The sequence below is a fragment of the Listeria sp. LM90SB2 genome (genome assembly GCF_028867355.1).
GTDB lineage: Bacteria > Bacillota > Bacilli > Lactobacillales > Listeriaceae > Listeria > Listeria monocytogenes_B.
In genome coordinates this window covers 1,612,620-2,405,000 of sequence record NZ_CP046449.1, presented here as the reverse complement: position 1 = coordinate 2,405,000, position 792,381 = coordinate 1,612,620, and the positions used below count along the sequence as shown (strand labels likewise).

The 792,381-nt window shown below is 38.3% G+C and carries 725 protein-coding genes, 28 tRNA genes, 6 rRNA genes, 1 other RNA gene, 8 pseudogenes, 4 riboswitches and 8 other annotated features (2 of these 780 running past the window's edge); of the genes and pseudogenes, 599 read left to right on the top strand and 169 right to left on the bottom strand.

Annotated elements, in window-relative coordinates:
- Nucleotides 1-221: the 3' portion of a helix-turn-helix domain-containing protein gene (locus GL301_RS11815; RefSeq protein WP_003734797.1), read on the top strand. 1,294 nt of this gene lie to the left of the window's left edge; only the last 221 of its 1,515 coding nucleotides appear in the window; its start codon lies beyond the left edge, outside the window; it ends in the stop codon at nucleotides 219-221.
- An 8-nt stretch (nucleotides 222-229) separates the two neighbouring features.
- On the opposite strand, the gene GL301_RS11810 is transcribed toward GL301_RS11815, so the two are convergent.
- Complete coding sequence (locus tag GL301_RS11810; protein ID WP_003727714.1) at nucleotides 230-1,624, bottom strand: glutamate decarboxylase; 1,395 nt, start codon at nucleotides 1,622-1,624, stop codon at nucleotides 230-232.
- Between the two features lie 12 nt (nucleotides 1,625-1,636).
- The gene (gene gadC, locus GL301_RS11805) at nucleotides 1,637-3,160 is read right to left on the bottom strand and encodes a glutamate/gamma-aminobutyrate antiporter (RefSeq protein ID WP_003727715.1); all 1,524 of its coding nucleotides are present in this window, start codon (nucleotides 3,158-3,160) and stop codon (nucleotides 1,637-1,639) included.
- Nucleotides 3,161-3,552: 392 nt separating this feature from the next.
- Here gadC and GL301_RS11800 point away from each other — a divergent pair, with 392 nt between their 5' ends.
- The 9 genes from GL301_RS11800 to GL301_RS11760 all read left to right on the top strand — a co-directional run bounded on the left by GL301_RS11800 (nucleotide 3,553) and on the right by GL301_RS11760 (nucleotide 15,047).
- Nucleotides 3,553-4,023, top strand: a complete 471-nt coding sequence (locus tag GL301_RS11800) for an Rrf2 family transcriptional regulator (protein ID WP_003723817.1) — start codon at nucleotides 3,553-3,555, stop codon at nucleotides 4,021-4,023.
- 33 nt (nucleotides 4,024-4,056) lie between these two features.
- Entirely contained in the window at nucleotides 4,057-6,840 is a 2,784-nt protein-coding gene (locus GL301_RS11795; protein ID WP_012681428.1) for a YhgE/Pip domain-containing protein, read from the top strand.
- A 119-nt stretch (nucleotides 6,841-6,959) separates the two neighbouring features.
- The gene (locus tag GL301_RS11790) at nucleotides 6,960-7,805 is read left to right on the top strand and encodes a Cof-type HAD-IIB family hydrolase (protein WP_003727723.1); all 846 of its coding nucleotides are present in this window, start codon (nucleotides 6,960-6,962) and stop codon (nucleotides 7,803-7,805) included.
- Nucleotides 7,806-7,848: 43 nt separating this feature from the next.
- Nucleotides 7,849-8,580 carry a glucosamine-6-phosphate deaminase gene (locus GL301_RS11785; protein ID WP_003725128.1) on the top strand — a complete coding sequence of 244 codons (732 nt, stop codon included), beginning with the start codon at nucleotides 7,849-7,851 and terminating at the stop codon, nucleotides 8,578-8,580.
- A gap of 15 nt (nucleotides 8,581-8,595) precedes the next feature.
- Nucleotides 8,596-9,126, top strand: coding sequence for an HdeD family acid-resistance protein (locus GL301_RS11780; RefSeq protein WP_003727724.1), 531 nt, complete (start codon nucleotides 8,596-8,598; stop codon nucleotides 9,124-9,126).
- Nucleotides 9,127-9,315: 189 nt separating this feature from the next.
- Nucleotides 9,316-9,927: a hypothetical protein gene (locus GL301_RS11775; RefSeq protein ID WP_003734799.1), complete on the top strand. Its 612-nt coding sequence runs from the start codon at nucleotides 9,316-9,318 to the stop codon at nucleotides 9,925-9,927.
- A gap of 200 nt (nucleotides 9,928-10,127) precedes the next feature.
- Entirely contained in the window at nucleotides 10,128-11,369 is a 1,242-nt protein-coding gene (locus GL301_RS11770; RefSeq protein ID WP_003727726.1) for an MDR family MFS transporter, read from the top strand.
- Nucleotides 11,370-11,372: 3 nt separating this feature from the next.
- Nucleotides 11,373-12,971, top strand: a complete 1,599-nt coding sequence (locus GL301_RS11765; protein ID WP_010959031.1) for an amidohydrolase — start codon at nucleotides 11,373-11,375, stop codon at nucleotides 12,969-12,971.
- A 123-nt stretch (nucleotides 12,972-13,094) separates the two neighbouring features.
- A complete protein-coding gene (locus GL301_RS11760) occupies nucleotides 13,095-15,047 on the top strand; it encodes a cation:proton antiporter (protein ID WP_003727728.1) in 1,953 nt (650 codons plus the stop codon).
- A 25-nt stretch (nucleotides 15,048-15,072) separates the two neighbouring features.
- Here GL301_RS11760 and GL301_RS11755 read toward each other — a convergent pair whose 3' ends face one another.
- Entirely contained in the window at nucleotides 15,073-15,972 is a 900-nt protein-coding gene (locus GL301_RS11755; protein ID WP_117383343.1) for a LysR family transcriptional regulator, read from the bottom strand.
- 242 nt (nucleotides 15,973-16,214) lie between these two features.
- Here GL301_RS11755 and ssuE point away from each other — a divergent pair, with 242 nt between their 5' ends.
- From ssuE to GL301_RS11690, 13 genes are all read left to right on the top strand, one after another.
- On the top strand, nucleotides 16,215-16,760 hold the full coding sequence (gene ssuE, locus GL301_RS11750) for an NADPH-dependent FMN reductase (protein ID WP_003727730.1): 546 nt from the start codon (nucleotides 16,215-16,217) through the stop codon (nucleotides 16,758-16,760).
- Between the two features lie 15 nt (nucleotides 16,761-16,775).
- Complete coding sequence (locus GL301_RS11745; RefSeq protein WP_003725120.1) at nucleotides 16,776-17,312, top strand: GNAT family N-acetyltransferase; 537 nt, start codon at nucleotides 16,776-16,778, stop codon at nucleotides 17,310-17,312.
- A 16-nt stretch (nucleotides 17,313-17,328) separates the two neighbouring features.
- Nucleotides 17,329-18,138 (top strand): amino acid ABC transporter substrate-binding protein, encoded by an 810-nt coding sequence (locus tag GL301_RS11740; protein WP_003725119.1) that lies wholly within the window; start codon nucleotides 17,329-17,331, stop codon nucleotides 18,136-18,138.
- Nucleotides 18,139-18,159: 21 nt separating this feature from the next.
- Nucleotides 18,160-18,876, top strand: a complete 717-nt coding sequence (locus tag GL301_RS11735) for an amino acid ABC transporter permease (RefSeq protein WP_012681423.1) — start codon at nucleotides 18,160-18,162, stop codon at nucleotides 18,874-18,876.
- A 13-nt stretch (nucleotides 18,877-18,889) separates the two neighbouring features.
- The gene (locus tag GL301_RS11730) at nucleotides 18,890-19,597 is read left to right on the top strand and encodes an amino acid ABC transporter permease (protein ID WP_003725117.1); all 708 of its coding nucleotides are present in this window, start codon (nucleotides 18,890-18,892) and stop codon (nucleotides 19,595-19,597) included.
- Nucleotides 19,594-20,373 carry an amino acid ABC transporter ATP-binding protein gene (locus tag GL301_RS11725; protein WP_003725116.1) on the top strand — a complete coding sequence of 260 codons (780 nt, stop codon included), beginning with the start codon at nucleotides 19,594-19,596 and terminating at the stop codon, nucleotides 20,371-20,373. Before GL301_RS11730 ends, GL301_RS11725 begins: the two co-directional genes overlap by 4 nt.
- A complete protein-coding gene (locus GL301_RS11720; protein ID WP_003725115.1) occupies nucleotides 20,370-21,365 on the top strand; it encodes an LLM class flavin-dependent oxidoreductase in 996 nt (331 codons plus the stop codon). Before GL301_RS11725 ends, GL301_RS11720 begins: the two co-directional genes overlap by 4 nt.
- The gene (locus GL301_RS11715; protein WP_003725114.1) at nucleotides 21,358-21,624 is read left to right on the top strand and encodes a glutaredoxin family protein; all 267 of its coding nucleotides are present in this window, start codon (nucleotides 21,358-21,360) and stop codon (nucleotides 21,622-21,624) included. Before GL301_RS11720 ends, GL301_RS11715 begins: the two co-directional genes overlap by 8 nt.
- The gene (locus GL301_RS11710) at nucleotides 21,621-22,943 is read left to right on the top strand and encodes an LLM class flavin-dependent oxidoreductase (RefSeq protein WP_012681421.1); all 1,323 of its coding nucleotides are present in this window, start codon (nucleotides 21,621-21,623) and stop codon (nucleotides 22,941-22,943) included. Before GL301_RS11715 ends, GL301_RS11710 begins: the two co-directional genes overlap by 4 nt.
- A gap of 73 nt (nucleotides 22,944-23,016) precedes the next feature.
- Complete coding sequence (locus tag GL301_RS11705) at nucleotides 23,017-23,718, top strand: pseudouridine synthase (RefSeq protein ID WP_003725112.1); 702 nt, start codon at nucleotides 23,017-23,019, stop codon at nucleotides 23,716-23,718.
- A 132-nt stretch (nucleotides 23,719-23,850) separates the two neighbouring features.
- Nucleotides 23,851-24,969, top strand: a complete 1,119-nt coding sequence (locus GL301_RS11700; protein WP_014929782.1) for a carbohydrate kinase — start codon at nucleotides 23,851-23,853, stop codon at nucleotides 24,967-24,969.
- Nucleotides 24,966-25,877 (top strand): pseudouridine-5'-phosphate glycosidase, encoded by a 912-nt coding sequence (locus GL301_RS11695; protein ID WP_003727733.1) that lies wholly within the window; start codon nucleotides 24,966-24,968, stop codon nucleotides 25,875-25,877. Before GL301_RS11700 ends, GL301_RS11695 begins: the two co-directional genes overlap by 4 nt.
- Nucleotides 25,878-25,957: 80 nt before the next feature.
- A complete protein-coding gene (locus GL301_RS11690; protein WP_070008128.1) occupies nucleotides 25,958-26,401 on the top strand; it encodes a 2-thiouracil desulfurase family protein in 444 nt (147 codons plus the stop codon).
- On the opposite strand, the gene pepC is transcribed toward GL301_RS11690, so the two are convergent.
- A complete protein-coding gene (gene pepC, locus GL301_RS11685; protein WP_003725108.1) occupies nucleotides 26,398-27,723 on the bottom strand; it encodes an aminopeptidase C in 1,326 nt (441 codons plus the stop codon). The two genes, GL301_RS11690 and pepC, sit on opposite strands and share 4 nt — an antisense overlap.
- A gap of 217 nt (nucleotides 27,724-27,940) precedes the next feature.
- Between pepC and GL301_RS11680 the strand changes: the two genes are divergently transcribed.
- The 4 genes from GL301_RS11680 (at nucleotide 27,941) to GL301_RS11665 (ending at nucleotide 31,966) form a co-directional block, all read left to right on the top strand.
- Nucleotides 27,941-28,693 (top strand): DeoR/GlpR family DNA-binding transcription regulator, encoded by a 753-nt coding sequence (locus tag GL301_RS11680; protein WP_003727734.1) that lies wholly within the window; start codon nucleotides 27,941-27,943, stop codon nucleotides 28,691-28,693.
- Nucleotides 28,690-29,613: a 1-phosphofructokinase gene (gene pfkB, locus GL301_RS11675; RefSeq protein WP_003725106.1), complete on the top strand. Its 924-nt coding sequence runs from the start codon at nucleotides 28,690-28,692 to the stop codon at nucleotides 29,611-29,613. The genes GL301_RS11680 and pfkB overlap by 4 nt, the downstream gene beginning before the upstream one ends.
- A gap of 1 nt (nucleotide 29,614) precedes the next feature.
- Complete coding sequence (locus GL301_RS11670) at nucleotides 29,615-31,513, top strand: PTS fructose transporter subunit IIABC (protein WP_003725105.1); 1,899 nt, start codon at nucleotides 29,615-29,617, stop codon at nucleotides 31,511-31,513.
- A 105-nt stretch (nucleotides 31,514-31,618) separates the two neighbouring features.
- Nucleotides 31,619-31,966: a helix-turn-helix domain-containing protein gene (locus GL301_RS11665; RefSeq protein WP_003739618.1), complete on the top strand. Its 348-nt coding sequence runs from the start codon at nucleotides 31,619-31,621 to the stop codon at nucleotides 31,964-31,966.
- Between the two features lie 54 nt (nucleotides 31,967-32,020).
- Here the strand turns inward: GL301_RS11665 and GL301_RS11660 are convergent, their stop codons facing one another.
- Nucleotides 32,021-32,629 carry a competence protein ComK gene (locus GL301_RS11660; protein WP_003744520.1) on the bottom strand — a complete coding sequence of 203 codons (609 nt, stop codon included), beginning with the start codon at nucleotides 32,627-32,629 and terminating at the stop codon, nucleotides 32,021-32,023.
- Between the two features lie 130 nt (nucleotides 32,630-32,759).
- On the opposite strand from GL301_RS11660, the gene GL301_RS11655 reads away from it, so the two are divergent.
- The 6 genes from GL301_RS11655 to GL301_RS11630 all read left to right on the top strand — a co-directional run bounded on the left by GL301_RS11655 (nucleotide 32,760) and on the right by GL301_RS11630 (nucleotide 42,665).
- Complete coding sequence (locus tag GL301_RS11655) at nucleotides 32,760-33,116, top strand: IDEAL domain-containing protein (RefSeq protein ID WP_003725134.1); 357 nt, start codon at nucleotides 32,760-32,762, stop codon at nucleotides 33,114-33,116.
- Between the two features lie 149 nt (nucleotides 33,117-33,265).
- Nucleotides 33,266-36,739, top strand: a complete 3,474-nt coding sequence (gene addB / locus GL301_RS11650; RefSeq protein ID WP_070008127.1) for a helicase-exonuclease AddAB subunit AddB — start codon at nucleotides 33,266-33,268, stop codon at nucleotides 36,737-36,739.
- Nucleotide 36,740: 1 nt separating this feature from the next.
- Complete coding sequence (gene addA, locus GL301_RS11645; RefSeq protein WP_012681418.1) at nucleotides 36,741-40,448, top strand: helicase-exonuclease AddAB subunit AddA; 3,708 nt, start codon at nucleotides 36,741-36,743, stop codon at nucleotides 40,446-40,448.
- Entirely contained in the window at nucleotides 40,449-41,297 is an 849-nt protein-coding gene (locus GL301_RS11640; RefSeq protein ID WP_003726824.1) for a fumarylacetoacetate hydrolase family protein, read from the top strand.
- A 19-nt stretch (nucleotides 41,298-41,316) separates the two neighbouring features.
- On the top strand, nucleotides 41,317-41,679 hold the full coding sequence (locus GL301_RS11635) for a YisL family protein (protein WP_003726823.1): 363 nt from the start codon (nucleotides 41,317-41,319) through the stop codon (nucleotides 41,677-41,679).
- Between the two features lie 83 nt (nucleotides 41,680-41,762).
- Nucleotides 41,763-42,665 (top strand): YitT family protein, encoded by a 903-nt coding sequence (locus GL301_RS11630; RefSeq protein ID WP_003726822.1) that lies wholly within the window; start codon nucleotides 41,763-41,765, stop codon nucleotides 42,663-42,665.
- A 77-nt stretch (nucleotides 42,666-42,742) separates the two neighbouring features.
- Here the strand turns inward: GL301_RS11630 and GL301_RS11625 are convergent, their stop codons facing one another.
- A complete protein-coding gene (locus tag GL301_RS11625; protein WP_003744514.1) occupies nucleotides 42,743-43,588 on the bottom strand; it encodes a Cof-type HAD-IIB family hydrolase in 846 nt (281 codons plus the stop codon).
- 117 nt (nucleotides 43,589-43,705) lie between these two features.
- On the opposite strand from GL301_RS11625, the gene yjfP reads away from it, so the two are divergent.
- The 3 genes and pseudogenes from yjfP (at nucleotide 43,706) to GL301_RS11610 (ending at nucleotide 45,785) form a co-directional block, all read left to right on the top strand.
- On the top strand, nucleotides 43,706-44,458 hold the full coding sequence (yjfP, locus tag GL301_RS11620; RefSeq protein ID WP_003727814.1) for an esterase: 753 nt from the start codon (nucleotides 43,706-43,708) through the stop codon (nucleotides 44,456-44,458).
- Between the two features lie 64 nt (nucleotides 44,459-44,522).
- Nucleotides 44,523-44,831 (top strand): metal-sulfur cluster assembly factor, encoded by a 309-nt coding sequence (locus GL301_RS11615; RefSeq protein ID WP_003720638.1) that lies wholly within the window; start codon nucleotides 44,523-44,525, stop codon nucleotides 44,829-44,831.
- Between the two features lie 79 nt (nucleotides 44,832-44,910).
- Nucleotides 44,911-45,785 (top strand): annotated as a pseudogene (locus GL301_RS11610) (GNAT family N-acetyltransferase).
- Here the strand turns inward: GL301_RS11610 and GL301_RS11605 are convergent.
- Nucleotides 45,776-46,126 (bottom strand): PTS sugar transporter subunit IIA, encoded by a 351-nt coding sequence (locus GL301_RS11605; RefSeq protein WP_003726808.1) that lies wholly within the window; start codon nucleotides 46,124-46,126, stop codon nucleotides 45,776-45,778. The pseudogene GL301_RS11610 and the gene GL301_RS11605 overlap by 10 nt on opposite strands.
- A 150-nt stretch (nucleotides 46,127-46,276) precedes the next feature.
- On the opposite strand from GL301_RS11605, the gene GL301_RS11600 reads away from it, so the two are divergent.
- The 3 genes from GL301_RS11600 (at nucleotide 46,277) to GL301_RS11590 (ending at nucleotide 47,494) form a co-directional block, all read left to right on the top strand.
- Nucleotides 46,277-46,468 carry a hypothetical protein gene (locus GL301_RS11600; protein ID WP_003726807.1) on the top strand — a complete coding sequence of 64 codons (192 nt, stop codon included), beginning with the start codon at nucleotides 46,277-46,279 and terminating at the stop codon, nucleotides 46,466-46,468.
- Nucleotides 46,465-46,809 (top strand): hypothetical protein, encoded by a 345-nt coding sequence (locus GL301_RS11595; RefSeq protein WP_003727816.1) that lies wholly within the window; start codon nucleotides 46,465-46,467, stop codon nucleotides 46,807-46,809. Before GL301_RS11600 ends, GL301_RS11595 begins: the two co-directional genes overlap by 4 nt.
- Nucleotides 46,810-46,972: 163 nt before the next feature.
- Entirely contained in the window at nucleotides 46,973-47,494 is a 522-nt protein-coding gene (locus GL301_RS11590; RefSeq protein ID WP_003723656.1) for a type 1 glutamine amidotransferase domain-containing protein, read from the top strand.
- A 42-nt stretch (nucleotides 47,495-47,536) separates the two neighbouring features.
- On the opposite strand, the gene GL301_RS11585 is transcribed toward GL301_RS11590, so the two are convergent.
- Nucleotides 47,537-47,803, bottom strand: coding sequence for a hypothetical protein (locus GL301_RS11585; RefSeq protein ID WP_003723655.1), 267 nt, complete (start codon nucleotides 47,801-47,803; stop codon nucleotides 47,537-47,539).
- 112 nt (nucleotides 47,804-47,915) lie between these two features.
- Nucleotides 47,916-49,208 carry an NCS2 family permease gene (locus tag GL301_RS11580; protein ID WP_003726806.1) on the bottom strand — a complete coding sequence of 431 codons (1,293 nt, stop codon included), beginning with the start codon at nucleotides 49,206-49,208 and terminating at the stop codon, nucleotides 47,916-47,918.
- 172 nt (nucleotides 49,209-49,380) lie between these two features.
- Here GL301_RS11580 and GL301_RS11575 point away from each other — a divergent pair, with 172 nt between their 5' ends.
- Nucleotides 49,381-50,010, top strand: coding sequence for an HAD family hydrolase (locus tag GL301_RS11575; RefSeq protein ID WP_003730859.1), 630 nt, complete (start codon nucleotides 49,381-49,383; stop codon nucleotides 50,008-50,010).
- Nucleotides 50,011-50,053: 43 nt separating this feature from the next.
- On the opposite strand, the gene GL301_RS11570 is transcribed toward GL301_RS11575, so the two are convergent.
- The 5 genes from GL301_RS11570 to GL301_RS11550 all read right to left on the bottom strand — a co-directional run bounded on the left by GL301_RS11570 (nucleotide 50,054) and on the right by GL301_RS11550 (nucleotide 55,280).
- Nucleotides 50,054-51,202 carry a pyridoxal phosphate-dependent aminotransferase gene (locus tag GL301_RS11570; RefSeq protein ID WP_003727818.1) on the bottom strand — a complete coding sequence of 383 codons (1,149 nt, stop codon included), beginning with the start codon at nucleotides 51,200-51,202 and terminating at the stop codon, nucleotides 50,054-50,056.
- Between the two features lie 75 nt (nucleotides 51,203-51,277).
- Complete coding sequence (locus GL301_RS11565; protein ID WP_003726784.1) at nucleotides 51,278-52,003, bottom strand: amino acid ABC transporter ATP-binding protein; 726 nt, start codon at nucleotides 52,001-52,003, stop codon at nucleotides 51,278-51,280.
- Nucleotides 51,996-53,456, bottom strand: coding sequence for an ABC transporter substrate-binding protein/permease (locus tag GL301_RS11560; RefSeq protein WP_070298234.1), 1,461 nt, complete (start codon nucleotides 53,454-53,456; stop codon nucleotides 51,996-51,998). The genes GL301_RS11565 and GL301_RS11560 overlap by 8 nt, the downstream gene beginning before the upstream one ends.
- Nucleotides 53,457-53,647: 191 nt before the next feature.
- Nucleotides 53,648-54,646, bottom strand: coding sequence for an inorganic phosphate transporter (locus GL301_RS11555; protein ID WP_003727820.1), 999 nt, complete (start codon nucleotides 54,644-54,646; stop codon nucleotides 53,648-53,650).
- A 13-nt stretch (nucleotides 54,647-54,659) separates the two neighbouring features.
- Nucleotides 54,660-55,280, bottom strand: coding sequence for a DUF47 domain-containing protein (locus GL301_RS11550; RefSeq protein ID WP_003723380.1), 621 nt, complete (start codon nucleotides 55,278-55,280; stop codon nucleotides 54,660-54,662).
- 386 nt (nucleotides 55,281-55,666) lie between these two features.
- Between GL301_RS11550 and GL301_RS11545 the strand changes: the two genes are divergently transcribed.
- From GL301_RS11545 to GL301_RS11535, 3 genes are read left to right on the top strand one after another with little or no spacing between them, the layout of a single operon-like run.
- The gene (locus GL301_RS11545; protein ID WP_003730861.1) at nucleotides 55,667-56,551 is read left to right on the top strand and encodes an aldo/keto reductase; all 885 of its coding nucleotides are present in this window, start codon (nucleotides 55,667-55,669) and stop codon (nucleotides 56,549-56,551) included.
- Nucleotides 56,548-57,204, top strand: a complete 657-nt coding sequence (locus tag GL301_RS11540; RefSeq protein ID WP_010959025.1) for a DNA alkylation repair protein — start codon at nucleotides 56,548-56,550, stop codon at nucleotides 57,202-57,204. Before GL301_RS11545 ends, GL301_RS11540 begins: the two co-directional genes overlap by 4 nt.
- A gap of 1 nt (nucleotide 57,205) precedes the next feature.
- A complete protein-coding gene (locus GL301_RS11535) occupies nucleotides 57,206-57,598 on the top strand; it encodes a VOC family protein (protein WP_274758797.1) in 393 nt (130 codons plus the stop codon).
- A gap of 12 nt (nucleotides 57,599-57,610) precedes the next feature.
- Here GL301_RS11535 and GL301_RS11530 read toward each other — a convergent pair whose 3' ends face one another.
- Nucleotides 57,611-58,480 carry an RluA family pseudouridine synthase gene (locus GL301_RS11530; RefSeq protein ID WP_003725923.1) on the bottom strand — a complete coding sequence of 290 codons (870 nt, stop codon included), beginning with the start codon at nucleotides 58,478-58,480 and terminating at the stop codon, nucleotides 57,611-57,613.
- Nucleotides 58,481-58,501: 21 nt separating this feature from the next.
- Nucleotides 58,502-59,062 (bottom strand): bifunctional transcriptional activator/DNA repair enzyme AdaA, encoded by a 561-nt coding sequence (locus GL301_RS11525; protein ID WP_003744500.1) that lies wholly within the window; start codon nucleotides 59,060-59,062, stop codon nucleotides 58,502-58,504.
- A gap of 145 nt (nucleotides 59,063-59,207) precedes the next feature.
- Here GL301_RS11525 and GL301_RS11520 point away from each other — a divergent pair, with 145 nt between their 5' ends.
- The 4 genes from GL301_RS11520 (at nucleotide 59,208) to GL301_RS11505 (ending at nucleotide 62,106) form a co-directional block, all read left to right on the top strand.
- On the top strand, nucleotides 59,208-59,690 hold the full coding sequence (locus GL301_RS11520) for a methylated-DNA--[protein]-cysteine S-methyltransferase (RefSeq protein WP_003725921.1): 483 nt from the start codon (nucleotides 59,208-59,210) through the stop codon (nucleotides 59,688-59,690).
- A gap of 91 nt (nucleotides 59,691-59,781) precedes the next feature.
- Nucleotides 59,782-60,177 carry a GntR family transcriptional regulator gene (locus tag GL301_RS11515; RefSeq protein ID WP_003725920.1) on the top strand — a complete coding sequence of 132 codons (396 nt, stop codon included), beginning with the start codon at nucleotides 59,782-59,784 and terminating at the stop codon, nucleotides 60,175-60,177.
- Complete coding sequence (locus GL301_RS11510; RefSeq protein ID WP_003727824.1) at nucleotides 60,167-61,045, top strand: ATP-binding cassette domain-containing protein; 879 nt, start codon at nucleotides 60,167-60,169, stop codon at nucleotides 61,043-61,045. The genes GL301_RS11515 and GL301_RS11510 overlap by 11 nt, the downstream gene beginning before the upstream one ends.
- Nucleotides 61,042-62,106 (top strand): hypothetical protein, encoded by a 1,065-nt coding sequence (locus GL301_RS11505; RefSeq protein ID WP_003725919.1) that lies wholly within the window; start codon nucleotides 61,042-61,044, stop codon nucleotides 62,104-62,106. The genes GL301_RS11510 and GL301_RS11505 overlap by 4 nt, the downstream gene beginning before the upstream one ends.
- 38 nt (nucleotides 62,107-62,144) lie before the next feature.
- Here GL301_RS11505 and GL301_RS11500 read toward each other — a convergent pair whose 3' ends face one another.
- The 5 genes from GL301_RS11500 to GL301_RS11480 all read right to left on the bottom strand — a co-directional run bounded on the left by GL301_RS11500 (nucleotide 62,145) and on the right by GL301_RS11480 (nucleotide 68,512).
- Nucleotides 62,145-63,335, bottom strand: coding sequence for an MFS transporter (locus GL301_RS11500; RefSeq protein ID WP_003725918.1), 1,191 nt, complete (start codon nucleotides 63,333-63,335; stop codon nucleotides 62,145-62,147).
- A 159-nt stretch (nucleotides 63,336-63,494) separates the two neighbouring features.
- Nucleotides 63,495-64,703 (bottom strand): MFS transporter, encoded by a 1,209-nt coding sequence (locus tag GL301_RS11495; protein WP_003725917.1) that lies wholly within the window; start codon nucleotides 64,701-64,703, stop codon nucleotides 63,495-63,497.
- A gap of 32 nt (nucleotides 64,704-64,735) precedes the next feature.
- The gene (gene aroE, locus GL301_RS11490) at nucleotides 64,736-65,605 is read right to left on the bottom strand and encodes a shikimate dehydrogenase (protein ID WP_274758787.1); all 870 of its coding nucleotides are present in this window, start codon (nucleotides 65,603-65,605) and stop codon (nucleotides 64,736-64,738) included.
- 58 nt (nucleotides 65,606-65,663) lie between these two features.
- Nucleotides 65,664-67,589 carry an oxidoreductase gene (locus GL301_RS11485; protein ID WP_003727827.1) on the bottom strand — a complete coding sequence of 642 codons (1,926 nt, stop codon included), beginning with the start codon at nucleotides 67,587-67,589 and terminating at the stop codon, nucleotides 65,664-65,666.
- Between the two features lie 68 nt (nucleotides 67,590-67,657).
- Nucleotides 67,658-68,512: a sugar phosphate isomerase/epimerase family protein gene (locus GL301_RS11480; RefSeq protein WP_003723365.1), complete on the bottom strand. Its 855-nt coding sequence runs from the start codon at nucleotides 68,510-68,512 to the stop codon at nucleotides 67,658-67,660.
- A gap of 300 nt (nucleotides 68,513-68,812) precedes the next feature.
- On the opposite strand from GL301_RS11480, the gene GL301_RS11475 reads away from it, so the two are divergent.
- Nucleotides 68,813-69,691: a LysR family transcriptional regulator gene (locus GL301_RS11475; protein ID WP_003725914.1), complete on the top strand. Its 879-nt coding sequence runs from the start codon at nucleotides 68,813-68,815 to the stop codon at nucleotides 69,689-69,691.
- 40 nt (nucleotides 69,692-69,731) lie between these two features.
- Here the strand turns inward: GL301_RS11475 and GL301_RS11470 are convergent, their stop codons facing one another.
- From GL301_RS11470 to GL301_RS11460, 3 genes are all read right to left on the bottom strand, one after another.
- Nucleotides 69,732-71,036: a hemolysin family protein gene (locus GL301_RS11470; RefSeq protein WP_003727828.1), complete on the bottom strand. Its 1,305-nt coding sequence runs from the start codon at nucleotides 71,034-71,036 to the stop codon at nucleotides 69,732-69,734.
- A gap of 255 nt (nucleotides 71,037-71,291) precedes the next feature.
- Nucleotides 71,292-72,161: a cation diffusion facilitator family transporter gene (locus GL301_RS11465; RefSeq protein ID WP_003725912.1), complete on the bottom strand. Its 870-nt coding sequence runs from the start codon at nucleotides 72,159-72,161 to the stop codon at nucleotides 71,292-71,294.
- A gap of 63 nt (nucleotides 72,162-72,224) precedes the next feature.
- Nucleotides 72,225-72,650, bottom strand: coding sequence for a low molecular weight phosphatase family protein (locus GL301_RS11460; RefSeq protein ID WP_003725911.1), 426 nt, complete (start codon nucleotides 72,648-72,650; stop codon nucleotides 72,225-72,227).
- 322 nt (nucleotides 72,651-72,972) lie between these two features.
- Here GL301_RS11460 and GL301_RS11455 point away from each other — a divergent pair, with 322 nt between their 5' ends.
- The 10 genes from GL301_RS11455 (at nucleotide 72,973) to yhaM (ending at nucleotide 85,313) form a co-directional block, all read left to right on the top strand.
- Nucleotides 72,973-75,117 carry a penicillin-binding protein 1A gene (locus GL301_RS11455; RefSeq protein WP_003725910.1) on the top strand — a complete coding sequence of 715 codons (2,145 nt, stop codon included), beginning with the start codon at nucleotides 72,973-72,975 and terminating at the stop codon, nucleotides 75,115-75,117.
- A 109-nt stretch (nucleotides 75,118-75,226) separates the two neighbouring features.
- Nucleotides 75,227-75,424: a PLDc N-terminal domain-containing protein gene (locus GL301_RS11450; protein WP_070298235.1), complete on the top strand. Its 198-nt coding sequence runs from the start codon at nucleotides 75,227-75,229 to the stop codon at nucleotides 75,422-75,424.
- Complete coding sequence (locus GL301_RS11445) at nucleotides 75,424-76,329, top strand: ABC transporter ATP-binding protein (RefSeq protein WP_003725909.1); 906 nt, start codon at nucleotides 75,424-75,426, stop codon at nucleotides 76,327-76,329. The genes GL301_RS11450 and GL301_RS11445 overlap by 1 nt, the downstream gene beginning before the upstream one ends.
- Entirely contained in the window at nucleotides 76,326-77,120 is a 795-nt protein-coding gene (locus GL301_RS11440; RefSeq protein ID WP_003725908.1) for an ABC transporter permease, read from the top strand. The genes GL301_RS11445 and GL301_RS11440 overlap by 4 nt, the downstream gene beginning before the upstream one ends.
- A 69-nt stretch (nucleotides 77,121-77,189) precedes the next feature.
- Nucleotides 77,190-78,557, top strand: a complete 1,368-nt coding sequence (fumC, locus tag GL301_RS11435; protein WP_010959021.1) for a class II fumarate hydratase — start codon at nucleotides 77,190-77,192, stop codon at nucleotides 78,555-78,557.
- 103 nt (nucleotides 78,558-78,660) lie between these two features.
- On the top strand, nucleotides 78,661-79,794 hold the full coding sequence (locus GL301_RS11430; RefSeq protein WP_003727831.1) for a DUF445 domain-containing protein: 1,134 nt from the start codon (nucleotides 78,661-78,663) through the stop codon (nucleotides 79,792-79,794).
- Between the two features lie 81 nt (nucleotides 79,795-79,875).
- Entirely contained in the window at nucleotides 79,876-80,229 is a 354-nt protein-coding gene (locus tag GL301_RS11425) for a YlbF/YmcA family competence regulator (RefSeq protein ID WP_003723354.1), read from the top strand.
- Between the two features lie 142 nt (nucleotides 80,230-80,371).
- Nucleotides 80,372-81,607 (top strand): metallophosphoesterase family protein, encoded by a 1,236-nt coding sequence (locus GL301_RS11420; RefSeq protein ID WP_003734374.1) that lies wholly within the window; start codon nucleotides 80,372-80,374, stop codon nucleotides 81,605-81,607.
- Nucleotides 81,604-84,327, top strand: a complete 2,724-nt coding sequence (locus tag GL301_RS11415) for an ATP-binding protein (protein WP_003734375.1) — start codon at nucleotides 81,604-81,606, stop codon at nucleotides 84,325-84,327. The genes GL301_RS11420 and GL301_RS11415 overlap by 4 nt, the downstream gene beginning before the upstream one ends.
- Nucleotides 84,328-84,371: 44 nt before the next feature.
- Nucleotides 84,372-85,313 (top strand): 3'-5' exoribonuclease YhaM, encoded by a 942-nt coding sequence (gene yhaM / locus GL301_RS11410; protein ID WP_003726774.1) that lies wholly within the window; start codon nucleotides 84,372-84,374, stop codon nucleotides 85,311-85,313.
- A gap of 40 nt (nucleotides 85,314-85,353) precedes the next feature.
- On the opposite strand, the gene prsA2 is transcribed toward yhaM, so the two are convergent.
- From prsA2 to GL301_RS11390, 4 genes are all read right to left on the bottom strand, one after another.
- Nucleotides 85,354-86,235: a post-translocation chaperone PrsA2 gene (gene prsA2, locus GL301_RS11405; RefSeq protein WP_003726773.1), complete on the bottom strand. Its 882-nt coding sequence runs from the start codon at nucleotides 86,233-86,235 to the stop codon at nucleotides 85,354-85,356.
- 116 nt (nucleotides 86,236-86,351) lie between these two features.
- Complete coding sequence (locus GL301_RS11400; RefSeq protein ID WP_003727836.1) at nucleotides 86,352-86,891, bottom strand: DUF3267 domain-containing protein; 540 nt, start codon at nucleotides 86,889-86,891, stop codon at nucleotides 86,352-86,354.
- 182 nt (nucleotides 86,892-87,073) lie between these two features.
- Nucleotides 87,074-87,436, bottom strand: coding sequence for a YtxH domain-containing protein (locus GL301_RS11395; RefSeq protein WP_003720598.1), 363 nt, complete (start codon nucleotides 87,434-87,436; stop codon nucleotides 87,074-87,076).
- Between the two features lie 29 nt (nucleotides 87,437-87,465).
- Complete coding sequence (locus GL301_RS11390; protein WP_003723834.1) at nucleotides 87,466-87,888, bottom strand: HIT family protein; 423 nt, start codon at nucleotides 87,886-87,888, stop codon at nucleotides 87,466-87,468.
- 160 nt (nucleotides 87,889-88,048) lie between these two features.
- Here GL301_RS11390 and GL301_RS11385 point away from each other — a divergent pair, with 160 nt between their 5' ends.
- On the top strand, nucleotides 88,049-88,801 hold the full coding sequence (locus GL301_RS11385; RefSeq protein ID WP_003726247.1) for an ABC transporter ATP-binding protein: 753 nt from the start codon (nucleotides 88,049-88,051) through the stop codon (nucleotides 88,799-88,801).
- Nucleotides 88,785-90,008, top strand: a complete 1,224-nt coding sequence (locus GL301_RS11380; RefSeq protein WP_014929104.1) for an ABC transporter permease — start codon at nucleotides 88,785-88,787, stop codon at nucleotides 90,006-90,008. The genes GL301_RS11385 and GL301_RS11380 overlap by 17 nt, the downstream gene beginning before the upstream one ends.
- Before the next feature lie 38 nt (nucleotides 90,009-90,046).
- Here the strand turns inward: GL301_RS11380 and GL301_RS11375 are convergent, their stop codons facing one another.
- Nucleotides 90,047-90,550, bottom strand: coding sequence for an antibiotic biosynthesis monooxygenase family protein (locus GL301_RS11375; RefSeq protein ID WP_003730868.1), 504 nt, complete (start codon nucleotides 90,548-90,550; stop codon nucleotides 90,047-90,049).
- Between the two features lie 196 nt (nucleotides 90,551-90,746).
- Between GL301_RS11375 and hemE the strand changes: the two genes are divergently transcribed.
- From hemE to gpmA, 8 genes are all read left to right on the top strand, one after another.
- Nucleotides 90,747-91,808 (top strand): uroporphyrinogen decarboxylase, encoded by a 1,062-nt coding sequence (gene hemE / locus GL301_RS11370; protein WP_003726244.1) that lies wholly within the window; start codon nucleotides 90,747-90,749, stop codon nucleotides 91,806-91,808.
- Complete coding sequence (gene hemH, locus GL301_RS11365; RefSeq protein ID WP_003727839.1) at nucleotides 91,805-92,734, top strand: ferrochelatase; 930 nt, start codon at nucleotides 91,805-91,807, stop codon at nucleotides 92,732-92,734. Before hemE ends, hemH begins: the two co-directional genes overlap by 4 nt.
- Nucleotides 92,735-92,890: 156 nt before the next feature.
- Entirely contained in the window at nucleotides 92,891-93,235 is a 345-nt protein-coding gene (locus tag GL301_RS11360; RefSeq protein WP_003723828.1) for a hypothetical protein, read from the top strand.
- A 120-nt stretch (nucleotides 93,236-93,355) separates the two neighbouring features.
- Nucleotides 93,356-94,141, top strand: coding sequence for a GNAT family N-acetyltransferase (locus GL301_RS11355; RefSeq protein ID WP_003726242.1), 786 nt, complete (start codon nucleotides 93,356-93,358; stop codon nucleotides 94,139-94,141).
- A 63-nt stretch (nucleotides 94,142-94,204) separates the two neighbouring features.
- Complete coding sequence (locus tag GL301_RS11350) at nucleotides 94,205-94,975, top strand: Cof-type HAD-IIB family hydrolase (RefSeq protein ID WP_003726241.1); 771 nt, start codon at nucleotides 94,205-94,207, stop codon at nucleotides 94,973-94,975.
- A gap of 111 nt (nucleotides 94,976-95,086) precedes the next feature.
- Nucleotides 95,087-95,764, top strand: a complete 678-nt coding sequence (locus tag GL301_RS11345) for a Bax inhibitor-1/YccA family protein (protein WP_003726240.1) — start codon at nucleotides 95,087-95,089, stop codon at nucleotides 95,762-95,764.
- 147 nt (nucleotides 95,765-95,911) lie between these two features.
- Nucleotides 95,912-98,512, top strand: coding sequence for an ATP-dependent chaperone ClpB (gene clpB / locus GL301_RS11340; protein WP_003726239.1), 2,601 nt, complete (start codon nucleotides 95,912-95,914; stop codon nucleotides 98,510-98,512).
- 90 nt (nucleotides 98,513-98,602) lie between these two features.
- Nucleotides 98,603-99,292 (top strand): 2,3-diphosphoglycerate-dependent phosphoglycerate mutase, encoded by a 690-nt coding sequence (gene gpmA / locus GL301_RS11335; protein WP_003726238.1) that lies wholly within the window; start codon nucleotides 98,603-98,605, stop codon nucleotides 99,290-99,292.
- A gap of 89 nt (nucleotides 99,293-99,381) precedes the next feature.
- On the opposite strand, the gene GL301_RS11330 is transcribed toward gpmA, so the two are convergent.
- A complete protein-coding gene (locus GL301_RS11330; protein WP_003740802.1) occupies nucleotides 99,382-99,570 on the bottom strand; it encodes a YjzD family protein in 189 nt (62 codons plus the stop codon).
- 322 nt (nucleotides 99,571-99,892) lie between these two features.
- Between GL301_RS11330 and GL301_RS11325 the strand changes: the two genes are divergently transcribed.
- The 5 genes from GL301_RS11325 to GL301_RS11305 all read left to right on the top strand — a co-directional run bounded on the left by GL301_RS11325 (nucleotide 99,893) and on the right by GL301_RS11305 (nucleotide 104,496).
- Nucleotides 99,893-101,020, top strand: a complete 1,128-nt coding sequence (locus GL301_RS11325; RefSeq protein WP_274758723.1) for a GW domain-containing glycosaminoglycan-binding protein — start codon at nucleotides 99,893-99,895, stop codon at nucleotides 101,018-101,020.
- 119 nt (nucleotides 101,021-101,139) lie between these two features.
- On the top strand, nucleotides 101,140-102,078 hold the full coding sequence (gene fabH, locus GL301_RS11320) for a 3-oxoacyl-ACP synthase III FabH (protein WP_003722325.1): 939 nt from the start codon (nucleotides 101,140-101,142) through the stop codon (nucleotides 102,076-102,078).
- 202 nt (nucleotides 102,079-102,280) lie between these two features.
- Entirely contained in the window at nucleotides 102,281-103,522 is a 1,242-nt protein-coding gene (gene fabF, locus GL301_RS11315) for a beta-ketoacyl-ACP synthase II (RefSeq protein ID WP_003727843.1), read from the top strand.
- Between the two features lie 121 nt (nucleotides 103,523-103,643).
- Nucleotides 103,644-104,096, top strand: a complete 453-nt coding sequence (locus tag GL301_RS11310; protein WP_003727844.1) for a MarR family winged helix-turn-helix transcriptional regulator — start codon at nucleotides 103,644-103,646, stop codon at nucleotides 104,094-104,096.
- Nucleotides 104,080-104,496 (top strand): organic hydroperoxide resistance protein, encoded by a 417-nt coding sequence (locus GL301_RS11305; RefSeq protein ID WP_003722322.1) that lies wholly within the window; start codon nucleotides 104,080-104,082, stop codon nucleotides 104,494-104,496. The genes GL301_RS11310 and GL301_RS11305 overlap by 17 nt, the downstream gene beginning before the upstream one ends.
- A 55-nt stretch (nucleotides 104,497-104,551) precedes the next feature.
- On the opposite strand, the gene trpS is transcribed toward GL301_RS11305, so the two are convergent.
- Nucleotides 104,552-105,547: a tryptophan--tRNA ligase gene (trpS, locus tag GL301_RS11300; protein WP_003724614.1), complete on the bottom strand. Its 996-nt coding sequence runs from the start codon at nucleotides 105,545-105,547 to the stop codon at nucleotides 104,552-104,554.
- Between the two features lie 64 nt (nucleotides 105,548-105,611).
- Nucleotides 105,612-105,839 (bottom strand) — a binding site (T-box leader).
- A gap of 42 nt (nucleotides 105,840-105,881) precedes the next feature.
- Nucleotides 105,882-106,226, bottom strand: a complete 345-nt coding sequence (locus GL301_RS11295) for a DUF3899 domain-containing protein (protein ID WP_003724613.1) — start codon at nucleotides 106,224-106,226, stop codon at nucleotides 105,882-105,884.
- Between the two features lie 623 nt (nucleotides 106,227-106,849).
- On the opposite strand from GL301_RS11295, the gene GL301_RS11290 reads away from it, so the two are divergent.
- The 20 genes from GL301_RS11290 to GL301_RS11195 all read left to right on the top strand — a co-directional run bounded on the left by GL301_RS11290 (nucleotide 106,850) and on the right by GL301_RS11195 (nucleotide 138,464).
- The gene (locus GL301_RS11290; RefSeq protein WP_003724612.1) at nucleotides 106,850-108,526 is read left to right on the top strand and encodes a peptide ABC transporter substrate-binding protein; all 1,677 of its coding nucleotides are present in this window, start codon (nucleotides 106,850-106,852) and stop codon (nucleotides 108,524-108,526) included.
- Nucleotides 108,527-108,804: 278 nt separating this feature from the next.
- Nucleotides 108,805-109,734: an oligopeptide ABC transporter permease gene (opp3b, locus tag GL301_RS11285; protein ID WP_003729597.1), complete on the top strand. Its 930-nt coding sequence runs from the start codon at nucleotides 108,805-108,807 to the stop codon at nucleotides 109,732-109,734.
- On the top strand, nucleotides 109,734-110,768 hold the full coding sequence (opp3C, locus tag GL301_RS11280; RefSeq protein ID WP_003731899.1) for an oligopeptide ABC transporter permease: 1,035 nt from the start codon (nucleotides 109,734-109,736) through the stop codon (nucleotides 110,766-110,768). The genes opp3b and opp3C overlap by 1 nt, the downstream gene beginning before the upstream one ends.
- A 17-nt stretch (nucleotides 110,769-110,785) precedes the next feature.
- Nucleotides 110,786-111,862, top strand: a complete 1,077-nt coding sequence (locus tag GL301_RS11275; protein ID WP_003722316.1) for an ABC transporter ATP-binding protein — start codon at nucleotides 110,786-110,788, stop codon at nucleotides 111,860-111,862.
- Nucleotides 111,859-112,827: an ABC transporter ATP-binding protein gene (locus GL301_RS11270; protein WP_117383339.1), complete on the top strand. Its 969-nt coding sequence runs from the start codon at nucleotides 111,859-111,861 to the stop codon at nucleotides 112,825-112,827. The genes GL301_RS11275 and GL301_RS11270 overlap by 4 nt, the downstream gene beginning before the upstream one ends.
- Before the next feature lie 319 nt (nucleotides 112,828-113,146).
- The gene (gene spxA, locus GL301_RS11265) at nucleotides 113,147-113,542 is read left to right on the top strand and encodes a transcriptional regulator SpxA (RefSeq protein ID WP_003720569.1); all 396 of its coding nucleotides are present in this window, start codon (nucleotides 113,147-113,149) and stop codon (nucleotides 113,540-113,542) included.
- 231 nt (nucleotides 113,543-113,773) lie between these two features.
- Nucleotides 113,774-114,427 (top strand): adaptor protein MecA, encoded by a 654-nt coding sequence (gene mecA / locus GL301_RS11260; protein ID WP_003724608.1) that lies wholly within the window; start codon nucleotides 113,774-113,776, stop codon nucleotides 114,425-114,427.
- A 125-nt stretch (nucleotides 114,428-114,552) separates the two neighbouring features.
- Nucleotides 114,553-115,668, top strand: coding sequence for a competence protein CoiA (locus GL301_RS11255; RefSeq protein ID WP_003740782.1), 1,116 nt, complete (start codon nucleotides 114,553-114,555; stop codon nucleotides 115,666-115,668).
- Between the two features lie 74 nt (nucleotides 115,669-115,742).
- Nucleotides 115,743-117,548: an oligoendopeptidase F gene (gene pepF, locus GL301_RS11250; protein WP_070232306.1), complete on the top strand. Its 1,806-nt coding sequence runs from the start codon at nucleotides 115,743-115,745 to the stop codon at nucleotides 117,546-117,548.
- A gap of 298 nt (nucleotides 117,549-117,846) precedes the next feature.
- Nucleotides 117,847-118,107 carry a DUF3116 family protein gene (locus GL301_RS11245; protein ID WP_010959019.1) on the top strand — a complete coding sequence of 87 codons (261 nt, stop codon included), beginning with the start codon at nucleotides 117,847-117,849 and terminating at the stop codon, nucleotides 118,105-118,107.
- A gap of 210 nt (nucleotides 118,108-118,317) precedes the next feature.
- Entirely contained in the window at nucleotides 118,318-118,944 is a 627-nt protein-coding gene (gene isdC / locus GL301_RS11240; protein ID WP_070008120.1) for a heme uptake protein IsdC, read from the top strand.
- 12 nt (nucleotides 118,945-118,956) lie between these two features.
- Nucleotides 118,957-120,666 (top strand): hemin/hemoglobin-binding protein Hbp2, encoded by a 1,710-nt coding sequence (hbp2, locus tag GL301_RS11235; RefSeq protein ID WP_003730872.1) that lies wholly within the window; start codon nucleotides 118,957-118,959, stop codon nucleotides 120,664-120,666.
- A gap of 86 nt (nucleotides 120,667-120,752) precedes the next feature.
- On the top strand, nucleotides 120,753-121,625 hold the full coding sequence (isdE, locus tag GL301_RS11230) for a heme ABC transporter substrate-binding protein IsdE (RefSeq protein ID WP_003727849.1): 873 nt from the start codon (nucleotides 120,753-120,755) through the stop codon (nucleotides 121,623-121,625).
- On the top strand, nucleotides 121,615-122,604 hold the full coding sequence (locus GL301_RS11225) for a FecCD family ABC transporter permease (RefSeq protein WP_070008119.1): 990 nt from the start codon (nucleotides 121,615-121,617) through the stop codon (nucleotides 122,602-122,604). The genes isdE and GL301_RS11225 overlap by 11 nt, the downstream gene beginning before the upstream one ends.
- On the top strand, nucleotides 122,585-123,364 hold the full coding sequence (locus tag GL301_RS11220) for an ABC transporter ATP-binding protein (protein WP_003727851.1): 780 nt from the start codon (nucleotides 122,585-122,587) through the stop codon (nucleotides 123,362-123,364). Before GL301_RS11225 ends, GL301_RS11220 begins: the two co-directional genes overlap by 20 nt.
- A gap of 3 nt (nucleotides 123,365-123,367) precedes the next feature.
- Nucleotides 123,368-124,108: a class B sortase gene (srtB, locus tag GL301_RS11215; protein ID WP_003724599.1), complete on the top strand. Its 741-nt coding sequence runs from the start codon at nucleotides 123,368-123,370 to the stop codon at nucleotides 124,106-124,108.
- Nucleotides 124,109-124,168: 60 nt separating this feature from the next.
- Complete coding sequence (locus GL301_RS11210; protein WP_003724598.1) at nucleotides 124,169-124,645, top strand: siphovirus Gp157 family protein; 477 nt, start codon at nucleotides 124,169-124,171, stop codon at nucleotides 124,643-124,645.
- Between the two features lie 192 nt (nucleotides 124,646-124,837).
- Entirely contained in the window at nucleotides 124,838-128,293 is a 3,456-nt protein-coding gene (locus GL301_RS11205; protein ID WP_003724597.1) for a MucBP domain-containing protein, read from the top strand.
- A 180-nt stretch (nucleotides 128,294-128,473) separates the two neighbouring features.
- Entirely contained in the window at nucleotides 128,474-133,606 is a 5,133-nt protein-coding gene (locus GL301_RS11200) for a SpaA isopeptide-forming pilin-related protein (RefSeq protein ID WP_070008118.1), read from the top strand.
- Between the two features lie 268 nt (nucleotides 133,607-133,874).
- Nucleotides 133,875-138,464, top strand: a complete 4,590-nt coding sequence (locus tag GL301_RS11195) for an MSCRAMM family protein (RefSeq protein WP_003734382.1) — start codon at nucleotides 133,875-133,877, stop codon at nucleotides 138,462-138,464.
- A gap of 39 nt (nucleotides 138,465-138,503) precedes the next feature.
- On the opposite strand, the gene GL301_RS11190 is transcribed toward GL301_RS11195, so the two are convergent.
- Both GL301_RS11190 and GL301_RS11185 read right to left on the bottom strand, forming a co-directional pair.
- The gene (locus GL301_RS11190) at nucleotides 138,504-138,851 is read right to left on the bottom strand and encodes a magnetosome magnetite crystal formation protein family (RefSeq protein WP_003727855.1); all 348 of its coding nucleotides are present in this window, start codon (nucleotides 138,849-138,851) and stop codon (nucleotides 138,504-138,506) included.
- 105 nt (nucleotides 138,852-138,956) lie between these two features.
- The gene (locus GL301_RS11185; RefSeq protein ID WP_003727856.1) at nucleotides 138,957-139,520 is read right to left on the bottom strand and encodes a TetR/AcrR family transcriptional regulator; all 564 of its coding nucleotides are present in this window, start codon (nucleotides 139,518-139,520) and stop codon (nucleotides 138,957-138,959) included.
- A 183-nt stretch (nucleotides 139,521-139,703) separates the two neighbouring features.
- Between GL301_RS11185 and GL301_RS11180 the strand changes: the two genes are divergently transcribed.
- The 6 genes from GL301_RS11180 (at nucleotide 139,704) to GL301_RS11155 (ending at nucleotide 147,174) form a co-directional block, all read left to right on the top strand.
- Nucleotides 139,704-140,465 carry an SDR family oxidoreductase gene (locus GL301_RS11180; RefSeq protein WP_003724592.1) on the top strand — a complete coding sequence of 254 codons (762 nt, stop codon included), beginning with the start codon at nucleotides 139,704-139,706 and terminating at the stop codon, nucleotides 140,463-140,465.
- Nucleotides 140,466-140,643: 178 nt separating this feature from the next.
- Entirely contained in the window at nucleotides 140,644-141,717 is a 1,074-nt protein-coding gene (locus GL301_RS11175) for a GGDEF domain-containing protein (RefSeq protein ID WP_003734383.1), read from the top strand.
- A 105-nt stretch (nucleotides 141,718-141,822) separates the two neighbouring features.
- Nucleotides 141,823-143,190 (top strand): sigma-54 interaction domain-containing protein, encoded by a 1,368-nt coding sequence (locus GL301_RS11170; protein WP_012681402.1) that lies wholly within the window; start codon nucleotides 141,823-141,825, stop codon nucleotides 143,188-143,190.
- 229 nt (nucleotides 143,191-143,419) lie between these two features.
- Nucleotides 143,420-145,003, top strand: a complete 1,584-nt coding sequence (locus tag GL301_RS11165) for an acyl CoA:acetate/3-ketoacid CoA transferase (RefSeq protein ID WP_003727859.1) — start codon at nucleotides 143,420-143,422, stop codon at nucleotides 145,001-145,003.
- Nucleotides 145,000-146,223, top strand: a complete 1,224-nt coding sequence (locus GL301_RS11160; protein ID WP_003724587.1) for an L-lactate MFS transporter — start codon at nucleotides 145,000-145,002, stop codon at nucleotides 146,221-146,223. Before GL301_RS11165 ends, GL301_RS11160 begins: the two co-directional genes overlap by 4 nt.
- A gap of 21 nt (nucleotides 146,224-146,244) precedes the next feature.
- On the top strand, nucleotides 146,245-147,174 hold the full coding sequence (locus GL301_RS11155; protein ID WP_003724586.1) for a DUF561 domain-containing protein: 930 nt from the start codon (nucleotides 146,245-146,247) through the stop codon (nucleotides 147,172-147,174).
- Nucleotides 147,175-147,219: 45 nt separating this feature from the next.
- Here GL301_RS11155 and GL301_RS11150 read toward each other — a convergent pair whose 3' ends face one another.
- Both GL301_RS11150 and gloA read right to left on the bottom strand, forming a co-directional pair.
- Nucleotides 147,220-147,378: a hypothetical protein gene (locus tag GL301_RS11150; RefSeq protein ID WP_003724585.1), complete on the bottom strand. Its 159-nt coding sequence runs from the start codon at nucleotides 147,376-147,378 to the stop codon at nucleotides 147,220-147,222.
- 22 nt (nucleotides 147,379-147,400) lie between these two features.
- Complete coding sequence (gene gloA, locus GL301_RS11145) at nucleotides 147,401-147,790, bottom strand: lactoylglutathione lyase (protein WP_003724584.1); 390 nt, start codon at nucleotides 147,788-147,790, stop codon at nucleotides 147,401-147,403.
- 130 nt (nucleotides 147,791-147,920) lie between these two features.
- Between gloA and GL301_RS11140 the strand changes: the two genes are divergently transcribed.
- From GL301_RS11140 to GL301_RS11090, 11 genes are all read left to right on the top strand, one after another.
- Entirely contained in the window at nucleotides 147,921-148,538 is a 618-nt protein-coding gene (locus GL301_RS11140) for an MBL fold metallo-hydrolase (protein ID WP_003727860.1), read from the top strand.
- A gap of 64 nt (nucleotides 148,539-148,602) precedes the next feature.
- Nucleotides 148,603-149,274, top strand: coding sequence for a cyclic nucleotide-binding domain-containing protein (locus GL301_RS11135; RefSeq protein ID WP_010959015.1), 672 nt, complete (start codon nucleotides 148,603-148,605; stop codon nucleotides 149,272-149,274).
- Between the two features lie 252 nt (nucleotides 149,275-149,526).
- Nucleotides 149,527-150,222, top strand: a complete 696-nt coding sequence (locus tag GL301_RS11130; RefSeq protein WP_003724582.1) for a Crp/Fnr family transcriptional regulator — start codon at nucleotides 149,527-149,529, stop codon at nucleotides 150,220-150,222.
- A 69-nt stretch (nucleotides 150,223-150,291) separates the two neighbouring features.
- Nucleotides 150,292-151,170, top strand: a complete 879-nt coding sequence (gene gadR / locus GL301_RS11125) for an acid resistance transcriptional regulator GadR (protein ID WP_003724581.1) — start codon at nucleotides 150,292-150,294, stop codon at nucleotides 151,168-151,170.
- Between the two features lie 74 nt (nucleotides 151,171-151,244).
- Complete coding sequence (locus GL301_RS11120; RefSeq protein WP_003724580.1) at nucleotides 151,245-152,321, top strand: Gfo/Idh/MocA family protein; 1,077 nt, start codon at nucleotides 151,245-151,247, stop codon at nucleotides 152,319-152,321.
- Between the two features lie 15 nt (nucleotides 152,322-152,336).
- Nucleotides 152,337-153,077: a sugar phosphate isomerase/epimerase family protein gene (locus GL301_RS11115; protein ID WP_003724579.1), complete on the top strand. Its 741-nt coding sequence runs from the start codon at nucleotides 152,337-152,339 to the stop codon at nucleotides 153,075-153,077.
- 1 nt (nucleotide 153,078) lies between these two features.
- Entirely contained in the window at nucleotides 153,079-153,801 is a 723-nt protein-coding gene (locus tag GL301_RS11110; protein ID WP_003724578.1) for a ThuA domain-containing protein, read from the top strand.
- A 2-nt stretch (nucleotides 153,802-153,803) separates the two neighbouring features.
- Nucleotides 153,804-154,772, top strand: a complete 969-nt coding sequence (locus tag GL301_RS11105; protein WP_003730882.1) for a sugar phosphate isomerase/epimerase family protein — start codon at nucleotides 153,804-153,806, stop codon at nucleotides 154,770-154,772.
- Between the two features lie 22 nt (nucleotides 154,773-154,794).
- Complete coding sequence (locus GL301_RS11100) at nucleotides 154,795-155,844, top strand: Gfo/Idh/MocA family protein (protein WP_003724576.1); 1,050 nt, start codon at nucleotides 154,795-154,797, stop codon at nucleotides 155,842-155,844.
- A 93-nt stretch (nucleotides 155,845-155,937) separates the two neighbouring features.
- A complete protein-coding gene (locus GL301_RS11095) occupies nucleotides 155,938-156,123 on the top strand; it encodes a CsbD family protein (RefSeq protein ID WP_003722282.1) in 186 nt (61 codons plus the stop codon).
- A 130-nt stretch (nucleotides 156,124-156,253) separates the two neighbouring features.
- Nucleotides 156,254-158,155 (top strand): alkyl/aryl-sulfatase, encoded by a 1,902-nt coding sequence (locus GL301_RS11090; RefSeq protein ID WP_003724575.1) that lies wholly within the window; start codon nucleotides 156,254-156,256, stop codon nucleotides 158,153-158,155.
- A gap of 53 nt (nucleotides 158,156-158,208) precedes the next feature.
- On the opposite strand, the gene GL301_RS11085 is transcribed toward GL301_RS11090, so the two are convergent.
- On the bottom strand, nucleotides 158,209-158,550 hold the full coding sequence (locus tag GL301_RS11085; protein WP_003724574.1) for a YxeA family protein: 342 nt from the start codon (nucleotides 158,548-158,550) through the stop codon (nucleotides 158,209-158,211).
- 535 nt (nucleotides 158,551-159,085) lie between these two features.
- On the opposite strand from GL301_RS11085, the gene GL301_RS11080 reads away from it, so the two are divergent.
- From GL301_RS11080 to GL301_RS11060, 5 genes are all read left to right on the top strand, one after another.
- Nucleotides 159,086-161,377: a ribonucleoside-diphosphate reductase subunit alpha gene (locus GL301_RS11080; protein WP_003722279.1), complete on the top strand. Its 2,292-nt coding sequence runs from the start codon at nucleotides 159,086-159,088 to the stop codon at nucleotides 161,375-161,377.
- Nucleotides 161,378-161,432: 55 nt separating this feature from the next.
- The gene (locus tag GL301_RS11075; RefSeq protein WP_003724573.1) at nucleotides 161,433-162,482 is read left to right on the top strand and encodes a ribonucleotide-diphosphate reductase subunit beta; all 1,050 of its coding nucleotides are present in this window, start codon (nucleotides 161,433-161,435) and stop codon (nucleotides 162,480-162,482) included.
- Nucleotides 162,479-162,916 carry a flavodoxin gene (locus GL301_RS11070; protein WP_003727862.1) on the top strand — a complete coding sequence of 146 codons (438 nt, stop codon included), beginning with the start codon at nucleotides 162,479-162,481 and terminating at the stop codon, nucleotides 162,914-162,916. Before GL301_RS11075 ends, GL301_RS11070 begins: the two co-directional genes overlap by 4 nt.
- Complete coding sequence (locus GL301_RS11065) at nucleotides 162,913-163,239, top strand: thioredoxin family protein (RefSeq protein WP_003722276.1); 327 nt, start codon at nucleotides 162,913-162,915, stop codon at nucleotides 163,237-163,239. Before GL301_RS11070 ends, GL301_RS11065 begins: the two co-directional genes overlap by 4 nt.
- 106 nt (nucleotides 163,240-163,345) lie before the next feature.
- Nucleotides 163,346-163,645 carry a nucleotide pyrophosphohydrolase gene (locus GL301_RS11060; protein WP_003722275.1) on the top strand — a complete coding sequence of 100 codons (300 nt, stop codon included), beginning with the start codon at nucleotides 163,346-163,348 and terminating at the stop codon, nucleotides 163,643-163,645.
- 42 nt (nucleotides 163,646-163,687) lie between these two features.
- On the opposite strand, the gene GL301_RS11055 is transcribed toward GL301_RS11060, so the two are convergent.
- A complete protein-coding gene (locus GL301_RS11055) occupies nucleotides 163,688-163,864 on the bottom strand; it encodes a hypothetical protein (protein ID WP_003724571.1) in 177 nt (58 codons plus the stop codon).
- A gap of 198 nt (nucleotides 163,865-164,062) precedes the next feature.
- Here GL301_RS11055 and GL301_RS11050 point away from each other — a divergent pair, with 198 nt between their 5' ends.
- Nucleotides 164,063-164,380, top strand: a complete 318-nt coding sequence (locus tag GL301_RS11050) for a nucleoside triphosphate pyrophosphohydrolase family protein (RefSeq protein WP_003722273.1) — start codon at nucleotides 164,063-164,065, stop codon at nucleotides 164,378-164,380.
- Between the two features lie 49 nt (nucleotides 164,381-164,429).
- On the opposite strand, the gene GL301_RS11045 is transcribed toward GL301_RS11050, so the two are convergent.
- Together GL301_RS11045 and GL301_RS11040 are read right to left on the bottom strand one after the other, a co-directional pair.
- Complete coding sequence (locus tag GL301_RS11045) at nucleotides 164,430-165,071, bottom strand: DUF1361 domain-containing protein (protein ID WP_003724570.1); 642 nt, start codon at nucleotides 165,069-165,071, stop codon at nucleotides 164,430-164,432.
- Between the two features lie 55 nt (nucleotides 165,072-165,126).
- Nucleotides 165,127-166,134, bottom strand: coding sequence for a YeiH family protein (locus GL301_RS11040; protein ID WP_003724569.1), 1,008 nt, complete (start codon nucleotides 166,132-166,134; stop codon nucleotides 165,127-165,129).
- 105 nt (nucleotides 166,135-166,239) lie between these two features.
- Between GL301_RS11040 and GL301_RS11035 the strand changes: the two genes are divergently transcribed.
- From GL301_RS11035 to GL301_RS11025, 3 genes are all read left to right on the top strand, one after another.
- On the top strand, nucleotides 166,240-167,094 hold the full coding sequence (locus GL301_RS11035) for a LysR substrate-binding domain-containing protein (RefSeq protein ID WP_003724568.1): 855 nt from the start codon (nucleotides 166,240-166,242) through the stop codon (nucleotides 167,092-167,094).
- Nucleotides 167,095-167,162: 68 nt separating this feature from the next.
- Nucleotides 167,163-168,179, top strand: coding sequence for a PTS sugar transporter subunit IIC (locus GL301_RS11030; protein WP_003724567.1), 1,017 nt, complete (start codon nucleotides 167,163-167,165; stop codon nucleotides 168,177-168,179).
- Nucleotides 168,180-168,293: 114 nt separating this feature from the next.
- On the top strand, nucleotides 168,294-169,028 hold the full coding sequence (locus tag GL301_RS11025) for a GntR family transcriptional regulator (protein ID WP_003724566.1): 735 nt from the start codon (nucleotides 168,294-168,296) through the stop codon (nucleotides 169,026-169,028).
- A 38-nt stretch (nucleotides 169,029-169,066) separates the two neighbouring features.
- On the opposite strand, the gene GL301_RS11020 is transcribed toward GL301_RS11025, so the two are convergent.
- Entirely contained in the window at nucleotides 169,067-170,809 is a 1,743-nt protein-coding gene (locus GL301_RS11020) for a class I mannose-6-phosphate isomerase (RefSeq protein WP_003744357.1), read from the bottom strand.
- A gap of 213 nt (nucleotides 170,810-171,022) precedes the next feature.
- Here GL301_RS11020 and GL301_RS11015 point away from each other — a divergent pair, with 213 nt between their 5' ends.
- Nucleotides 171,023-171,688: a GntR family transcriptional regulator gene (locus GL301_RS11015; RefSeq protein ID WP_003724564.1), complete on the top strand. Its 666-nt coding sequence runs from the start codon at nucleotides 171,023-171,025 to the stop codon at nucleotides 171,686-171,688.
- A 589-nt stretch (nucleotides 171,689-172,277) separates the two neighbouring features.
- Here the strand turns inward: GL301_RS11015 and GL301_RS11010 are convergent.
- The 3 genes from GL301_RS11010 to GL301_RS11000 are packed head-to-tail and all read right to left on the bottom strand — an operon-like array spanning nucleotide 172,278 to nucleotide 174,898.
- Entirely contained in the window at nucleotides 172,278-172,751 is a 474-nt protein-coding gene (locus GL301_RS11010) for a GNAT family N-acetyltransferase (protein WP_003727865.1), read from the bottom strand.
- A gap of 16 nt (nucleotides 172,752-172,767) precedes the next feature.
- Nucleotides 172,768-174,003 carry an ABC transporter permease gene (locus GL301_RS11005; RefSeq protein WP_003724562.1) on the bottom strand — a complete coding sequence of 412 codons (1,236 nt, stop codon included), beginning with the start codon at nucleotides 174,001-174,003 and terminating at the stop codon, nucleotides 172,768-172,770.
- Nucleotides 173,996-174,898 carry an ABC transporter ATP-binding protein gene (locus GL301_RS11000; protein WP_003724561.1) on the bottom strand — a complete coding sequence of 301 codons (903 nt, stop codon included), beginning with the start codon at nucleotides 174,896-174,898 and terminating at the stop codon, nucleotides 173,996-173,998. Before GL301_RS11000 ends, GL301_RS11005 begins: the two co-directional genes overlap by 8 nt.
- Nucleotides 174,899-175,093: 195 nt before the next feature.
- Between GL301_RS11000 and GL301_RS10995 the strand changes: the two genes are divergently transcribed.
- From GL301_RS10995 to GL301_RS10970, 6 genes are read left to right on the top strand one after another with little or no spacing between them, the layout of a single operon-like run.
- The gene (locus tag GL301_RS10995) at nucleotides 175,094-176,551 is read left to right on the top strand and encodes a BglG family transcription antiterminator (RefSeq protein ID WP_003724560.1); all 1,458 of its coding nucleotides are present in this window, start codon (nucleotides 175,094-175,096) and stop codon (nucleotides 176,549-176,551) included.
- A gap of 11 nt (nucleotides 176,552-176,562) precedes the next feature.
- Nucleotides 176,563-177,036: a PTS sugar transporter subunit IIA gene (locus tag GL301_RS10990; RefSeq protein ID WP_003724559.1), complete on the top strand. Its 474-nt coding sequence runs from the start codon at nucleotides 176,563-176,565 to the stop codon at nucleotides 177,034-177,036.
- Nucleotides 177,037-177,048: 12 nt separating this feature from the next.
- Nucleotides 177,049-177,360 carry a PTS fructose transporter subunit IIB gene (locus GL301_RS10985; protein ID WP_003724558.1) on the top strand — a complete coding sequence of 104 codons (312 nt, stop codon included), beginning with the start codon at nucleotides 177,049-177,051 and terminating at the stop codon, nucleotides 177,358-177,360.
- Between the two features lie 16 nt (nucleotides 177,361-177,376).
- Nucleotides 177,377-178,471 (top strand): PTS fructose transporter subunit IIC, encoded by a 1,095-nt coding sequence (locus GL301_RS10980; protein ID WP_003727867.1) that lies wholly within the window; start codon nucleotides 177,377-177,379, stop codon nucleotides 178,469-178,471.
- Nucleotides 178,472-178,488: 17 nt separating this feature from the next.
- Nucleotides 178,489-179,343 carry a class II fructose-bisphosphate aldolase gene (locus GL301_RS10975; RefSeq protein WP_003724557.1) on the top strand — a complete coding sequence of 285 codons (855 nt, stop codon included), beginning with the start codon at nucleotides 178,489-178,491 and terminating at the stop codon, nucleotides 179,341-179,343.
- Between the two features lie 16 nt (nucleotides 179,344-179,359).
- Nucleotides 179,360-180,259 carry a ketose-bisphosphate aldolase gene (locus GL301_RS10970; RefSeq protein ID WP_003727868.1) on the top strand — a complete coding sequence of 300 codons (900 nt, stop codon included), beginning with the start codon at nucleotides 179,360-179,362 and terminating at the stop codon, nucleotides 180,257-180,259.
- A 9-nt stretch (nucleotides 180,260-180,268) separates the two neighbouring features.
- On the opposite strand, the pseudogene GL301_RS10965 reads toward GL301_RS10970, so the two are convergent.
- A pseudogene (locus GL301_RS10965) lies at nucleotides 180,269-180,999 on the bottom strand (Crp/Fnr family transcriptional regulator).
- 478 nt (nucleotides 181,000-181,477) lie between these two features.
- Between GL301_RS10965 and GL301_RS10960 the strand changes: the two are divergent.
- Nucleotides 181,478-182,167 carry a Crp/Fnr family transcriptional regulator gene (locus GL301_RS10960; RefSeq protein ID WP_003727869.1) on the top strand — a complete coding sequence of 230 codons (690 nt, stop codon included), beginning with the start codon at nucleotides 181,478-181,480 and terminating at the stop codon, nucleotides 182,165-182,167.
- Nucleotides 182,168-182,282: 115 nt separating this feature from the next.
- Here GL301_RS10960 and GL301_RS10955 read toward each other — a convergent pair.
- From GL301_RS10955 to GL301_RS10935, 5 genes are all read right to left on the bottom strand, one after another.
- A tRNA-Lys gene (locus GL301_RS10955) sits at nucleotides 182,283-182,355 on the bottom strand.
- Between the two features lie 9 nt (nucleotides 182,356-182,364).
- Nucleotides 182,365-182,436: transfer RNA gene (locus tag GL301_RS10950), tRNA-Gln, on the bottom strand.
- An 11-nt stretch (nucleotides 182,437-182,447) separates the two neighbouring features.
- Nucleotides 182,448-182,531 (bottom strand) — tRNA-Tyr (locus GL301_RS10945).
- A gap of 9 nt (nucleotides 182,532-182,540) precedes the next feature.
- Nucleotides 182,541-182,614 (bottom strand) — tRNA-Thr (locus GL301_RS10940).
- Between the two features lie 157 nt (nucleotides 182,615-182,771).
- Nucleotides 182,772-182,843 (bottom strand) — tRNA-Glu (locus GL301_RS10935).
- A 332-nt stretch (nucleotides 182,844-183,175) separates the two neighbouring features.
- On the opposite strand from GL301_RS10935, the gene GL301_RS10930 reads away from it, so the two are divergent.
- From GL301_RS10930 to GL301_RS10920, 3 genes are all read left to right on the top strand, one after another.
- Nucleotides 183,176-184,999, top strand: a complete 1,824-nt coding sequence (locus tag GL301_RS10930) for an APC family permease (protein ID WP_003724553.1) — start codon at nucleotides 183,176-183,178, stop codon at nucleotides 184,997-184,999.
- Between the two features lie 599 nt (nucleotides 185,000-185,598).
- A complete protein-coding gene (locus GL301_RS10925) occupies nucleotides 185,599-185,835 on the top strand; it encodes a hypothetical protein (protein WP_003724552.1) in 237 nt (78 codons plus the stop codon).
- Nucleotides 185,836-185,972: 137 nt separating this feature from the next.
- Nucleotides 185,973-186,938: a LacI family DNA-binding transcriptional regulator gene (locus tag GL301_RS10920; RefSeq protein WP_003724551.1), complete on the top strand. Its 966-nt coding sequence runs from the start codon at nucleotides 185,973-185,975 to the stop codon at nucleotides 186,936-186,938.
- A 35-nt stretch (nucleotides 186,939-186,973) separates the two neighbouring features.
- On the opposite strand, the gene GL301_RS10915 is transcribed toward GL301_RS10920, so the two are convergent.
- Nucleotides 186,974-187,609: a CPBP family intramembrane glutamic endopeptidase gene (locus GL301_RS10915; RefSeq protein ID WP_003724550.1), complete on the bottom strand. Its 636-nt coding sequence runs from the start codon at nucleotides 187,607-187,609 to the stop codon at nucleotides 186,974-186,976.
- 257 nt (nucleotides 187,610-187,866) lie between these two features.
- Here GL301_RS10915 and GL301_RS10910 point away from each other — a divergent pair, with 257 nt between their 5' ends.
- The 10 genes from GL301_RS10910 to glmM all read left to right on the top strand — a co-directional run bounded on the left by GL301_RS10910 (nucleotide 187,867) and on the right by glmM (nucleotide 201,859).
- Nucleotides 187,867-189,642 (top strand): glycoside hydrolase family 13 protein, encoded by a 1,776-nt coding sequence (locus GL301_RS10910; protein WP_003734390.1) that lies wholly within the window; start codon nucleotides 187,867-187,869, stop codon nucleotides 189,640-189,642.
- A 212-nt stretch (nucleotides 189,643-189,854) separates the two neighbouring features.
- On the top strand, nucleotides 189,855-191,114 hold the full coding sequence (locus GL301_RS10905) for an extracellular solute-binding protein (RefSeq protein WP_003724548.1): 1,260 nt from the start codon (nucleotides 189,855-189,857) through the stop codon (nucleotides 191,112-191,114).
- 87 nt (nucleotides 191,115-191,201) lie between these two features.
- Entirely contained in the window at nucleotides 191,202-192,509 is a 1,308-nt protein-coding gene (locus tag GL301_RS10900; protein ID WP_003724547.1) for a sugar ABC transporter permease, read from the top strand.
- Nucleotides 192,510-193,361 (top strand): sugar ABC transporter permease, encoded by an 852-nt coding sequence (locus tag GL301_RS10895; protein ID WP_003722383.1) that lies wholly within the window; start codon nucleotides 192,510-192,512, stop codon nucleotides 193,359-193,361.
- A gap of 27 nt (nucleotides 193,362-193,388) precedes the next feature.
- Nucleotides 193,389-194,222 (top strand): DUF1189 domain-containing protein, encoded by an 834-nt coding sequence (locus tag GL301_RS10890; protein ID WP_021496377.1) that lies wholly within the window; start codon nucleotides 193,389-193,391, stop codon nucleotides 194,220-194,222.
- Between the two features lie 15 nt (nucleotides 194,223-194,237).
- Nucleotides 194,238-196,499 (top strand): glycoside hydrolase family 65 protein, encoded by a 2,262-nt coding sequence (locus tag GL301_RS10885; protein ID WP_003724545.1) that lies wholly within the window; start codon nucleotides 194,238-194,240, stop codon nucleotides 196,497-196,499.
- A gap of 128 nt (nucleotides 196,500-196,627) precedes the next feature.
- Nucleotides 196,628-197,923: a phage baseplate protein gene (locus GL301_RS10880; protein ID WP_070298253.1), complete on the top strand. Its 1,296-nt coding sequence runs from the start codon at nucleotides 196,628-196,630 to the stop codon at nucleotides 197,921-197,923.
- A 154-nt stretch (nucleotides 197,924-198,077) separates the two neighbouring features.
- The gene (gene dacA, locus GL301_RS10875) at nucleotides 198,078-198,899 is read left to right on the top strand and encodes a diadenylate cyclase (RefSeq protein ID WP_003722380.1); all 822 of its coding nucleotides are present in this window, start codon (nucleotides 198,078-198,080) and stop codon (nucleotides 198,897-198,899) included.
- A complete protein-coding gene (locus tag GL301_RS10870; protein ID WP_003728347.1) occupies nucleotides 198,899-200,257 on the top strand; it encodes a CdaR family protein in 1,359 nt (452 codons plus the stop codon). The genes dacA and GL301_RS10870 overlap by 1 nt, the downstream gene beginning before the upstream one ends.
- Before the next feature lie 249 nt (nucleotides 200,258-200,506).
- Nucleotides 200,507-201,859 carry a phosphoglucosamine mutase gene (gene glmM, locus GL301_RS10865; RefSeq protein ID WP_003728348.1) on the top strand — a complete coding sequence of 451 codons (1,353 nt, stop codon included), beginning with the start codon at nucleotides 200,507-200,509 and terminating at the stop codon, nucleotides 201,857-201,859.
- A gap of 34 nt (nucleotides 201,860-201,893) precedes the next feature.
- Here the strand turns inward: glmM and GL301_RS10860 are convergent, their stop codons facing one another.
- The gene (locus GL301_RS10860; RefSeq protein WP_003724616.1) at nucleotides 201,894-202,355 is read right to left on the bottom strand and encodes a GNAT family N-acetyltransferase; all 462 of its coding nucleotides are present in this window, start codon (nucleotides 202,353-202,355) and stop codon (nucleotides 201,894-201,896) included.
- Between the two features lie 60 nt (nucleotides 202,356-202,415).
- Between GL301_RS10860 and GL301_RS10855 the strand changes: the two genes are divergently transcribed.
- Nucleotides 202,416-203,240 carry a hypothetical protein gene (locus GL301_RS10855; RefSeq protein ID WP_025206487.1) on the top strand — a complete coding sequence of 275 codons (825 nt, stop codon included), beginning with the start codon at nucleotides 202,416-202,418 and terminating at the stop codon, nucleotides 203,238-203,240.
- Nucleotides 203,241-203,277: 37 nt separating this feature from the next.
- On the opposite strand, the gene GL301_RS10850 is transcribed toward GL301_RS10855, so the two are convergent.
- From GL301_RS10850 to GL301_RS10835, 4 genes are all read right to left on the bottom strand, one after another.
- Nucleotides 203,278-205,218 (bottom strand): ABC transporter permease, encoded by a 1,941-nt coding sequence (locus tag GL301_RS10850; protein WP_274758691.1) that lies wholly within the window; start codon nucleotides 205,216-205,218, stop codon nucleotides 203,278-203,280.
- Nucleotides 205,205-205,972 carry an ABC transporter ATP-binding protein gene (locus tag GL301_RS10845; RefSeq protein ID WP_003724539.1) on the bottom strand — a complete coding sequence of 256 codons (768 nt, stop codon included), beginning with the start codon at nucleotides 205,970-205,972 and terminating at the stop codon, nucleotides 205,205-205,207. The genes GL301_RS10850 and GL301_RS10845 overlap by 14 nt, the downstream gene beginning before the upstream one ends.
- 195 nt (nucleotides 205,973-206,167) lie before the next feature.
- A complete protein-coding gene (hemQ, locus tag GL301_RS10840) occupies nucleotides 206,168-206,923 on the bottom strand; it encodes a hydrogen peroxide-dependent heme synthase (protein WP_003724538.1) in 756 nt (251 codons plus the stop codon).
- 83 nt (nucleotides 206,924-207,006) lie between these two features.
- The gene (locus GL301_RS10835) at nucleotides 207,007-207,237 is read right to left on the bottom strand and encodes a helix-turn-helix domain-containing protein (protein ID WP_003722372.1); all 231 of its coding nucleotides are present in this window, start codon (nucleotides 207,235-207,237) and stop codon (nucleotides 207,007-207,009) included.
- A gap of 122 nt (nucleotides 207,238-207,359) precedes the next feature.
- On the opposite strand from GL301_RS10835, the gene GL301_RS10830 reads away from it, so the two are divergent.
- Both GL301_RS10830 and manA read left to right on the top strand, forming a co-directional pair.
- Nucleotides 207,360-208,091 (top strand): NADPH-dependent oxidoreductase, encoded by a 732-nt coding sequence (locus tag GL301_RS10830; protein WP_003728351.1) that lies wholly within the window; start codon nucleotides 207,360-207,362, stop codon nucleotides 208,089-208,091.
- Between the two features lie 79 nt (nucleotides 208,092-208,170).
- Nucleotides 208,171-209,127, top strand: a complete 957-nt coding sequence (gene manA / locus GL301_RS10825) for a mannose-6-phosphate isomerase, class I (RefSeq protein WP_003728352.1) — start codon at nucleotides 208,171-208,173, stop codon at nucleotides 209,125-209,127.
- 105 nt (nucleotides 209,128-209,232) lie between these two features.
- Here the strand turns inward: manA and GL301_RS10820 are convergent, their stop codons facing one another.
- Genes GL301_RS10820 through GL301_RS10810 form a run of 3 tightly spaced genes read right to left on the bottom strand, consistent with a single transcriptional unit; the run spans nucleotide 209,233 to nucleotide 211,984 of the window.
- Nucleotides 209,233-210,042: an alpha/beta fold hydrolase gene (locus GL301_RS10820; RefSeq protein WP_010959010.1), complete on the bottom strand. Its 810-nt coding sequence runs from the start codon at nucleotides 210,040-210,042 to the stop codon at nucleotides 209,233-209,235.
- 41 nt (nucleotides 210,043-210,083) lie between these two features.
- Complete coding sequence (nagA, locus tag GL301_RS10815; RefSeq protein ID WP_003728353.1) at nucleotides 210,084-211,217, bottom strand: N-acetylglucosamine-6-phosphate deacetylase; 1,134 nt, start codon at nucleotides 211,215-211,217, stop codon at nucleotides 210,084-210,086.
- Nucleotides 211,218-211,222: 5 nt separating this feature from the next.
- A complete protein-coding gene (locus GL301_RS10810; protein WP_003724533.1) occupies nucleotides 211,223-211,984 on the bottom strand; it encodes a DeoR/GlpR family DNA-binding transcription regulator in 762 nt (253 codons plus the stop codon).
- A 252-nt stretch (nucleotides 211,985-212,236) separates the two neighbouring features.
- Here GL301_RS10810 and GL301_RS10805 point away from each other — a divergent pair.
- Nucleotides 212,237-213,090 (top strand): annotated as a pseudogene (locus GL301_RS10805) (metallophosphoesterase).
- A 29-nt stretch (nucleotides 213,091-213,119) separates the two neighbouring features.
- Here GL301_RS10805 and GL301_RS10800 read toward each other — a convergent pair.
- The 3 genes from GL301_RS10800 to GL301_RS10790 are packed head-to-tail and all read right to left on the bottom strand — an operon-like array spanning nucleotide 213,120 to nucleotide 215,527.
- Nucleotides 213,120-213,302, bottom strand: coding sequence for a FeoB-associated Cys-rich membrane protein (locus GL301_RS10800; protein ID WP_003724531.1), 183 nt, complete (start codon nucleotides 213,300-213,302; stop codon nucleotides 213,120-213,122).
- Between the two features lie 6 nt (nucleotides 213,303-213,308).
- Nucleotides 213,309-215,303 (bottom strand): ferrous iron transport protein B, encoded by a 1,995-nt coding sequence (feoB, locus tag GL301_RS10795; RefSeq protein WP_010959009.1) that lies wholly within the window; start codon nucleotides 215,301-215,303, stop codon nucleotides 213,309-213,311.
- A complete protein-coding gene (locus GL301_RS10790) occupies nucleotides 215,300-215,527 on the bottom strand; it encodes a FeoA family protein (RefSeq protein WP_003722363.1) in 228 nt (75 codons plus the stop codon). Before GL301_RS10790 ends, feoB begins: the two co-directional genes overlap by 4 nt.
- Before the next feature lie 319 nt (nucleotides 215,528-215,846).
- On the opposite strand from GL301_RS10790, the gene pta reads away from it, so the two are divergent.
- Nucleotides 215,847-216,824: a phosphate acetyltransferase gene (pta, locus tag GL301_RS10785; RefSeq protein WP_010959008.1), complete on the top strand. Its 978-nt coding sequence runs from the start codon at nucleotides 215,847-215,849 to the stop codon at nucleotides 216,822-216,824.
- Nucleotides 216,825-216,862: 38 nt separating this feature from the next.
- On the opposite strand, the gene pdxT is transcribed toward pta, so the two are convergent.
- Nucleotides 216,863-217,429, bottom strand: a complete 567-nt coding sequence (gene pdxT / locus GL301_RS10780; protein ID WP_003728354.1) for a pyridoxal 5'-phosphate synthase glutaminase subunit PdxT — start codon at nucleotides 217,427-217,429, stop codon at nucleotides 216,863-216,865.
- Between the two features lies 1 nt (nucleotide 217,430).
- Nucleotides 217,431-218,318 carry a pyridoxal 5'-phosphate synthase lyase subunit PdxS gene (gene pdxS, locus GL301_RS10775; protein ID WP_003728355.1) on the bottom strand — a complete coding sequence of 296 codons (888 nt, stop codon included), beginning with the start codon at nucleotides 218,316-218,318 and terminating at the stop codon, nucleotides 217,431-217,433.
- A gap of 123 nt (nucleotides 218,319-218,441) precedes the next feature.
- Here pdxS and GL301_RS10770 point away from each other — a divergent pair, with 123 nt between their 5' ends.
- The 8 genes from GL301_RS10770 to GL301_RS10735 all read left to right on the top strand — a co-directional run bounded on the left by GL301_RS10770 (nucleotide 218,442) and on the right by GL301_RS10735 (nucleotide 226,010).
- Complete coding sequence (locus GL301_RS10770) at nucleotides 218,442-219,887, top strand: aminotransferase-like domain-containing protein (protein ID WP_003734395.1); 1,446 nt, start codon at nucleotides 218,442-218,444, stop codon at nucleotides 219,885-219,887.
- 180 nt (nucleotides 219,888-220,067) lie between these two features.
- Nucleotides 220,068-222,074, top strand: a complete 2,007-nt coding sequence (locus GL301_RS10765) for a BglG family transcription antiterminator (protein ID WP_010959007.1) — start codon at nucleotides 220,068-220,070, stop codon at nucleotides 222,072-222,074.
- A gap of 7 nt (nucleotides 222,075-222,081) precedes the next feature.
- Entirely contained in the window at nucleotides 222,082-222,549 is a 468-nt protein-coding gene (locus GL301_RS10760; protein ID WP_003724524.1) for a PTS sugar transporter subunit IIA, read from the top strand.
- Nucleotides 222,550-222,554: 5 nt separating this feature from the next.
- Nucleotides 222,555-222,830, top strand: a complete 276-nt coding sequence (locus GL301_RS10755; RefSeq protein ID WP_003722354.1) for a PTS sugar transporter subunit IIB — start codon at nucleotides 222,555-222,557, stop codon at nucleotides 222,828-222,830.
- 27 nt (nucleotides 222,831-222,857) lie between these two features.
- Complete coding sequence (locus tag GL301_RS10750; RefSeq protein WP_003724523.1) at nucleotides 222,858-224,207, top strand: PTS galactitol transporter subunit IIC; 1,350 nt, start codon at nucleotides 222,858-222,860, stop codon at nucleotides 224,205-224,207.
- A gap of 17 nt (nucleotides 224,208-224,224) precedes the next feature.
- Nucleotides 224,225-225,157 (top strand): 1-phosphofructokinase, encoded by a 933-nt coding sequence (locus GL301_RS10745; protein WP_010959006.1) that lies wholly within the window; start codon nucleotides 224,225-224,227, stop codon nucleotides 225,155-225,157.
- Nucleotide 225,158: 1 nt separating this feature from the next.
- Nucleotides 225,159-225,809 carry a class II aldolase/adducin family protein gene (locus GL301_RS10740; protein WP_003734396.1) on the top strand — a complete coding sequence of 217 codons (651 nt, stop codon included), beginning with the start codon at nucleotides 225,159-225,161 and terminating at the stop codon, nucleotides 225,807-225,809.
- 3 nt (nucleotides 225,810-225,812) lie between these two features.
- Complete coding sequence (locus GL301_RS10735; protein WP_003722350.1) at nucleotides 225,813-226,010, top strand: hypothetical protein; 198 nt, start codon at nucleotides 225,813-225,815, stop codon at nucleotides 226,008-226,010.
- A gap of 43 nt (nucleotides 226,011-226,053) precedes the next feature.
- Here GL301_RS10735 and betL read toward each other — a convergent pair whose 3' ends face one another.
- The 3 genes from betL to GL301_RS10720 form a co-directional block, all read right to left on the bottom strand.
- Nucleotides 226,054-227,577: a BCCT family glycine betaine transporter BetL gene (gene betL / locus GL301_RS10730; RefSeq protein ID WP_003728356.1), complete on the bottom strand. Its 1,524-nt coding sequence runs from the start codon at nucleotides 227,575-227,577 to the stop codon at nucleotides 226,054-226,056.
- Nucleotides 227,578-227,744: 167 nt separating this feature from the next.
- Complete coding sequence (gene argH, locus GL301_RS10725) at nucleotides 227,745-229,115, bottom strand: argininosuccinate lyase (RefSeq protein ID WP_010959005.1); 1,371 nt, start codon at nucleotides 229,113-229,115, stop codon at nucleotides 227,745-227,747.
- A gap of 3 nt (nucleotides 229,116-229,118) precedes the next feature.
- The gene (locus GL301_RS10720) at nucleotides 229,119-230,333 is read right to left on the bottom strand and encodes an argininosuccinate synthase (RefSeq protein WP_003724518.1); all 1,215 of its coding nucleotides are present in this window, start codon (nucleotides 230,331-230,333) and stop codon (nucleotides 229,119-229,121) included.
- A gap of 214 nt (nucleotides 230,334-230,547) precedes the next feature.
- On the opposite strand from GL301_RS10720, the gene GL301_RS10715 reads away from it, so the two are divergent.
- The 5 genes from GL301_RS10715 (at nucleotide 230,548) to GL301_RS10695 (ending at nucleotide 237,325) form a co-directional block, all read left to right on the top strand.
- Nucleotides 230,548-231,591 (top strand): alpha/beta hydrolase, encoded by a 1,044-nt coding sequence (locus GL301_RS10715; protein ID WP_003722346.1) that lies wholly within the window; start codon nucleotides 230,548-230,550, stop codon nucleotides 231,589-231,591.
- Between the two features lie 110 nt (nucleotides 231,592-231,701).
- Nucleotides 231,702-232,292, top strand: a complete 591-nt coding sequence (gene fepR, locus GL301_RS10710; protein WP_003724516.1) for an efflux pump transcriptional regulator FepR — start codon at nucleotides 231,702-231,704, stop codon at nucleotides 232,290-232,292.
- Nucleotides 232,293-232,301: 9 nt separating this feature from the next.
- Nucleotides 232,302-233,633, top strand: a complete 1,332-nt coding sequence (fepA, locus tag GL301_RS10705; protein ID WP_003728358.1) for a multidrug efflux MATE transporter FepA — start codon at nucleotides 232,302-232,304, stop codon at nucleotides 233,631-233,633.
- Between the two features lie 635 nt (nucleotides 233,634-234,268).
- Nucleotides 234,269-235,540, top strand: a complete 1,272-nt coding sequence (locus tag GL301_RS10700) for a helix-turn-helix domain-containing protein (protein WP_003731371.1) — start codon at nucleotides 234,269-234,271, stop codon at nucleotides 235,538-235,540.
- A gap of 96 nt (nucleotides 235,541-235,636) precedes the next feature.
- On the top strand, nucleotides 235,637-237,325 hold the full coding sequence (locus GL301_RS10695; RefSeq protein WP_003731372.1) for a SpaA isopeptide-forming pilin-related protein: 1,689 nt from the start codon (nucleotides 235,637-235,639) through the stop codon (nucleotides 237,323-237,325).
- 52 nt (nucleotides 237,326-237,377) lie between these two features.
- Here the strand turns inward: GL301_RS10695 and GL301_RS10690 are convergent.
- Nucleotides 237,378-237,461: transfer RNA gene (locus GL301_RS10690), tRNA-Leu, on the bottom strand.
- A gap of 131 nt (nucleotides 237,462-237,592) precedes the next feature.
- On the opposite strand from GL301_RS10690, the pseudogene GL301_RS10685 reads away from it, so the two are divergent.
- The 11 genes and pseudogenes from GL301_RS10685 to GL301_RS14470 all read left to right on the top strand — a co-directional run bounded on the left by GL301_RS10685 (nucleotide 237,593) and on the right by GL301_RS14470 (nucleotide 244,775).
- A pseudogene (locus tag GL301_RS10685) lies at nucleotides 237,593-238,485 on the top strand (aminoglycoside phosphotransferase family protein).
- A complete protein-coding gene (locus GL301_RS10680) occupies nucleotides 238,482-239,108 on the top strand; it encodes a GyrI-like domain-containing protein (RefSeq protein ID WP_003724511.1) in 627 nt (208 codons plus the stop codon). Before GL301_RS10685 ends, GL301_RS10680 begins: the two are co-directional and overlap by 4 nt.
- Before the next feature lie 105 nt (nucleotides 239,109-239,213).
- Nucleotides 239,214-239,603: a fluoride efflux transporter CrcB gene (crcB, locus tag GL301_RS10675; RefSeq protein WP_003724510.1), complete on the top strand. Its 390-nt coding sequence runs from the start codon at nucleotides 239,214-239,216 to the stop codon at nucleotides 239,601-239,603.
- Nucleotides 239,593-239,949: a fluoride efflux transporter CrcB gene (crcB, locus tag GL301_RS10670; protein WP_003724509.1), complete on the top strand. Its 357-nt coding sequence runs from the start codon at nucleotides 239,593-239,595 to the stop codon at nucleotides 239,947-239,949. Before crcB (GL301_RS10675) ends, crcB (GL301_RS10670) begins: the two co-directional genes overlap by 11 nt.
- A 94-nt stretch (nucleotides 239,950-240,043) precedes the next feature.
- Nucleotides 240,044-240,424 (top strand): hypothetical protein, encoded by a 381-nt coding sequence (locus tag GL301_RS10665; RefSeq protein ID WP_003740741.1) that lies wholly within the window; start codon nucleotides 240,044-240,046, stop codon nucleotides 240,422-240,424.
- A gap of 133 nt (nucleotides 240,425-240,557) precedes the next feature.
- Nucleotides 240,558-241,703 carry an Lmo2079 family surface lipoprotein gene (locus GL301_RS10660; protein ID WP_072219545.1) on the top strand — a complete coding sequence of 382 codons (1,146 nt, stop codon included), beginning with the start codon at nucleotides 240,558-240,560 and terminating at the stop codon, nucleotides 241,701-241,703.
- Nucleotides 241,704-241,807: 104 nt separating this feature from the next.
- Nucleotides 241,808-242,269, top strand: a complete 462-nt coding sequence (gene tsaE / locus GL301_RS10655; protein WP_003724506.1) for a tRNA (adenosine(37)-N6)-threonylcarbamoyltransferase complex ATPase subunit type 1 TsaE — start codon at nucleotides 241,808-241,810, stop codon at nucleotides 242,267-242,269.
- Nucleotides 242,266-242,958 carry a tRNA (adenosine(37)-N6)-threonylcarbamoyltransferase complex dimerization subunit type 1 TsaB gene (tsaB, locus tag GL301_RS10650; protein WP_003724505.1) on the top strand — a complete coding sequence of 231 codons (693 nt, stop codon included), beginning with the start codon at nucleotides 242,266-242,268 and terminating at the stop codon, nucleotides 242,956-242,958. The genes tsaE and tsaB overlap by 4 nt, the downstream gene beginning before the upstream one ends.
- Nucleotides 242,955-243,410, top strand: coding sequence for a ribosomal protein S18-alanine N-acetyltransferase (gene rimI, locus GL301_RS10645; RefSeq protein ID WP_010959004.1), 456 nt, complete (start codon nucleotides 242,955-242,957; stop codon nucleotides 243,408-243,410). Before tsaB ends, rimI begins: the two co-directional genes overlap by 4 nt.
- A complete protein-coding gene (tsaD, locus tag GL301_RS10640) occupies nucleotides 243,407-244,429 on the top strand; it encodes a tRNA (adenosine(37)-N6)-threonylcarbamoyltransferase complex transferase subunit TsaD (protein ID WP_003731356.1) in 1,023 nt (340 codons plus the stop codon). The genes rimI and tsaD overlap by 4 nt, the downstream gene beginning before the upstream one ends.
- A 286-nt stretch (nucleotides 244,430-244,715) precedes the next feature.
- On the top strand, nucleotides 244,716-244,775 hold the full coding sequence (locus GL301_RS14470) for a hypothetical protein (RefSeq protein WP_241762112.1): 60 nt from the start codon (nucleotides 244,716-244,718) through the stop codon (nucleotides 244,773-244,775).
- Nucleotides 244,776-244,973: 198 nt separating this feature from the next.
- Here the strand turns inward: GL301_RS14470 and GL301_RS10635 are convergent, their stop codons facing one another.
- Together GL301_RS10635 and GL301_RS10630 are read right to left on the bottom strand one after the other, a co-directional pair.
- Complete coding sequence (locus tag GL301_RS10635) at nucleotides 244,974-245,933, bottom strand: alpha/beta hydrolase (RefSeq protein WP_003724502.1); 960 nt, start codon at nucleotides 245,931-245,933, stop codon at nucleotides 244,974-244,976.
- A gap of 24 nt (nucleotides 245,934-245,957) precedes the next feature.
- The gene (locus GL301_RS10630) at nucleotides 245,958-247,910 is read right to left on the bottom strand and encodes an ABC-F family ATP-binding cassette domain-containing protein (protein WP_010959003.1); all 1,953 of its coding nucleotides are present in this window, start codon (nucleotides 247,908-247,910) and stop codon (nucleotides 245,958-245,960) included.
- Between the two features lie 309 nt (nucleotides 247,911-248,219).
- Here GL301_RS10630 and GL301_RS10625 point away from each other — a divergent pair, with 309 nt between their 5' ends.
- Nucleotides 248,220-248,867: a redox-sensing transcriptional repressor Rex gene (locus tag GL301_RS10625; RefSeq protein ID WP_003722329.1), complete on the top strand. Its 648-nt coding sequence runs from the start codon at nucleotides 248,220-248,222 to the stop codon at nucleotides 248,865-248,867.
- A 26-nt stretch (nucleotides 248,868-248,893) separates the two neighbouring features.
- On the opposite strand, the pseudogene GL301_RS10620 reads toward GL301_RS10625, so the two are convergent.
- Both GL301_RS10620 and GL301_RS10615 read right to left on the bottom strand, forming a co-directional pair.
- Nucleotides 248,894-249,098, bottom strand: a pseudogene (locus GL301_RS10620) (DUF4305 domain-containing protein).
- 1 nt (nucleotide 249,099) lies between these two features.
- Nucleotides 249,100-249,786 carry a CPBP family intramembrane glutamic endopeptidase gene (locus tag GL301_RS10615; protein WP_003728317.1) on the bottom strand — a complete coding sequence of 229 codons (687 nt, stop codon included), beginning with the start codon at nucleotides 249,784-249,786 and terminating at the stop codon, nucleotides 249,100-249,102.
- Nucleotides 249,787-250,020: 234 nt separating this feature from the next.
- Here GL301_RS10615 and groES point away from each other — a divergent pair, with 234 nt between their 5' ends.
- From groES to GL301_RS10590, 5 genes are all read left to right on the top strand, one after another.
- Complete coding sequence (gene groES / locus GL301_RS10610; RefSeq protein WP_003726504.1) at nucleotides 250,021-250,305, top strand: co-chaperone GroES; 285 nt, start codon at nucleotides 250,021-250,023, stop codon at nucleotides 250,303-250,305.
- A gap of 33 nt (nucleotides 250,306-250,338) precedes the next feature.
- Nucleotides 250,339-251,967 carry a chaperonin GroEL gene (groL, locus tag GL301_RS10605; RefSeq protein WP_003726503.1) on the top strand — a complete coding sequence of 543 codons (1,629 nt, stop codon included), beginning with the start codon at nucleotides 250,339-250,341 and terminating at the stop codon, nucleotides 251,965-251,967.
- A 254-nt stretch (nucleotides 251,968-252,221) separates the two neighbouring features.
- Nucleotides 252,222-253,199, top strand: a complete 978-nt coding sequence (gene bsh / locus GL301_RS10600) for a choloylglycine hydrolase (protein WP_010959001.1) — start codon at nucleotides 252,222-252,224, stop codon at nucleotides 253,197-253,199.
- Nucleotides 253,200-253,349: 150 nt separating this feature from the next.
- Complete coding sequence (locus GL301_RS10595; protein ID WP_003740733.1) at nucleotides 253,350-253,559, top strand: hypothetical protein; 210 nt, start codon at nucleotides 253,350-253,352, stop codon at nucleotides 253,557-253,559.
- Nucleotides 253,560-253,603: 44 nt separating this feature from the next.
- Entirely contained in the window at nucleotides 253,604-253,996 is a 393-nt protein-coding gene (locus tag GL301_RS10590) for a hypothetical protein (protein WP_003726500.1), read from the top strand.
- A 134-nt stretch (nucleotides 253,997-254,130) separates the two neighbouring features.
- Here GL301_RS10590 and mscL read toward each other — a convergent pair whose 3' ends face one another.
- Entirely contained in the window at nucleotides 254,131-254,517 is a 387-nt protein-coding gene (gene mscL / locus GL301_RS10585; protein ID WP_003723947.1) for a large conductance mechanosensitive channel protein MscL, read from the bottom strand.
- Nucleotides 254,518-254,578: 61 nt separating this feature from the next.
- Complete coding sequence (locus tag GL301_RS10580; RefSeq protein ID WP_003723946.1) at nucleotides 254,579-254,770, bottom strand: hypothetical protein; 192 nt, start codon at nucleotides 254,768-254,770, stop codon at nucleotides 254,579-254,581.
- A 139-nt stretch (nucleotides 254,771-254,909) separates the two neighbouring features.
- Between GL301_RS10580 and GL301_RS10575 the strand changes: the two genes are divergently transcribed.
- Genes GL301_RS10575 through GL301_RS10565 form a run of 3 tightly spaced genes read left to right on the top strand, consistent with a single transcriptional unit; the run spans nucleotide 254,910 to nucleotide 257,825 of the window.
- The gene (locus tag GL301_RS10575) at nucleotides 254,910-256,535 is read left to right on the top strand and encodes a copper resistance CopC/CopD family protein (protein ID WP_010959000.1); all 1,626 of its coding nucleotides are present in this window, start codon (nucleotides 254,910-254,912) and stop codon (nucleotides 256,533-256,535) included.
- Between the two features lie 12 nt (nucleotides 256,536-256,547).
- The gene (locus GL301_RS10570) at nucleotides 256,548-257,165 is read left to right on the top strand and encodes a YcnI family protein (RefSeq protein ID WP_003726498.1); all 618 of its coding nucleotides are present in this window, start codon (nucleotides 256,548-256,550) and stop codon (nucleotides 257,163-257,165) included.
- Between the two features lie 18 nt (nucleotides 257,166-257,183).
- Nucleotides 257,184-257,825, top strand: coding sequence for an MOSC domain-containing protein (locus GL301_RS10565; protein ID WP_003726497.1), 642 nt, complete (start codon nucleotides 257,184-257,186; stop codon nucleotides 257,823-257,825).
- Between the two features lie 5 nt (nucleotides 257,826-257,830).
- On the opposite strand, the gene GL301_RS10560 is transcribed toward GL301_RS10565, so the two are convergent.
- Both GL301_RS10560 and GL301_RS10555 read right to left on the bottom strand, forming a co-directional pair.
- Nucleotides 257,831-258,574 (bottom strand): potassium channel family protein, encoded by a 744-nt coding sequence (locus tag GL301_RS10560; RefSeq protein ID WP_003740731.1) that lies wholly within the window; start codon nucleotides 258,572-258,574, stop codon nucleotides 257,831-257,833.
- Nucleotides 258,575-258,681: 107 nt separating this feature from the next.
- Nucleotides 258,682-259,599 (bottom strand): COX15/CtaA family protein, encoded by a 918-nt coding sequence (locus GL301_RS10555; protein ID WP_003723941.1) that lies wholly within the window; start codon nucleotides 259,597-259,599, stop codon nucleotides 258,682-258,684.
- 235 nt (nucleotides 259,600-259,834) lie between these two features.
- Here GL301_RS10555 and cyoE point away from each other — a divergent pair, with 235 nt between their 5' ends.
- The 7 genes from cyoE to GL301_RS10520 all read left to right on the top strand — a co-directional run bounded on the left by cyoE (nucleotide 259,835) and on the right by GL301_RS10520 (nucleotide 264,950).
- Nucleotides 259,835-260,740, top strand: a complete 906-nt coding sequence (cyoE, locus tag GL301_RS10550; RefSeq protein ID WP_003728322.1) for a heme o synthase — start codon at nucleotides 259,835-259,837, stop codon at nucleotides 260,738-260,740.
- Between the two features lie 147 nt (nucleotides 260,741-260,887).
- Nucleotides 260,888-261,943: a CAP domain-containing protein gene (locus GL301_RS10545; protein ID WP_003740730.1), complete on the top strand. Its 1,056-nt coding sequence runs from the start codon at nucleotides 260,888-260,890 to the stop codon at nucleotides 261,941-261,943.
- 47 nt (nucleotides 261,944-261,990) lie between these two features.
- Nucleotides 261,991-262,440: a YlbF/YmcA family competence regulator gene (locus tag GL301_RS10540; protein ID WP_274758690.1), complete on the top strand. Its 450-nt coding sequence runs from the start codon at nucleotides 261,991-261,993 to the stop codon at nucleotides 262,438-262,440.
- A 30-nt stretch (nucleotides 262,441-262,470) separates the two neighbouring features.
- A complete protein-coding gene (locus tag GL301_RS10535) occupies nucleotides 262,471-262,752 on the top strand; it encodes a YlbG family protein (RefSeq protein WP_003726138.1) in 282 nt (93 codons plus the stop codon).
- A gap of 96 nt (nucleotides 262,753-262,848) precedes the next feature.
- Complete coding sequence (gene rsmD, locus GL301_RS10530; RefSeq protein ID WP_003726137.1) at nucleotides 262,849-263,406, top strand: 16S rRNA (guanine(966)-N(2))-methyltransferase RsmD; 558 nt, start codon at nucleotides 262,849-262,851, stop codon at nucleotides 263,404-263,406.
- A gap of 2 nt (nucleotides 263,407-263,408) precedes the next feature.
- Entirely contained in the window at nucleotides 263,409-263,891 is a 483-nt protein-coding gene (gene coaD / locus GL301_RS10525; protein ID WP_003726136.1) for a pantetheine-phosphate adenylyltransferase, read from the top strand.
- Nucleotides 263,892-263,909: 18 nt separating this feature from the next.
- On the top strand, nucleotides 263,910-264,950 hold the full coding sequence (locus tag GL301_RS10520; RefSeq protein WP_003726135.1) for a SepM family pheromone-processing serine protease: 1,041 nt from the start codon (nucleotides 263,910-263,912) through the stop codon (nucleotides 264,948-264,950).
- A 42-nt stretch (nucleotides 264,951-264,992) separates the two neighbouring features.
- Here the strand turns inward: GL301_RS10520 and GL301_RS10515 are convergent, their stop codons facing one another.
- Nucleotides 264,993-267,233, bottom strand: coding sequence for an ATP-binding cassette domain-containing protein (locus GL301_RS10515; protein WP_070298254.1), 2,241 nt, complete (start codon nucleotides 267,231-267,233; stop codon nucleotides 264,993-264,995).
- A gap of 81 nt (nucleotides 267,234-267,314) precedes the next feature.
- Nucleotides 267,315-268,487 (bottom strand): nucleotidyltransferase, encoded by a 1,173-nt coding sequence (locus tag GL301_RS10510; RefSeq protein WP_061108751.1) that lies wholly within the window; start codon nucleotides 268,485-268,487, stop codon nucleotides 267,315-267,317.
- A gap of 129 nt (nucleotides 268,488-268,616) precedes the next feature.
- Here GL301_RS10510 and GL301_RS10505 point away from each other — a divergent pair, with 129 nt between their 5' ends.
- From GL301_RS10505 to GL301_RS10490, 4 genes are all read left to right on the top strand, one after another.
- On the top strand, nucleotides 268,617-269,153 hold the full coding sequence (locus GL301_RS10505) for a YceD family protein (RefSeq protein ID WP_003728843.1): 537 nt from the start codon (nucleotides 268,617-268,619) through the stop codon (nucleotides 269,151-269,153).
- A gap of 90 nt (nucleotides 269,154-269,243) precedes the next feature.
- On the top strand, nucleotides 269,244-269,417 hold the full coding sequence (rpmF, locus tag GL301_RS10500; RefSeq protein ID WP_003726143.1) for a 50S ribosomal protein L32: 174 nt from the start codon (nucleotides 269,244-269,246) through the stop codon (nucleotides 269,415-269,417).
- A 149-nt stretch (nucleotides 269,418-269,566) separates the two neighbouring features.
- Nucleotides 269,567-270,460, top strand: coding sequence for a 2-dehydropantoate 2-reductase (locus GL301_RS10495; RefSeq protein WP_070298255.1), 894 nt, complete (start codon nucleotides 269,567-269,569; stop codon nucleotides 270,458-270,460).
- Nucleotides 270,453-270,839 carry a DUF3397 domain-containing protein gene (locus GL301_RS10490; protein WP_003726129.1) on the top strand — a complete coding sequence of 129 codons (387 nt, stop codon included), beginning with the start codon at nucleotides 270,453-270,455 and terminating at the stop codon, nucleotides 270,837-270,839. The genes GL301_RS10495 and GL301_RS10490 overlap by 8 nt, the downstream gene beginning before the upstream one ends.
- Here the strand turns inward: GL301_RS10490 and GL301_RS10485 are convergent.
- Nucleotides 270,769-272,583 carry an SgrR family transcriptional regulator gene (locus GL301_RS10485; protein WP_070298256.1) on the bottom strand — a complete coding sequence of 605 codons (1,815 nt, stop codon included), beginning with the start codon at nucleotides 272,581-272,583 and terminating at the stop codon, nucleotides 270,769-270,771. The genes GL301_RS10490 and GL301_RS10485 overlap by 71 nt on opposite strands.
- Before the next feature lie 116 nt (nucleotides 272,584-272,699).
- Between GL301_RS10485 and GL301_RS10480 the strand changes: the two genes are divergently transcribed.
- From GL301_RS10480 to GL301_RS10360, 25 genes are all read left to right on the top strand, one after another.
- Nucleotides 272,700-273,947, top strand: a complete 1,248-nt coding sequence (locus tag GL301_RS10480) for an MDR family MFS transporter (RefSeq protein ID WP_010958995.1) — start codon at nucleotides 272,700-272,702, stop codon at nucleotides 273,945-273,947.
- Nucleotides 273,948-274,149: 202 nt separating this feature from the next.
- Entirely contained in the window at nucleotides 274,150-274,581 is a 432-nt protein-coding gene (gene mraZ, locus GL301_RS10475) for a division/cell wall cluster transcriptional repressor MraZ (RefSeq protein WP_003723756.1), read from the top strand.
- A 12-nt stretch (nucleotides 274,582-274,593) separates the two neighbouring features.
- The gene (rsmH, locus tag GL301_RS10470) at nucleotides 274,594-275,532 is read left to right on the top strand and encodes a 16S rRNA (cytosine(1402)-N(4))-methyltransferase RsmH (protein WP_003731344.1); all 939 of its coding nucleotides are present in this window, start codon (nucleotides 274,594-274,596) and stop codon (nucleotides 275,530-275,532) included.
- A gap of 16 nt (nucleotides 275,533-275,548) precedes the next feature.
- Nucleotides 275,549-275,911, top strand: coding sequence for a cell division protein FtsL (gene ftsL, locus GL301_RS10465; protein ID WP_003723754.1), 363 nt, complete (start codon nucleotides 275,549-275,551; stop codon nucleotides 275,909-275,911).
- Nucleotides 275,908-278,163, top strand: coding sequence for a penicillin-binding protein (locus GL301_RS10460; RefSeq protein ID WP_003728331.1), 2,256 nt, complete (start codon nucleotides 275,908-275,910; stop codon nucleotides 278,161-278,163). Before ftsL ends, GL301_RS10460 begins: the two co-directional genes overlap by 4 nt.
- Nucleotides 278,164-278,337: 174 nt before the next feature.
- Nucleotides 278,338-279,813 carry a UDP-N-acetylmuramoyl-L-alanyl-D-glutamate--2,6-diaminopimelate ligase gene (locus GL301_RS10455; protein ID WP_003726123.1) on the top strand — a complete coding sequence of 492 codons (1,476 nt, stop codon included), beginning with the start codon at nucleotides 278,338-278,340 and terminating at the stop codon, nucleotides 279,811-279,813.
- A 46-nt stretch (nucleotides 279,814-279,859) separates the two neighbouring features.
- A complete protein-coding gene (gene mraY, locus GL301_RS10450; RefSeq protein WP_003728332.1) occupies nucleotides 279,860-280,834 on the top strand; it encodes a phospho-N-acetylmuramoyl-pentapeptide-transferase in 975 nt (324 codons plus the stop codon).
- 141 nt (nucleotides 280,835-280,975) lie between these two features.
- Nucleotides 280,976-282,343 carry a UDP-N-acetylmuramoyl-L-alanine--D-glutamate ligase gene (gene murD / locus GL301_RS10445; protein ID WP_003726818.1) on the top strand — a complete coding sequence of 456 codons (1,368 nt, stop codon included), beginning with the start codon at nucleotides 280,976-280,978 and terminating at the stop codon, nucleotides 282,341-282,343.
- On the top strand, nucleotides 282,340-283,431 hold the full coding sequence (gene murG / locus GL301_RS10440; RefSeq protein WP_003728333.1) for an undecaprenyldiphospho-muramoylpentapeptide beta-N-acetylglucosaminyltransferase: 1,092 nt from the start codon (nucleotides 282,340-282,342) through the stop codon (nucleotides 283,429-283,431). The genes murD and murG overlap by 4 nt, the downstream gene beginning before the upstream one ends.
- Before the next feature lie 22 nt (nucleotides 283,432-283,453).
- Nucleotides 283,454-284,266: a cell division protein FtsQ/DivIB gene (locus tag GL301_RS10435; RefSeq protein ID WP_003728334.1), complete on the top strand. Its 813-nt coding sequence runs from the start codon at nucleotides 283,454-283,456 to the stop codon at nucleotides 284,264-284,266.
- 364 nt (nucleotides 284,267-284,630) lie between these two features.
- Nucleotides 284,631-285,911, top strand: coding sequence for a cell division protein FtsA (gene ftsA, locus GL301_RS10430; RefSeq protein WP_003728335.1), 1,281 nt, complete (start codon nucleotides 284,631-284,633; stop codon nucleotides 285,909-285,911).
- Between the two features lie 66 nt (nucleotides 285,912-285,977).
- Entirely contained in the window at nucleotides 285,978-287,153 is a 1,176-nt protein-coding gene (gene ftsZ, locus GL301_RS10425; protein ID WP_003728828.1) for a cell division protein FtsZ, read from the top strand.
- A 118-nt stretch (nucleotides 287,154-287,271) separates the two neighbouring features.
- Complete coding sequence (locus tag GL301_RS10420; RefSeq protein WP_003726459.1) at nucleotides 287,272-287,961, top strand: YggS family pyridoxal phosphate-dependent enzyme; 690 nt, start codon at nucleotides 287,272-287,274, stop codon at nucleotides 287,959-287,961.
- Nucleotides 287,962-287,964: 3 nt separating this feature from the next.
- Nucleotides 287,965-288,423: a cell division protein SepF gene (locus GL301_RS10415; RefSeq protein WP_003724067.1), complete on the top strand. Its 459-nt coding sequence runs from the start codon at nucleotides 287,965-287,967 to the stop codon at nucleotides 288,421-288,423.
- A gap of 22 nt (nucleotides 288,424-288,445) precedes the next feature.
- Complete coding sequence (locus tag GL301_RS10410; protein WP_003724066.1) at nucleotides 288,446-288,736, top strand: YggT family protein; 291 nt, start codon at nucleotides 288,446-288,448, stop codon at nucleotides 288,734-288,736.
- 124 nt (nucleotides 288,737-288,860) lie between these two features.
- Complete coding sequence (locus GL301_RS10405) at nucleotides 288,861-289,637, top strand: YlmH family RNA-binding protein (protein WP_003726458.1); 777 nt, start codon at nucleotides 288,861-288,863, stop codon at nucleotides 289,635-289,637.
- A 1,173-nt stretch (nucleotides 289,638-290,810) separates the two neighbouring features.
- Entirely contained in the window at nucleotides 290,811-291,404 is a 594-nt protein-coding gene (locus GL301_RS10400) for a TetR/AcrR family transcriptional regulator (RefSeq protein ID WP_003728337.1), read from the top strand.
- A 27-nt stretch (nucleotides 291,405-291,431) separates the two neighbouring features.
- Nucleotides 291,432-292,211 (top strand): class I SAM-dependent methyltransferase, encoded by a 780-nt coding sequence (locus GL301_RS10395; RefSeq protein ID WP_003733593.1) that lies wholly within the window; start codon nucleotides 291,432-291,434, stop codon nucleotides 292,209-292,211.
- Nucleotides 292,212-292,232: 21 nt separating this feature from the next.
- Complete coding sequence (locus GL301_RS10390; protein WP_010958989.1) at nucleotides 292,233-293,771, top strand: helix-turn-helix domain-containing protein; 1,539 nt, start codon at nucleotides 292,233-292,235, stop codon at nucleotides 293,769-293,771.
- Between the two features lie 263 nt (nucleotides 293,772-294,034).
- A complete protein-coding gene (locus GL301_RS10385) occupies nucleotides 294,035-296,116 on the top strand; it encodes a BspA family leucine-rich repeat surface protein (RefSeq protein WP_010958988.1) in 2,082 nt (693 codons plus the stop codon).
- Between the two features lie 134 nt (nucleotides 296,117-296,250).
- Nucleotides 296,251-298,245: a BspA family leucine-rich repeat surface protein gene (locus GL301_RS10380; protein WP_010958987.1), complete on the top strand. Its 1,995-nt coding sequence runs from the start codon at nucleotides 296,251-296,253 to the stop codon at nucleotides 298,243-298,245.
- Between the two features lie 65 nt (nucleotides 298,246-298,310).
- Nucleotides 298,311-298,784, top strand: coding sequence for a hypothetical protein (locus GL301_RS10375; protein ID WP_003725196.1), 474 nt, complete (start codon nucleotides 298,311-298,313; stop codon nucleotides 298,782-298,784).
- A gap of 19 nt (nucleotides 298,785-298,803) precedes the next feature.
- Nucleotides 298,804-299,289: a hypothetical protein gene (locus GL301_RS10370; RefSeq protein WP_010958986.1), complete on the top strand. Its 486-nt coding sequence runs from the start codon at nucleotides 298,804-298,806 to the stop codon at nucleotides 299,287-299,289.
- Between the two features lie 27 nt (nucleotides 299,290-299,316).
- Nucleotides 299,317-299,622 carry an LPXTG cell wall anchor domain-containing protein gene (locus tag GL301_RS10365; RefSeq protein ID WP_010958985.1) on the top strand — a complete coding sequence of 102 codons (306 nt, stop codon included), beginning with the start codon at nucleotides 299,317-299,319 and terminating at the stop codon, nucleotides 299,620-299,622.
- Nucleotides 299,623-299,697: 75 nt separating this feature from the next.
- Entirely contained in the window at nucleotides 299,698-299,964 is a 267-nt protein-coding gene (locus GL301_RS10360) for a transposase (protein ID WP_021496751.1), read from the top strand.
- 324 nt (nucleotides 299,965-300,288) lie between these two features.
- Here GL301_RS10360 and nadA read toward each other — a convergent pair whose 3' ends face one another.
- From nadA to nadB, 3 genes are read right to left on the bottom strand one after another with little or no spacing between them, the layout of a single operon-like run.
- Nucleotides 300,289-301,389 carry a quinolinate synthase NadA gene (gene nadA, locus GL301_RS10355; RefSeq protein ID WP_003725774.1) on the bottom strand — a complete coding sequence of 367 codons (1,101 nt, stop codon included), beginning with the start codon at nucleotides 301,387-301,389 and terminating at the stop codon, nucleotides 300,289-300,291.
- Nucleotides 301,386-302,231 carry a carboxylating nicotinate-nucleotide diphosphorylase gene (nadC, locus tag GL301_RS10350; RefSeq protein WP_003725773.1) on the bottom strand — a complete coding sequence of 282 codons (846 nt, stop codon included), beginning with the start codon at nucleotides 302,229-302,231 and terminating at the stop codon, nucleotides 301,386-301,388. The genes nadA and nadC overlap by 4 nt, the downstream gene beginning before the upstream one ends.
- On the bottom strand, nucleotides 302,228-303,682 hold the full coding sequence (gene nadB / locus GL301_RS10345) for an L-aspartate oxidase (RefSeq protein ID WP_070298241.1): 1,455 nt from the start codon (nucleotides 303,680-303,682) through the stop codon (nucleotides 302,228-302,230). The genes nadC and nadB overlap by 4 nt, the downstream gene beginning before the upstream one ends.
- Before the next feature lie 131 nt (nucleotides 303,683-303,813).
- On the opposite strand from nadB, the gene GL301_RS10340 reads away from it, so the two are divergent.
- The 7 genes from GL301_RS10340 (at nucleotide 303,814) to cspB (ending at nucleotide 311,416) form a co-directional block, all read left to right on the top strand.
- On the top strand, nucleotides 303,814-304,920 hold the full coding sequence (locus GL301_RS10340) for an IscS subfamily cysteine desulfurase (protein ID WP_048667061.1): 1,107 nt from the start codon (nucleotides 303,814-303,816) through the stop codon (nucleotides 304,918-304,920).
- 4 nt (nucleotides 304,921-304,924) lie between these two features.
- Nucleotides 304,925-305,446 carry a transcription repressor NadR gene (locus GL301_RS10335; protein ID WP_003727955.1) on the top strand — a complete coding sequence of 174 codons (522 nt, stop codon included), beginning with the start codon at nucleotides 304,925-304,927 and terminating at the stop codon, nucleotides 305,444-305,446.
- Nucleotides 305,447-305,541: 95 nt separating this feature from the next.
- A complete protein-coding gene (gene divIVA / locus GL301_RS10330; RefSeq protein WP_003725769.1) occupies nucleotides 305,542-306,069 on the top strand; it encodes a septum site-determining protein DivIVA in 528 nt (175 codons plus the stop codon).
- Nucleotides 306,066-306,299 (top strand) — a binding site (T-box leader). It overlaps the preceding gene by 4 nt.
- 52 nt (nucleotides 306,300-306,351) lie before the next feature.
- Nucleotides 306,352-309,117: an isoleucine--tRNA ligase gene (ileS, locus tag GL301_RS10325; RefSeq protein ID WP_003727956.1), complete on the top strand. Its 2,766-nt coding sequence runs from the start codon at nucleotides 306,352-306,354 to the stop codon at nucleotides 309,115-309,117.
- 111 nt (nucleotides 309,118-309,228) lie between these two features.
- On the top strand, nucleotides 309,229-310,218 hold the full coding sequence (dapF, locus tag GL301_RS10320) for a diaminopimelate epimerase (protein ID WP_003730800.1): 990 nt from the start codon (nucleotides 309,229-309,231) through the stop codon (nucleotides 310,216-310,218).
- A gap of 13 nt (nucleotides 310,219-310,231) precedes the next feature.
- A complete protein-coding gene (locus tag GL301_RS10315; protein ID WP_003727958.1) occupies nucleotides 310,232-310,927 on the top strand; it encodes a phosphatase PAP2 family protein in 696 nt (231 codons plus the stop codon).
- 288 nt (nucleotides 310,928-311,215) lie between these two features.
- A complete protein-coding gene (cspB, locus tag GL301_RS10310; protein WP_003723180.1) occupies nucleotides 311,216-311,416 on the top strand; it encodes a cold-shock protein CspB in 201 nt (66 codons plus the stop codon).
- 68 nt (nucleotides 311,417-311,484) lie between these two features.
- Here cspB and GL301_RS10305 read toward each other — a convergent pair whose 3' ends face one another.
- Nucleotides 311,485-314,583, bottom strand: a complete 3,099-nt coding sequence (locus GL301_RS10305) for an alpha-mannosidase (RefSeq protein ID WP_010958981.1) — start codon at nucleotides 314,581-314,583, stop codon at nucleotides 311,485-311,487.
- A gap of 254 nt (nucleotides 314,584-314,837) precedes the next feature.
- On the opposite strand from GL301_RS10305, the gene GL301_RS10300 reads away from it, so the two are divergent.
- The 22 genes from GL301_RS10300 (at nucleotide 314,838) to GL301_RS10195 (ending at nucleotide 339,834) form a co-directional block, all read left to right on the top strand.
- On the top strand, nucleotides 314,838-317,495 hold the full coding sequence (locus GL301_RS10300; RefSeq protein WP_003725764.1) for an alpha-mannosidase: 2,658 nt from the start codon (nucleotides 314,838-314,840) through the stop codon (nucleotides 317,493-317,495).
- 3 nt (nucleotides 317,496-317,498) lie between these two features.
- On the top strand, nucleotides 317,499-318,803 hold the full coding sequence (locus tag GL301_RS10295; protein WP_070298243.1) for a glycoside hydrolase family 125 protein: 1,305 nt from the start codon (nucleotides 317,499-317,501) through the stop codon (nucleotides 318,801-318,803).
- Between the two features lie 60 nt (nucleotides 318,804-318,863).
- Nucleotides 318,864-319,475, top strand: a complete 612-nt coding sequence (locus GL301_RS10290) for a YesL family protein (RefSeq protein ID WP_003725762.1) — start codon at nucleotides 318,864-318,866, stop codon at nucleotides 319,473-319,475.
- Between the two features lie 56 nt (nucleotides 319,476-319,531).
- Nucleotides 319,532-321,271 (top strand): sensor histidine kinase, encoded by a 1,740-nt coding sequence (locus GL301_RS10285; RefSeq protein WP_003727962.1) that lies wholly within the window; start codon nucleotides 319,532-319,534, stop codon nucleotides 321,269-321,271.
- Nucleotides 321,271-322,755: a response regulator transcription factor gene (locus tag GL301_RS10280; protein WP_010958980.1), complete on the top strand. Its 1,485-nt coding sequence runs from the start codon at nucleotides 321,271-321,273 to the stop codon at nucleotides 322,753-322,755. The genes GL301_RS10285 and GL301_RS10280 overlap by 1 nt, the downstream gene beginning before the upstream one ends.
- Before the next feature lie 112 nt (nucleotides 322,756-322,867).
- The gene (locus tag GL301_RS10275; protein WP_003739389.1) at nucleotides 322,868-323,797 is read left to right on the top strand and encodes an ABC transporter permease; all 930 of its coding nucleotides are present in this window, start codon (nucleotides 322,868-322,870) and stop codon (nucleotides 323,795-323,797) included.
- Between the two features lie 18 nt (nucleotides 323,798-323,815).
- Entirely contained in the window at nucleotides 323,816-324,787 is a 972-nt protein-coding gene (locus tag GL301_RS10270) for a carbohydrate ABC transporter permease (RefSeq protein WP_003727964.1), read from the top strand.
- A gap of 19 nt (nucleotides 324,788-324,806) precedes the next feature.
- Nucleotides 324,807-326,264, top strand: a complete 1,458-nt coding sequence (locus tag GL301_RS10265) for an ABC transporter substrate-binding protein (protein ID WP_003725758.1) — start codon at nucleotides 324,807-324,809, stop codon at nucleotides 326,262-326,264.
- Between the two features lie 194 nt (nucleotides 326,265-326,458).
- The gene (gene alsS / locus GL301_RS10260; RefSeq protein ID WP_010958979.1) at nucleotides 326,459-328,156 is read left to right on the top strand and encodes an acetolactate synthase AlsS; all 1,698 of its coding nucleotides are present in this window, start codon (nucleotides 326,459-326,461) and stop codon (nucleotides 328,154-328,156) included.
- A 116-nt stretch (nucleotides 328,157-328,272) separates the two neighbouring features.
- A complete protein-coding gene (locus tag GL301_RS10255) occupies nucleotides 328,273-329,268 on the top strand; it encodes an aldo/keto reductase (RefSeq protein ID WP_003727966.1) in 996 nt (331 codons plus the stop codon).
- A 172-nt stretch (nucleotides 329,269-329,440) separates the two neighbouring features.
- The gene (locus tag GL301_RS10250) at nucleotides 329,441-330,172 is read left to right on the top strand and encodes a GntR family transcriptional regulator (protein ID WP_274758689.1); all 732 of its coding nucleotides are present in this window, start codon (nucleotides 329,441-329,443) and stop codon (nucleotides 330,170-330,172) included.
- Nucleotide 330,173: 1 nt separating this feature from the next.
- Nucleotides 330,174-330,875, top strand: coding sequence for a GntR family transcriptional regulator (locus tag GL301_RS10245; protein WP_003740646.1), 702 nt, complete (start codon nucleotides 330,174-330,176; stop codon nucleotides 330,873-330,875).
- Nucleotides 330,876-330,894: 19 nt separating this feature from the next.
- A complete protein-coding gene (locus GL301_RS10240) occupies nucleotides 330,895-331,362 on the top strand; it encodes a PTS sugar transporter subunit IIB (RefSeq protein ID WP_003726575.1) in 468 nt (155 codons plus the stop codon).
- Between the two features lie 22 nt (nucleotides 331,363-331,384).
- Nucleotides 331,385-332,203 carry a PTS mannose/fructose/sorbose/N-acetylgalactosamine transporter subunit IIC gene (locus tag GL301_RS10235; protein WP_003726574.1) on the top strand — a complete coding sequence of 273 codons (819 nt, stop codon included), beginning with the start codon at nucleotides 331,385-331,387 and terminating at the stop codon, nucleotides 332,201-332,203.
- Entirely contained in the window at nucleotides 332,184-333,005 is an 822-nt protein-coding gene (locus tag GL301_RS10230; RefSeq protein ID WP_003723163.1) for a PTS system mannose/fructose/sorbose family transporter subunit IID, read from the top strand. Before GL301_RS10235 ends, GL301_RS10230 begins: the two co-directional genes overlap by 20 nt.
- 12 nt (nucleotides 333,006-333,017) lie before the next feature.
- Nucleotides 333,018-334,082 (top strand): SIS domain-containing protein, encoded by a 1,065-nt coding sequence (locus tag GL301_RS10225; protein WP_014929240.1) that lies wholly within the window; start codon nucleotides 333,018-333,020, stop codon nucleotides 334,080-334,082.
- Nucleotides 334,083-334,104: 22 nt separating this feature from the next.
- Nucleotides 334,105-335,100 (top strand): SIS domain-containing protein, encoded by a 996-nt coding sequence (locus GL301_RS10220; RefSeq protein WP_003734406.1) that lies wholly within the window; start codon nucleotides 334,105-334,107, stop codon nucleotides 335,098-335,100.
- 16 nt (nucleotides 335,101-335,116) lie between these two features.
- The gene (locus GL301_RS10215; RefSeq protein WP_003730809.1) at nucleotides 335,117-335,533 is read left to right on the top strand and encodes a PTS sugar transporter subunit IIA; all 417 of its coding nucleotides are present in this window, start codon (nucleotides 335,117-335,119) and stop codon (nucleotides 335,531-335,533) included.
- A gap of 97 nt (nucleotides 335,534-335,630) precedes the next feature.
- Nucleotides 335,631-336,578, top strand: a complete 948-nt coding sequence (locus GL301_RS10210) for a DNA-binding transcriptional repressor DeoR (protein ID WP_003727973.1) — start codon at nucleotides 335,631-335,633, stop codon at nucleotides 336,576-336,578.
- A gap of 62 nt (nucleotides 336,579-336,640) precedes the next feature.
- Nucleotides 336,641-337,312, top strand: coding sequence for a deoxyribose-phosphate aldolase (gene deoC / locus GL301_RS10205; protein WP_003724140.1), 672 nt, complete (start codon nucleotides 336,641-336,643; stop codon nucleotides 337,310-337,312).
- Nucleotides 337,313-337,391: 79 nt separating this feature from the next.
- The gene (locus GL301_RS10200; protein WP_003727974.1) at nucleotides 337,392-338,402 is read left to right on the top strand and encodes a substrate-binding domain-containing protein; all 1,011 of its coding nucleotides are present in this window, start codon (nucleotides 337,392-337,394) and stop codon (nucleotides 338,400-338,402) included.
- 130 nt (nucleotides 338,403-338,532) lie between these two features.
- On the top strand, nucleotides 338,533-339,834 hold the full coding sequence (locus GL301_RS10195; RefSeq protein WP_003740642.1) for a pyrimidine-nucleoside phosphorylase: 1,302 nt from the start codon (nucleotides 338,533-338,535) through the stop codon (nucleotides 339,832-339,834).
- Between the two features lie 36 nt (nucleotides 339,835-339,870).
- Here the strand turns inward: GL301_RS10195 and budA are convergent, their stop codons facing one another.
- The 10 genes from budA to ilvD form a co-directional block, all read right to left on the bottom strand.
- A complete protein-coding gene (budA, locus tag GL301_RS10190) occupies nucleotides 339,871-340,590 on the bottom strand; it encodes an acetolactate decarboxylase (protein ID WP_003725880.1) in 720 nt (239 codons plus the stop codon).
- A gap of 192 nt (nucleotides 340,591-340,782) precedes the next feature.
- Nucleotides 340,783-342,051: a threonine ammonia-lyase gene (ilvA, locus tag GL301_RS10185; protein WP_003725879.1), complete on the bottom strand. Its 1,269-nt coding sequence runs from the start codon at nucleotides 342,049-342,051 to the stop codon at nucleotides 340,783-340,785.
- 18 nt (nucleotides 342,052-342,069) lie between these two features.
- On the bottom strand, nucleotides 342,070-342,651 hold the full coding sequence (leuD, locus tag GL301_RS10180) for a 3-isopropylmalate dehydratase small subunit (RefSeq protein WP_003727975.1): 582 nt from the start codon (nucleotides 342,649-342,651) through the stop codon (nucleotides 342,070-342,072).
- A complete protein-coding gene (gene leuC / locus GL301_RS10175; RefSeq protein WP_003725878.1) occupies nucleotides 342,638-344,026 on the bottom strand; it encodes a 3-isopropylmalate dehydratase large subunit in 1,389 nt (462 codons plus the stop codon). Before leuC ends, leuD begins: the two co-directional genes overlap by 14 nt.
- Nucleotide 344,027: 1 nt before the next feature.
- Nucleotides 344,028-345,080 carry a 3-isopropylmalate dehydrogenase gene (gene leuB / locus GL301_RS10170; RefSeq protein ID WP_003727976.1) on the bottom strand — a complete coding sequence of 351 codons (1,053 nt, stop codon included), beginning with the start codon at nucleotides 345,078-345,080 and terminating at the stop codon, nucleotides 344,028-344,030.
- Between the two features lies 1 nt (nucleotide 345,081).
- The gene (locus tag GL301_RS10165; RefSeq protein ID WP_003725876.1) at nucleotides 345,082-346,620 is read right to left on the bottom strand and encodes a 2-isopropylmalate synthase; all 1,539 of its coding nucleotides are present in this window, start codon (nucleotides 346,618-346,620) and stop codon (nucleotides 345,082-345,084) included.
- A gap of 157 nt (nucleotides 346,621-346,777) precedes the next feature.
- On the bottom strand, nucleotides 346,778-347,773 hold the full coding sequence (gene ilvC, locus GL301_RS10160) for a ketol-acid reductoisomerase (protein WP_003727977.1): 996 nt from the start codon (nucleotides 347,771-347,773) through the stop codon (nucleotides 346,778-346,780).
- Between the two features lie 98 nt (nucleotides 347,774-347,871).
- Complete coding sequence (ilvN, locus tag GL301_RS10155) at nucleotides 347,872-348,363, bottom strand: acetolactate synthase small subunit (protein WP_003723150.1); 492 nt, start codon at nucleotides 348,361-348,363, stop codon at nucleotides 347,872-347,874.
- On the bottom strand, nucleotides 348,364-350,085 hold the full coding sequence (gene ilvB, locus GL301_RS10150; RefSeq protein ID WP_003725874.1) for a biosynthetic-type acetolactate synthase large subunit: 1,722 nt from the start codon (nucleotides 350,083-350,085) through the stop codon (nucleotides 348,364-348,366).
- A 17-nt stretch (nucleotides 350,086-350,102) separates the two neighbouring features.
- On the bottom strand, nucleotides 350,103-351,797 hold the full coding sequence (gene ilvD, locus GL301_RS10145) for a dihydroxy-acid dehydratase (RefSeq protein WP_003725873.1): 1,695 nt from the start codon (nucleotides 351,795-351,797) through the stop codon (nucleotides 350,103-350,105).
- A gap of 690 nt (nucleotides 351,798-352,487) precedes the next feature.
- Between ilvD and GL301_RS10140 the strand changes: the two genes are divergently transcribed.
- Both GL301_RS10140 and GL301_RS10135 read left to right on the top strand, forming a co-directional pair.
- Nucleotides 352,488-353,015: a GNAT family N-acetyltransferase gene (locus GL301_RS10140; protein ID WP_003734410.1), complete on the top strand. Its 528-nt coding sequence runs from the start codon at nucleotides 352,488-352,490 to the stop codon at nucleotides 353,013-353,015.
- Complete coding sequence (locus tag GL301_RS10135) at nucleotides 352,988-353,473, top strand: DUF6884 domain-containing protein (protein ID WP_003727978.1); 486 nt, start codon at nucleotides 352,988-352,990, stop codon at nucleotides 353,471-353,473. Before GL301_RS10140 ends, GL301_RS10135 begins: the two co-directional genes overlap by 28 nt.
- Here GL301_RS10135 and GL301_RS10130 read toward each other — a convergent pair.
- From GL301_RS10130 to zwf, 3 genes are all read right to left on the bottom strand, one after another.
- On the bottom strand, nucleotides 353,456-353,593 hold the full coding sequence (locus tag GL301_RS10130) for a hypothetical protein (RefSeq protein ID WP_003727979.1): 138 nt from the start codon (nucleotides 353,591-353,593) through the stop codon (nucleotides 353,456-353,458). The two genes, GL301_RS10135 and GL301_RS10130, sit on opposite strands and share 18 nt — an antisense overlap.
- A gap of 31 nt (nucleotides 353,594-353,624) precedes the next feature.
- Nucleotides 353,625-354,056: a YueI family protein gene (locus GL301_RS10125; protein WP_003725871.1), complete on the bottom strand. Its 432-nt coding sequence runs from the start codon at nucleotides 354,054-354,056 to the stop codon at nucleotides 353,625-353,627.
- 118 nt (nucleotides 354,057-354,174) lie between these two features.
- Nucleotides 354,175-355,650 (bottom strand): glucose-6-phosphate dehydrogenase, encoded by a 1,476-nt coding sequence (zwf, locus tag GL301_RS10120; protein ID WP_003725870.1) that lies wholly within the window; start codon nucleotides 355,648-355,650, stop codon nucleotides 354,175-354,177.
- Nucleotides 355,651-355,950: 300 nt separating this feature from the next.
- Between zwf and rnz the strand changes: the two genes are divergently transcribed.
- The 3 genes from rnz (at nucleotide 355,951) to dinB (ending at nucleotide 358,846) form a co-directional block, all read left to right on the top strand.
- On the top strand, nucleotides 355,951-356,871 hold the full coding sequence (rnz, locus tag GL301_RS10115) for a ribonuclease Z (RefSeq protein WP_003725869.1): 921 nt from the start codon (nucleotides 355,951-355,953) through the stop codon (nucleotides 356,869-356,871).
- A 4-nt stretch (nucleotides 356,872-356,875) separates the two neighbouring features.
- The gene (locus GL301_RS10110) at nucleotides 356,876-357,667 is read left to right on the top strand and encodes an SDR family NAD(P)-dependent oxidoreductase (protein ID WP_003725868.1); all 792 of its coding nucleotides are present in this window, start codon (nucleotides 356,876-356,878) and stop codon (nucleotides 357,665-357,667) included.
- Nucleotides 357,668-357,775: 108 nt separating this feature from the next.
- Complete coding sequence (gene dinB / locus GL301_RS10105; RefSeq protein WP_010958976.1) at nucleotides 357,776-358,846, top strand: DNA polymerase IV; 1,071 nt, start codon at nucleotides 357,776-357,778, stop codon at nucleotides 358,844-358,846.
- A gap of 36 nt (nucleotides 358,847-358,882) precedes the next feature.
- Here the strand turns inward: dinB and GL301_RS10100 are convergent, their stop codons facing one another.
- Both GL301_RS10100 and GL301_RS10095 read right to left on the bottom strand, forming a co-directional pair.
- On the bottom strand, nucleotides 358,883-360,082 hold the full coding sequence (locus GL301_RS10100; protein ID WP_003725866.1) for a toxic anion resistance protein: 1,200 nt from the start codon (nucleotides 360,080-360,082) through the stop codon (nucleotides 358,883-358,885).
- Nucleotides 360,060-360,719, bottom strand: a complete 660-nt coding sequence (locus GL301_RS10095) for a 5-bromo-4-chloroindolyl phosphate hydrolysis family protein (protein WP_003725865.1) — start codon at nucleotides 360,717-360,719, stop codon at nucleotides 360,060-360,062. The genes GL301_RS10100 and GL301_RS10095 overlap by 23 nt, the downstream gene beginning before the upstream one ends.
- Before the next feature lie 273 nt (nucleotides 360,720-360,992).
- On the opposite strand from GL301_RS10095, the gene GL301_RS10090 reads away from it, so the two are divergent.
- From GL301_RS10090 to timR, 4 genes are all read left to right on the top strand, one after another.
- Entirely contained in the window at nucleotides 360,993-361,550 is a 558-nt protein-coding gene (locus tag GL301_RS10090) for an NUDIX hydrolase (protein ID WP_003725864.1), read from the top strand.
- A 473-nt stretch (nucleotides 361,551-362,023) separates the two neighbouring features.
- The gene (gene timA, locus GL301_RS10085; protein ID WP_010958975.1) at nucleotides 362,024-362,911 is read left to right on the top strand and encodes a macrodiolide ABC transporter ATP-binding protein TimA; all 888 of its coding nucleotides are present in this window, start codon (nucleotides 362,024-362,026) and stop codon (nucleotides 362,909-362,911) included.
- Nucleotides 362,908-363,723: a macrodiolide ABC transporter permease TimB gene (timB, locus tag GL301_RS10080; protein ID WP_003727982.1), complete on the top strand. Its 816-nt coding sequence runs from the start codon at nucleotides 362,908-362,910 to the stop codon at nucleotides 363,721-363,723. Before timA ends, timB begins: the two co-directional genes overlap by 4 nt.
- The gene (gene timR / locus GL301_RS10075) at nucleotides 363,723-364,343 is read left to right on the top strand and encodes a macrodiolide transporter TimAB transcriptional regulator TimA (RefSeq protein ID WP_003727983.1); all 621 of its coding nucleotides are present in this window, start codon (nucleotides 363,723-363,725) and stop codon (nucleotides 364,341-364,343) included. The genes timB and timR overlap by 1 nt, the downstream gene beginning before the upstream one ends.
- A 15-nt stretch (nucleotides 364,344-364,358) precedes the next feature.
- On the opposite strand, the gene GL301_RS10070 is transcribed toward timR, so the two are convergent.
- The gene (locus GL301_RS10070; protein WP_010958974.1) at nucleotides 364,359-365,357 is read right to left on the bottom strand and encodes an NAD(P)/FAD-dependent oxidoreductase; all 999 of its coding nucleotides are present in this window, start codon (nucleotides 365,355-365,357) and stop codon (nucleotides 364,359-364,361) included.
- Nucleotides 365,347-366,171, bottom strand: coding sequence for an ABC transporter ATP-binding protein (locus GL301_RS10065; RefSeq protein ID WP_010958973.1), 825 nt, complete (start codon nucleotides 366,169-366,171; stop codon nucleotides 365,347-365,349). Before GL301_RS10065 ends, GL301_RS10070 begins: the two co-directional genes overlap by 11 nt.
- Before the next feature lie 164 nt (nucleotides 366,172-366,335).
- Between GL301_RS10065 and GL301_RS10060 the strand changes: the two genes are divergently transcribed.
- From GL301_RS10060 to GL301_RS09985, 16 genes are all read left to right on the top strand, one after another.
- Entirely contained in the window at nucleotides 366,336-367,277 is a 942-nt protein-coding gene (locus GL301_RS10060; protein WP_003727985.1) for an iron-hydroxamate ABC transporter substrate-binding protein, read from the top strand.
- Nucleotides 367,278-367,378: 101 nt separating this feature from the next.
- On the top strand, nucleotides 367,379-368,404 hold the full coding sequence (locus GL301_RS10055) for a FecCD family ABC transporter permease (RefSeq protein WP_003727986.1): 1,026 nt from the start codon (nucleotides 367,379-367,381) through the stop codon (nucleotides 368,402-368,404).
- Entirely contained in the window at nucleotides 368,404-369,426 is a 1,023-nt protein-coding gene (locus GL301_RS10050; protein WP_003727987.1) for a FecCD family ABC transporter permease, read from the top strand. Before GL301_RS10055 ends, GL301_RS10050 begins: the two co-directional genes overlap by 1 nt.
- 241 nt (nucleotides 369,427-369,667) lie before the next feature.
- Complete coding sequence (fur, locus tag GL301_RS10045) at nucleotides 369,668-370,120, top strand: ferric iron uptake transcriptional regulator (protein WP_003727988.1); 453 nt, start codon at nucleotides 369,668-369,670, stop codon at nucleotides 370,118-370,120.
- Between the two features lie 154 nt (nucleotides 370,121-370,274).
- On the top strand, nucleotides 370,275-371,168 hold the full coding sequence (xerD, locus tag GL301_RS10040; RefSeq protein WP_003725943.1) for a site-specific tyrosine recombinase XerD: 894 nt from the start codon (nucleotides 370,275-370,277) through the stop codon (nucleotides 371,166-371,168).
- 28 nt (nucleotides 371,169-371,196) lie between these two features.
- Nucleotides 371,197-372,381: a phosphopentomutase gene (gene deoB, locus GL301_RS10035; RefSeq protein WP_003725942.1), complete on the top strand. Its 1,185-nt coding sequence runs from the start codon at nucleotides 371,197-371,199 to the stop codon at nucleotides 372,379-372,381.
- An 18-nt stretch (nucleotides 372,382-372,399) separates the two neighbouring features.
- Nucleotides 372,400-373,218: a purine-nucleoside phosphorylase gene (locus GL301_RS10030; RefSeq protein WP_003725941.1), complete on the top strand. Its 819-nt coding sequence runs from the start codon at nucleotides 372,400-372,402 to the stop codon at nucleotides 373,216-373,218.
- 180 nt (nucleotides 373,219-373,398) lie between these two features.
- Nucleotides 373,399-374,709: a diaminopimelate decarboxylase gene (gene lysA / locus GL301_RS10025; RefSeq protein WP_003727989.1), complete on the top strand. Its 1,311-nt coding sequence runs from the start codon at nucleotides 373,399-373,401 to the stop codon at nucleotides 374,707-374,709.
- 15 nt (nucleotides 374,710-374,724) lie between these two features.
- Nucleotides 374,725-375,474, top strand: a complete 750-nt coding sequence (locus GL301_RS10020; protein WP_003723598.1) for a segregation/condensation protein A — start codon at nucleotides 374,725-374,727, stop codon at nucleotides 375,472-375,474.
- Nucleotides 375,471-376,067, top strand: a complete 597-nt coding sequence (scpB, locus tag GL301_RS10015) for an SMC-Scp complex subunit ScpB (RefSeq protein WP_003725939.1) — start codon at nucleotides 375,471-375,473, stop codon at nucleotides 376,065-376,067. Before GL301_RS10020 ends, scpB begins: the two co-directional genes overlap by 4 nt.
- 2 nt (nucleotides 376,068-376,069) lie before the next feature.
- On the top strand, nucleotides 376,070-376,804 hold the full coding sequence (locus tag GL301_RS10010) for a pseudouridine synthase (RefSeq protein WP_003723596.1): 735 nt from the start codon (nucleotides 376,070-376,072) through the stop codon (nucleotides 376,802-376,804).
- 182 nt (nucleotides 376,805-376,986) lie between these two features.
- A complete protein-coding gene (locus tag GL301_RS10005; RefSeq protein WP_003725938.1) occupies nucleotides 376,987-377,703 on the top strand; it encodes a response regulator transcription factor in 717 nt (238 codons plus the stop codon).
- Between the two features lie 100 nt (nucleotides 377,704-377,803).
- Nucleotides 377,804-379,594: an ATP-binding protein gene (locus tag GL301_RS10000; protein WP_003725937.1), complete on the top strand. Its 1,791-nt coding sequence runs from the start codon at nucleotides 377,804-377,806 to the stop codon at nucleotides 379,592-379,594.
- Nucleotides 379,595-379,609: 15 nt separating this feature from the next.
- Nucleotides 379,610-380,128: an acyl-CoA thioesterase gene (locus tag GL301_RS09995; protein ID WP_003725936.1), complete on the top strand. Its 519-nt coding sequence runs from the start codon at nucleotides 379,610-379,612 to the stop codon at nucleotides 380,126-380,128.
- A gap of 129 nt (nucleotides 380,129-380,257) precedes the next feature.
- Nucleotides 380,258-380,380: riboswitch (FMN riboswitch) on the top strand.
- 189 nt (nucleotides 380,381-380,569) lie between these two features.
- A complete protein-coding gene (locus GL301_RS09990; RefSeq protein WP_003725935.1) occupies nucleotides 380,570-381,181 on the top strand; it encodes an ECF transporter S component in 612 nt (203 codons plus the stop codon).
- 265 nt (nucleotides 381,182-381,446) lie between these two features.
- On the top strand, nucleotides 381,447-387,458 hold the full coding sequence (locus GL301_RS09985; RefSeq protein WP_274758688.1) for a putative cellulose-binding protein LCP: 6,012 nt from the start codon (nucleotides 381,447-381,449) through the stop codon (nucleotides 387,456-387,458).
- Between the two features lie 63 nt (nucleotides 387,459-387,521).
- Here GL301_RS09985 and GL301_RS09980 read toward each other — a convergent pair whose 3' ends face one another.
- Complete coding sequence (locus GL301_RS09980; RefSeq protein WP_003740630.1) at nucleotides 387,522-387,746, bottom strand: ferredoxin; 225 nt, start codon at nucleotides 387,744-387,746, stop codon at nucleotides 387,522-387,524.
- A gap of 154 nt (nucleotides 387,747-387,900) precedes the next feature.
- Between GL301_RS09980 and GL301_RS09975 the strand changes: the two genes are divergently transcribed.
- The 26 genes from GL301_RS09975 to GL301_RS09850 all read left to right on the top strand — a co-directional run bounded on the left by GL301_RS09975 (nucleotide 387,901) and on the right by GL301_RS09850 (nucleotide 413,821).
- On the top strand, nucleotides 387,901-388,908 hold the full coding sequence (locus GL301_RS09975) for a YpbB family protein (protein ID WP_025206483.1): 1,008 nt from the start codon (nucleotides 387,901-387,903) through the stop codon (nucleotides 388,906-388,908).
- Complete coding sequence (locus GL301_RS09970; RefSeq protein ID WP_003727994.1) at nucleotides 388,905-390,308, top strand: RecQ family ATP-dependent DNA helicase; 1,404 nt, start codon at nucleotides 388,905-388,907, stop codon at nucleotides 390,306-390,308. The genes GL301_RS09975 and GL301_RS09970 overlap by 4 nt, the downstream gene beginning before the upstream one ends.
- A 319-nt stretch (nucleotides 390,309-390,627) precedes the next feature.
- Nucleotides 390,628-391,377, top strand: coding sequence for a LysM peptidoglycan-binding domain-containing protein (locus GL301_RS09965; RefSeq protein ID WP_180680556.1), 750 nt, complete (start codon nucleotides 390,628-390,630; stop codon nucleotides 391,375-391,377).
- Nucleotides 391,378-391,457: 80 nt separating this feature from the next.
- Nucleotides 391,458-392,420 carry an asparaginase gene (locus GL301_RS09960; protein ID WP_274758687.1) on the top strand — a complete coding sequence of 321 codons (963 nt, stop codon included), beginning with the start codon at nucleotides 391,458-391,460 and terminating at the stop codon, nucleotides 392,418-392,420.
- 15 nt (nucleotides 392,421-392,435) lie between these two features.
- Nucleotides 392,436-393,110, top strand: coding sequence for a (d)CMP kinase (gene cmk / locus GL301_RS09955; RefSeq protein WP_003725930.1), 675 nt, complete (start codon nucleotides 392,436-392,438; stop codon nucleotides 393,108-393,110).
- A 358-nt stretch (nucleotides 393,111-393,468) separates the two neighbouring features.
- Nucleotides 393,469-394,614 carry a 30S ribosomal protein S1 gene (gene rpsA / locus GL301_RS09950; RefSeq protein ID WP_003727995.1) on the top strand — a complete coding sequence of 382 codons (1,146 nt, stop codon included), beginning with the start codon at nucleotides 393,469-393,471 and terminating at the stop codon, nucleotides 394,612-394,614.
- 143 nt (nucleotides 394,615-394,757) lie between these two features.
- On the top strand, nucleotides 394,758-396,068 hold the full coding sequence (gene der / locus GL301_RS09945) for a ribosome biogenesis GTPase Der (protein WP_003727996.1): 1,311 nt from the start codon (nucleotides 394,758-394,760) through the stop codon (nucleotides 396,066-396,068).
- A gap of 22 nt (nucleotides 396,069-396,090) precedes the next feature.
- Nucleotides 396,091-397,107: an NAD(P)H-dependent glycerol-3-phosphate dehydrogenase gene (locus GL301_RS09940; protein WP_003726833.1), complete on the top strand. Its 1,017-nt coding sequence runs from the start codon at nucleotides 396,091-396,093 to the stop codon at nucleotides 397,105-397,107.
- Between the two features lie 102 nt (nucleotides 397,108-397,209).
- The gene (locus GL301_RS09935; RefSeq protein WP_010958971.1) at nucleotides 397,210-398,190 is read left to right on the top strand and encodes a tyrosine-protein phosphatase; all 981 of its coding nucleotides are present in this window, start codon (nucleotides 397,210-397,212) and stop codon (nucleotides 398,188-398,190) included.
- Nucleotides 398,191-398,600: 410 nt separating this feature from the next.
- Nucleotides 398,601-398,876 carry an HU family DNA-binding protein gene (locus tag GL301_RS09930; RefSeq protein ID WP_003720260.1) on the top strand — a complete coding sequence of 92 codons (276 nt, stop codon included), beginning with the start codon at nucleotides 398,601-398,603 and terminating at the stop codon, nucleotides 398,874-398,876.
- Nucleotides 398,877-399,111: 235 nt separating this feature from the next.
- Nucleotides 399,112-399,681: a GTP cyclohydrolase I FolE gene (folE, locus tag GL301_RS09925; RefSeq protein WP_003727998.1), complete on the top strand. Its 570-nt coding sequence runs from the start codon at nucleotides 399,112-399,114 to the stop codon at nucleotides 399,679-399,681.
- Between the two features lie 56 nt (nucleotides 399,682-399,737).
- Entirely contained in the window at nucleotides 399,738-400,505 is a 768-nt protein-coding gene (locus GL301_RS09920) for a heptaprenyl diphosphate synthase component 1 (RefSeq protein WP_003734416.1), read from the top strand.
- Nucleotides 400,506-400,527: 22 nt separating this feature from the next.
- Entirely contained in the window at nucleotides 400,528-401,241 is a 714-nt protein-coding gene (menG, locus tag GL301_RS09915; protein WP_003726790.1) for a demethylmenaquinone methyltransferase, read from the top strand.
- Between the two features lie 10 nt (nucleotides 401,242-401,251).
- A complete protein-coding gene (gene hepT, locus GL301_RS09910) occupies nucleotides 401,252-402,217 on the top strand; it encodes a heptaprenyl diphosphate synthase component II (protein ID WP_003726789.1) in 966 nt (321 codons plus the stop codon).
- Between the two features lie 18 nt (nucleotides 402,218-402,235).
- The gene (ndk, locus tag GL301_RS09905) at nucleotides 402,236-402,679 is read left to right on the top strand and encodes a nucleoside-diphosphate kinase (protein ID WP_003727999.1); all 444 of its coding nucleotides are present in this window, start codon (nucleotides 402,236-402,238) and stop codon (nucleotides 402,677-402,679) included.
- A gap of 203 nt (nucleotides 402,680-402,882) precedes the next feature.
- Nucleotides 402,883-404,049, top strand: coding sequence for a chorismate synthase (gene aroC / locus GL301_RS09900; protein WP_003728000.1), 1,167 nt, complete (start codon nucleotides 402,883-402,885; stop codon nucleotides 404,047-404,049).
- A 2-nt stretch (nucleotides 404,050-404,051) separates the two neighbouring features.
- Entirely contained in the window at nucleotides 404,052-405,149 is a 1,098-nt protein-coding gene (aroB, locus tag GL301_RS09895) for a 3-dehydroquinate synthase (RefSeq protein WP_009917806.1), read from the top strand.
- Entirely contained in the window at nucleotides 405,146-405,520 is a 375-nt protein-coding gene (aroH, locus tag GL301_RS09890) for a chorismate mutase (RefSeq protein ID WP_003726522.1), read from the top strand. The genes aroB and aroH overlap by 4 nt, the downstream gene beginning before the upstream one ends.
- Nucleotides 405,520-406,602, top strand: a complete 1,083-nt coding sequence (hisC, locus tag GL301_RS09885) for a histidinol-phosphate transaminase (RefSeq protein ID WP_003726521.1) — start codon at nucleotides 405,520-405,522, stop codon at nucleotides 406,600-406,602. The genes aroH and hisC overlap by 1 nt, the downstream gene beginning before the upstream one ends.
- Before the next feature lie 20 nt (nucleotides 406,603-406,622).
- A complete protein-coding gene (locus GL301_RS09880) occupies nucleotides 406,623-407,726 on the top strand; it encodes a prephenate dehydrogenase (RefSeq protein WP_003726520.1) in 1,104 nt (367 codons plus the stop codon).
- Between the two features lie 13 nt (nucleotides 407,727-407,739).
- Nucleotides 407,740-409,026, top strand: a complete 1,287-nt coding sequence (gene aroA, locus GL301_RS09875) for a 3-phosphoshikimate 1-carboxyvinyltransferase (RefSeq protein WP_003726519.1) — start codon at nucleotides 407,740-407,742, stop codon at nucleotides 409,024-409,026.
- A gap of 131 nt (nucleotides 409,027-409,157) precedes the next feature.
- Complete coding sequence (locus tag GL301_RS09870; RefSeq protein ID WP_003726518.1) at nucleotides 409,158-410,411, top strand: tetratricopeptide repeat protein; 1,254 nt, start codon at nucleotides 409,158-409,160, stop codon at nucleotides 410,409-410,411.
- 35 nt (nucleotides 410,412-410,446) lie between these two features.
- A complete protein-coding gene (gene reoY / locus GL301_RS09865) occupies nucleotides 410,447-410,992 on the top strand; it encodes a proteolytic degradation factor ReoY (protein WP_003726517.1) in 546 nt (181 codons plus the stop codon).
- A gap of 87 nt (nucleotides 410,993-411,079) precedes the next feature.
- Nucleotides 411,080-411,676 carry a DUF1405 domain-containing protein gene (locus GL301_RS09860; protein WP_003726516.1) on the top strand — a complete coding sequence of 199 codons (597 nt, stop codon included), beginning with the start codon at nucleotides 411,080-411,082 and terminating at the stop codon, nucleotides 411,674-411,676.
- A gap of 86 nt (nucleotides 411,677-411,762) precedes the next feature.
- Nucleotides 411,763-412,446 (top strand): zinc metallopeptidase, encoded by a 684-nt coding sequence (locus GL301_RS09855; RefSeq protein ID WP_003726515.1) that lies wholly within the window; start codon nucleotides 411,763-411,765, stop codon nucleotides 412,444-412,446.
- Between the two features lie 109 nt (nucleotides 412,447-412,555).
- Nucleotides 412,556-413,821 (top strand): BaiN/RdsA family NAD(P)/FAD-dependent oxidoreductase, encoded by a 1,266-nt coding sequence (locus GL301_RS09850; protein WP_003728005.1) that lies wholly within the window; start codon nucleotides 412,556-412,558, stop codon nucleotides 413,819-413,821.
- A gap of 47 nt (nucleotides 413,822-413,868) precedes the next feature.
- Here GL301_RS09850 and pflB read toward each other — a convergent pair whose 3' ends face one another.
- The 7 genes from pflB to GL301_RS09815 form a co-directional block, all read right to left on the bottom strand.
- On the bottom strand, nucleotides 413,869-416,148 hold the full coding sequence (gene pflB, locus GL301_RS09845) for a formate C-acetyltransferase (RefSeq protein ID WP_003723027.1): 2,280 nt from the start codon (nucleotides 416,146-416,148) through the stop codon (nucleotides 413,869-413,871).
- A gap of 231 nt (nucleotides 416,149-416,379) precedes the next feature.
- Nucleotides 416,380-417,387, bottom strand: coding sequence for a serine hydrolase domain-containing protein (locus GL301_RS09840; protein WP_003728006.1), 1,008 nt, complete (start codon nucleotides 417,385-417,387; stop codon nucleotides 416,380-416,382).
- Between the two features lie 2 nt (nucleotides 417,388-417,389).
- Entirely contained in the window at nucleotides 417,390-419,033 is a 1,644-nt protein-coding gene (locus tag GL301_RS09835; RefSeq protein ID WP_046670855.1) for an NAD-dependent malic enzyme, read from the bottom strand.
- Between the two features lie 110 nt (nucleotides 419,034-419,143).
- On the bottom strand, nucleotides 419,144-419,827 hold the full coding sequence (locus GL301_RS09830) for an EAL domain-containing protein (RefSeq protein ID WP_003726320.1): 684 nt from the start codon (nucleotides 419,825-419,827) through the stop codon (nucleotides 419,144-419,146).
- 18 nt (nucleotides 419,828-419,845) lie between these two features.
- A complete protein-coding gene (locus GL301_RS09825) occupies nucleotides 419,846-420,850 on the bottom strand; it encodes a hypothetical protein (protein WP_003730820.1) in 1,005 nt (334 codons plus the stop codon).
- Nucleotides 420,847-421,974 (bottom strand): GGDEF domain-containing protein, encoded by a 1,128-nt coding sequence (locus tag GL301_RS09820; protein WP_070298245.1) that lies wholly within the window; start codon nucleotides 421,972-421,974, stop codon nucleotides 420,847-420,849. The genes GL301_RS09825 and GL301_RS09820 overlap by 4 nt, the downstream gene beginning before the upstream one ends.
- Nucleotides 421,975-421,999: 25 nt before the next feature.
- Entirely contained in the window at nucleotides 422,000-423,136 is a 1,137-nt protein-coding gene (locus GL301_RS09815) for a GGDEF domain-containing protein (protein ID WP_021496356.1), read from the bottom strand.
- A 319-nt stretch (nucleotides 423,137-423,455) separates the two neighbouring features.
- Between GL301_RS09815 and GL301_RS09810 the strand changes: the two genes are divergently transcribed.
- The gene (locus tag GL301_RS09810) at nucleotides 423,456-424,562 is read left to right on the top strand and encodes an NAD(P)/FAD-dependent oxidoreductase (RefSeq protein ID WP_021495892.1); all 1,107 of its coding nucleotides are present in this window, start codon (nucleotides 423,456-423,458) and stop codon (nucleotides 424,560-424,562) included.
- Here the strand turns inward: GL301_RS09810 and GL301_RS09805 are convergent.
- Entirely contained in the window at nucleotides 424,552-425,418 is an 867-nt protein-coding gene (locus tag GL301_RS09805; protein ID WP_003723019.1) for a YitT family protein, read from the bottom strand. The two genes, GL301_RS09810 and GL301_RS09805, sit on opposite strands and share 11 nt — an antisense overlap.
- A gap of 140 nt (nucleotides 425,419-425,558) precedes the next feature.
- Between GL301_RS09805 and GL301_RS09800 the strand changes: the two genes are divergently transcribed.
- From GL301_RS09800 to GL301_RS09725, 16 genes are all read left to right on the top strand, one after another.
- Nucleotides 425,559-425,894 (top strand): nucleotide pyrophosphohydrolase, encoded by a 336-nt coding sequence (locus GL301_RS09800; RefSeq protein WP_003726315.1) that lies wholly within the window; start codon nucleotides 425,559-425,561, stop codon nucleotides 425,892-425,894.
- Nucleotides 425,891-426,682 carry a 4-hydroxy-tetrahydrodipicolinate reductase gene (gene dapB / locus GL301_RS09795; protein WP_003726314.1) on the top strand — a complete coding sequence of 264 codons (792 nt, stop codon included), beginning with the start codon at nucleotides 425,891-425,893 and terminating at the stop codon, nucleotides 426,680-426,682. The genes GL301_RS09800 and dapB overlap by 4 nt, the downstream gene beginning before the upstream one ends.
- 15 nt (nucleotides 426,683-426,697) lie before the next feature.
- On the top strand, nucleotides 426,698-427,102 hold the full coding sequence (gene mgsA, locus GL301_RS09790; RefSeq protein ID WP_003723016.1) for a methylglyoxal synthase: 405 nt from the start codon (nucleotides 426,698-426,700) through the stop codon (nucleotides 427,100-427,102).
- Between the two features lie 14 nt (nucleotides 427,103-427,116).
- Nucleotides 427,117-428,298, top strand: coding sequence for a CCA tRNA nucleotidyltransferase (locus GL301_RS09785; RefSeq protein WP_003726621.1), 1,182 nt, complete (start codon nucleotides 427,117-427,119; stop codon nucleotides 428,296-428,298).
- On the top strand, nucleotides 428,288-429,265 hold the full coding sequence (locus GL301_RS09780) for a biotin--[acetyl-CoA-carboxylase] ligase (RefSeq protein ID WP_003726620.1): 978 nt from the start codon (nucleotides 428,288-428,290) through the stop codon (nucleotides 429,263-429,265). The genes GL301_RS09785 and GL301_RS09780 overlap by 11 nt, the downstream gene beginning before the upstream one ends.
- Before the next feature lie 147 nt (nucleotides 429,266-429,412).
- Entirely contained in the window at nucleotides 429,413-429,886 is a 474-nt protein-coding gene (locus tag GL301_RS09775; protein ID WP_003730823.1) for a thioredoxin family protein, read from the top strand.
- Between the two features lie 165 nt (nucleotides 429,887-430,051).
- The gene (gene panB, locus GL301_RS09770) at nucleotides 430,052-430,885 is read left to right on the top strand and encodes a 3-methyl-2-oxobutanoate hydroxymethyltransferase (protein ID WP_003726618.1); all 834 of its coding nucleotides are present in this window, start codon (nucleotides 430,052-430,054) and stop codon (nucleotides 430,883-430,885) included.
- Nucleotides 430,886-430,888: 3 nt separating this feature from the next.
- Complete coding sequence (gene panC, locus GL301_RS09765; protein WP_014929705.1) at nucleotides 430,889-431,746, top strand: pantoate--beta-alanine ligase; 858 nt, start codon at nucleotides 430,889-430,891, stop codon at nucleotides 431,744-431,746.
- A gap of 3 nt (nucleotides 431,747-431,749) precedes the next feature.
- On the top strand, nucleotides 431,750-432,133 hold the full coding sequence (panD, locus tag GL301_RS09760; RefSeq protein WP_003728013.1) for an aspartate 1-decarboxylase: 384 nt from the start codon (nucleotides 431,750-431,752) through the stop codon (nucleotides 432,131-432,133).
- A gap of 96 nt (nucleotides 432,134-432,229) precedes the next feature.
- On the top strand, nucleotides 432,230-435,016 hold the full coding sequence (gene dinG, locus GL301_RS09755; RefSeq protein WP_071346662.1) for an ATP-dependent DNA helicase DinG: 2,787 nt from the start codon (nucleotides 432,230-432,232) through the stop codon (nucleotides 435,014-435,016).
- A 44-nt stretch (nucleotides 435,017-435,060) separates the two neighbouring features.
- Nucleotides 435,061-435,645: a cell wall elongation regulator TseB-like domain-containing protein gene (locus tag GL301_RS09750; RefSeq protein WP_003734425.1), complete on the top strand. Its 585-nt coding sequence runs from the start codon at nucleotides 435,061-435,063 to the stop codon at nucleotides 435,643-435,645.
- Between the two features lie 22 nt (nucleotides 435,646-435,667).
- Complete coding sequence (locus GL301_RS09745; RefSeq protein ID WP_003728016.1) at nucleotides 435,668-436,849, top strand: pyridoxal phosphate-dependent aminotransferase; 1,182 nt, start codon at nucleotides 435,668-435,670, stop codon at nucleotides 436,847-436,849.
- 13 nt (nucleotides 436,850-436,862) lie between these two features.
- The gene (gene asnS, locus GL301_RS09740) at nucleotides 436,863-438,155 is read left to right on the top strand and encodes an asparagine--tRNA ligase (RefSeq protein ID WP_003726759.1); all 1,293 of its coding nucleotides are present in this window, start codon (nucleotides 436,863-436,865) and stop codon (nucleotides 438,153-438,155) included.
- A 149-nt stretch (nucleotides 438,156-438,304) separates the two neighbouring features.
- Complete coding sequence (locus tag GL301_RS09735; RefSeq protein WP_003728017.1) at nucleotides 438,305-439,024, top strand: DnaD domain-containing protein; 720 nt, start codon at nucleotides 438,305-438,307, stop codon at nucleotides 439,022-439,024.
- Between the two features lie 10 nt (nucleotides 439,025-439,034).
- Nucleotides 439,035-439,694: an endonuclease III gene (gene nth, locus GL301_RS09730; protein ID WP_003728018.1), complete on the top strand. Its 660-nt coding sequence runs from the start codon at nucleotides 439,035-439,037 to the stop codon at nucleotides 439,692-439,694.
- The gene (locus tag GL301_RS09725; protein WP_003723003.1) at nucleotides 439,687-440,178 is read left to right on the top strand and encodes a YpoC family protein; all 492 of its coding nucleotides are present in this window, start codon (nucleotides 439,687-439,689) and stop codon (nucleotides 440,176-440,178) included. The genes nth and GL301_RS09725 overlap by 8 nt, the downstream gene beginning before the upstream one ends.
- Before the next feature lie 42 nt (nucleotides 440,179-440,220).
- On the opposite strand, the gene GL301_RS09720 is transcribed toward GL301_RS09725, so the two are convergent.
- Both GL301_RS09720 and recU read right to left on the bottom strand, forming a co-directional pair.
- Complete coding sequence (locus GL301_RS09720) at nucleotides 440,221-442,704, bottom strand: penicillin-binding protein 1A (protein WP_003728019.1); 2,484 nt, start codon at nucleotides 442,702-442,704, stop codon at nucleotides 440,221-440,223.
- Between the two features lie 31 nt (nucleotides 442,705-442,735).
- Nucleotides 442,736-443,341, bottom strand: a complete 606-nt coding sequence (recU, locus tag GL301_RS09715) for a Holliday junction resolvase RecU (RefSeq protein WP_003723001.1) — start codon at nucleotides 443,339-443,341, stop codon at nucleotides 442,736-442,738.
- 246 nt (nucleotides 443,342-443,587) lie between these two features.
- Between recU and GL301_RS09710 the strand changes: the two genes are divergently transcribed.
- The 11 genes from GL301_RS09710 (at nucleotide 443,588) to GL301_RS09660 (ending at nucleotide 452,936) form a co-directional block, all read left to right on the top strand.
- A complete protein-coding gene (locus GL301_RS09710) occupies nucleotides 443,588-443,953 on the top strand; it encodes a YppE family protein (protein WP_003723000.1) in 366 nt (121 codons plus the stop codon).
- Complete coding sequence (locus GL301_RS09705) at nucleotides 443,950-444,495, top strand: SLOG family protein (RefSeq protein WP_003726811.1); 546 nt, start codon at nucleotides 443,950-443,952, stop codon at nucleotides 444,493-444,495. The genes GL301_RS09710 and GL301_RS09705 overlap by 4 nt, the downstream gene beginning before the upstream one ends.
- 131 nt (nucleotides 444,496-444,626) lie before the next feature.
- Nucleotides 444,627-444,968: a cell division regulator GpsB gene (gene gpsB, locus GL301_RS09700; protein ID WP_003722998.1), complete on the top strand. Its 342-nt coding sequence runs from the start codon at nucleotides 444,627-444,629 to the stop codon at nucleotides 444,966-444,968.
- A gap of 36 nt (nucleotides 444,969-445,004) precedes the next feature.
- Nucleotides 445,005-445,386, top strand: an RNA gene (gene rnpB / locus GL301_RS09695) — RNase P RNA component class B.
- A 161-nt stretch (nucleotides 445,387-445,547) separates the two neighbouring features.
- Nucleotides 445,548-446,696 (top strand): THUMP domain-containing class I SAM-dependent RNA methyltransferase, encoded by a 1,149-nt coding sequence (locus GL301_RS09690; protein ID WP_003726590.1) that lies wholly within the window; start codon nucleotides 445,548-445,550, stop codon nucleotides 446,694-446,696.
- A gap of 19 nt (nucleotides 446,697-446,715) precedes the next feature.
- Entirely contained in the window at nucleotides 446,716-448,224 is a 1,509-nt protein-coding gene (locus GL301_RS09685) for a carboxypeptidase M32 (RefSeq protein ID WP_014929236.1), read from the top strand.
- Between the two features lie 45 nt (nucleotides 448,225-448,269).
- Nucleotides 448,270-448,370, top strand: a riboswitch (purine riboswitch).
- Nucleotides 448,371-448,451: 81 nt separating this feature from the next.
- Nucleotides 448,452-449,030, top strand: coding sequence for a xanthine phosphoribosyltransferase (locus tag GL301_RS09680; RefSeq protein ID WP_003728269.1), 579 nt, complete (start codon nucleotides 448,452-448,454; stop codon nucleotides 449,028-449,030).
- A gap of 6 nt (nucleotides 449,031-449,036) precedes the next feature.
- The gene (locus GL301_RS09675; RefSeq protein WP_003724078.1) at nucleotides 449,037-450,344 is read left to right on the top strand and encodes a nucleobase:cation symporter-2 family protein; all 1,308 of its coding nucleotides are present in this window, start codon (nucleotides 449,037-449,039) and stop codon (nucleotides 450,342-450,344) included.
- Between the two features lie 191 nt (nucleotides 450,345-450,535).
- Nucleotides 450,536-451,594: a chitinase ChiA gene (gene chiA, locus GL301_RS09670; protein ID WP_003728270.1), complete on the top strand. Its 1,059-nt coding sequence runs from the start codon at nucleotides 450,536-450,538 to the stop codon at nucleotides 451,592-451,594.
- 122 nt (nucleotides 451,595-451,716) lie between these two features.
- Entirely contained in the window at nucleotides 451,717-451,986 is a 270-nt protein-coding gene (rpsN, locus tag GL301_RS09665; RefSeq protein WP_003726586.1) for a 30S ribosomal protein S14, read from the top strand.
- A gap of 77 nt (nucleotides 451,987-452,063) precedes the next feature.
- The gene (locus tag GL301_RS09660; protein WP_003728271.1) at nucleotides 452,064-452,936 is read left to right on the top strand and encodes a 5'-3' exonuclease; all 873 of its coding nucleotides are present in this window, start codon (nucleotides 452,064-452,066) and stop codon (nucleotides 452,934-452,936) included.
- A gap of 18 nt (nucleotides 452,937-452,954) precedes the next feature.
- Here the strand turns inward: GL301_RS09660 and GL301_RS09655 are convergent, their stop codons facing one another.
- On the bottom strand, nucleotides 452,955-453,356 hold the full coding sequence (locus GL301_RS09655) for a ribonuclease HI family protein (RefSeq protein WP_003730828.1): 402 nt from the start codon (nucleotides 453,354-453,356) through the stop codon (nucleotides 452,955-452,957).
- A gap of 123 nt (nucleotides 453,357-453,479) precedes the next feature.
- Nucleotides 453,480-453,680 carry a cold-shock protein CspD gene (gene cspD, locus GL301_RS09650; protein ID WP_003728273.1) on the bottom strand — a complete coding sequence of 67 codons (201 nt, stop codon included), beginning with the start codon at nucleotides 453,678-453,680 and terminating at the stop codon, nucleotides 453,480-453,482.
- 364 nt (nucleotides 453,681-454,044) lie between these two features.
- On the opposite strand from cspD, the gene mntR reads away from it, so the two are divergent.
- The 11 genes from mntR (at nucleotide 454,045) to GL301_RS09595 (ending at nucleotide 466,113) form a co-directional block, all read left to right on the top strand.
- Nucleotides 454,045-454,473 (top strand): transcriptional regulator MntR, encoded by a 429-nt coding sequence (gene mntR, locus GL301_RS09645; RefSeq protein WP_012681359.1) that lies wholly within the window; start codon nucleotides 454,045-454,047, stop codon nucleotides 454,471-454,473.
- 157 nt (nucleotides 454,474-454,630) lie between these two features.
- Nucleotides 454,631-456,313 (top strand): formate--tetrahydrofolate ligase, encoded by a 1,683-nt coding sequence (locus GL301_RS09640; RefSeq protein ID WP_003728274.1) that lies wholly within the window; start codon nucleotides 454,631-454,633, stop codon nucleotides 456,311-456,313.
- A gap of 119 nt (nucleotides 456,314-456,432) precedes the next feature.
- On the top strand, nucleotides 456,433-458,325 hold the full coding sequence (locus tag GL301_RS09635) for an ABC-F family ATP-binding cassette domain-containing protein (RefSeq protein WP_003728275.1): 1,893 nt from the start codon (nucleotides 456,433-456,435) through the stop codon (nucleotides 458,323-458,325).
- 12 nt (nucleotides 458,326-458,337) lie between these two features.
- Nucleotides 458,338-459,282 carry a thymidylate synthase gene (locus tag GL301_RS09630; RefSeq protein WP_003725828.1) on the top strand — a complete coding sequence of 315 codons (945 nt, stop codon included), beginning with the start codon at nucleotides 458,338-458,340 and terminating at the stop codon, nucleotides 459,280-459,282.
- 15 nt (nucleotides 459,283-459,297) lie between these two features.
- On the top strand, nucleotides 459,298-459,780 hold the full coding sequence (locus GL301_RS09625) for a dihydrofolate reductase (protein WP_003734428.1): 483 nt from the start codon (nucleotides 459,298-459,300) through the stop codon (nucleotides 459,778-459,780).
- Between the two features lie 52 nt (nucleotides 459,781-459,832).
- Nucleotides 459,833-460,708 (top strand): putative RNA methyltransferase, encoded by an 876-nt coding sequence (locus GL301_RS09620; protein ID WP_003740618.1) that lies wholly within the window; start codon nucleotides 459,833-459,835, stop codon nucleotides 460,706-460,708.
- A gap of 68 nt (nucleotides 460,709-460,776) precedes the next feature.
- Complete coding sequence (locus GL301_RS09615) at nucleotides 460,777-462,288, top strand: phosphohexomutase domain-containing protein (protein WP_061106848.1); 1,512 nt, start codon at nucleotides 460,777-460,779, stop codon at nucleotides 462,286-462,288.
- A gap of 254 nt (nucleotides 462,289-462,542) precedes the next feature.
- Nucleotides 462,543-463,895 (top strand): trypsin-like peptidase domain-containing protein, encoded by a 1,353-nt coding sequence (locus tag GL301_RS09610; RefSeq protein ID WP_003734430.1) that lies wholly within the window; start codon nucleotides 462,543-462,545, stop codon nucleotides 463,893-463,895.
- A gap of 136 nt (nucleotides 463,896-464,031) precedes the next feature.
- Nucleotides 464,032-464,655 (top strand): DedA family protein, encoded by a 624-nt coding sequence (locus GL301_RS09605; protein ID WP_070298247.1) that lies wholly within the window; start codon nucleotides 464,032-464,034, stop codon nucleotides 464,653-464,655.
- A gap of 93 nt (nucleotides 464,656-464,748) precedes the next feature.
- On the top strand, nucleotides 464,749-465,732 hold the full coding sequence (locus GL301_RS09600; protein ID WP_003725823.1) for an aromatic acid exporter family protein: 984 nt from the start codon (nucleotides 464,749-464,751) through the stop codon (nucleotides 465,730-465,732).
- A 3-nt stretch (nucleotides 465,733-465,735) separates the two neighbouring features.
- Complete coding sequence (locus GL301_RS09595) at nucleotides 465,736-466,113, top strand: VOC family protein (protein ID WP_003725822.1); 378 nt, start codon at nucleotides 465,736-465,738, stop codon at nucleotides 466,111-466,113.
- Between the two features lie 49 nt (nucleotides 466,114-466,162).
- On the opposite strand, the gene ppdK is transcribed toward GL301_RS09595, so the two are convergent.
- The 4 genes from ppdK to trhA form a co-directional block, all read right to left on the bottom strand.
- Nucleotides 466,163-468,802: a pyruvate, phosphate dikinase gene (gene ppdK / locus GL301_RS09590; protein ID WP_070298248.1), complete on the bottom strand. Its 2,640-nt coding sequence runs from the start codon at nucleotides 468,800-468,802 to the stop codon at nucleotides 466,163-466,165.
- An 18-nt stretch (nucleotides 468,803-468,820) separates the two neighbouring features.
- Entirely contained in the window at nucleotides 468,821-469,633 is an 813-nt protein-coding gene (locus GL301_RS09585; protein ID WP_003725820.1) for a pyruvate, water dikinase regulatory protein, read from the bottom strand.
- 12 nt (nucleotides 469,634-469,645) lie between these two features.
- Nucleotides 469,646-470,263: a transcriptional regulator CcpN gene (locus GL301_RS09580; protein WP_003725819.1), complete on the bottom strand. Its 618-nt coding sequence runs from the start codon at nucleotides 470,261-470,263 to the stop codon at nucleotides 469,646-469,648.
- A 121-nt stretch (nucleotides 470,264-470,384) separates the two neighbouring features.
- Nucleotides 470,385-471,017 (bottom strand): PAQR family membrane homeostasis protein TrhA, encoded by a 633-nt coding sequence (gene trhA / locus GL301_RS09575; RefSeq protein ID WP_003723418.1) that lies wholly within the window; start codon nucleotides 471,015-471,017, stop codon nucleotides 470,385-470,387.
- Between the two features lie 178 nt (nucleotides 471,018-471,195).
- Here trhA and GL301_RS09570 point away from each other — a divergent pair, with 178 nt between their 5' ends.
- The 17 genes from GL301_RS09570 to GL301_RS09490 all read left to right on the top strand — a co-directional run bounded on the left by GL301_RS09570 (nucleotide 471,196) and on the right by GL301_RS09490 (nucleotide 484,975).
- Entirely contained in the window at nucleotides 471,196-472,035 is an 840-nt protein-coding gene (locus GL301_RS09570; protein ID WP_003730834.1) for a DegV family protein, read from the top strand.
- Nucleotides 472,036-472,049: 14 nt separating this feature from the next.
- A complete protein-coding gene (locus GL301_RS09565) occupies nucleotides 472,050-472,835 on the top strand; it encodes an SGNH/GDSL hydrolase family protein (protein ID WP_003728280.1) in 786 nt (261 codons plus the stop codon).
- Between the two features lie 15 nt (nucleotides 472,836-472,850).
- On the top strand, nucleotides 472,851-473,465 hold the full coding sequence (locus tag GL301_RS09560; protein ID WP_003728281.1) for a YpmS family protein: 615 nt from the start codon (nucleotides 472,851-472,853) through the stop codon (nucleotides 473,463-473,465).
- 35 nt (nucleotides 473,466-473,500) lie between these two features.
- Nucleotides 473,501-474,034 carry a peptide-methionine (S)-S-oxide reductase MsrA gene (gene msrA, locus GL301_RS09555; protein WP_003728282.1) on the top strand — a complete coding sequence of 178 codons (534 nt, stop codon included), beginning with the start codon at nucleotides 473,501-473,503 and terminating at the stop codon, nucleotides 474,032-474,034.
- A gap of 6 nt (nucleotides 474,035-474,040) precedes the next feature.
- Nucleotides 474,041-474,478, top strand: a complete 438-nt coding sequence (msrB, locus tag GL301_RS09550) for a peptide-methionine (R)-S-oxide reductase MsrB (protein ID WP_003725815.1) — start codon at nucleotides 474,041-474,043, stop codon at nucleotides 474,476-474,478.
- An 82-nt stretch (nucleotides 474,479-474,560) separates the two neighbouring features.
- Nucleotides 474,561-475,466, top strand: a complete 906-nt coding sequence (locus GL301_RS09545) for a Gfo/Idh/MocA family protein (protein ID WP_003725814.1) — start codon at nucleotides 474,561-474,563, stop codon at nucleotides 475,464-475,466.
- Nucleotides 475,467-475,528: 62 nt separating this feature from the next.
- Entirely contained in the window at nucleotides 475,529-475,762 is a 234-nt protein-coding gene (locus GL301_RS09540; RefSeq protein ID WP_003720177.1) for a YozE family protein, read from the top strand.
- Between the two features lie 11 nt (nucleotides 475,763-475,773).
- Nucleotides 475,774-476,475: a purine-nucleoside phosphorylase gene (deoD, locus tag GL301_RS09535; protein WP_003723411.1), complete on the top strand. Its 702-nt coding sequence runs from the start codon at nucleotides 475,774-475,776 to the stop codon at nucleotides 476,473-476,475.
- A gap of 57 nt (nucleotides 476,476-476,532) precedes the next feature.
- Nucleotides 476,533-477,357 carry a M15 family metallopeptidase gene (locus GL301_RS09530; protein ID WP_003730835.1) on the top strand — a complete coding sequence of 275 codons (825 nt, stop codon included), beginning with the start codon at nucleotides 476,533-476,535 and terminating at the stop codon, nucleotides 477,355-477,357.
- 122 nt (nucleotides 477,358-477,479) lie between these two features.
- Complete coding sequence (gene csoR / locus GL301_RS09525; protein ID WP_003723408.1) at nucleotides 477,480-477,773, top strand: copper-sensing transcriptional repressor CsoR; 294 nt, start codon at nucleotides 477,480-477,482, stop codon at nucleotides 477,771-477,773.
- 14 nt (nucleotides 477,774-477,787) lie between these two features.
- Nucleotides 477,788-480,001: a heavy metal translocating P-type ATPase gene (locus GL301_RS09520; RefSeq protein WP_003730836.1), complete on the top strand. Its 2,214-nt coding sequence runs from the start codon at nucleotides 477,788-477,790 to the stop codon at nucleotides 479,999-480,001.
- Nucleotides 480,002-480,013: 12 nt separating this feature from the next.
- A complete protein-coding gene (gene copZ / locus GL301_RS09515; protein WP_003725809.1) occupies nucleotides 480,014-480,220 on the top strand; it encodes a copper chaperone CopZ in 207 nt (68 codons plus the stop codon).
- 154 nt (nucleotides 480,221-480,374) lie between these two features.
- Nucleotides 480,375-481,865: a lmo1851 family serine protease gene (locus GL301_RS09510; RefSeq protein ID WP_003728284.1), complete on the top strand. Its 1,491-nt coding sequence runs from the start codon at nucleotides 480,375-480,377 to the stop codon at nucleotides 481,863-481,865.
- A 36-nt stretch (nucleotides 481,866-481,901) separates the two neighbouring features.
- Nucleotides 481,902-482,318 (top strand): MarR family winged helix-turn-helix transcriptional regulator, encoded by a 417-nt coding sequence (locus GL301_RS09505; protein ID WP_003725807.1) that lies wholly within the window; start codon nucleotides 481,902-481,904, stop codon nucleotides 482,316-482,318.
- 159 nt (nucleotides 482,319-482,477) lie between these two features.
- A complete protein-coding gene (locus GL301_RS09500) occupies nucleotides 482,478-483,200 on the top strand; it encodes a metal ABC transporter ATP-binding protein (protein ID WP_003725806.1) in 723 nt (240 codons plus the stop codon).
- 3 nt (nucleotides 483,201-483,203) lie between these two features.
- Nucleotides 483,204-484,046 carry a metal ABC transporter permease gene (locus tag GL301_RS09495; protein ID WP_010958959.1) on the top strand — a complete coding sequence of 281 codons (843 nt, stop codon included), beginning with the start codon at nucleotides 483,204-483,206 and terminating at the stop codon, nucleotides 484,044-484,046.
- On the top strand, nucleotides 484,043-484,975 hold the full coding sequence (locus tag GL301_RS09490) for a metal ABC transporter substrate-binding protein (protein ID WP_003726605.1): 933 nt from the start codon (nucleotides 484,043-484,045) through the stop codon (nucleotides 484,973-484,975). Before GL301_RS09495 ends, GL301_RS09490 begins: the two co-directional genes overlap by 4 nt.
- A gap of 15 nt (nucleotides 484,976-484,990) precedes the next feature.
- Here GL301_RS09490 and GL301_RS09485 read toward each other — a convergent pair whose 3' ends face one another.
- A complete protein-coding gene (locus GL301_RS09485) occupies nucleotides 484,991-486,361 on the bottom strand; it encodes an MATE family efflux transporter (RefSeq protein ID WP_009929777.1) in 1,371 nt (456 codons plus the stop codon).
- Nucleotides 486,362-486,534: 173 nt separating this feature from the next.
- Here GL301_RS09485 and GL301_RS09480 point away from each other — a divergent pair, with 173 nt between their 5' ends.
- The 3 genes from GL301_RS09480 to GL301_RS09470 all read left to right on the top strand — a co-directional run bounded on the left by GL301_RS09480 (nucleotide 486,535) and on the right by GL301_RS09470 (nucleotide 489,275).
- Nucleotides 486,535-487,818: an NCS2 family permease gene (locus GL301_RS09480; protein ID WP_003726603.1), complete on the top strand. Its 1,284-nt coding sequence runs from the start codon at nucleotides 486,535-486,537 to the stop codon at nucleotides 487,816-487,818.
- 81 nt (nucleotides 487,819-487,899) lie between these two features.
- A complete protein-coding gene (lspA, locus tag GL301_RS09475; RefSeq protein WP_003726602.1) occupies nucleotides 487,900-488,364 on the top strand; it encodes a signal peptidase II in 465 nt (154 codons plus the stop codon).
- Entirely contained in the window at nucleotides 488,364-489,275 is a 912-nt protein-coding gene (locus GL301_RS09470) for an RluA family pseudouridine synthase (RefSeq protein WP_003726601.1), read from the top strand. Before lspA ends, GL301_RS09470 begins: the two co-directional genes overlap by 1 nt.
- A gap of 17 nt (nucleotides 489,276-489,292) precedes the next feature.
- On the opposite strand, the gene GL301_RS09465 is transcribed toward GL301_RS09470, so the two are convergent.
- Both GL301_RS09465 and GL301_RS09460 read right to left on the bottom strand, forming a co-directional pair.
- Entirely contained in the window at nucleotides 489,293-490,117 is an 825-nt protein-coding gene (locus tag GL301_RS09465) for an STAS domain-containing protein (RefSeq protein WP_003726600.1), read from the bottom strand.
- Between the two features lie 87 nt (nucleotides 490,118-490,204).
- The gene (locus tag GL301_RS09460) at nucleotides 490,205-490,435 is read right to left on the bottom strand and encodes a hypothetical protein (protein ID WP_003726599.1); all 231 of its coding nucleotides are present in this window, start codon (nucleotides 490,433-490,435) and stop codon (nucleotides 490,205-490,207) included.
- A gap of 231 nt (nucleotides 490,436-490,666) precedes the next feature.
- Between GL301_RS09460 and pyrR the strand changes: the two genes are divergently transcribed.
- From pyrR to pyrE, 10 genes and pseudogenes are all read left to right on the top strand, one after another.
- Nucleotides 490,667-491,218, top strand: a complete 552-nt coding sequence (gene pyrR, locus GL301_RS09455; protein WP_003726598.1) for a bifunctional pyr operon transcriptional regulator/uracil phosphoribosyltransferase PyrR — start codon at nucleotides 490,667-490,669, stop codon at nucleotides 491,216-491,218.
- A gap of 128 nt (nucleotides 491,219-491,346) precedes the next feature.
- A complete protein-coding gene (locus GL301_RS09450; RefSeq protein WP_003725671.1) occupies nucleotides 491,347-492,633 on the top strand; it encodes a solute carrier family 23 protein in 1,287 nt (428 codons plus the stop codon).
- 80 nt (nucleotides 492,634-492,713) lie between these two features.
- Nucleotides 492,714-493,625, top strand: a complete 912-nt coding sequence (locus GL301_RS09445; protein WP_003725670.1) for an aspartate carbamoyltransferase catalytic subunit — start codon at nucleotides 492,714-492,716, stop codon at nucleotides 493,623-493,625.
- Complete coding sequence (locus GL301_RS09440; RefSeq protein WP_003725669.1) at nucleotides 493,613-494,893, top strand: dihydroorotase; 1,281 nt, start codon at nucleotides 493,613-493,615, stop codon at nucleotides 494,891-494,893. Before GL301_RS09445 ends, GL301_RS09440 begins: the two co-directional genes overlap by 13 nt.
- Nucleotides 494,890-495,981: a carbamoyl phosphate synthase small subunit gene (locus tag GL301_RS09435; protein ID WP_003728291.1), complete on the top strand. Its 1,092-nt coding sequence runs from the start codon at nucleotides 494,890-494,892 to the stop codon at nucleotides 495,979-495,981. The genes GL301_RS09440 and GL301_RS09435 overlap by 4 nt, the downstream gene beginning before the upstream one ends.
- Nucleotides 495,974-499,186 (top strand): carbamoyl-phosphate synthase large subunit, encoded by a 3,213-nt coding sequence (carB, locus tag GL301_RS09430; protein WP_003730839.1) that lies wholly within the window; start codon nucleotides 495,974-495,976, stop codon nucleotides 499,184-499,186. Before GL301_RS09435 ends, carB begins: the two co-directional genes overlap by 8 nt.
- 19 nt (nucleotides 499,187-499,205) lie before the next feature.
- Nucleotides 499,206-499,973, top strand: a pseudogene (locus GL301_RS09425) (dihydroorotate dehydrogenase electron transfer subunit); the annotation flags it as partial.
- The gene (locus GL301_RS09420) at nucleotides 499,970-500,884 is read left to right on the top strand and encodes a dihydroorotate dehydrogenase (RefSeq protein WP_003725665.1); all 915 of its coding nucleotides are present in this window, start codon (nucleotides 499,970-499,972) and stop codon (nucleotides 500,882-500,884) included. The pseudogene GL301_RS09425 and the gene GL301_RS09420, both read left to right, overlap by 4 nt.
- Entirely contained in the window at nucleotides 500,881-501,582 is a 702-nt protein-coding gene (gene pyrF, locus GL301_RS09415; protein ID WP_003725664.1) for an orotidine-5'-phosphate decarboxylase, read from the top strand. The genes GL301_RS09420 and pyrF overlap by 4 nt, the downstream gene beginning before the upstream one ends.
- Nucleotides 501,579-502,208 (top strand): orotate phosphoribosyltransferase, encoded by a 630-nt coding sequence (gene pyrE, locus GL301_RS09410; RefSeq protein WP_003725663.1) that lies wholly within the window; start codon nucleotides 501,579-501,581, stop codon nucleotides 502,206-502,208. Before pyrF ends, pyrE begins: the two co-directional genes overlap by 4 nt.
- A 39-nt stretch (nucleotides 502,209-502,247) precedes the next feature.
- Here pyrE and GL301_RS09405 read toward each other — a convergent pair whose 3' ends face one another.
- Together GL301_RS09405 and fbpA are read right to left on the bottom strand one after the other, a co-directional pair.
- Nucleotides 502,248-502,847 (bottom strand): short chain dehydrogenase, encoded by a 600-nt coding sequence (locus GL301_RS09405; protein ID WP_003725662.1) that lies wholly within the window; start codon nucleotides 502,845-502,847, stop codon nucleotides 502,248-502,250.
- Nucleotides 502,848-502,934: 87 nt separating this feature from the next.
- Nucleotides 502,935-504,647 (bottom strand): Rqc2 family fibronectin-binding protein FbpA, encoded by a 1,713-nt coding sequence (fbpA, locus tag GL301_RS09400; protein ID WP_003725661.1) that lies wholly within the window; start codon nucleotides 504,645-504,647, stop codon nucleotides 502,935-502,937.
- Between the two features lie 156 nt (nucleotides 504,648-504,803).
- Between fbpA and GL301_RS09395 the strand changes: the two genes are divergently transcribed.
- From GL301_RS09395 to GL301_RS09340, 12 genes are all read left to right on the top strand, one after another.
- Nucleotides 504,804-505,679, top strand: coding sequence for a YicC/YloC family endoribonuclease (locus tag GL301_RS09395; protein WP_003725660.1), 876 nt, complete (start codon nucleotides 504,804-504,806; stop codon nucleotides 505,677-505,679).
- Nucleotides 505,680-505,697: 18 nt separating this feature from the next.
- The gene (gmk, locus tag GL301_RS09390; RefSeq protein WP_003725659.1) at nucleotides 505,698-506,315 is read left to right on the top strand and encodes a guanylate kinase; all 618 of its coding nucleotides are present in this window, start codon (nucleotides 505,698-505,700) and stop codon (nucleotides 506,313-506,315) included.
- A complete protein-coding gene (rpoZ, locus tag GL301_RS09385; protein ID WP_003728294.1) occupies nucleotides 506,315-506,518 on the top strand; it encodes a DNA-directed RNA polymerase subunit omega in 204 nt (67 codons plus the stop codon). Before gmk ends, rpoZ begins: the two co-directional genes overlap by 1 nt.
- A 154-nt stretch (nucleotides 506,519-506,672) precedes the next feature.
- Nucleotides 506,673-507,872 carry a bifunctional phosphopantothenoylcysteine decarboxylase/phosphopantothenate--cysteine ligase CoaBC gene (gene coaBC, locus GL301_RS09380; protein ID WP_003730842.1) on the top strand — a complete coding sequence of 400 codons (1,200 nt, stop codon included), beginning with the start codon at nucleotides 506,673-506,675 and terminating at the stop codon, nucleotides 507,870-507,872.
- A 4-nt stretch (nucleotides 507,873-507,876) separates the two neighbouring features.
- Nucleotides 507,877-510,270: a primosomal protein N' gene (priA, locus tag GL301_RS09375; RefSeq protein WP_003730843.1), complete on the top strand. Its 2,394-nt coding sequence runs from the start codon at nucleotides 507,877-507,879 to the stop codon at nucleotides 510,268-510,270.
- A gap of 13 nt (nucleotides 510,271-510,283) precedes the next feature.
- Nucleotides 510,284-511,222, top strand: a complete 939-nt coding sequence (gene fmt, locus GL301_RS09370; protein ID WP_010958956.1) for a methionyl-tRNA formyltransferase — start codon at nucleotides 510,284-510,286, stop codon at nucleotides 511,220-511,222.
- Entirely contained in the window at nucleotides 511,223-512,557 is a 1,335-nt protein-coding gene (rsmB, locus tag GL301_RS09365) for a 16S rRNA (cytosine(967)-C(5))-methyltransferase RsmB (RefSeq protein WP_003725655.1), read from the top strand.
- A gap of 22 nt (nucleotides 512,558-512,579) precedes the next feature.
- Nucleotides 512,580-513,338: a Stp1/IreP family PP2C-type Ser/Thr phosphatase gene (locus tag GL301_RS09360; RefSeq protein WP_003725654.1), complete on the top strand. Its 759-nt coding sequence runs from the start codon at nucleotides 512,580-512,582 to the stop codon at nucleotides 513,336-513,338.
- On the top strand, nucleotides 513,335-515,302 hold the full coding sequence (pknB, locus tag GL301_RS09355) for a Stk1 family PASTA domain-containing Ser/Thr kinase (RefSeq protein WP_003725653.1): 1,968 nt from the start codon (nucleotides 513,335-513,337) through the stop codon (nucleotides 515,300-515,302). The genes GL301_RS09360 and pknB overlap by 4 nt, the downstream gene beginning before the upstream one ends.
- Nucleotides 515,303-515,320: 18 nt before the next feature.
- A complete protein-coding gene (rsgA, locus tag GL301_RS09350; protein ID WP_003728298.1) occupies nucleotides 515,321-516,196 on the top strand; it encodes a ribosome small subunit-dependent GTPase A in 876 nt (291 codons plus the stop codon).
- Nucleotides 516,197-516,198: 2 nt separating this feature from the next.
- Nucleotides 516,199-516,855, top strand: a complete 657-nt coding sequence (rpe, locus tag GL301_RS09345; RefSeq protein WP_010958954.1) for a ribulose-phosphate 3-epimerase — start codon at nucleotides 516,199-516,201, stop codon at nucleotides 516,853-516,855.
- Nucleotides 516,856-516,918: 63 nt separating this feature from the next.
- Nucleotides 516,919-517,563, top strand: coding sequence for a thiamine diphosphokinase (locus tag GL301_RS09340; protein ID WP_003728299.1), 645 nt, complete (start codon nucleotides 516,919-516,921; stop codon nucleotides 517,561-517,563).
- 96 nt (nucleotides 517,564-517,659) lie between these two features.
- Here GL301_RS09340 and rpmB read toward each other — a convergent pair whose 3' ends face one another.
- On the bottom strand, nucleotides 517,660-517,848 hold the full coding sequence (rpmB, locus tag GL301_RS09335) for a 50S ribosomal protein L28 (protein WP_003720131.1): 189 nt from the start codon (nucleotides 517,846-517,848) through the stop codon (nucleotides 517,660-517,662).
- A gap of 298 nt (nucleotides 517,849-518,146) precedes the next feature.
- Between rpmB and GL301_RS09330 the strand changes: the two genes are divergently transcribed.
- The 25 genes from GL301_RS09330 to GL301_RS09210 all read left to right on the top strand — a co-directional run bounded on the left by GL301_RS09330 (nucleotide 518,147) and on the right by GL301_RS09210 (nucleotide 544,135).
- Nucleotides 518,147-518,512: an Asp23/Gls24 family envelope stress response protein gene (locus GL301_RS09330; protein WP_003720130.1), complete on the top strand. Its 366-nt coding sequence runs from the start codon at nucleotides 518,147-518,149 to the stop codon at nucleotides 518,510-518,512.
- Between the two features lie 14 nt (nucleotides 518,513-518,526).
- Nucleotides 518,527-520,185, top strand: a complete 1,659-nt coding sequence (locus GL301_RS09325) for a DAK2 domain-containing protein (protein WP_274758650.1) — start codon at nucleotides 518,527-518,529, stop codon at nucleotides 520,183-520,185.
- A 39-nt stretch (nucleotides 520,186-520,224) separates the two neighbouring features.
- Nucleotides 520,225-520,887 carry an L-serine ammonia-lyase, iron-sulfur-dependent subunit beta gene (sdaAB, locus tag GL301_RS09320; RefSeq protein WP_003728301.1) on the top strand — a complete coding sequence of 221 codons (663 nt, stop codon included), beginning with the start codon at nucleotides 520,225-520,227 and terminating at the stop codon, nucleotides 520,885-520,887.
- A gap of 135 nt (nucleotides 520,888-521,022) precedes the next feature.
- A complete protein-coding gene (sdaAA, locus tag GL301_RS09315) occupies nucleotides 521,023-521,913 on the top strand; it encodes an L-serine ammonia-lyase, iron-sulfur-dependent, subunit alpha (protein WP_003728302.1) in 891 nt (296 codons plus the stop codon).
- Entirely contained in the window at nucleotides 521,906-523,954 is a 2,049-nt protein-coding gene (gene recG / locus GL301_RS09310; RefSeq protein WP_003728303.1) for an ATP-dependent DNA helicase RecG, read from the top strand. The genes sdaAA and recG overlap by 8 nt, the downstream gene beginning before the upstream one ends.
- 181 nt (nucleotides 523,955-524,135) lie before the next feature.
- Complete coding sequence (fapR, locus tag GL301_RS09305; RefSeq protein WP_003723871.1) at nucleotides 524,136-524,705, top strand: transcription factor FapR; 570 nt, start codon at nucleotides 524,136-524,138, stop codon at nucleotides 524,703-524,705.
- Nucleotides 524,706-524,725: 20 nt separating this feature from the next.
- Nucleotides 524,726-525,739, top strand: a complete 1,014-nt coding sequence (gene plsX, locus GL301_RS09300) for a phosphate acyltransferase PlsX (RefSeq protein WP_003723870.1) — start codon at nucleotides 524,726-524,728, stop codon at nucleotides 525,737-525,739.
- The gene (gene fabD / locus GL301_RS09295) at nucleotides 525,732-526,673 is read left to right on the top strand and encodes an ACP S-malonyltransferase (protein WP_070298250.1); all 942 of its coding nucleotides are present in this window, start codon (nucleotides 525,732-525,734) and stop codon (nucleotides 526,671-526,673) included. Before plsX ends, fabD begins: the two co-directional genes overlap by 8 nt.
- Nucleotides 526,674-526,676: 3 nt before the next feature.
- On the top strand, nucleotides 526,677-527,420 hold the full coding sequence (fabG, locus tag GL301_RS09290; protein WP_003723867.1) for a 3-oxoacyl-[acyl-carrier-protein] reductase: 744 nt from the start codon (nucleotides 526,677-526,679) through the stop codon (nucleotides 527,418-527,420).
- Nucleotides 527,421-527,526: 106 nt separating this feature from the next.
- Nucleotides 527,527-527,760 (top strand): acyl carrier protein, encoded by a 234-nt coding sequence (locus GL301_RS09285; protein WP_003723866.1) that lies wholly within the window; start codon nucleotides 527,527-527,529, stop codon nucleotides 527,758-527,760.
- A gap of 194 nt (nucleotides 527,761-527,954) precedes the next feature.
- Nucleotides 527,955-528,644, top strand: coding sequence for a ribonuclease III (gene rnc / locus GL301_RS09280; RefSeq protein ID WP_003726332.1), 690 nt, complete (start codon nucleotides 527,955-527,957; stop codon nucleotides 528,642-528,644).
- 22 nt (nucleotides 528,645-528,666) lie between these two features.
- On the top strand, nucleotides 528,667-532,227 hold the full coding sequence (gene smc, locus GL301_RS09275) for a chromosome segregation protein SMC (protein ID WP_003726331.1): 3,561 nt from the start codon (nucleotides 528,667-528,669) through the stop codon (nucleotides 532,225-532,227).
- 14 nt (nucleotides 532,228-532,241) lie between these two features.
- Nucleotides 532,242-533,228, top strand: coding sequence for a signal recognition particle-docking protein FtsY (gene ftsY, locus GL301_RS09270; RefSeq protein ID WP_003726330.1), 987 nt, complete (start codon nucleotides 532,242-532,244; stop codon nucleotides 533,226-533,228).
- 112 nt (nucleotides 533,229-533,340) lie between these two features.
- Nucleotides 533,341-533,673: a putative DNA-binding protein gene (locus GL301_RS09265; protein WP_003728307.1), complete on the top strand. Its 333-nt coding sequence runs from the start codon at nucleotides 533,341-533,343 to the stop codon at nucleotides 533,671-533,673.
- Between the two features lie 12 nt (nucleotides 533,674-533,685).
- The gene (gene ffh / locus GL301_RS09260; protein WP_003726328.1) at nucleotides 533,686-535,038 is read left to right on the top strand and encodes a signal recognition particle protein; all 1,353 of its coding nucleotides are present in this window, start codon (nucleotides 533,686-533,688) and stop codon (nucleotides 535,036-535,038) included.
- A 142-nt stretch (nucleotides 535,039-535,180) separates the two neighbouring features.
- Nucleotides 535,181-536,077, top strand: a complete 897-nt coding sequence (gene lipA, locus GL301_RS09255) for a tyrosine/lipid phosphatase LipA (protein ID WP_003726327.1) — start codon at nucleotides 535,181-535,183, stop codon at nucleotides 536,075-536,077.
- A 479-nt stretch (nucleotides 536,078-536,556) separates the two neighbouring features.
- Complete coding sequence (locus tag GL301_RS09250; RefSeq protein ID WP_077945414.1) at nucleotides 536,557-538,848, top strand: Lmo1799 family Asp-Ala repeat surface protein; 2,292 nt, start codon at nucleotides 536,557-536,559, stop codon at nucleotides 538,846-538,848.
- A 73-nt stretch (nucleotides 538,849-538,921) separates the two neighbouring features.
- The gene (locus GL301_RS09245; protein ID WP_003728420.1) at nucleotides 538,922-540,580 is read left to right on the top strand and encodes a glycoside hydrolase family protein; all 1,659 of its coding nucleotides are present in this window, start codon (nucleotides 538,922-538,924) and stop codon (nucleotides 540,578-540,580) included.
- 102 nt (nucleotides 540,581-540,682) lie between these two features.
- Nucleotides 540,683-540,955, top strand: coding sequence for a 30S ribosomal protein S16 (gene rpsP / locus GL301_RS09240; RefSeq protein WP_003720111.1), 273 nt, complete (start codon nucleotides 540,683-540,685; stop codon nucleotides 540,953-540,955).
- A 16-nt stretch (nucleotides 540,956-540,971) separates the two neighbouring features.
- The gene (locus GL301_RS09235) at nucleotides 540,972-541,202 is read left to right on the top strand and encodes a KH domain-containing protein (protein WP_003728421.1); all 231 of its coding nucleotides are present in this window, start codon (nucleotides 540,972-540,974) and stop codon (nucleotides 541,200-541,202) included.
- A 110-nt stretch (nucleotides 541,203-541,312) separates the two neighbouring features.
- Entirely contained in the window at nucleotides 541,313-542,047 is a 735-nt protein-coding gene (locus GL301_RS09230) for a gamma-glutamyl-gamma-aminobutyrate hydrolase family protein (RefSeq protein ID WP_003726805.1), read from the top strand.
- Between the two features lie 27 nt (nucleotides 542,048-542,074).
- Entirely contained in the window at nucleotides 542,075-542,461 is a 387-nt protein-coding gene (locus GL301_RS09225; RefSeq protein WP_003724050.1) for a YlqD family protein, read from the top strand.
- Between the two features lie 9 nt (nucleotides 542,462-542,470).
- Complete coding sequence (gene rimM / locus GL301_RS09220) at nucleotides 542,471-542,989, top strand: ribosome maturation factor RimM (RefSeq protein ID WP_003740603.1); 519 nt, start codon at nucleotides 542,471-542,473, stop codon at nucleotides 542,987-542,989.
- The gene (gene trmD / locus GL301_RS09215) at nucleotides 542,989-543,726 is read left to right on the top strand and encodes a tRNA (guanosine(37)-N1)-methyltransferase TrmD (RefSeq protein ID WP_003726803.1); all 738 of its coding nucleotides are present in this window, start codon (nucleotides 542,989-542,991) and stop codon (nucleotides 543,724-543,726) included. Before rimM ends, trmD begins: the two co-directional genes overlap by 1 nt.
- Nucleotides 543,727-543,745: 19 nt before the next feature.
- Nucleotides 543,746-544,135: a hypothetical protein gene (locus GL301_RS09210; RefSeq protein ID WP_003724047.1), complete on the top strand. Its 390-nt coding sequence runs from the start codon at nucleotides 543,746-543,748 to the stop codon at nucleotides 544,133-544,135.
- 30 nt (nucleotides 544,136-544,165) lie between these two features.
- On the opposite strand, the gene GL301_RS09205 is transcribed toward GL301_RS09210, so the two are convergent.
- Genes GL301_RS09205 through GL301_RS09195 form a run of 3 tightly spaced genes read right to left on the bottom strand, consistent with a single transcriptional unit; the run spans nucleotide 544,166 to nucleotide 545,924 of the window.
- Nucleotides 544,166-544,882 (bottom strand): MBL fold metallo-hydrolase, encoded by a 717-nt coding sequence (locus GL301_RS09205; RefSeq protein ID WP_003726802.1) that lies wholly within the window; start codon nucleotides 544,880-544,882, stop codon nucleotides 544,166-544,168.
- Nucleotides 544,879-545,490 carry an NAD(P)H-dependent oxidoreductase gene (locus GL301_RS09200; protein WP_003728423.1) on the bottom strand — a complete coding sequence of 204 codons (612 nt, stop codon included), beginning with the start codon at nucleotides 545,488-545,490 and terminating at the stop codon, nucleotides 544,879-544,881. Before GL301_RS09200 ends, GL301_RS09205 begins: the two co-directional genes overlap by 4 nt.
- On the bottom strand, nucleotides 545,490-545,924 hold the full coding sequence (locus tag GL301_RS09195; protein WP_003728424.1) for a MerR family transcriptional regulator: 435 nt from the start codon (nucleotides 545,922-545,924) through the stop codon (nucleotides 545,490-545,492). Before GL301_RS09195 ends, GL301_RS09200 begins: the two co-directional genes overlap by 1 nt.
- A 208-nt stretch (nucleotides 545,925-546,132) precedes the next feature.
- Here GL301_RS09195 and rplS point away from each other — a divergent pair, with 208 nt between their 5' ends.
- The 5 genes from rplS (at nucleotide 546,133) to rplT (ending at nucleotide 549,731) form a co-directional block, all read left to right on the top strand.
- Entirely contained in the window at nucleotides 546,133-546,477 is a 345-nt protein-coding gene (gene rplS, locus GL301_RS09190; RefSeq protein ID WP_003728425.1) for a 50S ribosomal protein L19, read from the top strand.
- A 785-nt stretch (nucleotides 546,478-547,262) separates the two neighbouring features.
- Nucleotides 547,263-548,153, top strand: coding sequence for a class 3 internalin InlC (gene inlC, locus GL301_RS09185; protein ID WP_077398137.1), 891 nt, complete (start codon nucleotides 547,263-547,265; stop codon nucleotides 548,151-548,153).
- 220 nt (nucleotides 548,154-548,373) lie between these two features.
- Nucleotides 548,374-548,512: a sequence feature (ribosomal protein L20 leader region), on the top strand.
- A gap of 82 nt (nucleotides 548,513-548,594) precedes the next feature.
- Nucleotides 548,595-549,110, top strand: coding sequence for a translation initiation factor IF-3 (infC, locus tag GL301_RS09180; RefSeq protein ID WP_010958948.1), 516 nt, complete (start codon nucleotides 548,595-548,597; stop codon nucleotides 549,108-549,110).
- 21 nt (nucleotides 549,111-549,131) lie between these two features.
- A complete protein-coding gene (gene rpmI, locus GL301_RS09175; protein ID WP_003720098.1) occupies nucleotides 549,132-549,332 on the top strand; it encodes a 50S ribosomal protein L35 in 201 nt (66 codons plus the stop codon).
- A 39-nt stretch (nucleotides 549,333-549,371) separates the two neighbouring features.
- The gene (rplT, locus tag GL301_RS09170) at nucleotides 549,372-549,731 is read left to right on the top strand and encodes a 50S ribosomal protein L20 (RefSeq protein ID WP_003720097.1); all 360 of its coding nucleotides are present in this window, start codon (nucleotides 549,372-549,374) and stop codon (nucleotides 549,729-549,731) included.
- Nucleotides 549,732-549,772: 41 nt separating this feature from the next.
- On the opposite strand, the gene GL301_RS09165 is transcribed toward rplT, so the two are convergent.
- The gene (locus GL301_RS09165; protein WP_003726561.1) at nucleotides 549,773-550,528 is read right to left on the bottom strand and encodes an exodeoxyribonuclease III; all 756 of its coding nucleotides are present in this window, start codon (nucleotides 550,526-550,528) and stop codon (nucleotides 549,773-549,775) included.
- 83 nt (nucleotides 550,529-550,611) lie between these two features.
- Between GL301_RS09165 and GL301_RS09160 the strand changes: the two genes are divergently transcribed.
- Entirely contained in the window at nucleotides 550,612-551,142 is a 531-nt protein-coding gene (locus GL301_RS09160; RefSeq protein WP_010958947.1) for a DUF1697 domain-containing protein, read from the top strand.
- Between the two features lie 57 nt (nucleotides 551,143-551,199).
- On the top strand, nucleotides 551,200-552,432 hold the full coding sequence (gene pepT, locus GL301_RS09155) for a peptidase T (RefSeq protein ID WP_010958946.1): 1,233 nt from the start codon (nucleotides 551,200-551,202) through the stop codon (nucleotides 552,430-552,432).
- Nucleotides 552,433-552,450: 18 nt separating this feature from the next.
- On the opposite strand, the gene GL301_RS09150 is transcribed toward pepT, so the two are convergent.
- The gene (locus GL301_RS09150) at nucleotides 552,451-552,813 is read right to left on the bottom strand and encodes a hypothetical protein (protein ID WP_003740600.1); all 363 of its coding nucleotides are present in this window, start codon (nucleotides 552,811-552,813) and stop codon (nucleotides 552,451-552,453) included.
- Between the two features lie 49 nt (nucleotides 552,814-552,862).
- A complete protein-coding gene (locus tag GL301_RS09145) occupies nucleotides 552,863-553,636 on the bottom strand; it encodes an ABC transporter ATP-binding protein (RefSeq protein WP_003740599.1) in 774 nt (257 codons plus the stop codon).
- 68 nt (nucleotides 553,637-553,704) lie between these two features.
- Here GL301_RS09145 and GL301_RS09140 point away from each other — a divergent pair, with 68 nt between their 5' ends.
- The 19 genes from GL301_RS09140 (at nucleotide 553,705) to GL301_RS09050 (ending at nucleotide 573,863) form a co-directional block, all read left to right on the top strand.
- On the top strand, nucleotides 553,705-554,310 hold the full coding sequence (locus GL301_RS09140; RefSeq protein WP_003728431.1) for an HD domain-containing protein: 606 nt from the start codon (nucleotides 553,705-553,707) through the stop codon (nucleotides 554,308-554,310).
- 337 nt (nucleotides 554,311-554,647) lie between these two features.
- Nucleotides 554,648-556,197: ribosomal RNA gene (locus GL301_RS09135) — 16S ribosomal RNA — on the top strand.
- 246 nt (nucleotides 556,198-556,443) lie between these two features.
- Nucleotides 556,444-559,375, top strand: a 23S ribosomal RNA gene (locus tag GL301_RS09130).
- 77 nt (nucleotides 559,376-559,452) lie between these two features.
- Nucleotides 559,453-559,568, top strand: a 5S ribosomal RNA gene (rrf, locus tag GL301_RS09125).
- Together the 16S, 23S and 5S rRNA genes form the textbook arrangement of a ribosomal RNA operon.
- A 127-nt stretch (nucleotides 559,569-559,695) precedes the next feature.
- Nucleotides 559,696-560,220 carry a DUF2179 domain-containing protein gene (locus GL301_RS09120; protein WP_003726218.1) on the top strand — a complete coding sequence of 175 codons (525 nt, stop codon included), beginning with the start codon at nucleotides 559,696-559,698 and terminating at the stop codon, nucleotides 560,218-560,220.
- 205 nt (nucleotides 560,221-560,425) lie between these two features.
- Nucleotides 560,426-560,914, top strand: coding sequence for a 5-(carboxyamino)imidazole ribonucleotide mutase (gene purE, locus GL301_RS09115; protein ID WP_010958945.1), 489 nt, complete (start codon nucleotides 560,426-560,428; stop codon nucleotides 560,912-560,914).
- The gene (gene purK, locus GL301_RS09110) at nucleotides 560,907-562,031 is read left to right on the top strand and encodes a 5-(carboxyamino)imidazole ribonucleotide synthase (protein WP_003742397.1); all 1,125 of its coding nucleotides are present in this window, start codon (nucleotides 560,907-560,909) and stop codon (nucleotides 562,029-562,031) included. The genes purE and purK overlap by 8 nt, the downstream gene beginning before the upstream one ends.
- A gap of 18 nt (nucleotides 562,032-562,049) precedes the next feature.
- Entirely contained in the window at nucleotides 562,050-563,342 is a 1,293-nt protein-coding gene (purB, locus tag GL301_RS09105; protein WP_003726215.1) for an adenylosuccinate lyase, read from the top strand.
- An 80-nt stretch (nucleotides 563,343-563,422) separates the two neighbouring features.
- Entirely contained in the window at nucleotides 563,423-564,136 is a 714-nt protein-coding gene (gene purC / locus GL301_RS09100; RefSeq protein ID WP_003726214.1) for a phosphoribosylaminoimidazolesuccinocarboxamide synthase, read from the top strand.
- An 11-nt stretch (nucleotides 564,137-564,147) separates the two neighbouring features.
- A complete protein-coding gene (gene purS, locus GL301_RS09095; RefSeq protein WP_003722248.1) occupies nucleotides 564,148-564,393 on the top strand; it encodes a phosphoribosylformylglycinamidine synthase subunit PurS in 246 nt (81 codons plus the stop codon).
- A 3-nt stretch (nucleotides 564,394-564,396) separates the two neighbouring features.
- A complete protein-coding gene (gene purQ / locus GL301_RS09090) occupies nucleotides 564,397-565,080 on the top strand; it encodes a phosphoribosylformylglycinamidine synthase subunit PurQ (RefSeq protein ID WP_003726212.1) in 684 nt (227 codons plus the stop codon).
- Nucleotides 565,073-567,292: a phosphoribosylformylglycinamidine synthase subunit PurL gene (gene purL, locus GL301_RS09085; protein ID WP_009918191.1), complete on the top strand. Its 2,220-nt coding sequence runs from the start codon at nucleotides 565,073-565,075 to the stop codon at nucleotides 567,290-567,292. Before purQ ends, purL begins: the two co-directional genes overlap by 8 nt.
- Entirely contained in the window at nucleotides 567,277-568,704 is a 1,428-nt protein-coding gene (purF, locus tag GL301_RS09080) for an amidophosphoribosyltransferase (protein ID WP_003722245.1), read from the top strand. Before purL ends, purF begins: the two co-directional genes overlap by 16 nt.
- 18 nt (nucleotides 568,705-568,722) lie before the next feature.
- On the top strand, nucleotides 568,723-569,772 hold the full coding sequence (gene purM, locus GL301_RS09075; protein WP_070298239.1) for a phosphoribosylformylglycinamidine cyclo-ligase: 1,050 nt from the start codon (nucleotides 568,723-568,725) through the stop codon (nucleotides 569,770-569,772).
- Nucleotides 569,769-570,335, top strand: a complete 567-nt coding sequence (purN, locus tag GL301_RS09070) for a phosphoribosylglycinamide formyltransferase (protein WP_003726209.1) — start codon at nucleotides 569,769-569,771, stop codon at nucleotides 570,333-570,335. Before purM ends, purN begins: the two co-directional genes overlap by 4 nt.
- Nucleotides 570,336-570,340: 5 nt before the next feature.
- On the top strand, nucleotides 570,341-571,870 hold the full coding sequence (gene purH / locus GL301_RS09065) for a bifunctional phosphoribosylaminoimidazolecarboxamide formyltransferase/IMP cyclohydrolase (protein WP_003726208.1): 1,530 nt from the start codon (nucleotides 570,341-570,343) through the stop codon (nucleotides 571,868-571,870).
- 24 nt (nucleotides 571,871-571,894) lie between these two features.
- Nucleotides 571,895-573,157: a phosphoribosylamine--glycine ligase gene (gene purD / locus GL301_RS09060; RefSeq protein WP_003728225.1), complete on the top strand. Its 1,263-nt coding sequence runs from the start codon at nucleotides 571,895-571,897 to the stop codon at nucleotides 573,155-573,157.
- 138 nt (nucleotides 573,158-573,295) lie between these two features.
- Complete coding sequence (locus GL301_RS09055) at nucleotides 573,296-573,592, top strand: YerC/YecD family TrpR-related protein (RefSeq protein ID WP_003720075.1); 297 nt, start codon at nucleotides 573,296-573,298, stop codon at nucleotides 573,590-573,592.
- A gap of 16 nt (nucleotides 573,593-573,608) precedes the next feature.
- The gene (locus GL301_RS09050) at nucleotides 573,609-573,863 is read left to right on the top strand and encodes a hypothetical protein (RefSeq protein WP_003728226.1); all 255 of its coding nucleotides are present in this window, start codon (nucleotides 573,609-573,611) and stop codon (nucleotides 573,861-573,863) included.
- Nucleotides 573,864-573,905: 42 nt separating this feature from the next.
- Here the strand turns inward: GL301_RS09050 and GL301_RS09045 are convergent, their stop codons facing one another.
- Nucleotides 573,906-575,261 (bottom strand): sodium-dependent transporter, encoded by a 1,356-nt coding sequence (locus GL301_RS09045; RefSeq protein ID WP_003728227.1) that lies wholly within the window; start codon nucleotides 575,259-575,261, stop codon nucleotides 573,906-573,908.
- A 206-nt stretch (nucleotides 575,262-575,467) separates the two neighbouring features.
- Between GL301_RS09045 and GL301_RS09040 the strand changes: the two genes are divergently transcribed.
- The 11 genes from GL301_RS09040 (at nucleotide 575,468) to GL301_RS08990 (ending at nucleotide 589,148) form a co-directional block, all read left to right on the top strand.
- Nucleotides 575,468-576,145 (top strand): heptaprenylglyceryl phosphate synthase, encoded by a 678-nt coding sequence (locus tag GL301_RS09040; protein WP_003731566.1) that lies wholly within the window; start codon nucleotides 575,468-575,470, stop codon nucleotides 576,143-576,145.
- A gap of 64 nt (nucleotides 576,146-576,209) precedes the next feature.
- Nucleotides 576,210-578,405, top strand: a complete 2,196-nt coding sequence (pcrA, locus tag GL301_RS09035; protein WP_074384939.1) for a DNA helicase PcrA — start codon at nucleotides 576,210-576,212, stop codon at nucleotides 578,403-578,405.
- Between the two features lie 25 nt (nucleotides 578,406-578,430).
- Nucleotides 578,431-580,446 carry an NAD-dependent DNA ligase LigA gene (ligA, locus tag GL301_RS09030; RefSeq protein ID WP_274758858.1) on the top strand — a complete coding sequence of 672 codons (2,016 nt, stop codon included), beginning with the start codon at nucleotides 578,431-578,433 and terminating at the stop codon, nucleotides 580,444-580,446.
- Nucleotides 580,443-581,558 carry a CamS family sex pheromone protein gene (locus GL301_RS09025; RefSeq protein ID WP_003728229.1) on the top strand — a complete coding sequence of 372 codons (1,116 nt, stop codon included), beginning with the start codon at nucleotides 580,443-580,445 and terminating at the stop codon, nucleotides 581,556-581,558. The genes ligA and GL301_RS09025 overlap by 4 nt, the downstream gene beginning before the upstream one ends.
- A gap of 124 nt (nucleotides 581,559-581,682) precedes the next feature.
- Nucleotides 581,683-581,976: an Asp-tRNA(Asn)/Glu-tRNA(Gln) amidotransferase subunit GatC gene (gatC, locus tag GL301_RS09020; protein WP_003722233.1), complete on the top strand. Its 294-nt coding sequence runs from the start codon at nucleotides 581,683-581,685 to the stop codon at nucleotides 581,974-581,976.
- Between the two features lie 23 nt (nucleotides 581,977-581,999).
- Nucleotides 582,000-583,451, top strand: coding sequence for an Asp-tRNA(Asn)/Glu-tRNA(Gln) amidotransferase subunit GatA (gene gatA / locus GL301_RS09015; RefSeq protein ID WP_003728230.1), 1,452 nt, complete (start codon nucleotides 582,000-582,002; stop codon nucleotides 583,449-583,451).
- Nucleotides 583,452-583,462: 11 nt separating this feature from the next.
- Nucleotides 583,463-584,893 (top strand): Asp-tRNA(Asn)/Glu-tRNA(Gln) amidotransferase subunit GatB, encoded by a 1,431-nt coding sequence (gene gatB / locus GL301_RS09010; RefSeq protein ID WP_003731563.1) that lies wholly within the window; start codon nucleotides 583,463-583,465, stop codon nucleotides 584,891-584,893.
- Between the two features lie 145 nt (nucleotides 584,894-585,038).
- Complete coding sequence (locus tag GL301_RS09005) at nucleotides 585,039-585,971, top strand: diacylglycerol kinase (RefSeq protein WP_003725530.1); 933 nt, start codon at nucleotides 585,039-585,041, stop codon at nucleotides 585,969-585,971.
- A 147-nt stretch (nucleotides 585,972-586,118) separates the two neighbouring features.
- The gene (locus GL301_RS09000) at nucleotides 586,119-586,874 is read left to right on the top strand and encodes a hypothetical protein (RefSeq protein ID WP_009928226.1); all 756 of its coding nucleotides are present in this window, start codon (nucleotides 586,119-586,121) and stop codon (nucleotides 586,872-586,874) included.
- Between the two features lie 23 nt (nucleotides 586,875-586,897).
- Nucleotides 586,898-588,259 carry a 23S rRNA (uracil(1939)-C(5))-methyltransferase RlmD gene (rlmD, locus tag GL301_RS08995; protein ID WP_009928225.1) on the top strand — a complete coding sequence of 454 codons (1,362 nt, stop codon included), beginning with the start codon at nucleotides 586,898-586,900 and terminating at the stop codon, nucleotides 588,257-588,259.
- Nucleotides 588,260-588,593: 334 nt separating this feature from the next.
- Nucleotides 588,594-589,148 (top strand): hypothetical protein, encoded by a 555-nt coding sequence (locus GL301_RS08990; RefSeq protein ID WP_003725527.1) that lies wholly within the window; start codon nucleotides 588,594-588,596, stop codon nucleotides 589,146-589,148.
- A gap of 30 nt (nucleotides 589,149-589,178) precedes the next feature.
- On the opposite strand, the gene GL301_RS08985 is transcribed toward GL301_RS08990, so the two are convergent.
- The gene (locus GL301_RS08985) at nucleotides 589,179-589,667 is read right to left on the bottom strand and encodes a shikimate kinase (RefSeq protein ID WP_322959441.1); all 489 of its coding nucleotides are present in this window, start codon (nucleotides 589,665-589,667) and stop codon (nucleotides 589,179-589,181) included.
- Nucleotides 589,668-589,875: 208 nt separating this feature from the next.
- Here GL301_RS08985 and GL301_RS08980 point away from each other — a divergent pair, with 208 nt between their 5' ends.
- From GL301_RS08980 to GL301_RS08920, 13 genes are all read left to right on the top strand, one after another.
- On the top strand, nucleotides 589,876-590,385 hold the full coding sequence (locus GL301_RS08980; RefSeq protein ID WP_003725525.1) for a hypothetical protein: 510 nt from the start codon (nucleotides 589,876-589,878) through the stop codon (nucleotides 590,383-590,385).
- A gap of 128 nt (nucleotides 590,386-590,513) precedes the next feature.
- Nucleotides 590,514-591,281, top strand: coding sequence for an ABC transporter ATP-binding protein VirB (gene virB, locus GL301_RS08975; RefSeq protein WP_003725524.1), 768 nt, complete (start codon nucleotides 590,514-590,516; stop codon nucleotides 591,279-591,281).
- On the top strand, nucleotides 591,271-593,250 hold the full coding sequence (virA, locus tag GL301_RS08970; protein WP_003725523.1) for an ABC transporter permease VirA: 1,980 nt from the start codon (nucleotides 591,271-591,273) through the stop codon (nucleotides 593,248-593,250). Before virB ends, virA begins: the two co-directional genes overlap by 11 nt.
- Nucleotides 593,251-593,312: 62 nt before the next feature.
- Nucleotides 593,313-593,990: a two-component system response regulator VirR gene (gene virR, locus GL301_RS08965; RefSeq protein ID WP_003722222.1), complete on the top strand. Its 678-nt coding sequence runs from the start codon at nucleotides 593,313-593,315 to the stop codon at nucleotides 593,988-593,990.
- Nucleotides 593,991-594,059: 69 nt separating this feature from the next.
- The gene (locus GL301_RS08960; RefSeq protein WP_003725522.1) at nucleotides 594,060-594,935 is read left to right on the top strand and encodes an SDR family oxidoreductase; all 876 of its coding nucleotides are present in this window, start codon (nucleotides 594,060-594,062) and stop codon (nucleotides 594,933-594,935) included.
- Between the two features lie 20 nt (nucleotides 594,936-594,955).
- Nucleotides 594,956-595,414 carry a hypothetical protein gene (locus GL301_RS08955; RefSeq protein ID WP_003725521.1) on the top strand — a complete coding sequence of 153 codons (459 nt, stop codon included), beginning with the start codon at nucleotides 594,956-594,958 and terminating at the stop codon, nucleotides 595,412-595,414.
- 16 nt (nucleotides 595,415-595,430) lie between these two features.
- Entirely contained in the window at nucleotides 595,431-597,173 is a 1,743-nt protein-coding gene (gene ade, locus GL301_RS08950) for an adenine deaminase (RefSeq protein WP_015084872.1), read from the top strand.
- A 21-nt stretch (nucleotides 597,174-597,194) separates the two neighbouring features.
- On the top strand, nucleotides 597,195-598,235 hold the full coding sequence (locus tag GL301_RS08945) for a sensor histidine kinase (RefSeq protein WP_003725519.1): 1,041 nt from the start codon (nucleotides 597,195-597,197) through the stop codon (nucleotides 598,233-598,235).
- A 99-nt stretch (nucleotides 598,236-598,334) separates the two neighbouring features.
- Nucleotides 598,335-598,575: a binding site (T-box leader), on the top strand.
- Between the two features lie 57 nt (nucleotides 598,576-598,632).
- Entirely contained in the window at nucleotides 598,633-599,274 is a 642-nt protein-coding gene (locus GL301_RS08940) for an amino acid ABC transporter permease (protein WP_003742371.1), read from the top strand.
- A 10-nt stretch (nucleotides 599,275-599,284) separates the two neighbouring features.
- Nucleotides 599,285-599,932: an amino acid ABC transporter ATP-binding protein gene (locus GL301_RS08935; protein ID WP_003725518.1), complete on the top strand. Its 648-nt coding sequence runs from the start codon at nucleotides 599,285-599,287 to the stop codon at nucleotides 599,930-599,932.
- 1 nt (nucleotide 599,933) lies between these two features.
- Nucleotides 599,934-600,749 carry an amino acid ABC transporter substrate-binding protein gene (locus GL301_RS08930; protein WP_003728238.1) on the top strand — a complete coding sequence of 272 codons (816 nt, stop codon included), beginning with the start codon at nucleotides 599,934-599,936 and terminating at the stop codon, nucleotides 600,747-600,749.
- 91 nt (nucleotides 600,750-600,840) lie between these two features.
- Nucleotides 600,841-601,947, top strand: coding sequence for an iron-containing alcohol dehydrogenase family protein (locus GL301_RS08925; RefSeq protein WP_077956338.1), 1,107 nt, complete (start codon nucleotides 600,841-600,843; stop codon nucleotides 601,945-601,947).
- 2 nt (nucleotides 601,948-601,949) lie between these two features.
- Nucleotides 601,950-602,468 carry a GNAT family N-acetyltransferase gene (locus GL301_RS08920; RefSeq protein ID WP_003725515.1) on the top strand — a complete coding sequence of 173 codons (519 nt, stop codon included), beginning with the start codon at nucleotides 601,950-601,952 and terminating at the stop codon, nucleotides 602,466-602,468.
- Here GL301_RS08920 and GL301_RS08915 read toward each other — a convergent pair.
- Complete coding sequence (locus GL301_RS08915) at nucleotides 602,465-603,352, bottom strand: glutamate biosynthesis transcriptional regulator GltC (protein WP_003722212.1); 888 nt, start codon at nucleotides 603,350-603,352, stop codon at nucleotides 602,465-602,467. The genes GL301_RS08920 and GL301_RS08915 overlap by 4 nt on opposite strands.
- A 192-nt stretch (nucleotides 603,353-603,544) precedes the next feature.
- Here GL301_RS08915 and gltB point away from each other — a divergent pair, with 192 nt between their 5' ends.
- Both gltB and GL301_RS08905 read left to right on the top strand, forming a co-directional pair.
- A complete protein-coding gene (gene gltB, locus GL301_RS08910) occupies nucleotides 603,545-608,137 on the top strand; it encodes a glutamate synthase large subunit (RefSeq protein WP_010958938.1) in 4,593 nt (1,530 codons plus the stop codon).
- 14 nt (nucleotides 608,138-608,151) lie between these two features.
- Nucleotides 608,152-609,621 carry a glutamate synthase subunit beta gene (locus GL301_RS08905; RefSeq protein WP_010958937.1) on the top strand — a complete coding sequence of 490 codons (1,470 nt, stop codon included), beginning with the start codon at nucleotides 608,152-608,154 and terminating at the stop codon, nucleotides 609,619-609,621.
- A gap of 44 nt (nucleotides 609,622-609,665) precedes the next feature.
- Here the strand turns inward: GL301_RS08905 and GL301_RS08900 are convergent, their stop codons facing one another.
- From GL301_RS08900 to GL301_RS08890, 3 genes are read right to left on the bottom strand one after another with little or no spacing between them, the layout of a single operon-like run.
- Complete coding sequence (locus tag GL301_RS08900) at nucleotides 609,666-610,496, bottom strand: carbohydrate ABC transporter permease (protein WP_003722209.1); 831 nt, start codon at nucleotides 610,494-610,496, stop codon at nucleotides 609,666-609,668.
- Between the two features lie 17 nt (nucleotides 610,497-610,513).
- Nucleotides 610,514-611,407, bottom strand: a complete 894-nt coding sequence (locus GL301_RS08895) for a carbohydrate ABC transporter permease (protein WP_003725512.1) — start codon at nucleotides 611,405-611,407, stop codon at nucleotides 610,514-610,516.
- A 60-nt stretch (nucleotides 611,408-611,467) separates the two neighbouring features.
- Entirely contained in the window at nucleotides 611,468-612,712 is a 1,245-nt protein-coding gene (locus GL301_RS08890) for a sugar ABC transporter substrate-binding protein (RefSeq protein WP_274758637.1), read from the bottom strand.
- 428 nt (nucleotides 612,713-613,140) lie between these two features.
- Between GL301_RS08890 and GL301_RS08885 the strand changes: the two genes are divergently transcribed.
- From GL301_RS08885 to GL301_RS08830, 12 genes are all read left to right on the top strand, one after another.
- On the top strand, nucleotides 613,141-615,312 hold the full coding sequence (locus GL301_RS08885; protein ID WP_003731089.1) for a glycoside hydrolase family 3 N-terminal domain-containing protein: 2,172 nt from the start codon (nucleotides 613,141-613,143) through the stop codon (nucleotides 615,310-615,312).
- Entirely contained in the window at nucleotides 615,309-618,569 is a 3,261-nt protein-coding gene (locus GL301_RS08880) for a 1,2-beta-oligoglucan phosphorylase (protein ID WP_274758636.1), read from the top strand. The genes GL301_RS08885 and GL301_RS08880 overlap by 4 nt, the downstream gene beginning before the upstream one ends.
- Nucleotides 618,570-618,616: 47 nt before the next feature.
- Complete coding sequence (locus GL301_RS08875; protein ID WP_003726708.1) at nucleotides 618,617-619,582, top strand: LacI family DNA-binding transcriptional regulator; 966 nt, start codon at nucleotides 618,617-618,619, stop codon at nucleotides 619,580-619,582.
- Between the two features lie 59 nt (nucleotides 619,583-619,641).
- Nucleotides 619,642-620,625: a Gfo/Idh/MocA family protein gene (locus GL301_RS08870; RefSeq protein ID WP_003726707.1), complete on the top strand. Its 984-nt coding sequence runs from the start codon at nucleotides 619,642-619,644 to the stop codon at nucleotides 620,623-620,625.
- 120 nt (nucleotides 620,626-620,745) lie between these two features.
- Nucleotides 620,746-621,114 (top strand): GntR family transcriptional regulator, encoded by a 369-nt coding sequence (locus GL301_RS08865; protein WP_003734650.1) that lies wholly within the window; start codon nucleotides 620,746-620,748, stop codon nucleotides 621,112-621,114.
- Nucleotides 621,107-621,787 carry an ABC transporter ATP-binding protein gene (locus GL301_RS08860; protein ID WP_003734651.1) on the top strand — a complete coding sequence of 227 codons (681 nt, stop codon included), beginning with the start codon at nucleotides 621,107-621,109 and terminating at the stop codon, nucleotides 621,785-621,787. Before GL301_RS08865 ends, GL301_RS08860 begins: the two co-directional genes overlap by 8 nt.
- Complete coding sequence (locus tag GL301_RS08855; protein WP_003734652.1) at nucleotides 621,780-622,553, top strand: hypothetical protein; 774 nt, start codon at nucleotides 621,780-621,782, stop codon at nucleotides 622,551-622,553. The genes GL301_RS08860 and GL301_RS08855 overlap by 8 nt, the downstream gene beginning before the upstream one ends.
- 42 nt (nucleotides 622,554-622,595) lie before the next feature.
- Nucleotides 622,596-623,924, top strand: coding sequence for a DEAD/DEAH box helicase (locus GL301_RS08850; protein ID WP_003728243.1), 1,329 nt, complete (start codon nucleotides 622,596-622,598; stop codon nucleotides 623,922-623,924).
- Nucleotides 623,925-624,057: 133 nt separating this feature from the next.
- Nucleotides 624,058-626,736 (top strand): sigma-54-dependent transcriptional regulator, encoded by a 2,679-nt coding sequence (locus GL301_RS08845; RefSeq protein WP_003728244.1) that lies wholly within the window; start codon nucleotides 624,058-624,060, stop codon nucleotides 626,734-626,736.
- 159 nt (nucleotides 626,737-626,895) lie between these two features.
- The gene (locus tag GL301_RS08840) at nucleotides 626,896-627,204 is read left to right on the top strand and encodes a PTS sugar transporter subunit IIB (protein ID WP_003726629.1); all 309 of its coding nucleotides are present in this window, start codon (nucleotides 626,896-626,898) and stop codon (nucleotides 627,202-627,204) included.
- A gap of 69 nt (nucleotides 627,205-627,273) precedes the next feature.
- Nucleotides 627,274-627,576, top strand: coding sequence for a PTS sugar transporter subunit IIA (locus tag GL301_RS08835; protein WP_003728245.1), 303 nt, complete (start codon nucleotides 627,274-627,276; stop codon nucleotides 627,574-627,576).
- Between the two features lie 21 nt (nucleotides 627,577-627,597).
- Nucleotides 627,598-628,686, top strand: a complete 1,089-nt coding sequence (locus GL301_RS08830; RefSeq protein WP_003731093.1) for a DUF871 domain-containing protein — start codon at nucleotides 627,598-627,600, stop codon at nucleotides 628,684-628,686.
- Between the two features lie 91 nt (nucleotides 628,687-628,777).
- Here the strand turns inward: GL301_RS08830 and GL301_RS08825 are convergent, their stop codons facing one another.
- Nucleotides 628,778-629,362 carry a TetR/AcrR family transcriptional regulator gene (locus GL301_RS08825; protein WP_010958935.1) on the bottom strand — a complete coding sequence of 195 codons (585 nt, stop codon included), beginning with the start codon at nucleotides 629,360-629,362 and terminating at the stop codon, nucleotides 628,778-628,780.
- 149 nt (nucleotides 629,363-629,511) lie between these two features.
- On the opposite strand from GL301_RS08825, the gene GL301_RS08820 reads away from it, so the two are divergent.
- Together GL301_RS08820 and GL301_RS08815 are read left to right on the top strand one after the other, a co-directional pair.
- Entirely contained in the window at nucleotides 629,512-630,180 is a 669-nt protein-coding gene (locus GL301_RS08820; protein WP_014929077.1) for a class I SAM-dependent methyltransferase, read from the top strand.
- 90 nt (nucleotides 630,181-630,270) lie between these two features.
- Nucleotides 630,271-630,842 (top strand): annotated as a pseudogene (locus tag GL301_RS08815) (hypothetical protein).
- 73 nt (nucleotides 630,843-630,915) lie between these two features.
- On the opposite strand, the gene GL301_RS08810 reads toward GL301_RS08815, so the two are convergent.
- From GL301_RS08810 to GL301_RS08790, 5 genes are all read right to left on the bottom strand, one after another.
- Nucleotides 630,916-630,987, bottom strand: a tRNA-Arg gene (locus tag GL301_RS08810).
- A gap of 128 nt (nucleotides 630,988-631,115) precedes the next feature.
- Nucleotides 631,116-632,108: a rod-share determining protein MreBH gene (gene mreBH, locus GL301_RS08805; RefSeq protein ID WP_003722190.1), complete on the bottom strand. Its 993-nt coding sequence runs from the start codon at nucleotides 632,106-632,108 to the stop codon at nucleotides 631,116-631,118.
- A gap of 217 nt (nucleotides 632,109-632,325) precedes the next feature.
- Nucleotides 632,326-633,585 (bottom strand): MDR family MFS transporter, encoded by a 1,260-nt coding sequence (locus tag GL301_RS08800; RefSeq protein WP_003728251.1) that lies wholly within the window; start codon nucleotides 633,583-633,585, stop codon nucleotides 632,326-632,328.
- A gap of 103 nt (nucleotides 633,586-633,688) precedes the next feature.
- Nucleotides 633,689-634,921 carry an aminopeptidase gene (locus GL301_RS08795; RefSeq protein WP_003728252.1) on the bottom strand — a complete coding sequence of 411 codons (1,233 nt, stop codon included), beginning with the start codon at nucleotides 634,919-634,921 and terminating at the stop codon, nucleotides 633,689-633,691.
- A 137-nt stretch (nucleotides 634,922-635,058) separates the two neighbouring features.
- Nucleotides 635,059-635,505, bottom strand: a complete 447-nt coding sequence (locus tag GL301_RS08790; RefSeq protein ID WP_003728253.1) for a flavodoxin — start codon at nucleotides 635,503-635,505, stop codon at nucleotides 635,059-635,061.
- 187 nt (nucleotides 635,506-635,692) lie between these two features.
- On the opposite strand from GL301_RS08790, the gene map reads away from it, so the two are divergent.
- Together map and GL301_RS08780 are read left to right on the top strand one after the other, a co-directional pair.
- On the top strand, nucleotides 635,693-636,451 hold the full coding sequence (map, locus tag GL301_RS08785) for a type I methionyl aminopeptidase (RefSeq protein WP_003728254.1): 759 nt from the start codon (nucleotides 635,693-635,695) through the stop codon (nucleotides 636,449-636,451).
- Nucleotides 636,452-636,576: 125 nt separating this feature from the next.
- Entirely contained in the window at nucleotides 636,577-637,383 is an 807-nt protein-coding gene (locus GL301_RS08780) for an AAC(3) family N-acetyltransferase (protein WP_003740584.1), read from the top strand.
- Nucleotides 637,384-637,402: 19 nt separating this feature from the next.
- On the opposite strand, the gene GL301_RS08775 is transcribed toward GL301_RS08780, so the two are convergent.
- Nucleotides 637,403-637,624, bottom strand: a complete 222-nt coding sequence (locus GL301_RS08775) for a DUF1128 domain-containing protein (protein WP_003726640.1) — start codon at nucleotides 637,622-637,624, stop codon at nucleotides 637,403-637,405.
- A gap of 89 nt (nucleotides 637,625-637,713) precedes the next feature.
- On the opposite strand from GL301_RS08775, the gene GL301_RS08770 reads away from it, so the two are divergent.
- Nucleotides 637,714-638,583, top strand: a complete 870-nt coding sequence (locus tag GL301_RS08770; RefSeq protein WP_003726639.1) for a YihY/virulence factor BrkB family protein — start codon at nucleotides 637,714-637,716, stop codon at nucleotides 638,581-638,583.
- Between the two features lie 29 nt (nucleotides 638,584-638,612).
- On the opposite strand, the gene GL301_RS08765 is transcribed toward GL301_RS08770, so the two are convergent.
- Entirely contained in the window at nucleotides 638,613-639,257 is a 645-nt protein-coding gene (locus GL301_RS08765; protein WP_003726638.1) for a deoxynucleoside kinase, read from the bottom strand.
- Nucleotides 639,258-639,363: 106 nt separating this feature from the next.
- On the opposite strand from GL301_RS08765, the gene GL301_RS08760 reads away from it, so the two are divergent.
- From GL301_RS08760 to GL301_RS08745, 4 genes are all read left to right on the top strand, one after another.
- Nucleotides 639,364-639,744, top strand: coding sequence for an OsmC family protein (locus GL301_RS08760; RefSeq protein ID WP_003726637.1), 381 nt, complete (start codon nucleotides 639,364-639,366; stop codon nucleotides 639,742-639,744).
- 64 nt (nucleotides 639,745-639,808) lie between these two features.
- A complete protein-coding gene (rlmD, locus tag GL301_RS08755) occupies nucleotides 639,809-641,188 on the top strand; it encodes a 23S rRNA (uracil(1939)-C(5))-methyltransferase RlmD (RefSeq protein ID WP_003726636.1) in 1,380 nt (459 codons plus the stop codon).
- A 14-nt stretch (nucleotides 641,189-641,202) separates the two neighbouring features.
- Nucleotides 641,203-641,604, top strand: coding sequence for a fosfomycin resistance hydrolase FosX (gene fosX / locus GL301_RS08750; protein WP_003726635.1), 402 nt, complete (start codon nucleotides 641,203-641,205; stop codon nucleotides 641,602-641,604).
- Nucleotides 641,605-641,632: 28 nt separating this feature from the next.
- Nucleotides 641,633-641,986, top strand: coding sequence for a hypothetical protein (locus tag GL301_RS08745; protein WP_003726634.1), 354 nt, complete (start codon nucleotides 641,633-641,635; stop codon nucleotides 641,984-641,986).
- Nucleotides 641,987-642,025: 39 nt separating this feature from the next.
- Here GL301_RS08745 and GL301_RS08740 read toward each other — a convergent pair whose 3' ends face one another.
- Both GL301_RS08740 and GL301_RS08735 read right to left on the bottom strand, forming a co-directional pair.
- Nucleotides 642,026-642,232 (bottom strand): hypothetical protein, encoded by a 207-nt coding sequence (locus GL301_RS08740; protein ID WP_003724102.1) that lies wholly within the window; start codon nucleotides 642,230-642,232, stop codon nucleotides 642,026-642,028.
- Between the two features lie 27 nt (nucleotides 642,233-642,259).
- A complete protein-coding gene (locus tag GL301_RS08735; protein ID WP_003726633.1) occupies nucleotides 642,260-643,162 on the bottom strand; it encodes a methyl-accepting chemotaxis protein in 903 nt (300 codons plus the stop codon).
- A 189-nt stretch (nucleotides 643,163-643,351) separates the two neighbouring features.
- Between GL301_RS08735 and GL301_RS08730 the strand changes: the two genes are divergently transcribed.
- The gene (locus GL301_RS08730) at nucleotides 643,352-643,894 is read left to right on the top strand and encodes a GNAT family N-acetyltransferase (RefSeq protein WP_003740583.1); all 543 of its coding nucleotides are present in this window, start codon (nucleotides 643,352-643,354) and stop codon (nucleotides 643,892-643,894) included.
- A 44-nt stretch (nucleotides 643,895-643,938) separates the two neighbouring features.
- On the opposite strand, the gene GL301_RS08725 is transcribed toward GL301_RS08730, so the two are convergent.
- On the bottom strand, nucleotides 643,939-644,904 hold the full coding sequence (locus tag GL301_RS08725; RefSeq protein WP_003728258.1) for a cation diffusion facilitator family transporter: 966 nt from the start codon (nucleotides 644,902-644,904) through the stop codon (nucleotides 643,939-643,941).
- A 207-nt stretch (nucleotides 644,905-645,111) separates the two neighbouring features.
- Between GL301_RS08725 and GL301_RS08720 the strand changes: the two genes are divergently transcribed.
- The gene (locus GL301_RS08720; protein WP_003728259.1) at nucleotides 645,112-645,786 is read left to right on the top strand and encodes a VanZ family protein; all 675 of its coding nucleotides are present in this window, start codon (nucleotides 645,112-645,114) and stop codon (nucleotides 645,784-645,786) included.
- A gap of 26 nt (nucleotides 645,787-645,812) precedes the next feature.
- The gene (gene mprF / locus GL301_RS08715) at nucleotides 645,813-648,410 is read left to right on the top strand and encodes a bifunctional lysylphosphatidylglycerol flippase/synthetase MprF (protein ID WP_003728260.1); all 2,598 of its coding nucleotides are present in this window, start codon (nucleotides 645,813-645,815) and stop codon (nucleotides 648,408-648,410) included.
- A 20-nt stretch (nucleotides 648,411-648,430) separates the two neighbouring features.
- On the opposite strand, the pseudogene GL301_RS08710 reads toward mprF, so the two are convergent.
- Nucleotides 648,431-649,332, bottom strand: a pseudogene (locus GL301_RS08710) (TIGR01777 family oxidoreductase).
- Nucleotides 649,333-649,429: 97 nt separating this feature from the next.
- Here GL301_RS08710 and recX point away from each other — a divergent pair.
- The 3 genes from recX to GL301_RS08695 are packed head-to-tail and all read left to right on the top strand — an operon-like array spanning nucleotide 649,430 to nucleotide 650,947.
- Nucleotides 649,430-650,239 carry a recombination regulator RecX gene (gene recX / locus GL301_RS08705; protein ID WP_003726282.1) on the top strand — a complete coding sequence of 270 codons (810 nt, stop codon included), beginning with the start codon at nucleotides 649,430-649,432 and terminating at the stop codon, nucleotides 650,237-650,239.
- A 1-nt stretch (nucleotide 650,240) separates the two neighbouring features.
- Entirely contained in the window at nucleotides 650,241-650,474 is a 234-nt protein-coding gene (locus tag GL301_RS08700; protein WP_003726281.1) for a YfhJ family protein, read from the top strand.
- Nucleotides 650,475-650,485: 11 nt separating this feature from the next.
- A complete protein-coding gene (locus GL301_RS08695; protein ID WP_003742351.1) occupies nucleotides 650,486-650,947 on the top strand; it encodes a dCTP deaminase/dUTPase family protein in 462 nt (153 codons plus the stop codon).
- A gap of 28 nt (nucleotides 650,948-650,975) precedes the next feature.
- Here GL301_RS08695 and GL301_RS08690 read toward each other — a convergent pair whose 3' ends face one another.
- Nucleotides 650,976-651,956, bottom strand: coding sequence for a metal-dependent hydrolase (locus GL301_RS08690; RefSeq protein WP_003728262.1), 981 nt, complete (start codon nucleotides 651,954-651,956; stop codon nucleotides 650,976-650,978).
- 199 nt (nucleotides 651,957-652,155) lie between these two features.
- Here GL301_RS08690 and mutY point away from each other — a divergent pair, with 199 nt between their 5' ends.
- The 3 genes from mutY (at nucleotide 652,156) to ntdP (ending at nucleotide 654,685) form a co-directional block, all read left to right on the top strand.
- On the top strand, nucleotides 652,156-653,253 hold the full coding sequence (gene mutY, locus GL301_RS08685) for an A/G-specific adenine glycosylase (RefSeq protein WP_074384940.1): 1,098 nt from the start codon (nucleotides 652,156-652,158) through the stop codon (nucleotides 653,251-653,253).
- Between the two features lie 3 nt (nucleotides 653,254-653,256).
- Nucleotides 653,257-654,003: an enoyl-[acyl-carrier-protein] reductase FabL gene (fabL, locus tag GL301_RS08680; protein ID WP_003728265.1), complete on the top strand. Its 747-nt coding sequence runs from the start codon at nucleotides 653,257-653,259 to the stop codon at nucleotides 654,001-654,003.
- A gap of 154 nt (nucleotides 654,004-654,157) precedes the next feature.
- Nucleotides 654,158-654,685, top strand: coding sequence for a nucleoside tri-diphosphate phosphatase (gene ntdP / locus GL301_RS08675; protein WP_003723875.1), 528 nt, complete (start codon nucleotides 654,158-654,160; stop codon nucleotides 654,683-654,685).
- Nucleotides 654,686-654,726: 41 nt separating this feature from the next.
- On the opposite strand, the gene GL301_RS08670 is transcribed toward ntdP, so the two are convergent.
- Both GL301_RS08670 and GL301_RS08665 read right to left on the bottom strand, forming a co-directional pair.
- Nucleotides 654,727-655,815: an aromatic acid exporter family protein gene (locus GL301_RS08670; RefSeq protein WP_003723874.1), complete on the bottom strand. Its 1,089-nt coding sequence runs from the start codon at nucleotides 655,813-655,815 to the stop codon at nucleotides 654,727-654,729.
- A 105-nt stretch (nucleotides 655,816-655,920) separates the two neighbouring features.
- Nucleotides 655,921-657,219, bottom strand: coding sequence for a glutamate-1-semialdehyde 2,1-aminomutase (locus tag GL301_RS08665; RefSeq protein ID WP_003728266.1), 1,299 nt, complete (start codon nucleotides 657,217-657,219; stop codon nucleotides 655,921-655,923).
- Between the two features lie 144 nt (nucleotides 657,220-657,363).
- On the opposite strand from GL301_RS08665, the gene GL301_RS08660 reads away from it, so the two are divergent.
- The 31 genes from GL301_RS08660 to GL301_RS08510 all read left to right on the top strand — a co-directional run bounded on the left by GL301_RS08660 (nucleotide 657,364) and on the right by GL301_RS08510 (nucleotide 674,179).
- Nucleotides 657,364-658,305, top strand: a complete 942-nt coding sequence (locus GL301_RS08660; RefSeq protein WP_003731154.1) for an NAD(P)-dependent oxidoreductase — start codon at nucleotides 657,364-657,366, stop codon at nucleotides 658,303-658,305.
- Between the two features lie 82 nt (nucleotides 658,306-658,387).
- Nucleotides 658,388-658,834 (top strand): peroxide-responsive transcriptional repressor PerR, encoded by a 447-nt coding sequence (gene perR / locus GL301_RS08655; protein WP_003726274.1) that lies wholly within the window; start codon nucleotides 658,388-658,390, stop codon nucleotides 658,832-658,834.
- Between the two features lie 454 nt (nucleotides 658,835-659,288).
- Nucleotides 659,289-660,838 (top strand): 16S ribosomal RNA (locus GL301_RS08650).
- A 246-nt stretch (nucleotides 660,839-661,084) separates the two neighbouring features.
- Nucleotides 661,085-664,016, top strand: a 23S ribosomal RNA gene (locus GL301_RS08645).
- 77 nt (nucleotides 664,017-664,093) lie between these two features.
- Nucleotides 664,094-664,209: ribosomal RNA gene (gene rrf, locus GL301_RS08640) — 5S ribosomal RNA — on the top strand.
- Nucleotides 664,210-664,218: 9 nt separating this feature from the next.
- A tRNA-Val gene (locus GL301_RS08635) sits at nucleotides 664,219-664,291 on the top strand.
- An 8-nt stretch (nucleotides 664,292-664,299) separates the two neighbouring features.
- Nucleotides 664,300-664,375 (top strand) — tRNA-Thr (locus GL301_RS08630).
- Between the two features lie 40 nt (nucleotides 664,376-664,415).
- Nucleotides 664,416-664,488: transfer RNA gene (locus GL301_RS08625), tRNA-Lys, on the top strand.
- Between the two features lie 5 nt (nucleotides 664,489-664,493).
- Nucleotides 664,494-664,575 (top strand) — tRNA-Leu (locus GL301_RS08620).
- 15 nt (nucleotides 664,576-664,590) lie between these two features.
- Nucleotides 664,591-664,665, top strand: a tRNA-Gly gene (locus GL301_RS08615).
- 14 nt (nucleotides 664,666-664,679) lie between these two features.
- A tRNA-Leu gene (locus GL301_RS08610) sits at nucleotides 664,680-664,765 on the top strand.
- Between the two features lie 9 nt (nucleotides 664,766-664,774).
- Nucleotides 664,775-664,848 (top strand) — tRNA-Arg (locus GL301_RS08605).
- Nucleotides 664,849-664,858: 10 nt separating this feature from the next.
- Nucleotides 664,859-664,932: transfer RNA gene (locus GL301_RS08600), tRNA-Pro, on the top strand.
- A gap of 22 nt (nucleotides 664,933-664,954) precedes the next feature.
- Nucleotides 664,955-665,027: transfer RNA gene (locus tag GL301_RS08595), tRNA-Ala, on the top strand.
- Nucleotides 665,028-665,069: 42 nt separating this feature from the next.
- A tRNA-Met gene (locus tag GL301_RS08590) sits at nucleotides 665,070-665,143 on the top strand.
- Between the two features lie 11 nt (nucleotides 665,144-665,154).
- Nucleotides 665,155-665,228 (top strand) — tRNA-Ile (locus GL301_RS08585).
- Between the two features lie 22 nt (nucleotides 665,229-665,250).
- A tRNA-Ser gene (locus GL301_RS08580) sits at nucleotides 665,251-665,340 on the top strand.
- A 42-nt stretch (nucleotides 665,341-665,382) separates the two neighbouring features.
- A tRNA-Met gene (locus GL301_RS08575) sits at nucleotides 665,383-665,456 on the top strand.
- Nucleotides 665,457-665,460: 4 nt separating this feature from the next.
- Nucleotides 665,461-665,536 (top strand) — tRNA-Asp (locus tag GL301_RS08570).
- Nucleotides 665,537-665,540: 4 nt separating this feature from the next.
- A tRNA-Phe gene (locus GL301_RS08565) sits at nucleotides 665,541-665,613 on the top strand.
- A 28-nt stretch (nucleotides 665,614-665,641) separates the two neighbouring features.
- Nucleotides 665,642-665,714 (top strand) — tRNA-His (locus tag GL301_RS08560).
- Between the two features lie 24 nt (nucleotides 665,715-665,738).
- Nucleotides 665,739-665,809, top strand: a tRNA-Gly gene (locus GL301_RS08555).
- 25 nt (nucleotides 665,810-665,834) lie between these two features.
- Nucleotides 665,835-665,908 (top strand) — tRNA-Ile (locus GL301_RS08550).
- A 6-nt stretch (nucleotides 665,909-665,914) separates the two neighbouring features.
- A tRNA-Asn gene (locus GL301_RS08545) sits at nucleotides 665,915-665,987 on the top strand.
- A gap of 34 nt (nucleotides 665,988-666,021) precedes the next feature.
- Nucleotides 666,022-666,112 (top strand) — tRNA-Ser (locus GL301_RS08540).
- 5 nt (nucleotides 666,113-666,117) lie between these two features.
- A tRNA-Glu gene (locus tag GL301_RS08535) sits at nucleotides 666,118-666,189 on the top strand.
- Between the two features lie 66 nt (nucleotides 666,190-666,255).
- Nucleotides 666,256-667,431: an MFS transporter gene (locus GL301_RS08530; RefSeq protein ID WP_003727320.1), complete on the top strand. Its 1,176-nt coding sequence runs from the start codon at nucleotides 666,256-666,258 to the stop codon at nucleotides 667,429-667,431.
- A 76-nt stretch (nucleotides 667,432-667,507) separates the two neighbouring features.
- Nucleotides 667,508-667,614, top strand: a riboswitch (SAM riboswitch).
- 106 nt (nucleotides 667,615-667,720) lie between these two features.
- Nucleotides 667,721-670,018: a 5-methyltetrahydropteroyltriglutamate--homocysteine S-methyltransferase gene (metE, locus tag GL301_RS08525; RefSeq protein WP_003726096.1), complete on the top strand. Its 2,298-nt coding sequence runs from the start codon at nucleotides 667,721-667,723 to the stop codon at nucleotides 670,016-670,018.
- 21 nt (nucleotides 670,019-670,039) lie between these two features.
- A complete protein-coding gene (locus tag GL301_RS08520) occupies nucleotides 670,040-671,164 on the top strand; it encodes an aminotransferase class I/II-fold pyridoxal phosphate-dependent enzyme (RefSeq protein ID WP_003726095.1) in 1,125 nt (374 codons plus the stop codon).
- The gene (metC, locus tag GL301_RS08515) at nucleotides 671,157-672,329 is read left to right on the top strand and encodes a cystathionine beta-lyase (RefSeq protein WP_010958931.1); all 1,173 of its coding nucleotides are present in this window, start codon (nucleotides 671,157-671,159) and stop codon (nucleotides 672,327-672,329) included. Before GL301_RS08520 ends, metC begins: the two co-directional genes overlap by 8 nt.
- A complete protein-coding gene (locus GL301_RS08510) occupies nucleotides 672,326-674,179 on the top strand; it encodes a bifunctional homocysteine S-methyltransferase/methylenetetrahydrofolate reductase (protein WP_003726093.1) in 1,854 nt (617 codons plus the stop codon). Before metC ends, GL301_RS08510 begins: the two co-directional genes overlap by 4 nt.
- 33 nt (nucleotides 674,180-674,212) lie before the next feature.
- Here the strand turns inward: GL301_RS08510 and GL301_RS08505 are convergent, their stop codons facing one another.
- Nucleotides 674,213-675,151 carry a 1,4-dihydroxy-2-naphthoate polyprenyltransferase gene (locus GL301_RS08505; RefSeq protein WP_003723268.1) on the bottom strand — a complete coding sequence of 313 codons (939 nt, stop codon included), beginning with the start codon at nucleotides 675,149-675,151 and terminating at the stop codon, nucleotides 674,213-674,215.
- A 174-nt stretch (nucleotides 675,152-675,325) separates the two neighbouring features.
- Here GL301_RS08505 and GL301_RS08500 point away from each other — a divergent pair, with 174 nt between their 5' ends.
- The 5 genes from GL301_RS08500 to GL301_RS08480 are packed head-to-tail and all read left to right on the top strand — an operon-like array spanning nucleotide 675,326 to nucleotide 681,522.
- Entirely contained in the window at nucleotides 675,326-676,714 is a 1,389-nt protein-coding gene (locus GL301_RS08500; RefSeq protein ID WP_003726092.1) for an isochorismate synthase, read from the top strand.
- Nucleotides 676,711-678,453, top strand: coding sequence for a 2-succinyl-5-enolpyruvyl-6-hydroxy-3-cyclohexene-1-carboxylic-acid synthase (menD, locus tag GL301_RS08495; RefSeq protein ID WP_274758628.1), 1,743 nt, complete (start codon nucleotides 676,711-676,713; stop codon nucleotides 678,451-678,453). The genes GL301_RS08500 and menD overlap by 4 nt, the downstream gene beginning before the upstream one ends.
- A 1-nt stretch (nucleotide 678,454) precedes the next feature.
- Nucleotides 678,455-679,282, top strand: a complete 828-nt coding sequence (menH, locus tag GL301_RS08490; RefSeq protein ID WP_003731595.1) for a 2-succinyl-6-hydroxy-2,4-cyclohexadiene-1-carboxylate synthase — start codon at nucleotides 678,455-678,457, stop codon at nucleotides 679,280-679,282.
- On the top strand, nucleotides 679,279-680,097 hold the full coding sequence (gene menB / locus GL301_RS08485) for a 1,4-dihydroxy-2-naphthoyl-CoA synthase (protein WP_003726089.1): 819 nt from the start codon (nucleotides 679,279-679,281) through the stop codon (nucleotides 680,095-680,097). The genes menH and menB overlap by 4 nt, the downstream gene beginning before the upstream one ends.
- A gap of 15 nt (nucleotides 680,098-680,112) precedes the next feature.
- Complete coding sequence (locus GL301_RS08480) at nucleotides 680,113-681,522, top strand: o-succinylbenzoate--CoA ligase (RefSeq protein WP_003741281.1); 1,410 nt, start codon at nucleotides 680,113-680,115, stop codon at nucleotides 681,520-681,522.
- A gap of 17 nt (nucleotides 681,523-681,539) precedes the next feature.
- Here the strand turns inward: GL301_RS08480 and GL301_RS08475 are convergent, their stop codons facing one another.
- Together GL301_RS08475 and yidD are read right to left on the bottom strand one after the other, a co-directional pair.
- Complete coding sequence (locus GL301_RS08475; protein ID WP_003727323.1) at nucleotides 681,540-682,493, bottom strand: metal ABC transporter substrate-binding protein; 954 nt, start codon at nucleotides 682,491-682,493, stop codon at nucleotides 681,540-681,542.
- Between the two features lie 149 nt (nucleotides 682,494-682,642).
- Nucleotides 682,643-682,909, bottom strand: coding sequence for a membrane protein insertion efficiency factor YidD (gene yidD, locus GL301_RS08470; protein ID WP_003726086.1), 267 nt, complete (start codon nucleotides 682,907-682,909; stop codon nucleotides 682,643-682,645).
- Nucleotides 682,910-682,982: 73 nt separating this feature from the next.
- Between yidD and ytkD the strand changes: the two genes are divergently transcribed.
- The 4 genes from ytkD (at nucleotide 682,983) to lapB (ending at nucleotide 689,910) form a co-directional block, all read left to right on the top strand.
- Nucleotides 682,983-683,456, top strand: a complete 474-nt coding sequence (gene ytkD / locus GL301_RS08465) for an RNA deprotection pyrophosphohydrolase (RefSeq protein WP_003726085.1) — start codon at nucleotides 682,983-682,985, stop codon at nucleotides 683,454-683,456.
- Nucleotides 683,457-683,506: 50 nt separating this feature from the next.
- The gene (locus GL301_RS08460; protein ID WP_003727325.1) at nucleotides 683,507-683,749 is read left to right on the top strand and encodes a DUF2584 domain-containing protein; all 243 of its coding nucleotides are present in this window, start codon (nucleotides 683,507-683,509) and stop codon (nucleotides 683,747-683,749) included.
- A 16-nt stretch (nucleotides 683,750-683,765) separates the two neighbouring features.
- Nucleotides 683,766-684,677 (top strand): L-lactate dehydrogenase, encoded by a 912-nt coding sequence (locus GL301_RS08455; RefSeq protein WP_012681326.1) that lies wholly within the window; start codon nucleotides 683,766-683,768, stop codon nucleotides 684,675-684,677.
- A 94-nt stretch (nucleotides 684,678-684,771) separates the two neighbouring features.
- On the top strand, nucleotides 684,772-689,910 hold the full coding sequence (gene lapB / locus GL301_RS08450; protein ID WP_070287385.1) for a surface-anchored adhesin LapB: 5,139 nt from the start codon (nucleotides 684,772-684,774) through the stop codon (nucleotides 689,908-689,910).
- 32 nt (nucleotides 689,911-689,942) lie between these two features.
- Here the strand turns inward: lapB and GL301_RS08445 are convergent, their stop codons facing one another.
- The gene (locus GL301_RS08445) at nucleotides 689,943-690,245 is read right to left on the bottom strand and encodes a hypothetical protein (RefSeq protein ID WP_003723256.1); all 303 of its coding nucleotides are present in this window, start codon (nucleotides 690,243-690,245) and stop codon (nucleotides 689,943-689,945) included.
- 206 nt (nucleotides 690,246-690,451) lie between these two features.
- Nucleotides 690,452-690,560, top strand: a riboswitch (SAM riboswitch).
- 106 nt (nucleotides 690,561-690,666) lie between these two features.
- Between GL301_RS08445 and metK the strand changes: the two genes are divergently transcribed.
- Entirely contained in the window at nucleotides 690,667-691,866 is a 1,200-nt protein-coding gene (metK, locus tag GL301_RS08440) for a methionine adenosyltransferase (RefSeq protein ID WP_003727328.1), read from the top strand.
- A 136-nt stretch (nucleotides 691,867-692,002) separates the two neighbouring features.
- The gene (gene asnB / locus GL301_RS08435; RefSeq protein ID WP_003731601.1) at nucleotides 692,003-693,868 is read left to right on the top strand and encodes an asparagine synthase (glutamine-hydrolyzing); all 1,866 of its coding nucleotides are present in this window, start codon (nucleotides 692,003-692,005) and stop codon (nucleotides 693,866-693,868) included.
- A 21-nt stretch (nucleotides 693,869-693,889) separates the two neighbouring features.
- On the opposite strand, the gene GL301_RS08430 is transcribed toward asnB, so the two are convergent.
- Together GL301_RS08430 and GL301_RS08425 are read right to left on the bottom strand one after the other, a co-directional pair.
- Nucleotides 693,890-694,468: a tRNA 5-(aminomethyl)-2-thiouridylate-methyltransferase MnmM gene (locus tag GL301_RS08430; RefSeq protein ID WP_070298264.1), complete on the bottom strand. Its 579-nt coding sequence runs from the start codon at nucleotides 694,466-694,468 to the stop codon at nucleotides 693,890-693,892.
- Complete coding sequence (locus tag GL301_RS08425; RefSeq protein ID WP_003726270.1) at nucleotides 694,465-695,430, bottom strand: tRNA modification radical SAM protein MnmL/YtqA; 966 nt, start codon at nucleotides 695,428-695,430, stop codon at nucleotides 694,465-694,467. Before GL301_RS08425 ends, GL301_RS08430 begins: the two co-directional genes overlap by 4 nt.
- Before the next feature lie 128 nt (nucleotides 695,431-695,558).
- Nucleotides 695,559-695,760 (top strand) — a binding site (T-box leader).
- Nucleotides 695,761-695,833: 73 nt separating this feature from the next.
- On the opposite strand from GL301_RS08425, the gene leuS reads away from it, so the two are divergent.
- The 15 genes from leuS to GL301_RS08350 all read left to right on the top strand — a co-directional run bounded on the left by leuS (nucleotide 695,834) and on the right by GL301_RS08350 (nucleotide 712,843).
- Nucleotides 695,834-698,245, top strand: a complete 2,412-nt coding sequence (gene leuS, locus GL301_RS08420; protein WP_003742319.1) for a leucine--tRNA ligase — start codon at nucleotides 695,834-695,836, stop codon at nucleotides 698,243-698,245.
- A gap of 87 nt (nucleotides 698,246-698,332) precedes the next feature.
- Nucleotides 698,333-699,184 (top strand): MurR/RpiR family transcriptional regulator, encoded by an 852-nt coding sequence (locus GL301_RS08415; protein ID WP_003727332.1) that lies wholly within the window; start codon nucleotides 698,333-698,335, stop codon nucleotides 699,182-699,184.
- Between the two features lie 140 nt (nucleotides 699,185-699,324).
- Complete coding sequence (gene murQ / locus GL301_RS08410; protein ID WP_003726267.1) at nucleotides 699,325-700,215, top strand: N-acetylmuramic acid 6-phosphate etherase; 891 nt, start codon at nucleotides 699,325-699,327, stop codon at nucleotides 700,213-700,215.
- 12 nt (nucleotides 700,216-700,227) lie between these two features.
- Nucleotides 700,228-701,676: a PTS transporter subunit EIIC gene (locus tag GL301_RS08405; RefSeq protein ID WP_003731803.1), complete on the top strand. Its 1,449-nt coding sequence runs from the start codon at nucleotides 700,228-700,230 to the stop codon at nucleotides 701,674-701,676.
- Between the two features lie 295 nt (nucleotides 701,677-701,971).
- Complete coding sequence (locus tag GL301_RS08400) at nucleotides 701,972-702,214, top strand: ArpU family phage packaging/lysis transcriptional regulator (RefSeq protein WP_003727334.1); 243 nt, start codon at nucleotides 701,972-701,974, stop codon at nucleotides 702,212-702,214.
- Nucleotides 702,215-702,414: 200 nt separating this feature from the next.
- Complete coding sequence (gene rpsB, locus GL301_RS08395) at nucleotides 702,415-703,164, top strand: 30S ribosomal protein S2 (RefSeq protein ID WP_003723971.1); 750 nt, start codon at nucleotides 702,415-702,417, stop codon at nucleotides 703,162-703,164.
- A 79-nt stretch (nucleotides 703,165-703,243) separates the two neighbouring features.
- On the top strand, nucleotides 703,244-704,128 hold the full coding sequence (gene tsf, locus GL301_RS08390) for a translation elongation factor Ts (RefSeq protein WP_003726264.1): 885 nt from the start codon (nucleotides 703,244-703,246) through the stop codon (nucleotides 704,126-704,128).
- A 558-nt stretch (nucleotides 704,129-704,686) separates the two neighbouring features.
- Complete coding sequence (locus tag GL301_RS08385; protein ID WP_003726263.1) at nucleotides 704,687-705,118, top strand: Lmo1656 family SNX6-recruiting virulence factor; 432 nt, start codon at nucleotides 704,687-704,689, stop codon at nucleotides 705,116-705,118.
- A gap of 17 nt (nucleotides 705,119-705,135) precedes the next feature.
- Nucleotides 705,136-705,699 carry a VanZ family protein gene (locus tag GL301_RS08380; RefSeq protein ID WP_003726262.1) on the top strand — a complete coding sequence of 188 codons (564 nt, stop codon included), beginning with the start codon at nucleotides 705,136-705,138 and terminating at the stop codon, nucleotides 705,697-705,699.
- 793 nt (nucleotides 705,700-706,492) lie between these two features.
- On the top strand, nucleotides 706,493-706,987 hold the full coding sequence (locus GL301_RS08375; protein ID WP_003726261.1) for a matrixin family metalloprotease: 495 nt from the start codon (nucleotides 706,493-706,495) through the stop codon (nucleotides 706,985-706,987).
- Nucleotides 706,988-707,002: 15 nt separating this feature from the next.
- The gene (locus GL301_RS08370) at nucleotides 707,003-707,623 is read left to right on the top strand and encodes a hypothetical protein (protein ID WP_003744136.1); all 621 of its coding nucleotides are present in this window, start codon (nucleotides 707,003-707,005) and stop codon (nucleotides 707,621-707,623) included.
- 403 nt (nucleotides 707,624-708,026) lie between these two features.
- Entirely contained in the window at nucleotides 708,027-709,796 is a 1,770-nt protein-coding gene (locus tag GL301_RS08365; RefSeq protein WP_010958925.1) for an ABC transporter ATP-binding protein, read from the top strand.
- A complete protein-coding gene (locus GL301_RS08360) occupies nucleotides 709,780-711,585 on the top strand; it encodes an ABC transporter ATP-binding protein (RefSeq protein ID WP_003726205.1) in 1,806 nt (601 codons plus the stop codon). The genes GL301_RS08365 and GL301_RS08360 overlap by 17 nt, the downstream gene beginning before the upstream one ends.
- Nucleotides 711,586-711,665: 80 nt before the next feature.
- Nucleotides 711,666-712,154 carry a CcdC family protein gene (locus GL301_RS08355; RefSeq protein WP_003723512.1) on the top strand — a complete coding sequence of 163 codons (489 nt, stop codon included), beginning with the start codon at nucleotides 711,666-711,668 and terminating at the stop codon, nucleotides 712,152-712,154.
- Between the two features lie 173 nt (nucleotides 712,155-712,327).
- Complete coding sequence (locus tag GL301_RS08350; RefSeq protein ID WP_003726203.1) at nucleotides 712,328-712,843, top strand: hypothetical protein; 516 nt, start codon at nucleotides 712,328-712,330, stop codon at nucleotides 712,841-712,843.
- Nucleotides 712,844-712,884: 41 nt separating this feature from the next.
- On the opposite strand, the gene GL301_RS08345 is transcribed toward GL301_RS08350, so the two are convergent.
- On the bottom strand, nucleotides 712,885-713,493 hold the full coding sequence (locus tag GL301_RS08345) for a lysophospholipid acyltransferase family protein (protein WP_003727338.1): 609 nt from the start codon (nucleotides 713,491-713,493) through the stop codon (nucleotides 712,885-712,887).
- 115 nt (nucleotides 713,494-713,608) lie between these two features.
- On the opposite strand from GL301_RS08345, the gene GL301_RS08340 reads away from it, so the two are divergent.
- The 9 genes from GL301_RS08340 (at nucleotide 713,609) to GL301_RS08300 (ending at nucleotide 727,107) form a co-directional block, all read left to right on the top strand.
- Entirely contained in the window at nucleotides 713,609-714,733 is a 1,125-nt protein-coding gene (locus GL301_RS08340; RefSeq protein ID WP_003726202.1) for an exonuclease SbcCD subunit D, read from the top strand.
- Nucleotides 714,730-717,801, top strand: coding sequence for an SbcC/MukB-like Walker B domain-containing protein (locus GL301_RS08335; protein WP_061661486.1), 3,072 nt, complete (start codon nucleotides 714,730-714,732; stop codon nucleotides 717,799-717,801). The genes GL301_RS08340 and GL301_RS08335 overlap by 4 nt, the downstream gene beginning before the upstream one ends.
- 83 nt (nucleotides 717,802-717,884) lie before the next feature.
- Entirely contained in the window at nucleotides 717,885-721,103 is a 3,219-nt protein-coding gene (locus tag GL301_RS08330) for a DEAD/DEAH box helicase (protein ID WP_021495988.1), read from the top strand.
- Nucleotides 721,103-721,525, top strand: a complete 423-nt coding sequence (locus GL301_RS08325) for a general stress protein (protein WP_003726199.1) — start codon at nucleotides 721,103-721,105, stop codon at nucleotides 721,523-721,525. Before GL301_RS08330 ends, GL301_RS08325 begins: the two co-directional genes overlap by 1 nt.
- Before the next feature lie 23 nt (nucleotides 721,526-721,548).
- Nucleotides 721,549-722,352: an STAS domain-containing protein gene (locus GL301_RS08320; protein WP_070014779.1), complete on the top strand. Its 804-nt coding sequence runs from the start codon at nucleotides 721,549-721,551 to the stop codon at nucleotides 722,350-722,352.
- Nucleotides 722,353-722,506: 154 nt separating this feature from the next.
- Nucleotides 722,507-725,209, top strand: a complete 2,703-nt coding sequence (acnA, locus tag GL301_RS08315; RefSeq protein WP_003726197.1) for an aconitate hydratase AcnA — start codon at nucleotides 722,507-722,509, stop codon at nucleotides 725,207-725,209.
- Nucleotides 725,210-725,308: 99 nt separating this feature from the next.
- The gene (locus GL301_RS08310) at nucleotides 725,309-725,542 is read left to right on the top strand and encodes a hypothetical protein (RefSeq protein WP_003727343.1); all 234 of its coding nucleotides are present in this window, start codon (nucleotides 725,309-725,311) and stop codon (nucleotides 725,540-725,542) included.
- A gap of 12 nt (nucleotides 725,543-725,554) precedes the next feature.
- Entirely contained in the window at nucleotides 725,555-726,136 is a 582-nt protein-coding gene (locus GL301_RS08305) for a DNA-3-methyladenine glycosylase I (protein WP_003727344.1), read from the top strand.
- Nucleotides 726,133-727,107, top strand: a complete 975-nt coding sequence (locus tag GL301_RS08300; protein ID WP_003731633.1) for a S66 family peptidase — start codon at nucleotides 726,133-726,135, stop codon at nucleotides 727,105-727,107. Before GL301_RS08305 ends, GL301_RS08300 begins: the two co-directional genes overlap by 4 nt.
- A 36-nt stretch (nucleotides 727,108-727,143) precedes the next feature.
- On the opposite strand, the gene GL301_RS08295 is transcribed toward GL301_RS08300, so the two are convergent.
- From GL301_RS08295 to lap, 4 genes are all read right to left on the bottom strand, one after another.
- Nucleotides 727,144-728,211: an ABC transporter permease gene (locus tag GL301_RS08295; RefSeq protein WP_003726653.1), complete on the bottom strand. Its 1,068-nt coding sequence runs from the start codon at nucleotides 728,209-728,211 to the stop codon at nucleotides 727,144-727,146.
- Complete coding sequence (locus tag GL301_RS08290) at nucleotides 728,208-729,128, bottom strand: ABC transporter ATP-binding protein (RefSeq protein WP_003726652.1); 921 nt, start codon at nucleotides 729,126-729,128, stop codon at nucleotides 728,208-728,210. The genes GL301_RS08295 and GL301_RS08290 overlap by 4 nt, the downstream gene beginning before the upstream one ends.
- Before the next feature lie 83 nt (nucleotides 729,129-729,211).
- Nucleotides 729,212-729,640 carry a VOC family protein gene (locus GL301_RS08285; RefSeq protein WP_003727347.1) on the bottom strand — a complete coding sequence of 143 codons (429 nt, stop codon included), beginning with the start codon at nucleotides 729,638-729,640 and terminating at the stop codon, nucleotides 729,212-729,214.
- Nucleotides 729,641-729,762: 122 nt separating this feature from the next.
- A complete protein-coding gene (gene lap / locus GL301_RS08280; RefSeq protein WP_003726650.1) occupies nucleotides 729,763-732,363 on the bottom strand; it encodes an adhesion-mediating acetaldehyde/alcohol dehydrogenase LAP in 2,601 nt (866 codons plus the stop codon).
- 501 nt (nucleotides 732,364-732,864) lie between these two features.
- Nucleotides 732,865-733,106, top strand: a binding site (T-box leader).
- Nucleotides 733,107-733,154: 48 nt separating this feature from the next.
- Nucleotides 733,155-733,380 (top strand) — a binding site (T-box leader).
- A 67-nt stretch (nucleotides 733,381-733,447) separates the two neighbouring features.
- On the opposite strand from lap, the gene trpE reads away from it, so the two are divergent.
- The 11 genes from trpE to GL301_RS08225 all read left to right on the top strand — a co-directional run bounded on the left by trpE (nucleotide 733,448) and on the right by GL301_RS08225 (nucleotide 744,329).
- Nucleotides 733,448-734,812, top strand: a complete 1,365-nt coding sequence (trpE, locus tag GL301_RS08275; RefSeq protein ID WP_274758627.1) for an anthranilate synthase component I — start codon at nucleotides 733,448-733,450, stop codon at nucleotides 734,810-734,812.
- Nucleotides 734,809-735,414: an aminodeoxychorismate/anthranilate synthase component II gene (locus tag GL301_RS08270; RefSeq protein ID WP_003733395.1), complete on the top strand. Its 606-nt coding sequence runs from the start codon at nucleotides 734,809-734,811 to the stop codon at nucleotides 735,412-735,414. Before trpE ends, GL301_RS08270 begins: the two co-directional genes overlap by 4 nt.
- Nucleotides 735,386-736,405 (top strand): anthranilate phosphoribosyltransferase, encoded by a 1,020-nt coding sequence (gene trpD, locus GL301_RS08265; RefSeq protein ID WP_003726781.1) that lies wholly within the window; start codon nucleotides 735,386-735,388, stop codon nucleotides 736,403-736,405. Before GL301_RS08270 ends, trpD begins: the two co-directional genes overlap by 29 nt.
- The gene (trpC, locus tag GL301_RS08260; protein ID WP_010958923.1) at nucleotides 736,402-737,160 is read left to right on the top strand and encodes an indole-3-glycerol phosphate synthase TrpC; all 759 of its coding nucleotides are present in this window, start codon (nucleotides 736,402-736,404) and stop codon (nucleotides 737,158-737,160) included. Before trpD ends, trpC begins: the two co-directional genes overlap by 4 nt.
- The gene (locus GL301_RS08255; RefSeq protein ID WP_003741253.1) at nucleotides 737,157-737,765 is read left to right on the top strand and encodes a phosphoribosylanthranilate isomerase; all 609 of its coding nucleotides are present in this window, start codon (nucleotides 737,157-737,159) and stop codon (nucleotides 737,763-737,765) included. The genes trpC and GL301_RS08255 overlap by 4 nt, the downstream gene beginning before the upstream one ends.
- 2 nt (nucleotides 737,766-737,767) lie before the next feature.
- Entirely contained in the window at nucleotides 737,768-738,970 is a 1,203-nt protein-coding gene (gene trpB, locus GL301_RS08250; protein WP_003726798.1) for a tryptophan synthase subunit beta, read from the top strand.
- Entirely contained in the window at nucleotides 738,963-739,736 is a 774-nt protein-coding gene (trpA, locus tag GL301_RS08245) for a tryptophan synthase subunit alpha (protein ID WP_003726797.1), read from the top strand. The genes trpB and trpA overlap by 8 nt, the downstream gene beginning before the upstream one ends.
- A gap of 70 nt (nucleotides 739,737-739,806) precedes the next feature.
- A complete protein-coding gene (locus GL301_RS08240) occupies nucleotides 739,807-740,244 on the top strand; it encodes a hypothetical protein (RefSeq protein WP_003726796.1) in 438 nt (145 codons plus the stop codon).
- A gap of 84 nt (nucleotides 740,245-740,328) precedes the next feature.
- Entirely contained in the window at nucleotides 740,329-741,942 is a 1,614-nt protein-coding gene (locus tag GL301_RS08235) for a putative polysaccharide biosynthesis protein (RefSeq protein ID WP_003734355.1), read from the top strand.
- Nucleotides 741,943-742,052: 110 nt separating this feature from the next.
- Complete coding sequence (locus GL301_RS08230) at nucleotides 742,053-743,666, top strand: putative polysaccharide biosynthesis protein (RefSeq protein WP_003726740.1); 1,614 nt, start codon at nucleotides 742,053-742,055, stop codon at nucleotides 743,664-743,666.
- 9 nt (nucleotides 743,667-743,675) lie between these two features.
- Nucleotides 743,676-744,329: a phosphatase PAP2 family protein gene (locus GL301_RS08225; RefSeq protein WP_003726739.1), complete on the top strand. Its 654-nt coding sequence runs from the start codon at nucleotides 743,676-743,678 to the stop codon at nucleotides 744,327-744,329.
- 37 nt (nucleotides 744,330-744,366) lie between these two features.
- Here the strand turns inward: GL301_RS08225 and GL301_RS08220 are convergent, their stop codons facing one another.
- Nucleotides 744,367-745,197, bottom strand: coding sequence for an NAD(P)H-hydrate dehydratase (locus GL301_RS08220; RefSeq protein ID WP_003726738.1), 831 nt, complete (start codon nucleotides 745,195-745,197; stop codon nucleotides 744,367-744,369).
- A gap of 104 nt (nucleotides 745,198-745,301) precedes the next feature.
- Here GL301_RS08220 and GL301_RS08215 point away from each other — a divergent pair, with 104 nt between their 5' ends.
- The 9 genes from GL301_RS08215 to GL301_RS08175 all read left to right on the top strand — a co-directional run bounded on the left by GL301_RS08215 (nucleotide 745,302) and on the right by GL301_RS08175 (nucleotide 753,251).
- A complete protein-coding gene (locus tag GL301_RS08215) occupies nucleotides 745,302-745,715 on the top strand; it encodes an NUDIX hydrolase (RefSeq protein ID WP_274758626.1) in 414 nt (137 codons plus the stop codon).
- Nucleotides 745,716-745,789: 74 nt separating this feature from the next.
- Complete coding sequence (pepV, locus tag GL301_RS08210; RefSeq protein ID WP_003734354.1) at nucleotides 745,790-747,202, top strand: dipeptidase PepV; 1,413 nt, start codon at nucleotides 745,790-745,792, stop codon at nucleotides 747,200-747,202.
- 112 nt (nucleotides 747,203-747,314) lie between these two features.
- Nucleotides 747,315-748,184: a D-amino-acid transaminase gene (dat, locus tag GL301_RS08205; protein WP_003727356.1), complete on the top strand. Its 870-nt coding sequence runs from the start codon at nucleotides 747,315-747,317 to the stop codon at nucleotides 748,182-748,184.
- A gap of 221 nt (nucleotides 748,185-748,405) precedes the next feature.
- Nucleotides 748,406-748,846, top strand: coding sequence for a MarR family winged helix-turn-helix transcriptional regulator (locus GL301_RS08200; RefSeq protein ID WP_003727357.1), 441 nt, complete (start codon nucleotides 748,406-748,408; stop codon nucleotides 748,844-748,846).
- The gene (mdrM, locus tag GL301_RS08195; RefSeq protein WP_003741249.1) at nucleotides 748,843-750,312 is read left to right on the top strand and encodes a multidrug efflux MFS transporter MdrM; all 1,470 of its coding nucleotides are present in this window, start codon (nucleotides 748,843-748,845) and stop codon (nucleotides 750,310-750,312) included. The genes GL301_RS08200 and mdrM overlap by 4 nt, the downstream gene beginning before the upstream one ends.
- A 211-nt stretch (nucleotides 750,313-750,523) precedes the next feature.
- Nucleotides 750,524-751,306, top strand: a complete 783-nt coding sequence (locus tag GL301_RS08190; RefSeq protein WP_003726713.1) for a phosphotransferase family protein — start codon at nucleotides 750,524-750,526, stop codon at nucleotides 751,304-751,306.
- A gap of 6 nt (nucleotides 751,307-751,312) precedes the next feature.
- Complete coding sequence (gene trmB, locus GL301_RS08185) at nucleotides 751,313-751,957, top strand: tRNA (guanosine(46)-N7)-methyltransferase TrmB (RefSeq protein ID WP_070298265.1); 645 nt, start codon at nucleotides 751,313-751,315, stop codon at nucleotides 751,955-751,957.
- Between the two features lie 60 nt (nucleotides 751,958-752,017).
- Nucleotides 752,018-752,869 carry a YtnP family quorum-quenching lactonase gene (locus tag GL301_RS08180; protein WP_003726711.1) on the top strand — a complete coding sequence of 284 codons (852 nt, stop codon included), beginning with the start codon at nucleotides 752,018-752,020 and terminating at the stop codon, nucleotides 752,867-752,869.
- A 133-nt stretch (nucleotides 752,870-753,002) separates the two neighbouring features.
- On the top strand, nucleotides 753,003-753,251 hold the full coding sequence (locus GL301_RS08175) for a metal-sensing transcriptional repressor (protein ID WP_003741245.1): 249 nt from the start codon (nucleotides 753,003-753,005) through the stop codon (nucleotides 753,249-753,251).
- Nucleotides 753,252-753,287: 36 nt separating this feature from the next.
- Here GL301_RS08175 and GL301_RS08170 read toward each other — a convergent pair whose 3' ends face one another.
- Entirely contained in the window at nucleotides 753,288-753,599 is a 312-nt protein-coding gene (locus GL301_RS08170; protein WP_003723577.1) for a PepSY domain-containing protein, read from the bottom strand.
- Nucleotides 753,600-753,796: 197 nt separating this feature from the next.
- Here GL301_RS08170 and GL301_RS08165 point away from each other — a divergent pair, with 197 nt between their 5' ends.
- From GL301_RS08165 to GL301_RS08130, 8 genes are all read left to right on the top strand, one after another.
- Entirely contained in the window at nucleotides 753,797-754,870 is a 1,074-nt protein-coding gene (locus GL301_RS08165; protein ID WP_003734351.1) for a M42 family metallopeptidase, read from the top strand.
- Nucleotides 754,863-755,081 (top strand): hypothetical protein, encoded by a 219-nt coding sequence (locus GL301_RS08160; protein WP_003727362.1) that lies wholly within the window; start codon nucleotides 754,863-754,865, stop codon nucleotides 755,079-755,081. Before GL301_RS08165 ends, GL301_RS08160 begins: the two co-directional genes overlap by 8 nt.
- Nucleotides 755,082-755,195: 114 nt before the next feature.
- Nucleotides 755,196-755,507, top strand: coding sequence for a thioredoxin family protein (locus tag GL301_RS08155; protein ID WP_003726919.1), 312 nt, complete (start codon nucleotides 755,196-755,198; stop codon nucleotides 755,505-755,507).
- Nucleotides 755,508-755,541: 34 nt separating this feature from the next.
- Entirely contained in the window at nucleotides 755,542-756,342 is an 801-nt protein-coding gene (locus tag GL301_RS08150; RefSeq protein WP_003727363.1) for a DUF1444 domain-containing protein, read from the top strand.
- Between the two features lie 5 nt (nucleotides 756,343-756,347).
- Entirely contained in the window at nucleotides 756,348-756,965 is a 618-nt protein-coding gene (ytpR, locus tag GL301_RS08145; RefSeq protein ID WP_003726511.1) for a YtpR family tRNA-binding protein, read from the top strand.
- A 309-nt stretch (nucleotides 756,966-757,274) separates the two neighbouring features.
- Nucleotides 757,275-759,626 (top strand): DNA translocase FtsK, encoded by a 2,352-nt coding sequence (locus tag GL301_RS08140; protein ID WP_003727365.1) that lies wholly within the window; start codon nucleotides 757,275-757,277, stop codon nucleotides 759,624-759,626.
- Nucleotides 759,627-759,920: 294 nt separating this feature from the next.
- Nucleotides 759,921-761,264 carry a UDP-N-acetylmuramate--L-alanine ligase gene (gene murC, locus GL301_RS08135; RefSeq protein ID WP_003727366.1) on the top strand — a complete coding sequence of 448 codons (1,344 nt, stop codon included), beginning with the start codon at nucleotides 759,921-759,923 and terminating at the stop codon, nucleotides 761,262-761,264.
- A 144-nt stretch (nucleotides 761,265-761,408) separates the two neighbouring features.
- Nucleotides 761,409-761,954, top strand: a complete 546-nt coding sequence (locus GL301_RS08130; protein WP_003726508.1) for a peroxiredoxin — start codon at nucleotides 761,409-761,411, stop codon at nucleotides 761,952-761,954.
- A gap of 40 nt (nucleotides 761,955-761,994) precedes the next feature.
- On the opposite strand, the gene GL301_RS08125 is transcribed toward GL301_RS08130, so the two are convergent.
- Nucleotides 761,995-763,107: a M29 family aminopeptidase T gene (locus tag GL301_RS08125; protein ID WP_070298266.1), complete on the bottom strand. Its 1,113-nt coding sequence runs from the start codon at nucleotides 763,105-763,107 to the stop codon at nucleotides 761,995-761,997.
- A 255-nt stretch (nucleotides 763,108-763,362) separates the two neighbouring features.
- Between GL301_RS08125 and GL301_RS08120 the strand changes: the two genes are divergently transcribed.
- The 5 genes from GL301_RS08120 to tyrS all read left to right on the top strand — a co-directional run bounded on the left by GL301_RS08120 (nucleotide 763,363) and on the right by tyrS (nucleotide 768,492).
- Entirely contained in the window at nucleotides 763,363-763,818 is a 456-nt protein-coding gene (locus GL301_RS08120; protein ID WP_003723567.1) for a DUF948 domain-containing protein, read from the top strand.
- 21 nt (nucleotides 763,819-763,839) lie between these two features.
- On the top strand, nucleotides 763,840-764,364 hold the full coding sequence (locus GL301_RS08115) for a YtxH domain-containing protein (RefSeq protein WP_003726506.1): 525 nt from the start codon (nucleotides 763,840-763,842) through the stop codon (nucleotides 764,362-764,364).
- Between the two features lie 219 nt (nucleotides 764,365-764,583).
- Nucleotides 764,584-765,669, top strand: a complete 1,086-nt coding sequence (locus GL301_RS08110) for a bifunctional 3-deoxy-7-phosphoheptulonate synthase/chorismate mutase (protein WP_003727368.1) — start codon at nucleotides 764,584-764,586, stop codon at nucleotides 765,667-765,669.
- Nucleotides 765,670-765,903: 234 nt separating this feature from the next.
- Nucleotides 765,904-766,911 carry a catabolite control protein A gene (ccpA, locus tag GL301_RS08105; protein WP_003727369.1) on the top strand — a complete coding sequence of 336 codons (1,008 nt, stop codon included), beginning with the start codon at nucleotides 765,904-765,906 and terminating at the stop codon, nucleotides 766,909-766,911.
- A 53-nt stretch (nucleotides 766,912-766,964) separates the two neighbouring features.
- Nucleotides 766,965-767,173: a binding site (T-box leader), on the top strand.
- Between the two features lie 59 nt (nucleotides 767,174-767,232).
- Nucleotides 767,233-768,492, top strand: a complete 1,260-nt coding sequence (gene tyrS / locus GL301_RS08100; RefSeq protein WP_003726008.1) for a tyrosine--tRNA ligase — start codon at nucleotides 767,233-767,235, stop codon at nucleotides 768,490-768,492.
- 99 nt (nucleotides 768,493-768,591) lie between these two features.
- On the opposite strand, the gene rpsD is transcribed toward tyrS, so the two are convergent.
- The gene (gene rpsD / locus GL301_RS08095) at nucleotides 768,592-769,194 is read right to left on the bottom strand and encodes a 30S ribosomal protein S4 (RefSeq protein WP_003762477.1); all 603 of its coding nucleotides are present in this window, start codon (nucleotides 769,192-769,194) and stop codon (nucleotides 768,592-768,594) included.
- A 211-nt stretch (nucleotides 769,195-769,405) separates the two neighbouring features.
- Nucleotides 769,406-769,894, bottom strand: coding sequence for a GAF domain-containing protein (locus GL301_RS08090; RefSeq protein WP_003726007.1), 489 nt, complete (start codon nucleotides 769,892-769,894; stop codon nucleotides 769,406-769,408).
- Between the two features lie 292 nt (nucleotides 769,895-770,186).
- Here GL301_RS08090 and ezrA point away from each other — a divergent pair, with 292 nt between their 5' ends.
- From ezrA to argF, 8 genes are all read left to right on the top strand, one after another.
- On the top strand, nucleotides 770,187-771,902 hold the full coding sequence (gene ezrA, locus GL301_RS08085; RefSeq protein WP_003726006.1) for a septation ring formation regulator EzrA: 1,716 nt from the start codon (nucleotides 770,187-770,189) through the stop codon (nucleotides 771,900-771,902).
- A gap of 127 nt (nucleotides 771,903-772,029) precedes the next feature.
- Nucleotides 772,030-773,169: a cysteine desulfurase family protein gene (locus tag GL301_RS08080; RefSeq protein ID WP_003726004.1), complete on the top strand. Its 1,140-nt coding sequence runs from the start codon at nucleotides 772,030-772,032 to the stop codon at nucleotides 773,167-773,169.
- 1 nt (nucleotide 773,170) lies between these two features.
- Complete coding sequence (gene thiI / locus GL301_RS08075; protein ID WP_003727373.1) at nucleotides 773,171-774,382, top strand: tRNA uracil 4-sulfurtransferase ThiI; 1,212 nt, start codon at nucleotides 773,171-773,173, stop codon at nucleotides 774,380-774,382.
- A 170-nt stretch (nucleotides 774,383-774,552) separates the two neighbouring features.
- Nucleotides 774,553-775,584 (top strand): N-acetyl-gamma-glutamyl-phosphate reductase, encoded by a 1,032-nt coding sequence (gene argC, locus GL301_RS08070; protein ID WP_003726002.1) that lies wholly within the window; start codon nucleotides 774,553-774,555, stop codon nucleotides 775,582-775,584.
- 15 nt (nucleotides 775,585-775,599) lie between these two features.
- Nucleotides 775,600-776,796 (top strand): bifunctional glutamate N-acetyltransferase/amino-acid acetyltransferase ArgJ, encoded by a 1,197-nt coding sequence (gene argJ, locus GL301_RS08065; RefSeq protein ID WP_010958916.1) that lies wholly within the window; start codon nucleotides 775,600-775,602, stop codon nucleotides 776,794-776,796.
- Nucleotides 776,797-776,808: 12 nt separating this feature from the next.
- Nucleotides 776,809-777,561 (top strand): acetylglutamate kinase, encoded by a 753-nt coding sequence (gene argB, locus GL301_RS08060; protein WP_003726000.1) that lies wholly within the window; start codon nucleotides 776,809-776,811, stop codon nucleotides 777,559-777,561.
- Complete coding sequence (locus tag GL301_RS08055; protein WP_012681311.1) at nucleotides 777,558-778,718, top strand: acetylornithine transaminase; 1,161 nt, start codon at nucleotides 777,558-777,560, stop codon at nucleotides 778,716-778,718. The genes argB and GL301_RS08055 overlap by 4 nt, the downstream gene beginning before the upstream one ends.
- On the top strand, nucleotides 778,715-779,665 hold the full coding sequence (gene argF / locus GL301_RS08050) for an ornithine carbamoyltransferase (protein ID WP_010958915.1): 951 nt from the start codon (nucleotides 778,715-778,717) through the stop codon (nucleotides 779,663-779,665). The genes GL301_RS08055 and argF overlap by 4 nt, the downstream gene beginning before the upstream one ends.
- 31 nt (nucleotides 779,666-779,696) lie before the next feature.
- Here argF and GL301_RS08045 read toward each other — a convergent pair whose 3' ends face one another.
- Nucleotides 779,697-780,500 (bottom strand): NAD kinase, encoded by an 804-nt coding sequence (locus GL301_RS08045; protein ID WP_003723315.1) that lies wholly within the window; start codon nucleotides 780,498-780,500, stop codon nucleotides 779,697-779,699.
- A gap of 178 nt (nucleotides 780,501-780,678) precedes the next feature.
- On the opposite strand from GL301_RS08045, the gene sppA reads away from it, so the two are divergent.
- The 5 genes from sppA to GL301_RS08020 all read left to right on the top strand — a co-directional run bounded on the left by sppA (nucleotide 780,679) and on the right by GL301_RS08020 (nucleotide 785,212).
- A complete protein-coding gene (gene sppA / locus GL301_RS08040) occupies nucleotides 780,679-781,692 on the top strand; it encodes a signal peptide peptidase SppA (protein ID WP_003734345.1) in 1,014 nt (337 codons plus the stop codon).
- Between the two features lie 19 nt (nucleotides 781,693-781,711).
- Nucleotides 781,712-782,248, top strand: coding sequence for an RDD family protein (locus GL301_RS08035; RefSeq protein WP_003725996.1), 537 nt, complete (start codon nucleotides 781,712-781,714; stop codon nucleotides 782,246-782,248).
- 60 nt (nucleotides 782,249-782,308) lie between these two features.
- Entirely contained in the window at nucleotides 782,309-782,806 is a 498-nt protein-coding gene (gene tpx / locus GL301_RS08030; RefSeq protein WP_003727378.1) for a thiol peroxidase, read from the top strand.
- Between the two features lie 190 nt (nucleotides 782,807-782,996).
- Complete coding sequence (locus GL301_RS08025; RefSeq protein ID WP_003727379.1) at nucleotides 782,997-783,995, top strand: class I SAM-dependent methyltransferase; 999 nt, start codon at nucleotides 782,997-782,999, stop codon at nucleotides 783,993-783,995.
- 23 nt (nucleotides 783,996-784,018) lie between these two features.
- Nucleotides 784,019-785,212 carry an acetate kinase gene (locus tag GL301_RS08020; RefSeq protein ID WP_003741223.1) on the top strand — a complete coding sequence of 398 codons (1,194 nt, stop codon included), beginning with the start codon at nucleotides 784,019-784,021 and terminating at the stop codon, nucleotides 785,210-785,212.
- 51 nt (nucleotides 785,213-785,263) lie between these two features.
- Here the strand turns inward: GL301_RS08020 and GL301_RS08015 are convergent, their stop codons facing one another.
- Nucleotides 785,264-785,728 carry a universal stress protein gene (locus GL301_RS08015; protein ID WP_003725993.1) on the bottom strand — a complete coding sequence of 155 codons (465 nt, stop codon included), beginning with the start codon at nucleotides 785,726-785,728 and terminating at the stop codon, nucleotides 785,264-785,266.
- 238 nt (nucleotides 785,729-785,966) lie between these two features.
- On the opposite strand from GL301_RS08015, the gene ald reads away from it, so the two are divergent.
- Nucleotides 785,967-787,079 carry an alanine dehydrogenase gene (gene ald, locus GL301_RS08010; protein ID WP_003730619.1) on the top strand — a complete coding sequence of 371 codons (1,113 nt, stop codon included), beginning with the start codon at nucleotides 785,967-785,969 and terminating at the stop codon, nucleotides 787,077-787,079.
- A gap of 42 nt (nucleotides 787,080-787,121) precedes the next feature.
- On the opposite strand, the gene GL301_RS08005 is transcribed toward ald, so the two are convergent.
- Nucleotides 787,122-788,219, bottom strand: a complete 1,098-nt coding sequence (locus tag GL301_RS08005; RefSeq protein ID WP_003727380.1) for a M24 family metallopeptidase — start codon at nucleotides 788,217-788,219, stop codon at nucleotides 787,122-787,124.
- A 164-nt stretch (nucleotides 788,220-788,383) separates the two neighbouring features.
- Between GL301_RS08005 and GL301_RS08000 the strand changes: the two genes are divergently transcribed.
- The 4 genes from GL301_RS08000 to dnaE all read left to right on the top strand — a co-directional run.
- Nucleotides 788,384-789,070 (top strand): metal-dependent hydrolase, encoded by a 687-nt coding sequence (locus GL301_RS08000; RefSeq protein WP_003725990.1) that lies wholly within the window; start codon nucleotides 788,384-788,386, stop codon nucleotides 789,068-789,070.
- Nucleotides 789,071-789,095: 25 nt separating this feature from the next.
- Nucleotides 789,096-790,409, top strand: coding sequence for a CBS-HotDog domain-containing transcription factor YtoI (gene ytoI, locus GL301_RS07995; protein ID WP_003727381.1), 1,314 nt, complete (start codon nucleotides 789,096-789,098; stop codon nucleotides 790,407-790,409).
- A gap of 20 nt (nucleotides 790,410-790,429) precedes the next feature.
- The gene (locus tag GL301_RS07990; protein WP_010958912.1) at nucleotides 790,430-791,365 is read left to right on the top strand and encodes a DHH family phosphoesterase; all 936 of its coding nucleotides are present in this window, start codon (nucleotides 790,430-790,432) and stop codon (nucleotides 791,363-791,365) included.
- Between the two features lie 121 nt (nucleotides 791,366-791,486).
- A protein-coding gene (dnaE, locus tag GL301_RS07985) for a DNA polymerase III subunit alpha (RefSeq protein ID WP_003726610.1) crosses the window boundary here: on the top strand, nucleotides 791,487-792,381 show its start. The gene runs 2,432 nt beyond the window's last position; only the first 895 of its 3,327 coding nucleotides appear in the window; its start codon is at nucleotides 791,487-791,489; its stop codon lies off the right edge, out of view.

Genomic DNA, 792,381 nt, shown 5'->3' with positions numbered 1-792,381 from the left:
ATTCAGTGGAGGAGTTGAACCAGGTTTTAACGGAGTCAAGTGAGCCAACGATTGTGCTTTGCCATCCGAACTGTGAAATGGAATTGAAGGAAGCGGTAGATGGGATGATTATTCCGATTTCTTTGGCTTTTTTTGACAGAGATCTTGTAGATGTAGAAAGGGCGATTCAGTCGCTTAGAATAAAAGAACATGATAAAAGGCTAGCCTATTTGAGAGGCTAGCCTTTTTATTAATGTGTGAAGCCGTGGACGCCGGATTGTTGGGTATCATGGAAGAGGATGTGAGCGTTGTTTAGTTCTTGAATAGAGGCTTGGAAATCTTGGATGAATTCTTCTGCCATGTTGAAACCGAGGTCAGCGCGGCAGACGTAACGTTGGATGATGATGTTTTCTAAGTTTTTTGGTAGTGGGTATGCGGGAACTTGCCAGCCGCGCATTTGGAGGCGGTCCGCTAAATCATATAATGTCCATTTTACGTTAGCGTCGTCTTTTAATTTATAGCAGACGATTGGTAAATGGGAGCCGTCGTTATAAATGTCAAAGTAGCCGGTTTGTTCGACTGCATGGGCAAGGTATTGTGCTACATCGCTTGTTTTTTGATGAATGGTGCGGTAGCCTTCGAAGCCGTAGCGTAAGAAATTGTAGTATTGACCGATGATGTGGCTCGCACTGCGGGAGAAATTGATTTGCATGGTTGGCATTTCTCCGCCAAGGTAGCTGACTTTAAAAATAAGTTCTTCTGGTAGGTAGCTTTCATCTTTCCAAAGGACCCAACCGATACCAGGATAAACGAGGCCGTATTTGTGACCAGAAGTATTAATGGAGATAACGTTTTTCAAGCGGAAGTCCCAGATAATATCGGGTTCGACAAATGGAGTGAAGAAGCCACCACTAGCTGCGTCAACGTGAATGTAGACTTTATAATCTGTTTTGCTATTGTATTCTTCTAATTTTTCGTTAAGTGCGTAGATGTCATCGTAGCGGCCTGTGTAAGTGATGCCGAGGATGCCGACAACGCCGATTGTATATTCGTCGACGTAATCAAGGACTTGGTCGGTATTCAGTTGCATGTGATCTTTATCCATTGGAACAACGCGCATATCGATATCCCAGTAGACACAGAATTTTTCCCAGCACACTTGGTAGCCAGAGGAGATAACGAGGTTTGGTTTTTGCGCATAAATATCTAAGCCAAGTTTTTCCGCACGTTTTCTCCAAGCAAATTTCATTGCCATTCCGCCCAGCATACACGCTTCACTAGAGCCGATTGTGGAAGTTCCCATGAATTTTTGGTCCTTAGGTGCATGCCATAAGTCAGCGATAATATTGACGCAACGATTTTCAAGTTCAGCTGTTCTTGGGTATTCAGATTTATCGATTGCATTTTTTTCTAGTGTTTCGGACATTAATTTGGTTGCTTCGTCTTCCATATATGTTTGGCAAAAAGTAGCTAAGTTTTGACGGGCAGAACCTTCATCTAAAAGTTCGTCTTTTACTAAACGATAGGCAATCCGAGGTTCGAGTGGTTCTTTTCCGAGGGTGTATTTAGGAATATCACGATCCTCTGCACTTGATCCGAAAACTGGTTCTAAATAACTTTCTTTATTTTCTTTACTATATAACATGATTTTTTCCTCCTATAATTTGTCTTGATTCATAATATGTTTTTCGTCGGGGTTAATAATGTGTTCGCCACGAGCTCTTGGGTGGGTGAATTTATTGATGTCGCTTGATTCTAAATGTGTAATATCTTTCGGTGAGATGTCTTTTTTATCGTGCACAGCGTAGATGATAAATGGAATTAGTACGGTGACGATAAAGCTGATTGATAAGATAACCATGTATGTCGTGTCGCTTTTTGCGGCGATGGATGCTGGTGGAACAAAAGAGATACATAAAGCGAAAACGGATGTTACTAAGCCGATTAGCGCTACAATCACTTTAACAATTTTGCCACCAGGGATTTGATAGGTGCGTTTTAAGCTTGATTTTTTGAAAATAAGTACTAAGTAGCCGATGAAAAAGAGTAAATAGCCGACTAAATAAATGACTACGGTTAAGGAAATGGCAGTTAGGAATGATAAATTATTTCCGCCGCCGCCGAATGTGAGAATAGCTGCCCAAATGGTAACGACGACGCCTTGAACCATAATAAGTGGAACAGGGACACCGTGTTTATTTACTTTTTTCATTTTTTCTGGAAGTAAGCCTTGTTCTGCTGCAGTATACATTCCGCGTGAGGGGCCGACTACCCAGGCACTGACTTCACCCATGACGCCAAGTGCAATCATGATGGCAATCAGTTTTACTGCCCATCCTAAGCCGGAACCAAAGTGCAGAATTAATGCTTGGAATGTTTGGACGACACCGGAGCTAAGGGATAAATCTTTTAAAGGTAACACAGCGGAAATGGTTAGGCCGCCGATTGTATTCAGTGCGATGGCTAAAATAACGAGCATAATCATCGCTAGTGGATAATCGCGTTTTGGATTGGTCATTTCATTTACGTGGCTCGCGGAAGCTTCAACACCCATGTAAGCGAGTATAAATGACACGAAGATGACTAATGTTGAAGCTTTTGAGAAATCCGGGATAAACGCCTCTTTGGAAAAAGTGACATGAAGGGGATTTCCGCCAGCAACATAAGCAATACCTAGGATAAATAAAATGATTGCTGGGATGAGAATACCGATAATAAAACCAAATTTCGCGATTTTAGCAGTGTTTTTCGTACCACCTAGTTGAGAAAAAGTAAGTCCCCAGAAAATGATTAAAACACCGATAAATTTAATAAAAGGGTTCGATTCGAGCGCGGGAAAATCAAATACATACGATAGCGCGCCGAGAATAAAGTAAATCATTGTCACGAATCCGACCGTTATTTGAAACCACTGAAAGAAGATTGCGGCAAAACCAAAACGTTCCCCGAGTGTATTTCCCACCCAAGAAAAAATACCGCCTTCTTGCCAGCCATCAACTGTCGCCATTTCTGCTGCACATAAAGCGACAGGTAAGAACCATAAAAATCCGCCAAGTAGCAAGAAAAATACGAGATGAAAGCCGGAAGTGGCAAATGTTGGATATTCATAAACTGTCATAACCATCGAAGCCGTAATGGCGAAAAATCCGAATAAGGTTAAAGACTTTGCTTGTTTAGACATTGTGTAGTACCTCCCAATTTTTTGTTTGCGAAAATACAACTAAACGAAGCTATAAGTAATTAGAATGATGCTTAATTAATGGTAAATGTGATTTTTTTGGAACATCATCAGTTAACACGAGAAAAGCACCTCCTAAGTTATTGTTTGTTGGAACATGTATAAGATTAGCACGTTTGTTTTCGAAAATTATTCCAGTTTTTTTCTTGGCTAAGGAAAATTTTTGAGACAGTACTTGAGGTTGTTTTATTCACGGCAAACGTATTCATTAAATTTTTTTCCATTTTTAGTAAAAAACTCTTGCACTTTAAAAAAAATGGGTGTATTGTATATAGATGTTAAATGTCCATTAAGGATATTGAAAGGTAATAATGGGAAGAGGGAGGATTTTTATTATGAAGTTGAGCAAAAGTATGGATCAGGTATTTTGTATTATGACGATGTTGTACACCCAGAAGGTAGATGTTCCCATTTCTTCCGTAACTATTCATCACCGTTTGCGTGATTCGTCGCCGTCTTATATTAGTAAAATTTTGAGGAAGCTAGTCGTTAGCGGGCTGATTAATTCAGTTTCGGGTAATAACGGTGGTTTCACGCTTGCTAAAGACCCTGAAGAAATTAATTTGCTGGATATTGTAGAAGCAGTGGAAGGGAAAATCGATACATACCCAGATTCCGACTTAATCCACACTGTTTTCTCTGACTATCATGAATTTGCAGAGTCCGGTATTCACACCATTACAAGTGCTTTTAGAAACGCTGATAAAGAATACGCTAATTATTTATACTCACAAAAATTATCTGTTTTAGTAGAGCAAGTTATTGGGAAAGAACGAACCACTATCATAGATTGGAACGAAGCGTAATAAATCTTTAAAAGAAAGAAGTGCGGTAATAAAATGGATATGGTAAAAAATGAGTGGAAGAAATTATTTAAAAACAAAATACTACTTTTATCATTTGTAGTTATTCTGTTTATTCCACTTTTATATGCAAGCTTTTTCTTAAAATCCGTCTGGGATCCGTACGGCAAAACAGGGGATTTACCAGTAGCGGTAGTTAACAATGATAAACCGGTTGATTATAACGGCCAAACAATGGATGTTGGTGATCAGTTAGTCACAAAACTGAAAAGCAACAAAGAACTTGATTGGAATTTTCTTTCCAAAGAAGATGCGGAACAAGGCTTAAAAGATGGCAAATATTATATGATTGTCACGATTCCAAAAGATTTCTCTAAAAATGCAGCATCCGTTTTAGATAAAGATCCGAAAAAAATGGAATTATCCTATAAAACAAACGGCTCGCTGAACTATTTAGGTCAAGTCGTGAGTGAACAAGGAGCCAAACAACTGAAAAGCGAGGTTTCCGCTGAAGTAACAAAATCATACGCGGAAGCAATTTTTGATAAAATTAAAGAGTCTGGTGAAGGGTTCGCCCAAGCTGCAGATGGCTCTGGAAAAATTAAAGATGGCCTTGTGAAATCACAAGAAGGTAATAAAACGATTTCTACTAATTTAAAAACGCTCGCAGATAGCTCTTTAACGTTCAAAGATGGCGCTAATACGTTAGAAGTTGGCTTGAAAACTTACACAGATGGTGTAAACACTGCGGCCGCTGGTGGGGATAAATTAAATGATGGTGTTTCGACACTTGCAGCTGGAGTAGGACCACTAAAAGACGGTGTAGCAGCGCTTGACGGCGGGGCAACGAAATTAGCTAGCGGAGTTTCTACCTATACATCTGGTGTAGATACACTAGCAGGCGGAATTAACCAAGCTTACACTGGTTCTACTGCACTTTCAGATGGATTAAATAAGATGAATGGCAGTGTACCAACTCTAGCATCGGGCATAACACAACTAAATAACGGCCAAAAAAGCTTAGCAACTGGCTTAGATTCACTAGTCGATGGAAGTAACAAACTTTCAGCAGGACTTAAAGAATTAGACGGTAATTTAACTGATAAACAAGGCAAAATTGCCCAATTGAAACAAGGCATGAACGATTTACAACAAGGAATTGATCAATTAAATAAAAGTGTCAACGGGGAAGATGCAGCACTTGCAAAACAACTCGCTGCACTACAAAAAAGTTTAAGCGACCTACAAAATGGCTTAACATTTATTAAATCTAATGCGAACTTCGATGCTGAAGCAATTAAATCAAAAATTAATGCGACAGCTGGCGTGAGTGCAGAAGATAAACAAAAAATTATTGATGCTATTCAAGCCGATTTAGATAAAGAAACACAAAAATCCGCTACACAAGTAGCAACAGTAGAACAACTACAAAGCGGCTTATCAGGTCTTGATTTAGCGGCAATTCAAACACAAGTAACAGAATTGCAAACTGGCGTAGCGAAAATTTCCGCTGGTTATCAAGCAGTTCACGGTGGAACAAACGAAGCCTTTAACAGTATTCACCAAGCAATTAATGGCTCAGGTAGTCAAACTCTACTTGGCGGCGCGAACCAACTAACTGCTGGACTCAAATCAGCACAAGCTGGAAATGCCAAATTAGTTGCTGGAACAAATCAACTTAACAGCCAAGTGCCAACCCTAACTTCTGGCGTAGGACAACTCGCTGCGGGTAGTGCAAATATGGAAAACGGATTAAGTCAGTTAAATGATGGTGGTAATCAACTTGCAAGTAATTCCGGCGCATTACGTTCAGGCGCAACAGAGTTACAAGGCGGAACAAACCAATTAGCTGCAAAAGTACCAACACTTGCAGGTGGAGTTAATCAACTACAAGCAGGTTCAAGCCAATTAGCAGGCGGTCTAAACCAACTATCAGCTAACTCACCAAAACTAGTTTCAGGCGTAGGACAACTAGCAGACGGCTCTTCCAAAATTGCCGATGGTTCTTCCAAATTAGCGAATGGTTCCTTCCAATTAGGAGATGGACTTACTAAATTAACAGACGGCAGCACAGAATTAACAGACAAACTAGCAGACGGAGCACAACAAGTCAAAGATACAAAAGCAACAGACAAAACATTTAACATGATTGCTGCTCCAACAAAACTCGCACATAATGAATATACGCACGTAAGTAACTACGGACATGCATTAGCACCATATGTGTTATCACTAGCTCTATATGTTGGTGCACTTGTATTTAACTTCATCATGCCAATCAGACGTGTTTCGATGGAAGGACAACCAGCTTATAAATGGTGGTTAAGTAAACTATCACTTGGTTTTGTCGCAGCTGTTGCGATGGCACTTCTTGAAGGTGGTATCATGATAGCACTAGGACTAAGACCAGATAGCATTGTTGAATTCTTCGGAACAGCGATTATTACAGCTCTTGCTTACATGTTCCTTATCATGCTTCTTGCTATGACATTTGATAATCCAGGTCGTTTTATCGCGATGGTATTACTCATTGTTCAATTAGCGGGATCAGGCGGAACATTCCCAATGCCACTTACTGGATGGTTCTTCAATTTAATCCATCCGTTCTTACCAATGACTTACTCGATTTATGCGTTCAGAGAGTCACTGGCAGCAGGTATGGGACCAAATGTATACAGTATGTCGATGCTCGTTCTTACAATTATCATGATCGCATGTGTTGGCTTACTATATCTATCTATGAGCCACTTGAAAAAACGTCATGATGCACATGAGTCAGCTCTTGATGATAATCAAAAATTAATGGCTTTAGAAAACTAAACAAATTAAAAGCAAGGTTTCCTGAAAATGGGAATCTTGCTTTTTTGTTACGCGATGGGGCGCCTTCTTATTAAAGAAATGCTATAATTAAACTATTAACATACGAAAAGAGGTATTGCATGACGAAAAAAATAGTATTTGTAGATGTAGATGGTACGCTTGTAACGGATGATGGGCTTGTTCCAGCATCTGCCAAAACCGCGATAATAAAAGCTAGAAACAATGGTCACCAAGTCTATCTATGCACTGGTCGTTCTAAACCAGAGCTGTATGACTCGATTTTATCCATCGGGTTTGATGGAATTATTGGTGCAGGTGGCGGCTATATCGAAGTAGACGATGAAATTATTTACCATAAAAAAGTAGCGAATGAAGATGTTGTTCATATGGTAGATTTCTTTCATGAAAAGAACTTAGATTTCTATTTGGAGTCTAACGGGGGGCTATTTGCAAGCGAAAATCTAGAAGCTCATTTAGATAGCTTAGTTTATGGCGATGTCGAGAATGATCCGATTGCGCGCGAGAAAAAAGCCAATAATCCGCATCCTTTCATGACAAGCCTAACTTACGGTGAAACAAATCTTTACCGCACAGATGTCAATAAAGCTTGTTTCCTAGAAAATAAAAATGTACCTTTTGAAGAAATAAAAAATGAATTTAGTGGCAAATTTGAAGTTTTACATTGCACAGTTCCTATTTTTGGGGACGATAGTGGAGAGCTGATGGTGCCAGATATTCATAAAGCAACAGCGATTGAATTTCTACTAGCGCATATCGGTGCAGAGAAGAACACGACGATTGGCATTGGTGATGGAATGAATGATGCAGAAATGCTTACTTATTGTGAAACTGGTATTGCAATGGGGAATGCCAAAGAAGAGCTAAAATTACTTGCAGATGAAGTAACAAAATCCGTTGAAGAAGATGGGTTATACGCAAGTTTTCTAAAGCATGGTTTGCTTTAGAAAAAATAGTTCGGGTAATGAAAGCTTATAGAGGAGGATTTTTATGAAATTAATCAGGACAAAAACATACGAAGAAATGTCACAAGAAGCGCTCGAAGTTGTCAAACAAGTCATTAACGAAAATGATAATCCGGTAATTAATACAACTACCGGAGCAAGTTTTGATGGAATGTTCGAGGGACTTGTAAAAGGAATTAATGCAGGCGAAATTCCAATCGAAAAAGTATTTTTAATGAATTTGGATGAGTATGTGGCTAAACGCGATGCTTCCTTCACTGTTTACACATATATGCACCAAAAATTCTATGATTTAATTAACAAAATGCCAAAAAGAGTCGAATTATTGGACGGAAGCCTAGCTGACTTTACTGACGAAATTGCCCGCTATAAGAAAATTTTGGCTGAAAATGAGCGCGATTTGCAAATTCTAGGCTTAGGGGTAAATGGACATCTTGGGGCTAATGAACCCGGAACACCATTTGATGCGCGATTGTTTTTGGCAGATAGCGATGAATCTACTATCAAAAGCACCATCATGTACAACAACTTAAAAGAAGACGAAGCGCCATCCCAAATGCTTACACTTGGATTAGCTGATATGATGGATGCAAAACAAATCTTAGTCACTGCTTCTGGTGAACGAAAAGCAGAAGCCGTTAAAGGTTTACTTGAGGGACCAATTGATGAAAGTTGTCCAGCGTCGATTTTACGTAACCATCCGAATGTCGTATTTATTATTGATGAAGCGGCAGGGTCATTACTTACTAATCACTAAAAAGGGGGCAAAACCATGAGAAAGTTATACACGTATTTCGTTTTAATTCTCGGTGTGGCGATGATTGGTCTTGGAATTTATTTAATGTTTAATCCAAGTACTTCACTGCAAGCACTAACTATTTTTATTGGGATTATTTTAGTTTTAAATGGGATTAATGAAGTGATTTCTTATTTTGGAGAACAAAAATATTGGAGTATTTCCAAATGGATAATGTTTGATGGGATTTTATCAATCCTTATTGGTGGATTTGCTATTTTCGAGTCAAATATGGCGGAACGTGTTTTCATTATTATATTCGCGATTTGGATACTAGCTTCAGCGATATTACGTATTTTAACGGCGTTTGCTGTAAAAGGTTTCCCAGGATGGACAGTACTACTTATCATGGGAATTATAGGATTGATTATTGCTGTTATTTCCTTGTTCACAAACATGCTAGTAGCGATTGCAGTTGGGATTATACTTGGAATATTTTTCATTTTTCAAGGTATTACATGTCTTTCTCTTTGGTGGGTTATTCGAAAAGGTGAATCTCGGAAATAAAGATAATTTTTTATATTGTTTTCCGTTAAAATGCTAAGAAAATTACATTAATAAAACTGAAAAAGTGATTTTGTCACAAAATGGACATAAGAAGCGAGAAGATGGTTCTTTGAGAACTCTTTGCTCGCTTTTTTTTTATTATGATAAAGAGAGATGAATTGATGTGAGGATTTTGAGGAGGCGGGATAAATGGAGGAAAGGTTTACAACGGAATTAATGTTTACGTTAACTAATAATCCAAGGTTTCAAGAAGTAGCGGAATTGGTGTATTGGAACGAGGAGGAAATTGTTCATTGCCCAGAAAACAATGAATATGTGTATGCAATTGACGAGGGAAATGTAACACAATGTGCTGCAAGAAATAGTTCTTGGGGAAAAGGAAGCATTCTTGGTTTTACTCGAGAAGAGACAAAAATCCACCCCCTCTCTAACACGGTAGCCTGGAAAATTCCTTTAACATATGTAAAGGATATCTTGAAAAGTATGGGTAAGATTAAGGTTGCTGATTTAACCATGATAGAAAAGAATTTTTTAGATCGAAATGAAATTGATTGCATTCAGTGGTTCATTCAAGAAATGCCTTTGAGATTACATACAACTTCCTGGAAAGTAGCGTTAGATTTTTTTAGACAAGAGATTATGCAAGTTGTTCCTAAAGAAATATGTGCTTTTCAAGTAAAAGAATTGAAGCAGCAACATATTCTATATGAATTAGGCTATTACCTTGAAATAGATGTATTACAATTTCATAATTATTTGAGAGACTTAGCCTATAAAAAAGTTTTACAAAAAATTAATTGAAATATTTCTTAATTTAGCACAGACAAAAATTCGAATTCATAGTACACTTATAAGTAACCATGATAGGGATTTATCGCCAGTCCCTTATTAGCCACCAGCAAAATTTGCTAGGTGGTTTTTTGATGAAGTTTTTCTTTTCGAATGTGGATGGTTGTGATACCCTAAAAAAGGTGAGTTTTAATGAAGGGAAAGTGTAGGAAATGACAAAATGGTTACCAAAGGATTTATGGATTGTAATTATTGGGATGGTGTTACTATATACAGGGCTATCGTTTATTTGGCCTTTCAATATGATTTACATGACGCAAGAGTTAGGGATGTCGACAACGGACGCTTCATTAGTGTTGTTGATAAATTCTGGAGTGGGGATTGTTTCTAGTATTATCGGCGGACTTATTTTTGACCGGTTTTCTGGTTTTATTTCACTTACGATTGGAACGATTATATTAGTGCTTTCAACTGCTTCGTTGTGCTTTTTTCACGGATTTCCATTCTTTATTTGGAATTTGTGGGCGGTTGGTATCGCGATGGGGATGGTCTTCTCTGGATTATACGCAGCAGCAGGGTTAACACATCCGACTGGAGGAAGAACTGGATTTAATGCGATTTATGTGGCGCAAAATATTGGCGTGGCTATTGGTCCGTTGCTTGCAGGGCTTCTAGCGAAACAAGGAATGAGTCATGTATACATTGGTTCTTTTGTATTTGCGATTGCTTTCGCTGGATATTTCTTCTTCTTTTTCCACAAGATTGATTGGAAATCGGAGCGAGTAAGCGCAGAAACAAAACATCGCAAAAAAGGCGCTAAACGCGAATTTCCGACTAAACTAGCTTTGTGTTCTTTTATTCTATTATTATTGACATACTTGCTTTGCCAATTGCCGCATGTGCAGTGGCAGTCGAATTTATCTACGTACATGACAGAAATCAAAGGTGTGACATCGAGCGAATACGGAAATTTATGGAGTTTAAATGGCGCGCTGATTGTACTTGGTCAGCTCATTTTAATCCCCGTTGTAAACAGATTTAAAAAATATTTACTCGCACAAATTTATATCGGTATCTTCTTATTTATCTTATCTTTTGTAGTCGCAATGAATGCAAGTGTTTATAGTGGCTTTGTACTCGGAATGATTTTCTTAACGCTCGGGGAAATGTTTGCTTGGCCAGCGATTCCAACGATTGCTTATCAACTTGCACCAAAAGGAGCGGCTGGCTTGTATCAAGGTCTTGTGAACGGGATGGCAACAGCAGCGCGCATGCTAGCACCATTTTTAGGAGCAATTGTCGTTCAAAATCTCGGAGGCATTAAAGCTCTATTTATTGGCGCATTTATTTTACTCGGATGCGCATTAATTAGTATTACACTACAACAAATTTTACAGAAAAAGGACCAACAAGATAAAGCAGCTTTGAAAATTTCCGTCAATCAGGGGGAATAAAAAATGAAATTATGGAAAAATGCTACCTTTTACCAAATGACAGCTGAAGGGGATCAAGTTTCTGCGGTATTAACAGAAAACGGTCATATTTATGCGGTTGGAGAAGCACGAGAACTAGAAAAACAATATGCGGCTAATATTACCGAAACGATTGATTTAGAAGAGAAAGTGGTATTTCCTGGGTTCGTTGATGCGCATATTCACTTACTTTGGTATGGACAAGCTTTAGAACGTCTTAATTTAAACCAAACCACTACTAAAAAAGAGGCACTAGCCCTGATTGCTGAAAGAACAAAGCAACTTGCTAGTGATGAATGGTTGTTTGTGGAAGGTTATGATGAAAATAAATGGTCAGATGAGCAAACGTTGATTTCTTTGGCCGATTTAGATGAAGTAAGCCAGACAAATCCGATTTTAGTTCGGCGCATTGATTATCATAGTGTTTCTATTAATTCTGCATTACAAGCGCATATTGCCGATTTTTCGGAAAATGGTTTTGATGGTGGCGGCGAAATTGTTCGTGATAAAGAGGGAAATTTTACGGGAATTTTAAGAGATAATGCAACGACTATGGCGATAGATTCTTTCCCTGCAGCAACGCCTTCTGAACTAAGCGCATGGCTTAAAATCGCGATAACTGATCTGTGGTCGAAAGGCATAACGGGTGCACACTCGGAAGATTTACATTATTTCACGGGATTCACTTCGACTTTAGCTGCTTTTCGAAATACTATTGGTGCTAATAAAATGCCGTTTCGTGCGCATTTGCTGGTTCACCACGCAGAACTAGCTGCTTTTTCGGCTTCTAATGAAAGTTTCGTAAGTGGGGATGCCTTTTTAGAATTAGGGGCGATGAAAATTTTCTATGATGGAACAGTTGGCTCGCGAACGGCGTTGATGAGTGCGGGATATGCGGACAACCTTGATGAAAAAGGATTGCAAATTCATTCTGATCAAGCGTTTGAAGATTTGGTTAATGCGGCGCGAAAAGCAGGATTACCTGTTGCTATTCATATTTTAGGGGATCAAGCCTTTGCTAATGTTATTCGAACGTTACGTGCCAATCCGCCTAGAGAAGGGCAATACGACAGACTAATCCACACACCTTGGCTTACAGAGGCGCTAATAGAAGAAGCGGCCGGGTTACCTGTGCTATTTGATATACAGCCGCAATTCATGGCGAGTGATCTTCCGTGGGCGCTAGAAGTACTTGGAGAAAATCATCCACCGCTAGCTTTTGCTTGGAAAACGCTTCTACAGGCTGGTTTCCCACTAGCTGGAGGAAGCGATGCGCCGATTGAAGTGCCGAATCCGTTTTGGGGTATCCATGCGGCTGTTACTAGAACGGCGAATGCAGATTTGGATGGAGTAGAATATTGGCCAGAGCAGGCACTCACTGTATTTGAAGCGATTCAACTATATACAAAAGGCGCGGCATTTGCGGGCTACAAAACAACTACACGCGGACAAATTGCACCAGGTTTTGTTGCTGATTTTACGATTTTGGCAGAAGATCCATTTCAAATGAAACAAGCAGACCTTCGTCAAGTGAGCGCTATGATGACAGTTGTAGACGAACAAATTGTCTATCAGAAGAAGTAAAAATAGCTAGGAAACTCCATACAGAGACGGATGTTTCTGAAAAGTTTTTTTGCTAATATGGGAACGGAAGAAATGCCACGCTTCTGACTCAGTGGCACGGATACGGGAACGAGGGATGTATTAATGGAAATATTTGAACTGATTTTATTAATGTTGAGCGCGGTGTTTTTGTCTAATGTATTAAGCCGATTTTTGCCGGGGATTGCAGTGCCTTTAATTCAAGTAATACTAGGGATTATTTTGGCGATTCCGCTTGGGGATCATACGATGGATTTAAATCCGGAATTATTTTTATTATTATTTATGGCGCCGATTCTTTTTAATGATGGGGCGAGTACGGATAAGAAATCTTTATGGAAAAATCGGAAGGCTATTTTGTCATTATCGATTGGGCTAGTGTTTGTAACAGTTGGGGTACTGGGTGCGTTTATTCACTACTTAATTCCTGCGATACCTTTTGCCGCGGCGTTTGCGTTAGCTGCGGCACTTGCGCCTACGGATGCTGTTGCGGTGGGGGCGCTGGCTGAAAAAGTAAGAGTACCCCATAAAATTATGCATATTTTGGAAGGTGAATCGCTTATTAACGATGCTTCCGGACTTGTTTCGTTCCAGTTTGCTGTGTTGGCGCTTGTAACCGGAACATTCTCATTTATGTCAGCTGGAACAAGCTTTTTGCTTCTTTCATTAGGTGGGATTGCGCTTGGAGCTGCCCTTAGTTTACTGAAAATCATGTTAATGCGTGGTTTACGTCAGCTAGGAATCGAAAATATGACTTCTTTTATGCTGATGGAAATTTTGTTACCATTTTTAATTTTTATGGTAGCCGAAAAAGTTGGAGTAAATGGGATTTTAGCAGTAGTTAGTGGCGGAATGGTGCATTCATTTAGTTACAAGGGACTAAATCCTGAAATTGCGCAATTGAACTTGCTTTCAAAAAACACATGGTCTGTTATTATTTTTAGTTTGAATGGTTTGGTATTTATCTTACTAGGGACACAATTACCGCAAATTTTGATGACGATTTGGCAAGACGCCAATATTCAAAAAGGTATGCTATTCGTGTATATACTAGGAATCACTTTCTTACTGCTCGGGCTAAGGTTTTTATGGATCTTGTTTTTCCGTAATTACGAGGAAAATCCGAAAGTGGACTTGGTTAGCAGATTGAAAAATACTTTTCTTTATACTGTGGCTGGTGTTCGCGGGACAATTACATTAGTCAGTGCGCTTTCGTTACCTTTTGTTCTTGGTAATGGGAATGCGTTTCCTGAGCGTGATTTACTTATTTTTATTGCTGCTGGAGTTATTATTACGACGCTACTTTTGGCCAATTTCACCTTGCCACTTTTTGCAGATAAGAAAGACAAAATTGCGGCGGATCATACGACAGATATTGTACTACTTCGCGATATTGTGCAGCAATTACAGGCGTATAAAACAGATGAAAATGCAGTGGAAATGAATAAAGTGTTGAATATGTATAATAATCGGATTTTCTCTTTGATGGAGCATAAGGAAGTAAATGCTACTGAAAAAGAATTGCGGCGTTTAACACAAGAATGGCAACTTGAAAATACGAGGAGATTAGTATTTGAACGAAAAATTGATACTGGTGTGGGACTGTCGCATATGATGCGGCTTGGAAAACGACTCTACGTCCAAACACGAGCAGAGAAGTACCGAGCGAGAATGCGGTATCGTCAGTTATTAAGTCATCGTTTTCGAGACTTCCGATTTGTGCCTCTTACTTTTGAAGAACGTAGAAAAGAAATTGCTAAACTGCAAAATGAAAACAATTTATTCGTCATTCAAAAGCTACAAGAACTGGATTCAAATGAGTATAACCCAGAAATCATTTCGCTTTATTTAATGAATTTTGAGCGAGCATTGGGTCGTGGGAAAAATAAAAAAGAAAGCAATGATGAAGCGCTACAAACAACAATTGACTTAGCTTCACAAATTGAGCGCGAAACAATTCAACACTACTTTGAAAAAGGTACGATTACGCGGAAAGAAATGAAAGTGTATCGTGATAATTTACTTGCGATAGAGGCGAATATGCAATTAGAATTTTAATAAAAAAGACAGTTAAGCTAATTTTTTAGCCTAGCTGTCTTTTTTTATCATCAAAATAATAAATAATCCGGTCGATAAGTTCTTTCGTCGTGCTGTCAAAATCTTTTTCTTTTTGGTTAGTTAAAAGTCCAATTGGCGGTGAGATGGGTAAATTTTCAATCGGAATGCGGACCGTGCCATCAAGTAGTTCTGAGTGCGCGGTGCTAGTAAAGATAGATACACCAACATTTTCACGAACAAAATACTTATGTGACATACTACTTGTGAGCTCCATTTTTTTGTAATCACTACCAATAGCACGTTTTAAATGCTGTTCGATTTGGATGCGGATGGGGCAATTTGCCGGTGTGAAGATAAAGCATTCATCGCGTAAATCACGTAACTCCACAGAAGTACGTGAAGCTAACGGATGGCTTTCTGAGACGATTAAATCTAACGAATCATGGAAAAATGGAAAATAGAAGTTCTCCAAAATTAGCTCTGGTTCTCCGCAAATCGCAAAATCAATTTCCCCATCAATGAGTTTTTGGCTACAAGTATTCGCATCATCCACCGATACATTCACCATTAACTTTGGAAAATCCGCTAGAAACGTTTTTAAAATTTTCGGAAAAACGAGACTAGCGCTAGGCTCGGAAATTTTAACTTTGATAAGGCCGGCGTTGCCATTTTTTAAGTCGAATATCGTGTGATCGAGTACTTCATATTGAGCGATGAGCTGGCCCGCCCTTTCGTAAAATAATCTACCTGCGTGCGTTAGTTTTAAAGTTTTGCCACGTTCGAATAACTGAACATCTAAGTCTTGTTCCAACTGTTTTATTCGCATCGAAATAGTCGGTTGCGAATAATTTAATACTTCTGCTGCGCGTTGAAAACTTCCCGTATTAACCACCGTATAAAAAGTTTTAATGGTTCGAAATTCCAATATAATTCCCCCTTCATATTGGAGTTTTTTGATATTTCTAACAGTATACACTGTAAAAATAGGAGAAGCAATTTATTAATCTGATAAAATTCATAGGAATAATGCGGATTCAGGCAGAAGTATTAGTATTACTGTGGTTAGCCATTAGTTTTTTTGATTAGCCAAACCCAATCTTTTACTTTATAGTATAGCTAATATCTAAAAACCAAGTAAGTTGATAGGGATTGAAAAGGGGCGATTTGATGGGGAAAGTGACAATTATTGCTGGGGGAATCAAAACAGAATCCAGGCTTACAGGATTAACTCAACTAGCAGCAAATGAATTAGTAACGAATGGTTTAGAAGTGAACATCATCGAAGTGCATAAAATAAACGCAGAAGCATTAGTCACCGCTGATTTCGCGCATTCAGATATTCAATTGGCAAATAGTGAAATTGAATCAAGTTCGGGCGTTATTATTGCTACCCCGATTTTCAAAGCAGCCTATTCAGGAGTGTTGAAAGCCTATTTGGATCTTTTGCCACTCAAAGCTTTGAAAGGGAAAGTCGTTTTGCCACTTGGACTTGGTGGATCAAACGGACATTTGCTCGCACTGCAATACGCACTTGATCCTGTGTTGAAGGAACTTGGAGCAGAAACGATATTAAAAGGGCAGTTTACGGTAGACAAACAAATTGAACGGCTCGGGGATGGGCTGTATGAAATTGAATCTTCAGCGAAAGAACGGCTAGATATTGCTTTAAACCAATTCATTTCATTATTAAATCAACAATCAGTGGAAGTTTAAGGAGGAGAGCGGGAAATGACAGAAGATATTTTTAGAGTAGCGACTGTGGATGATGCGCCGGAATTTTTGGAATTGTTGTCGAGTGCTTTTCAATCGGTGAAAGAATTAGGAATTGATTGGCCGTCAACGAATGCGGATTTAGCGATGGTGACAGAAAATATTGTTAATTCTTCTGCTTTTGTTTTAGAACGAAACGGCAAATTAATTTCTACGATTACCGTTCGTTTTCCGTGGGAGAGCAGCTCTCCACCTTCTAAATATCCATTTGTTTGGTGGTTTGCAACGGCACCGGAACTTGCAGGACAGGGGATTGGCGATAAATTATTAACGTATGTAGAAGAACGGGTACTTCGCGACACGCTAAAAGCACCGGCACTGACACTTGGAACTTCTGCTAGAAAACACCCGTGGTTGCTGGATATGTATCTACGCCGCGGTTATGAGGTCTACTTTGAACATGAGGAAGACGGTGATGTGGGTGTTATGATGCGGAAAATCTTAATTCCGGAAAAATTCGACGCCACACTACTCGGAATACCTAGCTGGACATAAAAAAGGGGGAAAAAGGATGAAAAAGAAATATGGGATTTTGGCACTGGCTCTTACAGCCGCATTAACATTAAGCGCATGTGGAGGAAAAGAAGAACCAGAAGCAGCGAATCAAAAAGTACAAACAATCACGGTTGGCACTGGAACACAATTTCCAAATGTCTGCTTTTTGGATGAAAATGGGAAATTAACCGGTTATGACGTCGAACTAGTAAAAGAAATCGATAAACGTTTGCCCGGCTATAAATTTAAATTTAAAACGATGGATTTTTCTAATTTACTCGTTAGCCTTGGAGCTGGAAAAGTAGACATTGTCGCGCATCAAATGGAAAAAAGTAAAGAACGCGAGAAGAAATTTTTATTTAATGATGTAGCATACAATAATTTCCCATTACAATTGACGGTATTAGACAGTAATAACAGCATAAACAGCACAAAAGATTTAGCTGGAAAACGCGTTATCACAAGCGCAACATCGAATGGTGCGCTCGTATTGAAAAAAATTAATGAAGAACAAGGCAATAATTTTGAAATTGCTTATGAAGGTCAAGGGTCAAATGATACAGCGAACCAACTGAAAACTGGCCGCGCTGATGCAACGATTTCTACACCATTCGCGGTAGATTTTCAAAATAAAACAAGCGCTATCAAAGAAAAAGTAGTTGGCGATGTTCTATCTAATGCGAAAGTATACTTCATGCTCGGAAAAGATGAAACAAAACTAAGCAAAGATGTAGATGAGGCGCTTCAATCTATTATTGATGATGGAACACTAAAAAAATTAAGCGAAAAATGGCTTGGCGCAGATTATTCAAAAGAACAATATTAAACAAGGGAGGGTGCCATTAAAATGGATAAAGCGTTCGATGTAAAAATGATTGCTGATTTTATTCCAACGTTAGCTGGTTATTTACCGATTACGTTGTATATTTTGGCACTCTCGCTTATTTTTGGATTTATATTAGGCGTTCTACTATCTTTACCAAGAATTTATAAGATACCAGTTTTAGATCAATTGGTCAGAGTGTATATTTCGTTTTTCCGTGGGACGCCGATTATGGTTCAACTATTTATTGTTTTTTACGGAATCCCGGCACTTTCAAGCATCGTTGGCATTGATTTATCACAAATGGATCCCCTTTATGCTGCGATTGCGACTTATGCGTTAAGCAGTGCAGCGACCATTGCCGAAGTGATTCGCGCAGGCGTGAACAGCGTGGATGCCGGACAAGCAGAGGCGGCTTATAGTATTGGTCTGAGTAGTCGCCAAACGTTTTTACGAATCATCTTGCCACAAGCACTCTATCAAGCTCTACCGAATTTTGGCAATTTAGTCATTGGTTATTTGAAAGATACGTCGCTCGCTTTTTCGATTGGAGTAATGGATATGTCAGGAAGAGGTCAGACGCTGATAACACTAAGTAATCACGCGCTAGAGGTCTATATTTCTTTATCAATTATTTACTATTTGACGGCCGTCTTACTGGAATATTCCTTCAAATGGATTGAAAAACGAGTTAAAAAAGAAAACACCAGATTCACGAGTATTTTCGATATCGAGTTATAAAGGAGAGATAATGATGCCGCTTGATGTGCCTTTTATTGGAACCGCCGTAATGGCAATGTTAAAAACTATCCCGTTAACACTTGCGATGACTTTCTTTCCGATATTGTTCGGTTTCATTATCGCTATAGGTATGACGTTGATTCGGATGTATCATGTCCGATTTTTAGAACCGATAGCGAAGTTTTACGTTTCTTTTTTTCGAAGCACCCCAGCGATTCTGCATATTATGCTGATTTACCTAGGCATTCCCCTATTGGTGGATTTTTTGAGCAAATCATTCGGATTAGGCATTTCTGCAAACAAAATACCGGTCGTTATTTTTGTCATTATCGCGCTGTCTTTCACGGCAGGAGCTTACTTAACCGAGATTTTGCGCTCCGGTATTATTGCGGTTGATATCGGACAAATGGAAGCGGCTTACTCTGTAGGATATACGCATGGCCAAGCGATTCGAAAAGTGCTCTTACCGCAAGCCTTCATGATTGCCCTACCGAATTTCACGAATTTGTGCATCGGATTTTTACATACCACATCCATCGCTGCCATCGTTGCAGTCCCAGAAATCACTGGAATGGCAACAATAGTAGCTTCCGACAATTACGCGTTTCTCGAAGCATTTATCGGTGCCGCACTCATTTATTGGTTTTTAACTATTTTGATTGAAGCGATTAATTATATCTTGGAAAAAAATATCGCTAAATATCGAGGAGGAACAGTATGATTACAATTAAAAATATTCAAAAAAGCTTTGGTGAAAACAAGGTTTTAAAAGGAATTGATTTAACGGTGAAAAAGGGTGAAGTAGTAACAATACTTGGCCCAAGTGGCTCAGGGAAAACAACCTTTTTACGATGCCTAAACTTACTGGAACGACCTGAAAATGGTGAAATTTCGATGCATGACCAAATAATTAACTGTAAGAAACCATCCAAAAAAGAAGTTTTGCAACTGCGGAAAAATACGGCGATGGTTTTCCAACAGTATAATCTCTTTTCGCACAAAACGGTCATTCAAAATGTGATGGAGGGTCTAACAGTCGCTAGAAAAATGCCGAAAAAAATTGCCCGTGAAATAGCAGAACGAGAGCTCACAAAAGTCGGTTTGGCGGACAAATTTAGTGCCTATCCTTCCCAACTTTCCGGCGGGCAAAAACAGCGCGTTGGAATCGCACGAGCTCTCGCTATTAATCCAGACGTCATTTTGTTTGATGAACCAACCGCCGCACTTGATCCTGAACTTGTCGGTGAAGTATTGGAAGTAATGCTAGAGATTGCACGTGCGGGTGCAACGATGATCGTCGTTACGCATGAAATGGAGTTCGCCAAACGAGTGGCAGATCAAGTCGTTTTTATGGATGGTGGACTAATTGTCGAACAAGGTACTCCCGATGAAGTGTTTAATCATACCAAAGAAGAACGGACAAAACGCTTTTTACACCGAGTTTCAGCGGATTATTTATATGAAATCAAAGAAGTGAAAAAGGAGCGTGTCATATGACGATTCGATTCAGTATTTTGGACCAAAGTATTATAAATCCAGGCGAAAAACCTAGTGAAGCTTTGCAAAATACCGTAGAACTTGCGCAACTCGCAGAACAACTCGGCTATCATCGTTTCTGGGTTGCCGAGCATCATAATTCAGACGAAATAGCTGGTGCAGCTCCGGAAGTTCTTTTAGGGTATATTGCTGCAAAAACGAGCACAATCAAGCTTGCATCTGGCGGAATAATGCTACAACATTATAGTCCATATAAAGTCGCTGAACAATTTCATGTGCTTGAAAACTTAGCGCCGGGTCGGATGTCACTTGGCGTCGGAAAAGCGCCAGGCGGATTTCAACCAGCAACCGATGCCCTTCAAAAAGACTTCGTAAAACCTACGCGAACCTTTGATGCCAAATTGAAAGAACTAGTCGATTTTGTAACCCATCATTCAGAGGTTGCTATTGCAGCAAAACCACTTCCAGAAAACAAACCAGAGATATTTTTGCTTGGAGGAAGTGCAGCTAGCGCGAAACAAGCTGCCAAACTAGGTATTTCCTTTGTGTTTGCTTATTTTATAAATGGAGAAGAAGCAGTTTTAAAAGAAGCACGCGAGCTATTTGAACAGTACCGAATAAACACAAAAGCTAGTTTCCAACTAGCACCAATTGTTGTAGTAGCTGAGACTAAAATCGCAGCAGACCGACATATTCCAGAGCGAGAGTCAATCAAAGTCGAGCTTGCGGACGGACGTAGAGTTAATGTCGGATCGCGCGAACAAGCGGAATCCTACGTAAAAGATATCAACCAAACATACCGGTTTATTACCCAAAGAATTGGTGCAATAACAGGAACCAAACAAGAAGTCGGAGCAGAGATTAAACGCCTTTCAAAAGAATATAATATCCAAGATTTTGTTGTTTTAACACCAGTTAAATCTACGGAAATCAAGCGATACTCGTACCAATTATTAAGTGAATCGATAAAGGAGGAAGTTGTCCATGGCTAACGTCGTTGTTTGGAGTAAAGTAGGATGTCATTATTGTAAAGATGTGAAAGATTATTTAACTGAGCAAAAAATTGTCTTCCAAGATATCGACGTCACCGACCATGATTATTTGCGAGAAGTACTGCAAGCGAAATACGGCATTCGTTATGTCCCAGTCGTAGAAATCGGCGATATTGAAAAAGGGACCTACCAAGCAGTTACAGAAATCGGATTGGAACATTTGGAAAAAGCATTGTTTGAAAAGGAGGAAGTAAAATGACTAGAAAAGAAACAATTCAGTTTGGTGCAATTATTCACGGTGTTGGCGGAACAACAGATGGTTGGCGACATCCGGACATCAACCCCGCAGCAAGTACGGATTTAGATTTTTATAAGACACGCGCCAAAATTGCCGAACAAGGGTTATTTAGTTTTGTATTTATTGCAGACGGCCTTTTTATTTCCGAAAAATCGATTCCGCATTTTCTTAATCGTTTTGAACCAATTACGATTTTATCGGCATTAGCTGAGTCTACGGAAAACATCGGACTTGTCGGAACTTTCTCGACTTCTTTTACAGAACCATTTACACTCGCAAGACAGCTCTCTTCGCTTGATCACATTAGCGGCGGCCGAGCGGGTTGGAATCTAGTCACTTCTCCGCAAGAAGGCGCCGCGCGAAATCATAGCAAGAAAAATCTCCCAACCCACAGCGATCGCTACACCATTGCAGCAGAACATTTAAAAGTGGTTCGCGGACTCTGGAGTTCTTGGGAAGAGGATGCGTTCACTTATAATAAAGAAACCGGTGAATTCTTTAATCCTGAAAAATTACATCGTTTAAATCATCAAGGAGAGTATTTCCAAGTCGAAGGGCCGTTAAATATCGGCCGCTCGAAGCAAGGAGAACCAGTTGTTTTCCAGGCAGGCGCGTCTAGTACGGGGCGCGATTTCGCTGCTCAAAACGCGGAAGCCATTTTCACTCATTCTGATTCCTTAGAAGAAGCCATTGAATTCTATCAAGATGTGAAAGCCCGCGCTGAAAAGGCTGGTAGAAATGCAGATGAAGTCCGAATTTTCCCAGGAATTAGCCCAATTGTAGCGGACACGTTGGAAGAAGCAGAAGCCAAATATACTGAATTTGCTAGTCTAATTCCAATAGAAAATGCGGTAACTTACCTAGCACGTTACTTCGACGACTATGATTTAAGTCAATTTGATTTGGATGCTCCATTCCCAGACCTTGGTGATATTGGCAAAAATGCCTTTCAAAGCACAACAGACCGAATCAAAAAAGAAGCGAAAGAACGGCACCTAACCCTTCGTCAAGTGGCAACAGAAGCAGCAACGCCAAAAACACCTTTTATAGGAACAAAAGAACAAGTAGCCGATTTAATCGATGTTTGGTTCCAAAATGATGCTGCAGATGGTTTTATTATTGCTTCTGATATTCCTGGAACGTTTGAAACTTTTGTGGAACAAGTTATTCCTCTTCTGCAAAGTCGAGGTTTATACCGAAATGAATATCCAGCTACGACATTAAGAGGCAACCTCGGCTTAACAATACCTCAAAATAAACAAGTTGTTGAAACTATATAATAGAAAGAAAACGGAGCACCTTTGAGGAAGCTTCGTTTTTTTGTTACAATAAAAGAAAAAAAGGAGCGAAACCATGCGCTTAGATAAATTATTGTCCCATACAGGTTTCGGGAGTCGAAAAGAAGTGAAACCTTTGCTTAAATCTGGGGCAGTTGTCGTCAATGGCACGATTCAGAAAGATAGCAAAACCCAAGTAAACCCTGATAAAGACCAAGTAACTGTCCATGGAACACCAGTCGTTTACCAAGAATTCGTCTATTTTATGCTACATAAACCACAAAATGTCGTGAGCGCAACCGAGGATAATGTGTCAGAAACCGTCATCGATTTGCTTGCGCAAGAAGACACGCTCACTGATCCATTCCCAGTCGGCCGCTTAGACAAAGATACAGAAGGCTTGCTAATTATAACGAACGATGGCACACTCGCGCACAATTTGCTCTCACCTAAAAAACATATAGATAAAACATACTACGCTAAAATTGATGGTGATGTTACTCTAGCTGATGTAGAAGCTTTTGCAGCTGGAATTGAACTCGACGATGGATACACTTGCAAACCAGCACGTTTAGAAATTATTACACCAAACGAAATAAACGTCACTATCCAAGAAGGGAAATTCCATCAAGTAAAAAGAATGTTCGCCGCACGTGGTAAGAAAGTCAGCTATTTAAAACGAATTTCGATGGGGAATTTACAATTAGACGAGTCACTTGGACTCGGCGAATACCGCCCTTTAACTGAAAGTGAACTGGCTATTCTTCAAAATAAATGAACCTAAACGAAAATTTCCTTCCTAAAAAGAAGCGGATTTTCGTTTTTTAGTTTGCAAAAGAAAGCATTTACATATATAATAAACATGTGTTTGAAAATAAAACAAAAGTTTGGAATGGAGGTGCATTATATCGTGGAGAATAATAAAGCGAAAATGAACGAAAAGGAAGAGATAATTTTCAATTCCATCCGTAAAAATCCTTACATTTCTCAACAAGAACTTGCTGACATACTTGATTTATCAAGACCGACAGTCGCAAACCTTATTTCCGGCCTTATTAAGAAAGGTCGCATTTTAGGAAAAGCTTATATTTTAAATGAAGCCAAACAAATCGTTTGTATAGGTGGAGCTAACGTCGATCGGAAGTTTTATATTAAAGACAAGGCCCAACTAGCCACATCAAACCCAGTGCGCTCAACACAAAGTGCTGGCGGGGTTGCTAGAAACGTAGGCGAAAACCTTGGACGCCTTGGAAAAGAAGTTATATTACTCACTGCTTGTGGAACAGACTCTGACTGGGAAGCTGTCAAAAATGCTAGTAATACATATATGAACTTAGATTACGTCACAGCATTCCCAAGCATCGCAACTGGTTCTTATACAGCAGTGCTCGAAAACAATGGAGATTTACTCGTTGCACTAGCGGACATGGATGCATATGATCACTTAACTCCAGATGTACTCGCAAAAAATGAAGGCTTGCTGAGTCAGGCGAGCGCAATCATTGCAGATTTAAACTGTCCGAAAGAAACACTAGAATATCTTGGCAGCTTTGCTGAAATTAATTCAATTCCATTAGTACTCGTTCCTGTGTCTTCACCCAAAATGTCTCATTTACCAGAAAGACTTGATCATGTAACTTGGCTAATTTGCAACCGAGACGAATCAGAAACGCACCTAGGAATGACTATCAAAAATGACGAAGACTGGCGCTTAGCTGCACAAAAATGGTTAGATCTAGGCGTAAAAAATGTCATCGTTACAAATGGCAGTAAAGGCGCAGTTGCAGCAAACAAAGGTGAAGGTACTATTTTTGAACCAGCAATTGTAATTGAAAATATTGTAGACGTGACAGGAGCGGGAGATGCATTTTGCTCCGCGGTTATCTACGCATGGTTAGAAGGAAAAGCATTGAAAGAAATTTTAAGAGCAGGGAGCGTAAATGCCGCGCGAACACTCGAATCTGAGTATACCGTTCGCCAAAATTTATCGACATCCCAACTACAAAAAGACGTGGAGGAATTCAAATGAAAAATTATTTATCATTATCCGAAGAAGTAAAACAAGCAAAAGCAGAAGGAAAAGCAATCGTTGCGCTAGAATCTACAATTATCTCTCACGGCATGCCTTATCCGCAAAATGTTGAAATGGCACGTGACGTAGAACAAATTATTCGCGATAACGGTGCCGTACCAGCGACAATCGCTTTAATCGACGGAAAAATTAAAATTGGTCTTTCTGATGAAGAACTAGAACTATTCGCTAAAAGTAGCAATGTGGCAAAAGTTTCTCGTCGTGATATCGGTTACCTTATTGCAACAAAACAACTTGGCGCAACAACTGTAGCAGCAACAATGATTTGTGCTGAACTCGCAGAAATCGGCATCTTCGTAACTGGTGGGATTGGCGGCGTTCACCGTGGTGCCGAAACAACAATGGACGTTTCAGCTGACTTAGAAGAATTAGCGAAAACAAATGTTGCTGTCGTTTGCGCAGGAGCTAAATCAATCCTAGACCTAAACTTAACAATGGAATACTTAGAAACAAAAGGGGTTCCAGTTATTGGTTACCAAACCGACGTATTACCAGCATTTTACACGCGTTCAAGCGATGTAGAATTAACATTGCGTGCAGATGCTCCAGAAGTTATCGCAGAATCGCTTAAAGCGAAATGGGATCTTCAAATCGAAGGTGGCGCAGTAATTACTAACCCAATCCCAGAAGAATTCGCTATGGACGAAAAAGTAATTAACGATGTAATCCAAACAGCGCTTAAAGAAGCTGAAGAAAATCACATTCACGGGAAAGACGTTACACCATTCCTACTTGGTAAAGTAAAAGAACTAACAGATGGTAAGAGCCTCGAAGCAAATATCGAGCTTGTAAAACACAATGCTTTAATCGGTACGCAAATCGCCGTAGCATACCAAAATATCTAATAATCTCAGAGCTGTCGCCTATAAGTTGGGGGCAGCTTTTTTATGTTAAAATAAATGCGAATATAAAGGAGGAAAATAAAATGATTGCAGTAAGTGCTTGCCTAGCCGGAATTGCCTGTAGATATGACGGGAAAGATAAAGAAATAACCAAAATAAAACAAATGGTAGAAAGAGGAGAAGCGATTCCTTTTTGTCCAGAAGTTACCGGCGGACTGCCTACACCAAGAAATCCAGCAGAAATAATAGGTGGTGATGGCAAAGATGTCTGGTTAGGACATGCAAAAGTCATTGATAAAAAAGGAACAGATGTGACAGAAGAATATAAGAACGGAGCGAGACTTACTCTAATTAAAATGCAAGAACTCGGTATTACGCAAATAATCATGAAGGAAAAAAGTCCATCTTGTGGTAGCTGTGCTATTTACGACGGTACCTTCTCAGGAAAAATAAAAGATGGTACCGGCATAGCAGCAGCTCTTTTTCAAATGAATGGAATAAAAATCATTTCCGAATTCGCATTTTAAAGTGCGAGCGAACCCATTGGATCCCAAGGTTTTAACACAATTGGCTTTTGGTTAAAGGATTCAATTAATTCCTTAGATAGATATTTTTTATGCACCACTACTTGGAATGTAAACTCATCCATCCAAGCATCGCTAGCAACAAAATAACCATTATTACCAATTTTTTCTCCCCAACTATTTTCCACTTTCCAGCGATTTACTTCTCCATTAGCAATGTTCACTCCAGTTAATACCATCGCATGTGTAAGCATACTGTGTTTATAATCCAGGCGTTCAGCTTTAGTCATCGCAGTTTTAAAGCCAAAAGTCTGATTAAGCAAGAAAATATCCGTATCCATAATACCGGTATTCCGTTCTGAAAGTTGTCCAACATCACATCCAAACCAAACTGTTTCCCCATCTTTAATCTGATCAGCAGCAGCTTTTTTCAAGACATCCATTTCTACATTCAAATACTTAATAGGTGTACCATTTACAATGTTGCCTAAATATTCCACTGTAAAAGCTTGATTAAAAGGTTTATCTTTGGTCGGTGCATTAATAAGTGGAATATAATCTTTCAAATCCATATCTACATAGCGTTCATAAAAATCTTTAGGTGTAATTTGTAATTCTTGTTTAAATTCATTGTCTTTATTTCGATACTCAAAATCGAATACTTTAGGTGGTTCGCCTAGAGTCATAACTAAGAGTTGATAGACCTCAGCAAGCATTTCTTCTTTCAAATCTGCAGTATCTTTCTTCTCAGCAATAGCATTTCTCAAAATAACCGCATCCGTACGAAGTCTTTCATTTAATAGATGGTTTAAATCAGCAGACTTACTACTTTGAAACGTTTCAGGCATAGCTGACTTTGGAACGACTCCATATTTTTCAATAATTGAAACTAACATATCCCACTGCCCACCATCTTGTTGGGGTGTATCAAGCAACCACGAAACTAATCGACTATCTTCATCCTCACTTGCTGTTTCAATTATATTCTCTAAAAAGTAATTTGCTTTCTCAAGTTTGTCCCAAAAATTAGTATAATTCTGTGATAACTCAAAATCCTTCAAACCAAGCGTTCCGTTTAATTTATGGCGAAACGTATTTAATGCTGCAAACATCCAGCATCTTCCACTTTGTTGTTGATTAGAAACTTTATCTGTAGCAACTTCGTGGGAAAAGACAGGTTGAATGCTAACTTTTGATGCAGGATTCTCAGTTGCTGCTTTAATCCCATTCTTGATAATACTAGCTTGAAATACCAATTTATCTGGATTTTCACGCCATTTTCGAGAAAAACTTTCTAATTGCTCAAATGTTAATTCTGTATGCATGAATAACTCCTCCTAAAATGAAAATTATCTTCTAACCAAGTATACTGCTAAAAATTAGAACTGCATAAGAAAAACGCTGAATGAATAATTGTGAAGGATTATGGCGATATACATGGTATAATATGAATGAATTTGAAAATGTGTGATTGTTTTTGAATGAAAACGGTTGATTTTGAAAGAAAAAGATGGTAAACTGACTTTGGATGGAGGAGTAATAATGTTAAATGCAGAGCGTAAACAACTTATTATGGAGAGTATTGAGAAACTTGGTGTGATTAAATTACAAGAATTAGTTGAAGGTCTTGCTACCTCAGAGTCAACCATTCGCCGTGATTTAATCGAGTTAGAAGAACAAGGATTAATTCAGCGCGTACACGGCGGGGCGAAACTTGTAAAACTTCATAATCAAGAACCAAGTATGAATGAAAAATCATTCAAAAACATTCAAAGTAAAAAAGTAATTGCTGCATATTGTGCAAGCCTAGTGGAAGAAAATGATTGTATCTATTTAGATGCAGGATCCACAACATTAGAATTAATTACTCACCTAGCAAATCGAAATATCACAGTAGTGACAAATGGATTAACCCATATTGAAGAGCTTGTTCGTCAAAATATAGATGCTTATCTTTTAGGCGGCAAAATGAAAGTGCATACAAAAGCAATTATTGGTGCAGTTGCCTTAGATAACATTCAAAACTATCATTTTGATAAAGCTTTCATTGGTACCAACGCGATGCATCCGGAGCATGGCTACACAACACCTGATATGGAAGAGGCATTTGTAAAACGTGCTGCAAAAGAACGTGCTGATCGCGTTTTTGTTGTAGCAGACCATACAAAATTCAATGAAGTGAATTTTTCAAAAATGTTTTCAATAGAAGAAGCAACTATTGTGACAGATTACATTCCTTCTGCAGTAAAAGAATCCTTTATCCAAAAAACTAAAATAATCGAGGTAGAAAAATGATTTATACAATTACTTTAAACCCATCAATTGATTATATTGTACAAATCGACCAATTAAATCTTGGCGGTCTTAATCGCATGAAGCAAGATTATAAACTACCTGGTGGCAAAGGAATTAATGTCAGCAGAGTTTTAAATCAATTAAATGTACCAAGTCTTGCTACAGGATTTTTAGGTGGATTTACAGGCAATTTTATCAAAGACTGGCTACAAAACGAAGGTGTGAAAACTGGCTTTGTAACAGTGAAAGATGACACTCGTATTAATATCAAACTAAAACACGGAGAAGAAACAGAAATTAATGGTCTAGGGCCAGCTATTTCTGAAAAAGAAATCAATGGATTTTTGAAAGTGATGGATAAAGTAACTGCTAACGATATTGTTATTTTATCTGGTAGTGTGCCTCCTTCACTTGGAAATGATTTTTACAATAAAATAATTCAAATTTGCAAAGAAAAAAAAGCTGAATTTATGATTGATACAACTGGTCAAGAACTGCTAGATGCATTACCAAACCACCCGATTCTAATTAAACCAAATCACCACGAACTAGCAGACCTATTTGGCGTGAAACTTGGTAGCGTAGAAGAACTTATCCCATACGGGAAAAAATGTTTAGAATTAGGCGCGCAACATGTAATCGTGTCCATGGCTGGTGACGGAGCGCTTCTATTTACAGGAGAAGATGTTTACTTCGCCGATGCATTAAAAGGGGAACTGAAAAATTCCGTAGGTGCTGGAGACTCAATGATTGCAGGCTTTGTTGGGACTTTTGATAAAACGAGAGATCCCGTTAAAGCTTTTGCTGCAGGAGTTGCAACAGGTGGAGCTACTGCATTTTCAACAGATTTAGCCCAAAAAGAACTAATAGATGAACTATTACCGCAAGTGAAGATAACCAAAATAACAGGGAGGAACTAAAATGAGAATCACTGATTTATTAAGCAAAGATGTTATGATTATGTCATTACAGGCAACGACAAAAGAAGCTGCCATCGATGAAATGATTGCTTCGTTAAAGAGCAACGGGAAAATTAATGATGAGGTGCTGTTTAAAGAAGCTATAATGAACCGTGAAGCACAGAGTTCTACTGGTGTAGGTGAAGGAATTGCAATGCCTCACGCGAAAACAAAAGCAGTAAATGAACCAACTGTTGTTTTTGCTAAGAGTGAAAAAGGATTGGATTATGATGCTTTAGATGGTCAGCCAGCACACTTATTCTTTATGATTGCTGCTCCAGATGGCGCTAATGCAACTCATTTAGAAACTTTAGCAGCTCTTTCTAGATTATTGGTTCATCCAGCGTTTGTGCAATCGTTAAGAGATGCTAAAACTCCAGAGGAAGTAATCAATTTATTCAACAATGAACAAGAAGACGCAGAAGAAACAGTCGTTGCTCCAACCTCAACCAATGAAACTGGTAAATCAGTCGTAGCAGTTACAGCATGTCCAACAGGAATTGCACATACTTATATGGCTGCAGAAAAATTACAAGAAACTGCTAATAAATTAGGTGTACGAATCAAAGTTGAGACAAATGGCTCTAGAGGCGTTGAAAACCGTTTAACAGATAAAGAAATTGCAGAAGCTGATGGAGTTATTATTGCAGCTGACGTACAAGTAGATATGCCTCGTTTTGACGGGAAGCATTTAATTGCTAAACCAGTTGCAGCGGGAATTCATAAACCAGAAGAACTAATTAAAGAAGCAATTTCAGGCAATGCTCCAATTTATAAAGCAGAGGAAGGTAGTCAAGCTACGGAGAGCGCAGACGGACTTTCTATCGGTCAACAAATTTATAAACATTTAATGAGCGGTGTTTCTCACATGTTGCCGTTTGTAATTGGTGGAGGTATCGCTATCGCCATCGCGTTTATGCTTGATCAAATGTTAGGTGTTCCTCAAGATCAACTCGCAAAACTTGGTTCATATAACGAAATCCCAGCACTATTAAAACAAATCGGTGATGTTGCATTCGGCTTCATGCTTCCAGTATTCGCTGGATATATTGCCTACAGTATATCGGATAGACCAGGACTTGTAGCAGGTTTTGTTGCAGGTGGAGTAGCATCTGTTGGTGGTGCAGGCTTCCTTGGAGCACTTGTTGGTGGTTTCCTTGCAGGTTATGCAGTAGAGTTAATTAAACTAGCACTTAAAAAGTTACCAAAAACATTAGACGGTATCAAAGTAGTTTTATTCTATCCAGTTTTATCGGTGTTAATTGTCGGACTTTTAATGTTGCTATTAAATGTACCAATGAGCGCATTGAACACTTGGTTGAATGACTTCTTGAATAGTTTAAGTGGAACGAACGCAGTTATTTTAGGATTACTGTTAGGTGCAATGATGGCAGCGGATTTAGGTGGACCAATTAATAAAGCTGCTTATATATTTGCAACGGGTACACTCGCAGCTAGTGTAGCAACAGGCGGTAGCGCAATCATGGCAGCAACAATGGCTGCTGGCATGGTACCACCACTAGCAACGTTTGTAGCAACTCTTATTTTTAGAAATAAATTTACAGCTCAAGAACGTGATGCAGGCTTAACTAACTCTATTTTGGGTGCTTCATTCATTACTGAAGGAGCTATTCCATTTGCAGCGGCCGATCCACTTCGAATGATTCCGAGTTTTATTGCCGGAAGTGCTATCACAGGTGCGGTAGTAATGTTCTTAAACATTAAAGTATTAGCACCTCACGGAGGAGTTTTTGTTATCTTCCTTGTATCCCAACCTTGGTTCTATATTATTGCAATTATTATTGGAACATTAATCAGCGCAGGATTAATTGGTGTTCTACGTAAGAAACCAACTGTATAAAATATGGAAATCGTCTTTTGAAACTAAAAAGGCGATTTCTTTTTAGTAATTTCTCGAATTATTTCCGAAAAATTGCTATACTGGAAGTGAAGTGAGGTGGGCGTATTGGAATTTGGAGAAAAATTAATTCATTTAAGAAAGAAAAATAGGTTAACACAAAAACAACTGGCTGCGAAAATCGGGACAACTGCATCCACAATAAGCAAGTATGAAAATGATAACCACCGACCGCCAATTTTTATTTTGGCTAAATTAGCAGAAATTCTTGGAACAACAACCGATTTTTTATTAGATGATGTAGCTGGTTTGCGAGAAAAGAATTCGGTAAACGCCTTTCCTTTAATTGGAAATCCGGAACTCGAGAAATGGTATTTAGAATTACCTTATACATACTCAGAGGATGAGTTATTAATGTTAAAACGAATTGCAGATGCGATTGAAAATAAAAAATAATTTTAAGGAGAAGCCAGCTACTATTATGTAACTGGCTTTTATTTGGTTTTAAAGTTACTGCTCAGGATCTTGAGGCTCATTAGGATCTTCGTTATTTGGAAGCATGGTGCTGTAATAACGTCTAGGTTCAGCAGCAAGAGTGGTTGGTGGGAAAAACCTATTCATTGAAGGAAAATTACTCTCCATTATACGCATTTTTTGAGAAAATTTCATATGTAACATGGAGGTTCTAGCAATCTGATTATTAAAAGATGCTAAAGACATATCAATCTCAAAGGTTTCCATATTAGAAAATGTTATTAAAGTGTGGTTAAATCCAATTGCATGATAATCTTTAATATGTTGTGGGAAAATCCAAATACATTCTGTTGAACTAGGTGCTACAGTTGGAAATACATAAGTAGAAGTGACTGGGTCAATGATAATGGGTGGCTTATGGGTAACACCAATTAAATGTTTAGTTCCCTCTTTGCGTCCCTCATAGCTTGATCCGAAAAAGTTACAGCTGGTTTTAATTAGTTCAAACGGGGTAAATTTAGAAGTATAATGGGAATCAACTTCATAAATTTCTGAATAGACTATACTTCCAGATTTTTTTGGAAAAATAATCATTGTGTGCGGGTTTACTTCATAAAACTGAGTACTGATTTGTTCTTTTTTCATTTCATTCAACTCCTCTATGTTTGTATTTATGTCTAAGAAGAAACCTAGAGTTATTGCCTAATAAGCAAAACTTCTAAGTAACGACTAAGCATCAAAGTTAGTTATGAGTTATTTTTTGTCATTATAGCACATGGTAATTTGCAAGTCATTAGATTTTGGTAAAGTTGTATTTTCAAGCTGTTTTCTGTTTTTTCTTAGTATATTACAATTTTTCAAAATTGTAATAAATATGAGTGAAGGAGTGGTAGTCGTGGAAATGCGTGATTTTTCTAATTCGTTGATGAATCAGGTGGGTGTCCTTAAGGGTGAAAAAGAATTAACAAACGTTTTTATCGAATGCTTCCTGACGATGCTCCTAGAAGAGAGAAAATTAGAACAACTTAGAGCTGAAATTGATAAAGCTCTCGATAATAGGAACAAAGCGGAATTTATGAAACTTACAGAAAAAATGAATAAAATTCAACAGGAAATGCTAGCTTTTGACTAGAATATATGAAAAACTAAGATAGTAAGAGCTATCTTAGTTTTTTTGAGCTGTTTTATAAATTTTCAAGCAAAAAATGCTTCGAAAAAAGTTCTGGACAGATTGCTCAAATATGGTAAACTAAATAAAAACATATGTTCGGTGGTGAGGGTATGACACTTCAAATAATTGCAGGTAGATCAGGCACAGGTAAAACAACTTATTTAATGGACGAAGTTAGCGTAAAAATTAAACAAAATTCTAAGACATACATCTTTATTGTTCCGGATCAAATGACGTTTCAAATGGAGACAAGCTTTTTAAACAAAGAAAATTTAGAAGGAATGCTCGGGACTCAAATATTTAGTTTTAGTCGTTTAGCATGGAAAATACTTCAAGAAACGGGTGGGTTATCTAAAACTTTTCTGAGTCAAACTGGAATCGAAATGGTTATTAGAAAAGCTGCACTCGATCAAAGAGACAAACTAAAAATCTTTTCTAGAGCTACGTCTAGAAAAGGTTTCTATGCAGAGTTAGCGAATTTATTTAAAGAAATGAAACAAGAAGAAGTTTCTATAGAAGATATGGTGAAAAGCGCTACTAACCTGTCTACAAGTGTGAACAATAAAATCCACGATATATCAATAATCTATCAAAAGTATGAAGAATTATTGGCAGATAAATTCCTCGAAAATGAAGATTACTTGAGATTACTTGCGGAAAAAATTACAGAAAGTGATTATTTAAATCAGACGGAAATAGTCATTGATGGCTTTACTTCTTTCTCGCAACAAGAGCTGACAGTCATTGGTGCATTAATGCGAAAATGTGATAAAGTAACAGTTTCTTTAGCTTTAAATGTGCCCGAAATCAAGCATGGATTAGATGAATACAGCATGTTTAAAGCAAGTACGGAGGCTTACTATGCTTTATTAGAGCTGGCAAAATTAAATGGTATTAATGTAGAAGAAGATAAGTTTTTCTTAGAGAATAAACGGGCAAAAACAGAATCATTAGCATTTTTAGCAAATGCTTGGGGTCACAATAAATTTATGGCTTTTAAAGAAGAACCTCATAACTTAAGTGTTCATCAAGCGAACAACAGACGTGCTGAAATAGAAGGGGTTGCTCGTGAAATTCGTCAACTCACATTAAATGGATACAGATATCAAGATATGGCTATTTTGACAAGAAATCTCGGAGATTATGACGTTTTATGTGAAACAGTGATGGAGTCATATAATATTCCCATCTTTATTGATAAAAAAAGAGCTATGTCGAAACACCCATTTATTGAGTTTATCCGTTCTAGCTTAGATGCTATTTTGTTTAATTGGAAGTATGAACCAATCTTTCAAGCAGTTAAGACAGAGTTTTTCTTTGGTGTTGCCGAAAAATCAAGTGTTCTTAGACGTAAAGCGGATATTCTAGAGAACTATGTATTAGAAAATGGCATTCAAAATAAATGGAAATGGGAAAAAGAAGGCGATTGGATTTATCGGAAGATTCGTGGGCTATCAACTAATGTGTTACCTCAAACAGATGAAGAAATTCAAACGCAATCAATTATTAATGAAATGAGAAGTCTTATAGTAAACCCACTTTCAACTTTAGAGTTAAATCTAAAGAAAGCAAAAACAGGGATGGAATTTGCTTTAGCTCTTTATCATTTTTTAGAACAAGTAAATGCTGTAGAACGATTGGAATCATGGAGACAAAGAGCAGAGGAGCAGGGTTATCTAGAACTTGCACGTGAGCACGAGCAAGCATGGAGCTCTATTTCGGCGCTTTTGGATGAATTTGTAGAAGTTTTAGGTAAAGAAACTTTAGACTTAAATAGTTTTGTAGAAATTATTGCCACTGGGCTAGATGCCCTTGAATTTTCACTTTTGCCACCTTCCTTAGATCAAGTAGTTTTATCTGATATGGAGAATGCGAAATTACTAGATATGAAAGTGATTTTTGCAATTGGAATGAACGATGGTGTTATGCCGCTTCGCCAAAAGGATAACGGGATTCTTTCGGATCAAGATAGGGATGCCTTGCGTGCTGAGGTTAGTAATTTGAAGCCATCTGCTAAAAATAATATTGGAGAAGAAGATTTATTGGCGTATAAAATAATAAGTTTGCCTAGTGATAAACTATTTCTTAGTTACCCTGCTGCGGATGAAGAAGGTAAAGTGCTAAGTGAATCCAATTATTTAAGGAAAATAAAAGGCCAGTTTAAAAAATTAAGCGAATCGGTTTATTTAACAGACCCAGGTTTATTAAGTGATGCGGAACAAAGTAGTTATATTCGTTCTAAGCAAGCAACATTAGGTTTGTTGACGAGTCAATTACAAATGTACAAACGAGGTTATCCACTATCTAGTGTATGGTGGGATGCCTATAATAGTTATTTTGAAAATGGAAAAGAATCTAGAATGGCTAAACAAGTGTTATCTAGTTTGTATTACGAAAATAAAACAAAACCACTACAAGAAAAAACTGCCAAAAACTTATTTGGAGAAACAATCCATGCGAGTGTCTCGAGAATGGAGAAATTTTTCAGTTGCGAATTTCAACATTTTGCTCAATATGGTTTAAAATTAGAAGAACGAGGTCATTTTCAGCTACAAGCTGTAGATATGGGTGAAATTTTCCATGGAGCAATGGAATGGATTTCAGCAGAATTAAAAAGAAATAATCTGGATTGGGGCAGTTTAACAGACCAAGAATGTAGACAAATGGCGAAATTAGCAATGACTTTCCTAGCACCTAAAATTCAGCATGAGATACTACTTAGCTCCAAAAGAATGGAATATATTCAGTATAAATTGCTTCAAATCATAACGAGGGCAACGACAGTACTAAATGAACAAGCAAAAAGTAGTGCATTTCGTCCAGTCGGCTTAGAAGTTGATTTTGGCTTAAAAGGAGACATTCCGCCATTAAAAATTTCGCTCCAAGCGAATAGTGAACTTCTTTTACAAGGTCGAATTGATAGGATTGATATGGCAGAACAAGAAGATCGGACATTCCTACGCATTATAGATTATAAATCGAGTTCACATGATTTGGCTCTTACGGAAGTTTATTATGGCTTAGCGCTTCAAATGCTGACGTATTTGGATATTGTAGTTACAAATGCACAAAAAATGATTGGCAAAACGGCAGAACCAGCTGGAGTACTATATTTCCATATGCATAATCAATATGTACAAGCGGAGAAAGAGTTAAGTGATGAGGCTATCGCAAAAGAATTACAAAAAAATTCTAAAATGAAAGGATTAATTTTATCTGATCCTGTGGCTGTATCATTGATGGATACGACACTTGAAAAAGGTAAATCATCTAATATTGTTCCAGCAGAAATAAAACAAAATGGTGAATTAAGTGCGAGGTCAAAAACTGCGACAAGAGAAGAATTTGATAAAATGCGTCACTTTGTACGTCATAAATACCAAGAAGCTGGGAACAAAATACTTGATGGAGCAGTTTCCATTAACCCATATAAACTAAAAGAAAGAACACCTTGCCAATTTTGTGGTTTTCGTTCATTTTGTGGATTTGATCCATCTCTAGCAAGCAATCAATATAGACATTTAACCAATGAAAAAACAGAAACAATTTTAGCAAAAATGAATATCGAAGGGGGGGAACAGTAGCATGGGATTAAATATACCGCCAAAACCAGAAAGTTCTTTATGGACAGATGACCAGTGGAAAGCTATCCAAGCTGAAGGGAACAATGTGCTTGTAGCTGCTGCTGCTGGTTCAGGGAAGACAGCTGTATTAGTAACCAGAATTATTGAGAAGTTAATAAATGAGTCAGCGAACTTAAATGTTGACGAGTTGCTAATCGTAACTTTTACTAATGCATCTGCTGCTGAAATGAAGTTTAGAATTGGGAAAGGCTTGGAAGAAGCTCTAGCTCAAAATCCAGATTCTACCCATTTAAAAAGGCAAGTGGCTTTACTTAACTATGCTTCTATTTCCACTCTCCACTCTTTTTGCTTAGAAATTATTAGAAAATATTATTTTGATGCAGATATTGATCCAAATTTTCGCTTAATTGAGCCAATCGAAAGTAGTATGATTCGTGATGAGGTTCTAGAAAATTTGCTTGAACAAGAATACAGTATTGAAAACAATGAGCCGTTTTTTCACTTGGTAGAGTCTTTTACTGGAGATAGGTCGGATGCAGAGCTTCACGCGTTAATATCTAAGCTATATGATTTCTCAAGAGCAAATCCAGATCCGAATATATGGTTAGAAGAAATGGTGGACTTTTATAATACAGAAGAGACTACTTCGATTACAGAATTACCTTATTTTCCAATTATTAAAGAAGATATTGAATTAAGAGTTAATCAAGCTAAAAATTATTTATTAAATGCGATAGATTATGCAAATGAAAATAATGGACCTGTACCTTATTTAGCTACGTTAGAAAATGATTTAGCTCAAATTGAAGCAATAACAGAATTGAGCTGGAATAGCTGGGGACAGCTGAAAAAGGCTATTGAAAGTATTGATTTTAAGCGTATTCCAACACTAAAAAATAAAAGTGATTACGATGAAGAATATGTAGAGGAAGCAAAGAAATTTCGAGATGCAGCAAAAAAAGAAATTAAAAATATCGCAACTGATTGGTTTTCACGAGAAGAAATAAATTATTTATCTGACTTAGAAAAAATGAAACCAGACATCAAAACCTTGAGTAGATTAGTGAAAAAATTTGCTGAAAATTTCTTTGAAGAAAAACAGCAAAGAGGAGTATTGGATTTTAATGATTTAGAACACTTAGCATTAAAGATTTTATTAAAAGACAATGAAGCATCAGAAGTTGCTAAAAACTATCAAAAACAATTTAAAGAAGTATTAATTGATGAATATCAAGATACTAATATGGTGCAAGAAACTATCCTACGACTAGTAACTAATTCAGGTGAGGAACAAGGGAATTTATTCATGGTTGGGGATGTAAAGCAGTCTATTTATCGGTTCCGTTTAGCAGAACCAACGCTATTTATGACGAAATATCAAACTTACCAACAAGATGGAAATGGAAGCGGAATACGTATTGATTTGTCGCAAAACTTTAGAAGTAGAAAAGAAGTTTTAGATGCGACTAATTTTATATTTCATCAATTGATGGATAAGCACATTGCTGAAATTGATTATGATGCAGCGGCGGAATTAACTTTAGGCGCAAGTTTTCCTGAAACGACTGATATGGCGACGGAACTACTGCTAATTGATATGAAGTCTGTGGAGAGTGAAACTGAAGATGAATTGTCACCTCAAGAATTACAAAAAAATCAAGTGGAATCACGTGCAATTGCAATGAAAATTAAAGAAATGATAGACAATAAGTTTCCTATATTTGATAAAAAAATGAAACAAAACAGACCGATTCAATATCGAGATATAGTTATTTTAGCTAGGGCGATGACAAGCGCTCCAGATATGGAAGAAGCAATGAAAGTTCAGGATATCCCTTTTTACGCGAATAACAATTCTGGTTATTTTGAAACAACAGAAGTAGCTACGATGATTGCACTGATGAAAGTGATTGACAACCCTTACCAAGATATTCCGCTCGCTGCTGTTTTACGGTCACCCATAATCGGTTTAAACGAAGAAGAGCTAGGACAAGTTCGTATGGCGAAAAAGAATGGTTATTTCTATGATGCATTGTTAACATACAAAGATACAACCGTTTCGGAAACTGCAGATAAAATGAGTGATTTTATTCAACAGTTAAATAATTGGCGTGAGTTATCTATCCGGGAAAACTTAACATCATTAATTTGGCAAATCTATCAAGAAACTAATTTTTATGAATTTGTTGGTGGATTACCGGGTGGCAAACAACGCCAGGCTAATTTACGTGCGTTATATGACCGAGCTAATCAATACGAAAAAACATCTTTTCGTGGGTTGTTTCGCTTTGTCCGTTTTGTCGAACGCTTAGAAGTTCGAGGCGATGATTTAGGAACCGCAAAAACACTTGGTGAAAAAGAAGATGTCGTTCGTATGATGACAATCCATGCAAGTAAAGGATTAGAATTTCCAGTGGTCATTGTCTCTGGGTTAAGCAGGAAATTTAATATGCGTGATATTTATAGCAAAACACTTTTAGATAAGGATTACGGTTTTGCATCTAATTATCGAGATATAGAGAAAATGATTGTTTATCCAACAATTATGCAGCAAGCAATGAAACAAAAAAAATCTCGAGAAATGATCGCGGAAGAGATGCGAGTTCTTTACGTTGCTCTTACTCGTGCAGAAGAGAAGTTAATTTTGACAGCAACGGTGCCTGATTTTGAAAAAACAAGTAAGAATTGGTTACAAGTTGCAAAAGAAAAAGAGACTATTTTACCTGCATCCACAAGAGCTAAAGCGAAATGTTATTTGGATTGGATAGGAAACGCCACAATTAGACATTCTAATTTTAAAGAATTATTGTGTGAGGAAATGATCCAAACGCTTCCGACAGATATGAAACTACAGATTGAAATAAAAACCAAGGAAATGTTTCTAACTAATGAATTGGAAAAGACAGAAACGGTTAATTGGTTGGACAATATAAAAGAACATCAACCAATACCTGTCAAAAGCCCTTATAAGGATGAAATTCAGCGATATATGAACTATGAGTACCAAAATGAAGAGGCGACAAAGATTCGTGCTAAACAGTCGGTAACAGAGCTCAAGCGGCAATTTTCTTTGCAAGATAGTTGGAGTGATACTACACTTTTAAAAGAATTTCAAAAAGTTTCATTAGACAGACCCAAATTTTTACAGCAAAATAAATTATCTGCAACAGAAATTGGCACGGCAATGCATACGCTAATGCAAGCAGTTTCTTTAGAACATCAACCGACAAAGGAAGATTTGGAACAGCTTTTACAAACAATGCGTGAAAAGGATATACTAACAGAAGCACAACTTAAAGCAATCAATATTAAACAAGTGCTAGGCTTTTTTGAATCGCAATTAGGAAAAACTATGTTGCAGAAAAAAGATTTAGTAAAACGTGAAGTGCCATTTAGTTATTTACTTCCTGTATCTGAGTTATACGAAAAAGTTGATATAGACGAACGTGTACTTATCCAAGGTGTTGTAGATAGCATGATTGAAGAAGAAGAAACAATTACTTTGATTGACTATAAAACAGATAAAATAGAGGGTAGGTATTCTAATTGGGAAGCTGCTGAAAAAATAATGAAAGAACGATATCATATTCAAATCAAACTTTATGCAAAAGCGATTCAAGCGATAAGTGGTAAAAAAGTTGATGCAGCTTATTTATATTTCTTCGATGGACAACATATATGTCAAATAAACACAAAGGAAGGTTTTTAAATGAAATGGTTGAGTTATCAGCATGAGGGCGATTTTAATTATGGCATTTTAACACCTGAAAATAAAATTATCCCTGCACAAACAATTTTTTCGAATCCACCTGCTACTCTTTTAGACTTTATCAAAGAAAAGCCGCTTGTCCCTGAACTAAAAGGAATCAAAGGGGATATTGATTTAGCTGAAGTAGAAATCCAAGTTCCTATCACCCCACCAAATAATATTATTGCAATTGGGAAAAATTATTATAATCATGTGCTAGAGATGGGGAGCAAAGAAGACGTTCCAGAACATATCCTTGTATTTACAAAAAGTGCTAATAGTTTATTGCCGCATAATGGCAAAATTGAGCTACATCAAAACCTAACTAGTCAATTAGATTATGAAGGCGAACTCGCAATAATTATAGGAGAAAAGGTAAGAGATTTATCCGAGCAAGATGCATTATCCGCCATATTTGGATTTACTATTTTAAATGATGTAACAGCTCGGGATCTTCAGAAAAAACATAAACAATTTTACCTTGGGAAAAGTCTTGATGCCAGTTGTCCAATGGGACCATATGTGCTGGAAAACAATGGAAGTAAAGAAGTTGTTTTTCATATTGAAACTAAGGTTAACGGTGAAATAAGACAGTCTGACTCTACAGATAAATGTATATTTAATTTAGCTAGGATTATTTCTGATTTATCAAAAGGGCATACATTGTTGCCTGGGGATGTGATAGCTACAGGAACTCCAAGTGGTGTGGGGAAAGGCATGACACCTCCAACTTTTCTGCAAGCTGGAGATGTTGTCGAAATTACTATTGATAAAATTGGGACACTGACTAACAAAGTAAGAAAATCTTAATAAGAAAGAGGGATGTATTATGTGGGGTTATATTCATTTGATTTCATGGGTGGCTATTGTTGTACTAACGGTTACAGCTTTACTCATTTATTCGAAATCGACAAAAAGTTTTACAATGTTGCAAATGATCAATCGAGTTTTTTATATTCTGGTTATTTTGAGTGGAATTATGATGGTCAAATACAGCATAGAGCAAAGTTGGATTCTGGCAATATTTAAAATTCTGATGGGAATCATTGTAATTGGTGTAGTGGAGATGCTACTTAGTTACAGGAAACAACAAAAACCAACAGGAATGTTTTTGATGATTTTTGTTATTGTCGTAGTGATTACCATCTCATTAGGCTTCTATTTATCAGGCGGATATCCATTATTTAATTAAAAATCAAAAAAATAATAAAAAAGACTTCTCTTTTCTCTAGAAAGTTGGTATGTTATGTTAGGGCCAAAAAAGGAGAGAAGAAAATGAGTTCAAAAATAGTATATAAAGAGTATGCTAAAAAAACCGCCATTGCAATAATAGCAGCACTTTTAAACGCAATAGGCATGAACTTCTTTTTAATACCAGCACAAGTTTATGCAGCTGGATTAAATGGGGTTGCACAACTAGGTTCAGACATGTTACGAGATTCAATGAATATTTCTATTTCAACAGGACTACTTGTTCTGTTATTAAATATTCCAGTGGCGATTTTAGGGTGGTTAAAAGTAGGAAAATCATTTACTGTTTTTAGTTTTTTAACAGTTGCTTTTATGTCCTTTTTCTTGATTGTTATCCCAGAGGTGCAAGTATCTAGTGATATTTTGCTTAATGCGATTTTTGGGGCTTTAATTGCATCTGTAGGTATTGGTCTGGCTTTGAAATTCGGTATTTCTACTGGCGGATTAGATATAGTAGCAATGTATATCACTATTAAAACAGGGCGTTCTTTTGGGAAATATTTCTTGCTTTTAAATGGAGTTATTATTATTGTTGCAGGTTTTGCATATGATTGGACATTTGCGCTGTACACGCTCATTTCTTTATATGTTCAGAGTAGAGTTATTGACATTATTCATACAAGACATCAGAAGCTGACTGTCATGATAATGACGCAACACTCTGAAACAGTAATCAAAGCAATCCATGAGAACATGGTACGAGGAATTACAGTTGTGGATGCGATGGGTGGTTATTCAAAAGAAGACGTAGCAATGCTGATTATGGTGATTACGCGTTATGAACTATATGATATTACGCACATTGTTGGCGAGTTTGACTCTAAAGCATTTATTAATGTTATGGAGACCTCAAGCGTATTCGGTGATTTTCGTTCAGAAGCAGATCAAAAATTAGCAATGGCGATGTATAAAAATAAAATGATGTAAAAAAGCTGCAAAGTAATGGCTCTTGAATCAAAAATTAGCATTCCTAACTTTTGTAAGACCTTACTTGCAGCTTTTTATTATAGGTTTAAGTTTTCTTCTAAATAGAGTGCTATACCATCATCTTGATTAGAAGCAGTTACCACGTTTGCCACATTTTTAACAGACTCGGCAGCATTTCCCATAGCAACCCCAACACCAGCGTAATCAAGCATTTGTAAATCATTCGTTTCATCGCCAAATGCAATGATATCTTTACGATCAAAGCCGAGTGTTTTAGCCGCTGCTTGCACGCCAATAGCTTTATGAATACCGAATTTAATAATTTCAACGGCTGGCCAAGCAGATGCTCCCCATGTATGGTGAGAAATAACGCCGGAAAGAGATTCATCCAAGTGTTTGCTAATTAAATCAAGTTGGTCAATTTTTCCAAAAAACAGTAAAGAAGTAGCATCTGATTTAATAGCATCACGGATGTTTCCAAAGACAATGTTTTCAGTGCCTAAGTGGAATGTTTCAGGAACGCTGTTGTTTCGTTCTTTTAAGAAGACATTATCTTGCACCTCTGCTGCGATATTATCTAATGAAAAGCCGTTTGAAAAATCGAGTAACTCATGAACAACTTGTAAATCAATGGCATGATGATAGCCCTCAGCGAAGGTAGTAAGTCTAGGATGGTGATAGACGGCACCGTTGAAATTTACAATCGGCGTTGTTAATCCGAGTTCATGGTAATAAGAGCCACTTATTCGATATGGGCGTCCCGTTGCAATCATTACTTCGTGACCGGCCATGCGGGCTTTTTCTAAAGTTTTTTTTGTATGGGAGGAGATAGTTAAATCATCTCTAAGTGTTGTTCCATCAAGATCTAGTACGATTAATTTTTTAGACATAGTTTGCTCCTTTAATTCATATGGTTGGTTCAAAGCTGCCCTTCATGCTAAAATAAGGGCACACATCAATGATAGACGTTTATCACAAATTTGTAAATGATTCCGACCTTTACAGTAGCTTAATAAACTCAATAGAAATGAGGCTTCACAATGATTCAAGTGGAAAATGAACAAATTGCGGGAATACCAGTTTTACATATTAGTAATAGTGAAAATGCTGATCAAATGTTACCAACGATTATTTTTTATCATGGATTTACTTCTCAAAAAGAATTATATTTACATTATGGTTATCTACTTGCGCAGCGTGGCTTTCGAGTAGTTTTGCCGGATGCAAAGTTGCATGGTGAGCGTCTACAAGGAGCGAATCCGGAAGATCAGGCTACATTCTTTTGGGATGTTATTGAGACAAATATTATAGAATTCCCTCTAATTACTAATGAATTAATTAAAGCTGGAAAAACGGATGCTAATCGTATTGGAGTTGGCGGAGTTTCCATGGGAGCTATTACTTCGCTTGGCCTTCTTGGGCAATATGAAAATATTAAAGTAGCGGTCAGTTTAATGGGAAGTGCTTATTACGTTGATTTTGCTAAGGAGTTATCTAAATATGCATTGGCGCAAGGGTTAACTTTCCCGTATGACGTGGATGAGCGAATTTTAACTTTACAAAAATATGATTTGACCCAAAATATCACCAAAATAAATAACCGACCATTGTTACTTTGGCATGGCAAAAAAGACGATGTGGTACCTTTTGCGTACAGCGAAAAGTTATACCAAACATTAGTAGAAGAAAGCTTGGCAGATAATGTGCAATTTATCATCGACGACAATGCGAAACACAAAGTTTCGGTCGAAGGAATGCTACAAGGTGTAAGCTTTTTCGAGAAATTCTTATAATGAAAATCATTCTCATATATGATACAATAAATGTACAAAATGGCAAAAAGGAGGCATATGCTTCATGGATGAGCAACTGAAAGAAAATTTAATGGGCGCACTAGAACAAGTTATCGATCCAGAACTTGGAATTGATATTGTGAATATTGGTCTTGTATACGATGTTGAATTAGATGATGACGGCCTTTGCACAGTATCAATGACGCTTACAACAATGGGATGTCCACTTGCTGGTATTTTGACTGAGCAAGTACAAATGGCACTTAGTGATATTCCAGAAGTGAAAGATACAAATGTAAATCTTGTTTGGAATCCACCTTGGACTAAAGATCGTATGTCACGCTATGCAAAAATAGCGCTTGGTATACGTTGAATTAAATAAAAATAAGCAGGTAGGACGTATTTTGCGTTATACCTGTTATTTTTATATGACTGAATAGAGGATTAAAACGATGAATTATGAAATGATAAGTGATTATAAAGATAATAAAATGTATCGTGATAGTTTTAATAAACTTGCGGAAAGTACATTTGACATTAATTTTGAAGAATGGTTTAGAAGCGGTTTTTGGAATGACAAGTATGTTTGTTATTCTTATATAGATAATAATGAAGTTATCTCGAACGTCTCCATTAACAAAATGAATTTAATTTATCAAGGGGAAAATTATAGTGCGTTACAAATTGGAACAGTAATGACGCATCCGAATTACCGTGGACAGGGTCTTGCTAAGAATTTATTAAATCATGTGATAGCTAAGTATGAAGACCAGTATGATTTTCTTTATTTATTTGCAAATGATACTGTATTGGATTTTTACCCGAAATTTGGGTTTGAACGTATAGAGGAAAGTAGCTTTACTGTAGATGCTTGCAATTTGAAAAAAAAGCTAGTAAATTAAAAAAGCTGAATCCCGATAATAAAACGGATTTTCAGCTAATTAGTCGTATTGTATCCAAAAGAGCATCACTTTCTAACATATTAGATGTCAAAGAAAGTGAAGATTTACTGATGTTTTATGTATTAATTGCGTTAAAAAACGAGCTTTATTATTTGGAAGAATTAGATGTAATTGTTCTGATGGAACAGGAAGGTACTGATCTATATGTACTGGATATTCTTAGTACAAAAAAACTAGATGTGGTGGAAGTTCTAAGTTATCTTTCTACCAAAAAAATCGAAACAATCCATCTTCTTTTTACGCCAGAAAAAAGCAAATACATTGATGCGGCTTATATCATTGAAACGGAAGATATGTTGTTTGTGCGTCCAAATGTGCTTACAAGTGAAAATTACTTCTTATTTCCAGCGACCTCTCACGCTTGATTTTCAAGTTTAGTAAGTCGTTCTTCGATACGTTGTTGATGTTTGTATTGTTTAATGATTCTTTTGGCAAGTTGCAATTCCGCTTGTGCCGTCATTAAGTGATCCTGCCCATGAATAAGTAAAAAGGAAGGATGAGCTACCGTTTCTGAGTCGCGAATGGATACTAATTTTGTTTGCCAAATATGACCTTCTTGGAATTGATCCTGTGCGATTTGCAGATGTTTATCGGCTTCATCAAATTGATACTTTTCCGCAAAATCAATTGCTTTGTATGCTTCTTTTCGTGTGTTTCCGCCATGCAAAATGAGTTTTACAACAGCTTCTTCTACTTGAATTTCCATTTTTCCACCCCAACAGTTGATAGTTTTCTTTCATTGTAGCAAATGCCTGAACGGTATGACAATAAATTAGCAATAAATCAGCCTATGGAACGATGTGTTTCATGGAGCTTAGCGTATAATAGGCAATAGAAAAGGTGTGGAGGGATTCAAATGGAAGAACGTTTATACGAACTTGAAGATAAAGTACAAGACCTTGAGCTTGAAGTGCATGATTTGCGTGATAGAATTCAACTGCTCGAAGACAAACCAGCTGCTCGCTCTAGCTTACTTGGTCATAATGTATGGGTCTTAATTCCATTAGTCGCTATTATTTCTTGGATGGTTGTAGAAATTTTTAGTTGAAGGGGACCTTTAATGGTTTCCTTTTTATTTGTAATATAGTAATTTTTATACAGAAAATAACAATAAAAGTAAGCCAGTTCTCATCTTTCTTATCTTTGTCACAAAAAATCTATATTTATTTACTTGCTTTTTTCAAGAACAATAGTAAAATAAGTTATAGGATAGAGTTTTACCTCGATGAAAGTTTCATTTTTATTAATGTGATTTTCATGGGGATAAGACCCTATCATGGTTATAATGACTTTTGGTGTATCCATCTTCCAATAGAATGGCAACTAGTCAGACATCTGTTTAGACACCAAAATCATTATTTGTTTTCATTCATCTCATTGGCCGTGTAGTTCATGTCTATGCCTCATCCCGTTATGCATAGACGCCCGAACATGATGGCAACGCTGGAAATGTTTATTTCGAGCGTCTTTTTTTGTCTTCTTTTATAGGCGGAATAATTTAATAACAATCTAGTTATTGTTATACTGTAGAAGAGGATAGGAGGAGATTTATATGACTTTAAAAGGTAAAAAAGTTATTGCACTTGTCAGTGAAGACTTTGAGGATTTAGAGCTTTGGTATCCAGTGCTTAGATTGCGCGAGGCAGGAGCTTCGGTGCATCTAGTGGCTGAGGAAGCAAAGAAAGTTTATCACGGTAAGTACGGAGTTCCTGTTACTTCTGACTATGATTTTGATTCTGTTCGCGCAGAAGATTATGATGGGATTTTAGTTCCAGGTGGCTGGTCCCCAGACAAATTACGCCGTTTTGATAGCGTACTAAATTTGGTTCGTGCATTTGATAAGGCGAAAAAACCAATTGGACAAATTTGCCATGCTGGATGGGTACTTGTTTCGGCTGGTATTTTAGAAGGCGTGAATGTAACAAGTACACCGGGAATTAAAGATGATATGACGAATGCGGGAGCTATTTGGCATAACGAGCCTGTTGTAACAGACGGCCATATTATTTCGAGTCGTCGCCCACCAGACCTTCCAGAATATTTACCAGCATTTATTTCCGCTTTAGAAGATTAAAAAAAGAAGCATTTCCATATTTTGGGAATGCTTCTTTTTAGTTTAAAAGTAAAAAGTTACGATAAAGCCGATAAAACTAGGAATTGCTGCAACTAAAAGCAGGATACTCCAGCGTAATTGGCTTTTTCGACTTGGGTTTCCACTACGGCCACCAAAGGATACGAATGCGGATAGAATAATGGATGCAAAGACAATGATAGTCGTTACAATGGAATATAAAGTGGATACAGTGTAGTCAGGCATCAAAAAGCTTGCTAGAAAAACAACAACAGCAAGTGCGACACCAGCGAGCAGTGATTTTAAAAACACGACAAGTTCAACTCATTTCTAATTAGTTTCTCTCTTCTTTATAGCAAACGAGCGGGTTTTTGTCCAATAAAAAAGCGCCTAGCTGAGTTCAGTAGACGCTTTTATTCATTGATTAATGTGGTAAAAATGCTACGAGAATGAAGAATAATACGGCGATAACGATTAGGAACCAGTTAAGTTCACGCCATTTACCAGTGAATACTTTTAATACTGGGTAAGAAATAAATCCGAATGCTAAGCCGATTGCGATGCTTGAAGTAAGTGGCATAGCTAGAATAACTAAGAAAGCAGGGAATGCTTCATCTAATGTATCCCAGTCGATTTCTTTAACAGCACCAATCATCATACTACCAACAACTATAAGTGCTGGTGCAGTAATAGCAGAAATTCCAGAGACAGCACCAACAAGTGGAGCGAAGAATGCTGATACCATGAACAGGATAGCAACTGTAAGTGTAGTAAGACCAGTACGTCCACCAGTTGCAACCCCAGCAGAAGATTCAATGTAAGCACTTGTTGGCGTTGTACCAAACATCGAACCAACACTTGTTGCAACCGCATCAGCCATTAAGGCTTGTTTCGCATTTGGTAATGACTCACCTTTCATTAGGCCAGCTTTTTTTGCAACACCGATCATTGTTCCGGTTGTATCAAAAATCGTTATAAGTAAGAAGGACAGGACGACAGCATAGAGCCCGTAACTCATCACATCACCAAAAGCGTGAATAGGATTAGTGAAGACGAATTCTGGCATTGGCGGAAGTTTAACGATACCTTCTGTAAATTTCAGTTCACCAGTGATAAAAGCAATGATACCAGTGGCAATCATCCCAATAAATAAAGCGCCTTTTACGTTTAAAGCAAGCAAGATTAAAGTGATTAAAAGACCAACAATAGCTAAAATAGCTTCTTTGGAATGTAAGTCACCTAAACCTACTAAGTTAGAATCGTTAGAAACAATAATGCCTGTCATACGGAAGCCAAGGAAAGCGATAAATAAACCAATACCAGCAGTAATCCCAGCTTTTAAATTATGTGGAATAGCTTCAATGATTTTTTCACGAAGCGGTGTTAAAGATAATAATAAGAAAATAATACCTGCTACAAAGACCGCAGCGAATGCGACCGAATAATCTAGTTTTTGAGTTGTAACTACTGTGACGAAGTAAGCGTTCATACCAAGTCCTGGCGCAATCGCGATTGGATAGTTAGCGAAAATCGCCATCCATAATGTACCGATTACTGCTGAAATGATTGTTGCCATGAATACAGTGTTGAATGGAACACCTGCTGCGGAAAGAATTGCGGGGTTAACTACTACGATATATACCATCGTTAGGAATGTAGTAAAACCAGAGATAACTTCCGTTTTAACATCTGTACCGTTTGCCTTTAATTGAAACATGCGTGTGTTTCACTCCTTTTTTAAAATCATGCTTAATGGTAAATAACGAACATTAAAAACCACAAATACAATATTATTCGTTTTTTACTAAAAAAGCAACCCTTTTTCGAAGATTTCTTAAATAGTTTATCTATGTTACAATGAAAATATCACTTATACTAGGAGGATGCATGTGAAGGCAGTTGTTTTTGATTTTGATGGAACTATGCTTGATACGGAAAATTTATGGTATACAGAGACAATGAACTATTTGAAAGAGACGTACGATATTGATTTACCAGATGAAATTTATCAACAAATTATCGGTACAAGTGAAGAACCAATTATTCGCTATATGATGGAAGCAACGAACGGGGCTTTTGATAAAGAAGCTTTTTTAACTACTGTGGCGGAAGCTTGTCATCTTGGTCAACAATCACTTGGCTTTCGTGATGGTTTTAAAGAATTTTTTGAACAAGTAAAAGCGAATGATTTTAAAATAGGCCTTGCAACGAGTTCGGGATTTGACTGGATTGGGCCTACGCTGGATCGTCTGGGCATTTTAGCTGATTTTGAGACGATACAAACGGCAGACCATGTGGATGAAATTAAGCCACATCCGGCACTTTACTTACAAGCAGTAGAAGCGCTTGGGGTTAAACCAGAAGAAGCAATTGCTATAGAAGATTCCAAAAATGGTGCGCTATCAGCAATGCAGGCTGGGTTAAAGGTGTATATCGTACCGAATGAAGCTACAAAAAACATCACTTTTCCAAAAGAGGCGACGGTTGTTTCTTCTTTTGCAGAAATCAATTTAAAATAGAAAAAAGAGCAAACTTGCCTATGAAGCGAGTTTGCTCTTTTTGTTAAAAGGTTAATTTGGCTAGACGGTTAAATGCTTCTTCTAGCACGCTAATGTCTTGGGTTGCAGCTAGGCGAACATAATTATCACCAGATTCACCAAAAGCTAGCCCAGGAATGACGAGGACTTGTGTTTCTTTTAAGACATATTCTGTAAATGAAACGGAATCCATATTTGTTTTAGAAATATTAATAAAGGCGTAAATCGAACCTTTAAGTGGATGTAAAGAAAGATATGGGATTTCTTCCACCCGTTTTGCGATGTATTCTAGGCGTTTTTGGAAAGTTTCTGTTACTAAAGGAATTAGTGTCTCAGAATGATTTAATGCGTAAATAGCAGCTCTTTGGGACGGTGTAGGAGCTGAATAAGTAATTCCTTCATTAATAATCTTTGCAGCTTCGTTTAAATAAGTAGGAGCAATCATATATCCTAAGCGCCAACCGGTCATTGCGAAGTTTTTAGACATACTACCAAATGTAATCGTGTGATCTGGCGCGAATTTGGCCATTGGTACGAAGTCTTCATAAAAACTAAAACCATCATATACTTCATCCGACAAAATAAAAAAGTCATATTTTTTCGCTAGATTAGCAATTTTTTCAAAGGTTTCCGGTGAAAAAACAGCACCGGTGGGATTATTAGGTGAATTTAAAATTAAAGCTTTCGTTTTATCAGTAATGGCAGCTTCTAAAATATCGACATTAATCGCAAAATCGTCTTTCTCATAGGTTGGAATAATGATAGGAGTACCACCGGAATTTAACACTTGATCTTTATACGGGGAGAAGTAGGGTTCGTGAATAATGACTTCATCGCCGTCGTCGAGAATGGTTTGCAAGGTTAGGTACATACCATGAAGCGCGCCAACTGTAGCGCGGATTTGGCTGCGTTCAAAAGACAAATCATAATTACGGCTAAAATAACCACGAATAGCATCGATGAGTTCTACATCTCCACCAGATTCTGTGTATTTTGTATGGCCTGCCCGTACGTCTTCAAAAGCGGCATTAATAATCGATTCATCCGTAATTAAATCAGGATCACCAATGGATAAATCGAGAATATCAGGCATTGTTTTGGCAAGTGTGCCAATATCAGCAAGAATGTTCACAGGCATTTGTTGATGTTTTTTAGCAATTTTTGAGTTATTCATCATGTATAATTAGCTCCTTTTTTCTATAAGTGCAGATAAACGCCTCACCTAAAATAGGCGAGACGTAATCTTTGGTTATGCTAAAACTTTTCCTAAAAAGTCTTTTGTACGATCGTTTTGCGGGTTCCCGAATACTTCTTCGGGCGTGCCTTGTTCTTGAATCACGCCAGCATCCATGAAGACAACGCGGTCGGCAACTTCTCTTGCGAAGCCCATTTCGTGCGTTACGACAACCATCGTCATACCTTCTTTAGCAAGCGACTTCATAACGCTTAATACTTCACCGACCATTTCGGGGTCAAGTGCGGAAGTTGGTTCATCGAATAGCATTACGTCAGGATTCATTGCGAGTGCTCGGGCAATGGCTACCCGTTGTTGTTGTCCACCAGAAAGTTGGGAAGGGTAGCTAGTTGCTTTATCAGCTAGACCGACTTTTTCCAGTAGAGAAAGCGCGTGTTTTTTCGCAGCTGCACTATCTTCATTCTTTACTTTCATAGGCGCTAACATTAGGTTTTCAAGAACATTTTTATGTGGGAACAAGTTGAAGTTTTGGAAAACCATGCCCATTTTTTGACGAAGTTCGTTGACGTTGGTTTGTTTTGCCATTAGGTCTTTGTTTTCAAAAAGAATCGTGCCGGTTGTTGGTTGTTCTAATAAGTTCAGGCAACGTAAGAAAGTACTTTTTCCGCTTCCGGAAGGGCCGATAACTACGACCACTTCTCCAGATGCGATTTCAAGATCAATACCTTTTAAGACTTCTAATTTGCCAAAATGTTTGTGTAAATTTTTAATATCAATCACTTGTTCTCATTCTCCTTTCAGCAACACCTAGTAGTCTTGATAAGCTAAATGTTAGTACAAAGTAAATTAATGATGTGATAATTAGTGGGATAAATGGCTTGAAGCTTGCGCCTTGGACTACGCCGGTCATAAACATTAGTTCTGTTACACCGATAACGGATACGATGGAAGATTCTTTAATAACAGTGACGAATTCATTCCCAAGAGCAGGAAGAATATTTTTCACGGCTTGCGGTAAGATGATGTAACGCATGCTAGCGCCTTGTGTCATACCAAGGGAACGAGCTGCTTCCATTTGACCTTTGTTGACAGCAGAAATACCTGCGCGGATAGTTTCAGCAACATAAGCGGCACTGTTTAGCGATAGGGCGATACAACCAGAAACAAAGGCGGATACGTCCATACCGATAATTTGAGTTCCGAAAAAGACGATGAAAATTTGAATTAGAAGTGGCGTACCACGGACAAATTCAATATAACATGCTGCTGGCCAGCGTAACCATCTTGTTTTCGCCAGTTTCATGAGCGCTAGTAATGAGCCGAGAATGGCGCCACATAATACGCCAATAGCGGCAAGGGCAATAGTGATTAATGTACCAGTGATAAAGTAATTACCATATTTCTCGTAAAAGCTACCATCTTGGAACATTAATTTATTGGCTTCTTTTTGATATTTTTTCAGTAAGCCAGTATCTTGTATATCTTTAATAGAAGCGTTGACTTTTTCTTGTAAAGCAGTGGAACCTTTTGGCATTGCGATGGCGGTTTCTTTGCTACCATTAGCAAATTTGATATCCGCCATAGCGAGTGTCTTATCTTGACTAATATAAGCTTCAGCAACTGGACCTTCTAAAACAACCGCATCGACTTTGTTGCTTTTAAGGTTAAGAATAAGGTCCGGTACTTTTTGAAGGGAAACTACTTCTGAACCAACTAGCTCATTTTGAGCTAATTCTTCTTGTGTCGTTTGCTTTTGGGCACCAACTTTCACGCCACTAAAATCATTCACACTTGTAAATTTATCTTTATCTGTCTTTCTAATCACAACACGTTGCTGAACGAACATGTATGGATCAGAGAAATCCACTTCTTTTTGACGTTCGGGTGTAGGTGACATCCCGGAAATAATCATATCAATCTTGCCAGTTTTTAGTGAGCCAAGCAAGCTGTCGAAATTCATTTCTTTAATTTCTAATTTAACATCTAAATCTTTGGCAATTTTTTCCGCAATACTTACATCAAAACCAACGACTTTATCTTTACCGTCGATTGTTTGATGAAATTCATACGGTGGATAGTCAGCGGAAAGGCCGACCGTTAAAACACCTTTTTCTTGAATTTTAGCTAAAGTTTGATCTTCTGTATCAGCGGCGAACACAGTTGTGAAGCCAGAAAATACAACTATAAAAACAAGTAAAATTGCTGCAATCTTTTGTAATAAATGCTTCTGCATAAGTACAACTCCCTTTAGTATTTGAGTAATTTATAATCAATGAATCGTTATTATCGATGTTTATTATAATACATCAAAATGAGTAAATATGCAATATGTTTTTAAAATAATCTCGTTTTATATTATATTTATTAGTTTTATTCAAAAAAATGTATAAAAAGAGCCTCGCGTTAGCAAGGCTCTAAATAATATTAAAGAATAAATCTTAGTACATAGAAGATAAGTGCTGCAATTGTTGCTGAAATAGGAAGTGTGATAACCCAAGTAATAATCATACGTTGGGCAGTATCCCATTTGACACCTTTGACACGGTGAGCTGTTCCAACACCAAGGATAGAAGAGCTGATTACGTGTGTTGTACTAACTGGTAAATGAATGAAAGTAGCACCGAAAATAATGATAACGGAACTTAAATCAGCCGCTACACCATTAACTGGTTTGATTTTCATGATTTTACCGCCAACAGTTTTGATGATTTTCCAACCACCAATACTCGTACCAATCGCCATGGCAATCGCACAGGATACTTGAACCCATAATTGCACATCATCGGTTGTTTGGAAACCACTAGCAATTAATGCCATTGTGATAATCCCCATTGATTTTTGTGCATCATTAGTTCCGTGTGTGTAAGATTGTAGCGCAGCAGTTCCGACTTGAATCATCCGGAAGCGCCGATTGGTCGTGGCTAAGTTTAAGTTCTTCAGGAAAACCTTGAAGAGTGAATATATCGTGTAACCGACTACGAAAGCAAGTACAGGAGATACTAATAAACCAACAATGATTTTAGTAAATCCGCTGTATTCAATTGCTGCAAATCCGGCTGATGCAATGGCTGCACCGGCGATGGATCCAATCAAGGCATGGGAGGAACTACTAGGAATTCCGAAATACCAAGTGATTAAGTTCCAAGCAATAGCTGAAAGTAATGCTGCTAAAATAACAAGTTCGCCGTGATCTAAGTCGAATGGGTTAACAATGTCTTTTGTAATTGTTTTAGCAACCCCTGTGAATGAAATAGCACCCACAAAGTTCATTACGGCAGCAAGAATAATCGCATGTCGTGGTTTTAAGGCTTTTGTAGAGACACTAGTCGCAATTGCGTTAGCTGTATCATGAAACCCGTTGATCAGGTCAAATGCTAGCGCGGCAAGTACGATGACGAGGGTGATGAGAAACATTCCTTCCATCTATCTAGGCCCCTTACGCATTTTTCATGACAATTGATTCAAGCGTATTCGCAACGCTTTGACAACTATCAGCAATGTCTTCTAATTTTTCATAAACTTCTCTTAGACGAATTAGTTTAATTGGATCTTTTTCGTTTTGGAAAAGTTGGATTAGTGATTCGCGGTAAACATCATCACATTGAGATTCGTAATCTTTAATTTGGATCGCAAGTTTACGAACGTCTTTTAGTTTTTTATCAAAAACAAGGTCAACTGCTTTTTCAATTTCAACAGTGCTTGCTTGAATAGCTTGGATAAATTTAGTCATGTATTCATCATAATGAGTGATTTGGCAGATTTCTAGTGAGAAAGCTGTTTCATCAAGTGCATCCATTACGTCGTCTAAGCGGTTAGTAAGTTCTAACATGTCCTCACGTTCGATTGGTGTAATGAAAGCGTCGTTTAATTCCATAATCATTTTGTGAACCATGGAGTCTCCAGCTGTTTCATATTCTTTGATTTTATTCGAGAAAGTATGTAAATCCTCCACCGAATTAATGTTGTAAGTTGCAAAGAAATTTGCACCTTCATGTAAATTTACTGCAATGTCATGCAACAACGAAGCAAAACGGTCTTTTTTATTTTTAAAAGCCATTTTCTTAATTCCCCCGATCATTTTTGGTCATTAATAATCAGCTCGCTTTTACTTTGAAAAGGGAGCTTTTTTCTTAACGATAAGTTAACGAAAACAAATAAAAAACTTGATAGATCTTTACCACAAATTAATACTAACATAGGATGGGAATAAATAGGAAACTTTTTTTTGACGGCTCTGCAAATAAACGTTCTGACAGCGTTTCCAATGGCTGTTTTTAGGTATTTCATTAAATGAATAAAAAAAGTAGAATTTTTGTGGCTTTTTATTAGGAGAGTAAGGCGCATTTCGGTATACTGGTTTTAAAATATAAATTTGCGAAAATAGTGTATAATTCATTTAAGAGAAAAAGTTCACAAAACAGTTTTCGTGAGGAGGGTTTCGTTTTGACAAAAACATTACAAGACAGAATGATACTACCGGGGAATGAGACAATTCCTTATATTGGACTTGGTGTATTTCAAGTAACAGAACAAGAATTTATCGCTGGTGCTGTGGAAAAGGCAATTGAAGTAGGTTATCGTTTGTTTGATACAGCGGCAGTTTATAATAATGAAGCGATTGTTGGGCAAGCAATTGCTAGTAGCGCAGTCTCACGAGAAGAATTATTTATTAGTTCGAAAGTGTGGAACGGAGACCTTGGCTTTGATGAAACGTTATTTGCTTTTGAGCGAACACTTCGGAATTTGAAGTTGGATTATTTGGATTTGTATTTAATTCATTGGCCTGTAGCTGGGAAATACCGTGATTCATGGCGAGCGATGGAGCGGCTTCATGACGAAAAATTGATTAAATCTATTGGAGTTGCGAATTTCAAGCAACATCATTTAAGTGACTTATTGGTTGCTGCAAATGAAAAACCAGTTTTAAATCAAGTGGAAACGCATCCACTGTTACCGCAAAATGACCTTCGTAAGTATTTGGCGGAACAGAATATCGCGCACGCTGCCTGGTCACCGCTGGCTAAAGGAATATTAATGCAAAATCCGGTGATTACAGAAATTGCGAAAAAACATCAAGCATCTGTAGATCAAGTGATTTTACAATGGCATTTGAACCGCAATACGATTATTTTTCCGAAGTCAATTACTTCTAGTCGGATTGAGGAGAATTCACGTTTGTCCTATTTCCAACTAGATGCCATTGATATGGAAAAAATTGATCGCTTAGAAACGGGGAAACGTGTTGGACCAGATCCAGATGATTTAGAATACTTTTTAAGTAGTATTGAACGGGAACGCGCTTATTTATCAGGTGAGAATGCGGAATGACAGATATTCAAATGGTATTCCGCGCGAATCGTTCTTTAATAGATGCTCCGCCAATGGAAGCTTACATGAAAAATCAATTTACTTTTTTGGGAATTAGAGCCGGTGAACGAAAAAAATTGGTAGCGGAATATTTGAAAGAAAATGGGGCGCCGCAAGATTTACTTGGATTTACGATAGCCTTATTTGCTGAAGAAGAGCGTGAATTTCAGTATGTGGCGATTGATTTATTAAGCCGTTACGGTAAAAAACAGCTTAGTGAGGCGATAAAAGTATATGAGCAATTAATTGTAACGAAATCTTGGTGGGATACTGTGGATGGCCTAGCGGGAACGGTAGTAAGTAATCATTTTAAACTATATCCTGAGTTGATTCCTACCTATAATGAAGCGTGGATAAATGGAGATAACATTTGGCTCGCTCGAACGGCAATTTTATTTCAATTGAAGTACAAAGAAGAAACCGATGTAGCTTTACTTTTTTCCAATTGCGAAAAATGGCTGGATTCCAAAGAATTCTTTATTCAAAAAGCGATTGGATGGGCGCTCAGACAATATGCAAAAGTCGATAGCGGGGCAGTTCGTCAGTTTGTAAATAGTCACTCGCTTGCGCCGTTAAGCCGAAGAGAAGCACTTAAACACATCGGGGAGGCGTGATATGTTACATCATGTGGAAATATATGTAGCTGATTTAGAAGAAAGTCGCTTGTTTTGGTCAGGGCTGTTAGAAGAACTTTCTTATGAGTTATACCAGACTTGGAATGAAGGCTTTAGTTATAAATTCGCCGATACGTATTTAGTATTTGTGCAAACAGAGGAACCGTTTGTCGCGGAAGGTTATCATCGCAAACGAGTTGGGCTCAATCATTTGGCATTTCATGGTGGCACAAAAGAACGGGTGGATGATTTTCGAGCCAAATTAAAAGCAAAAGGAACCAAACTTCTATATGAAGAAAGATATCCTTTTGCTGGCGGTGAAAATAATTATGCTGTATTTTTTGAAGATCCAAATGGAATAAAAGTAGAAATTTGTACAGAAGTCACAACGTAATGTTGTGGCTTTTTAAAATACCCAATCATCTCCAGCTGGAGCAGAAAAATTCATTTCTTTACCTTTGAAAGGATGATTTAAATGTAATTTTTCGGCATGTAGCATGATGCGATTAGCACGAGGGGAACCACCATAAAGCGTATCGCCAATAATTGGATGGCCAATTCCGCTTAAATGAACGCGAATTTGGTGCGTCCGACCAGTTTCGATTTGGCATTCTACAAGAGAGGTGTTTTTTTCGTTATCATTTTCTAATACTTTAACATGCGTTACTGCTGGTTGACCGTATGGGCTGATTTGGCGTCTGGAACCGTGGTGACGATCTTCGCCAATGGGTTTGTTGATAGTCTGCATCACGAGTCCCCAAGTACCATCAACTGCAGCGAGATAAGTCCGGTGAATCGCTCTATTTTCCATTTGCCAAGATAAGCCGGCGATAGCTAATTTGTTTTTAGCAAACAGTACTAAACCGGAAGTAGTTTGATCAAGACGGTGAACTGCTAGGGCGTTCGCATCTTGGCCTGTTTTTTCTAAGTAATATTGCACGGCATTCGCGCAAGTATCTGTTTCATAACTATCATTTGGGTGAGTTTTCATATCAACTGGTTTATTCACTACTAGTAAAAAATCATCTTCATAAATAATTTCTAAGTCGTACTCATAGACAGGGATTTTGTCATGTAAGAAAACTGGTAAAGAAAGACTCGCTCCAACGAAAAGTGGCGTATTCCAATCATCCAGTGGCTTATTGTTTAGCAAAACATTTTGAGACATGCGAATTTCATGTCGCGCTTTTTTACCGAGATGAAATTTTTCTTGCAAAATAGTAGTTAGTGAAAGGCCTTCCCAGTCTTCTAAAATAGGTAATGTTACATGTGTCATAGTCAAATCATCCGTTCTAATTTAATTTTTTATTATTGTTTTTCGAAATTGGTTTGGTGACAAACCGGTATGTCTTTTAAATGTAGTAGAAAAATGAGAGGGGTTTGGAAAGCCAGCCATTTTTCCAATAGTTTCAATGGATTGGTTGGTCGAGGTTAGCTGCATTTTTGCGTAACTAATCCGGACGTTCTCAAGGTAAGTAATGGGTGTAATCATCGTGATTCGCTTAAATGTTCGGTGTAAGTGGTACGGACTTCCGTGGCAATCATCCGCAATGATTTGTAAAGTGAGCGGTTTGGCAAAATTTTCTTTAATATACATTTCGATATTTGTTATCCACTCCGTATCAGGTAGAGCAGTACCACCAGATTTACATCGTTTACAAGCCCGGTAGCCATGCGAAAAAGCTTCCTCCGCACTATGGAAAATAACGATGTTTTCTTTTTTTGGTAATCGTGATTTACAAGAAGGATAGCAAAAAATCTTCGTAGATGTAACACCATAGAAAAATGTGCCATCAGCAGTCTTATCATTCGTTGAAATTGCTTGCCATCTTTTTTTGGTTAAGTAATAATCCGACAATGTTATCACCTCAACTTCTTATTAATCATAAACGTTATGAAGGTAAATTGCGAGGAAAACTTTTCTAATCTTGCTCTTATAGTGAAACTGGTTAGAAATGTTATTCAATTTAGCGTATAATTAACATTAGAAAGAGGTGAAGGAAATGACAGATTTATATTATGATACGCTTCATTTTTCAGACACAGAGCTTTATTTCGCAGCGACGAAAACTGGGCTATTTTACGTTGGAACAAAGGCAGAAAAGATTCAATCAGCCAAGCGAAGCCCAGAAAAAATGAACATGTATAAAGAAGAATTGGTCGCTTATTTGAACGGAGAACTTACGTATTTTACTGTACCAATGGATTTGTCCGCTACTCCTCTCCAACTTGAAGTATTTCACGCATTGGAAGCTATTCCTTATGGAGAAACTAGAACGTATACAGAAATTGCAGCACAGATAAATCGCCCCAAAGCCGTGCGCGCAGTTGGAACGGCAATCGGAAGAAACCCACTACTTTTCATTATTCCATGCCACAGAGTAATTGGTAAAAATGGCAAATTAACAGGTTATAGCGGGGGGATAGGGATGAAAGAATCACTCTTAAAACTTGAAAAAGCAAAAATAAATCAATTTTCTTTTTAAAAAGAGAATTGATTTATTTTTTTATCTACTGTACTATAGTAACTAGTACAATTAGTTCTCTATAGTAGAATTCATGAAAGCAGGGGGAGAGATGTTTACGATTAACACAAAAAGTCAACTACCGATTTATGAACAGATCGTCCAAAAAATTAAAGAACAAGTTGTCAAAGGGATACTTCAAGAAGGAGAAAAGATATTATCTATACGTGAATTTGCAAGTAGAATCGGAGTGAACCCAAACACTGTGAGTAAAGCGTACCAAGAATTAGAACGACAAGAAGTAATTGTCACGGTAAAAGGAAAAGGGACCTTCATAGCGAACCAACAAGATAAAGTAAGTTCACCAAAAAAACTAGCAGAAACAAAAATTAAATTAAAAGAAACGATTCTCGATTTAGTTTACCTTGGAATTAACGTTGAAGAAATACATAGATTATCAGACGAATATAGTCAAGACATCATTGGAGGTGACATGGTTGAAGGTTGATTCACTTAGCAAAAAAATTGACGGGGAACTCTTATTGGATAAAATAACATTTGAAGTAAAGCCAGGAGAAATTATTGGTATAGTCGGACGAAATGGCGTAGGTAAAACAACTCTTTTTCGAACTATTATGGGTTTTTATATTCCTGATGAGGGAGATGTGTACTTAGATGAGGCATTAAGCAAAAACCCTCAATTAAAGCAAAAATTATTCATGCTTCAAGATAGTTTAAATTGTTGGGATGGTTATAAGATTCCGACGATAAAAAAATTCTATCAAAAAACTTATCCATTATTCGACGGAGCTAAATTTGATAACTTACTCAATCAAGTTAACCTAGCTACAGATGTAAAATTTCAAAATTATTCAAAAGGAATGAAAGGTCTTTTTGGGCTCGTTCTTGCCCTATCTATCGGAGCTGAATTTATTTTGCTCGATGAACCAATGGAAGGTCTCGATATAATTGCTCAAAAGAAAATTATGGGCATATTATTAGAAGAAGTGGAGAAGCGGAAATTAGGCATTATTATTTCTTCCCATCGTTTAGCTGATTTAGATCCGATTGCTGACTATATTCATATTTTACAAGATAATCATATTGAAGAGTCTTACCATCTTGAATCACTTCGGGAACAAGCTGTTAAAATTCAGATCGCTTTTGAAAATAAAAAAATTCCACCTTTTTTACTGGAAAATGGCAAAGTAATTAATAAGTATGGCCGTGTTTACACCATTTTATTCCGAGATATGAACACAGAATTATACGCAGCAATAAAAAAAGAAAAACCAATTTTCATGGATGAACTCGCAGTCACATTAGAAGACTTGTTTATTTATCATCTAGAAGAACTAGGAGGCGAGAAATCATGAGTGCAGGGCTTCTTTGGAAAGAATGGCGTCAGAATGCGTGGGTATTTATATTTATTTTAATCGCTTTTATAGGTTCTGAAGCTACGACTGCAACGAACGCGGTTAGTATGTTTAATGACAACTATAACTATTATCAGTCTGAAGAATTTCAAAAAAATAATACAGCAGATCAACAAATGACGGGTAATGAAATAAAAAATGATTTAAGTTTAACTCCTTATGATTTTGAAGGGAATTTAGGGCTTTTCTTCTATGTGTTTCTGTTTTTAGGGTTAAAGTTAACTGTTTTTGAGAAAAATAAGCAAATGGATTATTTTACTTTTGGATTGCCATACTCCAAGAAGCAAATTTTTTGGCATAAGATGCTTATTCCATTACTTTTAATTTTCGTACTAGTACCAATCATCATTTTCTGTAGGTTTTGGTATATTTACCAGCAAATACCGGGGTTGTATTTACCCAGTGTGAGCGATTCTTTGATGTATATTAGTTCCTTTTTGTTATTGTATTTATTTTCTTACACGTTAGCAGTGGCAGTCGGGAATTTGGTTGGAGAGATAATTACAGCCGGAATTATAGCGATTGGATCTATTGTTAGCTTTTTATACATGTTTCCAGGCGCATTGACTAATTTAATCATTGGTTTTAAAGCTTTCTTTACTGGAAAAACAATAGTGGATATTGATGGTGGAGCAGTTATGCTGTATAACGCAATACCTACGCCAATTTTACAAGGAACTACAGCGTTAAGTGAATTTGTCATATTAATTATCTTATCAATAGGAATGTTAACCATTAGCTGGTATGCGATGAAAACAGCTTCTTTGGAAAACGATGGTAGATTTTTAATGAATAATAAATTCCGGGTCCCTATACTTATCATTGGTTCTCTTTATGTGACTATTTGTTTAAGTGGCCATTATGCAAGTTTTAATTACGATCAATTAATTCCGACGGGACAAGTTATAAGTTTAATAATTAAAATTATACTGATTTTAGTTGCATCTGTTATTGCTTTTTGGATGCTCATGTACAAATGGAAGACGTTACGGAAACATTAAAAAAGACCGAGAATTGAGGAATCAATTCTCGGTCTTTTTTAAATATGATCTCGAGCAAATTTTTTCTTTCTTGTAAATACAATCATTAAGAGAGCGAGGCCGAAAAGCGCAATACCAGCATTTAGTAAGAAGATAGCGGCAATATCAATTCGGGAAATCGCAGCAGCAATCAAGGGAATAATGAAAACAGCTATCCCTTCTGCAATAGTATAAAGGCTAGTGACAAAACCCTTTCCTCGAGCAGAAACCTCCGCAAGTAGTGTTAAACCTAATTGGATAATTCCTCCAGCAGAGAAATAGCCCAATAAGAAAGCCCCAACAATACATACGATTTCGCTTGGGAAAGCAAACAGTGTAAAGGAGATGAGCATCGTCATGGTTACATAAGTAATTAAGATATGGAGCGTTCGCACGCCGCGATTTCCTAAAATAAACGTCACACACACACAAATAATCGCTCCGACACTAGCATAACTTACAAGTAGTCTAGAAGCATCGTCTGTCATATGAATAACTTCTGAACCATACTTAGCGATCCATTGGCTCATAATATAAAGAAGCGTTTGGGCCACAAAACCAAATAAAATCAAACAAATTTCATCTATACTAAAATGAAACTTTTGCTTTTTCTCTTCGGCAAGTTCTGCTGCATCTAGTGGTTTTCCAACAGTCATCGGCGGGAAAGTTCGCGTTAATGTATAGAGTAAGTTAATTAGTAAAATAACGATCAATACAATAAAGCTCCAGCCATACCATAAGTTATTTGCTAAAATAAATGCAATCATGAATGGTAAAAGGAATTGACCAGATTGTACGAAAGCTTTAACAATGATATTAGCAGAAGCAGCTTTTTTTGGATAAGCTTCCATAAGGGCGGGGTAGGTTCCTGTATCTAAGAAGGAATTTGCTATCCCAGCAGAAATACCAAACATGTATGCGATAATCGTATTGGGACTGAGTAATATACCGCCTAAAAAGATAATATAGAAAAACACGCCGAGAATAACAGACAACTTTCTACCGAATTTATCGGATAGTCTTCCCGAAATAAATACAGCTAATAATTTACCAATCCCAAAGGAAGATACAACGCCGGCAGCACCAGCCAAATCTGTATGCCATTTTTGAGATAAAAAATCAATATTTTGTGCAATGATGATTAACGCCATACCATGAACAAAGTAGTTCATATAAAGACCAAGTGATGTAGATAAATATTTGTTTTTCATAGTCTGCTCTCCTTTATGTAATGACTTATGAGGACTTTTTATTAAAAATACCCTCTTTTTCAGTGAGTTCATATAGATAAAATACATAAGTTTGTGCTTTACTTCACAAATGATATGTAAGTTCAACTGAGCATCATAAATGCTCAGTTGAATAATAAATTATTTAGTAGCAATTTTAGATTCGTTTTTGTAACGCATATTGACAAAGATTGCTAGTAGGATACCAATAACAGTTATCGCTACATTGAATAATAACACATATTTCGGACCTTCGATACCACCAGCTTTAGTAATATAACTTGCAACGTTTAAAACAATATAGTTTGCTAGACTGGAAGAAATCATGACAATTGAAGTGATTTTCCCTTTGTTTGTTGGGAAAAACTCATTGGCAGTTGATACAGCTAGTTGTAGAACTCCCCCAGCAGCAGCGTATCCGATAACAAATCCACCAATTAAGCAAATGGTTGGTGTTTGTACGATATAAATAATTAGCAACATTAAAGTGGCAATTGCTGGATATAGGATTAGAATTCGGACTGGTAAAATAAATTTTTTCACGAGAACAGCGGTAATTAGAATTGCGCACATTGTTCCTAGTGAGTAGAATGATTGAATTTTACTTGGATCAGCCATACCGTATAATTTTCCAAGTTCTTGGTTGCAGTTTAGCCATAGTTGGAAAGTGGATGTACACGTAAAACCAATACCGATTATAGCCCAACTAGTTGCATTGAATTTCATTTTTTCTGGTTTTGCTTTTTCGCCGCCAACATTATTGTTCATTGGAGGGAATGGCATAAATGCGATGATTAAGCCATCAATAACGATTAAGACCATTGTAATAACGAATAGTGTGCGGAATGACATATTTGCCGCCGCAACCATACCGATTGCGAAAGGTAATACAAATTGTCCGATAGAGATAGAGAATTTAGTAAACATATTGGCAATGGCGCCATTTTTTGTGAAAATTTCTAGAACTGATGGTGTTACGGCTGTGTCTAAGAATGAGTTCGCCGCTCCTCCTACAAAAGCGAAAGCGTAAGCGATATACATATTCGGTGCAAAAGCAAGACCGATGAAATAAACTGCGTATAACGCAACACCGATTAATGCGGACGGTTTACGCCCAAATTTATCTGAGAAGGGTCCAGAAATTGGTAATGTCAGCAAGCGACCTAAACCAAGTGCTGCGATAACTGCGATAACCATGCTTACGTCAAATGTGCCATCAGAAAGCTTATCTGCTCCCCATACTCCGGCGAAATCTTGTTTGTATTGGCCAAGAATGGATACCCCAATACCGTGAATAAAATAAGTAAAATAAAGTGCTATTGCTGTTGGATAAAATCTTTTTGCGTTCATTTTTTTCTCCTCTCGAAATCCTGATGAATTTATTAGTTGAAATATAGATTCTTTACTTCTGAAACTGGCATATCTTTACCAGTAAACAATTTGTATGCTTCAGCGCCTTGCCACAAAAGCATTCCTAACCCGCCTACAGTCTTATAACCAGCAGCTTCAGCATCTAGTAGAAGTTGCGTTTTTTTAGGGTTATAAATAATATCTGCAACGATAAGCTCTTTTCTAAAAACGGATGTATCGCTAATAGGTGTTTCGTGTTCATTCGGATGCATGCCAACGAGTGTCGCATTAACAAGGATATCGCTAGTGGCAATTTCCGCATTTAGTTTTTCTGTATCGTTCAAATCATAAATATGTACGATGCAATTTGGCACTTCTTGTTTAATGGAAGCAGCAGTTTGTTTTGCTTTGTCATAAAAAGCGTCTTTAATATTAAAAATGGTGATTTCCTTGGCCCCATCAAGTGCACACTGGACTTGGATTGCTGTAGCTGCACCACCAGCACCAATTATAGTCATTTTTTTGCCGGTGACATCTACACTAGCATCTCGTAAATTTGCAATAAAACCAAGGCCATCTGTTATATGCCCAGTTAGCTTCCCGTCTTCATTTACGATAGTGTTAACAGCGCCAATCATCCGAGCAGCAGGGGAAAGGTCATCCATGTGTTTTAAAACTTCACTTTTACAAGGCATGGTCACGTTTGCGCCACGCAGATTAAATGTCTTGATTGCTTTTATAGTATCAGCAACTTTTTCAATAGGTGTGTCAAAAGCTAGGTAAGCATAATCCAACCCCGCTTTTTGAAAACTGTAATTATACATGATTGGAGATTTTGAATGGTCTACGGGTGTCCCAATTAAGCCAAGAAGCCTAGTCGTTCCTGAAATTCTATTTTCCATTTTGTTTTCCTCCGAATGAATCCTACTCGCTGCACATTACAGCGAGTAGAATGATAAATTATAATTGTAATACAGCGTCTAGTGCTTCTTTTGTTGCATCCAATGCCCGGCGCGCACGAATAGCATCACCGATGACATAGGTTTCGGGTACCATTTTTTTTATAGCTTCTTCCAGTGGGTTATAGGCTCTTGATCCCATTGCTAGAACAACAGAGTCAAATCCGTCGATTCGGTGTTCTTTGTTATCCGCTAGGGAATAGGTTACCCCGTCTTCAAAGAAACTCGTTACTTTTGCATTCGTAACACTTTTGATTTTATATTCATCGAAATCACGCATCAGGAATTTACGATGTTCAGAAATAACGTCTGCTCCGACTTCATCGCGAAGTTCTACAACGGTGACGTCATGACCAGCTTCACCTAAAAATGCAGCTGTTTCACTACCAACCATACCTCCGCCAACTACGAGTACTTTTTGACCACATTTCTCTTTCCCATCAAGTAAGTCAACTGCGTGGATAAGTCCAGCATCCTCAATACCTGGTATCGGCAAAACAAGTGGAGTGGCGCCAGTTGCAATAATGACGGCATCTGGGGCAACTTCTTGAATAAGTTCTGGTGTTACAGGTGTGTTTGTTTTAATTTCGACATCGAACTGTTCACACTTTTTGATGTAACTTCGAACCATGTTTGTTAAGTCGCCTTTACCAGGAGGATAGGCAGCTAAGCGCATTTGACCGCCAATCATATCTGATGCTTCATAAACTGTCACATCATGACCACGGGATCCAGCCATCCATCCAGCATAAAGCCCACCGACACCACCGCCAATGACAACTACTTTTTTACTTGGAGTTTTAGGTGAATAAGCTTCGGATTCACGTCCAAGTAACGGATTTACTAAACAAGTAATGGGTTTTCCGGCATACATATTAGCAACGCAACCTTGAAGACAAGCGATGCAAGGAAGTAATTCGTCTAGTTTTCCAGCAGCAGCTTTGTTTGGTGTTTCTGGATCTGCTAAAGACTGACGCCCGAAAGCAACCAAGTCAGCGCGGCCTTCACGAACCATTAATTCCGCGTAATGCGGCTCTGTGAAACGACCCACAGTAATTACAGGAATAGAAACAGCGCGTTTGATTTGTGTTACAAGATCAGAGCTAAATCCTGCATGCAATACGGTTGGCGCCCACATGTATTCATCACGAATATGGACGCTACGAGAAACATGCAAACCATCCAAACCACAATCTTCTAAATAAGCTGCAACTGTTGCGCTATCTTGAACACTTAGTCCGCCTTCCACACCATCCGTGCTATTAATTCGGCAAAGAATTGCGATGGAATGACCGACACGTTTACGAATACTTTCAATAATAAGCCGAGGTAATCGCATTCGGTTTTCAAAACAGCCACCAAACTCGTCCACACGTTTGTTCGTCCGTGCAGATAAGAAACTACTTACTAGATAACCATGTGCGCAGTGAACTTCAACCGCATCGGCGCCCGCTTTTTTTGCTCGTAAAGCAGCTTCTCCGTAAAGTTCAATCAACTCATAAAGTTCTTCACGCGAAATGGCTTCCGGAGTATTACGCCCTGCAGCAGAGGCGATTGCTGAGGCTGCTCTTAAAGGATAACCAGATACTTTGGAATTTCCTTCTGGTCCAGCGTGCTGTAACTGAACAGAAATTTTTGCTCCAGCATCGTGACATACATCAATCACTCGTTTAAAACTAGCAATTTGATGATCACTATATAGGCATGCTTTATTTGCGCCACCTTTTGCGCGTACATCTACAACCGTTGCTTCAAAAGTAATAAGCCCAAAACCCCCAAGCGCTCGTTCTTTGTAATAAGCAAGGGAAGTATCTGATAAAGTTCCATCTGTATTTGCATAGTTGTTACACATTGGCGATACGACAAATCTGTTAGGCACCTTCATCGGCCCGATATCAATAGGTGAAAACATCGAATTAAATTTCAAAAATAACACATTCCTTTCACAGGGAGTCTTCCTACTACGTTATTATTTTCACATAAGCGAGTAGGTGTTTAGCGTGGAGAAATTTCTGGCCATGCTTCGTCTAATACTTTTTTCGTGGCATTGTATACTTTAAGGGCGGCATACTCTAAACCAGTTGCTACCATAGAGTCTGAAATAACTTCGACTCCCATCACACGTGGATTTACACCATGTTCTTTTAAAATTTTTGCAAAACCGACCGTATCTCCGTAGCCTTCTCCAGGAGCTAGACGATCATGAAGTGATTCCTCACGAAGTTCTTTGTAAGGCGTTTCGTGGACATCGCATAGTTGGATGGAAACAATCCGATCAGCGGGAACGTTTTTGATAGATTCTGCTGTTTGGTTTGCTCTAGCCCAGTGCCACGTGTCACAAATAAGTTGCGCATTATCTCGGCCGCATGCTTCTGCTACTCGCCAAGCTGCTTGTAAGTCTGCTACACCGCTATATGGCATAAATTCTAAACCAATAATTAATTCTTCTGCGCGGTCACATAATTCACCAAGCGCGACGATGATTTGTTCCTCAGGGATTTTTTCAAGCAAACCACAATTAATATGTTTGACGCCAAATAATCGCGCCATGTGGAAAGTTGTTTGCTCTTTCTTTTGTTGTTCTGCTGTACGATCTTCGGCAGTTCCCCACTGAGTTATGTACTCCACTTCTGTTACTTTCATGTTATGCTCGTCTAAAATCCGCAACATGTCTTCATCCGTTAATCCGGCAGCTAGTGCATCTACATAGTTTTCTGCACGCAAGCCAATTCCGTCAAAACCGTTTTCCGCAGCGACTTTTACTCGTTTAGGAAAAGATACCTCTGTTCCAAGCGTATAAGAGCTAATCGTGATGGGGCATTTTTTTAGGTTGCCATTTGCATTTGTCATAAAAATTATCTCCTCTCCATAATAAAAATTACAAGAAACTTTGATAATATTTTCACAAACACCAGTAAAAAAATTAATTCCGCTTAATTAAAAACCTCTGATGTGATAACGCCTTCAATAGTTGAAAATGGAACTGGACAGTTAACCTATTCTACCGTATATTGGTTTTTAAGGAATAGTTTATTTCACTGGCGTAACTACAGTCTAATTGTATTATGACTATTCCATAAAAACAAATTGGTATTGTTCTATTAATTGATAGATAAATTGCATAGATAACTTTTTAGTTAGGAGAGAAGCATGAATTTACACCATTTACGATACTTCGTCACACTGGCGCACATGGAGCATTACACAAAAGCAGCTGAAAAATTGCTGATTACACAGCCTAGTTTAAGTCACGCAATTTCCTCCTTAGAGCAAGAATTAGGTATCCCTTTATTTGAAAAAGAAGGGCGGAATATAGGGTTAAGTAAAGCTGGCAAAGTATTTCTTGATTATGTGGAAGAGTCCTTAGATATGATTGATGCGGGTGTCGCGACGACTAAAAAAGCGGCGAATGGGGAAGGGCAGATTGACTTGGCATTCTTGCAAACACTTGGCACGTCTCTAATACCAAAGCTTGTTCAAGAATTTCTCCAAACCGAACCAGAAAAACAAATCGATTTTATTTTCCATACAGGTGTTTCGATTGATATCATTCAAGGCCTAAAAGAAAAGAAATTTGATATTGGTATTTGTTCTAAACTTGAAAATGAAAGAAATATTCACTTTACGCCAATTGCCAAACAAGAATTAGTGCTCATCGTCCCCAAAAGCCATCCTCTTGCTGAGAAAGACTGGATTGATTTAATCGAAACGGTAGATTATCCGCATATCGCATTCTCGAAAAAAAGTGGTTTGCGTCCAATTATCGATGATTTGTTCAGAAAAATTGGTGCCGATTATCAAATTGCATATGAAATTGAAGTGGATCAAGTCATTGCCGGAATGGTCGCGCAAAACTTTGGGATTGCTGTAGTTCCGAACATGCCGATTTTAAATTATGTGGATGTCAAAGTCTTACCAATTAGAAGCCCAAACTGGGAGAGATTCTTTTATCTCGCAGTCGCGAAAAACCAAACGCTAACGCCCGCAGCTGAGAAGTTCAAGCAATTTATGTTAGCGCATCGTATATAAAAAAAGTAGCTATCCTACGAGAGGGATAGCTACTTTTTGATTAGTCATTCGTTTTTTTGATGATTTCGATATATTCAATATGATGAGGTTCGCCTTGTTTTACGCGGAAAATGAATCCATCGTAATCAATTTCGTCCCCAACTTCTACTTCATAATTTTGCGTTAAGAACCAGCCGCCAATTGTGTCGACTTCTTCTTCCTCAATTTCAGTACCTAAAATATTATTTACTTCATCAATAAGAAGTTTCGCATCCACAATAAAGTGACCGTCTTTGATTTTGCGAATTTCTGGAATTTCATCGGCATCAAATTCATCGCGGATATCACCAACGATTTCCTCTACAATATCTTCAACCGTAACAAGTCCAGAAGTACCACCATATTCGTCAAGTAAAATCGCGATATGGGAACGTTCACGCTGCATACGGAAAAGTAATTCTTTAATCGGAATTGTTTCAATCACACGAATAATTGGTTTTACGTAAGGATCAATGCTAAAACTTGGATTAGATCCATGCTCAACATATGCTGACAAAATTTCTTTTAAATTAAGTACGCCGATAACGTGGTCTTTATCGCCATCAATAACCGGATAGCGCGTATAGCGTTCATTTTGCATAATGTCGGATAATTCCCCGATAGTAGAGCCCGTATCAACGGTAACAATCTCTGTTCGCGGAATCATGACTTCTTTCGCCATACGTTCATCAAAATCAAAAATCTTATTCACATAACGGAATTCTGATTGGTTGATTTCACCACTCTTATAACTTTCGCCGACGATTATTTTTAATTCATCCTCGGTATGAGCAATTTCGTGCTCGGAAGCTGGCTCTAAACCAAAAAGACGTGCGATGAAAACGGCAGAACCATTTAAAATCCAAATGAACGGGAACATCACTTTATAAAAAATATGCAGTGGACGAGCTACCGCAAGTGCAACTGCCTCTGTTTTATCAATCGCCAGTGTTTTCGGTACAAGTTCCCCAACAACTACGTGCAAGAATGTGATAAATAGAAAGGCAATCGTGAAGGATAGAATCGTAATAGCTGATTGCGGAAGTTCCATTAAGCTAAATAACGGATGTAACGCCGCTTCTACCGTAGATTCCCCCAACCAACCAAGTCCAAGGGAACTAATCGTTATCCCGAGTTGGCAGGCTGATAAGTAAGCGTTCAAATGATTGTAAATATGTCTAGCGAGGACTGCGCGTTTATCTTTCTCCGCAATTAATTGGTCCAAACGGCTTGGTCGCATTTTAACAATCGCAAATTCTGTTGCCACGAAAAATGCTGATATAGCAATAAGTAAAGCTATAATTAAAAATTTAATGGTTAATATCAATAAATCGCCTTGACAGAAATAGTTTCTGCTAAGGCAAACACCTCCTAGTTTAATATAAATAAGCTTATTATAAAACTATCTATATAGAAGAAAAACCGTCCTGGAAGAGAACTCCTCCAATGTGTTGTTGCCTATTTTTCATTCTAGTTAGATAATTTATGTGAATTAGTTTCTCTGCCCCATCGAATATTCCCTCCCAGCAAATGATACTTTAATCTAAATTATAGTTGACTTTACGATTATTGACAATGAATATTATTCAAAAAATGGTTCAATATGAACTAAAGTGAACGCACCTTCGTATTCGTTACGAATTTTTTGTTCAACGATTTCGGTGATTGCATGACTTTTAACTACATTTAGTTCAGGATCCACAGCGATAGTTGCATCGATCCAAATCTTATTTCCATTCATTCGCGCTTTAATATCAATTACTTTTTTGACATCAGGTACAGAAGCAATTAAATCATGAATAGTTTCGAGCTTAGAAACATCGAAACCATCTGTCAAGGTATGTGCAGCATCATAGAAAATTTTGATAGCAGTATAAACAATCAAAATACCGACCAAAAAGGCCGTCACGGAATCAAGCCAAGGAACACCAAGAACAGCCCCAATAATCCCGATAAACGCACCTAAACTAACAAATGCGTCGGAACGATTATCATATGCAGCAGCTCGCACAGCTTGGCTATCAAGTTTTTTCGCAAGTCGATGATTATATAAGTAAATAGCATACATAAATACACCAGAAAAAAGCGCGACAACAGCAGTTAACATCGAGGGTGTTGCAAATTCTTTTTCGATAATATGAACAATTGAACTCCAAATAACTTGCACGCCAACGAGAAACATAATGATAGATGCGATTAAAGAGCTAATAGTTTCAGTCCGTCGGTGTCCGTATGAATGATCTGCATCAGGTGGAATACGAGAAATTCTAAGGCCAATTAAAAGCGCAACAGAAGCAACAATATCAGTCGTATTATTCAAACCATCTGCAAGTAAGGCATCAGAGTTTCCTAATTGCCCAGCAACTATTTTTAAAACCGCTAGAAATAAATAGGCAAATATACTCAAAAATGCCGCTTTTTCAGCCTTTTTTAAATCGTTGTATCCATCCATTATGTATGTACTCCTTTCTTTTTAACATAAAAGTCCCGCCTACGAATGGCGGGACAACGAAATCTAAGCCTCTATCAATACATGCTCTAAATTTTTTACTGATAAGGCAATGTTATCACATACTTCTTGATAACTCGCCCATTTTTTTGGTAACGCTATTTCTTGTTCCGGATCATCAATGTCCCAATAAATAATTTTTTCTTGTATGTTAGCTGGAAATTTTGGTGCAGTTTCATGTGCAGAATCATAAATTGTTACAATGAGATCAGCATCTGCCAGTAGTTCTGAGCTAGGGGAATAAGACAAACTTTCAGGTGGCTCGATTGCAAACTCATTCAACGCTTCTGCAATAAACGGTGTTGATTTAGATTTATGCCAAGAACCGCTAATGAATTTGACATTGCTAAGTGAAAGTCTTTTCGCCCAAGCTTCAGCAATGGCACTTCGAATATGCGTTTGTGATAAAAAGTAGATCAGCTTTTGCGTCATATTCCAATTCCTTTCCGGCGTATTAATGTACCCATGTAAAACTTGCTGCCATTACTTGTTGTACACAGTATATAGGTGATAATTATTACCAAAGACACAAGTAATGGTAACAGTAATATCTACCCTTTTTAAATTACTAGAAACATTAAAATGAAGAAATTGTAAAAAAGAGGTTAATAAATATGTAGGAAATATGGATTATTACAAAATTATTACAAAAATCGGTCTAAAGTTGGTGGCGTAAAGTTGCTTTTTAACGTAAAATACGTGTATAACTGTGTGTATAGTTTATTTAATACCGTGTAGAAGATAGGAGAGTTACATGGACAAATTCAAACAGCAACTAATTAAATACTTAAAATTATTCTTTGGTTTTATAGGAAAATGGCTTAGCAAAGGATGGCAGAAATTTAGACGTTTCTGGAAAAACAAACATATCGGAAAGATTTTTTTACTAGCTGGACTTGTATTTTTATTAAGTTTTATCATTTATCTTGTAATAGTAGCAAAATCTGCCGACATAGATGCACTAAAAAAAGGCTTAGAGTCAGCCACGATTATTTATGACAAAGATGGCGACAAGGCAGGGGAGCTTTCTTCCACTGATGCAACATTTGTATCCATCGATAAAATATCTAAAAACTTACAAAATGCAGTAGTTTCCATTGAAGATAGAAAATTTTATGAACATAAAGGTTTTGACTTGAAAGGGATAGCTCGGGCGGGTGTTAATTTAGTCACTAGCGGAGGCATTTCTGGTGGCGGTAGTACGATTACACAGCAACTCGCCAAAAATGCTCTACTGACACAAGAACAAACCTTCACACGAAAAGCCAAAGAAATATTTATGGCTCGTGAAATCGAAAAAACCTACTCAAAAGACGAAATTATGGAAATGTACTTAAACCGTTCTTACTTTGGTAATGGGGAATGGGGAGTAGAAAATGCTTCCTTAAAATATTTTGGTAAATCAGCGGCAGACTTAAACATACCAGAAGCTGCGACAATTGCTGGATTGCTTCAAGCTCCAAGTGCGTATGATCCATACCAACATATCGACAAAGCGACTAATCGCCGCAACATGGTATTAAATGCAATGGTCGAAACAGGCACAATTTCAAAAGCAGAAGGCGATAAATACAAAGCTACAAAAATAGTTTTAAATGATCAATCAAAAGATCCACTTGCGAATAAATATCCATGGTACGTCGATGCAGTTATTAATGAGGCTGTAAATGAAGCAGATATAACGCAAGATGAAATCATGCAAAAAGGATATAAAATCTATACGGAATTAGATCAAAATTATCAAACTTCCTTAGAAAATGTTTACAACAATGATGGGTTATTCCCTTCTAATGCAAATGATGGCACACTAGTTCAATCAGGAGCTGTTTTAATGGATCCAGCTACTGGAGGCATTAGAGCGCTTGTTGGTGGACGCGGAGAACATGTCTTCCGTGGTTTCAACCGGGCGACACAGATGAAAGCACAACCAGGTTCCACAATGAAGCCACTTGCGGTATACACACCGGCGCTTCAATCTGGTTATGACGTGGATTCAATGCTAAAAGATGAAAAAATAACCTACAAAGGTAACTACACACCAACCAATGTTGGCGGCGTTTATAGTGGAGAAGTTCCAATGTATAAAGCTGTAGCCAACTCGATTAATGCCCCTGCCGTTTGGTTACTTGATCAAATTGGTATTGATAAAGGTGTAAAATCTGTCGAAAAATTTGGTATTACAGTTCCAGAAAAAGATAGAACGCTTGGACTTGCACTCGGTGGTATGAGTAAAGGTGCTTCGCCAGTAGAAATGGCAACAGCGTATGCAACCTTCGCTAACAATGGTGCCAAACCGGAATCTCATATTATTACTAAAATTGTCGATCCATCAGGCAATACAGTTTACGAAAATGTTCCTAAAACTAAACAAATCATTTCAGAAACAGTATCTAATGAAATGACTTCCATGCTTTTAGATGTTATCAATACAGGAACTGGTCAAAGTGCAGCTGTTTCCGGTCACGAAATGGCTGGGAAAACAGGTTCCACGCAAGTTCCATTTGATGATACAAGCGGTACTAAAGATCAATGGTTTGTTGGCTACACGCCAAACCTAGTCGGAGCCGTTTGGATGGGATATGATAAAACTGACAAAGAGCATTACCTAACTACAACCAGTTCTGCTGGTGTTTCTAGTTTGGCTCACTACGTAATGAATAGTGGTTTGCAGTATCAGAAATCCGCAGACTTTAGTACGAAGAGTGCTGCACAAGAAACTGCAGCGAAAAAAGAAGAAGAAGAAAAAGAGAAGAACAGTGGTAGCGACTTTTGGAGTGGCGTGAAAGAAAAAGCCGATGAAGCTGGAGAAACAATCAAAAAAGGCGCAGATAAAGTAAAAGAATTCGGTGGAAAAGTTTCTGATGGCATTGGAAACTTAATCGACTCGATAGGTAATTAAATTCAAAGCACATTTTACTATGTTAACTCTAGTAAAATGTGCTTTTTTGTATTGCATTAATATTATAACTGTTATACAATAAGTATAACAAAAGAATGAGGTGAGTACATTGGATAAAACGCAAATCGCATTAATTATACCCGTAATTCTTCTCTATTTAGCTTTATTATTAACAGCTATTATTGACTTAACAAAAAACTGGAATGAACGAAAAAATCCGGTTATCTGGCTAGTTGTTATTATCGTTATCAACATTTTTGGCCCAATTGCCTACTTTATTTTTGGCCAAAAAGAGGAAGGTAACTAATGAAAAAATTAGAAATTCAAGGACTAAAGAAAAAATATAATGGCAAGTGGGTCATTAAAGGAATTGATCTCACAATCAATGAAAAAGAATGCGTGGCACTTATCGGGCCTAATGGTGCAGGGAAGTCAACCATGATTAATATGATTGTCCAAATCTTAACGCAGGATGAAGGACAAATTACTTTAGACGGTCAAAATGCAAAATCAGTTCGCGAAAAAATTGGTTTTTTACCGCAATATCCTGAATTTTATGGTTGGATGAGTGCGACAGAATGCCTTCATTTTATGGGAAAGCTATCTAACATGGAAAAAACAGATTTAAAAACACGGATTAAAGAAGTATTAATACTAGTAGGCTTAGAAGAGAGTGCAAATAAAAAAATTAGCACGTATTCAGGTGGAATGCGACAACGACTCGGGATTGCTCAAGCTATTTTGCATCGACCAGAACTTCTTGTACTAGATGAACCAGTATCCGCCCTTGATCCCATCGGTCGCCGGGAAATGATGTTGCTATTAGACAAACTAAAAAAAGAGATTACTATCCTATTTTCCACACATATCTTAAAAGATGCTGAAGAAATTTGTGACCGGATTGCCATCATTAAAAATGGCGAACTGGTCTCAGATAAGACAGTAGTCCAACTTATGGAAGAAGAAAGCTCCCCTGTGTTTGATGTCGAATTTAGCGGAGATAGTGAAGCTTGGCAAACGTTACTGCTTCAAAATGAACATGTGGAGAAAATTGAAAGAGTTGGAATGGTTTATCAAGTTTACACAACTAACCAAAAAGCTGGGTCAGAAGCTATTTTGAAATCTTTATTACAAATAGAAGGTGAATTTATTCGTGTCGAAAACAGACACCAAAGCTTAGAGGAAATCTTTATGGAGAAGGTGGGCAAATGACACATTTTAATGCTTTATTAGCAAGAGAATGGCTGGAACAACGTCGAAGTTTAAAAATTATTTGGCTTCCGATTGTATTCGCACTTCTTGGCCTCACTCAACCACTAATGATGTATTTTTTACCAGAAATTCTAAAAGCAGTTGGCACGGGAGCGGAAACGGAGCAAGTAATTGCATTAATGGGGGATCAATCGGCTCAGGAAGTGATGGCACAAACACTCGGTTCCCAGTTTGATCAAATTGGCATTATCATTATCATCGTTGTTGCGATGGCTTGCATTCAAAATGACCGAACTAGAGGCATGTTAGCGTTTATCATGACAAGACCAGTGAGCGCTGCGGAATATGTTTTATCGAAATGGGTAATGCAATGTATGGTGGGGTTAAGTTCACTTTTAATTGGCTATGTGTTGGCGGCTTATTATACGTACTTTTTATTTGGAGAACTAGCGATCAATTCTTTAACGCAGGCATTTTTTGTGTACGCCATCTGGTTTATTTTCGTAATTAGCTTGGTTGTTTTTGCGAGCGCGGTTTTTGATAGTAATGCCGTTGTTGCGATGATTAGCGTGTTTATAGCAATTGTTTTAGGGGTAATCAGTGGTTTTGGCGGCTGGATTCAAATGTTTAATCCAGCATATCTAAGTAAAAATGCAACAATGCTAATTATGTCTGATAAGACGATGGATTATTTTATTCCAACACTTTGTATTACTATCTTATGGATTTTCGCATTTATAAGTCTAACTATCCTAATGATAAAAATAAAACCACTCCCAAAAACGGAATAGCGAACATTTTTCATGTGTTTTGCGAAAACATCCGCTTTATACTAAAATAGAATAAAAAGGGGTGGCGACATGGAACGAATAGAGCGAGATACGCTTGGAGAAATTTCTGTAGATGCGACGAAATATTGGGGAGCGCAAACAGAACGAAGTAAAAGGAACTTTGCTATTGGTGATAATCCTATGCCGATAGAAATTATATATGCTTTTGCTCAATTAAAGAAAGCCACTGCAAAAGTAAACGCAGCAGAAGGAAAACTATCCGAAGAAAAAGCGATAGCGATTGGCCAGGTTTGTGATCAAATCATTCAAGGAGAACTAGATGAGCATTTTCCTTTAGTCGTTTGGCAAACCGGAAGCGGAACGCAGAGCAACATGAATGTCAATGAAGTTATCGCACATGTTGCCAACTTAACTTTAGGCGAAGGACAAATTCATCCGAATGATGATGTCAACATGTCGCAAAGCTCGAACGACACATTTCCAACAGCGATGCATATCGCTGCATACGGGGCTTTAGTAACAAAACTTTTACCTGAAATAACTAAAATGGAAGCTGTTTTGGCAGAGAAGAAAAGTAAATACATGCATCTCGTTAAAATTGGCAGAACACATTTGCAAGACGCAACCCCATTAACACTTGGCCAAGAAATTAGTGGCTGGGAAGCATGTCTTACAAATAATAAAAACTATCTTGAAACAAGTATGAAAGCAATTTTGCCACTTGCGATTGGTGGGACGGCAGTTGGAACTGGCTTAAATGCCTCACGTGATTTTGGTGATAAGGTTGCCGAAGAATTGATGAAACAAACGGGATATCCTTTTACTTCTGATTCCAATAAGTATTTTGCTCTAACTAGTCATAGTCCGATTAATTTTGTTCATGGATCCATTCGTAGCCTTGCTTCGGATCTAATGAAAATTGCTAATGATATCCGTTTATTAGCAAGTGGACCACGTAGCGGCATAGGTGAGTTAACGATCCCAGTTAATGAACCAGGAAGCTCCATTATGCCAGGAAAAGTAAATCCTACTCAATGTGAAGCAATGACGATGGTAGCGGCTCAAGTCATGGGAAATGATGTGACAATTAATGTTGCTGCCAGCCAAGGAAACTTTGAACTCAATGTCTACAAGCCAGTTATCATTTTTAATTTCTTAGAATCTGTCAAACTGCTTTCAGATAGCATGCGTTCGTTCCGATTGCATTGTTTGGAAGGACTCACTGCGAATGAAAAAGTTATTGAAACAAAAGTAAATGACTCCCTAATGCTTGTGACAGCATTGAATCCGCATATCGGCTATGAAAAAGCTGCCAAAATTGCCAAGCTGGCTTTTGATGAAAATACGACATTAAAAGAAGCGGCAATCAAAACCGGTTTTGTGACAGAAAAGCAATTTGATTTATGGATTGATCCGTTAAAAATGACTAATTTGTAATCTCATACTTTAGAATGAACTTCCCTAGAAACAATTGTTGTCTAGGGATTTTTCACGTATAATGAAACCACTTTTACTAGACAAATATTAGGAGATGCAAAACATGTCAGTGTTATTTACGATACTTTTAATGGCTGTGATTGGCGGATTTATCGGCGCAATGACGAATTATATCGCCATACGAATGCTTTTTCGCCCTTACAAAGCCATTTACCTATTTAATAAACGTTTACCATTTACTCCAGGTTTAATCCCTAAACGACGTGATGAACTAGCCGAACACATCGGAAAAGTAGTAGTGAGTCATTTGCTTACAGAAGACGCCATTCGTGCTCGTCTGCTAGATGAGAATTTACAAAAAGAAATAACAGATACTATTACGAAAATGTTCCATGAAAAAATGCAATTAGAAACCACACCCAATGAACTCCTCCATCATTTCGGTTATGAAAATGCAGAAATTCGTTCTATGACATGGGTAGAAAAAACTTTAGAGAAAGAAATCAACCACTTTCTAACTACTAAAAAAACGACAAAAATGAGCGATTTAATTCCAACTATGTTAGAGTCAGAACTAACAACTAAACTACCACATGTAACAGAGAGAATCACGAGCAAAATGACATTGTTTGTATCGAGTGAAGAAGGCAAAATTCAAATTAAACAAATGCTACAAAAATTCTTTGAAGAACACGGCAAAATGGGAAGCATGGCTAGAATGTTTATTAATATTGATAGCTTTTCTGAAAAAATTCAACAAGAAGGCTTAAAACTCATCGGGCAAGAAGACACTAAAAATCTAATTAATCAACTTCTAACAACAGAATGGAAAAATTTCGAAGCAAAAGAATTACAAGAGCTTATCCCGACTGAAAAGCAAGCTCATTTAGCTGGACAACTTACTTCTGAACTTATCCAAACTTTTCCTCACGAGAAATTATTTAATCAGCCCATTCAAGTGATGCTACGTGGCTATGAAGCAGCTATTACAGAAAAAGTAATTCCTTTTGCAGTAGAGAGGATGCTTGATTTTGTAGCAACACATAGTGCAGAAATAGTAGAGAGAATGGACTTGGCGAAACTCGTTGAAACACAAATTGCCACTTTTTCTTTACCTGAAATCGAAAAACTTGTTGTAGAGATTTCTGGTAGAGAGTTAAAAATGATTACTTATTTAGGTGGGATTTTAGGTGGATTTATTGGAATTATCCAAGGTGTTCTCGCAATGTGGATTTAGTTCTTTTATACTGGAATAACCGGCGACTTTTTGTTATAGTGAAACAGAAGTGACAAATACAGATATTTGGAGGATTTATCAATGGCAGTTAATATTTATGATTTAGCACATGATTTAGACAAAGGAATTCGTGAAACACCTGAATTCATCAGCTTACAAGATGCATACCGTGAAGTAAACGAAAATGCAGATGCAAAAGCAAAATTCGAACGTTTTCGCGATGTTCAAGTAACTATCCAAGAAAAACAAATGACTGGTCAAGAAATTGACGACGAAACAGTAGATGTAGCACAACAAGTAGCGCAAGAAGTTCAAGAAAACGAACTAATCGTTAAATTAATGGAAAAAGAGCAAGCGATGAGTACAATTATCAATGATCTAAATCGCATTATCATGACGCCATTACAAGATCTTTATAATGTAGCTAATGATTAATTTTCATTAAACCAAGTGGCTCTATTATTTGTTATTTATTTAGCAGATAATAGGGTCATTTTTTTATTGGAAATGCTTGTACCTAACGTAATAGTACGATATAATAAGAACGTATATTCGGTTTTTATAGGAGGCGAAAGTCATGAAAGAAATCCAATTTTTACATATGGCTGATTTACATTTAGATAGTCCTTTCATCGGGCTTTCGACACTACCACAGCCGCTTTTTTCTGCCATACAAGAAAGCACATTTCAATCATTAGAACGAATTACAACTGTGGCGATAAAAGAAGCAGTAGATTTCGTTTTAATTGCTGGAGATATATATGATAGTGAAGATCAAAGTGTCCGTGCTCAAGCGCGTTTTTCAAAAGAAATGAAACGGTTAGAAGTGGCGAACATCCCCGTGTTTATGATTCATGGAAATCATGATTTTATAGAAAAGCATAAAGAAAAACTCACATTACCAAGCAATGTGCACGTTTTTTCAGAGCAAGTAGAAGTAATGTCGCATAAAACCGCCACTGGTGTGAGCGTTAATATTTATGGATTTAGTTATAATGAACGTCATATTCGCTCAAGCCGAGTAGATAAATACAAGATTCAAGGTAATGCTGATTTTCACATTGCGTTATTACATGGCTCAGAAGTATCTAGTAGCGAAGAACATGATGTGTACGCCCCATTTCGTGTACAAGAAATTAGCAAAAAAGGTTTTGACTACTGGGCACTAGGTCATATTCATAAGCGACAATTGCTTGCAGAGTCTCCTAGCATTTATTACCCAGGAAATATTCAAGGTCGAAATCGCAAAGAATCAGGTGAAAAGGGCGCCAGTATCATTACATTATCAGAAGCAAGTACAACCATTGATTTCATTGGAACAAGTCCGATTATTTGGGAAGAAGCTGTAATTACCTTACCAGAAAATAGTGAGATAAATGCCTTTTACCGAGAAACTACTAAGTTGTTAGAGAGCTATCAAGGAAGAAGTCACTCTTATTTTCTTCATATAATTGTTAAGATGGAAAATAAACAAAAAATCGATACGAATGATTGGTTACAAATGCTTCAAGAAGAAGTAGAAATCACAGATAACACATTTGTATGGGTACACAAATTAACAACGGAGATAACGAATCAAAGTAATTCACAAACATGGTACGAATCACATTTAGCAGGAGAAGAAATCAAGCATTCGTTTGAGACACTACAAGATGAATCTGCTTTTTATCAAGCAGTAGAGGCTCTGTATCTTGAAAGTGGAGTGAGTAGATACTTGGATGATTTGTCTGAAATTGATCGTGAGAGGCTACTACATGATGCTTTAATGGAATTAGGGAGGACGCTTGCAGAAGTGGAAGGTGATGATAAATGAGAATAACATCTATTGATATCATTGGTTACGGAAAATGGTCCGATGCTCATTTTAATAATATTGCCAATTTCCAAGTATTCTATGGTGAAAATGAAGCCGGAAAATCAACTATTATGGCTTTTATACATAGTATTTTGTTCGGTTTCCCAACGAAACAACAATCGATACCGCGCATGGAGCCAAAAAACGGTGGACCATATGGTGGAAGATTAACACTAGAAGACACACCTTTAGGAAAAGTCATCATTGAACGCTTGAAAGGAAAAGCAACGGGAGATGTTCGGATATATTACGGGGATGGCCAAACCGCTGGAGAAGAAAAATTACCAGAAATTATCGGTGAAATTGATCGAAACACTTATGAGGCTATTTTTTCATTTGATATACACGGACTACAAAATATTCATCAATGGAAAAAGAAAGAATTTGAACGCTATTTGTTAGCAACTGGAACAACAGGATCGGACGCTCTTCTAAAGGCAGCCGAAGCATTACAAAAAAAATTAGATAGTCTATATAAACCAAGTGGGCGAAATCCACTAATTAACCAACAACTAAAAAAAGTAAAAGAAGCCCAACAAGCTTTTCAAAACGCAAAAAAACAAAATGCGCAATATGAACAATTAATCAATGAGAAAGAGCAAGCGATAGTAAGACAAACAGAGCTACAAAAAGAAAAAACAACAATGCGAGTTGAGTTAGATGCATTAGCAACATTAGCGGATTTGTGGCCGTTATACCAAGAATGGAAAGCACTCAGTAACAAAGCTTCTGAAACAACAGAAGCTACTTTTCCGCCTGATGGAGTTATTCGTTTAGAACACTTGAATCTCCGAGAAAAAGAATGGCAAAATCAACTTATCCAACTAGAAGAACGCCAAAAAAATCTAATTAGCAACAATAATTATGAACATAGTGCTTTTTTTGCCGAAAATGAAGCAGAAGTTACTTATCTAATCGAAACTTATGCAGCTTTTGGAGAGCGAGAAATCCAGTTAAAGAATTTAAAGCAAGAGATTAAGTTTCAGCAAGTCGACACAAAACAACCACTTAGAATATGGTCGAGCGAATTAGAACAAACAATGATTCACTTAAAAGAAAAAGAACAGTCCCACAAAGAGCAACAACATGATATCCAGCTAAAATTAAAATTCACTAATAACTCCGAAGAAAAACTCCAAAAAAAGATTGATCAAATAGAAGCGGAGATGTGGGATAATAAAACATTCCAACAAGCAAAAGAAAAAATGCAGGATAGTCCTAAAACTTCTAAAACTAAGACGATGGTTTCCTTGGGCATATTTGCAGTAGCGTTCGTCTTGATGATAGTTTTCCAAGCTATTTGGAGTGTAGCACTTGTTTTTGTTTCTGCACTTATAGTGGGTTATGCTTTTATTACTACTGGAAAATCTTCTCCAACAAATAATGAGCAAATTCTAGCTTTTTTAGAACAAAAGAAAATAAGACAAGAATGGCAACAACTTTTGAACGAAATGGATATGGTTGCTTCACAAATTGCTGAATTAAGAGCAGCTGAGAATAAACTAAGCGAAAATATCTACCAACATACGATGGAACTTAGACACTTCTTTTCTGACTTGGGAATAAACACTGAACCTAGTTCGAACTGGCATTACGAACTTAGCATCTACAAAAAAAACAGTGAAAAAAGGCAATTAGCAATGGAACTTATCTCCAAACTAGAACCATTAGCAGAGAAGCAAGAAGCATATAGAGCAAGATTAGAAAACTTAAAATTGCCTATAGATTATACGGACACGGAAGAAAAAATTACTTTTCTTCGTCAAGGTTTGCTCTATTATCGAAACCACCTAACTGAAAATGCAAAGCTCGCTGAAAAATTAGAACAAGTAACGATGCAATTAGACTTAGTTAAACAAGATTTATTACTTGTAAAGAAAGAAAAGGCAGACTTGCTAGAACGTGCGAATGTGAGTAACGAAGAAGACTTTCGTATGGCTGCAATGCGCGTAAAAGAAGAACAGAAGTGGCGTGAACGATTAGTTTTAATAGAAGCGCAACTTGAACCAGAAAAGCGAGAAGCTCTAAATAGATATGAAAATCAAGCAACTATCAAAGAAAAAGAGCTCCAATTAGAAGAATCACTGCGGCAAATAGAATTAGAACAAGAGCAACTTCACGCCTCACTCGCAGCACAAAACCATGCAATAGACAAATTGGAAGAAGGCGGGACTTTCGCTGTATTGATGCAAGAATTTTATTCAGAAAAAAGCAAATTACAACAAATCTCAGCTGAGTGGACAGAAACAAAACTAGCGCTTCAAATGTTGCAAAACACGATGCAGCAGTTACAAGAAGGAAAACTTCCAAAAACATTAAAACTGGCAAGTGAATATTTTAATCACTTAACTAGTGGGAACTATAGGAAAGTATACTTACAAGATAATAGGCTTCAAGTAGAAAGTAAGGATAGAATTCCGTTCTTCCCGGAAGAACTTAGCCAAGCGACTAAAGAGCAGCTATATTTGGCTATTCGTTTTGCGCTAATTGATGTTATTCACAAAGACTTTCCACTACCAATCATTATTGATGATGGATTTGTGCATTTTGATTCCTCGAGAATGGGGCAAATGATGCAGCTGCTTCAAAAACGAAAAAGTGAAAACCAAGTCATTTTTTTCACATGCCATCAAGAAACTCGCAAATATTTTTCCAGTGAGGACATACGCGTGCTATAATGGGTGAAGAAACTTCTTACTACAGAAAGAAAGAAGGCGATACAATGGAAAAAAGATTATTAGATTTTGAAGTTGGAGAAACAGTAGACTTATTCTTGCTAATTAAATCAAGCGTAAAAGGAACGGCTAGCAACGGAAAGCCATTCTTGAGTCTTGTTTTACAAGATAAATCAGGTGAATTAGAAGCAAAACTATGGGATGTTAAAGAAAGTGATGAAGCGAATTACGGGGTACAACAAATAGTTCATCTTATGGGTGATATTCAAAATTATCGTGGGCGAAAACAATTGAAAATCCGCCAAATTAGACAAGCTACAGCACTGGACGGTGTTAGTGCTAGTGAATTCATGGAAACCGCGCCAATTAATAAAGAAGAAATGGCTGATGAAATCACACAATATATTTTCGAAATGAAAAATGCGAATTTGCAACGAATTACGCGCGCATTGCTTAAAAAATATCAAGATGATTTTTATGATTATCCGGCGGCAATGCGTCATCATCATGAATTTGTTTCCGGCTTGAGTTTTCATGTAGTTTCGATGTTACGACTTGCAAAATCAGTTGCCGATCTTTACCCATCTGTTAACCGAGATTTATTATACGCAGGTGTGATTTTACATGATTTAGGAAAAGTCATTGAGCTTTCAGGCCCTGTATCAACGACGTATACACTAGAAGGTAATTTAATTGGCCATATTTCTATCGTAGTAGAAGAAGTGAGTAAAATTGCGGACGAACTTTCGATTGATGGTGAAGAGGTCGTGGTTTTAAAACATGTTCTTCTTTCTCATCACGGCAAAGGTGAATGGGGTAGTCCAAAACCACCACTTGTGCGTGAAGCAGAGATTTTACACCAAATTGATTTAATGGATGCTTCCTTGAACATGATGGATAAAGTACTAAAACATACAAAACCTGGTGAATTCAGTGAACGAGTATTTGGGTTAGATAATCGTTCGTTTTACAATCCTATATTTGAATAAAAAAACACGCTTGGAAATTTCCAAGCGTGTTTTTTAGTGCTTATTTAGATGAGTCGCTATCACTGGATGAAGAGCCATCAAAATCTTTAAAAGCATCTTTCAAGTCTTTATCTTCCACTTTTACGTTAGCATCTTTGTATTCTTTTTTAAGCGTTTTTTGCATGTTCTCAGTAGTTAGTTGAGACTCAAGGTAAGAAGCTTTTACAGCTTTTTTATCTTTTTCGAAAGTTGTTTTTGTTGCAGGTTTGTCCATTTGGATGATGTGGTATCCGTATTGTGTTTTTACTGGAGCGCTGATGTCGCCTTTGTTTTTAAGGGCATAAGCTGCTTTTTCAAATGCAGGATCCATCTTACCAGGACCGAATGGAGCTAATTGTCCACCATTGTCTTTAGTAGCAGTGTCTGTAGAGTATTCTTTTGCTAAATCAGCAAATTTTGCGCCGTCTTTCAGTTTTTGTTCAACTTCTTTGGCTTTGTTTTCATCAGCTACAAGAATATGGCTTACAGTAATATCTGGTTGCCATGTTTCATAGTATTTTTTAAGTGTTTTGTCGCTAGTGTCAGTATTGGCTTCAGTAGCTTTTTGAACTAACAAGTTGTACTTAAGTTGGCTTTTGAATGATTTCTCCGTTAAGCCACTTTGAGCTAAAACTGCAGAGAATTGATCTCCGTATTGTGATTTATACTCGTTGAATTTCTTATCAACATCTTCGTCGCTTACTTTGTATTTATCTCCAAGAATTTTTTCGAAAGTAAGTTGTTGTACAAACTCAGAACCATATTTATCTTTCATTGCGTCGTAAAGCTCATCTTGCGTTACATCGCCAGAGTCTGTCTTAACGACATCTCCACCGCCACCGCACGCTGCTAGACTGAACAATGCCATCATCATGACAAGTCCAAGAATTAATTTCTTCTTCATTAAATAAAACACACTCCTTAGTTGTTGGAATAATTCCCGCTTAACACAATAACTATCATAACATAAATTAAAGGTAAAAAGAAAAGATGAAAGAAATTTAATGATATTCTTATGGTTTAGTCAGAAATTAAAACAGAAAATCCGCGTTCTGCACTTTCGATAAAGCAATTCTTCGGCATTTTCCATAATTTTTTAATATGTGTAAAATCAGAAAAGCTCATTCCAAAGTGGACAGATAGTAATATCAGGAACATACCTGAATGTCCGATGGGCGTTAAAAGCATTAACACGATTAAAATAGTAGTTATAATCACAAATGGTAGAATTAACGAAAAAATGTAATGCCATTTTGGTATTATTCGCTTAATATTTAATTTAATACAAGGAAGGAAAAAGAAGTGAATACGCCACTGAATAACAGTTCCTTCACGGTATTTAAAGCATCCAAGAATATGAAGTAATTTATGAATTGGGTAAATTAAAATAATACCTAAAAAGCTAGCAAGTTGATAATCATTTGTAAGTTGATCAGGATAGATTAAATGTTGTGTTAAAAAACAAATACATACGGCAGCTAGCCAGACAAGAATTCCTTTTAGGAAAAGTCGATTAAATTCGTCTCGTCGCTCTGTGTTGATTGATTTTAGGCAGCGCATTGTAAGCTTTCCTCCAGTTATAGCTAAAATAGTGCTCTTCCATCAGAAGGCACCATAGTATTGTATGCTCAAATGCTACAAAATTCAAGCTTTTTTTAGAGAATTTATTGTCTAATTATGACGTTTTTTTGAAAGGGACTTTAGACAAATAAAAAAACTGAGCAGTCGCCCAGTTTCTCTACTTATTTATTATCTTTTTTTAGCGTTTTTTCTAAGTCGGAAATTGTTTTTTGCATATCTTTAATCTCGTCTTTTAGGCGTTTCTTCTCAGGTTCCATTTCTTCATTCCATTTGGAAACAGATTCCATGATGTCAGAAGAAACATCTTTTAATAAAGTGGAACCTTCTGTGCCGAGAACTTGAACGGATTGGATAAGTTCATTTGCATTATATGCGAGTTCTTTCAAAATAACACTTGCTTCACCTGATTTAGCGACAATATCTTTTCGAAGCTCATTGCCGGATTTTGGAGCAAATAATACCGAGGCTGCGGCTCCAATTGCCCCACCAGCTAAAATACCGAAAATAAGTGATTTTTTATTCATTTATACTCCACTCCATCCATAAAGTCATTTTAGTCTACTTTTGCTGCAATAAGTTCAGCAATTTCTTGGTAACGTTCTTGTGTATACCAGTCTGCGTTATCTTTCCATTTTAACCCAAAGTCGTCTGATTTGCTATACCTTGGTATTAAATGGATATGACAATGAAAAACAGATTGGAAAGCAACTTCTTCATTATTATTTAAAATATTTAATCCTTGAATCGGTAAAGCTTCTTTTAATGCCCGCGCGATTTTTGGTACGCGGCGGAATAATTCAGCGGCCGTTTCATCGGGTAAATCGAATGTGTTCCTAGCATGTTTTTTGGGAATTACGAGTGTATGACCTTCTGTAACTTGGCCTAAATCGAGGAAAGCATATACTTCATCATCTTCATACACTTTGGCAGAAGGAATTTCGCCACGAACTATTTTGCAGAAAATGCAATCGTCCATTAAGTATGACCACCTTTCATTACATATAATTATGTACTATTTTAATTTAACATAAAAAGCAGTGAAAAGCATGTGTTAGATAGTAGGTGGTGGATTATTTTGACAGTTCAAGGGACGAATATGCTATTATTAACTAAAGATTACGTAAGGAGGTATGGAAATGGCTTTAGTAGAAGTTGAACACCTGACGGGCGGGTATACCAAACGTCCAGTCTTAAAAGATATTTCGTTTGCGATTGAAGAAAAACAAATTGTTGGCTTAATTGGGCTAAACGGGGCAGGGAAAAGTACGACCATTAAGCATATAACTGGTCTAATGCATCCTAAACAAGGAACGATTAAAATCAATAATCACCAATTAGTGGAAGATACAGAAACATATAGAAAGCAATTCTCTTATATCCCTGAAACACCTGTATTATATGAAGAATTAACCTTAAAAGAACATTTAGAATTAACAGGTATGGCTTATGGTATCTCAGAAGAAGAACTGCAAGCAAGAATGAAGCCTCTTTTAAAGGAGTTTCGTTTAGAGAAAAAACTTAATTGGTTTCCAGCCCATTTTTCTAAAGGGATGAAACAAAAAGTAATGATTATGTCGGCTTTCTTAATTGAACCTAAATTATATATCATTGATGAGCCTTTTGTTGGTTTAGATCCGCTTGGTATTCAGTCATTACTTAACTGGATGGACGAAATGCGTAGTAAAGGTGCAAGCATTTTAATGTCAACGCATATACTTGCAACGGCTGAGAAATATTGCGATACGTTCATTATTATTCATCAAGGCGAGATTCGCGCAGAGGGAACGCTGAAAGACTTGCAAACAAACTTCGAAATGCCGGGAGCTTCACTTGATGAAATTTACATTCAGTTGACAAAGGAAGAGGAAGCTGATGAAGATGATATTTGACAGCAAAGCGCTTTGGAAAGAACGTTTTAGTGCCTATACGACCGAAGTCATGCGCTATCTTCGTTATATGTTTAATGATCATTTGCTTTTTGTGCTTGTGATTGGACTTGGAGCGGGGATTTTTTATTACGCTGGTTGGGTGAAGACGCTTGAACCCACATTTCCCGTTATTCCGTTAATGGTTATTTTACTCACTGCTTCAATTGCCATTAGTCCTGTTGCCACGTTGCTGAAAAAACCGGATATTGTTTACTTAATTGTACAGGAAAAAGCAATGGATAGTTATTTTACCCAAGCAAAAATAGCGAGCTTCTTTATGCAATTATATGTTTTTGTAATTGTGCTTGGGGTTTGTATGCCGATGTATGTGGAAGTGACAAAGGTTCCGTACAGCCAGTTTTTCACTTTGTTTATTGTCCTCAGTATGCTAAAAGTGTGGAACATTTATTTTGGTTGGGAAAGTATGAAATTAGAAGAGGCGGATACAACGTGGATGTTTATTCGTGTTATCCTTAATGCTATTTTAATTTATATTGCGTTAGTCGCCGCACCTTACATTTCTATTCCTTTGGTTTTGGTAGTACTTGTGGCGAGTTACTACTGGCTTCGAACTAAAACGGCAAAAGTAACTTTACGCTGGGAATATTTAGTGGATAAAGAAGAAGCGCGGATGAATCGGTTCTATCGTTTAGTGAATCTATTTACGGATGTACCTCATTTGCGAGGAACGGTTCGGAGACGGAGTTATCTCGATTTTCTTTATCAGCCAATTCCTTATGCGAAAAGAAAAACATTTGCTTATTTGTTCAGTCGGACATTTATTAGAACAAATGAATATGCCGGTCTTTACATTAGACTTACCGTAATTGCCGTGATTTTACTCGTGTTTGTTCAAGGTTTTTATTTAAATATCATTTTCTCACTACTATTTTTGTATTTAACTGGTTTTCAATTCATCCCGATGTTAAAACATTATGATGCACAAATTATGCTACGACTTTATCCGATTAATGATCGTTATCGTCATCGCAGTTTTATTCACTTTCTTCGGATTTTGTTACTCGCTCAAGCACTACTCTTTAGTGTGATTGGCATTGCACAAAATGGGACCATCAGTGGGATGATCATTTTAGGAATTAATTTGGCTTTTGTAGTTATCTTTACGTTCCTTTATGCACCAGTCAGAATGAAAAAAATGTACGAATAAAAAAAGCGATTTGGATGAGTGGTCCAAATCGCTTTTTCCTATTTAGCATCATGGGAAAATTCTGGATAATGATAAATATCTTCATGTGAGAATCCAGATTGAGTATTATTTTTTTTCATGATATTGGTAATTTCTTTGGATAAAGGTGTTTTTTTCCAGTCATGAAAAAATACTTCAGAATCCCAAAAGGAAATAATTAAAAATTTATTCATATTCATCGCTTTTGTGAGTTTTGTACTTTGCAAGCCAGGCGTTTCACTAAAATGCAAACTCGCTCGTTGATACATTTGCAAGAAAATAGGGATTTCTTCATCGCGGAGGTGGATATATTCAAAGACGACTACTCCAAAACCTTTTAAGGAACCACTGCTTTGCAATACTCGATACTCAGCGCCTTCTTGGAAAAGTTTTTCACCAGTCGACTCTTGATACAAAAGTGATTGGGAAAAGTTTTGTAGAAGTGTCACATTTCCGCCAGTATAATTTGCCATTAATTGACGAAGGTAGTGCTCCGTTCCAGTCGTGATAAATACTTTTTTCATAATAAGTCCTTCTTTCAGTTTTATTCCATTAAGAAAAATGATTACACCTTTATTTTCCACGTTTTTCATAATTGAAACAGCTGATAGGCAATTTGTTTGGTTTTATACAAATTTTCTAGTATCCTTTTATCTGGAGAAGTTATTTATTGTTCTGTTGCCTATTGTGTGTAAATGAACAAAGAAGGGAAGCGACTCGATGACAAAAATAACGAATGATTTATTTTTAAAAGCAGCGCGAAAAGAACAAGTTGACCGAATTCCGGTTTGGTATATGAGACAAGCAGGGAGATCCCAACCAGAATACCGCAAATTAAAAGAAAAATACTCTCTATTTGAAATTACTCATCAGCCAGAAATATGTGCTTACGTAACCAAATTACCAGTAGATCAATATGGTGTTGATGCAGCCATTTTATACAAAGATATTATGACACCACTTCCGGGGATGGGAGTAGACGTTGAAATCAAATCTGGTATTGGTCCAGTCATACATAATCCTATTAGATCTTTCCAAGATGTAGAAAAACTGACAATGTTCAAACCAGAAATAGAAGTTCCTTATGTCCTAGATACGATAAAATTATTGGCAGATGATATGCTAGATGTACCTTTAATTGGCTTTGCAGGTGCACCATTTACTTTGGCTAGCTATATGATAGAAGGTGGTCCATCGAAAAATTATCACCAAACAAAAAGTTTTATGTATCGCGAGCCAGAAGTTTGGGCAATACTAATGGAAAAACTTGGTCGAATGACTGCGAATTATTTAATTGCGCAAATTAATGCGGGCGCTTCTGCGGTGCAATTGTTTGATTCTTGGGTAGGGGCACTTAGTCGAGCTGACTATGCTGAATACATTCGACCAGTAATCGAAATGATTGTTAGAGAAGTGAAAGCAGTTCATCCAACAACCCCAATTATTATGCAAGCAGTTGGCGCGAGTCATCTTTTAGCAGAATGGGAAACAATGCCGCTTGATGTTGTTGGCGTCGATTGGCGTGAAACCATCACAAGTGCTCGGAAAAAAGTTCCAACAAAAGCAATTCAAGGAAATCTGGATCCGTCCACACTTCTTGCACCAGAGAAATGTTTAAAAGAAGCAAATCGTATTTTGCAAGAAGGCGTACTAGAACCAGGTTATATTTTTAATTTAGGACATGGCGTTTTCCCGGAAGTACCACCAGAAATGTTGAAGAAACTAACTAATTACATCCATGAACGTAGCGAAATTCTATTAAAAAAGGATGATATAAAATGACTAAAAAAGTAGGTCTACTTGTAATGGCATACGGGACACCGTACAAAGATGAAGATATTGAACGTTACTATACAGATATTCGTCATGGTCATAAGCCAAGTGAAGAAATGATTGCGGATTTGCGCGGAAGATACCATGCAATTGGTGGATTATCTCCACTCGCAAAAATTACTGAAGCACAAGCCTATGGATTAGAAAAAGCGTTAAATGAATCGCAAGACGAAGTAGAATTCAAGGCATATATCGGTTTAAAACATATTGAACCTTTTATTGAAGACGCTGTAGAAGCTATGCATAAAGATGGAATAGAAGAAGCAATCTCGATTGTTTTAGCGCCACACTACTCTAGCTTTAGCGTCGAAGCTTACAACAAAAGAGCAAAAGATGCAGCTGATAAACTAGGTGGCCTTCGTATCAAAGCAATCAATGATTGGTACAAACAACCCAAATTTATTCAAATGTGGGCTGATAGAATTAACGAAACAGCAAAACAAATTCCAGCTGATGAATTATTGGATACTGTTTTAATTGTTTCCGCACACAGTTTACCGGAGAAAATTAAACAACATAATGACCCGTACCCAGATCAACTGCAAGAAACAGCAGATTTCATTTTCGAAAAAGTAGTAGTACCTCATTACGCGTTAGGTTGGCAAAGTGAAGGGAAAACTGGGGAGCCGTGGCTCGGACCTGATGTACAAGATTTAACAAGAGAACTTTACGGTCGAGAAAAATATAAACACTTTATCTATACACCAGTTGGATTTGTGGCTGAACATTTAGAGGTTTTATATGATAATGATTATGAATGTAAAGTAGTTACCGATGAAGTGGGCGCGACTTATCACCGACCACCAATGCCAAACTCGGACCCAGAATTCTTAGAAGTATTAAGGACGGTTGTTTGGGAAAAATATAGCAATTAAATAAAGTACTTGCCGGGATATTCGTTATTCCGGCATATTTTTTTAAAACAAAGAAAACGTTTTCAATATTTTTAGCTAAATACTATGAAGTTTTAATCAAATTCTCATCTTCACCGGGCATAATGATAACTATAGAAAGACAGGAGGTTCACCCAAATGAAAAACAAGGCAGAAAAACAAAGAATTGCCACTAATTTGTCACTTTATATGAAAATAAATGGATACACTCATAGAACATTCGCGCTTGCAGTCGGGATTTCTCAAAACACTTTAAAAGCATTGATGATTGGGAAAATGAGAAACGAAAATAAATTCCAAAAATACATATCGCAAATTACAGAAAGTTTGGCACTTGAAGAAAAGTTCTTTGAACAACCGAAAGAAGCGATTACAGCAGCACCTATCACTTTTCAAGATACAAACAAAATGCATCTTGGAGATGAAAAATTCAACGCTATCAGCTTAATGTTGAAAATTGGCGAAATTCATTACGAATCATAAAAGCTTGGGACTAATTGTCCCGAGCTTTTTTATATGGCGCAAAATAGTAAGATTCAGGGCTTGACGAACCTACCTAACTCACGTAAAATGAAGACAATTTTCAAAATAGGAGTGTGGCACATGATTAGAAAACTAACTGTATCTGATAATGAAGAAGTAATGGCACTTTTAAAACCCGAAGCAACCCTCAACTTATTTATTATTGGGGATATCGAAAATTTTGGTTACGAGAGTGATGTGCAAGATCTTTGGGGTGAATTCGATTCAGAAGACAAATTACATGCATTGTTACTTCGATTCGATACGTTTTTCTTACCGTATTCAAAAGATGCTAATTTTGATGCAAAAGCTTTCTCAGAAATTATTGCTAAGCATGATACATACGAAGTTAGCGGTATTTCTCGTGTCACAAAGGAATTGGAACCATTTTTACCAGAACTTGCCGAAAAAAGACAAGACACTTATTTTTGCGAATGCGAACATGTAAATCGTATTTCTGTAAATCAAGACGTTATTGTCAGAACGGCAGTGGCAGAAGACGTAGCTCCAATTATTAAAATGCGCAAACACATTAAAGAATTTGGTTCACGCGATGAAAATGAAGAATTAATTATTCGCCAAATTGAAAAAGGCGTGAAACGAATTTATTATATTGAACAAGACCAAGAAGTTGTTGCTGTAGCAGAAACATCTGCAGAAAATTCCTTTTCAGCAATGATTACAGGTGTAGCGACGAGCGATGGTTATAGACAACGTGGTTTTGCAAGTACACTTCTAAAAAAATTATGTTGTGATGTATTAGCAGAAGGCAAAAAACCATGTTTGTTTTATGATAACCCAGTAGCAGGAGAAATTTATCACCGCCTAGGTTTTGAGCACACCGGAGATTTTGTTATGTACAAATAGCCTTTACTTTGTATCCGTAAGATTGGTATGATGGATATATTATGTTAGTAAAGGATGAATAATGTGAAACCACGTGGAATTTGTTTTTTTGATATGGATGGAACACTGTTAAATAGTGAATCCAAAGTACTTGATACCTCGCTTCAAGCACTTGATAAACTTCGAGAAAATAATGTTATTCCTGTCATTGCTACTGGTCGGACGCTCATAGAAATCAGTCATCAAATGAAAATTACCGGCATTGAATCCGCAGTAATGATGAACGGACAAATGGCTATCTTTGAAGGAGAAAAAGTGTACGAAGATGTGATTGATGCTGATTTACTTGCTCGTTTGACGGAAGAAGCTAAATCACAAAATGTAGAGGTTTGCTATTATAATGATAAAAGAATTGGCGCAACCGCAAGTACACCAGTTGTAAAAGCACACTATGATTTTTTAGGCGAGCCAATGCCAGAAGTAAGGCCTAATATGTATAAAGAAGAAAACATCAATATGGCTCTTCTTTTACTCGAAACTGGTGATGATTATTTTCCAGAACGCTTTCCAGAATTACAATTTGTTCGCAACACACCATTTAGTAATGACGTCTTAAGAAAAGGCGGATCTAAAGCAGTTGGTATCTCGAAGCTACTTGAAGTAATGGGCTATCAAGACGTTCCAACTTATGCGTTTGGTGATGGAATGAACGATTTAGAAATGTTTGGCGCAGTGGATTATGCCATTGCAATGGAAAATGCCGTACCATTATTAAAAGAAAAAGCTACTTTTGTAACGAAAGATAACAATAGTGACGGCATTATGCTTGGCTTGAAACAATTTGATTTAATTTAAAGAAGTGCCTCGTGCGCTTCTTTTTTTGTGAAATTCCAACGCAAGACCGATAGAATTGTAATAATTCTTTTGATATAATAAAACTAATCAATTGGAAGAGGAGAAATGTTAATGAACGAAATCAATCACACATCCGAGCGAGCAAACACAGAAAAGAGAACTGAGAAACAAATTATTATGCAAAAAATACTTAATTGGTTTGTATTTTCTTTGCTACTTGCATCTATCGGTGCTGCGATTGGGAGTAAATTAAGTCCAGAACTTTATTTGCCTCTTGTCGTCTTAGAAGTCGCGTTACTTATCACAGCGATGGTAGTGCGTCGAAGTAAAACTATTAATAAAGTGGTAGGATACCCAGTAGTACTAGCATTTGCGTTTGTCACAGGCTTAACGCTTGGACCAACTTTGACATATTATTTTGGTGCAGGGCAAGGTGCCGCCGTTCTAATGGCATTTGTTACAGCAACCGTTACTTTCACAACGCTAGCTTTTATTGGCGCAAAAATGAAAAAAGACTTATCTTTCTTAAGCAGTGCTTTATTCGCTGCGATTATTATTCTCGTTATATTTAGCTTTGTAGGAGTCTTTTTACCATTAGGTTCTATGCTATCAACAATTATTTCAGCAGGCGGAACGATTATTTTCTCACTATATATTTTGTATGACTTCAACCAAATCATGAAGCGCGATGTGGAATTAGCTGATGTACCAATGCTTGCGCTGAATTTATACCTTGATTTCCTTAACTTATTCATGTTCTTACTCCGCCTATTTACAGGTCGTGATTAAGAAATTCAGAAGATCTGCCAACCTAAAAATTGGTAGATCTTTTTCTATAAAAAAGATGGTTTTTGTTAGACAAAAGCAAGATAAAAAACTATAATAAAGTTAAGGTCAAAAAAGGTCAGACTTATCTTTTATAAGGAGGACGAATGAATGGATTTACAAAAATTTACGCAACAAGTCCAGCAAACAATTGCGGACGCTCAAAATTTAGCAATTGCATCCGAACATCAAGAAATCGACGTCGCTCATGTTTTTAAAGTGTTATTAACAGAGAGTGATTTTGCCAAACGTGTATATGATGTAGCAGAAGTAGATATAGATGCACTTCAAAAAACAGTAGAAGATGCTTTAACAAAAATTCCTGTGGTCTCTGGAAGCGGTGTAAACTATGGTCAAGCAATGAGCCAAGCACTTTTTCAGTTGATGCGGGATGCCGAAAAAGAACAAAAACAATTAGACGATGATTTTGTATCAACAGAACATCTAATCTTAGCTGTCATGGATCAAAAATCAAATCCAATAACAATGAATCTAAAAAAACAACATAAATCTAAAAAACAAATTCAAGAAGCTATTTTAAAAATCAGAGGAGGGAAAAAAGTGACTTCTCAAAATGCAGAAGAAAACTATGAAGCCTTAACAAAATATGGACGTGATTTAGTCGCGGAAGTTAGAAGTGGTAAACTCGATCCAGTAATCGGACGCGATGCAGAAATTCGTAACGTTATCCGAATTTTATCTAGAAAAACAAAAAATAATCCAGTTCTGATAGGTGAACCAGGCGTTGGTAAAACAGCCATTGTCGAAGGTTTAGCACAACGAATCGTTCGAAAAGACGTTCCAGAAGGGCTGAAAGATAAAACGATTATCTCGCTTGATATCGGTTCCCTTATTGCTGGAGCTAAATATCGCGGTGAATTTGAAGAACGTTTGAAAGCAGTACTTCAAGAAGTGAAACAAAGTGACGGTCAAATTTTACTATTTATTGATGAAATTCATACGATTGTCGGCGCAGGTAAAACAGATGGCGCAATGGACGCCGGAAATATGTTAAAACCGATGCTTGCCCGCGGTGAACTACACTGTATCGGCGCAACTACGTTAGATGAATACCGCCAATATATTGAAAAAGATGCCGCGCTCGAAAGACGTTTCCAAAAAGTACTTGTCCCAGAACCAACAGTGGAAGATACAGTATCCATTTTACGTGGGTTAAAAGAACGCTTTGAAATTCATCATGGGGTAAATATTCATGATAATGCTTTAGTTGCAGCAGCGAGTCTTTCTAATCGTTATATTACGGACCGCTTCTTACCAGATAAAGCAATCGACTTAGTAGATGAAGCATGCGCAACTATTCGTGTCGAAATTGACTCGATGCCAAGTGAACTCGACGAAGTAACGAGAAAAGTAATGCAATTAGAAATTGAGGAAGCGGCTTTAAAAGAAGAAAAAGATCCAGCGAGTGAACGCCGTTTAGAAATATTGCAACGCGAACTAGCTGACTACAAAGAAGAAGCCAATCAAATGAAATCGAAATGGGAATCCGAGAAAAACGAAATTAGTAAAATTCGTGAGGTCCGAGAACAAATCGATCATTTGCGTCATGAATTAGAAGAAGCAGAAAATAATTATGATTTAAATAAAGCAGCAGAATTACGACACGGTAAAATCCCGGCTGTGGAAAAAGAATTACTAGAGTTAGAAGCAGAAAATCGCGAAAAAACTGCACAAGAAGACCGGATTTTACAAGAAGAAGTAACAGAAAATGAAATTGCAGAAATCGTCGGACGTTGGACAGGAATTCCAGTGACCAAGTTAGTAGAAGGAGAACGCGAAAAACTGCTTAAATTAGCAGATGAACTTCATCAAAAAGTAATTGGTCAAGATGACGCTGTTCAATTAGTTAGTGATGCTGTACTTCGTGCACGCGCTGGTATTAAAGATCCGAAACGCCCAATTGGCTCATTCATTTTCCTAGGGCCAACAGGTGTGGGTAAAACAGAACTTGCCAAAGCACTCGCATTTAATATGTTTGATTCAGAAGATCATATGATTCGAATTGATATGTCTGAATACATGGAGAAACATTCCGTATCAAGACTTGTCGGAGCTCCTCCAGGCTATGTTGGCTATGAAGAAGGCGGTCAACTTACTGAAGCTGTAAGACGAAATCCTTATTCAATCGTCCTACTTGATGAAATAGAAAAAGCTCATCCAGATGTATTTAACATACTATTACAAGTACTTGATGATGGACGTATCACAGATTCACAAGGTCGATTAATTGATTTTAAAAATACAGTAATTATTATGACGTCAAATATTGGCTCTAATTTATTACTTGAAAGAACCGAAGAAGGCGAAATTTCACCGGAATTAGAATCGGATGTAATGCAAATTTTACAAAGTGAATTCAAACCGGAATTCTTAAACCGCGTAGATGATATTATTCTATTTAAACCACTAACACTAGCTGATATTAAAGGCATTGTGGAGAAATTAGTAGAAGAACTTCAAATCCGTTTAGCCGACCAAGAAATTACGATTACTATTTCCGATAATGCAAAAGCATTTATTGCGGAAGAAGCATATGATCCGGTATATGGCGCACGACCACTTAAACGCTATATTGTGCGTCATGTTGAAACGCCACTTGCTAGAGAAATTGTATCAGGTAAAATCATGCCACATTCATCTGTAGAAATTGATTTAGCAGATAAAGAATTTACTTTTAAAGTCACAGAATAACATAGAAAAGGTTTGACACCTCGCTTGAAAGGGAAAACTTTGGTTGGATTAGTCGTTTAGAAAATAGACGAAAATGGAAGGATGAGGAAGATGAAATTAGTATTAATTCGTCATGGTCAAAGTGAATGGAACAAATTGAATTTATTTACAGGTTGGCATGATGTTGACTTGTCACAAGAAGGCGTTGTAGAAGCAATGACTGCAGGAAAAAGAATTAAAGAAGCGGGCTTAGAATTCGATGTTGCCTTCACTTCTGTTTTAACGCGAGCTATTAAAACACTTAATTATGTGTTAGAAGAATCTGACCAAATGTGGGTACCAGTTCATAAATCTTGGCGCTTGAACGAACGGCATTATGGCGCACTTCAAGGTCTTAACAAACAAGAAACTGCTGAAAAATATGGTGCTGACCAAGTACAAAAATGGCGCAGAAGCTATGACACTCTTCCACCGTTATTAGAAGAAAACGACGAAAGACAAGCCAAAAATGATCGCCGTTATCAACTCCTTGATACACACGCTATTCCGGCAGGTGAAAACTTGAAAGTAACATTAGAACGCGTTATTCCTTATTGGATGGACACGATTGCTCCAGAAATTAAAGAAGGACGGCGAGTAGTCATCGCGGCGCATGGTAACAGTTTACGAGCATTAGTGAAATTTCTAGAAGGTATTGGCGATGATGAAATAATGGATTTAGAAATTCCGACAGGCGTGCCACTAGTATATGAATTAAACGATGATTTAAAACCAGTAAATAAATATTACTTGGATAAATAAAAAAGAAGCTCTTTCCAATATATTGGAAAGAGCTTCTTTTTTTGAACTGCACCTGAAAAGTCAGTTCTCGCTATCAGAAAGTTGGATGTTTACTTAAAGTCATAAACTTCGCTATCTTTAGGCATCAAGAAAGTGATTAAAATAATGAAGAAGGATAACCCTACTGTTAAAATAATAGCCCGCGTCATATCAAATGATACATATAACATGGAAGAAAGAACGAATTCTGCCATTAAAGAAAGTAAGAATACCCAAACTACAGTTACCACATAACGCATCCTTACACCCCATTTCATCTATTTCATTATACATTTTAGCACATAAAATTAGATTATCCAATCATATATCATTTGAAAATACGATTATCAAAAAATGGAAGGAAATGAACTTTAAATGGAGAATAGTAGTGTAAAGGGGTAAATAAGCAATGACATAATATTGTCAAATGTAAATAGGTGCACAGGAACCCTCTATACTAGCCATTCTGCTTACTTTATTATAAATCTTTCATCAAAAAATTAGTAGGCTCTCAGAATGAAAATGCTAGAATGAAGAAGGTTAACAGAGACAGAGCCATTTAAATTGGGGGAACTAACTAATTTGGATAGGAAGTGCCAACTGATAATGAAAAAGAAATTCACGCAGATTTTACTAGCAAGCGTCATCGTAAGTTCTACACTAGTACCTTTTGTTCAAGCGGAGGCAGCAGGAACGAGCCAAACTTCAGTAAGTCACGCAGGAATGACTTTATCACAACAACAATTTATACAATCCATAGCAAATGATGCACAAGATCTACAAAAAGAAGAAAAAATATTGACGAGTGTCACTTTAGCACAAGCTATTCTAGAATCCAATTGGGGTAAAAGTGGCTTATCAACTTCAGCTAACAACCTGTTTGGAATTAAAGGAAGCTATGAAGGAAATTCCGTTTCAATGGGAACGCAAGAATTTAGCAGCGGGAAAGCCTACCGCACACAAGCTGATTTCAGAAAGTATCCAGACAAAAAAGCATCTTTAGTCGATCATGCCCAACTTTTTTTTAATGGAGTATCTGGTAATGCAAATCTTTACTCAGCGGTCATCGGAGAAACAAACTATAAGGAAGCAGCATACGCAATTCAAGATGCAGGTTATGCAACTGACCCAGCATACGCAGAAAAACTCATTTCAACTATTGAAAATTACAATTTGGATCAATATGACCAAATTTACGATACAGTGACATCAACAGAAAACCAATTAGCATATGCGGAAATTAAAGATTCTAGCAATGAAACAATTTGGACAAAACCATATAATACAGAGGGTGCAGAAAAAACAGGTAGTGTCAAAGATTACAAAAATAAAAGCCTTCGAATTTCTCAAAAAGCTGTCACAGAAAAAGGAACATGGTATCAGCTTCTAAATCAAGGCGAAACTATTGGATGGGTAAACAGTAATGCTGTAGAAGTTTTTTATACCCCGAAAAATGAAACAAATGTGAAACTAGATAAATATATCACCGATTCGGATCAAAAAATCTATGCTTACCCAGTAGAAGATAATTCAAAAGTAGTCACAAATCTTAATGATTATCTAGGGAAAGAATTAGATATTGACCGTCGTGCAGATGTGAAAAATGAATATTGGTACCGTATTAAGTCAGACGATGGGAAAGTAATTGGCTGGTCAAAAGCAGACGGTTTTGCTGAAAACAATCCTAATAAAGCGTTAGAAGTAAAATAAAAAAGTAGCAATCCAATTGCTTAATTGATAGTTCTCTGTTAAAATTAGCACCAGGTCATAAAAATAACCAGGAGAAAATTTATTTTCACCCTGATGTAGTTTGATATGGAGGAGAACACATGAACGCAGGAATTTTAGGAGTAGGTAAATACGTACCTGAAAAAATAGTAACTAACTTTGATTTAGAAAAAATTATGGATACATCTGATGAGTGGATTAGAACTCGAACTGGTATTGAGGAAAGAAGAATTGCTCGTGATGACGAATATACGCATGATTTAGCATATGAAGCAGCAAAGGTAGCCATTAAGAATGCTGGTCTTACACCAGATGATATTGACTTGTTTATCGTTGCAACTGTTACACAAGAAGCGACATTTCCTTCAGTTGCTAATATTATCCAAGACCGCTTAGGAGCAAAAAACGCTGCTGGTATGGACGTTGAGGCAGCTTGTGCTGGTTTCACTTTTGGAGTAGTGACTGCAGCACAATTCATTAAAACAGGTGCATATAAAAATATCGTGGTTGTCGGTGCGGATAAATTATCTAAAATCACTAACTGGGATGATCGCACAACAGCAGTATTATTCGGTGATGGGGCAGGTGCTGTAGTTATGGGACCAGTTTCTGATGATCATGGTTTACTTTCATTTGACTTAGGTTCAGATGGATCAGGTGGTAAATACTTGAATTTAGATGAAAATAAAAAGATTTATATGAACGGTCGTGAAGTATTCCGCTTTGCAGTTCGCCAAATGGGAGAAGCTTCACTACGAGTACTTGAACGTGCTGGTCTTGAGAAAGAAGACTTGGACTTACTAATTCCTCACCAAGCAAATATTCGTATTATGGAAGCTTCTCGTGAGCGTTTGAATTTACCAGAAGAAAAACTGATGAAAACAGTACACAAATATGGTAATACTTCGTCCTCTTCAATCGCACTTGCGCTCGTTGATGCAGTGGAAGAAGGACGTATTAAAGATAATGATAACGTTCTGCTCGTAGGTTTTGGCGGCGGACTAACATGGGGCGCCCTAATCATTCGTTGGGGTAAGTAAGCAGTAAATTTAAAAAGGAAAGTTGCCCTAACGATTATTTTAGTTAGGACAACTTTCCTTTATTTATGTTATAATGGAACAGGCTTTTGGTTTATTTGTTTGTGCACTATTATTAATTTTAAATAAAGCCTTAACTTTATACTAGCTGCTGTCATTGGACAGAAGTTGTTTTTTATGAATCGCAAAATAAGGAGATGAGTAAATGGATAAGAGAAGAGTAGTTGTTACTGGTATTGGAGCTGTTACACCTATTGGAAATGATGCGGAAACTTCTTGGGAAAACGCAAAAAAAGGTGTTAATGGTGTTGCAAAAATGACAAGACTTAATCCGGATGACTTTCCGGTTAAAATTGCAGCAGAATTAAAAGATTTTGATGTAGAAAAATATCTAGAGAAAAAAGAAGCTCGTAAAATGGACCGTTTTACGCATTATGCAATTGCAAGTGCTGAAATGGCCGTGCAAGACTCTGGTTTAGTTATTGATGATTCCAATGCAAACCGAGTTGGTGTTTGGATTGGTTCAGGAATTGGTGGAATGGAAACTTTCGAAACACAATATGAAATTTTCTTAAATCGCGGTCATCGCCGAGTTAGCCCGTTTTTCGTACCTATGATGATTCCAGATATGGGTTCAGGCCAGGTTTCTATTCGTTTTGGTGCTAAAGGCATTAATTCTACAACAGTTACAGCTTGTGCAACTGCAACAAACTCAATCGGCGACGCGTTTAAAGTTATTGAGCGTGGAGACGCTGATGCAATGATTACTGGTGGAGCAGAAGCGCCGATTACTAAAATGTCACTTGCTGGTTTTACTGCTAATAAAGCTTTGTCATTAAATCCAGATCCAGAAACTGCATGCCGTCCGTTTGATAAAGATCGTGATGGTTTTATTATTGGTGAAGGCGCAGGTATCGTTATTTTAGAAGAATACGAACATGCAAAAGCACGTGGGGCAAAAATTTACGCTGAAATCGTTGGTTACGGTGCAACAGGAGATGCTTACCACATTACTGCTCCAGCTCCAAACGGTGAAGGTGCTGCGCGCGCAATGAAAATGGCGATTGATGATGCTGGCCTTACCCCTGATAAAGTAGATTATATTAATGCCCACGGAACAAGTACACCGTACAATGATGAATACGAAACACAAGCTATTAAAACTGTCTTTGGAGATCATGCGAAAAAATTAGCGATTAGTTCTACTAAGTCAATGACTGGACATACTCTAGGTGCGTCTGGCGGAATAGAAGCTATTTTCGCCCTATTGACTATTCGTGATAATATTATTGCACCAACGATTCATTTGAAAAACCAAGATGAAGTTTGTGACTTGGATTATGTTCCAAATGAAGCACGTGAGGCAAATGTAAATGTAGTAATTTCTAACTCTTTTGGCTTTGGTGGTCACAATGCGACTTTAGTATTTAAAAGAATAGAAGACTAAAATATAATCAAAAGCCTTACCTCTAAAAATGAGGTAAGGCTTTTTTTGAGCAAAAAACTAGCTTTCATTATTATGATTGGTTACAATTAAATTGTACACAACTTAAAAGGAGGAGAACATGTTGGACACGAATACACGCATATTAGAAGAGCAACTATGTTTTTCTGTTTACAATGCATCCAAACAATTTACTAAACTTTATCGTGAAGCTTTAGAGCCGTTTCAATTAACCTATCCACAATATATTGCTTTGCTTGTTCTATGGGAAGTTGAAGAACAAACTGTATCAGAACTTGGGAAGAGGTTGGCTTTAGATAGTGGAACTTTAACACCTATGTTAAAACGAATGGAGCATTTAGGATATGTTACACGGAGTCGTCATCCGGAAGACGAGCGCCGCGTTTATATTCGCTTAACAGAAAAAGCAATAAAAATACAACCTGACGTATTAAAAAGCGTGGACAACTGCCTTCAATTACTTGATTTCAAAGAATTAGACTACACACAATTACTTACCAAAATACAATCGTTAACGAAACAATTAGGAGGAATAGAAAATGAAAAAATTATATGAAACAACAGTCATTAATACAGGTGGAAGAAGTGGTGAAGTTCATTCGCCAGACAACGTATTTTACTTTGATATTTCTGCGCCAACAGAACTTGGTGGAGACGGCGGTGGTGGAACAAACCCAGAACAACTATTTGCGGCTGGATACGGAGCTTGTTTCAATAGCGCGTTAGAATTAGTTCTAGGAAAAGCTGGGATTGAAGCAAAGAGCACAGTAACAGCAACTGTCAGCTTATATAGTGATCCAGAAGACAACGGTTTTAAAATTGGTGTCGTATTAGAAGGAACTATCGAAGGACAAGATAAAGAAAAAACAGAAGCACTACTTAAAAAAGCACATGAAGTTTGTCCATATTCTAAAGCAACTCGTGGTAACATCGATGTGGAAATTAAAGTAGGTTAATGTTTAAATAAAAAAAGCCAATGACTTAGATCAACTAGTCATTGGCTTTTTTATATTATCTTCTGCGTTTGCGGCCAAGCCCCACGCCATTTTCCATTTTCTTCAATGTTTTATTAGCCACGCGAGCAGCTTTTTCTGCTCCTGCGTCTAATATAGTGTCCAGCTCCTCAGATTTTAGATAAGCATAGTACCTTTCTTGAATTGGCTCAAGTTCAGCAACAACTAATTCAGCTAAATCTGTTTTAAAATCGCCATAACCTTTTCCAACATATTTTTCTTCTATAGTAGAAATTGTTTCGCCAGTGATAACAGAATAGATAGTTAGTAAGTTAGACACACCTGGTTTTTCTTCTTTATTATATTCAATAATACCACTAGAATCGGTTACAGCGCTTTTGATTTTTTTTCTAATGGTAGCTGGTGGGTCAAGTAAAAAGATAGCATTTTTCAAATTGGCATCAGATTTACTCATTTTTTTCGTTGGATCTTGTAAGGACATTACTCGTGCGCCTTGTTTAGGAATGAATACTTCTGGCATCGTGAAAATATCTGCGTGCTTTTTATTAAATCGTTCTGCTAAGTCGCGAGTTAATTCGATATGTTGCTTCTGATCCTCGCCAACAGGAACTAAATCGGTTTGATAAAGTAAAATATCAGCTGCCATCAATGGTGGGTAAGTTAAAAGGCCAGCACTGACACCTGCTTTCCCATCTGATTTATCTTTGAACTGCGTCATACGTTCTAATTCGCCAATATATACGTTACATTGTAAAATCCATGCTGCTTGAGCATGTGCTGCAACTTCAGATTGAATAAAAAGAGTCGCTTTTTCAGGATCCAGTCCAACTGCTAAATAAAGAGCTGCTAAACTTCTTGTTTGCTCACGAAGCTTTAATCTATCTTGTGGAACCGTAATAGCGTGTTCGTCAACGATACAATAAAAACATTCATATTCATCTTGAAACTGACCAAACTGTTTCAAAGCTCCAATATAATTTCCTAAAGTTAATTGTCCACTAGGTTGAATTCCGGAAAATATTACTTTTTTCATGTTTATTCCTCCAATTTTTTCACTGATAGCGAAAATAAAAAACCGTCCATCCCAACATATAAATGTTAGGGACGAACGGTTATCCGCGGTGCCACCCTAAGTACCTAAAAAGGCTCTTAGCAATAGAAAATTTCTATTAAAGAAGTAACGGTCTTTAGCCGCTGTTCGCTACTGGCTTTCACAAACAGTCCTTAGAAGTCCATTCGATTTTGCGCTTTATCTGTTTCCACCAACCACAGACTCTCTATTATAAAGCAACAAAATGTACTAATCTTCCTATTAACGCATCAGTTATATTACTTTTATTCTATCAGTTTACAAAACGGCTTGTCAATTACAAAAACATACATAGAATACTAGATAGCATAACAAGTAGGGAACTAAACAAAATCCCAGCGTATCGAAGACCGACTAATTCAGATAAAGGCATATCTGAAAACTCATTTTCTTCTTCTCGTTTAATTTTGCGAGAAATACTTCGAAAACCATTATGAACGCGGTCTAAAAACCCACTTCTCATAATATAAACAAACAATCCAATTAGGAGCGCGATAAGTGCTACCATAAAGGAAATATCCACATAGTTGTTTAAACTAACACTCTGATTTTTTCCGAAAAGTAAAATACCAAAAATAATAGCTTCTTGAATAAGTGTATAAATAGTAATTCGTAAAAACATTTCTTCACCTCTAATTAAAATTCATAATTCACTCTATCACAATTTGGATAGAAAGACTATATGATAGAAGGAAGCTATCATTTAATGTTAGAAATTTGTCCGTTTTTAGTAAAATAACCTTCCAACTGTCTTTACAGATTATTAACAGAAAAATCGCTTTATATCAACGTTTTTCGAATTTATTACAAAATTTAATTAAATTTTTGATATTTTTATCTAGACAACAGCTCAAAAAAAGTATATAAATATAATAATCCTTTAAATTTTAAAGGGGTTCGATATTTTCGTTTATACAAAAAAGATAACTTCTTCCAGTTTTAACTTAATTGGCAAAGTTCATCGTAAATTTATCAATTTAAATGGTTATGTTTTCTGAAAACTTAATCAAAAGGTTTAGCAAAGTATACATAATTAATTCGATTTATTGCAAAATAGAGGATTGCGTAACACTTTCTGTTCAGAGTTTTCACGCAATTTCAATTTTGCCTTAATATTTTAATAACTTGTATCTTTCATCCTTGTTTTCATTTATCTTGTAAAAATAATTTACAAAGCCAGAATTCTTAGAGTATAATAGGTATCGAAACAATTTTTCAGAAAAATAAAAAAGGGAGGTCTACTTAGTGAAAAAATCTAAATTATTTCTTACACTTGGATTAACACTATTACTAAGCTTAGTCTTGGTAGCATGCGGAGGCGGATCAGATTCCAAATCCGACAAAAAAGGCTCAGATTCAGGAAAAGCTTCAGGAGAGCAAGTACTTAACTTGACAGAAAGCGCACTAATTCCTTCTGCAGACAGCACAAAAGCGGATGACCAAGTTGGTTTGAACGTTGTAAACCAAACAAACGAAGGTCTATATGCGCTTGACAAAGATGGTATTCCTGCCATTGCCGGTGCTGCTGAAGAGCCAAAAGTTAGCGATGACAAAACAGTTTATACAATCAAACTTCGTGAAGATGCAAAATGGTCAAACGGAGACCCTGTAACTGCAAATGACTATGTTTACTCATGGCGTCGTGCAGTTGACCCTAACACTGCTGCAACATATTCTTACCTATTTGATGCAATCAAAAACGGTGGAGATATCGTAGCTGGCAAGAAAAAACCTGAAGAATTAGGAATTAAAGCAGTAGATGATTATACTTTAGAAGTTACTCTATCTAAACCAACTGCTTACATTAACTCACTATTCGCATTCCCGACTTTCTTCCCACTTAACGAAAAATTCGTTACGGAAAAAGGCGAAAAATATGCACAAAATAGTGATAACATGTTATTCAATGGACCTTTCGAGTTGAAAGACTGGACTGGAACAAACAAAAAATGGACTTACGTAAAAAATGATAAATATTGGGATAAAGATAAAGTTAAGTTGAAACAAATCAACGTACAAGTTGTTCAAGACTCCGGTACTGGACTTAACTTATACAACACTGACAAAGTTGACCGTACTGTATTGAGTGCAGACTATGCTGCTCAAAACAAAAACAATAAAGACTATGTAACAGTGAATGATTCTTCTACTTTCTACATTAAATTTAACCAAAAACGTGCTGGCAAAGATACAGTATTTGCTAACAAAAACATCCGTAAAGCTATAGCTCTTGCGATTGACAAACAATCGTATACTGATACAGTTCTTAAAAACGGATCTAAACCTGCAAACAACCTTGTACCAGAAGGTTTCACTTTTGACCCAGGTAACAAAGAAGATTATACAAAAGAATCTGGCAAACATTTAGAATATGATGTAAAAGAAGCTCAAAAAGCTTGGAAAGCTGGTTTGAAAGAATTAGGAGTTAACGAAATTACAGTTGAATTCACTAGTGATGACACTGAAAATGCGAGAAAATCTTCTGAATTCATTCAAGACCAACTACAAAAGAACTTAGACGGTCTTACAGTTAAACTTAAAAACGTACCATTTAAAGTTCGTTTACAAAATGACCAAAACCAAGATTACGATTTCTCTATGAGCGGCTGGGGTCCTGACTATCAAGATCCATCCACTTTCTTAGATCTATTCGTAACTGATGGTGCACAAAACAGAATGAGTTATTCTAACAAAGACTACGACAAGATTTTAAATGATGCTTCTGTAACTTATGCAGCTGACGATCAAAAACGTTGGGATGAAATGGTTAAAGCAGAAAAAATCCTTCTTACGGATGATGTAGCTATTCAACCACTTTATCAACGTTCTACTGCATACCTACAAAAAGACTACATTAAAAACTTGCAAAAAAATCCATTTGGTCCAGATTACACTTACAAAGAAACATACTTGACTAAATAAAATATTAGTCTTTAAGAAATGCTTGACGGAAAGAGAGAGTATATTTCGATATGCTCTCTCCTTTTGCTGATGATTTTCATGTGTTATAATTAAAAATTAAAGTATCCTTTTCTAGTCTTCTAGAAACCTAACATTCGAAAAATGAAGTTTTTTTCCTAACTAATTTGCACTAATGCAATAAAAGTTTAGAAATGTAGAAAAAGGCTCACTAAACTTGCGAATTTGGTTAGGAATAACTTTTTTTATATATTAATTAAAACTGGGAGGTGTAGAGATAGATGGTTAAATATACGTTAAAAAGAGTATTATATATGCTTATAACGTTATTCATCATTGCTTCGGTTACGTTTGTTCTTATGAAATTCTTACCTGGTACGCCTTACCGTAATCAGGAGAAACTATCTGACGAACAAATTCACATGATGAATGAAAAATATGGACTAAATGATTCGATTCCAGTCCAATACTTTAATTATATGACAGGTTTGGTAAAAGGTGACTTAGGTGTTTCCTTCCAACTTGATAATAGACCAGTGTCTGAGATTTTAGGTGCACTGATTGGTCCATCTGTCCAATTAGCACTTGAGGCAATGGTTTTTGGTATTATATTTGGTATCTTACTTGGGGTAGTAGCGGCCATGTATCAAAACAAGTGGCCGGATTATACGAGTACATTTATAGCAATATTAGGTAAGTCAGTTCCATCTTTCGTATTTGCGACTGTTTTACAATACTGGCTTGGAGCAAAACTTCAAATTTTCCCAGTAGCAGGTTGGGGTACGTTTGCAGATACTATTCTTCCAGCATTCGCGCTTGCGATGTTCCCACTTGCAACAGCAGCTCGTTTCATGAGAACAGAGTTAATTGATGTATTTGCATCTGATTATGTTCTACTTGCCAAAGCGAAAGGGAATAGTAGAACGGAAGTAGCAGTTAAACATGCGATTCGTAATGCACTTATTCCTTTAATTACAGTTTTAGGACCATTATCGGTTGCACTGATGACTGGTTCCCTGGTTATTGAAAATATTTATAGTATTCCTGGTATCGGTAGCCAATTCGTTTCTTCTATTCAAACAAATGACTATCCAGTTATTATGGGAACTACTCTCCTATTTGCTGCTATGTTAGTATTTGTTATCTTGGTAGTGGATATTCTTTACGGATTGATTGATCCTCGAATCCGTGTGTCTGGAGGTAGAAAATAATGGCAGAGCACAAAATTGCAAAAGAAAGATTTCAGCCAGCACACATTCTGGATGCGGAAGCAGAGAAAATTAATCGTCCAAGTTTAACATTTATGCAAGATTCTTGGCTTCGTATTCGTAAAAATAAAGCGGCTTTAGTTTCTCTAATTGTATTAGCACTTGTTATTATCATGGCAATTGTTGGCCCTTATTTATCACAAAATTTGGGACCAAAACATGATATTAACCGACAAATTACTGAAAATGCAAGTCTTCCTCCAAAAGTTCAAGGCTTTGAAAATATGCCTTTCTGGAATGGTCATCAATCTATTGGTGGAGAAGATGTTGATATTTATAAACAAAATAATATTAAAGAGGGTACTTACTACTGGTTAGGTAGTGATACGCTTGGACGTGACCAATTTGCTCGTATTTGGGCTGGTACACGTGTATCTCTTATTATTGCTGTTGTAGCAGCGCTTTGTGACCTTGTTATAGGAGTTGCTTACGGTTTAATTTCTGGTTATGCTGGAGGACGCGTAGATAACTTTATGCAACGTGTGTTGGAAGTTATTGGAGCAATTCCCAATTTAGTTGTTGTTATTCTTATGATGTTAGTATTAGATTCAGGTATGGTTTCTATTATTATAGCTATAGCAATGACCAGTTGGATAACGATGGCTCGGGTAGTCAGAGGACAGGTACTAAAACTTAAAAACCAAGAATTTGTTATGGCTTCCATGACACTCGGTGAATCTACACCAAAAATTTTAACTAAACATTTAATACCAAATATTTCAGGTGTTATTATCATTAACATCATGTTTAGTATTCCTAGCGCGATTTTCTTTGAAGCCTTCTTAAGCTTTATTGGGCTTGGTCTTCCAGCGCCAGCAGCGTCTCTTGGTGTCTTGGTAAATGATGGATATAAAACATTACAAGTATTACCGTATATGATTCTGTATCCATGTATTGTACTTTGTATCATTATGATTGCATTTAACTTAATTGCAGATGGCTTGCGTGATGCCTTCGATCCTAAAATGCGCGATTAAAAGAGAGGTGAGGAAAAATGGAAAAGCTATTAGAAGTTAAAGATTTAAATATTTCATTCCACACATATGCCGGTGAAGTAAAGGCGATTCGTGGAGTTAATTTTGACTTATATAAAGGGGAAACCTTAGCGATTGTTGGCGAATCTGGTTCTGGTAAATCAGTAACGACAAAATCGATTATGCGTTTACTTCCAGAAGGTAACTCAGAAATTAAAAGTGGCCAAATTTTATTTAACGGAATGGATATCGCTAAAGCTCACGAAAAACAAATGCAAAAAATTCGTGGGAAAGATATAGCTATGATTTTCCAAGATCCAATGACATCATTAAATCCTACGATGACAATTGGTAAACAAATTTCTGAACCACTTATTAAGCACCAAAAAATCAGTAAACATGAAGCACATAAAACAGCACTTCGTTTACTTCAATTAGTTGGTATTGCCAACGCAGAAGAAAGAATTAAACAATATCCTCACCAATTTTCAGGTGGGATGCGTCAACGGGTTGTTATTGCGATTTCACTTGCATGTAACCCACAAATTCTTATTGCAGATGAGCCAACAACAGCGCTAGATGTAACTATCCAAGCGCAAATTTTAGATTTAATGAAGGATTTACAGAAAAAAATTGATACGTCGATTATCTTTATTACCCATGACCTTGGTGTTGTAGCAAACGTTGCAGACCGTGTAGCTGTTATGTACGGTGGTAAAATTGTTGAAATCGGAACAGTTGATGAAATTTTCTATAATCCACAACATCCTTATACATGGGGACTAATTAGCTCTATGCCTACTTTGGATACAGATGATGAAGAATTATTTGTTATTCCTGGTACGCCACCTGATTTACTTCATCCTCCAAAAGGGGACGCATTTGCTGCGCGTAATAAATACGCAATGCAAATTGACCTTGAAGAAGAGCCACCACTATTTAAGGTGTCTGATACACATTATGCGGCTACATGGTTGCTTCATCCTGATGCACCAGAAGTAACGCCACCTGATGCTGTATTACGTCGCCAAGAGCAGTTTGCGGAACTTCATCCTGGCATGCAAGCTGTCCATGCGAAAGGGGTAGAAGTAGAATGACTGAACAAAGAGAAAAATTATTAGAGATTCATAATCTAAAACAATACTTCAACAAAGGTACTGCAAGTGAAGTACGCGCGGTTGATGATATTTCTTTTGATATTTATAAAGGTGAAACACTTGGTTTAGTAGGTGAATCTGGTTGTGGTAAATCTACAACTGGGCGTACTATCATTCGTTTATACGATGCAACTGGCGGAGAAGTTATTTATAACGGTAAAGATGTGCACGCACGTAAAAGCCGTAAAGAAATGCTTGAATTCCGTCGTAAAATGCAAATGATTTTCCAAGATCCATACGCATCTTTAAATCCGCGTATGAAAGTTAAAGATATCATTGCTGAAGGTATTCGTATTCATGGCCTTGCTAAAACACCTGAAGAAACGAATAAACAAGTATACGATTTGTTAGAAACAGTTGGATTAAGTAAAGAACATGCTGGCCGTTATCCACATGAGTTTTCCGGCGGTCAACGTCAACGTATTGGTATCGCTCGTGCGCTTGCTGTTCAACCAGAATTCATTATTGCCGATGAGCCTATTTCCGCACTAGATGTATCTATCCAAGCGCAAGTAGTAAACTTATTACGTCAATTGCAGAAAGAAAAAAATCTAACTTACCTATTCATTGCCCACGATTTATCAATGGTTAAATACATTAGTGATCGTATTGGCGTAATGTACTTCGGTAAATTAGTAGAGTTAGCGCCAGCAAATGATTTGTATCATGCGCCGCTACACCCTTATACAGAATCACTTTTATCCGCGATTCCGTTGCCAGATCCAAATTATGAACGTACTCGTGTGCGTAAAACATATGACCCAATGTCTCATAACTATAAAGATGGCGATGAAATTAAAATGCGCGAAATTGCTCCTGGACATTTTGTTTATTGTTCAGAAGAAGAAGAAGTTATGTATAAAGAAAAGCATGCTAAGCTAACTGCTGAAGCTGCTGCGAAATAATAGGAAAACATCAATCAGAGTAAAATTTGATTGATGTTTTTTTTACAAAATTAAAATTCTCATGAAATTCTCATAAAAAAGCTATTTTTTTCATGTGATTTTAGTTTAAACAAGTTATAGTAGGGGTATCATATACATAACGGCTTGCTAACAATGGTTTTACATATTTGGAAAGAAAATTTTTGAAAATAGTATATGGAATTTCACAAAATTAGTGTATAATGAAGTGTAAGTTCTTTAATGAATTTTCCAAATAGAGATATTGCTAGAATTTCGTTATATGAATGAAACAATACCCGATAAGGAGTGTGAATGTCTAATGGTAACGTTATACACTTCACCTAGTTGCACATCTTGCCGAAAAGCTCGTGCATGGTTGGAAGAACATGATATCCCTTATAAGGAAAGAAACATTTTTTCTGAGCCACTTAGTTTGGATGAAATTAAAGAAATTCTTCGTATGACTGAGGATGGTACAGATGAAATTATTTCCACTCGTTCAAAAACGTTCCAAAAACTGAACGTGGATTTAGATAGTCTTCCTTTGCAACAACTATTTGAATTAATCCAGAAAAATCCTGGCTTATTAAGACGTCCTATCATTATTGATGAAAAACGTTTGCAAGTTGGGTACAATGAAGATGAAATTCGCCGTTTCTTACCGCGCCGTGTACGTACGTATCAACTACGTGAAGCGCAAAAAATGGTTAACTAAGATTGATAAAAGTGGTTGCCAAGGATTCCATTCAATTGGATTCTTGGCGCTTTTTTTGTAGTTTAAGTAAATGTTCTTGAATTTTTTTCGCTTTTCAGCTAAGATAAGATTCCACCAAGCAAATCGAAGGAAAAATGGTGGTACTATTTCCTAATATGAGCTACAATGAATTTAACCAATTAAGTTTTACCCTTCATTGTCAATGACTAAGAAGGAAGGGAGAGTGTGACGATGGAAATTGAACGAATTAATGAGGATACAATCAAGTTTTATATCTCTTATCTGGATTTGGAAGAGCGAGGTTTTAACCAAGAAGATGTTTGGTATGATCGCGAGAAAAGTGAAGAGCTTTTCTGGGATATGATGGATGAGCTGAAATATGAAGAAGAGTTCTCTCCGGAAGGTCCGCTCTGGATACAAGTCCAAGCCTTAAAACATGGCTTAGAAGTATTCGTAACAAAAGCTACAATTGGTGGAAAAGGCGAAGATGGCTTCGATGTCACGCTTAGCTCGCCAGATGAGCTTGCAGAAGAAAAAATCGAAAAACTACTCGAAGAAAACTTTAATCCAGTGAAGAAAGAAGCACTTGGAGACGATGATACGCTAGAGTTTATTTTAGAGTTCCGTGATTTTGAAGATGCTATTTCTCTTTCACGAGCGACTGGACTAGAAAATTTAGTAACTAAGCTATACTCGTATCAAGGAAAGTATTATTTGAATGTAGAATTTCCTGAGAATAAATATGATGAATCTAACATTGACAATGCCGTTAGTATTTTGCTTGAGTACGGTTTAGAGTCGAATTTAACTGGTTATATGCTAGCTGAGTACGGAAAAGTAATCTTTGACGTTCCTGCATTAAAGCAAATTAGAAAACATTTCTAAAATAGTATTTTAAAGCCCCGTTTGTGCTGAAAAATAGCCAAACGGGGCTTTTTTGTGATTTTAAAAATAAGAAAGGAATTTGGATGCTCCTTGGCGAATAATAATATTAAAGAGCTAATAGGAGAGTGATAATTATTTTTACAGCCAGAAATAACATGGGAGAAACTTTTACTATTACTAAGATGAATGTGGAACGAATCAAGCAAGAAGAAAGACTGTTTTGTAAGTCTTGTGCAAGCCCAGTAATGATAAAAGCAGGACAGATAAAAATACCGCACTTTGCCCACGAGAAGACAATGAAGTGTGCATTTGCTTCTGAAGGGGAGAGCGAGGAACATTTAGCAGCTAAAAAACAAATCATGGCCTGGTATTGCTATCAAAGTATTCCTGTGGAAGTGGAAAGTTATTTTCCAGAAATAAAACGACAAGCAGATATTTTTGTGAATGGGAAGGCAGTAATTGAATTTCAACGTTCTTCTATTTCAATTAGTGAAATGATTCAACGAACAATGGACTACTTATCAATTGGATTAGAAGTTCACTGGATACTCGGGCAAGTGGTTAGGAAGGAGAAGGGGCGTATTTGTCTTTCTGCATTCCAACAAGCTTTTATTCAGTCTGACAAGAAATTGGGTTATCATTTTTGGCACTATTCTACTGAGCGAGAGATTTGTACACTTTATTATCATCTAACATTTGAAAAAGGAAATCGTTTTTTCGCAAGTGAAATGAAATTTTCTATGAAGGCACCTTTTAGTGAATGGAAGAAGAAGTTAGCTAGAATTATTACACGCCATGCCTATGTAAAACGAGATAGAGAACTCGAAAGACAAAAAATTTGTTTTTATTATGCTAAATTTAAAAAACATGGACAATTTATGCAAAAATTATTTAATGCCGGTTATTATTTGCATTATTTACCGAAAGAGATAGGTGTGGATTTAGAAGAACAATTTTTAGTTATCACACCTGCTGTTGAATGGCAATTTGATTTGTGGGAAAAGTTTTTTAAAGGTCTGGAGAAAGGAGATACTTTTAGCGAATGCTGCTTTTTTGAGAGTTTTCAATCAGTTGTAACCCAAATTTTAACTATCTGGCTTTCTCCAAATGAAAGTTTGAAGTTAGGAAAATCATATCTTTCTTATTTGATTGGTGAAGGGGTGTTATCTACCATACCAGATAATCGATATCGTGTGAAACGGAAAATGGTTTTTACTAATACTCGAGCAGCACATATATAATCATCTGTTTTGCTTTTTTAGTTATTTTGGCTCATAATAAAAACAAAATGACACTATGGTTGGGGGTTTTAATATTGAGTAAAACAAATGCATTACCTTTAAGAGAAGAAGTACCGGAAAATCTAACTTGGGATTTAACTACGATTTATCCAAACGATGAAGCTTGGGAACAAGCATTTACAGATTTGCAAAAAATCACAGAAGAAAGCGAGCAATTTAAAGGGCGTTTATCGGAAAGCAGCCAGACACTATATGAAGCACTTCAATTTCGAGATAATGCATATGATTTAATTAGTAACTTATATGTATATGCGCATTTGAAAATGGACCAAGATACGGCTAATGCGAAATATCAAGGTTTACATAGTCGCGCAGGAAGCCTAGTTACAAAGCTAATGTCTGCACTGTCTTATTATGATCCTGAAATTTTAGCTATGGACGAAAGCGTTTTAAAACAATTTTTAAATGAGAACAAAGATTTACAATTATATGCGCATTTACTAGAAGAGTTAAATTTAAGCCGACCGTATATTTTAAGTGAGAAAGAGGAGGCTTTACTAGCTAACGCAGGTGAAGTGCTTGGCAGTTCGTCTAATACTTTTAATACCTTGAATAATGCAGATATGAAGTTTCCAACCATTAAAGATGAGAACGGGGAAGATATCGAAATTACTCATGGTCGTTTCGGGAAATTGTTGGAAAGTAATGATCCGCGAGTTCGTCGTGAAGCGTTTCTTGGTGTGTATTCTGTTTATGAAGGCCTAAAAAACACCTTAGCCTCTACTTTGAATGGACAAGTGAAGAAGTCTAATTTTTATGCTTCCACTCGTGGCTACACGTCAGCTCGTGAAGCGGCTCTTTCTGGGAACCATATTCCTGAAACAGTATATGATTCCTTGTTAAAATCAGTAAATGCGAATGCAGATTTGCTTCATCGTTATGTGAAGTTACGTAAAGAATTACTTGGCTTAGAGGAATTGCATATGTATGATCTTTATACGCCACTTTCTGATGATGTTAATTTGGAGTTTACTTATGAAGAAGCGAAAGAACTTGTGCTTGAAGCGCTTAAACCGCTTGGTGATGAATATCAAGCAATTTTAAAAGAAGCATTTGATAGTCGTTGGATTGATGTGATGGAAAATAAAGGAAAACGTAGTGGAGCCTATTCTTCTGGTTCGTATAGTACGAGTCCTTATATTTTACTCAATTGGCAGGATAATATTAACAATGTTTACACACTTGCGCATGAATTAGGGCATAGTGTGCATAGTTATTATACAAGAAAAAACCAACCATTTGTTTATGGTGATTATTCGATTTTCTTAGCGGAGGTTGCTTCGACAACAAATGAAAATTTACTAACTGATTATCTTCTTAAGAAATATGATGATCCAAAAGTTCGTGCTTACTTGTTGAATCACTATTTGGATGGATTCAAGGGTACTGTATTCCGTCAAACCCAATTTGCTGAATTTGAACATGCTATTCATAAAGCGGATCAAGAAGGAGTGGCGCTGACTGCGGATTACTTGACCGAAACATATTTTGATATTAACAAGAAATATTACGGGGAAGCGATGGTTTATGATGCTGAAATCGGTTATGAATGGTCTCGTATTCCGCATTTTTATATGAATTATTATGTGTTCCAATATGCGACTGGTTTTTCTGCAGCATCTGCATTGAGTGCGAAGATTTTAACAGAAGGCCAAGAAGCGGTGACTGCCTATATTGATTTCTTGAAAGCGGGAAGTTCGGATTATCCTATCGATGTGTTGAAAAAAGCAGGAGTTGATATGGCAACTCCTAATCCGGTGGATGATGCACTAAAAGTATTTGAACAAAGATTAGATGAACTAGAAAAATTAGTTAAATAATATATTGTGAAATTTGCTAAAAAAAGACATCGTAGAGATAATGGCTGCGAGTCTTTTTTTTCGTATGTTTGAGTGATTCCAATATTCATAGAATAGACAAATAAAAATAGGTATGTGAACTATTGAATTATAAGCGTTTATATGGTATATTATAACCGTGAAATAAATCACAAACAAATACCCCCTTTATTTGATTGTGTGAATTTCTCCTTTTGATTGCGCTGTAAGAAGCCGTGGCATTTTGCTACGGCTTTTTACGTTATTACGATACTAACTCAGAATTAAAGGAGGATTAAAGATGGAATTTGAAGATGGAAAATTACTACGAGAAGTACTTCTTTTTGCGGGAAGTGTAGATACGAAGATTAATGATATGTCACTTGAAGTGATTGATTTTGGAAATCTGCGGGACTATACAAAAAATGAAGTACTACTAACGCTTTATTGGTTGGAAGAGAATGGCTTTTTAACAAGAAATAATAATATTGCAGAAAAAAGATACACGTTAACTTTAAAAGGGGAATTACTATATGATCGCTTTTCTCAAATAGAAGAGTAAAAGGAAATAATTATTAACCATGGATAGTTGTTGCTATTCATGGTTTTTTTGCGTTTTTAATTTGTGAAAAAGCAATCTGTTGTTGACAATGATAATCATTATCAATTAAAATGATAATTAACGTATCCTTTTACATAAACTTTTACTCCACTTTTATTAGTGGGGGTTTTTTATAAATAGTAGTTTTTATTAAAGAAGGGAGATTTAAGTATGAAGAAAGTTTTAGTTTTGGCTGCTTTTATTGCCTTATTCAGTTTTTCGTTTCTTTCTACGGGATTAACGGCACAAGCTGCTCTTAAGGATGGCACCTATTCGGTTGATTATACGGTACTACAAGGGGATAGTGATTCCGTATCTATGGCGAATGACTATTTTGATAAGCCTGCAACGGTAACTGTAAATGGAGGTAAATCTACTGTTAGTTTGCAAGTGAACTATAGTAAGTGGATTACTGGTTTATGGGTCGAAGGTAGTGCGGTTAGCGTGACTTCGAAAAATACAGCGAATGATACTCGAAAAGTGTCGTTTCCTGTGTCGACTTTAAGTAGTCCTGTTAATGCAAAAATCAAAGTAGATATTGATGATGACGATTTAAATTATCATCATGAGTATCAAATCAAGTTACGTTTTGATGAAGGTTCTGCTAAAGCATTAGCTGGCGCGGTAAAGTCTTCTGATAATAACGATACAGCAACCCCAGCAACAAAAAGTGACTCAAGTAATAAAGTAGCAAATCCGAAGTCTAGTGATTCTAGCCAAATGTTTTTATATGGAATTATTTTTGTTGCAGCAGGGACAGGGTTAGTTTTACTTAAAAGACGTGCGATTTTTAAATAAAGGGGGATTATGATGAAGAAATTATGGAAAAAAGGTTTAGTAGCTTTCTTGGCTTTGACACTTATTTTTCAATTGATACCTGGTTTTGCTAATGCGGCTGATTCTCGTCTGAAAGATGGCGGGGAATACCAAGTTCAAGTGAATTTTTATAAAGATAATACAGGGAAAACAACGAAAGAATCTTCAGAGGCAGATAAATATATTGACCATACAGCAACGATTAAAGTAGAAAATGGTCAACCTTATATGTACTTAACAATTACAAATAGTACTTGGTGGCAAACAATGGCGGTTTCAAAAAATGGGGCTCGTCCAGAAAAGCCAGCACAAGCGGATGTTTATCAAGATCGTTATGAAGATGTTCAAACAGTGAGCACAGACGCAGCGAAAGATACGCGTGTAGAGAAATTCAAGCTTAGTTCTTTAGATGATGTTATTTTCTCTTATATGCATATTAAAGTAGATGCAATTAGTTATGATCACTGGTATCAAGTGGATTTAACCATTGATCCAAGTACTTTCAAAGTTATTTCAGAACCGGCTATTACAACACCTGTGACTCTTTCGGACGGAATTTACACGATTCCTTTTGTAGCGAAAAAAGCAAATGATGATAGCAACTCAAGCATGCAAAATTATTTTAATAATCCTGCTTGGCTGAAAGTGAAAAATGGGAAGAAAACTGTTGCAATGACAGTAAATGATAATAAAACAGTAACAGCTTTAAAAACAAATCTTGCTGGAGCTTTGCAAGATGTCAAAGTAGTTTCTGAAGATAAAGATGCAAACACGCGTATTGTGGAATTTGAAGTGGAGGATTTAAATCAACCACTTGCGGCTCATGTTAATTATGAAGCGCCGTTCAATGGTTCTGTATACAAAGGACAAGCAGACTTCCGTTATGTGTTTGATACAACGAAAGCAACTGCGGCTAGTTCGTACCCTGGTAGTGATGAGACGCCTCCTGTAGTAGATCCAGGCGAAACAAAACCACCAGTAACAAAACCTGATCCAGGTACAACGAATCCACCAGTGACTACGCCGCCAACAACACCAAGTAAACCGGCAGTAGTTGATCCTAAAAATTTACTGAATAACCATACGTACTCCATTGATTTTGATGTATTTAAAGACGGAACAACGGAAACTTCTATGATGGAAAGCTATGTGATGAAACCGGCTTTAATCAAAGTAGAAAATAACCAACCTTATGTTTATTTAACTTTAACAAACAGTAGCTGGATTAAAACTTTCCAGTATAAAGCAAATGGTGTTTGGAAAGATATGGAAGTTGTTTCCGGAGATATCAACAAAAATACGAGAACCGTCAAGTATCCTGTAAAAGATGGCACGGCTAATACAGATGTAAAAACGCATGTATTAATTGAAGATATGCCAGGCTTCTCTTACGACCATGAGTATACGGTTCAAGTAAAACTTAATGCAGCAACAATTAAAGATATTACCGGGGAAGATGTAACGTTAAAAGAACCGGTGAAAAAGGATATTTTAAATACTGGCAATGTAGCGAATAACAATAATGCTGGGCCAAAATTGGCAAAACCCGATTTTGATGACACAAATTCTGTTCAAAAAACGGCAAGTAGCACAGAAAAAAATGCGAAAACGAATGATTCATCAAGTATGGCATGGTACGTTACGTTATTTGGAGCTTCCTTCCTTTATTTAGCTTATCGATTAAAACGTAAAAGATTGAGTTAATAAAACTAGTAAAAGCGAGTTAGGTTGGGGGTTTCCTTTGCTTAACTCGCTTTACCGATTTTATTTTATAAATGGGGGAATTAGTGATGAGGAAAATGGCTGTCATATCTTTGATGTTATTACTTTTTTTAGTTGGCTGTGGAAAGGAAGAGGCGGCTCAAAAGCCTGAACAAAAATCGGAGAAGGAGCCAAAAATTGTGGCGACTACGGTAGCGATTACGGAAATTATGGATAAACTTGATTTGCCACTCGTTGGAATTCCGACTAGTTCTAAAAAACTTCCGGAGCGTTATGCAGATGTAAAGGAAACTGGGTCGCCTATGGGGCCTGATTTGGAAATTATTCGGATGTTGAAGCCAGACATGGTCCTTTCAACGAAAACGCTAGAAGCGGACTTAAAGGCTGGGTTTGAAGGGGCCGATTTAAAAGCGGACTTTCTAGACTTTACGAGTATTGCCTCGATGCAAACAGAAATTAAAAAACTTGGAGCAGAATTCGATCGTAAAGAGGAAGCAGCTAAATTAAATGGTGATTTAACGAATGAGATTGATAAGGTGAAGTCGAGCGTGGCGAAAAAGAAAAAGCCAACTGTTCTTATTCTGATGGGGGTTCCGGGCAGCTACTTAGTTGTAACGGAACATGCGTATATTGGTGATTTGGTCAAACTTGCTGGTGGAGAAAATGTCATTAAGGACCAAAAAGTAGAATATTTAGCTTCTAATACAGAATACTTACAAAGTGCCAATCCTGATATTATTTTGCGGGCGGCTCATGGTATGCCTGCTGAAGTGGTTAAAATGTTTGACGAGGAATTTAAAACAAATGATATTTGGAAACATTTTGATGCGGTGAAAAATAATCGGGTGTATGATTTGGATGAAAATTTATTTGGTATGACAGCGAGTTTGAATGCACCAGAAGCACTACAGGAAATGGAAAAGATGCTTTATGACAATTAAGCAAAAAAGTTCTTTTGGGGCTGTAATTATTTTATTGATTGGGACTATTTTGTGGGCAGTTCAGGCGGGAAGTTTGTCGATGTCGATTCCAGCTTTTTTGAGTGGGGTTTTTAGTGGCGGAAATGAGATGGTGAATGTCGTGATTGATTTGCGATTTCCGCGAATTATTATTGCCCTGCTAGCTGGTGCGGCGCTATCGGTTTCAGGGTTGTTACTTCAAGCTGTGATGCGGAATCCGCTTGCTGATGCTGGGGTGATTGGGATTTCTGCGGGTGCGAAATTTTTTAGTTTTGTGATTATTTTATTTTTACCGGAATTATATTTTTGGTTGCCACTTTTTTCTTTTGTTGGGGGAGCACTGGCTTGTTTTCTAGTCTTTTTGTTTAGTTATCGTTCTGATTTTAATCCGCTTCGTTTTATTATTATTGGGATTGCGATTAATGCGGTTTTTACAGGGCTGAGTGATGCGTTATCTTCGCAAGTGGCGCTTGTTTCTAGTCAGTCGGCCAGTAGTGCTGCAAGTTTGGCAATGAAAAAATGGTCCGACGTGGAAACTTTATTGATATATGTAACGATTGGACTGATTTGCGCGCTTTTACTTGCTAAATGGTGCAATGTGTTGGGGCTTGAGAATAAGATGGCTAGAGGCTTTGGTGTGCCGGTTAATAAGACACGTATTTGGCTGGCATTGATTGCTGTTCTCCTTGCGTCAATTATCACGGCGGTAGTTGGTGTTATTGCGTTTGTTGGTTTACTTGTACCACATATTGCCAGAAAACTAGTTGGCGGAAATTATCAAATACTTGTGCCGTTTTCAATATTATTTGGGGCTTTATTGCTACTTTTCGCGGATACGCTAGGCAGAACGTTATTTCAACAAATGGAAATCCCTGCGTCTGTGATTATGCTTATTATTGGTGGTCCGTTCTTAATCTTTTTAATGCGAAAGGGTGATTTTTATGGAAGTAAGGGACGTTAATTTTAGTTATAATGGAACGGATGCGATTTTAAAAAATGTCTCCTTTACTATCCAGAAAAATAAAATCAATACGATTGTTGGGCCAAATGGTAGTGGGAAATCTACTTTATTAGAAATTTTGGCTAGACTCCTTTCACCGGATTCTGGGGATGTTTTACTGGAAGGGAAATCGATTTTTGAATGGAAAGCAAAAGAATTTGCGCAAAATGTAGCGATTGTTCATCAAAATAACGTTCTTCCGAATGAACTAACGGTGAAGGAATTGCTTTACTTTGGTCGTCTACCTTATAAAAATTGGCGAATGACTCGGACGAAGGCGGATGATCTGGCTGTTGAGCAGGCTTTGATGCAAACGGAGCTAACTGAAAAAGCAGAGAAATTTGTTGATAGTCTTTCTGGAGGAGAGCGGCAGCGTGTTTTTATAGCAACAGCATTGGTTCAAGATACACCTATTTTGCTGTTGGACGAGCCGACGACATTTCTGGACATGTATTTTCAACTAGAAATTTTAGAGTTAGTGAAACGGTTAAATCAAGAAGAAAATTTGACTATTGTAATGATTTTGCATGACTTAAACCAAGCGTTGATGTATAGTGACCATTTGATTGTGATGAAAAATGGGAAAGTGGTTGCAAAAGGAGTACCAGGAGAATTACTAACAACGGAGCTGATTGCTGAAACTTATGGTGTAGTTGCGAAGGTTTTAAACGATGCGAACACTGGGAAATACATTGTTCCTCAAAAGCGAAAGGAGTTTTAAAGAGTGAAAATAAAATCGTTTTTGGGGAAAAGTTTGACCTTGGTTGTGTTAGTGGTTTTTCTTTTTTCTGGATGGAAAATTGGAATGGAACTGTATGAAAATAAGCATAACCAGACAATCCTAGATGATGCGAAAGCTGTTTACACAAAAGATGTTGCTACTACAAATGTGAATGGTGAAGTACGTGATGAGCTTAGAGATTTGCAAAAATTAAATAAAGATATGGTTGGGTGGCTGACGATTGCAGATACGGAAATAGATTATCCAATTTTGCAAAGTACGGATAATGATTACTATTTACATCACAATTATAAAAATGAAAAAGCACGAGCGGGCAGTATTTTTAAAGATTATCGGAATACGAATGAGTTTTTGGATAAAAATACGATCATTTATGGGCATAATATGAAAGACGGATCCATGTTTGCGGATTTACGTAAATACTTGGACAAAGATTTTTTGGCGGCTCATCCAACGTTTTCCTATGAATCGGGCTTGGCGAATTATGAAGTGGAAATCTTTGCTGTGTATGAAACGACGACTGATTTTTATTACATTGAAACAGAATTTCCGGAAACAACTGATTTTGAGGATTATTTACAAAAAGTGAAACAACAATCTATGTATAAATTAAATGTAAAAGTTAGTGGAAAGGACCGAATTATAACACTTTCAACTTGCGATACAGAAAAAGATTATGAAAAAGGACGGATGGTTATTCAAGGAAAATTAGTAACAAAATGAGAAAGCACCAAAATATAATAACATTTGGCGCTTTTTCCTTTTTTGGAAAGGGTGCGAACGATGAAACTGTATGAACTAACCGATAATTATTTAAAAGTACAAGAATTTTTGGAAGAAAATAATACTGATGCTGTGAAAGATACGTTAGATGCGCTTACTGATAGTTTTCATGATAAATCAGAGAATATTGTTAAACTTATTAAGTCTTTAGCTGCTGATGCTGAAATGGCGGGAATAGAAGCGAAACGACTTTTAAAACGAAAACAAGCACTAGAAAATAATGTTCAAAATTTAAAAAACTATTTACAAACAGAGATGGAACGAATGGAAATTAGAAAAATAAACAGTACACTTTTTACAATTCAAATACAAAAGAATCCACCAAGTGTGGAAATAGTGGAAGAAGCTTTGCTAAAATCGTTCTTTTTACTACAAGAACCTAAAATTGATAAAAAGCGAATTGCAGAGATACTAAAATCTGGTGAGGAAGTAAAGGGTGCTAGATTAGTTGAAAGCGAATCGATTCGAATAAGATAAATAAAACAACCAAAATCGTTGAATTCTTCAACAATTTTGGTTGTTTTTTGTTAATAATGACATTTTTGCGGCTATAAACGTAAAATAGTTCACATTTTCGTAACAAACTGTCCTATTTTTTGTACCTTGAGAACATTTAGCTGCTTCCTCCTATGAAATAATTAATCTTGAGTAAACAAAGGAGGGGCGAATGTGAGTCATTTGAAAAAATTAGTATCTATATTAATTTGTACTTTGCTGATAGTTTCATTTCTTCCATTTTCAGTTTGGGCAAATAGTCAAGAAAGGGATGGAACGGACGTAGAAGAAATAACTACGAAAGAAAAGGTTACGCAGGAAACGACTTCAAATGAAACTACTTCAGAGCCTTTAAAAGAGACCACAGTCAATGAAGCAATAAACACAAAATCATTTCCAACTGGGAATTATTCAGGGGACTTTAGTATTAATTCTCAAAAAGATGTGATTGAATCTGGTCAGACGGTAAACTATAACATTTATTTAAAAATTACTGGACCAAACACAACATACCAAAATGCTAAATTAGTAATCAATTTACCAAAAAATGGGGAATTTAATCAATCATTAAATGAACTTAAGATTGCGGGAGAAACGCCAAGTTATAACAAAACAACTCGTCAGCTCGTTTACACATATCAAACACTGAACAGTGGTGTAGTTGATAAAGTGATTCTTAAGCTGACTACGAAAAATGGCTACACACCAAATGGAACGAAATTAGTAGTAACAGGTGAATTAAGTGCAGATAATTTACTTGGAAAAGTAACCGAACAGGCTGAAACAACTGTCAACGCAACAGCCACAACAGCTTTATCAAATGATTTTGCTAGGGTAGAAAATAGCATCAACAATAATCCGAGTCAAGGTGATATCGGGATTTGGTCTTTCAACCTAAATATTCCGAAAAAGTCTACAGGAAGCCTTTTTATGGAAGAAGGTAAGAAGATTGTTATTGAGTATATATTGGCAGATAAGCTAGATTACTTAGGTGTAGCAGGAGATACACCAGAACCAACGAAGGTCGAAGGACAAAAACTAACTTGGGAAATTGCAGCACCTACATATTTGGAACAAGAAAAAGCAAACAGTTTACTTAACAAGACTTTCCAAATTAGAACGTTCTTCCAAACTACTATACCAAATTTTGCAACGGTGGAAAATAAAGCTGTTGCAACAACGAACTTTGTTACTTTGGCTGATAGCATTGTAGATACATCCAAAGCATCTGTTTCAGTTTCAGCAAGTGACCCAGCGACAATCCCGCCAACTATTGGAAGTGTTTATGCTCCAGCACACAGAGGCCCGGTGGATGCGAATTGGGGAATCGCTACTGTGACCGGAAATCCTGATATAAAAGCATATGATACTGCTAAATTAGGCTTTAGTTTGATGTTAAATTCGGCGATGAATGATTCACCTTCGTACGACTTCCTTTATTATGATGCTTACTACAATATAGATGATAATTTAAATTTGGATTACTTCCAGAGCGGCGATTTTTACTTTAAACCAAATGTTAATTACCCTGGTTGGGCGCAACTAAAGAAATCACCTAAGTATAATTTACTCGTGAAATATGATGGTGATAGCGACTGGACGACACTAAAAGAAGATGTAGAACTGAGCAAAATGTATTCGAGAAAAGATCTTGGGATTCCAGATGATAAGCACGTGAGTAAAGTATGGCTTCATTTCACGTATGCTCCAGCTGGAATGTATGCTGCTAACCTATCTTTCTTTACAACAGTCAAAGAAGGTTATGTAGGTGAGGTTAGAAATAGTACACAAATCAACATGTACGGAGCGGATAGTCAAGGCTATATCCATTATTATGACGATACAAATCCTTGGCCGGAAGCTTGGAAAAATTATGCAGGAGACCGAACAGCGCAAATCATTCCGCAACCTACTGGTAAAAATAAATTTGTACAAGGATCAGTTGCGTTTGATGATACCGATGGGAATTTAATCAACATAGGTGATAATTCTATTTCTGTTAATTTAGAAAGCAATAAAGCTTCTATTTCACGATTAAAAGGTCCTTTTGAAGCAGTGGTTTTGTTACCTTCAGGGGTCAAAATGAAAAAAACGGAGCAAAATGACTTTAATGTAACAGTGTTGAACGAGAATTACCAAAACGCAGGGCGTCAATTACTAAAAGTCAAATGGGATAAAAAGACGCTTTTACCAGCAGAAAAATTAACGGCAAAAATTAATGTGAGTGTTGCAAAAGACACACCTAGTAATATGACTGTTGAGATGTTTGGTTTCTTGCAGGAGACAGATTTTAATGTGCCGGAAGTGACTGGAACTCCAACCATTTCTGATACAAAAATGGAAATTGACTCAGATGACATTAATCAAAATGGGAATTCGGAAGAGTCTAGAATCACATCGGGAAACCATTACATTTTAAATACGAGTAATCATTTGAAAATTAGTAAAAAAGCTAAGGGTAATCGCGATAAAGAATACAGCGGATTGGCAAATGCCACAACAAATTCCATTGTTTCATATCAATTGTCACTGGAAAATGATTCAGATGAAAAAATAGCTAATATGGTTTTAATGGATGTTTTACCAAGTGAAAATGATTTAGGAATTACAGATAACAGCGAACGTGGTAGTAAATTCAACTTGGAGCTAACGAAAGCAGTGGCAATTCCAAATGAATGGAAAGATAAGGTTGACGTAAAATATAGTACTGCCAAAAACCCTAAACGTGCGGGCGTTCTCGATAAGCACACGATTTATCCAACTGGTTCAGAGCCTCTAGTTGATAACGCAGAAGCAACGGAAGCAGATTGGTTAACCGCATCAGAAGTACAAGATTGGTCCAAAATTTACTCTTTTAAAATGGAATTAAAAGAAGGTATTGAGTGGATTCCTGGGAAATCCATGAAAATTCAATTTGATTTAAAAACACCAAAGAAAAACCAAATAGATAAGGGATTTTTAAATCAGCAAACAAAAAAAGAAGACCGAGCAGCATGGAATTCATTTGCTGTGGCTGTAAATAATTCTCAAGTAATTGAGCCGGCCCAAGTAGGAGTGGCTTTAGATGATAGTGTTGCGCCAGTTACGGTGCAATATGTTGATCAAAACCATAAACAAATTGCCAGCCCAGAAACATTAACAGGAGCTTACGGAGAAAAATTCACTGCAAAACAGAAAAAAATTACTAACTACACCCTTGTAAAAACACCCGCGAATGTAAGTGGAACATTTAACGAAAAAGCACAGACAGTTACTTTTGTTTATCAAAAAGTGACAGCCGGAAACATCATTGTCGATTATGTCGATAAGAATGGTGAAAAATTAGCTGATTCGATTGTTTTAACAGGAAAATTAAATTCAAGTTATCGAACTTCGGCCAAAAAAATCTCGGGATATAAATTGTATCAAACACCTAAAAATGCATCGGGGAAATTTTTGAATAGCTCACAAAAAGTAACTTATGTGTATGAAAAAACTAGCGCTTTATCAGTTTCTTCTAATGAAAGAGCTGGAAATGTGAAAAAATCGGAAAAACTGCCACAAACGGGAGATTCTAAGAAAACTAATTTATGGTTTATTCTTGGAATGCTCTTACTTTCAAGTGCTTTTGTACTTGCAAAGAAAAGATGATATTAAAAGTATTTTAAAAGGTGTTTAAAGTGTTTCCAATTCATTTTGCTTATTAAAAAGACACATATTACTTTGGATTTCGCAAAAAGTAATTATTGGGTGCATTTATTTGTCAAAACTCAACAAATCTTTTAGGGATTTAACAACAGTTAGAAATAGATTATAGGAGGACAAAACAAAGTGAAAAATATCAGACACTGGAAGAAGCTAGTTATTGCAATGGTTATCGGATTACTAGTATTCCAAAACGTTTCACCTGTACTAGCTACAATGACAGACGATGAAACGGCAAAAACAACATTAAAAATCACCAAAGAAGATAAAGATACAAAAGAAAAAATCAATGGTTCTACCTTTGAGATAAAGAATAAAGAAACGGGCGAAACAAACGATTTAACAATCAGCGCGAATGGTGAAGCGACTATGGATTCACTTTCACCTGGTGACTATCTTGTTAAAGAAAAAGTTGCGCCAAAAGGTTACACACTAGATGAAAAAGAATATAGTGTAACTTTAGCAGAAAAAGAAGAAGTGATTACTTCGGTTTCAGCAAAAGTGCAAGAAGAAACAACAAAAGAAGCAACAACACCAACACCGGTTAAAAAAGCAACACAAAATGCAAATCTAAAAGCTGCTATTACAGACAATATTTTTAACAAAGTAACGCTAAAAGATGGTAATGGCGATGAAATCAACACTTCAGACCGAATTCAAAATGGTAGCGGTGTTGTGCTTAACATGAACTTTGCGTTTTCTGGGAAAAATTATAAAGCGGGAGATACGTTTACAACTGTTTTACCAGATGCTTTCAACTTTGGGAACAAAAATTTAAGTGGTAACTTCTTACCATCTACAGAAGCAGAATGGACGCTTGACGTTACAACGCGTGAACTTACGATTACTTTCTTAAAAGATGGCATTCAAGAAGGCGATTATGATGTGAATATCAGTACAGCCTTCAAAGTGTTTACCTCAACAGAAGAAACGATACAGGAAGTTGTTTTCAAGACAGCTGGGAAAGATACTGTTTATCAAATCGAAGTTGTACCAGTAGTTAACTACCCAACAACTGTAGGAATTACGGCGAATCCAGGGGTAGTAAATCCGACAAAAGGTCAAGTAGATGCCAAGTTCAACTTAACAAAAGAAAAAGATGCTAAGGGTGAGCTGAAACTTAATGATTATGCTTCCGGTGGAACAACAACTATTGATAAAGATACCATCAAAGTATATTCGAGTGATGTTAGTGCTGGGGGAACCTTCATAGGTACGAAAAAATTACTTGTAGAAGGCACAGATTATACGCTAACTTATTCCGCAACTTCTCTAACTGTTACGTTAAACGGTGGGCTTGCTGGGAAAGGCTACCAAGTAACATATGACCGCACAATCAATAAACCAAGTGATTCACTTTCTTATATGTCTACACAAGCTTATACAGTAGGCGATTCAGGAACATTATCAAGCAACTCCGCTTATGTTTACCTGACAATGACAAATTATAAGCATATCGAGAAAAAAGCTACTTACAACGGCTCAACACAAAGTATTGATTGGAAAATTAACTTTAACTTTGATCAAGACGAAATATCTCCTTCAACAGTGCTTACCGATGTTTTAGCGGATAATGATGTCGAATATGTAGCAGATTCACTTAAAATTAAACGAGTAACTTTTAACGCAACGAATGGATCGCCAATCGTTGGAGGTGACGCTTCAAGTGATTGGACAACTTCAGCAATCTCGGCAAATGGGAATTTTAATTTAACGTATAAAAACACAAACACAAACGCATATGAAATCACTTATTCCACGAAAATCACGGACTTTAGTGATCGTAAAATTAAAAATGAAATTACAGATGAAAATGGTGTTTCCGCTGAGGCAACGATCGCGATTCAACCAGATTTACTGAAAAAAGAAGCTGGAACAATTGACTATTTTAATAACACGATGACATGGAAAATCACTGCCAACTCTGACAGAATTAAGATGGGGAATCTTAATATCACAGATGAATTTTCTACTGGTGTAAAAGCCCTTAAGAGCTACACTGTTCGTGCCTATACAGATAATATCAATAGCGTCTTATTAACAGAAGGCAAAGATTATACGATTGATAAAGATGTGACACCAGCTGGTTTTTATATTCAACTTATCGGCGATTATGCTACAACAGACAAAAAAATTGTAGTTGATTTCGTCACAGAAATTGACCTTTCTGATGTAACAAAAACGATTGATAATAAAGCATCCATTTCTTATTACGATGGCGGAATTATCAAGTATGTTGATGATGTAAAAGCTTCCATGACACCAGACCCAGCTATGATGACAAATGGTGGTAAATACGGATCGTACAACTCCACTACGGGGAATATCGATTGGATTGTATCTGTAAATGCTATGGCGAAAAACTATGACAACTTAATTTTTGATGATGCTATTCCAACTGGATTAACATACGTAGAAGGCTCACTACAATATCGTAATGTGGCTTCCACAAGTGAGATGATGAATTTATACATCCCGCTTAACTCTGTTGGAACAGTAGCTAAAACAGGTGATAAAAACTACCCAACAAAAGTCGATACTACTGGGAATAAATTACATTTAGAATTCGCTAACTTGGAGAATTCACGCGTATTTATTAAATACAGTACCAAACCAAACGAAAACTGGTATTTCTACTCCTACGTACAAAACACTGCGAAGGTGAGCGATAATGGAGTAGGCGAAAAATCTTACAGTTACCAAGCATACGCAAGCAAACTTTATAATGCGATGACAAAAACGGCTACTATTGATCCATCTTTTGATAATAAAGTTAACTGGGTTGTTACACTGAACAATATCTCTGCAGATCGTCCTATTAACAATCCAACAATTACAGATACAATGAAAACAGGAACAACAGGAGCGCAAGTAGTAAAAAGTAGCTTTAAAGTAATCAATGAAACGACGGGTGAAGATATTGACTCAAAATATTATGACATCACTTACACAGACAATAATTTCACTATCCAGTTCAAAGACTATAAAGCAACTGCACCAATTAAAGTAACCTATAGTACAATCAGCTTGATGTCTGGGCTTGTTAGTAACACAGCGACAACTGCTTCTCCTGACTACGGTAGTTTACCAATGACATATAAATCAAGAACAACAAGCATATCGCCAGCCTTCACTATTGGTAGTGGTAGCGGGACGGCAACAATTGGTTCACTTGAAATTACCAAAGTGGATAAAAAGGATAATACGAAAAAACTAGCAGGAGCTAAATTCCAACTTTATACGCTTGAAGGTGATAAAGCGGGACAAGAGGCTACCACTGATACAGATGGTAAAATCGTGATGGATGGCCTTCAATCTGGGAAATATAAACTAGTTGAGACAGAAGCGCCAACAGGTTACACAATTAGTGATGAATATAAAGACGGTAAAGAAATCACGGTTACCGCCGATGCAGTTACAAACGTTACAATTGAAAACACAGAGCAAACTGGTAGCGCGGTTCTTTTAAAAGAAGATAGTGTAACGAAAGACGCTATCGCAGGAGCAGAATTCGAATTACAAAATGCAGACGGTACAAAAGTCGCTGAAAACTTAGTATCTAATGCAGATGGTAAAATCGAAGTAACTGACTTAGCGCCAGGCGATTACCAATTTGTAGAAACAAAAGCGCCAACTGGCTATGTATTAGATGCAACGCCAAGCAAATTCACGATTGAATTTAACCAAGAAGCCGCTGTAATTGTTACAAAAGAAAACACAGCGAAAACTGGTAGTGTGGTTCTAACGAAAGAAGATAGTGTAACGAAAGCTACGATAGCCGGAGCGGAATTCGATTTACAAAAAGCAGACGGAACAAAAGTATCCGAAAACTTAGTAACAGACGCAGACGGTAAAATCGAAGCAAACGATTTAGCACCAGGAGACTACCAATTTGTAGAAACGAAAGCTGCGGCTGGCTATGTATTAGATGCAACGCCAAGCGAATTCACGATTGAATTTAACCAAGACAAAGCAGCTGTCGTAACAAAAGAAAACACAGCAAAATCTGGCAGCGTAGTTCTAACAAAACAAGATAGTGCAACAAAAGCTGCGTTATCTGATGCGGAATTTGAACTACAAACTGCCACTGGAACTAAAGTAAAAGATAATTTAACAACGAATGCAAGTGGTGAGATAGAAGTAGCTGATTTAGCACCAGGCGATTACAAGTTCATTGAAACCAAAGCACCAACAGGCTACGAATTAGATGCCACACCGGTTACTTTTACCATCGAATTTAACCAATCGACTGCAGTCAAAGTAACAAAAGAAAATGTTGCGAAAACTGGTAGTGTGGTCTTAACTAAGCTAGATAGTAAATCAAGAAGTAATTTAGCTGGTGCAGAGTTCGAATTACAAACAAAACTTGGTGTCAGTTTGAAAGATAAAGTAGTGACAGAAGCAAATGGTCAACTGCAAATTGATAACTTAGCACCAGGCGACTACCAATTAGTAGAAACGAAAGCTCCAACAGGTTATGAGCTTGATGCAACACCAGTTGAATTCACCATTGAATTTAACCAAAAAGATGCAGTTCAAGTGACTAAAACAAATAAAATGTCTACTGGATCTGTTGTGTTAACTAAGACTGATGGGCAAACAAAAGCCCCTCTTGCAGATGCAACGTTTAAATTAGTAGACGCAGATAATAACGTCACAGAAAATCTAACAACAGATGCTTCTGGTAAACTGGAAATAACTAATCTAGCCCCTGGTGATTATCAATTAATTGAAACGAAAGCACCAAAAGGTTATGAATTAGATACCGTTCCAGTCGATGTGAAAATCAGTTTTAATCAAAATCAAGTGCTTCAAGTAACTAAAACAAATATTAAAACAGTTGTAAGCGGCAAGGTAATAGCTGAATTTGTTGATACAAAAGGAAATGTATTAGCAGAACAAGAGATTCATGCAGGTTTAGTCGGGGAGAAATATGTAACTAAAGCGAAATCTATCGCGGGTTATAAACTAACGAAAGACCCTACGAATAAAGTCGGCATATACAAAGAAGCAGATCAAAAAGTAACCTTTGTATATGAGAAAAATAAATCACCACTCGTTGTCGACCCTACTAAACCAATTAAACCTTCTAAACCAACAAAACCATCAGCAAACCCTTCAAAACAAGCCACAGTGAAAAAAGCACAAAGTCTTCCTTCAACAGGAGATAATTCCCTAGCTAATCTAATCATTACCGGATTATTCGCTAGTACACTAGGACTTTTCTTACTAAGAAAATCCAAAAAAGTAAATGATTAATAATTGTAGTCGCTATTCTTAACAGGATAGCGACTTTTTTATCTATTATATATAGAAAAAATTCCATATAATAATGCAGGAAAAGAGGGTTTTGTATTGAAAAAGTATATTTTTAGCAAAAAACATACTTTTTTGTTCACTAAAAAGACACAATAAATCCGCTTTGTTGTTCTTTAAGAACATTTTCGACTTCTCGCCCATTGTTATAATTCAACAAGTCATAGGTCTTATACAACAGACACAACTTGCATAGGAGGAAAACAGCTTAATGAAATATATGGTGAAATGGAGAGGTTTTTTTATCGTTGCAATTATTGGTTTACTCGTTTTTCAAAACGTGTCGCCTGTATTAGCAACCATTGTTGATGAAAAAACAACAATGATAACGCTTAAAATAATCAAAGAAGATAAAGATACAAAAGAAAAAATCAATGGTTCTTCTTTTGAAATTAAAAACAAAAAAACTGGAGAAACAAAAGAAGTTTCTATAACTGAACACGGGACAATTATAGAAAATTCACTTTCAGAAGGAGAATATATTGTTAAGGAAAAGAAGGCTGCTCCAGGATATACTTTAGACGAACAAACTTATAACGTCACTTTAGCTGATAAAGAAGAGGCTATAACTTCTAGTTCAACAAAAAAAGAGGCAGAAAAAACTCCATCTGTTACAGAACAACCCTCTAAAAAAGGGAATCTGAAAGCAGTTATAACAGATAATATTTTTACTGCAGTAAAGGTGGAAAATGGAACTGGAAATGAACTTGGTGCGACTAACCGTATAAAAAATGGCGGAGCAGTAGTTCTGAAAATGAATTTTACTTTCTCAGGGAAAAACTACAAAGCTGGAGATACATTTAAAACGGTTTTACCAGATTCATTCAACTTTGGAACGACTAATTTAACAGGAGATTTCTTACCTTCAACTGAAGCGAAATGGGATTTGAATGCAAGCACACGTGAATTAACCATTACTTTTTTTAAAGATGGTGTGCAAGAAGGTAATTATGATATTGAGCTTAGTACTGCTTTAAAAAGTTTCTCTGAGACAGAAAAAACTAGTCAGGTAGCGGTGTTTAATACAGCGGGTGGTAATACAGTTTACCAGTTAGAGATTATTCCTGAAGTAGACAAAGCCACACAGGTAATGCTAGAAGCGATGCCGAGTAAAGTCAATCCGGATAAAGCTACTGTGGATGCGAGATTTAATTTAACTAAAGAAACTAGTGAGCTAGGCGAACTTAGACTATCGGATACTGCTTACGGGGGTTCGACTATTATTAATAGGAATAGTATTAAGGTCTACTCAACAGATATTAGTGCTAAAGGAACATTCATTGGCTCAAAGCAATTACTTACTGAGAATACAGATTATGAATTGATTTATGCACCTTCAGGATTAACAATTAAATTAAAAGAAGGTCTAAAAGCAAAAGGGTATCAAGTTACCTATGAGCGTTCCATTGATAAGACAAATTCGTCTTTGAGTACTATCGGGACTTCAGCAACAACAGTTGGAAGTTCTGGCATGTTATCAAATGGAAGTATGACCATTTCAGTAACAATAAAAGCATATGATCATTTAATTAAAAAAGCAGTTTATAACCCTGTAACTCAATGTATTGATTGGACAATTAATGTTAATTATGATTTAGCAAACTTGACTCCTGGTACGGTTTTAACAGATGTATTAACAGACGATAATGTTAGTTATGTTGCAGATTCTTTGAAGATTAAGCGAGTCACTTTTAATGAAGAATCAGGAGAAGCAGTAATAGGCGATGATGCGTCTAATGATTGGACTGTTTCGACTATATCAGACAACGGTAGTTTTAATATGAACTACAAGAAAACTGATGAAAAAGCATATCAAGTAACGTATTCTACAAAACTAACCGATTTTAGTCCACGAAAAATTAAAAATGAAGTAACGGATGAAAAAGGTGTTAAAGCAACAGAAAACTTTGATTTCAAGCCAGACTTACTAAATAAAGAAGCTGGAGAGATTGATTATTATAATAATACAATGGATTGGACTATTACAGTTAATTCGGAAGGTATTAATATGCAAAACATTAATATCGTTGACGAGTTTTCTACAGGTGTAAAAAGTTTAGTCAGCTACAATGTGTACGCTTATCCTTCTGATTCAGGCTACAAATTATTAACAGAAGGTAGAGACTTTACCATCCAAAAAGACGTCTCGCCAGCTGGGTTTAAAATTAAACTTATCGGTAACTATGCGACAACAGATAATAAAATTGTTGTGAAAATGAAAACAAAAATTGATTTAACTGATGGAGCAAAAACGCTAGATAATAAAGCCTCGTTTTCATATTTTGACGGTAGTTTAACCCAGTATTCAGAAACAATAAAGGCAGAAGCAACACCGGAAACTAGTATTTTAGCTAACGGTGGGAAGGTCGGTAAATGGAATCCGGCAACTGGTGAAATAAATTGGATTGTATCTGTCAATGCAATGGGGAAAAAATATGATAAATTGGTTTTAGATGATGAATTTTTAGATGGTACAACCTTTGTTGAAGGATCTTTACAGTATCGTAATGTAGTTAATTCATCCGAGCTGACCGACTTGAGTATTCCTCTAGAGATAAAAGGGACTTTAGCACAAGTTGGGGATGCTAATTATCCAACCAAAATAGACACATCAGCCAATAAAATACATTTGGAATTTGGTAATTTAGATACTAATCGTGTATTTGTTAAATATAAAACAAAACCAAAAGATAATTGGTTCTTCTCACAGTGGGTAAACAATAAAGCTATCGTCTCAGATAATGGAGCAGATGAACAAATATACGAGACGAAAGAGTTTGCTTTTTTGCAAAATGAAGTTATTAAGGTAGCTGGAAACATAGATAATGTCTATGGAAATAAAGTGAACTGGAATATGGAACTCTTGAATATTTCTCCAGAAAGAACACTGTCTAATCCGGTTATTACCAATCGATTGGAACAAGGAAATACGGGCGCTCAGTTTATTAAAAATAGTTTTCAGGTAATTAATACAAAAACGAACGAACCGATAAACGAAGAAAATTATGATATTATTTTTGAAGGAAATACCTTTACCATTCAATTTAAAAACTATACTGCAATGGCGCCAATAAAAGTAAGCTACAGCACAATAAGTTTACTTTCAGGACCAATTTCTAACGAAACGACGGTGGAAGCAGAAGATTTTAGTAATGTTCCAATGTTCTTTAAAAAAAGAAATGCAGCAGTATCACCAGTCTTTACAGTGGGATCTGGATCAGGGATTGCAACGATTGGCACGATTAAAATCACAAAAGTGGATGAAGACGATACTACGAAGAAATTAGAAGGCGCAAAATTTCAGCTTTACACACTAGATGGTGAAAAATCTGGACAAGAAATAAAAACTAATTCAGAAGGTGAAATTCTACTAGATGGTATACAATCTGGGAAGTATAAATTAGTTGAAACAGAAGCTCCAGAAGGATACAACATTAGCGATGAATACAAAGAAGGAAAAGAAATTACTGTTAATTCATCTGGTGAGGAACTTCTTTTAACCATCAAAAATGCTATGAAAAAAGGCAAGGTTATTTTAACGAAAAAGGACAGTGCATCAGATGAAGTATTAGCAGATGCCGAGTTTGAATTACAAAACGCCGCTGGGTCAAAACTAAAAGAAAAACTAACAACAGCTGCGAGCGGTAATATAGAAATAACCGATTTAGCACCAGGCGACTATAAGTTAATTGAAACCAAAGCACCAGCTGGTTACCAATTAGACGCGACCCCGGTTCATTTCACAATTGATTTTAACCAGTCAGAAGCAGCGAAAGTAAGCAAAACCAACACAGCAAAAACAGGCACGGTAGTGCTAACGAAAAAAGATAGCGCAACAAATGCCAAGCTAGCTGACGCCACATTTGAGTTACGAAACGAGGGCGGAACAGTAGTCCGTGAGAATCTCGTAACAGATGATAATGGAGAAATTAGCGTAGCTGATTTGGCACCAGGCGACTATAAATTAATTGAAACCAAAGCCCCAACTGGTTACCAATTAGACGCGGCACCAGTTCGTTTCACGATTGATTTTAACCAAACAGAAGCAGCGAAAGTAAGCAAAACCAACACAGCAAAAACAGGCACGGTAGTGCTAACGAAAAAAGATAGCGCAACAAATACCGAGCTAGCTGACGCCACATTTGAGTTGCGAAACGAGGACGGAGCATTAGTCAGCGAGAATCTCGTAACAGATGATAATGGAGAAATTAGCGTAGCTGATTTGGCACCAGGCGACTATAAATTAATTGAAACCAAAGCCCCAACTGGTTACCAATTAGACGCGGCACCAGTTCATTTCACGATTGATTTTAACCAAACAGAAGCGGCTAATGTAACCAAAACCAACAAGAAAAAAATTGGTACAATTATAGTTAAATTTATAGATGTAGAGGGCAATCAATTAAATGATGAGGAAATGCATACTGGAAATGTTGATGAAGAATACAATGTGAAAGCTAAAGAAATCGTTGGCTACACATTAGTTAAAGATTCCGCTAACAAAAAAGGTATGTATAAAGAAACTTCACAAGAAATAACCTTTGTTTATGAGAAAAAGGCAATGCCGATTATTGTGGAACCTACTGAACCATCAAAACCAACAGAACAGCTAACAGAATCAGCTACAGTAGCAGAGCCAAAACCTATAAAACAAAACTTTAAAACAACAAACAAATCAACAAATAATAAGAGAAAACTTCCTTCTACAGGAGATGAGTTCCCTTATACAATGCTATTCATTGGATTGTTTGTTAGTGTTGCTGGAGTATTCTTCTTAAAAAAACCTAAACAAATAAAATAAAAAAAAGCTATCCTAAGAAATTTAGGATAGCTTTTTCATTTAAATCCAAGCATCTTCTTCATTTTTCGTTAAAAGCATTTGAATACCTCGAACAATATTAAAGATAAACAGTCCAACAATAGCTATTAGTGTAAATATAAATAAGCTACCGGTAACGAAAAATGATACATTTGCGAGTAAGCCGCCATTTGTCAAAGCTGTAACGAAAACACTGGAGAAACATAGAGCACCAGCGATAGTCGGAATAATGTGAGTTAGTAATGCAACTTTAGCATGATGAGTAACATCCTCTGATTTAGCAAAAATCCAAATCAATACTGGCACAATAACAGGTGCAAATAGGATACTAAAATAACTTAAAGCATTTAAAATACGATGATCATTCATAATCAACACACCTTTCTAAGATGTCTTTATTATAGCAAGACTAGGATTATGAAGCCCTCGTTTCAAGTTACAAAGAAGGAAAATAATATAACAAATATGTAAGAATTATAAGATTGGATTTTTAGTCTGAATAATATGAAGAAGTTGCTCTGACATAAACGCCGGTGAATGAGCAAAACTTTCTTCTGCCCAAAAAACAATCATGCCGAAAATCGCATGTGCTTGATAAGATGCAAGTAACATGGGCTCTATACTCGAACTGTCAGCTGAATAATCAAAGTCATTTAAAATCAGTTCCCGAATAACGTCACAAACTTGATTTTGAAAACTGGGACGGATTGTCGATTTTATAACTTGTGTATAAAAAGCTTGATGACCGTATACATGATCAAAAATTTTTATCATGGAAGGTGTAAGTGTTTGAATGGAAAAAGGCGTCTTATGTGTATAAGGGTCTTGATACGCTTTTTGTAAATCAGCCAGCACTTCATCAATAATACTATCTAAAAGTTCTTCTTTGTCACGGTAATGTTTATAGAACGTGCCTCGATTAACATCTGCTACTGTAACAATATCCGTAATCGTAATCTGTTGAAAAGTTTTTTCATCAAGAAGAGTAAATAAAGCTTGGTTTAAGGCTTGTTTTGTTTTTTTAATCCTTCTATCCATCATTTGAAACTCCCATCCGAGAAAATTTCCTACTACTATACATATAACGCAAAAGTGTTGCTTAATCAACAAAACAGGCTTTCTTTACATATTGATAGCGCTTTATATCGGAGCTATAATTAAAATAAGAAGGAGAGAAATTTTATCCTTTTTAGCGTAACAAAAGTGAAGGAGGAAATAACAATGGGGAAATTAAATGGAAAAGTAGCCGTAGTAACTGGTGCAGCGTCTGGAATGGGGCAACAAATTGCGATTCTTTTTGCGAAAGAAGGGGCGAAGGTTGTTGTTGCGGATTTAAATTTAGAAGCGGCACAAAAAACAGTAGCGTTAATTGAAAAAGAACAAGGTACATCACTTGCGGTTGTTGCGAATGTCACGAAACAAGACGATATTGAAAGCATGATTAACAAAGCTACTGAGACATACGGCACGTTAGATATTTTAGTAAACAATGCGGGCATCATGGATAATTTTGTTCCAGCCGGCGAATTAACTGATGAACTTTGGGATAAAGTGTTTGCGATAAATACAACTGGTGTAATGCGAGCAACTAGAAAAGCACTTCATATCTTTGAAGAAAAAGGACAAGGGGTTATCGTTAATATCGCATCTGCTGGAGGTTTGTTTGGTTCAAGAGCAGGGGCAGCGTATACAGCTTCTAAACATGCTGTCGTTGGTTTTACAAAAAATGTTGGTTTCCAGTATGCTAATAAAAATATTCGCTGTAATGCTATAGCACCTGGAGCTGTAAATACAAATATTGGTACTACTATTTATGCTCCAGATCAATTTGGGCAAGAACGAGCTATGATTGGAATGGGAACAAATCCTCGAGCTGGTGATGCTTCTGAAATCGCCAAAGTAGCTCTATTTTTAGCTTCGGATGATGCTAGTTTTGTAAACGGGACGGTAATTACAGCAGACGCTGGTTGGACAGCTTACTAAAAATATAAAAAATCCGCATGAGAGAATTATTTTCTTTTGCGGATTTTTTATGAGAAAATAGAAAGATGGATATTTTTTAACAACTTCGCGTTTAGGGGTTGTTTCTTTGTGTAGAGAGAATGAATAGTTGTGAGCATAATGGGGTATTAAATAACAAAGTGAAAGGCGGGGATGCTTTTTGGTTCAACAGTTGGTAAGTAATGCAGCGATATTACTCGCAGGATTTTATATTATTTCTTTAGTCTATAAAGAACCAATTACGAAAGAATTATCGATAAATAGAAAAATGGTGATAGGCGTATGGGCAGGGCTACTAGGATTTGCGCTAATGATTTTTGGGATACCGATTTCAAATAATGTAATTGTTGATTTGCGTCATATCCCTATTATTATGGTGGGTTTTTATGGCGGGCCCATTCCGGCAATTGTTTCGGCGGTCATTATTACAACTTCACGATTTTTAATTTCAGTGAATTCTGCAGCGATGATGGCTGGTGTAATCATGATGCTGATTGGCATTATAACAGCTCTTTTCAGCAAACGCTTAGAAAAATATAATATTTGGGGCGTTTTTATTTTGAATATTATTGCGTGTGGTTTTGTAGTCGTTAACTTACATTTGATTTTAGCAAAAGAGCCAGACTTCTGGATAAATATGTTTATATTTGTATCGATCGCGCTTGTAATTGGCGCTGTTTCCGCAGGTTTAATGAAGAATATGATTAAATCAAAGCAATTGTTTCAAAAATACGAACAAGACTCTACGCTCGATTATCTGACGCGGTTATCAAATGTAAGGCAATTTGATGAAAAAATCAACCATGTAATGGACGATGGAAGTAGGCAAGTGACATTAATGTTAATCGATATTGATTACTTTAAAAATATTAACGATACATACGGCCATGACGCTGGTGATGCCATTTTGAAACAATTAGCTATTATTTTAAAACGAAACACATCAGATGGTTCTGAGGCATTTAGAAACGGCGGGGAAGAATTTTCCATTGTCTTATTAGATTGTCCGATTGAAAAAGGTAATTTTTTTGCTGAACAAGTGCGAAAAGAAACGGAAGATCACGATTTTATGATACCGAGTGGAAAACTAGTGAAAATTACAATTTCCGTTGGGGTTAGCAGTAGTAAAGATGGTGCTAATACAAGTGAAGGATTATTTAAATCTGCTGATGAAGCGCTGTATAAAGCAAAATTAACCGGGCGAAACCGAGTATGTATTGCAGATGAAAATTAGCTTGTCGCAAAAAAACGAGTACTTCTAGTAGATAGCTTATGTTATAATAGATTGTGTAATGATGAGCAAATAACTAGGAAACTAGTCCAAAAGGATGAGCTTTTAATGTTTGACTTAATGGATAACTTGCTGGGAGTACAGTCATTTGGTGAATTAAATAAGGACATGCCAACGACACTTTTTGTCACGGATGCAGATGGTAATATTTTAATTTCTAATAAATTCACTGCGCTCACAGTTGGAATGTCGCTCGAAGAATTGCTTCGTTGTAATGTAAGAGACCTAGTGGAAGACGGTGTATACAATGATTCTGTCACACTAGAAGCAATCCGCACAAAACAAAAGAAAACAAAAGTGATCAATACGAAGAAAGGTTTTAGCATCCGCTCGACTTCTACGCCAATACTTTATCCTGATGGCACGGTGCATTTAGTTGTTACTATGTCAGATGAAACGCAACCAGATAGTTTTAAAACATGGCGTGGTGAGGCAATTTCGGGGAATAAAGAGTCGCTTCTTCTTGAGGATTATAAAGAAAATGATGGCACTGTGATAGTAGCAGAGAGCGTCGCGATGAAGCAGATAGTTCGTGTGTGCAACCAGATCGCTCCGTTTGACAGTAAAGTCTTATTATACGGCGAGTCCGGTACTGGTAAAGAAGTCTTGTCGCGCTATATTCATGAAAAAAGTGAACAAGCTGCTGGACCTTTTATCTCGATTAACTGTGCGGCAATCCCAAAAGCATTATTTGAATCTGAGCTTTTTGGACATGAAAAAGGTTCATTTACCGGTGCGGATATTGAAAAACCCGGGATGCTTGAACTAGCTGATGGTGGCACATTATTTTTAGATGAAATTTCTGAAATGCCACTAGAGCTACAAGCGAAAATGCTCCGAGTGCTTGAAACTGGAGAGGTAAGAAGGCTTGGTTCAACAACCGAAACGAAACGCCGCTTTAGACTGATTTCAGCGACCAATCGAAACCTTGGGGAAATGGTTGAAAAAGGAACATTTAGGCGTGATTTATATTATCGTATTAATGTTGTGCCGGTTCACATTCCAGCACTCAGAGAGCGACCGCAAGATATTATTGGTCTTGCACGTCAGTTCATACAAAAATTCAATCAAAAATACCAAAAAGATTTTCAGTTAAGTGGCGATAAAACGAAAGAATTACTTTCTCATAATTGGCCAGGAAATGTTCGTGAACTTAGAAACCAGATTGAGCGATTAGTTGTTATGTCTGGAAATAAAGAAGTGACTGTTGCAGAAATAGATGATTTCGCACTAGACTTACATTTTAAAGAACAAACAAAAAAAGACTCACTTTATTTGAAAGATTATTTGCAAGACGTGGAAAAACATTTTATATTGCGAGTGCTCGAAGAAAGTAATGGAAACGTGACAAAAGCTGCTAGTACACTTGGAATTCATCGTTCTGTTTTATATCGAAAACTAAAAACACTTCATTAAATAGAAGGCCTAATCGGATTTTGCGATTAGGCCTTTTTTGTTGCGTTTTCGCGACTTCTGTTTGTAAAAACCATCATTTTGACGTCTCTTTTTTGCGACAATAAATAATATTTGAATTTATAAAGTGCTTTATAGAGCCATTTTTGATGTTGGCACGAAAGTTGCTTTATAAAGATCTGCATGTCATTACAAATATATGTGAATAATTGAACAATGAGGAGTGAGGAATTTGTCAAAAGTAATAAAAGCTAGTGAAGCAGCAAAATTATTAAAAGATGGCGATACTGTTGCTTTTAGTGGTTTCGGTTTAGCTTGTGTTAATGAAGAAATGGCTATCGCGGTTGAAAAGCGTTTTTTAGAAGAAGGGGCACCGCGTAATCTAACAGTTATGCATGCTAGTGCGCTTGGCGATCGCAGGGAAAAAGGAATGAGTCACTGGGGACATGAAGGATTAATTAAACGCTGGATTGGCGGAATTGCGATTGCTTCTCCTAAAATGGCGAAACTAATTGAAGAAGACAAATGTGAAGCATACAATTTGCCACAAGGTGTAATTACGCAACTGTATCGTGAAATTGCAGCTAAACGGCCAGGCGTGATTACAAAAATTGGCATGGGAACATTTGTAGATCCACGTATTGAAGGGGCAAAAATGTCTGCGAGTTCTAAAGACAACTTAGTAGAGCTATTGACGATTCACGACGAAGAATGGCTATTTTATCCAAGTTTCCCAATTCAAGTTGCGCTCATTCGCGGAACTGTGGCTGATGAATTTGGGAACTTAACGTTAGAAAAAGAAGGCTTACATATGGAAGTCTTACCAATTGCACAGGCAGTTCGAAATTCAGGCGGAATTGTAATCGCTCAAGTAGAATCTGTTGCGAAAAAAGGATCGCTTAATCCTAAAGATGTTAGAGTTCCAGGAATTTTGGTTGATCATATTATTATTTCAGAACCGGAAAATCATTTCCAAACTGAAAATACACAGTACAACCCAGCTTTTTCAGGGCATATTCAAGTTCCGCTTGGAGATATTGAGCCACTTCCGTTAGATGACCGTAAAGTAATTGCGCGTCGTTCAGCAGCAGAACTAGAACCACAAACTATTCTAAATTTAGGTGTAGGAATTCCGGTGAACGTATCAACTGTAGCAGCGGAAGAGGGCGTGAGTGATCAATTAATACTAACAACGGAAGCTGGTTCTGTTGGTGGTGTTCCAGCAGGTTTAGCAGATTTCGGTCATGCTTATAACAGTGAAGCTATTGTCGATCATCATTCGCAGTTCGATTTTTACGATGGTGGAGGACTCGATTTATCCGTACTTGGTTTGGCGCAAACCGACGAATCCGGTAATGTGAATGTCAGCAAGTTTGGCTCAAGAGTTGCTGGCTGCGGTGGATTTATTAATATCTCCCAATCAGCGAAAAAATTAATTTTTGCCGGAACTTTTACAGCAGGTGGATTAAAGACGCGTGTAGCTGACGGAAAATTAGAGATTTTACAAGAAGGAAAAGCTAAAAAGTTTATCAAACAAGTTCAACAAATCACATTTAGTGGCGAATACGCTTCAACGACCGACCAAATCATCCTCTATGTGACAGAGCGAGCTGTATTCCGTTTAGAAAATGGCAAAATGGTTCTAACAGAAATCGCGCCAGGAGTAGATTTAGAAAAAGATATCCTTGGACAAATGGAATTCGAACCTGTTATTGCGAGTGATTTAAAAGTAATGGATAGCGGTATGTTTAGTGAACAATGGGGCGGCTTAAAAACTATTATTGAAAAACAAACAAGAGAGGGAGTATCTATATGACAAAAGAAATAAACCGTTGGGGAGTCTTAATTGGCTCTGTTGGTGTTCTGCTTTGTACCGGTGCGGTATATGCATTTAGTGTTTTTGCTGGACCGCTAAGTGCCGCTCACGGTTGGACAATTCCGCAAGTTATGATGGCATTTACAATTAATGCGGCGATTGGACCAATTCCAACTATTTTAGGTGGGATTTTAACGGATAAAGGGAAAGCAAAATGGGCTATTTTAATTGGGGGAATCCTGTTTGGGCTTGGTTTTGCGTTAACAGGATTTGCTACTTCAACGACGATGCTTTATTTGTCTTATGGTGTCCTTGCTGGGCTTGGACAAGGTTTTGCGTATTCAGGATGTCTTAGTAACACGATTCGTCTTTTCCCAGATAAACGTGGTCTTGCTTCTGGACTTATTACTGCAGGAATGGGTGGAGCGACAATCATTGCTGCACCGATTGCGAACCACTTAATTGAAACATATAACGTAATGACAGCATTTAAAATTATGGGAGCTGTTTATATCGCAGTTGTCATTGGATGTAGTTTCCTTATTCGCGTCGCACCAGCTGGTTATGCACCAAAAGGTTGGACACCGCCTGCTAATAATGCAGCTGGTATGGTAAATGTACCTTGGACGGGAATGGTTCGAACAGTTACTTTTTATCTGATTCTTTTAATGCTAGGTATTGGCGCATTTTCCGGTCTGATGATTGCTTCTAATGCATCCTTAATTGGTCAAAATATGTTTGGCTTGACGGCTGCATCGGCTGCTGCTTACGTTAGTATTTATTCACTAAGCAACTGTTTAGGTCGAGTAGTTTGGGGCGCTGTATCTGACCGTCTAGGTAGATCTAATACATTGATGATTATCTATACAGTGATTGCTTTATCTTTACTAGCACTTGCAACGCTTCAATCTGTTGTTGGATTTGTTATCGGAATTATTGGACTTGGACTTTGCTTTGGTGGAACAATGGGCGTTTTCCCGTCTATCGTTATGGAAAATTACGGTCCGAAAAATCAAGGCGTCAACTACGGAATCGTCTTCATTGGTTATTCCACAGCGGCCTTCTTTGCACCAAAAATGGCAGCGCAAATCGCCGGTCAAAACGGTGGCGACTTCACACAAGCTTTCTATATAGCTATCGCACTTGCTGCTGTAGGACTTTGCATTAATATTGTTTATAAATTACGTGAGAAAAAACAACCAACTAAAGAATTAGCGTAAAAATAGAGAGGAGAAAAGAAAATGAGTTTAACTGAAATGCTACAAATCAAATATCCAATTTTACAAGGGGCAATGGCACAAATTGCCACATATGAATTAGCTTCCGCGGTATCAAATGCAGGTGGGCTAGGAATTATCGCATCAGGTGGAATGTCAGCAGACACATTACGAGAACAAATTCGCCTTTGTAAAGAAAAGACAACAAAACCGTTCGCTGTAAATATCATGCTGATGATGCCAAATTGTCCAGAACTTGTCGATGTTATTATTGAAGAAGATGTGCGAGTTGTTACAACTGGGGCAGGCACGCCTAAACCATTTATGGAAAAATTTAAAGCAGCTGGAATTAAAGTTATCGCCGTTATCCCGTCTGTGAAAATTGCTCAAAAAATGGAAGAAATCGGTGTGGACGCTGTTGTTGCAGAAGGGACAGAAGCCGGGGGACATGTCGGAGAAACAACAACGATGGCACTCGTTCGTCAAGTTGTTTCAGCAGTAAATATTCCTGTCATTGCAGCAGGCGGTATTGCAGATGGTCACGGAATGGCAGCTGTTTATGCGTTAGGCGCAAGCGGTGTCCAAATCGGCACACTTTTCCTTGTTGCTGAGGAATGTCCGGTTCCAGCTAGCTTTAAACAAGCGGTACTTGACGCAACGGATACAAGCACGACTGTAACAGGTCGTCGCAATGGTGCGCCAGTTAGAAGTATTAAAAACCCAATGATTCAAAAATATGTTGAACTAGAAAACGAAAATGCCTCCAGAGACAAATTAGAGGAATTAACACTTGGCTCTCTTAGAAAAGCAGTACATGAAGGTGACGTTGAGAATGGTTCAGTTATGGCTGGACAAATTTGTGGTATGTTAAAAGAAATTCGTTCCACTAGTGATATTATCGAAAGCCTCATGAAAGAATCTAAACAAGTTGCAAGCAATTTAGTGATTCAATAATAAAAAGAGTCAGTAATATCCTAGTGGATTTTGCTGACTCTTTTTTTATTTACGTCGATACATTTTTGTTAAGTCTACCATCAAATAAATAAGTAGAACAGCTGTAATGATGACAGCGATAAGGCTTGCTATATCATTATGGAATAAAATACTGATTCCATTAATTGCTAGTGCGATCAAAATTATAATAAAATATTTTCCCATTAAGCTTCTCCAGTTCTTCTAATTATAAAGCGCCATCTTGAATGATTTCTGTTTTATAACCATCTGGATCTGTTAAGAAATAATAGAATGGATCTTCGCCAGGTAGTCCTTTTAAATCTGTCACAGTAAAACCAGCTTCTTGGTGTTCTTTTAATAAAGCATGTACGTCCGGAACACCAACTGCTAAGTGACCATAACCATTTCCTAAATCGTAGGCTTCTTTTTGGTCGTAGTTGTACGTTAATTCTAGTTCAAAACCGCCTTCTTCAAACGCCATATATACTAATGTGAATTCGAAATCCGGGAAGTCCTTGCGGCGAACTTCTTTAAGTCCTAATGCTTTTTCGTAAAAAGTAATCGATTCTGTTAGGTTTTTTACGCGGATACATGTATGTAACATTTTTGCAGTCATTTTTATTCCTCCTTTTAAACTTCTTTCTTCATTGTAGTATATCTCGGAAATGAATACAAACAAGGAATATTGATGGAAGTAAGGTGGCTTTTTAGGTATAATGATGAATGTGAAGAAAGGCGGAAGTGAAATGACAAAAATCAAACGAATCATGACAGGAATAATCCAAGAAAATTGTTATATCATTTATCAAGATAAGGTAGCTTTAATTGTTGACCCAGGCGATGAAGCAAGTAAAATTGAAGCAGAAATTGCAAAACTTGAAGTAAAACCAGTGGCAGTTTTGTTAACTCATTGTCACTATGATCATATTGGTGCTTTAGAAGAGATTCGCAAAACATATAATATTCCAGTATATGTTAGCCCACTAGAGCAAGAATGGTTATCCAATCCAGAATTAAATTTATCTGCGCACATAGCTGGTAAAGCAATTATAGCGCAACCGGCAGAAAATGAATTTACGTTAGGTGAATATAGTATAGAAGGTTTTCGTTTTAAAGTAGTACCGACACCAGGGCATTCTATCGGAAGCGTTAGTTTTATTTTCGATGATTTTGTCGTAGTTGGCGACGCTTTGTTTAAAGGTAGTATCGGTCGTACGGATTTATACACAGGAGATTTCGATATGTTAATAAATAGTATTAAAACACAACTGTTTGTACTTCCAGATGACTTCCCAGCCTATTCAGGTCATGGTGATGCAACCACTATCGGTCATGAAAAGAAAACAAACCCATATTTTAACTAAAAAAGAACTTGCAGAAGCATTTATTCTGCAGTTTTTTTGTAATCAATGGAAAGGATGTTGGAAAATGCATTCAGATGAGGAAATTTTCAAAGAAACAACGCCAAAAGCATTACTACAATTACTAAAAAAAGATTACTACTTTCATGATTATTGTTATCAAGAAATTATTCCTAGAGGTAAAGAAATCAAGATGAATAATTCGAAAGGTTTCCAAATATACTTAGTCGAAAGCGGATACTTCTCTTATTGCCTCCAAAATGAATATGGAGATTCTGGGATTATTAGCTTTGTTGGTGGCGAAATAGCAATTAATTTAATTCCGATTATTAAAGAAGAACCAGAGGAGTCCGTACTGCGTAGTTTGACAGAAGTTCATTGTTGGGTACTTGATCCTGATTTTGTGGAACGTGTTTTGGATGAATCGGGTCAAAAAGCGAAATATCTATTATCTAACTTACTTTATACAAGAAAAGTTTATTTTAAAGCTAGTAAGCGTAATTTTATGAAGAAAGAACTTCGTATTAGAGCATGCTTAAAAGAGCTTGGTCTGTACATGGGCAGAGTAACAAAGGAAAAGGAATTCATTTTGCCTGATGAAATCAATAATTCTATTTTAGCCCAATATGCGAATACTACTCGAGAATATACGAATATTATTGTACTAAAACTACGAAAAGAAGGAATTCTCGATGATAGTCACAAACCGTGGGTCATTAAGAAAATAGACATACTTTAAAGAACAAAACTTAATATATATTGATTTTTACGTTAAAAAAGGTGGAAAAGTTAAAATATTACCTAAAAAAAGCATAGAAAAAATGTCACAAAAAGTACTTATTTAGACATATTATGCCCAAAAAAAGTTGATTTTAATGAACAAATAGTGAAAAAGTTCTTTTTTTATGATAGTAACGTTATTTTATTTAGCTTATTCCTTCTCTAGGGTGTTTTCATTGTGTGATATTATACTTTAGAGGAGGAATTTGCAATGAACACATTAGAAAAACGACAACATGAAATTTTGACCAATCCACTTCATTTTTGTAAGAAGTCTGGAGATTTTGCTAAGCATAGTATGAGTATTAAACTTTCTAAAAATGAACTGTTTGATGTTGATTTTGTTACAGGTATCTACTTTGTTGAAAAGGGTATTGTTATGAAAGGAACACAAATAGATGACTATATTGGGTACGATCAATTGCTAAAACCTGGAGATGTCTGTAATTTTTCATCTTTTATGTCTTCTGATTTAAAACGCAATATTGGTGCTCAATTACTCTCGCCAAGTTCTAGCGTCATCACGGCAGTAGACAGAGATTTTTTCATTTTTATGGTAGAAAAGCATGTTAGTGTAGAAGAATTTATGCTTTATCAAGCGAAAAAAGAAATTATGATACTGCAACGTCGCTGTTTGCTTAATACGCTTAAAGTGAAAGATCGCGTAAAACACTTGATTGCTGCAATTGGTTATGAATATGGTATTTCCAATGGAGATAACATTCAAATCCCGCAAGAATTATCTACTACATTTTTATCTAAATTCATGGGTATTACAAGAGAGTATCTTAGCTTAACTCTTAGTGAACTAAAAAAAGAAGATTACCTATTAAATACTAAAATACCTGTTGTTATAAATGTAGAAAAACTTTTTAATGAAATTCCCTATGAATCATTAATTTTATAAACTTAAGAAGATAGTTTAACGGCTGTCTTCTTTTTTATGCTAAAATGAAAGAAAAAAAGGAGTTTCACTATGAGCGAATACTTGGAAATTCCAGAATTAAATAAAGCTTTTCCTTTTCGTTCGTTTATTAATGAAGGGGAAGTTCTTGTTTATCCACACTGGCACAAAGAGATTGAAATTATTTATGCGCTAAAAGGTAGCCTTAATCTTGGCGTTAATGATATGCCAATTCAATTAAAAGAAGGAGAAATTCAAGTAATAAATGGCGGAGATGTGCATTATTTTTTAGCTTCGCCGAGTAGTGAGCGCATCGTTATCCAATTTGATTTAAGTTTATTTCAAGAAGAAATGCAAATGGATGGCCAAATGCAAACGTTGCGCGAAATGCTTACAGAAATGGCACATTTGAGCAGGGAATGGCCAGAAGAGACGGTTGCTAAAATGCAATCTTTAATTATGAATATCCATTCTGAGTCAAGCGGGGAAAAGCCTGGGAAGCATTATATTCTAAAAGCAGACCTACTAGCGATTATCGGCTTGATATACCGGGAAATTCCTCAAATCAAAACTCAACCCGATAGTGTGATTTCAGAAGATGCAGTCTTAAAATCTCAAGAAACATTACATAAATTAGATCAAATTTTTTCCTATGTCGAGAAACACTATCAAGAACCGGTCAGCTTACAAGAAGTAGCTGATTACACTGGATTTAGCACGTACTATTTCACAAAATTTTTCAAGCGAAATACTGGTATGACGTTTGTGACTTTTTTAAATGATTACCGCCTGAATAAAGCAAAATGGATGTTGTTAAATGAAGCTTTCCCTGTTACAGAAGTGGCCGAACTAGCAGGATTTAGTAGTGTAAAAACCTTTCATCATGCCTTTAAACGAGCAATGGGTGTAGCACCATTAAAATACAGAAAGACAATATACGGGAATAATTAAGCAATAAAATAGGAAGATTTACCTCTAGTAGTTTTGTATGATGTAACTATCAAAACTATTGGAGGTTTTTTATTATGACATTAAAAGTTGGAATTATAGGTTGTGGAGGCATTGCAAACGGGAAGCATATGCCAAGTTTATTAAAAGCTGAGAAAGCAGAAATGGTTGCTTTTTGCGATATCGTTTTAGAAAAAGCGGAAGCCGCAGCAAAAGAATTTGGTAGTGAAAATGCAAGCGTATACACAAGCTATATAGAATTACTCCAAGATAAATCCATCGATGTCATCCATGTTTGTACACCAAATATTTCTCATGCAGAAATTTCTATTGCGGCTATGGAAGCTGGAAAGCATGTTATGTGCGAGAAACCAATGGCAAAAACAACCGAAGAAGCGAAAAGCATGATTGAAGCTGCTAATCGTACAGGAAAAAAACTAACAATTGGTTACCAAAATAGATTCCGCAAAGACTCGGATTACTTGCACCAAGTTTGCGAGAACGGCGAACTAGGCGATATCTATTATGCAAAAGCAAAAGCGATTCGTCGCCGAGCTGTACCAACTTGGGGTGTGTTTTTAGATGAAGAAGCGCAGGGTGGCGGACCACTTATTGATATTGGAACACATGCGCTTGATTTAACGCTTTGGATGATGGACAATTATAAACCGAAATATGTAGTAGGAAACAGTTATCATAAACTTGCCAAAAAAGAAAATGCAGCAAATGCATGGGGCTCATGGGATCCAAATAAATTTACTGTAGAAGATTCCGCGTTTGGTTTTATCACAATGGAAAACGGCGCGACGATAGTATTAGAAGCAAGTTGGGCGCTTAACACACTCGATGTCGGTGAAGCAAGAACATCTCTATCGGGAACAGAAGGCGGCGCAGATATGGAAGACGGTTTACGAATTAACGGCGAAGCGCACAGCCAAATGTATGAAAAGAAAATTCAATTAGAAGCAGGCGGCGTTGATTTTTATGATGGAACTGGTGATGACCCAGCGTTAATCGAAGCAGAACAATGGTTAGAAGCAATTGAAAAAAATACAGATCCTGTTGTAAAACCAGAACAAGCACTTGTTGTAACACAAATCTTAGAAGCTATTTATGAATCATCGAAAACAGGACAACCAGTTTATTTTAATTAAGGAGGAAGTGCCTTTATGAAAGCAAAAATTGCGTTACAGTTGTGGAGTGTTAAGGAAGCTTGTGAAGATGATTTCTTTGGAACGTTAGAAAAAGTGGCGGAAATGGGTTATGACGGTGTGGAGTTTGCTGGTTATTACGGTAAATCCGCTAGTGAAATTAAAGCGAAATTGGCTGAACTCGGACTAGAAGTAGCAGGATCTCATATTAGTAAAGAACAGCTTGAAGCAGACTTAGAAAATGTCATTTTGTTCGAACGCGAATTGGGAAATGAATATATTATTTGCCCATATGCAGATTTTAAAACGAAGCAAGAATGGCTTGAATTCGGCGGCAGACTTCGTGAAATTACAACAACTATTCAACAAGCTGGGATGCATTTTGGTTATCATAATCATGCTCACGAATTAGATAAATTAGATGACGAAATTATTTTGGACAGTTTACTTAAAAATGTACCAGAGATGGTTGCAGAATTAGACACTTACTGGATTGAGTATGCGGGAATTGGGGTTATTCCTTTTATCGAAAAATATCGTAACCGGGTACCACTAATTCATATTAAAGATAAATCGAGAGCAAACAAGGAAAGCACTATTATCGGTGAAGGTGTTTTGGATGTGCCTGGTTTTGTTAAAACGGCGCTTCAATCTGGAACAACCTGGCTGATTATTGAACAAGAAGCATTTACGCAAGATCCGCTAACAAGTGTGGCCAAAGGTTATACGTATTTAGCGAATGTATTGGAGGAGAACTAATATGACACGTGTAACAGTATGGAATGAATTTTTACATGAAAAAGAAGATGATGCTGTGTTGGCTATTTATCCGAACGGAATTCATGGGCAAATCGCTAGCTTTCTAGAAAAAGCAGGCATTGAGGCAGGCACAGCTACTTTAGAAGAACCAGAACATGGCCTTACTGAAGAAGTATTAGCGAATACGGATGTACTGATTTGGTGGGGACACATGGGGCATGACCGCGTAGAAGATAGAATTGTCGATCGTGTGCAAAAACGCGTGTTAGAAGGCATGGGACTTGTCGTACTACATTCTGGTCATATGTCGAAAATCTTTATGCGCCTAATGGGAACAAGCTGTGATTTAAAATGGCGTGAAGCAAATGAAAGAGAGCGCCTTTGGGTAGTTGACCCGACGCATCCGATTGCAAAAGGGATTGGTGAATTTATCGAGTTGGACGAGGAAGAAATGTACGGCGAGCATTTTGATATCCCGACACCTGATGAACTAATTTTCTTAGGTTGGTTTGAAGGCGGCGAAGTTTTCCGAAGCGGGATTACCTACAAACGAGGAAATGGTCGGATTTTCTACTTCCAACCAGGCCATGAATCCTATCCAACCTATCACCATCCGGATATTCAGCAAGTAATTATTAACGGCGTACATTGGTGCGCGGAAGGTCGGAAGAATTATCCGGCATACGGAAATCACCAACCACTTGAAAAAATAGGGAGGAAATAAACATGAAATTAGGCGTATTTACACCATTATTTGCAAATTTATCATTGGATGAAATGTTAGATAAAGTAAAGGCGGCAGGACTTGATGCTGTCGAAATCGGGACGGGCGGGAACCCTGGAAATCATCACTGTCCAACCGATGAACTTTTAGCGAGTGAAGCAGCGCGGAAGGAATATTTAGATAAATTTACTAGTCGAGGATTAACAATTAGTGCTTTTAGTTGCCACGATAACCCGATTTCTCCTAATAAAGAGGAAGCGGCTGCATCTGATGAAATTTTGCGCAAATCAATCAAACTAGCCTCTTTAATGAATGTTCCGGTTGTTAATACATTTTCGGGAACAGCGGGAGATAGTGACGATGCCAAAGCGCCGAACTGGCCGGTTATTCCTTGGCCAACTGTTTATAGCGATATTAAAACTTGGCAATGGGAAACAAAATTAATCCCTTACTGGAAAGAAATTGGCGAACTTGCAGCAGCCAGTGGCGTTAAAATTGGTATCGAACTGCATGGTGGTTTCTTATGCCATACGCCATATACCATTTTAAAACTGCGGGAAGAAACAAATGATGCTATCGGGGTTAATTTAGACCCAAGTCATTTGTGGTGGCAAGGAATTGACCCAGTTGGCGCTATCAAAATCTTAGGAAAAGCTGGAGCGATTCATCATTTCCATGCTAAAGATACGTATTTAGATCAAGATAATATTAATATGTACGGTTTAACGGATATGCAACCATATGGTGATGTACAAACGAGAAGTTGGACATTCCGTTCGGTTGGTTGTGGGCACAGTTTGACAGAATGGTCGGACATTATGAGCGCGCTTAGAACATATGGTTATGATTATGTAGTCAGCATCGAGCACGAAGATCCATTAATGTCGATTGATGAAGGATTCGACCGTGCTGTTACAAACTTACAATCGATTTTAATTAAAGATAAACCACTGGATATGTGGTGGGCTTAACGATAAGAAAGGGTGTCTTAGGATGAAAAAATATCAATTAGTAATTATTGGTTACGGCGGGATGGGAAGCTATCATGTAACGCTTGCATCGGCTGCTAATAATTTGGAAGTTCACGGTGTATTCGACATTCTAGCAGAAAAACGTGAAGCCGCTGCCCAAAAAGGTTTGAAAATCTATGAAAGTTTTGAAGCGGTTTTAGCGGATGAAAAAGTAGATGCAGTTCTTATCGCGACACCGAATGATAGCCATAAAGAACTGGCGATTACTGCACTTGAAGCAGGCAAGCATGTTGTTTGCGAGAAACCAGTGACAATGACAAGCGAAGATTTACTAGCAATTATGGATGTGGCTAAAAGAGTAAATAAACATTTTATGGTGCATCAAAATAGACGTTGGGACGAAGATTTCCTGATTATTAAAGAAATGTTTGAACAAAAAACGATCGGTGAAATGTTCCACTTAGAATCACGTGTCCACGGAGCAAATGGTATTCCAGGAGATTGGCGTCATTTGAAAGCACATGGCGGCGGGATGGTACTTGATTGGGGTGTGCATCTACTTGACCAATTGTTATTCCTAGTAGACAGTAACGTGAAATCTGTATCTGCTAATCTAAGTTTTGCGCTTGGGGATGAAGTCGATGATGGCTTCGTCACGTTCATTACTTTCGAAAATGGCATTACCGCTCAAATTGAGGTAGGCACAACGAACTTCATTAAATTACCTCGCTGGTATGTCAAAGGTACAGAAGGAACTGGAATTATCCACGACTGGGATTTAAGCGGGGAAATCGTCAAACCAACCGCACTCGCTAAAACGTCTGAGCCAACGCCAATTAAAGCAGGGCAAGGGCTTACAAAAACAATGGCACCACCAAGCGAAGAAGCAACCAATACATTATCGCTTCCAGCACCTGCCAAATTAGCTCCATCTTTTTATAATAATTTTGTCGATGTTTTAAATAATACGAGTGAACCAATCGTTCAAAATGAAGAAGTTTATCAAGTTTTAAAATTGATTGAAGCCATATTTGAAGCGGCTGAGACAAATCGAACTATCCATTCTATTTAAAAAAGATGTTTTAGCTTCCTAAACTGTGGAAAACACTACTATGGAGATAAAGAATTCTTCATTAGAAAATATTCTAATTAGGAGGCAATATCAATGAGCGAAGATAAAGGCATGAAAGACAAAGCAAAAGGACTTAAAGACAAAGTAGTAGGTGACGCAAAAGACAAGTTCGGTAAAGCAACAGATGATAAAGGCAAACAAGTAGAAGGTAAAGCTCAAAAAGCTAAAGGCGAAGTAGAAGATAAAACTGGCGACGCTAAAAAGAAATTATCCGAATAAGTTAAAAAGAGCGGCTTGAATTTTTCAAGCCGCTCTTTTTTTGGTCCAATAATAGCAAAAGGTTTTGAATAATTTTACGGAGGTATAAAAAGAAAGTATGTGAAAATAAACGTGCAGGAGGAAACCGATAATGACAAAAAAAGTCTTACCAAAAGAAGCGTCTGAATTTACAAAGAAAGTGAATGAGAAAGTAAAAAAAGCTTTACCATTTGAGAACACGAAAGATTTTGAAGATGCAAAGAAAGGCTTTATTGGCACTTGGGATCATGTAAAAGTTGATACGGAAGATGGCCATGCAGTTTGGGATTTGGATGATTATAAGTTTATCGAAGGAGAAGCACCTGATTCTGTTAACCCAAGTTTGTGGCGTATCGCTCAACTTAATATGACAAATGGTTTATTCAAAGTAACGGACCGGGTTTATCAAGTACGCGGCTTTGATATGTCGAATACGACGATTATGGAAGGCGATACTGGCCTTGTCATTACAGATACATTAATGTCGGTTGAAACTGCCCGTGCGGCGCTTGAATTATACTTTGAGCATCGTCCGAAAAAACCTATTAAGGCGATTATTTATACGCATTCCCATGCCGATCATTACGGCGGTGTAGCGGGTCTAATTAGCAAAGAAGATGTAACCTCTGGAAAAGTGGCACTTATTGGACCTGAAGGCTTTATGGAAGCGGCGGTCAGCGAAAATATTTTTGCTGGAAATGCAATGATTCGTCGTGCGGAATTTATGTATGGTAGCCGTTTGTCACGCGGGGAATTAGGTCAAGTGGATGCAGGACTTGGTAAAACAGCGTCCAAAGGCCACATGTCCTTACTTGCTCCAAATGATACTATTACGTTTGATCATGAAAAACGCGTGGTTGATGGGATTGAAGTGGAATTCTTAATGGCGCCGAATACAGAAGCTCCATCAGAACATATGATGTATTTCCCGCAATTTAAACTACTTAATATTGCAGAAGATGCTGTTCATAACTTGCATAACATTTTAACATTACGTGGTGCGCAAATTCGTGACGCTTACGAGTGGTGGAAAGATATTGACAAAGCGATTCGTGCGTTTGGTGATAAATATGAAGTTTGTATCGGTCAACATCACTGGCCAACGTGGGGTAATGAAGAGATTAATGACATGCTTATTCACCAACGTGACGCTTATAAATATATGCATGACCAAACGCTTCATTTTATTAATAAAGGATTAACTGCCATTGAAGTGGCTGAAGCTGTGAAATTCCCTCCTGAACTAGAAGAAAAATGGTATTTACGAGGATACTACGGCACGCTTAACCATGATGTTAAAGCGATTTATCAATTTTATCTTGGTTGGTATAACGGAAATCCTGCTGACCTTTATCCGCTACCTCCAGAAGATGTGGCGAAAAAATACGTCGAGTTCATGGGTGGCGTTGATGAAGTAGTGAAAAAAGCGCGTGTATCCTATGAAGCGGGTGAATATCGCTGGGTTGCGGAAGTTGTCAAACATGCGGTTTTCGCAGACGGAGAAAACGGAGAAGCAAGAGCTCTTCTTGCAGATGCGTTAGAACAACTTGGCTATCAATCTGAGTCCGGACCATGGCGTAATGTATTTTTAGCCGGAGCAGACGAACTGAGAAATTCTGTCCCAGATGAAGTTATTTCTGGTGTTACACTGGATATTGTAGAAGGTATGCCGTTTAACTTGATTTTAGATTACATGGGTATTCGTTTAAATGGGGAAAGATCCATCGGTAAACGTATCTCCATGAACTGGAAATTAACAGATGTTGATGAGAATTATCATTTACTTGTAAATAATTCCGTACTTATTTATCGTGAAGGTGAAGTAGACGATAAAGCTGATTTAACTTTAACTACTACTCGTGATACATTTAATCATATTTTCGGTGGTGTGAAAAGCTTTGAAGCAGCATTTGCTGACCAAACAGCTAAATTAGAAGGAGACGCGAAGAAATTTGGGGAGTTTGCTTCCTTGTTAGATGAATTTAATCCTGTCTTCAATATTGTTACACCTTAATAAAAACAAAAAACGCTTTGTTTAGCCTTTTATCAGGCTATAACAAAGCGTTTTTATTTTTCAGCTAAATATTTAATTTTATCTGGTACGTTTTTGATTTTTTTATAATTAACAACCATTTTGTTCTCGCCAACAAGTACTTTGAATTGCTCGTTCTTAGTTAATTCTTTTTCTGAGTAGAAAGTTAGTTGTTTTTGTTTTCCTTTGTCATCATAAACATTCGATACATATTTGAACCCTTTGAATTGATTTTTTTGAACGGGTTTTCCTGCGTCTTCTACTTTTACGTAATAGGATTTCACTGCGGCGTCAGTTGGCATCGCATACTCCCAAATCGCGCAAACAGTTAGAAGAACTGCAGCTAATAATATTAAACCTCTTTTTTTAGTAAACATTTCTCCTTCATCCTTTCTTGATTTGTTTTATTACATTAAGTTTACAATGGAATGACAAAATTATCCCGTTTGTTAACTAACAAAATCCAGCGTTAATCTTACATTTTTGTCAGAAAGGTAACAAAAGTGAGTTTAAAAGATTGTGAAGTTACAAAACATCCTTTTTTTAACTACTAAATATAGAAACTAGCGAAAAAATAGGCACTAGAAGTAGTAGCATTTTTATACTTGAAATATGCTCGAAAACACACAAGTGCCGGAAAAAATTTTTTTATTTGCTGAAAACCTTGTTGTAATCATTGTTTAGACACTTTTCGTAATAAAACCAGAGTACTATATCTTGCATTCACAATGAAAAAGTTATACTATATATAGTATCGAAAGCGAAATATTGCTTCATCGCCTTTTAACTTTTATCAGGGGAATTTGCTCCTTTAAAAGTTAATTTTTTTGCTCCATGGAACGACCACAATAGTTCAGCGGACGAATAAAAAGCGCAAAGTGAATCAGATATTTTTACAACGAGGAAAAAAGGATGAAATGGGGATTGCAAATGACAACTTACATAGTAAAAGACGGGGGAAACAGAAAGCTACCTTTTGACAAAAGCCGATTGGATGGATATTTAGAGAAAATCCATGAAGAATTTCCGAAACTTGATTTGGAGGATTACAAACGTAAGGTTTTTAATTTTGTAGAGAAGAAGGAAGATTATGCGGCTGACGAATTAGTCGATTATTTAATTAGGGAAGCAGAAGCTCGTACTGATATTCATATTCCTGAATGGGAACATTTCGCAGCACGCCTTTATTTAAATAAATTATATAAAAAAGCAAGTAAAAATCGTTTCTATAATGATGATGATAAATATGGTTCGTACGTTGGACTACAAGAGAGTCTAGGCGAACGTGGTATTTATTCTGGCAATATTCTAAAAAATTATTCTAAAGAAGATTTGATTGCAGCAGGGAAATTAATTGACCCTGAAAAAGATAAATTATTCACTTATAATGGTTTGTATTTACTTGCGACTCGTTACTTAGCGACTGACTCTGAACGTAATGTGTATGAGTTGCCACAAGAACGTTGGTTAACTATCGCACTTTATTTAATGCAAAATGAACCAAAAGAAAAACGGATGAAACTAGTAGAAGAAGCTTACTGGGCTTTAAGTAATTTATATATGACTGTTGCAACACCGACACTTGCAAATGCTGGAAAAGTTGGCGGTCAATTGTCTAGTTGTTTCATTGATACTGTAGATGATAGCTTGCAAGGTATTTATGACAGTAATACAGACGTCGCTAGAGTTTCTAAGCACGGTGGTGGTGTTGGCGCATATCTTGGGTATGTTCGTTCAACAGGAGCTGCTATCCGCGGCGTCAAAGGCGCAAGTGGTGGCGTTATTCCTTGGATTAAACAATTAAACAATACTGCGGTTAGCGTAGATCAATTAGGTCAACGTAAAGGCGCGATTGCAGTTTATTTAGATGTTTTCCATAAAGATATCGAATCTTTCCTTGATTTGCGATTAAACAATGGTGACCAACGTTTACGCGCACATGATGTATTCACTGCAGTTTGTATCCCTGATATTTTCATGGAAGCTGTAGAACGTCGTGGCGAGTGGTATTTGTTTGATCCACATGAAGTAAAAGCGAAAAAAGGCTGGTACCTACAAGATTTCTACGATGAATCAAAAGGTGAAGGTACTTTCCGTGAAAAATATGAAGAACTAGTAGCAGATGAAACAATTAGCAAAAAAATTGTTAAAGCTATTGATATCATGAAACGTATTATGATGAGTCAATTAGAAACAGGGAATCCATTCATGTTTTACCGTGATGAAGTAAACAGAATGAACCCTAATAAACATGAAGGCATGGTGTATTCTAGTAACTTATGTACAGAAATCATGCAAAATATGAGCCCAACAAAAATGATTCAAGAAATTATTTCTGGAGATCAAATTGTTATCACAAAACAAGCGGGAGATTTTGTTGTATGTAACTTATCTTCTGTTAACCTAGGTCGTGCGGTTGTTGCTGAAGAAGGTACTTTAGAACGTTTAATCGAAGTAGAAGTACGGATGTTAGATAACGTTATCGACTTAAACGAACTACCAGTACCACAAGCTACTATCACGAACCAAAAGTACCGTTCTATCGGACTTGGAACATTTGGTTGGCACCATCTGCTTGCTCTTAAAAATATCGCTTGGGACTCAGAAGAAGCGGAGAAATATGCCGATGAATTATATGAACAAATTAACTATTTAGCTATTCGCGCAAGTAACAAACTAGCGCAAGAAAAAGGTGCTTATAAAGTCTTTAAAGGCAGTGATTGGAATACTGGAGAATACTTCGCGCGTCGTAACTATAATTCACCTGAATGGCAAGAATTAGCAAAAGAAGTAGCAGAAAAAGGTTTGCGTAATGCATATCTTGTAGCTGTAGCACCAAATATGAGTACAGCTCAAATTGCTGGATCCACTGCTTCAATCGACCCAATTTACAGTGCATTCTACTATGAAGAGAAAAAAGATTACCGTCGTCCAGTTATTGCACCGGACTTAAACTTAAGCACATACCCATACTACGAAAAAGGTGCTTACAAAGTTGACCAATTCGCAAGTGTACGTCAAAACGGTCGTCGTCAACGTCACGTAGACCAATCGCTAAGCTTTAACTTCTATGTACCAAGTGGTATCAAAGCAAGTAAACTACTTGAACTACACATGACGGCTTGGAATGAAGGACTTAAAACAACTTACTATGTTCGCTCTAACGATATCGATGTTGAAGAGTGCGAATGGTGCTCAAGCTGATACATCTCTAAAATACTTTACACTTAGTACAAAATGAAAGGGAGGGCTTGCCTAGATGGCTAACCAAAAAGAACAACTGACACGTATTAAAATTTTAGAACCTTTATTTCCTAATCGTTCTACTTCAATCATAAACGGAGAAACTAGTGGGATTTTAAATTGGAATGACATCCCGTATCCTTCTTTCTACCGTGCGTATAAAGAACTTTCTACTAACTACTGGATTCCAGACGAAGTAGACATGAAAAGCGATGCAAAACAATATCCCGCTCTTTCAGAACAAGAAAAATATGCTTTTGATGCAATCATTGGCTTACTTGCAACACTGGATTCTCCGCAAACACGTTTTATTTATAATATTGCGGAATATATTACCGATCCAGCTGTTCATGCAAACGCAGCGATTATCGCGCAACAAGAAGTCATTCATAATGAAAGTTACTCGTATGTACTTGCTTCTATTACAAATTTACAAGAACAAAATCGTGTTTTTGAACTTGCGAGAACACATCCGACAATCATCAAACGTAATGAGCCAATCATGGACGCATATGATGACTTCATGAATAACAAAACAGGTGAAACACTTGTAAAAGCATTAATTCAATCTTCTATTTTAGAAGGAATTAATTTCTATAGTGGTTTTGCTTACTTCTACAATCTTGTTCGTCAAAATAAAATGACTGGAACAGGGAAAATAATTAGCTTTATCAATCGTGATGAACTTGCTCACTCGAAGTTCATTTCAGAAGTAATCCGGGCAATCCTTGGTGAAAACCCAGAATTACAAACAGAAGAGCTAGTAGAATACACACATGATGCTTTCCGCCACGCTGTTGAACTTGAAACAGAATGGTCTGAAGAAGTGTTACAAGGTATTGAAGGTATTGATGTGGAAGAAATGGTTGACTACGTGAAATATCGGGCCAACAAAATGCTAGGAATGCTTGGTATTCCAGAACTTTATCCAGGACATAGTGATAACACAATGACATGGATTAAAGCTTACGCAGATAACTTTACAGAAACAAAAACCGACTTTTTCGAAATGCGCAATTCAAGCTATAAAAAAACGAATATGGATAACGGATTCGACGATTTATGAGAATTTTGTTAGCCTATGATTCTCTAAGTGGTAATACGAAAATGGTGGCTGATGAAATTGAAGAGATTTTACAAAGCGAAGGACATGAGGTTGTGTCCTTTCGCGTATCTCCTCTAGCCGAGTATCCGCTTGATGAGGATTTTGACTTGTACGTGTTGGGGGCATGGACAGTCGACTACGGAAGAACACCGCCGGATATGAAAGATTTTATCGCGGAACTAGCCGTTAAGCCCGAGAATGTAGCCATTTTTGGTACTGGGGAAACACAATGGGGTATGGAGTTTTATTGCGGAGCTGTTGACCGAATGGCAAAATACTTCGGCACAAGCTACCCGACTTTAAAAATAGAACAAATGCCACACACAGAACAAGATGTGGCTGATATAGACAATTGGGTCAAGAAAATTTTAGCGTTAAGGAGTGGAATCAAATGACAAGTATTGAAATTAAATCACCTGAAGAGTTCCAAGCTCATATAAATGGAGAAGAATTAGTATATGTAGACTATTGGAAAGATAATTGTCCTAATTGTAAAATGCTTGATCTTTCTTTTGCTGAATTCAAAAACTCTGAAATCGCAAGCAAAGTGAAAGTATTAAAAGTAAAATTAGAAGAAATGGGCGAAAATTTCTTTTTTGACCGTGATGTACAACAAACGCCAACACTTGTACTTTACAAAGGCGGCGAAGAGATCCACCGTTTAAATGGATTTATTCCACCAAACAAAATTGAAGAAGCAGTTTCATTAAACGCGTAATTTAATGAGTAGCAGGTCTCCTTGTAAATAGGTGGCTTGGTGCTCATTTTTTTACAAGTACTTGCGATATTTTTCACAAATAAATTCTTCTAAAGGAGTTAAAATAGTGAAACAACTACAAGCTGAAATTACTGCTTTTCTAAAAGAGCGTGATTGGCTAGATCAATACAATCATCCAAAAGATTTGGCAATTTCATTGTCACTTGAAGCAGCAGAATTACTTGAATGCTTTCAGTGGAAAACAGATGAAATAGCGTTAAAAGAAAATCGTGAAGAACTTTTAAAAGAAGTAGCTGATGTGCTTATCTATGCTCTTCAAATTGCAGAGAGTATGGGGGCGGACGGCGAGGAACTTGTTCGAATGAAATTAGCAGAGAATCGTAGGAGAACTTGGCCAAAGAAATAAAAAAAGCTGCTTTACCAAATGATGATAAGGCAGCTTTTTATTTTAATAAGAATAAGAACGTTTACGGCGTTTTTTGGAACGAATCATTGCAAAAATTCCTGCTATAACTAAGATAATAGAAATGATACATACACCAAAACCGATAAGTCCGGTAATGCTAAACGAAAAGCCAAAACCAATCAAACCAATCAGAAGTAACACTAAGCCAGCTAATTTCATTTGAAAACTCCTTTCAGAAATCTTATCTCTATTATATAGGAATTATCTGAAAAAAATAAGACTTTAAAGATAAAAAATTTTTAAAGATGAAATGCATTGATAGAGCATCAGTTCGCATAAGTTGGAAATAGTCAAGACTGCAAAGGAAAAAAATTATCTGTTATAGTAAGAAAGTGAGAGAAGCAAGGAGGAAAACATATGGATTTTAAAGAGTATCAAATTTTAGCGAATAGAACTGCTGCAACACACGAACAGGCACTAACAAATTACGGACTTGGTATTACTGGAGAGGCCGGTGAAGTTGCCGATTTGATTAAGAAATATGCTTTTCATGGACATGATTTAGATAAGGAATCTCTAACAAAAGAGCTAGGGGATGTACTTTGGTACGTATCACAAATTGCTAAATGGGCAGATATAAGCATGGAAACAGTAGCAGAATTAAATATCGAGAAATTAAAGCGTCGTTATCCTCAAGGTTTTTCAACAGAGCGAAGTAAGCTACATATCGATTAAAAAAACGTTTGTATTTAAGAAAATTAATTTTCCTAAAATACAAACGTTTTTAGTTTTTTAGTGAGCTAGAAAACCTGCTAAATAGCGTATAAATTACATATTGGATAATCGAAAAGTAAAACACAAAATTCCAAAATGGCCAGTGAAAAACACTAAACATAATTTGCAATGAGTCAATTGGCTGCGTAAGTAAATGGATGGAGTGTAAACGAGAGAACCGTCCAATGTATATCGCATAACTAGATAACAAAATTAATCCTATCAAAAGTAATTGATAACTTAGTAAACTAGTCCAATTAAATCGTCTTCTTATTTCTGCAAGCATTTTTGCGAAAGACCAGAATCCAATAAATAATCCAAAGAACACACCGACGATAATATAAGTGAAATGTCGCCATAACCAAGGTGCTGTTGAAAGTATTCCTTCTGCCCCGTATATTTCTAAACGTTGTAAATGAAGTAAATCAGTTAAAAGATACGGTGCATTTGGGAAAAATACTAGCCAAACAATACCTAGTGGCCAAAAAATCCACCAGACGCGAGGTTTTTTTGTGAGAAATACTGCTATTTCGAAAGGTATATAAGCAAGCCCGACATTTAAAATTAGAAAAGTGTAAGTATCTGCAGTGAAATGCAGCACAAGAAAGTATCCGAGTAAGAACGCTCGGCAAGTCCAAATTGCTTTCGTCATGAAATAGTCACCTCGTGTTTGCTATTGTATCACAAATCGAGGTGACGAGGACATCTTAACCTGCTAAATGAAACAAAAGTACTAAAGCTAGACCAAATGCGGAAAGGAAAACAGAACCGATTAACGCCGCAGCAAAAGGTTTTCCACCCATTTTTCCGAACGATGGCAAGTGGACATTTAAACCGAGTCCGCCCATTGACATAGCAATGAGGAAATATGCGCAGATGACAAGAAAATCAGTTACAGATGTTGGAATAATTCCAAAGCTGTTAATTGCACTAGTTGCTAAAAAGCCGAAAATAAACCAAGGTACAGGAAGTTCAGCCCATGAAAAACGGTTTTTAGTTCCAGCATTAACCATTTTTGCAACAACAAAGCAGACTGGAACAAGTAAGGCTACACGTGTTAATTTAACAATAACCGCCATATCAACAGCTGATGAGCCGCCTGGATCTGCAGCTGCAATAACGTGGGCAATTTCATGAAGTGTAGCCCCTGCAAAAATCCCATAACCGTCTGGTCCAAGTGGCAGAATTGGATAAATCAACGTATAGATAACAGTGAAAATAGTTCCCAGTAATGCAATAATTGTAGCAGCCACAGCCGTTTGGTTATTATCAGCTTTTACTTGTGGAGAAATTGCAACTACTGCAGCAGCACCACAAATCCCTGTACCACAAGCGACCAAAATAGCTAGTTTTTTATCCACTCCAAAAAGTTTGGCTAAGAAATAAACAATAGTAATACCAAAGCTAAGGCATAAGGCAGCAATGAGAAACACTCGCCAGCCAGCATGATAAATATCAACTAAGTTCAAGCGAAAACCAAGTAAAATAATCCCAGCACGAAGAATTACCTTGTTGGAAAACTGAATACCAGTAAACCATTTTTCAGGAACTGGGAAAAGTGCACGAATGATAATACCAATTAAAATAGCAGTTACAAGTTGTCCGAGAATCATTAAAAAAGGCAACTTCGCTAAAAAATAAGATAAGGTAGCAATACAGAAAGTAAGCGCAATACCATACCAAAAAGTCTTCGTTTTAAATAAAATTTGACTCATGTTCATCCCCCTTTCTTTTATACTTTTACTTTACCATTCTTGATTTTATTAGTAAAATTTATATTAATTATATTATTGATAAGTTATTTTTATGGAGGTGTTACTATGGATGAGGCATTAAGAACATATATCCGAGTAGTAGAATTGCAAAGTTTTACAAAAGCAGCTGAAGAATTACACATTTCGCAACCCGCTGTATCGTTGCAATTAAAGAAATTAGAAGAGATTTATGAAACAGAGCTTATTTACAGGCAGGCTAAAAAGTTTATTTTAACAGCAACAGGAGAAATTTTATATCACCGTGCCAAGCAATTAGAAGGTCTATATAAACAAGTGGAAGATGAAATAAGTTTATATCACCATCATTTAAAAGGTCGACTTCGAATTGGTGCTAGTTTTACGATAGGAGAGTATTTTTTGCCAGAAGTGATAGCGAAATTTCATGCCCTTTATCCGGATATTACAATAGAACTAATCATTGAAAATACCGCGAAAATTGCTGACAAAGTGGAACTTCTTCAAGTGGACACAGGGCTTATTGAAGGTCAGGTAAGTAAGAAAGATTTGGAGATAAGTGCTTTTTCGGATGATGAGATGTGTATCGTTGGTCGAGCAGACGGTTCACTTACCGAAATCGAACAAGGAGCAACTTGGATTGCGCGAGAAGAAGGCTCAGGAACGCGTGAATATTTGGATCATGTATTAAGTACCAATGGCTGGAATGTTGCTGAAAAAGTTGTTGCTTGGAGTAATATGGCGGTCAAACAAATGGTTCTTGAAGGAATGGGCTACACCGTTATTTCTAAGTGTGTTGTTCAAACAGAAATTACATCAGGAAAACTGCAGACGTTTAATGAGGCTGGTAGCTTAATGCGGAAGTTTTCGGTACTAAAAAACAGACAAAGACTTGAAAATCGAATTGCTGAAACCTTTTTAACATTTTTAAAGGAAAACCAGTAAATAAAACTAGCTTTTTAATTAACTAGTGATTACAATGAGAAAGAATACATTTTAGAAAGGGAGAAGCAATGAAAGAATATTTTATAGATCGTTCCTATAAGGCTTCTATGGGGATTGCGAATGCGGTTCTTGTAACGCTTGGAATTGGACTTCTTTTACAGACAATTGGGCAGATGACAGGGATTTCATTTCTTGTAACGGTTGGAGCAATTGGTAAAACGATGTTAATTCCGGGAATTGGTGTTGGTATTGCGATGTGCTTGCACGCGAATACGCTTGTGACGATAAGTGCGGCAGCCTCTGCTGTTATTGGTGGTGGGGCAGTGGCGACGTTAGCTGGTGGCGGAGTTGCTATTACTAGCGGAGAACCAGTCGGAGCTATTTTGGCTGTTATTGTGGCAGTTTGGACTGGGAAGCGAGTCACTGGAAAGACGAAATTTGATATGATTTTGATTCCCGGTGTTTCACTTTTAGCTGGCGGACTAAGCGGTATTTTATTTGCAAAGATTATGGCGCCGATTTTAGCTTCTGTAAGTCTTGGAATTAGTTCATTAATTGGTGGTTCGCCGCTGATTTCATCGATGGTTATTGCTTTTGTGTTTGGATTACTGATACTTAGCCCAGCTTCTTCTGCTGCGCTCGCGATTGCGCTTCAACTTGATCCAACAGCAAGTGCTGCGGCGTTGATTGGTTGCTCGGTTCAATTCGTGTCATTCGCGGTGTTAAGTTATCGGGATAATAACTGGGGTGCATTTTTTGCCCAACTTATCTGTACACCTAAATTACAAACACCTAATATTATTAGAAAGCCTAGCCTCATGTTAGTACCACTATTAACAACACTAATTGCTGGACCTCTTGGTGTGATGGTATTTCACATTCAAGCCGCAAGTGAAGTTGCAGGCCTTGGCTTATGCGCCTTTGTTGCACCTCTTTATTTAATAGCAAATTACGGATTCAGCACACTTGCTGCTTTTATTTTGGTAGCAGTTGTCTTGCCAGGTGTTATTGCACTTATTGTCAGACCGTTTCTTATTAAAAAGGAACGCCTCAAAACAGGTGATTTAACGATTGAGTTGCAGTAGAATAGTTTAAAAAGTAGGGCTTAATAGCTCTACTTTTTATATTGGAATTTTGGATAAGCTTATGCTATGATTCATTGTGATGACAATAATACAATTTGAGAAGGAAGGCTTACTATGGTGAGAAAGTTAAATAAAATGTACGATGCATCTCCGCTCTATGCGCAAATAGCTGATGATTTACGAGAAAAAATCCAAACAGAAGTTTGGCAAACTGGAGATAAAATTCCACCAGAGCTTGATTTATGTGAGTTATACAATGTCAGTAGAATTACCGTTCGAAAAGCAATTGATGAACTCGTTCGTGAGAATTTACTTTATAGAGAGCGCGCGAAAGGTACTTTTGTACGTGACTGGGAAGAAGCAGAGGATGAGCATTTTACGTTAGTGCGCAGTTTTACGAATGAGATGAAAGAACTTGGTAAAAAGGCGGCTACGCTACATGCGGAAGTAGAAGTGATCAATGCCGATAAAAAAATTGCGTTACAGCTAGGGCTTTCTGTCGGGGACAAGGTGCTACAAATTAAGCGGCTACGCGGTACGAAAGACTTGGCATTTGCTTTATTTATCAGTTTTATTCCTTATAATCAAGATTACTCACTTAAAGCAGAAGATTATTACGGTTCTTTTTATGAATATTTGAAAGGCTTCGGTATTGTCGTGAATCAAGAAAAGGAATATATTGAAGCGATGTTGCCTAATCGTGAAGTACAGGAAGCGCTCGCAATCGACAAACAAGAACCAATTTTGAAAAGGGTGCGGATGACGAAACAAAAAGAAAGTGATTTTAGAGAATACAGCGAATGTTTTTATATAGGAAAGCATTATCGCTATTATATTGATTTTGAATAAAAGAAAGCCTATCAAAAATATTGATAGGCATTTCTTTTTTATAAATTACGTACAAAAGCTTGAATAACAGCCACTTCTTCATTATCGCTCGTATTTCTGATTTGATAAGTTCCGACAATCGCAGGAACGATAAATGTTTCTCCATAATGCACTTCAAACGGTGCGAAAGAGTCGTCAATACTTTCAACGACAGCACTTTCTCCTTCTACCAAATTGAGCATATTGACGCTATCGTTTGTATGGACGGTAACCGTTTCTTTAAACCAGTGGCGGTGGGTTTCAATAAATTCTAATTCATGCAAACCAGTGCGCTCTACTTTTGAATCGTTATCTTCATGTAATGTTTCAAATTGGTTTATTAAGTTGTCTTTTACCCATTTGGTGTCGCGGTCAAGCTGTAAATTTTCTCTGCCGTGCTCTAAATGAACAGGGCGAGGCATGCCATCGAGTCCAGTGCGTTCCCAGTCCCATAATTTAAACGTGAAGATATAAGGAGTTGCACTAATTTCTAGGACGACGGTACTTGGACCACCACAATGAATCGTCCCAGCTGGAATTAAAATATGGTCATGTTTTTTTACAGGGAAGACATTAATATATTTTTCATCGGGAAAACGGTAATTTCCTTCAGCGGCTTTTTCTAAATCTGTCATAATCGCTTCTTTTGTTGTACCTTCTTTTGTTCCAAGATACACGGTAGAGTCGTTATCTGCTTCTAAAATATAATAACTTTCATCTTGGGTATAATGGATACCGAACTTATCTTGCGCATACTCTACTAATGGATGGACTTGCAGACTTAAATTCCCTCCACCCACTGTATCGAGATAGTCGAAACGAATCGGGAATTCCGTACCGAAACGGCTATGTACTTTTGGCCCAAGTAATTCATTCGGAAAATGGTTTACTACATTGGTAGACGGAACTTCAATCCGAATATCTCCAAATCGCATGTATAAACTATTTTCTTCTGGAACGCCGTCAAATGCCCAGCCGTAATTATCAGCTGCAGGATCAAGCCCAAAGTTATTCTTCATCCACTGACCTCCCCATACACTTGCATCAAAGTAAGGAACTACTCTAAAAGGGGCTTTGGAAACTTGATTCAAGCCATTTCGATAATCTTCTCCGCGCACCATTTTTGGCTCATTTTTTTTATTGGTATCAAGTAAGAAATCTACTTGTTGATAAAGCTTTTTCTTTTGCCGATCAGCCATGCGCCACTCGAAGAAATAACCACGCTTGAACTTACGAAGCGCATCTTCACCGGCATTGTCTGCTTTCCAGTTAGGTTTATTTTCTCCGCGGTAGCGGCACTGAATCTCCCATCGAGCTAAATCAGCATAAATAAGAATGTCTGGTGTTGGTGCTATAACAGTTGCGCCAGTCCCGTAAACCACAACTAACCCTTTAGTAGCAGCAATTTCCGCTTGAATTTCAGCAAGTTTTTCTGCTGGATAAAAGTCGCTCACTTCATAGTGGGACATAATGCCGAACACCCGGTCATCTGTTAAGTGAGATTGGATTGTAGCTGTTACTTCTTCATTGTTTAATGCCCAATCATCTGCAAAAACCACTTTTTCGACTGGTAATAATGGAAGTAGTTCGGCAGCAATTTCTTCATTTCGTGTTCCGGGGTAACATTCAATCGCAACGATAGTTTGGTCTTGCTTCTTTTTTTGAATAGCCGTTCTTAGTTCTGTAGCAATATCTTTGTAACCCGCCCAAGCACCATCAAATTGGTGGATTTTCACTTCGGGTGCTAAATCGTACGTGGTCAAAACAATCACTCCTTGATTATATTGTTATTACAATATAAATATAGCATTGTATATCTATTTTGTCATTACAATCTATTGTCTATTTTTGTTATAACAATACAATCGTTTTTGTAACGTAATGGACACATTTTTTCGCAAAAAGCCATATCTAAATGGAAAAATTTCGTGTAAAATATAACATTGAAAGCAATAAAAAATAAAGAGGTTCGAATTATGGAAAAAAGTGGATTTGTTGCAGATCCGATTTATGGAGAAATCAAGAATGAGATAATGGCCAATACGTTGGAAAATGGCGAGAAAGTGGACATAGAAGACATCATGAAACGATTTCAAGTCAGCAAACGAGTAGCTTTTAGTGCGCTCCATTGTTTACATAAGAGTGGTATTGTGTGCAAAAACATTGGGGAAAGCGGTTTTTCAGTCGCCGTGAATAGTGAAGCTGAGCATCGCGAAAAATCACGATTAAAGTTAGCTTTTTTTCATCTAAATTATGCTGTACAAAAACTACAAGAACAAGACGCAGAAGTATGCGCAACATGCCTTCGTAAGGAGTTAGTTTATATAAAACTAGCTGCTAAGGAGCAAGACACAGATGTATTTATAAATCACGTGAAAAACTTTTATGCTTGCATGATTCACTATACAGAAATGCCGGCGATGGAGAAAAATATCGATATACTGAGTCAAACGCTGCGAAATATGAAAGAAAAGAATGAAAAGCTATTTTTCGAAGCTTTTACGATAGATGTTTCGCAGGCCCTGGAAGACTTGGTAACGCATCTAGAAGCGAAAGAATTTGAAAAATGCCACTCAGTCATTCAACACTTTTATGATAAGAATATCTCTATCTTGTTTTCAGAATCAAAAAACCCCGAATGACGATTTCGTCACGCGGGGTTTTTCTTTTCGGATGAGCTTGTCTTGCCACTCATCTGATGGGCCGGACCATGTCTGGATGTTTCTGAATAAACATACAACATTCGGAAAACGGTGAGGCATTTTCAAACAAGTAGGCGAATTCTTTGTCTTGCTACTTACTTCTCAAGATATTCTAGCTTACGAATAAATGAGCGCCCGTAACTTGCTTAAATAGTGGCCATAAATGATACGATACTTTATTCGCTTATTTACCAATGTAGTGAGGATAAAAATATTGATAAACGAGCGACGTAACGAAATTCCGTCTTCCTACAACTAAGTTAGCGTAAAGTCCTTGACGCGGCGTATACTCCTCGCCTTCCTCCTGTAAGCTAACCGTAGCTGCTTGACACTAAAATCCTTCACCAGACGTTTTGCCGGCATATGACAAAGCTGAGAAAAAAATCAGCTTGTACACCAAGTTTGTTTCATTCGCATCACCTTTTATTTGTTCGTTGTACTTTATATATAACCGTTCTAAATAAATGTAAACGCTTTATTTGTAAAATGATTATAAAGTCACAGTTTGAATTTTAAGCCAGGCCTTTTGTCAGAGGAAATAAGCCATTAAAATATCATCCACAAATTCGCCTTGAATAATGAATTCTTTTTCTAGGCGTCCTTCCAGTTTAAAACCATTTTTTTCATAGAAACGAATGGCTTTTTGATTGATGGATAGAACACGCAAGGCAATTTTAATGAAACCTTTTTCGCGTGCCACTTCCTTCATTTTGTCCATTAAAAGTTGACCAATGCCCGCGCGTTGGTAGTCTGGATGTACAGCGATATCAATTTCTGCGACGTGTTTATTGGTTGCGAGTGGGATAGGAGACTTATAACCAAGAATCCCGACTACTTTATCATCCGCCACGACAACAATTTTGGAACCGGGTGGGCTTTTAAGTAAAAATTCGGCTTCACTATCAAAATGGATACTTCCAGGTGTTGTTCCTGGCGTCCAAACTAAATGTTCTAATTCAATCATTGAAGCGGCATCTTCTCGTTTAGATAGTCTAATTTGCATAATTTACCAACTTTCCTTATTTTCTTTTTGCGTAAGATAGCGAGGTTTTCCAAGTTTTCCATAAACCGTCATTGCTGTAAAGTAGCACATTTCCTTGATAAAGACGAACTGTGAGGAAGAATGCACCAACAACGCTTGCGAGTAAAATAGCGAGGGAGCTAAAGATGCCGATAGTCGAAACGGAAAGTAAGTCCATTCGGGCTAGCATCATCATTGGCGAGAATGTCGGAATATACGAACCGATGATAACTAACATATTATCTGGCGCGTTCGCTGCTGCAATGGATCCCCAGTAGCCGATAATTGCAAGAATTGTCATTGGATAAATAAACTGGGCTACAGTTTCGACATTCGGGACCATCGAACCAATCATTGCTGCGAGTAAAATGTACAACAACAAACCTAAAATAACAAATAGTAAATTTAGCACAAGGTAGTACGCTGGGAAAACAGCAATTTGATCTAAGACATTTTGAACCATTTCGGTGTTTCTGCCAGCAATCAGGACGATAGCTCCACAAACGATGTAAAACCCAATTTGTGTTAAAAGCATAAAAATTATCGCAGTCAATTTGGCAAATAAGTGAGTTGTCGCAGAAACACTGGACAAAATGACTTCCATGATGCGCGTGCCTTTTTCTGTAGCTATTTCAGAAGCAACAATGTTTGCATAACTCATCACGAAAATAAAAATAACTAGTGTTAAAATCAGGACAGCGGCGCTCATCACATCTTTTTCGTGGTTTGTTAACTGATTGTTGGATTCTAAATCATTGGTTACCGAAACAGGAGATGTGATAGATTGCAATTGTTCATTGGTGATTTTATATGCGGCCGCTTTTTCAGCGATTTTGGTAGCTGTAAGGTCTTCGGTTAAACGTGTAATAGTATCTTGACCAGCTGTTTCTTGCGTTGTATAAACGGCACTTACTGAATCATCTTCCTGTGTAATCGTGACAAATCCGTCTATCTTACCGTCTTTCAGAGCAGACTGGGCGGATTTTTTGTCTTTAATGTCCGTATTTACTTTGAAATGATTTTTATCAGCAGCCAAAGATTTGGCAAAAACAGGGTCTTCTGCAAGTACCGCAAGCTTTGTAATATCACTACTTGAGTCAAAATAGTCGACCATTTTCGGAATACCAGCGATGAGCGCGGCGATTAAAACGGGAAAAAGTAGTGAAATTAAAAATGATTTTGTTTTCACGCGTCTTTTGTAAACTTGCTTCGTAATCACCCAAAATTTACTCATTTAGCTCACCAGCCTTCCATTTGAAAATTTCTTCGAGCGTCGGAGCTTGGAGACTAAACGTTTGAATGAAACCATCTTTTGTCACATATTCAAAAATTTTCTCTGCGTCACTTTCATTTTCAATTTCAAGTTGCAGAACCCCGTCGCGGTGGGTTTGAACATTTAAAACACCTGGTAAAGTAGCGAGTTCTGCTGCACTATGGCTAGATTCAATCAAAATACGTTTACGACCAAAAACCGCTTTTACAGATTCCGTTGTTCCTTGGAGGACCACATTTCCTTTTTTTAACATTAATAGCGAGTCGCAAAGTTCCTCCACATTCTCCATCCGATGACTAGAAAAAATAATAGCAGCCCCTGAAGCGCGTAAGTCAAATACAAACTTTTTGAGAATTTCTGCATTGACTGGGTCTAACCCGCTGAATGGTTCATCTAAGATAACTAGTTTTGGTTGGTGAATAATTGTACTTAAAAGCTGAATTTTTTGTTGATTGCCTTTGGATAGTGTTTTGATCAAGTCTGTTTTTTTACCGACAATTTCAGCGCGTTCTAGCCAGCTATCAATTTCTGCCTTTATTTTTTGTTTTGGATATCCTTTTAATTCAGCAAAAAATATTAATTGTTCTTCAATTGTGACATTTGGATATAAACCACGTTCTTCGGGCAAATAACCGATAATATTTGGATCGATTTTGCTTACTTCTTTGCCGTCCCAAGTGATTTTTCCAGAAGTAGCTTCTAAAAAATGCAAAATAAGGCGAAAAGTAGTTGTTTTACCAGCGCCATTTTGACCAATTAATCCGAGTATTTTTCCTGGTTCTACTCGAAACGATAAATCATTGACAGCGACTTTTGTTCCAAATTTTTTCGTAACATTATGTAGTTCAAGCGTCACACGAGCACCCCTTTCTAATTGTTCCCTGTTTTTATTATACGGTTTTATTGGAGGATTGTCTTGCTAAAAGTAAAGAGCTACGACGACGACTTTTTTCACAAACTCAGCCAAAAAATTGTCTAGTGTAGTGGACATAACTTGTTGTAACCGTTTTCTTTTATTTGTGTATAATAGAGCGTAGAGGGAGGTGATGAAATGCTTCTAACCAAATCGGAGCATGCATTAATTAACTTGTTCTTAACGAAAAACGATTTTTTGACAGCAAAGCAATTAGCTGAAATTCTAGACGTTTCCTCTAAAACGATTTATCGCAAGATTAAAAACATCAATGAGACAACTGGAAGAAAGGATATCATCATTTCTGAAAAGGGGCGTGGTTTTAAGTTAGATTATAAAGCTTACATACAAGCTAAATTAGAAACGACAGGTGATATTTTTGGCTATACACCAACAGAAAGACGTGAAAAAATCTTGCTGCAAGTATTGTTTAAATCACCAAAGTACTTGAATGTAACAGAGCTGTATGAAGATTATTATGTTGGGTATAATTCAATCAAAAATGATTTCTCTCTTTTAAATCAAGCCATCGAGAAATATGATTTGGCTCTTGAAAAAAGGCAAAAAGAAATACGGGTTGTTGGCACTGAAGAAAACATCCGGACCGCCATTAATGAAGTGATTAACAACTTGGATTTATCGACCTATGATGATTTGAAAACAGAATACAGTGATCTCAATAAAGCTGACGTTCAGTTTATTGTGCGGCAAATGGAGTTGATTGAGAACAAGCTGATGATTAGCATTCCGTATCCGTATGATATTAATATCTTTTCACATTTGTATATTTTAATCAACCGTTTCCGTCAAGGGGAAGTAGAAGATTTTAAAGAAAGTGATGATGCTTATATCGTCACAAATGAAAAATTGCATACGATTGCTGTAGAAGCCATTGATGCAATTGAACAGTATTTGAAAATGAAGCTACCGGAGAGAGAGACTTTCCATTTTTTACAATACTTGATTTCTTCTCGTTTTAACCATGAAATCGAATTAGTTCCAGGTAAAATTTTACCGATTGTGGAAGAGATGACTGATTTTTATATTGAACAAGTGGCTGCTAAAATTAATATGCCGATTAATAAAAAGCAATTAAAGATCGAGCTATTGAGCCATATGAAGCCAATGGTAAACCGAATGAATCATCAAATTAATATAAAGAATAATTTGTTAAGCGACATCAAATTAGAGTATGGCAGACTATTTGAAATCATCAAAGAAACTGCAAATGATGTAGCAAAAACCTTTAAATTAAATACAATTTCTGATGATGAAGTTGGCTATATTACCATATATTTTGCGAAACACATGGAAGCGTCTCCTCTAGTCAAACGAATTATCATTATGTGTTCAAGCGGTATTGGGACGTCAGAACTTTTGAAAGTAAAGGTACAAAAAGCTTTTCCAGATGTTGAAATAGTAGACGTTTTATCATCTACAAGATTCAAAAATAACTTGCAAGACTATCAGAATATTGATTTTATTCTAACAACAATTAATGCAGAAAGTACGAAAGAAATCCCATCGTTACTTGTAAGTGCGATGTTTACCGAGAAAGATAAAATAATGGTAAAAAAACTGATGGAAAGTTTATAGGAGGCGAATTCATGGATATCCAAGATTTAGATATTAGTAAAGTAATAAGCCCAGCACTTGTAAATTTAGACTTACAAGCTACAAGTAAATTAGAAGTCATTGAAGAGTTAACAGATTTACTTGTTGAAACTGGGGCAGTAGCAGACAAAGATGCTTTTATAGCAGATGTATTATATCGCGAAGAAGAAGGCAAAACGGGACTAGGAGAAGGAGTCGCTATTCCACACGGGAAGTCGGCGAGCGTTACGAGTACATCCATTGCCGTTGGAAGAACTAAAAAACCTGTTGAGTGGGAGTCGCTTGATGATAAACCAGTAAATATTATTATTCTTTTCGCAGTGAAAAATTCAGATGCTACAACAACTCATATTAAATTACTTCAAAAAGTAGCAATCTTACTTGCGGACGATGAGGTGATTGGCCAATTTCAAACTGTAAAGACAAAAGAAGATTTAATTAAGTTGTTAGCCAAAAATCAGGATTAGGAGGAGTTTGGAATGAATATTATTGGAATAGCAGCTTGTACATCGGGAATCGCACATACGTATATTGCTAAAGAAAAACTAACAAAAGCAGGGACAGCGCTTGGTCACAACGTTCATATTGAAACACAAGGAACAATTGGTATCGAAGACGAGCTTTCAGCAGAACAAGTGAAAAATGCCGATGTAGTTATTATTGCTGCCGATATTAAAATTAGCGGAAAGGATCGTTTTAAAGGAAAACGAGTTGTCGAAATTCCAACAGACCTAGCGATTAAAGCACCAAAACAAATTATTAATAAAATAGACAAAGAAATAAATAACTAGGGAGTGAACCGGTATGATGAAAAAACTGCAAATCAAAAAACATGCACTTACAGCGATTTCGTATATGTTACCGTTAGTTGTTGCCTCGGGGTTACTTATTGCCATTGGAAATTTAACAAATGGACAAGTTATTGAAAACTACAAAGCACCTTATTCGATTCCAGATGCACTTGTCTCTCTCGGTGTGCTTGGTATGGGACTGCTTGCTCCAGTTATTGCTGGTGCGATTGCCTATTCGATAGCAGATAGGCCGGGAATTGCGCCAGGGTTACTTATGGGACTTATCGCCAATTCAATCGGTGCTGGATTTTTAGGCGGAATGCTTGGAGGATACTTAGTCGGTTATTTTGTACTTATTCTTGTGAAATATTTAAAAGTGCCAAAATGGGCGCAAGGTTTAATGCCAATGATGATTATTCCGCTTATTAGTAGTTTAGTCGTCGGGCTTCTGATGTACTTTGTTGTAGGGGTTCCAATCGTTTGGGCCACGGAGGCGATGACAAGCTTCTTACAAGGCATGCAAGGCAGTATGCGCTTTGTTTTCGGAGCTGTACTTGGAGCTATGGCAGCATTTGACTTTGGTGGACCTGTAAATAAAGTGGCCTCCTTATTCGCAGATGGGCTCCTTCTTGAAGGCGTCAAAGAACCAGAAGCAGTAAAAATTCTTGCTTCGATGGTTCCGCCATTCGGGGTGACCCTTTCATGGGTAGTTTCCAAATTAATTAAAAAGAAAAAATACACGAAGTCAGAAGAAGACAATATCAAAATTGCTTTCCCGATGGGGATTTGTATGATTACAGAAGGTGTTATTCCCATTGCAGCGGTTGACCCCATTCGCGTTATTATTTCTTGTACACTTGGTGCGGCAGTCGGCGGAGGTCTTAGTATGACTTGGGGAATTGGCTCACCAGTTCCATCAGGCGGAATGTTTATCGTCCCAGCAATGAATGAACCACTCTTATTCTGTTTAGCATTATTAATTGGTACTTGTGTCACAGCAGCCATGTTACTCATCTTGAAACGAGAACCTACTAAAGAAGAAGAACTCATTGCTGACCAAGGATTAGAAGAGGAAGATGAAGTTGATCTGTCTGGAATTAAAATTTCATAAGGTGAGGAGATTTTGAAATGTATGTGTCCATGAAAGGTATGTTAGAACGTGCGAACAAGGAGCATTATGCAGTAATGGCAATTAATTGTTTTAATCTGGAAACGGCTCGTGCAGTCATTGATGCTGCACAAGAACTTCGTGCGCCGATTATCATTGATTTACTTCAAGATCATTTGACAAGTCATCTAGGAAGTCGCTTTTTGACAAAACCCATTATAAAAATGGCAGAAGAAGCGAGTGTTGAAGTGGCAATTAATTTGGATCACGGGCATGATGTGGCGATAGTGAAGCAATGCTTAGCGGATGGTTTTTCTAGTGTGATGATGGATGCGTCTAGTTTTCCTTATGAAGAAAACGTTGCAATTACGAAAAAAATGGTCGAGTTTGCAGAAGTTTATCATGCTAGTGTCGAGGCGGAAGTTGGTAATATTGGTGCGGTGACTGGAGATAATTACACCAATCAAGAAATGTATACCGACCCCAAAGTGGCCATCGATTTTGCTAAACGAACAGGGATTGACGCTTTAGCAATTTCTTATGGTTCTTCCCATGGTGATTATCCAGAAGGTTTTACACCGGCTTTCCAGTTTGATATTGTCAGAGAAATCAAATCCGCGACAAACATGCCGCTCGTTTTGCACGGAGGTTCTGGTTGCGGGGCGGAAAATATTCGAGAATCCGTTCGACTGGGCATCAATAAAATCAATGTTGGCTCCGACTTCATGAAAGCACAAGTAAATCAAATAAAAACGAATTTAAAAGAAAATCCGGCCGTTAACTATGTGGACTTAATTCATGAAACGATAAAAGCCGGCACAAAAGCTGTTAAAAATTATATTCAACTATCCGGTTCAACCGGAAAATCACTTTAAAAGGAGAAATGAAAATATGTTAGTAAATATGAAACAATTATTAGAAGTAGCTAAGGAAAACAAATTCGCGGTGGGAGCATTTAATGTTGCAGACAGTAACTTTTTACGGGTGGTAGTAGAAGAAGCTGAAAAAAACAATGCTCCAGCAATTATTGCAGTGCATCCAACAGAATTAGATTTTACGAAAGATGACTTTTTCCAATATGTTCTTGCAAGAATTAAAAATAGTCCTGTTCCATTTGTTCTTCATTTGGATCATGGTGACAATATGGGAGATGTGATGCGAGCGGTACGTTGTGGTTTTAGTTCAGTGATGATTGATGGCTCTTTGCTTCCTTTTGAAGAAAATATTCGTGTTACAAAGGAAGTTGTTGATGTTTGTCATAAACTGGGGGTCTCAGTTGAAGGTGAGCTCGGGACTATCGGGAAAACCGGTAACAGTATTGAAGGCGGCGTCAGTGAGATTATCTATACAAAACCCGAAGAAGCGGAAGAATATATTAGTCGCACGGGTGTAGATACGCTAGCTGTTGCAATCGGGACAGCGCACGGAATTTATCCTAAAGATAAGGAGCCAAAATTACGTCTAGATATCTTAAAAGAAATAAAAGATTTAGTGAATATTCCACTTGTACTTCACGGTGGTTCTGCAAATCCAGATGCCGAAATTGCTGCAGCTGTCGAAATTGGAATTCAAAAAGTAAATATTTCCAGCGATTACAAATACGCCTTTTATAAGAAATGTCGTGAGATTCTAAGTACAACAGAACTTTGGGATGCCAACGCAATCTACCCAGACTGTATTGATGCGGCGAAAGAAGTGGTGAAATATAAGATGGAACTTTTTGAGTCTATTGGTCAAGTTGAAAAATACCAACAAGCAAAAACCACAGCTTGGCGAAGTGAACTAATCTAACAAAAAAAACTAAGAGCGCAAGTTGGCTCTTAGTTTTTTTGTATCTTTACAAGTGGTACATTCATCTCTATTAACTTTTGGAGCTTCTGGACATCGTTAATTCGCCAAGGCTTTCTTTGTGATTCCAAAATGCCTTCTTCACGTAAATGTCCTAGAACTTTAGACGTGTAGCTTTTAGAAGTATTAGCATGATCAGCAAGTATTTGATAAGTTAAAAATTCTGGAAGTTCTACTATTTTTTCGGAGATACGTAGGCCAAATTCAATCATTGTACTTAAAGAATAATAAATACTTTCACGTGAAGTCAATTTTTCTTGATAAGCGATAGTGTAAAATCTTCTTCTAGTTTCCGCTAATTGATGAAGCATGAGATAATTTCGCGGATCTTCCGTCTCCATCATCCCCTTAAAGAAACTGATATCAATTTTCCACCATACAATATCTGTAAGAGCAACCATCATTGTGTGTTCAGGTATATCCTCTGTATAAACTGGCAAAAAGGGAAATGCTCCTTTAGACAAAATATAAGAAAAATCACGCGGTTTGTTGTCATCAAATATTAGTTTCATAAAACCTTCTTCTATTATATAGATATGTTTTCGTTGTTTATTGGATGTGATAATTGTTTTTTGTGGGAGCCGCTCTTGAATGCAGTGCTTATTAAAACTCGGATTTTTCTTGAGCAGTTTAAGAATATTATCTATCGAAGCAAATTGATCTAACGTTTCTTTTAAATACATACCATTCCCCCCTATGTCATTAGTTTCCCGCAATATAAGCGCATAAAACTTATTCTTCTAGTAGAATATTTTTGCGTAAACATAAGCGGGGAAGAATAAAAACACGAATTAATAACTTTCACAAATAATACAAAATATCGCGATAATCATTAAAAAATAGAGGTTATTCTTCTAAAAAGGTAGTTAGAAAGATACTATTTTCACTAAAATGTTGCTTGAAATTTTTGGATAGAAAAGTAGAGGGAATGTGCTTCGTCTTATAATAGAAGTATCAAAAGAAACTTATACAATAATTTATAAAGTGAATAAAATTCAATTGTGACAAAAAAGTCAAAAATAGTTGGTTAAAGCAGGAAGTTTTGTTTTTTTGTTGGGTTCCTTTTAAAAGTGTTTGGTAGTATCATCACTTGTAAGAAGCCACTCATCGCATTATAAAACTATTTGCTAACAACATAAAATAGAAATGAGATGACAATAAATGCAATCCGTATTTGAAGATTTGTATAGTAAAAAAATTTTGGAAGAAGAATTTGGTTATACATGCTTCTTGCAAACTTTAATCGATAACAGAATCCCTTATAAAAAAACAAGGATACCGAGCAACATGATTTTACTAACAGAGGATACAATAAATACAAAGGTTTATTTTATTGAAAAAGGGATAGTTTCATTAGAGAAGAATAAAAATGTTATAAGTTTTTTGGGATCAAACCAAATTGCTGGATTGAATGATTATTTTATGGCAGAAGCAAATCTATACACTGCTAGAGTTATCGAAACAATTACAGCATACGAATTTGATAAAGAAGATATAATTTGCTCGATTATTGGGATGCAAGAGGGGTGGCTCTATTTATATCTTAATAATCGAAATCACGAAAATGTTTTAATTGAAAAATGTAATTTAATGCGTGGTAATGGAGAAAATCGTTTGAAAGAGTCTCTAGAGCAGCTGGGAAGATATTTTGGAAATGAAAAGGAAGGCGTGCTACGCATTCCAAAATGTTTCACAAAGAAAATTATTGCTAATTATTCTAACTTATCGGTGCGTTCAGTAACTCATCTTTGTAGAAAGTTGGTTGAATCAGGTTTTTTAGCAGAAAATTCTAAGTCTTTTGTTTTGTTGGATAAATACGGAAGAATAGAACCAGAAGTAACTACGATATAATTATACTTGAGTAAAAGATAAACTATTTAATTTTTAGTTTATCTTTTTTCTTAGGGAGAAAAAATTACATCATAAAAAAACAAGCAAAGTATTTTCTTTGCTTGTTTTTTTATGATGAGCCGTGCTGGGTTCGAACCAGCGACCCTCTGATTAAAAGTCAGATGCTCTACCAACTGAGCTAACGGCTCTAAATATGACTGGGCTAGCTGGATTCGAACCAGCGCATGACGGAATCAAAATCCGTTGCCTTACCGCTTGGCTATAGCCCAATAATAGAAAATGGTGGAGGGGAGTGGATTCGAACCACCGAACCCGAAGGAGCGGATTTACAGTCCGCCGCGTTTAGCCACTTCGCTACCCCTCCGCTATAAAATGCCGACTGCAGGAATTGAACCCGCAACCTACTGATTACGATTCAGTTGCTCTACCAGATTGAGCTAAGTCGGCGAAGAATCGCTCTCACTGCTGGCAAATCGAAATCTCTTGCATAATTAATTCTTCAAAACAGATACTAATACATGATATAACATTTTAATCAATTTTACCAGCTTTTTTTTAAAAAAAGTGAAAAATATTTTTGAAGTTGTTATTTTTGATTAAAAAGTGACCCGTACGGGATTCGAACCCGTGTTACCGCCGTGAAAGGGCGGTGTCTTAACCGCTTGACCAACGGGCCATATGATAAAGTTTTTTACCGCTAGAAACTATTATATAAAAAAAGGATGTCATTTGTAAATACCCAAATTAAATTCTTTTTTTTCTGAAAATATAACTTTGGAAAACGGGTTATTTATCTTATTAATGGGTATGTATATTGAAAGGCGTGTGAAATAAATTTCTACTTTTTAAAGACGTAAAAACAAGCATTATGAACAATTATTCACTTGAAAGATAATTAGTCAGCTAAAATAATACAAATTAGTATTACAATCTAAAATCAGCTGTGCTATAATGTGTCTGGTCAACTTGAAGTTAGCTAAAAATCAAATAAAAAAGGTAGGGAATACAATGGCTTCGCCGCTAAAAAGACTATTAATCGGCCGCCCTCTGAAAACATCAGAAGCTGGAGACCAAAAACTGGGGAAATTAAAAGCTTTAGCAGTTCTGTCATCAGATGCACTTTCTTCTATTGCGTATGGTACAGAACAGATCTTATTGGTACTTGTAACTGTTAGTGCTGCCGCTATGTGGTATTCATTACCAATTGCGCTTTGTGTACTTGTTCTTTTGTTTGCTCTTAATCTGTCTTACAAACAAATTATATACTCTTATCCGCATGGTGGAGGAGCTTATATCGTTTCAAGAGAGAATTTGGGGAATAATGCCGGTTTAATCGCAGGTGGATCTTTACTAGTAGATTATATGCTTACAGTTGCTGTAAGTGTTTCTTCTGGAACAGATGCAATCGTTTCTGCTGTCCCATCATTATATCCGTTTGCAGTGCCTATAGCTGTACTTCTTGTCGTTGGAGTAACGATTATCAATCTGAGAGGTATTACTGAATCAGCTAGTTTACTTGCAATACCAGTATATTTGTTTGTTTTTTCTATTATAGCTCTTATATTTACAGGTTTATTTAAAGTATTAACTGGTATGGATGCAAGTCATGAAACAGCTGCAGTAGGGACTCACGTACAGGGTGTAACCATTTTTCTTTTACTAAGAGCATTTGCATCTGGGTCAGCTTCTTTAACGGGTATTGAAGCTATCTCAAATGCTGTTCCTTTATTTAAAGAACCACGACCAAAAAATGCCGCAAAAACATTAACATTAATGGCAGGCTTACTTGGTTTCTTCTTTGTCGGAATAACAGTACTTGCTTTTGTTTATGGAACTGTTCCTGAGCTAAAGGTAACGGTGCTTTCTCAAATTGCTGAAAATGTATTTGGCAGAAACTTCATGTTTTATTTTATTCAAGCCACTACGGCACTTATTTTAGTTTTAGCAGCTAATACCGGATTTTCTGCATTTCCGATGTTAGCATTTAACTTGGCGAAAGATAAATTTATGCCAAGAATGTATTTAGCAAGAGGAGATAGACTGGGCTACTCTAATGGGATTATTACTTTAGCTGTGGGTTCTATCCTACTCATTATTTTGTTTAAAGGGAAAACGGAATTACTCATTCCATTATACTCTGTCGGAGTGTTCATACCATTTACGTTGTCTCAAACAGGGATGATAGTAAAATGGTGGAAACAGCGTCCTAAAGGTTGGAAAAAATCATTATCGGCTAATTTACTTGGAGCATCAATTTCATTTACAGTATTATTAGTGTTATTCTTAACTCGAATTGAATCTGTTTGGCCAGTATTTGTCTTTATGCCAATTATGATTTATGTTTTCCATCGTACGAGACATCATTATAGGAAAGTCGGACCGCAACTTAGAATTGACGAAACAATGGACTTGCCGGACTTTAAAGGGAATGCCGTCATTATTTGTGTGTCTGATACCACCAAAGTTGTAGAGGGTGCATTACAATATGCTAAATCTATTGGTGATACAGTCATTGCTGTTCATATCTCTATTGATAAAAAACAGGAAAAAGAATTTGTTGAGAGATGGAATAGGGTGCATCCTGAAGTGCGTATGGCTAATCTGTTTTCTCCGTATCGATCTATTTCAGATCCATTAATGAAGTTTATTGATACAGCTAAACAAAAAGCAGATCAAGACAATTACTCACTAACAGTATTAATACCACAATTTATTCCTAGAAAAGGTTGGCAAAATGTCCTTCATAATCAAACAAGCCTATTGATTCGCACAAGACTTCTAATGAAAAGGGATGTAGTGGTTTCCACATATCCTTATCATTTAAAAGAATAACAAGAGAAAAAAACGGAAGAGACCTTCGGGGGAAGAGGGGGAACTCTTCCGTTTTTGTAATGGAACAATGTAAGCATAACGGTTGTTTATTTATTTGTAAAAAGTGGAAATTTTGATTTTAAAGAAGAATATTCATCGGAAAACTAAATTTCCTTTAGATGAAAAAGGCATTTTAAATGCCGAGTTTTCCTAGATAATTAAAAAAACTGCTCGAATCAAGTTTTTTATACAATTTGAAAAATAATGTTTGGTTAGAAAAAAGAGCACACTTTTTTTGTATATGTTATAAAAAAACAGGCAATAAAACTTGAAAAAATGGAAATAAGAATTAATACTTATCTATAAAATTGAATAAATATAAGTGTTACAGTATATAAGTAAATGGACTTAAGTAATGTTACAAAGTGGTAACAAATTTTTCTTTTTGATGAATTCATAATGAGTGGATTTTGCGTATCTATATAAAGCGCTATATAGAGCCATTTAACGTTTTTAAAGAGGAGCATGGAAATCCATCCAAGCCTTGAAAAAAGCCAGTTTTCGCGTTATAATTTCAGTAGTTGATGGGAGTTATTATTTTGGGTAAAGGAGCGCTTTGTATGCAGGAACAGGACATTAGGTATTATGTACTACCTACTATTATCATTTTTATATTAGGAATTGCTGCAATGAATGCATCTAGTTTTCCATTTATTAGTTTTCTGACAACTACGCTCGTTGCTATCGCTATTGGAATTATTATTGGCGGAGCTCATCAATTAATTAGATTGATTATTAAAACTTATCAACAAACGAAGGAACGCAGAGTCTCTCAAAAAAAGTGGCAAACACTATAAAATGACTCATTACATATTCATAATAAACCAAGCATTTTCAGACTTTTAATGAGAATGCTTTTTTTGTGGGTTAATTCTTATTTTTTTTGTGTAAAAGATGGTACAATAAGGAAGATTATGAATGGAGGAGGTTGGAGATGGCGACTTTAGCAGATGTTGCGAAACGGGCAAATGTCTCCAAAATGACAGTTTCACGGGTTATTAATCATCCAGATCAAGTCTCAGATGAACTGAAAATGCTTGTTTATAGTGCAATGGAAGCCTTAGAGTATGTACCAAATTATGCTGCAAGGGCGCTTGTTCAAAATAGGACGCAAGTTATTAAATTTTTGATTTTAGAAGAAATTGATACAGTTGAACCATATTATATGAATTTATTAACAGGAATTAGTCGGGAGTTAGATAAATACTACTATTCGCTTCAACTCGTTACGCAAAGATCCAGGAATATCGGAGCTTATGACGGGCTTATTGTCACGGGAATACGCGACAAAGATTATGATTTAGGACTTTTAGATATTGATAAACCAGTTATTTTTTATGGTGAAAATAAACGTGGCTATGATTCTATTGATGTAGATAATAAAAAAGGGACTGCGCTCGCAACAGAGCATATGGTAGAGATCGGTTTTTCGCGAATCGTCTTTTTGGGAATTGATTTATTAGATGAACAGTTTATGAAATCGCGCCTAGAAGGCTATGAAGAAATAGTGAAAGAACATGGTTTGGAACCGGAAAGTTATTTTATTGCGAATAGTTCCAGTGTCGCGGAAGAAAAAGCATTTGAATTACTACGCTATAACTCAGAAAAAATTGCGATTGTTTGCGCATCAGATCGAATTGCCATTGGGGTTGTTCGTGCTGCCGCTGCTTTTGGTCGCCGTTTTGGTGAAAATATTGCTGTAACAGGGTTTGATGGTGTTTTTTTAGATAGAATTTCATCGCCAAAAATTACAACTGTTCAATCTCCCGTCGTTGAAATGGGGGAAGAACTCGCGAAGATGTTACTTGCGAAAATTAATGATCACGGAAAACCTCAAGGAAACCTATTATTTACTCCTGAATTACTGATAAGAGCCTCTACAACTGGAAAAGAAGAGTAATAAAAACGCTAGGAATCTTTATTCCTAGCGTTTTTTTATTTGAGTAAAATGGGTAAAAATGCGATGAAATCAAAAATGAAGTGAACGATGAAAGTAACCCAAATCGAGTTTGTTTTCTTAAATAAGTAGTTCAAAATGAGTCTAGCAGGTGCTAAAGTAATGATACATTGTAAGAAGTTAAAATCATAGGAAGTCAGATGCCACGTCGCAAATAGTAACGAGCAGAGCAAGGAAGCTTGCCAGAATTTCCAGTTCCATTTTTTCCAAGCGGCATAGAGTAAGCTAATGGATAGTAGTTCTTCGCCAAGAAGCATGAACGGGATACTTGTGAAAACGTAAGACCATGTAAGTACACTGTTGATACCATTTTCAGTAGTACTGCCCGCGAAGTAAGCCCAAGCAATGTTGAAAATAGAGCTGATAATAATTAATGCTGGAGCACCGATGAGAATCCATTTGAAACTAAAATGTTTAAACCAATCGAGGAATTCTGCTTTTAGTATGATAAAAGCAATAACCCCCATGCATAGGGCGTTAAAAAAAGCACCTATAAATTCTAACACTCCAATATTGGAAATGATGTGTGGCAAAAGAAGAAAAAGAACACCAATAATGATTGCGCTGGAAAATAACCAATACCCTTGTTTTTTAAAGCTTAAAGTATTTTCCATTTTATCCTCCTTTTAGACCTTTTTTCGATAGATTTCATTAGTCCATGAGTTATTATAGCTCTTTACTTTAAATCAGTAAAGTTACTAATTTGTCACTTTAAAGGAGGAGGGAGAATTGGCTTTCTTCTATAGTATGTTGAAAGAATATGAAATAGCTAGAAAATCTTGTTACCGTTAACGAGTGAGAAAAGGTTGCAAACGCTTTAATGGAAATGCTAATTTGAAATAGAACGATAGGTGATATAGGAGGAGAAAAAATGGAAAAAGCAGGGATTTATCATCAACCAGCGAGTAGCTATGCTTATAGTTATGACGCTAAAACACTACATATTCGGATTAGAACGAAACGCTTGGATATTAGCGAGGTTACTCTAATTGCTGCCGACCCTTACTTATGGAAAGATGGAAAATGGCAAAGTGAATCTTATACAATGCGCAAAATCGCAGAAACAGAAGAGCACGATTATTGGTTTTTTGCAATTACACCAGAACATAGACGTCTTCAATATGGCTTTTTACTAACAGATACAGAAGGAGAAACAACATTTTACGGCGGACGTGGTTTCTTTGAGCCAACTGAGGCTAATTTAGCTACGATGGATTATTACTTTAAATTTCCATTTATCCATGCGGTGGATACTTTTGAGGCGCCTGAATGGGTTGGGAATACTATTTGGTACCAGATTTTCCCAGAACGTTTTGCAAATGGGAATCCGGCTATTTCTCCGGAAAATGCCTTGCCGTGGGGAAGTAAAGATCCGAACACAACAGACTTTTTCGGCGGGGATATAGAAGGAATTATCGAGCATTTAGATTATTTAGCAGAGCTTGGTATTAATGGGGTTTATTTGACACCTGTGTTTGAAGCACCAACCAATCATAAATACGATACGGTTGATTATAAAAAAATTGATCCACATTTTGGAGATAAAGAAACGTTTAGAAAATTAGTTCAGGAAGCGCATAAACGTGGGATTCGCATTATGTTAGATGCGGTGTTCAATCACATTGGCGATACTTCAGCAGAGTGGCAAGATGTTGTCTTAAATGAAGAAAAATCTGCATATCGTGATTGGTTCCACATCCATAGTTTCCCTGTTCGTCAAAATGAAAATGGCAATATTGAAGGAGAACCAACACTTTCTTACGATACATTTGCTTTCACGACGCATATGCCAAAATTAAATACGGCTAACCCAGAAGTTCAGAAGTATCTACTGGATATTGCAACTTACTGGATTCGCGAATTTGACATTGATGGTTGGCGCTTAGATGTTGCTAATGAAGTAGATCATGCTTTCTGGAAAGAATTTAAAAAGGCTGTCCAAGCGGAAAAAGAAGATATTTATATTCTTGGTGAAATTTGGCATGATTCGTGGATTTGGTTACTTGGAGATGAATTCCACGCCGTAATGAACTATCCATTTACACAAACGATTATTGAGAACTTTATTGAAGAAAAAATCACACCGGAGCAAATGGTTTCTGGTATTAATGAACAATATATGCGCTACCCAAATCAAGTGAATGAAGTAATGTTTAATATGCTTGATAGCCATGATACGGCGCGTATTTTAACTCGTGCTAATAATGATGAGGATAAAGTGAAACAAGCGCTTGCCTTCATGTTCGCGCACACTGGTTCGCCGTGTATTTATTACGGAACTGAAATCGGCATGGACGGAGGAAATGACCCAGGTTGCCGTAAGTGTATGGAATGGGATGAAACGAAGCAAAACCAAGATATGCTAGCGTTTACGAAACAATTAATTGCCCTAAGAAAAGATAACCAAGCAATTATCACATCCGGCGAATTAACTTGGCTAGGTGCAAGTAGCGAAACGGGCATTACAGCATTTTCTAAAGAATTAAATGGTGAAAAACTGCATTTCCTTTTCAATCAAGCAAAAGAAGATAAAGATTTCACAATTTCATTTGAAAATACAGCGACAGATATTTGGAACAACCGAGCTGTAACAGAAAATCTTGTTGTCCCAGCAAAAGGATTTCTTGTTATTAAAGAAAACAGCTAAATCAATGGCGTAAAGGAATTTTTCACATGTTTACCGGAAAAATGTTGTTATCGGTAACATGTGAAATCTCCTTGTAAACGCTTTCGAAATCAGCATATAATAAATGCATAGGTTAACCTAATTCACAAACTTTAAAAAGAATTGAAAAAAGATGGGGACTTAGAAATCAGACAGTAAAGGGCGACTTTTTTCATAAAGAGGAGGAAAAGTAAATGAAGCGTTTCAAAAAAGTGGGAATAGTTTCGGCGGTTTTAGTAATGGCTTTAAGCTTAGCAGCATGTGGTGGTGGAAAAGACACTAGTAAATCTGGCTCATCTGATGAAAAAACATTAACGGTTTCCGTTGACGCAGGCTACAAAGACTACGTGAACAAAATAAAAGGTGATTTTGAAAAAGATAATGACGTGAAAGTAAAAGTAGTCGAAAAAGACATGTTCGAAACATTAGAAGCATTGCCACTTGATGGCCCGGCTGGAACTGCTCCAGACGTAATGATGTCCGCATTTGATAGAATTGGAAGCTTAGGCCAACAAGGACATTTAGCGGAAGTAAAACTTGGAAATAAAGACGATTACGATGAAAAAGACCAAAAACAAGTAACCATTGACGATAAAATTTATGGCGCTCCAGCAATTATTGAAACTCTAGTACTTTACTATAATAAAGATTTACTCGACAAAGCTCCAGCAACTTTCAAAGATTTAGAAACACTTTCTAAAGATTCTCGTTTTGCCTTCACTTCTGAAAAAGGAAAAAATACTGGTTTCTTAGCAAAATGGACTGATTTCTACTTCTCTTACGGACTACTTGCAGGATACGGTGGTTATGTATTCGGCGATGAAGGTACGAATCCAAAAGACATCGGTTTAAACAATAAAGGTTCGGTTGAAGGAATTACTTATGCAACAAAATGGTTCCAAGATGTATGGCCAAAAGGTATGCAAGACAATAAGAGTGCAGATGACTTTATCCAAGATCAATTTGTTAAAGGTAAAGCAGCAGCAATTCTAGGCGGTCCATGGTCAGCAGCAAACTACAAAGAAGCAAAAATTAATTACGGCGTAGCAAAAATCCCGACACTAAACAATGGCAAAGAATACTCTCCATTTGCAGGCGGTAAAGGTTGGGTTGTAAGTAACTATTCTAAAAACAAAGATGTAGCTCAAAAATGGTTGGATTATGTAACTAACCAAAAAAATCAAGAAACTTTATATGATATGACAAATGAAGTACCAGCTAACTTAAAAGCACGCGATACAGCGAAATCAAAAAATGATGAATTAACTAATGCTGTTATCGAACAATACAAAAATGCGCAACCAATGCCAAATATTCCAGAAATGTCGGAAGTTTGGACAGGTGCTGAAAACTTAATGTTTGATGCAGCTTCTGGTTCGAAAACACCGCAACAATCAGCAGATGATGCAGTAAAAGTAATTGAAGATAACGTAACGCAAAAATATACTAAATAATAATGATTTGGCGGGGCAAAGATAGCGCGCTCCGCCATTTTTTTCAACTTAGCTAGTGAATCTATATCTAGAATTGAGGGTAACAAAATGAAACTAGAACAAAAACAAATTAAAAATGTTCGTCAAGCGACTTTGTTATCAATCATTCCGGGACTTGGTCAATTTTATAATAAGCAAAATTTTAAAGGGATTGTCTTTTTCGCACTATTTGCTTTGTTTATCATAGAATTTTTTGCAGTTGGGCTGAATGCACTGATTGGCCTTGTAACACTTGGATCTGTACCGGGTGTAGACCATTCCTTATTTTTAATGATTGAAGGTACTTTACAATTAATTGTGACATTACTATTTATAGGCTTTTGGTTTATAAATATTTTCGATGCAAGACGCGTGGCTATGCAGTGGAACCTAGGTGAAACTGTTAACCGTTCTGCGATTGCTATTATAAAAAATATGCTCGACAAAGGTTTCCCGTACTTACTTACATTACCTGCATACTTAGTGATGACTTTTGTTATTATTTTCCCAGTTCTTGTTACTCTTTTCATGGCATTTACCAACTATGATTTTTACCATATTCCGCCAGCGAACTTAATTGACTGGGTTGGATTTAAGAACTTCTTTAATATTTTCTTCCTAAGTTCGTATCGTGACACGTTCCTAAGCGTATTTTCGTGGACACTCATTTGGACAATCTGTGCAACTTCTTTACAAATTGTCGTTGGTGTATTCACGGCGATTGTTGCGAACCAAAGCTTTATTAAAGGGAAACGTCTTTTTGGGGTAGTTTTCTTACTTCCTTGGGCGGTACCAGCATTTATTACAATTATGAGTTTTTCCAATATGTTTAACGACAGTATTGGCGCAATCAACTCGCAAGTCATTCCGCTTCTAAACCATTTGCCATTTGTTGATATCAATGCGATTGCTTGGAAAACAGATCCTTTCTGGACAAAAGTGGCGCTGATTAGTATTCAAGGTTGGCTTGGTTTTCCGTATATTTACGTTATGGTTACTGGGGTGCTTCAAGCAATTCCTGGTGAACTATACGAAGCAGCTAGAATTGATGGTGCAAGTGCGATTCAACGTTTCCGTAAAATTACATTACCGATGATTTTATTTGTAACCGCGCCGGTATTTATTACGCAATATACATTTAACTTCAACAACTTTTCGATAATATACTTATTCAATGAAGGTGGTCCCGGAAGTGTCGGAGCAGGCGCAGGATCAACCGATATCTTAATTTCATGGATTTATAAATTAACAACAGGTACTTCGCCACAATACGCTGTAGCCGCTGCTGTGACGCTTCTTATCTCCATTATCGTTATTACTGTTTCGATGATTGCCTTTAAGAAGACGAATGCCTTTGGGAACGAGGAGATGATGTAAATGAGAGACTTTATGAAAGATCAGCGGACAACAAAGTTCTTAACACAGTTTTTCACGTATTTGTTTTTAACCGTGCTAACGATTATTATTTTGTATCCGATTCTAATAACAGCATCTTCTGCCTTCAAACCAGGGAATATCGCGGCATTTACGCTTGAGTGGTCGGATAGTTGGACGCTGAATAACTTCACGAGATTGTTTAATGAAACATTATATCTTGATTGGTACAAAAATACACTGATTATCGCGGTTGTAACGATGATTATGCAAGTAACGATTGTGACGCTTGCGGGTTATACGTATAGCCGTTACCGTTTTAAAGGTCGTAAAAACAGCTTGATTTTCTTCCTTATTATTCAAATGGTACCAACGATGGCGGCCTTAACAGCTTTCTACGTGTTAGCGATGCTACTTGGCGCACTTGATCAATATTGGTTCTTAACATTGATTTACATCGGTGGTGGGATTCCGATGAACACATGGCTGATGAAAGGGTATTTCGATACCGTGCCGCGTGATCTAGATGAATCCGCCAAACTTGATGGCGCAGGACATTTCCGCATTTTCGCTCAAATCATCTTGCCACTTGTTAGACCGATGATTGCCGTTCAAGCTTTATGGGCGTTTATGGGACCATTCGGAGATTTCTTACTTGCTAAATTCTTACTAAGAACTCCAGAAAACTTGACGATAGCTGTTGGACTTCAAACATTTATCGCTAACCCGCAACAACAAAAAGTAGCCTTATTCGCAGCGGGCGCCATTTTAGCCGCGCTACCAATTTGTTTACTGTTCTTCTTCTTACAAAAGAATTTTGTTTCTGGCTTAACTGCCGGTGGAACAAAAGGATAATTGATTTTTAAAAAGGCTGTGATATCAATGAAAAAAGTTCCGTTTATCATTCAATATGTAAAAAGTACAATCGGTCCAACCGCTATTTTTGAGGGTCGGAAAGTATTGAAATTCTGGCAAATGGTCATCGTATTTATTTTCTTAAATGCGTTACTGTTGCTTCCTGTTTCGGCGCACTTTGCTAATCAGTCAAGCTTTGATTTACCAAGTTTAATGCCAAAAATGGCGGCGCTTGGCACGGATCAATTGGCGACAGAAGTTAGTGCACTGACGCTCGAAAATGGGGCGTTAACCGATAAAAATGCGCACATCGTCGAAAAAACAGCGAATGGTGTTGCTGGTGTGAATTTAACGAAAGCAGAACTTAGTGGAGCGAAGAATGTAATTAATTTCAAAGACCAAGAAATGACGCTTACGGATTCGAGTGGTTACACTTTTGAAGTTAGCTACCCAAAAGACGCGACCTTAAGCGAAATAACGTCAGGCGAGTCGCTCGTTGATTGGGTGTCGGCGCAGTGGTATTTGGAAAACCAAGCATTTGTTTTCCTATCGATGGTGCTGATGATTGGTTCTATCATTTTCGTTAGCTCACTCATGTTAACCGTATTTACGACGCTTTTCATTTGGATGACAAAACGGAGCAGTTTTTCAAGCATTGCTTCTTTTAAAGAATCAGTAAATTTAACGCTAAATGCACTGGGAATTCCAGTGATTGCGGCTTGTATTATCGGCTTTATCTACTTTGATATTACGATTATTATGGCTGTTCAGTCGCTCGGAATGGTGTTAATGATAGCATGGACATTTTTAAAGACAAGATTTTATAAGACTAGTGAAAAAAGTATGGCTGCTAGTCGCTAATTAGGAGGTTTTAGTATGGCACAGAAGCAATTATTTGAAATCGAACCATGGACATTACGGACAACCAAACTAGATAAAGAAAATAAACGTTTGCAAGAAAGCCTAACTTCACTCGGTAATGGTTACATGGGGATGCGCGGGAATTTTGAAGAAGGATACTCCGGCGACGGCCATATTGGAACTTATTATGCAGGCGTGTGGTTTCCAGATAAAACAAGAGTTGGTTGGTGGAAAAATGGCTACCCGGATTATTTCGGAAAAGTCATTAATGGCCTTAATTTTATCGGAATTGAAGTACGTCTTGACGGTGAAAAACTCGATTTATTTGTAGATGAAGTAAGCGATTTTGAACTTGTTTTAGATATGGAAAAAGGCGTTTTGAGACGTCAATTCACAGTAGTTAAAAATAATAAGACATTCCGGATTTCGGCGGAACGATTCCTAAGTGTTGCAACGAAAGAACTTGCGGTTATTCGTTATCAAGTGGAAGCGAAGAGCGCTGCAAAAGTGGATTTAACGTCCTTTTTAGATGGCAATGTGCAAAACGAAGATGCCAACTATGAAGAAATGTTCTGGCAAGAAGTCGAAAAAGCTTCATCAGCAAGTCGCGGTTCACTTGTCACAAAAACTATTCCAAACAACTTTGGAACACCGCGTTTCACCGTTTCAGCTGTGATGGAAAATACGACCAATACGGCAAACCAAACAAATCAAACAAAGGCACTTTACGCCGAAAATCATTTTCAATTCGACCTAAAAGAAAATGAAGTAGCGCAAATAGAAAAACGTGTAGTCATTACGACATCTCGTGATTATGAGGAAAGGGAAATTCTTCCAGCAGGAGAAAAAATCTTACAAAGCTTAGAAGCAAAAACGTATGATGAATTATTAGCCGCGCATGTTGCGGGTTGGCGTGAACGTTGGGATAAAGCGGATGTCGAGATTGCAGGCGACGATTCCGCGCAACAAGGTATCCGATTTAACATTTTCCAATTATTTGCTACTTATTACGGTGAGGACGCAAGACTAAACATTGGTCCTAAAGGCTTTACAGGCGAAAAATATGGCGGCGCGACATACTGGGATACAGAAGCTTTTGCACTACCAATGTATTTATCGTTAACGGATAAATCTGTGAGTCACAATTTACTTAAATATCGCCACGATCAATTGGATGGAGCGAAAATCAACGCGCAGAAAATCGGCCTAGCTGGCGCACTGTATCCAATGGTTACTTTTACCGGAGTTGAGTGTCATAATGAATGGGAAATTACATTTGAAGAAATTCACCGCAATGGCGCGATTGCTTATGCGATTTACAATTACACAAATTACACTGGCGATGATTCGTATTTAAAAACAGATGGAATCGAAGTATTGACTGAAATCACTCGTTTTTGGGCCGACCGCGTTCATTTATCTGATCGCTTAGATAAATACATGATTCACGGTGTAACGGGACCAAATGAATATGATAATAACGTCAGCAATAACTGGTATACAAACTATATCGCCGCTTGGACGATTCGTTATACGCTAGAAAACTTAGATGCAGAAGCGAAAAAACGTTTAGGTGTGACCGAGTACGAAATCGCCAAATGGGAAGATATTGAGCATCGCATGTATTATCCTTTTGACGAGAAATGGCAGATTTTTGTGCAACACGATACGTTCTTAGATAAAGAGTTACGTTCCACGGATACATTAAAACCAGAAGATATGCCGATTAACCAAAATTGGTCTTGGGATAAAATTTTACGTTCTTGTTTCATTAAACAAGCAGATGTCCTTCAAGGTTTATATTTATTCTATGATGACTTTGATTTTGATACAAAACAACGTAACTTTGAATTCTATGAGCCATTAACAGTACACGAATCTAGCTTATCGCCAGCTGTTCACGCAGTGTTAGCTTCAGAACTTGGTAAATATGATAAAGCAGTAGAACTATACAAACGTACAGCAAGACTAGATCTTGATAACATTAACAACGATACAGAAGATGGACTGCACATTACCTCTATGGCAGGAAGCTGGTTATCCATCGTTCAAGGCTTTGCTGGTATGCGAGTAACTGATGGCGAATTAAGCTTTGCACCATTCTTACCTGATGGCTGGGAAAATTACCGTTTCAAAATCAACTTCCGAGATCGTTTGTTAGAAGTGAAAGTAGAAAGAAATAGTGTGGAAATAACACTACTTGCAGGAAAAGCTTTTGAAATTAACTTATATGGAGAACCACAGGAGCTTCATTCAACTGTAAATGTAACTAAATGAAAAATGAAAAACTCGTATCAGATAGCCTGATGCGAGTTTTTTGATGATACTTTTTCGATACTTTTTGAAAGTTAATTTGTCTTATACTTAGTTTATCAGCTGATAATAAATCAAAAGGGGATCGGATAATGGCAAATTTGAAAGTAATAGAAAATGAAGCAACTATTCTAGCTTCTATACCTAAACATAATGTTGATTACAATGCTAGAGTAATGCAATCTGTTTCTGTTGACTACGAGCGAGATATGATTTACTGGACGCAACAGTACAGCGGAAAAAAAATGACTGATGCTGGAGCTGGGGAGTCATATAACATTACGAGGACAGATTTGAAAGGAAATTACATTGATCAAATGTGGTGTTTAAACGGTGGGCATGGAACAAATATTGCACTTGATTATAATTTAGAAAGTAAAAAAATGCATATTTGGTCGGCATATAAAATTAACAATAAATGGGAAGTGGTTTGTTACCCTTATGAAAGTAATAAAATCCTAAAGGGAACCGAGTCCAGTATTTTCATTTCAAAAGTAGAGAGTGGCAGCTATAACCGAATTTCAGGAGATTTGAAAAACGATATGTTGGTTTTTCATTCAGGTGGAGATCCTAAAACGTTTAATATTAGAATCGTGCGTGCTTCCTCTGTAAGAGAGGGAAAGCTTGAAGTACTTTATAAAGTAAAGGCAACTGAAGCAAATGATGCATATGTTTACCAAGGGTGTGCGTTAGATTTTCCATATTTATATACAGCTTCTGGTACTGGTGGCGTTGAAGAACCAAAACAATTAACTTGCGTGGATATAGTAACTGGAAAACGTGTGTATCAAACAACATTTAAGTTCAATACAAAAGCAATGCAAACCACAGAAAGCAATTTTGCAGAACCGGAAAATGTTTGTGTATATTATAAAAATAACCAAAAGCATATTGTAGTAGGATATGCTTTGGGAGGAGCAGGGAATCGTATGAATAGAGCATTTGATCTTGTAGAAAATAATAGTGAAAACATAGAAACAGAAATTGAAAGTTTAAGAAACCTTATTATAAGTAGAAAACGTACAGAAGTTATTTTTGATCAAAGTACTAAAGGGGATATGACAACAAATTTTAAATTACGTGAAACGTTAAATAATTTTGATATTATCCAAGTTGTCCTTGAATCTGGTGGGGGGTATACAACTGCATCTCGACTCGTATCGCCAAAACTATTCGAGGCATCTAAATCATTTATTTTTGCTTCGAGTAATATTGGTGATACTAGTGGAAATAATGTAGATATGTACGAATACGCTGCTAATTTTAATGATGACTTAACATCTTTTAAGAATGATCGTGCAGTCAAAATCGAAGTTTCAAATAACGGAACAGTACGGGGTAATATTACGAATATGGGTATTAAAAAAATCTATGGTATGGTTTTGTAATAAATTAAAATTAAAGAGCGCTGAATGATTTCTTTAACAAATCTTTCCAATTTTTGGCGGGACGATTGCTTTTTCCACCTGCACTCTTATGCTATAATAAAGAAAGTGAACCATGTGATCATAAATGGTTTTCAAGAGGCACGGAGGTGAAGTGATGGATTTTTCCAATATGTCGATATTGCATTATCTAGCAAATATTGTAGATATTCTTGTCGTATGGTTTGTAATTTATAAAGTGATCATGTTAATCCGAGGTACAAAAGCAGTACAATTATTAAAAGGCATTTTTATTATCATTGCAGTCAAACTATTAAGCGGATTTTTTGGTCTCCAAACAGTAGAATGGATTACGGATCAGATGCTTACTTGGGGATTCCTTGCAATTATAATTATCTTCCAACCGGAATTACGCCGTGCTTTAGAAACGCTTGGACGAGGCAATATTTTTACTCGTTATGGATCAAGAATAGAGCGTGAACAGCATCATTTAATCGAGTCTATCGAAAAGTCTACCCAGTATATGGCAAAACGTCGAATTGGGGCGCTGATTTCAGTGGCGCGCGATACAGGCATGGACGATTATATTGAAACAGGGATTCCGTTAAATGCAAAAATTTCTTCTCAATTATTAATTAATATTTTTATTCCGAATACACCGCTTCATGATGGAGCAGTTATTATTAAAGGAAACGAAATTGCATCGGCAGCAAGTTACTTGCCACTTTCAGATAGCCCGTTCTTATCCAAAGAACTTGGAACGCGTCACCGGGCTGCACTTGGGATTAGTGAAGTGACAGATAGTATTACGATTGTAGTTTCTGAAGAGACTGGCGGAATTTCCCTAACTAAAGGTGGAGAACTTTTCCGTGATGTGTCAGAAGAAGAGTTACATAAAATTCTTCTTAAAGAACTAGTCACAGTAACTGCAAAGAAACCTTCTATCTTTTCTAAATGGAAAGGAGGCAAAAGCGAATGATGGATCGAATTTTAAATAACAAATGGTCGATTCGGATTGTAGCCTTACTACTCGCAGCCATCCTTTTTACATCAGTTAATGCAAATAATAATAACGCCACGACTTTTTCAACGACTTCTTCTAGTGATTCAGAAGTCATCGAGAATGTCCCGGTCAAAGTATATTATGATAAAACGAATTTATATATTTCGGGTATTCCAGAAACCGTTACAGTCACGCTTTCAGGCCCTCGTAGCATCGTTCAGTCTGCCAAAGCTCAACAAGACTTTACCGTTTATGCAGATTTGAAAAATGCTTCCATTGGGACTCAAGAAGTAAAACTACAAGTGAAAGATGTATCTGACCGCCTAAAAGTAAAAGTGAATCCAGCAACAGTCAACGTCAATGTACAAGAAAAAGTAACGAAAAAATTCTCTGTTGACGTAGAATTGAGCAAATCTGTCGTTGCAGATGGTTATCAAGCTGGAACGCCCATCATTGATCCTAAAAAAGTCTCTATTACTGGTGCAAAAGATACTATCGAACAAATTGCTTATGTAAAAGCAACACTCGAAAGTGATGGCAAACATAAATCCGAATTTACCGATAAGGCTACCGTCTCTGTTTTTGATAGCAATTTGAACAAGCTAGATGTCGAAGTAAATCCGCAAGAAGTGGAAGTGACCGTGCCAGTTGAAAAAGTCGGCAAGTCAGTTCCAGTGAAAATTAAGCAAGAAGGCACGCCAGAAAGTGATATTGAAATTTCCAGCATGACACCAGATAAGTCAGAAGTAGTTGTAGTTGGTGACGATGCGGTCCTTGAAAAAATCAAAGAAATTGAAATTCCAATTGATGTTTCTAAAATCAAAGCAGATACCGTCAAAGAAGTGACTGTCCCGGTTCCAACTGGAGCCAAATCAGTCCAACCGACGACGATAGAGGTGAAGATTAAGACCGTAAAAAAGTCTGAAGCAAATAACAATCAAACAACTTCAGATAGTAATAACCAAGACACAGATACAACGGATAAAAACACCGATGATTCAGGAGATAACGATACAAAAATTTCTAAGTCATTTTCTAATATGCAAGTCTACATGAGTGGATTGAAAAATACTTTCGATGCACAAATGATAACTCCTGCCAATGGAAAAGTATCTGTGACGATAACTGGAGAGAAGAAAACAGTAGACGGAATAGCGGCGAAAGACTTGAGTGTGATTGCCAATTTGAGTAAAAGCAAAGCAGGAAGTTACAGTATTCCACTAGAATTGAATGGCTTACCGGATAATGTTGCCTATGTTATTAATCCTAGACAAGCTGATTTCATTATTACGGATAAAGAGGCATCTATTGAAGTACCTTCCAAAAGCACATAACATAAGGAGTGTGGGGCGCTAGTCTCATACTCCTCCTTTTTGGCAAAGAACTTTTTATACATAGAATAGTGGAAAAGCAAGCAATACCAACGTTTTATTGTAGAGGGATGAAATTTTCTCTTAAAAAAGGTATAATAACAAATGTATGGTTGAGATTAGCAAAGATAGAACCAGCATTTGACAAAGTAATGATGAAATGACAAACAAAAATCATTTAGATAATGAATGACTTAGAAGGAGAGTAATGAAATGGGTAAATATTTTGGTACGGATGGAGTTAGAGGTGTTGCAAACTCTGAATTAACACCAGAACTTGCATTCAGATTAGGTAGAATGGGTGGGTATGTTTTAACCCGTCACGTAGGGGAACATCCACGTGTTCTTGTAGCTCGTGATACACGTATATCTGGAGAAATGCTTGAATCCGCTTTAATCGCAGGACTTGTTTCTGTAGGGATTGAAGTAATGCGTCTAGGAGTTATCTCCACACCAGGTGTAGCTTATTTAACAAAAGCACAAGGCGCTTCTGCTAGTGTAATGATCTCCGCCAGCCATAATCCAGTGGATGATAACGGTATTAAATTCTTTGGTTCTGACGGCTTTAAATTGTCAGATGATCAGGAAGAAGAAATTGAACAGCTTCTTGATACAGCAGAAGATACGCTACCTCGACCAAGTGGAGAAGGTCTTGGGACAGTGAGCGATTATTTTGAAGGCAAACAAAAATATATTCAATACTTGAAACAAACAATCGAAAATGACTTTAATGGATATCACATTGCACTTGATTGTGCGAATGGTGCAACTTCAGGTCTTGCAACGCATTTATTTGCAGATTTAGATGCGGATATTAGTTCGATGGGAGCGTCTCCAAACGGTTTAAATATCAATGATGGCGTCGGATCTACACATCCAGAAGCATTAGCTGCCTTTGTTTTAGATAAAAAAGCAGATGTTGGTTTAGCTTTTGATGGCGATGGCGACCGTGTTATTGCAATAGACGAAATTGGTCAAATTGTCGATGGAGATAAAATTATGTTTATCTGCGCGAAATATTTACGTGAACAAGGCTTATTAAATAACAACACAATTGTATCAACAGTTATGAGTAATCTAGGCTTCTATAAAGGTTTGAAAGAGCTTGAGATTGAAGATGTACAAACTGCAGTGGGTGACCGTTATGTAGTAGAAGCTATGCGTGAAGGTAATTATAATCTTGGCGGAGAACAATCTGGTCATATTATTTTCTTAGATCATAATACAACTGGTGATGGACTTCTTTCAGGAATCCAATTAATCAACGTGATGAAAGCAACTGGGAAAAAATTATCTGAGCTTGCGGCTGAAATGAAAACATTCCCGCAAAAACTAGAAAACATCCGTGTAAGTGATAAAAACCATGTAACAGATAATCCGAAAGTAAGTAAAGTAATCGGTGAAGTAGAAGCTGAAATGGCTGGTAATGGTCGAGTTCTTGTTCGCCCATCAGGTACAGAACCATTAGTAAGAGTGATGGTAGAAGCTGCTACGAAAGAAGAAACAGACGAATATTGTGAACGTATTTCAGCGGTTGTTCGTTCAGAAATGGCACTTAACGATTAAAACAACAAACAAAAAATCCTGATGATAAACTTCATCAGGATTTTATTTCTTTTAATAGAATGATTTGATCTAAGCAAGCAATGCCGTTTTCGATAATTGTTTGATTAGGATAATTTTCAGTAAAATAATTTGGGATAATATGCTGCATCCGAAAACCATTTTTTTGGTAAAAGGCAAGTTGGTCAATACTAGAATTTCCAGTTTTAACGATAATTTTTGAAAAGTGTTTATGAGTTGCATAATCAAAAGCTTTTTCGAGTAATTTTTTGCCAATACCTTGGTTTCTGTATTCTGAAGAAACAACAATATTCATTATTTCGAGTTGGTTCTTATTTAGTGGAAATAAACAAACAACGCCGATGATTGTATCAGCTTGCATTAATTGCAACACATGAGATTTGTTGAAGTATGTCGCAATTTGTTTTTCACTAGGATCGGCATCTAACAAAAGAGTGAGTGGGACTGGTTGGCTTTTGTCCCAGATGGTCCAGTTCATTTTTATCACCTCACTCTTAGGGTAACATGGCAAGGCATAAATAGGAAGGAAGTGGGCGAATTGCCTAGTAAATGGAGAGGAATATGCGGTAGTTTGTTAATCGCTCTTGGTATTACGCAACTATACAGTTTTATTAGTGCGGTTATTGGTTATTTTAATGCAGAAGAAAATAGTTTTGTTTTTGTATGGAATTATTGGATGCTATTATTTTTTGGTGTAGGACTTTTTATTATTGGTTTTGTTTTTATGAGAAAAGAAAGTTTTCGCCTTGCAAGTATTATTGGCGTTATCTGTTTCGTTTTATTCCAAGGGTTTTCGGTGTATTATTATCAGCTCCGAATTCTTTCAAAATTAGAGTATGCACAGCCATTTGAATGGTCGGGAACTTTATTATGTATTTTGGGACTTTTAGTATTAATCGCATTACTTATTGGACCAAAATTTCAAGCAAAAGAAATACAAGCAGATCAAGCTTGGAAAACGAAATGGCGTTATGCAGCAGGTGTTTTCTCACTCCTTGGAGCAGTGACATCGGTTTTTGCTGCAGTAACTATTTTTAGACAATTACATTCGGATAATATTAAAGAAGGTTATTTATTTACAAAGGTATTAGATGGTTACTTTGCATGCTTTATGGCTGTTATATTTCTTCTAGTGGTAATCTTTTCCTGGCGTAAAGTTTCGTATCTTTTAGTTGGTATTTTAATGGGTGCAGCCTTTATTTTACTGACAAATTATTTATCTGTGACAAATTGGATTGATTTTGCCAAAGAAAATTTATCTATTACATTTGGTAGTAATGAACGAGAAGTGTTTGGTATGCAGTTCCTCATGGGAGCTTCTGCTTTTCTATCTAGTATCTTTGGTTATATTGCGAAAAAATAATGGAATCCCTCTAATTAAGATTAGAGGGATTCTTTTTTTATTTTTTGCCGAAAACGATATTTGTGTAGCTATTTAAGGTAACAAAATAGTAAACAATATACATTAATGTATAAACTCCAGTAGAAATAACAACTGGCAAAGTTAAATCAAGTGCTAACATATGTGAAAGTCCGAGAAGTGCAAAACTACTATGTGCAATACCAATGATTAGTGGAATTAAGAATACAACTAGTAACTGTTTAGCAAGGACTTTACGAATGTCTCTACGTGTAAGACCAATTTTTTTCAAGATATCAAAAGTACCAATATCGTTATACGCTTCTGTTAGCTGTTTGAAGTAGATGATGCTTCCTGTTGCTGCTAAGAACACAAAACCGATGAACATTCCGATAAAGAGAAGAACACCAGTGACTGTAATAATCTCTTGGTACATCTTCGTATAAGAAACGAAATTCGTATCTTTTGGAATAACAGCACGCATCTTCTTATCTAATGCTTGTGCTTGTTTTGCATCTTTAACTGAAATGGATTCGACACCGTGAGCAGCAATTGAAGAATCTGCTGCTATCTTAGCTACTTGGCTGTCTGGAAGTACGAGCAAGCCTGGAATAGTACTTATTGGTGAGTTTTGAACGACAGATTTAATCTTAATATTTGGTTTATCCGGCGAATTAAGTGTGAATTTCTCACCAATCATTTCTTTTTGAGCATCTTCGTCATAAGTAATAGTTAGTACCATTTGTGCTTCGTCTTCTTTGAGATTAGCTGTTTTTTCAGGTGTTCCTTGTTTTTTTACGAGAGAATTATAATCAGATTCGGAAATAACTGGAAAACCCTCATTTATATCATATTCTACAAAGTCTGGACGAGCTCCCTCTGCTTTAACGATATAGTAAGTGCTTTTTTGTTTAAACTCTACTGGATGATCAGGGTCACTTTCCGCAGTTTTAATTATTTTATTGTTTGTTTCACTATCTTTAGGTATTTCATATTCAAAGCTAGATGGAGCGGACGTGCTTGCGGACGTATTTGCTTGATAATACACACTGCTTATTGTCCCTATAGCAGAAAGGGTTGTTGCACTTAAAATAGAAATAATAATCAAGGTTTTCGCATTGGATGATATTCTAAAGGCTAATTGCGAGGTCGAGATAATGTTACTACCTTTATAGAAAATACGTTTGTTATTTCTAAGTTTTGTAAGTAAATACGGTAAGAAAAAGGTAATGAAAAGTGCAGTACCAATGATTACCGAAGCTAAAATAACTAATGCCCCAATAGAAAAGCCAAGTTGTGCCCAAATAGAACCTTTAGAATCAAGTGGTTGTCCAGCGATAAAATAGCCTAAACCAATTAATAAAATCGAAAGTAAGGCTAAGATGAATGAAGGTTTTGGACTTTTTTCGCGTTTTGATTCTGAGTGGAACAAATCAAGTAAAGTGGTGCGGTAAATAATACGGTAACCAGTAAATGATGTAAATAACGTGATGATAATAAAGACAATACTCGTTTGTATTACTGCTGCCCAAGAAAAGGCAAAACCACCAATACTATCAAGATTAATTAAGTTAAGTAAAATGGTTACAAAAAGCTTGGAAAGTAATGTACCGGCAATAATACCGATGATTAATGCGCCAAGTCCCATAATAAAATTTTCATAAAACAACATGCGACCAATTTCTTTTTTACGAAGGCCGAGTAAAGAGTAAAGTCCAATTTCTTTTTTTCTTTTTCGGGTAAAGAAATTATTGGAATAAAGGATAAAAATCGCTACAAAAATAAGTAGAATGACTGAGGAGCTTGAAAATGCTGTCGATAATTTAGCTGATTGGTCAATTCTAGCTACAACAGATGGATCTTTCGAAAGAACAAGGAATGTAAAATAAATCATAATGCTGAAAATCATCGATGCAAAATATAAAAAGTAATGGACAAAATTATGTCGAATATTTTTCTTAGCTAAATCAAATAACGTCATCTGAGTCGCCCCCCAGTTTTGCAAGGACGTCTAGAATTTTTTGGAAGAACTCCTTACGTGTTTTAGTTCCACGATAGATTTCTGTGTATAATTCTCCGTCTTTAATAAATAAAATTCGTTTGCAAAAACTTGCTGCAAACGCATCATGTGTTACCATCATGATTGTTGATTTATCTTGTTCATTTAAGTCACGTAAGCTTTCAAGTAAGTTGGTTGCTGATTTAGAATCAAGCGCACCGGTTGGCTCATCGGCAAAAATTAAACTTGGTGCAGTAATAATTGCTCTTGAAGCTGCAGTACGTTGCTTTTGACCACCTGAAATCTCGCTTGGATATTTATCAAGGATTTCTGTAATGCCGAATTTTTCACTGATAATTGCTAATTTTTCTTCCATTTCTTTTACTGGGCGTTTCGCTAGTGCGAGGGGAAGGATAATATTTTCACGGATAGTTAATGTGTCTAGTAAGTTGTAATCTTGGAATATAAAACCTAGTTTGTCACGTCGGAAAGTGGACATTTGTTGTTCATTCATGTTTTCGAGTTCTTGTCCGGAAATCACAATCTGACCAGAAGTCGGTTTATCAATAGTAGATAAGACATTTAGTAACGTGGATTTACCAGCCCCAGATGGTCCCATAATTCCAGTAAATTCACCTTCTTTAATATCAATACTGATATTTTCTAGTGCAGTGTAGACATTTCCTTTGCTACCGTATATTTTTCTCACATTTTTTGCTTGTAAAACTGTCTCCATTATTTTCTCTCCTTAAAAACTAGATTCGGTTAGTATATGTATCATTCTATCGTGTATATAGGACTCGTTCCATCGTATCAAATGACATTTACGGTAGATATCCTTACAAAATTGTTAGTTTAGTGAAATAAAAAAACTGGAATCCAGCTAACAAAATCAGTCATTTGTTAGATTGAATTCCAGTTTTTACTTATATTAAATAGTAAATAATTTAGAAAGTTGCTCGGATGGTAACAGGTTTCCAATAAAGAAAGAACCAAATTCAGCATATCGAGCGCTTGCTTCATCAAAGCGCATTTCCGTTACGATGCGTTTGAACTCCAGTGCATCATCGGAAAATAAAGTGACGCCCCATTCGTAATCGTCAAATCCGATGGAACCACCGATAATTTGTTGTACTTTGCCCGCATAGCTTCTACCAATCAAGCCATGGTCGCGAATAAGTTGTTGGCGTTCTTCCATTGGAAGCATATACCAATTATCAGCGCCGTCCCGTTTTTTACTCATTGGGTAGAAACAAATATGCTTTTTAGGTGGGAGTGCTGGATAGAGTCTCGCGCGAACACCTTTGTTTTGGTAAGGATCTTCGCCGCCCGCCATGTGAGACGCTAGATAGTTACTTAATTCCACCACAGATATATAGGAATAAGTCGGCAACAAGTAGTCGGCAATCGCTAATTTATTAAAACGATTTTCGACTTCATTCAGCGCTTCAAGGGAATCACGCAAAGTGAAGAATACTAAATCTGCTTTTTGACCAAGAATACTGTAAATGGTATGTTCACCTTCACCGATATTTTTAGTAATTTCCATATCGCTTAGAAAGTGGCTGAGTTCATTTAACATAAGTTCCTGATTACCTGGATTTAGTTCACGCCACGCAGCCCAGTCAATCGAACGAAAATCATGTAGACAAAACCATCCATCTAAAGTTTTTACTGCTTCATTCATTATGTATCACTCCTTGTTTAGAATATCACTAACTAAAGTGTAACATACGGGAAGTAGTTCGTCCGTTTCGCTGTTTGTGAAATTTACGTTTCAAAAGGACGGTATTTTTCACGTAAGCTTTGTTGGTTTTCAAGCCGAAGTTCAATGTCCATTCGGTGGAAAAGAACCATATTTCCTTTTTTCGTAAAGGGGAGTACATCGCGTTTGGCTAAGGAAAGGAGTGCTTGCTTAGATATGCCTAAGTAAGTCGCGGCTTCATTCGCAGTCAGGAAGTTTTCTTCAAGCCATTTAAAATCTATTTGTTGTTGGCGCACATCTTTTCACCTCTTTTTCTTTAAGTGTAGAAAATATCTGGCAGAAATACAAGAGAAAACATTAACAATTGCCTAAAAACAAGCTATACTTTAACTAAATGATAAATCTAGGAGGCATAAATATGAATGACGTATTAACTTTGCTAAGAAATCATCGCTCTTTTCGTAAATATAAAAAAGGGGTTGAGATTCCGGAAGAAAATCTAGATGCGATTATCCGAGCAGCTCAAGCAGCCCCGTCGTGGATTAATGGTCAACACTATTCGATTATTGCGATTAAAGATCAAGAACGTAAAAATAAAATGGCCGAACTTTGCGGAAATCAACCTTACATAGCAGAATGTTCCGTTTTTCTTTGTTTTGTGGCAGATTTTCACCGCGTAAAAGTAGCGAGTGACATGCACGGCAAAAGTTTCCAAATTGCCGGGGAAGAAGATTTACTAATGGTTGCGGCAACAGACATCGGACTTTGTATGCAAAATGCTTTAACAGCTGCTGAGTCGCTTGATTACGGGACGATTTGTATTGGTGGTTTGCGCAGAAATATTACGGCAACCGCTGAATTTCTAAATTTACCAGAATTCGTCATGCCCGTTGTCGGACTTTGTATTGGCGTTCCAGATGTCGAAGCACCTGTAAAACCACGTTTGCCAAAAGAAGCAGTTTATTTTGAAGAGACGTACCAAACAGATGTCATGCCTTTACTAGAAGCATATGACCAAGAGATTATTCCGTTTTCAGAGCGAGAAGGCTTTGTTTCTTATACCGAACGGTTAGCCAAATTTTATGACAGACCTTATTATCCAAATTTAACAGAACAAATAAAAGAAAGAGGCTTTTTAGGCGGGAAATAACTAGCATCTTCGCCATTATTAGTATATACTTTTAATTGACAAAACCCAGCAAAAACGCTGGAATGGAGGTAATTTTATAATGACAGAAGCATTATTTTTAAACCCTGTTTTTCAAGACCGAATTTGGGGTGGAACGAAATTACATGATTATTTTGGTTACGATATCCCGTCTGATACTACTGGAGAAGACTGGGCGATTTCCGCTCATCCGAACGGTCCTTCGGTAATCAAAAACGGCGAATATAAAGGCAAAACATTAGCTGAATTATGGCAAGAAAATCCTGCACTTTTTGGTAATCCGAAAGAAGCCGTTTTCCCACTATTAACGAAAATTTTGGATGCGAATACGGACCTTTCTGTACAAGTTCATCCAAATGACGAATATGCGAAAGTGCATGAAAACGGGGAACTTGGCAAAACAGAATGCTGGTATATTATTGACTGCGCTCCTGGTGCGGAATTAATATATGGACACAAAGCAGCTAGCAAAGAAGAATTCGCTACTTGGGCAAAAAACGGCGAATGGGATAAATTGCTTCGTAAAGTGGCAATTAAACCAGGTGAATTTTATTATGTTCCAAGTGGTACAATTCACGCGTTAGGCACGGGGACGTTAGTGCTTGAAACACAACAAAGCTCTGATACTACTTATCGTGTATATGACTATGACCGTAAAGACGCAGAAGGAAACTTGCGCGAACTTCATTTGGATAAAGCTATTGACGTTACGACTGCACCGCATGTGGATGCGAAGTTAGATATTAAAACAGAAACACGTGGTGGGTTGACTGAAACTACTTTTGTATCGAATGATTTCTTTAGCGTTTACAAATGGGAAGTGGACGGCGCGGCTGAATTTGCGGCTAAAGCTCCTTATACGTTAGTGAGTGTTTTAGACGGAGAAGCGGTACTTACGATTGATGGAACAAAACAATCGATTAAAAAAGGCGATCATTTTGTATTGCCGAATGATGTAAAATCTTGGGAAATTGATGGAAAAATGACGGCGATTGTTTCGAATCCGCCTGTGAAATAACAAATAAGCAGAAATCATTGTATAAAAGCCATTTTGAAAATGGAATATACAAGATTTCTGCTTCTTTATTGCTTTATGAAATGCCAACTAAAATATCATTTTGGATTACTTATAAGTTGTTTTTTTTGATGTATTAATGATAAATGTATTTATATAAGTCGTTATTTCCAGTTTATGTTTTTCTGCATCAATGGTTTTAGGTGTTAGTTCATAATAACTTGCATTTTCAATATTACGTTTATAAAACAAACTGTATTCGATTGGATGAATTACATCATAGTTATTTGCGAGTATAAGAGTAGGGATTGTTAAATTAGTCAACTCACTTTTGTTTTTTATTGGTCTATCTTTAGGTATGTCGCTAAACTTTTTATAGTGGGTAACAGCGGCGTCATCTTCAAAATAGCGCTTAAACGTATCAATTGCTTTAGGATAGGTCTCTTTTATCGATGGAAAAATCGGATCTTGCTCCAATAATAGGGCACCATCTTTTTTAGGCAAATACTTACTTACGGTACTAAACCATGCTATCACTTCTTTTTTCATCGGTTCATCTGTTGCAGAACTCCTAAGTATTATAAGGCCCAGCACTTTATCGGCTGCTTGGACGGCCAAATTCACGGCAACGCCAGCTCCCATAGATAATCCTCCGACAAAAAAATGCTGTATTCCTAAATAATCCATTAACGCTAATGCGTCCTTGGCCAACCTGTCGTAGCTAAGTTTTCTGGAATCGTTTCCGCTTTTTCCATGGCCTCTTTGATCCAATGAAATTAATTGGATTTTCTCGTCTTTATCAAATGTTTCATAAGCAAATTTTAAATTATCACCTAATCCATGAAGAAATAAAAATGGTATGCCTTCACCTTGGATTTCATAGTTAAAGTAAGTTCCCTCGTGTTTAAATAATGGCATATTTTATAATCCACTCCTCTGAAAGTATTTATCCAGTCGATTTAATATATTTCACCATCAATCCATGTAGTTAGAACTTCAAAATTTTTATCAAGTAAAACTAAATCAGCGACATAGCCTTTTTCGATTCGACCAAAATTGTTCATTCCTAAAATGTCTGCCGGTGTACTTGCTGCCATTTGAATAGCGTCTTGTAAGTGAATCCCAAATTCATTACTTAACTTTAAGGATTTATTCATCGTCACGGTACTTGAAGCTAATGTCCCGTCTTTTAAGCGAGCTATGCCTTCCTTAACCGTTACTTGGTGACCGCCAAAAATATACTCCCCGTCGCCAACTCCCATTGCTTGAAGGGCATCGGTTGTGAGAACCATTTTATCTGGTCCTTTAATTTTGTGAATAAGGCGCACGATTCCGGGATGGAGATGGACACCGTCTACAATGGTTTGAACGCTTACCGAATCATTTTCCAAGGCTGCTGTAACAAGTCCTGGTGCCCGGTGATGAATGGCTGGCATAGCATTGAAGCAATGTGTGATGTGGGTTGCTCCTTGTTCGAAAGCATTTTGCGCCTCTTCATAAGTTGCATTGGAATGTGCAATGGCGACCACAACTCCTCTTTTTTTCAAGAAGTCAATGAGTTCGATACCCCCAGGCAATTCTGGAGCAATTGTGACCATTTTTATCAGACCATCTGCTTCATCGAAGATCTTTTTCATTTCTTTTAAATCGGGGTGTCTTAAATAGGCTGGATTTTGCATTCCTTTTTTTTCTATATTAAGGTAGGGGCCTTCTAAATGAATTCCTGCAATTTTGGCACCTTTCTCTTTTCCAATGACTTTTTTAGTTTGCTTAATCATTTGGATCAAGTCTTCAAAAGAAGAACTAACCGAGGTGACTAAGAAACTAGTACATCCGGTTTCCGCACAAGCCATCGAAACAGCTTGGATGCTTTCTGTTGAGCCATCCATCATATCATAATTATTTGCCCCATGAATATGAACGTCGATCATTCCGGGAATTAGCAACTGTCCATTTCCATCAAAAGTTGGCTCATCTGAATACTTTTCAGGAGTAGTTGAGCAAACTTCTTTTATCAAATTTCCTTCTGTAATAACTGCTGCATCAATTAATTCATTTTCTTTGTAAATTTTCACATTTTTGATAACGGCCATTATTTTCACAATCCTTTCAAAGATATAACTTCTACTTCTTTAGAAATAAGGCACTGCATTAAATCTTTTGGTAAAGGCTGATCTGTTATTACGGCATCAATTCCAGAAAAATCAATTTTGGAAGCTGTCTTTTTATTTACTTTTGTACTATCAATTAGTAAAAATACTTTTTCGGAATTCCTGATAATCTCTTGTTTCATGTAAACATCTGTAAGTTCTGAATAAAAGATGCCATCTTCCGTTAGTCCAGCCCCTCCAATAAAAGCAACATCGAAGTTAAATTGCTGAAGTTGACCTAAAACGGGCTCACCGGATAATACACGCGAATGGAAGTTGAAAAAACCACCGAGCAAATATACTTTGTTCGCTTCTTTCTGAGATGCAGCTATGGCATTATCCATCGAATTCGTTACTACTACTAAATCATGTTGCTCAAGGTTTGAAGCCAAAAAATGAACAGTGGTCGAAACATCTAAATAGATTGTCATATGATCTTTTATCACTTTACCTGCTGCATAAGCAATTTTCTTTTTCTGTTCACTTTGTTTTACTAATCTACTTGTATAGCTTTCTATTTGAGGTTTTAAAACTGGTAGTGACACGCCACCTGGATAGCGTTCTGCGAGTCCGCTTTCGACTAATTTTAAAATATCGCGCCTTGCTGTATCTTTTGAAATGGAAAAAATCTGCATGAGTTCTTCCTGAGAGATAGTTTTCTTGTTCTCTAGCAGCTTCAGTTCCTCCACTATTCGTTCTTTTTGGTTCATCATTTTCGCCACCTTAGATAATTTATCTTAAGTTTATTTTTTTATATAAATAAGTTTTTATAAGTTAATTATATACCTTTTCAAGTTTATGTCAACCTGATATTTTTTCCCTTTTCTACTTTTGTTAGAATTGGGGTGGTTTTTTCGTGCATTTTGAGTCAACACTTAATCTAGGTTATAATGATAGGGGTAACATATAATGGATGACAAAATATTGATAATAAATGGAAATAGCAACATAGAGGTGAGAAAATGGCTTTAAAGATAAAGTGGATTATAGCAATCAGTATGATTATTGTACTTTTAGTTGTAGGATGGTTTTTGGGGACTAGGCTAACGGTGAAAAATATGAAGTGAGTTCTGCTAAAATTGAAAAAGAAATTAAACTAGTGCAATTATCGGATTTGCATTTTAGTGAATTTGGCGATAAGAATGAAAATTTGTTACATAAAGTGGCAAATTTAAATCCAGATGTGATTGCAATTACTGGAGATCTTTTTGATAGGCAAGGGGATAGTGTTCCTAAAGAGCTTATTAAAAAGCTTACGAAGATTGCGCCGGTTTATTTTTCGCCGGGGAACCATGAATATGATGTTAAAAATGCCTATGAGGACGATTACAAGCCATTTTTAGAAAAAATTGGTGTAGTTAACTTAGAAGATCAAACTGCTACTATCGACGTGGGAGGACAGAAATTTCAAATGTCTGGATTGCGGAGTAGTGCGAATTTAGATTATGACTATCCTTATTATAAAGAAGGACTAGCAGAAATAAAAAAGCAGCAAGATTCAACGTATTATCAAATTCTTTTGTCGCATATGCCGGACTATTTTGAGCTTTATGTGGAGAATGGTTTTGATTTAACTTTAAGTGGTCACACGCATGGAGGGATTGTGCGTATTCCGTATACGAATATTGGTGCGATTGCTCCAGGACCGCAGCGAACACTTTTGCCGGATTATGTATACGGAGAACATTCAAAAGATGGAAAGACAATGATAATTTCAGCTGGACTTGGTGCGGGAAGCCTTCATCAAAAAGCATTTCCGAGGTTAGGAAATCCATATGAAATTGTTGCGGTGACGATAAAGCCAGCGACGAACTGAAAAAAGAGCCTTCATCAAGGCTCTTTTTTCTATTTAAAGATATGATCCAAATTTGTATGTTCGTCTGACTCGCAATTACAGGCTTTTTCAAGTTCACAGCCGCCACATTTTCCTTGTTTACTGCGTTTGATAAATTTAATAATCGCGTAAATAGTGTAGCCGAAAATTGCGCCACCAAGTAATAAATTAACCATTATACTCACGAAAAACATCCTCTCTTAAACGAATAGACTACCAATTTGATAAACGAGAAATACTAACACGTAGGCTGTAACAAGTGGATAAGCGACAGCAAATGCGGTCCATTTCCACGAACTAGTTTCTTTACGAATGGCGGCAACTGTCGCTAAACATGGGATGTAAAGCAAGATGAACAACATAAAGCAATAAGCCGAAAGTGGTGTATAGAAAGTGCTAACGATGCTGCCAAGCGAACTTTCTCCAACTGCATAAATAATTGCCATTGTGGAAACGACTACTTCTTTTGCTAGAAAACCAGGTATAAGGGTGGCTCCCGCTTGCCATGTTCCGAAACCAAGCGGAACGAGTAGTGGGGCGAGCATGCCACCGATAATTGCTAAGAAACTTTCGCCCATTGGTACGTCGAGTCCAGATGGACCAGCGTAGTTTAGCAACCAAATGATAACCGAACCTGCGAAAATGAATGTTCCCGCTTTACGCAAGAATCCTTTTCCTTTTTCCCACGTGCTGCGCCATAAAGTTTTAAGCGATGGGAGGCGGTAGGGTGGTAGTTCGACGACGAATACGGAATTATCTTTTTTAAGTAAAGTTTTTGATAAAATTTTAGTGACGATAAGTGCCATTAAAATACCGATAACGTAAAGTGAAAGTACTACGAGCGCCTGATGTTTCTCGAAAAACACGCCTACAAAAAGAGCATAAACAGGAAGTCGCGCGGAGCAGGACATAAATGGTGAAACGAGAATAGTTAGTGTTCGTTCTTTGGATTCTTCAATCGAGCGCGCCGCCATAATTCCAGGGACATTACAACCAAAGCCGATAATCATCGGAATAAAAGCTTTCCCATTTAAGCCGAAGATTTCCATTACGCGGTCCATAACAACCGCTATTCTAGCCATGTATCCGGAATCTTCTAAGACAGAAATGAAGAAGAAAATAACCAATATTTGAGGAACAAAGACAAGCACGCCACCGACACCAGCGATGATACCATCTGCAACCAAATCAGTGATAAATCCAGATGCGCCAATGGCTGTTAAAAAGGATGTTACGGAGTCCGTCAGCGGCCCGCCAATAAAACCATCGAGCAAATCAGATAGCGGTGCGCCAACCCAAGTAAAGGTTATTTGGAAAATCAACCACATAATACCAAGAAAAATAGGAATGCCAAAAAACTTGTGGGTGAAAATTTTATCGAGTTTATCGGATAGTGGAATATCCGAATGGCGCGTATATTCGACCGAGGTTAAACAAATATCATGAATGTAATTCACACGAACTTGGTGAAAATGATTTTCTAGTTTACCGTCAAGCGCAATTTCAAGTTCTGTGCGGATATGTTTTAATTGCTCCAAAGCAGGGCATGTCGCTAAAAATTCTTCTGTGACTTCATTTTTAGAAAGAAATTGAACAGCAAGCCAGCGAGATTGTTTGGCAGGAATCATGTCTTTGATTAAAGCTTGGATTTCAGTAATCGCTTTTTCCGCGGGTTCCCCGTATGGTAAAACAAGTGGAATCGCGGGAGCTACGTGTTTTTCTGACAAAGTAGATAAAATATCGTCTGTACCTTTTCCGGAACGAGCAACTACTGGCAAAATTGGAATGCGCAATTGTTTGGCAAGGTTCTGGATGTTTAGATGAATACCGCGACCGGCAGCTACATCAATCATATTCAGTCCCATCACAACAGGTGCACCAAACTCAAGTAGCTGAATGGTTAAATTTAGATTTCGCTCAATTTGCGAGGAATCAACAATATTTAACATACAATCGAATTTCTCTTCCAGTAAAAATCTAGTGACAACTGTTTCATCACGAGAAATCGGATTTAAGTCATAAATACCGGGTAAATCAATTAATTTTCCAGTTTTTGAGCGCAACGTACCGACTTTCTTTTCGACGGTGACTCCGCTCCAGTTTCCTACATATTCATAAGAGCCTGTTAATGCATTAAATAAGGAAGTTTTCCCGGTATTTGGGTTTCCGAGTAAGCAATATGTATTTTGACTCATCTGCGTTCCACCATAATGGCGCAAGCATCACATTGTCTAATGCTGATATATTGCCCTTTTGTTTCAAAAGTACAGGGACCACCAAATAGTCCTTTTTGTTTGATACAAATATCACAACCTTCATCGCAACCAAGTGCAAGTAAGCGACGTTTAAGCATGGCGTTCTCAATTTTTAATTCTGAGATGCGAACTTTTTCACCGACAGCAGTTTCATTTAATTGCATAAGCTAGCAGGCCTCCTTTTATGTTATTTAATGAACATGATAATCATTATCAACTATGTTCATTTTATCACGAACAGACCTTAATATGAAGTGTTTTTTTGAAATTGCTGCTAGAATAGCAAAATAGTAGGGTATAACAGCAAAAAAATTTCTTAAGAGCATAGCCGTCTTTTAACTAAGAAGCATGCCTTTTTACCTCTGTATTGATACACGGAAATAAGTGCTGGAGCTGTTTTTAATCACTTTTTTTCTATCAAGTTGTTCTTTTTTATAGTAAAATGGTAACTATAATATGTATATTAATGGAGGCAATTAACACATGAGTGATTTATTTACTACAATCAAAGGACAAGTTACTGGGAAAAACGTGCGCATCGTACTACCTGAAGGAACAGATGAACGTATTGTTGGAGCAGCTGCACGTCTGCAAAAAGAAAATATCGTAAAACCAATTTTGCTTGGTAACAAAGGTGAAATTGAAGCAAAAGCAAAAGAAATTGGCGTTTCTGTTGAAGGAATCGCTATTCACGAACCTGCGACCGATCCACTTTTTGATGAATTAGTGGCTGCATTTGTAGAACGTCGTAAAGGGAAAGCAACAGAAGAAGCTGCACGTAAAATGCTCGTTGATCCAAACTATTTTGGAACAATGCTTGTATACACTGGAAAAGCAGAAGGTCTTGTAAGTGGCGCGGCTCACTCTACTGGTGACACTGTTCGCCCAGCACTACAAATTATTAAAACAAAACCAGGCGTAAGTAAAGTTGCCGGCGCAATGATTATGGTTCGCGGTGAAGAACGCTATTTATTCAGTGATGTAGCTATCAACATTGCACCAGTTGCAGCAGACTTAGCGGAAAATGCGATTGTAAGTGCGGAAACAGCAGAAATCTTCGGCATTGACCCGCGTGTTGCAATGTTAAGTTTCTCTACAAAAGGTTCTGCAAAATCCGATGAAACGGAAAAAGTCGTAGAAGCAACTGCTCTTGCAAAAGAAAAAGCACCTGAATTAACGCTTGATGGTGAATTCCAATTTGACGCAGCATTTGTTCCAACGGTTGCTGAGAAAAAAGCGCCAGGATCCGTTATTAAAGGGGACGCAAATGTATTTATCTTCCCAAGCCTAGAAGCAGGAAACATTGGTTACAAAATTGCGCAACGTTTAGGTAACTTTGAAGCAGTTGGCCCAATTTTACAAGGCTTAAATGCACCAGTTAATGATTTATCTCGTGGTTGTAATACAGATGACGTTTATAACTTAACGTTAATTACAGCAGCGCAAGCAGTGAATAAATAATATGCAAAAGCAGTAGACTAAATTGTCTACTGCTTTTTTTATACCATTTTTTCGAGGAAGTAATTCATCCAGCGATTGTCGTTAGTAAGTTCAGGATGGAATGCGGTAACTAAAATATTAGCTTGTTTAGCTGCTACGATTCGATTTTCAACTGTTGCTAACACAGCTACCTCATTACTCGGTTCAATTAAGTATGGTGCGCGGATAAATATAGCTTCAAACGCAGGTTCACCAAATGCTTCGACGTTTAATTCGGCTTCAAAACTCTCTTTCTGCCTACCAAAACCATTACGGATCGCGGTAGCTTCAATCAATCCTAGGCTCTCTTCGCCACCTTCAATTTCTTTTGACAAAAGGACAAGCCCAGCACAAGTTCCAAAAATAGCTTTCCCTTCACTTGCAAATGCGCGGATAGGTTCCATTAAATCATAACGCTTCATAATCTTGCGCATCGTTGTACTTTCACCACCAGGTAAAACAAGCCCGTCAAGTCCATCTAAATCACTTGAATGCTTTACTTTAAAAGCAAGAGCACCGGCTGATTCAATCATTTGGATATGTTCATCAACTGCACCTTGAATTGCAAGGACTCCAATTTTTTTCATATTAAATGCTCCGATCTTGCATTCTGTCTTCTGGGTTAAGGCGAGACATTTCGATTCCTTTCATCGGGGAACCTAGCTCTTTGGAAAGTTTTCCGATTAGCTCATAGTCAGTATAGTAAGTGGTAGCTTGGACAATCGCACTGGCAAATTTGGCAGGGTTATCTGATTTGAAAATACCAGAACCAACGAAAACGCCGTCTGCTCCAAGTTCCATCATTAATGCGGCATCTGCGGGAGTCGCAACACCACCAGCAGCAAAATTAACGACCGGAAGTTTGCCAAGTGTTTTAATTTCTTTGATTAATTCATATGGAGCACCGAAGTTTTTAGCGGCAACCATTAACTCATCATCCGTCATTCCCGCAATTTGGCGGATTTGACCGTTTACTTGGCGCATGTGGCGGACAGCTTCAACGATATTGCCTGTTCCGGGTTCTCCTTTTGTACGAAGCATGGCAGCCCCTTCACCAATACGGCGGAGTGCTTCACCAATATCACGACAACCACACACGAATGGGACAGTGAAATCTGATTTTAATAAATGGAATTCATCATCGGCTGGTGTTAATACTTCACTTTCGTCGATATAATCAACACCCATTGCTTCAAGGACGCGAGCTTCTGTAATATGACCAATACGTGCTTTCGCCATTACGGGGATAGAAACAGCGTTCATTACTTCTTCGACAATACGAGGATCGGCCATACGAGCGACACCACCAGCTGCACGAATATCGGAAGGAACCCGTTCAAGCGCCATAACGGCAACAGCGCCAGCTTCTTCTGCGATTTTTGCTTGTTCAGCATTAACTACGTCCATAATGACGCCACCTTTTTGCATTTGCGCCATACCACGTTTTACACGATCTGTACCAACTTTTTTCTCCATACTAATAACCTCCATCAAAGTTAATTGAAAATACCTGATTATTATGATAAGCTAAAAGCCATTTCGTAAAAACAGCCAATTGGATGTTGTTTTCTCCATCCAATTATAAAAGAGGTGTAGTAGATGTGGAAACTTGCTGGAAATTCTAATTTACCAATTTATTTACAAATTGTAGATTTAATAGAAACAAAAATTATCAACGGAGAACTTTTGCCAGAAGAGAAGTTGCCTCCGGAAAGACAGTTGGCGGAAATGTTTGGGGTGAATCGTTCGACGGTTGTGCGGGCGCTCGATGAACTTACAGCACGTGCGGTTATCATTCGCAAACAAGGTAGTGGAACGACAGTCAATGCGGAAAAATGGGGGCTTTTTGCAGGGCAGTCAACCAATTGGCGCCATTATTTAACGCAAGGGGGCTTTACACCAGCAGTCCCTTATATTCGGCAAGCGGGAGTAATGGAACGAGCTGATTCGGATCAAGTGATTGATGCAGCGAGCGGGGAATTGCCACTTGAAATGACGCCAAAAATGGAAACACCGAGTCTTTCATGGCAGTCTTTTATTGCAGAAGAACAACAGGAGGATGAAGCGGGATACAAACCACTGCGTGAAACGATTCAAAAACAGATGAAGGAAGCTTATGGCTTACAAACACGACCCGAACAAATTTTCATTACATCGGGTGCACAACAAGCGCTCTTTTTAATTACGCAATGTTTATTAAAACCGGGTGATGCTGTGGCAATTGAGTCACCTTCCTACTTTTATTCGCTATCGTTGTTTCAGTCAGCCGGTTTGCGGATTTTTGCACTACCAATGGACGAGGATGGTGTCATTATTTCTGAATTACGCGATTTATACCATAAACACCGTGTGAAAATGGTTTTTGTTAATCCAACCTTTCAAAATCCAACTGGACTTGTAATGAGTTTGGAACGGCGCAAAGAACTCGTGAAAATTTGCGCTCATTTGCAAATACCGATAGTTGAAGATGATCCATTTTCAGAACTAGCCGCACTAGACAGCCAAGTTCCGGCACCACTGAAACAACTGGACACAGATAATGTGTTATACATTGGCTCGCTCTCAAAAATTATGGGATCCACTACACGAATTGGTTGGCTTATTGGTCCGACAGCAGTAATTGAACGGCTCGCGCTCGCCAGGCAAGAGATGGATTTTGGTTTAAGTATTTTTCCACAAGTACTGGCAAATAGTGTTTTGAATACGCCCGGTTACAAGTTGCATTTACAGCAATTGCACCACGTATTAAAACAGCGCCGAGGTGATTTAATCGAAGCTTTCGAAGCCATTTTACCGAATGATGTAGTATTTATTAAGCCAAAAGGTGGTTTTCATTTATGGGTGAAATTACCAGTCGAAATTCGCTCGATTCGTGATTTTGATATATTTTTAGCGAATGATTTACTTGTTATGCCAGGATTTTTATTTGGGGTAAAAGAAGCGGTTATCCGTGTAACTTATGCGCGGCTTGAGAAGACGGAAGCGAGACGTATAGCTGAAATAATAAAGCAAATATTAATAGAAAAAAAGTGCGAGGAAGCTTGATTTAAAGCTATCTTGCACTTTTTTCATATTCCCCAAAAAATCCTTCTAATCTATAATAGAAAGTAACCCGCGATTTTAACTCATCACAATAAATCTTTCTGCCAAAAGCGAAGTTGTGATGAATCACCATTTTTATGTAAGGGTTATCATTTACTATTAATATAAGGGAGGGGAAAGTAGATGGAACAGAATTGTAAGGAATTAATTACTTATCTGCTCTTGAATCGGCAAGTGAATCTTAGAAATGTTTCCAAGAATTTTAAAGTATCCAAAGAAGCAATTGGCGCACAGATTACACAAATAAACCATCTACTAAAGTCAGAACCAATTTTAATTGACCATGACATGATTTTTGTTACAGATGTATGTAGGGAAGCTTGTTACCGGCTTTTAACTGCGGAAGAACAACAGCTGTTTTCGTTTTATGAGGTAAATATTCGTCGCAAACTTATCATGATTAAATTACTACTTCATAATCATTATATGTCACTCGGAGCGCTTGCGGACTACGTTTATGTAAGTAAAAACACCATGCTTACAGATGTTAAAAGTATCAAAGAGAGTCTGCATGAGTTTGAAATTCAGCTTGATTATTCGAGGAGAGATGGCTACGCTGTTTCTGGTTCAGAATTTCTGATTCGTAATTTACTAGCAGAACTTATTCGCGAAGTCGTTCAGACCCCATACGGGAAATTTGTCCTTGATGAAAAGAAGCTGATTACTGTGAGCGAAGTGTTTTTACTAAAAAAACGGCTCGAAAAGGTTGAAAGTAAGCTTCAAATTACCTTTACAGATGAGCAGATGGAAGAATTGCCCTATATTCTCCACGGCATCATCAAAAGATCCAAAGTAACAAACAAGAAATGGACATTTAAAATTGAAATGTATGACATCAAAAATACCCGTGAGTTCCCGATAATGAAAGAAATGTTTTGGGGGTATGATTTTTTAAGTGAAAACGATTTACTTTACTTATCGTTACAAGTCCTCGCTTCGAACTTAGTCGAGTCGGCGCTTCATTTCTCAGACAGTGAAGAAATCGCCTACGCAGTCGACGAGTTCATTCGTTTACTAGAAATGTATTTTGCGACGGAAATCATGAAGAAAAATGAATTTAAAGAAAAAGTGATTTTACATGTTAGGCCAGCAATTTACCGAACAATTTTAGGATTTCAAATCAATAATCCACTTAAAAAGCAGTTTATTAAAGAGTACACCCCGACATTTAACATTGTAGAAAAAGCCTCCAAACCTTTTGAAAAATTGGTTGGTCACAAGTGGTCAGAAGAGGAGATTGTGTATCTTTCTATGATAGTTCTTGGGTGGATGTATCAAATTGAAGAAACAGAACAGCCGATTTTCCGCGCAGTTGTCCTTTGTAAAAGTGGTACATCCATCTCTAAACTACTGTTAGAAAACTTGAAAATGATGTTTCCGAATATTGATTTTCAAGGAGCTTATGCGGTGCGGCAATTAAGTACGGTGGCACGCGATATTGATTTTATTTTTACGACTGTGCCCGTTCAAAGCGATGCCACCATTTTTGTAATCCCGTCCATTTTAAGTAAAGACAGCCGCCAAATCCTTAGGGAACAAGTGGATAAAGCAATCGAAATGGACAGTCATAAAAAAACCAAAGAACTGCTTGCTATGCTAAAAGATGAAATTCCCGAAGAAAATATTCGATTAGTGCAAGCCAAAATGGAATCCTTTTTCAACAAAAAAGAGCAACCTATGGAGAAGAAAGAACCAGAACAAATGCAAATTACGGAAGAGCAGGTTCACTTCTTAGAAACGCCACTTGAGTGGGAGCAACTAGTTTCGGTGGCATTTGCACCAATGTTAGAACGAGGCACGGTGGATGCTAGTTACATTCATACTTGTGAAGAAATATTCTATCAAAATTATGAGCAGATGATGATTGGGCCGAATATTTATTTACCACATGCCAAACCCGCAAACGGGGTAATTGAGCAAGATATTCAGTTGATGATAATGAAAGCGGACACAAAAACCCCTGAAAATGAAGCAGTCAAAATCATGATTGCCTTAGCACCATCTGAACAAAACAAACATATACCATTATTACTAAAATTGAACGAAATTTTCTTGAAGCCTGAGAAATTAGCGGGAATTCTCGCTTCTACTAACAAAAAGAAAATCGTTGAAATCCTTGAAAGGGGGTGAGCGTCGCGTGGATTACCATGATTTGTTTCAAAAAGAGTTAACCCTGATAAATTCAAGATACGAGAATCAGGCAGAACTTTTTGAATACACGAGCAAGATATTAGAGAAAGAGCAGTATGTAGAGCCGACTTTTAGAGAAGCGGTAACAAGCCGAGAAGTTGTTTTTCCTACTGGTCTCGAGATGAATGGCATCAAAATTGCAATTCCTCATACAGACACGATTTATGTAAAACGTCCTTTTGTACTCGTAAATAAACTTTCTACGCCGATTCCTTTTATTCAAATGGGAACGACAGATAAGTGGATTGATGTCGAAGTAATTTTCATGTTAGGAATCAAAAATCCCCAAGATCAAGTTCCACTGCTTTCAAGTATCATGGAGAAATTTATGGAAGCAGACTTTGTGGAACAAATAAAAACAATAAATGATAGCAATACTTTATGTGATTTCCTAAAAAAACAATTTGGAGAGTGATTACAATGAAAAAAGTTATCGTAGCATGTGGATCAGGTGTAGCAACAAGCCAAACAGTAGCATCAAAAGTAGAACGAATTTTAAAAGAAAAAGGGGTTCGTGCAACTGTAGAAGCAGTAGATATTAAGTCTTTAGAGCAACATATTAAAACAAGTGATGTATATGTAGCTATTACAAAAGCGAACAAAGAATTCGATATTCCAACATTGAATGGTATTGCCTTCTTAACAGGCATGGGCATGGACGAAGAAACAGAAAAATTACTTAACGCCTTAAAATAAACCAGATAAAACAGGGAGCGTGAAAAAATGGAGTCATTACAATCAGTTATACAGTTTATTTTGAACCTTGGAGCTGCCGTTTTTGTTCCAGCACTAATGATTATTATTGGGCTAATTGTACGAATGAAAGTAAGAGATGCAGTCAGTGCGGGGATTATTCTAGGGGTTGCTTTCCTTGGAATGAACATCGTTATCGGCTTTATGATTGAAGCTTTAACACCAGCTGCACAAGGACTAGCTGAGAGAACAGGGATTAATTTAAGCATCTTAGATGGAGGCTGGACATCGATGGCAACACTTGCTTGGGCATGGCCATTTGCCTTCTTGATGTTCCCGCTACAACTAGGTATTAACGCAATTATGCTCGTTATCAATAAAACCAAAACCTTAAACGTCGATTTATGGAATGTTTGGGGGAAAATTTTAACAGCCGTACTTATTATCGGTGTAACACAAAATGTTTACTTAGCATTTATTGTTGCCGGAATTCAAATTGTTACAGAACTAATTCTATGTGATGCCAACCAACGTCAAATTCAAGAGTTAAATGGAATTCCAGGTGTAACCGTTTCTCACGGTATGATGATTTTCTGTATTTTCTTAATGCCGCTTGACTGGTTACTGAAAAAAATTCCAGCACTTCGTAAAGACATGGATGCCAATGCGTTAAAAGATAAAATTGGTATTTTTGCAGAAAACCATGTGATGGGCTTTATTATCGGTGGACTTCTGGGGATTGCAGCTGGTTATGATGTTGCGAAAACCTTGATGTTAGCCATGCAAGCTGCAGCAGCATTAACTCTTTTCCCGATGGTTGCAAAACTATTTATGCAAGCTCTTTCGCCACTATCTGATGGTATTTCTGAGTTCATGAAACGTAAATTTAAAAACCGTGAATTGTTTATTGGGCTAGATTGGCCGATTTTAGCAGGATGTAGTGAAGTTTGGGTAGCAATCGTTCTGATGGTTCCAGTTACACTTATCTTTGCGCTTATTTTACCAGGAAATGGCGTATTACCGTTCGCTGGGATTTTAAATATTTCTTTATGCGCACCAGCACTTATCGTAACAGGTGGAAACTTAATTCGTATGATTATCCTTGGAACAATTACCACACCGATTTTCTTATATGTATCTACTTTCTTCGCTGGAACAATTACGGATTTAGCGCATTCAACAGGCGCAATTTCGCTAAAAGCTGGACAACAAATTACATGGAGTACACTTGAATATCCAGTGTTCCGTTATATCTTTGCAGAAGCAAGTCAGTTTACTATTTTAGGCTTTATTTTTGTCGCAATTTGGGTAGTATTACTAGTATTCTATGTGAAAATGATGAAAAAACGAACAATTGAACTAGAAAAAGCTAGCTCTTAAGAAATAGGAGTGATGAGATGATTTACACGATAACATTAAATCCAGCCATTGACCGGTTGCTTTTCATTCAAGGAGAGTTAGAAAAAAGGAAGACTAATCGAGTCAAAAAAACGGAATTTGATTGCGGGGGAAAGGGGCTTCATGTTTCGGGAGTGTTATCCAAATTCGGTATTAAAAATGAAGCACTTGGAATTGCGGGATCAGACAATCTCGACAAACTATATGCCATTCTAAAAGAAAAACATATCAACCATGATTTCCTTGTAGAAGCTGGAACTTCGACAAGAGAATGCTTCGTCGTCTTAAGTGATGACACGAATGGCAGCACGATGATACCTGAAGCTGGTTTTACCGTAAGTCAGACCAACAAAGACAATCTTTTAAAACAAATCGCTAAAAAAGTTAAAAAAGAGGATATGGTGGTGATTGCTGGATCTCCGCCTCCTCATTATACATTATCTGATTTTAAAGAACTACTAAGAACTGTCAAAGCAACAGGAGCGTTTCTCGGATGTGATAATTCTGGTGAATATTTAAAATTAGCGGTCGAAATGGGCGTTGATTTCATTAAACCAAATGAAGATGAAGTCATTGCCATTTTGGATGAAACGACCAATTCACTAGAAGAAAATGTCCGCAAATTAGCCGGAAAAATTCCCTATCTAGTCGTTTCGCTTGGAGCAAAAGGATCACTTTGCGCGCATAATGGCAAGTTGTATCAAGTTATTCCACCAAAAGTGCAGGAACGCAATGATACTGGGGCTGGCGATGTGTTTGTTGGGGCATTTATTGCAGGACTTGCGATGAACATGCCAATTACTGAAACATTAAAAGTCGCGACAGGTTGTTCCGCTAGTAAAGTCATGCAACAAGACAGTTCGAGCTTTGATTTAGAAGCTGCTGGAAAACTCAAGAATCAAGTAAGCATTATACAATTGGAGGAGAGATAATATGTTATACCAAAAAGAACGTGAAGATTTAGCAAAAATAGTGAAGACGATGTTTGACCGCTTTGAAACGAATGCAGCTGGAGGAAATGTAAGTGTGCGCATGAATAATGAGCACATTATTATGACACCTACACTCATGAGTCAAGCAAAACTTTGCGATCTTTCCCCATATGAAATCCTTGTAGTGGATAATAACAATGAAGTCGTAGAAGGCGATGGGAGAGTTACTAGAGAAATTAACTTACACCGCGCTTGTTACGTAGAAAATCCAAAAATTGGCTGTGTACTCCATGCTCATCCAAAAGAATCGATGCTATTTGCCACACTTGGAATGGAATTACCGAATTTAACAGAAGCAACGCAAAAAATTGGCCAAATTCCAACACTTGAATTTGCGCCAGCGACTAGTCCAGAACTTGCGGAAATCGTTCGTAAACACGTTATCGAACTAGGAGATAAAGCTGTTCCTAGTGCAAGTTTATTAAATAAACACGGTATTGTCGTATTAGATACATCACTTCATAAAGCATACGACATGCTAGAGCGTATTGAATACAATGCCTATATTGCAGAAAAAGCGTTAGTATTTGATGCGTTAGGTATAAAAAAATTAGCTCATGACCGCGAATTAAATTATAATTTGGAGGAGTAACTAATGGAAAAATTCCTTTTTAATGCAACGTTATTTGCCAGTGCTTTATTACTGATGGTCGGGATATTTAAAAGCTCTATTCCAATTACCGCCATTTCTCTCGTGTTAGCAGTTGTTTCGCAACATTTCTTTCGAAAAAAATATCCTAAACAAACTCGTAGCTATCGCGAAATAGTCGCGGCAAAGCAGAAAAAAGGATGAAAAAAGGGATGAAAATCTAGTTGTAGATTTTCATCCCTTTTTATTATAGTTGGGAACGTTGTGATTTTTTCGGTCGGACGTACAATCCGAGTTTTTCTTGTTCCCTCGTTAACGAAACGAATAACGAAACAATCATTAAGATAATGACGATAGAAAACGGAAAGGCTGCTATAATTGATGCGTTTTGAAGAGCTGTGAGTCCCCCCGCATATAGTAGCACACTTGCTATCCCTGCTTGGAGTAGTCCCCATGTTACTTTGACGGAGTTCGGTGGATTTAAAGATCCGCCTGTCGTTTGCATACCGAGAACAAATGTGGCTGAGTCTGCTGAAGTAATAAAGAAGACTGCAATTAAAATCATCGCAACAATCGATAAAACCATACCAGCTGGGAATTCATTAAATACCCCAAAGAGTACTTGTTCAGTTGCTAAACTTGAAAGCCCAGAATTTCCATGTTGTTCGACAAAAATCGCCGAGCCGCCAAATACGGCAAACCAAAATACACTGACTAAAGCGGGCAACACGATGACACCGAGCAAGAATTGGCGAATCGTTCTACCGCGCGAAATTCTGGCAATAAAAATCCCAACGAACGGAGACCAAGAAAGCCACCAAGCCCAATAAAAAATAGTCCATGAGTCAATCCATTTTCGAGCATCAGGCGCATCAGGTGCTGTCTGAAAACTCATTTGGATGATATTTTGTAAGTAGTCACCAAATGAATTGGTGAAGTTATTCATAATGAATAGGGTAGGTCCAAGAATAAGGGTTAAAACTAATAAAACTCCAGCAACATAAATATTTACATTACTTAAAAGCTGAATCCCTTTATCAAGTCCAGACATGGCTGATAACATAAATAAAATGGTGACAATGATAATAATGGTAAATTGGACAGTAAAATTGTTTGGAACGCCAAACAAGTATGTAAGACCACCATTAATTTGTTGAGCGCCAAGGCCGAGTGTCGTTGCAACACCGATGACTGTCGCAAAAACAGCGATGATATCAATCAATTGTCCAATTGGACCTTTGGCATGTTTCCCTAAAATAGGATAAAGAGTGGCACTTATTAAACCCGGCGCATTTTTCCGGAATTTGAAGTAAGCCAGTGCTAAAGCGACAATCGCATAAATCGACCAAGCAGAAATTCCCCAGTGGAAGAATGAATAGCGAAGCGCATCTTTCATCGCTGCTTGCGTGCCGACTTCACCGCCAGGAGCTTGGACCGCATAATGAGATAACGGCTCAGCTGCACCCCAGAAAACGAGGCCAATTCCCATTCCAGCACTAAACAACATCGCAAACCAAGACTTATTACTATACCCCGGTTCCTCACCAGGTTTTCCGAGGCGAATCGAGCCAATCGGACTTAAAACTAAAAACAAGCAGAAGATAATAATAATCGCTACAACAATTAAATAGTACCAACCAAAATTACTTGTTAGAAATTTTTGGATATTGGTTGTAAAAGCTTCAAATTGTTTTGGCAAAAAGGCTCCAAATAAAACGGCTAATAAAACAAGACAACCCGATCCCCAAAAAACACTTGTTAATTTTTTCAATACATCACTTCCCTTTATATTCTCTGTATCTATTTCCCCATGTTAGCAAAAAGGTAACATTCTTTTTAATAGTAACAAAAAAAGTAGTGCTCTGACAAATCATGTAAGAGGAAAAAGGGGGAGAAGTCAGCAAAAAACTGGAACGCCATTCAGCATCCCAGTTAGTTTTACAATGTTTTTTTCGCGTTTTCGAGAGCAACTTTAATTTGATCAAATCCAGTCCCGCCGTAAGAATTTCTTTTTTGCACGGCAGTTTTAGAGGAAAGCACCACGTAAATATCATCATCAATAAGTGGATTTATTTCCTGATAGTGGCTAAGCGCTACATCTTGCAAATAAATCCCATTTTGCGTACATTCAAGCACCAATTTCCCAACAATCTCATGCGCTTCTCTAAATGGAACGCCTTTTTTCGCTAAATAATCTGCTAGTTCCGTCGCATTGGAAAAATCTTTTTGTGTCGATTCTTCCATTATTTCTGTGTTGATCTTCATCGTTTCAATCATTCCTGCGAAAATATCTAAGCATGTTTGAACCGTCTCAAGCGTATCAAACATGCCTTCCTTATCTTCTTGCAAGTCTTTATTGTAAGCGAGTGGGAGACCTTTTAAAACCGTTAGCATGCCGAACAGGTTTCCGTAAACCCGGCCAGTTTTACCGCGAATTAACTCAGCCATATCTGGATTTTTCTTTTGCGGCATAATAGAACTTCCCGTTGAAAAAGCGTCCGTTAACTCGACAAATTGAAACTCATGACTCGTCCAAAGTATCAGTTCCTCACAAAAACGCGATAAATGCATCATTAAGATAGAACTGTTACTAAGAAACTCAATAATAAAATCACGATCACTCACGCCGTCCAAACTATTTTCATAAACAGCAGAAAAGCCAAGTAATTCAGCGCTATACGCCCGGTCAATCGGAAAAGTCGTCCCAGCTAGCGCAGCAGAACCGAGCGGTGAAATATCAATCCGTTTGACACTTTCTTCTAAACGCTCCAAATCCCGTGTAAACATTCCAAAGTAAGCTAATAAATGATGTGCAAAAGAGATGGGTTGGGCGTGTTGCAAGTGTGTATAGCCAGGCATAATCGTTTCGACGTTCGCCTCCGCTTTTTGGACTAGCACCACGCGTAAATGTTTTAATGACTGAATAATTTCTGCTACGGCTTGTTTTAAATACAAATGCATGTCTGTTGCAACTTGATCATTCCGACTGCGCGCCGTATGAAGTTTTCCAGCGACTGGGCCGATTTCCTCGTGCAATAGTTTTTCGATATTTAAATGAATATCTTCGTTAACTGTGCTGAATTCGAGCTCACCAAGCGCTAATTTTTCTTGGAGGATTTTTAATCCGGCCGTAATTTCAGCTGCTTCTGAAGCAGGAATAATTCCGCATTTGCTGAGCATAGCGACATGCGCTAAACTTCCCGCCAAGTCTTCTTTTGCCATTTTTTGATCAAAAGAAATCGAAGCACCAAAATCGTCAATCCATGCTTCACTTTTCCCTTGAAAACGTCCGCCCCATAGTTTTTCCATTTTTTACACCTCAGTTGTTATTGTCACTTTTGAATTAACTTCTGCGCTTACTTTCGTTGGTAATCCCCAAAGCTTGATGAAACCAACTGCTGCATCTTGGTCGAATGTATCGGAAGACGTGTAAGTCGCTAGGTTTTCATCATAAAGCGAATTTGGTGATTTTCTTCCTTCCACAATGGCATGGCCTTTAAACAGTTTTACACGAATCGTTCCGTTCACGAATTTTTGCGTGGATTTTAAGAAAGCAACTAATGCTTCTGTCAAAGGTGAGAACCATAGGCCATTGTAAATTGTTTCGCTGATTTTTTGTTCGATAATAGGTTTGAAATGTGCCACTTCACGAACAAAAGTTAAATCTTCTAATTCTTTATGTGCAGTAATCAAAGTGACTGCGGCCGGACATTCATATACTTCACGTGATTTAATGCCAACTAAACGATTTTCGATATGATCGATTCTACCGACACCATGTTTTCCAGCAATTTCATTTAAAGTAAGGATTAAATTTGCTAGGCTCATATTTTCTCCATTTAGAGAAATTGGAATACCGGCATCAAACGTAATTTCAACAATATCTGGCGTATCTGGTGCGTCTTCTAAACTCACTGTTAAGTCGTAAGCTGCTTCTGGTGGTGTTGTCCATGGGTTTTCAAGCACCCCACATTCGTTACTTCTACCCCAAAGGTTTTGGTCAATCGAGAAAGGATTATCTAAATCAATTGGAACAGGGATGTTATGTTCTTTGGCGTAATTGATTTCTTCTTCTCTAGACCATTTCCAATCACGGACAGGGGAAACAACTTTTAAATCAGGAGCAAGTGCATGAATCGCTACTTCAAACCGAACTTGGTCATTTCCTTTACCAGTACAACCATGAGCGATAGCAGAGGCACCTTCTTGACGAGCTACTTCTACTAATTTTTTCGCAATTAACGGACGACTTAAAGCGGAAATAAGCGGATATTTTCCTTCATAATATGCGTGGGCTTGAAGGGCAATTAACGCAAAATCCTCCGCGAATTCTTCTTTTGCATCAATCGTGTAGGATTCACTTGCTCCAACAGTAATGGCTTTTTCTTTAATAAAATCCAAATTTTTGCCTTCACCAACATCTAAGCAACATGCAATAACTTCATAACCTGATTCTACTAACCACTGAATTGCCACAGAAGTATCTAACCCACCTGAGTAAGCTAATACGATTTTTTCTTTCGCCATTGTAAACATCCCCTATTCATAAATATACAAACATTTGTATTTATATTAACACTGATGCTTTTATATATCAACCTTTTTATTTTGGATTATTCATAATTATGCTTAAAAATACATTTTTAAATAAAAATAATCATTTCAAATAGTAATAAATTGGTTCCTGTTCATAAAACTGCTATACTTGTTAATGAAGTTATATTGAAGGAGTTGAGCGAATGTGAAAAATACAATAAAATGGATCGCTATCGGTTTTGCTGGGATCATTCTACTTCCATTATTAATCGTTTTCTTTATTTACAAAAAAGCGGTTGGGAAAAAAGAATATAATCCCGAGGTACTGGAGAATTTAGATGAAGCTTCACAGGAATTTGTGAAAAACACTTCACCGTTATCCGACGTAGATTCGCGATATAAATATATGAGACTAGCGACAAAAGCATTACCTTCAGCAAAAGATATCGAAATTGGCGATGTTGAAAATAAAAAAATTGATGGCCCGGCTGGCAAAATTCCAATTAGAATTTATACGCCGCAAGAAGACGGACCTTTTGAAATTATCGTTTACTATCATGGTGGCGGATTTGTTCTAGGCGGACTGCAAACGCATGACGCGATTGCCAGAAAACTTGTTCAAACAACAGGCGCTCGCGTTGTTACTGTTGATTACCGACTTGCTCCAGAAAATCCATTCCCAGCAGCAGTGGAAGATGCCTATGCCGCGCTACTATGGGTTCAAAATCATCGTACTAGCTTGCGAGCTAAATCCTCAGACATTATCGTTGCAGGAGATAGCGTAGGAGGAAACTTAGCAACCGTTGTGACTCAAATTGCTAAATCAAAAGGTAAACCAAATATCACTGCTCAAATTTTACTTTATCCAGCGACAGATATTTTCAGTCGTGATGCGTCTGTTCTTTATCCTTCAATGGATGAATTTGCAGAAGGCTACGTGCTTACGAAAGAATCATTAGATAAATTCTTTAAATTATATATTGCGAATGCAAGCGATCGTAAATACGATCCACTCGTTGCACCAATACGTAGCAAAGATTTAGTCGGACTTCCAAAAACATTTATTGCGACTGCTGAATTTGATCCACTTAGAGATCAAGGGGAAGCATATGCGAAGAAATTAAAAGACGCCGGCGTAGAAGTATTTGCCAAACGCTTTGAAAAAGTTCCACATGGCTTCATGACAACTAACTCAGAAGCGACCGATGAGACATACGAATTGATTAGCGAGTTTTTAGAAGAAAAATAAATCCATGAATCCACTCTTTTATTAGAGTGGATTTTTTTGTTGACAAAGAAATTTTTTCGTGAGAGAATGACTTACGAACGGTCGTCAGTTTTTGCGAGAGGAGTGGAATGATGAGAAAAGAAGAAATCAAACAAGCTGCACTGACACTTTTTGCTAATAACGGTTTTGAAGGAACATCGCTTGCTGATATTGCAGGGGTTGTGGGGCTGAAGAAACAATCCATCTATTCTCATTTTAAAGATAAAGATGATTTGTTTTTATCCATTATGAAGGACGCGAAATCAACAGAAATAGATTACTACCGGGCAAAACTTCGGGATAGTGATTTATCCAGACCAGATCTTGTTTTGTCTAGTTTACTTTTTGGTGTGAAGGAATTATACGATACGGACGAGGCCTATCAATTTTGGTTGCGTTACGGGTTTTATCCGCCGAAGCATTTGTATGAAGTGGTCCAAGCAGATATTACCGAGAATGTGCTACAAATGGAACATGAATTTACTAATTTATTTAGCAATTGGATGGAGCAAAAGTTAATTCCAATGCAAGATGTGGAAACGATGAAAGAAGCTTATATGGGAATTCTCGACGCAGTTATCGTAGACATTGTGTACGTGAACGACCCAGAAAGAACGGAAAAGAAAATTACAGCTTTATGGCAAATTTTCTGGAGAGGAATTACGCTAAAAGCTTTGAATTAGAGGTGTAGTATGGCAAAAAATATGGAAATTTTAGAAACAGATTCAGTTAAAAAGATTTACTTTAGATATTTAATTCCTTCCTTAGTGGGAATGTTGTTAATGTCTTTAAATATTGTGATTGATGGAATTTTTGTTGGGCATAAGCTCGGCGGAGTGGCGCTGGCTGGCATAAATATAGCGGTGCCTGTATTTACGATTTTTACAGCGATTTCTATTTGGATTGGGATTGGTGCTGCGACTCAGTTTTCCTTTGCGATTGGGGAGAAAAATGTCGCGAAAGCTCAAACGATTTTCACCAATGCGATTCTAGCTGTTGTTTCAATCACTGTTATTATTGGAATTATAGCGTTTATTTTTAAAGTACCATTAGCTTATTTTTTAGGTGCGAATGATGATACGATTGGTTATGTGCTCGAGTATATGAATATCCTGCTCGTATTTGGATTTGCGCTTACACTAGAAAATATTTTAAGTATTTTTGTACGTAACGATGGCGATCCTAATTTATCGATGATTGCGCTTATTGTAACAGCAATCAGTAATGTTATTTTGAACTATTTATTCTTATTTGTATTCGAATGGGGCGTTACGGGTTCTGCGCTTGCTACGATGATTGCAATCATTATCGGTGTACTCATTTTAATTACCCATTTCTTCAAAAAATCAAGTCGTTTAAAATTTGTCAAAGTGGACTGGAACAAAGCGTTTTTCAAGAAAACTTTAGCAATTGGCTTACCGAGCTTTTTAGCGGAAGTTGGGGTGTCTGTATTTACGCTAGGTTATAATATTTCGATTGCGGCTATTGCTGGGACTGCTGGTGTGGCGGCGTTCTCGGTACTCAATTATACGCACAGTGTGATTTTGATGCTGTTCCTTGGAATGGGGTCCGCGATTCAACCACTTATTAGTTATTATCGGGGCGCGAAAGCTAGACAAAAAGAAATAGAAACGTTGAAAATTGCGATTATGGTAGCGTTCAGCACTGGAGTAGGCTTTTTGCTCGTTGGTCTCTTCGGTTCCAACTTGCTCGTTTCGATGTTCGGGAACTTTAGCCCGGAAATTAAAGATTTAGCAAGTAACGGTATCAAATTATTCTATACAGCTTATCTGTTCATGGGCTTCAACTTTGTTATGATGACCTATTTCCAAACATCGGACAAGGTAAAAATGGCTACATGGATAACGATATCGCGTGAGATTATTTTCATGGTCATCTTCCTATTAGTGTTGCCACCAATCATTGGTATCCCGGGCGTTTGGCTAGCAATTCCAATTTCAGAAATGATTGTAGCAGCATCCATCATATTCTATATGAAGAAAAAACATATTCTATTTAAATAAAAATGAGACAAAGATAGATGATATCTTCGTCTTTTTAGGAAATTAATACTAAATATGGACTTGAAAAAGGTGGAAGTAAGATGAATTTTCCTTTTTAGAGATTAATTGAATTTGAATGGTAAAATGAAAATCTACGTTTCCGTTTTTGCGTAGACAGGTTTTAAAAGGGAATGTGTAGAGAAAATTTATAGATTCGATAAGGGATAGAGTCTATAAAACTTGTTGTTTTATTAACGGAGTAGTTTGCATGTGGGAGCAAACTAAGAAGTAATAAAATGTCGGTATTAGGTGAAATTTAGGAATTCAAAAGGAAAATTTTTATTTCACCTATGCCGGACAACAAAAAATCCACAGCGATGATTATGGCAAATTAGTGAAGCTTTTTTCAAAATAGCTATACAGGAGCAAATATAACAAAACGTTTTAGGTCCAAGAGCAATCATGCTTTTTTTGATCTAAAACGTTTTCTATGTAAGGGCGAACGCTTTAGGTTAGTAGTTTAAAAAAGCTAATTTAACAAGCTTTTTTAGAAAATATAAAAATGAAAGCAAAAAAGTAGCTGGAAAAAGTAGTTGTTTTCCATTTCGAAATGTTTATAATTAAGAGGAAAATATTGAAAAAACGGCGGTGACATCATGAACTTAATCGGTTTGCGAATTAAAAATATTCGTAAAGAGAAACAGCTGACATTAAAAGACGTAGCGCAAGGAATTATCTCTGTTCCTTATTTAGCAAATATAGAAAATGGTATTAAAGTTGCTTCTTTGGAAACGTTGATACACATAGCAAGAAGGTTAGAAATACCGGAAGAAGTGTTATTGATGAGCGAAGATGAAGAGAATAGAGCACTTTTGAAAGAATTGGATGAGATTTTTAAACTATTGGTTTGTTCTAATCCTAAAGAAATAGAAAGTAGATTAAAGAAAATAGCGGAAAATGTAGAGCTGCAGCACGAATCACCAGCTGTCGAACTTAGCTTTTATTGTTTACAGGTGGCATTTTATTATAAGACTTGGAAATTTTCAAGAGCGGAAGAAGTGGAAGCTAAATATTTAAAGAACGCAGAAAAACGAGTGGAAAATGCTTTCCCGCCCCAATTGCTTTCCTACTATTATTACGGTCAGGCAGTAAAACATTCTCATGCAACGTGTAATTATCAATTAGCAGTGGAGTACTGGGAAAAGTGTGTTGCTCTCACTGATAATAAAAATTTTCTCACTGTTTTTCATGTGTGCATCTGCATTAATTATATTTGCCAAAGTATTTATGAACCCGCACTTGGACATATCCAGCAAGCGTGGGATTTAATAAAGGATGAAGAGCAGGAACGTTTTGTCTCTATTCTTTATTTCTACGGTTACATTTATTTTCAAATTGGCTTTATTGGTGAGGCAAAATACAGATTTAAACAAGCACAAAAGTACTTTTCCAAATATCCAGAAGCTAAAAAAATCTATTATTTCGTCGTTCAGTTAAAAATGGCAGAAATTGAAAATATTGAGGGAAATGAGACGCTATTTTATGAAAAAATAACCTGTTTGTATAAAGAAATAATGGCCTACAAAACGACTAATATAAGCTTTAACAACAACGATTACCTAGTTATAACAGAACTGATGGTTATTTTTGCGGAAAAAGGTTTTGTTGAAGAAGCAACTTCATTAATGGGGCTGATGAATACAGTAGTTGAGCGAGTACAAGAACTGAATTACTTTATGGAATACACCGAAATATTGCTTTTATATCAACAGGATGAGCAAGTAAGTTATGAAAAGAAAATGATACAATTACTGAAAAAAATTAACGCATCAAATGATCCAGCATTAATTGAACGAGTGAAAAAGCATGCAAGTAAACATTTCGCCAAATCAACGAAATATAAAATGGCATACGATATTTTGTCTTAATATTAGAAACAGCTAGTTGTTATACTGGCTGTTTTCTTTTGCTTTTTTGCGGGTAATTAAAGGTGTTAGGTTTAGGGCGAAAAAGGGGGAGAAAGCATGCAAAAAAAATTAATAGGTAGTTTGTTTATTCTAATTGTCTTACTTATTATTGGGAGCACTTCTGAAAAAGTGCAAGCTTCTCCAACATCTTCAAATGGTTGGCAATTAAAATGGGCCATTAAAAATAATGATTTTGAAGATGTTGATATCGAGGATTATGGTGTAGATGCTGGTACGACAAATGTTTGGCAAGTAAATCAAAAAGGTGTAGAGGCCTGGGGAACAACTAATCCAACTGGGAATATTGAAGTATGGCAAAATGGTAATGGATACAATGTGCCTGCTTTTTCTGGAAACAATTTTATTGAATTAAACTCGGATGGTATTGGTCCAGTTTATCAAGACATTCGGACAATCCCAGGTTCCAATTTAACTTGGAAGTTCTCACACCGGGGGCGCATGGGGGTAGACACGGCTGATTTACTTATTGGCTCACCAGAAAGTCAAACCGAAGTGTCGCGAGTTTCTGATGGAGAAACATGGGGGAGTTTTGAAGGGAATTATATAGTGCCTGAAGGACAGACTATCACAAGGCTAACTTTCAATCCTATTTCAACAGCAAGTGGCTCACTTACCAGCGGAAATTTTTTGGATGATATTCAGTTGTATATTAATGTAAATGGCGCAAAAATTGGCGATGTTGTTTGGTACGATTTTAATGGGGATGGTATTCAACAAGATAGCGAAGAACCTGCTCCTTTCGTAAAGGTAGATTTATTAACGAAAGATGGTGTGTTTAAAGAAAGTGCGACCACGAATAATATCGGCTCTTATTTATTCACAGATGTTTTGCCGGGGGACTATCAAGTGAAATTTACCCTACCGAATAATGATTTTATTTTTTCAAAAGCAAATCAAGGCAATGATACGACGCTTAATTCCAAGCCAGATAAAACAGGGATAGCTTCAGTAAATGTACCTAATTTAAAAAGTGAGAATTTTGATATGGATGCGGGAATAACGACGAATGGTAAAGTGGAAATTCAAAAATTTTCAGGAGATAAGGCGCTGAGTGGAGCGGTTTATGCCATTAAAGATAATTCTCAATCAGAAGTGGCGAAAATAACGACTGGTCAAAATGGTACAGGGACAGCGGAAGGGCTGCCACCAGGGAAGTATACAGCAACCGAAGTTACAGCACCTCTTGGTTATCAGAAGAACCCAACACCAAAAACATTCACTATCACGTACGGCGATACAAATCCTGTCAAACTCACTTTTCAAAACGTTGAGAAAACAGGATCAATTACTATTTTTAAACAAGATGAAGCGAATAAAAAAGGTCTAGCAAATGCCGTTTTCGACGTAAAGTCAACAGATGGAACGACATTAAAAAAAGTAACTACAAATAGTAAAGGTTATGCTCTTGCTGAAAACTTACAACCCGGAACTTATGTCATAACGGAAGCAACAGCACCACCTGGCTATGAAAAATCAACCAAAGAAATTCGCGTAACGATACCATTTAACCCTCAAAAAACTATTAATATTACTTTTAGTGATAATAAAATAATGGTACCTAAAAAACCGACTCCAACAAAGGGAAGTACAGTGGTGAAGGTAAGTGGAGAAACGACAAAAATTACTGCTCTACCACAAACGGGCGATAGTTCAAATAGCTCAACAATTTTTATAGGATTGCTTATTGTCGTAGCTAGCGGGTTATTTGTTTATAGAAGATATTAAAAATACAAAAAAATTCCAAGGTTAGCTTCTAACCTTGGAATTTTTTTATTGATGCGGCCGAGAGGACTTGAACCTCCACGGGTTTTACCCCACTAGGCCCTCAACCTAGCGCGTCTGCCGATTCCGCCACGACCGCGTATGCGTAGCAAAACTAATTATAATATTGATTCTGTTATTTTGTCAACAAATTCTACGAAGATAATTGGAAAAAAGTAAGCGTATTCTTGTATAATGAAGAATAGTGAATTTATAGGAGGAGAGCTGATTATGGATGTGACACAACTAAAAATGTTGCATAATGCGAAAGTGATTTCGGAAATAAACAAAGGCTTTTCTGTTGATAGGAAATACCAGGTGGATGAAACTTACCTTGTTCGTGTTTTTCCTATAGATTTACTTCAAGAAAGGGAGCAAGAGTTTAAAATAATCCAAGCATTAGATTCTCAAACTCCATTTGTTCCAAAAGCATATGATTTCGGCTTTATCGAAAGAGAAGGCTATATGATTATTAGTTATTTGCGAGGCGAAGACGCAGAAATTGGCATGACCCGTTTATCTCATTCAGAACAGTTAAAAGCTGGTTTTTCAGCAGGGGGAATTTTACGAGAAGTTCATAAAATCCCGCTTGCTATACCAAAAATGAACTGGTTGGATTTTCAAACGGTTAAATTTGAACGAAAAGTGAAGGAATTAAAAGAATTAGAAATAACAGCTTTTTTTTAACAGACACCGAAAAGTTTGTTAATGAGAATATAGCTAGATTAAAAAATAGACCGATTTGTTTACAACATGGAGATTTTCATCCAGCGAATATTATTTTAAACAACAAAAAGTTTGTGGGGCTAATTGATTTTAATCGGTTAGAGTTCGGCGATCCTTTATTTGATCTAGCTAAAATCGGCTTTTTTACAACAGAGGTCAGTATACCTTTTGCACGAGGAAATATTTTAGGCTATATTGATAAAGAAGAAGTTACGGATTTTTGGAATCTTTACGCGCTTTACACGGCGATGCATATTACTTCGGCTGTTAATTGGGCAGCAAAAAATGAATCTCGTAATTTTAAAAAGTTGATGGATTATGCAGCAAAGACGGTCGCTAGTCACGATAATTTTCAAAGGATAGTGCCGAATTGGATGAACGAGGAGGAATTCAAATGACTGAAAAGAAAATTGATTTTAAAAAAGAAGAGAAGAAATTCTACGCTCCTAAAAGGAAGCCAGAGCGTATTTTTGTTCCGGAAATGAATTTTTTGATGGTGGATGGGAAAGGTGATCCGGACGGTGAGGCGTATCAAAAAGCAGTGCAGTCTCTTTATGCGATTGCGTACACGATTAAAATGAGCAAGATGGGCGAGACGCGTCTGGATGGTTACACGGATTTTGTTGTACCGCCGCTGGAAGGTTTTTGGTGGTCTGAAGAGAGGTTTGATTTAAAGGATAGAGATGCGTGGCTTTGGACATCCATTCTTAGACAACCGGACTTTGTCACCGAAGAAGTGTTGGAATGGGCGAAAGAGGTTGCTAAGAAGAAAAAGCCTGATCTTGATACGAGTCACGTAAAATTGGTTCGTTTTGAAGAAGGAGAATGTGTGCAGATGATGCATATTGGTCCTTTTAGTGAAGAAGTGAAAACGGTCGCGGAAATGCACCAATTCATGGAAACAGAAGGACTTCATAATGATACAGGGGCTGTTCGTAAACACCACGAAATTTATTTGAGTGATCCGCGTAAAGTGGACCCAGAAAAAATGAAGACCATCCTTCGACTTCCAGTGAGTTGAATAATTGGAATGTTTTGCGTTATAGTATAGTAGAAATAGGACAAAGGCGACTGCCCGGAATACAAATATTTCAGGGTAGTTTTTTTGTGAAGTGGGGTCTTGGAGATGTATTTTTTATATGTAGGGGTTTTTGGCGCATTAGGTGGTATGTGCCGATATGCAATGAACTTGTGGCTTGGTGGCGGGGATTTTCCTTCTGCGACATTAGCAGTTAATTTAATAGGTTGTTTTTTGTTGGCTTTTCTTATGCAATTTTTGGCAGAAAAATCTCGTATTTCATTGGTAATTTTGAACGGGATTGGGACTGGTTTTATTGGCGCGTTTACGACTTTCTCGGCTTTTAGTGTAGACACAATTCAACTAGTGCAAAGTGGCGCATGGTTATTTGCGGTTAGCTATGTGTTAGCTAGTTTCATTGGTGGGCTTATTATGGTGAAGTTTGGGCGGATGCTTAGCAATAAGCTTTTGAATCGAGGTGAGCATCGTGTTAGTTAATTTCGTACTTGTAGGATTTGGAGCGGCTCTTGGTGCGATGCTACGATATGGAATTTCTGTATTGGTCAAAAGTAAATGGAAAACAAACTTTCCTTTTGCGACTTTTTTTATTAATATTACTGGTTCATTTTTATTAGGTTTTCTTGTTTCCTCTGCTCTTGGACCGGTTTGGCAACTTTTTTTAGGTACAGGATTTATGGGAGGATATACGACTTTTTCTACGTTTAAAGTGGAAAGTATGGAATTAAAATGGAAGACGAATTATCGTGTATTATTTTCTTATCTAGGTTGTACCTATGTGTTTGGCTTAATAGCTGCTTTTCTCGGTTTGATGCTTGGTGTATAAGAATTGTTTAAGAAACAAGAAAACAATTGCCTGTATTTCTGCTAAATGCTATGCTAGAAAGAACGATAAGCTTCAGAGAGGACGAGAGAGAGCGATGACAGGTTTTAAAAAGGTAATATTGCCGGTTTTACTAGTGGTACTATTTTTAGCGGGTTGTAATCAAGCAGAAGTGCCTGCTTTAGTCCTTGACGGAACAGTAACGGATACTAGTTTGTTAGAGAATAATAATGAGTTGACAGTCAATGGGACATTAACGTGGAGTGGTGAAAAAAACAATTACGCAAGTGAAGTCTTGATTACAGTGAGTAGCAATACTGCCGTAACAAATGCGACCACTGGAAAAGCAATGAAACTTGCTGATATCAAAGAGGAAGATACTGTTAGAGCTGTATTTCCACAAGGTTCAAATATTACTTCACCCGCCCCTGGAAAAGTATCTGAAAATGCTACATCTTTAAAAGTGACTCCAAAATAAAAGCGAGCGTGCCTTTCTAAAAGGAACGCTTTTTTTATAGGAATTTGTGTCAGACTAATGAACTATTGTAAATTCTCTTGTTTTCAGACCTTAGAGTGTGTTAATTTTAATGTATTAATCACCTAGGAGGAGAATCATGAAAAAAGGGATTTTATTATCAATTTTGTTAGCTTTAGTATTAGTAATTAGCGCTTGTGGGGAAAGCGCGGAAGAAAAAGCAGCAAAAACACCACAAGGTAAATTTGTTCAAACAATGAAAAATGGGATGAATGTACCTGATCAATCTACATATACAACTTCATTTGCTGTAAATGATATCAATGTTTCAAGCACCGACCCAAGTGCTCAAACGATGGGGATTTTAAAAGACATTAAGCTTTCTGTAACAACATCAACTGACAAGAAAGCAAACAAATCAGAAGCAAAATTCAATGTAACATCAACGAATAACTTACTACCAATTTCAATGGATTTAGATTTTTTAGTAGATAGTAAAACGGGAAATGCCTATATTCCACTTAAAACCATTGTAGAGCCAGATGCTTCTTTACTTAGTTATTTAGATCAAGCGACTGGTGGTATGTGGTCTAAAATTAACACCGACTACCCTGATCTAAAAAATAAATATCTTAGTACTGAAGAATTAACCAGTTCATTAACAGATCAACCAGAGGCAAAAACAGCTGTAGATACGAAAGAAATTGAAGCAGCGACGAAAGATTTAAACAAAAAAGCGATAAAATTAGTTGATACTTATTTCACGGGCTTAGAAAAAGATCGTTTTAAAGAAGCGGATGATGGTACTGTTAGCGTTACGATTAAAAACGCCGATATCGCGAACTTGATGAACCAAGTAGCTAAATTAATGGATGATGAAAAAGTAAAAGCAGATCTTAAAGTTATTGCAGAAAGCCAAGGTTCAGATGCAGTAACAGATTTTGATTCCACGTATACAGAAATGAAATCGAGTTTAACAGATGCTGCGAAAGAATTAAAAGAAAATAAAACGTACTTAATTAATAATAAACTTACTGTAAAATCAGGAAAAGAGAACAGCTTAGATACACTTACTCTTCAAACAAAAATAGAAGATAAATCTGATGCGAGCGCTCCTGAGTCTATTAGCTTTACGGTGAAAACAAAAGCAGAAGAATTTGTTCCAATTGAAGATTTTCCTACAAAAGATGAAGTTATTTCTAGCGAAGAGCTAAATAAAATCATCACAGATGTAACAGCAAAAATGTATGGCGGAATGGATATAAGTGGAACTAATTATTAATCAATCGAAAGACGCAGCGACTTAGGTCGTTGCGTTTTTTTGATTTTTATTTTGGCGCGGCTTTGTGGTATGATATGTAGAGAAAATGATGGACGGGTGAGGTAATGGAATTCGAATTGATAATGACAAGTGAAAGAGAGACAAGGCTTCGCGCAAAACAACTTGGTGAACAATTGACAGCTGGAGATGTGATTTTGCTTGAAGGTGATCTCGGCGCGGGTAAAACTACTTTTACCAAAGGTCTCGGTGAAGGTCTTTTGATTCCGCAAATGATTAAAAGTCCGACATTTACAATCATTCGTGAATATAAGAAAGGACGCTTGCCACTTTATCATATGGACGTGTACCGTTTGGAAGATGCTTCGGCTGATGAACTTGGTTTGGAGGAGTATTTCTACGGAGCAGGTGTAAGCGTGGTTGAGTGGGCGCAGTTTGTTCGCGAAGATTTGCCAGAAGAATACTTGGAAATTCAGCTTTTTCATATAGATGAGAATACGCGTAAATTGGTTGTGAAGCCAGTTGGAGAAAGATATGAGCAACTTGCAATGGAGGTTTTTGGGAAATGATACTTGGGATGGATACGTCTTCCGATACGATGGCGATAGCGCTTTTTAATGAAGGTGTCGTTATCGGCGAATATACAACGAATTTGAAAAAAAATCATAGTGTGCGGTTGCTTCCAGCGATTGCTGTTTTGATGGAAGAATGTGGAGTAAAACCTACTGACTTAGAAAAGATTGCTGTAGCAAAAGGTCCAGGGTCTTATACCGGGCTTCGTATTGGTGTAACAGTTGCGAAAACAATGGCTTGGGATGCAGGGATTCCGATTGTCGGGATTTCCTCTTTGGCACTTTTAGCAGAGAATGGTTTGTACTTTCCTGGAAAAGTGGTCGCGTTGATGGATGCGCGCCGTAGTAATGTATATGCGGGCGTTTATCAAGCAAGCGAAGGTGAAATGCAGAGTGTTATCGCGGACGGACATATTGCGTTAACTGAATTACTAGAACAATTCCTGTCTAGCGAGGAGCCCATTTTATTTGTCGGAACCTTAACAGAACAAATTTGTGTGACTGTGACGGAAGTCCTCGGTGAGCGGGCGGTTTTTGCGCAGGCAGATTATACTTACTCACGAGCTAGTTCTCTTGTAAAACTGGCAGAGAATTTAGACGGAGAACCGGCAGACAACTTTGTTCCTGATTATTTAAAACTGGCAGAAGCGGAGAGCAAATGGTTGGAATCGAGGGGTTCCGAGTGAGTTTGGATGAAGCCTTATTATTTCGGGAAGCAACCGTGACTGACTTGAAAAGTATTATGAATGTCGAAAATGCAGCATTCACGGTACCTTGGACGGAAGCAGCTTTTCGGAATGAATTTATTATTAACCAATACGCCTATTATTTACTTGCGATATATAAGGAACAAGTAGTAGGTTATGCGGGTGTTTGGCTCGTTTTAGATGAAGGACATATTACGAATATTGCGATTCATCCAGATTATCAAGGGAATCATTATGGTGAGGCGCTTTTGCGGGAAATGATTCGGGTTGCGAAAGAGCGCGGTATTGTTCGGATGACGTTAGAAGTTCGCGTATCCAACGATGTAGCACAAGGGCTTTATAAGAAATTAGGATTTCAAGACGGCGCCATTCGGAAAAACTATTATCCGGATACGAAAGAAGACGCGCTAGTGATGTGGGTGGACTTATGAAAAAAAATACATTAATTCTTGGAATAGAATCTAGCTGCGATGAAACAGCTGCTTCTGTTGTAAAAAATGGTAATGAAATTATATCGAGTGTGGTGGCTTCTCAAATTGAGAGCCATAAACGATTTGGCGGGGTAGTTCCTGAAATCGCATCAAGACATCATGTGGAGCAAATTACGCTTGTGATTGAAGAAGCTTTAAAACAAGCAAATGTGACGATGGATGATTTAGACGGGATAGCTGTGACAGAAGGTCCAGGTCTAGTTGGTGCGCTGCTTATCGGTGTGAATGCGGCTAAAACGCTCGCTTTTATGCACAATTTACCTTTAGTTGGCGTGCATCATATTGCTGGCCATATTTATGCAAATCGTTTTGAAACTGAATTCAAATTTCCGCTACTTTCATTAGTTGTCAGCGGCGGTCATACTGAACTAGTTTTAATGAAAGCAGATAATGAGTTTGAAATTATCGGGGAGACAAGGGACGATGCAGCTGGTGAAGCTTATGATAAAGTGGCACGTACACTTGGTCTCGCATACCCAGGCGGCGTGCAAATTGATAAACTTGCCAAAGACGGCGAAGATACTTTTCATTTCCCAAGAGCGATGATGGATGAGGGTTCGTTTGATTTTAGTTTTAGTGGATTGAAGTCTTCCTTTATTAACACGCTTCATAATTTAAGGCAGCGTGGTGAGGAGCCAAATCCAAACGATATGGCGGCGAGTTTTCAAGCAAGCGTTGTGGATGTTTTAGTAAGCAAAACGATTCGTGCTGCTAAACAATACGATGTGAAACAACTGCTTCTTGCGGGAGGCGTGGCAGCGAACCAAGGTTTACGAGAACGCCTTATTCAAGAAGTAAAACTAGAGCTTCCAGAGACAGAACTGATTATTCCACCATTAGCCTTATGCGGAGACAATGCGGCAATGATTGCTGCTGCAGGGACTGTGAGTTTCTTACAAGGAAAACGTAGTGGTTTTGATATGAATGCGAATCCGGGATTATTGCTGGAAGATATATAAAAAGCGCGCGATTTTTCGTTCCGCACGCTTCGGACTGCAGTGAAAGTGAACTATTACTTTCGCTGCAGTCTATTTTTATTAGCTCAATTTTCTGGTTATGCCTCTAAAATACAACTTTCGCGTCAACTCTTTTTCTAAAGATACTTGCATGCTATAATTGTGATGCAAATAAGTTTATGGTGGTGCACCAGCCTTTTTCATCCAGAAAGTAGGTGGTGTTTATGTTGTTTTTTAGGCGTTACCTGGAAAGGATAAACGTGTGACTGTTTTCGAGAGTCTTACGCTGATGATTGCTTTTGCAGTCTTAGTCGTAACAATCATGAACAGCAAAAATGACAAAAAATAAAAACCACTCATAAGCCTGACAGCTAGTGGTTTTTAAATAAATCATATAAAAGGCTGTCACCATCTTAAATGGTGTTTGCGAGAGAGTCATGTTGTCGCATGGCTCTCTTTTCATTTATATAGTAACACATTTACTTATTACTTGCCAATTTTTTCCTTCCTAACAGATAGTATCTAGTTCCTAGAGGATAACTGCTTTTTACATCGTTTTATTTAAAAATTGGCGTACTTTTTCTTCGTATGTCTTTGGATCTACCGTGAATGCTTGACCGTGTTCTGCTCCTTTGACAATCCATTTTTCTTTATAGCTATTGGTAGCTTTATAGAGTTCGTCTACCATATTTGTAGGGACGAAAGCATCAGCATCACCGTGGATGTAAAAAATGGGTACGTCTGTTTTAGCGACCGCATCAACCGCACTTGCTTCGCTGAAAAAGAAACCTTCTTTGAATTTATTAATCAGACTAGCTGTTGGGATTATTGGGAATTTCGGTAAGTGGAACATGGCTTTTAGTTGATACGAAAGTTCGGCGTCCATCGATGTATAGCCGCAATCAGCGATAATACTTTTTACTTGTTTTGGTAGTTTTTCGCCGCTTGTCATAAGGACAGTGGAGCTACCCATGGACACGCCATGTAGTGCGATTTGAGTGTCCGTACCATTTTTGTCGATTACTTGGTCAATCCACTGCACATAATCTTTGCGTTCAGGCCAACCAAATCCAATATTTTCACCTTCGCTTTTGCCGTGCGCTCTAGCATCAGGCATTAAAACGTTGTAACCAAATTTTTCATGATACATTCGAGCGAGACCTGCCATTTCGACTTTACCGCTTTTACCGCGATAACCGTGGGCTAAAATGATGGTTGTGTTAGATGGTTTATCTGCTGCTAAATAAGTAGCAACAAGTTTCAAATCGTCTGCTGAGGTTTCTGTCCATTGCGTGAGATTTTGCTTTTCCATCCAAGCCACATTTTCTTCCCGGTTTTTCTTTGCTAGTTTGGCTGTGGCAGTGGTTTCGTCTGTTGTTGCAGTGTCATTCATGCTGGAATTGTCACGAGCTAAAGCATAACTATACAAGTAAAAACTTGCGCAAATAGTAATAATGACAAGTAAACCAACGATAATCGAACTAGAAATAATTAAAATCTTTTTCATTGTTTGCTCCTTTTTTTATGCAGATTACATGGATTCCAGTTCTTCGCTTATTTGTTCCCATTCTTCCATTAATTTCTCTCCGTCAGCTTTTACGGCGTCTAGCTCTTGAGTGATTTCAAGGGCTTTTTCATGGTCTTGGAAAACTTCTGGGTTCGTTAATTGAAGTTCAAGCTCGGCAATCTTTTTGTCCGTTGCTTCCATGGATTTTTCTACTTCTTCTAGTTTGCGTTTTCTTTGGCGAAGAAGTTTTTGTTGTTCTTTTTCTTCTTGATAGTTTAATTTTCGAACAGAGGAGGTCGCTTCCACTTGTTCGCCTTTTTTGCGTCGATCCTCGGCATCAAGTCGTGCCAGTTCTTTTTCTTCTGCTAATTTTTCTTGATAATAATCGTAATCTCCTAGGAAAACGGTCGCTTTTTCGGGCGCTAGTTCGACGATTTTAGAAGCAATTCGGTTAATAAAATAGCGGTCATGGGAAACGAAGAGAATCGTGCCTTCAAAATCAATTAAAGCTGCTTCTAAAACTTCTTTACTTTCAATATCTAAATGGTTGGTCGGTTCATCGAGAATAAGGACATTGGCTTCAAGTAAAGTGAGCTTAGCAAGGGCAAGTCGCGCTTTTTCGCCACCACTTAAAGACTGGACATTTTTTAATACATCATCATCTGAAAAAAGGAAATTACCAAGTGTTGTACGAACGTTTACTTCATTCAACTCTGGATAATCATCCCATAGCTCCATTAAAACAGTTTTGTTGGATGTCAGTTTGGCTTGTTCTTGATCGTAGTAGCCAATTTTCACGCCAGCACCGAAGTGGAATTCGCCACTTAAAGCTGGGATATCACGAATAAGCGTTTTAAGTAGAGTTGATTTGCCGATTCCGTTTGGACCAACGAGCGCGAGACTATCTTGGCGTTTCATTTCGAACGTTAGGTTGGAAGCAATGCGCTTATCTTTTGCGTAACCAATGCTTAGCTGATCTACCATTAAAACATCTTTACCTGTTTGTTTTTCAAATTGGAAACCAAAATGCGCTGCTTTTTCATCACCTTGCGGGCGACCAAGCACATCCATTTTTTCTAATTGTTTTCTTCTACTCTGAGCTCGTTTTGTTGTCGATGCGCGGACAATATTTCTAGCAACAAAATCTTCTAGTTTGGCAATCTGTTTTTGTTGTTTATCGAACTCTTTCCACATTTGTTCTAGTTTCGCTTGTTTTTGATTAACGAATGAACTGTAATTTCCTTTGTAGTGATCAATTTTGGTTCGGCTGATTTCGTATACTTGATTCACGACTTTATCAAGGAAGTAGCGGTCATGGGATACGATGAGTAACGAACCATGATAATTTTGTAAATAGGTCTCGAGCCACGCTAGTGTTTCGATATCTAAATGGTTGGTGGGCTCATCAAGAACAAGAATATCTTGTTTAGCAAGCAGTAATTTGGCTAAAGCAAGCCGCGTTTTTTGGCCACCACTTAGAGAAGCGATTTCTACTTCATAATCTTCTGGATAAAAACGCAATCCATTTAAAACAGAACGGATTTCTGCTTCGTAAGTATAGCCGCCACTTTCTTTAAAAGTATGTTGTAACGTATCATAATCCGTCATCAGTGCTTGGTATTTTTCTGGATCATTATAGAGTTCCGGTTCACCGAGACGAAGCTCCATTTTGCGCAAATCAGCTTCCATTCTGCGCAGTGAATCGAATACACTAAGCATTTCATCCCAAATGGTTTTAGAAGATTCTAGCCCGGTATTTTGAGCCAAATAGCCAATTTCCACACTTTTTGGTTTGGAAATAGTTCCGCCATCATAACTCATTTTGCCGGCGATAATTTTAAGTAAAGTGGATTTTCCTGCACCATTTCGCCCAACTAGAGCGATTCGGTCACCTGTTTTAACTTCTAATTTAATATTATCTAAAATAACTTCTGCACCGAAGAATTTAGAAATTTGCTGAACTTGTAATAATATCATAATCTCTCTCCTCGAACGTTCTCCCTACTAGTTTATCTTAAAAGCTAAGTAATCGCAATGAGATAGCCAAGACAGCTTGAATAAAAAAGATTGTGAAAACACTCGCATTATTTGTGATTTTAGCGTAGAATATAAAAAGAGGACTGTACCGGATATTTTGCGGGACAAAACCTTACTTGAAAGATATGAGCAAAAAGTTTGTGCATTCCTTGTGAAATGTTTATAGTATATAAGCAAGCATGTGAAAGGAAGTACAGTTCACAATAGCTTCAACTTCAGAAAAAATTAAAAGAAGAAGGGACAGAAGGCATGATGGAGGAAACAACTAAAATTCCACAAGCGACAGCAAAACGCTTACCATTATATCATCGTTACTTGAAATACTTAGATGAGTCAGGTAAGGAACGAGTATCATCTGCGGAATTAAGTGAAGCGGTGAAAGTTGATTCAGCGACTATTCGACGTGATTTTTCGTACTTTGGCGCATTAGGTAAGAAAGGATACGGGTATAACGTTTCTTACATACTCGACTTTTTCAGCAAAACACTTAGCCAGGACAAACAGACAAATGTTGCACTAATCGGTGTAGGTAACCTAGGTACAGCATTATTACATTATAATTTCATGAAAAATAATAATATCAAAATCGTTGCTGCATTTGATGTAGATCCAGCGAAAGTAGGTAGTGTTCAACAAGATATTCCAATCTATCATTTGAATGATATGGAAGAAATTGTTCGTGAAAACGGTGTGGAAGTAGTTATTCTGACAGTTCCAGCTGACGAAGCACAAGTAACGGTAGATCGTTTAATTGAAGCAGATGTAAAAGGTATTCTAAACTTTACACCAGCTCGTATCAGTGTTCCGAAACAAGTTCGTGTGCACCATATCGATCTTACTACCGAATTACAAACGTTAATCTATTTCCTGGAAAATTATCCAGCGAAAACAGAATAAAAAAACCTGTAGAAGGTAAGCAACACTTACTTTCTACAGGTTTTTTTTACGTCTTTTAAGTCCAGTGATAATCAGACCGATGCCAATACCAAAATCCATTAATGTCATGATAATTAGTATACATGCAAGCACATCATAACCATAATCAGCCACACGAACAACAACAAAATATACAAATACAAGACCAAGTGCAAAATATAAAAAACTTTGCTTTATTAATGAATTTTTCATATTATCCCCCAATAATTCCAAGACTCAAAAGCAAAACAATCGTATTCATTAAAATATGGGCACCCATCGAAACAACAATCCGTTTTGTTTTCGTATAAAGGAAACAAAGAATTAGTCCGATGACAAAATAAGTAAGTAAGAAAGAAATATCTCCGTGAAGTAATCCAAAGAAAAGCGAACTAATAACTGCGGCCACATGAATATTCGTCACATTACTTAGCCCACCAAAAATCACTTTTCGAAAGACAAGTTCTTCCAAAATCGGTCCCAAAATAGAAATAAAGATCAAGAAAATAGGTGCAGCTTTAGTCAAATCAACAAGTAACTCCGTATTGGCAGAATTACTTAACTCCCCTGAAATCATCGTAATAATAACACTACAAATAATTTGTGCCACATATAAGCCAATGACTCCTCCGACAATCCACACAATACTTAGAAGCGGTTTTGTTTTTTCACCGATTTCGATTTTATTTTCTTTTGGTTTTCTGTAAAGCATCGGAATAATAATTGCAAGTGATAAAAGATTAGAGAATATCGACCAAATAACCATTCCATAAGATGCGGCGCTCTCTGCTGAAAGTGATGTTGTACTTAGTAAAATATGTTGAACAATCGGAATCCCAACAGATGCAGAAAATAGTAATAATAAATAAACTAAAACAATCGTAATATAACGCTTAGCCAAAAAATACGCATCCTTTCTATAAAAAACATTGGCTAAATTGCTTCAAATAAGCGGAAATAGCTCTTCTTATTGTACTCGTTATGAAGCTTTACCGCAAATAAGAATTCTTCTATTTTTTTAAACGTTTTTGCTTGCATTTTTTATTCAGTTTGGTATCATAATAACTGTATTAGCACTCTAATGTGTCGAGTGCTAAAATGAAAAAAGTAATTATATCAGAGGAGGTCATTTACATTGTTAAAACCATTAGGAGATCGTGTTGTAATTGAAGTACTTGAAGCAGAGGAAAAAACAGCGAGTGGGATTGTATTACCAGACTCTGCCAAAGAAAAACCGCAATCAGGGAAAATTGTTGCAGTCGGTTCAGGTCGTGTGCTAGATAACGGCACAAAAGAACCACTTGAAGTTGCAGAAGGTGACACGGTTATCTTCGCAAAATACTCTGGAACAGAAGTGACGTATGAAGGAACTGACTATCTGATTTTACGTGAAAGTGACATTTTAGCAATTACTAAATAATTAAAAAAAGAAATAATCGGAGGGAAATATAAAATGGCAAAAGATATTAAATTTAGTGAAGATGCTCGTCGTGCCATGTTACGTGGTGTCGACCAATTAGCAAACGCAGTAAAAGTAACACTTGGCCCAAAAGGTCGTAATGTTGTTTTAGAAAAAAAATTCGGTTCTCCGTTAATTACAAATGATGGGGTAACGATTGCAAAAGAAATCGAATTAGAAGACCCATTTGAAAATATGGGAGCAAAACTTGTATCTGAAGTTGCTTCTAAAACCAATGATGTTGCTGGGGACGGAACTACAACAGCTACCGTTTTAGCGCAAGCAATGATTCAAGAAGGCTTGAAAAACGTAACAGCTGGAGCAAATCCAGTAGGCGTTCGCCGCGGTATCGAAAAAGCCGTAGCAACAGCTATCGAAGAATTAAAAGCTATCTCTAAACCAATTGAAAGCAAAGAGTCTATCGCTCAAGTTGCTGCTATTTCTTCTGGTGATGAAGAAGTTGGTAAATTAATCGCAGAAGCAATGGAACGTGTTGGTAACGACGGCGTTATCACTATTGAAGAATCCAAAGGCTTTGCAACAGAATTAGATGTAGTAGAAGGTATGCAATTTGACCGTGGCTACACTAGCCCATACATGGTAACTGATTCCGACAAAATGGAAGCAGTTCTTGAAAAACCATATATTTTAATTACAGACAAAAAAATCAACAACATCCAAGAAATCTTACCAGTTTTAGAACAAGTTGTTCAACAAGGTCGTCCAATGTTAATCATTGCGGAAGATGTTGAAGGGGAAGCTCAAGCAACTCTTGTACTAAACAAACTTCGCGGAACATTCAACGTAGTAGCCGTGAAAGCTCCTGGTTTTGGTGATCGTCGTAAAGCAATGCTAGAAGATATTGCTATTTTAACAGGCGGACAAGTCATCACAGAAGACCTAGGCTTAGAACTAAAAACAGCAACAGTTGATCAACTTGGAACAGCGAACAAAGTAGTTGTAACAAAAGATGATACAACAATCGTAGAAGGAGCAGGCGATTCCACACAAATTAGCGCTCGCGTAAACCAAATCCGTGCGCAAATGGAAGAAACTACTTCTGAATTTGATAGAGAAAAATTACAAGAACGTTTGGCAAAACTTGCAGGTGGGGTAGCTGTTGTCAAAGTCGGCGCTGCAACTGAAACAGAGCTAAAAGAACGTAAATTACGTATTGAAGATGCGCTTAACTCTACTCGCGCAGCTGTAGAAGAAGGTATCGTAGCTGGTGGTGGTACTGCTCTTGTAAGTATTTACAATAAAGTAGCAGCACTAGAAGCAGAAGGTGACGTAGAAACTGGTATCAACATCGTGCTTCGTTCCCTAGAAGAACCAGTTCGCCAAATCGCGCATAACGCTGGACTTGAAGGTTCGGTTATCGTTGAACGCTTGAAACACGAAGCAGTTGGCGTTGGTTTCAACGCAGCTAATGGCGAATGGGTAAACATGATTGACGCTGGTATTGTGGATCCAACAAAAGTAACACGTTCCGCACTACAAAACGCATCATCTGTTGCTGCACTTCTATTAACTACAGAAGCAGTCGTAGCAGACAAACCAGACGAAAACGGCCCAGCAGCTGTTCCTGATATGGGAATGGGTGGCATGGGCGGCATGATGTAAGGTTAACATCAGCTGACATTTTTAAAAGATCTCTGGATTTTCCAGGGATCTTTTTTATTATGATTTTATAGCAGAATATTTTCAAGAAGTTAATAGAGGAGTATACTTTAAAAAATTTTTATCAGAGCCAAATCATCTTGTATGAGGTAATAAATTGGCCATTTTTTGTGAAAAAAACCACAAATTATGTTTTACACAAAAGTCCGAGGGTACTGGTATACATGTATGGTGAAAAATTTGAGGAGGGATTTTTAATGTGTACGTCAATAACTTATACAACGAAGGATCACTATTTTGGAAGGAATTTCGATTATGAACTTTCTTACAAAGAAGTTGTGGTTGTTACGCCGAAAAATTACCCGTTCCATTTTCGCAAGGTAGAGGATATAGAGAAGCATTATGCACTTATTGGTATTGCTGCTGTGATGGAAAACTACCCGTTGTATTACGATGCTACCAATGAAAAAGGCCTTAGTATGGCAGGACTCAATTTCTCAGGAAATGCGGATTACAAGGATTTTGCAGAAGGTAAGGACAATGTAACGCCATTTGAATTTATTCCGTGGATTCTTGGTCAATGCGCTACTGTAAAAGAAGCAAGAAGATTACTTCAGAGAATCAATCTCGTGAATATTAGCTTTAGTGAAAATTTGCCGCTATCTCCTTTACATTGGTTGATGGCTGATCAAAACGAATCTATTGTAGTGGAATGTGTGAAAGATGGACTTCACATTTATGATAATCCTGTTGGCGTGTTAACAAATAATCCAACATTTGATTACCAACTATTTAATTTAAACAATTATCGCGTTCTTTCGAGTGAAACTCCAGAAAATAATTTTTCCAACGAGATTGATTTGGATGCTTATAGTCGTGGGATGGGCGGAATCGGCTTACCTGGCGATTTATCTTCTATGTCTCGTTTTGTGAAAGCAACTTTTACCAAATTGAATTCTGTTTCAGGTGATTCTGAATCAGAGAGCATTAGCCAATTTTTCCATATTTTAGGCTCGGTGGAACAACAAAAAGGTCTGTGTGATGTTGGTGGGGGAAAATACGAGCATACCATTTATTCCTCATGTTGCAATATCGATAAAGGAATTTATTATTATAGAACATATGGAAACAGTCAAATTACTGGTGTGGATATGCACCAAGAGGATTTAGAGAGCAAAGAACTAGCTATTTATCCACTCGTTAATGAGCAACAACTAAACATTGTTAATAAATAACTGTGAGGCTATGACAAGAAATTCTCTTGTCGTAGTTTTTTTGTGTAAAAAAACCAAAACTTGTCAGATGAAAAACAATTTTGGGACCGAAAAGCTAAGTTATCATTTCTTATTCCTTGTTATAATAAAAGAAAAGGAGATGCACTTGCTATGAGAGAAAATTCCATTATTGGTCGAATTATTGCATTTTGTGCAATTTGCTTTGCATTTTTTAACCCGAAAACAGTGACTTATTGGCTAGGAGTACGCGCAGAATCCGGTCCAGCTTGGTATCTCACTACAGTTGTCGCATGCGGTATTGCGGTTTTCGTATTGATCGATTTAATCAAAAAAATAAAACGAAGAAAAACGGCAGAATGAAAGTTTTCGTGGTATACTACTAGAAAAACGACTAGGAGAACGCCATGAACTGGACACGTATAAGTAGTATTGTAATAGTTGGTTTTACAGCAATAGGAGCAATTTATGGTGGATTATCCATGGTTTTCATGCCAAGTGGTGGTTTGCTATCTCTTTCAACTGGATTACTTGATGGTTCACCGTTCGTGGATTATTTAGTACCAGGCATATTTTTATTCGTATTTGTTGGATTATTCCATTTAGCAGCACTCATTTATTTGCTGAAAAAATTACCACGAACGAAAGAAGTCATGTTCGCAGCAGCGGCCGTGCTCGCAGTTTGGATGATTGTACAGTTACTGATTATCGGCTATGTATTTATTTTACAAATTATCTTTTTAGTTGTCGCAGCAGTAGAAATGTTTTTAGCGATACAATTAAAAAAACAGCAACGGTGAAATAGAATTTAGTTAGGCTATTTTTTTCCTGAATTTAAGGGAGATAGATAGCCTAACTTTTTAGCTTTAGAAAACATAATTTATAAGCGCGAATGTAAATAAAAAATCCTTCCACAAAAGAAGGATTTTTTCAGTTATTTCTGTTGTTCTTTCAATAAATCACGAATTTCTTTTAAGTATTCCTCAGTTGGAGGTACTGGCGTTTCTTCCACCGTTTGCTCTTTTTTCTTAATAAAACTAGTAAGTACCTTGACGAAAATAAAAATGGCAAAAGCGATGATGACAAAGTCAACGATGGACTGGATGAAAGCACCGTACTGAATAACGGATTTACCAACTTTGAAACTTAAATCTGTAAAATCAAGACCACCAAGTAGTACACCGACAAGTGGCATAATGATGTTATCTACTAAAGATGAAACAATTTTACCGAAAGCAGCCCCGATAACTACCGCTACAGCAAGGTCTAGAACATTCCCTTTTAACGCGAAGTCTCTAAATTCTACTAACATTTTTTTCATGAAAATTCACCTCCCAATACCCAGTATAAACAATCTAACTGCGATGTGAAAGCAACTGAACTTATTTTAGTAACAAACTGCCTATGTATAGCGTTGGCGCCATTAATGCGTAGCCAATAATAATAAATGTGAGCGTACGAAGCCAGAAAGAACGAAGAATAGTAGGTTTCCATTTTGCTAGAAGTGCTTGAATCCACATCGTGATGAGCGTAACAAAGGCAAACATGAAAAACAATTCGATATAACGAAGCATAGGTAAAACCTCCTTTTCTATCACTATGCCATAATCGTAGCATCATTTGCAATAGGAAATGAGCCGATTATTTCCATTCAATTGTTGCACATGATAAGTTAAAAAGAGTAAAACCGTTCGTTCGAAAAAGGAGTAGCAAATGAAATTATTGAAAAGGGTCAGTTTTTTTCTCATTATACTATATCTATTAATCGTGCCAGTTCAGCATGTTTCTGCACATGCTTATTTGGAAAATTCGAATCCGGCCGATCAATCTCATATTCAAACCGCACCCGAAAAAGTAACGCTTGTTTTTAATGAAGAAATTGAAGCGGATTTCCCTTTAATAGAAGTCAAAGATTCCAGTGGGAAACAAGTGGAAACCGGGAAAACCACTGTTTCTAAAAAGAATAATCATATGGTTGAAGCATCTCTACCGGCTGATTTAAAAGCCGATGTCTATTCTGTTTCATGGCGGGTTGTGTCAGCGGATGGACATGCGGTGACGGGGATCATTTCTTTTAAGTTAGGCGATACGAAAGCGACGTTCCAAGCAGCGGAAGTTCCCTCAAGTGGAACGGACCTGCAAATTAGTTCGATTCAAAAAGCAATTTTATACATAGGGTTTTCGCTGTTTATCGGCGTACTTCTTTTTGGGTTAGGACTTTATCCACGAAAAGAACAGATAACAGAAAAAATTTCTGGACGTTTGAAAAAAGTAACTTGGATAGCGCTAGCACTTCTAGGTGTGGCTCTCTTCATGCAACTTTTCATACAAACAAGTATCACAACGGGCGTTTCTATCAGTGAAAGTTTTGGACCGAGTAAGTTAGTTGCGTTCTTGACTACGAAAACAGGTTATATTTGGATCAGTGAACTTATCGTATGGCTTCTACTTGCCATTTTTACTATCATGATGTTCTTTAAAAAGAAACAATGGAGCTGGTTCTCGCTTTTGACCGAGAGTGCATTAATCGGATATTTGATTTTTGCGAAGGCTCAGAATGGACACGCTGCAGCCAGTGCCGATAAAATAGTAAGTATCACCGCTGATATGCTTCATATGATTGCGGCAAGCGTTTGGGTTGGCGGGATTTTAGTGCTTTTATTCGTATTACCTCGGACTGGGAAAGCGCGCGAAGTTTGGAGCCGATTTGCGATTGTAGCAATCATTGCAGTCGCCTCCATCTTAGTCAGCGGCCTATTAATGGCAGTGATGAATATCGGACAAATGGCCAATTTATTTACAACCAATTACGGCAAAATACTTCTTTTCAAAATTGGCTTATTTTTACTAATGGCACTACTAGGGCTTGGTCATTACATTTATATCAAACTCAAAAACCAACGATTGCCATTTAAAACCATTTTGATGGAACTTATCATTGGGACGATTATCCTTGTTGTCGCAAGTGTGTTAACCAACGTACAAACACCGCCACCGCCTGCTCCGAAAGCATTTGATGAAACAATTGCAGCAGAAGGCGAAAAAGCAAAAATCAATTTACGAGTGGAACCAGCGACTGTTGGGCAAAACCAGTTTATCATCACATTTACTTCAGCAGATGGTTCTGCCAAAACAGATTTTGAACAAGTGACGATTACAACAAAATCTACTAAAACAGATGAAAAATCAACTTTCCAAGCCAAACTTGCAAATGATACGCAATACTTTGCGGAAGGGCTATATATTAATCAAACCGGCAAGTGGGAAATTACGGTTCATGGTTTAACAAAAGATTTCACAGATATAAATCAAACATTTACAACCAATATTACACAGTAAAGGGGAAAAATAATGAAAAAAATTATCAGCTCCATCGTCGTTTTATTAGCTGTCTTTATCATTCCGTTTCAAGCGAGCGCACATGTTTCTGTATTACCGAGCGAATCGACCGTAGACTCCTGGGAAACCTACACAATGAAAGTACCGTCAGAAAAAGATGTCGCCTCTAAAAAAATCGTTTTAAAAGTAGAAAAAGGCGTATCATTCGAATCTTATGAACCAGTGCCAGGCTGGACAACGACAGTAGATAAGAAAAATGGCACAGTAACATGGCAAACAGAAGGCAACGGAATTGAAAAAGGCCAATTCCAGCGCTTTAGTTTTATCGCTAAAAATCCAAGTGAAGAAGGCGAAATTGCTTGGAATGCCTATCAATATTATGAAGATGGCTCCATCGTTGAATGGGTTGGCGCAGAAGATTCCGAGACACCACATGCTACCACAAAAATTGTCAAAGAGTCTTCCAAATCCGCAACTGGCTCGCACGGAGAAGTAGTTGCGGGAGCGGAGAACACAGCAGGGGATACAAGCAGTACTGGAGATAATACGATTTTATTATGGACCGCAGTAGCTATCAGCGTTATTGCACTTATCACGGGGATTCTTGCTATTTTAAGCCGAAAAAAATAACTTCAAAGGAGTAAGCAGATGGAACGGAAAATCATGCATTTAGCTGTAGGTAAGCCGAAAGAACTTAACCTTTCAAATAACAAACGGATGATGACGGGAATCGAAAAAAAGCTTGTACAATCCGCCAGTCTAACCACTACCGGTTTTGAAAATGACGCACCGCATAATTTGAAATATCACGGTGGTCCGGATCGTACGGTTTGTATTTATCCATACGAACATTACGCGAAATGGGCAGCAATGTTTGGCGAAGAGCTACAAGTAACTGCTTTTGGTGAAAATCTCATCACTACGAATATGTTGGAAAGTTCTGTTCAAATTGGCGATAAATTCCAGATTGGCGAAACCGTTATCCAAATAACGGAAGCCCGAAATCCATGTAGTACAATTGAAAAGTTCAATGGAATCCCCAATCTCTATAAAGCAATTCACAAAACTGGACTTACTGGATACCTATGCCGAACGATTACTCCTGGCATTATACATGCAACGGATGAAATCAAACAAATTCACCAAGAATCACACGGCGTAACAGTAGCCTTTTGCCACGATAAAGTTTTGCATAAAAATGGGACAAAAGAAGACTTAGAACGCATTTTGGCGGTAGAAGCCTTATCTGAACGTTACCGTAACCAAGTCGAAAAACAAATAAAAAAGTGATAGCATCATTCGCTATCACTTTTTATATTTTCATCAGCCAGTTCTTTTTTTCGTAGTGCCAAAAATTGCTCTACGACCGCAATTTCTTCTTTGGTTAAATCTGGCGTATCTGCAATTAATTGGGTAATCTTGCTTGCTCTTTGTGTGCTAGAAGTAGTAGCTTTCTTAGCGCGGAAAAAGTTCGTTATCGTACTAGTTATCATCCCGATAAACGCTATCCCAAACAACATCATAATCGATGCCAAAATCCGCCCAATCGGAGTCACTGGAACGATATCACCGTACCCAACTGTTGTCGCAGTCACAATCGCCCACCAAAGCGCATCAGGATAATTGTTTATTTCAGGTTCGATAAATACCATCGGAACAGGAATTATAATCACAAGTAACACAAAAATCATTAAAAATCGATTTAAACCATTAGAACGGAAAAAGCTATAAATCGGTACAATATACCGTCTCCCCATCGCAGTAATACTTAATAGATGGACAAAACTAACAATCCGAGCCGCTCTAAATCCACCGTAAAATGGAATGATTGCAATGAGTTGAAACGGATGCGTTTTTACATAATGCCATTTATTATCAGCACGATAAAGTCGAACCAGATAATCTAGCGTAAAAATCACCCAAATAATCCAATTTAAAATAAATGTAAAGCTGTTTCTGTACGGTAATAGGGCAAGGGAAAGCACTATGAGAATAAGCATAAAAGTCTCATAAATCATTTTTCTCTTTGTTTTATCCAAGTTATCCACCTCGTTTGACTTATACTCTCACTTATTTTAGCATAAAACGACGCAAAAGCCGTAAACAAATAAAAAAGCTGACAACAAAAAGTTGCCAGCCGTGTTCGTTATTTTATTCGTAGTCGATTGCTTTTACTTCTTGATGCCAGTAAGCATAAGTAGCAAAGTAGCGCGAACAACATCGTAATAATCAAGCTATGGGCAAGCGCGATATACAAGTTCACTCCTGTATAAACAGACAGCGCCCCAGTAACGGCTTGAAGTGCAATAAACACAAGCGACAACACCATGCTAAAAGTAAGCACGCGGTACCTTCTGTAATCCCGGAACACAAGCCAAGTTACATACAGCAACCAAACAATTAAAATAAATGCGGCTAACCGGTGGAAATACTGCACATAATCTTGTACTGAAGTAGGCATAATAAAGTGCCCATTTTCAAAAGGCCAAACCGGAACGGCCATACTTGCTTTTTCGTGGCGTACAAGTGCACCAGTATAAACGGCTAAGTACGTGTAAATCGTTAGTGCATAAATATTAATACGTAATTTCGTCCCCATCACGAGGTTTCTGGCATCGAATTTCCGGTCTACCTCAAAAATCATCAAGGCAAGCAATACAATCGAAGCATAACAAATGATCGAAATTCCAAAGTGTAGCGCCATGATGTACGGATTTTGTCCCCAAACAACAGCCGCCATTCCCATTAACGCTTGAATAATTAGAAACAGAACCGCAATAATCGCAAGTGGTTTTGTTTCGCGACGATTTTTCATATAAATCCAAGCACAAATTGCTAAAACAATAACAAAAATCGAACTGATTCCCGTCGTCATTCGGTGCATGAATTCAATTAATTTTTCCGGAGTAACATCTGTTAAACGAACTAACTGCCCATTACATAGAGGCCAACTATTACCGCAGCCATCAGCTGAACCAGTTTTCGTTACGAGCGCTCCGCCAAACACAACGACCGTCATACAAATAATCGTTAGTACGGACCAAACTTTCAAGAATTTTTTCATTATCTACCAATCTCTCCTTTAGATGCGTGTGAGATTTTACTAAAATTTGTGTCTATGTATAAGTTCATGAGTACACATCAAACTAATTGTAGCGTGTTTATTTGAAGAAGTAAAGCGTACAAGACTAAAGCCGATTTATTGACAAAAGGGGCGTATTTTTCACATAATAAGGGTATAGGATATCTATCAGTTCGCAATCACTGGTTTATATCAGCAAGTGTTAGGGGGAGAAAAAGTGAATCAGATAGAAAAGACTGGGGAGTTATCGGCGAGTAGATTTACTGTCCGTGATTTTACCGAGCTTGTGAAAATTGGTATCGTGAATTCCAATACGATTACTGCTTTTACAGGAATGTGGTTAGCCTTTCAGTTAAATGGAATTTCTTTTATTCAAAATGTAGACGTGATATTTTTTACTATCGTCGGTTCAGCACTTATCGTAGCTGCTTCGGGCGCTTTTAACAATGTCATCGACCGTGATATTGACGGAATTATGGAAAGAACAAAAAACAGACCAACGATGACCGGGAAAATTTCTGGTAAACGAGCGCTAATGGTTGCGCTTGTGCTAGGTGTTGTCGGTACAATTATGTTATTTATGACAACTTGGCAAGCAGGAGTTCTTGGCGTTATCGGGGTCTTTTTGTATGTAGTCGTTTATTCGCTATATGCAAAAAGAAAACTAGTTAGTAATACTGTAATTGGTAGTTTTTCAGGCGCTGTCCCGCCGCTGATTGGTTGGTTTGCAGTCGAACCATCATTTAGCATCGTACCAATCATGCTGTTTCTCGTAATGTTTTGTTGGCAACCGCCGCATTTTTATGCGATTGCGATTAAACGGAAAGAGGAATACGCAGCTGCTGGAATTCCAATGTTACCAGTAGTAAAAGGCATTGAACGTACAAAGAAAAGCATGTTTTTCTGGGTGATTTTATTAACTATCCTACCGTTCTTTATGTTTGAACTAGGCATCGTTTATGTTGTTTTAGCAACGTTACTGAATATCGGTTGGTTAGCACTTAGTATTTACGGCTTTAAAATGGAAGATAGTATTAAATGGGCTAAATGGATGTTCGTTTACTCATTAAATTACATGACAATTTTATTCGTAGCAATGGTAGTTATTTCGATTTTCTTATAAAAATAAAAAACAATTACGAAGAAGCGTGCAATACTCGTTTCCTTGTAATTGTTTTTTTTATGATTTTTAAAGCTTTTCAAATGATAATAGTATTGGTAAAATGAAAGTTACATCAAGAAAACAAAATACTGCCGAGGAGGGCAAAATGTGAAGTTTATAATGCGAGTAGCTGTGCTATTAATCATTTGCCTGTTCATTGGATACAACACAGATCTTTTTTTTAGTAAATCAGTAGAGAAAAATACAGCCGAAGATACGGCAACAAAGTCTAATTTTCCTGATAATAAAAAAACAACGAATGAAAATCCGAAACAAGTGCAAGATAGTTCCAGCTTGGCAAGATTTATTAATAAAAACGTAAGTGAATTAAAGAAAGAGTTTGGGGACCCGGTGCGTGTAGACAAAACAGCATACGGTTACGATAATTACATTTATAGTCAACCAGGAACAAGCTATATGCAAGTAGGTGTAACAAAAAATATCGTGCAAACCATTTATGCGCTAGGACAAGATTTAAATGTCATGCCATATACGATTGGTATGTCCACTGAAAAAGTATTTACCGATGCCAATTTGCAATCGGAAATATCCTTCAACTATAAAGACAGCTATTATAAATTCGAACTTTCTGAGGAAGACTTAAATGCCCGTCCGATTGTTAACATTGGAAGTGGCGTTTATGCGCAACTTAATTTCGATAAATTTAAGTCAAAACTGATTAGTGTTCGTTACCTCAATAAATTATCCTTCGTCAAAATGCGCCCCTATGAATTATCTTACCAAGGTGAAATTTATGAAGAAAAGTTGACGCCAGCAGATTGGAATGCAATTGATGATGCTTCTAGTAAACAAGTGCTAGAAATCACTAATGTTATTCGTGATCGATACGGAATAGAAGAAGTAGCTTGGGACGAGTCTGTTGCGAAAGTTGCATATGGACATAGTGTTGATATGAAGAAAAATGATTATTTTGACCATACTTCACCGACACAAGGAGATCTAAGCAAACGACTTAGTAAAGGGGACGTCAAATATACTAAAGCTGGTGAAAATATCGCCTATAACTATGTCGATAGTGCAGCAGCAGTAGAAGGTTGGCTCAACTCTAAAGGACATAGAGAAAATCTACTAGATGGTTCATATACCTATATGGGTGCGGGAACATATCGAAAATACTATACGCAAAATTTTATTATTAAATAATAGTTCTATGGTATAATAAAAAAGTAAGTTATATGGAGGTGGCTAGATTGCTCGCTACAATGGAAAATATGGCGCTACTCGATTTATCAGATGAGCTTGCTAGCATGATTCTAAACTCCGAGGAAGCGCAAAATTATAAACTTGCTAAGGAAGCGTTGCTAAATGACGCTACTTCACAAAAAAATATTCGTCAATTCATACGAATAAAAGAACAATACGAGGAAGTGCAGCGGTTCGGCCGGTATCATCCTGACTATAAAGAAGTAACCAGAAAGACTCGTGCTTATAAACGCGAAGTCGATATGGATCAAAATGTGGCAGCTTTTCGCCGGGCAGAGATGGATTTACAATCTCTCTTGGACGAAATCAGCCTGCTTCTCGCAAGTGCAGTTTCAGAGAATATCAAAGTACCAACTGGTAATCCGTTTTTTGAAACAAAATTTGCTTGTTCTACAGGTGGATGTGGCAGCGGGGGAGGCTGCGGTTGTTCAGCGTAAAGCTTATCCTAAAAAGAAGGGGCTTAAACAATGGAAAATGATAGACAAGCTATCGTCGTTTGGATGAATCATCTTAAACAAGTTAGATCTTTGAAGCGATTTGGAAATGTGCATTATGTATCGCGCAAGTTGAAATATGCGGTATTATATTGTGATATGGCTGAAGTAGAAGATATCTCTAACAAAGTTTCTCGTTTTCATTATGTGAAACGCGTGGAAATGTCTTTCCGTCCGTTCTTAAAAACAGAATACGAATCCAAAAAAGAAATGATGTACGAACACAAAAACGAAGATGTGCAAATCAGTATCTAACCAAAACGGCAAGACTATCTCAACTAGTCTTGCTGTTTTTTTGCTTCTATTTGTGATAAAGTAAAAAAGACATTGAAGTAAAGGTTGTGCAAAAACATGAGAGTCATTGCAGGAGAACGAAAAGGACACGCTCTAAAAGCTGTTCCAGGAAACAATACGAGACCAACAACAGATAAAGTAAAAGAATCCTTATTTTCGATTATTGGTCCCTTTTTTGACGGGGATATGGTGCTTGATTTATTTGCTGGCAGTGGTGGGCTTGGAATCGAAGCGTTGAGTAGAGGTGCCGAACGAGCTGTTTTTATTGACCAAGCAGCGCTCGCAATTAAAACAATCCGCCAAAACTTAGAAGGATGCCATTTTACAGAGCGTGCGGAAGTATACCGAAATGATGCCGAACGAGCACTCAAATTACTCCATAAAAATGAGTGGAAATTCGACCTTGTTTTCTTAGATCCACCATATAAAAAGCAACAATTAGAAAAATTACTAGTAACTTTAGAAAAATTAGAATTAGTTAACGAAAATGGAAGAATTATTTGCGAGCATGACAAAGAAGCAATCATGCCAGATACAATCGGTAAATTCGAGAAAATCAAATCAGTTTCTTATGGAATTACTGTTTTATCTATATTTGAATTTCAGGAGGCGTAGAAATGGGTGACAAAATTGCCGTTATTCCCGGGACATTTGATCCGATTACGAATGGGCACTTAGACATTATTGAACGGGCAGCGAAGATTTTTGATGTGCTGTATGTTTCCGTTTTAAACAACTCATCCAAAAAACCACTTTTCACGATAGAAGAGCGGATGGAAATGATTAGACAAGTAACCGCTCATTTGCCAAATGTTCAAGTGGAAAGTGCGAGCGGATTGACTGTTGATTATGCTGCTACGCGCGGGGCTACTGCAATTGTCAGAGGGCTTCGAGCGGTGAGTGATTTTGAATACGAGATGCAAATTGCTTCGATGAACCGAACGCTCAATGCGGAAATCGAAACTTTTTTTGTCATGACTAATACGAAATATTCTTTTTTAAGTTCCAGTATGGTAAAAGAAGTGGCGCAGTATCAAGGTGATATCAGCGAACTTGTTCCTGAAATAGTGAACGAACAAGTACAAGCAAAATTTAAGTAAGTGGGAGATGGACAGAAAATGCGTAAAGAGTGGAAAAAAATAACGGCGATAGTGCTGTTAATTATTATTATAGCGGGCTTTTTTATTCCAGTTCCGTATTATATTTCAAAACCTGGTGGTACGGAAGAACTTGCTCCACTCGTTACAGTTGATGACCATCCAAATAAAAAAGACGGTTCGCTCAGTCTAGTGACGATTGCAATGGGAAAAGCGAATATTTATACATATATGACCGCTAAATTTTTGCCATATCATGAGTTAGAAAAAGATAGCGATATCAAATACGAGAATGAAAGCGACGAAGAATATAACGTTCGCCAAATGCAAATGATGAACGAATCCAAAAATAATGCCATTCAAGTGGCTTATAAAGCAGCCGGTCAAGAAGTCAAAGTCACTTATGATGGCGTATACGTATTAAGCGTAAAAGATGACGTTCCAGCAGCCGATGTCCTTCACGCTGGCGACCTAATCACAGAAATTGATGGGAATGCGTTTAAATCAAGCCAAGAATTTATTGATTATATTCACAGTAAAAAAGTGGGAGACACAGTCAAAATAAACTACAAACACGGCGACAAAAATGAGCAAGCCAACATCAAATTAACAGCAATTGATAAAAAAGGCACTCCAGGAATCGGTATCACGCTTGTGGATGATGAAAAAATCACCGCAGATCCAACTGTGAAAATCGACTCAGAAAAAATCGGTGGACCTTCTGCCGGTTTAATGTTCAGTTTAGAAATTTACAGCCGTTTCCAAAAAAATGATCTTACAGATGGCAAAAAAATCGCCGGAACTGGTACGATTGACCCTGACGGAACTGTTGGTAGAATCGGCGGAATTGATCAAAAGGTCGTTGCCGCAGATAAAAGCGGTGCGAAGGTTTTCTTTGCTCCCAATGATCCAATTACCGATGAAATGAAAAAAAGCGACCCAAGTATCGAAAGTAATTACGATACAGCAGTTAAAACAGCGAAAGACATTGACTCCAAAATGAAAATCGTTCCAGTTAAAACTTTCCAAGATGCTGTGGATTATTTAGAAAAACTACAATAAAAAAAGCCGTTTTGTCTATAGCAGACAAAACGGCTTTTTTCATTAAAGATATTTGGCAGTTAATGATTGTTTATTTTCAAGTAAATCAAGGGGAGCGCCTTCGAAGATAATTTGTCCGCCAGCACTTCCGCCTTCTGGGCCAAGGTCGATAATCCAGTCTGCGTTACGAATAATATCGACATTATGTTCAATTACAATAACGGTATTTCCTTTATTTACAAGTGAGTGGATAATCGTCAAAATATGTTCGATATCTGACATATGAAGACCAGTCGTCGGTTCATCCATAATATAAATCGACCCTTTTTTATGAAGCTCATTGGCGAGTTTTAAACGTTGGCACTCACCGCCTGATAAGGTGCTAAGTGCTTGGCCAAGCGTGACATAACCAATTCCAACCTCTTCCATTGCCTCAATTTTCTTCAAGATTTTTTTATCCGTAAAGAAATCGAGTGCTTCTGAGACAGTTAGTTCTAACACATCGCTAATGGATTTACCATTTAGCTTATATTGCAAAACAGAATCTTGGAATCGCTTGCCGTGACATACTTCGCAAGGTGTGCTAATCGAATCCATAAAAGCTAAATCCATAGTTGTGAAACCAAGTCCTTTACAGTTTTCGCAGGCGCCTTTGGAATTGTAACTAAAGAGTGATGGACTGACATCATTTTCTTTTCCAAATGCTTTTCGAATCGGGTCCATTATCCCAGTATAGGTGGCAGGATTAGAGCGAATATTGGCATGAGCGGCTGATTGGTCGATCACTATCGCATCTGGATATTCTTTTAGGAAAACAGAATGAATCAAGGTACTCTTACCCGAACCAGCCACGCCAGTTACTACAGTAAGAATTTCTTTTGGAATGTTGGCCTGAATATCTTTTAGGTTAAAGCGACTACTTTTTTCAGTTGTTAAAAAGCCTTTTGGTTGTCTCGGTTTGCTATTAATTGGTAAATGGCGATTGAGGAACTTGCCAGTTAGTGTGTCTGATTTCAGCAAATCGGTGTAACTTCCGACAAACTGAATCTCACCGCCATGTTTTCCTGCGTGCGGACCGACATCGACAATATGGTCGGCAATTTTGATCACATCTGGGTCATGTTCCACCACGAGAATCGTATTTCCTTTGTCGCGCAATTTCACGAGTAATTCATTGAGTCGATGAACATCTCGTGGATGAAGACCGATACTTGGTTCATCGAAAATATAAAGCAGATCAGTCAAGCTGCTATTCAAATGACGAATCATTTTGACACGTTGCGATTCACCACCAGAAAGAGAAGCAGTTTGGCGGTCAAGTGTCATATAACCAAGACCAATATCAATCAAATGTTGCAATCGCTCTGTGACACTTTTGACCATTGGAGCAGCGATAGGGTCATCAATACTCGCAATCGTTGCTTTTAATTCATCTAATTGCATCGCTGTGAAGTCGGCGATATTTGCACCATTTATTGTACAAGATAATGCTTGCGCGGAGAGTCTCGTGCCTTCGCAAGTTGTACAAGGCGCAATATGGGTGAATTTATCGACACGTTTTTTAGTAGAGGCGGACATTTCGCCTTCTTTTTGAATATACAAACGATTGAATTTTGGAATCAACCCTTCATATGTAGCGTTCATGCTTCCCATGGGTGTTTCTAGGAAAACTTTAATATCTTTCCCATGTAACAACATATCGTATTCTTCGTCAGTATAATCTTTTATTTTTTTATTCACATCAAAAAAGCCGGAATAAGCATAGGAATTCCAGTACCATGAATCTACCGAAAACGTTGGAAATAAGATGGCGCCTTCTTTGAGCGATTTATTTGGATCAAGTAATTTGACTAAATCAACCGAAACTTTTTGTCCAACACCATGGCAATCAGGGCACATACCAGCAGGGTCGTTAAAAGAAAATAAATTTGCTGTCCCGATACTAGGCTTGCCGACACGCGAGAAAAGTAATCGCAAAATCGAATTAATATCCGTGATGGTACCAAGGGTGGAGCGGGAATTACCGCCAAGTCGTTTTTGATCAATAATAACAGAGGTGGAGAGGTTTTCAATTGAATCTGCGTCCGGCTGCGTATACTTCGGAAGGAAATTACGAAGATAGGCGCTGTATGTTTCGTTTAACTGTCTTTGCGATTCCGTGGCAATAGTTTCAAATACAATAGAAGATTTCCCGGAACCAGATACACCAGTAAAAATAGTGATTTTTCGTTTGGGGATATCTAGGGAAATATTTTGGAGATTGTTTTCACGCGCTCCTCTTAATCGAATATATTCTTGTACCATACACATACCTCCTGTTTTTTGAGTCGGACAAACATCTTAGCAAAATAGCCCCATAAAAGTCAACCAAAAACCTTGTAAAGATTACAAGGTTAAAATTGGTGGAATATGAAAGTCGCCAGCCTGATAATTTTCCAGTCCTTTTGCCAGCGTATAAATGTTTGTCGCACGTAATTCTTCTTCTAAAAGCCCAGCTGGTGCTTTGGAAACCGTCGTGATAATAGGGAGAGAAATATTTTTCTTATGAAGCGATAGATGTTGTTGCCCCGTTTTATTCATGCCGAGTATTCGGATGTAAGGGGAGCTAGTTTGACTCCTCGCATTTAATAAAATTTGTAAAGCCGTTCGTTGTAATCGCGCATTACTGTATCGCTTTGTTTTGGTTAATTCTATAAAATCAGAGAAGTTTTGCGCTTTAGTCGCTGCTTGCTGCATCCGGTTTTGAATTCCTTCACTAACACCGCGAATTCCTTCCAGTTCTTCTGAGCCTGCTTGAATTAACCGATATTGCAGGAATGACCAATAATCTGTCCACGATAAAAATGGCCCCTCATAATTGCGTAAAATAGCTATAGAAGAAGCAGGGATATAGTGGCTAGCTTCTTCTAACTTCCCAGCAAGTATTAATTTTCGAATCGCGGTCGCGCTTGCGATTTGGTCATGGTTTGCTTCCTCGTCATGGTATCCTGCATGTTCACGAGGAATGGTTTGAAGAGAAATGGACGGGTTTTGTTTCTGGGCAGCAAGGGCGTAGTGGAAACCGAGAATGTTATTAGGTTTCGTGATATCCAGCAAGTTCTGGCCGAACAACTTTTTAAAAGCTTCTGTATAAGCTCTAGCATAAGAAGTTTTCTTATCAACTAACGCCAGCTGAATCGCTTCATCAAAACGGGCTTCGTTTTCGACTACTTTTTTCGCAGCTAATGTAAAATCTTCCGCAACTCCATGTTCACTGCCAAAAAACAGCGTATCCACATGAATGGCATCTAAAATACGAACTGCTTCTTCTGCGAAAATCGTCGCATGTTGTGTCGCGAATGAGACAGGGAGTTCAACCACCATGTCAACGCCAGCAGCGAGAGCCATCCTAGTACGTTCCCATTTTGGCAAAATCGCTGGCTCGCCTCGTTGTACAAACGAGCCACTCATTACCGCAATCACCACATCTGCTTGAGTTAACTCGCGCGCTTTATTTAAATGTAGTTTATGCCCATTATGAAAAGGGTTATATTCCACCACAATTCCAGTTGCTTTCATTTCGGTTCCCTCCTTTAGATAATCTATTTTAGCATAAAATGAAGGCAGCGGTTTTACTCCCCGAAAAAGCATTGACAAAAGCCTTTAAAAAAGCTATAATATTTTGTGTTGCGCTTGGAGTGATGTAGGATGAAATGGTCTATCAGTCAATTAAAAAAATATCGTGACAGCAACTTCACGATTAATGAAAAAGCTGACCTAAAAAAGTTCTTTCAAGAGAACAATATAGACGTTCGTGATGCAAGCCCCGTACAAGTAACTGGGGAACTAATTGTACACCCAGAAGAAGTTACCGCTAACCTGACTATGAAAGGCGAGTGGACACTTCCATGTGCTCGTACACTTGAGGATGTTATTTATCCTTATGAAGTGCATGCGACGGAAACCTTTGTGAAATCCAAAGAACAAGTTCTAGATGAATCTTGGCATGTGATGGAACAGGATATGGTCGATTTAACCCCTGTAGTAGAAGAACTTTTACTAGTCGAAATTCCGATGCAAGTTTTCAGTGAAGACGCACTCGAAATGAGTAACCTTCCACGAGGCAATGAATGGGAAATGAAAACAGAAGAAGGTAACCTACTAGAACAAATAGCAAAAGAACCAAAAGTGGATCCTCGTCTTGCGGGATTAGCCAATTTTTTCGATGAGAAAAAAGAAGACTAAACTCCCCGTGAAGCTGGAATATATTAAGGAATTTATTTTTCTTAGATTAACGATACAAGTACTTAGTTATCGTCAAGGAGGTGTAAGGAAATGGCAGTACCTTTTAGAAGAACTTCAAAAGCCAAAAAGCGTAAGCGTCGTACACACGTTAAACTTCAACTTCCGGGCATGAACGAATGCTCGAATTGCGGCGAATACAGACTTTCCCATCACGTATGCCCAGAATGTGGACAATATGATGGCAAAGATGTAGCAAACAGCTAATATTGCTAAAAACAAGTGACGTTTCACTTGTTGAAGACGAACCTCGAAAGACGCCATGGGTCTTTCGAGGTTTTTGTTTGCGCACAAAAGTGCAAAAGAATGCTACTTCTGATAAAATAAAAGCATTAATCAATATGGAGCTGAACTAAATGGCGAACCAACTAAAAGTAGGAATTATTGGAGCAGGAGCGATGGGGCTTTTATACGCAGCAAATTTTGCCGATACATCCGAGCTCACTCTTTTTACGCGGAGAAAAGAACAAAGCGATTTATTAAATCAAAAAGGTCTTTCTTTAAAAGATAATTCCGAATTAAAAAATATACATATACAAGCCACAGTAATAACAGATACTAAAAAGTTATCAGAACAACAATTATTAATTATCGCAGTTAAACAATACTCACTAAAAAGCATTTTGCCACTGCTACAGTCGATACCTGAACGAGTGCCGTTACTATTCATCCAAAATGGAGCGGCGCATTTAGATAGCATGCCGCTACTCGGTAATAAACGAACTATTTTGCTAGGTATTAGCGAACACGGGGCGGGGCGGGAAGATGATACAACAGTCATTTGGCGTGGTCATGGCCGAACAAAGTATGGTATTTATCAAGGCGAACTAAGTGAGGCGGTAACAAAAATATTAGACTCAAATCCAGATTTTCCAGTTGAAAAACATGCTAGTTACTTAGACATTATAAATGAAAAATTATTTATTAATGCAGTAATTAATCCGCTCACAGCTGTTCTTCAAGTCCAAAATGGAAAGCTCCTTGAAAATAAAGAATGGCACGAGTTATTAAAGACGATTGTAAAAGAAATACAAACGGTTTTGCCAGTAGAAAATGCTTTAGAAAAAGTGGAAGTAATCTGCCAAGTGACAGCTACTAATTTTTCTTCGATGGCTCTTGACCGAATGAATAATCGAATGACAGAAATTGATGGAATCGTGCTGCCAATTTTAGAAAAAGGGGAGTCACTTCCTACGCTTCATGCGTTATATCATCTAATTAAAGGGTTGGAAGGAGAAAGCGATGTTTGATTGGTTAACTAATTCAACAGCAATAATTATTATTTTACCAGTTGTGGTGTTTATTTTGACGATGTTTTTTTCCAGTTTCAAACTAAAGAAAAGTCAGCGGAGAATTATGTTGGCCGCTGACTTATCCACTATTTTCTTGATTATAGCTGTTCATTTTTTCATGATTGTGCTATTTAATCGCTCGTTCTTATTATATATTTTATTGTTTTTATTTATTTTAGGTATTGTAATTGTTGTCACGGCTGCAAAGAAAGAAGGCGAGATTCAGTTCCGCAAAATCCTACGTGGTTACTGGCGCCTATGCTTCTTCATTTTTGCGTTATTGTATGTGGCGCTTTACCTCTATGGGATTGTCTATAGTCTGGTTTTAATGTTTTAAGCGGGCTTATTTCAATCCACACTTTGCTTAAATCAAAATAACCATAAGGATTTTCTGCAATTCCTTTTATCATTGAATGAAGCGATTGACTTTTTTCCGGATGATGCAAGTAAATTAAATAATGATTTTCTGTTAACCAGCTATCAATGCTCGTTTGTAAGGCGTCTCTTTTGGAGGCGTCTTTTTCTGTTTTAAATGCATCGAGCTTTTCCGTAAGTTCTTTGATAATTGCTTGATTGAAAAGTTGTTGTGGCAACAGATAGGGGTTATTTAAAAAATCTAAATAAGCCATTTCGTCATCTGAGGCTGGGATTTCTCCCATCATCATGAAGTCGGTTTCTTTTGCTGGAACGTTGGAATAGGAAGCTTCCTGATGCGTAATGATTTTTCTTTCTAAGTTAATTCCGAATTCGACAGCTTGCTCTTGAATCCATTTTGACTCTTTTACAGCGGTAGGATGTTGGGTAGTTCCAAAAATAACTTTTTCGCCTTGGTAGTTTGCTTTTTTTAATAAAGTAGCGATTTTCTCAGGATGTTTTTTAGGTGGAAGGGATTTTTCAGGATAATAGTTAGATGCGACTGTCCCATAGTTTTCGAAATGTTGTTCACTTGCTTTTTGACAATCAATGAGATGGTAGATTGCCTCTCGAAATGCCGGATGTTGTGGGGCGCCATTTCGGTACGTATTGAAACAAATAAAATTAACGCCAACACCAGGTTTACGACGTTCTACATAGGCGGGATTTTCCTCGTAATCAACGGAAGTGAATTGCATTGGAATGGTTTTTAAATTGTTTCCAGTTTGGGCGGTCCAAAATTCTACTCGATCAAGAATCGGTCTCTCGAGAAAATATCCATCAAAGGCTTCTAAGACCAAGCGCTCGTCATTCCGCTCTGCAACTCGAAAGGGACCAGTAGAAATCCATGTATATTCATCAAAAATAATATCTCGCGGTAAAATAGCCATATTCGCTGTGCATAAATAACGAATGAAAAAAGGGTCCGTTTTTTTTAGCTGAATGGAGATCGTGAATTTATTAGGGCAGTGGATGGATTGAATATCCTGTAATTGCCAGAAAGAAACCGATTCTGTTTGCATAGAACGCATCAAGGTGTACTTTACATCCTCGCTATCCAGCATGCGTCCGTGATGAAATAAAACACTTTTTCGTAAATAAAATGTCCATTCCGTAAAATCATCAGATACTTTCCAGTGGTGTGCTATATGAGGTATAATTTTCTTTTTCTCTTCATCATATTTGACGAGAGAGTCACTAATTTGGGTGATGAGAAATGCTTCCATAGATACAGAAGTTTGAAGTGGATCTAAGGTAGTGAGCTTGCGACGAACGATGGAGCGCAGAACTTCTTGTTGATTTTCTGTTACTTGCAAACCGAACATTTGTTGAATTTCCGTAGAGATACTTGTAAACCAGCTTTTAGGGATAGGCAATTGTAGCAAAAATAAAATATCGCTAAATGCATCTTCATCCAAACTTTGTTCCAAAACGTCAAGAACCTCTAGTTCTAACTGTTTAGGAAAAATAATCCTTGAAACATTTCCTCGGCCTAGTCCAGGAAGATAAGTAAGCATTTTTTTCACCTGATATTGTTGCAGTTTACGCTTGGCATTTTTAGTCGTACAAAACCAAATATTTGCCACATCATTTAATTTGAAAGACACTTCTAAATCGGTAGTTATATTGTATAAATGCGCGCGCATAGTGAAATAATCTTTATCCATAACAACAGCTCCGTCCTAAAAGGGGACAATATATGAAAATGAATACCCTTTTTAAATTTATGTATCCCTTTTATACTAGCAGAGAAGTCAGAAAAATTGCAAATGGAGGGGATGTCATGTTTAGAGAGTTGCACCCAAATATTCGTGCGCGGATATTAATTCAGTTTTTGAGTAAAGTAATTGGTTCGATGATTTTTCCTTTTATGGCAATTTATTTTTCAAGGGAAATTAATAGTAGTGTCGCCGGCTTTCTCTTGATGATTAATGTATTAGTACAATTTCTTGCTGGCATGTACGGTGGACATCTAGCGGATATTATTGGACGTAAAAAATTAATGGTCACCGGAGAACTGCTTAAAGTGTTTGCCTTTCTCGGGATGGTACTATGCAATTCCCCCATGTTTCATTCTCCGTGGATAACTTTTGTCATGTTACTTATTATTGGGGTAGCTCAGGGATTGATTAATCCAGCTGGAGAAGCAATGTTAATTGATGTAAGTACCCCAGAGAACCGTTCATTTATGTATTCGGTCAGTTATTGGGCGAATAATTTATCGATCATGATTGGAATTATGGTGGGGGGGTGGTTTTTTGTAGATTATCTGTTTCCTCTATTAGTTGTTCTTTTTATCATGTCATTTGTTACGGCATGGCTTACTATAAGCTTAATTTCCGAGACGTTGCAGCAAAAAGAAATGCCGCACAAAGGGTCATATGGACTAATGGGAATGCTTAAAAATTATGGACAAGTATTACATGATTATCGTTTTCTTCTATATACTATTGGTGGAATTGCTATCATGTCGATCGAGTTTCAACGGAGCAACTACATTTCGGTTCGTTTAGCAGAAGATGTGAAAGCGCTACTTGTACATTTGGGGCCACTTGGAAATATTTCTCTCAATGGAGTACAAATAGTGAGTGTGTTAACCGCTGTGAATACTTTATTTATTGTACTTTTTACCGTACCAATTGCGAGATTTGTGACTAAAAGGGCGCAGCAACCTATTATGTATGTAGGGTTTACTTTGTTTGCGCTTGGATTTGCAGTTTGTGCTTTCGCAAATAATCTAACAGTTTTACTTTTGGCGACGATGGTGCTCTCAATTGGTGAATTACTCTATGTACCAACACGTCAAACGATCTTAGCGGCAATTGTAGATGATGAAAGACGTGGGGCCTACATGGCATTTAATGGTATTATTTTCCAAATTGGTAAAATGATTGGTTCTGTAAGTTTAGTATTTGCACCATTTATTGGTAAATATGGCATGGGAGCTTTTACGATTACGCTTGGTGTTTTAAGTATAGTGTTCTCAGCAGTGGCACTAAAATCTGGTTGGGAAAAAGTGTTGGTAAAATAAATGTTGGTTCAAAGTGGGGAATCCCTCCACCAAGCCCCACATTGTTTTTTAAGAATTGAATTAGATGGAAATGGCTTTAAATAAGGGATTGATCATTCTATGCTTTGGCTGGGATGATTTTTTTTTACACTTTTTTAGGTTTTTGGTGGTGCGAAGTGGGGAGATGTGGTAAAGTGGTATGTATGAAAGTGGGTGAAGTCTAATGTTCATGGGAGAATATCAACACAACATCGATATAAAGGGCAGATTAATTGTGCCAGCTAAATTCCGTGAGCTTTTGGGGGATAATTTTGTTATAACCCGAGGACTTGATAAGTGTTTATTTGCTTATCCACAAGAGGAATGGAAAAAGCTTGAAGAAAAGCTCCAAACCTTACCACTTACTAAGAAAGATGCTCGTTCCTTTACACGTTTCTTCTTTTCCGGTGCGTCTGAATGTGAACTAGACAAACAAGGCCGGATTAATATTCCATCCAACTTACTACAGTATGCGGATTTGGAAAAAGAAACAGTTATTATCGGGGTTTCTAGTCGTATTGAAATTTGGAGTAAATCAGAGTGGGATGATGTCTTTAACGAGGCAGAAGAATCTTTTGCTGATTTAGCCGAAAATATGATTGGCTTTGATATTTAAGGGGGTAAACGCATGTTTAAACACGAAACCGTATTACTACATGAAACAGTCGATATGCTTGAAGTAAAACCAGACGGAATCTATGTCGATGCAACACTTGGCGGCGCAGGTCACTCCGAGTATTTACTAAATAAGCTTAATGAAAAAGGGCATTTATTTGCATTTGACCAAGATCAAACAGCAATTGATAATGCAAAAATTAAACTAGCAGATTATAGCGATAAAGTGACTTTTATTAAAGCCAATTTTCGCGATATGAAAGAAGCATTAAATGAGCGTGGTATCGAAGCGGTTGATGGGATTTTGTATGATTTAGGCGTTTCATCCCCACAACTAGACGAGAGAGAACGTGGTTTTAGTTATCACCAAGACGCTGCACTGGATATGCGAATGGATCAAGAACAAGAATTGACAGCAAAAATAGTTGTTAACGAATGGTCTTATCAAGATTTAATCCGTATCTTTTTCCAATATGGCGAAGAAAAATTTTCGAAACAAATTGCTCGTGAAATCGAACGTCGTCGTGAAGTAAAGCCAATTGAAACAACAGGCGAACTAGTAGATATTATCAAAACAGCTATCCCGGCTCCAGCAAGAAGAAAAGGCGGACATCCAGGGAAACGCACTTTTCAAGCCATCCGAATTGCCGTTAACGACGAACTCGGTGCAGTAGAAGATTCGCTTGAAAAAGCCTTAACTTTATTAAAACCAGGCGGCAGAATTAGCGTAATTACGTTTCATTCTTTAGAAGACCGCATTACAAAACACTTATTCCAAGAAGCGACAAAAGGACCAGATTTACCACCAGGTCTTCCTGTCATTCCAGATGAATATAAACCAGATTTCAAACTTGCGACAAGAAAACCAATCGTACCAAGTGAAGAAGAACTGGAACAAAATAACCGAGCGCGTTCAGCAAAATTACGCGTGATCGAAAAAATTATCAAATAGCAGGAGTTGAAAAAATGTGAGCAATGTCGCCTATAAATCGAATCTCGAGCCAAATAGAGTACATAGAGAAGCGGAACAACCTAAAAAACAAATCCTAAAACGTGGTCAAATGACACTTGGAGAAAAAGTAATCATCACGATTGCGCTTGCGATTGTTTTAGTTGTTGCTTTTCGTATAATTAGCGTACAAGCGCAAATTTACACAGTGAACCAAGAAATTCAAACAAAAGAAACCAAAATTCTCGAACAACAAAAATCAAATGAAGACTTAAAAGTAGAAGTAAAAGATTTAGGGAGATATGAACGTATTTTGAAAATCGCTAAAGAAAAAGGGCTAAAACTTGATGGCGATAATGTGAAAGTGGTAGATGGTCAATGAAACGGCGTATAGGTAACATGAGAAGGGGAGCTCTTGTGCTTTTTATCTTTTTCACAATTCTCTTTCTCTTGGTTTCTGGCCGTTTTCTTTATTTGCAAATTACGGGAGAAGCAAATGGGGTACCGCTTGCAGCAAAAGCATCTAAACAACATTTGAAAAGCAGTGTTCTCGAAGCAAAGCGTGGCTCCATTTTAGATCGTAAAGGAGAAGTGCTAGCGGAGGATACGGCTTCTTACACGGTTGCAGCAGTAGTTAGCGATAAACTTTCCAAAACAACGAAAAATCCAATGCGTGTTGTTGACGAAGAAAAAACGGCTCGAATTCTTGCCAAGTATATTCCTATGGATGAATCTGATATTCTAGATAAACTCAATGAAAAAGGAAAATACCAAGTCGAATTCGGCGCTGCCGGTAAAAATATTTCTACAGAAACAAAAGCAAAAATTGACAAAGAAAATTTACCAGGTATTGAATTTACTCGTCAATCAGAACGTTTCTATCCTAATGGAACGTTTGCAACACAATTAATTGGTTTCGCCCAACAAGAAGAAGAAAAGAATACTACAGTTTTAGAAGGTAAAATGGGTATTGAATCCCGTTACAATGATATTTTGACAGGCAAGAATGGCAAAATTGATTACAGTACAGACAGAATGGGCTATATTTTGCCTAACTCTAAAAACAAAGTAACGGAAGCAAAAGACGGCAAAGATATTACGCTAACGCTAGATAAAAAAATTCAAACCTTTTTAGAAGATACGATGACAACTGTGGATGCAAAGTACAAACCTAAAAACATGATGGCAGTTGTAGCTGATCCGAAAACAGGTGAAATTTTGGCTATTAGTCAACGTCCTTCTTTCAACCCTGCTGATCGATCTACTATTACTGGAAACAGCTCCAGTATTTGGCAAGATTTACCTGTTGAGTATGCTTATGAGCCAGGTTCGGTAATGAAAATTATTTCTCTTGCATCTGCTATTGATACGAACGCATATAATGCCAATGAATATTATCAATCGGGTTCATACAAAGTAGGAGATATCGCAATTCATGACCATAATAACGGTAATGGTTGGGGGTCTATTACGTACCGTGAAGGGGTAGAACGCTCTAGTAACGTTGCATTTGCCAAACTTTTAAACAAAATGGGGACCGATACGTTTAAAACATATTTAGACAAATTTGGTTTTGGTAAGAAAACAGGTATTGCTTTACCTAATGAAACAAGCGGGAAAATTTTATATAACTATCCAATTGAGAAAGTAACAACCGTTTTCGGCCAAGGAACAACCGTTTCAATGATGCAAATGATTCAAGCTGCTTCGGCTATCGCAAGTGATGGCACGATGAAAGAACCATATGTTGTTTCAAGTGTCAAAGATCCAAACACAGGCGAAGAAACCGATACTAAAACAAAAATTGCTGGAAAACCAATTAGTGCAGAAACAGCGAAGAAAACGCGTGACGAATTAAAAAACGTTATTAGCGGCGAACATGGTACTGGTAAATTATATGCGATTCCGGGATACGATGTAGCTGGTAAAACCGGTACATCACAAATTCCAGATCCGAAAACTGGTAAGTATATGACTGGAGCAGATAATTATATATTCTCTTTCTTAGGAATGGCACCAGCGGATAATCCGGAGTTAGTAATCTATGTGACAATGCAACAACCACAATTGTCCGGCAGTCAGACTGGCGGAGAAGCAGTCTCAGAAGTTTTTAATCCTGTAATGAAAAACAGTCTACAATATATGAACATCAAACCAGGCGATGCAGAAAAACTAGCTTCCGAAAAAGTACCAGTCTTAGCAGGAAAAACAATAGATGAAGCTAAAAAAATAGTGAAAGATAAAGGATTAGAACCAATTATAGTAGGCAACGGCAAAAAAATTGTCCAACAACTTCCACAAGCGAACGCCGAAATCATGCAAGGTCAAAAAGTTATTTTAATGACAGATGGTGACATGACTGCCCCTGACATGGTAACTTGGTCGAAAGACGATGCGCTAAAAGTTTCTGAAATAACTGGTATTCCGTTTGAGTTTAGTGGAAATGGTTACGTGAAGAGCCAAAGTGTATCTGCGGGTAGCGTAATTAATAGTGAAACGAAAATGAAAATAACTCTCGCCCCACCAGAAGAAATAAGTGCATTTAATCAAAATCACGATCAAGATACAGCAGAAAAAAATAAAAAAGCAACTGACATCCAAGAGAATGCCGGTATCGGTGATTTGCTCAATTAATAATAGGAAGATAGAAGTATGTCAGCTTTACAAAGTGGCATACTTCTAACTTTAAATGCAATCTGTGTCTTTTGTCGTGGTAGATATAGTTTGTTGTTTTTGCTAAGATAGAAAAGGATTCTTTTTGGTTTTAGCAAAAATAACAGAAAGAATAAGTTTGAGGAGATGGCAAGAATGAAGTTAAATGAACTAATGCAAGCTATCCCGGTTTTTACTGGCGAGGCAAGTGAAACAATTGAAATTAGCCATATCGCCCAAGATAGTAGAAAAGTAAAACCAGGGACGTTGTTTATTTGTATAGATGGAGAATTGGTGGATGGACATCAATTTGCATCACGTGCAGTAGAACTAGGAGCGGTAGCAATTATCGCGGAAAAACAATTAGATGTATCTATTCCTGTCATTTATGTAAGAGATTCAAAACGTGCTATGGCGATGTTAGCCGATTACTTTTATGGATCTCCAACCCAAGCATTAAAGCTCGTTGGGATTACTGGGACAAATGGGAAGACGACCGTGAGCCACTTAGTGGAACAAATCGTGCGCGAAAATGGCGAGCAAACAGGCTTGATTGGCACGATGTATCGCAAAATTGGCGACCAAATTTTAGAAACAAAAAATACAACACCAGATAGCCTCACCTTACAAGAAACATTCCGCGATATGCTACTTAGTGGAGTGAGCACAGCTGTGATGGAAGTATCCTCGCATGCACTCGTTCAAGGTCGCGTATATGGTTCAGATTACGATGTTGCTGTATTTATGAATTTGTCTCAAGATCATTTGGATTATCATCATACAATGGAAGAATACGCCAATGCAAAAAGCTTATTGTTTGCGCAACTAGGCAACAGCTACCATACAAGTAACCCAAAAATTGCTGTGTTAAACGCGGATGACGAGGAAAGCGTGCGTATGCAAAAAGCAACAGCTGCTCATGTAATCACTTTTGGGATAAAACAACAAGCTGACTTCAAAGCAAGTAATATCAGAATTACTAGTCATGGTTCTACATTTGATTTACGGACACCAATTGGTAATTTTACATTGAAAATAAAAATGATTGGAAACTTTAGTGTTTATAACGTATTGGCTGCGATTGCAACTAGCTTTGCGCTACATATCCCTATGGAAAAAGCAATTAAAACAGTGGAAAGCATACCGGGTGTCAAAGGCCGTTTTGAACTTGTGCATGCAGGGCAAGAGTTCCCTGTTATAGTTGATTACGCCCATACTCCAGACGGCTTGCTAAATGTATTAGAAACAATTGCTGAGTTTGCAGAAAAACGCGTTTTTGTCGTTGTTGGTTGTGGCGGGGACCGTGATAAAGGAAAACGTCCACAAATGGCAAAAATCGCTGTAGATTATGCAACAAATCCTATTTTTACATCAGATAATCCGCGGAGTGAAAATCCGCGTGCGATTATTGAAGATATGATTCAAGGTGTTCCATATAGTGATTCTTATGTGGTTCACGAAAACCGCCGAGATGCGATTCGTTTTGCAGTAAATGAAGCAGAAGCAGGGGATGTTATTCTGATTGCTGGAAAAGGTCATGAAGATTATCAAGTGATTGGTGACGAGGTTATTGATTTTGATGACCGAGTAGAAGCCCGAATAGCTATTGAAAAAAAACTTGGACTCGCATAAAATATGAAGTGAAGTGCTTTGACAAACAGATTGGGGAGAATTTATTGTGTCTTTATACATGTTAGTATCAACATTTGCAGTTGCTTTTATCATTACGGTGATAGGTGTACCACTATTTATACCATTCTTGGTGAAATTAAAATTCGGCCAAAGTATTAGAGATGAAGGTCCGAAAATGCATGAAAAGAAATCAGGGACACCGACAATGGGGGCAGTTGTTTTCATTACTGCAATGCTTATTAGTTTCTTGATCTTTTCGTTCATCAGTGGTGAAGTTAGTGCAGCTACGTGGCTGCTATTCATCGCGCTGGCACTATTTGGCGCATTAGGTTTCCTAGATGACTATATCAAAGTAGTTCAAAAACGTAATCTAGGCCTTACTTCAAAGCAGAAGTTTTTAGGTCAAGTGGCAATTTCGATTTTATTCTATCTGGTATATCATTTAAATGGTTTTGCTGAGACGCTTAATATTCCGTTTACAAATATAGAAGTGGATCTTGGTTGGTTCTTTGTTATCTTTATTTTGTTCTGGTTAGTTGGTTTCTCTAATGCAGTTAATTTAACAGATGGTTTAGATGGTCTTGTCTCTGGCCTTTCTGTCATTGCTTTTTCTGCTTTTGGTGTCATTGCATTTTACCAAGAACAAATGGATGTCGCGATTTTCTGTTTTGCGATTGTGGGCGGTATGCTTGGATTTCTACTATTTAATAAAAATCCAGCGAAAATCTTCATGGGAGATACTGGTTCGCTTGCACTCGGTGGAAGTATCGCCGCAATTTCTATTTTAGTACATCAAGAATGGCTGTTACTCTTAATCGGAATTATTTTCGTTATTGAAACAGCATCTGTTATATTGCAAGTATTTTATTTTAAGGCAACTGGAGGAAAACGAATCTTCCGTATGACACCAATTCATCATCACTTTGAACTTGGTGGCTGGTCCGAATGGCGTGTTGTTTTAACGTTCTGGGGAATCGGGTTAATCGGAGCAATTATTTCTGTCTGTGTAGTCATTTTTTAAATAATGCGCCGTAATCTTTTTACGGCAAAAGCGTCTCTAGTTAGCTGTTTTTTTACAGAATCTGGTTGGCGCTTTCCGTCGTTTTTGTGAAAATCATAAATTCGACCGCCAATTTTGATATAAATGGGGGAACCAAAGGAAATGAAAAAAATTGAAATGTACCATCACAAAAAAGTACTTGTCTTGGGTCTTGCAAGAAGTGGTGTTAGCGCGGCAACAATTATGCACAAACTGGGAGCATTTGTAACTGTTAATGATCAAAAACCTTTTAGCGAGAATCCAGAAGCACAAGGTTTACTTGAGCAAGGTATTAAAGTTATTTGCGGTTCGCACCCAATTGAACTTTTAGATGAAGGATTTGAACTTGTCATAAAAAATCCTGGAATTCCGTACAACAACCCAATGATTGAAAAAGCGTTAAAACTCAAAATTCCAGTCATTACGGAAGTCGAATTAGCTTACCAAATATCTGAAGCACCAATTGTTGGTATTACAGGAACAAATGGTAAAACGACAACAACCACAATCATCCACCATATGTTAAATGCGCACAAAGAAAATAGTTCTTTACTCGCAGGAAACATCGGTTTTCCGGCATCCGCAGTTGCAGAAAATGCGACCAGTGATCAATACATTTCGATGGAGCTATCTTCGTTCCAATTAATGGGCGTAGAAACATTTAAACCGCATATTTCCGTCATCACGAATATTTATGAAGCGCATTTAGATTACCATACAGACCGTAGTGAATACGTTCAAGCAAAATGGCATATCCAAAAAAATCAAACAGCAGATGATTTCCTAGTAATTAATTGGGATCAAGAAGAGCTTAAAAACCTAACAAAACAAACAAAAGCACAAGTTATTCCGTTTTCAACCACACAACGCCTTGGTCAAGGAAGCTACGTGCAAAATGGCAATATTATGTTCAACGATGAAGTGATTGGCGCACGTGACAATATTTTACTTCCAGGAGAGCATAATTTAGAAAATGTGCTTGCTTCCGTAGCAGTAGCAAAAACGTTAGGTGTTACAAATGAAGAAATCATGCACGTATTAGAAACGTTTAAAGGTGTAGAGCACCGGACACAATTTGTTGTAGAATGGCAAGGTCGTAAATTCTATAACGATTCAAAAGCAACGAATATTCTAGCAACTCAAAGTGCATTAAAAGGGTTTAAAAATCCAGTCGTGTTACTGGCTGGTGGGTTGGACCGTGGTAATTCATTTGACGAATTACTACCATTTTTCAAAAATGTAAAAGCGTTAATTGTCTTTGGCGAAACAGCAGATAAAATTGGCCGCGTTGGTAAAATCGCTGGCATTGACGTACATTACGTGGATAATGTCGAGGCAGCTGTTCCAGTTGCGTACCGCGAATCAGCACCAGGAGATATTATCTTACTTTCACCAGCATGTGCGAGTTGGGATCAATACCGAACATTTGAAGTTCGCGGGAATGCCTATATGGACGCAATCGGCGAGCTAATAGAAGAGGTGGAAAAATGAAAGTAGCAATAAGTGGTGGCGGTACTGGTGGACACGTTTATCCAGCGCTTGCTCTCATCAGAGAATTAAAAAAAATTCATCCTGAAGCGGAATTTTTATATATCGGAACAGAAAAAGGCCTAGAAGCTGGAATCGTTAAACGTGAAGGGATTCCGTTTGAAGCTATTGAAATTACTGGTTTCAAACGTTCATTATCGTTAGAAAATATTAAAACAGTAATGCGTTTTCTGAGCGGCGCGAAAAAAAGTAAACAAATTTTGCGCGATTTTAAACCGGATGTCGTTATCGGAACAGGTGGTTATGTTTGTGGTCCAGTCGTTTATGCAGCCGCAAAACTTAAAATTCCTACTTTAATCCACGAACAAAATAGTGTTGCTGGATTAACGAATAAATTTTTAAGCCGCTACACAGATAAAGTAGCCATTTGTTTTGAAGAAGTAAGTGATTCTTTCGCATCGGAAAAAATCGTTTTCACTGGTAATCCACGTGCTTCTGAAGTTGTAGGTGTGGACTCGGAAGGTGCACTGGAAACTTACGGACTAGTTTCAGGGAAGCCAACTGTGCTTGTTTTTGGAGGCAGTAGAGGAGCTCGCGGCGTGAATGAAGCGGTAGAAGCTATTTTGCCAGAATGGAATAATCGGGATTTTCAGCTACTTTATGTAACGGGCGATGTACACTATGAAAAAATAAAAGATTCTTTGGCGGAGTTGAATTTGGGTAATCATATTAGTGTTCAACCATTTATTTATGATATGCCAAAAATTTTAAACGCTGTGACGCTCGTTGTTTCAAGAGCAGGAGCGACTACACTTGCAGAACTTACAGCGCTAGGGGTTCCAAGTATTTTGATACCTAGTCCATACGTGACAGCAAACCACCAAGAAAATAACGCTCGCGCTTTAGAAAAAAATAATGCAGCTATCGTAATTACAGAAGCAGAATTAAAAAATACCGATTTAATGGCGACAGTTGATTCGATTTTGAATGACGAGGCGAAATTAAATGGTATGAAGCTAAGTGCTAAACAAATGGGGCGCCCAGATGCAGCAGCGAAATTAGTAGAAGCAGTCCTTAGCATTATGAAATAAATCGCAGAAAGGAGCGAATAAAATGGCTGAAAATAAACGAGTAATTTCAATTGAAAATCGCATACCAGAACTCAAAAAATACCGCAAAAAAAAATTAGTAAGACACTTAGCCATTTTAATCGGAATTTTTGTGATTTTGATCGCCATTACCCTCTATTTCCTCTCCCCACTCAGTAAATTAGATAAAATTGCTGTAAGTGGCAATAAGCAACTTACAGAGAATGAAGTAAGAAAAGAAAGTGGACTCGAAATTGGTGAGTTTGTCATCGGGATAAGTAATGGAAAAACTGAGGATACCCTCAAAAAAAATACCCTTATTAAAGATGCTACCGTTTCTAAAGAAGGGATAAATGATGTTCAAATTAATATCACCGAATTTAAAACGATAGGCTATCAACAACAAGATGGTAAATACTATGATGTGCTAGAAAGTGGCATCATGTTAACGGATCAACCAAGACAATTCCCAATTGGAAATGATTTGCTATTTCAAAACTTTAAAAACGGTAAAACACTTGAGAAAATGGTAGCACAAATTAATAAGTTACCAAAAGATGTTGTTAGTTCTATCTCGGAAGTGATTTATAGTCCAACTAAAACTGATAAAAACCATATTAAATTATATATGAACGACGGGAATCAGGTTTCCGCAGATATTAGTACTTTCGCTGAGAAAATGCAACATTATCCAGCCATTGTCGCTCAACTTGCTAAAGGACAAAAAGGAGTTATTGATATTGAAGTAGGTTCTTATTTCCAAAGTTATTACCAACAGAATGCCGAGAAAAAGGCAGCCGAAGAAGCAGCTAAAGAGAAGAAAGAAACAAATGAATAATATTTTTTTCTTCTCGCCAATTTTTGGCAAATTTATAGATAACAGATGTTTCAAAAAGGTAACAAAACGATGACCTCAAGTCAGGAGATGCCAACACTTGTTCGCTTTTTGAATAAAATGAAAAAAATATCTTAAGAATTTGCCAAAAAATGTTCTTTGTGCTTTTATTACCTTCTTTCTTAGTGTAGACTGTAAATAAGTGATTTTGTATGTTAGGCAGAATGGGCAATCATTCTACACTGACGCCATAAAAATAAAGAAATTTCATAGCTTTTCAAGAAAGTTAAAAAACCGGCTTTTGCTCGGTATAAAAAAATGAAATAAATACATGTTAAATGACTAGAATAAAAGGAGGTGCCGATAAATGGGTGATAGCGAAATTTATGTAAGTTTAGACATTGGAACAGCTTCTGTGAAAGTAATCATCGCAGAAATGGCTGACGATAGACTCAATATTATCGGTGTTGGGAATGTCGAATCTTCCGGGATTAAAAAAGGAATTATTATCGACATAGACAAGACTGTAGAATCCATTAAAAAGGCAATTGAACAAGCAGAAAGAATGGTTGGCGTTGAAATTTCTCAAGTAATAGTTGGGGTAGTATCGAGTCAAGTGCATTTAGAAGCTTGCCGAGGAATTGTGGCAGTAGGTAGCGAAAATCGTGAAATTACAGATGAAGATGTCTGGAATGTAATGGATGCCGCTCAAGTTGTTCCTCTATCTCCTGAAAGAGAAATTATTAACACTATTCCAGATCAATTTGTTGTAGATGGATTAACTGGGATTACAGATCCACGTGGAATGATTGGTGTTCGTCTAGAAATGGAAGGCACATTAATCACTGGTTCAAAAACAATTTTACATAATACATTACGTTGTGTGGAACGTGCAGGACTTGAAATTTCTGATATTGCTTTACAACCACTTGCAGAGGCATCCATTTCCTTATCAGAAGATGATAAAGAATTTGGAACAGCACTCGTGAATGTTGGAGCAGGAACTACAACCGTTAGCGTGTTTGAACAAGGACGACTAACTTATACTGGTGTCATTCCAGTTGGTGGAGATAATATCACGAAAGACTTATCACTTGGACTAAACACTTCTACTGCAAATGCCGATCGCGTTAAATTGGATCATGGCTATGCATTTTATGATGATGCTTCTCCAGATGAAGTTTTTGCTATTGATGTTATCGGTAGTGACCAAAAACAACATTTTACACAAGTAGAAGTAGCAGATATTATCGAAGCGCGTATGGAAGAAATTTTCCAATTAGTAGTGGAAGAACTTACTCGTGTCGGTAAAACGCATCTTCCAGGAGGTTATGTACTAACTGGTGGTTCGATGGCTATTCCAGGAGCAATTGATTTGGCTGGAAAAACCTTAGCAGCGCATGTTAGACTAGCGATTCCTGATTATATTGGTGTTCGGGAACCTTCCTTTACAACCGCAGTAGGCTTAATTAAATATGCTTATCAAATGGCTGAATTAGAAGGACGCGACGTAAGCAGTTCGGCAAGCGAACCTCGTTACGACGATGAAGCACCAAAACAAAAGCAACCTAAACCAAAACAAAAGAAATCAGATGACGAAAAAGTATCAACGAAAATGAAGAATTTTTTCGGCGCATTTTTTGAATAAAAGCGAATAGCTGATAGTCCAGCAAGAAAATCGTATCGTATAAATCGGCAAATAGGAGGCAATAATATGTTAGAATTTGACACTAGTTCAGAAAGTTTGGCAACAATTAAAGTAATCGGTGTTGGCGGTGGCGGTAACAACGCTGTAAACCGTATGATTGAGCATGGTGTTCAAGGAGTAGAATTTATCTCCGTTAATACAGACGCTCAAGCACTTAACTTAGCAAAAGCAGAAACAAAATTACAAATCGGTACAAAATTAACACGTGGTTTAGGCGCGGGAGCTGTACCTGAAATTGGTAAAAAAGCTGCAGAAGAAAGCCGCGAACAAATTGAAGAAGCTTTAAAAGGCTCTGATATGGTATTCGTAACTGCTGGAATGGGCGGCGGAACTGGAACTGGTGCTGCACCTGTTATCGCTCAAATCGCAAAAGAAATGGGCGCCCTAACTGTAGGTGTTGTTACTCGACCATTTGGTTTTGAAGGACCAAAACGTACGAAACAAGCCTTAACTGGAACAGAAGCAATGAAAGAAGCGGTAGATACTTTAATTGTTATTCCTAACGACCGTCTACTTCAAATTGTGGATAAAAACACGCCAATGCTTGAAGCTTTCCGTGAAGCAGATAATGTTTTACGTCAAGGTGTACAAGGTATTTCTGATTTGATTGCCGTTCCAGGTTTAATTAACTTAGACTTTGCCGATGTGAAAACAATTATGACTAATCGTGGTTCTGCCCTTATGGGAATCGGTATTGCAACTGGTGAAAACCGTGCCGCTGAAGCTGCGAAAAAAGCAATTTCTTCTCCACTTCTTGAAACTTCTGTTGACGGAGCAAAAGGTGTCCTAATGAATATTACAGGCGGATCTAACCTAAGCCTTTATGAAGTACAAGAAGCAGCAGAAATCGTATCAAGTGCATCAGATGAAGATGTAAACATGATTTTCGGTTCTGTTATTAACGACGAATTAAAAGATGAACTGATTGTAACTGTTATTGCAACAGGTTTTGATGAAGAAAAGCAAGCGCAACAACAAGCGCAAGCAAATCGCCGTCCAAATCAATCTATCCAAGTAAATCGTCCTAATTATGCTGTACAAGACGAACAACAAAATGATTACGCGCAAAATGCGCCACAACAAGCAAATGCACCAGTTCATGAACAACAAGCTGAACCACAACAAAATAGTTCAGATGTTGATGTACCAGCATTTATCCGTAACCGTAACCGTCGCGGATAATACTTATAACATAATTTCACCCGGCCACTTTTGAAGCATTGCCAAGTGACCGGGTATCTGATTATAACAAGAAGCGTTTTAAATAAAGCACTTCGGGAATTATATAAGGTGATAAAAAATGACAAAACAAGCTAATTTACAAAAAGTAACGGCACAAATAGAGCGCGCCTGTGAAGAAAGTAATCGTCAGCCGGAAGATGTAACGTTAGTAGCTGTTACAAAAACGATTGATGTAGCTGGAATCACAGAGCTTTATGATTTAGGTATCCGTCACTTTGGTGAAAATCGTGCAGACGTTTTCCAAGAAAAAACAGTAGCACTTGCAGATAAAGAAGACATTTGTTGGCATTACATTGGTTCTTTACAAACACGTAAAGTAAAAGATGTTTTACCAAAAATCGATTATTTGCATTCGCTTGACCGATCATCGCTAGCAAAGGAAATCGAAAAGCGAGCTACTAAACCAGTGAAATGTTTCCTTCAAGTGAATATTTCTGGTGAGGAAAGCAAACATGGTTTTTCCAAAGAAGAGGCGCTATCTTTTTTACAAGAAGCGAATTTTACGTTCATTGAGATTGTTGGTTTAATGACAATGGCACCTATTACAAATAGCGACATAGAGCTGCATCACGTATTTCATGAGTTAAAGCAATTGCAGCAAGAAATTCATGCGCTTCAGTTAAACAATATTCCATGTACAGAGTTATCTATGGGGATGACGAATGATTATGGAGTTGCAATTACGGAAGGTGCAACATTTATACGAGTAGGAAGAGCTTTGGTGAGTGACGATAATATGGAGGTGTAACAAATGGGACTATCGAATAAATTTAAGTCATTCTTTTTCTTAGATGAAGAAGAGGAATATTATGAAGAGGAAGTAGCGAGGGAACCAGAACCTATGCAAAAGAAAACGAAGAAAGAAAAACCAAATAAAAATCGTTTTTATGCTGTAGAAGAAGATGATGCGAAGGTGGTTAGTATGCAGGGAGCTCAGTTTTCTAGTCGTATGGTACTTGCTGAACCGCGTGTGTATGCAGAGGCACAAGAACTTGCGGATTATTTGAAAGAATATAAATCTGTTGTTGTAAACTTGCAACGTATTAGCCATGATCAAGCGACACGTATTGTCGATTTCTTGAGTGGAACAGTATATGCATTAGGTGGAGATATTCAACGCGTTGGCAATAATATTTTCTTATGTACTCCAGACAATGTGGAAGTGGATGGCTCTATTTCCGAAATGCTCGATGAACAAAACTTTATGTGATGAAGTAGAGGTGTGAGCTAGATTGCAAAGTATTTTATATCAAGTGGTGGAAATCATTTTGTTTATTATCAGATGGTTGCCAACACTCATGTTTATTTATTTCTTGATGAGCTGGTTTCCCGGTGCAAGAGAATCAAAAATCGGCCAATTTTTAGCTCGTATTTTTGAACCGATTTTAGAGCCTTTTAGAAGGATTATTCCGCCGATTGGTATGTTTGATATTTCGTCCCTTGTGGCTTATTTCATTTTCCAATACGCGATGAGAGTTTTAACCGGTTTAATTCAAGTGTATGTCATTCCAATGCTATTTTAAAAAGCGCGCCCGTTTTCAAAATGGGTGGCTTTTTTTATTAATAAGCAAGATTAGCCTAGTAGCAGCTGTTTTCATGGTATAATAGGGCTAAAGACTCGGAACGGATTGAAAGGGAGAAATTAGGATGGATGGAATTTATCAGCATTTTCGCGCGGAAGAATACGCATTTATTGATAAGATTTTAGGGATTACGATGCAAGTTGAGAATGAATACACGCCACAACTTACGGATTTCTTGGATCCGAGGCAGCGTTTTATTACCGAAACAGTTATCGGTGGTTATGATGAGATCAATGTACAGTTTTTTGGTGGAGTGGCGCACGCAGAACGACGGCGCGCACTGATTTATCCAGATTATTATACGCCGACAGAAGCGGATTTTGAGATTGCTTTGTTCCATATACGCTACCCGGTAAAATTCACGACCCTCACACATCAAAAAATCCTTGGAACACTGATGTCGCTTGGAATGAAGCGTGATATTTTTGGAGATATTTTAAATAATGGCACTGAATGGCAGTTATTAGTAGAAAGTACAATGAAGGATTATTTAACATTACAACTTGAAAAAATCGGGAAAGTAAATGTGATGTTAGAGGAAACGGATTTAGCTAATGCTGTTTATGCCCCGGTCGTTTGGGAAGAAATGGGCTTAACTGTTTCTAGTATGCGACTTGACGTGATTATTAGTAATGCACATCATATTTCTAGACAGAAGGCGAAACAATTGGTTACTGCTGGATTAGTGAAAGTAAACTGGAAAACAGTGGAAAATCCGGATTTTGAATGTGAAGAAGAAGATGTATTGTCTGCTCGCGGATATGGTCGGGTAAAAGTACTATCAACTGGCGGCAGAACGAAAAAAGATAAAATTCGGATTGAAATTGGCTATTTAAAATAAAAACGAAAGCAGTTGCTGCTTTCGTTTCAGATATAGTAATGAGTAGTACCTAATGTCATATGTTGTCAAATGGTCTTATGTTATTATTAAATATGAAAAGAGAGTCATGCGCTAAGATGACTCTCAAGTATAAGCCCATTTAAGGTGGCAGCTAGCTTAATAGATTATAAAAATAACCACTAAACCGACCAAAGTTTATGAGTGGTTATTTTTTGTTATTTTGACTGTTCAATAGCAACACCAGGGTTGCAAAAGACAGTGCTTCATAAACAGTCATGGGTTATCCTTTCCAGGCAATCCTAACAAAAATATTCATAGCATCACCCTTTCTTGTTGTAAGAGCTAGCCACCACCATAAACTTGCTTACTCTTTTTGTATAGCATTGAAACTCTTTTGGAAAAAGGTTAAATGCTATGGTTATGTACTAAAAATATTTTTTATCGCGAGTTTCTACAAAACAACGAACAATAAAGCTAACTATAATGATCAATATATAGATGTGATCATTTAAAATAAGCCAATTTATTCCGTATTCAATAGCTAAAGACAATAACTCTTTAAGTAAAAATTCTAGGATTATTTTCATGAGTCTTCCCACCTTTCATTAAATATATAAATAGATACAGGTAAGAGGGTGATTTGTCGCATTTTCCAGAAATTTTTTGATAATCACCAATCCATATATGTAAATGGAACAAATTAACTGCACTTATATACCACTGAGATGGATATTTTGTCCCATTTTTCAGAAAATTAAATATATAAATCTATAAAAAAGTTCTAATTGGCTAAAAAACAAATAAACACCAATCTTACTCAATGGCATTGAGTCAAATTCATAGAAATAGCGTGAAACATTGGCGTTCTAAGAGAGAAGACAAATTTTTGTCTTCTCTTTTTTCTTGGTTTACTTTGAATCTTACTTGCTTCATCGATGGGAGCGGTTATGTAAGATTGGAAAAATGTAAAAGATAAGATATACCTGATAAAATATTTTTTTCAAATCTAATACTAAACTATTAGTAAACGTATTCGATATAAGAACCGTGGAAAATCCATTTCACCTCATTTGACATTGTTAAATATTTAGTTTAAGGTGTTTTTGTAGAACTGGAAATTAATAAATAGTTCCATTAAAAGCGTTATGCGAGAAATTTTTAAGGAGGAGCAAAATGCCAAAACTCGTTACGGGATATGAGCGTCAACAAACTAAAAACCTCATTATCGAACATACAAGCCATTTAATTTATATAAAAAAAGGAATTCAAGGTTTTACTGTGGAGGATATTACTCGAGCAGCTAGGATTGGAAAGAGAAAATTCTATACGTGTTTTCCCTCCAAAGAAGCATGCCTATTTGAGGTTGTGGAATATTCCTATCAAGCACAATTAGAGGCATTTAAAAAAATTATGGAGGAGAAAGGTTCGTTAAAAAGCAAGATGACTCGTTTTTTGAAAGAAGTCTATCTTTCGGAAAAGAGTATAAACAACTACTTTTCACCGGAAGATTTCCACGCAATACTCCAAAAACTCCCTCCAACATATACGGAAAGAGAAGAAAGAATGACAAGTGAAGTCCTGGAAACTGCCATGACGTATATCGATCTTACGAGAGCTCAATGGGAGGCTTTAGTGATGTTACTAGATTGTTTAACTTACACTGCGACAAGGAGTTATGTAGAAACTGCCAAAAAAGCGAAAGAAGAGACTTTGGATATATTAATACATTCTATAGCTGATTATGTAGAAAAACAGACCCAGTGCTAACGAAAAATATTTTAGGAGGGTAAATAAATGAATAAAGAAACCGAACGAAAGCTTGCTGCGTCACTCACTTCTCAATCAATAGAAATATTACCGTTTATTCCGTATTTTTTACAAGATTTTTTTGAATTGGGTAGTAGTCCGAAAGATATTACTTATTTAATTAAGCAACATATGCCGTTATCAGCTGAAAGTAATTTTTTGGATTTAGCTTGCGGAAAAGGCGCTGTTTCCATTGGTATCGCTAAGGAACTAGGAAATCCTGTCAAAGGAATAGATTTAATTCCGGCATTTATAGAAGAAGCAAAATGCAAAGCGAAAGAAGCGCAAGTAGAGTCACTGTGCCAATTTGAAGTAGGAGATGTAAATAAATCGGTTCAAAACGAAAAAAATTATGATGCCGTTATATTTGGTGCAGCAGCGGATATACTTGGAAATCCAGCAGAAACGTTGGAAAAATTGCAGGGAACTGTTAAAGAAGGCGGTTATATTATTATAGATGAAGCCTATGTGCCTGAATTAGCGCACAATAACCAGGTGAAGTATCAAAATTATGAATATCTCACTCGAAACGAATGGCTGAATTTATTTGAACAGAATCAATTACAATTGGTGGAAGAGCTAGAGGGAACAGCAGAAGTGGATTTTGAACTGGAAAAGCAACACTTATTAACAAGAGCCAATGAATTAATTCAACAATATCCAGAGAAAAAAGCCCTTTTTGAAGGATACCTTAAGAGCCAATGGAGCGAATACGATGACTTAGAGGAACATCTTATTGCTGTTACCTGGATTTTACATAAAAAGTAAACATTGAAAGGAAGTGTTTTAATGAGAGAATATTTAGATTCAAAAAGCCAAAAAAAGGTAGCACTTCTTGAGAAGATTTTTTATGCGGAAAATCATACAAGTACACAAGAGGAACTATTAAATGATTTGAACATCACGTATCCAACCCTCATTTCTACGATTAAAACAATTAATTTTGATATTGAACGCTTTGGCTATAAAGCGTTTTCGATTGTTCACTCCGCGCCTAATTTGTCCTATACCTTAAAAATATCGGATAATTGTAGTATTCAACTTATTATCAACGCCTATATTAGAGAGTCACCCAAATTTCAAATTCTCGAAACTTTATTGCTGGCCTCCTTCCCTAACTTACAAGTATTGGCAAACGAAGTACATGTTTCTTATTCTGGGATAAAGAAAGAAATAAAGGAATTGAATGAAGAGCTAAGGGAACGGAACTTGTCTATTTCTACAGGAAGTCAGGTAGAAATAACGGGGGACGAATTTTCATTAAGAATATTCTATACCTTCCTCTTTTTAGTCGCATATAGTGGGGATCGTTGGCCCTTTTCTTTTGTTCAATATGATGAAATCACCGACATATTAGAGAGTTGCCCAAAAGAAATTTATAGAGCAAACTCGATAGATAAGGCGATGATGATTCATTATTATGTCGCTATGCATTTATTAAGAGATCGAATGAATTGTCAAATTGATACAACTAGGCAGTTTAAAGTGGCCCTATATAAGGCTTGCACCGAGGAGTCTAAGAAATCAGAGAGCGCGTTCATTAAAAAGGTAGCGAAACAACTTCCTAATAGGAACTATAAAGAAATGACCTACACGACGCAAATTATACTGAGTACCATTGTTGCTTTCGGTAGTTATTCTTCGATTGAAAAAATGCCTTCTTTTTTCTACATGGATGAACAGTTAGAAGAAATGGGCTTCATGAAACTAGTTGATTTTGCCAGTGAACGAGTAAATGATAATCTCTCTATTCCATTTTCAGAGAAAGAGATGGAATTGCTCCGTTACTGCTTTGCGAGTATAAATTATAGATATTTCTTACTTGATAATCTAATCAATAAGTTCAATAATATTGTGCCAGGGTATACAGATCTTGATCGAAATATAAGAAAAATCCATAAAGTGAATCACCTAGAACCATTGATTAGTCAATTAGTAAATTTAAAAGAAATGGATCCATTAAAACCGTTTGAAGAAAGACTTACTTCAGATTATCTGATCATTTTGGATAAGCGGATTGATTTTTCTATACACACCTTGCCTATTAAAGTAACTATTTTATCGACCATATCTAATGAAACAGCCGTATTTGATTTTATGAGGTATTTTTCTAGTTACTACAATCTGGAAATAATTAATCAAGTTGATCCGGTGGTGGATTTATATATAAGTGATTTTTCCGTGTCTCCCGAAGTGTTGACCTCTTTACGTATCAATCAACCAATAATCTATGTAAATACTAGATGGCTAGAATCTGATTATGTCAAAATTAACGATAATCTAGCGAAAATAGCGAGAAAAAAATTTATTGCTAATAAAAAAGATTAGGGAAATACTTGTTGGAATGGATATGGAAAATGTTTAAATGGAAAACTAAAGTCTTGTCCGAGTAATGATCGTTACTCGGATTTTTTTATTTCTATTTTTCACTTGTGCAATACTAATGGAAAAAGTAAACACACCAACTAAGCCGTAAAATTTTAAGAAGTTAAAATTTTATGGCCAGAAATACTCCTCGACTCCTCTATAATTAAGTTGCAGCTAGAAAGTTCGGCATCTAGAAATTAACTACGAAAGAAGGAGGGGAACTGATGAAGAAGTTTTCCATGCGAGTGGTCCTTATTATTTCTGTGCTTTTTATTACTTTTGGGAGCGCTAATGTTTCTATCGCACAAGAAAGGGATACAGCAAATAAGCTTCCAGAGGTGGAACTAGGTTCTCTGGATACCTCTAATATCATTGCAGAAGAAGTCGCGCAAGACAAACCAGCCGAGGTCGAGAATCTAGAAGAAGTCCCAACTACGGATGAGTTGATGCAAAATCCAGAGGTTCGAGAGCAGCCTGTTGCCGATTCGGATGATCCGGATTTAACAGTGGTAAGCTCAGGTGATTTTTGGACGCTTTATTATAATTCTGCGAACGATGAATATAGCTTGCGTATGTTTGGTAACGTGCCAAGCAGTAAACCGAGCGCTTGGAATAGTTATTTGAAAAGCATTAAACATATAGAGATTGAAGAAGCTACGCTGACAGGGAATTTTGTATATTATTTTAGAGGAACTGTTTTCCCAGTACTTGAGAGTGTGAGGATTGAACAATGTAATTTGTCTGGAGTGACGTCTTTTGCAAGGGCATTTGAAGGTGACAGTGTATCAGACTCACCACTTGAAAAAGTGATTATCAGAGATAATGATTATCCGGAGACGCCTTCTTTAACAGATATAAGTAGAATGTTTACCTTATGTCGTAAACTTAGTGAGCTTGATGTGAGTGGACTCAATACAAGTTCCGTCACTAATATGTATGCCGCATTTAGTAACACGAATAGCCTTAAAGAACTGGATATAAGTAACTTTGATACGAGTTCAGTGACTGACATGAGCTACATGTTTTCTTATTGTACTAGTCTTGAAGAGCTTGATTTAAGTACCTTTGATACCAGTTCTGTTACAAATATGTATTGTATGTTGAATGGACTCCACTTGAAAAAGCTAGATGTAAGCAACTTTGATACGAGTTCCGTTACTAATATGCAGCTAATGTTTTATGGTAGTTACAATCTTGAAGAGTTAGATGTAAGCAACTTTGATACGAGTTCCGTTACTAATATGCAGCTAATGTTTGGTGGCTGTAAAAGTCTTGAAGAGCTAGATGTAAGCACCTTTGATACCAGTTCCGTGACTAACATGCGTGGTGTGTTTGCTGAGTGCAATAGTCTTGGAGAGCTAGATTTAAGTACCTTTGATACTAGTTCAGCAACTACTATGCAGATCATGTTTTATGATTGTACTAGCCTTGAAGAGCTAGATTTAAGTACCTTTGATACTAGTTCCGTGACTAACATGGATATGATGTTTCAAGAGTGTACAGCGTTAAAATTTTTATACCTGGATAATTTTACGGATGCACCAAGCATGACAGATATGTTTAAGGGAACCACCTCCCTAACCTACTTGTTTGCAAGTCACAATTTAAGTACTTTTAATAGGTTAGAAAATACAAGCTGGTATGATGAAAAGAATTGGGTGCAGTTTTCGAATCTCTCGCAACTACAGACATATCACCGGAAACAAAGTGAACCTACAGGCTACAGAAAAGGTGCGTTCCTTTCCCTAACAATGGATGCGATGGGTGGAGAATTTGAAGACACGGAGGAACAAAAAGTACAAAGTAAAATTTCTGGGGAGTACTGGGAAGAAGTGATTCCAGTAAAAGAAGGACATTACTTTGACGGGTGGTATCTTGATCAAAATTTCACTAATAAGTTTGATTTTTCCTTGCCAGCTGCTGTATCTACAACTATCTACGCCAAATGGGTAGAAAATTATACGGTGGTCATTCCGGCTTCTATTTCTTTAAATGAAGCTTCCGAATTGAAAGTAGAAGGGATTAATCGAGGGGGTAAAACCTTATCCGTAGGCTTGAATTATGGAAAAACAACCATTTCTGAGAGCAACAAGCTAACTTTAACCAATACGGCAGACACAACAGTCCAATGTTTGGCGCCACTGAGTTGGAACGGTTCCGAAACTAATCCCAAAAATGCCATTTTAACTCTAGCGCCAGGTTTGGAAATAACAGAAGGCGATGCAGTCATGGCTATTGAAACACCAGAAAACATCCAGGCAGGAACGTATACCGGGAATCTAGTATTTTCGATTAATTATGAATAACTTTGCTAAGCAAGCCATAGAATTTTAAGAAGTTAAAATTTTATGGCCGGAAAAGCTTTTCGACTCCTCTATAATTAAGTTGCAGCTAGAAAGTTTGCATCTAGAAATTAACTACGGAAGAAGGAGGGGAGCTGATGAAGAAGTTTTCCGTGCGAGTGGTCCTTATTATTTCTGTGCTTTTTATTGCACTGGGGAACGCTAATGTTTCTATCGCACAAGAAAGGGACACAACGAATAAGCTTCCAGAAGAGGAGCTAAGTTCTCTGGATACCTCTAATATCATTGCAGAAGAAGTCGCGCAAGAGAAACCAGCCGAGGTCGAGAATCTAGAAGAAGTCCCAACTACGGATGAGTTGATGCAAAATCCAGAGGTTCTGGAACAGCCTGTTGCTGATTCGGATGATCCGGATTTAACAGTGGTAAACTCAGGTGCTTACTGGACGATTTATCGCAATACTGTGAACAAGGAATATAGCTTGCGTATGTTTGGCAACGTGCCAAGCAGTAAACCGAGCGCTTGGAATAGTTATTTGAAATACATTAAACATATAGAGATTGAAGAAGCTACGCTGACAGGAAGTTTTGAAGCTTATTTTAGAGATAATGTTTTCACGGTACTTGAAAGTGTGAGGATTGAACAGTGTAATTTGTCTGGAGTGACGTCTTTTAGATCCGCATTTGAAGGTCAATTAGCGCTTGGAAAAGTGATAATCAGAGATAATTATTATCCGGAGACACCTTTTTTAACAAATATAAAGAGAATGTTTGCCTCATGTTCTAAAATTAGTGAGCTTGATGTGAGTGGACTCAATACAAGTTCCGTCACTGATATGGAGTACGTATTTGCTGGCCCGGTTGTCCTTGAAAAACTGGATGTAAGTAATTTTGATACGAGTTCAGTTACTAATATGAGGGGCATGTTTGCTGGTTGTAGAAGTCTTGAAGAGCTAGATGTAAGTCATTTTGATACCAGTTCGGTGACTAATATGAATTACATGTTTCAGTACTGTGAATTACTTGAGAAATTGGATGTGAGTCATTTTGATACCAGTTCAGTGACTAATATGCATTACATGTTTGGTGGCTGTAATAGTCTTGAAGCGTTAGATGTAAGTCATTTTGATACGAGTTCAGTGACTACTATGGAGACCATGTTTGCTGGCTGTAATAGTCTTGAAGCGTTAGATGTAAGTAATTTTAATACCAGTTCAGTAACTAATATGAAGACCATGTTTAATGGGTGTAATAGTCTTGAAGAGCTAGATTTAAGTAACTTTGATACTAGTTCCGTGACTACTATGGCTTCCATGTTTAAAGATTGTACAGCGTTAAAATCTTTATATCTGGATAATTTTACGGATGCAGCAATTATGACAGATATGTTTAAGGGAACCACCTCCTTAACTTACTTGTTTGTCAGTCACAATTTAAGTACTTTTACTAGCTTAGAAAATACAAACTGGTATGACGAAAAGAATTGGGTGCAGTTTTCGAATCTCTCGCAACTACAGACATATCATCGAAATCAAAGTGAACCAACAGGCTACAGAAAAGGCGCTTTCCTTTCTCTAACAATGGATGCGATGGGTGGAGAATTTGAAGACGCGAAGGAACAAAAAGTACAAAGTAAAATTTCTGGGGAGTACTGGGAAGAAGTGATTCCTGTAAAAGAAGGACATTACTTTGACGGGTGGTATCTTGATCAAAATTTCACTAATAAGTTTGATTTTTCATTGCCTGCTGCTGTATCTACAACTATCTACGCTAAATGGATAGAAAACTATACAGTGGTCATTCCAGCGTCTATTTCTTTAAATGAAGCTTCCGAATTGAAAGTAGAAGGGATTAATCGAGGAAATAAAAATTTGTACGTGGGATTAAATCGGACAGCAACGTCTATTTCTGAAAGCAACAAGCTAACCTTGGCCAATACGGCAGACACAACAGTCCAATGTTTGGCACCACTGAGTTGGGACGGGTCAGAAACTAATCCAGAAAAAGCCATTTTAACCCTTGCCCCAGGTTCGGAAATAACAGAAGGCGAGGCAGTCATGGCTATTGAAGCACCAGAGAATATCCAGGCAGGAAAATATACAGGGAACGTTGTGTTTTCGATTAAGTATGAATGATGTAAATTAGCCAGACTAGTGATTATGTCACAGTCCTGTAGTTATGAATAAATTGGAGGTTACCTATGAAGAAGAAAAGAGTAGTGATTATATCCTTACTACTATTGTTAGTAAGTGTCATTGGAATCAGTAGTTATTTTCTATTCAAGGATAAAATAAATCTGTTGGATGTAGACCATTCTGCCGTTGATTGGAACGGAAAAAAACAGAAGGATACAAGTGGAGAAGAAAATACAATTGCCATTCCAGGGTTTGAAAAAGTAACGTTGTATGCAAATGAAACAACACAAGCAGTGAATTTCCATAATCCGGAAATTAATGATTGTTACTTCAAAATATCGCTTATTCATCCGGATGGTTCGGTTCTATGGATATCCGATTTAATCGAACCGGGAAAAGGAATGTATTCCATTGAATTAGAAAAAACGTTAGCGGTAGGCGAATATGAAAATGCAGTATTAAAATATGAATGTTTTTCTTTAAACGATCAGTCACCTTTAAACGGGTCTGAAATAAATTTAAAATTAGTTGTCGTCTAGACAAAGGAGGAAATTTTTTATGAATAAATTAGTATTAAGTACGTTAAGTGTGGCAGCAATGGGTATGGTGATTTTTAGCGGAGGGACAGCCTACGCTGCAGATAAAGAAGGAAATACAGTAGTGGAATATTCTGTTGAAGGAGATTATACCTTAGTTGTACCAGAAAAAGTAAATTTATCTAATGATAACGCCACAGAAATGTCTGTGAAAACAATCAATCGTAACTTAGAACCAGGAAAAGAAGTAGAGGTGACATTATCTAGTGGATTATCAGCCGATGGAGAGATTGAATTACAACGGGTTGGCGCTATTTCGGACGTAATAACTAGTAGTTTTAAAAGTAATAATAGTGTAGTACCCATGGCTAATCCTGTTATCGGAAGCTTTTCAGGTTATGCGATGGAGGAAACCGAAGTAAGTAAAATTCAAATTGGAAACCCTCAAGGAGACAAAAAAGCTGGAGCATATCAAACAACGTTAACTTTTACAGCTGCTTTTAAATAAGAAATTACGAAAGGAGTTGTGCATTTCTTGAAAAGGAAATTAGTTCTGGCAATGGTACTAATCAGCTTTTGTGGGTTGTTCTTCTTATCGCCTGACCGTGTTCAAGCTAGTCAGACCGTAGTTGAGGTCCTAATTTCAGAGGATGATTTGGATGTCAGTGAAGAAAACATACAGGAAATCCCTAAAAAAGAACTGGCAGCCTCTTCAGATAAGGATAACAAACAACATACATTACCTAAAGCAGGTGATACAGTAACTAACTATACCTTGTTGGGTTTAGTGCTCATCCTTATTTGGTTGATAATGCAAAGAAAAAGGAAGAAGAAGGAATAACCCCCTGTGACATCATCATAATGTAGTAAGTAAAAAGGGAATAAAAATTTCTGTATTAGATAGGAAGTGATAGGTATGGCTCGAATCGAATATGAAGAAAAAATTCAAAAAAGCCTACTGGTTTTATACTTTAGGGGGTCTACCATACAGTCTATCTGCAGGGAGTATGGTATTCCTCGTTACGAATTTTACAAATGGATGAAGTTACATGATGCCGATAAACTGGAAACCAAAGAGGTGGAGACTTTTCTACAGATAAGAGAATTAAAACAGCAAAAAAACAAATTAGAAGAAGAGATTTTGTTTTTAAATGAAGCAATCAATCTGTTGGAAAGTCCTTGATAGGGATGAATTTAAGAATTGATTGATAGGTAGTAAGAGAGAGGATGATAATTTCATCTTCTCTTTTTTATTTTATATTTTGGTACAGCCGATTCATGTAAAAAAAGGGTATACCCAAAATATATACAAAACCATCATTGAAAATACACTTTTTTCAATGTATAGTTAGGGTGGATATTAAATGGTTGTGAAAAGAGTTGCTTTTTAGTCATGATAGTAGCATATGCTCGAGTAAGTTCTACAGATTAAAATTTAGATAGACAAATAGAAGCTTTTATAAATTATAGAGCTGAAACGAAAGCAATTGTTGCTTTCGTTTTTTTGTTAGCTTAATTGAAGCATTCTTTCTAAGGCTTTTAAAGCAAATTTGGTTGTCTGTTTATCGACTTTGATTTGGTTTCGTTGTTCGCCGTTTTGGATAGCTTCTAGTGTCCAGAGTAAATGTGGTAAATCAATTCGATTCATGGTCATACAAGGGCACATAAACGGATTTAGCGAGACGATTTTTTTATCTGGGTTTTCTTGGATAATGCGACCAACTAAATTGGCTTCGGTACCGACTGCCCATTCTGTGCCAGGTGCGGCATTGTTTATTTCAGTTACAATTTTTTTCGTTGAACCGGAATCATCTGCTAAAGAAACGACTTCATGGGTGCATTCGGGATGAACAATAATCCGCATTTTAGGATTGTTTTTACGAATGTTTTCGATATTTTTGACGGTGAAATGTTGGTGAACAGAGCAGTAGCCTTTCCAAAGAATGACTTTACAATCATCCAAATTGCCCTCATATTCCAGTTCATTTTTTATCGGGTTCCAAATTGCCATATGTTCGAGGGGAATGCCTAGTTCGAACGCAGTGTTCCGACCTAGATGTTGATCCGGAAGAAAGAAAATCCGCTCTTTTTGTTCGAGCGCCCATGAGACAATTTTTGTTGCGTTACTAGATGTCACCGTAGTCCCACCATGTTCACCGACGAAGGATTTAATTGCGGCAGTGGAATTAATGTAAGTGACAGGTAAAATCGTATCGCCGAAAAGGGTTTGCAGTTTTGGCCAAGCATTTGTTAGCTGATGAATGTCCGCCATATCTGCCATCGAACAACCAGCGCGCATATCCGGCAAAGTAACAATCTGCTCGCTTGTCGTAAGCATATCCGCTGTTTCTGCCATAAAATGAACACCGCAAAAAACGATATGTTTGGCTTTTTTATTTTGTGCAGCAATTTGCGCTAATTGTAAGGAATCGCCAATCGCATCGGCAAATGGAACGACCTCATCTTTTTGATAATGGTGGCAGGGGATAAAGAGATTCTCGCCAAGCTGGGCTTTAATTTCCGTGACGCGGGCAATCATTTCGGCCTGCGTCATTTGCTTATAATGAGTTGGCATTGTATCTTGTTCGACCGTTTCTAGTAAATTCATGCCTTTATTCCTCCTTTGCTATTGAAACTGATGTCAAATGCACGAACGGAATGCGTTAAGGAGCCTAAAGAAAGGTAATTTGCCCCAGAACCCTTATAACGATGAATATTTTCTAAAGTGACATTACCGGAAATTTCTGTAGTAATGTGCGGGGGAACTAGCTTAACCAGTTGCTTGATTTCTTCCGGTGTGCGATTATCAAACATTATGATATCTGCGCCGGCTTGAACGGCTTCTTTTACTTGTTCAGCAGTTTCCGTTTCCACTTCGATTTTTACCATATGGCCAAGTTTTTCCCGTACAGTAGATACAGCACTTGTAATACCTCCAGAGAAGGCGATGTGGTTGTCTTTTAGCATAACACCATCGTATAGACCATTGCGATGATTAAAGCCGCCACCAGTCTGTACCGCGTATTTATCGAAGGCACGCAGACCGGGCGCCGTTTTCCTCGTGTCGCAAATTCGAATAGCGGAATCATCCAGTTGTTTGACAGCAAAATTAGTTTGGCTAGCGATACCACTCATCCGTTGCATTAAATTTAAAATGACCCGCTCACCGGAAAGTAACGTGCGAACTGGAGCCGTAACAGCCGCGATAATATCGCCTTTTTGAATCCAGTCACCATCTTTTTTATAAGCTTCAAATTGTATATTTCCACCGAGCAGTTCGTAAACTTTCGGTGGGATGGAAATGCCACAAAGAATACCTGTTTCTTTTGCTAGGAAAACACCTTCCCCCATTGTGTCACGGGGGAAAACAGTTTCTGCACTTAAGTCATGTTGACCGATATCTTCTAGTAAAAATGCTTGAATTGCTTGATTCATAAGTATGGAATTCATTTTATTACTCCTTTTAATATTCGATGTGCGCCGAGACTTTCTGTTCGTTTGAGCGCGCTTTCGGCGATTAGTTTTGCGGTGATAAGCATGTGGCTAATTTCCGCTGTTTCTCGAGTGTGATTTGCGTAATCGAAATCAGTAAGCCAATGAAGAAATTCGGTGATTTTTTCTGGTTTTCTTGTGATGCCAAGCGTTTCCCAGATTTTCTCTTGAAGTAATTGTTTATCTGGTAAATGGGGTGTTCGGGTTTGGTTCGAAAGAGGGATTTCTGGATGGTCTATTAGGTTTGTTTTTTGCGTGAGAATGTATTCAGCCACTTTTTCACCAAAGACGAGCGTTTCAAGGAGGGAGTTACTGGCGAGACGGTTAGCGCCGTGCACACCTGCATTTGCAACCTCACCAATGGCATATAAACCAGGGATGTTCGTTTTTCCTTGAAGATCAGTACGAATACCACCCATTAAAAAATGTGCGCCAGGATGAACCGGAATCCGCTTTGTTTCACGAAACGGGACGTGATATGCATCCAAGTTAGCAGTAATTCCTGGAAAACGTTCTTCAAAATTAGGAATTGGCGTGATATCAAGGAAAACCTCATTCCCATCTTGTATTTCTGCAAATAGCGTCGCAGCAACAATATCGCGCGGCGCAAGGTCAGCTCTCGGGTGAACATCAGTCATTACCGCCGAACCATCTGCGCGAATAAGTTTGGCTCCTTCACCGCGGACCGCTTCTGAAATAAGCCCATGACAACGTCCGTTTAGAAAGAGAAGAGTGGGATGAAATTGGATAAATTCCATATCGGTTAGCTTAGCACCAGCCCGGTAAGCCAGTGCTAAACCATCACCGGAAATTGTCGCCGCATTCGTCGTAACTGGAAAAAGTTGTCCAAGTCCGCCGCTTGCTAAAATAATATGTTCTCCGTAATAAGTATGTAGTCGATTTTCTTTATCTAAACAATGCACGCCGATAGCCGAATCGTTCTGTTTTATAATTTCGATAGCCATTTTTTGCTCTTGCCAGTGAATGTTTGTTAATTTTTCTTGTAAAAAAGTAGTAAGAAATTTGCCGGTTTGATCACCGCCAGTATGTAAAATTCGTGGCAATTGGTGTGCGCCTTCTAAACCAAGCGAAAGTTCACCATTTTGTTCGTCAAAAGTCATCCCTTCTGCGATTAATTTTTGGATAACGATTGGACCGTTGGTAACGAGTTGATTTACTGCGAGAACTTTATTATGAAAACAACCGGCTTGGAAGGTATCGCTAAAATGCTTTTTCGGGGTATCGTTTTTGGACACAGCTGCTGCGACACCGCCTTGAGCGAGCATCGAATTACTTTCTTCTTTGAGACCTTTTGTGATTATTGTCACATCATAGTCGTGCATTAATCTGAAGGCAGCAGTGCAACCTGCGATACCGCTCCCAATGATAATCACTCGTTCTTTTGTCATTGTTTCCACCTCTTGCATAGTAGGTTCGATTAATTGTATACTTCTTAATGAATATACAGATGTCTTGTCATCTATAATCACATAAAATCAAACTAAATTCAAGTATAAAATTTTAAGGGAGAGATAAAGAGATGATTTACTTTGACCATGCGGCTACTACGAAAATGAGTGAAGCTTCTTTACAAGTTTTTATGGATGCATCGCGAGAATTCTTTGCTAATTCGGAGAGTTTACATGATGCTGGGACGAAATCAGCGGCCCTTTTAGAAAAATGCCGGGAAAGTTTTTCTGAGTTATTACAAGTTCCAAACCGCGGGATTTTATTTACGAGTGGTGGAACAGAGAGTAATCAAATTGCCATCCAAACGCTAATCCATACAACTGATAAGAAAGAAGTGCTCGTAAGTCCGCTAGAACACGCTTCAGTTTGGCAGCAACTAATGGCACTCGAACAAACGGGGAAGTGTCGGATTAAAGTATTACCAGTTGATTCGTTTGGGCAAGTAAATCCAGCTACTTTAGAAAAAATGATTTCTGCTGAGACGGGGCTTATTATTATTCAACATGTTAATTCGGAAATCGGAACCATCCAACCAATCGCGGAACTAGCTCATATTGCTAAAAAAGCAGGTGTCTTTTTTCATACCGATATCGTTCAATCCTTTGGGAAAATTGATTTAGATTTAAGTGATGCCACTAGTTTTAGTATTTCATCGCATAAAATTTATGGACCAAAAGGGGCGGGAATACTTTTTATGAAACCAGATTCTCCTTTGCAGGCAGTTTTGCCAGATGTACATCATGAATTTGGCTTTAGACCGGGGACAGTAAATGTTCCAGCTATTGCTGCCTTTACAACTGCCGCCTATGATATAATAGAAAATAGAGAACAAGAAGCGATTAGAGCTATGAAACTAAAAGCTGCGATTTGCGACACATTAGAAGCGCGAGTAGAAGTGGAAGGTGGACCCAATACATCGCCGTATATTTTAGGACTTACTTTGCCAAATATGCAAGGTCAGGAAGCGTTACTTGCTTTAAACGAAGCAGATATTCAAATCTCGACGACAAGTGCATGTAGTTTACGTGATTTAGCTCCGTCCAGAACATTAATCGCTACTGGAAAAACAACAGAAGAAGCAAACCGTTTTATCCGCTTATCTTTTGGAAGAGAAAATGAATTAAACGATAGTATTATTTTTAAAGAAGAAATCGATAAATTATTACGAAAAAGGTGATAAGATGAAAAAAATATTAGGAGATACGCGTAGGCAAATGATTTTAAAATGGCTAAAAGAAGCCGAGGCGCCAATTTCTGGAAATCAATTAGCACAGAAAACAAATGTTAGCCGCCAAGTGATTGTTCAAGATATTTCTTTGTTAAAAGCTGGCAATGAACCAATTATGGCTACCCCACAAGGCTATATTTATGCGAAAGAAACAAGTTATACAGGGGAAAGGCGCGTTATTGCCGTGAAACATACGAAAGAACAAGCTGCCGAGGAACTAAATATTTTGGTAGATCACGGTGTTTCCATTATTGATGTGATTGTGGATCATCCAATATACGGCGAAATCACCGCTTCACTACATTTAAAAAGCCGTTTTGATGTAGAGAAATTTGTGCGGAAATTGCAAACAACAGGAGCAACAATGCTGTCTGGTTTAACGGATGGAACACATTTACATACGATTGAAGCAGATACGAAAGAACAATTAGAACAAGCGATTAAGGCGCTAGATAAAGCTGGATTTTTAATCTAACCATTTTTCAATATAAATTCTAGGAAAAAGCTAGTAACTATGGTAGAATGTATGTTAGGTATTTATAAACAAATAGTCGTATGGAGGTGCTAGATATGCCATTATCGCCGCTGGATATACATAACAAAGAGTTTACCCGTGGTTTTAGAGGTTATGACGAAGACGAAGTAAATGACTTCCTCGATCAAATCATTAAAGATTATGAACAAGTTATTAAAGAGAAAAAGCGTATTGAGGACACTTTAAATAATAGTGAAGAACGTTTAGGTCATTTTACAAACATTGAAGAAACATTAAACAAATCATTAATCGTGGCACAAACAGCTGCCGAAGAAGTGAAAGCTTCCGCTGAAAAAGAAGCAAAACTTATTATCCGTGAAGCTGAAAAAAATGCAGACCGAATTTTAAGCGACTCACTTTCTAAAGCTCGTAAAATCGCGATTGAAATTGAAGACCTAAAACGTCAATCTAAAGTATTCCGCGAGCGTCTGCGTATGTTAGTAGAAGCGCAAATGGATTTAATTAAAAGTGAAGATTGGCAGCAAATGATGGCTTACGATGTAGATGCAACAGAATTAGCGTCTATTAAAGAAGTCGAAGCTGCTGAATCAGAAGAACGTTAAAAACGATTATAAGAGACAAGTAAATTTTTTAGACAAAGGATATGAAGCGAGTTGGTAAATGGTGCGAGACCAACTATCCTCTAAAAAATAGAAATCACTCTTTAGTTCTAACCCGAAAAAGCAATCGCTTGAGTAAGTGTTAGCGCGAGCCAGCGTTATGGCATTAATGAAGTGGGCAAGCAACAAAATTGCATGTCAACAAGGGTGGTACCGCGAATCTCGTCCCTTTTTTGGGAGAGATTTTTTTGTGTTTAAAAATAAAGATTTAAAGGAGAATAGAGTATGGAATATAAAGATACGTTATTAATGCCAAAAACAGATTTTCCGATGCGTGGAAACCTGCCAAACAAAGAACCTGAATGGCAAGCAAAATGGGAAGAAGAAAAACTATATGAGAAGATTCAAGAAAAAAATGCTGGACGCAAGGCGTACATTTTGCATGATGGGCCTCCTTATGCTAACGGTGAGCTTCACATGGGTCACGCTCTAAACAAAACAATCAAAGATATTATCGTCCGTTATAAATCAATGGCTGGCTTCAGCTCCCCGTATGTTCCAGGTTGGGACACACACGGACTACCAATTGAGACAGCTATCGCCAAAAAAGGCGTTAAACGGAAAGAAATGTCTATTGCTGAATTCCGTAAACTATGTGCCGAATATGCAATGACGCAAGTAGACGGTCAACGTACAGGATTCAAACGACTTGGAATTAACGGTGACTGGGAAAATCCTTACATTACACTTTTACCAGAATACGAAGCAGAGCAAATCAAAGTCTTCGGTGAAATGGCGAAAAAAGGTTACATTTACAAAGGTAAAAAACCGGTTTATTGGTCTCCTTCTAGTGAATCTGCGCTGGCAGAAGCAGAAATCGAATATCAGGATAAAAAATCTGCTTCCATTTTCGTTGCTTTTAAAGTAACAGACGGAAAAGGTGTACTAGATGAAGGAACGAATATCGTTATCTGGACAACAACTCCTTGGACAATTCCTGCAAACATGGGTATTACTGTTAACCCTGATTTGGACTATGTAGTAATTGAATCCGCTGGGGAAAAATATGTTGTAGCAGAAGCACTTTTACCAAGCTTACGCGAAAAACTAGGCTTTGAAGATGCGACAGTAGTGAAAACAGTTCGTGGTTCTGAACTTGACCGCGTTGTAACTAAACACCCATTCTATGACCGTGATTCCTTAGTAATGAACGGGGAACATGCTACTGCTGAAGCCGGTACTGGTGCGGTTCATACGGCTCCTGGACACGGGGAAGATGACTTTTTAATCGGGAAAAAATACGATTTAGAAGTACTTGCTCCACTAGATGATCGTGGTGTATTCACAGAGGAAGCACCGGGATTTGAAGGCGTATTTTACGATACAGCGAACAAAATGGTCACAGAAAAACTAGAAGAAGTGGGCGCATTACTAAAAATGGAATTCATCACTCACTCTTATCCACATGATTGGCGTACGAAAAAACCAGTTATTTTCCGTGCAACAGCGCAGTGGTTTGCTTCGATTGACGCATTCCGTGATGATTTACTCGCTGCTGTTAAAGGTGTTAATTGGACTCCTGCTTGGGGTGAAACACGTTTATTCAATATGGTTCGCGACCGCGGTGACTGGGTTATTTCTCGTCAACGTGCATGGGGCGTTCCACTACCGATTTTCTATGCGGAAAATGGGGAAGCGATTATCACAGACGAAACAATTAATCACATTTCTGAACTTTTCCGTGAGCATGGTTCGAATGTTTGGTTTGAACGCGATGTGAAAGATTTATTACCTGCTGGCTTTACGCATCCAGGTAGTCCAAATGGAGAATTTACAAAAGAAACCGATATTATGGACGTTTGGTTTGATTCAGGTTCTAGTCATCAAGCTGTGCTGAATGCTCGCCCAGAATTAAGTCGTCCGGCTGATTTATATATGGAAGGCTCTGACCAATATCGTGGCTGGTTCAACTCATCCTTAACAACTGCTGTAGCAATCACTGGTGAAGCGCCTTATCGTAACGTGCTAAGCCATGGTTTCGCACTGGATGGGGAAGGTCGCAAAATGAGTAAATCACTTGGAAACACACTTCTTCCAGGCAAAGTAATTAAACAACTGGGTGCGGATATTGTTCGCCTTTGGGTTGCTTCTGTAGATTATCAAGCCGACGTTCGTGTTAGTGATGAAATCTTAAAACAAGTATCCGAAGTATACCGTAAAATCCGTAACACAATGCGTTTCTTACTAGGAAATATTAATGACTTTAATCCAACTACTAACGCCGTTTCTTATGAAAACTTACGTGAAGTTGACAAATATATGCTAATTAAATTAAATGATTTAGTGAAAAATGTGAAGGATAACTATGAAGCTTTCGAATTCTCTACTATTTACCACCAAATCAATAATTTCTGTACAGTAGAATTAAGCCAATTTTATATGGACTTTGCCAAAGATGTTGTTTACATCGAAGCGGCTGATAGTCATGATCGTCGTGCTATGCAAACTGTCTTTTATGAAGCGGTTGTTACGTTAACCAAATTACTTGCTCCAATTTTACCGCATACAACAGAAGAAGTTTGGAATAGCTTGATTGGTGAAGGCGTGGAAAGTATTCACTTGCAAGACTTACCAGAGGTTAAAGTATTAGCGGATAGCGAAGAAATTACAGCGAAATGGGACGCGTTCATGCAAATCCGAGATAACGTCCAAAAAGCGTTAGAATTCGCTCGTAACGAAAAATTAATCGGTAAATCAATGCTTGCTAAAGTAACTTTATATGTAGACGGCGAAGCGAAAACACTATTTGATTCTTTAGAAGGCGATTTTGCACAACTGTTTATCGTTTCTGACTTTGAACTTGTGGAAGGTTTAGAAAATGCACCAGAATCTGCATTCAAATCAAATCAAGTAGCTGTTCAAATTACCGTAGCAGAAGGCGAAACTTGTGAACGTTGCCGTGTAGTGAAAAAAGATGTAGGCGTAAATCCAAAACATCCAACACTGTGTGGCCGCTGTGCGGATATTGTTGTAAAACACTACGAAGCTTAATGCTCGCTTGGGGAAAATCCTACTCATTTCAAAAGGAGGTTCCCCAAGCTTTTTTAATTTAAGATGTGGTATTATAGACGTAATTCCAAATAGAGGAGGTTGCTTGACGTAATGGAAACAATTCACTTTACAAAAGTACATGGTTCGCAAAACGATTTTTTCTTAGTTGATGAAGAGGAAAATCACATCACAGAATGGTCGGATGAAAAACGTGCTAATTTTGCGATAAAGCTTTGCGATAGAAAGCACTCGCTTGGCGGGGCAGACGGAATTTTATATGTCACAAAAAGCAGTGAAGTTGGACCAATTGGCCAAATGCGTGTCGTTAATTCAGATGGCTCAATTGCTTCGATGTGCGGGAATGGCTTAAGAACGGTAGCTCGCTATTTACTTGAGAAACATGCTTTGACAGATGCAAAAGTAGAAACTATGAAAGCGATACTTGATGTCAAAAAAGCAACTTCGCTTGGTTTTGATATTCCAACCTATCAAGTGGAAATTTCTCCTGTTAAATTTGCAGCAGAAACATTACCGATGCATGTAGGCGTGGAAAAATTATTTAATCAAGTTATTCCAGAACTTGATGCAGAACTCGCTTTTTCTGCTGTTTCTGTTCCTAATCCGCATTTGATTACATTTGTGGACCAAGCTGTGCTAGATTCCAATAAACAAGAAAAATTAGCAAGTTATTTAAATAGCGAAAATCCGTATTTCCCAGATGGCGTGAATGTAAGCTTTGTGAAACGTTTAAGCGATGATGCTATTTATGTGCGTACTTTTGAACGCGGCGTCGGTTTTACGAATGCATGTGGAACAGCGATGTCGGCTTGTAGTTTGATTAAAAAAATGTTAGATAATGATATATTGGAAACGCCGCTAAATGTTTATAATGATGGCGGAAGAGTGCAAGTAACTGCGAAAAAAGATGCTGCTGGTGAAATTTCGCTACAACTGATTGGCAATGCCACTTTTGTTAGCAAAGGTTCCGTTCGTTATGAAAATGATATCGTTACAGAGCTTACAAATGAAGCGACAGCTGAACAAGCTCAGTATCAGGCGCTTGTAAAAGAAGTAAAAGAATTTCTAAAAACAACCGAATGAAAAGGAGTTAACCATGAATACAAATCGTAAAAAAGCAACACCGTTATTCGTTATTGGCGGATTTTGCCTTATTTTATTTATTACTATCGCTTCCGCTATCGCAACAGAAAGTAACTGGGTAGCACGTTTTGACTTAAGCTGGATTGAAAAAATCCGCGGCGGCATTCAACCGGATAAAACAGCCATTGTTAAATTTCTAACTACTTTAGGAAGCGCAGAAACGACAATTATTTTGACTATTGTAGTCGTTCTTATTTTATTCTTTTTACGAAAATTTGTTGTCGGACTTTGGTTTGGTGGAACGATGCTTGTTTGTGGAGTAGTCTTAAATCTTGTCTTGAAAAGTTTGGTTGGTCGTACGCGTCCAGCTAGCGTGAACTGGTTAGTAAGCGAGTCAGGCTTTAGTTTCCCAAGTGGACATGCGACGGCAACGGCTGTTTTTTATGGTCTTGCAGCGATGTTCTTGATTTTCACAGTGCCAAAAATGTGGCAAAAAATCGTTATCGGTATTATCGGTTATGGTTTTATCCTGTTTGTCATGTATACACGCGTTTATCTTGGTGTGCATTTCCCGACGGATGTACTTGGTGGATTTTTCCTTGGTACAGCATCGGTATTTATCTCACTAGGCGTTTATTTCTTAGTACGAAAACCATTACATAATTTACTTGTGAAATGGCGGATTAAAGATAAAAGTATTACAGAATAATATAAAAACCCTGTTATAAGAATTAGCTTATAGCAGGGTTTTTCAGATAGTAAACTGAATACTCTATTTTGTAACCGTACGGCTTTTTCACTTGATTTATTTGCTCGTTGGCGTTAATATATAAGTGTTGATAGTAGCTAATTTGCTTATTATCAAGGATATTGATGTGGAGTGAGTATCTTTGCTAATATGTGAATTTTGTAATTGAAAAAATGATTAGCTTGTTGTTAACATCTTTTTCGTTAGTAAAAGAAACATATTAAGAAAATTTTTGGAGGTTTGTGAAATATGCAAACAGGTACAGTTAAATGGTTTAACAGTGAAAAAGGCTTCGGTTTCATCGAAGTAGAAGGCGGAGATGATGTATTCGTACACTTCAGCGCTATCGAAGGTGAAGGATTCAAAACTTTAGACGAAGGTCAAAGCGTTGAATTTGAAATCGTTGAAGGCCAACGTGGCCCACAAGCAGAAAAAGTTACTAAACTTTAATCTGTTCACGTTAAACTAATAAAAACACGCAGCGGACTTCTTAGGGAGAAGCCTTGCTGCGTGTTTTTTTATGCTAAATGAATTCGGTATGTTTTTATTTCAAATGGAGCTACTGCAAAGGTCGGATTGGAAAGCGATGTTTCGTTTTCCTCAAGTAAGTTGCATTCTGTGATTGAGGTAATCGGGTAACCACTTGTGATTGTTACTTCGCCGTGAGTTCCCGCAAATTCATGCAATCGTAAAATGATACCATCACCGTCCTCGGCTTGTTTAATGCTATCAATCATCACGTAAGGATTGGTCACTTGGAAAAGAGAAAAAGTTTCAATTTCGCCCTTGGAAGTGAAAATTGGATTATTCAATTCCCATGCTGCTTGAACTGTTTCCCCGTCTAAAAAATCACCTTGATGTGGATAGAGCGAATAAGTGAATTGGTGGATTCCTAAATCGGCATCTGGATCTGGATAACCGGCTGCTTTCAAAAGCGTAAGTCGGATAGTAGAATCTTTAATATCATAGCCGTATTTGGAATCATTTAACAAACTGACGCCGTAATTTTTCTCAGAAAGATCAGCCCATTGATGTCCAACGGTTTCAAAGCGAGCATAATCCCAACTTGTATTCCAGTGCGTTGGGCGTTTGACGTTCCCGAATTGGATGTCATAGCTAGCTTCACTGGCATGCACAGCGACAGGGAAGGCGACTTTAAGCAACTGGTTACGATCTCGCCAGTCGACCTCGGTTTCAAATCTGATTTCAGGGCTCTCGTGATAAAAATGAATCCACTGAGTGATTTGAGATTTTTCGGAATGTAGCACTTGCTTCATAGTGAATTGGAGTGGCCCGTTCTCGGTTATTTCAACTGAATCTAGCGCGCTGATTTCTTTTTGTTTTTCTTGATAGAATAGGTCGATATCCCAGGCGTCATGCCACATCGGCTTATCTTCAAATAATTGAAATACATTACCTCGCGCATTTTCCGCTATTACTTGGCGGTTATTTTTTTTGTCAAAAATGGACGTGAATTGTCCGGCTTTATTCCATTTGATTTGATAGAAGGGTGTTTCCAATTGGTTATTTTTATAGTGAAAAGATGGTTGTTCTAAAATGTTTGCTGTTTCTTTAACAGAAATAGTTGTAGCACCAAGCGCAGGTATGTTTGGATGCTGGATAAGCCAGGTATTATTTACCAATTTTTGCGCAGGCAGTGGAGCATTATTTTCATCATAAAAGGCTAAATGATTCGATTGATTGTCGGGTGAAATTTCGATGTATTGCGGTCTGGACCAAGTGGAACTATTCCAAAGTGTTATTTTTTCATCGGCATCTGTAGTTAAATTGGTCAATTGATTAGAAATTAACGTATTATTTTCCGTCATAGCTTCCGTGTACTCAATTAGAGCGTCGTCATAAACTTCTTTGATGGAAGAGCCGGGAATAATATCATGAAACTGATTTCGAAGTAAAATTTGCCAAATGCCTGCTAATTTTTCAGTTGGGTAAGACGTTCCTTGTTTTAGATTTGCTAAAACGGAAAGCCATTCGCTATTTCGTAAGCCGAGTTCGATTTTTCGATTCATTTTTTTCGTAAATGCTTGGCTCGTATAAGTTCCGCGGTGATATTCGAAGTAAAGTTCGCCGTTCCAAGTATGAACATATTGGTCTGTCGTATTTATCGTTTCGTGTAAATCGTTGAAATAAGAAGTAGCACTTTTTGGTTTTACTTCAGGAATTCCTGGCATCGTATCATAACGACGGCGCATCTCTAGCATTTCTCGGTTCACACCGCCACCACCATCTCCGTAGCCGTAAGCAAGTAGTAATTCTTGGTTTACCTCTTTATCTTGATATTTGTCCCAAAGACCAACAAGTTCTCGTGCTGTCATTTTGCCATTATAGGTTGAAATGCGGCTATTTTTTTCTGGTGCAGTGATGAAATGGGTCAAAATTTCTGTACCATCAATTCCGCGCCACTGGAACGTATCATGAGGCATACGATTATATTGATTCCAGCTTATTTTGGTTGTCATAAAAGTCTTAATGCCTGATTTACGAAGGATTTGTGGTAAAGCCCAGCTATAGCCAAATACATCCGGCAACCATAGAAAACTAGAAGGTTTACCAAATTCTTCGCGTAAAAATTTCTGACCGTAGAGCATTTGCCGTACGAGGGATTCACCGCTAGGAATATTACAATCTGCTTCAAGCCACATTCCACCGTCAGCTTCCCAGTTTCCTTCGCTAATTTTCGTTTTGATTTTCGCATAAATTTCTGGGTAATCTTCTTTGATATAGGCGTAAAGTTGCGGTTGCGATTGGAGAAATAAGTATTCAGGATAGTCTTCCATTAAATGAAGCACAGTCGAAAATGATCGTGCGGCTTTTTCGCGAGTATGCTTTAAGCGCCATAGCCATGCTACATCTATATGTGTATGCCCAACAGCCGCCACTTTGATAGGAAAATTTTTCGGCATTTTTTCCAGTGCGGCTTGTAAGATTTGGTTGGCTGTTGCCATCGAGGCAAGGTTTTGTTCGGATCCTGGTGTACTCCAATCAATTGCAAGGTAAGCGCGATTAATTGCTTGGAGGAGCGGTGCATAGGTTGGATTTTTTTCTTCGAGTTGGTCGAGTGTTTTTAAAGTTGCTTTACTCGTGAAATACAAATCATCAATGACGAGATTTAAATATCCAATAAAGGCTTCTTTTAACTGGTGTGTCTGGATAGTAGGAGTGCCGCCACCTTCCAGTCCGGACCATAAACGGAAGACCAGTTCCACCTTTTTTCCAGCAAAACTATCTGGGAAAAGAACTTCGCGGTGATTTTGATCGACGCCTTGATATGGTTCCCCATTAACAAATAATAGTGATTCAAAGCCGGAATTGTGGCCGTCGCCGGTATTCCCAAAGTCAAAGTAGCCAATCAAGCGCGTGTCAGTTTTGGTGTCTGGAAAAGTAATGGTTGTTTTGAGCCAGACATAACGGTCCCTACCTGACCAGTTTTCCCCGATAGTCAATTCGTTATCATACAAGACGTTATTTGGTCGTGCAGCGATTTCTCCATCCATATCCTCGGCTGCTTGGAAATTACGGATAGGATAAGTTTTTTCGTAACGATAAAGCGCGACTTCATCCAGCCGGCCTCGTAGTTTATCTTTAGTGAAAAACATATGTATACTCATATCCTTTCTATTTTGTCTAGAACGGTTTCAATATATCATAGCGGCAAAAGATGTCAATTTGGCTTTTTTTGGGTATGCTGGGAGATTCTCTTAGAGTGGGAAGGATTACGCTTTCTTGTAATGGACAAATCAAGGGAAAATGGATTATTCATAGTAGTTTTTCACCTAGCATTGCAATTCACTTTAGCCCTTACTATACTTAGCTTGAAAGCGAATACAAAAAGGATATTTGGAGGGGCAAAATGACTAGAAAGAAAGCGCATATTATTTCTCATTCTCATTGGGATAGAGAATGGTTTTTACCACTGGAAAGTTTGAGATTTAGGCTCGTTACACTTATGGACGAAGTAGAAGCATTACTTGATAAGGAAGATGGATTTCATCATTTTCATATGGATGGGCAAATGATTATGTTAGAAGATTATTTGGCTGTGAAACCCGCTAAAAGAGAAAAAATGAAGCAGCTGGTTGCGGACGGAAAACTGCGAATCGGACCGTGGTACATGTTGCAAGATGCTTTTTTGACAAGTGGAGAAGCGAATATTCGTAATTTGCAGTATGGTCTAGAAATGGCAGAAGAATTCGGTCAAGTAGAGAAAATTGGTTATTTTCCTGATACGTTTGGTTTATATGGCCAAGTGCCACAACTCATGCGCCAAGCTGGTTTTGATACGGTCGTTTTCGGTCGTGGAGTCAATCCAACCGGCTTTAACAACCAAGTTTTTGATAGCGCTTTTGCCTCGAAATATTCGGAGATGTTTTGGGAAAGCCCGGACGGGTCGAAAGTATTAGGGATTTTACTCGCAAATTGGTATTCCAATGGCAATGAAATTCCGGTGGATAAAGAAGCCGCAAAAGTTTTCTGGGATAAGAAATTAGCGGATGTGGAACGGTTCGCATCGACGGATGAATGGTTATTTATGAACGGCTGTGATCATCAGCCAGTGCAAACTGATTTAGCGGAAGCATTGGAAGTGGCACGGGAACTTTATCCTGAGGTGGAGTTTATCCATAGCCATTTTGAAAAATATCAAGAGGCTGTCAAAGCTGGTCTTGCTCCTGAAAAATTACAAACGGTTCACGGAGAATTAACGAGCCAACAATCAGATGGATGGTCTACACTCGCCAACACAGCATCTTCACGTATTTACTTAAAACAAGCAAATGCGAAAATAGAGCGTTTATTAGAGCGTTTGGCTGAACCGATTTCCGTGATGGCGACAGAAGCCGGTGTCCAGTATCCACATGAATACTTAGCTTATGCTTGGAAATTACTTATGGAAAATCAAATCCATGATAGTATCACGGGATGTAGTTTGGATGAGGTGCACCGTGAAATGGAAGCTCGTTTTGAAAAAGTCGAACAGGCGACTATGGCAATTATTCAAAACGCCGCGCGTCAAATCACGGAACAAATTACAACGAATGAAGCGGGCATTCCTATTACGGTATTTCATGCAGGTGGCCTTGAAGCAACGAGATCCATAGAACTCGAACTTGAAACAGATGCAATTCATTTTTCTGAGATGCATTTTGAATTAATACCAGACGAATTAGCGAAACTTCCAGAGCAAAGTTTTCGATTAGAAACAAGTACTGGCGAGGAAATTCCGGTTGTTGTTGAGTCGCTTGGCATTCGATTTAATTACGATTTACCAGAACGGAAATTCCGTGATTCTTATTTTGCGAGAAAGTACAAACTAACCTTTGCCGTGGAAAATTTGCCAGCGGTTGGTTATGAAACAATTTACGCGCATCCGGTTGATTTGGTGAATGAATCAGCGAACCAAACACAAGATTTGTTTTTAGAAAATCGCTTTTTAAAAGTGGAAGTTGCGGCGAATGGGACGTATACGATTTTAGATAAAGAAAAAGCGATAGAAATTGCAGGTGTTGGGGCATATGAGGATGCGGGCGACATCGGTAATGAATATATGTTTAAAGAAACCGGCGATAACTTGCGAATAAATACACTCCATTCCAAACCGGCAATTCGAGTACTACGAGAGGATAAACTCGGCAAAACAATCGAAATAAACCATGAAATTGAAATACCAGAAAGCGCAAGTTCCGCCTTTGCGGAAGAAAAACGTCGCCTAGTATGGCATCCTGACCGGCAGTCGGAGCGCTCGGAAAATTTTACTACATTTAAAATCACGACAGAATTAACGCTAAATAAACACGATAAACAATTAACTATCCGCGTGAAACTAAATAACAACGTAGATGACCATCGACTCCGCGTGCTTTTCCCGACTGGAAAACAAACAGAAACACATCAAGTGGGAAGTGTTTTTGAAGTAGTAACACGCGCGAATAAACAAGTCAAAGAATGGACAAATCCTGCTAAAGATAACCGAAAACAAGGCTTTGTTGCTAGTGGAAATATCGTTGTCGCAAGTGTTGGTTTACCAGAATATGAAGTAAGCGAACATGGTGACAAACTAGAATTAACGTTGCTTCGCGCAGTATCTGAAATAGGCGATTGGGGTGACTTCCCGGCATATGAAGCGGAATGCCACCGAGAGATTACAGCAGAGTTTCACGTTTTCCTAACAGATGATTCTGATGTTGCAAATAGCACCATCCCAGCACAAGTAAACGCATGCTTGACTCCTATTTTTGCATTCCAACACAAATCAGCAACGAAAGAAAACATTCTCGCAGAAAAAAGAGATTTTGCAGAATGGAAAACAGAGGCTGGATTTGTCTTCTCAGCATTTAAACTCGCTAAAGACAACCAACCGATTATCCGATTCTTCCAAACCGCAAGTGAACCAAAACAGCTACAGACGATGCAACCGTGGCAGAAATCGACTATTTTGGAAGAAACGACGGGAGATGCCAAGAAACAATTTACCGCTAGTCCAAACGAAATCATCACTTTAAAAGGAGTGTAATAGATGACAAACAAAGTACCAGCAAGTTTTAACAAATGGATAGAGAAAGTGAAAATGACTTTTCCAGAAAACGAAAAACTTCACCGCATGTTTGAAAAATGTTTTACGAATACGTATACAACTACTTTACAAGAAACAGAAGAGGGGCTTCCATTTGTTATTACAGGAGACATTCCAGCGATGTGGTTACGCGATTCTACAAGCCAAATTAGACCATATTTAATTGTGGCGGAAGAAGACGAAGAAATGGCGACTGTTATTGAAAACCTCGTAAAGTTACAAACTAACTGTATTTTGCATGACCCATACGCGAATGCTTTTAATAAATCAGCGAATGGTGCGGGATTTCAAAACGACAAAACAGCAATGACCGACCTGGTTTGGGAACGAAAATATGAAATTGATTCACTTTGCTATCCGATTCAATTAGCGTACCTATTATGGAAAAGTGCCAACCGTACTGGTCATTTTACCGAAGAATTTAGAAAAGCATTGCATCAAATCATCGAAGTTTTTAAAATCGAACAAAAACATACAGAGCAAAGTCCGTATCGTTTTGAACGAGAAAATGTGCGTCAATCAGATACCTTAAATAATAACGGAAAAGGAACGGATGTAAGCTATACTGGTATGTCTTGGAGTGGCTTTAGACCAAGTGATGACGCATGTATGTATGGCTACCTTGTACCGAGTAATATGTTTTTAGTTGTAGTGATGGATTACGTCCAAGAAATCGCAGCGGCGTTTTACCCGGATGATAAAGAATTGCTGAAAGATAGCGCAGATTTACGAAAAGAAGTTGCTACAGGGATTGAAACCTATGCGAAACAAGCGCATCCGTATTACGGTGATGTTTACGCGTATGAAGTTGATGGAACAGGGCGTAAATTATTTATGGATGATGCTAATGTGCCAAGCTTGCTCGCTGCACCATACCTTGGTTTTTGCGAAAAAACTGATCCTGCATACCAAGCGACTAGAAAACTAATTTTAAGCCGAGAAAATCCTTATTTTGTCGAAGGTAGTGTACTTACAGGAATTGGTAGTCCACATACACCTGATCATTATGTCTGGCCGATTGCACTCAGCATCGAAGGATTAACGGCAGAAACAGAAGCGGAAAAACAAGCCGTTTTAGAGATGCTGATTGCCGGAGATGGCGGAACGGATTATATGCACGAAGGTGTCAACGCCTCGAATCCGGCTGAATTCACGCGCGACTGGTTTGCTTGGTCGAATGCGATGTTTAGTGAATTTGTTTTAAGCATGTGCGGTGTGTACGTAAAAGGCAGCCCATTAAGTAAATAAAAAAAGAAAAGTCTGGGCGAAAACTCAGGCTTTCTCTTACTATCAAAGGAGAGAAAAAGAATGAAACTTATTGATAAATTTTCAGTTATTAGCGACTGGATTATCCGGCTCGTCTGGACAAATTTAGTATGGCTTTTCCTCGTATTGATCGGCGGGATTGTGCTTGGCTTTATGCCGGCAACGGTTGCTTTATTTACGATAACGAGAAAATGGGCGCGGGGCGATTTAGATGTACCAGTTTGGAAATCTGCTTGGCAAACTTATAAACAGGTGTTTGTTTCGGCTAATTTAGCGGGTGCAGTTTTTGCGCTGATAGGGATTTTCCTGTATGCGGATTTGCGGATTGTTTTTGAATTAATGCAAGGTTTTTGGTCGACGATTTTATACTTCTTCTTAATGTTCTTGCTTTTTCTCGTGGGAATTGCGTTTTTGCAGTATTTCACAGTGTTTGTCCACTTCCAAATGAAAAATGTGCGCGCTTATGTCGGGCAAGCGTTCTTGCTCGCGATTACTAGCTTTAAAAATACTTTTATGATTGTGGTTGGTCTTGTTTTTTGCGCATGGTTAATTTCGAAAATGCCTGCTTTTATTTTGTTTATTTCTGGTGTTTTACCAAGTTATTGGATAATGAAAATCAATTTACACCGCTTCAAGCAAATGGAGCCTAAGTAACCCCTTACATTATTGGTGATAGTATGCAATAATCAGAAAAGAAGAGGGGGCAGTGAATGAGTATGACACAAGAATTACCACGCAAGCGCGTTTTCAAAAGAATGTTATTAATTTTTTCTTTAACAAGTCTTTTTACGGTGAGCTTGTTACTTTTTTTCATTTATAAGTACTATACTAATATTCAGCTAGATACCAATCTCCAAAGAGCGGAAACCATTGCGAATAAACAGCTCGATGCACTTACGGAGAAGCAAAAGGCATTAATTAGTTTAACGCAAGATATTTACCGTAATAGCGATTTGATGCAGGATGTTCAAATCGCGATGACAAATGATTACGGTAGCTACACAGAGCAAAATATCGATAACTATTTTAAAAGTAAAAATTTCTATTCTGTAGATATGCAAACGTATTTACAGTCTTATTTTTCGTATGATGAAGATATTATCGCGCTGCAGCTCATTTCGGATGATGGGAGTTACTCTTATACATTTCCGAGCCGTTACCGTGAATGGAAAGAAACGGTTGATACATACGGGGAGGCAAATATCGCCACCGAAGCATCAAAGCAAGGGACTTTTTATACAATCGAAAATAAAATAGTTGTGAAACAGCCGATTAATGATCCAAGCACATTAAAACAAATGGGTTATCTGCTTCTTTACATTGATCCGACTTTTCTAAGCAAATGGATTACGAAAGATTATCAAAACTCGATTTTTCAAATACAAAACACGAAGGGAGTCGAGTTATATTCCAACCACCCAAAGAAACAAATCCAAACGCCTGAAAAACAAGGATGGCTTCATGCTGACAACAAAAAAGTATACTTTCAAAAAACGGAAGATGAAACAAGTGGCTTGAAAAACAATACGTTTTTATATCGAGTAACAGATGACAGCGCGCCGCTCATCGAACTTACTTTATTTGGTATTGGGCTGTTATTAGTTATTTTTTCTATTAGCATTAATTTTGTTATTAGTAGGCGTTATTCTAAGCGGATTTTAACGATTATTGGCGGGATGAACCGGGTGGAAATGGGGACCCTTGATGCAAAGCTTCCGGTCGATAATAACGGGGATGAGCTGACGATGATTAGTGAGCGGTTTAACCATATGACAGAAAACCTCGATGCTTATGTGAAGAAGGTCTATAGCCTAGAAATGGAAGAACAAAAAGCGCGGCTCAAGGCACTCCAAGGTCAAATGCAACCTCATTTTCTTTATAATTCACTAGAAGCAATTAGGATGAACGCACGCGTAGAAGGAGCCAAAGCGACAAGTGATATGATTTATCAACTTGCAACACTACTGCGCTACACAGCTAATCACCGTGAAATCACCACTTTAGGTGAAGAAATCAATTACGTGAAACAATATGTCCGCTTTATGGAAATGCGCCACGAACAGCCAATTAAGCTGGAAATCAATATTGAAAAACGTTTCAATCATACGCAGATTCCACGGTTTGCTCTGCAGCCGCTTATTGAAAACTTTTTCAAATATGCTTTTAAAGAAAATCAAAATCCAATAGTCGTAATTACGGTCACTGCAGAAAATGACAATTTACAATTTAGAATTGAAGACAATGGTTCGGGAATCGATGCAGAGAAATTAAAAGAAGTGCAAGCAACAATTGAAAGTAAAGATGAGACGAGCCACATCGGTCTAGCTAATTTAAACAAACGATTGCAGCTTTTATATGGAGAAAATTATCGATTAACAATCAAGAGTAAAGCAAATGAAGGTACCATCATTCTGTTTCAAGTACCTCAAAATACGGGAGGAGAAAAGTAATGCTAAAAATTGTACTAGTAGACGACGAGCCCCTTATTCTCAAAGGTTTAGAAAGTATTATTCCAGAATTTGAGCAATCAATTGAAATTGTTGGAACGGCTAAAAATGGCGCAATAGCCTTAGATTTATTTGCTAACCAAGACGTAGATGTCCTTTTGACCGATATAGAGATGCCTGTAATGAATGGTTTAGAATTAATCGACGAATGGAAAAAGCGGCAACCAACGACTAAAACTATTGTTCTCTCCGGATTTGAAGATTTTCATTATGTGAAACGCGGGCTTTCAGCGGGAATCGAAAATTATTTACTAAAACCTTTAAATGAACAAGAATTAAAAGAAACGTTTATACAAATAGAGAAAAAACAATTGACAGACAGTGTGATACCAAGGGAAGAAGCGTATTACATTTTACGGGACAATACGATTTGGCGTTGGCTAAATTTACGAATTAACAAAGAAGAATGGGAAGAGCGCCTGGCATTATACGATATGATTTTAAATTCAAAGGAAAATGCTGTTCTCATTCAAATTCAACCAACAAAAGAAATCAATCTGACTGAATGGAAAAATCTTTCTGAACAATATCGGAAGGACTTTCCATTTATGCTACTTACGCCAGAAAATGAAATAATTATAGGAATAACCGAACAAACTTCGATATCCGAACAAATTTTAGCGATTCATCAAGATGTGAAAAAACGCCTTTCGAATGAAGCTTTTTACCTGTTTATCAGTGAAAAAGTACAAGGTGAAATGATGTACCCGCAAGCCTTTCGCCAACTTACTAGGTTGCTTCCAGAACGACTTGTGCAAGAGCCTGGTAGCCTAATTGCCTATCAAAAACGTACCAAACATACTTGGCGTCCGAAAAGAAAGCAACATCAACTCGCGAAGCTCCTAGTGATGAATAACGAAAAAGAAATTAAAGCGTGGATCCAGCACTTTTTTAAAGAATGGAATGACCACAAGCTGGAAAGCGACCCGCATCAAATGCTCCATATTTTGAATGAGCTGCTTGTGATGATGGCGGAATCGGATCCGAAAGAGTTAAGCGAATCCATGGGGAGAATTGCCGAAGAAACGAGTATTGAGGGATTGGAAGAGGCGACGCTAGCCTACGCTATTCGTTACTATAACCGCAAAAAACAAACAGATGAATCAAAAAGCCCCATTATTCAAAATGTGCTTTCCTATATCACGGAACATTTTGCAGAAGGAATGTCTTTAAAAACACTCGGTAACGACTTTCATATTAATGCTGTTTATCTCGGTCAACTTTTTCAAAAAGAAATGGGCGAACACTTTACGGATTATCTAAATCGCTACCGGGTGAACTATGCAAAAGAAGAATTACTGCAAACAAAAGATAACTTAACCATTATCGCTGGGAAATCTGGTTATACCGATATGGCTTATTTTTATCGCCAGTTCAAAAAGCACACAGGCGAAACACCAAATCGCTACCGAAAAATCCATCAATAAAATTATTTCTAATATTTGTCTATAAATCTAAACATCCGCAACTATTTAACCCCACGTAAAAACGATAAACTAAAGATGTTGAAAGCACTTACAAAAAAGAGGGGTGAATGGATTGAAAAAAGTTTTATCACAAATTCGAGCTAATCGGATTTGGCTTTTAATGGTACTTCCAGGCGTCCTTTGGTTCCTGGTTTTCTCATACTTACCAATGTTTGGTACAGTGATTGCATTCAAAGATTACAAAATTGATGGGAAAGGATTTTTATCCAGTATTATGAGTAGCGACTGGGTGGGACTTGAAAATTTTAAATTCCTATTCCAAACAAACGACGCTTTTATTATTACCCGAAACACCGTTCTTTATAATTTAGTATTTATTATTGTTGGGCTGTTTCTTGGTGTAGCACTTGCTATTATTTTCAACAGCTTACTAAATAAGCGAGGAGCAAAAATTTATCAAACGGGAATGCTTTTCCCCCATTTTTTATCATGGGTAGTTGTCAGTTATTTCTTGTTCAGCTTTTTGAGCGAAGACAGTGGGCTGATGAATAATATTTTACTTGCATTCGGACAGGACCCGATTTCCTGGTATAACGATCCGAAATACTGGCCGTTTATCCTTATCATGATGAATGTTTGGAAAGGCTTGGGTTATGGAAGTATTGTCTACCTGGCAGCAATTGCCGGAATTGACCGGACCTACTACGAGGCGGCAATGATTGATGGCGCTGGCAAATGGCAACAAATTAGGCATGTAACAATTCCTGCACTAACGCCACTGATGGTTATTTTAACGATTTTGAATGTCGGGAAGATTTTTAACTCTGATTTTGGTTTGTTTTATCAACTACCGCGAAATTCAGGACCACTTTATCCTGTGACGGATGTTATTGATACATATGTATACCGAGGTTTAACGTCACTTGGAGATATGAGTATGAGTGCGGCAGCTGGCTTCTATCAGTCCATCGTTGGCTTTATTCTAGTGCTACTCACAAACTACATCGTGAAAAAAATAAATCCAGAATATGGCTTATTTTAGAAAAGGAGGCGAGGTGCTTTGGCAGAACAGCTTGAAGCAGTGAGTGAAATAGAACAAGTCCGAGGCGAAATGGAAAAACCAGCAAAAAATAAACCAGCTAAAGACATTATTGGTTTTGGGAAAAAGATGAACGTAGCGATGAATATTATGCTCGCTTTCCTAGCGCTCATTTGTATTTTTCCATTTTTGTACATTATTGTTATTTCTTTTTCTAGTGAATCATCTCTGGCAGCAAATGGCTTTCAACTAATACCCAAAGAGTGGAGCATGGAAGCGTATGAGTACTTATGGAAGATGAAAGGACAACTATTACAATCATACGGTATTACCATTTTAGTTACAGTAATTGGTACGGTATGTAGTGTTGCAATGATTGCTCTTTACTCTTACGCGATATCAAGACCACAATTTAAGTATCGTCGTCAATTTACATTTATTGCCTTTTTTACCATGCTGTTTAGTGGCGGGATGGTGCCTGCCTATATCGTGATGACGCAATTTTTGCACTTACGAAATAGCATTTGGGCGATGATTTTACCACTAGCAATGAATGCTTTTTACATTATGATTATGCGCACGTTCTTTTTACGGTCTATTCCAGAACCAATACTTGAGGCGGCTCGAATTGAAGGCGCTGGGGAACTACGGATCTTTTTACAAATGGTTGTTCCACTTTCTTTACCAGGGCTTGCGACAATCGCGCTTTTCTCTACACTAGGATACTGGAATGACTGGTTCCAAGCGTCACTTTATATTGATAATCCGAATTTAGTGCCGCTACAATCGCTACTTATGAAAATTGAAAACAACTTAGAATTCATGCGACAAAACTCTGAAATTGCTTATACTGCCGGCGCGTTTAAGTCCATACCACAAGACGGTGCAAAAATGGCGATGGTTGTTATTTCGACATTACCAATCGCAATCACCTATCCGTTTTTCCAAAAATACTTTATTAGTGGACTCACAATTGGCGGCGTAAAAGAATAAAAAAGATGGAGGGAATTTAATGAAGAAGAAATGGGGAGTAATCATCGCATCACTCTGCTTGCTACTAGGTTTAAGCGCGTGCGGAAGCGATGAGAAGGCAGACGCAAATGAAGTTCCGACACTGAAATGGTACATGATTGGAACGCCACAAAAAGACACGGAAGAAGTAATGAAAGAAGTAAATAAATATACAGAAGAAAAAATTGGCGTCAAAGTAGAAATGACACAAATTGACTGGGGCGACTACGGTAAACGGATGCAAACCGTTATTAACTCCGGAGAAAACTTTGATATTGCTTACTCTGCAGCGGGAGAATTCGTTTCTTACTCACAAAAAGGCGCATTCTTGCCATTAAATAAATATCTAGATAAAGAAGGCAAGAATATGAAAGCCGAGTTAAATGATGTACTTTGGGAAGGTGCAACCATTGACGGAAACATTTACGGTGTTCCTTCGAACAAAGAAGTCGGCGAGCAACAAGTATACGTTTTTAACAAAAATCTTGTCGATAAATATAAAATGGACGTAACGAAAGTAAAAAACTTTAGCGATTTAGAACCAATGTTAAAAACAATTAAAGAAAACGAACCAAGTATCACACCAATCGGCGGGAACAAAGACTTTAAGCCAGCTTTCCCATATGACTATTTGATTGATAATGCAGTACCTCTTCCTTTTGCAGTAAATCAATATGAAGACACTGGCAAAATCGTCAACTTCTATGAGCAACCCGAAACATTAGATATCCTAAAATCGCTTCATAGCTTCTACCAAAAAGGATATGTCACAAAAGATATCGCAACCTCCACAGATCCGTGGTCATACGATAAAGAAAACTGGTTTGTGCGAATCGAAAAATACCAACCATATGCAGAAAATATTTGGGATAAAAATACAGGCGGCAAATATAAAGTAGTCACACAGCCAATTGCTGAAACTCCTATCATCAAAAATAACTCTGTAACTGGTGCGATTCAAGCTGTTTCTGTTACGAGCCAACACCCGGAAGAAGCAGTGAAATTCCTTGATTTACTTAACACGGATGAATATTTACGTAATTTAGTTGATAAAGGAATTGAAGGAACCCATTATAAAGAGTTAGATGACGGTAAAATTCAAGATCTACCAGCACGTGTGGAACGTTACAGCATGCCAACGTATGCGCTTGGAAATCACTTCATTCTAAAATTATATGAAGATGAGCCAGCAGATAAATGGGATCAATTTAAAGAGTTCAATAGAAAATCAGTCGCATCACCGGGCTTAGGTTTCTATTTTGACTCCTCTAAAGTTCGAACTGAAATAGCGTCGATTACCAATGTGTGTAATGAATTTGCGCCGGCACTTCTTACAGGAACCGTTGATCCTGTTGAATATACGGAAAAATTCAAAGCGAAGTTAAATGATGCAGGTATGAAAAAAGTAATGAAAGAAATGCAAAAACAATACGATGAATTCCGCGCTTCACAAGAATAAATACCAGAAAGGACTTAGTTTATCTAAGTCCTTCTTTTTTTGTATAACAGTTTTTATATAATTGTATAACAGTTTTTGAGTCAGTAACCTTGCAAAAATTCTTTTGAGTAGTATAATTAGTCTTGTAAATGAGGTTTTTATAAAATCTGTACTATTAAAATTTAAATAATTTATATAACAAAAGGATGATAACGATGGCGAAACTAGAAAAAGACCAAGAAAAAGTAATAACACAAGGAAAATCAGGAGCGGATTTAGTTGTAGACAGCTTAATTAATCAAGGTGTTACGCATGTATTCGGGATTCCAGGAGCAAAAATTGATAAAGTTTTCGATGTGATGGAAGAACGTGGACCAGAATTAATTGTCAGTCGTCATGAACAAAATGCGGCGTTTATGGCTGCCGCTATCGGTCGTCTAACCGGAAAACCTGGTGTTGTACTTGTAACTAGTGGACCCGGCGCATCGAACCTTGCCACTGGACTTGTAACAGCAACTGCTGAAGGAGATCCAGTCGTTGCGATAGCTGGAAATGTAACCAGGCAAGACCGCCTTAAAAAAACCCATCAATCAATGGATAATGCAGCACTTTTCCGTCCAATTACAAAATATAGCGAAGAAGTAGTTCACGCTGAAAGTATCCCGGAAGCAATCACTAACGCTTTTCGCTCGGCGGCAGAACCAAACCAAGGCGCTGCTTTTGTCAGTTTGCCACAAGATATCGTGAATGAACCAAACGTACCAGTAAAAGCGATTCGTCCACTTGCTAAACCAGAAAATGGTCCAGCTTCCAAAGAACAAGTTGCGAAACTCGTTACTCGTTTGAAAAAAGCGAAATTACCAGTATTGCTATTAGGTATGCGAGCATCTAGCCCGGAAGTAACTGGTGCGATTCGTCGCCTACTCCAAAAAACAAGCATCCCAGTTGTAGAAACCTTCCAAGCAGCTGGTGTCATCTCACGTGATTTAGAAGATAATTTCTTTGGGCGTGTAGGTCTCTTCCGCAACCAACCAGGGGATATTTTGCTAAATAAAGCTGATTTAGTTATTACAGTAGGTTACGATCCAATTGAATATGATCCAAAAGCTTGGAATGCTTCGGGTGATAGAACGATTGTACATTTAGATGACATCCGAGCAGATATTGACCACTACTATCAACCTGTGACAGAATTAGTCGGAAACATCGCGCTTACTTTAGACCGAGTGAATGCGAAATTCAGCGGTTTAGAATTAGCGGAAAAAGAACTTGAAACCTTAAAAGAACTTCATGCTCAACTAGAAGAGCGAGATGTTCCACCAGAAAGTGATGAAACTAACCGAGTACATCCGTTGTCGGTCATTCAAACGCTGCGTTCGGCAATTGATGACAACGTAACTGTGACAGTCGACGTTGGTTCACATTATATTTGGATGGCACGTCATTTCCGGTCCTATGAACCACGCCGTCTGCTTTTCAGTAACGGTATGCAAACGCTTGGTGTCGCGCTTCCTTGGGGGATTGCTGCAACACTCGTACATCCGGGTGAAAAAGTGGTTTCGATTTCTGGTGACGGTGGCTTCCTATTTTCTGCCATGGAATTAGAAACAGCTGTCCGCTTGCGTGCGCCACTTGTGCACCTTGTATGGAATGACGGTAGCTATGACATGGTCGCCTTCCAACAAAAAATGAAATACGGCAAAGAAGCAGCAGTTCGTTTTGGTGATGTCGATATTGTTAAATTCGCCGAAAGCTTCGGTGCAAAAGGGCTTCGCGTAACTAAACCGTCAGAACTTAGTGATGTGTTAAAAGAAGCCCTTGAAACAGAAGGTCCCGTCGTTGTAGATATTCCAATTGATTACCGTGATAACATCAAACTCGGCGAAACTTTACTACCTGACCAATTTTATTAAAACGTTAAAAATCTCTCGGATTTCCCGAGAGATTTTTTTATAGTTAAAGGTTGACTTGGAGTGGACTTCAAGGTTTATGCTGTAATAGTACTAGAAATTAACTAGGAGGGTTTTGAATGGAATATGTTAAATTTGGCAACACTGGCATGGATGTTTCGAAAATCTGTTTAGGGACAATGGGGTTCGGTGATAAAGACAAATGGATTCATAAATGGGTTTTGAACGAAGCGAACAGTCGCCCTATCATAAAAAAAGCACTCGATTTAGGCATAAATTTCTTTGATACGGCGAATATTTATTCTTACGGTGAAAGTGAAAAAATCGTTGGACGTGCACTAAAAGACTATGCTAACCGCGATGATGTTGTGTTAGCAACCAAGGTGCAACAAACAATGCGCCCGGATCGCCCGAATAGTGGTGGTTTATCCAGGAAAACTATTTTGAGCGAAATCGACCATAGTTTAAAACGCTTAGAAACGGATTATGTAGATTTATATATCATTCACCGTTTTGATGAAAATACGCCAATCGAAGAAACAATGGAAGCCTTACACGATGTCGTTAAGTCCGGGAAAGCGCGTTACATTGGAGCGAGTGCGATGTATGCTTGGCAGTTTCAAAAAGCACAACGCGTCGCAGAAAGAAACGGTTGGACAAAATTCGTTTCCATGCAAAATCATTATAATATGATTTACCGGGAAGAAGAGCGAGAAATGATTCCGTTTTGTCGCGATGAAAAAATTGCGATTACGCCATACAGCCCGCTAGCATCAGGACGATTAACGCGAGATTTGAATGAAACAACCAATCGTTCCGAAACGGATCCAGTTCAAAAATCCAAATACGATGACATGATGAATGCAGATAGAGGTATTATTGAACGTGTGGCTGAACTTGCGGAAACGCATCAAGTATCTCGAGATAAGATTGCTTTAGCGTGGCTATTAAATAAAGATGAAATCACTTCGCCAATCATCGGTGCACAAAAAGAAAGTCATCTGGAAAGCGCGGTAGAGGCGCTAAATATTCAATTAACGGCAGCGGAAGTTAACTATCTAGAAGAATTATATATCCCGCACCCAGTAGTTGGAGCACTACCTACAACTAAATAATCAAATGGAGCATGAGTTGGATGGAAAAATCTGACTCATGCTTTTTTTTATGTAAAAAGACTATTGACAAACAAAATGCAACCGTTTACAATGAAGTGGTATTAAAAATGTTTGAAGCTGTATCTTTTTAAAAAGTGAAATAGATAGATGATTTGAAAAAAGAGGTGGAAATATGGAATATAAAGACTTGTCGCCAGCAGTGCAAAGTGAAGAACAACTAAGACAGCTTATCCAAAAAAAAGTAGCAGCCGGAGAAACAAGTTTCCCATCAGAACGTGCGCTTGAAAACGAACTAGGTGTCAGTAGAACTACACTCAGACGGTCACTTGATACCCTTGAAAAAGAAGCGGTCATCCAAAAAAGAAACCGAAAAGGAATCGAAATCAATCAAAAGCAAACAATCAATATATTGCAAATGAATTCCATGAGCAGCCAATTGCCGGGAGAACAAAAAGTAGAAGTAATGTCACAAGAAATAGTAGCCGGCAAAGACGAGGTGAACCACTTTTTAAACTTAAGTGAAGATAAGCCGGTGTTTAAATTGGTTCGGCGAAGAATAGTTGATAATAAGCCGTTTTCCTATGAAATATCTTTTATTGATAGCACGAGATTTGCTGGTATTGAGAAAATCGATTTAAATAATTCCTCGTTATACAATGTGTTAGAAAAGCAGTTTGCTATTAAACCTACCTACGGGCGCGAAGAATTGCGCTTTGTATCAGCGAATGAAAAGCTAGCAGAAGCATTAAAGGTACCACTAAACACGCCACTTTTTGAAGTAGTAAGTAAAGCATTTGATCAAAATGATGAACCTTTTGAGTACAGTAAACAATATCTAATTGGTAATCAAATCAAATACAAAATCAATGCGAAAAACATATTTGATTACTTGGAGGATGAGTGAAATGGGAGCTAAAAAGCCACTTTTTGAAGTAATAGCTTCAGAAATAAAAGATAGTATTAATCGCGATGAATATAAGCCGGGAATGCTAATGCCGAACGAAACAGCCTTGCAAGAAATTTTTTCTAGCAGTCGGACAACGATTCGCCGCGCGGTAGATCTATTAGTCGAAGAAGGTTTAGTTGTTCGTAAAAACGGTGTTGGGCTATACGTTCAACCAAAACTAACAGCTCAGAACATTTTAGAAATGACAGGTGTTATGAAAACCGATACCAATGAAAATCTAAAAAAAGACATTAAAGACTTTTACATCCGTAAAGCTGGGAAATTTTACGCAGAGAAGTTTGGTATAAAAGAGAATGAACTTGTGTATTCTATCAAGTTTGTCCAAAAAAGTGAGCATGGTGTCACACTAGATCGCTTAATTTTACCGTTAAGTTTATACCCTGATTTACAAGCAAAGGATTTTCAAATTATTAATATTATTGAGCTTGTTAATTCAGGTAAATATAAATTATTTGAGCTTGAGCAGGAACTTCAACTTATTTTAGCTGGGAATGAGCAAATCAAAAATATGCATATAGACGAAAATGATCCTGTTTTCAAATTGAGTAGTGTCTTTTATGCAGAAAACGAGATGCCAATTGCCATCCAATATCATTATGAAGATGCTGAGTCGACCAAATATGTAGTTGATTTTAACTAATACGAAGGAGGAAGAAAAAATGATTCAATTTCTAAGAGTGGACCATCGTTTACTACATGGACAAGTAGCTGTGTCTTGGTTTAATGCTTTAGATGTAAATACAATTTTAGTGGCAAATGATGGGGTAGCGGCGGACGATTTCCGTAAGTCGGCAATACGTCTTGCTAAACCCGAGGCGGCAAAACTAGTCATGAAAAGTATCGATGAAAGTATCGAAGCGATTAATTCCGGCGTCACTGACAAATACAACATGCTTATTGTTGTCGAATCAGTTGAAGACGCTTACAAATTAATCCATGGTACGAATGGTAAAATCCCGATGTTAAATCTAGGCGGAACAAAGCAACGAGAAGGAACAGCTAATTTTTCCAAAGCAATCAATTTAACACCTGAAGAAGTAGCGAAGTTAAAAGAACTTCAAAAAGAAAATGTAGATGTATTTATGCAACAAGTGCCTAACGAGAAAAAAGTAACCTTTGAAGCATAAAAGACGAAAGAAGGGATAAATTATGGAACAGTTTGGAACAGCGATTTTGCTTGCACTTGCAGCAATGCTTGCAAATGGAGAATATTTATTTGGTTCATCGATGCTATCAAGACCACTGGTAACATGTACACTCGCCGGACTTATCATGGGTGATGTACAAATGGGGATTATTATGGGAGCAACTTTGGAATTAGCTTTTGTAGGATCATTTTCTATCGGAGCATCTATTCCTCCAGAAATTATTTCAGGAAGTATACTAGGAACAGCCTTTGCGATTTCGACTGGCGAGAGCACAGCGGTAGCATTAGCACTTGGAATTCCGATTGCTTCCCTTGTACTTGTCGTTAAAAATCTATGCTTCATTTTCGTATTACCTTACTTTGTTCATAAAGCAGATAAATACGCACTCGAGGGTAATTCACGAGGAATCAGTCGAATGCAACTGCTCGGCGGATTTTTATCGATCAACTTACCAATTGGTATTATTGTCGCAACGTCCTATCTAGTCGGAAGCCCAGTCATCCAAAACGTACTTGATGCCATCCCGGCTTTCGTTATAACAGGACTTGGAATTGCGACAGGTTTACTGCCAGCATATGGTTTTGCTTTACTTCTCAAATTAATGGTCAATAAGAAGAATGCCGTATTTTTCGTATTTGGCTTCGCATTAGCTGTTTATTTAAAAGTTCCTGTAACAGGCGTAGCGATTTTCGCTGCATGTTTAGCGCTAATTTTAACAGGTTATGCAACGCTTAAAAATGACAATGGTCCAAAGAATTCGAATACAGAGCCAGCACTTGCGAATGATGGAGGTATAAATTATGAAGATGAAGAGTTCTGACGTATTAACAAAAAAAGACTTAATGAAAGTTTTCTGGCGCTCGTTCACGATGGAATGGTCATGGAACTACGAACGACAATCCAATCTCGGTTATGGATTTTCCATGCTACCAGCCTTAAACAAAATTTTTAAAAATGATAAAGATAAACGAATTTCTTCTTATCAAAGGCATTTAGAATTTTATAACGTAACACCGTGGCTTTCCACTTTTCCGCTAGGGATTTCGATTGCGATGGAGGAACAATCTGCGAAAGATAAAGATTTTGACACAGACTCCATCAATAATATAAAAGTAGCGTTAATGGGACCGCTGAGTGGGATTGGAGATTCGTTCTTCTGGGGAACTTTACGCGTTATCGCTACAGGTATTGGAACTTCCTTAGCACTTCAAGGAAATATGTTAGGGCCGATTTTGTTCCTTCTTATTTTCAATATTCCAGCTATTCTGACTCGTTATTATGGATTATTTATTGGCTACAATATCGGAGCTAATTTTATCGAAAAAATTCAAAAAACTGGATTAATGGATAAACTGTCTTATGGTGCTTCGGTTATCGGGCTGGCCGTAGTTGGTGCAATGGTCGCCACGATGGTGAACATTAACATGCCAATGAAATTTGGCTCTGGTGATGATGCAGTAACGATTCAAAGTGTTTTTGACGGTATCGTCCCAGGAATCCTAGCACTTGGCTTCACCTTCTTTATTTTCTGGTTAGATAAAAAAGGACTAAAAGCACATTGGATTCTTTTATTAATCGCAGGAATTGGAATTTTAGGAGCGTTCACAGGTTTATTAAAATAAGTAGGTGAAAAAATGAAAAACATGGATTATTATATCCGGTCGGAACAAAGCGTTTATGAAAATATCATCCGAAGTCGAAAAGATCTTTTACAAAAGGTCATTCAAATGGAGAAAGTGGACTATCAAGCAATTGTTATTTTTGCAACAGGTTCTAGTTCTAATGCAGCATTCGCAGCGCAGTTATATATGTCGGATAAACTCGCTATTCCCGTATATGTGGAAGAACCGTCTACTGCAGGAAATTACATGCTTCACTTAAACAAAAACACCTTATACATCGCTATATCACAAGGTGGGCACAGTTATTCCACTATTCATCTCGTAAAAGAAATTGAGCGTCAAGGTGGCATTGTTTTCACTTTAACGAGCGACTTAACAAGCCCGATTGCGAAAGAAAGTACGCGGGCAATTGATCTCGGGATGGGGATAGAAGAGATGCCATATGTCACGCTTGGCTATAGCGCAACCATTCTCATGTTGAATTTAATGGCGCTTGAGCTAGCCCTTTTACAAGAGAAAATGTTGGAAGAAGAATATCAAGCGGAAATTGCAGAATTGAAAAAAATTACCGCTAATTTACCAAAAGTGGTAGAGAAATCAGCAGCTTGGGTAGACGCGCATACACAGGAATTGATGGAAGCGGAACGAGTTTTCTTCATAGGATACGGCGCTGCTTATGGTGTAGCGCGCGAAGGAGAAACAAAAGTAACAGAAACCATCCGGATTACAGCTTTTGGTAAGGAGTTAGAAGAATATATGCACGGACCTTATATAGGTTTATCCGAGCAAGACTATATTATCTTCCTTGAACCTCAAGGCTTACTAGAAGACCGCGCAGAAAAATTAAAACAATTTTTACAAGGCCATGTAAAGAAAATCCGAACATTTTATGCGGATGCAGGCGGGGAAAAGACAGATGATTTATTACTCGGTGTGCGGGCAGCAGAACTTCTGACACCGCTGTTTATGACTATTCCGGTTCATTTATTATCCTTTGAAATTTCCAAGAAAAAAGGAATTAATTTAGAAGTATCCGCTTTTCCAGAATTTGACCAAATAACGAAATCCAAAATTTAACCAAAGAAAGTAGGAATGAATAGTGCTAAAATTTGATGAACAAAAAGTGAGAGAAAACATGGAAGGAGCGCTAAAATTACGCCCGCAAATTAATGAAGTAGTTGACCAAATACATGACCGCGGCTTTAGTAATATTTGCTGGCTAGGAATTGGCGGTACATACGCGTCCGCCATGCAAGCAGTGGTGCATATGAAAGAAAAAACGGCATTAGAAACTTTTTATGAAAATGCTGCTGTGTTTCTAACGACAGGCAATAAACGTGTTACTAAAGATACCCTTGTAGTCATTTCATCGGTAACTGGAAGTACGCAAGAAGTGGTAGATGCTGTGAAAAAATGTAATGAAATTGGCGCAACGGTATTTGGGTTTATTGATAAAGCAGAAGCGGAACTTGCGACTTTAGTAGATCACTTAATCTCCTATCCGTTAAATGAACAATTAAAATTCTTCATGGTAGCAGATCGTTTTATGTATTTAGCTGGCGAATTTGAAGATTACGATGCGTTCTATCAAGAAATGGATCAACATTTTGCTGAAGGGATTGTCGAAGTAGAAAAAGCAGCGGATAAATTTGGTCAAGAATTTGCGCTAAAACATCATCAAGACGACATTCATTATTTCGTTGGTGCTGGGAACCAGTGGGGTGCGACCTATTCTTACGCAATGTGTTATTGGGAAGAGCAACACTGGATTAAAACAAAATCAATTGAGTCTCACGAGTTTTTCCATGGCATGTTTGAAATTGTAGAACGCGATACACCAGTTACCATTTATGTGACAGAAGATAGCCAGCGTTCTTTAAGCGAGCGAGTAGTTAATTTCATTCCGCAAATCTGTGCCAATTATACAGTCATTGATGCAAAAGATTACGATATGCCGGGTATTTCCGCCAAATTCAGAGGAGCGTTATCACCATTTATTATCCACGCAGTAAATAATCGCATTGACGTACACGTGGAAAAAATTAACTGTCACCCAATGGAAATCAGAAGATATTATCGTCAGTTAGACTATTAAAAAGGCGGTTTGAAAAATGAAAGCAATTTTTGTTTGTACCCATGGAAATGCCGCAAAAGAACTCATTCAATCTGCAGAAATGATTTGCGGTAAACAAGAAAATACAAGTTTTGTTCCTTTTGAAGTGAATGAATCCGCGGAAAATTTACAGGCGAAAATTGCCAGTGAAGTAGCTAAACTCGATCTAACAGAAGGGATCTTATTTCTAACTGATTTAAAAGGTGGGACTCCGTTTAATGTACTCGTTCGGTTACTTCGGAATTTTGATGCAGTAGAACTTGTCGCAGGCGTGAATATTCCGCTTTTATTAGAAGCATTCCTCAGCCGTGAAACGCTATCCTTAAAAGAACTTGCGAATCAAGTTGCCGAAACTGGGCGGTTAGGAATTTATGAATATGCCGCGCCGCTTGAAGAAATAGAAGAAGACTTTTAATAGGAAAAAGACAGCCGCGGCTGTCTTTTTTTTATCTTCTCTCTCGAACTATCCCCGCTGTTACGTTATACTAAAAAGAAAACGATGGAGGGATGAAATGGATAAACAGAAAGAACAGCTCAGCGTAGAGGTTGCGAGACTTTATTATCAGGCGGATCTAGGTCAGCAAGAAATCGCCACACGCCTAGGTGTATCCAGACCGACCGTTTCCAGATTACTCCAAAACGCGAAAACAAAAGGGTACGTCAAAATCGAAGTCCAAGATCCATTTTCTAACCTAACAGAACTGGCCGTGGCTTTAAAAGAAAAATACCAACTTAAAAATGTCACCGTTGCGTTCAGTCAAACAAATGATTATAGCGAAATCACCAAGCAAATCAGCCAAAGTGCCGCTGAATACTTAGAAGAAATTATCCATGATGGCGATATTCTTGGCGTAAGTTGGGGAACAACGATGTACAAAATTGCCCAAAAACTAGCCCCGCTAAAAGCAGAAATAAAAGTCGTCCAACTTAAAGGTGGTGTGAGTCATTCTGATGTCAATACGTATGCGGCCGAAACATTAGCGTTATTCGGTGCAGCTTATGACACCGCGCCAGTATCACTTCCACTTCCTGTAGTCCTTGATAATCCACTCGCTAAACAAATGGTAGAAGCAGACCGCCATATAAAAAATATCATCGAACTCGGTAAAAAAGCCAATATCGCTATTTTTACAGTAGGAACCGTGCGTGATGAGGCCCTGCTTTTCCGCCTAGGCTATTTTTCCGATCAAGAAAAGGCTCGCTTAAAAGAAAAAGCAGTCGGCGATATTTGTTCGCGATTTTTCACAATTGGCGGCGAAATCGCTGACGAGAAAATGGACGAACGAACCATTGGTATCGACTTGCAAGATTTAAAGCAAAAAGAAACAGCCATTCTTGTCGCAGGTGGTGAACGAAAAATAAAAGCGATTCATGGCGCACTTCGAGGCGGTTATGCCAATCATTTTATTACCGACCAATTTACCGCAAAACAACTACTTGAACAAAATTTCATCAATTAGTTTACAAATGTTCTGTAGTGCGATATGATGAAACCAAATCCAATTTTAAAGGAGTTTTTAAAATGACAATTGCCAAAATGATCGATCACACTGCTTTAAAACCAGACACAACGAAAGAACAAATTTTAACACTAACAAAAGAAGCGAGAGAATACGGTTTTGCTTCCGTATGCGTAAATCCAACTTGGGTAAAATTATCCGCTGAACAACTTGCTGGAGCAGAATCCGTAGTATGTACTGTTATCGGTTTCCCACTAGGAGCGAATACCCCTGAAGTAAAAGCATTTGAAGTAAAAGATGCTATCCAAAACGGTGCAAAAGAAGTGGATATGGTTATTAATATCGGCGCACTAAAAGACAAAGACGACGAACTAGTAGAACGTGATATTCGTGCTGTAGTCGATGCTGCTAAAGGAAAAGCATTAGTAAAAGTAATTATCGAAACTTGCCTATTAACAGACGAAGAAAAAGTTCGCGCATGTGAAATCGCTGTAAAAGCGGGAACAGACTTCGTTAAAACATCCACTGGATTCTCCACAGGTGGCGCAACTGCCGAAGATATCGCCTTAATGCGTAAAACTGTAGGACCAAACATCGGCGTAAAAGCATCTGGTGGGGTTCGTACGAAAGAAGACGTAGAAAAAATGATCGAAGCAGGCGCAACTCGTATTGGCGCAAGTGCAGGTGTCGCAATTGTTTCCGGCGAAAAACCAGCCAAACCAGATAATTACTAATTTTGGATGAAACCCCTTTATTATTATTCTTAAATGTGGCAAAATAAGGAGAATAGATAATCTGACTGGGGGAGTTTAAATGGCTGCAACCATCCGCGAAATAGCAGAAAAGACAGGCGTTTCAATTACGACGATTTCTCAAATTTTGAATGGTAAAGGGGAACGATTTAGCGACTTAACTCGTGAAAAAGTTCTGAAAACAGCAAAAGAGATGTCTTACAAACCAAACTTTTTCGCCAAAAATATGATTGTTAGTCACACAAACACCATCGGAATGATTGTCCCGGAAGTAACGGATCCTTTTTTTTCACAAATGGTAAAAGGGGCCGAAGATTACTTGAATAAAGAAGGTTACATGATTATGCTCTGTAACTCTTCTAATGATAAAGAACGTGAAGATTTATATGTAGAAGAATTATTGCACCGGGCTGTCGATGGCTTAATTATCGCCAGCCCTAATATTCTGCTTTCAGGTGTTATCAAACGCATGGAAGAGAAGCGTTCTCCGTATATTTTACTCGATCGTCAGCGGAATCCAAGGCAAGAAGGGAATATCGCGATTGATGATTTCAAAGGCGGTTATATGGCGACCGAGCATTTAATCAAACTAGGCCATACGCGCATCGGAATCATTATTTCGGATACATCTTTTTATAACGTACATGAACGCTACGAGGGTTACTTGGCATGCATGAAAGACTATAAACTTACTGTAAAAGATACTTGGATTGTAAGCGGGGATCAGACGATGAATGGCGGTTATGTTGCGACGCAAAAGTTACTCCAAGAAAATCTGAGTGCCATTTTTGCAACCAATGATTTAATGGCGATGGGAACCTACCGAGCCGCACTTGAAAAAAACCTGCATATTCCTACTGATCTTAGCGTCATCGGATTTGATGATATTGAACTTTCCGAATATATGACACCGCCACTTACAACCATTCGGCAACCAATCTATGGTATCGGCGAAATTGCTGCCGAACTATTACTGAAAAATCTCCAAAATCCAACCGAGAAATTAGAGAATCGTTTACTCGATATTTCACTAATCAACCGTAGTAGTACAAAAAGTATTGACAATCAGTAAGGGAGTAAGTTATAGTGAGCATGTTAAGCACATGTTCTTGTTTAGTAAAACGGTTTACTTAAAAAGTGTAACCGTTCTCAATAAAGGTACATAAAATGCTAAAGTGGACAAAAAGAAAGGGTGAAGAGAAATGAGAATGGTGGATATTATTTCCAAGAAAAGGGACGGCAAAGCTTTATCAACAGAAGAAATTCAGTTTTTCATTGATGGCTATACAAATGGGGAAATTCCAGATTATCAAGCAAGTGCTCTAGCCATGGCAATCTTTTTCCAAGATATGAATGATCAAGAACGCGCAGATTTAACAATGGCAATGGTTGGCTCTGGCGATACGATTGACCTATCCGCAATTGAAGGAATCAAAGTCGATAAACATAGTACTGGCGGTGTTGGTGATACGACGACACTTGTTCTTGCTCCGCTCGTAGCAGCAGTTGGCGTACCGGTTGCAAAGATGTCTGGCCGTGGCTTAGGTCATACAGGAGGAACCATTGATAAACTAGAATCTATCGAAGGCTTCCATATCGAACTAGATAAGAAAGATTTCATTGACCTAGTAAATCGCGACAAAGTAGCAGTTATTGGTCAATCAGGTAATCTTACACCAGCAGATAAAAAAATGTACGCGCTTCGTGATGTAACAGGAACCGTAAACTCAATACCACTAATTGCAAGCTCTATTATGAGTAAAAAAATCGCAGCGGGCGCAGATGCAATCGTACTTGATGTAAAAACAGGTGCTGGTGCATTTATGAAAACCGACGAGGATGCCGAAAACCTAGCACATGCAATGGTTCGCATCGGTAATAACGTTGGTAGAAATACGATGGCAGTCATTTCTGATATGTCCCAACCACTTGGCGAAGCAATCGGAAATGCTTTAGAAGTAAAAGAAGCCATCGATACATTAAAAGGCCAAGGACCAGAAGATTTAACAGAATTAGTTCTTGTACTTGGTAGTCAAATGGTCGTACTAGCCAAACAAGCGGAAACACTCGACGAAGCCCGCGCTAAATTAATTGAAGTAATCGAAAACGGTGCAGCACTTGAGAAATTCAAAACATTCCTTTCCAATCAAGGTGGCGATGCAAGCATTGTTGATCACCCAGAAAAACTTCCGCAAGCAAAATACCAAATCGAAGTACCCGCTAAATCATCTGGCTTCGTAAGTCAAATCGTTGCCGATGAAATTGGCATTGCTGCAATGATCCTAGGCGCCGGTCGCGCAACGAAGGAAGACGAAATCAATCTAGCAGTAGGTTTAATGCTACGCAAAAAAGTGGGCGATGCTGTTAAGGAAGGCGAATCACTCGTAACGATTTTCGCTGACCAAGAAGATGTCGAAAACGTAAAAGCAAAAATCTACGAAAACATTCAAATTTCCGACCACGCAACAGCACCAACCCTTGTTCATAAAGTTATTACAGAATAAAAGAAAGCTCCCAATTTAATTTGGGAGCTTTCTTTATCAATTTTCCGCGGCTTCAATCTGTTCCAACATATCCGGCGTACTTAAATCACTTCTTAAGAATTCCGTCGTTTGAGGTAATTGTAGTTCAAATTCTGTTTGTTGCGCAACTTCTACGGTACCTTCCAGCATTTCATAATCAAATACATGACCGCCGATTTTACGCATATCGTCAATAAAATGCACATGATAGCCAGAAACGCCAATACCGCTAATATAAGCGGGCGTCCAAAAACCAACAATTGTACCCGTAATATATTCAAAATGGTACGTTGGTTGTTCTTTTACCGCTTCAATGAGTGGCGGATAAGGCCTTTGTTGTTTTGGTACAACGCGCGTATCCACATAACGGAAATTCCCGGTCATTTTCACTGCATAAAAAACATTTGGTCCTTGTACTAATTCTGCGATTTTTTCTTCCACCGCTTGTTTTGATGTCGGTTCGGAAACGGAAAAAGAAGTATCAGCATCAAAAAAAGTGGTGCTCGCATAAGGTGTCGTATCTTCTGGCTTTACTTTATAAGCTTGCCCGTCTGATCGTATTTGAAAAGCTTCTCCGTCTAAAATAATTAATTCACCATCAAATTGGTCAAGTGTTCCTATACCGAGGTCACCGTGTTGTAATAATTCTTTGAAACTCGTTGTTCCGCTAAAAAGCCCACCAACAAGTGCTGCCATTGTAGAATGCTGAAATAATCGATTTTTTCTAACTGTGTCCATTATTGCCACTCCTTGCATTGTTATATATGAAAAGTTATTTTTTAATAATACAGTTTAATTTCTATATGTTCATTATACTACTTTATATCCTTAAACAAAAGATTTTAAACCAAATTTTAAAATAAACTGTTACTATAACAGGGTAGTAAACTGTAATATAAAAAGAGTTCTCGCATCATACGAGAACTCTTTTTATACAAGTAATGTGTATAGGGTTTGATTATCATTAATCGGAATATAGCTCGGGTCAAAAGCAGCAACCCGCTCAAGCAATCCTTCATAATCATTTTTATCTTGCAACAAAACACCGATAATTACAGGCCCATTACCTCGATTCACTTTTTTCGTATATTCGAATTTGGTGATATCGTCATGTGGACCGAGCACATCGTTAACAAATTCTTTCAAAGCCCCAGGACGCTGCGAGAAATTGACGATAAAATAATGTTTTAATCCTTCGTGTAAGAGGGAACGCTCTTCAATTTCTTGCATCCGGTTGATGTCGTTGTTTCCGCCACTTACAATACAGACAACGGTCTTGTCTTTAATCTCTTCACGGTAAATTTCAAGTGCGGCAACGGATAGTGCTCCAGCAGGTTCTGCAACAATTGCTTGCTTCGTATACATATCCAAAATCGTAGAACAAACAGCTCCCTCAGAGACGGTTGTCACTTCATCAACTAATACTTTCGCATGTTGGAACGTTAAGCCACCAACTTCTTTTACCGCAGCGCCATCAACAAATTTATCGATTTTATCTAGTGTTACGACTTGATTTTGTTTTAAAGCTGCTGTCATTGAAGGCGCGCCATCAGGTTCTACCCCGATGATTTTTGTAATCGGGCTCTTTGCTTTGAGATACGTTGCAACACCGCTAATTAAGCCACCACCACCGATTCCTGCAAAAACATAATCTGCTTGCTCATGTGCTTTATTTAAATCTTTCACCATCTCCACAGCAAGAGAGCCTTGGCCAGCGATAATATCAGGATCATCAAACGGAGGGATGAAAGTTTGGCCATGCGTTGCAGCAAATTCTTTCGCGGCAGTTGCAGAAGCATCAAACGTATCGCCAACTAAAACCACTTCGACATTACTACCACCGAAAAATTTTACTTGTGATACTTTTTGTTGCGGCGTAGTCGTTGGCATAAAAATCGTAGCTGGGACGGTCATTCGTTTGCACGTATATGCAACTCCTTGCGCATGGTTTCCCGCACTTGCACATACCACACCTTTTTCCAATTGTTCCGCTGATAATCTAGAAATAGCATAAAAAGCACCACGTAATTTAAAAGAACGCACTCTTTGCAAATCTTCGCGTTTCAGATAGACATTGCAATGATATTTTTCCGAAAGATAAAAATCATATTCTAGTGGCGTATGTTTGACGACCGCCTTTAAGACTTCATAGGCCTTTTCGACATCTTCTTCTGTTACTAATAAATCAACTAATTCCATCATCCTCACTACCTTTTCTTATATTGAATCCACTTTTTGTTCATAGGCTTTAATCGCATCAATATGTTCAAATGTAATGGCGATATCATCCAGTCCATTAATAAATTTATTTTTCCAAGTAGCATCAATCTCAAACGGGTAGGTACCAACTGAACTAATAACTTGTTGATTTGGCAAGTCAATGGTCACATTTTCATCGGCTGCAATTTTCGCTAATTTTTCACGCGCCTCTCTAGGAAGAACGATAGGGAGCACGCCGTTTTTTGTACAATTCATATAAAATATATCACTATAACTGCCAGCGATAATTACACGGAAACGGTAGTCGAGTAGTGCCCACGCAGCATGTTCTCTGGAGGACCCGCAACCAAAGTTATCTCCCGTAATTAAAATAGTCGCTTCCTGACGATCTGGAGCATTGAGCGGGAAGTCTGGGTTTGGTTTACGGTTCGGCAGGTAGCGCCAACTATCAAAGAGAAATTCGCCAAAGCCTGTTCGCTCAATGCGTTTTAAGAAACTTTTTGGAATGATTTGGTCGGTATCAATATTGTCATTCATTAGCGCTACTGTTTTTCCAATGTGTACTTTAATTTCCTCCACTGATAACCGCCTCCTTTCGAATATCGATAAAGTGCCCGTTAATTGCCGCAGCAGCAGCCATTGCTGGTGAAACAAGATGAGTACGAGCGCCTTTACCTTGACGACCTTCAAAATTTCGGTTCGAAGTAGAAGCACAGTGAACGCCGTCTGGTACTTGATCAGGGTTCATTCCTAGACACATCGAACAACCAGGTTCACGCCACTCAAAGCCAGCTTCTATAAAAATTTTATCTAGTCCGATAGATTCTGCCGCATTACGCACTTGGCGAGAACCAGGGACCACGAGTGCGCGAATATTATTTTTCACTTTATTTCCTTTGACGATACGAGCAGCTTCTTCTAAGTCAGAAAGTCTGGCATTTGTACAAGAACCAATAAACACATAGCCAAGCTCGATTTCTTCTGCAGTTTGACCAGGTTTTAGCCCCATATATTCATAAGCACGCTCATAGTTCATATCTTTAATTTCCGGAAATGCTTTAGAAAATGGCACTCCCATTTCGGGATTCGTTCCCCAAGTGACATACGGTTCCAAAATGCTCGCATCCATTTTGATATGAAGGTCATATTCGGCATCTGGATCTGTTTGGAGCGTTTTCCAGTCACTAATTGCTTTATCCATATCAGCGGGAGCGTATTCACGACCGCGCACATATTCAAAAGTAGTTTCATCTGGCGCCATCATGCCCATCTTTGCGCCACCTTCAATTGCCATATTACAAATCGTCATCCGTTCTTCCATCGACATATTGCGAATAGTTTCGCCGTAATACTCAACGGCATAGCCAGTTCCAAAAGCGACGCCATACGTGGCAATCAGATGCAAAATAATATCTTTTGCATAGACACCTTTTGGAAGATTGCCGTTAATTTCTATGCCCATTGATTTTGGCTTTTGTTGCCAAATGGTTTGAGTCGCAAAAACATGCTCTACTTCACTAGAACCAATCCCAAAGCCAATTGCTCCAAATGCTCCATGAGTTGCAGTATGCGAATCTCCACATACAATGACTTTTCCAGGTTGTGTTAGCCCAGTTTCTGGTCCAACCATATGCACGATTCCTTGGCGATCACTACCCATATCAGCTAGCGTCACGCCAAATTCCTCGCAATTGGTTTGCAGTGCTTCGATTTGTTTTTTAGCAACAAGGTCTTGAATGTTGAAAATATCTTCAGTTGGAACGTTATGATCCATTGTCGCGAACGTTTTATCTGGTCTACGCAGTGGCCGATTTTCCATTCTAAGTCCTTCAAACGCTTGAGGAGAAGTAACTTCATGAATCAAATGAAGATCAACATATAATAATTGTGGTTCACCTTCTTTGCCATAAATGACATGGCGATTCCAAAGTTTATCAAAAAGTGTTTTCCCCATTTTATTCTCCTCCTTCAATTTGTTTTAGAACTTCATTTGTAAAATCAGTTGTGGAAGTATTGCCTCCAAGGTCAGCAGTTAAAAATCCAGCTTGCATCGTTCTTGCTGTAGCTGCATCAATCGCATCTGCTTCTTCAAAAAGAGAGAAAGATTGACGAAGCATCATGGATACAGAGGATATCATCGACATTGGATTCGCGATATTTTGGTTAGCGATATCTGGCGCAGATCCGTGAATTGGTTCGTATAAAGATGGTCCGTTTTCCGCGTGGCTAGCAGAAGGGAGCATTCCAAGCGAGCCAGTAATAACAGACGCTTCATCACTTAAAATATCGCCAAATAAGTTTTCTGTCACGATAACATCAAAGGTCGTTGGTCGCTGAATCATAAGCATTGCGGCAGCGTCGACGTATAGATGTTCTAGTGTGATATCTGGGTGACGACTTGCGACTTCATCAGCGATTTTTCGCCATAATTTACTAGAAGCAAGCACATTCGCTTTATCTACTGAAGTAACTTTTTTATTCCTAGTAGCGGCGATTTCGAAAGCTTTCTCGATAATTCGCTCGATTTCTGCACGGGTATATGTTAATGAATCCACTGCTGCCTCATTATCCCAATATTTCGGTTCTCCGAAATAAAGTCCACCAGTCAATTCACGAACAACGACAAAATCAGTGTTCTCAACAATTTCCTTTTTTAAAGGAGAAAGGTGCGTGATGGAGCTTGGGACTTGGATAGGTCGAATGTTGGCGAAAAGACCAAGCGCTTTTCGAAGTGCAAGTAGGCCATCTTCGGGACGTTTCGGCGCATTATCCCATTTTGGACCACCAATTGCTCCGAGTAAAATGGCGTCGGCGTCTCGGCACGCTTTTAAGGTGGAAGAAGGGATTGGGTCTTGTGCTACGTCAATTCCTGCGCCGCCAAAGGGATGAGATTCAATTTCAAACGTATGGTTGTATTTTTTTGCGACTGCCTCTAATACTTGAAGTCCAGAAGTCATAATTTCTGGACCAATTCCGTCGCCAGCTAAGGAAGTAATTTTATAGGTCACGTTATTTTACCTCCTCGAAATCAGCTTGCTTACTGGCGGTTTTGCTTTTGCCTGATGCTTGCAAATAAGCTTTAGCACTAGCAGTTAAAACGTCAAAATCAATACCGATACCATGGAACACAGCGCCTTTGTCATTTTTAATGACGACATGGACTTCTGCTTGGGCATCTTGACCGGCTGTAATTGCTTGGATACGATAATCGGTTAATTCAATATCTTGTTTCATAAGACGGTTAATCGTATTATAAATCGCTTCAATGCTACCTGAACCAGTTGCTGCGTCTTCTACTAGAGCGCCATCACGTTCTTCAATGCGAACAATCGCACCTTGGACGCCGCCAGTAACATATTGAACTTGCAAATGTTTTAGTTCGAAATCATCGGCTGATTCGGAAGATTGTCCGAGAATTAACGCGTGCAAGTCTTCTTCTGTTACTTCTTTTTTCGCATCTGCTAATTGTTTGAAACGTTTAAAGGCATCTTTTTGTTCTTGTTCGGTTAGTGTGTAGCCCATTTCTTCCATGCGCGTATTGAAGGCATGTTTGCCAGAAAGTTTGCCAAGTGGAAGAGAGTTTTTATCCACGCCGACAAGAGCAGGGGTGATGATTTCATACGTATCAGGATTTTTTAGGACACCATCTTGATGAATACCAGATTCATGCGCGTAAGCATTGCCACCAATTACAGCTTTGTTACGTGGAACAGGCATACCAGACAAGCGGCTAATCAAATCACTTGAATTTTTAAATTGATTCAATACAATGTTTGTTTCAGCTTGATAAAAATCTTTGCGAATATGAAGCGCTACCGCAACTTCTTCCAGTGCCGTATTCCCAGCACGCTCACCAATCCCATTAATCGTACCTTCGACGCGTCTTGCGCCATTTTCGATTGCAGCAAGTGCGTTTGCTGTCGCCATACCAAGGTCATCATGGCAATGAGAAGCGAAAATAATATCATCAAATTGCTTTATTTCGCGGCGCAAATCTTGGAATAATTGCCCAAATTCGGTGGGGTTTGTATATCCGACCGTATCTGGAATGTTGATGACAGTTGCTCCTGCATCAATCGCTGTTTGAACTGCTTCAATCAGAAAAGCACGATCTGACCGAGTTGCATCTTCTGGTGAAAACTGTACAACATCAAATTTTTGTCTCGCATAACTAATGTGGTGTTTAATGGAAGCAAGAACTTCCGCCCGACTCATTTTTAATTTGTATTCCATATGCACATCGCTCGTTGCAAGGAAGATATGTATTTGCGGAGAAACAGCGTCTTTTAGCGCTTCCTCGGCACGGTCAATATCTCCTTCAACACAGCGCGCTAGCCCTGTTACAGAACAATGTTTAATCGCTTTTGCAATCGCCTTAACGCATTCAAAATCTCCAGGAGAAGAAATCGGAAAGCCGGCTTCAATCACATCAATTCCAAGTTTTTCGAGTTGTAAGGCAATCTGGATTTTCTCCTTTACGTCAAAATTAACTCCAGGGGTTTGTTCGCCATCTCTAAGTGTAGTATCAAAAAACTGGATTTTCTTCATTCGATTTCACCTCTTGTTTTATATTAGATAGGGAAGCTTGGATTTTTCCTGCTTTCAGTATCAGTTTAGGAAAGAAAAAGGTTCTTCCTTAAACTCATATTGAAAAAGGATAACGGTTGCTAGGCAAGAAATCTCACCTAGCAATCCGAATTAAGTATTAATGTTGTGGTTTAACAAACGGCATCATTTCACGAAGTTCAGCACCAACTTTTTCGATTTGATGACCTTGTTGTTCTTTGCGCATTCTATGGAATTCTTTAAAACCATTTTTATTGTCGTCAATGAATGATTTAGCAAAGTTACCATTTTGAATGTCGGTAAGTACTTCTTTCATTGCTTTTTTCGTATCAGCTGTAACAACACGAGGACCGGAAACATAATCACCATATTCTGCTGTATTGGAGATCGAGTGGCGCATTTTTTCCATACCACCTTCATACATCAAATCAACAATTAGTTTCATTTCGTGTAATACTTCAAAATAAGCAAGTTCTGGTTGGTAGCCAGCCTCTACAAGTGTTTCAAAACCAGCTTGGATAAGGTGAGTTGCACCCCCACAAAGAACTGCTTGTTCGCCAAATAGATCGGTTTCGGTTTCTTCTTTGAAAGTGGTTTCGATAACGCCAGCACGAGTTGCACCAATACCTTTTGCATAGGAAAGGGCTGTGTCGCGTGCGTTTCCAGTGGCATCTTGATAGATAGCGAATAGGGAAGGAACCGCGCCACCTTCAACAAATGTGCGGCGAACTAAGTGACCAGGACCTTTTGGAGCTACTAGGAAAACATCCACATCGCTTGGAGGATTAATTACGTCAAAATGAATGTTGAAACCATGTGCGAAAACAAGCGCATTGCCAGCTTTTAGGTTAGGTTTAATTTCGTTTTCGTATGTTTCACCTTGCGTTTCATCTGGCAAAAGAATCATGATAACGTCTGCTTTTTCAGCGGCTTCGCTAACAGAATAAACATCAAAGCCATCGTTTCTAGCAGATTCGGCAGATTTTCCTTCGCGAATGCCGATAATAACGTTATTGCCATTGTCACGTAGATTTTGAGAATGTGCGTGACCTTGCGAACCGTACCCGATTACTGCTACTGTTTTACCTTCTAGTGCGTTGTTTTTTACTGCATCTTCATAATAAACTTTTGTCATTTTTCCTAACCTCCAACTAATTTCTTTTTATATTTCAGAATAGCGATGTGCTGTTCTGATGCTAGCAAAGCAAGAGACTGCTCTGTAGTAAATGATTTTTAACCCATTTTTTTAGGGCTTCTTGTAAAGCCTGTGACGCCGGTCCTCGCCATTTGCTTAATACCATACGGGCGAACTGTGTCAACGAAAGCATCGATTTTTTCACTTGTTCCAGTTACTTGAATGACGACATTTTTCGTGCCGACATCAATGACAGTGGCGCGAAATGGTTCGATGACTGCGTTTAGCTCAGATCGTAAGGCAGCAGGGGAGTTGATTTTAAGTAAAGCTAGTTCGCGTTCGATGTGCGCATCGTCAGTAATATCGCTTACTTTGAGCACATCGATTTGTTTATTGAGTTGTTTAGTTACTTGCTCGATTTCGTATAAGGAATCGACATGGACGACGATGGTAATCCGAGAAACATTTGGGATTTCGGTCCAGCCGACAGAGATGCTATCAATATTGTATTGGCGTCTGGAGATAACCCCAGTGATACGATTTAACACGCCAGAAGAGTTGTTTACTGTAGCGGTAATGATTCGGCGCATTTATTCCACTCCTTCCATTTGGTGATTTGGTTTGCCGCTTGGAACCATTGGAAGTACTAGCTCATCTTTGGCCACATGAACGTCAATGACAATCGGTCCAGGGTGAGCGAAGGCTTTTCTTAGATCTTTTTCTAGCGTTTCAGGATTCGTCAAGCGAACCCCTTTGACACCGTAAGCTTCAGCTAGTTTAACAAAATCTGGTTGGCTCGTGAAAATCGAATGAGAATATCTTTCGCCGTGGAATTTTTCTTGCCACTGACGAACCATGCCGAGCGAACCGTTATTGATAATGACCGTTTTCACATTGATTTGGTAATCATTTAAAATCGCTAGTTCTTGATTGGTCATTTGGAAACCACCGTCCCCAACAATGGCGACTACCGTTTTATCTGGGAAAGCAAGTTGCGCACCAACAGCTGCTGGAAAGCCAAAGCCCATTGTGCCAAGCCCGCCACTCGTAATAATTTGATGATCAAATTGGAATGGATAAAACTGTGCCGCCCACATTTGATGCTGGCCAACATCGGTAGAAACAAGCGCTTCACCTTGCGTAATTTCACCAATTAGCTCAATCACACGCTGTGGTTTAATTTCTGCTTTTTTCGTTCTATCAAAATTAAAAGGATGACGGTTTTTACGGGTCATATTTAATTTGTACCAATGGGATGTATCAGGATGAACCGGAAGTTCCATTTGTAGTAGTTGTGTAAGTGTTTCGTTAATATCAGCTACAATCGGAATTTGTGTTTCGATAATTTTGCCAATTTCAGCAGGATCAATATCGATATGTGCAATCGTTGCTTTTGTGGCAAATTCTTTTGGCGCACTGGCAAGCCTGTCATCGAAGCGGGAACCAAAATTAATGAGCAAATCGCAATCTGTAAGTGCCATGTTTGCCGCGTATGAACCGTGCATGCCGCCCATACCAAGGAACAAATCATGACTTTGCGGGAAACTTCCTAGACCAAGCAGCGTATTCACGATTGGAATTTGATAGCGTTCAGCGAATTCTAGTAATTCAGCTGTAGCTCTCGCATGATTGACGCCAGCTCCGGCAAGTATTAGTGGCTTGCTTGCGGCAGAAAGAGATTGCATTAGTTTTTCCAGTTGAAGTGGGTTCGGTGAATAAGTCGGTTGATAACCCGGCAGATCAATCGTATCTGGTCGTACAGACTCTGTTTGGATAATCCCCATGTCTTTTGGAATATCCACGACAACAGGACCTTTACGACCAGTGCTTGCAATATGAAAAGCTTCATTGACAATTTTTGGTAAGTCACGAACATCACGCACTTGGTAATTATATTTAGTAATTGGAATGGTTAGCCCAATCATATCGGCTTCTTGGAAGGCATCTTTTCCGATACCAGGCGTATGAACTTGTCCGGTGAAAATCACTAATGGAATCGAATCACTCATTGCATCCGCAATACCAGTTAATACATTTGTCGCCCCAGGTCCACTTGTTACAACTACCACACCGGGTTTCCCAGTAACACGTGCATAACCTTCCGCAGCATGAATCGCTCCTTGCTCGTGTCTTGTTAGAATATGCGGAATATCACAGTCGTAAAAAGCATCGTAGAGAGGGAGAACCGCACCACCCGGATAGCCAAAAATCATCTCGACTTGTTGCTTTTTCAAGGAGTCAATTAAAAGTTCCGCACCACTTTTATTTTGCTTTTTTGTCGCTTTTTCATTTGTCTTCGTCGTATCAATCACGCTTATCACCTCATTTTTTAGTCGATTAAATCTTCTGGAATTTGCAAAATGCCACCAGTGTGGGCGCTAGTTACAAGCGCAGTATATCTTGCAAGGTAACCAGTTTTTACTTTAGCTTTAAATTTCGGTAATTCTTTTCTTCGTTCTTCCAAAACCTCATCAGAAACATCCACGTTTAACGTCCGGTTTGGCAAATCAATCGTGATGATATCGCCGTCATGAACAAGGGCGATAGGACCACCAGCTGCAGCTTCTGGAGAAATGTGGCCAACTGCGATACCACGAGTAGCCCCAGAAAAGCGACCATCTGTAATCAAAGCAACATCTTTTCCTAAACCTCGACCAACAATACTAGATGTTGGCGCAAGCATTTCAGGCATTCCCGGACCGCCTTTAGGACCTTCGTAGCGAATGACCACGACATGCCCCTCGCGGACGGTATGGTTATCAATTGCTTCCACCGCCTCATCATGAGAACTAAAGCAAATCGCTTCTCCTTTGAAAACTTGTACGGAAGGATCTACGCCACCAACTTTGATAGCAGCTCCTTTTGGTGCGATGTTACCAAACAACATCGAAAGTCCGCCAACTGGGCTGTACGGATTTTCTTTTGGATGAATAACATCGGTATTATTAATTTTTGCATCAGCTACGTTTTCGCGAATCGTTTTACCAGTAACAGTGATTCTGTCTGGATGTATTGCGCCACCTAGATCAACCAGTTCTTTAACAATGGCTGAAACACCGCCAGCTTCGTGAACATCATGCATTGAGTAAGAAGAGGAAGGTGCAATTTTGGAAAGGTAGGGAACACGTTTAGCAATATCATTAATACGTTCCAAATCATAATCTTCAATACCAGCTTCGTTTGCAAGTGCAAGTGTATGTAATACGGTATTTGTCGAACCACCCATTGCCATATCTAGCGCAAAAGCATCGTCAATCGCATCTTTTGTAATAATGTCACGAGGACGAATATCTTTTTTAACTAAATCCATTAAATGAAAAGCAGATTCTCTAATAAGATCACGGCGTGCGTCAGAAACAGCAAGTGTTGTACCATTTCCCGGAACAGCCATACCTAGGATTTCCATCAAACAATTCATTGAGTTTGCTGTAAACATTCCTGCGCAAGATCCGCAAGTCGGACACGCATTAGCTTCCATATCAAGAAAATCTTCCTGCGACATGCTGCCATCTTTAAATGCGCCAACCGCTTCAAAAACAGAAGAGAGAGTGAGTGCTTTTCCGTGTGCAGATAATCCAGCTTTCATTGGGCCACCAGAACAGAAGATAGCAGGTACATTTGTACGAACAGAAGCGAGAAGCATTCCAGGCGTGATTTTGTCACAGTTTGGGATGTAGAAAACCCCATCAAACCAGTGCGCATTGATTACCGTTTCCGCTGCATCCGCGATAACTTCACGAGAGGGAAGGGAATAGCGCATACCGATATGTCCCATCGCAATGCCGTCATCTACACCAATCGTATTAAATTCAAATGGGATACCGCCAGCTTCTCTAATAGCTTCTTTAGCCACATCCGCTAATTCTCGCAAATGAACATGACCAGGAACGATATCAATGTAAGAGTTACAAATAGCGATAAATGGTTTATCCATATCACCTGGACTTTTAATTTGACCTGTAGCATGCAGCAAACTTCTTGCTGGAGCTTGTTCGACACCTTTTTTTATTTTGTCACTACGCATATGACTTTACCCCATTTCTAATTAAGAATTATTTGCCGACACTGAATTTTTAGAATTCACTAAATAGCGTGGCATTAATATATATGATTAAGTAGCTGCTTGCTTGATAATGGCTTTTCGATGCTTGAAAACTCGAAATCTAGCTAAAGAAAAAGCACCCCAATGATGAAAACAATGGGATGCTTTGCTAGAATCCCATTTAACGTAAACAGGACTCAAACTACTGTAAATTTCTACAGTGCTCAAAGTCCTTCTAGAGTAATAAAATTGTAATGACTGATTTGGTCGTTTTCATAAGTCATTATCCCCTTCGTTAAATGGTTTTATTTTTTCGATTAGTCGCACATTTTTGAAAAAAATTAATATCAAGAAATGTTATGTTAGTATTTAATATATATGGTTGCCATGCGATTGTCAATTGTTATTTTGAAAGTTTTCCGTCAGTTTGCACAATTCAAGCAACTTACACTTTTAGCTGAAATTAGTACCAGGTCTTATATTTGAAGTATAACTTAAATGGAAGCGCATTCAAAAATGAAAGGTCAAGTATATAGTCAGAATAGTTTTATTTTTATAGTTTTCTATTATTTATTTAATAATTCGGATAAAAAATCACACATTAGTTGCGTTCTTCTATCTAATTCTGCTAAATTGAAAGTAATAAATTAGTAGGAAAGCCGGGTTATTGTTGTGGATAATTTAGAGACAGATCGATTAATATTAATTAATTACACACTAGAAATGATTCAGGCAACGATTAATGGGACAGAAGCTTTGGAAAAAGCAAGTGGCTACCATGTGTCACCTGACTGGCCAGGAATTGATTTCTTTTTTTATTTACCATATGTATTAGAAAACGTGAAAAAAGACGATAGAATGATTAAATGGACACGCCTAGTCATTTTAAAAGAAGAAAATAAAATTATCGGCGAAATTGGTGGACAAGGAAATCCGGACGAAACGGGCGAAATCGAAATTGGCTACAGCATCGTACCAGATTATCAAAATAAAGGTTATATGTCAGAAGCGCTTATAGGTATGATTGCTTGGCTAGAAGAACAGCCCGCCATTCATCGCATATTTGCCAGAAGCTACGAGCAGAACATGGCATCCATACAAGTACTAAAACACAACCATTTCGTACATATCAAAGAAAAAGATACAGAAGAGAAACAAGGAAGAGTGATGATGTGGGAATATCCAATAAAACGAACCTGATTATTATTGCATCTGGAAAACCAAAAATATGGGATAAGTCGCCAGATATTGGTCCAGTAAAAGCAAGCGAAGTGTATACAGGAACATTTCATCGTTTAAGTAGAGCCTATGCGGAACAGTTTGCAAATGAATATTTAATTTTATCCCCCAAATATGGTTTTTTGCGACCGGACGATATTATTTCAAAAACATATGATGTCCGCTTCACCATGAAAGGGACTAGTGCTGATACGATTCAACTCGAGGAATTAAAGGAGCAGTGGCAGAAACTACAAATAAACCCTACCGAACCAATTCCGATGTTAGGCGGCAAAAAGTTCAGAGGGTTATTAACGAGCATCACGGATGGTAAGCAAGTATTTAATTTCCCACTTGACGGGGCATCAGGAATTGGTGTCATGCAGCGAAATTTAAAGCAAGCTATCGAAACAGGAATTCCATTAAATCGTACTGAGTAAAAGAAGTGCAGCAGTTATGAGCAAAAACATAACGCCCATATTAACATTTTTACGGATGAAGAAATAAATCGTTTGTAACGCCATCAAAATAGCGAGTGACAGAGTGATAATGTGTAGCATAAATCGACCTCCTAAATAGTAAGCGGAAAACTTAATTAAACAGTTTACGAACCTTCTCAAGTAACGAGACAGGTTCTTCTTCTTGTTCTACTTCTGCTTCTTTATATAAATGAATGTCTTCCTTGTTTACCGCTTTTTGACAGGCGAGGACGAGGTAAATATCTGTTTCACCTTCTAAACGAGTAACAATCGAAAATTCATGTTTACATTTTTCTGCTAGTTTAATATAAGGGCGTAAAGAATTATAATGGAGTAATCCGTTTAAAAGAAGCTTGGAGTCACTGTTTTCTAGTATTGCTTTTTCTAGTTCTGGAAGATACTCTTGGGTCAAAACTTCCTCTTTTGTGAGTGCAACTAAAACACGTTCGCGATAAGTTCCTAAATATTTTTTCTTCTCAGCGGGATTAATCTCTTTTGCCCCATACATGCCTTTTTCTAAGTAGTCATCAATATTTTCAGCCATTATATGAGCTCCTTTAACTAGTTAGTTTTCCTCTCTATTCTAACATGCATAGGGGTTTTTGCAAGTAAACAAAGAAAACCAGAAATAGGCTAGGGTAGCCATATTTCTGGTTTTTTGATTAATCGATTGGGAACCACTGGAATCCGTCGCGTTGAATGAGGTCGTCTGCTTCTTTAGGCCCCATCGAACCGGATTTGTAGTTCGGGAAATGATCTTTCGTATTTGTCCAAACATCTGCTATATGGTCAATAAAGTTCCATGATAGTGATACTTCATCCCAGTGAGAGAAGTAAGTCGCATCACCGCGAAGACAGTCTAGAATCAATTTTTCGTAAGCCTCAGGTGTGTTCATGCCGTCTGGAGAGGAATGAATATAATTTAAGTTGACTGGCATTGTAACCATACCTTGACCAGGTTCTTTGACGTTCAAATGAAGTGTAATACCTTCGTCCGGTTGGATATGAATAACAAGCACATTACCACCAAGCGATTGTTGTTGACCAAATAAATTCAGCGGTACATCTTTGAACTGAATCGCAATTTGGGTCGTTTTCTTCGCAAGACGTTTACCCGTGCGAATATAAAATGGAACGCCAGCCCAGCGGAAGTTATCGATTTCTAGTTTGGCTGCAACAAACGTTTCCGTATTGGAATGAGGATCCACATTATCTTCTTGACGATAGCCTTTGAGTTCTTTGCCACCTACTTCACCAGGACCGTACTGACCACGAATAAAGTTTTGGTGAACTTCTTTACCTTCAAAAACGCGTAAGGAACGAAGCGCGCGAACTTTTTCATGACGAATCTCGCGTGTCGTTAAGTTAATTGGTGGCTCCATCGCAAGTAGAGAAACGATTTGGAGAATATGGTTTTGAACCATGTCTCGAAGCGCGCCACTTTCATCGTAATAGCGCCCACGATCTTCAACCCCAAGCACCTCAGTTAAAGTAACTTGGATGTTATCGATGTAACGATTATTCCAAAGCGATTCAATGATAGAATTTGCAAAACGAATAACCGAGATATTTTGGATCATTTCTTTTCCTAAATAATGGTCAATACGATAAATTTCATCTTCTTTAAATGCTTGACGAAGCGAATTATTTAATTCTTCTGCACTAGCTAAATCGTGACCAAATGGTTTTTCGATAATTAAACGATGAAAGCCATCTGTATCTACAAATCCTTCAGATTTAATGCGACTTGCGATAGTTCCAAAGAAATTCGGCGCCATTGCAAGATAGAAGAGGCGATTGCCACCTAATTCGTATTTTGCATCTAATTCATCAGACAAATCTTTTAAAGTTACATAAGATTCTTTATTTGTCACATCATGAGATTGATAGTAGAAGTGAGAAGCAAATGCATCCGCGTCTTTTTCGGAACCGTCAATGTCTTTGATAGACTCTTTTACTTTATCACGGAAGAAATCGTTACTCCATTCACGACGAGCCGTTCCAATAACAGCAAAATTGTCGCCAAGAGATCCCTTACTGTACAAATGATATAGCGAAGGGTAAAGTTTGCGATTTGCCAAATCTCCCGTACCGCCAAAAATAGTAATCAGTGCTTTTTGTTCTAACTCATCTGTCATACGTCATTTACCCTCTTTCTTATTCTCTTAATGGCAAAAATTAACTGCTAAGAAAAAGATTTCTTAGTTTGAAAAGAACCCCACAAAAAAAGGCCTTATTAAATGAGCTATTAATTTTCCTCATTAGTCCATACTATTTTATCCATAAAGAAGCATTTGTGCAACTGTTTGGTTTGAATATTTTTTTAATTTGACAGTTATTTCTGAATTATAAGGGTTTTTTCTTAGAAATGTTTATTTCCTGTTCGTTTAAGAATATGATAAAATAAGACACGAACTGGGAAGGGAATGAAACAGATTATGGAACTTGTTTTTCTAGGAACTGGAGCAGGCGTACCGTCGCGAGGCCGTAATGTCACATCCATCGCACTTTCAATGTTAAATGAACGAAATACAATTTGGCTATTTGATTGCGGAGAGGCAACACAACACCAAATCATGCGAAGCCAAATTAAACTTAGTAAACTAGAAAAAATCTTTATTACTCACATGCACGGAGATCACATTTTTGGACTGCCAGGCTTATTAAGTAGTCGTTCTTTTCAAGGAGGGGACTCTAATTTGACTATTTACGGTCCTGCCGGAATAGCAGAATATGTCGAAACTTCCTTAAGACTCAGTGGAACAAGGCTTACATATAAAATTAATTTTGAAGAAATAGAGCCAGGTTTGATTTTTGAAGATGAAATGTTTTTAGTTACAGCTGACGATCTTGATCATGGCGTACGTAGCTTTGGTTACCGTATTGTCGAAAAAGATAAACAAGGTGCACTCAATGCTGAAAAATTAAAAGCGGACGGCGTCGAAGCGGGACCGGTTTTTCAAAAGCTGAAAAACGGCGAAATCGTAACATTAGCTGATGGACGCGTCATTGATGGTAAAAATTATATCGGAGAGCCGCAAAAAGGGAAGATTATTAGTATTTTTGGTGATACAAAAGAAACTGCTAACGAACTAGAACTAGCACTGAATGCCGATATTTTGGTTCATGAAGCAACGTTTGAAGGCGATAAAGCAAAAATGGCAGGAGAATACATGCATTCTACGACGCTTCAAGCAGCCAATCTTGCTAAAACCGCCAATGTCAAAAAATTAATTTTAACCCATATCAGCTCAAGATATGATCGAGATGCAAGTAAAGAACTATTAATAGAAGCAAAAACTATTTTTGAAAATACTGAAATAGCTTATGACTTAGCTGTTTTTCCAATTGGAGAGTGACAAAATGAACCCTTTTTTGAAGAATAAAACGGTTTTAATTACCGGAGCTTCTAACGGTCTTGGAGCTGAAATCGCAAGACAAGTTGCTATGTCCGGTGGTAATGTTATTATAACAGCCAGAAGTACGAAAAAATTAATAGAATTACAAAAAGATATACATGATAATTTTTCAGTAGAAGCGACTTATTTTACTTTAGATATGACTGATTTTGAGCAAGTGAAACAAGTCAGCGCAGAGATAAATGCATCCTATCAAATTGATGTGTTAGTCAACTGTGCAGGTTTTGGTTTATTTGAAAATGCGGTAGATATTCCATTTGAGACAATTGAAAAAATGTTTGATACGAATGTACTTGGCTTAATTCAACTCACACAACTGATTTTACCGCAAATGCAAGCGCGCAAAGCTGGACATATTATTAATATTGCTTCCCAAGCCGCTAAAATCGCTACACCTAAATCAACCGTTTATTCAGCCACGAAATATGCGGTTTTAGGCTTTTCTAATGCACTTCGTTTAGAACTAATGCCAGATAAAATCCATGTTACAACGATTAATCCTGGCCCGATTGCCACAAACTTTTTCGATGTAGCGGATAAATCAGGAAACTATTTAGAAACAGTTGGCAAATTAGTGTTAAAGCCAGAAAAGGTTGCGCGTAAAACAGTACAAATTATGGGAACTAAGCGTCGCGAAATCAATTTACCTTTTGTAATGAATATAGCAACACGACTTTATCAAGTAATGCCACAAGTTATCGAATTCTTCGGTAAAGGGGCATTTTTAAAGAAATAAAATGGAAGAAAATACCTTATGAAAATAGGGTATTTTTTTCTTGTAATTAATGAGGATAACCTTTATAATTGAATAAGAACGTTTGTTCGTTTCGGAGGAGATGCAGTTATGGATACGAGTAGAAAAATTATTCATATTGATATGGACGCTTTTTATGCATCTGTGGAACAACGCGACCATCCTGAGTTTCGAGGGAAGCCACTTATTATTGGTGGAGACCCTAATAAACGCGGAGTTGTTGCGACTTGTTCTTATGAAGCGCGCAAATTCGGTGTGCATTCAGCTATGCCCACCAGGCAAGCTGCTAAACTTTGTCCGAACGGTATTTTTATTCACGGCAATATGGCTCATTATGTAGAGGTTTCTAATCAAATCCGCGAGATCTTTTCCAGATATACGGATATTATCGAACCGCTCTCTTTAGATGAAGCTTATCTGGATGTAACTGAAAACAAAAAAGGAATGAAATCCGCCACAATGGTTGCACGCGAGATTCAGCAGACGATTTACCAAGAGCTTGGTCTAACTGCTTCTGCCGGCGTATCATTTAATAAATTTATCGCAAAAATCGCTTCTGATTTTAAGAAACCTGCTGGTATTACGGTAGTTACACCAGAAGAAGCAGAAGCCTTTTTAGAACAAATACCAGTCACTAAATTTTATGGGGTAGGGAAAGTAACCGCAGAAAAATTGCATCGTTTAGGAATTGAAACGGGAGCAGATTTGAAGAAGTGGAGCGAGTGGGACCTTATTCGCGAATTACACAAACATGGCTATCATTTATATCGACATGTTCGAGGTCGTTCTAACAACATTGTGAATCCGCATCGTGATCGCAAGTCCGTTGGTAAAGAAACTACTTTTGAATTTAATGTGTTAGATAGCCGAGTTCTCGAACAAAGCCTCATGCAATTTGCCAAAAAAGTAGAAGAACGGCTCATTAAACTACAAAAACATGGTAAGACGGTAGTACTAAAACTACGCTACAGTGACTTTACAACCATTACTAAGCGGCTTACTTTAAACGAATATACCAATGATACAAGTCAAATTTATCAAGCGGCGGCCCTTCTTTTAAGAGAAAGCTATACTGGTCAGGATAGTATTCGTTTGATTGGGCTTACTGTAACCAATTTAAAACCCGTTTATTTTGAAAATTTACGTTTAGAAGGACTATAAAAAAGGCTAGCACGATTTAGGTGCTAGCCTTTTTGATTATTTCATTTCCAGTAAACGTTCTTTAAGTTCTTGTTCCATTGTTACAAGTTCTTTCTCAGCCACGGCACGTTTAGCACGGCCTTCTTGTTGGATTTTAAGCGTTTCTTGCAAGGTTTCAATTAAGCTGGACTGCGTTTCTTTAAGTGTTTCGATGTCTACGATACCTCTTTCGTTTTCACGCGCTGTTTCGATAGCGTTTGTTTTTAGCATATCGGCGTTTCGTTTTAGAAGTTCGTTCGTTGTTTCAGAAACTTGGCGCTGAGCTGCTACGGCTTGTTGTTGACGGAGCAAGGTAAGCGCGATAGCTACTTGGTTTTTCCAAAGTGGAATCGCAGTCATAATGGAAGACTGGATTTTTTCAGCAAGTGCCTGGTTTGTATTTTGGATTAAGCGGATTTGCGGTGCTTGTTGGATAGTGATTTGACGGCTTAGACGTAAATCATATACTCGTTTATCCAGACGGTCAGCAAATTGCGTTAAGTCATTCACTTCTTGGTAATCCATTTGGTCGCCAGTTTGTTCTGCTTTTTTGCGAAGTTCTGGGAGCATTTTTGTATTAATTTCTTCTAATTTTAATTCTCCAGCAGCAATGTAGATGTTAAGTGCTTGGAAGTAATCTTTATTTTTATCATAAAGCTGTTCTAGGAAAGAGTTATCTTCCATTAAACGCTTTTTGGAATGTTCCAGTTTCAACGCGATGCGGTCAATTTGGGTACCAATTTTTTGATATTTAGAAGTAATTTCGTTGATGGATTGTTTTACTCGGTGGAACATTTTAGTGAAAACATTTTTATTACGAGCGGCAAGTTCATCGGGATCCGCTTCTTGTAAACGATACATTAAATCGCTAATAATATCGCCAATTGGTCCAACATCTTGCTTTTGTACATGTGCTAACATTGAATGAGAAAAATCGTGGAGTTTGGCTTGGGCTGGAGCTCCGTATCCAAGAATCGCTGCTTGATTTCCAGGTTCGATTTGTTTGGATAACTCTAATGCTTGTTTTTTATTTGTTTCAGTAAGCATATCGACAAGGCGAGGAGCTGCATCTGTTTCATTATTTACGATACTTGCAGCTGATTCACCATCTGATCCAAACGGGTTAGCAAGGAGATCATCTAACGTTTGGTTGAATTCTTTCTCAACTACTAAATCTTTTAATTCATTTGTTTCTTCACTTGGCTTGTTCTCGGTCATCTTTTGTACCCCTTTCAAATTTCTTTTTCTGTTTAGAAATGGAGTTTTTCGCTACTTCTAGTTCGAAGTCAAGGTTGTTCACATCTTGATTCAAAAGTGTAAATAAATCCTTTTCAATAACACGACTTAAATCATTTAAAAGTGTGCGCGTATCAGAAAGTGTTTGATAGATTTTTTTGTCTTTTACGGGTTGTTTTTCTAAGAAAGCATATTTTTCTGTTAGCTCCACTAAAGAGTCAAGATGGGAGAAAAAGAAATCTTCTGCTTCATAAAAACGTTTTGGCTCATCTTTTACAATGCCATAAATTCTTTTTGTAAGTAAAAGTGTTTTGTTACGCTCTTGGAAAGAATATAACGCTTTGTTTTGAGTCATGATTTTTTGAAGGCGGATAATTTTCACACGTGCCTCTTCTAAGTTAGTGCGAATATATTTATATTCTTTCTTGGTTAATCCAGTTGCAATCATTTGCGCACGGTCCCCAGCTTTAGATGAAAAGAAAAATAGGATAGCCGCAACAGCGATAACAATTGCTGCAATTACCAAACCACTATGGATTAGTGAAGTGAGGATACCAGCCAAAAGCATGACAAGGAAAATGGAACCTGTGAATGCTAATATCTTTTTAAAAACGGTCATTATACATCTTCTCCTTTAAGTACCTGTTTAAAAGGTCCGCTTTTCTTATAGTAAATTTTTCTAAAATAAAGATTGATGGAAATTAACCTACCATTTAAGTATATTTTGTAAGCGAAAACTAGGCAAGCTGAATGGTTTTTATATTTTAGAAATTGTCCTTTATTTGTTCTTATCATACCATATTTAGAAAATAGATGTTATCAGTCGTGCGATGTAAATTAAACTCGGACTTAGTTATGTTATAATGAAAAAAATGAGAGGTAGGTGGCAGAAATGGACTCACTAGAGGAAAAAACGCTTCATACAGAAAAGATTTTTAGCGGAAATATTATTGAATTGCAAGTAGATGATGTGGAGTTACCAAACGGGGAAAAGGGCAAGCGCGAAATCGTCAAGCATCCCGGTGGTGTGGCAATTATACCTTTTTCAGCAGATGGAAGAATGTACTTAGTAGAGCAATTCCGAAAGCCACTCGAAAAAAACATTATCGAAATTCCAGCTGGTAAAATGGAGCCAGGGGAAGATCCGCTCGTGACCGCAAAACGGGAACTAGAAGAAGAAACTGGTTTTCAGTCCGATGATTTAACGTATCTCACTTCTTTTTATACATCACCTGGGTTTGCTAGTGAACTTTTATATATTTATGTAGCGCGTGACCTCCGGAAAATGGAGCATCCATTGGCGCAAGATGCAGATGAATTTATTAATTTAGTCAAAGTAACGCTGGAAGAAGCAGAACAATTAATAGCACAACAATGCATTCATGACGCAAAAACAATGTACGCGATACAGTACTGGAAAATGCAACTATTAATAGAAGAAAATGAATAAATCGGATGAAAAACTCATTTGGGAATACTTGGCATAAAGAATGGAAATGTGGTATCATAAACATGAAAAGAGAGTCATGCAAGAACATGACCCTCAAATGTAAGCCCCATTTAAGGTGGCAGCTAGTCTAATATGGTATAAAAATAACCACTAAACTCGCCAAAGTTTATGAGTGGTTATTTTTTTGTGTTATTTTGACTGTTTAGTAACAACATTAAAGTTGTAAAAGCGACTGCAAAAGAGAGTGCTTCATAAACGGTCATGGGTTATCCTTTCCAGGAGTTCCTAACAAAAAAGTCATAGGCATCCCCCTTTCATGTTGAAAGAGCTAACATGAAAACAGTAATTTGAATACTTTTACTGGATACAGTCTTACAGATTTTTATTGTGTTATGGTTCTTAATTGACTACCTGGTCAAAAGGGATTATACTCTAGTTGACTAAGTGGTCAATTTGAGTGTGGAGGAGAGAACATGGAAGCAATTAAAGTGGAGTCGCTCACAAAAAATTACCATAAAAAGCGAGCAATTGAAAATGTGAATTTGTCTGTAAATGAAGGAGAACTTTATGGTTTTATCGGTCCGAATGGTGCGGGGAAATCAACGACAATTAAAGTCTTACTGAATTTTATTTACGCGACGAGTGGGAGTGCGACGGTTCTCGGGAAAGATGTGGTGAAAGACTCTGCTGAAATTAAGAAAATGGTCGGTTATGTGCCAAGTGAAGTTCGCTATTATCCCCAAATGACAGCAAATGATATTATCCATTACGCTGCCAAGTTCCATCATATTGAAAATGCAACGAAAAAAATGAATAAATATTATGAAATGTTTTCGATTGATCCGAAAAAACGCTTTGGAGAAATGTCGCTTGGAAATAAGAAAAAAGTGGCGATTGTTGCTGGACTTATTACTGAGCCGGAATTATTTATTCTGGATGAACCGACGAATGGCCTTGATCCGTTAATGCAACATTATTTATTTAAAGAAATGACTGAGCGAAATAAAGAAGGAATGACGATTTTTCTTTCTAGTCATAATTTACGTGAGGTTCAGGAATATTGTACAAGAGCTGCTTTTATTCGAAATGGGAATATTATCGCGGTGGAAGATATCGCTAATCAACAAATGACGGGTAAAGTAATCGCGCTGAAAGGAACGAATTTGCCACTGGAAAAATTAACGAATGCGGGCGCAAGAATTATCGAAAAGGAAGCGGGAAAAGCGCGGCTTATTTTTGATGATGATATTAAGACGATTTTGCCATTATTACAAGAAAAAGAAATTACGGATGTAACGATTACTAATCAAGAGCTGGAAGATAAATTTATGATGCTATACGAAGGGGGAGAAATCAAGTGAATATCCTACACATTGAGTGGAAAACGCGAATAAAGAGTCTGGTTGTTTGGGCTGTTGTGGTGATTGTGATTTTAGGGGTGTTTATGGCTTTCTTCCCTAGTATGCAAAGTAGTGGAATGCAGGATTTAGTGAATACGAAGATGAATGCACTTCCGCAAGATATGATGAAAATTTTGCATATGGATTCAATGGCGGATTTAACGAATATTGATGCCTATTTTGCGTATGTTTTTCAGTATATTTTTATTGCAGCTTGTGTGTATGCAGCATTAATTGGTGCGCAGGCCTTGATAAAAGAAGAAACGGATGGAACAATTGAATTTTTATATGCGCAACCAATTACGCGGTCTAGTCTTGTTTTTTGGAAAATGATTGGGAATTTATTGTCATTTGTGGCTTTTTGGGTGATTACATTTGTAGCTTCAGTGGCGCTAGTTCTTTTCTTGAAGCCGAGTGGGGTTGACGGAGGAAACTTAGTAATGGAGCTTGTACGAGTGTTTTCTAGTGAGTTGCTAGTGGCTGCTGTATTTATGAGTGCTGGTTTTATGGTTTCATCGGTGCTTCGTTCCGCTAAGCAAGCTTCTCCGGTTGCACTTGCGCTTGTGTTCTTAACGTATATTTTAGGAATTATGGCTGGGTTGAATGATAAGGTCGATTTCTTCCAATATTTTTCACCAATTAACTATGCAATTCCGTCTGAGATTATGGATAAAGGGATTACAGGAACCAATGCACTGATTTCTTGTGGGGTAATTGTTGTGATGGTTGCTATGACATTTGTTCTTTATAAGAAAAAGGATTTGAAAGTATAATGGATGAAAAACGATTAAAAATTTTAGAAGTAGCAATGGGAGAATTTACGGAAAAAGGATATCAGGCGGCTAGTACGAATAAAATTTGCGCAAAAGCTGGTGTTTCCAAAGGGCTGATTTTTCACTATTTTGGTTCTAAAGAAAAGCTTTATATTGCGGCTGTTAGTTATGCGGTTGATTTTGCGACCAAGGAGGTTCGTTTGGAAGGGGAACATTGGGGAGACTTTGTCGAAATGGCGATTTGGTCAACGAAGATGAAACTGGATTTTAATCGCAAATATCCTGCTGTGTTTGGCTTAATTATGCAAGCTTATGGAAATCCGCCAGTTGCATTGAAAGATAAACTTGAGGGCTTTTTTGATAAGGCGATTGAGCGATCAGAGGCGCAAATGAATCAAGTTTTAAGTGAAATGAAGTTGAAAAAAGATGTAAATATGGATGCAGCGCGTAAAGTGATGGCGGCTCTTTTTAAACATATTACGGAGATTAGTACAGTTTATTTGCAGAGCCATCCAAATGCGACGATGGAAGATTTTGTTCCGCTTGCGAAGGATTTTACGGAAATGATGCGAATTGTCGAATTTGGGATATGCGAAGAAAAAAAGGATTTGGGCGAGTGAGCCCAAATCCTTTTTTTAACCAATAAAGCTTTCGTGATGCGTGCTAATCATCGCTTCATCTGCGGCAGTTGGTTCTAAATATTTTTTCGCACTATTAATCGCGATGGGCCCTTCATGAAGTCCCGCTGCGATAATGCGTATTTTTCGAGGGTAAGTCGCACTATCTCCACAAGCGAAAATGCCAGGAACCGTCGTTTTCATCTCGTCATCCACGACAATGCCAAAATCTGCTTGTTCAAAGCCCCATTCCGCCATGGTTCCAAGGTCTACTTTTACCCCGTGATTAATGAAAAGTGCGTCTGTTTGAATTGTTTTCGTGGCTTGGGTTTTATTGCAGCAAACATTGATTTTGGTTAACTGATTGTTTGTTCCGATTAGTTCATTGATTTCATGGTGGATATGGATTTCGACGCGAGAATTTTGAAGTTCTCGGACACTTTCCTCGTGTGCTTTAAAATCTTCGCCACGGTAAATAAGGTGTACTTGTTTGGCAATGGGTTCGAGTGTCTGAGCCCAGTCGATAGCGGAATTTCCACCACCAGAAACCACTACTACTTTATCGCGGAATTGCTCGATATTTTTGACATCATAATGGATTGCAAATGGAAAATCTTCAGCATGCAGAGCTTCAAGTTTATTGACCTCAAACGTACCACTACCTGTAGCAATGACAATCGTTTTTGAAAAATGAATCGAACCGTTATGCGAAGTTAATTGAAAAGTGCCATCTGATAGTTTTGTCACATCGACAACTCGCTCACTGCAAACAATAGTCGGATGAAAGGTTTCTGCTTGTTGTTTTAAATTTGCGACAAGATTTTCGCCGGTAATGGCGGGAATACCACCGATATCGCGAATGATTTTTTCTGGAAAAAAGTAGCGAACTTTCCCACCAACAGCAGGTTCAGCATCGATAATTTTTGTTTTCATGGAACGAAGCCCACTATAAAATGCGGAGAATAGGCCAATGGGACCGCCGCCGATAATGGTTACATCATAAACCTTATTTGGCACTGGAATCAAGCTCCTTTACAATTTCGCATCCGTTGCAAGTTTCGTAGGGGAGGCAAAGAGGGACACCGCTGCGGGGATCAATTAAAATATCTGCTTTGATATTAAAAACATCCTCTAAAGTTTGTTCAGTCATGACATTGGTTGGTGTTCCTTCTGCGATGACTTTCCCTTCTTTAATAGTGATCATATGGTGAGCGTAACGAGATGCGTGATTTAAATCATGAACAACCATCACAATTGTGCGGTTCTCTGATTGATTTAATTGTTTCAATAAATTAAGTACATCTAGTTGGTGCGTCATATCTAAAAAGGTCGTCGGTTCATCAAGAAATAGTACATCTGTTTCTTGGGCAAGCGCCATGGCAATCCATGCACGCTGTCGTTGTCCACCTGATAAACTATCAATTGGTCGATCCGCTAACTCCATTAAATTCGTCACGCGCAATGACCAAAAAATAATTTCGCGATCTTTTGCGGTAATCGATTTAAAGCTACTTTGATGTGGGGAACGTCCATAAGAAATTAATTCAAACACCGTTAAACCATCAGGTGCAGAAGGATTTTGTGGCAAAATAGCTAGTTGTTTGGCAACGTCTCTCGTTGGCTGACTATGAATCGTCTTGCCATCTAAATACACAGCGCCTTTGCTAGGTTTCATTAAGCGGGACATCGTTTTTAAAATAGTCGATTTCCCTGAGCCATTTGCACCTACTAAAGCGGTTATTTTATTCGCTGGAATGGCTATATCTAAACCATCAACAATGATTCGTTTGTCGTATGAAATTTGTAAGTTATCGGTATGAAGGTCTTTCATTTTCATCGCTCCAATTTAAAGGTAAGGTGATAATCATTCTCAATGGTTAAGTATAGAGTTTTTATGGTGAAGATGCAAGCGTTACTTTGCCGAAATGATTTGCACTTTGTGAATAAAGTTGCTATACTAATTGAGAATTATTATCAATTACTGGAGGGGTTCAATTGAAAAAGGGTATCATTTTACTCGTGTCAATGCTTTTAATTGCAGTGGTTTTAACTGCTTGTGGAGATAACAAATCGGCTGGAAAAGAGAAGGTCGAGATGCGTACATATACAATGGCAAATGGAAAGAAAGTAGAAATACCAGCACATCCGAAACGTATTGTGGCTTCGGAATATCTAGGGAATATTGTTTTGCTTGGAATGAAGCCTGTGGGGGCTAGAGCGAAACAAATGGAAAATCCGTTTTTGAAAGGGCGTGTGGATGGGATTGCAGATATTGGTGATCCAGTTTCAGCAGAAAAAGTGGCGGAATTAAAACCTGATTTAATCATTGTTTCAAACGATGACGAATTTGAGGCAATGTCGAAAATTGCGCCAACGGTGTTAATTCCGTACGCAACTTCAAAAAATGTGGAGGAAGACGTTCGCCAAATCGCGGACTTAGTTGGAGAAAAAAAGGCTGGAGAGGCGTGGCTAGATAAGTTTCATCAAAAAGCCAAAGAAAGTAGAGCGAAGTTGGCTGGCAAGTTAGATCCGAATGAAACAGTAGGGATTTATGAAGTACAAGATAAAGATTTTTATGTGATGGGACAAAATATGGGGCGAGGTGGTCAAGCGATTTATAATGCTTTACAACTAAAAGCACCAGCAAAAATACAGAAAGATGTTTTAGATGGGCAAGATTGGCAAAAGATTTCACTGGAAGTTTTACCTGAATTTGCGGCCGATAGAATGTTCGTTACAAGCACTTCTTCTGGGAGTGCTAAAGACGGCGAGAAAACATTAAAAGATTTAACGAACTCGCCAATTTGGAAAAATCTGCCGACGTTTAAAGCAGGGAATGTTTACCAAATGGACTTTGACACGATGTTTTATTATGATCCATTAGCGGTAGAAGGACAGTTGGATATTATTGTAGAGAAGTTACTTGCGTCCAACTAATGATTGCGCTTAGTGAATGATATTGATATAATTTTCTTTGCGATTGATAATTATTATCACTTAAAATGAGCGGATAATTTAGATGGAAGGAACATGTGCAGATGGATAAGTCAAAACAGATAAAAATGAATACAAGACCGACTGTTGCTAAATTCATACTTTCGGGTGGGATTTTGTTGCTTCTCATTTTAGCGTTATTCGGGATTGCGGTTGGTGCAGCCGATATTAATTTAAGTACGGTTTGGGATGCACTTTTTCATTATAATAGTTCGGATACGCAGCACCAGATTATACGTAGTTTACGTGTTCCTCGGGTGGTTGCGGATATGGCGATAGGGGCTGCTTTTGCGGTTGCTGGAGCGATTATGCAAGGAATCACTCGGAATCCACTTGCTGATTCAGGCTTGCTTGGGTTGAATGCTGGATCGACGTTTATGGTAGCAGTTTGTTTTGCATTTATGCCTTGGCTTAGTTATAATTCGCTCATTTTATTTTCTTTTGTTGGGGCGGCAATTGGGGCATTTTTAGTATTTGGCGTTAGTTCTCTTGCAGGGAGCGCAATGTCGCCAACGAGGCTAGTGCTTGCTGGAGCGGCGGTTAGTTCATTGCTTACTGCGCTTAGTGAAGGACTCGCGATTTATTTTCAGTTAAGTCAGGATTTGGCCTTTTGGTACGCGGGCGGGGTTGCTGGTGTGAAATGGAGTCAGCTTGCGGCGATTTGGCCTTGGTTACTTGGAGCGCTTATTGCGGCGATTTTGCTAAGTAGATCGATTACCATTTTAAGCTTAGGCGATGATATTGCTGTTGGTTTAGGTGAAAAAACTACTTTTGTTAAAATTGCTTCGATGGTTGTGGTGTTGATTTTGGCGGGGCTTGCTGTGTCGGTTGTTGGTCCGGTTGGGTTTATCGGCTTGATTGTACCGCATTTGGTACGATTTTTAGTTGGAGTAGATTATCGCTGGATTATCCCTTGCTCGGCGGTTGTTGGAGCCTTTCTGACATTAGCGGCGGATATTGTGGCGAGAACAATCAATCCGCCATATGAAACGCCAATCAGTGTTATTTTTGCATTAATCGGGGTTCCTTTCTTCTTATATGTAGCACGTAAAGAAAGGAGGAACTTATAATGTATATGACAACGGCAGAAAAACGAAAAAAATCGCGGCGAGTTTGGACGTTAATTATTTTAAGCGTGTTAATTTTTTGTACATTTACATATAGTGTCAATGCTGGTTATTCGAAATTGCCATTTTTGGAAGTGATTAAGTCGTTTTTTGGAATGGCGGACGCGGGAACACAACTTATTGTGACGGAGTTTCGTTTGCCACGGATAGTTATTGCGCTATTAGTTGGTGCAGGGCTTGCGGTTTCAGGAACAATCCTACAAGGGATTTCTGGAAACGGATTAGCTGATCCGGGAATTCTTGGGATTAATAATGGCGCGGGACTTGCGGTTATGCTTTATATTTCCTTTTTTCCTTCCACGATGGACGTTCCGGTTTTATTTATGCCATTTATTGGATTTGTCGGGGCAATTTTAACTGCGTTTGTTGTTTACGGACTTTCTTATAGTAGAAGCGAAGGATTGTTGCCTAATCGATTGCTTCTTACGGGGATTGCTGTTGCGGCGGCGATTGCGGCACTTATCACACTGCTTACGGTTCGGCTTGATCCGCAAAATTATCAACGCTATGCTGAATGGATGGCAGGAAATATTTGGGCTTCAAGCTGGCAATATGTTTATGCTCTTTTGCCATGGCTTATTGTTTTAGGTGCAATTGCTTTTATGAAAGTAAAGACGTTGGATGTGCTCTCTTTTGGAGACCAAGTGGCAACCGGACTCGGCGTTCGGGTTGAGCGAGAAAAATTTGTGCTTTTAATAGTAGCAGTTGGTTTGGCAGCTGCTTGTGTATCCGTTAGTGGCGGTATTGCATTTATTGGTCTAATTGGTCCGCATATTGCTAGAAAATTAGTTGGATCCGCACATCGCTGGGTGATGGTAACGGCGGCACTTTCTGGAGGGCTACTATTATTACTTGCGGATACGATTGGACGATTGATTATTCAACCATCCGAAATATTTGCTGGTATCGTTGTGGCAATTATCGGTGCACCTTATTTCTTGTTCTTGCTTGCAAAAGCTAAATAATAATTATTATTGATAACGAGAAATTAATTAGTAATTGATAATCATTGTAGACAGCCTATTGCTTTTATGATATCTTAGTAAACATAAGCAATAGGAATTGACTACGTGCCATTTTTACTAAAAAAAGTGAATTCCTAACTTGCATTTTATTTATAATTATTATAAACTGTATTTATTGTTAAATGATAATGATGATAATTTAGAAAGACAACTTGTTGTAGCAACCAAGGGAGGAACCATAATGGAAGGTCGTATTGGACGCATTAAAGCACAACTTCATGATGCTAGTTATAAATTAACCCCACAGCGAGAAGCTACTGTTCGCGTTTTACTGGAAAATGAAAAAGATCATTTAAGTGCCGAGGAAGTTTTCTTGCGTGTGAAAGATATTGCACCTGACACTGGCCTTGCAACCGTTTATAGAACGTTGGAACTTTTAACCGAATTACGCGTGGTTGATAAAATTAATTTTGGTGACGGTGTTTCTCGGTATGACTTGAGACAAGAAGGCGCCAAACATTTCCATCATCATTTAGTATGTTTAGAGTGTGGTTCTGTAGAAGAAATTCAAGAAGATTTATTAGAAGATGTGGAGAAAATCGTCGAATCGAAGTGGAATTTTCTTGTTAAAGACCATCGTCTGACTTTCCAAGGGATTTGCACAGATTGCAGACAAAAATCTAAAAAAGAATAATACAAGAGTTTGGGATAATTTATCTCAAACTTTTTTTTATGATTAAAAAAGATGGACTGAATTGCGCGAAAAGTATTATAAGTCTTTTTCTATTAATTAAACGTTTTCAGTGGGAGTGTAACATGGTAGAATAGGATTTGTGGAGGAAACGCTTATGAATGATTTAATAGAAGATTTTTTACATTTTTTAATTGTAGAGAGAGGTTTATCCGCGAATACAATCAAAGCTTATGAACGAGATTTACGCTATTTTGTTTCTTATATGGATGTAGCGAAGGGATTAACAGATCCGAATACACTTGAACGAAGCGATATAGTTGGTTTTATGGCATTTGCAAGACAAGAAGGGAAATCAGCAAGAAGTGTGGCGCGCTATATTGCTTCACTGCGATCTTTCTTTCATTATTTAATGCACGATGGGAAAATGTCACATGACCCAATGATTCAAATTGAAACGCCGAAGCAAGCTCAGGGATTACCAAAAGTTTTGAACCTTGATGATGTCGAGAAGTTACTTAGTTCCTCTGATACGAGTACACCACTTGGATTAAGGGACCAAGCAATGATGGAAATTTTATATGCGACAGGGCTTCGTGTAACGGAACTTGTCAGCCTGAAAATGGACGATTTACATCTTCATATGGGTTTTATTCAAACGATTGGTAAAGGAGATAAAGAAAGAATTATCCCGCTTGGAAAAACGGCAACAACTGTGTTAGAGAAGTATTTAGAGGAAGCGAGACCAAAACTTCGTAGACCGAAATACCGAAATGATTTTGTGTTTTTAAATCATCACGGCCAAGGACTCACAAGACAAGGTTTCTGGAAAATTTTAAAAGGTATTGCGAAAGAATCAGGCATTGAAAAGCCGATTACACCGCACACCTTGCGTCATTCATTTGCCACTCATTTACTTGAAAATGGGGCTGATTTAAGGTCGGTTCAAGAACTCCTTGGTCACGCCGATATCTCCACTACACAAATTTATACACACGTAACAAAGCTGCGCTTGAAAGATGTCTACAAACAATTCCACCCGCGCGCTTAAAAAATATAGTTGAAAAGGATGAGTAAATATGCCAGATAAATTTAAACGAGTACATGTAGTTGTAATGGATTCAGTTGGTATTGGAGAAGCGCCAGATGCTGCTAAATTTGGTGATTTTGATGTAGATACATTTGGACATATTGCCAAACACGTCGGCGGACTAAAAATGCCTGAAATGGGCAAATTAGGTCTATCGAATATTCGAGAAATAGACGGAATTAAAAAAGCAGAAAAACCACTTGCTTACTATACAAAAATGCAAGAAGCTTCGAACGGTAAAGATACAATGACGGGTCACTGGGAAATCATGGGCCTATACATTGACACGCCTTTCCGCGTATTCCCAGATGGATTTCCGGATGATTTAATCAACCAAATTGAAGAAAAAACAGGACGTAAAGTAATTGGAAATAAACCAGCGAGCGGAACAGAAATTATGGCTGAACTTGGAGAAGAGCATGTGAAAACAGGTGCGCTTATTGTTTACACATCAGCTGACTCAGTTTTACAAATTGCAGCACATGAAGATGTCGTACCTTTGGAAGAATTATATGAAATCTGTGAATTCTGCCGTAAAATTACACTAGATGACCCGTACATGCTTGGTCGTATTATCGCTCGTCCATTTGTCGGCGAACCAGGTGCGTTTGTTAGAACGCCAAATCGCCATGACTATGCGCTAAAACCATTTAAACCAACTGTAATGGATGCTTTAAAAGATGGCGGTAAAGACGTGATTGCCATTGGTAAAATTTCTGATATTTTTGATGGTGAAGGTGTTACGGAATCTATCCGTACGAAATCAAATATGGACGGAATGGATCAATTTATCGCTGTGTTAGATAAAGATTTTAACGGTATGAGTTTCTTGAATTTAGTAGACTTTGATGCACTTTTCGGACATCGTCGTGATCCACAAGGTTATGCAGATGCGCTCGTTGATTTTGACGGTCGTTTAGTAGAAGTAATGGAAAAATTAACAGATGATGATCTATTAATTATTACAGCTGATCACGGAAATGACCCAACATACTCTGGCACAGACCACACACGTGAGTTTGTACCATTACTTGTATACTCACCACGCTTCAAAAATGGTGGTTCAGAATTAGAATTACGCAAAACATTTGCCGATCTCGGCGCAACAGTTGCGGATAATTTTGAAGTGAAAATGCCTGAATATGGAACAAGTTTCTTAAAAGACTTGAAATAGGAAAAGGGAGGAACAAAAATGAGTTTAGAAAAAGTAAATGAAGCAGTTGCGAAAATTAGAGAAAGTTACAATGGTACACCAAAAATTGGTTTGATTCTTGGTTCAGGTTTAGGTGTGCTTGCGGATGAAGTAAACAATCCGACAAAACTTTCTTATAGCGAAATCCCACATTTTCCTGTTTCGACAGTAGAAGGACATGCTGGCCAATTTGTTTTTGGTGAGTTGGAAAATAAAGAAGTTGTTGCAATGCAAGGACGTTTCCACTTTTATGAAGGCTATTCAATGCAAGATGTTACTTTCCCAGTTCGTGTGATGAAAGAGCTTGGTGTAGAAGTGCTTGTTGTGACGAATGCGGCAGGTGGCGTAAATGAATTATATTCTGCTGGAGACTTAATGTTGATTTCTGATCACATTAACTTTACTGGAACGAACCCGCTTATTGGACCAAATGATGAGCATTTTGGACCGCGTTTCCCAGATATGTCCGAGGCGTATAATTTAGCTCTACGTGTGGATGCTAGACTTATTGCTCAAGAACTTAATTTGACTATCCGTGAAGGTGTTTATGCTGGATTTAGCGGTCCAACTTACGAAACACCTGCTGAAATTCAAATGATGCGCACACTTGGTGCAGATGCAGTTGGGATGTCCACTGTACCGGAAGTAATCATTGCGAACCATGCTGGATTACGAGTGCTAGGTATTTCTTGTATTACCAATATGGCAGCCGGAATTCTGGATCAACCACTTTCTCATACGGAAGTTATTGAAACAACAGATCAAGTTCGTAGCACGTTTTTACAATATGTAAAAGCTATTGTTGCTAAAATTTCTTAAAATAATTGGTAGCTAATCTCAGTCCAAATTTGTTATTTTCTGAAGCAAGGAGATAATAGATTTGGGCTGAGTTTTTTACGTATTTGATAATATTTTCAGATAGTTATTGTCGCTCGGCTTCTTAGTGTGCTACTATATAAAAGAACTTTTAAAAATCTATAATGTAAAGGTGGGATTGGCGTGACGTTTGAACGGCTTGGAACAATGAATGTAAATGCAGAAGGACATCTCGAAATTGGAGGGGTGGACACTTTAAAGCTTACTGAAAAATATGGTACGCCACTTTACGTTTATGATGTAGCGCTAATCCGTGACCGAGCAAGAGGATTTAAGAAAACATTCGAGGAGCTAGGCGTAAAAGCACAAGTGGCTTATGCGAGCAAAGCATTTTCTGCAGTAGCGATTTATCAGCTGATGGCCGAAGAAGGTTTATCACTAGATGTTGTTTCAGGCGGAGAACTTTATACGGCAATTAAAGCAAATTTTCCTCCTGAGAGAATTCATTTTCACGGAAATAATAAAAGTGCAGAAGAAATACATATGGCGCTTGACTATGGCATCGGTTGTTTTGTTATCGATAATTATTATGAAATTAGTTTATTAGAAGATATATTAATAGAACGAAATGAAAAGGCATCGGTTTTAATTCGCGTGACACCGGGGATAGAAGCTCATACACATGACTATATTTTAACAGGCCAAGATGATTCGAAATTTGGATTTGGACTTACAAATGGACAAGCTGAAAAAGCGATTAAACAAGTGCTTCATGCAAGTGCGTCCTTTGATTTAATTGGCCTACACTGTCATATTGGGTCGCAAATTTTTGAAACAACGGGTTTTAAATTAGCGGCTCGTCGTATTATGGATAAATTAGTTGAATGGCACCAAACTCTGGGATTTGATTCCAAAGTACTTAATCTTGGTGGCGGTTTCGGTGTCCGTTATACGGCAGAAGATGAACCTCTTGAACCTAGCGAATATGTGCGCCAAATTATGGATGAAGTGCGGGATGTGGCTAATAATAACGATATTGATATTCCAGAAATTTGGATTGAGCCAGGTCGTTCCCTTGTTGGTGAAGCAGGTACAACACTTTATAAAGTTGGATCGCGTAAAGAAGTTCCGGGAATTCGGAATTATATCGCAGTTGACGGCGGCATGTCTGATAATATCCGTCCAGCGTTATATGATGCGCATTACGATGCTGTTCTTGCGGCAAACCCAGAGAAAGTCGCAGAAGAAACAGTGGCTATCGCAGGAAAATGCTGTGAGTCTGGTGATATGTTAATATGGGACTTACCACTACCGAAATCAAACGCCGGTGAAGTTTTGGCGGTATTTTGTACTGGAGCCTATGGTTATGCGATGGCAAGTAATTATAACCGTATCCCAAGACCACCAGTTGTTTTTGTGGAAAACGGAGTCGATAAATTAATCGTTGCCCGCGAAACATATGAAAATTTAGTGCAAAATGATCTTTCATTATAGTAGGGCGGGACAGATATGGTAGAAATGAATTTTAAAGTGGACGCGTTTGAAGGACCGCTTGACTTACTTCTTCATTTAATTGGACAACTAGAAGTCGATATTTATGACATCCCTATGGCTGAAATTACGGACCAATACATGGAATTTGTTCATACAATGCAAGAAATGGAATTAGATGTCGCGAGTGAATATTTAGTGATGGCAGCAACTTTACTAGCAATTAAAAGTAAGATGCTACTTCCAAAGCAAGAACTGGAAATCGATTATGATACACTAGAAGAGGAAGAGGATCCTCGTGATGCTTTAGTCGAAAAACTAATGGAATACAAACGATTCAAAGAAGCCGCAAAAGAATTAAAAGAAAAAGAGGCGGAACGGAGCTTTTATTTCAGTAAACCTCCAATGGATTTAGCAGAATATGATGATGGTACTAAGGTGGCAGAACTGGACGTATCATTAAACGATATGCTAAGTGCTTTTAACAAAATGCTACGTCGGAAAAAGTTAAATAAACCTCTCCATACAAGAATTACAACACAAGAAATCTCCATTGATCAAAGAATGGATTCTGTTTTAGAAAAATTAAATTTACAAGTCAATCATCGCTTGCGATTTGACGAGTTATTTGAAGAACAAACGAAAGAGCAACTTGTCGTTACGTTTTTGGCTTTGTTAGAATTAATGAAGCGAAAATTGGTCGAAGTAGAACAAGCGGAAAGTTTTGCGGATTTATATGTGCAAGGTAAAGGGGAAGAAATATCGTGAACAGAGAAGAACAATTAGGCGTATTAGAGAGTTTGCTTTTTGCGGCGGGAGATGCGGGGCTTTCAACGGAACAATTAACTGAAGTCATGGAAATTACGCACATTGAAGCACTCAATTTACTAGAACTTTTAAGTGATCGATACAACGGAAGTGCTGACAGAGGTTTAATTCTTTTGGAGCTTGCTGGAACATTTCAATTAGCTACGAAAAAAGCGCATGCAGAATTTTTACGTAAATTAGTCGAAGTTCCAAGCAACACCGTTTTATCGCAAGCATCATTAGAGACATTAGCAATTATTGCTTACCGCCAACCAGTTACAAGAATGGAAGTAGACGAGGTTCGCGGGGTTCAAACAGATGGACCGATTCGAACTTTAGTAGCCAAAGGACTTGTAACGGATAAAGGTCGTGTCGACGGAGCTGGACGAGCAAAACTTTACGTTACTACAAGTGAGTTTTTAGATGCTTTTGGACTTAATTCTCTAGAGGATTTACCAAAACTTGCTGATCCAGCGACAGATGAACCAGATCAGAATGAAATGGACCTGTTTTTTGACCGGTTTAACCAAAGTAAAGAACAGGAGGAGGAATAAGAATGGAACGTTTACAAAAAGTGATTGCAAATGCAGGTATTACTTCAAGAAGAAAAGCAGAAAAGCTTATTCAAGAAGGTAAAGTAACAGTGAACGGGAAAGTAGTCACAGAATTAGGTGTGAAAGTTAGTGGTACGGAGCGAATTGAAGTTGAGGGAATTCAACTAACAAAAGAAGAACATCGCTATTTCCTTTTTTATAAGCCAAGAGGAACGGTTTCGGCTGTAACAGATGATAAAGGTCGTACAACTGTAGCGGATTATTTTGCAGATATTCCTGAAAGATTATACCCAGTAGGGCGACTTGATTATGATACATCTGGTTTATTATTAATGACCAATGATGGGGATTTCGCTAACTTACTAATGCATCCGAAAAATGAAGTTTCCAAAACATATATCGCACGAATCAAAGGTATTCCTGAACGTGAAGTGATTCGTCAGTTAGAACGTGGTGTGGTGATTGATGGTCGCAAAACAGCCCCAGCAAAAGTAAAAGTACGTTCTTCTGATAAAACGAAAGATAAAGCTATTGTAGAAATCACGATTCATGAAGGTAGAAATCGTCAAGTCCGTAAAATGTTTGAGGCTGTTGGTTTTGAAGTGCAAAAGTTATCAAGGGAAGAATATTCGTTCTTGAATTTACGCGGTTTAAACGCAGGTGAGCGTAGAGAATTATCACATCATGAAGTAAAACAATTAAAAACAGAAGCAAGATTTGGTAAAAATAAAAAGTAACTTTTCATACAAAATATACTTTCTAATAGCGTGTTTTGTGAAAAACATGTATAATTTAAATCGTAGGAAATTTGGTATAGGCAATTGTATGGTTTTTTCGTATGTGGGTACGGAAGATTCCATTTATCTGATTGAATGTAAATGATCGTTTTATGTAAATGAGAGTTAGGGGATGAGTACTTATGAGTGAACAAGTTAGAGTGCTTGTTGTGGATGATGAGGACCGGATACGACGCCTTCTTAAGATGTATCTTGAAAGAGAAAACTATCGTATTGAAGAAGCTAGTGATGGTGATCAAGCATTAAGCATGGCGCTGAACAATAATTATGAAGTAATCCTACTTGATTTAATGATGCCTGGTAAAGATGGCATCGAAGTTTGTCGTGAACTGAGAGAGTTTAAATCCACACCTGTTGTCATGTTGACTGCAAAAGGAGAGGAAGCTAACCGAGTACAAGGCTTTGAAGTTGGTGCAGATGATTACATCGTAAAACCATTTAGCCCAAGAGAAGTTGTGCTTCGCGTGAAAGCTGTTCTTCGTCGCGCCAAACAATCCTCAGAAGAATCAGCAGGAGGAACACCGGGAGACATTATTACCTTCCCACATTTGAAAATTGATAACGAAGCTCACCGTGTTATTGTCGACGGAAAAGAAATCGGTTTGACACCGAAAGAATATGACTTGCTTTATTATTTAGCGAGATCTCCGGATAAAGTATTCGACCGCGAGTCTCTTTTAAAAGAAGTATGGCGTTATGAATTCTTTGGCGATTTGCGAACAATTGATACACACGTTAAAAGACTTCGCGAAAAATTGCATGATGTATCAGAAGACGCTGCTAGAATGATTGTAACAGTTTGGGGTCTTGGATATAAATTTGAAGTTCCAGAAGATTAATAAACCAGACTAAGATAACGGGCAAAGACGTTTAATCGGCAAGTGTTATGCCGCACGTGCTTTGTTCGTTATTTTTTTGCGAGGACCGAGGTGAGAATAGATGAAGATTTGGAATAGTATTGTTGGGAAAATTTGGAGTACCATTATTCTCTTACTGATAGGGATTTTAGTTATTTCTGGATTTTTAGTTGCAATGATTTATGAAAAAAATAACATTACTCAAATAACAAATGAATTAGAAGACAAAACAGCTAGTATCATCACTGTAATGCAAGAAAATAATGAAGTAATCTCTGCTGAAAATAATAATGATTCTGCACTGATACTACTTGATGATACGATGGGCGTCATTATCGAACAAAATGGAAAAAGCGTCTATCAATCACAGTCACCAGATACCATTTCTAGTGCATCTGCTAATAAATTAATTCAAGATAAGACATTAGATAAAGCTTTAGAAAAAGATAATAGTGTAACGATGAAATATAATTTTAAAACAGAAAAAAGCTCCTTACCGGTTGAAATTTCTGCACAGAAATTCAAACTAGCGAACGGTGAAACTGGTGTTGTTTACGTTTATCAGTCTTACCATGATATTCTAAAAGTGAACGAAAAAACGATGAGTACTTTGATTATTTCGGGTATTATTGCGATAGTCATCACGTCTATCTTATCTTTCGTCTTTTCTTCTCGCATGGCTTTCCCGCTTCGTGAAATGAAAAAAATTGCGATTGCTGTTTCTAAAGGGAACTTTGATAATCGCGTACCAACTTATACGCATGATGAAATTGGTGAACTCGGAGTAGCTTTTAACGATATGGCAAAGCAATTGAAGTATAATGTTAGCGCCCTTAGGCAAGAAAAGGAACAGCTATCCAATATTTTAGTTGGGATGGCTGATGGTGTTATTAAATTTAGTGTGGATAAAACGATCATTCTTAGTAATCCGCCGGCAGAAGAATTTTTACATAATTGGTTCTTCTCACCTGAAAATACCGAAAAAGTGCTCATTCCAGTGGCTTTAAATGAATTATTGAATGATACGTTAGAAAAGAAAGAATCTCAAGTCGGAGAAATTACGTTTGCTGATCATACGTATGTTGCCATTTTAACACTTTTGTATACAGGGGAACATGTGCGTAGTGTCGTTGCGGTTATTCGCGATATGACCGAAGAGAAACAACTTGAAAAAATGAAAAGCGATTTTGTTAATAATGTTTCGCATGAACTTAGAACGCCGATTTCGATGTTACAAGGTTATAGTGAAGCGATTATTGACGGGGTTGCTCAGTCGGATGAAGAAGTGCGGGAGTTTGCACAAATTATTTACGATGAATCCCTTCGTATTGGGCGTTTGGTTAATGATATGCTAGACCTTGCTAGAATGGAAGCTGGTTTTAATCAAATGGATAATCAAAAATTACCGCTCGCTCCATTGCTGCGAAAAGTTATTTCTAATTTTGACGTTCTTGCGAAAGAGAATTATGTGGAACTCGGCTTAGAGCTTGAAACTCCCGATTTAGAGTATTCCTATGACCCCGACCGGATGGAGCAAGTATTAATTAATTTAATTATGAATGCTATTCGTCATACTGGAAAAGAAGGCTATGATGGAAAAGTAATTTTAAAACAAACCATTGATGAAGCTAGAAGCAATCTTGTAATCACAGTATCTGACAACGGTAGTGGGATTGCGGAAGAAGACATCCCATATCTGTTTGAGCGTTTTTATAAAGTGGATAAAGCAAGGAAACGCGGAAAAGCAGTTGGAACAGGTATTGGTCTTGCAATCGTTAAGAATATTGTAGAAGCACATAATGGGAAAATTTCGGTTGAAAGCGAATTAGGTAAAGGATCTGATTTTATTATCACTTTGCCTCTCTATAAATAGATTGGAGCGAAAAACATGGAAAAAAGACAAACAAAATTTTGCAAAGAATCACTAGTAATTAAAACAAGCCGGGTTTTCCCGTCGGACACGAATAATCATAATACCCTTTTTGGTGGTAGATTGATGACTTATATTGATGATACGGCTTCTATCAGTGCCTCTCGTCATTGTCGTACGGAAATTGTCACTGCATCGACAGACTCAGTGGATTTCTTAAAACCGATTAAAAATGATCACTCTGTTTGCTTAGAGTCTTATGTAGCTTCAACGGGCAGAAGTTCAATGGAAATCTTCGTTAAAATTATTGCGGAGAATTTGAAAACAGGAGAACGTTACTTAGCGGCGACATCCTTTTTAACATTTGTAGCGTTGGATGCAGATGGTAAAACTGTAGAAGTGCCACTCGTTAAACCAGAAACAGAAGAACAAAAAAGAATCCACGCGGGTGCTGAGGCAAGAAGCATTGCTCGTAAAATTCGTTTAAAAGAAAACCAATCATTAGCGGAATCATTATCAACAGATATTCCATGGTGAATTAATAAAAACTAGCTAAGCAGCTAGTTTTTATTTAATTTAGATAGAAAGCGCTTACGTGAAAAAATATACAAAAGTGCTTGCCAAAAATTTTTTTCATGGTAAAATGAAAATTGTAATAAAATATTCGTTCATCTTCGGGGCAGGGTGCAATTCCCGACCGGTGGTTAAAGTCCACGATCTGCTTTTTTAGCAGTTGACTCTGGTGTAATTCCAGGACCGACAGTATAGTCTGGATGGGAGAAGATGTTGGCAGACCTTTTCGTTTGTCTTCACGAGCATGTGTTAGCAAGCTGTGATGCTTATTTGAGTATCCGGTGCTTGTTTATTCATTCACAAACTCTCCCTCAACTCTTTTCAGTTGAGGTTTTTTATTTGCTTGGGTTGCATTCGTCTAGTGATGTCACTCGCTTCTTGGTGAACATCAAGGGAGAAATGACAATGAAGAATTATTCAATGAAGGTTTTTGTAAGTGTGGCGGTTCTTGGTACTTTAGCATTTATTTTAATGATGCTACAATTTCCGCTACTACCGAGTGCACCATTTTTAAAGCTTGACTTTAGTGATATTCCAGCTTTGATTGGTGGCTTATTATTCGGACCACTCGCAGTGATTTTAGTAGAACTAATCAAAAATGTGCTACTTTATATTGTGTCAGGTAGTCCAGTTGGAGTTCCGATTGGAGAAATATCCAATTTTATTAATGGTATTGTTTATGTATTACCGATTTATTATTTATTTCACTGGTTTCGTTCAACAAAAGGAATGGTGTTTTCAACAGCAATTGGAACGTTAGTAATGACAGTCGTCATGTCGATATTTAATTATTTCATTTTATTACCATTTTACATTAAACTTGGTGGACTTCCGGCGGATACAGATGTTGCTTGGTTAGTCACATATGCGATTATACCATTCAGTTTATTAAAAGGAGTCATTGTTAGTGCTGTATTCTTGTTACTATACTCTAGACTAAAAAAATGGATTGCTAAAAACCAAACTGTAAAAGAACGGCGCAAATTTGAAAAAAAGCAACAAGAAGTTAGCCATTAATTTATCCAAAACCACTCTATAATAAAGAGTGGTTTTTTATTTTTCTTCTAAAATGGCAGCTTTTGCGAATTAATTGTGTCTTAAATGTGTCTGAAACGTGCTTTTGATGTGACAAATATTTGTATGAATTTGCGAATAGTGCTGTTTTTTTTAATAAGGTGTTTTGCGACTATGTACACTCGATAAAATCGTCTGATAATATTAAATTATCTCTTGGAGATTTGTTAATAAAAACAACCAGAATATGAGAAGGAGGAAAACTAATATGATAAAATCGTTGTACATACGTCGTTCCTTGATGATGCTAATAACAAGTTTACTAGTAGTAAGTCAACTAAATTTAACGGTTTTTCAAGCATTTGCAGAAGAAAAAGGCGAAGAACCACTTTCTTATGAAGTTCAAGAAGAGCTTTCAAAAGATAAAAAGAAAGCAAAGCTTAAAATTAAAGCAACATCTAATAATAATCAAGTTGAAATTCTAAGTATTGAAACACCAGACGGTAATAAAATTGAGGGAAAAGAAGCCGAGTACACGGCTGAAAAAAATGGTGATGTTAATTTTATTATTAGCTATAAAGAAAACATAGAAGGAAAAGAAACAGAGATTAAAACATTTAAAGCCTCCTATGAAGTAAAAAATTTAATAATTGAAAAAGAAGAGGCTAACCAATCAAAAGATTCAGTTAAACAAAATGAAACAAAAGCACCTCTAAAGAATAATCAACTAAAATCAGGTAATGATGCTACTGTCACATTAAATATTCCTGCTTATGATGGTACTGCTTGGGCAAATGGCGATATCAAAGATGTTAATGTTACAGTAGACTTTAGTAATAGTACATCTACTAGTAAAGAGGTGGAATTCACACTGCCAGACGGTATGAGATTTGTATCAATTCCCGTTCCCAGCAGTTTTCAAGTACCAACAGGTGTGGACTCTGGGGTGATAAATCGTTTAAGTGCGGGGGACCCGATTGGTACTGCAATAACATCCGTTACTATTCCAAACAAAGAAACAACCTACGATAAAGCTACTTTCGGGACAGTTAATTATAAACTTACTCCAGGAACTGAAAAAGTAAGTTTTAACTTTTCTGTTCGTGTAGATGCTAATAAATACTATGGTGCAACTGATCTAAAAGCCCCTATTAAAGTAGAAGCTTTTGTGGGAGATAATAAAATGGCGATTGCTTCAGAAGAAAAAGCAATTCGTGCAGAAGGAAATAAAGTGGTTGGTTATGCTAATCAAACACATGTAAGTACTATGTTCAGAAATTGGTATAAATCTTTTAGAACCCCTGATGTATTAGCGAGTACAGATGATGAAGATTCTTATGCATATACAAAAAGTTACTCTGTTGTAAATGGAATGAATCAAGTAGATGAAAGAGGAACTAATATCTTTTCACCTAAGAATGTCTCGACTACCCTTTATTATCCAGAAGGTATGGAATATGTCGGGGTAGTAAATGAAAAATATGCACTTTTAAATGAGAATGCTAATACTACGATTACTCATTATCCGGAAGAGAATAAAGTGGTGTTCGATTTTAAACAACAGAACTTTAAAGGAGTAACAGATACGGTATATGCGATAAAATATAAAATACCAAAAGGAACGCCAGCAGGAACATATACCGCTCCTAAAGTGCCACATGCAGTCATCACGACATATGACGATAAAGTATTTGAATCTGATGCATTAACAAACAATTCTACAGATTTAACAACTAAGGCAACGTTAGATGCTTGCCGAGTTGTAGATTCGACCGAAAATAAAATGGCACTAATCGTGGGAAACAAAAATATTAATCCAGATAATGAAACTTGGGCAGGGAATGTTCGAATTAATAATAAAGATACTGCCGGGACAAAAACTAATCAAGTCTTCCAAATTGAATTTGATTCAAACTGGGAAGCTTCAATTGTTAACATCCCATTTGATGGGAATAGAAAAGATAATGATATCACTAATATTCAATACAAAACTAATTTTGATGATACTTATCAAACATACAATGGGAATCTTCCTAAGAATAGTATGAAAAATATTGCTATCTTAGAAGCTGATGCAGTCGGACTTCAACCAGGAGAATACTTTACTGAGGTGAAAGCGAATGTAGGCGATTTTTCTACAGGATATACAAGCTACTCAGAATCTGGTGGTTTTGGTGAGGAATCAACAAACTCCTATGGTATTGTCAAACCAGGCATTTCTTCTGTTCAATTTAAAGTATCCATTTGGGATGAGGCAGATGAAGTAAATACGAAAGTCTCGGGTACTTCTGTTTATAGTGTTGCCGATAATATTACGACAGCGGCGAACGGAACAGCTAATTTTTATAATGAACAAGGACAAGTAATCAAAACTGCTGGAGCTGGAGATAAATTTACTACAAAAGCTACATTGGTATTATTTAACTATCCATACGGGACACGTACAGTCCTTAATGATCCTGAAGTGTATCTTCGTCAATTGGATGGTACTAAAATTCTTCCGTCTTCTATTAAGTTAACGGATCAAGATGGAGAAGAGATCGAGTTCTCTATTAAAATAGAAACCGCCAAGAATGGAGAGAAAGTGTATGTTTTAAAAACAAAAGATGCAACAGTTGGTAGGTATGTTGGTTATCCTTCTAAACATAAATTTTTAAATTTAAGTTATGATACTACGATTGATGTAACATTAGATAAAAGTCTTCATACTGACATCCAACAACTTCTTGCTTGGGGAGGCCCAAATGTAAAGGCTGCTACAGCTGCGAATACTTTCATGGATACAGGTCTTGATGTCAATCAAAATGGAATAGAAAATGAACGTCTGCTTTCTGCGAATAGCAGTACTTTAAGTGTTCCAAAGCAAGATGCAGTCACAGTAGAAACATTCTTAAATTTGGCTGGAGAAGGAGCAAAAGCATCTTATGTAGAAGGTGACGATAGTACAGTTTCCTATTTTACACCAGGAACGGAAGCGGATTATACAGTCCGTGTTACAAATATATCTACTGGTATAGCAAGTGCTTTTGAACTCTATATTCCAATTCCAAAGACCGGACAAAATTTTGGTTCTAAATTCCAAACGGAGACATTTAAGTGGGATATGAAACTAAATGATGCTGTGCAATTAACAGATGAACAAAAAGCACAATTTGATATTAGTTATGCAACAGAAGCAAATAAAAATAACTATGAATCAGAAAGTGTCTATAGCGCTGTTCCCTCTGATTATGGGAAAGTCAACATGGTTCGTATCAAAGTGAAGACAAAGATTGATCCCGGTGAAACACAAACAATCAAAGTTCCACTAAAAGTAGATGAAACTTTTAATTCTGCTACAGAGGGAAATAAAATAAGTGAACGCGATGTATATAACCCTTACTATCGTGTAACTACGAATGCTTATTCTGGAACATTACCAGGAACTAAAGTTGGAGCAGAATTAATTATTTTAGAAGCAAGCGGTTTTCTTTTCCAAGATAAAGATGCAAATGGTTTGTATGAAAAAGCTCAAGGAGATACAGCACTCGCAAACGAAACTGTTGAACTTTATAAATGGAATGAAAATACCTCTAACTATGAGCCGTTCTTGAAAAATGGTGAGCCAGTCAGCGTTAAAACTAATGCTGATGGAAAATACACCTTTAATTACAATTTGAATTTATCTTACGGGAAATATGCAGTGAAGTTTCCAGAAAGAGCTGGAAATCAGTTTACTTTGAAACAAGTGGGGCAAGATAATACGATAAATAGTACTGTATCCAATAAGGGTACAGACAAAGGTTGGGTAAAAGAAATTGATCCAGCTCAACCGGTATCACAAAACATTAATGCTGGTTACATGGAATACGCGCCGGATAATGATCTTAAAGTTAATCTTAGCGCCAAAATCGTACAAGCTGGTAAAAGTTTAAAAGTAACATTGCCGAAAGTAAGAGCAACTAGTGGAGAAGCGGTAGAAGATACGATTGAGCCGTCGTTCTTTCACAATATTCAAGCGATTACAGATGGTTACAAATGGACTAGCAATGATACGACTTTAGCAACTACACAAACTGCTAATGATGGTTCTGGAATAATTGTTGGTATTTCTGCCGGAAACAAAGCAATCGCAACAACTGATATTGGTATTACAATCAAAGATATTTTTGATACAGAGAAAAAATCTACTGCACCTGTATATATAACTGAGCCAAGTGCTACGATAGACCAAAAAGAGGGACTTATCCTTGGCGCAATGAATTTTAGTTTAGAATACAAAGATTCAAATAAGCTAACTGAAACGGAAGCAATTACTTTAGCAAAAACAGCTAGTTTTGAAGAAGTGAAGACAGGTGTACTTTCTACTGCACAAGATTGTACTAGTTCCGTAAAAGTGGATGCCAAGCAATTAAAAGCTATCCAAGAAGGCTCTAACCAAGGCGGAACTTACCCGTTGACCTATCAAGTTGCTAAAAATGGGAAAACAGCGGAAGTAGTTATTCAAGTGAAAGTTGAAAAAGATTTAACAACTGTCAATGTACATGATTCTATTTTGTATTTGGGTGATACATGGACGGCAACTGATAACTTTGATAGTGCGCTAAACAAAGTAGGTGAAACAGTTCCATTTGGAGACATCCAAGTAGAAGGATCTGTTGATACTAATACAGCAGGAATCTATTCAGTCACATATACGTACAAAGGAGTGTCTAAAAAAGCTAAAATTGAAGTTAAAGAAAATTTGACAGAAATTAATGCACACGACTCGACAATTTATACTGGCGACACTTGGCGAGCAGGTGATAATTTTGACAGTGGACTTGATAAAGATGGCAATGCCTTGAGTCTAAAAGATTTGACGGTTATTGGAACAGTAAACACAAACCTAGCAGGCGTATATACGATTACGTATAAGTATGAAGATACTGTAAGTTCAATTACTGTTACTGTAAAAGAAAATAAAAAAGGAATTAATGGGCATGACTCGTCAATCTATGTAGGAGAAGCATGGACAGCGGCGGATAATTTTGATAATGCAGTTGATAAAGACGGGAAGCCAGTTTCTTTTGCTGATATAAAAGTGAAAGAAGAGCCTAAAGTAGATGTCAACAAAGCAGGCAGATATCAAATCACCTATAATTATGATGGTGCCTCGACTACTGTTACTTTAACTGTGAAAGAAATCAAAACAGCTATTAATGCACATGATTCTATTCTGTATATTGATGATAATTGGTCAGCAAAAGATAATTTTGATAGCGCTAGGGATAAGGATGGAAATATAGTATCCTTTAATGACGTACAAGTCTTGGGAACTGTTGATACAAGTCAAGCAGGAACATACCCGATCACATATGTTTATGCTGGAATTACCAAAACCATTCAAGTAATTGTTAAACATCCCAAAACAGCTGTGCGAGCCCATGATTCAGTGATTTATGTTGGAGATAATTGGAAAGCTCAAGATAATTGGGACAATACGCTCGATAAAGCTGGTCAAAAAGTGAAATGGAAAGATATTACTGTCAAAGAAAATCCTGCCGTGGATGTAACAAAGCCAGGCGTCTATGAAGTTACCTACAGTTATGACGGTATTTCTGCCACGATTAATGTAACCGTGAAACCAAGAAAAACGACTGTAAAAATTCATGATAGTAGTTTTTATGCTGGAAATAGTTGGAATGCGAAAGATAATTTTGACTATGCAACGAATAAAGCAGGTGAAAAAGTAGCATTCAAAGATATTACTGTCGCAGGTAAAGTTGATAGCAAAACACCGGGAACATATGAAATTAGCTATGTATACGATGGTGTGAAAGCTGTTGCTAAGGTCACTGTTTTGAAAAACCATTCTATTTTGATGGTGAAAGATCGTGTCATAAAAGTAGGCGAGAAATGGAACGCGAAAGATAGCTTTATTCAAGCAACTAGACGTGATGGAAAAAATATTCCATTTTCACAAGTAAAAGTGCAAGGAAAAGTAAATCTGAACAAAGCAGGCAAATACCAAGTTATATATTCAGTAGATCCAAATGAAGGAACTGAAGACGCAGGGAAACAAATGTTGTCAGTAACTGCTACTATTCAGGTTGAAAATAGAGGAGATGCGGGGTTACAAGATAATGAACCACGAAGCGTAAAAGATAACAATCAACGCGCTGCTAACTCCAACGATATCAAACTCATTCCTAAAACAGGAGATCAAACAAATCAGTGGGTTTTATGGGCTGGCCTTTGTTTGACTGGTTTAGCAATGCTTCTATGGGGATTTGCTCTAAGGAGACGAAAAGTGAAATAATATTTATTAAAAATAAAAAAGGAAGGTTTCCAAACAGCGGAAACCTTCCTTTTTCGTGTATTATTAATGAAATGAACTATCGGAAACTTTGATAGAAAGCGAAGGACAGGCAAATTCTGCGTCAATAACCGTTTCAACCAAGTCTTCGGGGATTACTTTTGTTCCAGTGTTATTATCTAATATATTAAAGGCAAGACCTTCTGTATCATAATCAAAAACATCAGGTGCATGAATGGAACAAGCGCCACAAGCAATACAAGTGTCTTTTTCGACAAGACAATACTTCAATTTTCTACGCTTCCTTTCTAAAATAACTATTTGCAGCCAGATTTTTTCTTTTTCTATTGTACCATATTTTGAAAAAGTTTTTTTCGGAAAAATTAATGTAGAACAAGTGTTTCTGTGTTATGATTATGGTACAAAAAAAGGTGGTGGACATGTCTTGGATAAGCTAGATAACTATATTATGACAATTTTAGAAAAAAGTATCACACCTAGAAAATTACCATTTTTACATACTGTTTTAGCTGGAAGAAGAACTGGACAAGCTGTTCAAGATATCCATCTTTTTCAAATGCAACATTTATTTGGACTAGTGCCAAATTTAAAAGCAAGCTATTTAGAAAAACGAATTTCGGAATTAGTGCACCAAGGTAGCATTCTTTCTACTGAAAATGGTTATGTGACACAAGGGCAACTAGTAGCTATGTTTGAAAATGATTACCCAAACTTCCAAGGTTTTACATTTCAAGGGCAAGCTTTTGCTTTTTTTGCCCATTTGCGACTCGCAGTTCAAGTTGTTAGTAACATTCATCATCATGAAAGCTATTATTTACCAGTTATTCGTGATAAGAAAGTCCAACAATTTATTAAGCATTGGGTGAAGCACCGAGATAAATCTAATTTAGCGAATCAGTTATACGGTGAACTCGTTGCATGGATGAATAAATTAGCAGTTGCTCGACCAGCGTTTTTAGTGGAACGTTTTTCTGGGGGCGAATTAATGGGCTATACTACAGAACAAATTGCCTCAAAATATCAAGTGGAGAAGTGGGACGTTTATTTTGAGGTGCTCCATGAGGTTCACCGTTTGCTTATAGCGATGAAAAAAAACCCCGAAGAATGGCCGATTCTAGCTAGTCTTGTACCGGATGAGCTCAATGGGTTAACTAGTTCTGCCATGCAAACCTATGTATTATGGCAAAATGGAGCTGATTTAGAAGCAATCGAGCGAATTCGGAATTTGAAAAAGAGTACCATCCATGATCACTTTGTAGAAATCCGAGCTACTTTGAAAGAAGCGAATGTTCCTTATTTACCAGAAGAGACAATCATCCAAACGATTATTACAAAGAAATGGAATTTACTGCGTGAAATAAAAGCGGAGTTTCCTGATTTGGATTATTATCAAATTCGGTTAGCAGTTGTTAGTAGGGAGGGTAAGCAGTGAACTTAGAAAAGGAATTAAAAGAATATCTTGGTTTTGATGAGTTCCGCCCTGGCCAAAAAGAAGTAATTGAAACAGCTTTAGCAAAGCGAAATTGTTTTGCTATGTTACCTACTGGAACAGGAAAAACCATTTGTTATCAATTAGCGGGTCATTTGATGGATGGATTAGTATTGATTGTTTCTCCACTTCTCTCCCTTATGCAAGATCAAATGGAGCGAATGCGTGCTCACGGAGAAAAGCGAGTAGCAGCGCTTAATAGCTTTTTAAAACGAGAAGAAAAAGGGCAAGTCCTTGCAAACATTCATTTATATAAATTTATTTTTTTATCACCAGAAATGCTAAATAATGAAACGGTGAAAAACTTACTATTAAAACAAAGAATCAGCTTATTTGTCATAGATGAAGCGCATTGCATTTCGCAGTGGGGACATGATTTTCGCCCTGATTATTTGATGTTAGGTAAGTTCATTCAAGAAGCCGAATTTCCTGTGACTATGGTGCTGACAGCTACGGCAACCAAGAAAGTTAGAGCAGATATTTTAACGCAATTACATCTAACGGATTGTGCGCAAATTGTTTATTCTGTTAATCGACCGAATATTTCTTTACAAGTGGAGAAATTTTCTAACCAGCATGTAAAAAAAGACCGTTTATATGCGCTTGTTCGCAAACTACAAACACCCGGAATTATTTATTTTTCTAGTAAAAAATTAGCGGAAAGCACTGCGCATGAATTAAGCGAAATTGCTGATTTAAGAGTAGCTTATTATCACGGGGATATGGATACAGAAGATAGAATTATTATTCAGCAACAATTTGTTTACGGGCAGCTGGATGTTATTTGCGCCACTAGCGCATTTGGAATGGGGATAGATAAAGCTGACATTCGCTATGTTATTCATTATCATATGCCTGCAGATTTGGAAGCATATTTGCAAGAAATTGGTCGAGCAGGTCGTGATGGCGAAAACAGTGTGGCGATTCTCTTATACGCGAATGGAGATGAATTCATTCAAATGCAATTAGCCGATCAAGATATCCCAGATGCCAACTTAATGAATCTGACGAATGAACAACGCAAAACGTTACCTGAAACAGAGCAACGTTTTATTGAATACTACCAAAGAAGTGGTTTAAGTACGAAAGAATTAACCGACAAAATGGATTATCGAAAAAAATGGAAGCGGGCTAATTTACAACAATTTATTGGGTATCTGCATACAACGGATTGTCGCCGTAATTATATTCTACGATACTTTGAAGAAACGCCGTTAGAAGTCACCCCAGAAAACTGTTGTGATTTGGATGGAGCAGAAATAATCGATTTTGAAAAAAGACCAATAACACAGCAAAAAGAAATTCCAACATGGGAAGCTTATTTAGCTTATTTATTGCAATAGTTTTGCTGTTACGAAATTTGACAAAAACTATATAGTTTCATATTTTTTGTGAAAAAAAGACTTGTTTAAAAGTAAAAAAATTGTTATTATTTTGTTCAGTAATCTATATAAAATCAACATAAATTCTATGCCAGAAGTACTAAATTATAATAATTCTTGCTTTTTTTTCTAAAAAAGTGGTTTAAGTGTTGTTGTATGTTGCGTTTATGGGTATAATTATTTCAAAGGTATTTCATTTATTAACATCATATGTAACACTTCTCTGTGCCAATAATAGTGCATAGGATAAGTTTAGAAAGCACTAAAGGAGGAACTTTGAGTGGTAAAAACAAGAAAAGAAAAACGGGAATACGAAGAACCGGCTGATTATGATATGAGTTCTGAAGGTCAAGATGAATTCAACAATGAACCGCCAATGTTATCCCGTTCTGATAGCAGAAGAGGAAAAAAGAAAACCATTTTTAGATACCCATTACTTAATTTATTGATTGTTTTTTTTCTATTAATACCAATCGTTATCGTGATTGTATTTGTAACAGTACAAAATATGGGTTCATCAAATGAAGTGAAAACAGAAACAGAATCAACCGTAAATGTATCTGACAACACGCAATCTAAAGAAGAAAAAGAAAAAGCGAAAAAAGCTGCCGAAGAAAAAGCAGCGGCTGAAAAGGCAGCTGAAGAGAAAAAAGCTGCCGAAGAAAAAGCTGCGGCAGATAAGAAAAAACAAGAAGAAGATGCAGTGAAAGCTGCAAATGCAAAAAAAGAACAAGAAGCTGCCGAAGAAAAAGCTGCGGCTGACAAAGCTGCTGCCGAGAAAGCTGCTGCCGAGAAAGCTGCTGCCGAGAAAGCTGCTGCTGAAAAAGCTGAGCAGCAAAAAGCGAATGAAGCCTCACAGCAAAAAGCTGGAGGATCTCATACTGTTAAAGCTGGGGACACCCTTTATAGTATTGCACGTTCAACATATGGACAAGCGGGGGCAGCTGCTGGAGTAGAAAAAATTAAACAAGCCAATGGACTAGGAAGTGACAATGTTCCAGTTGGTACAGTTCTAACAATTCCACAGTAATAAACAACACTGAATGGGTCTGGGAAACGCTTCCGAGACTCATTTGTTTGTTTAAAAGGAAAATGTAGGGGGGAATAACCATGGCAAAAGTAGCACTAATTACAACAGGCGGTACAATTGCAAGTAAGAAAACAGCATCAGGAAAACTTGCATCAGGAGAATTATCTGGAGAAGAATTAGCTGCATTATGCCAATTACCAACAGAAATTCAAATTGATATCTATTCTACTTTCCAATTACCATCTATGCACATTACGCTACCTGATTTAATCAGTCTGAAGCAACTTATCGAATCTATCTTCATGGATGAAACATATGATGGAATAGTAGTGACGCACGGAACAGATTCATTAGAAGAAACAGCCTATTTTCTTGATCTTGCAGTAACCGATGCGCGACCAATCGTAGTAACTGGATCTCAGCGAGCACCTGAGGAGCCAGGGACAGATGCCTATGTTAATATTCGTCATGCAATTTATACAGCGTGTGAAATAAATTTACGTCAAGCTGGGACAGTCGTTGTTTTCAATGAACGAATTTTTGCAGCGAGATATGTAAAAAAAGTTCATGCATCCAACATACAAGGTTTTAGTGCTTTTGGGTTTGGCTATCTGGGTATTATTGATAATGACCAAGTTTTTCTGTATCAAAAACCACTGGAGCATGAGTGTTTTGATATTCGCCTTGATTTACCAGAAGTGGTTGTGATTAAATGTTATATTGGTGCAGATGGTTTGTTTATTGATGCAGCGATAGATAGTGGCGTATCAGGAATCGTTTTAGAAGGTGTTGGACGAGGGCAAGTGGCGCCAAAAATGATACCAGCTATTATCAGAGCATTAGATGCGGGAATTCCAGTTGTCATAACAACAAGTGCGGAAGAAGGAAATGTATATACTACATATGATTATGAAGGTAGCACGTTTGACTTGTATAATCGTGGCGTTATTTTAGGAAAAGATTACGATAGCAAAAAAGCACGGATGAAATTAATGGTACTTTTAGCATCACAAGAAGAAATTAATCAAACCAATTTCAGATAAAAGGAGTTTTATTTTATGACTAAAAAGATATGTATCGCGATTGATGGACCGGCTGCGGCTGGGAAAAGCACGGTGGCGAAAATCGTTGCAAAAAAATTGCGCTTTGTCTATATTGATACGGGTGCCATGTATCGTGCAGTAACCTATATCGCTTTAAAAAATAACATCGCATATGAAGACGAAAAAGCTATAGCTACTTTACTCCAAAAAACAGTTATTCGTTTTGAACCTGGCGAAGTACAACAAGTATTTGTAGGTGAAGAAAATGTCACAGAAGTGATTCGTTCTTTAGAAGTGACCAATCATGTATCTATCGTTGCCGCACACCCGTCTATTCGTGAAGCACTCCAAGAACGTCAACAAGTTTTTGCTACAGAAGGCGGAATTGTAATGGATGGTCGTGATATCGGTACTGCAGTTCTTCCTAACGCCGAACTAAAAATATTCTTACTAGCAAGCGTAGAAGAACGAGCGGAACGTCGCTATAAAGAGAATATGGCGAAAGGTTTTGCTGGAGACTTAGGCCAACTCAAAAAAGAAATTGAAGAACGAGATCATTTAGATTATACAAGAACACACTCCCCCTTAAAAAAAGCAGATGATGCCATTGAAGTAGATACAACATCAATGTCGATTGATGAAGTAGCCAATAAAATTCTTTCACTAGCAGAACTAAAAATCAATAATTAGCAAAAAAGTGCTACATTTTCTTAACTAAATGGAAATGTAGCACTTTTTTAATTTAACCGTGAAAGGCTAAACAAACGAAGCGATTTCACGCCCTGTAGGCTTTTCCAACCCCTTAAAAGAGCTTGACAAATGTCTGGATTTGTAGGATGTTATAAGAGAGATTTTTTACTTTGTGAAAAGTATCTTGAAAGGATTTTCTAGCTGGAAGATCAGTTTTACAGAAGGTGTATTTGATATTTTTCTTTATTTAATCGGAATTTGCCTATCTAGGAAAACTAGTCAAGCAGATGAAGCAAGCGTGAAGGTTGCTTCTGAATTAGAAATTCCTAAAATTCGACTAACGAATGGAGGGCTACACATGTCTGAAGATTTATTTGATGTGGAAGTTAGAAATTTTGAAGAAGGAGACAAAGTCACTGGCACAGTTACAAGCGTGGAAGATAAACAAGTTTATGTTGGTATTCCAGGTAGCAAACTTGATGGTGTCGTTCCAATAAGTGAACTTTCCAATATACATGTGGAGACAGCTTCTGACGTTGTGAGCGTTGGCGACACACTTGATTTGATTGTCACTAAAGTAGAAGACGATATACTTGTTTTATCTAAACGAAAAGTGGATGCAGAAAAAGCATCTGATGATATTAAAGCTAAATTCGAATCTGGTGAAGTTTTTGAAGCAGTAGTCAGTGATGTTGTTAAAGGTGGATTAGTTGTCGACCTAGGTGTTCGTGCGTTCGTTCCAGCTTCTTTAGTGGAAGACCATTTTGTGGAAGATTTCGCAGATTACAAAGGAACTACTCTTACTTTCAAAGTAGTAGAATTTGAACCAGAAAATAACCGAGTGATTTTAAGCCATCGTGCAGTTGTGGAAACAGAAAAAGCTAGTCAAAAGCAAGCGCTACTGAGCGAAATCAAAGAAGGCGACGTGATTGAAGGTACTGTTCAACGCTTAGCTAATTTTGGTGCATTCGTTGATATTGGTGGCGTGGACGGATTAGTTCACATCTCACAAATTTCTTATAAACATATTGCAACACCACAAGAAGCGTTAGAAGAAGGTCAAAAAGTAACAGTTAAAGTTATTGGGATTGATCCTGAAAATGAACGTATTTCTCTTTCTATTAAAGCGACTTTACCTGGACCTTGGGACGGCATTGCCGAAAAAGCGCCAGTTGGTTCTGTTTTAGAAGGAAAAGTAGTACGCCTAGTTACTTTTGGTGCATTTGTGGAAATATTCCCAGGAGTAGAAGGTTTGGTTCATATTTCTCAAATTTCTCATGAACATATTGGGACACCACAAGAAGTCCTTTCAGAAGGGCAAACAGTAGAAGTGAAAGTACTTGAAGTAAATGAAGCAGACAAACGTTTATCATTAAGCATTAAAGAATTAAAAGATGCTCCAGTTGAAGAAGCTGATTATGAACTTCCAGAAGAAAACACTGGATTCCAAATGAGCGATTTAATTGGTGATAAATTAAAAGGTCTTCAAAACGACGATAAATAATTGTACGCAAAAGAGCCTAGGGAGACTGTTCCCATGGGCTCTTTTTCTTTTTCAAATCGAACTTTTCATTGCCAGTAAGCTGTTTTACTGATAAACTAAAGAAAGTTTGATAAATAGGATTCGAGAAAAAAGAAGGTGAAATAATGGCAAAACCAGTTGTAGCGATTGTCGGACGTCCAAACGTTGGCAAATCGACTATTTTTAACAGAATCGTTGGTGAACGTGTTTCCATAGTGGAAGATGTTCCCGGTGTGACACGTGACCGCATATATAATTCAGCGGAATGGCTTGGAAAAGAATTTAACATTATTGATACAGGTGGTATTGATCTTTCCGATGAACCATTCTTAGAGCAAATTCGCGCACAAGCGGAAATCGCAATTGATGAAGCAGACGTAATTATTTTTATTACCAATGGTCGTGAAGGGGTTACCGATGCAGACGAACAAGTAGCAAAAATTCTTTACCGGTCTAATAAACCAATTGTTTTAGCGATTAATAAAGTAGATAACCCAGAAATGCGAGATCAAATTTATGACTTTTATTCTCTTGGGTTTGGTGAACCGTATCCAATTTCTGGTTCACATGGGCTAGGGCTTGGCGACATGCTTGATGCTGTTCGGGCTCATTTTCCAAAAGAAGAAGAGGAAGAATATCCAGACGATACAGTGAAATTTAGTTTGATTGGTCGACCAAATGTTGGTAAATCTTCTATTTTAAATGCACTGCTTGGAGAAGATCGTGTTATTGTTTCTGATATTGCGGGTACAACTCGTGATGCAATTGATACAACTTATACTTTCGATGGCCAAGATTATGTCATGATTGATACAGCCGGAATGAGAAAACGTGGGAAAGTGTATGAAAGCACAGAGAAATATAGTGTTTTACGTGCAATGAGAGCAATTGAACGCTCAGACGTTGTTCTTGTGGTTATCAACGCAGAAGAAGGTATTCGTGAGCAAGATAAACGAATTGCTGGATATGCGCATGATGCCGGACGTGCGATTATTATTGTAGTAAACAAATGGGATGCAATTAACAAAGATGAAAAAACAATTAACGTATGGACGGAAGATATTCGGGAGCAATTCCAATTCTTAAGCTATGCACCAATTGTCTTTGTATCTGCGAAAACAAAACAACGCTTAAATAACCTATTCCCACTTATTAATCAAGTAAGCGATAACCATTCATTACGTGTACAATCAAGTATGCTGAATGATGTTATTAGTGATGCCGTTGCAATGAACCCATCACCTATGGATAAAGGTAAACGACTGAAGATTTTCTATACAACACAAGTGGCTGTAAAACCACCGACGTTTGTTGTATTTGTTAATGATCCAGAACTAATGCATTTCTCGTATGAACGTTTCTTAGAAAACCGGATTAGAGAGGCATTTCCGTTTGAGGGTACGCCAATTCGAGTAATTGCTCGTAAGCGTAAGTAAAGTTTTCGGGAGGAAAAATATAATGACACAGAAAAAAGTAGCTATTCTTGGCGCTGGAAGTTGGGGAACAGGTCTTGCACTTGTCCTAGCTGATAATAATCATCAACCAGTTATTTGGGGAAACTTAGATAAAATTGTGAATGAAATTAACGAATCGCACACGAATAGTCACTATTTGCCAGATATTATTTTACCAACTGAGGTAAAAGCGACATTGTCACTTGATGAAGCTATTGATGGTGCAGAAATTGTCGTAATTGCTATTCCAACAAATGCGATGCGAATCGTTTGTAAGCAGTTAAATGAAGCGCTAAAAGAACCAACCATTTTAGTGCATGTGAGTAAAGGTATTGAACCAGAAACAAATCTTCGAATGTCCGAAGTGATTGAAGACGAAATAGATGCGTCCAAACGTAAAGCGCTTGTTGTTCTTTCTGGACCAAGTCATGCGGAAGAAGTTGCGCTTCGTCATCCGACAACACTTTGTGCGAGCTGTAAAGATTTATCAGCTGCAGAAATTGTTCAAGATCGTTTCATCAATAATAATTTGCGTATTTATACGAATGATGATGTGATTGGTGCAGAAATTGGTGGCGCGCTGAAAAATATTATCGCACTAGGTGCAGGAATTTCTGACGGCCTTGGTTATGGCGATAATGCTAAAGCGGCACTAATGACTCGCGGGATGGCAGAAATCACTCGTCTCGGTGTTGCTGTTGGCTCTAATCCGCAAACATTTTACGGATTGACAGGTATTGGTGACTTAATCGTTACTTGTACTAGTGTGCATTCACGTAATTGGCGTGCTGGTAATATGCTAGGTAAAGGCGAGAATTTAGATGAAGTATTAGAAAAAATGGGCATGGTCGTTGAAGGTGTTCGAACAGCTAAAGCAGTACATGGTTGGGCGAAAAAACTAGATATTGATATGCCAATTACCGAATCGATTTACGCGATTTTATTCGAAAATAAAGATGCTCGCGAAGCAGTTGATTTATTAATGGGTCGCGAAAAAAAGATCGAAAAAGAATCATTTTAATAGAAAGAGTCAGAATGGGCTATCCGCTTATTTTGGCTCTTTTTTTATGAAATATGCTAAAATGTAGCAGAAGAGCCAAATAATAAAAAGTAGGTGGATAATATGGAAGTTACTCGTACAGATAAAGCCGTAACACTAACTTGGAACAAAGAAGAAGTCAGCGAAGGCACAGTCGTTTTTGTAAGTAGTAGTCCTAAACTAGAGGATAATAGTGATCCTGTTTTCAAAGTAACAAATGATGTTGATCACTATTCATATGACACAAAGGATATTCCTATTTATTTCTTTTTAGAGACACCAAACGGAGATAGAACCACTGTTTCAGAACGAATTTTGCCACTTGAAAGTGTATTCAATTTTCGAGATATGGGCGGTTATGCATCCAAAAACGGCAAGCATGTAAAATGGGGTAAGTTATATCGCTCTTCTAATTTAGTGAATATTAATGAGAACGATGCAGCTTTGCTTCAAAAACTACATATTAAATGGATTTGTGATTTGCGCAGTAGTTCGGAAGTACAAGCACAACCTACGCCTGCAATTGAAGGTGTGCTAAATAAACATATTCCTATTGGTACTGCCAAAAATGAAGAAACAAAGCTACCGGTAACAAATGATACAACTATTTATGAACCGCTGATGGGTGAAAGCTACCGCGTGTTTGTGCAATCAGTGGAAGGCTTTAGAGAAATTTTTACAGAAGTATTAGAAGATGCAAAAGCTGGATTGCCGTTCGTTTTCCATTGCACTGCAGGAAAAGACCGTACAGGCGTCCTAGGGGCATTATTACTAATATTGTTAGATGTACCAGAAAAAACGATTTTCGGCGATTACGCCATCACTAATCGCTACCAGGACGACATTTTACAAGAAATGGGAGGAATCGTGGCGCTCTTTTCGAATGGAACCGAAAAAATTGATTTAGAAATGTTCAGGCCAATGGCAGAAGCTCGTCCTGAATATTTGGAAATTGCCTTTGATGAAATGAAAAAACAATATGGCTCAGTAGCTAATTATTTAGAAAAAGGAATTGGAATTACTGCGGCAGAAAAAGCAGCTTTCCAAAAAGAAATGTTAGAATAAAACTAGGCTCAGAAACCTAGAGTTTTCAGGTAATAGACGCAAATTTACCCATATTTTTATGAAAAAAGAACTATTTTAGCTAATTGTGGTGGTATCGCTTGCTATTCTAAGGCTTCCAAGTTAGTATTATGGATAACAGGTTGATACTATCACGTTTTCAAGCATTTAAAGAAAATATTTGTGATTGAAAATGTTAAGAAACGGTGTCAGTTTGGCATTATTCCTTGCAGTTGTAGGGATTATGTGATAATCTTTTATCAGAATTACTGTTAAGGCTTGTAGTTAAGCCATTTCAGTCATGATTCTCCTTAGATTTCCAAATTGATTTTTGTTTTTGGAAAAAAAGAGAAATACAGGTATATCTTGTACCTGCTTATTTTGTAGTATTCTGTGAAGGAGGTGAAAACACAATGGCAAATAAAACTGATTTAGTAAATAGCGTTGCTGAACTAGCTGATCTTTCTAAAAAAGACGCAGCGAAAGCAGTAGAAGCTGTATTCGAAACTATTCAAACTTCTTTATCTAAAGGTGAAAAAGTTCAATTAATCGGATTTGGTAACTTTGAAGTACGTGAACGTGCTGCCCGTAAAGGTCGTAACCCTCGTACTAAAGAAGAAATCGACATCCCTGCAAGTAAAGTACCAGCTTTCAAACCTGGTAAAGCGCTTAAAGAAGCTGTTAAATAAGCTACATAGACTTTTAAGCACTAACTCTAGTCTGGCCTTAATTTTATAATTAAGCTAGGCTAGTTTTTTTATGCCCATTTTTAGTGGTTTTCTGTTTTAGAAATAGGGAATATACTTACGAAAGCAAAAAAACCCCTATTATTATCACTTATTCAAGCAAATTAAATTTACCTTGAAGTTTGGCTGTGTTAAGATATACAAGGTATATAATGCTAAAAAGATAGGGGAATTAAGGATGGAGCAAATAGACAAGCAAAAGATTGCTGACGCGGTAAAAGTTATTTTAGAAGCAGTAGGAGAAAATCCAGAACGTGAAGGACTGATTGATACACCAATGCGAGTAGCTCGTATGTATGAAGAAGTTTTCGCTGGGCTGAAAAAAGATCCTTCTGTTCATTTCGATACTATTTTTGAAGAACAACATGAAGAATTAGTACTTGTGAAAGACATTCGCTTTTCGTCTATGTGTGAACATCACCTTGTCCCTTTTTTTGGAGTAGCTCATGTAGCATACTTACCACAAAATGGAAGAGTTGCTGGTCTTAGTAAACTTGCTCGCGTAGTGGATGATGTAAGTCGCCGCCCGCAGTTACAAGAACGGATTACAACGACTGTTGCAGAAATTATGATGGAAAAACTAAAACCGTTGGGTGTAATGGTCATCATGGAAGCAGAGCATATGTGCATGACTATCCGCGGTGTAAATAAACCTGGAACAAAAACAATTACAAGTGCTGTTCGTGGTGCTTTTAAAAATGACGATAAGCTTAGAAGTGAAGTTTTAGCTTTAATTAAGCATAATTAAATATCCTTTATGGTATAATTTTTTACATAATAAGGAGATTCAAAGGGGATTGTTAAATGACTTATCAGGCAAGAGAGGCTGGGCTAAAGGAAGTGGAGCAGTTGGTACATGAGCAAGCAGTCTATCAATATTTACAAGAGAATAATGAAGGCGGGCAAATGGACAAAGATCAAATGCTATTTCTTCATGAAGCGATTTCTGGCTCTGATTTGACTGATGCTTCTGCATATCGCGTCGTTAGTGCAACGCTGTACATGATTTTAGCGCATGATACACATGAAAAAATTGATGAACCAGGCGATGTTGTACAGCTAACACGTAAGGAGCAAGAGTTGACGGTTCTCGCTGGGGATTTTTATAGTGCTCTCTATTACCGCACACTTGCTGAATTAGAAATGATTCCACTGCTTCGAGCATTGCAAAGCGGGGTTCAAGAAACAAACACAGCAAAAACCAATATTTACCAGTTACATGTCGCAACAGATGAAGAGTATTTATCTCAGCTTACGTTAACAAATGCGGCTATTTTTGCCAAGTTTGCGAAGTATTTTATGAAAGATGACACATTTATCGCGCTTGGTTGTCAGTTCTTTTTGCTCAAAAGACTCCAAACAGAACTTGCTACTTACAAAGAAATTGGTGCGTCCAGATTGAAGCGGGCGTTTGATCATGGCTATTTTGCGAAGGAAGCCGTATCTAATTTTGAAAGCTGGTTAGTAGCGATTATTCGTGATGTGAAAAGTGAAGTGAAACGGTTGAAAGATAAATCAGAACCGCTTTCTAATATACTAGGAAAAAGAATCATCGAAGTTATTAACGACTGATAAATAGAAGGAGATTCGGGATATGACGGAAACTAAAGAAGAAAAAGTACATAAAGTATTTGAGAAAATTTCTCCAAGTTATGACCGAATGAATAGTGTTATTAGTTTTAAACTACATGTGAAATGGCGTAAAGAGACAATGAAGCTAATGCGTGTTCAAAAAGGGACGAATGTTCTTGATGTTTGCTGTGGAACGGCAGATTGGTCGATTATGATGGCGGAAGAAATTGGTCCTGAAGGTCATGTGACGGGGCTTGATTTTAGTGAAAATATGCTGAAGGTTGGTCGCGAAAAAGTAAAAGAAGCGGATTTGCACAATGTAGAACTTATTCATGGGAATGCAATGGAATTACCTTTTCCAGATAATAGTTTTGACTATGTGACGATTGGCTTTGGGCTTAGAAATGTACCGGATTATATGCAAGTGCTGCGAGAAATGTACCGTGTGCTAAAACCAGGTGGACAGCTGGCATGTATTGATACGTCTCAACCCAATATTCCTGGCTGGAAACAAGTGTTTAATGCTTATTTTCGCTATGTAATGCCTGTTTTCGGGAAGTTTTTTGCGAAAAGTTATAAAGAATATAGCTGGTTACAAGAATCAACGCGTGAGTTTCCAGGAATGGCTAGACTTGCGGAAATGTTTCAAGAAGCCGGATTTTCATACGTAAGATATATTTCACACAGTGGCGGCGCGAGTGCAACCCACTTTGGATTTAAAAAGAAGGAACAATAAGGTGGCAAGCATGAAACTTAACTTTTTATATGCAAATATGCAAAAAGACATTGACTCAGTTGAAAAAGAACTTAAAAAGGCCCTTTCTGGCGCAGCTGCTGAAACTACTTCTGATGCAGCACTTCATTTATTAGAGGCTGGTGGAAAACGAATTAGACCAATGTTCGTTTGCTTATCAGCAAGACTTGCTCCTAATGCAGACTTTGATGCAGTAAAAAATGCGAGTGTAGCGATTGAATTAATTCATATGGCGTCGATTGTGCATGATGATGTGGTGGATAATGCGGATTTAAGACGCGGACGCGAGACGATTAAATCGAAGTGGGGCAACCATATTGCGATGTATACCGGTGATTTTTTGTTTGCCAAATCACTGGAATATATGACAGAAATTAAAGACGTTGCTGCGCATAAAATGCTATCACATGTTACGGTGGAGCTTTCTACGGGTGAAATCGAACAATTAAAAGATAAATATAATTTTGACCAAAGTGTGCGTAATTATTTACGCCGAATTAAACGGAAAACAGCTTTACTGATAGCAGCTAGTTGCGGACTCGGTGGTGTTGTTTCTGGTCAAAGTGAAGCTGATTATCAGAAGTTATACCGTTTTGGTTATTATGTTGGCATGGCGTTTCAAATTACGGATGATGTACTTGATTTTGTTGGAACAGAAAAAGAACTCGGTAAGCCAGCTGGGGAAGATTTAAGACAAGGAAATGTGACATTGCCAGTATTCTTTGCAATGGAAGATCCTTTTCTAAAAAAACGCATCAGCCAGGTTACGGAGGAAACTCCAGCAGAAGAAATTGCTGTTTTAGTGGAAGAAGTCAAAAAAGCGGGCGCAAAACAGGCCGAAGATGTAGCAACAGCCTACTTAAAGAAAGCTGTAGAAATACTGGATTCTTTGCCGCAAGTGCCTGAATTAAAACCATTAAAACAAATCGTTCGTGTTTTAGATAAAAGAAATTATTAACGTGAGGGAGGATTCTTTATGGAACAAACTTATGTAATGGTTAAGCCGGATGGTGTAGAACGAGGACTTATTGGTGAAATTGTCACAAGAATAGAGAAAAAAGGCTTAAAAATAGTTGCTGGAAAATTAATGCAAATTGACCGTGAACTAGCAGAAAAACATTACGCGGAACATATTGGAAAATCTTTTTTCGAGGATTTAATTGGATTTATTACTTCTGGACCAGTGTTTGCGATGGTGTTAGAAGGAGATGATGCGATTGCAACAGCTCGCCGTATGATGGGCAAAACAAATCCGTTAGAAGCTGACCCCGGAACAATTCGCGCTGATTATGCGGTACATACAAATCGAAATGTGATTCATGGATCGGATAGCCCAGAAAGTGCGAAACGGGAAATTCAGTTGTTTTTTGCACCGCAGGAAATTTTAAGTTATCAAAAGGCAATCGACACTTGGATTTAACATAGTATAGAGTTTAGGGAAACCTAGGCTCTTTTTTTATAGAGAAATTACCATTTCATGCGGTTTTTTGGTAAGATGAAAGAATGAAACGAAAGTATTGTTTTCTCGCGTGGCATATGTTAAGATATTACACATATACTTTAAAGCGCTAAAATATAAACGCTAGAAAATCTAGCTGAAATAGAAAAAGGAGAGATGAGCAGATGAGATACTTAACGGCAGGAGAATCACACGGACCGGGGCTTACAACAATTATTGAAGGGTTGCCAGCAGGAATGCCTTTACTAGCAGAAGATGTAAATAAAGAACTAAAAAGAAGACAAGGTGGGCATGGTCGTGGGGCACGGATGCGTATCGAAAAAGACCAAGTACAAATCACAGCAGGGATTCGTCATGGTAAAACATTAGGCGCACCTGTAGCAATGTTTGTTGAAAATAAAGACTGGAAGCATTGGGAAACGGTTATGAGCATTGAACCAGTTCCAGAAAAAAATGAAAAATCCCGTCGCGTATCCCGTCCACGTCCTGGACATGCGGACTTAGTTGGCGGTATGAAATATGGTCATAACGATATGCGTAATGTACTAGAACGTTCTAGCGCGCGCGAAACGACTGTCCGTGTGGCAGCTGGAGCAGTAGCGAAAAAATTATTACATGAACTTGGCATTGAAGTAGCTGGTCATGTACTTGAAATTGGTGGCACTCGTGCGAACTTAACACGTGATTACGCGGTTAGAGAAATTCAAGAAACATCCGAAGCTTCTCCAGTGCGTTGTTTAGACGGCGTAGCGGCAGAAGAAATGATGCAAAAAATTGATGATGCGAAGAAAAATGGCGACACCATTGGCGGTATCGTAGAAGTTGTAGTTGGTGGTGTCCCAGCTGGACTTGGTAGCTACGTACAGTGGGACAAAAAACTAGATGCAAAAATTGCGCGTGCGATTGTAAGTATTAATGCATTTAAAGGCGCTGAATTCGGTGTCGGTTTTGAAGCTGCTAGAAAACCTGGTAGTGAAGTGATGGATGAAATTTTATGGAGTAAAGAAGATGGCTACACGAGACGTACAAATAACCTTGGTGGATTCGAAGGCGGAATGACCAATGGTATGCCAATTGTTGTTCGTGGCGTAATGAAGCCAATTCCAACATTATACAAACCACTTCAAAGTGTGGATATTGATTCAAAAGAAACGTTTAATGCAAGTGTAGAACGTTCGGATAGTTGTGCAGTACCTGCTGCAAGTGTGGTAGCTGAAGCTGTTGTCGCTTGGGAAGTTGCAGTTGCTGTGTTAGAAAAATTTGATGGTGATCGTTTTGACACACTTAAAAAACATGTGGAGGAACACCGAAACTTAACGAAGGAGTTTTAAACATGCCAGAAATTACAGTCCGTGCTAAAAGTAAAACATACCCAGTATATATTAATGAATTCGCATTAGAAGATGTCCGGGAAAAGTGGACGGAGAGCCTAGCTAAATTTTCCCACGTGTTTGTTTTGACGGACGAGCATGTGGCGGAACTTCATCAAGCAAAGCTTGACGCGGTTCTAGCTGATTTACCTGTAGTCACTTATTATGTGGCGCCAAACGGGGAAGAAGCGAAAACGTTTCGTGTATATGAAGATGTGATGACAAAATTGATTGAAACAGGTCTTGATCGTAAAGCGGTTTTAATTGCTTTTGGTGGAGGCGTTATTGGTGATTTAGGTGGTTTTGTTGCGGCTACGTATATGAGGGGCATTCCTTTTTATCAGGTGCCTACGACGGTTCTTGCGCATGATAGTGCCGTGGGTGGCAAGGTTGCGATCAATCATCCGCTTGGCAAAAACATGATTGGGAACTTTTACCAGCCAGAAGCAGTCATTTATGATACCCAGTTCTTTGCTACTTTGCCAGAACGGGAAATGCGCTCTGGTTTTGCGGAAATGATTAAACATGCGCTTATTAGCGATCAGACGTTACTACGGGCCTTAATGGATACATTTACGGAGCCGAAAGACTTTTATACGAAGGATTTGACGCCGTTTTTACAACGTGGGATTGAAATTAAAGCAAATATCGTTGCGCAAGATGAAACCGAGCAAGGCGTGCGCGCTTATTTGAATTTTGGTCACACATTTGGTCATGCACTTGAAGCCTACGGAAACTTTGGCAAGTGGCTGCACGGCGAGGCGATTACTTATGGGATGATTTATGCACTCACGATGAGTGAGACAATTTACGGACTGGATTTCGATTTAGCAGAATTTAAAACGTGGCTAAAACAGTTAGGCTATGATACGACATTTGATGCAACTGTTCCATTTAATAAAATACTGGAAAATATGCGTCATGATAAAAAAACAACTTTTAATGAAATAAGTATGGTTTTACTCGAAGAAATTGGAGAACCGGTTATTTTTAAAGCGGAAGATGATTTGATTTTTGAAACTTACAAACGTGTGATGCGAAATGGAGGGAATGGCATTTGAGAGCAATTCGAGGGGCAACGACAATAGAAACTAATTCACCGGAAGCAATTTATGCAGCGACGAAAGAATTATTTGAAGAAATTTTAACGCAAAATGAAATAACAGATAGTGAGCAACTAACATCCGTCATCATTACAGTGACAGAAGATATTTTTGCCGCTTTTCCAGCTAAGGCGGTGCGTGAAACACCTGGCTTTGAATATGTTCCTGTCATGGGGATGCAAGAAATTCCGGTGCCAAATTCGCTTCCAATGTGCATTCGTTTCATGGTATTCACAGATCTACATAAACCACTCGAAGCCATCAACCATGTCTACTTACGAGGAGCAAAAGTACTGCGCCCAGATTTAGTAAAAGAGGAGGATGCGTAATGAAATGGAAAAAATCACTTACAGGTCTATCTTCTTATAAACCTGGAAAACGCGAAGAAGAAGTGATGGCAGAACTTGGTTTAACGAAAATCACCAAACTATCATCTAACGAAAACCCACTGGGAACTTCTCCAAAAGTGGCGGAGCTTCAAGCCAATTCTAGTGTGGAAACAGAAATTTATCCAGATGGCTGGGCTTCTAGCTTGCGTACAGTGGTCGCTGATTTCTACCAACTGGAAGAAGAGGAACTGATTTTTACAGCTGGTGTGGATGAACTGATTGAACTGTTGACGCGGGTTTTACTGGATACGACAAAAAATACAGTGATGGCGACACCGACATTTGTGCAGTATCGTCAAAATGCGTTAATCGAAGGCGCCGAAGTAAGAGAAATTCCGCTACTTGTGGATGGTGCGCATGATTTAGATGGTATGTTGAATGCGATTGATGACAATACGACGATTGTTTGGGTTTGCAATCCGAATAACCCAACTGGGAATTACATTGATTTAGCAGATATTCAAGCGTTTTTAGATAAAGTACCAAGTGATGTACTTGTTGTTTTAGATGAAGCATATATTGAATATGTGACGCCGCAGCCTGAAAAACATGAAAAACTAATTCGCACTTATAAAAATTTAATTATTACCCGGACCTTTAGTAAAATTTATGGTTTGGCAAGCGCTCGTGTTGGTTATGGTATTGCGGATAAAGCAATCATTGAGCAACTAAATATCGTTCGTCCGCCGTTTAATACAACGAGCATCGGTCAAAAATTAGCAATAGAAGCAATAAAGGATCAAGCTTTTATTGAAGCATGCCGAACTTCTAATGCAAATGGAATTAAACAATACGAAGCGTTTGCGAAACGTTTTGAGCAAGTAAAACTGTATCCAGCGAATGGAAACTTTGTTTTAATAGATTTAGGAATTGAAGCAGGAACTATTTTTAGCTACTTGGAAAAAAATGGCTATATTACGCGTTCTGGCGCGGCGCTTGGTTTTCCAACTGCTGTTCGAATTACGATCGGAAAAGAAGAGGAAAATAGTGCGGTAATTGCACTTTTAGAAAAATTATTGTAAGTGTTTGGAGGCGTTTTTGAATGAAAGGGACGGTAGTTATTGTTGGGCTTGGGTTAATTGGCGGTTCTATTGCCCTTGCGATTAAAGCCAAACACCCAGAAGCACATATCATCGGAATTGACGTTTCCTATCATTCGTTAGAAGTTGGAAAGTCTCTCGGTGTGATTGACGAAATTGGCGAAAGTATTTTAATAGATGGGCCAAAAGCAGATTTACTTGTTTTTTGTTGTCCGGTAAAAGAAACAGAACAGTTATTAACGCGTTTACCTGGGCTGCGTTTAAAGGAAAATGTGATCGTTACAGATACAGGTAGTACAAAAGGAACCATCATGGAAGCATCCACGGCACTTAGAGAAAGTGGTATTACGTTTATTGGCGGTCATCCAATGGCTGGTTCGCATAAAAGTGGTGTCCGTGCTGCTAAAGAACTGTTGTTTGAAAATGCCTATTATTTGTTAACACCAACGAAAGATGTAGCAGAAGACAAAGTGGCTGAACTTAGGACGTGGCTGTCTGGTACGAATGCTAAGTTCTTAGTGTTATCACCAAATGAGCATGATGAAATTACTGGCATGTTGAGCCACTTACCGCATATTGTGGCGGCGGCTTTAGTGAACCAGACGCAAAGCTTTACAGAAGAACATCCTGCAGCATTTCGACTTGCGGCAGGCGGATTTCGTGATATTACACGGGTCGCTTCTTCTGATCCAAGAATGTGGACGGATATTTCTATTAGCAACCAAAAAACGTTAACGAAACAGCTGACGATTTGGCGAGACAGTATGAACGAAGCGCTTGAGATGCTTGAAAGTGAAGACGCGAGTTCTATATATGCCTTTTTTGATGGGGCAAAAGAATTTCGAGATTCACTTCCAGTTCATCAAGGTGGTGCGATTCCATCTTTTTACGATTTATTTGTCGATGTACCAGATTATCCAGGGGTAATTTCTGAAGTGACTAGGTATCTGGGCGAAGAAGAAATCAGTTTAACAAACATCAAGATTTTGGAAACACGGGAAGATATTTTCGGTGTGTTACAAATTACTTTCCAATCGGATGAAGACAGGGACCGGGCGAAACGTTGCATTGAAACAAGAAGTAACTATACATGCCATTACGAATAGGAGAGAAATGACGATGAAATTAATTACAAATAAACAAGGGCTGGTTGGCGCAATCACAGTCCCTGGAGATAAATCAATGTCCCATCGCAGCATTATGTTCGGGGCTATTGCAGAAGGAAAAACGGTCATTCGTCATTTCTTACGTGCAGATGATTGCCTTGGAACAATTAAGGCATTTAAAGCATTGGGTGTAAAAATTGAAGAAACCGAAGAAGAAATTATTGTTCACGGAACTGGTTTTGATGGGCTAAAGCAGGCAGATGGTCCACTTGATATTGGTAACTCGGGAACAACGATTCGTTTAATGATGGGCATTTTAGCTGGCCGAGATTTTGACACAGTCATTTTAGGGGATGAATCAATTGCGAAACGTCCGATGAACCGTGTCATGCTACCACTGCAACAAATGGGGGCAAAAATGCATGGCAAAGATGGCTCTGAATTTGCTCCAATTACGATAAATGGGAAGCAATCATTAAAACGCATGGAATATCATATGCCAGTTGCTAGTGCACAAGTAAAGAGCGCGATTATTTTTGCAGCTTTACAAGCAGAAGGTGAAACGATTATCCATGAAAAAGAAAAGACTCGTGATCATACGGAACACATGATTCGCCAATTTGGCGGTGAAATTGAAATGGACGGCTTAACCATTCGCGTCAAAGGTGGCCAAACATTTACCGGGCAAGAAATGACGGTTCCAGGCGATGTTTCCTCTGCTGCGTTCTTTATCGTAGCTGGCTTAATCACACCCGGCAGTGAAATTGAACTTACGCATGTTGGCTTGAACCCTACTAGAACAGGGATTTTTGATGTAGTTGAGCAAATGGGTGGAAGTTTAGTTGTCAAAGATTCTAGCAGAAGTACTGGTAAATTAGCGGGTACGGTTGTAGTTAAAACTAGCGATTTAAAAGGAACGGAAATCGGTGGCGACATTATTCCTCGTTTAATTGACGAAATTCCAGTTATCGCACTTTTAGCGACACAAGCAGAAGGAACGACGATTATTAAAGACGCTGCTGAACTAAAAGTAAAAGAAACAAACCGGATTGATGCGGTTGCGACAGAACTAAACAAAATGGGCGCAGATATTACTCCAACCGAAGACGGCTTAATTATTCGCGGGAAAACACCACTTCATGCGGCCAATGTAACAAGCTACGGGGATCACCGTATTGGCATGATGCTACAAATTGCAGCACTTCTTGTCGAGGAAGGCGATGTGGAATTAGAACGCCCAGAAGCAGTTTCTGTTTCTTACCCGACTTTCTTTGAAGATATTCGCTCACTTTTAAAATAATCACTTCTACCAGTGCTGTATGCTAATCACATCAGCGCTGGTATTTTTATTTAAGAGAGGCAATCACTTTTTCTTATGAGTGAAGTAATGGTATAATAGAAAAACGACTTATTATTAAAGAAGGTGCAGAAATGGAATTAGCTAATAAAATGTTACATGCGTTAGAGCATGAAGATATGGCGCTTGCGAAGAAATATTTTGATGAAGTAGTGCAAGCGGGAACAGATGAAGAACAATATTATTTAGCAGAAGAATTATTTACACTTGGATTCCTAGATGAAACGGAAGATTTATACGAACTTCTATTAGCAAAATACAAGGATGAGGGCGAGTTGCTTGTCCGTGCAGCTGAAGTAGCACTTGAAAAAGACGATATCGACTCTGCGCAAGACTATTTAGAAAAAGTAAACAAAGAAGATGAAGCATATATTGAAAGTTTGCTCGTATTAGCTGATTTATATCAGATGCAAGGTTTATTCGAAGTCAGTGAGCAGAAATTACTCGAAGCGAAACAAATGGCGCCAAATGAGCCGATTATTGATTTTGCACTTGGGGAATATTATTTATCGCAAGCAAGATTCGCATCCGCTGTACAGTCTTATCAAACTGCTGTAGAAGCAGGATTAACGATTATTTCGAATGGTGCGGTGTCTGTATATGAACGTATCGCTGAAGCTTTTGCTGCTAGTGGGGCATTTGAAGAAGCGTTATCTTACTATGAACGCGCGCTCGAAGATAAGGAATCGGTTGATACACTTTTCGGGATGGGTTTAACGGCTTATCAGGCAAAAGATTACACGAAAGCTATTCATGCGCTCGAACATTTGCGTGAACATGATCCCTCTTACACAACGCTCTACTCTTATTTAGCGAAAAGTTATGAGGAGAACGGCGAACCGGAAAAAGCCATTGCAGTGCTTCGGGACGGCTTAACGCAAGATGAATTTAATAAAGAAATGTTCTTAGAGGCTGGGAAGCTTGCTGTTACGCTACGTTTGCCAGAAGAAGCCGAAGAATTTTATCGTCAAGCAATTGTGCTAGATGAAGAATATTCGGAAGCAATTATGCAGTTGAACAAATTATTACTTGCGAAAGAAGACTACGAAGGGGTTATCGAATTAGTGGAAGGCCTTGGGGAAGAAGTTATTTCGGAACCACAAATTTTCTGGGACGTAAGTGTTGCATATCAGGAAACAGAACAATATAATAAAGCAAAAGCAAATTATGAACTGGCATACTCGCACTTTACAAACAATCCTACTTTCTTAAAGGAATATGGTTTATTTTTAAGGGAAGAAGGAGAGTACGCGAAATCACAAGAAGTTTTGCGTAACTATTTAGAACTAGAGCCAGAAGACACAGAGATTTTATCTTTATTTGATTAAATGCTAAAAAGAATACAGGAAGGGACTGAGGAAAGATGAAGGCATCCATTTCAATAGACGAGAAGAAAGATTTTATTCGCTGGTTTTTAAATAAACACCAGATGAAGACTAGAGAAGCAATGTGGGTTTTAAATTATATTGCTGGCCATGATCAAATTGTAAAATATGTTCATTTTGTTGATAATTTGGAAGGGTGTGCGCGTGGGCTTTCACTTAGTGCTCACGGCGTTGAATCCGAACCGTTCCTATTTTTTAAAGGTAACATTATGACGACTGATCCAGAAAAAGCATTTCATGATATTCGGTTAAATTGGGACGAAGAGTTGTATGTAGAACTTCATTTTGAAGAGGCAATGTCTTCGCCTGAATACGCACTTGTTCGTGAAGATAATCCTTTTACAGCAGTGAAGCTTGCGGATGAGGAAAAAGAAATGGCGGATGCGCTTATTTATCAATCTGTGCACCAATTTTCAAGAGAAAAAGTATTACAACAGATCGATGAGGCGCTGGATACACGTGATGAAGCTGCTTTTCATAAGTTAGTTCGAATTTTACAGCAAATGGATACGGAAAAAGAATAAGAAATAAATCCTAGTTAGTATGGAAATGATGTGAAAGATGCATCATTTCCTTGCTGTGCTAGGATTTTTTAAGGGAGCTGGGGGATATTGTTATATAGTTTACTCGCAAATCGGGCCTTTTTACGATTACTTTTCTTTGGTAATTTACTTGGAGCGATTTATGGATACATATGGTATTTACCGCAATTACAAATGACAGAGCCGCGCTTTTGGCTGTTTGTACCTGATAGCCCAACGGCGATTTTGTTCTTCACTTTGGCGCTAGTTGCTTTTCTTGGGAAAAAGCATTGGCCTTTAATGGAGGCACTAGGTTTTGTATGTTTAGTGAAGTATGGTTTATGGGCAGTTGGTATGAATATTTTTTATATGATTGACCAAGGGATGCTTGTTTGGGGCTCTGTGGCATTGATTTTGACGCATGGTTTTATGGCAGTAGAAGGAATTCTTTATGCGCCGTTTTATCGTTTTCGAATCGGGCACTTTATGATTGCAGCGGTATGGGTATTTCATAATGATGTAATTGATTATGTATTTGGCCAAATGCCGATTTATATGGGGTTAGAAAAATACTTACCGGAAATTGGTTATGCGACATTTTGGTTAACGGTATTTGTTCTATGGTTTGTATATGATAAAACGATAAAAAATAAGCACTTAACATTAGAATTTCCTCATGATGAGTGAAAGAGGTTGAGTCTTGGTGATAGTTAATTTATACTAAGAACATAAGGATATTCACCGAAAAAAAGTAGTAGGAGGAAGATGATTAAATGTCGTTTAGTCAGTATATTATTTATTTTATTATCGTCGCGGCAATTCCACTTTGGGCACAGTATCGGGTAAAAACTACCTATGCACATTATTCCAAAGTTGGTGTGGCAAATGGTTTAACTGGTGCCGAGGTTGCGCGTCATATTTTGGATACCAATGGTTTAACGAATGTTCCAGTTCATGAAACAAAAGGAATATTAAGTGACCACTACGATCCTCGAAAAAAAGCGGTTTTTCTTTCTGAAGCTAACTTCCGCGGTCGTTCTATCGCCGGGGCAGCTGTTGCAGCCCATGAAGTAGGACACGCGATTCAAGATCAGCAAGATTATGCATTCATGCGTTTTCGTTCGGCGCTTGTTCCTGTAACAATGTTTAGTTCCAATATTTCTTGGGTGTTCTTAATTATCGGAATGCTTGCAAACGTTGCTAGTTTCATGTTGCTGGGGATTATTTTGATGGCAGTGGGTGTACTTTTCCAATTAATTACGTTACCAGTTGAATTTGACGCTAGTAAACGGGCACTTGTTCAATTAGAAAGCGGCGGACTAGTCGCATCTTCAGAACTCCCACAAGCGAAAAAAGTATTAAGTGCTGCTGCAATGACTTATGTTGCTGCAATGGCCGTAGCTGTACTAGAACTTCTAAGATTGCTACTTATCTTTACGAATATGAATCGAAATTAGAATCAAAAAACCTGAGATTTTTCTTGGGTTTTTTGTTTGGTGAAAAAAGCTTGGCACTGAGCCGAATGCTTGCTATACTTAAACACGGATAAAGTAAAGGAGCGGGACAATGGATTATGATGTAATTGTTATTGGTGGCGGGCCATCTGGACTTATGGCGGCTATCAGTGCAGCAGAGAAAAATAAACGAGTACTATTAATTGAAAAAGGACCAAAATTGGGACGTAAATTAATTATGTCTGGTGGCGGACGTTGTAATGTAACGAACAGGCGACCAGCAGAAGAAATTATTAAACATATTCCTGGTAATGGTCGCTTTTTATATAGTGCGTTTCATGCCTTTGATAATGAAGATATTATTCGCTTTTTTGAAAGACTTGGCGTGGCGTTAAAAGAAGAAGACCACGGTAGAATGTTTCCTGTATCGAATAGCGCGCGTTCTGTCGCTGAGGCAATGATTCAGCGGATGGAAAAACTAGGCGTAAAAATTTACATGCAAACAGCCGTGAAACAAGTGGATTATGAGGATGGACATGTGAAAGGGGTGACCTTGAAAGATGGCCAAGAAATTTCAGCGAGTGCGGTCATTGTTGCAGTTGGCGGTAAATCTGTTCCACGGACTGGTTCGACCGGAGATGGCTATGCTTGGGCGAAAAAAGCAGGACATACCATCACAGAACTTTATCCGACAGAAGTGCCAATTACGTCTAGTGAGCCTTTTATTAAACAAAAAGTGTTACAAGGAACGTCGCTTCGTGATGTGTCCCTTTCTGTTTTAAATGCAAAAGGGAAGCCGATTATTACGCATCAAATGGATATGATTTTCACGCATTTTGGTGTGTCAGGACCAGCGGCACTTCGTTGTAGTATGTTCGTCCTTCGAGAATTAAAGAAAACAGGCGCTAGCACGGTGAAGATGCGTCTTGATTTATTCCCGAATGTATCCGCTGCGGAACTTTCGAAAGATGTGTATAAATTGTTAGAAGAGAATCCGAAGAAAGCCTTGAAAAATTCGTTAAGTTCGCTTTTACAAGAGAAAATGTTATTGTTTTTACTTGAAAAAGCAGACTTAGATGAAACGGCTGATTATAAACAAGTAAGCCCGAAAAAAATCGAGCAGTTTATTCAGTTATTAAAAGATTTCACTTTTGAAGTGAATGGCACGCTTGATTTTGAAAAAGCGTTTGTGACAGGTGGTGGGGTTTCTGTAAAGGAAATTAAACCAAAAGAGATGCAATCGAAGTTGATGGAAGGATTATTTTTCTGCGGGGAAATACTAGATATTAATGGTTATACGGGTGGATATAATATTACTTGTGCGCTAGTGACTGGGCACACGGCAGGAGCTTATGCGGCGGAAGTTTCGAACGCATAAAAAAAGAACCAAATCTGTTATTCGCAGATTTGGTTCTTTTTTTCTTATTAACCGATTAATTTTTCGTGGAACATTCTTTGGCAAAGTTCCATTTTTTGTTCTTCATTTAGATCTTTCGTATTTAAGCAATAACCGCTGATACGTAAGATTACTGGGATACCAGCTTTGATTTTTTCGATTACTTCATCGTGGTTAAGAACGTTTAAGTTGATGTGTTGACCACCTTTTGTAAAGTAACCATCCAGAATACCAACAAGGTTATGGTGTTGTTCTTCCGTTGTTTTACCGAACATTTTTGGAGCTCCTTGGATTGTTAAGGAGATTCCGTCATTTGCATAGTGGAATGGTAATTTAGAAAGACTAGCAAGGTTATCTAAGAAACCACCTTTTGCTTTGTTAGAAGGGTTAGCTCCTGGGCTGAAGAATTCTGGTTCTTTGACGATTTTGCCATTTTCATCAAATACAGGTCCTTTGTGCACGGGGGAGTTACCACATTGTTTTGAGTAAGCAACGTTAGAAGTGATTGTTAGAACAGAAACGGTTGCTTCACTATCTTTGTATAGTTTATGGGAGTCTAATTTGTCTTTGAACATTTTAAGAACCATTACAGCGATATCGTCGGCACGGTCATCATTTTCACCGTAACGAGGGAAGTCGCCCTCTACTTCATAGTCATATACAAAACCATCTTCGTCACGGATAGTTTTTACTTTGGCATGTTTGATGGCACTTAGGCTATCTACTACGTTAGCGAATCCACAAATACCGAAGCCCATGTTGGCTGTTACTTTAGATGGTAAGAAGGCCATTTGCATACTTTCATAGTTGTATTTATCTGTCATAAAGTGAATGATGTTCATCGCATCTACATAAGTGTCTGTTAACCAGTCCATTGATTTATCGAATTTTTCTAGTACTTCTTCGTATTCAAGGTATTCGGTTGTAATTGGTTCTACAACGTCGAATACTTGGTTTTTGTGAAGATCATCTTTACCGCCGTTGATAGCTCCAAGAAGACATTTCAGTACGTTGACACGAGCACCGAAATATTGCAGGTTATGTGTTTCGCCTTTGTCTTTGTCTGCTTCTGGGTTAAGTGGGCTAACGCAACAGCTGATACATTGCATATCGCCGTAGCCTTCTTCTTGCATTAATTTATCATTTTCGTATTGAATGGAGGAATGTTTTACACTCATTTTCATACAATATTCTTTAAAGCTTTCTGGTAAACGAGCATCCCATAGGACAGTTAAGTTTGGTTCCGCTGAGTTTCCTAGGTTATCTAAGCAGTGTAAGAAACGATAATCTGTTTTAGTCACACGATGACGACCGTCTGCGCCCATACCAGCCATTGAAGTTGTAACGAATGTTGGATTGGAAGCGTAAAGTTCGTTGTAACCATCTGTTCTTGCAAAACGAACCATTCTTAATTTAAGGGTTAATTGTTCGATTAATTCTTGTGCATCGAATTCAGTGATAATGCCTTTTTCTAAATCGCGTTGGATATAGATATCAAGGAAAATCGGAATACGACCGAATGAGCTTGCAGCACCGTTTGCTTGTTTGATAGAAGCAAGGTAGCCCATGTAAGTCCATTGTACCGCTTCTGTTGCATTTTCAGCTGGACGTCCAAGTTCTAAACCGTATTCGTTACCTAAAACGATTAAGTCTTTAAGTGCTTTGATTTGTAACCAAATTTCTTCACGTAAACGAATGTTTTCATCAGAAGAAATCGCAATTTTTTTCAAGTCTTGTTGTTTTTCTGCTATTAAACGATCCACACCGTAAAGTGCTGGTTTTTGGTACAAGCCGATGATTCTTCCGCGAGAGTATGCATCAGGAAGACCACTAACGATATGGGAGTGACGCGCACGTTTGATATCGTCTGTATATGCTCTGAAAATACCATCATTTGCTGTAGAACGATTTTTTACGTAGAAGTCATGTAATTCTTGATCAATGGAATAGCCGTTGTCTGTTAAACATTGTTCGGCTGTTCTAAGACCACCATTCGGCATAAATGCTAATTTGAATGGTTTGTCTGTTTGTAAACCAACAATAACTTCATTTTCTTGATCCACGTAACCAGCTTTGTGAGATGCAACATTGGATACGATAGCGTTATCCATATCAAGTACGCCGCCTTTTGCATCCATTTCTTCTACTAGTTTATTTATTTTTTCATTTAGTTTCGTTGTTCTTGGTGTGCTCTTTTCTAAAAAGCTTTCATCGCCATCGTAAGGAGTGTAGTTGTCTTGAACGAATTGCCCTACACTAATGTTTTCTTGCCATGCGGTTCCTTTAAAACCATCCCATGCTTTTGTCATTATAATTTCCTCCTTCAATTGTGTTCCTTTTCACTTAAAGCCAGAAACAAGTCTTTAGAATCTTTCTTCATTGAACAGCATACTCCTTTGTGAAAACGAAAACAATATAAAACCAGAAAGAAAATAAATTTCTTTTATATAACTAGAAAAGGCTTTCAACAGCTGTGTTAATACAGTTTTTTCGAAGTAGGGCGGGAGGCAAAAGGCAGAAAAAGAAGCCTAGCTAATATGCTAGACTTCCGTTGTGTTTGCAACTTCTTCTAAAAAAGTGTCGACAATGCTGTCACGTTTGTCAACGAAATTTGGGTTGGCTCGGCTTGGATGAACGCGGTTAGAAAGAACAATTAAACTGGCTTGGTGTTTCAAATCGAGCACCATAAAAGTACCAGTGAATCCGGTATGATATAAGACAGAATCACCGCGTAGATCCCAGCCTAGCCCGCGACTTCTATTGAGACCAGGGGTATGATTTATTTGCATCAGTTGCCAAGTTTTTTCAGAAAGAATTGGAGCACCGTGTTGTAGCATGAGCGTATCTCGGAATTTGGAAAGATCGCTTAGGGTGCTAAAAAGTCCGGCATGGCCTGTGCCTGATTTGGCAGTCCAAGCTTTAAAATCATGGACATCACCTTGAATTAAACCGCGCGTTTGGTCAAGTTCGGTTGGGATGACTTGTTTTTTATTTGCGGGATGAAAACTTGTATTTGTCATACTCAGGGGTTCTAAAATATTGTTTTGGATGGCTTTTTCATAATTGCCGTCCATTTTACTAATCAAATAACCGAGTAAAAGAAAATTAGCATCGGCGTATGTGACTACGGTTCCAGGAATATTAATTTGTGGCGTGGCATACACATAACGAATAACGTCCTCTCGGTTGTTCATTGAGAAGTTAGGGATATTTTGTGCAAGGCCGGAGCTATGTGTTAGTAAATGTAAAATCGTAACATTATTGTACCGGAAATCTGGTAAATACATTTGAATAGGGTCGTTTAATTGGAATCTTTGTTGTTCGATAAGTTGCAAAATACGAGTAGTCGTAGCAATTACTTTGGTCAAAGAAGCGATATCATAAATGTTTTCTGTTGTTCTTGGTAAGATTTCTGCTTCTGGAAAAACGGATTTTAATCCCATGATGTTATTTTCTTCCAGATAATTAGTTTTTATTTGATAACTAATTCCCGGAGTGGAGCCGTTTTGGACGAGTTGATCTAGTGATTGCTTCGTTTTGTAAAACATATCTAAACTCCTTTATAAATAGGTTGCCACATTTCCCGCTCGATAGCTTCGGTGACATTCGTTAATTCGACTTGATGGATGTTTTCTTTAATAGCTTGGTTAGCGACAGCGATGGCTACTGCACGCGATGTTTCGCGAAGGGTGCGCACATGTGGTAGAAGGGCTGCGCCTGCTTTGTTTGGTGCAATCTGCTCAGCGACAGCCATGGAAGCAGCAGCGAGCATACCATCTGTAATATATTTCGCACGAGTGACAAGAGCACCTAGTCCGAGCCCCGGATAGAGAAGTGCATTGTTCGCTTGACCGATTTCATAAGTAGTATGTTGATATTCTACTGGTTTGGAAGGGCTACCTGTAACAATAAGCGCTTTTCCATCTGTCCACTGAATTAAATCAGAAGCAGTTGCTTCGGCTAATTTTGTTGGATTAGAAAGTGGCAAAATCGCTGGTCGTTCTGTATACTGGGTCATTTTTTTGACGATGCTCTCTTTAAAGGCACCGGTGACACCAGAACAGCCGATTAACATTGTTGGATGAACTGCTTCCATTAAGTTTTCTAACGTATCTGTGGGCACGTTAGACCACTCAGTCGACGGATGTGCATATTTCTTTTGCCCGGTAGTTAAGTCGGTCATATTATCAAGCACTAAACCATTTCGGTCGACTAAATAAAAATGCTTTTTCGCCGTTTCAAAAGGAAGACCAGTTTCACGCATCCACTGAGCACTAAGTTGATCAGCGATACCGATTCCAGCAGTTCCAGCCCCGAAAATAATAATCTTTTGCTCGCTTAATGGTATTTTGGAAACTTGGATCGTCGCAAGAACAGCAGCAACCACCATGGCTCCAGTTCCTTGAATATCATCGTTAAATGTACAAATTTTATCGCGGTAATTATGCAGAATACGACTTGCATTCGCGCGTCCAAAGTCTTCCCAGTGAAGGATGGCTTTCGGGAAAACTTCTTTCATAACATTAACAAAAGAAGCAATAAAAGCGTCATATTCACTTTCTGAAAGGCGGGGGCGTTTATTTCCTAGATATAGTGGATCGTTAAGAAGTGTTTCGTTGTTCGTTCCGGCGTCAATAACAACTGGAAGAACACGGTCTGGTGCAAGTCCAGCTGCAACCGTATAAACCGCTAATTTTCCAACAGCGATTTTCACACCATTCACACCCCAGTCGCCAATTCCAAGTACACCCTCACCATCTGTTATAACAATCATATCAATATTCGGATTATTTTTTGCGTAGTTTTTTATTGATGCGCTTAATTTTTCGGGTGCAAAGGCATCAATAAATAAGGCTTCATCCGGCGCAGTGTATTCTTTATGGTACTGGATAACTGCGTCGCCGATAGTTGGTGTATAAATAATTGGCAAATAGTCAGTCACGTTTTTTGTTACGACATAATAGTAGAGGGTGCGATTTTCATTATATAAGTTTGTTAAAAGCTGATGTTTATGTAAAGGTGTTTCTAAATTTTCTATTTGCGTCTCGATGCGCACGGCTTGTTGTTCAATTGTTTCGATAATTGGTGGCAGTAATCCGTCCAATTGATAGCTTGCTCTTTCTTCTTTTGAAAAAGCGGTTCCTTTATTTAATAATGGATTATTCATATAGTCAAAACCTGGTTTTACAGTCATTTTTCAGCACTCCTTTTTATTCTATTCTATTTTACATGGGGGAAAGAAGAATAACAACTGATTCCAAACAAAAAGAAAACCTGACAATAAGCAGATTTTCTTTTTTATTTTTAATGAAAATAATAACCTTGCGCATAGGGAATGCCGATTTCTTGAAGGAATTCTAGCTGCTCTTTTGTTTCCACTCCCTCAACAATTAAGGATTTATGATGCTTTTTAACATAATTATGAAGTTGCTCAAAGAAGATTTTTTTGCCATCGCTCTCAAATAAATCTCGTAGTAATAAGCGATCGGTTTTGACAAAATCAGAATGGTGCGCAAAAACGCGATGCAAGTCCGCATAACCGGAGCCAAAATCATCAATAGCAAATTTAGTTTCGTGTTTTTTCTGGAATTGAAGCAGTTGTTTTTCTAAGTCGTTCATTCGTTCTTGTGGTAACTTGGATGTTTCCAAAAATTCAAAAACTATTTTCCCGTTATCAAGTAGGGTATCGTGCAACTCTTCTTGATTTTCTAAAAATGTATCATACGAAATATTGACAAATAGTGGCGTGTCTCCGCTTTTGTTAAAGCGTTTCACTGCGTTATGAAGCGTGAGCAGCTCAAATGCTTTTTGCAGACCATCCTGTTCCGCTTCTTCGATAAAATCACTAATCGCATTCCAGTGATCTGTTTTTAAGCGGGTGAGTGACTCGTATCCGAAAATTTGTGTGTTTTCTACAACAACAATCGGTTCATATATTGTATCAAAGTGATTTTGATCAATAATCTCACGTACAGTGGGCTTTTTCATTTGTCCAACTTCTTTCCGTTATTTCTTAAGAGTTATTTCTTTATTTATATAATCGAAAAAATGGGTTGTTTCTGGATTTGACGTGTCCATTTTCTCTAATAACTCTTTGGTGATTTTACCATTTTTAGCTTGATTTGTCTTGTTAAAATACTGTGTCAAAAAGGCATAAACGGCGGTGGATTCGTTTTCTGAACTTGGTTTCTTTGTTTCTCTTTGATAACGTGCATAAACTTTTCCTTTAGAAGCTAATTCTGTTTGTAAAAAATTATCGAAATTTGGCTCTACATCACCATTTTCATCAAAATAAGCCATCGCAATGAGCATTTGATCAATCATATTAACTTCACTAGGGTCAGCATATTGAAACTGTTCATTTTGAAACACTTCTGTAAAAAATGGGTCAGCATTAACAGTTTGAATTGGTAGATAGGCTTTATCTCGATAATTAATCTGTTGCATCGCTTGGATATTTAGATAGCTTAAATGGAGCGTATCTGCTTTTTTCTTATGAACAAAATCGTAAAAGTCTACTGGAACACCTTGTTCAGCGCTATATTTTTTGGTGTTGGCTAGGATTTTATCTGCCATTTTTTTGTAGGACGGGAAACTAAATTTTTCGCTCGCTTGATAAAGTGCTTCTGTAATACGGAAATCATCTACAATCGCATTAGTCGTTGTTGCGTCGGTTGCTTCCCATTTAATAAAGTTATCTTCGGTTATAAAATTCTTTTCTAAATGACTTACTTGTTCTTGGAAAGTTTTACTATCATTCACTTCGACCAAATATTCCATATAAAGTCCGATGCTCTCGGCTAAATAATGCGGTTCTTGCGCATTTTTGTAATCCACAATTAAACCGTTTTTTGCAGTATAGTTTTCTTTTACATACGTTTGAACAGAGGTGGAAGTGGGTGTGGTTTCTTTTGGTGCACTCACCGTTTTTTTAGGTTCTGGTCGAAGGAAAATGAAAAATCCGGCGCCAATAAGGATAATTAAAATGAAAATTAAGATGATTCGTTTCATTCGAGTTCCCCCTGATGAACAGCAATTTGATTGCGGCCGTTTTGTTTTGCTTGATAGAGCGCTTGGTCAGCAGCTTCGAAAAGTGATTCGGTTGTTGAAAAGTTGGAACTAGCAGAAGCAACACCTATAGATACAGTAACTTTGCCACTTGCGGGATTATAAGGAAACTTCGCTCGTTCCACTTCTTCACGGAAAAAATCAGCAATTAAAGCAGCTTGCTCTGTACCAACGTTTTGAAGTAAAACAGCAAATTCTTCGCCACCAATTCGTGCAAACATGGTTCTTGGCGGGAAGGTGCGATTTTTAAGAATGCTACTAAACTGAGCAAGAACTGTATTACCAGCTTGATGACCATGGAAATCATTTATTTCTTTAAAATGATCAATATCAATGATGAAAAGAGATAAAGATTTTTTCCTTTTTTGCGATTTCGCAAAAATCCAACCAAACTGTTGGGTGAAAAAGCGCATGTTTGGTAAATTAGTTAAACTATCCGTCATCGCAGTTTCCGTCAAATTTTGGATAACGAGATTACTTTTATCAATGTAATTGCAGGCGTAAAATACCAGTAAGGCGGTTACAAAGAATAGCAGGAAATACTCGATAATCTCAAAACCTTGCAGGATTCGTCCTTCGTCAAAATTATTCACGAAATAATAAAGAATCGCTGGGAAGTTTAAAATGATTAAAGCAACAAATCTCGAAAAGCGTTGTTTTTTCCAAAAAGTAACAAGTAAACACGCGGCAAAAATGAGCGTCATCAAAATGACATAGCGACTAGTAACAGGAGAAGCAATATCAAAACTAATCCGACCAAAAAGCATTACTAAATAGGCGAAAATGAGTGGAGCGCGGCCACCGAAAACACTTGTTACCATCAAAATCAAAATCCGCATATTCGTGTAAATAACGGGATTATTTTCGTAAGCACCTTCATAAATAAAATAAATACCTGCTAAACCATAGTAGACGCCTAGTAGGATGGAAAGAAATAGCCGTCTACCACCATTTTGAAACCAATTTGGGCGATATTGTCTTATTTTTCGAAAAGACATCCCTTGGATAAAAAGGATAGCGAGAAAGAGCGCTAAACTATCTATGTATGAATTAACTAGTTCGAACAAATGGACTCATCTCCTTTTTACTCTCTTAAACAACTGGTTCTGTTTCGCGAATATGCACTTGGTTTCGTCCATTTCGTTTCGCATTATATAGCGCTTGATCGGCTGCATTTAGTAGCTCGTTCGGATTTGGATAATTTCTGCCGTCATAATTTGCGATACCAGCAGAAATAGTAATAACGGAGCCAGAAGCAACAATCGGAACATCAATTTTTTCGACTTTACGTCGGATTTTCTCCGCCAAATGCTCCGTTTCACTGACATTAATATTTGGCAAAATAATGGCGAATTCCTCGCCGCCAATCCTTGATATCACTGTGTTTGGCGGGAAGCTGATTTTTAAAAGCATTTGACTAAAAGTAGATAAAACCCCATTTCCGACTAAATGGCCATATGTATCATTTACCCGTTTAAAATAATCAATATCAATAATAATCACACTTAAATTCGATTTTTTTAACGTAGCATGGTTAAATGCTGCTTCGAACGCCTTTTCAAAATGACGGAAATTCGTCAAACCTGTTAGCGGATCAAGGATGGTGGATTGCTGCAAATCATAAATTAGCTTATTCGATGTATCGATATAATAAGCCGCTGAAACAATAATAAACGTAATAAAAAAAGAAACCAAAAAATAGAGCATCCAAACAGGTAAGTCATTTATGGTATACAATAAATGTATTTTTTGATGTAAATAAAATAGCATAAGGGGAATCGCACTAAGTTTGACTAAAACGACTTTTTGAACGGAACTAAGTCGAAGTTTAGCGACTTCCATGCATACAAAGTGAAAACCGATAATTAAAAACGCGTAAATCAAATTGGCAAACAGCGCATCACCGAGAAAAAGTTTTCCTGCGACAATTAGTAATAGCGCGATAGTAGCAGGACCTGCCGAAGAAAATAAATGCAGGACGATTAAAATATTAAGTAGCATATCTGTATAAATCCCAGAATCTGTGCCGGGTAATCCGCGGATAATAAAATAAACACCTAGAAGGCCGTAGTAAATGCCCAGTGCATAATTAATAATTTCATTAGAAAATTTAATTTGGAACCAAGCAGGCTTTTTTTCTCTAATAGATCGCAGTGCCATTCCGTGAAAAAAAAGCGCTGATAAAAAAAGCGCCATGCTGTTCCATAATGAATCAAGAATATTTGGCATAAAAAAATCTCCCATATCTCAGCATAACTAATCAGCTGAACTGTTAATATAGGCAGAAGGAAAAATAAATGAATTTTTAGCTGAGACGCAGTACAAAGAACCAACCAATGGGCGAAAGCGTTCTCTAAGAGGATATGTGGTAATGACGACGAGATAAGCTAAAATCTGCCTTTTTGTAATTAAAGCTGGATTTCAGTACAATGGATAGAATGATGTAGAGGATTTTTAGTAGTTTGTAAACTTAACTATTTTCACATATTATTACAAAGAGTTATAAAAAAGTCAACTTGTGTCACAATTGATATAGAGGGGTGTAACGATGCAAAAAATAGTGATTATCGGCGGGGGAATTGTTGGAGCTAGTGCCGCCTATTTATTGTCAAAAGAAAACGTGCAAGTAACGCTAATTGATTCAGATGAACCGGGACAAGCAACGCGTGCTGCAGCCGGAATAATTTGCCCGTGGCTTTCTAAAAGGCGAAACAAATATTGGTATGAGCTTGCAAAAAATAGTGCCGCCTTTTATAAGGAATTGGCGGGAACGCTCGAAGGAGATACTGGGCGGAATTCGGGCTATAAACAAGTTGGTGTGCTCGCACTTCGAAAGACAGAAGAAAAAGTAACAGAACTGTTTAATCTTGCGAATGAACGACGCCTCGATGCGGAAGTTATGGGTGAAATTGTAAAGTTGTCAGAAGAGGAAACAAAGCAAAAATTTCCGTTAGTTAAACCGGGATTTGGCTCGGTCTATGTAAGCGGAGCAGCACGAGTGAACGGTGGTTTATTTTGTGAAACGCTACTTTATGCCGCAAAAGAAAATGGGGTAAAAATCAAGTCGGGGCGAGCGCATTTTTCTACTGACGGAAAAGTTCGTGTTGACGGGGAAGATGAACATTACGACAAATTAATCATTGCAGCAGGCGCATGGTTAAAAGAATTGCTAGACGAGGCGAGTTTTCATACAGAAGTTTTAGCGCAAAAAGGGCAATTGCTGGAACTTGATTTTAGCGAATTTCAAACGGATGAATGGCCAGTAATTTTACCACCGAGCGCGAAATCAATTGTTCCTTTTGATAATGGGAAAATTATCGTCGGTGCAACGCATGAAAAAGCTGCTGGCTTCGATACGAAACCAACAGCAGAAGGTAAGGCAGAAATACTAACAGAAGTCAGCCAGTTTATGGAAGGGGATTTAGCGAGTAAAGTGGCCCATGTGGCGGTCGGAACTAGACCATACACGCCTGATTTTGCGCCACTTATTGGTCAACTTCCTGGATTTGAGTCAGTCTTTTTAGCGAATGGTCTTGGTGCTTCTGGTTTAACTACCGGGCCTTATGTTGGCAAACTTTTAGCGGATTTAGCACTTGGAAACACCGTCGATTTGGCTTTAGAAAACTATGAGCCAAGTAAATACATTAGTAGATAGGATTCTTGTTTTCATCGAGTGTGAAACCTTCTCCCATCACATCATGAACGACACTGACGGAAACAAAGGCATGTGGGTCAATTGCTTGAACAATATTTTTTAATTGAATTATTTCATTTTTCGCAACGACGATATAAAGGACGTCTTGGTCTTTTTTAGAGAAGCCACCGCGACCTTCCAACACTGTCACCCCGCGATTCATCGCGAGCATCACATGGGAAGCAATCGCGTCATTATCTTTAGAAATAATGAGCGCACCGCGAGCCGCATAAGCTCCTTCTTGAACAAAATCAATTACACGAGAACCGATGAATACGGCGACGAGCGTGTACATAACTTGACGGACATCTAAATAGGAGAGTGAGGCAACGAGAACAATTGCATCAATAGCAAATAGCGTGCGCCCCATGCTAATGCCTTTCGTATGATTTAGCAGTTTGGCGATAATATCACTACCACCAGTCGTCCCACCGTAGCGAAACACGAGGCCAAGCCCAATACCACTAAAGCCACCAGCAAAAAGGGCGACTAAAAGTAAATCGCTATGTAAATCTAGCGTATAAGGTATTCGCTGGAAAATCCATAAAAATAAGGACAAACTCACCGTTCCGATACCCGTATAAATGAGGGAACGATTGCCTAGAACTCGCCAACCTAATATAAACAAAGGTATATTTAAAATTAAGTTAGAGTACGCTGGATCAATTTGGAAGAAGTGAAGAAGGAATAAGGTTACTCCAGCTAAACCGCCTTCACCGAGGTTATTGGCGATATTAAAATTAACTAAGCCAAATGCGTAAATCGCCGTACCAAGCATAATAAAGCAAATATTTTTCGTGCGTAATGTTTTTAGCATAACTTTTTTCCTCCCTGAAACCTATTTAATATGTAAGTAAAAAATCATGGACTTGGACGTATTTGTTTAGGTATAATGAAATGAAGTTAACAATTAGTCTTAAAATCTATTTTAGTTTACCACATAAAGGGGGAAAACCGATGGCGAAAACAATGGCAGAAATACAAAAAGAAGTGGATGATTTCATTGGTGGATTCGAGGAAGGTTACTTTTCCCCACTAGCAATGATGGCCCGAATTACAGAAGAAACCGGAGAACTAGCCAGAGAAATTAACCATTATTATGGCGAAAAACCGAAGAAAACAAGTGAACCTACTAAAACTGTAGCAGAGGAACTGGGTGATTGCCTTTTTGTTCTTACTTGCATGGCCAACTCACTTGATATTGATATGGAAAAAGCACACGATACGGTAATGGCAAAATTTAAAGAACGCGATAAAGATCGTTGGACAAAAAAGGAGGAAAAAGCAAAATGAGAGTAGCAGTATCTGGATTTAAAGGAAGAATGGGACACGAGGTTGTCAAAACTGTTTTAAGAGAAGCAGATTTAGAGTTAGTAGCCGTACTTGACCATGAACCAAAAGAAAAAAATATAAATGAAATAGTGGAATTTAGCTCGTTAGATGTACCTGTTTTTGGTAATTTAAGCGAGATGTTAGAAGAAATAAAACCGGATTGTGTCGTTGATTTTACGACCCCTAAAGTAGGGTATAGTAACACGAAAACGATTTTAGAACACGGCGTACGTGCGGTCGTTGGTACAACAGGTTTTACACCAGAACAAATTAGTGAACTAAGATCAATTGCAGAATCGAAAAAAATCGGTGCTTTAATTGCGCCAAACTTTGCTGTAGGCGCTGTTTTAATGATGCAATTTGCACAAAAAGCAGCTAAGTATTTCCCGAACGTCGAAATTATTGAGTTGCACCATGACAATAAATTAGACGCGCCAAGTGGTACGGCTGTTAAAACTGCGGAAATGATGGCGGAAACGCGTGAATTCGTTAAACAAGGTGCTGCAGATGAAGTAGAACTTATTGAAGGAGCTAGAGGCGCAGAATATGAAGGTATGCGAATTCATAGTGTGCGTTTACCAGGACTTGTAGCACATCAAGAAGTGATTTTTGGAGCAGAGGGACAAGGATTAACAATTCGCCATGACTCTTATGACCGAATTTCCTTTATGTCTGGCGTGGCACTTTCTGTACGTAAAACAAAAGAACTTGAAACACTTATTTATGGCTTAGAAAATATTTTAGACTAAGGATAGGTGAATGAGATGCATATCGCATTAATCGCGCACGATGAAAAGAAAGATTTGATGGTTGGATTTGCAACTGCATATAAACATTTGCTCGAACCGCATCAATTATATGCAACCGGGACGACAGGTTTACGCATTATCGAAGCAACTGGCTTAACGGTACATCGTTTTAAATCAGGCCCGCTTGGTGGCGATCAACAAATTGGTGCGCGGATTTCAGAAAATAAAATGGACTTAGTTATTTTCTTGCGGGATCCACTCACTGCGCAGCCTCACGAACCAGATGTGACGGCGCTTATTCGATTATGCGATGTATACGAAATTCCTTTAGCGACAAATATTGGCACAGCAGAAATCTTAATTCGTGGTTTAGGAGCTGGTTTCCTAGATTGGCGAGACTTAAGACGGAATGATGAATAAAGGAGCGATGACAGATGAATGACGTTTTCCTAAAAGCGCTTCCTGTATTGCAAAAATTAACTACAGCGGGTTTTGAAGCGTATTTTGTTGGCGGATCTGTCAGAGATTACTTGCTAAATAGAACGATTTCCGATGTGGATATTGCAACTAGTGCTTTCCCAGAAGAAGTAAAAGAGATTTTTCAGACAAGTTATGACACTGGGATTGCACATGGGACTGTTACAGTTAGAGAAAATAATGAATTTTATGAAGTGACCACTTTTCGAACGGAAGGGACGTATGAAGATTTCAGGCGCCCAAGCGAGGTAACCTTTATTCGCTCCTTAGAAGAGGATTTAAAACGTCGCGATTTTACGATGAACGCCATTGCGATGGATGAGCATTTTGCGCTACAAGACCCGTTTTCTGGGCAACTAGCGATTCAAAATAAAGAAATCAAAGCAGTTGGTAAAGCCTCCGAACGTTTTCATGAAGATGCGCTTAGAATGATGCGAGCAGTCCGCTTTCTAAGTCAACTTGACTTTGAGCTTGATAAAGAAACCGAAAAAGCTTTAGAAAGCCAAATAGAGTTGTTACAGCATACTTCCGTTGAACGAATTACGGTTGAATGGCTAAAAATGATGAAAGGCAAAGCAGCAAAACGTGCGATAGAACTACTTTTAAAAGTCAAAATGGAAACTTATTTACCAGGCTTAAAAGACGAGAAATCAGCACTAAGCGAGTTTGCTAGTTGGGACTGGGAAAAACGAACAACCGAAGAATCGATTTGGCTTGGACTTGTCGTTGCTGTCAAACCTAACAATGTTAACGCATTTCTTAAAGCTTGGAAATTACCCAATAAAACAATTCAACTAGTGAATAAAGCGTATCAATACGCGCTAAACATGAAAGAGACATGGCTAACAGAAGAACTTTATCATGCTGGCAAGGCAGTTTTCTCATTAGTAAATGAACTAAATGTTATTCGAGGGCAAGAAAACAACCAACATAAAGTAAGTCAAGCATACGAGGCGTTACCAATTCACTCCAAAAAAGACTTAGCTATTACTGGAGCTGATTTATTAAAATGGTCTGGAGAAAGCGCAGGTCCATGGGTAAAAGAGACGCTTGACAAAGTGGAATGTGGCGTCCTTTCCAATGAAATAAACAATGAAAAAATTCAGATTAAAAGGTGGCTAGGCTATCATGAAGAATAATCGAGAAAAATTACTTGCTTTATTTACAGAAAGTGATGGTACTTATTTATCGGGGCAAGAAATTGCGGATAGTCTAGGATGCTCGCGCACAGCCGTTTGGAAGCAAATGGAAGCCCTCCGTAAAGAAGGATTTGAAATCGAAGCAGTCAGAAACCGTGGTTACCGTTTGTCAGCAACAGCAGAACAGTACACGAAAGATGCACTACTACTCGGTTTAGAAACCAAATTTATCGGTCAGCATTTGGAAATCCATGAATCGGTTAGCTCTACACAAATCATCGCCCATCAGCAAATCGAATCTAGCCCTGAAGGAACCGTTATCGTAGCCGATGAGCAAACAGCTGGAAAAGGTCGCTTGCTTCGCCCTTGGAGTTCCAAAAAAGGGGAAGGTATTTGGATGAGTGTAATTTTAAAACCACAAATCCCTATTCAAAAAGTACCCCAGTTCACGTTTATCGCCTCACTCGCAATCACAGAAGCGATTGAAAATAGCACAAAGCTCGAACCGAAAATCAAATGGCCGAATGATATTTACATTGGTAAACGAAAAATCTGTGGTGTTTTAACGGAAATGCAAGCGGAGGCAGAAACGATTCACGCAGTAATTATCGGTATGGGAATCAATGTAAATCAACAGGAATTCCCAGAAGAAATTAAAGACAAAGCAAGTTCTCTGAAACTGGAATTAGGCGAAAGCGTCTCAAGAAAAGCTTTACTACAAGAAATTCTCACTTCTTTAGAAAAATATTATGAGCTTTTTCTAGATAAAGGATTCGCACCGATAAAATTACTTTGGGAAACCAAAGCAATCCCATTTGGCGAAAAATTAACTGCTAGCACAACAAAAGGCAAAATTCATGGACAAGTAAAAGGGATTTCTGATGAAGGTGTACTCTTACTCCAAGACGCACTCGGTGAAGTACATTCAATCTATTCCGCAGATATTTTGCTAGATAATGAAAAATAACGAAACACTATAGAAAAGAACGTTTTAACCCTAATAAAATACCCGAAAACATATCTTTTAACTCGAAAACATAGTGTGAAAATCACTTTTTCGGGTTTTTCTTTTTTGGGAAAAATCAAGTACAATAAATGCGAAGGAGCTGTTTAGATGAAAAAAATACTATTACTATTAACATCAATTACCGTAATCCTTACACTTGGAGCATGCGGCGATAATAAAAAAGAAACGGAAGAGAAAGCAAACCAAACAGAAAAAGAAAGCGCCTCTTTTCTAACAACCATTTCCACCAAAGATTTTAAGCAAAAAATGGCCGATAAAACAACTGGCTTTGTTTACGTTGGGCGTCCGACCTGTGAAGATTGCCAAGCATTTCAACCTATTTTAAAGAAAGAACTTAAAAAAAGACAACCAGACCAAAAAATGGCTTATTATAACACAGATAAAGCCTCCGAAAAGAGTCGCGATGATATGATTGCTCTTTTAGAAAAAATGGACATCGATTCTGTCCCAACGATGGTTTATTTAAAAGATGGAAAAGTAGCGTCTACCTATGCAGCAACGGATGAACCGGCGAAATTAACGAATTGGATGAATAAAGTAAGTGGAGAGGTTTCAGAGTAGGCCTCTCTTCAATTTACATACTTTAAGTAAGCATCTATTTATGTTATTATACATATGGTAGCAATGAATGGATGATACCTTTACCGGATCATACTAATGCTACTAAAAAATATGTTTTTTGCCTTGATTAAAGTAATTTAACAGGGACGAAAAGGAGCTAAGAAAATGAAAAGACCAGTAGACTTTTTTGCTATGAAGGAAAACGGTGAGAAAATCACGATGATAACCGCGTATGACTATCCTTCTGCTAAGAATGTAGAACAAGCAGAAGCTGATATGATTTTAGTCGGCGATTCACTTGGAATGGTAGTATTAGGCTACGATTCAACTGTACCAGTTACGATGGATGATATGATTCATCATACAAAAGCCGTGAAGCGCGGGGCACCAGATACATTTGTTGTTACAGACATGCCGTTTATGACGTATCATGGTTCAGTGGATGAAACTATCCAAAATGCACGGAAGATTATCCAAGAAAGTGGCGCTCATGCTGTAAAATTAGAAGGAGCAGGAGAAGTCGTTAACAAAATTGCTCGCCTAACAGAAGCAGGTGCTCCAGTTGTCGCGCATCTTGGCTTAACCCCGCAAAGTGTTGGCTTAACTGGAAGCTATAAAGTACGTGCTAAATCTGCCCAAGAAGCACAAGAGCTAATGGATAATGCGTTAGCTGTAGAAGCTGCTGGAGCGATTGCACTCGTACTTGAAGCAATTCCACGTCAACTCGCTGAAAAAGTAAGTAAAGCACTTTCTATCCCTACAATTGGTATTGGAGCAGGCGTAGAAACAGATGGACAAGTACTCGTTTATCACGATATTATCGGTTATGGAATCAGTCGTCGCGCCAAATTTGTAAAAGCGTATGCGGACATTGATGAAAGAATCGAACCAGCACTAGCAAGCTACGTAAAAGAAGTAAAAGCAGCGACGTTTCCAGAAGTGAAACATAGCTTTACCATGGCTGAAGAAGACTTAAAAGGCCTTTATGGAAGGGAATAGCAAATGTTAATTATTCGAAATAAACAAGACCTTAAAGAAGCTATTTTAGAGCAAAAAAAAGCGAATAAAACAATTGGTTACGTTCCGACGATGGGCTTTTTACATGAAGGACATATGACACTTGTCAGCCATGCGAGAAAAGAAACAGATTTTGTCGTTATGAGTGTTTTTGTTAATCCAACCCAGTTCGGTCCGAACGAAGACTTTGATGCTTATCCTCGAGATGAAGCGCACGATGCAAAGCTCGCAGAAGAAGGCGGCGTGGATATTTTATTTGTACCTACAGTCGAAGAAATCTATCCAACCGAACTAGCAACCAAACTACATGTCACCAAACGCGTTTCTGTCCTTGATGGTGCTGATCGTGAAGGTCATTTTGACGGAGTAGTAACGGTTTTAACGAAGCTATTTCATTTAGTGAACCCAGATAACGCCTATTTCGGTCAAAAAGATGCTCAACAAGTGGCCGTAGTTTCAGGTCTAGTAGAAGACTACTTTTTCCCTATAAATTTACGAATCATTGCGACTGTTAGAGAAGCAGATGGACTTGCCAAAAGTTCACGAAATGTCTATTTAACAGAAAAAGAACGAAAAGAAGCACCGGTGATTCATGAAGCTTTACAACTAGGGCGAGAACTTATTGAATCTGGGGAAACAAATGAGGCTAAAATAGTCCAAGTCATGACAGATAAAATAAATGAGCAACCATCCCATGAGAACATTGCTTACTTAGCGCTCTATTCCTATCCTGAATTTACACCAGTAACAGACTGGACCAAAGGAATAATCATTGCAGCGGCAGTAAAATATTCGAAAGCTCGTTTAATTGATAATGAATTAATAAATGTGAAGAGGCGGTAAAAAATGTTTAGAACAATGATGAATGGCAAAATTCACCGAGCGACTGTAACAGAAGCCAATCTAAATTATGTTGGAAGTATTACGATTGATTCTGCTATTTTAGAAGCAGTGGATATGCTTCCAAACGAAAAAGTTCAAATTGTAAATAACAATAACGGTGCTAGAATTGAAACCTATATTATCCCAGGTGAGCCAGGAAGTGGTGTGATTTGTCTAAACGGAGCTGCAGCTAGACACGTCCAAGTTGGCGACGTAGTAATTATTATGAGTTACGGAATGTTTACTGCCGAAGAAGCGAAAACACATGAACCCAAAATAGTTGTTTTAGATGAAAAAAATCATATTGAAATGATTCTTCCAGAAGAAAAAGCGCATACGACTTTATAATCAGTTCGGGGAGCTTGAGTGGATTTCTGCTCAAGCTACTCGTTTGTTTGCATCGTTATTTTTGAATAAAAGCAGTGAAGGAAAGAGGTGGAGCAGATGAAACAGAAACGCTATATAGTCGTCGATTTAGAAACAACAGGAAATCAAGCTTCACGAGAGGACCGAATTATCCAGTTCGCTGCTTGCTTTGTTGAATCAGGAAAACGTCTGGAAACATACACGACATTTTTAAATCCAGAAAAACCGATTCCTGCGTTTATTCAAGAATTAACGGGAATCTCCCCAAAAGACGTTAAAAATGCTCCACTGTTTGAAGATGTCGCACCGATTATCGCGAATTTACTAGAAGATACTATTTTTGTGGCACATAATGTGTCATTTGACTGGACATTTTTAGAACGAGAAATGACGCGTGCAGGAATTTCTCTTGGCAAAATGAAAAAACTCGATACTGTGGAATTAGCTAGAATTATGTATCCGGGCATCGATAGTTATAAACTACAAGACTTGTCCGATGAATTTAATCTTGGGCACGATAAACCGCACCGTGCGGATAGTGATGCGGAAGTGACAGCAGATTTACTACTCCTTCTCTTAGAAAAGCTAGAAAATTTACCACTACCTGTCATTCGTCAAATGACAACGATTTCTGGCAGTCTAAAAAGCTATTTACCAGAGCTCTTATTTGAAATTGAAATGCGAAAAGAGCGAGAAAACAAGCCACTTGATCCAGCATTCGTAGAACATCGTGGACTAGTTATTCGCAAAAAAGAAGTCGAAAAGCCCACCTATAGTAGAGCAGATTTACTTGAATTTCCTGAAACAGACGAAGCTAAAATGGCACTATTCAAAAAAGCTGGAGCGCCACTTTATGCAAGAAGTGGTCAATTTGAAATGATGAATTTGGTTTTCCAAGCGATGAAATCAGGAAAACATGCCTTGATTGAAGCGGGAACAGGGATTGGGAAATCGTTAGGTTACTTTTTACCAGCTATTTACCAAGCGAAACAAGCTGAATTACCGGTAGTTATTAGTACATACACCAACTTGCTTCAAGCTCAATTGTTTGAAAAAGATGTGCCACTCTTAACGAAATTAACAGGATTCAAAGTGAAAGCTAGCTTACTAAAAGGGCGCGATCATTATTTGAATTTGTTTAAATTTGAGCAGTTACTTCAAGAAGTCGATACGCAATATGATGTAGTTGTGACGAAGCTTAAATTGCTCGTATGGCTGACGGAAACAACGACTGGTGATATTGATGAAGTGAACCTATCTAGCGGCGGGGAGTTATTCTGGAATCGGATGAAGCACACAGGCTGGTTTTTATCTGAAAAACATGATCCTTGGCTCGCACACGATTTCTATAAATTCAACATCAAACAAGCCAAAAATGCAGATTTAGTCATTGTTAATCACGCACTACTTTTAAATGACCATTTTTCGGGAAGAGAAACATTGCCTAAGTATGCTTTTGCAGTAATTGATGAAGCCCATCATTTTGCGGATAGTGCTCGTATGCAAGGAAGTTTTGTTCTGTCTTACCGAAAAATAAAATATTTTTTGAATCAGCTAGGCTCTTTAGAAAAATATTCCCTTCTCACAAGGCTTGCAATGGCTTTCCCAGAAGCAGACAGTTTATATGATTTAGATATTGCGGCAATGAAGTTAAGTGATGCGGTGGAAGAGTTTTTCGGTCTTCTGAAAATGCAGTTAAACTTCGCGCGTAAAAATTTACAAGAAGTTGTCTTAGTAGAAAACAGCGAAAAAGATGCTTGGAATGACAAGGTTTATTACGCTGCTGAAAAAGTATTACATTTGCTAAAAGAGTCCGAAAAAAATATGGAAACATTGTTAGAACAGGGGAAACAAGAAGAAAATGAACTAGGTGAGGCAGAGAGCGCCTTTTTGGAAGAAATGTATGCTTTTTTACTTGATTGGAAGAATATGGTAAAACAACTGGAGCAAATGTTGCATAAGAAGTCGCCTATTTTGACCATTTATTTACAAGCTGACAAAAATCATTCTATTTCTAGCATTCGTCTAAAAGCTGTCTTGATGGAAGTGGAGCCGACACTTGGAAAAGAGTTTTTTGCTAAAAAAGAAAGTGTCATCATGACTTCGGCAACTTTAACCGTAAAAGGGAAGTTTGATTATTTACGGAAAAGTCTCGGTCTGGAAGAAGAACAAATTATGGAAAAACGCATTCCTTCACCGTTTGATTATAAAGAAAATGCGCGAGTGATGATTCCAGATGATATGCCCCCAATTAAAGACACACCAATTGAGCGATATACCTTGGAACTTGCGAAATATATTCGCCACATAGCAGTGAAAACGAATGGACGGATGCTTGTTCTTTTCTCCGCTTCTGATATGTTACAAAAAACGTATTATCATATGAAAAATGAAAAATCATTAGAAGAGTATGTCCTTCTAGCGCAAGGAGTTTCAGCGGGAAGCGCCGCACGACTGACAAAACAATTCCAAATGTTTGATAAGTCTATTTTGCTTGGTACGACAAGCTTTTGGGAAGGGATTGATATTCCAGGAGAAGACTTGTCATGTCTAGTTATTGTGAGATTACCATTCGCTCCGATGGATGACCCTTATACAAAAGCACAAATATCCCTTCGCAAAGAACGCGGGGAGAATGCTTTCCAAACCTATTCTCTACCTGAAGCTGTACTGCGATTTAAGCAAGGTTTTGGTCGGTTAATTAGAAGAGAATCCGACCGCGGAATCGTATTTGTTTTTGATAATCGAGTAGATACGACAAAATTTGGAAAAGCATTTTTAGAGTCAATCCCAAGCGCGCCAATCTTGAAAGGCAAACAGGCGGATTTATTAGAAGAAGTGAGTGAATTCTTTAAGGAAGGTTAAATTTTTCCTGATATGACTTCAAATCTTAGGCCGCTATTGCTATAATGTATCTATGCGAAAATGAAAATGCATATCGCCGGAGGAATTCCGGTAATTTAGAAATAGAAATGAGCGAGATTATTTTGCGAAATAGAAAACCTAAGCGTAAGATTGGCAAATGGATAGCGATTATTCTCGGCATAATTATTGTGCTTGTCGTAGCAGCTTTTCTGTACTTTAGATATGCAGAAAAACCAGTAACCAATGCAGAAACAGAAGCCTTAGACCGAATAAGTGGCCAAGTTGATTTAAAAACAACAGATCAATTTTATCTTTATAATGGGCCAAAAGAAGTGTATTACGTATTAACTGGTAAGAACAGTAAGAATAAGAATATCATTGTTTGGGTTCCAAAGAAAAAATCCGACAAAGTATATGTTAAATTCGCATCTGATGGGATTACAGAACAACAAGCACGCGATAAAGTCACAAAAGAAAAGAATCCAAAGAAAATTTTACATGTGAATTTAGGAATGGAAAAAGAAACGCCTATTTGGGAAGTTGCCTACTTAGATAAGAATGACAAGCTAAACTACTTTGACATTAACTTTGAAACAGGTGAATGGTACAGAGAGATTGAAAACTTGTAACTAAATTGGAGGAGGGAATAAAATGGACTTACCGTTATCAAAACGTGTCAAAGGAGTGGCCCCGTCGCCAACACTTGCGATTACGGCTAAAGCAAAACAAATGAAACAAGAAGGAATTGATGTTATCGGCTTAGGTGCTGGGGAACCAGATTTCAATACCCCGCAGAATATTATCGATGCAGCAATTGAGTCCATGAACAAAGGATTCACCAAATATACTCCTTCTAGTGGAATCATCGAGCTAAAACAAGCGATTGTTGATAAGCTCCAAAAAGATCAGTTCTTAAACTACGAAACGAACCAGATTTTCGTAGGTACTGGTGCTAAACATGTACTCTACTCTGCGTTTCAAACGATTTTAGATCCAGGCGATGAAGTCATTATTCCAGTTCCATATTGGGTAACTTATCCCGAACAAGTCAAATTAGCAGGTGGTATTCCTGTTTTTGTAGAAACTGGTTTTGACGCGGATTTCAAAATTTCAGCAGCAAATTTTGAAAAAGCTATCACGAAAAAAACAAAAGCAATCGTTTTAAATTCACCCAATAACCCTTCTGGTATGTGCTATACGAAAGAGGAGCTTATTGCTATTGGTGAAGTTGCTGAAAAACATCAGATTTACATTTTATCTGATGAAATATACGAAAAATTATACTATGGTAACAAAGCTGATTTAGTCTCTATCGCGAGTTTGAGTGACCGTTTGTATGATTTAACTATTGTTATTAATGGTGTATCTAAAGCATATTCAATGACGGGCTGGCGAATTGGTTACGCAGCTGCAAATAAAGAAATCATTGCTGGAATGAGTAAGTTAGCGGATCATTTAACAAGTAATCCAACTGCTAATGCCCAGTATGCTGCACTTGAAGCGTATGTTGGTAGTCAAGAAGTTCCAGAAAAAATGTACAAAGCTTTTGAAGAACGAATGGAACGCTTTTATCCAGAACTAAGTAGCATTCCAGGTTTTAAACCGAAAAAACCAGATGGCGCTTTTTATTTCTTTATTGAAGTAAAAGAAGCGGCACATAAAAAAGGTTTTCAGGATGTAGATGCTTTTGTAGCAGCTCTTTTAGAAGAAGCGAAAGTCGCAGTCATTCCAGGCTCAGGATTCGGAATGCCTGATTATATACGCCTTTCTTATGCAACAAATCCAGACTTATTCCAAGAAGCTATAAATCGAATCAAAAGTTTTATGAAATAGGGAGTGTAGACAAGTGAAAATTACAATCAATCAAGCATCCGAATTTGTCGGAAAAGAAGTAACTATTGGAGCATGGCTTGCGAATAAGCGTTCAAGTGGTAAAATTGCTTTCTTACAATTACGTGATGGAACAGGATTTATGCAAGGCGTTGTCGTAAAAGCAGAAGTTGGCGATGATATTTTCGCAACTGCTAAAGCATTAACCCAAGAAACAAGTTTATATGTCACAGGTACAATTAACGAAGATACTCGTTCACCATTTGGTTATGAAATGGCTGTATCTGGTGTAGAAGTAATTAGCGAATCACATGATTATCCAATTACACCAAAAGAGCATGGCACGGAATTTTTAATGGACCACCGTCATTTATGGCTACGTTCTAACCGTCAACATGCGATTATGAAAATTCGTAACGAAATTATACGCGCTAGCTATGAGTTTTTCAATAAAGAAGGATTCCTAAAAATCGATCCACCAATCTTGACCGGAAGTGCTCCAGAAGGAACAACCGAACTTTTCCATACGAAATATTTTGATGAAGATGCGTTTCTATCTCAAAGTGGTCAATTGTACATGGAAGCAGCAGCAATGGCTTTCGGTAAAGTATTCTCATTCGGTCCAACTTTCCGTGCTGAGAAATCAAAAACTCGCCGTCACTTAATTGAATTCTGGATGATTGAACCGGAAATGGCATTTTACAAATTAGAAGATAGCTTACAAGTACAAGAAAACTACGTGGCATTCCTAGTAAAAGCAGTTCTTGATAACTGCCGCTTAGAACTAGATCGCCTTGGTCGTGATGTTAGTCATTTAGAAAAAATGGTTGCACCGTTCCCGCGTATTACTTATACAGAAGCAATCGAACGTTTACACGAATTAGGCTTTGATGATATTGTTTGGGGAGATGACTTCGGGGCACCACATGAAACAGCGATTGCAGACAGCTTCGAAAAACCAGTTTTCATTACACATTATCCAAAAGCAATTAAACCATTTTATATGCCGGAAGATCCAGAAAACGATCAAGTTGTGTTGTGCGCTGATATGATTGCTCCAGAAGGATACGGAGAAATCATTGGTGGATCGGAACGTATTCACGATTTAGAAACGCTTCAAGCTAGAATGGAAGACTTCGATTTGGATCAAGAAGCCTACAGCTGGTACCTTGACTTAGCTCGTTATGGCTCTGTTCCACATTCCGGTTTTGGTCTTGGCTTAGAACGTACAGTTGCTTGGATTTCGGGCACAGAACATGTACGTGAAACCATTCCGTTCCCACGTTTACTAAACCGTTTATATCCGTAAGTTAAAAAGTGAAGCCAACATACTGGCTTCACTTTTTTTGTGGACTTTAAATTGAAAATAATCTTTTCCGCGGGATTTCATGATTTTAGCAGTACTTTTATATTTTTCCCTCGAAAACCATGTTATAATTTTGTAGTGAGGTGTTAAATATGAATCCAAAAATTCTTGAAAAATGGATGGCTGAAGGGCAAGTGACATTACCGCAAGTGCTAGTGAAAAACTATGCAACCATTGGCTTAAACGAAATAGAACTAGTGCTATTACTTCAAATTCAATCCTTTGCAGCAGAGGCAGAATTTTTCCCGTCGATGGAAATGTTAACCAATAGAACAACGCTTCCACTGGAAGAAACAATTAAAACGATGGACTCACTCTTGAAAAAAGGTGTGATTGCTATCGAACAAAGCCAAGATAATTCACGAATGATTTCTGAACAATATAATTTGGCACCACTCTGGGGTAAACTAGTCGCTTTATATGAAAACAAGGAAGCAGATAGTAAACATGAAAAAGAGTTGGAAAAACAAACCAGTTTATATACTCTATTCGAAGCAGAGTTTGGAAGACCGCTTTCTCCAATGGAAGCAGAAATGTTATCCGCGTGGGTAGAGCAAGATAGAACGAGCCCGGATTTAATCAAAGAAGCATTAAAAGAAGCTGTTATTTCGCAAAAATTAAATTTCCGATATATTGATAGGATTCTGCTTAACTGGTCGAAACAAGGAGTTAAGACAATAGAAGATGCCAAGCGTGTAGCGGAAGAATTTCATCAAAATGGGCGCACAAGCCAAGCAATTAACCAAACGGAAGTGAAAAAAAGCGCAGGTTCGATTCCTCTATACGACTGGCTTGAAAAAAGAAAAGGGTGAGGTACACAAATTGTTATCGAATAAACAAACCGTATTATGCATAGAAGAAATGGCAAAAATGTTTCCAGCAGCACACTGTGAGCTAGTTCATAAAAATACGTTTGAATTACTGGTGGCTGTTGTCTTATCCGCTCAATGTACAGATGTGTTAGTAAATCGCGTGACTGCCTCGCTGTTTGAAAAATATCACTCACCAGAAGATTATTTGGCTGTTCCACTGGAAGAATTGATGGAAGATATTCGCTCTATTGGCTTATATCGTAATAAAGCAAAAAATATTCAAGGATTATCCGAGAAAATTCTAATCGAATTTAATGGGGAAGTACCAAAGACGCATGCGGAACTTGAGAGCCTTCCAGGTGTAGGTAGAAAAACGGCCAATGTTGTTTTATCAGTTGGCTTTGGTATTCCAGCAATCGCAGTAGATACACATGTCGAACGAATTAGTAAACGCTTAGGGATTTGTAGATGGAAAGATTCTGTTGTAGAAGTGGAAGAAACGTTAAAAAGAAAGCTACCAAAAGAACTCTGGTCTGATGCACATCATTATATGATTTTCTTTGGAAGATATCATTGTAAAGCAAGAAACCCAGAATGCCCGACCTGTCCCTTACTCTATTTATGCAGAGAAGGAAAAAAACAAGCGAAAGTGAGGGGATTCGATGGCTGAATTTAAATATGCAGTAGAATTAACACATCCTGATTTCCCAGCACCGGATGTTATTTTAGAAGAATATGATCCAGAATCCATTTATGTTAGTGGTCTACCTTTTTGGCAAGAACAACAGTTTTTTACCAAAGGTGGTGGAGTTATTCCTTGGAAAAATGAAACAGAGCGAGCTTGTCGCAAATTGGCGAAACATATGACTAATTTGGCTGAAAGTATGGAAGCTGATTTGAAAGTGCATAAAAAACCATCTCCTGTAACGGTTAGAGATGCGCTCGGTATTTTTTTATCTATTTTATTTTGGAGTAATCACCGGCCAGTACAGCTAGATAATTTGATGGACCAAATTAAAACGTTGGAGACAAAACCACTCAATTTAGACGAGCGGTTAGAATATGTATTAAAGCGAGGTAATACGTATTTAGGTTTTCGGCAATTAAATGAATTAATGTTAGAACAGCGTAAATTAATTGCGAAAAGATCATAAAAAAGAGCGGAAGATGTTTAAACATCTTCCGCTCTTTTTGTATTAACTATCTGGAATTTTAACTGTAGTAGAGGAGGCAGGGCTTCGATTACCGTCTTTAACAGCGACGACGTTAATGGAAACAGTGTCTCCAGGATTACCTCCGCTTACTGAAACGGAAGTAGAAGATACTGTCGTAGTAGAACCATTGACTGTTACTTCATAGGTTGCACCATCTACCGCAGACCAAGAAACATTGATTTGCTTAGAGCCGGCATTATAACTTGCTCTTAAGCCGGCAGGGGCAGTAAGATTTTTGGCTTCTTCTTCAGCCTTTTTCTTAGCTTCCTCTTCTGCTTTCTTCTTAGCCTCTTCTTCTTTTTTCTTCTCTTCATCTGTTTTCTTTTTATCTTCTTCCGCTTTTTTCTTCTTCGCAGCTTCTTCTGCTTTTTTCTTCTCGTCTTCTGGAGTAGAAGCAGTTTTGGTTGGAGCGGTTCCGGATAAGAATAATTCGTAACTTACTTTATCACTTGCAGTGCCTGCAGCAGCGCGTGCAATTGGGTTGCTTCCTTTTAGAATTGGGACGGAAACAACATTGCTAGGCATTTTGAAATCTGCAGTAGTTTTACCGGCAGATGCATGAGCCATTAATTTACTAAACATCCGCTGCGCAATTTTTTGTTCACTTGCTGAAACATATTTTTTCTTGTCATCATAGCCGGTCCATACAGCAATCGAATAATTGGTTGTATATCCAGCGAACCATGAGTCACGGGCAGCACCACTAGGGTAGTAGTACTTCGAAGTGAATTCAGGTGGAATATTCGTTGTACCTGTTTTACCAGCAGCAGGTACGCCTGGTACGGCTGCTGATGTACCTGTTCCGATAGAAAGAACATCTTTTAGAACATCTGAAACCATATAAGCAGTTGATTCTTTCATAGCAACAGTACTTTGTGGTTCTGTGTCAATTTCTGTTTGTCCATCTGATAAAACGATTTTTGTAACAGTGTGTGGCTTGTTATAAATTCCTTTGTTACCGAATGCAGCATAGGCACCAGCCATTTGCATTGGGTTGGAACTGTTTGCTCCAATAGCGTTGGATTCTACGTTTTGTCCTTCATCATAGGTGATGCCAAGTTTATTAACAAATTCCTCGGATTTATCTAGCCCAACAGCTTGAAGGGTTTTTAGGGCTGGAATATTACGTGATTGGTAAAGTGCTTGTCTTACTGAAATTGGTCCTTTGTATGCGAAATCCCAGTTGTTAATAGGGGTTCCGCCAGAATACGTATATGGTTCATCTTCTAAAATATGGGCAGTCGACCAATCCAAATATTCAAAAGCAGGACCATAGTCAGCAATTGGTTTCATGGTAGACCCAACAGAACGTTTTACTTGGGTTGCATAGTTATATCCCCGAGTTACTTTTTGTTTACGTCCGCCTCCGATTGCTTGAACACGTCCAGTTTTAGTATCTTGAAGCACTATACCGGCTTGCATTTCATCATCAGTGAAGTTAACAATTTCGTTCGTATTGAGCATTTTCTCCGTATATTCTTGGGCATCACGGTCAAGCGCTGTATGAATAGTTAAACCATCACGATAAACATCGTATTCTTTTGGAATTTCACTTAACACTTGTGTGACGTAAGAATCGTATTTGTAAATTTTATCTTCACGATCTTTTTTCGAGCGAAGTCCGGTAGTGATAGATGTTTTTTGAGCTTCGGTCATTTCTTCTTTTGTAATTTTATCATGTGTATACATATTTGTTAAAACTTGATCACGACGTTTTTTTGCTGCTTCTGGGTGTTCATAAGGATTGTAGTTATTCGGACTTTGTGGCATACCTGCAAGTAGGGCTGTTTGAGCTAACGTAAGGTCTTTCAAATTTTTACCGAAGTAATGTTCGGAAGCTGTTTGCATGCCGTGGACACGGTCTGACATATAGACTTTATTAACATAAATTTCTAAGATGTCATTCTTGCTATATTTTTCTTCTAATTGAAGAGCTAACCATGCTTCTTGAGCTTTTCTTGCAAGTGTTTTATTTGTGTAATCAAGATAGGACATTTTGATGATTTGTTGCGAAAGGGTACTTGCACCTTCTGCGCCAAAACCGTCTGTCAAATTGGCAATTACTGCTCCACCAAGTCGAATTGGGTCAATGCCATCATGTTCATAAAAACGCGCATCTTCCGTTGTTAGAATTGCATTTTTTAGTGTTTCAGGTATATCTTTGTATTCAATATATTCCCGCCGTTCGGTTCCAACTTCTGCGAAAACTTTTCCATCTTTATCAAGTAACTTAGATGAAAGTGGATCTCGTAGCTTGGAGTCGGTCAGTTTTGGTGCATCTTTTGCGTAATCGTAAAAGACAGTTGCACCAGCCGCAATACCAAAGAAAGCTAAAAATAATCCCACAAAGAAAATAGTTTTGAAAATATTCGCTACTACTCGTTTTCCTCGTTTTTGGGATTTCTTTTTAGAACCACCACTTTGTTTATTGCGATACTGAGATCTTGTCTGCGGTTTATCTGCCATTAAAAATCTCTCTCCTTTAAAAAAGGTTTGACTAGAAGTATAATTTGTCTATGGATTGCAAGAAGTCAAGCCTTGGATTTAGACCATAAGGAATTTGGTCTGATACATCTTGTATTTCTGCTATAGTAACTGATTTTCTTCCACCACTTTGCATACGTTCCCAAAACGGATAAAATTTCTCAAAGGGAATGAAATGAGTTTCTCCGAGTTTTTGGAAAGCAATAATGACAAATACAATACCATCTTGTTTTAAGACGTTTGCCATGTGTGTCATTTGGTGATCGTGAAAATTACTCAACGGAAAAGAAGTTGTATTTTGCGTTTCTTTTGCTTCAAAATCAACGTATTTTCCTTTATACACACCATTATAATCTGTTGTGGATGGTGTTTTGAAGTAGGCTTCCTTAATTTTGGCACTACTTCTTTTTGGGTAGTCCACACTGACAATTTGGACAGGGGTAGGTTTTTTGTGGATGACTGCTATTTCGTGAGTTAAATAATACGCAATCGTATCATTTAGGTCATCTTCCAAAGACATACCACGCTTACCATAAGTTACAGGAGCTTTCCGTTTTTGTTGAGGAAGAACCTCATGACTCGCTGCATACTTCTTGCCGTTAGGGTAACCAATAGCCATTTTTTTCACCTCTATCAGAAAATTTCTATTCTGAATTTTAGACTATCATCTATTATAACAAATAAAAATGAAAATGATAGTATCAATTAAATGCAAAATAGCTCTTTTCGGCATGAAACTACCTCATAAATAGAACGTACCTTCGTCTATTTTACCATATTTTAGCTAATAATCTAATTTTAGGCAAGATTTTGCGTCCTATGCTATGCTTGAAGTATCTGAAAATGTGAAGAAAAGAGTGATAGAATGGAACTTTTAAACCGTACGGAAAAATTGCTTCTTCAAAACGAAAAAAATTGGGAATTATATTTAAGTAACCGTGAAGAAGCAAAGCCGTTTGATTTTTATAAAGATATGAAACCTTTCGTTGACGAAGCAAAAAATAGCGCGGATGCGTTTTTAGAATTAGCTATTCCGTGGGTAAACAAAGAGCGTCCTCCTTATTTAGGAGAACTACAATTAAGACAAGCTTGTGATAATGTTCAAATGACTGCAGTAAGTGCATTTAATGGAAAGTCTTTTTATAAACACTTCCTAGATCACTACCAATCTACCAAGTATACACTAACGAGAGTGAGAGATTTCTTAAAAAGAAAAGAGGAATTGATGTGAAATCCATCGCAGTGACGGGGTATAAAAATTTTGAACTGGGAATTTTTAAAAAGGATGCAGATGAAGCGGTTTATATAAAAGAAACAATTAAACGGCATTTGCTTCCACTCGTGGAAGATGGGCTTGAATGGGTGATTATTTCTGGTCAGTTAGGAATTGAACTTTGGGCTGGCGATGTGGTTGCAGAATTAAAAGCAGACTATCCGATTAAACTAGCAATCCTTGAACCGTTTGAAAAGCAAAGTGCTAACTGGAATGAAGCGAACCAATTATGGGCGAGCGAAGTACTAGAAAAAGCCGATTACCATGCTTTTATTACGAAGCGTCCTTATGAAAGTCCAGCGCAATTTGCGGCAAGAGATGGTTTTATTATTGATAATACGGATGGCGCATTACTTGTATATGATTTAGAAAAAGAAGGTTCGCCGAAATTCTTTTATGACCGAGCGATTCAAGCAAAAGAACAGTCTAATTATTATATAGACTGTATTGATTTTTATGCACTCCAAGAAGTTGTAGAGGATATGAACCAAACGTTTTAATATGGAAGTAAACAGTTATTTTCATAAAAAACACTCGAATAGATTGACAAATGGTGTGAGATTTGAAAAAATAAGGGTAAGTATATGATTAGAACAAAAATACGTAAGAATAGAGATAGAGGTGGAGTTATATGACTTCGGAACAATTTGAGTATCACTTAACAGGTAAAGAAATTTTGGAAAAAGAATTTAAAACTGGGCTTCGTGGTTATAGTCCTGAAGATGTTGACGAGTTTTTAGACATGGTTATTAAAGATTACAGTACATTTACGCAAGAAATCGAAGCACTTCAAGCGGAAAATATTCGACTTGTACAAGAGCTTGATAATGCTCCACTTAGAACTTCAACACAACCAGCTCCAACTTTCCAAGCAGCGGCACAACCTGCTGGAACGACCAACTTTGATATTCTAAAGCGTCTTTCTAATTTAGAAAAACATGTTTTTGGAAATAAGCTGGACGATAACGAATAGGTATGCTAGTATAAGTAAGTTAAGAATAAATGAATAACGTTCGGATAATCGCTGTTTTCTTATGGAAGCAGAGGAAAGTCCATGCTCGCACGGTGCTGTGATGCCCGTAGTGATCGTGCCTGGTCAAACAATAAGCCAGGGCATTCCGGATTTCCGGTTTGACGGCAGGTGAATGACCTAAGTCTTCGGATATGGTCTTATAACCTTGAAGGTGCCACAGTGACGAAGTTCCGGCAGAAATGCTCGGAAGTGGAACGAGGTAAACCCCACGAGCGAGAAACTCAAACTTATGGTAGGGGCACTTTTCCCGAGGAATCAAGAACAAGGGACGAGGCGCAAATGTATTTTTGCGCAGATAGATGGTTATCTCTTTACTATTACCCTGTACGTAGTAAAGAACAGAACATGGCTTACAGAGCGTTATTTACAGGATTTAATTTAACATTGAAGGCTGTTTTAGAAGGCCGGAGCGCAAGTTTTAAGGTGGGTGTTCGACCTGGTTGAATGCCTATTTAAAACAAACCTCCTCCTCTTAAAACAGCTTTTTTCATTAGAAATTTAATTAAAGGATGGGAAACAATGAAATCATTTCAGTTGGTGGCAACGGCTGCTTCGGGTTTAGAGGCAATTGTTGGGAAAGAAGTAGCGCGTTTAGGCTATGACCCAAAAGTAGAAAACGGTAAAGTATATTTTGAAGGAGATTTATCTGCAATTGCTAGAGCCAATCTATGGCTTCGTGTAGCTGACCGTGTGAAAATTGTGGTTGGTGTTTTTAAAGCAACGACATTTGATGAACTATTTGAAAAGACGAAAGCTTTACCTTGGGAAGATTATTTACCGCTTGATGCACAGTTTCCAGTGGCTGGTAAATCAGTTAAGTCAACACTTTATAGTGTGCCTGATTGCCAAGCGATTGTAAAAAAAGCCATCGTTAACCGTGTCAGTGAAAAGTATCGTCGTTCTGGCCGTTTGATGGAAACAGGCGCGTTATTTAAGTTAGAAGTTTCTATTTTAAAAGATGAAGTGACGCTAACAATTGATACTAGTGGTGCGGGATTACATAAACGTGGTTACCGTTTAGCACAAGGTAGTGCGCCAATCAAAGAAACAATGGCGGCGGCACTTGTACTACTTACGAGTTGGCATCCAGATAGACCATTTTATGATCCCGTTTGTGGTTCTGGAACAATTCCAATTGAGGCGGCACTAATTGGGCAAAATATTGCGCCTGGTTTTAACCGCGAGTTCGTGTCAGAAACATGGGATTGGATGCCGAAGCAAGTTTGGGCGGATGCGAGACAAGAAGCGGAAGATTTAGCTAACTATGATCAACCGCTAAATATTATTGGTGGCGATATTGATGCTCGTTTAATTGAAATCGCAAAGCAAAATGCGGTCGAAGCTGGCCTTGGTGACTTAATTACCTTTAGACAACTACAAGTAGCTGACTTTCAAACAGAAGATGAGTACGGGGTCGTTGTTGCGAATCCACCATACGGGGAACGTTTAGAAGACGAGGAAGCAGTGCGCCAACTTTACCGCGAAATGGGTATTGTTTATAAACGCATGCCGACATGGTCAGTATATGTCCTTACCTCTTATGAACTTTTTGAAGAAGTTTATGGTAAAAAAGCGACGAAAAAACGGAAATTATACAATGGTTACTTGCGCACAGATTTATATCAATACTGGGGTCCAAGAAAACCACGTCCTAAAAAAGAAGATTGATTGAATGGAGGAGTTAAGTTTGGTAGAAACATTAGAAGAGGAATTTTTAGCGTATATTAAAAAGATGGAAGCACTGGAAGAAGCACTGGCATTAGTTTATTGGGATCTTCGTACAGGCGCCCCGTCAAAAGGAATGGAAGGTCGCTCTGATGTTATTGGCGTTCTATCTGAAGAGATTTTCAATATGCAAACATCTGAAGAAATGGCTGCTTTTATTGCTGGACTTAACCTTGATAAAGAAAATCTATCTGAAATCACTCTTAAAACTTTAGAAGAATCTCAAAAAAAATATGATTTAAACAAAAAAATCCCAAGTAAAGAATACGCGGAATATACTAAACTAGTAGCGCAAGCAGAAACGGCTTGGACAACAGCTCGCGAACAAAATGATTTTGCAGCTTTTGAGCCATTCCTAACAAAAATCCTTGAAATGAAGCGTAAATTTGTTGAATATTGGGGTTATGAAGAAAATAAATATGACACATTACTTGATCAATATGAGCCAGGTGTAACCGTATCTGTGCTTGATTCCGTATTTGAAAAAGTACGCGACGGAATTATGGCGATTCGCGAAAAAATCGCAAATGAAGGCGTGAAGCCAGATGCGACGATTTTAAATACCAAAATATCCGAAGCAAAACAAAAAGAATTTAGCATTCGCATTCTGAATAAAATGGGCTTTGACTTTGAAGCAGGTCGTTTAGATGAAACCGTGCATCCTTTTGCGACTGGTTTAAATACTGGCGATGTTCGTATTACGACCCGTTACAATGAAAATGATTTTAAAATGGCTGTTTTTGGTACGATTCATGAAGGTGGTCATGCGATTTACGAACAAAATTTTGATGCAGCACTTGTAGGTACTCCACTTGCAAACGGCTCATCAATGGGCATTCATGAATCACAATCATTATTTTATGAAATTATTATCGGTTCTAGTTTAGCATTTTGGAAAAGTAATTATGCTGACTTCCAAGCGATTACAAAACCGGCTTTTGATCATGTGACTTTGGAAGATTTTTACCGCGCAGTGAACATCTCTGAAAGTTCGCTGATTCGAATTGAAGCTGATACATTAACTTATCCACTTCATATTATGATTCGCTATGAGCTTGAAAAAGCACTTATTAACGGTGAATTAGAAGTAAAAGATTTACCGAAAGCATGGGGCGACAAATACGAAGAATATCTCGGCATTCGTCCAGATAATGATACAAATGGCGTTCTGCAAGATATTCACTGGGCTGGTGGCGATTTTGGTTACTTCCCGTCTTATGCATTAGGTTTAATGTACGCGGCGCAGTTCTTTAACCAAATGCAAAAAGAAATTCCGAATATCGATGCGATTATCGCAAGCGATGATTATTCGGAATTAAAAACGTGGTTGACTGAACATGTGCATAAATTTGGTAAAACGAAGAAACCTCTCGAGATTCTAACAGATACAACTGGAGAAGGCTTAAATCCAACGTATTTGCTAGATTTACTAGAAAAAAGATACGCTTATGTTTACCAATTCAATAAGTAAAAAATTAGCTTGACCCTGCTCCTTTAGAAAGCTATAATAAACAACATAACTTAAAACCGAAATACTTATATAATAGTTGCGATTGGGCGACGAGTTTCTACCTGGTTACCGTAAATAACCGGACTATGAGTAGTTTGTATAAAGAAGTCACTCCGAAAATTGGTGGCTTCTATACTGCTTCTCTATTTTTAGAGAAGCAGTTTTTTTATTTTGAAAGGAGAATCGTTTTGAAATTACTGGAAGAGTTTATTCAAGAAAAAGGTACGGTTTTACCGGGGAATGTTTTAAAAGTAGATGCTTTTTTAAATCACCAAATTGATCCGGTTTTAATGCAAGCGATGGGAAATGAATTTGCTAAACGGTTCCAAGATTTAGGGATTACGAAAATTGTAACGATTGAATCATCGGGTATCGCACCCGCCGTTTTTGCAGGGCTCGCGCTTTCCGTACCAGTCGTGTTTGCCCGCAAGAAAAAATCAGTGACATTAACGGACAATTTATTCACAAGCACTGTCTATTCGTACACTAAAAAAGAATCGAATGATATTTCTGTATCAAAACAATTTTTAACAGCAGATGATACGATTTTAGTTATTGATGATTTTCTAGCAAATGGTCAGGCGGCACTCGGCTTACTTGAAATTGCAGAACATGCCGGAGCAAAAGTGGCGGGAATTGGTATTGTGATTGAAAAATCTTTCCAACAAGGTCGCGAATTATTAAATAAAACAGGGATTCCAGTTTATTCACTAGCACGAATTGCCTCACTTGAAAACGAAGAAATCTTATTTTTAGAGGAGGAATAGGAGTAAATGTTAGGTAAAGGGAAAATTGCAGCTTTAGGATTTCAACATGTTCTAGCAATGTATGCAGGAGCAGTAATCGTTCCACTATTAATTGGTGGAGCACTAGGTTTTAATGGAGAAGAAATGACTTACTTAGTTTCGATTGATATTTTTATGTGCGGGATTGCGACATTGCTACAATTAACGGTTAACCGCTTCTTTGGAATTGGTTTACCGGTTGTACTTGGATGTGCGGTTCAAGCTATTGCGCCGATTATTTTAATTGGACAAGATATGGGCATTGGCGCGATTTACGGTTCGATTATTGTTTCAGGACTTTTTGTATTATTAATAGCACCATTTTTCTCCAAAGTTGTACGATTTTTCCCTCCTGTTGTGACTGGTTCGGTTGTAACAGTGATTGGTTTAACACTTATTCCCGTTGCAATTAATAATCTTGCTGGTGGAGAAGGAGCAAAAGATTTTGGCTCAATGTATAATCTCGGCCTTGGTTTTGGAACATTACTTTTAATTATTTTAGTGTATCGTTTTGGACAAGGGTTTTCGAAGGCGATTGCTGTTTTAATAGGTCTGGTTGGTGGTTCGCTTTTTGCAGCGCTTTATAAAGGGATCTCGCTTGGTCCTGTGAGTGAGGCGAGCTGGTTCCATATGCCAAAACCATTTTATTTTGGCACACCGACCTTTGAGTGGCCGGCAATTATTACGATGATTTTAATTGCGCTTGTCAGCATGGTGGAATCAACGGGAGTATATTTCGCTTTATCTGATATTACCGAACGCAAATTAACGCAAAAAGATTTAACGCGTGGTTACCGGGCAGAAGGGCTTGCGATTATGCTTGGCGGCGTATTTAATACATTCCCCTATACGGCTTATTCGCAAAACGTTGGACTCGTTCAACTTTCTGGTATTAAAACACGTAAAGTGATTTATGCGGCAGCTGGTTTCCTTATTGTTCTTGGTCTGATTCCAAAAATTGGCGCAGTGACAACGATTATTCCGACACCAGTTCTCGGCGGCGCTATGGTCGCGATGTTCGGCATGGTTGTCGCACAAGGGATTAAGATGCTTGGAAAAGTTAATTTCACTTCTCAAGAAAACTTGTTAATCATTGCGTGTGCAGTTGGTGTTGGTTTAGGCGTTACAGTCGTACCAGATTTGTTCAATGCCTTCCCATCCTTTGTTCGCTTATTTACGAGTAATGGAATTGTTGCGGGCAGTGTGACAGCAATTACACTGAATATCATTTTCAATATGATTCCACATCGCAAAGATAAAAAAGTAGCAGATCCAGAACCACAACATGCGAAGTAAAAAATAAAACAGTTTTAATTGGGCTATTTTTTCTCAGTTACTTATAGACATTCATTTATTTGAAAGCGGAATTGGTCTATATCAATTTCGCTTTTTTGCTGTTTTTCTAGTTTTATTTTCATTATGATGGGTATTTTCTAGTAGCTCCAAAAAAGCAAGCTTGGGGTAGATAAAGTAAGGGGGAAAAGTAGATGAATGGAAAACAAGTAATGGTTGGTGGTTTGTCTTTACTTTTAGTTGGTGCAGGACTGGGGGCATTTGGTAGTCAAGCACAAGCGGCGACGGATGACGCTTCTGTAATGCCAGATATTTCTAACAAACAGGTGCTAGTTGGGTACTGGCATAGTTGGAAATCTTCCGGAAATGATGGCTATCAACAAGGGACTTCGGCTGATATCGCCCTAAAAGATACACCGAAAGCTTATAACGTGGTAGATGTTTCCTTTATGAAAGGGGACGGGGTAAATCGTATTCCGACATTTAAACCAGTGGGAATAAATGATAGCGATTTCAGAGCACAAGTCGGCGCATTAAATAAAGAAGGTCGGGCCGTTCTTTTGGCACTAGGTGGAGCAGATGGACACGTGGAACTAAAAGCTGGGGATGAAGAGGCGTTCGCGAATGAAATTATCCGCCAAGTAGAAACATATGGCTTTGATGGATTAGACATCGACTTAGAACAAAGTGCGATTACCGCGGGAGATAATAAAACGGTTATCCCAGCAGCGCTAAAAATCGTTAAAGATCATTATAAAGCGGAAGGGAAAAATTTCCTAATTACGATGGCACCAGAATTTCCTTATTTAAAACCAGGTAGTGCCTATGAAAGCTACCTAACCTCACTTGCTAATTATTATGACTATATTGCGCCACAACTATACAATCAAGGTGGCGATGGTGTTTGGGTTGATGAAACAAACCAATGGATTGCGCAAAATAATGATACATTAAAAGAATCTTTCTTATATTATATGGCGGACTCCTTTATTAATGGGACTCGTGGTTACTTGAAAATCCCAGCTAATAAATTCGTGTTCGGTTTACCAGCCAATGTGGATGCAGCCGCAACTGGTTATGTAAAAGATCCGCAAATCGTCAAAAATGTTTTCACTCGTTTACAAGCAAAAGGCACACCAGTGAAAGGGATTATGACTTGGTCGGTGAACTGGGATGCAGGTAAAAATAAAGCAGGAGTGCCTTATAATAATGGTTTCTCTAACGCGTATGGTCCGATAGTTGGAACTAAATAATAGGACAACCGATATTCAGTTTAACTGGATATCGGTTTTTTTAAAACAGAAGACTTGCTTTCCTAATTAAATCGGCGTATGATGTAAATCGTAATGATTATTATTTAAGAAAGGAGAGACACATGGCTAAAAAATCAAAAGTTGCCAAACATGAACGTCAACAAGCGCTCGTGGAAAAATATGCGGAACTTCGCCGAACGCTAAAAGCAGAAGGCCGCTACGATGAATTACGCAAATTACCACGCGATTCTTCCCCGTCCCGGCTACACAATCGTTGTGAACTAACTGGACGTCCCCACGGCTACATGCGTAAATTTGGTATGTCGCGGATTCGTTTTCGTGAACTAGCACATCAAGGACAATTACCCGGCGTGACAAAAGCAAGCTGGTAAAAAGCTCCTTTTTTTCTGCGAGCCAGTTATAATTATGCTACAATAGATGGCAGTAGAAGGAAATTGGAGGATTATATATGACCGAAAATCGAGAAAATTTGCTCGTTGTTGATGGAATGGCACTACTTTTCCGAGCATTTTATGCAACAGCCGTTTCCAAACAATTTATGTTTAACCAACATGGAATCCCGACGAATGGGGTGCAAGGTTTTATGCGCCACATGTTTGCAGCGATTCGCCAGAGTAACCCAACGCATACACTAATTTGCTGGGATATGGGGTCGCAAACATTTCGAAATGAATTATATGATGGTTATAAAGCAGGCAGAACAGCGCCACCAGAAGAAATGATTCCGCAGTTTGATTTAGCGAAAGAGGTAGCTGCTGGATTTGGCTTTGTCAATTTAGGTGTGCCGGGTTTTGAAGCAGATGATTGTATTGGGACAATTACCGTTCAAGCGAGTAATACGATTGCTACAACTGTTTTAAGTGGCGACAAAGATTTACTGCAACTAATCGCACCGACGAATGATGTCTGGATTATGCAAAAAGGTTATGGCAATTATAAACGATATGATGAAGCGACATTTTTTGAAGAGATGGGTATTTCTCCAAGACAATTTATTGATGTGAAAGCATTAATGGGCGATACTTCAGATGGTTATCCGGGTGTTCGTGGAATCGGTGAAAAAACAGCGATTAAGCTTATTCAAGAATTTGAGTCAATTGAAGGCGTCTTGAACAACCTTGATAAACTGAAACCAGCGCAACAAACCAAAATCCAAGAAGACTTAGCGATGCTAGAATTAAGTCAAAAATTAGCTCGGATTCATACAGAAGTCCCACTAGAAATAGACTTGCCTAGCTTGAAATATGACGGTTTCCGCGAGGATGCTTTTGCTGTAGTTGAAAAATACGGTTTAAAAACGTTAACGCGCGATATCGAATAAAAAATAGAAGCAATCTGGTTATTTGACTCCAGGTTGCTTCTGTTTTTTTATAGCCTGGCGCGCAAGTTGGTCGGCTTGTTTATTTTGACTTACATTACGCCATTCAGCAAAAAACAATTCAAATGTATCGGCCATTTCTAAAATTGCTTCTAAATGCGGCTTGAATAAAGGATTTTTCGCATGTCGTTTATGAATTGCTTCGATTGCAACTTTCGAATCTGAGTATAGACGAATTAATGTAGCTTGTTTTTTTATGGCTTCTTCCAGTCCGAGTTTAATCGCAATAAATTCTGCTTCATGATTCGTCATAACTGCGAGCGGAATGGCGAATTGTTCATAAATACCTTCTGCTTTTAAGACGATTCCAGCCCCACTTGGTCCAGGATTTCCCGCACTTGCACCATCCACGAAAACTTCCATATTATGTGCCTCCTATTTAGATGAATAGATGTGGCTTTATTATAGAAGGAAAGCTATTTTTTTGCAATAAAAAAACCGGTAAAAGGATACCGGTTTTAAGTCCGTGTCTATTTGGCAACTGGATTAGGCTTTTTCTACATTGGCTGCTTGAGCGCCGCGATTACCTTCTACTACTTCAAATGTTACCGCTTGGCCTTCTTCTAAAGATTTGTAGCCATCACCTTGGATCGCTGTGAAGTGAACGAAAATATCTTCGCCGCCGTCTGATTCGATAAAACCGTAACCCTTTTCATTGTTAAACCATTTTACTTTCCCATTTTGCATTGAAATAAATCCTCCTAAGTATGGCTAATAATTGCTAGAATCATTTGTTAAAACGCTTTCATTTTAACTTAAAAAAATTTCTCGCAAATACTACCTTTTCAGTTCATAGCGTTGCCGCATATGATACTAACACTATAAATCAAAATACCTATAAACGTCAAGCTGATTTTCGATATTTTTTAAATTTTTGGACTTGTAAGGGCATACTTTTGACTTAAATGTCTTAAATTGGTACTAATTACGGTTTTTTTTCGGAAGACCGCTCTAGGAGAAATTTCGTTTTTGAAAGGGTAATTGCTTTTAGAAAGGGCGATATTATAGTACAATTGGCTATGTGAAAGAATTTAAGTTGGAGGGTATAGCTATGCCAACACCTAGTATGGAAGATTATATTGAAAAAATCTATTCCCTTATTGAGACGAAAGGTTATGCCAGGGTTTCGGATATTGCTGATGAGCTATTTGTCCATCCTTCCTCTGTAACAAAAATGGTGCAGAAACTGGATAAAGACGAATATTTAATCTATGAGAAATATCGTGGATTAATTTTGACGCCTAAAGGAACACAAATGGGGAAAAGGCTCCTAGAAAGACATGCATTATTAGAGAGTTTTTTAAGTATTATTGGCGTAGATCCGTCCCATATTTATCATGATGTGGAAGGTATTGAACACCACTTGAGCTGGAACTCGATTGACCGAATTGGAGATGTTGTTCAGTTTTTTGAAAATCATCCGGATGCACTGAAGACGCTCAAGGCGATGGAGACGAACAAACCAGAAACAAAGGAATAACGGTAATCCAAGGTTGAGATGTTGATTTTTGCGCAATCAGGCTTTACTTTAGAATCAAAATGGTGTTACATCGCTTGGTGTCGCGCTTTTTTGATGCACTAAAGAAGCCAAAACATCTTAATTCTTTGTTACAATATACATATTCGGAGGGGATATCATGTCAAATAAAGTGAAATCAGATATTGAAATTGCATCAAAAGCAGAAATTCTACCAGTTACGACTATTGCGGAACATTTAGGACTAGACGCAGATGCACTCGAACTTTACGGAAAGTATAAAGCAAAGTTATCCTATGATACCATTCACTCGCTAAAAGATAAAGAACCAGGAAAACTTGTTCTTGTTACGGCGATTAACCCAACGCCTGCTGGTGAAGGGAAATCGACAGTGACAGTTGGTCTTGGCGACGCACTCTCTAAAAAAGATAAGAAAACCGTTATTGCACTTCGCGAACCATCGCTCGGACCTACCATGGGTATTAAGGGCGGGGCAACAGGTGGCGGATACGCGCAGGTTATTCCAATGGAAGATATTAATTTACATTTTACTGGTGATTTCCACGCGATTACAGCAGCAAACAATGCTTTATCGGCATTTATTGATAACCATATGCAACAAGGGAATGACCTAGATATTGACGGCCGAAGAATCGTTTGGAAACGTGTGGTTGATTTGAACGACCGTGCACTTCGAAAAGTGGTTGTTGGTCTTGGAGGTCCTATTCAAGGGGTTCCACGTGAAGACGGTTTTGATATTACGGTTGCTTCTGAAATTATGGCGATCATTTGTTTAGCAAGTGATTTAAAAGATTTAAAGAAACGTTTAAGTGAAATCGTGATCGGTTATAACTATAAAAAAGAACCAATTACAGTTGGCGAAATGGGCTACGAAGGCGCTCTAACCTTACTATTAAAAGATGCTTTAAAACCTAATTTGGTGCAAACATTAGAACATACACCTGCCATCGTACACGGTGGACCTTTTGCTAATATTGCTCACGGATGTAATAGTGTTTCTGCGACAAGCACAGCACTTCGACTAGGTGAGTATGTAGTGACAGAGGCTGGATTTGGTGCAGACCTTGGTGCCGAGAAATTTTTAGATATTAAAGTTCCTGCCCTTGGAAAAGCGCCAGATTGCGTTGTTATTGTAGCAACGATTCGCGCACTGAAAATGCACGGTGGCGCTTTGAAAACCGAGCTTAGCGAAGAAAATGTGGATGCGCTAGCTAAAGGTTTTACTAATTTACAAAAACATACGGAATCTATTCAAACATTTGGTATTCCTTATGTTGTAGCCATTAATAAATTCATTACCGATTCTGACGCAGAAGTAGCGAAATTAGAAGCACTTTGCGAAGAACACGGCATTCCTTTCTCTCTGACAGAAGTTTGGGAAAAAGGCGGCGACGGTGGCCTTGAACTCGCGGATAAAGTCATTGCGGCTGTTGAAAGTGGAGAAGCGGACTACAAACGCATTTATGATGATGCGTGGTCGATAGAAGAAAAACTAGAAGCGATTGTGACGAAGGTTTACGGTGGTATTGGTGTGGAACTTTCCAGCAAGGCGCAGAAACAAATCGTTGAATTCAAAAAATATGGTTGGGACCGCTATCCGATTTGTATGGCGAAAACCCAATATTCCTTATCGGATGACCCAACATTACTTGGACGCCCAACTGATTTTGTTATTCACATTCGCGAATTCATTCCAAAACTTGGTGCTGGTTTTGTCGTTGCTTTAACAGGCGATGTAATGACGATGCCAGGTTTACCGAAAAAACCAGCGGCACTTAATATGGATGTCGATGAAAATGGGAATGCACAAGGTTTATTTTAAAAGTAAAAGTTCCAAAAGTGGAAGAGCCGCTTTTGGAACTTTTTTCATCTTAAGCAATTGCTATGTTCTATGTTTTCAGCTAGAATAGATAAGGACGAACAGGAAATGGATGGGACTAAATGAAACAATTAAAAGTGGAAAATTTAACAAAAACATATGGTGAAAAAAGCCTGTTTGAAAATATCTCGCTAACGATAACAGAGGGCGAACGTATTGGTTTAATCGGTGTAAATGGTACCGGGAAATCGACGTTATTGCAAATTATTTCTGGTAGTGAATCTGGGGATAAAGGTACTGTTACGAAAGCAAAAGATTATACGATTGGTTATTTGGCGCAAGATCCTGAATTTAATGAAGAAGATACAGTTCTTTCGGCTGTTTTTGACGGGGATACTGCGGCGCTTCGGGCAATGCGCAAGTACGAAGAAGTGTTACTTGCGATGTCACTTGATGCGGAAAATACCAAATTACACGATGCTTATACAGCCGCCAGCCAAGAAATGGATGCTAGTGCGGCTTGGGATATGAACACAGAAGCGAAAACGATTTTGGAGCGTTTAGGAATTACAGATTTAACCGCGAAAATAAGCGAGCTTTCTGGTGGGCAACGAAAACGGGTAGGTTTGGCGCAAGTCTTAATCGAGACGCCAGATTTACTCATTTTGGACGAGCCTACCAACCACTTGGATTTTCAGTCAATTCGTTGGTTGGAAGAATATTTAAATCGCTTTAAAGGGGCTGTCTTGCTTGTTACCCATGATCGTTATTTTCTTGACCGAGTGACAAATCACATGGTGGAGCTCGACCGGGGTTCGGCTTATCGATACGTTGGGAACTACGAGAAATTCATGGAATCTAAAGCCATTCGGATGGAAAACGAAGTCCGTGAATCTGAGAAAAATAAAAACCTTTATCGTAAGGAACTAGCATGGATGCGTCGCGGTCCTCAAGGGCGCGCCACTAAACAAAATGCCAGACAAGACCGTTTCCACGATTTAGAGAAAAAAGTGAAAACAAAAACCGATGACTCAGAACTGGCGATTGATTTTGTTACTAGTCGTCTTGGAAAAGATGTTTTCGAACTGAAAAACTTGGAAAAACACTTTGATGAAAAACAAGTATTGCAGGATTTCAGCTTGATTATCCAACCTGGTGAACGCCTTGGTATTACAGGGAACAACGGAACTGGAAAATCGACTTTACTGAACATGTTGGCTGGAAAACTAGCGCCAGATGCTGGGGAAGTAGTCACAGGTCAAACCGTACAAATCGGTTACTATACGCAACAAAATGAAGAAATGGACCCGGATATGCGAATGATTGCTTATTTGCAAGAAGCGGGAGAGCAAGTCACAACTTCTGGTGGCGAAGTAATCAGTGTGAGTGCGATGTTAGAACGATTTTTATTCCCACCAAATTCCCACGGGAAGAAAATTGGTAGCTTATCAGGTGGAGAAAAACGACGGTTATTCTTACTTCGCATTTTGATGGAGCGACCAAATGTCTTATTACTGGATGAGCCGACTAATGACTTAGATACGCAAACATTAACCGTATTAGAAGACTATTTAGAATCATTCAATGGTACCGTAATTACGGTTAGCCATGATAGATATTTCCTCGATAAAGTCGTAAACAAATTGCTCGTTTTCCGAGCAATTGGTGAAGTAGAAATTTTCTACGGTGAATATAGTGATTATTTGAAAGAGCTGGAGGCTAAAGCAAAACCAGCGAAATCAATGAAAAAAATGGCGAATACTTCGGTCGAAAAGGCAGCACCTGAGAAAAAAGAGAAAGTTAAACTCACCTACCAAGAACAACTCGAGTGGGACGGAATTGAAGATGCCATTAGTGAATTAGAACAAACCATTGAATCGCTTAATGAAACATTGGAACAAACCGGAGCAGACTTTACAAAAGCAGCAGAAATTAGCGAACTCATCACGGCAAAAGAAACGGAGCTCGAACAAATGATGGAACGCTGGGAATTTTTATCACAATACGCGGAATAAGGAGTGCGAACGATGAAACAATATTTGGATTTAGAAAAGTACGTTTTAGAGAATGGAACACAAAAAGGAGATCGCACTGGAACTGGAACAATCAGCACATTTGGTTATCAAATGCGTTTTGATTTACAAGAGGGCTTTCCGATTATGACAACAAAACGGGTACCATTTAAACTTGTAGTAAGTGAACTGCTATGGTTTTTACATGGAGATACGAATATTCGCTACCTTTTACAGCATAATAATAATATTTGGAATGAATGGGCTTTTGAGCGTTTTGTGAAAAGCGATGATTATAAAGGCGAAGATATGACTGACTTTGGACTGCGTGCTGAGCGTGATTCAGCTTTCAAAGAAGTGTATCAAGCGGAGATGGAGAAGTTTAAAGCTCGGATTTTAGAAGACGAAGCGTTCGCGAATAAATACGGTGAGCTAGGTAATATTTACGGTAAACAATGGCGCGAATGGAAGACTTCACAAGGAGAAACAATTGATCAGTTAGCGGATTTGATTGAAATGATTAAAACGAATCCGAACTCGCGTCGTTTGATTGTGTCTGCTTGGAATCCAGAAGATATTCCGAATATGGCTTTACCGCCATGTCATTCGCTATTCCAATTTTATGTAGCGGACGGAAAATTATCATGTCAGCTGTATCAACGTAGTGCCGATATTTTCCTTGGTGTACCGTTTAATATTGCAAGCTATGCACTTCTAACACACCTGATTGCACGTGAAGTAGGGCTGGAAGTTGGTGAGTTTATCCATACAATGGGTGATGCGCATCTTTATAACAATCATATTGAGCAAGTGAAAGAACAGTTGTCTAGAACACCGCACAAACTTCCAAAATTAGTGCTTTCAGATAAACCAGCAACGATTTTTGATTTTGATGTAGCGGATATTTCACTGGATGGTTATAATCCAGATCCAGCAATTAAAGCACCAATTTCAGTATAAGGGAGGTTTTCTTGGATGATTATTTTTGTTTGGGCACAAGACCGCGCTGGTAATATTGGAAAAGATAACAAAATGCCGTGGCACTTACCAGGAGATTTGCAGTTTTTCAAAAAAACGACGACTGGGAAAACACTTGTCATGGGGCGAAAAACCTATGAATCGTTAGGAAAAGCTTTACCAAATAGAAAGACAATCGTATTGACACGAGATCAAGGTCTCAAGTTAGATGATGCAGAGATACTTCATTCAAAAGAAGCTGTTTTAGCTCTTGCTGAGACAGGGGAAACAATCTATATAGTTGGTGGTGCAGAAATCTATCGTTTATTTATGGATGTGGCAGATCAGCTGATTGTGACAAAAATTGATGCAGAGTTTGAGGCTGATACTGCGTTTCCTGAAGTGGATTGGGAGAATTTTTCCGAAGTGGCGAAAGAATTCCATGAAAAAGATGAAAAAAATAAGTACAATTACACTTTTTATACGTATGAAAGAAATTAGTAGAAACGTTGCCTGTTTGCGGGCAACGTTTTTCGAGTGGAGTGAGTATTAATTGTTATCAAAAATGGAGATAAATAAACGCGCTTTGAAAGAAAATATGGCGCTTCTTGCTTGTCCGATTTGTGGCGAAGCATTCGAGTTTAAAGAGCCGCAGTCATTTGTATGCCTAGAAGGTCACGGGTTTGATATCGCCAAACCAGGTTACGTACATTTACTAAAACAAGCGCATAAAACAAAATACGATCAAGCATTATTCGAATCCCGTAAAAAAGTGATTGCGAGTGGCTTTTTTGAAAAATTAATCGAACGAGTGACAGAAATTATTGCGGAGAAGAAAAAAGAACAACTTGTTTTATATGATGCGGGTTGCGGGGAAGGAAGTCATTTGGCGCGAGTCGTATCAAATTTACAAGCGACTGGTGTTAATGTCCAAGCGGTTGGCTTAGATATCGCCAAAGAGGGAGTGAAACAAGCGGCACGCGACTATCCTGGTACTTCTTGGACGGTAGCTGATTTAGCCAATTGTCCGAATCAAGCAGAGACGGCGGATGTCATTTTAAATATTTTATCGCCATCGAATTACGTGGAGTTCAAACGGCTTTTAAAGAAGGATGGGTTTTTGTTAAAAGTAGTGCCAGAAGCGAATTATTTACGCGAATTACGTGAATTTATTTATGTTGATGAGAAAAGTAGTTATTCGAATGAGTCGGTCACATCACGATTAGCAGAAAAGTTAAGCGTAGAACATGTCGAACGAGTGACCTACAAAGCGCCGATTGCCAAAGAATTATTTGCAGATTTTCTTGAAATGACGCCACTTGGTTGGCATATTGAAGCGGATAAAAAAAGCGAATTACTGGGAAACCCACCGGAAGAATTAACCGTTGACTTGCAAATTATTATCGCGAATAGAGCACATCTTTTGTAAAAGCTATGTGAAAATTTCGCAATTTAAGCTATAATGAAGGGGAAAAATACAGAAGCTGGAGGAATGACATGAATCAATCAGAAACGAAAGCGTTAGAAGCACTGCAAAACGGATCAGACATACGTGGAATAGCTATTGCTACGGAAAAATATCAGATTACGCTAACAGACGAACGTGTAGAAAAGATTGCTTATGGCTTTGCGAAATGGCTAAAAGAGGAGAAAAAAGTGGAAGGTCAAGCGAAAGTGGCAATTGGCCATGATAGCAGACTTTCAGCTGAACGTTTAAAAGCGGCACTTGTCAAAGGGTTAACTTTTGCAGGAATCAATGTGGTGGATGTAGGGCTTGCAACTACGCCGGCCATGTTTATGGCAACTCAGTACGAAGACTATAACTGCGATGCCGGCATTATGATTACAGCGAGCCACTTACCTTTTATGTATAATGGACTAAAATTATTTACGAAATCTGGTGGAGCTGAACACGAAGATATTGATTATATCGTGGCTCACGCAGATAAATCATTCATAGAAAATGGACTAAATCTTGGGAAGGTAACAAAACAAGATTTACTTTCTACATATGCAGCAGACTTAACGGATAAAATTAGAGCTGGAATCACAGATGCAGCTGACAAAATGAAGCCACTTCTAGGAAGCCATATTATTGTCGATGCAGGGAACGGCGCTGGCGGCTTTTTTGCTGAGAAAGTATTGGCAGAACTTGGCGCAGACATTTCTGGAAGCCAGTTTTTAGATCCGGATGGAAATTTTCCTAATCATATTCCGAACCCTGACAATGAGGAAGCTATGGCTAGTTTGAAAAAAGCGGTCCTTGCTAGTGGAGCGGATTTAGGCGTGATTTTTGATACGGATGTAGACCGTGCTGCGATTATGGATAAAAATGGCGAAAGTTTAAACCGCAACCCATTAATTGCTGTTATCTCTAGTATTATTTTAGAAGAAAAACCAGGAACAACTATCGTGACTGACTCCACAACATCTGGGCATTTGCAAACCTTTATCGAAGCAAAAGGCGGGAAACAACACCGATTTAAACGTGGTTATCGTAATGTTATCAATGAAGCACTGCGCCTAAATGCAGACGGAACACCATCAGAAATTGCTATCGAAGTAAGTGGTCATGCCGCATTAAAAGAAAATTATTTCTTGGATGATGGCGCTTATCTCATTGCCAAAATTTTAATGACTTATGCCACTTTACGAAAAAATGGAAAAGATTTGCCAGATTTAATAGCCGATTTAAGAGAACCGGCTGAAAGCGAAGAAATTCGTTTGAGTATTACCGCAACCGATTTTAAAGCTTATGGAAAAGAAGTTCTAGCTGATTTTCTGACTTTCGTAGAAGCTGATCCGGATATGGAATTAGAACCTGTGAACCAAGAAGGAATTCGTGTGAATACGAAAGGTGCGATTGGTGAAGGCTGGTTCTTACTACGAATGAGCTTACATGAACCGGTAATGCCGATGAATTTAGAAAGTGATGAAGCTGGCGGCATCCGAAAAGTGAAAAATCGTTTAGCAGGATTTTTCGCGAGTAAAGCAGAATTAAAGATGTAAACTACAAAGCAGCTGATATATTTTGGCTGCTTTTTAATATGCTTTGAGTTCTAAATAATGCTAGCTGCATAGTACAGTATGATTGTGAATATGTTATTATAGTTATACAGTAAATAAATATGTCAAAAATAGCTACTAAGAAAATTGACTTATATTGGGAAGTTTTAAACTAATTTAAGTTTCAACAATGCGATACAATCAAGTGATTTTTTTATATATTTATTTGCTAATAGACAAAAAAAGGAGATGCAACTATGAAAAAGCTTAGAATATTTACTTTGATGCTTGCTTTTGCTCTATTTTTATTAGGTGGAGGAATTGTTGCACAAGCAGCAGAGGAAGCCCCAATCGATGAAAAGATAGTTGGGGAAACGGTAACAAATGACGGAGAAGAGTTTATAGTCGATGAGATTAGTGATTTAGAAGATGTTAATTCAACAACGGGGACGTTAGATACATCTGATGAAGTTGAGGTTGATTTATCAGGATTAACTATTGAAAATGAGGAAGCCGTTCTAACCCCAGGTTTAAAAACGATTTTTGGCGGAGATGGTAGAAAACTTGTAACAAATACAACTCAATATCCATATTCAACGAGCGCTTACCTTGTAATGGAATTTCCAAATGGAAAAACTTATATAGGTAGTGGACAATTGATTGGTGAAGATTCTGTACTTACAGCCGCTCATTGTTTATATGGTAAAAAAGATGGTGGATGGGCAAAAAAAGTGACTGTATATCCTGGATATAATGGCACGAAAGCTCCTTTTGGAACAGCAAAAGCAAGAAAAATGTATGTTCCAAAAGAATGGACAAAAAAAGAACCTTCTACAGAAGATTATGGTGTTATTAAATTAGATAAAAATATTGGGACAAAAACTGGAACAATGGGGTTAACAACTAATACATCTGGTGCAATTACTATTAGTGGTTATCATGGTGACAAAAAAGGGAAATTGTACACTCAAACTGGAAATATCTCTCAAGTCACTGCAAATAATGTTTTTTATAGATTAGATACAACAGGTGGTAGTAGTGGTAGTGGTGTTTATAATTCTAAAAAACAGATTTTAGCAGTAAACGCATATGAATATTTAAATGGTACCGGGGACAACTTTGGTACAAGAATAACAAAAGAAAAACTAAATAATATTTATACTTGGGCGTTTGACAATAATCTTTCTGTAAGCAAACAAAAAGGGATAAATTACGAGCTCCACGTCCAAAGTAAGGGATGGATGGGAAACGTTGCTAATAGTATGACTTCGGGCACAGTTGGCCTTGGCTTACGAGCAGAAGCAATGAAAATTAGTTTATCAGGGATGCCGTATTCTGGAGATATTCAATATCGCTCACATGTACAAGGTAGTGGATGGCAAGGTTGGTTGAAAAATGGGGAAATTTCTGGAACTCGTGGACAGTCAAAACGTCTGGAAGCTTTCCAAGTGAAATTAACTGGAAATATGGCTAAAAATTATAGTGTGCAGTATAGAGCGCATGTCCAAAATAAAGGTTGGCAAAGTTGGGTTAAAGATGGAGCAACAGCAGGAACAACAGGAGAAAGTTTAAGAATAGAAGCTGTACAAATGCGACTAGTTGCAAAATAAATTTAAAAGAATTTGGTGTGTAAAATGCCAAATTCTTTTTCTTTTACCAAATTGATTGAAAAAGTAGAGCTAGTATAGTAGAATTGAAAAGCAAGCACTTACTTTAAAAGGGAAATAAAGTACAGGAGTGTGTTTTTTGGAAACTTGGATTACAAGTATTATGGCTGATTTTGGCTATATAGGTATTTTTGTTTTGATTATGGTTGAAAACTTGTTTCCACCTATTCCCTCTGAGATTATCTTAACTTTTGGTGGATTTATGACGACAGTTACATCATTGAATGTCGTGATGGTGATTATTGTAGCAACACTAGGTTCTATTGTGGGCGCAATTTTACTGTATAAAGTCGCTTCTTATTTTGGTAAAGAACGACTCACGAAAATTGTATTAAAATACGGCCGGATTTTGCGGCTGAAGGAATCTGATATTGAACGCGCAGAAAGTTTCTTTTTGAAATATGGAAGTTGGGCTGTATTTTTATGTCGGATGATTCCACTAATACGAAGCCTGATTTCGATTCCAGCTGGGATGACCAAGATGAAAATGTCGAGGTTTCTAATTTTGACGACCGCGGGAAGCTTACTTTGGAATACAGTTTTAATTGGACTTGGAGCTGTGCTTGGGGAGTCATGGAATGAAATTGTTGTTTTTATGGATAGCTTTTCAACAATAATTTATAGCGTCATTGCGATACTTGTTGTGGTCGGTTTAGGATACTTTTTCCGAGCACGTTTCAAAAAAACACTAGATGAAGAATAATGTAGGACCTTGAGGAATGATCTTCAAGGTTTTTCTTTTGCGATTTTCGCTTTCGTGCTATGATAGGTTGGACATAGAAAGGGGAGTGGACATATGCGGATTGGAATGCGAACGGTGAAAACCGCGATTGCAGCGACACTGGCGATAATTTTGGCGGAATGGCTACACTTGGAATATGCAGTTTCGGCAGGGATTATCGCAATTTTAAGTGTACAAAATACGAAAAAAGGGTCTTTACAACTAGCGATTCAGCGGGTTTATTCGACCGTTTTGGCACTATCTATTGCTGCCGTATTTTTCATGCTCATTGGTTATAACGCGGTGAGTTTTGGACTTTATTTACTGATTTTTATTCCGCTTGCTGTAAGACTGCATGTTGCTGACGGAATTGTTGTGAGCTCGGTACTCGTATCGCATATTTTACTCGAACAATCATTATCCTTTTTCTGGTTTAAAAATGAACTGTTACTTATGGCAGTTGGCGCTGGCATAGCGATTATTTTAAATTTATATATGCCAAAAATGGAAGACGAATTAAAACGCAGCCAACAAAAAATAGAAGCAATTATGCGGCAAATTTTGACGGAAATGACGCAAGGGCTTCGGAATCAGTCGGAGTATCATGATGAGTTTGGCTTATTAAATCAATTAAAGGGTACATTAGACTATGCACAGGAAAAAGCAGCAAGAAATTTAGACAATCAGTTTTTTGCTTCTTCCCACTATTATTCGCAGTACGTCGATATGCGGCTTGTGCAATATCGAATTTTAACACAGATGAAACGGCATTTAGTCGCGTTTGATCATTCTTCTGAGCAAAGTATGGCGCTGGCAGAAATTACAGAAAAAACAGCACAGACGTTAGATGAGCATAATACAGCAGAGGATTTAGTGGCGGAAATTACTAAGATGGTGCATGAGTTTCGAAGTAGTAAGCTCCCAGAGACACGAGCAGAATTTGAAAATAGAGCGATTTTATTCCAATTTATGAATGATTTGCGCTATTTATTAGAAATGAAGCGTGACTTTTATGCGGAGTTTGGACTAAAAGAAAAAGAAATGACGAGGGGACGATGAACGATGGTTGAAAAAATTGGTCAAGTGATGTTATATGTAGAAAATCAAGCTGCAGTGAGAGATTTTTGGGTAGAAAAATTAGATTTTGTCGTAGTTTCAGAAGAAGTGGTAAATGGCGAAATTCAGTGGATTGAGATAGCGCCAACAAAAGGTGTAGAAACTACTTTTGTTCTTCAAAACAAAAAGAAAGTGGCGGAAATGAACCCAGAAATGAATCTTGGGACACCATCTATTTTACTATTTGGAAATAATGTCGCAGAACTTTATGAAGAATATAAAGATAAAGGCATTACGGTTGGTGATTTGGTCGATTTACCAATGGGCCGGGTGTTCAATTTTTCGGATAACGAAGGAAATTACTTTGCGATTTGTGAAAAATAATAGGAGAAAAAGCCAGATGACAGTCTATTTGATTGTCATCTGGCTTTTTTTAGATAGTTGGAACTAATTGTTTCTCAGCTAATGCTGCTTGAGCTGCTGCAAGGCGGGCAATGGGAACGCGGTACGGGGAACAAGAAACATAGCTAAGTCCTAATTGATGGAAGAACTGGATAGATTCCGGATCGCCACCATGTTCGCCGCAAACCCCCATTTTTAAATGTTCCGAAGTCATTCGTCCACGTGTAACTGCCATTTCAACTAGTGCGCCGACACCATTTTTATCAATCGAAACAAATGGATCTTTAGGTAAAATATCTTTTTCATAATAATCGGCTAGGAACTTGGTCGCATCATCACGTGAAAAACCATAAGTGAGCTGTGTTAAATCATTGGTTCCAAAGCTAAAGAACGCTGCTTCCTCGGCGATTTCGTCTGCAGTTACACACGCTCGCGGAATTTCAATCATTGTTCCGATATCATAGGGAATCACCACTTGTTCTCTATCAAAAATAGCTTGGACTGCTTGTTGCAGTTCTTTTTTTATATAGCTAAGTTCGTTTTTCGTAGCGATGAGTGGAATCATGATTTCCGGGTGAACATCTATTCCTTCATTATGAACGATAATTGCACTTTCGATAATTGCTTCCGCCTGCATCCGGTAAATTTCTGGGAACGTAATAGCAAGCCGGCAACCACGATGTCCGAGCATGGGATTGGCTTCTCTTAGTCCGTTGATTCGGTTTGTAATTTGAGGAACGGTTCGATTCATCGCGCCAGCCAATTGTTCTATTTCTTGCTTCATTGTTGGTAAAAATTCATGTAAAGGTGGATCAAGCAAGCGAATGTTTACCGAACGACCGTCTGCAATACGGAATAATTCATTGAAATCGGCTTTTTGCATTTCTTTTAAAATTGCTAAAACAGATTCGCGCTCGTTTAATGATTCTGCTAAAATCATTTGGCGTACATAAGGAATTCGTTTTTCATCAAAAAACATATGCTCGGTACGGCAAAGACCAATACCTTCCGCACCAAATAAAAGCGCTTTTTTAAAGTCTGCTGGGGTATCTGCATTTACTCGAATCATTAATCTTTTCTCCGCATCAGCCCAGGCCATCAGCTCGTCAAAATGACCACCAATTTTCGCTTCTCTGAGGGCAATTTCTCCAAGGTAAACTTTGCCGGAACTACCATCAAGGGAGAGCGCATCACCTTCATGCAGTGTGTCGCCAGTAGGAAGAATGATCGTTTTATCTTTTTCATTAATAGTAAGTTCGGCACATCCAGCGATACAGCATTTTCCCATTCCGCGGGCAACGACGGCAGCGTGAGAAGTCATACCACCATGAGCGGTTAAAATAGCGTTACTCCGTGCCATGCCTTCGATATCCTCAGGAGAAGTCTCATTACGAACTAAAATGACAGGAATGCCACGTTCGGCTGCTTGGACAGCTTCTTTTGCTTCAAAGAAAATTTGCCCCGTTGCAGCACCAGGGCTTGCAGGTAAACCAGTTGCGATGACTTGACCATTTTTAAGAGCGCTTTCAAGAAAAGTTGGATGAAGTAATTGGTTTAGTTGTTTTGTTTCCACACGCATAATGGCTTCTTGACGAGTGATTTTTCCTTCATGGACAAAATCAATGGCCGCTTGAATAGCTGCTTTGGCTGTTCGCTTGCCACTTCTAGTTTGTAAGACATAGAGTTTGCCTTTTTCGATGGTAAATTCAATATCTTGCATGTCTAAATAATGATTTTCGAGAAGTTCACAAGTCTGGAGGAGTTCCTTGTAAACAGTGGGCATTCTTTCTTCCAGCGCACTTATCGGCTCAGGGGTGCGAATTCCTGCAACCACATCTTCACCTTGCGCATTCAGTAAAAATTCCCCGAACACCTTCTTTTCACCGGTGGAAGGATTGCGGGTAAAGGTAATGCCAGTTCCACTCGTTTCTCCAGTGTTTCCAAAAACCATCGCTTGAATATTAACGGCTGTACCAAAACTTGCATCAATATCATGTAATCTGCGGTAAATAACAGCGCGAGGATTCATCCAGGAATCAAAAACAGCGATTATCGCAAGCCGCAGTTGTTCCAGTGGATCTTGTGGAAAGTCTATACCAGTTGCTTGGCTAAAAATTAGTTTGTAAGCATCGATGAGATTGCTTAAATCAGTCGCAGTTAATTCTGTATCTAAGCGGTAGTTGTTTGCTTTTTTGATGCGACTAAGAGCCTGTTCAAATTGGTAGCTTGGAATTTCAAAAACAACGTCACCGAACATTTGAATAAAACGGCGGTATGAATCATAAGCCGAACGAGCATCACCAGTTAAGTTGGCGAGCCCTTCTGCGGCTTGGTCATTTAAACCGAGATTGAGCACGGTATCCATCATACCGGGCATCGAAAAAGGGGCACCCGAACGAACGGAAACGAGTAGAGGGTTTTCTGCAAATCCGAAAATTTTCCCGGTTTGTTTTTCCAGTTCTGCTAAATGAATTTTTACTTCTTCAAATATAGCTTCGGAAAGGTTTTTATTGTTTGCCGTGTAATCGTTACAGGCATCGGTCGAGATAATAAAACCAGGAGGCACAGGCAAACCGATATTCGTCATTTCGGCCAAATTAGCACCTTTTCCTCCTAAAATATTTTTCATTTCTTTAGAACCTTCACTGAACTGATAGACAAATTTTCTCACATTATTCACCTCTTCAAATTAGTGGTAACTCGTGATAATTTCCGTGATTAGGGCAGCGGTTTCCTCAATGGCTTTATCTTCTACATGAATGACTTGGCAGCCAAGCTTTTTGAATGTGTCATAACCATATTCTAGTTCCTCTAAAATGCGTTTTTCACTGGAATAACTGCTTGCTTCGTCTAAACCAATGGATTTTAAACGGACTTTGCGAATTTGTGCTAGTTTTTCTGGGGTGGTTGTAAGGCCGATAATACGTTCCGCTGGGATTTGGAAAAGTTCGGCTGGAATCGGAATTTCGGGAACAAGTGGTACATTAGCAACTTTCCAATTTTGATTGGCAAGAAAGCTACTCAGAGGGGTTTTGCTCGTTCTTGATACCCCAACAAGAACAATATCTGCATCTAATAGGCCACGTGGATCTTTACAATCATCATATTTTACTGCAAATTCAATGGCAGCAATACGATCAAAATAATTGCTATCAAGACGACGCATATTTCCTGGGTCTTGTTTAGATTTTAAGCCAGTTTTTGCTTCGACCGCAGCGGTTAGTGTATGTAACAAATCTACGTTTGGAATATTGTTTTGCACACAAAAATTAGTGGCATACTCAGCTAACTTAGCTTGTACGAGCGTTTGAACGACGATACCATCTGCCGCTTTGGCTTCTTCTAACGTTTCAAGTAAAGCGCTCTCATCACGAATAAAAGCATGGCGGCGAATGTCCGCAGGCTTATTAAGCGAAAACTGAGCTGTTACCGCGCGAATAATATGTTGAGCAGTTTCTCCGATAGCATCTGAAATAACGTATATAATAACCGGATTTTCCATATTTTCCTCCTACTAAACCTTTTTAATTGTATCTACAAATAGCGCAGTAATACGGGTTTTTGAAATTTTTCCGACGACTTTGGTGTTTTCTAGAACAGGAAGCGAATCGATTTGGTGGAATACGAGTTGTTCTGCGGCATGTAACACAGTGTCGTTTTTCGTAACGGTAACGAGGTTTGGCATCCGCGTCATAATTGTCGCAATCGGCGTCGCTTTTGTATCTGCATCAGCAAGGGCGCCTTTTAGCAAGTCTTTTCTAGAGACAAGCCCAACCAAAAGATCCTCATCAACGACGTATAAACTACCAATATCTTCCATAAAGAGCATAACAATCGCATCATACACACTCGTTTCTTTTTTTGCGAAAAATGGTTGTGTCATAATATCGGCTACTTTTAACTGACGAATTTCATCAAAGTGAATTGGATTCGTTTCTAAACCAGAGTAAAAGTAACCAACTTTTGGACGAGCATCTAAAATGCCAGTCATGGTTAAAATTGACAAGTCAGCTCGAATGGTGGCTCGTGTTAGTTTTAAATGCGCAGCGATAGAGTCACCTGTAGCAGGCTCATTCGCGCGAACATAGGCAACAATTTGATGTTGTCTAGGAGAAAGTTCGATGGGAATCACATCCTTTTATTGTGTTATGCTAATCATTATATAGTATGACATAATTAAAAACAAGTCTCAATTGTGACATACTATATAAAAAGACCTTCTCGCATTGGAGAAGGTCTTTGCATTGCGTTATTTAAACATAAAATAAAATACAGAAATACATAAAAGCGGTTCCCGCGATAACAAATAAATGCCAAATCGCGTGCATATACGGGACACGAGGGATACTGTAAAAAACAGCACCTACTGTAAACATAATCCCACCAGTTGCAAGTAACCAAAACCCAGTTGGAGTCAGCCCGGCATAAAGCGGTTTAATGGCAAACATAACCATCCAACCCATAAGTAAGTAAACACTTGTCGACAAAAGTTTTAATTTGCCAGTCATGAATATCTTATAAATAATCCCAGCAATTGCGAGGCCCCAAATGACACCAAATAGTGTCCAGCCGAGTGTCCCTTGAATCGTAATCAAAACAAATGGCGTATAACTGCCAGCAATTAATACATAAATCGCTGCGTGGTCCATAATGTTAAAAACCGTCCGCGCCTTGCAAGGTTTAAAACTATGAAGCAGGGTGGAACAAATATAAAGCAACATGAGGGAAATTCCATAAATTAAAAAACTTGTTAAATAAAGAGGATTATCTTTTCCGGCGGCGAATATTATAAGTAAGACGAGCGCGGGAATACTAAGGATAAACCCAATACCATGCGTTATAGCATTGGCTACTTCTTCTTTCCAATTGTAAGAAGTGACATTCATTTTATCACCATACTTTTCTACAAATTTTGTGTGTTTTATATATCTATCATACGCTAAAAAATACAGAATAGAAAGACAAATACCATTTCTTTCTCTTTTCTTAAAACTAGTTTATAGGTTGTGTATACTGCCGGGGATGTTATAATAAGATAAAATAAGCAAAACTGGATGTGGCTATATGAGAAAAATAAAAATTATCACAGATTCAACTGCTGGACTAACATTAGAAGAAGCAGCAAAATGGAATATTGATGTTTTATATTTAACCGTAGAAATTGATGGGCAAATATACAACCCTAAAACAGACATTACACCAGAAGAATTTATGGTACGAATGGCAGAAACAAAAGAATTACCAAAATCTTCTCAACCTGCGATTGGTTCTTTTGTGGAAGCATACGAAAAATATACGGCTGAAGGCTATGAAATTCTTTCTATCCACTTAACTGAAAAACTAAGTGGTACTGTCAATGCGGCTCGCCAAGCAGCTGATATGGTAGAAGGAAATATTACGGTTGTAGACTGCGATTATACAGCTCGTGGGCAAGCATTCCAAGTACTAAAAGCTGCTGAAATGGCTCAGTCGGGCGATTATTCTGTAGAGGAAATTCACGCAAAAATTAATGATATTCGTGACAAAACAAAACTTTATATCGTTGTCGTAACACTCGATAATTTAATTAAAGGTGGACGTGTTGGACGGATGCAAGGCTTCTTCGGTAGTCTTTTAAATATCAAATTAATTGCCAAATTAACTGACGGACAATTGGAAGAAGAAACGAAAGTCCGCAGCAACAAAAAAGTATTACAATATTGCCTAAACCTAATTAAAGATGAACCGAAAAATATTCAGCATCTAGACGTTGTTCATGCGGATGGGCTTAATCTGGCGGATGATTTCATCGCTGAATCAAAAGAAATAACCGGTTTAACAGAAATTCCACTATTTTTTGCAGACCCAGTTATCTCCACACATGCTGGAACTGGTGCGTTTGCATTTATGTACTATACTGACTAAGTGAGTGATTGCATATGACAAAGAAAAAATGGCTGTGGCTTACAGGGAGCGTGCTTGTTATCGCACTTCTTGTTGGCGCAGTTTTTGGTATCAAGTATTATAAAGAATCAAAAGAAATTCCGATTAATCTCGTTGCCATGGGTGATTCATTAACAGAAGGTGTTGGTGATGAAAACAAAGAGGGCGGATATGTCGGCATTATCCCTAAAGAACTAGAAGAAGAATCAAACATTCCAAGCGTAAAAACGAGTAATTACGGGGTATCTGGAAACAAAATAACCCAACTCGAAAAACGTTTAAAAACAAACAAAGACTTCCAAGAAGATGTCAAAAATGCGAATGTAATAACAATCACCATTGGCGGAAATGATGTCATGGCTATTTTGCAATCTCGTCTGTTAAATGTAAATGTAGATGATTTTACAAAAGCAAACAAAGAATTCCAACAAGAGTTAGAGACACTTCTAAAAGACATTCGGTCCTATAACAAAGATGCAGCGATATTTTTAATGGGTATTTACAATCCATATACAACTTATTTCAGCGATATCAAACAATTTGACGAGATTATCTCTGATTGGAATAAAGCTTCCAAGAAAACTATCCAGCAAGATAGCAATGCTTATTTTGTACCTATTGCAAAAGTTTTAGAAGATCGAAATGCAGATAATAAAGATAAACCTAATTCGCTACTGTCAGATGATTATTTCCATCCTAATCATAGAGGATATGAGAAGATGACATCGGAATTAGACAAAGCCATCGTAAAACAATTAAACGAAGGCAATATTCCCAAATAGAAAGGTGTTAAAATCGTGCAGAGAGAAACACGATCGGCTCCAAAAAAACCAAAACGTAATTATTGGAAATGGGTATGTATCACATTAATTAGTGTACTTCTAATTTCTGCTGGCTGGATTTATGTAGCAGTATTCAAACTCAGCCCGCAAGATGAACCCTCGCCATCCCTTATTAGCAATAAATCAATGGTTGAATTTCAAACGAGTACAACAAAAGCTGACTTAAACCAATTGATTAGTTCTTATATAGAAGATTTTAGCAAAGATCAAGATATCGGTTATAAAGTTTTCGTCGCAAATAATGTTAATTTTACTGCCGAAGCTGAAATTTTTGGTGAACCAGTCGAACTACGCTTGAAATTCTCACCGGAAGTTGTCGATAATGGCAATGTTGAGTTGACGCTTAAAGATATGTCCGTTGGCGCTTTGCCACTGCCCGTGTCTTACGTAATGAACTATGTAAGCAAAAACTATAAATTCCCTGATTGGGTGACAATTATGCCTAAAAAGGAAAAAATCTACCTTTCCCTAGATAAACTAAAACTGCAAGGCGGCACAAAAGTACGTGCTGATACGCTAAATTTGAAGAAAGATGACATTTCGTTTACACTTTTAGTACCAGTTAAGTAATTTGGCTGGCTGAATCCTAGTTAGGGGGCATTTTTATGACAAAAGAATCACTTGAAAAAGCAACATTTGCTGGAGGATGCTTTTGGTGTATGGTAAAACCTTTTGACACGCAACCAGGAATTGAAAAAGTTATTTCAGGTTATACGGGTGGTCATACGGTTAATCCAACCTATAAAGAAGTTTGCAGCGGGACAACAGGACATACAGAAGCAATCCAAATCACATTTGATCCGGCAGTTTTTCCATATGAGAAATTAGTCGAAGTATATTGGCAACAAACTGATCCGACTGATGCGGCAGGCCAATTTGTTGACCGTGGTGATTCGTATCGACCAGTTATTTTTTACCACAATGAAGAGCAAAAAGAAATTGCTGAAAAATCAAAAGCAGCCCTTGATGCGAGTGGTAGATTTAAAAAGCCGATTGTCACAGAAATTGCCAAAGCAGAAACATTTTATCCTGCTGAAGAATATCATCAAGATTTTTACAAGAAAGAAAAAGCGCACTATGAGGGATATCAAGTTGCTTCAGGTCGTGCTGCATTCATAGATGCCAACTGGAAAGGGTGAAATCAAATGGATGAAAGTAAAAAGAACGAGCGCCTTCAACAACTAACAGATATACAATATAATGTGACCCAAAAAGCGGGTACCGAACGCCCATTTCAAAATGAATTTTATGATAATGAGGCAAAAGGCATTTATGTAGATATCGTTTCAGGAAAGCCACTTTTTTCATCCAATGATCAGTACGATGCTGGCTGTGGTTGGCCGAGCTTTACTAAGCCTATTGATGAAGCAGAAGTTATTGAACATCGAGATTTGACCCATGGTATGATTCGGACGGAAGTGAAATCTGCTGATGCTGATTCCCATTTAGGGCATGTTTTTCCAGATGGACCACAAGATAAGGGTGGACTTCGCTACTGCATTAACTCCGCAGCGCTCAGATTCATACCTGTGGATAAGTTAGAAGAAGAAGGCTACCAAGCATATAAGAAAATCTTTGAATAAACACATGATGCCAGAAAATGAAATGCGTAGAATAATATCGCGAAATCATTCTCTGGCATTGTTGTGATAAGGAGCGATACACATGTTAAAAATAGCGGTAGTAGGGCTTGGCGGCATTGCACAAAAAGCATATTTGCCAGTTTTTGCTGAAATGGAAAATATCGAGGTACATCTTTACACGAGGGATGCGCAGAAATTAAAGCATTTAAGTGAGAAATATCGTTTTGATCATTATCATCAAAGTATTCATTCTATGATTGAGTCTGGCGTGAATGCAGCGTTTGTTCATTCATCTACAGCAAGCCACCCAGAAGTAATCCGGACTTTTCTAGCAAATCATATTCCAGTTTATGTGGATAAACCAATTGCCGACAATTTATCCGAAGTAGAAGAATTAACACGCCTAGCTGAAGAACAAAATACGTTACTTATGACTGGCTTTAATCGCCGTTACGCGCCAAAATATCAAGAATTAAAAGCCTTAACAGATACCAACATGATTATTATGCAAAAAAATCGCGCGGCGCAACCGGGTGAGGCTCGTACATTTATTTATGACGATTTTATTCATGTCATTGATACCGTGCGTTTTTTACTAGATGCCCAAATAGAACAGTTACATGTCGTTCCGGTATGGCAAGAGAACCTTCTAGCAAGTATAACGGTACAAATTACAGCGGGAGGTAAAGTGGCAACGGCGATTATGAACCGAGATAGCGGCGTGAACGAAGAACGATTAGCAGTGATGACCCCGAGCGCCAAATATGAAGTAGAAAATGTTACGGAAACGCATATTTATGAAGGGACAACAGAGCGGTTTGAGCGTTTTGGAGATTGGGAAACGACGCTTTACAAAAGAGGTTTTGTATCTATCATCCAAGCCTTCTTAACGGCCGTGCGAAATGGGGAAAAAGCACCAATTTCCAAAGAAGATGCCTTAGAAACACATCGACTTGCAGAAGAAATTCTACGTAAAATCGAAAATTAACTTTATTTTTTTCAGGAAATCAACTATAGTTAAAGCATAAAAAGAGCGGAGTGTGTTGTACGTTGGGAAGATCATTTTATCATTTTTTAATGACATATCGGGACCCGAAGCTAACAGATCAGAAAACGGAATTTGCCAACAATGCATACCGAGATCATAGTTTTCCAAAGCAAACAAGAAACTACCATATTCTTTGTGATTATCTGGAGTTTAATGCGCCGTATTTACCGGGAATGTCTATTTTTGATGAACTTTGGGATGCTTATTTGCTAGATGAAGAGAAAAACAAACACTAGGAGGAAAAAAGATGAGCGTACATATCGAAGCAAAACAAGGGGAAATTGCAGAAACTATTTTATTACCAGGAGATCCATTGAGAGCAAAATATATTGCGGAAACATTTTTGGAAGATGTCGTTTTATTCAACCAAGTGCGAGGCATGTTAGGATTTACTGGTACATACAAAGGCGAAAAAGTTTCTGTTATGGGAACTGGTATGGGAATTCCATCTATTTCGATTTATGTAAATGAATTAATTCAAAGCTATGATGTGAAAAACTTGATTCGCGTTGGTACTATGGGCGGCATTCAAGCAGATGTAAAAGTACGTGATGTTGTCATTGCACAAGCGGCATCAACGGATTCGCAAATTAATCGCAATACTTTTGCTGGCGTAGATTTTGCACCAGTAGCTGATTTTTCTCTTCTAAAAAAAGCGTATGATGCAGGTATCGAAAAAGGATTATCGCTTAAAGTTGGGAATGTTTTTTCTGCAGACCGTTTTTATAATGATCAACTAGACAAACAACAATTAGCAGACTATGGTGTGCTTGGAATTGAAATGGAAGCAGCGGCACTTTATACGTTAGCACAAAAATATGGTCGTCGTGCTTTAGCTATTTTAACTGTAAGTGACCATATTTTCACTGGGGAAGAAACATCCGCGGAAGAGCGCCAAACTACTTTCAATGATATGATTGTTGTAGCACTTGAAGCAGCAATAAAATAATTTTAATTACTAACTTAGAATTAGACTTAATGTATACAGGAAGGTTGATAAACAGATATGAGTTCTTTATTAACAATTGCTTTAGCTGTTAGCATCAGTTGTGTCCACACAGTGGAAGATCAATATTTTGGTGGCACAAATGCTGATTCCATCGCTAAAGTGGAGCAAAAATCGTCAGGCAATCAAACACTTTCGGAATTAGAAAAAGATCCACTTTATCCATACATTGATAAACAAAATAAATTAACAGAAAAAGATGGTATAAAGTATATTGAAAATGAGGAAAATATGTTGGTTTTAGCTAACAAAGATTATTCATTGCAACCAACATATACCCCCCCTGACTTGGTTCGTCCAAATGTTACATTCTCTTTTGGCAGCCAACAAGTCGAAAAAGCACAGCTAAGAAAAGAAGCAGCAACTGCATTAGAAGAAATGTTCGTAGCTGCGAACAAAGATGGTAAGAAACTATTCGCCGTATCTGGTTATCGATCGTACAAACGCCAGCAAGAAGTCTTCCAAGCAGAAGTAAATGCGAAAGGTGACCAAAAAGCGAGAGAAGCAGTAGCGTATCCAGGTACTAGCGAACATCAAACTGGTTTAGCGATGGATATCTCATCAGAAAACCAATCATATGAACTCACAGAAGCATTCGGAACAACTCCTGAAGGCAAATGGTTGCAAGAAAATGCCCACAATTATGGTTTTATCTTGCGTTATATGAAAGGGCGAGAAGCTATCACGAAGTATCAATATGAATCTTGGCATTATCGTTATGTTGGTAAGGATGCGGCAACGATTATTTACGAAAACAACTGGACTTTAGAAGAATTTTTTGAACATGTTAAGGCACTTCAAAAGAAAGTAGATGCCGCGAAATAACAAGATTTTGAGCCATAAACAAGCATTTGTTTATGGCTTTTTTTGTTCTCAGAAATTAAATGGTTGCATAAAATACCTATAGGGGGTATACTGTTAATTGTAGAAACAAAGGAGGAGAAAAAATGAAACACGATCAACCAATTGTTCCACGCAAAGAAGATGAAACGAAATTACTTCAAAATCGTTTGCGACGTATCGAAGGCCAAATCCGCGGTATCGCTCAAATGGTCGAGGATGATAGATATTGTACAGACATTTTAGTTCAAATTTCAGCAGCGAATAAAGCGCTCAAAAATGTTGGTTTACAAGTACTAGAACATCATACAGCACACTGTGTTGTAGATGCAGCAAAAAATGGGGAAGATGACGTAATGGAGGACTTACTTAAAGCAATACGTCAATTTTCGAAAACCTGAGGGGGGTATATACGATGAGTGATAAATATGTAAGACAAGATTTAAACATTTTTGGAATGACTTGTGCGGCCTGTTCCACGAGAATTGAAAAATCGTTAAATAAAGCAGATGGTGTAGAAAAAGCGAATGTCAACTTAGTAACGGAAAATGCAGCCGTATATTATGACCCGGAAGTTACATCGACAGAAGATTTGATTAAAGTTGTTAAACATGCGGGTTATGACGCGGCGGAAAAAATGTCTAAAGAAGAAAAAGATGCTGTGTTAGAAAAGAATTTCAAAAAAGAAGTGAGACGTTTTATTCTTTCGGCGGTTCTTTCCTTACCATTACTTCTTACCATGGTGACACATATTCCGTACATTCATGAAATGGTGTTTGCGGAAACGATTGGTAACTGGATTAATCCAACCATCCAATTAGTACTCGCAACGATTGTTCAGTTTTATATTGGTTGGCGGTTTTATGATGGGGCTTATAAAGCGCTTCGAGGTAAAAGTGCAAATATGGATGTATTAGTCGCACTTGGGACTTCTGCTGCATATTTCTATAGTGTAGTGGAATACATTCGTCACATGATTGATCCGAGCGTGATGCCGCATTACTACTTTGAAACAAGTGCTGTGTTAATCACCTTAATCTTGTTAGGTAAATTACTTGAATCATACGCAACATCGAGAACAACCGAATCTATTGCTGGTTTACTTGAATTACAAGCAAAAGAAGCGACCGTTATTCGAGAAGGAAAAGAATGGTTAGTGCCAGTAGATTCATTGAAAATTGGCGATATTATCCTTGTTCGTCCGGGTGAAAAAGTTCCGATGGATGCCGAAATTATTTCTGGTGAAACGAGTATTGATGAAGCGATGATTACTGGGGAACCTGTACCAGTAGAGAAGAAACCAGGCGATTCTGTTATTGGCGCAACGATTAACTTTGACGGGGCTTTCCAAGCAAAAATTACGAAACGAATGGAAGAAACCGTTTTAGAATCCATTATTCGTTTGGTGGAAGAAGCGCAAGGTATTAAAGCGCCAATTCAACGTTTGGCAGATAGAATTTCCGGCATATTTGTACCAATTGTACTTGGGATTGCTGCTGTAACCTTTATTATTTGGTATCTTGTTACTGGAACGGTGGATGGTTCACTTGAAGCTGCGATTGCGGTATTAGTTATCGCCTGTCCCTGTGCGCTTGGTCTTGCAACGCCAACCGCTATCATGGCTGGAACTGGTAAAGGCGCCGAAAGTGGGATATTATTTAAAGGTGGCGAACATTTAGAACGTACTTCCAAAGTGGATACTATCGTTTTTGACAAAACTGGTACTTTAACAGAAGGTAAACTAGAAGTGAGTGATAAAAAAGCAGCCAATGATCACTTTTTCCCTTATTTATTCTTAATGGAACAACAATCAGAGCATCCGATTGCGAAAGCGATTATTAAGATGTTAGAGCCAGAGAATATAGATGCTTCCGCAGTGAAACAAGGGAAAATCCGCGCGAAAGCTGGGCACGGCATGACCGGTAATCTGGATGATAGTAAAGTGGAACTAGGTGCTTACCGCTATGTTTCTTCCCTTACAACGATTCCAAAAGAAGATGATGAATTAATCGAAAGTTGGATGCATGCAGGAAAAACAGTCGTAGCAATGGCAATTGATGGTGTATACGCAGGTGCCCTCGCTTTATCTGACACACCACGACCAGAAGCAAAAGAAGCCATCCAAAAACTAAAAGCACAAGGTATTAAAACAGCAATTTGTTCTGGGGACCAATCTGTTGTCGTAGAAAATATGGCTAAAGATTTAGGTATTGATATGTTCTTTGCCGAACAACTACCAAATGATAAGAGCGCCTTAGTCGAGAAATTACAGCAAGACGGTCATATCGTTGCATTCGTTGGTGATGGCATTAATGATGCTCCAGCTCTTGCGGCAAGTGATATTGGGATTAGTATCGGTACTGGAACTGACATTGCGATTGAAACAGGAGATGTAACACTTGTAAGTCATCGTTTAACACTCATTCCAGAAACAATCGAACTTTCCAAAGCAACCATGCGAAACATCCGTCAAAACTTTTTCTGGGCGCTAGCATATAACTGTGCGGGTATTCCAATTGCGGCACTAGGCTTACTTGCCCCTTGGGTAGCAGGACTTGCGATGGCATTTAGTTCCGTTTCTGTTGTCACAAACGCACTTCGCTTAAAAAGATATAAATTTAAATCATAGGAGGAATTTAACATGGAAAAATTAACATTAAATGTAGAAGGTATGACTTGTTCTCACTGCGAGGCTCGCGTAACAAAAGCTTTATCAGAAGTTAATGGCGTGAAAAGTGCAGTAGTATCACTTGATGAAGGAACAGCTACTGTTGAGTTTGAAAAAGGACAAGTGACAGAAGATGCGTTAATTGATGCTGTGGAAGAAGCAGGTTATGAAGTAGCTTAATTTAAAAGCGAAAAGGAGGATTCTGTCCAGAATCCTCCTTTTTTGTGTAGCATGAAAAAAAGATACCAAAATGAATGGAAAACTGGTAAAATAAATGAGTTAAATAAAATGTGCTATTACTAGCCACATTTTACATAGAAAGTGGTGAAGAAAGATGGAAGAATCCCCACAAAACGAACCAAATAACGTGGAGAAAGACGAAGAACAAAAAGCAAAACCCGGCAATGGTTATATAAAAATGAAGTTATTCCCATTTATAATGCTACTATTCGCTTTTGTTTTTGTGACGGCATTAGTGACTACAATCGTAATGTCTTTAGGGGATGACAAGCAAGTAAAAGTGAGCATTCCAGAACGAAAAGAATTTACCAAGCTCTACGATGTATACGACGAAATTACAAGCAAATATTATAAAGATACAAAATCTACAACGATGATAGATGGAGCAATAAATGGTATGGTCAATTCATTAGATGATCCATATTCCACATTTATGTCGAAAAAAGAATCTTCAGAGTTTAACGATACAATTTCTGCTAGTTTTGAAGGTATTGGTGCTGAGATTCAAGAAAAAGATGGGGCTATTGTAATAGTTTCGCCAATCAAAAACTCTCCAGCCGAAAAAGCTGGTTTACGGCCACAAGATATTATTACACAAGTAGATGGGAAGTCTGTTAAAGGCGATACAGCAACAGAAGCAACACAAAAAATCCGTGGTGAAAAAGGCACCAAAGTAACCCTGACCATTCAACGTTCCAACGAAGATAAACCATTTGATGTCACGATTACTCGTGATGAAATTCCAATCGAAACGGTGTACAAAGAAATGGGCAGTGACAAAATTGCGCACGTCACCATTAGTACATTTTCAGAAACAACCTATGATGAGCTTGAAAAGGCATTGAAATCCCTTGAAAAAGATGGCATGAAGGGCCTTGTTCTTGACCTGCGAGGAAATCCTGGTGGGTTACTTGATCAAGCAGTTTCGATTTCTAGCCTCTTTGTTCCCGATGGCAAAATTGTTGTACAAGAGCAGGACAAAGACGGTGATAAATCAGCCATTAAAGCGGATAGTAGCTCACATGGAGATTATAAAGTAAAAGTACCAACAACTATGTTAATAGATGGTGGTAGTGCAAGTGCTTCAGAAATCCTTGCTGCTGCAGCAAAAGAATCTGGTGGCATTAAACTTGTCGGCACGAAATCATTTGGTAAAGGTACGGTCCAAACGGCAACAACTTTATCTGATGACTCCACGCTTAAATTAACTGTCGCAAAATGGTTAACACCTAATAGCGAATGGATTCATGAAAAAGGTATTACGCCAGATGTAGTTGTGAACATGCCAGATTATGCAACTATGACTATCCCGTCTTCCACCAAAGTCTACAAAAATGGCGATTTCGGTGATGATGTTAAAACCATTGAAACATTGCTAAAAGCACTAGATTACAATGTTGGGAAAGTAGATGGCTTATACGATACAGACACAGAATATGCTGTTCAAAGATTCCAAGCAGCAAATAAATTAGATGTGACAGGAATTATGACAGGTGTAACAACCGATAAATTAGTCGAATTAACACAAAAACATCTAAAAGAAACAGATCCACAACTACAAAAAGCAAAAGCCTTGGTGAAGTAAACGTACGACTTTTTTGAAAAACTGGAGGTAGCGAAAATGGAAACATACTTAGAAATTGAAACATTGATTAAGCGGATTTTTAATAGTTTTCGTCATGAAGTAGAGGCAGTACTCGACAAAAGGTTAAGTGGTAGCGAGTATCGGGTCTTGAGCTTGATTTCAAGTGGACTTACGAAAACATCAGAATTAGCTAAAACGCTTGATGTTTCAGCCAGTCACATCACAGCCATTACGGATACTTTAGTCGAAGAAAAGTTTATTACACGACATCGTTCAGAAGTAGACCGCCGAATTATTGAACTGAAATTAACCCCAAATGCCGAGGAATTTGTCAAAGAAATTGATAAAAAGAAAAAAGAAATGATTGTAAAACGTTTTGCTGTTTTTTCTGAGTATGAACAAGCAGAATTCCGCAAACTGCTCAAAAAATTAGCAGACGGATCAATTAAATAATAATAGTGAAAATCCTGTAGTTTAATCGACTACGGGATTTTTTTGAACATTTTACTTTACAAGAAAAAGATTCTCCGTTATACTTTGAATTAAAGTTGCTCTAAGGAAACATTTTTAGTTATGTGTAAAACTTAGTCTTGTGGGAAAAGGGTGGTTTAGATGGAAATTCAAGGTTTAACAATAGCGTATAAACAAAAGGTGGCAATTGATAATGTCACACTTCAAATAGCATCAGGAAAACTAACGGGTATTGTCGGTCCAAATGGAGCAGGTAAATCAACCTTATTAAAAGGAATGATGGGACTAATTCCGCGTGAACAAGGGCAGGTCACATTGGCTGACAAACCACTTACATATTGGAGAAAGAAAATCGCATACGTACCGCAACGGAGTGAAGTAGATTTAACTTTCCCAATTACCGTTTTTGATATGGTGTTGCTCGGAACGTATCCAGCGCTCGGATTAATTAAGCGTCCTGGAAAAAAAGAGAAACAACTCGCATTAGATGCGTTAGAACAAGTAGAAATGACAGGCTTTATGAAAAGACAAATAGGAGAGCTATCTGGCGGCCAACTGCAACGTGTTTTTATCGCACGAGCACTTGCCCAACATGCGGAAATTTTCTTTTTAGATGAGCCATTTGCAGGTATTGATATGACGAGTGAAGCGCTGATTATGCGCCTGTTAAAAAAGCTAAGAGATAATGGGAAAACGATTGTCGTGGTCCATCATGATTTTCATAAAGTGGCTGCTTACTTCGACGATATCATTTTACTTAATAAGAAGTTAGTCGCGCACGGTCCAGTGGAGCAAACATTTACAGAAGAGAAAATTCAATTTGCTTACGGTGACGCACCGGTGGCATTTGCGACGGGGGTGTAATAGATGTTGTTTTTAGAAGGATTAATGCAGTATAGTTTTTTACAAAAGGCACTTATTACTTCTGTGACAGTTGGCATTGTTTCAGGTGTTATTGGTAGTTTTATTATTTTACGAGGTATGTCGCTTATGGGAGATGCGATTTCTCATGCGGTGTTACCAGGAGTAGCGATTTCTTATATGATGGGTATGAACTTCTTTATTGGTGCAGCTACATTTGGCATTGCAGCGGCACTTGGAATCGGTTTTGTTAATCAAAAAAGTCGGATAAAAAATGATACAGCGATTGGTATTGTGTTTAGCGCTTTTTTCGCACTAGGTATTATTTTAATATTCTTTGCGAAAAGTAGTACAGATTTGTATCATATTTTATTTGGAAATGTGCTTGCGGTGCGGAGTTCGGATATGTGGATGACGATTATTATTGCCATTATCGTGATTTCATTAGTAGCCCTATTTTACAAAGAGTTTCTAGTTAGTTCATTTGATCCAGTGATGGCAGAAGCATATGGTCTCAATGTGAAATTCTTGCATTACTTCTTGATGTTACTTTTAACACTTGTAACGGTTTCCGCTTTGCAAACGGTTGGAATCATTTTAGTTGTGGCGATGTTAATTACGCCAGCTGCAACAGCTTATCTGCTTACGAATAAATTATCCAAAATGATTGTTTTAGCTTCTACATTTGGAGCAGTGAGTGCGATTATCGGACTTTACTTTAGTTACATTTTCAACTTAGCATCTGGTGCGGCGATGGTTTTAGTTGCGACGATTATTTTCTTTATTGCCTTTTTATTCGCACCGAAACAAGGTTTGCTATTTTCTAAAAAAAGGGAGGTTATCGAATGAAAAAAATAATAGTTGTAGCTCTTTTCGCATTAGTAGTTGTGCTTGCGGGGTGTTCCAGTCAAAATAGCGATTCGAAAAAAACAGACGGCAAATTAAATGTCGTAGCCACCTATTCGATATTAGCAGATATTGTAAAAAATGTAGGCGGGGATAAAATTGAACTGCATAGTATTGTGCCTGTTGGCGTTGATCCACATGAATATGATCCCTTGCCAGCCAACATTCAAAGTGCTGCGGATGCTGATTTAATCTTTTACAATGGATTGAATTTGGAAACAGGGAATGGTTGGTTTGATCGTATGTTAGAAACGGCGGATAAATCAAGAGACGACAAGGAGCAAGTGGTGGAGTTAAGTAAAGGTGTAAAACCCAAATACTTAACGGAAAAAGGCAAGACGTCTGAAACAGATCCACATGCATGGCTTGATCTTCATAACGGAATTATCTATACTGAAAATGTTCGTGATGCACTTGTAAAAGCGGATCCAGACAATGCGGATTTTTATAAAGAGAATGCGAAAAAATATATCAACAAATTAGCTACTCTGGATAAAGAAGCAAAACAAAAATTTGCAGATTTGCCAGAAAATCAAAAAACATTAGTAACTAGCGAAGGTGCCTTTAAATATTTTGCAGCTCGCTACGGATTAAAAGCAGCATATATTTGGGAGATAAATACAGAAAGTCAAGGTACTCCAGACCAAATGAAACAAATTGTCGGTATCGTGGAAAAAGAAAAAGTGCCTAATTTATTTGTCGAAACAAGCGTAGATCCACGTAGTATGGAAAGTGTATCTAAAGAAACAGGCGTACCAATTTTCGCAAAAATCTTCACGGACTCCACTGCAAAAAAAGGTGAAGTGGGCGACACGTATTTAGAAATGATGCAATACAATTTAGATAAAATTCATGATGGTTTAGCCAAATAAAAAAAGACGCAGAGATTAACTCGAAATCTCTGCGTCTTTTGTGTTGAAAGAAAGTTTTTGCTCCGTTTTACGAACCCGAATGGATAAAATAAATGCGGCGACAAACAGGCCAGTACTTAACCCTATCCAGTAACCGAATGGGCCAAGATTCGTAAACGATAAACCGTAGCCTACTGGAAGCCCAATCAACCAATAAGAAATAAAGGCAACAATCGAGGTGACCGTAACATCTTTATATCCTCTAAGTGCCCCGAGAACTGGCGACAGGACAGCATCCGCAAATTGAAACAATATCGCGTAAACTAAGAAATGCATGATTAAATTGCTCAAAGCGGGATCGTTCGTATAAAAACCAGCAATAATATCGCGGAAGAAAAATAGGATTGCACCATTTACACAACCAATGAAAATCGCAGCAGCCATACCAATATGACGATACTGTTTGGCATCTTTTAAGCGTTTTGCCCCTGTCTCGTACCCGCCAAGAATGGTCAACGTTGAAGCAACACTAAGCGGGAAAGCATAGAGCAGTGTGCAGACACTATTTGCGGATTGATGTGCCGCAATTGTCTCCGTCCCAAAGGCTCCCATTAAAATGGTTACCGCTGAGAAAATACTCGTTTCAAATAAAATTGTCAAACCATTTGGAACGCCAATGCCGATGATCTCTTTTATCTTAGAAAAACGAAGTGCCGTAAGCCCTTTGAAAATACCAAATTTTCGTAATCTAGTTTGTGTTTGAATCAAAATAACACTAACTAAAACAACGAGCCAATACGTAATCCCTGTCGCGTAACCACTACCAGCTCCACCCATTTCCGGAAAACCAAAGTTTCCAAAAATAAAGCAGTAATTTAAAAAGATATTAAATGGAACGGTACAAAGTGTAATGAGCATCGTTACCCTAGTTAAACCAAGCGAATCAATAAAAGAACGCAAAATCGCGGAAATAAAGAAAGCCGGGATTCCGATACAAATGCCATTTAAGAAATGACGAGCAATCCCCGCGACTTCTGCCGTAACGGGCATGTGTGTCAAAATCGTTGGAACGACCAAAAAATTAATAAGAATTAAAATAAAAGCTAAAAATAAAGCAATATATAGACCGTTATGCACCGTGTTTTTGACTTGTTTTTCTTTCTTCGCTCCGATTAATTGGGCGATGATTGGCGTGATGGCCATCAGTAACCCAGAAAAAGCAGCATTTACTGGAGCCCAGAACGAACTTCCAATTGCTACACCAGCCAGTGCCTGATTTGAATAATTTCCGCTCATCGTCGTATCGAAAAATGTCATAGAGAAAAGCGTGAGTTGCGTAATGACAATCGGTGTGAATATCGTTAAAAATTGTTTCCATTTTGCCCCATATGTGACTGTTTGTTGCAAGTAATCATCTCCTTTTTGCATCCATTCAGATTATAGCATAAATAAGGCGTTCTGGCGGCGTAACAAAAAACTTTTCCTTTCGTATATGTACTATCTTTGTTATAATAAAGTTCTGTGGCAGGGGCAATACTCTGCGGGTTGGGAGAGGGACAATTTCATAATGAGGAAAAAGTATGCAGAAATTTTTCAACAAAGTATTTCGGCTGAACGAGCATAAAACCAATTTCCGGACCGAGTTTTTGGCTGGTATGATTGGCTTTTTTACGGTGGCATATATTATTGTCGTCAATAGCTCGATTTTAGCGGAGGCTGGAGTTCCTTATCAAGGAGCAGTCCTTGCGACGATTTTTATTTCGGCGTTAGGTTGTTTGATTATGGGATTTTGGGCAAATGCACCGCTTATTCTAATGCCTGGGATGGGGATTAATGCGCTGTTTGCGTATACCCTTGTTCAAGGAATGGGACTAAGTTGGCAGGTTGCACTCGCTGCTGTTACGATGAGTGGCTTACTATTTATGATTCTTGCGTTTACACCACTTGCAGGAAAACTAAATGAAGCTATTCCCCTAATTTTAAAACAAGCGATTACGGTTGGGTTAGGTTTATTCTTAATCTTCCTAGGGCTTGAGAAGGGCGGAATCGTCACGCGCGGGAAACATGCTATTATTGCCGTTGGAGATTTAGGCGATCCATTCGTATTAGCAACACTTGTAACACTACTATTAACGATGATTCTAGTTATTCGAAAAATTCCAGGCGCTTTCTTATGGAGTTTAATAATCGGGACAGTCGTTGGTGTGATGTTTGGTGTTGCCGGGAAAGCTGGAGGTGCTTCGATAAGCGTTGCACCGTGGAGTGATGTACTCTTTAAAGCTGATTTTTCCGGAATGGCGAGCGTTGGTTTTTGGAGTGCCGTCTTTACGATGACGATGGTTATTGTGTTTGAAACAGTTGGACTTACCAATGGACAAGTAAGGCAACTGAAGCAAACCGAAAAATTACCACGCATTTTAAAAGCTAGCTCACTGACAGCCTTTTTATCTGGCTTATTTGGTACAAGCCCAACGATCTCTGCACTTGAAAGTGGCTCGATGTTTGCGAGTGGAGCAAAAACTGGTTTAGCAACAATAACAACTGGTCTGTTCTTTATCGCATCCCTTTTCTTAATGCCGGTATTATCTTTTATTCCGAACAGTGCGATTGCGCCGATTTTAATTATTATCGGTATGTCGATGCTGCAAGAATTTAAAGAAATGGATTTATCGAATGCGGCAGAAACTTTTTCAGCACTACTGATTATTGTGTTAATCCCGCTGACGTATAGTATTGCAGACGGAATTGCAGCTGGTTTCATTGCGTATCCAATCCTTCGTGCTTTCACGAAAAATGAGGAACGTACTTCACCAGTCATGTATGTAATTGCAGCTTTATTTTTGCTTCAATTTATCATACAATAACAAAGAAGTGATGCGCTCTTCTTATTTTTAAAGGGGAGCGCGTACTTTTTATCTAACTGATGTGAAAAGAGGGTTCGGAAAATGTACTATTATCTAATCACCCTAGCAGTGATTGCGCTAGATCAATTAACTAAATGGATTGTTGTTCAAAATATGGAAATTGGACAGAAAATAGAAGTTATTCCTGGTTTCTTATACTGGACAAGCTACCGTAATGACGGGGCGGCTTGGAGTATTTTGGAAGGACATATGTGGTTTTTCTATCTTATTACTGTTGTTGTTATTGGAATTATAATTTATATTATGCAAAAATATGCCAAAGGAAAGCGACTATTTTCTATTAGTTTAGCGTTTATTCTAGGTGGTGCGATTGGTAATTTTATCGACCGAGTCTTGCATCAAGAAGTAGTGGATTTTGTACAGACAGTATGGGGAAATTATTACTTCCCAATCTTTAATGTGGCAGATGCCGCGCTTTCAGTTGGTGTCGTACTAATGCTCGTGTATGTTTTTGTAGACGACCGAAAAACGAAAGGAATTAAATAATGCAGAATGAAACATTGATTATAGAAGAAAGTCATGCGCGTGAACGTGTGGATAAAGTGATTGCCGAAATGATGGGAAAAAGTCGTTCAGCAATACAACTCATGCTGAAAAACGGTGATATTACGGTTAACGGAGAACTTGCGAAGCCAAATTACAAAGTACAAGTTGGCGATGAAATTCATTACGAAGTGCGTGAACCAGAAGAACTAGAAGTTTTAGCAGAAGATATTCCACTCGATATTTATTTTGAAGATAAAGATATGCTTGTTGTAAATAAACCTGAAGGAATGGTCGTTCATCCATCTGCGGGACATGCAAGTGGAACGCTCGTGAATGCTTTACTATTCCATTGTGATGATTTATCGGGAATTAACGGTAAAATCCGTCCAGGAATTGTTCACCGAATTGATAAAGATACATCTGGCTTATTAATGGTTGCTAAAAATGACCATGCCCATGAATCACTAGCCAAACAATTAAAAGACAAAACTTCGGATAGAGAATATATCGCACTTGTCCACGGTGACATTGTCCACCAAAAAGGAACAATTGAAGCGCCAATCGGTCGTGCAAAAGAAGACCGCCAAAAAATGGCAGTCGTACGCGATGGGAAAGAAGCGAGAACGCATTTTGAAGTATTAGAGCGTTTACCAGGTTACACATTAATTAATTGCAAATTAGACACTGGACGTACGCACCAAATCCGAGTTCATTTGAAATATATTGGTCATCCTTTAGCAGGAGATCCAAAATACGGACCTAAAAATACAATCAAAGGCAATGGCCAATTTCTCCATGCCGCAAAATTAGGGTTTGATCATCCGACAACGAAAGAACGAATGATGTTTGAAGCGCCACTTCCTAGTTCCTTTGAAAAAGCTTTAAAATCATTACGTCAAGAAGAATATTAAAAAAGAAGCAAGAACACCTATTTACGGGCGTTTCTTGCTTCTTTTTCTTTCATAAGTGTTTTTGTTGCTTGGCGTAAGGTTGCAAATGTTTTAATACCATGTTGTTCAGTTAAATTAACTTGAACCATCACTTTGGCAGTTTGCGGTTGCATACCTGTAATAATCGGAGTTACACCTACTAATTTAAGCGAAGAGAAGAAATACTCAATGTACTTGCCGATGTTAGGAGACTCTAACTGCACGCCAGATAAGTCGATAATTAAATAGTTCACTGGTTGCTCACAAACTTCAACAAGCGCTGTTTCAGTAAGTTGTTTTGCTCGCTCATCGGTAATTCTTCCAATTAAAGGTAACAGAAAAACATTTTCGGCAATCCAAATTAGTTTGGTTGATTCTTTAATAATTTGGTTTTCTTTTTGTATAATCTTTTGTTCATTTGCACGGGTATAGCCTTCGATTAAGTTTTGCGTGAAACTACTAAATACCTGATGAAGCTTGATGCTAAATAAATATAATTCACGATAATTAGCAGATTTTGTTTTGATTTCTGATGCATAATCGAGCAAAAACTCTTCCAGTAAGCGAATATGGAATAAAATACGAGAAATTCCGAGTGAAGTAATAAACTGTGCTTTTCCAAGCTCACGCGCGAAAGCATTCATTTTTCCTAAATCTTCAGTCATTCCAATAAACAAATTTTCTAAAACAAAGCCCGTTTCATCCATTAAACGATGATCATTTTTTAATGTGAAGATATATGGATCATCCACAGATACATAATACGTTAGCCAATCTTTCACGACCATTTCTTTCTGTTGTAATAAGCTATTCATTATGCCCATTGTATTCACCTCTTAAGTCCATGTTTTTAGCTATTTCAGCATAGCACATAGAGCAGTTAAATTGGACTAATTTCTGGTAAAAGTAGACTATTTCAAGTTGTTAATATGTAGAAAATGTGAAAACTTAAAAAAATACACAAAAAAAGAATCATCTTCTTGGTGATTCTTCCGCTTCTTACTATAAAGATATCCTTTTTTCGTTTTTGTTTGTTTGGAACTTAAATCGATGAGTGCAAAGGGGCTACGCTTGATTTCAGGATTCAAATGACCTTCGCGTATGAGCTTTTGACGTTTCTTTTTTGCTTTAGATATAGCCATATGTTTGGCCTCCTTTATTTTATTATTAATAGTATAACATGTTTTTCTTTTTTTTGATTGACAAGGAGAGTTCTATCAGTTAAGATAAGTCTAATGAAATAAAGTCCTTTAACATAGTCCAGAGAGGCTAAGAAGGTGACGATAATTTGACGGGTTAATTGTATACTCGTACGCGTTCCCTTGCTTACACTGGCAGAGGGTTATTTTTTTGCACAAAAGGAGAGATTTCGGATGCAAAAACAAGTAGTTGTCATGGACGAGGCGGCAATCAAACGTGCGCTCACTCGAGTAAGTTACGAAATCATCGAGCGGAATAAAGGCACGAAGAATTTAGCGCTTGTCGGTATTAAGACGCGTGGTATCTATCTTGCAGAGCGTTTGCATAAGCGTATACTTGAAATTGAGGGTATTGATGTTCCAGTTGGAGATATTGATATTACACTTTACCGAGATGATTTATCTTTCAAAGATGATAAGACTCGCGAACCCGCTGTACATGGGACGAACATTCCATTCGATATTAATGGAAAAAAAGTCGTTCTTGTAGATGATGTGCTTTATACAGGTCGAACTGTGCGTGCCGCAATGGACGCATTAATGGATGTAGGTAGACCTGCGCAAATTCACCTTGCAGTGCTTGCTGATCGGGGCCATAGAGAGCTACCGATTAGAGCAGATTATGTAGGGAAAAACATTCCGACATCAGGAAACGAACGAGTAGAAGTTCGCCTAACCGATGTGGACAACGAAGAAGATGCGGTTATTATTAACAAAAATGAATAACAATGTAACACTTTTTTAAAAGCAGTCCTGTGAGGCTGACAAAGAGTGATTAATTTCTATAGGGGATTATTCTATACTCTTTGTCGACACAGACAAGGGGTATTTTTTATGAAGAAAGAGGGAAGAAAATGACAGAAACGACAGAAACAGTGACAAAACCAGTACTAGATATACACGAAAGACCAAGCTTCAATAAATGGATTATTCTTAGCATCCAGCACCTTTTCACCATGTTTGGCTCTACTATCTTTGTGCCAAGTGTGACAGGGTTAAGCCCGGGAGTGGCGCTTGTATCTAGCGGACTCGGGACACTTGCTTATCTAGGAATTACTCGCGGGAAAATCCCCGCATATCTAGGTTCTTCCTTTACCTTTATTGCACCAATTACCGCACTACTTGCAGCCAAATCTGGCGGAGGTCCGGGCGCAGTTATGGTCGGAACGTTCTCCGTCGGTGTAGTATATGCGATTGTTTCTCTAATTGTTTACTACGCTGGTGTTGACTGGATTCAAAAGGTTTTACCACCAATTGTTGTTGGGCCAGTAATCATGGTTATCGGTTTGTCGCTTGCTCCAAGTGCAGCAGCGATGGCGATGGGAACAAACAATGGTAAATACAGTTTAGAAACTTTGGCAGTAGCAGTAATTACGCTCCTTGCAACCATAATCGCAATGATGTTTTTCAAAGGATTTATGGGCTTGATTCCAATTTTGTTCGGCTTCACAGTCGGTTACTTAACAAGTATGGCTTTTGGGATGGTAGATTACACGTTAATCAAAAATGCCTCTTTCTTCCAAATTCCAGATTTCAGCATTCCATTTGTAAATATCGACCCAGTAATTACCGTGACGGTCATTCTAAGTATGGCGCCACTTGCGTTTGTCACAATGGCGGAACATATGGGGCATCAATTACTACTTAATCGAATTACGAATAAAAACTTCTTTAAAGACCCAGGACTTCATCGTTCCTTACTTGCAGATGGTACGGCTTCGATTATCGCATCGTTCATCGGCGGACCACCTGTAACGACTTACGGTGAAAACATTGGCGTTCTTGCAATTACAAAAGTATATAGCGTGTTTGTTATCGGAGGAGCGGCAGTTTTCGCAATCCTCTTCGGATTTATCGGTTACATCAATGCAGTTATCACCTCGGTTCCTACAGCAGTTCTAGGCGGCATTTCCCTGTTACTCTTTGGGGTTATTGCAACGAGTGGACTTCGAATGATGATTGAAAATAAAATTGATTTAAGTGTTAATCGTAATATGATTATTGCTTCGGTTGTACTAGTAGTCGGAATTGGCGGCTTATTCATTAAAGCTGGAACGTTCGAGCTATCTGGTATGGCGCTCGCGGCAGTTATTGGGATTATCTTAAACTTAGTATTACCAGCCGAGCACAGATCAGCATAACACATGACAAAAAAACCTCTGCAGACAAAAAATTTACAGAGGTTTTTCTATAAAATGAAGTAGAAAAGGTGGCGCTTTAAATGAAAAATTTGTTGTCAATGGAAGCATTAACCGTCCATGAAATCGAGCATTTATTAGAGCAGGCGGCACAGTTTAAACGCGGGAAAAAAGCGACTTTTAATGAACAGACTTTCGCGGTCAATATGTTTTTTGAACCAAGTACGAGAACACATACGAGTTTTGAAGTAGCAGAGAAAAAGTTAGGTGTGGAGGTTGTTTCTTTTGATGCAGCGAGCTCTAGCATGACAAAAGGAGAAACGCTCTACGATACACTGCTCACAATGCAAGCCGTCGGGGTCAATGTCGCAGTGATTAGACACTCAGAAGAAAATTACTATGCGGGACTCGAAAAATTAGACATTGCTATTGTGAACGGCGGTGATGGATGCGGTGAACATCCGAGTCAATCACTACTTGACTTATTTACAATAAAAGAACAATTTGGTACTTTTCAGGGTTTGAAAGTAGCGATTGCTGGTGATATTCGTCACAGTCGAGTTGCCAATTCCAATATGAAAGTGTTAAAAAGACTTGGTGCGGAACTGTTTTTCTCCGGACCGAGAGAATGGTTCGACGAAAGTTACTTAGCATATGGCACTTACTTATCGGTTGATGAAATTGTGGAAAAAGTGGATGTGTTGATGCTTTTGCGTGTACAACATGAGCGCCATAGTGGAACAGATGAGTTTACGAAAGAAAGCTACCACGAAAAATTTGGATTGACGGAAAATCGGGCAAAGCAGTTAAAAGAAGATGCAATCATTATGCACCCAAGCCCTGTGAACCGAGATGTGGAAATTGCTGATAGTTTAGTAGAAAGCGAAAAATCACGCATTGTTACGCAAATGACGAATGGCGTTTTTATAAGAATGGCCATTTTGGAAGCTATTTTAAAAGAACAGGAAATGAGGGCGAAATTATGTACGTATTAAAAAATGGGCAAGTATTAAACGCGTCAGGTGAACTGGAAAACAAAGATGTACTTATTCAAAACGGTAAAGTCAATTTGATTGCGGATTCCATTGAAGTAACAAGCGGCGAGGAATTTGATGCGACAGGGAAATTAATTGCCCCAGGTTTTATCGACGTCCATGTACATCTTCGTGAGCCGGGCGGGGAACATAAAGAAACCATTTTAACAGGAACACAAGCGGCGGCACGCGGTGGCTATACGACAATTTGTTCGATGCCGAATACAAAACCTGTTCCAGATTCCAAAGAAGTAATGGAAAGTTTACAAGCAAAAATTAAAGAAACAGCGAAAGTTCGCGTGTTACCATATGCTTCGATTACAACAAGCCTTGGAACGGACGAATTAGTTGATTTTGAAGCTTTAAAAGAAGCTGGTGCATTTGCTTTTACAGATGACGGGGTAGGCGTGCAGTTAGCTGGAACAATGTATGAAGCGATGAAACGAGCAGCAGCACTAGATATGGCGATTGTGGCTCACTGTGAAGATAACTCACTTATCTATGGTGGCGTTGTCCATGACGGGATTTTTGCTGAAAAAGAAGGTCTGAAAGGTATTCCGAATATTGCTGAATCTGTCCAAATCGCACGTGACGTTTTACTAGCAGAAGCTGCAGGTTGTCATTATCATGTCTGTCATATTTCAACAAAAGAATCTGTTCGTGTTGTGCGAGATGCAAAACGGGCGGGAATTCGTGTCACTGCTGAAGTTTCACCACATCACTTAATTTTAGATGAAGAAGCTATTCCAGGAAATGACGGTAATTGGAAAATGAACCCCCCACTTCGCAGCAAAGAAGATCGGGCGGCACTTTTAGAAGGCTTACTGGATGGTACGATAGATTTTATCGCAACTGATCATGCTCCACACGCAGCGGAAGAAAAAAATGTACCGATGGAGCAAGCTGCTTTCGGAATTGTAGGTCTAGAAACGGCATTCCCATTACTATATACCCATTTTGTTAAAACGAACGAATGGACATTAAAACAGCTAATCGACTGGATGACTGTAAAACCAGCGGAATGCTTTAAACTCCCATACGGGAAATTAGAAGAAGGCAGCGTAGCTGATATCGTCGTACTTGATTTAGAAAAAGAAGCGAATATTGACCCAGCTACTTTTTATTCAAAAGGAAAAAACACACCATTTGTAGGAGAAACGTGTATTGGATGGCCAGTAGCAACGTTTTCGGAAGGCACACTTGTATACAATGAGGGGGAAATTAAATGACAAAGCGAATTTTAATGCTAGAAGATGGCAATTATTTTATCGGTGATGCGATTGGTAGTGAAAAAGAAACCATTGGTGAAGTTGTCTTCAATACTGGAATGACTGGCTACCAAGAAACAATCACTGACCCTTCGTACTATGGTCAAATTATTACTTTTACGTATCCACTTGTTGGAAATTACGGTGTGAACCGCGACGATTTTGAATCTATCAATCCTGCTGTGAAAGGGGTTGTGGTTCGTGAAGCTGCAGAATTTCCTTCCAACTGGCGCAATCAAATTACTTTAGATGAATTTTTGAAAGAAAAAGGCATCCCGGGAATCGCGGGAATTGATACGCGTAAACTAACGAAACTAATTCGTAAAGAAGGAACGTTAAAAGGCATTTTAGCAGCAGAAACTGCAAACAAAGAGGAATTGCTACACCACTTGCGCTCTGTACGTTTGCCAGTCGATCAAGTACATGAAGTTTCCTCTGCTAAAGCATTTGCAAGCCCAGGAGATGGTAAACGAGTGGTGCTTGTTGATTATGGTGTGAAAAGTTCAATTTTACGGGAACTGAATAAACGTAACTGTTACGTGACGGTTGTTCCTTACAACACAACAGCCGAAGAAATTCTTGCAATGCATCCGGATGGCGTGATGTTATCCAATGGACCTGGGGATCCGAAAGATGTGCCAGAAGCATTAGAAATGATACGCGGCATTCAAGGCAAGCTCCCACTATTCGGAATTTGCTTAGGGCACCAACTGTTTGCACTTGCGAACGGAGCAGATACATTTAAACTGAAATTCGGGCATCGTGGCGCGAATCATCCGGTGAAAGAACTAGCCACTGGACGTGTTGATTTCACTGCACAAAACCACGGTTACGCAGTAGAAAAAGATTCACTTATTGGAACAGATTTAAAAGTAACACACATTGAATTAAATGATGAAACGGTAGAAGGGCTGGCACATAAAGAATATCCAGCCTATACAGTACAATATCACCCAGAAGCAAACCCAGGACCAAGTGACGTCAACTACTTATTTGATGAATTTATGGAAATGATGAATGGGAAAGAGGAGGGTGAACTACATGCCTAAACGTGACGATATAAAAACAATTCTAGTAATCGGTTCTGGCCCAATTGTTATTGGACAAGCAGCAGAGTTCGATTATGCTGGGACACAAGCATGCCTGAGTTTGAAAGAAGAAGGGTACCGGGTAGTTTTAGTGAACTCAAATCCAGCGACAATTATGACGGATGCAGAAATGGCGGACAAAGTTTACATTGAACCAATTACGCTTGATTTTGTATCGCGCATTATTCGTAAAGAACGTCCGGACGCCATTTTGCCAACGCTTGGGGGACAAACGGGATTGAACATGGCGATGGAACTTTCAGCTGCTGGGATTTTGGATGAATGTAACGTAGAAGTGTTAGGAACAGATTTAACGGCGATTAAAAAAGCGGAAGACCGTGAAGCTTTCCGGGACTTGATGAATGAACTAGGGGAACCAGTGCCAGAAAGTGACATTATTCATAATTTGGACGAAGCGTATACTTTTGTTGAACGTATCGGCTACCCAGTTATCGTGCGCCCGGCATATACGCTTGGTGGTTCTGGCGGCGGGATTTGCCACAATGAACAAGAATTAATTGAAACGGTGACAAGTGGTCTAAAACTGAGTCCAGTAACACAATGTTTACTAGAAAAAAGTATCGCTGGTTTTAAAGAAGTGGAATATGAAGTAATGCGTGATGCGAACAATAACGCAATGGTTGTTTGTAACATGGAAAATATTGACCCAGTCGGCATACATACAGGAGATTCGATTGTTGTCGCACCAAGCCAAACGCTTTCCGACCGCGAATACCAATTGTTGCGCGATGTGTCGTTAAAAATTATCCGCGCACTAGAAATTGAAGGCGGCTGTAACGTTCAGCTGGCACTTGATCCAGATAGTTATAATTACTATGTTATCGAAGTAAACCCACGTGTGAGCCGTTCCTCTGCGCTAGCTTCCAAAGCGACCGGCTACCCAATTGCCAAACTTGCAGCTAAAATCGCAGTTGGCTTAACACTGGATGAAGTGAGAAATCCAGTAACAGGAACAACTTTTGCCCATTTCGAACCAACACTAGATTATGTTGTTGCGAAAATCCCACGCTTTGCTTTTGACAAATTTGAGCAAGCGGATCGTCGCCTTGGAACACAAATGAAAGCAACTGGTGAAGTCATGGCAATTGGCCGTTCATGGGAAGAAGCACTTCTAAAAGCAGTGCGCTCCCTAGAAATTGGCGCTGACCATTTGTTGCTTGAAGAAGCGGAAAATGCTGACGAAGCAACATTAGAACGCAAAATTTGCTTCCCAGAAGATGATCGTTTATTCTTCCTAGCAGCAGCTTTGCGCCGAGGTCAAACAATCGAACAACTCCACGCGAAAACAAAGATAGATTTATTCTTCTTATATAAATTAAGTAAAACAATCGAACTGGAAAATCGTATCAAAGAAAATCCGCAAAACCAAGAAATTTTGGCAGAAGCGAAACGGGCCGGTTTTTCTGACGCTTTCCTTGCCACTTGTTGGAATGTCGATGAACAAGCGATTTATGACTTAAGAAAAGCACAAAATCTTTTCCCAGTATACAAGATGGTTGATACGTGTGCAGCGGAATTTGAATCGACAACCCCTTATTTTTACAGCACATATGAAGAGGAAAATGAGTCAACACGATCAGCGAAAGAAAGCGTGATTGTCCTTGGTTCTGGTCCGATTCGGATTGGGCAAGGGGTAGAATTCGACTATGCAACGGTGCACTCCGTGTGGGCCATTCAACAAGCAGGCTATGAAGCAATTATCATTAATAATAACCCAGAAACCGTTTCGACCGACTTTAGTATCTCGGACAAACTTTACTTTGAGCCTTTGACACTAGAGGATGTTATGCACGTTATTGAGATCGAACAGCCACTAGGGGTTGTCGTGCAATTCGGTGGACAAACAGCGATTAATTTAGCAGACGGTTTAGCAAAACGCGGCGTAAAAATTTTAGGTACAAGTTTAGAAGATACGGACCGCGCAGAAAACCGTGATGCCTTTGAAAAAGCATTAGAAATTCTACAAATTCCACAACCAGCTGGGAAAACGGCCACATCGGTAGAAGAAGCAATCAACGTAGCGACAGACATCGGCTATCCGGTCCTTGTACGCCCATCTTATGTACTTGGTGGTCGAGCGATGGAAATCGTAGAATCAGAAGAAGCATTAAAACATTATATGACGAATGCGGTAAAAGTAAATCCAAAACACCCAGTTTTAGTAGACCGTTACGTAAGCGGCCAAGAAGTAGAAGTAGATGCAATCAGTGACGGTGAAAACGTCTTAATCCCTGGTATCATGGAACATATCGAACGTGCGGGAGTTCATTCAGGTGACTCGATTGCCGTATATCCAGCGCAACGTTTAAGCAGTCAAGTGAAAAATACGATTGTCGATTATACGACAAGGCTGGCAACTGGCTTAAACATTATCGGAATGCTGAATATCCAATATGTCGTAGATGGCGAAGAAGTTTTCGTTATTGAAGTAAATCCGCGCTCAAGCCGGACGGCGCCATTTTTAAGTAAAATTACCGAAATTCCGATGGCGAATGTGGCGACAAGAGTTATCTTAGGGGAGAACTTAATCGACCTTGGTTACACGCCAGGACTTGCCCCAGAAAAACAAGAAATTTTTGTCAAAGTGCCGGTGTTCTCTTTCGCGAAATTGCGTAGTGTGGATACGTCGCTTGGACCTGAAATGAAATCGACCGGAGAAGTTATGGGGAAAGATGTGACGCTCGAAAAAGCACTCTACAAAGGTTTTGTGGCGAGTGGGACAACGATGCATGACTACGGGACAGTACTTTTAACTGTAGCGGACCGCGATAAAGAAGAAGCCGTAGAATTAGCGAAACGATTTAATCGCATAGGCTTTACTATTATGGCAACAAAAGGAACAGCAAGCACGTTAGAAGAAGCAAACATTCCTGTTTCTCAAGTGAAAAAAATCGGAGAAAACCAAGAAACGTTGATCGATTATATTCGAAATGGCCAAGTAACGCTCGTAGTGAACACATTAACGACTGGTAAACGACCTGAGCGTGATGGCTTCCAAATTCGCCGCGAATCTGTAGAAAATGGTATTCCGGTCTGTACCTCGCTCGATACAGCAGAAGCAATCTTGCGTGTACTGGAATCGCGCTCTTTTGAACTCGAATCGATGAATGCCAGTGAAGTAAAACAACCTAAAGCACGAGTATAAATAGAAGAAACGGGGTGGAACCGTGTTACAGACGGAAATGAAGGTCATTCAGCAAACCGAAATTGCAGATAAAGTATACGAATTAATTTTAACAGGGGAATGTGTAGCAGATATGTCGCCAGGACAGTTTTTAATGCTGAAACCGAGTCGTTCTGATTTACTTATGAGACGACCGATAAGTATTTGTTCTTACGATAAAACCGCAAAGACATGCATTCTGTTGTACCGGATAGAAGGTGACGGGACAAGAGATTTCAGTAAACTTTCAGAAGGGGATACTATCGATGTGTTAGGTCCGCTTGGAAAAGGATTCGATATCGACCAGACACCTGCACCAAAAACCGCTCTTTTAATCGGGGGTGGAATTGGTGTCCCTCCTATGTATCAACTCGGTAAAGAGTTAGCTGGAAAAGGCGTACAAGTCACGTTTGTAAATGGATTCCAATCTGCGAAAGATAGTTTTTATGAAAAAGAAATGAATGCATATGGCACAGTTCATATTGCGACGGTGGACGGCTCACTTGGAACACAAGGTTTCGTCACAGACATCACGAACAATTTTCCAGAAGAACCAGATGTCATCTATAGTTGCGGACCAAAAGCGATGCTCCAGGCCGTGAAAGCTAGTTTTCCGGAAACGAAAACATATCTTTCTTTAGAAGAACGAATGGCATGCGGTATTGGGGCTTGCTACGCTTGTGTTTGTCCAAAAGCAGATGATGCGAAAAAACAATTTAAAGTGTGCGAAGACGGCCCAGTATTTCGTGCGGATGAGGTGAGTTTATGAACCGATTAGCAGTAGAAATTCCTGGATTATCGCTCAAAAACCCGATTATGCCAGCATCAGGATGTTTTGGCTTCGGACAAGAATATAGCAAATACTATGATTTAAATGAACTTGGTGCGATTATGGCCAAAGCCGTGACGCCAGAACCTAGACTTGGGAATCCCACTCCGCGAGTAGCAGAAACCGCGAGCGGGATGCTGAATGCAATCGGCTTACAAAATCCAGGTCTAGAGCATGTTTTGGCGCACGAACTGCCATTTTTAGAACAATTTGAAACACCGATTATCGCTAATGTGGCGGGTGCGACGGAGGATGATTATGTCCAAGTCTGCGCCAGAATTGGGGAATCGAAAGCAGTGAAAGCCATCGAACTTAATATTTCCTGTCCCAATGTGAAACATGGGGGTATCGCATTTGGAACAGATCCGGATGTTGCGCATCGTTTAACGAAAGCCGTGAAAAATGTCGCAACTGTGCCAGTTTACGTGAAATTATCACCGAATGTAGCGGATATTGTTTCCATCGCGCAAGCAATTGAAGCCGCTGGTGCGGACGGACTCACAATGATAAATACCTTACTCGGCATGCGTATTGATTTAAAAACAAGAAAACCAATCATCGCAAATGGAACAGGTGGACTTTCTGGCCCAGCGATTAAACCGGTGGCTATTCGGATGATTCACCAAGTCCGCGAGGTAAGCAATATCCCTATCATTGGCATGGGCGGCGTGCAAACTGTAGATGACGTATTAGAATTCTTGATTGCCGGAGCAGATGCAGTCGCAGTAGGCACGATGAATTTTACCGACCCATTTATTTGTCCGAAATTAATTAGCGAACTACCAAAACGAATGGATGAACTCGGTATTTCTTCCCTACAAGAACTTAAAAAGGAGCGAGCAAATCAATGAATAAACCAATTATCGCGCTAGATTTCCAGACTTACGAAGAAGTAGAGACCTTTTTAGCCAAATTTTCGGGAGAAACGCTATCCGTGAAAGTCGGCATGGAACTTTTTTATAGCAACGGTCCAATCATTGTTGAAAAAATAAAGCAACAACATCATGAAATCTTCTTGGATTTAAAACTGCATGACATCCCAAACACTGTCAAAAGTGCGATGATTGGCTTGGCAAAACTAGGCGTAGATATGGTTAATGTACATGCGGCTGGTGGGAAGAAAATGATGGAAGCTGCCAGGGAAGGTCTGGAAATAGGTTCTTCAAGTGGCAAACGTCCAAAAATTATTGCCGTAACTCAACTGACAAGTACAAGTGAGACAGACATGCAAACAGAACAATTAATAAAAACAAGTCTACTTGAATCCGTCATGCATTATAGCAATTTATCGAAACAAGCTGGTTTAGACGGCGTCGTTTGCTCCGCGCTAGAAGCAGAAGATATTAAACAACAAAATGGCGCTGATTTTTTACGTGTAACACCAGGCATCCGATTAGCAAGCGACGCAGCCGACGATCAAATTCGTGTCGTAACACCAGAAAAAGCGCGTTTGATTGGTTCGTCAAACATTGTCGTTGGTCGTTCCATCACGCGCGCAAACGACCCGGTAGAAGCGTATAATCAAGTTTTAAAGGAGTGGAATGCATGAGCATCGAAAAACAAGTAGCTGAACAATTATTAGAAATTAAAGCTGTATTTTTAAAACCAAATGAGCCTTTCACTTGGGCATCTGGAATTAAATCCCCTATATATTGCGACAATCGCCTAACGCTAGGCTTTCCAAAAGTCCGTCAGTTTATCGCCAAGTCATTAGCCGAAAAAATCAAGCAAACCTTTGGTGAAGTAGATGTTGTTGCAGGCACCGCAACTGCTGGTATTCCACATGCTGCATGGGTGAGTGATTTACTAGATTTACCAATGGTCTACGTCCGATCAAAAGCTAAAGAACACGGCAAAGGGAATCAAATCGAAGGACCAATTTCTAAAGGTCAAAAAGTAGTGGTCATTGAAGATTTGATTTCAACTGGTGGAAGTTCATTAAAAGCAGTGGAAGCGCTGGAAGAAGCTGGAGCGGAAGTAGTTGGAATCGCGGCCATATTTACATATGGACTTGCTAAAGGAAAACAACTGCTAGAAGAATCTGGCACAAAACTAGTAACATTAACGAACTATGATGAGCTAATTGAAGTAGCTTTAAATGAAAATTACGTGACTGGTGAAGATATGGAAACATTAAAAGAATGGAAGAAAAATCCAGAAAACTGGGGAAAATAAAAAGAAGCTCACCTTTGTTACGGTGAGCTTCTTTTTCTATTAATATACTTTATAACTTTCACCAGTTTGTGCACCAAAGACGCTTTTTTCAAACGCACGAGCGACTTTTGCGGCTGGAACTGGAACGAAACCTTGGAAAAATGATTCTAGTTTGTCCCAAGATTCTTCTAATATATTCGGGCTCACTGTATTAATCCGGATTCCACGTGGCATTTCAATCGCAGCAGATTTTGCAAAAGCTGTAACCGCGCCATTTGCCATCGCAGCAGAAGCCCCTTGGACGATTGGATCTTCCATCATAATGCCAGTAGTAAGGGTGAAGCTTCCATTATCATTCAATGAGTTAATGCCCAGCAAAACTAGATTAATTTGACCACCTAATTTACTACTAATCGTCACTGCATTTTTCTCAGGTGTTAATTCTGTTAAAGGAGAAAAAGTGGCGCTTCCTGTGGCTGAAACAATTGCGTCTACTTTTCCAACCTGTTCGTACATTTTTTTGATGCTATCGACACTCGTAATATCCACCGTCACATCACCACTATGTCTACCAGCAGTAATCACTTCGGCCTTTTTCTCCAAACGTTCTTTCACCGCAGAGCCAAGCGTACCAGAAGCACCAATTAATAAAATTTTCATTCCTCTATCATCCTTCCAATAAAAAAGTAAAGTCAGTACACATCTACCCTAAAATTAGAAAGAAAAAACGGCTCCAGGAAGGAACCGTTAATTTTTTAACTCTAAAACAAGCTTTTCATCAGGTGTAACGAAATAAGTCGTTTGGTTATCATAAATGACATAACCAGGTTTGGCACCATTTGGTTTCTTCACGTGTTTTACGAGCGTGCCGTCAACGGGGACGGTTGCTGAAAGGCGCGCTTTCGAATAATAGGCTGCAATCATTGCGGCTTCTGTAATCGATGTCTCATCTGGATCATTCGATTGAATGACCACATGCGAACCAGGCAAATCTTTTACATGGAACCAGTATTCATTATTCCTAGCTAATTTATTCGTTAAATAATCATTTTGTTTATTATTTTTTCCGACTAAAATCGTTAAGCCGGTCGAAGAAGTATATTTTTCTGGAGCAGGTAAAGTCGCTTTTTTCCGGCTGCCTTTTTTCTGTTTGTAGCGAAGATAGCCTTGTTCAGCTAGTTCTTGGCGGATTTCTTCCACGTCTTGTGGGCCAGATGTTTCAAGTTGTGATTCCACGGACTCTAAGTAAGTAATTTCTTCTTTCGTGAGCGCGATTTGCTCTTTCACTACTTCGACCGCGTTACGTAGTTTTTGGTAGCGGCTAAAGTAGCTTTGCGCATTGGCGGATGGTGTTTTTCTAGTATCAAGTGCAATCGTCATTTTCTTCATATCATCGTAAAAGTTTTCTACAGTAATTTCTTCCATCCCGCGTTCCATTAAATGCAGATTGGCAGTTAGAAGTTCACCTTGAATACGATAAACATCTGCTTTTTCTGTTTCGAGCAAAGTGTTTTCGAGTTTTTCGATTTTCAGCCTGCTTCGAGCCAGTTCGTTGGATAATAGTTTTTCTAAATCATGCGCGAATTGATGGACACGATCACGACGCGCTTTACCAATATAAAAATGGTCTAATAGGGTGCTTAAATTCGCGAATTCGGTTGTTTCTGCATCGACATGGCGGAGCGGGAAAAAATAGTAATCCTCTTTATTTTGGATGCGCCATTCGTTTGGCACGGCTGCATGGCCTAAATGCTCGTTCACTAGCCCAATTACTTCGAAAAAGGCGGCAACTAGCGAATCTGCCGTTAAGTTCCCAGCACGAAATACTATTTCCCGAGCAAGCAAAGGGCTGAATCCTGCAAAATTTTGTACAAGTTGCTTATCCATTCGACCCGCTGAGAAATCTAGTCTATCCAGAATCTGCTCCGAAGTAACCTCAAATGGGTGGAGTTTATCCGTTGCAGGAGGTAAAACATAAGTCGCTCCCGGAAGCAGTGTTCGGTAACTATTTTGTGCAGGGGAAACGTGTTTAATACAATCAACAATCACATTTTTCGCACGGTCGACAAGAGTGATATTACTATGCCGTCCCATAATTTCTACAAATAAATCACAAAAACGATTTTCACCGATATCATCTTTACCGCGAATACTAAATTGTAAAATTCGTTCATTAGGAAGTTGCGTAATCGATTCAATAATCGCGCCTTCTAAGTATTTTCGCAGTAACATACAAAACATCGGTGGGGTTGCTGGGTTTTCGGGAATATCATCGGTCCACTGAATCCGCGCATAGCTTGGATGCGAGGAGATAAGTAAACGTTTATTTTCACGGTTTTTTCGAATATATAAAACAAGTTCATGCGAGAACGGTTGATGGATTTTCATAATACGTCCACTTTCTCCGTGTTCGGCAAGTTCTTCGGTCATCGCTTTTAAAAACATTGCATCAAACGCCATTAGTTATTCATTCCTTTGTGAGTTAGTTACTTTCTATTTTAACATACATTCCGAAAATGTATTGTATGCAAGGAGTAGCTTTGGTATAATAAGAAGTCAGAACAAATTTCAAGTAATCTTAGAGGGAACTTTAAGTTATGAAAGGTGTCTTGCCAAATGGTGAAAAGCATGACGGGATTTGGGCGTGCGACGAAAGAATTTGAAGCGTTCAAAGTAACCATTGAATTAAAAGCAGTCAACCACCGCTACTCCGAATTTCTTTTTCGGATGCCAAAACAACTTGCTTATTTAGAAGGAAAATTAAAAAAAATCATAAGTAAGCAAATCAAACGTGGTAGAATCGAAGTTTTCTTTTCCATCACGGGAGAGCAAATCACAAAACGTGAACTACATATTGACTGGGACCTCGCAGATAGCTATTACCGTTTTATTAAACAAGCAAGCGCTAGATATGAATTACAAGAATTACCAACTATGGCTGATTTACTGCAAGAACAAGCCTATCTTTCTATTGAGGAAGAAGTGGAAGCAAGTAGCGAACTAGAGCGATTAGTTTTAGAAACACTTGCCCGCGCAACTGAGCGACTGGATGAGATGAGAAGTATGGAAGGAGCAGAATTACTGCTTTATTTCAAACAACATCTTACCGCATTGGAGAAAAGTTTGGAGATCATTCAAGCTGAAATTCCAAATACAGAAAAACATTACCAAGAAAAAATTGAAACACGTTTACAAAACGTTGTAGGCGACCAATTTGATCCAAGTATCGTTCTTACCGAAGTCGCAATGCTACTTGAAAAGGCAGATATTAACGAAGAAGTCGAACGAACAAAGAGTCATTTAAAGCAATTTTATGGTATTATTTTACTCGAAGAACCAATTGGGCGGAAGCTGGATTTTCTGATTCAAGAGATGAACCGCGAAGTCAACACGATTGGCTCCAAAGCAAGTTCTCTAAAAATCACTGAACAAGTGGTAGAAATGAAAACGACGCTTGAAAAAATTCGAGAACAAGTGCAAAATGTGGAATGATATGCAGGAGGGGAAATGATGACAGAAAGAGGACTGTTAATTGTACTTTCAGGTCCATCTGGAGTAGGTAAGGGAACTGTTCGGGAAGCTGTTTTTAAAGATCCGGAAACAAGTTTTGATTATTCTATTTCCATGACAACGCGTCTTCCTCGTGAAGGCGAACAAGACGGGGTCGATTATTATTTTCGTTCACGAGAAGTGTTTGAACAAGCTATCAAAGACGGAAAGATGTTAGAATATGCAGAGTACGTCGGTAATTATTACGGCACTCCGCTTGAATATGTCGAGGAAAAATTAGCCGCAGGAGTGGATATTTTTCTCGAAATTGAAGTACAAGGAGCAATGCAAGTTCGAAAAGCGATGCCAGAAGGAATTTTCATTTTCTTAACGCCACCAGACTTGTCTGAGCTTAAAAACCGGATTATCGGTCGCGGTACAGAATCGATGGAAGTTGTCGAGGAACGCATGGAAACAGCGAAGAAAGAAATCGAAATGATGGCGTCTTATGATTATGCTGTGGTGAATGATGTAGTTGCAAACGCCGTACAAAAAATCAAAGGCATCGTCGAAACAGAACACTTAAAAACTGAGCGAGTAATTCATCGCTACAAAAAAATGTTGGAGGGATTACAATGATGTTATATCCATCAATTGATAATTTATTGTTAAAAATCGACTCAAAATATTCGCTAGTTACAGTGGCCGCTAAACGCGCACGCTACATGCAACTGGAAAATGATAAAGGCGTATTGCCGAGCTACCAGTCCGACAAATTTGTTGGGAAAGCGTTAGAAGAAATTCACGCTGGAAAATTAGTTTTACAAAACGACGATAAATAAGCTTAACTGCTCCGCTTTCCTGCGGGGCTTTTTTGTTAGCCACAAGTGCAATAAAAATAAGCTGAAATCTAGTTTCTTCATGGTTTTGTCCTGTCTTAATTTAAGGTATAATAGAATTAATGATTTTTTATATTAAAAATGAGGTGACTTTTCAATGCAAGGAAAAAATATCTTACTCGCAGTGTCCGGTGGCATTGCTGTTTATAAAGCAGTCGCACTTACAAGTAAATTAACGCAAGCAGGAGCAAACGTCAAAGTGATGATGACAGAACATGCTCAGGAATTTGTTCCACCGCTTTCGTTTCAAGTATTATCTAAAAATGATGTATACACAGATACATTTGACGAAAAAAAATCAAGTGTTGTCGCACATATCGATTTAGCTGATTGGGCCGATTTAGTAATTGTCGCACCAGCTACCGCAAATGTGATTGGCAAAATGGCAAATGGAATCGCTGATGATATGGTAACGACAACCATTCTTGCATCAGAGGCACCAGTTTGGGTAGCGCCAGCAATGAATGTCCACATGATTCAGCACCCAGCAGTTATTCGGAATATTAATCGATTATACGCAGACGGTGTTCGTTTTATCGAGCCAGAAGAAGGTTACTTAGCTTGTGGCTACGTTGGTCGCGGTCGTCTTGAAGAACCAGAAAAAATCGTTCTTCGTATTGCTGAATTTTTTCAAGAAGATAAAGATTTATTGCGCGACAAAAACGTGCTAGTTACAGCCGGCGCAACTCGCGAAAAATTAGATCCTGTACGCTATTTCACCAACCATTCCACGGGCAAAATGGGATTTAGTATTGCAGAATCCGCAGCTCGTCATGGTGCAAAAGTGACGCTCGTTACGACAAGCAAAGCACTTCCCGTACCACCTGGTGTAGAAGCAATCTATGTCGAATCGGCAGAAGAAATGTATCAAGCTGTGGATGAACATAAAGTGTCACAAGATATCTTCGTGATGACCGCAGCAGTTGCCGATTACACGCCAGCAAAAGTATCAGACCAAAAAATTAAAAAACAGCCGGGCGATTTTGCCATTGAAATGAAACGAACCAAAGATATTTTACTCGAAATTGGTCAACACAAAACTGCAGACCAAGTCGTGATTGGCTTTGCCGCTGAAACAGAAAATCTAGAAGCAAACGCACGTAAAAAATTAACATCCAAAAATGCCGATATGATTGTCGCTAACAATATTAGCGTGGCAGGAGCAGGCTTTTCTGGTGATACAAATATCGTGACATTTTACCGGAAAGATGGTTCTAGCAAAGCGTTACCGATACTAGATAAAAAAGAAGTTGCTGAACATATCATCAAAGAAACTGCTAACTTTTTAAGGAAGTGAACGAATGATTAATATTGCGAAAGTAATTGTGGACGTTCCAGCCATGCAAGTGGATCGTCCATTTGACTACTATATTCCAGAAGATTTAGAAGAACTTATTCGTCCAGGTATGCGAGTAAGTGTCCCATTTGGAAATCGTAAAATACAAGGATTTGTCATTGCTCTTGGAGAAACAGAAGAAAACCCAAAATTAAAAGGCATTGACGGGGTGATGGATTTAGCCCCCGTTTTAAATGAAGAATTGATGGAACTAGGCGATTGGTTAGCAGAAGATACGCTGAGTTTCCGGGTGTCTGCTTACCAAGCCATGTTACCAGCCGCGCTACGAGCAAAATACGAAAAATATTTTTTGCGCTTAGATGAGGAAAACGAAGAATTAGAGCAGCTATTTGAAGGCTACGAAACACTAGACTGGAAAGTGGCAGAAGCCCGCGGTTTGCTCAAACAAATTGGCAAATGGGTCAGAGAAGGTAGTGTGGAAGTAGTCTACCAAGTCAAAAATAAAATCACGAGTAAAAAAGTTCGCGTTGTTAACTGTCTCAAATCACCACACCAACTAGCTGAAATAATAGAAGATATGCCGAAAAACGCCAAAGCACAGTCACGTGTACTCGCATTTTTCCAAGCTTTTGAAGGCAACGAAATTACGGCAGCCGAGTTAAAAAAACAGGCGGAAACAACGGATGCCACAATAAAAAAATTAGTCGACTTAGGGATACTTTCTATTCAAGAAAAAATTGTTTCGCGTGATCCCTATGAAAACCACCAATTTGAAAAAAGTGAATCGCTTCAGTTATTACCAGATCAACAAACTGCGTGCGAGAAAATCACCGCAGCAACTGATCAAGAAACATTCCTAATACACGGGGTTACTGGAAGTGGGAAAACCGAAATCTATTTACAAACCATCGAAGCAAAATTAAAAGAGGGTAAAGAAGCCATCGTTTTAGTACCAGAAATTTCCCTTACCCCACAAATGGTAGAGCGATTTAAAAGCCGCTTTGGAAGCGAGGTCGCGGTACTACATAGTGCGCTATCTTCCGGAGAAAAATACGACGAATGGCGCAAAATCGAACGCAAAGAAGCGCGCGTTGTCGTTGGGGCTCGTTCCGCCGTATTTGCACCGTTTGAAAATCTCGGCATTATTATTATCGACGAAGAGCACGAAGCGAGTTACAAACAAGAAGATAATCCGCGTTATCATGCAAGAGATGTAGCCATTTGGCGCGCAACAAAATATCAATGTCCAGTAGTTCTCGGAAGCGCCACGCCGTCCCTTGAATCTTTTGCTAGAGCGAAAAAAGGTGTGTATACGTTAATCGAACTTCCTAGCCGGGTCAATGATCGGGCGATGCCAGAAGTGAGCGTTGTCGACATGCGCGAAGAATTACGCAAAGAAAACCGCACCGAATTTTCGACTGAATTACTAGAAAAAATCAAAGAGCGAATTGCCAAAAAAGAACAAACAGTTTTAATGCTAAATCGCCGAGGTTATTCTTCTTTTGTGATGTGCCGTGATTGTGGTTATGTTGTGGAATGTCCGAACTGCGATATTTCGCTCACCTATCATCAATCGAGCAATCAAATGAAATGCCATTACTGCGGACATGAAGAACGTGTTCCGCAAAAATGTCCGAGCTGTGAGGGCGAGCATATTCGTTATTTTGGCACCGGTACACAAAAAGTAGAAGAAAGTTTGACCAAATTAATTCCAGAAGCGCGCGTCATCCGGATGGACGTGGATACCACTAGAACAAAAGGTGCTCATGAAAAATTACTCAAAAGCTTCCGCAATCACGAAGCCGATATTTTACTTGGAACACAAATGATTGCCAAAGGACTAGATTTTCCAGATATTACGTTAGTTGGCGTATTAAATGCTGACACAATGCTTCATTTACCAGACTTTCGCGCTTCGGAACGAACTTTCCAACTTCTCACTCAAGTAAGTGGACGAGCAGGTCGACATGAGCGGACAGGAGAAGTCATCGTTCAAAGCTATAACCCAGAACATTACAGTATTGAATTCGCCAAAAAACATGATTTCATCGGTTTTTATAACCACGAAATGCAGCTACGAAAAATGGGTTCCTACCCGCCATTTTATTACTTAACCATGATTAATGTCAGCGATGAAAATGAAATGAAAGCGATTCGAACCATTCAAGAAATGGCTCAGTTTTTACGAGGAAAGCTCGGTCCAGATGCCGTGATTCTTGGCCCTGTTCCTAGCACCATCACGAGAATTAAAAACAAATATCGCTACCAGTGCATTATTAAATATAAAATCGAACCAAACTTAAAAAAAGAACTAAAAACACTAATTACCCATTATCAAAAAGACCAACAAAAAGGTTTAACAATAACCATTGACGTACAGCCTTACGTACTAATGTAAAAGGAGCAAACCAATGACTAAAATTATTTTTATGGGAACACCGGAATTTTCTGTTCCGGTTTTAACGCAATTAGCCAGCACATATGATGTAGTTGCAGTTGTGACACAGCCAGATCGCCCAGTTGGACGCAAACGAGTTTTGACACCACCGCCAGTAAAAAAAGCTGCTTTAGAACTAGCTATTCCAGTTTATCAACCAGAAAAATTACGGACATCTAGCGAATTAGAAGAACTAATTGCTCTAGAAGCCGACCTACTTGTAACAGCAGCTTACGGACAAATTTTACCAAATAGTTTGCTTGAATCACCAAAGCATGGTGCGATTAATGTGCATGCATCTCTTTTACCAGAGTATCGCGGAGGTGCTCCTGTACACTACGCACTGCTTGACGGGAAAACGGAGACAGGCGTTACGATTATGTATATGGTAGAGAAATTGGATGCTGGGGATATGATTAGCCAGCGTAAAATTCCCATCACAGATGAAGATAATACTGGCACCATGTTTGATAAATTGAGCAAATTAGGCGCAGAATTATTAATGGACACATTACCCGACTTTTTAGCTGGAAAAATAACGGCAATCCCACAAGACCCTGAAAAGGTAACCTTTGCACGCAATATTTCTAGAGAACAAGAAAAAATCGACTGGACAAAACCAGGACGTACTATCTTTAATCAAATTCGAGGATTGTCTCCTTGGCCAGTGGCTTATACAACACTGGAAGAAAAACCATTTAAAATCTGGGAAGCAACTTATGAAGAAACAAAAGAGGACGGCGAACCGGGTGCCATTTTAGCAGATAAAACAACGCTTAAAATCGTAGCAGGCGACGGCACGCTCATCGTACCAACAGTAATCCAACCAGCAGGAAAACCGAAGATGGATGTTCACTCATTCATGACCGGAGCTGGCAGAAATTTAAGCAAGACGACAAGGTTTGGTGAATAAATGAAAAAACAAAAAACAGTTCGTGCGATTGCATTAGAACTCATCATTAAAATCGAAAATAATCAATCATACAGCCACTTATTAATTAATGACGCATTAAAAAAACAAAAGTTAAATCCGCTTGATAAAGGGCTTTTGACTGAATTAGTATATGGTACAACACAGCGCAAAATTACACTTGATTACTATTTAGCACCGTTTCTCAATAAAGAACCCGACAATTGGGTGAAAAACTTACTAAGAATGTCCGTTTATCAATTAACCTTTTTAGATAAAGTTCCTGAGCATGCGATTTTAAATGAAGCTGGTGACATCGCGAAAGATTTAGGACACCAAGGTGTAACTAAGTTCGTCAACGGCGTATTGCGTAATGTTATTCGAAAAGGCGTACCAAGTATTGATGCCATCAAAGACCCTGTGCAAAAAATCGCTGTTGAAACAAGTCTGCCAGAATGGTTAGCAAAAAGGTGGGCAGATCAATATGGTATCGAAAAACTGCGTGAAATCGGTTTAGCATTCCTTGTCGCGCCACACCAAAGTATCCGCGTCAACCAAACAGAAATTCCTACTGAACAATTAATCAAAGAACTAAATGACCAAGGAATCACCGTGACACGTAATGAATTTATCGAGGAAGCGTTACTTGTTGAAAAAGGATCTGTAGCAGAAACAAAAGCATACAAAGACGGTAAATGTAGCATTCAAGACGAAAGCTCAATGCTCGCAGCCTATGCGCTTCAACTAGAAGACAATTTGACGGTATTAGATGCTTGTGCGGCACCAGGCGGGAAAACAACCCATATCGCGGAAAAAATGCACGGCACGGGAATGGTTCATGCACTCGATATCCACGAAAAGAAAACCAAGCTAATTGATCAAGCCGCCAAACGATTGCAACTACTTAATATTCGTACGGCGCATTTAGACGCAAGAACCGCAAGTACCATGTTTGAACCAGAAACATTTGACCGTATTTTAGTGGATGCTCCGTGCTCCGGCTTTGGCGTTCTTCGCAGAAAACCAGACATCAAATATGCGAAAACAGAAAAAGATATCCACAAATTAGCAGAAATTCAATTAGCGATTTTAGATGATGTTAGCCAATTAGTAAAAGAAAATGGTATATTAGTTTATAGTACTTGTACCATTGACAAGGAAGAAAATGAAACGGTTCTTCGCGCTTTCTTAGAAAAACATCCAGAATTCACACTAGAACCTGTAGTACTCCCTGAAAAATTGGCGCAAATCAAGAAGGACGATTTTATTCAACTTTTACCAACAGATATTGGAAGCGATGGTTTCTTCGTTTCTAGCCTTAGAAAAGTGAAGTCCTGAAAAATAGTGAGGTGCTTTTAAAATGCATGCAGAATTTAGAACAGATAGAGGCAGAATAAGACATCATAATGAAGACAACGGCGGGGTTTTTGAAAATAAAGATAACCAGCCGATTGTCATTGTTGCAGACGGCATGGGTGGTCACCGGGCAGGAGACGTGGCAAGCGAAATGGCTGTGCGTCTACTAAGCGATGCATGGAAAGAAACGACCGCACTTTTGACCGCAGAAGAAATTGAAACTTGGCTACAAAAAACAATTCAAGAAGTCAATAAAGAAATTGTTCTTTATTCGGAAAGTGAAATGGATTTAAATGGTATGGGAACAACACTTGTTGCAGCAATTATGGCGCAGTCACAAGTCGTTATTGCCAACGTAGGAGATAGCAGAGGTTATTTACTTCAAAATCATGTCTTACGTCAACTAACCGAAGATCATTCACTAGTACATGAACTCCTTCGAACAGGCGAAATCAGCAAAGAAGATGCCATGAATCATCCGCGGAAAAATATTCTTTTACGCGCACTTGGTGTAGAAGGAAAAGTAGAAGTGGACACATTTGTTGTCCCTTTTCAAACGAGCGATACGTTACTACTTTGTTCCGATGGTTTAACGAATATGGTTCCAGAAACAGAAATGGAAGAAATTTTAAAAAGTAAAAGAACTCTTTCTGAAAAAGCAGATGTATTTATTACAAAAGCTAATTCTTATGGGGGAGAAGATAATATAACTGTGCTGTTAGTCGAACGAGATCTGACGCAGAAAGGGAGGGATGCTTCATGATGATTGGTAAGCGATTAAGTGATCGATATAAAATTTTACATGCAATAGGCGGCGGCGGAATGGCCAATGTGTATTTGGCGCATGATATTATTCTTGATAGAGATGTTGCAGTAAAAATTTTACGAATCGATTTAGCTGATGAAAGCAACCTTATTCGTCGGTTTCAACGGGAAGCTCAATCAGCAACGAGCCTTGTTCACCCTAATATTGTTAGTGTTTACGATGTTGGTGAAGAAAATGATTTACATTATATTGTAATGGAACATGTGGATGGAATGGATTTAAAACAGTATATTCACGAAAATCACCCAATCAGTTACGATAAAGCTGTAGATATTATGCTTCAAATCGTTTCTGCGGTGGCAATTGCCCATCAACATCACATTATTCATCGTGATTTAAAACCACAGAATATTTTAATCGATCATGATGGCGTAGTGAAAATTACTGATTTTGGGATTGCGATGGCACTTTCAGAAACATCCATCACACAAACAAATTCTTTGTTAGGTTCGGTGCATTACTTATCACCAGAACAAGCACGTGGTGGAATGGCTACTCAAAAATCAGACATCTATTCACTAGGAATCGTGCTATATGAACTATTAACTGGAAAAGTTCCTTTCGACGGTGAGTCTGCAGTTTCTATTGCTATTAAGCATTTGCAAGCGGATATTCCATCAGCAAGAGCGCAAAATCCAGAAATTCCTCAAAGCTTAGAAAATATTATCATTAAAGCAACGGCAAAAGATCCATTTTTACGTTATCAAAACGCGGAAGAAATGGAAAAAGACTTGCAAACTTGTTTAAATCAAGACCGTTTAAATGAGCCTAAATATATTTTCCCAACAGATGATGGTGATACAAAAGCAATTCCAATCATCGCAACGAAAGACACGATGCAAAACCTTGACAAAACGATTGTCCCAGAAGGAAAAGTAGCAGCGGCTGAAGTTGCTCCCGAAGAGAACAAAGGTAAGAAAAAGAAAAAAATGAGTAAGAAAAAGAAAATTGCTCTCATTGTTTCTTCTGTCATTATCATTTTTATCATCGGTATTTTACTACTGTGGCTTTTAGGCAAGAGCCCTGATGAAGTCGCTGTGCCGGATGTTTCTGGTAAAACGGAAGACCAAGCAGTAGCGCTACTCCAAAAAGAAGGCTTTGTTATAGGTAAAACGGCAGAAAAAAATAGTGATGAAGTAGCGGAAGGGAAAGTAATTAATACCGACCCAGAAGCTGGAGAAATGAAAGAAAAAGGAACAAAAATCAATTTATTCGTAAGCATTGGTTCTAAAAAAATAACTATGGACGACTATACAGGAAGAAGCTACACAGATACAAAAGCGTTACTTGAAGAACAAGGGTTTAATAATATTTCTTCGGAGGAAGCATATAGTTCTGAAGTTGAAAAAGGCTTAATTATAAGCCAAACACCGACTCAAGGAACGGACGTAGTCGCTAAATCTACCGATGTGAAATTTGTCGTAAGTAAAGGTGCAGAACCAATTTCGCTTAAAGATTTACGCGGCTATACCAAAACAGCTGTAGAAGATTATGCCTCACCACTTGGACTCAAAGTTTCAAGTAAGGAAGAAAATTCAAATACAGTTGAAAAAGGACAAGTTATTTCGCAGTCCCCATCAGCTGGAACTGCAATGAATCCTGGTGATACAATCGAGATTGTCATTTCTGCAGGACCAAAAGAAAAACAAGTCAAAGAAGTAACTAAAACATTTAACATCCCATATACGCCAAGTGATGAAGAAAACCCACAACCACAGAAAATTCAAATCTACATTCAAGATAAAGACCATAGCATGACTAGCGCTTACCGAGAAATGAGCATTACACAAAATACCTCGGTAGAAATAACTTTCCAAATTGAAGAAGGTTCTAGCGCAGGCTACAAAATTATCAGTGATGATAAAGTAATCGATGAAGGTACAGTCCCTTATCCAAATTAAAAATAGAACGGAGGAAATGTGCTGGAAGGACAAATTATCAAAGCGTTGAGCGGATTTTACTATGTATTTTCGGAAGGAAAAGTATATCAATGTCGAGCAAGAGGGAATTTTAGAAAACGAAATATTTCTCCACTTGTAGGCGATGATGTAGAATTTCAAATAGAAAATAAAACAGATGGTTACATTTTAGATGTAATGTCCCGGGAGAATGCCCTTGTGCGGCCTCCCGTGGCAAACATTGATATTGCAATTTTGGTGTTTTCGGCAGTAGAGCCGGATTTTTCCACGAATCTTGCGGATCGTTTTTTAGTAGCTATTGAGAAGGAAGATATCAAGCCAGTTATTTGCATTAGTAAAATGGACTTGGCATCAGAATCTGAAAAAGAACAGATTGCTGTTTACAAAGACATTTACGAAGCGATTGGTTATGATGTTTTTGTTACCAATGATGAACCGGATAAAGAAGCCATTAAAGACTATATTAGTGGGAAAACTGCAGTTATCGCTGGGCAATCCGGTGTAGGAAAGTCGACTCTCCTAAATAGCTTAAATAGTGATTTAACTTTAAAAACAGCAGAAATTTCGAACGCACTCGGTCGCGGAAAACATACAACGAGACACGTCGAACTAATGCCGATTGGCGATGGATTTGTCGCTGATACGCCTGGCTTTAGTTCAATCGAATGGGATGACTTGCAACCTGAAACATTACAATTTTGTTTTCCGGAAATGGAAGATCGTCGTAGTGGCTGTAAATTCCGAGGTTGCATGCATGACAATGAGCCGAATTGCGCTGTAAAAACAGCTGTTGAAGCAAATGAAATAGCAGAATTTCGCTACAAACACTATATCCAAATTTTACAAGAATTAAAAAACAGAAAGCCGAGGTATTAAGAATGGGAAAAATAGCTCCTTCGATTTTAAGTGCAGACTTTGCAAATCTTGCAAGAGATATTAAAGAAGTAGAAAATTGCGGTGCAGACTACATTCATATTGACGTTATGGACGGACATTTTGTTCCAAATATTACATTTGGTCCTGCTGTTGTTCAAGCCATTCGCCCAGAAACAAAACTACCACTTGATGTTCATTTAATGATTGAAAACCCGGATACATACATTCCAGAATTTGCAAAAGCGGGAGCAGACTACATTACGGTGCATGTCGAAGCTTGTACGCATCTTCATCGCACATTACAATTAATCCGTTATTACGGTGTGAAAGCGGGAGCAGTACTTAATCCAGCCACACCAATCGATGTTTTACAACACGTTTTAAATGAACTGGATATGGTTCTATTTATGACAGTAAATCCTGGTTTTGGCGGACAAAAATTCATTCCAGAAGTACTAGAAAAAATTAGTGCTTTCAAGAAAATAGTGGATGAAAAAGGCTTAGATATCGAAATTGAAGTAGATGGCGGCGTGGATCATGAAACAGCGAAATTATGCCGTGATGCTGGCGCAAATGTCTTTGTAGCTGGTAGTTACATTTATGGAAATAAAAATCGTCAAACACCAATTGATAAATTACGTGCCATTGTAGGCGAGTAAACTAATAGTAGGGCTGGGACCTCTGTTCCAGTCTTATTTGTTAGGGGAGAAGGGGACTCAAGTATGAAAATAATTAATATCATGGTTGGTGGACCTGCGTCCGAAATTCCTGATTTAGCACAATATACGAGCGCAGAGATTAGTTGGGTTGGCGTGGACCGCGGAGCAAAACGTTTGTTAGACCATGGAATTGTACCGACCGTTGCGATGGGAGATTTTGATTCACTCTCTAAAGAAGAACTGGCTCATTTGAAAACCAAAGTAGCAGATGTACACGAATTTCCTGCAGAAAAAGATGAAACAGATACGGAAATTGGATTAAGTTGGGCGATGGAGCAAAATCCAGATAAGATACGCATTTTTGGTGCAACAGGAGGCCGCTTAGACCATCTACTTGCGAATCTAATGATGTTGACCAAGCCGAAATTTTTAAGCGCTGTGCCAGTTGTAGAAATGATTGACCGTCATAACTACATCAAAATGTATATGCCAGGTAGCTACACTATTGAAAAACTACCTGATAAGAAATATGTCGCATTTACAACGATGAAAGACGTGACAGGACTGACACTAAAAGGATTCGCCTACCCGCTCGAAAATGCCACTTACCCAGTAGGTTCAGCTCTATCAAGTAATGAGTTTGTGGGACAAATGGGGGAATTTTCCTTTAAAAGTGGAATGATTTTATTAACACAAAGTAATGATTAACTAGAAATACAGGTGCACTCGGCCTGTATTTTTTTATTTTAAGGCAAAGAAAAAATGCACCGACATAATTGTCGCTGCACTTGATTTCTCCTTCAATTAAACGCGTTCCACTTTACCAGATTTAAGCGCACGAGCAGATACCCAAACTTTTTTAGGTTTGCCGTTAACCAGAATCCGTACTTTTTGCAAGTTAGCTTTCCAAGTACGTTTGCTGGAGTTCATTGCGTGGGAACGTTTGTTACCGGAACGTGATTTGCGGCCTGTAATAACACATTCTTTAGCCATAGTTTACCCCTCCTTACAGAGCTCTTCGGATAATTTATTTAAAATAACCTATCCATTTGTTTTTCATACACTAGAATAATTTATCATAAACAAGTATACTTTGCAAGAGGATATGCGAAAATAGTGCAAAGAATTTTTACTTGACAGCATAAAAGTAGCTTTAATCAGGCAAATGGAGGATATGCTTTCCAAAGGACCCTGATTATAGTAAAATAGGTAGGGACGACTTTATAATTAAATAAAAATCAATACTAAAAAATAATCGAACGAGAATATAATCCGTAGGGAGGAATATAGAATGGCAATTGAAATCGACACAAAGCTAGGCAAAATTGACATTACTAGTGATGTTATTGCAACAATCGCTGGTGGAGCTGCCGAAGAAAATTTTGGCATCGTTGGAATGGCAAGTAGACACCAAATTCGTGATGGTTTGACAGATATTTTAAGAAGAGAAAATTATACTAAAGGTGTTATAGTTAGACAAGAAGAAGAAGGTATTCATATTGACATGTATATCATTGTTAGCTTTGGAACAAAAATTTCCGAAGTTGCGCATAATGTTCAAGAACGCGTCAAATACACACTAGAAAAAACACTCGGTATTACAGTGGAATCAGTGAATATTTATGTTCAAGGTGTCCGAGTAATCAAGGAATCTTAAGGAGGATTATGTAAGTGAGTATATATCAGTTAGACTCAGAGAAATTTGCAGCAATGATAGCGCTTGGAGCAGAGAATTTAGCAAAAAATGCTGATTTTGTAGATTCATTGAATGTCTTCCCGGTTCCAGATGGTGACACGGGAACGAATATGAATCTATCGATGACAAGTGGAGCAGAAGAAGTTGCGAAAAATGACAAAGAAACAATTAGTGCCGTTGGAGCAAACTTGGCTAAAGGCTTACTAATGGGTGCCCGAGGGAACTCTGGTGTTATTTTATCCCAACTTTTCCGAGGATTTTCTAAAGCGATTGAAAATAAAGAAACGTTAAACGCGGAAGAATTTGCTGGTGCTTTCGTTAAAGGCGTGGAAACTGCCTACAAAGCTGTCATGAAGCCAGTCGAAGGAACCATCCTAACCGTAGCTCGTGAAGCCGCAAAAGCCGGAGTTGCAGCAGCAAGTGAACATCAAGATATCGAATTAGTAATGGAAGCAATTTTAAAACAAGGGAAAGTCGCATTAGAAAAAACACCAGATTTACTTCCAGTTTTAAAAGAAGTTGGTGTTGTCGATAGTGGTGGACAAGGTCTTATCATTATTTATGAAGGATTTTATGGCGCACTAACTGGCAAAATGGCTGAAGCTCCTGACTATATGGCATCTATGGGTGAGCTAATTAATGCCGAACATCATCGTCATGTGCAAGACTTTATGTCAACGGAAGATATTCATTTTGGTTACTGTACCGAAATTATCGTGAAAATCAACGAAAACAAACCCGGTCAAAAACCTTTTGACGAAGAACAGTTCCGTCAAGATTTAAGTAAACTGGGGGATTCTCTACTAGTAGCTGCGGACGATGAAGTAGTAAAAGTACATGTCCATGTGGAACATCCTGGTGAAGTACTAAACTACGGTCAGCAATACGGTAGTCTACTTAAAATGAAAGTGGAAAATATGCGCGAACAGCATACTGAGATTGTTGGTGATGACAAAGTGCCAGCAAAAGAAAAAGCGGCTTATGGTATTGTTACTGTTTCAGTTGGAGAAGGATTGAAGAAACTATTTGAGAGCATGGGAGTGTCAGTTGTTCTTTCAGGTGGTCAAACAATGAATCCAAGTACAGAAGATATCGTAAAAGCAATTGAATCAGCAAATGCAGAACAAGTTTTTGTTCTTCCAAATAATAAAAATATCCAAATGGCTGCGGAACAAGCGGCACAAATTCTAGGAGATGATAAAGTTCAAATCATCCCTACAAAAACAATTCCACAAGGACTTACTGCCGTTCTTTCATTCCAAGCAGATCAAGATTTCCTAGCTAATGCAGAAGCAATGAAAGCAGCAATTGAAGACGTAACAAGTGGCCAAGTAACGACAGCTGTACGTGATACAACAGTAGAAGGTGTCGAAATCAAAAAAGACAGCTTCATCGGTATGGTTGAAGGCAAAATCAAAGTTAGTTGTGCAACATTAGAAGAAGCCGCTTACGAAACACTGGAAAAACTACTTGATGATGATAGCGAAATCATTACTATCATTGTTGGTGAAGATGCAGATACTTCAAAAGCAGAAACGCTTGCTGATAAAGTAACAGAAGCATTCCCTGATGTCGAAGTAGAAATTCACGAAGGCGACCAACCAGTTTATCCGTATATTTTTGCTGTAGAATAAAGACGCCTCTGTAAATGAATAGAAGAAAGGATGATTTTAGTGAAATTTAATAGCGTATTTGATATTATTGGTCCTGTAATGATTGGTCCGTCAAGTTCTCATACTGCCGGCGCTAGTCGTATTGGTGCCATTGCACGAGCTGTTTTTAATGAACAACCATCCCAAGTAGATATTCATTTATATGGTTCTTTTGCCAAAACCTATAAAGGTCATGGTACTGATGTAGCTTTGATTGGCGGATTGCTCGGCTTTGAGCCAGATGATCCGCGCATGAAAGAATCTCCGAAGCTAGCTGAAGAGTGGGGCATGCGCATTCAGTTTATCGAAGAAGTAGAAGAGCCACCTCATCCAAATACGGTAAAGCTAGTATTAAAACATGGTATGCAACAAATGACATTAATTGGTGCATCCATTGGTGGCGGAAAAGTAGAGATTATTCGCTTAAACGAATTTGAACTAGAATTTACTGGAACTGCTCCAGCTATCCTTATTTTACATCAAGACAAATTTGGCGCGATTGCTGCAGTATCTTCCGTGATTGCCGACCATAAAATCAATATCGGACAAATGAAAGTGTCCCGTAAAGTAAAAGGCGATGAAGCGTTAATGGTCATTGAAGTAGACCAACAAGTTGAACAAGCTTTAATTAGCAAAATTGCTGAATTACCAGGGATTTATCAAGTAGCAAGTGTCATGATTTAGTAGTTTTCTAGTAAATCGGTGGCTTTCGCTCGATTTGTGTAAAGCCAAATGTGCGTAAACAAAACGTGCATTTGGCTTTATTTTGAGTTGTAAATCAGGTATGTTGGTAAAGGGTAAAGAAAGTGAGTGTGGACAATGTTTAGAACTGTAGCAGAATTAGTAGATATCGCTGAACGCGAGAACTTAACTATTGCTGAAATTATGATCAAGCGTGAAATGAATATTTCTGGTTTACCGCGGGAAGAAATAACAGCTGCGATGGAACGGAATTTAGATATTATGGAAGAAGCTATTCGTGAAGGTGAGGCGGGAGTTACTTCTACAACTGGCTTAACAGGCGGAGATGCCGTCCTAATGCAAGACTATATCAAAAAAGGAAACTTCTTATCAGGCGAAGTGTTACTTGATTCTGTAGCAAAAGCAATTGCGACGAATGAAGTTAATGCTTCGATGGGCGTTATTTGCGCAACACCAACGGCAGGAAGCGCGGGGGTTGTGCCGGGCGTACTTTTTTCCTTAAAAGATCGTCTAGAAATGTCGCGTGAGGATATGGTGAACTTTTTATTCACAGCAGGTGCCTTTGGGTATGTTGTTGCGAATAATGCTTTTATAAGTGGAGCGGCTGGTGGCTGTCAGGCAGAAATTGGCTCAGCAAGTGCGATGGCTTCGGCGGCGATTGTAGCAGCAGCCGGTGGGACGCCAGAACAATCAGCACACGCGATGGCTATGACAATGAAAAATATGCTTGGACTTGTGTGTGATCCTGTAGCAGGGCTTGTAGAAGTTCCATGTGTTAAACGTAATGCCCTTGGTTCCTCGCAAGCAATTATTTCAGCAGATATGGCGCTCGCAGGTATTAAGAGCCGCATTCCATGTGATGAAGTAATTGAAGCAATGCACCGCGTAGGCTTACAAATGCCAAGCTCTTTAAGAGAAACGGCAGAAGGAGGATTGGCGGCTACACCGACTGGACGTGCAATTCAGCGGAAGATTTTTGGACTGTCGCCAGAAGATAAGCGTGAGTGAACTTAAACGAATCCCGACAACTGAAATCAAAGGAATTGGCGAAGAAACAGCGAAAACGTTAAAAGAGTTAGGTTTATCCACCGTGCATGATTTGCTTTGGAACTTCCCGTATCGCTATGAGGATTATCGGTTGCGGGATTTATCAGAAGTGGCGCACGAAGAACGGATTACCATTCAAGGCGAAGTCCTAACAGAGGCAACCGTTGCTTTCTACGGTCGCAAAAAATCCAAGCTCTCTTTCCGCGTCTCAACTGAAGGGCAAGTCATCAAAATCGATTTTTTCAACCAACCCTATTTAAAAAGTAAAATAAGTGTTGGCGAAACAGTGACAATCTCTGGCAAATGGGATAAGAGCCGCGCCCAAGTTACAGCCAGCAAAATAAAAATAGGCGCTGTCGAAAGTGAAGAAGAACTAGAAGGCGTTTACCGTCTAAAAGGAACGCTACGCAATAAAACAATGCAAAAATATACGAGACTTGCTTTTGATAGTTATAGTCAAGATATAGAAGAAGTTATTCCAAGCAATTTATTAGAAAAGTATCAATTAATGGATCGCCTAGAAGCAGTGCGCATTCTGCATTTTCCTAAAAATAATGAGGAATTGAAACAAGCTAGGCGCCGAATGGTCTACGAAGAATTCTTGTTATTCCAATTGAAAATGCAGTTTTTCCGTAAAATTGAACGCGAGAAATCAGGCGGAATTTCGATTAATTACGATGTAGAAGATTTGCGCCATTACATTGATTCCTTGCCATTTCCACTAACAAAAGCACAAAAACGAGTAGTCAATGAAATTTGCGGTGATATGTTATCACACTTTCATATGAATCGTTTGCTACAAGGAGACGTTGGCTCAGGTAAAACAGTTGTAGCATCTATTGCCATGTATGCAGCTGCCAAAAGTGGCTTCCAAAGCGCACTCATGGTGCCAACCGAAATTTTAGCCGAGCAACATGCGAATTCCTTAGTAGAGCTGTTGCAACCTTTTGATATTACAGTTGGCTTACTAACGAGTAGTGTGAAAGGCAAACAGCGCAGAGAATTACTAGCAATGCTTGAAAATGGCTCCATTGATGTTTTAATCGGAACGCATGCATTAATTCAAGACGAAGTAATTTATCATCGCCTAGGTTTAGTTATTACTGACGAGCAACATCGATTTGGCGTAGCGCAGCGTCGTGTTCTTCGTGAAAAAGGGGAATATCCGGATGTTTTATTTATGACCGCAACCCCAATTCCTAGAACGCTTGCCATTACAGCATTTGGCGAAATGGATGTATCGATTATCGATGAACTCCCAGCTGGTCGAAAAGAAATTGAAACTTACTGGGTAAAACATCAAATGCTTGATCGCGTTATCGGTTTTATGGAAAAAGAAATCGACAAAGGCCACCAAGTCTACATCATTTGTCCGCTAATTGAAGAATCTGAAAAACTAGATGTGCAAAATGCGATAGACGTTTTCAACATTCTACAAAATAAATGGGGCACTAAATATATTCCAGGTCTAATGCACGGTAAACTATTACCAGCAGATAAAGAGCAAATTATGCGCGACTTTAATAATAAAAAAATTGATTGCCTTGTTTCGACCACAGTAGTGGAAGTTGGTGTAAACGTGCCAAACGCTACCATGATGGTCATTTACGATGCCGACCGTTTTGGTTTAGCGCAGTTGCATCAACTTCGGGGCCGAGTTGGGCGCGGAGCAGATCAGTCTTACTGTATTTTAATTGCTGACCCAAAAACCGAAGTCGGCAAAGAACGTATGATGATTATGTCAGAAACAAACGATGGCTTCGTTGTCAGCGAACGCGACCTAGAACTTCGTGGCCCAGGAGATTTCTTCGGCAGAAAACAAAGTGGTGTTCCAGAATTCAAAGTAGCAGATATGGTTCACGATTACCGGGTACTGGAGATCGCCCGCCAAGATGCCGTTCACATGATCTTTGAAGAAGATATGTTAGAGAACAAAAACTACGAAAAATTAGTAGCACTTCTGGAGGAAGAAGGCGTCTTCACGGAGCAAAAACTAGATTAAACCTATGTAACAATCTTTAAAAAAACTTGCAACTTGGCTTGATTTTTAATAACATATTAAAGTACCAATAAATACAAAGGAAGTTCTGAATGTTATCCGACAGAGGTAACTTCCTTTTTTTACCTACTGTTTAGTAGCTGGTATTAATACCTTTCACAAAAAAAGAGATGAGGATACGTGCATGAAAAAATATTCTAAAAAGGATCGTCAAATGAAACTTCAAGTTGCGATTGAAGAAAATCCTTTCATAACAGATGAGCAGCTTGCAGAAAAATTTGGGGTCAGTGTGCAAACTATTCGTCTAGATAGAGTAGCACTTTCCATCCCCGAACTCAGAGAGCGAATCAAACATGTTGCGAGTGTCAATTATGCCGATGCAGTAAAAAGCCTTCCCATCGATGAAGTGATTGGTGAAATTATTGATATTCAACTTAGCAAGAGCGCTATTTCGATTTTTGATGTGCGTAGTGAGCATGTTTTTAAACGAAATAAAATCGCTCGTGGGCATCATTTGTTTGCCCAAGCTAATTCCTTAGCAACCGCCGTCATCCCAAATGAAATAGCTCTAACAACACAAGCAACCGTTCGCTTTGTTCGTTCTGTAAACGAAGGAGAACGCATCATCGCAAAAGCAAAAGTACGTCCGGCAACAGACAACAGAGCTATTACAATCGTAGACGTGAAAAGCTATGTTGGAGATGAAATTGTACTTAAAGGCAAATTTGAAATGTATCACGCAACGCAAAAATGAAAATAAAGGACTGACGTATAATGAAAATTGCTGTAGATGCGATGGGTGGAGATCATGCACCAAAAGAAATTGTTTTAGGTGTGATGAAAGCTGTGGCCCAATATAAAGATGTTGAAATTCTTCTTTTTGGAGACGAAACAAAAATAAATGAATATTTAACTGATAAAACCCGCGTAAAAATTATACATACCGATGAAAAAATTGAAAGTGATGACGAACCAGTTCGCGCTGTAAAACGGAAGAAAAAAGCTTCTATGGTACTTGCTGCCCAAGCGGTAAAAGACGGAGAAGCAGATGCTTGTATTTCAGCTGGAAACACAGGGGCTTTAATGTCTACTGGATTGTTTGTTATTGGTCGTATTAAAGGGATTGACCGTCCAGCACTTGCACCAACACTACCAACCGTGACAGGAAAAGGCTTTGTTATGCTTGATTTAGGAGCAAATGCGGAAGCAAAACCAGAACATTTATTACAATTTGGTTTAATGGGCTCGGTTTACGCAGAAAAAGTGCGTAAAATTGATCGTCCTCGCGTAGCGCTTTTAAACATTGGAACAGAAGAAACAAAAGGAAATGATTTAACAAAAAAATCATTCGAACTTATGAAAAATCAAGACGCTTACGAATTTATCGGCAACATCGAAGCGCGTGATTTATTAATGGATGTAGCAGATGTTGTTGTAACCGACGGATTTACTGGTAATATGGTACTTAAGTCCATCGAAGGAACAGGCGCCGCTTTCCTAAGTATGCTAAAAATGAGTTTGCTTAATGGCTTTAAAAATAAAGTCGCAGCAAGCTTCTTGAAAAAAGATTTAATGGCTTTAAAAGCAAAAATGGATTATAGCGAATATGGCGGTGCTTGTTTGTTCGGTGTTCAAGCTCCAGTTGTAAAAGCCCACGGTTCATCCAATGCGAATGGTATTTTCACCACAATCCGTCAAGTACGTGAAATGGTTGAAAAACAAGTGGTCGAAACAATTAAAGCAGAAGTAGACAAAGTAAAAGTAGGAGGAACAGAATCTAATGACTAAAATTGCATTTGTATTTCCCGGTCAAGGAGCACAAAAAATTGGCATGGGACAAGATGTAGCAGCAGAATATCCTGAAGCAAAAAAAATCTATGATGATGCTGACGAAAGACTCGGGTTTTCAATCACAGAAATTATTACAGAAGGTCCAATTGAATTATTAACGAAATCCGAAAACGCACAACCAGCTTTAGTTTCCACAAGTGTTGCTATTTTACGCGCTTTAGAAACATATGGTGTGAAAGCTGATTACGTAGCGGGACATAGCCTTGGTGAATATAGTGCGCTTGTTGCTGGCGGATTTTTAGAAGCAAGTGATGCGATTTACCTTGTACGTAAGCGCGGTGAATTAATGGAAGCAGCTGTACCAAATGGTGCTGGCGCAATGGCTGCAGTTCTTGGTGTAGACCGGGAAACATTAAAAACAATCACCGAAGAAGTAACTAAAGAAGGCGATGCAGTACAACTTGCTAACCATAACTGCCCAGGACAAATCGTTATTTCTGGAACAACAGCTGGCGTTGAAAAAGCAGGCGGAAAAGCAAAAGAAAGTGGCGCAAAACGCGTATTACCACTTGCTGTTAGCGGACCTTTCCACTCTAGCTTAATGGAACCAGCCGCACTTGCTTTCCGTGATGTTTTAGCAGAGGTTAAAATTTCTGATGGTCAGATTCCAGTGGTTAATAACGTGGACGCTAAAGAAACTACGGATAAATCCGAAATTAGCGATAAACTAATCAAGCAAATCTATTCTCCAGTATTATGGGAAGATATCGTCGAAGAATTAATTAAAAACGGCGTAGATACGTTTGTCGAAATTGGTTCTGGAAAAGTCTTAGTAGGCTTAATTAAAAAAATTAATCGTGATGTAACTGTACTGTCAGCAGGTGACGCTGAATCAGTGAAAAGCGTTGCAGCGACATTGAAAGGAGAATAATTAATGACTTTACAAGGCAAAGTAGCAGTAGTAACAGGTGGATCACGCGGAATTGGTCGTGACATCGCCATCAAATTAGCCAAAGAAGGCGCAAATATTTTCTTCAATTACAATGGTAGTCCAGAAGCTGCAGAAGAAACAGCAAAACTCGTTGCTGAACATGGTGTAGAAGTAGAAGCAATGAAAGCAAATGTAGCCATTGCTGAAGATGTAGATGCCTTTTTCAAACAAGCAATCGAACGCTTTGGTCGTGTGGACATTCTTGTGAATAATGCGGGAATTACACGTGATAACTTATTAATGCGTATGAAAGAAGACGAATGGGATGACGTAATTAATATCAACCTAAAAGGAACTTTCCTTTGTACAAAAGCAGTAAGCCGTACAATGATGAAACAACGCGCAGGTAAAATTATCAACATGGCATCTGTTGTTGGTTTGATTGGTAATGCAGGTCAAGCAAATTACGTAGCAAGTAAAGCGGGCGTTATCGGTTTAACAAAAACAACTGCTCGAGAACTTGCGCCCCGTGGTATTAACGTAAATGCTGTTGCTCCTGGTTTCATTACAACAGATATGACCGACAAATTAGATGAAAAAACAAAAGAAGCAATGTTAGCGCAAATTCCGCTTGGTGCTTATGGAACAACGGAAGATATTGCAAATGCAGTTCTTTTCCTAGCGAGCGATGCTTCGAAGTATATTACTGGTCAAACACTATCTGTTGATGGCGGAATGGTGATGTAAAATTGGTTAATGAATGCGAATTTAATTGGCTCGCATTACTTTAAATATTTTTGTTTACGTAGGAGAAATAATCCTATATAATACTTGGAGGGAGGTGAAGTGAAAAATGGCAGAAGTATTAGAAAAAGTTACAAAAATCATCGTCGACCGTTTAGGTGTCGAGGAATCCAAAGTAACTTTAGAAGCTTCCTTCAAAGAAGATCTAGGTGCAGATTCTCTAGATGTTGTTGAATTAGTAATGGAACTTGAAGACGAGTTCGGAGTTGAAATCTCTGATGGCGACGCTGAAAACATTAACACAGTTGGTGATGCAGTGAAGTACATAGAGGCGAACGCATAAAACTTTATGTGACCGGATAAATGAGGGTGCCCGTGTTACTTATCTTTGCTGTGGTAACTTCCGCACGCGAGACAAGTAGCGCAGGTGGCCTCTTTTTCAAGGTCACGAGATTTTGTTGGTTCATTTTCTAAGCAGCTTTTTGCTAGTGGCTGTTTAGAAAATGAACTTGCTTATTAAAGAGAGGAGCAAGTGAAATGAATCAATGGGAAGAGTTACAAGAAAGCGTTGGATTCGATTTTAAAGATGTTGAATTATTAAAACAAGCATTCACACATTCCTCATATGTGAACGAACACCGCCGGGAAAATGTGAAAGATAATGAACGCTTAGAATTTCTTGGTGATGCAGTCCTTGAACTCACTGTATCGAATTATCTATTTAACAAATATCCAGATATGGCAGAAGGACACATGACAAAAATGCGCGCAGCAATTGTTTGTGAGCCTTCTTTAGTCGAGTTTGCAGAAGCAGTACATTTTTCTAAATACGTACGACTTGGTAAAGGGGAAGAAAAAGCCGGTGGAAGAACTCGTCCGGCACTTCTGGCGGATGTATTCGAATCATTTATCGGCGCGCTTTATTTAGATAATGGGATTGACAAAGTTGTGACATTTTTAGAACGTGTTATTTTTCCAAAAATTGATGCAGGGGCATATCTACAAACAGTGGATTATAAAACGCAACTGCAAGAAATTGTTCAACGGGACCGTGATGTCTTGATCGAATATGATATCCTTGGCGAAACAGGACCAGCGCACAATAAAGCATTCGATGCCCAAGTAATTGTTAACGGACAAGTACTCGGAAAAGGCAGCGGCAGAACAAAAAAACAAGCAGAACAAAGTGCGGCACAATTTGCTATAAACCAACTAACACACAGATAAACAAAAATGGAGGTGTCCGGACATGTTATTAAAACGATTAGAAATGAATGGCTTTAAATCCTTTGCTGACAAAGTTGCGATAGATTTCGTGCCCGGCATGACTGCAGTTGTAGGGCCAAATGGCAGCGGGAAAAGTAATATTACAGAAGCAATCCGCTGGGTACTTGGTGAGCAGTCCGCTAAATCGCTCCGTGGTGGCCGAATGGGTGATGTTATTTTTGCTGGAAGTGATACACGGAAACCAATTAATTTTGCGGAAGTGTCACTTATCCTCGAAAATGAAGACCATTTTTTACCACTTGATTATAGCGAAGTAGCTGTTACTAGACGTATTTACCGTAATGGTGATAGCGAGTTTTTAATTAATAAAGAAAATTGTCGACTGAAAGATATTGTCGATTTATTTATGGACTCTGGACTTGGAAGAGAGTCTTTTTCGATTATTTCGCAAGGGAAAATCGATGAAATTCTGAACAGTAAACCAGAAGAACGTCGCTCGATTTTTGAAGAAGCAGCCGGCGTATTAAAATATAAACACCGTAAAAAACAAGCAGAAAATAAATTATTTGAAACCGAAGAAAATTTAAACCGAGTACAAGATATTTTATACGAATTAGAAGGACAACTGGAGCCGCTTGAAATGCAAGCTTCTATTGCGAAAGATTATTTATTCCAACAAGAAGAACTAGAAAAATACGAAGTGACTTTACTCGCGAGCGAAATCAGTTCCTTAACAGAAAAACTAGCCGAAGTTCGTAAAGAATTTGGTGAAAATCAAACGGTTTTAATTAAGCTACGCGAAGAATTACATGCCGAAGAAGCGGTTATTTCACGCGAAAAACATGCACTGAATGAAACAGATATTGCGCTTGATAATTTACAAGAACGTCTTTTAGTTGAAACGGAAAAACTGGAACAACTAGAAGGAGAGCGAAATCTCCAATTAGAACGTAAAAAGCACAGTAGCGAAAATGAACAAGTTTACGCAGAAACACTGGCGGCAATTACGGAAAAAATTACTGCCTTGGAAGAGCAAAAAGAAGTTCTAAGTAGCTCAAAACTCGAAAAAGAAACAGCACTTGAAATTGCGGTCAAAGCGAAAAAAGAGCTAGAAGTAACACTTGCCAAATACGATGATTTATCCGAAGAAGCAATCGAAAACCGCAAAAGTGATTATATTGATCTGCGCCACACGCAAACGACAATTAATAATGATTTAGGTTATATTGAGCGCCAAATCGGTCAGATCACGAGTCGAATTGACAAGTTAGATTTAGAAAATAGCCATCATATCGATGATAGAAAAGATATGCTCGCTCAAATAGAAACAACCAAAACACATTTAACAAAAATCCAAAGTGAGCTTACGGAACAAATGGAAATTTACCGTGAAGTACAGCAAACTTTAGCGAAACAAGAAGCTGTTTTTGGAACGCAAGAACGTGCGCTTTATAAACATTATGAAACAGTGCAACAAATGAAATCGCGGAAGGAAACATTAGAGGAGTTGGCGGATGATTATGCTGGCTTTTTCCAAGGTGTCCGGGAAGTCTTAAAAGCGAAAAAAGAAATTCCAGGGATTTTAGGTGCGTTAGTAGAACTCGTAGAAATACCCGCGAAGTACCAACAAGCCATGGAAACAGCGCTTGGGGCAAGTGCGCAGAACGTTGTCGTAGAAGATGACCGCGTTGCTCGTGAAGCCATCAGTTTCTTGAAGAAAACGAAAAGTGGCCGCGCAACTTTCTTACCACTTTCGACTATTCAACCTCGCGAACTTCCAGCTGCAACGAAAAACGCTTTAAGCAACCAACCTGCTTTTATCGCACTTGCAAGTGAAGTCATTTCTTTTGATGAAAAAGTTTCTCCGGTTATTTTGAATGCTCTAGGGACAACGATTTTGGCGAAAGATTTAAAAGGGGCGAATACGCTCGCTCGCTTAGTCAACTTTAGGTATCGCATTGTGACACTGGAAGGGGACGTAGTGAATGCCGGTGGTTCGATGACTGGTGGAGCAACCAAAGGCGGAAAATCGTCTATTTTAACGAGAAAACATGAGTTAGGCCAATTAGCAGAGAAAATTACCGAGTTAAACGAAGCCACTCGTGAAATGGAATCTGCGGTTCAACTAGCTAAAGATAGCATGGCGAAAAAACGTGAAGAACTCGAAGAAACACGAGGAATCGGTGAAAATTTACGTTTACAAGAAAAAGAATTACTTGGAAAACTAGACCGAGAAACCGAGAATCTAGAACGCTTCAATAAACAACTACAACTATACGATATTGAAAAAGCAGACGGTAGCGAAGAATTAAACAAACTACTGGAGCGAAAAGAAACTTTACTACATGAACAAGTCGAAATCGCAAAACAAATCGAAGCAACCGATGAAGAAATCAAAGCGATGACAAGTTCAAGCAAAGCACTAGAAAGCAAACGTGCAGCAGATTTAGAAAGTCTGTCATCCTTAAAAGCGCAAATCGCCGCTAAACGAGAGCAACTTCAATCTGCTACAGAAGCCGTCGAGCGAGTAACGACAACGCTACATGAAAATTACGAACAAAAAGAAGCGGCTGAACAAAAACTAGCTTCCTTAAAAACCAACTTAACTAGCGTTCATACAAGCGAAGAATCAGCTAGAAAATCCATTGAAGAACTGCGCAAAGATAAGGCTGAAACAAGCGAAAAACTTGCGCAAACAAGACAAACTCGTGCTGAACTACAAGAAAAATTAGAACTATTAGAAGCCGAATTAACACAAAAAAATAATCAAATCAGTTTTTACGTGGAGCAAAAAAATAATGCAGAAATAAGCATCGGTCGTTTAGAAGTAGATATTAATAACCGAATTGATCGTTTGCAAGAAGCTTACTTACTAACACCAGAGCAAGCCGAAGAAAAAATCTTGCCAGAAGTAAATACCGAACAAGCTCGTTCGAAAGTTCGTTTATTAAAACGTTCTATCGATGAATTAGGTATCGTCAATATTGGTGCCATCGAAGAATTTGAGCGTATCCAAGAACGTTTTGACTTCCTAAACAGGCAACAAGCGGACTTACTTGCCGCAAAAGAAACCCTTTTTAAAGTCATGGACGAAATGGACGAAGAAATGAAAATTCGTTTTAGTGAAAGTTTTGAAGCAATTAAAACCGAATTTGCGATTGTTTTCCCTGAGCTATTTGGTGGAGGTAGCGCGGAACTGGTGCTCCTTGATCCAGAAAATCTCCTAACAACCGGGATTGATATCGTCGTTCAACCACCTGGGAAAAAATTACAAAACCTATCGCTTCGTTCTGGCGGAGAACGTGCGCTAACGGCGATTGCATTATTATTTGCTATCATTCGCGTTCGCCCAGTACCATTCTGTATTTTGGATGAAGTAGAGGCGGCTTTAGATGAAGCCAATGTTACACGATTCAGCCGTTACTTAAAGCAATTCGAGTCCGGCACGCAGTTCATCGTTATCACACATCGTAAAGGAACAATGGAAGAAGCCGACGTATTATACGGCGTCACCATGCAAGAGTCCGGCGTCTCCAAACTAGTATCAGTTCGTTTAGAAGAAACAGCTGAACTCATTAAATAAAAGGAGTAAACAAAATGACCTTTTTTAAAAAATTAAAAGATAAAATAACTCAGCAAACTGATTCTGTTTCTGGAAAATTTAAAGATGGCTTATCCAAAACACGCGGCAACTTTTCCGGAAAAATTAACGAAATGGTTGCTCGCTATCGTAAAGTCGACGAAGATTTCTTTGAAGAACTAGAAGAAATCCTTATCGGAGCAGACGTTGGTTTTGAAACTGTCATGGAACTAGTCGATACGCTACGCCGTGAAGTTCAACTTAGAAACATCAGTGATCCAAAAGACGTACAAGAAGTGATAGTCGAAAAATTAGTCGAGATTTACCAAGGAGACGAAAAAGAAGACGAAGCACTTCATATCGAAGAAGACGGGCTAACCGTTATCTTGTTTGTTGGTGTGAATGGGGTTGGTAAAACAACCTCCATCGGAAAAATGGCTCATCGCTTTAAACAAGAAGGTAAAAAAGTGATGTTAGCTGCTGGCGATACATTCCGTGCTGGTGCCATTGATCAATTAGAAGTCTGGGGCGAGCGTACCGGCGTCGATGTTATTAAACAAGCCGAGGGAAGCGACCCTGCAGCGGTGATGTTTGATGCCGTTCAAGCAGCAAAAGCACGCAAAGCGGACGTTTTACTTTGCGATACAGCTGGCCGTTTACAAAACAAAGTCAATCTAATGAACGAATTAGAAAAAGTAAAACGTGTCATTACGCGTGAAATTCCTAATGCGCCGCACGAAGTTTTACTAGTACTTGATGCTACAACTGGCCAAAATGCTTTCGTTCAAGCAAAACAATTTAAAGAAACAACCGACGTAACAGGCATTATCCTCACAAAACTGGACGGAACTGCCAAGGGTGGTATTGTTATCGCCATTCGCAATGAACTAGATATTCCAGTGAAATTCGTCGGTCTTGGGGAACAAATGGACGACCTACAAGCCTTTGATGCAAATGAATATGTGTATGGCTTATTTGCTGATATGGTTGATAACGAAAAATAATCAGAGAAAGCCGAATGATTCTCGTCATTCTGGCTTTTTTCTCTTTTGTTTAACCTTCCTTGACATTCCCGCGATTTCCCCGTATCCTTTAAAAGGAGAGAGGTGAAATGCCTTGTTTGAGAAGACAAACCGTATGAATTTATTATTTGATTTTTACCAGGAATTACTAACAACAAAACAAAAAGCCTATGTTTCTTTTTATTATCTAGATGATTACTCGCTAGGCGAAATTGCTGAAGAATTTGAAGTGAGTAGACAAGCCATTTATGATAATATTAAAAGAACCGAAGAAAGCCTAGAAAAATACGAAGAAAAACTAGGGATGCTAAAAAAATACCAACAACGAGAAAAACTTTTTAGTCAATTAGAAGCACAATTAACCAAGAAGAATTTTCTGGACGAGCAAGTGAAAGATACGCTCGAACAGCTTAAAAATATCGATTAGGAGGCCAGAATCATGGCATTTGAAGGACTAGCTGGAAGACTCCAAGAAACAATGAACAAAATTCGCGGCAAAGGGAAAGTAAACGAAGCTGACGTAAAAGAAATGATGCGTGAAGTTCGTCTTGCTCTACTTGAAGCCGATGTTAACTTTAAAGTCGTTAAACAATTTATTAAAACAGTAAGCGAACGTGCTGTCGGCGCGGACGTTATGAAAAGCCTAACACCCGGCCAACAAGTTATCAAAATCGTTCAAGAAGAACTAACAAGCTTAATGGGCGGAGAAGAAAGCAAAATCGGAACAGCGGACCGCCCACCAACCGTGATTATGATGGTAGGTTTACAAGGGGCTGGTAAAACAACGACTTCCGGCAAACTTGCTAATTTATTACGCAAAAAATATAACCGCAAACCATTACTTGTCGCAGCAGATATTTACCGACCTGCCGCAATCAAACAATTAGAAACACTTGGCAAGCAATTAGATATGCCGGTATTTTCTCTAGGAGACCAAGTAAGCCCGGTAGAAATCGCCAAACAAGCTATTGCTAAAGCAAAAGAAGAACATTTAGATTATGTTATTATCGATACAGCGGGTCGTCTTCATATTGACGAAACGCTAATGGATGAGTTAAAACAAGTGAAAGAAATTGCAACGCCAACCGAAATCCTGCTTGTTGTCGATTCCATGACTGGGCAAGATGCTGTCAACGTGGCGCAAAGCTTCAACGAACAATTAGAAATTACAGGTGTCGTGCTAACCAAATTAGACGGTGATACACGTGGTGGTGCAGCGCTTTCGATTCGTTCCGTCACTGGCAAACCAATTAAATTTATCGCGACTGGTGAAAAAATGGAAGCTCTAGAAACTTTCCATCCAGATCGTATGGCTTCCAGAATTCTCGGCATGGGCGATGTGCTTTCCCTGATTGAAAAAGCGCAAACCGATGTAGATACAGAAAAAATGAAAGCTATGGAACAAAAAATGAAAGACAACAGCATGACGCTAGATGACTTCTTAGAACAGTTACAACAAGTAAAACAAATGGGACCACTAGATGAACTACTTAAAATGATGCCAGGGGCAAACAAAATGAAAGGCCTCGACAACATGAACGTCGATGATAAACAACTAGGTCATATTGAAGCAATTATCAAGTCAATGACCAAAAATGAAAAAGACAATCCAGATATCATCAATGCAAGTAGAAGAAAACGGATTGCACGTGGTAGCGGACGTCCGGTTCAAGAAATTAACCGTCTCCTAAAACAATTTGGTGAAATGAAAAAAATGATGAAGCAAATGACTGGTGGCGGCAAAGGCAAAAAAGGCAAAAATCCATTCGGCAATTTCAAAATGCCATTTTAATTCTAAAAGTCAAAACCCATTCCGGGTTTTGGCTTTTTTTCATACCTTAACATCCCTAAAATCATTTCTTTACAAACCCTTCATTCAACCAACAAATTGCGTTGCTATAATGTACAAGAAGCTTACAAAAGGAGGAGAAAGAATGAAACATTGGGTAAAAGTAACAGGGGCAGGGGTGCTAAGCGCGACTTTACTATTAGGAGGATGCGGAGCGCAGTCAGAAGAAAAAGCGGAGGCAAACGTTAAAACCGAGCAAACAGTCAAACCAGGAAGCCAAATTAAATTAGAAGGTGCTGTAAATGTCCGGGACTTAGGCGGATACAAAACAACGGATGGACTAACTATCAAGCCACATAAACTCATTAGAAGTGCCGAACTCGCTAACTTAAGTGATTCGGATAAAAAGAAACTCGTAAATACATACGATTTGTCTCATATAGTTGATTTCCGAACAAGTTCAGAAGTCGCAGCCAAACCAGACCCAAAACTCACAGATGTTGACTATACGCACGATTCTGTGATGAAAGATAATGGTGCATCTACAAGCACACAAGATTTAACTGCCAGCCTAGCCAAAATGGATAATCCAGAAACATTTCTCATTAATGCCAATAAGAGCTTTATTACAGATGAAACTTCGATACAAGCCTATAAAGATTTTTTTGATATACTATTAGCAAACCAAGATGGATCTGTTCTTTGGCACTGTACAGCTGGAAAAGATCGTGCTGGATTTGGAACCGCCCTCGTTCTGTCAGCATTAGGAGTGGATAAAAACACAGTCATTAACGATTATATGCTTTCCAATAAATATCGTGCCCTCGAAAATAAAAAAGCAATTGAAGCCGTTGCAGCAAAAACAGATAATAAAAAAGTGATTGATGGAATGACAGCCGTAATGGAAGTTCGTGAATCTTATATCAATGCAGCCTTTGATGAAATTGATGCAAAATATGGTTCGATGGACAACTTTTTAAAAGAAAAACTCGGACTAACCGATGCTAAAAAAGAACAACTAAAAAAAGCCTATCTTTATTAAAAAAGTAAGCCCTTGAAAAAGGGCTTTTTTTTTGCGTACAAATAGAATCTGAAGTGAAGAACCATTTTAAAAAGATTTGTATACAATTGAAAGACAATTCGTGTAATGTTAACTTCTATAGGTCTTAATACCCTATTAGGAACAGTGCTAAAGTTTAAATACAGGCTATAAATACGTATATTTGTATAACTTTTAGACTAAAAGAATCGAATTGAAGTATTTTTTGGTTCTAGTACTTTTTACTTTAATTTTTAAAAATATACTATATAGTAAAGTTATCTAACGGGTTATAACAGCTAATGTTAGGTCCGAAAACGAAGGGAGGGGCATTGGGCTGAAATGGTTGGAATCTGATATTGGATAAAGGTTCAGGGGATACTTAATAGTTAGCTTATTAGGAAAACATAATTTAATACCTTTATTCTGTTTTCAGTTATTTTTCAAAATCAAGAACGATTGATTTTTAAGGGGGAAAAATGATGAAAAAACAGCGTGTAGATTACAAACGGAGATTAGACCAAAAGCGAGCGCAAAAAGCAAAATTAATTGCGGCGCTTATTACGACAACAACGATGATGGTAGCGCCTGTCACTGTGAATTACGATTCTTTTAATCACCAATTTGCCCTAAGTGGTATTCAAGCGGATGCGGCAACAATTGATTTATTAGGAAATTCTAATTTGAATACACAGTATTCTAATGGGAAATTAGTGATTACTCTTTCTGGGAATCAGTTAGTTAGTGCTAGTGCAGTATCCACGTACTATCCATACTTTGAACTACCAAGTGAACTTTCTTCTATTTTGAGTAATCCAAATATAAGAGCAAATACGAAAATTGATTATAAAATTGCTTATTTAGGAATTGGCGGTATTGGATTATTTAATCAAGGTACAGTAAATGGAAGTAACTCAAGCAATTTCTTTATTGATTCTAGTAGAAATGCGGTTGGTGCAAAAGTAAATCACTTACTGGGAGTTGGAGTTGGTAGTATATCTACTTTCACTTTGACAATTGATTTGCTAGCGCTTGGCGTAACTGCGCTACCTAGTGCCAATGATGGAAAATTAGATTTTGCTGCTAGAACTGGTGATGGGCTTTTGGATGTTGATCTGTTGAATAGTAATGCGGCTCGTGGGTTTATTACTACGGATGTTGGGGATGCCGACGCTGACGCCGATGCTGACGCTGATGCTGATGCCGACGCTGATGCCGACGCCGATGCGGATGCGGATGCTGACGCTGATGCGGATGCCGACGCTGATGCGGATGCTGACGCCGATGCGGATGCGGATGCCGACGCTGATGCTGATGCTGATGCCGACGCTGATGCGGATGCTGACGCCGATGCTGACGCCGATGCCGATGCCGATGCTGACGCCGATGCGGATGCTGACGCTGATGCCGACGCTGATGCTGATGCGGATGCGGATGCTGATGCGGATGCTGATGCTGATGCTGATGCCGATGCCGACGCTGATGCGGACGCTGACGCCGATGCTGACGCCGATGCTGATGCGGATGCTGACGCCGACGCCGACGCTGATGCGGATGCGGATGCTGATGCGGATGCCGATGCGGATGCTGACGCTGATGCCGACGCTGATGCTGATGCTGATGCTGATGCCGACGCTGATGCGGACGCTGATGCTGATGCTGATGCTGATGCGGACGCTGACGCTGATGCTGATGCGGATGCTGACGCTGACGCCGATGCTGACGCTGACGCCGATGCTGATGCGGACGCCGATGCTGATGCTGATGCGGATGCCGACGCTGATGCGGACGCTGATGCTGATGCTGACGCCGATGCGGATGCTGACGCCGATGCGGATGCTGACGCCGACGCCGATGCGGATGCCGACGCCGATGCGGATGCTGACGCTGACGCTGATGCCGACGCTGATGCTGATGCTGATGCGGATGCTGATGCTGATGCCGACGCTGATGCGGATGCCGACGCCGATGCGGATGCTGACGCCGATGCTGATGCCGACGCCGATGCGGATGCTGACGCCGATGCCGATGCTGATGCGGATGCTGACGCCGATGCCGATGCCGACGTAGACATTGACTGGAGAGATTTCCTAGTTGAAAAACCAACTGTAAATCCAATCTACGAAGGAACTAAAACAATTTCAGGTACTTCCATTTATAAAAATATGAATATAAATACCCTTCTGAAATCATTGCAATCAGATGCACCGGCTGGAACAACTTTCTATATTAATTTGACTCTTCCGGACGGTACTGTTATCGGAAATGTCTTAATCCATGCAGATGGAACCTATTCTATTAATATTCCTAATTATAATTTGAAAGCTGGAGATGTTATTCATCTTCAAGTAACAGCTAAATATGGTAATGAAGTTAAAACGAGTGAAGATGTAGCCGTAACTGTCCTACCATTAGCAGATTCTGATGCCGACGCAGATGCCGACGCTGATGCGGATGCTGATGCGGATGCCGATGCCGATGCTGATGCCGACGCCGATGCCGATGCGGATGCCGATGCGGATGGTGGATTAAATCCTTCTACCAATGGAGGAACTACTGGAACTTCTAACGGAGGAACTGGCGTAACCGTTACGAACATGAGTTCAAATGGTTCAGGAACAATGCTTTCCTCAGGTTATAGCGCGGATGGAACAACTTCTATCTCAGCAAGTGATCTTCCTTCAACTGGAGATACAAACAGTAGTCTTCCATGGGTTGGGCTTGGTCTCTTCTCGCTAGCTGGCGCGTTTTTACTACGTCTTTTCCGTAAATAAGAGCCACAATACAACGATTCCCTGTCGCTAAGAAAATTTAGCGGCAGGGATATTATAAAAAGGAGTGGTACATATGCCTTGGAGAGGTATATTAGATGAACTTGAAAATAAAATTATTGATCAATTAACAGAAGACGAAGAACACGCCACTTACAACGGGAAATGGCATGGCTTTCTAACAATCGGCTATAAAAATAAACGAGCTATTGTCATAAACTTTAGCTATCTTTGCCTAGCCAACTTAATTAATGAAATGAAAAAAAGTGCAATAAAAAACCAAACCGAAGAGGCAATTTCTTTTAAAATTGATGTTGCTGTGGATTATCGACTTGAAAATTTAGGAGAATGGAATAAAAAAGCTTTAAAAACGAAGAAAAATTATTATAGACGAGGCATTGCCTTAAATGAAAATTTTAAAATAGCTTTAATGGAACAGGAAATTAATGCGAACGCTATCCTTCTACCAGGTGATGAAGGTTTAGCTATCAACGTTGAAAATATGAATAGATATTTAATCCAAACAAATAAAAACCAAGCTCAATTAAACTTAACCGTAGATTCCACTATTGTTACTTTTAATACAGTAGGATGGTTTTTTGACGGAAAGAAAATCCATGAGTTAGAACCAAGCGAGCTTGAGCATGGTCGTAGAAGTACTAAACAATTAACTCCAGATGCAGTTTTTGAACTAGTTGGAAACGCTGGAAATTATTTAGCGAGCCAAGTAAATCAAACGGGCGAATTCAATTACGGCTGGTTTGCTTGCTTTGATAAAAAAATTAAACACTATAATAGTTTGCGCCACGCGAGTACAACTTATTCGATGTTAGAAGCATACGAATTAACAGGCGATAAAACAATTTTGGAAGCAGCTACAAGCACTTTAACTTATTTAGAGCAAAACTTTATTTATGAAAAAGACGAATTAGCTTTTTTAATTGAACCAGGGTTGCGTGAAGTTAAATTAGGCGGTTCAGCGGCGACATTGCTTGCTTTAACGAAATATATGAAAATCACTGGAACTAAAACCTATTTGCCACTATCTAGGAAGATTGCGAATGCGATTATTTCCTTACAAGAAGAAAACGGGAAGTTCACGCATGTGTTGGAGTACCCCTCTTTAGAAGTAAAAGATATTTTCCGGATTATTTATTACGACGGGGAAGCTGTGTTTGGCTTGTTGCGCTTATATGAAATTGACCGTGATTCCAAATGGCTGGAGGCAGCGGCAAAATCTTTTGACCATTTTATTCGTGATGACTACTGGCAAAACCATGATCACTGGCTGAGCTACTGCGCCAATGAAATCACTAAATATATTCCAGACGAAGCTTACTACGAATTTGGAATGAAAAATGCTTTCGACAACCTACCATTTATTTATGGACGCGAAACCACATTTCCAACCTTTTTAGAGCTTACTGTTGCTACAAAAGAGATGTCGCTAAGGATGGAAACAGAGGACTTGCAAAAACTGCTTCATGACTATCCACTAGCTGAATTGGAAAAAACAATCACTAAACGAGCTATCTACCAGTTAAATGGCTATTTTTACCCAGAGCTAGCTATCTACTACAAAAATCCAGCGCGAATAGATGGCAGTTTCTTCATTCGCCACCAGTCTTTCCGGGTTAGAATTGATGATGTGGAGCATAATATTTCAGGATATGTGCGTTACCACCACCTTCTAAAACAAGGGAAACTAAGTGCTGAAGCCGAAACCGTCAAATAAAAAGAAAAAAATTCCCTCTGTAAAGAAAAAACACTTTACAAACAAATCCTTTACTGGTAATATATATACTTGTGTAAGACTTTATGGAGGTGTAATTAAACTATGGCAGTTAAAATTCGTTTAAAACGTATTGGTTCTAAAAAGAAACCTTTCTACCGTATTGTAGTCGCTGATTCTCGTTTCCCACGTGATGGCCGTTCAATCGAAACTATTGGTACTTATAATCCATTACTTGATCCGGTTGAAGTGAAAATCGACGAAGAAGCAACTTTGAAATGGATGCATAATGGTGCGAAACCATCTGATACAGTTCGCAATCTTCTTAGCCGCGAAGGTATCATGGAAAAATTCCATAACCAAAAATTAGGTAAATAAGGAGGTCTCGGCGCGAATGGAAGAACTCATTCTCTCAATCGTGAAACCTCTTGTTGACCACCCGGAAGACGTTGTTATCACGCCAGAAGAAACGGATACATCGTTAACCTACAAATTGTCTGTCAGTAAAGAAGACATGGGACGCGTGATTGGTAAGCAAGGTCGTATTGCGAAAGCGATTCGTACACTTGTCTACGCAGTTGGCTCCAAAAACGATAAGAAGATTCGTCTTGAAATTATCGAATAACAAAAACTCGTCAATTTGGCGAGTTTTTTTATAACTATTTTTAAATAATCATCAGAGAAGCAATTACCTCACTAAATGTTGTAAAATAGAATAGAAATGGAGGAATTGTGATGAAGCCAGTTATTGGAATTACCGGAAATAGATTAGTAAAAGGTGTGGACGTTTTTTACGGACACCGTGTGACTTATACGCAACAGCGATATGTAGATGCTATTCAAAAAGTTGGCGGATTTCCTATCGCTTTGCCAATAGATGACCCGTCTGTTGCCGTTCAAGCAATTTCTCTCGTAGATGGTTTGCTTTTAACCGGTGGACAAGACATTACGCCACAATTTTATTTAGAAGAGCCGTCCCAAGAAATCGGCGCTTATTTTCCACCTCGGGACAGCTATGAAATCGCCTTAGTTCGAGCAGCATTAGACGCTGGAAAACCGATTTTTGCTATTTGCCGCGGGATGCAACTAGTTAATGTGGCGTTAGGCGGCTCACTTTATCAAGATATCAGCCAAGTCGAAACGAAAGCCCTCCAACATTTACAGCGCGTCGATGAACAACTCGGCTCCCATACAATTGATATCGAACCAACGAGCGAACTCGCAAAACACCATCCAAATAAAAAATTAGTCAACTCGCTGCATCACCAATTTATCAAAAAATTAGCACCTAGTTTCAAAGTAACAGCACGCACTGCCGATGGAATGATTGAAGCTGTAGAAGGTGACAATTTGCCAAGTTGGTACTTAGGTGTTCAGTGGCACCCAGAATTAATGTTCCAAACAGATCCGGAAAGTGAACAATTATTCCGGGCATTAGTAGATGAATCCAAAAAAACTATGGTAAAATAAGGACATAATCGCTAGTGGAGGTGTCCTGTGGAAATCATCCAAAAAGTTGTCGTCAAACAAATTCTAACCGAAGCAAGTAAACAAGAATTAATCGAGTATTATACCGAGCAAAAACGACAAATCGAACAAGAATGCGACCAGTTGCATTTTGAACAAAAGAAAATGGAACGAAAAAGCAAATTTCAACCAGAACGAGTGGCCGATTACTTTACCCACGAACTCGACCTGCGCCGAGAAAAGAAAAAACTCATTCAGTTTCAAATGGAACAATTAGAAGTCCTCGAACTTGGCAGTGAAATTCGCGAACGAGAAATGGAAACGATTATTGATGTACAAGTAGGAGACAAGTGGGATAAATCCATTTTTGATAAAACCATTGTTGTAAAAGATGGAATCATAGTAGAAATACGCTAGAGGTGACTTATGGAGAAAATGTATAATGTAGGAAAAATTGTTAATACTCATGGCTTGATCGGTGAAATTCGTGTTATCGCAACGACCGATTTTCCAGAAGAACGGTTCCAAGTTGGGAATACCGTGTACTTATTTGAAAAAAACAGCAAAAAGCCTGAAAAACTAATCATTCGCTCACACCGCAAACATAAGAACTTTGATTTGCTGATGTTTGAAGGATTCACTGGAATTCATCAAGTGGAACGTATGAAAGAAGGCGTACTTAAAATCAAAGAAGCACAACTAACTGATTTAGAGGAAAACGAATTTTATTTTCATGAAATCATCGGTTGTATCGTTGTAACTACTGACGGCGAAGAGCTTGGCGAAATCACAGAAATTCTAACACCAGGCGCCAATGATGTATGGGTTGTAAAAGGCAGCGACAAAAAAGAAAAACTAATTCCTTATATTGCCGACGTTGTAAAAGAAATCAATATTAATGACAAAAAAATTACAATCGAAGTCATGGAAGGACTGCTAGATTAATGAAAATTGACATTCTATCCATTTTCCCAGATATGTTTTCGGGAGTGACCGGAAATTCCATTATAAAAAAAGCCATCGAAAATGAGCGTGTCGCGGTTGAAGTGACTGATTTCAGGGAATATGCAGAAGGAAAGCATCATATTGTCGATGATTACCCTTATGGTGGCGGGGCAGGTATGTTACTCAAAGCGCAACCGATATTTGATGCCGTTCAAGCTGTCAAAGAGAAACAACCAGAAACAAAGCCAAGAGTTATTTTAATGGACCCGGCAGGCAAACGCTTCGACCAAAAAATGGCAGAAGAATTTGCCGAAGAAGAGCATCTTGTTTTTATTTGCGGTCACTATGAAGGTTACGACGAACGAATTCGCGAACACCTTGTTACGGATGAAGTGTCGATTGGAGATTACATTTTAACTGGTGGCGAAATTGGTGCAATGATTGTAATGGACAGTGTTATCCGACTTTTACCGGGAGTACTTGGTAATAAAGATTCCGCTGTGACAGATTCTTTCTCGACCGGTTTGCTTGAACATCCACACTACACGCGACCAGCCGATTTTAGAGGAATGAAAGTGCCAGATATTTTACTCAGCGGAAATCATGCATGGATAGAAGAATGGCGCGACAAAGAATCGCTCAAAAGAACCTACGAACGCCGCCCAGATTTACTTAAAAACTATCCCTTAACAGACAAGCAAAAAACTTGGCTCAAAGAATGGTCTGACAGTAAATAATCAAAGGACGTGATTTTAAATGGCAATTTTTGGAACACCTGATGAAAAAGAAACCAAAAAATCCGAGCGTCAAAAAGAACGAGAAGCCTATGTGCAGGAAGAAAACGACCAAAAACGAATTGGTCAAAGATGGCAAGATATTCAAGTTTCCACTGGACCGATTAATGTGAATCATGATATCCTCACGGTTGTTTTCGCCAAAAGCGTTCGCCCAAGAATCAAAAGTGATCCAGAAGCATACTTAGAAACAGTGGGCTTTGAAAATTTACTACAGGAATTACAAAAGAAAGCATTAGATGCAGGCGGGAATGGCTTAATTCACTGTTCGTTTACCGAGCAATTCGTCGATGGCCTCGTTTATCAACTCGCATATGGAACAGCCGTAAACATCAAAATTACGAGATTCTAAAAAAAGACTAGAAAGCCAGTAATTGGTTTTCTAGTCTTTTTCATTTGTTGCTTGTTTCTTTGCTCGCTTTAGTACATTCGTTAAGTCAAAATCAGCCATCGCTTTCACCGGTCCATGCCCACAAGCAATTTCCGTCACATCGAAAAGCTGTAAATTTTCCGCCGATGCGATACTTGTTGGAAGATCCCAAGAACCCATCGCTGGAAAAGGGAACAACCATCGCTTCTCCCCACAAATAGCCGCTCCTCCACGAGTTTGAAATAAATCTCCTACAAATAAATGCCCATTACGCTCATCAAAAAAGGAAATGGAGCCAGGTGTATGTCCCGGCGTATCGATAATTAACAGGGAGCCAATCATATCACCATCTTTTAAAATGTGATCAATGCTTACTGGAAGTTGATCTGAATAACCGCCTTTTAACGGCTTCTGTGCTTCAAAAGCATAAATTTCTTTCGTTTCTACAAGCAATTTTTCTCTGCTTCCAATCATTACAAGCGCTTCTGGAAAAGCTGCTTTCACTGCGACTAAACCGCCAATATGGTCACCATGCGCATGCGTTAATAAAATCCGTTTTAAAGGTAAATTTAATTTGTGGATGAGTGCAATGATTCCTTTCGCGTTCGATAAAATCCCAGTATCAATCAATGTTAAGCCGTCTTTTTCTAAAATTAAGTAACAATTCACCGGAAAAAGATACGGCAATGTCGTAATTTGCCAATATTGATGTTTGGCAGTAATTTTCATGCAAAAACCTTCTTTCTAATTTGCTTTTTTAGCAAGAATTGAATATCGCGTTTTGCTGCACGTGTAACTTTTTTATCATAGTAGTCATCAGTCCTTCTGATAGAAAGATCCAGTCGATCAATTGAAGTCACTTTCACCGAAAACACGCCACTCATCCATAATGGGTAACGCAAGGCAGTAAGAGCAGGGCGGGCGAAAAGTCGATGTTGTATTTCCATTCCGCCAATCGTATAAATCAACCGCGCTCGTTTTTTTCGCCAAGGTCCAGTAAGAAAATATTTTTTATCTTTAAAACTATAGCTCTCCCCAGGCCAAAACAAATGATCAATAACACCTTTTAACACAGCCGGAACGTTAAACCACCAAACCGGATAAGAAAATAGAAGTAAATCAGCGGAACGAACATCATTTTTAAGCGCAATTATGTCAGGGGTTTGCTCCGTACGATAGCCTTCAGGTAAATTAGGGTCAAAAGCTAATTTGCGGATATCATAGATTTTTACCTCGATTGTTGGTTGTTCCTGAAAAACAGCTAAATACTTCTGAAACAAATCTCTTGATGTACCTTTTTCCCGTGGGTCACCAATAATCGCCACAATCTTAGCCATTAGAACCCATCCTTTCTGATGTCAGTGAAAATATGTTCGACAAAAGTGTTAACATCTTTTTGGACAGTGCTGTAATCTTGGACCTCGTCAATTTGCGGCAATTCTTCTAAAAGAGCAGCGATTTTCGTATAATGCGCAATCGTCTGTTTGATTTCCGCGGCTTTAAGCGCAAGTAACTCTTTTGATGCCGTATTACAAGCAACAGAAGGCTCGCTTCTCAACCATTCCATCATCAATTTTATTTCAGAAAGAGAAAATCGGGCATATTTCATTACTAAAATAAACTTTAATTCTAATAGATGTTCCGTGTTATACACACGATACCCGTTTTCCAGCCGATTAGGTACAATTATCTTGTTTTTTTCATAATATCGTAATGTATCCGCTGAAATACCTACATAAGCAGCCATTTCTTTTACTGTCCATTGTTCCATCTCTGACACCTCCATTTGATATACTAAAGGTAACATTAAACCATACTCCAAGGTCAAGCTTTTTTATCAAAAGAAAAAGTAAGAAAAAAACTTTACAGCGAAACTAGTTTATGGTAACCTAAATAAGGTGACTGGAGAGACCAGTCTGATAACGATATTCCGCTTCATTATTAATATGAATGAATGTTTGTTGGAAGGAGAGAAAAACATGAACAAACTGATTGATGAAATCACAAAAAGTCAACTAAACCCAGATGTTCCAAATTTCCGTCCGGGTGATACTGTACGTGTACATGCGAAAGTAGTCGAAGGTACTCGCGAACGTATCCAATTATTCGAAGGCGTTGTAATCAAACGTCGCGGAGCTGGAATCAGCGAAACTTTCACTGTTCGTAAAATTTCTAACAGTGTTGGCGTGGAACGTACTTTCCCAGTACATACTCCACGTATCGCAAAATTAGAAGTTATTCGTCGTGGTAAAGTACGTCGTGCGAAACTTTACTACCTACGTAACCTACGTGGTAAAGCGGCTCGTATTAAAGAAATTCGTTAATCATTTAACGGCTGAAACCCTTGAGAAATCAAGGGTTTTTGTTTTGCTTGGAATTAGAATACTAAAATGCGAAATTTTCACCTTTCGTTTTTACTTACAAAAGTGGGGGTGTTCCAATAAGGAAAATCGTTTTGTCAAATTATGCGTTACACTTCAAAGGTGGGGCTTGGGATACTGCGGCATAGAAAGTAGAGTCCGCCAAAACCAAAACGACAGATAAATATGCGCGGAAAGTTGGGTATGACTTACATGGTCCGGGATGGTATACTATACAAGCGTATGGTTCAAAAAGATACTTTGAATTAAGAAGTACAAGAAAGTTAACTTCATTAGACAAAAAGAAAAAACAGGCAAGAATAGTACATAGTTATAAATACTGTGGAGAGTGAGGTGTAATATGGGAGCAGCTGATTTTTGGGGTTTCATATATGTAGTTTCAAGATAGCTATTGTTGCGGCAGTGGTTTACTTCTTATACTTATTGAGAAAAATTGCAAATAAATAGAAAAAAAGCCTTGTCAAACGAGGCTTTTTTTATGCAAAAAATACGACGAATGAAGCCATGTGAGACAACTTGGACTAGCAGACAATAAAGAAGGTAGAACATGTTTTGAAAAATTTACTGATTTTCGATTATTTTTAACGCTTGTTAATTTAAACATCTCTTATTTTTGCTAACATATAAGTATACAAAGGGACATAAAAGATTCACAGCGTTTGTTAAATAGGAAGTATATGAAAATCCTCTTTTGTGTTTCTAAATTTATTTTTAAGGAGTGGAGAATGTTGAAAAAAAATAATTGGTTACAAAATGCAGTAATAGCAATGCTAGTGTTAATTGTAGGTCTGTGCATTAATACGGGTTCTGGGACAAAAGTACAAGCTGAGAGTATTCAACGACCAACGCCTATTAACCAAATTTTTCCAGATCCCGGCCTAGCGAATGCAGTGAAACAAAATTTAGGAAAGCAAAGTGTTACAGACCTTGTATCACAAAAGGAACTATCTGGGGTACAAAATTTCAATGGAGATAATAGCAACATTAAATCTCTTGCCGGAATGCAATTTTTCACTAATTTAAAAGAACTTCATCTATCCCACAATCAAATAAGTGACCTTAGTCCTTTAAATGATCTAACTAAATTAGAAGAGCTATCTATGAATAGAAATAGACTGAAAAATTTAAACGGAATTCCAAGTGCTTGTTTATCTCGTTTGTTTGTAGATAACAACGAACTCCGAGATACTGACTCGCTTATTCATTTGAAAAATCTAGAAATCTTATCTATTCGTAATAATAAGCTAAAAAGTATTGTGATGCTTGGCTTTTTATCTAAACTAGAGGTATTAGATTTGCATGGTAATGAAATAACAAATACAGGTGGACTAACTAGATTGAAGAAAGTTAACTGGATAGATTTAACTGGTCAGAAATGTGTGAATGAACCAGTAAGATACCAACCAGAATTGTATATAACAAATACTGTCAAAGACCCAGATGGAAGATGGATATCTCCATATTACATCAGTAATGGAGGGAATTATGTAGATGGTTGTGTCCTGTGGGAATTGCCTGTTTATACAAATGAAGTAAGCTATAAGTTTAGCGAATATATAAACGTTGGGGAGACTGAGGCTATATTTGATGGAACAGTTATACAACCTATTCAGAATTAGGACTTATGCATACATGTTTGATGTTTTGAATGGATATGCACACTGTATACTTTTAGCTCTCGTATAGTCACGAGAGCTTTTTCAATATGAAAGTTTTAACTGCCTTTTGACAGAAAGAACGTTTATTCGTATAAGATTGCCCAGAGGTAAAGAAACTATTTTATTTACAATTCACCTTGACACCAAAAATCCCATATGATATAGTAAGTAAGGTTATTAAACAAGAAAGAAGAAGCAACCCGCTTCTCGCCTCGTTAACACGAACGTTTTCAGGCAAAAAATTCAAACTTTCGTCGCGTAACTTACGCGATTTTGAATGTGCGGGATTGCTGAAAAGCAGCCCGTTTTTTTATGGCCTCCGAACGAATGAGTTAGCAGGCCGCAGATTTGAACAGCTATTTTCTATCTTGTTGTAACAAAATTAAGTGGAGGTGGCTCACCATTAGCAAAGACATGTTGGTAAACGATGGGATTCGTGCACGTGAAGTAAGATTGATCGACCAAGACGGTGAACAATTAGGCGTGAAGAGTAAAATCGATGCGCTTCAAATTGCTGAAAAGGCTAATCTTGATCTAGTGCTTGTTGCTCCAACAGCGAAACCGCCAGTAGCTCGTATCATGGACTACGGTAAATTCCGTTTTGAACAACAGAAGAAAGATAAAGAAGCCCGTAAGAACCAAAAAGTCATCGTGATGAAAGAAGTTCGTTTAAGTCCAACGATTGACGAACATGACTTCGATACGAAGCTACGTAATGCACGTAAATTCCTTGAAAAAGGCGATAAAGTAAAATGCTCTATCCGTTTTAAAGGTCGTGCCATTACACACAAAGAAATCGGTCAGAAGGTGCTTGACCGTTTTGCAAAAGCGTGCGAAGACCTTTGTACAATTGAGCAAAGACCAAAAATGGACGGACGTTCCATGTTCTTAGTCCTAGCACCACTTCATGAAAAGTAAAGTTTTGAGGAGGAAAAATTCATGCCAAAAATGAAAACCCACCGCGGTTCCGCTAAACGTTTCAAGAGAACAGGATCTGGAAAATTAAAACGCAGACACGGCTTCACTAGCCATATGTTCGCTAACAAATCCCAAAAACAAAAACGTAAATTGCGTAAATCTGCAATGGTATCAGCTGGCGACTTCAAACGTATTCGTCAAATGGTCGCTAAAATGAAATAAGAGAAACAACATTTTTGTAAATTCTAGGAGGTAGACAATATGCCACGCGTAAAAGGCGGAACAGTAACACGCAAACGTCGTAAAAAGATAGTTAAATTAGCCAAAGGGTATTATGGCTCTAAACATTTATTATTCAAAGTAGCTAACCAAGCGGTAATGAAATCTTACCAATATGCTTATAGAGATCGTCGTCAAAAGAAACGTGATTTCCGTAGATTATGGATCGCACGTATCAATGCGGCAGCTCGTATGCAAGATCTTTCTTACAGCAAATTAATGCACGGCTTAAAATTAGCTGGTATTGATATTAACCGTAAAATGCTTGCAGACTTAGCAGTTAATGATATCGCATCATTCAACACACTTGCTGATTCAGCAAAAAAAGCATTAGCTAAATAATTCAAAAATCCTCACTCTTTGGAGTGAGGATTTTTTTTAGGTTATAAATTAAGTTCTAGCTCGACAGGACAATGATCCGAACCAAGCACATCCGCATGAATTTTGGCATCCACTAACTTATCTTTCAAACGTTCCGATACAACAAAATAATCAATCCGCCAACCAGTATTCCTAGCACGCGCGTTCATTCGGTAAGACCACCAAGAATAAGCATCGGTCAAATCTGGGTAAAAATAACGGAAACTATCAATAAATCCAGCATCTAAAAATGCAGAAAATTTCGCGCGTTCCTCATCCGAGAAGCCAGCATTTTTACGATTTGTCTTCGGATTTTTTAAATCAATTTCTTCGTGCGCAACATTCAAATCGCCACAAAGCACAACCGGCTTCGTTTTATCCAAGTTTTTTACATATTCCAAAATCGCATCCTCAAACGTCATCCGGTAATCTAATCGTTTTAATTCAGCTTGCGAATTCGGCGTATAAACCGTCACCATAAAAAATTCCTCAAATTCAAGTGTGATAACACGACCTTCTGTATCATGTTCAGGAACCCCTAAACCATATTGAACTGATAACGGCTCCACTTTTGTAAAAATCGCGGTACCAGAATAACCTTTTTTCACCGCATAATTCCAGTAATCTTTATATGCTGGCAAATCAAGTTCAATTTGACCTTCTTGTAATTTAGTTTCCTGCAAACAAAAAATATCCGCATCTACTTCTTCAAAATACTCCAAAAAGCCTTTTTTTACAGCTGCTCGAAGCCCGTTTACATTCCAAGAAATTAATTTCACCTAAAAAACCTCCCATCGCTAATAGCCTTATTATAACGTAAGTCACATGCTATAATGTAGTTAAACGATTGGGAGGGAAATAGATGGGGAATTATGTAGTGTTATTAAGAGCAGTAAATGTTGCTGGAAAGAATAAAGTAAATATGAAAAATCTACAAGCTGCTTTGCAAGAAGTAGGTTTCCAAAATGTCATTACTTATATCCAAAGCGGCAACCTCGTTCTAAGCTCCATGTTACAAACGGAACTAGAAGTAGCGACAAAAATAACCGAGGTAATGAAAGCAACGTTCGATTTAACTATTGATGTATTCGTATTTTCGGAACAAAATTATAGCCAAATCATCGCAAACAATCCATTTCCACCAGAAACAATTGGCAAGGAGGAACGCTGGATGGCCGCTTTCTATAATGAAAATATCGCTATTGCGAGACAAAAAAACGAGCAAGCCGAAGTAATCGCGATTGGTCGCGTTCTTTATATCCACATTTTCTCCAACCAAATCCACACCTTAAAATTACCAGTTTTCCTTGGCGAATATAAAAAGACAATAACAACAACGCGCAATTGGCGAACAACCCTCCAATTACAAACACTACTCGACAGTCAGGAATAGAATTTTTCGAAAATCAAGTTTATAATGAAAAAGAATCAATTTAAGGGAGTGGTCGGAATGAAAGAAGAACTATTAAAACGATTTACGAAATATGTAAAAGTAGATACACAGTCAAATGAAGAAAGTAAAGCTTGTCCAACAACACCAGGTCAAATGGAACTGGCAAACATTCTCGTTACAGAACTAAAAGAAATCGGTATGCAAGAAGTTACTGTTGACGAATTTGGTTATGTTATGGCAACACTTCCTTCTAATACAACGAAAGAAGTTCCAGTAATTGGATTTTTAGCTCATTTAGATACAGCGACGGACTTAACAGGCAAAAACGTCCAACCACAAGTCCACGAAAATTATGATGGTAAAGATATCGTTCTAAACAAAGACTTAAACGTGGTACTTTCACCAAAACAATTTCCAGAACTAGCTGATTATAATGGGAAAACACTGATTACAACAGATGGAACAACGCTACTCGGTGCAGACGATAAAGCGGGCATTACCGAAATTATGGTGGCAATGAACTATTTAATTAACCATCCCGAAATCAAACACGGTAAAATTCGTGTTGCTTTCACACCAGATGAAGAAATTGGCCGAGGACCAGAACGTTTTGATGTAGAAGCATTTGGCGCAAAATATGCTTATACAATGGACGGGGGCCCACTTGGAGAACTAGAATATGAAAGTTTTAACGCTGCAGGTGCCAAAATCACTTTTAATGGTAATAGTGTTCACCCTGGTACAGCAAAAAACAAAATGGTTAATGCTGTCAAAATGGCAATGGAATTCAATGCACACATTCCAAAAGACGAAGCGCCTGAGTACACAGAAGGTTACGAAGGGTTTTATCATTTAATTTCCTTAAACGGTGATGTAGAGCAAGCCAAAGCCTACTATATTATCCGCGATTTCGATCATTTGAAATTTGTGGAAAGAAAAACACATATTGCTAGTATCGCCAAAGAGTTAGAAGAAAAATACGGCGAAGGATCGGTAGAATTAAAACTGAACGATCAATATTACAATATGCGCGAAAAAATCGAACCAGTAAAAGAAATTGTGGATATCGTCAGCGCGGCGATGAGAAATCTAGACATTGAACCGAAAATCAGCCCAATTCGTGGCGGAACAGACGGCGCTCAACTTTCCTACAAAGGACTACCAACACCTAATATTTTTGGTGGAGGAGAGAACTTCCACGGTAAATTTGAATATGTTGCATTAGAAAGTATGGTTAAAGCAACAGAAGTAATCATTGAAGTGGCTCGTTTATTTGAAGAAAAAGAATAATAAAAAAGTGAGTCTAGTTCATCCTAGACTCACTTTTTCTATGCGCTCATTTACTCTAGCAGTAAAGACCTTTGCTTCGCCGTTTGCAACAAGTAACGTATAGCTTTCTTTATTATTAAGATGTAAAATCAATTTTTTCGTCATGGAAAGGATACTTACTTTTTGTTCTACTTTTTCTATTCTTTCATAATCGAATTTCTTCAGTAAGTAGACATCTTCATTTTCTAAATAAAAAATCAACGCATCTGCATTTGAAATCCAAAGTCCCGTTAAATCCATCCATTCGCCTTCCATTTTATAAGCAAATGAACCATAAATCAGACTAGTATCCATCCCGAGAAGCTCACGTACACCTGCTTTTGCAATCATCGTTTCATACAAAACATTTCGCCCCTCTACATACGCATTTTTCGTATTCTAACTATACCATTTACTTCGGATAGACTGCAATGGAGCCGTCTTTTATCCGAATTAATTCTACTGGCTTTTGATAAAAATCTTGAAGAACTTCCTCTGTCAAAAGATTTTCTGTTTTTCCGTGATGAGTTATTTCCCCGTCACGCAGTAAAATGATATTATCGAAGCAGGGAAGAATTTCTTCCGTATGGTGAGTAACAAAAAGCATCGTTGGGGATTCTGGCAGTTCCGCAATCTTCTTAATTCTTTCTAATAAGCGCTCCTTTGCAAATAGATCAAGCCCATTACAAGGTTCATCTAAAATAAGTAACTTAGGACTTGCCATTAAAGCACGTGCAATTAAAACAATTTGACGCTCTCCTTGCGATAAAATTTTATACGGCTTTCCAATAAGTGTGCTACCGCCACAATCGGTAAGCAGCTTTTTCGCTTGGTCAATCTCCGCAGTAGTGACTTTCTCATAAATGCCAATACTTGCAAATTTCCCACTAAGTACAATTTGCTCGCTGAACTCATACTCTTTCAGCTGATGATCAAGCGCATTACTAACCCAACCAATCGATTTACGTAACTCTGGCAAAGAGGTCTGTCCAAAAACATGCCCAAGTACTTGAAGATTTCCACTGCTAGGCCAAAGATACCCATTTAAAAGTTGCAACAAAGTTGTTTTTCCAGAACCGTTTAGTCCGAGTATTGCCCAGTTTTCCTTATCATTAACCACCCAATTAATATCCGATAAAATCATTTTATTATCACGCTTTAAACAAACATTCTCAAAAGCAAACATCGAATACCCCATTTCCATTTTCTACTATTGTACATGAAAATAACGTAAAAAAGGAGCCAATACTAATGATGAAGCAAGAAGAAATAATAATTGCAGCGCAAAAATGGATGCAATCCCATTTCGAAAAGGAAACTACTGGACACGACTGGGAACATATTAAACGAGTCTGGCATTTAAGTAAACAAATCCAAGCAACAGAAGGCGGAGATAAATTTGCAATCGAATTAGCAGCATTGTTTCACGACTATAATGATAGCAAACTAACATCAGATCCAGCACAAGCAACAGAAGTAATCACGCATTGGATGAAAGGAAAAGAAATTCCTGAAGAGGTAATCAGTAAAATCATCCGAATCATCCAATCAGTCTCATTTAAAAATGGGAAAAATCCTACCCAAGCTTCTACAATAGAAGAAAAAATAGTTCAAGATGCAGACCGCTTAGATGCAATTGGTGCAATTGGTATAGCTAGAACATTTACATACGGAGGGGCGCACAATAGAGAAATCGCTAATCGAGATCATCCGGAAAATACCACATTACAACACTTTTACGATAAATTGCTCCTAATTCAAAAACAGCTAAAAACAAAGACTGGTCGGGAACTTGCAGGAGAAAAACAAAAAATTATGCAGGAATTTATACATGCACTAGAGAAAGAATTAAAAATATAACTTAAAAGGCTTGTATTTAATATAAAGCTGTTATATAATGATAAAGCTGAATTGATACAAATTGATTCATCAAAAACATTTTAAAAATAGTTGTTGACGTGATTTCAACTTTATGGTAAGATTTAAAAGTTGCGTTAACAAAGCAACTGACCTTTGAAAACTGAACAAAAAAGAAGACGAAAAGCAATGAGACGTAAAGTCTCACTGGTAATCGCAGGGCAGAAAACAGAAAGCTGTTTTCAACAAAACAAACTAGTAATTTAATTGCTAGCGAAGTCAATTTGACGCAAGGAATCTTATTCACGGTGTTGAATAAGTATTCAAATTCAATTTATATTTTAAAGAGAGTTTGATCCTGGCTCAGGACGAACGCTGGCGGCGTGCCTAATACATGCAAGTCGAACGAACGGAGGAAGAGCTTGCTCTTCCAAAGTTAGTGGCGGACGGGTGAGTAACACGTGGGCAACCTGCCTGTAAGTTGGGGATAACTCCGGGAAACCGGGGCTAATACCGAATGATAAAGTGTGGCGCATGCCACGCTTTTGAAAGATGGTTTCGGCTATCGCTTACAGATGGGCCCGCGGTGCATTAGCTAGTTGGTAGGGTAATGGCCTACCAAGGCAACGATGCATAGCCGACCTGAGAGGGTGATCGGCCACACTGGGACTGAGACACGGCCCAGACTCCTACGGGAGGCAGCAGTAGGGAATCTTCCGCAATGGACGAAAGTCTGACGGAGCAACGCCGCGTGTATGAAGAAGGTTTTCGGATCGTAAAGTACTGTTGTTAGAGAAGAACAAGGATAAGAGTAACTGCTTGTCCCTTGACGGTATCTAACCAGAAAGCCACGGCTAACTACGTGCCAGCAGCCGCGGTAATACGTAGGTGGCAAGCGTTGTCCGGATTTATTGGGCGTAAAGCGCGCGCAGGCGGTCTTTTAAGTCTGATGTGAAAGCCCCCGGCTTAACCGGGGAGGGTCATTGGAAACTGGAAGACTGGAGTGCAGAAGAGGAGAGTGGAATTCCACGTGTAGCGGTGAAATGCGTAGATATGTGGAGGAACACCAGTGGCGAAGGCGACTCTCTGGTCTGTAACTGACGCTGAGGCGCGAAAGCGTGGGGAGCAAACAGGATTAGATACCCTGGTAGTCCACGCCGTAAACGATGAGTGCTAAGTGTTAGGGGGTTTCCGCCCCTTAGTGCTGCAGCTAACGCATTAAGCACTCCGCCTGGGGAGTACGACCGCAAGGTTGAAACTCAAAGGAATTGACGGGGGCCCGCACAAGCGGTGGAGCATGTGGTTTAATTCGAAGCAACGCGAAGAACCTTACCAGGTCTTGACATCCTTTGACCACTCTGGAGACAGAGCTTTCCCTTCGGGGACAAAGTGACAGGTGGTGCATGGTTGTCGTCAGCTCGTGTCGTGAGATGTTGGGTTAAGTCCCGCAACGAGCGCAACCCTTGATTTTAGTTGCCAGCATTTAGTTGGGCACTCTAAAGTGACTGCCGGTGCAAGCCGGAGGAAGGTGGGGATGACGTCAAATCATCATGCCCCTTATGACCTGGGCTACACACGTGCTACAATGGATAGTACAAAGGGTCGCGAAGCCGCGAGGTGGAGCTAATCCCATAAAACTATTCTCAGTTCGGATTGTAGGCTGCAACTCGCCTACATGAAGCCGGAATCGCTAGTAATCGTGGATCAGCATGCCACGGTGAATACGTTCCCGGGCCTTGTACACACCGCCCGTCACACCACGAGAGTTTGTAACACCCGAAGTCGGTAGGGTAACCTTTATGGAGCCAGCCGCCGAAGGTGGGACAGATAATTGGGGTGAAGTCGTAACAAGGTAGCCGTATCGGAAGGTGCGGCTGGATCACCTCCTTTCTAAGGAAAAGGAAACCTGTGAGTTTTCGTTCTTCTCTATTTGTTCAGTTTTGAGAGGTTAGTACTTCTCAGTATGTTTGTTCTTTGAAAACTAGATAAGAAAGTTAGTAAAGTTAGCATAGATAATTTATTATTTATGACACAAGTAACCGAGAATCATCTGAAAGTGAATCTTTCATCTGATTGGAAGTATCATCGCTGATACGGAAAATCAGAAAAACAACCTTTACTTCGTAGAAGTAAATTGGTTAAGTTAGAAAGGGCGCACGGTGGATGCCTTGGCACTAGGAGCCGAAGAAGGACGGGACTAACACCGATATGCTTTGGGGAGCTGTACGTAAGCGTTGATCCAGAGATTTCCGAATGGGGGAACCCACTATCTTTAGTCGGATAGTATCCTTACGTGAATACATAGCGTGAGGAAGGCAGACCCAGGGAACTGAAACATCTAAGTACCTGGAGGAAGAGAAAGAAAAATCGATTTCCTGAGTAGCGGCGAGCGAAACGGAAAGAGCCCAAACCAAGAAGCTTGCTTCTTGGGGTTGTAGGACACTCTATACGGAGTTACAAAAGAAAGTTATAAATGAAGCGGTCTGGAAAGGCCCGCCAAAGACGGTAACAGCCCGGTAGTTGAAATGGCTTTCCCTCCAGAGTGGATCCTGAGTACGGCGGAACACGTGAAATTCCGTCGGAATCCGGGAGGACCATCTCCCAAGGCTAAATACTCCCTAGTGACCGATAGTGAACCAGTACCGTGAGGGAAAGGTGAAAAGCACCCCGGAAGGGGAGTGAAACAGTTCCTGAAACCGTGTGCCTACAAGTAGTTAGAGCCCGTTAATGGGTGATAGCGTGCCTTTTGTAGAATGAACCGGCGAGTTACGATTTGTTGCAAGGTTAAGCGGAAAAAGCGGAGCCGTAGCGAAAGCGAGTCTGAATAGGGCGCATAAGTAACAGGTCGTAGACCCGAAACCAGGTGATCTACCCATGTCCAGGATGAAGGTAAGGTAATACTTACTGGAGGTCCGAACCCACGCACGTTGAAAAGTGCGGGGATGAGGTGTGGGTAGCGGAGAAATTCCAATCGAACTTGGAGATAGCTGGTTCTCTCCGAAATAGCTTTAGGGCTAGCCTCGAGGTAAAGAGTCATGGAGGTAGAGCACTGTTTGGACTAGGGGCCCTTCTCGGGTTACCGAATTCAGATAAACTCCGAATGCCATGTACTTATACTCGGGAGTCAGACTGCGAGTGATAAGATCCGTAGTCGAAAGGGAAACAGCCCAGACCACCAGTTAAGGTCCCCAAATATATGTTAAGTGGAAAAGGATGTGGGGTTGCTTAGACAACCAGGATGTTGGCTTAGAAGCAGCCACCATTGAAAGAGTGCGTAATAGCTCACTGGTCGAGTGACCCCGCGCCGAAAATGTACCGGGGCTAAACATATTACCGAAACTGTGGATGAACCTCTTTAGAGGTTCGTGGTAGGAGAGCGTTCTAAGGGCGGTGAAGTCAGACCGGAAGGACTGGTGGAGCGCTTAGAAGTGAGAATGCCGGTATGAGTAGCGAAAGAAGGGTGAGAATCCCTTCCACCGAATATCTAAGGTTTCCTGAGGAAGGCTCGTCCGCTCAGGGTTAGTCGGGACCTAAGCCGAGGCCGATAGGCGTAGGCGATGGACAACAGGTAGAGATTCCTGTACCAGTGCTAATTGTTTAACCGATGGGGTGACACAGAAGGATAGGGAATCGCACGAATGGAAATGTGCGTCCAAGCAGTGAGTGTGAGAAGTAGGCAAATCCGCTTCTCGCGAAGCATGAGCTGTGATGGGGAAGGAAATTAAGTACGGAAGTTCCTGATTTCACGCTGTCAAGAAAAGCCTCTAGGAAGAGTAGTACTGCCCGTACCGCAAACCGACACAGGTAGATGAGGAGAGAATCCTAAGGTGAGCGAGAGAACTCTCGTTAAGGAACTCGGCAAAATGACCCCGTAACTTCGGGAGAAGGGGTGCTCTATTAGGGTGCAAGCCCGAGAGAGCCGCAGTGAATAGGCCCAGGCGACTGTTTAGCAAAAACACAGGTCTCTGCAAAACCGTAAGGTGACGTATAGGGGCTGACGCCTGCCCGGTGCTGGAAGGTTAAGAGGAGTGCTTAGCTTCGGCGAAGGTACGAATTGAAGCCCCAGTAAACGGCGGCCGTAACTATAACGGTCCTAAGGTAGCGAAATTCCTTGTCGGGTAAGTTCCGACCCGCACGAAAGGCGCAACGATCTGGGCACTGTCTCAACGAGAGACTCGGTGAAATTATAGTACCTGTGAAGATGCAGGTTACCCGCGACAGGACGGAAAGACCCCGTGGAGCTTTACTGCAACCTGATATGGAATGTTTGTACCGCTTGTACAGGATAGGTAGGAGCCGAAGAGACGTGTGCGCTAGCATACGAGGAGGCAATGGTGGGATACTACCCTGGCTGTATGACCATTCTAACCCGCCACGCTTAGCGCGTGGGGAGACAGTGTCAGGTGGGCAGTTTGACTGGGGCGGTCGCCTCCTAAAGAGTAACGGAGGCGCCCAAAGGTTCCCTCAGAATGGATGGAAATCATTCGCAGAGTGTAAAGGCACAAGGGAGCTTGACTGCGAGACTGACAAGTCGAGCAGGGACGAAAGTCGGGCTTAGTGATCCGGTGGTTCCGCATGGAAGGGCCATCGCTCAACGGATAAAAGCTACCCCGGGGATAACAGGCTTATCTCCCCCAAGAGTCCACATCGACGGGGAGGTTTGGCACCTCGATGTCGGCTCGTCGCATCCTGGGGCTGTAGTCGGTCCCAAGGGTTGGGCTGTTCGCCCATTAAAGCGGCACGCGAGCTGGGTTCAGAACGTCGTGAGACAGTTCGGTCCCTATCCGTCGCGGGCGCAGGAAATTTGAGAGGAGCTGTCCTTAGTACGAGAGGACCGGGATGGACACACCGCTGGTGTACCAGTTGTTCCGCCAGGAGCATCGCTGGGTAGCTATGTGTGGCAGGGATAAACGCTGAAAGCATCTAAGCGTGAAGCCCCCCTCAAGATGAGATTTCCCATTTCTTCGGAAAGTAAGATCCCTGAAAGATGATCAGGTAGATAGGTTTGGAGTGGAAGTGTAGCGATACATGGAGCGGACAAATACTAATCGATCGAGGACTTAACCAAAAAATGAAACGAAGTTACCTAACTGAACCCTTTCTTCTCTAGTTTTGAGAGAGCAATCTTTCAACAACTTCATATTGTCTGGTAGTTATGGCGAGAAGGTCACACCCGTTCCCATCCCGAACACGGTAGTTAAGCTTCTCTGCGCCAATGGTAGTTGGGGGCTTCCCCCTGCGAGAGTAGGTCGCTGCCGGGCAATTTGAAAAGTCCTAATTATTTAGGGCTTTTTTTGTTGAAGTGTTTCTTTTGTCAGCTATCTTAATGGATGTTATATTAGTAAAAGACTCAGTGGAATGTAGTTTTTAGGTGGAGGGGTTATTTTAGTGGATAACGGTATATTTATAGTGGCTACTATTTTTATTGTAAATATTTTGTATGTGACGATTTATACGGTGAGGTTACTTTTAACGATGAAAGGTTATCGTTACTTAGCTGCACTTTCAAGTGTGTTTGAAATGATTATCTATGTAGTTGCTCTTAGTTTGGTTTTGGATAACTTAAATAATATTGCCAATGTTTTAGCATATGCTATTGGATTTGGTGTAGGAATTATTGTTGGTATGAAAATTGAAGAGCGAATTGCTTTAGGCTATATTACAGTGAATGTTATTACCAAAGAATATAACTTAGACTTACCAAATCAAATTCGAGATCTAGGTTATGGGGTTACTAGTTGGCTTGCGAGTGGACGTGATGGTGAACGGATGATGCTTGAAATTTTGACTCAAAGAAAGAATGAGCGGAAATTATATAAACACATTATTGAAATTGATAATGGGGCATTTATTGTTTCCTCTGAGCCAAAACAAATTCACGGTGGTTTTTGGGTTAAACAAGTTCGGAAATGAAGAGGAGCTTACCTTTGATGGTAGCTTCTTTTTTTATTTATTTAGTGAAATTAGATACATAATGCTAGTAAAAAGAGCAAATACGACCTAAACACGAACGTTAATAAAATGTAACAATTAAATGTTCGATTTTTCGTTGACATTTATCGTGCCTATTGTTAGAATGAAGGAGTCGAAAAGAGATTATTAAGGAGTTGATCACGTAATGCCTGCTGTAATTGGTGTCATTATGGGGAGTACCTCAGATTGGGATACAATGAAAAAAGCATGTGATGTATTAGATGAATTAGAAATAGCTTATGAGAAAAAAGTGGTTTCTGCTCATCGTACACCAGATTTTATGTTTCAATATGCAGAACAAGCGCGGGAACGTGGTTTGAAAATTATTATTGCCGGTGCTGGGGGCGCGGCGCATTTGCCAGGTATGATTGCGGCAAAGACGACTTTGCCTGTTATTGGTGTGCCAATTAAATCAAAAGCGTTGAATGGAATGGATTCGTTACTTTCTATTGTACAGATGCCTGGAGGTGTCCCGGTAGCGACAGTTGCTATTGGAGAAAGTGGTGCTGTAAATGCTGGCCTTCTAGCGGCGCAAATTTTATCCATAACGGACGATGCAATTACTAACAGATTACAAAAAAGACGTGCTACACTAGAAGAAACAGTTCTAGAAAGTAGTGATTATCTTGGATAAAAAATTTTTACTGACAAATAGTACTATTGGTATTATTGGTGGCGGACAACTTGGACGTATGCTTGCTCTTGCGGCGAAAGCGATGGGGTATCGTATTATTGTTCTTGATCCTACCGCTGATTGCCCAGCTGCTCAAGTAAGTGATGAACAAATTATTGCTGACTATGATGATAAAGTAGCATTACGCGAACTTTCCGAAAAAGCAGATGTAGTTACATATGAATTTGAAAATATCGACTATGATGCTTTGAAAATGACGCAAAACTTAGTATCTGTCCCGCAAGGATCGGAATTGCTTTCGATTACACAGGATAGGATTTTGGAAAAAGCTTATCTGGAATCAGCTAATATTAACATTGCGCCGTATGCGGTTATAGTGGAACAAGATGAAATTGAAAATGAAATTAAAAGTATTGGATATCCTGCTGTTTTAAAAACGGCACAAGGTGGATACGACGGGAAAGGGCAAGTGGTTATTCATGATGCAAGGGATATTGAAACAGCAGCGAGATTGTTGCGATACGGCTCTTGTGTACTAGAAGCTTGGATTCCTTTTGAAAAAGAGATTTCTGTGGTTGTCGCTCGTAATTTAGATGGGCAAATAGAAACTTTTCCAGTTGCAGAAAATGTACATGTAAATAATATTTTGCATACAACTACGGCTCCTGCAGATGTGGCGGATGACGTGCATGAGGAAGCGGAAGAAATTGCGAGAAAGTTAGCAGATGTACTTCAATTATGTGGTGTTTTAGCAGTAGAAATGTTTGTGACAAAATCAGGGGCTATTTATGTAAATGAACTTGCTCCAAGACCTCATAATTCTGGGCATTTTACAATTGAAGCTTGTTCTATTTCTCAGTTTACGCAGCATATTCGAGCGATTGTTGGATTGCCACTTGTAAAACCAGAACTCTTAAAACCAGCCTTAATGATTAATATTTTAGGGCAACATGTCGATGCAGTGAATAAACAAATGGTGAATTATCCACATTGGTTTGTACATTATTATGGAAAAAAAGAAGCGAAAATCAATCGCAAAATGGGTCATGTTACTGTGCTTGCTGATGAACCAAAAGCGGTTATACAAGATTTAGAAGAAACGCAAATTTGGAAGTAACTGGAGGAATTTAAAAGGATGTTAGAACGTTATACTCGTAAAGAAATGGGCAACATTTGGACAGAACAAAATCGTTATCAGGCTTGGCTAGAAGTGGAGATTTTGGCTTGTGAAGCATGGGCAGAGCTTGGTGATATTCCGAAAGAAGATGTTGCGAAGATCCGTGCTAATGCAAAGTTTGATGTGGATCGGATTCATGAGATTGAACTAGAAACGAGACATGATGTTGTGGCATTTACTCGTTCAGTTTCTGAGTCGCTTGGTGCGGAACGTAAATGGGTTCATTATGGCTTAACTTCAACAGACGTAGTGGATACAGCGAATTCTTATTTACTTAAACAAGCGAATGAGATTTTGCGTAAGGATTTGGAAAATTTCATTGCGATTATTGGCGAAAAAGCAAAAGAACATAAATATACCGTAACAATGGGACGTACACATGGTGTTCATGCGGAACCTACTACTTTTGGCTTGAAGCTTGCTCTATGGTACGAGGAAATGAAACGTAACCTAGAACGTTTTAATTTTGCAGCTGATGGTGTGGAATTCGGGAAAATCTCTGGTGCGGTCGGGACGTATGCGAATATTGATCCTTTTGTGGAGGCTTACGTATGTGAAAAATTAGGAACAACTCCTGCGCCGATTTCTACACAAACGTTGCAACGCGATCGCCATGCAGAATATTTGGCAACACTTGCATTAATTGCAACTTCTGTAGAAAAATTTGCGGTAGAAGTACGTGCACTGCAAAAAAGTGAAGTGCGTGAAGTGGAAGAATTCTTTGCAAAAGGACAAAAAGGTTCATCTGCAATGCCGCATAAACGTAATCCAATTGGTTCTGAAAATGTAACTGGATTAGCGCGCGTTATTCGCGGTCATATGGTTACTGCTTATGAAAATGTGCCACTTTGGCATGAACGTGATATTTCTCATAGCTCAGCGGAACGAATTATTCTGCCAGATTCCACTATTTTACTTGATTATATTTTGAATCGTTTTGGAAATATCGTGAAAAACTTGACGGTGTTCCCAGAAAATATGAAACGCAATATGGACAGAACACTGGGACTTATTTATTCACAGCGTGTATTACTGGCACTTATTGATAAAGGTTTAGCTCGTGAGGCGGCGTATGATGTCGTACAACCAAGAGCAATGGAAGCTTGGGAAAAACAAGTACCTTTCCGTGAATTAGTAGAACAAGATGCAACCATTATTGAAAACCTATCTGCGGAAGAAATTGCAGATTGCTTTGATTACAACTATCACCTGAAGAATGTCGACTTAATTTTTGATCGTTTAGGATTATAATTACGGGCAGAATACAACCTAACCTCTTTGATATTTATTTTTTCAAAGAGGTTAAGTAATTTATAAGGAGATAAATTATCGTGACTAATGAACTGGTTTATGAAGGAAAGGCAAAACGACTTTTTAAAACAGAAGAAGCAGGTGTCTTGCGTGTTGCCTATAAGGATGATGCGACAGCGCTAAACGGGGTGCGAAAGGAATCTTTTGCTGGGAAGGGTGAGCTTAATAACCAAATTACATCGCTTATTTTTTCTCATTTAGCAGGAGCGGGAATAGAGAGTCATTTTATTCGAGCGATTTCGGAAACGGAGCAATTGGTGAAAGAAGTATCAATTATTCCACTTGAAGTGGTTGTTCGCAATGTGATGGCTGGGAGTCTTGCGAAACGGCTTGGAAAAGAAGAAGGCGAGCTAATTCCAAATGCGATAGTAGAATTTTACTATAAAGATGATGCGTTAGATGACCCGTTTATTAATGATGACCATGTGCTTTATTTAGAGCTTGCGACAACGAGTGAGATGGATATAATTCGCCAGGCTGCTCGTTCGATTAATAAGGTGTTACAAGAATTATTCAATCAAATGAATATTACGCTAATTGATTTTAAATTAGAATTTGGTCGGGATGCGACTGGGAATATTTTACTAGCAGATGAGATTTCGCCTGATACATGTAGACTTTGGGACAAGGAAACAAATCAAAAGCTCGATAAGGATGTCTTTCGTCGGAATATTGGCAATTTAACAGATGTGTATACAGAAGTATTGAATAGATTAAAGCAAGTTCAAAACTAGGAGGCCACAAAATGTATAATGTCAAAGTTTATGTCACTTTAAAGAAAAGCGTATTAGATCCACAAGGTGTTGCAGTAAAAGATGCAGCGAAAAGCATGGGTTATGAGGAAGTAGAAGATGTTCGTATTGGTAAATTTATGGAACTAAAAGTTGCAAAATCAGATCGAGATATTCATGAAGTATTGAATGAAATGTGCGACAAACTGCTAACAAATCCGGTGATGGAAGATTACCGATATGAAATAGAGGAGGCTTAAACGATGAAATTTGCTGTCATTCAGTTCCCAGGTTCTAATTGTGATCTTGATATGCTACATGCGATTCGCGATTCTCTTGGCGAGGAGGCGGAATATGTATGGCATGCGGAAACAAGTCTTGCAGGCTTTGACGCGGTTTTACTTCCAGGTGGATTTTCTTACGGAGATTACTTGCGAACTGGTGCGATTGCGAAATTTTCAAGTATTATGCCAGAAGTTTTACGCTTTGCTGAAATGGGAAAACCAGTGCTTGGTGTGTGTAACGGATTCCAAATTTTAACTGAAATTGGTTTACTGCCAGGTGCTTTAATTAGAAACAATAATTTGCATTTTATTTGTAAGACGGTGCCGCTTCGTGTGGCGAATGCAAGTACGATGTTTACCGGGCTTTATAAAGAAGGCGAAATTATCCAAGTTCCAGTTGCTCACGGGGAAGGTAATTATTACTGTGACGATGAAACACTTTTAAAATTAAAAGATAATAACCAAATTGTGTTTACATATGATAGCGTGAATCCGAATGGTAGCCGTGCGGATATTGCGGGGATCGTAAATGAGCGCGGTAATGTGCTTGGAATGATGCCACACCCAGAACGCGCGGTAGAAGAAATTATTGGCGGTACAGATGGTTTAAGACTTTTCGAGTCCGTTGTAAAAGCTTGGAAGGAGGAACAAGTAAATGCCTAACATGGAGCCAACGACAAAAGAAATTAAAGAACAAAAGATTTATCAAGAAATGGGCTTAACTGATAGTGAATATGAGCTTGTTTGTTCGATTCTTGGACGCGAGCCTAATTATACAGAAACTGGGCTTTTCTCTGTTATGTGGTCGGAACATTGTAGCTATAAAAATTCTAAACCAGTACTTCGGAAATTTCCTACAGAAGGCAAACAAGTATTACAAGGACCTGGTGAAGGCGCTGGGATTGTCGATATTGGCGATGGTTTAGGTGTTGCTTTTAAAGTGGAGAGTCATAATCATCCATCCTACGTGGAGCCGTATCAAGGGGCTGCGACTGGGGTCGGCGGGATTATCCGTGATGTGTTCTCGATGGGAGCTAGACCGATTGCAATGCTTAACTCGCTTCGTTTTGGTGAGTTAGATACACCCCATGCGAAATACTTAGTTAGTGAAGTCGTTGCGGGAATCGCAGGATACGGTAACTCCATTGGGATTCCAACGGTTGGTGGCGAAATCCAATTTGATCCTTGTTATACAAAAAATCCGCTAGTTAATGCAATGTGTGTTGGTTTAATCGAGGCGAAAGATATTCAAAAAGGGCAAGCAAAAGGAATTGGTAATCCGGTGATGTATGTTGGCGCTAAAACTGGTCGTGACGGGATTCATGGTGCTACTTTTGCTTCTGTAGAGTTTAGTGAAGAAGGTGAACAACAACGCTCTGCTGTACAGGTTGGCGATCCTTTTATGGAGAAATTGTTGCTTGAAGCTTGTTTAGATGTGATTCGTGATCATTCGGATATTTTAGTGGGAATTCAAGATATGGGAGCAGCTGGTCTCGTTAGTTCAAGTTCTGAAATGGCCTCAAAAGCGGGCGCTGGGCTAGAATTAATTATGGATGATGTGCCGCAACGAGAACTAAATATGACGCCTTATGAAATGTTGCTTTCTGAATCGCAAGAACGGATGCTTCTATGTGTGAAAAAAGGGCATGTGGAAGAAATCCAAGCGTTATTTGAACGTTATGGTTTAGAGGCTGTTGTGATTGGTCAAGTAACAGATGATAAAATGTACAAAATTATTCATCATGGTGAAGTAGTTGCGAACGTTCCTGTAGATGCGCTTGCAGAAGATGCGCCAGTTTATCATAAACCTTCCAAAGAGCCAGCTCGTTATCAAGCTTTCCAAGAAGAGGAATCGTTTGTGCCAGTTATGGAGGATGTGGTCGGTGTTTGGAAGGAACTGCTTGCTCAGCCAACGATTGCTAGTAAGCGCCATATTTATGAGCAATATGATTATCAAGTTCGGACGGATACAGCTGTTGTACCTGGTTCAGATGCGGCGATTGTTCGTGTGCGTGGGACCGAGAAGGCAATTGCCATGACAACTGATTGTAACTCACGCTATTTGTATCTTGATCCAAAAGTAGGCGGAGCGATAGCGGTTGCGGAAGCGGCGCGCAATATCGTTTGTTCTGGCGGGAAACCACTAGCGATTACAGATGGACTGAACTTTGGAAATCCTGAAAAACCAGAAATTTTTTGGGAAATTGAAAAAGCGGCTGATGGTATTAGTGCGGCTTGTTTAGAACTTGATACGCCTGTTATCTCTGGTAATGTATCGCTTTATAATGAAACAGATGGTACCGGAATTTATCCAACGCCAGTCATTGGAATGGTTGGTTTAGTAGAAGATTTGGCACATATTACGACACAAGATTTTAAAAATAGTGGCGATGTGATTTTCTTAATTGGTGAAACAAAAGCTGAATATAGTGGTTCGGAATTGCAAAAATTGCAACAAGGGAAAATTAGCGGACGTGCGCCGGAATTAGATTTAACGACAGAGAAAAAATACCAACAATTACTTCTAACGGCGATTCAGGAAGGTCTAGTTGCTTCTAGTCACGATTTGGCAGAAGGTGGATTTGGTGTTGCCCTTGCGGAAGCGACTTTTAAAGCAGGGCTTGGTGCGGATGTAGAAGTACCGTTTGAGTTGAATCAACTATTCAGTGAATCGCAATCACGTTTCTTAGTATCGGTAAAACCGGAAAACGAAGCAGCTTTTGCGCAATTAATGGAACTGGAAAAAGTATACCGCCTTGGTGTAGTAACCGAGGATGATACGATTCGTGTGAAACATAAGGAAGATCAAGTTACAGCGAAAACAACGGAATTACGATCCATTTGGGAAGGGGCTATTCCATGCTTGCTGAAGTAAAAGGACTTAACGAAGAATGTGGTATTTTTGGTATTTGGGATCATCCTAATGCAGCGGAAATCACCTATTATGGGTTGCATAGTTTACAACATCGCGGTCAAGAAGGTGCCGGAATTGTTTCGACAGACGGTGAAACACTAAAAGGTCACCGAAATCTCGGCCTTTTAGCAGACGTATTTAAACATGGTGAACTAGACGATTTAAAAGGTAAAGCAGCCATTGGCCACGTTCGATATGCGACAGCTGGTCAAAAAAACTTAGGGAACGTACAACCATTTTTATTTCACTTTCATAGTTCTTCTTTAGCACTTGCGCATAATGGAAATTTGGTTAATGCGAAAAGTTTACGCCGTGAACTAGAAGAAGAAGGCGCTATTTTTCAAACGAGTTCGGATACAGAAGTGTTAGCGCATTTAATTAAACGTAGCCATACAGGTGATTTTGTGGAAGATTTAAAAGTGGCTTTGAACAAGGTTAAGGGTGGCTTTGCGTACATGCTTCTGACGGAAGACACGATGTATGCGGCGCTTGACCCGAATGGTTTTAGACCGCTTTCGATAGGTCGCATTGGTGATTCTTACGTAGTTGCTTCGGAAACATGTGCCTTTGAAACGGTTGGCGCTGAGTTTGTCCGCGATGTGGAGCCAGGTGAACTAATTATTATTAATGATGACGGGCTTCGAATTGAAAAATTCACGGAAAATGTGACGCATTCGATTTGCAGTATGGAATACATTTATTTTGCGCGACCTGACTCTAATATTGCTGGAATTAATGTCCACTCGGCAAGAAAACGTTCTGGGAAAAGATTAGCAAAAGAGGCTTTTATTGATGCAGATGTGGTTACAGGTGTACCAGATTCCAGTATTTCTGCAGCGATTGGTTATGCGGAGGAAGCTGGTCTTCCTTACGAACTTGGTCTCATCAAAAATAGATATGTGGCAAGAACTTTTATCCAGCCATCACAAGAACTTAGGGAACAAGGCGTTAGAATGAAACTTTCTGCCGTGCGCGGGGTTGTGGAAGGAAAACGCGTTGTCATGATTGATGATTCGATTGTTCGCGGGACGACAAGTAAACGCATTGTCCAGCTTTTACGTGAAGCAGGAGCGGCGGAAGTTCATGTAAGAATCGCTTCTCCACCACTTGCTTATCCTTGTTTTTATGGAATTGATATCCAAACGCGAAATGAATTAATCGCTTCTAATTATTCTGTTGATGAAATTTGTCGGATTATTGGGGCTGATTCTTTAGAGTATTTGAGTGAAGAAGGTTTAGTAGATTCCATTGGCAGACCTTATCCGAACGAACCTTACGGGGGACTTTGTATGGCTTATTTCAACGGCGATTACCCAACCCCTTTATATGATTATGAAGCGGAATATTTAGCGAGCTTAGAAGCAGAAAAATAATGAGGAGTGACAAATCGAATGGCAGAAAATGCATATAGTAAAGCAGGCGTGGACGTAGAAGCTGGCTATCAAGTTGTAGAACGTATCAAAAAACATGTGGCTAGAACAGAGCGATTAGGCGCGATGGGGGCACTTGGTTCATTTGGTGGAATGTTTGACTTAAGTAGTTTGCATTTAAAAGAACCTGTCCTTGTTTCTGGTACGGATGGTGTTGGGACAAAATTACTTTTGGCAATTGAAGCAGATAAGCATGATACCATCGGGATTGACTGCGTGGCAATGTGTGTGAATGACATTTTAGCTCAAGGCGCCGAGCCATTATTTTTCTTAGATTATATCGCTACTGGAAAAACAGATCCAGTGAAAATGGAACAAATTGTTAAAGGCGTGGCTGACGGCTGTGAACAAGCTGGTGCGGCTTTAATTGGCGGCGAAACTGCTGAAATGCCTGATATGTACGGCGCGGAAGATTATGATTTAGCTGGTTTTACTGTTGGGGCTGTAGAGAAACAGAAGCTAATTACAGAAGGCGCAGTCAGAGAAGGAGATACACTCATTGGTATTCCATCAAGCGGAATTCATAGTAATGGTTACTCCCTTGTGCGTAAAATTTTCTTTAAAGATAACGAATTGACACTCGATGCGGAAATCAGTGAACTAGATGTACCGCTTGTGGAAGAGCTACTTAAACCGACACGGATTTATGTGAAGCCAGTTTTAGAAGTATTGAAAGAGGTAGATGTGCACGGAATTACGCATGTGACGGGTGGCGGATTTGTAGAGAATTTACCGCGGATGTTAACAAATGATTTAGCTGTCAAAGTGGAGCTTGGTTCGTGGCCGGTGTTGCCGATTTTTGACGTTATGAAGAAATACGGCCAATTGAGCGAACTTGAAATGTATGAAATTTTCAATATGGGCATTGGTATGGTGTTGGCAGTTGCGAAAGCGGATGTGGAAAGAACATTAGAAGTACTCGTTCAAAACGGGGAAGCGGCTTATGTTATTGGAGAAGTTACGACACGTGAAAATGATGCGGTTATTTTCACAGGAGGCACAAAAGGATGAATATAGCCATTTTTGCTTCGGGTAACGGTTCGAATTTTCAAGCTTTAGTGGATGATGCGTTTATTAAGCCTCATGTGAAACTACTGGTATGTGATAAACCAAATGCTTATGTTTTAGAACGCGCAAACACACATCAGATTCCGGTGTTCCTTTTTGAAGCGAAAAATTATCCGGATAAAGAAGCTTTTGAGACAGAAATTTTACTAGAACTTCGCGGGTTGGAAATTGATTTGTTAGTGCTAGCAGGATATATGCGTTTGATTGGGCCGACTTTATTAGCAGAATTTCCCGAGCAAATTGTCAACCTGCACCCATCGTTGTTACCTGAATTCAAAGGAAAAGATGCTATTGGTCAAGCAATTCAAGCGAATGTTTCAGAAACTGGTGTCACCGCGCACTTTGTGGATGCGGGAATGGATACTGGACCAATTATTGATCAAGTGAAAGTACCGATTGAACATGCGGAAACTGTAGATACTTTAGCTGGAAAAATTCATCAAGTAGAACATATTTTTTATCCAAAAGTGATTCGAGGATTAATTCAAAATGGAGGGAACGATTAATTATCATGAAAAGAGCGCTTATTAGTGTGTCAGATAAAAACGGCATCGTGCCATTTGCAGAAAAATTAGTAGAACTTGGAGTAGAAATTATTTCGACAGGTGGAACAAAAGCGGCATTTGAACAAGCTGGCGTACCGGTAACAGGAATAGAAGAAGTAACTGAATTTCCAGAAATGCTTGATGGTCGCGTGAAAACACTTCATCCAGCAATTCATGGTGGGTTACTGGCAAGACGCGATACAGCTGAACATATGGAAGCTATTGCGGCACACGATATCAAGCCAATTGATTTAGTCGTTGTAAATTTATATCCTTTCCAAGAAACGATTCAAAAATCTGGTGTTACTTTAGAAGAAGCGATTGAAAATATTGATATTGGCGGACCTTCGATGTTACGCTCAGCTGCGAAAAATTATGCAGCGGTAACTGTTGTAGTTGATACAGCGGATTACGATACGGTACTTACAGAACTAGAAGAACACGGCGCAACTACTTTTGAAACGCGCCAACGTCTAGCTGCGAAAGTTTTTCGGCACACAGCGGCCTATGATGCTTTAATTGCAGAATACTTAACGAACATCACTGGAGAAACTTTCCCAGAAAAAGTAACATTAACTTACAATCGAAAACAAGTTTTGCGTTATGGTGAAAATCCTCACCAAGATGCCGCTTTTTATACAGAACCTGGCACGGTAGAAAATTCAATTAGTTCCGCGAAACAGTTGCACGGTAAAGAGTTATCTTACAACAATATTCGGGATGCAGATGCAGCACTTAAAATTGCAAGTGAATTTACAGAGCCGGTCGCGGTTGCAGTAAAACATATGAATCCATGCGGCGTTGGTGTTGGAGAAAATATTGAAGAAGCTTATTTGAAAGCTTATGAAGCGGATGAAACGTCTATTTTTGGAGGGATTGTTGCCTTAAATAAAGAAGTGGATGCGAAAACAGCCGAACATATGAGCAAAATTTTCTTAGAAATTATTATTGCGCCAAGTTTCTCTGAAGAAGCGTTTGCCATTTTAGCGAAAAAGAAAAATATTCGCTTGTTAACTGTTCCGTTTGCCGGTTCCGTAAAAGGTTTCGAGAAAACATCTGTAAATGGTGGACTTCTTATTCAAGCGAGCGATTCTGTTATAGAAGATACAGCGAGTTATGAAGTAGTAACGGAAAAACAACCTACAGAAGCGGAAATGAAAGCATTAATTGCTCAGTGGAAAATTGTGAAACATGTAAAATCCAATGCGATAGTAGTAGGATCTGATAAACAAACACTTGGAATTGGTGCAGGACAAATGAATCGAATCGGTTCCGCGTTAATTGCACTTAAGCAAGCTGGCGAGAAAGCAAAAGGTGCTGTACTTGCCTCGGATGCCTTTTTTCCAATGGATGATACGGTCGAAGCTGCGGCAAAAGCGGGAATCACAGCGATTATTCAGCCTGGTGGATCCATTAAAGACAAGGAATCCATTGAGATGGCAAACAAATATGGTATTTCCATGGTTCTAACTCATGTACGACACTTCAAACATTAATCCTCAAAAAGGACGTGTAAATAAATGAACTTATTAGTAGTTGGTAGCGGTGGTAGAGAACATGCTATTAGTAAAAAATTATTAGAATCCAACAATGTCGAAAATGTATACTGTGCTCCGGGAAACGACGGAATGCGTTTAGACAACATCCAACTCGTAGCTATTTCTGAAACGGATAAAGCTGGTTTAATTGATTTTGCTAAAAAAGCAGAAATTGCTTTTGTTATTGTTGGGCCTGAAGTGCCTCTTTTAGAAGGCGTTGTCGATGCTCTCGAAGAAGCTGGAATTAAAGCATTCGGTCCAAAAGCAAATGCAGCATTAATTGAAGGCAGCAAAGATTTTGCGAAACAATTTATGGAGAAATATGCTATTCCAACCGCAGCATCAAAAACCTTCACCGATTATGCGGAAGCGAAAGCATACTTGGATGAGCGCGGTGTGCCAATCGTCATTAAAGCAGATGGACTCGCTGCTGGAAAAGGAGTCACTGTAGCGTTAGAAATGGAAGAAGCAGTTCTTGCATTAAAAGATATGATGCTAGAAGAAAAATTCGGTGACGCATCTCTCAAGGTCGTTATCGAGGACTTTTTAGCGGGAGAAGAGTTTTCATTGATGGCGTTTGTAAATGGGGAAGAAGTTTATCCAATGGCTATCGCGCAAGATCATAAACGCGCTTATGAAGGCGATAAAGGACCAAATACTGGCGGAATGGGAGCTTATTCTCCGGTACCACATATTTCTGAAACAGTAGTAGACGAAGCTGTCGAAAAAATTCTTCTTCCAGCTGCAAAAGGAATGGTAAAAGAAGGTCGTTATTTCCGCGGAATTCTCTATGCTGGGCTTATCTTAACCGCAGAAGGCCCAAAAGTAATTGAGTTTAACGCACGCTTTGGTGATCCGGAAACACAAGTTGTTTTGCCTCGTTTAGAGAGTGATTTTGCAGCACTGATAGACGCTTTACTCCATAACGAAAAACCAGATGTGCGCTTTAAAAAATCAGGGATTACGCTAGGAGTTGTCCTAGCAAGCGCCGGTTATCCAGAGCATTATGAAAAAGGAAACAAATTAACTGGTCTAAATGATGTTGCAGAAGATGTAGCGATTTATCATGCAGGTACAAAACAAGATGAAAATGACGATTTTATTTCTGATGGTGGACGCGTCTTGCTACTAGCAAAAGAAGCAGAAACGATGACTGATGCACGCACATTACTTTATCCAGAAATGCAAAAACTAGATAACCCGAATTTCTTTTATCGAATTGATATTGGCACAAAAGCAGAATAATTGAAAAGTACTATCTCAAGGATAAATTCCTAGATAGTACTTTTTTTGTTCATTAAGTGAAGAGAAACGTTTGTGTTTTACGCGTTGGTACGTTAAAATATGAAAGTAGGATATATGAGATTATTTGGAGGTAAAGATATGCAAATAGAGAAGTTGCGTGGACAAGGATTGGATGAATTCTTCCAAGGGATTTTAACGCTCGAGAATTTAGAAGAATGTTATGCTTTTTTTGATGATGTTTGTACAGTGAATGAAATACAGTCCATGGCTCAACGTTTCCAAGTAGCAAAAATGCTTCATGATGGAAAAACATATAATGTGATTGAATCTGAAACTGGGGCAAGTACAGCAACTATTTCACGTGTAAAACGTTCACTTCATTATGGTAATGATATGTATGATGTAGTATTTTCAAGAATGACGAAGCCAGAATAAGATTGTAGGGATTATATTGAAAAAGTTTAATAGTAAAACCTATCAGATTGTCATCATCTCTATTCTTGCGCTTGCAGTTATTTATTTTGTGATTAATATGATTGCCACTGGCACGGGGCTTGATTTTTCTTTACTGTGGCACTGGGTCTTTATTATTTGTTTTATTTTCACGACACTTGCTAATGTTAGAGAAAAACGAGCAATTGGTACGGCGATTGGCCTTAGTGGAATCTTGATTTGTGTAACAAGCATTGTCCTTATGGCAATATAAGAAAAGCAATCTCGCTAAAAACTTAGCGGATTGCTTTTTTTGTTAAAACAGAAAATCGATTAAACCAGTTGCGGAGAGGAAGACGAAAATAATCGCGATTGGTGCAATATATTTAATAAGAAAGAGCCAAAGAATAAACACTTTTTTTCCAAAATGGCTGCTTGTGGTAAATTCTTTTAAAAGTAATTCACGAGGTAATCGGTAACCAACGAAAATTGCGATAAATAAAGCACCAACTGGCAAGATAATATTCGACACAAGATAATCGGCAGCATCAAAAATACTTAGTCCGAAAATCTGAACATCGCTCCAAACGCCAAAACTAAGCGCACTTGGAATAGCCATCAAGACAATCACGAGCCCCATCCAAAGACTTGCTTTTTTACGATTAACACCCGCATTCATCAGTGGCGCAACCGTTGCTTCAAGCATCGAGAAACTAGAGGTTAATGCGGCGAATAAGAATAAAATCAAGAAAATAATAAAGAACAACATCCCAAAGGGCATTTGATTGAAGATCGAAGGTAAAATAACGAATAGCAATCCAGGTCCCGCATCTGGTGTAATATTAAACGAAAATGCTGCCGGGAAAATGGCCAATCCCGCAAGAAGCGACACAAACACATTCATAAGCGAAACCGAAATGGCAGACTGCGGTAAACTAGTCGACCGATTTAAATAAGAACTATAGGTCACCATTACTGAAATCCCCACACTGAGTGAGAAGAAGGCCTGACCAAGCGTTATAAGAACCGTTTGCGCTGTGAAATGACTAAAATCTGGACGTAAGAAAAATGCGACACCTTCCATCGCACCAGGTAGTGTTAAGGACCTGATAATTAAAACAATAAATAAAATAAATAGAGCTGGCATCATAAACTTACTCATTTTTTCAATTCCACTAACAACTCCGCGGCTAATAACAATGACATTTAGTAAAATAAAGAGAATCGTTGCGCCAACTGATATCCACGGGTTAGCTGTCGTCACTTGGAAATCATGCAGCAGACTTGCTTGATTTTCGCCAGCAATCCCGCCAGCAAGTGTTTTAATTAAGTAAGTGATAATCCAACCACCAACTACGCTATAAAACGAAAATAAAATACTTGCGCCTACAACGCCTAATTTTCCAAGTAAATTCCACTTTGTTCCGGGCGCGAGTGTTTTATAAGCTTGAACAGCATCTCCGCCAGAGCCTCGTCCAATCACAAATTCTGCAATTAAAAGTGGCATCACAACGAGTAAAGTTAAAACTAAAAACAATAAGAAAAATGCGCCACCTCCTGCAGTTGCAGCCACATAAGGCAGTTTCCAAATCGCGCCAATTCCTATTGCGGACCCAGCGGATGCTAATATAAACCCGACTTTTGAGCCCCATTCTTCTCTGTTTTCTTGCATAATATCCCCATTTCCTTTTTTCTATGTAAATACTCAGAAGTCTTAATAAAATCAAATTTTCCTCATCATACCATAAAATAAAAGCTATCCCAACAGCAACTGGTAAAAAAAGCTTAAAAAAAGTTAAAATTTTTGGTCGTAAGGGTGCGATGAAATGTAACTAATGCTATAATAAGATATCCCATTATAGAGACTTGGAGGAGCAAATGAAGCATTTATTCAAGTTAGACCCAGCAAAGAATTTACCAATGAATGATCTAACGAAGCTCGTCCATTCTGGAACCAATGGATTTATTATTGGTGGGACGGATAATGTACAAATCGAAGCAGTCCAAAAGCTCTACGAATTATTAGGTGAAACGGACTTGCCGATTTTCCTTGAAATAAGCAACGAATCCATGATTTTACCTGAAGCAGACCATTTTTTAATTCCAGTAGTGTTGAATACAGAAAATAGTAAATGGACACACGGTTTACACCAGGAGTTAATCAAAGAAATGGGAGCATTTATTCCTTGGAAACGAGTCACAGCAGAAGGCTACGTTATTTTAAATAAAGATGCAAAAGTGGCTCATTTAACAGAAGCGAAGACCGATTTAACGGACGAAGACATCGTTGCCTATGCGCGGTTAGCAGAGAATATATTTCATCTGCCCATTTTTTATGTCGAATATAGCGGCATGTACGGAGATCCAGAGGTTGTAAGAAAAGCAAGTGCCGCATTAAGTAATACAAAATTTTGGTATGGGGGCGGAATACGTTCAAAAGAACAAGCTGCTGAAATGGCAAAATATGCGGATACGATTATTGTTGGCAATATTATTTATGAAGATTTAGAAAAAGCACTAGAAACCGCAACTATTTTTAGGAAGAAAACGGTTTGATTATAAAGTGTAGTATGATAAAATAAGAACAAATGTTTGTATGGTGGTGTATAGGAGAATGCAATTGAATGCAAAAGAATTAGTGGACGGATTGAATCCGGAACAACGAAGAGCAGTAGAAAGTACAGAAGGACCTTTATTAATTATGGCTGGTGCCGGAAGTGGGAAAACACGAGTTTTGACCCATCGGATAGCTTATTTAGTGAGAGAACGTGGTGTAAATCCTTATAATATTTTAGCGATTACGTTTACGAACAAAGCGGCTCGCGAGATGAAGTCACGGATTGGCAATTTAATGGGCGGAGAAGCAGAATCTATTTGGATATCTACTTTTCACTCGATGTGCGTACGAATTTTACGTCGCGATATTGACCGGATTGGCTATGAACGTAATTTTACTATTTTAGATGGCAGTGACCAATTATCGGTTATTAAAGGCATTTTGAAAGAAAAGAATGTCGACCCTAAGAAGTTTGAGCCACGGGGGATTTTGGCTTCTATTAGCAATGCCAAAAATGAACTGATAACTGCAAGCGAATATATTAAAGAAGCAAGTGGTTTCTATGACAAAATGGTCGGCGAAGTCTATGAAAAATACGAGAAGAAACTTAAGAAAAATCAAGCACTCGATTTTGATGATTTAATTATGGTCACCATTCAATTATTTGAACGTGTGCCCGATGTTTTAGAATATTATCAACGTAAATTTCAGTATATTCACGTGGATGAGTACCAAGATACCAACCACGCGCAGTATTTACTCGTGAAACAGCTTGCTTCTCGTTTCAAAAATTTATGCGTCGTTGGGGACTCGGATCAATCAATCTATGGTTGGCGCGGGGCGGACATTAGTAACATCATGTCCTTCGAAAAAGATTACCCCAATGCGAAAACCATTTTGCTAGAAGAAAATTACCGTTCGACAAAACGTATTTTAGAAGCGGCAAACCGTGTTATCGAAAATAATGGTAATCGTAAACCGAAAAATCTTTGGACAAGTAACGCAGAAGGGAAAAAGATTTTTTATCATAAAGCATTAACGGAAAAAGAAGAAGCGGCCTATGTAGTTATGAAAATTCAAGAAGAAGTAAATAACTCGAATCGACCACTTTCTGACTTTGCGATTCTTTATAGAACCAATGCCCAGTCCCGTGTCATGGAAGAATATTTCATGAAGTCGAATATGGCGTACACGATGGTCGGCGGCACGAAGTTCTATGACAGAAAAGAAATCAAAGACATTTTGGCGTATTTACGTCTGATTAGTAATAATGAAGACGATATTAGTTTGACACGTATCGTTAACGTTCCAAAACGCGGCGTTGGACCAGGTACTTTAGATAAACTAAATAATGTGGCGACCACATATGATTTGAGCTTGTTTGAAGTCCTTAACCGCATCGAACTAGCGGGAATTTCGCCTAAAGTAAGCAAAGACTTAGTTGCGTTTCATGATTTGATTCGCGGCTTCACGCAAATGCAAGATTTCTTATCCGTAACCGAACTCGTAGAAGAAATCCTTGAAAAAACAGGCTACCGCGCAATGCTAAAAAATGAACGAACCATTGAAGCGCAAACACGTTTAGAAAATATCGACGAGTTTTTATCTGTAACACAAAACTTTGAAAAGGAAAATGACGATAAAACGTTAATTGCCTTTTTAACTGATTTAGCACTCGTTGCTGACGTCGATAAGTTAGAAGAAGACAATGAAGAACAAAACGGGGCTGTCACACTGATGACACTTCACTCTGCCAAAGGGCTAGAATTCCCAGTTGTCTTTTTGGTTGGGATGGAAGAAGGGATTTTCCCACATTCTAGAGCCATTTATGAGGAAGATGAAATGGAAGAAGAGCGTCGACTTGCTTACGTTGGTATTACTCGAGCGGAAGAAGAACTTTTCCTAACGAGCGCTTATTCGCGGATGCTTTATGGTCGTCCGTCCTCTAATCAGGAATCTCGTTTTATTGGAGAAATACCTCGAGACTTACTTGAGTTAGGTAATGAAAATAAATTAAAAGCAGACAAACCATATGCCAAACCGCGTATGCCACAAAAAACAACTACTGCGTATAAATCCTCTGGAGCAGAAACGCTTGGTTGGACAGTCGGCGATAAAGCCAGTCATAAAAAATGGGGCGTAGGAACAGTCGTCAGTGTCAAAGGGGAAGGTAGCGGAATGGAACTAGATATTGCATTCCCAAGCCCAACTGGCGTCAAACGATTGCTCGCAGAATTTGCGCCAATTGAAAAAGTATAAATTTGGAAAAAGCAGGTGAAGAATGATGGCTGATAAAAAAAGGTATGAGGAACTAATCAACATACTTGATCAGTACAGCTATGATTATTATGTAATTGATAATCCAACAGTAGAAGATGCCGAATACGATCAGAAGATGCAAGAATTACTTAAAATAGAAGAAGCGCATCCCGAGTGGGTTACACCTGAGTCTCCGTCAAAACGAGTTGGCGGGGAAGTTTTAGAAGGTTTTAAAAAAGTAGCACATGACACGCCGATGTTAAGTCTTGCCAACGCTTTTAACCAAGAAGACTTGGCAGACTTTGACCGCCGAATTCGCGACAAAGTGGGCGATGATATTGCTTATATGTGCGAACTTAAAATTGACGGACTAGCAGTATCCCTTCAATACGAAAATGGTAAATACAAACAAGGTGCTACTCGTGGTGATGGAACCATTGGGGAAGACATTACTGCTAACTTGCGTACGATTCGCTCCATCCCAATGAAACTTCAAAAGGACTATTCCATTGAAGTTCGCGGTGAAGCTTTCATGCCAAAACGCTCCTTCCAAAAACTAAATGAAATTCGCGAAGAAGAAGGCCAGATGTTATTTGCCAATCCACGAAATGCTGCGGCTGGCTCGCTTCGACAATTGGACACAAAAATCGCAGCGTCGAGAAATCTCGATATCTTCCTTTATGCAGTAGCAGATTTTGGTGAAATGGGCGTTGAAACTCATAGCGCAGGCTTAGATATGCTTGAAACACTTGGTCTTAAAGTCAATAAAGAACGCCGACTTTGCAACAGTTTAGAAGAAGTTTATGCGTACATTGAAGAATGGACAGAAAAACGCGCCGGATTAGCATACGATATTGACGGCATTGTTTTAAAATTAAACAACTTAGAGCAACAACGCCAAATGGGAAACACCGTTAAATCGCCTCGTTGGTCGATTGCTTATAAATTCCCAGCCGAAGAAGTACCAACTAAGTTACTCGATATCGAATTAAATGTTGGTAGAACTGGTGTGATAACTCCCACCGCCGTGTTAGAACCAGTGCGAGTGGCAGGGACAACCGTTAGCCGCGCTTCGCTTCATAATGAAGACCTAATTACAGAGAAAGATATCCGCATTGGCGACACCGTTTTAATCAAAAAAGCTGGCGATATCATTCCAGAAGTCATTAAAAGCATCACCGAAAAACGTAGCGGAAGTGAAGAACCTTTCCATATGCCGAAAAATTGTCCAGCGTGCGATAGTGAATTGGTTCGGTTAGAAGAAGAAGTGGCGTTAAGATGTATTAATCCTAAATGCCCAGCTCAAATAAAAGAAGGACTTATCCACTTTGTCTCCAGAAATGCGATGAACATTGATGGCCTCGGCGAAAAAGTAATTATCCAGCTATTTTCACAGCATTTAATTAAAGATGTAGCAGATTTGTTTTTCCTTTCGAAGGAGAAACTGTTAGAATTAGAAAGAATGGGTGAGAAATCAGTAACTAATTTACTGGCATCCATCCAAGCAAGTAAACAAAACTCGCTTGAAAAATTACTTTTCGGCTTAGGCATTCGCCATGTTGGTGCAAAAGCCGCCAAATCACTTGCCATTCATTTCGATACAATGGATAATTTGAAAGTAGCAGACAAAGAAACACTGACAAGTATTAACGACATTGGTGAAAAAATGGCAGACAGTATTGTCACTTATTTCGCGAATGAAGAAGTACATGATTTATTAGAAGAACTAAAAAGGGCTGGCGTCAATATGACCTATACAGGGCCAAAACTAGAAGATATGTCCGAGGAAGAACTTGTTTTCACAGGTAAAACCGTTGTCTTAACTGGGGAACTAGAAAAGTTAACGCGGAATGATGCAAAAGCATTAATCGAATCCCTCGGAGGAAATGTTTCTGGTAGCGTCAGTAAGAAAACGGATGTTGTTGTAGCTGGCAGTGATGCTGGTTCTAAATTAGCCAAAGCGGAAGAACTAGCCATTCCTATTTGGTCAGAAGAAGACTTAATAGAGTACTTACCAGACGAAGGTGGATTAAACGAATGAAAAAAATCATAATAGCAGCGCTCGGCTTAACGCTTGTGCTCTCTGGCTGTGCCCCAAAACTTGACTCAAATGATAAAGTGGTACAAAAAGATGATTCAAAAGCAGAGACGGGCATCATGACAAAAAATCAAATCTCATCCAATTATTACAAAACCGTACTACCATACAAAGCAAGCAAATCCCGTGGACTTGTCGTATCGAATATTTATTCACGATATGATATTAACGAATTAGAATCTGGTTTAATGCGTGTTTCGCAAAATAAATACTCCCCAGATAATTATCTTTTCCAAGAAGGGCAATATTTGGATAAAGAAACGTTAGAAAAATGGTTAGATAGAAAAAGCGATAAAAATCCGAATGGTTTAAACCCAGCCAGTAATGGTAACGGTGAGAATCGTAATCCAATCTATCTAGCACATATTTTAGAACAAGATTATTTAAAACAAACGGACAAAGATACGGTTGCTCTTGGTGGGATTTCTATTGCCCTTGCGATGAATTCGGTCGATTATTACCAAAAAGAAAAATACGGAGACACCTATGAACAACCAATTAGTAATAGTGAATTATTAGCACAAGGGAAAGAAATGTCTGCCACTGTGTTAAATCGAATTCGCCAAACAAAAGGTTTAGAAAATGTTCCTGTAACGATTGCCATTTACAAACAAGGAGCTCGTGATGCGGTAGCTCCAGGAAATTACATTGCCTATGCAACTGCAAATGGGGACAGTCTTTCTAATTGGAAAGATATAGATGAAAAAAATTATGTTTTACCATCAACTGAATCTGCTAAAGATCACAAAACAGATAATGACAATTTCTTGAATTTCAAAAAAGCAATTGAAGACTATTATCCAAACTTTACAGGTGTCGTTGGTCGTGGTAGATATGAAGACGGTCAACTAGCAGAATTAAACATTGATATTCCGTTACAATTTTATGGTGAAGCAGAGATTATCGGCTTTACACAGTATGTGACGGATTTAGTCGGACAACATATTCCGAAGACAGCTGATTTGCAAGTCAATATTTCTACATCTGATGGTCCAGCTGCATTGATTACAAGAAAAGCAAATGAAGATGCAGCAACTGCTCACATTTACGATTAATAAAAAACAATGCGAATTGTTCTTTCCTGTTGTATAATTATGCAGGAGGGGACAGTTCTTCCCATTTTTAACAGGCGGGAAGCACTACCGCGTAGTAAGTACCACTAAAAAGGAGGATGGCATTTTGTCAAATATATCAAAAGAAACAGTAGAAAAAGTAGCAAATCTTGCCAAACTAGAAGTATCAGAAACAGAAGCAACAGCCTTCGCTGGTCAGCTTGGTAAAATTATTGAGCTAGTAGAGCAATTAAATACGTTAGATACAACGAATGTAGAACCTACCAGCCATGCAATCGACGTATCAAACGTATTACGTGAAGATGTGGCAACAAAAGGGTTGGATCGCAAAGAAGTACTAAAAAATGCGCCTGATGAACAAGATGGCATGTTCAAAGTACCGACAATTATGGAACAATAAATAGGCTAAGGAGGGAAAATATTTTGGGTTTATTTGATTTTTCAGTAAAAGAACTACATGATAAATTAGTTAAAAAAGAGATTTCACCATTCGATTTAGTATCAGAATCTTTCAACCGAATTGAATCTGTAGAGGACAAAGTTGGTTCTTTTATTACTTTAAATAAAGAGGCAGCATTTGGTGTAGCAGAAGAACTTGGAGATGCGGGCATAGATCCAAACAACATGCTTTCTGGTCTTCCAATTGGGATTAAAGATAATATCGTGACAAAAAACTTACGTACAACAGCAGCAAGTAAAATTTTAGAAAACTTCGATCCAATTTATGATGCGACCGTCGTTTCTAAATTAAAAAATGCGCAAACAATTAATATCGGAAAACTAAACATGGATGAATTTGCGATGGGATCTTCGACAGAAACATCGTATTTCCACAAAACACATAACCCATGGGATTTATCAAGAGTTCCTGGTGGTTCTTCAGGTGGTAGTGCATCCGCAGTTGCAGCAGGCGAAGTTTTATTCTCGCTTGGTAGTGACACTGGTGGATCGATTCGCCAACCAGCAGCTTTTTGTGGGGTAGTCGGAATGAAACCTACATATGGCCGTGTATCTCGTTTTGGTTTAATTGCCTTTGCGTCTTCTTTAGACCAAATCGGCCCAATTACAAAAAATGTAGAAGACAACGCTTATTTATTAGAAGCTATTTCTGGTTTAGATGCGAATGATTCTACATCGATTAACCAACCAGTTGAACGCTTCTCAGATAGCTTAACAGGAGACATTAAAGGCTTACGCATCGGTGTTCCAAAAGAGTATCTTGGTGAAGGCGTAGATCCTGGTGTCAAACAAGCTGTATTAGATGCGCTTAAAACACTCGAAAAACTGGGCGCTACTTGGGATGAAGTTTCTTTACCTCATTCTGAATACGGTGTAGCAAGTTATTACATTTTAGCATCTAGTGAAGCTTCTTCTAATCTATCTCGTTTTGACGGCGTTCGTTACGGATACCGTTCTCCAAACGCAACTACTTTAGAAGAACTTTATACAAAAACTCGTTCTGAAGGCTTTGGCGATGAAGTAAAACGTCGTATTATGCTTGGAACATATGCGTTAAGCTCTGGTTATTACGATGCTTACTACAAAAAAGCACAACAAGCGCGTACGTTAATTAAGCAAGACTTTGTTAATGTATTTGAAAACTATGATGTTATTATCGGACCTAGTTCCCCGACAACAGCATTTAAAATTGACGGAATGATTAATGATCCAATTACAATGTATTCCAATGATATTTTGACTGTTCCAATTAACTTAGCAGGCGTACCAGCTATTTCTGTTCCTTGTGGATTCTCGGATGGTTTACCAGTTGGCTTGCAAATTATCGGTAACTACTTTGAAGAATCCTTACTTTACAAAGTAGCGCATGCTTTTGAACAAGAAACAACATTCCATAAAGAAAAACCAAACTTATAGGAGGCGTAGCAATGAATTTTGAAACAGTTATTGGACTTGAGGTTCACGTAGAGTTAAAAACCAATTCAAAAATATTTTCTTCTGCGCCAGCTCATTTTGGAGCAGAACCAAATACAAATACAACCGTGGTAGACTTAGGTATGCCAGGTGTTTTACCAGTTTTAAATAAACGTGCAGTGGAATTTGGTATGAAAGCGGCTATGGCGATTAACTGTGAAATTGCTAAACATACAAAATTCGACCGTAAAAACTATTTTTATCCAGATAATCCGAAAGCATACCAAATTTCTCAATTCGATAAACCAATTGGCGAACATGGCTGGATTGAAATCGAAGTTGGCGGTAAAAAGAAAAAAATTGGCATCACTCGTCTTCATTTAGAAGAAGATGCTGGGAAAAATACCCATACTTCTCATGGTTATTCGTTAGTGGATATTAACCGTCAAGGAACACCACTTATCGAAATCGTTTCAGAACCAGACATTCGTTCTGCAGAAGAAGCTTATGCCTACTTAGAAAAATTAAAATCTATCATTCAATACACTGGCGTATCCGATGTGAAAATGGAAGAAGGTTCAATGCGCTGTGACGCCAATATTTCTATCCGACCAATCGGCCAAGAAGAATTTGGCGTAAAAACAGAACTTAAAAACCTAAACTCCTTCAACAACGTACGTAAAGGTATCGAATATGAAGAAAAACGCCAAGCTGAAGTGCTTAAGTCTGGCGGGATTATCGAACAAGAAACTCGTCGTTTTGAAGAAGCAACTGGAAAAACCTCTTTGATGCGAATTAAAGAAGGATCCGACGATTATCGTTATTTCCCAGAACCAGATTTAGTAGATTTATTTATTGATGACGCTTGGAAAGAACGTATTCGTGCAGAAATTCCTGAACTTCCAGACAAACGTCAAATTCGTTACATTAACGATCTTGGTTTGCCAGCATATGATGCAATGGTTCTCACGCTTACAAAAGAAATGTCTGACTTTTTTGAAGCAACTCTTGCAGCTGGAGCAGATGCGAAACAAGCATCAAACTGGCTAATGGGCGAAGTTTCTGCCTACTTAAACGCAGAACAAAAAGAACTTCATGAAACAGGACTAACTCCTGAAAACCTTGCTGGCATGATTAAATTAATCGAAGCTGGTACTATTTCTTCTAAAATCGCTAAAAAAGTTTTCCGCGAATTAGCGCAAAATGGTGGCGATGCAGAGCAAGTAGTAAAAGACAAAGGACTTGTCCAAATTTCCGATGAAGGAGCTTTACGCACTATCATTAGCGAAATTCTAGATAACAATGAGCAATCCATTGTCGACTTCAAAAATGGTAAGGATCGTGCGGTTGGATTCTTAGTTGGCCAAGTAATGAAAGCAACCAAAGGGCAAGCAAACCCACCAATGGTTAATAAATTATTACTAGAAGAAATGAACAAACGTTAAACAATGTAGCAGTGAGGTATTTTGCCTCGCTGCTTTTATATTTATTAGGAATTTATAGTTAAATTTGCTATAATATTACTATCATGTGTCAAAACGCGCTTTTCTTTTGAACAACGCTGTTTGAGTGAAGGAGAGGACGAACATAATGCAAAAACACGCTCGAGTTATTTATAATCCCACATCTGGAAGAGAAATCATCAAGAAAAATCTTGCAGATGTCCTTTCGATATTAGAGCAAGCAGGCTATGTAACATCTGCGCACGCAACAACTGCAGAACCAGATGATGCCAAACATGCTGCGGAAGAAGCTGTAAGAGATCGATTCGATTTAGTTGTAGCAGCTGGCGGAGATGGAACCATTAATGAAGTTATTAACGGTATTGCTGAAAAAGAATATCGCCCCAAAGTAGGGATTATACCAACCGGGACAACCAATGATTTTGCAAGAGCCTTACATGTGCCTAGAGACGTGATTAAAGCAACGAAGATTATAGCAGCTGGTCAAAGTGTAGCAATGGATATAGGTAAAGCAAATGAAACATATTTTATTAATATAGGTGGCGGAGGTCGTTTAACAGAACTCACTTACGATGTTCCTAGCCGTCTAAAAACAATGCTCGGTCAACTTGCTTATTATTTAAAAGGTATCGAAATGTTACCATCCTTAAAAGCAACCAAAGTAAAAGTAGAATATGATCAAGGCGTATTTGAAGGGGAAGTGATGTTTTTCCTATTAGGATTAACTAATTCCATTGGTGGCTTTGAAAAAATCGCCCCAGATGCCAAGTTAGACGACGGTAAATTTTCACTCATTATCGTGAAAAAAGTAAATTTAGCGGAATTTATCCGTTTAGTCACACTGGCGCTTCGAGGAGATCATATTAAAGAACCTAATGTTATTTATGTAAAATCCGAAAAAGTGATTGTTAACTCAGAAGATAAGATGTTAATTAACCTTGACGGGGAGCTTGGTGGGGAAACGCCAATGGAATTCCGCAATTTAAGACAACATATCGAATTTTTCGCAAGTGTAGATGACATCCCCGCAACTGATTTATTCATAAAAGAAAATAGCTAAAAACTGCCCAGTTTGGTAGTTTTTTTCTTTAGCCTAAACGTCCTAATTGCAACATAGTAAAAAGGATGTAATTATTGTTAGAAATTTGTCTTATTTGAGCAAAACAAGTATAATAGGTATTCTGACAAGAAATGAGGTGAATGCGATATGACAAGTGGACATCAATTTAAAAGGTTCACGATGATAATAATCGTTCTTATTATTGCTATCGCAGCGGCTGTTTTTTTCTTATGGCAAGTGGATGCAGAAGAACAGGCTCCAAAAGTAAGTAAAACAGAGCTAATTGAAAGTAATAAAGTATGGATAAACAACCAAATGCAAATTCCAATACAAGATAATATTATTTTATCTATCCCCGCAACCAATACAAATACAACGATAGCAACAAATGGGGATTTGATTTTAGAAACAACTAACGAAGATATTTTAAAAGAATTAGCTTCTACTGATAATCGTTATAAAGGTATCAAAGCATATCGACTTCGTATTGAAGCGAAGAAAGTTTCTGAGTATATTACTAATACAAAATATCGTTACCCAACAACAACTATCCAGAAAAAATTCGCAAACTATGAAATTACAAGTGGTGAACGTTCTGTACAAACAGAAAAAACACCTGTAAAAATAGAAGACACAACAAACAATAATATTAAAGTATCTCTAAAGACAAGTTATTCAAGTGATGATGCTGAAGTCGCAGCTGGTATTTTTAATAGCCAGATTCCAGAAGAAACGACTATTACAGATAACACAAAAGCGTTGACTACGAATAAAAATGTCACTATCTATCCAAAAACATTTGTTTATGACTTTACGCTACAAAAAAACACCATGCTTGTTTTTAAAGAGCAAGAAGAAGCAGTAATTAAAGAGCCAATCGGCATCGAATATATTATTAAGTAAAGCAAAGAGAGGGGCAAGGGACTTTGGAAGCATCCCTTTTAAAAAAGAACCAATCCATTGAACTTACTATTGAAGATTTAACGCATGACGGCAGTGGGGTTGGCAAAATTGACGGATACCCACTTTTCATTCCAAATACGTTACCTGGCGAAAAAGTGACAGCCAAAATAATAAAATTAAATAAAAATTATGGCTTTGCTCGGATGGAGAATATTGAAACTGTTAGTGCTGATCGTGTAGAGCCTCCTTGTGCGGTTTATTCCAAATGTGGCGGTTGTAGCTTGCAACACTTAAGCTACGATGGCCAGCTTGAATTCAAACGAAATCAAGTGGAAGAAACGATGAAACGTATTGGCAAACTAAACGTAGAAGTTCCTGAAACACTAGGCATGGAAAACCCGTGGCGCTACCGGAATAAATCACAAGTACCAGTAGGATTTGTTAATGGTAAGTTAACAGCAGGTTTTTACCAAAAAAGAAGCCATGCCATTATCGACATGTCCACTTGTTTAATTCATAATGAGCAAGGTGATTTTGCTGTTCAAAAAACACGTGAAATCCTAGCTAAATACGGAACAGAGCCTTATGATGAACAAACAGGAAAAGGCGATATCCGCCATATTATGACAAGATTTGCGCATACAACTGGACAGTTAATGATTGTCCTTGTAACAACAAAAGAACGTATGCCATTTAAAGAAGAAATCGTACGGGAATTGGTCGAACAATTGGAATTAACCTCGATTGTTCAAAATATTAATCCACATAAAACAAATGTGATTTTTGGAGATCGTACGAAAACACTTTGGGGAAAAGATATCATTGAGGATACGATTCATGGCATTCGATTTGCAATTTCGGCTCGTTCATTTTATCAAGTAAACCCAATCCAAACAGAAGTTTTGTATCAACAAGCAATCGATGCGGCTGAGTTAACAGGAGAAGAAACAGTGATTGACGCCTATTGCGGCATTGGTTCTATTTCTCTTTGTCTCGCGAAAAAAGCCAAGCATGTCTACGGGGTAGAAATTGTGGATCAAGCGATACAAGATGCTCGTGCAAATGCAGAACTCAATGAATTAGCGAATACTACTTTTGAGACAGGGAAAGCAGAAGAGGTTATTCCGGCGTGGTACAAAGCTGGAATTGTAGCAGACGTCTTAGTTGTCGATCCACCACGAAAAGGTTGCGATGAAAAATTACTGGAAACAATTTTAGCAATGAAACCGAAGAAAGTAGTGTATGTTTCTTGTAATCCAGGGACATTAGCCCGTGATATGAAAATCTTAACGGATGGCGGCTATGTAGCGAAAAAAGTTCAGCCTGTAGATATGTTTCCAATGACAACACATATAGAAGCTGTGACTGTTCTACATTTAAATTAAGTATACAAAAACCGCCATAATGGGATAAATGGCGGTTTTTGCTTTTCGAGTGTGTGGTTGACTAATAAATTAACAGACGAGATTAATAAAAACCAAGTCCAGTTTTATTTAACCACGAAATAAATAAATGGTCAAAAGAGCAAAAATTAACTTTTATGAGAATAGAACCAATTTAATTAACTAATTTTATCTTATATAGTTAATTAAAACACAATAAAAGCGAAAATCATCCTTAAAATTGTCATGAAATTGTCACCTTTTTTTCTTCTTTCAAAAAGGTAGATAGTCTGGTAAGATGAATGTATGAGATTTCACATGAATGGAGGAAATGAGAATGGCAATTACTATGTATATCGACCAGCCTGGTGCCTCGTTAAATTATGAGACAACACATCCACATTTCAAGGAACATTTTAAAGCGAGTTTTTATTTGGATGGTCAGGATAGCTATGGTCCATTTGGGTATAAAGATGGACTTGAAGTACTTCGACGTTTAGAAGAATATTTTAGTGATAAAAGTGATCAAGGACTCAATTTATCGTCTTTTCCAAAATACATGATGGAAACAGTGAAAAAAGCAAACTATGTTCCAGCGAAAGACGATGGTGTAGAACGATTGAAACAACTTTTGGCTGAGTTTGGCAGTGACGTACGTGCATCTGATAGAATTACTGTCTCAGCAGCTTTAGCTCAAATCAAAATCACGGGATATATTTTACCTGCTCTTCGTGATGCGGCGCTGGAATCACTTCATCGCGAAATAGAATTGAACAAAATAGAAAATATTGATGCAGGTTATGCGGACAGTATGTTTTATGACTTATTAACCTTTACAAAAGACTATACATCTGTGTTACCAGATATGTGGTGCAGACATTGTACAGAATAAAAAAACAACGCTAAAATTAGCGTTGTTTTTTTACTTATCTAACATGGTTAAAATAGCTCGAGCAACTTCTTCTTGATTACGATTATCCGTATTAACGATAAAGTCTGCAGAATCTTGATAGTGAGCAATTCTAGGTTCAAAAATAGCGCGAATTTCTTCGGCTGTTTTTTGTTGTACAAGCGGTCGTGTAGTGTCGCCTTTTAAGCGATTCATAAATACTTCGGGATCCGTTTCTAAATAAATAACCGGATATGTATTTTTTAAAACTTCTCTATTTTCAGGATTGAGAACAATGCCACCGCCTGTTGCTATAACGGCTTTGGTTGTTGCTAATTCTTTTAATTTTTCATGTTCTAGACGGCGGAATTCTTTTTCACCATATTTAGCAAAAATGTCCGATACACTCATTCCTTGTTCGCTTGTAATTACTTCGTCAATATCGATGTACGGTAAGTCAGCTAAGTTTGCGAGTATATTTCCAACCGTTGTTTTTCCAGCTCCCATGAAGCCTATTAAGATAACTTGATCGATGATGTTCTCCTCCTTTATTGGATTATTACATTTTACTACTTAAAAGCATTAAAGAAATTATATCACAAATGCCAAAAAGGTCAACTGAAAGTAGGCTGATTTCTTTAAAATAAAAAGCTACATGAATGCCTTCTTCCCATTGTAGTATATTTTTAGTACAATAGAAATAATAGAGCTGTAAAACTGGAGGAAAATAATGATAGAAAATGAGCTAGAACATGCAAAGAAAATGGAGAAAATCGAATTTGGGGTCAATCGACGTTTGATTTTTTCAAGTTGTTTACTTTGGATGGCTGTTGGATTATTACTTTATGTTGTTTTTAGTCATATCAAAGGTGTAAATGGCATAGAGGAAATGATTTTACTCGTATTTATCGGCCTTTGTGTGTTACGTCCATTGTTTCGGTTAATTAATATCGCTCCCACCGTAGAATTAACAGAACGTGGAGTTGCTTATCGTGGTGATTTTAAATCATGGAATGAAATTAAAAAAACAGAACTGAAAAAACCAGCAATGATGCTTTTTTCGCAAGGTAGATTAAAAATTATGACATCGATAAATGGGCGGGAAGAAGTGGCATGGGACATAGTTGCTGCGGATGTTTCTATTAGTTTGGAGGAACTAGAAAAACTCATTCAGTCGATGCGTTCCACTTATACAAATGATGAAACTATCGGTATGGAAATCTTTGTGGAAAAGAAATAATAAGGAAAATCATTTATCTGTTTTTTTGACGGATAAATGATTTTTTAATAAATACAACTATAGCCCATAGTATCTTGTTTAAAATTAAGGTAAAATAACCAAATAAAGAACGTAACGGGAGGAATACAATGGAAACAGTGCTAAAGGCGCATAAAGTTAGAAAAGTATACGGTTCAAAAGGAAATTTGTTTTCTGCGCTTGGAAGTATTAGTTTAGAGATACAAAAAGGTTCCTTTGTAGGCATTATGGGTCCCTCTGGTGCTGGTAAATCTACTTTATTAAATGTATTGTCTTCTATAGATAAACCAACCTCTGGAGAAATTGAGATTGGTGGAAAGCAAATTTCTACTATGAACGGAAAAGAATTAGCTGTTTTTAGAAGAGATCAGCTTGGTTTTATATTTCAAGACTATAATTTATTAGATACGATGACTGTGAAGGATAATATTGTTCTACCGCTGGCTCTTGCTCGTATTAAACAAGCGGAAATTGATCAGCGGTTTGAAATTATTGCTCGTCAATTTGGGATTTTTGAGTTAAGGAACAAGTACCCAACCGAAATATCTGGTGGACAAAAGCAGCGAACAGCGGTTTGTCGAGCAATGATTACAGAACCAACGCTGATTTTTGCGGATGAACCCACTGGTGCGCTTGATTCCAAAGCAGCGACCAATTTATTAGAAGGACTTTCTCAAGCAAAAGATGTGCGTGATTCCACTATTATGATGGTGACGCACGATGCTTTTGCAGCCAGTTACTGCGAAAGAATTATGTTTATTAAAGATGGCGAAATTTTCACTGAAATCTACCGAGGGACAAGTTCTAGAAAACAATTCTTCCAGAAGGTATTAGATGTTTTGGCGCTTCTTGGAGGTGGCGAAAACGATGTTATTTAAAGTCGCGCTGACCAATATGCGAAAGAACTTTAATCAATATATTGTTTATTTTGTTTCGTTAATTGTTTGTGTATTAGTTTTTTTTACGTTTGTTTCGTTATCATATAACCCGCTGATTGACACAGTGTTTAAACGTTGGGAATTATTCGGACCGGCCATGTTTTCGTCAGCTAGTCTCATGTTAATATTGTTTATTATCTTTTTTATATTTTATTCCAATGGTTTTTTTCTTAAAAGGCGAAAACGAGAAATAGGGCTTTATTCATTACTTGGTTTGCGAAAATCACAAATTGTATTAGTATTATTTTTTGAAAATGCGATGCTATATATGCTTGCAACTATTTTTGGCGTTTTAATTGGAATTTTCTCTTCTAAATTGTTTGCAATGGTCTTATTTTGGATTGTCGGCCTTGCGATTGATGCAGAGTTTATTATTTCATTTAAAGCGATTATCGATACGATACTGGTCTTTTTTGGTATTATGCTTTTCACATCGGTTTATGCAGTTTTTCTTGTATTACGTTATAATTTGAATCAGCTATTCAAAAATGATGACAAAGAAGAAAAAGTAGCTAAAGGTTCACTAATTTTTATGTTAATTGGGTTAGCTTTAATCACTTTTGGATACTATCTGGCAACGAGGAATATTGAAGAATCGCCTATTTGGCTAGCCTATGATTTTTTTGATTTAATTTTAGTGATACTGGCTTGCGTTATTTTAGGAACCTGGCTGATGGTTAGATTTGGCACCCCTTATGTCATTCGACAACTATACAATAATAAACGTTTCTTTTATAAAGGGACGAATATGCTAGGGATTACATCGCTTCGTTTTAGGCTAAAGAAAAATGCTGGTACGATTGCGATGATTGCTGTTCTTAGTGCGACAACGTTAACGATTATCGGCTCCATGAGTAGTTTTTATGTGCGTACAATTAATGATATTTCAGCGGAGAATCCTTCCAGTTATCAAGTGCTCAATATTTCTGCTAAAAATGAAAAAGAGATTATTCAAACGATTCGCGATGATCAAGATCATAAATTGAAAAAATTGATGCAAGCAGAGATGCTTAGTGCTGAAGTGGAATATAAAGATATTCCTAAATATAAAATGCATATGGATACATTCATTCATACCATTGTATCGGAATCAGAATATAATCGTATCGGTGAAAGGCAACAGAGTGATTTTGTCGAATCTAAAAAAATTGCCTATGGTGATGCAATTTTACTTGGAAAAAATACTTATTACGCAAGATCAGACATTCAAGAAAAATGGCTTACTCGTAAAATGGTCGTCCAATCAAATAAATCAGTTGCAAAGAAAATGCCACCAATAAAAGTAGTGGATTTTCGAGAAAATTCAATTTTCAATACAGGGATTTCTTATGAAACGCTGGTTGTTTCCGATGAATATTATGATGATTTGGAGCGACTTTTCCCTCCTGAATCTGTGACAATGTTTGATATTACTAATCCGAATCATAGTGAAAGCTTGGATAAGAAAGTGCAAACAATCGTTGACGGGGAGCCTTCATTATTCTCGGAAAATGTTTCTTCTTATTATACGAATTACCACTTAATCTCCACAGTGGTAGGTTCACTATTATTTATAGGTATTTTTATTGGTATTGTTTTCTTTTTAGCAACGGGAAGTATCATTTACTTCAAATTAGTTACAGATGCAGTTTCTGAAAAAGCCAAGTTTGATATTTTATTTAAATTAGGAGTTACGGAAAAAGAAATCCGGAAAATTATTTCCAAGCAGGTTTGGCCAATTTTTGTTATTCCATTATTTTTTGGAATTGCGCATTCCATGGCTGCACTGTGGGGTATTTCTGTTAATTTAATGGATAATATAAAATATCCGGTATTAATTGGTACAGGTATTTATATTCTTTGTTATGCAGCTTATTACTTTTTGTGTATCAATTCTTTTACCAAAATTGTGATGGCCAATAAAAAGTAATTGGCTTTTGTGGTTATTTCAGCTAAAATGAGAAGAGAGTTCCACCGAGGGAGGCACTAGAAATGGTAAAGGTATATATCGTAGAAGATGATGAAGTAATTCGTGATACAATCCGAAAACATTTAAGTAAATGGGGATTTGAGATTGGTGTAGTAGAGGATTTTAACAATATTTTACAAGAGTTTTTAGCTTTCGAACCTCAATTAGTTATTTTAGATGTTAATCTTCCTTTCTTTGATGGCTTTTATTGGTGTAATCAAATTCGAGAAGTTTCGAATGTACCCATTATCTTTTTATCATCACGTAATTCGCGAATGGACCAAATAATGGGCATGAATATGGGTGCAGACTATTATATTGAAAAACCAGTTGATCTGGATGTTTTAATGGCGCGGATAAATGCTCTATTAAGGCGGACATATTCTTACGCAGATTTAGAAGAAGCCAATGTGATGGAGCATAATAATGTTTTCCTACACATTGATACGAACACACTTACACATTTAGAAGATAAAATTGAGCTAACGAAAAATGAATTTTTGATTTTATATGAATTAATGAAACAAAAAGGTAGCATTGTAAGTCGTGATGAAATTATGCGCGCACTTTGGGAAGATGAAAGTTTTGTTGATGATAATACATTGACAGTTAATGTTGTTCGTATTCGTAAAAAACTAGCAGAAATTGGTTTGAGCGAATTTATCAAAACGAAAAAAGGCCAAGGATATATGATTGAATGACGAAAAAACAGGAAGATAGCGCTAAAAAACGCGAACTTCCTGTTTTTCGTAAATGGAGGAGGAGTCTAAATGAAAATTTTAGTATTCGGTGGTACTCGTTTTTTTGGCAAGAAATTAGTGGAAAGACTTGTTTCAGAAGGACATGAGGTCACCATTGGGACAAGGGGCAAAACAGAAGATAATTTTGGTGATACTGTCAAACGGGTTATTTTAAATCGAGAATCAAGAGATGCTTTATTCCAATTAGCAAAAGAAGACTGGGATGTTATTTACGATAATATATGTTTCTCTCCGAAAGAAGCACTTTATGCCGTAGATGCATTTAAAGGCAAGGTAAAACGATACATATATACATCATCACTCTCTGTTTATAGTCAAAAAGGTCGAGCTTTAGTTGAAGCTGACTTTAATCCAGAGCATTATGAAATTGTTATTGGAGATAAAGAAGATTTTGATTACGGTGAAGGGAAACGACTTGCTGAAGCCGTATTTTTCCAAAAAGCTTCTTTTCCAGTAGTTGCAGTTCGTTTTCCAATCGTGCTTGGACTTGACGATTACACAAAACGCCTTCACTTTCATATTAATCATATTAAAAACCACCAAGAAATTGGGATTAGTAATGGACAAGCTGAGATTGGCTTTATTACTTCTGATGAAGCGGCGCATTTTTTAGAGTGGGTTGGTGTGGAATCGGATCTGACAGGACCGGTAAACGCTACCTCCAATGGCACATACGCATTAAATGGTTTCATCAAAATGCTTGAAGAAAAAATCGGGAAATTAGCACTAGTTGAAGAGGTGACGGATGACGTCGATGATTCTCCGTTTGGCATTGAAAAAACCTATTATTTAGATAATACGAAAGCTACCGAAGCTGGTTTTGTGTTTAATGATTTAAAAGTATGGTTACCAGCTTTAGTGACAGCTATTTTAAAAGAAAATTAATTTGGGGGAAAAATAATACTATGTTAAACTTTGAAGAAAAAAAAGCATTAATAGAATCTATCGACGGCTTTGAATTACACGAAATTTCTATGGGCCGTATTAATGTACACTATCCAGCAAGTAAAAGAGACAAGAAAATCATCGTCAAACATCTTCATCCAAACGGTAATGCTTTTGTTTATGCACCATTTCTAGAGGTAGAGCCACTCGACAAACAAGGCTATGTGAATGTAAAAGATTACTCTGAAAATGAAATCCGCGTATTACTATTAGAAGCAAAAGAATTCATGGATAGTGACGAGGATGGCTATAAAGAAGGTCTAACTAAAATATATCAAGACAATAGTGGCGAAAAACTTTCACTAGTGTATGAAAATAAAATGTGGGTTATTTATACGGGGGAGAACTTGGAAGCAGTTTTCCCAACCCTTGAAAGCGCAGAAGGTTATTTGCTTGATGAAGGTTTTTTTGAAGCTTAATTGACGGAGGCGAGTTTTGGTGGAGAATTTAGAACAGCTGCAAGAACGAGTTGCAGTAAGTGATGGACGAGCAAAAGCAGATTTAGTAATAAAAAATGGACGAATAATAAATGTGTTTTCAGGAGAAATAATGGACGGAGATATTGCCATCAAAAATGGTTATATTGCTGGTATTGGCAATTTTCCAGATGCAGAAAAGATAATAGATGCTGCTGGTGCCTTCATTGCACCTGGTTTTATTGATGCACATGTCCACGTGGAGAGTGCGATGGTCACACCTGCTGAGTTTGCCCGTGTCTTACTCCCAAATGGTGTTACAACGATTGTTACAGACCCGCATGAAATTGCCAATGTGGCTGGAGAAAAAGGAATTGAATTCATGCTAGAAGATGCCAAAGGAGTACCAATAGACATGTTTGTCATGCTCCCATCTTCTGTTCCTGCAACGGAAGGCGAACATAATGGCGAAACATTACATGCTGAGAAACTCCATCCGCTTTATAGACATGAAAAAGTAATCGGCCTTGCAGAAGTGATGGATTTTCCATCTGTAGCAAAAGGAAGTTCGGATATTTTAACCAAAATTATCGATGCTAAAAAAGAAGGCGGACGAATTGATGGACATGGAGCTGGCTTAACGAGCGCTGATTTGAATAATTATTTGGCTGTTGGTATTCGGACAGATCATGAAAGTACTACTGCTAAGGAAGCAACAGACCGCTTACGTGCCGGAATGTTTGTTATGCTACGCGAGGGAACTGTAGGCCGTGATTTACTTCAAACAATTCCTGCAGTATCTGAAAAAAATAGCCATCGTTTTTGCTTTTGCACAGATGATAAACTAATTAATGATTTAATTACGGAAGGATCAATTAACTATAACATTAGACTGGCTATCAAAAACGGAATAGACCCAATTACCGCTATCCAAATGGCAACTATTAATGCTGCTAATTGTCATAATTTGCCATACCTTGGTGCAGTTGCTGCAGGATACCAAGCAGATATTGTTTTTCTAACAGATATAGAAACAGTAGAAATTAGCAAAGTTTTGAAAAATGGAGAAGTAGTCGTGGATAATGGTGTTCGTCACGAAGCTGCATTTAAGCAACAAGCGGCAGTACCATTTGTATCTCCACCAATTAATCATCATGTGAGTTTACAAGATTTAGCATTACCTTTGACCAAAGAAACGTGTTATGTAATCGGGATGCAACCCAATAGTTTATTTACAGAAAAACGTATCGAACAAGTGGCTATTCAAGACGGTAAGTTTGTTCCAACCGTGGAAAACGATTTACTCAAAATGGCAGTTGTAGAGCGTCACCATGATACTGGTTGTGTTGGATTAGGCATTGTAAAAGGCTTTGGTTTAACAGAAGGCGCAATTGCTACGACTGTCGCGCACGATTCTCATAATATTGTTGCTGTTGGCATTAGTGATGAAGCAATGAAAGCGGCTATTGATCATATTACTCAAACAGGTGGCGGTATTGCTGTAGTAAATGGAGCTGGTCAGGTACTTCATGATTTAGCCCTTCCAATCGCTGGATTGCTTAGTGATAAATCATACGAAGAAGTGGAAAACGATTTAGCGGGTCTTTTAAATGCCTTTAAACAGATTAGTACGGCTGATGGTTTTGATCCATTTTTAACATTGTCATTCTTAACATTACCAGTGATTCCAGAATTAAAATTAACCGATCAAGGGTTGTTTGATTTTGCTACGTTTCAAATTATTTCAAATGAAGTAAACTAATTAGTAGCGAGGAGGTGCGCCATGAATTGGTGGAGTTATATAAAAGATAAGCGATTTTTCTTATTGTTTTTTTGTAGTATTATGTTTTTTGTAGGCGTGTTGATTTCGATCGATCCGAACAGTAAATTAACGCTTGGAAATTTCATTTACTTGTATGTTTTTGTTTTAGTCTTCTTGCTTTCCTATCTCGTGCTGGGCTATTTCTTTAAATATAATTATTGGCGTGAAATGAAGGAACTTGTTAGCGGAGAGATTGAAGAGAATATCATTGAATTACTACCAAAACCACGTACTCGCGAACAAGCCTTTTTTAATCAACTAATGGCAAAAAAACATAAAGAAGAATTACGAACTATTAGTAAGCTACAAGATAAACAGCAAGAATATCATGATTTTATTTTATATTGGGTACATGAAGTGAAAACCCCGGTTGTTGCAAGTAAAATGTTAATTAACAATCCTGATTTAAATGATACAGAAACGATTTTCAAACAAATCGATGAAGAATTAACAACAATAGATAAATTAGTTATGCAGGCACTTTATTTTTCACGTCTAGATACTTTCTCAAAAGACTATTTTATTCAGGAGCAAAATCTTGGAGTAGTAGTGCGCGAATCAGTCAAACGGCATTCTAAACTTTTCATTGGAAAGAAAATGAAGTTGGATTTGCAAAATGTGGACATGGATGTGCGTACGGATAGCAAGTGGCTTGGTTTTATTTTGGATCAAATCTTGTCCAATGCACTCAAATACACAAAAAGCAGTGGCGAAGTAAAAATTTGGTGTGATACAGAAGCATCTGAGAAGAAAGTGCTACACATAAAAGACAATGGACGTGGAATTAAGGAAGAAGATTTGCCACGTGTGTTCGAGCAAGGTTTCACGGGTAATATTGGTAGACAAGAGAAAAAAGCTACGGGTATGGGTTTATACCTAGCTAAACAAATGGCAAAGAAACTAGGTCACGAAATTTGTATTCAATCTGAAAGCGGCGTAGGAACAGAAGTGAAAATCTACTTTGAACAGAAAGATGATTACTTACTGATTGCCAAAGATTAATAAAAAGTGGTACACCAATTATGATTGGCGTATCACTTTTTTTGTAAATAAAATGGTTGACTCTATCGCTTTATCGTGGTAGAGTATTAGCAAGAAGAAGTAAAAGCGTCGAACAGAACAAGTAGAGCGTAATTCTTTAAAAGAGAGTCCTTGGTTGGTGTGAAAGGATAAAGATAGCGTTATCGAACACATCTCGGAGCTGGTTTGCTGAAGCATAAGTGAGTAGGTGAACTCGGGTTAAGCCCGTTATAGCTTGTTAGTCTCGAACTAACAGAGGTTGGTACTGCGAAGTATCAGCAAATTGAGGTGGAACCACGTGAATATTATTCTCGTCCTCTTGGCCAATTAGTGCCAAGTGCGACGGGATTTTTTTATGTTAAAAAAGGAGCGAAGAATGATGGATTATATCATGGAGATTTTACCAGCATTACTTGATGGGGCAAAAACAACACTGCTCGTTTTTGCAGTTACGTTAGTTTGTTCGATACCACTCGGGGCGGTTGTGGCAGTCGGAAATATTAGCAAAATAGCCCCACTTAAATTTATTTTAAATATTTACATTTGGATTATGCGAGGCACGCCATTACTTTTACAATTAATTTTTATTTATTATGGCTTACCGATTATCGGGGTTGTTTTTGACCGAATGGATGCCGTTTTTATTGCTTTTATTTTAAATTATGCAGCTTATTTTGCAGAGATTTTCCGCGGGGGATTTCTTTCCATCGAAAATGGGCAATATGAGAGCGCCAAGGTTTTAGGTCTTACTTACGGCCAGACACTGCGGAAAATTGTCTTACCACAAGTTGTCAAACGTGTCTTACCAGCAATTGGGAATGAAGTTATTAACTTAGTAAAAGACTCTTCTTTAGTATATATTCTTGGAATTGGCGACTTACTAAGAGCCGGGAAAATTGCTATGAGTAGGGATGTTACACTGATTCCACTCGTATTAGTAGCTGCAATCTACTTAGCTTTAACGGCTATTCTAACCATATTATTTAAACAACTCGAAAAACGTTTTAGTTATTATAAATGAGGTGAAGAAAATGTTAGAAATTAAGAATCTATCGAAAAAATTTGATCAAAAAACAATTTTAGATAATGTGAATATTTCTCTTCAAGATGGTGAAATTCTCTCAATTGTTGGTCCATCAGGTGGTGGGAAAACAACTTTACTGCGCTGTATTAGTGGACTGGAAAAAATGGATACAGGTGAAATTTTTATTGACGAGGAAAAAATTGATCCAATGTCGAGAAAAGATGTGGAAAATACGATTGGTGTTGTTTTCCAAGAATTCCACTTATTTCCGCATTTAAGTGTTTTAGATAACTTGATTTTAGCACCGACCCTTGCTCGAAAAACAAAGAAAGCAGATGCCGTTAAAGAAGCAGAACGATTACTTGGCTTACTTGATTTAGCCGATAAAGCAAATAGTATGCCGTACCAATTATCAGGCGGACAAAAACAACGGGTCGCGATTGCCAGAGCGCTTGCGATGAATCCCAAAGTGCTGCTATTTGATGAACCGACATCCGCTTTAGATCCTGACTTGCGCGATCATGTTGCAGCATTAATTTTAAGTTTGAAAAAGGTTGGTATTACGCAAATTATCGTTACACATGATCACACTTTTGCCGAAAAAGTAGCGGATCAAATGATGGAAGTAGAACCATTAAAAAAGGAGGCAATCTAACATGAAAAAAGGATTATTAATAACTGTAATGTTAATGGTAATGTTAGCGCTGGGAGCTTGTTCCAGCGGTGAATCTAAAGAGGACCAGTGGAGTAGAATTAAAAAAGATAAAGAAGTTGTAATTGGTTTAGATGATAGTTTTGTACCGATGGGATTTCGTGATAAAGACGATAACTTAGTTGGCTTTGATATTGATTTGGCGAAAGCTGTATTTGCAGAATATGGCATTAAAGCAAAATTCACACCGATTGACTGGACGATGAAAGAATCTGAACTGAAAAACGGCTCGATTGATTTAATTTGGAATGGATATACTGTGACGGATGCGAGGAAAAAACAAGTCGCTTTTAGTCAGCCTTACATGAAAAATGAACAAGTATTAGTCACTTTAAAATCAAGCAATATTAATCAATTTAGCGACATGAAGAATAAAACGCTCGGAGCACAAAATGGGGCAAGTTCGATCGATGACATGGCGAAAAAACCAGAAGTGCTAACAGACATTATAAATAATAACGAACCAGAATTATACGATACGTTTGATACAGCTTTTATTGATTTGAATAACAAACGAATCGATGGTTTAATCATTGATGAAGTGTACGCGCGTTATTACATTGATAAACAAAAAAATAAAGACGATTACAACATTATAACAGGCGGTTTTGATGCCACAGATTTTGCTGTAGGAATGCGCAAAAGTGATAAAGAACTGCAAACAAAAATCAATGAAGCTTTTGAAAAATTATACAAAGAAGGAAAAATGCAAGAAATTAGTAAAAAATGGTTCGGTGATGACGAAATCGCTAAGCAATAGTGCGATTGACAGTAGGTTTAAGTTCCTATACAATTTGAATTATAAATGTCGCAGCCGAATATCCGACCGTGCCAGACAGAAGGGATGATTTTTGTTGAATAAAGAATTGATTGTTCGCGGAGCTCCGCAAGAATATTTATGCCAAGTAGGCGCGTGGGATACATTACCTACTCACCTAGAACGCCGCGGTTTGAAAAATGTATTAGTAGTTCGTGGAAATGCTTCTTGGGAAGTCGCTAAAAAGAAATTCCCTGTTTTATCAACTGTTACATCTACTTTTGAAGTATATAATGGTGGTTCTACCTACGAGGAGCGCGATCGTCTGGTGGCAATCATGGAAACAAATAAGATGGATGCGATTATCGCAGTAGGTGGCGGAAAAATAGCTGACGTATGTAAAGCGACAGCAGCAGTTCTACGTTTACCAGTCATTATCTTACCGACACTTGCATCAACTTGTGCCGCTTATACACCACTTAGTGTGATGTACGACGAAGAGGGCGCTATGATTCGTTACGATGTGTTTGCGAGTAGTAATGCGCTGTTATTAATTGATCCGGAAATGATTTTAGACTCACCGAAAGAGTTACTAGTTGCTGGAATTGGCGATACGCTAGCCAAATGGTACGAAGCAGACGTGATTATTAATTCCTTACCAACTAAATCAGTCGAAATTGAAATCGCGCATTTTGCTGCCAAAATGTGCCGTGATAACTTGTTGCAATATAGCGAAGAAGCACTTGCTGCCATGGACAAACAAGTATTGAATGAAGGGTTTGTTAAAATTATTGAGACGAATATTTTAGTTGGTGGAATGGTCGGTGGTTTTGGCGATGATTATGGACGTTGTGCAGGAGCGCATTCGATTCATGACGCGCTAACGATGGTTCCAGAAACACATCACTTATTGCATGGTAATAAAGTAGCTTATGGTATTTTAGTTCAATTAGTAATAGAAAATAGATGGGATGAAATCGAGCGTTTGTTGCCATTTTATTCTGAGCTCGGTCTTCCGATGAGTTTATATGATATGGGACTTGCGACACTTGCGGAAGAAACGCTTGTGGCCGTATCTAAACGTGCAACGGAGCCACATGAAACAATCCATATGATGCCCGGTGAAATGACAGCTGATGTAGTATTAAATGCGATGAAACAGTTAGAAGATAGTATGGCAATGAAACGAGTGGCTAAGTAAAAATGATTATTCGGAAAGAACAACCACAAGATTACGAGGCCATTCGTCGTGTGAATGAGGAAGCTTTTAAGGGTACTGTGGAAGCAGACTTGATTGAAAGTATCCGGACTTCCGATTATTATCAACCAGGTTTATCCCTTGTCGCAGAAGCGGAGGATGGACTTATTGTTGGGTACATTATGTTTAGTGAGATTTCGCTTGAAGCAGCCGGACGAAGCAGATTTATTTTAGCACTTGCGCCACTTGCTGTTTTACCTGCGTATCAAGGGACGCGAGTTGGCTCGAGATTAATGGAAGAAGGAATCCGTTTATCACGCGAAAAAGCATATCCGGCCATTGCTGTGCTTGGACATGCTGATTATTATCCGCGATTTGGCTTTATTCCTTCTGAGCAGTTTGCTATTCCTGCGCCATTTGATGTGCCTGCTGAATACTTTATGTTATTAGAATTATATGATGGTAGTTTAGAAAATTTAGCTGGAACTATCCATTATCCAGCTGCATTTTCTGAAAATAATTAATTCGAAAAGAACGAAATAATAAACGAACGGAACAAATTCTCGGAAGGGGATAGGTTCCGTTTTTTTGTCGTAATAATCCCGACCGAACGCCGCAATTCTTTATCACGCAAAGCGATACTTTTCGTTTCCTTAAAAATCGCTCCATCTAAAATCATTTCTGGCAAAATGCTAATACCAAGACCTGCTCCGACAAGTCCTTGAATTGTATAAAAATCTCTACTTTGAAATGCTATTTGTGGCTCAAATCCTTTTTTATTGGCAGCTTTTGTTACGATTTTATATAAATCAAAGTCTTCTGGATAAAGTACGAACTTTTCGGAAGCGAGCTCTTTTAGTGAAACGGTGAAGTTTTCAGCAAGTGGATGGGTTTTAGGGACAATTAGCTTCAATTTTTCATCAAAAAAACGAATGGCTTCAATTTGTTCGCTAGATTCTGGGACGGGCGATAAAAAAGTCATATCAAGGACGCCGCTTAAGAGCATCTCGGTAAGTTCTTCATTGGTGCCTTCCATAAACTGGTAGGTAATTTGCGGATATTTTTCCCGAAAGGTCGAAATAACGGATGGCAACACTTTGGTAGACAGGGAGTTCGGTAAGCCGACGCGAACAGTTCCTTTTGCGGGATCGGTATATTCGGTCACGAGTGCTTCGGCTTTTTGTAGTTCATTTAAGGCGATTGCTGCTTGTTTTAAGAAATCTTGACCAACGCTGGTGAGTTGCATATTTCTTCCAACACGGTCAAATAAATGTACGCCGAGTTCTTCTTCGAGTTTCGTTATCTGTCTACTAACGGCAGATTGGGCTACGTGTAAATTCTCACTAGCTTTGGTCATATGCTCGACACGGGCTACTTCCATAAAATACTTTAATTGTCGTAGTTCCATTTCTTACCTCCAATTGTTCTCGAAATGAGATTGTTTTATTCTATTATATATATTGTTTCGATAAATGAAAAGGAATAAAATAGATACTACAAGAAATGTAAGGTAAGCTGAATCGCTGGTTAATTATCAGTTAATTTAAATAATTACCAGAAAGACTTAGAAGGATTCGGTTTTTGAAGAGGAGGAACTAGGATGAAACAAACTAATTTACCAAAAAAACACGGCCTATACAACCCAGAAAATGAGCACGATGCTTGTGGAATTGGCTTCGTAGCAAATATTAAAAAGATTTCTTCTCATAAAATTGTCGAACAAGGTATTCATATGCTTTGTCAATTAAAGCACCGCGGTGGAGAAGTTGGTGGGGATACGGGTGATGGCGCTGGTATTTTACTTGAGATTTCAGACTCTTTCTTCCGACGCGAGTGTAGCAAACTAGGTATTAATTTGCCTGAAAAATATCATTATGCGGTTGGGATGTTTAATTTCCCTCAAAATAAAACAGAACGCGAATGTTTAATGGCCGAAACGGAAAAACTGATTGCGAGTGAAGGTCAAACGTTCCTTGGTTGGCGCAAATTACCAACTGATGTAACAAAGGTGGGTGCCGGTGCAAGAAAAACAGAACCAGCGATTTATCAGCTATTCATTCAAAAAAATGCCAAGTTAGACGAAGCTGGGTTTGAACGAGCACTTTATTTAATTAGAAAGCAAATCGAAAAATTTGCTGCGACTTCTAAGCAAATTACAGAGACTTTCTACGTTCCAAGTTTATCCACAAGAACGGTTATTTTTAAAGGAATGTTACTACCAGAACAAATTAATCAATACTATTTAGATTTAGCAGATCCAGCATATGTATCGGCTTTTGCGCTAGTGCATTCTCGTTTTTCGACGAATACTTTTCCTAGTTGGGAGCGGGCGCATCCGTATCGATATTTAATTCATAACGGTGAAATTAATACGCAACGTGGTAATGTCAACTGGATGAAAGCTCGGGAAAAAAGAGCAGAATCTGATTTACTTGGAGAAGATTTAGCCAAATTGCTACCAATTATTGACGAAAGTGGTAGTGATTCGGCTACTTTGGATAATGCCTTAGAATTTTTAGTGCAGGCAGGCCGTTCGTTACCTCATGCGGCAATGATGCTTATTCCAGAACCATGGGATAAAAATCCGCATATGACGGATCCGAAACGTGCTTTTTACGAATATCATAGTACATTAATGGAGCCGTGGGATGGGCCGACATCCATTTCCTTTACGAATGGTCGAGTTATTGGGACGATTTTGGATAGAAATGGCTTACGTCCGGCGCGTTATTATGAAACGAAAGACCATACGATTATTTATTCTTCGGAAACGGGTGTTGTGCCAGTGGATTCGAGTGAAATTATTCGCAAAGAAACGGTTGGCGCGGGAACGATGTTGTTAATTGATTTAGAAGAAGGACGAATTGTGACGGATGCTGAATTAAAAGAAGAACTAACAACGGAAAAACCGTACCGTGAATGGTTGGAAGCAGAAATGACAGAAATTGCCGATTTAGCAACAGCCGATTTACATTATGAAGCAATGGATAAATCAGAACGTTTTAAAAAACAACGCGCATTTGGTTACACTCAAGATGAGTTAAATAAAATTTTGATTCCGATGGTAACAGAGAAAAAAGATCCAATGGGCGCAATGGGTTATGACGCACCACTTGCTGTTTTAAGCCAACGACCACAAGTGTTATTTAATTACTTTAAACAACTTTTTGCGCAAGTAACCAACCCTCCGATTGATGGGATTCGCGAAGAAACGGTAACTTCTGCGATGACACTACTTGGTGATGAAGGTAATATTCTAAATCCGACTGCTCAAAATGCTAACCGGATTCGCCTGAAAACACCAATTTTATCTCGAAAAGAATTTGCGGCACTTGAGCAACAAACAAAATTTGCCCAACCGACTGTCACTTTACCAATTTTATTTAAGGCAGAGGAAAGAGATGGTTTAGAAGCTCGCTTAGAATCATTATTTGTAGAAGCAGATGAAAAAATCGCAGCTGGGGCAGAATTGCTCATTTTATCAGATGATGGGGTAAATGCGGATTGGATTGGCATTCCTTCTCTCTTAGCTGTCAGTGGATTACATCATCATTTAGTTAAAGCTGGGACGCGTACACAAGTGAGTATTGTTGTGAAAACAGCGGAAGCGAGAGATGTCCATCAATGTGCGCTCTTAATTGGTTACGGGGCAGACGCGGTATTTCCAAGTCTTGCTATCGATACGTTTGACGGCTTGATTAAAGAAGGACGGATGAAAGGATTTACACTTGATGAGGCGGAAAGTCGTTATATTGAAGCAATTACAGATGGAATTCTAAAAATCATGTCCAAAATGGGGATATCTACAGTGCAAAGTTACCGTGGTGCCCAGATTTTTGAAGCAATCGGTATTGGTGATGATGTAATTAAACATTATTTCCCGGGAACAGCCTCGCAAATTGGCGGGATTCCACTGGAAGTTATCGCGCAAGAAGCTTGGCTCCGTCATCGCGAAGCCTATCATGATATCGGCTACCAGAGTTTCACGCTTAATACAGGCGGGGAATATCAGTGGCGCTCAAACGGAGAATATCATGTCTACAATCCACTAGCGATTCATTCTTTGCAACAAGCTACTCGAGAAAATGACCGTGAAACGTATAATCTTTATGCAGATTTAATGCAAAATCAAAATAATGCCTTTTTAAGAGGATTACTCACTTTTACAAGTGATCGCAAGCCGATTCCACTGGACGAAGTAGAGCCGGCCGAAGCCATTTTTAAACGATTTAAGTCTGGCGCGATGTCTTATGGTTCGATTAGTCAAGAAGCTCATGAAGCGCTTGCTATCGCAATGAACCGTATCGGCGGGAAAAGTAATAGTGGGGAAGGCGGCGAAAACCCGAACCGATTTACCCCGGACGAAAATGGCGATTGGCGTAGAAGTGCTATCAAACAAATTGCATCTGGTCGTTTTGGTGTAACAAGCCATTACTTGGTCAATGCAGAGGAACTGCAAATCAAGATGGCTCAAGGAGCGAAACCTGGTGAAGGTGGACACTTGCCTGGAAATAAAGTCTATCCATGGATTTCGAAAACGCGTGGTTCAACAACTGGTGTAGGATTGATTTCACCACCGCCACATCATGATATTTACTCGATTGAAGATTTGTCTCAATTGATTTTCGATTTAAAAAATGCAAATCAAAATGCACGTATCAATGTGAAACTAGTTTCGAAAACTGGTATTGGTACGATTGCTGCTGGCGTAGCGAAGGGGAATGCCGACGTTATTTTAGTAAGCGGTTATGAAGGCGGAACTGGTGCGGCGGCAAGAACAAGTATCCGTCACGCGGGAGTGCCGTGGGAAATCGGCTTAGCTGAAACACACCAAACGCTCTTGCTAAATGGACTTAGAAACAAAGTCGTTGTCGAAACAGATGGCAAACTAATGACAGGAAAAGACGTTCTGGTTGCCGCTATGCTCGGCGCGGAAGAATTTGGTTTTGCAACGGCACCACTCGTAACACTTGGTTGCGTCATGATGCGTGTTTGTCACTTGGATACATGTCCAGTAGGTGTAGCAACACAAAATCCTGAGCTGCGGAAAAAATTCAGTGGTTCGGCAGATTATGTCGTGAACTTCTTCCATTTTATCGTTGCTGAAATGCGCGAAATGATGGCGGAACTTGGCTTTAGAAGTTTAACAGAAATCATTGGACATAAAGAATTTTTAACTACTCACGAGAAAAAAGAAGCACATTGGAAAGCAAAATATATCGACTTTTCGAATATGCTTTATAGTGATGATTTTTATAAAAACCAAGTCCAATATTGCACAAAACAACAAGACCACAAAATCGACCAAACGCTTGATATGCGCGAACTTGTGCCATTAATTCAGCCGGCACTAGAAAACGGTGAAAAAGTAACTGGAACTTTCGCTGTACGAAATGTTGACCGCGCGATTGGAACGATTGCTGGCTCCTTTATTAGCAAAAAATATGGTGCAGAAGGATTACCGGAAGATACCATTTCACTTGATTTTGTTGGTTCAGCTGGACAAAGCTTCGGTGCTTATACGCCACTTGGCATGACGCTCCGAATTCACGGTGACGCCAATGATTACTTCGGAAAAGGACTTTCTGGTGGCAAATTGATTGTTAGTCCAGATGCTAAAACACCTATTAAACCGCATGATTCCGCGATTGTCGGAAATGTAACGCTTTACGGTGCAACTGGTGGTTATGCCTATATGCACGGAAAAGCAGGTGCACGTTTCGCTGTTCGGAATAGTGGTGCGACAGCTGTTGTGGAAGGCATCGGTGACAATGGTTGTGAATATATGACAGGCGGTGCAGTAGTTGTTCTCGGTGAAATTGGTGAGAACTTTGCGGCTGGAATGTCTGGTGGAGTTGCTTATCTTTATACAAACAATAAACAAGCGACGACAGCCAAAATCAATCATGAACTCGTAAACAGCCGTTCTACTTTAAATACTTCCGAATTAACTAAATTAAAACAGCTGATTGAACAACACGCAAACCTTACAGGAAGCAATTTTGCTAAAGATATTCTGCAAAATTGGGAAGCAGAGAAAGCGAATTTTATTTTCGTCATTCCAAATGAATATGAAATGATGCTGACGAGAATCACGACGCTTGAACAAACTGGAAAAACACATGATGAAGCTGAATTACAAGCTTTTTATGAACATAAAGACGGAAAATTAGTTGCCGGAGTGGCGAAATAGAGAGGAGTGAAACCATGGGAAAAGCAACTGGATTTATGGAATATGACCGAATTCCCTCTCCAGGACGTGATCCGAAAAGCCGGACACGTGACTGGAACGAATATAGTTTACCAATGCCGGTAGCAGATTTAACATTACAAGCCGCTCGTTGCATGGATTGTGGCGTACCGTTTTGTAGTGTAGGAATGGAAATTAAAAATGGTGTTTCAGGCTGTCCGCTGCATAATTTAATTCCCGAGTGGAACGATGCCGTTTATCGGGGTGATTGGTATGAAGCCTTACAACTACTCTTAAAAACAAATAATTTTCCAGAGTTTACTGGTCGTATTTGTCCGGCACCGTGTGAAGGTGGCTGTACGGTGGCAATTTCGGAACCTGCTGTAGGGATTAAATCCATCGAAAAAGCGATTATTGACCGAGGTTTTGAAGAAGGCTGGATTAAACCGGCTCCTCCTAAAAAACGTACCGGTAAACGAATTGCTGTGATTGGGTCAGGACCGGCTGGACTTGCTTGCGCCGATCAATTAAATAAAGCTGGCCATAGCGTAACGGTCATTGAAAAAAGTGATCGCATTGGTGGCTTATTAATGTACGGTATTCCAACGATGAAACTGGAGAAAGAACAAGTAACGCGCCGAGTGAACTTGATGGCGGAAGAAGGAATCGAATTCGTCACAGGTGTTGCAGCAGGGACAGATGTTACTTTTGCAGAACTACGAGAAGAGTATGATTCTATCGTTCTTGCGACAGGAGCAGGGAATGCGCGCGATATCCCACTTGCTGGACGTGATGCAGTTGGGATTCACTTCGCTGTTCCGTATTTATCGCAAAGTACGCGTGATAATCTGGATAACGGCGGGGTACAAACACTTTCTGCTAAAGGTAAAAATGTGGTGATTATCGGTGGTGGAGATACAGGTGCTGACTGTGTGGCAACTGCGCTCAGACAAGGGGCAAAAAGTATTTATCAATTCGGTATTCAAGATAAACTACCCGAATTGCGTGATGGCGAAAACCCTTGGCCGCAATATCCACGTGTTTTCAAAATGGATTATGCGCACGAAGAAGCGGAAGCAGTGTATGGAAGAGATCCACGTGAGTACCTTATTAATACAACTTCTTTTGAAAAAGATGAAGCAGGAAATCTTATTGGACTGCATACTGTAGAAGTAGAAGAAAATAAGGCAGAAAGAAAATATACACCTGTAGAAGGTAGCGAAAAATACTTTGAAGTAGATATGGTTCTAATTGCGATTGGTTTTGCAGGAACAACCGAAGATATTTTTACAAACTTTGGTGTAGGAAAAACAGATCGTCATACGATAGATGCTGCTAAAGGATTTTACCGCACAAGCGAAGAGGGCGTATTCGCTTGCGGAGATGCGCGTCACGGTCAAAGTTTAGTTGTAACCGCGATTGCAGAAGGACGAGAAGCAGCTCGTGAAGTAGACTTTTACTTGATGGGTGAAACATTTTTACCATAATAAAAAAGAGCTTATCCTAAATGGGTAAGCTCTTTTTTGACTAATTATTTCATTCCAGAAACGTTGAAGCCTTTTAAAATGTACTTTTGGAATGTCATGAAAATCAAGATAATTGGAATAACCATGAAGGTTGCTCCGGCCATTTGTAAGGCGTAGTTGCTGCCATATTGACCTTTTAATAATTGAAGGCCAACTGATAGGGTGTAGAATTTTTCGTCGTTGGCAATGATTAACGGCCATAAGAACGAGTTCCAACCAGCGATGAAAGTAAGAATACCTTGTACCGCAAGCACAGGGCGGGAAATAGGGATAACTATCCGCCAGAAAATATAAAATTCACTAGCGCCATCAAGTCTTGCTGCTTCGAGTAAATCATCGGATATGGTGGACATAAATTGACGGAATAAGAAAATTCCGAATGCCCCAACAAGTCCTGGAAGCACAATCCCTGTCATCGTATTCGTTAATCCAGCCGCATTAAGCAGCAAGTAAACCGGAATCATTGTTACTTGTCCTGGAATCATCATTGTAGCAAGAACAAGATAAAATAACTTGTTTTTCCCTTTAAATTTAAATTTAGCAAAGCCGTAACCCGCCATCGCATTTAAAAATAAACCGAAAAACGAGAAGAACACAATGATTAACGTATTTTTTAAGTAAATAGCAAAGTCCATTTCAGTAAATAGTTTGGTGAAATTATCTAGTGTGAAAGTTTCTGGCCAAATAGTAGGTGGGATTTTTAAAATTTCAGCATCCGTTTTCAAAGAGGAGAGAACCATCCAAATGAACGGTAAAATCATAAAGAATCCGCCAACCGTTAAAATTGTAATTACGGCAATTTGAGCGCCGCGCGATTTTTGTCTATATTGATTCATTTATAAACACTCCTCTCTTAAATATCCCCATCATTATTTTTGCGCTGAATCCGGAATTGAATAATCGTGATAATAATAATCGCGATAAACAAGATGAACGATCCAGCAGCGGCATAACCAAATTTACTTAATTGGAAACCGTTTTGATAGATAAAGAGGGCGACAGAGTTCGTACTATCAAGTGGTCCACCTTCTGTCATAACGAACGGCTCCTCGAAGAATTGCAACCAACCAATCATCGTTGTAACTGTTACAAAGAAAATGGCGAAACGAAGCATTGGAACCGTAATTTTAAATAATTGTTGGCGGCTATTTGCGCCGTCAAGGGAGGCTGCTTCATAATATTCACGTGGAATGCCTTGTAGTGCGGCTAAGAAAATAATCATATTTACACCGATTGCCCGCCAAACAGCTAGGATAATCAGTGATAATTTCGCAATAGTAGGATCTTGTAACCATGGAACTGGTCCTAAGTCTAAAAACGAGAGCAAATAGTTAAGTAAACCAAAGCGCGGATTATATAAGTAACTCCAAACGACAGCTACAGCAACAACGTTTGTAATTGAAGGAGTGTAGAAGATTAAGCGGAAAAATTGGAAAATCTTCGCTTGTGAGAAGTTAATCATCAGCGCAATACCAAGCGAGCAGACGATAACAAGTGGAACGCCAATAATTACATAGAAAAGCGTGTTAAAAATAGATTTTAAAAATACCGGGTCTTGCATAATATTGACGTAATTGTCCACACCAACAAAGTTAATTTTAGAGTAATCGGCAAGCCCGACTAAATCAATGTCCGTAAAACTAATGACAAAAGCAAGCAAAATCGGAAGTAGGGAAAACAGAAGAAGTAAAAACAGTGCTGGCGATATAAACAAATAGGGTGTGTTTTTATTTAAAAATTGTTTCATAACATCCAGTCCATTCTAAAAGGGCAAATGGCAGAATAAATCATTTGCCCTTTTTATTCGTTATTTTTTAAGAAGTGCTTCTACTTGATCGTTGAAAGTATCCATTTGTGTTTGTACATCTGCACCACCACGATAAATTTGTTCCCAAGATTTTCCATATAATTGAGCGATTTCCTCAAATTGTGGGATAAGTGGCATTGGTTCAGCTGTTTTCATTTGTTCGCCGAATACTTTGTAGTAAGGGTCATTTTTCAGCATATCATCTTCCCAAGCATCCATACGAGCTGGCATGGAGTTTGTATCTTTTAACCAAGATAATTGCACATCAGGTTGACTCATGTAGTCCATGAATTTTAGAGCATCATCTTTCTTATCACTATATTTGAAAATGGAAAGGTTAGCGCCACCAAGGCTTGATTCGTTATTTTCTTTTTTAGGTAATACTGCAGTAGCCCATTTTCCGTCAATGTCAGGGGCAGTGTCTTTCAGTGTATTAACCATCCAAGGACCACTCATGAACATTGGCACAATACCGTCGCCGCCGAAGCTTTGAGAAGCATCTAAACCAAGATCAGTATCTGGAGCGGAACCATTTTTAATGAAACTATCTAAATAACTAACAGTGTCTACGAAAGGTTTTTTATTGAATACTGGTTGACCATCTTTATCGAAAAGAGGGGAGCCGTTTTGACGTCCGAAAATGAAACCAGTCGTTTGTTCGTTTGGATCAATGGCAAAGCCGTACATATCTTTGCCACGTTTAGAAAGTTTAAGTGCAGCGTCGGATAGTTCATCCCATGTTTTTGGAGCTTCATTATAACCAACTTTTTTCAGTAAATCGGTACGGTAGAATAATACGCGAGTTTCTGCATACCACGGAACACCGTAAGTTTTCCCGTCAAATTGAGTAGTTTTTACTGAACCTGAGAAAAATAGATCAGAATTCATATTTTTACTTTTTTCGACATCTTTTGTAATATCAAGTAGTGCGCCAGCTTCGACAAATTCAGGCATCCAAGTAGTTCCCATTTGGACTACATCGGGGCCAGATTTAGAAGCAACGGCTGTAAGTAATTTATCATGTGCATTTGCCCAAGGAATAACTTGAACTTTAACTTCAATGCCAGTATCTTTCGTGAATTTTTGTGCGAGTTCTTTTAGTGACTTGGCTTCATCACCCATTGCCCAAACATTTAATACTTTAGAATCGCCGGAATTTGCATCATCCTTTGACCCACCACACGCCATTAATACTAAACTAAGCGACAACACTAAAGCTAAAACGACAAACATCTTTTTCTTCATGATTTTTCCTCCATTTTTTGTTTTTTTCAAAGCAACTTGATTAACTAAAAGCTGTTAAAGAATAAAAACTGTTGCACGGAACTAGTGCGCCGTACGGGATGAAGCAAATTGTGAAAATTAATTCACATACACAATATTTCATAGAAACGTTTCGACAAGGTTATTATAGTATATTATGTAATCGGTTTCAAGTGAATTGCTATTTTATTTTTACTTTATAGCGTCTGAACATTGTATATCAATGGTTTTGTGGATATAAATTTTTTCTGGATAAACTTTTACGAAAACGAGATAGTATAGAAGAAAAAGAAAAAAAGGAGCGTTTTACCATGTGAATGTCGTTTTTGGTTGACTAAAGAAAAGAAAGCGCTTATACTGTTGTTATATTTGAATAGAAACGTTTCGAAAAAAGTGTTCAGGAGGTTCCTATGAAACAAGAAAAAGTACAGGATTTAGTCAATCAAATGACATTAGATGAAAAAATCGCTCAATGTCTTCAACTTTCCCCTTTTCTTTTTAAAGGTACAAACAAAAATGCAGAACTAACAGGGCCGCTTCTTCAAGAAATGAAATTAACGGATGCGCATACGGAAAATGCGGGTTCGGTGCTTGGATCAAGCTCGGCGCTTGATATGATTGGTATTCAGGAAGCTTATTTAAAAACGAATCGATTAGGAATTCCGCTTGTTTTTATGGCGGATGTCATACACGGGTATAAAACGGTATTTCCTATTCCGCTTGCACTTGGTTGTTCTTTTGACCGGGAGACTGTTCGAGTGATGGCAGAAGTTTCGGCGCTCGAAGCAACGGCAGATGGGCATCATGTCACTTTTTCACCAATGCTTGATTTAGTACGGGACCCGCGGTGGGGACGTGTGATGGAATCAACTGGTGAGGATCCATTTTTAAATAGTGAACTTGGAAAGGCAATGGTAGATGGTTACCAAGGCGATGCGAGTAAACTACATGAAAACTTGGAGCAAATGGCGGCATGTGTCAAACATTTTGCGGCATACGGGGCTGCGGAGGCTGGGCTGGAATACAACACAGTTAATATGTCTACGCGCGAACTTTATCAAAATTATTTACCAGCTTATAATGCCGCAATACAAGCTGGAGCTAAATTAGTCATGACTGCTTTTAACGTGGTAGACGGGATTCCAGCAACAATGAACAAATGGCTTAACCGAGATGTTCTACGAGACGAAATGGGTTTTGACGGTGTACTTATTTCTGACTGGGGCGCTGTTGCCGAAGTAATTAATCACGGAACAGCCAGAAATCCTAAAGAAGCCGCACAGTTTTCGATGGACGCAGGCGTTGATTTAGAAATGATGACGACTTGTTATATCCATGAATTAAAAGGTTTAATTGAAGAAGGCAAATTATCCGAAAGCCTTTTAGATGAAGCAGTACTTCGGATGTTAACTTTAAAAAATGATTTAGGGCTATTTGAAGATCCCTATCGCGGATTAAAAAATAACGACCGCACAAAAGATATTTTAACCGATGATAGCCGCGGGAAAGCTCGGGCAGCAGGTATTGAATCTGCTGTGTTATTAGAAAATAAAAACCGATTACTTCCACTGGCTAAAGAAGCAAAAATTGCCTTGGTTGGTCCACTTGCAACGTCGCCTGATATTCTCGGTGGTTGGAATGTATACGGTGAAGAAAAAGATGGCATCAATGTTGAAACAGGTTTGCGTGAAGTATTTGAAACGGTCGAAGTCGTTTCAACGGAGTACACTGAATTGTCGGAAGAAGACAAAGTGGCAGTGAAAGCGGCAGTAGAGAACATGGATGTTGTCGTGCTTGCCCTAGGTGAAAAAAATGAATGGGGCGGGGAAGCAGGAAGTCTTGCTACTATACGCTTGCCGGAAGCACAATATGAATTAGCGAAATTCGTCCAAACATTAGGAAAACCAGTTGTTATTACATTATTTAATGGTAGACCGCTCGAAGTGAAAGAGTTAGCAGAATCTAGTGATGCTCTTCTTGAATTATGGTTCCCAGGGACAGAAGCAGGCCGTGTCACTGCAGATTTATTAAGTGGTGCAAGTAATCCTTCGGGGAAATTATCCATGTCATTCCCGCAAACAACTGGTCAAATTCCGGTTTATTATAATCATTTACGCACTGGACGACCACAAACACCGGAAAATAAAGGCGAACGCTATGTGTCGCATTATCTTGATATTCCAAATGAACCATTTTATCCATTTGGTTACGGAAAAAGCTATAGCGAATTCGAGTTAAAAACAAGCAGTCTTCCGAAAGAACTAAATCTAGGTGAATCACTACATGTGGAAGTAACCATTAAAAACATTAGTGATATTGCTGGAAAAGAAGTAATCCAAGTTTATTTACAAGATGTGACAGCGAGCATTTCACGACCAGTCAAAGAATTAAAAGCTTTTGAAAAAGTAGCGCTTCAAGCTGGCGAAGAAAAAACAGTTAGATTTGAATTAACAAGCGAGGCATTTTCATTCTATAACCAGCAGCTTGAAAAAGTGCAGGAACCGGGACTTCACCGAGTTTTTGTTGGGACTAGTAGTGAAGATGTAGACGTTTTTGAAGTGGAAGTGGGTGGATATGTGTGACAATGTTAAAAGAAATTAAAAAAGCGGATTTATCAGCCGCATTTTATCCGAGCGGAGAGCTTGCTTGGTTAAAATGGAAAGATATTATGTTAAATCAAGTGATTCAAAATCCATTAGAAAACCGCTTGTCGCAAATATATGTACGCGCGCATTTAGGAGATAAAATAGAAATTTATCCACTACTTAGCAGAGATGCGGAAGTTGGTTTTAACGAAAATGGCGTGGAGTATCGCGGTGTAGTTGGACCGTTTCGTTATAGTGTGCAAATGCATTTTCATACGCGCGGTTGGTTTTATGATGTCTCAGTGGATGGGGATCTTGAGTTTGATTTTGTTTACTTACAAGACTTGGGGCTTGCAGAACAAGCAGCAGTGAGAACAAATGAAGCTTATATGTCGCAATATATTGATTATCATGTGACAGAAGGCGCGACTGGTTTCACGGTTCAAGCCCGCCAAAATCAACCACAAAGTGAGCGTTTCCCAGCAGTTCAAATTGGAGCATTAACGAAAATTGTTGGGTATGCAACAGATGGTTTTGATATTTATGGAACAAATTATAAACTGACTAGCGAACTAGCGAACCTTAAGGAAAAATCATTGCCAAACCGAGTCTACCAATATGAATTCGCTCAAATATTCTTACAAACAGAGCTATTTACTAATCACGGTGAAACAAGCTTTTACGGGTATGCAACAGAAAATCAACCAAAAGCATCTGGAGCACCAATCGAAAATTTAGCGGAACTAAAAAGTAATATTTCAGGGCAATCTTACCAAACAAGTACTAAAGCTACACTAAACAAACACATAGGAACACCGATTATCGGTGAAACAATTCCTGACAACTGGCTTCAAGAGAACTTCCCAGACCGGATTCAAGAAGAGCAACAAAACGGCAACCTACTTTCCTTTTTCACACCAAATTATGCCCATGTTGTGATGCGTGAAAAAGAAGCAGAATTAGAACGCCCACATGGTAGTATTTTGCTTGATAAAGTGGATGTTTTAAACCCAGAAGCGACACTTTCGGCAACAACGTATATGTATGGGGCATTTTTATCACAATTAGTTGCTGGAAATACGAATATGAACAAATGGAATAGCCATGCGCGCAATCCGCTTAATATTCTTCAAACAAGTGGATTAAGAATTTATATCGAATTAGATTCCGAACTTCGACTACTCGGCGTACCATCTGTCTGGGAAACTAGTACGAATTACTCGACTTGGTATTATCAGTGGAACGACGACTTAATCACGGTACAAACGACATTAACTGCTGAAAGTAAAGAGGCATTCGTCACCGTTCATTCGGAAAAAGGGCACTCATATAAATTAGTCTTAACGAATCAAGTAACTATGGGAACAAATGAATACGATACTACCGTGAAAAAAGAAATTAAAGACGGAATCGTCACTTATTTCCCTGCAGATGACTCGCCGATTTTAGAAACCTATCCGGCGCTTCAATTCCGCGTAGATGGAACTTATAATGAACTGACTGACGAACGTTATTTTGCGAAAGAATATGTTGGAACAGCAGGTTTGGATGTGTTTGTTTTTGAACCAAGTGATAAAGCGACTTTCCACGTTCAAGCAAAACTCACTGATGAATTTTTTGAACCAACGGAGGAGTTAGAAGCAAACAACAAAGTAATTCGCGCTAGCTATGACGAATTAACTGCCCAGTTCCATTTAAATCATCAAAGTACAACAGCGGAGAAACTGAACTTAACGGTTTATTGGTACGCGCACCAAATGTTAGTTCACTATGCTTCACCACATGGGTTAGAACAGTACAGCGGGGCGGCCTGGGGTACGCGTGATGTGAGCCAAGGTCCATTTGAATTTTTCCTTGCAACAGGCAATAAAGCTGTTTTACGTAAGCTAGTGTTGACGATTTTTTCTCATCAATATCAAGATACTGGTGATTGGCCACAATGGTTTATGTTTGATAAATATACATCGATTCAGCAAGAAGAAAGCCATGGCGATGTTATTGTTTGGCCTCTGAAAATTATTGGTGATTACATGGAAATGAGCGGGGATACAGGGATTTTAGAAGAAGCTATTCCTTTTGTTGATCGCGAATCGAAAACCTTTACGAAAGAGCAAGGAACTCTTCTTGAACACATCGAACTTGCAGTAGAAACGATTGAAGCCCGCTTTATGAAAGGAACGGCTCTTTCTAATTACGGCGATGGTGACTGGGATGACACACTTCAACCAGCTAATGCCCAGCTGAAGAAAAACATGGTGTCCAGCTGGACGGTCGCGCTAACATATCAAACATTTAAACGTTTAGCTGCATTTTTGCCAGTAGGTGAGAAATACGAAACATTAGCAAACAATGTTCAAGCGGACTTTGCGAAATATATGACAAATGATACTGATGTTATTCCAGGTTTCCTATATTTAGAAGAAGGAAAAGCACCTGTATGGATGATTCACCCAGAAGACAAAGATACGAATATTAAATATCGCTTAATACCACTGACGAGAAGTGTAATTTCTGAATTAGTCGATAAAAAGCAAGCCAGTCGCAATTTTGAAATTATTGGTGAGCATCTACTTCATCCTGATGGCGTAAGATTAATGAGTGAGCCAGCGCATTATGCTGGTGGTGTAAGTACTCATTTTAAACGGGCAGAGCAAGCAGCCAATTTTGGTCGAGAAGTCGGTTTGCAATATGTGCACGCGCATATTCGTTATATTGAAGCTTTAGCAAAAATTGGCGATAAATCCGCTTGGCATATGCTGGATGTTATTAATCCAATCAACATAAAAGAAGTTGTCCCAAATGCGGCACTTCGTCAAAGTAATACTTATTTCAGTAGTTCTGATGCAGCGTTTTTAGATCGCTATCAGGCGCAAAATGAGTTTAGTCGTGTAAAAGAAGGTAGTATTCCTGTGAAAGGCGGCTGGCGGATTTATTCTAGTGGCCCAGGAATCTATTTACATCAATTAATAAGTTCTGTTCTTGGTATTCGCCAAACGGAAGATGCGCTTATTTTTGATCCAATTTTACCTGAAGAATTAGATGGATTAGAATGTCATATTGAACTAGATAATTATCCGCTTGATCTTACTTTCGAAAGTGCGGATGAGGGTTCTATTGTCGTGAATGGTGAAAAACAACCAGTTGAAAATGAAGCGAATTTGTACCGAACTGGCGCACTCGTTTTACCGAAAAAGAATTTAACGACAAAATGTTCACAAATCACGATTAAATTTTCAAAAAATAACCGTCTCTAAGGTTGTTTTGTGTATAATAAAAGAAAACAGAAAAGGATGCGATTCACGTGGTAGGAATTAAAGATATCGCGAAAAAGGCAGGGGTTTCCATTTCAACAGTATCCTACGCGCTTAATGGCAGCCCGAAAGTGACCGAAAAAACGCGAAAACGAATTATGACCATCGCAAATGAATTGAATTATATTCCCAATATGGCAGCACGAACGTTAAAAACAAGAGAAACAAAAATTATCGGCGTCTATTTAACGAATTACGGCGGGATTTTTTACGGGACTTTACTGGAAGGTTTAACGCAAACGCTATATAAACATGGATATGAACTCATCGCTTGCAGTGGCACGAAAACACACCGATTTTTACCCGAGAAAATGATTGATGGCGCTATTATTTTAGATGCGAATTTCCCGTCTAGCGAAATCATTAATTATGCTAATCGTGGTCATAAATTAGTGGTGCTTGACCGCGAACTTACCCATGAGAACGTGAGCCAAGTCCTTCTAGATAATAAAGGCGGCGCAACGCTAGCAATTGATTATTTATCTACTAATTTTAAAGGTGATTTCTATGTCATTACCGGTCCAGAAGATTCTTATGATGCAAGAGTCAGGCTCGAAACCGCGAAACAAGAACTCGCTCGGTCAGGTGACAAAAAGGTGCATATTATTGAAGGAGACTTTTCCGAAGAAAGTGGCGAAAAAGCAGCAGCCATTATCACGGAAAACTGGAAGGCGCCTGTTTCTGTATTTGCCCTAAATGATAACATGGCTATTGGGATGTATCGTTATTTTGCAGGGACAGATTTGGAAATCGGCAAAGACGTACGAATTATTGGCTTTGATAATACGGATATAAGTGAGTATTTGGTTCCACGTCTTGCTACTATCGAATACTCGAAGTACAAATGGGGCGCAGTTGCCGCAGATAAACTAGTGGAACTCCTTGAAGGTGGAAAAGCTGAAAACGAAATAATCTATACTACTAGAATCAGTGGGCCATCTGTTTCAAACAATTAGTACGCTTTTTTCCTTATTTTAAGGTATACTTAAGATAAAATGAAGGGAGCTGTTGGCTAATGAAACTTGGAATTATGGGAACGAACTGGATTACGGATTCTTTTATTGAAGGTGCTATTAATTCAGGTGAATGGAATCTTACTGCGGTATATTCGCGCACAGAAGAAAAAGCACGCGCATTTGGAGAAAAATATGGGGACTTGACTTATTTCACGGATATAGAAGAAATGGGCAAATCAGATGCACTTGATGCGGTCTACATTGCTTCTCCTAATGCGCTCCATTATCAACATGCGGTTAGCTTACTGAAAAATAAAAAACATGTTATCGTAGAAAAACCGATTTTTTCTACCGTAGCCGAATTAGAGCATGCGCATCAAATTGCTCGCGAAAACAATGTCTTTTTATTTGAAGCAGCGCGCCACATTCAAGAGCCAAACTTCAAACGCCTACAAGAAAACATCGAAAAAGTAGGTACTATTCACGGTGCAACACTAGCGTATATGAAGTATTCTTCCAGATACGATCAAGTTTTAAACGGTGAAGAACCAAACATCTTCTCCTTGAAATTTTCTGGCGGATCCATCGTTGACTTAGGTGTATATCCATTATATTCAGCGATTACACTATTCGGTGAACCCATAAAAGCAACTTATTTTGCCACTAAATTACCAACTGGTGTAGACGGACTTGGACCAATAATTCTCGAATACCCAACATTCAATATTACTATCATTCAAGGGAAAAACTCACAGTCCTTCCTGCCAAGCGAAATTTATGGTCAAAAAGGAACACTAATTGTCGATCCACTTACTGGAATTGAAAAGATTACTTTTTACGACAACGCAACAAAAGAAGAAACAGAGCTTGCTGGTCCAGTTGTAGCCAATGATATGCAATTTGAAGCAGCAGAGTTTGCTAGAATTATCGAACAAAGCGACCGAGATACATATGAATACTTAGCAGACCTAAGCTTGAAAGTATTACGTGTCTCCAACGAACTTCGTCACCAAAATGACATTTGGTTTGACGCAGAAAAATAATTTTGAAGAGCTAGGAAAAGGCTACCATGCTGATTCCTAGTTTTTTTGTGCTTGACAATAAATGAAATCCAAGTGTACTATTTACTTAATACACTAGTTTCGTTTAAAAAGGAGGTAATAATGAATCCGACCTTTCATGCAGATAAACCAATCTATAGTCAAATCTCTGACTGGATGAAAAAACAAATGATTACAGGTGAATGGAAAGGGGAGGATAAGTTGCCTTCTGTTCGGGAAATGGGCGTAAAGCTTGCAGTAAATCCTAATACCGTTAGCCGTGCTTATCAAGAATTAGAACGAGCGGGTTATATTTATGCAAAACGAGGGATGGGATCATTCGTCACTTCCGACAAAGCACTTTTCGACCAATTAAAAAAAGAGTTAGCTGATGAAATTTCAGAACGCTTTTTGGAAGAAGCGAGGAGCATCGGTTTAGATGACCAAGCAGCAATTGAATTACTAATAAAAAGGAGCCGCAACTATGAATGAAAACCTGATTACAATTACGGGATTAACGAAAAAATATCGAAAAAGAAAACCGTTAAATGATATTAACTTATCTCTTCAAAAAGGCAAGATCATCGGGCTTCTTGGTCCTAATGGCGCGGGAAAAACAACTTTGTTAAATGCAATTTCAGGTCTACTTAAACCAACATCTGGGACAATAAACCTAGCTGAGCACAGCAGAATAGCCTATTTACCGAGTGAAGATATTTTACCTAATATGGTTATCCGCGACTATTTTCAAATTTATCGTAGCTTTTTTCCGGATTTTGACCATGAAAAAGCAAAACAAATGATCCATACATTTGGAATCAACGTAAAAGAAAACACCAAATATTTATCCAAGGGCAATGCTGCAAAAGTAATGTTGGCCCTTATTTTATGCCGAGATGTAGACCTTTATTTGCTGGATGAACCATTTTCAGAAATTGATTTGATTTCACGTGATGACCTAATTAAAAGCATCGCGACTTTTCTTAAAGAAGATGCAACACTTGTTGTCACAACGCACTTAATTCAAGATATGGAAATGATGTTTGATGAAATTATCTTTTTGAAACGGGGTAAAATAATCGAACAAATAGACACAGAAACACTTCGGGAAGAATATGGGAAATCAGTGGTGGATTACTATCGGGAGGTATTTGGGCATGCTTAAAGCACACTGGAAATTAGAATGGAACGCACATCGTTACATATTTTTTGCTACTTTTGTTGGTTGGCTGATTTGTTTACTAATTGGACTTTTTTCTAAATTAGGAAATGGCTTATTAGAGCCGCTTGTGATGGAGTCAGACATAGACGGAGTTGTATTCGGGTCTGGCGATGGTGTTTTCATAGCTTTAATAGGCTTCGTTGGTGCCAGTTGGTTACTTATTTGGTTGCTTTTATTTATGGCAGCAGCTCGATCTGGAATTTACGACGAAAACCGCTATTTGTTTTTTCAAACAGAAACACCTATTTGGAAAATACTATTGAATAAATTAATCATCGTCTTAATCGAAACGGCTATTCTAACGGCGGGGGTTATTGTGATTATAATTAGCTTGGCGATAATAGGTGGCGCGGAGATTTCTTTTTCAGTAGGACTAACTATCATTTTTGACACTTTTTTAGCGATAGGACTTAATACTTTTTCTTTCGTCTGTATCCTTTTTCTAGCAACAGCTTTGAGTATGGTGCCAGTCAATGGTTTCCGTGTTGGTTTTATTGGCGCATTAATCTACTTTGTACTAATTAATGCAATTCAAGTATCCATCGGAACAAATTTTTTATCTAAAAGTAGCTCAGAAATCCATTTTTATTATTCCCTTTTTTCAAGTGTTCATTTTAATTTTATCCAGATGGGTTTTAATCTTTTGATGGCTCTTGTTTACTTTTTTCTAGCAACAAAAATTCTAAATAAAAGTGCAGACTTGCAGTAAGCATGGTATGATACAGAGAAGAACTAATAAAGGAGTCGGGTCATGACAGAATCAAATATCCCAAGCTTTTGGGCGGAAAAATGGCAAGAACATGGTTATGAAACGCCAACAGAAATTCAAAGCGCAATGTACCAACCAATCAAAGACGGTGCAGATGTACTTGCAGTATCACCAACTGGAACGGGGAAAACGGTGGCTTATGCACTGCCAACCCTTGAAAAAATAGAGGCAATTCCAAAAACACAATGGCTTGTTTTAGCGCCATCACATGAATTAGTTATGCAAATCACGGAAGTAATTCGTTCGTGGTTGCCAAGTGATGAACTCACAGTAATCTCTTTAATCGGAGGAGCCAATGTCAAACGCCAAATCGAAAAATTAAAGAAAAAACCACAAATTATCGTAGCCTCTCCAGGGCGTGCACTTGAACTAATCAAACAAAAGAAAATTAAAATGCATGAAATTAAAACGATTACGTTGGACGAATGCGACCAATTACTTCGCCAAGAAAATTTTAAAAGCACACTTGAGATTGTTGAAAGTGCTGTTCGCGATCGCCAATTGACACTTGTATCCGCGACAAAACTAGAAAATCCGGACATGTTTTTTGCACAAACAGAAAACACACCAGTAATGCTAGAGGTAACAGCAAAACCAGAAGAATTAACGAATGTGGAACACCTATACATGGATGTGGAATCACGTGATAAAGCTACTTTACTGCGCCGTATTTCGCATATTAAAGACATGCGCGGCTTAGTTTTCGTAAAAGACAAACCACGAATGGAAATTTTGCTAGAAAAACTTCATTACGATAAAGTAAAAGCAGCTGGAATTCACGGCGAAATTCGCAAAGAAAAACGCAAAAAATATCTGGACGACTTTAAAAAAGGCACGTTGACTTATTTAATCGTGACAGATGTAGCGGCTCGTGGGCTAGACATAGAAGATTTACCTTACGTGATTCACTATGACTTAGCAGCAAGTGAAAAAGAGTACACGCACCGTTCTGGACGGACTGGACGAATGGGTAAATCAGGTACGGTTATTACTTTCGCTAACCCACGTGAAATAAGAACATTAAAACAATATTTAACTATCCACAACTTAAAAGGGAAGCAGGTTCGCTTTTATCAAGGGAAGCTTCTTGACGGCGCTGTTCCAGAAAACAAAATTGCCAAAAAAGCATCTAGACCACCAAAACAAGTTCAAAAAGGTAAAAAAGATGACGTGAAGAAACCATTCCGTAAAGACAAACCAACGGAAACTGCTGGGAAACGTAAAGATAAACCAACTAACGCGTCTAAACCGACACGTAATAATAAACCAAATAAATTTAACAAAAAACCAAATAATTTCAAAAGATCTTAAGATGCGCCGAATGTTTTTCTCTCTTGATAGATAGGAAAGCATTCGCGCTTTTTTTAGTTAATTTTTATCGTTGCGAGGATGCTGTTTAAAAAGGTATAATGGAAACATAGAGTTTCAAAAAGGAGTAGAGTAGATGTCTAGTAGAAAAGAAGAAGTCCTCCAACTTCTAAACGAAAAAGAAGAAAAAGTATCTGCTGCAGATGTCGCAGAATTGCTTCAAATGGACAGAGCAAACGCTAGTCGTTATCTAAATGATCTTTTTAAAGAGAAAAGAATAGACAAACTTCCTGGGAAACCGGTATTTTATCAAGCCATTAAAAAAGCGGAAAGAGCTAGCCAACATGCGGGAAATATACAAGAGTCTGCTTTTGGAAGATTGATAGGTTCAGAAGATAGTTTAAAAGTAAGTATTCAACAAGCCAAAGCCGCCATTCTATACCCGCCAAACGGGCTGCACAGCTTAATTCTAGGACGGACGGGTACAGGGAAATCACTCTTTGCTGAATGTATGTATCAATTTGCGAAAGAATCGGAAACTATCCCGGCCGATGCGCCGTTTGTTTCGTTTAACTGTGCCGACTATGCACAAAATCCACAACTTTTATTTGGTCACATTTTTGGGGTAATTAAAGGAGCATATACAGGGGCAGAAGAAACGCGCGAAGGTTTGCTAAAAAAAGCAGATGGCGGGATTTTATTCCTTGATGAAATCCACCGCTTGCCTCCAGAAGGTCAAGAAATGCTCTTTACTTTTATTGATAAAGGGGAATTTCGTCCACTAGGTGAAAGCGCGAATGTCCACCATGCACAAGTCCAAATTATTGGAGCGACAACAGAATCACCAGATAATTTTTTATTAGAAACATTCACAAGACGTATTCCGATGACAATTACCTTACCATCCCTTGCAGAAAGAAATCTGGAAGAGCGTTATCAATTAGTGGAGTTTTTCTTGAACCAAGAAGCTACAAGACTTCACCAATCCATACGTGTACACAGAAAAGCGCTGATTGCTTTTTTACTTTATCATGCAAGTGCGAACGTCGGTCAATTGCAAAGAGACTTAAAACTAGCCTGTGCCAAAGCATTTTTACATTATAAAACCAAAACGGCTAATTATATATTAATCGAACAAGATGACTTGCCTATCCACGTTCAAAAAGGTTTACTCCACTTAAAAGACGAACCAGAAAAATTAAATCGTTTGATTGACGTGAACAAAGCCATTTTTAAATTTGTTGATACGAGTGATGAATTTGTTGAAACAGAAGATGTTCATGATGTTTACCATGCCATCCAAGAAAAAGCAGATCAATTAATGAAAGAAGGGAAGGACCAAAGCGAGTTAGAAGAAGCACTTTATGTTGATGTAGATCAATATTTCCACAACTACATGGTCCAGTTACCAACCCACCAAACTGCCAAAGAAATTATTGCGCCTGCTGTTTGGGAATTAACAGAAAAAGTATATGCCATGGCAGAAGAAAAACTAAATCGCAAATACAACGAAAAAATGAAATTTGCTTTTTCTTTACATTTACAAAGTACCATCGAACGAGTACGGGAACAAAAGCATATCATTCATCCTGATTTAAATAATATTCGCAAAAAATATCCAAAAGAGTTCCAAGTAGCTATTGATTTATCCGCACTGATTGAACAAGAATTAAGCATTGAAATTCCTTTTGACGAAATTGGGTTTTTAACGATGTTCCTGACAGAGGAAGTAGTAGATACGTCACTTTCTCAAGAAAATCAAGTCGAAGTTATTGTGATGATGCATGGCCGTTCAACTGCTACGAGTATGGTGGAGACGGTACAGGAATTACTGAGCATTGAAAGCGGGATTGCTCTTGATATGCCGCTCACTGTTGAAGTAAAAGCGATGTATGAAAAATTAAAACAAACGGTCATTAAGTTAAATCCTGTCAAAGGCGTTCTAATCCTTTCTGATATGGGTTCCCTCACTTCTTTCGGCAACATGCTGACCGAAGAACTGGGAATCCGTACAAAAACCGTTACGATGGTAAGTACACCAGTTGTACTGGAAGCGATGCGGAAAGCTTCACTTGGTCGTGGTTTAGAAGATATTTATCAAAGCTGTGAGCAATTATTTGAAAATAAATATAAAGCACATGTCTTACGCGCTAAACCTGTGAAAAATGCGGTTATCTTCACTTGTTTTACTGGAGAAGGAGTAGCCGAACAGTTGCGTAAAGTCGTAGCACCAATTATTGATGAAACAAAAATTGAAATTATTGTATTACAATTCTTGCATAAAGAAGCTTTTCGGGAGCGAATCGATCAACTCATGGAAGAATATAATATTCTAGCCATCATGGGATCAGTAGCCTTTGAATATCGCGATATCCCATTCTTTAGCGCACTGGAAGTTCTATCAGAAGGTGGGTTAGGGATTGTTTCTAGAATATTAAATGATGAAGTACCTTACGAAAAATTAATCGCTTCATTAGAAGGAAATTTACAAGCAGTAAGCTCTGCTGAACAACTGGTTTACTTTTTACGAAAAGTAATTTCAGAATTGCAATTGCAACTTAATGTTATACTTGAGTCAGGTGTGGACATTGGTATGATTCTACACTTAGCTTTCCTCATCGAACGCGTGAAATTAGGCGCTGTCGACCGGGAATTCCCAGATTTAAATGAATTTGCCAAAAATCATATGGTGGAAATGCAAATTACACAACAAATGATGGAAAACGTAGAAATTGAGTATGATATCGTAATACCGCAATCAGAAATCGCATATTTAACACAGATGATGCTCTCAAACCAGGTGGAAGAAAATTAAGAAAAAGGAATCTGCCAAGTGTGTATTGTCTTACACACTTGGCTTTTTTACTTGTGTAAGCGAAAAACTTTGTAGGCAAGCAACAAAGTAGAAGAAAAGTTGGCACATATCTTGCATATTATATATACGTGCAGCTTTTCAAACTAGGAGGTTAAGTTAATGAATAACATCATGTTAGTTTGTTCGGCCGGTATGTCCACAAGTCTGCTCGTAAAAAAAATGACAGAAGCTATCGAAAAACAACAAGTGGATGCTGCTGTTATAGCAGTTGCAGAAGCTGATTTCGACAAGTACAAAGGCAACGTAGATGTTGTTTTACTCGCACCACAAGTTCGGTTTTTAGAGAAGAATTTGAAGCGAGTACTGGATCCATTAGGTATTCCAGTTGCGATTATTAATGGGATTGACTATGGAACAATGGACGGCGAAAAAGTGCTAAATGATGCACTAGCAATGATTGAGAAATAATCTCGAGTTCGAGACTGCTTGAAGAGGAATTAAACACAAGTTCGATAAATGAAAAAGGATGTGTAAACAATGGAATTAGAACAAACAATTATGCAATTAATCGTACACGGGGGAAACGCTAAAAGTGACGCAATGCTAGCAATCGAAGCGGCAAAAAAAGGGGATTTTGACGCGGCAGATGAGCAAATCAAAAGTGCAGAAGCAGCACTACTTGAAGCGCATCATTCACAAACTTCATTAATTCAAGGGGAAGCACGCGGCGAAAAAGCAGAAGTATCTTTACTACTAGTTCACGCGCAAGATCACTTAATGAACGCTATTACTTTTAAAGATTTAGCCAAAGAAATTATTGATTTATACCGCTCTAAATAAGTTTTTGAAGGGATGATTTAAATGAGAAAATTAGGAATATCCGTATTTCCACAACATGTAGCGCTTGAAGAATCATTGGAATACATTGAAACAGCTGCAAAATATGGTTTTAGCCGTATCTTCACTTGTTTGATTTCTGCTAATGATGAAGCTGAATTTGCTAAATTAGAAACCATTTGCAAACGCGCAAAAGAATTAGGATTTGACGTTATTGCTGATGTTGATCCTACTGTATTTGAATCGTTAAATATCACTTATAAAGAATTAGATCGTTTCAAAGAGCTGGGTCTAGCTGGATTACGCCTAGATTTAGGTTTCTCTGGTTCCGAAGAGGCAGCAATGTCCTTTGATGATACGGACTTAAAAATCGAGCTAAACATTAGTAATGGTACTCGCTACGTTGAAAATATCCTATCTTACCAAGCAAACGTAGGAAATATCATTGGTTGTCACAACTTTTATCCAAGAAAATACACCGGTCTTTCCAGAGAACATTTCTTACGTACGAGTAAACAATTCAAAGACTTAAACCTACGTACAGCGGCATTCGTTTCTTCTAACAGCGGCGAATTTGGCCCTTGGTTTGTTGTAGACGGCGGACTTCCAACAATGGAAGAACATCGCGGAGTGGACATTACTGTGCAAGCAAAAGACCTTTGGAACACTGGCCTGATTGATGACGTCATCGTTGGGAACATGTTCGCTTCAGAAGACGAATTACGCGCTTTAAGCGAATTAAACCGTAATGAATTACAATTAGCAGTAGAGTTTTTAGACGGTGCAACAGACGTGGAAAAAGAAATCGTTTTAACACAAAAACATTTCAATCGTGGCGATGCTTCCGAGTATGTGTTACGTTCAACAATGACGCGTGTTAATTTCAAACAATTCGATTTCCCTGCACATGATACAAATACCATTTCAAAAGGCGATGTGACTATCGATAACGACGGCTACGAACGCTACAAAGGCGAAATGCAAGTAGCACTTCAAGAAATGGAAAACTCCGGCAACACCAATATCGTTGCTCGAATTGTCCCAGAAGAGCGTTATTTACTAGATACCATTCTACCGTGGCAACATTTTAGATTGGTTGAGAAGAAGAAATAATAAAAATTACAAGTTAAAAAACGTCTGCAATCCATTTTTCAATGTTGATTGCAGACGTTTTATTTTGTCGAAAATTAATATGTTGCTTGATTTATTCTTTACATTTCCCAATCAACCCATACAAAAACAACTGCAATATCTCCGCCTGTTTCTCCTCAAGCTCTTCCTCGGGGACTGTGAAACCTAAACCATTAATTGCTTCAATAAAAAGTTGAATAGATTGATCCGAAAGACGGCTATCAATAATTTTTTCTTGCTTGCCGATAGCGATATATTTCATATAAATCTCGTTTTTAAGTACATTAATATTATTCACTAACAGCGTGATAAATTGCGCGTCTTTACTCGCTTCTTGCGATATAAATTTACTTAAAGACAGATTTATTTCTGCATTACAGAGCTGGAGAGCCCGCTCTAATTTTTGCGTGAATGTTCCTTCTGATGCTAAAATTTCTTCCGCTAAAGTAATGGTATCTTGCATAATAATGCTAGCACATTCACCAACAAGCGATTCTTTACTTCCAAAATAATTATAAATAGACACTTGCGAAACATCTGCGAGGGCGGCAATATCTTTAATACTTACATCAGAAAAACCTTGTTCTCCAAATAATGAAAGAGCTGCCTGAATAATTGCAGTCTTCTTTTTTAGCGTTCTTTTTTCATAATTATTCATATCCTAAACACATCCCTAAGCTAATCTTATCTTTAGTAATAATATAACATAGAAACTTTTAATTTGAAATATTAACTAATAAATTTCAATTGTTTTGAAATATAATTAAAATTATTTCAAAACTAAACACCCATGAAAGGACTTTAATTATGATGAAAATAACAAAAAGAAAGAAAATAACACTAATCATTTTGGGAGGTATCATCGGTTTGAGTTTTATTTTATATAAACCATTAATTAACTATTTAAGCGAACAAGCGGCGAATCCGCGTGGGATTATTGGTGAAATCACTACGAAAATATGGTCATCCTATTTTGAAGATTTGAGTAAGTGGACAATTAGTAATACTGAACTAAGCAATGTTACACAGGTATTAGATATTGGTTATGGTGGGGGCTCCAATGTTAAAAACCTAGCGGAGCTAAATAAAAATTGGACTATTTACGGAGTGGATATTTCTGAAGAATCTTATAAAACAGCCACAAATTTGAATAAAAAAGCAATCAATAATGGCAAAGTAGAGCTATCTGTACAAGATGTTGCATCGATGAATTATCAAGCAGGTATTTTCGATGTAGTTTATGCTATACAAACCCATATGTATTGGGATAATCCTAAAAAAGGGTTTGAAGAAATCTATCGGGTAATGTCACAAAAAGGTGTTTTAATAGTGTCGTCTGAAAAAGATAAAATTGATTATCATATGGACGAATATAAAACAACTGCCACACTAACAGTACTCTTAAAAGAAATTGGCTTTAGAGAAGTAGTGGAGAAAGAAAAGGGAAATTGGGTTTTGTATACAATCAGAAAATAATTGCGAGTTATATTATCTTTTGAAATATCTGTTACAATGAATAAAACTCTCTAATACAGAGTCCAATTTTATACATCATGAGGTGAAAACATGTTAAAGCTATACAAAAAAGAACAAAACAAATCTTGTATGCTAAGTACTGGATAAATAATGATAAGGCAATTGTGCACTTCGGTAAAATTGGTAAAGTAGGACAGAAAGAAGAAACCAGCAACTATCTGGAAAAATACAAGAGCAAAGCTGCGTTCCATGAGGCGTTTATTAATCGATTTGTCCCACAAAGTTATAGCGAATATCCTCCAAACGAAAATTTCTGGATATTAATTCAATATCCGCTCAAAAGTTTAACAAGAACAAAACGTGATATTTGGCTGAAAGATCGAGTAACAGATGTTTTAAATGACGATTTGGGGTGGAAAGGTTTAGGGATTGTAGATGGTTTTGACATAGGTCAAACCGCGAATCCTAACAAGCAATTTGCTTTAAATATATTTTGTGTCGTTGTTGATGAAGAAATAGGTATTAAAGTGATTAAATCAGCTCTAAGAAATAATAATTGTGATTATACTAGAGTAAAAATTGCTTCCAGACCATTTTCGGATGATGCTGAATATACGTTGAATTTTTCAGCGAAGAAAAAGGATGTAACTTTTTATGTATGAATAAAGTTTTGAAATAAGAACGATAAAAAATCCGAAAGTCTTGATTTATCAAGTACTTTCGGATTTTTCTGAGCGCCCATACGCGGAATCGAACCACGAACTAGCCCTTAGGAGGGGCTTGTTATATCCGTTTAACTATATGGGCTTATTGTAAAATTATCTGACTCCAGAAAGCCAGACACCAGAAATAAGTTTACCAGAAATAAGGGGTTTCAGCAAGATAAAGAAGCATCTGGCTGCAAGGGTTACCATGCGACCAGATGCTTAATACAATTAATTTTTAGCTAATTTATCTGCAAAAACGAGGGATCTACCTGTGCCAATTGCAACGGATTCCAAAGGACTTGGAGCCATATGTACAGGGACATCTATTTCTTGTACAAGCCAGTCGCGGAAACCTTGAAGTAGGGAGCCGCCACCACTTAAAATAATGCCGCGATCGACAATATCACCACTTAATTCTGGGGGGCAAAGTTCAAGCGTATTCCGAATAGCTTCTAATATACGTTGTAATGTTTCAGCTAAAGCGCTTTGGATTTCCGTAGAGCTTACTTGGATTGTTTTTGGTAAGCCAGTAAGCAAATCGCGACCACGGATATCCGCAGTTTGTGTTACGTGTTCGATCGGCGCATAACCAAGCTCCATTTTAATTCGTTCTGCTGTTGTTTGACCGATTAAAAGGTTGTAATTTTTGCGGATGTATTGAATGATTTCTTCATCCATATGATCGCCACCTGTGCGAATCGAAGTGCTTGAAACCACACCGCCGTATGAAATAATCGCAATCTCACTTGTGCCGCCACCAATATCTACAATTACGTTAGCGACAGGCTCAGCGACAGGTAAATCAGCACCAATTGCAGCTGCAACAGGTTCTTCAATTAAAACGACTGAACGAGCACCAGTTGATCTTACCGCGTCTGAAATAGCGCGGCGCTCGACTGACGTTGCACCAGTTGGGGTACAAACGACCACATTGGGCTTTCTCACACCACTAACTGAAATCCGGCGCATAATCTCGCGCAAAAGTCCGCTCGTTAAATCAAAATCAGCAATAACACCGTCCTTCATTGGTCTTACAGCAGAAATCGAAGTCGGCGTTTTACCAATCATCTCTTTTGCTTCCTGGCCAATCGCAAGTACCGTTCCATCATTCGTATTTAGCGCGACCACAGAAGGTTCATTCAGTATAATGCCTTTTTCTTTACTGTAAACTAAAATATTCGCAGTACCTAAATCAATTCCAATAGTTGTTGTTCCAAACATTCTCACACCTAACTTTCTATTAAAAATAGCGAGTAAATTCTAGGTGTACAACTAACAGTATAGACTTTTTTCACCATATAAGCATTATTTAAACATGGATGAAATGAAAAGGTAATTTAAAATGGCGATATGACAGGTGTTTTCGGTGTTTCGTAAATAAATCGTAAAAAAAGTAATCAAACAAAAACGACTATCCAGAGTAGATAGCCGTTTTTTATTAGGAAACTTGCCGCTGTTTTTCAAATTCTGAATACATATAGTAATAAATGAGCCCGCTAATGAGCGCTAAAATACCAATAATAGTAAATGTCCCAGTATAGCCAATTAAAGTCGAAAGTGTAATCGCAAGTGGAGCAATGACTTTACCCAGCGTATAACGAAGTCCAGCAGCAGAGAAGTACATCGCCCGTTTATCCTCTGGAGCTAACTGTGAAACAAAGGTTTGTTGCAAGCCAACAGTCATCAGTTCCGCGAAGCTAAAGAGAATAATGGCACAAATCGCTCCCCACGGTCCTGTCGAAATACCAAATAAGAAAATCGCAATCGCATAGAGAAAAGAAGAATTCATAAAGACAAATTTTTCTCTAAAATGGCTCATCCAGCGAGTGACAACGACAGTAAGCGCTGCAACAAAGAAGCCATTAATAGAAACAATAACCCCGAACAATTGCTCACCTGTAAAATGAAACGCGAACAAGTTAGAGGCGCCGATAACTTCTTTAATATAGAGCGGGAAAAGTAAATCCAGTTGCATAAACGACTGAGAAACAATAATTCCGGCAACAATATAAAGAAAGAAAATTTTGTCTTTAAAAATAATCTTATAGTTTTTTAGCTGTTCCATTAAAACAGCACCAATACTTTTTCGAACCGCTTCTTTTTGTAAATCAGGATTAACTAAAAGAGGGGCTGTTTCGTGACCAAATTTTTGCAATAAAAATAGTAATAATAAATCCGCACAAACAATTGCAAGTAGTGTTTCTGTCGTGAAATTATAAAATAAAACCGAACCAAGAATGGGGCCAATAACGACCGCAATATTAATCATCATATAGAACACCGAATAAATATGCGTCCGATGCTCAGGAGGAACCACATCGGCAATCATCGCTTGACTTGCTGGCTGATAAAACGCCATAAAAACACTCGCAATCGCGAAACCAGCAAAACTCAAGTAAGGAGAATCCACAACATGAAGTGCACCTATTGCAAAAACAAGAAAACCAAAACCTTCTCCAATGACAGAAATACTCATCATCCGTTTACGACCAAAGTTATCCGCAAAATAACCGCCAAGCAAAGCTGTGAAAACCGCCAAAACTTGCGAAATAATCAGCAAAAGGCTCGTCAGCTCGCGCCCAATACTTTCCGAAAAGTAAATCGTTAGAAAGGGGAAGACCATCCAAAAAGAAATATCGAGTAGTGCTTCCCCAAAAAGCCTTACTTTTAAATTGATGTCCCATGTACTAAATTTCATCCAATGCACCTCGCTCTCTTTTGTAAAAAATAAACAAACGAAAACCCTTGAAAGCCAAAAGCTACAAGGGTTTTACGCAAAAGGCATAAGTTTTAAAAAAGGATTAGAACGCCCAGTCGCCTTTACGGAAAACAGGAACAACTTCACCAGATTCGGTTACACCATCAATGTCCATTTCAGAAGAACCAATCATGAAATCAACGTGTGTTAAACTATTGTTCACACCAGCTGCTTCTAACTCTTCACGAGACATTTCTTCGCCACCTTTAACATTAAATGCATACGCACTACCAATTGCTAAGTGGTTAGAAGCATTCTCATCAAATAGTGTATTGTAGAATAAAATGCCGGATTGGGAAATAGGGGAAGGGTCTGGAACTAGAGCCACTTCACCTAAATAGTGGGAGCCTTCATCAGTCGCGATTAAATCTTTCAAAATTTCTTCGCCGGATGCTGCTTCTACACCTACAATACGACCTTTTTCGAAAGTGATTTTGAAGTCATCGATAATATTTCCTGCATAACTAAGTGGTTTCGTACTAGAAACATAACCTTCCACTTTTAGTTTATCCGCACAACAGAATACTTCTTCTGTTGGCATATTGGCCATAAATTCATGTCCTTTTTTATTCTTACTGCCAGCGCCAACCCAAAGATGGTTTTTTGGAAGACCAATTGTAAGGTCTGTTCCAGGAGCCGTATAATGTAAAGAAGTAAATTGTTTTTCATTTAAACTTTCTGCTTTTGCAGCAAGTGTTTGATCGTGATTTTTCCAAGTTTCTACCGGGTTTTCTGTATTGATACGAGTTGTTTCAAAAATAGCTTCCCAAAGTGTTTCCATTTGTTCTGCTGGAGTTAAATCTGGGAATACTTTTGCTGCCCACCCTTGTGAAGCTGCTGCAACAACTGTCCAACTTACAACATTTGCTTGCATTAACTCGCGAAACTCGCTCATTGCACCACCCATTGTTTTCTGGAATGTCGCAATTTTGTTGCTATCCACGCCGTTTAGTAAATCCGGATCTTCGGAAGTGATGGAGATAAAACAAGCGCCTTCTTTGGCAAGTTCTGTTTTTTCTGCAACACGGTGAACCGGAGCACTTTCAAAAACGCGTAGTGGAGCATTTTTGTAACGTAATGCGCCTAATTCTTCATCGCGCCAATCCATAATGACATCCTCTGCACCAACTTCAAAAGCATATTTGGAAATAAGGCGAACAAGTGGAGCCGCGTCAACTGGAGCCATAATTACCACTTTCTGTTCAGGTTGGACATTTACCCCAACTTTTACAATCAATTCTGCATACTTTTCTAACTTTTCACTAAATACTGTCATAATTAATCACTCCAATCTTTTTATTCAATACGAGAATTGTATCTCAATTAATGAGGTAAAGCAACCACTACGCTACTGTTTTCGCTATTTTTAAATAAATAAAAAAGCAAGTCCGAAAAAGAGGACTTGCTTTCGAATTATCCTTTTAATACATCCACAAATGTTTTTGCGTAACTTTCCGCGCGAACAACATCTTCTTCATCTGGATCAAGGTCTACTTTAAGCCCAGCAACAGGAACGGTCGCACCTTGCTCTTTTAGACGAGTTTCAATTAAATCAACTGTTAAACAGTATTCATCATAAAAAGTATCACCGGAACCGAAAGAAGCGCAAACTTTGCCACTAAAATCAACGTCCGCCATATCTTCATAAAAATCAACGAACTCATCAGGAAGCTGACCATCATCGTATGTATAACCACCGATTAGAGCGCCATCATATTCTAGTAAATCTTCAGGATCAACTGAAATACATTCTTCAATTTCTACTTCGATATCGTATTTTTCTAATTCTTCACCTAAAATGTCGGCAATTTCTTGTGTATTACCAGTCATGCTGGCATAAACGATCATCACTTTTGTCATTTTGCATCACCATTTTCTGAATTTTTTATTGTTTAAAATGGCACAAACCAGCCCACCATTTTTTAACTGATACATTCTATTATAAATGTCTTCAGAAAAACTGCAACCTTTTTTCCAGATTACTTTATTTCTAAGGGGTTTCGAGCTATAATAGTAAATAGTGGAAATTTTAGGAGGGAATGAAAAGATGATCACACTCAAATCAAGACGCGAAATCGATGAGATGAAAGCAGCAGGGAAAATCCTTGCCGATACGCATAAAGAACTTAAAAAAATTATTAAACCAGGTATTACTAGCTGGGATTTAGAAGTATTTACAGAAGAATTTTTACGTAAAAATGGCGCGACTCCAGAGCAAAAAGGCTTTGAAGGTTATGAATATGCTATTTGTGCAAGTATTAATGACGAAATTTGTCATGGCTTCCCGCGCAAACAAAAGCTTAACCAAGGCGATATTATTACAGTAGATATGGTCGTGAATTATCGCGGTGCACTTGCTGATTCTGCTTGGACTTATGCCGTAGGTGAAGTGCCAGATGATGTGAAACATTTAATGGATGTAACGCATAAAGCACTTTATTTAGGGATTGAACAAGCACAAGTTGGCGCACGAGTTGGCGATATTGGTCATGCTATTCAAACATATGTAGAATCAGAAAATCTTGCTGTTGTACGTGAGTTTATTGGTCACGGCGTTGGACCAACTTTACATGAAAAACCAGATATCCCACATTACGGTACAGCTGGCAAAGGACCTCGCTTGAAAGAAGGCATGGTTATTACAGTGGAACCAATGGTCAATATGGGTGCTTGGAAAGCCAAAATGGACGATAATGGCTGGACTGCTAGAACTGTTGATGGCTCTTTGTCTGCGCAATATGAACATACTTTTGCAATCACAAAAGATGGTCCAGAAATTTTAACGTATCAAGGCGAAAACGATTAATTAAACTATTTAGCCAGATGCATTTAGAACAGAATGCAAGTAAAAGCACAAGTTTCACACAGCTGCTTTTAGTTTGTCGTTTTTTTCTAGGCATCTGGCTTTATTTTTAGAGGCGGTGACATACAATGGGAGAAAAAATGGCTATCTGGCGAACAAAAAAGCCAGCAACAAAACAAAAAATCGTGTCGGACCTACAAGAATCGGGTATTAAAAAAGGAGATACGATTATTTTTCATGCCTCCATGTCAAAAGCACACTGGATTTGCGGTGGTCCAGTTACCGTTATTTTGGCATTGCAAGAACTGGTTGGTGAATCAGGCAATATAGTAATGCCCGCTCAAACAGGTCAATTAAGTGATCCTGCAAAGTGGGAAAATCCGCCAGTTCCTGAAAGTTGGTGGAAAATAATTCGCAGAGAAACACCGCCATTTGATCCGCTTGTAACACCAACTCGTGGAATGGGTGTCATTGCCGAAACATTTCGTACTATGCCAGATGTTGAGCGAAGTTTTCATCCATACCATTCGTTTTGTGCTTGGGGAAAAGATAAAAAACAAATTCTTGCCAACCAGCCACTTGCGAAAAGCATGGGAGATGAATCGCCGCTAGGGAAAATGTATCAACTTGATGCGAAAATTATCTTGTTCGGGGTAGATAATAATAACAATACATCGCTTCATTTAGCGGAAGAACGCTCCAATGTATTTCCGCTCATCGAAAACCAGGCAGCTTTTCTAAAAAATGGCGAAATCATTTGGGAGAAGTATCAGGAAATTGATTATAATAGTGAAGTGTTTATCGCGTTAGGTCGCGCTTATGAGAAAGAACGTGACTTTCACCCAACGACGATTATCGGAGCGCCGACGAAAATTTATGATATGCGTGATTTAGTGGATTTTGGTACCGATTATTTCCAAACAAAAAACCACTAAAAAGTGGCTGGAATTTGTTTTATTTGCGAATCCGGCGTAATTCTTCTGCAAATAATTGCATCTCACGCGGGCTGAAATTGGATTTACGTTTAATTAGCTGATAAATATCGATAAGTGCGTTATAATCAACAGAGTCAAGCTCCAGATTTTCAAAAACACCAACATTCACCATTTTTAGTTTCGTTGTAATTTCGGTTAACATAAAATTCAAGTTTTCCTGTGAAGGGGTTTCAAGATTCATCTTTTTGCTCCTTTCAAGCTAATAGACAAAATTTTACCATAGTAGAAGAAAAACTTCCAGACGAATGACTAGAACAGGGGGCCTTATCAGTGTGGAAAAAAGTAGTTAAATATACAAAGAAAAACGGGATTGTTCAAATTGGCCAAACAGTAAGTGCGAGAGTAGGTCGAAATGATGTTTCAGGAAATGCAGCACAGTTAGCTTATTATATGCTGTTTTCGATTTTTCCAATGCTCTTAATCGCGGCAACATTACTTGCCTATCTTCATATTGATAAAGATTCCGTTTTTAATATGATTAAAGAATTCGCGCCAGACCAGATTATGGACTTTTTAGAAGAAAATTTAAATAACTTACTAACGCAGAAAAATGGCGGATTACTTTCTATCGGGATTATCGCGACTTTATGGTCGGCCTCGAATGGCATGAATGCGGTCATGAAATCGCTCAATAAAGCGTATGGCGTAACCAATAAGCGAAACTACGTCGTGCAACGATTATTATCGATGTTTTTCACACTCGCAATGCTTGCGACAGTAGGGGCAACCTTGCTATTACTTGTATTTGGACAACAAATAGGGATGTTTTTAATTAATCATTTGAATTTCTCGGAAGACTTTCTTAGCTTTTGGAATAATCTTCGTTGGACCGTTACACTCATCGTTATTTTTGTCGTATTTACCTTTTTATATTGGGTCGCACCAAACCGGCGCAGTACGTTGATTAGTGTTCTACCTGGAGCGCTTTTTTCAACAATCGGTTGGACAGTTGCTTCGCTAGGTTTTGCGTATTACGTAAATAATTTCGGCAACTATTCAGCCACATATGGCAGTATCGGTGTAATTATTATTTTAATGTTATGGTTTTATTTGACCGGCATTATTTTGATGATTGGCGGGGAGCTTAACGCTACACTGGCGATTCGGAAAAAGAAAAAAGAATTAGGCGAAATCAATTAAAAAAACGCTAAAACAGCAAAAAGCCTGTTTTAGCGTTTTAATTTTTCATGAATAAGTTGCATGACATAATCTGCGTCATTTGGTTGATTAATATCTATTTCGTCGATATTAATAACAAGGGTTTCACTCTTATCATAAGACTCAAACCAGCTGTCATAACGACTATGCAGATGCTTGTAATAGTCAAGTAAACCTGGATTATCAAAGGTTTGTTCATAAGGACGACCACGGAGAGCAATTCGGCTCAATACAGTGTCTAAACTTCCTCGCAAATAAATCAACAAATCAGGCGCTTTTTTCGGCATATAAGCAAGTTCTTCCATCATATTGTCGAGTAAATCAAGGTATGTATCCATCTCAGGCTCCGAAATGTTACCTTCTTCAAAATTAATTTGCGTAAAAAGCGCGTCCTCGTATATGCTTCGATCAAGCACATTATTTTGATCCGTTAACGCAGCTTTAATACTACGAAAGCGGGTATTTAAAAAATATATTTGTAAGGCAAAAGCCCATCTTTTTGGGTCTTCATAAAACATTTCAAGGATGCGGTTATCCTTAATGCTTTCATAAAATGCCTTAGTTCCGAGTTCATTTGCGATTAGCTCTGTATAGCTACTTTTCCCAGCACCAATCATTCCTGCTAAAACAATCACTTTATTTCCTACTCCTTCCATAACATGAGTAGCCTCCTTTTTTGGTCGACTATCTGTTCATTATACTACTAATTTGCTTAATAAGGAGATTTTTTGTACGATAAAAGAGAAGAAATGAGGGATAACCATGACAAAACCATTAAAGCTAGTTTATACCGAAAATGGGTTTGACACAGGAAGTTTTTTAATCGATGACAAACTGACCGAATATTCACCAGCGGATTTGATGTTAATGTCTATTGCCAGTTGTAGCGCCATTGTTTTTCGTAACATTTTAAAGAAAAAACGAGTAAACTTTACCGACTTATGGGTAGACGCCACAATGGAACGCATCCCAGAAGAAGAAAATCGTATAAGCGCGATACATCTTCATTTTAAAATAACCGGTGCTGCCTTGGATCCAAAAGCACTTGAAAAAGCATTAAAATTAACACCGAAATACTGTTCGATGGTTCGTTCTGTCGAAAAAAGCATCCTTGTCGATGAAAGTCTTGAAATCATGCCATAAACTACTGACAAGCTGCTGTTTTTTTGTTAGTATTAATGAAGACTTGGAATGATGGAGGAAAATAATGAATCAAAATCCAGTAGAAGAAGGACAAAAATTCCCGCTAACTATTCGGCGCATGGGAATCAACGGGGAAGGAATCGGCTACTTTAAAAAAGCAGTTGTATTTGTACCTGGCGCAATTACCGGTGAAGAAGTAGTTGTCGAAGCGGTCAAAGTTCGCGATCGTTTCACCGAAGCAAAATTAAATAAAATTCGTAAAAAATCTCCAAACCGAGTTACCGCACCTTGCCCAGTTTACGAGGCGTGTGGTGGTTGCCAGTTGCAACATGTGGCCTATAGCGCCCAACTTGAACTAAAAAGAGATATTGTTATTCAATCAATCGAAAAACATACAAAAATCGATCCAACCAAATTAAAAATCCGCCCAACAATCGGAATGGAAGACCCATGGCGTTACCGTAATAAAAGCCAATTCCAAACAAGAATGGTAGGCAGTGGTCAAGTCGAAACAGGGCTTTTCGGTGCCAATTCTCACCAACTTGTTCCAATTGAAGATTGTATCGTCCAACAACCCGTTACCATCAAAGTAACGAATTTTGTTCGCGACTTACTAGAAAAATACGGCGTGCCAATTTATGATGAAAAAGCTGGCAGTGGTATCGTCCGAACTATCGTCGTTCGTACTGGCGTGAAAACCGGCGAAACACAGCTCGTTTTCATTACAAATAGTAAAAAGTTACCTAAAAAACGCGAAATGCTTGCAGAAATCGAAGCAGCTCTTCCGGAAGTCACTTCGATTATGCAAAACGTGAATCAAGCAAAATCCTCACTTATTTTCGGTGACGAAACGTTCCTTTTAGCAGGAAAAGAAAGTATTGAAGAGAAATTAATGGAACTAGAATTCGATCTATCTGCTCGTGCCTTTTTCCAATTAAACCCGTTCCAAACAGAGCGACTTTATCAAGAAGTCGAAAAAGCACTCGTACTAACAGGCAGTGAAACACTAGTAGATGCTTATTGCGGTGTTGGAACAATCGGCCAAGCTTTTGCCGGAAAAGTAAAAGAAGTTCGTGGTATGGATATTATTCCAGAATCCATTGAAGACGCTAAACGAAACGCCGAGAAGAATGGCATCGAAAATGTTTATTATGAAGTTGGGAAAGCAGAAGACGTATTACCAAAATGGGTAAATGAAGGTTTCCGCCCAGACGCAGTCATCGTTGACCCACCAAGAAGCGGCTGTGACCAAGGCCTAATAAAATCATTACTAGATGTGGAAGCAAAACAACTTGTTTATGTATCCTGTAATCCATCCACATTAGCACGTGACTTAGCTTTACTCGCGAAGAAATATCGCATTCGCTATATGCAACCCGTCGATATGTTCCCGCAAACAGCTCACGTGGAAACTGTAGTACTCTTGCAGTTAAAAGATAAATAAAGGACTGGTGGTACATGATTTCAGGATTAAGCCATATCACTTTAATTGTGAAAGATTTGAATAAAACAACTGCTTTCTTACAGAATATTTTTAATGCAGAAGAAATCTATTCTAGTGGCGACAAAACATTTTCGCTTTCCAAAGAAAAATTTTTTCTAATAGCTGGTTTGTGGATTTGCATTATGGAAGGAGATTCTTTACAAGAGCGAACTTACAATCATATTGCTTTCCAAATTCAATCCGAGGAAGTGGATGAATATACTGAGCGGATTAAAGCTCTCGGTGTGGAAATGAAACCAGAACGTCCCAGAGTCCAAGGTGAAGGACGTTCCATTTATTTTTATGATTTTGATAATCATCTGTTTGAATTACACGCTGGTACATTAGAAGAACGCTTAAAAAGGTATCACGAATAGAAATAACACCTAATAGGAGGAAACAAACATGAAAAAACTATTTGATGAAACGAATGAATTTGAAGCAAAGTACTACCGAACTATTTGGTACGGCTACATCGACAATGAATTCGCGCCAGAATTAAGTGATGAAATAAAACAACTCATTCAAAGCGACCTTACAGAAAAAACAGCAAATCCAATCGAAGCAACTCACTGGGTTTTTTATAGCGAAACCCAAGCAGGGGACGCAATTGGTGATAAAGTCCGCTCTTCCATTATGGTTCGCCACCGGGATAATAAGTTTGTCGTCCATTACAACGTGAGCGATTTCCAATTTGTTACTGTATTTGATGTGGCAACCGCCTTTAAAGACCAATTAGAACAAGCATTGAATGCGTAAATAAAAAATCCCGTCTATTTTTATAGACGGGATTTTCGTTCATCCAAGTTCTTTCCAGTGCCAATTACCAATATGTAAACCTTGGTTCATTTCACTAGATGTAAAACTATCGGCTCTAGCTTCTGTTTTTGCTCGTGTTAATGAAGTCGCACTTCCAAAACTATTTGCGGTTTCATAATGGTATTCTTGGTTGTTCAAACGGATAATAATGGCACGACCAGAAGGATGTTTTCCAATAAGTTTCAAGGTTTCTTCGCTCCTTTTTTCAGTCGGTTAAATCATTTTTGTGAAAGCACCGGCATTTTGATCCAAGGCAGTAGAGGCAGATTCAATTTGGCTAAAGTCTTCTAAAGATAAAATAAGCACTTCTTGGCTTTCCTCGACTTTTGCTTCGACACGTTCCGTACCACTTGAGATAGTATTAATTTCTTGCGTGATACCGTTGACACTTTTTTCCACTTCTTTAATTGCTTCTTCTACACGACTCGAAAGTTTACGAACTTCTTCCGCTACAACACTAAATCCACGTCCGGCGTCACCAGCACGTGCTGCCTCAATCGCTGCATTTAAGGCAAGTAAATTAGTCTGAGAAGCAATACCGTTAATTGTATTAATAATGCCGTGAATATTTTGGGCTTCTGTTTGCAAATCGTGAAGTGTATCGGTATTTTCATTGGATTCTTTCGTGATTGATTTCACGAGTTCAAGGAGAGCTTCACTGCGCGTTTTTCCAACACTGGAATGTTCTTTTAAATTTGTAGCCATGCTTTTTAAACCAGATGCAAAGTCATGAACCGTTTCTTCTCTTCTCGTAATATCTGTAGCGATTTTGGCTACTCCAACGACCGTATCTTCACGTATAATCGGGATATAAGTCGCTTCAAACCAAACACGTTCACCGCGTGCATTTTTTCGTTCAATTTTATTTTGAAATTTTTGCCCAGCAAGCAAATTTGTCCACATTGCTTTATAGCTTGCACTTTGGACAAAATCAGGAAAGCATAAGTCCGGGTGGGATAAAGTCAACATTTCTTCTTCTGAGTATCCCATTGCCTCCGCGAAAAGGGCATTAGCATAAGTTACTTTTTTATTAGTATCAAAACGAATTATTGCCACGTTTTGAAGTAAACCATCGAGAAGGAGAGTTGCGTCTTCTGTTTCCGCATTAACATTCATTAAAAAAACCTCCATTTTTTAGAAAAATAATATAAAAACAACCAACATCAACATAATAACACACATGTATTCGTAATGGGAAGTTTATTTTTTAATAAAATGGGTATATAGAAAAATTAAGCTTAGCAGTGATACTTGCAATCACATCAGAACAATCTTATAATTTAGAAAAATGCGGGAGGGATAAGGATGCGGATTACGGGGGAACGGATTTACTTAAGACCTTTTCAAATAACAGATGCCAATCAAAAACTAGCTTTTCATTTAGCGAATAAAGCTTTTTTTGAAGGTTATTCTATGGAGCGGGATGATCGTTTTTATACGATAAAAGAACAGCAATCGCTTATTTCACGATTAGAAGATTTCGCTGCGAGTGATGTGGAGTACTATTATGGGATTTTCCTCCATGATACGGATGAACTTATTGGTACGATTAATTTATTTAGTATTTTGCGGGAATCTTTACAATCTGCGTTTATTGGTTATTTTCTGGATAAAGAGCATAATGGAAATGGTTATGCAACCGAGGCAGTGGAGTTGATAGTAGATTTTGGTTTTGACATTCTTGGCCTGCACCGAATTGAGGCAGGAGTAATGCCGAAAAATGAACGTTCCAAACAAGTCCTTTTAAAAGCTGGCTTCCATTTAGAAGGGCTCGCAGTACAAAATGTCCGCATAAATGGAAATTGGGAAGATCATCAAGTCCTAGCAATTATTAATCCTGGAGACTAAAAAAAGCCAAGTGTCGCAGTCCGCGCACTTGGCTTTTTCTATTTTTAACGTCCGTCCCCATATTCCCAGTTACGGATGGCATCATCTTCATCAAATGAAATAAGTACATCAGCAACACCGCGTAATTTTCCGATACTTTCTTCCAAACGGTCTTTAATATCATCCACTTCAGCGAGGGTGAGCATGGGATCTAATTCCACTTCCACATCGACATGGAAAACATCGCCTTCTTTAAGAACGGTTAGAACTTGAATATCGCGCACATCAGGATCACTCATTACGAGCTGACCGACAGTTAAATGCATACTTTGATCTGATTCGCCAATAACTCCAGCCGCATTGTCCAAAAAGACTTTACCAACGACGATAAACATCATTGCACCAATTAACATGGATGCAATACCTTCTGCTTGATGGAAAGGGGTAAAGTGAGAAATAATAACCGCAATCATCGCAAGAAGTCCACCACCAGTTGCAACGGAATCTTCCAAGAATACGAGTTTGGTTGCAGCTTTTGCTTTACCTAGATTTAGGATACTGTCTTTAAATAAGCGAAGTCCTTTTGATTCTAAGCCAACATCGTGCGCAATCTCATGCATTGCTTTTACTAAAACAGAAAATTCTAGCACGGTACAAAGTAGGAGCACAGTAAGGTTTATAAGGAAACCAGTGGAACTTGTTGGATGGATAATATGCGCAAAACCTTCACGAATCGTCTCAAAAGCCATTATCCCAACAACAATGACAGCACCAAGTAGCACTAAGTTAACCATTCGCCCGAAACCATGTGGAAAGCGTTTTGTTGGCCGTTTTTTACTTAAAGCAGAGCCGATGAAAACAAAAAATTGATTTGCTGCATCTCCAAGACTATGTAACGTTTCCGCGAACATGGCGATATTTCCTGTAAAAAAATAAGTAATACCTTTAATAATAGAAACAACGGTGTTAACAAGAGCCGCTGTTAAGGCGGATTTGTTACCTTCTTTTAATAACCCTAATAATTCTTTCATCCTAGTCTCCTCCACAAATATCATTAAGAAATTGTAGCACTTTTTTTACCAAAAAGAAAATAAGAACCCGAAAGCCTTACAGAAGCTTGCAAAAATGTAAGCACAAACAAGCTTTCTTTTCATTTTTATATCTGCTAAACTGATACTAGGAGCTTATTCAGAGAGTCTGAGAGCTGATTTTGAAACGGAAGGCGTTGGAATACGAGAATGCAGGTCCAAAAATGCCGTTTTTTTGTGTTGTTATTGCCAGCGTTATATCTCTTGTACGGGATTTCGCTTGCATTACAATTTGGGAATAACGCAGATTTAATCAATACCATTGCAAATAGTTGCTTACTTTTTTTAGCAACCATCATACTAACCAACATGGCGAGACTAAAGAATTGGATAGACTTTATATGGTTTTGCGTTTTTATTCTATATATAATTATCTTATTACACCTTGTGGCTTACATAGCTGTTGGGGATTTCGTAAACAGTACTTATACTGGGAATTTCCATATTCAAAAAGAAATGATTAACTTAATACCTTTTACCACCATAGAAAATACATTTCAGCAAACATTACCAACGATGCCTACTATTATTCAAATTTTAGGGAATGTTTTATTGTTATGTCCACTGTCTTTCTTCATGCTTTACTTTAAAATAACAAGCACTGCGGGAAAAACATTATTAGTCATATTCTTAACATCTTGCGGCATCGAACTACTTCAATTTGCGCAAACAACGATGATTACAGGATTTGAAAGTATATCGCTACCACCAAAGCGTTCTACAGATATAGATGATATCATTTTAAATACGTTAAGTGGATTAATAGGCATTCTACTAGCTTATGCTGTACCATCTGTTAGAAAACGAATCAATAAAAGAAGATGAATGGAAATCGTTAAGGAGACTCTGTTATGAAAGAAAAATTAATGCAAGCCTATGCCTGGTTTCAAAAAAATAGTACCGTCGTAAAAATCGTTTTTATTACTTTTGTGATGGCTTTTGTTATTTTTGAAATTATTAATATTGCGACGGGAATTGACTATCCATCGCTAAAAGAAAATTTAACTTCTCAAAGTCCAGAACAAATATTTATTATGTTTATTGTTGGCTTAATTGCTGTCACTCCAATGCTATTGTATGATTATGTCATCGTTAAGTTGTTGCCTGGAAAGTTTTCCCCAAGTCATGTGATTGCCTCTGGTTGGATTACGAATACATTTACTAATATTGGTGGTTTTGGTGGCGTATTAGGTGCCAGTTTAAGAGCAAGTTTTTACGGAAAAAATGCATCTCATAAAGAAATATTACTCGCTATTTCTAAGATTGCTTTATTTTTAGTATCTGGTTTATCGATTTACTGTTTAGTATCATTAGCCACTTTACTCATTCCAGGATTTGCAAATCATTTTGTTAATTACTGGCCATGGCTTCTTGCGGGTGGTCTTTACTTCCCAATCTTATTTACAATAACGAAATGGAAAAGTAAGTCACTTTTTGTTGATTTACCTATCAAAAGAGAATTAACGTTAATTATCGCCTCTCTTTTGGAGTGGGGCTTCGCTTTTGGATGTTTCGCGATTATTGGTACATTGATGGGAGAACCAGTCGATATCTTCAAAGTGTTCCCATTATTTGTTATCGCTTCGGTAATTGGGATTGCTTCGATGGTACCTGGTGGAGTAGGGACATTTGACGTCGTGATGATTCTGGGACTTAGCCAATTAGGCGTTTCTCAAGAATTAGCGCTCGCTTGGATGCTATTTTACCGAATTTTCTACTATATTATTCCCTTTGTAGTGGGATTACTTTTCTTCGTCCAAAAAGCTGGTAAAAAAGTAAATGACTTTCTTGAAGGGTTACCGCTATTATTTTTACAAAAAGTGGCTCATCGCTTCTTAGTTATTTTTGTTTACGGTTCCGGATTATTGTTGATTTTATCTTCCGCCGTTCCAAACGCCATTTACCATGTGCCTTTCTTATACAAAATTATGCCGTTTAATTTCTTATTCACTTCCCAAATTACCATCGTTGCATTTGGCTTTTTACTACTGGGACTTGCGAGAGGAATTGAATGTAAAACAAAGAAAGCGTATATTATTACAGTAATTGTTCTAGGTTGCGCGATTTTCAACACACTTGCTCGCGTATTTTCGATGAAGCAGGCGATCTTTTTAGGAATTGTGCTATTATGTTTATTCTTAGCTCGAAACGAATTTTACCGAGAAAAACTAGTTTATACATGGAGTAAAGTAATTATTGATAGCATTATTTTCATCGTATGTCTAGCAGGTTACATTGTTATTGGTATTTACAACTCACCAAATATCAAACATTCCAAAGAAATTCCTGACTATTTACGCATTGCCTCAGAACATTTATGGTTAGTTGGTTTTGTTGGCGTATTTATTGCTGTTGTTAGTTTAGTCATTATTTATATTTATTTATCCACAACAAAAGAAAAATTAGGTTCTCCATTTGAAGCTGTCAAAGTACGTGAACATTTAGCGAAATGGGGCGGAAATGAAGTCAGTCATACGATGTTCTTACGAGATAAACTACTTTTTTGGGCGGCTAATGGAGAAGTACTTTTCTCTTACCGAATCATTGCGGACAAAATGGTCATCATGGGCGAACCAACTGGGAATATGGACAAAATGGAAGCAGCGATTGAAGAGGTTATGATGAACGCTGACAGATTTGGCTATCGACCTGTTTTCTATGAAGTTCGAGGCACGATGATTCCATATTTACATGATCACGGATTTGACTTTATCAAGCTTGGAGAGGAAGGTTTTGTCGACGTTCAAAACTTTACAATGAGTGGTAAAAAGAAAAAAGGTGAGCGTGCTCTCATGAATAAATTAGAACGAGAAGGTTATACTTTTGAAATAATAGAACCACCATTCAATCACGAGACTTGGACAACTTTACGAGCAGTTTCTGATGAGTGGCTAGATGGAAGAGAAGAAAAAGGTTTCTCATTAGGATTCTTCGATACGTATTATCTCGAACAAGCTCCGATTGCTATCGCTAAAAACGGAGAAGGTACTGTCGTTGGATTTGCTTCGATGATGCCGTCATATACAGAAGAGATGACTTCGATTGACCTAATGCGTTACTCTAAAGAAGCACCATCAGGTATTATGGATTTCCTTTTCATTAATCTATTCGAAAAAGCTAAAGAAGACGGCTTCCAAACATTTAATGCCGGTATGGCGCCGCTTGCCAATGTTGGAGAAAGTAAATATGCTTTCCTAGGTGAACGATTAGCCGGACTGGTATACCGCTATAGTCAAGGTTTTTACGGCTTCAAAGGATTACGTAATTTTAAATCCAAATATGTTACAGAATGGGAACAAAAATTTGTTGCCTTTAGAAAAAGAAGTTCTATTGCTTTCACCATGTTACAATTAATGATTCTTGTTGGTAAAAAAAGACCACTTGCAAATAGTCAAGTAGTCCTTGATTTCCCGCTTGAAGAAGAAACAAAAAAACCAGATTCTGAGTAAAATCAGAATCTGGTTTTTTATCAATCTAACAAGTCATCTAAAGCTTCTTGTAACGTTTCAAAGCGAAATTCAAAATGGTTACTCATCAGTTTTTCCGGATAAGCACGTTGACTGTCCAAAATAGTCATGGCACGTTCACCTAGAATGAATTTAATAATTTTTTTAGGCACAGGAGTTTTATACGGTTTATGCATTTTTTTCCAAGGCGTTCAGCAAATTTCTTTTCTTGAACAGGATGAGGGGCTGTAAAATTAACAACACCGTTTATTTGTTCGTGGTCAAAAATAAATAAGATTGCCGCCACAACATCATCCACATGGATCCAAGAATACCATTGTCTGCCGTTACCAAAGCGTCCCCCTGTATAAGTTTGGAATAATTTTTCGAAAACAGGGAACGAGCCACCATCAGTCCCAAGTACAAGACCAAAGCGAGCATAAACAACACGAATACCCAAATCACTTGCCGCACTCGCTGTTTTTTCCCATTCATAGACTGTTTTTCCTAAGAAGTTATCTGCGTAATTATTTTCTTCTGTATCGAGATAAATCGTTGACTTGGAGGAAGTGTAGGCTCCAATTGCACTTGCATTAATCCACAATTTTGGTTTTGATTTCATTTTTTTCACAATCGATAAGAGTGCTGAAGTAGCTTCGATGCGGCTATTTACAATCACTTTCTTTCTATCGTAAGTCCATTTTTCATCCATCAAACCAGCACCAGCAAAATTAATACAAACATCCACTGGTAAATCTTCTAAATTCGGCAATTTATCTTCATTTAACCATTCAATATAGTGTACATTTGCGCGGTTTTTTAGCTTTTGTCTTGTTAAAATATAAAGCTCGTGATCAGATTTTTCTAATTCATGCACTAAATGATCACCAATAAAACCTGTTGCGCCTGTAAGTAAGATATGCAATTTTATCACCTCTTCATTGTCCTAACTAGTTTATTCCCTTTTTAGTAGTATTAAAACCAATTTTTGCGGTATGATAGATAGGAGAAGGAGGCGGATTATGAAAATCACGTCCATAAGTGTCCAGCAGAAAAACAAAGAACGCTACAACATTTTTATTGATGAAAAATACAACTTTAGCGTAGACGAAGAGGTTTTAGCCCGCTACCAGCTGATGAAAGGTAAAGTTCTAACCGAGGCCGAAATAGAAGAAATTAAGCAAGCTGATATGGTTCGAAAAGGGCTAAATAAAGCCATCAACTTCTTATCCCACCGTGTTCGCTCGGAAAAAGAAATTCGCGATTATTTAAGAAAGCAAGAAATGGAAGCTTTTGCAATTGACGAGATTTTAAAAAAATTAGCCGACATGGATTATATTAATGATCTCGAATTTGCGGAACTGTATACGAAAACGCAAATCAAAACAACCCTAAAAGGTCCGCGGACCATTGAACGCGAACTAGTCGAAAAAGGACTAACTAGAGAAATAATTACTCAAGTTATCGAAGAATATTCGGATGAAGCTCAGCTAGAAAATGCCACCAAACAAGCAATAAAAATTATGAAGCGAAATAACAAAAGCGCCAAAAAAATGCTTCAACAAAAAATTATCACGGATTTAATCCAAAAAGGCTATACGAGCGAACTAGCCAAAGTAGCCGCTACTGAAGCAACGAGCGAATTGGATGTGGCGGACGAAGCAGAAATTTTACAAAAGCAAATCGAAAAAACAATGCGTAAAAATAAACGCTACAAACCAAGCATTGCCAAACAAAAAACAATCACATCGCTAATGCAGAAAGGTTTTTCTTATGATACAATTCAATCATACCTAACTGAAAATGAAATCAGTTTCGAGGAGGAAGAGTGAATTGTATACGTATTTAGATGAACTAACAGCGGAATTAATGACTAAAAATCCGCATTTAGATAAAGAGCAAGCCTTGTGGTGGATTGAAATGCTTTGGTCAGATTTTGAAAGTTCATATGCTAAAGCAGGTTACCCGTATCGTGGTCCAGAGTACGCGGCAGATTATGTCCGTCAGCAAATCGAGCGCCACGGCAGTTTTTTACACCAAGTAGAACGAAAAGACCCAAACAAATAGGAGTGAACGAATTGAAAGTAAGAGGATTTGAAGTAGTAAATGAAGCAAGCAGAAAATTTCCGGAACAAACAATATCTTTACCAATACGCGGGGACAAAGGTTCGGCCGGCTATGATTTCTTCTCTAATGAAACAGTAACCATCTTACCAGGAGAAAAACACATTTTTTGGACAGATATTAAAAGTTATATGCAGGAAGAGGAGGTTTTGAATATCTATGTCCGTTCTTCCATTGGTATAAAGAAAGGTTTACTTCTGTGTAACGGTACAGGAATTATTGATTCTTCTTATTATAGTAATCCAGGTAATGATGGCAATATTGGGATTGCCATTAAAAACTTCTCCAATGAAGCAGTAGCTATTGAAGCGGGGGAACGTGTTGCTCAAGGCGTATTTCAAAAATACTTAGTTGCAGATACAGATATTATCGCAAACGAATCCCGTGTTGGTGGGGTAGGAAGTACAGGCAGATAAAAAAAGACCCGGGATTCCGGGTCTTTTTTTAAATACTAACAGGTGCTAGTTTTTTGTATAATTTTTCTGTGGAGAAAATCCAACCAGTGTAAGATGAAACAATTTTTAAATCATCATCTAATTTCACCACTGCTACAAATGGATAATGTCCATTGCTACGATAACGTAAATCGGTAAATGTTACATAAGTCCCATCTAGCTTTTCCTCAATGCGCCAGTTGTAAACTTTGGAGAATGAGATAAAAGCAGCTAGATTTTTATCTTTTTTCGCAGAACGGATGATTTCATTATCAGGAACAGGTAATCGGTCAAATTTTTCGTAGATAGAGATGTTGCGTTTGAAAGCTCGACCTACATAGTAATGATCTTTGGTTGTTACCGCCACACGCCACTGGAAGAAGTGGATGGTGGAAGCAATAATGATTTCTTCTGAATCTGGAATTAAGTTTTGAACCGCATGTTTAATCATTCGTTGTGTAACAAATCTCGCCACATAATAAAGTGCCAAAATGACGTAGAGTGTTACAAATGTAGCTAATACAGGAGAACCTAACAACCAAGCCGCAATAGCCACAACATGAGAACCGAAAATGAACCAATCAAAGGTATTGATAAATCCAAATGCGACCCATGTTTCTTTAAACGGTCTGACTGCTTGTGTCCCGTAAGCATTAAAAATATCTACAAAAATGTGTAATCCCACCGCGATAAACGTCCATAACAGTAAATGAATAAATGTTGCTGCTGGGAAAAGTAAATACAAAACAGATGAAATAAGTAATGGCCAAATTGCAAGCATCGGCAAGGAATGTGTTATTCCTCGGTGATTTCTAATATAATCAGCGTTGTTTTTTAATTTTAGTACAGTGTCAATATCTGGAATTTGTGAACCAATAATTGTTGCTGTCATAATACCAATGGCAGCTTGAGAACTTCCGGCAACTACCGGGTCTACGGTTGCTAACGCTCCGAGTGCAATTCCCATTACTACATGTGTGCCAGTATCCAATGACTTTGCCTCCTCTAAAATCGGTCTTAAAAAATACAAGTGGTGCTGCCTGTAAGAGCACAACACTATTCAATCAAGCCAGCATTCGGTATAATAGAAATCGGCTTAAGAATGGGTATACTATTTTATTCCCTGTCTACATTATACTACACATCCGGAGCAACACACATTAGAAATCTATTAGAATTACGAGGGGAAAATGAGAAAAATGAAGAGACTAACTTGGGATGAAACAAAGATAACTGCTTTTCAAGAAGCACTCGTTTCCTGGTATGAAGCGAATAAGCGCGTCTTACCGTGGCGCGAAAATACCGATCCTTACAGAATTTGGGTCTCAGAAATCATGCTTCAACAAACAAAAGTCGACACAGTAATTCCTTATTTTAATCGCTTTATGACTCAATTTCCGACGATGGAAGATTTTGTCCAAGCGGATGAAGCCGATATTTTAAAAGCGTGGGAAGGCTTAGGCTATTATTCTCGTGTCAGAAACCTCCAAACAGCCATGAAGCAAGTGATGGCCGATTTTTCTGGAGAAGTTCCTACCGACTTAACCACTATTTTATCGCTTAAAGGTGTAGGTCCATATACAGCGGGAGCTATCTTGAGTATTGCCTACAACCAAGCTGAACCAGCAGTGGATGGCAATGTTATGCGTGTCATCGCGCGCGTTTTAGAAATTAGTGAAGACATCATGAAAGCGTCCACCCGGAAAATTTTTGAAGAAGTGTTATATCAACTAATTGACAAAGAAAATCCAGCCGCTTTCAACCAAGGTTTAATGGAAATTGGTGCGCTTGTTTGTACACCAACAAAACCAATGTGTATGCTTTGTCCGCTCCAACCGTTTTGCGAAGCGCATAAAAATGGCGTTGAAACGAATTATCCAGTAAAAATAAAAAAAGTGAAAACGAAAACCAAAGAACTATTAAGCATCATTGTTATTTCAGAGGACGGAAAAATTGCCATAGAGAAACGACCAGAAAATGGTTTGCTTGCAAATATGTGGCAATTTCCTACTATTGAAATTTCGAAAAAAGAAAATGAGGAAGTAGCTAAACTACAATTTTTACATAATTATGGCTTAGACGTTTTACTAGAAGACGAACCAATTGCGCATATCAAACACGTTTTTTCTCATTTAGTATGGAAAATGGACATTCGTGTGGCAAAACTTCAGTCAGCAATTCCAAATGAAAATTGGTATTTTGCAACAGAAGAAGAAATGAAGCGACTTGCTTTTCCAGTACCATATCAAAAAATGTGGCAAGCGTGGAAAGATTTTAAGGGGGAATAACAAATGAACAGAGTGGCATTAGTAACAGGAAGTAGTAGAGGACTTGGAAGAGAAATAGCCATCGCACTTGCAAAAGAAGGCTATGATATCGCTGTTAATTTTTCCAGAAATCGCAAAAAAGCAGAAGAAGTACAACAAGAAATTGAACAATTAGGAAGAAAATGCGTTATTTTTAAAGCAAATGTTGGTGACGTGGAAAAAATTAGAGACTTATTTAAAGCTGTAGATGAGGAATTCGGCCGATTAGATATTTTTATTAACAATGCAGCAAGTGGTGTCCTTCGACCATTGATGGAGTTAGAGGAATCACATTGGGATTGGACAATGAATATTAACGCAAAAGCGCTGTTGTTTGCAGGTCAAGAAGCAGCTAAATTAATGCAACGCCATCAAAGCGGGAAAATCATCAGCTTAAGCTCGATTGGCTCGATTCGTTATTTAGAAAATTACACAACAGTTGGTGTTTCAAAAGCGGCGGTAGAATCACTTACTCGGTATTTAGCAGTTGAACTTGCACCTTTTGGCATTGCAGTTAATGCTGTTTCTGGCGGCTTAATTGAAACAGACGCACTAAATCACTTTCCCAATCGTGAAGAATTGTTAAAAGATGCTATAAGTAAAACACCAGCGGGTCGAATGATTGAGCCCAATGACTTAGTAAATGCCGTATTATTCCTTGCGAGCGAAAAAGCAGATATGATTCGCGGGCAAACTATTTTAGTAGATGGCGGCAGAACGCTTTTAGTATAGTAAAACAAAATAGGTAAAAATTAGCTATTTTATGTAAAAAAAGTTCTTTTTTGAGGAAAATATTCCGTTTCAGCACGATATTGTTTTTTTGCAGTCTTGCCTTATGTTATAATAATAATGATTTTGATAGTACATGAGGAAAGTAGGATAAAGGATGTACTTACCCAAAGAGAAAGAAATAATACAAATCAAGAGCTACAAACATAACGGAAAACTTCATCGTACTTGGAAAAAGACAGTGGTGCTTAAATCTACGGAGAATATTATTATCGGCGGAAACGACCACACATTAGTTGTGGAAGCAGACGGACGTAAATGGGTAACGCGCGAACCATCTATCTGCTATTTTCATAGTGATTACTGGTTTAATGTAATTTCCATGATTAGAGAAGACGGCATTTATCATTACTGCAATCTAGGGACACCATTTGCAGTAGATGAACAAGCGCTTAAGTACATTGACTATGACCTCGATATTAAGGTTTTCCCAGATGGAAGGTTTCATTTGCTTGATGAGGGCGAATACGAACAACACCGTCGCCAAATGAAGTACCCAGACTCAATTGACCGGATACTTCGACATAATGTGGATGTGTTAAGCCACTGGATTTTGGACAAAAAAGGTCCGTTTTCCCCTGACTACATTGACATTTGGTATGAAAAGTACAAAGAATACCGTTAAAAAAACGAGCTTTGGAGTCTATCTCCAAGCTCGTTTTTTGTTTATTCTTCATTGACATTAATATCAATTTGGTTTTCTTTCGTGTGTCTGAGTTTAAAACTATGAATTAATTTTTCTAAATAGTCGATTGTCTCTTGGTAAGCAAAAACAGAGGCAATAATACGCATTAAATGGTATTTATCCATCATATCCTCATACTCATCTTTTTCTGTTTCTCTCATCTCACGCAAGAAAAGCTGCATCAAATCTTGGGGATCCTGTGCTAAATGCGACTCTACATATTCAAGATCAATCGAAACTTTATCGATGTATGTCAGTAAAAGTTGTTCATGTTTATCCGTTAAGTAATCGATATGTTGTCTGATTAACTCTTGCTTATCTGGAGGCAGTTGCAAATAATCATTTTCATAGCGATGTTGGATTTTTAAAAGCTCAAAACCTTTTTGAGAACAAAGCAACATTTGCCTATATACAGCAATTTTCCGCCCTTTTGAAATGGCATTTTTCTTTAAAAAAGTACGCTCTTCTCTGTATAAACCATATAAGTTACGCGTTTGATTTAACTGTTTTTGCATCCACTCCATATCTTTTTTTAGAAGAGGGAAGTCCGCAGCATGACGCAAGTTTAATTTAATCCAACGAACGATTTCACTATTCGTATTATAAATTAACTGAAACAATGAAACTTCATATTTCGGTGGTAAAAAGAATAGATTGACAATAAATGCCGCAAGTAAACCTAACATAATTGTCCCAAAACGAATAAGTGCGATTTCTAAAAAGTCATTACCAGGAGAATCCATTACAATAATGAGTGTCACGACTGCAAGGCCAATCGTATTCTCCAAGCGGAATTGCATTAATAAAGCAACACAGATAATCGAAGCGACACCAATTAAAATAAAATCATTACCAATATAAAGTCCAAAAATAATTGCAATGATGGCTCCAATTACGTTCCCTTGCGCCCGTTCTAAAATAGTTCGATAGGACCTATAAATAGAAGGTTGGATAGCAAAAACGGCGGAAATGCCTGCCAGAGATGGAGAAGGTGAATTGCAAAGTTGAGCGATAAAAAGCGCCAATGTGATTGCAATACCAGTTTTCAAAATTCTAGCTCCGAATTTCATGGAAGGTTATTCCTTTCTATAGACTATTTGAGCGGGATTTTTAAGTTTTCCCGCTCATTCTTCTTCTATTATAACGTTTCTCACCAGTTTATAAAGTAATATTACCTAGTTATCTTGAACCATTTTTCCAAAAACAGTATCAACTGCTTGGATTGTTTCTAAAATATCAGCTTCCGAGTGTGCGGAAGTGATGAACCATGCTTCATATTTAGAAGGCGCCAAATTAATGCCTTCCTCTAGCATTCCTTTAAAGAAACGACCGAATAACTCGCCATTTGTAGCGCCAGCCTCAGCATAATTAGTCACAGGATCTTCCGTAAAGTAAACAGTTAGAGCACCGACAATTTGGTTAACCGTAACAGCAATGCCGTGTTTTAGCGCGGCTTTTTCAATGCCATCTTTCAGCATCGAGCCATATTTTTCAAAGCGCTCATACAGTCCTTCTTCTTGTAAAACTTCGAGACAAGCAATTCCTGAAAGAATAGATGCCGGATTCCCCGCATGCGTCCCAGCCTGATAAGCCGGTCCGAGTGGTGCTACTTTTTCCATGATATCAATCCGACCACCGTAAGCACCAATCGGAAGCCCGCCACCAATAATTTTACCCATAGCAGTCAAATCTGGAATAACACCTAAATAGTTCTGCGCGCCGCCGTACATAAAACGGAAAGCCGTAATAACTTCATCATAAATTACTAAAGAACCATTGGCATGTGCGAGTTCATTAACAGCTTCTAAAAAACCATCTTCTGGCGCAACCATTCCAAAATTCCCAACAATAGGTTCTACTAAAACAGCAGCAACTTGATCACCCCAAACAGCTAATGCTTCTTTAAAAGATGCAAAATCATTAAATGGGACAGTAATAACTTCTTCTGCGGTTGATTTCGTTACCCCAGCGGAGTCTGGAATGCCAAGCGTAGAAGGTCCAGAACCAGCTTCCACGAGTACTAAATCAAAGTGGCCGTGGTAACACCCAGCGAATTTAATGATTTTATCTCTGCCTGTATAAGCGCGAGCGACACGAATCGTTGTCATAACAGCTTCCGTCCCGGAATTTGTAAAACGGACCTTCTCAAGTGAAGGAATGGCCTCTTTTAACATTTTCGCAAAAGTGATTTCGTGTTTAGTAGGTGTTCCGTACAAAACACCATTTTGCGCAGCTTTTGTAATTGCTTCTGTAATATGAGGATGTGCATGTCCAGTAATGATTGGTCCAAACGCAGCTAAGTAGTCAATATACTTATTCCCATCCACATCATAAAAATAAGCGCCGCTAGCCCGTTCCATTGTTACAGGAATTCCGCCGCCAACCCCTTTATTTGACCTAGATGGGCTATTAACCCCGCCAACTATATGTAAAAGTGCTTCATCATGCAATTTTTTTGACATAGAATGATCCATTTCGTCATCTCCTCAAAATTTTAATACCTCTTATATTCTATGCGAAAAAATAAGATGCCGCAATCCAAAAAACAATTTAATTGCCGTTAAATGAAAAAAAGCATAAAATTAGTATATAGCTAAAGAGAGGAAGTGTGGCGCAAAATGAACATTTTATTTACATTAGATGTCCCAGAACATTTACAGACTTTGCAAGCAGAGAAATTTCCAGAGGATACTTTTTATTATGAGAGCAATGATCATTTTGCCAATTTAGCGGAGATAGATATCATCGTCACATACGGATCTAACATTACTGAAGCCAAAATTAAACAAGCAAGCAATTTAAAATTTATCATGGTTTTTTCTGCGGGAGTAGATAGTTTGCCGAGGGAAATAATTCAAGAAAGAAAAATTAAAGTTGCTAATGTACGTGGAATCCACGCTGTGCCAATGGGGGAATACGCGCTATCTTTCATGTTATCACACGTAAAAAAAGCCACTTTCTTCTATCGAATGCAAAAAGAAAGAAATTGGGCAAGCGAAGAACCAATTACAGAATTAGCTGGAAAAACTTTGGTAGTAGCTGGAACTGGAGCCATTGGAGCAAAAGTGGCCGAGTTCGCTCAAGCATTTGATATGGAAATTATAGGTGTTAATACAACTGGACATCCTGTGAAGCCCTTTAGTAAAACATATGCCATGTCCGATATCGAAAAAGTGGCTCCATTAGCAGATTTTTTTGTTAGTGTTTTACCTCATACAGACAAAACAACAGCTATTTATTCCTTATCATTTTTCCGGAAAATGAAAGATAATGCAGTTTTTATCAATATAGGAAGAGGTAGCGCAGTTGAATTAAAGGTTTTAGAACAAGCATCAAAAGAGCAATTAATAAACCATTTTTATTTAGATGTTGTACCTGAAGAGCCACTTTCCGAAGACAATTATTTATGGGAAGCAAGTAACGTTACTATCACACCTCATGTATCTGGACATTCGGATAAATATTTAGAACGTAGCTTTAAGATTTGGTTTGAAAATATCAAACATCTAAAAGAAAATACCAAATTACGGAATGAAATTGATTTGAATAAAGGTTATTAAGCTATAAATTCTGCCATTCTATTGACAGTTAAGCGTTATTTCCGGTATTATAAAGATAATAATTATTTTTGGAAGGGAGTGCATGGCGGTGTCTAATGCAACTCTAAAAGAGGCAGTAGATGTCTTAAAGAAAACAGGAGTAAGAATCACTCCTCAGCGTCATGCTATACTTGAATTCTTAATTAACTCACATACACACCCAACCGCGGATGATATTTATCGGGCTTTAGAAGGAAACTTCCCTAACATGAGCGTAGCAACTGTATATAATAATTTACGCGTTTTCCGGGATGCTGGTCTAATTAAAGAATTATCCTATGGCGATGCATCTAGTCGATTTGATTTTTCTACATCTAATCATTACCACGCAATTTGTAATGTGTGTGGAAAAATAGTTGATTTTCAATATCCAGGTTTAGATGAAGTAGAACATTTCGCAGCACATATGACCGGATATGAAATAGATAATCACAGACTGGAAGTATATGGTATATGTCCAGCCTGTAAAGAAAAACAATCAAATAATTAATCAAAACACTTAGCCTAGCTAGGTGTTTTTTTGTGTTTTTTGCAATTTTTTTCATTTTTATTTAATTTTATGCATAATTCGGTTGACATATATCTCAAAACTTGATATATTAGTTTTCGGCGCTACGATAGCAGCGATTTAAATGAATTTTATTCATAAAATAAATTCAAAAAGTTGTTGACAGATAGTTGCTGAAATGATATGATTTAAAAGTCGCAAAAAACAAACGAAAACATTCGCATAACAAGCATGAAAGCGACTAACTGACCTTTGAAAACTGAACAAAGAAGAAGACGAAAAGCAATGAGACGTAAAGTCTCACTGGTAATCGCAGGGCAGAAAACAGAAAGCTGTTTTCAACAAAACAAACTAGTAATTTAATTGCTAGCGAAGTCAATTTGACGCAAGGAATCTTATTCACGGTGTTGAATAAGTATTCAAATTCAATTTATATTTTAAAGAGAGTTTGATCCTGGCTCAGGACGAACGCTGGCGGCGTGCCTAATACATGCAAGTCGAACGAACGGAGGAAGAGCTTGCTCTTCCAAAGTTAGTGGCGGACGGGTGAGTAACACGTGGGCAACCTGCCTGTAAGTTGGGGATAACTCCGGGAAACCGGGGCTAATACCGAATGATAAAGTGTGGCGCATGCCATGCTTTTGAAAGATGGTTTCGGCTATCGCTTACAGATGGGCCCGCGGTGCATTAGCTAGTTGGTAGGGTAATGGCCTACCAAGGCAACGATGCATAGCCGACCTGAGAGGGTGATCGGCCACACTGGGACTGAGACACGGCCCAGACTCCTACGGGAGGCAGCAGTAGGGAATCTTCCGCAATGGACGAAAGTCTGACGGAGCAACGCCGCGTGTATGAAGAAGGTTTTCGGATCGTAAAGTACTGTTGTTAGAGAAGAACAAGGATAAGAGTAACTGCTTGTCCCTTGACGGTATCTAACCAGAAAGCCACGGCTAACTACGTGCCAGCAGCCGCGGTAATACGTAGGTGGCAAGCGTTGTCCGGATTTATTGGGCGTAAAGCGCGCGCAGGCGGTCTTTTAAGTCTGATGTGAAAGCCCCCGGCTTAACCGGGGAGGGTCATTGGAAACTGGAAGACTGGAGTGCAGAAGAGGAGAGTGGAATTCCACGTGTAGCGGTGAAATGCGTAGATATGTGGAGGAACACCAGTGGCGAAGGCGACTCTCTGGTCTGTAACTGACGCTGAGGCGCGAAAGCGTGGGGAGCAAACAGGATTAGATACCCTGGTAGTCCACGCCGTAAACGATGAGTGCTAAGTGTTAGGGGGTTTCCGCCCCTTAGTGCTGCAGCTAACGCATTAAGCACTCCGCCTGGGGAGTACGACCGCAAGGTTGAAACTCAAAGGAATTGACGGGGGCCCGCACAAGCGGTGGAGCATGTGGTTTAATTCGAAGCAACGCGAAGAACCTTACCAGGTCTTGACATCCTTTGACCACTCTGGAGACAGAGCTTTCCCTTCGGGGACAAAGTGACAGGTGGTGCATGGTTGTCGTCAGCTCGTGTCGTGAGATGTTGGGTTAAGTCCCGCAACGAGCGCAACCCTTGATTTTAGTTGCCAGCATTTAGTTGGGCACTCTAAAGTGACTGCCGGTGCAAGCCGGAGGAAGGTGGGGATGACGTCAAATCATCATGCCCCTTATGACCTGGGCTACACACGTGCTACAATGGATAGTACAAAGGGTCGCGAAGCCGCGAGGTGGAGCTAATCCCATAAAACTATTCTCAGTTCGGATTGTAGGCTGCAACTCGCCTACATGAAGCCGGAATCGCTAGTAATCGTGGATCAGCATGCCACGGTGAATACGTTCCCGGGCCTTGTACACACCGCCCGTCACACCACGAGAGTTTGTAACACCCGAAGTCGGTAGGGTAACCTTTATGGAGCCAGCCGCCGAAGGTGGGACAGATAATTGGGGTGAAGTCGTAACAAGGTAGCCGTATCGGAAGGTGCGGCTGGATCACCTCCTTTCTAAGGAAAAGGAAACCTGTGAGTTTTCGTTCTTCTCTATTTGTTCAGTTTTGAGAGGTTAGTACTTCTCAGTATGTTTGTTCTTTGAAAACTAGATAAGAAAGTTAGTAAAGTTAGCATAGATAATTTATTATTTATGACACAAGTAACCGAGAATCATCTGAAAGTGAATCTTTCATCTGATTGGAAGTATCATCGCTGATACGGAAAATCAGAAAAACAACCTTTACTTCGTAGAAGTAAATTGGTTAAGTTAGAAAGGGCGCACGGTGGATGCCTTGGCACTAGGAGCCGAAGAAGGACGGGACTAACACCGATATGCTTTGGGGAGCTGTACGTAAGCGTTGATCCAGAGATTTCCGAATGGGGGAACCCACTATCTTTAGTCGGATAGTATCCTTACGTGAATACATAGCGTGAGGAAGGCAGACCCAGGGAACTGAAACATCTAAGTACCTGGAGGAAGAGAAAGAAAAATCGATTTCCTGAGTAGCGGCGAGCGAAACGGAAAGAGCCCAAACCAAGAAGCTTGCTTCTTGGGGTTGTAGGACACTCTATACGGAGTTACAAAAGAAAGTTATAAATGAAGCGGTCTGGAAAGGCCCGCCAAAGACGGTAACAGCCCGGTAGTTGAAATGGCTTTCCCTCCAGAGTGGATCCTGAGTACGGCGGAACACGTGAAATTCCGTCGGAATCCGGGAGGACCATCTCCCAAGGCTAAATACTCCCTAGTGACCGATAGTGAACCAGTACCGTGAGGGAAAGGTGAAAAGCACCCCGGAAGGGGAGTGAAACAGTTCCTGAAACCGTGTGCCTACAAGTAGTTAGAGCCCGTTAATGGGTGATAGCGTGCCTTTTGTAGAATGAACCGGCGAGTTACGATTTGTTGCAAGGTTAAGCGGAAAAAGCGGAGCCGTAGCGAAAGCGAGTCTGAATAGGGCGCATAAGTAACAGGTCGTAGACCCGAAACCAGGTGATCTACCCATGTCCAGGATGAAGGTAAGGTAATACTTACTGGAGGTCCGAACCCACGCACGTTGAAAAGTGCGGGGATGAGGTGTGGGTAGCGGAGAAATTCCAATCGAACTTGGAGATAGCTGGTTCTCTCCGAAATAGCTTTAGGGCTAGCCTCGAGGTAAAGAGTCATGGAGGTAGAGCACTGTTTGGACTAGGGGCCCTTCTCGGGTTACCGAATTCAGATAAACTCCGAATGCCATGTACTTATACTCGGGAGTCAGACTGCGAGTGATAAGATCCGTAGTCGAAAGGGAAACAGCCCAGACCACCAGTTAAGGTCCCCAAATATATGTTAAGTGGAAAAGGATGTGGGGTTGCTTAGACAACCAGGATGTTGGCTTAGAAGCAGCCACCATTGAAAGAGTGCGTAATAGCTCACTGGTCGAGTGACCCCGCGCCGAAAATGTACCGGGGCTAAACATATTACCGAAACTGTGGATGAACCTCTTTAGAGGTTCGTGGTAGGAGAGCGTTCTAAGGGCGGTGAAGTCAGACCGGAAGGACTGGTGGAGCGCTTAGAAGTGAGAATGCCGGTATGAGTAGCGAAAGAAGGGTGAGAATCCCTTCCACCGAATATCTAAGGTTTCCTGAGGAAGGCTCGTCCGCTCAGGGTTAGTCGGGACCTAAGCCGAGGCCGATAGGCGTAGGCGATGGACAACAGGTAGAGATTCCTGTACCAGTGCTAATTGTTTAACCGATGGGGTGACACAGAAGGATAGGGAATCGCACGAATGGAAATGTGCGTCCAAGCAGTGAGTGTGAGAAGTAGGCAAATCCGCTTCTCGCGAAGCATGAGCTGTGATGGGGAAGGAAATTAAGTACGGAAGTTCCTGATTTCACGCTGTCAAGAAAAGCCTCTAGGAAGAGTAGTACTGCCCGTACCGCAAACCGACACAGGTAGATGAGGAGAGAATCCTAAGGTGAGCGAGAGAACTCTCGTTAAGGAACTCGGCAAAATGACCCCGTAACTTCGGGAGAAGGGGTGCTCTATTAGGGTGCAAGCCCGAGAGAGCCGCAGTGAATAGGCCCAGGCGACTGTTTAGCAAAAACACAGGTCTCTGCAAAACCGTAAGGTGACGTATAGGGGCTGACGCCTGCCCGGTGCTGGAAGGTTAAGAGGAGTGCTTAGCTTCGGCGAAGGTACGAATTGAAGCCCCAGTAAACGGCGGCCGTAACTATAACGGTCCTAAGGTAGCGAAATTCCTTGTCGGGTAAGTTCCGACCCGCACGAAAGGCGCAACGATCTGGGCACTGTCTCAACGAGAGACTCGGTGAAATTATAGTACCTGTGAAGATGCAGGTTACCCGCGACAGGACGGAAAGACCCCGTGGAGCTTTACTGCAACCTGATATGGAATGTTTGTACCGCTTGTACAGGATAGGTAGGAGCCGAAGAGACGTGTGCGCTAGCATACGAGGAGGCAATGGTGGGATACTACCCTGGCTGTATGACCATTCTAACCCGCCACGCTTAGCGCGTGGGGAGACAGTGTCAGGTGGGCAGTTTGACTGGGGCGGTCGCCTCCTAAAGAGTAACGGAGGCGCCCAAAGGTTCCCTCAGAATGGATGGAAATCATTCGCAGAGTGTAAAGGCACAAGGGAGCTTGACTGCGAGACTGACAAGTCGAGCAGGGACGAAAGTCGGGCTTAGTGATCCGGTGGTTCCGCATGGAAGGGCCATCGCTCAACGGATAAAAGCTACCCCGGGGATAACAGGCTTATCTCCCCCAAGAGTCCACATCGACGGGGAGGTTTGGCACCTCGATGTCGGCTCGTCGCATCCTGGGGCTGTAGTCGGTCCCAAGGGTTGGGCTGTTCGCCCATTAAAGCGGCACGCGAGCTGGGTTCAGAACGTCGTGAGACAGTTCGGTCCCTATCCGTCGCGGGCGCAGGAAATTTGAGAGGAGCTGTCCTTAGTACGAGAGGACCGGGATGGACACACCGCTGGTGTACCAGTTGTTCCGCCAGGAGCATCGCTGGGTAGCTATGTGTGGCAGGGATAAACGCTGAAAGCATCTAAGCGTGAAGCCCCCCTCAAGATGAGATTTCCCATTTCTTCGGAAAGTAAGATCCCTGAAAGATGATCAGGTAGATAGGTTTGGAGTGGAAGTGTAGCGATACATGGAGCGGACAAATACTAATCGATCGAGGACTTAACCAAAAAATGAAACGAAGTTACCTAACTGAACCCTTTCTTCTCTAGTTTTGAGAGAGCAATCTTTCAACAACTTTATATTGTCTGGTAGTTATGGCGAGAAGGTCACACCCGTTCCCATCCCGAACACGGTAGTTAAGCTTCTCTGCGCCAATGGTAGTTGGGGGCTTCCCCCTGCGAGAGTAGGTCGCTGCCGGGCAGTATTTCTGGAGGTTTAGCTCAGCTGGGAGAGCATCTGCCTTACAAGCAGAGGGTCAGCGGTTCGATCCCGTTAACCTCCATTTTTTATGCCGGCTTAGCTCAGTTGGTAGAGCAACTGATTTGTAATCAGTAGGTCGCGAGTTCGACTCTTGCAGCCGGCACCATTAATATTAACTTTATGATAATACATATTTTTATTGTAGAGAGCCGTTAGCTCAGTTGGTAGAGCATCTGACTTTTAATCAGAGGGTCGCTGGTTCGAACCCAGCACGGCTCACTTTTGCGGGTGTGGCGGAATTGGCAGACGCACCAGATTTAGGATCTGGCGCCGCGAGGCGTGGGGGTTCAAGTCCCTTCACCCGCACTTATTATGGAATATGCGGAAGTAGTTCAGTGGTAGAACATCACCTTGCCAAGGTGGGGGTCGCGGGTTCGAACCCCGTCTTCCGCTCCATATTTTATAGCAACGCCGGGGTGGCGGAACTGGCAGACGCACAGGACTTAAAATCCTGCGGATAGTGATATCCGTACCGGTTCGATTCCGGTCCTCGGCACTTTTATTTGCGCCCATAGCTCAACTGGATAGAGTACTTGACTACGAATCAAGCGGTTAGAGGTTCGACTCCTCTTGGGCGCACTTTATTAAACGGGAAGTAGCTCAGCTTGGTAGAGCACTTGGTTTGGGACCAAGGGGTCGCAGGTTCGAATCCTGTCTTCCCGATAGTTTAATCCCTTATTATTATGGGGCCTTAGCTCAGCTGGGAGAGCGCCTGCTTTGCACGCAGGAGGTCAGCGGTTCGATCCCGCTAGGCTCCACTTGCTTCACATTTAAGTAGAAAATAGTTGCCTTATTATTATGGCGGTGTAGCTCAGCTGGCTAGAGCATTCGGTTCATACCCGAAAGGTCGTGGGTTCGACTCCCTCCGCCGCTATTTTCAATCTTGGACCTTTAGCTCAGTTGGTTAGAGCAGACGGCTCATAACCGTCCGGTCGCAGGTTCGAGTCCTGCAAGGTCCACTTGTCACTTTATTATTATCATGGAGGAATACCCAAGTCTGGCTGAAGGGATCGGTCTTGAAAACCGACAGGCGGGTAATACCGCGCGGGGGTTCGAATCCCTCTTCCTCCGTTTTTCACTTGTGATATGTGGACTAAAATTTAATATTATTGTCGCGGGGTGGAGCAGTCTGGTAGCTCGTCGGGCTCATAACCCGAAGGTCGTAGGTTCAAATCCTGCCCCCGCAATAGTGGTTCCGTGGTGTAGGGGTTAACATGCCTGCCTGTCACGCAGGAGATCGCGGGTTCAAATCCCGTCGGGACCGCCATTATGGCTTGGTAGCTCAGTTGGTAGAGCACTTGATTGAAGCTCAAGGTGTCGGCAGTTCGATTCTGTCCCAAGCCATTCTTTTTTTAAACATTTTTGCCTTATGGCGGATATGGCGAAGTGGTTAACGCACCTGATTGTGGTTCAGGCATTCGTGGGTTCGATTCCCATTATCCGCCCTTTGTTTTTAAAAATTATATTATGCGGGTGTAGTTTAGTGGTAAAACTACAGCCTTCCAAGCTGTTGTCGTGGGTTCGATTCCCATCACCCGCTTTTTACCATGAATATAGTTTTACTGGGGCCTATAGCTCAGCTGGTTAGAGCGCACGCCTGATAAGCGTGAGGTCGATGGTTCGAGTCCATTTAGGCCCATTTTATTCCACAGTAGCTCAGTTGGTAGAGCAATCGGCTGTTAACCGATCGGTCGCAGGTTCGAGTCCTGCCTGTGGAGTTATTCTTTCAATAAGAATAAGTTTTTTATATCTGGGGAAGTACTCAAGTGGCTGAAGAGGCGCCCCTGCTAAGGGTGTAGGTCGCTCGCGCGGCGCGAGGGTTCAAATCCCTCCTTCTCCGCCAGATATGGCCCGTTGGTCAAGCGGTTAAGACACCGCCCTTTCACGGCGGTAACACGGGTTCGAATCCCGTACGGGTCATCCTAAAAACAATGTCAGTTTGTGACATTGTTTTTTTATTTAGTAAAATTTTGTTGGAGGTATCTAATGGGGGCTAAAGGAAAGTTTTGGATTTTGACGATGGTTGTTGCCATTTCAGGATTGTCACAGGGGGTTTTATTACCTCTTATTGCGATAATATTAGAAGAGAAAGGTATAAGTGCAGGAATTAATGGGTTTCATGCTACGGGAATCTATTTAGGAGTTTTACTTATTTCTCCATTTATTGAGGCCCCACTTCATAAATATGGTTATAAGCCGATTATTTTAGTTGGGGGAGGACTAGTTGCGGTTTCGATTTTGGCTTTTCCAATTTGGTTTAATTTATATTTTTGGTTTATATTAAGGTTGCTTATTGGTGTGGGGGATCATATGTTACATTTTTCTTCGCAGACTTGGATTGGGGCAATGAGTGAGCCAAGTAAACGTGGCCGGAATATGGCTATTTATGGGTTGTTTTTCTCATTAGGATTTGCGATTGGGCCACAATTGGTTAATTTGGCAAAAATAAATGCGAACTTGCCTTTCTTTTTATCTGGAATTTTAGTTTTGATAGCTTGGGGACTCGTTTGGTTTGTTCGTAATGACTTTGTTGCTGAAAAGGCTGTAATTCGAAAAATATCTTTTTGGGGTAGTTTGAAACGTTTTTCGGATGTATTTAAATTGGCTTGGGTAGCGATGATTCCACCGTTTTTATATGGAATTTTGGAGACTGGACTTAATGCGACTTTTCCAGTTGTTGGGTTGCGCGATGGGCTCGATACGATGATGATAGCGATGGTTATTTCTTCTTTTTCGGTAGGGACGATTATTTTTCAGGTGCCTATTGGGATTGTTAGTGATAAGTTTGGACGAGGAAAAGTTTTACCTCTTTTGACGGGAGCAGGAGCAGTTGTTTTTATGTTGACAGCATTTGTTAAGATACCAGTTTTATATGTGGTTTTCTTCTTTGTTTTGGGGATTTTACTTGGATCTTTATACTCGCTTGGATTATCTTATATGACGGATTTAACGCCACTTGAATTGCTTCCGGCTGGGAATATTTTGGTTGGCATGTGCTTCAGTTTGGGGAGCATTATTGGGCCGAGCGCGACTGGAATGATGATCGGGATTTTTGGAAATCAAATATTTTATTTTGTAGTAGCCGGAATCCTTGTGCTTGGCTGTTTGTTGCTAGTATTTGGAGCTCGGAAAGATGCACTTGAAAAGAAAATGGGAAATTAATGATTGACAGTTTTTAGGTGCAAGTGGTATGATGATTTCAATCCAATTTAAGTGATTAAAAAAACTAAATAAATTACTCTTATTATGAGTGGTAGAGGGACTGGCCCGTTGAAACCCAGCAACCTTTCAATTCGTTGAAAAGGTGCTAAATCCTGCGAAGTGTGATGCTTCGAGAGATAAGAGAGACTTAAAAAGTTTCACTGTATTTGTGTATCGAAACTTCCAAACCTCTCTAGTTCTCTAGGGAGGTTTTTTATTGGCAAAAAATGGAGAGGATAAGGTGATAAGTATGGTAAAGGCAATTAGTTCAAACTTGGGGTATCCGAGACTTGGAGAGAAACGTGAATGGAAACGTGCACTAGAAAAGTTTTGGAATGGCACAATTTCAGAAAAGGAATTATTGGCGGAAACAAAGATTCTAAGATTACATGCGCTAAAAAAACAACAAGATAAAGGGATTGATTTGATTCCAGTTGGTGACTTTAGTTTTTATGATCAAGTGCTTGATACGAGTGTTACATTTGGGATTATTCCAAAACGTTTTCAGCATGATGGAGGGAAAGTTTCGCTAAATACATATTTTGATATTGCACGTGGTAAAAATGACGCGGTGGCCTCTGAAATGACTAAATGGTTTAATACGAACTATCACTATATTGTTCCAGAACTCGCTGATGCGGAGCCGAAAGTGTTGGATAATCGGGCACTATACTATTACGAAGAAGCGAAGAAAGAGCTTGGTATTGAAGGAAAACCAGTGCTTGTTGGGCCAATTACTTATTTAAAACTTGGAAAAGGTAGCGATGCAAAAAGTTTTGAAGTATTGTTAGATAAATTTATTCCGGCGTATGTAGAGATTTTGAAAGAACTTGAGGCAGCTGGTGCCAAGTGGGTGCAAATTGACGAGCCATATCTTGCAACTAGTTTTGATAAAAAAGAAATTGCGTTATTTGAAAAAGTATATCAAGCGTTTCAAACGGCAGTTCCAAATTTGAAAATAGAGTTACAAACTTATTTTGAAAGTTTGGATTATTATGAAGAGGTTGTTAATTTACCAGTTGCGGCGATTGGGATTGACTTTGTTCATGATCATGGTGATTCGATAAAAGCGTTAAAAGCTCACGGATTTCCGGAAGATAAGTATTTAGCGGCCGGTGTGGTTGATGGACGGAATGTTTGGCGTAGTGACTTGGATGCTAAACTGGAACTACTTACGGAGATTGCGAATTATGTGGCGGATGGAAAATTGATTGTTCAACCTTCTAATTCATTGCTCCATGTACCAGTGACGAAGTTAAGTGAGCCAGATTTGGATGAAGTGATTCTTGGTGGCTTATCATTTGCTGATCAAAAATTAGAGGAGATTACTATTTTGACGAAGGCTTTGACGAATGGTGCGGAAAGTGTGGCAGCTGAACTAGAAGAATCTCGTGCAGCAGTGACGGCGCTCAATGAATCTAGTCATCGAAATAATTTAGAAGTTCAAGAAGCGATTGCTAATTTGAAAAATGTGCGGGTGGACCGGGAGTTGCCATTTGCGGAACGGATTAAGTTGCAACATGCTTGGTTGAAATTACCGCTTTTCCCAACGACAACAATCGGAAGTTTTCCACAATCACCGGAAGTTCGGAAGACGCGCGCTGACTGGTTAAAAGGGAACATAACCGATGCAGAATATAATGCTTTTATTGAAAAAGAAACGGCTCGCTGGATTAAAATTCAAGAGGATTTGGATATTGATGTATTAGTTCACGGGGAATTTGAACGGACAGATATGGTGGAATATTTCGGGCAAAAATTGGCTGGTTTCCAAGCAACTAAATTTGGATGGGTACAGTCTTATGGTTCGAGAGCGGTTCGTCCACCACTTATCTACGGGGATGTTGCTTTTACAGAGGAAATTACCGTGAAAGAAAGTGTCTATGCCCAGTCGTTAACGAAGCGCCCAGTGAAGGGAATGCTAACGGCGCCGGTGACAATTATTAATTGGAGTTTTGTTCGTGATGATGTGCCGGAGAGTGTAGTTGCAAATCAGGTTGGACTTGCGCTTCGTAAAGAAGTAGAAGCGTTAGAACGTAATGGCATTAAAGTTATCCAAGTGGATGAGCCAGCTTTACGTGAAGGTTTACCATTAAAACAAGCAAGATGGCAAAAATATTTAGACGATGCAGTTTATTCGTTTAAATTAACGACTGCTTCGGTCCAAAATGATACGCAAATTCATACGCATATGTGTTATTCGGACTTTGACGATATTATTGATACGATTAGTGCTCTAGATGCGGATGTTATTTCGATTGAAACGTCAAGAAGTCACGGGGAGATAATTTCGACATTTGAGGAAGTGACGTATGATAAGGAAATTGGCCTTGGGGTTTATGATATTCATAGTCCACGCGTTCCGACTGTGACTGAAATCCAAGACAATATTCGCCGAGCGTTACGTGCAATTGATGCAAAACAATTTTGGATTAACCCAGATTGTGGGTTGAAAACGCGTAAAGAGCCTGAAACGATTGCGGCACTTCAAGATATGATTAAAGCGACTAAAGAAGTTCGTGCGGAATATCAAGTATTAGAGAAATAAAGGAATGGAGGAGAGGTAATTATGGCAAAGCTGAAACAAGAGACGATAGCAGCGCAAATTGGAAATAGAAAATGTGAAAGAACGGGTGCTGTCAATATGCCAGTCTACTTCTCTACAGCTTACCAGCATGCCGATCTTGGAGTGTCAACGGGGTATGATTATACTAGAACTGGAAATCCGACGCGAGATGCTTTACAGGAAGCGCTCGCGGAACTAGAAAATGGAACGCATGCTTTTGCAACGAGTTCAGGGATGAGTGCGATTCAACTTGTTTTCCAGCTTTTTAAAACTGGCGAACATATTATTAGTTCACAGGATTTGTACGGGGGGACTTTTAGATATTTTGAACAGTTTGGTGCGCAATATAATATTGGATTTTCGTATTGGGACGGGGCGGAGATTGCTGATTTGGAGAAATTAGTTCGTCCGGAAACGAAGGCGATTTTTATTGAGACACCAACAAATCCTTTAATGCAGGAAACAGATATTGCGGCTGTGTCTGAATGGGCAGGTGCGCATGATTTACTTGTGATTGTGGATAATACATTTTATACACCAATTTTACAACAGCCGTTAACTTTGGGCGCGGATATTGTGATTCATAGTGCGACGAAGTATCTTGGTGGGCATAATGATGTGCTTGCTGGGGCGGTTATTGTAAAAGAGGAGCGACTTGGGAATTTCTTTTTTAATCAGTTAAATGCAACGGGTGCAGTGCTATCGCCATTTGATAGTTGGTTATTGATTCGTGGCCTTAAGACGCTGGTTTTGCGTGTAAGACAACATCAAGCGAATGCAGAGAAAATCGCGGCGTTTTTGGAATCACATGAATTGGTGGAGGAAGTTCGTTATCCAGGGCGCGGTGGGATGATTAGTTTCTTTATTCAAGATGCGGCGCTCGTATCGCCACTTTTGAAAGAACTTGAGTTATTTACTTTTGCGGAAAGTTTAGGCGGGGTGGAGAGTTTGATTACTTATCCAACAACACAAACGCACGCAGATATTCCTGAAGAGTTGCGGAATTCTTATGGACTTACAGACAAATTATTGCGCATTTCGGTTGGAATTGAAGCTAGTGAAGATTTGATTGCTGATTTATCTAAGGCACTCGATGCGGTTTTGGAAGGGGTGAGCGCTCGTGGCTAATGAATATGCGCAAGATACGGCTGTGATTAAAGCGAGCCTCGGGATTGATAAAGAGACAGGTGCGCTTAATACGCCAATTCATTTATCGTCTACTTTCCATCAGCATGACTTTGATAATTATCACGCTTATGATTATGCGAGAAGTGGGAACCCAACGAGAGAAAAAGTGGAACAAGCGATTGCGGAACTGGAAGGTGGTACGAATGGTTTTGCCTTTGCTAGTGGGATGGCGGCTGTTTCTGCAGCGCTCTTTACTCTTTCTAAGGGAGACCATTTTATTATTGCGAAAGATGTGTACGGCGGGACGTTTCGTTTGGTGGAGCAAGTGTTGCCACGTTTTGGGATTACGCATACTTTTGTTGATACGACAAATATTGACGAAGTTGCGAAGGCATTTCAAGCGAATACGAAACTGATTTACTTGGAAACACCTTCTAATCCGTTGCTGCATGTGACAGATATTCGGACTGTTGCAAAACTTGCGAAAGCGAATGGGTGTTATACGTTTGTTGATAATACATTTTTGACGCCGTTAATTCAAAAACCGTTAGAATTAGGTGCAGACTTGGTTATTCATAGTGCGACGAAATTTCTTGGAGGGCATAGTGATATTTTGGCGGGGCTAATTGTCACCAATAATCCTAATCTGGCTGAAGCAGTGTACTTTTTGCAAAATTCGACTGGTGGGGTTCTTGGAGTGCAGGATTCGTGGTTGTTATTGCGCGGACTAAAAACACTTTCTGTGCGGATGAAGGCTGGGACGGAAACAGCGGAGAAAATTGCGCTATTTTTAAATGCGGAGCCAGATGTGGTGGCAGTGCATTATCCGGGGTTACCTTCTCATGCGGGTTATGACATTCAAGTGGAACAGGCGACAAGTGGCGGGGCCGTTTTATCGTTTGATTTAGGCAGTGAGGAAGCTGTGCGAGAACTAGTAACACATTTGGAATTGCCGGTATTTTCTGTGAGTTTGGGCGCGGTGGAGAGTATTCTTTCTTACCCGGCTAAAATGTCTCATGCGGCTGTTCCGGAAGAGGAGCGTTTGGCGCAAGGAATTACGCCAGGATTATTACGTTTTTCAGCTGGACTAGAAGATGCCGATGACTTGATTGCTGATTTAAAACAAGCACTTTCTTTCATTAAGAAGGGAAGTGTTGCGAAATGAATTTAAGAAAAGATTTAAGTGAAAAAGTATTAATTGCTGACGGCGCGATGGGCACTTTGCTTTATTCTTATGGAGTGGATCGTTCGTTTGAAGAGCTAAATTTGTCTCATCCGGAAGATATTGTTGCGATTCATAAAGCATACATTGGTGCTGGGGCGGATATTATTCAAACGAATACGTATGGTGCAAATTATATTAAATTAGCGCGATATGGTTTAGAGGATGAAGTGAAGCGTATTAATCAAGCAGCCATTCGGTTAGCAAAGGAAGCGGCAAGAGGGACTGGAACGTATATTTTTGGGACGATTGGTGGAATAAATGGCGCAGTGGATGCAAGACTTCCAGCGGCTCCACTCGAAGAAATCAAGCGAAGTTTTAGGGAGCAGCTATACTGTTTTTTGTTAGATGGTGTGGATGCGATTTTGCTGGAAACGTATTATGATTTAGATGAGCTTAAAACAGTGTTGAAAATTCTTCGTGAGACTACTGATTTACCGGTAGTTGCGAATGTCTCTATGCATGAGCCGGGTATTCTTCAAAACGGGAAAAAATTGCCGGATGCGCTGGAAGAACTTATTGCGCTTGGAGCGGATGTAGTTGGTATTAATTGCCGACTTGGTCCTTACCATATGGCGCGTGCTCTTGAAACAGTGCCGCTGTATGATAATGCTTATTTGGCAGTTTATCCCAACGCTAGTTTGCCAGAGATGCAAGAAGGAAAAGTAATTTATCAGTCTGACACGGATTATTTTGAACATTATGGGGAGGTTTTTCGGCAAGAAGGTGCTCGGATTATTGGTGGTTGTTGTGGCACGACGCCAGATCATATTCGTGCTTTACGAAAAGGCCTTGAAACAACAAAACCCATTTTGGAAAAAGAAGTTCGGCCGATATTGGAACTTGTTCCAGAAGAAGTGGAGGATGTGGATTCTGGTGAACGTTTGCTTGATAAAGTGAAGGAACGTTTAACGATTTTGGTTGAACTAGATCCGCCGAGGACTTTTGATACGACGAAATTTTTTGAAGGAGCCCAGGCACTTGACGAGGCAGGCGTTGATGCGATTACGATTTCGGATAATTCGCTTGCCACGCCGCGGATTAGTAATATGGCGCTAGCTTCGATTTTGAAGCATGAATATGGTATTAAACCACTCATTCATTTGACGACGCGGGATCATAATTTGGTTGGGATGCATTCGCATGTGATGGGATTTCATAAATTGGGGCTGCATGATGTGCTTGCGATTACAGGTGATCCAACTAAAGTAGGTGATTTCCCTGGAGCGTCTTCGGTGTTTGATTTAAGGTCTGTGGAATTAGTTCAGCTAATTAAAAAGTTCAATGATGGGATTTCTTATACTGGGAAATCACTGAAAGAAAAGGCACGATTCCATGTTGGAGCGGCATTTAATCCGAACGTGCTGAACTTAGAGAAAGCGGTTAGGTTAATTGAGCGAAAAGTGGAATATGGTGCCGATTATATTATTACACAGCCAATTTATGATGTGAATAAAGCTATCTTATTAAAAGAAGCCTTGCAAAAAGCAAATATTGATGTGCCACTTTTTATTGGGGTTATGCCATTATTGTCTAGTCGGAATGCAGAATTTCTGCATAATGAGGTTCCCGGGATTCGTTTGACAGATGATGTGCGGGAGCGAATGAGAGAGGCGGAAGAGCACGGTCATGCAAATGAAGAAGGCATGGCAATTGCTCGTGAATTAGTGGATGCGATTTGTGAGCATTTCCAAGGGATTTATATTATTACGCCATTTTTACGATATGATTTATCGATAGAATTAGCGAAATATGCCCAAAATAAACAGCAAGTCCAAATTGGGTCTAAATAAAAAAACTGGTTGTCACGAGGACAACCAGTTTTTTTACATGAATAAATTTCTGGATAATAGACTTAAAAGGTAAGCAAGGGCCAATGTAATACCAAAGATAGTTAATGCTTTAGATGTGGATTTCATGGCTGGGACCATTGTAATCGGCGAAGTTTTGCCGATGAAACGACGCACGGCGCGAATAGCTTCTGGCAAACTAAGTAAAATCAGAAGCGTCCACCACGGAGCATCTTGTGTGAAAATAAGGGCGATTTCAAATACGTAACTGAATAGAAAAGCAGCTGCAAAAAGAACGGTTGCCCATTTGCGACCTAGCAAGATAGCTAAGGTTAAACGACCATTTTTCTTATCAGGTACTAAATCACGAATACTATTAGCAAGTAGCAAGTTACCAACGAGCACCATTACTGGAATCGATACGTATACGATAAACGAACTAATAAATTCTGCTTGAATATAGAAGGAAATGAAAGTAATAATTCCCCCCATAAAGAATCCTGCCATAATTTCACCAAATGGCGTATAAGCAATAGGATAAGGTCCTCCCGTATAAAGAAAGCCAACAAGCATACATATTGCGCCAAGTAATCCTACATACCAATTAAGTTCAATGGATAAATAAACACCACCGAGAATTGATAATATGTATAAGAAAATTGCTAGGAATAAAATAAATCCTGGGCGCATACCATTTCGGACGATAGCACCACCATTTCCTACCGAGTGCTCATCATCTTGCCCTTTTTTATAATCAAAATATTCATTGAATAGATTGGCGGATGTTTGTATAAAGAAACAAGCAATTAGCATAACGATAAAACGTGTAAAATGAAAACTGGTGTAGCTCATTGCGACTGATGTTCCAAGAAATACTGGAACGAAAGAGGCTACAAGTGTATGGGGGCGAAGTAATGTCCACCATTTTTGAAATCCAGTTTGTTTTGTAAGTGCAGATTTTGAGGCATTAGCCATGTTTTTCTCTCCTTTTTCACTTCCATATGTTTCAGATGTCTACCCTTCATTTTAGGGAAATATTGCAAGAACGTCAATAATTAATGACGAAATGAAAGAAAAAACGCAAACCAAGCAGTTTAGCTCTATTTTTGGTATAATAGAAGATGTGAATGTAAAAGGAGAGATAAGCATATGAATACTAAATTGCCTCTTGATTTATTTAATCAAGCGAAACGTAGCGCAAGCCAAGATCAACCGGCTCTATTTAGCTGGGTAACTGAGTTAGATGAATTAGTGTCTCCAGTCAAATTGTTTAAAAAAGCTGGCACGGCTTTTAAAGGTGAGCGTTTTTTCTGGCAAAATCCAGAAATGACACTGACCATGACCGGTTTTGGTGTAACGAAACAATTTTTGGCGGAGAAGAAAAAAGATGCTTTTCTTGGACTGCAAGAGAAAATTGAGAAGAGACTGCGAACTAGTGTAACCAATGCAACCGTAGATGCTACTGGACCAATTTACTTTGGTGGTTTTGCCTTTGATCCTGAGCGTGATACAGAGAAAGAATGGCAAAGTTTTAAAGATGGCTTGTTTTATTTACCACTATTTATGTTAACGAATAAAGATGGTAAAAGTTACTTAACCGTTAATTTGTCTATCTACTCTGATGATACGGAAAGCAAATTAGAAGCTGTTTTTAATCAATGGCAAAAAATCATTCATCAAGAGGTTAATGAAGCTGAAATGGCATTACTTACAGATTTTAAGGAGATTGGCAAAGACCATTTCCTAGAAACTGCGAGTGAAATTATCGATATGATTAATCATTCAGAAGACGTAAAAAAAGTGGTTCTAGCTAGACGAATGGGCTTGCGTTTCCAGCGCCAAGTAGATAGTGCCATTATTTTGGAAAATATGCTAGCAACACAAGAAAATAGTTATTTCTTCCTTATTGAAAAGGGAACAGGGGTCTTTTTCGGGGCAACTCCTGAAAGATTACTTGCGGTCAATGGGGATGAAATTCATTCGTCATGTGTAGCTGGTTCTACGGAGCGCGGCGCTACCGAAGAAGCGGACGAAGCACTTGGAAATGCGCTGTTAAAAGATGCGAAAAACTTGCGAGAGCATTCTTATGTAGTGCAAATGATGGAAGAAACATTAAAACCATTTACAACAGGATTGTCGTTATCTAGCCAACCAGTACTTCTGAAAAATCGTGATATTCAACATCTATATATGAATATTACCGCGAAGAAAAAACCAGATGTTTCCATGCTTGAAATGGTAAAAGCTCTTCATCCAACGCCAGCTCTTGGCGGTTTACCTCAAAAAATGGGATTAGCCATTATTCGGATGAAAGAAGAAATGGATCGTGGTTTCTACGGAGCACCGATTGGCTGGGTTGACTTAAAAGGTTCTGGTGAGTTTGCTGTGGCCATTCGTTCAGGCTTAATTGTCGATTCGCAGGGGTTAATCTATGCTGGTTGCGGGATTGTTGGAGATTCTGTACCAAAAGAAGAATTACAAGAAACGGCAGTAAAATTCCAGCCGATGTTACGCGTATTAGGAGGCATAAAGAAATGACAAACCACGAACAAGTGCTGACAGATTATTTAGCTGCATTTATTGAGGAGCTTGTGCAAGCCGGTGTGAAAGAAGCAATTATTAGCCCGGGTTCACGTTCCACTCCGCTTGCACTGATGATGGCAGAGCATCCGATTTTGAAGATTTATGTGGATGTTGACGAACGCTCGGCTGGCTTTTTTGCTTTAGGTCTAGCGAAAGCATCGAAACGTCCAGTTGTTCTACTTTGTACTTCAGGAACGGCAGCTGCAAACTATTTTCCAGCAGTTGCTGAAGCTAATTTATCACAAATCCCATTGATTGTTTTAACTGCTGATCGTCCACATGAGCTTCGAAATGTTGGAGCACCACAAGCGATGGATCAGTTGCATTTATATGGTTCACATGTCAAGGATTTTACGGATATGGCACTTCCTGAAAACAGTGAAGAAATGCTTCGCTATGCAAAATGGCATGGAAGTCGCGCGGTGGATATTGCAATGAAAACTCCACGTGGCCCTGTGCACCTCAATTTCCCATTACGCGAACCGCTTGTGCCAATTCTAGAACCTTCACCGTTCACAGCTACCGGAAAAAAACATCATCACGTACATATTTATTATACGCATGAAGTATTGGACGATAGCTCGATTCAAAAAATGGTGACAGAATGCACTGGTAAAAAAGGCGTATTCGTCGTTGGTCCAATCGATAAGAAAGAATTGGAGCAGCCAATGGTTGATTTAGCGAAAAAACTAGGTTGGCCGATTTTAGCTGATCCGCTTTCTGGACTCCGTTCTTACGGGGCGCTAGATGAAGTAGTGATTGACCAATATGATGCATTCTTAAAAGAAGCAGAGATTATAGATAAATTAACACCAGAAGTAGTTATTCGTTTTGGAAGTATGCCAGTTTCTAAACCACTGAAAAACTGGTTAGAACAACTTTCAGATATTCGTTTTTATGTGGTGGATCCGGGTGCTGCTTGGAAAGATCCGATTAAAGCGGTAACAGACATGATTCACTGTGATGAACGATTTTTACTAGATATCATGCAACAAAATATGCCTGATGATGCGAAAGATGCAGCGTGGTTAAATGGATGGACATCGTATAATAAAGTGGCACGAGAAATCGTTTTGGCTGAAATGGCGAACACAACCATTTTGGAAGAAGGTAAGATAGTTGCGGAATTACGCCGTTTGTTACCGGACAAAGCGGGACTCTTTATTGGTAATAGTATGCCGATTCGCGATGTTGACACGTACTTTTCACAAATTGATAAGAAAATAAAAATGCTAGCAAATCGCGGGGCTAATGGTATTGACGGAGTTGTTTCTTCGGCGTTAGGTGCTAGTGTTGTCTTCCAACCAATGTTTTTACTAATTGGTGATTTATCCTTTTATCATGATATGAACGGGTTACTTATGGCGAAAAAATATAAGATGAACCTAACGATTGTGATTGTTAATAATGATGGCGGCGGGATATTCTCGTTCTTACCTCAAGCAAACGAGCCGAAGTATTTTGAATCATTATTTGGTACATCTACTGAACTTGATTTCCGTTTTGCAGCTGCTTTTTATGATACAGATTATCACGAGGCTAAGTCGGTAGATGAACTAGAAGAAGCAATCGATAAAGCTAGCTACCATAAAGGTTTGGATATTATTGAAGTGAAAACAAATCGTCATGAAAATAAAGCAAATCATCAAGCACTTTGGGTTAAAATTGCGGACGCGTTAAAGGCATTAGATTAATATGCTAGTAAACGGTCGACATTATCATCTGACAACTGCTATAAGTGGAGAAAAGCCAGCTTTACTGATGTTACATGGTTTTACTGGAACAAGCGAAACATTTCAAGATAGTATTTCAGATTTGAAAGAACATTTTAATATTATTGCGCCAGATTTACTTGGGCACGGAAATACCGCAAGCCCAGAAGAAATATCGCCTTACACAATGGAAAATATTTGCGAGGATTTAGCTGGAATTTTACATCAATTAAATATCAGTAGATGTTTTGTACTTGGCTATTCGATGGGCGGGCGGGTCGCGACTGCGTTTGCAGCAACCTTTCCAAAAAGGGTGCGTGGACTTATTTTAGTTAGTAGCTCTCCTGGCCTTGAACAAGCAGATATCCGAGAAAGCCGTGTTGCGGCTGATAATCGTTTGGCAGACTGGATTGAAGAAGAGGGCTTGGTGCCTTTTGTGGACTACTGGGAAAATTTAGCTTTGTTTGCTTCACAAAAAGTTTTGTCTCCTGAAATGAAAAGAAGAATTAGGTCAGAACGGCTATCGCAAAACTCGCATGGTTTAGCAATGAGTCTACGTGGGATGGGGACCGGAAAACAACCATCTTACTGGAACTGTTTAGCGAACTTTACTTTTCCAGTGCTACTCATTACCGGTGCTTTAGATGAGAAGTTTGAAAAAATCGCGCAGGAAATGCATCAACTTTTACCAAATAGTACGCATGTTTCAATTCAAGAAGCGGGGCATGCAGTTTATTTAGAACAACCAAACAGCTTTTCAAGTCAGCTTAATTACTGGCTGGAAGATATTTTGAAGGAGGAAGAAAAATGAGTTTTAATTGGCAAACAGAAAAAGTATATGAGGAAATCAAATATGAAAGTTACGAAGGAATCGCGAAAATTACGATTAATCGTCCAGAAGTACATAATGCATTTACACCAAAAACAGTAACAGAGATGATTGATGCATTTAACTTAGCGCGTGATAATTCGAATCTTGGCGTGATTATTTTAACAGGGGAAGGCGAAAAAGCTTTCTGTTCTGGCGGAGACCAAAAAGTTCGCGGTCATGGTGGGTATGTTGGCGATGACCAAATCCCACGTTTGAATGTTCTTGATTTACAACGTTTAATTCGTGTTATTCCAAAGCCAGTTATTGCGATGGTTGCGGGCTGGTCCATTGGTGGAGGTAATGTTCTTCAATTGGTATGTGACTTAACAATTGCAGCAGATAATGCGAAATTCGGACAAACTGGCCCGAATGTTGGTAGCTTTGATGCTGGTTATGGTTCTGGCTATTTAGCACGTGTTATTGGACATAAGAAAGCGAAAGAAGTTTGGTTTATGTGCCGTCAATATACAGCGGATGAAGCGCTAGAAATGGGCTGGATTAACACTGTTGTTCCAGTAGCAGATTTAGAAAAAGAAACAGTAGCTTGGGCAAAAGAAATGTTACAAAAAAGTCCAACTGCGCTTCGTTTTATTAAAGCAGCTTTCAATGCAGATACAGATGGTTTAGCGGGTATTCAGCAATTAGCTGGTGACGCAACACTTCTATATTACACAACCGATGAAGCCAAAGAAGGTCGCGATGCCTTTAAAGAAAAACGTGATCCAGACTTTGACCAATTTCCAAAATTCCCTTGATTTGAAGGTGTAAAAATGGACATGACAAACTGGCTTCAAAAACGAGTGCGGCTTTCTCCTAAAGAGACCGCACTCGTTTTTGAAGGAAAAGAAGAAACATTTGAAGAAATAAGTGAAGCAGTAAAACAACTTGCGGGTAAGTTATTCGCGTTAGGGATTAGAAAAGACGAGATGGTTGCTTTGCTAGGGAAAAATGATCGGATGACTTTTTTACTCATTCATGCTCTGCAACAACTTGGTGCGGTCACTTTATTTCTGAATAATCGTTTGACGAAAAAAGAGATATCGTTTCAACTCGCGAACGCTGAGGTAAAACATGTGATTGTAGCGGATTCGTTAGTAGATAAGGTAGCCACTGGAATTAGTTATGCTACTTTGGCAGAAACGGATTATGAAGCGCCAGCGTTGTTAGAAACATGGGACTTATCTCGCGCGGCTTCTGTTATGTATACATCAGGGACAACAGGGAAACCAAAAGGTGTTGTGCAAACTTACGAAAATCACTGGTGGAGTGCTGTTGCTTCGGTGCTGAATTTAGGTTTAACCGAGAAAGATAGCTGGCTCTGTGCTGTGCCGATTTTTCATATTAGTGGTTTATCGATTATGATGCGTTCGGTTATTTACGGAATTCCCGTATATTTGGAAGAGCATTTCGATGAAGAAAAAATTACGCAATTGCTTGAAAGTGGTAAAATTTCTACGATTTCGGTCGTGACTTCTATGCTGGAACGCTTGTTGAAAATACACAGCGGAAGTTATCATCCCAATGTTCGAACCGTTTTACTGGGCGGCGGGCCTGCTAGTAAAGCTGTTTTGGAAATTTGCAAACAGCGTGATATTCCCTTAGTGCAGTCATTCGGGATGACAGAAACAGCTTCACAAATCGTTACTTTACCACCAAAAGATGCCTTAAATAAAATTGGTTCTTCAGGTAAAGCGTTATTTCCAGCAGAAGTGAAAATTGCGGATGACGGAGAAATTTTACTAAAAGGACCATCGATTACACCTGGATATTTACATAATAAAAAAGCGACAGAAGCTTCGTTTGTGGATGGTTGGTTCAAAACTGGTGATATTGGCTATTTGGATGAAGAAGGCTTTTTATTTGTGTTAGAGCGTCGTTCTGATTTGATTATTTCGGGAGGAGAGAACATTTATCCTACTGAAATAGAACATGTCATTTCCGAGTATGAGGGCGTGAAAGAAGTGGCTGTTATCGGTAAGCCTGACGATAAATGGGGTAGTGTTCCCGTCGCTTTTATCGTTGCAGAAGAAACATTTGATGAAGCTGAATTACGGCTTATCTGTGAAACAAATTTGGCTGGTTATAAAATCCCTAAACAAATAACGATTGTCGAAAAGCTACCTAAAACAGCATCTGGAAAAATTCAACGCAATAAATTAAAAGAAAGGCACTCTATGTAAACAGAGCGCCTTTCTTTTTAATAATTAAGACCTTCTTTTAATGCTTTTAAATTATCGTTCATAATGGAAAGATAATCACGTTTTTGATCTAAGTCTTTTTGCGTAAGTGTTTCTAAATTGTGGAGTGTCAGTGTTTTTGTATTTGTTTCTTGTTGAATAACATCTGCTATTTTTGAGTTAGTGTTTTGTTCTAACATAATATATGGGATTTTCTCTGCTTCGATTTTTTCAACGATAGATTTTAATTTCTTTTGAGAAGGTTCATCACTTGTTGATACACCGGCAATAGGAATTTGGTGCAGACCATATTCTGTTTCCCAGTAGCTATAGGCTGCATGTGCTGTCACGAAGTCTTTTTGTTTTGCTTCCTTTGTAACTGTGCGGAAATCTTGATCTAGCTTTTTCAATTTTTTTTCGACAGCCTGGTAATTTTTTTCGAAAGTTTCTTTTTGATCGGGCATTTCTTTGATTAATTTATCTTTTACAACTGTTGCCATTTGTTCCATGTATACAGGATTTAACCATACGTGCGGGTTAATGTCGCCATGTTCGTGTTCTTCTTCGCTTTCGTGGTCATGTTCTTCTGCGGCATCTGGATCTTTTGGCAAGTCTAATTTTTCAGCGGTAGGGACGAAAGAGACATGTTCATTCGCGAGTGTTTTTTCCGCTTTGTCCACAAATCCTTCCATACCCAGTCCGATATAGAAGAATAAATCACTATCGGCAATTTTCATCATATCTTTTTGGGTGGGTTCGAAGCTATGGGCGTCAGAACCTGGTGGGTAAATGCTATGAACATCTACATACTCACCGCCGATTTGTTCTGTTAAATACTGCAAAGGGTAAACGGTTGTATAAACTGTTAATTGATCACTCTTTGTCGCTTTTTTATCGCTCTCATCTGAGCAGCCAGTAAGTATGAGTAATGCTGAAAATAGTACAGTTAAGGCAATAAGATACTTTTTTCTCAATCTTTTCACTCCTCTAAATCGAAATAATTCTTGTTTAAATAATATACGAATCGTAGCAATTACGATTTATAGTCCGAATTTGATAATACCTTATTCTGTCTTAAAAAGCAAGAAAAAAATGAACCGGCAAAAACCGATTCATGATATGATTAATGGTGATGGTGAGCTTTACAGGAATGCTCGGAATCAGCATTCTTCTCTTTTTTGGGTGGCACAAAATCTAGTCCGCCTTTATGAAACGGGTGGCATTTAGAAATACGTCTAATCGCAAGGTAACTACCTTTTAAAGCGCCATGTGTCTGTATCGCTTCGATTCCATAGGCAGAACAAGTTGGATAAAAACGACAAGTAGCCGGAGTGAAACGCGAAATATATTTTTGATAAAGTCGGATTCCTCCGATAAGAATTTTTTTCATTGATTTTCACCCTCTAAATTTCAGCTTACATACAGCTTACCACATTTTTGAAAAAAGAAAAGGAAGTGAGTTTTTGTTTATTTATAATGATACACTTGGAAACAAAGTTACAATCTATTTTGAAGCACAGGAAAATAATCCAGACGATGTGCTCATTATACCTAAAACAGAGGACGGTTGGCTTTTTACCGAACACAAAATTCGTGGGCTTGAATTCCCTGGTGGAAAAGGTGAACCAGGAGAAACAAATTTAGACGCAGCGAAACGCGAGCTCATGGAAGAGACGGGCGCAATTAGTGATGAACTTCATTTTGTAGCCGATTATTTGGTCGAATCAGAGGAACGAACGTTTACTAAACGAGTTTATGCGGCGGATGTTATTTCCATTGAATCACTAGATGATTACCTTGAAACAAAAGGCCCTGTCATCATTCAAGGGGAGTTAAGTCGATTCATTTTACAACCGGCTTTTAGCTTTTTTATGCGAGATGCGGGAATGGTCCAAATTGTGCAACAAGCTGAGCGAATCTTAAATGATAAAAACTAGTCAAATAGGGGCAATCTCTGCTATGATTAAAGAAACTGGAGGTGGGAAAATTGGGTATGCCACTAGAGGTAAACACAATGATTGTAACAAAAGGAAAAGAAAAGCGAATTTCTGATAATTTCTTTGAACTAGAAAAATTAGGTTATCGGATTTATCCAATTGATGTGCCAATCGCAGTACGTAAAACAAAAGAAGGCGAAACACTTGGAGAAGCAATCCCTCGAAAACTCGTGTGGGAAAATAATAAAACTATCATTAAATATGAATTAATCGCATTAAATTCAAGTAATTAATTGTGGAGGGGATTTTTTGAAACGGAAGGTTGGAATAATTGGTACTGGTCATGTTGGGAGCGACGTGGCTTTTTCCCTCGTAACTCAAGGGATTTGTGATGAAATTGTGTTAATAGATAAAATCGAAACTAAAGCAGAAAGTGAAGCGTTAGAACTGCGCGATATGGCTTCGATGACGAATTCGTATACTACAATAACTTCGAATGACTGGAGCGCACTAGGTGATGCCGATGTCATTGTCATGGCTGTTGGTCCAGAAACGTTACTGCGCGAGGATCGTATGGAAGAGCTCGTTGAAACAAGTCGGTCAGTGGCTGAGATTGTACCAAAAATTATCGCATCGGGGTTTAAAGGGATTTTTGTGAATATTACGAATCCATGTGATGTGATTACGATGCTTATTCAGAAATTATCTGGGTTTGATCATTCACGAGTATTTGGGACGGGAACATCACTTGATACAGCAAGAATGAGACGAGTAGTAGGAGAAGCATTACATATTAATCCAAAGAGTGTGGAAGGATACGTTCTTGGCGAGCATGGTGAATCACAATTCGTTGCTTGGTCTACGGTGAAAATTGGCGGGGTAAGCATCACGGATTATAAAACAACAACACCACTTGATTTACCAGCATTAAAAGATGCAGTTCGTGGTGGTGGTTGGAATATTTTGATGGGTAAAGGCTGGACGAGTTTTGGAATAGCCACAGCTGCAGCGGGGATTGTCGATGCGATTTTAACAGATGCTAAACAAGTTTTTCCATTAGCTGTATTTTCCGAAAAAACAAATACGTACATCGGACAACCAGCAATCATTGGTGCAAATGGCGTGATAGATATTTTAGAACCGAAACTAACTACAGATGAAGTGGCTAATTTTAATGCATCAGCTGAAGTTATTAAAACAGCTTTTCAGTTAATTGAATAATTAGTTTGCCATGGAGAAAATAGGGGAATAAAATGGCAATAGCTTTTGAAATGGGGAAAACAAATGGGGGTTTATAAAAGGGAGATGGGGATGAATGAAAAGTAAATTTTTTACAGGTATGATGATTTTTTTGCTAGCATTAATTTGTCTTACTGGAATGAAAGCAGAAGCAAAATCGGTGGGAGATATTTCTCCAGATGATATTTCACCGGAAATTTCGGATAATCGCTTTCAATCTGCAGAAGGGAAAGTTTTGCCTAATTTTGAGGTAGACATGTCAATTAGTGATCAAAGTAACGGGAAATTATCGATTGATGAGGATTTTGAATTAACCTCAGATGGTGATATTATTTTGATTGGAACAGTGCAAGGTCAGTACATACAAGGAACCCCCATTTTAAATGAAAATGGGCAATTAAATAAAATTCCAAACCGTGATCAAGGGATTATAATGCGTGTCGATCGAACCACAAAAAAAGTGGAGTGGGCACGTGTTGTTAACTATGAGGACGGTAATTACAATTCACAATATGCAGCTGACAAATGGTTTAGTTCGTATAAATCGATTACAACCAACTCGAGTAAATCTGCCTTTTATGTTGGCGGGGAAGTAGTCAATTATTACGGTGATTCTGGTGGTGGTAGTACATTAATTGTAAAATCAATTGATGCAAATGGTAACTTTCAAATAGCCCATAAATCATACGTTAGTTACGGTGTTCCATCAAGATCAGATCTAACCTATGCCTATTTTATGGATATTCAAATGGAAGGTAACACATTAATCATGTCAGCTTCAGCTAGGTATGCTGCTCAAGGGAAACAGTTTATTCGGTATACTTTAGAACCAGCTTCATTATCGATTACTAAAAATGAATTTAACCCATTAGATAACACTTTCTGGGCCAAATATCAAAGGACCGATGTTCTTAAAATCGATAATAAAGGTCTAATGGCTTATAACGCAGATGTAAATGGTGCGAACCAACTTAAAATGTCTATTCGTGAATCAGAAAATAATTATAAAGAAATTACTTTATTTGATTCTGTTCCTGAAATTTTAGCAAATTCTTCTCCTTATATATTTATGGAAGATCGTGGCGATGGGAATGTGTTTGTGGTCATGTCAACCCCCACCACATGGTATATCGCGCTTGTTAATATCGCGTCAGAACAAGTAGTTGAGACGAAAAAAATGGCGATGAACTCCTCTACAACGCTAAACAGTGTGATTTACAGTGAAGGAAAAGGTCTGCTTTTAGGGGGTAGTACACACGCAGAAGAAAGCATTTTCGGCAGTGAGCCATTGAATAAAAATAACGGATATTATTTAGCGCTTGGAAATGATTTGAACGTAACGGATAGCCAGATTTTAAGAACGAATCAACATAATTCATTGACCACTATTATTAATGGCGTCGGCAATAAAGTAGATGGTTTCTTTAGCTATGACGGATTAAATAATGATGGATATATCCAAAATGTAGAGTACCCGAACACCTATGATGTGAACCCGAATGGAGCGATGATTTTTGCAGAATTTAATTTGCAACCAGCTCCAGTGCTTGATACAGGTAATCCAATTTTAGCATTTTATCAAGGGGAACGTCGTGCAGATTTTGATGAACTGGAAGGGGTGAAAGCATACTCTGGAATTGATTCATCAGATATAACAAAATCTATCACTAAAAATACGTTTGATTTATATACTGTAGGCGTACAACAGCAACTTTATCAAATTGAATATTTGCCAGGTAGTGGAAATAAAACCACTGGTACACGAAATATCCAATTGCTTCACCCACTTGAGACCCCAAAACTAGAGAAAAGCTACGCAGATAGCCATGGAGCTTTTAAAGTTGGTGAAGTAGTTCCTGCAAATGCTATTCATGCATTTAATGGTTTAGATAGTGCTAACAATGTGACTTATGTAGTTACCGCAGTAGATGATGAGAAAATAACTGTAGATGCTTCAATTAAGCGAACAGAAGGAACGAAAACAGCTGTAATTAGTAAGGAAATTACACTTATGACTTCGACAGCTGATGAAACTGCAGTAATCGATGTGACGAGTGTGGCTCTAGCAGCTGGGAAGTATACATCCTTAACAGATGTTCGAAGTGAAGGGCATTTTCATATTTATGCAGAAACCATGGATAACGTGTCCATCGATCCTAAATACGTTAAACTAACAGAAGACCCTGAAAACCCGGTTGATTGGAATGCGCCAGGTGTTTATTATGTGACTGCATCACTTGACCCGGCGAGTGGATATACAGCGAAAGATGTGAAAGTAAGTGTCGCTGTAGTTGATGTTGGAAGTCCGAAAGTTATTTCTGTAAACATGAAACCGTACAATCCAACAACCGCTCTTGTCGTTGCGGAAGATGATATTAATGGCGCAGGCGTGTATAAAATCAACTGGGCAATTAAAGACGCGAATGGACTTATTATCCAACAAGGTGTGGAAGAGAGTGGTGCTACCATTCGAGTTCAAACGCCAGTTCCAATTGATCTCTCTACATTGAATGATGGCAATTATACCTTGTCAGTATCAGCGGCTGACAGAATTGGTCATACATCAGAAGCCTCAGAAAAAGCGTTCACAGTAGACAGACAAGCGCCAGTTGTGACAGCTGACGACAAGATCACGTATGAAATAAACACCAAGAAAACAGAAGAGCAATTTTTAAACGATGTAAATGTAAAAACGGAAGCCGGAGCGGTGATTAAAACCAATTTTGATACGATGGTGAGAATGGATTCGCCAGGCGATTATACGGTTTTAGTGGAAGCTACCGATGCAGCGGGCAACCAATCTGATCCCATTTATGTCATTGTAACAGTAGAAGATACGGTAGCACCGATTATAAGTGCAGACGAAGCGATTAGTTATAACCAGGGAAATACACGAACAGAAGCACAATTTCTGGCTGATATTCATGCAACAACAGATGAACCAGCAACGATTACAAGTGATTTTGCGGATCAAGTGAAATTTGATACACCAGGAGTCTACGCAGTCACATTAAAGGCAAACGATATTAGCGGAAACCAAGCAATACCAAGAACAGTAAATGTCACAGTTAAAGATGTCATTGCTCCAGTAATTACAGCAGATGAAGCGATTATTTACGAAAAAGGCATAACCAAATCTGCTACTGATTTCTTAACAGATGTGCATGCTGCTACAAACGATGGCTCGGCAATCACCTCTAATTTTGCAACGGTAGTAGATTTAAATAGACCGGGGGATTACGATGTCACACTTAACTCGACAGATGCAGGTGGCAATAAATCTGACCCAATCACCGTAACAGTTACCGTACGTGATACAACACCACCAGTTATTACAGCAGATACAACTATCACTTACGAAAAAGGAACCACGAAAACTGCAGCTGCCTTTTTAACGGATGTAAATGCAACAACGAATGACGGCTCAGCAGTAACTTCTAACTTCAACCCAAATAGTTTGAAGCAAGTAGGGACTTATCAAGTGACGTTAAGCGCTATTGATGAAAATGGGAACTATGCTTTGCCAGTCAAGGTAACTGTTATTGTGCAAGATACGCAAAAACCTGTAATATCATCTAGTGCCACAAGCATTACGTATGAACGCGGCGAAAAGAAACAAGAAACAGGATTCTTCCTAGATTTAGCTATTAAAACGGATGACGGCACACCAGTTACAAGTGATTTTGATACAGCGGTAAATCTGGATACAGCGGGAAGTTATACTGTGACGCTAAACGCAGAAGACGAAAGTGGCAATAAAGCAGATCCAGTCACTATTACCGTCATTGTCGCTGATACAGAAAAACCAATTATCACAGCAGATACAACGATAACCTACGCAAAAGGAACAACCAAAACTGCTGCTCAATTTTTAACAGATATCCACGCAACGACGAATGATGGATCAACCATCACGAGCAATTTTGACCCAACTGTCCTTACGCAAGAAGGAACTTACAAAGTCGTATTAAATGCAAAAGATGATAGCAACAACGAAGCAGATCCAGTAACTGTTACTATCACCGTGGTAGATACAAAAGGACCGATTATCAATGCATTAAATACAATCACCTATGAAAGAACTATCAATAAAAACGAAGCGGATTTTTTAGCAGATATTGAAGCAACTACAGATGATGGCTCTACAATAACAACGGATTTTAATAGTAAAGATCTTGATACGGTTGGTACCTACACAGTCACATTAAATGCAGAGGATGCAAGTGGCAATAAAGCAACGCCCGTAAAAGTGACAATGAAAGTAGAAGATAACATTCCTCCCATCATCACAGCTGACCAATCAATCACTTACGAAAGAGGCATTACAAAAACAGAGCAAGCATTCTACACCGATATTAATGCCGCAACAAGTGACAACAGCGCAATCAGCTCTGATTTTTCGAAAATCGATTTAACAAAAACAGGAAATTATGAAGTCTTACTCCAAGCAACGGATCAAAGTGGAAACAAAGCATTGCCACTTAAAATTAATGTGCTAGTTCAAGATACTATCGCTCCGGTTATAAAAACAACCAGCCGAGAAATAACAAACGAGCGTGGTGTACCAATGACCGAACAACAACTACTTGCAAGAATTGGCGCCAATACAGATGACGGTTCCAAAATAACCACCGATTATAACCCTGCAATTGTTAACACATCAGGGGATTATCTAGTTCATCTGTATGCTGTTGATGCCGCAGGGAACCAAGCCACACCTGTAGAAATTACTATTCATGTAAAGGATACTACCGCGCCAATCATTACGGCAGATAAGAAAATTAGTTATCCTGTTGGAACAGATAAAACGGTAACGGAATTTTTACAAGACATTCATGCTACAACGGACGATGGTTCTAAAATCACGACAGATTTCGATCCAAATATGTTGAAAACAAAAGGAACATATACTATCCACTTAAATGCAGTAGATGCAGACGGGAATAAAGCTAAGACAATCGATGTAAGCCTCACAGTAGAAGAGAAAGTGACGCCGCCGACACCACCGACACCAGATGATGGTGGAAATAATACGAATAACGGCAGCAATGGGACAAATGATAGAAACGCCAATATAACGGTAAATCCTACCAAGCAAAATACTACCGCTACAAATGAAAGCATCCCAGCATTAGGTGATACAACATCAACTATTCCAGTTATCGTAGGTATGTTCCTTTTAGCCACTTCACTTGTTCTTATTAGACGCAAATAAAAAAAGCTAGCGACAAACATGTCGCTAGCTTTTTAGGCTGTTTTAGCTTTTTTCTTTTGTTTAGGTTTTTTTGACTTTCTGGAAATAAAACGAACGAGGCTAATAATAAGAGATACAACATATTCACCGAATGAACCGATGAATATGGCAATAGCTATTTCTGTTTGGGACATCCCGCCGCCGTAAAAACTAATGAAAAATACCACACCACTTGCAATTAGTCCCATAGTTGCTAGGAAATATTTAAACCAATATAAACGAAAAACAAAATCAAATAAACATAAAACTGCTAAAAATCCAAGAAAAATAATCAAGGATAGTGGAATTAAACTCATAGTTACAATCTCCTTTAGTTAAGTAAAACATCTTTTTTATCCATCTATCATACCACAGGTTACAAATAATGATAAGTGAAAAAATAATGAACGCTAATTTTCAGCTAATTTTAGCGGATAGATGACTGTTTTATCATAACACAAAACCGAATTATTATTGCATCTGGCACCAGTTTATGGTATTCTATCTTAGAATTAAAATTTATCTCTTATCCAGAGCGGTAGAGGGACTGACCCTTTGAAGCCCAGCAACCTACACATATAAGTGAAAGGTGCTAATCTGTTGCAGGAGTATTATCTTCTGAACGATGAGAGCAAAGGTATAATTATAGCCTTTCTCTATTCGTGCGCGTTTTGTGCAAAATAGAGAGAGGCTTTTTATATGAGACGTATTTGGAGAGAATTGAAGGAGGAAAATAAATTGGCTAAGAACCGTCATCTATTTACATCAGAATCGGTTTCTGATGGACATCCAGATAAAATTGCAGATCAAATATCTGATGCAATTTTAGATGCAATTATTTCAAAAGATCCGGACGCACGTGTCGCTTGTGAGACTACTGTGACAACGGGTTTAGTATTAGTAGCAGGTGAGATTACCACCTCTGTTTATGTGGATATTCCTAAAATCGTGCGTGATACAATTAAAGAAATCGGCTATACACGTGCAAAATATGGTTTCGATGCAGAAACGTGTGCCGTTTTAACAGCGATTGATGAACAATCCCCAGATATTGCGCAAGGAGTCGACGAAGCACTAGAATCAAGAAGTGGTAAGGAAATCGATGCGGCTATTGAAGCAATCGGAGCGGGAGACCAAGGATTAATGTTCGGTTTTGCAACAGATGAAACAGAAGAATTAATGCCACTGCCAATCTTTTTAGCACATGGCTTAGCACGTAAGTTAACAGAATTACGTAAAACAAATAAATTAGACTACTTGCGTCCCGATGCGAAAACACAAGTAACGGTGGAATACGATGAATTTAATCAACCAGTTCGGATTGATACAATTGTTGTTTCGACGCAACATCATCCGGACATTACGCAAGAGCAAATCGCAAAAGACTTGCACACGTACCTTTTCCCAGAAGTGATTGATGCCTCTTTCTTAGATGAAGATACGAAATACTTTATTAATCCAACTGGTCGCTTTGTTATTGGTGGTCCTCTTGGCGATGCGGGCTTAACTGGGCGTAAAATTATCGTGGATACATACGGTGGTTATGCGCGTCACGGCGGGGGAGCGTTCTCCGGTAAAGATCCGACCAAAGTTGACCGATCGGGCGCTTATGCTGCAAGGTATGTAGCTAAAAATATCGTTGCTGCAGGACTTGCTAAAAAAGTAGAAGTACAAGTCGCGTATGCTATCGGAGTTGCTCGTCCAGTTTCCATTTCGATTGACACATATGGAACAAGTGACTATTCAGAACAAGAATTAATTGATGGCGTTAATGAGCTATTTGATTTACGCCCAGCTGGGATAATTCATATGCTTGATTTGCGTCGCCCAATTTATCGTCAAACAGCTGCATTTGGTCATTTTGGCCGTAGCGATCTTGATTTACCTTGGGAAAGAACCGATAAAGCAGAAGCCTTAAAAAAATTAATCGTAAAATAAGCTTAACCGAACATTTCTTGTAAGGAATGTTCGGTTTTTTTCTTTCCTAAACAGTGCAAAGAAAGTCTAGTTATGATATGATAGACGTTGTGAAAAAAAGATAAAATGATTATCTATATAGAGGAGAAATGTTACCATGTGTGGATTTGTAGGATGCGTACATGACCGCATTACAGAAATTACTGGCGCTGATAAAGAAACCTTTAGACAAATGAACAGTATGATTACGCACCGTGGGCCAGATGATGAAGGATACTTCACAGATGATCACGTGCAGTTTGGTTTCCGCCGTTTAAGTATTATTGATGTAGAAAACGGTCATCAACCGTTAACGTATGAAAATGAACGTTACTGGATTATTTTTAATGGAGAAGTTTATAACTATGTGGAACTCCGTGAGCAATTAGTTGCTGAAGGAATGACATTTGAAACCGAAAGTGATACCGAAGTAATTATCGCTACATATGCGAAATACAAAGAAAAAACAGCAGAACGTCTTCGTGGGATGTTTGGTTTCGTTATTTGGGATAAACAAGAAGAACTTGTTTACGGCGCACGCGACCCATTTGGCATTAAACCATTTTTCTATGCAGAAGAAGATGGCAAATTGTTCATGGGTTCTGAAAAGAAATCCATTCTACATGCTTTAAAAGAAAAAGAATTGGATGAAGTTTCATTACAAAACTATATGACTTACCAATTCGTTCCAGAACCAGATTCCTTAACTAAAAATGTAAAACGTTTAGAACCAGGACATCAGTTCACGAAGAAAATTGGTCAACCAATGGAAATTACTACTTATTGGAAAGCATCTTTTGCACCAGTAACTAAATCAGAAGACGCATGGATTAAAGAAGTGCGTGACGTAATGTACGATTCTGTAAAAATGCATATGCGCTCTGATGTACCAGTTGGTTCATTCCTATCTGGTGGTATTGATTCATCGATTATTGCTGCGATTGCTAAAGAATATCATCCTGCAATCAAAACATTCTCTGTTGGTTTTGAACGCGATGGTTTCAGTGAAATCGATGTCGCAAAAGAAACAGCAGACAAACTTGGCGTAGAAAACATTAGTTATGTTATCTCACCTGAAGAATATATGAAAGAATTACCAAAAATTGTTTGGCATATGGATGATCCACTTGCTGATCCAGCTGCTATTCCGCTTTACTTCTTATCAAGAGAAGCGCGCAAACAAGTAACGGTTGCATTGTCCGGTGAAGGTGCAGATGAACTTTTCGGTGGTTATAACATTTATAACGAACCGAATTCCCTTGCGATGTTTAACAAAATGCCAAGCGTATTTAAATCAATGCTAAATAGCGTGGCGCGCATTATGCCAGAAGGTATGCGTGGTAAAAGTTTCTTAGAACGTGGAACCACTCCGATGGAAGAACGCTATATCGGAAACGCCAAAATGTTCACGGAAAAAGAAAAACAAATTTTACTTCCAAAATATCAAGCTGGTCATGACTATACGAACATTACAGATCCATTTTATGCAGAAACAACGAATTATCATCCTGTAGAAAGAATGCAGTACATTGATATTCATACGTGGCTTCGCGGAGATATTCTTCTCAAAGCTGACCGCATGACGATGGCTAATTCGCTGGAAGTCCGTGTACCTTTCCTTGATAAAGAAGTGTACAATGTGGCAAGAAATATTCCAGATACAATGAAAACAACCAATGGAACAACAAAATATATCTTACGTAAAGCGGCAGCAACATTTGTACCAGAACACGTACTTAACCGCCGTAAACTAGGATTCCCAGTACCAATTCGTCACTGGTTAAAAGACGAAATGAACGCTTGGGTTAAAAACATCATTAAAGAATCACCAACAGATCATTTAATTAACAAACAATACGTTCTAGGATTACTAGACGATCACTGTGCCGGTAAATTCGACTACAGTCGTAAAATCTGGACAGTTGTTATTTTCATGATTTGGTATGATGTATACGTAGCAGATAAATACGATTTTGGAAAATAAAAGAAAACCTAGACAAAGCTATTAATTAGCCTGTCTAGGTTTTCTTTTTTCGATGATAATGACGAATGGGGCATCATTTTTTTGATTAATAAATTGATAAGATAAAACGTGGAAATCTTGTTGTGGGATTGCTTCACAAAAAGTCACAACAGCATCTTTTTCGATTTTTCCAGCAGGGTGGCCGTGATATATAACGAGAATAACGACGCCACCAACTTCGAGCAGCTGCATTAAATGACCAATGCTTTCTAGCGTCGAATCAGCGGTTGTTGTAATTTCTTTGTCGCCACCTGGTAAATATCCAAGATTAAAAATAGCGGCGCGAACAGGTCTGGATGTGTACGCAGGGATACGTGCATGGCTAGCGCAAACGAGTTCCACTTGCGAAGAAACACCCGCATTTTCTAAACGAGCCTTCGTCGCATCAACAGCCATTTGTTGAATATCAAATCCAAGTACATGCCCATTAATACCAACAAGTTCCGCTAATAAAAGCGTATCGTGTCCATTACCACAAGTGGCGTCAATCACATAATCACCAGGACGAACTACTTTTCGTAGCGTATCATGAGCGAAGGGGAGAATGCCTCTTAAATTCATTCAGAAATCACTTCCACAGGTTGATAGTGTTTCCCTTGCCAGCTATCTCTTCGAACAAGTTCTGCATCAATCGCATTCAACACTTCAAACTTATTTAAACTCCAAACAGGGCCAATTAAATCATCTACGCCACCATCACCAGTAATCCGGTGAATAACCATCTCAGGCGGTAAGATCTCTAGTTGATCAGCGACTAAGTTTACATAGCCATCCCGAGTTAAAAATTCTAAGTCACCTTTTTTATAATCTTCTACCATTGGCGTTCCTTTTAATAAATGGAGCAAATGGATTTTGATACCATCCACGCCACTTTCGACTACTTTCCGCGTTGTTTCCATCATCATTTCTGGTGTTTCTTTTGGAAGACCGTTAATAATGTGGGTACAAATCCGGATATTGTGCTTTTGCAGTTTGTGCACTCCTTCTAGATAACAATCATAATCATGCGCTCGGTTGATTAAGCGGCCAGTCTCATCATGAGCAGACTGCAATCCAAGCTCCAACCATAAATAAGTACGTTCATTCAACTCAGCTAAATATTCCACCACATCATCTGGCAAACAGTCCGGTCTTGTCGCAATCGAAAGCCCAACTACACCCGGCTCATTCAAAACAGTTTCAAATTTCTCACGTAACTCGGCAACCGGTGCATGTGTATTCGTGAAAGCTTGGAAATAAGCGATACATTTCCCGTCTTTCCATTTCGTTTGCATCTTGTCGCGCACTTGCTGGAATTGTACTTTTAAATCAAGCGCTCGGTTGCCAGCAAAGTCCCCAGAACCAGCCGCGCTACAAAATGTACAACCACCATGCGCTACCGTACCGTCACGATTCGGACAATCAAAGCCGCCATCAAGCGCCACTTTGTATGTCTTTTGCCCAAATTCTTCTCTTAAGCAGTAGTTCCATGTATGATATCTTTTATTATCATTGCTATATACAAATGGATTCGTTTGTTTCACTAGTTTTAGACTCCTTCAAATGAAATTCTCCATTCATTTTAGCACATTTTACTACGAAAGTTAGATAAATCTTCAGACCGCTTGCTAAAAAAATGAAATTCAGCTACAATAAGACTAATGAATTTTGCGAAATAGCGATGAATTGGAGTAGTAATCTGCATATTTTGATGTAAAGAGAGCTGACGGTTGGTGCAAGTCAGTCACAAAATCTGGATGAACTTACCATGGAGCTTGGGTGTATCCCCGTTTTCCGCGTTAAGGAATTGATAAGTTGAGTGGTCAAACACTAATGTGGGTGGTACCGCGGGAGAAGCATCTCTCGTCCCATGGCGATAAGCCGTTGGGATGTAGGGATTTTTTTGTAGCCAAAATTCGATATTTTAAGGAAAAGAGGATGAGTAAAGTGACATTTAATCACAAAAAAATGGAACCAAAATGGCAACAATATTGGAGTGAACATAACACTTTCAAAACAACAGAAGATAAAAATAAAGATAACTTCTATGCACTAGATATGTTCCCTTACCCATCTGGAGCAGGTCTTCACGTAGGACATCCAGAAGGTTATACAGCAACAGATATTTTGTCTCGTATGAAACGAATGCAAGGGAAGAACGTCCTTCATCCAATCGGTTGGGATGCTTTTGGTCTTCCTGCAGAGCAATATGCAATTGATACTGGTAACGACCCAGAAGAATTTACCGCACTGAATATTGCCAACTTTACTCGCCAAATTAAATCACTTGGTTTTTCCTACGACTGGGACCGTGAAATCAATACAACAGATCCTGAATATTATAAATGGACACAGTGGATTTTTGAAAAACTATATGAAAAAGGTTTAGCTTATGAAGCCGAAATCGCTGTAAACTGGTGTCCGGCACTTGGTACTGTTTTAGCCAATGAAGAAGTTATCGATGGCAAAAGTGAACGCGGTGGCTTCCCAGTTTTCCGCAAACCAATGCGTCAATGGATGCTTAAAATTACCGCGTACGCAGATCGTTTGCTAGATGATCTTGATCTAGTGGATTGGCCTGAAAATATTAAAGATATGCAACGTAACTGGATTGGTCGTTCAGAAGGCGCAGAAGTTACTTTTAAAATTAAAGATAGCGATGAAACGTTTAATGTTTTCACAACACGTCCAGATACACTTTTTGGCGCAACATATACCGTTTTTGCACCAGAACACGAACTTATCGAAAAAATCACAACACCAGAACAAAAAGAAGCAGTTGAAGCTTATAAAAAACAAGTAGAACTTAAAAGCGAACTGGAAAGAACCGACCTTGCAAAAGATAAAACAGGTGTCTTCACAGGAGCATATGCGATTAATCCAATCAACGGTGAAGAAGTGCCAATTTGGATTGCGGACTACGTGTTGATTCAATATGGAACAGGTGCAATTATGGCCGTACCAGCCCACGATGAACGCGACTTTGAATTTGCGCAACAATTTGGTTTGAATATTCGTCCTGTTCTTGAAGGCGGCGACGTGACAAAAGAAGCATTCACTGGCGACGGACCACATATTAACTCTGATTTCTTGAACGGACTAGCTAAAGCCGAAGCGATTACCGCTGCGATTGATTGGCTAGAAAAAGAAGGCATTGGTAGCCGTAAAATCACGTATCGTTTGCGCGACTGGTTGTTCAGCAGACAACGTTACTGGGGTGAACCAATTCCAGTTATTCACTGGGAAGACGGGGAAACAACGCTTGTACCAGAAGACGAACTACCACTACTTCTGCCAAAAGCAACAGAAATCAAACCATCAGGAACAGGCGAATCACCACTTGCTAACTTGCATGACTGGGTAAACGTAACAGACAAAAACGGTCGAAAAGGTCGTCGCGAAACAAATACAATGCCACAATGGGCTGGCTCAAGCTGGTATTTCTTGCGTTATATCGATCCAAATAACAGCGAAGCAATTGCTGACAAAGAAAAACTAGCAGAATGGCTTCCAGTTGACGTTTATATCGGCGGGGCAGAGCATGCAGTGCTTCACCTTCTTTACGCACGTTTCTGGCATAAATTCTTGTACGATATCGGTGTAGTTCCAACAAAAGAACCTTTCCAAAAACTATTTAACCAAGGTATGATTCTTGGCGAAAATAACGAAAAAATGTCCAAATCAAGAGGTAATGTTGTTAACCCTGATGAAGTAGTAGAAAAATACGGCGCAGACACACTTCGCTTGTACGAAATGTTCATGGGACCACTAGAAGCTTCGATTGCATGGAACGAAAATGGACTGGAAGGTGCACGTAAATTCCTAGACCGCATCTGGCGCTTGCTAGTAACTGAAGAAGGCACACTCGCTGAAAAAGTGACAACTGATGCGAATGCTAACTTAGAAAAAGCATATCATCATATGGTGAAAACAGTTACCAACCATTACGAAAACCTGCGTTTCAATACCGGGATTTCGCAACTGATGATTTTCATCAATGAAGCATATAAACAAGATACGATTCCAAAACAATATGTCGAAGGTTTCGTTCAACTCTTGTCACCAATCGCACCACACCTTGCAGAAGAATTGTGGGAAATCCTAGGTCACACCGAAACAATCAGCTACGTAGCTTGGCCAACATACGACGAAACAAAACTAGTAGAAGATGAAGTAGAAATCGTACTTCAAGTAAACGGCAAAGTAAAAAGCAAAATCACCGTTGCCAAATCTCTCGAAAAAGAAGAATTAGAAAAAATTGCACAAGAAGACAACAAAATGAAAGAAAACCTAGAAGGCAAAACAATCCGTAAAGTGATTGTCGTTCCAGGGAAACTTGTAAATATTGTTGCGAACTAATAATGGAAACTGCTGGCTTCTGGCTGGCAGTTTTATTTTTGACCAATTTTTTGGTATAATTACGGAAAATGGAATGGAGAAAAGTTAATGAGTAATGGTAGTATTATCAATCGAATAGAAGGTATTTTAAATGATTTGCCGAAGTCAGAGAAAAAAATTGGCCAAGCAGTATTAGCAAATCCAGAATTTACAACTACTGCATCGATTCATAAACTAGCTCAAAAAGCAGATGCAAGCGGTGCGGCCGTTATCCGTTTCTGTAAATCAATCGGACTTCAAAGTTTTCCAGAACTAAAAAGACAATTATCATTAGATTTGGCTCAACCGCAAAAGAAAGGCTATTATGATATTGAACCAAATGAAGATTTTCATACCATCACAGAAAAACTAGTTTCCAACATGATTCAAACGATGAACGATACGGCTAGCCAACTAGATGAAGCCAAAGTTTTAGAGGCATGCGAATTACTCGGCGAAGCAGATACTATTTATACATACGGGGTCGGGGCTTCTTGGTTAGTAGCAGAAGATATTTCGCAAAAGTGGCTGCGTGCAGGGAAACATGTTTTAGCTACGCAAGATGCACATGTTCTAGCAATGGCTTTTGCAACGGGGAAGAAGAAAGCCGTTTTTATTGCTATTTCTAACAGTGGAGAAACATCAGAAGTCTTGCAACTCGTTGATCAAGCCAAACTGAACAACGTCATTGTTATTAGTCTTACACGTTTTGGTAGCAATAAGCTGAAGGAAAAAGCAGATTTATCTTTAGAAACTTCTCGTGCTCCAGAAGCTGAAATTAGAAGTACAGCAACAAGTTCAAGACAAGCGCAATTGCTAGTAATTGACATTTTATTTTACTATTATGCATCCCATCACTACGACGAAATGATTCAACAAATTAAACATTCTCGAGAGGCCACGAATCGTTTTAGAGAATAAAAGAAGATAGGTAGTAGCTTGATAATTAAAGCTACTGCCTATTTTTTTACTAGCAATTATAAATAAAAATTTTAATATTAAAATTATATATTGAAATTTTATTTCATTTATATTATACTGTGTTGGAAGGAGTGGTTAAAATGTTAGAGAATTTAGCAACAGAAGAACGAAATGAAAAAACGATTGACTTAGACACACTTTCTCCAAAAGAAATTTTAGCAGTAATGAATGAAGAAGATTTAACAGTTCCAATAGCTATAAAAAAGGTCTTACCTCAAATCGAGTTAATTGTAAGCGGTGTCATCTCGTGCTTTCAAAAAGGTGGCCGTTTGATTTATCTTGGTGCCGGAACAAGTGGAAGATTAGGAGTACTTGATGCAGCTGAATGTGTTCCAACTTTCGGGGTCTCAAAGGAGCAGGTCATTGGCTTAATCGCAGGTGGTGAAAAAGCTTTTGTAGCTGCAATAGAAGGTGCGGAAGATTCAAAAATACTTGGCGAAAACGACTTAAAGCAAATTAAGTTAACTGCAAACGATTTTGTTATTGGTATTGCTGCAAGTGGTAGAACGCCTTATGTAATTGGCGCACTTGATTACGCCAAATCTGTCGGGGCTAAAACCGGAGCAATTTCTTGTAATGCTAATGCAAAAATTTCAGCGCACGCCGATATAGCCGTAGAAGTTGTGACCGGAGCGGAAATTTTAACAGGTTCTACTAGGTTAAAAGCAGGAACAGCTCAGAAACTAGTATTAAATATGATTTCAACAGCTTCAATGGTTGGAATTGGAAAAGTGTATAAAAATTTGATGGTGGACGTTTTACCAACAAATAAAAAATTAGAAGAGCGCTCTAAACGAATTATTATGGAAGCTACAGAGGCTGATTACGAAACAGCAAATAAATTTTATGAAGCAGCTGAAAAACATGTCAAAGTTGCCATTGTCATGATCTTAACCAATTCAACCAAAGAAATAGCGTTAGAAAAATTAAGTGAAGCAAAAGGGTTTGTTCGAAACACCATTCAAAAATAAGGAGCTGGAATAATGACAAAAGAAGCAGAAATTGGAAAACAAATATTTATTCATGTCGGTGGAATGGAAAACGTTTCAAGAATTGCACATTGTATGACACGAGTTCGATTGGGGATAGTTGATAGTGACCTTGTTGATGTAGCTGGATTAAAAAAAGTTCCGGGTGTTATCGGTGTTGTAGAAGATGATACTTTACAGATTATTGTTGGACCAGGAGTTGTGAACAAAGTGGCCGGCGCAATGGCAGAAATGGCTGGTGTTAAAATTGGCGAAACGATTCAAGAAAATTTGGATAGCGGCACAAAAACTGGTAAGGAATTAGTCGAAGAAAAAGCATCCAAAACAAAAGCTGAATTAAAAGCAAAACAAAATAATTCATCTGGTTTTAAAAGATTACTAAAATCAATCTCTAATATTTTTGTTCCACTAATTCCGGGTTTTGTTGGAGCGGGATTAATTGCTGGTATTGCAGCAATTATTTCTAATAATATAACAGCTGGAAATTTAGATGCTGCTGTTTGGACTCAATATATTGATATTTTAGGAGTTATTAATAAAGGAATATTTGCCTTCTTAGCTATTTATGTAGGGATTAATACCGCGAATGAATTTGGTGGAACACCTGTACTCGGTGGTGGAATCGCTGGGATAACATTGCTTTCCGGATTAGCAGAAGGACATACAATTACAAACATTTTCACGGGGGATCCTATCGTAGCCGGACAGGGTGGCATTATCGGCGTATTATTAGCAGTTTGGTTAATGTGCGTACTTGAAAAAAACTTGCGCAAAATCATTCCGAATGCGATAGATATTATTTTTACGCCAACGCTTGTATTACTTATTATTGGTTTAGTAACTATTTTCTTAATTATGCCTTTTGCAGGACTTGTATCAGATGGTTTAGTTAACGGTATTAATTGGGTAATCGAAGTTGGAGGAGTATTCGCAGGTTTTGTGCTAGGGACGTTATTCTTACCAATGGTTATGTTTGGGTTACATCAAGTTTTAACACCCATCCATGTAGAAATGATTGCTCAAAATGGTTATACTATCTTACTTCCTATTCTAGCTATGGCAGGTGGCGGACAAGTTGGTGCAGCAATCGCGCTTTGGATTCGTTGTCGTAAAAATAAACCACTAGTAAATATGATTAAAGGGGGTCTACCGGTTGGAATTTTAGGTATCGGTGAACCATTAATTTATGGGGTAACAATACCACTTGGGAAACCTTTTCTTACAGCTTGTCTCGGAGGCGGTATCGGTGGGGCAGTAATCGGCTACTTTGGTAACGTCGGAGCAATTGCAATCGGCCCATCAGGAGTTGCACTTATCCCACTAATCGCGAATAATGAATGGCTTTCTTACGTCATCGGATTAATTGCAGCATATTTAGGTGGATTCATTTTAACTTATTTCTTTGGTACACCAAAAGACGCAATGAATAGCGTAGAATTGTAAGAAGTAATTGCAGTTCCACGGAAATTTGTACACATTGTAGTGATTTGATTAGAGAAGCTTCGAAATTAGTTTTATTACTAATTTCGAAGCTTTTTTACGCAGTTAGCATAACAAATAATGAATCTGTTTTGATAGTATTAAAGTAAAACGGGGTGTCAACGACGAAAAACAATATAGATTACATTAAAACAGTACAAAACATAAAAAGTTTTTTTGATGAATTTCAATATTTGGTTTTTCTGCTAGGTTCTAAAATAAAATAAAGCTCAATACAGACGGATTAATAGAAATAAAAGTGTTAACAGGCAATAAAATAAGTTTGACTCCTATAGGTCACTTAGTTCAATTTTACTTGGGAATATTAAATGACATGAAAGCACTACACCGCTTTATTTTAATTAAATGTTATATCGATAAACAAAAAGATATTTTAACGATGATGGAAATACCTTATGAAATTGCGCAATTTAAAAGAATAAAAAAACATGCTGTTCTTAGTTTAGCCGAAAAGCTTGAAATGATTGTTGAAAAAAATTAGTTATCGAAGAAAGAAGATATGTACCACGGGTTGCATATTTCCTGTTTTTATGGTATATTAGGAAACGGTGTTAAATCACACACGCACGGTGACAGACTGAGAAGGTGCTTAACGACTTGTTCGCTTAAGTTTTTCAGCTGGTTGATCCATGCGGAGGGCGGTTATCCGCAAAAAATAAACCAATAGGAGGGAATAACACAATGCCTGTTATTTCAATGAAACAATTACTCGAAGCAGGAGTTCACTTCGGCCACCAAACTCGCCGTTGGAACCCAAAAATGAAGAAATATATCTTCACAGAAAGAAATGGTATTTATATCATTGACCTACAAAAAACAGTGAAAAAAGTAGACGAAGCTTTCAACTTCATGCGTGAAGTAGCTAGCGACAACGGAACTATCCTGTTTGTAGGAACTAAAAAACAAGCTCAAGAATCCGTTCGCGACGAAGCTATCCGTTCTGGACAATATTTCGTGAATCATCGTTGGTTAGGTGGTACTTTAACTAACTTTGAAACTATTCAAAAACGTATTCAACACCTTAAAAAAATCGAAAGAATGGAAGCAGATGGAACTTTTGAAGTCCTTCCTAAAAAAGAAGTTGTCCTTCTTAAAAAAGAACAAGAAAAATTAGAACGCTTCTTAGGCGGAATCAAAGACATGAAAGGTCTTCCTGATGCATTATTCATCGTTGACCCACGCAAAGAACGTATTGCGGTTGCAGAAGCTCGTAAACTTCATATTCCTATCATCGGTATTGTTGATACAAACTGTGATCCGGATGAAATCGACTACGTAATCCCTGCAAATGATGACGCTATCCGCGCGGTTAAACTTTTAACTGCTAAAATGGCTGACGCTATCATTGAAGTGAACCAAGGGGAAGAGTTAACGGAAGCGGAAGTTGCTCCTGTAGAAGAAAAAGCTACAGAAGAAACTACTGAAGCATAAGATTTTATTTGAAACTTTCAAGGTGATAAGGCACTATTCTTATCACCTTTTTTAAAGAGAAAAATTGGAGGGAAAATAAATGGCTAATATTACAGCTCAAATGGTAAAAGAATTACGCGAAAAAACTGGTGCTGGTATGATGGATTGTAAAAAAGCACTTGTAGAAACAGAAGGAGATATGGAAAAAGCAATTGACTATCTTCGTGAAAAAGGAATCGCTAAAGCTGCGAAAAAATCTGATCGTGTTGCTTCTGAAGGTATGACTCATGTAATCAGCAATGAAAAACATGCCGTAGTACTTGAAGTAAATGCTGAAACAGATTTCGTTGCTAAAAACGATAACTTCCAACAATTAGTTGACGCTTTAGCTAAACAAATTCTTGCAGTTCGTCCAGATAGCTTAGAAGATGCGCTTAAAACAGAAATGCCTAATGGTCAAACTGTTCAAGACTACATCACTGAAGCAATTACAAAAATCGGTGAAAACATTTCCCTTCGTCGTTTTGAAGTAAAAGAAAAAGCAGACAACTCTGCTTTCGGTGAATACATCCACATGAACGGACGTATTGGTGTTCTTACACTTCTTGAAGGAACTACTGATACTACTGTTGCAAAAGACGTTGCAATGCACATCGCTGCAATCAACCCTAAATACATTTCTCGTGAAGACGTTTCTACTGAAGAAGTGGAACACGAAAAAGAAGTATTAACTCAACAAGCGTTAAACGAAGGCAAACCAGCTAATATCGTTGAAAAAATGGTAGAAGGCCGTTTGAAAAAATATCTAAGCGAAATTTCCTTAGAAGACCAACCTTTCGTTAAAAACCCAGACATCACTGTAGGTGACTACGTGAAACAAAGCGGTGGTAAAGTTGTATCATTCGTACGTTTCGAAGTAGGCGAAGGAATCGAGAAAAAAGAAGATAACTTTGTTGAAGAAGTAATGAGCCAAGTGAAAAAATAAATCCACTTTAAATCGATTTTATATGATATCAAAACCCCGTATTTTCTTAGGAAATACGGGGTTTTTATTTTTTTGATTTCATTTGAATATCATACAATATCAAATGATTGTGGGATTTTTTTAATTTTATTTTATCCCACAATTTTCTAGATTTCTTACAATCTGTCTTTCATCGTACTCATTAATTTTTCTCGTGTCTCGTCTGTCGTAGGTGAATAATTATACTATATTATTCACCTAGTAATAAATAAAACTGATAAATAATTAAATAAATAAGGAATATTCATAAGTGAAATAACGCATATCTTGGATTGATATGTATTTTTTGTGATAAATAGAAACAGGAATGTTTAAAATGTGAATAGTAACTGATAATGAGTATTATCTTATAACCAAAAAACTTAATGATACTCACGTTGTGTAAAAATATCTCTAATAAGCTCCATTTTCTAGTCGTTCACGACAAGAATCGGACATTTCATTACATTTTTGGTTATACATCGCTTTTTTATGATACTCTTGCATTGCAACTATTGATTACAAAAAGGAGGCAACAAGATGAACAGAAAGATGAGATTATTAAAAGGACTAATGGCTTTCATTGTAGGTGTAAGCATTATAGCAACCCCAATTATTACAGTCTATGCAGCAAGTAATAAAGTAGCCATTTCGATGAACCGTCGAGCTGTAAATGGTGCTACAAATGGAAAATATCATTCATTGAACAAAGGAACGGTTAAATTGAAAGTTTCGGCTAAAGGTTTCGGGAATAGTAACCCCAACTCGTGGGTAACTTTGCACAAAGAGAAATTTGGAATAGATGATTATTTTGGCAGAGTCAGTATTTCTTCAGGAAAGAATTATTTTTATAAAAATAAGACAAAAGAATTTCCAACAAAAGCAAATGCGAAATCAAGTAAATACTATTTAAAAGCTGAAAAAGCGATGGATTGGTACACAGTGAAAATCGAAGGAACCATTAGTAACTAAGAATTAGGAGAGTTAACATGCTTAGATTTTCTGGATTAGTAATGACAATCGCTTTAATTGTATATATTGTCTTTTTCTTATTAAGATGGTTGAAAAGACGAGAAAAATTAGAGATGATTATCTTTAAAACATGTTTATATGTATATGCTTGTGGTGTAATCAAGTATACAATTTTTCCCCTTATGTTAAATGCTTTCTTGATAGAAGATACAAAAATATTTGTAACAGGCCCTTATATGAATTTAATTCCTTTTAATTCAATAAGTGAAATGTTTATTGCAGAAAGAGAATCCGCTGCTTTTCAAATAGTTGCAAATATTATTATGTTTGTTCCCCTTGGAATGCTTTTACCATTATGTTATCCAAAATTAAGATGGAAAAGTGTTTTTGCTATAAGTTTTATAGCAACCGTCGGGATTGAACTTGCTCAATTATTACAGGATCTTATTTATCAATCGCCCTTTAAGTTTGTCGATATTGATGATGTAATACTGAACTTTTCTGGGGGTATTATTGGATATATGATTTTTGTTATGTTTAGGCCTTTGTTAAGGAAAATGGGATTATACCCAAATGTATAAAAAATTAAAGACATCTAAGTAAAATTATTAGATGTCTTTTTTATTATAGTATTGTTGTAAAGTGCACATCACACAACTTCAGAACTATTGTCATATCAACGCGTTTAAAAACTTATTATTTGTTCCAAGTGAAATAAATCTATTAATGATTTAACCCCGTATTTGCTACACCTTAAATAGATATTAACACAAAGGAAGTACAACATGAAAAAAATCATCAAGATTATTTTTATTGGATACATTATGGACGATGATTCAAACAAAAGAAGGGATGGATTCACCGCTCTGGCTTCCATTGCTTTACTAAGTTAATATACCGCTCATGAATATTTATGCGATAAAAATATAATATTTTATATATTGAGAGAGATAATTGTATTAAATATTCATGGGTAGTTCCTATTAGGTGAACATTTAGTGAAGTATATGTCATAAAATGAATAAAAAACTAATAATCGCTCTAAAACGAGTGGAAATAGGCCTTTTTAGGCAAAGTTATTTCAGAAAGAGTAAGAATAATTCTAAATAAGAATGCTTTTTAGTCATTCACGACATAAAACAGACATTTCATTACATTTTTGGTTATACACTCAGTTTTCGTGTTACAATTTTTTTGTTCGATGAAAGGTAATAAAAAGCACAGTCTACTACGGGAAAATGATGGGTGATTGTATGTTTTAAAGTGAGGTGAATACAAAAAGGGAGTGAGTTTGTAAGATAATAGTTTGTTTTATGACAATATGTTTGAGGCTACACTTTATTAATTATTACATACAAAGAGGGAGAGCGGAGAATGAAAAAAATTATATCATTATTAGTAGCATTTGTATGTTTGTGGAGTATTTTACTTCCAGGACATGAAGCAGATGCAGCGGCAAAAATCAATAGCTGGGACTTAGTAGATTCTAGTAAACACCTAGATTACTCGGGGAATTCAAAGTATATGTCATTTATTCGATCTGGCGCTAATACTTGGAATGCTTATAAAAAAGGAGTTATTAGACCAGCTTCAGGAGCGAATAAATCAGACGTATATTGTAGTGATATTTCAGCCAATAATAATATCAATGCAACGACTTATAGTAACGGGAAAATTACTTTTAACAAGAAAAATATGGATAAAAAAAATAATGCTGGGAAACAAAATGTTGCTACACATGAGTTGGGACATGGCTTGCGACTCGGGCATAATGCTTCTAGTGACGTAATGTATCAGTATAGCACGTCCAAAACTACTTTATCTACAAATGATAAACAATCCTATGATGCAGCATATAAAAAATATTAAAAAGGGGTACTAACATTGAAAAAAACAACTATGGGAATAATCGCTTCAGCAATTAGTATTTTAACTATCGGGTGTTTTTTAACAATAAACACATATGCCGAAAAAGCTGAACCAAAGAAGAAAGAAGTACCAACATATGCCATTTTTTCTGATTATACACTGGATGTAGATAATCCAGATGAAGTGGTCGAGGATGCAGATTATGTGTTTGTAGGGAAAGTAACAGAAGAAACTGGAACAATCTATAAAAATAAAACGCCAATCGAACAAGAAGATGGTTCAATCGAGTATATTGGTGAAGCTTATACAAATTACAAAGTAGAAGTCATTTCGAATTTGAAGAATGAACTAACGCTGAATAAGGAAATTGCACTTGAAAAACAGGGTGGTATTCGTGAAGATGGTTCTGCTTATGATGTTTTTGAAGATGACCAGTTACCAGAAGAAGGCGAAATCTATATTTTCACTGCTTATACGCAAGACGATGGATCACTCCTTGTAGCAGGTGGGAATTCTACCATTTCTTTCGATGAAAAAACGAAAAACATTGATACAGAAAAAGAAGTGAGCAAAACGGAAGAGTTTGAATTATATGAAGAGGCCGTTGAAAATCAAGTTACTTCCAACGAAAATTAAATAAGCCATTATAAAGCATAGCGATTCTGGCATGAATCGTTATGCTTTTTTATATAGTCGAAGGATTTCGAGAAAAAGCCTAATAAAAATAATTTTTAAACAATTTGCAATTATTTGTTGCGCTTTCAAAAAAAATCGGTTAAACTAATAACGTTGCATAATAAAACAAAGGAGGAATGGACGATGAATAATTATATGAAGACTTCAAACAAGGCATTATTGCGCTTAAAAATAGAATTTATTTCACCGGATCATTTCGCGAGGAAGGGAACTCTCCTTTAATTTGGTTTTATTTTATACAAAGTGGTGACAAATAAATATATTTTTTCGGGTAATAATGGGCAGAAATAGGTCCATTATTTTTATTTGTCCAATTTTAAGGAGAAAAGGGAGGGATTGTTGTTTGAAAATTTATAAAGCATTGGGTTGGTTTTTTAAAGAAAATTGGAAATCTTATGCATTTGGAGTAACCATTTTGTTTACGATTGCGCTTTTACAGTTAGTTCCGCCGCAAATTATTGGCTATACGGTTGATGCCGTAACGAACGACTCACTGACAAAAGACAAATTGATTAAATGGATGATTATTCTAGTTGTAGCAGCGATTCTTGCATACGGTGGTCGCTATGTTTGGCGGATGTTAATTTTTGGTTCTGATAATAAATTACAACGCACTTTACGTTTACGATTATTTGAACATTTTACCAAGATGTCGCCATTTTTCTTTCAACGTTATCGTACTGGGGATTTAATGGCCCATGCGACGAATGATATTACAGCTATTCAACAAGTAGCGGGGATTGGCGTTTTGACCCTATCAGATTCTGTTCTAACAGGGGGAACGGTTATTGCGACAATGGCAATAACGATTGATTGGCGCCTAACCTTGATTGCATTACTTCCAATGCCGTTTATGGTACTCGGAAGTTCGATTTTAGGTAAAAAGTTACACGACCGTTTCCACGGGGCACAAGCTGCTTTTTCAATGTTGAATGATAAAACGCAAGAGAGTATTTCTGGCATTAAAGTAACACGGACATTTGGACAAGAGAAAGAAGATATTCAAGATTTTGCAAAACAAACCAAAGAAGTCGTTCAAAAAAATATTTCTGTCGCTAAAGTGGATGCGATGTTTGATCCGATGATTTCCATTATTGTGGGGATTTCATTTGTTCTTTCACTAGGATTTGGCGCGAAATTCGTTGTGGATGGAGAGTTGACTATTGGACAAGTGATTGCTTTTTCGAACTACTTATTCTTATTAATTTGGCCGATGTTAGCATTTGGATTTTTGTACAATATTATTCAACGCGGGAATGCTTCTTATGATCGTGTGCAACATTTACTCGCCGAAAAAGAAGATGTACTTGACCAGGAGGGCGCACTAGATACGGTTCCAGTTGGGGACTTACAAGTTGCAATGGACAAATTTACCTATCCTGATGAGAGTGAACCAGTCTTGTCAGATATTCATTTTGAATTTAAAGCTGGGGAAACACTGGGTATTGTTGGTCGAACTGGTTCTGGGAAAACATCCTTATTAAAGCTTTTAATGCGAGAATATGATACGTATGAAGGTAAGATTGCTTTTGCTAACGTGAAAATTCAAGACTATACGGTTCGAGCTTTACGAGAAGCAATTGGCTATGTGCCGCAAGATCAGTTTTTATTCTCCACAACGGTACGAGATAATATTCGTTTTGGAAAACCAGATGCACCGCAAGAAGAAGTGACGAAGATTGCAAAGCTTGTGGCTGTAGATGAAGATATTCTTGGTTTTGAAAATGGCTATGATACGATTGTCGGCGAGCGCGGGGTTTCACTCTCTGGTGGTCAGAAGCAGCGTCTTGCTATCGCACGAGCGCTAATTATGAATCCTGAATTGCTTATTTTAGATGATGCACTTTCGGCAGTAGATGCGAAAACAGAAGAACAAATTTTAGCTAATTTAAAAGAGAATCGTTCGGATAAAACGACAATCATTAGCGCACACAGACTTAGCTCTGTCGAACATGCGAATCTAATTATCGTGATTGATAAAGGGCAGATCGTGGAACGTGGAACGCATAAGGAACTAATGGCTTTAGATGGCTGGTATGCAGAAATGTTCCACGAGCAACAACTGGAAGAAGCACTAGAAGAAGGGGGTGCAGCAGATGGAAGCGATGAATGAACAAGATGAAATGTTAGTGATGTCCGGTAAAGAACATCGCGAGGTTTTAAAAAGAATGCTTAGTTATACCAAATATCATATTCCGAGTTTGATTTGGACAGGTGTGCTTGTTCTTCTCGTAACGCTTGCGGATGTCTTTGCACCAATCTTGATTAAGATATTTTTGGATGATTATTTAACACCGATGAATTTGGAAATGCAGGCTTTGCTAATTCTTGGTGCGGGATATTTGGGACTTACGATTGGGAAATCAGTTGTTTGGTATTTCCAACTGCTGTTCTTCCAAAAAATCGCGCTTGAAATTGTGCAACAAATGCGGATTGATATTTTTACAAAACTTCATTCGCTAGGTATGCGTTATTTTGACAAAACGCCTGCAGGAAGCATTGTGTCGCGCGTGACAAATGATACCGAAGCGGTGAAAGATATGTTTATTAATGTGCTTTCAACAGCGATCCAAAGTTTGTTTATGCTTGTAGGGATTTATGCGGCGATGTTTGCGCTCAATGTTCAATTAGCGTTATATAGTTTGCTGTTATTCCCACTTATTGTCTTTATTATTTTTGTTTACCGGAAATACAGTTCGCAGTTTTACCGGGCGAGACGAGAAAAATTAAGTCAATTAAATGCAAAAATTGCTGAGTCGATTTCAGGAATGTCGATAGTTCAACAATTTAATCAAGAGCGTCGTTTAGTAAAAGAATTTGAGAAAATCAATAAAGATTACTATGACGTCGGAATGAAAAATATCAAATTTAATGCGCTATTACTTGGACCGGCGATTGATTTGATTTACGCGTTGGCTGTAGTGATTATTCTTAGTTTCTTTGGTGCAGAGTCATTAATAGGACCGGTAGCGATTGGTACAATTTATGCCTTTATTAGTTACTTTGATCGTTTTTTAGAAGCGATTTATAATGTAATGGAACGGCTAGCAATGTATCAAGAGGCGATTACGGCGGCTTCCCGAGTATTTCGTATTATGGATGAAACAGAAGAAGTGCCAGCCCAATTGAACGATCCAGAGGCAAAAATCACACGCGCTAAAATTGAGTTTAAAGATGTTTCGTTTGCTTATGAAGGTGGGCGTGACGTTCTTAAAAATATTAGCTTTACGGCTGAACCAGGACAAACGGTGGCGCTTGTTGGCCATACTGGGAGCGGGAAAAGTTCCATTATCAATTTAATGATGCGTTTTTATGAATTTGAACGTGGCGATATTTTAATTGATGGTAAGTCGATTAAGTCTCACGAAATTACAGAACTGCGTAAGAAAACTGGACTAGTTTTGCAAGATAGTTTTATGTTTTATGGGGATATTAATACAAATATTCGCCTCTACGATAAAAGCATTACAGATGAACAAATTGTGGATGCTGCGAAATTTGTTCAAGCGGATGGCTTTATTCAAACATTATCCGATGAGTACAACCATAAAGTGATTGAGCGAGGGGCTTCGTTTTCAAGTGGGCAAAGACAGCTGATTTCATTTGCCAGAACGGTTGTGACGAATCCGCAAATTCTCGTTTTAGACGAAGCGACAGCGAATATTGATACTGAAACAGAAAGCTTAATTCAAACTGGGTTAAAACGAATGAGAGAAGGACGTACGACGATTGCGATTGCGCATCGACTTTCGACAATTAAGGATGCCGATTTAATTTTAGTTTTATCTAAAGGACGAATTATTGAACGTGGTACACATGATACACTAATCGCAGAAGAAGGAGTGTACCATTCCATGTATCAATTACAAAATAGCGGAATGGATTTAGACGAAGCACTTTAAGCAGAGAAGTTTATTTCAAACGGTAAAAGGAATATAATGAGGAGCGAAGTGTTACAGCAGATTAGTAGGGGGAATTAAAAGTGTCATTAATCATTTCAATTATCATTACACTTGTTTTTGGAGCTGGAATTATCATGATAAGAATGAAAGCATCGAAGCGTCCAGCAAGTGTGAAAGGGATTATCATACCACCAATTATGATGTCAACAGGCGCTCTCATGTTTGTTATTCCTTTTTTCCGTGTTTCGTGGGTAGATATTTTAGAAGCTATAGCAATGGGGCTTGTGTTTTCTGTTATTTTAATTTGGACAACAAAATTCGAAATTCGTCATAAGTACGTATTTATTAAACGTACAAAAGCTTTTCCAGTTATTTTGATGGGACTGTTACTCATTCGAATCTTCATCAAGTACTGGATTAGTGGTAGTCTGGAAGTGGGAGAGTTGTCTGGAATGTTCTGGATAATGGCGTTTGCGATGATTGTACCTTGGCGAATTGTGATGTATTTCCAATATAAAAATACCGAAAAAGAGCTTAATAAAGTAGAAGTTAGTGGAGAGTACGAATAATAGTGAAAGCATTTTCTAAAACAGCTTGAATTATTCCGTATGAATAGCTTATAATGAATAATGTTACATCGTGAGTAATGTTACTTGCCGGATGGGTGAAGCATATCCGAGACTGACGCGGCCAGTTACAAAAGGGCTTCCGAGTTTGGCTTGAAAAAAAGGAGGACATCATCTTGAAAAAATGGTTATTAGTAGTTTTAACTTTAGCACTAGGATTGTCGCTTGCGGCTTGTTCCGGTTCTAACAGTTCTGACAAAAAAGAAGACACAAAAAAAGAAACAACAAGTGATAAAGACAAAGTACTAAATTATTACATGGACTTAGTAGACGTTGTTAATGAAAACAATGGCGATTACAACGCTTATGTAGGAGCAGTTGGCGCAGATCCTAAACCATCTGAAGCAGACCTTGCAGCTCTTGCGAAACCAGCTAGTGAATCAGCACTTAAAGTATCTGAAGCACTTGCTAGTGAAAAAACACCAGACCTTGGTAAATCCACAGATGATTTCAAAGCAGCTGTGAAACAATTAAGTGATGCTTACAAATTAGAAGCAGACGCACTTAAAGCTAGTGGTCGTGATACAACAAAAGCAGACGAAGCGATGGCAAAAGCGGACGAAGCAATTGCTGGCGTATTAAAAGATGCTGGACTTAATCCCTCAAGCATTACAACTGATACAGCTTCCTGATAATAAAAAAGACAGTTTCCTAATGGAAGCTGTCTTTTTTATTATTTATTTTTTGTTTGATTAATTTCATTTTGAAGTTGTTCAAAAGTCGCCATTAATTCTTGAGATTTAACTTCTAGTAGCTCTTTTTGGTCAAGTTCGGTATCATTGAATAATACCGGATCGCCAAAACGAATAATGATTTTTTTGCGTTTTAAAATTTCTCCAAATGTTTTTGGCCCATCATAAACGGCAGGTAGCATTGGAACTTTTGCTTTATGAGCGATAGTTACTGCACCGCGTTTTAAATGAAGGTTGGTCGTTTTTCTAGTTCCACTCGGGAAAATCCCAACTACTTTACCGGATTTTAACATCCGGATTGGGGCTTTAATGGCGCTTGGTCCGGGGTTATCGCGATTGACTGGAAAGGCGTTAAGGTGCGTCATGAGCCAGTTAAGGAATTTACCTTTGAAAAGCTCTTGTTTCGCCATATAATGTACCGGTGTTGGCGATAGGGCGAAACCGAGGTATAAGATTTCAATCCATGACGTATGCGTGGACACAACAACGTATGGTGCTTCAATGATTTTGTCTTTGTTTTGTACTTGAAATCGTCCACCAATAATAATTAAAATAAAATGAACGAGGTTTTTTGCGAAATGATAAAACAACTTCTTCACTCCCAGTATTGCTAGTTATTTTTTTAAACTATATCTAGTATACTTAAAATTGACGAGTTTTGCATTAAAAATAAATAATCTCTGAGAAAAAGAAATGAGGTAACCGATGAAATTTTTACATACAGCTGATTTGCATTTAGGAAAAATTGTATCTGGCGTATCGATGCTAGCAGAGCAAGAATATATTTTGGCACAAATAACGAAGATTGCCGAGGAAGAACAAGTCGACGCACTTATTTTAGCAGGAGATTTATATGACCGCGCCGTGCCGCCTGCGGATGCGGTGAAAGTGCTAAATGATATTTTAGTGAAATGGAATGTAGAACTAGGTATTCCGATATTTGCCATTAGCGGGAATCATGACAGTGCGGAGCGGCTTGCTTTTGGAAGTCAGTGGTATGAAAGTAGCAAGTTGTATATGAAAGGAAAATGTACCTCGCAGTTTGAAGCGATTTCTTTTATGGATGCCGAAGTGTGGCTTGTACCATATCACGAACCAGCAATTATTCGGGAAGCTTTTGCAGATAATTCGATTCGCAGTTTTGAGGACGCTATGCAAGCCGTGACGAAACAAATTCGGTCCAAATGGGATACAAGCAAGGCGCAGATTTTGGTTGGACATGCGTTCGTTTCTGGCGGTATTCCGAGTGATTCCGAACGACAACTAGCAATTGGAAATGTGGACCGTGTTTCTACGGATTGTTTTGATGGTTTTACATATACTGCACTCGGGCACTTGCACCATCCGCATGCGATTCGGCACCCGTCTATCTTTTATAGTGGATCTCCTTTAAAGTATTCATTTTCAGAAGCAAATGATCACAAAAGCGTGCGGATTGTGGAACTGGAAGGAAAAGAACTGGTTAGCGTGACGGAGCGCTTTCTAACACCAAAACATGATATGCGCATTATTTCTGGAACGCTAGCGGAACTGACAGAAAATTTAGTGGAAAATCCTGATGACTTTTTTCAAGTGAATTTAATGGATGAAGGTGCTTTAATTGATCCGATGGGGAAATTACGCCAATTTTATCCGAATATTTTACATTTAGAACGTAAAAAACAAACATTAAAAGAAACGCAAGATAACTTTGAAGAAATCATGAAAAAAGATGATTTAGAGCTATTTGGTCAATTTTTTGAACATGTTAATGGGACAGAATTAACGGAAACACAAAAACAAAAGTTAGCGGATGTTTTTGAACAAGCGAGGAAGGAGGATGCGGAATGAGACCGATTAAATTAACGATGCAAGCTTTTGGAGCCTATGCCAAAAAAGAAGTCATCGATTTTGAAAAGCTTGGAACGGAGCAAATTTTTGTGATTTCTGGTAAAACAGGAGCTGGGAAATCGACAATTTTTGATGCGATTAGTTTTGCAATTTTTGGGAAAGCGAACACATTTGATAGGGAAAGTTTTTCGATGCGAAGTCATTTTGCGACGGATAAAGAAATAACGGAAGTAACGCTAGCTTTTAGATTGAAGGACAAGATTTACCAAATTAGCCGCATTCCTCAGCAGGAAATTGCCAAACAACGCGGAAACGGAACAACCACTTCGCCGCAAAAAGCAGAATTATATGAGTTGATTGGTGACGAAATGAAGTTGCTTGCAAGTTCCGTGCGCGATGTTAATGCAAAAATGGAAGAATTAATTCAACTTAATGTGGATCAGTTTAGACAAATTTTGATGATTCCTCAAGGCGAATTTAGAGAACTGCTCGTATCGGATAGTAAAGAAAAAGAAGTCATATTGCAACGGTTAGCGCATACTGCTTACTATGAAAAAGTGGAAAATTTGTTATGGGAAAAGCAGAAGCAAGCCGAAATCTTGGTTGTAGAAGCGCGTAAAAAAGTAGCGGAACTTGCTGAACTTAGTTTACCGCATGGGGAAGTTTCTGGAAAGACAACGAGTGAAATCAGCGTGTTGCAAAACGAGGCCATTCAAAAAGAACAAGCAATTTTAACGGAATTAGAAAATAAATTAAGTATTATTCGGAAACAAACAAGTGAAGCTGTTGAAAAAGTGACGCTTGCGAAAGAACAACTGCTTGATTGGCAAAATTTGGATAAGTATACAGAAGAAGTTGCGACACTAGAAGCGGAGAAAGATTTTTATCAAACAATGGAAGTTCGCATGGAGGCTGCGAAAAGAGCAAGCAACCTTCAATCCCAAGATGCACTTTGTATTCGTTTAAAAGAACAATTAGAAACAGCCGAACAAACAGAAAAACAAGTAGCACTTGAGGCAGAACAGGTAAAAGCCCAATTTTCACATGCGAAAAAACAAAAAGAAGCTCTTGCTGAAAAAGAAGCAGAATTAGAAATAAACAAACGAACACTTTTCCAATTAGAAGAAATGGAACCGAAAATATTGGAATTAGAAACAGTCTTGATCCAAAAAAGACGCGCCGAATTAGACTGGAAAAAAACAACGACCCTTTTAGAAAAAATAATCGACAAGGAACAAAAAATAGCTACAGAACTGCAATCAGTTGAGGCGCGATTAGCGGAAATAAACAAAGCCGAGCTCATGTATTTAGAAGTTATTAACAAACGGACAACATTAGAAGCCAGGATAGAGAAAGAACAAGAATTGGTTAATAAACGGATAAAAATGGAGGAGTGGGCCGCAGCCAAACAAACTGAAGAACAAACATTAGCACAACTTTTAATAGAAAAAGCGGAAATGGAAAGAACGATTAAACAAGAAGAAACAAAACTAGAAAAAGAACAAACGGCAACAATCGCAGCGCATTTGCATGAAGGAGATGCTTGTCCTGTCTGTGGTTCACAGTCACACCCAATACTCGCGAAATTTGGAGAAACAGCTGACCTTGAAACACTCGAAATAGCAAAAGCAAAGCTACAAGAAAAACAATTAGTGATTACTACGACGGAAAAAGCTATCAGTCAACTCGAATGGCAACTTAATGAATGGGCAGATATGAAAGAGCAAAGTTTAGCCGAAATACAACAAACATTAGCTGAAAATATCCAACTAGCTACTAATCTGAGAGAGCAAATAACCCAGTTGCAATCCGAAGTAGCTCAAAAAGAAACTGTCCAAGCGACATTAGAATCATTGAAAAACAGACAAAATGAAACGCTAACCGAAAAAAATAAGATGGCTCTCGAAGTAGAAAAGTTGCATCAACAAGTGCAACTAACGGAAGGGAAACGAACTTATTTGGAACAATCCATTCCCGACGAGTTGCGAGATAAGGCTGTTTTCGATAACAAAATGAAAGAACTAAGCTCAAAAATCGAAACACATATCAAACAAGCCGAACAGATTGATGCGTTGTTTAGACAGGCAGAAAAAGAAACAACCAGACTAGAATCCACGTTACATTCAGCGCAAAAAACAACGGTGGATGCGAAAGAAGCCTTACAAGTACAGCGCGAAATTTTCAAAGAAGCCATGAAACAAAATGATTTTTTATCCTATGATGAGTATAAACAAGCTTTGTTATCAGTAGAAGAACTAAAAAACTTAGAAGAAAAATTGGCCGAATACGAGCGAAAACGCCATTTAGCTGTATCACGCCAAGCTGATTTAAAAGAAAAACTCCAAAACAAACAAAAACCAAATATGGAACAACTAGAATTCATTATGAAAGAGAAACAACTCGAACTTAGCCAATCAGAAGAAAATACAATGAAACAACGCGAATTCGTTGCAAAAAGAAAAGAACTTGTCGAAAACTACCAAAACAGTATTCAGGCAGTGGAACAAGCCGAAGAAAATTATGCGGATATTGGCTTACTAGCTGATGCAGCGCGTGGTAAAAATGCCCGGAGATTAACGTTTGAACGATATATTTTAGCGATGTTTTTAGACACGATTATTCACCGCGCCAACCACCGTTTATCCAAAATGACAAGCGGTCGTTTTGAACTACAGCGGAAAATGGAAAAAGCAAAAGGAAATGTCCAAAGTGGCTTAGAACTTGAAGTTTTTGATGAGTATACAGGATTAACTCGACATGTAAAAACACTTTCGGGAGGAGAAAGCTTCAAAACTTCTTTAGCGCTTGCATTATCACTCGCAGAAGTCGTTCAAGAAATGGCAGGTGGGATTTCACTTGAAACGATGTTTATTGATGAAGGATTCGGTACGCTTGATCCTGAATCACTTGAAGCCGCTGTAGAATGCTTACTGGAAACACAAGAAAATGGCCGCTTAGTTGGGATTATTTCCCATGTACCAGAACTAAAAGAACGAATTTCCGCAAGGCTAGAAGTAACCGCAACAAATCACGGAAGTACCACTAAATTTATTACTGCAAGTAGCTAAAAGACCGCATGCGTTGCCGTCCCTCGTCTTTTCCTATATAATAGTAGTTTAGAGTAATGGACGGTTTTGGGAGGAAGAAAGTAATGGAGCACTTTACAGCAATTCAAAATAAAATGATCCCATATAGTGTGAAGCAGGCTGGAAAGAAACTGATGGAAGACGGAGAAATCATTCAGTTTCGTGAAAAAGATGCATCAGACCATTTTTCAACGTATTTTATTGATCAAAATGTCGTAGAAGATGCAGGTAATGAAAATTATGCGTGTAGTTGTGCCGATTTTCAATTGAACGCGATTTGCAAACACATCTACGCAACCCATCTGAAAATGGAAAAAGAAAAGCAAAAAGCAGCCAAACAAGATTTTAAAAATCGAATTCTCACGCAAGAATCAAATACACTTCTTTCCCTTTTTCAACAAAATATGGCGCAACAGCTCGAAGTAGAAGAGGACAATACGAATAAAACGCCACTCCAAACGCAGTATATCATTCGTTTAAAACCCGATGATTCTAGTTATATCATGACTATTGAAGTCAAAGTTGGCACAGAACGGACCTATGTTGTAAAAAATATGAATACATTTTTAGCCGCAATTCGCGACAGGCAGTGGCTTGTTTTCACTAAGAATTTTGCTTACGATCCAAACGAGCATTTCTTTCTTGAGGAAGACAAACAAATTTTGGATAAACTACTGCAAATCAGTGAAATTGCCAAAATGTATGATACAGATTCTTTTTATTGGTCCAAATCTTACGCAGAAGAGAAAAACCTAACGATTCCACCGAGTATGGCGAGCGACCTGTTAGAACTACTCACAGAACGCGATACGACGTGCATTATTATGAAAGAACGCGTAGAAGATATTAAATATCGCGGTATCAATGTGCGCCACGACAACCTTGATTTCATTTTTGAACTCAAAAAAAGTGCAGAAGATAAATACCAACTAGAAATGGAAGACTTACAACAAGCAATCTTTTTTGAAGCCTACCAACTTCTTTTCTTTGACGGTACCTTTTTCATACCGGCAAAAGAAGTATGGGAATCGTTGAAACCATTGATGGAATTTCATAAAGTAACGAAAAATGAAGTGGTGCAATTTTCAGAGTCGCAATTAAGTGAAGTCATTTCCTACGTATTACCAGCCTTACAGAAAAGCGGGAAGTTAAAGCTGGATGACTCGATTGAAGACCGGATTACGCAACAGCCACTTGATTGTAAATTATTCATTGCACTCGAATACGGGGAGCATACGTTGCGACTTGAATATCATTATGGCAATCAGCTTTTCGATCCATTTGCAACATCAGAAGAAGAAAACGAAAAAATCATGATACGTGATGTCGAAAAAGAAGCCCGTGTAATGAATATTATCGAAAGCGCCCCTGTTCATTTTTCTGGAACAAAAATGGTCGTCAATAAACAAGAAAAGGATTTGTATCAATTTTATTATCGCACCATTCCAAAACTAGCAGAGTACGCAGAGATTTATATGGAAGACGGTCTCGAAGAAATGGTAGAAGAGAATGTGCGCCCAGTTACGACACTGGATGTTTCTGGTGATAACGATTATCTTTCTGTTTCGTTTGATTTCAAAGGTATTCCGGAAGAAGAAGTGCAAAATGTCCTAGAATCTTTGCGTGAAAAACGTAGCTATCATCGTCTGAAAAGTGGTCGTTTCTTATCGCTTGAATCAGAAAACTACAAACAAATGGAAGATGTACTCCAAATGTTAGAAGTGCGTAAGAAAGATGTCCAAGCAAACATGCAAGTACCGCTTTATCGTGGGATGCAAATTTATGATATTTTAGGAGCAGGAGCACAAGATGAACATCATAAATTCAGTCGTTCTTTCCGCGAATTGCTTACAGATATTACGACGCAATCCGAAGACAGCTTTGCGTTACCAAAAGGATTAAAAGCAGAGTTACGTGATTATCAACTAACTGGGTTTGAATGGATGAAATCCCTTGCGAAATATAATTTAGGCGGCATTTTAGCAGATGATATGGGACTTGGGAAAACAGTGCAAACGATTAGTTTTCTAGCATCTGAGTTAGAAGATAACCCTAACTTAAAACCAGTCTTAATTATTACGCCAGCATCACTACTTTATAACTGGCAAAGCGAATTAGAAAAATTTGCGCCAACTATTCCAGTGACCGTTTTACATGGAACGAAACAATCCCGGATAGCCGAAATGGAAGAAATGAAGCATGGCCATGTCTACTTGATTTCGTATCCATCGTTACGCCAAGATATTGTCCATTTTGCAGATGTCGCTTTTTCAAGTGTTATTATTGACGAATCACAAGCTATCAAGAATTATCATACGAAGGCCTCTCAAGCTGTGCGCGCTTTGAAACGCAATCATGTATTCGCGCTCAGTGGAACGCCGCTTGAAAACAGCATCGATGAACTATGGGCTATTTTCCAAACATTAATGCCAGGATTTTTCCCTTCATTGCGCAAATTTAAAGAAATACCTTACGACAACATTGCTAAAATGATTCGTCCATTCTTACTACGTCGACTAAAACAAGATGTCGTCAAAGAACTACCAGATAAAATTGAAACCAACCTTTATTCTGAATTAACCGATGAGCAAAAAACAATATACTTAGCTTATTTAGAAAAAATTCAAGCTGATTTAGAAGCAAGCAATGGTAATGCTTCCGAAGAACGAATCAAATTACTCGCAGGATTAACCCGTTTACGCCAAATTTGCTGTGATCCGAGCCTTTTTGTGGAAAATTATCAAGGTGAATCTGGTAAATTACTACAGTTATTTGATACAATACAAACAGCAAGAGAAAACGGTAAACGCATTCTCCTATTTTCCCAATTCACGGGTATGCTTGGAATTATTCGCCAAAAACTAGAAGAAGATGGACAAACACTTTTCTACATGGATGGTAAAACTCCATCGAAAACAAGACTAGATATGGTTAATGCTTTTAACGAAGGGGAAAATGATATTTTCTTGATTTCCTTAAAAGCTGGTGGAACCGGGCTCAATCTTGTTGGCGCGGATACCGTGATTTTATACGATTTATGGTGGAATCCGGCTGTAGAAGAACAAGCTACCGGACGTGCACATCGAATCGGGCAAAAACGCGTTGTCCAAGTGTTCCGGATGATCACTAAAGGAACGATAGAAGAACGAATTTTTGATTTGCAAAAGAAAAAACAAGCGCTAGTGGACGAACTAATCCAACCAGGCGAACAAATGCTAGGAAAATTAAGCACAGAAGAAATAAAACAAATCTTACAATTGGATAATGGAAGGGATGACAAATAATGAAAAAGTGGGAAGTATTCGCAGTTCAAAATGTCGAGGCAGCAGAGGAAATTATCAACAAACTAGTAAGCGAGGGATATGAAAAAGAAGATATTTCTGTTCTAGCTAAATCAAAACATAACAAAAACTTAGAAACTTTAGCAGAAAAAGAAAATATCGAAATCGAACGTCCTGTAAATGAAGAGGCTTTCGGTATTATTTCTGGAATCCTCCAATCTCTAAGTGGAGCCATTGTTATTCCACAAGCTTACAATCCCAAATATGGTGCTTTGTATGCTGCCGGTCCCTTTGCCAAATGGTTCTCGAAAACAGACGATAAATCTGTAAAAAGATTATTAGAAGACTTTGATTTAACAGAAAAACAAGTAGATAAAATGATTGAAAATTTACATGCAGATAACATCTTAATTTTTGCGAGATAATATCGGTGAAAAAGGAGAAGTTTATGCAAATTAAGGAATTTTTGATTAGTCGTCGTTCAGAATTAGTGAATATGTTTTATGAAAATTATTATATTGAAACGGATGAATTTAAATTAAGACTTCGTGGCGGGGAAGAGGAAGAAGCTATTCGCTCGCTAAGCACTGCATCATGTGGCATGATTATTGATGTCATTACCGGCGTGAAAGAACGAGATTTTGAAAGTATCGGTAAAAGACGCTTCAATGATAAGACGGATATTAGAAAAATTCATCAACATATGAGTGAAGTTGAAAAATATATCATTACTAGCTTAGTGAAGTGGAAGGAAGCAGAAAATGTTTTCTATACGGATGCTGACATTATCCAATTTATGCTTGATATAAAAGATACGCTTTCATCCATTCAACAACAATTGTTAGAAGGATTTATGCAAGAAAATAGAAATCAAGTCGCAGCACAGCGAAAAGAAATAATTCAGTTATCCACACGAATTATTCCTATCACTGATTCTATCGGCGTCTTACCAATTGTTGGTAGTTTGGATGACGATAGGGGCTATTTCATGAAAGAAAAAGCAGTAGAATCTGCGGATAAGCTGAATTTAGATACGATTGTCATTGATTTTTCCAGTGCTGTATTAAAAGATGATTTCGCAACCAAACATATGGAGGATATGATTCAATCTTTTAAATTAATTGGCTTAGTACCAATACTTTCTGGTATGCGCCCAAGTTTCGCTCAACGCACAATCCAAGTTGGTTCAAATATTTCCAAACTCGAATCATTTGGCTCTTTAGAACAAGCATTAACCAATTTAGGTGTTTAAAGTACAGATGAATGGCACTCGTTGTCATTCATTTTTTTGTTATAAGAAAAAGTTATCGAATTATAGCGGATTCTCTTTGTTTACTTATCGCCCGTTTTTAAGTACAATAGATGAGAGAGACCAATCGTTTCAAGAATTGAAGGAGGAAACGTGGATGACTAATTGGAAAGAAAAAGCAAAAGCATCATTTCAACTAAACGACAAAACGTATCATTATTACAAACTTAAAACCTTAGAAGAGGACAAGCTTACAAACATCGAGAAATTACCTTATTCTGTACGTGTTTTACTTGAATCCGTTTTAAGACAAGCAGATGGCAGAGTAATTAAGGACTCACATGTAGAAGATTTAGCCCATTGGTCTAAAGATGGAAACGAAGGCGAAGTACCATTCAAACCAGCCCGTGTTATTTTACAAGATTTCACAGGTGTTCCTGCAGTGGTTGATTTAGCTTCTTTACGTAAAGCCATGGCAGATCTTGGCGGCGACCCTGAAAAAATCAATCCGGAAATCCCGGTCGATTTAGTCGTCGATCACTCGGTGCAAGTAGACAGCTATGCGAATCCAGAAGCACTGAAAATCAATATGGAACTCGAATTCAAGCGCAACATGGAACGTTACCAGTTTTTAAATTGGGCGCAAAAAGCATTTGATAACTATCGCGCAGTACCACCTGCAACAGGTATCGTTCACCAAGTTAACTTAGAGTATTTAGCAAACGTCGTTATTGCGAATGAAGTAGCAGACGGCGAATTTGTAGCGTTTCCAGATTCCCTTGTCGGAACAGATAGCCATACGACGATGATTAACGGTATTGGTGTATTAGGTTGGGGCGTGGGCGGTATTGAAGCAGAAGCCGGCATGCTCGGTCAACCATCTTACTTCCCAATTCCAGAAGTTATCGGTGTGAAATTGCTAGGTGCTTTACCAAACGGCGCAACAGCAACTGATTTTGCTTTAAAAGTAACCCAAGTCTTACGGGAACAAAAAGTAGTAGGTAAATTTGTTGAATTTTATGGTCCGGGTGTTGCGACACTTCCGCTTGCTGACCGTGCAACCGTTGCGAATATGGCTCCAGAATACGGTGCAACTTGTGGGTTCTTCCCAGTAGATAAAGAAGCCCTTAATTATTTAAAACTAACTGGCCGTGACAAAGAACAAATCGAATTAGTAGAAGCTTATTTAGAAGCAAACGATTTATTCTTCACACCTGAAAAAGTAGAACCAAACTACACGCAAATCGTGGAAATCGATCTTTCCGCGATTGAACCAAACTTGGCGGGGCCAAAACGTCCTCAAGATTTGATCCCTCTTTCGAAAATGAAAGAAACATTCCGCGAATCGATTACTGCCAAAGCAGGCAACCAAGGTTTCGGACTAGATAAATCAGCCTTAGACAAAGAAGTAACCGTTACTTTTGGCAATGGCGATCAATCCACTATGAAAACTGGTTCGGTTGCAATCGCGGCGATTACAAGTTGTACGAACACTTCTAACCCATATGTTATGTTAAGCGCTGGTTTAGTTGCTAAAAAAGCAGTCGAAAAAGGCTTAGAAGTACCAAAATTCGTAAAAACATCCTTGGCGCCAGGCTCTAAAGTTGTAACAGGTTACTTGGAAAAAGCCGGCTTACTTCCATATTTAGAAAAACTTGGGTTTGACCTTGTTGGCTATGGTTGTACGACGTGTATCGGTAATTCTGGTCCGTTAAAAGAAGAAATTGAAGAAGCAATACAAGACAGTGATTTGCTTGTTTCTGCGGTATTAAGTGGTAACCGTAACTTTGAAGGGCGTATTCATGCACTTGTGAAAGCAAACTTCCTAGCTTCACCACCACTAGTCGTTGCCTATGCGCTCGCTGGGACAACAAATGTCGACATGCTAACAGAACCAATTGGACGCGGTAATAATGGCGAAGAAGTCTTCTTAGACGATATTTGGCCAAGTTCAGAAGAAGTGAAGGCATTAGTAGAAGAAACGGTAACACCAGAACTTTTCCGTGAACAATATGCTCATGTATTTGATGAAAACGAAGCTTGGAATGCGATTGAGACAACAGAAGATGCCCTATACAAATGGGATGAAAACTCTACGTATATTGCGAACCCACCATTCTTTGATAATTTAGCGAAAGAAGCTGGCAAAGTAGAAAGCTTATCTGGCCTCCGCGTTATTGGTAAATTTGGTGATTCTGTTACAACCGATCATATTTCACCAGCCGGAGCAATCGGCAAAGATACCCCAGCTGGGAAATTCCTTCAAGAAGAAGGCGTGGCAATTCGTGATTTCAACTCATACGGTTCTCGTCGCGGTCATCATGATGTGATGATGCGCGGGACATTTGCGAATATTCGTATTAAAAATCAAATCGCACCAGGTACAGAAGGTGGCTATACGACTTACTGGCCAACTGGCGAAGTGATGTCAATTTATGATGCTTCTAGAAAATATATCGAAAATAATACTGGTTTAGTCATTCTTGCTGGTGACGATTATGGAATGGGATCCTCTCGTGACTGGGCTGCCAAAGGAACGAACTTGCTAGGAATTAAAACAGTTATCGCGAAAAGCTATGAACGGATTCATCGTTCTAACCTTGTTATGATGGGTGTTTTACCACTTCAGTTCCAACCAGGTGAAGACGCAGAAACGCTTGGTTTAACAGGTTCAGAAAGCTTGCAAGTGGAAATCGGTGAAGAGGTAGCGCCAAGAGACCTTGTAAAAGTAACCGCTGTTCGTGAAGACGGCTCAAGCTTCACTTTTGAAGCACTTGCACGTTTTGACTCTGAAGTAGAAATTGACTATTACCGTCACGGCGGAATTTTACCAATGGTTCTTCGTGGCAAATTGAAATAACTTTAAAAAGAGGCGAGCAATAAAGTTCGTCTCTTTTTTATTTTTGCTTGCAAAAACAGAACGTATGTTTTATTATTGGTTAATAGGAGGCTTGAGCGAATGAGGTATCAGAAAATCAGTTTTATAGTGACTGGAATAATTGCAGCAGTAATAGGGTATCTTATTTTTACGAGCAACTATCACCCCGATGTTCCAAACTGGCTACTCTTTTTATTTTTAGCATTAAGCATTGCTGTGGCAGTTAGTCAGTGGAAAGAGAAACGACTAATTTGGAGTTGCGTCGGACTATTTGTGGCTGTTTTGATCAGTGTGTATTACATTTTAACTATATAGGAGGAACTCGCTTTGTCTGAAGAATTACGTTGCCCTTGGTCGATTAATGACCCGTTTGAACTAGAATATCATGATACAGAATGGTGTGTTCCGAGTAAAGACGACACATATTTATTTGAAATGCTCAATTTAGAGGGAGCACAAGCTGGACTCTCATGGAGATTAATTTTACATAAAAGAAAAGCCTATCAAGAAGCTTTTTTTCACTTTGATATTGATAAATGTGCACGCCTAACAGACGATGAGCTGGCGACGATTGTCGAAGAAGCGGCTATTGTAAAGAATCGCCTTAAAGTGAAAGCAGTTCGTACAAATGCCCTAGCTACGCAAAAAGTCCAAGCTGAATTCGGCTCATTTGCAAACTATATTTGGGGTTTTACGAATAATGAGCGTATTATTAATGAATGGCAAGGCATGGGAGAGGTCCCTGCAAGCACAGAACTATCAGAAAAAATCAGTAAAGATTTAAAGAAACGTGGTTTTAAGTTTGTTGGCCCTGTAATTGTGTATTCTTATTTACAAGCTATTGGGATTTTGGATGACCATTTACGTTCATGCCCATTTCATACATTTAATAGGGAGGCGACGAAATGATTCCAGCGAAATTAAAACAAGGGGATGAAATTCGGATTATTGCACCAAGTCGTTCTATCGGTATTATGGCTGACAATCAAGTGGAAATTGCCGTTAAGCGCCTAACGGACATGGGTTTTAAAGTCACTTTTGGCGAACATGTAGCAGAAATGGATTGCATGATGAGTTCAAGCATTCGTTCGCGAGTTGCTGATATCCATGAAGCCTTTAATGATTCGAGTGTCAAAGCGATTTTGACGGTTATTGGTGGTTTTAATAGCAATCAATTGTTGCCATATTTGGATTATGATTTAATTTCGGAAAATCCTAAAATTTTATGTGGTTTCTCGGATATCACGGCATTAGCAACCGCTATTTATACGCAAACGGAACTTATCACTTATTCAGGCGCTCATTTTTCAAGTTTTTCAATGGAGAAAGGGCTGGACTACGTAATGGACTCATTTAGCAAGTGTTTATTGCAAAAAGAGCCGTTTGCGCTTAAAGAAAGTGCTGCATGGAGTGACGATGAATGGTATTTGGACCAAGAGAACAGAAATTTTATTCCGAATGAGGGATTAGTTGTTATGCAACCTGGAGAGGCAGAAGGAATCATCATTGGCGGGAACTTATGCACGCTTAATTTACTCCAAGGAACCGAGTACATGCCTAACTTAGCGGGTACCATTTTATTTATTGAAGATGATTTTATGACTGTTCCAGAAACATTCGACCGGGATTTAGAATCGCTATTAAGTCAACCCGGTGCAGGTGAGATAGAAGGGCTGGTAATCGGTCGTTTCCAACAGAAGACAGCGATGACAGCGGAGAAATTAGCATATATTATTGAAACAAAAACGGCATTACAAAAAATCCCAGTTATATCTGGTGCGGATTTTGGTCATACACAGCCAATTGCGACATTCCCGATTGGCGGAACTGCAAGAATTGATACAAATCAGACCGATAAAATTCAAATTATTAGGCATTAAAAAAAGGCTGTCCAATGCGGACAGCCTTTTTAATATTTAACTTAAAGCGACATCTCGTTTTTTGAATAAGAAGAAAGTGAAGAAAAGGATAATCGCTGTATAAACACCTAGACCGGCGATTATTTGCCAATCTGCTAGGCCACCAGCGATTTTAGAACCGCCAACTGTGTCATTTAGGCTGAGCAAGTTGAAGATAATCCATTTCATCCAATCGTATTTTTCGATAGCGAGAGGTAGTAATTGGCGAATAATTCCACCGGAGAATAGTACACCAACGCCGACACCAACTGCAAGTGCTTGTGAACGAACGACAGAGGAGAAGAAGAAAGCAATAGTTGCGTATACGATCATCAGTAAGAAGTTCGTACCAAGTAGCATCCACGCATGTTCGAAAGCAGTCATTGCACCCGTTGAAGGGGAGAGCGGCATAAAAATAGATTGTTTTGGTAAAATAAATGAAAAGATAAAGCTAGCTACAAGTAATGTGATAGAGCTAATAATGCTGTAAACGATACACATTACGTATTTGGAAAATAGTATCTGACTTCTAGAATAAGGACGTGTCAGTAAAAGTTTGATTGTCCCACCAGAAAACTCTGTTGCAACGATGATACTTGCTACAACAACAACAAGCATTGTCGCAACGGCTCCTGAGCTACCTAATGAAGCGAAGAAATCTGCGCTTGAAATACCTGCTGAATTACTAGCGGGTTTTTCATCTGCATCGACATAAGCTTGGTAAAAATCAATTTGTTTTTGGATAGTTTCTTTGGCTTCTTTTGTTGGAGCCGCTTGTTCTTGTGTTTTTAAGTAAGCAACAGAATCAGTTAAAGATAACGTTTCAGATTTATACGTAGGATTACCATCTTTATCTGCGGAGTTCCAATATTCTTCTTCGCTAACCGGGGCACCTTTATCGTCATAGTAAGCAGTAATACCAGCATTACTTGCGTCGCCGCCTTCGATACCACTAGTATCTATTTTACTAACAAAAAACATAAGAAGAGCAAGAGCTAAAACTGCTACAAATAAGACGATTTGCATAATCCAACTTGATTTTCTGGAAAATAATTTGGTAAATTCATTTTTTACTAATGCTATCATACTTCTGCACCTCCACCTTTAGTTAATTCGAGGAATCGTTCTTCAAGGGAGGCTTGAAGTGGAACCATTTCTAATAAATCAATATTTGCTTGGATAAGCGCACGAGCAATTAGATGTACATCTTCGTGAGCCACTTCGATTTTGAATAGATCCTCATTTTGAGCAACAAGCTTGACTGGGAGTGTAGCGAGAACGGTTTTAGTTGCTTCGGGATCGCTAACTTTTAGTTTATAAGCAGCGACATGATTTTCAATTAGGTCGCTCATTTTTTCGATGTGCGTTAGAACACCTTTGTTAATAATCGCAAATCGATCCGTAATTTGTTGGATTTCGCTAAGTAAATGGCTAGAAATTAAAACAGAAGTACCATTTGTCGCTAAATCGCGAATCAGCGTTCTGAATTCGGCCATACCTTGTGGATCAAGTCCGTTTGTTGGTTCATCTAAGATAAGTAAAGCAGGGCTATGAATTAAAGCTTGCGCAACACCTAAACGTTGACGCATACCGAGAGAATATGTTTTTACTTTCTGATTAATTGCGCCAGTAAGCTTTACAAGTTCAACGATTTCACGAACGTGTTCGTCAGTAATGTTTTTTTGACTCATACGTGCGAATTGCTTTAAGTTTGCCCATCCAGACATATACATATAAAATTCTGGATTTTCAATAATAGCACCTACTTCTGAAATCGCTGCTTTATATTCTGTGTCGACATTTTTACCATTAATAAAAACGGTACCTTCTGATCGACGAATTAAACCAACGATAGAGCGGATTATAGTTGTCTTACCAGCACCGTTTGGGCCAAGTAAACCAAATACTTCTCCTTTATGTATGTCAAAGCTGATATCGTGGACAATATTTTTTTGTCCGATTTTTTTCGTGACATGTTCTAATTTTAAAACTGTCTCAGTCATGAACTCACTCCTTTTTTTCTCTCACTACTAAAATTGTACTATTTTTTAGTTCTAATTACATTCGGCTAGAGGACGGGAAAAAATCATACTTTAGTAGTAGACTCATTTTCTAAGTTAAGGTGCCAATCTATGCTGTAATGATCGATTACTTTCGCGTATTTTGCGTCCCAAAATGTATTTTGAATCGGAATTTCGATGGTGCCGGTTTTGGATAGTAGGACAAAAGCTTGTACAAAATCTGCTTCCGAACTAAAATTCACCGCAAGTGCTAGGCGATTGCCCGCGTCTGTTTCGCCTTCGAGCGTGTCGGAGAAATAAAATAAATCTTTCTCGTCTTTCGTAAGTCTTGCATGGAGGATTCGTTCTCCTTGTTTTTTATCTCCTGAGAATCCTTCCAGCTCGTGAAAATAACGCATTTGCGTAATTTCTGCTTGAAACACTTTTTTATAAAAATCTAGTGCTTCTGTGGCCTCCCCGTCAAAAGTAAAGTAGGGAACCGTTGCTTGTATCATTAAATCAACTCCATTCTTGTTCCATTATACTAATTTTAGTACTAAAGCGAAAGCGCAAGCCCTGGGATGGACTTGCGCTTTCTTCTAACTTTATATATTAATGGTGGACAAGTTAGCTAGTTTCAAACACCTTTGTAAGCTTCTAGGTAGATTTCTTTTAGTTCACTTACAAGTGGTTGTTTAGGGTTGGCAGTAGTACATTGGTCCATGAATGCGCGATCTGCAAGTGTATCTACAACTGCATCCAAATCTTTTTTAGCAACATTTTGTCCTTTAAGACTCATGTCGATACCAACGTCTTTACCAAGTTTGATGATTTCATCTACAAGTGATTTAACGCCTTCTTCTGTAGTTGCTGCAGGGAAGCCGATAATACGAGAGATACGAGCATAATCTTCATCAGCACGGAAGCTTTCATATCTAGGGAATAACGCATGTTTTTTAGGTTTAAGTGCGTTATAACGAATAACATGTGGCATAAGGATTGCATTCGCACGACCGTGAGGAATGTGGAATTCAGGTCCAATTTTGTGTGCCAAGCTGTGGTTAATTCCTAGGAACGCATTTGCAAACGCCATACCAGCTAGGGCAGAAGCATTATGCATTTTTTCACGCGCATCTGGATCACCAGTAAGAACAGATTCACGTAAGTTTTCAAATACAAGTTCGATTGCGCGGATAGATAATCCACGAGTATAATCGCTTGCCATTACGGATACATAAGATTCAATTGCGTGAGTTAGAACGTCCATACCAGTGTCAGCAGTAATGTGTGCTGGAACAGTAGTTACATATTGTGCATCGACAATCGCAACATCTGGAGTTAATTCGTAGTCTGCAAGAGGGTATTTAATGTTGTTTTCTTTGTCTGTAATAACCGCAAATGGAGTTACTTCAGAACCTGTACCACTTGTTGTTGGAATTGCAACGAATTTCGCTTTTCCACCAAGTTTAGGATATTTGAATGTACGTTTACGGATATCTAAGAATTTTTGTTTCAAGCCGAAGAATGAAGCTTCTGGGTGTTCATAGAATAACCACATACCTTTGGCAGCATCCATTGCAGAACCACCACCAAGAGCGATAATTGTATCAGGTTTGAAGTCTTTCATTAGTTCTGCACCTTTGTAAACTGTTACGTCAGATGGATCTGGTTCAACGTCAGCAAATACTTGGTAAGCTACATCGTTGCCACGTTTTTTCAGGTGTTCGATTACGACATCCACGTATTTGAATTGAACCATTCCTGGGTCAGTTACGATAAATACGCGTTCAACGCCTTCCATTTTTTGAAGGTATTGAGTGGAATATTTTTCAAAGAAAATTTTTGGTGGAAGTTTGAACCATTGCATATTATTTCTCCGATCCGCGATACGTTTAACGTTCAGCAAGTTAGTCGCACTTACATTTTGTGATACAGAGTTTTTACCGTAAGATCCACAACCTAGTGTTAGGGAAGGGATGAAGCCGTTATAAATGTCACCGATACCGCCTTGTGCGCTTGGTGCATTTACGATGATACGGCAAGCTTTCATACGAATACCAAATGCTTTTTGAACTTCTTTATCCGTAGAGTGAATAACTGCGGAGTGTCCAAGTCCTCCGTATACTAACATTTCTTCACAACGATCGAATGCTTCTGCTTGGTTAGCAGCTTCGATGAATGCAAGAACTGGGCTTAATTTTTCGTGAGATAGTGGGTATTTGTCGCCAACACCTTTAATTTCAGCTACAAGAATTTTTGTATCTTCTGGAACTTTGAAGCCAGCTTGGTTTGCAATCCATGCAGGGGATTTACCAACTACATCTGGGTTAAGTGTTCCTTTTTCAGGATTGATTACATAGCTTTCTAATTTTTTGAATTCAGCGCCTTTAACGAAGTAGCATTTGTTTGCTTCCATTTCTGCTTTTACTTCTTTAGCTACTTCTTTGTCCACGATGACTGCTTGTTCAGAAGCACAAATCATACCTTGGTCAAAAGATTTAGAAAGAATAATGTCATTAACAGAACGTTTAATTTTGGCTGTTTTGTCAATGTAAGCTGGTACGTTACCTGGTCCAACACCTAGTGCAGGTTTACCAGTAGAGTATGCTGATTTAACCATTCCAGCACCACCAGTTGCAAGTACAAGTGCTACTTTATCGTGATTCATTAATTGTTTCGTTGCTTCTAGGGAAGGTTTTTCTACCCATTGAATACAATGTTCTGGTGCTCCAGCTGCAATTGCTGCATCGTATACAACTTTCGCTGCTGCAGATGAACAACGCTGTGCACTTGGATGGAAAGCAAAGATGATTGGGTTACGTGTTTTGATAGCGATAATTGCTTTGAAAAGAGTAGTGGATGTTGGGTTAGTTACAGGTGTAACCCCGGCAACAACTCCAACTGGTTCAGCAATTTCAATCACACCAGTTTGTACATCTTCATTAATAACGCCTACTGTTTTGTTGTTTTTAATGTTGTTCCAAATATATTCTGTCGCGAAGATGTTTTTAATACATTTATCTTCGTATAATCCACGTCCAGTTTCTTCTACTGCTAATTTTGCAAGGGGCATATGTTGGTCAAGTCCGGCAAGTGCCATTGCGTGAACGATATTGTCTACTTGTTCTTGATTGTAACTTTCAAATGCTTTCAATGCTTTTTGTCCATTGTCTGCTAATCTGTCAATCACTTTTTGAACTTCTAATACTTCTTGGGCCGCATTTTCTTTAATTGCCATTTTCCAGAACCTCCTAATATTTGTTCGGGACTTAAAATGTCCATAGTAGACTTTTAACGTCCCTGATAATCCAAAAAAATTTAGCTTGTTGCTTTGCCGTATTCTTTTGTTTTATTTGATTACACCGTTAGTATAATCCATCAATAAAAGTTTGTCCAGTGTTTCACGTGAAAAACTTCACAAATTGACAAAGATGGTTGAAAAGTCCTTTCGGAAAAGCTTTTTTTAGTTAATTAGGCATGGTTTATATGAGTGTTTTTATCATTGGAATTTAAGCTGATTATCATTTGAAAACCTATATTTTATAAGTGTTTTAGGGGAGGTGATATTTATTATAATAGAGAAAATAGCATACTTTTTCTGGGGTGAAATATATTATAGAGAGATAGTTCTTTTTTCTTACTTGTTTATTAATTATCGTTTTACAACCTTTTTAGTATAAAGTAGTTTTATTTTCTTGACTTTCGTGATTTTCTTATGTAAGATTAATACAAGTAAAAAATGATAGCATTGAAGAAGAGTAAGTAGCATGATGAAAGTTTCTAGAGAGCTGACGGTTGGTGAAAGTCAGTAGCGGACATGATGTGAATGGACTTCTGAGCTCTGATCTGAAAGGATTTTCTTAGTAGGATACAGCGATTAGGCCTTATCGTTACACAAGGCGCCCATTCGGAATTTGGATGGATTAAGTGAACTGTTTTTACAGTTAATCAAGGTGGTACCACGGGTCTCTCGTCCTTGTCTAGTATATTTGCTAGGCTTGGAGAGAGGCCCTTTTTTAATTTTATAAAACGAAAACATGAAACAAGAATAGTACTTTTTCATCGATTTTTAAAGAGAGTTAGCGTTTGGTGGGAGCTAATAAATAGATGAATTAGGAATGGGCCTTGTGCGTGATACCTTGAAATCAAGTAGGGGTGAACGGGTGCTCCCGTTATAGAGCAGCTGCAAATATTGCAGCACGGAGATAGGGTTAATCCCTAAACTGAGGTGGCACCGCGATAACTCGTCCTCTGAAAAAGCATAATTTTGCGCTTTTTCAGAGGACTTTTTTTATTTTAGTAGAGAAGAAGGGATGATTAAGATGAGAAAAACGAAAAAAATAGATGCTGACACACTAACGGCTATTCTGGCGTTTCAAAGACTTTCAGGTACAGGAAAAAGTTTGCTAGAGGGGGCGGCGAAAGATGCGGAGGCTGGACGTTATTCGATTATTGCCATTAATCCAGTCCATGAAATTAAAGTATATCAACATGATTATTATATCGACGGTATACATCAAGTTGTCGCAGATCCTTTAAAAGAAATTGAATTATTTATCGAAAAAGCAAAAGAAGATGAAGCAGATTTACCGCTTGATTCAGGTGCAATTGGTTATGTTGGTTATGATGTCATTGCGCTTTATGAGAATTTAGGCGAAATTCCAGTAGAAACTCGGGATATGCCAGATATTCGTTTTTATGTATATGAAAGTTTTGTGATTATGGATCATCAGGCGGAAGAACTTATTTTAGTGCAAGATAATTGCTATTCGGGAAGAAGTGAGGCGGAACTAGATAAGGCGCTTGAATTAATGTTTACTGAACTTACAACGCCGAAAAAGGAAGAGCACAAGGCTGTCCATGTTCCCAAAATGACATACAAGAGTAACTACACGAAAGAGGAGTACATGGGGTTAGTGAAAAAAGCAAAAACCTATATCCAAGAGGGTGACTTCTTTCAAATTGTTCTCTCGCAACGACTAGAAGCAGATTTCACCGTGACACCATTTGATTATTATCGGAAATTACGTTTATTAAATCCTTCTCCTTATCTTTATTTCATTGATTTTGGGGATACGGTGTTGATTGGATCTTCCCCAGAAAGTTTGATCAAAACAAAAGGGCGGACGGTAATTACGAATCCTATTGCAGGAACAAGACGGCGCGGGGCAACGAAACAAGAAGACGAACTACTCGCTTCGGAATTGTTGTCGGATGAAAAAGAATTAGCAGAGCACCGAATGTTAGTAGATCTTGGACGAAATGATATTGGGAAAATCACCGAAACGGGATCAGTGCATGTGCCTGTTTACCTTACTATTGAAAGATACCGTTTCTTAATGCATTTAGTTTCAGTAGTAGAAGGAACCTTAAAACCCGGACTTACTGCAATGGATGCTCTTCGGTCGACGCTTCCGGCTGGTACAGTTAGCGGAGCACCGAAAATAAGAGCCATGGAGCGAATCTATGAATGGGAAAATGTAAAACGTGGCCCATATGCTGGTGCGGTTGGTTATTTAACTAAAAATGGTGATTCGGATTTCGCGCTTTCGATTAGAACAATGGTACTTCATAACGGAAAAGCTTATGTTCAAGCTGGTGCAGGAATTGTCTATGATTCCGATCCAGAAAGCGAATACTTAGAAACATTACAAAAAGCAAAGGCACTTTTGGAGGTGGGAGAATGATTCTATTAATTGATAATTACGATTCTTTTACATTTAATTTAGAACAGTATTTAGCAGAATTTAGTGAAGTGGTTGTGAAACGGAATGATGCGGCTGATTTAATGGAAATAGCGGCTTTAGCTGATGGGATAGTTCTTTCACCGGGACCAGGAAAACCAAGTGATGCTGGTCTTTTAGAAGAAGTAGTTGCAAAATTTGCGAAAGAAAAGCCTTTGCTTGGAATTTGTTTAGGTCATCAGGCGATTGGTGAGGTATTCGGCGGAGACGTAAAAAGAGCGGCGAAAATCCGCCACGGGAAAGTTTCTACTATGCGGCAAACCGCTGGAGCAATCTTTGCTAATTTACCGGAAGAAATGCCTGTGATGCGTTATCACTCTTTAATAGTAGATAAAAACACGTTGCCACAAGTTTTGGAAGTGTTAGCAGTAGCGACGGACGATGCGGAAGTGATGGCAATGAAAGTAAAAGATTATCCGGTTTACGGTTTGCAATTTCATCCTGAATCAATTGGTACGAATGATGGAAAACAAATGATGGAAAACTTTATTCATATAGTGGAAGGAGCGCGAGAAAATGGAAATCTTACTACAAAAAGTATATGACCAAGAAAATTTATCCAAAGAAGAAATGACAATGATCGCAACAGAAATTTTTGAAGGACGACTTTCGAAAACGAAAATAGCTGCTTTTTTAATGGCGCTCAAAGTGAAAGGAGAAACGGCAGAAGAAATGGCGGGAATCGCGCAGGCGATGCAACGAGTGGCTATTCAAGTCGCTTTTCCAGCCGGGACAGCGATGGATAATTGCGGAACAGGTGGAGATAAATCCAATAGTTTTAATATTAGTACTACGTCGGCTTTTGTTCTTGCGGCTGCGGGGATTCCGGTTGCGAAACATGGGAATAGAAGTATTTCTAGTCGTTCAGGTAGTGCTGATGTTTGTCAGGAATTAGGGATTGATATTAATATGCGCCCAGAAGATATGACTTATTTACTCGAAAAAGTCGGGATTGCCTTTTTGTTCGCGCCACATGTTCACCCGAATATGAAGTACGTTATGGATGTTCGAAAAGAACTTGGAACGCCAACGATATTTAATTTGATTGGCCCACTCACAAATCCGGTCCATTTAGAAACGCAATTAATGGGAATTTATCGTCGTGATTTGTTAGAGCAAACAGCGGAAGTACTCGGCCAGCTCGGACGAAAACGCGCAGTTGTTTTAAATGGCGCTGGTTTTATGGATGAAGCTTCTCTGGCTGGAGAAAATCATTATGCGTTATATGAAAATGGTGAAGTTCACTTATATACACTGCGTCCGGAAGATGTTGGTTTAACTAGCTATCCTCTCGAAGCAATTACAGGCGGAGAAGCTAAAGAAAATGCAGCAATTTTGCGTAGTGTGCTTGACGGAGAACCAGGAGCTTACTTAGATACAGTGCTTTTAAATGCCGGATTTGGTTTATTTGCAAATGGCAAAGTGACAACGGTACAAGAAGGCGTGGATTTAGCAAGAGATTTAATTAGAAGTGGTTTAGCCAAACAAAAATTGGCAGATTTAATTACTTATCAAAAAGAGGTGCTAGCAAAATGACATTTTTAGAAGAAATTTTAGCGCAAAAAGCAGTAGAAGTTGCAGACATGCCCTTAGAAAAAGTAGCCGAAAAACGGAAAACTTATTCGTTTTATGAATTTTTAAAAGCAAATACCAGCACGATGCAACTTATTGCAGAAGTAAAACGCGCCTCTCCTTCTAAAGGGGAAATCAATATGGGCGTGAATCCGGTTCTGCAAGCCAAGTCTTATCAAGCTGCGGGTGCGGGAATGATTTCTGTTTTGACAGATCCTGTTTTTTTCAAAGGCTCGATTGAAGATTTGCGAGAAGTAGCGAAAAATGTCGAAATTCCTGTACTTTGTAAAGATTTTATTATTAGTGAAAAACAATTGATTCGTGCTCGAAATGCGGGAGCAACGGTTGTATTGCTAATTATTTCGGCACTTACAGAAGAGATGCTAATTGCTCTGTTTGAACAAGCTCTGGCGCTTGATTTGGAAGTGTTAGTGGAAGTACATGACCAGAAAGAATTAGCTGTTGCTCAAAAAATTGGAGCTAAACTCATTGGTGTGAACAATCGTAATTTGCATACATTTGAAGTGGATATTGCAGTAAGCGAAAGACTGGCGAGCGATTTTTCGTCGGATGCTTGTTTCATAAGTGAATCAGGTTTTCGAACAGCTGAAGATGTGGCTCGTGTTAGTCAAAAATATAATGCAGTGCTTGTTGGAGAAGCGCTAATGCGAGAAGCGACTCCAGAAGCAGCGGCGAAAAGTTTGAAGGTGACACGATGATTGTAAAAATTTGTGGATTGAAAAAAGCAGTAGATGTAGCGGCTGCGGTCGATAATGGCGCAGATATGATTGGCTTCGTTTTCGCAAAAAGTAAACGTCAAGTTACGGTGGAAAAGGCACATGAATTAGCCAAAAATATTCCCGCTGACGTCAAAAAAGTCGGGGTATTCGTTAATCCTACTGAAGAAGAGTTAACGGCAGCAATCAAAGGTGTGCCATTAGACATTGTTCAACTTCACGGACAAGAACCCGCAAAACAAGCAAATCGCACAGATGCAAAAGTAATCAAAGCTTTTCCTGTGAAAGACGGGAAACTTCCTACCAATATAAATGACTATCCAAACGCTTATATTTTACTCGATGCACCAGCAGAGGAATATGAAGGCGGCAGCGGAAAAACATTTGATTGGGATAAAATAAATAGAGACATGCTTACAAAAAACAAATTAATTATAGCTGGCGGATTAAATGCTCAGAATGTACAAGAAGCCATTAAACGCTTTGAACCATATGCAGTAGATATTTCCTCTGGCGTAGAAACAAACGGAGAAAAAGATCCGGAGAAAATTAAATGCTTCATTAAAACAGCAAAAGGAGTGGAATAATAATGACTTATCAAGCACCTGACGAAAATGGCTTTTACGGAAAATTTGGCGGCAGATTTGTACCAGAAACATTAATGAAAGCAGTGAAAGAATTAGACGAGGCGTACCGGGCTTCCAAAACAGATCCTGCTTTTCAAAAAGAATTAAACTATTATTTAAAAGAATATGTGGGCCGAGAAACACCACTTTATTTTGCTGAACAATTAACAGCACATGCGGGCGGAGCAAAAATTTATTTAAAACGCGAAGATTTAAATCATACTGGCGCACATAAAATCAATAATACTATTGGGCAAGCCTTACTCGCACGTCAAATGGGTAAACAAAAAGTAGTGGCAGAAACTGGCGCAGGACAACACGGGGTGGCGACTGCAACTGTTGCAGCACTTTTTAATATGGAATGTACTATTTTTATGGGAGAAGAAGATGTGAAACGCCAATCACTCAATGTGTTTAGAATGGAACTTCTTGGTGCAAAAGTAGTGAGCGTGAAAGCAGGAAGCAGAACATTAAAAGACGCAGTAAATGAGGCGCTCAGATTCTGGGTTGCTAATGTGGAAGACACGCATTACATTATGGGATCCGTTCTTGGACCGCATCCATTTCCAGAAATTGTTCGTGATTACCAAAGTGTGATAGGAATAGAAGCACGCAAACAACACTTGGAAAAAGAAGGTAAGCTTCCTGATGCAATTGTTGCTTGTGTTGGAGGCGGGAGTAATGCGATGGGGTTATTTTATCCATTTGTAGATGATGTTTCTGTTCAAATGCACGGTGTGGAAGCAGCGGGACACGGTTTAGAAACTGAATTCCATGCAGCGACTATTTCCAAAGGAGAAATAGGGATTTTACACGGAGCGATGATGGACGTTTTACAAGATGAGAATGGACAAATTTTGGAAGCATTTTCGATTTCAGCTGGCTTAGATTATCCAGGTATTGGTCCGGAGCATAGCTTTTTCCGTGATTTAGGTCGTGCAGCGTACCATTCTGTTACCGATGATGAAGCCGTTGAAGCATTTCAACTTTTATGTCGTACGGAAGGAATCATTCCTGCACTCGAAAGCTCGCACGCGATTAGTTATGCAGTCAAACTTGCAAGCCAAATGCGTCCAGAAGAAAGTATGGTCGTTTGTTTATCTGGTCGCGGAGATAAAGATGTTAATCAACTAAAGGAACGCTTGGAGGGACAAATAAATGACTAAAACATTAACGAATAAACTAGCGAAAAAAGATCATGCTGCCGTAGTTACTTACATTATGGGTGGCGATGGTGGCTTAGATAATTTAGAAGAACAGTTATTGTTTCTCGAAAAATCTGGTGTAAGCGCGATTGAAATTGGTATTCCTTTTTCTGATCCGGTTGCCGACGGTCCGATTATTCAACTTGCTGGGTTACGTGCTTTAAAGGAGCAAGTGAGTTTAGAAGCCATTTTAAATAAATTGGCTAGGAGTAAAGTGCAAATTCCGCTAATTATTATGAGTTATATTAATCCGATTTTTCATTTAGGTATCCCGAAATTTGTTGAATTGGTGCAGAAAACGCCGGTGAAAGGGCTTATTATTCCTGATTTACCTTATGAGCACCAAACACTGATTACGCCAGAACTTCAAGGGACAGATATCGCACTTATTCCGCTTGTTTCATTGACAAGTCCGAAAGAGCGCCTCGAAGAAATTGCGAAACAGGCAGAAGGGTTTATTTATGCAGTAACAGTTAACGGAACTACCGGTGTGAGGAGTGAATTTGATGCCCATATTGATAACCATTTAGCTTATTTAAAAAGCATTAGCCCTGTTCCAGTTCTCGCAGGTTTTGGTGTTTCTTCTATTGAACATGTGGAAAAATTTGCGCATGTATGTGATGGTGTAATAATCGGTAGTAAAGTCGTGCAAATGTTACATGAAGAAAAAACGGCAGAGCTAGGAGCGTTTTTACAAAAGGCCGCAGAAGTTCGAATCGAAAACTAATTACTACTTACAATTTCTCTTTAAATATGGTAAAGTCTGGTGTATAGAATGTTAAAGAGGAGTTGTAAGGATGTCTGTTGAAGTTAAACCAGAGCATGCGAGAATGCTCAATAACACGAAAAATGTCACACTTGGAATAGCGATTGTATCGACTATTCAAGCAGTATTAAGTGCAGTCTCTATTGTAGGTCTTTTTGCGTTACAACAAAGAAAAGAAGTACTTGCTAATGCACATGCCACTGCGGTCGTTCAAAATACGATTATGACGACTACCATTATGGCAGTTATTTGTATTGCGTTTACGATTATGTTATTTCTTTCTTTTAACAAACTTAGAAAAGGTATTATAATTACGCCGCTTGTATATTATTTATACGCTGCATTTACTATTCTTGGTGTTATTTTGTCAATGATTAATAGTGGTGTGAACTTTGTTTCGCTTATTTTACCAGCAGTACTACTTGCTTTAAGTGTAACTTGTATTTTAAATCTTAGAAGAATGCGATAAAAGTAGTAGTGTAAGAATGATTTTTACATAACCCGATTTAACAGACAGACTTAAAAGAAAAAATCAATCGAGGTAACAGAAATTATGAGTTCAAAATTAATGCGAGGAACGGCTGTGCTTACCGCTGGAACATTGCTTTCAAAAATCTTAGGGATTTTATATGTTATTCCATTTTACTGGATTGCCGGCGGGGAACAAGCAACGATTCTCTATCAATATGGATATGTCCCTTACCAAATTTTCTTAAATATCGCGACAGCTGGAGTACCTTTAGCAGTTGCCAAATATATTTCGAAGTATAATTCGTTAAATGAATATGCTTTAAGTCAGCGATTGTATAGATCAAGTACGTATTTAATGATATTCACAGGGATTGTTAGTTTTTTAATAATGTATATTTTTGCCCCGATACTCGCGGGGATGCAAGAGGTTAGTGGCGGAACGAGTATTGAAGATATTACGACGGTTATTCGCGCAGTAAGTTTTGCATTACTTATTATTCCTGTAATGAGTTTACTTCGGGGGTATTTCCAAGGATTTCATTCGATGGGACCTTCTGCCGTGTCACAAGTAATTGAACAAATAGCGAGAATTGTATTTTTACTTGCTAGTACGTATATTGTCTTACATTTAATTGGTGGAAGTCTTGTTACAGCGATGAGTTTAGCGACTTTTGCGGCTTTTGTTGGTGCGTTTTTCAGCTTGATTTGTCTCATTTGGTATTACCGAAAACGGAAGCCGGGTATTCAAAAAATGATTGCTGGCAGTGACAACAAGTTGCGCGTTTCGACTTTTCATCTATTAAAAGAAATTTCGATATCTGCGGTGCCATTTATTATTGTTGGAATGGCGATGTCGCTTTATCAGCAAATTGATTTATTTACGTTTGCTCGTGTTTTAACCTACGATGGTATGGACGGGAAAACAGCGGAGGATTTGCTTTCAATTTTCAACTTTTCCGTTCAAAAAATTATTATGATACCGGGAACTTTAGCCTTGGCATTTTCGATGACACTTGTGCCTTTAGTGGCGGCATCTTTCCATAAAGGGCGAATTCGGGAAGTTCATCATCATTTGACGGCTGTTTTCCAAGTGTTACTATTTTTAGTTGTGCCAGCTTGTTTAGGAATTGCCCTTTTAGCGGATCCGCTTTACACCATTTTTTATGGTTATAATGCAGATGGTTCGATGTTACTTCAGTTTTTTGCGCCATTTGCCATATTCTTCTCGTTATTTAGTGTAACAGCCGCGATTTTGCAAGGAATTGATGAACAACGGTACACGGTTCTTAGTCTCTTACTTGGTTTACTGACAAAATCAGTGTTGCAAATGCCATTAATTTTACTTTTAGGGGCAAAAGGTGGGGCATTAGCTACGGGACTTGGTTATATTGTTTCCGTAGTATTCACCATTTTTATTATTAAAAAATATGCGAAGTACTCGTTTAAATATTTATTTAGACGGCTTATACTTATTTTAGGAATTAGTGCGGTGATGCTTCTTAGTGTCTGGTTGATTTATCATGGCTTGATTTTATTTTTAAATCCACATGCAAGATTAACAGCACTAGTTATTGTTTTTGTTTCAGCCGGCTTTGGTGCCTATATTTATGCGTTTTTGGCTGCAAAAGCAGGTCTGTTAAACTATATTCTAGGGGACCGAATGTATAAAATTCGTAAAAAACTTCATTTGATTTAAACTTTTTGTAAAGAACAAGCCGATATTTATTTGGGTTTGTTCTTTTTTTTTAAAAGAGTTAATGGTAAAGTAAACAAGGATATATAATTTAATGTAAAGGAAGTTAGACGATGGGTTCAAAACTGCTCAGAGGAACATTTATTCTGACGCTAGGGACATTAATCTCTAAAGTGCTCGGAATATTGTATGTGATTCCGTTTTATGCGATTATTGGAGGAGATGAACCAGCGCTTCTATATAATTTCGGTTATGTGCCGTATCAATTATTCTTAAGCATTGCGACTGCAGGGATTCCGCTGGCTGTTGCTAAATATATAGCAAAATATAATGCGATGGAAGAATACGCTGTAGGTCGACGTTTATTTAAAACCGGTGTATATTTAATGATTTTCTCCGGCATTGTCTGTTTCCTAGCAATGTATGGACTTGCTCCAACGCTTGCTCGGATGCAACAACTGGAGGGCGGTTATAGTTTAGCAGATGGGATTCAAGTTATTCGTGCAGTTAGTTTCGCCTTACTAATTATTCCGGTAATGAGTTTACTACGAGGCTTTTTCCAAGGATATAATTCGATGGGACCTTCTGCTGTATCGCAAGTGTTAGAACAAGTTGTTCGGATTATGTTCTTACTTGCTGGAACATTTATTGTCATGTATGTACTTGATGGGAATGTCGTAACGGCTATTAGTATTGCTACTTTCTCCGCGTTTGTCGGCGCTTTTGCAAGTCTACTTTTACTTCTTTGGTATTTTTACAAACGAAAACCTGGACTGGACCGAATGCTTTTAGAAGACAGAGGGACTGTGAAAATTTCTATCCCGACGCTTTATAAAGATATTATTCTTTCGGCGATTCCGTTTATTATTGTTGGATCTGCTACATCCCTTTATCAATTGATTGACCAGTTTACATTAGGACGGGTACTGGAATATATTGGCATTACGCCGGAACTAGTGAATTCTTATGTGGCAATTATTAACTTTGATGTACAAAAATTGATTATGATTCCCGGCACACTCGCGATTGCGTTTTCGATGGCGCTTGTCCCACTAGTGACGGGAGCTTATGTGAGAAAAGAATATGCGCAAGTGAAGCGTCAACTTAATGATGTTTTTCAAATTTTATTATTTTTAACAATTCCAGCTTGTTTTGGGATTGCGATGCTAGCAAGACCGCTATTTACGGTGTTTTTCTCGCCAAGTGATAACGGTACAGCATTACTACAACTTTTTGCGCCAATCGCTATTTTATTCTCCTTATTTAGCGTATCTGCTGCAGTCCTTCAAGGGATTGATGAACAACGATTTACCGTACTTGGTTTATTACTCGGTCTACTGGCTAAATCAGTTCTTCAAATGCCGCTCATTATGTTATTTGAGGCAAAGGGATCCATTATTGCAACCGGAATTGGCTATGCGGTATCTTGTATTTTCATGCTACTTATTATTAAGAAATATGTTCGTTTTTCGTTCAAAGTTATTTTACGGCGAACGGTACTTTTCTTTGGGATGACGGCTTTAATGGGGCTTGTAGTTATTGCGCTTTATATTATGATGTCTAACTTTGTATCAACAGACCGGAAAATTCCTGCATTAATGATTACAATCGTTTGCGGCGGGGTAGGTGCAATTTTCTATGGTTACATGGCATTTAAACTCCACTTATCCGATAAATTATTTGGGCCACGTGGAACGAGACTGCGTGAAAAATTAAGAATTCGCTAGGAGGATTATATGAAAAAAACACCATTTATTATTAGCGGTATCGCTCTCCTTGGATTTATTTTCTTTATGACAGGCGTTATGACCGGTGCAAAGTGGATTCAACATTTTGATGATTATTGGAACAGTATTATCCGTGTAGGCATTACGAATACGAAAACAACGGTGATTTCTTATCTAACGGATATTGGCGGAGTCGCGACCATTTGTATTTTAACAGCAGTCATTGTCGTTATATTTGTTGTCATTCGAAAAGTAGATATGGCGATTTGGTTTGGTGGTATTGTTTTAATTGGTGGAGCACTTATCCCGTCAATTATTAAAAATATCGTTCAACGACCAAGGCCTACGTATAAATTAATCGAACAAGGTGGATTTAGTTTTCCAAGTGGACATTCGACCGGTTCTACGGTATTTTATGGTATGCTTGCTTTCTTGTTAATTCTATACGTGAGCCGCAGATGGCTTCGATTTACAATTGGCATTCTAGCCTTTGGTCTGGTTATTTTCATCATGTATTCGCGTGTTTACTTAGGGGTGCACTTTCCAAGCGATGTGGTTGCAGGATTCTTAATCGGCAATGCAGCACTTTTCAGTGGCATTGGATGTTACTTCATTTGGAATCAAAAATTAGCATTATGGGCGAGTAGATTTAAAAAAGCATAGAAAAAAATCCTCTCTTTCAAAAAGGGAGGATTTTTTATTAAGCATGTTCGTCAGTTTCGCTAAAAATTTTCAAGTAAGTCGGTAATTCTTCGGCAATTTCGGTTGGAAGTACCACATAGCGCTTTTTAGCTAAAATTTCGCCGATATAGCTGTGAAGAAAGACCGCGGCTAGAGTGCCGGTAATCGGTTTTTCAGTTTGCGCCATTAAGCCACAAATTGTACCGGCAAGCGTATCACCCATACCACCTGTTGCCATTGCTGGTGTTCCGTACATATTTTGCCAAGCAGACTCGCCAGAATACACTTTTGTACGGTGCCCTTTTAAAACAATCGTTGCGTCGATAGCAAGCGCTACATCAGTTGGTGTTACGGCATCTGGCGCTAATACTTTAAGCCTTTCCCATTCTCCAGCATGAGGCGTAAAAGTTAGTTTCGCGGCAGGATGGGGATTTTCTCCTTTTGCATAAATAGTAATCCCATCACCATCAATAATTACTTGTTGCTGTTCGGTTGATTTTTCTAAAACTAAACGAAAAATTTCTTCCGCATAGGCATCAAGTCCAAGCCCAGGACCAATTAAAATCGTATCAAATTGGCTGATTTGTTCGCTGAGACTCGAGATATTTTCATAATCAATAAACATGCATTCAGGTATTCTTGTTTGGAGAGCAGGTCGGTTGACACTATCGGAGGCCACGGTTGTTAAACCAGCACCACTTTTGACACAAGCTTCTGCCGCCATAATAGCAGCACCACCAAATTGTTTATTTCCAGCGACAATCAGAACGCGCCCATAGTCACCCTTATGTGTTTCATCTTCGCGTTTAGGAATCCATGCGCACATTGCTTTTGGTGTTATTTTTTTCATTTTTGTAAAACCTCCTTATGACACTGGCTTTTATCTACTCAACCGGGTAAAATAAAGAACAGATAAATCATGTTTATCTTAAATGATAAGGAGGCTTTTGTAAAATGAAACCTATATATCCTGCAGTGAAAGCAGTTATCGTAAAAGACGGAAAATTTTTAGCACTAAAGAAAAAAGGGGTAGAAGGAGAAGTTTTTGAACTTCCAGGAGGCCGCATCAATTATGGTGAAACGCACGGGGAAGCCCTTTTTAGAGAAGTTTATGAAGAAACAAAATTACAAGTACAGCCATTTATTTTATATGATACGTGGGAATTTTTCCATGAGGATTTCCAAATTACCGGTGTTATTTATTTGGTAGAAATGCCAGAAGGTGGCGAAATCGAATTATCCGATGAACACGAAGAATATCGCTTTTTACCACTAGAAAAAGAAAGTTTAAATGTCATGGATATCGTTTTTTCTTCGCGCATGGAACGCTGGGATTTTGAAGCAATTAAAGGTTTTATGAGAAAATAGGGAGTTCCGGCTTCCAAGCTACGTAAAAACAGTTTACAATAGAGAAGATAAGTTTGAAGGAGGGAATAACAATTATGACAGAAATTAATTGGCAAAAAGAAGTGGAATCACGCAAAGATGATTTCTTAGAAGATTTAAAAGGGCTTCTTCGCATTCCGAGTGTTCGCGATGACAGTAAAAAAACAGAAGATGCGCCGTTTGGACCAGACGTGAAACGCGCGCTCGACTATATGATTGAACTTGGTAAAAAAGACGGCTTCACAGCGAAAGAAGTTGGAAACGTAGCAGGACACCTTGAATACGGTCAAGGAGAAGAACTAGTTGGCGTTTTAGGCCATGTGGATGTAGTACCAGTTGGTGATGGTTGGACGAACGGACCATTCGAACCAACTTTACGCGACGGCAAATTATACGCTCGTGGGGTTGCGGACGATAAAGGACCAACAATCGCAGGTTACTATGCGCTAAAAATTATTAAAGAACTAGGATTACCACTTTCTCGCCGTGTTAGAATCATTGTTGGTTCTGATGAAGAGAGCGGTATGAGCTGTGTGGAACGTTATTTTGAAACAGAAGAACAACCAACACTTGGTTTTGTTCCTGATGCAGAATTCCCAATCATTCACGCGGAAAAAGGTATCTCAGAACTAGATGTATCTTTTAAAGATGGTGAAGCAAGCGGGGAAGCGGCTTTCCGTTTACTTAGCGTAGAATCAGGCGAGCGTTACAACATGGTTCCAGATCACGCAACAGCTATTTTAGAAGACGTAAAAGACTTTGATAAATTAGCGAATGCATTCAAAACCTTCCTAGCAAACCATCCAGTAGAAGGAACATTAGAAGAAAACGGCAAATCCGTTAAAATTAATATTGTTGGTAAATCTGCCCATGCAATGGAACCAAATAACGGTGTAAACGCTGGTCTTCATTTAGTAGCTTTCCTTGGTAAATTCAAGCTGACTGGCGCGGCAAATGATTTCGTAACATTTGGTCGCGATTACCTATTCGGCGATTCCCGTGCAGTTAAATTAGGTATTAGCTATGAAGACGAAGAAAGCGGCGAATTAACAATGAACGTTGGCGTTATTCGTTATGATGTAGCAGAAGGTGGAAAATACGGACTTAATTTCCGTTATCCAGTAACTGCTAATATGGACAAATTGAAAAATAAAATGCAAACAGTGGTTTATGAGTACAACGCGCAATACACGCATTACGAAGATTCCAAACCACTTTTCGTACCAAAAGATCATCCGCTAATTCAAGTTTTACAAGAAGTGTATACAAAACAAACGGGTGAAGAAGCTACTTTACTAGCAATTGGTGGCGGAACTTATGCGCGCCACATGGAGACTGGTGTGGCGTTCGGCGCACTATTCCCAGGCCGTGAAGACACGATGCACCAAAAAGACGAATTCAGCTATTTTGATGATTTGTTAAAAGCTACTGCAATTTATGCAGAAGCACTTTACAAATTAGCGAAGTAAGGGTTATAATTGAAAAAATTAACTGCTGCAAAGCTTAGTTTTGCGGCAGTTTCTTTGTTTCATTAAGTTTTTAGATAGTTCCAAAAATTAACTATGCAAGGAGAGACTTGAGATGAAAGTATTAGTAAATAACCATTTAGTGGAAAGAGAAGATGCCACAGTTGACATTGAAGACCGCGGATATCAGTTTGGTGATGGTGTATATGAAGTAGTTCGACTATATAATGGAAAATTCTTCACTTATAATGAACACATTGATCGTTTATATGCGAGTGCAGCAAAAATTGACTTAGTTATTCCTTATTCTAAAGAAGAGTTACGAGCGTTACTTGAAAAATTAGTTGCTGAAAATAATATTAATACAGGAAATGTCTATTTACAAGTGACTCGAGGTGTTCAAAATCCGCGTAATCACGTTATGCCAGATGATTTCCCGCTGGAAGGCGTTTTAACAGCAGCAGCTCGTGAAGTACCAAGAAATGAACAACAATTTGTGCAAGGTGGACCAGTAATTACAGAAGAAGATGTTCGTTGGTTACGCTGTGACATCAAGAGTTTGAATTTACTTGGAAACATTTTAGCAAAAAACAAAGCACATCAACAAAATGCGTTAGAAGCTGTTTTACACCGCGGAGAGCAAGTAACTGAGTGTTCAGCTTCCAATATTTCTATTATTAAAGACGGTGTGTTATGGACTCACGCGGCAGATAATTTAATCTTAAATGGTATTACTCGTCAAGTAATTATTGCTGTTGCGAAAAAGAATGGTATTCCGGTCAAAGAAGCTGATTTTACTTTAACAGATCTTCGTGAAGCCGATGAAGTATTCATTTCAAGCACAACAATCGAAATTACCCCAGTTACCCATATCGACGGAGTGCAAGTAGCTGACGGAAAACGCGGACCTATTACCGCAAAACTTCATCAATATTTTGTAGAAGAAATCGTTCAAGCATGTGGCGAATTAGAATTTGCAAAATAATAAGTAGAAACCTTCCTTTTTTAGGAAGGTTTTTTTGCGTCTTGATACCTATGTAAAAATTTATATAACTTTTTTATCCGTTGAAATTACGCCATTGGCTCCGCTTTCAGTTTGAAAAGCCTGGTTTTAAGCGATTGACAAATTTTTTTGGAGGTGTATAATTCAAAAGGCTAATAGTTCGCATGCGAAATATTTGGGAGCGAACAATATGGAGGGAAGTCATGGATGAAAAATTAGTGAAAGAGGTTATTTTCTCTTTTCGCGAAGTACAACGAAAAACACATCACGTGCTTGCAGAAGAAGCGGCGAATAGGGAGATTACAACAACCCAATTACTTGCAATCAGAGAATTACAAAAAGAATCAGAATTAACACTTGGCGAATTAGCAGAACGAATGAAGCTTGGTAAAAGTACTGTATCTGGTATTGTAGATCGATTAGTGAAAGCGGGATTTTTAAAACGTACAAGAAATGAAAGTAATCGCCGCGCACTCAGCTTAGAATTAACTGAAAAAGGAGCTACAAAAGCAGCAGAAACGTATCATGTATTCTTCAACCGTTTAGAACCTATCTTAGAGATTGGCGAAGAAAGGTTAAAAGAAATGCTAGAAATGCACCAAGAGATTATTACCATTTTAGAAAGGGAAGGTGCACGAGATTGAATATGAAAGCAGCAAGTACATCAGTGAAGCGTAATGGTATTTTGATTGTTATGCTTATGGGCGCCTTTGTTACGATTCTCAACCAAACGTTGATGAATGTCGCGCTACCAAGTATTATGAAAGATTTTGGAATTACAGCCAGTCAAGGGCAATGGTTATCGACTGGATTTATGTTGGTTAATGGTGTCATGATTCCAATGACGGCCTTTTTAATTGAACGATTTACAACGCGTCAGCTTTACTTATTTGCGATGATTACCTTTGCGATTGGTACTGCAATTGGCGGATTTGCGACAGATTATACGATGCTTATTGCTGGCCGTATGGTACAAGCAATTGGGGCTGGGATTGTTATGCCACTTCTTACTGTTGTGGTCTTAAACTTATTCCCGATGGAACGAAGAGGGCGAGCAATGGGCTTAATTGGTCTTGCTATGAACTTTGCTCCAGCAATTGGTCCGACACTTTCAGGGTGGATTGTTCAACAATATGATTGGCGCAATTTATTCTTTATTATTATTCCTTTCGCGATTCTTGATATTGTCGTAGCGATTTTCTTACTTAAAAATGTCGGAAAAAGAACTTTCCCGAAACTCGATATCCTTGGGGTTATCATGTCAACAGTCGGGTTTGGTAGTTTATTATTAGGATTTAGTAATGCTGGAGACCATGATTGGTTAACATGGAAAGTAGCTGGATTTATTATTCTTGGTCTAGTAGTGCTAGGAATATTTATTCGTTACCAAACAAGCAACAAAGCGCCACTACTTAACTTTAGAGTATTTAAATATCCTACCTTTGCGCTTACAACAGCCATTAGTTTCTTTGTTGTAATGGGCCTTTTTGGTGGCATGTTATTACTACCAATTTTCTTACAAACTGTTAGAGGATTTTCACCACTAGAATCGGGGCTTGTTCTCTTGCCGGGTGCGCTTGTCACGGCGATACTTTCACCTGTAACTGGGGTGATGTTTGACCGTTTTGGGGCTAAATATTTATCACTTGTTGGCTTAATTATCATGGCGGGATCGACCTTCATGTTTACCAACTTGGATGAATCTACTACATTGACTTTTATTATTATTGTACAAACGATTCGTTCGGCTGGGATGGCGATGGTTATGATGCCACTGCAAACAGCAGCGCTCAACTCGCTTCCATTAAAACTAGCATCTCATGGTTCAGCAATGTTTAATACCATGCGTCAAGTTGCTGGTTCAATCGGAACAGCGGCGCTTATAACGGTTATGTCTAAAAGTGCTGCGAGTTTCGCTACTAAGCTCGGACCAGCCGATGTGATTGGCAAAACTAAAACTGATATTGCCAACCATGTTCTTATCCACGGAATTGAAACGGCCTTTTTAGTTGCCGGAATTCTTTCTGTAGTTGCTTGTGTCCTAGCACTATTTATACAAAAAAATAGAAGTGCCATGGATCCAATTGTTACTAAAACCGAAAAAGCATAAAATAATGAAAAAAGTGTGTTCCATTTTGATGGAATGCACTTTTTTTGTGTAAATAAAGTAAATTTGTAAAAAAATCTAGATAACGAACATATGTTGACTTGACTAGTAAGGCTAAGAGAAGTAAAATCATGAATAGTTACCTATTTGTTCGGAAGTGAAATAAACGAGGGATAGTGAAGTTGCAAAGAGCTAATAAAAGGTGTGCATGTAGATGAAAGATAACTTTTTTGGGAGAGAATATGACATAGCTCCGGCCGGAGGGGAAACTGGCCAGGCATTCGTTGCAACACATGAAGACGAAAAATTCTTTTTAAAAAGAAATTCTTCGCCTTTTTTAGCTGCGCTTTCTGTAGAAAACATCGTTCCAAAATTAGTTTGGACGAGACGCGTAGAGAATGGAGATGTCATCACTGCTCAAAAATGGGTGAATTGCCATATTTTGACACGTGAAGAAATGGTTGGACCGCGAGTGGCAAAACTATTAGCTAAAATCCACCATTCAGAAAACTTGCAACACATGCTAGCGAAAATCGAAAACTGCTATTTTTCTGCAGATCAACTTTTGAGTCTCATAAAAGTAAACACAAAAGCTAATAACGAGCTATCGAAAGAAATAATAGCAGCAATCCGCTATTTAGAACAGAATCTCTCTGCTGCTCAGACGAACGATTATGTAGTTTGTCACGGAGATGTTAACCATAATAATTGGATTATTTCTGAAGAAAACGAACTGTTTCTAGTTGATTGGGATGGTGCGATGCTTGCAGACCCTGCGAATGATATCGGAATGATTTTATACCAATATATTCCGCGAAAAGATTGGGTAAGTTGGCTCTCTAATTACGGCACCACATTAACCGAAGAATTACATCGCAAATTAAAATGGTATACAATTTGTCAAACGGTTATGCAACTCATAACCGAGCATTCGAATGAAGCCAATGAACGAGCAAAACAAATTTTTCAAAATGCAATAGAAGATGATGAGGTGTAAAGAAAGATGCGTGTAAAACATAAACCATGGGCAAAAGATAGATTGGAAGAATTCCCAGCAATTTACATCAAAAACCCAGAAGATTTCAAAGGTCAGTGGCGTGAAGTATTCGAAAATGATAATCCAGTCCATATCGAAATTGGTTCCGGTAAAGGTCAATTTATTAGTGGCATGGCAAAAGCAAATCCGGAAATTAACTATATTGGTATCGAAATGATCGAAAGCGTGCTCGTTTCGGCGCTCGATAAAGCGATTGAAGCGGACGTCCCTAATTTACGATTAGTTGCTAGAGATGCTAAATTACTAGAAGAATGTTTTGAAAAAGGAGAAATAGCACAAATTTATTTAAACTTCTCCGATCCATGGCCGAAAAAACGCCATACAAAACGTAGACTAACGAATCCAACGTTCTTAACTATTTATGAGCGACTGCTACCGGAAGCGGGGGAGATTCATTTCAAAACCGATAATCGCAGTTTGTTCGAATATTCGCTAGTAGCTTTCTCAGAATACAATATGTTATTAACTTTTGTATCTCTTGACCTGCATAATAGCGATTACGAAGGGAATATTAAAACTGAATACGAAGAAAAATTTTCAGCTAAAGGATTCCCCATCTATCGTCTTGAAGCAAAATTTGATAGAAATTAACAAGGATAACCAGATGCATCTGCTGCATCTGGTTTTTATTTTTAATTGGAGGCGTTAAAAGTGGATTCCATTCAAATTGGAAAAATAAAGATTTATTGGTTACGCGGAGGGTATACTCATTTTGACGGTGGCGCAATGTTTGGCGTTGTACCAAAACCTTTATGGGAGAAAAAATATCCCGCAAATGACAAAAATCAATTAGCTAACGTAACCGATCCGATGTTTTTTCAGTACTTAGGGAAAAATTATTTAATTGATAGCGGGCTAGGGAACAGACGGCTTACAGAAAAACAAAAACGGAATTACGGTGTGACGGAAGAATCGTTTGTACTGGAAGATTTGGCGCAATTATCTATCGCTCCAGAAGACATTGATTTTGTTTTGATGACGCATTTGCACTTCGATCATGTGTTAGGCCTGACCGGTGTTTCGGAAGAGGGGAGTTTTTATTCCATCTTTCCCAATGCGGAAATCTGGACTTCCAAAACGGAATGGGAGGAAATGAAACACCCAAACATTCGTTCAAAAGCAACATACTGGCAAGAAAACTGGCAAACGATAGCAGGACAAATTCATACATTTACCAAAGAAAAAGAATTCAACGATGCGATTAAAATGACGCACACAGGTGGACATAGTAATGGGCATTCAGTTGTATGGATAGAATCGGACGGAGAAAAAGCGATACATATGGCGGATATTTTCCCGACATTTGCGCATCAAAATGTGCTTTGGGTCACTGCTTATGATGATTATCCAATGACTTCTATCTCTGCCAAACAAGAAATTTTTAAACAAACTTTTGGTGAAAATTATTGGTTTTTATCATACCATGACGCCAGATTTCGAGCAGTTCAAATGGACGGAAATGGAAAAATAGAAGCCGAATTAAAAATAGAACAGCGAAATTAAGAAGTGAGAAGTCACTTCTTTTTTTGAGGGTATTTTTATTTTGTGTTATAATTGTATTTATAAACGCTTTAAAATAGCCAATATGATATCCTGGGTAGGGGGTTGTCGTGTGGTATACTATAAGGGGGTATATATGGAAATCGAGCAAAAGAAAGCGCTGGTAACGCGATTCGCTAAGATAGAAGGACATGTACGTTCTATAAAAACGATGACAGAAGAAGAGCGTGATTTAGAAACTATTATGCAACAAATAGCAGCGGTGAAAAAAGCGATGGATGCTGCCGCAAAATTAATCTACACAGAACAAATGAAGGAGTTAATTGAACAAGGTGAAACAGATGAAGTGGTAATTAAAAAGAAAATAGATAGTTTTATCCGCTAAAAAACGACTCCCCACTTGGGGAATCGTTTTTATTTTTTAAGCTAAATATACGTCGATGATTGTTCCTGTGTTAGCGTCTGCGATAAATTCGAATTGCTTCTTCTCGCCTTCGCGAATACAAGTGATTCCGCCGTGGTAAACGAAAGTATCAATCGCGAATTTTTTGTAATGTTGTTTTTTAAGTTGAATCCAAGAACCTTCGATTGGTCCTTCTTGCTTGAATGCATCTTTTACCTTTTCTAAGATGACGTCCCCAGAAATTGTTTTATCGCTAAGTAAATAATGATAAACAAGGTGTCCAGCCGCTGCTCCTGCTCCAACGCCTGCAATGAAAGCTTTCCAGTTCATCGCTTTTCCTCCCTAGTGTTTCCTATTCTTTTTAAAAGATGCTACTACAAACATCTCTTTTAATCATTATACTACAAATTTTTGATTATAAAAGGATTTTTGAACACGCTTTCTGTAAAAGAGAGAAGTGAAGCGAGCGGAAACGGATATTATTTGCTATAATAAAAGAGATTTTAGACGGAAAGAGATGATTATTAATGGAAAAAGAAACGTTAGCGATGTTTAAAGAATTAACGGAACTTCAAGGGACTTCGGGTGATGAACATAGGATTCGTGCTTTTATGCGAAAAGAACTTGAACCGGTTTCCGATGAAATTATCCAAGACGGCTTAGGTGGTATTTTTGGTGTGCGCCACGGAGCGGAAGGTGGTCCACGCGTCCTTGTTGCGGCTCATATGGATGAAGTTGGCTTTATGGTAACGCAAATTACAGAAAATGGTCTAATACGTTTTCAAACAATTGGTGGTTGGAATCCGCAAGTTTTACAGGCACAGCGAGTGCAAATTATGGCGCCTAACGGTCCGGTTATTGGGGTAGTTGCTTCTGTTCCACCGCATTTGTTGTCGGAGGCTGAACGTAGCAAACCAACGGATCCTAAAAACTTACTAATTGATATTGGTGCGGATGATAAAGCGGACGCGGAGAAAATTGGTATCAAACCAGGGCAATTCATTGTTCCTGTGGCTGAATTCACGCCGCTTGCGAATCCAAAGAAAATTTTAGCGAAAGCATGGGATAATCGTTATGGCGTTGGTCTTGCGATTGAACTTATGAAAGAATTGGAAGGCGAATCGTTGCCAAATACACTTTTTGCTGGGGCGAATGTGCAAGAAGAAGTCGGTCTGCGCGGTGCGGGCGTAAGTGCGAACATGATTAAACCAGATTTATTCTTCGCGTTAGATGCTAGCCCTGCAAATGATACGACTGGGAATAAATCGCAATTCGGTCAAATTGGTCAAGGTTTCTTACTGCGTATTTTTGACCGGACGATGATTATGCATCGAGGTATGCGTGAATTTTTAATAGATACTGCGGAAACCAATAAAATTCCTTATCAATATTTTGTTTCGCCAGGAGGAACGGATGCTGGGAAAGTGCATACATCGCTTAGCGGGATTCCGAGTGCAGTAATTGGTGTTCCAGCTAGATACATTCACTCGTCTAACTCGATTTTACATGTGGATGACTATGCTGCTGCAAAAGAAATGATTACAACGCTTATTCGCAGTTTGGATAAAACGACCTACGAAACAATTAAAAACAATGCGTGAAATAATAAAGAAACCAGTAATTGTTGTGGGGTTGTTCCTTTTGGTGGCGAGTTTAGTATTCTTGCTAGGCTATGTTACGGACCTGCCTTATTTTCGTGATTCAGAGCTTGGTTGGATATGGACCACTATGATTGCTGGGATCGTGACATTATTTTTCGGGTATTTCCACGATTTTTTAGAAAAGAAAAAAGCGCGCTCTAAAGTACGGTAAAAAAAGTTTGGCTCCTTCGTTGGGGTTGGACTTTTTTCATGAGCGTTATTCTGGACGAAAGTTTTGTTAGGCGGTAGGATTTAACTAGTATGAGATTAGAAGGAGCGTATGGAAATGAAGAAATTAGAATCAGTAGAACAATTTGACGCTATTAAATCGGAAGGCAAATCCGTTTTTATGTTTAGTGCTGATTGGTGTGGCGACTGCAAATTCATCGAACCAGTAATGCCTGAAATCGAAGCGGAAAATGAGGACTTTGTCTTTTACCATGTTGATCGAGATGAATTTATTGATTTATGTGCTGATTTAGCGATTTTTGGTATTCCGAGCTTTTTGGCGTTTGAAGACGGTGAAGAAGTGGGGCGTTTTGTAAGTAAAGATAGAAAAACAAAAGAAGAAATTAATGATTTTCTAGCTGCGATATAAAAAGTGACTGCTTTTTATGGAAGGGGAGGCACTTATGGCAAAAATGACTACATTGAAAATGAAAGAAAAACTTGAAAAAGAATTACAAGCGCCGAATCGGCAGTTTTCATATAATCGAGACAATGACACGCTAACGGTTGCGCAAAATGGTAAAAAAGTAACTCTGACCATCCCGCAAATCATTGCGAACTTTGAAAATGATGGTAATGCAGCGGTGGAAAAAATTGTTTATTATGTGGAAGAGGGTTTTCGGGCAGCGGCGGGAAATGTTGAGCTGGAAAATAATAAGGCAAGCATCTATCCGGTTGTACGTGCAACTTCTTTTCCTGATGAAACAAAAGCTGGAGAAGCGCTGTTAACGGATGATCATACGGCTGAAACGAAAATTTTCTACGCGGTTGATTTGGGGAAATCCTATCGTTTTATTGAAGAGAGTATGCTTAAAAAAGCACAACTAACGCATAAAGAAATAAGAGAAGTTGCTTTTAATAATTTAGCGAATCTAGAAATCCCGCTAAAAAAAGATTCTGTTAATGGTAATGACTTTTATTTCGTTCGCACAAATGATGGTTACGATGCTAGTAGATTGTTGAATGAAGCGTTCCTTCGCGAAATGCGCGAGAAGTTAACGGGGGAAATGGTGCTTGCCGTACCGCATCAAGACGTTTTAATTATCGGGGATATCCAAGATAATACAGGTTACGATGTTCTGGCTCATATGACGATGGACTTTTTTGCGGATGGGCTTGTACCAATTACCTCTTTGCCATTTGTCTATAATAATGGTAAACTTGAACCGATATTTATAATGGCAAAAAACAGATTAAAGGAGTAGAAAACGTGATAGTAAACGCATTTTATAACAAAGAAGGGGTAGGGGACACTCTACTAATTGAAACAGGCGAAGTAACGTTTGAAAATCGTGAATGGGAACGCCGCGGTGATGTAGCGCGAATTTTTGATCGTGAAACAAAAGAGTTGGCGGGATATAACATCTTTAATAGCTCCAACTATTTTAATATTACTGCAAATGGTAAGGTGGATTTGACGGAGGAATTAGTAGCGCAAATGAATCAAGTAATTGAAAAAGCTGGATTCGAACCGGAAATCGTGGCTGATTTATCTCCTAAATTCGTCGTCGGTTATGTGGAATCGAAAGAAAAACATCCTAATGCAGATAAATTAAATGTATGTAAAATCAATGTAGGGGATGAAGTATTGCAAATTGTATGCGGTGCCCCGAACATTGACGCTGGTCAAAAAGTAGTTGTTGCAAAAATCGGTGCGGTTATGCCAAGTGGTTTAATTATCAAACCATCTAATTTGCGAGGAGAAGATTCTTTCGGCATGGTATGTGCTGCGCGTGAACTTGCGATTCCTGATGCGCCTACGGAAAAGGGGATTATGGTTCTGGAGGAATCGGCTGTGGTTGGAGAAGCTTTTCCTGTTAATTTCTAAATAAATGTTTAATTTTGAGCGTCTGATGCTATATCGGGCGCTTTTTTAGTTGCTATTTATTAGATATTGTGAAAACACCTTAAATGTAGAACGATAAAATGTTAATTGTATACAAAATATGCATAAATCGCACAAAAATGAATCAATTTTACCTTTATAACAAAAACTTATACCGCGTTTGAACCCTCTATTACCAAGGTATTATAACGAATATGGCTCGAAAAAAGGCGAATTCACAATTTTGTCATAGATTATTTTGTTTTTGTCTGTTAAAATCAAACAAGAAAATTAAATTTAGGGTGATAATGAATGGGATGGTTTAAAGATTTTTTCTTTGGCGATATGGATGAAGAAATAGATACATACGAAGATACGTCTTCACGAAAAGTAGAAAAGAAAGCAAAACAACGAGCACCAGAAGTAGTGCCAAAATCAAATGTAACAGCAATTAAAACGAAAGAACGTACTATAAGGAACGAACGACCAGTTGCTTACAAAACAGTTCCAAAACAAAAACATATGCAACCAGTGAAACGACAAATGAAAACGCAAATGGTATACCAGTATCCAAAAGGCGAATTTCGTTTTCCGTTAATTCCAGATAAACAAAAAAGCCAACCAATTCAACCAAAAAAACAACCAATAACAAAAAGACAAGCGGCAGAAACGCAACCAGTAAAAGAGGAAACAAGAAAACGACCTTTTACAGCGACGGATGTACCTTCGCCTGTTTATGCCTTTAATAAACGACCAAGTAAATTTGAGTTTGCTGTAACAGAAGCAGAAGAACTTAGTACAATACAAGAAGATTTAACTATTACTCCAGTAGATTTATTAGATTCAGCAGAAGCGGAAACAATTGCTTTTGACACAGAGCTAAATCGTCAAATAGAAGAAGAGATTGTGTCAGTGCCAGTGACGGAAGAAGTCATTACGGAGCAACCAGAAGTGAAAGTAACCCCAGAACCAGTAGAACAGCAAGAACCAGCACGCGTTTCCCTTATAACGGAAGAGCCGGCGCAAACGAAAACAACTACTAGAAGCAAACAAGTAGAATCAAATAGACAAGAACAATTGCTAAAAAGCAGAATTCCATTTAATGTCATGATGGTAAAGAAAGACAAACAAGCACTTCGAAAAGAAGAAGCACAGGAAATAAATGGGCAACAACCAGTTGAGGTAGAAGCAGAACAAACGAATACTGTTCGAGAAGCGCAAGTAGCGACAGTCTCTTACCCAACGAACTATGAATTTCCGTCGTTTAGTTTGCTCCATCCGCCAGTCTCCAAACGAGAAGACGACTCATGGCTACAAATGCAGCAAGAGATGCTAGATGAAACCTTGGAAAATTTCAACGTACAAGCTAGTGTAGTTAACCGTACACAAGGTCCAGCAGTAACTAGATTTGAAGTGCAACCTGAAAAAGGCGTTAAAGTTAGCAAAATCACTAATTTAACGGATGATATTAAATTAAATTTAGCAGCGAAAGATATACGGATTGAGGCGCCGATACCTGGTAAGAGTACAGTAGGGATAGAAATTCCGAATCAGACAAGTCGTCCCGTAATGCTTTCTGAATTGATGAATACGGAAGCTTTTCAGTCATCTACATCACCGCTCACAGCGGCACTTGGGCTAGATATCTCGGGAACGCCAATTATTACTGATTTACAAAAAATGCCCCACGGTTTAATCGCTGGAGCTACAGGGTCAGGGAAAAGTGTTTGTATCAATTCATTGCTAGTAAGTTTACTTTACAAAGCAACGCCAGACCAATTGAAACTACTTTTGATTGACCCTAAGATGGTCGAATTAGCTCCGTACAACCGGATACCACATCTTGTGAGTCCAGTTATTACGGATGCCAAAGCAGCTACTGTCGCTTTAAAATGGGCGGTAGAAGAAATGGAACGTCGCTATCAATTATTTAGCCATACAGGCGTTAGGAATATGGAAAAATATAATGAATACGCTAGTCACCCAGATCATACAGGGGAGAAATTACCTTATATTTTAATTGTGATTGATGAATTAGCTGATTTGATGATGGTTGCGCCAAATGATGTAGAAGAATCCATTAGCCGCATCGCACAAAAAGCAAGAGCTTGTGGCATTCATATGATTGTAGCGACACAGCGCCCATCTGTAGACGTTATTACAGGTCTCATTAAGGCGAATATCCCTACACGTGTTTCGTTCTCTGTATCTTCTCAAATCGACTCTAGAACGATTTTAGATGCAAGCGGAGCAGAAAAATTACTCGGAAAAGGGGACATGCTCTTCTTACCAAGTGGTGCAAGTAAGCCAGTGCGTTTACAAGGAACCTTCGTTAGTGATGAAGAGATTGATGCAGTTGTTGCTCATGTTCGGAGTCAAGGCGAGGCCGATTATATCTTTGAAGAACAAGAATTACTTGTAAAAGAAACGGCAAAAGAAAATACCGATGAATTATTTGAAGAAGCGTGTGACTTTGTTTTAAGCCAAAATGCTGCCTCAACATCCTTGTTGCAAAGACATTTTAGAATTGGTTATAACCGAGCGGCGAGATTAATGGAATCCCTTGAAAATCATCAAATTGTTTCTGGGATAAATGGTTCCAAACCGCGAGATGTTATTATTACAAAGGACCAATTAGCTAAGTTGCGAAACAAAGAATCTTAATTTTGTAGTACTAAACTAACATATTACTTAATTAGTTTTACAAATAATGGCTATTTTCATGAGTAATTTCGCTTATATTCGCTGAAAGATTTTTCTATTTACATGGAAAGTGATATAATAAGCTGGTGAATTATTGACTCAACTAGAATTCAAACATAAAACACAATTAGAACGTAAGATGATGTCTAGAAAACGGAGACTTTATACTGTTTTCAAAGTTAAGACTTGGTGCTTAACAGTTAACATGTTTTTTTTAGGCACCCTCTTCAAGATAAATTAATGGGGGTTCAAATAATGACTATCTATCATTTTGTTGGAATAAAAGGGTCAGGGATGAGTGCACTTGCTCAAATCCTGCATGATAAAGGTTTCCAAGTGCAAGGCAGCGATGTGGATAAATATTTCTTTACACAAAAAGCATTAGAAGAAAAGCAAATTCCGATTATGACTTTTTCGGCTGATAATATTCAAGAAGGCCTAACAATTATTGCTGGGAATGCATTCCCAGATACACATGAAGAAATTGAGCGTGCACTGGAGCTTGGGCTTCCGGTGATTCGATATCATAAATTTTTAGGTCAATTAATTGATGGCTATACAAGTATTGCGATAACTGGTTCTCATGGTAAAACGTCGACAACTGGTTTACTTTCGCATGTTGTTGGTGCGATTCGTCCAACTTCTTATTTAATCGGTGATGGTACTGGAAGCGGGACAAAAGGAGCGGAATATTTTGCACTTGAAGCGTGTGAATATCAACGTCATTTCCTTGCTTATAAACCTACGTATGCAATTATGACGAATATTGATTGGGATCATCCAGACTATTTCAAGAGCGTGGATGATGTATTTAACGCATTCGAAACACTGGGTAAACAAGTGAAAAAAGCTGTATTTGCCTTAGGGGACGATGCTGAATTACGTAAGCTTACTTTAGATATACCGATTATTTACTTTGGTTTTGGCGAGGAAAACGAATTCCAAGCTAAAAATGTAATCAAAGAAACAACTGGAACAAAATTCGACGTGTATCATCGCGGCGAGTTCTTAGGTTCGTTTGAAATTCCAGCTTACGGAGACCATAATGTATTAAATGCCTTAAGTGTTATTGCACTTTGTGATTATGAAGGTCTACCAGTGGAAGACGTGAAAAAGGAATTAAAAACTTTCGAAGGTGTCAAAAGAAGATTTAGTATTACAGAAAAAGCTAATCAAGTATTAGTAGATGATTACGCGCACCATCCATCAGAAATCCGTGCTACAGTAAATGCTGCTAGACAAAAATATCCTGACAAAAAAGTAGTTGCTGTTTTTCAGCCGCATACATTCACGCGAACTCGCACATTCTTACAAGGTTTTGCGGACAGCTTGAATTTAGCGGATGAAGTGTATCTTTGTGATATCTTTGGTTCCGCGCGTGAAAAAACAGGGAATTTAACGATTGCTGATTTAGCGCACAAAACAAAAGGAAACCACATTATCAAAGAAGAGCATACAGAAGAACTTTTGAAATACCCAGAAGCTGTTATTTTATTCATGGGAGCAGGGGACGTTCAAAAATTCCAAGCCGCTTATGAAAAAGTACTTGATCATGAAGTTTTGACAGAAGCTGATTTGAAAAAAAGCGCGATTAATTAATAACTAAATAAAGCATGCCGATTCGTTGGCGTGCTTTTTTCTTGTTTGTAATTAGTATAAATAAAGCTTTACAGTATTTCTTAGGTGTATTAAAATATATCATGTGATACAAAATACAACTACATAATTAATGGAGGGATAAAAGTGGCAGAACGTTTAGTAGGCACACAAGCTCCAAGATTTGAAATGGAAGCTGTTATGCCAAATCAGACTTTTGGGAAAGTAAGTCTAGAAAAAAATATAGAAGACGATAAATGGACGATTCTCTTTTTCTATCCAATGGACTTTACATTTGTTTGTCCGACAGAAATTGTTGCTATTTCCGCTCGGTCAGATGAATTTGATGCATTAAATGCCCGCATAATTGGCGCTTCTACAGATACAATTCACTCGCATCTTGCATGGACGAATACACCGATTAAAGAAGGTGGTATTGGTAGATTAAACTACCCACTCGCTGCGGATACGAATCATCAAGTAGCTAGTGATTACGGTGTATTAATTGAGGAAGAAGGCGTAGCATTGCGCGGTCTTTTCATTATCAATCCAAAAGGTGAAATCCAGTACGAAGTGGTGCACCATAATAATATCGGGCGGGAAGTGGATGAAGTTTTAAGAGTTTTACAAGCTCTTCAAACAGGTGGACTGTGCCCAATCAACTGGCAACCCGGTGAAAAAACAATTGTTTAAACTAAAAAACGCTTAGGAATTAATCCTAAGCGTCTTTTTTTTATACTAAGTTTTCTGGATTAAGTGCTTCTAATTCTGGAAGGACGAAAATACCATCTTTACGAATGAGAACTTCATCAAAGTAAATTTCGCCGCCGCCGTAATCGGCACGTTGAATGTTAACTAAATCCCAGTGAATAGCAGATTGGTTGCCATTAAAAGCTTCGTCGTAACATTGACCAGGCGTAAAGTGGAAACTTCCTTCGATTTTTTCATCAAAAAGAATATCTTGCATTGGTTCGTGAATGAATGGGTTAACCCCAATAGCGAATTCGCCAACGAAGCGCGCGCCTTCATCTGTATCTAAGACTTTGTTAATACGAGCTGTATCATTCGCAGTCGCTTCGATGATTTTTCCATCCTTAAACGTGAAAGATACATTTTCGAACGTAAAGCCTTGGTAAGGAGATGGTGTGTTATAAGTAAGTGTTCCATTGATAGAATCACGAACTGGTGCAGTAAATACTTCACCGTCGGGGATATTCATTTCGCCAGCACATTTAATTGCCGGAATATCTTTAATACTAAATGTTAAATCTGTTCCTGGTCCAACTAAGTGTACTTTATCTGTTTTATTCATTAGTTCTACTAATCCATCCATTGCGTCACTCATTTTTCCGTAATCTAAGTTACACACGTCAAAGTAGAAATCTTCAAAACCAGCAGTGCTCATTTTGGCAAGTTGCGCCATGGAGGAACTTGGATAGCGAAGTACAACCCATTTTGTTTGTTTCACACGAATATCAGAATGCATTTTGCCAACTGTTTCTCCGTGGATTTTCAATTTATCTGCTGGGACATCGGATGTTTCATTGATGTTATCGCCAGCACGTAAACCTATGTAAGCATCCATTTCTTTTATCACGTTGCCTTCGAATTCAGCAATTTTTGCATATTGGGAACTATCAGCTCCGAGCATCATCGCGCGGTCAATTTGTGGTTCTTTTAAGGAAACGAACGGGAAACCGCCAGCTTTGTATGCTTCTTCTACTAAAGCCATCACTAATTCTTTTTGAACACCGAAGTTTTCAATTAATACTTTTTCTCCAGCGCCAAGTTTGACGGAATAGTTAATCAAATTATGTGCTAATTTTTCGATTCTTGCGTCTCTCATCTTGTAACCTCCCTAAATTTTAACTAAAAATAGGCAAAAAGCAGCCTGTATCTATTTTACTCCAAATTACGCTAAAAGCAACCTTCTACAACAAATTAACCGGTTTCTTTCTTATTAGTTTATTTTTCGGCAGTTACTTGCTAAAATGAAGCTAATACCTTTTCTTTTTTGTATTTTGTACATAGATCATTAGAGAAGAAAGTTTTAGAGGGGAATACTCAGGGTATAGAAAAAGGAATATGGAGGTGTGGATAGATGATAGTAATCTTGTATATTGCAGCGCTTATTGCCGCAATTGCGCTTTTAGTTATTGCCATCTACTTGGGAAAAACGTTAAAATCAACTTCCCAAACAATGGATGAGGTAGCTAAATCGTTAGAAAAAATAACAGTAGAAGTACAAGGGATTACAGGACAATCACAAAAATTGCTTGATAAGACCAATACACTTCTAGAAGATGTAAATGGCAAAGTTGCGAAAGTGGATCCAGTTTTTGATGCAGTTGGTGACATTGGGACTTCTTTACTAGGATTAAGTCAATCTGTTCGCGAACTAGCAACACTCGCAACAAACAAAGTAGAGCAAAACGAAGCGAAGATTTCTCAAGCTGTCTCAATTAGCAATTCAATTCTTTCTTTTAGAGAAAAGATGAAAGCAAATAAAGCAGCGAAAGAAGCAGCAAAAGAAGCAGCAGAACAATCTAATTTCTAATATAATTTGGAGGGATTTAACATGGCAGAAAAAGATGGTATTAATACAAAAGATTTTCTAATCGGTGGTTTAATTGGTGCAATCGTTGGTTCAGCCGCAGCACTTCTATTTGCACCTAAATCAGGTAAAGAACTACGCGAGGACTTAAATACACAAGTTGATACAATTAAAGAAAAAGGCAACCAATGGAAAGATGTTGCTTATGAAAAAGGTATCGAAATCAGTGGTGTAGCCAAAGGAACAAAAGATAAATTAGTTGATTCTGCTGGTGGATTTGTAGATGTAGTGAAAGACAAATCCGGTAAATTAGCAGATACTGTTTCTAAACAAAGCAAAGCCGTGAAAGAAGTTGTTTCACAAAACAAAGAAGAAAACCAAGAAGCTGCGAAACAAGCGGCAGACGCTGTGAAAAATGAAGCAAAAGACGCTGCGGACGATGTAGAAAAAGCAGCTGACAAAGCGAAAAAAGAAGCAAAAAAAGCAGTAGATGAAGGCAAAGACGAAGCGAAAAAAATTGCTTCTGACGTGAAAAAAGAAGTAAAATAAACTTAGTTCAAAAAACAGCCTTACGGGGCTGTTTTTTTATTAGGAAAAAATACATTATCTGCTTGTAATTTGATTTAAAACATGTTAACATTAGTTTTACATTATTCACTTTAATGCTTAAAAGCGATTAAGTATAAAAGTGGATTCGTGACAAATTATCTGTTTTCCTCTATAATGAGAAATAATCTTGGAGCAGATTTTTAGAAGGGTGGAAGTTAAATGGTTAATACAAATTTAGAGGAACTTAGAACACAGGTGGATCAATTAAATATTGATTTGCTAGAATTAATTAGCAAACGCGCTAATTTGGTACAAGAAATTGGCAAAATTAAAGGAACTCAAGGTTCTCTTCGTTTTGATCCATTACGTGAAAGAGAAATGCTTAACACGATTCTTGCAGCAAATGAAGGACCTTTTGAAGATAGTACGGTTCAAAAATTATTTAAAGAAATTTTTAAAGCGGGATTAGAGCTTCAAGAAGAAGATCACTCTAAAGCATTACTCGTTTCTAGAAAAAACAAAAAAGAAGATACGATAGTTACAGTAAAAGGATTGCCAATCGGGAATGGCGAACCAGTATTTGTTTTCGGTCCATGTTCAGTGGAATCTTATGAACAGGTTGCTGCGGTCGCTGAATCCATTAAAGCGAAAGGCTTAAAACTTATTCGTGGCGGCGCATTTAAACCTCGTACTAGCCCATATGACTTCCAAGGATTAGGTTTAGAAGGACTGAAAATTTTAAAACGTGTATCTGATGAATACGGTTTAGGTGTTATTAGTGAAATCGTTACGCCGGCTGATATTGAAGTTGCACTTGATTATGTAGATGTTATTCAAATTGGTGCAAGAAACATGCAAAACTTCGAATTACTAAAAGCGGCTGGCCGTGTGGACAAACCCATTTTACTAAAACGTGGTTTATCTGCTACAATCGAAGAATTCATTGGTGCTGCTGAATATATCATGTCACAAGGAAATGGCAAAATCATCTTATGCGAACGAGGTATCCGCACATATGAAAAAGCGACAAGAAATACACTTGATATTTCTGCCGTTCCAATTTTGAAAAAAGAAACTCATTTACCAGTTATGGTTGATGTGACGCATTCTACTGGTCGAAAAGATTTATTACTTCCATGCGCAAAAGCTGCTCTAGCTATCGAGGCAGATGGCGTGATGGCTGAAGTTCATCCAGATCCTGCAGTTGCATTATCGGATTCTGCACAACAAATGGATATTCCTGAATTTGAAGAATTCTGGAATGCAATTTTAGCAAGTAATTTAGTACCACATAAAATAAAGTAACATCAAAAAACCTTGGGATTCCAAGGTTTTTTGTTTTGCTATTAACAACTCATATTCTATCGGCATTTAATTTTGTGTAATAATGCCGTTTTGATATGAAAATAAATGAAAATAAAGAGTAAAAACAATTGCATATCGAAAAAAGTTATCGTATTATTAAAGGAAGGCTAGTTTGTTTACGTTTACAATGGTAGGTAGAGCCATTAAAATAATGAATATGGAGAGTGAATAGAGATGAATGTAACAATTTATGATGTTGCAAGAGAAGCGAATGTTTCTATGGCAACGGTATCTCGGGTAGTGAACGGCAATCCGAATGTTAAACCAGTAACAAGAAAAAAAGTACTAGATGTTATTAATCAATTAGGGTATCGTCCTAATGCTGTAGCTAGAGGTCTAGCGAGCAAACGTACAACTACAGTTGGTGTTATTATTCCAGATATTTCTAACGTGTTTTATGCAGAGCTTGCTCGTGGGATTGAAGATATTGCGACAATGTATAAATACAACATTATCCTCAGCAATTCGGACGAAAATGAGGATAAAGAACTTCAAGTACTTAACACGCTTCTTGGTAAACAAGTGGACGGAATTATTTACATGGGCGAACGTATTTCAGAACAATTACAAGAAGAATTTGACCGTTCTCCAGCGCCAGTAGTTTTAGCAGGAGCCGTTGATATGGAAAATAAATTTGCTTCTGTAAACATCGATTACAAACAAGCAACAAAAGAAGCGGTGAAACGTTTTGTAGATAATGGTCATAAGCAAATCGCTTTTGTAAGTGGTTCTCTAAACGAGCCGGTCAATCGCGAAATGAAATTAGCTGGTTACAAAGAAGCATTAGAAGAAGCTGGAATTTCTTATCAAGAAGACTACATTATTGAAGCGAAATATAACTACAATGCAGGTGTAAAAGTTTGGGCAGAATTAAGTGCCTTGTCTAAAAAACCAAATGCAGTGGTAGTTGCAGATGATGAACTAGCTATTGGTATTTTGAATGCCGCGCTTGATGCTGGAATCAAAGTCCCAGAAGACTTAGAAGTAATGACAAGCAACAATACGAAATTAACATTAATGTCACGCCCGCAACTTTCGACAATCGTACAACCTTTATACGATATCGGCGCCGTGGCTATGCGTCTACTAACAAAGTTGATGACGAGTGAAGAAGTAGATGAAAAAACAGTTATCTTACCACATAGTGAAAAACTACGTGGTACGACTAAAGAAAAAAAATAAGTTGACAGCATTTTTAACGGTATGTTATAAATGTATGTATACTTTTCATAACGAAAATGACTATGAACGGACGAAGTAGTTGCTTATTCTTATTCCTAGAGAGCTAGTGGTTGGTGGAAACTAGTAGAGGTAAGTAGACGAATTACATCCCGGAGTCACGCTGCGCAGGATAATGGCGTAGCCGGTGTTGAGCCGTTATTTTTTGAAGTAGGATTTATTCCTAAAAGTAGGGTGGTACCACGTTAATTAATACGTCCCTTCGCTAAACTGTTTAGCGGAGGGGCGTTTTTTATGTCCAAAAATAAAAGGAGAATGATGAAAATGAATATTATTGATGAATTAGAGTGGCGCGGAGCTATTTACCAGCAAACAGATGAAGAAGGATTACGCAAATGGGTAGAAGAAAAACAGATTTCTTTGTACTGCGGGATTGATCCATCTGGAGACTCGATGCATATTGGTCATTTAATTCCATTCATGATTTTACGCCGTTTCCAAAACGCTGGGCACCGTCCGATTATTTTAGTTGGTGGAGCGACAGGAACTATTGGCGATCCGAGTGGTAAAAAGGAAGAGCGTAAGTTACAATCAATGGAACAAATTAGTAAAAATGTGGAAAGTTTGCGCGTGCAACTTGGAAAGATTTTTGATTTTGAAGGTAATTCTGCGGCGAGCATGGTGAACAACTATGATTGGACAAAAGATGTGAGTATCCTTGATTTCTTGCGTGACTATGGAAAAGAATTCAACGTGAACACGATGCTTTCAAAAGATATCGTTGCTAGTCGTTTAGAAGTAGGGATTTCATTCACGGAGTTCGCTTACCAAATTTTACAAGCGATGGACTTTAATCACTTATATGAATTTAATGATTGCCGTTTGCAAATTGGTGGTAGTGACCAGTGGGGGAATATTACTGCTGGACTTGATTTGATTCGTAAAAAACAAGGCGAAAATGCCAAAGCTTTCGGTTTAACAATTCCTCTTTTAACAAAAGCTGATGGAACGAAATTTGGGAAATCAGAAGGCGGGGCAATTTGGTTAAATCCAGAAAAAACAACGCCATATGAGTTTTATCAATTCTGGATTAACACAGATGATCGTGATGTTGTAAAATATTTGAAGTACTTTACATTCCTAACAGAAGCAGAAATTGATGAGTTAGCAAAACAAGTAGAAACAGAACCGCATTTACGAGCTGCGCAAAAAACATTAGCAGCAGAAATGACCAAATTTGTGCATAGTGAAGAAGCTTTAGAACAAGCTTTGAAAATTTCAAAAGCACTATTTAGTGGTGATGTAAAAGCGCTGACTGCGGATGAAATTGAACAAGGCTTCAAAGACGTTCCGACATTTGTTGCAGAAGATACGGAAGCAAACTTGGTAGATTGGTTAGTAACACTTGGTATCGAACCTTCCAAACGTCAAGCGCGTGAAGATGTTGCAAATGGAGCTATTTACATTAATGGGGAACGTCAGCAAGATTTAGAAAAAATCATGGATGCAAGTGACCGGATTGAAAATAAATTTACAATTGTGAGACGCGGGAAGAAAAAATACTTCTTAGTTTCTTATAAATAATAGGGAAAGCACTCGTTTTTAAAGACGAGTGCTTTTTTGTGCATAAAAAAACCTTACAAACACAACCGAAGTCATGCATTGTAAGGCTTTTAGTTCTAATTAACGGCTGTAGAATTCTACGATAAATGCTTCGTTTATTTCAGCAGCAAGTTCAGAACGTTCTGGTAGACGGTTAAGAGAACCAGTTAGAGTTTCTGCATCGAAAGTTACATATTCAGGCACGAAGCTTGAAACTTCTAAGCTTTCAGCGATTGCAGAGTTTTTAGCAGATTTTTCACGAACAGAGATCACTTGACCAACAGATACTTGGTAAGAAGGGATATCTACGCGTTTGCCATCTACAGTGATGTGGCCATGGTTTACGAGTTGACGAGCTGCACGACGAGTGCGAGCAAGACCAAGACGGTAAACGATGTTATCAAGGCGTTGTTCTAGTAAGATCATGAAGTTCTCACCATGTTTACCTTGTAATTTACCAGCTTTGTTGAACGTGTTTTTGAATTGACGTTCAGTTAATCCATACATATGACGCAATTTTTGCTTTTCAGCTTGTTGCAAACCATATTCTGAGATTTTTTTACGTTGAGTTGGGCCGTGTTGACCTGGAGCATACGGACGACGCTCTAATTCTTTACCTGTTCCAGAAAGTGAAATTCCTAAACGACGGGAAACTTTCCAGCTTGGACCTGTATAACGAGCCATAAGAGACTCCTCCTTTTATTTGTTTTTGGTATAAAACAAACGTGACGTAAAACCAAATCAGGGCAGTTTACCTTCATATACCATCACCATAGCAGCCGCCGGTTACGCGATATACCACAGAATTACATCTGGGGGTAAACAACACACTCATTCATTTTACTCAAGCTGCATTTTACACATCTTCCAGTATAGTATAGTTACTAGTAGCTTGTCAATTTATTTCTTGAGTAATCGCATCACGGATTTTTTCTAGCCATAACTGGTCCACTTCATCAAAACGATTAAAAAGGGGACTATCAATATCAAGCACGCCAAGCAGTTGATTATTTTTTACAATTGGTAGAACGATTTCTGAATTAGAAGCTGCATCACAGGCGATATGTCCAGGGAAATCATGCACATTTTCGATTATATACGTTTTTTGATCTGAGGCAGCAGAACCGCACACACCTTTACCTAGTGGAATGCGAATGCAAGCAGGCAAACCTTGGAAGGGGCCGAGTACTAATTGATTTGTTTCTTTTTCAAGTAAATAAAATCCAACCCAATTAATATCAGAAAGTGCTTGATTTAATATAGAAGAAACATTACTTAGATTCGCAATTAGATTTGGTTCGCCAGCAATCATTGCTTGTACTTGTTTTAAAGCAAGTGCATAATTTTCTTCTTTTGTTCCGGTCATTTTTTTGATTTCAATCATTTTTTATCCCCACATTTCTTTTCAAATAATGTCTTTAGTATAGCATGAACGACAAGGGATTTCGGGAAATTTGTTTTGTAATAGAATAGATTTTACTTGCTTTAAAAATTTTTTCGTTAAACGCAAGTAATTCTAGGCAAATCGTGGTAAAATAAAAGATGTGTATAATGAACTGAAAATGAGGAATAAAATATACTACATATGGAAAGATGTACATAATTGAAAAGATGTATGAGCAGCACGAGTGTGGCTGTTTTTCTTTCACAAGTTAACGTTGATGGGAGGATTTTGGATGTACTACATGTTAATCGGCTTTATTATCGTAGTTATTGCAGTCATTGGTGCAGGCTACATATTAAAAAGAAAACATTACCAAAGAATAAACGAGTTAGAAGAGAAAAAGATTAAACTCAGAGAGCGGCCGGTTATTGATGAACTTTCAAAAGTGAAAAAATTAAAACTAACAGGTCAGACAGAAGCGCTTTTTGAATCATGGCGTTCGTCCTGGGATGAAATTGAAACTAGATTATTTCCTGATTTAGAAGAAGTGTTATTAGAAGCAGAGATGAACACGGACCGTTACAAGTTCCGTTCTGCTACACACGCTGAAAATGATATTGAGCAAATGCTCGTTGTAATTGAAAAGCAAATGGATCAAATTCTTGGTGGACTAAAAGAGCTACTTATTAGTGAAGAAAAAAATGCCAAAGAAAGTCGTGCCACGAAAGAAAAATTTGCGGAGTTGCGCCGAGAAGTTTTGACAAGAGGATTTAAACTTGGAGAAACGTTACCATATATTGAGACAAAACTAAGTGAACTGTCAGAAAGCTTAAATAGCTATGATTCATTAACTGACCAAGGTGATCATTTAGAGGCACGAGAAATCGTTATAGTGGTTCAAAAAGAAATGCAAGTAATCGAAGCGCAAATGGAGCGAATCCCGTCATTACTGCATGAAACAGATACCATTTTGCCAGAAGAAATGACTAAACTTCGCGCTGGCTATGAAGAAATGGTGCGAAAAGGTTATTATTTAGCTCAAATGGAGTTAGATAAAGAGATTTCTCGCATGAAAAATCAAATTGATAAAATGAAAAAAAATGTAATTAATCTTGATTTAGATGAAGCGGAACAAGGAGTAGAAGAATTACATAATGAAATCGATTTGTTTTATGATACGCTTGAACACGAAGCAGAAGCTCGCCATTTCGTGAAAGAAAATCATAGCCCAACTTCTGACAAGTTACAACGCCAAAATGCCGTTTCAGATGCACTTGCTGAACAAATTACAGAAGTAAAACAAACCTATCATGTTGCTGAAGATGATCTAGCGGTTTATTTAAAAACGAGCGCTAAATTGAGTGAAGCAAAAGAAAACTTTGAACAATTAACTGCTCTAATTGCTAGTGGTGAGATTGCCTACTCGGCAGCGCAAGATACATTGAAAGAAATTGATGCAGCACTTATTACGATTAGCGCTGAGCAGGACAAATTCGCTGAAGAATTGCGTTCTTTGCGTAAAGATGAACTAGAAGCGCGTGATGATGCTGAACGGATGCGTCGTGCAATTATTACACTAGATCGCAAAATGGAACGAGAACGTTTGCCAGGTCTTCCAGAAGAGTATTTATCGCTACGAGAGCATATGGGGGAATCCATTAATGCGCTTGAGAAACGTTTGGAAGAGAAACCGCTAAATATGAAAGCAGTAAGCCAAGATTGGCGTATTGCAGAAGAAGATTTAACTCATTTAACTGAAAAAGCCGAGGAAATGATGGAGAATGTTCGCTTAGTTGAGCATGTTATCCAATATGCTAACCGCTATCGATTGCGTAACAAAGAACTTGCAGATGAACTCGTTCAAGCAGAAAACCATTTCTACAATGATTATCAGTATAAAAAAGCATTAGAAATTGCTGTAACCGCGCTGGAAAAAGTGGAAACAGGAGCATTTAAAAAAGTCGAAAAAGCGTATGAATCAAAAGTAAGCGTCGACGATATTGAATAAAAACGTAAAAACAGGTATTTCTATTTTTATAATAGGAATCCTGTTTTTTTATGAAAATAGTAGTTGGAAAGTGTTGGAATTATGATAAAATGGAGAGTGGAATATTGGGGAGGAGAATTTAGTTTTTATGATTTATTTCGATAATAGTGCGACAACAAAGCCAAATGCGGCCGTACTTGAAACATATACAAAGGTAGCGAGTAATTATTTTGCTAATCCTTCTTCGCTGCATCGTTTTGGTGCTAAGTCGAAAGAGCTGCTTGATGCATCAAGAAAACAAATCGCTGCGATGGTGAGCGCTTTGCCAGAAGAAATTATTTTTACATCTGGTGGCACAGAGGGGAATAATTTGGCGATTAAAGGGCTCGTTTATAGTTACCAAAATCGCGGGAAACATATTGTTACCTCTAGCATCGAGCATCCTTCTGTTCGTATGGTAATGGAAGAACTTGAGCAGGAAGGTTTTACTGTCACGTATTTACCAGTAGATAAAAACGGCGTCATCAAGATGGAAGCATTGAAAGCTGCACTCACAGATGAAACGATTTTAGTGTCTATTATGGGCGTGAACAATGAGGTGGGAAGCATCCAACCACTGCACGAAATTGGCGAAATGCTAAAATTGCTTGAACATACTTTCTTTCATGTAGATTTCGTTCAAGGTATCGGAAAAATACCACTTGCACTTAATGAGAATGCTATTGATTTGCTCACTTTTTCAGGGCATAAATTTCATGCTCTACGTGGAACCGGAATACTTTTTAAACGAAAAAATGTGCATTTGCATTCAGAAATTCTTGGTGGTGGGCAGGAAATGGGCTACCGCAGTGGAACAGAAAATTTAGCTGGGAATGTTGCGCTGGCAAAAGCATTACGACTAACGCTCGAAAATGAGCCACGAAAAGAAGCATTAATCGAGATTCGCGATTATTTACTAACGGAAATTGCGCAAATGTCTGATATGACAGTTCATACGAAACAAAGTGTCGCGGCTCCGCATATCGTTTGTTTTTCGGCAAAAGGGCATCGTGGGGAAATTTTAGTACATGCTTTAGAAAAAGAAGATATTTACATTTCCACCACTAGTGCGTGTTCTTCTAAGCAGAAGCTAGCAAGCAGCACGTTAAAAGCGATGGGTGTGACGGACGAAGAAGCAACAGGAGCAGTACGTGTTAGCTTATCGTATGAAAATCGTTTATCTGAAGCGAAAATTTTTATTCAAAAACTGCAAGAAATCATTGAAAATCTAAATAAAGTGGTGAAATAAATTGGAATTTGATCGTATGTTAATTAGATACGGAGAGTTATCTACAAAAGGAAAAAACAGAAAACAATTTGTGACAAAGTTGGCGCAAAACGTCAAACGTGCAATGACAGATTTGCCGGAAGTTCGTATTCACGGAGAACGTGACCGAATGTATATTATTTTAAATGGGGCAGATTATCAGCTCGTAGAAGAACGTTTAAAACCGATTTTCGGAATCCAATCCTTTAGTCCAGCTGTACGCGTCAATTTAGATGTAGAGGAAGTAAAAGCCGCTGCACTTGCCTTAGTACAAGATGCGCATGAGGAGAACGGAACATTTAAAGTCGCAGCAAGACGTAGCCACCGCGAGTTTCCGCTTGATTCTAATGAAATCAACCAAGAAATCGGTGCTTATGTATTACAAAATATGGAAGATTTAACGGTCAATGTTAAAAATCCTGATGTAAAACTAACCATTGATGTGCGTAAAGAAGGCGTATTTTTATCATGCCGGACAATTCTTGGTGCAGCTGGTCTGCCAGTAGGTTCATCGGGTCGTGCAATGTTAATGCTTTCGGGAGGTATTGATAGTCCGGTTGCAGGCTATTTAGCCCAAAAACGTGGCGTAGAAATTGAAGCAGTTCATTTTCATAGCCCACCGTATACAAGTGAACAAGCGAAACAAAAGGCGGTTGATTTAGCTGCAAAATTGGCTAAATACAGCGGACAGGTACAAATGCACATCGTTCCATTTACAGAGATTCAAGAAGTGATCAAACAACAAATTCCTGAAAGTGTGATTATGACCGTAACTCGTCGAATGATGCTTCGAATTACGGATGAACTTCGTCGCAGGAGAAACGGTTTAGCGATTGTTAATGGCGAAAGTTTAGGGCAAGTTGCCAGCCAAACATTGGAAAGTATGCTAGCAATTAACGCCGTAACAGCGACACCAATCATTCGTCCAGTCGTATCCATGGATAAAAATGAAATCATTCAAATCGCGCAAAAGATTGATACGTATAATTTATCAGTGCAACCATTTGAAGATTGCTGTACCATTTTCACGCCACCATCTCCAAAAACAAAACCAAAACTAGATAAAATCGAGCATTACGAAAGCTTCACAGATTTTGAAGCGTTAATTGCGAAAGCATTAGACAACATTGAAACCATTTCTGTGAATGTAGCGGAAACTGCACAAGTCAAAGATGAGTTTGCTGATTTATTTTAAGATTAACCGTTTATCCTTTTCTGGATAAACGGTTTTTGTATATTATATACATAATAAATAACTAAAAATGCATAAAATAGTTTTAAATATTAATAAAAAACCATTTGACATTATAAATATACATCATTATAATGAAAAGTATCATTTAATAATTAACGGGAGGGGTTAGGATGAAAGTTTCCATTATTGGTGCAACAGGATACGGAGGGCTTGAGCTAATTCGCTTGCTTCATCAACATGCTTCGGTAGACATAGCGACGTTACATAGTTTTTCCGCTCAATCAGAAACACTTGCAACCTTTTATCCTCATTTAAAAGATTTAGAAGCTAGCCCCTTAGAGAAAATAAATTCAGCAGAAATCATCGAAAAAAGTGATACCGTTTTTATTGCCACGCCTTCTGGAATCGCGAAAGATATTGCTCTCCCATATGTAGATGCAGGTTTGAATGTCATTGATCTATCCGGGGACTTTCGATTAAAAGACAGGCAGCTTTACGAAAAATGGTATGGAAAAAGCGCGGCTCCAATCGAGTATATCGCTAAGGCGGAATATGGTTTAGCAGAATTCCGTGATAAGAAAGAAGCTAGATTCATTGCTAATCCTGGATGTTATGCAACTGCAACATTGTTAGGTATAGCACCTCTAGTGATAAGCCAGTTGATTGATCCAACATCGATTATCGTAGACGCTAAATCAGGTATTTCCGGCGCAGGAAAAGTGCCCTCTGCAAGTACTCATTTTACAGAAACCAATGAAAACATGACACTTTATAAAATGAATTCTCATCAACATATTCCAGAAATTATGCAACAATTAACTAAATGGGATGAGACTATCCCAGCAATTCAATTTTCTACTTCGTTAATTCCCATCACAAGAGGCATCTTCACAACCATCTACGTTAAACCCAAAAATCCTATCACCCAAAAAGAGTTACATACGCTTTACAAATCCACCTACGAGAATGCTCCATTTGTCCGAATCCAACCAGAAAATGTATATCCGACTGTCAAACAAGTGACAGCATCGAATTACTGTGATATAGGTCTTGCTTATAATGAAAAAACGAATGTGATTACTATCGTTTCTGTGATTGATAATTTAGTTAAAGGGGCGGCTGGTCAGGCCATTCAAAATTTAAACATAATGGCGAATTTTGCTGAAAGTGACGGATTAAGGTTTATTCCGGTGTATCCGTGAAAGGGGAAAAATAAAATGGAACTTGTCAAAGGAAATATCGCTTCACCAAAAGGATTTTATGCTGACGGAAAACATGCAGGGCTTAAAAGAAAACGAAATGATATTGGTTGGATTTATTCAGAAGTTCCAGCAAATGCAGCCGCTGTTTATACGATGAATCAAATGCAAGCCGCACCAATTTTTGTAACGAAAGATTCTTTTCAAAGTAATGCGAAGTTACAAGCAATTATTGTGAATAGTGGGAATGCCAATGCATGTACAGGGAATCAAGGTATGTTAGATGCACTTGCGATGCGGGCTCAAACGGCAGAAAAGTTAGATATTCCACTTGATTACGTAGCCGTTGCTTCCACGGGAATTATTGGCGATATGCTACCGATGGACAAAATCAACGCGGGAATAGAAATGCTAGAAAAGCAAACTGGAAATGCGGCCGATTTTGAAGAAGCGATTTTAACAACAGATACGTTTCAAAAACAAATCAGTTTTCAAACAGAAATTGGTGGTAGAAAGGTAACGATGTCAGGTGTAGCGAAGGGATCAGGAATGATTCATCCAAATATGGCGACAATGCTTGCTTTTATTACAACAGATGCCGCAATCCCGGCTGAATTATTGCAAAAATTACTAAAAATAAAAGTAGACAAAACTTTCAATCAAATAACGGTAGATGGCGATACTTCTACCAACGATATGGTGGTAGTCATGGCGAATGGCTGTGCAGAAAACCCGATGCTTCAGGAAGGGACAGCGGATTTTGCGAAATTTGCGGATATGTTTCAAGCGGTAATGGAGCACCTTGCTAAAAGCATCGCGCGAGACGGCGAGGGAGCGACAAAACTAATCGAGGTACAAGTTAATGGCGCTACAAAAACAGAAGATGCAAGAATGATTGCTAAAAAAATTGTTTCTTCTAGTCTCGTGAAGACGGCAGCTTTTGGTGGAGATGGGAACTGGGGACGTATTATTTGCGCGATTGGCTATTCAGGTGGCCGGTTTGCGCCAGATAACATAACGATTAAAATTGGCGGGATTGAAATTTTGAATCATAGCAGCCAAACCATTTTTAATCAACAGGCGTTAGATGCCTATTTAGAAGAAGAGCATATCATTATCGACGTTGATCTTCATATCGGACTTGAGTCAGGAACAGCATGGGGTTGCGACTTGAGTTATGAATACGTCAAAATTAACGCATGCTACCGGACGTAAGGAGGAATCAGGATGGAGAATACGATAGTCGTAAAACTAGGCGGTGTCGCAAGTGACAATTTAACAGAAGATTTTTTCCAACAAATAATACAATGGCAAGCTGCCAATAAAAAAATTGTACTTGTTCATGGCGGCGGGCATTATATTACAAAAATGATGAAATCTCTTGCTATTCCTGTCGAAACAAAAAATGGTCTACGTGTCACTAATAAAGCGACTCTTGAAGTGACAAAAATGGTTTTAATTGGCCAAGTCCAACCAGCTATTACCACTGCTTTTCAAAAACGTAATATTTCGGTTATCGGTTTAAATGCGGGTGATACAGGGTTACTAGAAGCAGATTTTTTGAACGACGCGAATTTGGGATTTGTCGGAAAAATAACGAAAGTAAAGACAGATTTAATCGAACAATTACTTAGCGAAAATATTATCACTGTGATTGCGCCGCTTGGTATAAACAGTGAATACGATTGGCTAAATGTCAATGCAGATACAGCCGCCTGTGAAGTAGCAAGCGCACTTCAAGCAGAAGCACTCTATTTACTAACAGATGTACCTGGTGTGAAAAAAGGTTCAGAAATTATTGGCGAAATAGCCACAGATGAAATAGAAAAGCTGCAAAATGCCGGCGTAATAAAAGGTGGAATGATTCCTAAATTAGCTAGCGCTGCCTTTGCTGCCGAAAACGGTGTCGGAAAAGTTATTATTACAGATTCCCTTAACACTAGCGGAACAAAAATAAAAAACAAGGTGGCGATTGGATGAAACATGTTTTTCCAACATACAAAAGGTTTCCTATTGATTTAGTTAACGGTACGGGCACGGTTGTAACAGATAAAAATGGTAAAACATATCTCGATTTCACTAGCGGTATCGCAGTTTGTAACCTTGGTCATTGTCCAGCAAATGTTGCAGAAGCAGTACAACAACAACTAACGAATATTTGGCACACATCGAATTTATATGAATGTGCTTTGCAAGATAGTGTCGCAGAATTAATTGCAGATGGTAAAGACAGATTAGTTTTCTTTTGTAATAGCGGAACAGAGGCAAATGAAGCAGCGCTCAAATTAGCTAGAAAATATACCGGGAAAGAAAAAATAATTACCTTTGAAAAATCTTTCCACGGACGTACTTTTGGTTCGATGTCAGCTACAGCCCAAGCTAAAATTCATCAAGGGTTCGGGGGACTTGTTCCTGGCTTCACTTACGTCCCTTATAATGACATCGAGGCTTTCCGAGCAGAAATCGATGAACATACAGCAGCAGTCATGTTAGAAGTAATTCAAGGGGAAGGTGGCGTCATCCCAGCAAATGCAGCCTTTCTTTTAGAGGTTCAATTGCTTTGCAAAAAAATGGGGGTATTATTAATTATTGATGAGGTGCAGACTGGGCTTGGGCGAACGGGGACGCTTTATGGATTTGAGCAGATTGGTTTAGAACCAGATATTTTCACTTTAGCAAAAGGGCTTGGAAATGGCTGGCCGATTGGAGCGATGGTCGGAAAAGCGAATCTAAGTAGTGCTTTTGGGCCAGGAAGTCATGGCTCTACTTTTGGAGGAAATAAATTGGCCCTTGCGGCGGCTAAAGAGATATTACGAACAATGAAACAAGCGGGATTTTTAGAAGAGGTAAATGCCAAAGCAGACTATTTTAGATATTTGTTAGAAGTGCATTTAGAGGCGTTGGATAATGTTTCTGTCATTCGTGGTGGAGGATTTCTGATAGGTATAGAACTTGAAAATACCGCAGAACCAGTTGTAACGGAACTTAGAGATAAAGGATTGCTAATACTAACTGCGGGGGCTAATGTGCTACGAATCTTACCACCTTTAACCGTCAGTTATGCAGAAATCGATCAAGCCATATATTTATTGAAAAGTGTTTTGGAAAACCAATTGATTGGGAGTGAAGAGGGATGACAATGTATGCGAAAAATAATACAGCTGGGAAAGATATGCTCAGTTTGCTTGAATGGAATAAAGAAGAATTGACAGATATTATTAAATTAGCTGTTGCAATGAAAACGAATCCAGCTCATTATAGTCATATTTTAAGCGGGAAAATTTTAGGAATGATCTTTGACAAGCCTTCTACTAGAACACGGGTTTCTTTTGAAGCCGGGATTCTGCAATTAGGTGGACAAGCGATAGTGATGAGTTCAAAGGAATTGCAAATCGGGCGTGGTGAACCGATTAAAGATACGGCGCATGTGATGTCAGAATATATTGATGCAATTATGATTCGGACATTTAGTCATGAAAAAGTAGAAGAATTGGCGTATCATGCAGAAATTCCAATTATTAATGGCTTAACCGACCTGCATCATCCATGTCAGGCGTTAGCGGATTTAATGACTATTTATGAATGGAAAGATCAGTTGGAAGGTGTCAAACTAGCTTATATTGGTGATGGTAACAATGTATGTCATTCATTGCTTTTAGCCGGCGCTATGGTCGGGATAGATATTTGCCTTGCGATGCCAAAAGGGTATGAGGTCGACGAAACAATTCTTGCAAAGGCAGAAAATCTGGCGAAGCAAAGTGGTGGCAAGATTTTCGTTACAGAAGATCCAAAACTTGCAGTGACTGATGCGGACTTTATTTATACGGATGTTTGGACAAGTATGGGGCAAGAAGATGAAAATGCGAAACGTTTGGCGGATTTTGGCGAAAAATATCAAGTAAATGCAGAATTAGTTAGTGGTGCCAAGCCTGATTACCACTTCTTACATTGCTTACCAGCACATCGGGAAGAAGAAGTGACAGCTGAAATCATTGATGGCAATCACTCGGTCATTTATCAACAAGCGGGAAATCGGCTTCATGCACAAAAAGCATTACTAGCAGCCATCTTGGAAGCAAAATAAAAAAGTCTGGCGTAAGTGCCAGACTTTTTTATTATAAGAAATTACGTTTCACTTTATCCCAGAAAGAATTTTTAGGCAGTTTGATAATATTGATAAAACGATCGCCTACTTCTAAATTAACTTCATGCACGTGTTGGATACTAAGTGCTTCGCTGTCCATTCCAATCATCGGGAATTCGTTATTTCCTTCTTCAGACGCAATTTCAATACGTAGTTTGCGTTTTGGACTAAGAATGAACGAAGAACCAAGTGTGCGGAATTTGTTATTGTTAATAGAAGCCAGTTCACTTACTTGCATAGATGGAAGAAGTGGGTCCACGATAGAACCGTTCACTGATTTATTATAAGCGGTACTTCCTGTTGGTGTGGAAATAACCATGCCATCTCCGCGGAAAGTTTCGAAGTGAGAATCATTAATATAAAGATCCATCGTAAGCGTTCTAATAATAGAAGAACGAATGTTAAATTCATTTAATACATAAAAAGCTTTGGTGTTATTCACTGTTCCATAGATAGTTGGATAACGTCTTACTAACCAACGATCTTCAATGGCTGCCTTGATGATTTCATCCAATTGATTAATATGGAAGTCACAGTATTGACCTAATTGCTCTGTTAGCGCAATCCCTGCATATAAACAATCTTGACGGAAGCCAGTTTCTCTTACAGATTTAAGAAAAGCACCATCACCACCAATGCTGATAATAACGTTTGCTTTTTGATAGTCATCCGTTAATTCATATCCATAATCCGTCGTAATTTTCTTCAATTCTTTTGCTTTTGCATGTAGTTCTTCTGTTTTTCGATAGGAAAAATAAAAAATAGTTTTTGCCATGTTAGTTGTCCCTCCAGAATCCAATTTTAATCAACAAACTTATTATAACATGACTTCAGAGCAATTTCTTTCATCATAAGTAAAAAAGTGAAATGGGACACAATTTAAGAGAAAGATTGTACAAAATAAAAGAGGCTGGTATTATTACATTATCTAATCAGAAAAAGGGGAGAAATAAATGAACGCTAAAAGATGGATTGCACTAGGGATTGTTTTTGCACTTTTGATAGTCAGTGCGTTAGCAAAGTTTACATCAAGTCAAATCGCTTCAAAGGAAGATAGTAGTCCGACATTTGTCGAAAGCCTATTCGCAGATACCGGCGAACTAACCGAAACAGTAATTGAAGAAGGCGGGAATGATACAATTGCTGTATTATCTGTAGATGGCACTATTCAAGATACGGGAGATTCAGGTTCCTTATTTAGTGAGGCTGGCTACAATCATTCTTTTTTTATGCAACAATTAGAACAAGTGAGAAATGATGACTATATCCAAGGCGTACTGCTGTATGTTAATTCACCAGGTGGCGGTGTCATGGAATCCGCGCAAATTCGTGATAAAATTTTACAAATTCAAAAAGAACGCAATATTCCATTCTATGTTTCCATGGGGAGTATGGCAGCATCAGGTGGATATTATATTTCCGCGCCAGCCGACAAAATTTTTGCAAGTAAAGAAACATTGACCGGCTCGCTTGGCGTCATTATGCAAGGGTATGACTATAGTGAACTCATGAAAAAATTAGGTGTTTCAGATAATACCATTAAAAGTGGCGAATATAAAGACATTATGAGCGGGACAAGACCAATGACGGAAGACGAGAAGAAGATTATGCAGTCAATGATTGATGATTCTTATAATGAGTTCGTTAAAGTAGTTGCACAGGGCCGTGGAATGACTGTAGAACAAGTGCGTAAAATTGCAGATGGTCGCATATACGACGGCCGCCAAGCAAAAGAGAACGGATTGATTGATGAATTTGGTTATCAAGAAGATGCCCTAGAAGCTTTGAAAAAAGAACAAGGGTTAGCTGATGCGACAGTCATTCAATATGATACACCAGAAAACTTTAGCTCGCTATTCTCTGTAGCTGCACAAAAAATCTCTGGTCAAAATGCAGATATTTCCCAACTAATCAAATTAACTGGCACACTTAAAGCGCCAAGAATGATGTATTTATATGGAGAATAATGTGAGAGGAGAGGCGCAAATGGCTAATGAAAATGTTGCTTTTGAAAGTAAACGCCAAGTCTATCATTATGAACCACCAATTCAGAAAGAAGAAGCCATTCCTAAACAGTACTTTGCTGGCTTTTGGATCCGGTTTTTAGCTTATTTAGTCGATTTAGTTGTCATCGCAGCCTTGAAGGGAATCATTATTAATCCGATTTTCCGCGTTTCTGGAATGGGGATGGATGACAGTTTCTTCACATTTTATTGGGGAATGACAACGATTATCTTTTTAGCTTACTTTATTCTGCTTACTAAGTTTTTCGGACAAACGCTTGGAAAAATGTTATTTGGTCTTCGCGTAGTGAAACTTGATGGCGAAAAATTAACTTGGTTAACCGTTTTATTTCGAGAAGGTGCGATGCGTTTTGTCTTAAAAACAATTTGGCCGTTATATGTGGTTTGTGCCTTTACACCAAACAAACAAGGCATTGCGGACTTTTTTGAATCCACATCTGTCGTCCACACGGGCTACTTAGAACTAGATGAAAAATGGGTAAATGGAGCAAAAAAATAGCTTATAGCAAACTTCTTCTTTAAAATGGAATAGAAGCGTCCATTAAAGGAGGAAGAAAAAATGACTCAAGTAACATTTAAACATAATCCAGTTACACTCGTAGGTACCGAAAGAAAAGTTGGCGACAAAGCGCCGAACTTCACAGTGGTGAATAGAGATTTAGAAGAAGTAACATTGCACGATTATGACGGGAAAGTGAGACTTATCAGCGTTGTTCCTTCCATTGATACAAGTGTTTGTTCCACACAAACGCGTAAATTTAATGAAGAAGCAAGCAATTTAGATAATACAGTTGTCTTAACTATCTCCGTTGATTTACCATTTGCTCAAAAGAAATGGTGTGCCGCAGAAGGTTTACCAAATGCGATTACATTATCTGATCACCGCGATCTTTCTTTTGGCGAAGCATACGGTGTAGTCATGAAAGAACTTCGCTTACTAGCTCGTTCTGTTTTTGTGGTAAATGCAGCAGGGGAAATCGTCTACACGGAAGTAGTTCCAGAAGGTAGCGATCATCCGAATTATGAAGCAGCGATAGAAGCAGCCAAAAAAGCTTAAATCTTAAAAGCCTTCCTTTAGTTAGGAGGGCTTTTTTCTGTATTACTACTAAAAATAAACTGTACTAATGATAATGAACTATTTCCAATGAGAATTTCATCTTTTACTACATAAAATCCTTTCACATTCTCTAGAAATACTGTATAATGTTTGGTGGTGTTAGTAATGATGAAAATTCGAGGTGTTACTTTTGGCAAATGAAGCAACGCAAGAATTATTTCAAGTGCTTGATAATACAGCTATTATCTTGCAAAATGAACTTGAAATAAGCTATTTGGAAGCGGTTTATGAAACAGGAGAAAATCTGTTTCAAAAAGAAGTTTTACAAAAAGAAGAGTTGTCTTCTGAAAAACAATTGAAATTACAAGCGTCTTACGAAAGTATCGAACTTGAGAATTTCTCGAATGAAGAAATCCGCAAAGGTCTTCAATTAGCACTACTAAAAGGCATGAAACACGGTATTCAAGTGAACCACCAAATGACGCCAGATTCCATTGGTTTCATTGTGGCATATTTGCTTGAAAAAGTGATTCAAAAGAAGAAAAATGTTTCTATCTTGGATCCAGCCTGTGGCACTGCAAACCTTTTAACAACAGTGATTAATCAGCTAGAATTAAAAGGTGATGTAGACGTTCATGCAAGTGGTGTAGATGTAGATGATTTGCTTATTTCGCTTGCACTAGTAGGAGCGGATTTACAGCGACAAAAAATGACATTGCTGCATCAAGATGGGCTGGCTAATTTATTAGTTGATCCCGTAGATGTCGTAATTAGTGATTTACCTGTTGGGTATTATCCGGATGACGAAAATGCAAAAACATTTGAACTTTGCCGTGAAGAAGGGCATTCATTTGCTCATTTCTTGTTTATAGAACAAGGAATGCGCTACACAAAGCCAGGAGGATATTTATTCTTCTTGGTACCTGACGCAATGTTTGGGACTAGTGACTTTGCTAAGGTGGACAAGTTTATCAAGAAAAACGGTCATATTGAGGGAATTATTAAATTGCCTGAAACACTGTTTAAGTCTGAACAAGCACGAAAAAGCATCTTGATTTTACAAAAAGCGGACGTAGATGTAAAGCCGCCAAAAGAAGTTTTATTGGCCAATCTCTCTTCGCTAACAGATCCGAGCGTAACTGCACCGATTTTAGCTGAAATAGAGAACTGGTTCAAAAGGAAACGATAATGGAAGGAATTGACAAAAACAAAATGGAAAAAACGATTGCAATTAACGCCGGGAGTTCTTCACTGAAATTCCAATTATATGATATGCCATCTGAACGTGTTATCACAGCAGGGATTGTAGAAAGAATTGGTTTGAAAGATTCTATTTTTACAATTACTGTAGACGGAGAAAAAATCAAAGAAATTATTGATATTCCTGACCATGAAATTGCTGTTCAAATGCTACTTGAAAAATTAATTAACCACAAAGTTATCGGTTCTTACGATGAAATCACTGGAATTGGTCACCGCGTTGTTCACGGTGGAGAAAGATTCCCTGAATCCGTTTATATTGATGACCAAGTAATTAAAGATATTGAAGCTCTATCTGAACTTGCGCCGCTTCATAACCCAGCGAACGTTACTGGTATTAAAGCATTCCGCAAGATTTTACCAGATGTTGTTTCGGTGGCTGTTTTCGATACAGCTTTCCATCAAACAATGCCTCCAGCAAGTTATCTATACAGTCTGCCATACAGCTACTATGAAGACTATGGTATCCGTAAATACGGTTTCCACGGTACAAGTCACAAATATGTATCCGAACGCGCTGCAGAACTTTTAGGACGTCCTGTAGAAGAATTACGTTTACTAACTTGTCACCTTGGTAATGGTGCTAGTATCGCTGCAATCGAAGGCGGAAAATCAATGGATACTTCCATGGGATTCACACCACTAGCTGGTGTTTCTATGGGAACTCGTTCTGGTAACATTGACCCTGCGCTTATTCCTTTCATCATGGAAAAAACTGGCAAAACTGCAGAACAAGTACTTGATGTGTTAAACAAAGAATCTGGTATGCTTGGCGTATCTGGTATTTCAAGCGATCTTCGTGATTTAGAAGATGAAGCAGCAAAAGGAAACGACCGCGCAGAACTTGCACTTCAAGTTTTCGTTGACCGTATCCATAAATACATTGGTTCTTATGCAGCTCGTATGAACGGTGTAGATGCCATTATCTTCACAGCTGGAATCGGTGAAAATAGTTCATACATCCGTGAAAAAGTACTTCGTGGACTTGAATTCATGGGCGTATACTGGGATCCAGCACTTAACCAAGTGCGCGGAGAAGAAAGATTCCTTAACTATCCGCACTCCCCGGTAAAAGTTATCATCATTCCTACAAACGAAGAATTAATGATTGCTCGTGATGTAGAAACAATTAAAAACAATCACTAAAAAAGTAAAAAAGGCTAGCTCTTAATTAAGAGCTAGCCTTTTTTTCTATCCTTATTTTTCTTCTTTATAATCAGGAACATCATTACGTACTACAAGAACATCACAAGGGGAGTGGCGAATAATATACTCAGATACACTACCAATTAACAAACGTTCTACAGCGTTAAGTCCAGTTGCACCACACATGATTAAATCTGCTTGGAATGCTTTTGCTGCTTCTTTTGTAATAGCTGTTTTTGGAGAACCATACTCAATGTAGCTTTCTACTTTTGTTACACCGGCTTTTAAAGCATCTTCTTTATAGCCACTAAGTAATTCATCTGCATATTCGGTAGCTTTGTCTGCCATGCTTGTATCGTAATTGGCTACAGATGAAAACGCGCGTGTATCGATAACATGTACCAGACCAAGCGCCGCGTCATTACGGTTAGCCACTTGAATTGCTTTTTGGAATGCTCTTTCTGCTTCTTTGGATCCATCAACTGCTACTAAAACTCTTTCGTATTGTTGTAACATAATAATTCCTCCAATCAAAATATGTATTTTCTATACTTATATTTTACCCTCTTTTTCCTAAAAGAACCATAAAATGAAAAATAAATTATAGTGAAACAAATATTTCGTCTAATTTTACTAAAACTTTTGTTTGAATTTCAGTTAGTTAATTTTTTACAACTTAGGTATATTGTGTTAGCATGGGGGTGTAGAAAATCTTTTATAGTCTATTATACCTATATCAAGGAGAGTGATTTAGATGTTAGTCGGCGTACCAAAAGAAATTAAAAATAACGAGAATAGGGTGGCAATGACTCCGGCAAGTGTTTTTTCATACGTAAATGCAGGTCATACTGTATACGTGGAAAAAGATGCGGGCATTGGCTCTAATTATCAAGACGCTGATTTTGTGCAAGCGGGGGCAAAAATTGTTGAAACAGCTAAAGAAGCTTGGGATGTAGATATGGTTGTAAAAGTAAAAGAACCGATTGCATCAGAGTATACATACTTTAAAGAAGGACTATTACTTTTCACATATTTACATTTGGCAAATGAACCAACGCTTGCGAAAGCTTTGATGGAGAGTAAAGTAAATAGTGTAGCGTATGAAACAGTAGAACTTGCAGACCACACGTTGCCACTACTTTCGCCAATGAGTGAAGTTGCTGGGCGAATGGCAGCTCAGATTGGCGCACAATTTTTACAAAGAACGAATGGTGGTATGGGTGTCTTGCTTGGTGGGGTGCCGGGTGTAGAGAAAAGTGAAGTGGTTATTATTGGTGGCGGAATCGCTGGAACAAATGCAGCGAAAATTGCAGCTGGTTTAGGTGCCAACGTGACCATTCTTGATATGAATTTGAAACGATTGCGCGAACTGGACGATATTTTTGGCAATCAAGTCCAAACGTTAATGTCGAATGATTTTAATATTGAAACAGCTGTGAAAAAAGCTGATTTGGTTATTGGGGCAGTTTTAATTCCAGGAGCAAAAGCGCCCAAACTCGTCAAAGAGCATGTAATTAAACAAATGATTCCGGGATCTGTCCTTGTAGATATCGCGATTGACCAAGGAGGGATTTTTGAAACAACAGATCACGTTTCCACACACGATAATCCAACCTACGAAAAATATGGTGTACTTCATTATGCTGTTGCAAATATGCCAGGTGCAGTACCGCGGACGTCCACTTTGGCGCTTACTAATGCCACTTTACCATTTGGATTGAAACTGGCTAATCAAGGCTTAGAAGCAGCCGTGCAAAATGACCCATTCTTACTTCGTGGATTAAACACATACCAAGGTCACATTACGTACAAGGCTGTTGCAGATTCACTTGATTTACCCTATACGGATAGCAAAGAATTAATTTAATAAAAAAAGCGAACTTTCTCAAAGGAAAGTTCGCTTTTCTTGTTAGTCGATTACTTGTAAAGTTTTTGGGAATTCCGTTAATACTTGCACGCCGTCTTTTGTGACAACGAGGTCATCTTCTATACGAACGCCGGCAACACCGGGAACATAAATACCTGGTTCAATCGTAAATACCATATTTTCTTGCAGTTCCATATTGTTCGTTTCTGTAATCGAAGGGAATTCATGGACACTCGCGCCAAGACCGTGACCAAGACGATGTGGGAAATAATCACCGTAACCTGCTTCACGAATAATATTTCTAGCAGTTAAATCAATTTCGCTTGCTTTTACGCCGGCTTTTACTTTTTCGACAGCGGCAATTTGCGCTTCTAAAACAGTGTCGTAAATCTTTTTCTGTTCATCGGAAATATCTCCAAAAGCTACTGTGCGTGTAATATCAGAGCAATAGCCTTTATGGACAACGCCTAAATCAAATAAAACTAAATCGCCTTTTTTGATTTTTGTTTCGCCTGGAGTACCATGTGGCAGGGCACCGTTTTTACCAGTAAGGACCATTGTATCGAAAGACATGGCAGTTACGCCTTTTTTCTTCATTTCGTATTCGATTTTCGCCACGATTTCTGCTTCTGTTTTACCTTCTGCGATTTCGTTTACACCAACTTGTACGGCGTAATCGGCTAATAAGGCTGCTTCTTTTAATATTTTTAGTTCGGCTTCGGTTTTAATCAGACGAATTTGCTCAATTTTGTGTTCAATCGGAATGAAAGAGCTGCCGGAGAATAATCCACCTAATTGTTCGTAGCGATCTACGCTCATATGTTTTTTCTCAATAGCAAATTTGCTTGGATTTGCAACGCGTTTTTTGATTTCGTCTGCAATGATGGTGAAAGGGTTCTCGGTATCGTTATATCCGTATGCAGGGTGTGTCCAGTCACCGCCGCGCACATCTTCTACTTCAAGAGCGGGCGTAAATAAAAACGGTTCACTATCTGGGAAAACTGCTAAGCCAAGCACGCGCTCATGAGGCTCACTATGATAACCCGAGAAATAAGCGATGTTCTCTGGATCTGTTAAAAATGCCACCTCAGCACCTTGGTCTTTTAGCCAATTTTGTAAGACATCGATATTTTTTTCCATAATTGTACCTTCTTTCCAATTGATTTCTATTTCATGATAACATGCGAAGGAATTATTTTGCTAATAAACACCTCTTAGTTTACGAGGTGTTATATAGTAGTTTATAATAAATAGTGGTACAATAATACACATAGAATAATGAATCAGGAAGGAAGTTTTTTAACATGAAGATTTCATTTCATGGTCAGTCTTGTATTAAAATAATTACTGGGGATACAACTATTCTCGTGGATCCATTTATTTCTGGTAATGAGAAATGTGATTTAAAAGCGGAAGAGCAGATGCCTGACTTTATCGTTCTGTCGCATGGACATGATGATCATGTCGGTGATACAGTTGAAATTGCTAAGAATTCTGGAGCAACCGTTATCTGTAATGCGGATTTGGCTTCTTTTTTAGCAGTAGAGGATGGGCTTGAAAATATCGCTCCAATGCATATTGGCGGGAAAAGACAGTTTAGTTTTGGCCAAGTGAAGTTGACGCAAGCTTTTCACGGATCGCAGACGGTTCGAGATGGTCGCATTGTTAACCTTGGTTTCCCAACTGGGATTGTATTTACGATAGAAGATAAAAATATTTATTTTGCAGGGGACACTGGTTTGTTTTCTGATATGAAATTAATTGGTGAATTAAATCCGCTAGACGTTGCTTTCTTGCCGATTGGGGATAATTTTACCATGGGACCAGAAGATGCGGCGATTGCGGCACGGTTTTTACAAGCGAAATTAGTTGTTCCAATGCATTACAATACGTTTCCTTTGATTGCGCAAGATCCGCACAAATTTGTTGCATCGCTTGATGAGGGGATAACTGGAAAAGTACTTGAAATTGGGGAAGGTATCGAAATCTAACAAAATAGGAATGGGTGAACGTGTCGTGGCCACAAAACATGAACAGATTTTAAAATACATTGAAAATCTTGCAGTTGGAGAAAAAATATCTGTACGAAAAATCGCGAAAAACTTGTCTGTAAGCGAGGGAACTGCTTATCGGGCTATTAAAGATGCAGAAATCATTGGGTTTGTTTCTACTATTAAACGAGTGGGAACACTTCGAATTGAACGGAAGCAAAAAGATAGTATCGAAAAATTAACTTTTGCTGAGATTGTGAATATGATCGATGGGCAAGTGCTAGGCGGTCGTGCGGGGCTTTATAAATCGCTTAATAAGTTTGTTATTGGGGCGATGACAGTGGAAGCGATGGAACGCTATACCGATGCAGGAAACTTATTAATTGTCGGAAATAGAGTGAGCGCCCATGAACTTGCTTTGAAACGTGGCGCCGCGGTACTGATTACTGGTGGGTTTGATACGGACGACGAAGTGAAACGGTTGGCGGATGAGAAAGAACTGCCCATTTTATCGACTTCGTATGATACGTTTACAGTTGCAACGATGATTAACCGCGCGATTTATGACCAATTAATTAAAAAAGAAGTAGTATTTGTGGAGGATATTTTGACCCCATTAGAAACAACTGCATTTTTATCTACGTCTGATAAAGTGGAAGATTGGCATAAAATGGAAGAAGCGACAGGTCATAGTCGATTTCCTGTAGTTAACCGAGCGATGCGACTGACTGGGATGGTTACAAGTAAGGATATTCTAGAAAAAAATCCAAGTATTTCAATTGAACGAGTAATGACGAAAAATCCGTTAACTGTGGGACCAAAAATGAGTGTAGCCTCGGTGGCGCACATGATGATTTGGGAGAGTATCGAAGTAATTCCAGTCGTTAAAGATGACTTAACATTAATCGGGATTGTTAGCAGACAGGATATTCTAAAATCTATGCAAATGATTCAAAAACAACCGCAAGTCGGTGAAACAATTGATGATACGATTGCGAATCAGCTTTCTGAAAAAGCAGATACTGGAGAAGAGGCAGATTATGAATTTAAAGTTAGCCCGCAAATGACTAATTCACTCGGAACATTATCGTATGGTGTATTTACACAAGTGGTTTGTGACGTCGTACAGCAAAAACTATTTTCTATGAAAAAACGGAATGTAGCGATTGAAAATGTAACGATGTATTTCCTAAAACCTGTTCAAATGGACGCGACAATTATTATTAAACCGCGAATTTTGGAGATGGGGCGTAAGGCCGGTAAGCTTGATGTAGAGCTTTACTTAGAAGGAATTTTGACCGGAAAAGCTATTGTCGCTTGTCAAATGATGGAACGTTAAAAAGAAATAGAGGCGAAACAATGAAAAGTGAGATTTTACAACAAATAAAACAATATGAAACGATTATTTTGCATAGACATGTACGGCCTGACCCAGATGCATACGGATCGCAAATGGGGCTTGCGGAAATTATCCGGGCTAGCTTTCCTGAGAAAAAAGTCTATTCAGTTGGAAATGATGAAAAGTCGCTCCAATTTCTTGGTATAGTGGACGAAATAACGGATGAAATTTATAAAGATGCGCTTGTGATTGTGTGTGACACCGCGAACCAAGAACGGATTTCAGACGGGCGTTTTAACCTTGGTAAAGCACTTATAAAAATTGACCACCATCCAAATGATGATGCGTATGGTGATTTACTTTGGGTGGACACGACGGCTTCTTCTTGTAGTGAAATGATTGTCGCTTTTTGGGAAATGTTTTCGGATGAGTTAATTTTGAATGAAACTGCTGCAAGACTCCTTTATGCGGGAATTGTTGGTGATACTGGGCGCTTCTTGTATCCAAGCACAACGGAAGAGACGTTACGTTTATCTGCGCATTTAGTGACATTTCCATTTGATCGTCCGGCGCTTTACCGAGAATTATATGAATTACCGAAAAATACGGTAAAACTTTCTGGATATATTTTGCAAAACTTTGTCATGGATGAAAATGGCGCTGCAACCGTTTATTTAAGTGATACGCTTTTAAACGAGTTTGAAGTTGATCCGCGCGACGCTTCCGCACTTGTTTCGTGTATCGAAAATGTGAAAGGTATCAAGGCATGGATTATGTTCATTCAAGAAGGTCCTGTTTTTAGAGCTCGTTTACGTTCTAAAGGTCCAGTTATTAATGAATTAGCCAAAGAGTATGGCGGCGGCGGACATCCGCTTGCTTCTGGTGCGACACTTCATAATGAAGAAGAAATAAAGGAAATGACGGCAAAATTGCAACGCATTTGTGCCGATAAATAATTAGGAAATAAAGTCGGATTAATTATCTGGCTTTATTTTTATATAAAAACACGAACACACTTTCTTTTTTTTAGCTTAACCGATATAATGGAAAAAGAGAGTTTTGAAAGGAGAGAGGATAGTGGGGTTTGTTCATTTACAAGTTGCGAGCGCTTATGATTTGCTTTCAAGTACAGCATCGATTGATAAGCTAATCGCTAAAGCAAAAGAATACCATTATCCAGCCTTAGCAATTACGGATAAAAATGTACTTTACGGAGTAGTCGAGTTTTATCAAAAGTGTTTAGCGGCGGATATAAAACCAATTATCGGGATGACGGTGACAATTCAAGGTTACTTAAATCCAATTAATTCATATGAGTTGATATTAATTGCGGAATCAACCGCTGGATATCACGAGTTATTAAAAATCGCGAGTGCTATTCAAACGCGCGAAGAAGGCCCCGAATTGCCACAAAGCTGGTTACGCGCTTATAGCAGTAACTTGATTGCGATTTCACCTGGTGCCAAAGGAGAAATCGAACGTCTTCTGATGGAGGAGAATCGCGAGGGAGCACTGGAAGTTTATGCAAATTTAGTCGAAATTTTTGGTAAAGAATCTGTTTATTTATCTGCCCAAAAAGAAAATCCACGTCTTTTCACAAAAATAGAAACTTTTTCTGCAGAAGAAAATGTACCGGTTGTTGCGACGAAAAATGTACAATATATAGAACCAAAAGATGCGCAAGCAAAAGAAGTTTTAACGGCCATTCGTGATAATCGAACGGTCGATTGGACAACGTTACCACTTGCTGGACCAAATTATTTTACCTCACAAGAAGACATGGAACGTGATTGGCAAACGGAGTTCGAAAAACGGGCATGCTTAGAAACTGGTGAACTTGCAGATCGTTGTCATGTCGAAATTGCTTTGGATCAGCATTTATTACCTAGATTTCCATTAAATGAAGGACAAAATGCATCAGATGTTTTGCGTCAAACAGCCTTTGCAGGATTAAAAGAACGAAATTTATTAG

What these genes read in the sequence shown, in the direction of transcription:
- GL301_RS11810 (WP_003727714.1), bottom strand. Translation starts at nt 1,624, where the DNA reads ATGTTATATAGTAAAGAAAATAAAGAAAGTTATTTAGAACCAGTTTTC.
- gadC (WP_003727715.1), bottom strand. Translation starts at nt 3,160, where the DNA reads ATGTCTAAACAAGCAAAGTCTTTAACCTTATTCGGATTTTTCGCCATT.
- GL301_RS11800 (WP_003723817.1), top strand. Translation starts at nt 3,553, where the DNA reads ATGAAGTTGAGCAAAAGTATGGATCAGGTATTTTGTATTATGACGATG.
- GL301_RS11795 (WP_012681428.1), top strand. Translation starts at nt 4,057, where the DNA reads ATGGATATGGTAAAAAATGAGTGGAAGAAATTATTTAAAAACAAAATA.
- GL301_RS11790 (WP_003727723.1), top strand. Translation starts at nt 6,960, where the DNA reads ATGACGAAAAAAATAGTATTTGTAGATGTAGATGGTACGCTTGTAACG.
- GL301_RS11785 (WP_003725128.1), top strand. Translation starts at nt 7,849, where the DNA reads ATGAAATTAATCAGGACAAAAACATACGAAGAAATGTCACAAGAAGCG.
- GL301_RS11780 (WP_003727724.1), top strand. Translation starts at nt 8,596, where the DNA reads ATGAGAAAGTTATACACGTATTTCGTTTTAATTCTCGGTGTGGCGATG.
- GL301_RS11775 (WP_003734799.1), top strand. Translation starts at nt 9,316, where the DNA reads ATGGAGGAAAGGTTTACAACGGAATTAATGTTTACGTTAACTAATAAT.
- GL301_RS11770 (WP_003727726.1), top strand. Translation starts at nt 10,128, where the DNA reads ATGACAAAATGGTTACCAAAGGATTTATGGATTGTAATTATTGGGATG.
- GL301_RS11765 (WP_010959031.1), top strand. Translation starts at nt 11,373, where the DNA reads ATGAAATTATGGAAAAATGCTACCTTTTACCAAATGACAGCTGAAGGG.
- GL301_RS11760 (WP_003727728.1), top strand. Translation starts at nt 13,095, where the DNA reads ATGGAAATATTTGAACTGATTTTATTAATGTTGAGCGCGGTGTTTTTG.
- ssuE (WP_003727730.1), top strand. Translation starts at nt 16,215, where the DNA reads ATGGGGAAAGTGACAATTATTGCTGGGGGAATCAAAACAGAATCCAGG.
- GL301_RS11745 (WP_003725120.1), top strand. Translation starts at nt 16,776, where the DNA reads ATGACAGAAGATATTTTTAGAGTAGCGACTGTGGATGATGCGCCGGAA.
- GL301_RS11740 (WP_003725119.1), top strand. Translation starts at nt 17,329, where the DNA reads ATGAAAAAGAAATATGGGATTTTGGCACTGGCTCTTACAGCCGCATTA.
- GL301_RS11735 (WP_012681423.1), top strand. Translation starts at nt 18,160, where the DNA reads ATGGATAAAGCGTTCGATGTAAAAATGATTGCTGATTTTATTCCAACG.
- GL301_RS11730 (WP_003725117.1), top strand. Translation starts at nt 18,890, where the DNA reads ATGCCGCTTGATGTGCCTTTTATTGGAACCGCCGTAATGGCAATGTTA.
- GL301_RS11725 (WP_003725116.1), top strand. Translation starts at nt 19,594, where the DNA reads ATGATTACAATTAAAAATATTCAAAAAAGCTTTGGTGAAAACAAGGTT.
- GL301_RS11720 (WP_003725115.1), top strand. Translation starts at nt 20,370, where the DNA reads ATGACGATTCGATTCAGTATTTTGGACCAAAGTATTATAAATCCAGGC.
- GL301_RS11715 (WP_003725114.1), top strand. Translation starts at nt 21,358, where the DNA reads ATGGCTAACGTCGTTGTTTGGAGTAAAGTAGGATGTCATTATTGTAAA.
- GL301_RS11710 (WP_012681421.1), top strand. Translation starts at nt 21,621, where the DNA reads ATGACTAGAAAAGAAACAATTCAGTTTGGTGCAATTATTCACGGTGTT.
- GL301_RS11705 (WP_003725112.1), top strand. Translation starts at nt 23,017, where the DNA reads ATGCGCTTAGATAAATTATTGTCCCATACAGGTTTCGGGAGTCGAAAA.
- GL301_RS11695 (WP_003727733.1), top strand. Translation starts at nt 24,966, where the DNA reads ATGAAAAATTATTTATCATTATCCGAAGAAGTAAAACAAGCAAAAGCA.
- GL301_RS11690 (WP_070008128.1), top strand. Translation starts at nt 25,958, where the DNA reads ATGATTGCAGTAAGTGCTTGCCTAGCCGGAATTGCCTGTAGATATGAC.
- pepC (WP_003725108.1), bottom strand. Translation starts at nt 27,723, where the DNA reads ATGCATACAGAATTAACATTTGAGCAATTAGAAAGTTTTTCTCGAAAA.
- GL301_RS11680 (WP_003727734.1), top strand. Translation starts at nt 27,941, where the DNA reads ATGTTAAATGCAGAGCGTAAACAACTTATTATGGAGAGTATTGAGAAA.
- pfkB (WP_003725106.1), top strand. Translation starts at nt 28,690, where the DNA reads ATGATTTATACAATTACTTTAAACCCATCAATTGATTATATTGTACAA.
- GL301_RS11670 (WP_003725105.1), top strand. Translation starts at nt 29,615, where the DNA reads ATGAGAATCACTGATTTATTAAGCAAAGATGTTATGATTATGTCATTA.
- GL301_RS11660 (WP_003744520.1), bottom strand. Translation starts at nt 32,629, where the DNA reads ATGAAAAAAGAACAAATCAGTACTCAGTTTTATGAAGTAAACCCGCAC.
- GL301_RS11655 (WP_003725134.1), top strand. Translation starts at nt 32,760, where the DNA reads ATGGTAATTTGCAAGTCATTAGATTTTGGTAAAGTTGTATTTTCAAGC.
- addB (WP_070008127.1), top strand. Translation starts at nt 33,266, where the DNA reads ATGACACTTCAAATAATTGCAGGTAGATCAGGCACAGGTAAAACAACT.
- addA (WP_012681418.1), top strand. Translation starts at nt 36,741, where the DNA reads ATGGGATTAAATATACCGCCAAAACCAGAAAGTTCTTTATGGACAGAT.
- GL301_RS11640 (WP_003726824.1), top strand. Translation starts at nt 40,449, where the DNA reads ATGAAATGGTTGAGTTATCAGCATGAGGGCGATTTTAATTATGGCATT.
- GL301_RS11635 (WP_003726823.1), top strand. Translation starts at nt 41,317, where the DNA reads ATGTGGGGTTATATTCATTTGATTTCATGGGTGGCTATTGTTGTACTA.
- GL301_RS11630 (WP_003726822.1), top strand. Translation starts at nt 41,763, where the DNA reads ATGAGTTCAAAAATAGTATATAAAGAGTATGCTAAAAAAACCGCCATT.
- yjfP (WP_003727814.1), top strand. Translation starts at nt 43,706, where the DNA reads ATGATTCAAGTGGAAAATGAACAAATTGCGGGAATACCAGTTTTACAT.
- GL301_RS11615 (WP_003720638.1), top strand. Translation starts at nt 44,523, where the DNA reads ATGGATGAGCAACTGAAAGAAAATTTAATGGGCGCACTAGAACAAGTT.
- GL301_RS11605 (WP_003726808.1), bottom strand. Translation starts at nt 46,126, where the DNA reads ATGGAAATTCAAGTAGAAGAAGCTGTTGTAAAACTCATTTTGCATGGC.
- GL301_RS11600 (WP_003726807.1), top strand. Translation starts at nt 46,277, where the DNA reads ATGGAAGAACGTTTATACGAACTTGAAGATAAAGTACAAGACCTTGAG.
- GL301_RS11590 (WP_003723656.1), top strand. Translation starts at nt 46,973, where the DNA reads ATGACTTTAAAAGGTAAAAAAGTTATTGCACTTGTCAGTGAAGACTTT.
- GL301_RS11580 (WP_003726806.1), bottom strand. Translation starts at nt 49,208, where the DNA reads ATGTTTCAATTAAAGGCAAACGGTACAGATGTTAAAACGGAAGTTATC.
- GL301_RS11570 (WP_003727818.1), bottom strand. Translation starts at nt 51,202, where the DNA reads ATGAATAACTCAAAAATTGCTAAAAAACATCAACAAATGCCTGTGAAC.
- GL301_RS11560 (WP_070298234.1), bottom strand. Translation starts at nt 53,456, where the DNA reads ATGCAGAAGCATTTATTACAAAAGATTGCAGCAATTTTACTTGTTTTT.
- GL301_RS11555 (WP_003727820.1), bottom strand. Translation starts at nt 54,646, where the DNA reads ATGGAAGGAATGTTTCTCATCACCCTCGTCATCGTACTTGCCGCGCTA.
- GL301_RS11550 (WP_003723380.1), bottom strand. Translation starts at nt 55,280, where the DNA reads ATGGCTTTTAAAAATAAAAAAGACCGTTTTGCTTCGTTGTTGCATGAC.
- GL301_RS11540 (WP_010959025.1), top strand. Translation starts at nt 56,548, where the DNA reads ATGACAGATATTCAAATGGTATTCCGCGCGAATCGTTCTTTAATAGAT.
- GL301_RS11535 (WP_274758797.1), top strand. Translation starts at nt 57,206, where the DNA reads ATGTTACATCATGTGGAAATATATGTAGCTGATTTAGAAGAAAGTCGC.
- GL301_RS11530 (WP_003725923.1), bottom strand. Translation starts at nt 58,480, where the DNA reads ATGACACATGTAACATTACCTATTTTAGAAGACTGGGAAGGCCTTTCA.
- GL301_RS11520 (WP_003725921.1), top strand. Translation starts at nt 59,208, where the DNA reads ATGACAGATTTATATTATGATACGCTTCATTTTTCAGACACAGAGCTT.
- GL301_RS11515 (WP_003725920.1), top strand. Translation starts at nt 59,782, where the DNA reads ATGTTTACGATTAACACAAAAAGTCAACTACCGATTTATGAACAGATC.
- GL301_RS11505 (WP_003725919.1), top strand. Translation starts at nt 61,042, where the DNA reads ATGAGTGCAGGGCTTCTTTGGAAAGAATGGCGTCAGAATGCGTGGGTA.
- GL301_RS11500 (WP_003725918.1), bottom strand. Translation starts at nt 63,335, where the DNA reads ATGAAAAACAAATATTTATCTACATCACTTGGTCTTTATATGAACTAC.
- GL301_RS11495 (WP_003725917.1), bottom strand. Translation starts at nt 64,703, where the DNA reads ATGAACGCAAAAAGATTTTATCCAACAGCAATAGCACTTTATTTTACT.
- aroE (WP_274758787.1), bottom strand. Translation starts at nt 65,605, where the DNA reads ATGGAAAATAGAATTTCAGGAACGACTAGGCTTCTTGGCTTAATTGGG.
- GL301_RS11480 (WP_003723365.1), bottom strand. Translation starts at nt 68,512, where the DNA reads ATGACAAATGCAAATGGCAACCTAAAAAAATGCCCCATCACGATTAGC.
- GL301_RS11475 (WP_003725914.1), top strand. Translation starts at nt 68,813, where the DNA reads ATGAATTTACACCATTTACGATACTTCGTCACACTGGCGCACATGGAG.
- GL301_RS11465 (WP_003725912.1), bottom strand. Translation starts at nt 72,161, where the DNA reads ATGGATGGATACAACGATTTAAAAAAGGCTGAAAAAGCGGCATTTTTG.
- GL301_RS11460 (WP_003725911.1), bottom strand. Translation starts at nt 72,650, where the DNA reads ATGACGCAAAAGCTGATCTACTTTTTATCACAAACGCATATTCGAAGT.
- GL301_RS11455 (WP_003725910.1), top strand. Translation starts at nt 72,973, where the DNA reads ATGGACAAATTCAAACAGCAACTAATTAAATACTTAAAATTATTCTTT.
- GL301_RS11445 (WP_003725909.1), top strand. Translation starts at nt 75,424, where the DNA reads ATGAAAAAATTAGAAATTCAAGGACTAAAGAAAAAATATAATGGCAAG.
- GL301_RS11440 (WP_003725908.1), top strand. Translation starts at nt 76,326, where the DNA reads ATGACACATTTTAATGCTTTATTAGCAAGAGAATGGCTGGAACAACGT.
- fumC (WP_010959021.1), top strand. Translation starts at nt 77,190, where the DNA reads ATGGAACGAATAGAGCGAGATACGCTTGGAGAAATTTCTGTAGATGCG.
- GL301_RS11430 (WP_003727831.1), top strand. Translation starts at nt 78,661, where the DNA reads ATGTCAGTGTTATTTACGATACTTTTAATGGCTGTGATTGGCGGATTT.
- GL301_RS11425 (WP_003723354.1), top strand. Translation starts at nt 79,876, where the DNA reads ATGGCAGTTAATATTTATGATTTAGCACATGATTTAGACAAAGGAATT.
- GL301_RS11420 (WP_003734374.1), top strand. Translation starts at nt 80,372, where the DNA reads ATGAAAGAAATCCAATTTTTACATATGGCTGATTTACATTTAGATAGT.
- GL301_RS11415 (WP_003734375.1), top strand. Translation starts at nt 81,604, where the DNA reads ATGAGAATAACATCTATTGATATCATTGGTTACGGAAAATGGTCCGAT.
- yhaM (WP_003726774.1), top strand. Translation starts at nt 84,372, where the DNA reads ATGGAAAAAAGATTATTAGATTTTGAAGTTGGAGAAACAGTAGACTTA.
- prsA2 (WP_003726773.1), bottom strand. Translation starts at nt 86,235, where the DNA reads ATGAAGAAGAAATTAATTCTTGGACTTGTCATGATGATGGCATTGTTC.
- GL301_RS11400 (WP_003727836.1), bottom strand. Translation starts at nt 86,891, where the DNA reads ATGCGCTGCCTAAAATCAATCAACACAGAGCGACGAGACGAATTTAAT.
- GL301_RS11395 (WP_003720598.1), bottom strand. Translation starts at nt 87,436, where the DNA reads ATGAATAAAAAATCACTTATTTTCGGTATTTTAGCTGGTGGGGCAATT.
- GL301_RS11390 (WP_003723834.1), bottom strand. Translation starts at nt 87,888, where the DNA reads ATGGACGATTGCATTTTCTGCAAAATAGTTCGTGGCGAAATTCCTTCT.
- GL301_RS11385 (WP_003726247.1), top strand. Translation starts at nt 88,049, where the DNA reads ATGGCTTTAGTAGAAGTTGAACACCTGACGGGCGGGTATACCAAACGT.
- GL301_RS11380 (WP_014929104.1), top strand. Translation starts at nt 88,785, where the DNA reads ATGAAGATGATATTTGACAGCAAAGCGCTTTGGAAAGAACGTTTTAGT.
- GL301_RS11375 (WP_003730868.1), bottom strand. Translation starts at nt 90,550, where the DNA reads ATGAAAAAAGTATTTATCACGACTGGAACGGAGCACTACCTTCGTCAA.
- hemE (WP_003726244.1), top strand. Translation starts at nt 90,747, where the DNA reads ATGACAAAAATAACGAATGATTTATTTTTAAAAGCAGCGCGAAAAGAA.
- hemH (WP_003727839.1), top strand. Translation starts at nt 91,805, where the DNA reads ATGACTAAAAAAGTAGGTCTACTTGTAATGGCATACGGGACACCGTAC.
- GL301_RS11360 (WP_003723828.1), top strand. Translation starts at nt 92,891, where the DNA reads ATGAAAAACAAGGCAGAAAAACAAAGAATTGCCACTAATTTGTCACTT.
- GL301_RS11355 (WP_003726242.1), top strand. Translation starts at nt 93,356, where the DNA reads ATGATTAGAAAACTAACTGTATCTGATAATGAAGAAGTAATGGCACTT.
- GL301_RS11345 (WP_003726240.1), top strand. Translation starts at nt 95,087, where the DNA reads ATGAACGAAATCAATCACACATCCGAGCGAGCAAACACAGAAAAGAGA.
- clpB (WP_003726239.1), top strand. Translation starts at nt 95,912, where the DNA reads ATGGATTTACAAAAATTTACGCAACAAGTCCAGCAAACAATTGCGGAC.
- gpmA (WP_003726238.1), top strand. Translation starts at nt 98,603, where the DNA reads ATGAAATTAGTATTAATTCGTCATGGTCAAAGTGAATGGAACAAATTG.
- GL301_RS11330 (WP_003740802.1), bottom strand. Translation starts at nt 99,570, where the DNA reads ATGCGTTATGTGGTAACTGTAGTTTGGGTATTCTTACTTTCTTTAATG.
- fabH (WP_003722325.1), top strand. Translation starts at nt 101,140, where the DNA reads ATGAACGCAGGAATTTTAGGAGTAGGTAAATACGTACCTGAAAAAATA.
- fabF (WP_003727843.1), top strand. Translation starts at nt 102,281, where the DNA reads ATGGATAAGAGAAGAGTAGTTGTTACTGGTATTGGAGCTGTTACACCT.
- GL301_RS11305 (WP_003722322.1), top strand. Translation starts at nt 104,080, where the DNA reads ATGAAAAAATTATATGAAACAACAGTCATTAATACAGGTGGAAGAAGT.
- trpS (WP_003724614.1), bottom strand. Translation starts at nt 105,547, where the DNA reads ATGAAAAAAGTAATATTTTCCGGAATTCAACCTAGTGGACAATTAACT.
- GL301_RS11295 (WP_003724613.1), bottom strand. Translation starts at nt 106,226, where the DNA reads ATGTTTTTACGAATTACTATTTATACACTTATTCAAGAAGCTATTATT.
- opp3b (WP_003729597.1), top strand. Translation starts at nt 108,805, where the DNA reads ATGGTTAAATATACGTTAAAAAGAGTATTATATATGCTTATAACGTTA.
- opp3C (WP_003731899.1), top strand. Translation starts at nt 109,734, where the DNA reads ATGGCAGAGCACAAAATTGCAAAAGAAAGATTTCAGCCAGCACACATT.
- GL301_RS11275 (WP_003722316.1), top strand. Translation starts at nt 110,786, where the DNA reads ATGGAAAAGCTATTAGAAGTTAAAGATTTAAATATTTCATTCCACACA.
- GL301_RS11270 (WP_117383339.1), top strand. Translation starts at nt 111,859, where the DNA reads ATGACTGAACAAAGAGAAAAATTATTAGAGATTCATAATCTAAAACAA.
- spxA (WP_003720569.1), top strand. Translation starts at nt 113,147, where the DNA reads ATGGTAACGTTATACACTTCACCTAGTTGCACATCTTGCCGAAAAGCT.
- mecA (WP_003724608.1), top strand. Translation starts at nt 113,774, where the DNA reads ATGGAAATTGAACGAATTAATGAGGATACAATCAAGTTTTATATCTCT.
- GL301_RS11245 (WP_010959019.1), top strand. Translation starts at nt 117,847, where the DNA reads ATGGAATTTGAAGATGGAAAATTACTACGAGAAGTACTTCTTTTTGCG.
- isdC (WP_070008120.1), top strand. Translation starts at nt 118,318, where the DNA reads ATGAAGAAAGTTTTAGTTTTGGCTGCTTTTATTGCCTTATTCAGTTTT.
- hbp2 (WP_003730872.1), top strand. Translation starts at nt 118,957, where the DNA reads ATGAAGAAATTATGGAAAAAAGGTTTAGTAGCTTTCTTGGCTTTGACA.
- isdE (WP_003727849.1), top strand. Translation starts at nt 120,753, where the DNA reads ATGAGGAAAATGGCTGTCATATCTTTGATGTTATTACTTTTTTTAGTT.
- GL301_RS11225 (WP_070008119.1), top strand. Translation starts at nt 121,615, where the DNA reads ATGACAATTAAGCAAAAAAGTTCTTTTGGGGCTGTAATTATTTTATTG.
- GL301_RS11220 (WP_003727851.1), top strand. Translation starts at nt 122,585, where the DNA reads ATGGAAGTAAGGGACGTTAATTTTAGTTATAATGGAACGGATGCGATT.
- GL301_RS11210 (WP_003724598.1), top strand. Translation starts at nt 124,169, where the DNA reads ATGAAACTGTATGAACTAACCGATAATTATTTAAAAGTACAAGAATTT.
- GL301_RS11195 (WP_003734382.1), top strand. Translation starts at nt 133,875, where the DNA reads ATGAAATATATGGTGAAATGGAGAGGTTTTTTTATCGTTGCAATTATT.
- GL301_RS11190 (WP_003727855.1), bottom strand. Translation starts at nt 138,851, where the DNA reads ATGAATGATCATCGTATTTTAAATGCTTTAAGTTATTTTAGTATCCTA.
- GL301_RS11185 (WP_003727856.1), bottom strand. Translation starts at nt 139,520, where the DNA reads ATGGATAGAAGGATTAAAAAAACAAAACAAGCCTTAAACCAAGCTTTA.
- GL301_RS11180 (WP_003724592.1), top strand. Translation starts at nt 139,704, where the DNA reads ATGGGGAAATTAAATGGAAAAGTAGCCGTAGTAACTGGTGCAGCGTCT.
- GL301_RS11170 (WP_012681402.1), top strand. Translation starts at nt 141,823, where the DNA reads ATGTTTGACTTAATGGATAACTTGCTGGGAGTACAGTCATTTGGTGAA.
- GL301_RS11160 (WP_003724587.1), top strand. Translation starts at nt 145,000, where the DNA reads ATGACAAAAGAAATAAACCGTTGGGGAGTCTTAATTGGCTCTGTTGGT.
- GL301_RS11155 (WP_003724586.1), top strand. Translation starts at nt 146,245, where the DNA reads ATGAGTTTAACTGAAATGCTACAAATCAAATATCCAATTTTACAAGGG.
- GL301_RS11150 (WP_003724585.1), bottom strand. Translation starts at nt 147,378, where the DNA reads ATGGGAAAATATTTTATTATAATTTTGATCGCACTAGCAATTAATGGA.
- gloA (WP_003724584.1), bottom strand. Translation starts at nt 147,790, where the DNA reads ATGACTGCAAAAATGTTACATACATGTATCCGCGTAAAAAACCTAACA.
- GL301_RS11140 (WP_003727860.1), top strand. Translation starts at nt 147,921, where the DNA reads ATGACAAAAATCAAACGAATCATGACAGGAATAATCCAAGAAAATTGT.
- GL301_RS11135 (WP_010959015.1), top strand. Translation starts at nt 148,603, where the DNA reads ATGCATTCAGATGAGGAAATTTTCAAAGAAACAACGCCAAAAGCATTA.
- GL301_RS11130 (WP_003724582.1), top strand. Translation starts at nt 149,527, where the DNA reads ATGAACACATTAGAAAAACGACAACATGAAATTTTGACCAATCCACTT.
- gadR (WP_003724581.1), top strand. Translation starts at nt 150,292, where the DNA reads ATGAGCGAATACTTGGAAATTCCAGAATTAAATAAAGCTTTTCCTTTT.
- GL301_RS11120 (WP_003724580.1), top strand. Translation starts at nt 151,245, where the DNA reads ATGACATTAAAAGTTGGAATTATAGGTTGTGGAGGCATTGCAAACGGG.
- GL301_RS11115 (WP_003724579.1), top strand. Translation starts at nt 152,337, where the DNA reads ATGAAAGCAAAAATTGCGTTACAGTTGTGGAGTGTTAAGGAAGCTTGT.
- GL301_RS11110 (WP_003724578.1), top strand. Translation starts at nt 153,079, where the DNA reads ATGACACGTGTAACAGTATGGAATGAATTTTTACATGAAAAAGAAGAT.
- GL301_RS11105 (WP_003730882.1), top strand. Translation starts at nt 153,804, where the DNA reads ATGAAATTAGGCGTATTTACACCATTATTTGCAAATTTATCATTGGAT.
- GL301_RS11100 (WP_003724576.1), top strand. Translation starts at nt 154,795, where the DNA reads ATGAAAAAATATCAATTAGTAATTATTGGTTACGGCGGGATGGGAAGC.
- GL301_RS11095 (WP_003722282.1), top strand. Translation starts at nt 155,938, where the DNA reads ATGAGCGAAGATAAAGGCATGAAAGACAAAGCAAAAGGACTTAAAGAC.
- GL301_RS11090 (WP_003724575.1), top strand. Translation starts at nt 156,254, where the DNA reads ATGACAAAAAAAGTCTTACCAAAAGAAGCGTCTGAATTTACAAAGAAA.
- GL301_RS11085 (WP_003724574.1), bottom strand. Translation starts at nt 158,550, where the DNA reads ATGTTTACTAAAAAAAGAGGTTTAATATTATTAGCTGCAGTTCTTCTA.
- GL301_RS11080 (WP_003722279.1), top strand. Translation starts at nt 159,086, where the DNA reads ATGAAATGGGGATTGCAAATGACAACTTACATAGTAAAAGACGGGGGA.
- GL301_RS11075 (WP_003724573.1), top strand. Translation starts at nt 161,433, where the DNA reads ATGGCTAACCAAAAAGAACAACTGACACGTATTAAAATTTTAGAACCT.
- GL301_RS11070 (WP_003727862.1), top strand. Translation starts at nt 162,479, where the DNA reads ATGAGAATTTTGTTAGCCTATGATTCTCTAAGTGGTAATACGAAAATG.
- GL301_RS11065 (WP_003722276.1), top strand. Translation starts at nt 162,913, where the DNA reads ATGACAAGTATTGAAATTAAATCACCTGAAGAGTTCCAAGCTCATATA.
- GL301_RS11055 (WP_003724571.1), bottom strand. Translation starts at nt 163,864, where the DNA reads ATGAAATTAGCTGGCTTAGTGTTACTTCTGATTGGTTTGATTGGTTTT.
- GL301_RS11050 (WP_003722273.1), top strand. Translation starts at nt 164,063, where the DNA reads ATGGATTTTAAAGAGTATCAAATTTTAGCGAATAGAACTGCTGCAACA.
- GL301_RS11045 (WP_003724570.1), bottom strand. Translation starts at nt 165,071, where the DNA reads ATGACGAAAGCAATTTGGACTTGCCGAGCGTTCTTACTCGGATACTTT.
- GL301_RS11040 (WP_003724569.1), bottom strand. Translation starts at nt 166,134, where the DNA reads ATGAGTCAAATTTTATTTAAAACGAAGACTTTTTGGTATGGTATTGCG.
- GL301_RS11035 (WP_003724568.1), top strand. Translation starts at nt 166,240, where the DNA reads ATGGATGAGGCATTAAGAACATATATCCGAGTAGTAGAATTGCAAAGT.
- GL301_RS11030 (WP_003724567.1), top strand. Translation starts at nt 167,163, where the DNA reads ATGAAAGAATATTTTATAGATCGTTCCTATAAGGCTTCTATGGGGATT.
- GL301_RS11025 (WP_003724566.1), top strand. Translation starts at nt 168,294, where the DNA reads ATGGTGAGAAAGTTAAATAAAATGTACGATGCATCTCCGCTCTATGCG.
- GL301_RS11015 (WP_003724564.1), top strand. Translation starts at nt 171,023, where the DNA reads ATGGAAAAAAGTGGATTTGTTGCAGATCCGATTTATGGAGAAATCAAG.
- GL301_RS11010 (WP_003727865.1), bottom strand. Translation starts at nt 172,751, where the DNA reads ATGCAAATTAGACTATCTAAACGAGAAGATGCCGCTTCAATGATTGAA.
- GL301_RS11005 (WP_003724562.1), bottom strand. Translation starts at nt 174,003, where the DNA reads ATGAGTAAATTTTGGGTGATTACGAAGCAAGTTTACAAAAGACGCGTG.
- GL301_RS10995 (WP_003724560.1), top strand. Translation starts at nt 175,094, where the DNA reads ATGCTTCTAACCAAATCGGAGCATGCATTAATTAACTTGTTCTTAACG.
- GL301_RS10990 (WP_003724559.1), top strand. Translation starts at nt 176,563, where the DNA reads ATGGATATCCAAGATTTAGATATTAGTAAAGTAATAAGCCCAGCACTT.
- GL301_RS10985 (WP_003724558.1), top strand. Translation starts at nt 177,049, where the DNA reads ATGAATATTATTGGAATAGCAGCTTGTACATCGGGAATCGCACATACG.
- GL301_RS10980 (WP_003727867.1), top strand. Translation starts at nt 177,377, where the DNA reads ATGAAAAAACTGCAAATCAAAAAACATGCACTTACAGCGATTTCGTAT.
- GL301_RS10975 (WP_003724557.1), top strand. Translation starts at nt 178,489, where the DNA reads ATGTATGTGTCCATGAAAGGTATGTTAGAACGTGCGAACAAGGAGCAT.
- GL301_RS10970 (WP_003727868.1), top strand. Translation starts at nt 179,360, where the DNA reads ATGTTAGTAAATATGAAACAATTATTAGAAGTAGCTAAGGAAAACAAA.
- GL301_RS10960 (WP_003727869.1), top strand. Translation starts at nt 181,478, where the DNA reads ATGCAATCCGTATTTGAAGATTTGTATAGTAAAAAAATTTTGGAAGAA.
- GL301_RS10930 (WP_003724553.1), top strand. Translation starts at nt 183,176, where the DNA reads ATGGCTTCGCCGCTAAAAAGACTATTAATCGGCCGCCCTCTGAAAACA.
- GL301_RS10925 (WP_003724552.1), top strand. Translation starts at nt 185,599, where the DNA reads ATGCAGGAACAGGACATTAGGTATTATGTACTACCTACTATTATCATT.
- GL301_RS10920 (WP_003724551.1), top strand. Translation starts at nt 185,973, where the DNA reads ATGGCGACTTTAGCAGATGTTGCGAAACGGGCAAATGTCTCCAAAATG.
- GL301_RS10915 (WP_003724550.1), bottom strand. Translation starts at nt 187,609, where the DNA reads ATGGAAAATACTTTAAGCTTTAAAAAACAAGGGTATTGGTTATTTTCC.
- GL301_RS10910 (WP_003734390.1), top strand. Translation starts at nt 187,867, where the DNA reads ATGGAAAAAGCAGGGATTTATCATCAACCAGCGAGTAGCTATGCTTAT.
- GL301_RS10905 (WP_003724548.1), top strand. Translation starts at nt 189,855, where the DNA reads ATGAAGCGTTTCAAAAAAGTGGGAATAGTTTCGGCGGTTTTAGTAATG.
- GL301_RS10900 (WP_003724547.1), top strand. Translation starts at nt 191,202, where the DNA reads ATGAAACTAGAACAAAAACAAATTAAAAATGTTCGTCAAGCGACTTTG.
- GL301_RS10895 (WP_003722383.1), top strand. Translation starts at nt 192,510, where the DNA reads ATGAGAGACTTTATGAAAGATCAGCGGACAACAAAGTTCTTAACACAG.
- GL301_RS10890 (WP_021496377.1), top strand. Translation starts at nt 193,389, where the DNA reads ATGAAAAAAGTTCCGTTTATCATTCAATATGTAAAAAGTACAATCGGT.
- GL301_RS10885 (WP_003724545.1), top strand. Translation starts at nt 194,238, where the DNA reads ATGGCACAGAAGCAATTATTTGAAATCGAACCATGGACATTACGGACA.
- GL301_RS10880 (WP_070298253.1), top strand. Translation starts at nt 196,628, where the DNA reads ATGGCAAATTTGAAAGTAATAGAAAATGAAGCAACTATTCTAGCTTCT.
- dacA (WP_003722380.1), top strand. Translation starts at nt 198,078, where the DNA reads ATGGATTTTTCCAATATGTCGATATTGCATTATCTAGCAAATATTGTA.
- GL301_RS10870 (WP_003728347.1), top strand. Translation starts at nt 198,899, where the DNA reads ATGGATCGAATTTTAAATAACAAATGGTCGATTCGGATTGTAGCCTTA.
- glmM (WP_003728348.1), top strand. Translation starts at nt 200,507, where the DNA reads ATGGGTAAATATTTTGGTACGGATGGAGTTAGAGGTGTTGCAAACTCT.
- GL301_RS10860 (WP_003724616.1), bottom strand. Translation starts at nt 202,355, where the DNA reads ATGAACTGGACCATCTGGGACAAAAGCCAACCAGTCCCACTCACTCTT.
- GL301_RS10850 (WP_274758691.1), bottom strand. Translation starts at nt 205,218, where the DNA reads ATGACGTTATTTGATTTAGCTAAGAAAAATATTCGACATAATTTTGTC.
- GL301_RS10845 (WP_003724539.1), bottom strand. Translation starts at nt 205,972, where the DNA reads ATGGAGACAGTTTTACAAGCAAAAAATGTGAGAAAAATATACGGTAGC.
- hemQ (WP_003724538.1), bottom strand. Translation starts at nt 206,923, where the DNA reads ATGAATGAAGCAGTAAAAACTTTAGATGGATGGTTTTGTCTACATGAT.
- GL301_RS10830 (WP_003728351.1), top strand. Translation starts at nt 207,360, where the DNA reads ATGAATGACGTATTAACTTTGCTAAGAAATCATCGCTCTTTTCGTAAA.
- manA (WP_003728352.1), top strand. Translation starts at nt 208,171, where the DNA reads ATGACAGAAGCATTATTTTTAAACCCTGTTTTTCAAGACCGAATTTGG.
- GL301_RS10820 (WP_010959010.1), bottom strand. Translation starts at nt 210,042, where the DNA reads ATGCCATTATTTAAACACGAGGGAACTTACTTTAACTATGAAATCCAA.
- nagA (WP_003728353.1), bottom strand. Translation starts at nt 211,217, where the DNA reads ATGGCCGTTATCAAAAATGTGAAAATTTACAAAGAAAATGAATTAATT.
- GL301_RS10810 (WP_003724533.1), bottom strand. Translation starts at nt 211,984, where the DNA reads ATGAACCAAAAAGAACGAATAGTGGAGGAACTGAAGCTGCTAGAGAAC.
- GL301_RS10800 (WP_003724531.1), bottom strand. Translation starts at nt 213,302, where the DNA reads ATGTTTTTCGTGAGTATAATGGTTAATTTATTACTTGGTGGCGCAATT.
- feoB (WP_010959009.1), bottom strand. Translation starts at nt 215,303, where the DNA reads ATGAGTCAAAATACATATTGCTTACTCGGAAACCCAAATACCGGGAAA.
- GL301_RS10790 (WP_003722363.1), bottom strand. Translation starts at nt 215,527, where the DNA reads ATGCAATTAAATGAAACTGCTGTCGGTGAAAAAGTTCGCATCTCAGAA.
- pta (WP_010959008.1), top strand. Translation starts at nt 215,847, where the DNA reads ATGAGTGATTTATTTACTACAATCAAAGGACAAGTTACTGGGAAAAAC.
- pdxT (WP_003728354.1), bottom strand. Translation starts at nt 217,429, where the DNA reads ATGAAAAAAATTGGAGTCCTTGCAATTCAAGGTGCAGTTGATGAACAT.
- pdxS (WP_003728355.1), bottom strand. Translation starts at nt 218,318, where the DNA reads ATGGAGAAAAAAGTTGGTACAGATCGTGTAAAACGTGGTATGGCGCAA.
- GL301_RS10770 (WP_003734395.1), top strand. Translation starts at nt 218,442, where the DNA reads ATGTGGAAACTTGCTGGAAATTCTAATTTACCAATTTATTTACAAATT.
- GL301_RS10765 (WP_010959007.1), top strand. Translation starts at nt 220,068, where the DNA reads ATGGAACAGAATTGTAAGGAATTAATTACTTATCTGCTCTTGAATCGG.
- GL301_RS10755 (WP_003722354.1), top strand. Translation starts at nt 222,555, where the DNA reads ATGAAAAAAGTTATCGTAGCATGTGGATCAGGTGTAGCAACAAGCCAA.
- GL301_RS10750 (WP_003724523.1), top strand. Translation starts at nt 222,858, where the DNA reads ATGGAGTCATTACAATCAGTTATACAGTTTATTTTGAACCTTGGAGCT.
- GL301_RS10745 (WP_010959006.1), top strand. Translation starts at nt 224,225, where the DNA reads ATGATTTACACGATAACATTAAATCCAGCCATTGACCGGTTGCTTTTC.
- GL301_RS10740 (WP_003734396.1), top strand. Translation starts at nt 225,159, where the DNA reads ATGTTATACCAAAAAGAACGTGAAGATTTAGCAAAAATAGTGAAGACG.
- GL301_RS10735 (WP_003722350.1), top strand. Translation starts at nt 225,813, where the DNA reads ATGGAAAAATTCCTTTTTAATGCAACGTTATTTGCCAGTGCTTTATTA.
- argH (WP_010959005.1), bottom strand. Translation starts at nt 229,115, where the DNA reads ATGGAAAAACTATGGGGCGGACGTTTTCAAGGGAAAAGTGAAGCATGG.
- GL301_RS10720 (WP_003724518.1), bottom strand. Translation starts at nt 230,333, where the DNA reads ATGGCGAAAGAAAAAATCGTATTAGCTTACTCAGGTGGGTTAGATACT.
- fepR (WP_003724516.1), top strand. Translation starts at nt 231,702, where the DNA reads ATGAGAAAAGAAGAAATCAAACAAGCTGCACTGACACTTTTTGCTAAT.
- fepA (WP_003728358.1), top strand. Translation starts at nt 232,302, where the DNA reads ATGGCAAAAAATATGGAAATTTTAGAAACAGATTCAGTTAAAAAGATT.
- GL301_RS10700 (WP_003731371.1), top strand. Translation starts at nt 234,269, where the DNA reads ATGAACTTAATCGGTTTGCGAATTAAAAATATTCGTAAAGAGAAACAG.
- GL301_RS10695 (WP_003731372.1), top strand. Translation starts at nt 235,637, where the DNA reads ATGCAAAAAAAATTAATAGGTAGTTTGTTTATTCTAATTGTCTTACTT.
- GL301_RS10680 (WP_003724511.1), top strand. Translation starts at nt 238,482, where the DNA reads ATGACTGAAAAGAAAATTGATTTTAAAAAAGAAGAGAAGAAATTCTAC.
- crcB (WP_003724510.1), top strand. Translation starts at nt 239,214, where the DNA reads ATGTATTTTTTATATGTAGGGGTTTTTGGCGCATTAGGTGGTATGTGC.
- GL301_RS10665 (WP_003740741.1), top strand. Translation starts at nt 240,044, where the DNA reads ATGACAGGTTTTAAAAAGGTAATATTGCCGGTTTTACTAGTGGTACTA.
- tsaE (WP_003724506.1), top strand. Translation starts at nt 241,808, where the DNA reads ATGGAATTCGAATTGATAATGACAAGTGAAAGAGAGACAAGGCTTCGC.
- tsaB (WP_003724505.1), top strand. Translation starts at nt 242,266, where the DNA reads ATGATACTTGGGATGGATACGTCTTCCGATACGATGGCGATAGCGCTT.
- tsaD (WP_003731356.1), top strand. Translation starts at nt 243,407, where the DNA reads ATGAAAAAAAATACATTAATTCTTGGAATAGAATCTAGCTGCGATGAA.
- GL301_RS10635 (WP_003724502.1), bottom strand. Translation starts at nt 245,933, where the DNA reads ATGAAAAAGATTTTAATTATTTCTAGTTCGATTATCGTTGGTTTACTT.
- GL301_RS10630 (WP_010959003.1), bottom strand. Translation starts at nt 247,910, where the DNA reads ATGATATTATTACAAGTTCAGCAAATTTCTAAATTCTTCGGTGCAGAA.
- GL301_RS10625 (WP_003722329.1), top strand. Translation starts at nt 248,220, where the DNA reads ATGATGGAGGAAACAACTAAAATTCCACAAGCGACAGCAAAACGCTTA.
- groL (WP_003726503.1), top strand. Translation starts at nt 250,339, where the DNA reads ATGGCAAAAGATATTAAATTTAGTGAAGATGCTCGTCGTGCCATGTTA.
- bsh (WP_010959001.1), top strand. Translation starts at nt 252,222, where the DNA reads ATGTGTACGTCAATAACTTATACAACGAAGGATCACTATTTTGGAAGG.
- GL301_RS10595 (WP_003740733.1), top strand. Translation starts at nt 253,350, where the DNA reads ATGAGAGAAAATTCCATTATTGGTCGAATTATTGCATTTTGTGCAATT.
- GL301_RS10590 (WP_003726500.1), top strand. Translation starts at nt 253,604, where the DNA reads ATGAACTGGACACGTATAAGTAGTATTGTAATAGTTGGTTTTACAGCA.
- mscL (WP_003723947.1), bottom strand. Translation starts at nt 254,517, where the DNA reads ATGAAAAAAATGTTAGTAGAATTTAGAGACTTCGCGTTAAAAGGGAAT.
- GL301_RS10580 (WP_003723946.1), bottom strand. Translation starts at nt 254,770, where the DNA reads ATGCTTCGTTATATCGAATTGTTTTTCATGTTTGCCTTTGTTACGCTC.
- GL301_RS10575 (WP_010959000.1), top strand. Translation starts at nt 254,910, where the DNA reads ATGAAATTATTGAAAAGGGTCAGTTTTTTTCTCATTATACTATATCTA.
- GL301_RS10570 (WP_003726498.1), top strand. Translation starts at nt 256,548, where the DNA reads ATGAAAAAAATTATCAGCTCCATCGTCGTTTTATTAGCTGTCTTTATC.
- GL301_RS10565 (WP_003726497.1), top strand. Translation starts at nt 257,184, where the DNA reads ATGGAACGGAAAATCATGCATTTAGCTGTAGGTAAGCCGAAAGAACTT.
- GL301_RS10555 (WP_003723941.1), bottom strand. Translation starts at nt 259,599, where the DNA reads ATGAAAAAATTCTTGAAAGTTTGGTCCGTACTAACGATTATTTGTATG.
- GL301_RS10535 (WP_003726138.1), top strand. Translation starts at nt 262,471, where the DNA reads ATGGAAAATGATAGACAAGCTATCGTCGTTTGGATGAATCATCTTAAA.
- rsmD (WP_003726137.1), top strand. Translation starts at nt 262,849, where the DNA reads ATGAGAGTCATTGCAGGAGAACGAAAAGGACACGCTCTAAAAGCTGTT.
- coaD (WP_003726136.1), top strand. Translation starts at nt 263,409, where the DNA reads ATGGGTGACAAAATTGCCGTTATTCCCGGGACATTTGATCCGATTACG.
- GL301_RS10520 (WP_003726135.1), top strand. Translation starts at nt 263,910, where the DNA reads ATGCGTAAAGAGTGGAAAAAAATAACGGCGATAGTGCTGTTAATTATT.
- GL301_RS10515 (WP_070298254.1), bottom strand. Translation starts at nt 267,233, where the DNA reads ATGGTACAAGAATATATTCGATTAAGAGGAGCGCGTGAAAACAATCTC.
- GL301_RS10510 (WP_061108751.1), bottom strand. Translation starts at nt 268,487, where the DNA reads ATGAAAGCAACTGGAATTGTGGTGGAATATAACCCTTTTCATAATGGG.
- GL301_RS10505 (WP_003728843.1), top strand. Translation starts at nt 268,617, where the DNA reads ATGAAATGGTCTATCAGTCAATTAAAAAAATATCGTGACAGCAACTTC.
- rpmF (WP_003726143.1), top strand. Translation starts at nt 269,244, where the DNA reads ATGGCAGTACCTTTTAGAAGAACTTCAAAAGCCAAAAAGCGTAAGCGT.
- GL301_RS10495 (WP_070298255.1), top strand. Translation starts at nt 269,567, where the DNA reads ATGGCGAACCAACTAAAAGTAGGAATTATTGGAGCAGGAGCGATGGGG.
- GL301_RS10490 (WP_003726129.1), top strand. Translation starts at nt 270,453, where the DNA reads ATGTTTGATTGGTTAACTAATTCAACAGCAATAATTATTATTTTACCA.
- GL301_RS10485 (WP_070298256.1), bottom strand. Translation starts at nt 272,583, where the DNA reads ATGGATAAAGATTATTTCACTATGCGCGCGCATTTATACAATATAACT.
- GL301_RS10480 (WP_010958995.1), top strand. Translation starts at nt 272,700, where the DNA reads ATGTTTAGAGAGTTGCACCCAAATATTCGTGCGCGGATATTAATTCAG.
- mraZ (WP_003723756.1), top strand. Translation starts at nt 274,150, where the DNA reads ATGTTCATGGGAGAATATCAACACAACATCGATATAAAGGGCAGATTA.
- rsmH (WP_003731344.1), top strand. Translation starts at nt 274,594, where the DNA reads ATGTTTAAACACGAAACCGTATTACTACATGAAACAGTCGATATGCTT.
- GL301_RS10460 (WP_003728331.1), top strand. Translation starts at nt 275,908, where the DNA reads ATGAAACGGCGTATAGGTAACATGAGAAGGGGAGCTCTTGTGCTTTTT.
- GL301_RS10455 (WP_003726123.1), top strand. Translation starts at nt 278,338, where the DNA reads ATGAAGTTAAATGAACTAATGCAAGCTATCCCGGTTTTTACTGGCGAG.
- murD (WP_003726818.1), top strand. Translation starts at nt 280,976, where the DNA reads ATGAAAAAAATTGAAATGTACCATCACAAAAAAGTACTTGTCTTGGGT.
- murG (WP_003728333.1), top strand. Translation starts at nt 282,340, where the DNA reads ATGAAAGTAGCAATAAGTGGTGGCGGTACTGGTGGACACGTTTATCCA.
- GL301_RS10435 (WP_003728334.1), top strand. Translation starts at nt 283,454, where the DNA reads ATGGCTGAAAATAAACGAGTAATTTCAATTGAAAATCGCATACCAGAA.
- ftsA (WP_003728335.1), top strand. Translation starts at nt 284,631, where the DNA reads ATGGGTGATAGCGAAATTTATGTAAGTTTAGACATTGGAACAGCTTCT.
- ftsZ (WP_003728828.1), top strand. Translation starts at nt 285,978, where the DNA reads ATGTTAGAATTTGACACTAGTTCAGAAAGTTTGGCAACAATTAAAGTA.
- GL301_RS10420 (WP_003726459.1), top strand. Translation starts at nt 287,272, where the DNA reads ATGACAAAACAAGCTAATTTACAAAAAGTAACGGCACAAATAGAGCGC.
- GL301_RS10415 (WP_003724067.1), top strand. Translation starts at nt 287,965, where the DNA reads ATGGGACTATCGAATAAATTTAAGTCATTCTTTTTCTTAGATGAAGAA.
- GL301_RS10405 (WP_003726458.1), top strand. Translation starts at nt 288,861, where the DNA reads ATGGATGGAATTTATCAGCATTTTCGCGCGGAAGAATACGCATTTATT.
- GL301_RS10400 (WP_003728337.1), top strand. Translation starts at nt 290,811, where the DNA reads ATGCCAAAACTCGTTACGGGATATGAGCGTCAACAAACTAAAAACCTC.
- GL301_RS10395 (WP_003733593.1), top strand. Translation starts at nt 291,432, where the DNA reads ATGAATAAAGAAACCGAACGAAAGCTTGCTGCGTCACTCACTTCTCAA.
- GL301_RS10390 (WP_010958989.1), top strand. Translation starts at nt 292,233, where the DNA reads ATGAGAGAATATTTAGATTCAAAAAGCCAAAAAAAGGTAGCACTTCTT.
- GL301_RS10385 (WP_010958988.1), top strand. Translation starts at nt 294,035, where the DNA reads ATGAAGAAGTTTTCCATGCGAGTGGTCCTTATTATTTCTGTGCTTTTT.
- GL301_RS10380 (WP_010958987.1), top strand. Translation starts at nt 296,251, where the DNA reads ATGAAGAAGTTTTCCGTGCGAGTGGTCCTTATTATTTCTGTGCTTTTT.
- GL301_RS10375 (WP_003725196.1), top strand. Translation starts at nt 298,311, where the DNA reads ATGAAGAAGAAAAGAGTAGTGATTATATCCTTACTACTATTGTTAGTA.
- GL301_RS10370 (WP_010958986.1), top strand. Translation starts at nt 298,804, where the DNA reads ATGAATAAATTAGTATTAAGTACGTTAAGTGTGGCAGCAATGGGTATG.
- GL301_RS10360 (WP_021496751.1), top strand. Translation starts at nt 299,698, where the DNA reads ATGGCTCGAATCGAATATGAAGAAAAAATTCAAAAAAGCCTACTGGTT.
- nadA (WP_003725774.1), bottom strand. Translation starts at nt 301,389, where the DNA reads ATGAATTTACTAGAAACGGTCGAACAAGATACAATGCCAACTCATTAT.
- nadC (WP_003725773.1), bottom strand. Translation starts at nt 302,231, where the DNA reads ATGAATTCCATACTTATGAATCAAGCAATTCAAGCATTTTTACTAGAA.
- nadB (WP_070298241.1), bottom strand. Translation starts at nt 303,682, where the DNA reads ATGACAAAAGAACGAGTGATTATCATTGGGAGCGGTATCGCAGGTTGC.
- GL301_RS10340 (WP_048667061.1), top strand. Translation starts at nt 303,814, where the DNA reads ATGATTTACTTTGACCATGCGGCTACTACGAAAATGAGTGAAGCTTCT.
- GL301_RS10335 (WP_003727955.1), top strand. Translation starts at nt 304,925, where the DNA reads ATGAAAAAAATATTAGGAGATACGCGTAGGCAAATGATTTTAAAATGG.
- divIVA (WP_003725769.1), top strand. Translation starts at nt 305,542, where the DNA reads ATGCCATTATCGCCGCTGGATATACATAACAAAGAGTTTACCCGTGGT.
- ileS (WP_003727956.1), top strand. Translation starts at nt 306,352, where the DNA reads ATGGAATATAAAGATACGTTATTAATGCCAAAAACAGATTTTCCGATG.
- dapF (WP_003730800.1), top strand. Translation starts at nt 309,229, where the DNA reads ATGGAAACAATTCACTTTACAAAAGTACATGGTTCGCAAAACGATTTT.
- GL301_RS10315 (WP_003727958.1), top strand. Translation starts at nt 310,232, where the DNA reads ATGAATACAAATCGTAAAAAAGCAACACCGTTATTCGTTATTGGCGGA.
- cspB (WP_003723180.1), top strand. Translation starts at nt 311,216, where the DNA reads ATGCAAACAGGTACAGTTAAATGGTTTAACAGTGAAAAAGGCTTCGGT.
- GL301_RS10305 (WP_010958981.1), bottom strand. Translation starts at nt 314,583, where the DNA reads ATGTTTTTCACTAAAGATAAACTACGAGGCCGGCTGGATGAAGTCGCG.
- GL301_RS10300 (WP_003725764.1), top strand. Translation starts at nt 314,838, where the DNA reads ATGACTAGAAAGAAAGCGCATATTATTTCTCATTCTCATTGGGATAGA.
- GL301_RS10295 (WP_070298243.1), top strand. Translation starts at nt 317,499, where the DNA reads ATGACAAACAAAGTACCAGCAAGTTTTAACAAATGGATAGAGAAAGTG.
- GL301_RS10290 (WP_003725762.1), top strand. Translation starts at nt 318,864, where the DNA reads ATGAAACTTATTGATAAATTTTCAGTTATTAGCGACTGGATTATCCGG.
- GL301_RS10285 (WP_003727962.1), top strand. Translation starts at nt 319,532, where the DNA reads ATGAGTATGACACAAGAATTACCACGCAAGCGCGTTTTCAAAAGAATG.
- GL301_RS10280 (WP_010958980.1), top strand. Translation starts at nt 321,271, where the DNA reads ATGCTAAAAATTGTACTAGTAGACGACGAGCCCCTTATTCTCAAAGGT.
- GL301_RS10265 (WP_003725758.1), top strand. Translation starts at nt 324,807, where the DNA reads ATGAAGAAGAAATGGGGAGTAATCATCGCATCACTCTGCTTGCTACTA.
- alsS (WP_010958979.1), top strand. Translation starts at nt 326,459, where the DNA reads ATGGCGAAACTAGAAAAAGACCAAGAAAAAGTAATAACACAAGGAAAA.
- GL301_RS10255 (WP_003727966.1), top strand. Translation starts at nt 328,273, where the DNA reads ATGGAATATGTTAAATTTGGCAACACTGGCATGGATGTTTCGAAAATC.
- GL301_RS10250 (WP_274758689.1), top strand. Translation starts at nt 329,441, where the DNA reads ATGGAATATAAAGACTTGTCGCCAGCAGTGCAAAGTGAAGAACAACTA.
- GL301_RS10245 (WP_003740646.1), top strand. Translation starts at nt 330,174, where the DNA reads ATGGGAGCTAAAAAGCCACTTTTTGAAGTAATAGCTTCAGAAATAAAA.
- GL301_RS10240 (WP_003726575.1), top strand. Translation starts at nt 330,895, where the DNA reads ATGATTCAATTTCTAAGAGTGGACCATCGTTTACTACATGGACAAGTA.
- GL301_RS10235 (WP_003726574.1), top strand. Translation starts at nt 331,385, where the DNA reads ATGGAACAGTTTGGAACAGCGATTTTGCTTGCACTTGCAGCAATGCTT.
- GL301_RS10230 (WP_003723163.1), top strand. Translation starts at nt 332,184, where the DNA reads ATGAAGATGAAGAGTTCTGACGTATTAACAAAAAAAGACTTAATGAAA.
- GL301_RS10225 (WP_014929240.1), top strand. Translation starts at nt 333,018, where the DNA reads ATGAAAAACATGGATTATTATATCCGGTCGGAACAAAGCGTTTATGAA.
- GL301_RS10215 (WP_003730809.1), top strand. Translation starts at nt 335,117, where the DNA reads ATGAAAGCAATTTTTGTTTGTACCCATGGAAATGCCGCAAAAGAACTC.
- GL301_RS10210 (WP_003727973.1), top strand. Translation starts at nt 335,631, where the DNA reads ATGGATAAACAGAAAGAACAGCTCAGCGTAGAGGTTGCGAGACTTTAT.
- deoC (WP_003724140.1), top strand. Translation starts at nt 336,641, where the DNA reads ATGACAATTGCCAAAATGATCGATCACACTGCTTTAAAACCAGACACA.
- GL301_RS10200 (WP_003727974.1), top strand. Translation starts at nt 337,392, where the DNA reads ATGGCTGCAACCATCCGCGAAATAGCAGAAAAGACAGGCGTTTCAATT.
- GL301_RS10195 (WP_003740642.1), top strand. Translation starts at nt 338,533, where the DNA reads ATGAGAATGGTGGATATTATTTCCAAGAAAAGGGACGGCAAAGCTTTA.
- budA (WP_003725880.1), bottom strand. Translation starts at nt 340,590, where the DNA reads ATGGACACAGTTAGAAAAAATCGATTATTTCAGCATTCTACAATGGCA.
- ilvA (WP_003725879.1), bottom strand. Translation starts at nt 342,051, where the DNA reads ATGGAATTAGTTGATTTATTAGTAACAGAAGAAGATGTCGAAAAGGCC.
- leuC (WP_003725878.1), bottom strand. Translation starts at nt 344,026, where the DNA reads ATGGGGAAAACACTTTTTGATAAACTTTGGAATCGCCATGTCATTTAT.
- GL301_RS10165 (WP_003725876.1), bottom strand. Translation starts at nt 346,620, where the DNA reads ATGAAGAAAATCCAGTTTTTTGATACTACACTTAGAGATGGCGAACAA.
- ilvC (WP_003727977.1), bottom strand. Translation starts at nt 347,773, where the DNA reads ATGACAAAAGTTTATTATGAAGATGCAGTAAAAAACAACGCACTAGAA.
- ilvN (WP_003723150.1), bottom strand. Translation starts at nt 348,363, where the DNA reads ATGCGCCGAATCATTACCGCTACAGTAAACAACTCTTCTGGCGTGTTA.
- ilvD (WP_003725873.1), bottom strand. Translation starts at nt 351,797, where the DNA reads ATGCGTAGTGACAAAATAAAAAAAGGTGTCGAACAAGCTCCAGCAAGA.
- GL301_RS10130 (WP_003727979.1), bottom strand. Translation starts at nt 353,593, where the DNA reads ATGCTACACATTATCACTCTGTCACTCGCTATTTTGATGGCGTTACAA.
- GL301_RS10125 (WP_003725871.1), bottom strand. Translation starts at nt 354,056, where the DNA reads ATGGCTGAAAATATTGATGACTACTTAGAAAAAGGCATGTATGGGGCA.
- zwf (WP_003725870.1), bottom strand. Translation starts at nt 355,650, where the DNA reads ATGACAGATGAGTTAGAACAAAAAGCACTGATTACTATTTTTGGCGGT.
- rnz (WP_003725869.1), top strand. Translation starts at nt 355,951, where the DNA reads ATGGAACTTGTTTTTCTAGGAACTGGAGCAGGCGTACCGTCGCGAGGC.
- GL301_RS10110 (WP_003725868.1), top strand. Translation starts at nt 356,876, where the DNA reads ATGAACCCTTTTTTGAAGAATAAAACGGTTTTAATTACCGGAGCTTCT.
- dinB (WP_010958976.1), top strand. Translation starts at nt 357,776, where the DNA reads ATGGATACGAGTAGAAAAATTATTCATATTGATATGGACGCTTTTTAT.
- GL301_RS10100 (WP_003725866.1), bottom strand. Translation starts at nt 360,082, where the DNA reads ATGACCGAGAACAAGCCAAGTGAAGAAACAAATGAATTAAAAGATTTA.
- GL301_RS10095 (WP_003725865.1), bottom strand. Translation starts at nt 360,719, where the DNA reads ATGACCGTTTTTAAAAAGATATTAGCATTCACAGGTTCCATTTTCCTT.
- GL301_RS10090 (WP_003725864.1), top strand. Translation starts at nt 360,993, where the DNA reads ATGGACTCACTAGAGGAAAAAACGCTTCATACAGAAAAGATTTTTAGC.
- timA (WP_010958975.1), top strand. Translation starts at nt 362,024, where the DNA reads ATGGAAGCAATTAAAGTGGAGTCGCTCACAAAAAATTACCATAAAAAG.
- timR (WP_003727983.1), top strand. Translation starts at nt 363,723, where the DNA reads ATGGATGAAAAACGATTAAAAATTTTAGAAGTAGCAATGGGAGAATTT.
- GL301_RS10065 (WP_010958973.1), bottom strand. Translation starts at nt 366,171, where the DNA reads ATGAAAGACCTTCATACCGATAACTTACAAATTTCATACGACAAACGA.
- GL301_RS10055 (WP_003727986.1), top strand. Translation starts at nt 367,379, where the DNA reads ATGGATAAGTCAAAACAGATAAAAATGAATACAAGACCGACTGTTGCT.
- GL301_RS10050 (WP_003727987.1), top strand. Translation starts at nt 368,404, where the DNA reads ATGTATATGACAACGGCAGAAAAACGAAAAAAATCGCGGCGAGTTTGG.
- fur (WP_003727988.1), top strand. Translation starts at nt 369,668, where the DNA reads ATGGAAGGTCGTATTGGACGCATTAAAGCACAACTTCATGATGCTAGT.
- xerD (WP_003725943.1), top strand. Translation starts at nt 370,275, where the DNA reads ATGAATGATTTAATAGAAGATTTTTTACATTTTTTAATTGTAGAGAGA.
- deoB (WP_003725942.1), top strand. Translation starts at nt 371,197, where the DNA reads ATGCCAGATAAATTTAAACGAGTACATGTAGTTGTAATGGATTCAGTT.
- GL301_RS10030 (WP_003725941.1), top strand. Translation starts at nt 372,400, where the DNA reads ATGAGTTTAGAAAAAGTAAATGAAGCAGTTGCGAAAATTAGAGAAAGT.
- GL301_RS10020 (WP_003723598.1), top strand. Translation starts at nt 374,725, where the DNA reads ATGGTAGAAATGAATTTTAAAGTGGACGCGTTTGAAGGACCGCTTGAC.
- GL301_RS10010 (WP_003723596.1), top strand. Translation starts at nt 376,070, where the DNA reads ATGGAACGTTTACAAAAAGTGATTGCAAATGCAGGTATTACTTCAAGA.
- GL301_RS10005 (WP_003725938.1), top strand. Translation starts at nt 376,987, where the DNA reads ATGAGTGAACAAGTTAGAGTGCTTGTTGTGGATGATGAGGACCGGATA.
- GL301_RS10000 (WP_003725937.1), top strand. Translation starts at nt 377,804, where the DNA reads ATGAAGATTTGGAATAGTATTGTTGGGAAAATTTGGAGTACCATTATT.
- GL301_RS09995 (WP_003725936.1), top strand. Translation starts at nt 379,610, where the DNA reads ATGGAAAAAAGACAAACAAAATTTTGCAAAGAATCACTAGTAATTAAA.
- GL301_RS09990 (WP_003725935.1), top strand. Translation starts at nt 380,570, where the DNA reads ATGAAGAATTATTCAATGAAGGTTTTTGTAAGTGTGGCGGTTCTTGGT.
- GL301_RS09985 (WP_274758688.1), top strand. Translation starts at nt 381,447, where the DNA reads ATGATAAAATCGTTGTACATACGTCGTTCCTTGATGATGCTAATAACA.
- GL301_RS09960 (WP_274758687.1), top strand. Translation starts at nt 391,458, where the DNA reads ATGGCAAAAGTAGCACTAATTACAACAGGCGGTACAATTGCAAGTAAG.
- cmk (WP_003725930.1), top strand. Translation starts at nt 392,436, where the DNA reads ATGACTAAAAAGATATGTATCGCGATTGATGGACCGGCTGCGGCTGGG.
- rpsA (WP_003727995.1), top strand. Translation starts at nt 393,469, where the DNA reads ATGTCTGAAGATTTATTTGATGTGGAAGTTAGAAATTTTGAAGAAGGA.
- der (WP_003727996.1), top strand. Translation starts at nt 394,758, where the DNA reads ATGGCAAAACCAGTTGTAGCGATTGTCGGACGTCCAAACGTTGGCAAA.
- GL301_RS09940 (WP_003726833.1), top strand. Translation starts at nt 396,091, where the DNA reads ATGACACAGAAAAAAGTAGCTATTCTTGGCGCTGGAAGTTGGGGAACA.
- GL301_RS09935 (WP_010958971.1), top strand. Translation starts at nt 397,210, where the DNA reads ATGGAAGTTACTCGTACAGATAAAGCCGTAACACTAACTTGGAACAAA.
- GL301_RS09930 (WP_003720260.1), top strand. Translation starts at nt 398,601, where the DNA reads ATGGCAAATAAAACTGATTTAGTAAATAGCGTTGCTGAACTAGCTGAT.
- folE (WP_003727998.1), top strand. Translation starts at nt 399,112, where the DNA reads ATGGAGCAAATAGACAAGCAAAAGATTGCTGACGCGGTAAAAGTTATT.
- GL301_RS09920 (WP_003734416.1), top strand. Translation starts at nt 399,738, where the DNA reads ATGACTTATCAGGCAAGAGAGGCTGGGCTAAAGGAAGTGGAGCAGTTG.
- menG (WP_003726790.1), top strand. Translation starts at nt 400,528, where the DNA reads ATGACGGAAACTAAAGAAGAAAAAGTACATAAAGTATTTGAGAAAATT.
- hepT (WP_003726789.1), top strand. Translation starts at nt 401,252, where the DNA reads ATGAAACTTAACTTTTTATATGCAAATATGCAAAAAGACATTGACTCA.
- ndk (WP_003727999.1), top strand. Translation starts at nt 402,236, where the DNA reads ATGGAACAAACTTATGTAATGGTTAAGCCGGATGGTGTAGAACGAGGA.
- aroC (WP_003728000.1), top strand. Translation starts at nt 402,883, where the DNA reads ATGAGATACTTAACGGCAGGAGAATCACACGGACCGGGGCTTACAACA.
- aroB (WP_009917806.1), top strand. Translation starts at nt 404,052, where the DNA reads ATGCCAGAAATTACAGTCCGTGCTAAAAGTAAAACATACCCAGTATAT.
- hisC (WP_003726521.1), top strand. Translation starts at nt 405,520, where the DNA reads ATGAAATGGAAAAAATCACTTACAGGTCTATCTTCTTATAAACCTGGA.
- GL301_RS09880 (WP_003726520.1), top strand. Translation starts at nt 406,623, where the DNA reads ATGAAAGGGACGGTAGTTATTGTTGGGCTTGGGTTAATTGGCGGTTCT.
- aroA (WP_003726519.1), top strand. Translation starts at nt 407,740, where the DNA reads ATGAAATTAATTACAAATAAACAAGGGCTGGTTGGCGCAATCACAGTC.
- GL301_RS09870 (WP_003726518.1), top strand. Translation starts at nt 409,158, where the DNA reads ATGGAATTAGCTAATAAAATGTTACATGCGTTAGAGCATGAAGATATG.
- reoY (WP_003726517.1), top strand. Translation starts at nt 410,447, where the DNA reads ATGAAGGCATCCATTTCAATAGACGAGAAGAAAGATTTTATTCGCTGG.
- GL301_RS09855 (WP_003726515.1), top strand. Translation starts at nt 411,763, where the DNA reads ATGTCGTTTAGTCAGTATATTATTTATTTTATTATCGTCGCGGCAATT.
- GL301_RS09850 (WP_003728005.1), top strand. Translation starts at nt 412,556, where the DNA reads ATGGATTATGATGTAATTGTTATTGGTGGCGGGCCATCTGGACTTATG.
- pflB (WP_003723027.1), bottom strand. Translation starts at nt 416,148, where the DNA reads ATGACAAAAGCATGGGATGGTTTTAAAGGAACCGCATGGCAAGAAAAC.
- GL301_RS09840 (WP_003728006.1), bottom strand. Translation starts at nt 417,387, where the DNA reads ATGTTTTACAAAACGAAGCAATCACTAGATCAACTCGTCCAAAACGGC.
- GL301_RS09835 (WP_046670855.1), bottom strand. Translation starts at nt 419,033, where the DNA reads ATGACTGTAAAACCAGGTTTTGACTATATGAATAATCCATTATTAAAT.
- GL301_RS09830 (WP_003726320.1), bottom strand. Translation starts at nt 419,827, where the DNA reads ATGAAAAAGCCCACTGTACGTGAGATTATTGATCAAAATCACTTTGAT.
- GL301_RS09825 (WP_003730820.1), bottom strand. Translation starts at nt 420,850, where the DNA reads ATGAAACGAATCATCTTAATTTTCATTTTAATTATCCTTATTGGCGCC.
- GL301_RS09815 (WP_021496356.1), bottom strand. Translation starts at nt 423,136, where the DNA reads ATGCCAAATATTCTTGATTCATTATGGAACAGCATGGCGCTTTTTTTA.
- GL301_RS09810 (WP_021495892.1), top strand. Translation starts at nt 423,456, where the DNA reads ATGCAAAAAATAGTGATTATCGGCGGGGGAATTGTTGGAGCTAGTGCC.
- GL301_RS09805 (WP_003723019.1), bottom strand. Translation starts at nt 425,418, where the DNA reads ATGCTAAAAACATTACGCACGAAAAATATTTGCTTTATTATGCTTGGT.
- GL301_RS09800 (WP_003726315.1), top strand. Translation starts at nt 425,559, where the DNA reads ATGGCGAAAACAATGGCAGAAATACAAAAAGAAGTGGATGATTTCATT.
- dapB (WP_003726314.1), top strand. Translation starts at nt 425,891, where the DNA reads ATGAGAGTAGCAGTATCTGGATTTAAAGGAAGAATGGGACACGAGGTT.
- mgsA (WP_003723016.1), top strand. Translation starts at nt 426,698, where the DNA reads ATGCATATCGCATTAATCGCGCACGATGAAAAGAAAGATTTGATGGTT.
- GL301_RS09785 (WP_003726621.1), top strand. Translation starts at nt 427,117, where the DNA reads ATGAATGACGTTTTCCTAAAAGCGCTTCCTGTATTGCAAAAATTAACT.
- GL301_RS09780 (WP_003726620.1), top strand. Translation starts at nt 428,288, where the DNA reads ATGAAGAATAATCGAGAAAAATTACTTGCTTTATTTACAGAAAGTGAT.
- GL301_RS09775 (WP_003730823.1), top strand. Translation starts at nt 429,413, where the DNA reads ATGAAAAAAATACTATTACTATTAACATCAATTACCGTAATCCTTACA.
- panB (WP_003726618.1), top strand. Translation starts at nt 430,052, where the DNA reads ATGAAAAGACCAGTAGACTTTTTTGCTATGAAGGAAAACGGTGAGAAA.
- panC (WP_014929705.1), top strand. Translation starts at nt 430,889, where the DNA reads ATGTTAATTATTCGAAATAAACAAGACCTTAAAGAAGCTATTTTAGAG.
- panD (WP_003728013.1), top strand. Translation starts at nt 431,750, where the DNA reads ATGTTTAGAACAATGATGAATGGCAAAATTCACCGAGCGACTGTAACA.
- dinG (WP_071346662.1), top strand. Translation starts at nt 432,230, where the DNA reads ATGAAACAGAAACGCTATATAGTCGTCGATTTAGAAACAACAGGAAAT.
- GL301_RS09750 (WP_003734425.1), top strand. Translation starts at nt 435,061, where the DNA reads ATGTATCTATGCGAAAATGAAAATGCATATCGCCGGAGGAATTCCGGT.
- GL301_RS09745 (WP_003728016.1), top strand. Translation starts at nt 435,668, where the DNA reads ATGGACTTACCGTTATCAAAACGTGTCAAAGGAGTGGCCCCGTCGCCA.
- GL301_RS09735 (WP_003728017.1), top strand. Translation starts at nt 438,305, where the DNA reads ATGAATCCAAAAATTCTTGAAAAATGGATGGCTGAAGGGCAAGTGACA.
- GL301_RS09725 (WP_003723003.1), top strand. Translation starts at nt 439,687, where the DNA reads ATGGCTGAATTTAAATATGCAGTAGAATTAACACATCCTGATTTCCCA.
- GL301_RS09720 (WP_003728019.1), bottom strand. Translation starts at nt 442,704, where the DNA reads ATGGCAGATAAACCGCAGACAAGATCTCAGTATCGCAATAAACAAAGT.
- recU (WP_003723001.1), bottom strand. Translation starts at nt 443,341, where the DNA reads ATGGCTATTGGTTACCCTAACGGCAAGAAGTATGCAGCGAGTCATGAG.
- GL301_RS09710 (WP_003723000.1), top strand. Translation starts at nt 443,588, where the DNA reads ATGGAACTTTTAAACCGTACGGAAAAATTGCTTCTTCAAAACGAAAAA.
- gpsB (WP_003722998.1), top strand. Translation starts at nt 444,627, where the DNA reads ATGACTTCGGAACAATTTGAGTATCACTTAACAGGTAAAGAAATTTTG.
- GL301_RS09690 (WP_003726590.1), top strand. Translation starts at nt 445,548, where the DNA reads ATGAAATCATTTCAGTTGGTGGCAACGGCTGCTTCGGGTTTAGAGGCA.
- GL301_RS09675 (WP_003724078.1), top strand. Translation starts at nt 449,037, where the DNA reads ATGTTAGGTAAAGGGAAAATTGCAGCTTTAGGATTTCAACATGTTCTA.
- chiA (WP_003728270.1), top strand. Translation starts at nt 450,536, where the DNA reads ATGAATGGAAAACAAGTAATGGTTGGTGGTTTGTCTTTACTTTTAGTT.
- rpsN (WP_003726586.1), top strand. Translation starts at nt 451,717, where the DNA reads ATGGCTAAAAAATCAAAAGTTGCCAAACATGAACGTCAACAAGCGCTC.
- GL301_RS09660 (WP_003728271.1), top strand. Translation starts at nt 452,064, where the DNA reads ATGACCGAAAATCGAGAAAATTTGCTCGTTGTTGATGGAATGGCACTA.
- GL301_RS09655 (WP_003730828.1), bottom strand. Translation starts at nt 453,356, where the DNA reads ATGGAAGTTTTCGTGGATGGTGCAAGTGCGGGAAATCCTGGACCAAGT.
- cspD (WP_003728273.1), bottom strand. Translation starts at nt 453,680, where the DNA reads ATGCAAAATGGGAAAGTAAAATGGTTTAACAATGAAAAGGGTTACGGT.
- mntR (WP_012681359.1), top strand. Translation starts at nt 454,045, where the DNA reads ATGCCAACACCTAGTATGGAAGATTATATTGAAAAAATCTATTCCCTT.
- GL301_RS09640 (WP_003728274.1), top strand. Translation starts at nt 454,631, where the DNA reads ATGTCAAATAAAGTGAAATCAGATATTGAAATTGCATCAAAAGCAGAA.
- GL301_RS09635 (WP_003728275.1), top strand. Translation starts at nt 456,433, where the DNA reads ATGAAACAATTAAAAGTGGAAAATTTAACAAAAACATATGGTGAAAAA.
- GL301_RS09630 (WP_003725828.1), top strand. Translation starts at nt 458,338, where the DNA reads ATGAAACAATATTTGGATTTAGAAAAGTACGTTTTAGAGAATGGAACA.
- GL301_RS09625 (WP_003734428.1), top strand. Translation starts at nt 459,298, where the DNA reads ATGATTATTTTTGTTTGGGCACAAGACCGCGCTGGTAATATTGGAAAA.
- GL301_RS09615 (WP_061106848.1), top strand. Translation starts at nt 460,777, where the DNA reads ATGAATCAATCAGAAACGAAAGCGTTAGAAGCACTGCAAAACGGATCA.
- GL301_RS09610 (WP_003734430.1), top strand. Translation starts at nt 462,543, where the DNA reads ATGAAAAAGCTTAGAATATTTACTTTGATGCTTGCTTTTGCTCTATTT.
- GL301_RS09600 (WP_003725823.1), top strand. Translation starts at nt 464,749, where the DNA reads ATGCGGATTGGAATGCGAACGGTGAAAACCGCGATTGCAGCGACACTG.
- GL301_RS09595 (WP_003725822.1), top strand. Translation starts at nt 465,736, where the DNA reads ATGGTTGAAAAAATTGGTCAAGTGATGTTATATGTAGAAAATCAAGCT.
- GL301_RS09585 (WP_003725820.1), bottom strand. Translation starts at nt 469,633, where the DNA reads ATGGAAAATCCGGTTATTATATACGTTATTTCAGATGCTATCGGAGAA.
- trhA (WP_003723418.1), bottom strand. Translation starts at nt 471,017, where the DNA reads ATGAATGTCACTTCTTACAATTGGAAAGAAGAAGTAGCCAATGCTATA.
- GL301_RS09570 (WP_003730834.1), top strand. Translation starts at nt 471,196, where the DNA reads ATGAGAAAAATAAAAATTATCACAGATTCAACTGCTGGACTAACATTA.
- GL301_RS09565 (WP_003728280.1), top strand. Translation starts at nt 472,050, where the DNA reads ATGACAAAGAAAAAATGGCTGTGGCTTACAGGGAGCGTGCTTGTTATC.
- msrA (WP_003728282.1), top strand. Translation starts at nt 473,501, where the DNA reads ATGACAAAAGAATCACTTGAAAAAGCAACATTTGCTGGAGGATGCTTT.
- msrB (WP_003725815.1), top strand. Translation starts at nt 474,041, where the DNA reads ATGGATGAAAGTAAAAAGAACGAGCGCCTTCAACAACTAACAGATATA.
- GL301_RS09545 (WP_003725814.1), top strand. Translation starts at nt 474,561, where the DNA reads ATGTTAAAAATAGCGGTAGTAGGGCTTGGCGGCATTGCACAAAAAGCA.
- deoD (WP_003723411.1), top strand. Translation starts at nt 475,774, where the DNA reads ATGAGCGTACATATCGAAGCAAAACAAGGGGAAATTGCAGAAACTATT.
- GL301_RS09530 (WP_003730835.1), top strand. Translation starts at nt 476,533, where the DNA reads ATGAGTTCTTTATTAACAATTGCTTTAGCTGTTAGCATCAGTTGTGTC.
- csoR (WP_003723408.1), top strand. Translation starts at nt 477,480, where the DNA reads ATGAAACACGATCAACCAATTGTTCCACGCAAAGAAGATGAAACGAAA.
- GL301_RS09520 (WP_003730836.1), top strand. Translation starts at nt 477,788, where the DNA reads ATGAGTGATAAATATGTAAGACAAGATTTAAACATTTTTGGAATGACT.
- copZ (WP_003725809.1), top strand. Translation starts at nt 480,014, where the DNA reads ATGGAAAAATTAACATTAAATGTAGAAGGTATGACTTGTTCTCACTGC.
- GL301_RS09510 (WP_003728284.1), top strand. Translation starts at nt 480,375, where the DNA reads ATGGAAGAATCCCCACAAAACGAACCAAATAACGTGGAGAAAGACGAA.
- GL301_RS09505 (WP_003725807.1), top strand. Translation starts at nt 481,902, where the DNA reads ATGGAAACATACTTAGAAATTGAAACATTGATTAAGCGGATTTTTAAT.
- GL301_RS09500 (WP_003725806.1), top strand. Translation starts at nt 482,478, where the DNA reads ATGGAAATTCAAGGTTTAACAATAGCGTATAAACAAAAGGTGGCAATT.
- GL301_RS09495 (WP_010958959.1), top strand. Translation starts at nt 483,204, where the DNA reads ATGTTGTTTTTAGAAGGATTAATGCAGTATAGTTTTTTACAAAAGGCA.
- GL301_RS09490 (WP_003726605.1), top strand. Translation starts at nt 484,043, where the DNA reads ATGAAAAAAATAATAGTTGTAGCTCTTTTCGCATTAGTAGTTGTGCTT.
- GL301_RS09480 (WP_003726603.1), top strand. Translation starts at nt 486,535, where the DNA reads ATGCAGAAATTTTTCAACAAAGTATTTCGGCTGAACGAGCATAAAACC.
- lspA (WP_003726602.1), top strand. Translation starts at nt 487,900, where the DNA reads ATGTACTATTATCTAATCACCCTAGCAGTGATTGCGCTAGATCAATTA.
- GL301_RS09470 (WP_003726601.1), top strand. Translation starts at nt 488,364, where the DNA reads ATGCAGAATGAAACATTGATTATAGAAGAAAGTCATGCGCGTGAACGT.
- GL301_RS09465 (WP_003726600.1), bottom strand. Translation starts at nt 490,117, where the DNA reads ATGGGCATAATGAATAGCTTATTACAACAGAAAGAAATGGTCGTGAAA.
- GL301_RS09460 (WP_003726599.1), bottom strand. Translation starts at nt 490,435, where the DNA reads ATGGCTATATCTAAAGCAAAAAAGAAACGTCAAAAGCTCATACGCGAA.
- pyrR (WP_003726598.1), top strand. Translation starts at nt 490,667, where the DNA reads ATGCAAAAACAAGTAGTTGTCATGGACGAGGCGGCAATCAAACGTGCG.
- GL301_RS09450 (WP_003725671.1), top strand. Translation starts at nt 491,347, where the DNA reads ATGACAGAAACGACAGAAACAGTGACAAAACCAGTACTAGATATACAC.
- GL301_RS09445 (WP_003725670.1), top strand. Translation starts at nt 492,714, where the DNA reads ATGAAAAATTTGTTGTCAATGGAAGCATTAACCGTCCATGAAATCGAG.
- GL301_RS09440 (WP_003725669.1), top strand. Translation starts at nt 493,613, where the DNA reads ATGTACGTATTAAAAAATGGGCAAGTATTAAACGCGTCAGGTGAACTG.
- GL301_RS09435 (WP_003728291.1), top strand. Translation starts at nt 494,890, where the DNA reads ATGACAAAGCGAATTTTAATGCTAGAAGATGGCAATTATTTTATCGGT.
- carB (WP_003730839.1), top strand. Translation starts at nt 495,974, where the DNA reads ATGCCTAAACGTGACGATATAAAAACAATTCTAGTAATCGGTTCTGGC.
- GL301_RS09420 (WP_003725665.1), top strand. Translation starts at nt 499,970, where the DNA reads ATGAACCGATTAGCAGTAGAAATTCCTGGATTATCGCTCAAAAACCCG.
- pyrF (WP_003725664.1), top strand. Translation starts at nt 500,881, where the DNA reads ATGAATAAACCAATTATCGCGCTAGATTTCCAGACTTACGAAGAAGTA.
- pyrE (WP_003725663.1), top strand. Translation starts at nt 501,579, where the DNA reads ATGAGCATCGAAAAACAAGTAGCTGAACAATTATTAGAAATTAAAGCT.
- GL301_RS09405 (WP_003725662.1), bottom strand. Translation starts at nt 502,847, where the DNA reads ATGAAAATTTTATTAATTGGTGCTTCTGGTACGCTTGGCTCTGCGGTG.
- fbpA (WP_003725661.1), bottom strand. Translation starts at nt 504,647, where the DNA reads ATGGCGTTTGATGCAATGTTTTTAAAAGCGATGACCGAAGAACTTGCC.
- GL301_RS09395 (WP_003725660.1), top strand. Translation starts at nt 504,804, where the DNA reads ATGGTGAAAAGCATGACGGGATTTGGGCGTGCGACGAAAGAATTTGAA.
- gmk (WP_003725659.1), top strand. Translation starts at nt 505,698, where the DNA reads ATGACAGAAAGAGGACTGTTAATTGTACTTTCAGGTCCATCTGGAGTA.
- rpoZ (WP_003728294.1), top strand. Translation starts at nt 506,315, where the DNA reads ATGTTATATCCATCAATTGATAATTTATTGTTAAAAATCGACTCAAAA.
- coaBC (WP_003730842.1), top strand. Translation starts at nt 506,673, where the DNA reads ATGCAAGGAAAAAATATCTTACTCGCAGTGTCCGGTGGCATTGCTGTT.
- priA (WP_003730843.1), top strand. Translation starts at nt 507,877, where the DNA reads ATGATTAATATTGCGAAAGTAATTGTGGACGTTCCAGCCATGCAAGTG.
- fmt (WP_010958956.1), top strand. Translation starts at nt 510,284, where the DNA reads ATGACTAAAATTATTTTTATGGGAACACCGGAATTTTCTGTTCCGGTT.
- rsmB (WP_003725655.1), top strand. Translation starts at nt 511,223, where the DNA reads ATGAAAAAACAAAAAACAGTTCGTGCGATTGCATTAGAACTCATCATT.
- GL301_RS09360 (WP_003725654.1), top strand. Translation starts at nt 512,580, where the DNA reads ATGCATGCAGAATTTAGAACAGATAGAGGCAGAATAAGACATCATAAT.
- pknB (WP_003725653.1), top strand. Translation starts at nt 513,335, where the DNA reads ATGATGATTGGTAAGCGATTAAGTGATCGATATAAAATTTTACATGCA.
- rpe (WP_010958954.1), top strand. Translation starts at nt 516,199, where the DNA reads ATGGGAAAAATAGCTCCTTCGATTTTAAGTGCAGACTTTGCAAATCTT.
- GL301_RS09340 (WP_003728299.1), top strand. Translation starts at nt 516,919, where the DNA reads ATGAAAATAATTAATATCATGGTTGGTGGACCTGCGTCCGAAATTCCT.
- rpmB (WP_003720131.1), bottom strand. Translation starts at nt 517,848, where the DNA reads ATGGCTAAAGAATGTGTTATTACAGGCCGCAAATCACGTTCCGGTAAC.
- GL301_RS09330 (WP_003720130.1), top strand. Translation starts at nt 518,147, where the DNA reads ATGGCAATTGAAATCGACACAAAGCTAGGCAAAATTGACATTACTAGT.
- sdaAA (WP_003728302.1), top strand. Translation starts at nt 521,023, where the DNA reads ATGTTTAGAACTGTAGCAGAATTAGTAGATATCGCTGAACGCGAGAAC.
- fapR (WP_003723871.1), top strand. Translation starts at nt 524,136, where the DNA reads ATGAAAAAATATTCTAAAAAGGATCGTCAAATGAAACTTCAAGTTGCG.
- plsX (WP_003723870.1), top strand. Translation starts at nt 524,726, where the DNA reads ATGAAAATTGCTGTAGATGCGATGGGTGGAGATCATGCACCAAAAGAA.
- fabD (WP_070298250.1), top strand. Translation starts at nt 525,732, where the DNA reads ATGACTAAAATTGCATTTGTATTTCCCGGTCAAGGAGCACAAAAAATT.
- fabG (WP_003723867.1), top strand. Translation starts at nt 526,677, where the DNA reads ATGACTTTACAAGGCAAAGTAGCAGTAGTAACAGGTGGATCACGCGGA.
- GL301_RS09285 (WP_003723866.1), top strand. Translation starts at nt 527,527, where the DNA reads ATGGCAGAAGTATTAGAAAAAGTTACAAAAATCATCGTCGACCGTTTA.
- rnc (WP_003726332.1), top strand. Translation starts at nt 527,955, where the DNA reads ATGAATCAATGGGAAGAGTTACAAGAAAGCGTTGGATTCGATTTTAAA.
- smc (WP_003726331.1), top strand. Translation starts at nt 528,667, where the DNA reads ATGTTATTAAAACGATTAGAAATGAATGGCTTTAAATCCTTTGCTGAC.
- ftsY (WP_003726330.1), top strand. Translation starts at nt 532,242, where the DNA reads ATGACCTTTTTTAAAAAATTAAAAGATAAAATAACTCAGCAAACTGAT.
- ffh (WP_003726328.1), top strand. Translation starts at nt 533,686, where the DNA reads ATGGCATTTGAAGGACTAGCTGGAAGACTCCAAGAAACAATGAACAAA.
- lipA (WP_003726327.1), top strand. Translation starts at nt 535,181, where the DNA reads ATGAAACATTGGGTAAAAGTAACAGGGGCAGGGGTGCTAAGCGCGACT.
- GL301_RS09250 (WP_077945414.1), top strand. Translation starts at nt 536,557, where the DNA reads ATGAAAAAACAGCGTGTAGATTACAAACGGAGATTAGACCAAAAGCGA.
- GL301_RS09245 (WP_003728420.1), top strand. Translation starts at nt 538,922, where the DNA reads ATGCCTTGGAGAGGTATATTAGATGAACTTGAAAATAAAATTATTGAT.
- rpsP (WP_003720111.1), top strand. Translation starts at nt 540,683, where the DNA reads ATGGCAGTTAAAATTCGTTTAAAACGTATTGGTTCTAAAAAGAAACCT.
- GL301_RS09235 (WP_003728421.1), top strand. Translation starts at nt 540,972, where the DNA reads ATGGAAGAACTCATTCTCTCAATCGTGAAACCTCTTGTTGACCACCCG.
- GL301_RS09230 (WP_003726805.1), top strand. Translation starts at nt 541,313, where the DNA reads ATGAAGCCAGTTATTGGAATTACCGGAAATAGATTAGTAAAAGGTGTG.
- rimM (WP_003740603.1), top strand. Translation starts at nt 542,471, where the DNA reads ATGGAGAAAATGTATAATGTAGGAAAAATTGTTAATACTCATGGCTTG.
- trmD (WP_003726803.1), top strand. Translation starts at nt 542,989, where the DNA reads ATGAAAATTGACATTCTATCCATTTTCCCAGATATGTTTTCGGGAGTG.
- GL301_RS09210 (WP_003724047.1), top strand. Translation starts at nt 543,746, where the DNA reads ATGGCAATTTTTGGAACACCTGATGAAAAAGAAACCAAAAAATCCGAG.
- GL301_RS09205 (WP_003726802.1), bottom strand. Translation starts at nt 544,882, where the DNA reads ATGAAAATTACTGCCAAACATCAATATTGGCAAATTACGACATTGCCG.
- GL301_RS09200 (WP_003728423.1), bottom strand. Translation starts at nt 545,490, where the DNA reads ATGGCTAAGATTGTGGCGATTATTGGTGACCCACGGGAAAAAGGTACA.
- GL301_RS09195 (WP_003728424.1), bottom strand. Translation starts at nt 545,924, where the DNA reads ATGGAACAATGGACAGTAAAAGAAATGGCTGCTTATGTAGGTATTTCA.
- rplS (WP_003728425.1), top strand. Translation starts at nt 546,133, where the DNA reads ATGAACAAACTGATTGATGAAATCACAAAAAGTCAACTAAACCCAGAT.
- rpmI (WP_003720098.1), top strand. Translation starts at nt 549,132, where the DNA reads ATGCCAAAAATGAAAACCCACCGCGGTTCCGCTAAACGTTTCAAGAGA.
- rplT (WP_003720097.1), top strand. Translation starts at nt 549,372, where the DNA reads ATGCCACGCGTAAAAGGCGGAACAGTAACACGCAAACGTCGTAAAAAG.
- GL301_RS09160 (WP_010958947.1), top strand. Translation starts at nt 550,612, where the DNA reads ATGGGGAATTATGTAGTGTTATTAAGAGCAGTAAATGTTGCTGGAAAG.
- pepT (WP_010958946.1), top strand. Translation starts at nt 551,200, where the DNA reads ATGAAAGAAGAACTATTAAAACGATTTACGAAATATGTAAAAGTAGAT.
- GL301_RS09145 (WP_003740599.1), bottom strand. Translation starts at nt 553,636, where the DNA reads ATGTTTGCTTTTGAGAATGTTTGTTTAAAGCGTGATAATAAAATGATT.
- GL301_RS09140 (WP_003728431.1), top strand. Translation starts at nt 553,705, where the DNA reads ATGAAGCAAGAAGAAATAATAATTGCAGCGCAAAAATGGATGCAATCC.
- purE (WP_010958945.1), top strand. Translation starts at nt 560,426, where the DNA reads ATGCCTGCTGTAATTGGTGTCATTATGGGGAGTACCTCAGATTGGGAT.
- purB (WP_003726215.1), top strand. Translation starts at nt 562,050, where the DNA reads ATGTTAGAACGTTATACTCGTAAAGAAATGGGCAACATTTGGACAGAA.
- purS (WP_003722248.1), top strand. Translation starts at nt 564,148, where the DNA reads ATGTATAATGTCAAAGTTTATGTCACTTTAAAGAAAAGCGTATTAGAT.
- purQ (WP_003726212.1), top strand. Translation starts at nt 564,397, where the DNA reads ATGAAATTTGCTGTCATTCAGTTCCCAGGTTCTAATTGTGATCTTGAT.
- purL (WP_009918191.1), top strand. Translation starts at nt 565,073, where the DNA reads ATGCCTAACATGGAGCCAACGACAAAAGAAATTAAAGAACAAAAGATT.
- purF (WP_003722245.1), top strand. Translation starts at nt 567,277, where the DNA reads ATGCTTGCTGAAGTAAAAGGACTTAACGAAGAATGTGGTATTTTTGGT.
- purM (WP_070298239.1), top strand. Translation starts at nt 568,723, where the DNA reads ATGGCAGAAAATGCATATAGTAAAGCAGGCGTGGACGTAGAAGCTGGC.
- purN (WP_003726209.1), top strand. Translation starts at nt 569,769, where the DNA reads ATGAATATAGCCATTTTTGCTTCGGGTAACGGTTCGAATTTTCAAGCT.
- purH (WP_003726208.1), top strand. Translation starts at nt 570,341, where the DNA reads ATGAAAAGAGCGCTTATTAGTGTGTCAGATAAAAACGGCATCGTGCCA.
- purD (WP_003728225.1), top strand. Translation starts at nt 571,895, where the DNA reads ATGAACTTATTAGTAGTTGGTAGCGGTGGTAGAGAACATGCTATTAGT.
- GL301_RS09055 (WP_003720075.1), top strand. Translation starts at nt 573,296, where the DNA reads ATGCAAATAGAGAAGTTGCGTGGACAAGGATTGGATGAATTCTTCCAA.
- GL301_RS09045 (WP_003728227.1), bottom strand. Translation starts at nt 575,261, where the DNA reads ATGCAAGAAAACAGAGAAGAATGGGGCTCAAAAGTCGGGTTTATATTA.
- GL301_RS09040 (WP_003731566.1), top strand. Translation starts at nt 575,468, where the DNA reads ATGAAGCATTTATTCAAGTTAGACCCAGCAAAGAATTTACCAATGAAT.
- ligA (WP_274758858.1), top strand. Translation starts at nt 578,431, where the DNA reads ATGGCTGATAAAAAAAGGTATGAGGAACTAATCAACATACTTGATCAG.
- GL301_RS09025 (WP_003728229.1), top strand. Translation starts at nt 580,443, where the DNA reads ATGAAAAAAATCATAATAGCAGCGCTCGGCTTAACGCTTGTGCTCTCT.
- gatB (WP_003731563.1), top strand. Translation starts at nt 583,463, where the DNA reads ATGAATTTTGAAACAGTTATTGGACTTGAGGTTCACGTAGAGTTAAAA.
- GL301_RS09005 (WP_003725530.1), top strand. Translation starts at nt 585,039, where the DNA reads ATGCAAAAACACGCTCGAGTTATTTATAATCCCACATCTGGAAGAGAA.
- GL301_RS09000 (WP_009928226.1), top strand. Translation starts at nt 586,119, where the DNA reads ATGACAAGTGGACATCAATTTAAAAGGTTCACGATGATAATAATCGTT.
- GL301_RS08990 (WP_003725527.1), top strand. Translation starts at nt 588,594, where the DNA reads ATGGCAATTACTATGTATATCGACCAGCCTGGTGCCTCGTTAAATTAT.
- GL301_RS08980 (WP_003725525.1), top strand. Translation starts at nt 589,876, where the DNA reads ATGATAGAAAATGAGCTAGAACATGCAAAGAAAATGGAGAAAATCGAA.
- virB (WP_003725524.1), top strand. Translation starts at nt 590,514, where the DNA reads ATGGAAACAGTGCTAAAGGCGCATAAAGTTAGAAAAGTATACGGTTCA.
- virA (WP_003725523.1), top strand. Translation starts at nt 591,271, where the DNA reads ATGTTATTTAAAGTCGCGCTGACCAATATGCGAAAGAACTTTAATCAA.
- virR (WP_003722222.1), top strand. Translation starts at nt 593,313, where the DNA reads ATGGTAAAGGTATATATCGTAGAAGATGATGAAGTAATTCGTGATACA.
- GL301_RS08960 (WP_003725522.1), top strand. Translation starts at nt 594,060, where the DNA reads ATGAAAATTTTAGTATTCGGTGGTACTCGTTTTTTTGGCAAGAAATTA.
- GL301_RS08955 (WP_003725521.1), top strand. Translation starts at nt 594,956, where the DNA reads ATGTTAAACTTTGAAGAAAAAAAAGCATTAATAGAATCTATCGACGGC.
- GL301_RS08945 (WP_003725519.1), top strand. Translation starts at nt 597,195, where the DNA reads ATGAATTGGTGGAGTTATATAAAAGATAAGCGATTTTTCTTATTGTTT.
- GL301_RS08940 (WP_003742371.1), top strand. Translation starts at nt 598,633, where the DNA reads ATGGATTATATCATGGAGATTTTACCAGCATTACTTGATGGGGCAAAA.
- GL301_RS08935 (WP_003725518.1), top strand. Translation starts at nt 599,285, where the DNA reads ATGTTAGAAATTAAGAATCTATCGAAAAAATTTGATCAAAAAACAATT.
- GL301_RS08930 (WP_003728238.1), top strand. Translation starts at nt 599,934, where the DNA reads ATGAAAAAAGGATTATTAATAACTGTAATGTTAATGGTAATGTTAGCG.
- GL301_RS08920 (WP_003725515.1), top strand. Translation starts at nt 601,950, where the DNA reads ATGATTATTCGGAAAGAACAACCACAAGATTACGAGGCCATTCGTCGT.
- GL301_RS08915 (WP_003722212.1), bottom strand. Translation starts at nt 603,352, where the DNA reads ATGGAACTACGACAATTAAAGTATTTTATGGAAGTAGCCCGTGTCGAG.
- gltB (WP_010958938.1), top strand. Translation starts at nt 603,545, where the DNA reads ATGAAACAAACTAATTTACCAAAAAAACACGGCCTATACAACCCAGAA.
- GL301_RS08905 (WP_010958937.1), top strand. Translation starts at nt 608,152, where the DNA reads ATGGGAAAAGCAACTGGATTTATGGAATATGACCGAATTCCCTCTCCA.
- GL301_RS08900 (WP_003722209.1), bottom strand. Translation starts at nt 610,496, where the DNA reads ATGAATCAATATAGACAAAAATCGCGCGGCGCTCAAATTGCCGTAATT.
- GL301_RS08895 (WP_003725512.1), bottom strand. Translation starts at nt 611,407, where the DNA reads ATGAAACAATTTTTAAATAAAAACACACCCTATTTGTTTATATCGCCA.
- GL301_RS08890 (WP_274758637.1), bottom strand. Translation starts at nt 612,712, where the DNA reads ATGAAGAAAAAGATGTTTGTCGTTTTAGCTTTAGTGTTGTCGCTTAGT.
- GL301_RS08885 (WP_003731089.1), top strand. Translation starts at nt 613,141, where the DNA reads ATGAAACAAGAAAAAGTACAGGATTTAGTCAATCAAATGACATTAGAT.
- GL301_RS08870 (WP_003726707.1), top strand. Translation starts at nt 619,642, where the DNA reads ATGAAACTTGGAATTATGGGAACGAACTGGATTACGGATTCTTTTATT.
- GL301_RS08865 (WP_003734650.1), top strand. Translation starts at nt 620,746, where the DNA reads ATGAATCCGACCTTTCATGCAGATAAACCAATCTATAGTCAAATCTCT.
- GL301_RS08860 (WP_003734651.1), top strand. Translation starts at nt 621,107, where the DNA reads ATGAATGAAAACCTGATTACAATTACGGGATTAACGAAAAAATATCGA.
- GL301_RS08855 (WP_003734652.1), top strand. Translation starts at nt 621,780, where the DNA reads ATGCTTAAAGCACACTGGAAATTAGAATGGAACGCACATCGTTACATA.
- GL301_RS08850 (WP_003728243.1), top strand. Translation starts at nt 622,596, where the DNA reads ATGACAGAATCAAATATCCCAAGCTTTTGGGCGGAAAAATGGCAAGAA.
- GL301_RS08845 (WP_003728244.1), top strand. Translation starts at nt 624,058, where the DNA reads ATGTCTAGTAGAAAAGAAGAAGTCCTCCAACTTCTAAACGAAAAAGAA.
- GL301_RS08840 (WP_003726629.1), top strand. Translation starts at nt 626,896, where the DNA reads ATGAATAACATCATGTTAGTTTGTTCGGCCGGTATGTCCACAAGTCTG.
- GL301_RS08835 (WP_003728245.1), top strand. Translation starts at nt 627,274, where the DNA reads ATGGAATTAGAACAAACAATTATGCAATTAATCGTACACGGGGGAAAC.
- GL301_RS08830 (WP_003731093.1), top strand. Translation starts at nt 627,598, where the DNA reads ATGAGAAAATTAGGAATATCCGTATTTCCACAACATGTAGCGCTTGAA.
- GL301_RS08825 (WP_010958935.1), bottom strand. Translation starts at nt 629,362, where the DNA reads ATGAATAATTATGAAAAAAGAACGCTAAAAAAGAAGACTGCAATTATT.
- GL301_RS08820 (WP_014929077.1), top strand. Translation starts at nt 629,512, where the DNA reads ATGATGAAAATAACAAAAAGAAAGAAAATAACACTAATCATTTTGGGA.
- mreBH (WP_003722190.1), bottom strand. Translation starts at nt 632,108, where the DNA reads ATGTTTGGAACAACAACTATTGGAATTGATTTAGGTACTGCGAATATT.
- GL301_RS08800 (WP_003728251.1), bottom strand. Translation starts at nt 633,585, where the DNA reads ATGAAATTTAGTACATGGGACATCAATTTAAAAGTAAGGCTTTTTGGG.
- GL301_RS08795 (WP_003728252.1), bottom strand. Translation starts at nt 634,921, where the DNA reads ATGACAGTATTTAGTGAAAAGTTAGAAAAGTATGCAGAATTGATTGTA.
- GL301_RS08790 (WP_003728253.1), bottom strand. Translation starts at nt 635,505, where the DNA reads ATGACAAAAGTGATGATCGTTTATGCCAGCATGACTGGTAATACACAA.
- map (WP_003728254.1), top strand. Translation starts at nt 635,693, where the DNA reads ATGATCACACTCAAATCAAGACGCGAAATCGATGAGATGAAAGCAGCA.
- GL301_RS08780 (WP_003740584.1), top strand. Translation starts at nt 636,577, where the DNA reads ATGGGAGAAAAAATGGCTATCTGGCGAACAAAAAAGCCAGCAACAAAA.
- GL301_RS08775 (WP_003726640.1), bottom strand. Translation starts at nt 637,624, where the DNA reads ATGAATCTTGAAACCCCTTCACAGGAAAACTTGAATTTTATGTTAACC.
- GL301_RS08765 (WP_003726638.1), bottom strand. Translation starts at nt 639,257, where the DNA reads ATGGAAGGAGTAGGAAATAAAGTGATTGTTTTAGCAGGAATGATTGGT.
- GL301_RS08760 (WP_003726637.1), top strand. Translation starts at nt 639,364, where the DNA reads ATGACAAAACCATTAAAGCTAGTTTATACCGAAAATGGGTTTGACACA.
- rlmD (WP_003726636.1), top strand. Translation starts at nt 639,809, where the DNA reads ATGAATCAAAATCCAGTAGAAGAAGGACAAAAATTCCCGCTAACTATT.
- fosX (WP_003726635.1), top strand. Translation starts at nt 641,203, where the DNA reads ATGATTTCAGGATTAAGCCATATCACTTTAATTGTGAAAGATTTGAAT.
- GL301_RS08745 (WP_003726634.1), top strand. Translation starts at nt 641,633, where the DNA reads ATGAAAAAACTATTTGATGAAACGAATGAATTTGAAGCAAAGTACTAC.
- GL301_RS08735 (WP_003726633.1), bottom strand. Translation starts at nt 643,162, where the DNA reads ATGAATGTTAATGCGGAAACAGAAGACGCAACTCTCCTTCTCGATGGT.
- GL301_RS08730 (WP_003740583.1), top strand. Translation starts at nt 643,352, where the DNA reads ATGCGGATTACGGGGGAACGGATTTACTTAAGACCTTTTCAAATAACA.
- GL301_RS08725 (WP_003728258.1), bottom strand. Translation starts at nt 644,904, where the DNA reads ATGAAAGAATTATTAGGGTTATTAAAAGAAGGTAACAAATCCGCCTTA.
- GL301_RS08720 (WP_003728259.1), top strand. Translation starts at nt 645,112, where the DNA reads ATGCAGGTCCAAAAATGCCGTTTTTTTGTGTTGTTATTGCCAGCGTTA.
- mprF (WP_003728260.1), top strand. Translation starts at nt 645,813, where the DNA reads ATGAAAGAAAAATTAATGCAAGCCTATGCCTGGTTTCAAAAAAATAGT.
- recX (WP_003726282.1), top strand. Translation starts at nt 649,430, where the DNA reads ATGAAAATCACGTCCATAAGTGTCCAGCAGAAAAACAAAGAACGCTAC.
- mutY (WP_074384940.1), top strand. Translation starts at nt 652,156, where the DNA reads ATGAGAAAAATGAAGAGACTAACTTGGGATGAAACAAAGATAACTGCT.
- fabL (WP_003728265.1), top strand. Translation starts at nt 653,257, where the DNA reads ATGAACAGAGTGGCATTAGTAACAGGAAGTAGTAGAGGACTTGGAAGA.
- ntdP (WP_003723875.1), top strand. Translation starts at nt 654,158, where the DNA reads ATGTACTTACCCAAAGAGAAAGAAATAATACAAATCAAGAGCTACAAA.
- GL301_RS08670 (WP_003723874.1), bottom strand. Translation starts at nt 655,815, where the DNA reads ATGAAATTCGGAGCTAGAATTTTGAAAACTGGTATTGCAATCACATTG.
- GL301_RS08665 (WP_003728266.1), bottom strand. Translation starts at nt 657,219, where the DNA reads ATGGATCATTCTATGTCAAAAAAATTGCATGATGAAGCACTTTTACAT.
- GL301_RS08660 (WP_003731154.1), top strand. Translation starts at nt 657,364, where the DNA reads ATGAACATTTTATTTACATTAGATGTCCCAGAACATTTACAGACTTTG.
- perR (WP_003726274.1), top strand. Translation starts at nt 658,388, where the DNA reads ATGGCGGTGTCTAATGCAACTCTAAAAGAGGCAGTAGATGTCTTAAAG.
- GL301_RS08530 (WP_003727320.1), top strand. Translation starts at nt 666,256, where the DNA reads ATGGGGGCTAAAGGAAAGTTTTGGATTTTGACGATGGTTGTTGCCATT.
- metE (WP_003726096.1), top strand. Translation starts at nt 667,721, where the DNA reads ATGGTAAAGGCAATTAGTTCAAACTTGGGGTATCCGAGACTTGGAGAG.
- GL301_RS08520 (WP_003726095.1), top strand. Translation starts at nt 670,040, where the DNA reads ATGGCAAAGCTGAAACAAGAGACGATAGCAGCGCAAATTGGAAATAGA.
- GL301_RS08510 (WP_003726093.1), top strand. Translation starts at nt 672,326, where the DNA reads ATGAATTTAAGAAAAGATTTAAGTGAAAAAGTATTAATTGCTGACGGC.
- GL301_RS08505 (WP_003723268.1), bottom strand. Translation starts at nt 675,151, where the DNA reads ATGGCTAATGCCTCAAAATCTGCACTTACAAAACAAACTGGATTTCAA.
- GL301_RS08500 (WP_003726092.1), top strand. Translation starts at nt 675,326, where the DNA reads ATGAATACTAAATTGCCTCTTGATTTATTTAATCAAGCGAAACGTAGC.
- menD (WP_274758628.1), top strand. Translation starts at nt 676,711, where the DNA reads ATGACAAACCACGAACAAGTGCTGACAGATTATTTAGCTGCATTTATT.
- menH (WP_003731595.1), top strand. Translation starts at nt 678,455, where the DNA reads ATGCTAGTAAACGGTCGACATTATCATCTGACAACTGCTATAAGTGGA.
- menB (WP_003726089.1), top strand. Translation starts at nt 679,279, where the DNA reads ATGAGTTTTAATTGGCAAACAGAAAAAGTATATGAGGAAATCAAATAT.
- GL301_RS08480 (WP_003741281.1), top strand. Translation starts at nt 680,113, where the DNA reads ATGGACATGACAAACTGGCTTCAAAAACGAGTGCGGCTTTCTCCTAAA.
- yidD (WP_003726086.1), bottom strand. Translation starts at nt 682,909, where the DNA reads ATGAAAAAAATTCTTATCGGAGGAATCCGACTTTATCAAAAATATATT.
- lapB (WP_070287385.1), top strand. Translation starts at nt 684,772, where the DNA reads ATGAAAAGTAAATTTTTTACAGGTATGATGATTTTTTTGCTAGCATTA.
- GL301_RS08445 (WP_003723256.1), bottom strand. Translation starts at nt 690,245, where the DNA reads ATGAGTTTAATTCCACTATCCTTGATTATTTTTCTTGGATTTTTAGCA.
- asnB (WP_003731601.1), top strand. Translation starts at nt 692,003, where the DNA reads ATGTGTGGATTTGTAGGATGCGTACATGACCGCATTACAGAAATTACT.
- GL301_RS08430 (WP_070298264.1), bottom strand. Translation starts at nt 694,468, where the DNA reads ATGAATTTAAGAGGCATTCTCCCCTTCGCTCATGATACGCTACGAAAA.
- GL301_RS08415 (WP_003727332.1), top strand. Translation starts at nt 698,333, where the DNA reads ATGAGTAATGGTAGTATTATCAATCGAATAGAAGGTATTTTAAATGAT.
- murQ (WP_003726267.1), top strand. Translation starts at nt 699,325, where the DNA reads ATGTTAGAGAATTTAGCAACAGAAGAACGAAATGAAAAAACGATTGAC.
- GL301_RS08405 (WP_003731803.1), top strand. Translation starts at nt 700,228, where the DNA reads ATGACAAAAGAAGCAGAAATTGGAAAACAAATATTTATTCATGTCGGT.
- rpsB (WP_003723971.1), top strand. Translation starts at nt 702,415, where the DNA reads ATGCCTGTTATTTCAATGAAACAATTACTCGAAGCAGGAGTTCACTTC.
- tsf (WP_003726264.1), top strand. Translation starts at nt 703,244, where the DNA reads ATGGCTAATATTACAGCTCAAATGGTAAAAGAATTACGCGAAAAAACT.
- GL301_RS08385 (WP_003726263.1), top strand. Translation starts at nt 704,687, where the DNA reads ATGAACAGAAAGATGAGATTATTAAAAGGACTAATGGCTTTCATTGTA.
- GL301_RS08380 (WP_003726262.1), top strand. Translation starts at nt 705,136, where the DNA reads ATGCTTAGATTTTCTGGATTAGTAATGACAATCGCTTTAATTGTATAT.
- GL301_RS08375 (WP_003726261.1), top strand. Translation starts at nt 706,493, where the DNA reads ATGAAAAAAATTATATCATTATTAGTAGCATTTGTATGTTTGTGGAGT.
- GL301_RS08360 (WP_003726205.1), top strand. Translation starts at nt 709,780, where the DNA reads ATGGAAGCGATGAATGAACAAGATGAAATGTTAGTGATGTCCGGTAAA.
- GL301_RS08340 (WP_003726202.1), top strand. Translation starts at nt 713,609, where the DNA reads ATGAAATTTTTACATACAGCTGATTTGCATTTAGGAAAAATTGTATCT.
- GL301_RS08335 (WP_061661486.1), top strand. Translation starts at nt 714,730, where the DNA reads ATGAGACCGATTAAATTAACGATGCAAGCTTTTGGAGCCTATGCCAAA.
- GL301_RS08330 (WP_021495988.1), top strand. Translation starts at nt 717,885, where the DNA reads ATGGAGCACTTTACAGCAATTCAAAATAAAATGATCCCATATAGTGTG.
- GL301_RS08325 (WP_003726199.1), top strand. Translation starts at nt 721,103, where the DNA reads ATGAAAAAGTGGGAAGTATTCGCAGTTCAAAATGTCGAGGCAGCAGAG.
- GL301_RS08320 (WP_070014779.1), top strand. Translation starts at nt 721,549, where the DNA reads ATGCAAATTAAGGAATTTTTGATTAGTCGTCGTTCAGAATTAGTGAAT.
- acnA (WP_003726197.1), top strand. Translation starts at nt 722,507, where the DNA reads ATGACTAATTGGAAAGAAAAAGCAAAAGCATCATTTCAACTAAACGAC.
- GL301_RS08310 (WP_003727343.1), top strand. Translation starts at nt 725,309, where the DNA reads ATGAGGTATCAGAAAATCAGTTTTATAGTGACTGGAATAATTGCAGCA.
- GL301_RS08300 (WP_003731633.1), top strand. Translation starts at nt 726,133, where the DNA reads ATGATTCCAGCGAAATTAAAACAAGGGGATGAAATTCGGATTATTGCA.
- GL301_RS08295 (WP_003726653.1), bottom strand. Translation starts at nt 728,211, where the DNA reads ATGATAGCATTAGTAAAAAATGAATTTACCAAATTATTTTCCAGAAAA.
- GL301_RS08290 (WP_003726652.1), bottom strand. Translation starts at nt 729,128, where the DNA reads ATGACTGAGACAGTTTTAAAATTAGAACATGTCACGAAAAAAATCGGA.
- GL301_RS08285 (WP_003727347.1), bottom strand. Translation starts at nt 729,640, where the DNA reads ATGATACAAGCAACGGTTCCCTACTTTACTTTTGACGGGGAGGCCACA.
- lap (WP_003726650.1), bottom strand. Translation starts at nt 732,363, where the DNA reads ATGGCAATTAAAGAAAATGCGGCCCAAGAAGTATTAGAAGTTCAAAAA.
- trpE (WP_274758627.1), top strand. Translation starts at nt 733,448, where the DNA reads ATGAGAAAAACGAAAAAAATAGATGCTGACACACTAACGGCTATTCTG.
- GL301_RS08270 (WP_003733395.1), top strand. Translation starts at nt 734,809, where the DNA reads ATGATTCTATTAATTGATAATTACGATTCTTTTACATTTAATTTAGAA.
- trpD (WP_003726781.1), top strand. Translation starts at nt 735,386, where the DNA reads ATGGAAATCTTACTACAAAAAGTATATGACCAAGAAAATTTATCCAAA.
- trpC (WP_010958923.1), top strand. Translation starts at nt 736,402, where the DNA reads ATGACATTTTTAGAAGAAATTTTAGCGCAAAAAGCAGTAGAAGTTGCA.
- GL301_RS08255 (WP_003741253.1), top strand. Translation starts at nt 737,157, where the DNA reads ATGATTGTAAAAATTTGTGGATTGAAAAAAGCAGTAGATGTAGCGGCT.
- trpB (WP_003726798.1), top strand. Translation starts at nt 737,768, where the DNA reads ATGACTTATCAAGCACCTGACGAAAATGGCTTTTACGGAAAATTTGGC.
- trpA (WP_003726797.1), top strand. Translation starts at nt 738,963, where the DNA reads ATGACTAAAACATTAACGAATAAACTAGCGAAAAAAGATCATGCTGCC.
- GL301_RS08240 (WP_003726796.1), top strand. Translation starts at nt 739,807, where the DNA reads ATGTCTGTTGAAGTTAAACCAGAGCATGCGAGAATGCTCAATAACACG.
- GL301_RS08235 (WP_003734355.1), top strand. Translation starts at nt 740,329, where the DNA reads ATGAGTTCAAAATTAATGCGAGGAACGGCTGTGCTTACCGCTGGAACA.
- GL301_RS08230 (WP_003726740.1), top strand. Translation starts at nt 742,053, where the DNA reads ATGGGTTCAAAACTGCTCAGAGGAACATTTATTCTGACGCTAGGGACA.
- GL301_RS08225 (WP_003726739.1), top strand. Translation starts at nt 743,676, where the DNA reads ATGAAAAAAACACCATTTATTATTAGCGGTATCGCTCTCCTTGGATTT.
- GL301_RS08220 (WP_003726738.1), bottom strand. Translation starts at nt 745,197, where the DNA reads ATGAAAAAAATAACACCAAAAGCAATGTGCGCATGGATTCCTAAACGC.
- GL301_RS08215 (WP_274758626.1), top strand. Translation starts at nt 745,302, where the DNA reads ATGAAACCTATATATCCTGCAGTGAAAGCAGTTATCGTAAAAGACGGA.
- pepV (WP_003734354.1), top strand. Translation starts at nt 745,790, where the DNA reads ATGACAGAAATTAATTGGCAAAAAGAAGTGGAATCACGCAAAGATGAT.
- dat (WP_003727356.1), top strand. Translation starts at nt 747,315, where the DNA reads ATGAAAGTATTAGTAAATAACCATTTAGTGGAAAGAGAAGATGCCACA.
- GL301_RS08200 (WP_003727357.1), top strand. Translation starts at nt 748,406, where the DNA reads ATGGATGAAAAATTAGTGAAAGAGGTTATTTTCTCTTTTCGCGAAGTA.
- GL301_RS08190 (WP_003726713.1), top strand. Translation starts at nt 750,524, where the DNA reads ATGAAAGATAACTTTTTTGGGAGAGAATATGACATAGCTCCGGCCGGA.
- trmB (WP_070298265.1), top strand. Translation starts at nt 751,313, where the DNA reads ATGCGTGTAAAACATAAACCATGGGCAAAAGATAGATTGGAAGAATTC.
- GL301_RS08175 (WP_003741245.1), top strand. Translation starts at nt 753,003, where the DNA reads ATGGAAATCGAGCAAAAGAAAGCGCTGGTAACGCGATTCGCTAAGATA.
- GL301_RS08170 (WP_003723577.1), bottom strand. Translation starts at nt 753,599, where the DNA reads ATGAACTGGAAAGCTTTCATTGCAGGCGTTGGAGCAGGAGCAGCGGCT.
- GL301_RS08165 (WP_003734351.1), top strand. Translation starts at nt 753,797, where the DNA reads ATGGAAAAAGAAACGTTAGCGATGTTTAAAGAATTAACGGAACTTCAA.
- GL301_RS08160 (WP_003727362.1), top strand. Translation starts at nt 754,863, where the DNA reads ATGCGTGAAATAATAAAGAAACCAGTAATTGTTGTGGGGTTGTTCCTT.
- GL301_RS08155 (WP_003726919.1), top strand. Translation starts at nt 755,196, where the DNA reads ATGAAGAAATTAGAATCAGTAGAACAATTTGACGCTATTAAATCGGAA.
- GL301_RS08150 (WP_003727363.1), top strand. Translation starts at nt 755,542, where the DNA reads ATGGCAAAAATGACTACATTGAAAATGAAAGAAAAACTTGAAAAAGAA.
- GL301_RS08140 (WP_003727365.1), top strand. Translation starts at nt 757,275, where the DNA reads ATGGGATGGTTTAAAGATTTTTTCTTTGGCGATATGGATGAAGAAATA.
- murC (WP_003727366.1), top strand. Translation starts at nt 759,921, where the DNA reads ATGACTATCTATCATTTTGTTGGAATAAAAGGGTCAGGGATGAGTGCA.
- GL301_RS08125 (WP_070298266.1), bottom strand. Translation starts at nt 763,107, where the DNA reads ATGAGAGACGCAAGAATCGAAAAATTAGCACATAATTTGATTAACTAT.
- GL301_RS08120 (WP_003723567.1), top strand. Translation starts at nt 763,363, where the DNA reads ATGATAGTAATCTTGTATATTGCAGCGCTTATTGCCGCAATTGCGCTT.
- GL301_RS08115 (WP_003726506.1), top strand. Translation starts at nt 763,840, where the DNA reads ATGGCAGAAAAAGATGGTATTAATACAAAAGATTTTCTAATCGGTGGT.
- GL301_RS08110 (WP_003727368.1), top strand. Translation starts at nt 764,584, where the DNA reads ATGGTTAATACAAATTTAGAGGAACTTAGAACACAGGTGGATCAATTA.
- ccpA (WP_003727369.1), top strand. Translation starts at nt 765,904, where the DNA reads ATGAATGTAACAATTTATGATGTTGCAAGAGAAGCGAATGTTTCTATG.
- tyrS (WP_003726008.1), top strand. Translation starts at nt 767,233, where the DNA reads ATGAATATTATTGATGAATTAGAGTGGCGCGGAGCTATTTACCAGCAA.
- rpsD (WP_003762477.1), bottom strand. Translation starts at nt 769,194, where the DNA reads ATGGCTCGTTATACAGGTCCAAGCTGGAAAGTTTCCCGTCGTTTAGGA.
- GL301_RS08090 (WP_003726007.1), bottom strand. Translation starts at nt 769,894, where the DNA reads ATGATTGAAATCAAAAAAATGACCGGAACAAAAGAAGAAAATTATGCA.
- ezrA (WP_003726006.1), top strand. Translation starts at nt 770,187, where the DNA reads ATGTACTACATGTTAATCGGCTTTATTATCGTAGTTATTGCAGTCATT.
- GL301_RS08080 (WP_003726004.1), top strand. Translation starts at nt 772,030, where the DNA reads ATGATTTATTTCGATAATAGTGCGACAACAAAGCCAAATGCGGCCGTA.
- argC (WP_003726002.1), top strand. Translation starts at nt 774,553, where the DNA reads ATGAAAGTTTCCATTATTGGTGCAACAGGATACGGAGGGCTTGAGCTA.
- argJ (WP_010958916.1), top strand. Translation starts at nt 775,600, where the DNA reads ATGGAACTTGTCAAAGGAAATATCGCTTCACCAAAAGGATTTTATGCT.
- argB (WP_003726000.1), top strand. Translation starts at nt 776,809, where the DNA reads ATGGAGAATACGATAGTCGTAAAACTAGGCGGTGTCGCAAGTGACAAT.
- GL301_RS08055 (WP_012681311.1), top strand. Translation starts at nt 777,558, where the DNA reads ATGAAACATGTTTTTCCAACATACAAAAGGTTTCCTATTGATTTAGTT.
- argF (WP_010958915.1), top strand. Translation starts at nt 778,715, where the DNA reads ATGACAATGTATGCGAAAAATAATACAGCTGGGAAAGATATGCTCAGT.
- GL301_RS08045 (WP_003723315.1), bottom strand. Translation starts at nt 780,500, where the DNA reads ATGGCAAAAACTATTTTTTATTTTTCCTATCGAAAAACAGAAGAACTA.
- sppA (WP_003734345.1), top strand. Translation starts at nt 780,679, where the DNA reads ATGAACGCTAAAAGATGGATTGCACTAGGGATTGTTTTTGCACTTTTG.
- GL301_RS08035 (WP_003725996.1), top strand. Translation starts at nt 781,712, where the DNA reads ATGGCTAATGAAAATGTTGCTTTTGAAAGTAAACGCCAAGTCTATCAT.
- tpx (WP_003727378.1), top strand. Translation starts at nt 782,309, where the DNA reads ATGACTCAAGTAACATTTAAACATAATCCAGTTACACTCGTAGGTACC.
- GL301_RS08020 (WP_003741223.1), top strand. Translation starts at nt 784,019, where the DNA reads ATGGAAAAAACGATTGCAATTAACGCCGGGAGTTCTTCACTGAAATTC.
- GL301_RS08015 (WP_003725993.1), bottom strand. Translation starts at nt 785,728, where the DNA reads ATGTTACAACAATACGAAAGAGTTTTAGTAGCAGTTGATGGATCCAAA.
- ald (WP_003730619.1), top strand. Translation starts at nt 785,967, where the DNA reads ATGTTAGTCGGCGTACCAAAAGAAATTAAAAATAACGAGAATAGGGTG.
- GL301_RS08005 (WP_003727380.1), bottom strand. Translation starts at nt 788,219, where the DNA reads ATGGAAAAAAATATCGATGTCTTACAAAATTGGCTAAAAGACCAAGGT.
- GL301_RS08000 (WP_003725990.1), top strand. Translation starts at nt 788,384, where the DNA reads ATGAAGATTTCATTTCATGGTCAGTCTTGTATTAAAATAATTACTGGG.
- GL301_RS07990 (WP_010958912.1), top strand. Translation starts at nt 790,430, where the DNA reads ATGAAAAGTGAGATTTTACAACAAATAAAACAATATGAAACGATTATT.